Raw genomic sequence first — 922,746 nt, 5'->3', positions numbered from 1 at the left:
GCACCTTCCGGAGCGGAGGAAGCCTCGGGCAGCGGTTTTTGCCTTGTTTCAAAGGCCCGCACGACATCTTGCTAGAACTGATTCGCCGCTTTCGACAAGCGACGACCGGCCTCTTTGTGAATGCCGGTCGTGTTTTCACCCTGAAAAATAAGGGTCGGATCGCAGGTCGCCGGTCTTCCTCCCCGTAAAAATGGGGAGAAAGTGAGGGGCGACTGGCTAGACGCGCTCGATGATGATGGCCGGCGCCATGCCGCCGGCGGCGCACATGGTGACGAGACCGCGCTTGAGGTGGCGCCGTTCGAGCTCGTCCAGCACCGTGCCGATCAGGATCGAGCCGGTGGCGCCGATCGGATGGCCGAGCGCGATCGAGCCGCCGTTGACGTTGACCTTGGCCCGGTCGAGCTTGAGGTCGCGGATATATTTTTCCGCCACCACGGCGAAGGCCTCGTTGATCTCGAACAGGTCGATGTCGTCGATGGTGAGGCCGGCCCTGGCCAGCACCTTGCGCGTTGCCGGTCCCGGTGCGTTCAGCATCAGGGTCGGCGAGTCCCCCATGTTGGCCATCGCGACCACGCGGGCCCGGGCTTTGAGGCCATGGGCCTTGGCGTAAGCGGGCGAGGCCAGCAGGATCGCAGCGGCGCCGTCGACGACGCCGGAGGAATTGCCGGCGTGATGCACGAAGTCGATGTCGAGATCGGGGTACTTTTGCAGGATCAGGCCGCGATAGGTCGTGCCCTTGTCGTCGAGCGCGTAGTCCGCGATCGCCGGAAACGCCGGCTTCAGGCTGCTGAGGCCTTCCATCGTGGTCTGCGGCCGCGGGTATTCTTCGTGGTCCAGCGCCAGGCTGCCGTCCTCGCGGTGGACCGGCACGAGGCTCTTCTTGAAGTGGCCGTTCGCGATCGCATGCGCGGCGCGCTTCTGGCTCTCCAGCCCGAGCGCGTCGACGTCCCTTCGGGTGATGCCCTCCAGCGTCGCGATCGCATCGGCGCAGACGCCCTGATGCGACTGCGGATGCCGTGCCCGCAGGCGCAGATTGCCGCCGTCCATCATCATCGGGCCGCCGCCGCGGCGTCCCTCCATCGACATCATCTCGCAGCCGCCGGCGATGACGAGGTCTTCCGCACCCGCCATGATCGAGGATGCCGCCATGTTGACGCTGGTGATGCCGCTCCCGCAGAAGCGGTCGAGCGTCACCGCGCTGGCACGCACGTCGTAGCCGGCATCGAGCGCCGACATGCGGCCGAGATCGCCGCTCTGCGTTGCCACCTGCGCGCTGCAGCCCCAGACGATGTCGTCGACATCGGCAGTGTCGATGCCGGTGCGGTCGGCGAGCGCGCGCAGCACGGTTGCCCCGAGCTGCTGCGGATGAATGCCCGACAGGGCTCCCTTGCCGGCCTTGCCGATGCCCCGCGGGGTCCGGCAGGCATCGATGATCAGCGCGTCAGCCATTGGCGTCGTCCTCTTGTTTATGGGTGTTGAAGACGGTTTTGAATAAGCGGGAGAGTGGAGTCAATCCGAGACGCCTTCTTCGCCTCTCCCCGCGTGCGGGGAGAGGCCGGATTTTACGCGCAGCGGAAAATCCGGGTGAGGGGGAGCTTCAGCAAGGACGGCGACAGATGGACTCGCGGAGAGAGCCCCTCACCCCTGCCCTCTCCCCGTAAGAACGGGGAGAGGGAGAAGAGCTACGCCCCCGCCGCGTTCTTCGCGATCACGTTGCGGTAGAAGCTGGCGCTGAGTTTTGCCGTGCGGACCTGGGTGTCGAAATTGACGTGGTACAGCCCGAAACGCTTGTTGAGGCCATACACCCACTCGAAATTGTCCATCAGGCTCCAGAGGAAATAGCCGCGCACCGGCACGCCTTCGTCGGTGGCGCGCTGGAGCTGGGCGAGATAATTGCGCAAATACATGATGCGGTCGGTGTCGTAGATCTTGCCGTCGGGCGACACCACATCGTCGCCGGAGGTGCCGTTCTCGCTGATATAGATCGCATCCGTCTTCCAGATCTTCGCCGCCAGCTTCGGCACCCAGTAGATCGTCTCTGGCCCGACGCGCAGCCAGTCCGAATTCATGTGCGGAAACGATTTCGGGATCGGCAGCGGCTTGAAGCCCGCGCCCTGATCGGACGCCACCACGTAGTTCTGCGGCGCATAGATGTTCAGGCCGAGGAAGTCGACCGGCGACGAGATGATCTTGAGCTCCGCGTCGGTGTATTTCGGCGCGTTGGACCCGGCGTATTTCAGGAATGCATCGGTATAGCGGCCCGTCATGATGACGTTGAGATAACCGGCATTCATCTCGCGTAGCGCGATCTCCGCGGCGCGCACGTTTTCCGGCGTGTCGAACGCAGGCGCGCAGGCATCGATGTTCTCCGCCGGCCCCACCCTGGTGCCGCGGCGGCCATGGGCGCGCACCGCCTGCACCGCAAGCCCGTGCGCCAGCGCGCTGTTGTGCCTGATCTGGTTGACGGCGGCTTGCGGCAGCTTCAAGCCCGGCGCGTCGATGCCGATGCCGTAACCGAAATAGACGAAGCGCCCGCTCTCGTTCAGCGTGAACACGTTCCTGACCCGGTCGGTGAGGTGCGCGGCGACATAGGCCGCGTAATCGCCGAAGATCTTGCAGGTCTCGGTCGAACGCCAGCCGCCGAAACGGTCCTCGAGCGATTGCGGCAGATCCCAATGATAGAGGGTCAGCCACGGCTCGATGCCGTTCTTCAGGAGCTCGTCGACCAGACGATGGTAGAAGTCGAGCCCTTTCGGATTGGGCTTGCCGTCGCCGTCGGGAAACAGCCGCGGCCAGGCCACCGAGAAGCGATAGGCCTTGCAGCCGAGCTCCTTGATGAGGGCGATGTCCTCCTTGTAGCGGTGATAGTGCTCGTTGGCGCGGTCGCCGGTGGTGCCGTCCTCGATCTTGCCGGGGATGCGGACGAACTTGTCCCAGATCGAGGCCCCTCGCCCATCCTCCTCGACCGCGCCCTCGACCTGATAGGACGAGGTCGCCGTGCCCCAGAGAAAGCCCGCAGGAAAGCCGCCTGCATTGCGCGGCGGCCGTCTCGGCTTGGCCTCGACCGCCTCAAGGGGACTCGCAATCCCGGCTGCGGACAATCCCGCCAGCGTGGCAAACCGGCGGCGCGAGACCCCATCCATCATCGATGCTGCTCCACTTCTCTTCATTTCGGGCCGGCACAATGAACAGTTCCGGGCGATTTGAGAAGCGGGTGGATTCTAGCGTCGACTTGCTCCGATTGAACCGACCAAGACCTGCATCAGCCACTCAATGCCGGCGTCTCTCATCGCCGCCTTGGTTGCGATGGCCCGGATCGTGTCAGGTTTGCGCGCGAAAGGCAGCTCGACGAACACCAAGCCGAAACGGCGCGCGTGGTGCTCCACCAATCGGCGCGGCAAGGCTGCGATCAGGTCAGACCCGGAAAGTTGGGCAAGCGCCATCATGAAATTCGGGACCGTCAAGGCGATGCGGCGTTGGAGGCCGCGCTTGGCCAACATGTCGTCGACGAAACCGCGCGGTTCACCACTGAGAGAGACCAGCAGATGTTGCGATTGCGCGAAGGCCGCATGGGTTGGCGCTTTTGACAAGCGATGTCCCTTGCGCATGGCCAGCACAAACTCCTCCTCATAGAGGCTGCGCGCCTCGAACCGCGGTGATACCGAAGGCAGCGGCAACATTGCGACGTCCAGCTCGCGTCTTTCCAGCATGTCGAGGCATTGCTGCCAAGGCTCTCCGATCGCGCCGTCGCGCGGCGCCGGCATCAGGTGGATCAACCCGATGTCTATGTGCGGCGCGGCAGCTGCGATCGATCGCAACAGCGGACCGGTAGCCGAGACCAGCACCGCATCGGGTGCGCCAATGGTGAACCTGCGGCTGCTCTTTTCGGGGTCGAACGGCGTAGCCGAGCCGAACAGCTGTTCGACGCGCGCGATGATCTCAGCCACCGGCTCCCCTAGCTCCAAGGCCCGTGCCGTTGGAACGACGCCCTTCGGGGTCCGCAGAAACAGCGGATCGTTCAGCAGAAGCCGGAGCCGGCCGAGCGCATGGCTGACGGCCGACGGTGTCAGGCTCAGCCGAGCGGCTGCGCGCGCCACATGGCGCTCTTCCAAAACCACGCGGAAGAGCACGAGGAGATTGAGGTCGATCCTGGATAAATCAATTTGGTTCAGCATGTTGCTGAAATCATATCGCTGGATTCATCGGGATCAAGGCTCCATGGATGAGCTCGCACGTCATTCGACCAGGAGCTGTGAAATGACCAGGAGACCGCCCGGAGCGAACAAAAGCCCAGATTCTCAGCAGATCTCGCGGCGCTCGATGATGGCCGCTACGGCTGCAATTCCACTGTCCGTTCAGCTGTCGGCCGATGCGGCGGCTCAGAACGAGGCGGTAACGGCTCTCGTTGAGCGCGCTCGGCAGAAAAATGCCGCCTTCATGCGGGGCGACATGGATCGCTGGTCCAGGCTTGTTGGCATTGCGCCGGATTTCACGCTGATGCAGCCCTTCGGCGGCCCGGCAAGCCGCGGATTTGATGCCAGCCCCGAGCGCCTTGCTGCGCTATCGCGATACTTCAGGGAAGGTAAAACGGACCTCGAGGTTTTGCAGACCTATGCATCGGACGCGCTCGTCGTTCTCGTCATGGTCGAGCGCCAGCGCGCCGAGGTGGGCGGGCTGCCGGCCCAAGACTGGTCGCTGCGCGTGACCGAAGTCTACCGCAGGGACGGCACGGATTGGCAACTCGTGCACCGTCATGCGGATCCGCTGGTCCGAAGCATCACCTTGAAACAGGCGGCGATACTCGCCCGGGGCTGGCCAGAGGAAGAATGACGAAGTGCCGCAGATGAGCTGGATTCGGCGCTGACGCGAGATCTTGTCCGACATGTGATGCTGCCCCCGCGATGGTTGTTGCAGCCGTACAATGACGGGTCAGGGGAATTTGAGAAGCAGTGGGGCAGACGATGCAAATATGCCGAAGAGCGCCCCTGCTCCCAGGCGCTATTCAGGCTCGATGCCGAGCCCCTGGATGATCTTGCCGGACGAGACGAGCTGGTCGTCGAGGAAGCGCTTGGCGCCTGCCGCCGTCACGGCATCGCCGACACGGACATCGAAGCCGAGGGTCGGCGCGCGCTCGCGCACATCGGACGATTCCAGGGCGCGCGCAATCTCGGCGCTCAGTTTCGCGACGATGTCAGCGGGAGTACCGGCCGGGGCCATGAACATGAACCAGCCCTGGAGATCGACGCTTTGCAGCATCTCCGCAATCGCGGGAACGTCCGGCAGGGAGTCGATCCGTTTGGAACCTGCAACGGCAACAGGTCGCAGCGTACCCGCCTTGATGAAGGCCTCGGCGATCGATGCCGACTGGATCGTCACCTGGATACGTCCTGAAATGGCGTCCTGCACCGCATTCGTGGTCGTGTTGTAGGGGATGAGGACAAAACCGGTCCCGGCGCTCTTGTTGATGGCTTGAGCGATCAGGCCCGAGAGGTTGCGCGCACCGTCGACGGCGAGGCTTAGCGAACCCGGTGCCGATTTTTCCAGCTTGATCAATTCCGGCAGCGTATTGGCCTTCACCTCGGGATTGACGAGAAGGACGTGGTTGCTTTTGGCCACCATCGCGACCGGGATGAAGTCTTTCACGGGATCATAGGGGAGCTTCTTGAACGTGTAGGGATTGGTGACGAGCGCCGCCGATGTGGCGAACAGGAACGTGTAGCCATCCGGAGCCGCACGGGCGACCGCCTGTGTGCCGACAAGGTTTGCGGCACCCGGACGATTCTCGACGACGAACTGCTGCCCGAAGGTCCGCGAGAGTTTTTCGGTGATGAGGCGACACATCACGTCGGGGCTGTTGCCCGCCGGCTGAGGCACGACGACGGTCACGGGCCGCTGCGGCCACGACTGCGCGAAGGCCGGAAGAGAGCAGCAAAGCGCAACGCCGGCGAGCAGCAGACGACGGGATAATCCGGACATTGGGCGTTCCTCCCTGGAGATCCCGCTTTGCGGGCCATTTTTGGTCGTTCGCACGCCGCAGCCGTCGGCGGCAGCAATCGCTCGATCAGGTTTCGTCTGTGACGACATTCCTGAGCACGCCGAGGCGTTCGACCTCGATCTCGACGACATCGCCAGGCTTCATCCAGAGCGGCGGCTCGCGCCGCGCACCGACACCCCCCGGCGTTCCGCTGACGATGACGTCCCCGGGCTCGAGCCGCGTAAACGTGGAGCAGTATTCGATCTGGCGCGGGATATCGAAGATCATCTGCTTGATCAGCGCTTCCTGCATGACTTGCCCGTTGAGGCGGGTCTGGAGCTTGAGCTCTCCGAGCGGGCCGAGCTCGGCCGGCGTCATCATCCAGGGCCCGAACGCGCCGGTATCCGGAAAATTCTTGCCCGGCGTGAATTGATGGGTGTGACGCTGGAAATCGCGGATGCTGCCGTCATTGTAGCAGGAGTATCCCGCGACATGATCCATGGCATCCGCGCGGGAGATGTAACGTCCCGCCTTGCCGATGATGACCGCGAGTTCGCCTTCGAAATCGAGATCAGTCGAGACGCGCGGCCGCACGATGGGCTGCAAATGTCCGGTCTGGCTGTTGGCATAGCGCGAGAAAATGGTGGGGTGATCGACCTCAGCGCGGCCGGTCTCCTTGCGGTGGGTCTCGTAGTTCAGGCCCACGCACAGGATCTTGTCCGGGTTCGGGATGACCGGCAGCCAGGTGACCGTTGAGATCGGAACGCCGGCGACGGAGGTCTTTGCATCCGCAACGCCGGCGAAGTCGGCGCCGATAGCGGCCTTGAGATCGGCATAGCGCGCTTTGAGTGCAGCGCCGACATCGAAAAAGGTTTCGTCCTCGACAATGCCCCAGGTGGTGCGGCCGTCGATCGCCACGGTGGCAAGCTTCACGGTATTCTCTCCATGTCAGATCGGGAATCTTGTCTTGCTCGGACGTCGCGACGACGCAACTCGATCTCGCGCAGGAGATCGCCTAGCTCGGAGGCATTGCGCACGGTTCCGAAAACGTAATGGTCTGGTCGCACGATCGCAGCGACGACACCGTGGCGGTCGAACCAGTTCGCGAGCACGCCCTCGGTCTCTTCAAGCGCATTTGGCAGACCCGCGCCGGCAGGCGCGACTGCCGCCGCCGACACGTCCGGGCGCGTGGCACAGAGCGAGAGCATGGAAGCGGCATCATCGCTGCGGCCGTCGATCAACACGCGCCAGCCGGTCCCGGTCACATCGTCCAGCAAGCGAGCGGTAGGGCCCCTCGCGATGCGCGGCTGCGGAAACAGAGTGCCACGTGCGGGCATCTCGTGCTGTGACAGGCATCCCGCGCGGAGCGGCGGAATGATTTCCTGCCGCGTCAGCAGCAGCGGCTTGCCGCCGCCGTCGGCGAGGATTTGCGCATCCCGCCGCCGGGCCGCTGCCGCATCGCGTTCGCAGATCGACTGGCCGATCGCCTTGATCTTGCCGGTCAGCTCGATGACGTGCTGCTTGCGTTCGACCGTGTAGCTGTCGAGCAGACTGTCGGAGGAGACGCCCTTGAGCACATGATCCAGCTTCCAGACCAGGTTCGTGGCGTCGCGCAGGCCCTGGCACATACCCTGGCCGATGAAGGGAGGCTGCTGATGCGCAGCATCGCCGGCGATCAGGATCCTGCCGTTGCGCCACTCGGCGGCGACGAGGGCGTGGAAACGATAGGAGGCGGCCCGCCACAATTCTCCGTCATGCGGCGTGAGCCATGGCGCGAGCAGCTTCCAGACATTGTCGGGCCGCTCCATCTGCCGCGCGTCTTCGCCTGGCAGCAGCATGATCTCCCAGCGGCGGTGCTTCTTCGGGCCGATCAGGAAGCTCACAGGGCGCGCCGGATTGCAGAACTGCGCGGAACATTGCGGCAGTCGGGCAAGCGCGTCTTCGTTCACGCGGACGTCGACCACCAGCCAGGGTTCATCGAAGATGAGGTCCTCAAGCGCGAGATCTGCGATCTGACGCACGGTGCTCGATGCGCCGTCGCAGCCGACTACGTAGCGCGCCGTCACGGAGCGGTGCTGTCCATCGCTGTTCTTCAGGCATGCTTCGACGCGATCGGGCGTTTGCACGAGACCGAGCAGCTCGACCCCGAGCTCTACCCGCACGTTGGAAAAACTGGTCGCGTGGCAGCGCAGTTCGGCCTCGACCGCGGGCTGGCTGAACACCATGCTCGGCGTGTAGCCAAGCGGATAGGGCTTTGCGACCATGTCGATTCGCCGGATCAGCTGGCCGTCGACGCCAAAATGCTCCGATGCGGTGAAAGGCTCGATATAGGGCGAGATTGCATCAGTGAGCCCCATATTATCAAAGTGACGGAAAATCTCGTGATCGAGCGCGATCGCGCGCGGCTTGTCGTACACGTCGGTCAGCCGGTCAATGACCAGCGTGCGATGACCAAGGCCGCCGAGCAGGCCTGCGGCAACGGCGCCGGTCGGCCCGAAGCCGACGACGAGCACGTCGTAGTCGATGGCGCCGGCCGTATCCGTCATGTGCGCGCCGTCGCGAAGGGAACGGCGATCTGCGCCGTTTTGCAGGCGTCAGACTTGGGCGGAGCGATGCCCCATTGATCGGTTCGTCCCGGAGGCCAGACCCAATCGCTCGGCCCCTTCGCGACGTAGCTGTCGTCGATCTGCAAGACTTCGGCCGTGTATTCAATGACGCTACCAGCCGGATCGACGAAATAGGCGAACACGTTGTCGCCCGGACCGTGGCGGCCAACGCCCCAGCCGATCGGATAGCCATGATCGATCATGCGGCCGGAGGCACGCATGACGGATTCGAGATCAGGCATGAGGAAAGCCACGTGATTGAGGCCGTTGCGAGGAGCCTCCGCAAGCACGACCGCGTGGTGATCGCTGTTGCAGCACAGGAACGCCATCAGCTTGGATCGATCCGACAGCCGGAACCCCAAGGTCTCCTGGTAGAAGGCCGAAAGCTTTTCAATGCCGGCGCTGTTGATGTTGACATGTGCCAGCCGCTCGGGGCGATCCGCGATCACGCGCGCCGGCTTGGTACGGTCGCCATGAACGAACTCGATGACGCATCCCTGCGCTTCGCGAACCACGAAACTTGTCCCGCCTGACGGCGCAGGCGACGGCGCGGGTGAGCTGATCACATCACAGCCGGCCTGCCGCGCACGCCCGAACAAGTGGTGCAGATCGTCGTGCGAGCGGGTGCGGAAGCTGATCTTGCGGAGTGACGTCGTCTCGCCCGGCGTGAGCTCGAGGACGTGGAAGTCGCTGCCCGTCGCGGCAAGGTACACCGTGTCGCCCGCTTCCGCCGCGACGTCGAGGCCCCAGACCTTGCTGTAGAAGTCGACCGAGCCGGCAAGCTGCGGCGTCGTGATTTCGACGCTGCGCAGGGCCGTTACCGGAAAGGCGGACATTGGGCTTCCTTACCAAGGAACGCGAACGTCTCCCTCCTTAATATGTATAAAGTTCCAGGTAAAGCAAAAATTTATAAATAATTGGCGCGAGCCGTGCTAATGTACATAAGTGCTGGAGATTCTGATGGGATGCCCATGAGCACTGACGGCCAACCGGCCACGCTGGCCACCACGATCTACGCACGCCTCAAGGCCGACATCCTGACGACGCGGCTCGAGCCCGGTCGCAAACTCCAGTCGCGCTTCCTGATGGAGCAGTACAATGTCGGGCAGACCCCGCTGCGCGAGGCGCTCAACCGCCTGACCAGCGAAGAGTTCGTCGTCGGCATGGAGCAACGCGGCTTCTACGTGAAGGAGGTCAGCAAGGAGGAGTTGCAGGAGCTGACCAAGACGCGATGCTGGGTGGAAGGCCTGGCGCTCCGCGAGTCCATGCAGAATGCGACCCAGACCTGGGAAGAGGCTCTGCTGGTTGCGCATCACAGGCTTGATCGTACGGCGCGCTCGCTCAAGCACGACACGTTCGAGGACAATCCGGATTGGGAGAAGGTGCACCGTGCCTTCCACACGACGCTGATCGGTCTTTGCGGCTCACGGCCGCTGCTCGGCTTCTGCGAGCAACTCGCCGACCGGCTCTATCGGTATCGCATGATGTCGATTGCGAAGGCCTATCCGGCACGCAAGGTCGGTGCCGAGCACACCGATATCCTTCAGGCGGTTCTCGGCAGGGACAGTGAGCGGGCCGTGCATCTGCTTCAGCAGCACTATCAGCGTACGGCCGACGTCATCTATTCCGATCTCGACGGATTGCTGGCGTAGCTTCGCATCAGGGACATGGCTCCCTCGTTCAGCGCGAGCGCTTCGGCAACGGATCACGCGGCGTGCATCAGGATCATGAACCGGTCTTCGGTCTACAGAACAGATCGAAGGCTGAGCCGAACACGTTATGTCCGTCCGGACAATTGATTCCGGCGAAACCGCCATTGGCAAACGCCATCACGCCGAAGAAGATGAGCAGGCCGGCCATGACGGCAAGTCCGAGAGTGCCTCCCTTGATCAACCGCACCCACCTGGCCCACTTTTCCTGCCGAGCGATGAAGTCTCCCAGCATCGTGATCGACAGGTGAACGGCCGCCGTGATCGCCAAAGCAATCAGGCTGACATTGCGAGCACCCGACGCCCCGATCAACGCGGTAACGCCGAAGAACAGGAGCTCCACAACGTACAGCAGCCCGAGCCAGTAGCAGAACACGGCTCGACCAAGGCTGCCCGGCGTCGAGATCGTGAGCAGGGTCTGAACCGCGCGACCGGCCCTTGTGACCCACATCATCCAGCTTCGCTGTCCCCGACGGTGCTGTTCCGCCTGCTCGAGGATCTGTCCGGTAATGGTCAAGGCGCGTGAGCCGGTCCGCAGCGCGACCTCGGTGCTGGGCCTGCGGTTGACGTTGTAGTACTCGCGCACATAGTTGAGCATGCCCTGGTCGCCCAGCACCTCTTTCAGCGCCTGAGCGATCTGCGTGCGGCGCTGTCCGCCCGCGGTCAGCGCCAGTTTTTGCCATAAGGCATCGAAGGCGCCTTCGAGCGTTTCATTCTTCTGCTCCGCCAGCGCCTTTGTGAAGCCGTCAACCAATTGGTCGTAACTATCCGGCTTCATCTCCTCGCGTATGATCGTACATTGCGCCTCCTTGAGGAGAGCGTCTCTGATCACCTTGTCCTCGGCGGCAGGAAACAGCGTTGCCAGTATCCGCTCGCAACCGTCCAGCCGGCCCCACATGATGTCGTTGCGCCGCCACTGCTCGTCGAGAAAGGCGCCGAAGTGAAGCACGGCAACGCCGGCGAGCTTGTGTCGCAGGCCATTGCGTTCGTCGATCAGGCTGGTGGCATCCTCCGGGCTGACCCGAACGATCTCGACGGTCGAAGGCTCGCCGGTACCTGTATCGTAGTAGAGCGGGAAGCTCGCCTGATCGTACTCGTCGAACCTCATGAAATATTCGGCCAGGAATTCGCGGAGCGCCGTCCCCTCCGGGGTGTTGAGCGCATCGACGTCCTCTGGCAAGGCCACCTTGGCGACCGCGACGCGGACCTTGGGGCCGCCTTCGTCGCTCTCCTCGCAGGCATGAAGCTCCGGGTTTCCAAGCAGGGCCTGGGGAAGCGGCATCTGGCCGCGCGGCGCCATGCCGATCACCGGGGCGTAACCGTCTTTCAACGCGCGAATGTCGCCCTCGAGCGCGACCTGAAGCTGCGTCTCGACGGCCCTCGTATATTGGAGGAGCATCTTGGCGTTGGCGAAGACGTTCTCCTGAAGCGTCCGCAGCGGACTCGGAGGCGGCAGGTCGCTCGGAAGCGGCACGGGCGTACCGGACTTGGTCGTCAACGCCTTCAATTTGGGATCCGGCTTCTGGCCAAGAATCACACGAAGCGTCTGGATCAATTCTTCATGACATGCCGACCTGCACCCGTTCTCCGGGGGCTTCAACTGCCAGGTCACGCAACGGAGCTGGGCGATGGCTTCTCCGAGCCCGCCGGCGAGGCTGTTCAACGCAGCGAGGAGCGCCAGCGTGTCCATTCGCCGGTGGGACACGTGCCTGTCCCACCGTTCCATGAGATGTGTTTCAGCATCCGACCAGGCGTTCCCGGCGCCAGGCAGCTCCGGCTTGATGAAAAGACTTCGAAGCTGATGCACCTTGCGCAGGATAAACCCGGTGCGCCTGAGGCGATACTTGACGTCGTAATCGTCCAGAAAGGCGTTGACCGACTCGGTACGACCCTTGGCGTCTTTCTCGTATTCGTAGAAATTCTCCTCGCGCCAGGCTCGCGCCAATGCGCGCAACGCGTAAAATTGGTCGGAGCGGCGGTCGATGCCCCACCAGACGGCCAATCGATCGGCGATATCGTCCGTGACGGTCATCAGCCGGAGATGACGGTATGGCAGAAACGCGACGCCGTAATAATCGACCATATGGCGCATGTCGCGCGACCGCCAGGCAGGCACCTTGCCGTCCCCGTCGAGCACGATGCGCGCGAAGGGGTCATCGTTGCGCGCTTCGATGTCGACTTCGACCTGACGCACAATCCGCTCGACCCGCTCGATGCGCCTGTTGCGCGCCAACACCGCTTCGATGTCCTCGCGGATCGTCTCATCCTGCGGGATTGTCAGCATGGCCGAGAGCGCATTGGCGAGCGCATCGGGTTTTTGGCTCGCGCTTCCCTGCTCGGTTTCGGGATGAGCGGGGGTCGGCTCGACATAGATCAGCTTGCGTTCCATCGGTAGGCTGCCGAGACGCCATGACAGCGCATCGACGACGTAGCTGAACGGCTTGTTGTCGAGATAGCCTCCGTCGCCGAACGCGCGCTTGCGCCAACCGTCACCGTCCAGGTCCGCGATCGACAGCCCCGTGAAGAACGGCTTCCAGGCGTCGAAATTCACGCTCCCGACGGTCTGGCGCGCGTCGCACAAGCGCTGCGCGTCGGATACGGACATCGGTTCGAATGCGAATGGGAAGGATGACGTGCAACGCGCCGCAAACGCAAGGAACGGGGCGAAACTTTCGGTGAAATGGTTCTCGCCCCCGGCGGCATATTGGAAGTGATAGACCTGCTTGTAGCGCTGCTCATAGACGACCTTGTCGAACAGCCGCAACGGCACGACTGCGCCTCGAATGTCCGTCGTCGTGACGTACAGATCCAGTTCGTCGACCAGTTGAGACTCGCCCCTCGCCGTCGGCGCGACCCTCCCCTCTCTCTCCTTCTCCATTTTCTCGAAGGCATCGAGAAGCTTGACGTACATCCGATCGCTGTTCAGGAGCGACTGCGGCGCAGAACCGGTCTTGGCGAACTCCAGCCCCTCGTAGGAGGCGTCGTCGTTGAGCAGACGATTGATATCGCCCTCCTCGATCCACAACGTCTTCAATGGAGCGAACTTCTGTCCGCTGACGAGAGCTTTTGCGAGGAAAATGCCGTTGATGCCGCCAGCGGAGGTGCCCGCGAGCGAATCCACCACGAAGCGTGTGCGTTGCCCAGTCGGCAGAGTGGCCATGTCGGCGAACGGGTCACGCCCGCCGATGGTCAGATGCTCGAGATAGCGGGCGCGCAAGTTCTCGTCGCGCAACAGCCATGACGCCTTTCGGTAGACCTCGCGCGTCCCGCGAAGATTCAGGTCGTCATGCTCCTTCGGCGTCGCGCACGCCATCTCGTAGAGCTCATTCGTAACTCCGTTGATGTAGATCGCGAGCGAAACGCCACCATACATCACGATGCCGAAGCGGATCTCCCGCGAATAGAGATTATCCCCCACCCTGGGGTGACAAGCCGCAGCAACTTCCATCGCCCGCCTCGTTCAAAAAATCTTCACGCAATTCGTCGAAGCGAGGCCACCCATGGCGGCTCGCAACGTTCCCGCTAATCGGTCAGCAGCTCATTGTGCCCTTGCCACGACGCCACTGAAATCGCGTCGGGCTCCTGCACGCACACCATCGAGGTCATGCCCTCGAAATCACGATCGAAACATATGGACGCAAAATCGAACCGGCGTGGCTTGGTCCTCGTACGAACCTGCCACCCATCGCAACGGCTGTATTATGATCTATCGGCAACCATTGATACAAGCCTATCCAGGCCTGATTGCGACAATTTCCGCTGAACCTGCCTGAGACAATTTGCCCGACCGTTGGCACGTGGCGGTGCCGGATCGGAGTTCACGATCGTCATGCTGGGCCGAAGAAGCAGCACGTACAATGCGGACCGGCGCGGCGGCGGCCCCTCGTTCAGCGCGAGCGCTTCGGCAATTTCGGCAGCTTGTCGGGATTGAATGCCGGCATCTGCCCTGGTGGTTCAGGTGCGGGCGGCTGTTGTTCCGTGCGGATGAGCGTTCCGTGGAGGATCATGCCCGGCGCCTGAGGTGCCGTCGCCGTGTAGGTCGCGATCCTGCCAGGGCAGCTTCCTTCGATCGTCAGCGTCAGCTCGTCATCGTTGCCGAACACGGTGGCGCGACCGTCGGTATGGCGCCTCGTCGACACGATAGCGGTGAAGCGATCTCCATCGACCTGGCAGGTGCCGTGATAGGTCATCAGGCTGTCACGGCCCCAGATCTGGCCGTCTGCGACATGGACGATCCCGGTACCCTGGTCGATCGGCGTCTTGTACCAAGCCGCGTAGGTGCCGTCCTTCAACATGGGAGCAGCCTCCCCTGGTATTCCCACGCCGACAATTGGCATCATTAGCGCCAACAAACGGTTAATGACCGGGCCCGTGCCAATCCGGTCTTTCCTTGCGCAGCTCGGCCTCGAGCTCCTCGATGATGCTGTGAAGCAGATGCACGGCAAGCGGGTCGGTCACCTCGCGCTCCAGATGCCGGTATCGCGCGATCAAAAATTCCTGCTCTCTCAACTGGTGCTCTGTCATCGGACGGGCCCTCCGACACATCGACGCACAGACGATCAAGCAGTTTCGTTAAAGTTTTCAGATCATTTGCTATGGTTTCTGACCGGTTAAGAGGCCCGCGCCGCCGACCTTCGCCCGCGGGCCTGCAACGATCGCCCGCCGTCATCCAGCGTGCCTTTGAAACCGCGCGCTCGGCTGGAGCAGGATCAGGCAAAGCACAACCGTTTCGGGCAAGACCCGGTGCCTCGGCCCCGCATAGAACCCGCGCCAACCCGTACAAGTACGGACCCCTGATCTCAGGCAGCAGGCGATCGGAAGGAGCCACGCAATGACCGGGAGCACCGCATCCAGGCACAATCCCTCGCCCAATGGCCGGCCACCCGTCCCTGGCGCACACCCCGCCGATGTCGCGATTTCCGAGCGGCGCGCCGCCGGATCGGAGATGGCGCGGGTGCTCAGGACCGAACCGACCCGCATGGCCTTGGACGCCTCCGGCGCCGGCATCGCGCACTGGAATCACGACCCATTGCACGACGTCGTCGAGCCCATGAGCCACCACGTGATCATGGCGTATAACGGCGTGATACAGCGCATGGAGCGCCGGACGGGAAAATCGGTTTCGATCGGGACGTTTCGCCCCGGAGTCGTGATCATCATTCCGGAAGGATCGAGCTCCCGATGGGACATTCCGAAGCCGGTCGATGTCGTTCAACTCTACCTTCCGAATGCGACACTGAAGCGCGTTGCCGGCGAAGCCGGAATCGCAGGGCCGACCGACCTGCTGGAGCGGACGGCGCACCCTGACCCCATCACATCGAGACTGCTGTTGAGCGCAGCGGATGCACTCGAAGGCAACGGGGTCCTGGATTCGCTGTTCCGGCATCAGGTGACGGATCTTCTCGCCACCCGCGTCCTGGCTGCGCACACGGGCACGCGGGCCACGTTCCAACCGGCCATGGGCGGGCTGGCGCCGAAGGTCCTGTTCCGCGCGGTCGAACGGTTGCGCTCGGACGGCGATGCGGACGTCTCGCTCGATGCGCTGGCATCCGATGCCGGCCTCTCGCGCTTCCACTTCTGCCGCGCCTTCAAGGAGAGCACCGGGCTCTCGCCCCACGCCTGGCTGCGCCAACACCGGCTCGAGCAGGCCATGCACAAGCTGCGGGAGAGCGACGAGCCGATCGTCTCGATCGCTGCCGCGCTCGGCTATTCCTCGCAGACGGCGTTCGCGGCGGCGTTCAGGAAGCTGACCGGCGAGACGCCGAGCGATTGGCGCAGGCGCATGCGCTAGCAGCAATCGCTCGATAGCGACAGCAATCGCGCTGGGGCAGCGGCACACCCGATCGGTTAGACCATCATCATGTCCAATCCCACGACGGAGACAGATGATGATCTGGAAAGATGTCGTCCAGCGGCTGGCAACCACTTCATCACGCAAGGGTCTGGCGACCGCAATCGTGTACGGCCTTTCGCTGACTGTCCGCTTCACGTCAGCCGCCGGTGACGAGGCCGACATACAACGCGCTCATCCGGCGCTGTCTGTCGTGACCGGGGACGGGCCCCGCCTTCTCCATCAGGACTGGGGCCGCAAGCCGCCCTCCATCGTCTTTCGTCAGGGCTGGCCGCAGAGCTCGCAGTCGTCCGGCTGCCCCCTCCATTAAGCGCGCGCAAGTCCGCTTCAACCCTTGGCGCCGTTGCTGACCGCAACAGAGCCTGCCGCGAACCCGTAGCCGCGGCGGCAACGCGCCGTAGTGTCCAGGAAGATCAACCAGAGGAGACCACCAATGCGACTAGTCATCATCGGCGCCGGCTTCGCCGGCATGTATGCCGCTCTATCCGCTGCCCGCCTGCGTGACATCCAGGGAGTCTCGCCCGACGAACTCGAAATCGCGCTGGTCGCGCCCGAGCCGACGCTGGTCGTCCGCCCGCGGCTATACGAACAACATCCCGAAACCTTGACGGCACCGCTGCTCGATGTGCTCAAGGCGATCGACGTCACCTATGTTCAGGGCAGCGTCGACACGGTGGAAATCCAATCCCGCGTGGTGAGGATCGCCACGGCGAAGGGCACCAAGAAGATGCTCTCTTACGATCGCCTCGTGGTCGCCACCGGCAGCCGGCTGTTCCGCCCGAACATTCCGGGCCTCGCCGAGCACGGCTTCAGCGTCGATTCGCTCGACGATGCGATTGCGCTCGACAGGCACCTGCATGGCCTCGCCAAGCGGCCGGCCGTGAACGGACGCGACACGGTCGTCGTCGCCGGCGGCGGCTTCACCGGCATCGAGGCGGCCACCGAAATGCCGGCGCGGCTTCGTGCCGTCCTCGGACCGGATGCAAAGACCCGCGTCATCATCGTCGAGCGCAACAGCGCGATTGCACCCGACATGGGCGAAGGTCCGCGGCCGGTCATCGAGAGCGCACTCCAGAAGCTCGGCGTGGAAACCCGCCTCGGCGCCGGGGTGGCCTCGCTCGATGCGTCCGGCGTGACCTTGTCCAACGGTGAACACATCGAAACCGAGACCGTGATCTGGGCGACGGGGATTCGTGCGGCCCCTTTGACGACGCAGATTCCCGCCGAGCGCGACAATTTCGGCCGGTTGCTGGTCGACCCCTGTTTGCGGGTGCCAGGCGTCGAGGGCGTCTTCGCAACCGCGATGCGGCCCGTGCCGCCTGCGACGACGAGGGCAATTACGCGCTGATGTCGTGCCAGCACGCCACGCGGATGGGCGCCTTTGCGGGCAACAATGCCGCCGCCGAACTGCTCGGCGTTCCGACCAGGCCGTACCACCAGAGGGCCTACGTCACCTGTCTCGATCTCGGCGAAGCCGGCGCACTGTTCACGCGCGGCTGGGAGCGCAAGGTCGAGATGGTCGGCGACGTCGCCAAGAAGACCAAGCAAGAGATCAACACCGTCTGGATCTATCCGCCGAAGGCCGAACGCGCCGCCGCGCTCGCCTCCGCTGATCCGGAACGCGTGACCAGCCTCTAACGCACGACACCATGACGGCCGCGCTCCCTGGCTGCGCGGCCTGATCAACAAGATCAGCCAGCAGCATGAAACAGGAGAACAACATGAACCTCCACAACACCTCATACGCCGCGAAACCCGAAGAGCTCGTGCCGTCGCGCTACGCGCTCAAGATCGGTGAGATCGACGTGCTCGTGGTCAGCGACGGCGTTCTGCCGCTGCCGACCACCATGTTGGCGCACAATGCCGCCCCGGCCGAGCGTGCGGCCTGGCTGCGTGACATGTTCCTGCCGCCTGATGCTTTCGACTGGGCACTGAATGCGGTCATGGTGCGAAGCGGCGGCAAGACAATTCTCATTGACGCCGGCCTCGGCTCCGACCCGAACTTGCACTTGCCGCGGGCCGGGCAGTTGATCAAGCGACTGGAGGCCGCCGGCATCGATCTTTCCTCCGTGACCGATCTGGTGCTCACCCACATGCACATGGACCACATCGGCGGGTTGCTCGTCGACGGTGTGAAGCAGCGGCTGCGCCCCGACCTGCGGATCCACGTCGCGGCGGCGGAGGTCAAGTTCTGGGAAGCACCTGATTTCTCTCACACCAACATGCCTCAGGGCTTCCCCGATGCGCTGCGGGCGACCGCCAAGCAGTTCGTGAAGGCCTATGGCAGTCAGCTCAGGCCGTTCGATGAGGAGCACGAGGTTGCGCCGGGCGTCGTCGCACGGCGCACCGGCGGTCACACTCCCGGGCACAGCGTGGTTCGCATCGCGTCCGGCGGCGAGGCGCTGACGTTTGCCGGCGACGCCGTGTTCGCCGTCGGGTTCGACCAGCCCGACTGGCACAACGGTTTCGAACACGATCCCGAGGAGGCTGCGCGCGTGCGTACCCGTCTTCTGCGGGAGCTTGCCAAGACTGGCGAGATGCTGGTGGCCACGCACCTGCCGTTCCCGTCGGTCGGACGGGTCGCGGCGGATGGCGACGCCTTCCGCTGGGTACCGGTGTTCTGGGACTACTGAGCCGAGTGGACGCTGCGCTTCCTTCTCCTCCTTTGGGAGGAGGAGGCGTCAGCGCCTGCTGCAACTCAGAACGTCACCCGCGTCCCAGCGTCGAATGCCCTTGGCCGTGCCGGGCCGACCGAGCGCGGACCTACTTGATAACGCAGTCTGATTTTGCATGTGGTGAGCCATTGGCGAGCGCATTCCGCCTCATCTCGTGAGGCACGACATCACCTCAGCGCCGAGGTTGGCGTCCGGACCGTCGCTTCCAATTGCGCGCCCCGCGGGCTTCTGCTAGCTTGAGGTACGTGCCTCATTTCACCTCGCCGGCCGGGTCGGTGACCCGCCTCTGCCGCAACGATGCGGGTGGCGGCCGATTGCCGCGCCGCCGGGGGTGAGGCATGCGCCCAATCTGGGCTCAAGCAGAGTTGGCCATCAAAAAGGGCCGACCGCCTTAGGGGAGGATGATATGCAGCGTCTCTTGGTTGCAGGTGCGTCTATTGCCTTCGCGATTGCAGCGGGGTTCGGCTCGGCCGATGCGGCGGACAAGAAGGTTCTGGCCTTCGTCGTCAATGGCGCATCCGACTTCTGGAAGATCGCCGAGGCCGGGATGAAGAAGGCGCAGGGCGAGTTGCCCAACTACGAGCTCCAGTTCAAATATCCGGAACAGGCTGCGGCCGCCGTGCAGCAGCGCGTGATGGACGACCTCGTCGCCGCCGGTGCCGCCGGCATCATGGTCAGCGCGGTCGATCCGAAGAACCAGACCGAGCACCTCAACAAGGTTGCGTCCCAGACGGTGCTGTTCACCACCGACAGCGACGCGCCGCAATCCAAGCGCGTGGCCTATATCGGCTCTTCCAACACCGACCTCGGCAAGGAGGCAGGAAAGCTGATGGTCAAGGCGCTGCCGAACGGCGGCAAATGCGTCGGCTTCGTCGGCCTGCCCGGCGCCGACAATGCGCGCGAGCGCATCGAGGGCGTGAAGGAGACGATCAAGGGCTCGAAGGTCGAGCTCGTCGACGTTCGCGGCGACGAGATCGACCAGACCCGCGCCAAGCGCAACGTCGAGGACATCCTCGCGGCCATGCCCGATGTGAGCTGCCTCGTCGGCTTCTACTCCTACAATACGCCGCGGATCTACGAGGTGCTCAAGGAGGCCGGCAAGCTCGACAAGATCAAGATCATCGGCTTTGACGAGGATCCGATCACGCTCGGCGGCGTCAAGGAAGGCAGCATCGTCGGCACGGTGGTGCAGCAGCCGTTCGAGTGGGGCTATCAGGGCATGAAGCTGATGGCGAACTACATCGGCGGCAACAAGTCCGGCATTCCGGCCAACGGCATCATCATCGTGCCCGGCAAGGTCATCGAAAAGGCGAATGTCGACGAGTTCATGGCCTCGATGAAGCAGATGCTGAAGAAGTAGGAGATATCCGCGCTGCCCGCCGCGCAGCCTACCATGCCAGAACCGTTCCTCGAGCTGGTCGACATCAGCAAGAGCTATCCAGGCGTGGTCGCCCTCGACCACGTCGGTCTCCAGGTGTCGCCCGGCGAAGTCGTTGCGCTGATCGGCGAGAACGGCGCCGGCAAGTCGACGCTGATGCGCGTGCTCGGCGGGGTCGTGGAGCCGAGCGGCGGCGTCATCCTTGTCGACGGCGTCGCGCGAGGCTCGCTCACCGTGGCGGACGCGATCAAGGCGGGCATCGCCTTCGTCCATCAGGAACTGAACCTCTTCGACAATCTCGATGTCGCCGGCAACGTCTTCATCGGCCGCGAGCCTGTGCACGGCGGGCCCTTGCGGCTGATCGACCGCAAACGGATGTATGCCGATGTCGCGCCGCTGCTGGAGCGGCTCGGCTGCGATTTCGCGGCCGATGCGCCGCTCGCCGAACTGTCGCTGGCGCAGCGCCAACTCGTCGAGATCATGAAGGCGCTTTCGCTCGATGCTCGTCTCGTCATCATGGACGAGCCGACCTCGAGCCTGACACTCGCCGAGACGGACCGCCTGATGCGGACCGTGGCCAGCCTGAAAGCCCACGGAGTCAGCGTCATCTTCATCACGCATCGGCTCAACGAAGTGATGCAGTGCGCCGACCGCGCGGTCGTGCTGCGCGACGGGCGCGTGGTCGGCGCACTGACACGTGCGGAACTCTCTCCGGCGGCGATGATCCGCCTGATGATCGGCCGCGACCTGAAATCGCTCTACGTTCCGCCGGCCGCGCCGCCCGGCGACAGCGTGCTCGATATCGTCGATGCGGTCACCGACACCTATCCCGGCCGCGCCGTGAGCCTGTCGGTCCGCCGCGGCGAGATCCTCGGACTTGCCGGTCTCGTCGGGTCCGGCCGCACGGAGCTCGCGCGCGCCCTCTTCGGCATCGACCGATTGCGCGGCGGCGCGATACGACTCGATGGCGAGCCGATCCGGATCGCAAGCCCGCGGGCCGCCATCGAGCAAGGCATCTATCTTGTTCCGGAGGACCGCAAGGGCGCGGGCCTGCTGCTCGACGTCTCGATCACCGAAAACATCTCGCTGCCAGATCTGGCGTCCTATATGCGCTTCTGGCTGGTGGATAGCGCGCGCGAGAACGAGAATGCGGTGCGTCAGCGCGAGCGCCTCAAGATCCGCGCGCCCGACGTCAAGACCGCCGTCGGCTCTTTGTCGGGCGGCAACCAGCAGAAGGTCGTGCTCGCCAAATGGCTATCGATGCAGCCGAAGGTGCTGATTGTCGACGAGCCGACGCGCGGGGTCGATGTCGGAGCCAAGCAGGAGATCTACGGCATGCTGCGCCGCCTGACGGATGCCGGCGTGGCGATCCTGATGATCTCCAGCGACATGGAGGAGGTGATCGGGGTCAGCGACCGGCTCGCGGTCATGCATGAGGGAGCGATCTCGGGTTTCCTTGATCGCAGCCAATTCAGTGAGCACAATGTGCTGCAGCTTGCCGTTGGCCACACAATCGCGGCGGAGGGACCTTGAGCAAGAAAGACCTGAGCCTTCTCGTTCTGATTCTGGTGGTCGGGACCGTCGTCGCCCTGATCAATCCGAGATTCCTGTTCGTGGGCAATCTCTCCAACACCGCCAACCAGATCGGGCTGTTCGGCATCTTCTCCATCGCGGAAGCCTTCATCATCATCATCGGCGGGATCGAGCTGTCGGTCGGTTCGGTGATCGCACTGCTGGGCGTCCTGTTCATCGACCTCATCGTCAATCACGACGTCAACTGGGTGGTAGCCCTCGCGATGATCGTCGCGGCCGGGCTCGTGATCGGCCTCGTCCATGGCACGCTGGCGACCCGGATGCGGATCCAGCCTTTCGTTGTCACGCTGTGCGGCCTCCTGATCTATCGCGGCGCAGCGCGTTATTACACCGAGGACGCGACGGCTGGCTTCGGCTTCGGCGCGAGCTTTCCGACGCTGGAATGGCTGGCCGCCGGCCGCACCAACGTGCTCGGCTTTCCGCTGCCGCACAGCGTGGTGGCGCTCGCCGTGGTGGCCGTGATCGCCTGGGTGGTGCTTCACCGCTCGGTGTTCGGCCGCTATCTCTTTGCCGTCGGCAAGAACGAGGAAGCGGCACGCTATTCCGGCATTCGCACCAACCGCGTGATCGTCTCGGCCTATGTCATCTGTGGCGGGCTGACAGCGTTTTCGGCAATCCTGATCGCGATGTATACCCGTTCGATTTCCCCCGCCGTGCACGGCTCGTTCTACGAGCTCTACGCCATCGCCGCCGCCGTGCTCGGCGGCTGCTCCTTGCGCGGCGGCGAAGGCTCGATCATCGGTGTCGTGCTCGGCACCGTGCTGCTCCAGGTGCTGCAGAATCTGGTCAACCTGCTGGGCATTCCGAGCTCGCTCAATTTCGCGGTGATGGGAACGGTGATCCTGATCGGCGTGCTCGGAGATCAGTATCTCGTGCAACGACGCCAACGCGTGGGAGTGGCCAAAGGCCGGGAGCAGGCGAGCGTCGCTGCGGCGCCGCTCGAGCGAGTGAAGGTGGAGTGAAGGCGAGGGTTTCGCGGGCCTGTCGTCGACATAGACGGCCATCCAAGAGAGGACGCTCCAAAATATCTAGAACGTCACCCGCATCCCCGCGTAGAACGCGCGCGGCCGTGCCGGGCTGAGCGAGCGCGGGTCGGTGAAGGCATTGCCGCCGTTGGTGAAGTTGGGCAAGGCCCCGGTATCGAAGAATTGTCCGTAGGTCGCGTAGCGCTTGTCGAAGATGTTGTCGACACGGCCATAGAGCTGGATGTTCTTCGTCACCTGGTAGGAGGTGTTGAGATTGAACACCGTGTAGGACGGCAGCTTCGCGAACTGGTTCGACTCGTCGCCGACGAGATATTGGCTGGAGACGAACAGCGCGTTGCCGCCGACCTTCCAGACGTCGGTCACGGCGTAGTCGACACCAACCTTGACGCGGTGGCGCGGGATCGCGGGGATCTGGTTGCCGGGCCTGACCTGGATGGTGTCGGTGGCAGGGTCTCTGAACGGGCTCTCCGAGCCGAGCTCGAGCGGATCAAGGAAGCGCGCATCGACGAACGCATAGCTCGCCTGGACCTGCAGCGTGGGCGACTTGATGCTGACTTCGGCTTCGAGCCCCTGCCGCCGGGTGCGGCCGACATTGGAGAAATAGCCGAAGCCGGTCCGCCCGACGACAGGCACCGCTACGATGTCGTCATAATTGGTGGCGCGGAAGCCGCCGACCTTCCATCCGAGCGTGCCGATGTTCAGCTCCTTGGTGCCGCGAAAACCGGCTTCCACGGTCTTGGAGACGACCTGCTTCAACGGCGGATCCGCGACCAGAAACGCCGCGAGCAGGCAGGGCCTGGCGGGATCGGCGCAGCCGAGCTCGAGCGGTGTCGGCACGCGGTTGGCCTCGGAATAGCCGGCATAGGCAGTCAGCTCGGGCGTGATCTTGTAGGTGCCGCCGATGATCGGGTTGAAGCGGGTGTAGGTGTGATCGCCGTTGAGCGCGGTGCCGAGCTGGTCCTCCAGCGAGATCCGCGCCACGTTGAAGCGACCGCCGCCCGTGATGGCGAAAGCATCCGTGACGTTGAACGTGTCCATCGCATAGAGGCCGTTGTACTGGTTGACGGTCCGCAGCGAGACGGGGCCGGCGACCGGGTTTGCCGTGGGAGTGGGGCCCAGGAAAACGCCGCTGCCGCTGACGACGTAGTTCTCTCCGATCGAGCCGATCTCGGCGGTGGCGTTGTAGCGCGTGACACTGGCGTCGTAAGTGGCGCCGATCACGAAGCGGTTGTCGTGGCCGAACAGCTGATCGGTGTTGGTCGCCTGCCCCGACACGCCGAGGGTAGTCGAACGGATCGAGCCCCGGTCGATCTCGCCGAGGATGGTTCCCGGCGCGAAGGGATTGGCGAGTTGCGTGCCACCCGCGCCGTTCGCCGCGGTGGTGTCATCGCCGAAGCACAGCAGCGCCGGATCCGCACCGCACTCCTGCACGTCGGTCGGGTTTCCGTCGACCACCTTCTGCTCGTACCTGCGCACGTGAGCGGTGCCTTCGAACGTCCAGGTCGGCGTCGCCTCGACCTTGCCGGTCAGGTTGAGATAGCCGACGCGATTGGAGGTGGTCTGCGGGGTGGTGTAGGTCGCACCCCAATATTTGTCGAGCAGCTCGGCCGGGACGGTGGCGCTGGCACCGAAATCGTTCTTGGCGACGCCCATGTTGGCGTGGAATTCGCTGTCGCCGGCCTTGTAACCGACATCGCCGTAGAAGCGCCGCACCGTCGATTGGGAAAAATTGCGGAAGCCGTTGTCGCGCAGTCCTTCGAGCGCGGCATAGACGGCGTAGTTCTGATCGACCTGCTTGCCCCATTGCGCCGAGCCCTGGATGCGGCCGAACGAGCCGCCCATGAGATCGAGCTCGGCGCCCTGATAAGTGAAGCCGTCCTTCATTTGCAGGTTGATCGCGCCACCGAGCGCATTGAGGCCGAAGGCCGGGTTGTTGGTCACCAGCGTCACCGACCTGATCGCGGCGGTGGGGATCAGGTCCCAGTTGACGGCATCCGAGAATGCCTCGTTGATACGGACGCCGTTCTGATACACCGCAAGGCCCTGCGGCGTGCCGGTCACGGGCGATGCGACAAAGCCGCGGAATTCGACATCCGGCTGGAACGGATTGCCGGTGACTTCGCTGATGTTGACGCCGGCGATGTTGTCGCGCAGCGCGTCCGTGACGTTCAGCGAGCCCGTGCGCCTGATCTGGTTGGCATCGACGGCATTGATCGCCGACGGGACCTTGTCGACGTCGAGACCCCGGCCGATGCCCGGCGAGGTCGGATAGACGTAGATCCGTGTCCTCGGCGCGGCGGATGCCGGCGCCCCCACGCGCGCAACCGGTCGCGACGGCGCCGCGCGCCGCGTTGCAGGAGATGGTGCGGAGATCTCGACCGGCGGCAGGTTCTGGACGTTGGTCTCCTCGTCCGGCGCGGCCCCGGCAGGGCTCGCAAACACCAAGCCCGATGCCAGCCCGGTCGACACCGAGGCCATCAACAAACCACGCTTGAACGAATCAACCTTGCCCATCCCCGCCTTCCCATCCGCGACCACCGGCTGTTTTGATTTCCGCCGATTGGTCGAGGCGAGTTTATTCGGCCGCATTGGGGACGCCAGCCACAAAAGGTCGGGTCCAATCCGCACCCGTTTTCCCGACCAAATCGGGAATTTTTCCCGATCGTTTCGGGTGCGATCAGGTTGCCGCCGTCGGCACCAGCGCTTCCACGGTCACACCGCCGTCACCGGAGACCACATTGAGCGTGCCCCCCAGCGCCAGGATCCGCTCGCGCATGCCGACGAGGCCGAAGCCGAGCTTCTGGCCCGGCTCCATGCCGCGACCGTTGTCGCTGACCCGCACCCGGGCACAGCCGCGGCCGCCGGCCTGCTCCACCGGCTCGATGACGACGCTGACCGAGGTCGCGCCGGCGTGGCGGAACACATTGGTGAGCGCCTCCTGCACGATGCGGTAGATGGTGAGATCGGCGGTCTCGCCGGTTGCGCCCAGCGCCGGCGAGATCGAGGTCTCGATCGCGACGTCGGGCCGCGACTCCCGCCAGAGCCGCGACAGGGATTCGAGCGCCTGACGCAGGCCGAGCTCGGCAAGACCCACGGGCCGAAGCCGCTCCAGCACGCGACGATTGAACTGCTGAAGTGCATTGATCTGCTCCAGCATGGCGCTGCCATGTTTTCGCACCGCATCCGCACTCGGCTCGCGCCCGTCCGCCTGCTTCGCCAGCGCGCTCGCATGTGCGCGCAGCGAGAACAGATAGGGCCCGAACTCGTCGTGCAGCTCGCGCGCGATCTCCTTGCGCTCGATGTCCTGCAGCGACACGGCACGCTCGGCAAGGCGCCGCTTCTCCTCGACCGCTTCACCGAGTGTCGCGGCAAGATGGTTGAGCCTGGTGCAGATCGCGGCGAGCTCCGGCGCGCCGCCCGGTGCGACACGGGCCTCGTAATGTCCGCTTTCGAGCTTGCCCATGGCCTCCGCCAGCGACTGCAGCGGTGCCAGGGCACGGCCGACCACCTTCATCATCAGGAAAAACAGCGCGAGCGCGACCACCGATCCGACCTCGAGCTGGGTCACGATGCCGTCCCAGATCTCGGCGATCTCGTCGTCGGGGTGCGAGGTGATCACGAGCGAGCCGGGCTTGCCGCGGATCGCGACCGGCACGCTGACCGCGGTCTGCTCGGGATGAACCAGGCTGACGAACCAGGCCGGCGGGCCGCGCGCGTCGCCATCGGCGCCAAGCCGGGGCGCCGTCAGGGGGTTCCCGCCGGAATCGTGCAGCGCGATGCTGACATGGCGCAGGCGGCTGAGATCGCGGGCGATCTGGTTCAGCCTGGCATCCGGATCGGGCGCCTCGTTGAGATCGGCAACGATCATCTCGATGAATTCGCGCGCGAGGCGGATTACGCTCTGGTCCTCGGCCTGCACGCGCGGGCCGGCCTCGGCGACCTGGCGGCCGATATTGACCGCGAGCCCCAGTGCCAGCAGCAACGCCAGCAAGAGATTGATGCGCCCGCGCAAGGAAAGATTTTGCCACATTGGTCTCGCTCGTGCCTCGCGAAGGGTTGGCCACGCCTGTCCGATGACGTTGACAGAGCCGAACCGCCCGATATCTAATCGGAAGCGTACAGCAATCCCGGCCGGGTTGCATGAGGCGACACGAGACGCGCGTCTTGTCCGGTCAGCCTCGTGCGGCGCAGAACAGGCAAGCTCCAGGGGACGTGGCTGTCGCGAGGAACGCCCATGCGCATTCTGATCGTCGACGATCATCCCATCGTCGCCTCCGGCTGCAGTGCCGTGCTGGCCGACGAAGGCGAGATCGAGATTCTGGAGGCCGCCGACGCCGAGGACGGCGAGTGCGTCTTCATCGTCGAACGTCCAGACCTCTGCATCATCGACATCAATCTGCCGACCGTCTCCGGATTCGAGCTCGCGCGCCGCATCCTCGAGCGTGCGCCCGAGGCTCGCATCATCATGTTCAGCATGAATGACGACCCCGCCTTCGCCGCGCGCGCGATCGAGTGCGGCGCCAAGGGCTACGTCTCCAAGACCGGCGACCCCGACGACCTCGTCGAGGCGATCCGCGCCGTCGGAAGCGGCGGCACCTACCTTCCGACCGCGATCGCGCGCAGCATCGCCTTTGCGGGGCCGACGCTGGCGCAAAACCCGCTGTCGAAGCTGAACGCGCGCGAGATGGAGATCCTGCGGCTGCTCAGCGCCGGCAAGAGCCTGTCCGAGATCGCCTGGCTGGTGCAATCGTCCTACAAGACGGTCGCCAATACCTCGTCCATCATGCGCCAGAAGCTCGGGGTGAAGACCTCGGTCGAACTTGTGCGGCTGGCGATCGACAGCGGCGTCGCCTGACGACGCCACAAATTCGGTCACACAAGCGTTGCAATCTTGATGTGGTGAGATGCCACGGAGTCTTTCGGCATGACGATTCAGACTGTCTCGACCAACAAATCCCATGGCGGCGTGCAGGGCGTCTATCGCCACGCCAGCCAGGCGACCGGAACCGACATGGTGTTCTCGGTCTATATCCCGCCACATGCGGACGGCGCCAAGCTGCCCGTGGTCTGGTACCTGTCCGGGCTCACCTGCACGCATGCCAACGTCACCGAGAAGGGCGAATTCCGCAAGGCTTGCGCCGAGCTCGGCCTGATCTTCGTCGCGCCCGACACCTCACCCCGCGGGCCCGACGTGCCAGGCGATGCCAACAACGCCTATGATTTCGGCCTCGGGGCCGGCTTCTATGTGGACGCCACGCAAGAGCCGTTCGCGCGCAACTATCGCATGTGGAGCTACGTCACGGACGAGCTGCCGAAGCTCGTGGCGGAGAACTTCCCGGTCGATGCCAGGCGGCAATCGGTGATGGGGCACTCGATGGGCGGCCACGGCGCGTTGACGGTGGCGCTACGCAACCCGCACCGCTTTCGCGCAGCCAGCGCGTTTGCCCCGATCGTGGCGCCCTCGCTCGTGCCTTGGGGCATCAAGGCGCTGTCCGGCTATCTCGGGCCGAACAAGGATTCCTGGCGCAACCACGACACGGTGGCGCTGATCGAGGACGGCGCCAAGTTCTCCGGCTTCCTGGTCGACGTCGGCGAGGCCGACAATTTCCTGAAGGAGCAGCTCAAGCCAGAGCTGCTCGAGGCCGCCTGCGCCAAGGCCGGCATCCCGCTGACGCTGCGGCGCCAGGCGGGCTACGACCACAGCTATTATTTCATCTCGACCTTCATGAGCGATCACCTGCACTGGCATGCGGCAAGATTGACGGCGTGATCTTGCTCTCTCCTCCCCCTCTCCCCGTTCTTACGGGGAGAGGCGAAGACCTCATGGCTTACCGTAATTCGGCGCCAGCAGGCGGTTGCGGATGAGGTAGCTCATGGTGCGCGACCAGGATTCATCCGTGTTGCCGCGCATGTCGGCGCTGGCGGCGGTGATCATGTTGCCGGTCTTCACGTCGCGCAGATAGACGTTGAGATTGATGATCAGGTTCGAGACCTTTTGCACGAGCCCGGTGATCTCCAAATCGGCACCGAGCTGCCCGGCGAGCTTGAGGTCGCAGCCGCCGCAGGCCTGCAGGTTGGCGTGACGGGCAGCCTCCCGTACCGGCGCGATATCGAGCACCTGGAACTTGCCCGACTCTGCCAATTCCTTGCGCAGCTGCTCGCTGATGCGCACGAGTCGCGCCTCTTCCGGCTTGGAGCCGTAGAACTCGCCCGGCAGGCTGGTGTCGATCAGCTCGAAATCGAACACCGCGAGTTTCGGCGGGTCGGCGAGCGCGGCCGCGCCCGTCAACAGCAAAGCCGCGATCGCCAACAATGCTCGCATGATCGTGATTCCCGGCCGTGCGCGCGCGGGGACGAAATGCGGGGTTGCATGGCCTGACAATTTGGTCATGCTTGAAGCAGAGACAATTCTTCACCGGCGGTCAAGCCGGGGAGATCGTCTGGAGGAAACATGATCCGATGGTTGGCCGGCCTGATCGGCTTTGGTCTTGCGGCGACGAGCGCGCTTGCGGCCGATCCCGTCACGGTCGGCGTCGGCTATCTCGGAATCGCCGGCACCCGATCGACGCTGTCGCTGGTCGAGCAGCCCGCCGAGAATGACGGCGTCGCCGGCGCGCGCCTTGCCATCGAGGACAACAACACCACCGGGAAATTCACCGGCCAGCGCTTCACGCTGGAGGAGCGCCGCATCAGGGAAGGCGAGGACGTGGCGCAGGCTGCGACCGCGCTCGCCGAGAAGAACGGCTTCATCATCGCCGACCTCCCCGCCGATGCGCTTCTGAAGGTCGCGGACGCCCTGCGCGACCGCGGCACGTTGCTGTTCAACGCCGGCGCGATCGACGAGCGGCTGCGCGAGGCCGATTGCCGTGCCAACGTCATCCACACCGCGCCGACGCGCGCGATGCTGGCGGATGCACTCGGCCAATATCTGGTGTGGAAGAAGTGGTCGCGCTGGCTGCTGGTGGTCGGCTCGCACGACGAGGACAGGCTGTTCGCCGATGCGCTCCGGCGAACCGCGGCGCGGTTCGGCGCCAAGATCGTGCAGGAGCGGATCTTCGAGGACAAGGGCGGCGCGCGGCGCACCGATAGCGGCGTGACGCAGATCCAGCGCCAGATTCCTGTCTTCACGCAACAGGCGCCGGCCTATGACGTGCTGGTCGCCGCAGACGAGAGTGAAGTGTTCGGCGCCTATCTGCCCTATCGCACCTGGGATCCGCGCCCGGTCGCCGGCTCGGCCGGCCTCGTGCCGCGCAGCTGGGACGCATCGCAGGACCAATGGGGCGCGATCCAGATGCAGAACCGCTTCATCAAGCTGAATGCGCGGCGGATGACCGCGCTCGACATGCAGGCCTGGACCGCGGTGCGCATGATCGGCGAAGCCACCTCGCGCACCAATTCCGGCGAGGTCAAGAAGGTCACCGATTTCATCAAGGGCCCGGATTTCTCCGTCGCCGCCTTCAAGGGCACGCGGCTGACCTTGCGCGACTGGAATTGGCAGCTGCGCCAGCCGATCCTCCTGGTCGACGGCCGCATGGTGGTATCGGTGTCGCCGCAGGAAGGATTCCTGCACCAGGTCTCCGAGCTCGACACGCTCGGCTACGATCGCCCGGAGAGCAAATGCAAGTTGAAATGAGGACGCAGATGTTGCGCATGTGGCGTGTGGGGCTTCTGTCCGGGCTGGCGCTCGTCGCATTGCCCGCGCATGCTTTCATCGCCTATGTCTCGAACGAGAAGAGCAACACGGTCTCGGTGATCGATACCGACAGCTGGACCGTGACCAAGACCATCAAGGTCGGCCAGCGTCCGCGCGGCATCGATTTCACCCGCGACGGCAAGTTCGTGATGGTCGCGGTCGGTGACGACGACACCATCCAGGTGATCGACACCAAGACGCAAAGCGTGGTGGACAGCCTGCCCTCCGGACCCGACCCCGAGCTGTTCGCACAGGATGCGGCCGGCAAGATCCTCTATGTCGCGAACGAGAACGACAACACGGTGACGGTGATCGACCTCGAGAAGCGCACCCGGCTCGGCGATATCCAGGTCGGCGTCGAGCCCGAGGGCATGACCATCAGCCCGGACGGCAAGACGCTGATCAACACGTCCGAGACAACCAACATGGCGCATTTCATCGACACGTCGTCGCGCCAGATCGTCGCCAACGTGCTGGTCGACGCGCGGCCGCGCTTTGCCGAGTACAAGCACGATTCTTCGGAGGTCTGGGTGTCCTCGGAGATCGGCGGCACCGTCTCGATCATCGACCCCAAAAAGCACGAGGTGATCGGCAAGGTCACGTTCGAGATCCCGGGCCTGCGGAAGGAGGCGATCCAGCCGGTCGGGATCGGCATGACCAAGGACGACAAGACCGCCTTCGTCGCGCTCGGCCCCGCCAACCGCATCGCCGTGGTCGACGTCGCCTCGCGCAAGGTGACGAAATATCTCCTGGTCGGGCAGCGGGTCTGGCACATGGCGTTCACGCCGGACGAGAAATATTTGCTCACCACCAACGGCGTGTCGAACGATGTCTCCGTCATCGACGTTGCCGCGCAAAAAGTGATCAAGACCATTCAGGTGGGCGAACTGCCCTGGGGCATTGCGATCGCGCCATGACCAGCCCTGCCCCGATCGCCGAACCGCAGCAGACGCCGAGACCGGGAGCGGCCACGGTGCCGGCGTTGTCGATCGAGGGCGTCAGCCATGCCTATGGTCCGCGGCGCGCCTTGACGGACGTGTCCTTCAATGTGCAGCCCGCGAGCTTCACGGCGCTGCTGGGACTCAACGGCGCCGGCAAGAGTACGCTGTTCTCGCTGATCACGCGCCTGTTCGGCATCCAGTCCGGCCGCGTCGGCATTTTCGGGCACGACGTCAGCAAGAGCCCCGGCGAGGCGCTGCGGCTGCTCGGGGTCGTGTTCCAGCCGCGCACGCTCGATCTCGACCTGTCGCTGACGCAGAACCTGCTCTATCACGCCGCGCTGCATGGCATCGGCCGCCGCGACGCCTCGGCGCGCAGCGCCGAGCTGCTCGGGCGCATCGGCCTTGCCGATCGCGCCGCGAGCAAGGTGCGCGACCTCTCGGGCGGACAGATGCGGCGGCTGGAGATCGCGCGGGCGCTGCTGCATCGGCCGCGCCTCTTGCTGCTCGACGAGCCGACCGTCGGCCTCGACGTCAAGGCGCGCGCCGACATCATCAGCCACGTCCGCCAGCTCGTGACCGAGCAAGGCATCGGCGTGCTCTGGGCCACGCACCTGTTCGACGAGATCATGCCCAGCGACGATCTCGTGGTGCTGCACCAGGGAAAGGTGCTGGCGCAGGGGCCGATGAGCCGCGTCGTCGCGGAGGCCGGTGCGCAGGACGTCAACACCGCCTTCATGCGCCTGACCGGCGCGCAAACCATGCCTGGAGGCGGCGCATGAGCAGCATCACAACGCGCGAGGCGCCGCGGGGATTTTCGCTCTCCGAGTACATGACCTGCCTCACTGGCATCGTCTGGCGCGAGGGGCTGCGCTTCCTGCATCAGCGCGAGCGCTTCGTCTCGGCACTGGTGCGTCCCCTGGTGTGGCTGTTCATCTTTGCCGCCGGCTTCCGCCAGGTGCTCGGCATCTCCATCATCCCGCCCTACGAGACCTACATCCTCTACGAGGTCTATATCGCCCCCGGGCTGATGGCGATGATCCAGCTCTTCAACGGCATGCAGTCCTCGCTGTCGATGGTCTATGACCGCGAGATGGGCAACATGCGAACGCTCCTGGTGAGCCCATTGCCGCGGGGCTTCCTGTTGTTCTGCAAGCTGCTCGCGGGCACCGCGGTATCGCTGCTCCAGGTTTATGCGTTCCTGCTGATCGCCTGGCTCTGGGACATCACCCCATCGCCCCAGGGCTATCTCACCGTGCTGCCGGCGCTGATCCTCTCGGGGCTGATGCTGGGCTCGCTCGGCATGCTGATCTCGTCGGGCATCAAGCAGCTGGAGAACTTCGCCGGTGTCATGAACTTCGTGATCTTCCCGATGTTCTTCGCCTCCTCCGCGCTCTACCCGCTCTGGCGGGTGCAGGAGGGCAGCCCCTATCTCTATTATCTGTGCGAGGCCAATCCGTTCACCCATGCGGTTGAGCTGATCCGCTTCGCGCTGTATGGCCAGGTCAACTGGATCTCGCTGGCGGTGGTCGCGACCTGCACAATCGTCTTCATGATCGGCGCGATCCTGGCCTATGATCCCTCGCGCGGGCTGGCGCGACGCGGGCCTGCGGGAGGCGAAGGATGATTGTTCGAGTTCTGGCCAGTGCTGTTCTGGTGCTCGCTGTTGCGAGCACGGCGGCGCACGCCGCCGATCCCCGCTATCCGGACTGGCCGTGCACCCAGGCCAAGGTGCCGGAGATCTCGCTGGCCGCCGTGTGGGCCGGTCCGCCGCTCGACGACGTCCAGAACAGATGGAAGGACGACGCCAGGATCAGCGCGCTCGTCGCAAAGCTGGCGGCGCGCAAGACGCCGCTGGATGAGGGGGAAAAGCTGGTGAAGGAGTTTCTCGCAGGTTCCGCCGCCGACAAGAGTGCGAACGCCAGGCTGCTGTTCGCCGGCCTGTTCGACACGCTCAACGCCCAGCGTTCCCAGGTCATGAACGGGCTCGAACGCGTCAGCCGCAAGCAGCGCGATGCCGCCGACAAGATCCGCGAAGAGACGATTCAGCTCCAGGCCCTGCAAGGGGCCACACCGCGTGACGAGGCGAAGGTCGAGGCGCTCAGCAACGAGCTGATCTGGAAGACCCGGATCTTCGAGGACCGCCACAAGGTGGTGCGCTTCGTCTGCGAGGTTCCAACCTCGATCGACCAGCGCCTGTTCGCGCTCGGACGCGTGATCCAGCAGGAAATGGAATAGCGTCAGTTGGGCTGACGGCTCACGGAAAGTTCCCGCAATCGCCTCAGCAACGTTAACCTTTCGCCGCGCTATCTGCCGGAACCAAATCGATTTATGATGGCTTGTCGAAGTGAACTCCAGACGTCGGGAGGCCTCGATGGGAACCACAAGATTCATGTTCGCGGGCGCCGCGGTCCTCGGCATGCTCGCAACCAGCGCCTTCGCTGACGACATGACCGGGATGATCACGCGGATCGATCGGCTCAACGGCACGATCTCGATCCAGCAGACGCAGAAGGGCACGGTCGGCGCCAGCACCGGCAGCGCCGGCGCGCTGCAGGAGTACAAGGCCAAGGATGCCGCGATGCTGGACGCCGTCCATGCCGGCGACAGGGTGAGCTATTCTGCGACCGAGACCAACGGTACGGGCACGTTGACGAAGTTGCAGAAGCAGAAGCCGTAACACCGTCTTTCGTCTCCCGCTTGCAGGGACAGGCAGAGCACTTCGCCCAACCGTTACTGGTCCGGGCGCGGTTCCGGCTGCGCTTCCTCGGTCGGAAGTTTTGCTCCCTCCCAGCCGTCGGTGCCGTCGGGATACCAGGCGATGTTGGAATAGCCGTAAGCCAATGCGCGCCTGGCTGCGTTCCAGGACATCCAGCAATCGGCGAGGCAATAGATCACCAGCAGCGCGGCCTTGTCGCCGCGCGAGGCGCGCGCAAGGCCACGCTGGAGATAATCGTCCATGGCGCGCGGCAGATTGCCGTAGCCGGTGTCCGGCAGCCAGAGGCTGCCCGGAATGTTCCTGCGCGGCGCATCAAGCCACACCGTGCCCGCAGGCAGGTTCTTCGGCTTCGGCGGGCGCGGCATCACATCGACGAAAGCGCCGCTGCTCGCGCGCCAGATCGCCTCCGCCTCTCCGGTCGTGAGCACGCGCGCGCCAGCGAGCGTCGCCGGCACCGGTGCGCGATAATTGTCGGTGCGATAGCCCCCGGGCTCGAACGGCTCCTGCTGCTGCGCCAACGCCGGGACCACGAGCAGGGCAACGACGAACGCCGCGGCAAGCGGCCGGCTCATGGCGCCTTCTTGGCCGTCTCCGCGCCGAGCGGCCGATTGCTCTCGTCCAGCAGCGGCACGCCGAAATCGAGCAGGATCTTGTTGATCTCGCCCTGGTTCTCCTGGATGACCCGGTTGAGCTGCCGCTTCCAGCTCTGGTCGGCGGGACGCACGCCCATGCCGATGCGATAGACCAGCTTCGGCCCGGTGGTCTCCTTCACCAGCGGCGTGACGTGCAGCGAGGCGCCGGCCTTCTTCGCATAATAGCCGGCCATCGGTCCCCAGAGCACGCCGGCGTCGATCTTGCCGGCAGTGAGGTCCTCGATCATCGCCTGCGCCGAATTGTCGAAGCGCGTGTCGATCATCAGCGGATAGGGTTTGGCGTCGCCCATCAGGCCTGCCAACGCCATATTCGTCGCCGGCGGCGTGCCGGCGACGATGCCGATATGCTTGCCCTTCAGGCGTGCGTCCTCCAGCGTGTCGACGTCCTCGAGCCCGCTGCCGGTCTTCGCGACCAGCGCATAGGTCGTGCGGTAATAGGGATTGGTGCCCTGCACGAGGTCGTCGCCCTGCGGGAAGCCCATGATGACGTCGCAGCGATGTGCGCCCAGCGTCATCCGCACGAAACCGGTCGCTTGCGGAAAGAAGACGTAGTCGAGCTTCTTCTGCAGCTTGTCCGCCAGGAACTCGGCGAGCTTGTTCTCGAACCCCTCGCCCTTCTCGTTGGAGAAAGGCAGGTTGCGCGGGTCGGCGCAGACGCGCAGCACCTTCGGGTCAACCAGCTCGAACGAGAGATCGCCGGTCTCGTTGGTCTGCGCGAAGGCGATATCGCCGAACGCACAGGATGCGATCACGATGCAGAGTGAAAACCACCAGCGACGATGTCGTCCGGCCTGCGTCATCGCGCTTCCTCCTCGTTTTGTTTGAATGTTATCCATGCAACGCCTGACGCGCCACGTGTGCCAACTTTTGCTGGCTTTGCTTTGTTGCAGTGCAATGAGGCCGATCCTTTGAACTGAGGCGGAAAAGTGTCTCGCATCGCTCTCGTGATCGCAGCCTTGTCCCTGGTAGTAGCGACGCTAGCACGCGCCGGAGCGGCCGAATTGCCTGTGAGCGAAGTCGCGCCGGGAATCTTCCTACACTCCGGGACCATCGCGCTGATGAGCCGCGAGAATGAGGGCGACATCGCCAATGTCGGCTTCATCGTGGGAGATGACGCGGTGGCCGTGATCGACACCGGCGGCAGCCTGCGCGAAGGCGAGGCGCTGCTGGCGGCGGTGCGCGCGCGCACGCAGAAGCCGATCCGCTATGTCATCAACACCCATGGCCATCCCGACCACGTCTTCGGCAATGCTGCTTTCGTGGCGGAGGGAGCCAGCTTCGTCGGCCACAGCAAGCTGCCGCAGGCGCTGGCGAGCCGCGGACCGTTCTATCTCGACAATTTCAGACGCATCATGGGCGCCGAGTTGATCGATCCCGTGAAGATCGTGCCACCGACCCTGCTCGTGACGGACACGCTGACGCTCGATCTCGGATCGCGCCGCTTGACCCTGAGGGCATGGCCGGCCGGGCACAGCGACAACGATCTGACCGTGTTCGACGAGACCACCAAGACCCTGCTTGCCGGCGATCTCGTCTTTCTCCGCCACATTCCGGTGATGGACGGCAGCATTCGCGGCTGGCTCGCTACGCTGAAGGAGTTGGAGACGATCCCGGCGCTGCGCGTTGTTCCCGGTCACGGCCCCGTGAGCGACTGGCCTGCGGCGCTGAGCGATCAACGGCGTTACCTGTCAACGCTGCTGTCCGACGTCCGCGCCCTGAACAAGAAGGGCGCGCCGATCCGCGCCGCTGCGGACAAGGCGGCCACGGAAGAGCGGCCGCACTGGCAGCTGTTCGAGGACTACAACGCCCGCAACGCAACTGCAGCATTTTCGGAAATTGAATGGGAGTAGCGGGCGCGCTACCCTGGCAGAGATCAGCTTCGCTTGATCCAAGGAGCATGACCATGACGGGATGCACACGCCGCCTGCCCCTGATCGCCCTGCTCCTCGGCATCGCCTTCGCCGTGCCGACGCAAGCGGAAGAGGCCTACGATCCCTGGCCGGGCCTGGTGCAGGACATCTTCAGCAACCGGCCGATGAACGACGGCAGCGCCGTCATCGGCATCGAGATGCCCTATCGCGCCGAGGATGCCGCGATCGTGCCGGTGACGCTGCGCAGCAAGCTGTCGCCCGCAGATAGCCGCCGCATCCGTTCGATCACGCTGGTGATCGACCGCAACCCGCACCGATGGCAGCGAAGTTCGAGCTCGGTCCGGACGCCAACGTCACGGAAATCTCGACCCGCGTGCGCGTCAACAATTACACCGATGTGCACGCCGTGGCCGAGCTCAGCGACGGCCAGCTCTACGTCTCGAAAGTCTATGTGAAGGCCTCCGGCGGCTGCTCGGCCCCGGCAGCAAAGAACGTGGAAGAAGCCAAGAACCGGCTCGGCCAGATGCGCTACCGGCAATTCGCCCGTGAGGACGGTCCGGCCAGCCGGTTGCGTGAAGCGCAGATCATGATCGGCCATCCCAACAATTCCGGATTGCAGATGGACCAGGTCACGCAGCTCTATATCCCCGCCTTCTTCATCAACCAGCTCAAGCTGACGCAGGACGACAGCCCCGTGCTGTCGATGGAAGGCGGCATCTCGATCTCGGAAGATCCCAACCTGCGCTTCACCTATGTCTCCAACGGCGCCAAGCGTTTCCGCGCGGAGGCCAAGGACACGGACGGCCACGTATTCCGCAACGAATGGGACGTGGAAAAGCCGGGGACGTGAGACTTTCTTACCCTCCCCCCCTGTGGGAGAGGGTGGCTCGCTGCGTAAGCAGCGAGACGGGTGAGGGGTATGTCTCCACAGATGAGCGCGCGGTGACATACCCCTCATCCGGCGCTTCGCGCCACCTTCTCCCACAAGGGGAGAAGGAAGATCGCACCGTCTATGCCGCAATAGCTAGAAGCACCTCACCTCGGCTTCCGCCTGCGCCCGGCGCAGATCGTTGACCGCCGAGTTCGCCTGCTCCGAGGTGCGAAACTGCACGCCGAGATTGCCACGGACCTGGGACATGCTGAGCGCGGTCTCTGCGGTCACATAGCGCGCGTAGGGCATGATCGAGGCGACCACATCGATCGAGCAGGAACATTGCTCGATGGACTGCCGGCTCTCGCCATTGGCCTTCATGCAGCCATAGACATACTCCGCGCGCGCCGACGTCGGATAGTCATTGGCCTCCTCGGCCCGCGCCACGCACGCGGTCGCCGCCAATACCGCCAATGCGGCGACAATCGGTCGTAGCCGTCCGGCCAGATTCATGCGCGTCCTCCCGCTGGTTGCGAGCCAAGCTATGCTATGCGTATTGTGCTGAAAAGCACTCTGTCAGAGGAAACGGCTCACAAGGTGATGAGAGTTTTGGCACGAATATTGGCGCTCGCAACGGTGCTGGCGCTAGCCGCGCCGGCCGGCGCCGCGGACACGATCCGCCTTGCGGTGCAGAAGACCGGAACATTCTCGTGGGAGCTGGCCGCGATCCGCAGCGCCGGCCTCGACAAGGAGGCCGGCCTGTCGCTGGAGGTCACCGAGCTCGCGAGCACCGAGGCCGGCAAGATCGCGATGCGCGCCGGCAGCGCCGACATCATCCTGTCGGACTGGCTGTGGGTGTCACGCGAGCGCGCGCTGGGTGCCAAGCTCGCCTTCTATCCCTATTCCAGTGCGCTCGGCGCCGTGATGGTGCCGGCCAATTCGCCGATCAAGACGCTTGCCGACCTCAAGGGCCGCAAGCTCGCGGTCGCCGGCGGGGCGATCGACAAGAGCTGGCTGCTGCTGCAGGCGCGCATGAAGCAGGACGGCATCGACCTGAAGTCGGACGCAACCATCGTCTACGGCGCCCCGCCCTTGATCGCCGCCAAGTCGCTGGACGGCGAGATGGATGCGAGCCTCAACTTCTGGAATTTCTGCGCCCAGCTCGAAGCCAAGGGTTTTCGCCGCCTCGCCGGGATCGAGGAGATCTTGCCGAAGCTGGGCGCCAAAGGCGCGGTCGCCGCAGTCGGCTATGTCTTCGACGAGAGCTGGGCCGCGAGCCATAAGGAGGCGGTCGCGCGGTTCATCGCGATGACCCGCAAGGCCAAGGAGCTGCTGACGACCTCGGATGCGGCCTGGGACAAGGTCGCGCCGCTCACCGGCACGACCGATCCTGCCCTGCTCAAGACCTACCGCGACCGCTACCGCGACGGCATTCCGCGCCGGAGCATCGATGATGAGGAAACGGACGCGCGCGTGCTGTACCGCGTGCTGGCCGAGATCGGCGGACGCGAGCTCGTCGGCCCCGCAGCCGAGCTCGACCCCGGCACCTTCTATCACGCGGTCCCCGGAGACTGAGGTGCTGCGCCTGCTCTCGTTCGCCCTGTTCCTCGCGATCTGGTGGATTGCCGCGCTCCTCGTCGGCGGCGCAAAGCTGCCCTCCCCGCCGGCGGTGCTTCAGGTGATGATAGCGGAAGCATCGAGCGGCGCGTTGTTCCTGCATCTCGGCGCCACGCTGGCGCGCGTCGCGCTCGCCTTCACCCTGGCAATGTCGCTCGGCAGCGCGATCGGCTATTTGATGGGCCGGGTCAAGCTCGCCGACCGGCTCGGCGATCCCTGGCTGATCCTGCTGCTCAACCTGCCCGCATTGGTCGTGATCGTGCTGGCCTATATCTGGGCTGGCCTCACCGAGGCCGCCGCGATCGCGGCGATCGCCATCAACAAGCTGCCGACCGCCATCGTCACCTTGCGCGAGGGCACGCGCGCACTCGACCGTTCGCTCGACGAGATGGCGAGCGTGTTCGCGATGCCGCGCTGGCGCGCCTTCCGCCACGTCGTGCTGCCGCAGCTTGCGCCCTATATCGCGGCCTCTGCCCGCTCCGGCCTGTCGCTGGTGTGGAAGATCGTGCTGGTCGCCGAGCTGCTGGGACGGCCCAACGGCGTCGGCTTCGAGATCGGCGTCGCCTTCCAGCTGTTCGACACGCCGCGGCTGCTGGCCTATTCCCTGACATTCGCCGCCGTCGTACTCGTCATCGAAACCTTGCTGGTGCAGCCGTTCGAAGCCCGCGCAAACAGGTGGCGGCCCCGTGCGGCTTGAGGTCGACATCACGGGCAAGACCTTCCGGAGTGCCGCGGGCGGAACGCACGAGGTGCTGGCACCGGTCAAATTCGCGCTGCAATCCGGTGAGGTCGGCGTGCTGATCGGCCCGTCCGGCTGCGGCAAGAGCACGATGCTGCGCATCATCCTCGGACTGGACCACGACTTTGCAGGCCACGTCGCGCGACCGCCGCAGGCGCGGATCGGCATGGTGTTCCAGGAGCCGCGCCTGCTGCCGTGGCGCTCGGTCGAGCAGAATGTAAGGCTGGCTGCACCCGGTGTCGCCGATGCCAAGCTCGCCGAGCTGTTCAAAATCCTGGAGCTGGAAGCGCATCGCAACCATTATCCCGGTGAACTCTCGTTGGGTTTGGCCAGGCGCGTGGCGCTCGCCCGCGCCTTTGCCGTCGAGCCGGATATTCTCGTGCTCGACGAACCGCTGGCATCGCTCGATGACGCTCTCGCCGGACGGCTGCGCGATGAGATTGCAACGCTCGTCGCGAGCCGGCCAGTGATGACGCTTTTGGTGACACACAGCCTGGACGATGCAGTGCGCCTGGGCGACCGGCTGTTCTTCCTGTCGCCGCGACCGGCGCGGATCGTGGCCGAGGTGCCTATCGGCATCCCGCGCGGCACACGCGGCGAGGCCGAGATTGCGGCGATCAAGGCCAGCGTCGCCCAACGAACTCAAGGCGACCGCACTGAGCGAGATGCCTCATAGCCGCTCGCCTGGCGGACGTGCTAGATTAGGCCGGCGGCGGAGCTGATGATGACACGGACAGTCGCCTTCGCAACGCTTGGTCTTGCAGCGCTTAGCCTCGCATTGGTTGCGATGACGGCGGGCGCGCAGGACATGATGCGTGGCGTCGACCTCACCTCCCCCGCGATGGTCTCGGCTGAAATGACGAGGCCGGAGGTCGAGGCCATGTTGGCCAAAGCGAGCCCAAAGCAGCCTGCCGATTTCACCGGCAAACGCCTGTCGGGTCTCGATCTCTCCGGGCTGGACCTGTCCAACACGGTTCTCCGCGCCGCGCGGCTCAACAAGACGATACTTCGAGACGCCAGGCTGGACGGTGCGATCCTCGATCAGGCGTGGCTGCTGGATGCGGATCTTACCGGCGCAAGCCTGAAGGGCGCCAATCTGTTCGCCTCGCAAATGGCCCGCGCGCGTCTCGACGGCGCGAACCTGTCAGGAGCGCGCATCGCTGCCGACCTCACCGGCGCCAGCCTGGTCGGCGCCTCGATCGCGGACGCGCATCTTGGCGCCGATATGCGCAACCAGTCGATGGGGCTGATGCGCGCGGTGCTGAGATCCGCCAAGCTGGAACGGCTGAACGCGCGCAACGCCGATTTGTCGCGCGTCGACCTCGAATTCGCAGTCCTCAGGAGCGCCGATCTGAGCGGCGCATCACTGAAAAACGCCCAACTCGGCGGAGCCGATCTGACCGGTGCCATCGTCATCGACGCCGATTTCGACGGCGCCGACCTCGTCTCGGCGAAGCTGATCGCACCGAACGGCCTTGACCGCGCCAAGAATTTCGACAAGGCAAAGAACCGCGAGCGCCTGATCAGGGAATGACGGCGCCCTTTGGGAGGACTGGCTGATGCGTGGGGTTCTTGCTTTGATCGCGTTGTTGACGCTTGCCGGCGAAGCCGCCGCGCAGACCAAGAGCAAGGGCATAAGGCTCTGGAATCTCACGACGGAGACGATCTCCGGCTTCCAGCTCTCACCCGCTGGCAGGACCGACTGGGGTCCGAACCAGTGCCTGAACGACAAGGACAAGGAGGTCGACCACGACGAGCGGCTGCGCATCACCGGCATCGAGCCCGGCCGCTACGACGCCAAGGTCAGCTATCCCAATGCACGGCAGTGCATCGTCCGCGACATCGAGATCAAGGCCGACGCGGTGTTCTCGATTGCCGACAAGGATTTGAAGGACTGCAGCAAGTAGCGCTTGAATCGATTCTTGCAGCTCACGCCTTGTCGTTCGGGTGCGGATATTCGCAGCGCCACCGCACGGCCTGCCATTTCGGATGCTCGCCGATCCATTGCGCGATATAGGGCGGCGCGGCCATGACGCATTGGCGGGGCGATCCGGAATAGTTGAACACCAGATGCTGCTCTTCGCAGGTCGCAGGCGAGAGCACCGCACACACAGTCACCACCAGGTCAATCGGGTTCATGCCGGGATCCTCTCGCAACGGGCGATGCAGAGATTAGCACATGGAGCTACGCCCCAAGGAGGGGGAAGTTTCAAAGCGCCGAAGCCTCATCATGGCCGGGCTTGTCCCGGCCATCCACGCCTTGCCTCGTGGAACAAAGAACGTCGATGCCCGGGCCTTCGCCTCGCCGAAGCGGCTTCGGCGCGCAGGCGGGACGAGCCCGGGCATGACGACCTTCTGCGCTAGAAGTTCACGCCGAACACCAATCGCGCCTGATGCCGCTCGAAATTGACGAGATCGAGATTGCCGCCTGAGCCGGCTGGGCGCCCCCAGGCCTGCATGCTCCAGCTCATGGTGAGCCGGGAGCGCTCGGAGAGCTGGAAATAGGCGGTGGGGCCGACAAACAGGGCCTGGCCCGAGAACTCGCCGAGGCCGATGCCCTCATATTGCCGGAAGTAGCGCATCTCGCCGCCGAGCAGCACATTGGGCCGCACCCGCACCAGGCCGGCGAACGCGGCGCCGATCGTCGAGCTCTTCTCGGAAGCCCCTCCAATCTCGAACCGCGCCCATTCCGGCTGGTAGATCAGGTTGAGGGCGCCGATGGCGAAGTTCGGGATCAGTTCGCGGTCGAAAGCGAGCGTGAATTCGGTGCCGTACATCCGCCCTTTCGCGCCGCTGGTCTCGTCGATGCGGTCGCCGTGGAGCTCGGCCGCAATCGTGAGGCCGAATGGCGCACGCTCGCGGTTGAGCAGGCGATAGCGCAGGTCGAGCGAGACGCCCTGGAAGTTGAACTGGCGGCGATCGTCGATATCAGGGACGCCGGTGATGTCGTGCAAGCTGGCGGTGCCGCCGACTTCGATACGAAAATTCGGCAGCGGCACCACCTCGATCTCGAGCTCCTGCGCGAGGGCGCGATAGGCCACCCCGCCTTTGCCGAAGCGCCCCGTCGTCTGGCTCTGGAATTCGCGCTCGCCGACATTGCCGACATCGGTGCCGATCATGAAGCCGAAGATGTGCTCGGTATCAAAGCCTTCCTCGGCGCTGGTGCGTGCCGGCGCCAGCACGATCGCGCACGCGATCACCAACCAGAACTTGCAGGCTCTGCCGCCCATGCCGTGCCCCAAAGGCGCGCTCCGCTCTGATGCGGCAGCAGCGCTGACCGAGCACCAGCGTAACACACTGCCGCGGAGCATGGTCGAGATTTTGCGGAAGAGAATTGAAGCTCCTGCACAGGCGGCTTGGTGTCGATCCGCAAAGCACAGAGCACGGCGAGGCGGTGATCCGACACTGCCACGGCGACGACGGCGTTCGCCATCGAAGCCGCAGCAGGTCGTCGGTCTTACTTGCGCGAAGCGCAGGCGTACATGTTGATCTCCATGCCGACCGGCACTTCCACGATCTTCGGAGCTTTCCAAGCCATTCGGGTCTCCCAAGGTATTGAGCGCGACATCGCGCGGCGAAAAACCTAGGGCTGCCTCAAGGGCAGTTCAAGCCTCGATTCGTCTGCCGAGCGCGTCTGTGCCGATTCTTCGCGGCCACATTTCTCTCTCGGACAAAGCAAGTTCCCTCTTGGTCAAGCACGACCAGCGAGACACTGCCTTGTGCAACGCACCGCGCGTCGAATCGACAAGGGTGTCGTCAGCAGCCCTTGTCGGCCATTTCCGCATTCGGCTTGGCGCCTGCGGCGCGCTGAGCCGCCGTCGGCTCGCTCTGCATTTGCCGCTGTGCATCCTCCGACGATGCCGGCGATTCACCGCTGGCACGATTCATCGTGCTGGTCGGCGGATGCTGGCTGGTATCGCTCGCCGAGCCGGACGTGTGCGATTGTGCGGAGCCCACGGTGACTGGACCAGAACCCGCATCCTTGTCAGTGCTGGCGCTGCCGGTGTTGCACGGGCCGGCGACCGCAATCCCGGCGCTCAGCGTCAGGATTGCGCAGGCAGCAAGAATGGAACGCTTCGTGTTCATCTGCATCTCCTCTTCTCCCGCCGCGCAGCCCCGGCGACGGCAGGACATCCGGAGAAACAGGCCGAGCAGCCCGATGTTCCCGAGCGTCAGACCGGAATGGTCGCAAACATTGCGCCCGTCATGTCCGTTCCATCGCGGCGTTCACCGGAGCAATCGCACGAGCGCGCGACCGGCGCGCGAGTTCAGCTCCTTCGCGTCCAGCGTTCCGTCCTTGTCGGGATTCGCTGCGTTGAAGCGCTGCTCGACCACCGACAAATATTCGTCGAGGGTGAGGGTCCCGTCGCGGTCAGGATCGGCGGCGGCGAGTTCTTTCGCGCTCAACCGTCCACGCAATTCGCGTGCATCGAGCGTACCGTCATGATCGGGATCGAGCTTTGCGAACGTGGCGGCGGCGGCCTTCTTCACCTCGGGAAGATCAAGCGTGCCGTCATTGTCGGTGTCGAACATCTTGACCGCATTGGCGGAGGCCGACCAAGCCGGACCGGCGGACAGTGCAATCACAAGTGCAAGGGCAATTGAGCGAGCCGAAATCATCGAGACCTCCCTGACCTAGAGCCCCCGGATCGATGGGGGCAGAGCCGACATAAATCCACAAGCCGACCTCGGTTCAAGTCCCGACCTGCAACTTGCGCGCGCCACAACCTTCGCGTCGCGGAATTTCTCAGCGTCTGCGCACAAGTTCGAGTTGTCTTTGTCAGGTTTCCGTCAGGTGACCGCCAACGATATCGGCAGGCCACGTACGACTTTCGTATTGACGCGTTTTGGTTTCCGACGGAGTGTTGCAGTCGCAGCGTCAAAAGGCGCGCATATTGGGAGGAACGGATGAAACGCTTTGCGATGGCCGCGGGCCTCGTCATGCTTGCGTCAACCTGTGCAAATGCACAAACCACCGAGCAGCTCGTCAAGGGTGCGACCGACACATCGAACGTTCTCAATTACGGGATGGGCTACAATCTGCAGCGCTTCTCGTCGCTGAAGCAGATCAACAAGGACACCGTCAAGAACCTCGTCCCGGTCTGGAACTATTCATTCAACGACGACCGCAGCGAGGAATCGCAGCCGCTGGTGTACCAGGGCGTGATCTACGTGACCTCGCACAACGCGACGATGGCGGTCGATGCCAAGACCGGCAAGCAGATCTGGAAGACCAAGGTCGAGTACCCCGCCGAGACCCCGCGCACCGTCTGCTGCGGCATCATCAACCGCGGCGCCGCGCTCTTCGACGGCAAGGTGTTCCGCACCACGCTCGACGCCCACGTGATCGCGCTCGACGCCAAGAACGGCAAGGAGCTGTGGCGGCAGAAGGCGGCCGACATCAAGGAAGGCTATTCGATGACGGTGGCCCCGCTCGTTGCCGACGGCGTCGTCATCACCGGCATCTCCGGGGCCGAATTCGGCACAAGGGGCTTCATCGACGGCTGGGATCCGGCAACGGGCAAGCACCTCTGGCGGACCCACTCGATCCCCACGCCGGACGAGCCCGGCGGCGATACCTGGAAGGGCGACACCTGGAAGCTCGGCGGCGGCTCGACCTGGATCACGGGTTCTTATGACGTCGAACTGAACACGGTGTATTGGGGCATCGGCAATCCCGGCCCGTTCAACTCAGCGGTGCGCCCGGGCGACAATCTCTACACCTGCTCCGTGCTGGCGATGGATCCCAAGACCGGCAAGATCAAATGGCATTACCAATTCTCGCCGAACAACCCGTTCGACTACGACGCCGTGGCCGAGATGGTGCTCGCCGACGTGAATGTCGAGGGCAAGCCGACCAAGGCGCTGATGAATGCCAACCGCAACGGCTTCTTCTACGTGCTCGACCGCACCAACGGGAAGCTGCTCGCCGCCAATCCTTACGTGAAGGTGAATTGGGCGACCGGCATCGACATGAAGACCGGACGTCCGATCGAGACCGACGTTTCCAAGGACGCGCGCGAGGGCAAGAAGGTCACGGTCTATCCGTCGATCCTCGGCGGCAAGAATTGGGAGCCGATGTCGTTCAATCCGCAGACCGGCCTCGCCTATGCCAACACGCTCAATTTCGGCGGCAAGTACAAGGCGGAGCCCGTCACCTTCAAGCAGGGTGAATGGTATCTCGGCATGGACCTGTCCGATCCCTGGCAGTTCGACGATGGTCCGCGCGGCTACCTCAAGGCCATCGACCCCATGACCGGCAAGGCCAAGTGGGAGGCGCCGAGCGACATTCCGCGCTTCTCGGGCGTGCTGTCGACCGCCGGGGGCGTCGTGTTCTCGGGTCAGCTGACCGGCGAGTTCGAGGCCTTCGACGCCGACACCGGCAAGAAGCTCTGGCAGTTCCAGACCGGGTCCGGCATCGAGGGACAGCCGGTGACCTGGCAACAGGACGGCGTGCAATACGTCGCGGTGACCAGCGGTTATGGCGGCGTCTACTCGTTGTTCTCCGGCGACGAGCGGCTTGCCAACGTGCCGCCCGGCGGCTCGCTGTGGGTCTTTGCGGTCAAGCAGTAACCACGGCACGATGCTGATCGACGTATCACACAAGACGGTGGCGACGATCGCCACCGTCGCGGCGATGACGGTCGCGCTTGCGGCGACCGTCCGCGCCGCGGATGACGCAACCGGCAATCCCTTGCAGGCGCAGATCGACCACGGCAAGTCGACCTATGCCGAGAAATGCTCGCACTGCCACGGCCCCAACCTGATGAACTCCGGCACCATCACGCCGGACCTGCGCGCCATCCCAGACGACAAGACGCGCTTCGTGACCACCGTGAAGAACGGCAAGAACAACAAGATGCCGCCCTGGGGCGACATTCTCAGCGACGACGAGATCGGCAACCTCTGGGCCTTCGTCTCCAGCCGGAGAAAGCCATGAGGAGCCGGCGTGTTGCCTGGAGCGTGGCAGCTTTTCTGTCCACGATGGCGTCGGCCGCTCTGGCGGCCGACGATCCCCTGAAGGTCTGTCTCGACGAGGACCGGCCGCCGCTCTCGGTGCATCACCGCGGCAAGCCGGATGCCGGCTTCGACGTGCTGCTGGCGCAGGCGATCGCCGAGCGGCTGGGACGCCCGCTGAAGATCCAGTGGTTCGAGAGCAAGCTGGACGAGGATTCGAGCCCGCCGCTCGAGGCCAACGCGCTGCTCTCGGACGGGCGCTGCTCGCTCGTCGGCGGCTACGCGCTGACGCAGGATTCGCTCGTCGCCCCCGGCATGAAGACGGCGCGCTTGCCGGATTTCGCCGGAGCCACGCGCGACGATCGGCGACGTCGCGTCCCGCTCGGCGTGCTCGCGCCGAGCCAGCCCTACATCTATTCGCCGATGACGGTGGTGCTGGGGCCGAAGGCGCAGCGGCGCAAGGTCGGCGACATCGGCGATCTCGCCGGCCTTCGTCTCGTCATCGAAAGCGGATCGCTCGGCGACGCGATCCTGATGACCTTCGACAAGGGGCGCCTGATCGACAATATCACCCACCTCGTCCCCGGCCGCGACGATCTCCTCGGCGCCCTCGAGCGCGGCGACCATGACGCGACGCTGATCGATCTTGCCCGCTTCGACGCGCATCGCGCCGCACACCCGGACACGGCGATCACGGCGTCCGGCTACTATTACCCGATCGGCGCCAATCGCGGCTATGTCGGGCTCGCCAGCGACGGCGCGCTGATCGAGGCCGTCAACAAGGCGCTGACGGAGCTCACGGCTTCGGGCAGGATCGGAGAATTCGGCAAGCAGGCCGGCCTCACCTATCTGCCGCCGCGCGAGCCCGCCATCCTCGGCGATGTCTGGACGAAGATCATCCAGCGGTGACGGTAAGGGCTTTCGTGCCCGGCTGCATCCTCAGTTTTGGAGCATGCATAGCTACATCAACACCGTCGTTGCGAGCGCAGCGAAGCAATCCAGAGTCCCTCCACGGAAAGATTCTGGATTGCTTCGCTGCGCTCGCAATGACGGAGTGTGGAGTAGCGGCAGCGTACCTCTTGCGGGAGTCCGACGGCATCGACTCGCCTAGTGGCGGCCCGAACCGTATGATGCTCGCATTTCATTCGCCATCGGTGCCCCGTGAATTCCCCGGCCATCGCCAGCAATCTGCGCGACCTCCTCGCCCGCGAGATCAAGACCCGCGAGCTCTTGCGCGCGCTGATCGTCGTCGGCCCGATCGTCGCCGCCTATTTCATCGCGCGCGAAACGGCGTTGCTCAATCTCGGACTGGTCGCGGTTTCGTTGCTCATTCCGGCGCTGCGGCTGCGTCTGGCGCCAAAAATCGTTGCGTGGCACTACCTAGCCATTCTCGTCACCTTTGCCGCGCTGTTTCTGGCCGCTCCGATCAAGCCGCTCTTCGTAGCGCTGACGGCGCTCGCCGGCTTCCTTGCGGTGGCGGGGACGCGCCATGGCGAGCATTTCCGCACACTCGGCAATTGGGTGTTCATCCCCGCCGTCTATCTCGCCTGCGAGGTGCGGGAGGGTCTCAGTCCGTCCGAGGCGCTACGCCACGCCGGCGTCATCATCGTCTCCTCTCCGGTCGCGCTGGCGCTGGTCTGTGCCATCCAGATCTATGACCAGCGGCGGCGCGGCGGCACCGGAGCGGCTTCGTTCGGGCCAGCCGCCGCCGAGTGGTTTCTGCCCGCGCTCGCGACCGCCATGGCGGTGTTCGCATCAGCAGCGCTGGTCGAGATCCTCAACCTCGCGCAGGGGCAATGGGTGATGTGGTCGGCTGCAAGCGTCGTCGTCGGCGATCTCGCCGCTTCCACCGACAAGCTGAAGCAGCGCGCGATCGGCGCTTTTGTTGGCGTGCCGCTGGGCTTTGTCACAGGCCTTGCCCTGCCGCAAAGCCGCATCGGCTACGCAGTGGCGGTTCTCGCGGCCACCCTCACGCTGATCTCGTTCTCCCGCTATGTCGTCGGCTTCGGCCTGCGCTGCTTCTTTATCGCGCTGGCGGCGTCCTTTGCCGGCGGCGCCAGCGGGATCGCCGAGGAGCGCATTGTCAACGTGCTGATCGGCGGCACGTTCGGTCTTATCGCAGTAGCCCTGACGGAGATCGTTTGGCCGCGGCTGATACGGAAGGCACGAACCTCCGGGTGATCAGCGAATAGGCACCGCGCAAGCCAATCGAATGCGCCAATCTGTCTCGCCTGCGGCGCATGGCAGCGACGGCCTGATGCAGTAGGTTCGGCAAAAATCCGGGAGAGAATCATGTCCGCCAAGCTCGATCGCCGCCACTTCATCGCCGCCGGCACCAGCGCATTCGCAATGCCTTTCGTTTCGCGCGGCGCCTCCGCGCAAGGCAGCTGGCCGGCGCGGCAGATTCGCATGGTTTGCAGCTATCCGGCCGGCGGCCAGACCGACCTGCTCGCGCGCGCCTATGGCGAGTTCATCTCCAAGCAGGTCGGCAAGACCGTCGTCATCGAGAACAAGCCCGGCGCCGCCGGCGCGATCGGCACGGCGGAGGTCGCCCGCGCCGAACCCGACGGCCACACCATCCTGTGCTCGATTTCGACCACCTACATCATGAACCGGGTGGTGATGAAGAATCCCGGCTACGACATGGACAAGGATCTGACACTCGTCAGCGTCATTCCGGGCGCGGGCCTGTTGCTGGTCGCGAACCCCAAGACCGGGGTCAAGACGCTGGAGGATTTCGTCGCCTTCGCGCGCAAGAGCGGCAAGGTGAACTTCGGCACCTACAGCGCGGGCTCGGCCCCGCACATGACGATCAACGAGCTCAACAAGCAATACGGCCTCAACATCGAGCCGGTGCACTACCGCGGCGAGGCGCCGATGTGGACGGGAATGCTGGAAGGCACCCTCGATGCCGCGATGGGCAGCTACACGGCCGCGCAGTCGGTGCTGCAAAGCGACCGCGGCACGGTGTTCGCCGTGCATTCGAAGAAGGTCGACGCGATCCCGAACGTCAAGACGCTGCCGGAACAGGGCGCGACGTCGAAATTCTTCACCGTGAGCGGGTTCACCGGCTGGGTTGTGCCCAAGGCGACGCCGCAGCCGGTGGTCGATCGCATCGCCGAGCTCTGCGTCGCCGCCAACAACGATCCGAAGGTGAAGGAGGTTCTCGCGACCTTCGTGCTCGAACCCGCGATCGGATTCAAGGAAACAAACGCGCTGTACCAGCGCGAGCTGCCGATCTGGATCGAGAGCGCGCAGGCGCTCGGCCTCGAGCCGGCCTGAACTTGGAGACATGGCCAGCACGCCGGCTGCTCCCTCCCCGACCGGAGTCCGACCAAAGCCTAGTGTCGGAGGCGCATTTTCCCGCTATGATTGTGCGCCTCTGCGGACAAGGAAGGTCGATCGCATGACACCGGATGCAGTCGCCGTCGCCGTTATGATCATCCTGCTGTTTCCGATGGGCTATTTCACGCTGGCATCGCCCGCTTTCCTGCTGGTGAGGCTCGATATTCAACCCGTCGCTCAGCTGCTGCGCGGAATGTTCAACGCCCATTTTCTGGTGATGCGCGTCGCCGGCGCCATTGGAACGGTGGCGCTGCTGCTCGACGGCCGCCTGCTTGCCGCCTTCGGCGTCGGCATGATCACGGCCCTGGCGATCTGGGGCCGCCCCTGGTTCATGCAACGGGTCGACGACCAGCTCAGCGCGCGGGACGCCGGTGACGCCGAGGCCGCGCGTCGGTTACGCCGGCTGCATTGGAGCGGAATGCTGGGGAACGCGGTGCTGCTGGTCGCGCTCGTGGCCGGCATTCCCTATGTCGCCATGCCGGCCTGACAGGCGCGACACCATGCGAGCGTTCGCGTGGAGCATTCGCTTGAGAACGTCTAATGCTCGCCCGAGCTCGCCGCGCCCTGCTGGGCCTTGTGGATCGAGGACGGCACCACGCCGAAGTATTTTCGGAACACCCGGCTGAAATGCGATGAGCTGGAGAACCCCCAGGAGAAGGCGACGTCGGTGATGGTCTTGCCGGCGTGGGCCTCGAGCTCCTGGCGGCAGTTCTGCAGCCGCGCCTGCCAGATGTAGTCGCTCACCGTGGTGCCGCGCTCGGAGAACAGCATGTGCAGATAGCGCTTGGAGCAACCGAGCTCGGCCGAGATCTGGTCGATGCACAAATCCGGGTCGCGCAAGTGTTCGCGGATGAAGAACTGCGCGCGCACATACATCGCTTCGGGCCCGACACGATCGAACATCGTGTCGGCCTCGCGCAGCGGCAGCAGCAACAGGTCGATCAGCGAATCGGCGACGCCGACCGCGCTGTTGGCCGACAGCTTTGCCGCCTCGTCGAAGGCGGCATGGACGAAATCGTGGGCGATCCGCCCGGTCCCCGTCTTCGCGGTCAATTTGCAGGCCGGCATCCGCTGCGACGGGAATCCGCGGTCGCGCAGCAGCGCCTTCGGCACGATCACCACGTCATGACGGGTAAAGGCGGGACTGATGATCGAATGCGGACAGGAGACGTCATAGGCGATGATGTCGCCGGGGTTGATCTCGATGTGCCGGCCTTCTTGTTCGAAATAAGACACGCCGTAGGTCTGGAAGTGGATTTTTATGTACGGGTGTTCATTGGCCTTGGCGCGCGCCAGCGTGTGCGCGATGCGATGCTGACTGACCTCGATCTGGCAGAGCTTCAGGCGCGAGACCGTGGTGTAATCGATGCGACCTTCGAGCGAGGACGCCTCCAGCGGATCGACGTCGAAATGCCCGCACAGGCTCGTGAGCCCGTCGATCCAGCTCTGGATCTGCCGCTTCGGCGTCATTCCGGTCGTCGAGAGCGTGTGAATGGTGTCGGACATTAATCCAGCCACTGATTTGATCCGGAGATTCGGCGCGAATCGCAACCAGCGCTGCCGGAGCCCTCAGCCGTGATTGCGTGACGTTTACCTCGCATTTGAGCGGTCTCTTGCAACGAGCGCCATCGTTCCATTGCCACTCTTGAAACTTAATCCTCCGCCTTAGTTGCAGCGCCGTCAAGGGGAACCTGAGCGCGGAGGCGGTCTCAAGGACGCACCGAAGCCGCTGAATTCGCTACTGCAAAATCAAAATCTTCACCTCCGTGCGCTGTCGAGCAAACCGCCTTCTCTCTTGGGCAAGTTTCCCGATGGCGAAGCCGTTAGGGATTGCGGCAGGAACAACAAGAACGGGCCGCTCCTGCACGTGGACCCGTGGCTCTCATCAGGAGGAGGAAACAGCACAGCATCGTTTCTGGTCCCAACGTGACCGCCCTGCACGAGCAGACGCCGGACGAGAAGCCCGGTGATTGAGCAATGCTTCGGAAACAATAAACGAGACCAACGGAGGAATAACCTATGCGCAAGGTGCTACTGGCGACCTATCTCGGCTCCGCGGCGGCTCTCGCCGTCGGCAGCGCCTCAGCCAATGACGAGCTGATCAAGATGTCGCAGAATCCCAAGGACTGGGTGATGCCGGCGGGCGACTATGCGAACACCCGCTATTCCAAGCTGAACCAGATCAACGCTCAGAACGTCGGCAAGCTTCAGGTCGCCTGGACGTTCTCGACCGGCGTGCTGCGCGGCCATGAAGGCGGCCCGCTGATCATCGGCAACGTCATGTACGTCCACACGCCATTCCCGAACAAGGTCTACGCCATTGACCTTTCCAACGAGAACAAGATCATCTGGAAGTACGAGCCGAAGCAGGATCCCAACGTCATCCCCGTGATGTGCTGCGACACCGTCAACCGCGGCCTGTCCTACGGCGACGGCAAGATCATCCTGCATCAGGCCGACACCAACCTCGTCGCACTCGACGCCAAGACCGGCCAGGTGGCCTGGTCGGCGACCAACGGCAATCCTGCGAAGGGCGAGACCGGCACGTCGGCCGCGCTGGTCGTCAAGGACAAGGTCCTGGTCGGCATCTCCGGCGGCGAGTTCGGCGTGCAGTGCCACGTCACCGCATACGACCTCAAGAGCGGCAAGCAGGTCTGGCGCGCCTATTCCGAAGGCCCGGATGACCAGATCAAGTTCGATCCGGCCAAGACCACCGCGCTCGGCAAGCCGGTCGGAGCCGACTCCAGCCTGAAGACCTGGCAGGGCGATCAGTGGAAGATCGGCGGCGGCTGCACCTGGGGCTGGATCTCCTACGATCCCGCTTTGAACATGGTCTATTACGGCTCGGGCAATCCCTCGACCTGGAATCCGAAGCAGCGTCCGGGCGACAACAAATGGTCGATGACCATCTTCGCGCGCGATGCGGACTCCGGCATGGCCAAGTGGGTCTACCAGATGACGCCCCACGACGAGTGGGACTATGACGGCGTCAACGAGATGATCCTCACGGATCAGCAGATCAACGGCCAGCCGCGCAAGCTCCTGACCCATTTCGACCGCAACGGCCTCGCCTACACGATGGATCGCGAGAACGGCGAGCTGCTGGTCGCCGAAAAATACGATCCGAAGGTGAACTGGACCTCCGGCGTCGACATGGACAAGAACTCGCCGACCTACGGCCGGCCGAAGGTGCTCGACGCGGCCTCGACCGACAAGGCCGGCGAGGACGTCAACGTGAAGGGCATCTGCCCGGCCGCGCTCGGTACCAAGGACGAGCAGCCGGCAGCCTACTCGCCGGACACGCAGCTGTTCTACGTTCCGACCAACCACGTCTGCATGGACTACGAGCCGTTCAAGGTGAGCTACACCGCGGGCCAGCCCTATGTGGGTGCGACGCTCTCGATGTATCCGCCGCAGGGTGAAAGCCACATGGGCAACTTCATCGCCTGGGACGGCAAGACCGGCAAGATCGTCTGGTCGAACAAGGAGCAGTTCTCGGTCTGGTCGGGTGCGCTCGCAACCGCCGGCGGCGTGGTGTTCTACGGCACGCTCGAAGGCTACCTGAAGGCGGTCGATGCCAAGTCCGGCAAGGAGCTCTACAAGTTCAAGACTCCCTCCGGCATCATCGGCAACGTCACCACCTATGAGAACAACGGCAAGCAGTACGTTGCCGTGCTCTCCGGCGTGGGTGGCTGGGCCGGCATCGGTCTGGCGGCAGGCCTGACCGATCCGACCGCAGGCCTCGGTGCCGTCGGCGGCTACGCCGCCCTCAGCAATTACACGGCGCTCGGCGGTACGCTGACCGTGTTCTCGCTGCCGAACTAAATCCGTCAGCATCGCTCCGGCGCGTGGATCGCTCCACGCGCCGGCTCGTCTCCACCGAATGCCGGCCGAGGGAAAAACTCTTGCGTAAAATCTGCTTTGTCATTGCTGCGACGATCTTGGTTGCGTCCGGAGGAATTGCGGTCGCGGACGGTCCGGGCGATCCGGCTGCCGTGAAGAAGGAAGACGACGGAAAGTGGCTCGATAAGGAGGGCAATCCCACCTACAAGATTTCGGCCGACGGCACCGTGGACTGGTTCACCTATTCCGGATACCGCCGCTATCACTCGGACTGTCACGTGTGCCACGGCCCCGACGGCATGGGATCGACCTACGCGCCGGCGCTGAAGGATTCCGTCAAGTCGATGAGCTACGGCGACTTCCTCGGCGTGGTCGCCTCTGGCCGCAAGAACATCTCGACCGCGCAGGAGAACGTCATGCCGGCGTTCGGCGACAACCCGAACGTCGCCTGCTACATGGACGACCTCTATGTCTATCTCCGCGCGCGCTCCACCGAAGCCTGGGGCCGGCAGCGTCCTTCGAAAAAGGAGGAGAAGACGGAGGCCTACACCAAGGCTGAAGACGCCTGCATGGGCAAGAAATGAACGTTACGAAGGCTGCCAAGACTACTTCTTGGCGTCTGATGCGAATTTGAGGAGCTACCGATGAAGACACGTGCCGCCGTTGCTTTCGAAGCCAAGAAGCCGCTCGAGATCGTCGAGGTCGATCTGGAAGGCCCGAAGGCCGGCGAAGTCCTGGTCGAGATCAAGGCGACGGGCATCTGCCATACCGACGCCTACACGCTCGACGGCTTCGACAGCGAGGGAATCTTCCCGTCGATCCTGGGACATGAGGGGGCCGGCATCATCCGCGAGATCGGCCCGGGCGTGACCTCGGTGAAACCGGGCGATCACGTCATCCCGCTCTACACGCCGGAATGCCGGCAGTGCAAAAGCTGCCTCAGCCAGAAGACCAATCTCTGCACCGCGATCCGCGCGACGCAGGGCAAGGGCGTGATGCCCGACGGCACCAGCCGCTTCTCCTACAAGGGCAAGCCGATCTACCACTATATGGGCTGCTCGACCTTCTCGAACTTCACCGTGCTGCCCGAGATCGCCGTTGCCAAGATCCGCGAGGACGCGCCGTTCGACAAGAGCTGCTACATCGGTTGCGGCGTCACTACCGGCGTCGGCGCCGTCGTCAATACCGCCAAGGTCACGCCGGGCTCCAACGTGGTCGTGTTCGGCCTCGGCGGCATCGGCCTCAACGTCGTCCAGGGCGCCAAGATGGCCGGCGCCGACAAGATCATCGGCGTCGACATCAACGATTCCAAGGAGGAATGGGGTCGCAGGTTCGGCATGACCGACTTCGTCAACCCGAAGAAGATCACCGGTGACATCGTTCAGCACCTCGTCGGCCTCACCGATGGCGGCGCCGACTACACCTTCGACTGCACCGGCAACACCACCGTGATGCGCCAGGCACTGGAAGCCTGCCATCGCGGCTGGGGCACCTCGATCATCATCGGAGTCGCCGAGGCCGGCAAGGAGATCGCCACCCGCCCGTTCCAGCTCGTCACCGGCCGCAACTGGCGCGGCACGGCCTTCGGCGGCGCGCGCGGGCGCACCGACGTGCCGAAGATCGTCGACTGGTACATGAACGGAAAGATCCAGATCGATCCGATGATCACCCACGTGCTCAAGCTCGAGGAGATCAACAAGGGCTTTGACCTCATGCACGAGGGCAAATCCATCCGTTCAGTCGTCGTGTTCTAGCTCGAAAACGTCACACCAAGGAGGATCGACCATGACTGTTGCACTCCATCCCTCGATCGACAACGGCATCAAGCAAGGCAGCGGCAGCTTCGCCGGCGGCACGCTGGTCTGCAAATGCAGCGACCACCCGGTGAAGGTCAGCGTCAAGGGCGACGTCGCCCACAACCACGCCTGCGGCTGCACCAAATGCTGGAAGCCGCAGGGCGCGACCTTCTCCGTCGTCGCCGTGGTGCCGCGCCAGAACGTCACCGTGCTCGAGAACGGCGACAAGCTCCAGATCGTCGATCCCTCGGCGGTGATCCAGCGCTACGCCTGCAGGGCCTGCGGCACGCACATGTACGGCCGGATCGAGAACAAGAACCATCCGTTCTACGGCCTCGATTTCATCCATCCCGAACTGTTCCAGGAGCAGGGCTCGCAGGCGCCGCAATTCGCCGCCTTCGTCTCCTCCGTGATCGAATCGGGCGTGAAGCCCGAGCAGATGGCCGGCATCCGTTCGCGGCTGAAGGAGATCGGCCTCGAGCCCTATGACTGCCTGTCGCCGGCCCTGATGGACGCGATCGCAACCCATGTGGCGAAGGCCAAGGCCGCCTGAGAGGGCTGCCCGAGCTGGCCGGCCGCCAGACCTCGGCCACACCATCTGCGGCTCGCTGGCGCCCGTCGCCGCCAGCGAGCCGACCGGACCCGCGGCGCAATGCCGCCGCTTCTGCACCACGCGTGAGTAAGGGCCATCGGCTCCTCAGTCCTGGTCTCTGAATGACTGCGCAGGACCGTCCGCTTCCTGCTTGAAGTTCGCGGTGTCCTGCGTTCTCCCTCCCTCGACTGAGGCCTACTGCTTCGTCCGTTCGGTCTTGCTGGCGGACGAAGCTTTTTTCGTTGCGCCCATTCGATGAGCAGGCGGCGGGATGACGCGCCCTGCTTTTGACAAACCGTCGATGCAATCTTTTCCCGGTGAGAACACCCGGCTGTGAACGCCGGGTCGGAGCGATCTCTGCTAGGGTCGCGCCGTCACGATGCCGCGCGAAGACAATCAATCAAGAAGAAAACGGGAGGTATCGAGCACATCCAGACATCGCCATCCGCGTTCCTGCCTCCCTCCGGGATTTGCCCGCGCGGGACCACGGCGGGACGTGGCGAGACGACGCACGAACCGTCGCCGACCGGCGGCGGAATTTTGAATTTGGCATGCTTATGAAGAGCGAGGCACGATCATGATCAAGGTGAAGATCAACGGCCAGGAACAGAGCTGGGACGGCGACCCGGATCTCCCGCTACTCTGGTTCCTGCGTGACGAGGCCGGACTGACCGGCACCAAATACGGCTGCGGCCAGGCGCTGTGCGGCGCCTGCACGGTCATCGTCGACAAGCAAGCGGTGCGCGCCTGCATCACGTCCGTCAACGATGTCGCCGGTCGCGAGGTCACCACGATCGAGGGTCTGCATCCGAATGGCGATCACCCGGTGCAGAAGGCGTGGCGCCAGCTCAACGTGCCCCAATGCGGCTTCTGCCAGGCCGGCCAGATCATGCAGGCTGCGGCCCTCCTGATGGATAACCCGAAACCCTCGCACGACCAGATCCGCGAAGGGATGGCCGGCAACATCTGCCGCTGCGGCTGCTACCAGCGCATCGAGAACGCCGTCCATCTCGCATCGACGGGGGTGTGACATGAACTTCATCGACAATCCCGGCAAGCTGCGCGGCTTCGAAAAGCACATCAAGGTCGAGAAGGTCACGCGCCGAAGCATCCTGAAGGGGCTCGGCGTCACCGGCGGCTTCGTGCTCGCCGCCCCCGTGATGTCGCGCCAGGCGCTCGCCTATGAGACCGGCGCCGGCAAGATGCCGCATGGCGTCGTGGTCGATCCGCGCGTGTTCGTTTCGGTAGGCGCGGATGGCATCGTCACCATCGTCGGGCACCGTTCGGAAATGGGCACCGGCGTGCGCACCAGCCTGCCGCTGATCGTGGCCGAGGAGATGGAGGCCGACTGGTCCAGGGTCAAGGTGCAGCAGGCCCATGGCGACGAGGTCAAATTCGGCAACCAGGACACCGACGGCTCGCGCAGCACGCGGCATTATCTGATTCCGATGCGCCAGATCGGCGCCTCCGCCCGCACCATGCTGGAGCAGGCCGCAGCCAAGCGCTGGGGCGTGCCGGCGACCGAGGTCAAGGCGGTCAACCACGAGGTCGTGCACAGCGCCAGCGGGCGCAAGCTCGGCTTCGGCGAGCTTGCTGCCGACGCCGCAAAGGAATCGGTGCCGAGCATCGAGGGCCTCAAGCTGAAGGACCCCAAGAACTTCCGCTATCTCGGCAAGGGCCAGATCGGCATCGTCGATCTCCATGACATCACCACCGGCAAGGCGCGCTATGGAGCCGACGTGCGGCTGCCGGGCATGAAATATGCCGTGATCGCCCGCCCGCCGGTGACCGGCGGCAAGCTGGTCAAGTTCGAGCCGGAAGAGGCCTTGAAGATCCCCGGCGTCGAGAAGGTGATGCAGGTTCGCGGCTGGCCATGGCCGTCGAAGTTCCAGCCGCTCGGGGGCGTTGCGGTGATCGCGCGCAACACCGGCGCGGCGATCAAGGGCCGCGACGCCTTGAAGCTGGTCTGGGACGACGGCCCCAACGGCAAATACGACTCGGTCGCCTACCGCAAGGAGCTCGAGGAAGCCTCGCGCAAACCCGGCCTCGTGCTGCGCAAGGAGGGCGATGCGGACGCTGCCTTGAAGAGCGCCGACAAGGTGATCGTCGGCGAGTACTACCTCCCGCACCTCGCCCATGTCTCCATGGAGCCGCCGGTGGCGGTCGCGGACGTCAAGGGCGACAAGGCGGAGATCTGGGCGCCGGTGCAAAGCCCCGGCGGCACCCGCGAGGACGTCGCCAAGACGCTCGACATTCCCGAGGCCAACGTCACCGTCAACGTGACCCTGCTCGGCGGCGGGTTCGGACGCAAGTCGAAATGCGACTTTGCGCTCGAAGCCGCGCTGCTCTCGAAAGAGCTCGGCGCGCCGGTGAAGGTGCAATGGACGCGGGAGGACGACATCCACAACGGCTTCCTGCACACCGTCTCGGTCGAACGGATCGAGGCCGGCCTCGACAAGAGCGGCAAGGTGATCGCCTGGCGCCACCGCAGCGTGGCTCCCAGCATCGCCTCGACCTTTGCCGCCGGCACGGTGCATCAGGCGCCGTTCGAGATCGGCATGGGCCTGGTCGATATGCCGTTCGAGATCGCGAACATCTCTTGTGAGAACCCGGAAGCCGCGGCGTTCACCCGCATCGGCTGGTTCCGCTCGGTCTCGAACATCCCGCGCGCCTTCGCCGTCCAGTCGATGGTCGGCGAGATCGCGCAGGCAACAGGGCGCGACCAGAAGGACATGCTGCTCGAGCTGATCGGCTCGCCTCGCATCGTCAAGCCCAACGTGAAGGACCTCTGGAATTACGGCGAGCCCCAGGACAGCTACCCGATCGATACCGCGCGCCTGCGCAAGGTGGTCGAACTGGTCGCCGAGAAGGGTGAATGGGGCCGAAAGGTGCCGAAGGGCCACGGTCTCGGCATCGCCGTGCACCGCAGCTTCGTCAGCTACATCGCGACCATCGTCGAGGTGACCGTCGACGACAAGGGCAAGCTGACGGTGCCGCGGGTCGACACCGCGATCGATTGCGGCACCTACGTCAACCCCGAGCGCATCGCTTCGCAGATCGAGGGCGCGGCGATCATGGGGCTGAGCCTTGCCAAATACGGCGAGATCACCTTCAAGGACGGCAAGGTGCAGCAGAAGAATTTTGACGACTTCCAGGTCGTCAGGATGGACGACTCGCCTGTGGTGACCAACGTCTACGTCGTGCCGCCCGGACCCGACACGCCACCGAGCGGCGTCGGCGAGCCCGGTGTTCCCCCGTTCGCGCCGGCCCTGATCAACGCGATCTTCGCGGCGACGGGAAAACGCATCCGCTCGCTTCCGATCGGCAAGCAATTGGAGGCGTAGCCGCGGAACAGAAGCGGCCTCGCGCCGTTTGCATCGATCTGACAGGAGCAGATCGATGACCAACATCTCAAAGGCGCTCGCAGTCTCGCTGTCGGGCGCCTTTCTTTTGACTGCCGCGGGCGCATTCGCTCAGAGCAGCACGACGCCGCCGACCACGGCCACGCGGCCCACCGGGCCCGACCAGAATTCGCTGCCCAACGCCAACGCCCCGCCCGCCTCCACTACCCAGACCACCGGGCAGCACAACCTCGATCCCAAGATTCGCGAGATGAACCAGAAGGAAAAGGACAAGGTCGAGCGCGAGGGAAAGTAGTGGTTTAGCGCCTGCGCATTGATGCGCCTCTCCGCTTTTGTCCGCCGAAGCCTTGGCGAAGGCGGATGTGGGAGAGGGCAGCGACGCTGGTCGATGCGCACTCACTTGGGTGAGGGGCTGCCTCTGCGCGTCAATCTCCCGATGAAAGCGCGCGGATAGAACCCCTCATCCGGCGCTTCGCGCCACCTTCTCCCACAAGGGGAGAAGGAAGAGCCACACAAAATGCGGCGGACGTTACCGTCCGCCGCATTCGCCACCCCCCTGCTGCTCCGCTTCTGTCGATCCGCCCGCGGAGCTATTTCTTCAGCGCGAAGACCCAGATGACGCCGCCCTGCGGCACGTTGGCTTCGATGCCGATGTTGTTGGTCACGAGCGCATCCTGGATGCGCTGCGCGTCGACGCCCCATCCCGACTGGATCGCGATGTATTGCGTGCCGTCGATCTCGTAGGACACCGGCATGCCGACGATGCCGGAGTTGGTCTTCTGCTCCCACAACAGTTCGCCCGTCTTGGCGTGGAAGGCGCGGAAATAGCGGTCGTTGGTCCCTCCGACGAAGACGAGATCGCCCGCGGTCGCCGTGACCGATCCGAACAGTTGCGACTTTGGGAAGTTGTGCTGCCAGACCTTCTTGCCGGTTGCGGGATCCCAGGCCTGGAGCTCGCCAAAATGATCCGCACCCGGCTTCGTCTTCAGGCCGATATCTTCCGGCTTGGTGCCGAGCCAGAGCTCGCCCGGCTTGAGCGGCACTTTCTCGCCGGTAAAGCCGCCGCAGAAATTCTCGTTGGCGGGCACGTAGACGAGGCCGGTCTTCTGGCTGTAGGCCGCCGATGGCCAGTCCTTGCCGCCCCACAGCGACGGGCAGAACTCCACGCGCTTGCCCATGACCGGCTTGTGCGCGGGGTCGACGATCGGCTTGCCGGTCTCGGGTTCGATGCCCTTCCAGACGTCGGTGAAGACGAACGGCCAGCCGGCGACGTAATTGATCTTGGTCGGCGTGCGCTCGAGCACCCAGAAGATCGCGTCGCGTCCCGGATGGACCAGGCTCTTGATGTTGCGGCCATCGCGTTGCAGGTCGATCAGCATCGGTGCTTCGACCTCGTCCCAATCCCAGGAATCGTTCTGGTGATACTGGTGATAGGTCTTGATCTTCCCGGTGTTGGGATCGAGCGCGAGCACTGATGACGTGTAGAGATTGTCGCCGGGATGCGAGTCGCCCGGCCACGGCGCGGCGTTGCCGACACCCCAATAGATCGTCTTGGTCTCTTTGTCGTAATTGCCTGTCATCCAGGCCGACCCACCGCCGTTCTTCCAGTCGTCGCCTTGCCAGGTGTCGTGACCGGGCTCGCCTTCACCGGGGATGGTATAGGTCCGCCACAGCTCCTTGCCGTCCTTGGCATCATAAGCCACGATATAGCCACGCACGCCGAACTCGCCGCCGGAGCCGCCGACGATGACCTTACCGTCAACGATCAATGGCATCAGGGTCAGGTACTGGCCCTTCCTGTAGTCCTGCACCTTCGTGTCCCACAGCACCTTGCCGGTTTTGGCATCGAGCGCGACCACGTGGTCGTCCGTGGTGGCGAGGTAGAGCTTGTCCTCCCAGAGGCCGACGCCGCGGTTGGTCGGATGCAGCTGGAACAGATCGTCAGGAAGCTGCCGCTTGTAGCGCCAGTATTCGTCGCCGGTCTTCGCATTCAGCGCGATCACCTGCCCCATCGGGGTCGTCACGAACATCGCGCCATTGTTGACGATCGGCGGTGCCTGATGGCCTTCGACCACGCCGGTGGCGAAGGTCCAGACCGGTGTGAGGTTCTTCACGTTGGAGGTATTGATCTGGTCGAGCGGGCTAAAGCCCTGCCCGTCATAGGTGCGCCGGTAGAGCATCCAATTGCCTGGCTCCGGATTTTCGAGCCGCTGCGAAGTGACGGGCGAATAATTCTCGATCGGGCCAGCCAGCGCGGCGGTCGAAACGAGGCAGGTGAAGGCGATGAAGCCGGACAGGTAGAATTGCTTCCTGGTCATGGAGAGTTTCATGGACGTTCCCCTTTTTCATCCGCTTGAATTCTTGTTGTGAATTCTTGTCGTTCGTCCCGTCGTCCGCCGCGTCGGCGGAGGCGGCCGTTCGTGACGCGGGCCCAGCCCGCAACCGTCCATCATCCTGGTTGTGTGCCACCTACCTTTCCCATGAAATTGCCGGCGACGCTGAGCGAACCGTCAGCGAGCGCCAGCGGCAGCGCTGCAAGCCGCCGCGGTGCCGGCCCGAACACGACCTGCGCGCCCGCGCGGGGATCGAATTCGGAGTTGTGGCACATGCACTTGAACACCTCCTTGTCGCCGACATCGCTCTTCACCCAGGCAGTGACGGGACAGCCCGCATGCGAGCAGATCGCCGAATAGGCGATGATGCCGTCGACGGCCCGCGCGCGGGTCTTCTCGTCGAGGTCGGCGGGATCAAGCTTGATGATCAGGATCTCGTTGAGCCGTGAGGCGCTGCGCACCACCGCTGAGGTGGGGTCCTTCGGCCAGGCATGGACCGGCGGTCCGCCGGCCTTGAGATCGGCCGCGGTGATGAGCTTTCCCTCCTGGTCACCTTCGGAGAAGACGAGCAGGTCGCCTTTCTGCGGCCGCTCATCCGAGCCGGGCGGATCCTCACCTGCGCGGGCTTGGGTGGAACAGCCGAGGCACGCTGTCGTCGCGAGCGCACCGAGCAGCATGGATCGCCGCGTCTGCTCGGCACCCGCATCGACGTCGGGTTCCGCAGCACTCTCTGAGGATTGTGAATTAGTATCGACCGATGCGCGAGCCATGCCCGTTAGCAGGCGCTGGAACTCTGCCGAAAACAAGGCGAAGACTTGGCGCCGCAGTGCATCAATGTGGCTTTGCTCGCGTTGATTGAGCAAGACCAAATGCGTTCCAGCGCGTTTTCGCGAATTCTACATCGCATTGCGCGAACGGCATGATGATTTTGCAGATCAGATCGATGCTGCGGGAATTGGTGCGGCGCGCCATCACGCAACGCGAGCTGCACCTTTCTCAGGCAGGCATTTTGTATTCACGACCTGAGCACGTGACGCGGCGAAGCGATGCGGCCCGCAAGTGTTGCCGACGCCATTTCAAAACTGTCGGCGATACGACGCGCCTTGTCGATGAACAGCGCAGCCGCCGCCGGCGGGCAGACCTCGCGCGCGGTCTGCTCGAACAGCTCGAGCCAGCGATCGAAATGGCCTCCGGCCAGGCTCAACGGCAGGTGTGCCCGCATCGGCGAGCCATGATAGCGGCCACTCATCAACACGACTGACGACCAGAAATCCCTGAGCTTGGCGAGATGCTCGTCCCAGTTCTGCACGACGGCGAAGACGGGCCCGAGCAGCGTGTCCTCACGCACGCGTCCGTAGAAGCGGGTGACGAGTTCTGCGATCATCTCTTCGGTGATCCCGGTGCGCTCGATCGCATCCTGGGTCAACAGGTTCCGCCGCGCGGCCGCAGCTTCCCGCTCGGCCTTCAGTCGATCCGACATGTCCTTTGTTATCCGTTCCGTTGTTCCCGCAGGCTGCCCGTTCGACATTGTCGGGCCAATTGCGCGCGGCGTCTTTGTCGCAGCGCAAATTGCGGGGATCTGGCGGCGGACGCTAGGTGCCCGCCGCCAATGCCTTCATCAGGCGGTATAGGTGTAAAAGCCCTGCCCGGTCTTGCGGCCGAGATGGCCGGCATCGACCATCTCCTTCAGCAGCGGGGCTGGCCGATATTTAGGATCGTTGAAGCCCTTGTAAAAGACCTCCATCACCGAAAGCATGGTGTCGAGCCCGACGAGATCGGCAAGTGCGAGCGGCCCGATCGGATGGTTGCAGCCGAGCTTCATGCCGGCGTCGATTTCCTCCGCCGTCGCGATGCCCTCCTGCAGCGCGAAGATCGCCTCGTTGATCATCGGACACAGGATGCGGTTGACGGCGAAGCCCGGGCTGTTCTTGGCCGTGATCGCCACCTTGCCGACGCGCTTGGCGAAATCCAGCGCCTTCGCATGGGTGTCGTCCGAGGTCTGCAGCCCACGGATGAGTTCGAGCAGCGCCATCACCGGCACCGGGTTGAAGAAGTGCATGCCGATGAAGCGGTCGGGACGGTCGGTCGCCGCCGCGAGCTTCGTGATCGAGATCGAAGAGGTGTTGGTTGCGACCAGCGTGCGCGGCGATAGCGTGGCGCAGAGATCCTTCAGGATCTTGACCTTGAGCTCCTCGTTCTCGGTAGCGGCCTCGATGACGAGGTCGCAATCCGACAGCTTCGCCCGGTCGGTGGTGCCGGTGATGCGCTTGAGCGTCGCCTCGCGGTCGGCCGCCGACATCTTCTCTTTCTTGACCAGCCGCTCGAGGCTTCCGCCGACGGTCGACAGGCCGCGGTTCACCGCCGCGTCGGAAATATCGACCATCACGACCGACAGGCCCGCGGCGGCGCAGACCTGCGCGATGCCGTTCCCCATGGTCCCTGCCCCGATGATGCCAACGGTCTGGATCATTGCGTCACATCCTTCATCCTTGCGGGCGAGCCAGTTGCAGCCCGGACCCATTGTTCCTGCATCAGGGTCTAGCACCGCCACTGGGCTGGCGCGACCCGATCCTGTTCCTTAGCGCATCCGAGGCCGGAATAAAGCCGCCCGCGGGGCGGCCAGGTGCCTCGATTGTAGGTCACTGGCCGCGTTTTCCGGTCATCCCGAGCCTCGCTCCAACTGCTCCGGTGGGCTGCCCACCCTTGGGGCCTTGATTATGGCAGCGGCAGCAGCGAGAAGGGCGGCGCGGGGCTGCCGCGGAACAGGAGCTTGGCCCGACACGGATGAACGATTTCGCACGATCCATCGGTGCCGCCTTTGCGCTGATCGGCGAGGCCGACACCGAGCTATTGGGCATCGTCGCCTTGTCCGTAAGGGTCAGCCTGACCGCCAGCATCCTCGCACTTCTGATCGGCGCCCCCTTTGGAGCCCTGCTTGCGATCACCCGCTTCCGGGGACGCCAAGTCATCGTCATTCTGACCAATGCGCTGCTCGGCCTTCCACCGGTCGTGGTCGGGCTCGCCCTCTATCTCCTGCTGTCGCGGTCCGGCCCGTTCGGGGCGGCGGGCTTGCTGTTCACGCCAGCCGCCATGGTGATCGCGCAGACGCTGCTGGCGACGCCCATCGTGGTGGCCCTGGTGCACCGGCCGGCAAGCCTGCTGTGGGCGGAGTATGGCGACCTGGCGCGGATCGACGGATTGTCGGCCCTGCGCAGCATGGCCCTGCTGTTCGCGCTCGGCCGGACCTCGCTGCTGACGGCCTTTCTCGCCGCGTTCGGGCGCGCCATCGCCGAAGTCGGCGCGATCATCATCGTCGGTGGCAATATCCGCGGCTTCACCCGCACGATGACGACGGCGATCGCATTGGAAACCAGCAAAGGCGACCTGCCGCTCGCGCTCGGACTCGGGCTGATCCTGCTCGCACTCAGCGTCGCGGTGTCGACTATAGCCTTCGTCCTAGTGGGACGCGTTGGGGAAAAATAGCTGCTCGCCGCCGACCTTGTACCCGGCGATCGCTTCCTGCCCTTGCGGCGAAATCAGCCAGTCGATGAAGGCCTGTCCCTCCTTGGCCTTCACGTTCGGATGCTTTTCAGGATTCACCAGCATGACGCCGTACTGGTTGAAGAGCCGCTTGTCCCCCTCGGTCAGGATGGCGAGTTCGCCGCGGTTTTTGAACGACAGCCAGGTGCCGCGGTCCGACAGGAGGTAGGCGTTCCACGACGAGGCCATGTTCAGCGCCGGGCCCATGCCCTGGCCGATCTCCCGATACCAAGTGTCCTTGCCGGCACTGAGGTCGACGCCCGCCTCCTTCCATAGCCTCAGCTCGGCCGCATGCGTGCCGGACTTGTCGCCGCGCGAGATGAACGGCGCTTTCGCGGTCGCAATCCTGCGCAGCGCCTCGACCACGTCCTTGCTGCCCGAGATCTGCGCTGCATCGCTCTTGGTGCCGACGATGACGAAGTCGTTGTACATGACGTCGAAGCGCTTCACGCCCTGCCCTTCGGACATGAACTTGTCCTCGGCGGGCCTGTCGTGGACGAACACCACGTCGGCATCGCCGCGCCGCCCGATATCCAGAGCCTGGCCGGTGCCGACGGCGACGACCTTCACGCCGATGCCTTCGGCCTTCGCGAACAGCGGCAGCAGATGGCCGAACAGCCCCGACTGTTCCGTCGAGGTGGTCGACGCCACGGTGATGGTGCGATCCTGTGCGGATGCGATGGTGGACCAGAGCAGAACCGCTCCGATGGTGGCAAGCTTCCTCATGCGCCGTCCCCGACCAGACAATGACGGTTCTGAAATAGCGGCTCGCGACGACGACGGGAACCCCGACTTGGACCGCAACGAGAGCAAAGGCTGCCGCGCCTCGGCAGGAACGCGGTCAGCGCACGCGAGTTGACCGGATGCAAGTCACGGAGAATCCGATGAAGAAGATCATCCTGGCCCTCGCATGCGTCATGGCGCTGGCGACAGGTGGCGCTTTGGCGCAGACACAACCCGCACCCGGCGCATCCGGTCAGGGCGATGTCGGCCCCTCATCGCGAGGCCCGGCAACCAAGGGAATGACGACAGGACGTTCATCGAATATGCAGAACGAGGCCAGCGACGGCAAGGGCGCGCAGTCGCCTTCGGCCGGCGGCAGCGACACCAACAACATGAGCAGCCAGGCCGGCGGCAGTGCGGGTACCGGCGGCACCGGCTCCGGCAAGTGACCTGAGGATCCAATATCTCTAGGGATGCGAGTCAATTGAAGCATTCGCGAACGGCACTCCACTCTGCGGAGCGGCATTCGCCCCGCAGAATGGATGCGCGGATGTTCTGCAATTGGTCCTGCCTACGTTGACACGGGTGTGACGGCCGGGGCAGGTTTTCACATTGCTGACGAATCAGCGATTGCCTCACGCCGAGCACCTCTTGGACAACTCCCAGTGCTTTCGAGACTGATATCGTTGCTGCGCCGCATTCCAGCGGTGAACTGGGCGTTTTCCCGACTCCGGCCTGTGCCGCACAGCGGCAACCTCGACGTCGCGCCGACTGCAGAGGCTTCATCTGCCATCGCCGAAGGCGTTGCCGGCACGGCTCCAGCGCCCATCGCCGAGATCAGCGCTGATCCCATGCGCGACGAGGCTGATCTCGCCGCCACCGCTCCGGTCGCGGAGAACGATGCGGCTGTGTCGGTCGTCGCGGAGATTCCGTCCGACGATATCTGCATCGGCGACTCATCTTCAGAGTTGGCAACGGCAATCGAGCCGCCTGCGGCGCCGCCAGCGACCGAAGAGGCGTTGGCTGCATCGGCCGGTGCGGAGAACGAGCCAGTTGCAGCCTCCGATCTCGCCGTCGTGGACGATGATGCATCGCCTGCTGGAATCTCTGCAGAGATCGACTCTGCCACCGCAGAAGAGATTGTGGCTTCATCAGCAGACGTCGCGACCGCTTCGGCCGATCTCCCTGCCCTCATCATCGAGGCTGCCCCCTCGCCCGACGTATCCCTCGATCTCGTACCCGATGCCGCCGAAGCAATCCCGGTCGACGTCGAGAACGTGGCGGCTGTTGTCTCTGAAGCCAGCGCCGAGATCGATCCGGCGCCCGTTGTCGCAATCGCGCCGACGCCCGCAAATGATGTTCCGCTCGCCTCGGCCATTGCGGCGGTAGCCAACGAGTCATCCAGCGACGTCGCGGAAGCTGAACCAGCTCCGGCTCTCACGTCTCCTTCGCCAGAGATCCGCAGCCCACCGAAAGTTCGCGCGCGAGCCGTAGAGCCCGCCGACCGCGCCGCGCTGATCCGGCAGCGCTGGGCCGAGAGCGGAATCAGGATGTGGAATCCGCAGCTTCACGGCACCGGCGAGGCCGCGCTGAACATCCAGGGAAGCGTCGGGCTGCTGCCGCCGGCGGCCGGCGAGACAATGCCGCGCTACGACAAGCTGGAATTCAGGATGCTCGGCGGACAGATCGTCTGTGAGGGCGTCATCGTCGAGGCCCCCGTGCAGGCGGGCCATCGGAGCTTCACGCGGCTCGCCGAGCCGCGGAGCATCGAGCGGATCCGCGAACCGGCGCGCGAGCGCCAGGCCGTTCTCGCCTGATCCTTTCGTCTGCGACCACCACGAGAATGTGCTAGGCTGATGTCCCGACATGGGAGATCCCAGATGCGCGCAAGACCATTGCTCTTCGTCGTGATCGCGCTTGCTGTCTCGCAGCCGGCGCTCGCCGCGGGCAAGCGGCCGCATCACATGACTGGGCCTGCCACCGATCCGGCCGCTCCCTACAAGGCCGATCGGCTCTCCTCCTCGCGCGGCGAGTCGATCCTCGACACGCCTGGCCAGACCACCGTGCTGACGCGGCAGGTTCTCGACGACAAGAGGGCGACCAGCCTGCGGGACGCCATGCGCTCGACCGCAGGTGTGACGATCGGACGCTAGGCCGCTTGCACCGCTCTCGGTCGCCCGCACCGAGCACTCGCTGACACCCATGGCGAGCAGGGCGTAGCTGCGGCGATTTCGGACGACTTGTGCCTGAGACGCACGCCCCTTGCCGCCGGCTATCCTTAACGGGACCTCACCAATGCACGCGACCGGAAAATCCTGAGGCAGCGCGCAACCAGTGCTGGCCGAGCCCGGCTAGCATCGATCTAACGGGCCCTTTACCCGTGCCGTGCAAGATTGCCCCGTTTTTCAGGGATCTGGGGCTCGTATTTCAATGCCTGTTGCCGAATTGAAATCTCGTCTTGCTGCCGCGATGCGATTGTTTCGCGTTCCCGCCGACAATCCGGACCTGACGCGCGCGCAGTTCGACGCCTTCTCCAAGCAGATCCCACTGCTCTACTTCATCCTCATCAGCAACACGATTGCGGTCGCCTACACCTATGTGAACGTGGCGCCGGACTGGCTGACGACGATCGTGCCGGCCGTGCTGACGGTGCTCGCAGGCTCACGGACCTTCTGGTGGCTACGCCAGCGCCGGCTCGTTCGCAGCGATGCCGACATCCTGCGCAATCTGCGCGCCACCAATTGGCTGACCCTGCCGATCGGTGCCGGCTTCACCGCCTGGTCGTTCGCGCTGTACCCCTACGGCGATCCCTTCGCCAAGAGCCAGGTCGCCTTCTACATGGCGGTCACCGTGATCGGCTGCATCTTCTCGCTGATGCATCTGCGCTCGGCGGCGCTGATCGTGACGCTGATCGTCGACGTGCCCTATGTGCTGTTCTTCTTTGCCACGGGTGAGCCGACGCTGAAGGCGATCGCGGTCAACAACCTCCTGGTTTCCGGCGCGATGGTGACGGTGTTGTTCATCTACTATCGCGACTTCGCCGATCTCGTCGCCAGCCGCAAGTCGCTGCTCGCGCAACAGGCGGCGACGCAGGCGCTCTCTGACGAGAACTTCCGCCTTGCCAATCTCGATTCACTCACCGAGCTGCCGAACCGCCGCCGCTTCTTCGCCGAGCTGTCGAGCGCCTTCACCGATGCCGAACGCAGGAAAGTCCGGGTCGCAGTCGGCATCATCGATCTCGACGGCTTCAAGCCGATCAACGACAATTACGGCCACTCAGTCGGCGACCGCGTCCTGATCGAGGCTGGCCGGCGCATCCGCGAGGTCTGCGAGGGTTTTGGTCCGCACCGGGTCGAATTCGCCCGACTCGGCGGTGACGAGTTCGGCCTCGTCGTGTGCGGCGACCCCAATGATGCGGATCTGCTACGGCTGGGCCAGCACATCGGCGACCAGGTCAAGCTTCCCTATCAGCTCGATACCGCTCATACGGGGCTGTCCTGCTCGATCGGCTTTGCGTTGTTTCCGCAATCGGCCACGACCGCGGAAGCACTGTATGAATGTGCCGATTATTCGCTCTACCATGCCAAGCGCCATCTGCGCGGCCGCACCGTGATCTTCTCGAGCGAGCTCGAGGCCGAGATCCGCAGTCGCGGGGTCATCGAGAACCTGCTGCGCACCGCCGATTTCGGCACCGAGATGGACCTGGTGTTCCAGCCGATCGTCGATTCCATGAGCGAGCACACCGCCGGCTTCGAGGTGCTGGCGCGCTGGCGCAGCGCCCGCCTCGGCCTGGTCTCTCCGGCCGATTTCATTCCGGCTGCCGAGCGCATCGGTCTGATCCGGCCGCTGACGCAAGCGCTGCTGGTGCGCGCACTCGCCGTCGCCAGGACATGGCCCGATCACATCCGCCTGTCGTTCAACCTCTCCGCACACGACGTCTGCGCGGCGGAGGGCATCTTGCCGCTGATCGCCATCATCGAGAAGAGCGGGCTGCCGCCACAGCGGATCGATTTCGAGATCACCGAGACCGCCGTCACTTTCGACTTCGTCCGCGCGCAGCAATCGATCGCAACGCTGAAGGCAATGGGCTGCGGCATTTCGCTGGACGATTTCGGCACCGGCTATTCGTCGTTGAGCCACGTGCACCGGCTGCCGCTCGACAAGATCAAGGTCGACCGCAGCTTCGTTTCCGACATCAACGAGAATCCGGTCAGCCACAAGATCATCAAATCGCTCACCGGCCTCTGCGACGACATGGAGATCGCCTGCGTCGTCGAGGGCGTCGAGACCCGTGCTCAGCTCGACACCCTGCGCCGCCTGGGGTGTGACTTCATCCAGGGCTATTATTTCGCAAAGCCCATGCCGGCCGATGCGATTGGCGACCATCTGGCGAAGGAGAGCCGGCGCCTCGACGGCACCGGGGCCAAGGTCGTGGCCTGAGCCTCCGTCTACCTCGCCAGGCTCGGCAGATCGAGCCCCTTGTCGCGGGCGCAGTCGATCGCGATGTCGTAGCCGGCATCGGCATGACGCATGACGCCGCTGGCGGGATCGTTCCACAGCACGCGCTCGATCCGCTTCGCCGCCTCGGGCGTGCCGTCGGCGACGATCACCATGCCGGCATGCTGCGAATAGCCGATGCCGACGCCGCCGCCATGATGCAGCGAGACCCAGGTCGCCCCGCTAGCGCAATTGAGCAGCGCATTGAGCAGCGGCCAGTCGGACACCGCATCCGATCCGTCCTTCATCGCCTCGGTCTCGCGGTTGGGGCTCGCCACCGAGCCGCTGTCGAGATGATCGCGACCGATCACGATCGGTGCTTTCAATTCGCCACGCGCCACCATCTCGTTGAAGGCGAGGCCGAGACGATGGCGATCGCCGAGACCGACCCAGCAGATCCGCGCCGGCAGGCCCTGGAACTTGATGCGCGCCTTGGCCATGTCGAGCCAATTGTGCAGATGCTTGTCGTCAGGCATCAGCTCCTTCACTTTGGCGTCCGTCTTGAAGATGTCCTCGGGATCGCCCGACAGCGCGGCCCAGCGGAACGGCCCGACGCCGCGGCAGAACAGCGGGCGGATATAGGCGGGCACGAAGCCGGGGAAATCGAACGCGTTCTTCAGGCCCATGTCCTGCGCCATCTGGCGGATGTTGTTGCCGTAGTCGAGCGTCGGAATGCCCTGGGCATGGAAGTCCAGCATGGCCTGGACATGCTCGACCATCGAGGTCTTTGAGGCGCGCTCCACGGCCTTCGGATCGGATGCGCGCTTGGCTTCCCAATCGGCGAGCGTCCAGCCCTTCGGCAAGTAGCCGTTGATCGGATCATGCGCGCTGGTCTGGTCGGTGACGATATCAGGCTTGACGCCGCGGCGGACCAGCTCGGGGAATATCTCCGCGGCATTGCCGAGCAGGCCGACCGAGACCGCCTTCTTCGTCTTCGCGGCGCCCGCCATGATCGCGAGTGCTTCGTCAAGCGTTGCGGCTTGCCGGTCGAGATAGCCGGTGCGCAGGCGCATCTCGATGCGGCTCGGCTGACATTCGACCGCAAGCATCGAAGCGCCGGCCATGGTCGCCGCCAGCGGCTGCGCCCCGCCCATGCCACCGAGGCCGGCGGTCAGGATCCATTTGCCGGCGAGGCTGCCGCCATAATGGCGACGAGCAACCTCGACGAAGGTCTCGTAGGTGCCCTGCACGATGCCCTGGCTGCCGATATAGATCCAGGAGCCCGCGGTCATCTGGCCGTACATCATCAGGCCCTGGCGATCGAGCTCGTTGAAATGATCGAGCGTGGCCCAATGCGGCACGATGTTGGAATTCGCGATCAGCACGCGCGGCGCGTCGGCATGGGTCCGGAACACGCCGACCGGCTTGCCGGACTGCACCAGCAGCGTCTGGTCGCCCTCCAGCTTGCGCAAGGCCGCGACGATCCGGTCAAAGCTCTCCCAGTCGCGCGCGGCGCGTCCGATGCCGCCGTAGACGACGAGCTCGCTTGGGCGCTCCGCGACGTCAGGATCGAGATTGTTCATCAGCATGCGCAGCGGCGCCTCGGTGAGCCAGCTCTTGGCGCTGATGTCGCTGCCGCGGGGAGCGCGGATGGTGCGGTCGTTGTCCAGTCGGCGGTTCATGTGGACCTCTTCAGACGAGTGTCGGAAACGGATCGGTAGCAAGCTGGGCGAGCGCGGCAGCCGGAAGCGCATCGGCTTCGATCAATGCAGCAGCCTTGGCGAGATCGCCGGCCATGTAGCGATCGGCGCCGAGCGCGGGCACCTGCTCACGCAACGCGGCAATGACGGCGACCAGCGGCGCGCTGGTCGCGTGCGGCGCGCGCAGCGTGATGCCCTGGGCGGCGACCAGAAGCTCGATGCCGAGGATGGCAGCGAGATTGTCGGCCATCTCGGACAGGCGCCGCGCGGCATGCGCGGCCATCGAGACATGGTCTTCCTGGTTGGCGCTGGTCGGCGTCGAATCGATCGAGCAGGCCAGCGCGCGCTGCTTGTTCTCGGCATAGAGCGCAGCGGCCGTCACCTCGGCGATCATGAAGCCGGAATTGATGCCGGGATCGGGGGTGAGGAACGGCGGCAGGCCGAAATTGAGCGCGGGATCGACCAGCGTCGCGATGCGCCGCTCGCTGATCGCACCGATTTCCGACAGCGCCAGCGCGAGTGCATCGGCGGCGAAGGCGACTGGCTCGGCGTGGAAATTGCCGCCGGAGACGATCTCGCCGGTTTCGACCAGCACCAGCGGGTTGTCGGTGACGGCATTGGCCTCGACGATCAGCGTGCGCGCGGCCTGCGTGATCAGATCGAGGGCGGCGCCTGCGACCTGCGGTTGGCAGCGCAGACAATAGGGATCCTGCACACGCTCGTCGCCTTCGAGGTGCGAGAGGCGGATGTCGCTGCCGTCGAGCAGCGCGGTCAGCGTCGCGGCCGCCGCGATCTGGCCGGCATGGCCGCGCAGCGCCTGGACTTCGGGGCGGAACGGTGCCGTCGAGGCCATCGCCGCATCCACCGACAGTGCGCCGGTCACGAGTGCGGCGCGGGCGAGGCGATATGCGCGCAGCACGCCTGATACGGCGTAGGCGGTCGAGAATTGCGTGCCGTTGATCAGCGCGAGGCCTTCCTTCGGCCCGAGGGTCAGCGGCGTGAGGCCGGCGACCTCGAGTGCGTCGGCGCCGGATACGGTCTTCCCGTCAACGATCGCCTGCCCCTCGCCGACCATCACGGCCGTCATGTGCGCGAGCGGTGCCAGATCGCCGGAGGCGCCGACCGAGCCCTGCTGCGGCACCAGCGGACAGACGCCACGGGCCAGCATGTCCTGCAACTGCTCGATCACCGCGCGGCGCACGCCGGAGGCGCCACGCCCGAGCGAGACGATCTTCAACGCCATCATCAACCGCACGATCGGCTCCGGCGTTGCCGGGCCGACGCCGCAGCAATGCGAGACGATGAGGTTGCGCTGGAGCAGCGCGGTCTGGTCCGGCGGAATGCGCTTGGAGGCCAGCTTTCCAAAACCGGTGTTGATGCCGTAGACGGGGACGTCCGCCTGCGCAGCTCGCGTAACGATTTGCGCAGCCGCCTCGACACGCGGCCAGAACGAAGGATCGAGCACGACGGGGGCGCCTTCGAGCACGCGCGCGAGATCGTCGAGGCTCACTGTTCCCGGCTTGACGACGATCGCTGTTTCCTGCTCCGTCACTGCCCCCTCCATACCCGCTTGTGCAGCGGATTGAAGCCGATGCGGTACACCAGCTCGGCGGGCCGCTCGATCTCCCAGATCGCAAGGTCGCACCATTTGCCGGCTTCCAGCGTGCCGGTCTCATTCAGGAGACCGACTGCCCGCGCGCCTTCACGGGTGACGCCGGCAAGGCACTCGGCCACGTTCATCCGGAACAGGGTCGCACCCATGTTCATCGCGAGCAGCAGCGAGGTCAGCGGCGAACTGCCGGGATTGCAGTCGGTCGCCAGCGCCATGGGAACGCCGTGCTTGCGGAACGTCTCGACCGGGGGCTTCTGCGTCTCGCGAATGAAGTAGAACGCGCCGGGCAGCAGCACCGCCACCGTGCCGGCGCTCGCCATTGCGACGGCACCGGCCTCATCGGTGTGCTCGAGATGATCGGCCGAGAGCGCCGAGAATCTCGCGGCAAGCGCAGCGCCGCCGAGATTCGAGAGCTGGTCGGCATGGAGCTTAACCGGCAGTCCAAGTCCCCTCGCCGTTTCGAACACTCGCGCGGTCTGCTCGGCGGAGAATGCGATGCCCTCCATGAAGGCATCGACGGCATCGGCGAGGCCCGCTTTTGCGACCGCCGGCAGCATCTCCTTGCAGACCAGATTGATGTAACGATCCTTGTCGCCGTCGGCCTCGACCGGCAGCGCATGCGCGCCCAAAAACGACGTGCGGATCGCAACCGGCCGCTCGCGGCCGAGGCTGCGCGCGGCCGCCAGCTGCCGCATCTCGGTCTCGGTATCGAGACCATAGCCGGACTTGATCTCGACCGTGGTCGCGCCCTCAGCCGTCAGCGCGTCGAGCCGCGGCAGCGCGCCTGCCACGAGCTCGGCTTCGCTGGCCTTGCGCGTCGCCGCCACAGTCGAGACGATGCCGCCGCCGGCGCGCGCGATCTCCTCGTAGCTCGCCCCTTTCAGGCGCAGCTCGAATTCATGCGCGCGGTCGCCGCCATAGACCAGATGTGTGTGGCAATCGACGAGCCCGGGCGTGATCCAGCGCCCCTCGCAATCGATCCGCTCGATCGCGTCCGCATCGACGGGAAAGTCCGCTGTCGCGCCCGCATAGGCGATGTGGCCGCCGCGTGCGGCGATGACACCATGCTCGATCTCGCCGAGATCGGGACGATCGGCCCGCATCGTCGCGAGGCGGGCATTGTGCCAGATCCGGTCGAAGCGCTCTGCCATGCGGGTATCCATTCGCCCTGGGGATGCTTGACTTATATGTCTAGACATATAATCGTAAGGCGGTTCTGTCCAGCCGGCGTGTAAATCATGACCCGACTGCATTTCGCTTCCGCGCTCCTGCCTTCGGGCTGGGCTAATGACGTGCAGGTGGTCGTCACCGCCGGCGCGATCGCGGCGGTGACACCGGGCGTGGCGCCGGCCGCCGGCGACGAGCGCCACGCCATCGCGCTTCCGGGACTTGCAAGCCTGCACAGCCACGCCTTCCAGCGCGGCATGGCCGGCCTCGCGGAGCTGCGCGGCGATTCCACCGACACGTTCTGGACCTGGCGCGAGACGATGTATCGCTTCGCGCTGGCCATGACGCCCGACGACGTCGCGGCCGTTGCGACGCTGCTCTATGTCGAAATGCTCGAGCAGGGTTTTACCCGCGTCGGCGAATTCCACTATCTGCACCACGACCGCGACGGATCGCCCTACGCTGACCCCGCCGAGATCGCCGAGCGCATTGCCCAGGCGGCCGAAGCCTCCGGCATTGCGCTGACGCTGCTGCCGAGTTTCTATGCGCATGGCTCGTTTGGAGGCGCAGCGCCGCATGCCGGGCAGCGCCGCTTCATCTGCACGGTCGATCGGTTCGCTGCATTGATGACGGCATCGCGCAAGGTGATCAGCGCACTGCCGGGCGCCAATATCGGCATCGCCCCGCACAGTTTGCGCGCTGTGGCGCCGGACGAGCTTGCGGCGATCATTCCGCTCGCGAACGGCGGACCGGTGCACATTCATGCCGCCGAGCAGGTGAAGGAGGTCGAGGATTGCCTCGCCTGGTCGGGCCGGCGTCCGGTGCAATGGCTGCTGGAGCACGCCCCGCTCGATCGGCGCTGGTGTCTCATTCACGCGACCCACATGACGAGTGAGGAGGTGACGGCGTTCGCCAGGACCGGTGCGGTGGCGGGCCTCTGTCCCGTTACGGAAGCGAGCCTCGGCGACGGCGTTTTTTCGGCGCGGGAGTTTGTCGCCGCCGGCGGCCTTTTCGGCGTCGGTACCGATTCCAACGTGTTGATTGGCGCAGCCGACGAATTGCGCCAGCTCGAATACGGCCAGCGGCTCAAGCACCGCCAGCGCAACGTGCTCTCCGGCGGCGCAGGTCATTCCACAGGACGCTCGCTGTTCGACAGAGCGCTCGCCGGCGGCGCGCGGGCGCTGGCGCAGCCGACGGTCGGCCTCACACCCGGTGCACGCGCCGACATCGTCACGCTCGACGCGGCGCATCCTTCGTTGGCAGGACGCGCGCACGATGCCGTCATCGACGGCTGGATCTTCGCCGCCGGCGGCGCCGCCATCGATTGCGTCTGGGCCGGCGGCCGCAAGGTGGTCGAGCGCGGTCAGCATGGATTGCGCCAAGCCGCACGCGAACGCTTCAACGCATCGATCCGGAGGCTCGTCGCATGAGCCTCGTCACCGATGCCGACAAGCCGACGCTCTACAAGCGCATCCGCGCCGACATCGAGAAGCGCATCTTGACCGGCGAATGGCCGCCCGGCCACCGCATTCCCTTCGAGCACGAGCTGGTGGCGCGCTACGGCTGCTCGCGCATGACCGTGAACAAGGCGTTGTCGGAGCTCGCGCAAGCCGATCTGATCGAGCGGCGGCGGCGCGCCGGCTCGTTCGTGCGCCGGCCGCAGCATCAGTCGGCGGTGCTCAAGATCGCCGACATCCGCGCCGAGATCTCCGCGCTTGGACGCAGCTACGGCTACGAGCTGATCGGCCGCAAGCTGCGCGCGGCGACGGCCGCCGACCGCGATCGCCTCGGCGTGAAGAAGGCCGGCAAGGTGGTCGCGATCACCTGCCGACATAGCGCCGATAATGTGCCTTTCGCGGTCGAGGACAGGCTGATCGACCTCTCGTCCGTGCCCGACGCCGCGGCCGCCGATTTCTCGCGCGAACCGCCAGGCTCCTGGCTGCTTCACCATGTCCCATGGACCGAGGCCGAGCATACGATCAGTGCCATCGTTGCGGACGACCGCACGGCGGAAGCGCTCGACATTGCCGTCGGCGCCCCCTGCCTCGTGATCGACCGCTACACCTGGCGCAGCGCACGCACCATCACCGCGGTGCGCCTGCTCTATCCCGGTGACTCTCACCGCCTTGTCGCCCGATTCAAGGGAGGCTGAGAGGACATGTCGGCACAATTCGTGCAACGCATCGGGCAACGGTCCAGGTGGGCCGACAGTGATCAACAGGACGTCAAACCATCGATCGGCAAGAGGACGAAAATCATGCGTAGTTCGAAAGTATTTGCGACAATCATTGCCCTCGCGGTGGCCACCCCCGCGCTCGCCGACGACGTCAAGGTCGGCGTCGGCATCTCCGGCTGGACCGGATTCGCGCCGCTGACGCTGGCGAAGGAGGCGGGCATCTTCAAGAAGAATGGCCTCGACGTCACCATCAAGAAGATCCCCCAGAAGGACCGCCATCTCGCCATCGCCTCCGGCGACATCCAGTGCGCGGCGACCACGGTCGAGACCTGGATCTCCTGGAACGCCAACGGCGTCGCGACCAAGCAGATCTTCCAGCTCGACAAGAGCTACGGCGCCGACGGCATGGCCGTGCGCAACGACGTCGCCGCGATCAAGGACCTCAAGGGCAAGACCGTCGCAGCCTCCGCGCCGGGCACCTCGCCCTATTTCGCGCTGGCCTGGATGCTGAAGAAGAACGGCCTCACCACCAAGGACGTCACGATCGTCAACCTCGAGCCCGCTGCGGCCGCGCAGGCCTTCGTCTCCGGCCAGAACGATGCCGCGATGACCTATGAGCCCTATTTGTCGACGGTGCGTGCCGCGCCCGACAAGGGCAAGATCATCGCGACCACGCTCGACTATCCGATGGTGATGGACACGTTCGGCTGCACGCCGAAGTTCCTCACCGACAATCCCAAGGCCGCCAAGGCCCTCGCCGACAGCTACTTCGAGGCGATCGAGATGATCGCCAAGGACCAGACCAAGTCCTACGAGATCATGGGCGCCGACGTGAAGCAGACCGGCGAGCAGTTCGGCAACTCGGCGAAATATCTGCGCTGGCAGGACAAGGCCGCGAACCAGAAGTTCTTCGCCGGCGACTTCCTGACCTTCAACAAGGAGGCCGCCGAGCTGCTGCTCGAGATCGGCATCATCAAGGCCGCGCCGAAGGTCGAGGACCTCTACGACGCGAGCTTCATCAAGTAACGTTCTCCAAGATGCCGGTTCCGCCTCGGGCGGAGCCGGCGCACCATTCGGATACAGTTTGATGCGTCCCCTGGATCCCGTGACATCGAAGCAGCGTGCGGCGTACGGCTTGGCGTTCTTCGTGCTGTTCGTCGCCCTCTGGTCGTGGGCGACGTTCGGCGGCCATGTGTCGAAGACCTTCCTCGCCAATCCGCTCACCATGGTGCAGGAGGGCCTCGAGCTGCTCGCCAAGCACGGCTTCCTGTTCGACATCGGCATGACGATCTGGCGCGTCGTCGGCGGCTTTGCACTCGCGGCCGTCATTGCGGTGCCGCTCGGCGTGCTGATGGGCGCCTACAAGCCGGTCGAAGCCTTCCTCGAGCCGTTCGTCTCATTTGCACGTTATCTGCCCGCTTCCGCCTTCATCCCGCTGCTGATCCTATGGGCCGGCATCGGCGAATTGCAGAAGCTGCTCGTCATCTTCATCGGTTCGGTGTTCCAGGTCATCCTGATGGTCGCGGTGACGGTCGGCGCCACGCGGCGCGATCTGGTCGAGGCCGCCTACACGCTCGGCGCCAGCGACCGCGGCATCATCCGCCGCGTGCTGCTGCCCTCCTCCGCGCCGGAGATCGCAGAAATCCTGCGGCTGGTGCTGGGCTGGGCCTGGACTTACGTCATCGTCGCCGAGCTGATCGGCTCGTCCTCGGGCATCGGTCACATGATCACCGACAGCCAGGCGCTGCTCAACACCGGCCAGATCATTTTCGGCATCATCGTGATCGGGCTGATCGGCCTCCTCTCCGACTTCATGTTCAAGGCATTCAACGCCTGGCTGTTTCCGTGGAGGCTCGCATGACGATCCTCAAGGTCGAACAGGTCTCGCGCACCTTCCCCGCGCGTCACGGCAACGCGCCGACCAGAGCGCTGGAGCCGACCGACCTCACCATCGGCAACAACGACTTCGTCACCATCCTCGGCCCGTCCGGCTGCGGCAAGTCCACGCTGCTGCGCATCGTCGCGGGCCTCGATCGTCCGACCAGCGGCCGTGTCACCCTCGACGGACGCGAGGTGACCGGCCCGGGCGCCGATCGCGGCATGGTGTTCCAGTCCTACACGCTGTTCCCCTGGCTGACGGTGCGCGAGAACATCGCTTTCGGCCTGCGCGAGCGCGGCGTGTCCGAGGCGGAGCGACACAAGATCGCGAATGCCTTCATCCGCCAGGTCGGACTGTCCGGCTTCGAAAATCATTGGCCGAAGCAGCTCTCCGGCGGCATGCAGCAGCGCACGGCGATCGCGCGCGCGCTCGCCAATGACCCGAAGATCTTGTTGCTCGACGAGCCCTTCGGCGCGCTCGACAACCAGACCCGCGCCCTGATGCAGGAGATGCTGCTCGGGATCTGGGAGCGCGACCAGAAGACGGTGCTGTTCGTCACCCACGACATCGAGGAAGCCATCTTCCTCGGCAGCCGCGTCATCGTCATGAGCGCACGCCCCGGACGCATCAAGGCCGAAATCCATGTGGACCTGCCGCATCCCCGCTCCTACAAGATCAAGACCACGCCGGAATTCGTCCAGCTCAAGGAACGGCTGGTCGAGGAGATCCGCACCGAGGCACTGAAGGTTGCCGAACATGCCTGACACTCGCGCCGACGGACATCGCGTCCTCGCCGACCTCCATGCACTTCGCGCCATCGGCGCCTACAAGACCGGCGTGCACAAGCCGACCTTCTCCGAGCCGCACAAGCTGTCGCTGGAGTGGCTCGTTCAGAAGCTGCCCGAGGCCGATCTTTCCGCGACGATCGACGGCATCGGCAATGTCTTCGGGACGAGCACGAAGCCCGGGCCGAAGCTGCTGGCGGGATCGCACCTGGAAAGCCAGAATTATGCCGGCTGGCTCGATGGCCCGCTCGGCGTCGTCTATGCGCTCGAGGCCGCGCGCGTCCTGAACGCCGACGCTTCCGTGAACGGCGCGGTCGAGGTCGCCGCCTGGTGCGACGAGGAGGGACATTTCGGTCATTTCCTCGGCTCGCGCTCCTATGTCGGACAGGTGGCCGAGGCCGACATCGAAGCCGCCCGCGACCGCACCAGCGGCCGCACCATGCGCGATGCCCTTGCCGACATGGGGCTCGCGGGGCGTCCGCGCATCACCGCCGAGCCGGGACGGCACGTCGGTTATCTCGAGGCGCATATCGAGCAGGGCGACACGCTCGAAAGCGGGCGCCTCGCGATCGGCGTCGTGACGTCCATCGTCGGCATCTGGCAGTACCAGATCAATTTCACCGGCGAGCAGAACCACGCCGGCACCACGCGCATGGCGGTGCGCAAGGATGCCGGCCTCGCGCTGGCCAAGTTCTGCGTCGCGATCGACGAGCGCCTCCCCGCCGTCTGCGGCCCGCGCACGGTCTGGACCACCGGCCGCATCACGCTCGATCCGGGCGCGCCGAGCATCATCCCCGGTGGCGCAGAGATGCTGTTCCAGATTCGCGACGACGATCCGACGGTCATCGCGCGGCTGGAGCAATTGCTCCGGACCATGGCGGACGAGGCCAGTGCCAAGGGCCCCTGCACCGTCAGCGTGACGAAGCTGCGCACCGGCGCACCCGCGATGATGAATGCGGGCTTTCAGGACGCGATCGAGGCCGCGAGCAAGGCCGTCGCCGGCGGCCGATCCATCCGCATGCCCAGCGGCGCCGGCCACGATGCGCAGATGCTGGCAACCGTCATGCCCGCCGGCATGCTGTTCGTGCCGTCGATCGGCGGCATCAGCCATCACTGGACCGAGAACACGGCGGATGCCGACATCGTGACGGGCGCAGAGGTGTTCGTCGAGGCGTGCCGGCGGATCCTTGGCGGCTAGCGCTGCGTCCGGAGCGCGACCGAGAGTTTGGCATCTGCTCTCTCCGCCCGTCATTGCGAGGAGCTCGCGACAAAATTGCGTAGCAATTTTGCGCTGATGCGACGAAGCAATCCAGAATCTATCCGCGGAAAGATTCTGGATTGCTTCGCTGCGCTCGCAATGACGGAGTATGACGCAACTACATTGCTCTTTCAGTGCCGTAGGGTGGGCAAAGGCGCATAGCGCCGTGCCCACCAACCTTGGCAGTAAGCGAGAATGGTGGGCACGCTGCGCTTTGCCCACCCTACGATATTTGAGCTTGTCACACGCAGATACGCCTCGCTCCATCCGGGCAACCGGCCACCTGCAATCGCGACAAGTTGCTCGCAGCTGGCACGAGCTGCGACAATCTGAACGCGGTGCCGACACAAAGCTGCGGCATTTCTCCGCTTTCTCCACCGTCCCGCCTGTACTTCCCCGGAGTTCCCATGTCTTCTGCCGATCGGCCGGCGACCCGTCTTGCCACTCGGCTTGCCTTCCTCGTCGCGGGCTTCGGCATCGCGTGCTGGGCACCGCTGGTGCCGTTCGCGAAGGCGCGGCTCGCCGTCGACGACGGGGTTCTCGGGCTGCTCCTGCTCAGCCTCGGCATCGGCTCGGTCGTCGCGATGCTGCTCACAGGCGTTCTCAGCGCGCGCTACGGCAGCAGGCCGGTCATCGTCGCGGGCGGGCTTGGTCTCACACTGGTGCTGCCGCTGCTGGCGATCGCAAGCTCGCCGCTGTCGCTGGCGCTGGCGCTGCTTGCGTTCGGCGCCGCGCTCGGTTCGATCGACGTCGCCATGAACATCCACGCCGTGGAGGTGGAGCGCGCCGCGGGACGCCCGCTGATGTCCGGGTTCCACGCCCTGTTCAGCATCGGCGGCTTCGCCGGATCCGCGCTGATGACGGCGCTGCTCTCGCTGCAGCTCGGGGCACTCGCCTGTACCCTGATCTGCTCCGTGCTGATGCTGATCGCGATGCTCGTAACCTGGCCGCGCCTGCTTCGCTCGGTGCAGGTGCAGGAAGGCCCATTGTTCGTGCTGCCGCACGGATCGGTGCTGCTGCTGGCGCTGCTCGGCGCCATCACCTTCCTGGTCGAAGGCGCGATGCTCGATTGGGGCGCGCTGCTCGTGATCGGCGCCGGGCTCGTCAGCGAGGCGCAAGGCGGCGTCGGCTACATCGTGTTCTCGATCGCGATGACGATCGGGCGGCTCGGCGGCGACGCGGTCGTTGCGCGCATCGGAGACCGCACGACATTGCTGTGGGGTAGCCTCATTGCGATCGCCGGCTTCGTGGTGCTGCTCACCGCCCCCGTGGCAGCGGTCGCCATCGGCGGATTCCTGCTGATCGGGCTCGGCGCCTCGAACCTCGTGCCTGTGCTGTTCCGCCGGGCGGCGCAGCAAAAGGTGATGCCCACGGGACTTGCGGTCGCGGCGATCACGACGGCAGGCTACGCAGGCGTCCTGCTCGGCCCTGCCGGCGTCGGCTTCGTCGCACAGCTCGGCGGACTGCCGATGGCATTTTGGCTGCTCGCCGCCTTGATGGGTCTCGTCACGTTGACGGCGCAGATCGTCACCGCGGAGCAGCGCCCGACCGGGCCTTAGCCTCCGACCGCCGCAGCGCGACGCGGCAGCTTCCAGCCGGGCCGGATGAAGTGGCAGGTGTAGCCATCCGGATAATGTTCGAGATAATCCTGATGCTCGGGCTCGGCTTCCCAGAACTCGCGCGCGGGCGCGACCTCGGTCACCACCTTGCCGGGCCACAGGCCGGACGCCTCGACGTCGGCAATGGTGTCTTCGGCAATCCGCTTCTGCTCCTCGCTGGTGTAGAAGATCGCCGAGCGATAGCTCGTGCCGATATCGTTGCCCTGACGGTTGAGCGTGGTCGGATCATGGATCTGGAAGAAGAACTCCAGCATGGTCCGGAAGCTGGTCCTGGCTGGGTCGAACACGATCTCGATCGCTTCGGCATGGCCATCATGATTGCGGTAGGTGGCGTTCTTGACGTGCCCGCCGGTGTAACCGACGCGGGTGGAGATCACGCCCGGCTGCTTGCGGATCAGATCCTGCATGCCCCAGAAGCAGCCTCCGGCCAAAACTGCGCGTTCCGTCGTCATGTGATGTGCTCCCAATGATCGCCAAACAGCTCGTGCATCATATAGGCTTTCGGCCTCCCGGCCGAAAGCCACGCATTGACGCGGGTCCACCCGGTGCCTGGACCGGACGGACCGGAAGCAAACGCTTGCCCTAGGCCAGCTTGGCGTCGAGCGTGATGGCGGCGTTGAGCACCTTGGACACCGGGCAGTTCTTCTCGGCCTCGCCGGCGAACCGGGCGAAGCCGGCATCGTCGAGACCAGGCACTTTCGCCCGCAGGGTCAGCGCGGATTTGCTGATCTTGAAGCCCTTGCCTTCGGGCTCGAGCGTGACGGCGGCTTCGGTCGAGAGCTCGTCCGGCGTGAAACCCGCCATTTGCAGGCCGAAGGCAAGCGCCATGGTGAAACAGCCGGCATGGGCTGCGGCGATCAACTCTTCGGGATTGGTGCCCTTCTCGTTCTCGAAGCGGGTCTTGAACGAATAGGGCGTCGCGGCAAGCACGCCGGATTCGCTCGACAGTTGGCCCGTGCCATCGCGACCAGTGCCCTTCCAGACTGCTGTTGCCTTGCGGATCATCTCAGCTCTCCTTGCTTGTCTACACCGGATCGAACGCGCGGATCGGCGGCAGATTGCCGGTGAACTTCTCCACCTCGACGGTCGTCAACTGGCCGGTGCAGCCCTGCGCCAGGGACGAGGTGCCGACGTCGCGAGTCAGCACGTTCGGATTGCCGTGAACGCAGAGCGGCGCCTCGTCTTCGGGATCCATCGGATCATACCACGCGCCGGTCGGAAGCTGAACCACGCCGGGCGAGATGCCGTCGGTGACGTGGACCGCGGCGAGGCACGCGCCGCGCTCGTTGAACAGGCGGATGATGTCGCCGTCCTTGATGCCGCGCGCCTGTGCATCGACCGGGTTCATGCGCGCGACCTCGCGGCCGCGATGCTTTGCGGAGAGCGAATGCCCGCCGAAATCGAGCTGGCTGTGCAGGCGCGTCACCGGCTGGTTGGCGACGAGGAAGCACGGTGCACCTCGCTTGGGAATATCGGTCTTGTCGAGCCAGACCGGATGGCCGGGACAATCCGCATCGCCGTGCGCTGCGATCTTGGCCGAGAAGATCTCGATCCGTCCGCTCGGCGTCGGCAAAGCGTGATTGACGGGGTCCTCGCGGAAGCGGCGCAGCCGGCCGCCGTCGTCGGGCTGCTGCGGCACGACCAGGCTGCCGCGCGCCCAGAACTCGTCGAAGTCAGGCGCCTCCAGGCCGCGCTTCGCCAGCGAGGCGCGGGTCGGCTCGTAGAGACGCTCCAGCCACTGCCGCGACGTGCGTCCCTCGGTGAAGGGCTCGCGCGCACCGAGACGTTCGGCGAGATCGGCAAAGATGTCGTAGTCGTCGCGTGCCAGCCCGAACGGCTCGGCGATCCGGTGCATGGCGACCATGAGCGGGTCGTTGGTGGAATAGCCGATGTCCTCGCGCTCCAGCGTCATCGTGGAAGGCAGCACGATGTCGGCGTGGCGGGCGGTGGCGGTCCAGGCGAGCTCGTGCACGACCAGCGTGTCCACCTTCGCGAACGCCTTGCGCAGGCGGTTGATGTCCTGATGGTGATGGAACGGATTGCCGCCCGCCCAGTAGACCAGACGAATGTCCGGATAGGTGCGCGTCTCGCCGTTGTAGCGATACGTGCCGCCGGGATTGAGCAGCATGTCGGCGATGCGCGCCACCGGAATGAAATCGGCAACGCCGTTGCGGCCCTGCCCCAGCGTCGGCCCCGGCACGTCGTTGACGCGGCGGCCGTAATAGCCGATCGCCCCCAGCGAATAGGCATAGCCGCCACCGGGAAGGCCGATCTGGCCGAGGGCCGCCGCCAGCACCATGCCCATCCACACCGGCTGCTCGCCATGCTCGGCGCGCTGCAGCGAATGGGAGACGGTGACGAGCGCGCGCTTTCCGGCAAGACGCCGCGCCAGCTTGCGGATCGCATCCGCCTCGACGCCGCAGATCGCGGCGGCCCATTCGGCGTGCTTGGCTTGGCCGTCGCTCTCACCGTTGAGATAGCGCAGGAAGATTGGCCAGCCCTCGGTGTAGCGATCGAGGAAGGCCTGGTCGTGCAGGTTCTCTCCGACCAGCGTATGGACGATGCCGAGCATCAACGCGGTGTCGGTGCCGGGCACGCAAGCCATCCATTCGGCGCCGGCCTCGACCGGCAGATCGTCGCGCAGCGGGCTGACCAGGATGAACTCGCAGCCGCGCGCCCGCGCCGCCGCCATGGCGCCGCGCTCGACATGCTTGCTGATCGAGCCGCCGGCCACCATGGAGTTCTTCAGCGCCATGCCGCCAAAGGCCAGCACGATGTCCGTCTCGGTCGCAATCTGCTCCCAGGTGACGTTGCGCTTGGTGATGTCCTCGTAGCCGGCCAGGATCTGCGGCAGTAGCACCGAGGACGCACCGGACGAATAGGTGTTGACCGAGCGCACATAGCCGCCCATCGCGATATTGAGGAAGCGATGCACCTGGCTCTGGGCGTGATGGAAGCGCCCGGCACTCGACCAGCCATAGGAGCCGCCGAACACGGCGCCGGGTCCGCGCGTGTCGCGGATGCGGCCGAGTTCGTCACCGAGGAGATCGAGCGCCTTGTCCCAGCTGACGGAGACGAACTCGTCGCGGCCGCGGCGATCGTCGGGGCCCGGTCCACGCTCGAGCCAGCCGCGGCGGATTGCCGGCTGGGCGATGCGCGCCTGGTGGCGGAGCGCGCCGGGAAAATTGTCGATGATGCCGTTCGGATCGGGATCGCCCGCATAGGCCCTGACCTCCAGCCCGGCCACGCCCTGGCGCGCGGAGAACACGCCCCAATGTGAGGTGTGCGGCTTGAAGCCGTCCGACAGGTCAAGACCGGGGTCGGGGAAGCCAATCGTATCGTCCATCTCTGATCCTTGTTCCGGCGGCGTCGGCAAAGGGTGGTAATATACCGATCCGCTCCGGACGTCGTCGAGATCAGGGTTGACGGGAACGCTGACCTGCCCCGCGCAAAGCCAGCCTCAGGGCTGTTGACACTCCCGAGTGTCATCGAGCGCGTTATGGCGCCGACGCTGCATCATCCGCGTGCGCAGCAATCGACCAGCAGATTCCAGATCCGCTGCGTCTCTTCTCTCTTGTTCGCCTCCGGCACGTTCTCCGCGCTCGACCGATCAAGCGCGGCGATAGTGGGGGGTTGGCGAGGCACGATCCACCGCTCCGAAATCGGGTCGTACCATTTGCCGATATTCATCTCAGTCACGACGGTCGACTCACAAATTGACAGGCTCGGGCGATGCGCCCCGCGCGGTGCTCATTGGAGCCCGTGTGGCGCGCCACCCGATTCACCAATCAGGAGATCGCATGTTGGTTCCAGAACCCGCTGCGTCAGCCTGGTCGGGCAGGATGCAGCGTGCGCGGATGCCGCTCGTGCAGCAATCGCGCGAGCTCCTCACGCTCGGTGTCGCGGCCCTTCATCGCGGTCTCGAACAGTGCTTCCTGGATGTCGCGAGGCATGTCGCCCCACACGTCCATCGCCGCACGCCCGAGCAGGTCCGCAAAATGATCCACTCCATCGCTCATTCGGCTCTCCCGATCTGCACACGGGAATGGAACAGCGGCGGCCGCGCCGCGTTCCACTGCCATCATTGTGAAAAGGAGACGTCTTTTATGGGATTCTTCACCAAGGACATCAAATCGATGGAAGACCTGCTGCTGCACGGGCTCCAGGACATCTATTACGCAGAACAGCAGATTCTGAAAGCGCTGCCGAAGATGATCGACAAGGCGACCAACAGGGATCTCGTCGCCGGGCTGAAGGCGCATCTGGAAGAGACCAACAAGCAGGTCGAGCGCCTCGACAAGGTCTTCGCCAAGCTCGGCAAGGAGCCGAGCGGCATGCATTGTCCGGCCATCGACGGCCTGATCAAGGAAGCCGACGAGACCGCCGGCGAGATCGAGGACAAGGCCGTGCTGGACGCTGCGATCGTCGCCAACGCACAGGCGGTGGAGCACTATGAAATGTGCCGCTACGGCACGCTGATCGCCTGGGCGGAAGAGCTCGGCCACGACGACATCGTGCGCTTCCTCACCACCAATCTGAACGAAGAGAAGGCCGCCAACACCAAGCTCAACACGGTGGCCCTGCGCAAAGGCGTCAACGCCAAGGCGTCCAACGCCGCGTGATCGAGGCAGGCTGAGCAAGACGATGGCGGCGCCCGCGGCGCGGCCATCCGGATCTCCGCTGCGAACAGATACCTCCGGTCAGATGAACGGCTTGCCACCGGTGACGGCCAACGTCGCCCCCGACGTGTAGCTCGAAAGCGGATCGGCCAGCATGACATAGGCCGTCGCGAGCTCGGCCGGCTGACCGGCGCGCTGCATCGGCACCTGCTTGCCGAAGTTCTTGACCCTTTCCTCCGACATGGTCGAGGGAATCAGCGGCGTCCAGATCGGCCCCGGGGCCACCGCATTGACCCGGATGCCCTTCTCGGCCAGCATCTGCGCGAGCCCGCCGGTGAAATTCTGGATGGCTCCCTTCGTCGTGGCATAAGCCAAAAGGCTCGGGTTCGGCATGTCGGAATTCACAGAGGCCGTGTTGATGATCGCGGACCCCGGCCGCATGTGGGGGACGGCAGCCTTGGCCAGATAGAACATGGCGTGGATGTTGGTCTCGAACGTCCGCCGCCATTCGTCGTCGCTGATATCTGCGATGTCCTTGAACGTCGCCTGATGGGCGGCGTTGTTGACGAGGATGTCGATGCCGCCAAGCTCTTGGACGGTGCGACGCACGATGGCGCGACAATGCTCGGGATTGCTGATATCGCCCGGGATCAGGACGGCCTTGCGTCCCTCCCGCTCCACCAGCGCCTTGACCTCGGCCGCATCCTCGTCCTCGTTCAAATAGGAGATGACAATGTCCGCGCCTTCACGCGCATAGGCGATCGCCACCGCGCGGCCGATGCCGCTGTCGCCGCCCGTGATGATGGCCTTCTTTCCAGCAAGACGGCCGGCGCCCTTGTAACTCTCTTCGCCGTGATCCGGTCGCGGCTGCATGGCCCGCGTCGAGCCCGGCATCGGCTGCTGCTGCGCAGGATAAGGCGGCTTTGGATAATCGATCATGGACAACTCCCGGCGTTTGCTGCGCTAACGGAGCGCCGCCGAAAGTGTTCCTGCCGTGCATGAGGATAGACGTGCCCCGGCTCCGCGACGTACCAGGGTTCGCCCGCAGCTTGCGTGAGGCGGGTCGTTCAGATCCGCACTCCGTCTTGCTTCCGAGCGGCCTCGACAACAGGTGAATGCCGCTCACCGATGCTTGCAAAGTTCTCATTTGTCGGCCGGTTCCGCCTCGAAACAGACTAGCCCCAAAGTCCAAGCTTGCGAGCGCCTTGGAGAGGAAACCACCTCGCGCGTTCATCGCGGCGTGCGTCCTACGCTGGCATTCGTTCGTCAAGGAAACCGTCGACCGCAGCGAAGACCTGCCAGCGATTTTTCTCCATGAATACCGAGTGCGTGCCGTCGCCGATCTCGATCCAGCGGCGATACGGCGCTGCCGATAGCTTGCTGAACACCGTTTGCGCCATATCCATCGGGCAGTCGCGATCCTGGTCGGCATGGACGATCAGGACCGGCATCGTGAGCAAGGAAGGATCATAAAGCGGCTTGCCGGATGCCCAATATTCGCGGCTGTCCTGAACCGTTCCGTTCGGCGCCCGCAGCTTGTCCGACCCAAGTCCCGTGTTGGCAAAAGTTGCCTCCGCCCATACATCGAACCAGGCCGGCGGCAATATCGCGTTCTTCTTGTCATCGGGAACGCCGTTGAGCCAACGGCTCTTGGCCGCCGATCGCTCGACAACGCGATAGGCGCCGAGGGGTCCGCCGGAATCAGCCGCGCTCGGGGTGGTCCGGAGCCATTGCGGCGCGATCAGAACGAGCTTGTTGACGTGCGCCAGGTTCTCCGAGGCATAGCGTGACATCAGCGTCGTGCCCCACGACCACCCGATCAGGTTGATTCTGTCGACACTTCGCCGTGACCGGATGAACGCAGCAGCACTCGCAACGTCGCGCACAGCGACAGGCGTGCGCACGATCGGCTGATTGTCGGACGCCGGTTCTTCCATTTCTGACGGACGGGTCGACCTGCCGTAGCCACGGACATCGACAAGATAGACGTCATAGCCCTGCTGGGCCAGATGATCCATCCAGGACACGCCATCCAGACGAAGATCGAACGAAGTCGACGCCGGATAGGTCGATCCTGCGACGAACAACACGGTCTTCTCGGCCGAAAACCGGACCAAGTCGGACCGTCGCTTGTTGCGAACGAAGAGTTCGATCCCTGCGGTGTCGCTCGGGATCATCATCTCTTCGCTGATGATGCTGTCGGCGATCGATTTTTGCATCTCGGTGTCCTCTCAGGTTACACGAACCGCCAGTCGAACCTATCGCCGCTGCGCGTGACCCGCCCGGCCGACGTGTTGGCGAAATGAGCCGTGAATACGGTCGCTCGATCTTCCGCTGCCTGCTCGAGAAGCCAGCGGCGCGATGCGCGGGCACGCTCTCCGTGCTCACAGAACGCGCTATTCCAGTCCGGACGATAGATCTGAAGCGGCTGATGCATGATATCGCCGCTGAAGAGCGCCTTCTGTCCCTGGTCGGAGAGCTGGACAGCGACGTGACCAGGGCTGTGCCCCGGGGTTGGATGGAACGTAAGACCATCTCCGATCGCGGCCTCGCCATCGACGATTTCAGCCTGTCCGCTCTGGATGACAGGAAGAACGCTGTCCTCGAATACGCCGGCGCTGAATCCTTCCTTGCCAGCCGGGCCGGACCAATGATCGTACTCGGCCTTGGAGAAGACGTACTTGGCATTCGGGAACGTCGGCACCCAGCGGCCGTTGAGGAGTCGCGTGTTCCAGCCGCAATGATCGGCGTGCAGGTGGGTACAGCAGACATAATCGACCTGTTCGGGTGAGATGCCCGCTTCCGCCAGCCGGTCGAGGAAGGGCAGATTCAGCTGATGAAAGCGCGGCAGCATCGGACGGTCCTTGTCGTTACCCGCGCAACTGTCAATCAGAATCGTGTGGTGCCGCGTCTTCAGAACCCAGGTGTGGATGCTGGCGATGAAGCGGCCCTCCGCCTCGTCGAAGCAATCCGGTATCATCAGCGCTCGGTGCGTCTCCAGAACCGACGGATCCCAATTCGGGAAGAGGAAGTCCGGGGTGAAACCCGGACCTCGCATTTCGATAACCTGACGAATGGCAACGTTGCCGATCGCGTGCACTGCGGTCATTTGAAACAGACTTTCTTGCATTGTGCAGATTGAAACGCGACCGCTACGCCGCCGCCGTCGCGACTGACGGGACCTTGGCCGCTGCCGGCCCGGATCGAAGCCAGAACAAGCCGAGAAAGAACGAGATCGCCGAAACGACCATCACGTAGTACAGGCCAGCGTATATATCGCCGCTCGCAATCTGGAAGGCCGCGGCAATCGCCGGCAAGAGGCCACCGAAATAGCCGTTGCCCACGTGATAGCTGAACGAGACCGACGTGTAGCGCACCTGGGGCGGAAACAGATCGGTCATCGCCGATGCCAGCGGACCAAAGATCATGCCCGCGACCGTGCTGAGCGCCGCCAGCACCAGGATGATCATGCCGAAGTTCATCGCACCTGGATCGGCACGGTTCGGATATCCGGCCTCCTCGAGCGCGAGCTTCAGCTTGCCGGTGAACGCCGCGACGTCCGGAGCCTGCCCTGCCGTGGCAACCGGAATGGCCCTGGCGCCGACGAAAACCGTCGCGACCGCGCCTTTTGCTTCGGACCTGGTGGAATAAGGTGCGCCGAACCGTATCAAGGCGTTCTTGGCGATGTCGCACCCCGTGGTGAATTTCGCCGTCCCGACCGGATTGAATTGGAAGGAACACTCCGATGCATCGGCTGCAACGGTGACAGGGACGACGGCTTGCGCCGTATACAGCGCGGGGTTGGCATAGAAGGTGAGCGCCTTGTAGAGGGGAAGGTAGGTGAAGGTGCCAATGACGCAGGCAGCCAGGATGAATATCTTGGTGCCGTAGCGATCACTCAGCCAGCCGAAGAAAATCATCACCGGCAGCGTCAGCATCAGGGCCGCACCGACCAGGAGACTCGCGATCTGCGGATCGACCTTGGCCGTGCCGGTGAGAAACACCAGAGAATAGATCTGAGCACCGACCAGCAGCACGCTCTGGGGGACCACCATCGCAAACATCGCGATCAGCACGCGCTTCAGATTCGGCCACGCCCGGAGCGTGTCGGAGATCGGAGACTTGGAGAGCGTCCCCTCATTCTTCATCTTGAGGAAGAGCGGCGATTCCTGCAGCTTCAACCGAATCCAGACAGAGATCGCGAGCGGCAACACCGAGCTGATGAACAGGATGCGCCAGCCCCAGTCATTGAAGGCCTCGGGCGTCATGCTGGCGCGCATGAGATACACGGAGAGCATCGAGAGAACGAAGCCGATCGGTGCAGAGGTTTGCAGCCAGGACGTCAGCCAGCCACGGCGACCCTGCGGGGCATGCTCTGCGATGTAGGTCGCGGCACCGCCATACTCACCGCCGAGCGCCAATCCCTGGATCATTCGCAGCAAGATCAAGATCGAGGGCGCCCACAGGCCGATCGACGCATAGCTCGGCACCAGGCCGACCGCAACGGTTGCAAATCCCATCATCAGGATCGTGGTGAGAAAGGTTTGCTTGCGTCCGATCATGTCGCCGATGCGGCCGAACACCAGCGCTCCAAACGGTCGAACGAGATACCCGGTGCCGAAGGTGAGAAGCGCGAAGACGTTGGCCCAAACCGGGTTGTCGCCCGAGAAGAAGTTGACCGAGATGGCCGAAGCCACCGAGATATACATGAAGAAATCGTACCACTCGATGACCGTACCGACGGTCGCCGCGATCATGACCCTTCGCTGCAACTCGATGGTAGGCTCTGCCGCACCAGGACCGGCGTTTGGTAGATTCCTCATCAGTGCCCCCGCAGCTGTCTTGTCCGCTTTCGCGGCACATATGACCCGGCTTGCGTTGATGACCGCTGCCGTGTGATATTTGAAATCGATAGATGAGATAGGGGGTATAATCCTGATGAATATCAGGGGGCATGATATGCCGCTGCTCGTGTCGCTCACGGTGATGCTCGATGAGCGGAACATCACCCGTGCGGCAGCGCGGCTCGGCATCAGTCAACCGGCACTCTCCGCCCAGCTGGCGAGGTTGCGCGATCTATTCGAGGATCAGCTGCTGACGCCTGCCGCATCGGGGAAAGGCATGGTTCTCACCCCGCGGGCAAACGAGCTCAGAGAGCCCCTGCGACTCGCGCTTCAGAATGTGCAAGACGTTATCGGCACACCGTCTGGTTTCGACCCGAAGACATCGGATCGCACTTTCACGATCGGCGCGAACGACAACGCAACCGCCATTGTCGGATCGCGGCTGGTCTCATTCTCGCGGCGGGACGGCTTGTCGGGCATCCGGTTCGCTTTCCGGTCGATCGATTTGACGAAATTGGCCGGCCAGCTCGAGGCGGGAGATCTGGATGTCGCACTGGTTTCCAAAAATGCAGCACCAAACGGAATGCCGTCCCAGCCGCTGCTCGAAGAACGATTCATGATGGCCCAGCGCAAGGATCATCCGCGCGGGTCGCGACGGCCCACGATGAAGGAGTATTCGCGCCTGGAGCATGTCATCGTTTCGGGAGAAGGCGGCGGCTTTCGCGGCTTCATCGACGATGTCCTGGCGAAGGACGGGTTGACGCGCCGCGTCGCTGTGTCGGTTCAGCACTACAGCGTCGTGCCGCTATTGCTGCAGTCGACCGACCTCGTCTGCACTCTTCCGCAGCGCTTTCTCAGCCGCTACCAGGACGTCTTGCAATCTCTGCCCCTGCCCTTCGATACGAGGCCCTTTACGCTGCACGCCACTTGGCACGCCAGATTCGACAACGATCGCGGCCATCAATGGCTTCGGCAGCAACTCAAGGATTGCGCCACCTGACAACGAGAACTGAACACGCGAAGTCCGAGAGGATCACCGCCGTCTCTTCACCCCCTCCCATCACCGTCAGGCGGACGCGCGCCGCCTTCGGATGCTACACTTTCTTCTCATCAAGCAGCTTGGCCACACGACGCAAACCAAGCAGATAACCCTGAGTGCCGAACCCTGCGATGACCCCATCGGCTCGTTTAGAGACGAACGAGTGGTGGCGGAATTCCTCGCGCTTGTGCACGTTGGAAATGTGCACCTCGATCACTGTCCCCTCGAACGTATTCAAGGCATCCAGGATGGCGACCGACGTATGGGTGAACGCCGCCGGATTCATCACGATACCGGCAGCCGTCTCGCGCGCCTCGTGGATCCAGTCGATCAGCTCGTACTCCCTGTTGGATTGATGGAAGCGAAGCTCCAGGCCAAGCTCCCCGGCCAGCGTTCGGCAATCGCGCTCCACGTCCGCAAGCGTCTCGTGACCGTAGATGTGGGGCTGGCGCTTGCCGAGCAGGTTCAGATTTGGCCCGTTCAGGACGTAGACAAGGCGACTCATGAGATAACTCCGTTCAATGATGGGCAAGGATCTCGCCGAGGAACTGCTTGGTGCGGGCATGCTGAGGATTGCGGAAGAAGGCGTCGGGCGCGCCTTCCTCGATGATCTGACCTTCGGCCATGAAGATGACGCGATCGGCAACCTGGCGGGCGAAGCCCATCTCGTGGGTGACGCAGATCATGGTCATGCCATCATTGGCCAGGCCTATCATCGTATCGAGCACCTCCTTGACCATCTCAGGGTCGAGCGCCGAGGTCGGCTCGTCAAACAGCATCACCTTCGGCTGCATGCAGAGCGCCCGCGCGATCGCGACGCGCTGTTGCTGACCGCCGGAAAGCTGAGCCGGATATTTCTCGGCCTGGTCACCGATGCGCACGCGCTCGAGGTATTTTCGCGCGGTCGCCTCCGCCTCGGTCTTGCTGATCCGGCGCGCGCGGATGGGCGCGAGCATACAGTTCTGCAACACCGTCATATGCGGAAAAAGGTTGAAGCTCTGAAAGACCATGCCGACGTCCTGACGTACGACATCGATGGCCTTGATGCTATCGTCCAGCCGATGGCCGTTCACCACGATGCTGCCCTGCTGAATCGGCTCCAGGCGGTTGATGCAGCGGATCAGCGTCGATTTGCCCGAGCCGGACGGGCCGCAAAGCACGATCTTTTCACCTCTGCGCACGGTGAGATCGACGTCGCGGAGAGCTTGGTACCCGCCGTACCACTTCTGGACGCCCTTCATTTCAATCAGGATCTGGTCCTGCATGCTGGTCTCCGCCGTTGGGCGGCGGCCGACGCGGATCGCGTCGGCCGCCGCAGTGCCTATTGGACGGTGAAGGGAACGCCGGGGACAGAGTCCGGAAAGACCGGGACCGGGACCTTCATCCATTTGGCGTAGAAAGAGGCCAACTTGCCGTTCGACTTGATCTGGTCGATGAACTTGTTGGCCGTCTCGTTCCATTCCTTGTCGCCCAGGCGGGTGCAAGCGCCGTTGTAAAGCGCGGTGAAGTGAAGCTTGGGTTCGAAGCCGAGTTCCGGCTTTGCGGCGTTGAGGCGCTGCGGATAAAACAGGTTCGCGCCGACTGCCTGGACCTGGCCGGAGAGCAGTGCCTGGATGGTGGCGGCATCATCGTCGAACCTGCGGATCTCGGTCCCGGACGGCGCGTTGTTGGTCACCTGAGTATCCTGCGTGGACGACCTGGGTACGCCGATGACGAACTTCCTCATGTCGGCATTGCTATTGATCGGCGTTGCCTGGGCGGCGACCAGCGTGATCTCGTTGGCGACGTAGGGCTTGGAATACTGCACCGCCTTCGCGCGCTCGGGCAGCATGGCCATGGTTGCGAAGAGGATGTCGACGCGGCCCGTGGTCAGCGCCGGAATACGATTGGCCACCGCCAGCGGGACGAACTCGGCTTTCACGCCGAGATATTCAGCGAAGGCACGCCCCATGTCGGCATCGATGCCATCCTGCTTTCCCGAGCTATCCACATAGCCCCACGGTGGATTGTCGCCCTGAATGCCGATGACGACGACGCCCTTCTTCTTCACGTCTTCCAGAGTGCCCGCCTGCGATTCGCCTGCGACAGCGATGGCCCCCAGAGTCAAAAGCGCAACGCCGAGCCGGCGACGATTGAGTGAAAACAACATGAAATTCCTCCTCCTTGTAATGGCTGTATTGATTGAGCAGGTGCGCCATTCCTACCTTTGACTGGCCAGGGCGAGCCTGGCTTCCATCCGGCTGCCCCACCACGAGAGTGGCCAGCAGAGGATGAAATACATTGCGCCGACCACGCCGAAGACGAGCAACGGCTGGAAGGTCTGGTTCGATACGATTTGGCCGGCGCGAGCGAGTTCGATGAAGCCGACGATGGCAGCGAGCGAGGTGCCCTTGATGAGCTGCACGAGATAGCCGATGGTCGCCGGCAGCGAGATGCGGATCGCCTGCGGAAGCACGATGTCGCGCATGCGCGACGAATAGTGCAGACCAAGCGCCATCGCTGCCTCGGTCTGGCCACGCGGCACGGCCTGGATCGCTCCGCGCCAGATCTCGCCGAGGAAGGCGGAGGCATTTACGGTAAAACCGATCGCCACCGCGACGAACGCGTCGAGCTTCAAGCCGGTCAGCGCCAATCCGTAATACACGACGAAGAGCTGCAGCAGCAGCGGCGTGCCCTGGAATATCCCGATATAGATGCGGGTAATCCACTCCACGCCCCTGTGGCCGCAGGTGCGCAGCAAAGCGATAGCGAGCCCCGCCGTGCAGCCACCCACGAACGCGACCAGCGTCAGCAGCACGGTCCATTGCAGACCACGCAGCAGGAAGCCGAACTCGGGAAGACCAAAATGCGGTGTCATGATCGCCTCCCTCAGCGTGTCGGATATGAGAAGAAGCGGTGAGAGATGATCGCAAAGCCCAGCATCAACAGCCAGGAGATCGCGAGGTAGAGGAAGGTGACGGAGAAGTAGACCTCGAAGCTGCGGAACGTGTCGCTTTCGATGCGCTGCGCAACCGACGTCAATTCGTAGGCCGATACCGCCGAACAGATCGACGAGGTCAGCGTCAGCATGATGAATTGACCCGTAAGCGAGGGGTAGATCGCGCGAAGCGCGGGCTTGAGCACGATGAACCGGAACACCTGCCCTTTGTGCAGTCCGAGCGCGTAGCCAGCCTCGACCTGTCCCTGATGGATGGATTGCACCCCGCCGCGGATGATCTCGATGGCGTACGCGCCACCATTGACGCCGAGCGCGATGATGGCGGTGACTGTCGGATTGAGCTTCAATCCGACGAGCGGCAGGGCAAAGAACAGAAAGAAGATCTGCACCAGAAACGGCGTATTGCGCACGATCTCGACGAAGCCGATTACGAGAGCACGCAACCAGACCGCCTTCGAATCGCGTGCCGCGACGCCGGCGACACCGATCAACATCGCGAGTGTCATGCCGGCAAGCGCCAGGCCAAGCGTACCCACGCACCCCCACAGCAGCGCGGGCATGGCATGCCAAACCACCGAGAAATCGAGCGTATAGCCCATCTTGCGTTTCCTCTCGGGCGTTGTACGTGCCGCTCGCCCATCGGCCGGGTGTCACCCTCCCAGGGATGCAAAGGTCGCGAAGAAGACGTCCGGATCAGGTGAGATGCCCGTGAACAGGCGGAATGCTTCGGTGCCCTGGAAGATCGCCATGCCACCGCCGTCGACGGTGCGGCAGCCGAGGGCGCGCGCCGCGCGCAGCAATGCGGTTTCCAGCGGGAAATAGACGATCTCAGCGACCCATAGATCGGGACGCAGCAGGGAAGTCGGCAGCGGCGTGCCCGGATATTTGTCCATGCCGATCGGCGTCGCGTTGACAATTCCGTCTGCGGCAGCCACGGCCGCTGCAACATCCTGGCCGGCCCGCAAGCGCCCTTCTGCAAATCGAGGGGACAAGCTGTCGACCAGGCTCTGCGCCTTGGCCACGTCGACGTCGACAATGGTCAATTCCCGCACGCCGAGCTTCATCAGCGCGAAAGCGACCGCTGCGCCCGCACCGCCCGCGCCAAATTGGACGACGCGGCCGAGCGGCGCACCTTGCATGTTGCGGCGAAAGTTCTCCGCGAAGCCGAACCAATCGGTGTTGTGGCCGCTCATTCGACCGTCCCTGATGACCACGGTGTTCACGGCACCAAGAGCCTCGGCGTCCGGCGCAAGCTCGTCCAGGAGCGGGAGAATCGCCTGCTTGCAGGGATGGGTCACGTTCAGCCCGTCAAAGCCCATCCACTTTGCCGCCGTGAGCAATTCCGGCAGCGCTTCTGCACCGAGTTTCAGCTCCGTCAGGTCGATCTTCTTGTAGAGATAGCGGATGCCCGCGGCATCAGCGGCCGCTTCGTGCATCGGCGGGGTGCGGGACGCCGCGATGCCGCTGCCGATCAGGCCGACGAGGAAGCTGGATTTCGGATGCATGCTCGGCATCGCCGGTCAGCTCAGGGGGACGGTCAGTTCGGCGATGACCTGAGCCGTGCTCGGCCTGACGCCGCGCCACCAGGCAAAAGCTTCGGCCGCCTGCTCCACCAGCATGCCGACGCCGTCGGCCAGCCTGGCGACACCTTCGGCGCGGGCCGCTTGCAGAAACGGAGTCAGTCCTTTGCCATAGGCGAGTTCGTACGCCAGCTCCGCACCGCGGAAGACGTTGCCTGGAAGCGGCGGCATTTCACCGCGCAGGCTGGCCGATGTCGCGTTGATCACGACGTCATAGCCTTCGGCAAGGTCGGCCAGTTCGGCATAGCCGCTGACGATCAGGGGACCACAGCCGGCAAACTCTTCGGCCAATGCCACCGCTTTCGACAGCGTTCGGTTGACCAGAACCAGCTCGGACGGCTCCTGGCGCAGGAACGGCAGCAACGCGCCGCGCGCCGCTCCTCCGGCGCCGAGCATCAGGACGCGGCGGCCGGCGAGTGCGAGCCCGAGATTGACAGTGATGTCACGCACGAGGCCGATCCCGTCGAAATTCTCAGCAATGATCCGATCACCGACGAACTTCAGGCAGTTTGCGGCGCCAGCTCGCTCGGCGCTTTCCGAGAGCTCGTTGGCGTATTCGAAGGCATCGAGCTTGAACGGAGCGGTGATGTTCAGCCCCTTGGCGCCCTCTGTCCGGAATTGATCAACCCGTTCGGTGAAGCCGTCGAGCGGTGCCTCGATCGCCTCATAGACAAGGTCCTGTCTGGTCATCTTGGCGAACGTGCCATGGATGAGGGGTGATTTGCTGAAGCCGATCGGATTGCCGATCACCGCATAACGATCGCTCATGGCTCACTCCTGCACCGCGGCTTCGTTGTAGAGGACACCGTCGCGCACCATCGCCTCGACGAGCTCGGCCGACAGACCCAGCGACTCTGCAATGCGACGATTGTCCTGGCCGAGCAGTGGTGCCGGCGTGCGCACCGTGGTGTCGCAATCGGAGAACCGGAACGGCAGGTTCGGCAACGTCACCTTGCCGAGGACAGGATGCTCCTGCTCGACCAGCATGCCGCGCGCGTGGATCTGCGGATCCTTCACGACCTCTTCGATGGTCTGTACGGGAGCCGACGGCACACCAGCTTCGTCGAGGGCCGCGAGGCAGGCATCCCGGGACGGCTGTGACAGCGTCCAATTGCGCACGATGTCCATCGCTTCGGCATAATGGGCGTTCCGCGCGGCAGGCGTGGTGAAGCGTTGGTCGGATGACAAGCTGCTTCCCCCAATCAGAGTCGCCAAGCGTCGCCACGCATCGTCGACTTGCGCCGCGATGACGAGATTGCCGTCCCTGGCCGGAAAGACGCCGTAGACGGTCGAGTCCGGCTGTCCGCTGCCGGTCTGCTTCGGCAGGTCGGCACCGCCGGAGAGGAAATAGCGCTGCACCGCATAGTCGTGCATCGAGACCATGCAGTCGTACAGTGCGAGATCGATATGCTGGCCGCGTCCGGACGACACGCGGCCAACCAGCGCGGCATTGATGGCAGCCACACCGTGAATGCCGGTATACATGTCGGCCAGCGGCATCCGCAGCAGCGGCGGCGCTTCACCGAGGGAGCCCAGTTGTGCCAGGGCGCCCGACATTGCCTCCGCGATCAGGCCGAAGCCCGGACGGTCGGCATAGGGACCGGTGTGGCCATAGGCGGAAACCGAGCAATAGATCAGACCGGGATTCCGCGCCGACAGCGCCTTGTAACCGAGCCCGAGGCGCTCGAGTGCGCCGGGGCGGTAATTCTCGATGAATACATCTGCCGTGTCGATGAGCATCATCATCATGTCGAGACCGCGCTTGTCGCGCAGATCGATGCACAATCCCTGCTTCCCCATGTTCTGCTGCAGGAAATAGCCGGATTGTCCGTCCTTGAAATAGCCGTGGGCGCGGCCCGCATCGCCTGCCTTCGGACGCTCCACCTTGATGACTTCCGCGCCCATCGCGGCGAGGCAGCGGCCCATGAACGGGCCTGCCAGGAAATGGCTGTAGTCGATGACGCGGATGCCTTTGAGAGGCAGATCTTGCGCGGTCATGCCTGCTCTCCTGCGGCCTTGGCCTTAGAGCGCATCGGAATCATCAGCCGATGCTCACCGAGCTGCACCACCTCCCCGCGCTGATTGATCAACTCCGAGGGAAGCACCACAATGCCCCACCCTTCCCGCTTGGTTGTTCGCATTGAACCGACGCGAAACTTGACGTGGACGGTGTCGCCGAGCTTGATCGGCAGCTTGAAATCCCATGTCCAGCCCAGCGACATTCCCGGAAGGAAGCGGTAGTCGGCACGGGTCTTCAAACCGTCGGCCAGCGACAGACCAAACAGCCCGTGCGCGACGCGCGCACCGAATGGTGTGGTTTTGGCGTATTCCTCGTCGACGTGGACCGGCGTGAAATCACCCGTCAGCTCGGCATAGGCATTCACCATCGCCTCGGTGACCGTCACCGAGGGTGTGACGCATTCGTCACCGACCTTGGCATCGTCCCAATAGCGCTCGACGGTCATATCGTGTCTTCCTTAGGCTCGTGGATTGATCGCAAGGGCCGCTTCCACGGCGCCTGCGCTGGCTTGCAAGATCTCGATGTTCAGGCCGCCCGGCAGTTCGAGCCAGTTTGGCCCGGCGGGCAACGCCTTGGCGCCCCACGCGGCAGCACGGGCGAGCACGCCTTCGTAATCGTCGACCATGATGCCGAGGTGGGCGAGGCGCCCCTCCGGTCCGACGAAATTGGGCTCTTCGATGAGCTGCACGCTTCCGAGCACCCAGACCTGACGCGGCCGGGCACCATCGGCGGGTTGCTCGTCTCGGATAGTGAGACCAAGCACCTCACGAAAGAAGTCGACGTGACGATCAACGTCGGGCACGCGGATCGCGACATGTTCGACATAGGCCCGCGGTAGCGACATCGCCTCAGGCCTTTCCTGGATAATCGCTGCGGGCGTATTCAAGCCCCTTGACCAATGCGACGAGGGTGGAATTGACGGGGGTCGGCACGTTGAGCTTGGCGCCCCAGCGCACGACCGAGCCGTGGATGTAGTCGACCTCGGTCAGATTGCCGGACTGCAAGCTCTGCAACATCGACGTCTTGAATTCGGGCGGCAGTCCAGCGGACGCCATCGTCCAGGCACGGCGCGGATCGGCAATCGAGATCTTCACGCCGGCAGCTTGCGCGACCGCGATGCCCTCCGAGATTGCGGCCAGCGCGCAATCTTCCAGGATCGGCAGCGAATAGAGACCGCCATAGGTGAGACCGGTCACGGCGGTGATTCCTCCTCCGGCGACGTTGATGAACAACTTGTCCCACATCGTGCCCATGATGTTGTCGCTGAGCAGCGTGAGAATGCCGGCACGATTGAAGGTCTCGGAAATCCGCTGTGCGCGTTCCGTCAAGCGTCCATCAAGCTCGCCGATGATGGTTTCCTTGCCGACGACCCCGGAGCGAACATGACCGGGGCCGAGCAGCACGCCGCCAACATAGGTCTTGCCTGCGATCACGCGGTCACGACCGACTTCCTCCGAAAGGATGTCCTCGTGGCCAAGACCGTTCTGGAGCGACATCACAACCGTCTGCGGCCCGATGATCGGCGCGGCCGATCGGATCGCATCCCGCGTGTGGTAGGATTTGACGAGGACGACGACGAGGTCCGCCACGATGCCGACCTGGGTCGCCGAGGTACAGGCGGAGACCTTCACGACGGTCTCGGCGTCACCTTCGAGCATCCGCAGACCGCTGGCGTTGATCGCGTCGACATGGGCCTGAAACGGATCGATCAGCCAAACTTCGGCACCACCGCGCGCCAGCGCGCCACCGATGGTCGAGCCCAAGGCTCCCGCTCCGATAAAGCAGATCCTCATCCGAACGCTTCTCCCTCGCCCATTTTGGCGTTGGAAGCGTGCTAGCAAGCCGCTTGATATTTGGATATGCTATGATCCTTATAACCATTATTGCGAAACGCAATGAAGCACCTGGACCTCTCCGAGGCGAACCTTTTGGAGCCGCGCCTGCTCAGGCTGTTTGACGCCCTGTTCACCACCGGCAGCGTCACCAAAGCAGCCGAGAAGCTCGGCCAAAGTCAGCCGACCATTTCGATCTGGCTCGCGCGCCTGCGGAAAGAATTGGACGATCCGCTCTTCATCCGGTCTGCGGAGGGAATGCTGCCGACGCCGCGCGCCGAGGCTCTCATCGGCACGGCCAGACAGGCGCTGGAGATGCTGCGGCGTCTGGCGGAGCTTCGCACCGAGTTTGATCCGGCGACTGCAAAGCGCCGCTTCGTCATCTGCATGACGGATGCGAGCCACATCACGCTGCTTCCCGCCATACTCGCCCACGTTCGCCGTGCTGCGCCCGGCATCCGCATCGAGGCAGCGCAGATCGGCAGCGATACGCCACGAATGCTGCAGTCCGGCGAGGCCGATCTGGCGCTCGGTTACATCTCGGATCTCGACGCCGGACACTTCCAACAAGCACTGTTTCCGCAGGATTGGGTCTGCCTGGCAAACGCAGGACATGCCCGAATCCGCGACCGCATCTCGATGAAGGATTTCAGGCGTGAGGCGCACGTCCTCATTCGCTCCGGCACCGGACATCAATTGCTCGCGGACGCGCTAAAGCAGCAGCAGATGATCCTCGATGTTGCGCTGGAGCTCCCCGGCTTTCTGGGGTTACCCGCAATCGTCGGAACGACCGACCTGATCGCCACCCTGCCAAGGCACATCGGCGAAACGTTGGCCCACTATTACGGACTGCGCGTGCTCGATTGCCCGCTGGCGATCGCCGGCTTTACGGTCAAGCAATATTGGCACGCCCGCTTCCATCACGACCCGGCGAGCCAGTGGTTGCGTGATTTATGCGGGGAGCTGTTTCAACAGCAGGACGTGCGGGGCCTGCATCGTTCCGGTCGGCCACGGAAACGAAGGCCGCGCGAGGTGCAGCCGTAAGCCGCGCCTTCGTGACCGGTCCCATTTCCCCGGATTGCCCGGATCTCGTGAGAGCGATGCTGCAAGCCTCTGCTCTACGATTTCAAATCGTACTGACCCGCCATCTCCTCGCAGGTCAGAAACGAGATACCGGGTAGATCTCGTAGCCAAGACAAGAGCCTGTCCCGCAAGATCCCGTTCAGCCCGAGGCGCGCTCCGCCGTCGCCCCGGCGAAATCCAGGACGGGCGCGGCCGCGAGCAGCGCCTTGGTGTAGTCATGCCGGGGGCGATCGAACACGTCGTCGCGCGAGCCCTGCTCGACGATCTTGCCGCCCTGCATCACCACGACACGGTCGGCGACCTGCTCGACCGCGGCGAGATCATGGCTGATGAACAGGCAGGCAAAACCGTATTGCGCCTGCAGCCGGTCGAACAGCTTGAGCACCTGCGCCTGGATGGTCATGTCGAGCGCCGATACCGGCTCGTCGGCCACGACGAAGGCCGGCTCGCGCACGATGGCGCGCGCAATCGCAATGCGCTGCCGCTGACCGCCGGACAGTTCGTGCGGCCAGCGCGCAGCCAAACCGGCAAGCCCGACCTCCTCCAGCATCGTCTCGACGCGCCTGTCGCGTTCATCCGACGTCAATTTCGGCACGTGGCGCAATGGTTCGGCGACGATCTCGCCGACGCGCATGCGTGGATCGAGCGAGGAATAGGGATCCTGGAACACGAGCTGCGAAGCCAGGCGGAAGTCGCGATCGACGGTCGCGGTCACGTCCCTGCCCCGGAACCTGATCTCACCGCCGGAGGTCGGGATCAGCCGCAGCATGGCGCGGCCGAGCGTGGTCTTGCCCGAACCGCTGCCGCCGACGACGGCGACGGTCTCGCCCATGGCGATGTCGAGATCGACGCCATTGACGGCGGAGACGCCGGTATCGCGACCGAACAGCCGCTGCCGCCCGGCAAAGCCGACCTTGAGCCCGCGCACGCTGACGAGAGGCTCGCCGCCCTGTCGCGCCTTCGTCGTGGCGCCGCGACGCGGCAGGGCCTCGACAAGACGCTTGGTATAAGCTTCGCGCGGCGAGAACAGGATCTGCTGAGTCGTGCCTGTTTCGACCATCTTGCCCTGGCGCAGCACCAGCGCGCGCTGCGCGTAGCGCGACACGAGGCCGAGATTGTGGGTGATCAGCATCACCGAGGTGCCGTGGTCGCGGGCGAGCCCGACCATGAGGTCGAGCACCTCGCGCTGCGTCAGCGTATCCAGCGCCGTGGTCGGTTCGTCCGCAATCAGCAGCTTCGGTTTCAGCAGCATCACCGATGCCAGCATGATGCGCTGGCGCATGCCGCCGGAGAATTCGTGCGGATAGGCGTCGAAGGTCCGTTCGGGATCGCGAATCTGCACGCGCGCCAGCATGTCGAGGCAGCGGCGCTTGATCTCTCGCCGGCTGAGCCGCTCGTGCAGGCCGAGGCCTTCGGCCATCTGCGCGCCGACGCTGATGGCGGGATTGAGCGAGACCATCGGCTCCTGGAACACCATGCCGACAACAGGGCCGCGCAGCGTCCGCATCTGGCGCGCAGAGACATTCGCAAGGTCGATGCCGTCGAGCACGATGCGGCCGCCGGCCGTGCACAGCCCTGGCGGCAACAGGCCGAGCACGGCGCGCGCCGCCGCCGTCTTGCCGCTGCCGGATTCGCCGACGACGGCGAGGAACTCGCCACGCTCGACGGCAAAGGACAAATCCTCGACGATCGCCCCCTTGCTCGCGGAGGCCTCAATGCGCAGATTCTCGACCGACAGCAGCGTCATCCGTGCGCCATCCTGGGGTCGAGGCGATCACGCAGAGAATCGCCAAGCAGGTTGATGCCGAGCAGCGTCAGCGCAATGCAGAGGCCCGGCGCGATCGAGAGCCAGGCCGCGGTCTCCATGAACGGACGGCTCGATGCCAGCATGTTGCCCCAGGTCGGCGCCGGCGGCGGCACGCCGAGACCGAGGAAGCTCAGCGCGCTCTCGGCGAGCAGCACCCAGCCGAACATGCTGGTCGCGAGCACCGCAACCGGCGCGATCGCGTTCGGCATCACGTGGCGGAACATCGAATAGGCTTCAGAATTGCCGATGACGCGCGAGGCCTCGACATATTCTTTCTCGCGGATCGACAGCACGGTGCCGCGCACGACGCGGACCACCGAGGGGATGTAGGCTAGCCCAAGCGCCAGGATCAGGCCGGCCTTGTTGGCGCCGACCACGATCATCACCGCCAGTGCCAGCAATATGCCGGGGAACGCCAGAAGCGCGTCGTTGACCGCCATGATGATGCGATCGACCCAGCCGCGGATGTAACCGGCCGCACAGCCGATCACCATGCCGGCGGTCACCGCAAGCAGCACCGTGATCAGGGCAATCACGACACTCGCGCCGGCCCCGACCATGATGCGGCTGAGCACGTCGCGGCCGAACTCGTCCGTCCCGAACCAATGCAGTGACGACGGCGCCTGCAGGCGCGCGCGCAGATTGATGCGGAGCGGGTCGAACGGCGTCCAGAATGCAGCCGTGAGCGCCGCACCGAGCAGGAGCGCGATCAAGCTACCGCCGATCGCGGTGTTGGCGCGCATCCTCATGCCACCGTCACCCTCGGATCGAACAGCGGATAGCAGAGATCGACCACCAGATTGACCACGACATAGATCACCGCCGTGAACAGGAGGCAGCCCTGCACCACGGGATAGTCGCGGGCGAAGATGGAATCGACCAGGAGCCGGCCGAGACCGGGCAGCGTGAACACTGTCTCGATCACGGCGATGCCGCCCAGCAAATGTCCGAGCACGAGGCCGATCAGGGTCCAGGTCGGCGCAAACGCATTGGGCAGCACGTGGCGGGCAAGGACGCGCCATTCCGGCACGCCCTTTGCGCGTGCGTGGGTGACATATTCGAGCCTGAGCACCTCGATCGAGGCAGCGCGCGCCATGCGCGTGAGCACGCCGATCTCCACCATGGTCAGCGTCGCAATCGGCAGCACGATGAAGGTCATCGCCTGCCAGAAATTCTCCGCGAACGGCACATAGCCGATTACCGGCAGCCATTTCAGCTTGAGGCCGAACAGCAGCAGCAGCAGCAGGCCGAGCCAGAAGCTCGGGATCGACAGCAGCAGCGTGGCGCCGCCGACCACGGAGAGATCGAGCAGGCTGTTCTGCTTCCAGGCGGCGACGAGGCCGGCCGGAACGGCGATGCAGGCGGCCGCCGCGACCGCCACCAGCACGATGACGGCACTGACCTGGAAGCGATCGAGGATCAGCGGCAGTACCGCAAGGTTGTTGGTGATGGAGTGGCCGAAATCGCCGGACGCAAGCCTGGCGACCCAGTGCATGAACTGAACCGGGATCGGCTGGTCGAGCCCCAGCTCGGCGCGGAGCTGCGCCGCCTGCGCGGGATCGGCGGCATCGCCCAGCATCACCTGAACGGGATCGCCGGGAATGAGCCGGACCAGCGCGAAGACCGCGACGGCGACCAGCAGCAGCGTCGGGATCGTCATGGCCAGCCGTCTTGCGAGGTAACTCAACATCCCGACGCCCTATTCGACCGTGACGCCCCAGAAGCGCGGCTGCGGATAGAGCCAGCCGGCATAGTCCTTGATGCCCTTGCGCAGCGCCGTCAGCTCGGCGCCGTTGAACAGCACGATCATCGGCACATCGGCGATGAAGCGCCTGTGCATCTCGTCGAACAGCGCCTGCCGCTTCGCCGCGTCGTCGATCATCATCGACTGGCGCAGCATCTCCTGGCCCTCCGGATTGTCCCAGACCTTGCGCGGCTGCGCGGCCTTCGGCCCGGTCAGCATCTCGAAGCTCAAGGACGGATCGAGCCGCGCCGAATAGACGAAAGCCATCGACTGGTAGTCGCCGCGATTGTAGCGGTCGAGCTGCGCCGCCCAGTCCATCACCTCGAGCTCGATATTGATCCCGACCGTCTGCGCCATCGCCTGCACCAGCACAGAGGAATCGAACACGAAGCTGTAGCGCTTGTTGGTGATCATCTTGATCGGCTGGCCGCGGTAGCCCGCTTCCGCCAGCAGCTTCTTGGCTTCCGCGATATTCTGCGTGTAGCCGTGCGACTGCGCCTCGCTGTAGAACGGGCTGCCGAGCGGCAAAGCGGAATTGTTCGCCCGCGCGGTGCCCATCATCACGGCGTCGACGATCTGGGCGGTATCGATGGAAAGCGCGATGGCGCGGCGGATCCGCACGTCCTTCAGCAGCGGGTCCTTGGTCTGGAACAGGATGCCGGTGAGGCCGAGCGCGGGCGTGATGCTGAGCTGCACGTCGGAGCGCGATTTAAGCTCCTCCAGATCGGGAATCGACAGGCTCATGATGACGTCGAGCGAGCCGCTGAGCAGCCCAGCCTTCGCCGCAGAGCTGTCCGGGATCACGTTGAAGCGCACGCGGTCGACCTTGACGTCCTTGGCGCCAGTGTAGCCGGTGCGCGGCTCGCTGCGCGAGACATATCCGTCGAATTTAACGACATCGACATATTGTCCGCGCTTCCATTCGCCGAGCTTGAACGGGCCGGTGCCGACAGGGGCGATCCACTTGCCGTCCGCCCCGACGGAATCGCGGTGGATGATGGCGGTCTGGCCGCAATCGGGCCGCGCCAGCGTCGGGAGGAACAGTGCCGTCGGCTGATCCAGCGTGATGGCGACGGTGAGCGGATCGGGCGCCTCGATCTTCTCGATGCGCGCAATGCCTGTCGCGCTGAACTCGGAGAGGCAGCGCCATTGCGTCGCCGGGTCGAGCCAGCGCTTCAGCGACCAGACCACGTCGTCCGCCGTCACGGAGGCGCCGTTGTGGAACTTGACGCCCTGGCGCAGGCGGAACGTGTAGGTCCTGCCTTCGTTCGAAACGGTCCAGCTGTCGGCCAGCATCGGGCCGATCGCCGTGTCGTCACGGAAAGCGACAAGGCCCTCCACCACATGCGCGATCACGCCGTCGGTGTTGGCATCGCGATTGGTGCCGGGATCGGTGGAGCGGATGTCGGCGTTGAGCCGCGTCCGCAGCAATGTTTCGGCGCCGGCCCTTGCCGGCATGGCCAGCAAGACCAGCGCGGCCAGACCGACCGCCCATGCCGGCGATGGCTGACGCCGCCGCATCACGCAGCCCCCGCGGCGGCAGACCGCTCGAACGCGGCCCGCCCGATCTCGTCGATCTCGAGCCGATACTCGGTGAACTCGCGGTTGAGCGCCGGCAGCGGCGCCGCCTGCATCAATCCACTCGCCGGCTCCATCAGGATCATCGCCACGGTGGCGCTGAGATTGTTGCTGAGATTGCGGCGCGGCGGGCGGCAGACCGACCAGGGATAGGCGAACTCGTCGAAGAGGGCGTTCTTGACGGTGTCGAAGGTGATGCTGCCGATGTGCGGCTGGAGCAGATCGCGGACGCGAATGTCGCGGTACAGGCTGTCAGGCGTATTGAAGATGCCGGTGTCCTTGAGCTTGCTGAGCGCGACTGGGCTGAGGAAGTTGTTGGCGTGGACCAAAAGGCCATTCTGCGGATGCACCTGGAAGGTCTCGTCGGGCGCGCACTCGAAATCGATCGCCACGCCCTCGCGATGGCTGACGATCATGTTGTTGGCGGCCGACTTCTTCGTGCAATAGACCGCACGCATCGCCAGCGCGAGATGCTCGTTCTCCAGCACCTTGCGGCGGATCAGCGCCAAGGGCACGCCGGCCTGGCGATAGTCGCGGTCGCTTTCCAGATAGTTCGCGGTGATCGCGATGCCGACGGAATTGAAGCCGCAGCGGCCAAGCGCGCCGGCTTCAGTGAAGGTCATGAGGTCAGGCCCGTCGTCGCGCCGCACCTTCAGCACCACCGCCGTCTCCGCGCATTCGCGCTTCCAGTCCCAGTTCTGGGCGTGGATCAGGCGGCCGCTGGCGGCGGCCTGCGGCATCACGACGACGCCGGTGCAGCCATCGGGATCTTCCGGCGTCTTCAGGCGCGCGCGGATCGCAGGGTTTGCAAGCTTGATGATTTCGGTACGGGCGTTGAGCAGGACGACGTCTTCGAACGGAACGTCGGCGCCCTCGGCGATGCCGCGCATCTCCTCGATATAGCTCGGATCAAAACCCTGGATGACCGGCAGATATTCGCGCACCAGCTCGGCAATTCCCTTGGAGTCGAGCGAGAGCTCCTTCAGCTGCGCGAAGTAGTGCGTCGTCCCCTTCTTGATGCGGGCCGCCGCCTTCTGCCCGTACTGACGGCCACGCTCGCGCGGAGGACCGGAGATTTCGATCAGCGGAAAGGGTTCGACCATGGGACGCCAAATTCCTTCTTGAAGTTCCTTTTGCTTTCTCATGAAGGCTAATGTATTTTGTGATGACATGAAACAAAAATCTTTGACCGCGAAATCCGCCGTGGAAAAGGCGGCGCCGAGCCGGCTCCAGCGCGAACTATCGGCCGGGATCATGGACCTGATCCGGAGCGAAGGGCTCGCGCCCGGCACGCGCCTAGCCGAAGTCGCGCTTGCCGAGCGCCTGCAGGTCTCGCGCACGCCTGTGCGCGCCGCGCTGAAGCTGCTCGCGCGGCGCAAGCTCGTGCATGCAGGCGCCAGCCGCGGCTATTTCGTCGCCGAGGCCGCCCCCGCCGCGCACAAGACCCCGCCAAAGCCCAGCCCCGACGATACCGACCGGCTGTTCCTCGCCATCGCGCGCGATCGCCGCGCCGGCCGGCTGCCGGAGGACGTTTCCGAGCGCGACCTCATGCAGCGCTATGACGCGACACGGCCGATCGTGCAGCGCGTACTCAGCAAGCTTGCGGAGGTGGCCGCAGTCCAGCGCAAGCCGGGCCATGGCTGGCGCTTCCAGCCGACGCTCGCCGATACGCAGGCGCGCGACGAGAGCTATCGCTATCGCCTCCTGATCGAGCCGGCCGGCCTGCTCGAGCCGGGCTTCAAGCTCGATCCGGCCTGGGCCGCCGAGATGCGCCGCCGTCATCAGAAGATGCTGGCGATGCCATGGAGCGACACCGCCAGCATCGCGCTCTACGAGATGAACGCGGCCTTCCACGAAGGCCTCGCCGCCGCATCGGGCAACCGCTATCTGCTGGTCGCGGTTCAACAGCAGAACCGGCTACGGCGCTTCGGCAACTACGACTGGACCTTCGGCCACGAGCGCGTGATCGTGAACTGCCGCGAGCATCTCGCCATCCTCGACCAGCTCGAAGCCGGCCAGAACGAGGCCGCAGCTGCGCTCCTGCGCCGGCATCTCGAAGGCGCAGCAAAGCTCAAGCGCAGCCCGGCCAATTCCAACACGCCATCCAAAGCCTCCTGACCTTTGCAAGAGTTGCCATGAACATGAATGCCTTCTCCTCCAACAGCCCCCTCACCCGCGAGGCCATGGAGCCGTTCTGGCTGCCGATGACGCCGAACCGCCAGTTCAAGTCGAAGCCGCGCATCTTCGTCGGCGCCGAGGGCATGCACTACATCACCGACGACAACAGGCGCATTCTCGACGGCATGGCGGGGCTGTGGTGCGTGAACGCAGGACATGCGCAAAGGCGCATCGTCGAAGCGATCCAGGCGCAGGCGGCCAAGCTCGACTTCGTCTCCTCGTTCCAGATGAGCCATCCGGCCGCCTTCGAGCTCGCCCGCCGCATCGCCGAGATCGCGCCCGCCGGGCTCGACCACGTCTTCTTCACCAATTCCGGCTCGGAATCGGTCGACACCGCGCTGAAGATCGCACGCGGCTATCACCGCGCCCGCGGTGAAGCCAGCCGCATCCGCTTCATCTCGCGCGCAAAAGCCTATCACGGCATGGGTTGGGGCGGCCTGTCGGTCAGCGGCATCGTCCGCCACCGCAGGGATTTCGGCCCGCTGCTGCCCGAGGTCGATCACCTCCCGCACACGCATAGTCCCGAGCACGCGGCGTTCTCGCGCGGGCAGCCGCAATGGGGCGCGCATCTCGCTGACGAGCTGTCAAAGCTGCTGCAGGTGCACGATCCCTCGACCGTCGCCGCCGTCATCGTCGAGCCCGTGACCGGCTCCGGCGGCGTGCTGCCGCCACCGGTCGGCTATCTCGAGCGGCTGCGCCAGATCTGCGATCAGAACGGCATTCTCCTGATCTTCGACGAGGTGATCACGGGCTTCGGCCGCCTGGGCGCAGCGTTTGGCGCCAACGCCTTCGGCGTGACGCCCGACCTCATCACCTGCGCCAAGGGCATGACCAATGCCGCCGTGCCGATGGGGGGCGTCATCGTCAGCGGCAAGGTCTATGACGCGCTGATGCAGGGGCCGGACAACGCGATCGAGCTGTTCCACGGCTACACCTATTCGGCCCATCCGCTGGCCTGCGCGGCCGGTCTTGCCGCGCTCGACGTGTATCAGGATCTCGGCCTGTTCGAGCGGGCGCGCCGCCTCGCGCCGGTGTGGGAGAACCATGCGCACGGCTTGCGCGAGCTCCCCCATGTCGTCGACATCCGCAACATCGGGCTCCTGGCCGCGATCGACCTGAAGCCGCGCGAGGGTGCGCCGGGCGCGCGCGGCAGCGAATGCGCCAATCGCTGCTATGAGGATGGCATCCTGATCCGCGGCAGCGGTGATACGCTGCTGATCTCGCCGCCTCTGATCATCGCCGAGGAACAGATCGCCGATATCTTTGCTGCCATTGGCCGCGCATTGAACAGCATCAGCTGACGGCCGCCGTCCTGCATGAGGACGCGCTACCCATGGCGTAGCCGATCGGCTTCTGGTTGTCGTCGAGATAGGAGAAGGGGATCGAGGAGTCGCGGAAGCCGAGCGTGATTGCGCCGGTCTCCTTGACGTCCTTCAGCGTTCCCGTGAGTTCCTATGCCATCGCCGGCCCGGCGGACAACGCGCCAGCAAGCAGACAGAAGCTGATCCGACGGTGTTTCACGAAATTCCCCCTCTTTTGGTGATTGACTAACGATACTTCAGCGACTCGATCTCGAAGGCCTGGCAGGCGATTTGACCCGTACTTTCGCAACCTGCTCCGCTCGCCCGCCTGCGGCATGGGCCGCATTATTCCTGCACAATTCGGACCAAAAGAGATTTAGCGAGCGCTGGCTATTCGTCCGGTCCTTGAAAGCGACTAATGATAGCGGCAACGCCCATTTGTTGCCCCCGATGGCCGCCAGTCCCTTGCGGCCATGCGCCGCGGCGGTGCCTTCCGTAAGCCAGGCGACGCCGCGGCCGGCCAGCGCCATCTCGCACAGCACATCGGACATGTCGCTTTCGATCACCCGCTGGCCGGCGATCGGGGCATTCTCCAGGATGAGATCGACCAGGCGCGCGAAATAGACACCGGGCGAATACATCAGCAGCGGCACCGGATGCGACGCCTTGCCCGGCAGCGATATGCCTCCCTTGCCGGCCAGCGCCTCGCTGACATAGGGCCGCAAATATTCGGTGCCGAGGCTCACGCGCTCGTAGCGGTCCGGATCGAGATGGATCGGCTGCTGGGCGTGGTGATAGCAGATCATCAGGTCCGCGTTGCCCGACACCAACGAGGTGACGAGATCGTGGATGTTGCCGACCACGACCGAACAGCTCATGCGCCGCTCGGCGGACCAGGCCTGCCACCACTGCGGCAGCTGCGCCGTCGCCATGGCGAACGGCAGTGCGATCCTGATGTGCTCATGCGAGCGCAGCGGCTTGCCGCCAAGCTCGTCGCGGCTATCGAGCATTTGCCGCAGCAATTCGCCGGCATGCTCGCGAAAGCGCTCGCCTTGCGGCGTCAATTGCGTCGGATAGACGCTGCGATCGATCAGATCGAAGCCGAGCCAGGCCTCCAGCGACTTGATGCGGCGGCTGAACGCCGCCTGCGACGTGTTCCGCCGCTCGGCCGCTCGGGTGAAGTTGCCGGTCTCGGCCACCATCAGAAAATCCTGCAGCCAGCGCAGTTCCATCACGCGACCTGTCTTGATGCGGGACGCTGCGGCAGATCCCCCGCGATACCCTGCTCCCGACGGCGCGGGACGGCGCGCCTCGACCGGCATTGCTTGCTGCCACGGCATTGGTTGCCCCATGGCGCGCAACCTAGCGAAGCGGCATATGGCCTGACCAATGCAAGCCTTGCATCAGGGCCTTCCGACGCCGATCCCCGCCCAATTCGCTTCACATCCCGGCCTTTCATGCGCCGATCCGCATTCGCCCGATAACGCCCCGACTGCTCCCAGCGTGCTACGGCGGCGCCAATCATGCAAGTTTTGCATGATGCAGACATGGCATCGCCGGCGGCGATCAGGCCGCCCTAGATTGGCGGCCGCAACGCCACTCCTCGTCCCGATCGGCGCTCTTGCCGCATCGGGCGACAGCCCAGAATGAGTCCTGCCATGAAAATCTGTGTCCTCGGCGCCGGCGTCATCGGACTGACGACGGCATGGTGCCTCAGCGAGGCCGGGCATGACGTGATCATCGTCGACCGCCATGCCGAGACCGGCGCCGATGCCAGCGCCGCCAACGGCGGCCAGCTGTCCTATGCCTTCGTGACCCCGCTGGCATCGCCTGCGACACTGTTGAAGCTGCCCTCGCTGCTGATCGCCAGAGGCTCGCCGATGCGTATTCGCCCCGGCCTCGATCCGCAGCTGATATCCTGGGGCGTGCGCTTCCTGCTCGCCTGCCGCTCGGCCGCCGTGCGCGACACCGTTGCCGCGCAGCTCGCGCTTGCCGCCATCAGCCGGGACGAATTGACACGCCTGTCGCAGACGCTCGATCTCGCGTTTGGATTGCGAACCGCCGGCAAGCTGGTGCTGTTCCGATCGCCCAGCGAATTCGACGCCGCGCGAAGCGCCGTCACCGGCGAGGCCGGCGCTGATCATGCGCAGCAGGTGCTCACGCCGGCCGAGTGCCTCGCACTGGAGCCCGCGCTCAAGCTCGGAGCACGCGAACTCGCCGGCGGCATTTTCACCGCCTCCGAACAGGTCGGCAATTGCGCCGCGTTCTGCGCCGCGCTTGCCGACCGGCTGACGCAGCGAAACAATGTCGAGTGGCTGCTCGACACGCCTGTGACCGGACCGGTCCGGTCCGGCGGCCATCTCGTTGGCGTGGACACCGCCAAGGGGCGCGTGCAAGCCGACCGCTTCGTTCTCTGCATGGGAGCATCCTCGAGCGCCTTTGCAAGAGCTTGCGGATTCTACCTGCCGATCTACCCGGTCAAGGGCTACAGCATCACGCTGCAGCCCGCGCGCGACGCCAGCGCGCTTCGCCACAGCGTCACCGACTTCGAACGCAAGCTGGTGTTCGCGCCGCTCGCGCGCGACCAAGGCACGGCGATCCGGGTTGCCGGGATCGCCGATCTCGACGGCAAAGATGCAAGCCTCGATCCGGGCCGTCTCGACATCCTGCGCCGCGCGGCGGCGGAAATGCTGGGGATGGCGACTGGCGGCGACGTCGAGCCATGGTGCGGGCTACGCCCCATGACGCCCGATAGCCGGCCGATCATCGGGTGGTCGCCGCTCTCCGGGCTGTTCATCAATTCGGGCCACGGCATGCTCGGCTCGACCCTGGCCTGCGGCAGCGCCCGCCTCACCGCTGACCTGATCGACGGCAAGCCGGCGGCGATCGAAGCCGGCGCGTTTGCGGTGCGGCGCGCGGCGTGAAGGTTCTGTCAGATACGTTTTTCCTTTGTCGCCGAGATCCCAGAACAGGTCCGCCATGAGCGCAAGGGTCGGCTGTTGGCGAGGAAGAACTTCTTGAGTGCCCGGCAGACGCTCCTCCGATGCAAATTTTGCATTGGCTGGCCGGGAGAACGCGAACTAGCCTGCTGCGCGCATGACGGAGACTTTTCAGATGAAATGCCTGCCTGCCCTTCTTGCCGCCATTTGCTTTGGTCTCGTCCCGACTGCCGCTGCGTTCGCTGCCGACACGGCCGATCTCCTCATCAGCGGAGGGACGATCTACACCGGCGCCGACGAGGCGCCGTTCGTCGGCGACGTCGCGGTGAGCGGCGACAAGATCGTCTATGTCGGCCCGCATGCCGGCGCGCCGGCGGCAAAGGCCAGCATCGACGCACAGGGCATGATCGTCGCGCCCGGGTTCATCGACGTCCACACCCATCCCGAAAGCTATATCCGCTCGGGCGATGCGGCCAAGCGGCTAAATGCGCCATGGCTGACGCAGGGCGTTTCGACCATCTTCATCGGCGTCGACGGCAGGGGTACGCCCAACGTCGCGGCCGATCAGGCCGAGCTCGAGGCGCAAAAGGTCGGCACCAACATCGTCAGCTATGTCGGCTTCGGTGCGGTCCGCGAGGCGGTGCTGGGCCATGATGCCCGCGCGCCTTCGCCTGATGAACTGGAACGCATGAAGGCGCTGGTTGCCAAAGCGATGTGCGAGGGCGCCATCGGCCTTTCCGCCGGGCTGTTCTACGCGCCGCAGAGTTTTGCCAGGACCGAGGAAGTGGTGGCGGTGGCGAAGGAAGCCGCGCGCCGCGGCGGCATCTACGACACCCATCAGCGCGACGAGAGCTCGTATTCCATTGGTCTGATGAACTCCGCGAAGGAGGTGCTCCAGATTGGCCGTGAGGCGGAGATGCCGGTGCATTTTGCGCATCTGAAGGCGCTCGGCGTCGACCTGCAGGGCCAGGTGCCGGAGGTGATCGGCCTGATCGAGGCGGCGCGCGCGGCGGGCCAGAAGGTGACGGCGGATCAATATCCGTGGCTGGCGTCGAGCACGAGCCTCGATGCGGCGCTGGTGCCGCGCTGGGCGGTCGATGGCGGCTATGCGGCGATGATCAAACGCTTCGACGATGCGGCACAGATGGCGAAAATCCGCGGCGAGATGATCGAGAATTTGCGCCGCCGCGGCGGCGCAGACTCGATCCTGCTGACCAGCGTCGATCGGGAATGGACGGGAAAGCGGCTGTCGGAAATGTCCGAGGCGTGGAAGGTCGAGCCGGTCGACGCCGCGGTGCGCATCCTGCGCGCCAACCCGCGCGACTCGATCGCTTCCTTCAACATGATCGACAGCGATGTCGACCTCGTGATGAAGCAGCCGTGGGTCGTCACCGGCTCCGACGGCACCGACGGCCATCCCCGGCAATTCGCCACCTTTCCGCGTAAATACGCCGTCTACGTCAGGGAGCGCCAGGTCATCGATTTGAAGACGTTCATCCGTCAGTCCACCGGGCTGTCGGCCGACATCTTCAAGCTCGACCGCCGCGGCTATCTGCGGCCGGACTATTTCGCCGATGTCGTGGTGTTCGACCCGGCCCGCTACGCGCCGAAGGCGGATTATGTGCGCCCGCGCGAGCTAACCGTCGGTGTGCAGACGCTGTTGGTCAACGGCGCGCCCGCGATCCAGGACGGCCAACTGACGACGGCGGCCAGCGGCCGCGCGCTCAAGCGCAAGCCGGCGCCGGGGACTTGTCCTTAGAGACCGCCTGAGGGCCTTTCAAATGACGACCTGATTATGAACGTTGTATCAAAGGAGCGCGACCCTCAGAGGTACCGGTCGCTGCGCTGCCTTACGAATGATGCGCCGCCGCTGGCGCTGAGCGTAGACCGTCGCGTCGATCAGGATCTCGGCATGTGGCACTTCGACCATGCCGCGGCCGCCATCGGCATCTAGCCGATACGGATGATCGTCAGCGATAGCGAGCATTCGTGCAACGCGCGTCCGAGCTCAGCGGGCCTGACCACGTGACATCATAGCGCCGCCACCGTTGCAAAGCCGTGCTCTGCGGCCTCGAGCGCGGCGGCGATGTCGGCCTTGGTGTGGGCGGCGCAGAGGAACATGTTGTGCTTGGGGTGGAAGTAGACACCCCTTGCAAGCATCGCGCTGCAGAAGGCCGAACCCTTCCGGTAGTCCGGGTCCCCTTCAAACAAAAGCGTCGGCATTTGCACCGGTCCCGATTGACGGATTGAAAGACCGAACTGACGGGAACGCGTGTCGAGGCCATCGCGCAGCGTTTGCCCGAGCTGCGCGAGGCGGGTCGGAACATCGTCCCTGCGCACGATCTTCAATGTCGCGACGGCAGCAGCCATGGCGACGGCGCCGGCCCAGAATGAGCCCGTGACGAAGATCTGGGAGGCGGCACGGCGCAGCCAATCGGCTCCGGTTACAGCCGCCAGGGCATGACCGTTGGCGATCGCCTTGCTCCAGGCCGACAAGTCGGGCCGAACACCAAGACCTTCCCAGCTACCCGCGGCATTCAGGCGGAAGCCGGCGCGAACTTCGTCGATGAGCAGCGCGGCCCCCTTGCTGTCGCAGATGCGACGCGCCGCACGCGCGAACTCTGCGGTTGGAAGTTCCTGGTCGAACCCGAGATCGTGGCGGAACGCCGAAATCAGGATTCCGGCAAGATCATCGCCCGCCGCCCTGGCCGCCGCCTCGAGGCTCTCGACGTCGTTGAACGTGAAATATCCGAGATGGGCGCGATCCTCCGCGGTCACGCCGAGAAGCGACGGCGAGCACCACGGCACGGCACCATGATAGGCGCCCTTGGCGACGAGGATCTTTCGTCGACCCGTTGCAGCCCTTGCGATCGTGACGCACGTCGTCGTCGCATCGGTGCCGTTCTTCTGAAACTGCGTCCAATCGGCATGTCCCACCATATCGACGACAAGCTCGGCCAACTCGACCATGACTTCGGCCGGACCATTGAGGCAGTCGCCGTCGCGCCGCTGACGCTCGGCGGCTTCCTCCACCTCGGGATGGTGATGGCCGAGCAGGTTGGGACCCCAGCTGCACATGAAGTCCACGTAGCGATGACCATCGACATCCCAGAGCACGCCGCCCTCGCCGCGGCTGAAGAACTGCGGATACGTCTCCGGCAACTTGGCCGCGTGGAGATGTCCCCACATCCCGCCTGGCACGACCTTCTCGGCCCGCGCCCGCAGGGCAGCATCCCTTGTCCTGATCATCTCCGGCATGCTCTCTCTTCTCCAGTTCTGATATATCATATATTATGTTGTCGGATACAAGGGAATTGTTGCTTTGCCGGCCCGGACCCGTAGACCTCGTATCAAAGGCTAGGGTCCGGATCCGACCCCGTATCGGCGCGGATTGCCGAAACAGCCCAGACCTTGCGGGGACCGAGAATGGTTGACGTTGAACAGAGACATGGCGAGGGCGCTGTGGGCCCGGTGGCTCGCGACAGCCTGACAAGCTTGGTCTACAACAATCTGCGTCAGGCGCTGATGGAAGGCCGGTTCTGGCCGGGCCATCGCTTCAAGATTCGCGACCTTGCTGCGACCATGAACGTGTCGGAGACGCCCATTCGCGAAGCCCTGATGCAGCTCGTGCGCGGCCGCGCGCTCGAGATGCAGGCGGGACGCTCGATCATGGTCGCCCACATGACCGCCAAGCAGTATATCGAGCTCAGGACCGTCAGGCTGTTTCTCGAGGGACTTGCCGCCGAGCACGCAACCACGCGCATCTCGGACGCCGATATCGACAGGATGGAGGCCACTCACCGCGAGCTGATCAGCGCGGAGAAAGAGCACAGATGGTCCGACGCGGTTCGCGCCAACTGGCAATTCCACCGCGGTCTCTATGATGGATCGGGGCTTCCCGAAGTACTCGCCATCCTCGACGATATCTGGATGCGGAACGGACCCTTGTTGAATTTCCATTATCCGCACGCCCCCCCAACCTATCCAAACGAACATCAGCACCTGTCCGTTCTCAAGAATCTGCGGCAGCGCCGGCCGGACAAGGTTCGCGAGTCGATCCAGGCGGACATGATGGAGGGCGGCCAGAATCTCGTCCGGTTGCTGGAAAAGCATGGCGGCACGCGCTTCATGACACCCGAGACGGCCATCGACGAAGACGTCGAGATTGAAGCGACGAAGACGCGCGCTGCACCACCTGCCAAGGCAGCACGCGCGAAATCCAGGCGTCGCTGAAAGTTGCTCACGCGGAGCGAGGCGCAGTGAAGCGATCGAGGACGTTGCGGGTGATCCGCTGCGTGTACGGATCGCCGCGCTTCAGCCCCATCACCCATTCGCAGGTCGCGGCTGTCAGCACCTCGCCCTTGCCGCGGGTCATGTGCACCATCATGCCAGAGCCGTATTTGTAGCGGGCCAGACCCTCGGGCGTGACATCACCGTTGATGCACTCCACCAGACCTTCGTGGTCGCTATTGCGGATGTAATAGCGGAAGCCCTCACCCTGCGGCTCGTCTTCGGCCAGGACGGCCGGCGCCATCGCCAGAATCTGAATGGTCTCGGGTTGCCCCTCGGCTGGGACTGGAAACGGAAGCCCGTTGCGGAACGTGTAATCCAGCCCGTCGACCTCGTAGGCAAAGATGTGCTGCTTGTCGCCGAAGATGTCGGCATAGTGCAGTCCCGTGCCGGCAAATGCCCAATGCTCGGGGCGATAGACGGTAAAGCCTCGTTGGCCGTTCGGCGCGAATCCGCCCCAGGACGCGTAGAGGCCGTGCGCACCGTTCACGCCGACCGTCGAGGCGCCGGGCCAACGGACGTTGCGATCTTCCCAGGCAGACGTCATCAGACGCGCGCGGTCCGTGCCGACGATCGGGTCCTTGTGGACCGCTTTGAACTTGTAGCAGACTTGGCGCTTGCCATCGTCCTCGAGCCGGATCTGCCACAGGAAGTTCGCGCCAAAGCGCGCGAGCCGCCCGCCGCCCTCCACATAGCGCTCGATCGCCTCGCGCATCTCCCATGTCCAGTACTCGTCATGGCCGATGATGGTGACGCAAGGGTAGGCCTCGAGCAGCTCGGGCCGGTAGTGAAGATCGGTCTGGGTGATCATGTCGAGGGCGTAGCCTTCCTTCTGCGCCCAGAGCACGAAATGCCGATCGAACTGGGCCCAGCCCGCTGCCGCGTAATATTGGCCAAAGCCGTTGGAGAACGCCCACTCCTTCATCTGGTAGCGTGGCGCGTCGCCCATCTCAGGCGCGGGATTGGCGCAGATGCGCGGTGCGCCGGGCGGCAGCCAGACCATGCCGCGCGTCCATGGCCGCTGCAGTGACAACACCGGCGACGGCTCGTCCCTGTCAGGACCTTCGACGCCGAAATAATGATTGGCACCGCCGAAATCATTGTAGGCGGTCCAGGTGCCCGTCGGCAGGATCATCAGTATCTTCGCGCGCCGCGTTGTCTCGGTCGGGCGCACGACGAAGAAATGATGCTGGACGAAGCGGGCCCCGTTCGCTCGCTCGCACGACGAGACCACGCGATAGAAGCCCGAGCGCAGATCGGGCGGCAACGTCCAGCGATGAGCGACGGGCCAGTTGCAGCCGTTGCGATAGGCATCGGACGGCGTAGCCGCGAACACGCCGTCAAGCGCATCGACTTCATGCACCATCTCGGGCTCGAGACCGTCGCGATAGATCTGCAACCGCCAGGCCTTTGCGGTCGCGGAGGAGCGAAAGACGACTTCGTCTCCCGGGTCGTAAGACATCGCATCGGTGTAGGTGTAGACTTCCGCGACGGCGGGATCGCCGCGCGGAGCCTCATACCAGGGCTGGCTGGCCCAGTGCTCGTCCGCATGCATCGGGCGCGCCTTCCGGGGAGCGACGTTGAAGGATCCCAATTCCGGCGGGTGAAACTCAGGCTTGTCCGACATGACAGCCTCCCTGGTTCGAGAAGCCATCTCTGGCGACGAGATGGCGATTTTGCATGTTGGGCCGAAATCGAGGCCGCAGTCTAGGCTTCGGCAGGCATGACGAACGGCCTTGGATCGAGAAAGCGATTCACGACGTTCAACGTGATGGTGCTGATGTTGTTGTCGTAATTGTTGTGACCCAACGACATGCCGTAGGTGATCGATCCCGTCGCAAAGACGGCGCCGCCATGGGCGGTCTCGAAGAACACCATGTCGGCGCGCACCAGCGCATTCTGCGTGCCGTCGAGTCCGTCGACCACGGTGCGAAACTCCTCCGGCGTGGGCAGCGCGCCCGCGCCCAATCCTTCCGACGTCGCGATCCGCAGCGCATGCGGCGGCGTCCCGAGCTCAAGATCGTACCGGTGCCGGCAAGATGCACTTCGCCCGGCTCCGATTCCCAGGTGCGCGTTCCGGCCATGCCGCGGCGAACTTCCAGCGCGGCGGGCGCGGCCGGATGAAAGCCGCAGCGCCAATAGAATGCGTTGCCTCCCATCGAGATATGCCGCCCGCCCGCATTCTGATAAGCCATGATCGCGTTCATCATGTTGAAGCTGTAATATTCGGGATGGGTCGGCGTCATCATGACCCGGTAAGGGGCGAGCGCCCGCGCTCCTTCCCGGTCAAGCTCGACATCCGTGATCAGATCGTAGGCGATCCCCTTCTCCTCGAGCCAGTCGAGGATGTGGGTGTCGTTGATCAAATTGAACCAGTAGCCGCGCGGACGCATGTTGAGGACGGGCCGCAGCCAGGAGCTGTACGCCCGCCCCGAGCCGTCGACATGGCAATCATAGGTCGACTGGCCGATCTCCGGGTTCTCCTGCATGAAGACGTCATCTTGCGGCAACCACAGAACGTGCTCCATCAGCGTTTCGAAGTGAACCTGATAGAGACGCAGCGCGCTGTTGGCATAAGCCAGATATGTCGCGACCGAAGCGACCAGGACGAGATCCGCGCGTCTGGACGCCTTGCCCGGCGTCACGAAGAAGGTGACGTAGCTTTCGCAGTCCCGGTCGGGATTGTCGCCACCTGACGTCAGCCGGAGCGCATAGACGCCGGATCGCCAGTGGGCCGGCACATCGAGCCTGCAAGTTGTCTGCCACTCGCAATCGTAGATGTCGTCGCTGTGGAAATGAATCGCCGCATATTCCTGCAGCGACAGCCGCCAGTCGTGGACGGAGCCAGACCAGTGAAAGCCGGTGACGCCCCTGCGGGGCAACTGGCGGAGGCTGCCATGCAGGCCGTTCGGCGAAAGGTCCTTGATCGACAGCGACGAGATTCCGTTCGAGAAATCCCAGAAGGCGACAAGCCCGGCATCGCTCGCTCCCGTTCGCTGCCGGCCGTCGAATACCCGCAGCGCCTCTGCGTCCAACCGACACGAAAAGACACGCGGAGCTTCGATCTTGCCGTCGAAGTGCGAGGTATATTGGCAATCCCCATTCGCATGATGGGCCGCGATCAGGAACGCCAGGCCGGAATCGAGCGCGGGCGCGTGCGGCAGCGCGAACGATTTCGAATAGGCAGCGGCCGGCCGAACGCCGTCTGCCGGAACGATCAGCGACAAGGAGGCCGATCCCTGCGCAAGGTCAAGCGCGCACGATACGAATGCCCAGACGCGCTGCCGTAGCTTGACGTCGAGGGCAAAACGCGCCGGCGTACCGCTCACCTGGCCCAGCACCAGGACCAGTTGCCCCTCCTCGTCGAGCTCGAGCGCATAGCCGCGCGCCGAACGCTCGCACCAATTTCCCATCAAGGCCTTGGCATTGTCCGCGATCCGCGTCGGGTACACATAGGCTCCGAAACACCAATGCGCGCCGGTCGGGACCAGTACACCGTCGTGGTCAATCACGGCATTGGATCCCGGGCGGATCGGTTGGTCGAGGCAGGCATGCTCACCGTCAATGGGGCTCGTCATTACCTCATATTTGAAGCCCGGGCCGTTGGTGTCGACATCGCCGCAGCGCAGCCTGAGCACCTCGACCTTCACGCTCGGGCGCTTGCTGCTGAGCTGGAATCTGACGGCCTCGCCTGCCGGGACACTGATGCGATCCGGATAGCCGAGATACTCGTTGGTCTTATAGATCACCGGAAATCTCCGCAGGCAGCGTCGTTCCCGTCATCTCTTGCCAGCGCAGCTTGAAGACATGCCACTCCGCTTCAACAAGTGAGGTGAAGACGCGATCATCGACGAAAGGCATCGGATCGCCCCGACGCTTGGGGATGCGCGACAGCCGCCAAGCCTTGCCAGGCTCGAGCACGATCAGAACAAGCCGCCCTTCCGGCTTGCCCCATCGCATCCGCGCCAACAGCTTGCGAAGTTCCGGACTATGCACGCCGAGCGGACTTGCGCGGAACTCCTTGACGAGATCGAGCCTTCCGGGATCGATCACGTAGCGCAGCGCGCCGGGGTCACTGGTGTGATCCATGGTCGGTCCTCACTTACAAGCGCAAAATGGCAGCTAATGCGGTTTAACGCGTCAGCCAGGCCATCCACCGCTCCCGCAGTTCGTTACGATGTTCGCCGATCCAGGCGAAATCGGGCTTGACCAGCTTTTCGTAGTTCTCCGGCGAGGTCGCGTAGAGATTGCGCTCCTCCGGCTTCAACAGCTCGATGGCCGACTTGCTGGCCGTCGCATAGTTGACAGCGCGCATGAACGGCACGTGCGCGTCGGAGCTTGCATAGAAGAAGTCGAGATAGGCCATGGCGGCATTGAGGTCAGGCGCACCCTTGAGAACAGCCATGTAACCGGTGTCGCGAATGGCCTGGTCCCAAGACATCGCAACCGGTACGCCCTCCTTCACAACGGCGAGCGCGCGGCCTGAATAGCTCATGGCCATGACGACCTCGCGGCCGCGCATGATCTGCTGCACCTGGTCGCCTGTCTTCCACCACACCGCGACATTGGGACGGATCTCGTCCAGCTTCTTGTAGGCGCGATTGATGTCCAGCGGGAAAAGCTGGTCCGGCTTGACCCCGTCGGCGAGGAGCGCGGCGACCGGAACCCACCAATCGCTGTCGCCGGTGTCTGGCAGCCCGCGCGGCCCGGGAAACTGCTTGACGTCCCAGAAGTCGGCCCATGTCTTGGGCGCCTTGTTCTTGAACGTTTCGGTATTGTAGGTGATCAGCATGCCGCCGGTCGTGCGAGCAACGCCGTAGGGCTGACAGGCGTCGGAGACGCCGAACTTCTGGACGCTGGGCAGTTTCGCACAGTCGATCTTCTCGAGCATGTCGGTGCGTCCGACCAGGTCGGGACCCGTCGCCGTGACGATGTCGAACTCCACCTTGCCGGTTCGCTGCATCGCCTTGGCGCGCGCCCACTGGTCGGGGACCTCGATCGCGACCGGGACGATTTCGACATTCTTGGCCTTGTTGAAGGGATCGTAGAAATATTTCGCGAGGGTGTTGCCCATCAGGCCACCGGTCGTGGCAATCACCAATTGGTCTTCCAGTTTTTGAGCGGCAGCCGGCAACGCTCCACAAAGAATCAAACCAAGCACGACAGCTGCCGAATTCCACATCCAACCTGTTTTCAGCATCGACGATCTCCTCTCTCTGGTTCTCACTGGCTCGCTATCGGGTGACGCTGCGGGATCGGAGGACATGGGCCCCCAGCAGAATCAAAATGGATAGGACGATCAGCAGTGTCGCGATCGCGGGAATCACCGGCGTCAGGTTCTGCTCGATGTCCTCGAACATTCGGCGCGGCAGCGTCTTCTGGCGCACACCGGACAGAAAGAACGACACCACCGGCTCGTCGAAGGAGATGATGAAGGCAAACAGCGCACTGCTGGCGAGACTCGGCAGGACGAGTGGCAGCGTGACCAGGCGAAAGGCCTGGAAGCGTGTCGCGCCGCAGCTCATGGCGGCCGCCTCCAGATTGGCATCGACCTTTCCCAACGCGGCGGCCATCGTGAAAACGACGAACGGCAAGGTGAGCACCGTATGCGCCAGCACGAAGCCTGGAATGGTTCCGGAGAGACCGATCGTCTGAAAAAACAGATAGAGGCCGACGGCGAGCGCGATATGCGGCACAATGACCGGCCCGATCAAAAGGATCTGGAAAGCCGTGACCAGCCGGCTGCGGCCGCGGATCATTGCATAGGTCGCGGCTGTGCCGATGACCGACGCGAAAAGAGCGGTCAGCAAGGCGACCTGCACGCTGAGCCAGGTGGCGGCACGCCATTGCCTGCTGTCAAAATATTCCGCGTACCATTTCAGCGTGAAGCCGGACGGCGGAAATGCCAGATAGTCGTTCTGGCTGAACGACATTGGAATGACGATGACGAGAGGCACGATGATGAAGGCCAGCACGGCATAGACATAGGCCCCCAGCGCAAGCGATCCGCGGTCGGTCGGCGGTTTCACGAGGCATTCCCCATCAGCCGGTCGAACCGCAACGTCTTGCTGAAGACGATCGCCAGCAGCGTCACGAATACGGTCAGTACCCCGACCAGCGCCGCAGCGAAGGGCCAATCGAGCACCTCACGGATCTGCTTCGAAACGAGCGTCGAGATCATCATCTCCTGCGGCGAGCCAAGCAGGGCGGGCGTGATGAAAAAGCCGATCGCCGTGAGAAACACGAGCAGCGAACCGGAGACGACGCCCGGCAGGCTCAAGGGAAGGATGACTTCCAGAAAGGCCCGCAGGCGCGTCGCGCCGAGCACGGCGGCCGCACGCCCATAGTCGTTCGGAATGCTGCGCAATGCGCCGTAGATCGGCAGGATCATGAACGGCAAGAGCACGTGGGTCATGGCGATGACGACGGCGCTCTGGGTGTAAAGCAGCTTGAACGGCTGTGACGTCAGACCGAAAGACATCAACGCCGAATTGATCAGCCCGTTGCGCTGGAACAGGAATGACCAGGCGGCGGTGCGCACCAGGACGCTCGACCAGAGCGGCAGGATGACACAGACCGCGACAAGGGCGGCGACCGTTCCCTTCGCCCGGCTCATGTAATAGGCGACCGGGAAGCCGAGGATCACCGACAAGGCGGTCACCAGCGTTGCGGTCCAGAGCGTGCGCATCAGGACGCGCATGTGAACCGGATTTTCGACGACGCGCGCGTAATTATCCAAGGTCGGATGCGGCTCGAGGATGCTGATCACCAGGAGCTGCAGGATCGGATAGACGAAGACGAAGGCGATGATGGCGAAGAACGGCAGGAGCAGCAGCAACGTCGACAGGCCGCTCAGCCGGCGGCCGTCGGAATGCCAGAAATGCGATCGCCTCGCCTCCGTCATCGCCGCTTTCCCCGGTAGAGCAGCATCGCCTCAGTAGGGATAGTGAAGGTCGCAACGTCACCCGGGGCCAGGGAGCTGAGCTGCGAGGCGCCGGGGATTCGCGCGCGCATCTCGGTGCCGTCAGGCAGACGTCCGATCAGAAGCAGGGCTGCCCCGGCATAGACGATGTCGCTCAGCGTCACAGTGATGACTTGCCCGGCGGGATTGGCGCCGAGTTGCAGCCGCTCGGGCCTCACGGCCAGCACCGCTGCCTCGCCGGCCGCAACTGGCTCAACGGCCGCCGTGGCCGGCAGGCGCCATGTTTCACCCCCGGGCAGCGCCACAGAGATGCCGTCGCCGACGCTTTGGACGGCAACGTCGACGAAATTCATCTCGCCGATGAAGCCGGCGGTGAAGAGATTCGCGGGCCTTTCGTAAAGCTGGCGCGCCGGCCCGATCTGCTGGATCTTGCCATCCCTCAGGACGGCGATCCGGTCGGCCATGGTCAGCGCCTCGCTTTGGTCGTGGGTGACGAAGATGACGGTGATGCCAAGCTCGGCGTGCAATCGCTTGATCTCGAGCTGCATGTCTTCGCGCAGATTCTTGTCGAGCGCACTGAGCGGCTCATCCATCAGGAGGACGCGCGGCTGATAGACGATCGCACGCGCGAGCGCCACGCGCTGCTGCTGACCGCCGGAAAGCTCATTCGGACGACGGTGGCCATAGCCTGCCAGACGCACGGTTGCGAGCGCGGCTTCGGCGCGCGCGTGACGTTCGGCCGTCCGGAGACCGCGCATCTTCAAGGGAAAGGCGACATTGTCGAGAATCGACATGTGCGGGAACAGCGTATAGTTCTGGAACACCATTCCCAGATTGCGTCTGTTCGAAGGAACATAGGTCAGGTCTTCGGAATCGACGTGAATGGTGCCGCTGGTCGGGAATTCGAATCCCGCAACGCTCATCAGGATCGTCGTCTTTCCGGAGCCGCTGGGTCCGAGCAGGGCGATGAACTCACCGGCAGCAATATCGATATCGACGCCATCGACGGCGGACACGGCACCGAAGCGCTTCTCCAAGCGACTGATGCGGATCGATGCGCCCGACGCCGATTGCCTGGCCGATGCAATATTCACGAAGCCTCGCTTCCCTTTCGCCTGCCCTCGGGCGGCCCTTGCACCCAATCCAAAGCCGCCCCAGCGACTTCGATATAATATTTGATATATCAGGCTATCGCGCGATGAACCCTGCGACAAGGGCCATCTGCGCGTCGAGCATAGGCTTTCCGCCGACGACCTTTGCGCCCTGCGCAGCCGCCCTTGCAAGAAGGCGGGTTACTGCTGGATTGACGATAATGTCGCTGACGGTGGCGCCGGGACCGACACCTTCGATGTCGAGCGGAAGTGGATCATCCGGCTTCATGCCGAGCGGCGTCGTATTGACGATGAGATCGAATGCGCGCGCCTCCGCGCGGCCGGCGCTGACCTTCGTGGCGGGATAATGCGCCGCCACGGCAGCCGCAAGCGCACGAGCTTTCTCCTCATCCCGGTTCATGATCGTGAGTTCGCGCGCCCCGGCCTCCGCCAGGCCGAATGCAGTGGCGCGTCCCGCGCCACCGGCACCGACCTGGAGCACTTTCCGATCGCGCACCGCAATTTCATGCTGCGCGAGGCTGGCGATGAATCCCCTCGCATCCAGATTGTCGCCGACGAGGCGCCCTTCCGCCGTCCGCTTCACGAAATTGACCGCGCCAATCAGTCGCGCCGTCGGCGTGATCTCATCGAGATGCTCGATCACGCCGGTCTTGTGCGGGATCGTGACGCCGAAGCCGAAGACGTTGCGCATGAGCCTGATGCTTGCGGCGATCTGGCCGAGATCGCCGGGCAGGACATGGATCGGCGACACCGCCACATCCTCGCCGATCGATCCGAAATAGGCATTCATGACCGCACTCGCCCGCACATGATCGATCGGGTCGGCGAGCACAAACATGATCTTGGTCTTGCCGGTGATCTCCATGGACTAGTCCTTCTCAGGCCGGCAGAGCAGCGCGGCCGTAACTGCCATAGCGTTCGACCACCCGCGCCATTTCGTCGTCGGCAAGGATCGCGGGTGCGCCGGCCTGACAGGCGAGCAGATACTGCCGGGCAAGGGTTTCGAGCTTCACGGTGAGGTCGAAGGCCGCCTGCAGCCCTTTGCCGACGGCAATCATCCCGTGGTTCGCGAGCAGGCAGGCCTTGCGTTGTTTCAGCGCCGCGACGGCGCCGTCGGCGAGAGCCCTGGTGCCGAACGTGGCGTAGGGTGCGCAAGGCACATCGTTGCCACCAAAACTGGCGACCATGTAGTGGAATGCCGGGATTGGCTTTGCGAGGCAGGACAGCGCGACGCAGCAATCGGCATGGGTGTGCACCACCGCGTTCACTTGCGGATAGGCGTTGAGGATCGCCAGATGCATGTGCCATTCACTGGAGGGCAAGCCGTCTCCAACCACCGTTCCGTCGCGCTTCAAATGGACGAGACCGTCGATGGTGGTGTTGCCGCTATTGCCGCCGGTCGGCGTGATGAGAATGTCTTCTCCGATGCGAGTGCTGACATTTCCGCTGCTGCCGTGATTGAAGCCCTTGGCCTCGAGGCGGGCCACGATATCCAGCACGGATTGCCTGAGTTCGCGTTCGTTCAATTGGCTCCCTCCGGATTCAACATTGCTTCGAGCGTCGTCGCGAACAGATCAACGGGGCCCAGCTTGCCGGACTTGAGACAAAGGGCCAACGGATCCTCGTCTTCAGTCACCGCGGTGCCGATGCCGGGTCCGCCATAGGGACCGACCCGCAAACGTCGAATGCCGAGCTGCTCGACGATCGCACCAGAGGTCTCGCCACCGGCCACGACGAAGCGCCGTACGCCGACACTGCGAAGAGAGACAGCGAGTCGACCAAGAATGGCTTCGGCGAGCTTCGCCGCGCCTTCACGACCGTATCGCTCCTGAGCCATCTTGACGGCCTCGGGCGTGTCCGAAGTGGCGAAGCCGATAGGACCGTTCCGCAGCCGCGGCCGCGCCCAGTCGAGCGCGTCGCCAACCGTCGCCGCCGCATCTTCAGCGTTCAGAAGATTGATGCGAAGCAAGGGATGGCTCTTCTCGAATTCAGCAAGTTGCTCCAACGTCCGCTCGGCGCAACTCCCGGCGAGAACCACGCCGCCGCCACCAACCGCGCGCAAACTGGGCGGTCTCCTGGCCGCGGCGATGAGCCCCCGCGCCTTCCAGATGTCCGGGTAGTGCTGCACGATCGTCGCATTGCCTGTCATCAGCTTCCAATCACAGGTGAGCGTGGCAAGCGTATCGAGATCCCGATCGTAGATCGTGTCCGCAATGAAGTAGCGGATACCCCGAGCCGCCGCTTCCGCGATCGCGCGACCGGCCGAGTCCGCGCCGGCGTTGACCTGCGAATGCGCCAGAAGGCCGACCTTGGCCCGCGTTTGACGCTGCAGAACCCGGACCAGATCGGGATCGGTCATCGGCGTCAGCGGATCATTGCGTTTCGGCGAGTCCGAGATCAGCTCGGTGCCGAGAAAGAGATGACCGTTGTAGACACTCCTTCGAAGGGCGGGAGAAGCCGGGCAAAAGGCGGTGTATTCGGCGCCGGTCAGCTGCATCAGCAGATCGGAGACGGGGCCGATATTCCCCTGGTCGGTGGAATCGAACGTCGCACAATATTTGAAGAAGATTTGCCTCGCGCCCCGCGCAAGCAGCGCCCGTGCCGCCTTCGCCGTCATGCTGACGGCTTCGCTCGCGGGGATCACCCGCGTCTTCTGCGCGACCACGATAGCCGGCACATCGCCGCAGCCGCGAACCAGATCGGGGTCGGTGACAAATCCGCATTCGATGCCGGCAGCGACCAGCATCGCGGCCGTTTCCATGCCGCCGGTCAAATCGTCCGCCACCACCCCGAAGATAAGCTTCGTCATGCGTCCCGCAGATCTCGAGCAGATAGTCTGCGAACGTTGATACATGATATATCAAATATTGGCAAGACTTCCCGAGGTAAAGGTCCCGGAGTGCGGCTGGCAAGATGGCGGAGAGCGAGAGTCGAACCGACGTGTCGCGACCACAGACTTCGGACATGTGAGACCGCGCCGGCTCTCGTCCGCCGCCTGTGCACACACCGCCTCTAACGACGAGCATGTGATCGATCTGCTCAATCGGAAGGGGCGAAAATGATGAAACGAAGGAAGATTCGCACGGCAATCTGGCCGCGGGAAAGGTCGCACGAGAGCCGTTTCGGGCTCGGCAGTTCTTCCCGCGATTTATTGAATAAGACCGCTTTCGCGATGGTGGGCGCACCAGGGCTCGAACCTGGGACTCGCTGATTAGGAGGCAGCCTCGGGTTGAGAACAATCAATGAACTTACTGGTCGCAGCATCCGCGGGGGTGGGGTGAACCCTGGCATCTAGTTGGCGGCCTATCTCTTGAAACTACTCTTAGAGCAGCTCACGGGGCGGTTTGGAGCCTTTTCCGTTCCGATTGATCGAGTCCTCGGGTACCCTATTCGAGCTGCGTCGGCGGAACTGCTGAAGTTGATGGATGGCCGCATGGAGAGCGGAGATGGGCCGGCTCGATAAGCAGATGGATCCCTTCCACCCTGCCGCTCATCTGACAACGGCGGATCGCGTCCCTGAGAATCGAGGGCTTGAGCAAGTCGACACGGCGTCGGTCGTTGATCCAGCCCGAGAGCAAGCCGCCTCGTCGCCCGCGCATTTTGGGTCGCGCCAGGCGGCGACCGGCGTAACGGGATCTCCCAATTGGATCGACCGAGCACGTCACATCTGGCGGCGCCATCTCCAGCGCGATCAACTCCCCCGGACGACCGCAGGGTCGATGGGAAACTTCGAGCGGTGGTTGATCGCACTGCTGAGCGTCGGCTTCGTCGTGAGTTGCGTTTGCGCGATCATTGTCATCATGCAGGTCAACGCGCGCAAATTGGAGATCGCAACACTGCAACGTGATATCATCGCGCTCAAGTTACGAGTAGCCAGGCTCGATCAGATCGCAAGCGCCAATGAGATCCGCGAAAAGGCAAGCAGTGGAACACCCAGGCCGCCGTTGGAGACCCAACCTGACCAGGCTCCGCTTGTCCTGTCACGTGAAGAGATTCAGCTTATCCGAGACCATATCAAGCCTGCACCAGTTGCGGGCCCCGCGACTGAAACGATAAGGGTCGGCGATCCCGTCGTGGGAGAAACCGTTCCCTTTCCCTCTCCGATCACGGAGAAGGTGCGGAAACTGCTCGGCGCAAGATTTACCATTCGCAATGGCGTTGTTGTCATCATCCGCAGCGGCAGCCGTCACGCTGATGCTGTGATCGGGCCAAATTGACGAGAACTGGCCGCGATCGCAGTAGCCGATCGCCCTCTTAAGGCTGGTTGTTTGGTGGTCTTTCAATGAACCGCCGGCTGCCATTGAGAAGCTCGAGGTTATTGGCGATAACCGGGTTGCCTGGATCGAGCGAATAAGCCTTCTCAAACTTTCGGCGCGCCGCACTCAGATTGCCGCGCAGCATGTACGAATATCCCTGGTCATTCAGGACTTGCACCGTTTCGCCGCCGAGCCGGATCGCTCGGGCATAGGCCTGATCGGCCAGGTCGAAACGACGCAGCTTGTCGTAGCTCGCCGCAAGTCCAATCCAGGCCGTGACGTCCTTGGGTGATTTCTCGACGGCGTCCTTGAAATAGCGCTGTGAGAGTCCGTAACTGCCGCGATTGTAATGCTCCAGGCCCAGCCGCACGGGCTCGTCCGACGGGTAGTACTTGACGTCGGTCGGCTCCTGCACGGGGTCTCCGCCCGGTGGCTCGACCGGAGCCACGATGGCAGCCTCCCGCGTGGTATAGTCACAAGCAGCAAGGCCTGGCGCCAGCCAGCAACAGGTCAGCAGTAAAATGGCACGTCGCATAATTTTGTCCCCGCCCGGCCCAGCGGACTCACTGCACCGCACTCAAAATATCCCATCGCCCAACTCAATTACCTGAAGCCGCTACCTGCCCTCTGCCCGGCCGACTGGCACCGATACTCCCGCCGATGCTCCCGCACCCAATCCAGTTACGTTGACATTCTGCGTGACCGGAGGCCGCTGGCCCATGAGTTTCGTCGGATCGCCCATGTCGGGAAGCTGATCCACCGGCTGTTGCTGGTTGCCGTAACGCGTCACCGCGGAGCCGACGCGTCGAGCATCGTATGCGATCCGGCGATCGCCGACGTATCGCGGCCATGGATGGATTGTATGGGTGACGGCGTTGACCTCCTTGGCATTGCCGGCACTCATCGTGATGGTGTCGGAACGCTGAAAGTAGCGATCCACCTCGTCATGACCGGCGACGCCGTAACATCCCCCGAGGAGGAAGGGCGCAAACAGAGCCAGATACCTGATCGTCATCTCGCGCGTCCTCTAGTTTAGAGTTTTGACGACCGTCTGATCGGCACTCGCGGCCGGGACGACGACGGGGGCCCTGAGTTCAGGCGCGATGATGTGGCCATACGGTCCCTTCACCTCGCCTCCGGAGTTGACGTAGTCATGGTAACGCTTGCGGACTTCCATCTGGCCATTGAGGAAGAAATCAACGTCATTGGCCGGAAGGCGGGAGTCGAGCGGCGACGCCAGTTGCTGACCGGGTGCGGCCGGCGCGACCAGGCGTGGCGTCACGATGATGACGAGATCGGTTTCCTCCTGCTGGTACGACTTGCTGCTGAACAGGGCTCCAAGCACGGGCACCGAGCCGATCCAGGGCAATTGCGAAACGTCCTGACGGTTGCGGGTTTGCAGCAGGCCGGCGATTGCAAAGCTCTGGCCGTCGCGCAGCTCGACCGTCGTGCGCGCGTCGCGGCGGGTCAATGCTGGAACAGTCGTCCCCTGGATCGTCACCGCATTGGTGAAATCAAGCTCGCTGACCGACGGCTCGACGCGAAGATTGATCACACCGCGCGATAGCACGGTTGGCACGAAAGCCAGTTCGACGCCGAACTTCTTGTAGTCGATCGTGATGGTCGGAAAGCCGTTCGTCGTCTGGGTCGGTATGGGCACTGGAAACTCACCGCCAGCCAGGAAGCGGGCGGCATCGCCGGAAAGCGTGGTCAAGTTTGGCTCGGCCAGTCGGCGGGCCAATCCCTTGGTTTCCAGCGCGGAGATCAACAAATCCACCGAGCCGCCATTGCTGGTTCGAATGAGACTGGTCAACAGACTTCCGAACGGTGCCGGCGCGACCCCCCCTGCAGTCCCGGCAAGCGTCCCCAGAGTTCCGAGGATCGGAAGACTACCCGTCGGCGGAGCGCCGACAGCTCCTCCCCCGGCACCGAGAGGACCGTTGGCGGTATTGATTCCGCCAATCGGTGCTCGACCGGCGCGTGTCACACCGCCCAGCCCGCTGTTGCCAACGTTCGTCCCATTGGCATTCGCCGCATAGAGATTGACGCCCAAGTTGCGTCCAGCCTCCCGGCTCACCTCGAGAAAGCGCACCTCGAGCATCACCTGTTGCGGCGCCGCGACGCTCATCGCGTTAACGACGACGCCCCCTTTCGCGACCGTACTGGTGGCGATCGCCATGGCCCGCTCGGCGGTAACCGCGTCGGCTGCGGTCCCGCTGAGCACCACCTGTCCCTCGGAAGCCGACACGCGAATACCTTGGCCACCGGTGCTGGTCCGGATGTTCTGCTGTAGATTTCCGGTATCGATCACGACCTCGACGTCGAGGATCCCGATCTGCTTCATCGATGAATCAAATAGTATGACGTTTGTTGTGCCGGTCTGCTTGCCCTGCACGTAAATGAGGTGATCGCTGAGCGATTTCACGTCCACAATATCAGGCGAGCCGGCCACGATGGTTGCGAAAGCAGTATCGACCTTGAAGGTGCGTGACTTGTTGACGACGAGCTTGACCCGCTGGACGTCGTTCATTTCGCTGACGAAGACGCCGCCGGAGGACCCCCGCCGGTCTGCAGCCGTCGCGCGGTCAGGGGTCGCAAAGGAGGCGAGCGCCGCACCAAGACCCATCACGCCAAAGGCGAGAAGCCTCCCTGCAGCCCTACCCGAAACGCGATCACCACCCATTCGAGTCCCCCCACTGTAATCCGCGGCCATCCCCGCAAATCTACGTGCTCGATGCCCTCAACAATTCTCCTCCGCGTACCACGTCGCAGAGCTTACGATCTGTCCCACTACAATTCGTTACTACGTGCTTCCAAGATCATCGTCCTTCATGCAGGCAGCTTGCAAGACGAGATACTTACCGCACAGCCGCAAGCAGAAAGAAAACCCTGCAATGTTGCCAGCGCGCATCATTCTCTCTGGTTGTGGGGAACTATCCCGCGGCGCGACCGCTCTGGGCACGCGCTCCGGTCGTCGCTTTGCGATCGAAGGACGGTCGGTCGCACGCTTGGCGATTCGCTTGGCCGAGTAATTCCGCATCCGCGCGTTTGGCCCGCATGCCGCGGCCACGAGGCACTGCCGGGGGAAACATGTCAGACTTGCTGCCATATTCGCCCTAGAAGGGAATCTGGTTGGAGGCGCTCGGCGCATTGAGCGCTGTGCCCCATATGGGCATCAGCATCGTAAAGTTTGCCTGGGAAGCTGTAACACTCAAGCTGTTGCTGGTGGCCCCCACGGTCAACGTTGGCGTCAGACCTCCAAAAAACAGGAAGGGGGCCGCGGTCTGCTTGGCGGCGGTGGACAGGGGATCCCCGGTGCAGCCGGCCGGCGACTGCGGCGGGCTTTGAAGCAAGGCAGGCGTATAGCAGCTAATCATGACCGCACGGGCGCCAGCACTCGCGAGCGTCCGCAAGGATTGCATCGTGATGGCATAGCGTCCGAGATCGAAGATGACGAACATCAACGTGAAAAGCGGCACGAATACCATGATGAATTCAAAGGGCGCGATACCGCGATTGTCGAGCTTTCTCATTACTGCACCAAAGCGACAACTTGGGTGTAAATGATCGTGGCCGGAGCACAGCCTTCCGTGCTGAGGTAGCCGCCACCGCTCATGTCGATCGTTTTGGCGATCACTTGCGAACAGGTCGTATTGGTGCTGGCAGTCGTACCGGCCCAGCTAACGTCGACCTTGGGAAAGTAGATTGCCCCGCCCAGGCTAACCAGACCGCCACCGTTGATGGTGACCTTGTTGCTGATCTTGCTCGGAGCCTGATCGTCGATCAGGACGCCATTTAGATCGGAGGAGAACGTGTTAGTGACAGGCGCGGAAAGATCCGCCGTACCCCCGTTGATGGTGAGCTGCGAGTCTCCAAGCAAGACGAGGGTTACGCCTACGCCTTTCAGTTGTCCGCCGGTCATCTTTATATTTGCTTTGTAGAAGAAATATGTTCCCGGGTCCAAAACGTACTTGTCGCCGTTCTGCACCGTGAAACTGCCGTAAGCCCCCGTCCCGGCGCTATTTGGCGCGCAATGCTTCCAGCCATCCGCCTGAAGGGTGCATGGCATATTTGTATTGCCCGTCCTGCTGTTGAACGATGCGGTGTCCAGTTTGCTGAGCGGATTGCTGGCGTACGTCATGAAATAGTTGTGCGGCACGCTAACATTGCTGCAGCTGCCCGAGGGGGTGCAGCCATTCACACCATAAAGTGCCCATCCCGAGCCGGTGAAAGTTGGAGTGCTGGCAAGTTGAACACTGGTATCCGACATCAGAGCGCAGCCAGTTCCGTTGTTGCTGAGGTTACCAGCAAGCTTGAGTGCGCCTGAATCAGGTCCAAGCGCGAGGACGCACGCCTTGGTCGGCTGCTGGACCAGTGCAATGGCTTGGGCGGGGATGTTGACGGTGGTCAAACCCAGCACTGCCGCCAAGTACGCCGGTTGTTGCTGGCTGACCCTGGCGCGAACGGCGTTGCCGGTGCCTGCAGGTGGTGTTGTGAACGTGCCCGCACTGTAGTCGCCGATATCGATCTGCACGGCCCGCGAGATTCCGGTCGGTAGGGTTGTCGGACAGTTTCTGCCCGGATAGCCGGTAGCGTCGTTGGGACTCGAGTTGCAAAATCCGTTCTGTGCCGCGAATTCCTTGCCGCGATAATCCACTGATTGCGTGTCGCAGGCCGCACCCGCCATCGTACATGAAAGCCGCAATGCGCCCGAATAGGCAGCCGAGTCGGCCGCGTTCTGCGCATGCTGGCGGGTGACGTACCACGATCCGGCCTCCGCCCCGAGTGCGACCACTCCGATGAGTGGCACGAGAGCGATGACTGTTGCGAATGCGATGGAGCCACGTTGGGAATGGAGTAGACTACGCATGGAAGCCCCCTACTGGAACCGTTCTGAGTAAGGCAGCGTGTAGGTACAAGTGGTGGGACACAGCACCCCTCTCCACACAATTGGAGCCAAGGTGATGGTTGTCGAGAATGTAATGTACTTGGGAGACTCCAGATTGCCTGGCGAACAGGTGGCCCCTGCGTCTCCGCACAAAACCTGAAGGTTGCTGATCGCATGACCGGCGACTGTCGTCTGTAGCCCTGTCTTCCAGCTCACCGTGCCGTCAGGGGCGAGCGGATTAGCGTACTGCACATACTGCCCGAAGGAGCGCAATGCGCTCCATGCGGAGATAAACTGGAAGCCTGCAGCAGCCAAGTCGGCGAGCGGCATGAGCAGGAACGCCACCAAAACCGGGTAGACGATCAATGTCTCAAACGCGACGGCCCCGCGTTGATCCACGATGAACGACTTCTTGTGGCTCATGAGCCTACCTCGACCGCAGTCGTCGACCGGAACGGCACTCACCAAACATAGGGGATCACCCTCCAGCGCGAGGCTTCGTAACTCGAATATTCAGGGCAGTTGCGCCGAAGCAGGTCCTCTTCGTAATGAATTCGGCAAATCTGGACGCCGATATGCAGGACCAGCAGGATAGCGGTCAGCAGCGACGGGTTTTTCAGCACCACACCCAATACCGCGATTTCTTCCGCAAGGTAGAGCGGGTGCTTGATCCACCGATACGGACCCGTTTGCACCACGTTGCGCGCCTGTGGCACCAGGCTGAACGACCTGCCAAGATGCCTGATGGTGACCAGCATCATGATCATGCCGATCAACACGCAAGCGGTGGATGCGAGGTTTGGGAGCGCCTGGTCGGTCTTGCCGAAGAGCGCGATCGTCCATGGCATGTAAGTGCCGACGAACGCCGCTATTCTCGGGCGAAGACCTTCCGCCTGCGCCTTTGCCGGCGGCCGCGTGATGGTCAACAGCGCCAGCAGTACGTAGAAGATCGCAAGGCACACACTCGACAGGAGCGAGGGCCCGGGATCATCGGGCGACGAGCCAATCTTGAAGGCGACGCCAAGTGCCAGCAACATGAACCACATGCCGCCGAACAGCTGCATCGTCCGATCGTAAGAGGAGGCTTTCGACAGGACAACGGTGCTCATGGCTATTTACCGAAGCTGGCAAATGAACGTACGAGATGCAGAATGGGACTTCCTCCCAAAATGACGAACATGGCTGGAAGCAGGAACAGCACCATGGGAATGGTCAGCTTGGCGCCCAGCTTGTGTGCTCTTTCTTCGAGCTTGGTAATACGTTCCCGCCGCAGGTCGACGGCGATGCTCCGCAGCGCCTGGCCAATCGGCGTCCCGTATTGCAGGCTTTGGGCGAGCATAGTCCCGAATCGGCGCAGCCCATCCGACGTAGCTCCCAGCTTCTCGAATGCCTCGCTGCGGCTAGGCAGTATCCGCAGATCATCAAGAAGATTCCTCAAGACACCGGCCATAGAGGGATTGGTCTCATTCATTTCCTGCGCAACGCGTGCCAGCCCGCTCTCCAGGCCCATTCCCGCTTCGCTGCACACAACCAGCAAATCGATCACATCCGGCGTGCCCAGACGAATGGCCGCATCAAACCGCCGCTTCAGCATCGCCAGTATCAACCGCGGTCCCACGATTCCGACCGCCACGCCCATCAGTGTGAAGACAAGCACGTCCAGCAGCGGCTTCCCCAAGAGCTGAGCGACCCCTCCGGCAATGATCGGGCATAAGAACATGCTGACGGCCTTGACACCGATCCAGGTCGGCAGGGCTCGACGGTGATTGAAACCGGATGATTGAAGAATCGCTCGCAGCTGATCCAGATTTTCCTCGGCATAGAAACGCCGGTACCGCATGCCGAGCGACGAAAACCAACCGGTCATGTCTTGGAAGGGCGCTGACCGCCCAGCAACGCCCATCACGGCGTTCGAGACCCGCACGTCCAAAGCGCGAATGTGCATTTCGCGGATGATCAACACGCAGCTCGCAGCACCAGCTGCCAATGCGAGAGCCACCAGACCAAGACCGAGCGTCATAGTGCCGTTTCCCGTCTGACCATCCAACTTATCACCAAGGCCCCGACAAGCACCGAGACCACTGCGTAAGCCAGCAGCTTGTTTCCAACGGGATCAGTGAACAACAGGTCGACCGTTTGCGGATTGGCCGCGTATAGCACCCCGCCCCCAAGCAAGGGCGAGATTGTCAGCGCCCGCGAGGAAAAGATCACCTCTCCTGCCAGCGCCTTGGCCCGAGCAGCCAGTGCAACACGTTGCCTCACGGTGTCTCCCAGGTTCTGTAAGGTCTCCGCAAGGCTACCACCCGACTTCAACTGAACTGCAAGGGTCACCGCGAACATCGCATATTCCGCCACCTGCGTTCGCCGATAGACACTTTGGACGGCGTCCTCCGGAGGTCTTCCAAGGTTCACCTCGCTGCATACGATGGCAAACTGCCCAGCTGTTGGTTGCGGCATGTCGCGCGCGAGGGCGCGAAAAGCTTCGTGCACAGGCAGACCCGATCGAACGGTGCTCGTCACGAGCTGGATCGCATCAGGCAGCTGTCGAAAGAGCTGCCTGGCGAAGCGACGTTGCTGCCACCCGAAGAGGCCTCGCACGACGACGATGGCGGCAATTGCCGCCGCGACGGACACGTAAAGAATGGAGAATCCCAGCAGGCGATTGGTGTAAAGGATTGCTGCTGCTGCGATGGCACCGGCAAGCAACACATAGATTGGATGCCAGGCGTAAGGAATCTCGCGATTGTAATTGGCCACGCGATGGAGCAACAGCGACGAAGACCCCGCCTCCAACCGGCGAATGGATGGTAGGTTGACTGGATGGGAAGCTGGCAGAGCAACCGCCAGCCGGCGATTGATGCGTCGCTCCCGAGCATCGAGCCACAACGAAATGGCTGCCGCGCACATCGCGAGCGCCAGAAAGGACGCGATTACGGACTCCGGCATCATATCTGCCTCATTGCCTCGGCCCACGCTCCATCCAGCCCGTAATAGACAAGACGGCTCTTGAATTTCGGAGTTGCAAGGTTGCACCTATAGGTGCCCGATAGACGACCCTGCTCATCCTCCTCCTTGTATTCGAAGGCTGCGATGTCATTGGTGGTGATCACCTCCCCTTCGAGGCCGATGACCTCACTGATCTGAACGATACGACGTTGCCCGTCCCGCATGCGTTCGACCTGCACAATGAGATCGAGTGCAGCGACGATCTGAGCTCGAATGGCTCGCGACGGTAGATTGACTTGTCCCATCTGCACCATGTTTTCGATGCGGGTCAGGGCGTCCCGGGTACTATTGGCGTGGACCGTGGAGATCGAACCGTCATGGCCGGTGTTCATCGCCTGGAGCATGTCGAAAGCTTCCGCGCTGCGGACTTCGCCGACCACGATTCGGTCGGGACGCATGCGCAGGGCGTTCACCAGCAGATCGCGTTGCGTCACCTGCCCTGTGCCCTCCAGACTGGGAGGCCGGGTCTCCAGGCTGATCACGTGCGGCTGCTGAAGCTGCAACTCTGCCGCATCCTCGATCGTTACGATGCGTTCGCTGTGATCGATGAATTGACTCATCGCGTTCAGGAGCGTCGTCTTGCCGGATCCGGTACCGCCGGAGACCAGAACATTGAGCCGAGACCGGGCGGCGATCTCCAGCAGTTTTCCGATGGCCGCGGTCATTGAGCCATTTTCGATCAATCCAGCAATGTCCAAACGCCGGGTTGGAAACTTCCGGATGGAGATGCACGGACTATGGATCGCCAGCGGCGGGAGAATGATGTTGACGCGGCTGCCATCCAGCAGGCGGCAGTCCACCATCGGGCTGGATTCGTCGACGCGCCGGCCAACCTGCGCGGCAATCTTCTGAGCGACGGAGGCGATATGATCATTGTCGCGGAATCGCACTGCGATCCGTTCCAGCCTGCCGCTTCGTTCCACGTAGACGTTGCTCGGACCGTTCACCATGATATCGTTGATCGATTGATCGAGCAGCAGCGGACGAAGCGGCCCGTAGCCCGTCATGTCGTCGGCAATCTCGTCCGCAAGCTGAAGCTGCTCGCGCCCCGACAGCTCGAGCCGCTCCTGGTTGGCAATTTGATGGATGATTTCCTCGATCTGCCGCCGAAGAACTTCGCGCGAAACGGTTGCGGCCACCGCTGGCTCGATCTGCTCGATGACCCGTTCACGCAACGAAGCCGGTATCACCGGGTGGTGGATCGGGGGTTCGTCGCGCCTCGGCGCGGATGCGGGCACGTTTGACACGACTGGAGGCGCGCTTGGCGCAGATGCAGCAACGTTGGGCATCGACAGAGGCAAGCCTGCCGCAGGACCAGGCAGCCCGGTCCCCAACGCAGCTGCAAAAGCGGACGCCTCTTCCTCACGCCGACCGAACTTTTTCATCCCAGATGTGCTGTGAGCACCCTCCTCCACCAGCTCTTCCGCTCGGCGCCGACACCGCTGATCTCCCGTACAATCGGTGCCAGGTGACGTCGCAACTTCCTGACGTGCTTCAGAGCCGGAATTCCGAGATTGACCGCCTCGGTCATCCCCTTGCCGAGATCGGGAACGACGATGTCCGGCTCTGCGCCCATCGCCTTGACGACTGCCGCCCTGGGAAGTCCACCGGGACGACCGGCCCGGTTGAGCAAGGTAAAGACCCGATCTTTGCCGGCGATGTTGATGACGGCGGTGCGCAGCGCGTGGGCATTACGAAGTCCGGTCACCTCGGCTTCGAGCAGCACCATCACGTGACGGGAAAGCGTAATCACCGGATAGATCGATGGCGGGAACGGGACGGGCACATCGACAACGATGTAGTTGAATCGTTGACGGAGCAGACCCAGCACGTGTCGTACGCCGGCTTCCGTGATTTCGAGCTGCGCATCGAGATCCTCGTCGGCCGAGACCAGACAGACCCGCTCGTTGACTTCGATCGCCGCCCGCTCGAGGAACAGCGTGTCCGCCCGCATCGGATTTTCCAGGGCGATGCGCAGACCCGGCCCGGGACGGACACCCAACATCACGGCGGCTTCGCCGCCCTGCAGATGAAGGTCGAGCAGCGCCACTTTGGCCTTGGTGGTCTCGGCAAGCTGCAGCGCCAGATTGATCGCGATGCTCGTGGCGCCGGCGCCGCCCTGTGCTCCGCAGATCGAGACCACGTGCCCACCACGATCGATCTGGTTGGCCGCCGTATCGCCCAGCAGCTTGGGGCGCAGCTGGTCCAGCACCAAATCGCGCGTGAGCGGCCGCGGCAGATACTCGGCCAGGCCGAGCTCCAGAAGCTCACGGTAGAAGGTGATCTCCCTGTTCTCGCCAATCACAGCTACGCGGACATCGGGCGGACAGACGCCGGCCAGCCTTTCCAGTTCAGTGAAGGGATCATCGATGCCGCTGATGTCTGTTACCAGCGCGCACAGGTCTGTGTCGGATTCCAGCATCCGTATCGCATTGCGGATCGTGCCGCGCCTGATCGACAGGTTGGCGCCTTCGAGGCCCTTGCGCAAAGCCGCGGCGCTGATCTCGTCGTTTACGAAACAGACGATGCGGTTACGCGTGACGATCGATGTCGATTCTTCGGGCGGAGCGGCTATGGCAATGTTCATCAACGTTTCTCCGAAAACCTGTTGGCATAAGCTTCGGCCGTTGCGGTCTGGTGCACAACTTCCGAGGCCCCCTCGCAGCTGACGAGAGCGTCCTCGTCTTGCTTTCTGACCGTATATTGCTTGGTCTCGCCGCCCGAATGAATGACGACTGCCGTTCTCTGACGTGCGATCGCGTACTGACGAGCAAGTTCCGGGGACACATCACAGCTTGACATCGCGCCAGTGTCGGCCTTGTCCCATTGATCGACTGCTGCACGCACGGCCAGAGACAGTGTTCCGAGCTGCTTTGCGACGGTGACTTTCTTGACCTGCTCCTGCGCAAGCTCAAGGGACACGGTTTGCGTTTGCTTGCCTGCCATTCCGCCAATTGGTCGTGCACCCTGCACGATCTCCTGGTCGATCGCGATCACTCGAACGTTGCGCAGAACGGTCTCGCTGAGGGCTCGACGTGCGGTGTCGACCTTCTCGAATACCTGGGTCAATACGACATCCACATGATCACCCGGCCTGATCAGGCCGGAGACGCCCGCCTCCTCGTCAACCTTGATGCTGATGGCACGGCTGTCCGGTGCCAGGACGCTGGCCAGGAAGCCTCGGTCCCGCGGACGCAGAATGTCCTGCAACGTCACGGGACTGCCTGCTTCAACGAACCTGCGGATCAGAGAACCGGGAAGTCCGGCCTTGGACTCGGGCGTTTCAAGGATCGCGCCCTGAGGAATGCGCTCCGGTGGCACCGATCGCACCGTGAAATCTTCTTCGCGAGCCAAAGTTCCCTTCGGCAAGGAACGCGCCGCGACGAAGTATCCGGCGGTCGTCGCCGGTGCCGGTGCCGGGGCCGTCTCCGTGACTTGCACCGGGGCCGGAGCGGGCGCCTTCGGCAGGTTCATGTTATAGGCAATAAGCCCGAACGCCGTGGTTGCGAGCAGAAGCACCATGATGATCGACAGACGCAACGCGGATGACATCTCACAATCCTTTGCTCAAAATCGTCCAGATACCCCCGCACGCTATTGCAACTCCGTAGGGCAGCGGGGCGTGTCGCAAATGACGCCAACGTTCGATCGCGTAGACCCGGCGCGGGAGTGACGATCTGGCGGGTGCCAGTTTGGGATGAGGCAGGTGGCGCATCATCAGATGCACCAGGGCAAGAACGCCGCCGGCCAGCGCAGTTATGGTCAGGAGCTGAATCTGGCCGGTCACTGGAAACCCGATCGCCAGCGCAGTCAGCAATTTGACATCGCCGCCGCCAATCCCTCCGCGCGCGTAGAGGACGAACAGCAGCAGAAAGAGAATCGCGGCCGATATCAGCGACTCGGCAACTTGCATGGGATTGGGCAATTGACTGGCGATCCCGAGCGCCGCCAGCGCCAGACACATTTCGTTTCGGATCAGGCGCGTCGCGACGTCGATCGTTGCGACGTAGAGCAACAACAGGATTTCCAGTATCGAGGCGACGTATGAAACCCAGGTCATGAAAATGCATGCCTCAAAGAGGTGGAAGGCACACTAGGAATGCAGGAAAGAACATTCGAGAGGGGGACACATTCCGATGCCCCCCTCTGGTGTCAAATGGCCGTTTCAGCCAGCGATCGCGGTGGCGAAGGCGGTGGTGATAGCGGTGATCCCGGTCGTCAGGGCGGCCCCGATTTGGCCACCAGCTCCACCGCCGAACACGGCACCTACTGCGCCAACGATGCAAACCGCGACGATGATGTATTCGAATGACACCACGCCGTCCTGGTCCGTCCGCAGACGCTTCAACGCTTCCTTGGTCTCGATGAAATGATGCAACATAGGAGGAAACCCTTCTTTCAAGATGAATTTACAGACACCTCGGCAACTTCAGCGGCTGCGGATTTATTTCCGGCCCCGCCAGCGGTAAACTATCCATTAAATATTTATTATCGTCAACATTTAATGTATTAATGTCTGATTTGAATAGCCATCGCAAAACGAGCCCGTCACGACCATCCAGGAATCGACAAAAACGTCGTAATACAAAGACGATAGCTAACCTAACAATCGAATCCCGGGCAGAGCACTGGCTGGAGTCGGCAAAGAACCACCGGATTATTACGGATGAGCATCGCTATAATAACATTAATTGATGCTGCGCCCGCTCGGCACGCATGAAGCAACTTTCACGACGTGCGAAAAGTCGCAACTGGCGCGGGATTCGCTCAAGCCCAACGAGATGCCGGCTACTCAGAAACGGCGGGATGCACCAGGGCAGTCGGCAAGGCGTTAGGATATCCAGGCGAACCAGGTACCGACTTTGCAGTCGGCACCCTTAGCCATTTCCCCGCAACGCGTCAGACGAGATCCGCGTGGTAGCTGATAAGCGTTCCCATGTTCTTATCTGCCTCAGCCTGGAAGCTCGCGGGATCGTACTGGCCCAGCAAGCTGATATTGGCGGTATGAACTCCGTCAGTCACCGAAAGGATTCCGCCAGTGCCGGCCTGATTTGCGACATAACTTGTAGTCGTGCCGTCCCCGAATGCGACGTCGAGCAGATCCAGGTGGTCATCTTCGTTGAACCCGGACACGACGCCGCTGAAGTCGAGGGAGTCATGGAGCACAATTGTCCCGGTGGCTGCGGCATCAAGCGCAACATGCGCAGATGAAGCTGCTCCGAATTCGATCGTAGCGGCGCCATCCATCAGGGCGGTGCCGCTGCCGCTTACGGTGCCATTGAGAGTGATGTTGGCGCCATGGGCCCACAGCAGCCCCGAATTGTCCACGTTGCTGTCGATGACCAGACCGCCGCTGCCGCTGGCCGCAATCGTTCCGGAATTGACGATGATGTTGCTACCGGTGTCAATCTCGAGCGCGTTGGTGCCGGTGGCGTTGATTGTACCTTGGTTGACAAGGCGCAATGTCCCCTCGCCAAGCTGTCCGGCTCCCGAAATGGTGTTATCGATGTTGGTCAGCGTGACGTCGGAAACAGCTCCACTGATAGTATTCTCGCTATTGTCGGACAACAGCACCTGACCGCCACCTGCAAGCAAAATGCCGTGCCCGACAAGTTGGAGGTCGGTCTCCGCGCCGGTCGCGTTCAACGAGATCGTGCCCGTATTGTGGATGTTACCGGACAAAGGCAGCATTGCGCCGTTGCCGATCATCATTGTGGCGGCGTTGTCGACTGTGGGCTCAAAGTCGAACACGAAGTCGTCCGCTGCGAGCGAGGCGGCATCGATGCCATTCAAGGTGATCGTTTGACCATCGGCCAGCGTAATGACGGCATCACCGTCATCGTCGGTAGACAGTTGCGTCTGGACGTCGGCGAACGTCTTGAAGCCGGCGTAGCCGATCAGATCGATCTGATCATGCGCAATGTCGAAATTATAGATGACGTCGTGGCCGATCGGCCGAGAGAATACAAGTAGATCGCTGCCACCTGACGCTGTGAGATAGTCATCGCCGGAAATGGCGATGATGGGGGAGCCCGTTGCAAAAGCTTCAACATTGTCGGCGAATGTCTCGATGACAGCCGAGCCGTCCGGCTGCATCCAAGTCACGGTCACGTCGAGGTGCAAAGCTCCGACGAAACTGATTGGCGATGTCACCATTAGCGAGCTGACGTCGGTTGTCTCGATCGTCCACTTGCCATCGCCGAGCAGCGTCCCACCATTCAGCGTCCAGCCGGCGGGCATGCTGGCGACAGTGACCGTGGCGAGTTGCCCCTCGCTGGCCGGCGAGTTGGTCAGACCCAGATTGATGGGCTGCCCCGATACGCCCGCAGGAGCAAGCGCCGTTCCAAACGCAAAGTCCGCCGCGCTGAAGGTACCGGTTATGCTGGCCAGAGTGGTCAGATTGTCCAAATCTGCAACGAGTATCGCGCCGCCCGCCACGCTCGGATTGGGATCGTAGTAGACCTGCGCGTGGCCCACCGTCGAATTGTGGAATACGAACAGGGCCCCTGTCGTGATATTCGAGTAACCGTTGATCGTTGATTGAACTGTCGCTGTCGTCACGGATGCGTCTGTTTTGATGCCGACTTCGGTGTTGGCGAGATTTATCGCAGCGTTGTTGCCCGTTCTGACGTTTTCAACACTTGTATCGACATCACCAATGACGAAACGCCCGGCGGTTACCGTGAATTCGAGCTTGTCCCCTGAGGTGCTGAAGTCGGTGATGTGGTCACCGGCGTCGGTGACACGGAGATAGGCGAATGTATCGTTCCCACCACCACCAGTCAGCGCATCTGCGCCACCACCACCCACGATCCGATCCGCACCAGTACCTGCGCCACCGTTGATCGTGTCGTTACTGGAACCGCCCTTGAGGGTATCATCACCGCCGTTTCCCGAACTGCCCATGATGACAAACGATCCAGACGTGACTGCGCTGGCGTCTACGACCAGGTCGCCGTTACCAGTGATGCCAGATCCATCGATCGTGAGCGTTCCTCCGTTTTGGAATGTCGAAAGGAACGTCAAGGCGTCAGTGTGATTTCCGTTGTTGCTGTCACTCAGACTTATTGTCTCGAAATTTGTCAGCCCAATGCTTCCAGCACCATCGCCGAAGGTGAATGGCCCCAAACCGCCGCCACTGACTGCGAGAGTGTCCGTACCGCTTCCCCCAGTCAGCATGTCACCGTTGTTTAGCGCTAGGGGAGATTGCGTGCCGGTCACAGTATTGGTGCCCGATGCATAGATGACCGTATCGGTGCCGGGCGTGAGAGCGAAGGGGCTGGGGCTCGTGACCGAAATGGTCACGGTATCGACATCGGTCAATGCACCACCCGCTCCGGTGTGGCCATTGTCGCTCGTTGTCATCGTCAGAGTGCTCGTTCCGGCAAAGTTCGGTGTCGGAACGTAGCTGACCGTCGAGGCCAGGGTGGAATTGATGGCGCTGACTGTTCCGGTCAGCGTCACCGTGGACGTTCCGCTGCCGCTGATCCCTGCGGCACCTCCCGAAACGGTCAAGGTGCCGTCGGTTACGGACAACGTGATCGTTTCAGTGGCGCCGTCCGAGTCGGCATCGAAGATGCTAAGTCCAGTGATCGCCTTTGTCGTGTTGACGTTTGTCGTCTGTGCTCCCGGAACCGTATTCACCGGCGCGTCGTTGACCGGGATGACGGTGACTGTCGAGGTCACGATATTGCTGGCGTGGCTGACCGTCTGGCCGTCGTCAACCTGGTAGCTGATGGTGCGGGTCGCGCCCGACGGATTGTCACCGGAGTTCGAATATGTCACGGAGCGCAGAGCCGCCTGGTAGTTCGCCACACTCGACGAACCCGTCAGGGTCAGCACCCCAGTGCTGGCATTATAGCTACCGGTGATGCCGTTCTGATCGGTAAAACCGAGCACATCCTGGCCGGAGGCGAAGTTGCCCGTGATCGAGACCGTCGCGCCGGTCAGATTCGTGCTGTCAACATCCGACACGATCAGCGCGGTATCGATCGCGGTCGCCGCCTGCCCCTCGGTATAGGACAGTGAACCGCCATTGGCATTCAGCACCGGCGCATCGTTGCTGCCGGTGATGGTCACCGTCACCGTGCCGGTGGCGGTGCCGTCCTGGCTGGTGACCGTGAACTGGTCCTGGACCTGCTGGCCGGCGGTGAGCTCGTTGTGGGCACCGTTACCGGTGTAACTCCAGGCGCCATTGGCATCGACCGCGAAGTCACCATAGGTCCCGTGAACATTGCTCTGAGCCACGAGATGGGCTTCGCCCGTATCCGGGTCGGTGATGCTGAGCTGGCCCAAGGTGTTGAGTGCCGATGCGGTATCGGCCTCGGTGACGGACTTCGAGTCCGAGCTGACGGTGGCGGCGTCGTTGGTGCCGGTGATGGTCACCGTCACCGTGCCGCTCGCGGTGCCGTCCTGGCTGGTGACCGTGAACTGGTCCTGCACCTGCTGGCCGGCGGTGAGCTCATTGTGGGCGCCGTTGCCGGTGTAGCTCCAGGCGCCATTGGCACCGATGGAGAAGTCGCCGTAGGTCCCGTGGACGTTGCTCTGCGCCACGACATGGGCCTCGCCCGTATCGGGATCCACAATCGTCAGCTGGCCGGAGACGTTCAATGCGGCAGCAGCGTCGCCTTCCGTGACGGACTTCGAGTCCGACGAGACCGTGGCCGCATCATTGCTGCCGGTGATGGTGACCGTCACCGTGCCGCTCGCGGTGCCGTCCTGGCTGGTGACCGTGAACTGGTCCTGCACCTGCTGGCCGGCAGTGAGCTCATTGTGGGCACCATTGCCGGTGTAGCTCCAGGCGCCATTGGCACCGATGGAGAAGTCGCCGTAGGTCCCGTGGACGTTCGATTGTGCCACGACATGGGCCTCGCCGGTGTCGGGATCCACAATCGTCAGCTGACCGGAGGCGTTCAATGCGGCGGCAGTGTCACCTTCCGTGACGGACTTCGAGTCCGAAGAGACCGTGGCAGTGTCGTTGGTGCCGGTGATGGTCACCGTCACCGTGCCGCTCGCGGTGCCGTCCTGGCTGGTGACCGTGAACTGGTCCTGCACCTGCTGGCCGGCGGTGAGCTCATTGTGCGCACCGTTGCCGGTATAGCTCCAGGCGCCATTGGCATCGACCGCGAAGTCGCCGTAGGTGCCGTGGACGTTGCTCTGCGCCACGACATGGGCTTCGCCGGTGTCGGGATCCACAATCGTCAACTGACCGGAGGCGTTCAATGCGGCGGCAGTGTCACCTTCCGTGACGGACTTCGAGTCCGACGAGACGGTGGCCGGGTCGTTGGCGCCGGTGATAGTCACCGTCACGGTGCCGCTCGCGGTGCCGTCCTGGCTGGCCACCGTGAACTGGTCCTGCACCTCCTCGCCGGCGGTGAGCTCATTGTGGGCACCGTTGCCGGTGTAGCTCCAGGCCCCATTGGCATCGATACTGAAATCGCCGTAGGTGCCGTGGACGTTGCTCTGAGCCACGAGATGGGCTTCGCCCGTATCCGGGTCGGTGATGCTGAGCTGGCCCGAGGTGTTGAGTGCCGATGCGGTATCGGCCTCGGTGACGGACTTCGAGTCCGAGCTGACGGTGGCGGCGTCGTTGGTGCCGGTGATGGTCACCGTCACCGTGCCGCTCGCGGTGCCGTCCTGGCTGGTGACCGTGAACTGGTCCTGCACTTGCTGACCGGCGGTGAGCTCATTGTGGGCGCCGTTGCCGGTGTAGCTCCAGGCGCCATTGGCATCGACCGCGAAGTCGCCGTAGGTGCCGTGGACGTTGGTCTGCGCCACGACATGGGCTTCACCTGTATCCGGGTCGGTGATGCTGAGCTGGCCGCTCGTGTTGAGCGCAGCTGCGGTGTCGCCCTCGATGACCGCCTTCGAATCCGAACTCACGGTCGCGTTGTCGTTGGTGCCGGTGATCGTCACCGTGACGATGCCGGTCGCGGTGCCGTCCTGGCTGGTGACCGTGAACTGGTCCTGCACCTGCTGGCCGGCGGTGAGCTCGTTGTGGGCGCCGTTGCCGGTGTAGCTCCAGGCGCCGTTGGCATCGATCGTGAAGTCGCCGTAGCCGCCGTGGACGTTGGCTTGGGCAACGACATGGGCCTGACCCGTGTCGGGATCCACAATCGTCAGCTGGCCGCTCGTGTTGATCGCCGCCGCCGCATCGCCCTCGGTAATGGACTTCGCCTCGGATGAGACCGTGGCCGCATCGTTGGTGCCGGTGATCGTGACCGTCACCGTCTGGGTAGCTGTCGAGCCGTGACCGTCCTCGATCGTCACCACGAAGCTCTCGGTGACGGTCTGGCCCGCGGCGAGGTATTGCGCAGCCGCGTTGTTCAAATTGTAGTGCCACTGCACCGCGCCGTTGGCGGCATTGGCCGCCTCGTTGACGGGATCGAGCGAGAAAGTGCCGAGCGAAGTCGTGTTGGAAGAGGCTGCCGCGAACGAGGCCGAATGCGTGTCGCTGAGATCGGCGTCGTTGAAGCTGATAGTGCCGGCCGCGCTCTGCGAATCCGAGAGATCCGGTGTGGCATTCGCGTCTTCTACCACCGAGCCGCTCTGTGGACTTGATGTGGCGAAGACCGAATCGTTTGCGCCGTTGAACTGGAGTGTCACCGTCGCCCAGCTGAGCGTGCCATTGCCCAGTTGGATCGCGTAGGTGAATGTGTCAGTCAACATTTGCCCGACCGCCAGCGCCTGAAGCTGAGCGTTGATGTCGCCCTTGTCGTAATGAACGGTGCCGTCCGACTCGATCCAGATGCGGGCACCGAGCGCGCTGCGGTCACGGGTTCCAGCCATGCCGGCGGCGTCACTGCTGTACGCCACGTCCTTGACCAGCAGGTCAGCAGGTGCGTAGCTCTTGGTGGACGCGGAGGCGCTCGTGCCGTCGTCCAGCGAAAACAGCGTCTTGGCCGCGCCCCCGAGGTCATTTGTCAGCACGTTCAAGATGAGAATGTCGCTGGCCTCTTCCGTAAACGAGAAAATGTCCGGGTTAGCTTGCGGAGTATTGCCGAACGAAACCGTGCTGCCGCCGCCCGTTGTCTGCGTCGCCATAGCTCAAATCCTCTGGGTGATGCGCCGCCCGCATTCACGGACCGGCAGAAATTGCACAATGGCGCGGGGATGATCGCCCGTTGGCTTGCCTATGCTGTTGAAGAAAAATGCCCAGCTGCTCAGGATGCCTACCGTCCTGCTCTGCGCTTCGAAAATGTGCCAAGAGAACACGTGCCGCTCAACTCCGCTCGAGGCTAGAGTCGCTCCGAGCCCGCGAGCGGATGTCGTGCGCACGGTCGCGCACCTGACAGCCGCCATGTTTGCAAACCGCAAACTTGGCTGGATCGAAGGATTGCAAATTGACGAAGAAGAATTCGAAACTGCCCGAGCCCCGCCGGACATTGCTACAAAATGCGTGCACGTCATTCGCAACCCTCGTCTGCCAATGCCGAGCAGAGAGCGTCGCCGCAAAATCAATTCACGCAAAACCGATAGCGCTCGCTCGGAGGGTGCTACGTCCACCAGCGACCATCGATCAATTGCTGCCAAGTTGCGTGAAAAGATCTGGAGCGGTATCCCCCTTGCCCATCGTGATCGGTGCTTGGCCGGCCACGTCTTGGCAACTTACTGATTCTGCAATATTCGCGGCTTCAGAAGCGACGACCGTGACTAGGAAGCGCCACGATCATTCAATCTCGATTAAATCGAACCTATTTTGAATTAAAGCCACTGTCAATTTATTTATTTATCTATTGATTTTTTGATTAATGCATCAAATTAATGACAATAAGGCTTTTGCGCCCCTCCTTGCGAGGCCGACACCGGAGTTCTACGGCTTGTCTCCCAGATGCTTTCGGTTCGCGATCTTTGCTTCGCTGCGACGCGTCGCCAACCAGCCAGACAACGCTTGAACTAACGCGGCGGCGAGACCGGCCGCCTATTCAGGATCGCGCGTTAGCTCCGACTTTCATTCGACGTTGCACTTCGGAACACCGCAACGAGTCGATCGCCTTCCCAAAGCTCAACGTCGTGCTCGTCATGCATTTGCTCGGCTCGGCGCCTCGCCGTCTGCTCGTCAATGCAGTCGAGCTTGGCAGCGCAGATCACTTGCCGGCTGCCGTCCACCACGAACACCTTGTACCGCATGATGCAGTCCGATCCAAAAGGGTGACCATCATCGTACCCGAATGTCCGGTTAAGGCAGTGCCAAACTAAGTGCGACGCAACGGAACCATTGTACGTGTGGCAGTTCGGCTATACCCATGCTTGGAGGCACGGCCATAGCGCAGTGAAGACATCGACGAGAATCTCAAGCGCGCGATGGCCCGTCTAGTCGCGATACCCTCTGAAGTGCCGCCTGACCGCATTCCACGCCCGAAGAGCTGGAAGGACGACGACGACGAAAAGAACTCTGATTGCAACCGGCGTCATCTCGCGCTTCAGAAGTGGTGGGTCGTGATCGTCCGAGCGACCGGCCGTCCTGTTGATCATCACCGGAGATGGAATTCCTGCGCGCCGAGTAGGTGCCGGTCTGCGCGAGGGCAGGACAGCTACAACGAACAGAACGTTCACCAGCAGCCAAATTCCTACCATGAGAAGGAAAGTACGCACGAGAACGACCATCGTTGATCTAATCTGCCGAGCTTACTCTGCCTCGTACCCGGCACGCAGCCGGCAACACAGCGTTCGCGGACGGAGCCGCTTCACCGCAGCCGGCACGTTTAGCATCCGCCGATGCCGTTGGGCCCTGAGCGCTTCGCGAGCGTCCACGATCGTTCGCAGCCTAGTCCGGCGCAACACTCGCGTCTGTGCGCTTTCGGACATTCAGCGCCCTTCAGGTATGCTAGTTCTATGCATCATCGGGCGAGCGCCGGACAGAGATGGCTCATCAGCCACGACTGCCGTCCTCAGGCCGCAATCCCTGAACAGGGGCCGGATCATGGAGCATGGCTAAATATCGCAGCACGAGGAGCGGCGAATTGGCGGTCCGCATAGAACCAGTCTCGAGTTCGGCAGTTGCCTCCCGGTGGATCCGAGCAAGCAATCTGATTGCTCGGGCCGAGGATAATTTTAAAAGCTAAGCCGGCACACATGAAGGACCTCCGACGACGTTTGGAAAAGGTCCGCGCTGACGCCAGAGAGTTTACGCTGATGAGTCAGCGGGCGACGGACATAGAAAAGCGCGAGCTGTTCAGGCGCTTGGCGGATGAACTCGCCTTCGAGGCTCTCGAGCTTGAGCTAATCGTGAAGAAGAATGAGCCACCTGATCCGTGTGACAAGCACGAGGTCGTGGAGTTTAAGTCACCCTCTCAGCGAAAGCGCGGCTGACGCGGAAGAGGTTAAGCCGGCTAGATCGTGCGTACACAATGAATCTTTGCGCCTGGCTCCGCCAGCGATCGCTGCCGCCTTCGCCGCATGGAATGCGCATTGCGGATCGGAGGGCTATCCGGAAGCGGTGATGGCATTGTGCGCCGCCGGCTTACGCGATCTCAGTCGCGAAGATGTGCTCGCGGTTGGTCAGTACCACGCGCCGCCCGATGGCGACTTGTCCATCTCGCGGATGATATCGCGGGTCACGGCGAAGCCGTCGTGATCGACCTTCCTCTTGAGGCCGCTCATTTGCTGCAGCGCAAATATGATTGCGGTCGACCCATCGCGCTCCGACAAGATCAAGACAGCGCCTGAATTCGCCCGGCTGACGGAACGGCTCGTCCAAGAGGAGCCGCACTGAGATCTTGACGGTTGTCGAACGCGCCTGACTAGCGGTGCTTGGCTTGCCAGGGCAAGTTGACGGACTTGAGCCTAGTGATACTTTTTGGCTGCGGTAGGCGGTAGCCAGTCGGGCCCCGGAATCAAGGCGTGACAGATAGGCCCGTAGTTTCACGAATTGCGCGCTCTTCGGGATCTCCTCGCCAGCACGCGCAAATAGAAATCTGCTGACGACGCCCCACTCTATGAGGCGACTTCAAGGGGAACGCAACGGCTCCTTCGGCTCGAGGGTGCGCGCATGGTTTACGGAGATGATCCTTCCTTCACTTTTGGGCGCAGGTTGGGCCCATGGACTACAGGTCCTCTGTGAAGAGGATGGAATTCTGTTGTGCCGTGCAGTTCGTGAATGCACTGAGGGCGAGCGCAAGACCGTGCTGGCCGTTCTCCCGGCAGCTGAACATCCGAATCCGCAGAGCATTGATCGCCTCACGCATGAATTCGGATTGATGAACGAGCTGGACGGCACGTGGGCAGCGAAGCCGCTAGAACTCCTGCGGGATCATGCCAAGCCCATTCTTCTGCTTGAAGATTTCGGCGGCGACCCACTCACCAGGCTGATGGAGGCGCCCATGGAGATGGGTGACTTCCTTTGTATAGCCGTTCAAATCGCAGCGGCCTTGGGCAGGGTCCACCAGCGCGGCCTCGTGCACAAGGACATCAAGCCGGCCAACATTCTGGTGAATCACACCAGGACAAACGTGCGGCTCACCGGATTCGGTTTTGCGTCGCGCCGACCGCGCGAACGACAATCTCCGGCGGCTCCCGAATCCATCGCCGGTACACTCGCCTATATGGCACCCGAGCAGACCGGGCGCATGAACCGATCAATCGACTCCCGCAGCGACCTGTACTCGCTCGGCGTCACGCTCTATCAGATGCTGACCGGCTCCCTCCCCTTCACGGCGGCCGACCCCATGGAGTTGGTGCATTGCCATATCGCGAGAAAGCCAACACTGCAAAGCGACAGATCGGAACATGTCCCACCTGCAGTGTTGCGGATCGTCATGAAGCTGCTCGCCAAGATGGCGGAGGAGCGTTATCAAACTGCGGCCGGCGCCGAGCGGGACCTGCAGCGCTGTCTTGCGGAGTGGAAGTGCCAGCGCCGCGTCGACGATTTCCCGCTCGGGCAGCACGACGCTCCCGACCGGCTGCTGATCCCCGAGAAGCTGTACGGAAGGTCGAACCAGGTTGAGACATTGCTCGCCTCCTTCGGCCGCGTCGTCGAGAGCGGCGTACCGGAATTGGTGCTGGTCTCGGGATATTCCGGCGTCGGCAAATCCTCGGTCGTCAATGAACTGCACAAGGTGCAGATTCCCTCACGCGGGCTGTTCGCGTCGGGCAAATTCGACCAGCACAAACGCGACGTCCCCTATGCGACACTCGCGCAGGCGTTCCAGAGCCTCATTCGACCGCTGCTTGGTAAGAACGACGCGGAGCTGAGCGGCTGGCACCGCGCGTTTCTGGAGGCGCTCGGTCCCAATGCACAGCTGATGGTCGAGCTGATCCCGGAGCTCGAGCTCATCATCGGCAAACAGCTTCCGCCTCCGGAGCTTCCGCCGCAGCGGGCGCAAGGCCGCTTCCAAGAGGTATTGAAGCGGTTCATCGGCGTGTTCGCCCGCGCCGAACATCCGCTAGTGCTGTTTCTCGACGATCTCCAATGGCTCGATGCTGCGACGCTCGAGCTGCTTGAGGACCTTTTGACGCGGTCAGATCTGAAGCACCTGATGTTGATCGCTGCCTATCGGGACAATGAGGTTGATGCCGATCATCCCCTGACGCGCATGCTCCACGGGGTCAAGCTCGCGGGCGGAACGGTCACCCAGATCACGCTTGCGCCGCTTGGCCGCGAGCACATCGGGCAGTTGCTCGCGGACACGCTTCGCTGCGAGCCGGAGCAGGGGGCACCGCTCACCCAGATGGTGCTCGAGAAGACCGGAGGCAATCCGTTCTTTGCTATTCAATTCATCTTCTCGCTAGTCGAAGAAGCATTGCTCACCTTCGACCACGCCGCTGCACGCTGGTCTTGGGATCTCGATGGCATTCACGCCAAGCGATATACCGATAACGTCGTGGACCTCATGCTCGGAAAGCTTACTCGCCTTCCGGCTGCGACACAGGCCGCCCTGCAGCAGATGGCCTGCCTCGGCAACACCGCCGAGACGGCAATGCTTTCGATCGTGCTTGGAATTACGGAGGAGCAGGTCCATGCCGCGCTATGGCCGTCCGTTCGTCAGGAATTGGTCGAGCCGCAGCCAGGCGCCTATCGGTTCCTCCACGACCGATTTCAGGAGGCGGCCTACGCGCTGATCCCCGAGCACGACCGGCCCGCAGTCCATCTGCGGATCGGCCGACTGCTCGCGGCACGGACGCCACCGGAAGCGATTGAGGAAAACGTCTTCGAAATTGTGAGCCAGCTCAATCGCGGAGCTGACTTGATCACCGATCCGGAGGAGCGGGAAAAATCGGCCGAGTTGAACCTTTTGGCCGGCCGGCGCGCGAAGGCCGCAACCGCCTTCGCCATGGCGCTCGCGCACTTCAGCACCGGTGAGGCGATGTTGTCGGAAGACCGTTGGGGGCGGACTTACGCCCTCAGTTTTGCGCTCGCCTTGCAGCGCGCCGAGTGCGAATTCTTGACCGGCGACCACGCCGCTTCGAAAGCGCGCCTTGCCGAACTGGCGGGCCGTGCCACTACCCTCCCCGATTTGGCTGCCGTTACCCGGCTGCAGATGGAACCAAACGACCGTGACGTCGAAATCGGCCTCGCCTATCTCCGCCGCGTCGGCATCGCATGGCCCGAGCAGCCCACATTGCCGGAGGTCGCGCAAGAATATGAGCGGATGTGGCGGCAAATCGGCCCACGCAAGATCGAGGCGCTGCTGGATTTGCCCCGGATGACCGATCCGGTTGCGCGTGGCACCATGGACGTCCTCACCGTCCTGGTGTCGCCCGCCTGGTTCATCGACGAGAACCTGCGTCGCCTCATCATCGCGCGCATGGCGAATCTGAGCCTGGAATTCGGCAATTCGGATGCGGCGTGCCTGGCCTATATCCTGCTCGGTACCGTGCTTGGGCCTGACTTTCACGATTACGAGGCGGGTTACCAGTTCACGCAGCTCGGCCTTGACCTGGTCGAAAGATACGGATTGGACCGCTTCAAATCACGCGTCTACCTCGGCTTCGGCAGCTGGACACGGCATGTCCGAACCGGGCGGCCGCTGCTGCGGCGAGCCTTCGACGCGGCGCAGCAGGATGGCGACTTCAACTATGCGAGCTTTAGTCGCCACCACCTCATCACGCACCTTCTCGCCTGTGGCGATCCGCTCTCCGACGTGCAACGGGAAGCGGAGGCCGGAATTGCGTTCGCGCGGAAGATGCGGGTTGACCTTGCGGTAGACAGAATCATTGGACAGCTGCAGCTGATCCGGGCGCTCCGCGGCCTGACGACAAAATTCGGCAGCTTCGATGATGCTGATTTCAGCGAAGAGCAGTTCGAACGACGTCTGAAGGCTGACCCGCAGCTGGTGCATGCCGGCTACTGGTACTGGGTCCGCAAGCTGCAGGTGCGCGTCCTTGCCGACGATTCGACCGCGGTCACGGCGGCGGAGAACGCGGAAGAACTGTTGTGGACATCCAAGGCCCTGTTCGATCGGGCGGAGCTGCACTTTTATGCCGCGCTGGCGCAGGCAGCTCACGGCGAGTCTGCATCCGCAGAGAACCGAGCGCTGCGTCTTGAAGCGCTGGCACCCCACCGCAATCAGCTGCAGCAATGGGCGAGCATTTGCCCGGAGGATTTCGCGGACCGCGCCGCCCTCGTTGAGGCGGAGGTCGCGCGTATCGAGGGGCGCGAGTTCGATGCAATGCGCGCTTACGATCGGGCTATCGGCGCGGCGCGCGCAAGCGGCTTTGTCCATAACGAGGCTATCGCCAACGAGCTCGCCGGACGGTTCTATTTGGCGAGAGGGTTCGAGAAGATCGCTTATACCTATCTGCGCGACGCACATTATGGATATCTCCGTTGGGGCGCCGATGCCAAGGTGAGGCAGCTCGAGCGGCTTTACCCGCAATTGCACGTGATGGAAGACGATCGCACAGTCGCGAAGGCGGGCGGCTCGGTCCAGCAACTGGACGTCACCGCCGTCGTCAAGGCGTCGCAGGCTGTATCAAGTGAGATCGAGCTGCCGAGGCTCATCGAGTCGTTGATGAAGATCGCGCTGCAAAACGCCGGAGCAGATCGTGGCCTGCTGATTTTGCCGCGCCACGACGACTTCCGGATCGAGGCCGAAGCCCAGTCGAGCGCTGATCAGTTCACCGTGTCGATGCGCGAGGCCCTCGTCTCCGGTCCCGATTGTGCGGAGGCGCTGCTGCGATATGTCATTCGCACGCAAAAACCGGCCATCATCGATGACGCATCGCGGCCCGATTCACTCTGCGACGCCGAATATTTGAACAGCCGGCACCCCAGATCGATCCTCTGCCTGCCACTGATCAAGCAGGCCAAGCTAACCGGTTTGCTCTATTTCGAGAATAGCCTGACCACACACGCATTCACGCCGGATCGTGTCGCGGTGCTGGAAATGCTGGCAGCTCAGGCCGCGATTTCGCTCGAGAACACCCTTCTGTACCGCGACCTGCAGGAGCGCGAGGCCCGCATCCGACGACTCGTCGATTCCAGCATCATCGGAATTCTATTCTGGGATGCTACCGGTAAAATCAGCTACGCCAACAAGGCCTTCCTGAGCATGACCGGCTATTCCAAAGAGGAACTGATGTCAGGAGCGGTGAGCTGGAGGGATATGACGCCGCCAGAATACGAAAATGACGATTCCGAGCGAATTGAGCAACTTCGCCGGTCGGGAGAGGTCGCGCCCCGGGAGAAGGAGTACTTTAGAAAGGACGGCAGCCGGGTTCCGGTGCTGGTCGGCTCGGCCGCAGTGGCCGGATCCTCCGATCAGAGCATCTCTTTCGTACTTGATCTGACAGAACGCAGGCGGGCTGAAGCCGAAGCGCGCGAGAGCGAGCGGCGCTATCAGGAAATGCAGCTCGAGCTGGCGCACGCGAACCGAATCGCAACCATAGGACAGCTCACCTCATCGATCGCCCATGAGGTTAGCCAACCCATCAGCGCTGTTGCCATCAGCGCCGGCGCAGCCTTGAACTGGCTGCGCAGGAGCCCCCCTGCTCTCCAACAAGTGCAAGCTTCATTAGAGGCCATCGCCAATGACGCACAACGCGGCGGCGAAGTGATTAGCCAACTTCGTGCCCTCTACAGGAAGGCGCCGCCACGCAAGGAGCTCCTGAATTTCAATGAGGCGGTCGAAGAGGTGATTGTCCTGATCGGTAGCGAGACGTTCAAAGAGGGGATTTCGGTGAAGACGCAGCTCGCGGACCGTTTGCCTCTCATCAAGGGCGATCGAGTGCAGTTGCAGCAGGTTCTGCTCAACCTCTTTGTCAACGCGATCCAGGCCATGGCCACAACGGCCGATGGAGCACGAGATCTGCTCATTACAACCTGCTTGGCCGAACCTGGCTCCGTGCTCGTGAAGGTCGCTGACACCGGGCCAGGACTCGATCCACAAATGCTCGAAGCTGTTTTCGATGAATATTTCACCACCAAACCTCACGGAATGGGGATGGGTCTGGCAATCTGTCGTTCAATCATCAATGCGCACAATGGACACTTATGGGCGAGCGCCAACCAGCCGCGCGGCGTCGTCTTTCAGTTCACGTTGCCGGCGGGTCCGCAGGACGGAGTCTAACGGGGTCCGGGAAGCGAAAGCAGGCCTCCCGGAGGGGAACGGCGACTTTGCGTAGCGCCATTCGAGACTTGTCTATCGACCCGGGGACAAGTGAACGACATTCCAAGATGCCGGCTTCAGCGTTGCGCGCATCCGCGCGCCGTCGATGGTCACGCCCTGCAGCGGCTCCGGCTTCACGCGCTCGGTTGCGTCCCTGGTGTTGCTCGCCTGGAGATCATCGTGGCGCAACTCGAGCGCCTCGCTCACTGCGAGCGGACCAAAGCTCCGCGCCTCGAGGCTCACCTCCATCTCCTGCATCAGGTCGCGGTTCAGCATCAACAGCGTAAGAGTGCCGGCTTCTCCTGCAACAGCCGCGATCTTGAGATACGGCACGTTCGGCACCGGAAAACTCAGGTCGTGGGCCCCACGGGGATCGTAATAGAAAGAATCGTAGGCATCCGACTCGACCTGAGTACGCAGCACCTTGCCACGTCCAAGACGGCTCATCTGGGCGAACGGAAAGAAAATGGTCTGGCGCCACGCCCCGCCGCCGGTTTCGGTCATGATCGGCGCAATCGCGTTGACGAGCTGCGCAAGGCAGGCCGCTCTCACTCGATCGGCGTGATTGAGCAGCGAGATGCAGGCGCCCCCGAAAGCGAGCGCGTCCTGCATGGTGTAGATTTCCTCCAGGATCGGCGGCGCCACCGGCCACCCTTCCTTGACACGATCGGCCCGATTGCGGCGGCTTCGATACCAGACATTCCATTCGTCGAAGCTCAGCATCATGCGCTTGTGGGAGCGGCGCTTCGCCGCCACGGCGTCCGCGAGCGCGACAACCTCGTCGATGAAGCGATCCATCAAGTCGGGGCTGGCGAGAAACGATGCCGTATCCTGCCTGTAATTGTTCAGATAGGTGTGGAGCGAAATGTACTCGGCGTGATCGAACGTGTGCTCGATCACCGTGTCTTCCCACTGGCCGAATGTCGGCATGTTTCGTCCGGACGAACCGCATGCCGCGAGCTCGATCGTCGGATCCACCCACCGCATCATCTTGGCGGCTTCGCGCGCGATCGCGCCATAGGCCTCGGCGCTCTTGTGTTCCATCTGCCAGGGACCGTCCATTTCGTTGCCCAGGCACCAGAACCTGACATTGTGCGGCTTCTCCCAGCCATGGGCGCGGCGCAGGTCCGACCACGTCGATCCACCCGGATGATTGCAGTATTCAACCAGGTTGCGCGCGGCGTCCCCACCCCTGGTGCCGAGATTGACCGCCAACATCGGCTCGACCGCAGCAGCCTTGCACCAGTCCATGAACTCATTGGTGCCGAAGCTGTTCGGTTCGGTGCTGAACCAGGCGAGGTCGAGGCGTACCGGGCGCTTCTCCACCGGGCCGACGCCGTCCTCCCAGTTATACCCGGAAACGAAATTGCCGCCGGGGTAGCGGATGATTGTCGGACCGAGCTCCTTGACCAGCGCCAGCACATCGCCACGAAAACCGTTCTTATCCGCGGTGGGATGGCCGGGTTCATAGATGCCGCCGTAGACGCAGCGTCCCAGGTGCTCGACGAAGGCGCCGAACAAACGCGGGTCCGTGTGACCGATGGCGAAATCGCGGTCAATCAGAACGTTTGCTTTTCTCATGTTCGCCTCTCAGGTGCCCTGGAGCTTGTGAGGTAGATCATGCCGACTTAAAGGCCGGCTGCGAAGTCAGGCAATAGCGCGGCCTCGCGCAACTGACGGGAATAGGGATGCTGCGGCGCATTCAACACCGCTCTTGCGTCGCCGCTTTCGACGACGCTGCCTTGCTGCATGATGATGATGCGGTCGCTGACGTAATAGGCGGTCGCCAGATCATGAGTGACGTAGATGATGGAGATACCGAGATCATCGCGCAACGTCTTGAACAGGTTGACGATGGATATGCGCAAGGATGCATCGATCATGGAGACCGGCTCGTCGGCCACGATCAGCTTCGGATTGGCGAGCAGCGCGCGGGCGATCGCGACCCGCTGAAGCTGTCCGCCGGAGAGCTCGTGCGGGTACCTTCGGCTTACCTCTTTCAGCGACAATCCGACCTTGTGCAGCGCCTCGTCAACAGCCATCTCGGGCGCGAGCCTACCATCGGCCGCGATGAAGCGGCGGTGCGTCATGAACAAATAGCGATCGATCCGCTTCAGCGGGTTGAAGGATTCGAACGGGTTCTGGAAGATCGGCTGCACCTTGTGCATGAAGGCGAGGCGGTCGGCGGCGGTGCGGATCGTTGCAAGATCGACACCGTCGAACCGCAATTTGCCGCTGGTGGGCGTGTCAATGTTGAGGATCATCCGAGAAAGCGTGGTCTTGCCGCTGCCGGATTCGCCGATGATCGCAAAGATCTCGGGCCGCCCTGCGGCGAGCCGGAAACTGACGTCCTTGACCGCCGCAACGCGTCGCCCCGTCAGCACCCCTCCCCGGATGAAGGTCTTGCTGACCTGGCAAACCTCGAGCAACAGGTCGCTCATGCCCCACCGCTCCGATTGACGGCAAAGCAGGCGACGCGATGCGCAGGCGCGTTCTCCCGCATAGCGGGGACCTCGTGCCTGCAAATCTCCATCGCCAGCGGGCATCGCGGATGGAAGCGGCACCCGGTCGGCGGATCGGCAAGATTTGGCGGAGTGCCGTCCAGTGCCTTCCGCGGGACGTCATCGCCGATGCGCGGCAGGCTGGAAATGAGATGCCTGGCGTAAGGGTGCAGCGGATGGCGGAAGATCTCCAGCGTTGCGGCCTCTTCGATCAAGCGGCCGGCATACATGATGCCGAGACGATCGGTCACATGCGCATGAACGCCGAGATCATGGCTAACCAGCAGGACCGACGAGCCGATCTCGCGACGGATGGCACTGATCAAGGCGAGCACCTCCTTCTGCACCACGACGTCGAGCGCGGTTGTGGGTTCGTCGGCAAGAATGACATCGGGTCGGCAGATGGTGGCGAGTGCAATGGTGGCGCGTTGCCGCATGCCGCCGGACAGCTCATGCGGATAGGCCTCCAGCACCGAGGGGTCGAGCTTGAGCCGCGCCAGATGGGCGACCACCTCCTGCTCGAATTGCCTGCGGCTCTCGCCAATATGCGGATATGCGAAGTCGACGAAGGCTGACCGGAGCCGGCGCACCGGGTTCAACACGTTCATCGAACCCTGCATGATGTAGGACAAATGCCGCCAGCGGATCCGCGCCACCTCGGCCTCAGGCGCGCAGTGCAGTCCGCCATAGCCTGGCAGGAAGGCGAAATCCACGCGGCCGCCGACCACCTCCAGTGGCGGCCTGACCGCGCCTGCGATCGTCTTGACCAGCGTGGTCTTGCCGGAGGAGGATTCGCCTGCGAGCCCGTAGATCTCGCCGCGGCCGACCACGAAGCTGATGCCGTCGACCGCCTTAACGGCCCGCTTAACCCCGTGGCGCTCGGTCCGGAAGTGGGCCTGCAGGTCGTGCACCGACAGGATCGGCTCCGCCTCCTTGGACGGGTCGCCCTGCATTGTTGCGGCCGGAATCACGGCGCGCCTCCCAAGCTGCCGAGACGGCTGCGCGGATCGATGTAGTCGTTCATCGACACCGCCAGCAAAAACAGCCCAATGAAGGTCATGATGACCGCGATCGTCGGAAAGGCGATCCACCACCAGACTCCCGCAACCATCGCGGTATGCTGGTTGGCCCAATAGATCATGCCGCCGATCGTCGGCGTGTTAATGTCGGTGAAGCCGAGCACCGCCAGCGTCACCTCTAGCCCGATCGACCATACCATGTTGTTCATGGTCGTCGAGAACACGATTGGCAAGACATAGGGCAAGTGCTCTTGGACTAGGATCTCGCGCGTGCTCATGCCGGAGAACAGGCTGCTCTGGGTGAATTCACGGGCCCGCAGGCTCATCGCCGCCGAGCGGATCAGACGCGCGTCGTAGGCCCAGCCGAGGCAGGCCATGATCAGCGCCAGCAGCAGCCAGGACATGCGGTCGCGCATCACGAAATAGAACAGCACTAGGATCGGCAGCAGCGGGATGACGATGAAGGTGTCGTTCACCGACATCAGCGCCCGATCGATCCAACCGCCCTTGTAGCCGCTGAGCAGCCCGACCATGAGCGCCAACAGACGGCTGATCAATGCCACGGTGCATCCGAACAGCAGGGTATTGCGAAGGGCAAAGGTCAGCTGCCAGAACACGTCCTGGCCGCGCGATGTGGTGCCGAACCAATAGGTCAGCGCCGGCGGCACATCCGGCGGCACCACATAGACGTCCTGCGGCGAATAGGGCGAGAAGCTCGCCAGCAATGACAACAGCAGCACGATGGCGATGAGCGCGGCCCCGATCCGGAATTCGGCGTGGGAACGCAGGAGGTCACGCAGGATTGCAGTCATCAGTTGACCCTCACCCGGGGATCGAGCAGTGGATACAGCAGATCGATCACGAGCACGCCGGTCGAAACGCCGAGGATGGAGACCGTGGTGACGCCGAGCACGAGCCCGTAGTCCCCCGCATAGACGGCATCGACCAGTAGCGAGCCGACGCCTGGATAGCCGAATACCTTTTCGGTGATGACGGCACCGTTGAAGATTCCGCCAAGCGAGATGGCGAGCCCTGTGAGTTGGGGCGGCAGCGCGTTGCGCATCACGTAGGAAGACAGGATGCGCCCAGACCTGACACCCGCCAGCTCGGCATAGAGCACATAATCCTCGGTCACGACGTTGGACACCAGCGCGCGCATCCCGAGGAACCAGCTGCCCACGCCGATCAGGATCAGCGAGAGCGCGGGCAGGATGGCGTGCTGCAGCACGCTGACGACGAAATCGAATGTCAATGTCTGCGGCAGGTTCATCGCCGAACCGCCGGTGATCGGCAGCACCGGCCAGAGGAAGCCGAACCCGATCAGCAGCACGAGCGCCACGATATAATAAGGGATCGGATGCAGCCCCATCGCGACCAGCCCCATCAGCTTCAGCCCGCGGTTTTTCTGGTAGTAGCCGGCAAGTCCGCCGAGCAGGCTTCCGAGCCCCCAGGCGATGATTGTGGAGATCGCGAGCAGTCCGGCGGTCCAGGGTAGCGCACGGCCAATCAACGTTGAGACCGGCGTTGGAAACGCCGAGAGCGAAGGACCGAAATCGGCGCGCAGGATCCGCTTCCAGAACGCCAGATATTGCTGGGCAGGCGAGCCGCCAAGTCCGTAGAGCTCGCGCAGCGAAGTGCGCATCTGCTCGATTGCATCCGGAGCCGTGTTGCCAAAGGAGGTGACCGCCGAGATCGACTGCTCGACGGGATCGATCGGCGTGGCATGGGTAATCACATAAGCGAGGTTGACGCCGATGAAGACCACGAGCACGAACTGCGCCAGCCGTCGGCCAACATACGCAACATATCCGCTCATCGACACCCCCAGAAGGCCGGACCGCGGCGTTCGGACAGACGCGACCCGCCGCCTCCTCATGACTCCTAGCCGGCAGGCTTGAGCTTGACGAGCATATAGCGCGAATTACCCCAGTTCGGCACCGGATTGGTGTAGGGATTTTCCGACGTGGGATATCCCGTCCAATAGGTCTGGTCCATCGCCGTGAAGACGTTGTACGCCATCAGCGGGATGGTCGGCATCTCCTTCACCGCGAGCTTGATGTAGTCCTTGCCGAGCTCGATCGATTTCGGATCGTCAAAGCCCACCATCCGGATGCTCTCGATGATCTTGTCAAGCACGGGACTGGACCAGCGCTGCCAGTTGCGCAGCGGTTGCGATTTGCCCGGCTCCGCGACGAACTGCGAATGCCAGCTGTCGAGGAAGTAGGACAGGTCGGGGTGGCCGCCCCAGGTCTCGACACTCCAGCCGATGAATGTGTCGAAATCGCCGGCCGCGCGCCGGGTCGGCAGCGTCCCCTGCGCCACATCGATCCGGGCGTCGATGCCCGCCTGCTTCCATAGCTGCACGATCATGCTGCCGGCCCGCGTCATCACCGGGCGTAGGTCGCCTTCGACCATCACGCGAACGGTGAAGGGCTTGCCATCCGGCGTGATCCAGGCGCCGCCGCGCTTGGTGAAACCAGCCCTCTCGAGCAGTTCCTGCGCGGCCTGCGGATCGACCTTCCACCAGCCCATGCCAAAGGCACGGGCGATCTCCGCCGGATCGGATGGTATCTGCTCGCCCATCGAAGGCCGCAGCATTTCGGCGATCTGCTTGCCGATCGTGGGATCGTACGGCTTGATCTTGCGCTTGCCAGTGTCGATCTCGAAACCCTTGAGCCATTCCTCTATCGGCTGATGGTACGTTGCCGGATGGGCGCCGGTTGGCGGCACGCCGATGGCGGATATGGTGGCGGCGCCACGGTAGGCCGCCATCGACACCGCCTTGATGTCGATCAACAGCGCGAGCGCCCATCGCACGTCGGGGTTCTTGAACAGCTCGTTCTGCGTGTTGAAGATCACCGCCGGGAGTGTCGGATCGGGATGGGCATAAGGAAATCCCTTGAACCATGCCCGTGTCACCTTGCTTTGCTTGGCGAGGGCAAACATGCCCTCGGGCGCGATATCATGGACCACATCGAGCTCGTGGTTGAGCTGGGCAATGACCCGCTTGTCTGGCGGGCCGGGATCGATATACGCGAGATATTTCGGCCCGGGCTTGCCGTAGCGGGCGAGCGTGGTGCGCTGCCAGTCGTCGCGCAATTGCCAGATGTACCATTTGCCGTCGGGATCGTAGCTGTACAGCACATAGGCGCCGAGCGAAGCCGGCTTGTTGAAATCGAACTTGGCCGGATCATCCGCCTTCTCGAAAACATGCTTGGGCAATATCCATACCGCGCCCCAGCGCACAGTGAAATTGGCATGGAAGCGCGAGTTGGGCTTCTTGAGCTTGAACACCACCGTATACGGGTCTGGCGCCTCGACGGATGCCACGTTACTCGCGAGCACCGCGCTGAAGCGCATTCCCGGATGCTTGATCTGGATCGTCACCGTCGCGACGACATCATCCGCGGTGAACTCAACACCGTCGCTCCAGAAGATGCCCTTGCGGAGCTTCGCCGTCATCTCGGTAAAATCGGCATTGTATTGGGGCTTGTCGGCGGCCAGCGAGTTGTCCCAAACGCCGTCCACACCGCTTTCGGGATCGATGTACCAGAGGGTATCGAGGGCGACCTGTTGCAGCCCGTTCGACTGCGATCCGGCGTTGATGGCCCAGATGTTGAACCATCCGGCGTTCTTGACGGTCCCTTCCGGGTTTTCAAGGATCAGCAGTTGCTTCCTAGGGATGTTCTGTAAAGTGCCCTGCGCGTGGCCCGGCGCCGCCAACAGCAATGCCACCATCACGAGAGCGCACGCAAGCAACCGAATTGCACGAAGGCAGCGCATCATCTTCCTCCCGGTGCAGCTTGGTTCGATACTTGTGCGACGAATGCTAAAGGCGGCAAAAACGAGTAACAACAGAAATCTTGCTCGGGGTGAAGGATCGGTTCCCTATGTTACGCGCATACGTCTGGTCAGCACGGCGGGGTCACAGCTCTGGCCCAGCAGCCTACGGCGTAGAGTGCGCAGCGACCTCGCATCGCGGTTTCGCAAGCGCCACGAGGTGCTCTCTGCTCCCGTTGAACGCCGGAGGACACGCGACCGCTGCCCGCGGCGTCGTCCTGCGCGCCCGTCTAAACGACCGGATGTTTTTGCACACCCCTGGGCATCACCGCGGTGCACGATCGAGAACATCTCCCCGGACACTGCACGGGCGAACCGAACTTCGTTGCGTTAAAGAAAGCGTACGGCACACGATACATCTACGCCGGGCTTGGTACATCGCTGGTCATCGGCCCCGACATAATTCCAACGTCCGGCGCGGGCGATCTCGCGACCTATCGTAGGCTCGCCAGTGGCAAAGACTGATTTTCAAGTCAACAGGAGGACTCGGTCATGACGAATGTCCCTCTCGAGTATCAGTACCGGCATGACCAAAGGCTGCCTTGGCCCGCTCGCATCGTCCTGTTCAGGTCACTTGCGCGAAGCAGACCTTTCGGCGCTTTGAGCTAAGGTCGGGCACGGGCCTGAAGCGACGGTCGTCAACCAGGGGACGATGCAAAGCATTCGCCCTTATGTTATTTCTGGCCGACGCAGGGGCCTAAAGTCGGGCAGGCATGCTATCGCTCGCTCCAGCTCTCTTGCGATTGCCTTGTAACGAGTGAGCGCCCGCGCATAGACATCGCGCTTGAGCTGGCTCCTTGCTGCCTGCTGAAGGCGCTCGCACTCGGCCATTTGCACGCGGAGCAGTTCCAGATGGGCCAGCATCTCTTTCATCGACAGGTAATCTATCCCACATCGGCTTCCGTTCAATAGCGAACGACGTTCGATTCATCTGAACGGGGGAATATTGCAGATGCGAACCATTCGGGGAGCTCAGCTCCTCCTCATCCATTCGTTTGATCCTCTGGCGCATCACGCAGTAACACTCACAAGCGACGTTCTCGAGCCGCGTTCGATGGACCTCCAACGCGCCGCGCCGCTCCGATATGATGCGGCCGATTGCCCGAAGTTTACGCATGGTTAGAGTCACGGTCGTTCGCCGCACTCCGAGAAGTTGTGCGAGCGCCGCCTGCGTCAATCCAATCTCGCTGCTCGCAACACGGTCATGTATCTCGACAACAATCGAGAACGGCATTCCACCGGGTGCACCGCGTTGCAGGCAGCCACATTCTGAAGCTGCAACAATTGAGTGCGGAGATGGAGGCGCAGAACACGCTTGATGGCGCCGCTTTGCTCATAGGCTTGTTGCAACCCTGGGACGGGACTCTGGAGCGCAACTCCGGCCACATAGGCCGTTGCTGTGGCTGGCGAGTGCGAAGGACTTAGAATAGAGAGAGCCCCGACCGCTCCTTCCGAGCCCATGAGAGGGAAGCGACAATGTGTCCGTCCGACATCTCGACCAGGAACGCCAAGACCCCGCTGAGGGGAAAATAGACTTGTTTGAGCTCATCTCCGGTTCGCACGCGTACAGCATCAGATTCGAAGCGGGAAGCTCGAGGTGAACCAGAAGCGAAGACCTGAAGCCGGCCGCCGTTCGGAGAGTACGAAATCTAGAAGGCGCCGGTCCGGGGTCGTCCTTGAGAGCGCCGCGCCAGATCCGCGGCGAAGGCGCGGCTAAACGGTGGTGTAAACGGCGCTTATTTTGCCGTTTGCTTAAACCGCTAAGTGTTTGATTTATATGGTGGGCGCACCAGGGCTCGAACCTGGGACCCGCTGATTAAGAGACAGCCCCGTGTTGAGAGCAATCAATGACTTACTGGTCGCACCACTGGGCTTATCCGACTGAAAGCGGGCATTCGTCGCACGATCATAGTGATTGCACTGCCTGATATCCGAACACGCGCTACTCGGACTTTACCGGATCAATTGTGACCACAAAGTCATCGATCGATAGGTTCAAATCGGGGAGCCGACAACTCGCGGTGACGTTCGATTGCGACAAAGATCGGGTCCCGCTCGGCTGCCGCAGCGCCCCGTAAGGCGGCTGGGAGAACGGCAAGGCCGGCGAGCGCCGTTCGGCGGGATTGCCCCTCAGGGGTGCCAGAAGAGCGACGAAGAGGCCTTTTGGTCCTATAGGCCCCCAGCAATGACGATCCCCCAAACCCTGAGGGTCGGAGCGCCACCTGACGCGCCTACTCCGGCATTTTTACAGCGCAGTTCTCTGTAGCCGCGCGCGACATCGCGCCCAAGCACAAGCTCGTAGCAGAAATCCGGCGAATCCCTTCGGTCAAACGCCGCTGATCGCCTTGGTTGCAATGTTAACGTCCTCCGCCGATCAGCTGGGGAGCACCATGGGCAACGCATTTCGCAACACCGTCATTGCTATCGCTTTTATCGCAATCGCCAGCGTCGGCTTTGTGTGGGATTTTAACAGCTACATCGCCTGTGGCGTTGCGCTGGTCGGTTCATTCGCAGTCGGCCTTTGCGTAGAGCGCATCTTCATCAAACGGTCCCATCGCGAGATGATCCGTCTCCACGGCGCGGACTGGCATTCGGCAGCGAAAAGAGACGAATGACAGTTGATCCAAATAGCAGCCCGGCTCACGAGACTGGAAGCGCCCGACCCGGGGGTGCTCGATTGCCGGCTTTGTACGAGCCGACCGGCCGTGTTGCGCCAGGCCTTGAGCTGGCACGTTCACTGCGAGGGGCGCGCCCGCCGCGGAATGCTGGTCGCGACCAAGAGCTTCGCAAGCACCAAGGGAGCCGTGGCCGTCTGGAACGGCGAAGAGCTAACACAAACGAAGCAAACAACTCGGCTCCGCAGACTCGCATCACCCGAACTGCCGCACCAGGCGGTGGAGGAAGCCAGCGCCGCCGAACGTAGAGGGTTGCGCGTGTCGAGCGCCTGCCCAGGGCGCTCCGAATGGAGGCGCACCATCCGCGCCCGGCCACCGGCCGCGTGGCATCGTCCGTCGCGGCTTGCGCCTCCTCCGGCCCGGACGGCGGCACACCTACCGCGGCAGCACGCAGCTCGCGCTGAGGTTACTCGCTTTTCCTACCCACCTGCAGCAAAGGCCAAGTTGGGTACCCGCTTGCCCCCGCCACGACCCCTACCGCCAGTTCTATACTCCAGTCTCAGGTGTACTGAAGCACGCCGGGATCGCGCTCAAGATCAAGAGACCCAAGGGCTGGCGCGGCAGTAAGGCGACCGAATGGCTCGCGCCGGACCGGGCCTTTGCCATGATCCGCGAGGCTTACATCATCGAGCCCGAATTCGGGCTGTTCTGCCTGACCCTTCTCTATACCGGGATGCGGCTAGGCGATGCCGCCGAGGAGGCGATCCTGCGCGGCCTCCGGCTCGACCAGGCGCTGCTCTATCTCGGCGCCACGAAGAACAGCGAGCCCGCCCGGTGCGAAGCGTTCCGCAAGGCCCCGCCGTGCCCCACGGCCCCCGCAAAGCTGCTGGGATGGTGTTGGCGAACGGTGCGCTCGGCCGCAGCCGCAATGGCGCGGGCGTGCCCTTCCTCGACCGTCACCCCGACGAAAGGCTGTTCCGCAAGGGCGGCCGGCTCTACAAGATGCTGTAGCTGGCGCTGGACCGCGCTGGCGTCGTGCTACCCCGCCGTATGCGCGGCTTCCGCGTCTTCTGCCACACCTATGGGACGTGGATGCACCGTTATGGCGGCCTCGACACCTACGGGCTGACCCGCACCGGACGGTAGAAGGACCCGGACTCGGCGGACCGGTATAAGCACACGATGGCAAGCGCGGAGGCGCGGTGAGCAGACTTATTGCCGGTACCGGGGCCACCCGCCGTGCACTAAAGCAGCTGTAGCTCAAGTCCCGGTTTCCATCCTCACGGGCACATCATCCACCTTGCGACGAGATCCATCCCATCTAGGAATCGCCTTGCGCGCGCGCCTAGGTTGCTAAACAATATCCTCCAAACAGGGGGCATAATGGTCATTTTGCGTGCGAGGGCCTCAGCTGCGTTCATGCTGCTCTTGACCGCAGCGTTTTCGAGCCATGCCGAATCTGCTGAGGTCAAAGTTGGCGTGGGCAAATCCGGTCAAGCGACCATCTGGATCACCGGAGAAATTGTTGCCGGCGATGCCGATAAGTTTTCACAATCAATACGCCAGGCAAACGATTCCGGTAAATTCGTTGCGAACGTGAGACTAGATTCTCCAGGCGGCAACTTGCTTGAGGGAGTGAAGATCGCCGATGCAATAAGGTTCGGCAAGACATCCACGAACGTGGGCAAGACAGCGGTCTGCGCGTCGGCATGCTTTCTAATGTTTGCTGCCGGTGCGACCAAGAATGCTAGTTATGGAGCCCAAATCGGAGTTCACGGAGCTTCAGGAGAAAACGGCGAGGAAACGGCCGCATCAGGCGCTGCGACAGTGTCGATGGCCAAAATCGCGAAAGAGCTTGGCGTCCCATCTGCAATCATTGGCCGTATGGTTGTTACGTCTCCCCAAGATATGGTTTGGCTAAGCCCTCAGGAGCTTCAGTCAATGGGCGTCACCATGATGGGCCGCCCATCTCAAGCTGGCCCGCCGGTTGCCAACCTGCAGCAAACCCCGCCAAATGCGCCTTTGTCGTTGTCCCCGTCCGAAGCGGGCGCCACCGCCTCACGAACTTCCCGGCCCGATGCTCCTCCTACTTGGGGGGAAATTGTAAACAGAGCAATGGAACGATCGGCAAGTCAGAATAACGGAAAACCACTCTTTAGTCGCTCGTGTCAGCCCGAACTGAGAGTGTGCAACGTCGGTCTAAGCTACGTGGATAATCAGGGCAAAGTCGCGTTCTTGAAGATCGTCGAGGACATGAATGGTAAGATCATTGTACGCGAAGCGTGCACCTTGAACGATTTTAAGGACGTCCGAACTTGCATTAACTGGGACAACGGCACCTCTCATCGCGACATGAAGGGCAGCGATGGAAGCTGGACGAAGGTAGCGGATGAATAAGTTGAGAGCAGGCGTCGCCCTCACGCGATTGCTCATCTGGGTAGCGCTTGGATTGATCACGCCAAAGTTCGGGAGAGAACGGTGTTAGAACTGACAAGCGAAGAACTACGACTGCTGATCGCTTCTCCGCCCAAATGAGTAAGCCAGCACTTCATATCACCGCACGGGAAGCGTTTGCTCTTTTCTTGGAGACTGCCTGTACCGAATTTGAGACCCTGCAAGCATTGATATCAGGAGAGCTCCGTCTGATCGGACGGGCGGCGCCAGCTTCGCCCACGGCGGGGCCAACCATCCGCATGGCGCTGGCCAAATCATTCCTTTTCAATGCCAACAGAGCCAACCGGATCTGCATCAAGAATAAATCGCAACTCTCGTTTGGCCGAGAGGAGCGGGAGGAGTTTTTGCGCGCAACGAGGCCACTGTCGGATGTCAGAGACGTTAATGAACACGGCTTTGATGGCGACAAGCGCTCGGAGAAGAACAAGCCGTCGATGCATGAACAAGATGGCGGATTGTTAGATGAGACCGCCCTGGTCATTGCCGGACCCAAGAATATTCTTATGGGTCCTCTAAATCTTCAAGACATCTATATCGCGGTTGCACGGGCGCGCTCCATCGCGGGATTTTCATCTTTGCCGCATGAGCGCCCTTAGCCGATTTTCCAGGTCTCATGGCGACTGACGACAAACTGCTGAAGCATATAGAAGCACTTGCTCAGATCGCTACCAATCTGACTCCGGCATCAGGCCCTGCCGACAAAGGGCTCGTGAGACAGGTCATTAACGAATTAGTTGGCGCACTCGCAGAAGTGCACCGCGAGATCAAACACACGAAAGGGGGCCTGAGCACCATGATCGCGGAAGCAGTGGCAGGTGCCAGCGCTTTGAAGACGGCGATGGATATGGCCAAGGCGTTGAAGGACATCAACGACGCGACCATTCGAAATGTGGCCGTCATCGAACTTCAGGGAAAGATACTGTCCGCGCAAGAAGCACAGTTTGAGCTCGTGAAACGAGTAGAAGAGCTCGAAAAGGAATTGCGACGACAAAGGCGCAGAACACTCGTCTTTCGCGATATGAGCTCAAGGATCTCGGGGGCATCACTTTCGCCTACGCGCTAAAAGCTCGCGAAGCAGCCGGCGAGCCCGACCACCTCGCCTGCCCAACCTGCTTTCAGAAAAATCTCGATCCTGCAGCACAGCCATAAGGAAGCGGCAGGATTGGTACGATTGCTTGAGCTGTGTTGAGCGCGATCTCCCACCGCGCGATAACGATTACTTCTAAGGCCGAGAAACCATTCTCTTGCGACGCTCGCCCTCCGGTTGCTAATACCCCCGGACTACGGACCACGGCTTAGATGATGGAAGGCATCTTCGAGACGAAAACATGTCTGGCAAAGCCGCACTTGCCCGAGCCCGCAAGCGTTCGGGAACTCGAGGGCATACGACGATTAACCGACCTCGCGGGCTGTGTAGGTTCCCCTTTAATGACCAAAAAGAAGGAAACTGCGATCCGCCCTCCGGCGATTTTTGGTATGTTTCGTCCAACCCACAGCCCTACGATAGCTGCCCATCGCATCCGCATGCCTGAGTGCGGCAAGGTCGGGCGGTCTGCTCTCGTCCGCGAAAGGAGCAACGTAGAGCGCATCCTCCGGGCAGTAGAGCTCGCAGAGAAAGCAGGTCTGGCAGTCGCTTTGGCGGGCAATCACCGGAACTCCGTCTGTCTTGTCGAACACGTTGGTCGGGCACACGTTCACGCAGATGTCGCAGGACGTGCAGCGCTCGGCGTCGATGACTTCGATCATTCTGCTGCCTCCGCATAAGAAGTCTCGGCGTGTGGGCGCGTTGAGGTCCAGACCTCGTCGAGGCCGCCTGTCGTCACGTAGTGGCGCTGGCGGTGATCCTGATCGGGGAAATCGTCCCGGCGATGCATGCCGCGGCTTTCCTGACGCGCCAGTGCGCTGCGGTACATCCACCGAGCGGTCGCCAGCATCGCCGCGCTTTCGCGTGCGCGCAACAGCTCGACGGTGTCCGGTGCATCCGCTGCGGATGTCTCATGCCATCTGGCGTCAAGGCGCGCCAGCGCGCCGTCTAGCCGAGACGCTTCCCGGAAATAGTTGATCTCATGCGGGAAGACCTCGTTCTGAACGGCCGCAGTGAGTGCAGCCGGTTCGAACGCGCGCTGCAAACCGCTGCGGAAGCCAACGGTTCCGGCCGACGACAGCCTTCGCCCGCTGACCGTACCGACTTGCCTTGCATGATCGGCGGCGCCCTGCCCCGCCAGCGTTCCCGACGACATCGCCCAGGCCGCGTTGTGGCTGCCGCCGCCAGTGAAACCGCCGCAGATCAGTTCGCGCGTGGCGGCATCGCCCGCCGCATAGAGACCCGCCACGCTGGTGGCGCAGGTGTCGTCGATGATGCGAAGGCCGCCGGTGCCGCGGACGGTGCCTTCCAGCCGCAGGGTCACCGGAAAACGATCGGTGAACGGGTCGACGCCGGTGCGGTCGAACGGCAGGAAAAAGTTCGGCTGCGAGACGCGCATGTGCCGCTGCACGTCTTCGTCGGCCTTGTCGAGCCTGGCATAGACCGGACCCTGCAGCAGCGCGCGGGCGATCGCGGAGCGTCCGCCCTTGGACGCCGCGCCGGGTACCACGCTGCCATCCTCATAGGTGAAACTGGCCCAGCCGTAGAACAGCGTCTTGGTCACCGAGCCGAAGGCCGGCGAGATCGCATAGGGGTTGGAAAATTCCATGCTGCTGAACTCGGCTCCGGCTTCCGCAGCCATCAGGTAGCCGTCGCCGGTCAACACGTTCGATCCGAGTGTCTTGCTCACGAACGCGCAGCCACCCGTCGCGATTACGACCGCTTTGGCGCGCACCGTCCAGCCGTCCCCTTTCTGGCGCTGCAGACCGCTCGCGCCGGCAACCGCGCCGGCGTCATCCACCAGCAGCTCGAGCGCTGGACTGTGATCAAGAATGGTGACGCCGGCCTGCTTGGTCCGCTTACGCATCAGGCGCATATATTCGGGACCTTGCAGCGAGTTGCGCTGCGATTTGCCGTGTTCATCGACGGGATAGGGATAGCCCCAGCCCGCCAGGCGATTGCTCTGCTGATAGGTGAGATCGAGCGTGCGGGCCATCCAACGGCGGTCCTGCAGATACCCGCCGAGCTTTTCGCGGCCGGCCATCGCCACCTCGCGCTGCGCCGGGTCCGGATCGACGTACCAGACGCCGGTCCCAGCGGCCGCCGTCGCACCCGATGTGCCGCAAAATCCCTTGTCCGCGAGCACAACGCGCGCGCCGCGCTCAGCCGCGCTTACCGCTGCCCAAGTGCCCGCCGGGCCGCCTCCGAGTACCAGAACGTCGGCATCATAATCAACGGAGCCGGCCGGCGCGGACCTGCGCTCGGCGCGCTTGATTGGTTTGGTCATGATTGGGTCCCCCTGTTCGAACGATTGCAAGCGATCGCGCGCTTCACGCCGCGACCGGCGCCTTCCAGCGCATGAAACGGCGTTCCAGCGCCTCGAGTACGGCATTGAGCGCCAGGCCGATCACCGTGATGCCTAGAATGCCGAAATACATCTGCGGGATCAGGAAACTGTACTGGCTGTTGATGATGAGATAGCCGAGGCCGGCTTTGGCGCCGACCATTTCGGAGGCGACCAGCACGAGCATCGCCGATGCGCTCGCAAGGCGAATGCCGACAAAGATGGTCGGAAGCGCCGCAGGGAGGATCACCTTCCGAAACAATTGTTGTGGCGTCGCACCCATCGTCCGCGCCGACTTGATCAATAGCGGATCGACTTGCTTCACCCCGGCGATGGTGTTGAGCAGCAGCGGCCACGCGCAGCTATAGATCACCATGGTGATCTTCGACATCTCGCCGATGCCGAGCAGCAAGATGAACACCGGCAGCAGCGCCAGCGGCGCGGTGTTGCGGCAAATCTCGATGAACTGGTTCAGGAGATTGCCGAGCCGTGCATACCATCCAACGGCGAGGCCAAGCGGAACGATCAAGGCGACCGAGATCAGGAATCCGCTCAGGGCGCGCAGCAGACTCGCCGAGACATCGTCATAGAGCTCGCCGGTCTGCGCGAGCTGCCAGCCGGCGGCGATCACCTCGGATAATGGCGGCAGGAACACAGGATCGATCAGGCCAAGCCTCGGGGTCGCTTCCCACACCGACAGCAACAGGATGAGCAGCAGCGACCGGTGTCCGAACGCGGCGAGCCCGCGTATGGCGTTACGAAGCCAGCTGCCGATCCGGGACGGTCCATTCCGCCCACCGGCTAACGATGTCGGACGCCCATGCGCATGCTCCAGCAGTGTCAGCGTTTCCAGGCTAGACATGGGCAACCTCCTTCACCTCGGAATGGATACGAAGCGCACCGACGCCACCGCTCAATTGTCCCTGCTGCGCCTTCTGCACCTCCTCTCGGAGCTGACTCCAGATTTCATGCCGCACCTGGCCGAACTCCGGCAGCGAGCGCACGTCGTCTGCCTCGTTGCGCAGCGCGGCGGGAATGTCGATGACCCGCTTGATCCGGCCCGGGCGCGACGTCATCACCGCCACGCGTTGGCCGAGCACGACGGCCTCATCGATGCCGTGGGTGATGAAGACGATGGTCTTGCCCGTGGCACGCCAGATCCGCAGCAACTCACCTTGCAGCGTCTCGCGCGTCTGCGCGTCGAGCGCGGCGAACGGCTCGTCCATCAGTAACACTTCTGGATCGTAGGCGAGGCTGCGCGCGATCGCGACACGCTGCTTCATGCCGCCGGAGAGCTCGTGCGGATAACGATTGGCAAAGCCAGACAAACCAACCAGATCGAGAAAATGCTGTGCGATCTCGCGCCGCTGCCGAGCCTTGAGCCCGGCGATGTCGAGCCCGAACTCGATATTCTCCGCGGCCGTACGCCAGGGAAACAGCGCGTATTGCTGGAACACGATGCCACGGTCGCGGCCAGGCCCCGTGATCGGACGCCCGTCCAACAGGATGCGGCCGCTGGACGGGGTCGTGAGTCCGCCGAGCAAATCGAGCAGCGTCGATTTCCCGCAGCCGCTCGGGCCGACCAAGGCGAGGAACTCGCCGGCACGAACGTCCAGGGTAATGTTCTCCAGCGCAGTGAAGCGGTCCGGCGGGCGGCCTGCTTCACCTCGCGTGACGAAGTCCTTGCGGACCCGCTCGAAGCTGATCTTGACAGAACTCATTGCGCATCCGCCGTCTTGCCGGGACGGAAATAGTTGAACGCGTTAGTAAAGGTATCAGAGGCCTTGATCTGACCGGGCTTGAACAGGCCGTCCTTCTCCAGCCAATCGATCCACACTTGGATCTCCGCGTCCGAGATCACGCCGCCCTTGCTCGCAACGCCGGTGCTCTTCCAATATTTGATCGAGGAGGCATCCTCGTTGCGCTTTCGATCGGCGATGATCCTGTCGAAGCGTGCGCGCACCTCCTCCGGCGGCGTCGTCTGTGCCCATGCGATCGCCCGCGAGATGCCCTCGACTAGCCTGCGGGATGCGTCGGGATTGTCCTTGATGAATTTGTCCCGCAGCACATAGGAACCGCCGGTGAACTGACCGAACAGGTCGGTGTCATTAAATAGCGAGTGGATGCCGCCGCGATCGAGCGCCTTGTCACGCAGCACGCCGCTGAGCGCGCTGACTTCGACCTGGCCCTGGCGCAGCGCCTGCTCGCCGCTCACGGGCGGGATGGCCACCAGGGTCACCTGCTTAGCCTCGCTCGCGGAGAGGCCGTTGCGGGCGAGATATTCCCGCAGCACGAACTCCAGATGCGCGCCCAGCGTATTGACGGCGACCTTCTTGCCGATCAGGTCGCGCGCGGTCTTGATCGGGCTGTCGTCCTTCACGTAGTAACCGTAATAGGTATTGGCATCCGAGCCGTAGTAGCCGACCACGGCCTTGATCGGCGCGCGCGCCGCGATCAGCTTGAGGATCGCGCCGTAGAAGGCGCCGCCAATGTCGATATCGCCGGTCACGACTGTCTGGATGTCCTGCGGGCCGCTGATTGTGTTGCCAACCCATTTCAGCTTCAGCGGCGCGAGATAGCCGAGGTCGTCGGCGAGCTCGATAAAAGTCACCTGCCCGGCCCAGCCCTGGTAACGGATTTCGGTCTGCTCGAGCGGCGGCTCCGCGAAGGCCGGAGTTACGAGGCCGAGTGCCAAAGCGCCCGCGAGCAGTAGCCCCCGCGTGGCGCGATGCCGCGCGCCAGTAAATCGAAACAGCGTGTTCATTGTGCAAATCCTGCTGCTGAAGCGGAAAATCAGGCGGCCTTCGCCGTCTGCGGTTTCGATGTCTTGACGCGCGTCACGCTGCGGCGGCCGTCGACGCTGAGCGGAACATCGCCATCGATGGTGGCGCGGCGAACGATGCGGTGCTGATCGCCATAGTCGTTGACGGCGTAGTGTTGGGTGGCGCGATTGTCCCAGATCGCGACGTCGCCGCCCTGCCAGCTCCAGCGCACGGTGTTTTCCGGCGCGGTGATGTGAGACTGGAAGAGCTCGAACAGCTTCTGGCCGTCATATTTCGGCAAGCCGACGAAGCGCTGAACGAAGTTGCCGAGCACGAGCGTGCGCTCGCCGGTTTCGGGATGGACCCTCACCACCGGATGTTCGGTTTCGTAGATGGTTCCGGTGAACACCTCATCGAAGTGTTTCCTGTCCGCTTCCGTCGCGCGCGTCTTCGCGGCGTAGTCGTAGGCGTTGCTGTGAACCGCCCAAAGCTCGTCGGCGAGCTTGCGCAGCGGCGCTGGAAGGTCGAGATAGGCCGCCGCCGTGTTCGACCACACGGTGTCGCCGCCATAGGGCGGAATCACCACGCCGCGCAGCACCGAGATTTTGGGGTAGGCGTCGACGAAGGTGACATCCGTGTGCCACTGGTCGGCACGGCCGCCGCCGCGGCCGGAGTCCAGCTCGAGGATCGATGATGTGCCATTGATCGCACCAACCGTCGGGTGGGGCACGAGCTTGCCGAGACGGACAGCGAAGCGCTCCTGCTCGGCATCGTCGAGATGGTCCTGATCACGGAAGAAGATGACCTTGTGCTCGAGCAGCACCTGGTTGATGGCGCGAATGACATCATCGGACAGATCGCCGGACAGTTTGACGTTCCGGATTTCGGCACCGAGTCTGGCCGCGCGCTTGACGATATCGGCGCGCGGAATGGCGTTGTCGATGGTATTTCGATTGCTCATGATCGTGGTTTCCTGTGATTGTCTGGACAAGGCTCCGCCGTGCGCCGGTCGCGCCGGCGGCAGGACGTGATGGATTATCTTGGGTTTGATCGTCGGGGACCGCGTGCCCCTGCGGGTGCTAGACCTTCAGCCGTGCACGGATCCCGGCGGTACAGCTTTCCGCCATAGCGTCGGCACAACACCGCGCGCTCCGAGCCGAGCTCAGCCGGGCTGCTTCGCGAACGACGAGTAGATCGGATTGCCGCATGGTGAACGACCTCGCTTGTACCTTGCAGATCGTAAAAGCGATCGCGATCCAGTCAATGAAACGAAACCAGCTTTGTTTTCCGCAGCGCGCGACGATCGCTTCGTTGGTCGCGCGGAGACGGAAATATTTGCGGTCATGACTGACTATTCGACTATCTTGCGCGCCCGGAGGCAGGCCAAATCGAGCCAATCGGCGGACGAAGCAGACTGAAACACCTCGGTCGTTGCTGCTAACGAACGCACTCGTCTCTGTTCGACGATGCGCTCACGAGCTTCATGCTCGCATCCCCCGCAACAACGCAAATTCATTTCATCGACAGCTTCGCAATGCCCGACATAGAGTCGAGCCACGTCACGAACGCAAGCCGACACCAGAGAACGACAACACATTTTGCGAGCCACGCCATGAGCAAGCGGCAACTTTCCCTCAACTTCTTCATCTATCCGGACGGCCACCATGAGGCGGCCTGGCGTCACAAACTGTCGACAACGAACCGCATTCTCGACGTCACCTATTATCAGGAGCTCGCGCAACGCGCCGAAGCACACAAGTTTGATGCCGTGTTCTTCGCCGATGGTCCCGTGCTGGCTGACAATGTCCGCTATGCACAGCGCTTCCGGCTGGAGCCGATCACGCTGCTCGCCGCGATCGCGTCCGCCACCAGGCGGATCGGCTTGATCGCGACGGCGTCAACGACCTACACGGAGCCGTACAATCTCGCGCGGCTGTTCGCCTCGCTCGATCACGTCAGCGGCGGCCGCGCCGGCTGGAACATCGTGACGACGAGCTCGCCCCAGGCGGCGCAGAATTTCGGCCTGCCCGAGCATCCGCCGCATCACGAGCGCTATGAGCGGGCGCGGGAATATCTCGATGTCATCACGAGGCTGTGGGACAGTTGGGAAGACGACGCGCTGGTCAACGATCCCGTATCGGGCATCTTTGCGGATACGAACAAGATCCACACCATCAATCACATCGGAAAGCACTTTCGCGTGCACGGTCCGCTCAACGTGTCGCGGACGCCGCAAGGACGGCCGGTCTATGTCCAGGCCGGCTCGTCCGAGGACGGGCGCGCCTTTGCCGCACGCTTTGCCGAAGCCATCTTCACTGCGCACCAGACCCTGGCGAGCGCACAGGAGTTTTATGCCGACATCAAGCGTCAGGCGCGCGCGTTCGACCGCAGCCCCGACCAGATCAAGATTCTGCCCGGCATCTCTCCGTTCATCGCCAGCACGCAAGTTGAGGCGGATCGGCTCCAGGAGGAGTTCAACGCCCTGATCCAGCCGGAGTTCTCGCTGACCCAGCTCCGCCAGATGACCGGGCTCGACCTCACCGGCTTCGATCTTGACGGTCCCTTCCCGCGTCATCTGATCGACACCAATGGCTCCCATGGCGTTGCGAGCCGTTTTAGGCTCGTGGTCGACATCGTCGATCGCGAGAAGCCGACGATCCGTCAGCTCGTGCAGCGCCTCGCCGGCGCGCGTGGCCATTGGGTGATCGCAGGCCCGCCGGAAAAGATCGCCGACAACATCCAGACCTGGTTCGAGAACGGCGCCGCCGACGGCTTCAACGTCATGCCACCATGGCTGCCCGGCGGCTTCGACCTGTTCGCGGAGCAGGTCGTGCCCATCCTGCGCCAGCGCGGACTGTTCCGCCATGATTACGCCGGCACCACCCTGCGCGAGCACTACGGTTTGGATCGTCCGGCAAGCTTGTTCACGAACCCTATCCGAGTCACCGCGTGATCGTCCGCCGCGAGATTTCCCAACTAAGCCGGTCCGTTCTGAAGCGCAATCGCTTCGCAACAAGAAGCCTTCCAGGCTCCCACTGGGCTCTCAATTCATCATCGCGATGATCGGACGTTGGCCACGCGGGCAAATTGCGCTGGGCGGGACCTCCAGATTCGCACGCCTTTGCTTCTGAGAGACCTCAGCTGATAGGTGACTGCGGTTCACCGATGCTTGCAAAGTTCTCATTTGTCGGCCGGTTCCGCCTCGACGCAGACTAGCCCCAAAATCAACGCTCTCGAGCGTTTTGGGGAGGATGCGTGCTTCTACAACGCCATCTGGCATCCATGCAGTTTGGGGGCGACAATCCCGGACCAGCGGTGCGCCTGCGTGGCGAATCCTCGACATAGATGAATTTGCTTCTTTCGGTCAGGTCGGCGCCGGCAGGGTCCGTTCACGCCTGCGGCTGGCTAACCGGGCACGCACGTGAGAAGCGCTCCGAAGCCGGCTGTCCCGGGCTCCGGACGCCCAAGAGGAGGAGAAAGGGATGAAGTTCAGGACGTTTCTCGGCGCAGCCGCTGTATTGGCGCTCGCTGGTACAGCGGCGCCAGCCGCCGATAAGGACGCGGCAGACACCGCGGTCGAAGCCGCGAAGAAGTACGCGGGCACGACGATCAGCATCGTCTGGGAGGCCGGCCTCCAATCGCTCGACCCGCTGAACTATTCGGGCCCGCAATGGGAGAAGCTCACCGGCATCAAGGTGAAAGTGGTCGAAGTGCCGACCGACCAGATGTTTACCAAGATCATGCAGGATTTCAGATCGGGCGCCGGCGCTTACGACGCGCTGAACGTCATTCCGTCCTGGATGCCCGATCTTGCGCGCGCTGGCGCGCTCGAGCCGCTCGACAAGTATGTCGACAAGTTCGGCTATCGTGACGAGCTGCAGGACATCGTGGCCGCCTATCGCGACAACCAGATGCAGTATGACGGGAAAATCTACGGCTTCCCGGACGACGGCGACGTGATGTTGCTCTACTACCGCAAGGACATCTTCGAGGATCCGAAGATGAAGGAGGAGTTCAAGGCCAAGTTCGGCTACGAGCTGGCGCCGCCAAAGGACTGGAAGCAGTTCGACGAGATCGGCCAGTTCATCACCGACAAGATGGCGCCCAAGATTTATGGCGCCGGCTTCTTCCGCACGGCGCCATATCCGCAATACATGTTCCAGGAGCGCTTCCGCATGGAGGGAGGCAAGTTCTTCAATGCGGACACCATGAGGACGACGGTCAATGGTGATGTCGGCCTCAAGGTGTTCAAGCAGATGCTGGCGGAGAACAAATTCATGCCGCCAGGCGTGGAGCAGTGGAACTTCGTCGACAATCTTGCCGCGTTCCTCCAGGGCACGACCGCGATGACGATCTCCTGGCCGCCCTATGGTCGCTGGGCCGCGGGCTACGGCTCCGGCGAAGAAGCGTTGAAGTGGGTGCCGAAATCGCAAGTCGCAGGCAAGGTCGGCTACGCGCTCACGCCTCTCGGCCGCCCCGAGCTCGGCGTCGGCTTCGACTTGTCGGTGTCGGCTACCAGCAAGAACAAGGAAGCCGCCTATCTCTTCATCCAATGGCTGAACAGCAAGAAGACCAGCCTCGAGCGCGTCCAGCTTCCCTATACGCTGCGCGATCCCTTCCGCCTGTCGCACTACGCCAGCGAGAAATACCGTGCACTCTGGCCTGACGCCCCCGCCTATCTCGATACGATCAAGACCTCAGGCGAGAAGGGCCTGCTCGATCTGTCCCTGCTGCAACAGGACAAGTATGACGAGGCGATGACCAAGGCGATCTCGAGCCTCTGGGCCGGTGAAGACCCCAAGGCCATTCTCGACCGCATGGCGCAACAGTTCGATGCCATCACCGAGAAGGTCGGCATCGAGAACCAGAAGACCGTCTACAAGGTCTGGGCGGCCAAGCCCGGCGCCTATCCGCAATAGCTGCCCTGGACAACGCACGGGAGGCAGCGCCCTCCCGTGCGGTGCCGCTTCCTGGACGGATGATGACGCTTTCCGCAAGCCTCAACAGTGCCGAACAACGTCGCCCCAGCCGCTTCGGGCGCATGCTCGAGGACCGCCTGCCCTATCTCATCATCGCGCCGGCCATTCTGATCCTTCTACTGGTCGGCTTGTTCCCCCTGATCTACTCGCTCATCGTGAGCTTCCAGCGCATCACGATGACCGAGAACGACATGTCCTTCGTTGGCCTCTTGAACTATGCCGAGCTGTTCAGGGATGCTCGCCTCTGGGCCTCGCTTGGCCACACTGCCATCATCACCGCGGTCGCCCTCCCCCTCGAGTTGTTGATCGGTTTCCTGATGGCGCAGCTTTTCATCGATCGCATGCCGGGACGCCAGCTCTTCGTCGCGCTGCTGGTGCTTCCGACCGTGATCTCTCCGATTGTTGCGGGAGCGACCTGGCGCCTGATGTTCGACGTCCGCTTCGGTCCGATCGGTCAGATTCTGAGCTTCTTCGCCGGAGAGCCGGTACGGATTCTGTGGACGGTCAATCCCGCCTACGTCTATCCGGCAATCATCATCTGCGAAGTCTGGCAATGGTCCCCGTTCATGTTCCTGCTGCTGCTTGCGGCGCTGTCGAATGTCGATCAGTCGCAGCTCGAGGCTGCGGAGATCGACGGCGCGTCGTACTTCCGCGTCTTTCGCGCGATCGTTCTGCCGGCGATCGCCCCCGTTGTCGCCGTGGCCTGCCTGATCCGAGGCCTGGACCTCGTCCGCATCTTCGACATCATCTGGGCTCTTACCGAAGGCGGCCCGGGCTCGATGACCGAGACCGTCTCGCTCTACACCTATGTGCAGGGCTTCTCGCAATTTGAGACCAGCTATACGGCCGCGATCTCCTTCCTGGTGATTGCGCTGCTGACGGTCATCACCATGGCGATCCTCAAACGCATGGAGCTTGCGCGATGAGGATCGGCAAAGTTCCGGCGAGAAAGGCGCGAATCCTGGCGGTTCGCTATCTCGGCGCCGGCGTCATAACCCTGCTATTCCTGTTTCCGGTCTACTGGCTGTTCATGATTTCGTTCAAGACACCGGACGAGATCTACCATGTGCCTCCTTTGTGGATCCCCGGACAGATCCAGTTCTCGAACTACTACGTCCTGTTCAAAGATGGTGACGTCGTTGCCATCCTGAACAGCCTGATCGTCGCCGGCATCAGTTCCGGCGTTGCGATCGTTCTTGGGACGCTCTGCGCCTACAGCCTCGCCCGGTTCGGCACCGGCGGCGAGAACCTCGCGATGTGGATCATCTCCCAGCGCATGATCCCACCGATCGCGGTCGTCTTTCCGATCTTCCTGATCTACGTCTATTTCGGCCTGGTGGACGGCTACTTCGGGCTGATCCTGCTCTACACGGCGTTCAATCTCCCCTACGTCATCTGGATGATGCGCGGCTACATCGTCGACGTTCCGCTGGAGCTCGAGGAAAGCGCGCTCGTCGATGGCTTGAACCGATGGGATGTGATCTGGAAAGTCGTTTTCCCAATGGTGCGCCCGGGGCTCATGGCGACGTCGGTTTTCACCTTCGTCTTCGCCTGGAATGACTTTCTGTTCGCACTCGTGCTCACGCGCACGGAGGTCATCACGTTTCCAGTCATGCTGACACACTATTTCGGCGGACAATCGAATTTCTGGGCAAAGATCGCGGCAATGTCCGTGCTCGGTACATTGCCTATCTTCGTCGCAGTTTCGGTGATGCAGCGCTATCTGGTGCGCGGCATCTCGCTCGGCGCAGTCAAGGGTTAGGGAGAGCGGAGTGGCTGACGTCAAGCTGTCCGGGGTACACAAATATTACGGCAATGTGCATGCGGTTCGAGGAGTCGATCTCGCCATCGCCGATGGAGAATTCGCAGTCCTGGTAGGACCATCGGGCTGTGGCAAGAGCACGCTGTTGCGCACCATCGCCGGCCTCGAGGACCCGGATGGCGGCACGATCACGATCGGCGGCGCCGTGGTCAACGATCTGCGCCCGCGCGAGCGCAATATCGCGATGGTGTTTCAGAACTATGCGCTCTATCCCTATCTGACGGTCAACGAGAACATCGCCTTCGGCCTGCGCGCCCGCAAGACTCCCGAGATCGAGGTCAGGAAACGGGTCACTGAGGCCGCAGAGATGCTCGGCATCGGCAATCTCCTGCAGCGCTATCCCCGGCAGCTCTCCGGCGGACAGCGTCAGCGGGTCGCGATCGGCCGTGCCATCGTTCGCAAGGCGGACCTATTCCTGTTCGACGAGCCGCTGTCGAATCTCGACGCCCAGCTGCGCGACGAGATGCGGACCGAGATCAAGCGCCTGCATCACGAGATCACAACAACGATGATCTACGTGACCCACGACCAGGTGGAGGCGATGACGCTCGCCGACCGTATCGTGCTGCTGCGCGACGGAAAGATCGAGCAGCAGGGAGCTCCGCTCGAGCTGTTCGAGCAGCCCCGTACGGGATTTGTGGCTGGCTTCCTCGGCTCCCCGTCGATCAACCTCATCCCAGCGACCCTCAAGACGAACGGCCCCGGTGCGGCCGTCGTGTTTCAGTCCGGCAGTGCGTTGCCGCTGCCGAACGCAAAGGCCAAGTCACTGAGCAGCGCGGATGGCCAACAGGTTCTCGTCGGCATTCGACCGCAGCATTTCAGCCGTGCCGGCGGCGGACCTCTCCGCGACGGAGTGGTCCCTTACCCGACCGTCGCCGATCTCATTCAGCCGACGGGGACCCGCACCCTCACCACCATCAAGATCGGCGGAGTGGATGCGGTTGCCGAGCTGCAGGCTCATGACGTCAGCAGCCATGGCGAGCGGATCGACCTCGCCATCGACCTCAATCGCGTGGTGCTGATCGATCCGGCCAATGGTCTGGTCATCGCATAGCGAGCGGGCAGCAATCCGGGAAACAGGAGGAGAAAATGTCGTCGAGACTCTTTGCAGCGGGAATCGGAGCGCCCGAGGGCCCGGTGTGCCTGCCGGACGGCTCGATGTATGTCACGGAGATGTCGGCGTCGACCCTCTGTGTCACGCGGCTCGATCCTCGCGGCAACCGCCGCGTGATCCAGACGACCGGCGGCCGGCCGAACGGACTGACAACCGATGGCCACGGCAGGATCTGGATCGCGGAAGCCGGGCTCCGGGCGCTGATCTGCCTCGACGAACGCGGAAATGAGATTCGGCGCATGCAGGGCGAAGGCGCGGACCGCTTCCTGTTTCCGAACGACCTCTGCTTCGGTCCGAACGGACTGCTCTACATGACCGATTCCGGCATGGCCGCGGAGGATTTCATCAACGGCCAGGCCTTCGTGGATGCCTACATGGATCTCGATTGGGACGGCCGTGTGTATGAGATCGATCCGGCAGCCATGAAGGTGCTCCGTGTACTCGATCGCAAGATCCGCTTCACCAACGGCATCGCCTTCGGTCCCGACAATCACCTCTATGCCAATGCGTCTTTTACGGGCGAGATCTACCGATACGATACGATGTGCTCGGTGAAGCCGCGCCGAAACGAGTCCTCTTCGGCAACGTCCTTCAACCTGATTCAAATCCGGATTTCAAAGGGCCGGACGGAATGGCCTTCGGCACGGACGGTCGGCTTTATTGCACGGTCTACAACCAGAAGAACGTCACGGTGCTGGACCAGCGGGGTGAGGTCGCCGATCGCCTGATCCTAGATGGCCCCCAGCCGACCAATTGCGCCTTTGCGCTCGAAGGCAAGAAGCTGCGCGTCACCGAAGTCGGCAAGGGGCAGGTCGAGGAGATCGATATGCCCTGCGAAGGTCTGCCGCTGCATCTGCCGAAATTCGCCTGACGAGGTGCCTCGCGGTTTTGTCCCGCGAGGTCCCTCTCCTAGGCGTCAAAGGAAGCCGATGGAGAGCCAGGGCACCGCGGCGACGATGAGTGTGCCGATCAGGAGCGCGATCATGTAGCCCACGATCGGCTTCATGCCCTCGTCCGGGTTGATGCGGCTGATGGCGCAGGCGGCATAATAGCCGACCCCGAACGGCGGCGCGAACAGGCCGATGCCCATGGCGAGAACGACCACCATTGCGTAATGGACGTCGTGCACCCCGACTTGCCGCGCGATGGGGAATAGCAGCGGCCCGAACAGGACGATAGCGGGAATCCCTTCCAGCACGCTGCCCAGGATGACGAAGGTCACGATCGTCACTGCCAGGAAGACAGGAACGCCGCCGGGAAGGCTGGTCATGAACTTTGCGAGAGAGGCGGAAAATCCTGACTGGGTCAGCGCCCAGGCCATCCCTGTCGCCGCCCCGATGATGAGCAGGATCGCCCCGGACAGCGAGGCCGTCTCGACCAGCATCGGATAGATGCGGCGCCAGTCGAACTGGCGGTAGATGAAGAGACCCGCACAGGCCGAGTAGAGGATGCCGATGGTCGAGACCTCCGTTGCCGTGGCCACGCCCTCGACGACGGCCGTCCGGATGACGAAGGGCAGCGCGATGGCGGGAATCGCGATCACAAAAGCACGGCCGATCTCCCCTCGGCTCGCCCGCTTGACGTGAGACAGGTCCTCGCGGCGGTATCGCCACCACACCACGGCCGCGAGCATGACGGCAAGCACCACGCCCGGAAGCAAGCCGCCGGTGAACAGGGCCGAGATCGAAACACCGGTGACCGAACCGATCGTGATTAGAACCAGTGACGGCGGGATCGTCTCGGTCTGCGCGCCGGTTGCCGCGAGAAGCGCAACCAGATCGCCTGGCTTGGCTCCCCGCTGCCGCATCTCGGGAAACAACACCGGAGCCACCGCAGCCATATCAGCCGCCTTGGAGCCGGAGATGCCTGAGACCAGGTACATCGCTCCGACCAGCACGTAATGCAGCCCGCCGCGCACGTGGCCCAAAAGGCTTGCCAGGAAGCCGACCATCGCGCGGGCCATGCCGGTCATCTCGATCAGAAGGCCGAGAAAGACAAAGAGCGGCACGGCGAGCAGGATCAGGTGGCTTATGCCCTCGTCCATCCGTCCGATCATCACCACGTCGGGCGTGCTGGTTGTCAGGGCAAGATAGCCGACGGTCGCGAGGCCGAATGCGAACGCGATCGGCACGGCTGCAAAGACCATCGCGCCGACGACGAAGACGAAGAAGATCAAAAGATTCAGATTGCCGAGCGGCTTCAAGACCGGCGCCAGCAAAACGAAGGTCACGATGATTCCTGCGACGATCGCCAGTGACGCCAGCAGGCTGCGCAAGCTCGCGATGCGGATGAGCCTGAGGACCGCCGCGATCAGCATCAATCCGATCCCGATCGGCAGTGCGGCCGCACGCCAGCTGTTGACGATCTCGAGCGCCGGCGTCGTGACGAAAGCCTCATCGGCCGCGAATTCATACGCCGGCCAAACGACGAGCACGAGGAATGCCAGCGATGCCGCGGCTGCTACCACATCCAGGAACGCGCGAACCTCCGCACTAAGGACGCCGACGATGGCCGTCATCCGCATATGCTCGCCGCGCTGGAACGCGATCACGGATCCCAGCATGGCGAGCCAGAGAAAGAGAATGCCGGCGAGCTCGTCGGACCAGACTATCGGCGAGCGGAACACATATCGACTCACGATGCCTGCGGACAGCACAGCGATCTCCGCCAGCACGAGCAGTGCTGCCGGGACCGCGACGGCGTGACCGAGCACCATATTTGCTTTCACCACCCATCGGCGCGAATTCGCTTGAGGTGTGCCGGCCGCCATACCGGCATCGATATGCGGCGTATGGCTCATGCTGGTCATGACAGCTGACCCGCGGCTTTTTCGAGCTGCGACCATGCCTCCTCGCCAAACTTGCCCTTCCAGTCGGCGTAGAAGCTGGTCTTGGACAGGGCCTGACGGAAGGCGGCGCGATCGACGTCGATGAACTTGAGGCCCTTCGCGGAGAGGTCGGTGCGCAGCGACTGACTGAGCTTTGCGATATCAGCGCGCTGATCGACGGCAGAGCGGTCGAGCTCGCGCGTCACGATCTCCTGCACGTCCTTCGGCAGGCGCTCGAAGGCGCGCTTGTTGCCCAGGATCCAGTAGCCGTCCCAGACGTGCCCGGTCAGGCTGCAGGCGCTCTGCACTTCGTAGAGGCGCGCGGTCGCAATAATCGGCAACGGATTCTCCTGGCCGTCGACGACCTTGGTCTGCAATGCGGAGTAGACCTCGTTGAAGTTGATCGGCGTCGGACCGGCGCCGAGCGCCTTGAACAGCGAGGTGAGCAGCGGCGCGGGCGGAACGCGGATCTGGAAATTCTTCAGATCATCCGGCGTCCGGACCTCGCGGCCGGATGAAGTCACCTGGCGAAAGCCGTTGTCCCACGCCTTCGACACCGCCATGATCGGCGTCTTGGCAATCTGGGCCCGGATATAGGTGCCGAGGTCGCCGTCCATCGCCTTCCATACGCTGTCGTAGTCAGCAAACGCGAAGCCCGTGTTCACGATGCCGGCGCTGGGAACCAGGGTGGCAAGGATCGAGGACGATTGGTTGAAGAACTCGACGCCGCCGCTGCGAACCTGGGTCATGAGCTCGGTGTCGGAGCCGAGCTGGTTGGCGGGAAACAGCCTGATCTCGAGCCGGCCGCTGGTCGCTTCTCGGATGCGGTCGATCGCCTCCTGCGCCCGGATATTCACCGGATGCGTCGGATCCTGCCCCGTCGCGAACTTGTAGACGAACTCGGCGGCAGATGCGGGGCGGGTCAGAATCCCGCAGAGAGGTACGGCCGTGGCCGCCATCAATAACGAACGGCGACTGATGCTTCCGGGCTTCAAGATGGTCATGTTTCCTCCTGATCCTGCATTGACCTTGGTGTCGACTCCATCAGCCTGCGCTGGCGTGCAGCTTTCAGGGCTCTCCGTTCACCGGCTCTCGACCACCGGCATTTGGGCAAGAGCCATCGCTCGCCGCCGCAACATGCGACGGGCGTTGCTTTTCACTAGGACTCGGCTCGATTGGAGCTTAGCGCAGGCGCGCTAGAGCCACTGCTTGATCTGCCTTGCGACCTCTGCGGTTGAGATTCCGTAGCGGTCGTGCAGGGTCGGAAGTGCGCCGGCAGCAAGAAACTCGTCCGGCAATGCAATCTGGCGGAATGGCGGATGAACGCCTGAACGCATCAGAAGCGCGGCAATGGCCTCGCCAAGGCCGCCAATGGTCGTGTGGTTTTCGGCAACAACGACAAGGCGGCCCGGCTTGCGGGCTTCACGCAAGATCGTCTCAGTGTCCAGCGGCTTGATGGTCGGAACGTGCAGCACCGCAACATCGACGCTGTCGTCCTTCAAGGTTTGCACGGCCTCAAGTGCACGCATGGTCATGATGCCGGATGAGATGACCAGGACGTCTTTTCCATCGCGGATCAGCTTCGCCTTGCCGAGCTCGAACTTGTAGTCATATTCGTCTAGGACCACCGGCACCTGGCCCCGCAATAGGCGAGTGTAGACTGGCCCCTGATGAGCTGCGATGGCAGGCACCAGCTGCTCGATCTCGTGGGCATCGCAGGGATCGATCACCGTCATGTTCGGCATCGCACGAAATAGCGCCAGATCCTCTGCGGCCTGATGGCTCGGACCATAGCCCGAGGTCAGGCCCGGCAATGCGCAGACGATCTTCACGTTGCGGTCTTCCTCCGCGATCGTCTGGTGGATGAAATCGTAAGCCCGCCGCGAGGCGAACACTGCGTAAGTGGTCGCGAACGGCATGAAACCTTCAGCGGCCAGCCCCGAAGCGGCGCCGAACAGAAGCTGCTCCGCCATGCCCATCTGATAATAGCGGTCCGGAAATTCTTTCGCGAAGATATGCAGGTCGGTGTATTTGCCGAGATCGGCCGTCATGCCGACCACATCGGGACGGCTGCGTGCAAGCTTCACGAGCGCATGACCAAAGGGCGCCGGCTTTGTCTTCTGTCCTTCGGCCGCGATCGAGGCGATCATGGCTGAGGTGGTCAGGCGCGGCTTGCCGGGCTGTGGTGCTGATCTGACGGTCTTCATGCTTGCCTCCCGACTTCCAGCGCGGCAAGCGCGAGCTGCCATTCGTGCTGCTCGACGCGGATGAAATGGTTTTTCTCGCGCTGCTCCAGGAAAGGAACGCCCTTCCCCATCAGCGTGTCGGCGACGATCATCCGCGGCTTGGGCTCCGGATGAGACTTGGCGGCGTCAAACGCGGCAAGCACAGCATCGAGTTCGTTTCCGTCGATGCGCTGCACGAACCAGCCGAAGGCCTGAAGCTTCTCGACCAGCGGCTCGAACGCCATGACCTGCGTCGAAGGACCGTCCGCCTGCTGATTATTGACGTCGACGATGCCGATGAGATTGTCCAGCTTGTAGTGGCCCGCCGACTGGATCGCCTCCCAGACGGAGCCTTCGTCGAGCTCGCCATCGGAGAACAACGTGTAAACTCGCGCCTCGGACTTCTTGCGCTTGAGCCCAAGGCCCATGCCGACCGCGATGCTGAGCCCAAGCCCGAGCGAGCCGCCCGACATTTCCATGCCGGGTGTGTAGGAGGCCATGCCCGACATCGGCAGGCGGCTCTCGTCGCTGCCATAGGTTTCGAGTTCCTCCTCGGGGACGATCCCCGCCTCGATCAAAGCCGCGTAGAGCGCGATGGCGTAGTGCCCGTTTGAGAGCAGGAAGCGATCGCGTTCTTCCCAGGACGGATCTTCCGGCCTGTAACGCATGGCGTGAAAGTAGGCCACGGCCAGGACATCAGAGATGTCCAGCGCCTGTGCGATGTAGCCTTGGCCCTGGACTTCGCCCATGCGCAGCGCATTGCGGCGAATGTTGTAGGCCCGGTCCGCCAGCTTGGGCGTGTTAGTGAACGTGTTGGTCGGCGTTTCCATCGATCGGGACCTCGTCTCGCTGGCTCAGTGGATCAGCATGCCGCCGTTGACGTCGATCACGGCGCCGGTGACATAGGCCGAGAGATCCGAGGCCAGGAAGGTGTAGATCCCGGCGACGTCTTCCGCCGTGCCAAGACGATTGAGCGGAATGCCTTCCAGGATTTTCGCCCTCATCTCGTCGGTCAGCTTGCCCGCGGTGATATCGGTGCCGATCAGGCCGGGCGTGACGCAATTGACGCGGATTCCGTCTGGACCGAACTCGCGAGCCATCGCCTTGGCGAGACCAAGCACACCGGCTTTTGCCGCCGAATAATGCGGGCCGCCAAAGATTCCGCCGCCGCGCTGGGCCGAGACCGACGACATGCAGGCAATCGATCCGGACTTCCGTGCGCGCATGTGCGGGATCACCGCCTGGGAGAGGAACAGGACTCCCTTCAGATTGACGTCCTGGATGCGATCCCAATCGGCGGCCGAAATCTCCAGGAGCTTGACCGGCTGGGTAATGCCGGCATTGTTGATCAGGATGTCGATCTTGCCGAAGGCCTCGAGCGCGTGGGCGACCGCCTGCTCGCAGGATGATTTGTCGGCGACGTCGCATCGCAGACCAATGTGGGACTTTCCAAGCGATGCCGCGGCATCCGCCGCCGCGCTCGCGTCGATGTCGAGGATGGCGACTCGAGCGCCCTCGGCGGCGAACCGACGGGCGGTGGCAAGCCCGATCCCGCGCGGCGAGGCCGCGCCCGAAATGATGGCCGTCTTGCCGCTGAGCAGCATCAGTTCCTCCCGCATATTGTTCTTCCTTGGCAAGGCTAGGAATGACCCGCGGAAAGCCAATGGACAAGCGCACAGTTGTCATGGATCGATGAATCTGGTTCACTTGTGAAATGCTGTCGAATGTCCCGATATCTGCAATTCGTGCCTTTGAAGCAGCGGCCCGCACCGGATCGTTTCGCGATGCGGCGAATGAGCTTCACCTGACGCCGAGTGCAGTCAGTCATGCCATCCGCAAGCTGGAGGCCACGCTTCGCACGGTTCTGTTCGAGCGCAGCGCGCGCTCCGTGCGGCTCACGCCGGCCGGCGAAAATCTGATGCGTCACACCGGAGCCGCGTTCGATCAGCTCCGCCGCGGCCTCGAGGAAGTCGCTGCACGCGGTCCGCAATTGGTGCGCGTTCACTCCGCGCCCAGCTTTGCCGCGCAATGGCTGGCACCACGGCTCGCACAGTTTCTCGCTGCCTACCCGAAGCTCGAAGTTCGACTAGCTGCCAGCACGGACTACGCACGCTTCAGCAACGATGATTTCGATATCGACATCGTCTACGGTCCGCCGCGCGCGGAGGGCGTCGAGGTTATCCCTCTTCCGGAGGAGACGGTCACTCCGCTCTGCTCTCCAGCCTTGGCAAAATCAATCAAAAAGCCCGCCGACCTGCTCGAACAGACGCTGATCCGCTCTGACGTGAAGCAGGTTCAATGGCACCAATGGTTTACCGCGAATGGACTGGAGGCCCCTGCGCTCCACGGCATGAGGTTCGACCGCAGCTTCCTTGCGATTGCGACGGCGACCGAAGGACTCGGCGTAGCGCTGGAGTCGACGCTGCTCGCTGAACGCGAACTGGCGAGCGGGCGGTTGGTGGCGCCCCTGTCAGGACGAGCCAACGATATTCGCTACGTTGGTCACCGCTTGATCTACCCGCGCGCCAGCCGACAAAGGTCGGCGGTAAGAGCCTTTGCAGATTGGCTTTTGGCGCAGCTCGTCGATGAAAAGGCGCATTCCTCGCATTGAAGCGCGTGAGGTCGACACCCAGCAATTCGTGAATAGGTGTCCGCTCATCGTGCTTCTCTTAAACTATTGCTGTGGCGCCAGGCCACAGCCATTACTCGGCGATCCACCCCTGCCAAAACGTTCATCGATGTAGCGCCTGAGTTCTGCAGGCGCATTCAACAATGCGCGCGCATTCTGCACGCTGCGGTATCCCCGTCTCCTCCCCGATCGCCTGCATGATGGCGTCGTGCTCGTCACGGGACTTGCGAGTGCGAGCGCCCTGCCGCAACTGGGTGCGGCAGAAGGTGGTGAGCCGCGCACGGACATTCTGCGCCTGCGCGGCCATGAACGAATTGTGCTCGCGCTGTAGATGCATTCGCAGAACGTGCGGTTGAAGGCATCATAGGCATCTTGCCGGCAAATTCGCCACCTATGACACGTCGAGATGTCGGAGTTGGCACGAAAACAGAGCAAGCAGAGAGGGGACGCTCGACGAGGCCACCGCTGTGCTGAATAATTGCTGCAAAGCGCCCACTGAGCAGACTTCAGGACCGCAGCAACCTCATATTTGGTACACCGTCTTGGCAAGTCGATTATAGCTGATGACACGGGGATTGTCCGTAATTACCGGGAAGCGGCTGATCACGTAGTGCTCGATTTTGGCTAGGCGAAGTTCGCCCAATAGCAATCCTTCTCTATTCTTTTCCTTGGATAGGGCCGACCGATAGTAGCGGTCGAGCGATCGATTATAGCGCGCGAGGAGCCTCCGGTCGGTTTCGAGCTTACTGAGGTCAATCCAATTGTTCTTGCATTGAAAATTGTAGATCGTATCGCCACGAACGGTTACGACGTCGAATTCCGCGCGGTTGATCCGCTTGATACCTGTGACCGCGAATCCCAATTCGGACAAGTCAGCCGCCACCTTTTCCTCGAAAATGAAGCCTGCGTGGATCTGGAAGCGCTTGCGGCTACCCAAATGGACATTTTTAAACGCATTGAGGAAACGCGCCAGCAGGTTGACGTTGCTCTCTACGAGATCCCCGATGAACAAAAACGGTTTGAAGCTGTTGCTAGCCTGTTTGAAGTTAGCGTCGCCACCGAGCAACATGCGCTCGAGCTCCGCCGGCGGAAACACCGTCTGAGCCGCTAACATCGAACGAAACCTTCCGATTTCGATCCTGATGAAGTAATCGTCTTCACAGTAGCGAGAGAATGTAGACACGAGGAGCGAGAGGGTCGAATACTCATCATCGTTTAGACCGAAGGCATCGTAGGCGGCCTGGATGAACCGCACGTTGTTGCGGAGCTCCGGCGCCGAGAAGATCTTGGCGGGGTCCTGAGGTTCGGCGCGGGTCGACGTCAGGTCGCCGCCACGTTGCTGATGTATGTCGAGGAGGCTGACACGTTCCGGCTCCAAGAACACACCCTCCAAGGCATCATATTCGTGGCTGGCATAAGCTCCCCTTTTATCTGCAGCCAGGGTGAAGTCCTTAAATACCTCTGCAAGAACGCCTTTCCAGTTCCAGCCTGTAAACGAGATACAGCAGTGCTCAACGATTGGCAGAAGCTCATTGAACGCCATTGCCGGAGCAAGTGGCCGCGTTCCCGAACAGACCTCAGGCATCATGTACAGCAACGAGATGAAATGCCGGCGGCGCGATTGGAAATAACCCGCGGCATCGGCGACGCTATAGACTTGGGAGCCGTCGCCGAGGACACGACCATCCGATTGAAATCCAACCATCGCGCGAGTGATCCGCAGCATGGTGATCATGAATCGCTTTGCCAGCGCCTCGCCGTAGTATGGCGCCACCAGGTCTCGCGCCAGGAGGGCCACATTCGGGTTTGCGACCAGCCCGGCGCCGACCGGCAGGTGCATCAACCGAAGCGACTTCTCGTCGTCGATGTCGCCGTAGAGAACGACATTGATGAATTCCTCGATGTCACGAATGATTCCATGCCAAGTCGGCAGCGCACCGCGCACATCATACTGTGCCAGATGCTTCCAAATAGCCTCGCCGTGAAGCCCGATTTGCTCGTCGATCAGACGGATCGCCTCTTTCCGCCCGACCCGTTCGGTGCAGTCGCGCAGGACTTTCCTCCCCTGAAGCCGAATAGCTTTCTCGTTGTCGGAAAGATAATCAACGCATTTGAAGAACGAATATCGCTACAAAGCAATTCGGTGAAGCGTCATCATCCAAGCGTTCCGCAACCCCTCCTTCAATCTCTATTGCTCGTCGTTCAAGCCCTTAAACGACTGGAACAGCATCGCGGCCGTGACTTCATTTCTTACAACGTCCATTTCTGCGGATGGTCCAGCCTTGAAGTGCCCGCGTAAGGCGAGACATGCCTCAAAGGTTTCAACCCGCGAAGCGGCGGTTGTAATTTGTCTCAAGGCGGCATGATGGCGATCGTAGTCCCCGGCTCTCACCATTTGGGGCAGCATGTCGACGATCGGAAGCACGGCCCCTTCTCCTTCTGCAGCCTTATGGGCGAGGATCTGTCCTAGCACGCCACAGAGGAAGCCGAAATCAGGGGCAATGCGTATAGCGAAGCGGCGTGCACGCTGCGCCGTGGACGATCGATTTGCTTGTTGTTTAACCTCTCCCTCGTGCTTCCGAATGAAGGTGAGGAGCCAAGCCTCAATCTCAACAAGCGTGCGTCCTCCACACCACATCGAGACTAAGGTCTGAAGCGCATCCAGAATCCGCTTGGCTGTGGCTTTGGGCGCTGTTGTATTTGTGTAGGCACGGCCGAAGACCGACTCGAGGGCCGCCTCCCTGATAAAAATCGTTAAATCCAAAGGGTGTTCAGCCACGACATCGAGCAACCATCTGATCCAGTCTTCGGTTGCGGTCTTATCGACCGGCGCCTGATCAAGCGCCTCCCCCAGCCGCTCGATAAGTCTTGGAGGAATACCGTTCCGTACAGCGATTTCCCGCTGCCAATCAAGAACGGGCGGATCTTCCAGTTGCCCCTCGGCAACCTTGAGCGCGATACGGCAGCGTTGGAGCCATCTATCCGCTCCTTGAGAATCAGCTTCTTTCAGCCGGAAGTACCCCAGGGAGCGACGGACAATATCGTCAAAGCCGCTCTCGCCCGCTGCTGTGACAGCTGACAAACGCCGGATAATCGACTGCATTTTCGGATCGGAATCGGCGGATACCTCAATCTGATCGAGCAGCAACTCGATCGGATCATAAATCTCCTCACAGGCATCCTGCTCGGAAAAGACCGTCTTCAAAATTCCTTCGGCCGGTAGAGCGAGGTTCGCTCTCTCTACTCCAATCGGCTGTGCAGGTATGACGATTGCCAGCCCGGTTGCTGCGTATGCCGCGCGCCCGGCCCTTCCTAGCGCATTGAGTATCTCGTGAGGACGCAGATCCGTGCGGGGGTTGCCATTTGGGTCATCAACCGCGCTCCTGTCGGTGCCTGCGAGGATCACCACGTCGCACGGTAGATTCAACCCTTGCGCAATGGTAGATGTCGCGGCGACCACATCGAGGCCCAGATCGTCGCTTTCGATCTCCCTGCGAACCCGGAAAACGCTTTCCGTCAGCCTCCGCTCCAGGGGGAGCAGATCGCCATGGTGTACGGCCGCCCTGCACCCAGCGGGATCGAATGTGGCTTCGGGCGATCCCACATCTTTGAGAACCGACTTCCGCATCTCCTCCTGCGTCTCATCCAACACGATCGTGGCCCGCGCCAGGAGTCCATTGATCTGATCTGCAACGCTTCCGCATGCCTTGGTATCGTTGCAGAACACGATTACGCGCTTTCCGGCGGACGCGTAATCCGCTGCAATCTGCGCAGCGACTTCGTTTCTGTTCGATGTAAGTCGGCCCCTGGCGTTTCTCACAAGCGGCGGCCGTCGATCCGAGAGTGCTTGCACGACTAGTTTTTCCGGCCTCTTTGGGTGCCAGCCTGAGATCAACGAGAAGAGCCCGAGGGGCTGCGCGGGAACACGGCTCTGTGCCGTCTTACTTTTCATTCTCAATGCTTGTTTCGCGGCCTGAGCAACGTCAGACCGGTCGTAGATGACACAAGAGCGAAGTTGTCGTGTTGGCTTCCAAGGATCGTCGAACGGCTCGACCTCCCTTCCCGTCACACCGCGCAGCCAACGCGCAATTTCGGCGCCGTTGGCGACCATGGCAGACAGCAGCAGCAGGTCCGCTTGCCTGCGATGGCGGAGAAACGTCAGAAGCGCCAGCATTGCGTCGATCGCTCGCGCGCTCACCTTTGATGAAGTTTTCGGATCGTCTGCACTGATGAGATGAAATTCGTCGAATACAAGAAGTCCAACCTTATCAAATAGCTTTGGTGCGAAACCCAAAAGGGCAAGGCAGCGCTCTGGCGTCATGACGGAGAACGGTGGCAGCCTCTCACCAAGCTCCTCGAGCGCAACGTCTTCAACAACGCTGACCGCCTCCAAGCCGCCGATTTGCGCAGACATGTCCGTCTCGACCTGGTCGACCAGAGCATGCGTGGGCGCCAGGTAGACGACGCTCTCCCCCGCACATAAGGTCGCTGCAATTTTCAGGACAGATAGAGTTGTCTTTCCCGAACCGGTCGGAGACGTCATCACCATCGATCTGCCGCGGTTCAGGTATCCGGTCCTGACTGCCTTCAGATGATTGATCCAAAGAAACGGGCGCGATTGCGCTTGCAAAAGGAGCCAGTCGGCCCAGGCCTTCGGCTGCGCACCCGATGGTGTTGGAAGCCGAACTAGCATTGCAGCCTGCATGCCATCGATGAGGCGGCTCAAGAGCGTTGCCAGATGATGTGGCCCTGCAAACTGGTGATGTACCGTTCCCTCAAGCCCAAAGCTGAACTCTACTGCCGATGCCTCCGACAGACGGATGACCCGGCCCAGCCTTGAACGGACATCCGCGTCAGGAGCGGCGCTCCCGCGTGCCTCCTGACCGAACCCCTGAACAACATACGCACATTCCCTCAGAAGGAGGTCGGTGGCGACTTCGCGGCTGTCACCCTGCGCAATGGAGTCCTCGTCGAGGTCACGCTCTATCAGAGGGGTAAGATTGCCGGTTGCCAACTCCCGAAGGCTGAGGATCAAAGATCGTCGGACCGCCCGCCGTTCGCCCCTGGCCCTTAGTTGACCTGCAACTTCCGCAGCATCAGCCGCCCGGTCGGCAATCAGGAACAGGAGCGTCGCCGAAATCGACGCTCCTACAGCATCACCCGAAACAAGCGTCGGCCGGTCCAAGGCGGCTTCGCGAACACGGCTCAATATCTGATGAGCACTCGCTGCGACAAAAGCCGCGGCACGTGTCTGTTCTGGTCGAAGATTGAGTGCGACATAGGCCTCGAAGGTCGAAGCAAGGCGCCTCACCCGGTCGATCACATCGCTTGCGACCGCAGATGCCCCCAGCAGGCGGACTGTGGCCAGCTCTATGTGCGCGGCCGTAAGTAGTTCGTCCAATATTTCCGGGTCCAAACCCGGCAGGTCCGGTGCTTGGCGTAGAAGAACGCGGGAACTTGGGTCAAACACCGGCGATCTCCTCGACTTTCGCCGCCACCTCGCCTGCGAGGAGGGCTAACCCACTTCGCAGGTTGTCGAAGGGCAACACACCGGCCGTCCGCGATTCGAGCGATCCGCCGGCCACGGCTTCGAAGCCGGCAATTAGGTGCAGAAAATTGCCAGCCTTGCGCTGATCTTCGCCTGTCGCCACGGCAACCCTGAACTCGCGCGCGCCCTCCCAGAACACATCGTCGACCGCCGTCTCGGGATCGATATTTGGGACACACTTGAGCAGCGTTACGAGATCGGCGAGGATCTCATCGTCGCGATCACCGCTAAGAATAGTCCCGATCTCAGGCCATACGCTGGAACTTATGAGGCTACGGGGTGATTTCGAAGCCTTGTCCTCACAAAGCACAATTCGCTTGATCTCGCGTCCATTCCCATCGAGCTCGACGATAAAACCGTCAAAGCCCTTATCTGCCTGCCGCACATGGGGAGCAGTCATATAGCCATTCGGAAGAGCCATTCTCGCGGCAACCCACGAGACATGTTGGAACAGAAGGCCGTCGCGATGAATAATGGATGTTCTGATCCGCTTCTCCGCGGCCTCCTTCTCTGCGTCGGTGCCCGACCGACGCAGCTCGAGGTCTTCGGGATGCGGAGCCGTCAGCTTTCGTACGACATTCTGTACCACCTTGCCCTTTGAGGCCCGACGGCGCGGCTCCAAGGCATTGATCACGCGCTGAGCGTTTTCCTCCTGTCGCAAATACAGGTAGGCGATAATTTCAATCAGCTTGGCACGGCTTTTCTTGTTAATCGACCATTCAGAGAAATTGCATTCGGTAGTCGTGGACGGCTTCAGCGAAAGCGGCATTCTAAATCGTTTCCGAATCTGCGATTATTTTCCTGCTCAATCTAAGCGCGTATCGCAGCGAAGTCACCCGTTACGAACTCATTGCGGTCTGCCGGTGGCTGCTAACGCGCGGCACGCGGTTAACTGACGTGCCGAAGCATTGTTGGCCGGCACGGGCTTACCGCGAGGTTCGCGCAAGCTCGGCCGAATGCTCAAGACCGCGCAGACCAATTCCGAAGGCACAACGATGTCTCACTTTACTTTCTCGAAAAGGGCACTACGACGCCCGGTCCTTGGGATAACGCATCCCGGCCCGGCGGTGCCTTGAGCTGTACGACTTCGGCAGCTGGCGCTGAAAACCAGCCAGGCGGCAACGAGGCCAGATTTTCGACGTCACCGGCAGACATCGTGAACTCTACCGCCAACAGGTCGGCCTTGGTGCGCACGCCCGCATTGGCTATCAAGTTCAAGGCGTTCGCAAGAATTCGTGGCTCCGTGAGAGGCCACTCCCGATCCAATGGCTCTTCTCGATTCCACCCTTTGGCTGAGTAGAGCTTGTAAAGATCGACCTCATAGCCGTCGGGAATAAGTCTAAGGTCTGCCAAACGCTTGATCTGAGCCTTGATCGATACGCGCCATCGCTCTTTCAGCGTCTGGAGCACGGCGAGAGAAGGACGCCTGACCTCTCGAGGATATGTTGTCGACGGCAAGAGGAACGCGCTTGCCAGACGAAAGGCCTGCGCTTCAATCTGCTTGAGGTCCTTCTTAAGCTCGTCGCGCGTGACATTCTTGTGGAGCACCGCGTGAGCCATTTCATGCGCTGCATCCATCTGGCGGCGTGGAAACGACATCTTGTCGGTCGCAAGCAGAACGTGCGGCCGGTCCTCTGCATTTGACCAGGTACAAACGCCATCGAGTTTTGCGGTGCCCATCTCGATCGAGCCCACAATCATCCCAGCGCGTTCGAGCAAGGCGACCATATCGGTGCACGGCCCCTCGCCGATTTTCCAATGCCGGCGCAGATCCAGCGCAATGCTCTCGATGTCTTCATCGCGCAATTGTTTGTAGCTCGACTTCCCGAGTACATCGGGCACGTCGATAGAGGGAAAGTCGACGTAGTGCTGGAGGATGGAGCTTATTTCTTGCAACCAACGCAGCTGCGATTCTTGATAGTCAATGTCGCGAACAAGCGTCGAAGAGAGTGAACGATAAAATAGCGCGCGTTCGCTCTGATAGGTAGGGCGGAGGAAAAACTCCCGCCGAACCTGCAATGTTTCCGTTAGAGCAGTCATGGCATCCGCGTCGGGCGCGCTTGTGCCATCCTCCCATCGTGTGACAGTGCTTGAGCTAAAGCCAAGCCGTCGCGCTAAGGCGGACATACTTGTCAACCGCCGCGCTGCCCGGACTTCGGTCAGACGCGCCGGCACAAATCCGGGCGTACCTACTCGCATGTATTCACCAAGGTCGAACGTGTTGCCAATAGCCCAAAGGAAGATCAGCCCTGGGCATCACCCTCCTCTTTCTTCGCAGTCGGGGCCTCAGGAGGCACGAACGGCTTCATCACGCTCTTCAACGTAACTTGCGGCCGCTCGAAGTCCGGCGGCCCAATCGGCGCCGGCGGCGGAACATCCGGCTCGGCGTCTCCTTCACCCGTAAGGAACGAGTCTAGGCTCTCATAGTAAAGGAACCCCTCATAGCTCGACTCGATGACGCCGACGGCGATCTCTTCGATCTTGCCGGCGCGGTCGCGATCGCGCGCAACGAGTAGCGCTACGAAAATGTCGCCGATCTTCGGACCCTTGCCGTCGAAATCGAGGCGCAGAGATAGCTCGTAGTTGATGCTCACGCCAGCCAAGCGCGATTTGTTCTTGGCGGGCAGAGCGCCCGTCACGGACATGCTGGCGAGGGCGAGGATGATGCCCTGCCCTTCCTGCTCGAAGCGCATGAAGGGCTGATGGACACGCAAATCCGTCTTCGGCATGACTCCGCCCTCGAGCAGATGTCCGCCGTGCAAGACGCAGACGTCCTCGAAGCCTTGCTCACAGCTGCGAAAGCGAGCCTGACCTTCCAGACCGCGCGCTCGCAAAGGGGTCAGCCCCTCGAAGCTATCGCGGACGACTTCGTGCGCGCGCAGCGCTTCCGCCCTAATCCGGTCTTCGAGGTCGAGCAGCAGGTTACGTGACAGAACCGTGCGAAGCCGGGAGCGGATAGGAGCAGTCATGGATACCCTCGAATCATGCGCATAACCCGATTTATCGCTGCATATTGTGCGTAAAGCAAGAGTTGGTGCCTCCATTGCGCCGGGGCGCAATAAGGAGTCTGGCGGCCCGATGCGGAACTTTTGTAAGTTACGTTTACTTCATTTGTTGCGATTATTTCGTTGGTTGCGTTTATTTCGAATATAGCCTATATTACTCTGGTGCCAGAAAGAATCACGATGACCATGCCAGCCTATGCCCAGGAATTGGGGACTGACCGGCTGCCTTCCGCGAGCGAGAAGGCCGCCGCCAACCAGCTTCGCCAGGTGCTTGCGTCGCATGTCAATGGCGACGTCAAACTGCGCGTGCTCAAGGATGAGCAGAAGAAGCCGACAGAGATCACTCTTTCTCCGGCCCTGTCGGGCCTACTGTTGGAATTACTGCGGCATATCGCGCGCGGTGATGCGGTGACGCTCGTGCCGGTGCATGACATGCTGACGACTCAGCAGGCGGCCGACATCCTCAATGTCTCGCGTCCCTTCCTGATTTCATTGCTTGAACGAGGTGACATTCACTTTACGACGGTCGGGCGTCATCGCAGGATCAGGGCAGAAGACTTATTTGCCTATAAGCGTGGACGGGACGAGAAACGCGGCAAAGCTCTATTGGATCTCGCCGAGCTGGACGCAGAGGACATGTAGAACTTGTTCGCCAATCGATTTACTGCGCTTGTCGATGCGTGCACCCTTGCCAGCGACCTCAAATGCAATCTGCTGTTGACCTTGGGCGGAGCCGGGATTTTTGCGTGTCCGCTGGTCGGGTCGCATTCTCGACGAAACTGAAGCTGCCATCGAAGAAATCCTGCGCAAGAAGGGCCGCACCGATGCGGCCGAACGAGTGAAGCGAGCACGCGCGAGCATGCAAGCAGCTTTCGAGGATGCCATGGTGACGGACTTCAGCGACATCATTTCTGCCGCAGCTGGCCTCCCCGATCCCAGCGAGTCCATGTCGTCGCCGCGGCCGTCAAGACGCAGACCGCAATGGTCGTCACGGAAAATCTGAAGATTTTCCTGCACCAACTCTCCCGGACTCAACATGAAAGCGAAGTCAGCGGATCAGTTTATCGCGGACACCATTGCACTCGACGAAGCTCGTGCCGTTACAGCGATCCGGCGGATGCGGGAACGCCTCAAGAAACCATCGAGCACGTCGACCATGCTTTCGAGTCGCCCTAAGCCGCTCTTTTTTGTCGAACAGTCTCGCATTCACCCCTGTCGAATTCATTTGAATATTCCCGCTGGATTGTTGCCTCTAGCTTGACTAGGAGAATGCGGCGCATGCGTTCGAGTTCGATGCGTTGAGCATCTGTGATTGCCGCCTTCTGACGTTCTACGAGCGCGGCATCTCGGGAGTTGAAGTCGTCGAATGCTGTTTGCATGATTGGATGTCCGTGCGGCAGACAATCTGCGGATTACCGTACCAGGACAATGCATGCTGATCTAAAAACAACCAGCCGCGTTAGGTCGTTACGCGACGCTCTGGCCGGCCTTTGCCGTCTGCAGATACAAACTTTCGAGTGTGTTGATCAGGTTCTGCAGGCCATAGGGCCTTGTGGCCTTGAGCCTGTCAACCGTAGGCGCCGGCAGGACGGCGCGCAGGTGCTGATCGATCCCCGTATCCGATCGCCAGTCGATGAATTTGTGCTCTCCGAACGAGCGATGGAAAAGCAAGGCAGTGCGACCGTAAATGGCTTGAATGCAGAAAAAGATCGCCCAGAGCTCAGGCGTTACGAAGAGACGCTCGCTTTCCATCTTGGTGGACTCTGAGAGCGTCATCTTCTCCGAAACCACATCGAAGCTGCGATAAAAATGCAAGGGGTCGAAGGCGCGGCCGCCCTCACCGGTCTCAAAATAGTGATCCAATTCTTCGGTCGTTAGAATCGTATCGAAATAGACGATATCGCCGAAGTGCTGTTTAAGGCTAAGGATCACAAGCCACAGTTTTTCGATGGCTTCGGACGAACGCTTATCCGCGACCGCGGCGCCGTGGATGTTGATGGTGTTCGCGGTGACTGTGTGAGCAGACAGCCCTCCTTGCTGATTTTCATTACGCACCGACTGATCGAGTAGGAGCAACGTCCCATTAGCGGCTTCCGCACCTTGAACGGGTGTCACGCTAGCTTCGTGATCACGCTTCATCTTGAGCAGGCGTTCGACCGTATAGGATTCAACGTCGGCATCGATCACGGTGTGATGGGTCGGGCAAAGCAGGACGAGATTGTCCACGCCGTTCCGCGCGGCGTCATCCTGGCTCGCGTCGAAACGCGGCCCCTTCGGGCTAGCTGCGGCGATGTGACAAATCTCGCCGATGACGGTTTCACCCTCGGTGATAGGAGACGTGCACTTGGGGAATGCACAGCGGTTGCCGGATTTCGAGAACAAGATTTTGAGAAGCGGGGGGCTGTAGGCGCTCATTTCGCATATCCCCTTGCTTCCTTGATACGCCATTGCCGGTCGCGGGCGGCTTCCGCCTCGCTAGCTGTGCCACAGGGCGTACTGCACACAGTCCCTCCCCGGCCAATGCGTCCCCAATCGCGGATAACGGCCCATTCGCCGAACAACGTGGGTTGCACGTCGATCTTGTAGAACCGCGCCATGTTCTCGTCCGCACCGATGCGCGTGAGGTAGTATGCTGTCATGCCGACGGCCCCATGTAACGGCATTCCAGCTTTATCTTATGCGCATTGCCGAATTGGTCGAACACGGCGAGCTTGACCAGCAATTTCTCGCCGCGCTTACCCCACACGGGTTTGAGGATCAGCGTGAAGGAGATGTGCCCGATCGCACCTTTCGGGATCATGTTGCGGGAGCTGTGCATGCCGTTGGCGCCCTCGACCATCAGCAGCTTTGTCTCGACCTCGGTGTATGTGGGCCAGATGACCTGGATATCGCTGGGCTGTACCGCGCAGTCCGAGATATTCGTGGCTTTCAGCGAGCCGCTGATTTGCATCAGCTCGATGTCGCCGTTCTTAGCGATGCCCCAGTGCGTGGGGTGCGTGTTGAGAGGCAGCAGGATGAGCGTCTTGCGCGGGACGCGAAAGCCGCCAGCACCCCTCCGACCCGTGAAAAGGCCGTGAACGATTTGGAACACGTAGTAGACGGGCTTGAGAACCGCGCCAGTAATTTCGAGGCCGGTCATGGTGTGAGCCTCGTGATGGTCATCCGGTTGACGTTGTAGCTGCGGGCAATCTCGGCCGGGCGACGCGGGCACCGCTGGCTGTGTCTTTGAAAATCGGATCGCACCCGGCAGCCTTCAACTGGGCCAGCTGGGCTTCGAATGTCAGCCCAGTGCTGCTGACACGGGCGTAAATCCGATGAGGCGATTTTGGGCTACTTTCGATCATGTCTATTTGTGCAGCGTAAGCCCTTGGAACCGCCCTGGCAAGCAAAGAACGCTCGGATTCTGAGCTTTGTTCTGGTCTTAGGACCGTAATCTGGTATTATTAGCGACGAGGCACTCGCTTTTAGGCTTTTTATGATGAACGGTGAGGATTTCCAGGCTTGGCGGGAGAGTTTCGGTCTGACGCAGACTGTCCTAGCGGATCGCGTGAAGGTAAGCCGGACGACGATTCAGAGCTGGGAGAACATGGAGGGCGAGTTGCCGCAGGCCGCCGCTAACATCAGACATATCTGGGATCGGCGGTTGAAGCAGGAATCGGCCCTGCACGGTCCCCTAACCCTAGTCTACGCGACCGCTCCGATGTTCGTTGACGCTTACCGCCCCCACGCTCAGCGAGCGGTCATGATCCAGGAGCCTCACCCGAACAATGCAGCGGTACTAGCCCGCGTGCAGCAGTTAAGCGGCCGCGTCGACTTTCACACGCCGTTTGTGTTGGAGAACGAACGACAGGACGTGTGGAACGCCGTCGAACTCGACCGGGTCTCAAAAGGGGACGATCACCAGGCTCCCACCCTTCAGAATTTGCTGTTCACAATTTCCCAAGACGTCCGGGAAGGCGCCAAATTCTACGTGCGAGCAGGCACCAAAACGCACACACCTGCACAGAAGCTCGCGCAAGAAGGCAAAATACATGCGCTGGCGGAAGAGCTCTTTCAGCTGAGCAGTCGTGGTCTCGCCCACATCGTTGATAGCGGACTGCGGATTGAGGAAATCTTCAAGGAGCTCCTGATGCTCGGAACAAAGGCTCCCGACGATTTAGTTTCGGCCGTAGCGTTCGCGCTCACCGCGCTCGAACAAAGCCCTATTCCAAGAGAGGAGCCCAGGATGGAAAGCGCCGGCAATTACGTAATCGACTATCGCGGTTACGAGATCAGCTATCAGTCTCCACCTATTTTCCCCAACCGGTGGGTTATCAACTTGAGTTCGACGAGCCCTCACTTGGTCAATCGTCTCGGTCAGGGCAACATCATCCTTGAAGACATCACGCTTGAGGGCGCTGTCAGCAAAGCAAAGCGTTATGTCGACGGGCTTCGCTAGGGTCGAGCTAAACTCATTCGACAGCCCTGCTGGATACCGAACCACGCACGGGAAGCCTAAATGCGTCTTGACCCGAACCGGCTGATTGTCGTCCTAGCCGTGCTAATCTCGCCGCCATGGCTAGCGCGTGGAAATTACCGAATCGAAATTGGCAGAGACGGCCTTAAGTTCGAGACAAATATCGCGAAGGCTCAGCCACGCTGATCTCAACTGACGACGATACAAAACACGACGAGCATTTCGCGTCGGCTTGAGACCTTTAAGTTGATCAGGATTACCAACTGGGCTTTAAAGGCCCTGGCTTCGATTTAGATGCCAAGGGATGGAAGGCAACACTTGCCGATTGCGATTGCTGCAATGGTCCTGTGGTTCTTTCACTGATCGCTACGAATGGTACAGCGATTCGTTCTCAGAAAAAAATGGACACTTACTTCTTACGCCTCGCGAACGCCTCGATCGCCTTTGAGAATATCTCGGGCCCTTGCCGAAGGCCAACGTTAACCCATAAATTGTAGCTCCTGGGTACCCAGCACCTCCAAGTACAAGCGAGATAATTCCGGCAATGATAATCCGCGAGCCCTTAACGGTTGCAAGCTGGTCAGCTATACGCGAAAGAATCTTGAGTACCTTCTCGCCCGCATCTTTTATTGCGGATGGCATCTCTTCATCTTCGATCGCTTCAAGGTCTGTGGCGATTTTATCCAGTGAGGCGACGACGTCGGCAGCGGAGTTTATCCGCAGCGTACGGAGAGCGTCAGCGGCGTCATGTATTCGCAAAGCCAACTCGTGACGCATCTCGCGTGGGGTTATATCCGTGCCCGGCAGTAATGACCCGGGAGAAGTCGGCGGATTTTCAAGAACAGCCCGGATTGCTTCGGCCAGAGCCTCGCGCGCCCTTTGCTCAGTTTCGTCGTCCGTTGCCTCGTACGGGTACACAACAAAACGATAGTCCTTGTGGTCAAAAGGTATGTGTCCGCCATCCTGAGCTAACAGAATAGTGGGAAGCTGTGTCGCATGGCGTACTCCAAGTTCGTAAAATCCATCAGACGTCAGATCAGTCACGTCTGCGATTACCAAATCGGCCGCTAGAACATGGTCCATAAACGCTCGGTTGATCGAGCCCGGTTCCCGAAAAGATTGAAAGTGCGTTATCTCGAAGTTGGGAAAGTTTTCCATCACAGGAGCAACAAGTGTCTCAAAGACGACCTCGCTTGCATTGGTTGGCGGGGCATCCTTGGTGCCTAAAGTCGAGAGATAAACGCAATTTTTCGCGGCCATGAAATCACCTAGTCAAAAGCCCTCCGAAGAGGGCTCGTCCAGCACCGCGCCGGGCCTTCGATTATGATTTCAACTTTAAGTACTTACAAGTGGCGCATGACGTTGGAGACGATGAAGATCGGGTACGGTAATTTGCACTCGGTGCGATGGCCACGTCGCGAAAATCCGACATGGCTGCCTTAGCGGAATCAGCGCGACTCGGAAAGAGATCGCTTGCGCGCTGGATTGAAATCCTGAGAGGATCCAAGCGCGGGGCGGTAGGCTGCCTCGCACACGGCAATTCGACCCCTGACCGGTCGCCCTAATCAGGCCGGTGACCAGCACCGCGAGGAAGCCCAGCGCGGCGAGGCGATACGAAGGCGGACATCGCGGTCCGTGAAGGCATGCACCCTTGCGAAACAGATCGTAAGGAATTTCATCTGGACGTGTACTTTGGTAACGTATAACTTCAGGTCGCAACCCCATTTTTCCAGCTGTGTAGTTTTTGAAGTAGCACCACGAGCAGATTTCGACCTCGAGCGAGCAAATAGGGCAGTAGAGCTCATAGCGAACTGGACAGGAAGATCGAGGACAATCCTCTCGGGTTTGAAGAAGGTCCGCCGTTCGAACAAGGGGGCCCGCTGTTCCCAGTACTTCATCCCTCTGCCCCGAAGGTGGCACGATGACGCGTGCTGATTCTGCAACTTCCGTCTCGATGCAGCAGCCTATGCGGCCGTCTTCCGGGCACGTCCGGACGGTCATGCAATTCCCAGCGCAATCTTCGGGCAACCAAGACGGGCAACCGGGCGGTGGAAGGAAATCGACGCACTACTGCAACCCGTTCCTACTCATGCAGGCTCTGCAGCCGAATGGCCCGTCGCCGCCATCCGGGCCGCAAATGCGAAAACGTGACCTTCCGGATGTTCTATACGGAGTGCTCGATCAAGCCGAAATCTCTGACGACGGAAGCGTCGTCCTCATGTTCGGCACGGTCGGAGGAGACTGGTTGCAGGCGCAACTTGCGTCGGCGGTGCCTGTCCCGCTCGACCCAGCAGGAAGCACACAGTTCTACGCTTCAATGCCTTTGTATCTGCTCGAAGTCCGGTACGACCTCGTTGACGTGACCGCGATCGGCGGCCCTACATCTTTCGGAACTTCGATCGAGGGAGCACTGCTGGGGCTCGAGGGCACCTGGGTAAGGATAGCGCTGGCCGACGGCGGAAGGCCCGCGGCCTTGTTCGACAATCTGTTCGGCCCCGCGATCGATGTCGGGGTGGTATCGATAGAGCCGGCCGCACCCGACGCAGGGCAGTTCCTGAATTCTCTCGATCCGCTCGATCCGGTGACTGGAGTGGCGGACGCAACTGAGCAGGAGATCGAGAACGCTCTCCGCTCTTCATCCACCTTGGACGAAATCGCGGTTTACGACGTAGGCCAAGGTTCGGCCAACGGCCTCATCTCGAATCAGGAAGTCGTCTGCTACTTCGATTTCGGGGGCGGCGCCGCTCCCAACACCTTCACGTTCCCCCCAGCGCTTACCTCGTTCTGCCAGTGCAACAGCCCGCCGATTATCCTATCGCATTGGGATCACGATCACTGGTCTTCGGAGGGCCGCGATACCCGCGTCCATACGCAGACATGGATTGTGCCGCGACAGACTTCGAACAGCACAAAACGCGCGCCTCATCATTCTTCACTCATCAAGGCAATCCAAGCTGCGGGCGGCTCCATTCTGGTTTGGCCGTTCGGACTGAGCACCAAACGGATTGGTCAGCTTGAAATCAGTCTATGCACGGGCTCCTCGAAAAACACCTCCGGGCTGTCGCTTGAGGTTCATCCGCCCACCGGCGTCACTGGGCTGCCCGTGCTCATGCCGGCCGACGCCGGATATGACGATCTCCGCGTGATTCCGGCAAGCGGCCAACACGACGCCATTCTGTGTCCCCACCACGGCGGCCGTTCGAATTCCCCGAGCATTCCGCAACCGCCTTCCGGATCGTATCAGAGACTGATCTATTCGTACGGTCCGAAAAACACGTACAAGCATCCGCTCTTCAACACCTACGATCCCCATCATTTGGCGGATTGGTTCGACAACCGGACAGGGGTTACCAAACCCACTCCCCCGCCACACATTGTGCGAAACACAGAAGACAGAACATCTAAAGGGCTCGGTCACGTGGGGTTCGACTGGACGACAAGCGCCTCGACCTCGGCACTCGCCTGCGGCGCAGACTTGGACATCCAGCAGAAGTGAGCGATCCGCTCGCGGCCGGAGCGGTCTGCCGAGGTTTCCAAAACTCCCATTTGAAGTATTTTCAGACCAGCGACATAGTTGAGGGACCAGCGTACTCTACACGCTCGAATCGCATCAGCATGGCGAGCTAGAATCGGCCAAGATGCCACTGCAGTTCTCCACCCACGCACGTTTAAATGTCTGATTTTTGGAACAATATACCCGCTGGCTTTACCAGTGAAGCCGATGTCGAGCTGCGTCTCATCGTCCCGCTGTTGAAGGAACTAGGCTATGAGCCTGACGATATCGCCTCGAAGTATCCAGTAGAGTTCCGTGAAGGGCGAGTGGGACGCCGGCCTGAAGCCGACTTCGTTTGCTTCAACGGCCCTCTGCATACCCGAAATACCTCGCTACTGGTCATCGAAGCGAAGGCACCGGGCGAAACTTTGCCAAATGGCAAGTCGCAGGGAGAGTCGTACGCGGCGAACCTAAAGGTGCCGCTGCTAGTTCTGACGAACGGTGAGCAGATCGAAATCTGGCAGCTTAAGGCGACGCAGGATAGTGAACGCGTTTTCGAAGGACCGGTCTCAGCTCTTGCGGCAAACCGCGGCATGGTCGAGCAACTTTTGGCCAAGAGGGCCATCGCCGACTATTGCCGCACTTTCCACGTCAAAACGATTCTCGAGGCTTCGTCCGACTTTGCTCGTTACGAAACGGAGGAGCTAAGGCGAACTGCTCGGTATGCCGCCTCAATTGATCGAACGGTCTCTCGTGCTGGCGCAGCGAGGAACCTGCAGACGGGCATGCTTTTAACGGAATGCCCGTCCGGGTGCGTCGTCGTGGCCCCTTCAGGGTATGGAAAAACGACGCTCTCCAACCGACTGTTGCGGCAGGCCATTGAAAATCGCTGGCGCGACGCCGGCGCGCGCCTGCCGTTCGACGTTCCCGTGATCGATCTTGAGGAAACGGGAGCCTCCGTGCTCGAATTCATGCAGCGCCGGTTGTCGGCGCATCAGCCAAGCGTAACAGAGTCCGCGTTGAAGGACCGCTTGCGCACGGCTGGAGCAACAATCGTTTGCGATGAATTCGACAGGGCATCGCCCCGGTTCCGGCGGCATCTTTGCACCGAAATAAAGAATCTGCTCCGTGACTACCCGCTTCTCCAAATCATCGTGTTCTCCCGCGACGCAGCCCGACCTGACGTCGCTCTTCCTCTGTTCACGCTGAACCCGCTGACGGTGCCCGAGCAGCGCGACGTCGAAAAAATTATTCTGGATGATGGGAGCGGCGATTTCTTCTCGGTCATCGGCATGATGTCTCCTACGTTGGGGGCTCTTTGCGAGAATCCGCTTTTGCTGCAGCTGACATTGGATTTCTGGAAGCGCGAACACGCATTTCCGAGCAGCCTCCTACCGCTGTTCCAATCTTGGCTCAAAACCGTGCTGAAGGCCGAAGAGGGGGACGTGGTCTCCTCGATTCGTCGGGAGGCGGGCCTCACCCTGATTGCAGACGCAACCCTCGATGGGCCGATTGCAGGGGAACATTTGCTGACGCTCATGCAGCAAGCCGACATTCCGCCTGTTGTCCTGAATGAATTGGTCGCATGCGATGCCGCTCGGATGAACGGTTCAGCGATTGAAGTCCATCATGAAGCGCTCGCGGACTATCTGCGAGCCAAGAAGATTGCATGCGGATCCGAAGTCGAGTTGCTCGAGCGAATACCGACACTGCCCATGGCGCCAGATTCGTTTTTCCCAGTCTTGCTGATGGCGCAGCTACCGTCGCGCCGACTCCAATTGGCGTTATGGAAGCGCCTGACTGAAGCCGGGCCATCTGTGTACTTCGACGCGCTTCGATATCGTTTTGACGTTTCAGCGGAGCTGGACAAGCTCGATCCGGGAAAGCTGTCAGAAGAATACCTGAGTGAACTACTTGAAGGGATCGAGCAGCCTCTCGAAAGCTTTTTCGGCGTACTGCGTGAGACCGTTATTGAACAAATCACCGGCGAGCGAGGAAGCGAATTAGCCGTAACAGGCACCATCGATGTTCCATCCCGTCAGCTTTCCTATAAGCTGCATTTAAGGGGCTCGCCTGAGGGGCCATCCGTTGTGGCACGGCCCCCATCCTTCCCAGGCATCATTCGTGGTGTAAGCCTGGATCTGTCAGATTATCGCTTGGACAGCGCGCGCCTGGTGGCCATTGCGCTTTTGAAGGAGAGCATCCTAAGTGGGGTGAAGTCACAGGCCTTCCGGGGCGGCCTGGCGCTGGCTCGAGACAGGCTAGTAGGGCGATGTCGGTTTCTTGTGAAAGAATATGATCTCCCGCTGACGCTGGACATGGACCTCGACGCGCTCGAACGGTTCTTAAGGCCGCACCAAGACAAGAGCGTGATACCTGCACCCTCCACTGACGAACGATTCTCGATTCAGGAACTGCTCGACGACCTTGTGGTCCTACGTGCCGGTGGCGTGACAGCACTGGAACCGTGGTGGATCAGGCTCGGCTGGGATGAGAACTTAGATGCACAGTCGGACGATACGATAAGCCGGGTCCTGAACGAACAATACCGCCGGGCGCAAGCCATCTACGCTGAAATTGTGCAAGCAACCTACTCGGCGATCACCAAGGAAATGACCTTCTTTCCTGTGCTACCCGTGCGCTGGAGGCTCACGGTGGTGCGGCAGGTTCCGCCCCGCATGGGTTCGACGATCTACTTTAGTTGGTCACCAGTGGCGACTTGGCAGGAGGCTGGCGCCGACGTGACTTTTGACAGCCGAGCTCCCTTCGCGGATATAGGGCAATTAGAACAGGAGGTCGAGCAAACCCGCACGGCTCTGGCCGCGCTCGGCCGACCCAACGCCAATATTCCTCGGTACGGCGGCTTCACCCAGCTTTCGGATTTCTCCGGTCGGCAATGGACTGGTCACTTCGACGGAGCAACGCCCGCCATCCACGATGCTTGCAGTCTGCTTACCCACGATCTCGAGAGAGTCTTCTCGTCGATGCCTCATCGAGACTGATATTGGAAATCGGCCTTGCTCCAAGGCCGCGCCTTGGAGCTCCTTTGCAGGTGATCATAGCCTTGGAGCCTTGGGAGGACGCCACAATGGATGAACTAAAGAAATTCGCGCATTGGTGGAGCCTGCTTGGTGTCGCAGGCGCGGCGATCACTGCAGCCGCAGTCAATCAGCAGAACCCGATCGGAATGTATTTTGGCGCCGCTCTCTTGTTTGTTGGGGTTGGCGAATGGATCTGCCGTCCAGAGAAAACTGAAATCTTCAATGGTCCCACTCCGGGCTCCTTTATTACGAAGAGAAGCAATCCGTGGAAGCCAAAGCTTCTTGGCATTTTGTTTGATCTTGCGGGCCTTTCAGCCTTTGCCCGCGTGATCTATCTCGTGGCGCTAGCGCCATAGTACCGCATCAATCGTGACAAGACGATCTGCCACTGCCGGGTAGGTCATTGATCTGAAACGCTCACGTTTGTCTGGGACTCTCAGCGTTAGCCGATCTTTGAGTTGGCACCCTATTGCGTCCTGCCCAAGCTGCCCATCGCGCTCCGTTCAGAGATATCATTACTTTCAACTCGATGTCGACGACTGCCCGCTTACCGATTTTGTATGGCCCCCAGGAGCTTTTTAGCTCCTTCCCATCTTTGTCGTTGCCTTTGAGTTCAATTGCATATGGAGCATCTGATTCTACTGGACGACCGGCAGTCTGTGGATATCGACCTTTATCGCGCACGAAGAACCGCCAAAACTTGTTTTTTGGTGATGAACCTGGAATCGACCCAGCTACGGCGTCGTTGATCCAAACGGCTACAGTGCCGACGGCCTTATCGCGCAAAAGCGTGACCGCTATCCACGCATGCTGTTCGTCCAGTTGCGGCGGCGGCGGTTGTTCTTCCACGCTAGTCGGACGAAAGCCGAATGCCTGGAAGATCTTGTTAACACCAGCGCGTCCGCCGGCCACAATCATTGCCGTGAGCAGTGTCCCGGGTAAGCCGTCCCAGCTAGCCAGCTCGACTGTCCTGGATGTACCGGTGTAGATACCGATCAGCTGGTTCGCGATATCGAGATTGAATAACAGCACCAAAGCGAGCGAGAAAATGAACGCGACCAGTGCATTCGTGCTGCGCGAATCGAAATAGCTGAGAAATGGCCGCCATCGGAACAGAAGGGCAAGCCCGTTTTCCACCAGAACCGCAAGAATGAACAGCACGAAGATCGCCTTGAACGAGGCATCATAGATGTTGGGGCTGTCTAGCGTCGGTGCTCGCGGCCGCACGCTGATCTCGATCGGCGTCTGTGGCGCATCCCCGATCTTGTAGCTCACCTTATCCTCGAGCTCACGCGCCCCTGCAGGCGGCAGGTATATCAGCGTCGTCTGGGGTTCGGGTCTTTTGTCTCGGATAGAGCCACGGCTCCTCCCCGCTCGGACACCGCGTCCTTGACCTGTCCGTTGACGGGCGGTCCAAGCACGACGACCCCGCCCGGGGCGACCTCGAATTTTGCATACGCCGTAGTAATTGGGGTCAGCACCAGAATGGCGAGAGCTATTACTGCCCGCCCCACAATATTGAAATTCATTGCAAGGCCTTTCGCGCTCAAATTTTCTTCAACGGCAATTCGATGGCTATTCCCTTGCCCGCGATGCGTTGACGGATGATCTCGAATCCGAGCTTCTGCATCGCCGTGTAGGCTTCACGCCCTTCCCAGATCGCGTTGATTCGCTCGCGCAACTCATCCTGCTCTTCGCTACCCGTCAGAACAGCGGTGCAATATTGCTGCAGCAGCGCGCGTGCACTGCCAAGCGCGAGTTTGCGCGCCTTCACGAGCACCTCGCGGCGATTCAGACCCAAAAGGTGAAGCGTCTGCTTGCCCATCTCGGTTCTCGCAACGACCTCGCCGGTATCGAGAAACTGCAAGTGATCATTTGGCTCGTCCTTGCTCGGATTGATGAGCAGGGCGATTTCCCTCTTCTCTTCATCGGGTTCGGATGCGCGGAATCCGTCGACCGGGAAGCGATCCGCCTTGCCCGCACCCTCGTCCTTGCCCGCGCCGTGTTTACGATAGCGGTTGCAGTCAATGCAGGCCGGGAACAGGTTGTCCCAATCGTAAGCCAGCCAGTAGTAGCCAGGATGATCGATTTCGCCCCACTTGCTGACCTTGACCCTGATTGGCCTAAAATTGTCATCGGCAACGCGGCCCTTGGGGCGGAAATGCTCGACGTCGCCGGGCTGATTGCTTCCGATCACAGTCTCGCAGTAAGCGCACTTTTGGTTGAACACCTTCAGCAGAAAGCTCATGTACTTCTTGTAGAGCTGGTCACTGACTGTAGTGTCGCCCCGTTTCTTGAACTCCTTGATCAGTTCGCCGCGTTCGCGCGTAGCTTCGGTGAAGACGTCCTGCCAGGCCGAGTCCTGTTGCGGGTCTTTTGCTACCCTGATCATGAGATCGCTCCCGACTTTGCCGCGCTTGCCGCCTCGAAGTGCTTGCGTAAGGCTTCGGTCTCTTCGGCCGACCACTCCTCTGGCTCTGTGGACTTGGCAACGGCGGCCTCGGTGATCGCGCCGTAGCTCACATTGTTCAGGCGCTTGCCGAGTTCCTGCAGCTCCTTCTCCTCTGGCTCGGTCCGCTTCACCTTCTCGAACAGGTCGTAGTACCGGTGAATAAGACGCTCTGTCTCCGGGTTTCGGTCCGACTGCAGGCCGAACACCACGCTCGTCAGGATTTCCTGGCTGCTGCGACCGTAGAAATCGAGATCAAATGGCAGCGGACCGACACGTCCGCTGCGCGGGTCGCGCTCCAGGACGCACATTTCCTTGCCGCGCAGCGCTCCTGCGAGCAGCGGCGAATGGGAGGTAGCGATCACCTGGACATTCGGGAAGAACTTCTTCGATAGTTCGACCAGTCGCCTCTGCCAATCCGGATGCAGGTGCGCGTCAATTTCGTCGATCAGGGTGATCGCGTGCTGCTTCTGCGGCTCGGATGCGTGCGGATAAAAGTCGTACATCCGTTGCACCAGCACGCCGAGCCAGTTGAAGATCGATACCATACCCTGGCTCAGATCATCGAACGGGACGTCTTCGGGCGAAGCAACGTCGCTGTCATCGATCTTCACACGGATGACATAGCTGCTGTCGAGCGGCGCAAGTTTGCGGAACATGCCGGGGACCACATCACGGATGATGTTGTCGAGCAGAGTCTTCTTCGCCAAAGCGCGTGCGTCTCCGCGCCCGGCCTGCTCCAGCACGTTGATCAGCCACTGCTTGAAACTGCCTAGTCTGCGGTCGACCTCACCGCTCACCAGCGGCAGCACGTCCGCGGGCTCCGCAAGACGAGCCTCGATCGGCGCCACACCCTTCGGATTGATTGAGGGAGCTCCGCGCAGGGCTGGGAAGCCGAGCACCAGCGCCAGACCGCCCTGCACCGGCGTGGTCGCGCTCGGCACCACGGATACGTCGCGATTACGCACGAGCCGCGTGCGCACGACCTGCGAGCCGAAGGTGAGCTCGATTGCTGCTTCGCTTTTCCCCACCTGGAGCAGGCGTGTGGCGGCAGCCCCCGCTTCATTTCCGCAGAGCGCAAGACCGATGGCCTGCAAGATGCTCGACTTACCGCAACCATTGGGACCGAAGATCACCGTCCATGCCGCACCCGGGACACCGGAAATCTCCGTCTGGAATTTCAGATCAAGGTTGTCGAAGAGACCAATATTGGAGAGCTTGATCGCCTCAATCCGGCCGGTCGCGAACTCATTGGACGAGCCCTGCGGCCGAGCACGGGCCGGCGCTGTGTCGCGAGCGCGAGAGGCCAGCTTCCCAACAAAGTCCGTTACCGCGGTGTGGGTCGCATCCGCAGTGTAGGGCAGAAGCGTCACGCCGAATCGCGATAGTGTCGCACCCAGCAGGCCGATGTCATGGCGATCGGGCACGAGCGCGAAATGCCGCTCGCCTGTAATCTCCAAGTCGACACCAACCGCCTGAAGGAATTGCTCAAGCGTGGTGGCGCCGACGCCGATGAACATGAAATTCTGCGTTTGAAGCAAAAGCGCCATCTGGCGCTGAAACTCCGGCCAGCGCGCGAGGTTGCGGCGGAATTCGGTCATCGACAGCGACAGGGAATCGGGGCGGTCGAGGTCGCCCATCGGCCGCAGGAACGGATACGTACCGCTCTTGATGGCGTTCGGGAGCTCACTCGCTTGGTCGAGCGCGAACTTCGCCCAGCCGGACTTTGCCGCGAAGATTCCGTCCGCCAGCGTGTCGCGCGCGAGCGTAACGGCGCCGCGCCAGGCAAGGCCAGCCAGAGTCGTGTGCAGGGAGCGATTGGGCCGCGTCCCGGAGACAATCTGTTGCATCTCGCGCGCGATGCGCTCGTGTGGGACCGCGGCTGCGATTGCGTCCATGACTTTGTTAAAGCCGTCGCCGGACACCGCCAATTTTGCCTCGGCTTCGACGCTGTCAATCAGGCTCTTCGGCAGCCCATCGCGCAGGCCCTCCACCAGCCTGGTCACGAAAGCCGGGCCATCCGGGAATCCCGCCTGCGCGGAGGCGCCTCCGCCGAGCGCCAGCATCGCGCGTCCTTCCGCGAGCGCCGTCAGTAACGCCGATGGCAGCTCGGGTGTCGGCAATACCGGCCGCGCTAGCGCGGTCGCGTCAGCTTCAGGCTGCTTGAACGGAACCACAACGGGTGGATCGAGATCGAGCTTATGAGGCTTGGCCCGAACAGCACGAAACGCGACCAGGCCGAACAGCCCAAAGAGCACCACGCCAGCCGCTGAGAAGCCGATCAGGGCCAGCAAAGGGCTGCGAACTGTAATATTGAACGGGTTCGACTTGATACCGGTGTCGCGGTCGATAAGGTAGACGATATGGGACGAGCCCCAGTTGACGCCGAGGAACGTCGAGCGCACTTGGTTGTCCAGCGTGAATACAATCGATCCCTTCATCCGATCAACGCGTGCGTTGCTTGGGCTTGCCTGGGGTGAATCCGGAAGGCGCGTCGAGGCAATACCCCGAACGATAGTCTCGCCATCGATGGCGACTGCCAGCCGATCCTGCGCCTCGCCCATGTTCAGCCGCGCGCTGGAGTCGTCCACATACCGCACGAGGAGTTCGAAATACCCGATCGCTGCGCTGCCGAGGATCACGGGGGACGGCTCGATGGCGCCGAGATTAAGATCAAGGATCTGGAACGAGGACCCAGGCTGGACCGGTATCTCAGCCTTGCCCGGTGCCGACTTGTCGATGGCCGGGCGTTGCTGAGCGCTTGGCGATGTCTGCTGCACATTCAACGGTATCTGCTGGGCGTTCAGCGGCTGCTGAACGTCCTGCGGAGGCGCGCCACCGCCTGGCTTGTCCGTGGCAAACGATGGAGCGGCGGCAAGCATCAGCGTGACGACTGGAACGGCAATCGCCCGGCGCGCTCGCCACACCGAAATCATCATCGCACGCATCGCATTTCCCCTTCCCCTTCGACAACGTCGCTCGGGCAATTAGCTCATACCAACTCGCCCTTTCGCAGGTCCCAGTATCGATACTCGGGCCGCGGCTGCGGATATGGAAGGAGAGCTAAGCCGTCGCCCTGAATGGCGATATCGAGATCAGCGTCTGGCTCCGAACCTATGTCGATCGGCGCTATCGTCAGGTTGACCGTGTCTGGAACGCGCTCAAGGTTGTCGGCTACGGAGCGCAGAATCTCTTTGGCCGACGTTTCATGGATTGCGAATAAGAACGGCTCGGTCCCCCACCAGGGCCACCATGGGACGACCAGCGACGAACTCGTCCAGAACGGACCTCTAGAGTCGTTTACAACCCAAAACTCCTGAACGGATCGATCCGGACCTATGTCCGCAACTCCGCGGCCGTCAAGAATATTGCGCAAGAAGCCTGCAGCTATGTCGGCTCCGCAGAGGAGAAAGGCGGATTCATAGTTCGCATAAGCTATGCGCCCGCTTGCAACTCTCTGCTCCCGTTCCCGTCGAGGGCCACCATCCGTTGGACCTCCAGGACCGCCGGGGCCACGGGGCCCATGCATATTGTGTTCGAGCTGCCGGCGCAGCTCCTCCTGCTGCTGTTGTTGCGGTACCTGTTGCTCTTGAATTTTCTGGACCTGCTGCGGCCCGTAGGTTGCCGCGGCTGACAGGGAGTTTATCTTCGCTTGAACCCTCGCCGCCACTACGGCGATCGATTCAGGGCTGGCAACTGCAAGCGTTGAGACCTGTTCGCCTACTGCGCCGGCGGCGTGCTCGCCCGGAATAGCGCCGAACGCGATTCCATATCCCCCGGCCACGACGACATCGCGCGCTCGCTGACCAATGACATGCTGCACTTGCTCCGCAAAGGCCTTGCGCGAAAGCCTACGTATCGCGGCGCGTTTTGCCCGTACCCTCGAGAGGCTTCCCTTGGCTTCGGCGACCACAACGCTTTTTTGCTGGAAGCCATACTTGCAGGCAGGATCGTAGACAAAATCCGGCCTTCTCTTTTTCGAGTCAGGATCGCCAACGGACGGGCTGAGCTCGATCTCCAGCATATTTGCTCGCCAATGAAATCCGAGGCGCTCCATCACGAGATCTGCGACAGCCACTCCCACCTTCGCCGCCAAGGAGGTCAGATCTTCATCCGGAAGGATATCGACCTTTGTCGTGACCGAGAATTCGGCGTTGTTAGGACTGATGAAAAGATTTATTCGTTTAGCATGACAAGCCGCGTTCGAGTGAGCGAGCCATATTCTCTCCTCTTGAGATAGATTTGGGACCGCAGCCTGGATCGTCGTTGTGCGAGCGAGTGATAGGACGAGATCCTTCCAGCTGAAGAGAAGCGGGCTTACATACGGCAAAGCGCCTCCGTCATGTGCGAGAGGATGAGCAACACGGACGGTTTGCAGACCCGTAATCCGCTTTCTGACGGGCTTCCAATTCATCGGTACACCCAAATCTCTTGATCAGACTATGAGCTCTACGGGCCGCGTCTTGGTGCTTGGAGGCCCACGCGATTCCGATTACCGCCGCCCTGAGTAACAACACGTGACACTTGCAATATCAAATAGATACTACCACTACACCAGGGCAATTGAAAGGAGGCGCAAACCCGAGAGAGTGCTGCTACCCGCCACGATCCAGATTCCTTAGTCAACGCCCTCGGCCCCTTTCCTCAGCCTCTTGGACGTAAAAGCCAACCAAGGTCCCCAGGAACGCTCCAAGCGAAAGGGAGCCGAGGACAACCAGCCAATCGACGCTTCGGCGATATGCGACAACCAGTGCGCTCGCCAGACTGACGGAATAAACCGCAGCAATCCGTCCTCGTCCAGGGCGACGAGGGATTGATCTTCAGCTTTGGAGACCGTCATGACGGATATTGCTGACGAACCTGCTCCGTTGCGCGCCGTCAGAAAACGAGTTGCGAACCGCTCAAGTGCAAATCATCCCCCAAAACGGCGCATCATTTCTGCTTCTTGCAGAGCAAAATTGCATTTTTCCAGCGCGATCGAAATATAGACTGCAGGCAGCGCACGATTGTCCGCCTAGACAACGCGGCCTCAGAGATGCCCCGCCAAATTCATCGAGCCTGCACCAATGTGACGGTCGAGGTTTTTGGTAGCGCGTCCTTGGAGGTAGCGGCAGTGATCACCTGTGACACCAAGTCCAACACCTGCAGTGAACGAGCCTCCTCGGTGCTGCCAAAGGCAGGTGTCGGGATGAAGAAATTCTCGCCACTGTACGAGACGGCAACGACCGCTCCGACGGGGGCAGGAACGGCCCGCCTGACCTCGAAGAGCGGAACCGTTAGTCTTCGATTGTCCTTTTCGACCAGTACCTCGGGTATGAACGGATGGGTCGAATAATTCTGCGCGGCGATCAGGTCGCCGAGATAGTACAAGATGGCTTGGGTGGTACGTGGCTTGAACGGGAGCTCGATCTCAAGCAGTCGCAATTGTCTTACAAACGTCTGGAAGGTGACCATCGCACATAGATCACGGCCCACATTTAGCAGTGTCATGGTCGCATGAGTTTCCGGAAACTCTCGGCAGCCGGCGCTTTCGAATCGCTCACGGTCCCGCTCCACTGCGTCGCAGATATCAGTATCGCGTTGATTGGCTTTCGCTCGGCACCTCGCCGCGGCTTCGGCGGCGATCCGTTGCCTTTTTTGCACGGCAAGCGTGTATTCTTGTACAAAGATCAGCTTCACCAATTCCTTCGGAAACTTCAGCTGATCGAAATACTCGACAATGCCGGGCGCCAGCGGACGCTGCAGCTCCTGGGCGAAAGCTGCATAATTCAAATTGTTCATCGTGAATGACGTGAATCCGCCGTTCACATTGACCGCAGGATTCACATTATATGTCGTGAGCCCCAATACGTCGAAATTGAAGGTCCCCCCGGCCGTTCCCGAAAAAGTCGGAGTCGCAGCTACGTCTCCGAAGCCGACGAAGGACATCGGCGCACGTTGACTCGCCCGGACCGCATTCAGCAGGATTTGACGATTGTTCGATTCGGCAATGGCTTGATTGTAGGCGTCGGCCTTATGTTCAAGCTCTCCTCGCGTGCAGCCCGTGGCGCAAGCCAATAATATCACTAAAGCAACAGCACGACGTGCTGATCGTACCCGACATTTCAATTGAAATCGCACCGCCCCCTCCTATCACCCAAAATGGTTACGTTGCGTCCGTCACAACCGGGAGTCAACGGCAGTCAGTGGACAACCCTATTGGGCATGCTGGTGCGCGACGCACGCCTCTCGGGATAAGTGATGAGTCCATTACTCAATGGGTCGGCTGCTTGCCAATTCTACCGAAGCGTGTATCGTTATTCCGGTCCTTTCATAGAACCTACTTTGTACCTTAGTAAGTATATTGCGGAGCCGTATGCCCATTGATGGATGCTCCGCCAAGCCAACTTCTCAGCATGAAGAACTACTGGAGCTTTTCTGATGTCCGTGGACGAGTTCATCGACAGAGCGCCCTCCCAACCGGAAGACGGAATTGGCCTTGCGCTCTCTGGGGGCGGCTACCGTGCCATGGTATTCCATGTCGGAGCACTGATCCGACTGAACGAGCTATCGCTGCTGCGCAAAATCAAGCGGATCTCCAGCGTCTCCGGCGGCTCGATCACGGCGGGGATACTCGGTGCGAACTGGAAGAATCTGAATTTCCAAAACGATGTTGCAACCAACTTCAACATTGTCGTCAACCAAGTCAGAGCAATGGCTGATACGACGATTGACGCCGGCGCGATCATCGGAGGCATCTTGCTGCCCGGGTCTATCAGCGACCGCGTTGCAAAGGCTTATGACGATGTCGCCTTCAAGGGAGCGACACTTGCAGATCTCCCCGACGACGGCCAACCGGGCAATCCGCGCTTTGTCATAAACGCGACCAATATCCAGACGGCGGCTCTCTGGCGCTTTTCGCGTAACTACATGGGTGACTACAGGGTGGGATTGGTCGAGCGCCCGGATGTTCCACTTGCGAAAGCCGTGGCTGCGTCCTCGGCCTTTCCTCCGATCCTGTCGCCGTGCGAGCTCGATATCTCACAGGACGTCGTGAACACCCCTGGTGCCGACCTTCATCGTGAGCCCTACACCAAGACGGCGATCCTGAGCGACGGAGGGGTGTACGACAATCTCGGCCTGGAGACGATTTCGAAGAGATACACGACGTTGCTCGTCAGTGACGCAGGACAGAAAATCGCTCCCGAGCCCGACCCGCATCGGGATTGGGCACGCCACTCCTTGCGCGTGCTTGATACGGTGGACAACCAGGTCAGGAGCTTGCGCAAACGGCACCTGATCGACTCTTTCCAACGGAAAGACCACACGGGAACGTATTGGGGTATTCGGACGACCTTCGCCGACTACAAGCTCGGCCAGGATCCGCTTGGATGCGCGACCCGCAATCCGATCCCCCTCGCTGAGGTGCCGACGAGACTGGAGGCGATGCCCAGGAATTTACAGGATCGGCTCATGAACTGGGGCTATGCGATCTGTGATGCAGCACTGCGTGCACATATTGATCCGGCACTGCAGACGAAGCTTGGCGTCACCATAACCCCTCCGACGCAATTTCCTTTTGCTGGTGGATATTGATCGTGCGCGAGCCCTCATCTCCCGCGTTCCGTCGATTGCGCGTCTACGCGTTTGATCCGTCCGCTTCGACGGATCTGCGAACTGCCACCATGAACGCGGCGGTGATCAAGGTGCCCTGGGAACAACTTCAGCCTGGACCAACGGGCGAATATCTCGAGGTGATAGACGTAGACCCGGCGAGTGACGCGTTTTACGAACCGGTTGACCTGAACTCACCGCAGCTGCTCGCGCAAGACGGACATGCACCTTCGGAGGGCAATCCGCAATTCCATCAGCAGATGGTTTATGCAATCGGCATGACGACCATCCGCAATTTTGAGCGCGCGCTCGGCAGACGGATCCTTTGGGCTTGGAGGTGGGCACGAAGGGAAGATCTGACTGCATATAAAAGAAGGACTTACGTCGGCAGACTCCGCATCTATCCCCATGCGCTACGCGAGGCCAACGCATATTACAGCCCGCAAAAGCGAGCTCTCCTCTTTGGCTACTTTCGGGCCAGTGGTGAGGACGTCGGCAACAATTTGCCGGGCGGAATGATCTTCTCTTGTCTGTCGCACGACATCATCGCACACGAGATGAGTCATGCGATTTTGGACGGCATGCACAGGATGTATCTTGAGCCGAGCAATCCGGACTCCCTGGCGTTTCACGAAGCATTTGCCGACATTGTTGCACTCCTGCAGCACTTTACCATGCCGGAAGCCGTCAAGAACCAGATCGGAAGGCTACGTGGGGATCTCTCTCAGCGATCGTTGCTGAGCAATCTTGCTCTTCAATTCGGGCAGGCGATCGGCAACTATGGAGCTCTCCGCGATGGGATCGACAAGATCGATCCGGAGACCGGTCTTCCGGACGCGCGGGCGATTGCGCATGTGACCGAGCCGCACGAGCGCGGCGCCATCCTTGTCGCGGCGGTGTTCGACGCATTCGTAACCATCTATCGAACCCGTGTTGCGGATCTGATCCGGATGGTTACGGGCGAAGGCGAGCGCTTTCCCGACCGGGATCTTCATCCCGATCTGCTGAACCGTTTGACCGCCGAGGCAAACAAGACGGCAGGCCATGTCCTGCGGATGTGCATCCGTGCTCTCGATTATCTTCCTCCTGTCGACATCACGTTCGGCGACTTTTTGCGGGCGGTCGTTACCGCCGACAGTGATCTCGTCGCGGATGATGATCGTGGATACCGCATCGCTTTTGTGGAGGCGTTCAGAAGAAGGGGCATCTACCCGCGGGATTGCCGATCCTTGGCAGTCGACAGTCTGTTGTGGGGAGAGCCAGACGAGGACGTGGCTCTGGGATGGCTCGACGGAATTGACACAAGCCATAAAGAAAGCCGCGAGGATCTCTGGAAGCAAGCCATCGACAATGCAGGCGTCTTCTATGGACGGCTGAAGGACCGAAACAGGTTACCGGCAGACACGCTGCGCAAGATGGGATTGGCGCTGGATGACGATGCGCCGAAGACGATCAGGCGCTCGATCAAGGATGGCGGGGCGCCCGCTTTTGATGTCCAGTCGGTCCGAACCACGCGCCGTATCGGTCCCGACGGTGAGGAACTTCCGCAGCTCGTGGTCGAGATCGTCCAGGAGCGGAGAGGCTTCAGCGATGCCGACGAGCAAGCGAGCCACGATGCATCCAGGCACCGGTCGCGGGCTGCGGACTTCACCTTCCGTGGCGGATGCACGCTGATCATCGACCTTCATTCGGCGAAAGTCCGTTACATCGTCAGCAAGGATATTCTGAGCGTATCGCGACTCGAAGCGCAAAGACGGTTTCTGTTTGAGCGTGAGACGGAGTCGCTTGGAGCTACTTATTTCGGCCTCGATTCCCGCGAAGAGCCGTTCGCCTTTCTGCATCGGAACGGATAATGCCATGTTGAGCGCACGAAAAACGGCAGCAAAGCGAAACTCTGCGAGAAAAACAGCAGATAAGAAGCCGGCGCGCAAGAGAGGCGCCTCCTCTGCTCCATCTTCCGAAGCGGGAGCCGACAGGCCGGTGGATGCAGCGTCGGCGGCAACAGCGGCACGAGCCAAGCCCGACCGCATCTCCGTTCGCATGTACAACAATATCCTCGGCGACTGCTTTCTGATCAGGATTCCCGCCGGAGCAGAACGCGACGTGAAGATCTTGATTGATTGCGGAGCGCTGCAGGGAATGCCGTCAGCGGCGGACATTATGAACGAGATCGCCGCTGACTTGGCAAGAACGACGGGCTCTCGTCTCGATGTCTTGGTGGTCACGCATGAACATTGGGACCATCTGTCCGGATTTTATCAAGCGGAGACTATCTTCCGAAAGTTCGAGATCGACGAGCTGTGGCTCGCCTGGACAGAGAACGACAAGGATGCGGATGCGGCACGGATTCGTGCGCGACGGCAAAAGGCACTTCAGCTCCTGCTGACACTTGACAAGCACTTTGGGCCGGCCGCGGCCGCTCCGGAGGAGGATGAAGAAGAGGCAGGAGCGCTGAGATCCGGAGGGCAACGCGATGAAGTGAGGGAGTTGCTCGCGTTCACCGGTCAATCGCCAGGTGCGGCCCCAGCGAGAATGGATACTGGAGCCATTCTGACGATGCTCAAGGGGCTTGCCAAAAAGGTCAGATACTTCACGCCAGGCGCAGATCCGATACCGCTGCCCGCCGAAGTTCCGGTCCAGGCATACGTTCTTGGCCCTCCCAAAGACACCAAATTCCTCCTCCGCAGCAACCCGCGAAAGGGAGAGGTCTACCTGGCCGAGGATGGCGCCGGACTGGGCGTATACTTGGCGGCTGCGGTTCAGCTGGAGAAAGAAGCCATTGCGCTGGATGCCGACGAAGCCAGGGCGATCGAACTATCAATGCCCTTTGACAACCAGCATCTCCGCCGGCTTTCGGAAGTCGCAGGGAAACAGAACCAGGCCTATTTTTCTGAACGGGAAGAGTGGCGGCGTATCGATCGCGACTGGCTCGGGGCCGCGGAACAGCTCGCTTTGAAGCTCGATTCTGATACCAACAACACCAGCCTGGTTCTCGCTTTCGCGTTTGGAAGCAAAACTGATCCTAAGGTGTTGCTCTTCCCGGGAGATGCACAGGTCGGAAACTGGGAGTCTTGGCAGCAATACGTTTGGCCGAGCGGTGCCAAGCGAGAAGACCCGGCCGCTATTGACATACAAAAACTGCTCGCCGCGACGGTGCTCTACAAGGTGGGGCATCATGCCAGCCATAATGCGACACTGCGGGCCAATGGACTTGAGCTCATGACCCATCCAGAACTTGTCGCTATGATTCCGGTGAGAGAGGAATTCGCTCGCAAAACGAAGCACTGGAACATGCCATTCCCCTCGCTGCTGGCACGTCTGTTGGAAAGAACGAAGGGGAGAGTATTGCGTGCAGACAAGTCTCTGGATGATTTGCATGCCGACCGGGATCATCGCCAGGACAAACCAGGCGAGCTTAGTCGCGACGACTGGGAGGCCTTCTTCTCCCGCGTCACCGCAGGTCCCAAGTCGGCACATTCGGAGATAGCACCGCTGTACGTAGAATATTCGATACCGCTCGCATGAGCGCCAGCGAAAGAACGTAACGCGCTACTAGACTGTTTCGGCCATGCGGATTCAAGGGCGCAGGCTAGCGGTTTTCGGGCGCCGCGAATCTTCGCTCATCTTGTGCTTGGCAGCATGCTGACCGACGATCAGGTCATAAAAGGAGGATAATCTTCATCCGATGGGCCATAAAAATAGTCGTTGGAGATATACCACCGCCCGGACGATCGCGGACCGTAGATATAGTTGTTGTTGATGTAGTACTGACCACTGTTGCGCGGCCCGTAAATGTAATTGTCGCGGATGTAAAACTGACCGCTGTTTGTCGGCCCGTAGATGTAGCCATTCCTAATGTAGAATCTTCCGCTTCCGCCCATTCGCGAGGCTCGTCCCCTAAGTCAGTTTGCGTTGCAGCCTATCGGCCTCGTCGATCTCACCCCACGCTCAGCGACCGAGCACCTAAGAGCGCCACGACGGATCTTCTCGTGAGGCCGCAAACATTACAACATGATTGTGGATCCCCGCGTCCCTATAGCCAGCTGTGTACAGGATATAGGCGCCGGCAGCGGGGCATCTTGCATGCAACAGGAAATCGCCGGAGCTCAACGGAGCTCCAGCTTCGAATGCGCGCCGATCCACGCAATCACTATGAACTAGCGAGAGACCGTCCCAAATCTGAATAGATATGAGCAAGCGCTTTATCCGGAAGGGGCGCATCTCGCTTGGACATGGCTGGAAAATTCGAGACACAGAAATAGACGAGAAGAATAGCCGACAATCGATAGGTGACCGCCTCCTCGCGTCGCTGCAGAATGATCTCCCGCAAGAAGCTTTTCTCAGACCACCATTTCCTAAAGTCGCTTTCGAAGCTCTCACTGACCAATTTGGCGTAGTGATCGACCAATAATGACTGGAGCGGGCCCTCACTTGGCTCAACACCGAGCCATTCGGAGTAGCAGGTATCGAGAAGCGCGGATGTTTCCTTCGACTTAGCCAGCGCCGTCTGAATCTCGTCATTGACCGCGGTAAAGTAGTCACTTGTCGCTTCGATGAGTGCCATGCTCTTGGCGGCAGCGCGCTTCAATGCCGGAGAAGCCTGGACATTCGGCTTGTAGATGGTGTCGTGCGTCAGCTCACTATAGGCGTGCTGCAACAGAGTCCGTACCTGGACCTCGCAAGGCAAATCAGCCCAAATCTCGACCTCCTCAAATCGGAACGGCAAGCGCGATCTGAGTACGTAGTGCACCGACTGATAATCAAACTCATATGGCCGCGCTTTCTGCTCTTGCACGTAGTCGCGGGCCTTCTCGGCTATCCAGTCGTCGATGGACAAAATGGCCTCTTGCACTTTGTCCACGTCATTTGCCAACAAGACGACGAAGCGAAGTCCGACCTTGTCTTCGATTTCACTATATGGATCTTGATAGCCCTTGTTTCGGTAAAAGGCTTTTTGAAGCAGCGAGTCGTCCTGCTTGGTGCGCGCTTTGACTGGAATCTTGAGGAAAGCCTCAAGCGCGAGAGGCGAAACCGTAGCTTCGATTGCTCCACAAAGCCTTTGCGCGACGAATTTGCCCCAAGCCGTGTAGGCTGGAAGCTCCTTGCGCCAGCGGTCCAAAAACTCTGCTTCTGTCACTATCGCTCGTCTGTCATTGAGTGACGGATTGTCACGCGGGTCCAGGGATCAGAGCCTTCTCCCCCAAAATCTGACGCGGCTCCTGTCTCGATCACGACATCATGCGAATTGAGAGCATCGGTAGAGACGGAAAGCTCAATGTCTGATCCGAAACGAAATCGCCGCCTGCGCAATCGTTGTCCCATCTGCGTGATGTCCCTGACGATGGCGCGGGAGGGGAATCTGTTGGATTCCATGAAAGCTCGGTAAGCATCATGTGCATCGGCGGGCAGATACTGCGTTGCGTATTCATTGCTACTGAAAGTATTTGCCGTCTCTGTCTTCACGAATGTATGCAAGGCATCGACAAGATCCTGCTTCTGGTCGCGCGAGAAACCGGATCGTCGAACGAAATCCTTGGTGAGATCGAAAAATCGAGCGGTTTCGTAAGCTCCGTCTTCCATAAGGCCGCAACCGAGGAACGCATCGTAGAAGTAGAGCGCAGCCGCCTCGCGATGACTTTTCGAGATATTGGTGTCGAACACATATGCATCCCAGCCATTTGGAGGAGCAAGTCCTGCCGAGACTTCAACGAACATGCCGATTTTGTAGAGTCGCTGAGTGGGTGTAAGAAACAAATCGTCCAGGAACTCAGTGAATGTCGCGTCGCGGCTTCTATATCGCCGGAATCCCGAGTGTTTCTCAGCCTTGATGACGCCGACGTACCTCCGGTTTCCTGCGCCTACTGTGCCGTCAAAAACAAGAACAACCCCGCCGGGGATGGACTGCGAGAGCTGCACATCGGCGAGCCGATCGGGCACGCGCCTCGAAATGGAAAGAAAATCAGTGTCGGCGGCGGCGACCAACTCCTGCACGTCGTACAGGTGGGAGCCTGGTCCATGCCGAATGATCCGCATCTGTAGGCTCTTCTGTTCTGCAGCTAGCGCTGCGGTCACTCGCTGCCGGAATTCGGCGATAGCGTCGACGTGAAGCCGCTCAAGAGCCTCGGCGTAAGATGGCTGCTTGCGCTTGCGGTCCGCCTCACGTTCGAAAACCTCGTGAATCGAAATTCGTTTGACGTTCAAATTTTCAAAAATCATGACCTCATCCCCTGGCTAGGACTGCAACCAGAAGATGAAAGATCCGTCAATGTCCGGGTGAGATGAATAGAACATATCAAGAACAAATGTCAAGCACTTCCGTGCTCGCTATCATTGCTGGTGCCGCCCAGTTCACGTGGAGAGCTATATTGCTCGGACTGAACGTATTTTTCGTGCGGAATCGCCTCATTTCCGGGCTTTTTCCTCGGTTCTGCTGCGTCGACGACCGGGTCGTGAAACTTCTATCCCCTAAGAGCCATCCGAAAACATCCCGCTCGGGGCTATTTTGATTGAACGGCCTGTAGTCGCGGCAAAAACGTCCCGATCGGTGCTTTTCTGATGTAGTTCGGTCCGGAACCTGCTATGATCGTCCCGATAGGGACGATTATGCCGAAGATCAGGACCAGCAAAGCCCTCGGAACTCTGATCCGGGATGAACGCAAGGACCAAGGCCTGACACAGGAACAACTTGCGGGCCTGACCGGGGTCGGCGTGCGTTTCGTGCGCGAATTGGAAGCTGGAAAAGAGAGCTGCCAGCTCGGTCGCGCACTTCAGGTCGCCGCCGCATTGGGTCTCACCGTCTCGGTTAGCAGCCGCCGGGAGACTCCGCGATGAGCCATCTGCTGGATGTCTATTTCGGCAGGGTCAAGGCCGGCACCCTCAGCCAGGATGAAGCCGGCATGCTCACCTACAGCTATGACGCCGGCTATCTTGCGGGCGGGGCACCCCGGGCGATCTCATTTTCCATGCCGCTACAGGAGGCGCCCCACCCGGACCGCATTGTCCGCCCCTTCTTTTCAGGCCTTCTGCCCGACGAGGGCGCCCGGCAACGGCTCGCCGGCGCGCTCGGGATCTCGGCGGGAAATGCCTTCGGCCTCCTTGAGGTGATCGGTGGGGAATGCGCAGGCGCCTTGTCGCTCTATCCAGCCGGTCAGGCTCCCCCATCCTCCGACGCCGATGGGGTCGAAGCACTGACTCCTGCCCGGCTCGAAGAAATTTTGGGCAAGCTCCGCGAGCGGCCCCTCCTGGGCGGAGAGGAGGGCGTGCGGCTCTCGCTCGCCGGAGTGCAGGATAAGCTCGCCGTTTGCCTTGAGGGAGAGACGATCGGGCTCGCCAAGGGGGGCCGGCCGACCACGCACATTCTGAAGCCCTTCATTCAGGCACTGGAGGGCAGCGTCGAGAATGAACTCTTCTGTCTGCGCCTCGCTGCACGACTGAAGCTGCCTGTGCCTAACGTCCAGATGCGACGGCAGGGAGGCATTTCATTCCTTTTGGTCGAACGGTACGACCGTTCAAGACGCGACGACGGCACCATCTCACGCCTGCATCAGGAGGATTTCTGCCAGGCATTGAGCGTTCCTCCGGAGCTCAAATACGAGGAGGAGGGAGGACCAGGGACCGAGCGTTCACTCGACCTCATCGATCGCGCCACAGCACGACCGGCAGCCGACCGGCTGCAGTTCATCCGCATGCTGATCTTTCACTATTTGGTCGGCAATTCCGACGCGCATGGGAAGAACTATGCCCTGCTTTATCGAGGCGAAGTGCCGGACCTCGCCCCGCTTTATGACGTCGTCTGCACGGCGGCTTACCCGCGGCTGGCAAAAAAGCTCGCCATGGCCATTGGCGGGCGTTCGGTCCCGGATACGATTCAATTGCAACACTGGCTAACACTCGTGCCCGCAACACGCGGCGCACAACGTCTGCTCGTCAAGGATATCAAGGAATCGGCAGACAGGATCAGAACCGCGGCCGACGGCCTCCTGATGGAGCTGGAAGAGGCAGGCGTCACCCACGCGATTCTCAAGACGGTCCGGACCGCCATAGAGACCCGCGCCTCTCATCTGCTGCGAATTACAGAGAAGGCGTGAAACAGCCGACGTAACCGGGCCAGCGCTCGGGCCTCCAGACGAATGTGCCACACCTGCGAAAGCCGTCCACGAGAAAGTCATCCGAACATCAACGCTGCTCCGTGCCGGGGTCCGAGATCAGTGGCGCGCCGCCGACCGAGACCGGCCCTTCTGGCTTAGAGGGCTGGGCTGCTCGTTTGATAGGCCTCGAAACGGAATGGGCTGGCGGAGGCGAGAGAGCAGGAGGAACAAAGCCAGGGACGGCTGGATTTTGCAAAGACTCAATCTTCGCGGTTAGCGCGTCCATCTGATCCGCCATTCGTTTCAAATCGGCTTGTAGCCCACCAATGTTGCGATTGAGCTCTGCAATCTCATTACTTGTTTTCTGTTGCCCTGACCGAACCTCGGAAAGGGCCTCGCTATCTTCAGGTGATAACCCCGGCGTCGGGGCGACCTCATGCGCCGACAACGTCTCGAAACATCCTTCGATATTGGTCCCGAAATAGGCGCCCCCAGCGCACAGGCCGAGGGAGACGGCCACGAACGCGAAAAGCCATGCAAAGCGTCTTGATGACCTATGCAAGGCCGGCGGCAACTCCGAGCCATTCGCTTGGTCAGTCACATTCGTCTTCCCACAATTCTCATCCATATCGGTCGTTCTCGTTGAGGTGATCACGGGCAACGGTCAAGACCGGTGGCGCGTCGCGGCCGCAGGTAGCATCGTTTCGCGCAACTTTGTCCCATTACTCAGTCTCTTCCCATGAGGCGCGTAGATGCCGGCGCAGCGAGGCTGCTGTAGCCGACAGTTCTTTGAAGCCGAGGCATGCAGAGCTGCGGCCCAAGCTAAAGTTGGTAGCGCGACGATTGAACGGCGAGTTACCTCGGCAAGTTCTCACCCAGACAAGCACTGTTAGGATTCGGCTGCGCTCTTACCGAGTGCACCCCGAAGCGCTCGAGGTGTTCAATATCAGGACTCAAACCTCGCCGGCTTCTGCTTGTTGCCTATTCACTGGGCTCCGCCGCTGACTCGTGAGCCAAGTCTAAGTCTTGTGGAGTCAGCTGTTCGTGCTCCTGCCTAAGAATCGATGCTTTAAGCTGCGCAATTCGTCGCGCTATCTCCTCGTCGCTAACTTCGACCTGCAGCTTCTCGGATATGAAATGCAGTCTTGCCTCGCATTCGCGAATGAGCTCAGCCCACGTCTTGACCCACACTTTGTAGTTATCTTTGGCGATCAGAATGCCCTCGGGACGTCCTTGTTGCGTGATGCGCTCCCTGACGTAGTCGTCATAATCGCCAGTGACCAGATAAAAATTCCAATATGTTGACGTATGGGTGAAGTCTGGCTGCTTTCTGATCGCGTTGACATAGTCCTCCAACTGATCTGTTTCTTTTCGGCCGATGGTGAGAGAGGGGCGTTTAAGTTCGATCAGGAGAAACTCTCTATGCATTCGATTTTGATGCGGCACGATCCGCCCCAAAAACGAATCTACACGCCCTATCGATCCGTCAAGCTTAGTCACTTTTCGCCGTCGACTGTTGCGGTTAGAAAGCTCCTCGGCGACTCGCTGCATGATACGAGTAAGGCCAGCCTCGGCGAGCGTGATGTGGAAATTCTCTCCAAAAATCCAAGTATTGGCCTGAACAAGAACATCAAGCTCTCCGCGCTCCTTTACCGTCCGCTTGTGCGCGGGGTTAAAAACCATGCTCCTTAGGACTTCGAGCGCGACGATGCGATCGGCAATCAGCGTTGATGCCGAGATGATGTTCCCAAGATTGGTCTTTTGCAGCAGGCTCGAAAATTCATCCTGCCGGTTCTTTGGCAAATTGAAAACGTGATGCAGGATATTGTGGATCGCTTCCGGATTGTGCCGTACGGCCTCGCGAAGGAGTCGGAGAGTAATCTTCTTGAGCGGGTTTTCGGCGCGTTTGAATTCTCGAGAATACGATGAGACCGCATGAATCGCGATGTCGAATACTTGGCGCTCACGTTTCTCGACTTCTGTTTTCGGGTCCCCCTCGTACGGGTACACTCCGGCGCTACGCAGCTCATCGATAAGTTCGCTCGAGCGCTCAGCCTGCCGCGCACGAAAGTAGTCGCCCAACTTGTCACGGACGTGCTCAACGACTCGCAGGAAATCGACATCATTGAGCCCATCGAATTCAAGCAAATGCGCATCAGCGATCTCTTGGAAGAATGGCGCGTACGCATATGCTGAGAACTCAAATCCGGGGGCCGTGACATTCGCGGGTAGCGAACCCAGAACTACTCCGCTCTGTCCACCAAAATGAATCTTCCGTCCGCCAACGCTGTGCTTCCATTCAATAACTTTTATTGAGAGGTTCTTGACCGTTCGGTTCGGGCAAATGACGGAATGCGGAGCGAATTCCTTCGATGTGGAAATCGTCGCGATTGGATCAACGACGCGACCGTCAAAAATTATCTCGACATCTGGATATTGCAAAATATATGGAGCAAAGACGGCGGCAAAATCGGTTCGCGCTTCTTCTCCTGTGAGAAAATCGAATGTGTCTTTGAGAGGGCTGAGCTCGACTGTCGTTCCCGTCGCGGCGCCAATATCAGCATCTCCAATTTCACGCACTTCTGACTTGTGCAGCCGCGCGGCATCGATTTCGATAATTAGTCCTTGCAGCCCTTTCTGGCTTCGGTAGATGCTAGACCATCGGGCCCGTTGCGCCACTGAAAAGAACCGCAGCCGGCCTTGGCCTTCTTTTCCATGCAGTGCGCGATTGGATTTCGTTCGCTGCCGTTTACGTTTCCAAGATGCGCCGAGATTTTCGAAATCAGCAAGCGCGCGTTCTCGACTGATCCCTTCCCCGTTATCGCGAATGGTTATCGCGTCGAGTCCGCCCAAAGCGTTCCTGTTTAGCTCAACCGAAACTTGCGTGGCGTCTGCGTCAAGTGCGTTCCAGACAAACTCGGCAATGGCTCGAATTGGGTCGCGAGTGGGTGCGATCTTTTGCAAAGCGTCTTGCTGCGCTTTGAGCTCAAGAACCGTCATTCACAACTCCTAATGTCGATGCTTTGGCGTCAGGCCTGCTGTTCGGCATGACCCGTTTGGAGAAGCCAAAGTTCGCTCAGACCGTCAGTCCGAATGAGCAACTATCAATTGAAAATTGGACGGAAAGTCAACCTGATAGCGGTTTTTACACAGAGTCTCGATGCCCGGTCGACAAGTGGGAGACAACATCGACCCTTGGGAGATATCCCAGTCCGGACCGCTTCGCGCGCGACGTGCGTAAAGGTGCATAATTACTGCACGGCGAATAGAAAAACGCAGGCTCGAAACCCAGTCACGCGTCTAATTTCAGACTACGATGGAGAGGACGTAGTTGTTGGGGACATTACACAAGACTAGCGGTCGAGCCCTTCACGCACGTCCTGGATCATGCGCGAGCAGCTTAAGTTCATTTCAGCTTAGGTTTCAGCGTCAAAGAACTACGGGCATCAGGCAGCATAGTTTGGTCGGTCAAAAGATAAGGCGCTCTACAGGAACGCGAACTACCTGCAGCCGTCTACGAGCGAAGCTTTCGATCACGAATACGGCCCAGAAACTGTGGTCCACTTTGCTGGAATTTATCGGTGCATGGGTTGTCATCGCGATCGGCATCGCGGCGCGGCATGTTCTGCCTCCGCAGGGACATCACACGCATACACCGGTGCAAGGATCAATCCGATAGCGATTGATTGTGTACGCTGATCACAATCCGAAATCGCTATCATAACTCGGACTGTTGAGGGTCCCGAGCGGTGGCGATAGGGATTCAGTCAAGCCCCGAATGCAAAGGCATGCCGATAGACCAAACATCGAATTAGAGGCTGCGCTGACAGCCGCAGCGGATCGCGGCCATTCTTATCAAGGCACGCCGCGATCAGTATCCCGCAACTGTAAGGCCGTGTGCTTGTCCGGACGATCGTATGCGCCACGGCAGGGCTTGTGGCGGACGAAGTGTGTGCCCGCGGCCTCGTGGAGCTGCCCCACCTTGCTATACGGTCGACGTCCCCCCGATGATCGAAGCTTATCGTAGGACCATCGCGTCGCGATGAGACCAATGCGAACCACACACCTTACCGATGAGCCGCGCTTTGCCGTTCGTTGACAATTTCAAAAGCCAGGCGTCCCTTTTTGCCCGATGCTTCAAACGCTCGAGTAAGGTCTTGATCCCTTTGCAAACAATAGATAGATCGCGATTGTTTGAATTGGAGATACTGTAGTGGCAACAGGTATTGTAAAGTGGTTCAACGCGACAAAGGGCTACGGCTTTATCAAGCCCGATGATGGCGGAGCCGACGTATTCGTGCACATCAGGGCAGTCGAGAAGGCCGGCTACACCGCTCTTGCTGAGGGCGCTCGGATTAGCTTCGAGGTCAAGACGGGCAGCTCCGGCAAGGTGTCCGCGGAAAATCTGCGTATAGGATGATCTCGGCAGTTCAGGGACAGAAGAAGCTATCGCTGCTTCGACTGCCGAGTGCACCTCGAGAACCGTCCCCTGCGCGGCAGCAACGCAGGATCCAGAACGGTGCGAAATCGCATTCCGGACCGGGTCGTGACACTGATCCAGACGCACGCGGGGCCGAACGCCTCGCCAGCGCCGGCGGATTTTGGCCTATTCTCCGCCCTCGTAGAAGAGCTCGAGTGGCAGGCCGACCAGCGCCTTGCCGATCCAGTCCCGAGCAATCACGTTTGACGGTCCCATGGCGATCGCCGCCCGCGCGTCGCGGAAAGCGCGCTCGATGGGCCCGCGGTGATAGCCGTAACCTCCCGTGACCGTGAGCGCTGCTGCCGCGACCTTGTTCGCAACCTCGGCGGCATGGACCTTGAACTCGGTCAGAGGAATTAGGATTTCGCTCTGCGGCTTACCGGCCCGCCAGAGCTCATCCAGCCTCGCCGCGAGTTCCAGGCGCCACGGCCGCAAGGTCTCGACCAACACCTTGGCCGCACCGAGCTCCTGCCGGATCGCCTGGTAATCGGACAGACTCTTGTTTCGATCCTTGTGAACGAAACTCGTGGCGTGCTTGACCGCCGCGTTCAATGCGCCGCGGGCGACGCCTTCCCAGACCGCGCCGAGCCCGATCAGATAGACCGGGGATACGCCATCGTAGATGATCTCCTTCCCCTGTCCCTCGGTGCCTAGCCGGTCACGTTGCGGCACCCGTACGTTGCTGTAGCGGATCGGGCCCGAGTGATTGCCGCGGACACCGAGCGCATCCCAAGGCTTGGATTCGATGCCCTCAGACTTGCCGTCAACGATGAAGAAGATGATGTCGGTTTGATCCTTGGCACCTGGGGTGCGTGTCTGGACGACATAGAAATCAGCTTGGCCGGAGCTCGTCGTAAACGACTTTTCTGCGTTGAGAAGATAATTGTCGCCGTCGCGCGAAGCCTCGGAGAGATTATACCACCAGTGTCCACCGGTGGCGCGTTCACTCGTCGAGTACGTTCCGAGCAGTGCGCCGTTGTTCGCTTTGAGCCAGCGCTCTTTCTGGTCATCATTACCGAACAGATTGATCGTCTGAGCCGCACCGACATGCATGACGTAGACGAGGCCAGTCGACGCATCGGCCTGTCCGATGCGGTAAGCGGCTTCGGCGAAGTCAATATGGCCAAGGCCGAGACCACCAAACCGTGTTTCGTTCAACACGCCGGTCCAGCCGGCTTCCGCCAATGCCCTCAGATTTTCTCTTGGAAAGCGGCTTTCCAGATCATTGCGATCGGCGTTGACCTTGACGGTCGCATCAATCGCGGCATCCAGCCGAGAATAGATGTCAGAATCGATCTTGCGCGCAAGATTGTCGTTAGCCATTGGTCATTCTCCCTTGTGTTTCGTCAAACTGTGACAACGGCATGGATGAGCGGTTTCTCGGCGACGTCAGTTTGCGGCGAGCCGCCGAGGTAAAGCGCCTTGATGTCGTCGCGGCTGCGCAGTTCGGCTGACGAGCCGGACAGAACGCTGCGGCCATTCTCAAGCGCGACCGCATGATCGGCAAAGCGTAGCGCAACCGTCGAATTCTGCTCCGCGACGAGGATCGAGAGACCCTGCTCGCTGTTCAGCTGCTTCAGCGCTCGGAAAATGCCTTCGACGACGAGCGGCGCTAGCCCCATGGAGGGTTCGTCCAGCACCAAGAGCCGTGGCCGTGACATCAGCGCACGGCCGATCGCGGTCATCTGCTGCTCGCCGCCTGAGGTGAGGCCCGAAATCGACCTGCGGTGATCCTTCAGTCGCGGGAAAAGCTCGTAGATCTCGTCAAGGTCGCCACGGATCAGGCGAGACTTTGCGTCTCGGCCAATGGCGCCGGTGATAAGGTTCTCCTCGACGGTCAGCGAGGGGAAGCAATGCCGGCCTTCAAGCACCGGAACGATCCCGGCCCGGACCAGCTCCGCGGGCGATGCGGACACGATGTCGTGGCCGTCGAAAACAATGCGCCCGGCAGCCACCTGGCCGCGCCGCGCCGGCAGCAGCGCCGAAATCGCCTGAAGCGTCGTCGACTTGCCCGCGCCGTTTGCCCCGAGTACCGCGACGATTTCGCCACGCCGAACCGCAAATGATACGTCACTCACCGCTCGAATGGCGTGGTTGTAGGTTGCCGCCAACCCTTCGACCGAAAGCAGAACGTCACTCATGCCCGGATTCACCCCGTCTAAAACTGCGGGAGCCGAGGCTCCCGCAGTTTCCCAAGCGTTGCCTTGCGCTACTGGCTCACCGGTTCATCGCCGGAGGTCCGGATCTTGATGTTGTGCTCCTTCGCATAGGCGGCTGACGACTTCTCGATGATGGGCCGCAGGGATGCCCAATCCGGTGCAATCCAATCCGAGACGACCTTCCATTTGCTGCCATCCCATTGCTGGAAGGTGACGCGGCCATCCCCTTCGTGATTGTCCCAGTTGACGTTGATTGAATGGAACAGGCCTTTCGCACCCAGCGCCTCCACCCGTGCTGGGTCGAGCTGGAGGTGCTCAAAACCCCAACGAACCTCATCGCCGGTCAAGGTGCGCTTGCCGAACTTTGCCTGCGCAATCCGGACAGCTTCGACATTGAGAATGCCGTTTACTATTCCGAGGTTGTGATAGACGCTGCCGATCCGCTTCTTGTCGTCGAGATTGCCCTTGTTCGCGCCGTAGACGGTCTTGATGACCTCCTGAAGCACGGAATAATCGGCGCCGGAGGCCTGGGTCGTGATTGCGATGTAGCCCTTCGCGGCGTCGCCGGCGGGAATGACATCCTCCTCGGAGTTGGACCAGACATTGCCGATGATGTGGTCGGCGGGGAAGCCGACCTTCTGCGCGGTCTTCAGCGCCACCGGGTTCATCACGCCCCAGCCGCGCAATACCACGTAGTCCGGCTTGGCCCGACGGATGGAGAGCCATTGCGATTGCTGCTCATTGCCCGGGTGCGGGACCTCGATCTGCTCGACTTCAAAGCCGTATTTATCCGCCAGGAGCTTGTAGATCGGGATCGTCTCCTTGCCATAGGGCGAGCCATGATAGAGCACGACGATCTTCTTGCCCTTCAACTTGTTCGCACCGCCTTCTTTGGAGGCAATGTAGTTCACGATGCCGGACGTCTCGCTGTAGGGATTGAGCAGTAGCGGAAAGACATAAGGGAACACGCGGCCGTCGGTCGAATCGGTACGGCCATGGTTGATGGTAATCAGCGGCACCTTGTCCTTGGTGATGCGGTCGATCATGGCATAAGCGATGCCGACCGACAGCGGGTTCCAGGCCGCGATCCCTGGCCGGCTCTTTAGCCGCTCATAGACCTCGACGCCGCGTTCCACTTCGTACTGGGTCTCACCTTCATCCCAGGTCAGCTTGACGCCGTTAACGCCACCATCGCGAATGTTGATCAGATTGAGATAGTCGATGAAGCCGCCAAAGAACCCGGTACCGCCGGCGGCATAGGGGCCAACGCGATAGCTCTGCAGCGGAAAGAACTGTTCGTCGGCGTGCACAGCCAACGTACTGGCAAAGCCGACGGCGAGCGCCGCGCCTACTGTTACCTTCAGGCGTCTCATCATGTTCATTGCAAGCTCCTTTGGGTTAAGCAAAAGTCTCAAGTCGGAAGCACTGGGCGCCTGGCAGGCCGGATGGCTACCCAGGCGCGGTCCCACAGCGCGATCAGCCCGCGCGGCTCTGCGATCAGAAAAGCGATGATGAGGCCACCGATCACGATGCGCTGGCTCATCTCCAGAACACCCGAATCGAACACGCTGCCGAGCAGCGCGGCGCCGATCCGCGACAACAGGAGCGGGAAGACAACGATGAAGGCAGCACCGATGAAGGAGCCGCGCAGCGAGGCCAGGCCGCCAATGATGATGATGAACAGGATCTGGAAGGAGCGATCCAGATTGAACCCGGCCGGCTCGACCGTGCGCAAATAAGCGAATGCCCAGAGCACGCCGGCAACACCAATCAGGAAGGACGAGATCGCGAAGGCGAGCAGCTTGGTGCGCAAGAGCGGGACACCAATCACCTTGGCCGCGATCTCGTGATCGCGTACCGCGATGAAGTTGCGGCCGGACTGGGAACGGAGCAAACGCAGCGTCAGCAGGGTAAAAACGACCACGATCGTCAGCGAAAAGACGTAACGTTCGGCGGGGGTCGTGAAGCTGATGCTGCCGATACTTAGAATCGGCGCGTCGATCACTCCTGACGGATTGTCGTTGGAGAACCAGCTGAACTTGGTCAGCGCCCACTGCACGAAGAACTGCGCGGCGAGCGTCGATACCGCGAGATAGAACCCGCGCAGCCGCAGGCTCGGCAGTCCGAATACAATACCAACGGCCGCCGCGATGACGCCAGCCAGCACCACATCGACCAGCAACGGCAATCCTGGGATGCGAAGATGAAGATTGTATGCGGCGTAGGCCCCGACGGCGAGGAAAGCGGCTGAGCCGAGCGAGACTTGTCCGGCGTATCCGGTGAGGACGTTGAGCCCGACGGCAGCGAGCGCCAGCGCCAGGAACGGCGTGAGCACGGCGTCCAGCAGATAGTCTGACCCTGCGAACGGAACGACACCATAGGCGATTACGATCGCGATGCCGATCCACAGCGTCTCGGCAATCGGCCAGCTCGATTTGGCGGGAGTAGGAGCGGCCATTGTCTACACCCTCTCCACGAGCTTCTGTCCGAACAGGCCCGATGGCCGGATCAACAGCAGCAGTAGCGCCGCGGCATAGGCCGCCCAGATCTCGATGCCGCCTCCGAAGGACGGTCCGACATAGACCTCCGCCAGTTTTTCGATGGCCCCGACCAAGAGGCCGCCGATGATCGCCCCTGCAATCGAATCGAACCCACCGAGCACCAGGACCGGCAACGCTTTCAAGACGACCAGCGACAGCGAGAATTGCACGCCGAGCCGCGCACCCCACAACAGGCCACCGACGAGGGCGACGATCCCGGCCACCGTCCAGACCGCCGCCCAGACCCGCGGCAGCCGCAGGCCCACCGCGAGGGCGGCAAATTGATCGTCGGCCACGGCGCGAAACGACAGCCCGGTGCGGGTGTAGCGGAAGAAAAGCGCAAATAGCGCAACCAAGCTGCCCGCGACCGCCGCGGCAAACAGGTCGAACTGACTGATCAGCACGCCAGCCACATCGAACGGCGTATCGCTGATGCCGATGTCGAGGCCATGTACCTGCGTGCCCCACAGAAGCTGGGCTGCGCCTTCGATGACGTAGGAAAGCCCCAGCGTCGCCATGAACAGGGTGATCGGAGGCTGGTTGACCAGCGGTCGCAGCACCAACCGCTCTGTGGCGATGCCCAGAGCGACCATGACAACCAGTGTCGCTGCCAAGGCGGCAACGAATGGCGCGCCGCGTTCGACGAGACTGACGAAGGTCAGGGCCGCGAACAACAGCATCGCGCCTTGTGCGAAGTTAAGTACGCCGGAGGTCTTGTAGATCAGCACGAACCCGATCGCGACCAGGGAATACATCACCCCCGAAAGCAGGCCACCGATCAACACCTCAATCAGAAACTGGTAGTCGAACATCAGGTCGCAAGCTCCGTTTCGTCCTCATGTGCGACGCCAAGATAAGCGTCGATCACCGCAGGATCGACGCGGACCTGGTCGGGGGTGCCGTCCGCGATTTTTCGCCCGTAATCGAGCACGGCCACGCGATCGGACAGCCCCATCACCAGGCCGATGTCGTGCTCGATCAGGACGATTGCTGCCCCGAAGCTGTCGCGGGCGTTGCGCACATGCTGCGACAGTTCCTGCTTTTCGGTGAGAGTTACGCCCGCGAACGGCTCGTCGAGTAGCAGGAGCTTCGGCCGCGCGACCAGCGCCCGCGCCAGCTCGACGCGCTTCTGCACTCCGTAGGGGAGCGTTCCAGCGCGGCGGTCGCGAACCTCTGCGAGATGCAGGAATCCGATCACTCCTTCCGCGGCCGCGCGGCTCTCGGCCTCGATCCGCCGCGCAAGCGGCGAGCCGATGATCTGCCCCAGGAAACCCGTCCGTTGACGATAAGCCAACCCCATCAGCACGTTGTCGAAAACGGAAAGTCCCTTGAAGAGCGCCAGGTTCTGAAACGTCCGTGCCACGCCAAAGGCTGCAAGCCTCGACGTCGGCACATCACGAAAGGAGTGCTCGCCAAACCACACTTCTCCGCGATCGGGTCTGTAAACCCCACTGACGACGTTAAGGAGCGAGCTCTTTCCGGCGCCGTTCGGTCCAATGACTGCCAAGATCTCGCCCACAGCGACATCCAGATCGATCTCGCGTAAGGCCGCGATGCCGCCAAATGTCAGCGAAATGTTTGCAAGTCCGAGCACCGGTCGTACGGGTCTCTTGGCAGACTCCTCCGCACCCCGCTCCAGCGCCTCCTCGCGCCTTCCGCCCGATACATCCGCGTATCGGCGTGGAGGGATCTCCTCCAGCCGAAACGCGCCCGCCCCTGTCGCAATCGCCGTCACGTGGCTGCCCCTCGCTTTGCGCCTATTCCGCGGCTTGAACGCGCACAGGGGTCCTTGCCTCAAGTTCGCGGACCAGCGGGATCACATGCTTGCCGAAATATTCGACCTCTTCCTGGAAATGCAGGAAGCCCAGCAGGATCAGGTCGGCGCCGGCGTGCTTCAGCTCGATGATCCGTTCAGCGACTTGCTGTGGCGTGCCGATCAGGTTCGAGCGGAACCCATCATTGTATTGAACGAGGTCCTGGAAGGTGGATTTGGCCCAGTTGCCCTCGCGCTCGGGGCTGGCGTTGCCCGCATTCTGGACCTCGTGGTGGAAGCCGCGAACCGCATCGGGGATCGCGTTGTCGAGGATCTCCTGCAGCACGTCCTTGGCTTCCTTTTCGGTCTGCCGAACGATGCCAAATGCATTGATTCCGATCTTGGTCTGCCAGCTCTTGCCGAAGGTCTTCTCCTTGGACCTGATGTCCTCGACCTGCGCTTTCAGCCCCTCTGGCGTATTTCCGTTGGTGAAATACCAATCGGACACGCGAGCGGCCATATCGCGGGCAGCCCGCGAGGAGCCGCCCTGGAATATCTCGGGCAACGGATCGAGCGGCTTCGGCTTGAGCGAGTACTCGTTGAACCGATAGAAATCTCCCTTGAGCGTAAAGCTCTCCTCCGTCCAGATCCCGCGCAGAGCGTTGATGAATTCCTCCGAGCGCCGGTAGCGTTCGTCGTGGTCGAGCCAGGGCTCGCCGATCGCATGGAATTCGCCTCGGAACCAGCCCGATACGATATTGACCGCAACACGCGCGTTGGTGAGCTGGCTGATCGTCGCGATCTGCTTCGCCGCCACCGCCGGATTCCATGGCCCGGGAAGGAGGGCAGCGATCACCTTGAGCTTTTCGGTCGCTGCGAGCAGCGCGTGCGAGAAGGCGACCGGCTCATGCTGCTTGTCGGCTCCGTAACCCGCCGTGAACCGGATCTGGCTTAGTGCGTAGTCGAAGCCGGCCTTCTCCGCGATCTGGGCGAGCTTCCGATTGTAGTCGATGTCCCAGCTGGTTCGCTGCTCGATTGAAGAAATCACAAGTCCGCCTGAGACGTTAGGCACCCAGTAGGCGAACTTGATCGGATTGTTGTTCACAGACATCCAGTTTGTCCCCTTGAGAATTGCACTTGCCACAAAACGACCGACAGCCTGAGTCCGGCAGCACCATGCGACCACGCCGATCTAGACGAACGGGTGCCGACGCTGCTGTTCTAGCGACCGGTTAGGTTGTTGATTTGGAGGAACTAAGCGATCTCAGGTCAGATCGCCACCCGCGTTGAGACGCCGCTCAGGAACGACACAAACACAACTCATCGACAAGCTCGCGCGCAACTGAATGCCTCACCGTGTCGAAGATGTTGTTGCGCATCATCAGCGCTCCTGACTGGCACCATTGCCTGATAATCAATCCTCTCAGAGAATCTTCGACTGCGCGAGTCCAAGACGGACTATTTTTCGTCACGCGCAGATAATCGGCTTTCTCTTATTTCGCCGCGCACGCATCGTTTATTGCCGTACAGGAGTGGCTCATCACGCGTCGCCGCAGAGAGCAGTTTCAATGTCGCGGCCCGTTTGGGCGCCTCCGGTATTGCATCTTGGCACTTGGTTCAACGACTTCGGCGATTTGTTCGAATAGTCTTATTGCATTCCCTGGCACCTGAGACCAACTGCACTCCGCCCAAATGGCTAACGAGCTTGAATTCGCAATCTAGATGAACGGACCACTATTCTACAGTCGAACATGCAAGCACACTTTGCACCGCGCAGTTTGCGCTTCTCTCAAGTAAGACGGTGGGAGTGCTGCAATAGTACCGATCGCGATCGGAATATCCTGCTCTTTGGTGGTTGCTCAGCGATGTTCGGCGCCCGCGCGCGCAGGTATCTGAAAGACCGCGCGATAACGCATGGGGCTCGTAGCAACTCGCTGCCTAAAATGATGTGTCAGCGATGCAGCCGTGCCGAAGCCGGTCGCGGCCGCGAATTTTGACGACAACTTCCAGTCGATTGTGCTCCAGTTGGGGCGGACAAGGCATTCGGCCGCAACCCGGGCGCGACGATCCAGATCCTGTCGGGCCACCGTTTGCCGGTCCACTTCATTTGGCCTGACGTTCGGCCATCAACTCAGCGGCTCCTGCGCGCCTCGCCCGCTGTATTTTACTGCTTAGCTCTTGCCTCCGGTCAGCGCAGACCTGCGGTGCGTTAGCCCCAGCACCATGTCTGAGAACCGCTCGCCCTGCACGAGAACGTGGTCGTGCAACCTCGTCGCCGCGAGCTGCTCATCGCCGCCGCGGATTGCTTCCAGGATGCCGGCATGCTCCTGCAACGATTGCAGCAGCCGGTTGCGCGCCCGCAGCTGGATGCGGCGATAGGCGCTCAAGCGCTTGTGCAGGGCGAAGGCCTGATCGGCCAGGAAGCTGTTGCGGCTGGCGCGGTAGATCGCTTCGTGGAAGTTGCGGTTGTCGGCGTAATACTGCTCGCTGTCGCCGTTTCGCGCGGCCGTCTCGCAGGCCCGGTGCGCAGCTTCCATCGCAGCATCATTGTCCGGCGTCAGCCGCCGCGCGGCCAGCCGTCCGCAGGCGCTTTCGATCTCCGCCATGGTCTCGAACATCTCGAACAGCCGGGTCGGTGACGGGACGCTGACAATGGCGCCGCGTCGCGGGCGGACATCGATGAAGCCTTCGGCGCCGAGCTGCAGCAGCGCCTCGCGGATGGGCGTCCGCGACACGCCGAATCGCTCCGCCAGCGAGGCTTCGTCCAAGCGATCGCCGGGTTGAAATTCCCCTGCAATCACAGCGTCTTCGATGGACTGCTTCAGTCTGAAGGCCTGGCTCATTGTATACACCCGATCCTGCAATTCCATACCATACGCTTGACAAAACATACAGCATGCAGTTCATATATGAATTGTATGCAATATTAGAAATAAAAAATGCAATCTAGCACGGGAGGTATGGAATGAGGATTTCAAGACGCCAAGCCTTGGCCCAAACTCTGGCCCTGGGGATCGCGGCCCCGGCGCTGCTCCGGTTCGGAGCGGCGCGCGCGGCCACGGCCCTGAAGATCTCGCACCAGTTTCCGGGAGGCACCGCGACCGAGGGCGATTTCCGCGACCGGCTCTGCCGGCGCTTCGCGACGCTGATCCAGGAGCGCAGCAAGGGCGCGATGACCGCCGAGATCTATCCGGGCTCGTCGCTGATGAAGACCAACGCGCAGGTTTCGGCGATGCGCAAAGGCGCGCTCGACATGAGCCTCATTCCGATCTCCTACGCCGGCGGCGATCTTCCCGAGCTGAACATCGGCCTGATGCCGGGCCTCGTCACCGGTTACGACGAAGGCCTCGGCTGGAAGAACAAGCCGATCGGCCAGGAGTTCACCAAATTCCTCGCCGCCAAAGGCCTCGTCATCCTCACCTGGATCTGGCAGGCCGGCGGCGTCGCCAGCCGTTCGCGCCCGCTGGTCGCGGTCGGCGATGCCAAGGGCATGAAGGTCCGCGGCGGCTCGCGCGAGATGGATCTGGTGCTGCAGGCTGCCGGCGCCTCGGTGCTGTCGCTGCCCTCCAACGAGCTCTATGCGGCGATGCAGACCGGCGCGTGCGATGCCGCCCTCACCTCCTCCACCAGCCTGACCTCGTTCCGCCTGGAGGAGCTCGCCAAACATCTGACGACGGGCCGGGCCAAGAGCTATTGGTTCATGCTCGAGCCGCTCGTGATGTCGAAGGCGGTGTTCGACCGGCTGTCGAACGAGGAGCGTGACATCATCGTCTCGGTCGGCGCCGAGCTCGAAGCGTTCGGCCGCAATGCTGCGGTGGAGGACGACGTTCGTGTCGCCAAGGTCTATCAGGCCGCCGGCGCAACGGTGCACGATCTCGACGACAAGACGGTTCAGGCCTGGCGGGATCTATCGCGCGAGACGGCCTGGAAGGATTACGCGGGCAAGAACGAGAACTGCGCCCGCCTGATCAAGCTCGCCATGGAGGCGGGCTCATGAGCGCGCACGGCATCGATCTCGGCCATTCCACCGCCGTGACGTCGGCGCGACCCGGCTCCCCGGTCGGACGCATCGCGCGCGCGATGACTCTGCTCAACAGGGCGATCGTCGTGCTCTGCTCGATCGCGCTCATCGTCTCGAGCGCAATCCTCAGCTACAGCGTGGCCGCGCGCTACTTCTTCAACGCGGCAACCTATTGGCAGGACGAGGCTGCGGTGTTCCTGCTGGTCGGCGCCACGTTCCTGTCCACCGCGTTCGTACAGGCCGGGCGCGGCCATATCGGCATCGAGGCGCTCACCGGCTACCTCTCGAAGCGCGGCAATGCGATCCGCATGCTCGCGGTCGACGCCGCGAGCCTATCGTTCTGCGCCTTCTTCGCCTGGAAATCCTGGACGCTGTTCCACGAAGCCTGGGTCGACGGACAGGTGTCCGGATCGACCTGGGCCCCGCCGCTGTGGATTCCCTACAGCATGATGTCGCTCGGCATGACGCTGATGACGCTGCAGATCGCGCTTCAGCTGGCCGCGAGCCTCGAGACATGGAGGAGCAAATGAGCACGCTTGCCGTCGGATTAATGTATGGTGGTGCGACCCTCGCCGTCATGGCTTCGGGCATGCCGATCGCGCTGGCGCTCGGCGCGGTCGCCGTCATCTTCATGTACTACTTCATGCCCGCCGCATCGCTCGATACGGTGACGCAGAACGTCTACGAGGAGATGGCTTCGATCACGCTGCTGGCGATCCCGCTCTTCATCCTGAAAGGCGCCGCGATCGGCAAGTCGAAGGCGGGACAGGACCTCTACAGCGCGCTCCATGTCTGGATGGGCCGCATCCCCGGCGGTCTCGGCATTGCCAACGTGTTCGCCTGCGCGCTGTTCGCCGCGATGGCCGGATCGTCTCCGGCCACCTGTTCGGCGATCGGCTCCGCCGGCATTCCCGAGATGCGCAAGCGCGGCTATTCCGGCGGCTTCGCCGCGGGCGTGATCGCCGCCGGCGGCACGCTCGGCATCCTGCTGCCGCCCTCGATCACCATGATCCTGTACGCGGTCGCCGCCGAGCAGTCGCTCGGACGTCTCTTCCTCGCCGGCATCGGGCCGGGCCTTCTGCTGGTGCTGCTGTTTGCGACCTATGCCGTGCTGAGGTTCAAGGCCGAGTACAAGGCGGCGCAGCGCGCCTATGCCGCCGATCCGGCACAGCATCCGATCCTGTCGAACGAGCGCTTCACCATGGCGATGCGCTTCGGCGCGCTGCCGCGCGTGCTGCCCTTCGTCGTGCTGCTCAGCGGCGTCATGATCGCGCTCTATGGCGGCTATGCGACGCCGTCGGAAACCGCCGGCCTCGGCGGCATCCTGGCGCTGGTCCTGATCGCCTCGATCTACGGCGTGTGGCGGCCGCGGGATCTCGGCCCGATCCTGGAATCGACGCTGAAGGAATCGACCATGCTGATGCTGATCATCGGCATGTCGCTGCTCTACTCCTACGTCATGAGCTATCTCCACATCAGCCAGGGCGCGGCGCAGGCGATCGTGGCGATGCATCTGTCACCATGGGTGCTGCTGGGCGCGATCCTGGTGCTGGTGGTCGTGCTCGGCTTCTTCCTGCCGCCGGTCTCGATCATCCTGATGACCGCGCCGATCATCCTGCCGCCGCTCAAGGACGCCGGCTTCGACCTGATCTGGTTCGGCGTGGTGATGACGATCGTGATGGAGATGGGCCTCATCCACCCGCCGGTCGGGCTCAACATCTTCGTCATCAGGAATATCGCGCCCGACATTCCCCTGAGGGACGTGATCTGGGGCACGCTGCCCTTCGTCGTGCTGATGGCGTTCGCGGTGGTCCTGCTCTGCCTGGTCCCTTCGATCTCCACCTTCCTGCCCAATCTGGTGATGGGCGCCCCGACGCGTTAACCGAGGAGGCATGAACCATGCTGAGCGACATCCGATCCGGACGCATCGCGGCACCCGAATTCCTGCAAGGGCTGATCGACACGTTGACGCAACGCGGCCGCGCGGTTCTCGGCATCAAGCCGGATCGCGAGGCGAGCGAGGATCGCGACCTCGCGCTTCTGGGCGAGGCGCTGCTGTCGCGTCGGGGCGAAGCCTCCGGCGTTGCGATCGCGCAATCGCTGCTTGCCGCGTTCGAAGCCGCGGCCGAGCCGCAGCGGCTCAAATTTCTATCCTCCCTCGCCGACCGGTTCGGGCCGGACCGCCGCGCCATCGAGCTCGCGATCGCCGCCTACCAGCGCAAGGAGGGTGGCGACGGCAGCAAGCTCGAGGCGCTCCATGCCGCCGCGGAGCCACGCCGGCAGGAGCTGATCCGGCGCCTCAACCTCGCGCCGGGCGGAACGGCCTCGCTGGTGCGGATGCGCGAGGTGCTGCTCGCGCTGCTGCGCGAGCATCCCGAGCTGCAGGCCGTCGACGACGACTTCGTCCATCTGTTCTCGTCCTGGTTCAACCGGGGGTTCCTCGTGCTGCGACCGATCGACTGGACCACCTCGGCCAACATCCTCGAAAAGATCATCAGGTATGAGGCCGTCCACGCCATCCAGGACTGGGACGATTTGCGCAACCGGCTCGAGCCGCCGGACCGCCGCTGTTACGCGTTCTTCCATCCGCAGCTGGTGGACGAGCCGCTGATCTTCGTCGAGGTCGCGCTCACACGCGAGATTCCCGGCGCGATCGGACCGCTGTTGGACAAGTCGCGCCAGGCGATTGCCGCGCACGAGGCGACCACCGCCGTGTTCTACTCGATCTCGAACACGCAAAAGGGCCTCGCCGGCGTCTCGTTCGGCAACTTCCTGATCAAGCAGGTGGTGCAGGATCTCGCCCGCGAGCTGCCGAACCTGAAGACCTTCGTCACCCTGTCGCCCGTGCCCGGCTTTGCCGGCTGGGCGAGGCGCGAGCTCAAGAGCGAGGCATCGGCTGCGATCGACGACGACACGCGCCGAGCGATGGCCGCGATCGAGGACGGCGGCGATATTGCGCAGGCGAAAGAGCCCATCACTGCGCTTGCGGCCTATTACTTCCTGAAGGCAAAACTGCCGTCGGGCAAGCCGGTGGACCCGGTCGCCCGCTTCCACCTCGGCAACGGCGCACGCCTGGAACGGCTGAATTTCCTCGGCGACGCCTCCGCCAAGGGCATGAAGCAGTCCTACGGGCTGATGGTGAACTATCTCTACGCGCTCGAGCACATCGAGGCGAACCACGAGGCCTTTGCGGAAGCCGGGACCGTCGTCGCTTCCGACAACGTGAAGAAGGCGCTTCGCGCGAAACTGTCGTCGCGCGACCTCGTTCCCAGTCCTCACACCAACTCGCAACGGAAGATCTCGTCATGAGCTCGAACCTGTACGACCGCCTGCTCGCCGGCGCGGAGTCCGACCAATCCATCTGCATCGAGAAGGACGACGGCACGGCGTTGAGCTATGCCGAACTCGCCGCCCTCAGCGGCAGGTTCGCGAACTTCCTCGCCAGCATCGGCATCGGCCCGAACCACCGCGTCGCGGCCAAGGTGGAGAAATCCGTCGAGGCCGTCGCGCTCTATCTTGCAACGCTGCGCGCAGGCGCGGTCTATCTGCCGCTCAACACCGCCTATACGCCGGCCGAGACCGAGTACTTCATCCGCGACGCGCAGCCGACATTGATCGTGTGCGATCCCAGGGAAGAGGCCGATTTGCGCGTCATCGCCGCCAAGGCAGGCGGCCGGGTCGAGACGCTCGATCAGCGCGGCAAGGGTTCGCTCGTCCAGGCCGCGGCAGAGTTTCCGGCGCGATTTATCACCATCGCCAGGACGATCGACGATCTCGCCGCCATCCTCTACACGTCGGGCACGACCGGCCGCTCGAAGGGAGCCATGCTGACGCACGGCAACCTATCTTCGAACGCCCTGACGCTCGTAAAGGAGTGGCGCTATTCGCGCAAGGACGTGCTGATCCATGCCCTGCCGATCTATCACGTTCACGGGCTCTTCGTGGCCTGCAACGTCTCCTTCGCCGCACGCGCGCGTATCCTGTTCATGCAGAAGTTCGACGCCGAGCGCATCCTGACGACGATGGCGCGCAGCACGGTTCTCATGGGCGTGCCGACTTTCTATGTCCGCCTGCTCGAGAGCCCTGACCTGAACGAGCGAGCCACCGCCAACATGAGGCTGTTCGTCGCCGGCTCAGCGCCCCTTCTGGCCGAGACACACCGGGCCTGGCAGCAGCGGACCGGGCACGCGATCCTGGAACGGTACGGCATGACCGAGACCGGGATGATCGCCTCCAATCCCTATGAGGGGCTCCGCATTGCCGGCTCGGTCGGCCGGCCGCTCCCCGCCGTCGAGGTTCGCGTCACCGATCCAGAGACCGGCGCAATGCTCCCGGTCGGCGAGGTCGGCATGATCGAGGTGAAGGGACCCAACGTGTTCGCGGGCTACTGGAACATGCCGGACAAGACCGCGGCCGAATTCCGCGCCGACGGCTTCTTCATCACGGGAGATCTCGGCAAGCTCGACGCGGACGGCTACCTGCACATCGTCGGGCGCGGCAAGGACCTCATCATCACCGGCGGGTTCAACGTTTATCCGAAGGAAATCGAGACCGAGATCGACGCCATTGACGGGGTATCGGAAAGCGCCGTCGTCGGCGTGCCACACGCCGACTTCGGCGAAGGCGTCACCGCCGCCGTGGTCCGCTCGCCCAATTCCTCGGTGGATGAGCGCGCCATTCTTGACGCGCTGTCGGGACGCCTTGCGAAGTTCAAGCAGCCCAAGCGTATCATTTTCGTCGAGACCTTGCCGCGCAACACCATGGGAAAGGTGCAGAAGAACCTGCTGCGCGAGCGTTTTGCCAACGTATATTCAGCCAAGACTGGCAATGGAGCTGCTCGAAAATGATGTGCCACGTCGCCAGCTGTACGAACGACCGAACTGTATGCCTCTCTTGAAACGGCGATCAGTTTCTTGCAGATTGGATCTGGCGGAGGCCGAGGATGCGCGCTTTGACGAACTCAAGCGCGATGCATCGACGGCAGGCTGCTTCCGACTCGATCTCGATGTTGTAACCTCCGAACGTGCGGGGGGGGGCGCTCATGCTGACGGTAGACACGGCCGATGCGGTCAATTTTCGAACGATGGATAGACGACCTTGCGCAGGCGCGCGGTGTCGATCGGGTAGCTGCCAAAGAGCTCACTGTACTTTCCAGAGGCCCTTCACCGCGGCCGCAATGACCTCGTCACGCCCGCCGCGGCGATATTGGCGCCTTCCGGCCGCGGCCCCATAACACGAACGCGGAAAGCGCTAGCAGGACGAAGTTGAGCGGCGTGATGGCGGCTTCGCCACGTGAAACGTGGAAGACGATAGCAAAGACTTGCAACACCGAGCAGCCGAGCGCGGCGAGCACGGTGAGGCCGGGCATGATCCGGGTCGCAGCTGGCAATAGAATGCCGCGCCGCCGCTCGACCGATGTGATCACCTCTGCCCGCGAAATCGTCATAGCGCTTCTCCTAGGATTACCCCTAGGACCTGCAGCGCTGGCCTCCGTCAAACAAGGCGGCCGTCAACGGAGGCGTACCTTAAACGAGACGTCGGTAACGCCGCGACCGTTGTCGTAAGCATAACGAATACTCTCGAAAGAGAGCTGGCTAGCGGAGGGCTTGAAAGCTTGAGCATGAGGCGCTTGCCGCTCTTCTGGTGCGGCCCACAGTCTACCTAGAGGGATAAGGGCTGCTCGCGACCGCGCCACGTCGGAGATCGCCCTCGCAAGCGTCTTTAAAGGGCATATTGAGCTGAAGTAGAGCGTATTGAACAGTACCATATCCCCGATGGTGACCGCGTCGGCCGTAGTATTCAGGTATAAGGAGAAGCGTGACCGCAAATTGAAGCGCGACGGCGAACCCGAGCACGGCGATGTAGGGTAGTCGTCGCAACACGTAGGCTCGCCAGTTATCACGAACCTCCTGCTCTCTCACCATAAAGCGTTTGTTCATCCAGGACTGACTGCCGAAATGCCGCAACGTGTCCATCCCGTTCAGGACGTTGCCGATGAACCGAGCATTCTCCTGTCCGGCTTCGACTGCCGCATCCAGGAACGCCCGGGCCTGACGCGTGGAAATCCACGTCAATGCAATAGCGAGTGCTCCATAAATGGCGACAATTGCAGCGATCTGGATATTGAGGAGCGCGCCGAGGGTGACAAGCGTAAGCAGAGGCTGCGTTGAAGCAGGGATGAAGACGACAATCCCAAGCTAGACCAACGCCGTCAATGCGCTGCGCCCGCGAGCGGCCGCACTCTGTATTTCCGCCGAACTGAACTCAAGGAAAAAGGCTGTCGTCGGCAATGCCGACGCACATGGGAAGAACTATGCCCTGCTCTATCGAGGCGAGGTGCCGGACCTCGCCCCGCTTTATGACGTCGTCTGCACAGCCGCTTACCCGCGACTGGCAAAGAAGCTCGCCATGGCGATTGGCGGGCGCTCGGTGCCGGATACGATTCAGTTGCAGCACTGGTTGACACTCGTTCCCGCAACACGCGCCGCACAACGTCTTCTCATGAAGGGTATCAAAGAAACCGCGGACGGCATCAGAAGCGCGGCCGACAGTCTCCTCCTGGAGCTGGAAGAGGCAGGCATCACCCACGCAATTTTGAAGACGATCCGGGCCGTCATTGAGACCCGCGCCTCTCATCTGCTGCGAATTACAGAGAAGGCGTGAACAGCGGACCTACACGATCGCGCATTGAGAACAGCGCATCACCAACGATGTTGATCTGCGCATAAATGCCCTTCGAATCTACCATGGGCCAGAGCCAGAAATAGAGGCAATGGCACCTGACCCGCTCATCGCTGTTCAGCGCCACAGCATCTCGCGGCTGCCGGACGTGGAAGATGGCAAAGGCATCAAACGCAAGTTTCAAGAGCTATCCAATCGGCTACTTCCACGTCGACGTAGCTGAGGTCCGCACCGCCCAGGCCGGCTCTATCTCCTGGTCGCTATCGATCGTACCTCGAAGTTCACCTACCCAGAGAAAGCTACCAGGCGCGTCGCTACCGACCTCTTGCAGAATCTCATCAAGGCCTTGCCTTATAAGGTTCACACCGTCCTCACGGACAATGGCACTCACTTCACCGATCCGGCCGGCGACAGTTGGACCGCGGCTGACATCAAGGAGAAGATCGAGCGGAAGGAGCTCTTCTGGGCGCATGCTTTTGTCGTGGCCTGCGCCCGTAACTACATCGAACATTGCCTCAACAAGCCCAAACATCCCTGGACCAATGGTCAGGTCGAGCGCATGAACCGAACGATCAAGGACGCCACGGTCAAGCGTTCCCACGCGAGACTCACCGTTCGAGTTCATCTGCAGGGCCTGGACAGAAGAGCCAGAACGATTCACCCTCAATCCGCTCCAGAAAATGCCGGGACTAAACATTTAGGGGACTGGGATTACCAAGTTTCTGTTCGGTGGCTCACAACATCAAATCAGTTTTTTGGCGGCGCGAAGTGCGCAACTCTTGTTCAAATTCCGACAGCGGCACAAAGCCCGTCGGGTTCAAAACACTGGTCGCGATGAACTGCCGTTGAGCTATTCATGGGCAATTAGGCACTTAATGCGCGCAGACGATGCTGGCACGGACGTTGCTAATAGGGTGCAGCAGTACTGAAAGTGCTGAGCGCACCCAAACGCGAGTCGAGCGATGCTCTCCTTCCTTGAACCGATGTGGCCCGCTTGTGAGAGGACGAGCTTGTTCCTTGTGACTTTGTGTGTCGTCGCGCTTAGCGCGGCGACACCGACATTCGCTACGGATCTCGCTCGGCAGGCCGTCTACGCCAAGGCACCACCCCTCTCGGTCGGAGATCAGCTAGCACAAAACCTCGCGCAGCCTCTGACAATAACTTTGGAGCGTAACATGGCGCTGGGCTTAGAATCCCCAGCTCCCCCGATCAAGGTGGAGAACTGGCTGCGTGGTCAGCCCCTCACGAGCTTCCAGCCCGGGAAAATGTACATCGTCGAATTTTGGGCAACTTGGTGCGCACCGTGTGTGGCGGCGCTGTCCGATCTGGTACAGCTGCAAGAGAAATATAGAGAAAGCGGAGTTGAGGTCCTCGGAATAGCATCTCGTGAGCGCGCTCAAACAGCGGAAGAGGGCCGAAGCAAGTTGGACGCATGGTTGACCGAAAAGTTGCCGAATCTCAACTACCGGGTCGGGTTCGACTATACACGCGAAATGGACAAGCTTTGGATGGATTCCAGCTTTTCTATTGGGATTCCCACCTCGTTCGTCGTCGACCGTGATGGCCACATCGCCTTTATCGGCTCCCCGACGCAACTCGAAGACGTCTTGCCGAAGATTTTGACCGGCAGCTGGCGCATCAGCGATGAAGCGAAAGCCGCCGATGCAGAGCGGATCGCCAACGGCGAACGCACAATGCCGATCTTCGCCAAACTGATCCCGGCGGTGAAGGCGCAGGATTGGGCGAAGGCGCTTTCGGTGGTCGAAGAAGCTGTCGCTGTTCTGCCGAATGACGTGAACTTCCGCGTGCTCCATGCGGATCTGCTGCTTCACAAAATGCGCGACTTGCAGGCCGGCCTGCCAGTGATGCGCCAATTGGTTCGTGACGCGATCAACAAAAAATCCACGATGTGGATGGCCCGAGCGCTGCGCCAACTCTTTGATCCGGCGAATGACAACTCTCATTTGCCGCAGGCCGAGCGCTTTGCGATGGGCAATGAGTTATCCGAACACATTCTGGCAATAAATCGTCCGCAACGCGGCGAGGCCTCCAAGTTCTCGTCCTATCCGGCGGTCGCTCAGTATTATTACGAGAGCGGCAACAGGGATCGCGCGATCGAGTTGATCGAGGTGACGCTGAAGTCGCTGGACGGTCCCGAACCTATCCCGGACAGCCTGAAACAGCAGGTTATGTCGGAATTGGTCCAAACGCTGGCCAACTACAAGAGTCAGAAGGCTTGCTATGGGTCTCTTTGTGCGACTCCGCAACCCGGAGTCTCGCAAAGTACCAAAGCGCAAGCGCCGGAGGAGAGAAGATGAAAAAGGATAACGATCTGAGCTGCTCACTGGTTAATTCGTCCATTTATTCGATGGGCCATTGGCAATTAACGATCAGCGAGCACGGCGGTGGATCGTTTGTGGCACGTTGGAAGTTCGATTGCTATGACCTCCATCCGGATCGACGCGGAGGTGATCTTCCAGGTGAAGTCGCGCCGCGACCCCATAACGCAAAGTCTCTGGCGGTCATATGCTGAAACTTCCTTCATATGCACCTTTGCGTACAGCCGTGGCCGAGGCCGGAGCTACGTGGACACGCTTCTGAAGACGGGCCAAGATGAGTGACGCCGATCCCGCCTACCTGGCTCACACAAGCTCGGATCGCGCAAGGCTGGCCGATGTCTCAGATCGATGCTCTCAGCCCGAGGAGCTCGCAAAGCGTGAGGCGCTTAAGTTAAGCGTTTACGCGAAGAGTGGGTGAAATGGGTAGAAGAGTTCGGCCGCGGCCCCAGACTCCGGGCATTTGTCGCATCCTCGCACGCCGCGCCAAGCATTGGGCACATCGGGTCAGGATCGAACGGATTTCACACCGCGAGTGCCACAACCCATAGCGCCATGACCAGTCAAGATGACAAACGACCCGCCGCAATCGGCTTGGTTCTCCCGTTTGCGTTGGAGCACTGGCTGAAGCAGCCAGTGCGTGCCGCGATTATCCTCGTCGGCTTCTTAGGTGCGACGGTCGCCGACCTGTTCATGCCGGTCTATTCCGGCCGTCTGGTGGATGCATTGACGTCGGGCCCCTCCGACCAAGCGGCGCGACATGCAGCACTGATTGCGTTCGCTGGTACCCTCGCCCTTGGTCTGCTCTCAATTATATTGCGGTTTACGGGCTTGCAGGCGATCGTGCCGTTCACGCTGAAGACCATGTCGGATGTGGCCCGTGGGGCCTTCATGCGCGTGCAGCGCTTCTCGACCGACTGGCATGCTAACTCGTTCGCCGGCTCGACCGTGCGCAAGATCACCCGCGGCATGTGGGCGCTCGACCTGCTTAACAATACGATCCTGATGGCATTGTTGCCGTCGCTTGCGGTGCTCGTGGGCTCGACGATCCTGCTCGGCCTGCATTGGCCCGAGCTCGGCGTCGTGATCGGCCTCGGCGCAGTGATCTATGTCGCCATCACGACGGCATTCACGATCGGCTACATCGCGCCGGCGGCGCGCGTCTCCAACGCATGGGACAGCAAAGTCAGCGGCACGCTAGCGGACGCGCTCACTTGCAATACTGTGGTGAAATCCTTCGGTGCTGAGGCGCGTGAGGATGTGCGGCTTGACGGTGTCGTCCGACGCTGGCGGGCGCGGGTACAGCGCACCTGGCTGCGGTCCAACGGCACGAGTACGATGCAGCTCGTAATGCTCTTGTGCTTTCGTGCTTCGGTGATCGGCGGCGCCATCCTGCTGTGGATAGCGGGGCGCACCTCTCCGGGCGACGTCACCTATGTGTTGACAAGTTATTACATCATCCACGCCTATTTGCGTGACGTCGGGATGCACATCAATAATCTGCAGCGCTCGGTGAACGACATGGAGGAACTGGTTACCATCTATGGCGAGCCGATCGGCGTTGTCGATGCCCCCGACGCCAAGCCGATCGACATTCACGCCGGGAGGATCACGTTCGAGGACGTCACCTTCCTCTATGACGGCGATCGCGTGCCGCTCTACGACGGATTGTCGATCAACATTCGGGCCGGCGAGCGGATCGGTCTGGTCGGGCGCTCCGGCTCCGGCAAGACCACGTTCGTCAAGCTGCTTCAGCGGCTCTACGACGTCTCCGGCGGCCGGATCCTGATCGACGGGCAGGACATCGCGCTGGCCACGCAGCAGTCGCTGCGCGGCCAGATCGCGATCGTGCAGCAGGAGCCGATCCTGTTTCACCGCTCGCTGGCTGAAAACATCGCCTATGGCCGACCGGGCGCCAGCATGGCGGCGATCAAACAGGCGGCGAGGCTCGCCAATGCGCATGAATTCATCATACGATCGCCGAAGGGCTACGGCACACTGGTGGGTGAGCGCGGCGTAAATCTGTCGGGCGGCGAGCGGCAGCGCGTTGCGCTGGCGCGCGCGTTCCTCGCCGATGCGACAGTGTTGATCCTGGACGAGGCGACGTCGAGCCTGGATTCGGAATCGGAAGCGCTGATCCAAGAGGCGATGCAACGGCTGATGAAGGACCGCACCTCGATCGTAATCGCGCACCGCCTGTCAACGGTCCGCGGCCTCGACCGCATCCTGGTGTTCGATCGCGGCGAGATCGTCGAGCAGGGCACGCATCGGGCACTGATCGTGCAACCCGACGGCATCTATCGCAGTTTGTTCGAGCGGCAGGCCATTGAGTTCGGTCCGCTCTCGGCGGAAGGCCCGCCTAAAACATGGCTGGCCGCATCTCCATAGCCCTGGTGCTATTTGGCCGTACTGGAGGGACATGAGCATGGCCTGATAGTTCCACATCCCTTTTTCAATCTAGTGACGGAGCGCGTGAGCGTTGATGCAAAGGCGCATGAAGGGCTCGCAGTTATGGTTGAGCCGAGCCGGCCGTTCGGCTTAAGCGAGGTCCGCGGCGACGGCAGCGGGATTACGGAGGCACGGCGGACGCTGCCGCAGGATGCCCGGGTGCGCGGCCAGGCGTGGCGGCTTAGTGTGACCCTGGCGAGCCTCTGCCACCTCGTGTGGGGGAGGTGGTGGCGCGCAGCAGCGCCCGTGAGCAGATGGTGTTCGGCACGGTACGGTTCGGCCGCATACATGGCGGTGCCGGTGCAGCCGCGCGATGGCCCTGTTCATCAACACCCTGCCGCTGCGGCTCGATCTCGACGGCATCGCCGTCGAGGCGAGCCTGCACATCATACTTGCGCGCCTGCCCGAGCATGAGCATGCCTCACTGGCACTACGAGTTCTTCAGTCGAGTTCGCATCTGATTTCTGCCCAGGCGTAGGGGACCGTAACGACTTGCGCCAACGTGGTCAGAACAGGTAAGTGGGGCCGCTAAAGCGGGATGGGGTTGTGAATCGATTGGGGATTGAACGAAGCCGCTGGCGGGCATTTGAGGAGAGGTGGTAACGGCCGCCTCCTATCTGAGAGGATCGAGAGTTTTCAGAGCCCCTTCAGACAGGAGGTTTTCCGATGGCCCAGCTGAGCCCTCTCCGCCGACGCATTATCGAGGACATGACGGTCCGCAATTTGTCGCCCGCGACGCAACGATCATATCTCAACGCAGTATCGAAGTTCAGCCGGTATTTTGGCCGAGCGCCCGGCCATTTGGGCTTGGAGGACGTTCACGCGTTCCAGGTTGATCTGGTGGCGACGGGGATATCATGGCCAGCACTCAACCAGATCGTCTGTGCCTTGCGAATCTTCTACAGGATGACGATCGGCCACAGCACGATCCCGGAGCGCATCACCTACGCGGGAGCCACGCAAGCTGCCTGTCGTGTTGAGTGCCGACGAGGTGGTGAGCTTTCTAGAGGCGATCCCGAGCCTAAAGAGCCGCATAGCGTTGACGACCGCCTATGCCACAGGACTACGCGTGTCCGAGGTGGTTTTTCTCAAGATCGCGGATATCGACAGCCAGCGGATGTTGATCCGAATCGAACAAGGCAAACGCGGCAGGGACCGTTACGTCATGCTCTCGCCGCAGCTTCTGAAGATTCTAAGGGCCTATTGGCGGCTAACCCGACCGACACGCTGGCTATTTCCCGGCCGCGACAGTGAGCGGCCGCTTGATGCGACCGTGCTGCACGCGGCATGCCGCTCGGCCCACATCGCAGCCGGTCTGAACAAGCGCGTGATTGCACATGCTACGGCACAGTATTGCGACCCATCTTCTGGAGAACGGCGCCGACATTCGTGTCATCCAGGTGTTGCTAGGCCATGCCAGCCTGCAAAGCGCGGCACGCTACGCCCAGATTGCCACCAAAACGATCAGCCAGACCCCGAGTCCGCTTGACCGGCTGCGATTGGAGATCGCTCCCCGGCTGATCGGGTATCATGGGTCCGGCTTTGGAGGTGGCGGACATATTCCGCCGCCACGGCGAAGCCTTTCGACAGGCGTATGCCGGTCACCTCGGCCGTGTCGAGCGACGCGTGATGGGTGCTATCACGGCGTGTCGGACGGCCATGCTCGGTGGCCACGTCGAGCAATGCGACCACTGCGGTGCGACGCGCATCGTCTACAACTCCAGTCGCAATCGGCACTGTCCGAAGTGCCAGGGCGCGGCGCGCGCGCAATGGCTTGCCGAGCGACAGGCCGAACTCCTTCCCGTGCCGTATTTCCACGTCGTTTTCACCTTGCCAGCGCCGGCCAGAGAGATTGCTGCTGAAGCTCGCTGCCCAAGGGGAACGTCACCCCGAGAACATCAAGCGGCACTTGCGAAACGAGTCCTTCGCTATCCACAACATCGTCTATGCTGACGTCTGCCGACGCACCTTAGTGAGGAAGAGTTCGTGCAACTCTATCCCTGGCTGGAATGCCCCGATACGCCAGTCATCCCTTCTATCCTTGCGCTGTGCAGCTGATCATGCTGACCGGTCAGCGCGTCGAGGAAATCGCTCGGCTGCATGTCGATCATTGGGATGCATCGGAGAGGATCATCGACTGGTCCAGGATCAAGAACCTTCAGCCGCACGCCGTCCCAGTGCCGCCGAGCTGATTGCGTCGATCAAGCCAAAATAAGTACGGCTGGTTCTTTCCCTCAGCGAAGGACGCATCCAAGCCCGTGAGCCACGGTACGCTCTATAGCTTCGTTTGGCGCCAGCGGGACCGCGGCGTGATCCACAATGCAACGAACCGGGAACTGCGGCGAACCTTCACGACTCTGGCCGGCAAAGCCGGCGTGTCGAAGGAAATTAGAGATCGTCTGCAAAATCATGCGCTGCAAGACGTCAGCTCTAAACTACGACCGCTTACATGCCCGAGAAGCGTGCCGGTATGGCAAAGTGGGACAAGTTCGTGCGCTCCATGTTAACTAAGAAGCGCTTGAAAGCGGCGGCATGACCGAGCGCCCCTCCAGGCCCCCGGCTGCGCGAAAAGCCGCCTACCCCGAGCTTAAGCAAGACAGGCAGCAAGAGCCGTTCGAACGGATAACGGACGTTCGACGACCTTTTTACGCACGACATAGCCTCGATGCGCCGAAATCCCGCGATGCCGATCAGATAGGCTGCTGGGGACCACGGGCCTCACCAACAATCAAGGTCGCACTAAAGCGCAATGACAGAGTTGCGCCTGCCTAGAATAGCTTTTGGCATCGGCTGCGCTGTGCTGGCGTTGCTCACCGGTACTGCCGTGACAGACGCCTCTAGCCGCAATCGGCGGGATGCGCTCGGCACGGCGCGGGTGCTCGCTGTAGATGCCGCACTCTTCCCGCGGGGTGGGGGCTGAAGAACTTTCCCGAGACGCTTCCTCTGGCGGACCATGAATTCGTCCTCACCTTCGATGACGGACCGGGACGCCGAACACGGATAAGGTGCCGGCTGCGCTCGCACAGGAATGCGCGCGAGCCACGTTCTTTCTGGTCGGTCGATCCTCGGCGGAATTTCCCGAGCTCGTGCGGCGTATGGCCGCCCAGGGCCACACCGTAGCGCACCCCAGCTGGTCGCATCCGATGATGTCGAAAATCTCGTTCGAGCAGGCTAAAGAGGACATCGAGCGCGGTATCGCCGCCGTCGAAATGGCGCTCAACGGTGGGTCCACCAAATGCCCTCGACGCCGTTCTTCCGGTTCCCCTACTTCGACGCGACACCAGCGACGCTCGATCTCTTGCAGGCGCGCGGAATTGTCGTGTTCCGAGCTGACCTTTGGGCGAGCGATTGGGAGAACATAACTCCAGAGCAGGAGCTCACAATCCTGATCAAGCGGCTTGAGGCCGCTCGTAAGGGCATCATTCTGCTGCATGATGCGCAGACGCGGCCGGCGGCCATGCTGCCTGCGTTCCTGCGCTACGTGCATCAGAACGGGTATCGGATCGTGCATCCGGTGCCGGCTGCCGCCAAGAGCGCTGAAGGCCCCATTGACGTCTTGGCACCACGCCTTCCCGCAGTGAAGGCGCGCGAGAAGTGTCGGAGATGAACTCCTGGGGGCAGAGACGGCTACGGGCGACCTCGCGGCCTAATCGGGTTCGATATGCGAAGCCTCAACGTGACGAAGCTGTTCCTGCTGTACGGCGATCATGCCGCCCTGGACGCCCTTGCGCCAAAGCGAAACAAGAGCTGCCCCACTTCGGCGGCTGGCCTGGCGCCGCTGAACAAGAATCCTTGCACCTCGTTGCAACCCTCGGCACGAAGCCAATCGAGCTGCTCCGTAGTCTCCACCCCTTCCGCTGTCGTCGTGATGTTGAGGCTCCGGCCAAGGCCCGAGATCGCCCGCACGATAGCCCCGCAATCGGAGCGTTTCGCCAGATCCTTCACAAAGGAGCGATCAATCTTGATCTTGTCGAAGGGAAAGCTGCGCAAGTAGCTGAGGCTCGAATAGCCCGTTCCAAAGTCATCCAGCGATATGGAGACGTCGAGCTCGCGGAGCTGGTGTAGGATCGCAAGATTTGCCTCCGTCTCCGCCAGAAACACCGATTCGGTGATTTCAAGCTCGAGCCGCTTCGGGGCTAAGCCGGAATTCGCCAGCGCTGAAATCACCACCTGAACCAGATTGCGGCTACGGAATTGCACCGGCGACAGGTTGACCGCGACCTTGATCTCCGAAGGCCACTTTGCCGCCTCGTTACAGGCATCGCGCAGCACCCATTCTCCGAGGGGCACGATCAGCCCGATTTCCTCCGCAAGGGGAACAAACTCGGCCGGTGAGATCATGCCCTTCCCTGGGTGCGGCCAGCGCAGAAGGGCCTCAAAACCTGAGATCTTGTCGCTCGCGATGTCAATCAACGGCTGATAGTGCAGCTCGAATTCGTTGCTGGCAAAGGCGCGGCGCAAATCAAGCTCCATTTCGCGCCGCCGCTGCACCTGCTGATCCATCTCCCGCTCGAAAAAGCGATGCGTTCCGCGGCCATCCTCTTTGGCGCGATAGAGCGCCATATCGGCATTACGCATCAGCTCGGCGCTGCTGGTGCCGTCGCCTGCTGACAACGCGATGCCGACCGAGGCACCGATAATGAGTTGGTTGCCGTCAATCTCATAAGGCGCACTCAACGTCCTGATCAGGTCAGCCGCGAATTGGCTCACATGCGTCGGCGAGGTATCATCCGTGAGAATGATCGAAAATTCGTCGCCGCCGAGCCGTGCCGCCAAATTGTTGCCGGCTACCTTGGACCGCAGCCGGTCGGCCACTTGCTCGAGCAGGTGATCGCCGATGAGGTGGCCGAACGAATCGTTGACGTTCTTGAAGAGGTCGAGGTCTATACACAGCGCCGCGACGCGGTTGCCAGCTGCATTAGCCCTTTCGAGCGCCTCTCCGAGCCACCTCTGGTGGAGCGCGCGGTTTGCGAGGTTGGTCAACCCGTCGTGAAGTGCCATATGGGCGATGCGGGCCTCGGCCTTGCGCCGTTCGGTGATGTCGACCACCACAACCAGATAGCCCTCGCGTCCCTCGATCATGAGGCGCCGCCCAAAGGTCAGCACAGAAATCTCAGTGCCATCAGCCCTGACATGGCGCCAGGGATGTTCGGACTGAGAGATGTCGCCCGCTTCTCGCAGCGCCCGCGTATAGCTGACCCGCTCGTCGTCTGGCCAGATCTCCTGAACCTTCATTCGCAGGAAGGTCTCGCGAGCATAGCCATAGTGCTGCACTGCCGCGTCATTGACCCTTACGAAGTCCATTGTCACGGCATCTAACGCCCACATCGGCATCGGATTACTGTCGAACAGCAACCTGAACGAGGCATCCCGGCGCTTGAACGACGTAACGTCGGAAATGACCACGGACACGATGTCTCCGAAGGCACTGAGGCGCAAGCGCAGGCTCTGATCACCGTATTCGATCTCGAACTGGTCACCGAAATCATCCGCGACCGCGGCGCCCAACCGCTCCATCACCTCCTTCGAACAAAGTAGATGGTCTGAATTGCCAAGGCGCTGCCACAACAGGCTGCCCTCTTCAACACCGAGGAGCCTTGCTGCTGCCTGATTGTGGTGCACGACTTGAAAATCAAATGGTCTGCCTGCGGGATCGCGAACGGTTGAGAGCGAGATAACGCCATCGTCGGTCTTGCAAAAGATTGCATCGATCAAATTGTATTCTGTAGCGCGCTCGTTGACATAGACGCCGACCAGCGTACCGCCCCAACGCGATAAGGTCGGCAGCGCCAGCACGTCGTAGGTCCGCACCATGCCGGCGTGCACGCAATGAGCGGTTGCCAGATAGGGATGGTTGTTTGCAATCGCATTCGAGGCCGCCCCCGTGAGGGCTGTCGCGCAATCTGGACGCAACGCATCCAGCGGAATGTCCCAACGGGCCTCGCCCAACCAGTTCTGAGCATAGCGACCAGTGCGCGAAACGGCAAACGCGCCATTGTCACACCTGAGCAGCACAAGATGATCGGCAAGCCGCCCGAGGCTCCCCAGCAGCACATTTTCGTAGCGGGGAAGCGTTTCGCCGGGCTTGAGCGCAGCCTGCCACTTGCGTCGCAGGACCGGCATGTCATTGAACAGCCTCGTATCTGATTCCGCGAATTGCTCGTTGGCAGCACTCATCACACGCCCCACTCACCTAAGCTTCCTGCGCCCGGGCGGCATCAAATCCAGCTTGGCTTAATTCGCTCTTAAAAGACGAGACGGTCGCGTTCGGCCCCTGCTGATCGATGCCGTTGCCTGAAACATGAGGCGCGACTGACTTCAAGACTCATAACGCAGAAAATCCGCGGCGATAATGCATAATTCGACGAAAAGCGTTTGCCAGCACCCCTGTGACGAGGAGAATCTTCGAACGAATGATTTGACCGTCACGCATTCTACGAAGGAGCGCTCGTCGTTGCGCGCGAAATTTTTCGCGGATGTCCGATTTGTACGACTACCATTTGCCGACGGCGCAGGCGCCAGCAAATCCTCAATGTTAATTGTGCTTGAAGGACCGTCCCAGGGAGATGCGGGATAACTAAGCGCATGTTAAAGAAATGTGACGACTGCCAGCGCGAGGAAAGAGTGATGCGACGTGCTCGGAATGCGGCGCTGGTTTTTGCCGTCTTGAGCTTACGTACGAACGTGGCATCCGAGGAAACTACCACTGCCCTGCTTGCGGCACACCGATCGAGGAGCTCGGAGCGGCCCACCTCGTGCTTTATCGCCTGACCGCACAGCCTTCCATTAGAGCAATCCGCAATCAATAATCCGTCGCGATAGCCCGCTTGGCTAAGGAGCTTTAGTGGGTTCGCTCAATTTTGGTATCTGATAGCGAGATCAGCGCGCCCCTTCCTTGAAGCCACAAACAGCATCCTTGCCGACCTTCAATGGTTGCGCCGTGACCGACTTGGTTGCGGGCTTTCCTGCAAATTGCATCGCCTCCCTCGTTAACGGATTGCCGAGCAGGCGCAAGTAATGCGTCTGCCACGTTCCATGAAAGATCTTGAGCTTGGCTCCAGCTGCGGGAAGCTGAGTCAGCGGCCTGAATTCGGCAGGCGTTGCGCTGCTGACGTCGACTTCGGGCGAATATACCGAAGATCTATCGTCAACGCGTATTGCGGGCATCCAACCACAGGGCGCCACAAGAACGTAAGCGGAGTTCTGCTGCTGCCGAAGCTGCAATTTCGCGATGAGCGATGGCAGCTCCTTTCATCGGCAATCCATAGACCAACTATCCGCTTCCCAAGGACTCTCTACCACTGCGTATTACACGGTGGACAACGAGGGCATCCGTCGCACCGGGCAACGGTGTTGCGTCGGATCGGACTGACGGCAGCGCGCACGCCGCCGCCTCCCGCGCGTTCAGGCCGGCGCACGTTGGTCTCCTCCTGCAGCGTCGCTGCGGTAGCGGTTGGTCGAGGTCTGGTAGTACTGCGCGCGGATGGCCGCCATGGCCTCGATCAACGGTCCCCAGGGCGCGGGAAAGCGTTCTTTCACTATCACCCGATCCAGCATGCGCGTATGGCCGGCCAGCTCGTCGTTGAGGAACTCCACCACAGGCATAGCCGGATAGCGCTGCAGCAGCAGGATCGCCGCGTTGTCGGTCTCGCCGGCCGACCTGTCCCTGTCGCGTCCATGCAGATCGTTCTGCAGACGCCCTATCGCGGCGATGAGCCGCAGGACCTGGCGAAACGCCGGACGCGCCCGCAAGGTCGCCATGTCTAGTCCCCACAGCAACGACAGGCAACAGAACACATTCGCGTAGGCGATCGAATCGATGCCGTTGTGCAGGTACTCGGCGTAGGACCAGCGTCCCGCCCCTGCCGCCTGCGCGTGTCCGGCGCGCAGCGCCGCGCAGTAGCACCGAGTATCTTCGAGAAGCTGAACGTAGTCGCGACGATCGTAGGCGAGCGCGGCCAGCGAAGCGCGCAGCACAGCGCAGCCCTCGAATCCGGGGAGCGCGCACGGCTCGCCCTGCCCCAGCGCCTGTTCCACCGCGGCGAGCTGCTCCGGCGCGATCAGGCCAAGGTCGTTGCAATCATCGAGCCAGAACAGCAGCGCCAGTTCGCGATAGAACGCCACGGTCAGCGTTTCGTCCTGCGGATCGCGGCCGGTGCGGGCGCTGATGTCATGCAGGCTCGGGTGGATGCGCTGCAGGATGTACTGGCCACCCCTGACCGCTTCCACGGCGTGCTCGTCGGCGAACCCGGTCAGGGAACGCCCCCACTCCAGCACCTGCTGCAGCGCGCGTTCGGTCTGAATCATGGCGCCGCTCCTGTTCCCTCGGCCAGGACGCGCCGCTCCCAACCAAGCGCCAGCCACAACCCGGCGAGTTCGGCGACGCGCACGACCCGGGTGGGGCAATACAGTTCCTTGCCGATCCACAGCGGAGTCTGCGGCAATGCATGCGCCGCATGGCGGGCGAGCATCCACGCCAGCGCACGCGCCACCGCCTGCGCAATGCGCCGCCGCCCTGTCGGCTCTTCGCTGCCGTCCATCACGTGCAGCGCGAACAGCGCATAGGCAGTTTCCTCGAATGTGGACGCGCGACCCGCGCCCCAGCCGCCGTCGTCGCGCTGCGCCTGCAGCAGCGCCGCCAGCGCGCGCTCGTCGCGCCACCGGGGCTTGCCTTGCGCCAGCGCTGCGACCGCATGCGCGGTGGGATACAGCCACGAAGCGTGCCATTTTTCGTTGTCCCAGAGACCGTGCGGGTTGCGATTGGCCTCGACGTAGGCGCTGGTGCCGGCGGCAGGCTTTCCCAACAGTCGCAACGCATGCAGGGCATGGATGTTGGTCGACACCGAGGCATTGCGCTCGCCGGGGAAGGTGACGAACAGCTCGCCGATTTCGAAATGGCGCAACGCATCGACCGCCCGGTCGCGGCCTGCAAGGCGCAGGACGCACAACGCAACGGCGGTGTCGTCCGCATCTGCCGCGAAGTGCACGGCCGGGCCCAGACCGCGCACGCCCAGGCGGGCGTCGAGCTGCGCGACGATCACGCGAACCGCCCCCGCGAGCGCGGGATGCGCGAACAGACCGGCCAGATGCAAGGTGTACAGCGACCAGCATGGCTCGAACACATTGATCGGCCAGACGTTGGGAACGACACCTTCGATGCCGCTGCGCGTCGCTCTCGATGCCGCCTGCAGATACGCGTCGGCGCGCCCGACCTGCGGCGTGCTCGCTTCTGTCACGGCGTGCGCACGCCACGCGGCGGTGGCCGCCGGACTGATGCCGATGCTGCCGTGATCATCTGGCCATGCGGTGGTCGGCGACGTCCCCCAGGCTTCCCAGGAATGCAGCAACGGATGGCCGCCCGGCAACGTCGCCACGGTCCTCAGCTTGACCCGCGCTTGCCGCAACGGCAACAGCGCCGGGTGGCGCGGAAATGCCACGGCGTCCGGCAAGGATGCGGCCTCGTCGCAAAACCCCGGCAGGATCAGCTCCGCGCCGATCGGCGAGTCGTCCGGCACCGCATGCGCATAGGGATCGGGCTGGCGCTGGAGGAACCGCGTTGCAGCCTGGACAGCGTCGGCAGCGCCAGGAAGAGAATCGACACGCTGCAATGCCAGCAACGCCGCCCATGTCGGCGCATGACGGAACAGCGGGAAGTCCGCGCTTCCCCATCCGCCATCGGCCCGCTGCTGCGCGATGAGCCACGCGTATGCGTCCTGCCGACCGGTGACGTTGCCGTGGAACTGCAGAGCTCGCGCCGTGTCGTAGACGGATGGACCGACGCTGCCGCCATCGCGCATCTCGCTCAGCAGTTGGCGCAATTCGGAAAGGATCTGTTCAGCCAGCGCGTTCACGCGGGATGTTCCTTCTGCAGACGGTTGATGGGAACCAGGATCGGGCAGACGCCGCGCACGTCGCCGCAGGCCCGTCGCGGCCGTTCTGGGCAACTGCTGCGAGCGGCGCCGCGGAATCGGACACAGTACAGCATGCACCGCTGCCGCCGGCCGATCGCAGCGGCACAGGGCGACGCCATGCGGACGGGCGCGCTCATGCGCATGGCGCGTGCTTGAACAGATGCGCGTTGGCCCGCTGCAGGATCTGCGCCAACCGTTCCCCACGCGGCCCCAACGGGGCGACGGCCTCCCCCGCGTCGCGCAACAGATCCGGCACGAACTGCCGCGCTGCCTGCAGCCCCATGATCGACGCGCAGGTCGGCTTCCGCGCCGCCGCGTCCTTGCCGGGGGTCTTGCCCAGCGTCGCGGTATCCGCTGTCGCGTCGAGAATGTCGTCGATCACCTGCAACGCCAGGCCGAAACAGGCGCTGTAGCGATCGAGCGCACGGTACAGCGCAGCGTGCGCGGTATCCTCCGCGATGGCGCATAGCGCGCCCATGCGAACGGATGCGCGCACTAGCGCTCCGCACTTCATCCGGTGCATCACCAGGATCCTGTCCAGCCCGACGTGCTTTCCAACCAGCGACAGATCCATGGCCTGCCCGCCCGCGGCACCCTCGGCGGACACCGCCTGCGCCAGTTCGCGCACGAGCGCGATACGGTTGTCGCCCGGCGCATCCAGGCTCGCCAGGGTCAGGAAGGCGTGCGCCTGCAGCGCATCGCCGACCAGGATCGCGGTGGCTTCGCCGAACTTGACGTGCACGGTCGGAAGGCCGCGGCGAAGCACGTCGTCGTCCATCGCGGGCAGATCGTCGTGGACCAACGTACAGGCGTGCATCATCTCGATGGCGGCACCAACGTCATCGAGCATGTGCGCCGGCGTGTCGGCCAGTGCGCCGGCTGCCAAACAGAGCAAGGCGCGGGTGCGCTTGCCGCCATGCAAGGTGGCGTAGCGCATCGCCGCCATCAGCTTGGTCTCACCGTCGTCTTCGGCGCAGAGAAGACGCGTCAGCGCCTGTTCGACCCGCTTTGCGCCGTCCTGCATCCAGATCTCGGGCAGCAGGCTGCCGGATGCGCCGCGCGCCTGCGCGCCCAATCCGCCGTTCGCGGAAGCGCCAGCTCGGTCGTCGTGTGGCGTGGAACCGGTCTGCATGTTGTTCATGTCCTTGTACCTGCCTGGAGACGGCCACGGCGAGCGGCAGCGGTGTTGCCGGCCTCGCACCGAGCGCGCGCCGAGTGCAGCAATGCCGCGCGTCGCCGGCGCCGCTGCCTTCACGACGCGGGGCATGCGATGCCAGCTCATGAGAATCCGATCCGGATAGTCATGGACGGATGTGCGGTCGGGTAATAGCGCCGGCCTTTTTCGACGCCGCTCAGCAACCGCGGCCGCACCCCGGCCTCGTGCATGGTCAGCGCCAAGGCGATACAGAACTGCACCAGTTCAAGCCATGCCAGATGGTAGCCCATGCAGACATGTGGGCCGGTACCGAACTGCAGCATGTCCACCGGCCGGATCGGCTCGGTGCGTTGCAGCCACCGCGCCAGCCGAAACTGATCAGGCGCCTCGTGCAGCAGCGCCGAGGTCGAGAAATGCAGCAGCGGGATGCACAGATCGGTGCCCGCGGGAATGCGCCGTTGGCCGAGTCGCAATTCACGAAGTGCGCGACGCACTAGGATTGGCGTCGCCGGATGCACGCGCAGCGTCTCGCGGAACAGCGCCTCGGCGACCGGACACTGCGCCAGGTCCGCGTGCAGGGTCGGCACCGCGCCTACGCGTTGCGCCTCCTCAACCAGGGCGTCCCACAACCCAGGCTGCCGCGCCAGCTCGATCACCATCCAGGCCATCGTCGAGGCGGTGGTGTCGTGACCACCAAGCAGCAGCAAGCGGATATTCGCGACGAGGACGTCATCTGAAAGCGGATCATCGCTGCGATCGAAGGCACTCACCATGTCGTTGATCAACCCGGTGCGCGAGGCATGTTCGCGCGCGGCGCGGACAAACTGGCGCAACCGCGCATCGATCCAGTCGCGGGCGGCACGGCCGCGCCGCAAGGGCAGTCCGGGCAGGTCGACCGGGGGCGCGACGATCAACTGCAGCAATTGCCGGTACTTGCGATGCCATCCCGGCAGGTCCTGCGCGGGGATTCCCATGAGACTGAAGATGAGCTTGAGCATCAGATCGCCGGTTTCGCGCAGGATGGTGACGTCGCCCCGGTCGCGCCACCTCTGCACGCGCGCCCGGATGACGGGCGCGAACAGCTCGCCGATGCCGGCCTGGGTCAGCCCCTTGGGCAGAAGCGCCGCCTGGATCGCATCGCGCGCCTGCCGGTGCGCGATGCCGTCCTGGGCGACCAACGTTCCGCCAAACAATTCGGGCGCGATGTCTTTGATCAGCGCCGAGGAAACGTCCTTGTGCCGCAGCAGTGCGAGAGCATCCGGATCCATGCAGGTCATCAGGTGGCCGGCAGGGCCAAAATCCAGCCAGAACTGGCTACCGAGCGTCCGTTCCGCGCGCCGCAGCAGGCGAGGCAGGTCTCTGGCGATGGCGGGAAGATGCCCGACCAGCGGGAAAGCGCCGGGCACGACCGGGATGTCATGCCGCAGCCGATGCCGACGGTTCAGCGGATTGAGCAGCATGTCCATCAGCAGCGCGGCGCCGCGTCCGCTTCGGCGGTGTCGCCGGCAGGCCGCGCGGCGCGGCTGTTGCCACCGTCGGCGTACGTCGGCACATGCGCCAGCATGCCGCCGTCGATGCACACGACCTGGCCGGTGATGAACGCAGCATCGTCGGAGAGCAGGAACGCCACCAGCCCGGCCACGTCCTCGGGGCGGCCGACGCGCGGCAGGAGCTGGTGGCGGCGCAGATGCCGTTGCATGCACGCGTCCAGCTTGGCGAGGAGTCGCTCGGTCATGATGAGACCCGGCGCAACCGCATTGCAGCGGATCGCGCATGACCGTACTGGGTGGCGAGTGAGGCCGACAGCATGTTCATCGCCGCCTTCGATGCGGCGTAGGATGTCAGCGCGGTGTCACCGCTGAGCCCCTGGCACGACGACATGTTGACGATCGCGCCACCGCCGCGGGCGATCATCCGGGGGATGGCCTGCCGGCAGCAGAGCAGCGTGCCACGCAGATTGGTCGCCATGGTCTGATCCCAGACTGCTAGGTCCAGCTCGAGGATCGCGCGGTCGCGCGGTGTCAGATGCATCGCGCTCGCGTTGTTCACCAGCAGGTCGACCCCACCGAAGTGCCGCTCCGCTGTCTCGAACAACGCTGCCACCGCCTGCGCATCGGCGATGTCGATCGCCAGGGCGAGCGCGTGGCCCGCTTCGGCCGCGATCTGCGCGGTGCAGGCGATGGCCGCCGAGCCATCAATGTCGGCCACCACCACTCTGCCGCGCTCGCGAGCGATGGCGAGGGCGCATGCCTTGCCGATGCCGGCCCCGGCGCCGGTCACCACGGCCACTTTGCCTTCAAACCGTCCCATCGTGTCATCCTAGATTGTGCTGGTCTTTCGCGGCATGCCGCTCGGCCTCCGCTGGAGAAGGCGCAGGGTCGGCGCTGCCGCGCTCGCCATCGCCGGCGTCGCTTTCGATGACCCGAATGGCGGCGACCGGGCACTGGCTGGCCGCGAGCCGCACGGCGGCGTGCAGCGCCTGCGGGACCGTCGCCACGCACACTTCGGCGACGCCGTCCGGTTCGCGCTGGCGAAAGGTGCCCGGCAGCGTCAGCACGCACTGCCCGCTGGTTCCGCACAGATCCTGGTCGACCATGACGCGCATCTCAGCTCCCCTGCGCCTGCAGCCGCACCGGCAGCGCGCGGAACGTCCGAAGGAACGCCGAGGGCTTCCGGGTCGGCTGCTCGGCCAATGCCAGCGTGGGGAAGCGGGCCTGGATCTGCGGCAGGCTCTCGGCCAACTGCACCCGGGCCAGTTGCGCCCCGAGACAGAAGTGAATGCCGTGGCCGAAGCTCAGCATGATCTTCCCTTCGGTCGACATGCCTGGGCTGGTGCCGTAGAACCGCGCGGGATCGAAGCGATCGGGATCGGCGAAGGCGTCCGGGTCGCGATTGCCGGACGCGATCAGCACGCGCACGTCCGCGTTCTTCGGGATCACCACGCCGCCCAGTTCGATGTCGCGCTGGGCGATACGCGGGATGGAGCTGAACATGACGGGCGCGTCGCAGCGCAGGACTTCTTCGACGAATGCCTTCACCCCCGCGGCGTCTGCCTGCAGCCAGTGCCGCTGTTGCGGATACGCCAGCATCGCCAGGACGGCATGGTCGATGCTCGCAGCAGTGGTGGTGAAGCCGCCCAGCAGCATGCCCCAAAGCATGCTGATCAACTCCGCATCCGACAGCCTGTCGGCATCATCGTCATGGGCGCCGACCAGCATCGACACGATGTCGTGGCGGGGATTGGTGCGCTTGCACTGTATGAGGTCGCCGAAGTAGGCCTGCACTCTGGCGCTGGCCGCGTCCGCCGCGGCGAGCTGGGAATCGCTGGCGTGCGGGCTCAGGCCTTCCAGAATGGTGCCGATGCCGGGGGCGAGCCTGAACATGTCGTCCTGGGGCATGCCGAACAGTTCGGCGAAGACTAGCATGGGCAAGGCCAGGGCGAATTCCCGATGCAGGTCCACCGCCTCCCCGCGCTCCAGCACGGGCGCCATGCGGTCCAGGCGCGCTGCGACGATGCGCGCGATGCTCGGCCGCAGGTTGTCGATCTGGCGCATGGTGAAATCGCGCGAGATCAGCCGTCGCAGACGCGTATGCGTCGGTGGATCCTTCATCGCCAGCGTGGACGCCAGCAGATTGAGCGACAGGCTTCTCGCCGCACGGGGGAAATAGCGCGCCGGTTCGCCCGTCGCCGGTCCCCGAAACGCATCGCCCGTGGCCTTGAACGCCCAGGAGATGTCCGCGTGGCGGCTCAACAAAAAGAGGCCCGACGCCGCGCGATGCACCGGATCGTGCTCGCGCAACCACCGCAGGAACGGATATGGGTCGTGAATCCATGCCGGCGACGACAATTCGGCGAAGGCGTCCCGGCATGCTGTTTCTTGCACGTCCATCCTGGTTTCCTGTTGGCTGGCTGATCTGACCGGTGCGCGGCAGGCACGCCGGCAGTTGCGGAGACGATCACGATCCCCCAGCGGCCTCCGCACATCACCAGAGCACCGGGAACTCCTCGAACCCACCAGTGATGATCTCCTTACGCAACTTCAGTTCTTCGGGCGCTACGCCCAAGCGCAGCTCGGGAAAGCGCTGGAAGATCGAACTGAACACCGCCTTGAGTTCCAGTCTGGCCAGCTCGCCACCGATGCAGGAGTGCGGCCCGTAGGAGAACGCCAGGTGCGGCTTTTCCTGGCGTCCGATGTCGAAGATTTCCGGGTCGACGAAATGGCGCGTATCGAACGAAGTCGCCGGCAGGCCGACCAGCACCTTGCTTTCCGGCGGAACATGCACACCCGCGATGGTCACGTCGGTCCTCGGATAGCGCATGATGCCGTCCCAGCCCGCGCCCGGCGGGTACATACGCAGGATTTCCTCCACCGCCTTGTCGACCAGGGATGGATCGCGGACCAGGCGTTCGCGCTGTTGCGGATGGCGGAACATGGCCAGCAGGCCGAATTCGATTTGCGCGACGGTGCTCTCGTGGCCCGCCACCAGCATGCCGGCCGCCAGGCCGATCGCCTCTTCCTCAGTCGCCTTGCCCTGGTCAACCGCCGCGAGCAGATCCGTTAGCAGGTTGTCGCCCCGATCCTGGCGCTTGTCCCGCATCTTGCCGCGAATGTAGGCGCGCAGTTCTTCCCAAGCCAGGCGCGACGCGCTGCGCGGGCCGCTTTCATGCTGGTGTGTCATCACCTCGTCGGACAGCCCGGCGAAAAAGGCGTGATCCTCGTAGGGCACGCCCATCAGCGTCATGATGACCATGGCCGGAAGCGGAAAGGAGAGGTGGCGCCGCAGGTCGGCAGGCTGGGGCTGGGCTGCCAGCGCCTCGAACAACTGCGCGGCGATCGCCTCGACCTGCCGCGCGAGCAGCTTCACCCTGCGGTCGCTGAAGGCCGGCGCCACGATCGCGCGTAGCTGTGCATGCTTGCCCCCCTCGTGCGAGACCAGCCACCCTGGCGAACCGAGAATCACCGAATCCGGGGTGAATCCCGCCGGCGGCATTCCCGCGGGCCGGAACGCCGCGTCGGACAGCACCGCCTTGGCCTCGTCATAGCCTGTCACCCACCAGCCTTCGTGCCCGGACGGGAAGCGCACGCGTTGGATCGGACCGTTGGCGCGCAGCGCCAGCATCTCGGGCGAGGGCTCGATGTGGTCGACGCGCCACATCGGCAGTGTAGGCAAGGGTTGCTCGGACATGTAGGCACTTCACCCTTTAAGCGATAGAAGAGCGGAAGGTGACCGGCAGGGGCTGCGGGCAACCGAAGGCCAGTCATTGCCACAACAAACCGTCGGAACGGACCGGGCGGGAACAGCGCCGCGCGCCGTGACCATCCCGAAGACCATCGCACTGCGATTGATGATGATGCCGTGAACGGAGCAAGTCGCATGCCGAACTGAATTGCAGGCTCAGCAGGCACTTCGTCGCGGCGCGCATTGTCAGGTTTCTGGCATTTAGTCTCAATACCGACATCCGACGCAGCAAGTGCCCGACCAAGGCCTGCTCTGGCCGAGCTCGGAGACAAGCCGCCAAATCGCTGCCTTGTCCATCCACATCAGCGGCGTGTGTAGATGAAGTCCCTCAACATGCCATGGTTGAGCGCACCGTTCAGCGAGCGGATGGTCACGTCCCGGCAATCGGGGGCGCAGGAATGATCTTTCTCGCGCATGCCGCCAACGATATGAGAAATCCGGCGCGGATAGGCGAGCGCCGCGGCAAAGGTCAAAAAAATCAGATTGCGGCCTGGCACGAACGTATTGGGCATCCCGTCCGCGCCTATCTCGATCGCCACCTCGCGGGTCAGTGCGGTCTTTGATATCGCAGCCAGTGTGGGGATCTCAAGCGTATGGTTGTCGCCGAGCTTGCTCGCCCAGTCTACGCGCAGCTTCTTCAGTCCGTTTGCAGCAAGTCAGCTCGATCGCATGGCGTTGGCCATAGGCAAAGCCGACGGTCTCAACCCGGGCAAAGCCCGACAGCGCTCAAGCGAGGCAGGTGGCGGAACTCCTGTTCGCCAGAAAATAGAACCAGCGTGATTTCGGATGTGCAATCGGTCATTGAGAGGATTTGCTTAGAATGTGAAGAGTTGAAATCAGGCGCGCTTAGCAATGGCGAACAACGGCAAAGGAGCCTGCGATGAATGCCGTTTTCCCTTCATTGAATTCAGTCTTAGAGGACGCAATTCATGATCGTCTCTAAGGTGAAATCCGCAGAACGCTTTAACGCGCTCGGGTTGCTTACCGCACGCCGAGACACTTGTGCGTCTGAATGCTGACACGCCAGTCGCGCGCAGTCGCCTCCTGAATGCAAGCTTCGTCGCCTTCCGGCTTTGGCTCAAGGGCTGCAGCCATATCATCAGCATGAACTCACGAGGGATGTTGAGGGCCAGGAACTTCTCGATATCGGCAGGCTTGCCCACGCAATGTTCGATCTCGTTGCCACGCCGCAGCGCTTCATCCAAAACAACGAGCCCGCCGGGCATGCCAACTTTCGGGCTGATGGTCACCCACGTGCAGAGGTGCACCTGAATGGCATGGGCGCCCGATGTCTCCAACTGCACCGAGAAGCCATTGGAGGCTGGCGCGCAGTCCGCGAGTTCGCGCCGATTGTGCCCGAGAACGTGGCGATCCTCGCGTCCCGCAAAGACCGGCGAGCGAATTCAACGGAAACCGGATCTTGGCCGCGTGGCTACGACGGATCAAAACCTCCGCGACCGCACTCGAGCAACACGCCCGCCAAGTCGAGTCGGCCGTACTTGTGATCCGCCGCTATTCGGCCCAGCGCTCACGACATTCGCCACGTGCCACACTGCGGTCGAGCCCCGGCGCTTGCACTGCCCTGAATATCATCTCAAACGACGATGACGGCGTGCGCTCCGGCTGCGTGATCACGCCAACCTCACGCGACGTGACGTTATCAGCCCATCGGGCAAGCCTTGCCCGGCTGGTCCGGGCGCTGTCAGTCGCCGGGCTCTGATGGACAAATCCGTCCACAGCATGGCGTCTCAGATAATGTAGCCGCCTGGCGAGCGATCACCGTGCGAAGCAGGCAATTTTCTGTGGCCTGATACAAGCGCGCTTCATGTCTGAAAGCCGCCTCCAACTGTCTTCGAAAGCCACATTGCGCCAAAGGACGCGAGCGTGCCCCTTCTACAGTGCTGGCCCAAATCCTGCACCGCCTCTCCGCGTCAGGGCGGCGGCAGCAAGATGGGACTCGTACTTGGGCCTCGATCTGTCAATCGACAATGTGGTTGCCGCACCGGAGGTCGCCTGTCTCCACCGCGCTGGGGGAACGGAAGACGCTCCTGCTTGCCGCGGCCTCGCGCGGCTGACGGTTGCTTGCTCACCCCGAAGAGAGGCGTCAATACATGGTCGATGAATTGGATCTGCGAACCTTCAGGCCACATCCGCAGCGCGACGCCGTGCTCGGCGAAGTGCACGCACGCCCTTTCACGCGCCTTATTTCGCCATTCAGCGTGATCCACTTGGCTTTTCTTGCACAGGGTGAGGCGGCCACAAGCGATCGCTGCCGTTTTATCGATTTTTGCCTCGAGCGCAATCTTCCGCCACCTGAGCAATCGGCGAAACTTCATCAGATTGTCATCGGGTCCGCTACGCTACGCTGGGAGCAGCATTCGGAATTCACAACATTCACCTGGATCTGGAGTAACACAAATGGTTCTGCCGCAGACCGATTTGACAAAGTTGATGGTACCGTCCGATCGCTGATCCACGCGTTGCGTCAGACCGGACAGTTGCTGGTCGCGATCAGGCTAGAAGTGGAGCAGGACGCCTCGCCGACCAGGCGCGCCGAACAGGTTTTTGACAAGAACAGCCTGGCCATGGTTGCCACAAAGAGCGGCGCAGGTGTTGCCGCCTCAGACTTCCGCGTAGACGAGAAAGGCTTTACGAAAATCCTCGTCTGCGACCTCGGATTGACGTCGCACGATCTCGGAGCGCTGGTGCAACGGCTCCTGGAGATCGAGACCTACCGTCCGCTGGCGCTGCTTGGCCTGTCGGCGGCCCTTGAGCTTGCACCTTCCGTTGATCGCATCGACCGCCGTCTTGTTGAGGCGCTCGAAAAAATGCAAAGCGGTGAGGGGCTGCAGTTCAACAACCATCTGCTTGCCGAACTGACGGCGCTGGCCGCCTCCTTCGAAAAAGGCGCGACCGGCAGCCTGTTTCGCTTCGGCGCCAGCAGGGCCTACAACGAGCTGGTCCAATCGCGGCTGTCCATCATCGAAGGCAACGATGTCTCGGGTTATCCAACCTGGTCGTCGTTTTTGGCGCGCCGCATGGCGCCCGCAATGCGAACCTGCGCGACCGTAGAGGATCGTCAGGCGGCTCTGTCAGTCAAGCTCGCGCGTGCCGCCGATCTGTTGCGAACCCGTGTCGACGTCGAAATCGAGCGACAACATCGTGACCTGTTGCAGGCTATCAACGAGCGCGCGAGACAACAACTTCGGCTGCAGTGCACGGTCGAAGGATTATCCGTCGGGGCGATAGGATATTATGTGGTCAGCTTGTTTAGCTATCTTGCCAAGGGCGCGCATGACGTCGGACTGCGAGTAGAGCCCTCGTTTCTGACCGCAGCCTTCGTGCCGATCGCAGTCGGCGTGATCTGGCTGGTGAGTTACAATGTCCGAAAGCGACACCTCAAGCACGACGACGCGCCCTCGGTTGCTTGCGACTGAAGCTCCTTGAGGCAATCAGTGCGTCCATCCTGCGAAGCTCGCATGGTCGTGGTGCGACGATGCCGCAAGATCGCCCCGGCTCCTGCGCAAGGTAATGCACGCCCGGACTAACCGGGCGAGGCATTTTTGGATCGTGTCAGTCGCCGTTGCGACGGCTGGGGCGCGACCAGATCAGGCTGAAGCCCTCACCTTCCTCGTCGGCAAAGAGGTTGGCGAAGATCGGAGCAGTGAAGCTCGGATCGTCGAGCTTGAAGCCCAGATAGTCGCGGCCTCGTTTGAGTGCTTGGTCCAGGCGGCCCCGATCTCAATCCGGCCCACATAGACGCGGTGGCTGGGAGCGTTCTCGTTCTAGCGGTGGTCTCGGGGATGATGCGGACCCCTGGCTTGCAGACTCAGTGTGACGATCTCACCCTGGAAATCGTTGCCGACCTTTTTGAAGGAACCGATGCTAGCCATGTCACTTCTCCTTGAGTTGTCGAGCTCCGCGGCCACCGCGGCCTCGATGGCGATCTGAGGGCCAAAGACGATCGGCGACGCACCCGCTTTCTCGCGGGCCGGAGCGTTAAGCGGAGGACGCCGACGGGGGACTTTCTTGTCTCGCGAGGAATGGGCGTTGGCCCAGAGGAAGAAAGTCTCAACCGGCGGCGTTGCGGCTCAGACGATCGAGGCGCAGCCGGTCTTCGGCCAGATCAGGCCAACGAGGCGAGTCGCGGCGAGATCACGATTGCTTCGATCCCGGCCGCCTGCGCTCGATCGATCAAGGTCGTCATGGCGCTGTCACCGGCTGGATCGTCATCACGCGCGATGTAGAGCCGGCGGAGCGTGTCCGGAAAGAGGATTGCAGAAAGATGCGCCGCCGAGAGGGCTGCGGCCATCGGCATGGTCGGCAAAGCACAGCGGAGCGACAGCATCGTCTCGATGCCCTCGCCGGCCGCCATCACTTCGCCGGCTACGTCAAATCGAACGGCGTGACCAAGCAGGTCGCCAACCGCCCCGTTTCGGCGTGTCGATCCGCGCCTTGCCGAGCGTCGTCTCGCTGAAGCCACCGGGGTCAAGCCAGGTGCGATGCGCGCCGGTCAGGTGACCGCGAAGATCGGGACGGCGGCGATCATCGCCGGCCGGGTCTCGGTCGGGCTGTGGGTCATCGGGCCGGTGGTAGCAACGCGGGTGAAAACGAAAACATCCGGTTTCGTGCAAAGCCGTAATGCCGCGATTGCGGAGATACGCCCCTACGAGTGTGCCAGTGATCGGCGGCGACATGCCGAAGAGTCGTCGCCGCCTCTGGCGACCCGAGTGGCGCGGGCGATTTTCGTGACGGGGGCCGATTTAGCTCTACCTCCAGTTCTGGACGCGACAGACTCAGAAAGCGTCGGGCCTCATTGGCGACATCGCGAAAATTGATGAAACCGCAGCTCTCGCGGATCAAGTCGAGGAGGTCGCCATGTTCGGCCGAGGCGGCATCTCGCCCGTGCCCGGCGGCGCCAGGACCAGATTCCGGTCCGCTGAGCCGGACGAACATCGACCGGCCTGGCGTATTGCGGACGTCCTACTGTCCAATAGCGGCCCTGACGCCGCCCGTTGGACAGGTAATGGCGGCACACAGCCTCGGCGTCACGCGCGAGACGGCGGGCCAGTTCGGACGCGTTGTCGCGGGCCATCAGGCGGCTTCCCGCTCACTGACGCGCGCGACCGGATAATGGTCGAGCACCTTTGCCAGCACCGCGGCACCGGTCTCATTGGTCGGCATGAACATGCGCAGCTTCCACGAGATGAGGCTGCGCTGTCAACTCAAGTCCGGCAGCTTATGCTCCAAGCGGTCGGAGAATGTGAAGCTTCTGCAACGCGGACAATTCACCGGCACACGGTGAATTGTCGACGTAGTTCAAGCTGGCTGTGTACAAAGCTCCAGTCCAGCGCCTTTGGCTCAGCTGCCGTACAAGAGTCTCATTGTTGCCGCCGCGTAAGCCTTACGAATCCTCCTTCGGCTAACTCGGCATTGTAAGGCTTGCCATTGAGGAAAATGGACGTCGGGTGGTTTGCGCTAGGCATGAGTCCTTCGTCACGCAGCTTTTCAATTAAGGCCAACGGAGCCCATTGGTCTGGGACGACAGCACCATGGTCCCGCGCCTCAATGAAGAACGCTCCGAAATCCGGCACTCCCGCCTGCCCGGCTCCAAGCGCTTGGGCTTCCGGAGGGTTGTGAATGAGACGAACGTGCCCCGACGGGTCGAAGGCAGCTGTGTACTGGTGTCCCCGAATATCGTAGGTCATCGTCGGCTGCTCTGCATCAGGCACGAGACCCAAGTGGCTCAATCGATCAATCATGCGATCTGGCATCGGTCGTGCTTCGGAGCGGTGCCGGAATTCCCGCGGAGCAGCGTGGGAGACATCATATACCACCTCCTCTGGAGCGGCAGACGATGATGGACCGGTTTCACCAAGAATTTGCCTGAGTAGATCCTGATCCTCTTGATTCAATTCCTCGAGGCCTGGCGACCCATGCGAGCCGGCACCGTTGATCGGGTTCATATCCATATAGTTCTCCTTCCACGAGAATTCGAGAATATAGGCACGATCCGCCTGTTCCTTCGTTAGGTTCGTAACCACTTCGGTCATTGGCAGCATCGTGATCGAGAGATGACGTTCGCATGGTCGCAACCTTAGCTTTCGAGAAGCTGACCGATCTCGGGGAAATCACGACGGATGCGCGCCATGCCGTCGTTCCGCAGCATGATCTCCCAGTTCAATCCACCCCCGTCGACTGCGAGTCGGGTCGTGAGAAGGACGCCGGCATCGCGGGCTCCTAGTTCAAGGGCCGCGCTATACATCGGCTTCGCCACTCGGATCCGGCACGCCGAACTCTAGCGTGAGCCGCCCCCAGCACGGCTCCAGGCAGGACATAATCCGTGTCATACGCATCGTTACGATAACGCAACGAGGTAATGCCGTCTTGTGTGCACCCAACGACGAAGGGAGAGTCGGCCGCCTTCGTGAGGCACGTCGCCTGTTTTGCGCGGGCGTCACGCGCCCGCGAAAAGAAATCAGTCTGACTTTTCAGGAGCATCATCACTCGCCGTGGGTGAAGGAGCTGTTTGACAGGGGAAAACAGTGAATGTTGGACCACATCTTCCTCATTTTCCCGAAATGATCTAGAACATTTCGATCAACTATGTGGAGCACCTTGTGCTCCGCATGAACCAGAAGCGAGTTCGCGAGACCCGCCATCTCAAAAGCTGGATCACTACGGCGCAGCCGTGAACCTGCACGTGGGCCCATTATAATCTTTGTCGTGTCCATGAAGCCCCGCGGACAACGCCAGCGATCGCGCTCGGCGTCGCTGATCGGGTTTTGGATGATCGGTGTTTTGTTGGCGCGCAGCGCACCAGATGCCTGCGCTTGAAAGGATAGTGTTGTAGCTCAGAGAATGCCCGCAGCACATCGACCGCCCGAGCTCGTGAATCGGTGTTGTCTTTCGACCCAGATGATGTCCGCGGGCCCTGCGCGCCATATCGAGTCCGCACCAAGGGCAAGAGCCGCCTTCGCTCACGCTCCGGACCATTGCCTCTCGAGCTTTCGGCGTCAGAGGCACATTCTTGTGGGTATCCATTCGGCTCTCCCCACCGGCAGCCGCCCCCACTTGGCGGATCAATTGAGTCCGACCTTGGTCTAGTTGGCCTCAAACTGACGGCCGCTGCCCCGGTTTATAGCTGGTCCTTGTCTTAGGCAGAGCGAATTTCAACCAGAGATTACGGCCGTGATGCACGATCCGGATGCGTCGGCCCCCTCGATCTTTGTCTGGTTTTTCACAGCCGTGTACAAAAGTTGTAAGATCCAAGACATCGCGCGCCGTGGCGCATGGCAAACTGTTTCAAAGTGTAACCAGGCGGTTTAATGCGCGAGGAGCGCTGGCATAGTCATTGCTCTCGCAGCAGGCAACAACGGCGCTGGCTACTCCGCGTCTGTCGCGAGAGAAATGGTCCAATATGAGCTTGGTAAGGTCATTGGAAGGGGCAGAAGTTGACGCTTTCTATACGCTCAATGAGGGGCGTCTTGCATCCGTCACGCGCGAATTCACCGAGCATTTCTCAGGACGCGTGCTGTATGCGGTGAAGGCGAATCCGTTGCCCAAAATTCTCCACGCGGTCTCTCGCGCCGGAGTGGCCGGATTCGACGTGGCGTCGCTGGCCGAGGCCCACCTTGTCCATTCCACTATTCCCGGGGCCCGTTCATGGTTCATGAATCCCGTGAAATCTCGTCGCGATATCGAACGGACGTTCCGCGATCTGGGGGTTCGCGACTATGTCATCGATTGCGAAGCCGAGCTGCGGAAGCTCCTCGAAGTCTTGCCGTCGCATGATCCGGAACTACGAATCTACGCCCGGTTCAAGTGTAGCAGGACGTGCGCCATCTTAGACTTAAACGGCAAGTTTGGTGCCTCGCCCGCCGAAGCGAGCCGTCTACTGGATCTCGTCAACGCGCAATCGCGCTGGACCACGGGGCTGTCCTTTCACCCGGGTTCCCAAACGATTGTTGTCGATCCCTATCTGGATGGCATTCGGGCGGCCGTCGACATGATAGAAGCTGTTTCTCCTGCCCCCACAGCGCTCGATATCGGTGGCGGCTTTCCCGGCCATTATCTGAACGTTCCCTATCACTCTCCCTTGCGCATGCTCTCCGAAATCACGAAATTGGTGCGCGGAACGGATGCACTAAAGCGTGTTGAACTGTTGTGTGAGCCCGGACGAGCACTGGTTCATGATAGCATCTCTTTGTTTTGCCGCGTGATCTTAAGAAAAGGCGAGGCGCTCTACTGCGGCGCGGGCATCTACAGCGGGCTCTCACCTTCCCGACAATGTTTTCTGCTCCCCGCCCGCGCTTGGCGTGGGGGACAGCCGATTCAAACTGGGGAGTGGCAGGACTTCATCATCTTTGGCCCAACTTGCGACAGCATGGACAGGCTTGGATTCTCGTATTCACTGCCACGCGATTTGAGCGAAGGCGATTGGATTGAATTCCAGAATGTGGGCGCTTATACGGATATGGCCCGATTCAACGGGTTTTCGGTTGATAAGATCGTGGCTGTCGGACAGGATGAACTTACCATGTTGCCCGCCGCCATTCAGTAGTTTTCATGAACATACTAGGGTCTGTACCTGATTAGCATCACGTGATTCTCTGGCCTGTGTGGTTGATTTGGGGCGAGAGAATGCGTGGGGTCTGTTTTGGCTGAATGACAAGCAATAGGCGCGCATCGAACCTCATCTGCTGACGGGGCCGGAGCGGGACGACGATCGGCGCATCATCAGCGGCATCGTTATGCTGCAATCGGGTGCGCGATGCCGCGATTGTTCGCGTGAATATGGCCCTTGCACGACGGTCTACATTCGCTTCAATCGTTGGGCCATGTGTGGACGGCTCCGGGTTGGCAACGAGCAGCTGATCACCCAGAAGAACCTTCGTCCGGGTGACCAAGCTTCCCATGGAGAAGGAGCTTCAGCGACTGTTTTCGGTCAGCAAGAGCACGATCCGCGAGGCTCTTAAGTCGCTCGAGGGGCAAGGACTGATCACGATCAGCACCGGCCCGACCGGCGGGGCGACGATCATGGAGGTCCCGCTCGAGCGCACCTTTCAACTGTTGCAGAACTACCTGTTCTTCAAAGAAGTCAGCATGGAGGACATCTATGCGGCGCGGCGCTTGCTGGAGCCGGAACTGGCTGCCGGCTCGGTACCATTTCTGTCGGACGAGCAGCTCGATGCGCTCGAGCAGAACATTGAAACGTGCCAGCCGGCCTCGCAGGAGCCTTCGCTTCTGGTTCGTCAGCGCCAGGCCGATCTCGACTTTCACGACATCCTGGCTGCCGCAAACCCCAACCCCTTTCTGCGCTTCGCATGCGAGCTGATCAACGAGATGCTGCGTCGCCTGGTTGTCTTCAGCACCCAGACGCCTCCGGAAGAGCACACGCGATTCGGATGCGCCAACGTCAAGATTCACACGGAGATCGCCAAGGCCGCCCGCGCGCGCGACAGCGAGCGCGGGCGTGCTCTCATGAAGGCGAGGAAGCTTCAGAATACGTGAAGCGGTTGGATGGTCGGCTCGATGGTCGACTTATCCTCGGCTCGGAAATGGCGCCGCGGCCGCGACCACTGTCCTGATGGACCTCTGCTTGCAGACGATGGCCAATCGTGGCAGTTCGTTGCTAGTCGCTAACGCAATGCCGGTTGCAGCTTCGCCAGGTGGACCGGGTTCAGTAATGTCGGAACAGTTGCTTCGCGGCTTTTCTCCGGCGAGCACGCGGCGAACGAAGGCCAAGGCATCGGGAAAGGCGGCGTTCAAAGGCGCCGTTGTGCGTAGCACCGGGATAGATCTTCCAATTGACGTCGTTTCCCACGGCGCATAGAGCCGCGACCTGCGCATATTGACGTGTCGGCACCAAACGGCGAAACCGATGCCCGAGGAGCATGGGCACATGAAGCCTTCTTGCTCTCATGTCGGTGACAGGTGTCAGTCGCGCCAAAACCTGCACCATCGGCTGGACACGCTATCCGCAGTAATGCCCTCCCGACGTGCGACATCGCAGCTCTCACGGGCTGCCTTCAGAATTGGCTTACCCTTATCCGAGACCAGATCGTCAACCCGGGGCCCCTTCGGCCAGCTAACCGCCGAGCATCATCAAGGTCGTGTAGATCGGGGACGCTATCGCGGTCGTGTGCGGCCTGTAGGGTGCGTCCGCGAACGTCGATACAAGGCCCGTAGCCACAGTCGCAAGCAGCGGCACATTTGCAGCGTAGCTTTCCGCAATCATCGTCGCTCCAATCGCGGCACCTGAGCCTTGCGACTGCCCCGTGATAAAGACTTTCGGTGCGATCCTGTCCGGATGCGCCGACAACGCGGCTCTCACCGCATCGAGCACAGAGCGGCCTCCCGCCTGCCAGACCAGGTAAGGATCTGGGCCTGGTCCGCCGAGCCCCTGGTAGTCCGTGGCTACAACTGCGTTCTCGAGCCATCGCTGGATATAGGTGGCATCTCGCGGCTTGTGTCCGGTCCAAGATGGGGTACATGCGTCGGATACGCCGAGCGTGCCATGCGCCCAGGCGATTAGTGGCCAGCCGCCTCCCGGCGACTCCCCCTTGGGCAGGTAAAGTGTCCCACTCACCGGAATGATCCCGGCATTCCAGCGCAGATCGGTGGATGTGTAGAGGATCCGGTGGGCGAGACCTGCGCTTAGATTTCGGGCTGCGCTGGCACCGTCTCCTCCCGCAGCATCTGCCCCGGTCGTTCTGGCAGAGTGCCGGACCAACGATAAAAAGGTGAAAGGTCCAAATCTCCCACCCCCGCTCCGATCGGAAGTAGGAGGGCTCGGTTCGCCCCGTCGAGAGCAACAAAACCGAGACGAGGATTCCACGCATGAGCTTCTCCATCACTGCTGACGTCGGCTGATGATCGCGTGTTGACCCATAGTAGCTTGGATCAATAACTCCCAGCGGCACGAAGATCATTCAGCTATTGGCAACGGCACAGGGTGGCTCAACCGTATGGTCGTCGCACAAGGTGTATAGAGTCCAGTGTTTACAGCCCTATGCAAGACGTGAATGACGATTGCCCCTGAAGCATCAAGACAGGCCTTCGACTAACGGGCGTTGCAGGTGCCGCGTCATCAGTTCGGCCGCTTCCGCATAGTGGCGCCCCTCCAGCAGATCGAGCAAGCGCAGATGCTCGCGCACGTGACGGCGCATGCCTTCACGGTCGGCGAAGCTGCGGTAGGCGAACAGGCGACGGATCGAGTTCACGCGCTTGAGCGCTTCGACGAAGAACGGATTGCCCGCCCCGCGGATGATCTCTTCGTGGAATTCACAGCCGGAGTGAAAGATCTCGCCGATCGTCATCTTCTCGAGCTCGCCGTCCAGGACGCGCTGTTGGCGCTCGCGCAGGCGGGTGATCACCTCCTGGGCCAGCGCAAAGCCTGGCTGCGCGATCGCCGCCTGCTCGATCACCGCGCGAAACGCCTTGGCCTGCGCTTGCGCTTCGGGACTCGAGACCGTCTCCGCGAAACGCCAGCCATAGCCGGGCAGGCGTGCGATCCAGCCCTCGGCAGCGATACGGTCCAGCAGTCGCTGCAATTCCGCGCGGCTCAGATCATAGCGGCGCAAGAGCTCCGCCTCCGTGACGTCGGCCGGAAGCCGGCTCGCGAGCACGTCGCCAGCGATGGTCGTATAAACCTGCTCGCTGCGCCTGACGGCCGCGAGAGCCGGCTGGGCAGCGCCGCTCGTCGGATTCTTCGCCAGCACGAAGCCGCGATGCGGTTCGCCGCGCGCCAGGCCCGCCGCTTCCAGCGCCTTCAGGCCGAGCCGGATCGGCGCGCGTGAAAGGTCCAGCGCATCCGCAAGCCTTTGTTCGACCAGGCGGTCTCCTGCCTTCATGCCTTCGCGGCGGGCGAGCGCCATGATCAGGCCCGCGAGATGCTCGGCGCGCTCAGAACCGTTCTTGTCGCTGCGCTGTTGGGAACTATCGGTGGCGCTCATTTGAAGTGCACGCAAGTTTTAGGGGTTGACAGACTGTTCCATAGATTGTTCTTTTACGCAACAATATACAATCTTGGGAGACCCACATGGCGCGCGAGCCCGACGTCCACATTTGCGAGGTCGCGCCTCGCGATGGTCTTCAGAACTTGGACATCTTCGTTCCGACCGAAGCCAAATGCGCGTTGATCGACACGATCGCCGCAGCGGGCGTCCGCGAGATCGATGCCGGGTCGTTCGTCCCGCCGAAGGTCGTGCCGCAATTCGCCGACGTCGATGTGGTGATGGCGCATGCGCTCACGCACAAAGCGACCACTATCGGCGCGCTGGTGCCGAACCCGAAGGGCGGCGAGCGTGCCATCGGCGCCGGCGTCGACGCCGTCTATTTCGTCATCTCGGCGAGCGAAACGCACAATCGGGCCAACGTGCGCCGCACGGTCGATGAGCAGATCGAGGGATTTCGCGCGGTGCGCGCGGCGATCGACGCCCGGCCCGTGGGCCAGCGGCCGCAATTGATGGGCGCGATCTCGACCTCGTTCGGCTGCTCGCTGGAAGGCGAGGTGAGCGAGGCGGCGGTGTGCCGGGTCGCGGGCGCTTTTGTCGAGGCCCGTGCCGACGAGATCGGGCTTGCCGATACCGTCGGTTATGCGACGCCAAAATCGATCCGGCAGATCGTCACCGCTGTGCGGCGCGAGGTCGGAACACGAATGACGCTGCGGCTGCATCTGCACGACACCCTCGGTGCCGGCCTCGCCAATGCCGTCGCCGGCCTCGAGGCCGGCATCCGCCGTTTCGACGCCGCCGTGTCCGGCCTCGGTGGCTGTCCCTTTGCACCCGGTGCGCGCGGCAACATCGTCACCGAGGATCTCGTGTTCATGCTGGAGCGCATGGGGCTCTCCACCGGCATCGACCTCGACCGCCTGATGCAGACGCGCGAGATTCTCGCCCGTCATATCCCGCCAAGCCATCTGACCGGTCATCTGCACGAGGCCGGAATCCCCAAGGTCCTGCGGAGCGCGGCATGACCACGACTGCGCGTGAGACGGCATCGGTGCTTCGTCCGTTGGCGGGCCTTCGCGTGATCGAGTTCAGCCAGATGGTGATGGGGCCGAGCTGCGGCCTGATCCTGGCCGATCTCGGTGCCGACGTGATCAAGGTCGAACCGACCAAGGGCGATCGCACCCGCACCTTCAAGGGGTCTGCCGCAGGCTTCTTTGCGACCTACTGCCGCAACAAGCGCAGCATCGCGCTGGACACGTCGAGCGCGATGGGCCAGGACATCGCACGCAAGCTGATCGCGAGCAGCGATGTCCTGATCGAGAACTTCCGGCCGGGGCTGTTGAAGCGGATCGGCCTCGACTATGACAGCGTCGCGGCCTTTGCACCACGCCTGATCTATTGCTCGCTCAAGGGCTATCTGCCTGGCCCCTACGAGAACCGCCTCGCACTCGACGAAGTCGTGCAGATGATGGGCGGCCTCGCCTACATGACCGGCTTGCCGGACAGGCCGATGCGCGCGGGCGCTTCCGTCAACGATGTCATGGGCGGCATGTTCGGCGTGATCGCGATCCAGGCTGCGCTCGCGGAGCGGCAGCGCACCGGCCGGGGCCGCTACATCCAGAGCGCGCTCTATGAGAACAACGTGTTCCTGATGGCGCAGGCCATGATGTGTGAGGTGGTCAGCGGCCAGCCCTCGATCCCGTATTCGATCAAGGACAGCCCGTGGCCGGTCTACGACCTCTTCGATACTAGGGACGGCTCAAAACTGTTCGTCACCATCGTCGGCGAAGAACAATGGGACGCGTTCTGCCGCGCCTTCGATCGCGAAGCCTGGCTTACCGATCCCCGCTTTACGACCAGCAATGACCGCGTCGATCATCGCCCCTGGCTGATTCCCGAGATCGCGAAGATCTTCAAGCAATGGAACAAGGCCGATCTCGCCGCGCGGCTTGAGCAGCTCGATCTGCCCTACGCCCCAGTAAACAAACCCGGCGATCTCTTCGACGATCCGCATCTCAGCGGGTCGGGCGGCCTGACCGACATTCGGCTTCCTGACGGCCGCGAGGCCAAGACGCCGCTGTTGCCGATTTGCATGGACGGAATGCGCCTGCCCAATCGCTACGATCCTCCTGGGATCGGTGAGCACAGCAGCGAGATCCTGAGCGAGATCGGCATGTCTGCGAAGGAAATCGAAGCGCTCCGGCAGGCAGGGACGATCAAGGTCGCGCCGTCCTGACAGGGCAGCGCAATCAAACAAGATCAAGGGAGGAGCAGCACATGAGCATGAACAGGCGCCAGGCGCTGATCGCGGGCACTGCATTGGCCGGCGCGTCGCTGCTGCCGGGACGGTTACACGCGGAAACGAAGCAGGTCTCGCTTGCGTTCGGGCCGGTCTCGCCGGTCTACGCCATCGGCATGATCGCTGAGCTGAAGGGTTACTTCAAGGACGAAGGGTTCGACTCCAAGCTCGTCATAGGTAACGCCGGCACGTTCGGCCGCCAGACATTGGCGGCGGGGCAGGCGCTATTCGCGCATGGCGATGCCAGCCATCCGCTCCAGCTCGGCGCGCGCGGCAAGCCCTGCAAGATCCTGCTCGCGACCGAGATGGTGTGCTCCTACGCCAACATCATGGTCCGGCAGGACCTCTACGACAGCGGCATCAATTCGGTCGAGAAGCTTGCGGACTACAAGCGACCCGACGGCGCCAAGCCGATCGTCGCCGCGACCGCGATCGGATCGGGGACCTGGGTGTTCGGTACCTACGTGTTCGAAGCACGTGGGCTCGGCAACAAGGTGAACTGGGTCGCGGGCGGCGGGCCCAACACGATGTTCCCTTCGCTGCAGACCAAGCAGTTCGACGCCATCATGGCGCCGCCGAGCTGGATCGTCGAGGTCGAGAAGAAGGGCTTTGGTCGGACGATCTACGACACGTCCATGCCCGGCGTGTTCGACAAGGATTTCGGCGGGACTCTGCCCGTGCTCGTGATCTACACGCTCCAGGACACGGTCGAGCAAGACAAGGCGATGGTGCAGGCCTATGTCAACGCGATCTACCGCGCGATGGTCTTCGTCAAAGCGGCGCCGCTCGCCGAGGTGCAGGCGCTGGTCACGCCGAAATATTTCTCAGGGATAGATCCCGATGCGGTCAGCGCCGAGCTCGGCTTCGACAAGTCGACCTGGGCCTATGACGGCGTCATCGACAAGGCTTCGTTCGAGCGCGGCGCCAAGCCCTGGTACCGCAAGGGCACCGACATTCCCGAGACCAGATACGAGGATGTGGTCGAGATGAGCTTTCTCGAGACGGCCAGGGCGAAATACAAATGATCGTCGCGCCAGACCAGGGGCTCGCGCTTGCGCGCGATGAGGATCAACAAGCGGCTGCGCGCACGCGCATTGCCGTGCAGGGACTCTCCAAGCGCTTCAACGCCTCCGGCCGCGAGTTCGTGGCGGTGGATGACGTCTCCTTCGAGGTCAAGCAAGGCGAGTTCGTCGCGCTGCTCGGTCCATCCGGCTGCGGCAAGAGCACCATCCTCAACATGGTCGCGGGGCTGTTGTCGCGCTCGGGCGGACGAATCCTGATCGACAGGGATACGGTCGAGACCGGCAAGGTCAATCCCAGGGTCGGCTATGTCTTCCAGCGCGATACGCTGTTCCCCTGGCGCACCGTTGAGCAGAACATCGGCTATGGGCTGGAGATCGCGGGACTGCCGAAGACCGAGCGCGCCGGGCGCGTTGCCACGGCCGTCGACAAGGCCGGCCTCGCGGGCTTTGCGCAGAGCTTTCCGCGCATGCTGTCCGGCGGCATGCGCCAGCGCGTCGCCTTGATGCGCACGCTGATCCTGGAGCCCGAGCTCCTGCTGATGGACGAGCCGTTCGGCGCGCTCGACACCCACACCAAGCTCGAGATGCACAAGACGCTGCTCGAGATCTGGGAACGCGAACGGCAGACCGTACTGTTCGTGACGCACGATCTCGGCGAAGCCTTGACGCTGGCGAGCCGCATCATCCTGCTCTCGGCGCGGCCCGGGCGTCTCAAGGAGGACTTCGACGTCGCCATCCCGCGTCCGCGCGATCCCGTCGCCGTGCGCGAGACCGCCGAGTTCGGCCGACTCTATTCCCACATCTGGCATTCCCTCGGCGAAGAATTCCGCCGCACCAGGGCCGACTGACCATGTCCAACAGCCGTACTGTCATCCTGTTCTGGCAACTGGCCATTCTTGCAGTCGTTCTCATCGTCTGGCAGTGGGGCTTCGAATGGAGCAAGGCGCTGCTGCCGAAAGCCTACGTGCCGAAACTCCTCGATCCCTATTTCGTCGCCAAGCCATCGCTGATCTGGCAGAGTTTTTTGCGGCTCGGTTGCTTTTCCGACGCGGCCGGCTTTACCGCCTGCATCACGGGCAGCGACAACAATCTGTGGCTTGCCACACTCGTCACCCTGAAGAACACGTGGTGGGGCTTTCTGTTCGGCTCCGCGAGCGGCATCGCGGCCGGCCTGATTCTCGGCCGTTCCGACTTCCTTGCCCGCGTGTTCGGCCCCTACATCGTGGCACTCAACTCGATCCCGCGCATCGCACTGGTGCCGCTCGTCATCCTGATCTTCGGCCTCGGTGACCTCTCGAAGATCGCAACCGCCTGGCTCGTCGTGTTCTTCGTGGTGTTCTTCAACACCTTCGAGGGAACACGTGCGGTCGACCGTGATCAGATCGCCGCCGCCCGCCTGCTCGGCGCCAATGAATTCACGGTGCTGCGCACCGTCGTGATCCCGTCCGCGCTCGCCTGGGTATTTGCCTCGCTCTTGCCGGCTGTTTCTTTTGCCTTGATCGGCGTCATCGTCGGCGAGTTCATCGGCGCCGAGCGCGGCCTCGGCAAGCTCATCATCGAAGCCGAGGCGCGGGCCAACGCCAGCGAGATGATGGTGGCCATCTTCGTCATGATGTTCGTCGGCATCCTGCTGGCCATCGCAGTACGCGCGCTGCAGTCCTATTTGTTGCGCTGGCAACCGCAGTTCGAGCACTCGTCATAGTTTCTGCGGAGACGCTTCGACTATGGGCCAGTGTTATGTCTCATTGATATCAAAATGGCGGAACGTCGCTTCCGTCCGGGAGCCTTTCGCAATAACGCTACTGATAGAGTGGTGCGCGGACGCGTCGCCGCTGCTCGATCTCTGCGATAGAGACAGAGGTCAGCTATGGTTACGACTCCCTGCGTGAATCGTTCGCAAGGCGAGCCGTTACCGAGAGGTCGCGAACGGAGCCGTTATAACTGCACGAAAGACAAGCAGCGCAAATGGCAGCATTCTAGCCTTGCACATCGTTGTCGCACTTCTCGCGATGTGACTCCGAACAGGTCATCTGAAAGAACGTCCAACAAGATGAAAAGTGGGCACGGCGTAAACCTGGCGCCCTTTGCCGCGCGAGGGGATTGAATCAGGGGGATCCGGCAGATTTGCCTCCGTTAGCTTCAGAGGAGGTATCAGCAGACAGGTGACTGCGGTTCACCGATGCTTGCAAAGTTCTCATTTGTCGGCCAGTTCCACCTCGACGCAGACTAGCCCCAAAGTCAACGCGCTCGAGCGCTTTGGGGAGGATATGTGCTTCTACAACGCCAACTGGCGTCCATTCAGGTTGCGGGCGACAAGCTGGACCAGCGATGCGCCCGCGCTGCAAATCCTCGAGATAGATGAATTTGTTTCTCTCGGCGGGGGGCCGCCGACAGCGTCCGTTTACGCCGGGGCTGGCTAAGCGGGCAGAGATCACGGGAGAAGCGCTCCGAAGCCGGCTCCGCCCGGACTCCGGACGTCCAGAGAGGAGGAGGAAGGGATGAGGTTCACGACGTTTCTCGGTGCGGCCGCAGTACTAGCGCTTGCCGCAGGTTCGGCGCCGGCCGCCGACAAGGATGCCGCCGAAACAGCAGTGGAGGCCGCGAAGAAGTACGCGGGCACAACCATCAGCATCGTCTGGGAGGCCGGCTTGCAATCGCTGGATCCGCTGAACTACTCCGGTCCGCAATGGGAGAAGCTCACCGGCATCAAGGTGAAGGTGGTCGAGGTGCCGACCGACCAGATGTTCACCAAGATCATGCAGGATTTCAAATCAGGCGCCGGGGCTTATGACGCGCTGAACGTCATCCCATCCTGGATGCCCGATCTTGCACGCGCCGGCGCGCTCGAGCCTCTCGACAAGTATGTCGACAAGTTCGGCTACCGCGACGAGCTGCAGGACATCGCGGCCGCGTACCGCGACAACCAGATGCAGTATGACGGGAAGATCTACGGCTTCCCGGACGACGGCGACGTGATGCTGCTCTACTACCGGAAGGACATCTTCGAGGATCCGAAGATGAAGGACGAATTCAAGGCCAAATTCGGCTACGAACTCGCGCCGCCAAAGGACTGGAAACAGTTCGACGAGATCGGCCAGTTCATCACCGACAAGATGGCGCCGAAGGTCTACGGCGCCGGCTTCTTCCGCACCGCGCCCTATCCGCAGTACATGTTCCAGGAACGCTTCCGGATGGAGGGCGGCAAGTTCTTCAATGCCGACACCATGAAGGCGACGGTGAATGGCGACGTCGGTCTCAAGGTGTTCAAGCAGATGCTGGCGGAGAACAAGTTCATGCCTCCGGGCGTGGAGCAGTGGAATTTCGTCGACAATCTCGCCGCGTTCCTTCAGGGCACGACCGCGATGACGATCTCCTGGCCGCCCTACGGTCGGTGGGCCGCAGGCTACGGCTCGGGCGAGCAAGCCCTGAAGTGGGTGCCAAAATCGCAGGTCGCCGGCAAGGTCGGCTACGCGCTCACGCCTCTCGGCCGCCCCGAGCTCGGCGTCGGCTTCGACTTGTCGGTGTCGGCCACCAGCAAGAACAAGGAGGCCGCGTATCTCTTCATCCAGTGGCTGAACAGCAAGAAGACCAGCCTCGAGCGCGTCCAGCTCCCCTATACGCTGCGCGATCCGTTCCGCCTCTCCCACTACGCGAGCGAGAAATATCGTGGGCTCTGGCCTGACGCTGCCGCCTATCTCGACACAATCAAGACGTCGGGCGAGAAGGGCCTGCTCGATCTCTCGCTGCTGCAACAGGACAAGTACGACGAGGCGATGACCAAGGCGATTTCGAGCCTGTGGGCCGGTGAAGATCCCAAGGCCATTCTCGATCGCATGGCGCAACAATTCGACGCGATCACGGAGAAGGTCGGCATCGAGAACCAGAAAGCCGTCTACAAGGTCTGGGCCGCAAAGCCCGGCGCCTACCCGCAATAACTGACTGGATACCGCACGGGAGGCATCGCCCTCCCGTGTCTTGCCGTTTTCCGGACTGATGATGACAGTTTCTGTGAGCCTCAATGGCGCCGAGCAGCGCCGCCCCAGCCGCTTCGGGCGCATGCTCGAGGACCGCCTGCCCTATCTCATAGTCGCGCCGGCCATCCTGATTCTCCTCCTGGTCGGCCTGTTCCCTCTGATCTACTCGCTGATCGTGAGCTTCCAGCGCATCACGATGACCGAGAACGACACCTCCTTCGTTGGTCTCTTGAACTATGCGGAGCTGTTCAGGGATACCCGCCTCTGGGCTTCGCTCGGCCACACCCCCATCATCACCGCGATCGCCCTTCCCCTGGAGCTGCTGATCGGCTTCCTGATGGCGCAGCTCTTCATCGATCGAATGCCGGGTCGACAGATCTTCATCGCGCTGCTGGTGCTTCCGACGGTGATCTCTCCGATTGTCGCGGGTGCGACCTGGCGTCTGATGTTCGACGTCCGCTTCGGCCCGATTGGCCAGATTCTGGGCTTCATTGCTGGAGAACCGGTCCGGATCCTGTGGACGGTCAATCCCGCATACGTCTATCCGGCGATTATCATCTGCGAGGTCTGGCAGTGGTCGCCCTTCATGTTCCTGCTGCTGCTCGCCGCGCTGTCGAATGTCGACCAGTCGCAGCTCGAGGCTGCGGAGATCGATGGGGCGTCGTACCTGCGCGTGCTTCGCGCGATCGTTCTGCCGGCGATCGCGCCCGTGATCGCCGTCGCCTGTCTGATCCGCGGCCTCGATCTCGTTCGCATCTTCGACATCATCTGGGCCCTCACCGAGGGCGGGCCGGGCTCGATGACCGAGACCATTTCGCTCTACACCTATGTACAGGGCTTCTCGCAATTCGAGACCAGCTATACGGCCGCGATCTCGTTCCTGGTGATTGCAATGCTGACGCTGATCACGACCCTTGTCCTCAAGCGCATGGAGCTCGCGCGATGAGGATCGGCAGGCTTCCGGCCAGAAAAGCCCGCATTCTCGCCGTCCGCTATCTCGGCGCCGGCATCGTGACCCTGCTGTTCCTGTTTCCCGTCTATTGGCTGTTCATGATTTCGTTCAAGACACCGGACGAGATCTATCACGTCCCGCCCTTATGGATTCCCGGACAGATCCAGTTCTCGAACTATTACGTCCTGTTTAGGGATGGCGACGTTCTGGCAATCCTGAACAGCCTGATCGTCGCCGGCGTCAGCTCCGGCATCGCAATCGTTCTCGGGACGCTCTGCGCCTACAGCCTCGCCAGGTTCGGCACCGGCGGCGAGAACCTCGCGATGTGGATCATCTCACAGCGCATGATCCCGCCGATCGCGGTCGTCTTTCCGATCTTCCTGATCTACGTGTATTTCGGTCTCGTCGACGGCTATTTCGGGCTGATCCTCCTCTACACCGCATTCAATCTCCCCTACGTGATCTGGATGATGCGTGGCTACATCGTCGACGTTCCCCTGGAGCTCGAGGAAAGCGCGCTGGTCGATGGCCTCAATCGATGGGAGGTGATTTGGAAGGTCGTTTTCCCGATGGTTCGTCCCGGCCTCATGGCGACGTCGGTCTTCACCTTCGTGTTCGCCTGGAACGACTTTCTGTTCGCGCTCGTGCTCACGCGCACCGAGGTCATCACCTTTCCGGTCATGCTGACGCGCTATTTCGGCGGCCAATCGAATTTCTGGGCGAAGATCGCGGCGATGTCGGTCCTGGGGACGTTGCCGATCTTCGTCGCGGTCTCGGTGATGCAGCGTTATCTCGTGCGCGGCATCTCGCTGGGCGCAGTCAAGGGTTAGGGAGAGCGGTGTGGCTGACGTCAAGCTGTCCGGAGTACACAAATACTACGGCAACGTGCATGCGGTCCGGGGAGTTGATCTCACCATCGCCGATGGCGAATTCGCCGTGCTGGTGGGGCCGTCCGGCTGCGGCAAGAGCACGCTCTTGCGAACGATCGCCGGCCTCGAGGATCCGGATGGTGGGACGATCACCATCGGGGGCGCGGTGGTCAACGATCTGCGCCCGCGCGAGCGCAACATCGCGATGGTGTTTCAGAACTATGCGCTCTACCCCTATCTGACCGTCAGCGAGAACATTGCCTTCGGTCTGCGCGCGCGCAAGACTCCCGAGATCGAGATCAGGAAGCGGGTCAGTGAAGCCGCCGAGATGCTCGGCATCGGCAATTTCCTGCAGCGCTATCCGCGGCAGCTCTCCGGTGGACAGCGTCAGCGCGTCGCGATCGGCCGCGCCATCGTTCGCAAGGCCGACCTGTTCCTGTTCGACGAGCCGCTCTCGAATCTCGACGCGCAGCTGCGTGACGAGATGCGGACCGAGATCAAGCGCCTGCATCACGAGATCACGACGACGATGATCTATGTTACCCATGACCAGGTCGAGGCGATGACGCTGGCCGACCGGATCGTGCTGCTGCGTGACGGACAGATCGAGCAGCAGGGCGCTCCGCTCGAGCTGTTCGAGCAGCCGCGCACGGGGTTCGTCGCCGGCTTTCTCGGCTCTCCCTCGATCAATCTCATCCCGGCGACCCTCAGGAGAAACGGTCCCGCCTCAGCAGTTGTGTTTCAGTCCGGCGGTGAACTGACGCTTCCGAGCGCGAAGGCGGGGCCGTTGGCCAGTATGGATGGGCGAGAGATTCTCCTGGGCATTCGGCCCCAGCACTTCAGTCGGGCCGGCGGGCCGTTGCGCGAAGGCGTGGTCTCCTATTCGGCCACCGCCGATCTCATTCAGCCGACGGGGGCACGCACCTTCACCACCATCAGGATCGGCGGCGTCGATGCCGTTGCCGAACTGCAGGCCCATGACGTCAGCAGCCATGGCGAGCGAATCGATCTCGCCATCGACCTCAATCGCGTGGTGCTGATCGATCCGGCCAGCGGCCTGGTCATCGCATAACGAGAGCAACTTTCGAGAACGGGAGGGATGAATGGCATCGAGATTGTTTGCAACCGGAATTGGCGCGCCGGAGGGTCCGGTGTGCCTGCCCGACGGCTCGATGTATGTCACAGAGATGTCCGCGTCGACCCTTTGCGTCACGCGGCTCGATCCTCGCGGCAATCGCCGCGTCATCCGAACGACGGCTGGTCGTCCGAACGGACTGACGACCGATGGCCACGGCCGGATCTGGATCGCGGAAGCTGGCCTGCGGGCGCTGATCTGCATCGACGAAAGCGGAAACGAGATCCGGCGCATGCAAGGGGAAGGCGCGGAGCGCTTTCTGTTTCCGAACGATCTCTGCTTCGGTCCAAACGGGCTGCTGTACATGACCGACTCCGGGATGGCCGCCGAGGATTTCATCAACGACCAGGCCTTCGTCGACGGGTATATGGATCTCGACTGGGACGGCCGTGTATACGAGATCGATCCCGCAGCCATGAAGGTGCTCCGCGTGCTCGATAACAAGATCCGCTTCACCAACGGCATTGCCTTCGGTCCCGACAATCACCTCTACGCCAACGCATCCTTCACTGGCGAGATCTACCGTTATGACGTGCTTGGCGAGGCAGCGCCGAAACGCGTCGTCTTCGGCAACGTGCTGCAGTCGGATGCCAATCCGGACTTCAAAGGGCCGGATGGGATGGCCTTCGGAACGGACGGCCGGCTCTATTGCACGGTCTACAACCAGAAGAACGTTACGGTGCTGGACCGGCGGGGCGAAGTGGTCGATCGGCTGATCCTTGATGGGCCTCAGCCGACGAATTGTGCCTTCACGCTCGGAGGCAAGAAGCTCCGGGTGACGGAGGTCGGCAAGGGCCGGGTCGAGCAGATCGATATGCCTTGCGACGGCCTGCCTCTGCACCTGCCGAAATTCGCCTGAGCAGGAGACTCGGGTTTCCGCGAGGCTCCTGCCAAGCTCGTCAAAGGAAGCCGATCGACAACCAGGGCACGGCGGCAACGATCACCGTGCCGATGAGAAGCGCGATCATATAGCCCACGATCGGCTTCATGCCCTCGTCCGGATTGATGCGGCTGATGGCGCAGGCCGCGTAGTAACCGACGCCGAACGGCGGCGCGAACAGGCCAATGCCCATGGCGAGGACGACCACCATCGCGTAGTGGACATCGTGCACCCCGACCTGCCGCGCGATCGGGAACAGCAGCGGACCGAACAGGACGATGGCCGGGATTCCCTCCAGCACGCTGCCGAGGATCACGAAAGTCACGATCGTCACCGCTAGGAAGACCGGTACCCCGCCCGGCAGGCTGGTCATGAACTTGGCGAGAGAGGCCGAAAATCCCGACTGGGTCAGCGCCCAGGCCATGCCTGTCGCCGCGCCGATGATAAGCAGAATCGCCCCTGATAGGGAGGCTGTCTCAACCAGCATCGGGTAAATGCGACGCCAGTCGAACTGGCGGTAGATAAACAGACCCGCGCAGACCGAGTACAGGATGCCGATCGTCGAGACTTCCGTTGCCGTCGCAACGCCCTCGACGACCGCCGTGCGGATCACGAACGGCAGTGCGATAGCAGGTATCGCGATCACGAAGGCCCGCCCGATTTGCCGGCGGGTAGCCCGTTTGACGTGAGACAGGTCTTCGCGGCGGTATCGCCACCAGACCACGGCCGCGAGCATGACCGCGAGCACCACGCCCGGGAGCAACCCGCCAGTGAAGAGCGCCGAGATCGACACGCCGGTCACCGAGCCGATCGTGATCAGGACCAGCGAGGGCGGGATCGTTTCGGTCTGCGCGCCGGTTGCCGCCAGAAGCGCAACAAGGTCGCCCGGCCTGGCCCCGCGCTGCCGCATCTCGGGAAACAGGACCGGAGCCACCGCAGCCATGTCGGCCGCTTTGGACCCAGAAATTCCCGAGACCAGATACATCGCTCCGACCAGAACGTAGTGCAATCCGCCGCGCACGTGGCCCAGGAGGCTCGCCAGGAAGCTGACCATGGCGCGCGCCATGCCCGTCATCTCGATCAGGAGGCCGAGAAAGACGAAGAGAGGCACGGCAAGCAGGATCAGGTGGCTCATGCCCTCGTCCATTCGTCCGATCATCACCACGTCGGGCGTGCTGGTTGTCAGGGCGAGATAGCCGACGGTGGCGAGGCCGAACGCGAACGCGATCGGCACGGCCGCGAAGACCATCGCCCCCACAACGAAAACGAAGAAGATCAGCAGATTCACGTTGCCGAGCGGCTTCAAGACGGGGGCGAGCAGAATGAACGCCGCAATGATGCCTGCAACCATCGCGACCGAACCCAGCAGGCTGCGCAGGCTCGCGATCCGGATCAGCCGGAGGACCGCTGCGGTCAGCATCAAGCTGATGCCGATCGGCAACGCCGCCGCGCGCCAGCTGTTGACGATCTCGAGCGCCGGTGTCGTGATGAAGGCCTCGTCGGCCGCAAATTCATAGGCCGGCCAGACAACGAGCGCAAGAAATGCCAGCGATGCTGCGGCCGCGACGACATCTAGGAACGCGCGAAGCTCCGCGCTGAGAACGCCAACGATAGCCGTCATCCGCATGTGTTCGCCGCGCTGGAACGCGATCACGGAACCGAACATGGCGAGCCATAGGAAGAGAATGCCGGCAAGCTCGTCGGACCAGATAATTGGCGAGCGGAACACGTATCGACCCACGATGCCGGCAGACAGCACCGCAATCTCCGCCAGCACGAGCAGTGCTGCCGGGATCGCCACGACATGGCCAAGCACCGTGTTCGCCGTTATCACCCAACTGCGCCGGCCCGCCTGCGGAGCGCTGGCCGCCACACCGGCATCGACGTGGGGCGGATGGCTCACGCTGGTCATGATAACTGGCCTGCGGCTTTTTCGAGCTGCGACCATGCCTCCTCGCCAAACTTGGCTTTCCAGTCGGCGTAGAAGCTGGTTTTGGACAAGGCCTGGCGGAAGGCGGCGCGATCGACGTCGATGAATTTGAGGCCCTTGGCCGAAAGATCGGCGCGCAGTGACTGGCTGAGCTTCGCGATGTCGGCGCGCTGATCGACCGCGGAGCGGTCGAGCTCTCGCGTCACGATCGCCTGCACGTCCTTCGGCAGGCGCTCGAAAGCGCGCTTGTTGCCGAGGATCCAGTAGCCGTCCCAGACGTGCCCCGTCAGGCTGCACGTGCTCTGCACTTCATAGAGACGGGCAGTCGCGATGATGGGCAACGGATTTTCCTGCCCGTCAACGACCTTGGTTTGCAACGCGGAATAGACCTCGTTGAAGTTGATCGGCGTCGGCCCGGCGCCGAGCGCCTTGAAGAGCGAGGTGAGCAGCGGCGCGGGCGGAACGCGGATCTGGAAATTCTTCAGATCATCCGGGGTGCGGATCTCGCGGCCGGACGAGGTCACCTGACGGAAGCCGTTGTCCCAGGTCTTGGACACCGCCATGATCGGCGTCTTGGCGATCTGCGTCCGGATGTAGGTGCCGAGCTCGCCGTCCATGGCCTTCCACACGCTGTCGTAGTCGGTGAATGCGAAGCCGGTGTTCACGATGCCGGCGCTTGGCACCAGGGTGGCAAGGATCGAGGAGGATTGGTTGAAGAACTCGACGCCGCCGCTGCGAACTTGGGTCAGGAGCTCGGTGTCGGAGCCGAGCTGATTGGCCGGGAACAGCCTGATCTCCAGCCGGCCGCTGGTTGCTTCGCGGATACGGTCGATCGCCTCTTGCGCTCGTACATTCACCGGATGGGTTGGATCCTGCCCGGTCGCGAACTTATAAACGAACTCGGCGGCAGAAGCCGGGCGGGTCAGAATCCCGCAAAGAGGTACGGCGCTGGCCGCGAGCAACAGCGAACGTCGGCTGATGCGTCCGGTCTTCGAGCTAGTCATGTCTTCCTCCTGCTCCTTCATTGTCGTTGTGCCGGCTGCAACAGCCTACTGTGTGCAAACCTTTTGTATTTTTCGTTCACCAGCTCTCGATCGCCGGCGTCTAGACAAGAGCCGTCGTTCGCCGCCGCGACGTGCACCGCGGGTGGCTGCTCACTAGAGCCTGGCTGGGTTGGCGCTTAGCGTCGCTGCGCTAAAGCCACAGCTTCACCTGCCTCGCAACCTCTGCGGTAGAAATGCCGTAGCGATCGTGCAGGGTCGGAAGTGCGCCCGCGTCAAGAAATTCGTCCGGCAATGCAATCTGGCGGAACGGCGGATGGACACCGGAACGCATCAGGAGTGCGGCAATCGCCTCCCCGAGACCGCCAATCGTCGTGTGGTTTTCGGCAACGACGACCAGGCGGCCCGACTTGCCGGCTTCACGCAGTATCGTCTCGGCGTCGAGCGGCTTTATGGTGGGGACATGGAGCACCGCAGCATCGATGCGGTCGTTCTTCAGAGTTTGCAACGCCTCAAGCGCACGCATGGTCATGATGCCCGATGAGATGATCAGAACATCCTTCCCGTCACGGATCAGCTTGGCCTTGCCGAGCTCGAACTTGTAGTCGTATTCGTCAAGCACGACCGGCACCTGGCCTCGCAGCAGGCGCATGTAGACCGGCCCCTGATGCGCCGCGATCGCGGGCACCAGCTGGTCGATTTCATGCGCATCGCAGGGATCGATGACCGTCATGTTCGGCATCGCGCGAAAAAGCGCGAGATCCTCCGCGGCTTGATGACTCGGGCCATAGCCCGACGTCAGACCGGGCAACGCGCAGACGATCTTCACGTTGCGGTCTTCCTCCGCAATCGTCTGGTGAATGAAGTCGTAAGCACGGCGCGAAGCGAACACCGCGTAGGTGGTAGCGAACGGCATGAAGCCTTCGGCGGCAAGACCTGAGGCCGCGCCGAACAGAAGCTGTTCCGCCATGCCCATCTGGTAGTAGCGATCCGGAAATTCTTTCGCAAAGATGTGCAGGTCGGTGTATTTGCCGAGATCGGCCGTCATGCCGACCACATCGGGACGGCTGCGCGCGAGCTCGACGAGCGCGTGTCCAAACGGCGCCGGTTTCGTTTTCTGCCCTTCCGATGCGATCGAAGCGATCATGGCTGAGGTGGTCAGGCGCGGCTTGCCCGGCTGGGGTGCTGATCTGACGGTCTTCATGCCTGCCTCCCGGCTTCCAGCGCGGCCAGCGCGAGCTGCCATTCGTGCTGCTCGACCCGGATGAAATGGTTCTTTTCGCGCTGCTCCAGGAAAGGAACGCCCTTGCCCATCAGCGTGTCGGCGACGATCATGCGCGGCTTGGGCGCTGGGTGAGACTTGGCGGCATCGAACGCGGCAACCACGGCATCGAGATCGTTGCCGTCGATCCGCTGTACGAACCAGCCGAAAGCCTGAAGCTTCTCGACCAGCGGCTCGAACGCCATCACCTGCGTCGAAGGACCGTCCGCCTGCTGATTGTTGACGTCGACGATGCCGATCAGATTGTCGAGCTTGTAATGGCCCGCCGACTGGATGGCCTCCCAGACCGAGCCCTCATCGAGCTCGCCGTCGGAGAACAACGTGTACACCCGCACCTCGGAGTTCTTGCGCTTCAGCCCCAAGCCCATGCCGACGGCGATGCTGAGCCCAAGCCCGAGCGAGCCGCCCGACATTTCCATTCCGGGCGTGTAGGAGGCCATGCCCGACATCGGCAGGCGACTCTCATCGCTGCCATAGGTTTCGAGCTCGTCCTCGGGGACGATCCCCGCCTCGATCAAAGCCGCATAAAGCGCGATGGCGTAGTGCCCGTTTGATAACAGGAAGCGGTCGCGGTCTTCCCAGGAGGGATCTTCCGGCCGGTAGCGCATTGCGTGAAAATAGGCCACGGCGAGGACGTCGGAGATGTCCAGCGCCTGGGCGATATAGCCCTGGCCCTGGACCTCACCCATGCGCAGCGCATTGCGGCGAATGTTGTAGGCGCGGTCCGCCAACTTGGGCGTGTTGGTCAGCTTTTCCATCGATCTGGACCTTGTCTTGCTGGCTCAGTGGATGAGCATGCCGCCGTTGACGTCGATCACGGCACCAGTCACGTAGGCGGAGAGATCCGAGGCCAGGAAGGTGTAGATGCCGGCGACGTCGTCTGCCGTGCCAAGACGATTGAGCGGAATGCCTTCCAGGATCTTCGTCCTCATCTCGTCGGTCAGCTTGCCCGCGGTGATATCGGTGCCGATCAGGCCGGGCGTCACGCAATTGACGCGGATGCCGTCCGGTCCGAACTCACGGGCCATCGCCTTGGCGAGACCGAGCACGCCAGCCTTCGCGGCCGAATAGTGCGGACCGCCAAAAATTCCGCCGCCGCGCTGGGCCGAAACCGAGGACATGCAGGCGATCGATCCGGACTTGCGCGCGCGCATGTGCGGGATCACCGCCTGGGAGAGGAACAGAATGCCCTTCAGATTGACGTCCTGAATGCGATCCCAATCAGCCGGCGAGATATCCAGGAACTTGACCGGCTGGGTGATGCCGGCGTTGTTGATGAGAATATCGATGCTTGCGAAGGATTCGATCACGCGAGCGACGGCCTGCTCGCAGGATGATTTGTCGGCGACATCGCATTGCAGCCCAATGTGGGACTTGCCAAGCGATGCCGCGGCGTCCGCCGCCGCGCTCGCGTCAATGTCGAGAATGCCGACCCGGGCGCCCTCGGCGGCGAACCGCCGTGCCGTGGCAAGCCCGATGCCGCGCGGCGATGCCGCGCCCGAAATGATGGCCGTCTTGCCGCTGAGCAGCATCAGTCCCTCCCCTAGATTGTTTCTCGGCAAGGCTAGGAATGCACCCGGGACGCGCAACAGACAAACGCACAGTTGTCACGGATCGATGAATCTGGTTCACTTATGGAATGCTGTCGAATGTCCCGATATCGGCAATTCGCGCCTTTGAGGCCGCTGCTCGCACGGGATCATTCCGCGATGCGGCGAATGAGCTTCACCTGACGCCGAGTGCGGTCAGTCATGCCATCCGCAAGCTGGAGGACACGCTTCGCACCGTTCTGTTCGAGCGCCGCGCGCGATCGGTGCGGCTCACGCCAGCCGGCGAAAATCTGATGCGACACACGGGAGCGGCCTTCGATCAGCTTCGCCGTGGCCTTGAGGAAGTCGCCGCGCGCGGACCGCAATTGGTGCGCGTCCATTCGGCACCCAGTTTTGCCGCGCAGTGGCTTGCACCACGGCTTGCACAGTTTCTCGCCGCTTATCCGAAGCTCGAAGTCCGCCTGGCTGCGAGCACGGACTACGCTCGCTTCAGCAACGATGATTTTGATATCGACATCGTCTACGGTCCGCCGCGCGCGGAGGGCGTGGAGGTTGTTCCTCTGCCGGAGGAGACGGTCACCCCGCTGTGCTCCCCTGTTCTCGCCAAAGGGATCAGAAAGCCCGCTGATCTCCTCGATCAGACACTAATCCGCTCTGATGTGAAGCAGGTTCAGTGGCACCAATGGTTCACGGCGAACGGATTGGAAGCCCCTGCCCTCCACGGCATGAGGTTTGATCGCAGCTTTCTGGCGATCGCAACGGCAGCGGAGGGATTGGGAGTCGCGCTAGAATCAACGCTACTGGCCGAACGTGAACTGGCGAGCGGGCGATTAGTTGCACCGCTGGCTGGACGCGCCAACGATATCCGATATATCGGTCACCGTCTGATCTACCCGCGCGCTAGCCGCCAGAGATCGGCAGTGCGGGCCTTTGCAGATTGGGTCATGGCGCAACTCGATGGCGAAAATACCATTCCCCGGCGCTGAAGTTCTTCGCACCACGTTCGATAGTACACACGCCGGCGAAAGAGCAGCGACGGGCCCTAGCTCGGGATAGAGCCTGCTCCTATCGATGTGAATGGCATCAACTCAAAAATCATGGGAGCGGCGTGAACTGGCTGAGCGGCGCGAGCTTGTCGGTGCGCGTCATCTTAAACTCGGTGCTCGGACCAAGCCACTTGTCCCAAAGTTGGTTGATCTCGCCATCGCGAGTAGGATCTCGTTGATCTTCTCGAGCAGCGCCGGATCGTCCTTCTTCATGCCGACGCCGATCGGCTGCAGCACCAGTGGCTCCTCGATCATCTTTAGCGGCTGCCCGGCCTCCTTGGACTGGTTCACGACTATTTGCTACCATTCCGCCGCCTTGTTCTCTTGAACCGCCATGAAGGCCGAACCAGTATCGACGAAAGTCAGCGGGTCGGATTCGTTCATCTTGATCGCGAGTTCCGCATCGATTGCTCAAGATCACGAATTGCAGGTTGGCTCGGGAGAGGTGCGTACCGGCGCGCGAGTCGCGGCGCGATTTCCGGTAGGAGGCAGGATATGGTCCGAACCGTTACCTAAGTGGAGCAACGATCGATCTGAGGCTCTAAGCGTTGAAGATTCAGCCCGCGATATGGGAGAGTGAAACGATCTAGCGCGGAACGTCGGTCACTTTCTCCAGCTTCTGCAGGCAACGCGAAGTGCGGACCACGGCCGGCATCTCCTCGTCCGGGAAGTTCGTCTTCCAGTCGGTGACGCCGACCTCGCCAACATACATGTCGCCTCTGGAGTCTAGCGCGATCCCATGCGGCGCGAGGAACTTGCCGCTCGCAAGACCGGGGCCATCCTCGCCGCCGAGCCGCGCGATGCGCTTGCCCTTGGCGTCCACGATCGACAGCCGCGGGCCGAGATTGGGCACTTTGCGGTTGACCGGCATGGCGGGACCGAGTTCGCCGATGACGAAGGTCGGGTTCTTAGCCCCGCCGCAGCGGCACAGCGCACACGGCCGGTGGAGGTTATTCCACTGCGCCTCGTATTTGCCGTTGCCGTCGAACACCTGCACGCGATGGTTCTCGCGGTCGGCGACATAGACCCAGCCATCGGCATCAGCGACGATATTGTGCACGATGTTGAACTGGCCGGGATCGGTGCCGGGCGCGCCCCAGCTTCTGATCAGCTTGCCATCCGGCGTGAATTTGTGGATGCGGGCGTTGCCATAGCCGTCGGAGACGTAGATCTCGCCCTTCGGCGACAAAGCCGTGTGCGTGCAGCGATGGAAGGGATCACCGCTCATGAACGGTGCGGGCTTCTTGGGAATGCCGATCGTCAGCAGCACCTTGCCATCGGCGGTGCATTTGCGCACGGTGTGGTCGCCGTCGTCGGTGCAATAGAGGTTGTCGTCGGCATCGATATGCAGGCCGTGGGCGCGGGAGAAAAGCCCCTCGCCCCAGCCGCGCAGGAAATTGCCGTCGCGGTCGAACACCACCATCGGATGGGCACCGCGGTTGAAGACGTAGATGCGATCCTTGCTGTCAACCGCGACAGAGGCGACATCGGTGAGCTGCCAGCCGTCCGGCAGCTTCGCCCAATTGTCGATGACGCGATAGCGATGCTCGCCCGAGCCGAGAATGGCTGACACCTGATTTCCCATAACTGCGTGCTGCGGCGCTTGCTCGCTCAGGCGAAGGTGCAGCCCTTGGATTCCAGCACCTTTCCGATGCCGGAGAGCTCGAGGATATCGCCACCGGCCTTGAGGGCCTTCATCACGCCGGCTTCCTTGTCCTCGCGCGCCGCCGACTTGACGCAGACATCGGCGATGTTCTCCTTCGGCACGATCACGACGCCGTCGTCATCGGCGCTGACGATGTCGCCGGGGCGGACGGCGATGCCGCCGATGACGATCGGCTGATTGATGGTGCCGAGGGTCTCCTTGACGGTGCCCTTCATGCAGAGTCCGTAGGAGAAGACGTTGAAGCCGGTGTCACGTACCGCAAGGCCGTCGCGAACGCCGGCATCCGTGACCAGGCCGACGATGCCCTTGGCGACGCAGGCCGTCGCCAGCACCTCGCCGAAGCCACCCTGCTCGGGATGATCGCCCGCGCTGACCACGAGCACGTCGCCTGGCTTGGCCAGCGAGATCGCTGTGATCAGCATTATGTTGTCGCCGGGGTGGCAGCTCACCGTCAGCGCCGGTCCGCAGGCGCGCATGCCGGAATAGATCGGCTTGATGCGGGAGGTCAGCGCGCCCGATCGCCCCTGAGCCTCGTGCAGGGTGGACGGAGGAAACTTCTTGATGCGCTCGACAAGCTCGGCGGCGGGCCGATCGAATGTCCTGATCACATGCACCATGAAAACCTCCTTGCGACCGCGATCTCCGTTACACCTCCATAACCAACGGCCTTGAGGCGGCAAATTCAGAATTTGGGATTGCCGCATCGTGTTTCGTTATGGCTCGTCCTTCGGCGTGTCCAGAGGCGGCGTCGGGCCACCCGTGGCAATCGCAGCCGAGCCGGGCTGGGCATCGAACGGCCCCCAGGTCTTGACGATGATCTCGAGCAGGATCTTGTAGACGGCGAATGCGGCGTCGGACAGCGGGGCGCTGTCGGAGATGCAGAGCGACATCTGCTGCGAGGCCGACGGCGCATTGATCCGCCGGATGCAGAGTTCGTCGAGGTTCGGCAACTCCCGTGCGATCGACATGGGCAGCACTGCCGCCCCCACTCCGGCGGCAATCGCCGAAGAAAGGGTCGATTGGGAATGGATCTCGGCGACGATGCGCGGCCGGAGCCCGACCTCGGCGCAGACCCGTTCCACCGTCTGCCGCAGGAAGGATTCCCGGTATGGCAGAAGCAGGTCGAATTGCGCGACCTCCGCCGCCGAAACGTCCTCCGAAGGCATCTGCTCCGGATACATGCTGCGCGGCGCGACGAGATAGAAGTACTCGCGCATCAGCGGCTTGTAATCGAGACCGGTCACCGGGCGTTCGCCGTAGAGGACGGCCATATCCATGCTCCCCTTCAGCATCATCTCGCTCAGCATGACCCCGGAGCTGTCGTAGATGTGCGGCACGATGCCGGGATAGCGTTCGCGTATCTGCGTGAGCAGCGGGGTCGCCAGCAATGCCGCTGAGCTGAGTGGGGCCAGACCGATCGTGACGTTGCCGGTCAGCTCCGGCTTGTTGTCCAGAATGGTGCGCCTGGCTTCTTCGATTTGACGCTGGATGGACTTGGCGTAGCGGTAGAGGATTCGTCCGGCCTCGGTGGGTTTGACCCCGCGGGCGCTGCGGTCGAGCAGCTTGCACTTGAAATCCGCCTCCAGGTTCGCAATGTGCTGACTCAGGGCCGGCTGTGCGACATTCAGCACTTTCGCCGCGCTCGTCATGCTGCCGAGATCCACGACCTTGATAAAGGCCTCCAAACGTTTCGTATCCAATACGGCGTCTCCGGATATCCAGTCAGGGAGCAATGCAGCAGCAATAGGCTGAAGCTATGGGATCAGAAGGAATTGTTCTTACCACTGGGAACCTGACGGGCCTATAGCTAGTGCTGAACTCGTCCGCCGCTCGCGTTGCAGCCGACGCCACCAGCGGGTTGGACGGTAGCAGAGGAGCCCTCGCGGATGGGATTTTCGGACTATCGGACGGCCCTGGTCACGGGCGCATCCTCCGGAATAGGGGCTGCGACGGTTCGCCGCCTGAGTGCGGAAGGGCTTCAAGTCTACGCCGTTGCCCGCGACGCCACTCGCCTGAGCGCCCTGTCGGCAGAGACCGGATGCCGCCCCTGCGCCGTCGACATCAGCGACCTCGATGCGCTTATGGCCTTGGCGAAGTCGGCCGAGTTCGACGTCCTAATCAACAATGCCGGCCAGTCCCGGCGCGGCAATATCCTGGACACTACGCCCGAGGATGTCGATGCCCTGATCGACGTCAATCTGCGCGCGGTCCTGCATCTGACGCGGCTGATCGTGCCCGGCATGGCGCGCCGCGACCGAGGCCACGTCGTCAACATTTCCTCAATCGCTGGCCACTACGCGTTCGGTGGCGGCAACACCGTGTATCACGCCACGAAGGCAGGCATTCACTCGCTGTCGCAGCAACTGCGTGTCGATCTCTACGGAACCAGGGTTCGCGTCACCGAGATATCGCCCGCGCGGGTCGAGACCGAGGTCTTCGGCCGGCTGCTGGGTGACCTCGTCGAAGCCAAGCGTCGCTTCTTCGACGACTATGATTCGCTTCAGCCCGAGGACATCGCCAATTCGATCGCATTCGCGGTTGGATCGCCGGCCCGCATGAATGTCGCCTTCATGGAAGTCCTGCCGACCCAGCAGGTCGTCGGCGGCCTCAATTTTGCACAGAAGAGCCGGCCGCTGCGGAGTGACGCTTGAACTCCCGAACTCGACAGGCCGTGAATGCGGAACGTGACTGTGGACCTCGCCAAAATCGAACAACTCGTCGATCTCGTTACGCGCTCCTCTATCGCGGAGCTAGACCTCACGCAGGACGGCACCCGCATCCGCATCCTCAAGCGCGTGTCTGCAGGAGCACCTGCGGTCCCGGCGCAGCCTGCGAGCGTGATCAGCGTTGAGACTCCCGCGCTCAATCACCAGGCAAGCCCAGCTGCCGAGGCTGTCACCGACATCGTCGTACCCGCGCCGATGCATGGCATCTTCTACCGGGCTGCGGCGCCGGACGAGCCGCCGCTGGTCGAGGTCGGCGCGCGGATCGAGGCCGGGCAGAAGATCTGCATCATCGAGGCGATGAAGACTTTCATCGACATCGCGGCCGAGGTACCCGGCGTGGTGCTTGCGGTCCTCGCAGAGAACGGTGAGGAGATCGCGGCGGGGCAGGCCCTCTTCCGGATCGGTCCTGCGGGTTCATCCTGATGTTCGACAAGGTCCTGATCGCCAATCGCGGCGAGATCGCGCTTCGTATCCAGCGCGCCTGTCGGGCGATTGGGCTCAAGACGGTCGTCATTCATTCGGAGGCGGACCGCGACGCGCGCTATGTCGCGCTCGCCGATGAGGCACTCTGCATCGGGCCGGCGCCGGCGAGCAGCACCTATCTCAACGTGGCGGCGATCCTGCTCGCAGCCGAGGTCAGCGGCGCGCAGGCCATTCACCCGGGTTACGGTTTCCTCTCGGAGAGCGCGGAGTTCGCCGATCGGGTCGCGCGCGCCGGCCTCACCTTCATCGGCCCTCCGGCCGACTGTATCCGGACCATGGGCGATAAGGTCGCGGCCAAGCGCGCGATGCGGCTGGCGGGCGTGCCTTGTGTGCCGGGGCCGGACAGCGCCCTGCCGGATGATCCGGCCGAGGTGCGCGCGATCGCGCGCGACATCGGATATCCCGTCATCATCAAGGCCGCCGGCGGCGGCGGCGGACGCGGCATGCGGATCGTGCGCAGCGAGGCCGCGCTGGACGAGGCGCTGGCGCTGACCCGCGCGGAAGCCAGCAAGGCCTTCAAAAACGCTGCGGTCTATATCGAGAAATTCCTCGGAAAACCACGCCATATCGAGATCCAGGTGCTGAGTGATCAGCACGACAATCATCTCTGGCTCGGCGATCGCGACTGCTCGCTCCAGCGCAGGAACCAAAAAGTAGTCGAGGAAGCTCCCGCGCCCGGCATCGACCGCGCGCTGATCGAGCAGGTAGGCGCGAGCTGCGTCGAAGCCTGCCGGCGGATCGGCTATCGCGGTGCCGGCACCTTCGAATTCCTTTACGAGGACGGACAGTTCTTCTTCATCGAGATGAACACGCGCATCCAGGTCGAGCATCCCGTCACCGAGATGACGACGGGCATCGACATCGTCAAGGCGCAGATCCGGATCGCGCAAGGCGAACCCCTGGGCATCGCGCAGGACGACATCGCCCGTCTCGGCCATGCCATTGAATTCCGCATCAATGCCGAGGACCCCGCCAATTTCGCGCCCTCACCCGGCACGGTGACGCGCTGGGATGTCCCCGGCGGCATCGGCATCCGCGTCGATTCGCATATCACCGCGGGCGCGACCGTTCCCCGCCACTATGACTCGCTCATCGGCAAGCTGATCGCCCACGGCGGCACACGCGAGGAAGCTATGGCGCGTGCCCGCGTCGCCTTGTCCGAGCTGCGCGCCGAAGGCATCCGAACCAATGTGCCGCTGCATCAGGCGATCCTCACCGATCCGACCTTCTGCCGGGGCGGCTACGACATCCATCATCTCGAGCACTGGATGAACGCGAAGGTGGCCGCCCAATGACGGCGTCCGACCGGCCGCGGATCAGCCTGCTCGGCACATCGGCTCTGCTGTTCGAGGCCCCAGGGGCATTCGACCTGCCGCACCAGCGGCGTATCTGGGCACTGGCCGCGATGGCATCGAAATGGCCGAGAATCCGCGAGGCCATTCCCGGCATCACCAATTTGATGCTGACATTCGAGTCTCCTCCTCGCGAGCTCGCCCCCCTCATCGGCGCGCTCAACGACGGCTGGGACGCGGCGGAAGGCCTCGCGATCGGCGGCCGCGAGATCAGGCTGGCCGTCACCTATGGCGGCGAGATCGGATCGCAGCTCCAATCCGTCGCCGATTATTGCGGCCTGTCCCTCGACGACGTGGTCTCGATCCATGCCGCCCCGCTCTACACCGTGTTCGCACTCGGCAGCCATCCCGGCTATTGCTATCTCGGCGGCATGGACCCGCGCATCACCATGCCGCGGCGGCAGACGCCGCTGCAACGCTCCGCGGGCGGCTCTGTGTCGATCGGCGGATCGCAGACCGGCGTCTCCGCATCGCCCGGGCCGAGCGGCTGGCACGCCATCGGACATACGAGCTGGACCTTCTTCGATCCGTCCTGGCCGACGCCTGCTGCGCTCGCACCGGGCGATACAATCCGCTTCGCGGTCGAACGGGTGATCCGGTGATCGAGATCCTGTCAGTCACGGGGCCCGCAAGTGTCCAGGATCTCGGCCGCTTCGACCAGTATCGCTTCGGGGTCGGCACGTCGGGGGCGATGGACGATGTCGCCCTGCGCGCCGGCAACATCCTTCTCGGCAACGACGACAATGCCGCCGGCATCGAAATCCCGATGCTGCCGTTCAAGCTTCGTTTCGGCCAGGACATGGCCTTTGCTCTCACGGGCGCCGGTGTCGAGGCCGAGATCGCAGGACGCGTGATCCCGCCATGGTGGCGGTCGCATGCCCGTGCCGGAGATATTCTGACAATCAAGGCAATGCCCCGCGGCGCACGGCTCTATCTGACCATCGGCGGCGGCATCGACGTGCCCATGGTGCTGGGCTCGCGCAGCACGCAGTTTCGCGGCGAGTTCGGCGGTTGGCACGGACGGCCGCTCCAGGTGGGCGACATCCTGCCCTGTGCGGCATCCACCGCTGCCATCGACGAGCTCGGGGTCGAGCCGGCCGAGATCACGCTGGCGCGGCCGAACACCGCCGCGGACGAGACCATCGTCAGGGTCGTGATTGCCGGCGAGTATGACGGGTTCGACGCCGCCACGCAGGCGCTGTTCTGGTCCAGCAGCTGGAAGATCACGCCGCAGAGCAACCGTTACGGCTATCGCCTGCAAGGCCCCGCCGTGAAGCCGAAGGCACCGATCGAGAAGCGCTCGCACGGAATCGTCCCCGGCGTCATCCAGATTCCGCCGAACGGACAGCCGATCATCCAGATGCGCGACGCGCAGACCTCCGGCGGCTACCCCAAGATCGCAACCGTGATCGGCGCCGATCTGTGGCGCGTCGGGCAGGCCCGGCTCGGCAGCAGGCTGCGGTTCGAGCAAACTGCTTACGCCGATGCGCTGGCAGCCGAAGCCGAGATGTCGACCTATCTCGATCGGCTCAGGACCAATGTGTGCCTTGTCGAGGAGACCCGAACATGCCGATCGAGCTGACCGACATCGCGCGTCTGGCGCAGATCCTCGAAAGGTCCGGGGTCGACACGATCGAGATCGAGGAGCCCGGCCAGGCGCTGAAGCTCGTCGTCGACACGGGACCGCGAATGGCCGTATCGCCGACGCTCGCCGCCCCCGCTGCAGACCGTTCCGTCGTCGCCAAGGCCGACGTCGCAGGGCATTTCCTTGCGGCTCATCCCTGGCGCGACAAGCCGTTCGTCGCGCAGGGCCAGCGCATCGAGGCCGGCGCGATCGTCGGCCTCGTCAAGATCGGGCTCTTGTATGCGCCCATCGTGGCGCCGGCCGCCGGTATCGTCGATGCCGTGATCGCGCAGACCGGTGCAACGGTCGGCTACGGCACACCGATTGTGCGCATCCGCCCGCTCAGTTGAGTAGCACGGTTGCCGGCGTGACTTCGCCGCCGCCCTGCTCGATCACGCGGCGCACAGTCGCGGCGATGTCGACCGATCCGGGCGTGTCGCTGTGGATCAGGATCGAGCGCGCTTCGACCTTGATCGACTTGCCCTCTATGGTCCGCACGGTGCCGCTGTCGAGGAAGCGCTTGACCCGCTCGGCCACCGCCTCGGTCGAGGTGATGACCGAGTTCGGAAGCTTGCGGGACACCAGATGGCCGTGCTCGTCATAGGCGCGGTCAGCCAGGAACAGCGGCAGGATGCGCAGGCCCACCTTGCGCGCGGCGCGCACGATCTCGGCGTCAGGCTGCGAGAACACGATGAAATCGCGGTTGATGGTCGCAATCGCGCGGGCAACGACATCGGCCATGTCGGGGTCGGCATTGACCATGTTGCCCATCGCGGCGTGGAAGCTGACATGGGTCACGCGATGGCCCGCATTGGCCGCGATCGCCTGCAAGGCGCCGATCTGATAGATCATGTGCTTCTCGAGCTCGGCGGCGTCCATCTGGATCACGCGGCGGCCGAACCCGAGCAGGTCAGGCAGGCCCGGATGGGCGCCGACCTCGACCCTCTTCTGCTTCGCGAGGCGAACCATGCGATCCATGATGACGGGATCGCCGGCATGGAAACCGCACGCCACGTTGGCCGACGAGATGATGCCCATCAGCGCCTCGTCGTCGCAGATGCGATAGTTGCCGAAACCTTCGCCCATGTCCGAATTGATGCCGATTTTCATGTTCGTACCCTGCTCTTGTTATTGTTGAGGTCCACTCAAAGCGCTCGATAGAGATTCGCGGTTGCCCGCAATTGCGCGAGGTAGTCGTTGACGGGAGCCATGGCCGCGACAGCGTCCTGATAGCTCACCTCAGTAAAGGCGATGACCGATCCCGGTGCCGCCTGGCCGAGGCGCCAGAGGTCAGCCTGGATCACGGCCGCCATCTTCGGGTAGCCACCGGCCGTGTTCGCATCGCTCATCTGGATGATCGGCTCGCCGGCCGGCGGCACCTGCACGACGCCGGCCACCACGCCGTGCGAGCGCATCTCGACTGGCGCGTCCAATGTCAGCTTGGCCCCGGTGAGACGGTAGCCGCCCCGATCGCTCTGGGCGCTGATCTTCCATCGCGTCGACCAGAACGTCGCCTGCATCGCCTCCGAAAACAGGTCATACTCGCCGGCCCGCATCACGCGCATGCGCAGCACACGGTGTTCGACTGGCGCGGCGCCCGCGATCGCAACATCCGGCGGAGCGACGCCGAAGTCGAAGCGGCCGTCGCTGCTGCGCGACGAACTCCCGATCGGCACGACGTCGCCCGCCTGCAAGGTACGGCCCTCGAGCCCGCCGAAGCCGCCGCGTAAGTGCGTGCTGCGCGAGCCCAGCACGCGCGGAACATCGATACCGCCGCCGAACGTCGTGTAGACCCGCGCGCCACGCCGCGGCGCGGTGATCTCGAGAACGTCGCCCGCCTTCGCCCGCGTGCACCACCACGGCCGAACGGCCGATCCGGCCAACGTCGCGTCGTGATCGGCGCCGGTGAGCGCAAATGCGGTGTCGGCCGAAAAACGCAGGCGGAACGGAAAGGTCTGGATCTCGATGCCTGCCGCATTGTCGTCATTGCCCAGCAGCGCATTGCCGGCGGCGAGCGCGAGGGGATCCATTGCGCCTGACGTGCTCACGCCGAAACGGCGCGCGCCGTAGCGGCCAAGATCCTGGATGGTGTTGAAGGCCGGGCTGGTCAATATCTCGATCACAACTCGATCCGATCGATTCTGAATCGGACACGGTCGCCCGGAAGCATGAGCGACGGCTGCTCGGACTTCGGATCGAACATGACGACCGGCGCCCAGCCGATCGCATTCCATCCATTCGGGCTTGTCAGCGCCGCCACCCCTGTCTGCATCCCGCCGATCGTCACCGAACCTGCGCGCATGTTGAGCGACGGAACGGATTTGCGCGGCATGTGAATGCGCGGGTCGAGGCCGTGGAGATAGCCGAATCCCGGCGAGCTCGCGACCGCACAGACAGTGTATTTGCCTTCGCTGTGAATCCTGATGACGTCGCGCTCGGAAAGTCCGGCACGCCTCGCAACCGCCGGCAAATCGAAGCCGAGCTCGCCGCCATAGACTACCGGAATCTCGATGAGCTTGCCGTCGGACTTGCGGCCCGGCAAACGATGCCACAGCTCGACGATCGAAGCACTGAGCATACCGATATCCGACGGCGGCTGCTCGAAGACGAGCATCACATTGGTGACGCCAATGACGGCCTCCTGGACGTTCGGCCAGGTGGAAACCGCATCCGCAAGGGCCCAGATGCGGCCCTGCTGCATCAGGTCGAAATCACCCGGCGCCTCGACCAGCATCGCAAGCGTGCCGATCAGGCTGATCTTTGGGCTTTTCTCGATCGCGCCGACAAAAGGAGCTTTGGGCTGATTAAGCGACAAAAGGGCCTCGCTGGTCGAACGCCCGTGGCGCTGCCACCCTCAAATTTAGCCAAGCGGCGCAAGCCGATCCAAGACGATGTTCGTCTGCGGGTATAAGGGATGTCGATTGCCGGCAGGACGCCGCGCTCGCCTCCGATTCAGTGACGCGCAATGACGTGATTGCTGGGCGACTCCCACCGCGCCACGACCTCCTCGCCCACCGCGTATCGAAGTCCCGCCTGCTGCGACTGGTTCTGCTCGAATACGATGATCTGGCCGCCACTCGGTGTCTTGAGATAGTAGTGACTGACGAATCCGCGATAGATGGCCTGGTCGACGCGCGCCGTCACGCTGTTGGCGCGTTGCGCCGCCGGGCTCTCGCCAACGCGCTCGACCACGATCGCCTCGGGCCTGATCGAAACCATCACGTCGCTGGCCGACGACGGGATCTGATCAACCTGAAGGCTGAGTTCGGGCGAGACACGAACAACCGCCCCGCTCCCGTTGCGCTGCTCGACCGGCCCGTGAAACAGATTTGACGCGCCGATGAACTGCGCGACGAATTTCGAGGCAGGACGCTGGTAGATTTCCGTCGCCGAGCCGACCTGCTCGAGCTTGCCATCGCGCATCACCACGATCTTGTCGGCCATCGTCAGAGCCTCGTCCTGGTCGTGGGTCACCATGATGGTGGTCAGACCGAGCCTGCGCTGAAGGGCACGCAGCTCGACCTGCATGCTCTCGCGAAGCCCCTTGTCGAGCGCCCCCAGCGGCTCGTCGAGCAGCAGCATCGCCGGCTCGATCACCAAAGCGCGCCCCAATGCGACGCGCTGCTGCTGGCCGCCGGAGAGCTGCGCCGGATAGCGCTTGCCGAAGCTGGAGAGCTGCACGAGGCTGAGCGCGTCACTCACCTTCCTTGCGGCATCGGACTTGGAAATCCCCCGCATCTCCAGGCCGAAGGCGATGTTCTCCCCGACGGTCAGATGAGGAAACAGCGCGTAGTTCTGGAACAGCATTCCGACGTTGCGTCGATGCACGGGAACATCCGTCATCCTCTTGTCGTTCACGAAGACGTCGCCGGATGTCGGGCGGATCAGCCCCGCGATCATGCGCAGGCAGGTCGTCTTGCCGCACCCGCTCGGACCGAGCAGCGCGACCATATGGCCGGGCTCGATCATGAGCGAGACGTCGTCGACCACAACGGTGCGGTTATATTCCTTGCTGAGGCGGTCAAGCCTGACTTCGGAAGACCTCATGGCACCTGTCCTAGCTCGTAAACACCTGATTATAGCGCTCCAGCCACGGGCCGCGGCGGGGAACGATGAACTTCCAATCCGGGGTGAACAGTCCGAGATCGGTCGCCTTGGTGTCGGGATAGGCCAGGAACTTGGCCGTCTCCGGCTTGAAGTCGATGCCGCCGACCGAGGGCGCGCTGAGCGTCTGCTCGGACAGCATCTTGGCGACCGAGGGCTCCAGAATGCGGTTGATCAGGGCACAGGCGAGCTCGGGCTCGGGCGCATTCTTGACCAGAGTCATGCTGTTGATGCCGGTGAAGGCGCCTTCCTTCGGGAAGGTCATGTCGATCGGCATGCCCTTGGCCGTGTGCGGATAGATCGCCTTCGAGTATTCGATGCCGCCGATCGTCGCCTGGCCCTGGGCCACCTGGAGCACCTGTGCCTCGCTGTCGTAGATCGTCAGGACATTGGGCTTGAGAGCGGCGAGCTTGTCCCAGCCGCTATCGACCAGATATTGCGCCTCCTGCAGCGGCTTGCCGGTCGTGAGCGCCGTTGCCACGATGAGCATCAAGACGCTCTGGGTGTTCTTGGGCGTGTTCAAGAGGATCTGCTTGCGATATTTCGCGTCGAAGATCTGCTCATAGCTCTCGAGCGGCTTCGTCACCTGCGGATTGATGAACATGGCCGCGCTCGAGATCGAGAAGCCGACGCCGTAGCCATCCTCGAACAGGTAGCGCTTATAAACCTTCTCGAGGTTGGGAATTTTCCCGGCGTCGAGCTTGTCGATCAGCCCTTCCTGCTTGGCCTGGGGGATTCCAACATCGTCCATCATCATCATGCTGAAGCGCGGCGTATCACGCGTTGCGCGAAGGGCGGCGATGTTGGACAGCGTCGCGCCCTCGATCGTGAAGACGCGGCACTTGAACTCGGCCTCGAACTTCGGAATGACCTCTTTCTGGATCAGCTTGCCCAGCGCGGAGTTGTAGACGCCGACATGCAGTTGCTTGGCGTCCTGCGCCCACGACCGGCTGATGATTGTCGGGAAAGCAACCGCGGATGCACCGGCCTTAATGAGAGTCCTACGTGTCAGCTTCATGGGTCCAATCTCCATCTAACCAATGCACATCAGGCAGCCAGCGCGCGGCGAAGGCCGACCAGTTTCTCCAGCAGCAGCACGCCGACCATTGCCATCAAGATGATGATCGTCGACATCGCCGGCACGGAAGGGTCAAAGACGTTGACCAGTTGCCGCATCAGGACGAGCGGCACGGGCGAATATTCGGAGTTCGCCAGCCACATCGTGACCGGGTAATTGTCGAAGGACACCATGAAGGCGAACAGCCCGCCGGCGGCGACGCCCGAGGCGATCTGCGGCAGCGTCACGCGCCAGAAGGTCGTCAGCCGATTTGCGCCGAGGGTACGCGCGGCATCCTCCAGGTTCTCGTCCACGAGTTGAAGACTGGTGACGACGGTGCGGATGACATAGGGCGACGTCACGACGACGTGCCCGATCAGGAGGTTGAGTCGCGCATCCTGCGAGCCGAGCCTGGTGAGAACCTGAAGCAGCGCCAGGCCGGTGACCAAGGCCGGGAAGGTCAGGGGCGACAGCAAGAAGCCCTTGATCGCCGCCAGGCCGAAGAAATTTCCGCGCACCAGCGCGAAGGCCGCGGGCACGCCAAGCATGAGCGATCCGGCCGTGGTGCCGAGCGCAAGCAGGATGCTCAGCCTCATCGCCTCGAGGAAGTCGCGATCCTGGAGAACCTTGGCGTACCATTTCAGCGTGAAGCCCTGCGGCGGGAACGTGACGAAATAGGAATCGGAAACCGAGACCGCCATGACGAGGAGCAGCGGGGCCAGGATGAACAGCATCATGCCGGCGGTGATGGTGTAGAGGATAAAGGTGCCGAAGCCGGAAAACCGCTCGTCCATCACTCGGGCCTCCTCAGTCGCCGGCCTTCCAGAAGCCACATCGAGACGCCGTTCACCGCAAGGACAAGGCCGACGAGAACGACGGCGATCGCGGCCCCGAACGGCCAGTCGTAAACGACGAAGATCTGCTGCTCGATCAGATTGCCGAGCATGACCGCCGAGGCGCCGCCCAGGATCGCCGGAATGACGAAGGAGCCGGCGGTGAGTGAAAAGACCAGGGTAAAGCCTGCGACGAAACCGGGCATGCTCAGCGGCAGCGTCACGCGGAGGAACACCTTCCACCATGGCGCGCCGAGCATGCGGGCTGCATCTTCGAGGTTGGGATCGATCTTGCCGAGCGCCGAGGCCAGCGGCAGAACCATCATCGGGAAGAACACGTGCAGCGATCCGATGACGACGGCGGCCTCGGTGTAGAGGACCGATATCGGTGCGTCGACGACGTGCAGCGTCATCAGGATCCAGTTCAGCATGCCCTTCGGACCGTTCTGAAGCACCAATTGCCAGCCGTATCCGCGCACGACGACGCTGACGATCAGGGGCGCGATGACGATCAGGGTGATGATGCGGGTGACCATCGGACGGCTCTTGACCATCACGAGGGCGACGGGATAGGCGAGCACCGTCGCAAGCACCGACGTGACGATGCTGATACGCAGTGTCGTCCAGAGGACGCGCGCGTAGAGCTCGACGTTGACCAGACGGGCGTAGTGCGCGAGCGTGAACGGACGGCCGATGATACCGCGGCTGTCCTGGGTCTGGATGCTCGAGAGCAGCAGCCCTAGCGCCGGATAGAAGAAGAAGTACGTGAGGAACGCCAGCATCGGGATGGCGAGAAGCCCGACCGGCAGAGCCAGACGCCATCGCGATGCCCGCCCGCTTGCCGGTGGAGCTTGAACACCTAAGACTGCCACCGCATCGTTGCTGGTGGTCATCGCTGGCCGTCCTCGACTGCGCGATACCAAGGCATACCCCTCTGCTGCACAAAGCTTATGCGTCGGCATCCTACAGGACCAAGAACATCTTCGTTTAGGGGCATCAGGATGGATTATGACAATTGGTTCGGCATACTGCTCCGATTTTGGCCGGTGAATGCCGCCTGATGCATCTTTCGCACTGCACCAGGCGAGCCGCCATCCCGATGCGCGGTCAGCGCAGGCCTTCGCAAAAACTGGCGATGCGTCGGCAGCCTTCCTTCAGCGATTCGGTATCGGTCGCGTACGAAATCCGGAAGTACGGGCTCATGCCATAGGCGCTGCCCGGGACAGCCGCGACATGATGTTCTTCCAGCAGAGCCGCAATGAAGTCGGCATCGGTGTCCAGCCGTCGGCCGGCCTTCGTGGTCTTGCCGATGCAGCCGGCGATGTTAGGAAACACGTAGAAGGCGCCTTGCGGCTTGTGGCAGGTGATACCCGAAATCTGATTGAGCAGCTTGACCACCAGATCGCGCCGGTCGCGATAGATGTCAGCGCGCTCCCTCAGGTAGTCCTGCGGCCCGTCCAGGACCGCGACGGCCGCCGCCTGGCTCACCGTGCAGATTCCACCGGTCGCCTGACCGTGGACGTTGTTCATCGCCGCAATCAGGTCCTTGGGACCGCCACAATAGCCGACCCGCCAGCCGGTCATGGCGTAGGCCTTGGACGCGCCGTTCACTGTCACGACGCGATTCTTCAGCTTCGGCTCGACCTCCGCGATGGTGCAGAACTCGAAACCATCATAGGTGAGATGCTCATAAATATCGTCGGTGAGAATCCAGACATCGGGGTGCTTCAGCATGACGTCGGCGATCGCGCGCATCTCTTCGCGCGTGCAGGCAGCCCCGGTCGGGTTGTTGGGAAAATTCAGGATCAACCACTTCGTTTTAGGCGTGATGGCCGCCTCCAGATCCGCGGGGCGGAGCTTGAACTGGTTGTTCTCCGGGCAAGGCACCGCGACGGGTGCCGCCTCCGCAAGGAGAACGATATCGGCATAGGTGATCCAGCCCGGTGCGGGAATGACCACCTCGTCGCCGGGATTGCAGGTCGCAAACAGCGCATTGAAGATGATCTGCTTGCCGCCGTTGGCGATCAGGATCTCGTCGAGGGCGTAGTCGAGATTGTTCTCGCGTTTGAACTTGCGCTGGACCGCGGTCCGCAGCGCGACGGTTCCCGGCTGCGCCGGATACTTGGTATCGCCTGAAAGAGCAGCCCGATGTGCGGCCTCGATCGCGTGCGGCGGCGTCGGAAAATCGGGCTCGCCGGACGACAGGCCCACGATCTTGACACCGGCGTCCCGGAGCTCGCGCGCCTTGTCCGTCATCGCCGCCGAGGCCGACACCTTCACAGTCTTGAGGCGGGTTGCGAGTTCAGGCATTGTCAGCTCCACTTCTCATCTCTTTCAAACGTGCGGCCTCGGATCGGCTCGCAAATCGCAATTCGCCGACGACCTGGAACGTGGGTACGACCTCGATCGTCGCGACGTTCATCCGCGCCGGCGATCCGACCGCGAACGCAATGGCATCGGCGATGTCTTCGGATTGAAGTGTTTCGAACGCCCCGACGAAGCGGGTATCCGGATTGTCGGCATCGTTCTGGTTCTGGAAGATGCTCGTCGCCACACGCCCGGGTGAGACTTCGGTGACACGAACGCAGGTGCCGTAGAGATCGACGCGCAATTGCTGCGACAGCGAATGAACGCCGGCCTTCGTCGCGTGATAGGCCACAGATGAGTTGAATGTCGTGGCGTTCTCGCCGAAGGCATAGTGGCCGGCGATCGACGAGACATTGACCACGTGGCCGCGGTTGCGCCGCGCCATACTTGGTGCGATCAGCCGCGTCAGGTGCAGGACCGCCCGTAGATTGACGTCGACCAGCTTGTCGACATCGTCGGGCGCCGTATCCAGGACGGTGCCGCGCCGCGACTGACCGGCATTATTGACGAGAACATCGAATTCGGCCGCGCTCGCAAGGCGCGTCAAAGCGTCGAGATCGTTGACATCGACCGCGCACGCGTGACATCCGGTCTCAGCCGACAGGCTGGCCAACTGGCGACCGTCACGCGCCAGCGCGTGGACCTCGAGCCCCTCGGCGCGGAGGCAACGAACCGTCGCAGCCCCGATACCGGAGGACGCGCCCGTCACCAACGCCGTTCGGTAGTCCGAAAATCCCATTCGCAAGGCTCGCTTGCCGTCAGCCAGAGCGGCGGAAAGCTACGTGCAGGGATTGGCACCCGCATACAGCGGATTTGTTCTGCCCTCATAAGGACATCCAATATCCCCCAGCCGAAAGTCGTCCGGCGTGCGAGCCATAAGCACACCCGATGCAGGCAGAGTGAATTTCTCTTACTCGTCGGCGCGCGCATCCGCCTACATTTTGCGATGCGCTTCGCTCACCCATGGGAGACGGACTAGTGTTGGAAGTCGGCAATCGGATCGTCATGGTCTCCGGGGCTTCGCGCGGCATCGGACGCGCCGTCGTCGACCGGCTGCTAGAGTCGGGCTTTCGCGTATCGGCGGGGCTTCGCGATCCGAGCCGCCTCGTCGAGAGCGAGAGGCTCATGACGCACTACTATGACGCCGAAGACGTCAAGAGCCCGATCTCCTGGGTCAACGCAACGGTCGCGCGGTGGGGGGGCGTCGATGCTATGGTCAACGCGGCCGGCATCAATCCGAAGGTCCGTGTCTCTGATGAGGGCGAGAACGAGCTGGATGAGATGTGGCGCGTGAACGTCAAGGGTCCCCTGCGCCTTGTCAGAGCCACCCTCCCCCATCTGGCCGTGTGCGGTCATGGCCGGGTCGTCAATCTGGGATCGCTAGCAGGCAAGCGCGTCGGAAGCAACGTTGGTTACGCGATGACCAAGTTCGCCGTCGTTGCACTCACCCACGGCATTCGCCGCGAAGGACGCGCGGCGGGAATTCGGGCGACGGTCGTCTGCCCGGGTTACGTTGCCACGGACATGACGCTAAACGACGACGAGATCCCGCGCCACGAGATGAGCCAGCCGGGCGACATCGCATGCTTGGTGGAAACTGCGCTCATGATGCCGAACAATGCGTCGGTCTCCGAGATGCTCGTGCACTGCCAGTTCGAACCGATGATATAGGGCCCGGCCGGAAGGGTTATCAAACCGCAGAGGTTGACCCGAACGGCAACCCAAGAACTGCCGCGCTGCGTTGCGCCTTCGTTTAACTTTCCGCCATCTCAACGCAGCGGATGCGCGGATCTATCTTGCGCCCGCACCGCCCAGTCCCATGTGCTTGAAGCTCGCTCGTACGTTCGCAGATCGGATGCGGCCCACTTTCCGGGCCTGCCCACCAAAATTTGCCGGCATCATCATCACGGGCATGCAATGAGCAGCAGCATGCTGAGCATCATGGTGCTGCTGATGATGGGCGGAATATACCGGTACCATTGCTGCCGACGCGGCTGCTAGGCTCGCGCAGAACTATCTTTCTTGGCGAACAGAGGCGCCGCGCTGTCGAGCACCTCTTTCGGAAGCATCCTCAATTGCTCTGCGTCGAACGGGAGGTGAGTGAGATAGTTCGCCACCAGAGCGCCTACGGCTCCAGCCTGCGCTGCATCTCGTTGGCGTTTTAGCGCCTCCCTGTCCGGCCGACGGGACAGCCATAGTTTATGGGCGGCCCAAACCCGCGGGTCGGGCGCCACGATACGCACCGGTTCGCCTTTTTCGTCGATGGCCACCGCCTCGAACGCGGGGGCATTCTGCAGCCAATCGAGGCCTTCGATCTGCACAGCGGCTAGATCTTCCGGGTCTAGGCCGATCTTGTCTGGAGCCTTCTTCCAAGGTGGGCTCTGCATTGGCTTGATCAAATCGACGAGATAGCCATCCCGGTTTACGGCACGGAACGTCTGCTTGGCACGTTCGAAGCTGGTATCCACTCGCTTGAGTATCTTCATGAGCGATGATTCAGAGACGTCGTCGTCCGCGACGAACGTAAGGCCGCCGCGTGCGTCGAACAGCAGATCGTCTTCTGTCGTAGCGAAGCCTGGATCGAGTCTGACGCCGGAAGAGGCCTCATAACCGTAGATCGCGTTCGTCCCAAGAATCCGAATGCCGGAACCCAGAATTCCGAAGCCGTCGAGAGCGCGCATGATCCGAGCTCCCAGCAACGGCACGCGGCCCAAGCCGAGCGCACGATTGACCGCGGCTTGCCGTTCCAGGGTATCGCGCAAATTCTTCACCCTGTCTTCTGCAGCAGCACGTTTCGCTTCGAAGTCCGCCTTCATCTTTTCAGTTTCGGGGGAACGCGCGCCCAGCGAGGCCTGCTTCCGGACGCCTGCGTTGTTGTAGTAGCTCCGGACGAGGTACTGGCGGCCTTTCGACTCCGCCCAAGTCAGGGAACCCCGATGAGCATTGTAGGCCTCCTTTGCGTCCCGTAGGGCCTGGAACCGTTGCTGACTATTGATCACCTCTCGGCGCTGGTCATTGTTAAGCTCTTGAAAATCCATGGTTTCGACGACCTTAACTGATTTTAGACCTCACTGTTGAAACTTTATTTATCCTTAAATATCAATAGTTTCAACAGTCCAATCGAAAGTGCAAGCCAGGTGTTGAAACAACGACCCCTCGCCCCCCTCCCTCGGGGTACAGATATTTCTTTCGTTTATGCGCTTATTGCGTCTGCTTCGAATGGTGCTTTCATACCGCCCATCAGCGAGAATCACACCGTGCCAGCCTATGCCCAGGAGCTAGGGGTTGACCGGCTGCCTCCGCCAGCGAGAAGGCGGCCGCCAACCAGCTTCGTCAGATACTGGGGTCCCATGCTCATGGTGGCGTCAAGCTGCGTTTGCTCCAGGACGAGCACAAGAAGCCTACTGAGATCACCCTGCCCCCAAGCCTATCGTGCCTGCTGATGCAATTGTTGGGGCAAATCGCGCGTGGCGATGCGGTGTCGCTTGTGCCCGGGCATGAGATGCTGACGACGCAGCCGGCAGCGGATAACCTGAATGTTTCGCGTCCGTTCCTGATCTCACTTCTGGAACGAGGTGACATGAATTACAGAATGGTGGGCCGTCATCGCAGGATCAGGGCAGAAGACCTGCTTGCCTATAAACGCGTGCGGGACAAGAAACGCAACAAGGCTCTCTCCGACCTCGCCGAGCTGGACGCCGAGAACATGTAGAGCTTGTTTGCAAATCGATTTACTGCACTTGGCCGCCTGCACTTGCGAGCACAGGAAGCCGCGGAGCTGCAGGAGACGGTTGACCTGCTGAGGCCGTACGTCGAAGCTCTCCAGGGCTAGTGCGAGTATCGGCACTACCGCCAGACCCGGTAGCAGCAGCGCATCATGCTGCCGGGCATCGCATTTCCGAGCGACGACCTGAAGGCAGATATGGTGCGAGCAAGCAAGAAAGTCGAACCATGTTGCTTCTGAATCAACACACTGAACACCGCACCTCCCTGGCTGCATCGGATGCGGAAATATTGAGCGTCGAAGCCGCTCGCGAAGTGGAGCGGTTTCTCCGGCATCGCGCCGACTACAAGGAGACTCCACTCGTCTCGCTGCCGGGTCTTGCTCGTGAGATCGGCGTAGCCTCGATCCACATAAAAGACGAGGGCCATCGGCTCGGTCTTGGCAGTTTCAAAGCCTTGGGTGGATCCTATGCCGTGATCCGGCTGGTCTTGGAGGAAGCAACTCGGCGGCTCGGCCGAGCTATTGACGTCTCTGAGCTTCAGACACCTGACGTGATTACCGTGGCTCGGCAGATGACGGTATCCTGCGCCACGGATGGAAATCATGGCAGGTCAGTCGCGCTAGGCGCCCGACTCGTTGGTGCGAAATGTGCCATATTCGTTCACTCGGGGGTCAGCGACGAACGTATCAACGCAATCGCCCGTTTTGGTGCGCAGATGATCCGGGTCAACGGCAACTATGACGACTCGGTCGCAGAAGCATCCCGAGTTGGCGCAGAAAAGGGTTGGATCACGGTCTCTGATACGTCCTGGCAGGGCTATGAGCGTATCCCCGGATTTGTAATGCAGGGATATACCGCACTCTTGAGTGAAGCACTGCGACAGCTCACCAAAATCCCGACCCATGTCTTCGTCCAGGCCGGGGTTGGCGGAATCGCCGCAGCGGTAGCGGGACATCTTTCGGTTCTGTTCGGCAACAACCGCCCGTTCTTTACGGTTGTCGATCCCTCGCGTGCAGCGTGCCTCTTCGAGAGCGCTCGAGCTGGCCGTCTGGTCAAGGTGCCTACTTGGCGCATCCTGTCGCGTGCAGCGGACGCCTTCATGACTGTCGACGAGGAGGACGCAATAAATGTTATGAAGCGCCTTGCAAACCCCAGAGATGGGGACCCCGCTATTGTTGCAGGAGAAAGTGGCGGTGTTGGTCTTGCAGGGTTGCTGAGAGTTGCTTCGGACCGCACATTGCGTCGTAGGATTGGCCTTGGACAAGATGCACGGGTATTCCTAGTTAATACCGAGGGCGCGACCGATCCCAGCCTCTACGAGGAGCTGGTTGGTGCGCCCCCAGCGCAAGTGGCGGCCGATACTGACCGGACCAAATACAGGTCAACAGACCTTATGTCTTAAGCAATCTGACAAGCTCACCGCGCGCTTAGAGTTCGTCGCGAACGCCGTCTAGATATGCTTGCCTTCCGGCGCGCAGCCTCTCCCAGCTCAGGCGCGGCAATTGCGCTAAAACCCGCCTTGTCTCTCAAGTCCCGGTCTTCGCCCAAGCGTTTTCGATCATGTTGGCGGCACGTGGCCGGCAAGTCGCGCAATTGTGAAATAGCTCACGTAAGCGCCTCCGACCTGAATCACCCTGAAGACCTGAAAGGCCCATCAGTCCCGCGGAAGGACATGCGGGTGCTCAAGCTTATTTTGAGATTGCAAAACCTAACAGACCGATGCTGCATTGGGGATGATTTATGCGCAATCAGAACCTTGTCTCGGGCATTGCAACGCGCAATCAGGCGCAGTCAGTTGCCAGTCGACTCTGCGGCACACCGTGTAAAGTCTGTAAAGTGACCAGAATTCAGAAAATCTTTGCTGGCGCTGCGGCGGCGGCGTGAACTACGTGGGAAGCCGAACTCGCGGACGATCTTGGCATTTCGGCTGGCTATCTGAGCCAAATGGAAGGAGATCAAAGGCCGATCACCCGCAAGCTACTAATGCGGCTCAGCCATCTGCTCGGTATTGGATCGAATTATTTCACGGCTGACGATGGTTGAATGGAAGCGAATTATTTCGACGCGCTTGATCATGTCGCCCAAAGACTCGCTGAGAGACGAAACGACCATCCCGAGTACCACAGTGGAGACTTCATCAAGTTTCTGCGCGACGCGTATGGGATCCGCAAGGCGCAAGCTCCAGAGGATCTTGGCAAGGGCATGATCTGGCGCCTTGATAACAACGCCAAGGCTCTTTTTCTATCCGGAGATGCCCGCGTAGAACCGGCTGTTCTGGATCGCTCACGTCATCGTCCTCCTGGAACGGCGAGAGAGCATCGAGCGGCAGATCAGACAGGCACCATTAAGCAATGAGGAAGCCGCACCGCTAGCACGTTCGCTCTAGCCAACTGCTATGCCGGCGCACTGGTCATGCCGTACGAAGCCTTCCTCACCACCGCGCTAGGCGCAGTACGACTCGAACGACTTCAACGACGCTTCGGAACGAGCCTCGAACAGGTCTGCCACCGCTTGAGCACACTTCAACGTCGGAACTCTCCGGGAATTCCGTTGTATTTTTTTGAAGATCGACATCGCCGGAAATGTCCTGAAGCGTAGCAGCGCCACGCACTTTCGGTTCGCCGTTTCGGAGGCCCCTGCCCGTCTGGAACGTGCACCGATCGTTTTCGCATCATGGCCGCATCCTGGTCCAGTTGGCCGCCACGCCGGAGAGCCTGCGAACGCAAAGATTGTCATCACTGGGCGCTACCACCGATCGGACATCCGCTTGACGTCAGTACAACGAAAGAGGTCGTCCCGTATCAAATCAACACCAAAATTCCGCGAACCAGCGTCAGCAGATGACGACGCAAGAGCAACAACGGCGGCTTCGGCAATCGGTTGCGCGTGGACGTGGACGTGTGTATCTGTAGTCAAGTTGAGGGCTAGCGCACGACAGGCTAACCGCATCCAAGAGCCCGCCGGCCTTGCAGGAGCAAGGAGGCCTAGGAATTTAGACGTGGGCCTTCTTTGTCCCACCCAGGCCTGAGCCGGGGTGCTCCGGATTGCAACAAGAGACAGCCATGTTCGGATACCAGACTTTCCTCCTATTCTTGGCAGCGGCCCTGCTTGTGGCGATCACGCCAGGACCGGGTATTTTCTATATCGTCGCGCGAACACTTGCCGGCGGAAGGGGCGAAGGTTTGGCGTCGAGCGTTGGTCTGGGTCTCGGCGGGCTTGTGCACGTACTGGCTGGCGCGGTCGGCCTCTCCGCCGTCGTCATGGCGAGCGCGGAGGCTTTCACTTTGCTGAAGATCGCGGGAGGCCTGTATCTCGTCTGGCTGGGCATCAAAACATGGCGCGAAGCGCGTATCGTCGAACCGACCGACGTGCACACAACCGGAGCGCGTCGAGCCTTCCGTGAGGGCATCGTCGTTGAGGCGCTCAACCCCAAGACAGCCGCTTTCTTTCTCGCATTCATCCCGCAGTTCGTCGATCCATCCGCGAACGTTGCCACTCAATTCATCACTTTGGGCCTCCTCTCCGTCGCACTTAATACGGGCGTAGACCTAATTGTTACCCATTGGGCCGCGAAAGCGAGAGCTGGATTTGCAAAGCGACCGTCGTTCATTGTCAAAACGCGACAGGCGTCGGGTGCTGTCATGTGCGGTCTGGGAGCGACGTTGCTGTTGGCTCGCCGCACAAGTTAGCCTTCCAGGCTCGCAAATCGCCGCCGCATTTCAGCGTCGGGACGCTCCGTGCTCCGCTCACCAATAGGGAGACCGTGGGAAACGTGCCGGTGTTCGAATCATAACGGTCTTCTGGAGCAAGCTCCGGAAGCAGCCTTGTTGTGCCCGTGAGTTCGGACAAGAACCCCGCTCCAGTTAAGGCGGATCTCCTCTTCCACCAATGGCCCAGCCATGCGTAGGGCGAGGGGCAAGCCGTCAAGATCAAAACGAGTTGCCGGGCCTCGGCAGCGTGTGCGTTTAGGAACGTGGGCGCGACGTACTTCAGCAATTCGAGGCGACACTCTCAGGCCTCGAAATCCCGCAAATTAGCGGTCTGTCGTATTGAGACTTGCACCCCGTTGCTGGTCCCCGCGCCATTCTCGTCCAGTCCGTCATCCGATCGCTTCGTGCCACGAGGTCGCTTGAGAGGCGGCAAAAGCGCCCAAAGAGCAGAAGAGGAGCCGGCGCGATATCGCCGGCCGAGATCCGTCACCGAAACCATGTTGCAATGTCCGGTTTCCCGTAGACAGCCGATATCGCGACGCCTCGTTTCTTGTTCAGCTTGGGGCCAAAACTAGCCTCACGCGCTGGGGCGGCTTCCGCTTGAAGCAGAACGCAGCTTTGGTATCTGGGGGCCGCATCAATCTGCTGAGGTCGCGCGCAGGATGGCTAAATTGACCTTTGCCCGCATCGGCTGCGGTACCCCATACATGCAGGAGCGCCAGAGCCACTCGACAGGACCGAACCGATAGCGGCCCAGCCACCACGCGCTGAATACCACCTGCACGACATACACGAAAATGCCGATCGCCAGTGTCGCGGCCACTTCGAGGCGGCCAAATTGGCCTAGTCCATAGCCGTAGAAGATCCAGCCGCAGATCACAGATTGCGCCAGATAGTTGGTGAGAGCCATGCGGCCAAGCGGTGCGGCCCAGCTCAGCATCCTCGACCCGCCGGAGAGGTTCACAGCGGCGATAACCGCAGCCGCATAACCCAGGGCCAACACGACCGCCGCAAGCTCTTCAACCCGAAAATGCGCGCGCCCGAGCGACGGCCAGTCGAAGAGCTCTTGTCCGGCTGCCGCGAGACTCAATCCGCCGCCGAGAAGAATGCCAAAGGTTGCGACGACGAACAGCAGGCGCCGGTTCGCCGAAGCCCGACGCAACACCCCGCTGCGCCACGCGAAGGCGCCGACCAGGAACAGCGCGACAGTGCGCGGAAAGTACATGATCTGCAGCGGAAAAATCACCGTCACCTCGCGGATCCGAAACGCGAGCACGTCGAAAAATCCGCCCGTACCGTAGGCACGCGTCGCGTCCCCGACAAGAGCGGCGATCCCGGCCGCACCCGGCAGCGGCACGATCGGCGGTAGTAACGGCATGGTCATGTAGAGCCCCAGGAGCAGCAGGGCTGCACCCGGCATGAGCCACCGCGCGCCGCCGAGGAAGGGCAGCACCACGAAGCCCGCCAGCGCATAATCGACGAGAATGTCGCCGCTCCATATCAAATAGAGATGCACCAGGCCGATCCCCAGCAACACCACCAGCCTGCGCACGAGCAAGATCATGCGCCGTGGATTGCCGGCAAGTCGCTCGAATTGGATGGCGAGGCCGACGCCGAACAACAGCGAGAACAGCGCAAGCGCCTTGGAGTCGACGGCGACCCTCAGCACGGCCGCCACCGCGCGGTCGAGCGGACTCGCCGGCTCCGCGTCCAGCAAGAATGACGCGAAGATGGAGACCCGAAATATGGTCACGATGTTCATGGCCAGCACGCCGAGCAGGGCCAAGCCCCGCAGCACGTCAATCCCGTCGAGCCGCTCCGACGGGCTCATAGGCTTTGCAGGCGCGTCACTCGCCGGCGGGGTTTGCGAGACGATGCTTCCGCCGGTCATTGCAGGACTCTCCCATTTCCGATGGGGAGATTTAGGATGCCGCCTCGTGCCGCATCAAACTACCTGAATTGGGGGGCTGATTAGAACCGTGACAAATGATTCACCGCCATGCACCACGAAATAAACCTGGACTTGGATTGACGGGAGTTGGCTCAACTTGATCTCCCGGTATTGCCGCGGCTGTTAATTCGGTACCGTTCAATGACTGATGAGGACGCAGGCCGGCTCTCCGGCGCGATCCTGCTCCTTTTGCTCGCTAGGGTGAGGAGCAGACCCAACCGTTCCCCGGGGTAGGAGCGCGGAACACTTGGACTGGATGTACATTAATCAACATGAACGACCAATTCAGGAAAGTTGGCGTCATGGGTATCGAGCGTATGCACTCGCCTCAGTACTGGGAGATGCGAGCGGAGGAGTTTCGGACGAAGGCGGACAACTGCGAGCATCCTGAGACAAGGAAAAGCCTGCGTAACGTCGCCAAGACCTATGAGGAGCTCGCCCGCCGCGCGGAGCAGGTCCGCACCCTCCGAGACGTAGCAGAGTAGCCAGTTAGGAACTGCCGCAACAAGTGCGGCACTGCTTGTATCGGCGTGCGTTCGTGGGCAGAGGGGGCCACTCGACGAATTGGCTATCTTGAGGGTGCGACCCTGTAACTGCCGCTGTTCAAAGGTGTTTCAGGGAAGCTTGCGCATCATGGCCGGATTGAAGAACGCGATCATACCGATCGCCTGTCGCGATTAGACATACTCTCCGAGCGTCAGTGCAAGGCACGGGCAAGACTCGCCGATGCACACTACCTGTTAGACCAGTCCTGACGCTCTTCGATGGCGAGTTCCACCTTGATCGCGAGCCCCAATAGGATCGACGAGAGATCGGCAAACAACTCCTTCTTCGATTGGTCGGCTGCGTGGCGTCTGCTGATAAGCGCGCACTCTTCCGCTTCGGTGAGGAGTTTTTCTAGGTGGGTTTGCATGTCGTGCATGGCTGTACCCTTGCGGCACTAACGTGCTGGCAAGCCAGCGTGTCGCGGAGCTGACATCCCCCATCTTCAAGGGGCAGCCCGGTTGGTCGTTCCTAAAGCTAATGTTGATATTGGCCAATTCGGCTAGTTTTGAGGCAGTTTCCGGATAGTTCCGTGCGCGGAAAGAAATAAACCGTTGGCCTTGTCTTCTTCCTACCTGCACATGTGTTCCGTTAGCGGGTGGTCAAAGTCCTGTATCGGGGTGTAAACACCAGTTGCGCTCCGCCGAACTCACCAATGGAGCAGCGCCATGATAGAGGGCCGTCGGTTCAAGCAGACCCAATCTCTCGAAGAACGGCTTCATCAGGAAGCCGATCGGCTGTGCGAGGAGGCGAAGTGTCTGCCGCGCGGCCCTGAGCGCGAGCAACTTCTGCGGAAGGCCTGCTTAGCCGAAGCCGGTTCGCATATGAGCGCGTGGTTGACGTCGCCCAGCAAACTCCGTCAGATGCTAGCACTCAGCTCTACATCCTTGTGTATCAGACGACGCACAAGGCTTCCATCAGTCCGTCTCCGCCACGTTCCAGGATAGTGGGCGAGGATTCACGCTTGTGCTGGCAGAGAACAATGACGACTGGGAAAAACTCGGCAATGCTGCAAGACTTGAGACGACGATCACCGCGGGAACGAAACTGAGTGGCCGCTGGGAATAGTTGTTCGGATGCGATGCAACTCTGCACTGTCTGACAAAATATCGGCGATCTCGAACCCCGCTTTTGATCAATAAGACACCCGGCGGGTTCAATGGGGGCGCGCCTAGGGAGCGCCAGGCGCGAGAGCCCCCAGAAAATCGGTGCCTTCGGGGGCGTCGCTGCTACACACTTCGCTAAACTTTGTGGGCCACTGAGTTGCTCTCACTCCTCTTAATAGATCGGCGCGCCCTTGCAACCGCACAGACGGCATCGGCGCCCTTGTACTCTGGTGGTGATGGCAGGGAAGGTGCCCGGCGCAGATCTCTCCCTGCAAAACCGCTTCGCGAGCATGATTGCCATGCCAATGGCCGCGCTCGCCAGCTTCTCGGCCGCCGCGGTCGCGCACCAGGCTGCCGCCGCCGCACAGAACGCCGGCCGGTCGGCGACGCCGGTCTGCCTCTACCCGTAACGAAGACGTCCGAGCGCAATTCTTCCCTCGGGCGGACGAGTACCGGGTCGGGGCCACCAGATCGGCCCCGGGAAGCTATTGGCAATGCTCAAGACCCGTGCCTCATCCGTTTCAAGAGCTATTTTTTGCGCGAGCATGACATCGCCCAGGGCCAAGCCACCCACCGGAACGAAGCACCACCCTTGCCCGAGCCGCCCGTATTCGTCGATCTCGTTGACGTTGCCGGACGTTCCTCGCCGGATGCGGTACCGCTTTCCGGTATCGCACCTCACGACGTCGAAGCGCCCTCTCCTTTCGAACTCGACCCTTCGCCGGGGTGAAAGCCAGAACGCAGCAGTCGCAGCGCTCGAGCTTGGGCCGTTTTCTCTTCGTTTACTGCTTGATAAAGCCTGCCAAGAGCCAGGCTCTGAAGGGTCCACGGGCCGATGCGACCGATCCTTCTCTTCATCGGTGCTCACCCGCCCACGAGCCGCGGGAAGAACAATGTTTCTTCGGCCGTCGGATCGAACGCGGTGATCCGGCTTACCTCACCGCGCCCCTTCCGCACCGCCGCGGTATATCCTTTGCTAGTAAATTGGAGGAAAAGCCTTTCCGCCTCTACCAATGCTTCTGCATTGGAGTTGTCGAAGAAGTGCTGACTGTCGCCGCTGTGATCCATCACGATTTGTACTGCCATGCTGAGACTCCCGATTGCACCTCACAAGCAATGTGGAATCCGAGCCCTCGTTCCTAACTGACCCAATCGCCACTGCGACAACTTCTATCGCTCTGCATCATGGGCATAGGACGGTGCAGTGGCTTTGTCCGACGTCCCTGACGATCGCCTCAGCTTGTTCGTGCTCGACCGACTATCGATAACGGTGTCGGGCCATGGCGAACAGTGCGGGCTTCCCAACCGGTCGATTGCGTGCTGCCGTGCAGCCTGTCACTGCCGCACCATGTTAAGTTCACCCGCCTCTAGCCCGCTTTATGACTTGTGTACTAAAGACCCCCATCCGACGCTGACCGACTGGCCCTTTGTGTCGATCACAACAACTTCGCGGAGATTGCGATCGACAACCGCAGGTTCCTGTGATTTTTCCAGGATTACTGTCAGCTAGTGAACACACAATCGGACCCACCAAAGAGCGGCCTTATGGATCGCTTATGACCCGTCACGGGCCGCTTGGCCCGCGGCGCAAGCAAACGAGCAAACCGTCACCGATTTAGGACGAATTGAGCGCGACCCGTGGAGCCGGATGAGCAAAACAGCGAAGTCGATCGCCGAGGTCGAGTACCGGGCAGTCGGCGGGGGTGCGGCGCGTGCGTGACAGCCTTGGCCGCAGAACTATCGGCGGGAACAGGCGTTTACCGATCATGTCAGACGCATTCCACTATTTCCGCGCCCATGCCGTCCGAGCTCTTTGCAAGGCCCGATCGATGCCGAAGGGCCGGATGAAGCAGCTGCAGCTTGTGGTCGGCCGGATCTATAACCTCCTCAAGAAGGAGGCGGCCTACGGCCCAAACACGCAACATCTGGAAGACTTCCGACCAGCGCAGAAGCTAGAAAGATCTCTGGATAGTCGCCCGAACGACCCGGCCGCTCGAACTCGTTTTGCCGCCACAAATCCTTATCGCGCAGAACAGGAGGTTCGTTGAGTGGCCTCCCTCGACGCTCGAACCGTAGCAAGCCTCCTGCGAGAATATGCGCAGCGCGCCGCCCTTCGTGGCGGCAACCCGTACCGAGCAAAAGCCTACTCTCGCGCGGCGGACAGCCTGGGCGCCCTTACGGTGCCTTTGGACGTCCTCGTTGCCGAAGACCGGCTCACTGAGGTCCCCGGCGTCGGCGACACGATAGCCGACATCATTACCAAGCTTCACAAGACGGGCACTCATCCAAGTCTGGAAAAGCTGCGGAAGGAGATCCCCGAGGGCGTGCTCAAGATGCTCGCTGTGCCCGGCCTCCGTCCGGAGAAAGTGCTGCGGCTCTACAAAAATCTGGGCATCGCCTCCCTCGCCGAACTGGAGGCCGCCGCCAAGGACGACCGCATCAAGAAGGCGAAAGGACTTGGTGCCGCGCTGCAAACTAAGATTCTGCAGAACCTGGCCATCGCGAAGAGTGGAGAAGGCCGCCTCCACCTGCACCGTGCCGCCGCCCTGCTCGCCCGCGCGCAGAATTCCATCCGGAAGGCTCAGCCCGAGCTCAAGCGCGTGACGATCGCCGGCGAGGTCCGCCGTGGCTGTGAACTCGTCCGCGACCTTGCGATCGTTGCGGAGGCCGCTAAGTCAAGCAAGACGCCGAAGCCACCAGCGGATGGTCTGCAGATCTCCGTCTCCGACCGCAAACACTTCGGGGCCGCCCTTCTTTTCGCCACCGGGTCCGCCGCCCATGTCGAGCAGCTCCAGACGTTGGCCGCGGAGAAAGGAATGCGGTTGGAGCCCGATGGCTTGCATAAGGGCGCCACGCTGATCGCCGGCGAGGAGGCCGACATCTATCGCGCTCTCGGGCTGCCGTTCATCGATCCCGAGCTCCGGGAGAGGCGCGGGGAGGTCGAATTGGCTTTGAAAGGCAAGCTGCCGAAGCTCGTCACCGACGACGATCTCCGCGGTATCCTTCACTGCCACACGGATGCTTCCGACGGCGCCGAGACACTGGAGACGATGGCGAAGGCGACCCGTCAGCGCGGCTTCGAGTATTTCGGGGTCGCGGACCATTCAAAGTCCGCGCACTATGCCGGTGGTCTCACTGTGGAGGAAATCGCGCAGCAACACCGGGAAGCGGACCGGCTGAACAAGCGCTTCGGCAAGGACTTCCGAATATTGAAAGGCATCGAATCCGACATTTTGGCGGACGGGTCGCTCGACTACGACGAGGAGGTGCTTGAACGTTTCGACTTCGTTGTCGCCAGCATTCATGGTCGTTTCAAGCTGGACCGCAAGGCGCAGACGCAGCGTTTGCTTCGGGCCATTTCCGATCCTCACACAACCATCATCGGCCACATGACCGGGCGGCAGCTCCAGCGGCGGCCGGGCTACGAGATCGACGTCGAGAAGGTGCTCCGGGCATGCGCGAAGCACGACGTCGTCGTCGAGATAAACGCGCATCCATGGCGTCTCGACTTAGATTGGCGCTGGCACCAGGCGGCGCTTGAGTTCGGCTGCATGCTGAGCATCAATCCAGACGCGCACTCGATTGAAGAGCTCGACCACATGCATTGGGGCGTCGAGATGGCCCGCAAGGGCGGCGTCCCTGCCGACCGGGTCCTGAACGCGATGACGCTTCCCGATATCACGCGCTACCTCCGCCAGAAGCGGCGCTCGCTCCCGCGCGCTGCCTGATGTCGCACGCGGACGACCTCTCGCTCGAGGGAAGGGTGTGGTGGCGGTCGCCGCCGATTGCCGGCACCACTTCAGCAAGTCATCATGGGATCAGATCGCGCTGGTTGAAGGCCACGGCGTCGAAGGCGACGCCCACGCCGGCCCCTTCGTCCGGCACCGCTATCTAGCCCGGCGCCGACCCCGGCTGCCCAACCTGCGGCAGGTCCACCTGATCCTACTCGAGCTCTTCGCGTCCCTCTCGGAGGCTGGTTTCGAGGTCGGAGCCGGAGAGCTCGGCGAGAACATCACCACTGCCGCTCGGGACGTTCATCGAAACTCGGGCCCCCAGCCATCGTCGAGTTAATCCGCACGCCCTGTGTCCTGATCGACCGCTCCTGGGCGGGCCTTAAGCGGCGCGTGCTCTCGTGGGCGGAAACGGGCCCTGCATTCAGATGTGGGGTCCTAAGGCGTGGTGCTAGTCGGAGGACCCGTCGTGGCCGGCGATATCGGGCGGGTGCGCCTCCCGCCCACCTCGTTTGACGCCTACCGGGCCTGTAAAAGCTGCGGTGCACAAGTCGGCCCCCTGATGGCCAATCGGAAAGCGGTCGGTAGATCAGGCCGGCATGGCCGCAACCAAGCTAACCGCGGTACGCTTTGGGGCTGGGGAGGCAATCGGCAGTCCGGACTAACAAAGCCGCCGAGCTCCGCTGGCGGCTTTTTCTTTGACTAGGAGGCGTTCGCCCTGGCTCGTTCGCGGGCCTCGCGGCGGCGTTCACGGCGTTCGCGCCGCAGCTTCGCACGGTCGGCGGGCTGCTGCGGCAGCGGAGCGACCGCCGCTATTTCGGCTACCGGCGGGGTCGTCTCGCTGGCCGCCGCCGCTTGGATTGGCTCCGGCGTCGGTCGGGCTTCCATAAATTCAAGCACGTCCCGCCCTTTGGAAGTCAGCCTCCAGCCACCGCTTGTGCGTTCGACGAGCCCTTGTGACCAGATGTCGAGATCCGGCACCCGCGCAGCGAGGCGTCTGGTCCGGTCCGCCCAATCGCGTCCGCTGGTCGCCAGGATAGCCATGTCCCTCTTGAGGTCCTCCATCACGGCAAACCCATCCGGATATGCCACGAGGATCTTGAGGACCGTGACGTGGAAATTCACGTCCGCCCCCCGCGATCAACGCCACATCTTGGGCGCCTGCGAAAGGGCATCTCGCCCCATCGACCTAAGCCTCTCGCGAGAGACTTCGCCCCTGGTCGCAGCTTCCAGGATCTTCGAAGCAACGTGCGTCCGTGCGCCGATCTGTCGGCCTAAGATGCTTTCGCACATTTCATCAAGTACCGCGCGCAAAAGCGCGATGGTTGCCGTATCGAACATGAGGTGCCCCCAGAAGGGAAAATCCCATCTTAGCCCGGTTTTGCCGACGTGTGGATTCGGCACGTTAGCCTTTGTGGAAAATACGACCGAACTAGAAACGGGCGCAAGATTGGGTGCCGATGCCCCGCCCGTCACTTGGGTTCGAAACCGGGTTCGCGCAAAACAACGCGCCGTAACGATTCATGACAACCCACTGTCACTGAAATATTGTGTCTCGTTGCAGGGGTGCAGTCCAGTTGTGGAGACAGCGCTAGCTTTAGGCGCCGCCGGTGATGAACAGCAATTTCTGTAGGGCCCTCTTGATGAGTCGCACGCGCATCCTTGGTGGCCGATGGGACCGCACGCCCTTTAGCTAAAGGTCGCGAAGGCACTCGTCCCGCCCCTTCCATCCACAGCCCGCAGTGTTTGTCGATCGCGATCGCGAACAAATTGACTCGCAACTGGCAAACCGGTCTGTTCGAAGCAACAGATCCGCATGGAGCACGCGGACGCTAAGCTCACCCGGCCTTAGAGCGACGCCTCTTCGAGGGCGGAACGCGGCTTCGCCCCATCTCTCTATCGCGAGCCTAACATTTGCCGAAAAGCGGCTCAGTCAGGCTTCTCGCGCTCCATTTCGCGCATTATACGCTCGTTTTCGGCGATCCGCTCTGTTTCGGCGGCTCTAGCCTCATCGCTGGTCCGCCAGCTGCCTAGCCGCGAGTCCGAGGACCTCAATGCCGCTGTTTTTGTATTTCTCTTGCAACTGCACCAGTTCCGGGATCGCCGCGACACACGGTGGGCACCAAGTTGCCCAGAATTCGACGACGTAAACGATTCCGGGCTGGAAGCTCGCGAGAGGCTGGCCACGCAGCCAGTTCTCCACTTTTATCGGAGGAGCTGGGGATTCTAATCCGAGCACCATGTTACTCTCCAAAACTTAGTGCCCAACCTTGGGCGACTTTTGTGTAACTGATCTCGGATCGTAGGCGCGACCGGCTTGCCGCATGAGGGCTTCCCAGTGAGATCTGCGGCGAAGGTCGGCGCCGCGCTAAGCGCGACGATGCTCCAAGTCACAAGCAGGAAGGTTTTCACTCATGAAGGGGTACATCCGTTCAAGGAAGCAGAGCTTCGAGTGGCGCGCATCTATGTGCACTCAGTACTCGTTCGCTATTGCTGCACTCCAGTAGCAAGGTCTGTGCCACGTCGTCTGCGTGCATTAAGGCCCTGATCAAGACATGCAAAGCTCGACGGTACTCTGCGGGAACTAATTTGAACCCGACGGCTGCGTGCCGCCGCCGTCTCGCTCCAGATGAACTGCCCATAACCGACGAGCCGCCGGACGTGAGCCCCTCGTTGAGCGCTGAAATCGTAGCGCTGAATGCTGATGAAGACCGGTTAATGCAGCAAATCCCACATGGGCATTTAAATTCGGCGCTTCATCGGCTTCTTTCGTGGTTTTTGTGCGCATACCAGCCGGTTTGGAGCGGCCGAGCGGGACATTTGATTACTGCGCCTGCTGTGATCATCGGTGAAAGCCCGCCATGTAGCGGATTGCGAAGAAAGTCACGGCGATGACGGCGGCCGTTACAGCCAGTGAAAACGCTACTCGCGCCAAGAATTGGCCAGGGCTAAGTCCGTCCCATGAACTCATTTTCGTGCTTTGCGTTACGATTCGGATTTGCGCCTGCAGCATGATCATACGATACTCTAGCTTGCGAGTAATCAGCGGAAATTCGGTTTATGCGCGCCGCGAATCGTCGCGCCCGTTGAGGCAGTCACCTGCAACCCTTAAGATCCATCGGGGTACAAAATTCCACTGCCGAGCAACTGACCCTTTGAATTCGTAGAACCAAGTAGGATTGCCATCTTTCGCGACCCGATCTTTATTGTCGATGCACAGCTTATTGTGCTTGGAGCCTGGGGTGTCTGAGGATCTTGGCGAACGAGGCCGATGGAGAAAGCTTTTGTTACCATGCCGCTCCTTCCGTCGAATTTATGTGCGGGCCGGATTGGCCTGAGCCATCCCTAGCGCTCGTGCTGTTGTGGGTGTTGATTGTGCGAATTCCGCCGGAACAAACGGGTGCGGATTGCTCGAAAGCTATACGGGTGCGTGGCCTAATTCGCGGCCCGCTCTCAGGGCCGCGCGTTTTGAGCGGATCACTCTGCAAGCTTAGGTTTCAGGTACTTCGGAGGGCGGGTCCAGTGGTCGGCCTGACGGCACCGAAACGCCCATCTTGAAGGCCCTGATCTCATTGGTGCTTCCTTTGTAGAAAACAAGGCAGTCACCATTGCTCAATACGCGCGCTAAATTGCCTCTATTCAGTGAACCGCCGCGCCGCCGGCATGAATGCGCCGTGTGTTACTCCGGCCAGGAGTTCGTGGAGCTTGTTGAGATTGCCGCTACCTCGATTGAACGAGCTTGGTTTTGAAGCCGAGCAGGCGCAGACTGGTCTGGCCAGTAGCGATTTTTGGTTAGGTTCATATGGTCCAGATTAAGGTGCCGTCACACCGCGTCGGGCAGATAGGAGCGCGTCGGATCTATGAAGTGCTCAGGGATCAGATCCTGGGGCGCGTATACGGCTCCAACGGCTCGCTGCCCTCGTCCCGCGCTCTCGCCGGAGAGCTGGGAGTATCGCGCGGGACGGTGACGGCCGCATACGAACAATTGGCGGCTGAGGGATTCATCGAGACCCGCCATGGCGCCCGCCCAAGGGTCGCAAAGGCTGTCCTCGGGACCGGGCGGACAGGCACGAAAGCACGGTCATCTACACGGAAGGCAAGAGTCTCGCGGTATGGTGAACGTTTGCGACAGGTCGTCCCACGCTCAACCGACCAACGTCGCAATCTCGTTGCCGACTTTCGCTATGGTGATCTCTCACCTTTGGACTTTCCCGTACTATCATGGAAGAGAGCCGTAATCGGTGCGATCACGCAGCGATCCCGAACATTGACTTACGATGATCCACGTGGCGCGCTGCGCCTGCGGACGGCACTACAGGGCTATCTCTGGCGTTCGCGGACCGTACGATGCGAGATCGATCAGATTATCGTCGTCAACGGTTCGCAGCAAGGGCTCGATTTGTGTGCTCGGCTGCTGCTTGATGCTGGCGATCGGTTCGTCATGGAAGATCCTGGCTACCCTATGGCGCGGCACATCCTCTCGGCGACCGGAGCCATTGCGGTGCCAATTCCGGTCGACGCAAACGGGCTGGACACGGTGAGGCTTGCAAGGGCCGAAGCTCGTCTCACCTACGTAACGCCCTCACACCAATTTCCACTTGGCGGTGTCATGCCAATCGGGCGCCGGCACCAATTGCTCGCCTGGGCCAAGAAGGTTGACGCCTACGTCATCGAGGACGACTACGATAGCGAGTACCGCTACGACACGAAACCTGTCCTCCCGCTGCACGCTCTCGAAGGAAGCGAGCACGTCATCTATCTTGGGACCGTCTCCAAGACGCTCTCGCCCAGCTTGAGGATCGGCTATGTCGTCGTGCCTCCTGAACTACAGTCCGCGTTCACCGCCGGAAAGCAGATCATGGACCGGCACACACCTCTCATTGAGCAAGAGGCACTCGCGACGATGCTCGATACGGGCGCCTACGAGAGCCATGTCAGACGGATGCGGCGGCGCAACGAGAAGCGCCGGCAAAGCCTCGTTGAGGCATTACGGCGGAGATTTGGCGACCGAGTTCGAATCGAAGGTGACGCTGCCGGCTTGCATCTGGTCGTCTGGTTCGATGATCTGCCCAAGAAGTCCGAAACAGCATTGATCGAAGCAGCCCGCGCAAAAGGCGTCGGCATCTACCCTATCTCGCCGCTGTACGACCAACGTCAGCCGGTCCGCCGGCGCGGACCAAACCTTATCGGGCTTATCATGGGCTATGCCGCGCTGGAAGCTCGTCAGATTGAGCGTGGCTGCCAGCTCCTGGCGCAAGCGGGCGACCAGCTTTGTTCACGGTGATAACCGCGAAACAAACTGGACCAGCGAAATCGTGACGAACTGGCCTTTCTAAACGTACCGGGCTTCGGCTATTTCGGAGCGGAGAACGGAGAAGCGCTATGTACGTGCCCCCCGCCTTCCGGGATGATAACATCGAGAACATCCGAGCGACCATCAGCTCCGCACGCTTGGCGAACCTAATCACAGCCACGGCAGAAGGGCCGCTCGCAACATCACTTCCGCTATTCCTCGACGCGATGGAAGGCGAACGGGGCGTCCTGTACGGCCACCTGGCCAAAGCCAATCCGCACTGGCGCGCGGCTCCGATCGGCGAAGCCCTGGCCATTTTCATGGGTCCGGAAGCTTACGTGACCCCCTCATGGTACGCCACCAAGCAGGAAACCGAAAAGGTAGTGCCGACGTGGAACTACATCGCCGTCCATGCTTACGGTCCGGTTGAGTTCTTCGAAGATAACGAACGTCTGCTTGATGCAGTTACCCGATTGACGAACATCCATGAGGGCTCACGGGCAACACGTTGGTCTGTCAGCGACGCTCCGGCAGACTTCGTCGCCGCCCAGTTGCGTGGGATTGTCGGCCTCCGCATTCCCGTGACCAAATTCGAGGGCAAGCGCAAGATGAGCCAGAACCGTCCTCTTGCCGACCGTATCGGTGTCGTCACCGGCCTTGCTGCGAGCCAAGAACCACGCGATCAGGAAGTCAGCATGCTGGTTCCAACGCTGGCCTGAGCCACGACGCTTCAGACCGCAACGCCAGGCGTAGCGGTGTTCGGCTACCAGTTCTTCATTCTCGCGGCAGCGGCGATCCTCATAGTCGTCACGCTGGGACCGGGCATCTTCTATCGTCGCGCGAACGCTTGCTGGCTGCCCGGCGAAGGACGTCAAGGCGTTTGTCGCAGATCTCAAGGCCAAACCCGGAAAGCGCAATTTCGGATCGCTGGGCAGCGGCAGCTCTCCGCATGTCGCTGCGAAATTGCTCAAGAAGATGACGATACTGATGCCGTGCATGTGACCTATCGTGGCACAGCATCGGCGCCGAACGACCTGCTTGCGGGGCAAATCGATTTTCCTGCTCGACCCCGGCATCGCCATCGAGCACGTGAAGAGTGGCGGATTGCGAGCTCTTGCGATCGGAAGCCCGCCGGTGCTCGCCTCAGCTCCCCGATGTGCCGACACTGAACGAGCTCGGCCTCACCGGGGGTCGACGCCGACGCCGTTTTCGGCGTCTATGCACCTGCCGGAACCGCTGCCGAGATTATTTGCGCGCCTCATTACCGAGATCGACCGGGCGCTCGCGACGCCCGCGCTGAAGGACCTCATCATGTCCGTTGGCAATGTACCTGCGGCAATGCCCCCGAAAAGTTCGCCGCCAGAGCCCGCGAGCATACCAAGCGGTTCGGCGCAATCATCCGAGAGCGTGGGATCACGGCGGGTAACTAGTACGGAGAATTCACGCCCCGATCTACAGCATTGCGGGATTGGATTGCCCCCAAGATCGATGCCACGCAACCTGGCACCGACACCAAGGCCAGCTGCTGCTGAGTGGACAAGAGTGTGTCGAGTTGCTGCACTAACATTGCAAGCGGGAGATCTAGCTGATCAATCACGTCGTCTTGGATTGGCAGTAGCGATGGATGAATGGTGATCTGAGAAGTATCTCAGCATCGAAAGGACGATAAGAAGCTTCGCGAACGCTCAGACGTTTCGTTGTTCCGAGCCGAAGAGGGGGAGGCGCTCGAGCGGTCTCGCTCGACATGGCGCAGCACTGGCAACCGACCAAGGACAATTTTCCTGGTCACGTCACCAAGGCGGTTATCCTGGATGCGGTAAGAGAAGGGGTGTCGCCGCAGGCGGCGGACAACCTGCCACTCTCAAGAAGTCCGAGATGGCGGACGCCACCGAGCGGTTGCTGGCCGACAAGGACTGCCTGCTGAAGGTGCTGCGCCTCGCACAGCCGCAGGCACCGAGACCTTGGCGGTCTAAGCCCTTACCGCTCAACCGCCGGGCCGTCTTAGCGGCCCAGTTTGCTTCGAAAATTTGCCGCGCCTGCGACGCGCCCTGAAAAGCCCACAGGAAATTGCCCGCCATCGGTGATTGCAGCGCGCTGAATCAACTAGAGGTACCAGCATTATTCATTGAGGTGCTCCGCATGTCCGACCAGCGCGAGATCAGGCATATCGGCGTCTCACCGCCGCCGAGACCCAGCAATCCTAACCCCGGCACGCACGTTCCCGTGCGGCCACCGCCTTCGTCACCGCCGTCTCCACCAAAAAAAATGAGTGATGAGGCGCACCCGGGCGTCGCTGTCTTCGGGCCGAAGTTCGACGCCCTCCGCTGCGCGATCTACCACGTGGCGCGCCGCAATTATTTTGACCTGCTGAACAGGTTCCTGAATTTCATCGTCATTGTGCTTCGAGCGTTGCGGGAAAGGCGGCCAAGCTCATCCACCTCGAGGACGAGGCGTGGCTGGAATTTGCGGTGCTGATTTTCGCCACCGCGCAGCTGACGTTCGACTTCGGGTACCGCGCCCGCACGCACGAAATTTTGCAGAAGAAGTATAATGATATGCTTGCGGAGATCGAACTCGATGCCGCTCCTGACGAACGGAGATACAACGCCAAGCTCTTCGCGATCGCAGGTGATGAGCCGATGCCAATGCGGGCCCTCGACGCTCTAGCCTACAACGCAGCGCTCGACGCGACGACCAGCGATCCGGAAATGAAGCGCCGCAACCGCCTCTGGGTACCGCGCTCGCACCGATTCCTCCGACATAAACTTGCGTTCCACGCGCACGAGGACACTCTTGAGACAGACCGCAAGCCGCTTTGGCGAAGGCTGCTAGGAAACACGCAGACGGCAACATGAGCAAGAAATCGACGAGAAGGGGCGACGTCAGGCACCACGTCAGCGTGCGCCCGCCACCTAAGCGTCATAAAGCTGCAAAAAGGACGCGTAAGGTTAGCAAGAACAAAAAGTAGGCCCGGAAGGAAAGTAACGCCTTTGCGGGCCTCTAGTAGCTCTTCACATTGATTTTGACGGTTTGATCCCGAGCTAGGTTAGGATCGGCAAGTTTTCTGGGGGCACGAGGATTTCGATGCTTCTGGGGCACCGGCTCGACGGCAAATGAGTCCATTTCGTTCGAGGGTGACAATCATCTGGTGGACCGAAGGCGGGCTGGCGCAGAAGTGGCGCTGCATGTCGGTTTCGGCGGGTGGGCGTCAGAACATGTACGAGTAGGTATAGATGAAAGCCAGGTACCGGCCCTACTTCTCGGTAAAGCGCGCACCTGATTATTGAGTATCGATTGATTCGTCCGTGGCGCCCGACTGTGTGTGGGGGACGCGACGAATGAATGTACGGTACCCGGATCGAATTAAGCCAAGCCGAGCGGGACGAGTAGCGGCAAACATACCGCGTAAGATCGAGCGGGCGCAGATTTTGCTAGCAGCCGACACTGGCGCCCCGACGAGGAGATTGCCCGGACAGTCAGAGTAAGCGTCTCCACCGTCAACCGGACCAAGCGCCCGCCGGCCGGAGGCGCGTGACGCGCTGCCGGCCGACGCGATGATCAAGCTCTCTGATCATGACGGGTTGTCGGGCCGACCGTGCGCCGCCGGCTTGCCGAAAATGACCACAAGCCGTGGCGCAGGGATATGTGGTGCATTCTCTATGTCGATGGCGAATGCGTCGTAAGCATGAAAGATGTACTTGATCTCCATATGTTGAAGCGCCTGATTCCGAACGCCCGCTCGTCCGCTTCGACGAGACCCCGTCCAGCTCATCGGCGAGGTGTGTCAACCGATTCCGGCCGAACCGGGAAGGCGCGAGCGCTACGATTAGGAGTACCGCCGCAACGGCACAGCTCGATCTGCAATTCGATCGTAGCGAGGTGGACTTGAATCGGCAAACCCTCGTATAGCTCGCTCCCTCTTTCCTTATACTGATCACCCGCCTCCATATAATTGAACATTGGTGGCCAGCCAGCTATTGGAGCGTAGCCTCTCGATGGCAATTGCCTCCACGATGATCGGTCGGATCGATCTTGATGGAGCAAAGCTGCAGCAGCGAATGATTGAGCGAAATTTAGCCAAATCGACTGCGCCTGGTGCGTCAGAGGCGAACGATCGCGATCTAGCTTTGGATTTCGCCAAAGGAGTGCTGATCATTTTGGTGATCGTCGGTCACCTCATCCAGTATATCCTCTACCGAGATGAAGGCTTCTGGGATTCGCCATGCTTCAAATGGATCTACATGTTCCACATGCCTCTCTTTATGGCGATAAGCGGATACCTTGGCTGCCGTGCGCTGTTGCGAAAGTCGTTGGCGCAAGCCGTCGGCGATCGGGCGATGCAGCTCTTGCCGCCCATGCTGTTTTGGTACGCTCTCCTGGAGACAGCAAAGTTGGCTGTGCTTCGTCGCGCGCCTGACGCATCGGGGGACATTTTACCATTTCTATACGATGTCGCCGGCACGTACTGGTTCATCTGGGCAGCGTTCGTTTGCTTTCTTCTCGTAAAGATTGTTTCGATCTTCGATCGTGATTCGCCATGGATCTTGTTCGTATCAGTCGTAGTGATCGCGCTTGCGCCCCTGACATTCTCCATATTTCCTCTTATAAAGTATACTTACCCGTTTTTCTGCCTGGGCTTCTCATTTGCCCAGTCGAGAGACCACTGGACGAGCATAACACGCCGTTACAAGCTGCTCTTGATCGCGTCTCTCTGCATCGCGGCACTGTTGTGTTTTTTAGCCTGGCAGAAGGATACGTACGTCTATAACAATCTCGCCCTGGTTCACGATATGCTGTCGGCGAAGAACGTGCTTCTGATGCTTTTTGGCTCTGCGGTAGCCTCGGCGATCATGATTGAGCTCTTCTTGCAATGCTGGAGATATGGTCGCTCAAATCGAGTGGTCCGCTTTATCGCCATGGAAATAGGACAGAGCACGCTGGTGTTGTACTTGATTCAGGGTACGGTATTTCGCCTTATGGATTCGATAAAATACGCAGTGCCCTCGGATCTCACAACCAGGTGGGCCGTGGCGGGAATTCTAGGGGGAGCGATTGTTCTCGTCACGCTGATGGTGCGCCGAGCCGTGCGCGACATTCCCTATCTGTCTCAGCTCATTCTAGGGGCTTCACCCCGCGCCCGTCGTCCAGTGGGTCAGCCCGCGCACAAGTAGAGCTGTAGCCCAAATCCGGTCAGAACGTCCCTCGATCATCGGAGAGCCGGCTCTCGGTTCACGCTTCGTAGCTCCAGCCGCTCTGCACCGTGACTATGACGGGCTGCGTCGGGCGACGGTCAGAGTAGCTCCGGCAGGCTTGGGATCAACGAGGACCTCGATGACGGGGTGTCCTTCTCCCTTATGAGGCCGGCTCGTTCCAATGTCAGCACCAATTCGTGAACCGAAGGCGGGCTGACGTGGAAATATTCCTGCATGCCGGTTTCCGTCAGGTGTCTGCGGTGCAGCCGCGTATAAACCGGATGAACGCGAGGTACTGCCCCTGTTTAGGCGTGGATTTTTTGAAGGCCTCACGCCGGCCATCCGATTCAGTTGTTCGTTCCTGTCTCTCAGGGAGGTAAGCATGAATGTACGCTATCGGGTCGAACTCAGCCAAGTCGAGCGCAACAAACTTAGGGCCCTGCTCAGCGGCGGCAAGCATGCGTCTCGCAAGCTCAAGCGCGCTCAGATTTCGCTGGCTGCCGATGCGGGGCCGGCGACGAGGAGACGCCAGGAGCGTCGGCGTAAGCGGCTCGACCGTGTACCGGACCAAGCGCCGTTTCGTGGAGGGCAATCGGGAACGGGGGCTGAGCGAGGAGCCGCGACCCGGCTCGGACCGCAAGATCACGGGCAAGCCTTGCTGGTGGCAACCGCTTGTGCAGGCCCTCCAAAGGGCCGTGCCCGCTGGACGCTCGATATGCTAGCGGGTGCACTCGTCAAGCTCACCGAACACAGAAGCCTGTCGCGCGAGACGGTCCGGCGACGTCTGGCGGAGAATGACCTCAAGCCTTGGCTGTCAAACGCCATCCGGAACTGCCGCCTCATATTGCCTCAGATGACAATGTTACCGAAGCCCCCCAGCTGTCGCGCGAATTGGACCCCGCTGGTCCGAGCAAGCCGCTCGCGAAGCGCGCCCTCCAGAGCGCCGTAGCGAGCGAGCGGCTTGCGGTGATTCGGCGAAGCAACACGTGGGATTTAGACAGCGAGGGAAGCTTGGAACGATAGTATGGTTTCGGTGCTGCTGATGAGCTGTCGAGCGACCTTTGATCGCCAATTCTTCACCAACCGCTGCACCGTACGCCGCCGATGGCCACTGAACTGACCCGACGCATGCGCTGCCAGCCGGGAGAGGAGATCGACGGCGGACAAGTGCGGAGCCGCGGCGAGCCATTCCTCGATCATGGGAATGTATGGGTCGAGCATCGATGGCCGACACGATCAGATAGCATTCGGGATGATTGTGGGTGATCGAGTGCGCGATGTTCTGCATCAGCACGGTCTTACCGGTCCGCGGCGGCGCCACGATCAATGCGCGCTGACCCTTGCCGATGGGCGCAACCGTGGCGCAGGTTTGCGCCGCACATAGCGGCGCCGATGAATGCCGCGCTGCTCACCCTGCTTCCAACCGTCGCCGAGCTCTCGGGCAAAGGCGGTCAAGTCGCTTTGCACCGGCGCGACGGTCATGGCTGGCTTTCCGGCCCCTGATCAACACGCTTGCCCAGCTCATTTTGAGCGTCCCTCATCTGTGCCAGCAATGCCACCGGATTAAGCGTGCGGTAAATCTCACGCAGCCGACGTTTGAATGCCTCGTTGAGATGCGGGTGGACCAATGCTCTTTCGTACGGTGTAGCGGGAGGAAGATAACGCTTGATCACCTTGGCACCTTCGCGGTGCTTCTCCTTCAGCTTAAACGAGGGCTGGAAGAAATTGATGTGCAGCCGTGCCGCGGCAAACAGGCGAGCTAATGAGCGAGCGGCATCAATGCCTTCAAAGCGCCCGTAGCCCACCAGGCGTCGAACCATAGCTCCGTTCTTCTGTTCAACGAACGCTTGATCGTTCTTCTTGTAGGCCCTGGAACGAGTGACTTCGACATCGTGAGAACGGCACCACGACACGACCGTGTCGTTCATGAAGGCGCTGTCGTTGTCAAAATCGGGCCCGCAAACGGGCCAGGGAAATAGGTTCTGGGCGCGCTCGAGGGCCTCGACCACAAGCGCTGCTTCACGCACAACGAGCGGAAAGCATTCGGTCCACCCCGTTGCGACATCCACCATTGTTAGCGCCTGAATGAAGGCCCCGGATACGGACATGCCGCCGTGCGCAACCAGATCCGCTTCGCAGTACCCCGGCGGAGGTGATCCCCAGTCATTGAATGTACGCACCGGGACTTGCCGCCGTACGGCACTGGAAAAGCCCGCCCGCCGTCGGCGTCCTCCGGCTGCTGCGATCCTTACGTCGCTCAGCAGGCGATCGATCGTCGCCGCGCTCACCCTCAAAACCTTAGACCGCTCATCAGCAGAAAGCTTCAATCTGCCGTGCCGTTCAAGAGCCGGAAGCAAGAACGGGATCATCGCGACCAGCCGCTTACTGCAAAGCCGGTCAGACGAGTCCCATAGCACAATCAGTGCCAAACGAATGGAAGCTCCGTAGGTCCGGGCCCGCCGCCGCGGCACGGCCGATCCCGATGCCCCGTCCGCTGACAGCGCTCGGATCGCGTGCTTGCGATGCCATCCCGCAACGGCGCACAGCTCGTCTAGGATCCGTCCCTTCTCGAGCCGCCCGCTTGCCCGATAACGCTCGGCCAGCGCTGATGTGATCTCGCGCTTTGTGCGCATGCTGATCTTCCCTGCCATAGCCGCCACCGAACTGATTCGGCAGCTCCGCCTCAGACACGACAGGGAAGTTGTCCGGTAACATTTTTAGCGAGGCAATGCGCCCCTTTGCGTCATGAAGAACTGCCCCCACCTCGGGTTCATGATGTCGGTTGAAGGTTGGCTCCGCCGCTAGCGGGACGGAGGGAGGCGGAGCCGACCGGAGGGCCGTCAGCGGCGGGCGGCTCGATGAGGCCGCTCTTTCGCTTGGCGCCGAGCCGGTAGCTGTCGCCGCGGGATGGTCAGCACGTGGCTGTGGTGCAAGAGCCGGTCGGGATGGCAGTGGCGACGACCGGATCGGCGAACACGGTGCCCCATTCGGCAACGCTGCGGTTCGACGTGATCAGCATGGCGCCGGTTTCGTAGCGACGATGACCAGCTGGAAGAACAGATGCGCCGCGTCGGGCTCCAGCGGCAGGTAGCCGAGTTCGTCAACGATCAGCAGCTTTGGCTTCGCCAGCGCGAGCAGTTTCTCGTCCAGGCGCCGCTCGCCATGCGCCTTGGCCATGCCAGCGACCAGGGTCGTCGACGGCTGCCCGCCGAGCGGCTTCAACCGGTGTGCCTCGTCACGCGCAAAGCGAGCGATCGGCGCCTTGCCGTTCGTGCCGTGGATACGCACGTTCGCCACCTTACGCTCCCACTCGGCGAGATGCACCTCGAATGCCACCCAACTCGCGAAGGAATGCCCCGCGATCGCATTCTTGTTCACGTAACCGTGCCATTCGCCGTCTTGCTCCTTGATCATCTTCGCGAGGCCGACCTTACCGGCAATCGGGTAGACGAAGTTCTCTGTCTTCACCAGATGGTTCGTGCAGCAGCTTTCGCTGGTCTTCTGGATGAGGTCGCCAAACTTGTCCGTGATGGTGAAGGTCCACTCGTTCTGCCTTTGGCGGTCGAAATTGCCGGTCAGGTTGAGCGTGACAAGCGAGGTTAGCGGCGTAGGCCGGATCAGGTTGGCCATCGGATCGATGTTGTTGGTCTCCAGACCGGTCAGATCGTAGTAGTAGGCGATGCCAATCCCGTAAATGAGTTGAACAACGGTGCGCGCGAAGCCCGTCAGTTGCGACGGGTCGAACGTCGTTATCGCTTCAGGATGGTCCCTCAACCACAAGCCGATGGCGTGGGAACGATCGTCGACCTGTTCTTGTTTTCGTTATTTATTGGTTTTGCTGGTCAAGAAGCCAATCGTTGCATCGATAACCGCCTGCCGGGCCTCGCAGCGTACCTGCCTGGCTATATTCGAAGCGGATATGTGGGCGTAATCATCCGTGACCGGACTGAGGGCACAGCCGCCAAGGCCCACCCCCAGCGCGACGACCAGCAACCGACGACGGTCTCGAAAGCTTCTTGAACGCATGCCATCCCCCATGGTGCCGCTGCAAGCAGGTTCGCGATGGGCATCGAGCGCCTAAGGGCTCAATTCTCAAGCACAGTAGCCGTCGCGTCAATTCGCCTCGGACGAGCGCATCGATTCGAGCCTCGATGGGAGGACGAGAACCACAGCCGGACGCCCGCCGAAGCATGGATCTGGATCGCATTGCGGAAGTCGGCGAAGTGACCGAGCGACAAGAATTCGTCGAGGATGAAGAGCACCGGGATATCCGGCTTTGGTTATCCAGCATGGCCTCCAGCGCCTGCTTGAGCAGAACCTTCACGAACTGCTCAAGCAGGTTAAATGGCACGGTGATGTCGGCGGTCGCGAGCCGGTCCTTGAGGCTGGCGAAGTCCACGTCGTTGCGGTCGGTCGCCGCAAGCAGGGCTGGACCGCTCCAAAGTGAGAGTTTGCTGTGCAGCGTATCACCAAGGTTGGGCAGGCCACGTTCGCCGGATTTACCGAGCGCGTTATCTGCGGCCTCGCGGACCGCCAGAAGGTGCGACCCGGCCAACTTGCGGGCGATGTTCTTGAAGTGGTCCAACGGCGCGGCGGTTGCCTCGCGGACGGTGCCCAGGTTGCGGCGGCGCCCAGGGGCTGAATCCAGAATACAAACTCCCTCAGGAAACCGACGACCACGTCATTGAAAAATACCTGCCCGTTGGGGTCGCGAGGAAACATCAACTTGGCCAATCGGGCCTCGTGCTGGGAGCGGATGCGGGCCAGCCGGTTAAACCCATGCCTGGGAAATGTACGGGTGACAGAGTTGGTCCCGCCATCGAACGGGACGATCCGGTAGACCGGCCCCACCAGCGCGCGCCAGCCGGAGGTCTCTTCATAGAGCTCGCCCTCGGGGTCGAGCACCACCGCCCTCCCCAGATAGCGAAGCAGGTTCGCTATGACGGTTCCTACCGACTTGCCCACGCGCGTGGGCACGAGCGTCAGCAGGTGACCATGGCCGTCCCAGTGTACAAACCCGACCGGCTGCCGGGCGCTCTCTCCGAGGAACGTCCCCAGCAGGATCGAGGACGGGTTGTCGAAAGCGTCGCGTCCCTTGAGGAAACCCCCAAGGTCACTGGGATTGCGTTTGTTGGCAGGTTCGAGGATGGCGTCGTAGCTGCGGCCGGAGGTGATCGCAGCTGCAACTGCCTCGGCGGTCTTGGCATCGTACTCCTATTCGATCTGGCGCCGCACACGGTCCGCCTTGACATGGCGACCGAGCTTCCAGCCCGCCCTGCCCCTTCTGCCGGCGGAGCGGAAGACGCCCAGCTCCTTCGAGAAAATCGAAGGGTTTACTTAACGCCAACGCTCCACAACCGAGGGCCGAGCCTAGCCGCAACCCTGTGGCCTACACAACTGCTAAGTGTGCCAGTATTTTGCGGGTTGGAGGCCAAGAACAGCGCACGCGCATGCCGCTAACATGGGTTTTCGGAGGTGGCGCGTGCCGCGTTGGGGATAACGGCGAGTGCGCCAGGGGAGACCCTGAAGCGCGCTCAACCGTGCAGGGCTCTATGCCGAAGAACACGCTGGCGGTCGAGGCCACGGTCGGCTACCTGGTACCGGTCGGCACCGAACTCGGCAATACTGGGCCCGACGGCCTGCGTGTCTTCACCAACTACACGCGCATTTTCGGCGAGTTTAACGGAAGCAATGTGAACCCGGTGGGAGGGTATCGTTCGAGTTGTGCCAATGCATTCGGCGGCGTCAAAGCGGCCAGGTCTTATAATGTCAGCAATTACACTCACCTAAGGCGCCATCGGTGGCACGTTATCCTATGGCAGCGTACCAAGCTTTACCAAGCTCGCCATCGGCGCGACAGTGACGGGTGGGATTCCTCTCAATCCGTTGGGATGGCGGCATCCAGTAGATGCCAACGCCGACGCTACACTGATAGGCTATACCCGTTGAAGACCGCCGCCAACTTTGGTGCGCGTTGATGAACGGACCGGCCGACCTAGAGGAAAAGGTTCTCCAGCGACTGCGATACCGCGGACCCTTCCGATCGCCGCATCAAGCTCTTCGATCAGATCTTCCCGGTTTGCCTCTTTTCTGGCGTTTATGGTCTCAAATGAGCGCTGACCTCCTCGCCATGCCTGGACCGCGACGTGGGGGCCTGCTTCTAATGGTCTGGGAGTGTCTTAAGCTTGAGCCCGCATGCTGCGAGGTCGTGTTGCGCCAAGTAGGCGATGGGCCTGCACGTAGGTGCTCGCAGCCGATGGATTGGTAGGGCCTCCCGATCTCGCAACCGCAGTTGACTTCAACACGTCGAAGCAGCAGTTAGCCGGCGGGATTATGACAGCAAACCTGCACATGCTCTGGTCGCTGACGACGCTAAGGACGTTCAGTCGAAGAGCCGCCCAGCACCGGGGTGATGCTTCGCGGGGAGCACCCGCGCGTTCGAGGCGCTAACCCCAAGACCAGAGACATTCCGCCCCCCGGATTGACCAACAAATATTTTGAACCTGTAATAAACTCCGCGTTTTGCAAGCTCAGGTCGATATTCGCGAGTGCTCGGCCCGAAGCTCTCGGGCGAAAGCGATCAGGCGCGATGCGGAGCTTAGTTGGGGGCTGCCGGGCGGCCTGAGTGGAGTTGCTCATGAGTACTGAGCGGAATCCCGACCCTGTGATCTTGTTGTTCGCGATTGCCGTGATCGTCGCCGCCTTCGCGGCATTCGTCACGACGTTTGAGGGGGTTGGGAGCACCACAGCTAGTCGCGAGGCTCCCTCCGGGACCACGGGGCTGGGCAAGCCTCGGCCACCTCTTGAGCGGGCACCCGGCCAATAAGAGTAAGGACCCCGGAACCGACAAAAAGTGTCCATCCTTGTGCTGCGGAACCCGCAACCTGGCCCAGTCGACCAACTTTCGAATGAAGCTGACTCGAAACCAAAGCGAAAGTGACACGCAACGACAACCCCTCTGGTATCAACCGGTCCTTCCACGCTTTACTCTGACCTCTTTTTAGCTTGTACGATCCTACCTCCGGTTGCATACTCTTCCCGCTTTCGCCCGATATTGTTTCAATAGTTGTTGTTCGAGGTAGTAATGAGTAATCGACGTCAGGTTTACAACTATTCGGCTATTCTACGTCAACGGGTCGAGGGGCTGATCGCACTATTTGGGGAACTGCAGGCGCTCCGGCGACGCCTGCGAGCCGCTAACGCGAGAAGGATTGGTCGGCGTATCCAGAAGGCCGGGCGGAGAAGAAGAGTTGTTCGGCGGTGATAGCTACCGTTCAATGCAACGATCGCCCGTCCCCGCTTCGACATTGATACGAAGCCGGGGCCAGGTCGCTTCACGAGGAGCTGCCGTCTGCAGCAATTGGCCGGAACACCGAAGCATTGGAGCAACAGTTCCCGGCACTTTGACCAGTGCGCGATTCTTAATTTGCGACGCGGGGGCAACTCCTACCTGCTATCTGTACGAAGCAGACAGAATCGGGCGGGAATGATTGTACGCGCGAAGCCTAGATTTGCCCCTTGGCTGCTTAGGTGTGCGCGAAAGGTCATCCCCGGCGGGGCGTTTTTCCATGTGCGGTTATTTGCGATCGTGCTTCGTCAGCCTCGGTTCTTTTTGAGACCACTTCAACGGCTTCTGCATCCGCCAATCCTCTCGGGGATCTCTGATGCTGCGTCCGATCTTGTTCCGGTCACCGCGGTCATGTCGGCAGCCCCTATCTCTGCGCAGGCCCCATCGGCCCCATCCCCAGCCAAGTCGATGTTGAGCAACTTCTCGCGGCCGAGCCGGCAAACGATGTGACGACTTCGTCCGAGCCTCCGAGCATGCCGATCGGCTTACGCTCGCGGAGGCTGACAACGAGGCGGCGAGCCGGGTGGCAACCTGGTTTGGCGCACTGCTGGGGATGCTCTCCATCTTAAGCTCAAGCCGCTCGCTTTGCCACTCGGTGAGATTGCGATGCTGAAGCGCGCTACACTGGGCAGGATACCTGACGCGCCGGTGTGACGGAAGAGTCCAGGCGGCGTTATAGCCGAGTGGCCACACGTACAAAGGTTCCGCGCTTCTGCACTTACTTTGGCGCTGCATTACACGAACATTCGACTAGGATGACAGGCTCCTTTGGGATGGGACTGTCATCATGCGGTACAGAGTGCTGGTGGTGGACAGCAGCAGGCGAGTGATATGCGCGGCGAAGCTCGACTGCGTCGACGAGGAGGCTGCGAGATGTCGGGCCGAGCAAATGTATGGCGAGCACGACGTAGAGCTTTGGGAAGGGGATCGGCTCGTTGCCGTTTTCCCAAGCGCAACGTCGCATGAGGATCGAAGCGACCGCTTGTCGTGATTAGGGGGTCCGCCACGCCGCCAAGTTTGCGTGTGTACCCAGTGCGCGGCCGAACAATGATGCCCGATTACAAAAAAAGCGATCCAGCCAATCTCGCAATTGCAGTTAATGGACGTCTCGGTCCAACTCTCGCAACAATCGATGCAGGAAGTCGCTGGCGTGGTTGTATTGTGCGCCGCCATCCAGGATCTGATGAGCGAGTGGTGACATTATGTTGCCAACGACTTCAGGGCCAATCAGCTCGGTCCGTAACGACCATAACTCCAGCAGCCCGTCCGGGATGTGGTCGCTCGATCCAAATAGCTTCAGGAGCCGGGCTTCGGCGATACCATTATGATCATGGTGGGCCTTGGCCGCATAAAAGGCGAACAAGCCACGAAAGGCGTCACGGGAAACGGAAGGCTTAGCCATCGCAATGTCCCCCACAGAATTCTTCAATGAATTTGCTTAGCTGAACGGAAGCTATTCCCTTGAAATCCGCACACGACGGAGATTCTACAACGGACCGTGAAAAAGCGGCAAGCCCTTAATCCATGTCAGATAGGACGTATTGAAACCAGGGTTTGTTCATCTTGTACAAAGTTACCGTTGTTAGCGTACGGTTCACACTCAACGAAACGTCTGCTTTCAGGTGCATGGTGCTCTCGGCGGCTCCGGCGCGGTGTGGCGCTCAGCCGCCGCCGGAATAGCGCCCTAGACTACCATGACCATTCCAGCTAGCGCCTAAGGCATGACGAAGGGAGGCCGACTCCAGCGCAGTCAGGTCCCGCAATACAGGCGGTCTGAGGAAGCCAGAAGACCGTTCCAGATCTTTCGCAGACCACGAAGAACAAGAGTGCAGAAATCAGCAGGACTTTGCTGTCGGTTAAACCCTGCAACAAACGAGGCGGGACCATCGCTCGGTCGGCGCGACGGCTCTTCAGCAGCAGGCTCCGCCAAGATGCGCTTCGCTTCGGGTCGAGGGCTCGGAGAATGCGTTGCCGTCTCCGGTCAGGTTCATCATCTCCAGTTCGGCGGTGGTAAGTTCTCGATGACGGCCTTTCACGCGCGCGAGAACTTCCGCATTACTCAGGAGCATGGATTTTGATCGGCCGACATACGCGGTGCAGCTTAACCGCTTACTTCACGCCGTCGACGATCCAGTTCCAGCCTTCCCGCTTTATTTCTTTCCGAGGAATCGCGATAGCTTCCTCGCTCCGGTAGTACCAAGCAGTGGTGTCGGAATTGGCTCGGCCGTCGATCGTCGTTTCCGGAGCGGGCTTGCTGTCGAGCTGGAGCACCAGGGCTTGTTGGTTCGGCAGCAACGTGAGCTGGTGCGTTCCTTGATTGGGAGGCGCAGCACTTCCCATACGGAGGTGATGACGCCAGAGCGCGATGCTGCGCGGCCCCCGCTTCAATCGTGACGGTGTTGCCGAAGCAATTGGTTGATTGAAACGTCCAGCCTAGCTCTCGCTCAAAGTATAGCCGTGAGCAATTAAGGTTACACGCGCACTGATGTGAAGCCCTAGGGTACCCGTAAATTCCCAAGTGCACGCAAGCAGTCATGCTCGTTAATTGGTGCTGATTGGACGGCCACACCATGAAGAAGTCAAAACCGAAGCAATGGGCCGAGCAGGAGGTCCGAACACTGGTTACGCTAGCTCGGAAGGGAGTTGGCGCAACCAAGATAGCTGCTGAACTGGGCCGCTACGCTGGCTCAGTAAGGCGAATGGCACGGGCAATAGGGATAGTGTTGAAGAAGTAGCCGTCCGAATGCGCGGGAGAAAGGATGATTTAGCTGATACACTAGACCTTCGGTTTAGGCCGCCATAAAATTTTGCCTGCCTACCATGCTGGACTGCGAAGCTAAGCCGAGCTACGTGGTCCATAGTTCTGCGGCCGCAATCTGCCATCTTTGGTATCTACTTCAGATGCGGCATCGGCAATTTGTGGCTCGAGACCAAACTTCGAACCTGAGCCTTCGGAGAACATTCTTTGACTCTATGCAACAGCCCTGATCAAGGCCGTTGAAATGGCTTGAGCCAGAACTTGGCGGTTTTCGGGATTGCTCACCATTGTCACGTGGTTGCCTGGAACAGGTACCGTATGGATGGCCCCCGCATTCACGACCAGGTCCCAGCCAAGCTTTGGTAAGTTTGCATCGCGATCAGTTTGTTTGTCAGGCGGTGCCCAACAACCGAGAGGCTCAGTGGCATAAAACTGATGTATTTGAATGGGGAGCCACGGAATGCGATACGATCGTAGCGCTTGGTAAAATCTCGCTGCCCTTTGATACATCGAAAGGTCACTGTGGAGATCGTGACCTGCAGGTAACGCTCCTATTTGCTGCGCCTTTTCAAGCAACTCAGAGATGGAACATTGTTCCGTGTCGCGTTCCAAAACCTCGCGATGTTCATCGCGCAAGGTTCCACAACGATCCAAAACAAATTCTCGCGCCAAATTCTTCAGTAACGCGTTTGAATAAGCCGCAGGTAGACTAACATCGAGGAACGCCATGAATGACACGGCTTCATCAATACTCAGTAACCGCTCGGCAATCGCATAAGCGAGGATTGCACCTGACGAGTATCCAGCAAAGCGGTATGGGCCACGTGGCTGGATCTTTTTGATCGCAATGATCAGCTGCGCGGCCATCGCCTCAAGGGTTGGCGGACAAACGTCATCGAAAGGGGGCCAGGGGAGAACGTAGACCGAGCAGTCTGCGTCCATTTCCGCAGCCAGAGCGAGGACATACGAACAATCTCCAAAACCTGTGGGGACGAAGAAGAGCGGAGGCTGGGATCCGGTCGCACGAACGGAAATCGCCCCCGAGTTACTGGGCTGCACCTGCAAACGAACCCTCGATGCAAGCTCCTTCAGAATAGGGACTCGGAAGAGGTCGTTGGCGCTAAAACTCAACCCAAGGTTTAGCGCTTGGCTGAGCAGCTGCACGGCCAGGAGCGAGTGGCCGCCCAGTTCGAAGAAGTGGTCGTTGCGCCCGATGCGCTCGACACCAAGGAGCTCGGCCCAGATCCGCGCCAGCGCCGTCTCGACCGCACCTTGCGGCGATTCATAGGCCGCCAGCGCATAGGCCTGATCGGCCGGCGGCGGCAGCGCGTTCCGATCGAGCTTGCCGTTGACCGTCAGCGGAAGCGCCGCCAGCTGCACGAACGCGCTCGGCACCATGTAGTCCGGCAGCCGCGCACTTAAGTGCGCGCGCAACACGCCCGCAAGCCCCCCTCCATCGCCCTCGCCCGAGCCGGCCTCGGGCGCGCAGACCACATAGGCGATCAGATGCTTGTCGCCGCCGCCGTTCTGGCGCGCCACCACCACCGCCTCGCGCACCCAGGCGTGCTCGCAAAGCCGCGCGACGATCTCGCCCGGCTCAATGCGGTAGCCGCGGATCTTCGCCTGGTCGTCGTTACGGCCCAGGAACTCAAGATTGCCGTCGGGCAGATAACGTGCAAGGTCGCCGGTCCGGTACAGCCGATCGCCCTCGACAAAGGGACTGGCGATGAACCGCTCGGCGGTCAGCTCAGGGCGGTTCAAGTAGCCCCGCGCCACCCCCGCCCCGCCAATGTAAAGCTCGCCCACCGCACCGAACGGCACCGGCACGCCATAGCCATCCAGCAGGTACACCCGCGTGTTGGCAATTGGGCGCCCGATCGGGACCACCGACCCCTTGAAATCAGCCGGGCAATTCCAGAACGTCGCGCAGACTGTCGCCTCGGTCGGGCCATAAGCGTTGACAATTGATGCTGGGGTCAGACTTCGAATGAGTTCGGGCTTCGGCAGCTCTCCAGCAAGAATGAGAACTTGCGCTGCCAAACCTTCGAGATCCTTGCTTGTCTGAAGCAACGCGGGTGGTAATGTCGCGTGGGTGATGGCCTCGCTTCGGAGATAATCCGATAGCTTGTTACTCGCTTGCCGGATCGCTTCCGCAGGCAAGTGCAACGAGGCTCCGGAGCCAAACGCCATAGCAAGCTCCCAAGCGCTTGCATCAAAAGCAATGGAGGCGAACTGCAGGACTCGGCTGTTGAAAGAAGCGCCAAAGAGGCCAACCTGAGCCGACAGCAGATTGACCAACCCCCGATGCTCGACCATGACCCCCTTTGGGGTTCCGGTTGATCCTGAAGTGTAGATCACATAAGCGAGATGGCCCGATGTGAGGCCAAGCGTCCGCCGGTCAGGGTCCGAAGCCGGCCGTTCGGCCCAGGCTGTGGCCGTATCCAGATCAATGACCGTCACATTGGTCAGCACCTCGGGACGGAGTGCTGCGCGACCAGCGAGATCGCAAAGCAGCAGCCGCGGCGCGGCATCGTCAACAACCTGCTGCAGCCGCTCGCTGGGATAGGCTGGGTCGAGCGGCAAATAGGCACCGCCCGCCTTGAGGATCGCCAAGATACCAACCACCATCGCCACGCTGCGTTCGAGACAGATCGCCACCGGCTGGTCCGGCGTGACCCCGAGCTCGATCAGATGATGCGCCAGCCGGTTGGCCCGCGCGTTGAGCTCGCCATAGCTCAGCCGCTCGTTCTCGCAGACCAGCGCCACCGCCTCCGGCGCCTTGTGCACCTGCGCCTCGAACAGCTCATGGACGCACAGCTCCGATGGGTAGGCCTTCGCCGTCCGGTTCAGGCCCTCCAGCAGATAGGTGCGCTCCTCGGCCGGCAAGATGTCGAGCTCGCGTACCGGCGTGTCCGGGGCATGCTCCAGCGCCTTTGCCAGTTGCTCGAGCACCCGCTGCATGTAGCCGCAGATCCGATCCGCCGAGATGGGCTCCGCCACCTGCACAGTGAGGCCCAGCGCCTCGCCAAAATCCTCTACCGACAGGGTCAGCGGATAGTTGGTGCGTTCCTCCCCAGACAACCATTGCATACCCGACAAGACATCATCCGCCCCGGAGCCGGGCACAACCGGCGCCTTGTTGTGACGATAGTTCAACAACGTGCTGAACAGCGGCGCCGACGCCGCAACGGCGCTGCAGCGTTGAGCCAGCGCCAACGAGGCATGCTCATGTGCCAGCAGCTCGGCCAGCCGGGCGTGCGTCGTCCGCACGCTCGCCTCGACGGCGGTCTGATCAAGATCAAGTCGCAACGGCAGGGTGTTGATGAACAGCCCCATGGCGCGGTCGGCGCCCGCGCTGCCCTGCAGGCGGCCCAACAGCACCGTGCCGAACACCACCTGCTCGCGGCCGCTGCTGCGCGCCACCACCTGCCCCCACGCCAGATGGCACAGGCTCGCCAGACTCACGCCCAGCCGGCGGGCCTGTTCCACCAGCCGCGTACGGAGCGCTGGCGGCAGCATGCGATGCGCCTCACAAACCCCACCGCCGTCGCCTCGCACTTCCCTCAACTCGAAGGGCGTGGTCGGTTCGTCGATGTCGGCCAGCAGCTCCCGGAAGAAGGCTTCATCCGCCTTGGCATCACCGCGTAGATGTGCCTGCGCCACCAGATTGCGGAATGGCTGCGGCGCCGGCAGTTCATGCTCGCGCCCCTCCAGCTCGGCCCGGACCTCGGCATGCATCACATCCCGCGTGGTGTGATCCCCGATCAGATGATGCTGCAGCTCCAGCAGCAGCCAGCGCGTGCTGCCGGGCTCGGGCGCGATCACAAACCGCAGCAGTGGCGCCCGGCCAAGGTCGATGCGGTGCCGGCGCGGATCAAACCGCGCCCTGAGCTGCTCGGCGCCAGCGCCATGACCGCCATCGAGCTGGACTTCGATCACCTCCAGTCGCGCTTCCCGCCACACCACCTGGGCCGGCCGCGACAACCCCTCCCAGACGAAGGAGGTACGCAGGATGTCATGCCGATCCACCACCCGCTGGACCGCGGCAAGATAGCGCTCGAGCAGCCCACGCTCGGCAAACGCCATCTGCGACACCAAAAGGTATGGATCGCCCTTTGCCGCTAACAAATGATGGAACAGGATGCCGTCCTGCAGCGGCGACAGGCGGTAAATGTCCTGGATGTTGCAAACCCCGCCGGGTACCGTGGCGATGATCCGGTCGATCTCATCCTGCGCCAGCTCGATCAGGGGCAACATCTCCGGCGTTATCGCCGCACTCCGCTCGGTGATCAGATTGCCCGGGACTGCTACTTCGTGATGGCGACGCAGGCTTGCGGCCAGATCCGCCAGCACCGGCTTGACGAACAAGGTGCGCACCTCGATGCCCAGTGAGCGCCGCCGCAGACGCTCCATCATCTGCACCGCCAAGAGCGAGTGCCCACCCAGTTCGAAGAAGTTGTCGTGCCGTCCGACCTGCTCCAGCCCCAGCAGGTCGGCCCAGATCTGCGCCAGCACCGTCTCCATCTCGCCCTGTGGCGGCGCGTAGGTCCGGCGCGCATACGCCTCGTCGCCCGGGGCCGGCAGCGCTTTTCGATCGAGCTTGCCGTTCGGAGTCAGCGGAAGCGCCGCCAGCCGCACGAACGCGCTCGGCACCATGTAGTCCGGAAGCCCCGCACTCACATGCGCCCGCAAACCGCCGGCGAAATCAGATTCCTCAGCTTCTGCGGCAACGACATACGCAACGAGGCGCTGCTCGCCGCGACCATCCTCGCGCGCCACCACCACTGCCTCGCGCACCCAGGCGTGCTCGCAAAGCCGAGCGACGATCTCACCCGGCTCGATGCGGAAGCCGCGGATCTTCACCTGCTCGTCGTTGCGCCCTAAAAACTCCAGATTGCCGTCCGGTAGGTAGCGTGCCAGATCGCCGGTCCGGTACAGCCGGTCGCCGTCCACAAAGGGACTGGGGATGAACCGCTGGGTTGTCAGCTCAGGGCGGTTCAGGTAGCCACGTGCCACCCCCGCCCCACCAATGTAAAGCTCGCCCACCGCACCGAACGGCACTAGCGCGCCATAACCATCCAGCAAATAGATCCGCGTGTTCGCAACAGGGCGGCCAATCGGGACAATGGCCTCATTAAACTCAGCCGGGCAATTCCAGGCTGTAACGTCGATCGCAGCCTCAGTCGGACCGTATAGATTGTGCAGGCTCGTCCAAGGCAATACGCGCCGAACCCTATGCGCACTGGCGGCAGGGAGCGCCTCGCCGCTGCATAAAACTCGCCGCAGCGACGTGCAGCGATCAACACTCTTCGCATCCATAAAGCTGACCAGCATGGATGGCACGAAGTGAACCGTCGTGATGTCCAGGCTGACGATCAAGTCGACCAATGCATCGGGATCTCTATGCGCACCAGGCGGGGCCAGTACAAGGGTTGCTCCTTCAAGTAACGTCCAAAAGAACTCCCAGGCCGAGACATCGAAGCTAAATGGCGTCTTCTGCAACACGACATCAGTTGCCTTGAGACCATAGGCCTTTTGCATCCAGGTCAGGCGATTGACGATAGCCCGATGCTCATTCTGTGCCCCTTTGGGCGCGCCCGTGGATCCCGAGGTGTAGATCACATAGGCGAGATTGCGGGAGGTCAGGCTGAGCGCGCGCGGGTCAAGATCGGCTTCCGGCAGGCTGGTCCAGGCTGGCGCCGCAGCATCGAGTTCTACCGCGCTCACATCGGCCGGCACATGCGCGCCCAAGGCTGCACGGCCGGCCACATCGGTCAGCAGCAGGCGGGGCACCGCATCGTTGAGCACCTGGCGCAGCCGCGCCGATGGATAGGCAGGGTCCAGCGGCACATACGCCCCGCCAGCCTTCAGGATCGCCAAGAGCCCCACCACCATCATCGGACTGCGCTCGACGCAGATCGCAACCGGCTGGTCCGGCTTGACCCCGAGGGCGATCAGGTAATGCGCCAGGCGATTGGCCCGCGCATTGAGCTCGCCATAGCTCAGCCGCTCATCTTCGCAGACCACCGCCACCGCATCCGGCGTCTTCTGTACCTGCGCCTCGAACAGCTCGTGAATGCAGCGCTCCGCAGGATACGGGGCCGCCGTCCGGTTCAGCTCCTCCAGCAGATACGTCCGCTCGGCGATTGGCAGCAGCTCAATCCGGCGGACCTCTTGCTGCGCATCGGCAGCCATCGCCCGCAGCAGCGCCATCAGATAACCACGCTGCCGCTCCATCGTCGGCTGATCAAACAGCGCCGTCGCGTAACCAAGAGTTCCGGCGATCCCCTTTCCATGCTCGCCAAGGCTCAGCTCCAGATCGAACTTGGCCTGATCAATCTGCTCGCCGGCAGCTTCCACACTCAGTCCCGGCAGGTCCAATGACCCAACCGCGTTGTTCTCCCAGACCAGCATCACCTGCAACAACGGCGTGTGATCAAGAGCCCGGGGCGGCTGCACGATCTCCACCACCTGCTCGAACGGCAGGTCCTGATGCTCCTGCGCAGCCAGCACCGTGCGCCGCGTCCGCTCCAGAAGCTCCGACACGCTCGGTTCGCCCGATAAGTCCAGCCGAAGCGCCAGGGTGTTGACGAAGAAGCCGATCAGCTCTTCGATCTCGCGGTGCCCCCGATTGGCGCTCGGCACGCCAATCACAAGATCGTCCTGCCCCGACAGACGCGACAGCACCGCCGCCCAGGCCGCCAGCACCGTCATGAACAACGTCGTACCATGCTGCAGGCTCAGCCGCTTCAGCTCCCGCGTCAGATCCGCATCGATGAGGATCGGGACCGCCGCCGCGGCAAACGACTGCTGGGCAGGCCGCGCATGGTCCGTCGGCAAAACAAGACGGGCCGTGCCTGCAAGGGCCTTGCGCCAATACTGCGCCTGCTTCTGCAGCCGCTCCCCCGAGAGCCATTGGCGTTGCCAGGCGGCGTAATCCGGATACTGGATCGCAAGCGGCGGCAGAGGATCGTCCTGCCCAGCCTCGAATGCCCGGTAAAGTTGGCTAAGTTCACCTAACAGCAAGCCCATCGACCAGCCGTCCGAGACGATGTGATGCTGGGTCAGCAGGAAGACGTGCTCCTCGTCGGCGATGCGGATCAGCCGACCGCGGATCAGCGGACCGCGCGCAAGATCGAACGGCGTGCGCCCCTCTTCATGGCACAGATCCAAAAGTGCCGCTTCCGCATCCGATCTCTCCCGCAGATCTTGCTCAAGTATCGGCAGCCCCGCATCCGGCGGCAGAACCTCAACCCGAGGCTTGCCCTGCGTCGCGACAAAGACACTGCGCAGCGCCTCGTGACGCGCAAACAGACGGTCAAGGCTGCGCTGCCAAGCCCTGCGGTCGAGCAGCCCGCGCAGTCGCAAGGCTAGCGGAATGTGATAGTTGGTGCTGCCTTCGTGAAGCTGCGCCAAAAACCATAGCCGCTGCTGCGCAAACGACAGCACAAGCGGCTCATGCCGCGACACGGTTGCAATCGACGGCAGCTGTTGCGGACCGGAGCGGCCCAACAGCTCCACGATGCTGGCCGCCAGGTCAGCCAGCACTGGCCTTGCGAACAGCGTCGACAGCGGCAGTTCGACCCCAACCGCCTGTGACAGCCGGCTTGTCATCTGCACGGCCAGGAGCGAGTGGCCGCCCAGTTCGAAGAAGTGGTCGTTGCGCCCGATGCGCTCGACACCAAGGAGCTCGGCCCAGATCCGCGCCAGCGCCGTCTCGACCGCACCTTGCGGCGATTCATAGGCCGCCAGCGCATAGGCCTGATCGGCCGGCGGCGGCAGCGCGTTCCGATCGAGCTTGCCGTTGACCGTCAGCGGAAGCGCCGCCAGCTGCACGAACGCGCTCGGCACCATGTAGTCCGGCAGCCGCGCACTTAAGTGCGCGCGCAACACGCCCGCAAGCCCCCCTCCATCGCCCTCGCCCGAGCCGGCCTCGGGCGCGCAGACCACATAGGCGATCAGATGCTTGTCGCCGCCGCCGTTCTGGCGCGCCACCACCACCGCCTCGCGCACCCAGGCGTGCTCGCAAAGCCGCGCGACGATCTCGCCCGGCTCAATGCGGTAGCCGCGGATCTTCGCCTGGTCGTCGTTACGGCCCAGGAACTCAAGATTGCCGTCGGGCAGATAACGTGCAAGGTCGCCGGTCCGGTACAGCCGATCGCCCTCGACAAAGGGACTGGCGATGAACCGCTCGGCGGTCAGCTCAGGGCGGTTCAAGTAGCCCCGCGCCACCCCCGCCCCGCCAATGTAAAGCTCGCCCACCGCACCGAACGGCACCGGCGCGCCATGGCCATCCAGCAGGTACACCCGCGTGTTGGCAATTGGGCGCCCGATCGGGACCACCGCACCCTTGAAATCAGCCGGGCAAGTCCAGAACGTTGCGAAGGTGGTCGTCTCGGTCGGGCCGTAGCAGTGAATGAGACGTACGGGGCCCTTTTCTTTTAGCAATCTCAGAAACGAGCCAAGATCGCTGCGCTCACCCCCACAGAGGAGGTGCTTCAATTGCGCCAACGTCGGAGCGATCGATGATGTATATTGATTGAATAATGCTGTTGTTAGAAACAGTGACGTCACCTGGTGCTCTTCAAGCGCCCGGGCAAAACTAGGAGTATCCCTGACGGTGGCGGCATGCATGGCAACAATGCAACCACCATTAAGCAGCGGTGCCCATACTTCGAATGTGCTTGCGTCGAAGGCGGGATTGCCAGCCCATGCCACCCGATCTCCTGCATTGATCTTCACATACCCACTGTTGATCACGAGCCGGTTGACGGCACGATGAGGAACAACAACTCCTTTGGGAAGCCCCGTGGAGCCCGAGGTGTACATGACGTAAGCGGCAGTTTCAGCGCTCAACGCCAGCCCAGGATCGGAACTAGATCCCGCTCCAGCTATGAGCGCCTCAGTAGCCAGAACGGGTATCCTCGCCTCAACCAGACCATCCCCGCAGAGTACCAAGCGTGCAGCACAATCGGCCATCAGCAATTCTTGTCGCGCCGACGGAAGGGCGCGATCGATCGGTACATACACGCCGCCCGCCTTTAGAATAGCCAGCTGCGCCACCAGAAGAGCGACGGAGCGGTCCAGCACTGTGGCAATGCGATCCCCAGGCTTGACCCCGAGGGCGATCAGGTGATGCGCGAGGCGGTTGGCCCGCGCATTGAGCTCGCCATAGCTCAGCCGCTCATCTTCGCAGATCACCGCCACCGCATCCGGCGTCTTCTGTACCTGCGCCTCGAACAGCTCGTGAATGCACCGCTCCGCAGGATACGGGGCCGCCGTCCGGTTCAGCTCCTCCAGCAGATACGTCCGCTCGGCGATTGGCAGCAGCTCAATCCGGCGGACCTCTTGCTGCGCATCGGCAGCCATCGCCCGCAGCAGGGCCACCAGATAACCACGCTGCCGCTCGATCGTCGCCCGATCAAACAGCGCCGTGGTATAAGCCAGCGTTCCGGCGATCTCCTCGCCATGCTCGCCAAGGCTCAGCTCCAGATCGAATTCGACTTGATCAATCTGCTCCCCGGCAGCTTCCACACTCAGTCCCGGCAGGTCCAATGACCCAACCGCATTGTTCTCCCAGACCAGCATCACCTGCAACAACGGCGTGTGATCAAGAGCCCGGGGCGGCTGCACGATCTCCACCACCTGCTCGAACGGCAGGTCCTGATGCTCCTGCGCAGCCAGCACCGTGCGCCGCGTCCGCTCCAGAAGCTCCGACACGCTCGGTTCGCCCGATAAGTCCAGCCGAAGCGCCAGGGTGTTGACGAAGAAGCCGATCAGCTCTTCGATCTCGCGGTGCCCCCGATTGGCGCTCGGCACGCCAATCACAAGATCGTCCTGCCCCGACAGACGCGACAGCACCGCCGCCCAGGCCGCCAGCACCGTCATGAACAACGTCGTACCATGCTGCAGGCTCAGCCGCTTCAGCTCCCGCGTCAGATCCGCATCGATGAGGATCGGGACCGCCGCCGCGGCAAACGACTGCTGGGCAGGCCGCGCATGGTCCGTCGGCAAAACAAGACGGGCCGTGCCTGCAAGGGCCTTGCGCCAATACTGCGCCTGCTTCTGCAGCCGCTCCCCCGAGAGCCATTGGCGTTGCCAGGCGGCGTAATCCGGATACTGGATCGCAAGCGGCGGCAGAGGATCGTCCTGCCCAGCCTCGAATGCCCGGTAAAGTTGGCTAAGTTCACCTAACAGCAAGCCCATCGACCAGCCGTCCGAGACGATGTGATGCTGGGTCAGCAGGAAGACGTGCTCCTCGTCGGCGATGCGGATCAGCCGACCGCGGATCAGCGGACCGCGCGCAAGATCGAACGGCGTGCGCCCCTCTTCATGGCACAGATCCAAAAGTGCCGCTTCCGCATCCGATCTCTCCCGCAGATCTTGCTCAAGTATCGGCAGCCCCGCATCCGGCGGCAGAACCTCAACCCGAGGCTTGCCCTGCGTCGCGACAAAGACACTGCGCAGCGCCTCGTGACGCGCAAACAGACGGTCAAGGCTGCGCTGCCAAGCCCTGCGGTCGAGCAGCCCGCGCAGTCGCAAGGCTAGCGGAATGTGATAGTTGGTGCTGCCTTCGTGAAGCTGCGCCAAAAACCATAGCCGCTGCTGCGCAAACGACAGCACAAGCGGCTCATGCCGCGACACGGTTGCAATCGACGGCAGCTGTTGCGGACCGGAGCGGCCCAACAGCTCCACGATGCTGGCCGCCAGGTCAGCCAGCACTGGCCTTGCGAACAGCGTCGACAGCGGCAGTTCGACCCCAACCGCCTGTGACAGCCGGCTTGTCATCTGCACGGCCAGGAGCGAGTGGCCGCCCAGTTCGAAGAAGTGGTCGTTGCGCCCGATGCGCTCGACACCAAGGAGCTCGGCCCAGATCCGCGCCAGCGCCGTCTCGACCGCACCTTGCGGCGATTCATAGGCCGCCAGCGCATAGGCCTGATCGGCCGGCGGCGGCAGCGCGTTCCGATCGAGCTTGCCGTTGACCGTCAGCGGAAGCGCCGCCAGCTGCACGAACGCGCTCGGCACCATGTAGTCCGGCAGCCGCGCACTTAAGTGCGCGCGCAACACGCCCGCAAGCCCCCCTCCATCGCCCTCGCCCGAGCCGGCCTCGGGCGCGCAGACCACATAGGCGATCAGATGCTTGTCGCCGCCGCCGTTCTGGCGCGCCACCACCACCGCCTCGCGCACCCAGGCGTGCTCGCAAAGCCGCGCGACGATCTCGCCCGGCTCAATGCGGTAGCCGCGGATCTTCGCCTGGTCGTCGTTACGGCCCAGGAACTCAAGATTGCCGTCGGGCAGATAACGTGCAAGGTCGCCGGTCCGGTACAGCCGATCGCCCTCGACAAAGGGACTGGCGATGAACCGCTCGGCGGTCAGCTCAGGGCGGTTCAAGTAGCCCCGCGCCACCCCCGCCCCGCCAATGTAAAGCTCGCCCACCGCACCGAACGGCACCGGCACGCCATGGCCATCCAGCAGGTACACCCGCGTGTTGGCAATTGGGCGCCCGACGTGCGGCATCTCGGGCCAACATGACGGATCATCAGCAAGGCGGTGCTCGGAAATGACGCTGATTTCCGTCGACCCATATTGATTGATCAATCTCGCGTTGGGGTGTGCTTCGAAGAACGCCCTCAGCGGTGGAGTGGTCTGCAATCGCTCGCCGGCTGTGTAAAGCTCTCTCAAAGAAGGCAGCTGCACGCGCTGCACGTTCCAGACTTCCGCAAAATGGTTCAATGCGACGAATGGAAGGAAAAGCCGCTCGATCGCCTCCCGCTCCACAAATTCCAGCAGGTCGGCGAAGTGCCTCCGGGTCTCTTCCCGCAGGAGCACAAGCCCTCCGCCGTCCTTCCAACAGATGAACAATTCCTGGCAGGACACATCGAAATTCAGGGTCGCAAATTGAAGTGTGCGCAGTTTTGACGAGCTAATCCCCGCCAGCGAATTCACAAGCGCGCCGTGGGACATTTCCACGCCCTTTGGGATTCCCGTTGAGCCGGAGGTATAGATGACATAGGCAAGATGGCGCGATGTGAGGCCAAGTGTGCCGCGGTCCGGGTTCGAAGGCGGCCGCTCGGCCCAGGCCAGGGTCGCCCTCTCCAGATCGACCACGGTCACATCAGCCACGGCCTCGGCGCCCAGTGCGGTTCGACCGGCGACATCGCACAGCAGCAGTTTCGGTTTTGCGTCGTCAACGATCTGCCGCAGCCGCGCTGACGGGTAAGCCGGATCCAGCGGCAGATAGGCGCCACCGGCCTTCAGGATCGCCAAGACAGCAACCACCATCGCTAGGCTGCGTTCCACGCAGATCGCCACCGGCTGGTCAGGCTTGACTCCGAGCTCGATCAGGTGATGCGCCAGCCGGTTGGCCCGCGCATTCAGCTCGCCATAGCTCAGTCTCTCCTTATCATGGACCACCGCCACCGCTTCCGGTGCCTGTTGCACCTGCGCCTCGAATAGGTCGTGGATGCATCGTTCAAACGAACAGGGCGCCACCGTCCGATTCAAAGCCTCAAGTAGATAGGTGCGTTCGTCGGTTGGCAGAATGTCGATTCCGCCGACAGACTGCCCCACATTGGCTATCACGCCGCCTAACAAGGCTTGCAAATGCTGCGTCATGCGGTCGATCTGCTTCGGCGCCAATCGAGCGGCATCAAAATGCCAGCGGAAGCTCCCATCCAGAGCGCGAACCTCAAAAGTCAGCAAATCGCCGCATAAGGCTTGGCCGGCTTTGTGGCTCGTCGTCAGATCGTCAGCAACGGAACCGCTCTCTGTCGTGATTGCAATGCCAATCGGCCAAGGCTTGCGCGACCGTAACGCCTCCACCCATCTCAATGTTGGGCAACGCGCGATAAGATCCCGGGCAAAGCTAGCGTGCGTCCTCAGCTGAGCGACTTCGGCCGCTACGGTTTTGCGCAATTCTTCAAAATCATGAGCAAGCTCAATGCAAACATCCATCGGCACGACGGAGGCGATCAACATCTGGGCGAGCTTGGAGCCAGCTTGCAATCCATCACATACAGGCTTCCATCCCAGTTGCAGTTGTTTCTCTCCCGTGATCCGAGCGAGATAGATCAGCCAAGCCGTTACCAAATAATCCGAGCGATCATGTGCGGATAGTTTGGCCAAGGTGCTCAGGCTGGACCACGAACTCGACTGCCATCGTGAAGGCGCTGCAGCCACGAACGATGACAGGAAAGGAAATTGTAATCTTCTAAACTGCCGGAGCCGCTGCCACCAAAACGCCTCCAGAGGCACTAGGAATTCATGTGCGGCAATTATGCTCTGCACCTGTTCATCGCTCGCGATAGGAAGGCGACTACCTTGCTCCACATTGAAGCGCCTGGCCAGGGCTCGCGCGTCCAGCATCTGCCCCTCGGGTTCGCCAAAGCAAACCTCTACATCCTCTGTCCCCGTCGCTACACGCCAATGCTCGGCATCGACTTCAACCAGGGAGCCTGCCGGAAGGCCCGAGCTCCGAGACAATATCTCCAGGTGTCTGACTGCGACTGCCTGATCGCCTAAGAGAACCTTGGGCAGAGACATTGGATTCGGATCATACGGCCCAACGTCTAGGGCCCGTGTCACCGCTGACAACTCCTGCGCAGATCCATCCCATCGCAGACAGCCCGCCGAATTTGCCCATCGTTGTCTCGGATCAGAACTTCTGTCCACTAGCGGCTGCGGACAGGCCGCAAGTTTCCCGCTCTCAAGGCCGGTTAAGAGTTCGTGAAAGCCCTCGATCGCGGCATCATGACATTTGAGGTTCAGGGTCAGCGCCGAATCTGTGGGTGCAACCAGCACTTGGCGCTGAACCACGACGTCACCGAGATCAACGCCATGATCGATCCGGTGCCACTTGATGGCATATTCGGTCTTCTGCGCCAGGAGCGCGCAGGACGTCGCGTGCGTCGCCGTGCATCGTGGCAATGGGCCGTCCTGGTATTTGAAAGCACCTCGACGCACTCGCCCAAACACGTCCTGCGGCAATGTGAATGGATGCGCAATTGAGAAGATCCAATCCACCGGCTCAGCCTTTAAAAAGGATGAGAGCTCTTCAATACTTTCCATGCACCGAATGTTCGCACCAATCGCCCACTGAGCAAATATGGAGTCGCCACACAGCGCCGCACCAATGACGTGGTCCATCGCCACAGCCAACTGAGCGCAGCGGATGGCGGGCGTGCCGCTGCCAACAAATACGCTGGAGAAGGTTGATGGCGTGGCAGAATGTCTATCCCGATCGCGTGGATCGTAGGCGATCGCGCGCCCGAGAGAAGATCGAAGCACCATCTTCACACTTTCAGCAGTTCAGCCATCATGCTCGCCTGTCCTATCCAGGCGCGGCACCAAGACAAATCGCTCTCACTGGTTCGGATCTGTTCAGGGCTTAACCTGGCCTGCATTGATGCGACGAAACCTCGCCCCCAGATCCCTCAATCTCCCTGCCAAGCTCCCGCATCACAGTCGCACGCAGTGTCGCAGCTGCCACTCGAAGCGGGCCTAAGTTTCTGGTGAGCCCTCTCATTGAACGACTTCTCCTCTATGCCCTTTAGAGGATTACGCATGTATCGTGCCAAAGGTGAAGTCGACCGCAATCAATGCGATAGCAATAGCGGTGCTATGTCAGCTGTCCCACAGCGTTGCCCGACGTCGTACAATTGAGTGCGCGATCATTCAGCGTAGGCCTCGGGGCTCTCGCCACGTGTTGCGCAGTAAGACGTTTGGACCTGGAATGCCGAAGTGATTGATCAGCTCGGCCGAACGATACTTGGGCCGCGGCTCAGCCGAGACGGTGGCGATGATTTTTTCTGAGATCCGCGCTGTGCGGTGGAAGGCAGTGCTGGATCGCCATCGAATGCTTCCGGCAATTAGCGGTTCATATGAGAGTGACGTGTCTTCGCATCGCTCAATACGTGGATCCTGCCGGGTCGTCGAGCTTGTGGCGCTCGGTTCCGTTAAGGGGTGGGTTAAAGATGCTAACGAGGATCAGGTCCTTATCCCGTCCCCCGCGCAGGAAATGCTTGTCATGCTTGTCAAGCACATACATGTCACCCTTGCGAATGGGAAAGACATTGCCGTCCATATCCTCGACCTCGCCCTCTCCCGCGATGCAGTAGCAGGCCTCGAGATGATTCCGGTATTGCAGAAGCGAAACGGTGTTAGCGCGCACCACGGTGTGGCAGATGCTAAAGCCCATCCCGTCCTTATCCGTCAAAAGGCGGTGGCTAGTACCATTGCCCCAATCTACGAAGTGATTGGTCGCTTCAACGTCGTGCAGGCTACGGACAATCATAGCGTTCGATTTCCTGATGCAGGTTAAAGTGAACATCGCGAAAGCTGGAGGCGGTTGTTCTGACCTGCAAGCGCAGCTTCCGCGCGGTCCTCCAGCGGAAAGGCATGGTATGATCATCTGTGCGTTGCAGGCAGGCAAGAACCTGCCAATTTGATTCGCCACTCCCCCGTGCCGGCTAGCGAAATATCCCCTCTGATCCAACTCGGTCCATGCACTCCTGTTATTGCGTGGGACATGGCGGAACTCCGTCGGAACAACCTCTCGGCGATCGTCGAGAACAAATGCACTGGTCTATCGTCGCTTACGTCCGTACCGCCCAGAATGCTGTTGACGGTTTTGCCGACCACCCGAAGTGTTTCCGATCGCAGTTTTGGCAAGCTCTTTTCCTTCCTTTGCGGTGCCTCGCGGCACGAACAGAGCTCCGGAGCCTCTCAGCTCATAGGGCAAATCCCATGCCGCGGCCGCAGACAGATAAAGGACAACTTTTCCGGTGTTTCAGCCGCCTAGCGAGTGGAAGGATTCGGTCGGGTGGTGTAGCATCTCTGACAAACTGCCAAGAGATATGGCTGAATGCGAGCAAGCCCGCGAACCACCACCGGTCGGACAGTGCGGCTTGTTAATCCCGCGCTGTTGGTAGGCATTTAATACGATTGCCTCAGACGTTCGGCAGACGTAACGCCCTTTCCTGTCGAGCTGATGATCGTCCTTGCTCATCGCCAGGAGCGCATCATTCGTGATGCTGTGCATCGATGCCAGGTCAACCGCTCTCGAGCGTCCTTCGGAGAATTGTCTCGGCCATCCATTACTTCCCCTTCCTCCAGCGTCGCTTGGGTCTCACGCAAGTCCGCCCCCACCCACGCAGCCGTCCTGGGCGCCAAGCCGCAGCTCGCGGCGTCAACGATTGTCAGCGCGGCATAGCAGCTGTCAGATGTCCGCAGCGGGAAGAATGGGTCCTTTGCCGAAGGGGCGGCTAATGATCGACAGCGCGTCCGGCGCGGCGAAGATGGGGTTTGCGCGCGTAGCCGGCACGCTCTTTCAAGACCTTATTCTCGACTGGTGTTGCTCGCGAGGATACAGGCACCGCAATACTGAGAAGCGCGGCCAGACGCTTGACGGTCAGCACCGGCGAATGCGACAGAACATGAAGTGCGCGCGGACTGGCTGAGCCGTGGCAAAACTTCCGTCGCTTCCGCCATAATCGCCAAGTGCAGACAAAGCGTCGCGGGTTTTCAGGAGCTCATCTGTGGTGAGGGCGATCGCACTCCGCCATGAATCAGGCCGCTTCACGCCATTCGAGGCTCTGCTGAGCTGCCTTGAGCGGTTACAAAAAGCTGTCTTGCGGGCTTCAATGTACCGCGACAGGTAAACGGCACCATTTCCTTCAGCGGCGATCATCAATGGCAAAAGCAGGCGGCCAACGCGGCCGAACAATCGGTGTACGCGCTGCGCGATCCGCTCAAAGTGGCATCAACGTAGTTCGAAGTTCGCAGCAGCCGCTGAACGTGCTCTTAGCGCGCTAAAACAATCCCGAAGGACGGGAGCGACAGACAACATGTGACCACTAAGCATTGTCGAGTCAACACCGGGGAGAGAATCTAAGGCGGTTCTCGGGTTTTGGAACGGTGCATATGGCCCGCACAGAGCCGAATCAGAATGAATGCAACTCTCTTCAAGTCCGGCGCCATGTGAGGCTTCGCGAACCTTGCTGACGTTGTCCTTGCCCTCCTTCATTGTGGTCCCAATGTTTGCTACCACAATCGCTGACCGATGTCGAAAGCGGTCGCCTTTCGCGCAAGATCGTCATAGGCAATTTCTCCACTGCAGCCGGACTGCACTACAGCATGCTCGAGTCGGAGAAGCCGAACAGCCTTCCTCACACTGTAATGTCTGTCACTCGAGAAGTATCCTAGTCCATCTGGAAACAGTTCTCGACCGAGATATAGCCCATACGCATTTCTTTCAGCCCCTGCACTCGTAACTTAACCCCAAGCTTCAGAAGGAGCCGCTCGGAGTAGCTTGGTAAAAAACTCGATGACTTCGCATTCCAGAAGACGGGAGCTGATCCGATAGGATTGGGGGCCAAAGGGGCCGCCGAAATTGTTGCCTGAAACAGTCATGAAACGCCACAACGATTCGTAGCTGAATCCTTTAGCGAAGGGATAACCAAGGAAGGTTTCGTTCGCTGCCTTCATAGTCTCAAATAGATCATCAATACGTCTTTCGTGTTGTTGATCAACCATCAAGAGCCCCTGCGAACATTTCAAGCGATCACGCTTTGGGTTGGCGTAACATGGGGAAGAACGGTGGAGAACCGCCGACTTGGACTTCCGTCAAAACACTCCAACCTTGTTGAGCATAAAGTCGCATCGCGTGCGGACTGGTCGCCTCCAAGTGCACAGGTCTCTGCGCGGCATCTGAGATCTCGGTTGCGTGCCGAAGAAGATGTCGTGCGAGCCCTGATCGCTGATGTATGGGATCAATGGCTACCATGGTCACGTACCAATGCGGCTGATGCGGATTGTACTTACCGAAAGTTTCGAAAACTCTTTCGGTTTCGGAACGCCGGTGCGCAGGAACGCTTTTCAGAAGGAATTCCATCATGCTGGTGTTGTCGCGCTTTTCGCCAGCTGTGTCCCATAAGATCGCCCCCTTGTCGCCGTCGTTAAGGTATGCGCCGCTCGAATATGGACTGCCGCAGTAATGCTTAATAAATCCGTTAAAATGCTGCAGGTACTCCCGCGGTTCAGGGTACAGCCACCTCAACAAAGGACACATCGTAAATGCGGTTGTTAGGATCGCAAGGACTCTAGAGTGGTCCTGAAGATCGATAGTCTTGATCGATAGTGCATCCCCATTGGTGGATTGCATAGTGCCTCCTTGCGCTGCCAGTGCCGAAATTGTGGCCCTACCGATCTAGCGCTTTGAATGCACCGACCGCGTCGCCAAAAAACTGCGGTAGCAAAAGCCAGGCCAACGAATTGTGCGGCTCGTCTTGCTTCTTGGAGTGGAATGTCTTCTTCGCGACAGGACGAGACGCGGTTGCCGTTGGGAAGCTAGCGCTTGCGAAAGCGCTAGCCCGGGCTGGCTGATGCGCAACAGCCACCCGGGAATCGCCTGCCGTGAGATTTTCGGCACGAATATGGGCCGAGCGGTCCTGTGGGCCGCGAAGGCTCGGAGAGAGTCGTAAGGATCGCCGGCTTCGGCGGCTGTTCTGCCCGGCCAGCGATCCGCCCAGCTCAACAGGATCATCCTGCGGCGCGGCTTCCTCGCCTCACCGGGAGTTAGCGGCCTCCGGGCGGCAGGAGAGCGAAGGATCGTTTAAAGCCGTAAATATCCGTACCAGGTTGAGTGAGATGGTTCACTCTTTAGACGCTCGGCATTTACCCCGCGAGGACCCCGCAGCAAATTGCAGATGCTGTGATGTTTCTCAGCTCGAGCTTGGCTGACCACATCCATGGTCAAACCATCCTCGTCGATGGCGGATAGACATTGGGTGTCTCCACTCAACCCTAACCGCAGGCCATAAAATCGAATGCCTTCAACCTAGCTTTACCAAGCATGAGGAGGTGGCGAAGCCATACATCGTGATCGCCAGGTCGCAGCAACAGCGCGGCGGCATCGCGTATGACTGACCTTATGCCTAGGCCGAAGGTTTCCACCTTGAAGTCGTCTCGACGGGGGCACGGCGCCATTGGATGTTGCTAAAAGCAGCGGATCGTCCCTGAGAGCTATGACGGTCGACGTCTGGTGTTGGCGATCGGGCGACGTAAGCGGCTGCGTCTGAAACTCGACGAAACGATGAGCGATTCCACACGCTGGCCTAGGCTATGCGACCTTACTCTGGCCTAGGCCGACCGGATCGTTTCTGGAGGCACGTAAATTGCTGGATAACGAGCAGGAGCTCGCGCAAGGAACGCAAGCCGCAGCGACTATCTCGGAGTTCTAATGAGGCTGATCCGATTAATCCTGTTCCACCTGGCTTTGATGCTGCTTGCACCTGAATTTTCAGACCCAACGAGTGCTGCCGCTGGCGCAGGTCCTTCGAGCGTCAAAGCTGTGGCGACATTCAAGCAGAACGGTCCCGGAGAGGTGCTATCAAGCTTCAGGACTGGCGGCTCCTACGACAGCCAAACGACGCTAGCCGCCCCCAGTCAACCGGCGGACAACTTCCGGCCGGTCAAGCTGGCTGGCAATTCCGCGGGGCTGGAACCCGGCCTTATATGCATGATCCGCACGCCCCAACGCCCGACTGGCAATTTCCTCGATGACGCTGATAGGATTAACATCCCCCTCGTGACGTACGGCATGTGCAATCCTGCCGGTCCGCCTTTTAACCTCTTAGCTGCAGAGACGCCGACCTCAAGCAATACAGCTACCCTCGGCGGGATGCTGGTTGTCGCTTTTCTGACTATTCTTGTCGCTATTTTGGTAGAAATAAACGGCCCAAGTGCGGGCACGTGAGGGAAGCAGATCTGAGCTATATCGCAGCCGCCGTTCAGCTGACCTCCTGCAACTATTCACTAGTCTAGTTGCGATCCAGCGTTCATGCCGACGGACCCACGGGAATCTGTCGTCCTCCAGGGTACGGCAAGACCACCCTCATACGCTGCATTGCCGGGATCCAGCGTCTGACGTGGAGTCTGCTGGGTCGCGCACTCATCTACGTCTCATCGCGGGTATATTTCAACGGCCGCTTCTTCTCATTTGTCTGCGAAGCGTACTCTCCTGTAGAGCGCGTCATCGCGGCGCTGGAGGGATAATCCTTTACGCATCTTCGCGAAATAGACCAAGCAGCATTTCTCGCTCTCATGAATCCAGGACCAAAAGCGATTGGTCCTTCTTCGCTGGCAGTGAATTCAGAGCGCCGCGCGGAACGCGTCCTGGTCAGCACTGATCTACGCCAACCTCGTCGCGCGCGCGGAGCTCCGCGGTTCTACAGCGTCGCGCGTCACTACTCTTCGGCTTCGCTCCACTGGACAAATATTGCCCTTTTGTCTTCCTTTGAATCAGTCGAGCGCATCTTACCTGCATCGCACCGAAGCAATCGCAATTGCGGCCACAGAGCAGTTGGCAGCAGACCTCATCAGCTCCCCACGGTTCTCCCCTAACAAGAGGAGCGCCCTTCACAGGCTGCGAGAGGAATGAAGCACTGAACCGTCAAGACCAGCTAGATGATCTCGAAGTATCTCCGACGTTCAAAGTCGGTCACTCGATTTTGAACGGCGTCCCATTCCCAACGGCGCGAGCAAGAAAACGTTTCAACAAACCTTTCTCCGAAAACCTCGTTCGCTGCTTCCGACTGTGCAAAACGAGAAGTTGCCTCTGATAGGCTTTGAGGTAGTCTTGCGGTCATTTCCACGCTTGCATCACCGGCGATCGACGCGGGTAGTGCCACACATGTCTCGACCCCCAATATTCCGGAACCAATGGCACATGCGAGCGCAAGATATGGGTTTACGTCTGCGCCTGCCAGCCGATATTCCAGACGATGGACAGAAGGCTCTCCCGAGATAACGCGAACCGCGCAGGAACGGTTGTCAAATCCCCAGCTTGGACAGATTGGTGCCCAGCAGCCAGGCACCAACCTCTTGTAGCTATTGAAGTTCGGCGCAGCGAGCACACAAAACTCGTTCATGTAGTTCAATTGTCCGGCGATGAATTGCCTCATAAGCTTTGAGACGTGGCCCACCGCATTGCTGTCGTGAAACGCATTCTGACCGCCCGAGGACATCGAAATGTGAATATGGCCGGACTGGCCCGGCCAATCCTCGGAAACCTTGGCCATAAATGTAGCCATCATGCCTCGCCTTTGCGCCCATGCTTTTATCATCGACTTGAATATGGTTGCTCGATCGGCAGCTTCCAAAGCATCACAATGACGAAGTGACGCTTCGACCACGCCCGGTCCCGTTTCGAAGTGCAGCCCGCTGAGAGGTATTCTAGCTTTTTCACAAAGGGCCAAGATCTCATCGAACAGCTCATGTTGAGCAACAGAGCGCATAATCGAGTAGCCGAACGCACCCCGCGTTAAAGGAACCCATTCGCTGAACGGCTTATCCTCAATTGTATCGGCGTTCTCCTTGAACAACATGAATTCAAACTCGAATCCGACAGCGCATCTGTATCCGAGGTCAGCAGCCCTTCTCAGGACCTTACGCAGAACACCTCGCGGGCAGATGTTCTCATGTGCGCCAATGAACTCGGCGAGGTAGAGATATTGATTACCGACATCAGACACCGAGCGGCCGGTGGCAGACAGAATACGCAGATCAGCATCCCCAAATGCTGTTAATGGCTGCTGCGTGAAACTGATCGGAATGACCCGATCCGAACAATCCCACGCCAGCACTGCTTCAGAGAACTTGATGACTTTATCTCGACCCGAGAGATCTTCACCTAAGACGTGTTTGCCTCGCAACACACCGTCGAAGTCGCTTACGCCGATCATCGCCGCGTGGGCGGGAACGGCTGCGGTCAAGGTTGCTTCAGTTGCCATCACTGGCTATCCCGCGCCACCAATTCGAACACCTGGTCCATTCGCATTGCTCGCAACTCGCGATAGTCATCGTCAAGCTGACTCTCGTCGCCATTCACGAGATAGACGATGCCTGGTGTCGACGCCAAATCGATGGTCGGAACCAGCTTTTCACCAATTGGAACGAATGCAATGGCATCCGCAAAGCTCGGGAGCTTGCGGATTGCTTCGAGTCCCGGGTAGCCGGCAACGACACCGCCCCTGTCGGAGATCAGGGAGACACATAGTGCGTGCGCCGTCCGCTTGTACGGCCCGCGCATGCTCATGTACTCACCAAAGCCTTCGGGATTTGCGTAGCGCCAAGCGGTCAGCGTGATATGGTTGTGCCCCAACGCCATGGTTCGTGCTTTTGCCGACATAGTCCCTTGAAGCCTCGCCCCGAAGTCCACCAGAACGGGCCCCCGATGATCGACAATGATCTCGGCATGAGCCGGTCCCTCGAGGATCTGAAGTGCCTGCAACGCACGTTTCAGGTAGTTAGTGAGCTCCTGAACGATAGGTTCGCTGCCGTCCAACAATCTCTCGAGTGAGCAGACCGATGATGCCCCCTCGACAGGAACGGTGTCATAGGTCCAGGCCTCCGTAATGAAGGCATCTCCGTGGATCGAGACGGCGTTTACGGTGTATTGTTGACCGTTAATTTTTTCCTGCCCGAGGGCAAAACGATTCAATGCTCCGACACGGTTCGTCTTCCCGATAATCGTTCTTAGAGCACGCTGAATATCGGAATCTGTCGAGCAAAAGAATACGTCCTCGGTGCCCGTACTGTTCAGAGGTTTGATCACAATCTCGTCGAAGTTCGCCTCGCGCTTCCAGCTTGCGATCTCTACAGCATTGTCAGACACGATTTGTCTGATCGATCGCACACCGGCATAGGTCAGCGCGCAAGACAATCGTGCTTTGTCACGCCGAGCCGCCGATAGCGCGGTCCCGTTTGAAGGTAAGCCCAGCCGCTCGGACAACGAATCGGCGAGTTCGACTCCAGACTCGCAACCCGCGATAACGAATTCAACTTCTCTGCCATGTAGAGCCTGAAGATGATACTCAACGACCTCATCATACCCCATGCGTTCACCGGGGCGCATGACCTCATCGTACAGATCCGTATCGAAATGCGCTTGGAATATGGGTGGAATCTGTGCGGCCGACATCACATGCACGGTCCCAATTCCATAGCGCTTGAATTCTTCGGGTAGGTAGCGGCCGGTAGAGTATGCGTCCACAACTACACATTTCCGTTCTTTCATGCGGATCTCCGATACTGCAAGTAGATGTTGCTGACAGCGATAGCCGTAATGAGGACATTTCCAACGAACGTATGTGACGAATGCACGATGCGAGAATCGAAGTACTGGAACAGGAAGGTGACGATGGGGGCGGTGGACAGGACCATGTTGACGGTGAAGGGCTCTACGCGGCGAATGCCCTCCTGAATCAAGAGCAAAGGCAAAACGATTGTCGACAGCCCAATTGCTGCGATCGGAAGCCAATGCTGCGAGATCTCAGGCACGATAGATGAATAGTCGACCAGCCCCAGCAGCAAGAGAATGGTTCCATAAAAGCGATGCGCCAGCACTTGTCGGCCGGAAAACCCACGATCGAACAGCACCTTGACAAGTATATTTGTAAGGGCGAGCGATAGGCCGGCCAGGATGGCCAAGACGATGCCAAAGGACGATCGAGCCCCCCACTGCACGCCCGCATTGCCGCTGGCCGAGATCCAAATCATGTAAGTCCCGATCGTCGCAATCGCAGCGCTCACGACAATATCGGATGTTGGCGGGGCGCCCCTGCGCCTGATCAGGGCGTTTAACCACACTGTTGCGGCAGGCCCCAACGCCACCATGAAAGCGGCCACGATCGCAGGTTCAGCGTATTTCAGTCCTATAAATAGGCCGATCCAGCTGATCGCCGTCACGACGTTAAGTGCGACGAAGACCAGGAGCGGCCATTTACCGGCTCTTGCTTCGCCTCCCTCGTGGCGAGCGAAGAAGTTGAACGTCAGACAAACCACTGCGAAAGACAGCAGGAGCGCCACGAAGACATCGGCTTGCTGAAAATACGATGCCGCATAAACCTCGCCTGCCGCGCTCAGAACGACATAAAGCGCCACAAAGAACACTCCTAGAACGAAGCCACTCGTCAAGCGTCCACCCTTTTTGTGCCCGCGAGGCCGGGCGGAGCTCTCGGAAGCCCAGGCGCGTGCGTCGGTTTCGGAGGGCGGCCCCTTCGGCTCGCGCGAGCCGCGTTTCGTTTGCAATATCACGATCTGCCTCTAGCCGTTCTTAGTCCGGCAGTACCCAACACACGCCTCTCCAAATGCTTTGAACAGTTGCTTGCTGAGGAGGTCGGTTGAGACGTGCCATTCGGGGTGCCATTGCACGCCGATTTGCAGCGTCGGAGCGCCAATCACTGAAGCTGCCTCGACCAGACCGTCAGGCGCCCACGCCTCGCCCCTCAGCGCTGGGGCAAGCGTCTCGATGCCTTGATTGTGCAGCGAGTTGACTTGCGCTTCGATCATCCGCGCGATTGGAAAGAGTGCGCCATCGGATGATATCCTGACGGGGTGCGCGGCATCGTACTGACGGTCCCTGGGACGATCTGGCTTCTCGGCATGCATGGCGCCGCTTTCTCGCCTCCACTCCGCAAGCGATGGGCGGAGTGTGCCGCCAAAATAGACGTTGAGTTCCTGAAGCCCACGGCAGATGCCCAGAATAGGCATTCCGAGGGCGATGGCGCTCTCTATGGCTGCGGCAGAGAGCCTGTCCCGCGGACGGTCAAGGATCCCAGCCTCAACATCCTGCCGATCAAAATCCACAAAGGACGCGGGCGCTGACAGAACGGCGGGGTCCACGTTCGATTCATCCCCTGTCAAGACCAGACCGTCGAGCCGGCGCATGATGGCCGGGGCGACTTCGTCCCTAGCATCTTCCGCGTCGACGGTCGGCAATACGACGCAAGCCACTCCCGCATGACGATGGAGTGCCTGCACGTACTTGCGTCGTAACCAGTCGCGATGCACACCATCGACCAGAAGACGGTTCGAAGTGACGGCGACAACGGCTTGGGTGCGCTCGGGCTGTTGCAACCTCACGCCACCTCGCCTCGCGTGCGAACGCCGGCAACGGACTGCTCATACAGCCGTCGATTTCGCTCTTTCAACTGAGTTATGACGCTAGGCTGACCTTGAGGCCCCGCGACAAAGAGCCCGCCCCAGGTGGCGGCGACCTTCGCGTAGTTCGGATCCTGCATTCGGATTTTCTGAGCCTTGCGCAGCAGCCAAAACGGGATGCCGGGTGAAAGGTGGTGCTCAAGGTGGTACTCATCGAGATTCTGCCCTAGGATGGCTCGTTCGAGGAAGCTTCCTTTCCGATTCCTGGTGAGATAGACGTTCTGCGTCTCTGTTTCGCACATGGGTGAGTGCTCAGCGAGTTCGATAAACCAGCCGAGAACCTGAAACGTAGTTAGATAGGGCACGATCCAAAACAGGACGACGATATGGAGCAGACCAAGAGCATATGACCCGGCCAGGATGCTGAACCAGAACAAATAGAAGCCATACCTGTCGACAAGTATGCCTGAGCGGCTCTGATCTTCGGTCTCTTCGATCGAAAACCGATTAGTCCAAAGATACTTCAGATACGCTACTGTCGCGCCGCCGAAGATCGGCTTCCAGATGATGTTGAAAGCGTATCTCTCAGGAGGCTGTACATCGTAGACGCCGCTGGCCAGGAAAAACTTCAGGTCGGGATCCTTGTCCGGGTCGCCGAGATAGGGATGATGCAAGTAGACATGTGAAATCCGGTAGGCCCAGTGCCGTTGGAACAAGGGATAGGAAGCGAACAGAATGCCCAGTACATAGTTCCAGGTCGTATTCTTCGCGAGCGTGCGGTGAGCCGCATCGTGAGCGATGGTGGTCAATCCGCGTTGATAGGCACCGATCAGGAGAACGGCCAGCGGGTAGAGCCACCACGAGACAGACACGGTCGCAAGCGTGCACGCTGTGATGACAGCGTAATCTTTCGCAATGTAGGCCGCCCCCGTGATATTGTCCGGCCTTAGCTCCGAAAGCTGCTTATTGATCTCCCGACTGAATTGAACGGCCTCATAGCGTGATGACCTCAGTTTCCAAGCGTCTGCCTGATTCATGAGAACCTCTTCCTGATCGCCTTGCGGGTTGTCAGATTGCGGAAAGCGCCTTGTCCAGATCGCGCAAGATGTCGTTAACATCTTCGATGCCGACACAAAGCCGGATTGAGCCACCAAATATGCCGGCGGCTTCGCGCTTTTCCCGCGGGACAGTGGTGTGGGTCGTCGAGACAGGATGAGTCACGAGCGTGCGGGCATCTCCCACATTGGAAACGTGATACATCAAGTCAACGTTCTGGATGAACTTGCGCCCGGCCAGTTCGTCTTCCACTTCGAACATGACCATCGCCCCATGTCCGTATGTGGTGTTGAGTGTCTGATCGACGATTTCCCGATCGGCGCCCTCAAAGAGCCCCGGGTAGAAGACGCGACGCACTTTAGGATGCTCCTTTAGAACGCCGGCGACGATCCTGGCATTCGCGCAGTGCTGCTTCATGCGAAGCGGCAGCGTTTCAAGTCCTTGGATTAGTTGAAAGCTCGCAAACGGGGCGATGGCCGCACCCGTATCGCGCAACCAGGTCATGCGAGCCTTTAGGAGAAACTCGCTCTTTCCTAGATCATCGACTTCGCGCACAGCGTTGTGCCAGACAATTCCGCCATGCGCTTCGTCGGGACCGTTGAACAAGGGAAAGCGAGAGGCTCCCCGATAGCTAAACTTGCCGCTGTCAACGATTAGTCCGCCGAGGGTCGTGCCATGACCGGATATGTATTTTGTTGCAGAGTACGTCGTAACTGCAGCGCCCAGGTCTGACGGCCGACATACCAATGGCGTGGTCGTATTGTCTACGACCAGAGGCACGCCGTACCTTCGGCCGATTTCCGCCAGCTGTTTGACGGGGAGCGGAATCAGACAGGGATTCGAAATTACCTCTCCGAACAGGCAAATCGTGCGATCATCAATGGCACGTTCGAACGTCTCGGGCCTTCGAGGATCTGCTGTCCTCACGCTGATTCCCAAACGCTTTAAGGTGTTGTGGAGCAGGTTCCAGGTATTGCCATATAGATACGGAGAGGCAACGATATTGTCTCCCACTTCGCCGCTTGAAAGGTTGACGATAGCAAGGAACGTCGCCGCTTGACCTGACGCAACGGCGAGCGAGTCGCTGCCCATGTCGACGGCGGCGTAGCGCTTCTCCAGCGCGCGAGTCGTCGGATTGATAATCCTCGTGTAGGTGAACCCATCCGCCTTGACGTTGTAGACGTCAGCGATGTGACTTAGATCGCCATCGAGTTCATAAGCTGTATTCTGGTAAATCGGCACTGCGACGGCTTTCGTCACCGGGTCGCGTCGATAGCCCGCATGCAGAACAGCAGTCTCGGCGCAAAGCCGCAGCTGCCGCTCTCCAGCTGCTTGAGCCGGTATCTTTAGGCGCGCCCCATATGCCTCTAGGCCCGACGCCGGCCGTGCTGACCGAGCCTGACCGGATCGGAAATATGAACGAAAGGCGCATCCCAACTGCTCAATCCAGCTGGATTGGATTTCCCCAATGCAACCGACCCGAAAGCTCCGCGTCGCAAGATGCAGCTTCGAGTAGACGTAAAGATTATGGGCCGCCAAGTGGCGATACAGCCCATCGAATCCTGGCTGGTCCACTATTCCGGGCGGCGCACTGAAGGCAACACAGACCGGGGACTGCAACTCGGGGGACAACAACGGAGCCACTATCCCTTCGAGTTCCTTGATGAGGTCGTCTCTGACCTTCTCGTACCTCAAGCGCCTGGCATCGATGCCTTCTTCGTGCAGAATCTTCAAAGCCATTGTCGTTGCCTGAACGACGTGGGTTGGAGGGGTCGACCGCCACTCACCCGTGCGCTCGAGCGAGCGCCATTGATCTCTCACATCGAGCACAAACGATCTCGGTTCTTGAGTCGCATTCTCTAGTAGCTCGCGCGAGGCGATGACGAACGCTACTCCAGGCGGCCCTTCTATGCACTTGTTGCTCGATGTGACCAGTACGTCAGGTCCACGCTGGCTCAGATCGATATTGAGGCCGCCGAAGGAACTCATCCCATCGATGATGGTGTTTACGCCACGTCGCCTCGCCACCTCCACGATCTCGTGCAGTGGATTGATGATTCCGGTTGTTGTCTCACAATGCACGAAACACAGGTGCGTAACGCCGGGATTTCGGCTTAGATACTCGCCGATCTCTTCCGGATCCAACGGATCCGTCGCGCGCTTGACAAGCTTCAGTGCTTCGACACCCCACAGCCGCAAAATTTGAAGAATGCGCTCGCCATAGACGCCGTTTACGCAAACGAGCGGCCTGTGGGCTCGGGACACAAATGAAGAGAGGGCCGCCTCCATTGCAAAGGAGCCACCTCCTTGAATAGGGACCACCGAATATTCCTCAGCGTTTCCCAGCAAGCTGAGCATCAGCCGCCTCATGCAGGCGGTCACCTCCTTGAACTCGTCATCGCGAGACGCGAGATCAAGCTGCATCTGGCTCCTGACCGCCAGCGATAACGATAGTGGACCAGGCGTCAGCAAAGACCGCTGTCTTGTCAAACCATTCCTCCTAACATTGTATTGGTCGATGACCTGGAGTACGCACAGCAGGGAGCGCTGGGGCGCGCGTCCCATTCCTCATCAACAGCTTCGAATGAAGCGACATGTATCGCAGACCCGCTTCATGTCCGCGGCCTTAACGGCTGTCGGGTGACAACCTCCCTATCTCATCGCGGATGAGAGCGATGTTTCACAAAGCTCCTCATTGATGCCCTTCAGACCTCTGACTTAGCCTTTGGCACTAAACGCTCGGTCGCAACCGGCGCCGTACTAACGCTCTCATCCACTGTCACGTATGTGCAAGCTTGAGCGCGGTCGCCCTCTTGCAGCTATGAAGCGCCAGTCGGCTGACGATTTACGTGCGAGCCTGTCCGGTCAGGCACTCTTTACGCTAACCAGGCGATGAGACAGGAGTCCACGTGCCCGCATGATCAACGCAAGGCACACTCGATAATCATGGTTTGCAGCGGGAGTCTAATGCGTTGCTTGGGACTTGATACATTTGCACTCCGTCGCTGGTTGGAGAATCTCGGATCATGATGGCTGCCGATTTCGAAGATCGTACAACTTGACGTTACGGGCGGTTCAACCCTCTCCTGGGATTTTCTCACGTGAATTTTTCGTGACGTAATCCTATTTGGCGGCGACAAGCTGACGTAAGCAGCAGAGGACAGAGGATTCACAGCGCGGGTTGAACGTTGAGAGTTCAATTTTGACCTATCGCAAGCATTCCGCCTGCAAGCGCGGGCCGGGCCGAATTGGGGCTAGTCGTCCCGTTTACGTGCCATCCAGGCCAAAGCGCCATATGCTCGGAGCTTCTCCGCGGTGCCGGCAAGATCACTCCTGCATCGCTTTGCTGTTATCAGGTCCTTTCGCTTGAATAGGGCGAACTTTGCCGCCCGCAGTCGAGCCTCAACTTGATGGCGATCGAGCGATCCTGGATGCTGGCCGCTTAGCAAGGATCAGTGCGACACCTTTCGGCGAGCGGCCGTGCGACAGAGCATATTGTCCTGATTTGCTAGGAGGCGTCGACCCGCGTTCAAATGAGTGGCGACGCGGGTCCATCTCTCAAATCGATCGCTAGGTCGGCTGCATCCATTGTTCGCGCTACACGTCGCTCGCCGCGGGACCTCTCACCGAGCGATCATGGCGGCGGTCAAGGTACCGTGATTTACAGCGGTCCAAACGCCTGAGCTGGCGAGCCAGGCATCATCAGCGGTGAGCGCTAGTACCTCGCCCATGAGGCACTCTAGTTGACGATAGTCACTTCCGATCCGTTCTGCTCGCTTTGATTACTCCGCATGCCCGCTCGTTGATGTGCACTCGCGTTCTACGCCGTCTACATTGCGGTCAAGCGCGTCGATGGCTGACCAGATCGGCTCATCGAGAGATCATTCTTTGTCGCTGCCAGCGATGAGCTCCCTTTCCTTTTCTGCCGCGTCAATTGCCGCCCTCATGGCAAGCAACGATGGGAGGGCGGACTGGAGCATGACGCTAACACGCGACGGAGCTCCTTCGCAGGATGGCTAATGTTCGCGGCAGCGTTGCCTCGCGATGCGAAGGTACTGGGCGTACGCCGACGGTGTTCGCCTACGAGCGGCGGCCAAAAGGAAGCAAGCTTGCCGGACGTTACCATAGGCCACGACAGGATGGATCGCGACCGATCTCGCTTCAGATTGGTCAATATACCTGGAGTAAGCCCAGGCTCGCCGGATAGCCAGCCCGGAAAATCGCGCCCCGAGCTTTGGACCGTGTGGGAGATTGAAGCCAGCCGATTCGCGCCCCCGGCTCGGCTTGAAGGGCAGCTCGGCGTGTCCTTCGCCGCACGCGCAACAAGAGCGCCAAGCAAACACTCAACCTAGAGGAAGTCGGACTTCCTCTCTGGCCTTTCTCACCGCATCGTAGATTTTGATCTGCAGCATGGGACGGCGTCTCTTGAGCTCCACCGCTTCTGACCATGCTCCATCTTTGCTTGCGTACTCGGTTTTGAATTGGCCATCCACTTCGAGCACATAACCGGAAGCTGGCAGTACACGAGTGGGTGCGACCATTGTGTTCCTTTCGAACGAAACGTTTTATCGCAGGACCCGCCTGAGCCAGATCGCCTGTGCCGCGCCAGCAGGCTATTGTGCGAATTGACGTGGCGCGAGGACATCTAACCATCAAGAATTGAGCGCGCTATCAAGACGTCCACTACCGCTTTCGCTGAATGCTCTAGGTTCTGCTCCATAGTCCTGAGATGAATATCCGGTGTTTCTGGTGCTTCGTAGCACGCGTCGATTCCGGTGAAGTTCTTTATGTTGCCTGATTTCGCCTTTGAGTACAGCCCTTTCGGATCTCGCCGCTCGCATTCCTCGATCGGCGTATCGACAAAGACTTCTATGAACTCTTCCTTGCCAACCAGCATGCGCACCCTGTCCCGTTCGGCTCTCGAGGGCGAAATGAACGAGCAGATCACAATCAAGCCGCTGTCCGCCATCAACTTGGCAACTTCACCGACACGCCTAATGTTCTCCACGCGGTCCGCCTCCGAGAAGCCCAGATCGGCGCTTAGTCCGTGTCGGAGGTTGTCGCCATCCAGCAGCATTGTATGCCGCGACATTGCGAACAGCTTTTGATCAACTAGATTCGCAATCGCCGACTTTCCCGCGCCAGACAGGCCGGTAAACCAAATGACGCAAGGCTTCTGATTCTTGAGCGCGGCACGCTCCCCCCTATCCACGGATAGGGCTTGCCTAGCAATATTGGCGGTCTGCCGTAGCGGAGCGGCAATCATGCCTGCCCCGGCCGTACGATTGGTGTAACGATCAATGAAGATGAATGATCCGGTCTTCCGATTGACGTCGTAAGCATCGAATACTGCGGGCATTGTGGTCGCAACATTACAGAACGCGATCTCGTTCAACGAAACCATCCCGGCGGCCAGATGCTCACAAGTGTTGACGTCGATCCGATGCCGAATTTCGGTAATGCTGCCGGAAATCGTCTGCGATCCGATCCGCAGGACGTAATTGCGTCCGGGAGCGAGCGGCTCCTCGTCCATCCAAATCACATAAGCAGCGAACTGGTCGGCGACCTTCGGTTTATCATCCGGACGGGAAAGGATGTCGCCACGGCCGATATCAATTTCGTCTTCCAGTGTAATGGTCACCGCATCGCCGGCTTCGGCGCCGACAAGGTCGCCATCGTGGGTCACGATCCGCTTGACGCGCGTGGTCCGTCCCGACGTGGCGACAATGATCTCATCCCCCGCCGAGATCCTCCCGGAAGCCACCGTCCCGGCATAGCCTCGAAAATCCGGATTTGGTCGGTTCACCCATTGTACCGGAAAGCGGAAAGCCTGGCTTGCGGTACCGGATTGGATGTCAATGCTCTCCAAATATTCAAGCAGGCAGGGACCACGATACCAGTCGGCACGCGCGGAGCGGTCTACGACGTTGTCGCCGTATCGGGCCGAGATCGGAATTGGAACGATCGAGGTGAAGCCGAGACCGGCGGCAAAGGCCATATAGTCGCTCGCGATCCGATCGAAGCATTCGTTGTCGTATGCGACAAGATCGATCTTGTTCACTGCCAGCACGATATGACGAATACCGAGCAGCGCACAGATAAAGGAGTGGCGGCGCGTCTGAACCATCACGCCTTTGCGGGCATCGGTCAGGATAATAGCGAGCTGGGCTTGCGAGGCGCCGGTAGCCATATTGCGGGTATACTGCTCGTGGCCGGGGGTGTCGGCCACCATGAAGGAGCGCCGCGGCGTAGTGAAGAAGCGGTAGGCAACATCGATCGTAATGCCCTGCTCCCGTTCGGCCTCGAGGCCGTCCACAAGCAGCGCGAAGTCGATGTTGTCCCCGGTGCTACCGTACTTGATGCTGTCGCGTTCCAGCGCCGTGATCTGATCGTGGTAGATCATCTTGCTGTCGTGCAGTAATCGGCCGATCAGCGTCGATTTGCCGTCGTCCACCGAGCCACATGTGATGAATCGCAGCTGATCCTTCGTCCGTGCCGGAACCGGTTCCGTTGTCGGCTTTGTAAACATCAAAAGTAGCCTTCCCGCTTCTTCTTCTCCATTGAAGCGGCTTCATCGGTGTCAATTAGACGCCCCTGACGCTCAGACACGGTCACGGTCTGCATTTCTGCGACGATACCTTCGATGGTCGTCGCATCGGATTCAATAGCCCCGCTCAAAGGATAACATCCAAGGGTGCGAAAGCGGATCATCCGCATTTCCGGCGTTTCATTGCAGTTAAGCGGAAATCGCTCGTCGTCAACCATGATCATCGCACCATTTCGATGCACTATCGGTCTTCGTTTTGCGAAATAGAGCGGAACGACCGGAATTTTCTCGATCATGATGTATTCCCACACATCGAGCTCGGTCCAGTTTGACATCGCAAACACGCGCATGGTCTCGCCCCGGCGAATCCGTGTGTTGAACAGGCTCCAGAGCTCCGGTCGTTGGTTACGGGGGTCCCATACGTGCCCGGCCGAACGGAAGGAGAGTATCCGTTCTTTTGCGCGACTCCTTTCCTCATCGCGCCGGGCTCCGCCAAGGGCGGCATCGAACCCGTGGAGGTCGAGCGCCTGTTTCAGCGCGTCCGTTTTCATGACCTGGGTATGGAGGGCGGAGCCGGAATCAATCGGATTGATCCCACGCGCGCTGCCGTCCTTGTTGACATGGACAATCAGGTCGAGGCCGAGCCGCCTGGCTGTCGCGTCTCGGAAGCTGATCATCTCGCGAAACTTCCAGGTCGTATCGACGTGAAGCAGGGGGAAAGGTATTTTTGCCGGATAGAACGCCTTGATAGCAAGGTGTAGCAAAACGCTTGAATCTTTTCCGATGGAGTAAAGCATGACGGGCCTTTCGAACTCGGCGACCACATCACGCATGATTTCAATCGATTCAGCTTCGAGACGGTGCAGATGTTTCGGCAGCATGTAATCCTATTTTCAGTGCAGGATCTCTGTTCTTCGCCGCTCTATGGCTCCAGCCTAGAGCGGGGAATATTCGCGGCAGAAACGGCGGGTCATGGCGCATGGCTCATCAATGAAGCCAAGCCCCGTTCGACAGCAAACTTCGGACGCGGCAGCATATCGCATTGTGCCCGCACGTACGCCGGCGCGTGCGGCACACCTGATCGGGAGGTCAGCGTGCCGGTTAAGGATCTTGGCTAAATCAACCAGCGAGGCTTGATCACAAGCATCAGAGTCCTTAGGAGATCCTGAGGATCTGCTCAAGCCGCGCGACCTCGCCTCGCAACATTTCGATAGCCGCGTCCCGGTTCTCGGAAATATTCCAAGCATTGTGGACCGACTCTCCAGCGTGAGATAAGCTGGACGGTCCTCCCGCCTTGGCACTTCGCAAATCCCACCAGGTTCGGAATACCCGACCATAGAGCTCGGTTATTTCCCGTCCTCTGTCCAGAACTCCGGCTTTCTGGGCATGCAACAGTTCCTGCTCGTATCCGAGTTCTACCAAAAGCTCGGCACCGATCAGATCGGTCACGGTTTGCATCTCTTCGACGCTCAATTGAGATTGCCATGATTTGACAGAGCTTTCGTCGATGGTGTTTCGTTCCAGGATTTTTCGGTCTCCAAAGCTGCTGGATTGAAGATAATCTGCTCGTCCCATGCTCGCCGATTCGACGCCTCCTGGATCACAGCCGAGCGCTGTCAGTAGACGCTGGACTTCCTCGTCAGGGCGCGCCACGAGCCGTTCGTATTGCACGAAATGAGTCTGCGCGCGAGTACGTTGCGCGGCGAGCCTAGGAAGACCCAAAACCAAATCGGCCAGTGAAGATATTATACCATCGGGCAGTCGAAGCATGAGATCAGCGAGACTGGATACGCTGACCGGCTGCGCGCTTTCTGCCCGCAGTGGGATGCCCCACGTCGATTTCAGTGAAGCGGCGATCGCGTAGGGATTGCGCATCAGAAGGATTCGTGGCGCTTCCGGATAAACGGATCCGACAAAGTCAAGCGCGGTCCAATAGCGTGGTGTCTTATCTATGATGATGCGCTTGCCCGCTTTTGCCAGATATTGATCGTATGCTGCATCTGCGAAAGCGCGGCTAACGATCGTGCGATCTATCCGTCCCAAGAATTCGGAGGTCGCGGCCTCGATTAGTGAGCTGCCCGCCGGATGGCGCCGATCCACCTTGCCAAATGCTTCAAGCGCCAGCATCAACCAGGGTTCAGGCGGAGCCACAACGTCTGGATGGAGCTGCAGCAAATGTGCCAGCAGTGTGGTCCCGGATCGTGGAAGACCAAGGAGAAAGCACACTTCAGGTGAACGACCAAGACGTCCGCTCATCATTCAGACACTCGTGCTTGGCAAGCGCCATCTCTCGGCGCTAGCTCGATTGGGCGAAACGAAGGCGGCCGCCGGATCACATGGGGCACCCGCTTGCGTACAAAGAGTCGAAAGGACAAGAATTTTGTCTGCCACTCATGACTTGAGACCCGTTCAGTCCCATCGGGCGGGATCACAGAACGATAACTGCAATCGCTTCCCCGATTGTTCGACCGATAAAACGAAATCTAGCAACAGTTCAATTGCACGAAGAATAGCTGGGAATATGGGAAGGTTGAAAAGAACTATACGGACGTTTGCCAAAGACCGCGCGCGGCCCGTGGAAGGTTGCTACGTATAGAAGATGCATGCGCTGGGCCATTAAAGAGGTAACTGAGGCATGCACCTCCCTGAAGCTCGGCATATACAAATAGTTTGGGCATATGAGCGGAGTGCTGCAAAGAAGCAGACCATATCGCGGACATCACACACGGCAAGACGCAGCAATCTTCTCAGCGCGGGAGCGATCCAGCCGCCACCTCCAGTAAGCGCCGCCGTTGGTCGGTCAACACACTGGATCGGCCGTTCATGTGGGAGATCCTCGACAGGGCCATCACCAAGAACAATGTCTTCACTGCCGATTGGTTACAGCTGTTGAGACCGCGTCTAAGAAAGTCCATCAATAATGAGAGGATGCTGGAGCTCCCACCGCGACACTGAAACACCATCCAGACACCATCTCGGCGCGGCTCCGCAAAGCTAATTTCCGACAAAATTTCTATGGGTCCTGAGGGCGGCCCAGGGAGCCGCCCTACCGCGCTAGTACCAGCGCTGCTCAAAACTACCGCTGATGTCCGAGTCCGATTCCAAGATGCAAGGCCTTCTGGCGGAGCGCACCGACGCTGCGTTTGGTCATCTTTGCTATTTTTATGACCGGGGTTCGGGCCTTGGAATGGACTTTGAGCTCCTTGATATCTGCCCGCGTCCATTCGCGCCGCTTAACGCGTTTCTTGGTTGCTTTCTTCACGATGAATGCTCCTTTTGAGAGGAGCGGCTTGTAGCATAGTTTTCACGGCACGACGACCGCAAAAACAGACAATATGATAGGAGTGGCGCCAGGCATAACTTGGTCATACTTTCCAAACGCGAGTCGTCTGGGCTAGTACAGCTGTGGAACTGTAAACTTCATATACAGCCCGCGCTCTGAGAACGTTCCAATCGATTCCCTTCTATTCGCAGCTAAGCAACCGACACACTCTGGAACGAGGAAGCCAACCGCGAGATCAGTTTAGCCGACCGTCTCGACCACGCTGATGTGCATGAAGAGGCCAGGTTCCCGATCCCTCAGGTTTAAATCAAGCCAATATCCCTAGCCGCGTTAAACAATTTCGCAATACCCATTACAAAGCCACTGTTTCGAAATGTGGACTTCAAGATCTAGTTGAGTAGGTCACGATCAGCACAGGGTTGAGCGGCTGGCCGTCACCCCGGTAGCGGTTTACGTAGGCTCAATCGCTTGCCGTAGGGCACTTTCTGCCCGCGTTCGTTCCCAGCTGCGAAATCGAGGGGGCGGTTGCTCAGCTTTCGACTGTTACGCGGTCTCTCGCTCAACCTGCGCCTGCATAGTACACCGAACTAAGTGTTCGACCGTCTCAAGATATTCCCTTCCCTCCTCGGTGAGGATCCAGCATCCGGCCCCCCGCATCAGCTTTGGCCGAAAATACCGAGTTGGGGCGCGCGGCCTGCGATGCGCTTCATATGAGCCGACCACTCCGGGCCGCTGCTATATGGATACCCAATGCCGCTTAACGACTTTGATGCTCGCCCGACCGTGCGGCTAGCCGGTAAGTATCTTCAGTATAGACGTGAAAACTCACGCGCACGCCATTGACTCAAGGAGAGCCTCATAACACCTATTTTGAGGTAAGCTCCAGAGGCGCGCCCCGCTTTCAAAAGCAAAGCTTGCTCCTTAAGCCCAATACGCGACGCCCGCCTGCTCTGGTCGCTTTATGCAACGTTTTCGATGGCATCGGCCACATCCTGCCCGAGGCTTCCGAAGAACGGTTCAGCATGAGATAGCTGCGTCGACTAGGAGTGCGACGAGGTCTCAACTGCCGCCTTGGACCGGTACGAGATCAAACGACGTCGATGGTAACCACGCCGTTGTACATCTTGACGAATGACGTCGCTCACGGAACGAACCGCCCGCTTCTTTCTCTTCCAATCGCCGTCCAATCCCGCCGGGATCCCAAAAGCCTGTCGGGACGACCAAAATATCGTGTCTTCGGTTCAAATAGATGTCGAACATGTGCTATCTCTTGTCGCACGAGCGTAGATCGGCCGTTCATCGGCTTGGTGACATCGACGCAACAGTCTCCCTTAAAGTCACTGGACGATCAAATATCATTTGAAAGCTCCCATTCCTGATACATCAAGACCGTCACGGGCACGATGGTGCCGCAGATGTGAGCGTGTTCACGTCCCAACTTACGGTCCGCTGAGAGGCGCACTCGACAATCGTCGACCTGAAACGTGGCGAGAGTACATTGAATTTAACCAGCTACTTTGCGGCTCTGCGGAGCCAACGCTGCAGTTTTTTGGGTTCTGGCAACTAGTTGATGCAGCATAACCTCGACAAGTCCTAGCAAGGACACCCTCGCCGCTATCAGGCTCCAAAGCAATGGCCTTAGGAGCCGCCGCCTCCGGTACTAGTTGAAGTAGTCTCCGACCCGTCTTAACGGAATGTGTCGACAGTAAAGCAATTCCCTCGGCAAAGATCCACCTATGGCGGTGACGAGCCGGACGACCGGAAAGCGATTGCGTTCAAGGATCCGGGCCAGTTCGGGGCCGGCGTCGTTGACTAAAACGAACCTCAGGAGAGACCGAAAGGACGTTGATATTTATGTAGAGACTGGACAACAGCAGGTCGTCATCGTCGTAAGCTGAGAAATTCTTTTTGAATGGTTCGGGCGCGACTATCACTTGCGCATTGCTTCTGGCAAATAATCGGTGACCGCACGAGACCGCACCAGCAGAAGGCTCATCGGTCGATGCACGATCACATTAAGCTCCCAACAACGTGTCCACAATTCCTTCGACGTCCTCGTTCAGTTCGTCGAGATAGCGTCCTTGATCCGGTGGCGGACCGGTGCGCCAGCTTACGTACCTGCTGCCGTCGACGAGAGAACGCGGATAATACCACTCCGAGCGAAGGTTAAGATTGATATGTAGGAATAGATCGCAAGAGAGCTCGCGATCCGAGCCGCATGATTGGTGGCCGTACCCACCACGACTTCCTTCAATCTCGACCACTCGTCGTACGAATGTAAAGTCACGCTTACCCGTATTGGCCGTGCCTTCAGGTTTCGTAGACCGACTGCCGATGATTGTGTAAGTGGAGCGTCTGCCATAGTAAAGCTACTGCACGGAATGGCAGCGGCCGGAAGTGAGCTTGATCCGGAGCGCCGCCAAGGCTCGAAGGCGGAACCGGCCATTGTATCAGGCGAGGTATCGTCTGATCGAGACACGCGCGTAGGACACAGTCTCATAGGCATGCTCGCCTTTGTCGCGACGGGCAAGCAAGCCGTCCATGCTGATGGCGATGCCATGACTGGCGAGCGCGCCGGTAAACGTCGCGCCGGTGAACTACGAGCCTTGGTCGGTGCTGAAGATGTCGCGCTTCCGTGGAACACTCAGGAAGCGCGAAACCCTTGCTTACTCATGCCATCCTTGCGGGATGCTCGAAAGGCTGATGTGGACGGATTAGCTAAGGCAGGTGGGGTTCGAAGCTCCAACACATCGGCGAAGATTGTCCAATCGCGGACACTCTTTTGCTTGCAAAACTCAGTCTCGGCCTGCTGAGCAGCAGCACTCAGGGAGGTGGCATCGACCTTGAATGCTGCCTGGCACGCACGGTGCTCGCCGCCGGTATCGTCACAAACGGTCTTAATAAACCGAACATTAAATGTAGGCATGCCCCTCTCTTCCCGTGGTTCGCTTGACCACTATTCTGCCATTCGCACCGAGAGTATTTGATCTGCCTCAAGCAGGCCCCGAGAGGTCTGTCTGATCCTCCGAACATAGATCCAGATGTAACGGCGCGGTGCTCAATGCTGCCGTAGGCCATGCAGCGTTAGTTGCGCCTCAAATCAACGCGTTGGCCTGTTGCAGAGAGTGCGAGGCCCTGGCTGGCGCGCGAGTTCGAACATGTCCACTGCCAACGGGGGCGTCTGCGGCACGTGGCGGCCGCTTGAGCTCAAGTACTTCCCGGACGGACGAAACTTTTGACCCGTATCAATGCTGCGGCGGCTGTGTCCTGATAGAGGTGATCTTCTAGTAAGGTCAGACGCATGGCGGAAAGAACGACTCGAGCCCATGATGCTCTCATGTCCGAGCACCAGTAATCACTTTTTAGGACTCCATCCGGGCGCAGCCGAGCCGCGGGTTAATGACCTACACATGATTAGTTGCGCCGCTTGCGATGGCGTATACTTTATCGACCTGCGGACAGGCCCGATTATGGGCTCCGAGCGTCGCTACCTCCCTCCTATTGGTGTCAACCGAATCCGGCGTCTTCGCGCTCTCGCTGGAGCACGTGCGAGCGCGCAGCTGCGGTCGCCCGCACTCCAAGGGATGACGCCGCAGAACACGGAGATGTCTCACCAACAAGGGACGTGACATGACAGACAACCGGGCCATTTACCCCGCCACGGGCCAGATTACTGGAGCTGCAGACCAGTTCAGTTCGTGCAGAACAGTTACAAATAGCAACAGCCGAGGCCTTGAGCTGCCCCAGATCCATTCGCCGGCGAAAATCCAAATATTTCGGTTCACCGAGCGGACCGTGTTCCGGACCAACGATGCCACCGACAGCTCTCTGCCGCGGCTCACGCCATCAAGACCGCGCCGTCCGGTCGAATCGCGCAGAGCCTGCTGGGCGGACGCCAAGCGTTGTTCGTAATGTTCACAAGGTTTTCTGAATTTGTCAGCTCGCAGCGATGAACTTTGTTCAGGATCAAATGGCGATTTGATCTGGGAGCGGCTCGAAATCATGCCGCCCTTCGATCAGGATCTGGAGATTGCCGTGATCGAGGGCAATTCGATTCACCGGGTGGTCTTTCCTTGTCGCCGGGCGTTCGGCGGATGGATCAACGCGGATACCGGAGAGCACGTCGCCGTGCAGCCGACGCATTGGCGTATCTGGCTCGGATAGCGGCGGCGATCCTGCACAATAGATTGGCGTGAGTTGAAGCAGGAACTGGCTTCGGCGTCCTCTCGTCGGACACTATGTAGAGTTCATCGAATGAGAGCGCCTGACGGGGAAACATGTCCGAGCGAAGAATAGAAGGCCCGTGCGGTGACGTCGGCATCACCCCTCTCATTGTTGTCGCAACCGTTTCCACTCTTCTTATGAGCGACACCTCGGTGTAGATTTTGTCTCTCAGACCAAACGATCGCTTAGCACGGCATAAGGAGCTGCGATAAACGTATCGATATGAGTCCATATTCTCGGCGAATGTTCTCGCCTTGATGAACCGTCGGCTATTCTCTTTTGGCCAAGTAACGCGAGCCGTCAGCGTCGTTTCTCCGCGTGCACATCCGTCCAACCATTAACTGGGGCCAAGCACTTTTTGTTGGCCCCAAGGCTTGCCGCGAGATTATGGAGCGCGGTATTGACCACAAGCGAATAGCTTGGTCCAGAACAGATCCGAGCGCCGGATCAATGATTTTGCGGAGACGATGCAGCGCGCAGTTCGCGGGCGGCAGCGACCATGTTGGTTATCGCAGGCCGCACCTCCTCCCATTTGCGCGTCTTTAGGCCGCAGTCCGGATTGACCCAGAGCTGTGATTCTTGCAAACGCGTCCGAGCCAGCAGCATCAGCTCCTTCATTTCGCTTACCTCGGGAACGCGTGGAGAGTGGATGTCGTACACGCCAGGTCCGATTTGATTTGCATATTCGTACTTGCTGAATGCGCCCAGTAGTTCCATTTTCGATCGCGACGTCTCGATTGAAATGACATCCGCATCCATTGCAGCGATCGCACCGATGATGTCGTTGAACTCGGAGTAGCACATATGTGTATGGATTTGCGTCTCATCGGTAACGCCTGATGAGCAGATGCGGAAGCACTCTCCGGCCCAATCGAGATATGCCTTCCACTCCGATCGACGCAAGGGCATTCCTTCGCGAAGTGCAGCTTCGTCGATCTGGATCATGGCCGCACCGGCATTCTCGAGGTCGCGCACTTCGTCGCGGATCGCAAGCGCAAGCTGACGGCAGACCTCGCTCCTAGGAATATCATCGCGAACAAACGACCAGTTCAGCATCGTCACCGGTCCGGTCAACATCGCTTTCATTGGCTTGCTAGTTAGTGATTGCGCGTAACGCCACCAGTCCACAGTGATCGGCTTCGACCGCGCTACATCGCCAAACAGGATCGGGGGCCGGACGCAGCGCGAACCATAAGACTGTACCCATCCCTTCCTGGTAAATAGGAAGCCGGCGAGTTGCTCGCCAAAGTACTGCACCATGTCATTGCGCTCAAATTCGCCGTGCACGAGGACGTCAAGACCAATGTCCTCCTGCCAACGTACGGCGCGGGCTATCTCCTCCTTGATGAACCTATCGTATTGCTCGTCGCTCAGCGCGCCTCGCGCATGCGCCGCCCGAGCATTTCTGACTTCTGTGGTCTGAGGAAACGATCCGATCGTCGTGGTGGGAAACGCTGGTAGTCCAAAGCGTGCCCTTTGGATCTCGGAACGACGGGCAAACGGGCTTGTGCGCCGGCGTATCGTCTGGTCGATCGCCCTCATCCGGGCAGCGACATTGGCATCATGGATCTTCGGCGAAGTCCGGCGGGCAGTCGCAGCGCATTCCGAATCGGCTAGAGCGAGCCCGACATTCTGGTCGCCAGCGAGCACCCGCGCCAGGATCGCAAGCTCGCGCATCTTCTGAACCGAGAAAGAAAGCCAGCTCTTAACGTCAGACGCGAGCCCGGTCTCGAGTTCAACATCGACCGGCACGTGAAGCAGCGAGCAGGATGGAGCGAGCTGCACACGGTGCTTGCCGAGCTTCGCAATCGCGGGCTCCAGCCTCTGACGGAGCGACGACAAGTTCGACCGCCATACATTCCGGCCGTCGATGACCCCGAGCGAAATGACGAGATCACTTCGGTCGACAGCGACGATCTGATCCAACAACTCTGGCGCCCGCACCAGATCAACGTGCAGACCGGAAACTGGGAGGCTCAAGGCTGTATCCAAATTGTCGCCTAGGTCGCCGAAATAGCTGGCAAGCATGATCTTGATGCCCGGTCCCTCCTTTGCGAAGCGGCTATAGGCATGTAGCAATGATTTTCGCACAGCTTCGTCCAGATCAAGGACCAGGCAGGGCTCGTCAAACTGAACCCAACTTGCCCCTCGTTCGGCCAATTCATGCAGAACCTCGATATAGACCGGTATCAAATCATCCAGTAGGGACAGGGGCTGGAACGCACTATCGGCACTCTTGCCGAGCTTTAGGAATGTGACGGGCCCGATCAAGACAGGGCGGGTCTGGAAACCAAGCGCCTTTGCTTCCTCATACTCTTCCATGGGTTTGCGAGAGCAAAGTCCGAACGCCTGTCCCTTGTGAAACTCGGGAACCATGTAGTGGTAATTGGTATCAAACCACTTAGTCATTTCCTGCGCAGGTGGGCCAGACCCCCGTGGGCCAAGACCGCAACTCGCATCCTGGTCGTCGCATTGTGATCCGCGAGCCATGGCGAAGTACGTCTTGAGGGAAATGTCTTCTCCTTTCGAGGCGTAGATCTCCGGGATAGCACCAACCATGACACTTGTATCGAGCACCTGATCGTACAGCGAGAAGTCATTCGACGGAATGATCGTGACGCCGAGAGATTTCTGACGAGCCCAGTTCGCGGCGCGCAGGCCGGATGCGTCCTCAAGCAATTGCTGCTCGCTGATCTTTCCCGCCCAGTAGCTCTCGAGAGACAGTTTGAGCTCACGCCTTGGACCGATGCGTGGCGTTCCGAGCGTAGCAACCGGAAGAGAGAGAAGAGACATAGTTTTAACCCCTGTTGGGGACAAAGGCCATGGCGGACGCAGGCAGAGGAAGTCGCGCGTGCGACGGCTGCTTGGCGCACCACCGAGACACCCCGCCCGTGGACCAATATATATCGTCGGGGCAGGTCTCCTGGCTCGCTGGTCATCGCTGCTGTCGGCCTTCCCAAAGCCGTGCGGGCTTCAGTGACATCGTTGGACAGTAGCTCGCCGCTCACAGTTGCGGGGGCAGCGCCGGAATTTGCACCGGCTTCCCTCTTAGCTCCGGATCAAGTGGGATTCGGAGAACCTCGACGACTTCGATTATCGGCAGGAGGACTCTTCCGTCAACCTCTCAGATTATGTGCCAAGCTACTCTGTGACATCTACTCGGCGAATAACCGTGCATTTCTATGATTCTCTAAACAGAGCTGCTGCAATCGCAAGTACTCTTGCCAGATGTCGGAGTGAGCATCGGAGCTGCCTTGAGGCGAGGCGGCCCCATCAATGAACCCGACAAAACCAGCCTGCGCGGCGAGGATTACCGCCGTTTCGAGCAGAATGCATTCGATGCGGCTTCCGATTTCCAGCGGTTCGCCCAGCACGTCGGCTGGCCAGCTATTTTCTCAACTAGAGGATCCGCATTGAATACGTCAAGGCAACCGGCGCAATCTAGAAACATACGCGGCGAGCAGGTTGATTTGCGTGCCAGCCACGCTTCAAAGTTTGTCGATTAAGTCGGCTTCGTGTCCCCAGCCATCATGTAGATCGAATGCCGACGGCAACGACAGCGAACCACACGGTTCAAGGACGGCAAACGCACTGCCGATTCTCATTAGGCACTTGGCATCGAGGCGCTTACCTCTCCGCAAACTATCGAGTGCGGGACAAGGATGCACAAGCTACGGCCGATTCACTGAATGGAAACATCGAACGTGCGCAGGTCGGAAAGTCGACAAGAATGACATAACAACCGTGCAAATCTCCGCCTGCTGCCTGGAACGAAGAATGCAAGCCCCTCGAACATGCCCAGTCTCTCCCGCTGGGCATGTCCAGCTCAGCCAATTGACGCTGTCGCTGGGTAGGGAAGTTAGCGGCGCGTGACATAGAGGGGAGCGCCTGCCCGCACGGGATAGCCGCGGGTGCCCCGACGCGTTTCCGTAAACTTCTTGGGCTCGCTCGCTCCTAGCAGGTTCGAGGTTGGCCCGCTTTGAAAGATGTACGGATGAAACGCGATAGGCCGAGGGTTATGAAGAGAATGTCGGGAAGACCCGCGCTATGGCGTTGCCTGAGCGCACTTCTAATCTGCCTAGCCTGGCCGGCGACCATGAGCAACAGTATTCGCGCAAGCGACATCCCAGTTGTCGAAAGACTCAAGTCAACTTGGCGAGCGCAAGATGGTGAGACGGTAGAACAAATTATCTCCAATGTCTCGAAGGTGGCACAGTTCGTCCCTCAGATGTGGGGCGTCGTTGAACTTGGCGAAAACGACTATGTTTTCGTTTCATGGACCAGGCACCGAGACAACAAATCAGACGAACAGTACGCTATCACCTGGAAAGTTGCGCTCGACGGTACGACTGAACTGGCGTCAACCTATGCGAAGCCCATGGAATTGGGCTGGCGCGCCCTAGCGCTCTCGTTGATCGCCAGAGAAGTCGCAGATGGTGAAAGGACGCAAATCTTCGCTTTCTGCATGATCCGACTAACTTCAACTTTGTGACTACGCCGCAAGGCCGGCTCGGCGATCTTCTAGGGCAAGGCCGCTGCACTATCATTGAACCTGTTGGGGTAGACTACTTACCGAAGCGGAATGAAAAGCCGAACGAGAAAGGCGATCTGTGGCGTATTCTGCTCTTGGTGAATTGCGATCTCCAAGGACCACGTTATTTTACACACAACGGGGTCATCACTTTCGAGAAGAGCGAAGGCCAAGATTGGGAGCCACAATCCTCCTTTGCCAAGCGGATCGCTCAATTTCATCCGGGATCCTGGTTCCAACGCACCGAGCCAAAGGAAGAGGAAGACTTAGGAGACCGAAGGCCTTAGTAGACGGTCGCGCAAAGCAACATCGGACCGCAGCTGCCGTACGGTCGAACGCCTCGTACCACCTGCAAGACATACGCGGTCTGCGGTTGTGATGTTTACGGCTCCGCAACAGTGCGCCTGCCCTTCTCGCAGCATTTCGGCCCGCCGCACGAAAGGTCGAGCAGCACGATGGCGCTTTTCCGCCAGGTGTCGAGCTCAGCGGCGTACTAGTTTGCGAGATGTGGTTTGCCCGCCTGCACTCCACCCAGTGAGAGCAACCAAGTTGTGCGGGCACCAGCTCTCATGCATTCTTCGCTAGAGCGCTGGGGGATGCCTCGGGCCCGGGCCGATTCGGCGTGTGTGCTCCGCACGTCGCGTGACTGCGTGGCGTGCGCAGGAGCATGAGCGTAGCGACTTTGACCCGGCCCTAGGAACCGATGCCGAGACGAAATGGGCGAGGAAGTTACACTGGTAGCAAGCCCGGCATACCCGCTGAGCGCCTGCCCATTTCCGAGTCGCAGGCCGGGAAGCTCCGGAGCTGTACGCAGAACGTCGAGCGCCACTGACTCGGCTCTAGATTTCCTCGCACTCATTTGTCTGCACGTCATAGACCCGGATTCTAAGCTTGGGAAACCGCTTCTTTAGTTCTGCTCCACCTGCCGTGGCACCGTCTTTGGTTGCGAATTCCGCTCTGAGCTAACCATCTACTTCAAGCGCTTAAGATGAGACCGATACTTCCCGAACGACTGCGACCATGTCATTCCCATTATTAGTGAGGTGCTGAAGAATGATGTGTAGCTTGAGTCGGCTAAACCGTACCAGAGCTATTCGCCCCGCGTGCGCCATGGGCAAACGCGTATTGTGGACTGAACCCTCACACTGAATTACATCAGGATGGCACTCGCGATTGTCCGAACACGTGGGTAGCTTGCGCACGCCCGGAGCATCCACGGCAAAGCGCGGCTCCATATCGCAGCCGTTCCAATTCCTGGAGCAAACGGGCGCTGATGCTAGCGTTCCTGGGTAAGCCACTCGAGATCGCAGGAACCGTCACGACCAATAGCGGCCGCCCGTAGCGCCGCCTGAGTCATAAACAATTCAGTTCTTGTGCAAATGTATGGGCGGTAGCACCAACGACCTATGGTGCAGCGCGGAGGAGCCAAATGCCACAGTGCGATTGGTAGCAACGATCATATGGCTCGGCGTAAGAAGGTACCGGATTTCCGCGATTTGCTCGAAAGAACGCTTCATTTATGCGGCGAGCATTGAGGCTGAACTCCGTCGCGTACTTTGCCTACACAGGCCAGAGCGAGTCAGACCAGATCATTTTTGAGGATCTTTTTCGTGACACGACTTTTGGGGCGAATTCATCGCCCTCGTCGGAACTGTCCGGTTTGCTGATGGAAGTCGTCATCAACCATGGCAAGGTTGCTCCTCCAAGCCTGACTCCGCCGCAAGCACCGACGCTTCATTGTCCTCACTTTTGCAAAGAGGTAGCACAGCCTTCCAAGGCTCGGGTTTGTCCGGCATCTCGAGTTCGGCGCCACGAGGATCTCCTCCTCAGGTGCAGAGGGTACAGCGCGTTCAGGGTAAGAGAGGCGTCGATGATCGAAAGATACCGCCGCACGCACACGGAAGAAATCTCTTGATCCTTACGCAGCGTCAGGTCGTAGCTTCGAACTCACGCCAGGCTCTCATAAAGCACACATCGAAAGCCGAACGGACATCTGCGGTCGAGCAATCGAATGTATCGGCACCGGATCGTGCATGAACATGGATCAGGAGCGAAAGGTTATTGTCGGGATGAAGCACCCCGGAAGTATGTTCGTATTGATCGCTCTCATCACATCTCCGGTTTTCGCCGAGACACTCAGCGGTGCTCCGCGCATCCTCGATGGCAATACGATCGAGATCGAGAAAACAAACGTCCGGCTCTCAGGCATCGAAGCTCCTGAGACGGATCAGATTTGCCTCGACGCACAGGGCCGGAAATGGGCCTGCGGCGTAGCTGTTCGCGACCTGCTCATCAAGCATTCGAATGGGCGAACGTGGGATTGTCATACCGAAAGAGTCGATGAGTATCGGCGAGCCCTCGGCAGCTGCTTCATCGAAGGCGAGGATGTAAACGCCTGGATGGTACGCTCGGGCTTGGCGCTATCGGCTGGTGCATCTCACCATACCTACATTGTCTATGAGTTGGTGGCGAGCACAGCCAATGCGGGACTGTGGTCCGGCGCATTCATCGCGCCCTGGGACTGGCCTCGCCGCAATCGGGGCACGATTATCGTGGGCGCGACGTCGGTTCCGGTCGACGCTCAGGAAGTTCTGCTTGGATCCGTCTTGCTTTCGGAACCCCCGTCGCCCGAGTGCCTGATAAAAGGCACTGTCGAGCGCAGAGGCGAGCGCATTTACTACCTGCCAGGGCAACCCGGTTACGAACAACTCGACATGACGAAGACGCGCGGTGGACGCTGGCTCTGCAGCGAAGCGGAAGCCGACGCCACCGGGTGGCGTAAGGCCGTGCGATGAGGCGACACATGAAAGCAGCCCATTCTCAAGACATGCACCATTTAACCAGGCACGCGCGTTCGCGCCGGTCACTGTTGCTGTTCGCTGTTTCGACAGTTTTCCTGCGGTTCGGCAGTAAGATTGTCGATGCGAAGGAAGCAAAAGGCCCGCCCAAGCCAAACAACCTGCTCTCGCCAGATGCTGCCCTGAATCGGTTGCTGAAGGGGAACGATCGTTATGTCCAGGGCGCACCACGAGCCGACAATTTCAGCCGCGAGCGGCCGGTCTTGGTTGAGGGACAAAATCCATATGCAGCGGTTCTGAGCTGCGCCGACTCCCGCGTGGTCCCCGAACTTGTCTTCGACAGCGGATTAGGTGATCTGTTTGTCTGCCGCGTGGCCGGTAACTTCGCTAACGATGATACGCTCGCCAGTATGGAATACGCGGTTGCCATACTCAACACGCCGCTGATCCTCGTACTTGGCCACGATCATTGCGGTGCGATAGACGCCACGATCAAGTCGCTCCATGAAGATAAGCGGCCGCCGGGGCACATTTCATCCCTGGTAACTGCACTTTCTCCTGCAGTGAAAGCATCTCGCGACCAAGCCGGCGACGGGATCGCCCAAGCAACCCGACAAAATGTGATCGATAACGTCAACAAATTGAAATCGACAGGTCCAATTCTGAACGGCGCAGTCGAGCAGAACCGACTGAAGGTCGTCGGGGGCCTGTATCGGATCGACACCGGCAAGGTCGATATCGTGAGCTGATGCTAGCGCCTTCACGCTCCCGGCAATCGTCTGCCGCCTGATACATCGCTTCAGATCCGCGCAATATTGTTGGTCCAACGTCTACCACAAATACGCCCGGATACTATCCGCTCTACAATTGTCATCGCTTCAGGACTCCTAGATATGCGCGGCCTCTTAATTCTCCTCGTGTTTTACGCACTCATGTTGGCAACGCGCGGCCAGCAACAAGAAACACACATAGCGCGTCCGGCAGCATTCATGCCTCCTGATTGAGCCGCCAACCCAATGGAGGTGGTTCGGGTAGCAGATTGCAATGCGAAGCATTGCAGGCTCTGAACTCGAGAGCACGCGACGATCCCGAGAGCTTCTCGTCTCCGATTGGGTAATGCATCCTCGGTCATGCTTTTATAACCGAGCTCAGCCAGGGCTGAGGGATCACACAGAACAACCAGCATGACTACCCGGCCGGGCTGTAAAGCAACATGCTACCTGTATCCGTACCAGACAGCCCTCCTGCATGAGCCATTTGGTGACCGGGACCATCGGAAAACCAGCCGCGCGTCAATCATTCGCTAGATGGTCTCGTTCGCCGTCCTCCATGACGAGCTCGGCACGAGAAGAAACTCGAAGCTTACAAAGTGCGTCGCCTTTACGCGGGGGCTGGTAGGTTCTAAGTCGCGGCGAGACTTAGCAGGTTTCTTGTTCTATCTGCGCAGGTCAATTCGGTGCGACAACAGCCATGTTTCAGCGCGCGCACCGCGCCTACAGGCCGGAGAGCATCTGGTAACCGCGCTTCCACAATCAGGCCCTTCAAGCACGGATTCGCTTAGTGGGAACAGAGCACTAGCTTCAAAACGTGTCGTGCCTGGTCTGTCACAAAGCTCGTGGTGCGCGCATAGTTGTCGCACGAATTTGGCAAGCTTGGAAGGCCGCAAGCATTGGTAGATCGCCGAAGAAAGAGGCGCCACCGGCCGCAAGAGGGTCGGCCAGTCAGGAATGTGCTCGAACTTGCGTTCGGTATGTCAGAACGTGGCCAGACTCCTCTGTCGCTGGCAAGCCCGGAAAGCCACCGAAACCTGTTCGTAACGCTTCGTCTTCGCTCGCATGAGCGGACCACTCTTGCAGTCACCTCGAACGCGGAGTTGATCGTGCAATTGCGTCCGGAGCCGCCGTGCGTTTCACGAACACCTGCGTTCTTGAACTCTGCTTCTAAGCAAGCGCTCACCAGCAGTCGCAGGAGCAGCACATTTGGGCTGTTGGTAACCTCAGGAGAGGAACGTTGAACCGGGTTGGTGGCGGTCGCGGTCCGCCTCTGTGGTTTTCTTCGCGGCCTGTTAAGGACATCTTGTGCCTAAAAGCAAACCGGAGCGCAAGAGCATTGCGCTGGCACGGCACGGCGGAGTGATCTCGCGCAGTTCAGACAAAGCCGGCAGCTATGCTTGATGGCACGTCAATTGCTGGGAAGACGGGCAAGAGACTGCAGGCTTGGGCGCTCTCCCAAGCACAACTCAAGAATTCCAAACGTGGTTCGACCCGGCCTGTCACAAGTGTGACCACACGTTCATGTGGAAACGACATGCACCGCATGCCCCGATCGACCGCCGGAGATTCAGTTCGACAAACGCGGATCGATCCCGCCGCAGCCTATCGGCTGCTTTGCCGGTCAGCCCCAATGGCAGGGCGACAGCTATATCTCGGTCAGGCGTCCGGCCGCACAAGTTTGGGAAGCTACCGTGTCCGATCTCATGGACTCGATATCAAGTGCGACTGCTTTGAGAACGCCGTCCAGCGGGGCCAAATCACCTGGCCTGCCATGCGGCGCCCATATGAATGACGCGCGGCGATGACCGGCTCAAGACACGGAGGATGATCTATGAACGCTCCACCAGAAACGGTGACTTCCAGAACCCACGCCGCGGCTGCGACCTGGGCTAATCTGTCGCCGCTACTCGTCGAGATCCGTGCGCGTCGCAACGAGTTTAGCCGCACGCAGAAGATTCCAAAAGAAATCATCGACGGTTTCAGACGCGTCGGCGTCTATCGGGCTATGGCTGCCAAGCGATTCGGCGGTGAGGAGCGAACGCCGGCCGATTTTTGTCGGCTGGTGGAGCGCATTTCCGAGGCCGACGGCTCCGCCGGTTGGGTCGCCAGCTTCGGGGATGGAGCTCGCTACCTCGCTGCTCTTCCGGACGACACGCTTCGCAAAGTGTACGCCAATGGACCTGACGTGGTGTTGGCGGGTGCGCTTTTCCCACTCCAACCCGCTAAGCGATGCGCCAAGGGACTTATCGTGAACGGCGTGTGGCCATTCGCTAGCGGCTCGCCAGAGGCGGATTTGATAGGAGTTGGTATCACGTTGGAAGACGATCCGAGCGGTGATCTTCCGCGTGTAGCGGTGATGCCGGCCGAGAAGGTGACAATTCGGCCCAATTGGGACGTCATCGGACTGCAAGGCACCGGAAGCCACGACGTCGTCGTCAGCGACGTCATTGTGCCAGAGGAATGGACGTTGATCCGCGGCGGTCCGCCGACGCTTGATGGGCCGCTCTATTGTTATCCATCCGTCGCCTTCGCCGCGCAGGCGCATGCGATTGTTGGCATCGGGATTGCGCGTTCTGCAATAGACGAGGTGATCGCCATGGCCGCAACCCGTGCCTCGATCACTGGAGCGCCCGTGATGGCTGAGCGCGGCTATGTGCAGCTTGAAATCGCCAAAGCCGAAGCGATGCTACGTTCCGCTCGTTCTTTCTTTTACGACGCCACCGAGGAGCTGTGGAAGGAAGCGCTCAAGGGTGAGGTAAATCTTGGCACCACGACGCTAATGCGGCTCGCGGCGACGAACGCCGCGCGGCAGGGCGCTGAGATCTGCAGAATTGCCAGCGGTCTGGCTGGAACTGAGGCGCTCTATAACGCCAGTAATCTAGCACGGGCCATGTGCGACAGCTTCGTGGTTGCCCAGCACGCAGCTTTAAACGAGGGAACGCTCCAGAGCGCTGGCCGCGCCCTTCTGGGAAGTGCAATACAGCCGGGCTTTCCATAAAGTTGGTCACGCACGGGCAAGCCACACGCCACGCCAACGGATTACTGAACTTGCGCGATGAGTGGCCTGCCGCTGAGGGCGTGGCCCCTTGTTTCAATTTGAACAAAGACACCGCAGGGCAAAGGATCCCGCTACATATCCTGGACTACCCGTTCGTTGTCCAAACATACGAGTCCTTATAAGCCTCTTAGCCCCTCAATCATCGACGTTACCGAGCAGGATACACCTGAACTTATGCGAAACGGCTCGCGGTTCAACTCACGAACTCTCCAAATCACGCGCTAGCGGGACTCTCGCACCGGTTGCCTACTTGCCGTTTGTGGCGCACGGTGCGGAAGAAGCTCTCAATGGCGCATTATCCTAGCATTCACCCTTGCGGCTCATCGATGCGGGCACGCAAGCGCTGGCAGCGGCCGTGCGACCTTAGCCTGCGCGTACTGTATACGCCCGATCGGAAAGTCGATCAATCCACTCTTGCCCGCTGCTGGCGAATTGGCAACGACGGCGCGGAAAAGACGCTTCGGTCTTCATGAGGTCGCGCTTCGCCCGGCCAGCTATCTTGCGGCTGATGAGCTCCATGGCGGCAGCCAATACAGCGAGCCCTATGCGGTTAGGATGGAGTGATATCGGCCAGCCGGACCTAGTTTTGGCTGCGCCGGTGAAGCCGCGCGATCAGATTCGGCGTGATCGGCATTAGATCCTGGCGAGTGTCGGTCGAGCGGGTCCGACGTAGCGGCGCCAAGAGCGCGCGAGCCCGTGCTGCTACGGTTCGATCGCCACGGTAGCCGCACGGCCTGCCTTCCTCCGGGCCGCGTGGACCCCAGGACCGCCATGGCGCTGGCCGCTCCCAATGGGTCGGTCGACATGCACGCCGGCCCAATGGACAAACCGCACTGCCTGTCCAGCTCACGATAGCCGCTTGACGATCACCGTTGTGCAGCTGTGGCCAGCACGGAGTCCGCTGGTCAGGTCATGAATGAGACGCTCGATATGAGCCGCTAGGCGCGCGCATTTTTGAGCAATACATCACCTTCCACTGCGCGCGGATAGTGAGCCGCCACTTCAAAGGATGGCAATAAGTTAAGAATGGCTTGCAATGACAACTGCCCTTCGTAGAGCTCGCGGTCACTATACTCGGTGTAGATGAAACGCGTGTTGCTGAACGTCCGCATACCGCCGGCGATAACGTCGGCTTCGGCTCCCTGAACGTCCATCCAAATAAAATCGACTCCGTCCAGCTTAGCTTCGCTGCACCAGTCGTCCAGCCGCCGTGTTTCAACCGAGACAGGATGATCAAACCGGACCCAATCGTACTCGGTAAGATGGTTCTTCGGACGGCGTATTGAACCGGATAGGTCCCAATCCTTTGCATCGCCATCTGCATTGCTGGGGTAGAAGTCGATCGTCCCGTTTCGATCACTGATGGCTATTTCAAACAGCTTCACCCTATTGAGGGATGGGCCGAGCTTCTTCTTGAAGCGCGCGATCGCTCTGGGGTCCGGCTCAAAGCAGTAGAGCTGGGGTTGCGGGCAGAGTTCTAGGAATTTTTGCGTATCAGTCCCGTCATTGCAGCCGATATCCAGGATGACTGGATTCGGCTTCTTAAGAAGTGAGATAATGTGCTGATGTACTTCTACGGACGACACAGCTGCTTTTCCATGGTGCGCGGAGATTTGGTGAATTTCGACATCACACGCCAGAAGCCGCTGCACAATGTATATCAAGGTATAAGCTTCATTTGTCAGTCAGTCCTTTTGATCCACGACAGCTGTTTGGATGCCATCGACATCAAACTGAGAGGTTATCCATCGCGATGCAATTCTCGAACTTATCGTCGGAACGCGCGGCCTCAGTGAGCCAGATCGTCGTATTGGCTCTTTCAAGTTGCCGAAGACCGCCTTCCTTTGAGCGTCACCTGTTGGATATCGACAATTGCGCCGAATGTGCTCTGCCGACTGATGGCCGCCATCTCAGATTCGCTGCCAGTAGCTCCCGACGGTCTTTCCCTCGGAAGCGTAGGCGAGGAACGAGGTCGGCGAAAGCCCCGATGCACGCGTCGCTCGGCGCAATCAAGCTTTCGCGGCGCTTGCAACTTTCTTCAGTGCTGTCGGCTTACGAATGACCAGGGTCAAGTCGGTAGGCTTTAAGTGCCCTGCCACGGCAGGATACCGGCGATCCGGTACAATTCGGTGGTGACCTGCCTTGGAGCAGGCCGCCTCTTACAAGAAGCAGAACCTGATTTTTCGATATCGTTGCATACTATTCGCATGCACGACTCCGGCAGATTTGACGAGCCGCTCTTCGATAACCCTTGTGGACCGCACGCTTCGCCGGCCAGACTTGCTAGATTGTACCGTCAGGTAATCATGTGCAATCCCCACGTCGTCGAAACACTCTCGATTAGTGCAACCGCCGCCCGAGCAAGGTTGAAGTGTCCCGCGGCTCAATGCGCGTGTTTCCAGGAAGCGCAATGTCATTTTCACAACAGCCGGGGGGGCTGTGCGCCTCAGCGCGTATGCTTCCGGACAAGCACACACGCTGCCGGGCAATGCTTTTGCAGAACTGTACGGATAGATTGCTCGGCGCATTTCTGGCCTGACTCTTGCTATAGTTTACTGGCCACGTTTGCCTAATCTCAACTTGTTCAAACGCTCAGGAGACCTCTATGAAATTCCGTCCGCTTCACGACCGCGTCGTGGTCAAGCGCATCGACGCCGAAGAGAAGACCGCTGGCGGCATCATCATTCCCGACACAGCGAAGGAAAAACCATCGCAGGGCGAGGTCATTGCAGTTGGGCCGGGCAGCCGCGATGAGAGCGGCAAGCTAATTCCGATCGACATCGAAGTCGGTGAGCGGGTGCTGTTTGGCAAATGGTCCGGCACCGAGGTCAAGATCGATGGGCAAGACCTGTTGATCATGAAGGAGAGCGACATTATGGGCGTTCTCACGGATGTGTTCTCCAAGAAGAAGGTCGCCTAATCCTGGGCTCGCACAGCTCACCCTCCGAGGAGAGCCTACCGGGCGCGCTGGAGGATCATTTAATTGGAACTGAAGGAATTCTCTATGTCAGCTAAAGAAGTCAAGTTCGGAGTAGATGCGAGGGATCGTATGCTGCGCGGCGTCGACATTCTCGCCAATGCCGTGCAGGTCACTCTTGGTCCAAAGGGCCGCAACGTCGTGCTCGACAAGTCGTTCGGCGCGCCACGTATTACCAAAGACGGCGTTGCCGTTGCCAAGGACATCGAACTCGACGACAAGTTCGAGAACATGGGCGCCCAAATGGTGCGCGAAGTGGCTTCGAAAGCTGCGGATGCTGCCGGCGACGGCACCACCACCGCGACCGTCCTGGCCGCCGCAATCGTGCGTGAAGGCGCCAAGTCGGTTGCCGCCGGCATGAACCCGATGGACCTCAAGCGCGGTATCGACCTCGCGGTCGAAGCCGTCGTGGCCGACCTCGAGAAGAACTCGAAGAAGGTCACCTCGAACGACGAGATCGCCCAGGTCGGCACCATCTCGGCCAACGGCGATGCCGAGATCGGCAAGTTCCTCGCCGACGCCATGAAGAAGGTCGGCAACGAGGGTGTCATCACCGTCGAGGAAGCCAAGTCGCTGGAGACCGAGCTCGACGTCGTCGAGGGCATGCAGTTCGACCGCGGCTACATCTCGCCCTACTTCGTCACCAACGCCGACAAGATGCGCGTTGAGATGGACGACGCCTACATCCTCATCAACGAGAAGAAGCTCTCCTCGCTGAACGAGCTGCTGCCGCTGCTCGAGGCCGTGGTGCAGACCGGCAAGCCGCTGATCATCGTCGCCGAGGACGTCGAGGGCGAAGCGCTCGCGACCCTGGTCGTGAACCGTCTGCGCGGCGGCCTGAAGGTCGCGGCCGTCAAGGCTCCGGGCTTCGGCGATCGCCGCAAGGCCATGCTGCAGGACATCGCGATCCTGACCGGCGGCCAAGCGATCTCGGAAGATCTCGGCATCAAGCTCGAGAACGTCACGCTCAACATGCTCGGTCGCGCCAAGAAGGTGATGATCGACAAGGAGAACACCACGATCGTCAACGGCGCCGGCAAGAAGGCCGACATCGAGGCGCGCGTGGCCCAGATCAAGGCGCAGATCGAGGAGACCACCTCGGACTACGACCGTGAGAAGCTCCAGGAGCGTCTCGCCAAGCTCGCGGGCGGCGTCGCGGTGATCCGCGTCGGCGGCGCGACCGAGGTCGAGGTGAAGGAGCGCAAGGACCGCGTTGATGACGCGATGCATGCGACCCGCGCGGCTGTCGAGGAAGGCATCGTTCCGGGCGGCGGCGTCGCCCTGCTCCGTGCCTCCGAGCAGCTCAAGGGTCTGCGCACCAAGAACGACGACCAGAAGACCGGCGTCGAGATCGTGCGCAGAGCACTGTCGTGGCCGGCCCGCCAGATCGCGATCAATGCCGGAGAAGACGGTTCAATCGTGGTCGGCAAGGTGCTCGATAACGAGCAGTACTCTTTTGGCTTCGATGCGCAGACAGGCGAGTACAGCAACCTCCTCTCCATAGGAATCATTGATCCGGCCAAGGTCGTGCGCATCGCGGTCCAGAACGCCTCCTCGGTGGCCGGGCTGCTGATCACGACGGAAGCGATGGTTGCCGAGCTGCCGAAGAAGGCTACGACTGGTCCAGCAATGCCTGGCGGCCCCGGCATGGGCGGTGTGGACTTCTGATCCACTTCTCAAATTCTCGATGACATGCGAAACCCTGGCAATAATGTCAGGGTTTTTTGCATCGAGCGGCCGGTAGCCCGTTGCCAGCCCGCCGAAGGTCCGGCCCATCGGTCTATCCGCGGCGGCAGCACCCCAACTCAATTTTCTTGACCGTTCCTTCCGCGACGACAGGACCGCGTGCGGTACGACGATGAGCGGGTCTATGGCGATTTTGACTCACGAAGCTGTCTCTGCTCATCCAAATGTTCGAACCCTTGGCGTGCCGTAGACTCGGCGCCGCCTGTCCGCTTTCGACCTCCTTGTCCGCTTTCTTCTGTTGGAGCGTAGCTGGAGGCGACGAAATGCCTTTCGTGAAGTATCGCACTTACATCTTGTGGCCTAAGGGCTTGTTTGGACCCGGTGAACATTCTCACAAACCACAGTATTTTGTGGAAAGTGCGATGATTATTCTGCGCCTCGTTTGGTCACGCGGACGGGGCTCCCCTCAACTCCCCTGCTGCGGACGGCAGGACATGCTTAAGAGTGATCACACACTAAAATCGCAAGGCTTGCTTTGCGTCCAATATATACGGTATCCGATCGGAACGGGGATGCTTTGCAAAAGAGCTCGCCGGCGGGGCGGCTGCAAGACAGTCCGGTCCCGGCTCGTGCCTGCACTGCGCCTGCATCCACACTATACCAATGTCTGGCCAAGGTAGCCTCTCGGATGAATTGGCACGAAACGCGGTCAGGATCGCTTAGCTGAAGGGCATGCAACTGCACGATATTCCAATTTTATCGCTGAGCTCAGTCAGCTCACTTTCGCAGACGCGGATGGCCGCTAAGCCTTCCCTCCGACCCTACATATGGTTTTGGCAAGGCATGGACTGTTTCGGCCAACCGTACCAGAAGAGCACGGCGGATTAGCTCTCTCTTTGCAAGAGGCTATCGACCTCATCTCCGCGACGGCATCGTTCGGTGTCTCCGCGGCATCGCCCCTCATTATCCATAACTTCCTAGCCTTACCCCGCATTTAAGCGTTCTGCTGCCACCTTCTCGCTGGCACAGCGCATATTGGGGAAGAGCTTGTGTCTGTACTCAACCATACTTTCAAGTGACCCTTTCGCTAGGCGGGTGGCGGGGTTCAAAAACAGGAGGGCCTCCCCCGCACGGCCCGCTTTCGCTTGATGCTTCGCGTCGGTTTCGTCAGCTTTCGGAAAGCTCCCCCGTCTACATCGATGTTGAAGTTAGCAGCACGTGGTAGGGACAGCGCTTGCCCCGAGTATGCGTGGGGATTTTGGCGCCGAGTCACGTTTCTGCTAACTTCAACCAGTAGTGCGAGCGTGGCAGAGAGAACATCTGATCCATCCAGTCCGACCAACGTCGTGTCGCGCGCCGGTTGCTTCCGGCGTCAGACTGGGATCAGATCGGCACTACCGGGCGACGGTCTTCCAGACCAAGCTAAATGCCGCATGCGATTGTTCCGTAGGAGAAGGATGTCACTCGCACTATTCGGCAAGGTCACTTCTCAAATGGCTTTGTAGTCCAGCTCGGCGGCACAGTTCGACCGCGAGACGTGGAAGGACGCAGTGCGTAGTGTTGCCACTGAGCTAGATCGTGGATGAGGTCTTCACCCATAGCCGGACGTTACGAAAAGTGCAGCGACGAGAGGCGCGGATTGTTGCGGAGCTCGTGGCGAGTGAGGGCTCGGTTTGGCCGCCGGTACGACTGCATGCAATTGTCGTCGGCTGCAGCTATTCGGTTGGCGACTCAGTATCGAAAGGGCCGGCCAGGACTCCGAAGCAGTCGAACTAACAGCTTGTGCCGGCTCTGTGGGTGCCTAGTCAAACCTTAGCTCTGTGCGCGATTGGGGGTCGGGCATCGGAAGTTAGCTAACAGGCCATCGATCCTGCTCGAGTGCAAGCGCTGGCCATTTTGGCCTTGAGGCGGCGAGGGCGCGGGCTCAAATCTGAGTGATCTGACGACCTGATCGCCTAAACATTCTCCCCCTCTCTGCACTACTTCCAGAGAGCATCCGCCCAGAGCACGGGTCCAACATCCGAACACCGTGGCGAATGCACCATGGTAGGCACCGCGGCTGTCGCGCATCGACCGATGAAGTTCCGCGCGGTGGCATCCGGCGAGGTCCGTTGCAACCTATAAAGTCCTCATGTCATCCTTTGTGTGGCGACAGTCAATATATCAAGGTTGTTCGGGGGGCTCCTGTAGCGCTCCGCAAGACTCCTGAACAACCCTCCGACCCGATCCGACGGAACATCAAATTCGCCATAGTTGGGATCAAAGAGGGTCGTCGCTCCATTCGACGTCACTGTCGCAATGATGTGGGCGCCACCTGCGGCGAAACGCATCCTGACCAAATACATGGACTCATCCTTGGTGATCTCCTTCACGATCCGGTCAATGCACGAAGATGTATCAAACCTATATCGCGTCTCTTCAGCAGACGGTTGCAGGTCAGCGTGGCGTAGCGTTGTGCTTCTTGCCTGGAGGTCGCGAGACCCTTCCGCCCCATCGTTTTTCAATTGAGCCTTGAGCTTTTCGTACTGTTCCTGCCGGCTTGCTGCTGAGCGGTGCTTTTCAGTGTCCGGGAGCAGAGCCCTCATTCGGGATGACGGGCTGCTTGGGAGGTCTAGGAGCCACTCCGCTACCAATCCAACACAGATTCCGCTGACATTCGCTTCGGGCAATTCAGAAGTCCTGTAATCGAATAGAGAGCGAACAGGGCTAGCTGCCGAGGATGACTCGGAGCTCGAGGACAGAGAGGATATGCTGTGGCGCGAGGTGCTTGGACTATCAAGGATTACATCTGAGGTATGTGGCTTGCTGAAGCAGAGCCCCATTCTGTCGAACAATTCGCCGGACGGCCGGCTCTCCCGTCGCGCGAGTTGGCTGAGTGTTTGCGCAAATTCGTTACTGTCTGCGGGCCTACTCGATCCGTCAGCTTGAATAACCCATGTGTACTGGCCATCGACTTGATTATACATGCTGGTTCACCTGCTTCTTCGGCGCACGCGTCCTCAGAGGGAGCGCGCTGCCTACATCTTGCCGCGGATGATATCACAGCAAACTGACGAAGAGCTGACCGCCAAACAGCCTTGGGAAGCTACGGCCAATTGGTTGCGCGATCTTGCGTGCTCACTAGCGCGGCTGCAGGTGTGAGGTGATGGCCGAATAGCTAGTGACTCTTGCACGCTTACCGAGGGCGAGCTCGGACCTGCAGATGCATTCGGGATAATGACTACGCTGGACAGCGCGACCGTCGGTTTGGTGGTCGATCTTACCTTTATCGTGTTGCGCCGGTCGGCCGGCGCAACCTCGCCTCCACAAATTGCGCAATTCGCTCCCCGTGATCGGCCATCGGCCAGTGAGATGCTGTTGTTGCGGCTGACGCACCTTCAGCACAGATCTGAAAACCAGGTTTAAACACAAGTTACGATCTTGTTAACTCTACAACAAGTCGCGCAGACATTTTCTCTCGCCGACTCAGTGTGCCGTTAGCCGCTCCTGTTTGACGGCGGCATTTCGGGTTCAGCCGGCCTGCACTTTACAACAGTCAAGCGAGCCCGACATACACTCGCATGTGACACGTCATTGCGGGAGACCGAGCCTGTGCTTGTGCACCTGCTCGACCTCACCTTCTGCTGGACTTTTGTTAGCTCAGGCCGTCATGCTGTCGCGCTCATTCGCGCGAACAACGTTGCCGCATCTGAGGGACTTAATCCAACGACGCCTACGAAGCTTGGGGACGGCATCGGAATGTCTCGATAGGTGGGTCTCCACAAGTGGAGGCAATAGCGGCTGTTATTCACGTACGTCGAATGTGGCGGATGCAGTTGCATGACGCACTCTTCTTCATCCCAGAACAGGTCTTTCACAAAGCACATCTCGTCCCAATTCGGACAGCGCCGCGGGGTAGAAACAGCGACATGCTCCCAGCCAGGACGGACAAATGCACTTATCTTAAGTTCACACCCACAAGGCCCCTGCACAAGGAACATACCGCAAGGGCCTGACCCTGGAGCAGTAGCGAACCGGCCGTGTTGCACGCGGCCGCCCTCCAGCTTCTCTATCATCTTCGCTCGCACGCCCGCTCCTTCGCCTCTCGGATAGCCCTGAAGTCTACGTAGATGACGTTGTCTCGTAACAAGTTAACCTGCTCGGTCCTCCGCCCAGCGTTCCTAACCCAATCCACAGCGCGCCATCCGATAAAGCCGTAGATGTCTGTCATCACTCACTCTCCTTCGATTATTGCTTTAAGGCGTATTGCGGCCTCAGTCCGCCGGTTGCCTTAGCATGAGCGGTACCAATATCTGCGCGTTGGGCGAATTGAAGCGCCGGTTGGACCTCCCGCTACTCGTGTAAGTCTGTCATTAAGTCTCTCCGAGGCGAAGCCAGTTTGTCATTGATACCAGGCAGTATTCACCGCTCATTGCCAGCATAGCGCCCATCCTGGCTGAGCAGGCGAAATCGGCGACTCTTGACGCGTCACCTCGTCTTCAATGAATTCGTCTTCATCATGGCATGCTCCCTTATTGGCGATGACATCTAGATCTCATGATGCTCGCAAAACCAGTAGTGGCACCAGATAGATCGGGGCGACATTGCTGCTTCGTGAGAGAGTACTTGATCACTCGACGACCTCCTCGCCAAGGCTGAACAGTCCTAATTCGCCATTTATGTGAAAATGGTTCAGTTTTATGGCGTCCAAATCGGCACACACACAGCCGCGGACGCAGGCATGCCCGTTCTTTGAACTGAACCATTCGGCGGATCACCTGCTGTCTTGGTCGTAAGCTAACGGTCAGGAACAATGATTAGTCGATCTCATCGACTGCAACTGCGAATGTCGCCCGATTTTTCCCGCATCACTGAGATGCAGCTCCTAACGCGTTGTCAATGGCATGGCGCTCGCGAACCGCTCACCTTTTTGTCGCTAATGCGGGTGTTGTTTTTGACATGAATGTCGCGACTCAGACGTCGCGCAACGGATTCGTGTCACCAATCGACCGCATCAAAAGCGCTGCAGCAGGTTCTACCTCGTGGCATGTCGCTTGCTGTGCTGACAGAACGCGACCTCGCTGTAGCGAAAGTGCACGAGCAATAAATCGGCCGGACGGCCGCCGCAACGAACATCGGTTCTGATGCCCAATGAAAAGAGGACTGCTAACTTATGAGTGATAGGAGGCATGCAAAGCTTGGCATTTTTCTATTGACCGGCGCTCAGCCTAATCAAACGACTAATTGGCGCGCAACAAAGCACCCAACGATCATGCATTTCGGCGCCGATCGTCCCTCCCGGCGACCCCAGAAAAGGTGGAACTTGTGGCTTCTGGCCGCACTCCTCATAAATACGCTGCTTTGGGCCGGGATCTACTTAGTCATCGCGGCGTTCTTGTGAAACACTCTCGCGCATGGCAAACGCCCGATGGACTTCTGGCGCCTCTCGCGATCGCGGGCTGCCACCGCTGCGAACAAACTGGTGCCAGGGCGCTTCGCGCTGCTACCTGGACATTGAGTGCGCTGCGCCGGCGGACGCAAAGGACATTTCGGCTTACCCAGATGTCTCGAATTTGCACCACTGATGTGCCGCCGCAGCGTGAGGACGCGCCAAATTGACCTTTAGCAGCTCAACGCGTTTGCGGCGAGTGGCATCCGGGCTTCAAAGCGAGGCGCAACGGATCGACTGCAAGTGAGGACTAGGGCCCGTATTCCCTTATGTGACAGTTAGCTTTCGAGAAGCTGACAAAACAAGGTGAAAGGAACGTAGGCCAAGCGGCCGGCTGGGCGCTCACGGGCGTGTGGCATAGGACGTCAGGTGCCTTTCCTTCTGGCTCTCTCAATGCTCCGTACAGGCGGCAGTTTACTTGCTTGCTGACCGATATCTACCTAGCCATTAGGTCGGCTGGAGATCGACAGGCTGAGCTAAGGACGGTACCGACGTTACAGCTCTTGCTCAGGCCACGTATCGTCGTCATTCTTCCGCATCTGCCACACGTGGGCACGCCGCGCTAACTTGTCGTACTCCAATGCAATTTTAAGGAGCTTGTCTTTGGCTTTTCCGTCGATGAGCGCTGCCGCTTTCTTTCGCGTTGCTTCCGCGCGGCCTCGCCAGTGATCGGGCTGGTACAGTTTACTTTTCGGATTCATGCCGAGAGCATGCAATCCTTAGATCAACGAATTGCGACAGCGACACTCCGTATCATCACGTAGGAGCGACGCTCGTGGCGCCGGCTACCGGAGCAGCATCAGCCCCAGTCCAAAGTAATCATTCAGAAACGGACGAATGCGTATTGCAGTCGATGCTCATACGAAGAATGCACAGCCACCTACAGCTTCAGACCATTTCTCCCACCAAAAGACTTGAATCGCACGTGGCGTTAGATTGTAGGGTTCTGGACAAGTGGGGATCACCTCTGACAATCAGTCGAGTGACAGTGTTCACGTGCATTTGGAATGCCTCAAGTATCCACAATAGACCGGGACGACCGAACAGAGAGCCTCACGTCATCCAGGCGCGAGCCTGCGCCCGATTCCTCGAATGCTACTCCTGCTTCTGCTGAACTAATCGCGGGTTGCGACGTCTGCGCGGCCAGGGTCCGAGCACTCGACAAGACGCAACCTAACTCACAGACAACCCCGCCCAACCTCTTCAAATATAGTGGAAAAGAAGCGCGATGACACCAAACATTTTCTCAACCCGTCATCATGGTCGCTCTTGCAAGGCCGAGCGCATCATCAACAGCGACATAAGCACATCCGCGCCTTCTGATCTCTATGCTTCGCCAGAGCTGGCCAGGGCCGGTTCGAGCGGCATCGTGGCGAGTCCGCCGTCGCTCATCGGCCGGCGACTAGGCTGACCATAGTACCTCAGGTCATGCCAGGCAGACTCAAGCACTCCTCGAGACATGGAGGCATGCACTGGCCGCACAATCATCAGCAACTCCAAGACGTTCATCTGGTGCGTCGGCGCGGATGTTAGTACCTCGCCCTTCGTAAGGCTTTGCCGACGTGCATGGTGTCGTTTCCTGTCGTCCTGGACAAATGACGAGCCCGCTACAGTGAGAACGGCAAAAGTAGAGCAACGAGCTTGCAGACAGCTAAGCAGATCCGCCTGTTTCCCGTTTTGCACGTGGTGCGTTCCGGGCAACAAGAACCATAATTAGCTCCACCAAATTGATGGAATTTCATGATGCAAAAGCAACGAATTCAGTTGGCTCCGCACCTCAGACTCTACTACCGCGATATCGCCCTAGGCCTGGCAATGGCAACTGTAATGCTTGCGCCGGTCAAGGCGAGTGATCGAACGCCGACCGCAGACGAGAAAGAGGCCTGCATGGGAGACGTATTCCGACTTTGTAGCAGTCACATACCAGATCGTACCGCTATCACTGCCTGCCTCAGATCCAAACAAGATCGTCTCAGTCAGCAATGTCGCTACGTGATCTCCGGGCGGGACATCGGCAATAAGAGCAGCGGATCGAGGTGAAGATGCTGCGACCTGTCCCTCCTACTCCTCTCCAGAAGTCGTCCCAGCTTGACCTACAACACGTCACATAAGGGTTCACCGAACGGCTCACCACTTCATGCGGGGCCGGTCAACGGACGCATCCATCGCTCCCTGGAGGCTGTCATGCGCAGGTTCATCACAGTGGCATGGGATCATTTCGTAGAGCGAGCTAAGCTCAGCCTGAAATTGGCATCGACATATTCACAGCACGTGCGGAAGCCACTCTGCGGCTCCGCCACGGCGGCACCGGAAATCCGCGCCCTGTGATCGGTCGGAACTTCGACAGGAAGCGGGCGCGAGACAGAGCTATAATCCTCGCATCACCAAGAGCCCCACCGAATGGAGAGAGCTTGACCCTCACGTAGCGTCAGGTTGTAGCGTCGCCAGACGCCACGTTCATCCGACGCCCGCCTCCGGGAATCGAGCGGCTTAGCGAGTGCGGATAGAGCGGCAGCTGCAGCAGCGCACCCGGTTGTGAAGGGGCCTGGCTGAACGGACGGACCCTAGTTTGGAAGGAACGTATAAAGTTCGATGGAACCGCTTAAATCGATCATCGGTAAGGTTGCCACCGGCGCCACTCTGACCCGCGATGAGGCCGCGTCAGCCTTCGACAGCATGATGTCCGGCGACGCAACTCCCTCGCAAATCGGGGGCTTGTTGATTGGGATGAGGGTCCGCGGGGAGACGGTCGAAGAAGTCACCGGCGCCGCATCCGCAATGCGAAATATACTGCCAAGGGTCGAGACGCGATGTGATCCCATCGATATCGCTGGTACGAGCGATACCGTTATGTCTTCGCTCAACGTATCGACGTGCGCTTCGTTCATCGTCGCCGGCGTCGGCGTTCCCGTCGCCAAGAATGTCAACCGCGCTGCGTCTTTGCGCTCTAGCACGGCAGCCGTGTTGGCGCACCTCGGCGTAAAGGTCGATCTCAAGCCAGAGTCAATTGCACGTTGTGTGCACGAAGCCGACATTGGCTTCGTGTTTGCGTCACCCGACTTTCCGGCGATGCAGCGCATCAGGCAGATCCGGGGCGTACTTGGAACCCACACGATGTTCAATCTAATCGAGGCTCTGTCGAATCCAGCCGGGGTCAAGCGGCATATCCTTGGAGTGCCGACTTCCGAATGGGTGCAGCCTCTGGCGCAAGTCTTGAAGAACCTTGGTGCCGATTCGGCATGGGTGGTTCATGGCTCGGGCGGGCTCGATGATTTATCCCTCACCGACACAAGCTTTGTTGCTGCGGTTGAGGCGGGTACAGTCCGCACGTTCGAAGTCACGCCGGAAGAAGCCGGGCTCCCCCGCTACCGCGCCGATGCGCTGGAGTGCAGTGATGTCGAGGCTCATGCGTTTGCGTTACAAAACGTGCTCGATGGCCTGCCAGGTCGTTTTCGTGATGCCGCCCTTCTGAATGCGGCGGCCGCACTGGTGGTGGCCGGGCGGGCCTCGAACCTAGAGGAAGGCGTGGCGCTCGGACAAGAATCACTTGATCGGGGCGCTGCAGCCGCTCGACTGAACCGGTTGATCGCGGTTTCGAACGCCTGACAGCCGAGCTCGTTGATGCCGCAACCTTGCGATCAATAGTGGCTTACTCGCGAGAACACTGTTGCAGCCGCGAATGCGCGTTACTTGTGCCGGTTTCTCAGGGAGCGCCGCTTGCGCAAGTCCAGGTCAAAACAGCTCGCGCTGAACACTTAGCCCGACAGCCAACGTTTGATGCACCAGAGGCTGTTCGAGCCCCGGTCGTTGAGGTGAGGACCGGCGACGAAGCGTGGGCAACGCGCCAAAGGAGACAATCGAATATGCCCTGGCAGAGGATTGAAACACTTGGAACCATCGCAACGATAGAACACATCATTCGAAAGTTTCGAGAATTGATCGATACAGATAGCTCGATCCCGCCGGAGCTGCGGCGTACGCTGCACGAGACGCTGGATGGGCATCTTCTGGAAGCAAAGCGGCGTGTTCTCCTGAGAGAAAATTAGGTCCGTATGCCGTCTACACACGGAGGGACACTAGCAGGCCGCGCTCTACGCCCACGCTCAAAATCCTTGCGGCCACGACCGGGTTCGAGCTGCTCGCTCGTTCAGCGGTGGCTCCGATGACGATTGCTTCGCGCCGTTCATCTCGCCTTGTCGGACTGGTCATCGATGGTGATGGCCCGCATACGCACCCTGGCCAACTCTAGATTTCGTCGAAACTCGGCGACTGGGGTCATTCGTTGGACACGCCTCCGGCGCATTCGCGGGATCGATCCTCAAAGGCCTCGCCCACAGGCTTCCCCGTCAGGGCACCGCTGATGCTTGCGACACCAGCTCTTCGGGCGCCCTCTTCGGGCATGAGCTTGGCCACGTTCTCATTGGGTCCGCAAAAAGGGGCTTGAACCTGACGTAACGTTAAATCGTAGGCTCTTGAGGTGTTAGATATATGGGTGTGAAGGACTTCGGATGCCTCAGCCGGTCAGATCCGCGGACCGATCGCTGGTCATGCTCCTTATCCCCGATGGCCATCGCCGCAATCGCAACTCGCTGCAAAACCCTTCGACCGTGGTTGCCATAACCAACCCATCCTGATCAAGTCCAGATGCCCGGAGGTTCGCGAATGCCGCGGATCCTAATTATGAATGCCGGTACGCCTCAGATGTCAGGCGTCCATCTGACAAAGGCTCAACTTTCGCTGGCCGCCAACTCGGCATTCCGTTCAGCGTGGTTTGCTCAGGAGCGCGACCTAATCGTCTCCCCGGTAGTGATCCCGGCGGATCTGCTATCCTTCATTGGCGCGACGCTCGATTTCGATGCATCGAGTCTTCGCCTGCTTGTACCAACGAGCCGCCAACCGACCATCCTCAATGATTACGCGTTGCTGTCCGAGACTGTTGTCGCGCGAATTAAAAGACATATTCGTCAACAATCCACCTGGCGATTGTACCCCTGCTACTTTACTGAAGGCGTCGCACACCTGGCGGCCAAACTAAGCATACCAAAGATTGGCGACGACTTCGCCCTGCAGCGCGGTCCTGATTTACTGAATCGCAAGAGTCACTTCCGTCAGTTGGCAACAAGCGTCGCACTTCCGATCCCTCATGGATGTGTCGCGACAGATCCAAATGGACTGTTAAAAGCAGTCACTCACCTCAAATCCGAGACCGGCAGGGTCATCGTGAAGTTGGATAATGGAGCTGGAGGGGTCGGAAATGTCATTTTGACGAGCAGTAAAAGCGATCCCCTACCTGGAGCCAGAGATACTCGGTGGACTTCCTGGCGTTCGCTTGATCCTGACGCGCTTTACTCCGAGATCACAACAGCATCGTGTAAGACGCTGGTCGTTGAATCGTACCACTTGGCCCGATCCTTGTTTTATCTCGAGTATGCAATCCAGGATGATGCATCAATTGCTTTCATCAATAGTGGAAACATACGCCTGCATAAAAGCCCAGATCGGTCCGAAAGGGCTCTCATCTGGACAGGGCTTGAGCTTCCCAGCGATCTAGAGAACGAGCAATGGTTGACTGCCCAGGAGCATGCCTACCGATTTGTGGCGCTAGCGAGAGACCTCGGCTATCGCGGAATGATCAATATCGACGCTATTTTCGCCAAAGACGGACGGTTGCTGTTCAATGAAGCGAACGGCCGCTGGGGTGGCGGCTCGGTGTTACACAACATTGCAGTTCGGCTGCTAGGCCCCGACTATTCCAGTCGCAACGTCATTCTATCTGTAAGAAATGTGCGATCACCATCCTTTCAAGCGGCGCATGATCGCTTCTTCAAAGAGGGATTGCTATTCGACCGCAAACGTAAGGCAGGCGTGATCCCGCTTGCCGCCGACAAACAGGCCGGTACCGTGGAGTGCGTTGTGATTGCGCCCGACAGGGCCGCGGCCCACGATCAGCAACACCGACTGTTAAGGTCCTAGCGAACACATCCGTTTTCCCACCCCCCAAAATACAAGGGCACGGCCTGAGCAAATAGGTTCGGCGCGGCGGCTGCCTTCACTCACTGCAGCGCCGGCCAGGGCGAGAGGCTAGGTTTATCCTTAATGCTAAACGTCGGATAATGATCGTGACCTTGCGCGGGAAATATTCTCACCCAGCTGATCGATCGCTGCAACAGGCTGTCCTGCGCAACGGCATCCGCTAAGCGCGTTGCGTCCGTCAACCCGACATTCTGTCGGTGGTGATTAGAGTCATGATCAAGCGGCTCCGTTTGGAGCGACGGACTTGCGCAACTGCACGAGTACGTCACCAATCTTCGGGTGAGGATGAGGGCTGACCTTATAGTGAATAGATCTTCGTCGAGCGACTGATTCGGAAAGCTGAGCAGCGATCCCTGGCTGAAGTTGTTACGCAGATGCTCATCCAAGCTACCAACAGCAAGAGCATACTGTAGGCAGCTGAGACCTCCCACTTGTTCTCGTTGATGATAGTCGACCTGTATACTCTCAAGACCTCCGCTTCATGGGAACGGATTGGCCTGGCTTTGCGAACGATGCTGGCTCCGCCGGTAGCGCGCGAGGCGCGCATACGACCGAGTCCGGCAAGGACGCTACGCTCGCCGGCCTTCTTAACGCTGCTGCATCGTTGCCCGTGTCGTAAAAACGCTCGGCTATGCCCAGCTTCTCTTTGTAGTCGAGCCATCATCCGCCTGATGCGTGCCCGACCTTACCACCTTGACAAGAGGCGCATCTTGGGAATCGAGAGGCTCGCCACTACCATCTGCGAACCCCCGCGCTACCCGGAATACAGCATCGCGCAGCGCCGAAGCGCCCTCCCTGGTTTCACCCAGCGATAAGATGGCCATGACCAGCCAGCAACTTTTGCTCGGAGGGGCGTGGTGGCCTGTACATGGACCAATGTTAACCATGGCTGCCGACCAGAACTGTCGTAGACGTTACGAGAAACACTGACCACAAGATGTGAAAGCGTTTGAATTTCCCGGAGAGCTCGCCCGCCACTCGGTACTCAGAGACTCATATCAGGCGCGCTACCTCATAGCCGGTCGGTAGAACTTTCGATGATCCGGCGGTTTGCGCCGCCCCTTTTTGAACAGAAGTAGACGAGAGATCGGCGTTCCCCGCTCGACACCGGCTTTACTTCATGCCGTACCTTACATGTCGTGACAAGCACGGAGCCATATGGTGGTCGGAATACATGCTGTTCGTACCCGGTAGGATATACTACGAACTCACCCCCCTCGAAGTCTCTCGCTAGCTGCACAATCACCGCGTACTCAAAGTCCGGATCACTCTTCGCATCCAAATGGATTCCCACGAAAGAACCGGGCGGCATACGATGCATTTGGCATCGGCGAACCACGTAATCTGAGGATGCTCCGAAGATCTGTCTAAGGGCGAAGCTGCGGTCTTTACTTTCTAGTAGCTCCATGATCAGCCCTGAAGCTGTACCACTCACGTTGCTAGGCGCACGGCCGGGTGGATCTACCCTTACGCGCTTGACAAAGACGCTGTGCAAGTCGCCGGCATCTCCCTCCCGCACTTCTTCTTCGGCAATCTCAGCCTGCAGCTGATCGATCTTGGTCAAGTCGGCTTGAGTGAATAATATCTGGGGGGCAATAACGGCCGTCCCCTTTACTAACAGCTCTATGCGGTACTTTGTCAGCATTTCTTCTGAAAGCTGGCGGGATTTATCACTCATTGCGCGCGCCATTCGAGCTCACTCCTTTGGTCTTCGAAGCAGGACTCCGGGTCCTTGTGCATTGAGACGAATGCTCGCTCCCAATGCTCGCCATCGAACTCGGTTATTCTTACGCGTGCGATCGTCCTTCTATCCAGGCATCGAATATTTACGCTGAACCCGGAGGGGTTCGACCTCGGCCTATAGAATGGCTTTACCCCACAAAGCCGGCAAAACGTGTGCCGAGCAATGTTCTTGTTGAACTGATATGTCGTGAGGAGGTCTTCACCGCGCTCGATGCGTAGCTTATCGCCAGTGACGAGCAAGTGGAGAAACCCAGACATTTGGCAAATCGAGCAATTGCAACGAACTCCAGAGAGCTCTCGCGGCGCTCTGACGTAGAACTTGACAGAGCCACAATGGCAACGGCCATGATGTTCGATCTCCGAATGATCATCTCCCGTGCGCGCCGCATTTGCGATGAGATCGCGGCACCACTGGACGCTGAGCCGATAGGCTCGGAGGAATTCATCCAAGAAGCGATCACTACGGTCAGCCTGCACAATTTCACCAATCAGCCGGCCTGTCATTTCTCCGTGGTACTTCTCCGCGGGATCTTCTCCGCCCACGTGGCTGCGAAAGTACTCCAGATCGTCCGGCTGCACTTTAAACATTTCGGCCAGAGTAGTCCACAGCGACTGGATCATGTCCGCAGCATGTAGCTCAAAAGCTACCATGTAAGCGCAACGAACGAGGGAGTCTTTCGATGACAATCCGGCGTAGAGAGAATGCAGATACTGCTTCGTCTTAGAGCTATAGTTGGGCAGTATCCCTCGGCCGAGTAGTTGGGAGGCATCTTTCTTCAACAGGTTGGAGTGAAAGTTTTCTGTCAACAGAATATCGGGTAGCGCGGCCTTGCCTCCCTGGAGAATTCGGCCGTGGCCGCCGGTCTCATCCCAACAGATAAAGTTCGCGACCACGCTGGTCAGTTCAATGTCTCTCGCAATATCTCGATTGTGATGCATTGCATCGAATATGAGGTCCCTTTGGGAGCCCGCCTGCAGGTACGGGAACGCCTGTGACATCGCCAGGTATTCGGGCAGCAGGCTGGCGACCTGATCTTCGGACAACTGAGAGGCGAACGGATGCGGGCCGAACAAGGCTCGCGCTTGCTCGGTCAAGTACTCGTAGCAAATCTTCGGAGGCTGATCCGCGGCAAATCGAGACGCTTGAGATGTCATTTAACCCCTGCAGATGAGAAGAACGGTCCTTTGACGAAGCAACTTCGTGTCCGGGCCATCTATTAACCGCCCTGGGCTCATTGGCTTCGATGGACCATGACTGCGTTCACCTTCCGGACGAACTTTTGGTAGTTTCCTTCGCGATGACAGACAGCGGTATGCTCGGTCCAGCTCATGAGCATCGAAGGGAATGCGTTCATTATTGGAGCGCGGGGAATCCGGTCGGATTCCTTTCCACCAGCAGTCCGACGCCGCAATGCCCGCCACGATCAGCATTCGCGCGGAGACTCAAAACGGATACTGCGCCGCCCACGCCATTTTGACGCTAATGTCGCGTGCGCGAGTGGCGTGCCTGGCCGCTTGGCACGCGTGCAGCTTTCGCGATCTTGGGCGAACGGATCCAGCCATCGCGGTTGCCGCTCGCCCCATTTCGCCGAACTGCCGTGAGCCTGGGACAGCATTGTAGACTCCAATTTGTACGTATGATGCTCTCAAGGCCTTTGGTCCCTGGTGTCATACCGCTCCTGGGCGGCACAAAGCATCTCAAAGCGACCCTCGCCCGTTCTTCCCGTTCGCGATTTACAACTCTAACTTCTTAGTGACAAACAGCAATCATCATGCCAACTCTTGAAATCGCTTCGTAAGATTCAAACAAGTTTGATACAACGGCATTGACGCTTCCTCATTGCGAGTGTCAGAGGCTACGCGCCGCTGTCAGAAAGCAAACAGCGAAGCGCCAGCGGCCGCTCACATGCGTACAGGTCTGCTCAATCGCGGAGATTGGCTTGGCGACGCATAGGTTGACTTTGCGCCCGAAGCCAGCGACAGCGCTTTTGGGTGCAGACGGCAGCGCCAGTACGGTAACCCGGATCGCTGACTATTCCGTGTTCGCTCGTGACCGTTACGGGAAGACGCAATGGCCTTCCACGTCGTCGAACACGGCCGAACGGTGCCCCTGGAACAGGCGCAGGCCTCTTTGCCTGTGCCCCGACAATCCCGCGCGACTCCGGGCATCGATCGTGTGATCGACGGAGCATGCGGCCCCGGCTGCTTGCGAGTTCGACGGTACCGGCAGACCCTATTGGTAGCTGGCCGAGATGCGTGGCTACATCTTGCGCGGTCTTCGACACGGGTGCGGCGATGATACATTCCTGGGGCGTCTCTACTATGATGGCCTGGACTCTCCAGATCGGGCGTCACGAGCAAGTGCCGCAAGATCGGTTTCGAGCTTCGGTTGAAGCGAGAAAATTGCGTCTATCAACGCCTGCGCCGGTTGCTCGGCGGCCTCAACCAGCGCCGCCCTCTCGGCCCGTGCAGAGGGAGCGAACACACGCTTAACGACCGTCGGCGAGCCCTTGAGCCCGCAGTTGGAGGTGTCTTCGACACCGGCTTCCTGCGCGCTCCATTTCACGATTTTGGCACGCGCGGCACGCAGGGCATCCGCCATCGCGCCGCGCCGGATCTGATTTGTCGCCTCAAGCATCGTGATGAGGCACGGCAATTTGGTTTGCAACACCTGCACACCACCTTCGCAGCGTCGTTCCACTTCAATCGTTTGAGCGGCGACGTCCAAGGATCTGATCTTCGCAACGTAAGTTAGCTGCACTACGCCCATTCGCTTTGCGATGCCAGGCCCAACCTGCGCAGTATCGCCATCGATAGTCTGCTTTCCCGTGAAAATGAGATTTGTCGGGCCATAGTCCTTACCGATTTTCCGGATGGCAGTTGCGAGTGCATACGTTGTGGCCAGTGTATCGGAGCCCGCAAAGCAGCGATCGGTGAGTAGGACGGCGCGATCGGCACCATAAGCCAACCCCTTTCGCAAGGACTCTTCTGCCGAGGGCGGTCCCATGGTAAGCACAGTAATTTCGCCGCCGAACCGATCGCGCAGTTCAAGCGCGGCCTCGAGCGCGAAGAGGTCATATGGGTTGATGATGGTCGGCACTCCCTGACGCATGATTGTATTGGTCACGGGATGAACACGAATTTGCGCCGAGTCCGGAACTTGTTTGATGCAGACGACATTGTGCACGATGTTGCTCCAAAAGTTGCGATAGCTGCGAAGAGAACAGCAAGTGTTGTACCACCGCCGCCGTTCTGGACTCGGTTCGCTGTCGCGAAGGCTTAAATGGGACGATAACGCGCTCCAGCCCGCTTTTTCTTAACGAACGAATGCCGACACAGGTCAGGGCACCGACAACACCGTTCCGCTCGGCACGCCAGCCGAGAGACCAAGGAATCCTCGCAGGATAACTGCCGCACAACCTCTGCTGACATTTGGTTGATCGAAGGTTAAGCACCGTCGCTCACTCGTCCGTAGAATAGGGACGATAGCTTGTTCCCTGTTCGAGCTACGGACGTTTCGCGATTGTATGGCCAGCAGGTGAGGCTCTGTAACTCATGGCGTTCAAATCCATGTTGCGCGCCACGTCGTTGCCGCAGGCCGGCCGCCTCTCTTGCGATTGCGTAGATTGCCTCTTCGGGATCATTCTTCACGTATCTGTTTGGCAGTAGCGGCTCCGGCGGATGTGGTCGTTCAGAACCGCTTTATCTCAACTCCGTATTTCCGCAGCGCATAGCCAATTTGGCGCGGGGTTAGTCCGAGTAGGCGCGCTGCCTTGGCCTGCACCCAGCCAGATTTCTCCATGGCCGCAATGACCCGCTCGCGATCGGTCATGCTCGCACCACCAACGAGAACTGTGCCGGCAGGTGCCAGTGGGGCCGGTTCGCAGACAGACAGCGGTGGCGACGTGGCTTGAGCTAGCGGAGTGATCGACTTTGCATGCAAGGGTCGCATGGGTACCGCCAGGTCGGTCTTGTCGTCCGATGTGCTTTTCCAGAGCATCATGGAAAGGCACTGGCCTTGGCAGCATGCAAAGTCACTTCTCACAATCGACGGCCCGGTACACAGCGTCGCTGTTCGCTCGATGCAGTTTTCGAGTTCGCGAATATTTCCCGGGAACCCGCAGTTCATCAGTACATCAATCGCACTGGCCTCCAGGGTGAGCGTACGGCCGTTCTCGCTGTTGAACTTTCTGAGGAACTCTCGGGCTAGCAGCGGAATATCACTGCGTCTTTCGCGCAGCGGCGGCAGTAACAATGGAACTACGCTAATACGATAGTAGAGGTCCGCGCGGAACTCGCTCCTTGCCACGGCCTCTTCAAGGTTCTTGTTGGTCGCAGCTATGACCCGAACATCGACCTTAATCGTGTGATTGCTGCCGACGCGCTCGAACTCCTGCTCTTGCAGAACTCGCAGCAACTTCGCTTGGAACGGAGCTGAAATCTCTCCGATCTCATCTAAAAATAGCGTCCCTTTGTCAGCAAGCTCGAACCGGCCCTTGCGCGAGCTTACCGCACCGGTAAAGGCACCTTTCTCATGGCCAAACAATTCCGATTCCAGAACCGTCTCAGGCAGCGCCGCGCAATTCAGTTTAACGAACGGTCGTTTAGCACGGGACGAGGACTCGTGAATGGCCTTGGCTACGAGCTCCTTGCCGGTGCCGGATTCGCCACGTAGCAGAACCGTGCTGTTCGATTTGGCTACAACCGCAATCTTCTCGAGCAGCCCGCTCAGCGCGGCGCTGTCGCCAATGATCCCGTGGGCGTGAAGCTTCTTGCGCTCGCGAGCGGCCATCCCAAGCTCAACGATCTTCTGTGGCTGGTCTTTGTCCACTAACAATCGTTCGCGATCGCAGGCCAACAAGCGATGTAGCTTCACTGTTTGCCCCACCAAATTGGCGACCATAACGAGCAGCCGCGCATCGTGCTCGAGCTGAAGACTGGAACTATCGTCCTTGATACGGTCTACCGTCAGCGTACCAACCACCCTCGGATCAATACGAATAGGAACCCCAATGAACGATACGGGCATGCTGTCGGAGGCGCCGAGAAGCTCCCGGTCCGCAGCGCTGAAGGCCGGCTCGTCGGCTACGCTCTCGACAACAAGAGGCCTGTCTGTCGCCACGATCTGGGCGATTGCTTCCTGCGGCAGGCACGTGCGGTAACGTTCGTCGCTGCCTTCGCTCCAGCCGGAGCCAACTGTAATTTCTGGGATGCCGTCATGGTCTAATAGTGAGACGATGCCGTGTCGCATCTGCACGAACGATTGCAGGAGGCCAAGGACCTTGGCCAACGTGACTTCGAGCCGACCAGGAGCGCTGACTATTTTCGATATTTCGAAGATGCCGGCCAGCGCGCTCTCATACGACGGCTGCCCCGAGGGATTACGCTCCGGCTCCGGTTGCGAGGCAGGTCGTTCCGAGGATGGGATATGCAGCATGAGCCTCTCTCCGTTGTCTTGATTATCCTCCCTGTTGCCATGTTGGGATTGGCGAGCTTCGTTTTGCATGTCACTCTCGATCTAGCCTCAAGTGTTGACGAGATGACATAGAACCGTGACACCTGATTATGGCACGACACCACACTTGCAATGTGCCCTCGTTTCACTTTTTTCGGATCGTGTCCGCGTCGTCAGCGGAGAACATACGTGCCGCTGCAGGACAAGTCAGCTGGGCCGCCTGAGCGGCGGCTTTACAAATGCTGCCCGCCATTGATCGGCACCTCGGCTCCCGTGACATAACTCGCCGCATCCGAGCACAGGAAGAAGATAACCTTGGCCACTTCATCCGGGGTCCCCACTCTGCGCAGCGGGATGCTTGGCACGAGACGAGCTTCCGTGTCTGGCGACAGCATGTCGGTCTTGATTTCGCCGGGCGCGATCGCATTCACGCGAATGCCATGCGGCGCATAATCAAAGGCCAGTTCGCGTGTGAGGCTCGCAAGCGCCGCTTTCGACGTCGCATAGGCGCTACCGGCGAATGGGTGCACCCGTGAGCCTGCGATTGAAGTCACATTTACGATTGATCCAGACGCGGCTCTTAGCTCGTCAAACAGACCCTGCGCCAGCAGGATCGGAGCCACTAGATTAAGATGAAACACCCCCATCCAGGTCTCGGCGGACGTGGTCAACGACGTCATCCGATCGCCAGTGGGCGTTTTCGGCGAGACACCGGCATTATTCACCAGCGCGTGCAAGGGCGCACCGGCCAAGCGCTTCTTGACCTCGGTGATTGCGCGCGGCAGCATTCGATGATTGCTGAGATCGATCTGGAAATGATCGTCATTCCCTACCTCCCAGGGGCATCGCTCGCTGTCGAAAGGTTGGCGCGCGCAAGAAATCACGCGCCAGCCCGCCTCCGAGAACAGCTTGGCAGTGGCATGACCAATTCCGCGTGATGCCCCGGTGAGCAACATCGCCTTCTGCTCTCTACGATCATCGCGCGCTTTATCGGCGTGAACGAGGCAACCAAAATGTGTTTCGGCCAGCGGCTCTCTAATCAGATTGTCATTCGGCAGATCGAGACCCAAGCCCGCCTCCTCTACTGTTACGCCGGCGCACGCGTAGCAGGATTTGCGCCACTGCGGTGCAGGTAAATCCCTTCCGTTTTGCGTCCTAACGTCGCGCACGCCGTACACTTGGCGGATTTCAGACAGTCGTGGGTGTGCTTTGTGACAACCACGATGGCAAATCAGCTACGTAAGCTCTCTAGCACACTTGCCTGCTTCATCACAGGGGTACGGACCGCGCTCGCTTTCTTGATCGCGCAACCGAATGAACCTGCGGCTGGTCGACGCCTCGCCGAAGTCAAAGATCGCTCGGGAGCGACCATAGTCATTTTGCCGCACTAACTCCAAAACTGACGTACCAGCCTCGCACGTCAGATTCGTCAATCGTCGATCTTGATTTGTCGCTCTGAGCAGAACTGGGATATCGCTGGCGTACGGATACGTTTATCCACGCTCGAGCACTGATTAGCTTCGATTTCTGGCTGGCCCGAAGGATGAGGACGACCTGTTCCGTCTGCTTACGCTGCGCAGCACTCTAGGGCCGTTGTTATCGCCGTCACGGCTAAATCGAAGGCACTGGGCCTTGGCTTCGTTCTGTTCTTGCTGTGATTCGCGCCAACAGCATCACACTGGGCAGACGATTGCCGCGCATACAAGAACTGGCAGCACTCTTGGATGCAAGGAGCGGCAATCACGTTGATCAAGCGGCTTACAACTTTCATGAAACCACCAGCTCTTGCGAGCTGTCTTCGACCAAGATCAACCTGCTCGGATCGTTCAAATCGAATTCTATAACGCGTGGAGAAAAGAGACGCGCATAGCGCGTGAAGGCGCTCGTTGGGGGGAAACGGATCACCGTGTCGCAGCGCGCAAGAAGATACATCTCAGTGAGGGCAGAAAAGCCACCCTCGGCTCCAAGACCGGCGTTGTGCAACGGGCCGGCGTGAGGCGCCTGGAACTGCTTTGGAATCGCAAAAACATCAGGAAATTTTGCCGAAACCTTCTCTAGGATGAGCGCGCTGTCTGTGCACAGGAACGCCCTCACAGGCTTCGCATGTGGTAACGCCCTCGCCTTGTCAACGGCATTACAGACCTGTCGAAAGGCGCGCTCCGCGTCCGCCCAGTAGGGCGCATGCCCCATAATGTCCTCACCGTTACCATGCCGGACATGAATGCCGATCACGCTGTACGGCTCAAAGTGCTCGCGGTAGATAGCATCAATCCGCGCCTGAATTGCAGCTCGCGGCTTGATACTCCGAAAGATCTCTCGCTCCGCCTCTTGATCGCAGCGCCACATCAGGCAGGCATCACACACCACCGTGTTAGCGTCGCTATCCCTCTGACTTTGGAACAGTTGATCGAGTTGGTCGCGTTCCCGGAAGATCTGCTCGTCCGGGCGATAGACGCAATCGAGAGATGGCTTATTCCACCATGCCGGAAAGAATGGTCCCGGAAACGAGCGCTTATTGATGTCGTCGTCGCAAATCACCCGCACGCCGGCAATGTCGTCAACCGGTTCGAAGAAGACCGGAAAGGCATTGGTGAATGGTTCATCAAGATAGCAAGACCCCCGCCAATCGATGGCTAGCGTCCGCCCCGTCTGCTTTGCAAAGCGCCAAGCTGCTGCCAGTGACCACAGACAGTCGCCCAACCCCGTACGTCGTCGGGATACTACAAACCGATCATTCATCGAATCGCTACCCATCTCGATTGCCTTTTCGCGCGCTCCTGGTTGGACAAGAGACATCGATAAAGACATCTCCGGCATCTTTTTGCCCGGCGTCACGGTCTGAAATCGCGGTGCCGGCGAGCTGCGTCGGTAGAACTTCATAGCAGGGCTATCCGTGATGGCCGCGTTCTCTCAACACTTTCTGTCCTTTCTTCAGCGGTGTTGCATCGACCGGCCGGAAGTCCGGTGCCCAATGCCCTCTGGGCGTCGGATGGACTGGCCCGCTCAAATGCAGGCATAGGCGTGGCCATGCTCATGACTTACGGCTATGCTCCGCTTCGCACTTTATTGTGGCCCGAAGCCCCGCGCAGCGGATGAAGGCGAACGCCCCGCAGCTCCCATACGAGCCGCAATTCCTTCACAAGGTCTTCACGCTTGGCCTGGTCCAGCATGGCTGCGTCGAAAAGCCACCCGAGTGACGCCTCGCCTTCGATCCGCATCAAGATCTCGAAAAGCTCAGTTGAGATACGCATACTAGAATGTCCCGTGCGTATCTCGCAAACCGTTTCCTGTCGATCTGGCGCTGTGTAGGAGCGAACACGATGAAGGGATGCATACGGCGGCAATGACACGCCCAGCGCACTCCAATCCTGCAGTGATGCTAGCCGCTTCCTGACGAGGAACGGGCCAACAACAAGTCCATCCAGGTCAGTCGTTAAGAACGCGGTGATCGCATCTGACACGGACTGCACAATCGGCTCGGCGTTGTTGTTAAATGAGGTATTCAGAAGAATCGGAATGCCGGTTCGCTTCTTGAACGCTTTAATTACATCCCAATAGGTGGGGTTTGTCTCACGCGATACGGTCTGCAGCCGAGCGGTCCCATCGACGTGCGTGATCGCACCGAGGACGCTGCATTTGGCTTCACGCACACGAACCACGAAGTTCATGAACGGGAGCTGCCGCGTGCCGTTCGGGAGCTCAAAGAACTCGCTCGCATCCTCCTCTAGTACAGATGGCGCAAAGGGGCGATAGCCCTCGCGCTTCTTGACCATCGCGTTAATGCGGTCCTTGTTTTCCGCAGGCCGCGGGTCCGCGAGAATGCTGCGGTTACCAAGCGCACGTGGGCCAAACTCAGAGCGGCCCTGAACCCAGCCGATTACAGCGCCATTTGCCATCCAGTCTGCCGCACTGGATGCAATGTCATCACTTCGTTGAATGTCGAGGTGGCCTGACCATGCGTTGAGCTCATGCTCTATGGCTTGCTCGTTCCCGAGATCGGGCCCCCAATAAACGTCCGGCAGTCGCTCGCGCGGCGCTGGCCTGCCTAACTTGTTTGATACCATCAATGCAGCGCCGAGTGCGCAACCAGCGTCGTGCGCCGCGGGTTGAACAAAGATGTCGTCAAACAGACCCGAATAGAGCAGCTTTCCGTTCAGCGTGCAATTATGGGCTACCCCGCCAGCTAGGCACAAGCGTGTCATGCCCGTCGCTTCGCGATGGTGCCGCAGAGTGTGAAACACGATCCGCTCCAGCGCTTCCTGCAGCGACGCGCTGACATCTCGATGTTGTTGGGTGAATGGCTGTCCCTTTCGCCGAACCTGAATGTTGCGGACCAGGGCCGGTCCGATTCGATCCAGGTGAACGCGATAGTCACCGCCATCCAACAACTCGTAGAACTGCGCGAAGAGCTCGCGATAGCGATTGGGATCACCATACGGTGCAAGCCCCATCACTTTGTACTCGTCGAACATCCCGTAACCGAGATATCGAATCGTCTCGAGATAGAACAGCCCCAGGGAATTATGCTCCGGGAAACTTACAAGTTGCGTAATTTCGGTGCCAGACCCTACCGCCAATAAGCCTGAGAGAAAATCGCCGCCGCCGTCGATCGCAAAGACGAGACTTTGCTCGAATCCGGACATGGCAAACGCGCTCACGGCATGCGCTTCGTGGTGATTCACGAAGGAAAGCCGGGACAGATCGAGCTCGGCCCCGAACTCCCGTGCCAGCAGCTGCCGCAGCAACAATTTTGCGTCCAAAGTAACGGGTTGAGAAACAGAGAGACGCTCGAGCATGGTCTTGCAATAGGCTTCAGTCGCGTAGAACGCGATACGGTCGATCTCGCCCAGTTCGACTCCTGCGGTAGAAAGGCAGTATCGGATCGAATTGCTGGGGAACTTGTTGGAGTGCTTGACGCGGTTGAGGCGCTCCTCTTCGACAGCAGCAATTACACGCCCATCCTGCACAAGGACTGCAGCGCCATCGTGAAGAAATGTATTCGGCAGCTCCGGAGAGCTTTCATAGATTCTATCAAGGCCACCACTCAGTCCCAGGCACAACATTCCGTTCTCCGCTCGTTATGATGGGAACGCCAACGTCCGTCCCACCGAACTAACCTGTATACTCATGCTCCCCCGCTGCGCAGGCCAGACAGCACAACACGACTTTGCAAGCTCCGTCTCGGCGGGCTAGCGACAGACCGCGCAGAAATGGGGGTGTTGGCATCCGACACCGATCGACCGAACAGGCGGCCGTAGAGCTGGTTCGATCGCGGCCTCTTAAGGTCATTTCAGAAGCTGCTGTAAAACACCAGGTATCACTCCCGAGTTATCGCAGCGCATCATGGCACTGCATCGATCTGATCTTCTCCGTTTCTCTCAACTCACGTCAACGCAGCAGGCGGCGCCGAAATAGTGCTGTCGATGCGAAAAAGGGCAAGACCGCGTAAACACAGAGCGCACCTACGTGCAGGGCGGCACTGTCCGCTCCGCGCTCAAGCATCGTTGGACGAATAAGGTCGACCGAATGTGCGAGCGGCAACAAGCCCGCAAAGTGCTGAAATGAGTCAGGCAGTTGGCTCGTCGGAAAGATCGCGCCACAGAGAAACACCATGGGCGTAAGGACGAGCGACTGGTAAAACACGAAGTAATCGTAAGTTGGCGCAAGAGATATGACGACCATTGCCAGGCTGGCGAAGACAAGACCCGTAAGGGCGACTGTTGGTAACGCACAAAGAATGGACGTCCAGGATGCATAACCCAGCGCCGCAGCGACAATCCCGATTGCTGTCCCCGCTAGAACGGACTTACTAGCCGCCCACACCAACTCACCTAGAACGATATCGCCGAGCGTGAGCTGTGTGAACAGAATTCCCTCCCAGGTACGCTTGACACCCATCCTAGCAAAGGCCGCATATAGGGTTTCAAAGGTCGCGGATGTCATCGCAGTGACTGCGATCATACCGGCCGCCAAAAAGGCAATGTACGAAGTCCCCTCAACCCGTCCCACGATGAGTCCGAGGCCAAAGCCAAGGCCCAACAGATTGGTTATGGGGTCTGCGAGATTGCCGAGAAGCGATGCAAGCGCGACTTTCCTCCATGCCAGGAAATTTCGTCGCCATACCGCGATCCAGTTGTACGCGTTAGCCGGCATCACCGACGCATAACTATTATCCATCGCTCATTTCTCCATCTCGCGCCCGGTCAACCGCAAGAACACGTCTTCGAGATTCGGAGGGCGCTGCAGTACGCGAAGGTTTGCTTGCCCGCGCAGCTGCACGCGGACTTGCTCCGGATATCGCGCGTAACAAAAAAGCGTCTCTCCACTCACTTCGATATGCCGCGCATAAGGCCCGATCAGCTCTCTGACTTGATTGGGATCACCGCCATAGATCTCAATCACGTTGCAGCCGATATGCTCGTCGATCAAGGCGTCTGGTTTGCCTTCTGCGATTTTGCATCCACTCTCAAGCACGCATAAGCGATCGCACAGGCGCTCGGCCTCTTCCATGAAGTGAGTGGTCAAGAGGATCGTCTTGCCACGCGCAAGAAGGGCCCGCAGGCGCTCCCAAATCAGGTGGCGTGCATGCGGATCCAACCCAGTGGTCGGCTCATCCATCACGAGCAGATGTGGATCATTAATCAGGGCACGCGCCAGCGTCAGCCGCCGCCTCATGCCACCGGACAACTCGGAGACACGCACGTCCGCTTTGCTTTCCAGACGCGCAAACTCAAGCAGCGAGGGCGCAACCGCCTCGATCCTGCGGGCGCTCATGCCAAAATAGCGGCCAAACACAAGCAGATTCTCTCGTACTGTGAACTCGAGCTCGAGGTTGTCGAACTGCGGCACCACCCCGACGCGCGTACGAGCCGCACGAGCGCGGGAAGGCACAGACTCATCGAGGACTGTAATCTTGCCTTCGTCGGGCGAAATCATGCCGAGGAGCATGCGCGCAATCGTACTCTTGCCAGCTCCATTCGGCCCTAGCAGTCCGAAACACTCTCCGCGCGCGACCGAGAACGACAGGTCGTTGACGATAAGCTTGTCGCCAAATGACTTTTTTACACCGGCAAGGTCGATCGCCACAGTGGACATGTTCATCTTAGGCTGACAGAAGTCGTTCCGTGGACGATGGCCTCTTGACGACCGTTTTGCTCCAGAGCATGCCCTCGCACCAAACATGCTCGACACGCCCCCATTGGCAAGCTGCCGCAGCGTCCGGAAAAAATCCCCGTCCGTGGAGGTTGGCGCTCGTGTTGCAGAGCAGCGGAATGCCCGTGAGTTGTTCAAATTCGACGAGAAGCGCGGCAATTTTGTGAGGAGAGTTGCGGGAAATTGTCTGCAGCCGCGCCGAGCCGTCAAGATGGACCACCGCGGGGACCTTGTCGCGCCAATTCGCCCGGGTCTGGTGATCGAACAGCATGTAAGGATCTGGCGTGCCCGGGCTGAAGATCTCCGGTGCGCGGTCCTCCAGACAAATGGGCGCCACCGGTCGGAAGTGCTCGCGACGTTTGATGTCGTTGAGATGATCCTTCATTGCCGGGCTCGTTGGGGCTGCAAGAATGCTTCTACCGCCCAACGCCCGCGGCCCAAGCTCGGCACAGCCGGAAAGAAAGATGACGGGCTTGTTGTCGGCAAGAATCGACGCAAGTTCACTCAAACTGCAAGGAGCGGCCTCCCAGTCCGGCGGAACCTCGCTCTCCTGGAGGGCGGGACCACTGTAAACTGACCATTCCAAAGGACCGAAGCCATTCTGCGCTGCCATAGCACCGCACGCCGCGCCGATTGCCGAGCCGCTGTCATTCGGAAACGGCGGCACCCAGACATCATCGAACAATCCCGTTGCGCGCAGCGCGCTGTTCCATTTGATATTGAGACCGCAACCTCCGGCGACACATAGATTTCGCGCCCCCGGAAGCGACGAATATCTTAGCAGAAGCAGCGCGATTTCCTTAACAAGAAGACGCTCCAGAAACACATGGAACGAGGCGAGGACGTCCTCCGCTCGCTTGGTGGCCAGGCGCAATGCGCTTGCCTCGAAGAACTCGTTCATAGCTGCAAGAGACGATTCCGCATTGTTGATGTCTTCGCGATAGCGGCGAGCCTGCTCCGTGTCGGCCGCCAAGCGTGTTTCGTAAAGCTCCTGAAACACTTCCACAATGCTTTCATCGACGGAGCCAAGCGCAATGTAGGCCATCAGCTTACCGGCGATACCCAGATCCCAACTGGAGCGGTTTGGCTGCCGGTATGGCCCGAAGTGAAGGCCCGCGGCAGCATAGGCGTGGCCAATCATCGGAAACAGCGACCCAATGAACCGAGCGCCGCGCGGCTCAACATAGTAAAGACGCGGAAAGATACAGCCATCCCATACCAGACAGAACGAGGGTTTTCCCGCGGCTGCAAAGGGGCTGGTGCTATATGCTGACGCGACATGGCCCGTGACATGCGGGTAGCTCTTATATGGAAACTGCTTGCCGCCGAGCAGGAGGCCAAGGCCGTCGACGGGATCAAGGAGGCCCTCAGCATGACGCTCGACATAGGGCGCGCCTTTTAGCGCGACCGGCACCGCTCCGCTTGGCAGCTGGAATTGCGATTCATTCTCCCCGTCCCAGCCGTCAATGACGAACTGATCGATATCCCGTGGATCCAGGCCATGCTCCGCCAGGGCGAGCACGACCGCATCGAGATTGTCGACGGATTGATACCGTGGACCGTTGCCGCGCTTCTCTTGCTCGACACAAAAAAGAAGCCGACCGTCTTCGACGACAGCGATTGCTCCGTCATGTGTCAGCTTTATTCCGCAGATGCGCATACGTCCTCCTGGCCTAATGACCGACGTTAGATTGTTCGGACGAGGCGCCTGGCCTCCGAAACCGGACGATCAAGCAGTCTTCGTTCGCCACCCCGGTGCAGCAGTGTCGACGCTCGACCTCCGATAGGCTCTCGTTAAAGAGAGCGATCACAGTTTCAGCACCAGCAGCATGCCCCCAGAGTCGACATAGTTCATCACGCGCGGACCCGAAAATCAGAGTGCCACTTGGCGCAAGCATACTCACCAGGTTGCGGATAGCCGCATGCATCTCGCCCACGTCTTTGAGGTAGTAAAGGACCTCGGCCACGACAATTAAATCGAATTGCTCAGTGGTCGAGAACCGCTGAATGTCGCAGGTAACCCAAGTAATATGTGACCACTTACTCGTCCGCAATCGCGCTCGCTCGATTGCCTGCGGCATGACATCCACCACGGTAAGTCGCTCGCATAGCGGCGCTAGCAGCTTCGTGAATGCACCGGCTGCGCATCCTACTTCGAGGGCAGACGCAGTAACTCCGCTGCCGCATGACATCCGGAGCATTTGCGCGTATCGCTCCTGCTCGAACACACTACCGTCAAGGCGCCATGGGTCGTCGGCAGCCAACTCTCGTTCTAATAGCTGATGGTTTGCGTCCGGAGTCATGAGCCGACCACTTATTTGTAGGCAGTCGAGCGATCGCGACCGGAAACACTCTCCGTGGCGGCCAGGCTCGATGGGCGGTGTGCTAACCCCGCCTTATGAACGGGATTAGGCCCCCCCCCTACACCAGCCGCACTTCGTCCAGCGTTCCGGCGCAAGATGACACGCTGTTTCTCCTCTCCGCCCGACACATTGGTCACTTTTCGCGATAGCCAATCGCTATTGCTCAATGTACAAAGCGCATAGGCCTTCAATGGTAGCAAAAGAAAGATATTGATCGGTGTGTGGAGCGAGAAGCCGATAAACCGCAAATCGCGAGCGCGAAGCGCTGCCACACTGCACCGGACCATAGTCATTGCAGCGATCGTCAATCCCGTCCACCAGGGTATAGAGCCACCGATCAGGAGCTGTGCAAGCGCAGCAAGTGTTGAAATGGCCAGGAGAAATGGGCCGAGATTTTGCCCGATAACATCTAGCGTCAAATAACCATCGAGCTCTGGGAGCAGGCGCAATGCAAGAAACGTATCTCGAAAGGTACTGCGCGCCCAACGAAGCTGCTGACGCAGATATGGCCCAAGACTGTGCGGGACGACTGTGGCTGCTATCGCGTCTGGGACGTATTCGGTTCGAAACCCCGCCTTGAGCATAAGTATCGTTAGATGGCGGTCCTCGCCGAAATCACTCGGCTTCCCACGGAAGAACTGCGCTTCGTATTGATCGAGAAGCAACGTCAGCGCGGAACGCCGATACATGGCACAAGGGCCGCAACAACACATGACGGCACCGAAGCGCGCCTGTGCCGCGCGCTCTTCGTTGCACGCGAGCCAATATTCCATATCGATCAGCCTGGTCAACCAGGTCTGGTTACGATTACTTGCTATCAGTTGACCCATCGCCGCACCGATTTCCGGGTCACTCATCTTCAATACAAGCTTCGTGACGACGTCGGCAGCAAGTATCGTGTCGGAGTCGACGTTGAGAACCAGATCACCGGATGAGCGGCGTATCGCAGCGATCTGCGCCTTGCGCTTTCCGACGTTGTTTGCCAGCAAGATGATACTGAATCTCGGATCGTTGGCATATATCTGGTGTACGGGCGCGACCATGTCGCGGTTTGCAGATCCGTCATCGACCACATAGACTTGTATCTTTCCGGCGTAGTCTTGACTGCAAATCGACTCCAGGCACTCGGCGAGCGTGTTTGGATCCTCGTTGAAGCATGGCACGATGACGTCCACGGTGGGAAGGACCACCTCCGCTTTTGCCAAGCTGTCCTGTAATGAGGAGTTGATCGCCGGCCGGGCATAAAGCGCTTGCACGCTCTTATAGATAGTCGAGAGTACCGCATAACTTGAAACAGCGGCAGCACTGGTTGTCGCGAGCAGGTCCATTGGGTGTCAGTTCTTGTTCAGTGAAGTTGAGGAAGTGGACGGATTGCAAACCCGCGCCGTTGTAGTGCCGGGATCAGATATGTGAGGGCCGTGGCGGTCTGATCGCGCAGCGTTTCATCGGTGCACAGTCTCTCCTCATCGGGAGGATACCCGTCGTGCAGGAGCACAATTGCACCCGGTCGAACGTTCGCCAGCACCGAATTCACAATTGTATCAACTCCAGGGCGGGACCAATCTCTCGGGTCGACCGACCAGTGCAGAGCCGTGAGACCAGCGCTCGCCGTCATTGCGAGCACCTGTTGCGTCCATATGCCGTAAGGCGCTCGCATATGCCTGGGCGAGGCCTTCGGGCACGCCAGACGGATCGCCTCGCTCGCGGTCAGCACTTCATCCTGTAGCTCCGCAGGTCCGCATCTGGATAGATCAGGATGGGTCATCGTATGGTTCGCAACCTCATGACCTTCCGCAATCACTCGTCGGATGAGGTCCGGATGCTCGATCGCGTACGTGCCGATGACGAAGAATGTCGCGGGAACCCGATGTTGCGCCAGCACATCGAGCACCTCTGGCGTACAAAATGGGTTCGGCCCGTCATCAAAGGTCAGATAGACAGCTCGACTTCCGCTCACATCAGCGTAGTCGCAGCGGACAGTGGATGGGGTGAAGCGCTCTGTCACAACTCAGGCCCGTTCCGATCGATGACAGTCCCGGCCGGCCAGTCGCTTATCGAGCGTCCCAGCGGAAACACTACAACTATCGCGTCCTCGAGGCGGGTTGGCGATAAATTGGGATAGACATCTGGCTGTGTGGAACGGACGCGAATGCCATGCATCAGGGTGGCGAGTCCCTGCCTTTCGACCAGTCGCTTCATATGTTTCTCAAGCGCCGACCGAACCGTGCCAAAGCCGAATGGAACACCAAGCTCCTGCAGTACGGGATACATCACGCGCATTGCGTGGCTTATTCCGAGCCCTTCGAGATCCGGGCGCACCGCATACAACCCCAGCTCCGCCACAAGGAGATCGACTTCACTAACTTTGATGAAGCGACGTAGCAGCCCGATGTGAGCCGCTACCCCGCGCGCGTCGTAACCAATTGCACGAAGCTCCGGTCTTGCGCCGGCCCAGCTTCGGCTTCCCTCAAAGGGCTGCGCATTGAACGCACCTGTGGGCCCATAACTCTTGCGAAAGAACTCCGCGAGCTCGGCATGATCGGCGAGCCGCAGCTCGCTCTCCCAACGAAGGCTCCACTGCACTTGAGCGCGCGCAGACGCACGTTCCGCAGTCGGGGATACGGCAATGTTCATGGCGAGCGTCCTTGCGCCTGATGAATTGAACGGGAGGCCGTCACGTGATCTCTACCTGCAGGGCTGCCGATCAATACTGAAATGCGCCGCTGTACTTTGTCGGAGCTCCGCACCGCAGGCCTGCACCCGCGCCCTTCGCCTCCGCTCGCGAAATAGCTATCGCTTGGTTCGCGCTCGTCATCCTGCTGATGTGCCATGCCCGTGCGGAAGACCCCGTTGAGGCAATTGGACTAGCCAGAACCGGTCTGCACCAGGGAGCGCTTGCGCCCTGCGTTGCATCGCCGTCCGGCGAATTGACGGTTGCGGGCAAGCCACCGACGCGCGATTCGTCATCGATGACGCATCCGAGCGGCATCAGATCACACTGGCTCCTATACATCTTAAACAGACCCCAAATACGCTGGACAGGCGAGCCGTTTGGAATGGCGCCTGAAATGCTTGGCATCCGCAATCTGCGCCTGCCGTTATTCCCTGACACTAGATTGATGCTGAAAGCGCTCTCAAGTGTACGCGGGTAAACCTCGAATATGGAAACGGATGACAGCTCCATACGAAGGTTTATCGGGTCCCGCTCTGCGCTCAAACGAGCGCACATCGCACGGAGACGCAACACGACTCGCACGCCGCGCCTGTAGACGCCCATGAAACGGACGCGGCGGTGCGCTCGCATGTCCAGGAGCTTTTCTCTGAGCTCACCTGAACGACCATAAACCATTGTGGTGTGCCTGGTTCGTTTTTCAAACTTCAGTTTGCTATCCAACATCCAGCAATTTGGTAAAATCGATTGTTTCGATAGAACACATCCACACTATGGATAGACTCACAACATGCGGTTCAAGGGACTTGATCTAAATCTTCTCGTTGCGCTCGATGCCGTGATGACGGAACGCAACCTCACAGCGGCGGCTCGCAAAATTAACCTGAGCCAGCCCGCTATGAGCGCTGCGATCGCGCGGCTCCGCGCCTATTTCCGCGATGAACTATTTACTATGAGAGGTCGCGAGCTCGTCCCGACACCTGGCGCAGAGGCGCTTGCAGGTCCAGTTCGCGAGGCCCTGCTGCACATCCAACTCTCAATCATATCGCGCGACGCGTTCGACCCGACTCAGTCGAGTCGACGCTTCAGGGTCATTCTTTCAGATTTCATGACGATCGTTTACTTCCGCAGAATTGTGGACCGCATGGCACAAGAAGCTCCCGCCGTGCGGTTCGAATTGCTGCCATTTTCCGATGAACCCGATGAGCTGCTTCGTCGGGGCGAGGTCGACTTTCTCATTCTGCCGGAACTGTTCATGTCGAGTTCGCACCCTAAGGCGACGCTGTTCGACGAGACCCTCGTGTGTGTGGGATGCCGCACGAACAAGCAGCTATCCCGACAGCTTACGTTCGAGAAATACATTTCTATGGGGCACGTTACTGCCAAGTTCGGACGGGCACTGAGACCGAACCTCGAAGAATGGTTTTTGCTTGAGCACGGTCTGAGGAGACGAATCGAGGTCGTCGTGCAAGGCTTTAGCCTGATTCCGCCCATATTGTTGGACACGAGCCGTATTGGCACGATGCCCTTACGGCTGGCCAGACACTTCGAAAAGCGGATGCCACTGCGGATCATCGAACCGCCTCTCCCCCTACCCATATTCACAGAGGCCGTGCAGTGGCCCTCGTTCCACAATACCGACCCCGCAAGCATCTGGATGCGGAGGATATTGCTCGAGGAGGCATCCAACATGGCATCTGGTGAGCAAAAGCCTCCAACCCGCAGGCGCTGTTAGGCTTAGCGCAAGCTGCCGCTCCGAATATCCCAATCACGTTACAGGCCCTTTCGACGTGTTCGGTCCCTTCGCTCGCTCCCGCGTCTCCTGGGGAGACACTGCCACGACCTCACTATGCAGCGATCCATTGCGAAGACTTTTCAGTTGTAAGCGTGATGACTTCCTAGGTGTGGTTTGATGGCCTGCATTCAGAGCTACCGCTCGCACTAGCGCGGATAGAACACGCCTCCATTACAACTCCTTCGCTTGGCCAATAAAATGGCTTGAATCGCACATTGCGTCAGGTTGTACGTTGGCCGTCGCGACTAGCGCTGCACGACGCAGCCGTCGACGGAGCGCTTTGGGGACCTCACGGCGCTCGCGGACCCTGGGATGACTGCTATCGGCGGGCTGAACGGGCCCAGCTCCGTGATCGACTGGAATGGGCGAGACCAATTAGCTTGGAGGCTCTTGACGCTTTCCTGCCCCTGCCGCTCGGCTTACCGCAGGCTGTCCATTCTTGTGATCATTTCGCGAGCTTCTCTTCGCGATGGCAGGGTTGAGCCGATCTCCGTTTGGGCGAGCCAAGACGATCGCCCCAGGCGGCCGCAACCGCACGTTTTGCGCAGCAAGGACGTCTGTGCCGGATAGGAAGAGATGCGTTTCAAAGGTCTGGATCTAAATCTTCTCGTCGCGCTGGATGCTCTGATAAGTGAGCGCAGTCTCACCTCCGCGGCACGCAAGATTAATCTCAGTCAGCCGGCCATGAGCGCAGCCGTTGCCCGGTTGCGCTCATACTTCGGTGATGAACTGTTTGGAATGAGGGGGCGCGAACTCGTTTTGACCTCGCGCGCGGAAGCGCTCGCGGCTCCTGTACGCCAGGCTCTGGTTCACATTGAACTCTCAATTGTGGCGCGCGACGTGTTCGATCCAGCCCGATCGAGCCGACGATTCAGGATCGCCCTTTCTGATTTCATAACAGTTGAATTCTTAAAAAACGTCGTTGAGCGCGTCACGCGAGAAGCCCCCACCGTCAGCTTCGAACTAGCGGCGCCGACCGACGAGAACGAGGAGCTCCTTCGCCGCGGCGAACTCGATTTTGTTATCCTGCCAGATTTTCTTATGTCCAGCGCGCACCCCAGAGCTGCCCTATTCGAGGAGAGACTCGTCTGCGTAGGCTGCTGCATGAACAGGGAATTGCAACGCCGGCTTACATTCGATCGATATATGTCGATGAGTCACGTTGCAGTTAAGCACGGAGTCTCTCAGACGCCATTTGAGCAATCATTTTTGATCGATCTCGGCCCCGCTCGGCGCATCGACATTCTCGTCCAGAGCTTCAGCATGATTCCGCCCCTCCTTGTTGGGACGAACCGCATAGGCACGATGCCATTAGGGCTCGTGAGGCATTTCCAAAAGATGATGCCTCTTCAGATTGTCGAGCTTCCGGATCCATTCCCCGTCTTCACTGAAGCGGTCCAATGGCCCGCACTTCACAACAATGACCCGGAAAGCCTCTGGATACGGGAGATATTGCTCGAGGAGGCCACGCGCATGGCGACTGCACAAGAGCACACCGTCACCAGCACTCCGGGAGGATCGGGCAGTGCCGGAAACTTCGTACAATCCGTTTCGCCGTTGCCGTAAGGACGTTCGTGAGGTCTACGAACCTCACGTCCAACACTTGTCTCAACACCCACCATCTGCCTGGCTCCTTTGTCGCGGGATAAGGACGCTTCGGGCGCGCGATTTATGAGAGCTTCTTTATATCTTTCGCGCATTGGCGTTAGGCGCGATGCCCGAACCGGAGAGTGTTGGCCTTGCTTTAGAGATAGGGACGGAGGAGCACGTTCACGCTTAGGCCAGGCGCTACGTTGCAACCGCGCGCGCCAAGCGCTCTCTCCAGAAGGCGGGACCGGCACAGGGCTCCTGTCGTCAACTCTCTGAGTTAGTAGTTGCTCCCGATAAATGGAGGCGATCAACTTCCGTGGAGCCGCAACAAAATGCATCGTGAGCATAGAGGTCGTCGATTACGCAGACGAAGCCAAACGTCCGCGCTCGCGTGTGGCCCTATGGCATCACTCTACAGTACACCGCATCTCCATCGCTCTGCGCCGCAGGTATGACTTCTTTTGGCCCTACCGCGGCCAAACGTCTTGACGACGTGCGCTGCCCTGGACCAGGACCCAATTCAAACAAGGAGCTGAAGGTTGAAGCTATCCAGCGGCGTATTCGATCCAGAAGAGCTTTCTGCCCTCGGACGAGTTTATGACGGCGCCGTCGACGCGCTACCCCCATCGATGCGGAGCCCAGAAAACCGCACGGCAATCGCTAAGCTCATCCTGGAGCGTACAGTGGCGGGCGAGACTCAACTGGCATGCCTAGCGAACTTGTTGATCACCCTTTCCCCTCAGGGTTGATCCGCCGGCATTCTAAGGATAGTCACCACTCTCGCGCTGGAGAATGGAAGGCGATTCAGGCTGACGCTTAGAAAGCAGCTTGAATCATACGTGACGTCAGGTTGTAGGCTTCAAAATTGAACAACATGAACAGACCTACACCAAGAAGGCGTCGATGGCGCATTGGCGAACTTGCAGAGGCGACCGGTGTAACGGTTCGCACGCTGCACCATTATGAGCACACAGGACTCCTAGCAGCCACAGAGCGTACTGACGGCGGCCACCGGATGTATGATCGTGAGAGCGTGCAGCGGGTTCAGCAGATTCGCGCGCTGCGTGAGCTTGGCTTCTCACTTGTCGAGATCCGGAAAGCCATGGAGGGCACGACCTCCCTCACGGACCTACTGCGCAAACATTTAGAGCGCATAGAACTTCAAGTCGCTCGAGCAACTCTGTTGCGCGATCGTTTGCGAACCATGACAATCGAGGGCGAGGTGCAAGTAAGTGTGGATGAGCTGCCTGCCACTCTGAATGCCATGTCGCGAGTCGAAACGCGTGGTCAAACGTCCCGATGCATCTGCAATTTAGCTACGGAGCGTGAGGACCGGTGGCGCAGGATCCGCGACGATCTTCGCGATTGCATGGATCGCGGCGAGCACCCTTGCGGTGAACGCGCAAAGGCTGTCGCGGTTGCAGCGCGCTTGCTGATTAGCGAAATCGCCGGGGCCGATTCACGCGTTTCGATGATCCTGAAGGTACTTGCACGATTAAGCGCCCCCCGCGCTCTGGCTGGCTGGGATCCGTGCCTGATGCAATATCTCGATCTGGCTCTTGGCGGGTTGGAAGATCAGCCGTACTGACGCGTTCATGGCCGGTACCACCACGTAGGCTGAGGGTGGACCCGATAAACGCTAGATTGATCGGCCGCTCTCAGATGCGGCCAGAGCTTTATGAGCTCAAGCGGACAAATGGTCATGGCCCGCCCCGATCCACGCCTCTGACTCAACCATCGTTCTCCCCAAAAGGGCTTGATCCGCACGTAACGTCAAATTGTAGGCTCGAGCACAATTGGAGGCTCGACAACGCACGTTTGGCGCAGAGCGATCTCAACCTGCAGGAATGTCTGATCATATGTGCTTACTGTTCACTTATCGGAAGCTTCACAATGGCAAATAGGAGGCGCGCTTCTGTTGCAAGTGCAGCGGTTCTGTTCTGCGCTCTTGCCGCCCCGGCCGCGCGCGGCTCTGAAGTAAGGATCGCCGTGGCTGGCCCGATGACCGGAAGCAGCGCCGCGTTCGGCGCGCAAATGCGCGATGGTGCAGCTGCGGCGGTCAAGGTCTTGAACGCTTCGAGCCTACTTCCCGATAACACGAAGGTTGTATTGAGTGTCGCCGACGACGCCTGCGACCCAAGGCAAGCTGTCGCGGTTGCGAATAAGCTCGCGACAGAGCGAGTCCTGTTGGTGGTTGGTCACTTTTGTTCCTCTTCGTCGATCCCGGCCTCCGACATCTACGCCGAAGCAGGCATCGTTCAGGTGTCACCAGGCTCCTCGACTCCTCAGCTAACAGAGCGCGGCCTTGAGACTGTCTTTCGGATCTGCGGCCGCGACGACCAACAGGGAGCCGTTGCCGCCGAGTACATTCACGCGAACCATCCCAACGAGAACATCGCGGTGCTCGACGACAAGAGCACTGCTGGTAAGGGCATCGCCGACGTGGTTGAAGCCCAGCTTCATCGATTCGGACGAAAAGTCAGTCGGCAAAGCTACGTTGCGGGTGAACGGGACTTCAGAGCGTTGGTCTTAAGAATGAAAAGGGATCGAGTGCGCGTCGCCTATATTGGCGGCTATCATACCGAAATCGGATTGTTTGTACGCCAAGCAGCAGAAGCAAAAGCAGACTTTGTAGTCATGGCGAACGATCCGCTGATGACCTCCGAATTCTGGGCCATAACCGGCAGCGCCGGGAATGAAACATTGTTTACCTTCATGCCCAATCCCGCCGGGAATGCCAACGCGGCCGGCGCGGTCGCTGGACTCAAAGCTTCCAGCCTGTCCGCTGAAGGCTACACGCTATATGCCTATGCAGCTGTGCAAGTCTGGGCAGAGGCGGTCAACCGGAGCGGCTCCTTCCACGCTAAGCGCGTCGCCATCGCACTCCGTTCACGGCCGATCGATACCGTGATTGGCCCGGTCCGGTTCGACAAAAAGGGAGACAACTCGGCTTCTGGATTTTTGGTTTACCGCTGGCGCGACGGCCGTGTTGAACGTCTCAAGAAATACTGATTCGTACGTACCGCCGGCGCGCGCAAACGCAAAGTATCACGAATTGATGAGACCTCCCCAGAACGTTGTCGCAGCGATACTCGCCAGCTCTTTTATACTCGCTGCTTTCGGAGCGTTTTTCGCGTTCGCTGCGGCGCTCGCAGAGCTAGCCAACGTCGAGCTGACGGATGTGCTACGTCCGATGATTGACAAATAGCAGCCCAGTTGTCCTGATCCGTTCGGCAGCACACGACCTCTGAAGCGATCGATTGCAGTTCTGGCGAGTTTGAAGGCATGGCAAAACCCTTCTGCCGTCAAGTGATTGAAGGTTCAGGACGAGGACGCAAAGCTAACGAGTTTACAGTCACGCAATGGCTCAGCTCGAGGCGCGTTCGCTACTTCGATCAAATTGATGGCCGGACCGCCATTGAACGCATTCTCCTGTACTGATCATATCGCGCAAGCTCGAATTCCAACCAGGGAGGAGAGAGCGGGACGGCATGGATCAATCAGGACCCACCACATAGGCCATTGCCGGGTACTGCGGGTAACCACAGCTGGCGGATGTCGGTGCCGACATTGCCTGCCTCTCTGTTCGGCTTGGGACTAATGCAGAACTTCTTGGGCGCATATTCGCAAACGCGCACTCATGCGACTTTTTGCTTTGTCAATCATCGTCACGGATCAACGGAGCAGCAGCCCTGCCCGACATCCCGTATGCTCTGAGCCTAGACCGTGGGAAAAACCGGTCAACCGGCTCCGAGAAGGCGGCGAGACTGCTCGCGGGCGCTATCAACGAACTGGATGCTTCCCATCAACACTTTCGATTTTACTAATTCGACCCAAACATCCCATAAGTCGACGCCGGATTACGGAAAGAACAGTCCACGAATGTTTCGTGACAATGACTCCTTGCAGCTTGGCCGCAGCCCAATTCGCATCTGTCGTGACTGCATCACGCAATGTCCGACAGCGAAATACGCGGAGCAATGCAGTGCGATGAATAATCGCAGGTGGGCGCGCAATCTATCAGGTTGTCGTCTCTCGCCTTTGCAATGACACTTTGCGGCTCCAAGAAGACAGCTCACGCACACTGTTCGGCGAAGGTAAATGGGTCCGCAGCATAGAACTCGGGCAGGTGACCTGTCCTTTGCACCGGAGCGGGCCGGATTTTTCGCTCTGACCAGACCGATAGCGTCAACAATCCAGCACGTGTCGCCGCAGCTCCAAGCAAGGAAGTACAACCACCTGTGTCGGTCCGACTCGAGTCACTGCAATTGTCCGACGCGCTGGACGGCTCGCTCCAATAGACTTCCGGCCCATCCAGAACGCTTGTCGGCTTTTCCATATTCGCTCATTTCCCCTTTGCAATCCTTTCGCGGCACATGTGTGCCGCCTTCCGGCGACGCATCCGCCGTCTGGCGAACGGGAAACGACACCTTTATTCCGCCTCTGTTGCATTTCACCACTTTGGAGAAATACCGTGGAACTTGACCCTTCCAATTCTCGCATACAGGATCTCGAGGATCGCATCGACCTGCAACTCGACATCGTGGCGGCGCTCATGCGCGAACAAGGTAACGAGCTCGAAGCGATCCGAATGCTCAATGCACTCATAAGCCAAATGATTACGGCGGAGCTGGAGCTCGGCCAGCGCGGCGATCCGAGCTCCGGCGATGGACGAATGCGACTGTCACGAGACCGTGGCGTTTACCACCCCGAGGACCTTCAGTTTTTGGGGCGCCTCTTCGATCAGACTGTGGCGGCATTACCAACAGCGCTACGAACTTCCGTCAATCGAATGACGATCGCCAAGCTGATTTTTTCACATGCGGCGGCAGACTGAAGTTTCATTTGGCTTTTTTCTGGACGTTGATGGCGCTGACCGCACGTTTATCGTTGGACTGACAACCGTGCCAAGGTCGTCCGCACCAGGGATCGAGGGTATGCGGCTTATGGGCTCCCCGTCCATAAGCGGGTCGCTTCCGCTGGCTTTCTATGTCGCAACTGCTCGCGACAATGTTCGAGAGCAGGCTCGCTTTATCTCGCGCGTGGACGACGCAGTTACGTACGATCTAGCAAGACCTTGCCGTTCTTCGACGCCTGTGCCAGCAAGAGCTGATAGCGGGCAAGCGCAACCCAAGACATACGTTCGAGACACCGAATGGCTATCGGCGCTTCCGATCCCTCGCTGGGCCGACCTTCCTACGCCACTCTCTCTTGGAAACCCGCAATGCACGGGACCGACCCTCCTTTGCCAGATGAGAAGAAATCCGTTGTGGGCCGCCTTGCAACTCGCTTCCTCTCCTAGGGTGACTAACCTGGAACAAACACCACACTGAGAGCAGAAAACCATCTGCAGAGTGAAGAGCGCGACAACGGGCTGCGGACATCTCAGAAAGCAAACAAGTAGCGTCCGGAAATCGCACATCCAAATACGATCCCCACAGCAGGCCTAGCGGATGTGATTTCTTGCTTGTGATCGAGCGCCAACAGGCGACATGTTGGTGGTATGTTGTCCCTTCCGAAAGATTAATTCTCGGAACTGGCGACCAGCCACTCCGCACGTTGAGCAGTCTTTCCGGGAGGCACCACGACATGGTCCGGCCGCGCACTGGTGGCGCTAAGACGGGGCGCGCACCACCTGTCCGTACTTAGAACCTCAACTAAGCTTTCCCGAGGCCGGCTAGTATTGCAGCCTTGGTCGCTTCTTGACTTCAGATTGAGTAACGCAGCGGAGCGATCCATTTTCATCACGTCCGGTTAGTCGTGACCGGCCTGGCGCGGATCTTGCGATTGCAAGAAGAAGATCCACAATTTATTGTCGTGCCAATCGACAGCTCACTACGGTAAAGAAGCGCGCTAGAATTCCTGCTCGTTTCACTCCCTTGAGAATTGTTCGACTGCACTTGTGAATACGACATTCGGTCATCTGATCTTCAACAAATTTCTATAAACTCTCTAAAAGCACCGAGCGCAGCTCGATCAAGCGTCTGCTCGCTGATGTCTTGCTTGCTCAGATACGTCAAGAAATCTCGGTTAGCTTTTGGGAAGGTACTCCCTTGTATCAGGATGTCGAGGAGTGTTTGACATGGATCAGTTTTCTTCCGACCAAGTGCCGGTGCCAGATGCTGTCGTGACCGTCGCATTTGACAAGGCTTGGGGCTTTGTCGAGAAGGATCCGTTGCTTGCACATAATGTCAAGGCCGTCCTTCATAGTCGATTGCGCACTTACCTTGAGTGCTCAATAAGAAACGGCGAACGGAATACCCTGAATCTGGCAAACGAGGCGATACGCAACTTGCGCGCTGAACTCGCGCCGTCGGCCGAGCAGTGAGCGCTTGCACCCGCGGCGCTGGGAGCGTCTGGCCTGGTAAACGCATTTAAACGGGCCCTAAGCGATAGATAAATCGGGCCAAAGTGTGGTCACGCAGACTTTTTGCCGGCGCGCTAGTATCGCTCGCCGGGAAACCGCCTACCGTTTCTCTCCTGACCTTGAGCTCGGCATGACCTTGCGCAACTTCAGATAAACGTGTTCTCAAGCATACCCGCATCGGCTTAGCCCCCCTTCGATCGACGTAGACGTTGACGGACATCGAGCTACACTCGTGACAGGGCCCGAGCCAAAGCGCTCGAGCCTGCGATTGATCATCACGGCGTCGCTCACGATTGCAAGCGATAGCACAACCGCGCCGCGCAAAAAATTGACCTTGGGCGCCCGAGGCGAGTCTGCAATCAAGGTCATCATTGCCGAGCGGTCTGAGCCGGCAGCATGTACGGAGCGTGTAGGCACGTTCTCGCTTTGCCATTCGTTAGCGACCGAAGGAGCCAAGCACCGGCCAACGTTTCTTCCCATCGCAGGTCATCATGAACGGCTCGTCTTCACAGAAGGATCCGCGCGAGCCGCCACTGCCGGACCCGCAATGGATGCGGACAAGCGGCATTTTGCGCGCTCCACAATCTGACGCCGCGTACGATTGGAGACATTTCTTTCCAAGACATGTTGTGCGGCAGTTACAGCAATTCGCGTTCATATTGTTAAACGCACGGCGCCGGGGGGCACCGAAAGGAAACGACACTCGAATGAAAAACATTCTGATTATGACTGCAAGCATCGGCGCACTCGTTGCGGCCGCTCCCTCCTTCGGCACGGACCTGGCCGGGCAGCCTGTCAAGGTCAAAGCGGCACCGCTGCCGGCCGGGGCCCCCATTACCGATTGGTCCGGCTACTATATCGGTGCAAATGGCGGCTGGGGAACGAGCCACAATTGCTGGGATTTCAATGGCGCCACTCCCGAGGGCTGCCACAATTCCACTGGCGGGACCATTGGCGGCCAGATTGGCTATCGTTGGCACATCTTCAACATGGTCTACGGCATCGAAGGTCAGGGCAACTGGGCCGACTTCAACGGCTCCAATATCAGCACCGCCTTTCCGGCAAACACCGTTGGCACCAAAACAGATGCATTCGGTCTACTCACGGGCCATATCGGCTACGCGTTCAATGCCGTGCTCCTGTATGGCAAGGGTGGTGCTGCGGTGACCAGCAACACCTATCAGATCAACTCGGTGGCTACTGGCACCGAGATTGGCAAAACCAGCGATGTGCGTTGGGGTGGCGTGCTGGGCGCCGGTGCCGAAGTCAGCCTCACGCCGAACTGGTCAGCTGGCGTCGAGTATAACCACTTCTTCATGCAGCGCAGCAACATCAGCTTCCCAGCGGCTCTTGGTGCAGATCGCGTCCACCAGGACGTCGATCTCATCACGGCACGCCTCAATTACAAGTTTGGCTCGCCCTTTGCTAGATACTGACCTCCACGCGGTTGCGTGAATGGGAACCCCGGCCGCGGTCGGGGTTCTCCTCAACTGCTCCTCTCCCTGCCGGCCCCTACCCCAGTTCCGAAGCATCAGGTGCAAGCTCGTCTAAGCAATGGATGCACAGGCTAAGGCGTGTGTGACCGAGATGCCCCAACGCACTGGGCAAGAGGTCAGTCGATTCGACAATTTCATCGATCTTATGAAGTCGCACAACCTCACGCAGCGTGAGATAGCGGACTTGCCCCAAGGACCGTCGCATCTGCGAGCTCGCCTAAGGTGCCATGTTCAACATGCCAGAAACTGGGTCAACGGATCTGCAGTGGGCGCCACGTTCCTCAAAAATTCACAGAACATTGAGGCGAATAGCGATAGCGACCGCTTGAATTCGGCTGGTTGCACCCAGCTTCCGCATCGAATTCTTGACATGAAAGTTGACTGTATTCTCGCTGATTCCCAGGATCCTTCCGATTTCCCACGACGATTTGCCCTCTGCCACCCACCGCATGCAACTAATCTCTCGCTTCGACAATGCCACTTTTCTCTCGCATCCATCGTTGCAAGGACGAGCGATCTCGCTATAGGCGGTGTGAAAGAGACAGGCCAGCGCGTTGAGATGACCGATGCGCTGCTGAGGGTCAGCATCGTCTAACGCGGATGCAAACGACACCACAGACACCCGACCCAACGGGCCAAACAACGGCACGCTCATGCCATGCTTCAGGCCCGCCTCTCTCGCCTCGTCCAGTACGCGTCTCTCGTCCGGTTGAAGTTGATAGTAGTCGGCGAGTTGATCCCACAAGTACGGCCGCGAAAGCATCGGCGTCCGCCGGACCACCGGATCGATAGTATGGTACTTTCGCTTGAAATATCGGTCGCACCAGTCTGGTGGCCACTTCACAGCGACAGTCGGAGGTGGATACTCCGCCAGCCGAAGCGGATCAACGAAGTTGAGAGCGCCGTAAGCGACTTCACTAAAGCCTTCCTTGGCGGCACAGCCTACAAGAAGCTCGAACAGCGCTCTGAGTGAATGAGTCTGGTTCGCACATTCAGTAAAACTAAAGAGGTCCATAATGGGCGCCTCAGTACCACGATCGAGCTCCCGGTTATCGTGTTCGGTTGCGCCTATTTCAGGCGGAGCCACATTCCAGTCCATGAGCTGAACTCGACGTTTTGTTATTCGCGGAGTCTGAGCGCTCGCCCACTATTGGATGCCATCTGGACACTTTGCATGCGCTTCACCAGTAGGCCCAGGTCAGAGTAGCAAGTGTCGTACCAACTGTTGATTTCGCCAAAATCAAACGTGACGAAAGCGCTTTAAAGGCGGTCGATTGGTTGCGAGCTCAGCGCCTTGAAGCATTCAAGACATTGGTAGGGAAGGCGACAGCACCATTTGCGAGCCGTCCCACAATAATTATCCTTTTCCCGGTCCCCGAGTGAGTTCGATGCCTTCGGCGTTGTGCAACAGAGATCGGATGGGGTGCCAACTTTCAACTGATCAAGCTAAGCGGCAATCTCCTCGATGCCTGGGTAAGCTCAGCTCTCATTCGCGCAAGAGGATCTCCAGGCTCGATTGGTCTACCGAACCACAGACTTCCTCGATCCATTGTGAATGGAGCGGAATACCAGAATAGGAACGCATTTTCATGCGTTGAAAAGGCGCAAGATATCCCAGCAGGGTCCTGCATAGACGGCTGCAGCTCACAGCATTGAGAACGTAGTGACTGATGGTCGACGCCCCGACCGGGCGGCCTATGTGAAATTGAGAGCTGCAGGTGCATTGCATCGATGCGATGCCAATGAAAGCTAACGGAATAGATATGCGCGGACTGACACCAATCGATAGCCGCAAAGGCGCTCCTAAAAACGAAACAACTCAGCTGATGATATCAGAATAGAAATTGTCGCAGATAATAAGTGTCACGTCCGATGCATCTGGCCAAGATTCCCTTTGCCATCGACAAAACGTCCACAGTCGGTGTGAGTCGGTGAGCTGCATTTGGCAGGAACGAGATGCCGCCGAACCAAGGCGCCCCGACGCACTTCGCCGGGGGGACTGAAAGTGCGCCGGGTTCGCCCCAACATCATCAGTACATCCGTGATGATGCTTGTGGCAATGAGACAAGCAGCGTGGCGGAATTGAGGCTTATGCGTTCGATACTAGAGATCAAAACGAGTTTCCGTCGGCTGCGCCAAGGGACTTGAATCGCACGTCGCGTCACGTTGTAGCATTGCCCTCTCGCTCACATGCAGCAAGAAACTTTTCTTCCGTGGCACGTCGGCTTTGGACGGGAGGCATCCATTGAACTCTGTAAGCAACCAAATCAGCCTGTGCTTCGAAAGCACGCTTTGAAAATCCACCGCGAAGCTCAGCTGCTCCTGAAGAGACCTATAAGTCCGACTTTTCCTTGCAAGAGACTGGCCATCGGAGAGTGCGGAAACGACGTGCCCTCGGATGAGCAATTGATGGTTGCAGGCTCGTCGGAACGTCGGCCGCTTCAACCGTGCTCGCACGAGAAATTCACATCTCGAACGTGCAGATAGCCCCCAACGAGCGACTCTCACTCCCTCGCTCTACCTCCAAGCCGCGTTAGCAGGAACATCGAAAACGGCGCCAGATCTCAGAGCCCACACTAGGCGGGTTTGACATATCGCAAAGACATTTAGAGAGGATATCCGTCAGCTTTATGCTGGCCTGATCATTGGAAAGCTAGGATTTGCAGACCTCCCTTCTGAACAAGTACTGCGATGCTCGCCTGCCTTGGTACACCATCTATCCCACCGTACAGGATTTCTCCGCGACGGTCGGTGCCAAGACTTGTGAGACATGGCTGAGGCGGCTGCCGCCCGACGAGCCCGTATCGCTCTACATCCACGTTCCATTCTGTCGTTCCATCTGCTGGTATTGCGGCTTCCCTACAAGCCTCACTCGCAGCGAGCAACCGGTCCGCAATTACTTGGCAGCAGTACGAGACGAGATAGGCTTGGTCGCAGAGCAAGTGCCGCGCGCCCTGCCGGTGAGCGACGTGCATTTCGGCGGTGGGACGCCGACCAGCATTGCACCGAGCGATTTTCTCCCCTTGATGGAACTCCTGCGCCACTGCTTTGCGTTCAGCAAATCAGCTAGCATCGCAATAGAAATCGATCCTCGTGGGGTCACGGCTGAGATGGTAGAAACTTTGCAAGCGGCCGGGGTCAGTCGTGCGAGCATCGGCGTGCAAAGCTTTGATCCGGTGGTTCAAAAGTCGGTCAACCGCGTGCAGAGCGAGGTGCTGACGGCTTCTGTCGTCGAAAGTCTACGCCAGCATGGGATCAGCCGCATCAATTTCGACCTGCTCTTCGGACTACCGCATCAAACCGTGCGGTCCTGCGTGGACTCCGCGCGGACAGCTCTGGCCATGCGGCCAGACCGGCTTGCGGTTTTCGGCTATGCTCACGTCCCCTCCTATATGAAACGCCAGCGCCAGCTCGATGAGACAGCGCTGCCGGACAATATTGCCCGCGCTGAGCAAGCCGCAGCCATTGCAAATACCCTGGTCTCGGCCGGCTACCACCAGATCGGGCTCGACCATTTCGCCCTGCCTCACGACGAGCTCGCGCTGGCGCAGAAAGCTGGTCGACTGCGCCGCAACTCCCTCGGTTATTCGGCTGATACCTGCAAAACCGTAATCGGCTTAGGTCCGTCCGCCATCGGCCGTTTGCGTGAGGGTTATGTGCAGAACGAGATCGCAACCACTTCCTATCACGGACACGTTCGAGCCGGCCGCCTGGCAATCTCAAAAGGCCATTGTCTTTCGGCCGAAGATCGCCTCCGCGCCACAATCATCGAGCGTCTAATGTGCGATTTGCACGCCGACATACCAGCGATCTGTGCTGCTCACGGATTTGATCCGATTCCTCTTCTCAAGTCTGCAGGCCGGCTGGGAATGCTTGTCGAAGAGGGGATAGTGGACATTGAAGAGGGTCTAGTTCGGGTCAAGCAGGAGCATTGGTTTGTCGTTCGTGCAGTTGCTGCCGCATTCGACACTTATCTCGACCGTACCCCTATTGGCTAAGCCACGCATGTGAGCAGTTTCCAACACATCTAAGCTCTTCGCGAGGGAATGATCGTAAGAGGCGCCCCCGACAGACAGGCCCGATTTCGAGGATGGAGCGGCGGTGTTAAATATAGCCTCAAATCGGCGAGCGCTGATCAGAAGTGGGCCGATTGAAAGAGAGGCTCAGCGGATTCCGCCGCTCCGGCCCCCTCTATTGTGCGGGAACGCTCGGCCGTTAGCTGCGCCGAGTGGTCTCGATTGCAGTGAGCGCCTCAGCGAAACCCCACTCGATGCGTCGGCCTCAGCACAAGCTTCGGGCATTTTGCGGCCGGAGCAGCTTTGCGAAGCAATGGTCCTCCTCGAACGGAGTTGGAGCCTCGAGTACACCTGCAGCAGTCTCAACCTCAAGGCTCGGCTTTCTTCGATCCTTGCGATCACTGGCGCGCCTCCGACAGAAACGAGCCCTTCTGGTTTGGACGGCCGAAGGTTTCCTGGCGTCGCTTGAAACACCCGGGCTGGCGACAACGGAGCACGGGAGCGGCAGATGGGAGAGGTGTTAAAACTCTGCAGCGATTCGATTCGCGAGGTCAGCATGGTGATCTGATCCAGGATCCCTTTCGGGTCACCACGCTGGCCAGCGACCGGGCGGTTGAGTTCCTCGATCCCATCGTCAGCTTTCTGTTGCGCCTCCTTTACGGTCCCCGGGTGATGGGCGCATCGTTGAGGGTACATCTTGAACTTCTGTCGTCTCGACAAATTGTTCAAGCTTAGCCCAAAGCTACGCGCCAAAAGCATACGGGCCTAGAGGACAAGTGGCAGCACTAAAACCGCGAGAATCTGTCTTGATGGCCTTTGCAATAGCGGCCGCAAGTCTGGAGCGGCCGATGGATCAACCAACTCCATAGTTCTTCGCTCAACATCCCTTCCAGCAGATTTCTTTGTCGAAGCGAGAGCCTGTGATGCTGACGTGCTCCAAGGGCTTCCAGCGTGCATATTCAGTAATCTTGGCGACGTTTCCGATCGACTGCTCCTGCTTGGATGCCATCCCGTTGAGCAACTCGACGATTTGCGCTCGTTCTCCATGATAAAGGCCCGCAGCGAGCAATGGTTGTCGTCGTCGTTGCCGATGGCGCCGCATTTTCTCCTCATTCAGACGACTGTTGCAGATTTTCTCGAACGTCGCACGAATGCAGATGTCCGCGCCCTCCTGCATTGCGTTGGATGGAGCAGCCTCGCCTCAGGCCTTGACGACGTCACAAACTTCATCCGGGACAGGCCACATAGGCACACCGGTTGAACGGCCGAGCCGCAATGGCCGATTGGACCAGTTATCATTGCAACCGTTCAACTCTCAGTTCTGGCAGGTTGTTTGAGATCACGGATACATGGCAAGCGGACCAACGAACGCTGCACACGTCAGGACTCGGATGCAACACAGATTTGGCCGTGAAAACCGCGGTAACAGAGCCAGCAACCTGCTCGCGGGTAGCCAGCAAACCTGCTGTATGGCTGATTCCTCCGGCCTCCTAGGCCATCAGGTTAGCCGTGTGATTGCCGGACGCGCCAATCAAAGGCGCCTCGGCAAGCGCGGCGATTGTCTCGTATTTCCGTGACACCGAAACCAATGAAGCGCTTCGTGAAGCCTGGCCTCACCGCAAAATCGGCTGACTCACGGTGAGCAAGGTGGACATTCGCAACGCTTTTGTATCCATGACAGCAGGGCGCTGCGCGCTCGTCCTTAGCAGCTTGATGAACCGACGCTCGGGGCTAACTCTCGGCGCACCGGCGTCGTTCATAGGCATTGTTGCAAAGCAGATCATCGCGTCGCGAGCTAACAGCTCTACAAAGCGTCGGCGGTTCTCGTCGGAAACCTCGAGATCTAGCTCGTCTCCCTCGCCCTCGGACGTGAAAACCCTGAGAGCTTACTCTTGGCCAATCAGGCCGCACCGCATTCTATTCATGGCCGGCAGAGATGGAAGCAAGGTGCGCCGTGCGTGATTGCTTTCTTAAGACGAGTTTTCCGTGGGGATACCCGGCCGACAAAGCACTTTCCTTCCATTTAAAGCCGAGGGGAAAGCAACGTTGGCTTGTTATCGCAGTTTCGCTCGCAGCTTATCTGATCGACAATTCCGTACTGGCACAAAGCGCCAGCGGGCTTGATCCTAGTAGCCACCCTGTGGATCAGGCCAGCAAAAGACGAAAGGCTTCTGATCCGGCCGAAAAGCTCCGGATCGACCTGGCAATCAGCTCTCCTGCCCCGACGCCAATACCAAGTCCCGGTGTGCCTTTCGAAAAGAGCGCAAGTGCGGACAGTGCTGCTCAGACAAGAACGCGAAAGACGGTCGATCCCTTCGCACGGTACGATAATCTGCGTGAAAAAGGGGTGTGGTTTAACATACCTGGCGCTGCGGACACGATCGATCAGGACAAGGGCGGCGTTAGATCGGCGCTTGCAGATGTCGGCATCGGCTACATCGGCTGGACACACAACAGCTTTGCAAACAACCTGCTGCCGAATGCCGCCAGAAACACTATCGCAAACCAGCTCTATATGGGCCAGAATCCGACCTTCGCGTCGGCAAACTTCATGATCGTCACCTACGATCTCAGCCGGCTTGGCATTTCCGACGGACAAATTGTACTGGGGGCCGAGCAGCAACACTGGACGTGGGATCGCGCGGGACCAAATCGAGTGGGGCTCAATACGCTCGCCTACTACCAGACTTTCTTCGACAGGACGCTAGAACTCAAACTTGGCTATCTTAGAAACCAAAATGAATTCACCGGCACATTGTTCGGAGGGATTACAGGATCGAACATGTCTGCCTTGTTCCAGGGGGGCATGAGCACCAATGCCGCACCGACGCCTGCGGTCAACCTGAAGTACAATTTTGACCGTGGCTTGTACAACAAGGTCTCCGTCCAGCGCTCAATTAGTCCAGATGGTCCCTATGTCCAGATAACGGAGAATCCAACGGGCTTGAACTGGCGCACGCCCCATGCAGGCATTCTTCTCATTGATGAAGCCGGCTACAAGAGCAAGGCAGCTCCCGGCGTACCCGATACGTGGCTGCGGGCGGGCGTTGGTTTCAACAGCAGCAGGTACACGAGTTTGACGGATCCCAAGCGAGGGAGGGAAAGCGGGAATAACTTTCACTACATCGCTGCGGACAGGCAGTTCTGGCAGAACGACCCCGATGGGACCCCATCTCGCGGCATCTATGGCGGCTTCTCCATTATGGAAGCTCCACCGGACCTGAACAGGATCAGCCGGTATTGTGAGCTTCGTCTTTACGCGAGGGGAGCATTTGACAGCCGGCCCAGTGATCTGATTGCACTCGTTGCTAGCAACACGAGCTGGAGCAAATTTGTGGTGGATGCTGCCCTCGCCAAAGGGCAGCTTGCGCATCGCGAAACAACAGCAATCACCGCAACATATACCGCCCATCTTGCTCCGGGAATATATGCAGGGGTGGGACTGTCATACATTCATAACCCGACAAGCATTACGCACACTCCCCATACTAAAGACGCGATCAATCTGTTGCTATCTACGTTGATATTCTTCTGATCATCGCAACCGCCATTCTGCTACGGCCTCCTCGTGACCCGGGGGAGACTTGAGCTTGGCGATTTCTTTGAAAGGATCCGCCGCATCTGCGCTAGCCAAGCATTGTTGCTCGGCTTGACCGGAAGTCGCTGACCCGGCGGTGACGGGCGCGAGTTCAGCGGGGACGCTAATAGCAACTGACTCGTTAAAGCATTAGAGTATCTACGGACCTTTCGCTCGACGGGGGGGTCGTCGTCCCCATCGTGCGTCCAAGGCACACTCGCGCTAATCTCAATCCTTCCCCCGCACAACCGGACTCTTATCAATCCCGAAGACGCCATACCTACGGAGCCGACAAGCATCGATGGCGACCCCTGTGCAAGACCGCGCGCCGCACGAAGCTAATTGCCAAGATGGCATCAGGCCGGGCAGAATAATACGCCCGTACCGTCGGCTCTCCGCGAAGGACAGGTCCCTGTCGGTCCAGAGCAGCTTCTTAAGGAGCAGCTTCGGCTGCCTACTGGATCATCTTGAGGACCAATCCATACCCTTGCCATTTTTCCCTCCCTTCACAGGAGCTTCAGCAGCTCGAAAGGACTTACGTGGCGAGCTTCAGCGGCAATCGGAGGATCCCCTGGCCTCTCGTTTTTCGTTGTCCAGAGAAGTTTACTGGATGAGGAGCAGTTCTCGAGGGGGGTTCGACGCAGAGCAGAGCTCTCGGGAGGAACCCTCGGGTAAGTGTTGCAGGGGGTCTCTATCGAGAGGGGTGCACACGGCGTTGGCGAGAGACAGTCGTCTTCGAAACCAATCTCGTGTCTGAGTACGAGCACTGGAATTGTAGCACGATAAACCGACCGCCAGCACCATCGAGAACGTCACGCCTCACCTCTGCAATCTACATCGACGGGATGCATGGCCCCTCAAGCGCGACGTGAGCGAAGGCCGCGCGCGAACTGCCCGCCGAGCATTTGGAAACAGCCAAGTTTGGTTCTTCAGCCACGTTCGGGATAGACGCGAACGCGCCGGCGTCCCTCGCTTTCCACCAGCTCGCCCCTATAAGGCACTCCACGGATCTCGAAATAGGTCGGACGCCCGACTTCGGGCATGATGCGCTGGCCTTCAAGGACGCGGACAAGGTAATCGGGCAGGAATCGCTCCCGGTGCTCCCATCCGCCCCGAATCAAGTACCCAAGATCGACTGTACCTTCGTCGGGTCGCGCGGCCCTGACGATCTGCGGGGGACGATAGAGGGGCTGCGATGGGCCAGCTTCGTTTATCCCGCCAGCGCGCGGGTGATGGATCAGGCGAACATCCATGGGGCCTTCGGGGCCGACAGTCGCGGAATAGTGCTCCCCATTGATCGCAAACAAACTTGGCCCAAACTGGTTTGGCAGCAGATTGATATTGCTCAATACATCGATCAACACGTCTGAAGCCGCCTGGGAGCCGTGGCGCCAGTCGCCGCCAACGATCGCTCCGATATCCCGCAGCTCCGGAGCCGGCCCCGGCGGTCCTGCGAACCACGAGGGGGCTGCAAATTCAGGTGCTGGCGCAGAGCGCGCATCGTCACGCAAGTCGTGCGGTGTGGGTGGATCCAGATCAACGAAGGAGTCGAGACCGCCGTAGATGTTTGACGATCGGGGCCTCACCGATGACGGTGATGCGGGTTCTTGCATTTGTTGCCCAAGCCAGGCCCAGGCTCCCTGGCTCGGGGTGGCCGGAGTAGCAGGAAGCTCGAGCGGCGGATGAGCTTGCGCGGCCCAGTGCGGCGCTGGGACTGGTGAGGCGGGTTCGTGGATTTGCTCGCCAAGCCAATCCCGGGCTGCCGCGCTCGGCCTTGCCGGGGTTTCGGGAAGCTGTTGCGACGAACCGGCCTGCCAATCGCTGGGCGTTCGCATCGATGTTGTGGGCCCGTGGATCTGCTCGCCAAGCCAATCCCAGGCTCCGGCGCTCGGGGTAGCTGGCGTTGCAGGAGGCGCCTGCAGTGAGTGCCTCTGTCGAGCGGCTTCCCAAGAACGCTGGCCCGGATCCTCAGGAGGCAGCAATGCAAGCGCCCTGTTCGCCTCCCGGATTTGCTGGTATTGGCCAAGCTTGACGAGATCAGCCTTGATCTTGCCGTCCTTGGTTTCCCGCCTGTACTTCTCGACATCCCGGTCGAGGGCTGGAGTGGAAAGTCTACCAGCCATTGGCGGCCGATCATGCGTCTGCAGCCACTCACTCAGCCTATACATGCGGCGAGCTTGCCTGTCGATCGTCTCCGGCTCGATCCTGTGCACCGCCTTTTCCGCCGCCGACCACATGTCGATGAGGATTGCGTCCGCGCGGTGGGGCGCCAGTCGGCGGAGATCAGGCGCCAGGGCGTTTCCGGCACCGACCTCACGGAGTTTCTTCAAGGCCGCCTTAATGCGTCTGCTTCTGTCCTTTGCGTAGGTATCGACATCATCATCCAGCTCAGCTTCCAGTTGACGGTTTTCCACCTCCGGGTTGTCCAGCTGCGCGTTTTCTGATTCCCGTTGGATTCGGTCCGCAATTGAGGGCCTGCCAGCCGTGCTCAGGCGCGCGCTCAAATGGCGCAAATCGGCTGCGGCATTCTTGATCGTGCCGTCTGTGAGGTTACCCGCCGCCTTGTTTCTGAAATCTCTTATCAGCACCTCGTCGTCTTCTGGGACAGCGCGCGTCCGGCCCGGCTGCCGAGCATAGTCAATGCGAAGATTCGTGGAAAAGGCATCCCCCTGTCCCGCATTGCGCGAGTACTTTTCGCTGCTGCTCCCGCCAAAAGCCTTGCCGATTCCCGACTTGAAGCGTGACCATAATCCGCCGCTTTTTCCGCTCTTGGCCGACGCGGCAGACTCTGCCTCCGGAAAGCTGTAGCGCGCGCTGCTGAACAGATCATCTCGCAAGCCGGACTGCGGCACTTGCGCCGAAGCGGGAAGCTGGAAGCTGGGAATGTCTACGCTCCGCCGCGTGCCGCCCAGCGCACTCTCCCTAAAAGTGGAGTCCGGCGGCACCCGCATCGAACCGCCGAAATCCTGCCGCCGAACTGCTCGCCCCCCTCCTGCGGGAGCCCGATCAGGCGAACTTGAGTTGCTTTCATCTGACGGATCGAGACTCAAATCCTCCAGCCGCCGTTCAAAACCACCGTGCTCGCTTGGGTTGTCTCCTCGCTGCGCGGTCCGCTCTTGCAAGGCGGCGTACTCCCGCATCCAAGCTCCTGAATCGAGAAATGGGTCAACCGGATCCACCCTGCTCTCCTCATGTTTGTATAGGCCCTACAGCAATCGCTATGGCCTCGTAGCAGATCGTCTAGCAAGAAACAGGCTGTCGATTGTTGTAGCCGCAACCTTTCGAAAAGCTGACGAGATCAGGACATTGCCGCGCGATTGACGGACTCGCATCGCCAGCCGCCTGGTGACAGAGCGTGGGCGCGCCGATTTTTTCGCACCTCTTCGCCGGCCTGTTTAAGTCGACGAATTTCGTAAACCGATGATGGCAATGGATCGTCCCGTCGATCGTGCGAGGGATTCAAATATCAGGCAGGAACTCACTCAGCCGCTAACAGTGTCTAAGGTCGTGGTGACGAGCATCTTGTCCGCCTTCGCATCAACTTTGGCGCTGGGCTTGTTCTAGTCGCCTTGATGAGTGGAACAGCGCGTTCAGACATCAAATCGCCCAGACAGCTTTTTTCAAGGAGACGTGCAGATTGTCCAGAGTTCTCAGCAGTCATCCCGCGCGCCTCTCGGCGCCCGGGATCGGACAGGCAGCGCGCAGTTCAAAGGGATGAGCTTGGCAAGTCAACTCGGCAAATGAAGATCCGGCAGACTTCATTGGTTCGCTTCAATCCGCAGAGTGCGGAACCGCACGGCTTGTCGTGCAGTCTCGGAAGCGCCTCGATCAGGCGCGCGCACGACTTCGCCGCATGATGGATTGGCCATCGTAAGCTACGAATCCGATACTCCAACACTTGCTTTCCCAGATGGATCTCGCCTGGATTGACTCAAATTCAAGTAGATTTGGCGAACAGTTAACTCCCACGTCGAACGAGCTGGTTGGCCGCCGCAGCGCTGTCTGGCCCGCTCACAACTTTCGACTGACGGACATCTCGTGCCGAGGAACTGTTTAGCTGATACGCCTCGCCTTGCGCGCGTTTTTATCGCTCCGTAAGAGCGAAAAGCGCGCGCATTTTCCAAAGTGCAAAGCACCTTCGCGGCAATTGGCGAGGCTTGACAATCGATTTTTTGGCTCCGCTACAAGCAATAACAGATATATCTCCGGCGTGACGAGACCTCAGAGTTCGAGGCCGCCAAGCTCGGTCAGCACACGGTACATGACATCGCGTTTGATCGCGCTGGCGAGCTCGTTTCGGACTTGGGCTCCGAGCACCCGTTCGGCATCCGGATCGCCTAAAAGACCGTGCTCGCCCAACCGCTGATCCAAGCGGGTTTGAAACTCCTCGCCCATGGCTTCGACGAGCCGATCTTGCATCGCTTCATATTCATCAGGAGCGATTCGCCTCAGCACCGTCTCCCAGGGTTGCCAGGGGTTGCCATGTAGTCAGCAAACTGGCTCGCTTCTTGCTCGCGAATCGAGTCCAGTGCGCGCGCCGCATCATCGGATGTCACGTGAGAAACCGTCAGAAAGCGCATGTCAGGGGCGACGTGAATCAGCTCCAGCGGCTCGCGAAGAAGATTTTGATAGGCCAAGTAAACTTCGACATCGTCTACGTTAGGGTGGAGAGTGAGGAGCGATTTGACCCTGTCGCGCGCTATCCCTTCCAGCGCGTCCAGGCGGAACGCAACGCGGCCGCGCTGGATCAGTTGGGCGAGTCTATCATCATACACCCCCTCCTCGACGTCAGAATTAAGGCGCGCGGTCCGCATGCCGTTCCAGTGCAGAGTAACACGATCCTCGCAACTCGCGTTGGCTTCAGAAGCCTGTGTGAAAAACTGTTCGCGCAATCTCGGATTGGTCGCCGCCTGCCGCAGATCATCCGCCACGGCCTGCCGAAACTCGTGATTGCCATAGTTGACGGTCCCACGTAGCCTTTCCAGGAAGCGGGCGTAGTCTTGGGCGCCAGGCTCATCCGCAAAGTGCTGCCACTCGGCCAACGCCGTCGGATCGTCCCCGAGCCAGTGCGCGGCAGCCTCGTACAGAGGCAGCTGCCCAAGATGGGGTGCTGCGAGGTGAGCGCGGACCTCGTCCGGGAATGGGTTATCACCGAACTCGACGTTCTGCAGCGGACGGCTCAAACTCCCCGGTAGCAGATCCTCAGGCAGGCTAGTCAACCGGTTACTGCTGACATCGATTGATTCCAGCCAGCTCGGAAGGGTTTCAGGGAGATTGGCCAATTGATTTCTGCTGACATCGAGTTCAACTAGCCCGCCCGGGAGGGACTCGGGGAGTTCGGTCAGTTGATTGCCACTAACCGCGAGTGAGGTGAGGCTGCTCGGGAGAGCGTCGGGCAGGCTACTCAGTCGGTTGTTATTTGCGTTCAGGATCCCCGCTCCGCCGGGAGGCTATCTGGGAGACTAGTCAACCTGTTATCGCTGACCTCCAAGCGATAGAGGCTCGCCGGGAGAGCGTCTGGCAAACTGGTCAACCGATTGTGGCTAATAAATAGTTCGCGGAGATCGGACGGGATGCTAGTGGGCAGACTGCCTAACTCGTTGTGTATGGCGCGGACGTCCTGCAGTCGCGGCGGCAGGGCGTTGGGCAAAGCGGTTAAGGACAGGGATGACAAATCGACCAAGTGCGAGCGCATGCGGTCCGCAGCCCTGATTCGTGACCGCCCCTGTCCGCGGTTCTCCGCTGAGCCCTGCCCCTGTTCGCCAACCCACTCGTCCAGGATCCGCGCGCACGGAGCTGGGGGTCCGATACCCTGTCAAGCTTTCGACAAAATTTGCCAAGCCACGGTTGAAGCCGCGGAGGTAGCTTTCCTGCTCCCCTTCTTCAAACGTATCCGGGCAGAACCTGCGCTTCGCTGTGCCTGTCCTGTGTCCATCATCTTATCTCCGTCGTCAGAAAACTAAGAAATCCGTGTGCCGTTGCGCAAGGCCGCGGAGCAGGAGTTTGCGCGGCTGGCGCAATAATCATTCGAGCTGGCGCACGTGCGCCCGCGGCGGCCCGCACCTGTCGACGGCGGTTCAGCTTCACATGAGTTGGAGGCGGCGAATGGCTCGATGCTGCTGCAAGGCTCGCTGCCATTCCGTTGGCCGACAGGTCCGGAGGACCGCTAACGTGAAAGCGTTCTGCCGCTAGTACGGCCACCTGTCGATCAGCTGACGAGTCTCGCTGCAAAACGCCCAGGCGGCTCGGTTTGCGACCCGTGGCAAAGACCAGCTTTGCACCGATTGCCTTGGCAAGTGAAAGGACGGCCGCGGACGTGAGCGTTCGAGCGCCTTCCGCTCGTCGGTTTTCACGCACTCGGCCGAAAGGGACCCCCGCCTGCCATTTGAGGTAACGCACCGTTGCCGCGCCCCGGGCTCCATGTTGAAGCCGGTGCTGCGTCGGTGCGGAAAGGTGTAGGCAGAGATAACGGACCGCAATGGATTCACTGTTCCAAATCGTTGCACCGAAATTACGCCTGTTCGATGCCATCGCTGCGGTTTGCGAATAGAACCGTCAGCTTGTCGAAAGAGAAGTGTCCTAGGTCCTAGATGGTATCGTCACGGGCTGAGTTGGCCCGGTGTGGCAAGAGAGGTGAAATGGACCCTTTTGAGACAGGACAGGTTCGGCCCGACGGAGGCATTCCTTCTGCATCTTCTCAGCAAGAGGGGGCGGACGGCGGGCCGGGGGCGGCACAGTGGGCTGCATACGTGACCCATTTCGCAGCAAACTCCGGGCATTCAATCCATGCGGCGGCCGAAGAAGACGAGACGCTTGAGAATTGGGCTGCCGAACAGCACGTGGGACCCCTTGAGGACCGAGAAGAAGCGGCGAGGCGGGTCAATGCTCTGGGTGAAGATGCCATGCTCGATCTCCAATCGCTGTCCCTTACCAGCCTGCCCAGACTTCCAGGCGAAATCGTCGTGCTCGATGTGCCCTTCAACCGGCTTACCAATCTGCCTGACGAACTTCCGGCTTCGCTCCAACGTCTTAATGTAAGTGGCAATCAGCTGAGCAGCCTGCCCGCGCTTCCATCCGGGCTCAGACGCCTCGACGTGAACTCGAACCGGCTGGAGAGCCTACCTGCGGTTCTACCTGCCGCGCTCCGATTTCTTAGCGCCAACCTCAATCGGTTGGTGAACCTACCCGAAGCCTTCCCTGCTTCGCTCCAATCTCTCCACATCAACCACAATCAGCTGACGAGTCTAGCGGCGGAGCTCCCTGCTATGCTTGAGTCTCTCGACTTAAGCCAAAATCAACTGACGGATCTGCCGCCGGCTCTTCCAGCTTCGCTCCGGTTTATCGACGTGAGCCAAAACCATTTGACGAGTGTGCCCCAGGACCTGCTGAGGGCGTCACGCGCCGGTGGCACCATAGTTCTGACGGATAATCCGCTATCTGAGCAGGTCCGGGCGAACCTGAGTACAATCCTGAGCGCGGAGGGTTATGTCGGCCCGACTGTTCACCTGTCGCACGACGACGAAAGTGAATCGTCCGGGACAGACGATGAGCAGGCGGACGCTCTCGCTGGAACAGTCGCAGAATGGTTGAAGAGCAATCCACAGGAAGGCGATCGGGAGGTGCTTGCCGCATGGCAGCACTTTGCAGAAGAGCCGGGCGCTCTGGAATACGGACTTTTCCTTGGCAAGCTGTTCGAGTCCGTCAACTCTGACAATGAAGGATTTCGGCAGTCGGTGGCCAATGATCTGCGTCAGGCGGCAAACACCCCCCATTTGCGTGCCCAGTACTTTCAACTGGCATGGGACGCCAACCAGAGCTGCGATGATCGCAGAACATTAACCTGGAACGGCATGCAGACCGCGCGCCTCATCGCGGAAGTCGAGAACGGCCTCTATGACAACAAGGCACGGTTTCCCGATCTCGTCGAATTGGGGCGCGTCATGTTCCGCATGGACGCGCTCGAGGCTATCGCGCGCGATAAGGCTCACTCGCTCGCCTCGGTCGACAATGTAGACGGCATCGACGCCGTTGAAGTCTTTCTTGCCTATCAGAACAAACTGCGCGACCGGCTCGGACTACAACACGTCGCGCCGGACATGCGCTTCTTTGAGGTCTCCGGGGTTACCGACTCTGACGTTGACAGGGCAGAGACATCCGTGCGTGAGAGGGAGGCGGCCGAATTTGCCGACTATTTGGCAATGGATTGGCAGCCTTGGGACGATGTGATTCGCCGCATCGCACCTGAAGAGCATGCCAAGGCGCAGGACGAACTCATTGGTGCAATGGGAAAGGAGTTCGACAGCCGAATGGAGCAACAGCTCGCCGATCAAGGCCTGACCGGGGCTGAAGCTGGCCTCGTCGAAGATGCCAAGCGAGTGTTGGGTGCCGCAGTTAGCAAAGAGATCGCCCGTGAAATCAAGGGCGCCCTAAGAGATAAGGTGCTCAATGAGCACGGCCTCGCGCTCTGAAGCCCCCTTTGCCGTAGGATGTTGTTAATTTTGCTGCCGTTCCTCTGATGCGCCGGTTGGTGGCCGAGAGGAACGTGTAATGAGCAGCGAGTGCAGCAGAGCGCCGATCGAGAAAACCGGCGTTGCTCCTGTCTATCATGCTGCCGCTTGATGTAGGTCAGGTCGACGCTTGGAGTAGACTGGCGGATGATCGCATCCCGCCGGGAGCGATGGAGCGTCTTAACGAGCTCCTCTGAGCGTGGAGTAACAGCCGAAGCGCTGCCCCTCTCACGGCCTCCGGCAGTTTGGTTGCTGGACACGACTCTCCATCATGTCCGCTCTCTCCGTCATTCGTCCGAGGATCGCCGTCGTTCCCTCACCATCAGCGTTTTCTTCCGTCGATATGGTTCCGCAGGCAGCCAATCTGTGGCACCCCCGAAGAACGCTGTCAGCGACCATCTCGCGGCTTCCCCGTCTGTCAGTTGATGGGAGTAAGGTTCGCGGCCTGAGGGGTTAGCCCCGACCCCGAAGGATCTATATTCGGCATAATAGCTCGTGCTCAAGTTGTTGGTCTTGCCCCTATCCCATTCGCGCCAGCCCTCCGGAATGACCTGCGCATCTATCTTTGCCGACAGAAAGACCACTGTGGCGTACGGCCGCCAGGGGCGGCCAAGCGCGATATCGCGCGCGGCAGGGTCGGCACTTAGAGTGCAATGATCAAAAACATAGCCGCTGTCCTCGTCCGGTGCTGACTTGCTCTGAGCGGTAAAGACGACCGCTTGATTGGCAATGCCGTGCAACTCACATTTCCGGAACCAGGCCTTGGCGTTGCCAAATACGAAATCGACATGCCCTTCGATGTAGCAGTTCGAGAAGTATTGACGTGACATTCTGCCGTTTGGACCCTTTCCGGCAAGCAGCGTATCCTGGGCGCCGAGCAGGCGGACGCGCGTAACGACGTTCCTGTCTCCGGTAACGGATAGTGCAACCGCCTGCGAGGGTAGATTGGCCGGGTTGAGAGAGTAATCGTTCTGGATGGTCAAATTCTCGAGCCGGACGTCATCGCCAGTGGCATCCAGCGTCGCCGACCGGGCGGTTCCTCCTACATTGATAGCGCCGTCGCCATACACAATGACGGTATTCTCCGGCTTGTTGCCAGTCCCTGAGAGATGAACACTGGATTTGGAAATTTTGACCTTTTCACGATAGATACCCGGCGCGATCCGAACATCTCCGCCTTCATCCGGCAACGCGTCAATGGCTTGCTGCACGGAGTGATAATCGGCATTGGCGGCATGCGACACCAACAGTGGCTGAGCGTATGCTGACGAGATGCAGAAACATCCCGTCAGAAGTGCAGCAGGGTGAACGAAGATAGGCATGATCTTACACTTCGTTGAGTCAGCGGCACCTCGACGCAGTCGACGCCTATCTCTGCGGGGATAGCCGCCGCGCATGGGCAACACATTTTTCACGGCAAACCAGAGCCTCCACGTCACCTTCGCATTCCCGGCCCTGCAAACCGTCAGACAATTGCAAACCAGTCCGGACATGAGGCCGACCTTCTTCACCGGTAATCTTGGCGCAGACGCTGAACTCACCACCCGAGTTCGGCGCCGGATGTAGTGCTTACCGATTGCTGTTGCGGAACGCCCTGGAACATACCTCCGAGCCGCGCAGCAGTGGTTTTGCAGCTCGTCCGGGCAGCGGCGGTGATACGTCAGAGTGATTTGCGGTGACGTTCGCATGCTCAACTTGCCAGGTGGCGGAATCGGCAAATCGGACATCTTCGAGTGTCACGTCAAGTGCATGCTCCTCGTCTACGCCGCGCATCAGCAACACACCGGTGTCGCCATGCACATGACGGAGAACGATTCGCCGATAGACCGGAATTCTCGTGCCTTGTGCGCGCGGATCATATTTTGTATCTAAAGCTAGCGGCCACCGGTTTCCCCTGAGGCACACGTACTCATAAGTTACGCCCTCGACCAGACCGCCTCGGCTAACATCGCTCTTGATGCGCAGACCGGACGTCGTACCATCCAGCGTCAGATTACGCACCAATATGTCTCTGGCCCCGGAATTCACCTCACTGCCGATCGACATGCCATGCCCCCAGCCGAAAAAATTATGAATGATCGAGATATGGCTGCTTGAGCCATTGTCGCCGGCCTTGATTGCGACGTTGTCGTCACCCGTACGGATCAAGCTGCGGGTAATGGTCACATCCTGACTCGCGCCAAGATCGATGCCATCGGTGTTGCGCGCATCCGCCGGTGAATCGATTATGAGGCCCCAAAACGTGGCACCCTCGACCCGGTTCATCGCGACATGAAAGTTGGGAGCGTTGCGCAGGGTGACACCAGAAAAAGTGATGTCCCGCGCATGATCGATTTGGATCAAGCGCGGGGCGTTCTGGTTGCCGCCCTGGGCCTGAGCGCGGCGCGCTAGCTGCCACCAGGTTTCCGCGCCGCCGCCAATTATTGCGCCGCCCTGACCATCGATGATGCCTTCTCCGTAGATGCCACCGCCGCTCGTTTTGGAAAAGCTGATGAATGGCCGGCAACCGCCGCCCTTTTCCGCAATACGACCACATTGTCCGAGGCCCTTGTCGTAAGCAGCAGGTTCGGGAATGGCGATCAGCGTCGCCCCGCGTCCGATCCATAATGTCACGCCCGATTTCATCTCGAGTGGGCCCGATCGGAACTCGCCACGCCCTAAATACACGGCGGCCCCGCAAGGACACTCGTCGATGGCATGCTGCAATGTGGTCGTATCTTGCTTGCCAGACGGCACGAGGCGCTCGCACACCGTATGAGGTGCAACAGGCTCGGTGATAGTCCGGCGGTCCTGCGCTTTCGCGGCGGGGAAGACAGCGATGGAGGTGAGTATGAACAATAGGGCCAAGTTGCGAAAACGCTTTGTCATCGACCTCCTCGTGCTTTGTCACGCATCCACGCTCGGTATGGAGCCGCTGGCCCGATCTAACCGCCGCGCGCGTCACTGGCGCGCGCAAGATGACATTTATAAGACGCAGAAGAGGCCCGGACCGTGCACCTGCGCAGCAGCACTTTGCAGATGCGCAAAAAACACGAAGCATCATGCGATGGTTCAAAATCCGACAGCTTCGTCAACGGTCGGCCTTCTCATGCCAATCAAGCGGGTCGCCGGATTCGGCTTTTTTGCATCTAGAAAGTCGTCGGCGCCCAGTGCTTGCTCTTGATAACGATTTCGATAATCGGCGCATCAGCCTCACTGGGAGCAATTGGTGTACGCCCAGTACCCGCCGAAGCCGCGGCACTCACGCGCGCCTGATCCCGACTGCTGCTGCTGAACCTCGGCGCTGTTCTTGAAGCGTCCGGAAAGCCATACCTGCGTGCTTGTTCTCCTTGAACACTGTGTTGGCGAGTTGGTTTAGTGTACTGTCATCACTGGCCTGGAGCGACTGGCCGCCCTCGCCGGCAAACTCCGCCACCTTAAAGCATCTGAAGATACTTCTCAGCCGTAGATGGTGACAGTTTCCGACGAGTACTGGGACCGCTCACCATCTCGTGAATGTAATCATAATCCGCGCGCGAGACATTCGACGGCGGATTGCGACCGCGGCATCGTGGCAAGGCCTGCCACGCGCGCTGTATTCAGTTGCGGCTCAAAGGCATCTTCCTTCCGCCAGTTTCGGCTGCTGATCGTTTAGTCCGACGTGCTGTACGGATGGCGGAGGGGCAGCACTGGATAGTCCAAATTGTGCGAGTGCACGTCCGCCTCCCGTCCAGGATCAACGCGTTTATCCGTATGCGGAGAAGCTTTCGAAAAGCTGACGAGGCTACGGCCGGGAAGATGGATAAAACGACCGAACTGGCCCTGAGTAAGGGGGACAGCTCTTGACGTTCAATCCAGACATCTGCGTGAGCAGCCCTCCAGACAGGCGGCTCTAGTTGTGGAGCCTCAAGAGGTTGTCCTCGGTTAGACCGAGCCTGCTGATCGGCGTTTGAGATCTTATCCCGCCGTGGGGGCGATGCCAGTTGTATCGATGGAGCCAACGGGGCAACTCCTCGGCGCGGCGGTCGGAGGTGGGATAGGCTTGCGCATAGGCCCACTCCCTGAGCGCGGTCTGGATGAAGCGTTCGGCCTTGCCATTGGTTTTGGGCGTATAAGGCCTGGTTCGCTTGTGCTTGAGGCCGAGCTCCTGGCAGGCGTCGCGGAAGTCGAAGGCTTTGTAACAACTGCCGTTATCGGTCATGACCCGGGTGACGGTGACGCCGAGGCCTTTGTAATAATCAATGGCCGCTTTGAGGAAGGCTACGGCGCTCTCGGCTTTTTCATCGGGCAAGATCTGGGAGAAGGCGACGCGGGAGTGATCGTCAATGCAGACGTGGACGAATTCCCAGCCGACCACTCGGTTGTTGCTCTGACCGGTTATCGCCGGTGATGCGGTGGCCGATCTTGTCGAAGCGGCCGAGCTTTTTGATGTCGATGTGGATCATCTCGCCCGGTGTTTCGCGCTCATAGCGGCGCACCGGCTCGGCCGGCTCCAGGTCGCGTATCCGGTTCAGTCCCAAACGACGCAGAATGCGGCTCACAGTGGCCGTCGATATCTTGAGTTCGACCGCGATCTGCTTGCCGGTGTGGCGCTGGCGCCGCAAGACCTCAGCAGCGGTGCATGTGGCAGGCTCTGTTTGGCTCGGCAGTGAATGAGGTCGTGACGAGCGGTCGCGCAAGCCATCAACGCCTTCCATACGGAAACGGCCGACCCATTTGGCAACCGTTTTCGGCGTCGTATTGAACTGGGCGCCGCGGCTGCTTTGGACAGGCCGAAATCCACGACGGCACGAACCATCGCCTCTCGACCTTTCGGTGTCAGGGGAGCATTCTTGTGGGTGTCCATTCGGTTCTCCGCGAATCGCTGTGGTTTGGCGACTTCAGAGTTCCCGGTCAGGGCCGAATGGACAACCTCCTGAAAGACCACATCTAGTCAACACCGCAGGGAGACGTCCCGCAGGTGGTGTTACTCCGCGCCCCATCCGCCGGCCCAACGCACCGCGATCACCAAAACGCCCAGCATAACGGCAGGCCGCCAGTTCGCCCGCCCGGGTCCGTAAAAATGATGACTCGCAAGCCGGTCGGTATTCTCGCCGTTAACGTGGGTTACGGCAGCTTTCAATGGTTTCATGATCGCCTGGAAAACGAAACGGCAGCTTCCTAGTCAACAGGATCATCGATGCTTCGCGCTTCGTGCGGTAGCGCGTCACGTATTGAATTGTTTGCCGCAGAGTTGCGGTGGCGTTCATCGATCGGCAATGAGATTGCTCGACCCTCAAGCCTCCGCTCCAAATCCGCCAATCCTGCCTTACATTCGGCGACGACCGATTGGGCACGAAGCAGCTTGACCTTGAGCTCGTCCTTCTGCCTGACTATTTTCTCAGGATCCCAATCGTCCTGCAACAGCTCATTGACCATGTGTGGCCACCGATGCAAGGCCGGCGCTTAGCTCCAAGAACCCAGGCTTGGCATCTGGCCGATACGGGCACTTGAGCCACGGGTTAAAGGTGGCGCAAACGATCGTCCAGAAGCGTAACGTCTTAACCACGGTGTACGCCATCTTGTTGAGGACCGCCGTCGGTCGCGAGCCCGTTGCAGGACAGTCGGATTCTGGCCGGCAAAGCAAACGGCAATCCGAAGGTAGCAGAGTTCGCGATGCTGGCACGCGTTTTGGAAAGTGCATCAAGAGACGTCTGCCAGATGAAGTGGGCACGTTTCATTTGAATACCTGGATCGGGTGCTGAAGGAATATCGTGACCAAATTGGTGCCGTCACACATTCAAGCAACCGACATGCCAATGCCCTCGAGCATTCTCATAGACAGAATCATGTAGGTTTTTCGCACCATCTGGCTGCCGGCGACCCTACTTGTCGCGACTGAAACAACCGATGTCTTGAGCAAGAGAGCGAAAGCCGCAACCACCAGCCTTTAGCAGCGCTCGCTCCGGCGGCGGCATTCGCACACAATCAACACCCACAACAGCACGACCGCTTGGGGTCCGCCAGGCCAATCCGAACCGCACAGAAATTCAACGAGAAGGAGCGGCATGGTAACAACGCTTTCTCCATCGGGCTCATTCATCAAGATACCCAGCCACGCCAGGCTCCAAGCGCCCACAGGCAAGCGACCGTGATTGCGGTGAAAAACGAGTACAGCGTCAATTGCTAGCGCAGTTTCCTTCGTCGGCTTCCTTCTATCGCACGGACCACCCACCAGATGTTATATGTGAAGGAATTCCTCCGCCAATCGACTATCTAGACACCATTGTCCGTCACTCTCACGGAGAAGGGGGTTGAGGTGCAATAATCGAGGCCGTTGTAGAGTCGTGGGCACTTGGGCCTCAGTAGCCAATGCGACTCAGCACCGAAGTGATATATACTCGGCAGCGCACCGGCGATGTGGCACTCACTTTCAAAGTCGTAACCGTTTGTTATGCTCCCGGTTACGCGGACGCTTATTCTGTTGTACCTGCGGCCTTCATGTTCGTACACGCTGAGGACTTCGCGACCGAGCGCATGAGCGAACGCGATAGCCGCTGAAGCCGCTCGAATACGCTGCTCCATTGTTGCCTCGGGAGGAGTAACGAGGCGGACCCGAAATGGTCTTGAAACATGTCAGGCCCGCCCCAGCATCACCAGCCCCTGCAAGACCGGTGACGCTCACTGCACCCAAGCAAGCAGCGTGCCCTTCTTCCAAAAGGCTGCTGCACCTCCCTGGCTGTGTATACTTGTCGAGTTTGTCCTATTTTGTTCTGTCCCAATGTCCATCAGGACGCAAAATGTTTGCAACCCGACATTCGCGCATCAACGTTGACAGGAAGGCGATCGCATCGCTCCGGAAGTAGCGCTGACGCTTGCAGTCTACAACCCTGCCGATCCCAAGCAGCGATGGGAATTGCTATTCTGAGTATCGCCGACACTAAGCTGTGCATCGGCAACAAAAGCCACGTCACGAAAGATGGCAATCCTACTTGGCTCGACCGATTCAAGGGGTCAGTTGCTCAGAAGTGGAATTTTGTACCCCTAATGAACCTTAGGGTTGCAGAGTGACTGCCTCAAGAGGGGCGACGATTCGCGGCGCGCATAAATCGGATTCCGCTGATTACTCGCAAGGTAGCGTATGGTACGATCATGCTGCAGGCGCAAATCCGTGTCGTAACGCAAAGCACGAAAATGAGTTCATGGGCGCCTTAGCCCCCTATCATTCTCGATGTCTCTCCGCCCTCCTTGGCGCTTGCGTTATCGATCGGCTTCTTCAAATCAAGCAGCATGTTCTTGACCCAGGTCATTGACGTTTCATTTTCCCCAACGGGAGTACCAAGAGCGGCAAAGCCGCGGCGGCGTGCTTCAGCAAGTTTCAAGTCAGGATAGTGACCCAGCCGCTTTTGGTGCGGTTATTTGACAACGATCCAGGTCTTTCGACTCTTGCGGACGCGCAAGGCAAAGGCCGGCGTCTTCCGGTCCATATACAGACCGGGCTTCAGTGACTGAACGGTGAGATCTGTAAGTCCAAGGATTGGCACGATCTGGCACACCTCTCACGTGGATTGAGGCGGACAACCATGCCGAAGTATATGTGGATCGAATTCGCGTAAACCACAGCATGAAACAGGGTTTACGGGCACTCTGTGGAATGGGGGAGTGGCTTCACAAAAAATACGTAGGCTGGCGGCAGCGGTCTGAACAATTGCGTTTAGAATTATGGCAGCCCCTGATCGGCAAGATCGAGTGCGGCAACTGGCGCGTCAACCTTCTCGCAGCCAGCGGCAAAGCCCGTCAGCTTCTCGCAAGCTCTCCGGTGTAGCGGTGCTGTCCTTGACAGAAGGAGCAGAGCGTGGACAATCCTCCGCGTCGAGCCCGACGGCTTTGATGGAGGTCCAGGACGAGTTCGTGCCTCAGGCGGCGCATGCCAGGCAATAGATTCCGGACCATCTTCAGCAGGCAGTTCAGGCAGAGCAGACACGCCAGACTCTGCGCCAGGGCACGGTGCGGCGCTATGCTGACGCGCCTTTCTAGCTCGGCCCTCGTGATGAAACAATCACCGCACTCGAACCACAATCACTACCAGCCCGCACCGAGAACTATTTGTCGCGGGACTGACGGCTCTGCGCCAACAGCGCTTCACCGGTGTCGCAATCAAAAATGCCTGGACAGCGCACGCCTCGGCTATGTTGCTTCAGCTGAGAAGGGGAGCTGATCACGTCAACAAGACCTCACCATTACCTGACAACTATCCTGATCGACCCGAGACAGAGACCCCCGCTCTCGTCCAAGACGTCATCCGGCGTTCGGATCAGCCAACCCGGAGATCTTCAGCTGAGATCTTGCCCGTACGCCCGGCCTTGGGCTGATAACTTACGCGGGCCCCCTCTTCGAGAGTGGTGTAACCGGCCTTTTCCACGGCACTGACGTGCACGAAGACATCGGGGCCTCCATCCTCGGGCCTAATGAATCCATAACCCTTTGTCGGATTGAACCACTTCACAATACCCATTGCCACGTCGGCACCTCCTTAGTGAACCGTTGTGATCTAGCGAAGAGTCTTCCGGCCATCAAGAGCAGCGGCAAAACACATCGGGCCACGGATGCGAAGGTCTGGTCTCATTTTTCTGTCAGATCGCCTAGCTGTCGCCCAATATGCAAACGATAGAAAGCCCTGACGCGACCGCACTCCGCTTCCATTCCTGTGCATCCGGATGACGATTTGACCTTCGCTTCAGTTTCCTGCGGCGAACGGTTAACAAGAGAGTTGCACGCATGGAACACGCCCCAATAATCCAAGAACACGACGTCTGCATTGATGGTTCGCGAAGTGTCGGTCACTAAGCCAGCAACGTTTCGTGCGAATCACCCGAACTTGGTTAAGCGCGCTAGTTTGTGGGTCTACCAGCAGCGTGTTTTGGAAATGCGTCTGCCGACCATCATTGCGGACTTAAGGTCCGGCCCGCGCCGTCCGAGCCGCGCTGGGGTGATCACAAATTTCAGCACGTCAGCCGCTATGATCACCAGATTTCAGCTTCCGACACATATCGAACCACCACGCCGGCAAGGGGAGGACGGACATTGGGATTCGACAGACCGACAAGCTTTCGAGAGTGTGATGCGCGTGCGCCGGTCGCTTGATTACCTTGTCCGCGCTGCGCCTCACCGTAGCAATCAGCGATGACATGGAAGCACGCACTGTTCATAGTATCAGCACCTCTATCATCGCTGTACACTTGCCACGTGACGTCTGCTTGTATTTCGCCACAGCGCCACCAAAACCGCGGCTCAAAGAAGACCCAAACGCCGCGCCTTGACGACGCACTGCGTCCGGCTGGTCGTTTCCAACTTTCGCATCGCATTCTTGACATGAAAGTTGACGGTGTTCAGGCTCACTTTCAGGATCACTCCGATAGCCCAGGATGACTTCCCTTCCTCAACCCATCGCAAACACTGTCTTTCCCGTTCCGACAGAACAACCTCTCGCCTATCCGCCATGAATTTCTCCTGTAGTCCAGAGAACAGGAAAGCATCAGCAAATGCCATACCACTCAGTGGCGCCAACAAACTTCGGCGAGGCAGGACAAGTTCTTCGGCGATTGCCGCTCCATTCGCACGAGGCTGCCATCCTGCTGTAGCCCTATCGACGGGCTTTTGACATTGTCGTCAATCCGACGGCAGCATTACGACAATCGTGGCTGTCGATATTTTCGTCTAAATCTATGTGAGCCGGATATCACCCTTTCCCTAAGCACTCCTCCTCCGAAGGAGTGTGGGACTCCTCTCTCGAGGCGTAGCACGGGCTCGCGAACCCAGGTCATTCATTTTGCATCCAAAGTCCTTCTTTCCGGCCTTAGGCGCGAGGCCAATCAACCCATAGCGAAAGCTTGGCGTTCGTCGCGCCTCCTACGGCGATCATGCAAGCCTTTGCGGTCCCAATAAACTACCAATGCTGTTCATTGAACGGCATCGCGCCGAAAAACTATGAGCAGCGACGTTGTTGGCAATCGAGGTCGACTTACAGGATCTAGGCATGCAGCATCAAGCACGAGCCGTTCGGTCCACCGCAGGTCAACAACGTGCGCGGCCCTCGCCTGTAGAAATGCTTCGTGCCCAGGTCTGCTCGAATGATAAGCTCTCGTTTTGATGGAAGCCCATGATGGCCTTTCCGCCACAATCGCCCAGCGCTCACGATTCAATGGGGCTCTGGGCGTCTGGTCTGTCGATTGCCAACTCGCTGGGCTATCGTGATGCCAATGAAGCTTCGTGGAGCCAGCTCGTCCAGAGTGTCGAACGCATGGTGGACTCGACAGAGCGAGCTGTGCTCGTTGACGGGGATGGCGGCTTCGGCAATTTCAACAATGCTCGCCTGCTCGCACGCAAACTTCTTCAGGCTCGCGCGGCGGGCGTCTCGCTTGAGGACAGCTGCTTTCCGAAGCTGAACTCGCTGATTGGTGAGCGGCATCCGCTCGCCGATATTGATGAATTCTGCGGTCGTCTGCGGACTGTAAACATGCAGTCGCCGAAAATCTTGTTCTCGTGGCCAGGATCGAGGCGCTGATTGCCGGTCACGGATTGAACGAAGCTATGCTCCATTCGATTGTCGCCTTGTGGTGCCTGCCGTCCCGCAGTAGGGCATCCAGGCGTCGCACCAGGTCGCCGGCCCGGCCGACGAGTCCCTGCCCGACCCGCTCGGCGTACTCAATGGTGTTGCGGACCCGGGCTTCGAGCTGCCTGCGGAAGGCCTCGATCCTTTCGAACATCTCCCCGATCTGATCGAAGATGCTTTCGATGGCCAGCAGGTCGTCGGCAGCGGCCATCCGACCGTCCTCGATGTCGGCTGCCATGCTGGGAGCTGTGTACTCCGGGGATCCTCCGCACGAAACTGACGATGGCGTCGCGGAAGCGGTACGGATGATTAACGGTGAGATTGGACTCGAAGTCCTTCAGCAGGAGTTGTTCGACGAACTCCTCGAAGAAGGCTTCCAGCCGGGTAGCGACTGTTTTCGACTCCATGACGGTCCGTCGGACGCGCTTCAGGTCGGCCAGAAGGGCCCGCAGGCTCTTAGACTAGTGAACTGGTCGGCCTGATGTGCGCCTCGCGGACGGCGAGCGCGGCTTCGCGCTGCTTGCGGTCGGTGATCTCGGGCCTCAGTTTTTCGAAGGCCTCCGTTGAGGCGGATTTGCACGATCAAGCCGCCGAATCGCTGTCGAGAGATCTTTATTGAGGCTCGGTGGCGAGGGACCGACGAAGACGACCCTCAATATGTCGGTCCGACCGATGATCCCGAGATTGCCAACGCGCGGAAGCTTTCCAGCGCACCAAGATTGGCTATAGCGCGCGACGCGAGCTGGCAGCGAAGTTGAGGCGGGCCGGCTACCCTGCTCCTCCCCACATGGAAGGTCTCGTCGTCAACGAACTCGCGCGCGCCGGACTTTTCCGGCTTCGCGCCACGCTCGTTGGTTCGATGACCTATCGGACATACAGCGGCGTAGTCGGCCTCAAGCTGCCCGACGAGCTCGTGACGACCGAGGATATGGACATCGCGATTTTAGGGCATCTCGACCTGGATCGATGAAAGCATGCCCGACATCGAAGAGATCCTGAAAAGGTGGATCCGACATCTGCGCCCTCATTCTCCCCCGATGAAACCAAGCTGTTTAGCGGTTTGCCAATGCCACCGGCTTCAAGGTCGAATTCCTTACATCAAACCGTGGCGACGACGACTACTCCTCCAGACTGACGCAGATGCCTCCATTGGGGCCGTCCGTAGGAGCGCAGGTGTTGCGGCTCCTAGACTAACTGATCCATGAGCCCATCCGCTCTGTTGTCTTGCACGACGCCGGCGTGCCGGTCCTTGTACCGGCCCCGGAGCGCTATGGCGTCCACAAACTGATCATCGCGACCAAACGGAATGTGTTCTTTGCGGATAAGTCAAAAAAAGACATCAACCAAGCTGGCGCGCTCATTCAAGCATTCAATGCCGTCAAACGTAGTAGCGACTTAGGCTTTGCGTGGATGGAAGGGTGGGAACGCGGAGCCAGATGGCGACGACGGCTTCGTGTTGGCGCCCTGCGTCTTTCGGATGACACTTTCGACACGCTCACGAAGGGCGTCGCCGAAGCGGCCAAACTCGACGGCAAGCCTGCAGAGGAGTACGGGCTTACGGGAGGCAAGGAAGGTCTACTGGCGCGCGTTTCAATTGCGAATCCGACAGCGTCGCCGACGCCGTGATGCCAATTCGACATGTCGACGAGGCTCTCTCGCCCATCATGGGCGACGGCCCCCGGAAGCCTTGAGCGCAGATGTGCAGCCACGTTTTCCGGCGGTGAGGCGGCTCGGGTTTGTCGCCACATGCGTCTGTTCCTAGCATTCGGTGAGCGCGCCGTGCGCCCGCGGTCTGGTTAGCTCGCCGCCAGAGCGACCATGCGAGAACACGGTCGATTGAGATGCGCTGTTGAGCGAGCTTGATAGCGATGCGACGGGTTTCCGGGGTCGACCAGCGCCGCCGCGCACGATCGAAGATGCCCGGATCGAGGCAGTAATCGTCCGCCCCCTTGAGACGAAACCGCCCAACACCACTCACTGGAGCTCGCGCAGCATGGCGAGGGCCAGTGGGCTGTTGGTCTCGACGGTACAGCGGATATGGCGCACCTTCGGCCTGCAGCCACATCGGTTGGAGACCTACAAGCTTTCAAACCGTCCTGACTTCGTCGCCAAGGTTCGCGACGTTGTCGGCCTCTACGTAGTCCCGCCCGAGCGAGTCATCGTGCTGTGTGTCGACGAAAAGCCGCAGATGTTGGCGCCGGATCGGAGCCAACCCTCGTTCCGCATGCGGCCTGGTCAGGTGGAACACCACAGTCACGCCTACAAGCGCCATGGCACGACATCGCTATTTGCCGCTCTCGACATCGCAACCGGCCGGGTCATCGGCAAGTGTTACGGGCATCACGGGCCACAGAATTCCGCAAGTTTCCGATGAGATCGAGAGTCGCCGTGCCGGATGATCTGGACGTTCATCTCGTCAAGGACAATTAGGCAACCCATAAGACGCCGCTGATCCGTAACTGGCTGGCCAAAAGACCGGTCTGGCACGTCCATCTGACGCCAACCAGCTCATCCTGGCTCAATCAGGTCGAACGTTTCGTTGCCCTCATCACCGAGCGCAAAATCAGGCGCGGCATCTACCGCAGCGTGGCGGAGCTACGTACTGAGATCGCGTCCTTCATCGAACAGCACAACGCCGATCCCAGCCCATTCCGATGGACCAAATCAGCTGACGACATTCTCAGCTCCATGGAACGCTTCTGCCTACACTGTGTCGGCCAAGGCCTAAAAGGCCACGAACTTCTGGTTAGGACACTAGATTATGCGCGATGTCCCGCGTACGGATTTTCGCCCGAAACGTCCGCGCGCCTATTGCTGCGCCGATCGCGGGCAATTTCCAGAGGAAAATGAACTCCCAATGCAAGGCTGTCGAGTGGCGGTGTGCTGCCCCCGGCGCGCTCGCGGAAATTTCGCGCTTCAGGCTGCGGTCATGTACTGCAGGTGATGATCCCGCAGCTGAGGCGGTTATCCCGGCATCGCTGACTTCAGCAGCACAGCAGCTGCGATGGAAGTGGACCCGAGGCGACATGGGCTTGTGCATCGGGAAAAACGCTCTTGGTCAGCTACTCGTCAGCGAAGCGGTTTAGCCAGGAAGGCTGCGCATTCTCGGCTCTTCTATCGGAGATAAAATATGACGGGCATCGGCCGAGCTGGCAAATCGTACGTTGGATCTGGAGGAGCCGACAGCAAGGGGTATCGAGCAGTTCGAGCCTGGAGTTCGGCCTCGCTCCTGGGGAACGCAGTCAATCTTTCGAGGCCGTCGTGGAGCGGATGCGCTCCGAGCCTCAAGATAGAACCGCGCCGCTCGTGAACCGGCAACCAATTTCGGATGTGGCGGCGCCAACACGAGATGAGGTTAAGGCAGCAAAGCGAACGTTGGACAGCCTGCTTGAGGACCTTAATACTTGTCGTAGGGCAGCCAAGGGCGGCCGGACCTTGTCCGAGAGGCAAGAGCTGATCGATCAAGTCGTCAAAGCAGGCTTAGCAGTTCTGGACTACTACGCTGCTCTACCCCAAGGTTTGGCGCGGCGCATTCTGCCCGACGATCGGGCTCGCCAGCTCCGCGATGAGACGCTGGGCGCGGCCGACGAATGTAACGCCGTGGCTGCTGCGATTTTCGATGACCTGGAGAAGAGCAGACATAAAGCAGCAGCCCTGCTCGGCAGGATCATCCGCACCGCTTCGCCTGACCAGCTGAACCGCGTGCTTTCAGGCGTGGAGCCCTACTATGAGCACTGCATGGAGTGGTGGAGAAAGAGGGCATTGCGCTCGGAGCGGATGCAGTCCGTCTGCGCGGCTACTGCCGACCTACCAAGCAGCACGCCCGAGTTGCGGAAGTCCGAAGAGGCCGCGCTACGACTGCATACCGGCTGTGCACTCAATACGAAGTACAAGTATCTCGAATCGCAGATCACTCTCGCGCAGCTCTCCCTAGCGAGCAGGTTGGGACCAGCCGTCAGAGACGCCCTTATCGATGGAGACGGGCGAGTGCGTCTGCTCGGGACCTTCATCGAGGATGTTGTTCCGGCATTCGCCTCGACGGCCGAGGCCGTGATGAACCGCAACGGATCGCCGCTTGACGCTGAGCACCGCGACGTTCTGGAAGGAGTCATGGAGCGGCTTTCGGAATTTGCATCAGGAGTGAGCGGCATGGTTGCCAGCCTGACGGACGCCGGAGCGGGAGCCGATCTTCCGTTAGAATTGCTGGATCAGATAGTGGAAGGTGCGTGGCTTTCAGCGGACGAAGTCATGCGGCTGCTGGCACTTCAGCCAAAGACACCAGCCACGATTGAACCGCCGTCTTGGGCTGTGCTGCCGGAACATACTGCCGGGGTGGCCGAAGGCACTGCAGCGCGCAGGAAGGGCAAAGGCAGGCGCGCAGCGGCCGCAGGCGAGGGGAGTTCGACAGCTGGGGGCGCTGAGCCGCAGCTCGCCGGGTCCGACGCTGGCACGGGCTCAACACGCAAGGTTATCGTACTCTCGGATTTGGGTACAAAGAAACTCACGAGCGCGGAGGAGGCCCGCGCGCGGGCGTCATCGTCGGCGAGCGGCAACCTGACGATGTGGCAGGCTCCGCCCTCCAGAGAAGCGCTGACGGGACTGCTCAAGCGATTGGACGAACTTTTGGAGTTCGATCTGCCCGCTCAGCAAAGCGCCGTCTCGCAAGCGCGTCAGATGAAACCGGAGGACGCCGACCACGTCCTAAATATCGTCGTCGAGCGCCTCCACCGACAGGCCGCCGAGATCGAAGCCTGTGTAGCCGCGTTGGAGGAGCCTCGTCGAAGTGGCTTGCTCACGCCCGCGCAAGTGCCCGAAGTGCACGACAAGATAGTCCGGCTCAAGACGATGTATTCCGAGGTGCAGGGACAGGCAAACTCATTGAAGAGGCAAAGAGCCGCGATCATGATCGATTGCATGAAGAGCTACGGCTTTCCCTCGCAGAAATACCTTGAAGGGTTACGAGCGGCCGGGGAGTTGGAGCGTCCGGATCCTCCGCGCGCGTTGAGCGGCGATCCGGGGACGCTGTTCGAGATTAAGCTGCGGCCCAAGGCACTGCGCAACGGTGCGGCGGCGAATCCGATGTGGGTGCACATCCATACGAAGCGGCCGGTACATGCGTGGCAGTTGGCGACGGCGGCTGACGCCGAATTCGCCGCTTGCCATGTGAAATCCAATGAACAGCGCGGCTACAATCGGCACTGGCAGAGCGCGCGAGCCGCGATGGGGCACGAAAACGTCGTGATCCACCGCGGCAAGCTCACGCCTGCATTCTGTAGGTCCTTGTTGAACAACGCAGTTGGCAACCTGTCCGACGTCAGATAATTTGAGACTGATTAGACTTTTCGCGAAGAGAGGCTCTGGGCTCATCTAAGTTAGCATTACAGTTGCATTTTCGTCTGAGGTGAGCGCGGCGAGCGTCGGCCTGGTGAGCTCGCCGCCAGAGCGACCATGCGAGAACACGGTCGATCGAGATGCGCCGTTGAGCGAGCTTGATAGCGATGCGACGGATTTCCTGGATCGACCAGGGGATCAGGAACGATGTTCGGTGCGCCGGCGTCGCGTTTTTTTTGAGCGCTGGCTCAGCATTGACCCGATGACGGATGACGGCCATCATGGCGAAGGCCAGCATGACGAGTGAGACATGGCGATGCCAGCCATGCCAGGAGCGGCTTTCGTTGTGATCAAGGCCGAGCTCGTTCTTGGCGGTTTCGAAGCTGTCCTCGATGGGCGAGGGATGGCCTTCTACCGACACCAGCCTTTGCATGGAGGTGCCCTTTGGGCACCAACTGGAGAAGAAGGAGAAGCTGCCGTCGGCGATGTTGCGGCGGATCAGAAGACCCCGCGTCCATTCCCCGGCAAGGTCGTCGTTGTATTCACTGACGTCGAGATCGGCCCAACTCGAGATAGGCCCAGTCGTGCCAGCGCGGACCTTTGGTGCCTCCGCCGGACGGCGGCGCTAGGCGTTCTTGGGAAGGTTCTGCGCGATCGCGGAGGTGGTGCCGGCGACAGGCTGCGGCTTGCCCCAGGAACGGAACATGTGATTGGAAGCAACACTCAGAAGATAGCCTTCGCCCGCCTCGCGCAGCAGGGTTTCGATCTCGCCCGTGCCATACACGCTGTCCGCCGCCACGAACGAGAACGGCGCCTTTGCGGCGATCGCACGAGCGATCATTCGACGCGATCTTGGGCTTGGTCGCAAAGCCCACATCGCTCGGTACATGCGGTGCCTTCATGCGAGCGGGGGCGTCCGTCCATGCCTTCGGCCGGTAGAGCGTGCGATCGATGAAGGCATGGCCATGCCGCGACACATAGGAGGCGAACACTCCGATCTGGCAATTGGTGATCTTGCCCGCCGAGCCAGTGTACTGGCGTGCGACGCCGCACGACGCTTGGCGCTGTTTTAAAAACCCGGTCTCATCGATAACCAGAACCGCGTCCTCATCGGCAAACGTTTCCAGCGCGTACTAACGCAACAATGTCGCGCAGCGCGTCGGCATCCCACTGCTCCCGACCCAGGATCGCCTGCTGGCGCCACGGGCCTGGATCGCCGGCCGCTTCAGCCCGCATCCAACCCGTGTTGCGCGGCTCGTTACCCAACAGTCCGTCGAGAAACCGTCACGCCGAGGGCGCCACCCGTTCCTGCGTAAACAGCGGACGGATGCGTTGCTTGGCATCTCGCAACGAGGAAGCCCGCAGCGTCAGCGTATCTTCAACCGACGCACCACCAATCATCAGATCCCGTATCATGGTCACCCATGGATTCAGAACTCACCGAAAATAGCAACTGTAATACTAGGACGATAGGGCTGCTGCGCCTTTCGGCGCTGGCTCCGTTTGCTTCAGGCGATCTAGGTAGCCGCGTGCGCGCGAAATCACCGCCTCGACGACCGTGTCCAGGACGGGATCGCCGCGGGCAGGCATGGCTTCGACTTCGGCCTTGGCCACCATTGCGTGGTGCGTCACGGCCTGAGCAATCTCGGAGACGCGACGGATCGTCTGTGTTGGAGAGAGCTTGCAGTCCATGGCGAAGCGCTCCCAGTGGTTTCGTCCAAGCTGATCAGCCTGCTTCTGCCCGCCGATCTTCTGCGCCATGTTGCGTGTGATCTTCGGATATGGCGCCGCACAGACGATGTCGTAGCCTGGCGCCATGGCGGCGCCGCGCGCCGATAGCATCAGCGAGTAATTTTTGGCATGGGAATCCGTGTTCCACACCATTGGATTGAAGATGGCAAGGTCGACGAAACGGGCGGTCTCCTGTGCTGTCATGTGGCGCTGGGTCACGCCGACCATGTCGGCCAATGATGGTCCTTTTAGGCCTCTATCGTTGTTCTGGTACTTGGCAGCTGGCGGTCGGCCCAGGGCTTGGCAGAAGTCCTCCTGATGCAGCCGCCGCCACCTCTTGCCGTCATGACGGCGGTCATAGCGCTCAACCAACAGGTAGCTACGTTCGCCTGCCGTCCCGGTCGTCACCTTCGGCGTCGGGATTCCGATCATGCGCGCGAGCGTCAGGCAGAATGCCTCGTTCTGGACGGCGCCAGGCAAGCGCTCGCCATCGGGCTTGATGATGTGGGTCGATGGCGCGCCGTCGATCGGTATGTACAGGGTGTCGCCATCCAGAGCGACGGCGAGCTTCGTCTGCACACCGGCAAGCGACATCGACACGCCATCTTCGCCGACGAGGAAGGGCTTGTGGGGTAGCTCATTGAGGATGCGCTCGAGCGCGGCCTTGTCGGGGATCTCTCGCCATTTTCCGGCGATCAGCCCGGTGCCCGGCTGTCCGACGGAGAGCGCGCCGGCGGTGTCGCGGCCCATCTCGGCAAGAAGGCCGATGACATCGGCCGGCGACTTGCCGAGCATATGACCTACGATCCCGAGAGTTGCGTTCTCCGGCAGCAGATTTGCCGCCCATGACAGAATTGCCGAGGCATCGTGCGACGCCCGCGAGAGCGGCATGGTGAGCGACACAGGGAAGGCGCCGGTCAGCCCGCGCCAGGATTCGGCATAGGTGAAGCCTGACGCTTCGTCGGCGGTCGTGATCCAGCCGACCTCTCGCGTCTCAAAGTAGACGGGAAGACGGTCCATGAGGCTCCTCCTCGTCGCTGTCGGGAATGTCCGGTGTCTCGGAAGTGTTCGCGCGGCGGGCTTGGGCATCCTTGAGAACATCCTCGATGCGCAGCCCGAGCACGTTTGCCACGTGCAGGCTGCGCCCGAGCTGACAGGTGCTTTTTCCGGCCTCGAGGTCGACGATGAAGCGCTTTCCTGTCCCACTCACCATGGCCAGCTCGTCCTGCCGGAGGCCCTGGCGTTTGCGTTCTTCCTGGATGAGGCGACCGAATGCTGCAGCGAACTCGGCGGCTTGGCGCGCGACACCGGTCTCGCCAGGAGCGTCCTTTCCCCAAGAGGGGGGAGTACCCTTTGGAGGCGTGTTCATAGCTCCTCTCGTCATAAAGTTACCGATCGGGAACTTTATGAGCTGAAACGGGGAATGTCCAGCGAAAAGTTACCGAGCGGGATTTTTTACGCTGTTCCGATATGAAGAGGCAAAAAGGTTACCGAACGGGAACTTTTAAGCCAAAGCCCGGTTGGGCGACCCAGAGAGTTACCGATCGGGAATTCTGCTACCAATACCAACTCGGTTCTTTGGAAATCGATGACGACCGGAGGGAATCCCCGCTCATCCGTCGAGCGAAACATGGTCCTTGGCGTCCACTCGATGTGGCGACCTCCTCACGTTCGGCGAATGAGTAGCGTCCTAATAGAAGTTTTGACGATCGCGAAATGTGTCGGGGTCATACCGCCCGCTCGTGCAGTTGGCAGACAATATTGTGCAACCCTGCGCGAACGCTTTCTCACCGCGGAAAGACAATCATTCCAGGCCATCAACAATCGCTGTCGATTTGGATCTATGCTGCGTGAGAACGATAGCACTTTACCTGAGTTAAGTGCCGCGCGCGCTTCGCAGCCGGGGTGGCAGCCGAGGCGACTGCTGCGTCACGCTGTGCGTCGATTGGATCTGCCGTTCCTGCGTCGCCGCGGCCTCTGACGGCGACTGCGCGGAGGAATAAGCAATGGTCGCATTCGTGACCGCTTGCGTAGCGACTTCACCGTACGAGAAATAGATGGTTGATCAGGGCATGTCACGTAGCTCAACGCAGGCATGGCGCGGATTGACAATCCTCAATCCAGGAAGCCCATCTGGCAACTTACTTCCAGCTCGTCATGTTGTGCTTGGGACGCCAGGAAATCCGCTCGCCAGCGGCGGAAGCTGTTCAGACCGGTAATTTGCGCATCTGACGAGCTTCATCGAGTCCGACCACCCTCATCAGCTCTCTCGCCTTGCGTTCCATGAATTCAGATGAGCAATGTGAGGAGTTGAGATAATCAATGGTCTCTAGATATCGACTTCGATCAGCCCGTCCGCCGAACTTACTCAGAACAAAGCCGCCTCGATGCATAGGTGTATTCAAGGGCGAGTTGACGCGCATCTTCCACGAGATTGGCCGCGGCGCTATGTCCACCGTCGATGTTCTCGTAATAGAAGTAAGGCTGGCCCAGCGCGGCGAGCTTCGCGGCAGCTTTGCGGCCGTGCGCTGGATGCGTGCGGTCGTCCTTGGTGGAGGTAAGAATTAAGGGAGCGGGATAGGTCTTGCCCGCCACCAGCTTCTGGTATGGCGAGTAGCCTTCGATCCACGCACGCTGCTCGGCAATGGCGGGGTCACCGTACTCGCCGATCCAGGAGGCGCCCGCGCCCAGCTTGGTGTATCGAAGCATGTCGAATAGCGGCACCTCGATGATCGCCGCGTTGAGAGCTCGGGACGCTGGGTGATCGCGGCGCCAACGAGCAAGCCGCCCTGGCTGCCGCCAATCGCGCCCAGCTGGCGCGGGCTAGTGATCTTCCGACGGATCAGGTCATCGGCAACGGCAATGAAATCATCCCATGTCGTCTGCTTCGTTGCCGCCTGGGCCGCTTGGTGCCATTGTGGACCAAACTCACCGCCCCCGCGCAGGTTCGCAACGACATAGGCATTGCCCTGTTCGAGCCATAGCCGCCCCATCGGTCCCAGATCAGACGGCAGTTGCGACTCCTGGAAACCGCCATAGCCATGGAGAAGTGTCGGGATCGTGCCGTCAAACCTTGCGTTTTTGGGCCGCACCAGAAAATAGGGAATTGACGTGCCATCACGCGAAATGGCCTCGAGCTGCTCCACGACATGGTTCGACGCATCGAAGGCAGAGGGTGCCTTCTTCAATTCCTCCAAGCTTTTGCGTTCGGCATCAAAAGACCAAACTGAGGTTGGTCTGAGATAGCTCGAGACGGTGAATATGACCCGGTCGGCTTCATCGTAGGTGGCTGACAGGCTGACATTTGTATCTTCCGGCAGCGGGATCGGTGTCGCGGACCAAGCTCCCTGATCGTACTTGTAGAGGAACGCTTTACTCTGAACGTTCTCAAGGATCGTCAAAATCAAAAAGTTCCTTGTGTAAGTGAACTCGCTCAGTGCCTGCCGGGGCCCCGGCTGAAAGAGGAGCGATGGTCTGGCGCGCAACGGATCCTGTTTCCATTCATCGAGGTCATACGAGATCATCGAGCCGGCCGTGAAGCAGATGCCCGCGGACGGTGACCAGTCCTCATCAAGTTCCACAAGCAGGCGGCCGCACGCGAGCGTGGCGATCTCGGCCTTCTTCGGCAGATTGAGCTTGACCGGCCCATCGAGGCGGAAGACCACATACTCGGACTCGACAGAGCTGATTGCGCGGGCGGCGCCGGTCGCATGAATATTACCCTCGCTGTCACGAAGCACGAAGGGGGACGCCCCAACGCCGGTGGGCTCGCCCCGAAAGATCTCACGAGCCTCACTGAGTGGCTGAGCACGTTTGAGCTCCTTCACCACAAAAGCGTAGCCGGCTTGCGTCAAAGTCCCCTCGCCCCAGTCCCGTGCAACAAGGAGGGTGTCACCATCGACCCAGCTGACGTCCTGCTTGCCCTCGGGGAGATGAAAGCCGTCCGCGACGAAGGTCTTGGCGGCGCGATCGAACTCTCGTATGGACACGGCATCCTTTCCGCCATCGGAAAGACTAATCAGGCAACGGCGCTCTTCAGGCGGAAGGCAGCTGTGACCTTGAAAGACCCAATTTCTGTTTTCGGCGGCGGCCAAGGCGTCCACGTCGAGGATGGTTTCCCACTTTGGGTGTTGGCTACGATCGCTCTCACGCGTGGTGCGCCGCCAGACGCCGCGCACCTGATTCTCGTCTCGCCAGAACTGCTCCAAACCGCCCCCTTCGAATGGAACATCTGCGATCCGATCTTTGGCCTGCAGGATGGTGAGCGCCTGTTCGTAGAAGCCCCGATAGCGAGGATCTGACTGAAGCACCCCGAGCGTCTTCTCGTTCTCGCCGCGAGCCCAAGCCAATGCGCCTCGCCCTTCCATCTCCTCGAGCCAAAGGAATGGGTCGTCAGTTACGGCGGCATCCGTTCGCTCCTGTGAAAGCGCCGTGGACGTGGAGCAAGCAATCGAAGGCAACACCGCGGAGAAGAGTGGTGGCGTGTTCATGGACTTTTCTCGATAAGATCGGCGGGCCACGCTGGCCGGCCCTGGCGCGTCAAGCAGACGCGGCGGAAACCATGGAAGCGCATGACATAGCGCGGCCTGCGCAATGTCATGCGCCGCTTACTGCAAGCTGCGTGCCGGCTAAGGAGTCGCAAGTTTCAGCCGTTCGGGGGCTGCACGACCGTGTTCCGTTGCCGCCATTGGTTGCCAAGCGGACATCACAGCGTGTCGGCGGACAATCTGTGAGACAGCGCCAGCATTTCCGATCTTCAGTGGCAAGACTGGGACGCAGCGATGCTGCTTACCTCCGCATCCGAGGTTCTCCTGTTGGCGTCACCGGGCAGACTTGTCGACGGGCATCATCAGCACAACGATCAGCGCATTGATCAGCAGCCAGATCGACATCATGCTAAGGGTGGTATGCATGGCGATCTCCGACCCGTCGGCTGCAAGCATTGCCGAGTTGGAGGAGCTTTTTCCCTGCGCAACACACGAAGTCACGCCGACAACTCGATTCGTTAACAGACTGCCGGGAGAATTGCGCTTGCGACGTGAGAGTAAAAATGCCCAAGAAACGACCTACGCTGCAACACGTCTTGGGATTGAGCCAACAAACAACATACAAGCACCAGATCAGGTTCTTCTGCGCAACAAAATGGCGAAATCATCAGCAGCAATTCTGCGCACCTGTCGTATCCACCTCGCGGAGAATGCATATGAGCTCTACATTGCGCAACGATTGTAGTCGCGTTGCACACCTCGCCTCCCCGTGGATACTGCAACTTTGCACATCATTGATGGCGCCCTCTGGTCGTGGTCCAACTCAGTCAGCTTGACTTCGGAGTCGCCTGCCTTTCCAGAGATAACCGGATCGCGGCTTCCGCCGCAAACATGTTTAGTTTATCTCGAATCCGCTACATCATCGGAAGAACCGAACATTCGCATTGGAGGTCAGCGAAGAGGTCGCTCATAGAGCCAGCTACGCTTCGTGAGGATTGCCCGCACTTGGTAGCGCGCAGAGCGCTAGAGTATGGGCCAACGTCTAACAGCACGCTTTCGAAAATCGGTTCACGGACTATCATTGCCGTCTTCGTGCCCGGCCTAGGCTGTCTACACAGCCTTTCCGATGACAACGACTTTAGTACCTAAACCGCTACGACCGCCTCCCAATTGGGACACGCATCCGACCGCCGCGTCCGCAGCACGGGGACGGATCGATCAGAACGTTAACACAGGGATCCGACAGACCCTCGAGCTTTCAAGAGCGTTTTGCGCCGCGATCTCACCTCCCCTGGTGGCCCACGGCGCCCCGTGACGATCGGCGACGAAATAGAAGCACACCCTTATAAACAGCTGCGGGCGCGTAATTTGCTTCAAATTCCGCCGGAGCAACCCAAAGTCGCGCCTAACACTTCGCCATATTTGCATTAGGGGCAACGGAACCGATGCCGTCATCTTAGATAATACCCTGACGTCGCGCTCTGACGACGCATTAAGTGCGGCTGGAGGTTTCCAGCTTTCGCATCGCATTCTTGACATGAAAATTGACGGTGTTCTCGCTCACGTTCAGGATGTCTGCGATCTCCCAGGATGACTTCCCCTGCTCGATCCATCGCAAGCACTGTTTTTCTCGTTCCGACAGCACACCCTTTTTCACATCCGCCATGATTTTCTCCTGGAGTCGACAGAACAGGAATGGCATCAGCAAATGCTATACCACTCAGTGGCGTCTGCAAGGTATCGGCGAATCCGGACAAGTTCGTCGGCGATTGCCGTTGCATTCGCATGAGGCCGCTATCCTGCTGTAGCCCTATCGACGGGCTTTCGACATTGTCGTCAATCCGACGGCGGCATTACGACAACTGTGGCTGTCGATATTTGCGTCTAAATCTATGTGAGCCGGATATCACCCTTTCCCTAAGCACTCCTCCACCGAAGGAGTGTGGGAATTCTCCTCGGGGAGTAGCACGGGCTCGCGAACCCAGGTCGTTCATTTTGCATCCAAGCCCTTCTTTCCAGCCTTAGGCGCGAGGCCAATCAACCCAAAGCGAAAGCTTTGCGTTCGGCGCGCCTCCTATGGCGATCATGCAAGCCTTTGCCGAACCAATAAACTACCAATGCTGGTCATTGAGCGGCATCACGCCGAAACGATATGAGCAGTGACGTTGGTGGCAAACTAGGTCGGCTTACAGGATTTAGGCATGCAGTATCAACCACAAGCCGTTCGGCCCACCGCAGGTCATCAATGCGCGCGGCCGTCGCCTGCCGAAATGCTTCATGTCCAGGTCTGCTCGAATGACGAGCTCTCGTTTCTGATGGAAGCGCATGATGGCCTATCCGCCACAATCGCACAGCGGTCAGGTTTCAAGGGGCTCTGGGCGTCTGGTCTGTCGATTGCCAGCTCGCTGGGCTATCGTGATGCCAATGAAGCTTCATGGAGCCAGCTCGTCCAGAGCGTCGAGCGCATAGTGGACTCGACAGAGCTACCTGTGCTCGTTGATGGGGATGGCGGCTTCGGCAATTTCAACAATGCTCGCCTGCTCGCACGGAAACTTCGTCAGGCTGGCGCGGCAGGCGTCTCGCTTGAGGACAGCTGCTTCCCGAAGCTGAACTCGCTCATTGGTGAGCGGCATCCGCTCGCCGATATCGATGAATTCTCCGGTCGTCTGCAGGCTGTAAAGGATGCAGTCGCCGAAAATCTTGTTCTCGTGGCCAGGATCGAGGCGCTGATTGCCGGGCACGGATTGAACGAAGCTATGTTGCGGGCTCACGCTTATGCCGACGCGGGAGCGGATGCAATCTTGATTCATTCACGAAAGAGTACCGCGGACGAGATGCTTTCGTTCGTCACCGAGTGGCGGAACCGGCTACCGGTCGTGATCGTTCCGACCACGTACTATCGAACGCCAGTCTCAGCCTATCGGGATGCGCGCATCTCCACGGTCGTCTGGGCCAATCACTCCATGAGAGCTGCGGCAGCTGCGATGCGGCGCGTCTGCGATAGTATCGCAGCTCAAGAGAGCGTTGCGACCATTGAGCCTCAGATCGCACCGCTCAGCGAGATATTCGAGCTCCTGAGGTATGACGAACTCGCCGTGGCCGAGACGCAATATCTGCAGCCCCGCTAGTCCATGGCAGCAGGGATTGTCACCTGAAGCTTCCTTTGGTCAAAATCTGCGATGAGTCCCTCACCTCTTCGTCGGCCCCGCACCAGTGTCACGCAATTGGCAGTGACATAAACTCCTGGAGAGGCTCTCGATATGGCGAAACAGCTTTCGCTACAGCTCGAGGAAGCACACACAGCGGCTGATGCAAGTGTATGCGCCGGCGACAATTCATGCTTGCCTCCTTCAATCGCGGGGTGGTCTGACAAGTCTGCGGCACCTGAGATTTAACAGAGGCCTTCCACGATGCTCGCAGAGCGATAGGCGGGATGAAGAAAGCGAATTGAAATGCCTGTGAATGTTCCCAAGCATGCTCTCATTCTTGCCGCTGGAGTGGGCTCTCGTCTACGGCCGCTAACGGATCTAAGCCCAAAACCTCTAGTCCAAATCCATGGCACCCCCATCCTGTACAACGCGCTACATAACCTTGGCTGTCTTGGCGTGGAACACGTAACGATCGTTGTGGGGTATCGCAAAGAGGCGATCAAAGAGGCCTGCGGCAGCCGCTTTGGCAGCGTTACGATTGACTACGTCGAATCCTCCGCTTACGACCGTACTGGGAGCGCCTATTCGCTCTGGCTGGCGCGTGACGCACTGCTTTCCGGAGATTACTTCGTTCTTGAGGGCGACGTCTTCTTCGAGGAAAATGTATTGCGGCAGCTGATTATCACTAAAGCGCCCAACGCTGCTGCTGTCGCTCCCTTCCATGCGCTGATGCAGGGATCGGCGGTCCTGTTGTCCGATCTTGGCTTCATTTCAGAATTTCGCTTGAAGCAAACAGCGCGAGATCTAATCGCGGGTGGCCCCCCTCTCTACAAGACGATGAATCTGTTACGGCTGTCCGCGTCTACTCTGCGGACAGAGGTCATTCCGGCCCTAGACGATACGATCAGGGCCGGAGCTACCCAGGCCTACACCGAGGAGCTTCTTTCCTATCTCGTGGAAACACGAGGCCTGCTGCTTGCTGCGGTGAGATGCGATGGCCTCAGGTGGTACGAAATCGATGACGCGGAAGATCTGCGTACCGCCGAGCGCATCTTCGCAGAAGCCGACTACGTTTGATCCTATCGCCCAGGGTGACGTTCGAGACGGTCACGGAAGGTTTGTCGCTGCGCGTCTTCGACATTCGCGGCTGCCTTCGACGCCGGGCGGGTAAGAACGGCCAAGAAACCGTAAGCTTGACGGAGGCCGCAATCAAAGCGGCCGCCCATTGTCTTAGCAGAACACGAGCGCTTGTCCCGGCATAGAATGTGAAAACACATCCCAAGCGATGTTGTAGCGAAACAGTCATTTTGGGCCAGCCGCTTTGACCGCAGGAATGGGACGAGACCTAGACCTTGGAGGAGATAGATGACTTCGATTTGCTCGCTTGCGCTTTCCCGGATCGAGACTTTCCTGCAAGCGACTGCTCCGCGGAACTAATCTCTTTGAAGTCGAATCTGAAGCTGATTCTTGGTGCGCAAAGTACATTCTCGCCAAATTTGATCGGAATACGGCCGGAGCAATCAAGGCTCTCTTTGACGAAGACCGGCGCCAAAGTGGACATTTCAAGCAGGCGCGCCTCCTGGGCGGAGGGCAGACGCGCACTTATCGTAACCCATTGCTGCGAGTAGTCGTCAATTCCGATGCGCCTGAGAGCTGTCGAGATCGAGTTGGTGCCAGAGAATTTGTCCAGCAGTCCGGGAGTGCGTTTCGCCGGAAAGTAGCTATGCGCGATGACGATCGGGATCTCGTCCTGGTAACTGAGCGTGTCGATGCGCAGCACATCGTCACCGGCCTGCAAGTCGAGGTAGCCGGCCAGTCGCTCGTCTGCCGGTACCGTTGCAGCAGACAGGATCTTACGACGTGCCAAGCGGCCTTGCGAGATGAGATTGTCGGTCAGCCGGGTTTGAGGGGAGAGAAGATAGGTTGTTGGATGTTCGACAACGAAGGTGCCTCTCCCCTGCTCGACACGAAGCAGTCCTTCCTGCTCAAGTCTCCGAATAGCGTATCTTACGGTGTGCCGGTTGACACCATATTTGAGAGCAAGCTCGACGTCGTTCGGAAGTTTTTCGCCTGGCCGAAATCGGCTCGACGCAATAGCTTCTTCGATGTTCGATCGAACAAATTCCCAACGTTTTCCTTGATACATAGGCCAAATAGTCCGTGGTTCAGGTGCTCAACTGCGTCGGATTAGCGTCACGTCTATCGTTCTTCGGTTGCGCCAGCCGCGTTACGGCCGCTCCCCTCAGATAAAAACGCCGCCCGTAATGCTCCCGGAAGACAGTTGCGCGGCGCGCTGAAGAGGCAATTGAGACGCTCGCATCTTCGACATCATACTGACCTCCGTCCCCGCGATCTTGCAAAGCTTCATGGATGATACGGCCCTGCACAGTCGACGGTAGCGGCAGTCTCAAGCTGGACAGGATCGTCGGTACCAGATCAACGATGCTGGTCGGGGCAGCAACAACTCCGCTTTTAAAGCCATTGCCAGCAAGGATGCATAATGAAGACAGCTCGTGCGGCGAAAGCCCGCCGTGCATGCCAACGCCGATCGGATAGGCTCCATCGTAGTACACGGCGTCGGGCGGAGCGTTCCAATTGGCCGCGCTGCAATCGGCGAGAACAAACGACAGATCCGCGCTTCGTTGGTGTTCGGCCATGACAGCCGAAAGCGGGAGGGTGTTGGCGATAAGTGGAGAGCCATCGGCGGCCTTACGTGAGAAAGCCACGCCAAACCATGGCTGCTCGGAAAGGCTGTGATACATCTCTGTCAGAAGATGGCCTTCTCTGTCCCGGACCCAAATGTTGACAACCCTTTGAGCGGTTATTGCGGCGTCTACGTCGGGCGTGAGCTCGTATCCGACCTTGAATCCCGACCGCTGCAGGTGGTTCAATACGGAGACCTTTTCTCCAATGATGGCGTGCCCGTGATCGGATGCAGCAATAAGCTGTACCCCCTCTCGCTCTCCTTTCTCGCTCCACCAAGCGAAAATGCGCCCAAATTGCCGATCGACCTCGTGGAGCACCTCACGGGCCGTAGGATGCTGAAGTCCGAACATGTGATATGCAATGTCCGGCTCCGAAAGCCACAGCAGGCTGACCTCCGGAAGCGCTGCTTTCGTGAGAAATGAAAAGAATAGATCGACGACACGCTCAATGGTAGCACGCGCCGGCCGCTCGTCGGCAGGGAGCACCGGAAAGCATGACGCAATCCGGCGAACGGCCGCGTTGTTACTGAACTTCGATGGGTCATGAACCCAGAACGCCGGCGCACCAGCCTGCCAACTGCCCCAGCTCGAAAGTCCAAAAGAGCCCTGCGACTGAGATCCGATCGTCAGCATCGCACGACCATGAGCCGCCAAGACTTCGCCGATCGTAGTGGCGGTGAGGACGCCACCGCGTTCGCTGCCGAGCGTCAGGAGCGCCGAGAGCGAAGATCCGTCGATGGACCGACCGCTTGCCAAAAAACGGTTGCCGATGATTCCATGAGCCGAGCTATGTCCGCCCGTGGCCAGCGCGGCCGATGAAACCCGCGTCTCACTGGGAAAAGATGAGGTATGGCGGTCAAGTCGAAGGCCGATTTTGGACAGCTCGGCGAGATTCGGCGTAACTGCGTCGTCTAGCTGGTCAGGACGAAGGCCATCGAGCATCACAATTACAAATTTCATTTGGCCACCTTCCCGCTCCGATTCCGCAGCCCCAACCTACGGGAGTGGCAGCCTTCTTGTCCAGAGCTACCTAGGCACCTAGGTTTGTCATGATGGTGTCACATGGCGTGAATTATATCTCGCAGTACTCGAACGGCCCCGCAGAAAAACATTGTGCGAGTCCCGCCCTGACCAAACGTGAGCACGTGGTCCAGAAGCTCTGCAATCATAGCTGATGCTACTAAAGGATGTTCAATGACTGTTCGCAACCGACGCGAGGTTCTCAGATTTGTCGGCGGGCTGAGCTTGCTCCCATCGACCTCTGTCTTTGCCCAAGACGCTGGCCGAACGGCACTGCGGATTGCAATGCAGGATCTGCGCGTCGAGCTCGATCCGCTCCATCCCCGTGCTACGGCGCTCGTGAGCTTCCGGGTACTCGAGAGTATTTACGACAAGCTCTTTGCAATCGACTATCAGCGCAACGGGCAGATTCGGCCGATGTTGGCTGAAAGCATCGAAGCCCTCGACAGCACCACATATCGCGTGTCTCTGCGGAAAGACGTTCGCTTCCACGATGGCGAAGAGCTAACGGCAGAGGACGTCGCATTTACTTTTGGTGCAGAGCGTATGCTCGCAAAGGACAGTCCGGGTTTTGGCGTTGGCCAAATCAGCTTTCCATCGATGAGCGCGGTGCGGGCAACCGGTCGACATACTGTCGAGTTTAGCACCAAGGCGCCCGATCCTGTTTTTGTCAAACGCCTGACCTCCTATGGAGCCGGCATCGTCTCGAAATCGGGCTATCTGAAGGCCGCGACATTCGATCAATGGGCCAGGGCTCCCATAGCGGCGGGGCCTTACCGGGTCGTTGAGGCCGTCGAAAACCGCTACATACGCCTTGAGGCGCACGACGGGTACTGGGGTGGAAGGCCGCCGCTGAAGGGAATCGAGTTTCGGATGGTGCGCGAGCCGGCGGCACGCGTCGCCGGCCTTCGCGCCGGCGACTTCGATATTGTCACGACCGTAGCGCCGGATCAGTTCGATCTCCTCGCGGCTGACAACCGTTTGGACGTGGTTGGAGGCGACACGATGTCCTTCCGCACGTTGGTCTATGATTCGACCACGAACGAGGTGCTGCGGGATCCGCGCATAAGGCGCGCCATGAACCTTGCAATCGATAGGCAGACCATTGTCGATAGCATTTGGCGCAAGCGCATAAGTGTGCCGCCCTCCCATCAACATCCTGCTTACGGCGTTCTCTACAATCCTGACCGGTCAATCCCCCGGTACAATCCGGCAGAGGCGAAGCGACTTCTTGCCGAAGCCCGTTATAACGGGGCAGCAATTCCTTTCAAAACAGTCGGCAATTATTACACGGCTGAGCTTATCGAAACTCAAGCCATCGCAGCGATGTGGAGGTCTGCCGGCCTGAACGTCGACATCCAAATGAAAGAGAATTGGGCCCAGGTGGAAGACCGTCTGGGTCGCGCTGTGAACAACTCGTCCGATGGAACATACTACCCCGACCCCACCGCCTCGTTCGTCTCGCGCTGGGGGTCTCAAAGCAATTTTCAGAGGGGTGGGTATTGGCGCAACGACAGATTCAGCGTGTTGGAGACGATCTTGCTGACGGCGCAGGATGCGGTAGAAAGACGAGCCGCCTATCAAGAGATGCTCGACATATTCGACGAGATTGATCCACCAGGAACGGTGCTCCATTCGCTTGGCGAGTTCTTCGGAAAGCGCGCCAACATCAAGTGGACACCGACGCCGACGGGTTTGATGGATTTTCGGCCAGGCGCAATCAACGTCTAGCCGAGAACGCCTTGGGCCAGACGCAGAAGAATATTGTCTGCTCGGAAGGTGGAATCATGGACCAAACCACTTCGCATGCACTTGAAGCGCCCTCTGTCCAAACCTTTGAGCACGGGAATGCCGGGCGCCCAGCCATTGCGGCTTGCAGCCCGCCGCTCCTGAGCATTGATGGATTGACTGTCGTTCTTGCAGACCGGCCCGAGACGCGCCTCCTGGATGCCGTTCGGTTCGAGTTGCGGAAAGGTGAGTTTTTCGCGCTTGTCGGCGAAAGCGGCAGCGGAAAAAGCGTCCTGTGTTCGACCATCATGGGAGTAGCAAGTTCCGAGCTGAGATGTCTCGGCGACATTCACATCGAAGGCAGGCCTCTTACCGATGTCGATAGGCGCCTGCGCGCAATGATCTACCAACAGCCAAGTCTATATCTTAACCCGGTCCGGAGCATTGGATTCCAGCTTCGCGAGACTGTCCAGATGATTGGCGGCTTGAGCAAGCGAGAGGCGAACGAAGGAGCTGCAGATCTGCTCTGCGAAGTGGGGATCGATGACCCCAGAGAGACGATGAGAAAATATCCGCACGAGATGTCTGGCGGAATGAATCAGCGCGTCATGATTGCAATGGCGCTCGCGATGAAGCCCAAGCTTCTCATCGCAGACGAGCCGACCTCGGCTCTCGACGTAACCACGCAAAAGCAGATCCTTGACTTGCTTGAACGGCTCCGCTCAGACATGGCAATCCTCTTTGTGACCCATGACCTCGGCCTTGCCCTGCAGCGGTCGGATCGCATTGGCGTTCTCTACGCCGGCCAGTTGGTCGAAATCGGGTGCGCCGATCTTGTCGGGCGCACTCCCCTGCACCCCTATACGCGCGCGCTATTCTCCGCCGTCCCCCCGCTCTCGGGGCAGCCCCGGCGTCTGAACAGCCCTGCAGGTAGCCTCCCTGACCCTACTCAGCGACAGGCCGGCTGCAATTTCGCATCTCGGTGCTCCGGAACGATGGACATTTGCCGGCACACAAGGCCCGCCTTGCAGGGCATTCCACAACAAGTGGTGGCATGCCACAACTTGGAGGCATGAATGACGTTGCCAATCGGGCCTCCTCGCGTTCGCACATCGCGCGCGTCCTCCGAGCCCATTCTCGAGCTGCGCAATATCGACTTTTGCTACCCGGCTGCTCGGCGCTCCGCTGCGGAGGTCCTAGGCGGCTCAAGGCTGAACAAGATCAACATGAGCATCCGTCGCGGGAAAGCCCATGGGCTGATCGGGGAGTCCGGCAGCGGCAAAAGCACAATTGCGAAGCTTCTGCTTGGCCTGACAGCGCCACAAGCGGGCCAGATCTTTTTCGATGGCGAGCTGCTGACGCGGGCTCGATTGGCTGCGTTCCGCCTGCGTGTCCAACCTGTCTTTCAGAACCCTATCGACGCACTGAACCCAGCCACCCCGATCGGGAAACAAATTATCGCGCCCCTGCTTGTGAACTTCAAAATGAAGTCTTCATGTTGTCAGGCTCGGCTCGCTGCAGCAATTTCCGCCGTTGGCCTATCGGGCGAGATCCTTGGCAAATTGCCACATCAGATAAGCGGCGGACAGGCGCAGCGGGTCAATATAGCGCGGGCGCTTATTCTCGATCCCGAGGTTCTGATCTGTGACGAGCCCGTCTCCGCACTCGACATGACCGTTCAAGCTCAGACCCTGAACCTTCTGTCGGATCTGCGTGAGAGCCGGGGCCTTTCCCTCTTATTCATCAGCCATGATATCAGATCGGTCGCCTATCTCTGCTCAGAGATCGCCGTCCTAAAGCGCGGAACCATCGTTGAGAGCGGCTCGCGCGATCAGGTACTGCTCGACCCGAAGACGGATTACATGAAGTCCCTGCTGAGGGCGGTGCCCAATTCTGAACTCGGCGTTGAAATGGCATTACCTTCAAAGCCATGTTCGCAGCCAATAGGGCGTCGGCACTTGCCGGCGGAGAGGTGAGAGCCGCATGAGGCGAAAAGCCCAGAAGGTATTTGCGAGCAAAATTGGCCGCGCATTGGTCACGCTTGTTTTGATGGTAACAAGCGTGTTCATTCTTATGCGCTGCGCGGGCGATCCCGTAACCGTCTTACTCGGGCCGGATGCGACCGCGGACATGCGCGCCGCATACTCGGGCGAATTGGGGCTCGACCGCCCGATCCTGGTACAATACCTGGCCTATCTCCATAACGTCGTCCGAGGCAGCTTAGGCGTTTCTTACGTCTACCGACAGGATGCACTCGGTGTCGTTCTCAGCCACCTTCCGTTGACGCTAATGCTCACCTGCTCTGCTCTGACCTTGGCGGCGGTCACGGGCATTGCGGGAGGAATAGCTGCCGCGGTGTTTCCATCGAGCTTCATAGGCCGTGCGTGCACGATCGCGAGCCTCGTGGGATTGTGCGTTCCCAGCTTCTTTCTGGCAATCGTCCTGATGTTGGCGTTCTCAATTCAGCTCAATTGGTTGCCGACCGGCGGCGCTGACAGCTGGCGCAGCTTGGTTTTGCCGGCAGTCACCATGGGGGCCGCAAGCTCGGCCGTGCTTGCCCGCTACACGCGCGTGGCCGTTCGTCAATCGCTGGATAGCCGGTATGTGTTGGCTGCGTTTGTGCGCGGCATTCCGTTCTCGCGGATATTGATCCACCACGTACTGCCCAATGCGGCGGTGCCAATCCTGACCATACTTGGCCTACTCATCGGCGGAGCAGTAACTGGTTCGACGGTCGTCGAGACGGTCTTCTCATGGCCTGGTATCGGAAATCTCTTCGTCACATCCGTCGGAAACAGAGATATTCCAGTGGTACAGGCAATTATCGTGCTTGCTGGCACTGCGATGATCATGACCAACCTAGCCGTCGATCTCGGTTACACCTGGCTCGATCCGCGGTCGAACTTCTCGGAGACATAGATGAGTACCGTCTGGGCGCGTGATTGGAATTCGAACATCGTTCGTTCGCCGAAAACCGGACGCGATCCGCGTAGGCCACTCAAGCTGGGACTCTATGGTGCCTCCATATGGATTATCGGATGTCTGTTGATTGCCGCACTGGCCCAGGTGATCTCCCCCTATCATCCAGCACAGATCTCGTTGGATGCACGGCTTTCGCCACCACTGCTCTTCGGCGGCACGCTGGAACATTTGTTGGGCACCGACGAGCTCGGCCGGGACGTGCTGGCTCGCTTGATATATTCGGTCCAGATCAGCATGCTCGTTGCGGCTGGCGGGACCTTCATCAGTACGCTGCTCGGCGTTTCATTGGGCTTTCTCGCTGCCGAGCTTGGCGGACTGATCGACGAAGGGGTCATGGTGCTTGTCGATATGCAGGCTGCTGTGCCGTTCATGATGACCGCACTCCTTGTCATAACAATATTTGGCAATTCCCTCGCGCTTTTTGTGTGTCTTGTGGGCTTGCACGGTTGGGAGCGCCACGCCCGCATCGCGAGAGGACTGGCTTTGACGGCCCGCAATCGGCTCCATGTAACGGCGGCGCGGACCTACAATGCTTCGCGGGTCCATATCTACGCAAGGCATATTCTGCCTGCCTGTGCACCTACCATCGTGGTCGGCATGACCCTTGGGCTCACCGAGACGGTTCTCCTGGAAAGCACCCTGAGCTTTCTGGGACTGGGGATACAACCGCCGATGTCCAGCTTGGGTAATATGGTGGGATTCGGCAGAGACTATTTGATGACCGCATGGTGGATCGCGCTCGCGCCGGGCCTCCTCATCGCAGCGACAGCGATTGCACTGATGACAATCAGCGAGTCGTTGCGCCAGATGAGACCTCGCTAAGCTTCTTTCATACCCATCTGAGGTGCCCTCATGTCGCGTCCTGACTTCGAAAGCTCAACAAATCAAATGGTCAGGAACGTTCCTCTGTATCGGCAAAAGAGAAAGTTCACTTGTGGACCATCTTCCCTGATGATGGTCATGTCCGCGCTAGACCAGCGATATCAGCCGAATGAAACAGCTGAGCTCGAGATCTGGCGAGAGGCAACCACCATTCACGGTGGTTGCGGACCGGTTGGTCTGGCACTAGCTCTCAAACGTCGCGGCTTCGCAACCCTCGTAGTCGTGAGCCATGATGGGCTTTTTCTTCAGTCTCGCGCTTCACAAGGCGGCGAGGTGGAGGTGATGCAGATCCTCCAGAAGCGAGATCTCGCCGAAGCATGCCAGCGCGGCATCCCTGTCCATATTGGCACTTACAGCCTCGACGACCTCTCGAAATGGATGGCGGTGGGGTGGTATCCCATCGTGATGATCAGCATCGAGTTCGAAGGTAAAACCATCACTCATTGGGTGGTGGTGACCAGGGCCGACGTCGATTACGTGTTCTTCAATGATCCTCTCAAAGATCCCGCCGAGGCGGATGCTGCCACGCGCGTCAACCACGAGAGCTTTGCCAGCATGACGGAGTTCGGTCCCGACCGGGAAAGGGCGGTCATTCTTGCTGGACTTCCAAAAATGGCGAATGTTGCGCTTCCGCTGCCCAGGATTCATACTAGCCCTCAACTTCGGCCTGACACGCCGAGCGTTTCTGGTCCCGAACGCTGATGTATTTTGGTAGCCGGTAAAAGCCCAACATAGGCACCATCAGCTGATTCAATCGGTGCCATCGGTCGGGCAGCGCCGGTATACGCCGCGTCCGACAGTAGCATAGCCAGCCATCAGGATGGCCGGCCCTGCATTCCTGCAGCGCCTTAGTCTGACGTGCGTTTTCCGGGGGCACGAACAGTTAGGCGGCAAGCATGGTCGACTACCTTCGCGCGTGTCTAAATGCATTAGGTCTAGTTCACCGCAGTTCCAGCCGCCCTCAGAACGCATCATGCGCACTGGATCGCACGATCGCGCGTCCAACCATTCTCCTTTTCGCGTCTGGCCTCCCGCTCCGTACCGATAGGCTCGAGGCTTTGCCACCGATGGGTTGGAATTCAGGATTGCCTTCGCCCCACCGCATCCAATCCTACAAAGATCTATGAAGATAGTTCACGAAGGAAGACTTCTAGATTGCAGATCAACCAAAGTTGTTTTCCGAATCTATCGTTGGCCGCTTGAGAGTGGCGTTCATACCATCGTCGGAGCGCGCCAACATCGAGATAATCGGCGACCGCGGGACAGTCTTTAAAGAGCAAATCTCGAAACGGCGCCGAGCTCTGGTCTGTCGCCCACTTACCTAACGGCAACGGAAACCCGAGCTTCTTTCTCGTGATCACGCTTGCGGGTATTCGATCTCTGTAAAGAGTGCGCAGAGCGGCCTTGGAAACGTCCAGCGTCTCGCTAAATTTCTCAATCGAAGCGAAGGCCGCCTGAAACGGGGCGACGGCATGCCTCCAACGCAGATGTTCGGAAAACGGCATGCGCAGAGCCAACGCAACGATACGATGGTCTGTGAAGGGCATTCGAGACTCCACCCCGGCTGCCATTGTGGTGTTGTCGACCATTTCCAGCAGTGCCGGCAGATGATGCCGTACAAAGAATTGCCTCATACGGTCGACCGGAGTGGCGCCGCCTGAATGGTAGGCGTTATTCATCCAATCGATCAGGTCCGCATCGTGAACAATCTCCTTTCTCCATGCCGGTGTCCCCAGCTGCAGCTTTTCGGCTTGGGGAAAGTAAGTGTACCGCGCAAGAAAGAGGTCGAATTCGCTCGCCTTGAACTTGGGAAGGCCGATATGACGTCGCGCCGGGCGGCCAATTACGTCAGGCAAAGCGGCTAGCACTGCCTGTCGGCGAAGGTCGAAGGACAATCTGAAGATCCGGCTATATCCAAGGAATATCTCGTCGGCACCCTCGCCGGTCAGGAGAACCTTGTGAGAGTGGCCGACCGCCAGCGCGAGCAAATACATCGCCGCTTCGTTATGCATGCCGACTGGATGACCACGTAATGCGGTAAGGCGCTTAACGACATCCAGGCTCGTTGCCCCGGGCAGCCGAACCAAGACGTGGGCGAGCTTGAGGGCTTTAGCGACCTCGACAGCATAGGGGCTTTCATCGTACTCATCATCGCATACGACGCCAGTGAAGCATGTCGGCTTTTGCGAAGATTGCCTTGAAAGCTCGAAGGCCAAGACACTGGAATCGAGCCCTCCGGAAAGCAGCGCGGCGACTGGGGTGTTGGCCGCCAGATGTTCCTTCACGGCGCTGCCGATCAACGTTTCGAGAGAACTGCAATCACCACTATCATCGAGGCGCGCAGGATCCCACCAACGCGTGTGCTCGTGCGATTGCGCTGTGATCTTCAGCCAAGTGCCAGGTTGCAGCTTTTGAACATCTGCAAACAGCGACCTCTCGCCGAAGACGGCACGGTACGAGAGGAAGCTTGATAATCCAACCGGATCGAGCTTTGAGCGGACTCTTGGCCAATGCAGAATGGCTGACGGCTGTGAGGCAAAGACAATTCCATTATCTGCGCACGCGTAGTACAACGGCTTAATTCCGAGCCGATCTCTGACGAGGAACGCTGTGCCGGTCTTTCGGTCGTGGATTGCGAAAGCAAACATTCCCCGCAGACGTTTGACGCTATCAATCCCCCAACAAGCAAATGCCTTGCAAAGTACCTCGGTATCCGACTCTGTGCGAAAGCGGTATCCGAGCCTGAGCAAGTCCCGCCTTAGGTCTCGGTAATTGTAGATCTCCCCATTGTAAGTGACTGTCAGGCCGAGCTCATCATCGAGGAACGGTTGATTCGACCGAGGGTCCGGATCGATGATAGAGAGCCTCCGATGCGCGAAGGCAAACGAGGACGTCACGCAACTGCCACTCGCGTCGGGCCCGCGGTGGGCGAGCCTCTGAACGCAACGCGCGAGGTTCCGTTCAGTCACTGACTTATCGGCAATCCGTCCAATGAATCCGCAAATTCCACACACAGCTAGCCCTCCTCATGCGTCCTAAGGCGACGCCCAGGCGGTCGGGTCGCCGGCTCGCCGGCACCTCTCGATAGGCTGGATGCTCCAAAAACACGCCCTCCAGAGCTAAGATCACGGTCAGGTTTCGGAGCCGCGGTGTGCTGGCAACAAACTGGCCTTCATTGACCTCCTCGAAAAGCGCGATCTCAAGTATTCCGAATTACCTGCCGCGCTGCGCGCCAAGTCAAACCTTACCCTTTGAGGCTAAACACGACGGATGAGCGTCCGAACCTCATTGGTCAGGACTCGTTCCACGAGCCACTTCGGAGGCTCAATACGTGGTGGAAGATATAGCGCGCGGTAGAGCCGATCGAGTTCTTCGGCGCTGCGTGGAACGTCCGACGAATCCAAAAGTGCGGTCATCATGCGCATGGGATAGAAGCAAGGCTTGCGCTTATCTTGAGTGATCAACTGGTCTTGGGACCGCCGAGTGAAGGACCCGTCCAACAAACGCAGCCACACCTGGCAGAACAGCGCGTAGCCATAACGTTGGGCTCTGGTATCCAAAGAAAGAGCTGTCTCTGAAGGCAGTACGGGGAACTGCAACTCGCCAATGATATCGCCCCTATCCACTCGCTCCGAGAGTTCGTGGACAGTCACCGCGAAGCTCTTCTCGCCATTGAGTATGGCATGCGTCCGCGCAAAACTGCCGCGATATTCAGGGAGCGGGCCTGGATGAAGATTAATGCCTCCTCGCTCAAAGCCTGCGAGGATTCGGGCAGGGAAGATCTTGTTCCACATGACACTGACGAGAAATTTTCCGAGAGGAGGAACATCGTCTATCGACTCGAAGAACGGTATCCCGAAGCGATCTGCGACTTGCCAAAGCTCCTCACTGGTTTCATGCCGCCACCATGTTTTCTCGTACCGGGAAGCGCCGAGAATGCCCGCGATGTGGTCTTTGCCGCAGGTCTCGATGACAAACAGAAGACAGCGGGTCGCAAGTCCCCTGGTTCCGGCAAATACCACGCCATCAATTAAGCTCGACATTTCTCAGCCTTATCGCGTTCTAGGCCACACCGATTATGCGCCCGTTCTACTCGCAATCAGCAGTCCGGCGGACCCGGTGGCCGCTACGCAGATGGTAATGACATGCACCAGAGTGCCTGAGGCTTTGATCTTGAACGGGGCGATGTGGAGCAGCGATAGCGGTACAAAGACAGCAGGAAGAACGATGCCCAACTCAAGCGGCGCGATCGTGTGGTCAATTAGCAAGATCGCCGCGAGCACTGGCAGAGCGTAAGAGAGAGGTAGACCGGTCGAATAACCGCGATCGTCCAATCCGAAATAGCCGAAATACGCCAGGCGAAGAGCCCCGATCAATATCATGAAGGCTGTGAATACCGCAGATGCTGGCAAATCGATGAAAGATGCGATGACAATTGCCGGGATGACCGATCCAAAGATGAGGTCCGAGAACGCATCGAGAGCTTTACCAATGGCTTTGGTGGCCGCTGTACGGTTCTTGGTGCGCCGGGCAATTTCGCCGTCCACATCATCTGCGATAATGGCCCAGAGTCCGAGCGCTATTCCTGCCTCCTGGTGCCCTCTCACTACTAACCCCATCGCTGCTCCAGAACAAAGGATCCCCACGGCAGTAACGGCGTTTGCGCGGTCAGATAGGAAGGCGATCATCGGACCTCAATATTGTTGTTTCTGCCGAAGGCGATCGCAGTCACGCCCCCTGCGGCCGCTTGCGTACCGCAACTACGCTTAATTGGGCGAGGTCCGCCAGGTTCGCAAACTGCCAGTCCTAGTAGGCGCGCTTAATGGTTCCTCGAGCTAAGACGGCCGCCGCGCGAAGTTGAGACGAGACGACTCCGAGCATCGGCTAGCTTGGCCCTTCTCCTATACAGGCGGAAATTCAAAGGCTCCAAAGCACCGTCACCGCGCGGAGCACTCCCTGCCTCGTCCTAGGCAAAGCCGCAACACGCTGCGAAACGCCCCGCCGATGGCGGCGTCAATCGCGATGGCCAAATCAACGTGCCCCTGCTCAGCCTGCGCTTGGGTCATTCGAGTGCGGCTTGCGGCGCCTGGGTCTGCCCACGTTGGTCGCTCCAGTCGGCTCGCGCAGTTGATTGCGACTCCCGGATCTTGCACAGCACAGCTCTGCCGGATCGCGCCGACCTTGGCCTGGCGACTTAAACTTGTTAGGCATGTGATTTCTCCATCGAAGATGCCCCGACAATTGTTTACTATCCGGTCAAGTCTAGGTCGCGCTGACTCTGAGGTGGAAACACACTTCTTCAACGGCTCGGCTCTCGTTTTGATCGAGCGCTCACAAATGCGAATGAAAGCGTGCTTCCTATTGCGCAGAGAGCTAGAGATGCCAATGCGAGCACGATACCATAGTTGCTTTGGATTAAACTGAAGAAGAACGGCGCAAACGACGCCGTAGACAATCGGAACGTCGTGATCAATCCGACACGTGTTCCGTACCCGTCCGGCCCGAAGAGTGAGAGAGGCAAGCTTCCACGACAGATGCTGTTTAGACCAGAGCTAAACCCAAAGAAGGCAATGAAGATTAGAATTCCGACGAGCGTGTGAGACGCCAACATAATGACGAATGTAGCAGCCGAGAGCATAACACATGAGAGCATGGTGAGCTGAATTGGGGATATTCTCTCGGTAAACGAAGCTGCAAATAGCCGTATCGCCACCTGGGACGGGCCGAAGAGCGTCGAAACCAACGCTGTCCGCTCGATATCTAAACCGGTCGACGAAAGGATTGGGATCATCTGGCCGAGAAGTGCTGAGAAAACAAAGGTCGTTAGCGAAAAGCCGACCGATACCAAGACAAGATCGATCAGCTTGGAAAAGGAGCGGGCTTGCGGCCCATGGACTTTGTGCTGATGTCCAAGTGTCACGGGGGGCCCGACGAGAACGAAGTGGATTAAAGGGAGGGCGAGAAGAACATTGCAGCCTCCATAGATCCAACAGACCTGCCTCCAGGATATCGAAGCGAGCAACAGCGAGGTCAGCGGCCAAAACAGCGTTGACGAAAAAGCCACGATCAATGTCAATTGAGCAATTTGCCCTTTGGCATGAACCGCATCTCGCTGAATCAAAAACACGAATGCGGCCTCGTAAAAGAGAAAGGCCGACGCAAGTTGCATGCCGAATAGGGCGATCGCGAAAACGACCGCATTCCAAGATATTGCTGCGATTCCCAGACTAGCACCTCCAGCGAATGAGACGAATCTCATGGTTTTGCCTGCGCCGTATCGGTCCATGAGCCGGCCGGCAATCAGCGACATCAGCGCACTGGCAAACAACGCCAAGGAGAAGCAAGCGAGTATCCACACCTCTGTGACGGCGAGGTCACGGGAAGCCTCTTTTGCGATGGCCCCAGCAATAATAAAGTGTGCCGTAGCTGATAATTCCTGCAGCACCCAGTGCCACAACGATCAGCCTATCATCCTCCCAGAGGCGTCGTGATCTTCTCGGTTCCTGTCGCATATGCCGAGTGTCTCACCTAATGCGGCTCACCTGAGCAAAGAAGACTCTGTTTGCAGCCACTTTCGTCCGAGTCCAGCCATGGTCATGATACGAAGTATGTGGCAAGCCGATTTTCAAAGCGTTTGATCGGGTTAACCGTGACGCCTCAGCCGGTCTTGATGTAACCGTCCACACTAAGCACCTATCAAGCGGCCGGCATGCACTTGGATTTGCAGGGGGCCAAATACGCCTCAATCAGCTTGGCCAGGCCGTCAAGACTAAGCGAGCATGGACATGGCTGATTTACTGTCCACCATGATTCTCTGCAGTTTGCTCGGACCTACCTAAAAAGGCCGCTGCCTAGCCACACCTTGTACATCTTACACGATCGGCGTGATTTGTTCGGGTACGCTCAGCGCGCCAAGTCGCTTGTCCGAACTGCCGCCTAAAGGTAATGCCGCTGTACTTGGGTGCGGATGCACCCAAGTGAACAATGCCCGTCAGGCTGCCATCGCGAAGCGTTCCTTCGAACTCATAGTCTAACTCCCGGCAATTGTGATAACAGCTTCAACTTCGAGCCAATTATGTTGCCTCGGCAGCTAGCTGAGACCTCGGCGCCAATGTGCGTGCCCGCAATATTCTGGCGATCCTGTAGTAGCCTGAACGCATGGACCGCGCTGCCGTGAAGAAAGTCGATAAAGACCTGCCATGCTCCCGCTAGGTCCTCGAAAGCGCCCTCTGGTGGTGCCGCTGGCGCTAACGGCGGCTCTGCAATGACATGAACGATTGAACGACCAACGATCTCGGCTTCGACTTTGGTCAGATTGGTCGGATCGACTACGATCCGTTGGGGGCCTTGCCAACAGTCGTGCAACACAATGCGTGGCCGGGCGCTGGCCAGCTTTTTGACGATGAGGTCGGCGTTCACTGAGAATGTTCTAATCTCCCAAGAAACTGCTATTCGTGGATTGCAGAATGAAGCGTCTGGCTCTATCTCTTCGACAAAGAGCCCAGGCACGCTCAAAAACTCGCGCTTTATTATCGAAATACACTCGCGCCATCTTTCCATCGCACGACCAGCCCCTCCCTTTACCCATTGCTCCAACGCGACATAAGCGCCAATGATCTCGTCTTTACCAACCTTCATTGACCGACCAAACGACTGGCCAGGAGGCCCATTTAGATACGCCGCTCTGCACAATCTTTCCGAGCCGAGTAGGAAGCCAGTAGATTGCGGTCCGCTGATATACTTCCCGCCTGAATGAATTAGCAGATCGGCACCGGTTTGAAGCCAAACGTTCGGAAACTTGGGCCCCTGTCCGGCCGCGTCTACGATCAGCGGAATTCCCAGTTGTTTGGAGCGCAGAGCAATTTGTTCGAACGACAACGCCGACTTCGGAATATCTGAGGCAACAACGCATATTGCTGCGATCTTCTCAATTTGAAGCTGATCCAGGTCTGAGGCACGGCTGATCGGAAGCACCATACAACCGACCGCTCGAATTGCGTGTTCGTAAGCCATTCGCTGATCAGCAGCGACGACCACCATCTTCTCGCCTCGTAACGGGAGCTTCAGCATCTTTTCTGGATTGTTACCAGCTACGCAAGCAGCGACCGCCTGGCTTACTGCTGCGGCACTACCAGCGGTCACGAGCCCCCATTCGGCACCGGCGAGCGCCGCCAATTTCCGTCCGATCGCTTCCGCTAGTTCATCCAGAACGACAAAGCCCTGACCCGACGCTTCCATCGCGGCGACTACAGGTCGGGTTGGATTGCATCCACCGTAGGATGTACGCACGCCGGTGCAGTTAATGATCGGCTCAATGCCAAGGTCGCGGAACACTTGACCTGTGACGGGGCTGACATGCGCAACATCGCATTCAATATCCAAGCTCATGCGGGCACCTCCTGTAAGGCTTTAGGGAAGAGCCGATGCGGATTGCATTTCTGACGTCAGGGCACCGCCCGAGCGCGCACAAACTCTCGAGCCTGCTAGACCAGTACTCGCCGCACATAAAAAGCGGCTGGAGCCAGCCTTCAAAATATTCTTCCCGAAGTCGGCTCGCCCATAGGTTCGAGGTCGCGAGCTCTGCCATCCCCGGCATCCAATAGCATGCAATTTGAAGCATGCGATTTTGACGGAGGCCCGTCATTCCGCTTTCCCTCCTCCGTGCTCCCCATGAGGGTAACCGAAACATAATTTCAGCCGGCAACGCCTGCCGCACCGCAAGGAAAGCATCAAAACTCGTGCCACTTCGCTGATTGCGCCAGGCCCTCGTTTATTGCGTTTCCGTCGGTTCGGCTCTGCGAACCCGTTCCAACACCAGGGTCACGAACCCAACAAACCCGACAAAGGATGGTATCGTTCTCTTTACCGTTACCCGCTTTTGCCATTCTGATGATTTAAGCGTGAGTGCGTCATGTTGAGGCGTATCCGGCGTTGACGAGGTAGTTGGCGCATCCCGGGGGGCGTGAAACAGTCCAGCAAGACACCCGTGCGCGTCTACGCCGCGTTTACGGTTCGACGGCCTTTCGGAGCCGGGTCTTGAGCTTGGTGGAGATTTGCTCGATTGGAATGAGCTCGGGCTGTGGGGCGACAGGAAGAACAGCTTTGCGCCTTCCGGTCGGATGTCGCGCCGCGCTATCTTTCCTTTGTGGCTGCCGAGATTCTTGATGACGGCAGTGTCGCCGAGCAGGAGGGATGGCATCCACACCTATTCGACATAGGCCAGGACGCTTCGCCCTTGATCGGCCCTTCGATCACACCGGGAGCCCTGATGCGACCCCACTTTCGCGCGCTCTCTCTGGAGTGCTCATAGGCAACGGTTTCGTATCAATTAGGGAGAACGACAGCCACAGGTCGCGCCAGCGTGCCCCCGGAAATCGCGATCATCTTTCCGCCAGAGGTATCCACTCGGCGGCCGGAAAGCTTGCCGGCAGAATTCTCGCGATCGCGGATCATTTCCTGGTCAGAGCGGGGCTCCCTGACAGAAGTCCATATTGATGCAGGTCGCTCTCGGTCGATATGAGCCGCAAGGAATGCTCCAACGAGGCCGTGGAGACACGCCGTCGCTTAGATGCGTCCAACACGCGTACTGAGCTCGGTTGAGCAGGGTCACAGAGTCCGCTGTCGGTGCTTCAGACGCGTTGAAGAAAACATGATCCAGCCGGTACCGACGGCAACGCCATTCGTCGGACTGGTTGAGGCAGCCCTCGACCTTTTGATCTCTCGAACTCAAGAGACGCAGAAAAATCGACTGAGGCTCGGCCGACGGGCCGGGAGGCTGAAGCGGCCGCGACAAAACCATCGAGTGTATCAACGCTGATCGGAGCCGGGATCAGCAATTAGCGGCGCACCCCCGATCGAGATTGGGCCTTCTGGCTTAGAGGGCTGGACCATTCTCTTCACCGGCCTCGATACAGGACGGGCTGCTGGTGGAGACGGAGCCTCGGGCACAGTTGTAGGGACGGGTGAATTCTGCAAAGACTCGATCTTGGCCGTCAATGCCTCGATCTGGTCCGCCATCCGCTTCAAATCGGCTTGCTGCGCACCCATATTACGATTGAGCTCTGCAATTCCATCACTTACCTTCTCAATTTCATCACTTGCCTTCTGTTGTCCCAATCGGATCTCCCAGAGAGCTTCCTTTTCTTCGTGTGACAAGCCTGTCATCTGAGCAGCTTCACGCGCCGATGACGTCCCGGAAAGCGTCTCGGCGCTAGTCCAATAATAGGCACCCCCAGCGCACAGGCCAATGGAGACGGCCAAAAGCACGAGGATCCAAGAAAAGCGCCTTGAAGGCCTATGCAAGTCGGGCGGCAAATCCGAGGCGTTCGCTTGATCAATCACATCCATGTCCAGTTCCTATTGGCTTTTCTCGTTGACGCCATACCGGCCAACCGTCAAGTGGTACTGTCGGCGACAGCACCTCGTTGCCCAATATTGCCAGTGCTCAAGCTCAGTTCACGACGTGCTCCGCGAGCCAGCTCTACCTTGCTGCTGTTAAGGCCACTTCCTTGCCGTTGAAACTCCAAGAATTGGCGGGGTTAAGTGAGCACTGTCACGCCAAGATGACGGATGACTTTCCTCGGGACTCCCACGATCTCTCCCCGAGGAGTGCTCCATTGTAAACGCAGACCTTCTTATGGCTTTGCCGATCCAGCGGCGTAAACGGATGGATACGGGGCTTAACGCACCCAGCGAGGACTGATGCGAGGTTGTCGAGGTCAGCCGGTTGCTTGCGAGACGCCGGGAGGCCTTCAAACTTGCTTTCCAGCAAATCGATGCGCAATTGGCGAAGATCGCCAGAACCGATGTCGCTCTCGTCCTCTGGTTCTCGCACCGCGCCGACCATTTCGGCGACCGGGAGCGCTCGCCTCACATCAAAGTAGCCGAGCATCGGCTTACCGCGCGGACGCCGCGACCACTCTTCGGGAGATTCAGGCCGTAGGGCGCCGGGATCCGGCGCGACTTCGGGTATATGCGCCGCATTCCACGGCCGAATGCAAGATAAGGCAGCGAACGTCACCTGAAGTTGTACCAAATTACACGATCTATGTTGCGCCCTTACGCGACTTACTTCTTTCGAGTTTTGAATATGAAGAGACTTCTAGGACTTTTGCTGCTTGCCCAATGCTTCGGGGTATCGAGCGAGGCCACCGCGCAAGGTCTTCCTGCTCCTTCATCCTGGAAGAATGAACGGGGTTCAGAACTGTTCGTTTTCTCCGCCACCAACGGGGCAATACAAGGAACTTTCACAAACCACGCTCCCGGTTTTGCGTGCCAAGGCATCCCCTATCCCGCATCCGGAGCCGTTAGTCCCAGGGGGTTGTATTTTGTTGTCACTTTTGCCCAGTGTAATTCCTTTACCCGCTGGGTTGGCAAACTTAATGGCTCCAAAATGCCAACGTCATGGACGCTGTTTTACGTTGACCAGAACGGCAAGCCCAGCAAGTTGTAGGGCGCGGATACATTCACGCGCGTATGGTAGTCTCACTGTTCTTGCAACGTCGCGACCTTCGATTGGCGCTCCCGCGAATTTGGCTGGTGGCTGGGAGACGTTAGGCTTGCCTTTCGTAAAGCTCTGGGCTGTCCAGCGTCACTCAGCTTGGATGCTTGGCAGCCCAATATTCCGGCGTAGCCGATGAATACGATCAAAAGGCCCCTTCCCGCATTCGGAACGGCAGTTTAAGCTTGCGCCCACACTGTGCGACGTTCCGCGCGTTAGCATTACTGTTCATGTTCTTGTTTTGGAAACGGAGCGCGGGGCTCAGCAGGGGGGCCGCTAATATATACGGCGTTCGTGTTGCGGCGTTTGGTTGACGGATGTGAGTTTTCAGCTCTCGATACTCAAAATTCTCGCCGGTCAACCGGAGGGCCGCGCCAGTCTCGCCGTCCTGAAGAATTACCTGACAGTGTTCTACACCAGCGGCCCGGAGTGGACGGCTCGCATGAAGCGGTTGGCCGGGCGGGCACCAGGTCTCAATATTTTCGGGCAGAAATTGGTTGAGCGAGATTCCGGGCACTGGATCATAACAGACGGGGGACGCGCCTTTCTTGCTTCGCTCGAACGAACGGCCGTGACGATCACTGAGGAGCGAGCGCTCAACGACACGATTGAGAAGCCGCTCGCAAGTAAACTTCCCGCGCCTCCTCTGACGTCGCGACGCCACAATGCCAGTCGAAGACATCGCCGCCGCAATCGCCCGTCCGGGCGCGAATGCCAGTCGCCATAGCCTGCAAAGCGGATTGCGATTGTCACGTGCACCCACCAGGTAAGGGACGGATGGTTGCGCGAACAACGGCCACATCGCGGTCATCTAACTTCAGATACTGACGTGGCAGCTGGCATGGTAGCGGGGTTTAACGCGGCGAATGGCTACGGTATCATCAAGCCTGATCATGGTGGAGTCGACTTATTCGTGCAAATCAGGGCGGTTGAGAAGGCCGGCTACGCCGCTCTTGCGGAGGGGACCCGGATCGCCTTCGAGCTCAGAACAACAGCTCAGGCAAAGTGCCCGTAGAAGAGTCTCCGCATTGGATGATTTTAGCCCTTCAGCTGCGGCGGGAAAATCGTGTTGGATCCGCTGCGCTCGGCCCGCGTGAAGTCCATCTCAGGCATCTGCCACGTTCCGCCCGCTTTTCAGACCATTCCTTGGGCGAAAACACCAGATCGCATATTTCCGCTGAGTTTTCAAGTTTCGCCGATTGCATCTTGTTCGAAGAGACGATGAGAGACGCCGCTCCCGTGCGAGGCTGGCTAGTACTCGGGCTCGAAGCGCGCAATTCTGCGCGGTCCATCCCAGAGTTCTACAGGATCGTCCTCGAGCAGGTCCTCAGCACGTGCCTTAGCCTCGTCCTCGGTGGCACAAACTAAACCAATCGTCAGAATGATTTCGCCCTCGACTGTGAGGACTACCGCCCGAAATGTTTTCATCGACCGGAGTTACACCTGTTCCCCGTCTCTTCCTATCCTTTCGTGTTCAGAGCCTGTGATTTTGCAAACAAGCGCGATGGGGCTGCGAACAGCGCCCTCGATTCGGCGCGGCTACCGCAGGCGTATGTTAGCGAGGTATCGCACGCAAATCATCAGACTGCCGCCATCGCTGATTACCTTTGGCCTGACTATTGAAGCAGTTTCACGCGCAGTATCGCAGTTGCGTAGTGCCGGCGTGCTCGATTTCATCGGCAATACTCAACGCGAGATCATGATTGTAGATCGGCAGCAGCTCGCGAGTTTTGGCCTGCAAAACTAGATCGTGGCGCGGGCGTACAAGCCTAGCGAGCGGCGATCAAGGCCGGCACAGCGACCACGGTGTTTTGGTCAGGTTCGATACCGGACGGATGGGATATCGGATTGGCATGGCATGGTGAGGCGGTGTCGGCGCTTGTGCCCGAGGACGACGAGAAGCTCACCTGGTCAGCCAGCCTGTTCGCGTGCCTCGATCAGCCCTTTCTTTGGCGTTGCCAGAATGCCTACCACCCTATAAAGGAGCCCGCACGCCGTTCGGGCCGTCTTTCAGCGGCCGCCCGCGGCGGGCCCGTAGCTCAATGGTAAGAGCCGGCCGCTCATAACGGTCTGGTTGCAGGTTCGAGTCCTGCCGGGCCCACCAAGAATATCAATATCTTGGTTAGTCTTCGCTGCCCTCAGCGCGACTACCGCACCAGAAACCGCACCAGATACGTCCACTTTTCGTTCGAGCGACGGTTCGCGCCTGGCAATCATCGTTTGGTCGCTCTGTCGAGCGACGATTGAGATGAGGTGATCCGCGATCGGTCTGAGCCAAATCCTCAATCACCTGCGCATTGCTGGCCTCGCGCCAGCCAAAACAACGCCCGGCTGTTCCCGTCGAACTACCTGCACGACAGTTGGCTGGACCATCTCTACCGGTATACGGAGCTGGATCTCCGGCGCGAGCGGCTTCTTTTTTTGAATGCACCTACCCTCTCCGATCGAGCAGATCATCGTCTTGGTTGCCGCCGCCCGTTCTTTTGGGGCCGATCTTAGTAAATCGTTGGTCATGAGAGCGCAGGGTCGTGTATGGCCGACGCCTGAAGCAATAGCTTTCCTATTCGGCTCGTCGTAGGGCGCCAGCTAGCACTATTGGTCAGGTACCGATACCTGCGGATTCTCGGCCTTGACCGACGTCTGCAGCTGGGCCGGATCGACGCCCTTGCGCTTGGCCCATTCCACCAGATTGGCGGGGCGATAAGCGGCATCGGCGCGCCATCGTTTGAATATGCTCACGTCGATCGTTTCATTGACAGTGGGATGAGTGCCGTCGTCCCGCTCCTCGGGGTCGGCGCCGATCGGGCGATAGAGCGAGACGTGATCCATCGCTAGATACCGTAACCGAACTTGCCGTAGGAACCGGCGATCGGTGCCGTCACGGAGTCGCCTTCTAGTTCCACGTCCGTGCGGAAGGCGAGGCCGTGCGATTCCGCCTTCTTCATCAACCAGCGAAGCGGCGCCTGGTTGAGCAGATCGGTTTCGTAGCCTCCTCCGACGTTTGCATGAGCGCCGACGAACCACCGCTGCTCGACTCCCGACGTCGGCCGCGGCGGCGCGATCACCGCTTTCGGATCCTTGGGATGGCGGACGGTCCCAAGCGTGGGAGCGAAGTCGTTGCGGTGCTCGTGGACGGCGAGCGCGTGATATCCGTTGAGGATGTGGATGCACAGGCCGGGCTGCAGGTACTCGAACTGAGAACGGCTGATGCCGGCGATGTTGCCGGCCGCCAGTCCGACCAAGCCCACGGTGTCCCAGATGCCGATCATCTTCACGTCGGCCGGCTGGGAATATTTGAGGAGCCAACGTTGCTGCTCGGTCAGCTTGTCGGCGTCGCCGGACGACTGCATGTCCCTCAGCTTCCAGATGGTCTCCTCGTCGCCCTTCCTGTAGCGCTCGAACAACTCGGCGACGCCGATCGGCGAGCCGGCCTTCAGGATACCGTCGATGGCGATCAGTCCGGCGAGAGCCCTCGCCGTGTAGGCGCCGCGGCTGAAGCCGAAGATGAATATCTCGTCTCCGTCGTTGTAGTTCTCGATCAGCCATTCGTAGGCTAGGCGGATGTTGTCGTCCAATCCCTGACCGAACATACCGCCGAGGGCGCCGTTGACGCCGACCGAGTAGTAGACGAACTGCGGTTTGTCGTTCCCGCTCTTCGCGGCGGTGAGCGCCCGCATCCGCCAGACGTTCGTGTTGCTGTCGACGGAATTCCACGTGCCATCTAGATAGATCGCCAGGCGCTTCTGCTTCTGGTCCGCGCCGGCGAAGGTTGGCTGGCTCCCGCTCTTCTCCGCAGGGCGGCCTACGAGGGCACGATCCAGGCGATCGCCACGATGGCGAGGACAAGAGCCACCCAATGAGCGAGGCGCTCGATGAATCGGAGAACTTTCTTCATGGCAATACCTTCAGCAAGAGTATCCGCCGAGCCGTCGGCGGCGGGTCACCAACGCCTTGCGCGGGAAACGAGCGCCGATCGGTGGCAAGTGGATCGTGTTCAGTCCATGATCATGGAGGGTTGGTAGCTCTTGTTGCCGCGCCGCTGGCGCGGAGCCCTCGGCATAGCGCAGCGCCAGATCCCGGCGCGGGTAGCAGGTGAAGGCGAACTCGGACGGGGCCTTCCATCCGAGCCGCGAGTGTGGGCGTGCATCGTTGTAATCGGCGCGCCAGCATCCGAGCGCGACGCGGGCCTGGGCGAGCGAGGTAAACAGCGTCTCGTTCAACAGTTCATCCCGCAGCCGGCCGTTGATGGGGAAGACGGCCCCGCTCCCTCGGCGCCGGCGATATACTGGCGATGTACGGACCCGCTAACAGGAGCTATTCCCTATGAAAGTCGCGACAATTGGATTGGACATTTCGAAGCACGTGTTTCACATCCATGCAGTTGACAGCCAAGGCCAAGTGACCAGTCGCCAGCGCCTCCGGCGAGGCGAGATCATGTCGTTCTTCTCCTCGCTCGCACCTTGCTTGGTCGGCATCGAGGCTTGCGCGACCGCTCATCACTGGGCGCGGGAGATTCGGCGGTTTGGACACGATGTAAGATTGATTCCGCCGGCCTATGTCAAACCCTACGTACGAAGAGGAGCCAAAAATGACGCCGCTGACGCGGCCGCGATCTACGAAGCCGTCACCCGTCCAAATATGCGGTTCGTTCCAATCAAGAGCGTCGAGAGCCAAGGGTTCTTGATGCTTCATCGTACAAGAGGCTTGCTGGTCCGCCAGCGAACCATGACAGCCTGCGCCATTCGGGCTCACTTTGCTGAGTTCGGAATTATTGTCGGCAAGGCCGGCAACGGGTGGATGGTCTGGTGGACTTGTTGGATGACGAGGGGTTGACGCTGCCGGCCCATGCCCGCATCGCACTGGCCGTTCTTATGAACCAACTGAAGGAATTGGACCGGCAGGTCGAGGCCATCGAGCGCGAGCTAGCTCAGATCCAGCGAGTAAATCCGATGGCGAAGTTGCTGTCCTCGATTCCCGGGATCGGTCCCATAACGGCCACGGCTCTCGCCGCGACCGTACCGGACGCGACCATGTTCCGCTCCGGGCGGGAGTTCGCGGCCTGGCTTGGCCTGACGCCTAAGCAGAATTCCACTGGCGGGAAGGATCGGCTCGGCCGGATTACGAAACAGGGCGATTCCTATCTCAGGCACTTGCTTGTCATCGGAGCACGTAACGTCGTTCGGTACCCAAAGGCACGCTCCCGGGTTGGAGGCGGCTGGATCGAAGCCCTGCTTGAACGGCGTCGGCCCATGGTCGTCGCCGTCGCCGTTGCCAACAAGTTGGCCCGGATCGTCTGGGCGATGATGACGACCGGAGAATTCTATCGGTCAAAGCTCGCGGCCTGACTTTCCGCGTATGTTGGCCACCTTATGGTGTGAGGGCAAATGACAGCATGATGGACACCAGCGGAGCTGGGGATCGAGCAAGCCCGAAGAGCTTTAAGCGCAACAAGCGCGACCCGTTGATGAGGCCTCGATCCGCGATCTCCATCAGGGCCAGCGGCCATGGCATCGGTCGCACTAACAGGCCGTATACATGAACGCACCCGACCGATATCCAAAATGCTGTAAAAACCTCTTGCACCCGCGGGGCCGTCTATACATGAAGCTCTCGATGAAGGCGTTCTGCATGGGCTTGCCTGGCGCGATGTAGTGCCAAGCGACGCGGCTCTGATCGGCCCACGTCAGAATGGCGTTGCTGGTGAGTTCGGTGCCGTTGTCGCTAACCACCGTCTTGGGCTTGCCGCGCTCGGTGATCAGGCGGTCCAGTTCCCGCGCCACCCGGGCGCCCGAGAGCGAGGTATCGGCCACCAGCGCCAGACACTCGCGGGTGCAATCGTCAACCACGGTCAGAATGCGGAAGCGACGGCCGTCGGTGAGCTGATCCGACACGAAGTCGAGCGACCAACGATCGTTGGAGGCCATCGGCGCCATCATTGGTGCCCTGGTCCCAATTGCCCGCTTGCGGCCACCACGGCGGCGTACCGCGAGCCTCTCTTCCCGGTAGAGCCGGAAGAGCTTCTTGTGGTTGACCAGATAACCCTCCCGCTTGAGCAGCACGTGCAGGCGTCGGTAACCGAAACGGCGACGTTCCTGGGCGATCGCCCTCATGCGCTGGCGAAGGCCGAGATCATCTGCGCGGGCCGCCTTGTATCTCATCGTCATGCGGCAGCAGCCGATGGCTTTACACGCCCGCCGTTCGCTCATTCCGTAAACGTCCACGAGATGGGCGACAGCTTTCCGCTTGGCAGCGGGCATCACCATTTCTTTCCCACGAGGTCCTTCAAGGCGGCGTTGTCCAGCATGGCGTCGGCCAAAAGGCGCTTCAGCCGTGTGTTCTCGTCCTCCAGGGTCTTCAGCCGCTTGGCCTCGGACACCTCCATTCCACCGAACTTCGCCTTCCATTTGTAGATGCTGGCGTCGCTGACGCCATGCTTGCGGCACAGGTCGGCAACCGACACGCCGGCCTCATGCTCCTTCAAAATCCCGATGATCTGCTCTTCCGAAAAGCGGCTGCGCTTCATGCTCTGGTCCTTGTTGTGGGCCAGAACGAACTTCAAACTGGATTAAGCCCGTGGGGCAAGGTCAAAGGTCAGCAACACCCTCGGCATACAATAAGCATCTGACTTACAGGGCTTTGCGGTATGCTGGCGAGGGTGTGACGGTTTCGGCCTAATATATATAGAACTAATCTTCTTTCCGACGTGGTCGGCCAACTTGAGTTCTCTCTACGTTACGAGAAAAACTATCGCAATTGTCTCAAGGGTTGGATTTCTTTTGGCAGAGGCTGAGTTTCCAAGAGGTTGCGCCCTGCGAGGGTTTGCCGGAAAGTATCGATAAGGCCTCGCAGACTAGCGGAGAGGCAATGGAGCGATAACCACACAAGTGGTGAAGGTCCGTCTGCTCGCCTGTAGCATTCTTCCATTGAGAGGTGTTTTGTGAAGTCGTGTTCAATCCTCGTCCTCCTCCGGCGTCCGCAGCGGATCAGGACTCGGAAACAGTTCCCGCTCCCGAAGGGCCGCCCCGATCCCCTCAGCCGTTAGTTCGCCCTCCAACCGCAATAAGCGCGCCTCGGCCCACTCCAACATTCGGGCCAGTTCGCCGGAGGCATGCTGACCTGCCACTGCATTTTCATCCAGCGGCAGTTAGAGTCTTGAGGTTTTGTACGCCAAGTGGCGCGGATGGAGCAACGGACGATCGGCGGAGCTGGTCGGGGTTGCGCAGCCGATCGTCCGTTGCGGTGAGGTGGGCGGCGTAGGCCGCGGGGGTCAGGTATTTCAGCGACGAGTGGGGACGCTGGAGATTGTAGTCGGCGACCCAGTTGGCGATCTTGGCGCGGGCGTCATCGAGATCGAAGAACAGGGTCTCGTTGAGTAGCTCATCGCGCATCCGGCCATTGAAACTCTCGACGAAGCCGTTCTGCATCGGCTTTTCCGGCGCAATGAAGTGCCAATCGATGGCAGCGTCCTTGCACCAAGCGAGCATGGCGTTGCAGGTGAACTCGGTGCCATGGTCGGACACGATCATTCCTGGCTTGCCGCGTCGCTGGACGATTGCCGTCAGTTCGCGGGCCACGCGCCGCCCCGAGATCGACGTCTCCGGAATGGCGCCCAGGCATTCCTTGGTGACGTCGTCGACGATGTTGAGGATGCGGAAGCGTCGGCCATTGGCGAACTGGTCGTGGACGAAGTCCAGCGACCAGCGCGCGTTCGGCCTCGCCTCGACCAGGATCGGGGCACGGGTCCCCACGGCCTTGCGGCGAGCCCGCCGTTTGCGGACGGTGAGCCCTTCCTCGCGGTAAAGCCGGTAGATCCGGTTGATCCCCGATGGCTCGCCCTCCCGCCGCAGCAAGACGAACAACCGGCGATAGCCGAAACGCCGCCGCTCGTTGGCGAGATCGCGCAATCGGCCACGCAGAACTGCGTCCGGCGGGCGGCTGGAGCGATAGCGGATCATCTTCCGATCCGCCCCCACAATCGAGCAGGCCCGCCGTTCCGACAGGCTCATGACGGCCTGCAGATGCGCGATCGCAGCGCGCTTGGCGGCGGGCCCTACCATTTTTTTGAAAGGAGCTCGCGAAGTGCGGCCGCATCGAGCATCTGCTCGGCCAGAAGCTTCTTCAGCTTCGCGTTCTCCTCTTCCAAGGCCCTCAGCCGCTTCGCTTCGGAAACGTCCATGCCGCCGAATTTGGGCTTCCAATGGTAGATCGTCGCCTCGGAAACACCGTGCTTGCGAGCCAGGTCGGCTGTCTTCGCCCCAGCCTCATGCTCCTTCAATACCGCGATAATCTGCTCTTCCGTGAACCTTGCTCGCTTCATCTGTCCGTCCTTCTTCGGGCCGGACTCTAACTCCTTCTGGAGGAAATACGCAGTGGCAGGTCAAGACTTCCCAATGCTGACCACTGATAAGGTTTCGTATGAAATCTAATCAGTCGATCGATGGAAAAGAGGGTTAGTGTAGCCGCTCCAAACTCCGCTGCAATCCTCCGCGACGAAGTGTATGTTACCTAATTGCGGTTGGAGGCCTGGGTCAAGGACCACATGAAATCGAGTTGCATGAATAGGCGTTCGCCATTTTGGTTGAGAAACCAGTCCGTCGGGGGCGGTCCAACGACGAAAGCAAAATTCAGACCCCCGCCGTTCTTATCGACAGTCGCGAATGCGTGGCACGTGATGCAAGATGATCTTGCCTGGATAGCTTCCAGCTTGCTGTTGGCAAGCTTCGTCTGAGCGCCCTTCGTGTCAACGAAGTCTGTCTGCGTCCCCCTTAGTCGATAGTTCTCCCATTTGGTGCCTTGAAGTCCGATACCAGTCGGCGCCTGTTCGCAATCATGGGGCGCCGTTGGGCATGCGAAACGATCGACCGACTTGAGCTCCCACGCGCCGCCCTGCTTGTTGTCAATATGCTCGAACGTCATCCACAACCAGTTCGGGAGGTCCTTGGTGCTTATGTGCAGCGCCGTCAATCCCCAAACTTCCTTGCTACCGCCCGCTCTGGAAACCTCAGTCCAGTGATATCTGCTCTTCTCGGCCTCGTTTGTTAGCTTGCGCCAAGTCGCCTTGATCTCCTTCGCATTTGGAGGAAATTTCAGAATTTCGATTCCTTCATTGACGCTTTTGATCTGTCCTTCGATATTGAAGAGTTCCTTTTCCTTTATGAACGCATAAGCGGTCTCGTTCAGCCTGACTTCGTTGCCTCCATCGGCGACAGGTTCGTCGAACTGTGGAGAGATCCCGGCCGACAACGGTCCTCTCGGACGAAGTGCAAACCCTGTCATCTTCTTCACCGGCGCTCGGACGAATTCTCGTTCCTCCCGGGCCACCGCGGGTCCTGCACCGCCGCCGCCCAACCAAGGGCCGGGATTCGCACCATCTCGCCGGAACACTGTGTCCGGCGCGTCGGGGCGAACGTTTCTCCAAGTTTCCCAGACGACAGGCCCTGGCGCTCCGAATAGTTTGCTGGAATCCGCTTGCTTGCCAGCGACATTGGCGGGCCAATTGAGGGCGACAAAAACCTTCCAGGCGTAACGATCGCTGTCAAACAAAGCCGCACTCGTGTCCTGCGGCTCCTTCCATGGTTCTGCGGTCGGCTGCGAATGGACGGATGAGGTTGCACCCACGAATACAGCAATTACAGTTCCGAGCATTACACAATTGACTCGCATAAATCCCTCCTCGCGAAAATGGCTCTTGATGAATCATACTCGGGGAAATTTGACTTTAGCCTGCACCTTTGACGGTCCAGTTCCAGGTTTGAAATAGGTTAGTTCGGCGTCGGCTTCGGCTGGAGCTGCAGGAGCCTCAAACCAGAAATTATAGGAGGTCCCCCACCGGATGGCGTTCGCCCCCTCGTTTTCCGAAAACGCCTGGGTTGACCAACCGATCCGACCATCGCTTGTCAATGATACCCAAGGATCGTTCGACAGTGTCGCATCGCCGTGTGAACGCACCGCGCTGAATCCGATGTTTGAAACGGCAACATTTCCTATCGGAATGCTGAACGACCGGATGCCTCGCTCGCTGTTCATGTTGTAGATGGCATACTCATATCGATACGTCGTGCGCGATAGTCTGATGACATTGCTGGCAACAATGACCGTGCCGTCATCCGATGCACCGCTCACTCTGCTGAATTCCGCATAAGGCCAGGCGCGAATAGCGGGTAACTCGCGGCGGGTCGGATGATTCCCTGGATCGACATTCTCGATCGAGAATTTTCCGTCGACATTCCGCGTCACGCGCACTTCAAGATGTGAAACGTTGTTGTCGCCGTTGCCGGCTGCGGAGTCGTCGGCCGCGACGTACTGTCCTTCGACAAAATAGCGTGCGCCCGTCACCGCGAGATCCGACTCGCTTACTTGAAGCCCGTGGTCGATCCCCGAAGGCGATGGCTGAAACGCGCTGAGCTCCTGCGCAGCCTTCTGGCCGTCATAGAAACCCGTGGTTGGATTGATCAGGCGGCGCGAACCAAGATCGGGGCCCTGGTTGGTATTGGCGCCGTAGGGGTCAGAGCATCCTACGCCCAAACCGCTCCCGCTCGGATTGGCTTGGCAACCAAATCCGCAGACGTTCTGCTGAAGCGCCACGAATCCGTGCTTCACCCAAGACTGACCGATCTGGGTCATGCGTCCGTCGAGCAGACGGTACATGTTCATGGAGATAACAGGGTGCTTGTTGTCTGGGAGCTTCAGCCAATTGAGCACCGAATCGCCAGCATTGCAGGAAGTCGTGCCGACCGTCAACGCGGCGATGCCATTGGACTGTGCATACACGCGGGCGCCAACTAGCTCACCCAAAATAACATCCGGTCCTCCGGCGTTCGCCCGATGAGTAGGAGGGCAGGTCGCCAGTGCAAGTGTCATTAACGTCAAGCAGACTAAGCTTCTCATGGAATTCCTCCCCCGCCTGATGAAACATTGAACCGGCCGATCTCAGCCCACCATCTACTCTTCCGTTGAGACGACGAGCGAATAGCTCTGTCCTCCTGTAGGGGATCCGATCTTCGTCGCGCGCACCGCAGCGCTCCAGTTGCCGGCGACGGGATTGTCGACAGTCACCTGTTCGACCACATTGCGATGGTCGACGCCGCGCCCGGCAACTTCGTTTTCCTTTCCGGGTACCGTATTGAGAATGAACGGCAGATGCTGCTCCGCGCTCGGAGAAACCAGGAGCAGATCCAGATCGTTGGTAAGCGCTTCGGAAGTGAAGGGGCCGGTTGCCCTGTCATCCCACGCGAGTGTTACTTTCAGACGCTTGCGGTTCGGCGGCACGACCACAACGCGTGTCTGAATCTCATTCTCACGAGCCACCGTCGCTTGAAAAAATGCTTTCTGATCCATCAAGGTCAGAGTCGGTATCAATCGAACGCGACCGAAGCCATAGACGAAATCGGGCCCTGGTCTTCCGAGGTCTTCCGCGCCGTGAATCAGCAAAGCCTTGTATGTTGAAGGGTAGACGTCCGACTTCTGGAAGCCGAGTTTACCCATCTTTTCGATCAAAAGCGCTACTGTGCCGGCTACTGCCGGCGCGGCCATCGATGTACCGCACATCCGTCCGATGCCGGTGGCCGGAACCGCCGACACAATACCCTGCTCCCCTGCTCCCAATTGCCGGCAGCCAGGCGCGACGACATCCGGCTTGATCCGTCCGTCCGCTGTCGGTCCCCATGATGAGAACTCCGTCATATCGTTGTTGTCGGCATCGATCGCACCGACCGTAATGACATTCTTGCCGGTCCCAGGGGGAGTAATCGATCGGAAGTTCGGAAATCCGAGCGCAAGGCTCATGCCGCAAATGCCGTCATTGCGAGCGTTCCCGGCCGAGAAGATGATTGGGATGCGGCGAACGGTCTGGTTGCCTCTTTCTCCGCTAGCTATCGCGTCGAATTCGGCGGTCCCCAGCGGCGAATAGGTCGCAAGTTGGCTACAATTCTGCGAAGTCAGATTCAGGCCCCACGAATTGTTCACCAGATCTATTGCCAGTGGCTTTTCGATCAGCAGCCCGAGAAGCTCATGATCTGCTTCGATAAAGTCGAATGAAAGAATTTCCGCCTTGGGCGCGATGCCCGGATAATGATCCTCCGTATCGCCTGTGGCAGCGGGTCCGGCAGGCGCTGACGCAGCGTCAGCCAGTATCGTTCTCTTGACCTCGTCTCCAAACGCCGGCAGTGCGCCTTCTTTATTTGATGCGGCGTCGCCGGCGATTATCGGAGCCGAAAATTCCCCATTGCCTGCGATAGTGCCCGCAACGTGGGTCGAATGCTGATGATCGTGACGCAATACGCCACGCTCACGATCCAGATCTACCGACAGCCGCCCGGTGAAGGAAGGATGGTCTTCGGCGACATGTCCACCGTCCCACACGCCGACACGGACGCCGGCTCCAGTCAAGAAGTGGGGGGCTTTCGCCGCGAGGTCAGCGCCGATATTCCGGTCGACGTGGGTGTTTTGCAGTGTGGGCGTGAACACCGGCTCGATGAACTTGACGCTCTTGAGCTTCGCAAGCTCTTGAATGGCGCTGACGCTCTTGACAGTCAGTTCGAATTTTTGAGTAAACGGGCTTACCCGTGTGATTTCTCCGAACGCTGCGATCTGGGTTTTCGCGGCTTCGAGGTTGACGTCTGGCCAAACCTGCACGCTGACTTTGATCGGAGAAGCGGCCGGCAGCGCGGCCCCTTCCTCTTGCGGCGAAGGACTGCCGAGAAGGGATGGATCCACCTTGATATGAGCGTTCTTCTCATCGAGCGCCACGACATGCTGGATAGAATTGATGCCTGCGGACGCCGTCGCGAGCTGGCTTGTGAGCGTCTGCTGAACCCTCGCCGTATAGACTGTGCCTCCGACAAATTCCTCGACGACGATGCCCTTGGCGGCAAGTTGTCGGGACTCTGCATCGGATAGCCGGCGTTCAAAGCCGAGGAGCACCCTGTCGCTCTCGATCGGCTTTGGCGCGGGAGCAGGAAGGGCGGCTGCCCCGCCGGATTCGTCCGTGATCGCCGGAGTTTGCTCGGGGCGGCCGACCTTTGCCGCCCCCTTTGCCTTCTTCAAACCCGGCAGGTCCTTTTGCGAGGGCGCAGCCTGCGCAGGTTTTGGGGCTTGCACGGGCTCAAGCGTGACCGGCCCGGTGCGCAGCTGAATGGTCTTACTGAAACCAGCATCCTGGGCTGCTACCGGAGCGACAGCACTAAGGGAAACAAGACAGATCATCAAACACCGGTGGCGCATGCAGCTACCCCTCGAGGTTGAGGCGTCTCCATTCGTCTCGTCGCGGCGGAACCATTGCTCCGGGCGCGAAGAACCTATTGCCACAAGCATCGGTTGGGCGGCGCCGCCATTTCGCGGCGAGCCCTGAACGGGATAGAATACACAAAGTCAGTCTGCATGAAGAACGGTTTGCCGTCCTTCAAATACCAGCTGGGGAACGGGGGTCCCCTTTCGTCGTCCCCCGTCTTGTCTCTCAATAATGCCAATGCCATGGGCTGTGTTGGCCCTACCGTACCATCTGGCGATCCGTGCGCCGTGGCGTGACAGGTGATGCAGGAAGATTTCTGGAAACCGAATTCAATGTAATGGTCAGACAGTATCGACGCTTTTCCGGTCGAAGTGACAAAGTCGGTCTGGGTGCCACCGAGAACGTAGTTTTCCCACACTGTCCCCTTCAGCTGAGCGGGTTGGCCGTGGGTATCAAAGAGTTCGAACGGGTTAGCCGGCGCATCCTTGTGGTGGAAGGTCGCCCAAAACCAATTCGGAACATCCTTGGTCAGAACGTGTAGCGTGGTCAGCCCGTACAACTTGTCGCCCTCTCGCGCCGTGTAGTAGCGGCGGGGCTTTCCCTCCCCAATCGCCTGTGGCGTGAACTCAAGCCAAACGGCCTTTACTTCAATGGAGTCGGCCGGAAACACAAGCAATGGCTTTTTCCCATCGACGAATGCCATTGCGTAACGCTTAAGGCCATCGGAACTCCACAAGCAGTTCTGCTTGATAAACTCATAAGTCACCTTGTTCATATGGGTTTCGCCGATTCCCCCGCTGTCGGTGAATACTCCTTGGTTGGGTCCCGTATCGATCTGGATACTGGGCCGGGCACTGTCTCCCGCTACCCTCGGTTCGTTTCGCGCAACGTGAAAGGTTTCCTCTGGCGTCTGACCAACACCTCCGGTACCAGTCGGGAGACTGAGGTCGGCCCATTGTGGGGGTTCGGAGCCATCACGTAAGAAAACTTCGGTACGCGCCAAGCGCCACGTCTCCCAGACCGAAGTTGTGCCAGGGGCCCCGAACGGTTTCGCGCAGTCAGGCGCCCCCCGTGCGATCGTCTTGTCGGCAGAGGGATGATTGAGAACCATGAACAGATTCCACGCATGGCGGCTCGGAAAATCTAGCGCATCCACACGCTGCGGCATCGTCCTGCAATGATTAATCGATTCCGCCGTTGCCGCGCCGGAATCGACAAGGATGGCAACTCCCAACAATGGCCAAAGGAAATGTGATCTGCTCAAAAGCTCTAAATAAGGCACCTGAAAATACCTTGCTGATTAAGGAGCGGTACATCTAAACTCAACTTGAGAAAACAATAAAGAGGTTTTTATCGTGACACGTGTAATTTCATTTACAGATGTGAAAACAATCCTAGATAGAGCGATTGATGCTTGGCGTGAGCGAAACGGTAGACCGCCACTTCTTTCGACCCATGGTCCGGAATTCGGATGGAATTCACTTGACGAACTTCTGCACAGCGAAGCATTCGGCAATCCGTTGATACAGCCGGATGTAATCGGAACGGACGCGGCTGCAAACGCAAATATCATTGCTGCGTTGACGCACGGCTTAACCGGCTTTCCTCGCATGCCCGTCGGAGGCCCCTTCCTTTCGAAAGAGGATGTCCAGACAATTGAAACTTGGATCAAGGCTGGCTGTCCACAGTGAGCTCGTCCGCGGACCATGACAAATGGCATCATCTCCCCTCACGCTCTCACCTTGACTGACAACAAACTTCGCGACCTAAGGCGACCGTTACGAAATGACGAAGCAGCCGGATGGGCGCGATAAGTACTGCGACGGGATGACGACCAGCGTGCCGGCGTCTAATACTCGTCGTACCGACTGCCGACACGGCGGCTACGTCATTTCGAACAAAATCGAGGACAGCACTACTAAGCAGACGGCTTGCCTGCGCAAACTCGTTCTCGGACCTCCCATAAAGCAGGAGCTGGCATACTCATAGGCGACGCTGATAGCGACGAAGACCTTTCAAAGGCTATAAAGCCTCATCGACCTTGGGCGTTTTAAACACGACCTGCGCGGCGAGCGCGGTTTTAATTTAGAAGCGTGGCGTGAAGTCACGCATCGGCGTCCGCTGGTTCAAATATCTTTCCGAGTCCCCGTCCGCCGATAGATCAGCTCGTCCTAAGCTATACTTTCGACTGCTAGCCTAGCGGGGAAGTCCTAGCCACAAATCACTACGCACAAATTTTCATGACCCGCGCGACAACAGATCGCAGCGTCAACATCAGCATCGCTCTTTTTGGGTGGACACATGAAGAGCAACGGTCCGCGAGTGCGGGAAACGTTATTGGTTCATTTCAGTATGAAGAAACACGTTGTCACCATGATTGAGCTTCGCAATCGTTTCATCCACAAGCGGACCCGGTTTGCCGGCATCCCGGTCGTCACGGCCCAGGACAACATCGTTGCCGATGAAATGCAGGTCGGCGTCAAGGGCCTGTTCGCTTCCATGTTCCTCAGGGATCTCGCGCGTCCCCGAAGCGATGAAACCGCGGCAGATACCGATCCAAGCCGGCAACGACAACCAGCGGCTCGAGCACCAGAAAACCGCCTGACTTCACTCGGCTGTTTTTCATCGCGCGCGGCGGGAGTCGCGCGCGTCGCTCGTGGAACGCAATTTCGCCCCGGAGGCCGAGCCGGCGGATATCAGCCGACGTCTCCTCAGTCGGAGACCGGCGTGCACCGAATTGCGGGCGGACGCCTAGTGCAGATCCAACCCACAGGCTCGGATTCAGAGAGAAAAATGCATGAAAAACGTAATCTTAAACAATCCGCAGCACCTCGAGCGCAGGCTGCTCAAGATCTTCGAACGTCACGGTAGCGACGGTCGCGCGATCATCCTTGAGAGCCTCGCTGCCAATGTTGGCGTGCAGCAGCAAGCGAAGGATCTTCTCCTCGCCTTGGGAAACCTCGTCACACGGCGACTTGTTAAGCGTGCCGGGGACAATCCCATACCTGGCTCTCCTGTTGCATTCCGTCTGGTACGTGCGGCATCGCCGCACGAACTATCAGCTGCCACGAGCGCGGCAGCCGCGATAGTGGACCGTCCGTTAAGGGCCTCGACCAAGGGAGTTCGTCAAAGCCGTTCACGAGAGAGCACGCAGCTGCCCAAAGGCATTGATTCGGCAAGGTTGGTGGATCAGCGATGGACGATTATCACGACCTCATGACGGTTGCTCTAGTGCTGTTCTTCGCGGGTCTCATGTTGGTGGTCGGCCAACTCTATCTCGAAGACAGCACCAGACAGGATCTCGGCACGGAGATCGAGCTACCGCATGTGCCGACCTCATAACCACGTCCCTCCAGATGCGATAGATGTCGCCTGCGAAGGCCTCGCGCTGGACTAACGTCATCCGCTGATCGCCCGATTGGCGCAGTTGCGCCCATCTGGTTTCGACGGCCCTGTGGTGCTCCGCCCAAGCGACCTGGGCTTTGATGATATCCTTGCCCAGGCTTTTCTTTTCTTCGTGCTTGTCTTGTTGTGGACTACCGGGAGCCGCCAAGGCATCCAACTGACGGAGTGCCCTGCGCACGACGGCCGTCAGACTCATGTCGCTGAGCGGCTGGCCGCGCATGAGCCCGGGAAACACGAAGTCCGACGTTCGAATCTGCTGCATCTCTTCCAAAATAGCCATGGCGCGATCGGACAGCGGGACGCGGTGTTCACGGGCATTGCCATCGAGGTGTCCCCGCCAGCGGAACGGGTTTTCGCCACCTTCGCCGTGTCGCCGACTAAAACCGCAAAAATGTTGCCATGGTGCCGATCCGCCTCGACCGCATCGAGAACAAGACCGAGGCCGCTTACCGCTGTCAGTCTTGCCAATACCACTGGCGTTCTCGTGCCTCGGGTCTCGGAAGACGGCATGCGCTTTCGCGTCGAAGGACGAACCAATGACTCGCGCCGAACTCCAATCGATCTATCAAGACTTCGCAGAGCGCCACGGCCACGACATGGCCCGCAGGGTCGTCCGCTGGCGAGCGATGACGGGCAGCGCGAGTCTCAACAGCGTTCATCCGCAAAGCTATGCAGCGCTGGCGCGTGCGTTCGGGGATGTGGACGCTGGTCGCGAATCGCCTGCCCGCATACACACCGGCCGACGATCGCCTGCAACGACGGACCTACGCTTTCGATCGCGGCGCCGTTACCCCCCCAAGCTCTAAAGGAGTCTCCCCATGGCAAAAACCAACTACCCGGAGTTCGAGCCCATGGAAACGCTGCCCTATACGCCCGCATCCCATCCCGATCGCGTCGGCCCCGGCGCAACGATGACGAAGCAAGCGTTCTGCCGGACCTTCGGCATCGCTCGGTATGACCTTGATCGCGCAATCGAGAACGGCGGCCCCGTCCTGAAGCGAGGAACCAGTCGAACCGTGGCAGATTCCCGCCGGCGACATGTTGCGCTGGATGATTCAAGACAAGACGAAGAAGGCCGCCGACCCTGACCTTTCGCCGCTGCGGCAGAATCAAATCAAGCTTCACATGCTCCAAACTGAGAAGCTTGAACTGAAAAACGCCGCGACTCGCCAGCAGCTTGTAACGATTGACGAAGCAGTGACTGTTTATCGCGAAGAAGCAGAAATCATCCGGAAGCATCTTCACACCGTGCCGGACATGGTCGTGAGGACCCTCGAATCATTAACGCCCGTAGAGCAGACGCAGGCGTCGATTATGCAGGCTATCATCGCGGACTGCATCAATAGCGCGCTGCGCGCCACTAATGCCGAGGGAACTGACCGCGCTTGAGAAGCCGGACTTGGCCTCACCCATCAGCTTCTGCAGCTCCGTTTAGATATCTTTCCAGATGAGCACGGTCGACTGGTGTCAATTGGAATTCACGATTTGGTTTTGCGAGCACGACGCCGTCCGGCAAGATAAGATGGCCTTTGTCACTGAATGGCCGGGGCATGTCTATGATATTGGTCCCCGAGATCATAAAGGTCCGTGTGTCATCGCTGAAAATCGATTCAAAGGTTTGCCAATAGATCGGCATGGTATCTGCTTCAAGCAGGCGGATGAACTGCAAAAACTCGGATGGGCGGCTATCCCTCAAGGCCTTGAGCATTCTAAAGCCGCGAGGCATCTCAGCAAATAGAAAGCGCGCGGCCAGTACCTCGCTCGTGAGACACTCCAAGAACCGATCCTCCCTAGTGCGGCCGTGCGGCAACGTGTCAGGATGCCTATTTAATTTCTGAACGAGTGGATGGGTGTTGTTCCAGAAGTGCATTTCGGTCGTACTAACGAAAAGCAGCTGATTCCATTCTGGCGGGAATTGGCTGGTCCAAAGTAAATTCCTGCCAGCTGGTGGCTCTAAAAAGACTCCTGCCGGACGCACGCCGTAGTTGACTTGAACTGCACACAACCGAGCGCCGCCAAATGCTGCAGCTGGCTCGACATCGTCGCCAGTCCGAAGCGAAAAGCGCTTTATTATAGGCATAGTAGCGTCGAGGAGCGTCGCTTCGGTCCATGTCGGCTGGTCATGCTCGAACGACGCAGCTGATACCACTGCAAACGGATATGATATTTGCTTCCATTCACGATCAACCTTCCAATGGAAGCTTCCCGGCGTGACCGGCGTTGCATACTTTGACGTTTTTCCGGCAATCCTCTTGTTCAGTATGTGGAATGTCGACGCTCGATGAGCGGCAAGAAATTTGTTAATTGTATCTCTCTCTACTTTTCTAAGTTCATTCACCAGCCTTTCTCTATTTAGTTTAGAGATGGCATTCCTATTGATCGAGATGTCTGCATCGGAGAATATGTCCACCTCCATAATGCCTATCTCGGCAGATTGGAAAGCATGCCCCTGCGCTTGGAAGCCTTTCCAAGAAAAGTATGTTTGAGCCCTTGGGCTTAGGCCGTCACGGTTATCCGGCGTACGGTTGATGCAGTTGTCGACAAAATCGATGTACACGAGCGACGCGCCACCATTCAGCTCGAAGTACGGCACCCAATGACGGGCTCGAAAATAGGTCCCAGTATGCTCAACAGGACCAAACCAACGTAATCGCTCGAACGCGCTGGCCTTGAGTTCGGACCATCGGGACTCGACACGATCAAGCCGCTCCTGCTCGTCGAGCGGCAAGAGCTCGGCCCTTTTCGACTCTTCTTTCAAATCCGCAATTAGGTCTGGCGCAAAGGTCGCAGCCTCGGTGGTCCAGCGGGGGCCGGTCGACCATTGGATAGGCGCGCTTTTTAAGTTGTTACGTAATTCGAATCGACATGGCAAATGCCGAATGGTCATTCGAAGGTACCGCTCCAGTCCCGTGAACCACTTGTCATCTTCACCTGGACCCGGCGGAATAAGGTCATCGCGCAACCGGAGACGAACCTCTGTACCGTGCCTATCACGGCTACTTCGCTTTAGCTCTCCAAAGCTTGCAATTCCTTCAGTAACAAAGGTCCAAGCGTTTCCGCCACCATCTCCGGCCTCTTCGCTCCGCTTCGTGTCGAATTCTACTCTGTCGGCTATCATGAAATAGCTCAGGAGACCGATACCGAACTGCCCAGTTCGAAATACGCTAAACCCCTTTGCGCGAGCTTCCCGCTCTAGCGCCTTGAATTCGGGTCTTTCGTTTGCGCCACTTCGCAACAAACGTCTTTCAATCTGGCTCTTGTTCAGCCCCACCCCATCGTCCGCACATCTTAGCCAAAGTCGCTCCCCCTCACGCTCAAACGTCAGCCGAATCTTATGGAGCGATGCAAACGTCTTCTCATGCTCTGGATTGTCAGCGTCATCCTGCCTGAGACGCTCATGACCAATCAGCTCCGAAATTGCATCGGCCGCATTTTGAATAAGCTCGCGCACAGCCGCACGCGGATCGTTGTAAAGTTGGGTGCCTGAAAGGAGTTCGAGCAATCTCGGCACGTCGGGTCTAAACGTACCCTCGATGTAGGTAAAGCTATCGTCCTTTTCTTTGACATCTAAGGTCAAATTTGCTGGCAACTGCCAAATATATGCGCGTCTTTCAGTGTCTGAGATCACGCCTTGCGCGAAGGCGCCTTGCTGATTCAGGTTGTGGCAACATGTCAACTCTGCGTCGACATAGTCCGCGACGGAAAGAACAGCTTTGTGAATTCTCGCGTCAGGCGTTCGAGCCGAGAATATCAATTTCGACCGATCGTCACTGAACTTGAATGCGATACCTTGATCTTGATGCCAAAATACCCTGCTCTTCGGAACAATCCCGCGGTGTTGCAAAATGACAGGTGGAGTTCGCTCCGGGTCAAATTCAAGGACATCCGCGAGCCTGAGAATTGCTGCTAGAAATCGAATGTTCACAGACGCAGCGGGAGATCCGACGAGGCGAGCGTCAAACCGTGACTCACAAAGTTCGCTATACCCTTCGTGATGGCTTTTGCAGAGCATCGACAGGTCGTCAATCCAGCCTGGATAAAGCCCGGGAGTAATAGATTTTAGGTTGTCCTGTATCCAGTCTTCACTCCAATCATTGTGCCTTGAACGGCAATAGTATGCACAAACCTCGTCAGCGAGCTTGATACCTGACACTGTGTTCAACCCACTTAGTGGGAGATTTAACTTGGGCCAGTTTTCATCGAGCCAATTCTGCACTTCTTTTCGTTCGATTGGATTGAGCAATTTGTCGTCAGCAGTGCAAAGGTAGTTGTAGTGAGCTTGCACGTTCTCTCTGCGCGGTGACATCCCAATATCGTGCAAATACGCGCTGAGAAGAAGCTGCGCCAATTCGAAATCAGTTAGAAATGAGAAGTCGGCAAGCGATGCCATACGCTCTGCAACACGGAAACTATGCTGATCGTCGTGCAACGTAAAATCAATAGGAGCCGTGCCCGCAGAGCGGAGGGTAGTTTCGACCGTTGGCAAGCAGTTTCGGAGCGTGAGTTCTACGACTTGGTTATTCCGACCTAGAACCTCACTCCATAATTTTGTGACAGTCCAGTTCATAAGCACCTCAAAACGGAAAGTGTTTCAGTTCGCACCATCGGCTAGCCGTTTGCGGCATGAATACGCCCGACTAGATCGGCGACTTGCTTTTTCAGATCAAGCTGGCTCAATTCCATGGGTTCGGATGTGAGTAGTTTTGCGATTCTCACCTTATCTGCTCCTGTCTCCAGCTTTCTAGATTTCCGTGCGTTGGTCGCTTTCGGCCAATAATGCAGCGCATGAGCATACGGCGACGCACTGAAGGGAGAGTGATACTTCGCTGCATAGAGAGTCTTCAAAGCCTCGTGCAGGCGCTCAAACGGAATGTAATTTTCGATCTCGCGACCTCTAGTTAGCCAAGCCTTACCGCCGCCCTTTTCGAATTCCGCGATTATGCGCGACTTCGTCGCGTTGATCTTAGTGTGTGCGGTCGCCTTGTCGCTATCCATGACTACACACAGATTCCGATTGAGTGCTCGCAGTTTGATGAATTCGGAAACCTCCTCGTCATCGGCCGACAAATGATTGAGAAGGCGCCCTCCATAAAACATTATAGAGTAATGGATGCCCTCTCTCAGCTTTGGATCGACTAGGCCAATCCAGTGCTGCACGTACACACGATCGGACGGTCCCTCCACCCAAACTACATAGTTCGACTGAACGATATCCGATGCACGAATCCCCAGATCAGCACAGATTGTGAAACGCTCATGCCGAAGAACGCTTTCTCTGATTCTCGTCTGCGTACCGTCATTGGTTACGTGAAAAATCGCTGCCCCTTCGGTATCGATGAAGCTCGGCGAGTGCGTGGCGATGAAATACTGGTTAGAGGTGCTCGCTTGCAAATAGGCAATTAACTTGCGCTGTAGCAGCGGGTGCAGGTGGCTCTCAGGCTCCTCTATGCAAACTATTTCTTCCTGACTGATTGTGCAGAATGCAGCAATCATGATGACTTCATGGATTCCCGTTCCAAGACTTGAGAGCGGCAGCACTTTGTTGTCCATGTGGACAAGCACGTGCTGCCGATTATGAGGGATTTCGATCCTTGCATCAGGACGGCCCGTTACAATTTGCAGAAACCGATTGATCTTCTCGAAGAGGAACCAATCCTCCCGCTTGTCGTGATCGGGACTTTGAAGTTCGGCCAAACGATCGATCAAACCGCGACCGCTGAAATCCTGGAATTGCTCCGCCGCTTTTCCGATTTGTCGATTCGTCGGAATGAAACGAACCTTCGGATTCGATACTTTAAGGTGATCGAAGAATGCGGTGAGGGTTTGAGGTATCCAGTGTTGCTCGATATCTCCGTGTCCTGAGCCTGTCACCAGCCCCCATAGTGATTGCCATTCGTGATGGGACAGGGTGTTCTTGAGAGACGAAATGAGCGGCTTGTTTACAATTAGGTCGCTTGCGATCCTTCCGTTTCTGAATTGCACCCACACGATGCCCTTCGGAGCGAGCGCCTTGCAAATCTTGGCTACGTTGACCTCAAATGCATTGGGCAAATGATCAAAACGCCCCTTCGCGGACTGGCGGCAACGGTCGATCGCCGCAGCTCGGAAGGTTGGCTCTGCCACTCCAATCAACAATTGGAAGGGCCCGCTCGTCGAGCCGGTGTGAGTATCCAGTTTGTTCGGTTTCGGCTCTTGCGGAGCAGTCGAAACGTATCGATGGATCAAATCTAGGACGGTGGACTTACCGGCGTTGTTTGCTCCGACAAAGAAATTGAAATCCTTGAAGGGTCCCAACTCAGCCGCGTCGGCTCCGATTCCGCGGAAAAATTGGACTCGTAGAGCTTGCAAGAACACCGACATTTTTGGCCTTTCCCGGTGCGGACACGCAATGATTGCATGTAGGCCATCACTGCCTGATTCGTCGCTGTCCGCGCCGGCGGCGACCCCCTGTACCCCCCACCATTCACAGGATTGCGGAAGTCGGCTGTTGAGCTGGGCGGGCTGCGGCCGTGCCGCCACTTACCCGGCGCTTACCCCGAGCAATATCTAAGGCTGAAAATCTGAGCTAAGTGCTGGTGCCGCAAGAGGGATTCGAACCCCCGACCCCGTCATCACGAAGGGAGCGAGCTATGAAACTGAAACTCACACCCGTCGGCGTCGCCAAAGCTGCCGCGCCAGAGAAAGGCCGCACGTTCTATTGGGACGAGGGGCTACCCGGCTTCGGACTGATGGTGACGGCGAATTGCCACAAGAGTTACGTGGTGCAGTACCGCGCGGGCGCGCGGTCGAGGCGCATGCACCTCAAGAACGGGCTCACGCTGACTGCGGCGCGCAAGGAAGCGAAGGCGATTTTGGGGGCCGTCGCCAAGAATCGCGACCCGCTGAGCGAGCGGCGCAAGGCGGAGCGCGCCGAGAGCGATACGCTCAAGGCCGTAGTCGAGGAATATCTCACCCGTGAGGGAAAGCGGCTGCGCAGCATCAACGAGCGCCGCGCGACGCTACAGCGCCACGTGCTGCCGAGGCTTGGCACCCGGCAGATCGGGGACATTACCCGCACCGATATCGTCCGCATACTCGACCGCATTGCGGACGAATCCGGCGCGCCCATGGCCGATCACGTGCTGGCGCATCTGCGCCGGGTCATGACATGGCATGCCTCGCGTAGTGATGATTTTCGCAGTCCAATTGTGCGGGGGATGGCCCGCACCAGCCCGAGCCAGCGACGGCGGCAACGCATCCTGACCGACGCCGAATTGCGCGCCGTATGGGAGGCCGCGGGAGCCTCGCAGCATGTCTTTGGCTATCTGGTGCGGTTTCTGCTGCTCACGGCGGTCAGGCGCAGCGAGGCGGCCGGCATGCAGCGCAGGGAGGTCATCGAGGCCGAATGGACCATCCCGCAGGAGCGTTACAAGACCGGGCTCGAACTGGTCATCCCGCTGTCCGACGCGGCCCAGGCAGTGCTTTCGGACGTGCCGAAGATCGGCAAGGCCGGCTTCGTGTTCACAACGGACGGCAAACATCCGATCAGCGGCTTTAGCAAGTTCAAGGCCAGTTTCGATCAGAAGGTGCTTGCGCTCTTGCGTGAGCATGACCCTGAGGCGAAGCTGCCGCGCTGGACGCTGCACGATCTGCGGCGTACGGCGCGATCGCTGATGTCGCGCGCCGGGGTGCCGACCGACCATGCCGAACGCGCGCTCGGCCACGTGATTGGCGGCGTGCGCGGTGTCTACGACAGACATGAATACTTGTCCGAAAAGCGCCGTGCATTTGAGGCACTCGCGGCGCTGGTCGAACGCATCGTCCCCCCCGGCTGATAACGTCGTGCCGCTGAAGGCCGGCGCAAATGCTGGCGCAACGTGATAGCTTGCCATGCGGCGGCTAGGCTGATCACCGAACGTGCGGTTCTGCACCGCGCTGCCGCCGCTGCTCATGCAGGCGCAAGCAGAAGCGCGATGGCGGAGGAAACAGCGACGGAGCAGGACGCGAGTGTCTGCGTCCGAAAGTCAGCCAACCACCACCATTCCGTGGTTTCAACCTTTGTCCGAGCCTGCGCGTCCTCTCACAAGCGAGGACGTGGGCAAGATACGGCGTGACGAACGGCACAAGGCGTCATCCGATCAAGCCGAACGTGCGCGGGCCGCGAAGGATCGAGACAAAAGGCAGATGATCGCTGTGATCCAGTCGGTGGCGAGAGCCGATGAACCGGCGAAACGATTGCTGCCGCGCGTGAATATGCGTCTGCGCGAACTCGGGCGTAAGCCTATATCGCTTTCGACGCTCTATCGCTGGCTTAACAAGCGAAAGTAGGCCAAGGCAGCAATTCTTCTCATTCTTAAAGAGTGAGAATCAAACCGCGAGACACCCGTCAGTGTCAGGCGATATTCCGGCATCATCGGAAATCGGACGGAGCCGCTCGATGAATGATGCTGCTGCTCATGCTGCTGCGACTAGCTGTCAGCCCGCACCGACTGCCGCGCAGGGCGAGTATCTGACGCGCCACCAAGCCGCCAGGTTCATCACGCTCGAACTTGGCATGCCCTGGCGTTCTCAACGCTGGCCAAACTGTGCGCCTTGCGCGAGGGCCCTCCTCCCGCGCTGTGGTGGGGGAGACGACCACTGTATCGGCGCTGCGATCTTAGATCGTGGGTCGAAAAACGGGCGCGCAGGCCTCTGACACCGGGCGGGCGGCCCAATGACCGCAATTGCCGATTATCACGTTCCAGCAGAGAAGATCATCGAGGCACGCGCGGTGCTGATCGCAGATGAACTCGACCGACGTGGCATCAAGCTGCGCCGCGTTGGTCGCCGCACGTTAGAAGGCCCCTGCCCGGTATGTGGCGGCACCAACCGCTTTGGCGTCGACACCGTCGACAATGTCTGGACATGCCGCAGGTGCCCGCCGAGCACCGTGTGCCCGACTATTTATTAAACGGCGGGCATGTGGCCGATGCACACAGTGTCGCGCCGGATTTTCCGCCGGGAGTGGCGACGGTGGAAACCATTGCGCCACGATCACCAACGTCAGATCAAAGCGGAGCCGCACCGGCGCGACGTCTGCGGCCGCTGTTCCTCGCGCTTGAGATCAAGCGGCGCGAGATGGTGCTCGATCCTATCCTTCCCGAAAAAGGCCTTGGAATGGTGCGCGTCACGCGGCACCGGCAAGACACACGTCGCACTCGGCATCGCCTACGCTGTCGCAACGGGCACAGAATTTCTCCGATGGAACGCGCCTAAGCCACGGCGTGTCCTCCTCATTGACGGTGAGATGCCTGCGTCGGCATTGCAGGAGCGATTGGCCAGTATCGTGGCGGGCACGACAGTTGAGCCGGAGGACGATATGTTACGGATACTGGCAGGCGACCTGATTGAAGAAGGCGGCGTGGGCAATCTCGCTGCGCCGGAAATACAAGCAAAACTCGATCATTTGCTGAGGGACATCGATTTTCTGATCCTTGACAATCTTTCCTGCCTGACCTCGGTCGTCCGCGACAACGACGCGGAAAGCTGGGGGCCGATGCAAGGCTGGCTATTGCAGCTCCGGCGGCGGGGCATTTCCGTTTTGATCGTGCATCACTCAGGCAAGGGCGGCCAGCAGCGTGGGACCAGCCGACGTGAGGATGTCCTGGATACATCCATCAGCCTGCGGCGACCTTCGGATTACACGCCCGTAGAAGGAGCAAGATTTGAGGTTCACCTAGAAAAGGCACGCGGCGTTCACGGCGACTCGGCCAAGCCGTTCGAGGCTCGTCTTGAAACTCGTGACGGTGAATCAGTCTGGACCACCCGCGATATCGAGGACGTGAATCTCGCGAGGGTGGAGGCCCTGCTGGACGATGGATTGAGCGTGCGCGAGATCGCTGACGAGACTGGCATCTCAAAATCCACCGTTCATCGGCTCAAAAAGAAGCTCGAGGCGGAAGGGGACCAGCGTGCAGACGATGGCCATTAAACCCGGCGGCATAAGGGCACTCGCGCTGGCGGTCCTCGCCAGAACGCGGGACAGTGCACGGGACAACACTGGGACAATTGAGGAATCGTTGTCCCAAGGCCATACAAGCGCTGAGACAGTGAAAGCGCAGCTGGCGCAAGCCCTTGAGCCTTCTGTCCCAGTGTCCCACCCCTTAGGGATAGGGACAGAGGGACCGCGCTCTAAACATGGGACAGCGCATGGGACTGTAGCGGGACAGCCTCCGCAAACGCACACGATTCCTAGCCGTTACGTCTACGCCTTTTCGGCCATGTGCGCGCGGTGTCCGGATTGCGTCGGCACCAACCGCTGGCGGCAAGCCGCCGAGGATGGTCGCAGGTTTCTCGGCCGGTGGGGTGAGCAGGCCGACGCGCTTGGCTGGACCGCGCCGGAACTGTTCGGTCTGCACACACCGCCAGAGCAACCGCATCCATCTTACGACCGGCTAAGCCGTTTTGACGAAGCTGGCCTAGTGTGGCTGCTCGGCGGCCGGTTGGTCGTGGCACTCACCCAGACGAGCGCGGCCATCCAAACGAGCGACGGCAAAGCGCCACAGCCGGCTGCCGTTCTTGCAGACCAGCAGATAAAGCCCGTCGAAATCGGTGAGCTTGTAGTCGCGCTCGGTCGGCTTGGCGTTGCGGACTTTGGTGTCGTTGAGCATGGCGTCCTCGTGCTGGCATGGCCCAACAAGAGCGGATTCGGTGCCAGCAAAACTACCAGCCGTGCCAGCGGCTGCCAACGGACGGAGCCGCACGCACCCGCGCGCCTGGGGATGTAAGTCTTTGAAATCCTTTTTGGAAAAGACGTCAGCGGACACCAGCGAACAGACGCGAACACCGGTATGGTGCCCAGGGGCGGATTACGCTGTCCGACGCTTTTCCCATTGAAATACAAGGCGAATTTTTAGCAGGCGACGCGAATGTTTACCAGTGCTGTTACGCGCCCGCACGAGGCGCCCCTATTGCAGAAGCCGTGGCTCGCGATGGATGATTGAATACCTGACAGACCACGAGGGGCCGGGCGAGACGCTTGGACGATACTCCGAGGGGCCGTCTTTAGCGCAGACGGTGAAATATATTCAATCGGTCAAGTTGCCGGTGGGGAGGCATCGCAAATGAGTAGCGAAGAACCGTGGGAGCTAGATACTTCACGCCCTAAGCGCGGCCAGGGCTCGTGGGTCAAGCGCGGGGCAGGGCATATTGCTTATGCAAAGCACGATCGCATACCACAAGAGTGGCTTGGCTCTAAGCTTGGCGAGCTGGTCAATGCGCCTGTTGCGCTGGTTGAGTTCGGGCTTGCCCTAGGTCAAAGGGCAGCGATCTCGCGGCTGCGAAGCTCCGAGAGCCGCTCTTTAAGCTCTGACGACCTCTCCGACGCTAAGGTGCTCGCGGCCCTTCGCGCGGCCAGCGGCCTGATCCCCTATCTCGTTTGGATTGGATCAGGGGACCATGGGGGCGAAGAGAATTATTCGGTCACTCCTGGAGATGGGGGAAGACTAGAAATTGAGGCGATTGATCTCGGAAATTGCTTTGAGTTTCGCGAAGGTGGAATGTACGGCGTAGCGATACTGCGTGAATTGAAGACCAACGTTGACAAAAATCTTGTGGCAAACTCTCTCCGCGAGATTTTGAGTGCAAATGACGACCTCATACGAAAATACTGCAAGCAATCAGGAATTGGTAACCCTGATACGGTCGCGGACATGCTGATTAAGCGGAAGTCGCAGCTCCAAGGCTGGTTGGAAAGCGAGAATCTCATCTAGCTAGACCAGCCGCTTCTCCGCATCCGCAAGGAACAGCACCGTGGCTGCCGTCATATGCAACACGTACGTCTCCCGCGAAGTCTATGCCATGGGAGCTGTGCAGTGACTTTCCCGGATTCCCCGCACAAGGCTTCGGAGTTGGCGGATGCCCGAGCGGCCCTCGTTTTGAGTCAGCCTCAAGTATCCGCAACAGGTTGGCCGCAGGCAACACATCAGCGTCCACCTCGCGGCATCATCAGCTCTCGGTCATTCAGCTCGTCGGCTATAGCCTCCAGCATCAGTCCCACTTGCCCGGCTTGCCGGCAGACATACCCTTACTGGAATAGTGTCGTGCCCGTCGGAGCGCCAGGACCAATTAGGGCGGCTAGTGCTTTTCAAGTTCGTCCGTTCGGAGGTCGCCGCTCCGCTTGCAGAATGCCTCAATGCCTAAGGTATAGAGGATCAGTATTAGCCCTGCGATAACGGGAGCTCCTGCCATCCCAAAGATTGGGAGGGCCTCGACGAGGTAAGCACCCAGAGTGAGGCCGCCCGCCCCGACAATCGCCTCTGGCGTCAGTGCCTTTGATACTCCACCTAGTTTTGCCGCCTTCAATGCGGCCGCAACTCTTGCGCGGATTTTCTTATCTCCACAAATGTATCTTCCGCAAGCTTGGGCATATAATCCGAAGAAGCCGGATTCGTTCTGGGCTTCTTGCGCAAACTGATATGTGTTGAACCCCGGCTTTACCTCATCTCGAATTGTATTGAGAAAGTCGTGTTGAGCCTTGTTCATCTTCGCGGCCGCGTCGAAATCGCTTTTGTCTTTCAGGTGCCAAGATCGATACGCATGAGTGCGAGACGACGGGGCAGTCATGTATTCAACATTGGCAAATGGCTTCTTGATCACGACGCCAACTAGACGGCCGATCCGCGCGGCCACTTGTTCCTTATCGCCCCCGGCAACAACTTCCTCGATTGACTGGTGATACTCGGCTTCAGCCAGAAGGCCGAGTTCGCGAAATCCAAATTCGATCGCCTGTAACTTCTCCGGCGGAAATTCCGGCACCGGGACGGGGGGACTAGTTTCAACCATTGTCCTAAGCTCCTTGGCCCTTAATGACAGATACTCAGGCATGCGGGTGCTAAGATGTGCTTTGATCAAGCGCTCTAGTTCATCGAAACCAATCTCATCCGCTAGGTCGCTGAATGCTTTAGTGTGAGCGCTGATTTCGTAATCGTCAAACTCTCGGATTTCGTTAGACGCGAGCCGCCTTGCGAAACCGACAAAGTATTTTTCGACGTCCTCTCTCTGAAAGAACGTTGTTAACGGCTTTCCCCCGATTCGAATCAGGGGGATTCGATACGCGATGCACAGATCAACAAGTCTCTGTACTATTACATCGGGTGCAACCATTGCGTGACTCGCACATGAATGGCTTGCGGCACCGTATTCCAGTTCAACCTGTCGATCAACGCTCGCATTAACGACTAGTCGCACGTTGGTATTTGTATTCCATTGATTTGCGCTCGCCCGTGTGCGGCCTCGGCATGCACTGTAAAGGACGCGTGGCACGCTAGCCGGCGCGGCGACAGATGGCGTTGCACCGTCGTTATCACCGATCATGCAGCCACTACTTTTTCGGATTGCAGACGCCAAGGGTACGCCCTGAGACCCGCCGCGCAGTTCCCCCGGTGTGTCCCCTAGCGAACCCGGCCCTGTGGAGGTGGAGAAGGGCAAATTCTCAGCTCATTAGCAAGGTGAGCCCCTGGAGGACGGCCGCAACGGCCGCCGCGATGGCCGCATATGCGCTCCAGCGCGATCGCGCCTTTGCTGTGCCCGTAACGTCGTACAATCGACCCTCTTTAAGAATGACTATCTTGTCAGTCCTCGGACTTGTCTGGCCGTCGGCCCAGAGTTCAACACGGGCTGAATAGAGCCAGAGCGCCGCAGCGGTGAATGCACATCCAGCGGAGAGCCCATTCGCTAGAGTAGTCCAGCTCATTTGTTACCTCGCCCATGACGAAGAACCTCTGACGGCTACGGGAGGGTAGGTAGGGGGCGTCCGCAGCCTCTCTTTGCTAAACCTTCCCCGAGTAATAGCCCCACCTACGACGAGGTCGGCCACAAAACCTCAAATGTACCTCGGACGGGATACGCTACGCCAAAACCGTTCTGAGTTGCGAGAGACCGATCCTCATCGGAAGGCAGTGTTTCAAGGACAATCAATAGAGACACATCTGCGCTTGCCCGCTGCCTGTAATCAAGCAGCTGCCCAATTGCAGTTCGAATCGCGTAACGAGCACTGGCTTTATCGCAAGGCTTGATTTCCACGAAGGTCAATCCTCTCGTCGCATCGCTATAGCGCAGATCGACACTCGCCACGTTTGGTGCGACATGGGTAGCACCTGCTCTCGCGAGATAGCGCTCGAAGCTCCCTTGTAGCTTGTCGTGCCTTGGCGAGATCTCAATCTCATACGCCTCGATGTACCTTAGGTATGGGTCGCTAGTCGCGCCGGGGCTGTTTCTCACTGGCTTGCTTTGGCTGGCTTCCCCCCGGCTAAGGCTCGAATGTCTACCCAACAGCAAGCGCGTTCTTCTTACAAACTCTCGAACCTCCGGCGAGCTTTCAGAAGTCGGTGCCCACCACGGCGTTTGGCCCATCCATCCGCGGCCGCGGCCCATGGCCAGCGTTCTATCTTCGAGATTCAGACGAAACGCATTTTCAGCTAACGTTGAAATTCGATAATTATCTATCTCGTCTTTTGCATGCTGTCGCGAAGGAACAGTCGAAAATTTCTGACGGCTACGAAAGACTCTTGCCGCTCGATACCAACCGACGACTCTCCGACCGCCCTCCTCCGGATCGGTAGCTGTCCATACGACGTCTACGTCATCGGCATATTCGCCAGCCCCGCCGAAAGCTTCGATTTGAATTTGTCGGTCCTTCTCCCCTTGGATGGTCTCAACGTGTCCGTAGACGTAACCGTCGCGACAGCTGAGAAAATTGCAGACTTCGAGACCGGTCTCGTTCTCGGCCACAAATTTTCCACCCCCCACTATCTTATCTGGCTTGCCAGCGAGCCCCTCGTAACGGCTCATCCAACCGATATTGCAAAATAGAATTGCCTTCATGTGGCGCGCCAATCTGGCTGTAAGGAAAAACCGATTCGAGCGAACACTTATATCAAGGACACAGCTTGAGAGCGAGTCGATGCCTCGATTGCAATCACCATCGATCTGCACAGTGGGCCCCCAAGTTGAAGATGCCGTGCAGCTGTGCGCTGGGCTGCGAGCCCGGGCGATCTTCTTTAATCGGTCTCGAATTTGAGACGTGACATTGTGACGAGGCTACTCATATTCCCCACGCCTTGGTCGACTCCTGAAGTCTCATTGATTCGGCCCGCCAATCGCTGCCGATCGCATGCCAACCAACCCGGCGTTCGCCACACAAAAACGCCAAGGCCGCTCAAAAAGAGTGGAGTGATCCGCTCGCCTTGGGCCTCATCTGGTGACGCAGCGAGGATACAAGGGCAGCCATTCGTAGGAAGCATCGCGCTTCCTACGGGATCCGCAAAGAAAGCCCAAATAGCATTGAAATAATTACACTTTTAGCCTCCCGCCATCCGTTGTGTAGCAGATGTTTGCGGAAGGGTCGCGCAGCAAGCTCGCTGGGCAGGCCGCCGCCCCGACGGGCTAAAGTCGCGTTTGACTGAATCGCCCAGGCCAATTTACAACCTGCCCTTGCAGGAGGCGACGCTGGCTGACTTATTCTTGGTTTCCAACGGAAAAAACGTGGACAGGCACGTTGTGTTCATTCACGGCCTTCGCCGCGGCGGGCATCCGATTTGGATGTCCGGAGAGCCACCAGAGCCTTGGCCCCTCTGGCTAGCCGAAGACGTCCAGAATCTAGCCATTTGGGTGGTCGGATACGATGCTTCTCCGACGCTGTGGCGCGGCCATTCAATGGCTCGAGTTGACCGAGCAAACAACGTTCTCGCACGTCTCCTTGCCGAGGAGCGGCTTAGAAGCGGCGATGTTGCGGTCGTGGCGCATAGCTTCGGCGGTTTGGTCTTTGAACAGATGCTGCGTACGGCCAATGAGCGTGCGCCGTCCGAACCGGCGGTCGCGGACCTACTGAGGCGCATCAGCAGGGTAACTTTCTTGGGGACACCGCATCGGGGCGCGGACCTCGCGACGTGGGCGGGACGCCTTCGGCTATTGGCGCGACCATCTAACGCCGCACGCGGACTTGAACGAAACGATCCAGATTTGCGCGATCTAAATCAGTTCTATCGGGGTTACGCCTCGCGAACTGGCATCGATACTCAAAGTCTCGTCGAGACGCGGCCCGTTCGCTGGTTCGGTATGATTGTCAAACCGGATAGTGCTGACGTGGGGCTTCCGTCCGCGCCAATACCAGTTGATGCAGACCATTTCGATATTGCCGCTCCTCCATCGAGGGCGTCGGATGTGTATGTCCATGTCCGGGACCAGCTGAGGAAACCGGTCCGTAGCCACAAAACTGTGATCGCGGACGTTAACGTTCTTCAGGGGATCGCAGAAGACGCCGCCAACAGTTCGACCGCCCTCGCTCGCATCGAGGAGCGATTGTCAAACCACGGGATGGGTCCTCTCACAGCCGCCGTCCCCAGCTTCCTCGTAGATGCTGAAACTAATAAGCGGGCTGCGCGAGTGCGTCGAATTCGATTCTTCGAACGTTCGTCTCACCTAGAGCAAGCTACCGATCTGGCTCAAAGCCTAATGGACGGCCCGCTTGCAGCAACTTCGGCTGAAATAAAGGCTGACGCGCTTGCTTGGTGTGCTCGCGTGCTGCTCGCCAAACCTGACAAACAGGAGGCGAACCGAGCTCTGGATGCGGCCCGCCACATCAAGCGCACCGAAGCCGTTTTGATTGCCGAAGCTCTGCTCGATTCCTATAACGACCGCGCGTCGGAAGCGCTTCGCAAGCTGTCTCTTATCAATTCGAACGATGCTCGCGCTGCGTCATTCGTTGTTGTTATCAACGCGAAGGACAAACCCGATGCGCTAGACTGGTTTTACAGAGCGGGCCTATCAACGAGCAACATCTCTTCGGACGGAAAATTCTTTCTGCTTAAGAAGCAGCTCGACAGCGAGATGTGGCCGGAAGCCCTATCGACAGCGAATGAGTTGCAGGATGCCGACCTTGAACAGACGCCGGCACTCGCCTTTGAGGCGGCCGACGCTCATCTAGTCCAAGCCGCACCCGTCGAACTTAGATCCTTCATTCGATCGCACCTACCATTCGATGCAGACCCAATCCCTCTAGCCGATGATGCATCCGCTTTGGAAGAGCGTCGCAAGGCGTGTGTCCTCTATGAACGCGGGGCCGCACTTGCCTCGGCTCTTGGATGTACTTGGGCGAGCAATGATGCAAGCGACCGTGCACTATGGCTGAAGTTGCGCGACCCATCTTCTCGAACGGCTGCGCTCGCAGAACTGCAGATGAGTATGCGCAATCCGCAACATTCTCTTCGCCGCTTGCCGATGGCGCTACAATTTGGCCTTAAACTCGATCTTCAGGCCGTTGAAAGTGAACTCGGTCGGCAAGATACGCTTTCCGATGGAGGCTCACCTGAAGTCGCCCTAGCGAGATTCAGCTTAGCGTTAACGAAAAGCTCTGCCCGGGAAGTTGCGGCTTATATAGCTGAGCACAAAGCGAAGCTAATAAAGCATCTGAATCCTATCTACATATCGTCTGTCGAGATACAGATGCTCATCCAATCCGGGCAGACAGACCTTGCGGAAGAACGGATATATGAGCTTCCAAGCAGCAATGATGTGGAGACGCTGAGAGGCCGACTGAAACGTATTCTCGCTGAAGCTAAGGGCGCAAATCCAATCGAGGCCAGAGAAGCCGAGTTCAAAGCGTCTAACTCCCTGGCTGATCTCGCTAATCTGGTTCATCGGCTCGAAGAGCAGAGTGATTGGTCGCGAATGGTCATCTACGGCCGCGAGTTCTTCAACCGAACGCATGAGTTGTCGGCTTGTAAGTCGCTGGCCCATGCGCTGTTCGAAACAAAGAACTACGATGGCGTACTCCAGCTACTGAATCAACACCCTGACTTGTTGGCCCAATCTGATTACCTTGAAGCGATCAGAGCGTGGTCCCTCTACCAGACAGGCGACGTTCGGACTTGTCGTGACGCTGTGATGACACTTCGCGCAAAACGCGATGAGCATGATGATCGCGTCCTCTTAGTGAATCTCGCGATCGCTTCTGGAGATTGGACGTCGCTAGGCGCGTTCGTTGAGCAAGAGTGGGAGCGGCGGAGTGAGCGCACCGCGGACGAATTGTTGCGTGCAGGCCAACTGGCGCATCATTTGGGCTCTGGCCGAGCACGTCAGTTGATTGACGAAGCCGCAGATCGATCAAATGGCGACCCGCGAATCCTGATTGGGTGTTACGGCGCAGCAATTGGCGCAGGGAGAGAGGACGAGCAAACAACGCGCTGGCTTGAGAATGCCGCAGCTCTATCGGGCGACGACGGACCCGTTCAGCGGATGTCGTTGAAGGACATAGTAGAACGACATCCCGAGTGGCAGCAGTGGGAGACGCGAACTTGGGAACAACTCCGCGCAGGTGACCTTCCGATGTTTGGCGCCGGGCATCTTTTGAATCGAACTTTGTTCGAAATGATGTTGATGCCCGCAATTGCCAATTCGGATACACAAGACGCCCGCAGACGTTCGCCTGTCTATGCATATAGCGGCGCTCGCCGTTTCTTTCATTCAACCGCGAAAACGGCAGCATTCGACCCGACCGCTCTATTGACACTTGAATTGCTCGGCTCCCTTAAAGGTGCCTTTGAGTTTTTTGATACAATCATAATTCCACACGGCACGCTTGGATGGCTATTCGAAGAGAAGCAGCGCGTACAGTTCCATCAACCTAGCAGGATCGTGGATGCAAGGACGGTAAAAGATTTAGTTGACGCCAAGAAGCTGACCGTTTTCGATCGAACCGTTCCTATCGACCTAGAGTTTGCTTCTGAAGTTGGTGACGATCTGGCTGCAATGTTCGCTGAAGCCGAGAACAGCGTCGGCAGCGGCGGCAGGCAAAAACTGGTCGTACGGTCCTCGCCAATTCATCGAGTTGGTTCGCTGATGGAGGAGGAAGCCGACCTCGGTGCGCACGCGGCTTTCGTTTGTAGTCGGGCTTGAAGGCGATCTGCGGGACCTTGCGGTTGTCGGCCCACTTGGCGGCGATCAACTCGGCGCCCTTGGGTGATCCGCCGTGCAGCAGCACCATGTCGGCATGCTTGGCGTGCACCTGGTCAAGCTTGGCCCAGATCAAACGATGATCGTTGAAGTCGAAACCACCAGTCAGCGCGACTTTCGGGCCGGGCGGCATGAGCACCTGATTGTCGGCGCGCTTCTTCGCGGCCAAGAAATCGCGGCTATCGATCATCGCGGCGGTCAGATTGCGGTGGTTGACCTTCGATCCGTTGCGCGGCCGCCAGGCGGAGTGGGTATGGCGCTCGAACTCATCGGCGGCCTGGTCTCGCATCAGCTCGAAGGCGTTGCGTCGCTCGATCTGGGTCTGCCCCTCTGCCGTCAGTCGCTCCAGCTCGACGGATTTGATCTCGCTGCCGTCCTGCTCCCGCTGCGACCGCTGCTGCGCCAGCTCGTTGTCGTCGAGCTCGCGCTCGATCCTGTCGATGGCACGATGGAAGAGGTTCACCGTCGACCAGAGCAGGTCCTCGAGGTCAGGTTCGAGGCGGGTGTCAGACAGCGCCACCACGAGAGCGTCGAAGATAGCGGAGATGCTGCCGGAAAGGATCTGTGCTTCGGGAAGCGGCCGCGGATCGGGCTCATCGTGGAAGGGACGGTAGCCGTAGAGCTGGAGTTCCTGGAGGACGTGATCGGTTGGGGATGAGTTGTGGTGTGGCTCGAAGTCGTTGTCGTGGTCGGTGGTCATTGCGGCTTTCCTCGCCGGATCGACCGCGCCCATCGCGGCCTTCATGGCGACGAAGGCGGCAGGCGGAACGGACTTGCACCCGCAGCGAAGCGAAGGGCCGAAGCGGAGCGGAGGACCGAAGGGAGCCGACCATTTTGCCTCGCGATGTAAAGGCGGCCCTGCCGCCGACGGAAAATAGTCGGCCCACGAGGTTGCCAGCCCGGGGCGCTTGCCGCCCGATCGCCCTCTCAGAAGGCCGTGGGGCGGTCCTCTCCGGCGCTGAGGGGAAGCACGATCACCGGCCTCGCGATAACGAAGCGGCCGCGTCACCCCTCGCCCCCTTCCGGCTATGCCGCCAGCTCCATAAAGCGCGCGACGTCCTGCGCCGCGATCTGCACGCGGCTCGCGGCCCGAAGGGCGTCAAATCCGAGCAGGCGAAGATCCTCGTTGAAGTCGCCAAGCCGTGGCGAGATCACGATCGCCTCGATCCCGGCCTCCTGCGCCCGATCGATCAAGGTCGCCATGGCGCCGCTACCTGCAGGATCGTCGTCGCGGGCGATGTAGAGCCGGCGCAGCGTGTCCGGGAGAAGGATGGCGGAGAGATGCGCCGCCGAGAGGGCTGCGACCATCGGCATGGTCGGTAGGACGCTGCGGAGCGACAGCATCGTCTCGATGCCCTCGCCGGCCGCCATGACTTCGCCAGCGACGCCAAATCGAACGGCGTGACCAAGCAGGTCGCCCATCGCCCGTTTCGGCGTGTCGATCCGCGCCTTGCCGAGCGTCGTCTCGCTGAAGCCGTCGGGGTCAAGCCAGGTGCGATGCGCGCCGGTCAGGTGGCCGTTCAGATCGGTGACGGCTGCGATCATCGCCGGCCAAGTCTCGGTCGCGCTGTGGTCATCGGGCCGGTAGTAGCAACGTGGGTGAAAACGCAGGCTTCCTGTTTCGTGCAAAGCAGTAATGCCGCGATTGCGGAGATACGCCTCTACGAGTGTGCCAGCGATCGGCTGCGACATGCCGAAGAGTCGCCGCGCCGCCTCTGTTGATCCGAGGGGCACGGGCGATTTTCTCGATCTGTGGTGATTTGTCTCTGGCTCCGGTTCTGGACGCGGCAGGCTCAGAAAGCGTCGCGCCTCATTGGCGACATCACGAAAATTGGTAAAGCCGCAGCTCTCGCGGATAACGTCGAGGAGATCGCCATGTTCGGCCGAGGCGGCATCTCGCCAATGCCCGGCGGCGCCAGCACCTGATTCCGGTCCGCTGAGCCGGACGAACATCGACCGGCCGGGCGTATTGCGAACGTCGCCGACTATCCAGTAGCGGCCCTGGCGCCGCCCGTTGGACAGGTAATGGCGGCACACCGCCTCGGCGTCACGCGCGAGACGGCGGGCCAGTTCGGAGGCGTTGTGGCGGGCCATCAGGCGGCCTCCCGCTCACTGACGCGCGCGACCGGATAGTGGTCGAGCACCTTTGCCAACACCGCGGCACCCGTCGCATCTGATGGCACGAACATGCGCAGCTTCCACGAGATGATCTCGCTGAAGAGGACGTAGGCGCGCAGCCGGTCACGCATCGCATCGGTGAAGCCGGACAGCTCGATGCGATGGCCGCCCATCACGCGGACGCGACGAAGCTGCAGGTCCTCGGCGAGGTCGAGGACGGTGCGCCCCTCCATCAGCGCCGAGAAAGCTTCGTCCGGGGTCAGGCTGCTGGTGCCCGTCGCGCAAGCGTTCGCCGCCCAGGCTGGCGAGACTCTGCGACCGATGATGCGCTCGCCTTCGTCGGTCTGGAGACGATAGACGCGGGTCGACTCGTTCGGAAGTCGCTTCCAAATCGGCAACAGCAAGCCGGCAACGATGTGGAGAGTACTCTCGGCGAACTCGGGGACGTCGACGACTTCGCCGTTCCATGCCACGGCGAATGGCTCGCGATCCGCCGGCTGCCAGTGGCTTTCGTCCATCATCTTCATCGAAGCGTGATGGTGCTCCATGGGACGGATCAGCCGCACGCGACGTTCGATCTCGCCGTCATCGAGCATGAGGCTCGGCGCCGGGATCTGCACCGCGGCGCGCCCCGAGCGCTCATTGAGCAGCAGCACCGCCCGAGTATCGGCGAGATAATCGAGGGCTTGATCAAGTGTCATAGGGCGATTGCGCCGGCGTTCTGTGATCGTGAGCAGCCGGGTTTCCGCGCCGGTGGTAGGGTGCGTGTAGATCGGGCGCCGATCGGTGACGATGAAGCTCTCGGCCTGCAGAGTCTCCAGGCCGACGTCGTAGACGCCGCTGGCAATAGCGCCCTCGACCTTGGCGTTCAGCAATTGCTCGAAGGCCGCGAACAGCACACCTTGCAGATCGATGGTGAGCGCGAGCAGCCGGTTCAGGAACGTCGTGATCGGCGGCAGCTCGTCTTTGATGCCGTTCGCGTCCATGAGCTTCAGGCCCGTGGCGTCTTCGAAGATCTGGAGCGAGCAGCCTTCGACCTTGCCGCGCGCGAGCAGCAAATAGAGCTGGCGCAGCGCATCGCGAGCGTAGTGGCTCTCAAGATTGTCCTCCGGCCGGAACAGGCCCTGGCCGCCGGTCTGGCGCTGGCCGCGCGTGATGGCACCCAGCGTGTCGAGCCGGCGCGCGATGGTCGAGAGGAAGCGCTTCTCCGCCTTCACGTCGGTCGCAATGGGGCGGAACAGCGGCGGCTGCGCCTGGTTGGTACGGTTCGTTCGACCCAGACCCTGAATCGCGGCATCGGCCTTCCAGCCGGGCTCGAGCAAATAATGGACCCGAAGCCGGCGATTCCGCGCCGAGAGTTCGGCATGGTAACTGCGGCCGGTGCCACCAGCCTCCGAGAAGACAAGCACGCGCTTCAGATCATCCATAAAGGCGGCGGTCTCGGCGAGATTGGCGGAGGCGGCACGGTTCTCGACGGCAAGGCGGTCACCCCTGCGCACCACGCGCCGCGAACGTCCGGTTACTTCCGCCACGAGGTCCGTGCCAAAACGCTGCACGATCTGGTCGAGCGCGCCGGGAACGGGCGGGAGCGAAGCGAGTCGCTCGATCAACTCATTGCGGCGGGCGACGGCCTCGCGGCTCTCGACCGGCTGGCCGTCGCGGAAGACGGGCCGGGACGAGAGATTGCCCTCGGCGTCGGTGAAGGGCTCATAGAGCTGCACCGGGAAGGAATGGGCGAGGTAATCCAGGACGTACTCGCGCGGCGTGATGTCCACGCGCACGTCATTCCATTCCTCAGGTGGAATTTCGGCGAGCCGCCGTTCCATCAGCGCCTCGCCCGTTGACACGATCTGGATCACGGCGGCATGGCCGTCGGCGAGGTCTCGCTCGATGGAGCGGACCAGGGTCAGCGTCTTCATGCTGGTGAGCAGATGGCCGAAGAAGCGCTGCTTGGCGGACTCGAAGGCCGAGCGCGCGGCCGACTTCGCCTGGCGATTGAGCGTGCCGGTCTCGCCGGTGATGTTGGCGGCCTGCATTGCCGCATCAAGGTGATTATGGATGACCCTGAAGGCGCCGGCATAGGCGTCGTAGATGCGCCGCTGCTCGTCGGTGAGCTGGTGTTCGACGAGCTCGTATTCAACGCCGTCGTAGGAAAGCGAGCGGGCGGTGTAGAGGCCGAGCGAGCGCAGATCGCGGGAGAGCACCTCCATCGCCGCGACGCCGCCCTCCTCGATCGCCTCCACGAATTCTGCGCGGGTGGCGAACGGAAAATCCTCGCCGCCCCACAAGCCAAGCCGCTGGGCGTAGGCGAGATTGTGGACGGTGGTGGCGCCGGTCGCCGAAACATAGACGACGCGGGCATTTGGCAGCGCATGCTGCAGGCGCAAGCCCGTACGACCCTGCTGCGAGGGTGCGACATCGCCCCGCTCGCCCTTGCCCCCACCGGCATTCTGCATGGCATGGCTCTCGTCAAAGATGATGACGCCGTCGAAGTCGGAGCCCAACCATTGAACAATCTGCCGGACGCGCGAAAGCTTCTCGCCGCGGTCGTCGGACCGCAGCGTAGCGTAGGTTAAAAATAGGATACCTTCGGCCAAGGGGATGTCGCGCCCTTGAGGGAAGCGCGAGAGCGGCGTGACCAGCAGACGCTCCATGCCGAGCGCGGACCAGTCGCGCTGCGCGTCCTCGAGCAGCTTGTCGGACTTCGAGATCCAGACCGCCTTGCGCCGACCCTGCAGCCAGTTGTCCAGGATAATGCCGGCGGACTGGCGACCCTTGCCGGCACCGGTCCCGTCGCCGAGCATGAAACCTCGACGGAAGCGAACGGCGTTCGGCGCATCATCGCGGGCGGCCGTGACAAGGTCGAAGGTCTCGTCAACCGTCCAGGCGCCGGCGAGATAGTCACCATGCGCCTCGCCGGCATAGATGACCGTCTCAAGCTGGGCGTCGGAGAGAATGCTGTCGCTGACGAGGTTGGCCGGCAGCCGGGGCCTGTAGCTCGGCCTCGGCGGTGCGACCGAGGCCATCGCGGCCGACTGCACCAGCTTGGTCGGGTGCGCCTGCGCGCCGGGGATCCGGATGGATTGGAGACGGTATTCCTCGTAGATGGCGTCGCTGAGGCGCGCGCCCTCGGGCGGCGTCCAATCGAATGACTGGTAGGCAAGGTCGACGGCCTCGGGATCGGCGACCGACGCGTTGACCGACTTTAGGGCGGTCCTCGCGAGATAGCCGCGGACGGTGCGAGGCGCCGGCGATGCTGACATGGGAAGTGCGGCGGTTGACGCGACGCTCAGGCGGGGTGGAACGTGTTCGCCAATCCAACGGAGCAGCGTCGCGACATCGGACGCCACACCCGGCGACTCCGGAAATGCGTTCGGGTCATCGGCCGGCGTCTTGTCGATGACGGTGAGGCGCGTTTCGATCGTGGTGCCGTGCTTGGCATAAACTGCGCCGGCGATGGCGGCGGTGAACACCACGCGGCCTCGTTCCTGCAAACGGGCGAAAGCATCGCGCCAGGCTGAGGCCTCGGGTGAGAAGCTTGCGCCTGATATCGTGACCAGCCGGCCGCCATCGGCGAGACGCGCCAGGGCCGAGGCGATGTGACGGTACGCCGTGTCGGCCATGCGGCCGGAGACGTTCGCCATCGCCGAGAACGGCGGGTTCATCAGCACGACGCTCGGGACGACGGCGGGTCCGAGGTGATCGTCGATCTGGGCTGCGACGAAGCGCGTGACGGAGCTGGCCGGAAAGAGGGAAGAGAGCAACGTGGCCCGGCTCTCGGCCAGTTCGTTCAGCACGAGCACGCCGCCGGCGATCTCGGCGAGGATGGCGAGCAGCCCTGTGCCTGCGGACGGCTCCAGCACGCGATCCGCCGGCGTAATGGCGGCCGCGGTCAGCGCAGCCAGGCCGAGCGGAATCGGAGTCGAGAATTGCTGGAAAGTCTCATTCTCGGCAGAGCGGCGCGTGTGGGTAGGCAGAAGCCCCTCGATCTTGTCTAAGGCGGAAAGTCGTGAAGCCGGAGAAGCGGCTTTGCGGAAGAGCGCCTTTCCGTATTTGCGCAGGAACAGGACGGTAGTGACCTCACAAGCGTCATAGGCCGTCTTCCAATCCCATGCGCCCGTCGCATCGGATGCGCCGAAGGCCACCTCCATCGCAGCGCGCAGGATTGCGGCATCGATACGTCGACCATGCTCAAGATGAGAGAGAAGCTGCTCAGCCGCAGCGATGATAACGCTGGCGCCCTGGGAAGTGCGCACAGGCGAGATCGGGGCGGCCTCGTCGGCCGCGGTCGGGAATAGATGGTTCATGAGGGGGAGCCTTAAGGAGAGCGAGAAGGAGCGAGCCGGCGGCGCTCTCTCTCAGACCGGACCGGCTCAAACCCGTTCCGGCCGCACTCTCACTCTGTGCCCCCGACGTCTTGAAACGTTGCGGGCAGGAACTTATCTCTGCTGCGTCAGGGTCGCTGTGCGTTCGCGCAGCAAGAACCGCTTGTGGTGCGAGCCTCAAGAGCTGAACGGCCTGGTCAACAGGCTGCCGCTGACCTGCCCTCGCTTTTACGCGGGGCGGGTCTCGGCATGCGGTTCACGAGCCCCGACAAGACCATCGAACCGCTTCACACGATCAAGGAGGATTTGATGGCTCTAATCTTGAGGTTTCCCACCAAGAAGATCGAACCGGTCACCGTTCGCAGCAGGAGCAAGCACCGTATCAGCGTCGAAGTGCTCGATGATGTTCGGCCGCGGCGCACGCGGTGGAGGGTTCAGTTCGAGATCCAGGAAGCGGCAGGGTTTGCTGCTTTGAAAGGCTTCACCGATCGCGCCGTAGCCCACGGCTATCGACATCGCTTCGAAGTCAGCAGCACTGGGGCGGTACGGCGCTTCGTGGCGGAAACCTCCGGCCTCGTGGCCGCCGGCCGGATCGCGATCTGGATCGACGGCTTGCGGGTGCAGCCACGAGTGGCTCGCAGCGCATAAAAATAGGCTGGGGCGAACCTCGTCGCCCCAGCCAGTGCTTCTACTCGGCAGCAATCATGTGCGACTCCTCCGCTTGATCGGCCGGTGTTTCCCCGTCGTCGCCGGCGAGGAATTCCGGCAGCGCTTCATCACCGAGCTCGGGCTCCGCGGCGTCGACGGCCGCCGCCTGGTCGGCATCGGCCATTCGCAGGGGCTCGGGCAGCCAGCCGCTCTCGGCCAGGAGCCGTTCGGCCTCCTTGGCCATGTCGCCCTTTTTCAGATGGTCGATAAGTTGAGTGGCTCGCTCGCCGGCACCCTCGCGCACCGCCTCCAGGATGCGGCGCTTCGGGACCCGGCCGAGATAGTTCTCGACCGTCGGGCGCCAACCGGACGCCACCATGTCGAGGTCGACGGCGAGGGCGATGCGATCGGCATCCGCGATCCGTTGCTCGACGGCGTGCGGGGTGGCGCCGCCGCCGTAGCGGTCGCCCTTCTCGTAGAGCGCGTTAACGCCGAATGAGGCGCAGTGCGCAAAGAGCGCGGCCTGCTCGTCGCCCGTCAGCCCGGTGAGCCAGTCCCAGAGATCGGCCTTGTCTTTCGGCAGGCGCTGCTCCCAGGTCTTGTGGCGCGCGTCGACGGCCTTGGCAGCCGGCGTATCCTTCAGCCCTTGCGCCTGCACCGGGAAGCTGGCGCTGCGCAAGGAGATCTCCATTTTCGTTCCATAGGAGGAATAGCGGGAGAACACGTCGAGGCAGAATTTGTGCAGCACCGATTGGAAAGCGACCGAAGGCGTGATCGCCAGCTTGTCGCGCAGCGCCAGCGTCCGCTCCGCCGTGAGCTCGGTCAGAAGACGGTCGGGCAGCGGCTTCACCGCATCGTCATCCTCCTCGTCGGGCTCCGCGACCTGCCCGCCGATGGTGATGACGGCGCGCTGGACAACGGGCGCTGATGGTTCGGCGCCGTCCAGGGCCGCGGCACCGGGTTCGCCGCCCCTGCCCTGCTCCGGTTCGGTCACGGGCGGCACTTCGTCCACGGGCCGGACGTAGCCGCGATGAACCAAGAGCTTGCCCTCGGCGTCAATGCCGACGAACACGCCCGCGCGGGCGATGTCGGCCGGCTGATAGATGACGGGTCGATCGTTGAAGGCGCCGAGAGCCGTCTCAATTTCGCCAAGTCGCTGGTCAACGTCATCTGGAAGCTCATCCGCGCCGTCATGCTCGGCTTCGAGCCTGGCATATTCGGCCTCGAGCGCCTCGATGGTTGCTTGCTCTTCGGCGGTGAGATCGGCGGATACGCCATCCAGCTCGCGCAAGCCGCGCGTATGGCCGTAAGGAAAGTCGATCGCGACCTCGATCCACTTCCAACCTTCGGCGGCGATCGTTTTCGCCTCTGCTGTCAGCTTCTCGGTGACCAGACGGTCGAGCAGAGGGACGTCCTCGAGCCAACCGCCGTCGTCGGACTGGAACAAGTCGCGCAATACCGCGCCGCCGGCCGCCTCGTAGGCGTCGAGGCCGACAAACACGGCCCGCCGGTCGGAGGCGCGCACCGTCTTCTCCGTCAGCATGCGGCGTATCTGATAGGGCTCCTTCTGCCAAGAGCCGGAGATGGCCTGCCAGACCTGCTCCTGGCGGCCCTGATCCGCGGTGACGGTGAAAGCCATTAACTGCTCGAGCGACATGCCGTCGTCGGCATAGACCTCGAGCAGCGCGGGCGAGACCGAGGCGAGCCGCAGGCGCTGCTTCACGATGTTGACCGAGGTGAAGAAGGCAGCGGCGATGTCCTCCTCGCTCTTACCCCTCTCGCGCAGAGTTTGAAAGGCGCGGAATTGGTCGAGCGGGTGCAGCGGCGCGCGCTGGATATTCTCGGCGAGCGAATCGTCCTCGGCGAGAATGGTGGTCGCGGGATCGCGCACTACGCAAGGCACCGGCGCGGTCTTGGCCAGACGCTTCTGCTTCACCAACAGCTCCAGCGCCCGATAGCGGCGGCCGCCGGCCGGAATCTCGAACATGCCGGTCTCGGCGCCTTCGGTGTCGAGGACCGGCCGGACGTTGAGGCTTTGGAGCAAGGTACGACGAGCGATGTCCTCAGCCAGCTCCTCTATGGACACCCCGGCCTTCACACGCCGGACGTTCGACTGGCTGAGCACCAGCTTGTTAAAGGGAATGTCGCGCGAGGACGACAGGGTGATCTTCTGAACGGCAGATACCATGGGTGATACTCCGCGACGGGCGGCCCAAAGACTCTCTCTGGACCTCCAACCCGTCACGAAGCGCAGCGCGGCCCTCTTCCTCTCCAGGGCAGCGCTGCAAACCGACGATCAGGAAAGACGGAAAGGCACGAAGCCGGAGAAACGCCGTTCCGTATGTCCGGCAGTCCGGGTATCAGGCTACGCAGTCGAGCAGTTTCTTCGCGCGCGTTTCCATATCGAGTCGCGCGTCCTGATGGGTCTTGCCCCGCGCAACCGCCGTGATGCCTTGTACGAAATCGAACACGCTCTCGGGCTTGCGCCCCTCCTCCGACAGAACCCTTTCGATGATCTTCGCTGTCTCGCCCCTCGAGAAGCCGCGCTTGCGCAGGAACTCGTTGCGGTCATCGTCGGTGCGTGCAACGATCTTTTCTCGCGCCGCCCTGATGCCGTTGATGAAGGGCATCGCTGATGAATTGGCAAAGCTGACCAGGGCTGGCGCCGCCTCGTGGGCAAAGCGTGAGGCGGCGTGTTTGGAGTGGCGGATGATGATCTCTTCGAACTCCTCGACGCCCCAGAGATTCCGGTTCTGGCAGACGGCGCGGAGATAGAAGCTCGCCATGCCGAGCGTCTTCGCTCCTACCTCGGAATTCCAGCAGTAAAAGCCTCGGAAATAGAGGTCCGGCGAGCCGTCCGGCAGCCGGCCGGCCTCGATGGGGTTGAGGTCGTCGACCAGGAACAGGAAGACATCGCGATCTGAGGCGTAGAGTGTCGTCGTATCCTGGGTGATATTGACGTTAGGATTGTAGACACTAGTCGACCAGTCGAGCACGCCCGGTACCTTCCATCGCGTATCGCCTGTACCATTGCCGGCAATGCGTTGCACGGCCTCAACCAGCTCATGGTCAAAGATCCGGCCATAGTCTGGACTGGTGACGGCGCGAAGCTCAACGCGGCCGTCGTCGGTCTCCAGCGTTTTGATTTGCTCGGCGCGACTGGCGGTCAGGCCATATTGTAGATTGATGCCAGCGAGTGCCGCAGGAAGCTGACGCAGATAAGTGGCCGGAGCGCCAACCTGGCTTGCAAGCTGACCGAAGCTCCAGTGAGTGGGCGTGGCCGGCTTGTCCGAGCCGGGCAGCATCAGGGTCAAACGTTCGGGATCAGCGCGGTTCGCCTCCACATGGATGAGTGCGCTTTCGACCACGCGCGTCCGGCTTCTGTCTGCTCGATCGCGCACCGACCGGGCTAGTTCATTAAGTGACAGATAGCGCTCATCTGCCGGACGGGAGAACCACTCGGAGGATACGCGACCCACGCGTTCGCCGCGACCTACATCCACTCTGTAACCGCCACGGGCGTCGCGGCGGGCATCAAGAATCTGCATATTCATAGGCGCAATCTCCATGACGGTCGCCGGAAGACTCTCCTCCGGCCCTTAACCCGTCATGAAAAAACCGCCCCACTCTACCTCTCCTCCACCGGGGATCGCTGGCGCTGGCGAGTCTCCGCTCTCCGCGACTTCCGTCAGGGATGGACGCCCGAAGGGTGAAAACCCGGCGAAGCTGGGGTTTCAGCGTCAGCCGACAGCCCGATCCCGCAGGGAGACGGCAACCCACCCGGCCGTCGATTAACGCATTGCGCGTTGGTGAAGTCATACGCTCCTGCGTGCTGACGGGCCTCGACCAGCGAATCCCGCAACGCCCCCCATCATGGTGATTTCCCTTCCACATCTGAGGCAGCGACGGATTGGAACGCTTCGTGGATGTCGCGAGACCGCCTTGGAAAAAAAGCTCTCATTTCTCCGTCGTCGAGTGGGAATTTTTTCAAATTGAAGGTGCCGTGTATTTCGTGCATTTCATAGAAGCGGACAGGTCGTCTCCTGTCATCCAGGGCGGTGATGACCGCGTATTTCACAGCTTCCTTGCAGCGCATTCCGAAGATCACCTCTTCGAGCTCCAGCGGGGAGTCTCGTAGCCCGCGCTGCCCGATCAAACGCCATTCCCGCTCGTATCGCCAACTTGCCGCTTTTCGCAACAGAACAGCCTCGTCTACCTGACGACGAGCGTCCTTGTCGCCATCGAGCATCGCCAGGACCTTGCTGGCGTCAACCAGCCGCTTGCCCCCATATTTCACTCTATGGAGATCGTCGTGCACGTCGGAAGGCACCGAGTAGGCAAGCGTCTCGATCGCAGCCGCCTGTAGCCTTCCTTTTCTGGCCAGCAGGCCCCGATATCGAACGTCGAGCAGTTGGCATCACAAGATCGCAAACTTTACACAGCGCGTAGAGCTTTCGCCGTCGGCCTGGCGTAGGATCGCGCAAGAGGTACTTTCCGGGGCCGACATTCTGCTCTCGACTTGCGTTCCCTAGGCGGTGCACTACGGCACCCCTCGGGGGACTCGGTTGTCACGTACAATGCGCGTGCAACTGCGGCGCCCTCCTACGCTCGGGCGGAGCGGACCAACGGGCCGCTGTAGTGTTGCGAGTTCGCGCGAAACGTAAAGCGCGATTGTGGGCGGTGGTCCAGACCGGGTCAGGCGTACCAGCGCGCGGAGCGACGTGCCGTCCCGTCACTTAGCTCGCGATAAGCCGGCCCGAGGTTCAGTTTCCATGTCGAACGCCTGCTTTCCTTTTGCGGCCCAGATCGCTCGGGTCTGTTCGCGCTGATCGCCCCTTAGTTTCTCGGCGATCCAGATTAGCGCGCCGAGGATCGTGGTGCGGTCGTCGCCGGTCAGGTCCACGATGCCGGCCTTGACGACGAGGCCGCCGAGTTCAATGAGATGCCGCGTGCGCTTGCGGCGCTCGACCTGCCAGGTGCGCATGTCATGCCGCGCCCTTGCGGCCTGATGCCGGTTGCGCGCCACTCGGTTGCGCAGGAGCGCCGTCCGTGTTGCGCTCAGTTGTTGGTGCATTTCGCCGCGACCGGCTTTGAAAGAACGTGGCTCCGCGACTGGCCCAAGCCTCCCTCTTTCCGGCCTCTTTTGTCTCGACAAGTACGATCAGCGCACCCGCCAGTTCATCCGCGCTGAGGCTGTCTGCCCCGGTGGCAACGACCAGTTCACCGAGCTGCTGCACCTTACGGCTCTTGAGGTTGCGAGCCTTGTCACCAAGTGCCTTCAGCTCAGCATCAAAGTCCCGCGGTTTGCGCATCATCGTCTCCATAAGCGTTGATGGAGAAATGATAGCCGAGCACTCCGCACAATGCTGTAAGCTCGTCAGGACGGCATGGGACGCGGTAGTCCCTCCCGAGACTTTTTCGAGGGAGGGCGCGCTTATACGTCGTTCCGACGTGCGCTCTGCCGTGCGACTGATCTGATCGCAATGGCGATCTATCATCTTCACGTCAAGGTCATTAGCCGCAAGTCTGGTTCAAGCGCGGTGGCCTCTGCCGCCTACCGCGCGGGCTCGCGGCTGCGTGACGAGCGCCTTGAGCGTAGTCACGATTTTTCCGGAAAGCGCGGCGTCGTCCATTCCGAGGTGATGCTGCCTGACAACGCGCCGGAAGCGTGGAGCGATCGTGAACGGCTTTGGAACGATGCGGCGGCGTTCGAAATCCGCAAGGACGCCCAGCTTGCCCGTGAGGTCGAATTCGCCATTCCGCGCGAGATGAGTGAGGCACAGGGCATCGAACTGGCCCGCGACTTCGTTCGCGGTGAATTCGTCGATCGGGGCATGATCGCCGATCTCAATGTGCATTGGGACATGACCGAGCACGGCATGCCCAAGCCCCACGCCCATGTCATGCTGACCATGCGAGCGGTGGACGAGAACGGCTTTGGCCAAAAAGTGCGGGAGTGGAACCGCACTGAGATGGTGGAGCGCTGGCGCGAACGATTGGCGGAGATAACCAATGAGCGCCTGGCCGAACTCGACATCGACGCGCGCATCGATCACCGCAGCCTTGAAGCACAGGGCATTACGCTGGAGCCGCAAAGCCAGATCGGCGCGCCGGCGCAACGTATCGAAGGCGAAGGGATCGAGGCCGACCGCGGCGAGATGCACCGCGAGATCGCGCGGAACAATGGCGAAAGGCTCATTGCCGATCCTTCCGCCGCACTGGACTCGATCACTCAGCAACAATCGACCTTCACGCAGCGCGACATGGCGAAGTTTGCGCACCGGCACAGCGATGGCATCGAGCAGTTCAACGAGGTCATGGGCGCGATGCGCGGCGCGTCAAATCTGGTCGAACTCGGCAAGGACGCTCGCGGCGAGGATCGCTTCACTACCCGCGAAATGATCGAGACCGAACAGCGTCTGCGTCGTGCGGCCGAACTGATGGCAGAACGGGAGCGCCACGAGGTGCGTGACGAGGATCGCGAAGCGGTGCTGGCGCTTGCTGAACGGCGCGGTCTTGTCCTGTCGGGCGAGCAGGCCGATGCGCTGGCGCATGTCACGGATGGGCGCGATTTGGGCATTGTGGTCGGCCATGCCGGCACGGGAAAAAGCACGATGCTGGCGGTGGCGCGAGAAGCCTGGGAAGCGGCGGGCTACGAGGTCCGGGGCGTGGCGCTATCCGGCATCGCGGCGGAAAACCTCGAAAGTGGATCGGGCATTGCGTCGCGCACCATCGCGAGCATGGAGCATGGCTGGGGACAGGGCCGCGACCTGCTCACGTCGCGCGATGTGCTAGTGATCGACGAGGCGGGCGTGGTCGGTACCCGACAGCTGGAACGCGTGCTGTCCCATGCACTGAGGCCGGCGCAAAGGTGGTGCTGGTCGGCGATCCACAGCAGTTGCAAGCCATCGAGGCGGGCGCGGCCTTCCGGTCGATCTACGAGCGTCACGGCGGGGCGGAAATCGGCGACGTGCGCCGCCAGCGGGAAGACTGGCAGCGCGACGCCACGCGCGATCTCGCCAACAGCAAAACCGACAATGCGCTTGGAGCTTACCGCTCCCACGGCATGGTGCATGAGACCCAGACCCGCGAGCAGGCGCGGGGCGATCTGATTGAGGGCTGGGACCGGGACCGTCAGGCGTCGCCCGACAAGAGCCGGATCATCCTCACCCACACCAACGATGAAGTCCGCGCACTCAACGAGGCAGCGCGCGAGCGGATGCGGGCCGGCGGTCATCTGGGCGATGAGGTGCGTGTAGTGGTCGAGCGCGGTGGGCGCAGCTTCGCCAGCGGAGACCGCGTCATATTCCTGCAAAACGAACGAGGGCTTGGCGTGAAGAACGGTACGCTCGGGACCGTCGAGCAGCTTAGCGCGCAAAGCATGGCCGTGCGCACCGACGACGGTCGATCCGTGCGCTTCGACCTCAAAGACTTTAACCGGATCGACCATGGCTATGCCGCGACCATCCACAAGGCTCAGGGCATGACGGTAGACCGTGCCCATGTGCTGGCGACGCCCGGGATGGACGCCCACAGCAGCTATGTTGCCCTGTCGCGGCACCGCGACGGCGTGGACCTGCATTATGGCCGCGACGATTTTGCCAATCAGGACCGGCTTATCCGCACCCTGTCGCGCGACCGCGCAAAGGATATGGCCTCTGACTACGACCGTGCCGATCCGGTACAGAGCTACGCCGAGCGGCGTGGGATCACCTTCCGCGAGCGCGTGGCCGAAATCGTGCGCAAGGTCGTGCCGGAAAAGCTGCGCGACATGTTCGATGGCCTTCGTTCTCCTTCAGATGTGCCCGGCGCGGATGGCGGACGGAGGCCGGAGGGGGAAACGCCGGAAAGGGAAACGAGCGGTACGGGAGCCGAGCGGCGCGAAACTGAAGTGCCGGAAAGGAAGGTGGCTGAAGAGGCGGAAAAGGAATTGCGTCGCGTGCGCACCCGAGCGCTCGTGCGCCATGTCCGTACCGTGGATGCGATCTTCGAGGCGCACGAGATGGGCGGCGAGGCAAGTCCCGAGCAGGTCAAAGAACTACAAGAGGCCCGCCAGGTCTTCGAGGAGGTGCGGCCTTATGGCTCGCACGACGCCGAAGCCGCCTACAAGAAGGACCCGGAATTGGTCCGCGAGGCGGCTGGCGGCCAGGTCACCCGTGCTATCCGGGCGCTCCAGCTCGAAACTGAACTCCGCACCGATCCGAGCCGGCGCGCCGAGCGCTTCGTGGAGCGCTGGCAGAAGCTCGATCAGGCCAGTTTGCGCCAGTATCAGGCGGGTGACATATCCGGTTACAAGGCCACGCGCTCGGCGATGGGCGATATGACCAAAAGCCTCGAACGTGATCCGCAACTGGAATCCATCCTCGCCAACCGCAAGAAAGATCTCGGCATCGCGTTCGAATCAGGCCGCCGGCTCGGCCAGGAATTGGCCTTCGCCCACGGCATCGATCTTGGACGAGGCCGGAGCATCGGAATTTGATCCATCCTATTTTCCGCCGGCTCTACGCCGCAGTGCGGCGACGCCAAAAACTCTCTTGCGCGCCCGCAACGGCTTTTCCTGTCTGGATCGGCCAGTCAGAAACAGCCAGCAGGAAGCAGCGCGGCCATGCGCGAACCAGACCGTATCATCCGTTTGAAAACTGTCCTCGCCAGGACCGGGCGTAAGCATCCGGTGAGGGCCGCGTAGCGGTCACTCAGGCTGCTTGGTTGACGTGCTTATTTCGGTCGCGCCAATTCCAGGGCAGAAGTTCGTCGAGCCGTTGGACCGGATGTGCAGCGATGCGTGCCAGGACGTCGGCGAGCCAGGCTTGTGGATCCACGTCGTTCATTTTGGCTGTGACGATCAGGCTGTACATCATCGCGGCACGGTCGCCGCCGCGGTCGGAGCCACAGAACAGCCAAGACTTCCGCCCGAGGGCGATACCGCGCAGGGCTCGTTCGGCGGCGTTACCATCGTCGAGGAAGCGGGTAAACGCATCCCAGCGCTTGAGCATGTAGTCCATCGCCTTGGCAACATCGTTGCGCCGGGAGAGCTTGGCGCGTTGTACACGCATCCAGACCTTCAGATCAGCGACCAGCGGGACGCTGCGCTCCTGGCGGACGGCCCGGCGCCGCTCGGGCGTCTCGCCGTTGATGCCGCGCTCGATCTCGAACAAGGCATCGATCCGGCGGACTGCTTCCAGCGCCAGCGGCGAGATCACCGCTGGCTTTTTGCCTTGCACCTTGCGGCGCGCATTCTCCGCCAGATCAGCCATCACGAAGAACGGCCGGCGGGCATGGACCCAACACGCCGCTTCCAGGATCGGACCTGCGTTGCGGCCCACCTCGTAAAGTTTGCCATAGCCGCCATAGGCATCGGCCTGGAAGATGCCGCTATAGCCGGCCAAATGGGCCTGGGGATGCTCGCCGGCGCGATCGCGCGAGTAATAAAGCACTGCTGCCGGCGGGGCCTGCCCGCCAAAAGTCTTGTCGTCGCGGACATAGACCCAGATGCGGCCGGTGTCGGTCTTGCCTTTGGCCAGGACCGGCACCGTCGTGTCGTCCCCGTGCAATCGCTCGGCACTCAGCACATGGGCCTCGAGGCGCCGGAACAAGGGCGTCAGCGCAACTGTGCAGCCACCAACCTGGTCGGCGAGGGTCGACAGGCTGATTGGCACGCCTTCCTTGGCATAGCGTTCGGCCTGCCGGTTCAGCGGCTGGTGCTGGCCGAACTTCTCGAACAGCACCATCGCCAGCAAGCTGGGGCCGGCCCAACCACGGGGGATGACGTGGAAGGGCGCCGGGGCTTGGCTGATCTTCTCGCAATCACGGCAGCTGAACTTCTCCCGGACGTGCTGGATCACCTTCCAGGATTTCGGGATCACCTCCAGCGTCTCGGTGATGTCCTCGCCGAGCTTGGACAATCGCGAGCCGCCGCAGCAGGCGCACGTCACAGGTCCCGGCACGAGCACCCGCTCGCGAGGCAGATGGTCCGGGAACGGTTGGCGCGACGGCCTCTTGCGCGTGAACGAGGCCACTTTCGTCGTCCTGGCCGCGGCCATTTCGGCAGCGAGTTCGTCCTCAGTCGCTGAGGCCTCGAGCTCCTCCAGCGTCAGTTCGAGTTGATCCAGCAGCCTCGCGGTACGCTCCGAGCGAGGGCCATAACGATCCCGATTCAGCTTTTCGATCTGCAGCTTCAGGTGAGCGATCAGCGCATGGTCGTCAGACTGCTGGGCGCGAACGCTGGCGAGTTCGGCGCGGGTCGCCAGCAACGCCACCTGCAGCGCCTCAATATGTTCCGGCAGCTTCTCGGGACCGTCACCCATGCACCGATGGAATCACAAAAGCCGCGACTTGGCGCGCGCTTTTTGCAATCTCACGGGACTATTGCGCAACCTATCCTGCGCTCTGCGGCCGCCAGCTGTGTTGCGGGTTGCGCCAGTCGATCGCCTCCAGCAAGTAGCCCATCTGAGCTGCCGTCAGCGACACCACCCCATCCACCGTCGCTGGCCAGATGAAGCGGCCACGGTCCAATCGCTTGGCATAAAGCGACAGCCCCACCCCGTCGTGCCAAAGGGCTTTGATCAGGGTGCCAGCACGACCACGGAACACAAAGATGTCGCCGGCAAAAGGATCTCGCCCCAAGCCCTCCTGCACCAGCAATGCCAGACCCTGCATGCCTTTGCGCATGTCGGTGTGACCGGTTGCGATCCAGATCCTCGCCCCTGCCGCGATCGGGATCATCGCCGCTCCAGCAGATCCAGCACGCGGGACAATGCGGTCATATCAACGCCGGCGTCCACGATCACGCGACAGGTCTTGCCGACGACAATTTCCATGCGTCCACTCGCTAACCCCACTGAAGCTACTGGCGGCGCCGGCGGTTCCTCCGGCATCAACATCGCTGGCACAAAGGCTGGCTGAGGGCGTTCAATATCGCTCGTGCGAGTCCCAAACAGTCGGCGCCAAGTCAACAGCAGCGAGCGCGAGATGCCGTATCGTCATGCTATCGACGAGACCGCACGCGGTGTCTGCAAACTCTCCAGAACGATCCTGAGTTTCTCATCATCGGTCCAGCGACGGCGACGGCCAGTCTCGACAACCTCAAACCGTTCAATTTGAGCACTGAACTTATTGCTGTCCATAAGCGCTGTTACACAGCACTCGTCTTAACCCGACAAGGCGGCCCCCACCGGAGGGAGACGACCGGGCTGTCCCGGTCTACCATCTACCGCAAGATCGCCGAGGGCACGTTCCCGGCTCAGCTCAAAATCAGCACCAACGGGACCGGCTGGCATGAATCCGACATCAACCGCTGGATCGCAGATCCAGTCGGATGGCGCCCGAAAGGCGAGGTTCGATGAAGGCCGATGAGCCTTCAGACTGTAGCATTTTACGTTGGGTACAATTTTGGGTAGCACACTGTGCGAAACTGACTATTCCGACTTGTGGAGCAATTTGCGAATCTGGTCTCCCGCGCAAGCATCACGTAAGCAGTTGCAGGGAAATCGGGTCGGGCAGCAGGATAGAGACTGCGGTCGCCAATTGCAGTTTTCGATAATGATGTGAGTAGAGTAGCGATGCACTGAGTGCAGTCGGCAATTGCATTCGCTGACTGCGCGCCGTGAAACCGTCACTATCGCCGCAACGTCTTTGCCATCCCTTCCAGGGCACGCTCGGAGAACTCAACCGCCATACTATCGACAGATCGAGCTGCCTCCTGGGTGATCCCCACAATGGATTGACGATGCTCATCTCTCGGATCAGTCGGCGAACTTCCAACAGAACAGTCGGGCGGCCGCAGCTATGCCGGGATTTCCAGCGCCAATACGATCTGAAACCGGCGCGATGCCAACGGATGACGGTATCGGGTCGGACGATTGCAAGAGCATCATACATCTTGGGGAACAGCCGGCAGATACCTCCCAATATCAGCCGGTCAATCGACGCAAATCGAAGTCTCTTGGGATAAGCACGCCGCAGCACATTGATTTGTTGCCTCAACAGCAAATCTCCGCCTTGAGCTTTGCGCGACCGCAGCAGATCGGTTACCGTCCCAACGATCAGTTTGCACAAATCAAACATCGAGCAGCAGCATCGACGATTCTCGATCAACTGCCAGCGGATTGGATTTACGCTAGGGACGATCATTCCGCGCGGCGCGCATAATTGGCCGTGACGGAGTCCCGGCCGCAAGTGACCGGCGAGCCCGACCTCAGGCGCTGACCTCGGAAAACTCGGCCTCGGCACGTTCAGCCACAAATCGAAAGACGGGGGCATCGGTCGGCGCCTGATACTCGTCACCGAGCGTTTCCAAACCTTTCAGACCAGACCTACAGAATTTCGCTACCGACGCGGCCTCCTCGCGACGACGGCCCGGCGGGGCCGCCAGCCAATGGGCCAGTTGCTCCCAGAATCCGACGATGTGATCCTGATCCTCCGGATCGTCCCTCATATTCTCGAGGACGCCCAGACTGGTGTCGACATCCTTGACCGGGGTCGGCCGCCCGTCGAAAAAGCCGCTTCGGACGATCTGCACCCCAATCGTGTTGGTGTGAATCTGGATGTCGAGCGCGCGAACCAGATCGTTGCGCTCCCGACCCAACATCGACGAGGCGCGGCGCGCCTCGTCCAGATAGTGCTGCGCTCTGGAGACCAAGTCGTGAATATCCGCTCGATCATTTAGTTCGACGCCGAATCTCAAGTTGAAATAGCGCATGAGAAAGAGCGAGCCCTGCTCGCTCAAGGCCCTGGCTCTTTCGAAAGACTCCTCGGATGCGCCTTTGACGAGCCCCTCCAACCGACGCCGCACCTCCTTGAAGATGGACTCGTCGCGCATGCGCATCCGGTCGACCACACACTGAAGATACGAAATCTCGTGGACGTCGAACCGACGCTTGGCCGATCCGCTCGCCGGGGCGACGGGGGCCAATTGTTGTGCATGTTCAAGCTGCCTCGATGCACGCTCGAAATTGTTTGCAACGGCCGCGACCATGCCAGCAAAAAAAAGAGTCTTGGCAGGCGGCCAATCCATCATCGCCGCCTGGAGCTGATACAGACTTGCTTCACCGCCCTTGTTTCCCAACCCCATCACAAATTCGTCGATCGGCTGAGTGCGCGTAACGTCCTCGAATCGCTCTCTCAGGAGGAGCGGAATCCGCGCTCTCCCAACGCCCGTCGCCTTCTGACGGCGGAGCGCGCCGCTCGCCTCGGTCAGCAATTCCTGGGCAATCAGCGGAAGCTGCGTGCCCTCGATTTCGTCAAGTATCTCCTTGTGCAATTTGATCAAAGGGTCCCGGGCGTCCTTGTCGCCCGCCAATTGATCGAGCCTTTGGGATAGATAGTCGATACCAAAATCGTAGACCGCAAGTCCCGCGCAAATGGCGTTCGACGCGATGGTCGCTTCGAGCCACAAATCCGCAAGCCGACGGAGCGACAGCATCTCGAGCTGATCGAGCCATCGCGGCAGCGTGTGGGGCCGCCGCCGAAAATCGTAGCCCAACGCAAAGGCGTCGCACCTACGCTGCGTCACGAAGTCAGTGACGGTATCGAGCACCTTCAATAACTGGTCAAACAACGCTTTCGCCCGATAGCCATTCGGGATGTCGCGGGCATTCATGATCGGGATGTATTGCAGCGGATGCCGCAACACATAATGCGCTGGATCGGCATCGGGATCACTCCAGAACAGATCGGCGTAGACCGCATGAAGGGTCTCGTCACCCGTGATCAGGATGAAGCGCCTCTCCTCGTCATCTTCCGTCCTCTGTCTCGCCAATTCGTTGAGAATGCCAGCCTGCACGACAACGGTCGCATCCTGCCAGGCCAGCTGGGATACACGGGTCGACGATTCACCGCGCGTCAAAGCCGCCTTCTTTTTCTGACTCACGAGCTTTCTTGCCAGCCGCTCGATCTTATCGATCGGAGGATGCAGCACCTGGTCATCGCACATCGGATGGCTGAGCAGAGGGCGCAGCTTCGAGTCTCGCATCAACCGCAACCACCGCAAGCCCTCTTCGAGAGCCGTCATTTCACTATTCTTGTAATCCTTGTCCTGATCATTCTTGTCCTGACGCTCTTTCGGACCGAACAACTTCTCGAAAGAGCCCGACATTTCACGAACGAGCCCCGGAACCCGCTCGCTTTCCCGATTTTCCTGCAACGCTTCGACAGTCTTGGCGGCTTCCTTACCGTCGGCCTGGAGAATCTCTGCTTCCGTCATCAGCGCAACGCGCCTGTAGAGATTGGTGATCTTTCGCTCGATCTGGCGCAACATGCTCGCAGTTTCCTCGGCGTGGGCGGGCGCAATCAGCGGCGCCTCCCGCCAGAGCTGCCGCGCCTCGTTGCCGATCGAAATCTCCGAGCTCAGGAACATGAACTCCGCAGTGACGCGGGCAAACGTCATGAGGTGCTGCGGAACCGTCTCCTCGCCTTCGCGCACCTTTCGGCTTTGTTGCGACCCGAGCGAGGCATGCAGGCTCGCGAACGAGTCGACCAACCGCGCCTCGTGATCGGGATCCATGAAGAACTTGACGATGTTCGCATCGACCAGAGGAATCAGGCGGCCGCGCTTCCGGCCGCTACTGGATGCTGGCTCCTGAAACTCCCCATCGAAACGGTTCCACTCTGCGACTTCGCGGAGCTTCACCGCGGCTGCCCTGTAGGTCGAGAGAGCGCTGGCGCCACTCATGGGGTCGCCCCGCAAAGTTGGGCGATGCTGTCGTTGAAAGCCTTGTATGCTTCTGCTGCGCCGACATTGCCGGTGAGAGATGCGAACGCGCGGCTGAACGCCGCAGAAAGATGGCCGCTGGACTCATCGCGCCCGGCGTGCGGCGAGACTGATCGCGACGCCGAGGCCCAGGGAAAAAGGCTCAGAGGATCCGACCTGGCCCGCCCCGCTTCCGTCAACCAGTTCATGCTCGTTGACGAGCTGGTGGGCTTATTCGGATGTGCCGCACGGAATGTCGTGAACGTGGCACGCCAATCGGCAACGCCGGCGAATTTTCGAAGCCACTTGTCGGCGCCATCAACCTCGTTATTGCGAAGCGCCTCGTCGGTCATGACCATCCGCAAGCCGTCGACCATCAGGCGCAATCCGCGCGTATAGACAGGCACTCCGCATTTGGACGCATCGAGAAGGTGCTGGCGCGCCTGCACTGCATCAGGCTGTTCCCGGCGAAGACATCCCCAGGCCGCGATCACGGCAAAATCCGGCAGGCAATTGGCCCACTTCGACATGCTCGCGGTGAGAAGACGCTCGAGCCGATCCATGTCACCGCAGGCAAGCAGGTAGTAGCTACCAATCACTGCAGTCGTCAGATCGAGCATCTCGGGATCTCCGGGAAGCAGAGTATCCCCGACGATCCGCGCGCGCTCCAGATCGCCATTCGAGAGATAGCGCAACAATGTACGCGCTCCGGGGCTCCCGGCATCGACATCGATGTTGACAGCAACCTCGACGGCGTCATCGCTGCGGCGCGGATCGGGCCGCAACACGAAAGTCGCACCATCCATCGGGATCGCTGTCATTCGCGGCTGCGACAAGCCGGTTCCGATCTGCAGGAAGTGCTGCCCCGTATGAAGCTCGCCCGAGCGAAATTCACCTGACACGCTGCCGTCCGCGTTGGGGTGAAACGTAGGTTTCCAGCGCTGCACCCTCCACCTGCCGACTTTACCCTGTGACCACAGCCTGACCCAGACATCTTCGAGCGATCGGCCTGATGGCAATCGCCGACCGTCGGCGAGCGCCGCCGCTTCCGGCATTCGTGGCAGCTCGACTCTGATCGCTCCCTGTTCGATCGACCCTTCCTTGATCCCCCCCTTAGCCTCACCGGATATGGGTATCAGCGGGACCGGAACGGTGTGCCCGGACGGAAATGCCACGACGATGGTCCCAATTCCTGCCGCGAGATGGATGGGAAACGGGGCCGGCTCGTTTACAATTACCGCGCCTTGCCATCTGCGGTTCAAGTCACCATCGAGCAGCTCGATGACAAGAGGGGTTCCAGTTTGAAACTGGCTGGAGAGAAGGGTGATGGTCCCGCTCATCATCCACGATCTCCTCGCACAACTGGTACGCGCACCGACCGGAACGGCGGCATGATGGTCTCGCAGGGCAAGAAAAAATCTCCCTCTTTTGCATGGGTGATCGTCACGCCACATTTGTAGTAACCGGCAAGCAGCTCGACCGACCAATGGCCCTTGCGATCAGCTCGACACTCATCGGATTTTGGGTCCAGACCCTCGTGGTAAAACTGTCCATCCTCCGTTTCCTCGATCGGGTCACACACGAACTCGACCTGCGCGCGAGGATGAATTCCCTTGGGCAACACCACCAGTGTGCGCTTGCTGGCTGAAGCCTCGCCGGTCGTCGGATCGACGATCTGGTGATCGTCCGTGTTGTCGAGCAGGTCATTGCCGGCTTCGACGATGAGCTTCGCGATAGGGCCGAGACGCTCGTCGCTGACCAACCATTTGTCGTTCTCTTTCACCGCCGCCTTCCCTTCTAGGCAGTCAATAACCGCTCTCGACAGGCGGCTGGCGTTGCCGGCGGTGTCGCCAAAGGCCGGCAGGCCGGTCGCCGCACCGTACAACACTGGAGCATACCGGCGCTTCTGCTTCCAGATATCGGCCCGCCCCAGCGCAACACCGCTGACATTGAGATCCTGAACGACGCTCTGCGGCCACTGGCGGCACGCATCGATGATGAAATACTGTGTCCGCGCCGCGCAGTTCGACATACCGGCAAAAGTCGCGTCGAAATCGATCGCGTGCATCCAGGGATTGTTCCTAAAGATTCCGAAATTCTCCGGCAGCAGCAGAAGTGCGTCCTTCTGTAAACCGTGCCCGCAAAAATAGAACACGGCGACGTTCTCGCTGCTTTGATTACAGCGATCGTACCAGGTATCGAATGCTGCTGCGATCGCCTCCAGATGCCCAGATGGCGCTTGCGCGACCGCTCCCTGAGCGGGCACGGGCGCAACGAGCAGATCCACCGAACCGAGCTTCACGCCGTCCAGCCAGGTCTCGTGATCGACTAGCCATTGCGCGAGCATGCGCGCGGAAACGGAGGGCGAATGTAGATTGTCCAGAGCCGGCAGTTTTCGGGCGACGGCCTTTGCTTTGCCGAGATATGGATAGTGGTCGACCCCGATGATCAGGGCATGGAGTTGGGGACCCGTTACAGGCTCTTTAGGCGTAAAGAACAATTCGGCCACCGGAACACCTCATTTTGTCCCGAATAACGATTCAATTCATCCCCAGCGCCGCGTGATCATCTTCGGCACATCGGCTGCCACCTGGAGCGAGGGCGGCGGCATACTCATGGCCCGCTTCGGCGCCGCCTTCGGATACACTTGCGCAATGAATTTTTTGTCGAGCGCAGACAGTACAAAGTTCTCTCCGACGGCTTTGCCGTCGGTGGTGAACTGAGGGTCGACCGGATAATGCATGATTGAATGAACGTCGTAGCCGCCCAATTGCGTTTCAGCCCGCGTCTGAGCCGCGAACACATTGAGGTCCACGTCCTTCTTCGTCCAATTCAATTCCTCGCAGTAATATCTGTAGACCGCATCCTTGTCCCACTTGATCGGGTTGTCCGGATGCTGGTGCTCATGGACCATGCCGAGCGCATGCCCAAACTCGTGAACCGTGACGCGTGCGATCTCCTTGTCTTCAGTCTCGGGTGTAAACCAGCCGAAGTGCATCGTGTCCTCGTCCTGAGGAATGGACAGCGCATCCGTGCCGACATACGACCAGGACTGCCCGTCCTGATCATACGAGATCCTGATCTCCGCCTCGGGATGATCGCCAAAATCGAACTTGATGTTTGCAAATTTCTCCCACGTCTTAGCGCAGCTTGCGATCTTGGCGTGAATGGCGGGGTCACCGTCGAGATGACGAACGCGCAGCCGCCGCCCGGTCTTCCAGAGCTTGCCGGTGAACGCTGCGCCGAACCGCTCGGCGAGCGATACGTCCAATCCCGGACGTCGCGCGACGGAGAGCTCCCCTGTCGAGGCATTCCGTGGATCTTCGCCCAAGGCTCGTTCTGCCGCGTCTAGCAGAAACCGGAGCGGCAAACGCATATCGACACAGACATGAGGTCCGTTGGATGATGGCATCGAATGTCGACCTAAATGATCGAAGGTAGTATCAATTTCGACCCGGTGTGATCCGCTGGTCACCTGGCACCACTTCACAACTTCGGCGGGCATTGTCTTCCAAGTGACATATGATTGCAAGTCCGGCACGGCCCGACCGTTAAGGGCCCCTGGTTGATGGCACACACCACAGTCCCGTGATACGACCGGGCAATGAGTTCCGCCCGACGCCGACCGCGGTCAGGGCGAGGCGACCTGCTTGCAGGGCCAGAATCTCAGATCGTAGCCGCAGCCACGGAACCCGGACGACGGCCGAGCAGGCAGCACCGTCACGCGGGAAAAGGCGGAGGTGAGCCCGAGCGCGCCGCGGCTGCGGAATGATGTGAGCAGGACCTCGTTCATTGTCGAGAACGTTAGAGAAAGCAATAACATGCGTGTCTCTTTACCATGCTAGGAAGCCGGCCCTCCTGAATAAGCATTCTTTCGCTGCTGCAAAAAGCTCCCCCCGCCGGCCACGCTTATTTCCTGCCCGAGTGGGCCGGCCGTAAGGTTTCTGGCCGCTGTGACTCTCAAGCGTCAGGCCCGATCAGGGATCGTCAAGCCACGCTTCGAAGTCTACAAGGCGATCAGCCGACAGATTCGCGAGATCTTCGCCGAGCACACGCCGATTATCGAGCCACTTTCGCTCGATGAGGCCTACCTAGACAAACACCCTAATCATTGCCTTCGGGCGCCCTGACCTCAGCAAGAATAACTCTTCCGGTTCGGCAATCAGCAATCAGATTCTGACTAGCACACTCAAGGATGATCTCGGCTGGGACCTTAATTGGGAGTAGTTTGGGATTCCCGCAAGCGTAAATCACTCGAGCGTCGTACGGCGGACAGCCCACGCTCAAGCTTTCTTCCTCATTGTTTTGGTCGCACGCCTCGGAGCAGGAGCTGGCGACCTGCCACGTCTCCTCGGAGGGGCCTCGGTAGGTGGTTGGGGCTCCTCTATGCCACCGAGCGAAGCAAGATTGGTATCGTGCCACAAAAGCAAAGCTTCAGCGATTCCGAAGGCAGTCTCCGGATAGTTTTCGCTTTCATCGTTCGCGTCGGAGGAAAACTCGTCAGAAAATTTGTCGATCGTTGCGGCAAGCCGAAGTAGCTGGCCGCCGGCGTTCGCCCATTGGCAGATGGAGAGACCATCAAGCGTGAGCGGTCGGTTACTTAGATTAGCGAGAAACTTCTGTCCGACAAGTGCGTCACGTAGCGCGTCACCACGCTCTCCTCCGAACGATCGAGACAATGCGTTCCCGAGGGGACGGACCCAATCGTAGTGATCGAACATCACGATCTGCTTCAACCAGAGTTGCAGGTTGGGCCGCAATCGGAGGGAGTTTATGATGAGATCTCGTCCTTCAAGCCACAATTGCTCCAGATCGGCTGGGCGCATGGCTGGCGCCTCGCCTTTCACAGTTTCGAGTCGACGGAACAATCCCTGGTCAGATCCGCGAAACGCCTCAGTGAGCATCCTGATTACGATGGGCTGCGCCTCCTCCTCGTGAGAAATGGTGCTAACGAGATCGAGATAGATTTCGAGCAAGTCGGCGATATCTCCGTCAGACGCGAGAATGGCAAACCGCAATGCGCGGCCATATCTACGCCAAAGGCTCGGACGAACAAGACGGGCAGTCGCGACAACATTACGCGCGACTTCCTCATGCTCATCCTGGTCCCAGTCCGACCGATCCTTCAGTAATCGATGCCCGAGCACCGCAAAAGACAACAGCTCCGTTCGAACAACCGGTTCGAGCCCTCGTCGATCCGCCAACCAGAGCGCCGCATTCAGGGGCACCCTATCTGCACCCGACTTTGCCGACATGGTTGCCCAGGTTCGAAGCATCGACACACGATCCGGGTCTTGGAAGGAAGAGGCGGAATTAGCGGGGCGACGACTGTCAATCAAGTCGATCAAGTGACGTTTTATCAAGCGCTCGCTATCCGCCCATTGGCCGGTCCGATACAATAAACGCGAGACTATCGCGGCCGCGGGAATGTGACTGTCGAGACCGGAATATTCATCACCGGCGGCAGCGAGCGCTATTCGTGCAACTTCGTTGGGATAATCGTCTTCTAGGAACGTATCCTGTCTTGAGATCAACCATTCGATGGCGACTGACCGCGGCAGAGCTTTGATCTCGTCAACCGACATCGCTTGCCGCGTCTTGGCGCTTATATATTGGTGCGCTATCGACATGTGTTCGAATTCGTCAGGGTCCAACCGCGGATCGAATCCCGAACTGGAAGGCCAAATACTATCAATCTCGTCAATCGAGACTTCATGCCAGAGGCCGTGATAGATCGCTTCCGCGCGGGAGGAAAGATCATCAGGATGAAGAGCAGCCTGCTGCCGGAAATAGCTGTAGGCCAGCGAGTGAAGTAGATTAAAGCGGTTTGGACGCCGCGCCTTGATTAGAGGCAACATTTCTTGCCGTAGATCCTGTCGGTGACGCAACCCGTACTCGTCGCTCTCGACCAACGACACCTCTCGCATGAACGCATTAAAGATGTCGTCAGCCTCGTCTTGATCTGAACCGCGCGCGCCCTGGGTTGCCAATATCCACGGCTCGAATTTAAGACTGTCGCCCTCCATGATGTCCTTAGGGGAACCTGGCTTTGGGGTTCCTTTCGCCATTACTTCGCGAATTACGCTGGGTGTAATACGACGCACCACTAAGCCGGGATCGGCGAGCGCCCTCACTCGATTGTCCATAACGTGCTCGAGAATGCGCCGGACCAGTATGCCGTCGATCAATGCCTTACGAAGTGGGGTGTCTTCTTTGGGCTGCTCCTTCAAATCTTGAACGAGTTGACTTACTACAGAATTGCCAGCCGAATCCTTAGCACTCGCAAGTACGCTTCCAAGAAGCTTAAGTGACAGAGGATGTAGGCCTCCCGCCTTCGTGGAGTGGAGTCCGGCAATCATTGCGTCGACGAGCTGCTCGGCATCGTCCTGACCAATCTGCGTCCCCGCATCGCTCGAAAGTGCCTGAAGCATCTCGACACAACCGTGTCGATCCAGGACACCCAAGCTGATCACCTCGTTATCTGGTGGACTCTTGTCGAGCAGCTTATCGGGCCTTTTTCGACCGGACACAATAAGACGAAGTCTAGGCCATCCTAGGCCGTTCCGCGACTTTGTTAGAACGCGAATGAAGTCCTCGATCCGACGCACGTCGGCGTCCGAGTACTGTACTAGCTCGAAGGTATCTAGAACGAGCAGAAAAGGTCTCTTCCACTCCAACACAGATTCCAAGCTGGAGATGTGATCATCGATCGCTTTGCGGAAGGTCGACAGCAGCGGCATTAGTAGCGCGAAAGCCGCGACGTCTCGTGAGCCCTCCGAAAGATACCTCTGAAGTTCGTCCAATGCGGAAGCGTCAGGCGCAACCTTTTCCGCCGTCACGTCGAAAGCCGTCGAGAGCGACGTCGCTTTCTCGTACAAGGTTCGCATTACAGGGGTTAGTTCTGCAAATTGGGCCCCTACCTGCCAGCACATCTCCGCAAGTAGAAGCTCCGGGCGACGAGCGCTCAACGTGGCTCGGTCAAAGTCGAGGTAGGTGAATGGGTACCGAAATCGCGCAGCCTCTGCATGCTCCAGTACAAATTTCGCGATAAGAGTTGTTTTTCCAACACCGCCTATCCCGCAGATAATCAGCGGTCTTGCACCGGATAGAGCCTGTCCGGCTCGAATAGCAAAGCGCGATACTGAACCGAGAATGCTCGGAGCGGGCACTACACCCACGTATTCCCGCAATCTAGCAATCTCGGCCTCACGGCCGAAGAACCGAACCTTGGTCTGGTCTATCTGCGTTCCATCGCTACCCTCCGCCCCAACCATCCGCTTGAAGGGCCGAAGGAGGCGGCGAAGTGTGATTTCTCGACTGAGATCATCGAGATCTACCTTGCTTTGAGTTACACCGGTCAGCCAGGTTGCAGCAACCCTTTGGGCCTCAAGCGTAGAAAGCGGCCTCGATTCAACGTCGATGGATGTCTCCGTGCTGGCGGGCGCAAATGAGAGCTGTTCCCGCAGCGCAACGCTAAGGGGATCACCGAACTGCGGAGCCGTCCGGACTAGTGCGGCCGCAATGTCCTGCTGGCTGGCAACGCGCAGCACCGACCTGCGCGCTTCCTGCGTCAAAGCCCATTTCGTACCATCTGGCCCATGCACCTCCTCGGCAAAGCTCATAACGTTTCGCTCTGCGGCCCTACGGTGCTGCTCATCGAGATTCGCGCCCGCCACGATGTCGCCTGGGAGAAAAGACGAAACCGTTGCAGCGTTAACTAACGCTGGCCAAGAGATGTCGCCAGCAAGACTGGCGGCAGCGTCGGCAAGCGAAGTCGATGGCTTCTCTCCCTGGACAATTCTGCGCGCCCATTCTGGGAGATCTTCGATGTTGAAGCTGGAATTAGTAGGATTTTCTGCGGGCGTGTTCATCACAGCTCTCACTGGCCTCGGATGAAGCGACGGACGTATTCCGCGAGATAGGCACGAACGATCTTGTTGTCACGGATCGCGTCATTCACGAACGTGCTACCCATATTCTTCAGAAGAGATGGTGGGATACTAGCCGCACGCTCGATTGACCGCCAGCCGAGTGATAGGCAATCGGCAAAATCTTGAGCAAAATTGGTGTTGGTCGCATGTGACAGGTCATCCACGATGGGAGAGTGTCGACTGGGTGGAAATACGTTGTTGGGCGAACCAAGCAAGAGCCATCTAAGTTGTGGAATTTCTGGGGTCACTTGCGCGACATCTGGAGGACCCATTAGGGCCGAAACGAGGTCATTAAGATTCTCTGCCCAAGAGACACGCTCACCTTCTAGAACCGCCGCGTCGACAACAATCCAGGCGGGATAACGCGAAGGGATACGAGCTTGATCCGTTGCCAATTGCTGCGACAGCCACGCCGGAAGATCGTTACTCAGCCAGCGTGACACGGGTTCGGTTGGCTTCGGGTCAGGGATGCTGGTGATGTTAGGAAGTTGAAGTTCACCGGCGAGTACTTTGACAAAGGCCTTTGGATCCAACGTGCGCAAATCTGTCGGGCTAATCCGGATCACGGGGACGCCCGTTCCGACGATGCGGCGTAGAAGATCAATCGAAAAATGCCGACCACTGTCCTTCACGCCAACGACTTGAATCAATCGGTCCCCAGTGGGAGTCATCATCTTCTGAACCGTCTCCCGAAAGGCTTGGCGCCCGATGATCGGCCGAGGGTCCTCAAGATTCTCCGAGAGGGACCAATAACCCGGATCGTCATCAGTTGGCGGAGATAAAGAGACCACAGGGGCCGTCTTGAGATCCTCGAAGATCAGATCTATCCGAACGCCTTGGTTCATAGTCGATGAACCATCCTCATTTGTGACCCTCGCGTTATGAAGCGCGTATAGTCGCCCTCTTCGGTCGACGGCCGGGCCACCGGAAGCTCCCCTTTCGGTATTCACCGTATACCATATGCGAGTTTGGCTTGGGTCTACCTTGTCGTAGACACCAACGTCCCACAATTGCTCGGCTCCTTCGGGATGCTGGAGCACAACAATCCTGCTTCCGACATCATCCAAAAAGCTTACACCACTATCAAGATTGAGCCACCCACGCATCGAGCCACCACTCCGCCTCGACGGAGCTTTTCCGATCTCTCGCTCAAGCTTAATGATGGCATAGTCAAATCGCTTGTGTGCCTGCGTCGCGTAGGGAAAGATACCTTCGTTATCGAGCCTGTTGCGAGCGCGGATCAACCACCCATTGCGTAGTGCTTTGACCATGGTGCTTGAATGCGGGCGCGCGTCGTCAGGCGGCACTCGTGGGCGCGGCGCTGACAGATAGTCGAAAAAGCAGAAGATTTCGTTGCAGCCGTCCTTAGCTCTTATGCTTTGTTCTTCCCCCTCCCCAGTAATTTCCAAAAATTCACGTATAACGTGGAAATTAGTCAGAACGAGATCGGGGCCAATGAGAAAGCCCGTTCCTCGAAGGCCGTTGACCGGATCTCCCAGCGCAATCGCACATACTGTCCGCTGCACACGGGGATAGTAGAGCTCGATAAAATCATTCGAAAAGAAGGGATCGTCCGCTGCGTGTAACGTAGCTTGTAGTCCAGCAAGATCCTCGGGACGCCGCCCGGCCAAGATCTCATTCACGCCTTGCAGAAGGTTCCCGTTGCGGGTTTCGGTCCGGAGAATAGACACAGCATCGGCAAGCCGCCCTTCATGTTGCATGCGCTCGACCAGCTGTATCGCCAACATCGGCGGCGCCGGCCTGTTACCGATGATATCTGCCACCGCTTGTGCTCCAAGCACCCGCTCGCCCAAGAGCTGGACGTTGCGCGGCACGAGTTGCTCGGCCAACAGCCTGGCAAGATCAGCGCGCTGCTCAGGGCTGAGTGTATCGACCGGAGCTGGGACGTGTTCATTCATGGTGATCGCTTCAAAATTGGAACGGCAGGATGGCTACCAAGGCGAGCGAACGCGATGGCGTAATTAGTTGAACCGAGGGCATTCGCAATCCCCGTCGTTAATTCCTTTCCGCCGAAGTGGAGCCCTACGGCCACATGACCTCCTGAACCAACGACGGCTATGCAAGAACCCGAATTACCGGACAACGTAGAACTATCATGCAATAGAATGGGTCGCGTCGGATCGATGCCGGTCACGAGACCTGGCGAACAGCGTTTTCGGCCATCGACATCCCCGAAAAGCTTGCGTGCTTGCTCATTTGCATTTGGCCAGTATGGGTGCCCGACCGCGTAGATTTCCTCGCCTTGGAACTTAGTTGGCGATTGCGGGGTTGCTGGAAGAACCTGACCTAGCGCGGCCTCACTCCAATCGATCTGTATGGCGGCAGGCAGTGAAGTGCATCCGGGCATCACCTTGAAGATTGCCATATCAACATCATCGGGATTGGCGCAAAATAGAAGGTCGCCAAGGCCACAAAGCGATGGGCCTCCAACTCCATCCGTGTACGCGAAATCAACAACGGGCTTCTTATCCTTGTTCACCTTCCAGCTATCTGGAGACGCTGTCCGGTCGACTACCAGACTTTGCGCAACGTGCCGGTTAGTCACGATCAAATCTGGCCCCACCCGCCAACCGGTCCCCAAGACCGGTACGGAGGAACCTTGCGAGCAATAGATCCGTCCGATGCTGCTCGATAGCTGATTGATCTTCTCTCGTTCTTGGGTGATGAGGACCACCCATCGAGAGTTATCGCCTAGCCGATTGGGCGGCAGTTCGACACGACTATCCCGATAGCGCAATGCGGGACGGCCAACGGTCTGCACGATGAGCTCAAGCGCTGAAAGGTCCTCTTCCGACGGCTTGTGCGTTGGTCCTTTGCCAAGTGCCGCTCGTGCGGTATCGATGGCCTTTTTGGCTGTTGCTATTTCAGCCGGCCCCGGTCCTGCGGGGACCTGCGGACTGCCAGGCGCGAGCTTCGCTAGCTGGCTCGCGACGGCCTTAGTCAACTCCGCATCCGGAATCGGCCCAGATCCGAAGCTCGACTCGAGGGTGCCACCTCGGGTCAGCAAAGTCCGCGCCCTCTCGACCAGACCATCAGGGGCCGTACCAGAGGCAAGGTCTCCGAAGCTTTCCATCTAAAGCCTCGAGGCTATCCGTACCAAGCATTCCATGGCACCCGGACCATACCGACAGGTGTCGGATCTCCGGGCTGTGCCACTATCGGAGCAGTCTCCTGTGCACCAATGGGCTTGGTAAGGTTAGCCCAATCGAATTGGAAGACTGCGTCATAGTAGGCGGCAATCTCCGCGTCGTCGAAGATCAAACTGGCGTCGCGATTGATCTGCGTCCCATCGCTCGACCAATTCTGACTTCCGACTACCGTCAAATGGCCGTCGACCAATATACCCTTGTTGTGCACTGGACTAACCTGGCGGCGCCATCGCGAGCTATCCCACCCTAGTGCCAGCACGAGATCTACATCGGCGTCGGCTTCGTTTCGCGTATCGACGATCACGCGAACATCGACGCCCTTCTTCATGCGTCCGGCTACTGCTTTGAGGAGATCGCGGTATAGATCGTTATTCTTCGGCCCGCGTATGTAGCTATACTGCATGTAGAGGGTGTCTTCAGCAGAATTGATGAGCTCGAGAATCGCTGGCCCGTAATTGTCAGGCGTCATCAGCGGCTGCACTTTGATCGCATCTTCAGCGCTCCGAACGATGTGCTTGGTGGCAAACGGAGCTGGCTGCACCACTCTGGCCTCGGCTTGAATCAACGCGCTCTCTGGCACGAAGAGCTCCGGCATGAGCGGAGCAACCTCTTCTTCCGCTACCTTCGCTGCCGTATCGAGATCGTAGAGAATGAAGCCTTCGAATATTTCCGACAGCTCGGGGTTCTTGATCACAACATGCCATTCGCGATTTCCGAGCCGATAGATGGTCGGGCTTGGACCTGCGGGGACCTGCGGCTGTGAATGAGGACTCCAGTTCCCGCTAGATAGCCACATCGCTTCGCTGTCCTGCACCGCGACTTTCGAGTGAAACGAGTTCGCAAAAATCCTGTGTGGACCACTCACTACGGCCTTTGCGTAGTTGAAGCGCTCGTGATTCCAAGCTCGCTTTAGCTTTGCTACCGAAGAAGTCTCGTTCGTATTCTCCTGAAGCACGAGTGACAGCTTGGCATCCGGCGTGTCACGACCGAGACCCACAAGCTCCTTGATGATGTAATCCGCCGTCATTTCGTACATTGTCACCGAGAGGCTCGTCTTAGTTCCGAGCAGAAAGGCTTTTAGAGTCGACCAACCAGCATCGGGACCAATATGACAAAGAACATCCCGGATTTTGCACGCTTTGAGCTTGATGCCCTTCGGCGGCTTGTAACCAATCTTCGGCGTGGCTCTCGCGGCCTCCGACACGGGGGCCTCCGAAAGTATTTCGCGCCACAGCGAATTAACCGCCGTAGCCGGAGTGGCGGTAGCGGCCTCTGCTCGGCCTTCGCCGTCGCCCACAATCTCTCGGGGGTCGGCGACAACCACATCCACTGGAATACTTTCGATTGCTCTCGGGATGACTGCGGCAGGAGCAAGCTCATCCATGTCGAGCTTCCGACAAACTGAAACAACTATGGCTGGCTCGCTCGTCAGATGGCCGGCGGCTCTACGGAAGCCCGGCCTTACTGAAACAACGTTGGGGATGGCCGTCAGGGCGGCACTATTCTGGTCGATCGCAGCGAATACCGGCGCAAAGCGGGCTTGCTGCGACACTGTGGAAGTCTCCGCAGCGCCGACTTCCTGCAATAATTTCGCTTGTTCAATCCGGGCTACAGTCTGCTGGCCCGTGAAGGATATAGTTTGACCGATCACAGCGGCCAGGTTTTCCCTTGTTTCGTCTGATGCAAGAACGAGCTCAGCGACCAAACCGCCAGACCTTAGAAGAAAACGATCCTCGGCACGTTCAAGTACGCCTGAAAAGACAGTCAGCGAAGGCGTTGTCATCAGCTTCCCCCTAACTTTATTCGTACTGAAATTGTCGTCTGTCCTGTCACTTCGACATCTTGCTCCATGCTAGGAAAACCAGATGTCTTCACAAGTAGACGGTAAATCCCGCTTCCTCGGACACCCAACGTGAACTTTCCATTCGCATCGGTAAGAAGCGCAACGTCCTCATGTTGAGGACCCTTCACAATCATCACCCTCGCACCGGCAATTGGCTCGCCGTTGGGACCGATCACCTCTCCTGCGATCACACCCGCGCTCACGGCTCTACAGCGCTCTACGTTTTGCAGCGAGCGTGGGTGTACAGGCGCCGTGCTTCAAATAATCGGGAGTCCCGATGTGCGACGACGCACTGACTTAAATCCAATACCGCCCCGCTCGCGGCGTGCAGTTACAAAAATCGTCGCTGGCGCCTAAAGTCGCAAGCTACTCAAATTTGCGCGCAAACCTTGTTTTCCTACCCTCATCAGACTATTCATACTTCTTTACCACAAGTTGTGACCCAGCGGAAGCGTCACGTTCGTTAGGATGACAATTAGCCGCCGCCGACAATGGCCGCGGCCTCAATTTGTTTTTGCAGGAGGGATATATGCCGACGAAGGCAACCGCAAAAAAGGCGACGAAAAAGGCGCCGGCGAGGAAAGCCGAAAAGACGGTCACGCCAACCGGACCGCATACTCCCATCAGCAACGTCGCCATCGAAGCTGCGCCGGCGCAAAAGCGATTGATCTCGCCTCCTGAGGTTGGAACGGCTGAAGGTGAAGTAAAGCCGCGCGAAGCGGTCGAAGCGCTTCGGCCGGAGGTGGTAGCTGAGGCGGCGACTGCCTCCGAGGCACCCGCAGCAACCTTGGTCGACATTGGCGCAGCGTCGTTTAGGGAAGGCATCACCCTCGAAACTGTTCATGGCCAAGACAATCGGATCCAGGTCACGGAAACAGATAAGTACCCGTATCGGATCAATGCTTCGCTGCTGATCACTGCACGTGATGGCTCGCAATGGATAGGGACTGGCTGGTTCATCAGTGATCGGACGCTCATTACCGCGGGCCATTGCGTCTACATAACAAACAGCGGGGTGCCAGGCCGGGACGGCTGGGTGAAAACAATCCAAGTGATGCCAGGGCGAAATGGCACGGAACTGCCGTTCGGTTCTGTTACGAGCAGCCACTTCTGGACGGTCAAGGGTTGGGCGGATTCTGGCGACGAGAATTATGATTATGGGGCCATCATCATTCCCACCGAGCTAGGGAAGACCGTGGGGACAATCGGCTACGGGAGCTTCGAGGACTCAGGTCTGGTCAATGCGGTGGCTAACGTCACCGGTTATCCGGGCGACAAGGATGCCGGCACTCTGTGGTACGATTCCAAAGCAATTGCCAGCGTCAATCCGACCAAGGTGGTCTATGACATCGACACGGCCGGCGGGCAAAGTGGCGCTTGTGTGTACATTATCCAAGACGGACAGCGCATTGCCGTAGCCGTCCACGCCTATGGCGGACCAGTAACGAATTCTGGGACTCGCATTTCGCCACCCGTCTATCAGAACTTGACCAATTGGAAGCAGTAGGCCGCTGTTGCGATCCCGCAGTCTGAATTTACGCTTCTAGAGCGGGTCTCGAGCGATTGAATCGTTTGGGATTCCCAAATCAGGCTGGTTCTGATTCAAGCTGTCTGCCGGCGAAGGAGGCCGGCGGGCATGGCAATAACCTCTTCGTGTGTTCACGGTGCCGATTGTCTTCAACCCTGATCGGCCAGTCCTCCTGGCTGTCGAGACTCCCGGCCTTATGGAATTTATTCTATAGGCCCATGTCTCGGGACGCCATCTCTTTATGGAAAATTTTCCATAGCCAATTTTGGAATCCGGTGGCCTACCGTGCAAATGGCACGGAGGGACGTTCACGCAGCGTGACGCATTCTGGCGCAGAACGTGCGTCGGTTACGGCTTGCGCACGATCTGAGCCAAGAGGGTCTGGCGCACGCCGCGGAGCTGTCCCAAGACCAAATCAGCGACATTGAGAATGCAAAGCATAGCGTCACGTTGGACAATATTCCGCGGTTGACCCGGCGCTTGCGGATTATCAGCTTCCTCGCTGCGATCGGCTGCTTTGCGGCCGCCGCTGGCATCTCGTATCTCGGCTTCGAGGTCTGGCCGCCAAGCGCCACGCTGGCAGACGGCAGGAGCGCCCTATTCCCGCCGGCAGACATCCAAGTCTGCATCAAAGCGCGTGGTCTGGCCCGGTTGGCGAGAGGTACTCTCACAGACTCGCTGCATCGAGGATTCGCTCGGATCCAGTGGCCGCCAGATCCGACCGTGCGGGATGGCTCTCGCTCCATACTTGAATTCGAACTCATCGCTCGGGTGGTCGGGGTGACATCACCGTAAGCGCGCTCAGGCGTACGGCCAGCGAAGAGGATCGGGCGCTGGGAGGGATTTTCCGCGGAGGATCGCGACTATCGAACCTTCCTCCGCGCTCGCCAGCACTACCGTTGGTCGAGGAATTGTTTGAGGATTCCAAAGCGCCGGCTTCATCGCGAATGCATCGATACGCTGCCAATCTAGCTAAAATCTATCCTGAGCAAACTACTTGCCCGCCAAACCAGCGATCCGTCCGCAAAGCCGGTTGTTAAGCGCTCAGACTGTTGCGTTGTAAGGCGACGTATAGTGCCCATCGGCATGGCTTTTGCCGATCTTTCAATCTTTTACGTTAGGTCGGCGTTGCTCGTCTCAAGGATCGCTCGAGCCAGCATCCCCGAGCCCTGCTCCGACAGTTGGGATATTGCGGACTTAATCGAGCTCATCAACCAATCGACCCCTTTCCCTCATCACCTTCTCGCTCAGGTCGACGTCAGCGCGGCTTGATCGGCGGGGAAAGCCTTTTGCGCTTCGGAAGGTACGTCATCGAACAGCCGATCGATCGACAAATTCGAGAAGATGCGCCGGAAGGTTCCCTCGACAATATCTGGGCCAAACGCCCAGCTACAGAATCGGGGGGCTTTCGGCCGTCCCTAGGATTGGCGAGGGATAGAAGACGTTCGGCCATGCCGTCTACATGATGCTGCAGGACGACATTCATCGCGCCTCGCTCTGAAAGGGTTTTCAGACCTGGTCGCTGGCATGGATCACGCTGATCCTGGCGGTGTCGTTCACGCTGCTTGCGATCGCCGGCCTGCGTTGGGCTTGGATCCGTGCGCGCGCGATATTGTGGCCGGCGCCCGACGCCGCGCGATCACCTCTTATCCGCGCTCCACACGTCCCATAACGCACTGGTTGGGATCGCCGTCGTCGGCTGCAGCGGCGGTGGCGGAAGCAGTTCTGAACATCGTATCTTCCAGCGTTTTCTTGCGGGCATTGACGATCTGCTTGCCGACCGCGTTCGTGTGAAGCCCTTTCGTGGCGACGAAATCCTTGACCAAGTTGACCGTCTGCGCGGGAATGCGTACTTCGGCCCCCTTATTTTTGATTGTTCTGATAAACGCCGTGAGTTTGTCGTGGTTCTCGATCATCTTAACGACCTTGATCACGTCGTGAAGTGCCATCACGACCGAAGCATTTTCCGGAACATACTGAGGGGTGACTGGTTCGATTGGTTTGGCATTTCGCTTCGGGGATGAAGCCTTCGTCTTTCTCTTCGCTTTGCTCTTGGTCCTTTTCGGCATGCTGATACTCCTCTATCTTGCGACAACGATGTTGGTTCGGAACAGGTTGAGCGTGAGGGCCTGATTGACGGCGTCGGCGGCGATCGCCTCTGCGGACGTCCTCGGGCGAGCGCTGATGAGCAGCAGGCTCGGAAACGCTGGGTATGCTCGAAGTTGTCCAAGGGAGCGCAATCCGGGCTTGGTCACGGCGACGCCCATGGTGATCTTGTGCAGATCCGTTCGGATAGCCTCCCCGGTGAACGACGCGTCCACAACTTGCAGGCCCGGGGTGACCTGCGTGAACAGGATCGATGGGGTGACACCGCCGCTGACCATGGTCTGGAATTCGAGCGCATCGACCAGAGTTGGTGGGCCCTTCGGCTCGTCCTTTGGTCCTCCAAGATTATCAAAGATCGACATATTGATGAAATCGCCCAGGAAGCCTTTCACGCCGATATTGCCGGTGATCGGGTAGATGTAGTCCGGCGGAACGAGATGGGTGTAGTTGCGTCCGATCGACTCGCCGCTGCAGTAGTGTTCGGGCAGCTTTAGAAGTCCGCCGAAATTATCAGTGAGCGTGAAGAGGCGTTGGTTCTTGCGGGAGCGGTCGGCCTGGCCCTTTAGGCCAAATTTCAGATTCGAGTCCGTGAACGGCTTGAGAAGATTTAATTCCGCACGGAGATTGTTTGCCTCGGTCATCTCGAGGTCGAACGTGTAGGCAACGCCCGCCGTGTAGAACGTATCCACGACATCCCTGACATGGCCGTGGAAGAGCTTCGGCTCAAATTGAGCGATCGGGCGGCGTCTATTCTTGAATTCCCACCCGATGGCGTGGGCTTGAGGATCGACGCGGCGATTCTTCAGGTTTTCGTCCGCCGTCAGCCAGCCGAGCGTGAGGTCGATGATGGCTTGCCGCGTTTCGCAGCGGATCTGCTTCACGATAGTTGGCGTTGTGACCCCGGATACGTGTTCGGGTAGCGGTCGAATTGCACATCCGGCGACAAAAATGGCCGCTGTAAGCGGCAATATCCGCAAAAGCACGGCGCACTCCCGAAGAATGGCTTTGTTATTAAAAACTGAATTATTTGAAGGAGAGACTGCATCAATATCGATTGCGAGTCTGTTGCTGGCACGCAACAGTTGTCGCGTAATGCGTTGCGGCGGCGACTGGCATCCTTCCTCCGTTGCCAACCTATTATCTCGATCTCGAACGAGCGGGAGATTTCAATCGTCAGATGGACTGAGTCGGCATCGTCGGCCTTGCCCGCCGGAGCGCCTATCTCCGAACGTGATTTGTTGCGCATCGCGCGTGATTCCACAGCCGGCGACGTCGCCGCAATTATCAATCGGTGGAGCTAACTGAACTACTGATCGAGGGTGTTGATGAGCGCGACAACAAATAATCGCCAGCTTTAGTAAAGGACTAGACGCTAATGCTGTGATATGCCCGCTCTGCTTGCAGAAGCGGACATCACGCTCACCGCAAGTTCGAAGTCCACAGCGTCTCCCGTGTACCACGGGTGGAATAAATGACGCGCGGGAGACTATACATCGCTCAAGCGCCTGCGAAGGCTACCGTTTTGCTTGGCTGAGACCTAGGGAGGGATTCTCACCCCCGTTTTGCAGCCGGCCACCAACCCAGAAGGCTGAACCGGCGAAGAACGCCGAACAATCAATCACAACGCCAAATTGCTTCTTGCGTAACTGGGGCAATGGTCCGTCACTGATTGCGCGAGATCTCGCTACAGCCAGCCACAAAATCCACCGTTTGAAAAACCGTTTTAATCTTTCTTTCTCAACGGTGAGCTTTTGTAAGTGCTTGATTTGAATGGCGCGCCCGAAAGGATTCGAACCTCTGACCCCCAGATTCGTAGTCAGTCGGCGGCTCGCGCAGGCGGAGTTGAGCTCAACGACATTCAGAGCAACCCACCTATCTGCACGACTTAGCCGCCGATTCAACGACCTCAGCATTAACTTGTTCACCTCGGGTCAGCCCTCTGCGACCGTGATGGGTCGCGCGAACTTATTCCTAGATTAGCCGTGAGAGAGATTTTCGCCTCCAACAGGAACGGCGTTGGTTGTGGCCGATGGACCCACATCGACGGGTTCAGCGAGAATTTCATCCGCTACATCCGGGAGATCGAAGCCCGCGACTGATGATAGCTGGAGCGCCGATGAAGAGGAGACGGGCCATGACGGGAATGCACAAGGCGCAACGAGAGGTGCCAGCGCCAACGCAGCGGCTGTTCCTGACACGCCGGGAGGCTGCCATCGAATTGCGGATGTCGTTGGCAAAACTGGACCGCGTGATCGCGCGCGGCGAACTGAAGGCAAAGAAGCACGGACACTCGGTGGTAGTGATGGCGAGCGAGATCACGCGCTATATCGAGCAATGGCCCGACGTACAACCGCGCGCCGTTGGTAGCGCGCGGTGAAGACTAATTTTCAGCTAGGAGCCTTCCGTCGCGTCTCCAACGCCGCATATTCAGGCGACCGCCTTGAGCTGCGGCCTCGGCCGCGCAAGGTGGCGCTCCCATGCATTCATGATGCCCATGCGGGGCTTCCAGAGCCGATTGCGCCGGTAGGCGCGCTTGACCTTGTCGCCCGGATTGTGTGCCATGCAGTAGCCGATGGCATCGGGATTGAACTTCATGGTTTCGCCGTCGTCCTGCAGCTCATTTTCCGCCCACGTCTGGAAGGTGGCGCGCATGCCGTGCGGCGTCGCGTTCTTCTTCAGCGTATCCACCAGCAGATCGCGCATGGTGTTTTCCGAGATCGGCTGCTCGAACGGATTTTTGAGCTGACTGGCATCGCCGGGCCACAACAGCCCGACCGGCTGGCCGGGGAAGATTTCTTGCAGGTACGCAATCTGCTCCTTGAGCACGGCGACGAGACGCGGCAACATCGGCAGGATGAACGGATGGCCGTCGTCATCGACCTTCATCAGGTCGTTCGGCACCGTCCATTTCGGTCCCGGCCGCAACGGATCGTCAGCACCGCCTTCCAGATCGAGATGGTCGATGTGCAGATAGCGCACCGCATTGGTGCGCAGGTTGGAGAGGATCAGCGCTTCAAGCGCGCGTGCCGACTGGCTCTTGATGGCGCGCAGCTCGACCATGAACTCAGGCATCTTCTCTCCGTTGAGCGCTTTCATGGGTCCGCGAATCCGCCCGCGCTTTTTGACGGGCTTGCCGAGCACCGCGACGATAGCCTCAACGCTTGCCGGATCGCCCATGGGACGCAGTTCTTCCCTCGCCGCCGCCTTCAAGACGCGGGCAACCAGCGCACGCACTTCCTCGGCCATCGCCGGCTTGGCGTCCCAGATCGGACGCATGACGTCGAGCACCTCGGGCGTGCCGATTTTCTCAATCGGCAGGTCGTTGATCGCCGTGCAATAGATCGGAATGATCCGCTTCATGCCGGCGGCATCCTTGGCGTTCTTGCGCTTGTCAGCCCACCCTGCGACGACTTTCGTGCCATAGGTTTCGAAGGTCGGGCCGGTCTTGCGGCGGCCCACGCCTTTGGTGGCCTCAGGATAGATGCCCTGCTTGATGTCGTCCTGCAGTTTGAGATGCGCGGCGAGCGCGGCACTGTAAGAGAAATCCTCGACGCTGCCGAGTGGCGTGAGCTTGGGCTGGCGCTTCTGGCTCTCCTTCAGCATGTGCTTGGGCTTCTCCCACTGCGAATAGAACAGACGCGAGTTGCCGGTCACGAGCAGTTTGAAGCTCCGATGGTGTTCATCGGTATAGAGCTTCTGCTTGCGCTTGCCTTTCTCGTCCAGCCCGCCGTCCGGCAGGGAGTGAAGATTCTTGGCGTTGAAAAACTTGGTCATAATTTCAGAACTTCCCAAGTTCGATTGGGCTCAATGCCCAGTCACTCTTCGAGGGATTATCTAGTTTGATTCCGTTTTTAATTCAAGGCGGCCCGAGGCGGGTGACGAGAGATGCGGACGCAAGACATGGTTTGAGGAGAACAGCCTCGTATTAACAAGGTCTTGTCGTCAAGCGCACGATGCGAGGGAAGGAGATGGGAGAAGGATTGAGGAGGCTTGATAATACCGGTGGCTGGGGCGGGAGGGATCGAACCTCCGAATGGCGGAATCAAAATCCGCTGATTTCTCTTTAGTTTTCAATGCCACAGCGGAACTTTCTCCATTCATTCACCCATTGATGATACTTGTGAAATTCGCGCATTCGGAAAGCCCGATATCTCATCAAATGAGTACTGTAGCAGGTCGGTGGCCGATCGCTGTGGCCACGTAACCGCTCGATGCGGCGGGTCGAAGAATTGGTGATGCGAAATGACGCCCAGATCGGGTCAGCACCTCACGTACTTGCGGATGCTCCAACTGATGGCGCGCCAATCGCGTGACGAACTCGCGACGTTGATGCCTCATATGGGCGAACGCGGCCGGATTGCCGAGGAAATTATCAAAGGCATCCTGACGCGCGTCCTCCCGAAGCGCTTCTCGATAGGGACGGGGGTGATCATCGCCGCCAACGGCGAGGCCAGCCCGCAGGTCGACATTGTGATCTATGACAATTTCCACAACGCTCCCTTGCTATCTGAGTTCGGCGCGTGTCTTTTTCCAGTTGAGATCGTTTATGCGACGATCGAAGTGAAGTCGCGCCTCGACAAAACTGAATTTGAAAATTCGCTAACAGCAATTCGGAAAATTCGCGCGCTAGGAAAACAACGGCACTACATCGTTCCCAATCTTGTGGGCGGGGGTGGCCGGATCGTGGCTACGGAGCCAATCAAGCAAATACGTAATGTCCCACCGCGCAACTACGTCCTAGCCTTCGCACAAGAGGGCTTCGGGGACACGTTTGCCGAGTTTAAGGAGCGGCTCCAAGAGAGGCTCGAGAATCCCGACACCTTCATCCATGGGGTCTGCATTCTAAAGGATGACTGGTTTGCCGGACGCATAGCCTACAAGCCAGCGTCCGAGCTCTACGGCTGGAGTTCGGATGGCTTGCTCCGCTTTTACGCGTCCCTTCTCAAGGGGCAGCAAAACTACACGGTTCACCCCATCGACCTGGACGCTTACCTACCCGACGACACAGTGGAAAGTTCCTAGTCCAACGCGCCCTCCCCTTTAGGCCCGGTGGTAGCTGACTAAACAAAAAGGAAGGCCGCCTCATCGGGCGGCCTTTTTCATTTACTCCCTGCACCAGGATTTCGCCGGAAAAAGTTTGATGACAACAACCTTGTTCCGTGCTGACGCTCGGGTTTCAGTAAACTGCTGGTAGCACTGATTCCCATGGTTGCTTTGAAGGACGCCATGATGGCCCGTGAAGTCCTAGAAGCTGTCGAAAAGCTGCTGCAGTTCGGCGGCCACACAAACCCAGACGCGCCGATATCCAGAAAAGATTTGCAATTAGTCCTCGCTGCCGTCGCCACGGCTCGCCGCGGGCGGGTCGGTTTCGGGCCCGTCTGGTTCACCTGATTTCGCCGAGCATCCGGCGGACCCTCTCAGTTAGTCTCTGCACGGCTCCTTCGTCCCCGACCCCACATGCCGCGTTCCAGTGCCATTCCTGTCTGCCCTCGTTGCAAGAGCCGATGACCTTGTCCGCAAGTCGTGATGGTAAGGGAGCCCGATGTGGCGCTGCTTCAAGTGCGAATCTGCCGATTAATCCCGCTCTGATCTAGCGCCGCGAGAGGCGATGGATTTGTGGCTCTGCCTCGCAAGAGCTAACACGTTACGCCGATGTCCGGTGTTCCAGTCCGAGGACGAGAAGCGGAACTACGGAAAGAAGCTCGACGGGTGGCGCGTCCAGCGCTTCAAGCCGACGCAGATGCTGTCATCCGTCCATTCTCAGGTCGCGGTCTTGCTGCGGCGCGCGTGGGGCGCCGGTCTTCGCATCGTCACGGCCTCCTCCGCCAAGAAAGACGAATTGAAAAAAATATATCGACGCAGCGGCTATCGCCGACCTGGTGGATGTGGCGACGTGGTCAGAGGACGTCGATGAGTCCAAGCCGGCACCAGATATCTTCGATGTCGTGCTGAAGAAGCTCGATTTCGAGGCTGCGACGCGATGGCGATCGTTAACGAGTAGCCGATCGCGCGGCGGGAGTGCCAATTTCTTCTGCTAGAAGCCCTTGCTCCCGCAAAATTCCCGTCCTATTTTTGCCTCGCCTGTGCTAGCACTCGCGGGCAACGACTGCTAATCATCTAAAAATCCTCAACTCGTGCAATTACTTAGGAGGACTGCATGAAATTCCGTCCGCTTCACGACCGCGTCGTGGTCAAGCGCATCGACGCAGAAGAGAAGACCGCTGGCGGCATCATCATTCCCGACACTGCCAAGGAAAAGCCCTCCCAGGGCGAAGTCGTCGCCGTCGGCCCCGGTGGCCGCGACGAAGCTGGCAAGCTGATCCCGATCGACCTGAAGGTCGGTGACCGCGTGCTGTTCGGCAAGTGGTCCGGCACCGAGGTCAAGATCGACGGCCAGGACCTGCTGATCATGAAGGAGAGCGACGTGATGGGCGTTCTCGAAGTCAGCGAGTCCAAGAAGAAGGCGGCTTAAGAGCCCCTCTCCTCCCTCCAGTCAAACCCTCAAGGAAAAAATCCAGATGGCAGCCAAAGAAGTCAAATTCTCGGTTGAAGCGCGCGACAAGATGCTGCGCGGCGTCGACATTCTCGCCAACGCGGTGAAGGTCACGCTCGGTCCGAAGGGCCGCAACGTCGTGCTCGACAAGTCGTTCGGCGCTCCCCGCATCACCAAGGACGGCGTCACCGTCGCCAAGGAGATCGAGCTCGACGACAAGTTCGAGAACATGGGTGCGCAGATGGTGCGCGAAGTCGCCTCCAAGTCCGCTGACGCGGCCGGCGACGGCACCACCACCGCCACCGTGCTCGCCCAGGCCATCGTGCGCGAAGGCGCCAAGTCGGTCGCTGCCGGCATGAACCCGATGGACCTCAAGCGCGGTATCGACCTCGCTGTCGAAGCCGTCGTGGCGGACCTCCAGAAGAACTCGAAGAAGGTGACCTCGAACGACGAGATCGCCCAGGTCGGCACCATCTCGGCCAACGGCGATGCCGAGATCGGCAAGTTCCTCGCCGACGCCATGAAGAAGGTCGGCAACGAGGGCGTCATCACCGTCGAGGAAGCCAAGTCGCTCGAGACCGAGCTCGACGTCGTCGAGGGCATGCAGTTCGACCGCGGCTACATCTCGCCCTACTTCGTCACCAACGCCGACAAGATGCGCGTTGAGATGGACGACGCCTACATCCTCATCAACGAGAAGAAGCTCTCCTCGCTGAACGAGCTGCTGCCGCTGCTCGAGGCCGTGGTGCAGACCGGCAAGCCGCTGGTCATCGTCGCCGAGGACGTCGAGGGCGAGGCTTTGGCCACGCTTGTTGTGAACCGTCTCCGTGGCGGCCTGAAGGTCGCGGCCGTCAAGGCTCCGGGCTTCGGCGATCGCCGCAAGGCCATGCTGCAGGACATCGCGATCCTGACCGGCGGCCAGGCGATCTCGGAAGACCTCGGCATCAAGCTCGAGAACGTCACGCTCAACATGCTCGGTCGCGCCAAGAAGGTGATGATCGACAAGGAGAACACCACGATCGTCAACGGCGCCGGCAAGAAGGCCGACATCGAGGCTCGCGTGGCCCAGATCAAGGCGCAGATCGAGGAGACCACCTCGGACTACGACCGTGAGAAGCTCCAGGAGCGTCTGGCCAAGCTCGCCGGCGGCGTCGCGGTGATCCGCGTCGGCGGCGCGACCGAGGTCGAGGTGAAGGAGCGCAAGGATCGCGTTGATGACGCGATGCATGCGACCCGCGCGGCTGTCGAGGAAGGCATTCTGCCGGGCGGCGGGGTCGCCCTGCTCCGTGCCTCCGAGGCGCTCAAGGGCCTGCGCACTAAGAACGACGACCAGAAGACCGGCGTCGAGATCGTGCGCAAGGCGCTGTCCTGGCCGGCTCGCCAGATCGCGATCAACGCCGGTGAAGACGGCTCGGTCGTGGTCGGCAAGATCCTCGAGAAGGATCAGTACTCCTACGGCTTCGACTCCCAGACCGGCGAGTACGGCAACCTCGTCACCAAGGGCATCATCGACCCGACGAAGGTCGTGCGCACCGCAGTCCAGAACGCCTCCTCCGTGGCGGCGCTGCTGATCACCACCGAGGCCATGGTCGCCGAGTTGCCGAAGAAGGCCGCTCCCGCGCCCGCCATGCCTCCCGGCGGCGGCATGGGCGGCATGGACTTCTGATCCAGCCGTTCCGGCGAACGACCAAGTGCGAACTCCCGGCGGCGATGCCGGGTTTTTTTTGTGCGCTCTCGCAACTTCCCTTCGTCATCGGGCTCGCGCTACGCGCGCCTCGGAAACGACGATCACCTTATCCGTGGAAATCTACGGACGCGCAGCGTCGTCAAGCAGGAGGAAGAAATGGGTGGGAGCCGATTGATGACGTCTTGGAATGGTCAAGAAGCTCTTGCCCTGGAAACAGGATGCCCTAAGGCTTCTCGCGATCAGCAATGAGCTTACCGAGGTCGATGTCAATGAATTGCTAGCACCGGTCAACTCCACAAGGTCTATTGGATAGGTGGCAGCATGCGAACGCATTCATCAATGACATACTCGGGGATGCTCTCGAACTTATGCGGATTGAGCTGCATCACGTACTCATTCTCGATGTGGTACGACTCGTTGATAAATTTCCGGATCACATCATCGTCGTGTTCGATGTTGAAAATCCGGAACAGCTGGATTTTCTCGTAGCCGACATCCGTGGCCGCGAATTTGGCGCGGATGGCGTTCACGTCGTTCACCTCGGCGACCAGCGCATCATAGTTGAACGCTGGTAGGTGCTCTTTTCGGATACTTTCCTCTGCTGCCTGTTTCTCTTCCGGGGTCATGTTCCGGTTTTCAGTTGCCGTCTGCAGCGTGGGAACGACGCGGCCTTTGAATAGGCTTGCCAACAGATTGTACTCCACGCCGACTTCATCACGCAGTTCATAATCGCGCCGGAGATAAATGGCCTGCAGGATCGGGTCCTGCAGCGTGGCGATGTTAGCCCTGCAGACCCTGGCAAAGGTCTGGATGTCTTCCCTTGCGATCGGCACTTCTTTCACAATGCCGCCGCGCGAAGAAAGAAAAGATGCCGATGGTTTTGCCCCCTGGAACACCTCCTTAGTACTTTTGATAACATCGATGGCGGGCTCGATGTCGTGGGTCAGCAAAAGCGTCGTCCGCCCTCTCAGGCTAGCCTTGCCCTGGAACAGCTCGTGCAGGATGGCGAACTTCTTGCTCTTGTCGAACGACGAAATGGGGTCGTCCAGTACCACCAAATCCGGACTTTCGCTCAGCACTTGGTGCATGAAAAGAACCAGGGCGAAGGCGTTCTTTTCGCCGTAGCTCAGATGCTTGGACGCAGTTTCCAGATGACCGGCCAGATCCTGATGCACCAGCTTCATTTTGTAGGATTGCTCCTCCGGAACGATCTCAACGACGTATTTGTACCCGGCGGACTTCAGGAACGTGTTGATGCTGACTTGGTTGGCCTCTATCGCCTTCTTGATCTTCGCCTTGTGCTTGTTGACCTTTCCGGTCAGGTCGCCAACCTTCGTAAGCAGGTCTTCAAGCTGCGCATTGACAGGATCTATGATGCTCCGGGTCCCGGGGGAATCGAGCTTGTCCATGAGCGCTAGGTCGATCTTCAGCGGGGTGATCTTCTCACGGTTTTGGTCCACGTCTCGCAGAGAGAAAAAGGAGATGGCCCGGAGACCTTCCAGCTGGGTGATCATGCCGTCGATCTCGGCCTTGAGGCTCGTAAGGAAACTTACCTCGGCGGCGGTCAGGTCAACTGGTTTTCGTTACCTTCTGCAGATTCTCGCAGCACTTCTCGCTGAAATATTTGCCGAGCCTTTCGATGACCGCCTTGAGCGCATTGAGGTGGCTGATCGCTGTGGCGTCGAATTCCTTCTCGACTGCGAGGGCTGCGTCTTTCTGCCCCTCACCAACAAGCGGGGTGGCGCAATAGGGACAATTGTCGCCCAGCTTTAGGTACTCGTTGCCTTTGATCTGCCAGCTGATCCACTTGGACGGCTCCTGGCTTTTGATAAAAGTCTCGAAGGGCTTCAGTGCCTCAGGAATATTTTCGGTCTTATTACCGGTGCCGAACGCTTTATGAATCTTGCTGTTCTTCGGAATGTTGCCGGGCTTCGATTTGCCGAACGCATCCCGCAATTCCTTGAAATCGGAAATGGTCTGCTCGATTTCTGTATTGTTGGTGAGCGTCTGCTTCACGCCAGCCAGCAGAACGTCAATGGCATCCATAGCAGCGACATAGTCGGGCGTTTTAATGAAGATGTCGAAGCTGTTCTTGAGGACTTCGTCTTTCTGGAAAACGAACTGCTGGACGTAATCCTCATCGAAGACAAGGGCGGAAGCTAGACCGTCAATACCCTGCACAGACGGCGGCGGTGCATCCGCCTTGCCTCGGCTTTTGAAGGGCATGAGGTCACCGAGGGTACCATCTCCGCGAATTTGGCTGACAACGGCCTTTGCCAAGGTACTTTTGCCAAGGCCGTTTGGCCCGTATTTGATGTTGAGCGTACCTTTCAGCACGTTGATTTCGGCACGATCCACGCTGTTACAGTTAGTGATGACAATAGTTAGCTGGGTCATGCCAACGTGCTCCGGTTCCAGAGAGGAAGGACTATGAACCAAAAGCTCCGACTTGCGCGCAGCAGGTAAACTCAATCCCCAAGAAAACTCAAAGTTATCGGCGGAGTTGGCGGGGTCTGGGACGACTTCGGCAGTTTAGCCGGCGCCGCCGCTGTAACCGAAGACATAGCAGATCGTACCTCGAACTTACGGGCTTCATAGCTCGCAGCGGCTATGACGCCGAGCTCGGCCGAACCGCCTGTTGCGAGCGGTTTTCCGCGCAGGTCCGGAATATCCCGTTGCTCGACAGAGCACGTAGAAAGGCATCCATGTCGATGTGGATGACTTTGCGCTGGCAGGCCCGAAAACGACGCGCCGATCAGGCTGGGTGCGTGCCGCGCTCAGTCCGGGAATTACCCTTGATAGTGCGCAGTCTTGTCGAAGGCGCTGGGAGTCCATCGAACGAGTGTCTTTAGGTGCTCCGCTGCTCGATGACGTCAGCGTCTAATCGGGCATTCTTCCTTATCGGGCCGTCAGCAGACGACAGGCGAGCTCGCGCCCGACCCAGCGCATCGAGAAGGTGTCGGAGACCTCGAACCAGCTGCCGTCGTTGCCGATGCCATGATTGGCGCCCATACAGGAGCACTGGCATTCGTGCCCGTGTGCTTCCTGGCACGCCCGCGCGCAGATCTCCTGTTCGCGGTAAGGCTGGATGATATAGACTTTGCCGTAGCGCTGCAGTGCCCGATCGACGAAGTCGTTGAACCAGGATTTCGGCAGCCCCCAATAGGCCTCTGTACCGCCGATCCACTCAGGCGGCGTTCGTCGCCCGTTCTGTAGCCATTGCCGGTTGTCGGCAGCAAATGGCAACCGCGCCCGAAGCCATTCGCCACGCCCAGTTCGGCGCAGCACAACAGGAATCGGCTTCTGCTTCCAGACATAGTTGAGGTCGAGCCACGCCATAGGAACCTACCTCGAATCATGGGCGATCGCCCGAATTGCCGGCATCATACTCGATCCCACTCTTCGATCGTCCGCGTAAAGAGCGGCGTGGCGGGCTTCTTATCCACGCGAGGACCGGAATTTTCGCAATCTCAGCGTCGACAAAGCAGCACGCGACCGGTAGGAACCAGCTGAAGAAGGTAGTCGAAACCGCAACATTGGCGGTGAGAGCCGTGAACCCGGCCTTTTGGGCTTGCAAGAATAGAGCGCAGTCCTGAAGCGCTCGGAGCTTGTCGTCTAGCCTTGCAGCCGGCAGAGCATGCCCGAGAGGAGCGCGGCGCGGCCAGCGATGTCCGCATCTGAAAATCCGGTGAAGCGGCATGCTGGCGATCAAGGCGCCCATCTGCTTGATGGCCAGGTCCCGGGATGCCTGCGATCCAGCACGCCGACCCTATGCATCAATTCCTGGATGGCGACAGTTGAATGGTTGGGGTGCCGGAGCTCCAATAGGTCAGCGGCGACACGCGGCGCGCGTCCCTGCAGGCCATTGATGTAGACGCAGGTATCAAGCAGAAGCTCCTGTCCGGCCTCAGGTCGATCGCCAAGGAACGGGAGTTCGCGGTCAGAGCGCCTCGCCAAGGTCGTGCCGAGATCGAACCGCGCCCAGCGAAGCGCAGCCGCGAAGTCAAATTCCGCCACCTCAGAAGCCGAGCTTGAGGTCGGGGTCGACCGACCCCATCGTCTTCAGGAACGTCTCGCTGAACTTGTCTGCTTCGCCCGCTGGATCAGCTCCGGGCTCGTGCGCCCTGCGATCCGCGCCCGTTTCTCTCCGAGGAGTCCGCGGTCGCTGTCTCGCGTCAGCCTTCGCCGGATCTGGAGAAGAGCAGCGTTGGCGGCGTTGCGCGTGGCCCCGGCGGTCGTCCGTGACTTGCTCCAGGCCTGCTCCTGAGATCGTACCTCTGGGCCAGATCAAGCAAGCGCAGCCGGGTGAACGGGTCCGCCTTCTCGGCCAGATCGCGCGCCCACTGCGCGAAGCCTTTGTAGAACTCTTCCACGACGCCACCCCGCAACATCATTGAAAGCTGAAGTTCAATGCGGCACGCGCTTCGCGTCAAGTGATCTGACGCAGCCGGAAAACTTTCGCCGATCCGTTTGTGTTCGCAAGGCGCATGGAACTAAGCTGCCTCTGCAGGGGAAATCCGATGACGGCGCTCTACTCGAGCCGGAAGCTGTGCCCGACGTGCGCCAAGCCCATGACGGCCATGCCCGACGATGTTGGCGAACGGCGGCAGCGCTACGTCTGTCTCGCCTGTCAGGACGATCCGCTGCGCGATCCCGCAGCCCGCAAGTGGGCGGACAGCCCCTGCGGCCTCCGGCCAAGTAGCCTCGAACGAAATCTGCATCGGTATCCAGGCGAGCTCCAAGGCCGATTGTCGGAGTCGTTGCTCGTAAGGACTCCTCCTTTTTGCCGAATTTATACTGCAACCCATGCGCGACGCAAAACCTCGTTGCACTCGCCACTTGGATTGCCTACAGAAGGGGCAGGGAGCTGGAAAATGAATGACAACGCGCCTTCAGCGCGAAGCGATTTGCAGGGACTTAGGTTGATCCGCGCTTTTTTCCGGATACGCGATCAACGGGCCAGAGACCAACTTGTCGAACAAGTCGAAAGGCTCGCCGCGGGCGGGTCGGTTTCGGGCCCGTCTGGTTCACCTGATTTCGCGGAGCACCGGCGGCCCCTCTCAGTTAGTCTCTGCGCGGCTCCTTCGTCCCCGACCCCAAATGCCGCGTTCCAGTGCCATTCCCGTCTGCCCTCGTTTGCAAGAAGCCGATGACCTTGTCCGCAAGTCGTGATGGTAAGGGAGCCCCGATGTGGCGCTGCTTCAAATGCGAATCTGTCGGCTAATCCTGCTCTGATCCAGCGCCGCGAGAGGGCTGGATTTGGGGCTCGGCCTCGCGAGAGCTAACACATCGCGCCGACGTCCGGTGTTCCGGTTCGAGGACGAGCAGCGGGACTACGGATTACGTCGGATTGCAACTAGCGGATCCGACAGTGACGATTGTGCATCCCGCGGCACGATTTCGAGTGCCGCCTCTCTACTCGATAGGGTTCGGCCCATTTTGCCCCTCGCATATGCTATTCAGTTTGTGGCCGCATTACATCGATCCGCGGATCGGATTAATGACCCGGATTCCAGCAAAATTTTTCTCGTTGTCCGTTACCACGACACACTCGTTTGCGCCGGCGACGGCGGCGATGACCATATCGAGCCGACTGCGTGGTCGGCCGGCGGCGCTGCCTTCCGCCATCAACCCCGCCCAGATGAGGCCCGCTTTCTCGTCGAACGGCAGGATGCGGCCCGCGAACAAAGCTTGAGGCCCCTCTGGACCTGAGAACCAGGCGTCAAGCGCTGCTCGTCTCTTGCCGTTCGGCTTCTCCAGGATGCCGCGACGGATTTCGGCGAGGGTCAGCGAGGTGATGAACAAATGGTCGTCGCGCTGGGCCGCCATCCAAGCCAGGAGGGCTTCCGACGGCTGCGGCTTGCCGACATTGCTGATGATGTTGGTGTCGAGAAGATAGCGCGTCACAGATCGACCTTGCGCCCTTCTTCACGTGGACGAGTTACGTCGAGATCGGCGCCAACGAGCGGCGAGCGACGTAACGCGGTGAGGATGCCACCAGGCTTCGATGGCTCGCCAGAAACGGCTTGTTGCACAGTGCGTCGGAGATGCCCAGCTTCTGGCCCTTCCTCGGTCAACTTACGTGCAAGCGTTCTGATTAGGTCGCGGTCGGCCTTGAGGGCTTGGAGCTCAAACCGCACGATGCCCCGCTTAGTCAGCCGAGATCGGTAATTTTCGATCGCCCGTTTTTGCGCGTTATTGCTCACCGACTGGCTCCATGATATATCTGGTTATATAGCCGAATCCAGGATTTGCCGCAACAGATTGTCCCGGTATGACGTCGGCAGCGGTGATATAAGGGCGGTGCGTTGTCCGACGTGGGGATCAACAAGATTGCATCTCGCAGAGCTGATCACGAAAATATTTTTCGTGCGCTGGACTTCGCCAACTCCCGATCCGCTACGCTTCCGATCTCGATTCAGCGCCGCAGCACGCCACAATACATTGATATCAAACGTTATTTTTTCTTGCGTTGCCTTCCCAACTTGCCATCTTTGTCAAGACGCGGAGCGATCCGCGCAACGACAAGGACACCGCGGTGGTGCGACCGAGAGGAACAACAGACGAAGTGCTTCGTGTGGTCGCCGATGCGGAGCCCGGCCCCTCGGCTGCGACCGCCGGATCGAAGCCCGATCCGCGCATCGTCAATTTGGTGCGCCTGCTGGCTCGGCACGCCGCGCGGGACTTCATCCAAGCCGAAAAAGACAACCGGCAGCGTGAGCGTCTCCCGGAATAAGGAGGCGTCATGAAAGTCGCGCTCTATGCCCGTTACTCATCAGACAACCAGCGCGACGCTTCGATCGAGGATCAATTGCGGCTCTGGCGGCTGCACGCCGAGAAACAATGTTGGACTGTCGTCGACTGCTATACGGACCGGGCCATCTCTGGCGCATCGCTGCTTCGCCCCGGCATCCAGGAACTGATCAGCGACGCGACCCGGGGGAAGTTCGCAATCGTACTTGCAGAGGCGATGGACCGCCTCAGCCGCGATCAAGAGGACATTGCAGGGCTCTTCAAGCGCATGGCCTTTGCCGACGTGCGGATCGTCACGCTCTCGGAGGGCGACGTCACACATCTCCACGTCGGACTGAAGGGCACGATGAATGCCCTGTTCCTGAAAGACCTGGCGGACAAAACGCGGCGAGGCTTGCGCGGCCGCATCGAGGACGGCAAGTCTGGCGGGGGGCTGTGCTTCGGTTATGACGTCGTTAAGCAGTTCGCTGCCAATGGTGAGCCAATCCGCGGCGATCGCACGATCAACAAGGCCGAAGCGGATGTCGTCCGCCGCATCTTCGCAGATTATCTCTGCGGCAAATCCTCGCGCACGATCGCCTTCGAACTGAACCGCGAGGGTGTGCCCGGACCTGGCGCCGAATGGGGGCCTTCGACCATTCACGGCAATCCAAAGCGCGGCGTTGGCATCCTCAACAACGAACTCTATGTCGGTCGCCTCGTGTGGAACCGGCTTCGCTATCTGAAGGACCCTGATACCGGCAAACGAGTTTCTCGGCTCAACCCCGAATCCGACTGGGTGACCCTGGACGTCCCCGAATTGCGCATCGTCGACCAGAATATCTGGGCCGCTGTGAAGGCGCGTCAACAGACGCTCGCCTACGACCCTCGGCCTCCGGCGAGAACAAGCTCAATGACCGTAGGCGGCCCAGGTATCTCTTCGCCGGCCTAGTGAAATGTGGTCGTTGCGGCGGCGGGTACACGATGATCTCGAAGGACCTGCTCGGCTGCGCGACGACGCGCAACAAGGGGACGTGCAATAATCGCCTGAACATCCGGCGCGATGCGCTGGAGGCATCCATATTGCGCGGTCTCCGGACGCACTTGATGGAGCCCGAGTTATTCAAGGAGTTCTGCGAGGAATTCACCCGTGAAGTCAACCGGCTGCGGATCGAGCGTCGGAAGGATCAGGATGCTTGGCAGAGTGAGCTGGGAAGAGTGGAAAAGCAGATTCGAGGCATCATCACCGCGATCAAAGATGGCATGTATCAACCGTCGATGAAGGTTGAGATGGATGCACTCGAAGCTCGCAAGGCGGAGTTGACCGATCTGCTCGCGAACGCCGAAGAGCCTCCGCCGCTCTTGCACCCGAACATGGCGGAGATCTATCGGCAGCGCATCTCGGCGCTTTATGAAAGCCTGCAGAGCGAAGAGGAGAAAGCCGAGGCGGCGGAGGTGTTCCGTACGTTGGTCGATCAGGTGACGCTCGTGCCCCACGCGGAACAGCTCGCCATCGTGCTGCGCGGTGATCTGGCTGCGATCCTGCGATTTGCGGCAGGCAAGAAGAACCCCGACTTCCTCTCGGAGGCCGGGGCTTTGGATGGCTTGCTATCGCAAGCATCGGTGGTTGCGGGGATAGGATTTGAACCTATGACCTTCAGGTTATGAGCCTGACGAGCTCCCGGGCTGCTCTATCCCGCGAAAAAGAAACTGCCTTGTATAGAGATACTTAATTTGCTTGAAGGAATTTATTCCTTAGAAGTAATGGCGCCGTGCCTCGGCGACCGCAATAAGTGAACAATTCGACCGTCGAATCAGCCAAAGTTCGCTGGTCCATTCGGCTTTCCGCTGGGTATCCCGACGATGGCCCTGACCGACCGCAACGTCACTATCGACGCGCGCGCCTACGCGACGCCGGTGCACACTCCCGAGATTGTCGAGGTCATCGACCTCGTCTCGGGTGAGGTGCAACAGACAAAAGCCTTTATAGAGGCGCATCGCTATGGCGAGCTGGTCGAAGCCCGCGTCGGCATGCGTGAGGCGCTCAAAAACGAACGGCCGCGCCATATCTGCGCGATCTGTGCCACGCCAGTTTACCTCGTTGCGAACATGCATAAGCGCTTCTTCTTTCGCCATAAGACAGAAGATGGTTCATGCCCGGCAAAGACTCGTGGCGAATTAACTGAAGAAGAAATTCGGGCGCGAAAATACCATGGTTTGCGCGAGAGTGAGGCCCACAAGCGGATCAAGCAATTGATCGAACGCAGTTTGCGTGCTGATCCTGCTTTCGAGACTGAAGCGATCGTTCAAGAAAGGCGCTGGGCTTCCACACGCGATCCCAAGGCGTGGCGCAAGCCCGATGTACAAGCGATTTCGGCAGAAGGGCGATTTGCCTTCGAAGCGCAGCTTTCGACCACTTTTCTGGACGTGGTGGTCAGCAGGCGGATGTTCTATCGCGACGAGAGCGCGCATTTGATTTGGGTGTTGGCCCATTTCTCGGAACGCTACCGGCGCATGACAACCGACGATCTGTTGTTTTCAAACAACTCGAACGTCTTCGTCGTCGACGATGAAACCGTGCGCATTTCGGAAGAAACCCGCCACTTCCACCTGCGCTGCCATTATCGCGTACCCTTGTGCGATGCGGGCATCATAACCGACGAATGGCGCGAAGAGATCGTCCCTCTCAGGGCGGTAAAGAAAGAGCTCGACCGCCAACGCGCTTACTACTTCGATTTTGAGACGGAAGAGGGCAAATCTTTCGAGATCCTGAAGCAGAATTTGCGCGATGAGGTGGCGGCCTATTGGGCGCAGAATATGACCAGGAATGCGGAAGGTGATCCAAAGCACCTGGATCGCTGGCTCGCAATCAAGGAGCGACTAGCGGTGCACGACGTCGCTGTTCCCGATTATCCCGCACGGGATGGCAGCTTCAGGAACATGATGCATGCTGTCTTGAGCGGACTGAAGGGTCACGCGGTCGGATGGCAATTCGATACGTTGGTTCAATGTGCGCATCAAATTGCCGAGAGGCACCCCGAGAATCTGCTGGCGTTCGGCTTTGCGATCCAGGTCGGCGGACACGAGGCATTGCTGGAGAGCCAAGATCTCACGGGAAAATGGAAGCGGCGACGCGAGGTGATGCGCGCCCAATTACGGCAGCGTGCCCGAAAATACGTGCCGTCAACGGCATGCATGCCTGCACTCTTATTCCTCTTTCCTGAAGTCGGCGCGCGTGTGAGCGCGTTCGTGCAACGCAATGGCTTGTCCGTCGAGCCTGCAAATGACATAGCGGATATCTGATGCTAGAGCATGACCTCAGCGCCCTGCCTGTCACCAAGCCCGTCCGGCTTCATAACGTCATAGAGGGAAAGATCTGAACATCAAGCCGCTGTATCCCGCTTTCTTCGGCGGGCAGCTTGGCGCCTCCAGGACCAAGCCATTACGGTCGCCGCGCACGGACCGGATGGGCGCCGGGCGAATTTCTCGAATTTCTCTCCGGAGTACGTCGATATTGCCGCGCCCGGCTGTGCCATCGATCAGACTTCCCGACAAGGCGCGAGCGTCAAGAACTTCGGCACCTCGGTAGCGGCCGCTTTCGTGTCGTTCACCGCGGCTCTGATACGGTCGCTCGGGGAGGAAAACCCGAACGCGATAAAGAATCGGCTCATCGCATCGTCACGGTATGTACCGAAACTAGACGGGCTCGTCGCCGCAGCCGGCATTCTCGACCCTGTGAAGGCGGTCAGCGTCTACGAGGACGTCGTCGAAAAGTCCGACAAGGGAGCGGCGTGGCTGACTGGACGGTGGAAGAGACCGAATTTCGTCAACCTCTGCTCCGACAGAGACGAGCTCGAAGCGAATCGAATTCGCAAGATCACGGTCCTGCCGCAGGACCCATCGCGTCTTCGGGTGCTCTACGAGAACGACGATCACCGGGTGAGACCGTTCTTCTGTTCGCCCGCGGGAACTGGGATCGTGATCGACCAAATCACTGGCGGCACTGCGACCGTTCCGTGGAGCGAATTGTTCGATTTCGTTCCCGGCATGAGGTTGACGTAGGCCCCTTGCTGAATGGAAGCCCCCGCCACCGCTAAGTTTGCCCGCCGGTCTCTAGTTCCGGCAGGAGCCGGCCCCGACGTGGACGTCGAATGATGCGGCCGCCGCCGTCAGGCTGATGTTGCAGATGGCGATCTTACCGGTGCTCGCGGGCTTGCTGCCATTGTCGAAAGCGGTGTTGTTCGAAGTACCCGGATATGGGTCGCCGGCATCACCTCGGTTGAACTGTTTTATGTCTTCGAGCTGGAGCAATCCATCAGCCTGGATGACCGCGACGCCTTCGTTGCTGGGATCGTTGTTGACGGTGTTGTTGAGCAAGCCGACTTGGGTCACCGCGTTGTTGATCCGCCATATGACGACGCCGGGGCCCGTCAAGGAATCGTCGAAGCCCTTCTTCGTCCGGTACTCGAGGAGATAGTAGACGTCGTTGGAAACGTTAATCCGCAACGCGTCCGGGAAGTCCTCGACCGGCCGAAGCGTCGCATGCGTCATGTCCTCAGTCAGCACGAGCGGCGATACCCACCCGAGAAACGCCTTCGACCACACCGACATATGCGACGGCCGCTCCGGCGTCTTGTTGTCGCCTCCCCAGGAGCCCGCTCCCATGAGGTCCCAGGTGCCCACGCCTTGCGATTTGGCCGACCTGCCGGTGTTGTAGAGATCGGGAAGACCGAACGCATGCCCGAACTCGTGAGCGAACACGCCGATCTCGATCATGCGTTTTCCGTCGCAATCCAGCGCGGGCATGATGACGTAATCGTCTATCCTGATACGGCGACCATCCTTCGCCTTCGCTTTCGTCTCGTAATCCTTGCCGTTCAGATCCGTGAGCCTGAAACGGTGTGACCAGATGTTGTTATTGACCTGGCCGTCAGGGGCACCACACTCGCCTCCCCGCCCCGGATGGACGAACGCGACGAAGTCGACGTAACCGTCGTCATCGTCGGAGTTCGGCACGCCATCGGGTCCATCGTTGTCGTACTTCGAGAAATCGAGATTCTTTTCGGCTGCGGTAAGTGCTGCGACGAGCAGTTCGCCGAGCTTTGCGGTCGAGCACATGCCATTGCAAGGGATCCTCTTCGTGATACCACCCTGCTGCTGCTCCTGCACGACGCCCTCATAGTAGGAACCCGGCTTGCTGGCTTTCCACCAAGGAAGCACCTGTCCTTCCACCGAAAACTGCCCGTACGAGATCTGCTTGTAGTAATCCGACATAGTGCCGGTGGGCCAAGGCCCTTTGAAAAGCTCTTGCTCGAGATTGGAGACTGAATAGGGGTCTTGTGCCGTGTCCTTGTATTTGAGCGCGATCACGGGGATCGACCTGCGGCCTTTGATCAGGGTTCCTCCGCGTTCGTCCGCCGCGTCCACGGTCAATATGCCTGTCTCAACGGCGACACGATTGGCAACGATCGATTTTGTAAGGTTCAGAAAGCCGCGTTTGGTGGTAAACCGACGGAAGCGATCAGCGAATTCCGTGTTGGGATACTCGCCTCCACCGGCGGGCGGCTCTGTAGCCCATGCGGTCGGGACCGAAACGGCCACAACGCAAAGCGTAAAGCTGACGAGGAGAAAATTGCGCATGACAAGCCCATCCGCGCACTATTAAAATGTTGTAGTATAGCTCCAATGCAACCTTAAAAAGATGGCGATGTCAATCGGTTCATCGAGGAGATTTGGCTTGCCCGATCGTCTTCCAAGCTTCGCAGCCATCGCCTTGCTGCTTGCAGCCTCGGTTCCGGCGCACGGTCAGACGTCAGGTCCTATCCGCTCGTCCCAGGTGCTTACCCCTTCGCAAGTAATCCAGAACAAAGACAAACTCTTGAATAGCAATCTCGTAGTCGAGGGCGTCCTCGAGAACGAAGGCACGAACTACTTCACTAATTCGCGGTTGGTCATCAAGCAACCCGGCTCGGACAAATCGGTCGTCGTGCGTTTGAGAACACCGCTCGAAATACAACGGCCACCGAGCGGCCCACAAAGCATCCCGCCTACCCAAGCTGATTATCTAGGCAAGAAGGTGAAAATTCAGGGCGTCTTGAAGGAACAGTTCGTCAGAGGGCTGGGCCGAGCGGTCGTGCTGGAGAGCGCCCAGCCCCCATCGATCGAATAGACCTTCATCGTAAGACGGTCCCCGGGGCAAGCCTGACCGGAGCCTGTTGCTGGAGCATCCTGTTCAAGTTCGGATCTTCGAGAGCGGGATTGCGATAGGGTAGTTGTGGCACGCGTCGCACCCGTGGTTTGCTCGCGACATGGGGGGGCTCCGGCGTTACCTCGCCTTGCTGACCTGACGATGCGTCGGGCTGTAGCTGGGGCTGTCTAACCGGCCTGCTGTCGACGACGCGTACCGGTCCAACGACCCGCACGGCCAACGGGCCTGACGGCGGTGTCGGCTCCGACATCGATACGACGAGATGATGCACACCTTCCCGCTGATAACCGGCGCCGGAATCGACTGTATTGACGATGCTGAAGACGAATCCAAAACGGGACCCGACGCTGGCGATTACGTCTACGTCGACGGTGTAGCTCAGCCCACCGTGGTTCTCGGGCTGGATTTGGTCAAGAGTGGCAGCTATCCAGGCTGCAAGACCGAGATGGGTCTGGGAGGGATCGGGTCCTTGGCATTTGTCGCCATAGATGGCGATGGCTTCCGGAATCGAGACGGCGAAATCGACGTGGCCGGTGTGGGTGAACTTTCCGCTGAGCGACCCACCCGGAAAGATGTTGGGCAGCGTAGGATTCGGAATGGGAACGGTAGCCTTCGCATCTCCAGACAACGTGTCTATCAACGTCATATCTAACGACGTCTTCACCAGCCATTTCGAGAGTTGAAAGTGTGCAAATCGTGGGTCAGTGGCGACGGCCGCGATCTCGCATTGGATGCTCTGCTTGAATGTCTCGATCGTCGCGGCGCCGTGCCGCTCGTCCAATGGCAACAACGCGCAACCGCATAAACCCAGTGCGGCGCACAACGCCAGAACGCTCTTCATCCTGCCCCCCTTGCTTAGCACAAGGATGTCGCAACAACTTATAAATGTAAAGGCCCCGACAACCGCGCTGTTTGGAGATAGCCGTCTTGTTGAGGCTTGAAAGACATGAAGGGCATGCGAGACGAACGACAACGAGCTGTCTCGACGGGCTCTACCCCTCGACGTTGAGGCCAGGGAAACTCCTCGGTCACAACTCATGCGCCAATCTCTTCCATTGAAGAGAGATACGTTTCGCCGGCGACATCATCGATATCGAACTATAGCTAAGCCTTCCGCTTGGCCAACATTATGAGGCCCCTTAAAATACAATTGCAAATTGCCGTAAAAAGACGTAACAATCAGCCAGTCGATACCCTCGCTTTACTGCCAGGCTTTGAATTTCGTTTGCCGGCCCAAGATGCCGTTTGACCACATTAACGTTTGGCCGGGATCGACAATTATTTTCTGACGCGCCAGTTTCAGACGCCTTCGAGGTTCGGACAGAAGCGGCCGCGACGATCGCCTTCGCCCTTCTCTTTCCCACACTCGGCTGCGCGGACTGCCCTGCGGAGTCGCAATGGTTACCAAATACGCCGGCTCCCGCCTTTGATCGCCCGCCGCCACATCCGGAGCCGGATTGCGTCTTCTACAAACCGGCTTGGCACAACTTCCTTTTTGCCGCTCGCCCCGTGAACGGAAATCCAGCGTTCTTATCCTATCCGACGATCGGCGATGTATCCGGGCCTCAGATCGCCCCTCAGTTCGCGGCGAAGAGGCTGAATTTGCTGGCGGTGGCGCCTCGTGGCCTGAAAGGCTCCAACAATTTCGACGTCGCGACGGTGCGAATTCCCGGTCCGAACGATCCGAGCTCGATAAACGCAGGCGTGCGCCAAGCCGGTTTCGCCGGCCTTCTGATTGATCAAGATGGCCAACCGATCTTCTACGCCATTCACATCAATCAGACGTTCGCCGAATTCGTGTCGGCAAAGAAGCTGACGACGAAGGCTGCGGTCCAGAGTGCTGACCCTGAACTCGAACTGTCGAAAGGAGCTGTGGAGCTCAAATCGGCTTGGCGAGTCGTTCCGAAAAACAATCCGCCTGCTGATTACATAACAGTCGCCGAGGCAAGCGTGCCCACGTTGAAACGCGACGGCTCGAAATTGGTTGTCGATGAGACCGCACCACCTCGAACCGAGACTGTCGCTCTGCTCGCACTCCACGTCGTATTCATTCTCGAGGGGCACCCTGAATTCGTCTTGGCCACATTCGAGCACGTCGACGGTAATGGCTTTCGCGATCTCGCTCCGGCGGCCGGCGCTCAGCCATCGGTTGAGAACGGTTGACCTGGCGGGCTCGATGGTCCGATCAGCACGCAGGACTTTGTCTTGTACAAAAGCGGGACTATTGCATCTGCGGCCAATCAATTTCTCACCGAAGCTGCGATGGCAGTCGCATTCGATGAGAAATCCCAGACCTTTACGACGGGCGGGAAGCCAATTCAAACTTCCATCTACCGGATGTTCGCGGGTTCGAAATCTGTTGGGACCGGGACGGACGAGGACGGCGATATCGTAGACCTCAACAAATCCATGACCGCGCTGTTTGCGAAAAGCGCTCCAAACGATGCACGCCGCAATTAGCGGCTCGTCGATGCGATTTGGATGGACAAGCCCGATCAATTCAAGACAAACATGTCGATCGCAAACCCCGCGGGAATGGACACGGACAACCCGGCAGCGATCGGCGCTGGCGAAGACGGACTCTCCAGTTTGGCCATGGAGTCTTTTACGCAGAACAGCTTCGTCAACTGCTTCAGCTGTCACGATACTCAGGCGGTGACGGACAGCAACGGAAACGTGATCTTGCAGGCTAAGAAGCTGAACGTCAGCCACATCTTCTCTAAGTTCGTAGTCGACTCTAAGTGACGCCGGGAGGGGCACATGGGTTTCGACCAAGTGAAAGGAATTCTCGAAGCCGGCATGGCCGCTTGGGTGCAAGCCAAGGGTAGGCCGGCGCAACTGGAAAACCACGGCGCGACTTTCAAATGGGATGCCAAAGAAAACCTTTCTCGCTGCGTCAGGACATGTAAAACGTCTCATTCAACCCGAACTTATCGGGCAAAGCGGAGCAGCCACGAACCTAATAATCGATCTAAGGACAGGTATTGCCGGCCCGGCTTTACGTATGCCCAAGGACGTTGCTCTCCTACGCCGCGGTTATCGGTCTTCCTCAAGTCGTCGTCGGGGCCGGCTAGAGCGGAGACCGGCGCCGTGAGAACGCGACAAAACATCAAATCGTTCTCCCAGGATCCTCAGAAGGTCGCCGCCTTACGAGCCGGGGTCGGCAAGATGAAGGCCCGTTCACAAGCAAATCGGGACGATCCCCTCGGGTGGTACTATTGGTCGGCGGTCCACGGCACGATGGACGCCCCGGGCAATCTAGGAAATCTGTACAACCAGTGCGAACACACTCGAAGACCAATCCACTGCGTCCGAGTACCGTGGCGGAGCATTTCATCTCCTGGCATCGACCGTTTCTCTTTTTCTTCGAGGCGACGCTCAAGCGCGCCGCTCAAGAGAGGCCGGCGCCACGACGGCGTTCGAGCTGCCCTACTGGGGATGACGGCGTGCCGCAGATCTTCACTGAAGGCACGGACGCATCGAATCCACTTAGACATCCTAGGGGCGCGTTGTCCCGGTCTCCGTTCGAATAGAAAGGCCGTGTTGCCGGCGTCGCCGGCGGATTGGCGGAAGTGCTTCTCAGTACCGCTCGAACTTGATCCGCACGGAGCCGTGCACAACCTGGTCGGCGGAGACGTGGGCAATTTCCGGGCGTCGGCCAAAGATCCCGTTTTTTGGGTGCATCATGCCAATATCGACAGGCTCTGGACGGTCTGGACAAAAATGGCGGGGCACACCAATCCGAATGATACCGCTTGGAAAAAAACCTTCACGTACGATCAGGAAGGGCGCTGTCCGGGACGCAGTTGCACCAGCACGAACCTTATCACGTACGGACCATATTCTTCGCTTTCCCATGCGATGTGCTTCGCATCGTTGATTCGTTTGGATCCCATCACGAACAACAGCCGCTCGATATGCGGAAACAGCTCCGCTAAGGCACGCGGATTGGGATGCTTCAAGATCATGAGAACGCCGGACTCTGTCGGTTCACCCTGGAAGTAGTAGCGGGGATCGTTGCTGCCAACGTCCACTGAGAGCGAATTGGGTCGCGAACATATTGCCGAGATTGGCAGGAAAAGGGCGACGGCCTGCAACAGCAATTTTGCCCGGCCCGATCCGCTCGAGCACGTGGATCAGCGGCCGCGTCGGTAAACGGAAGTGTGGCTTCTCCTCCGCTGGCTTCGTAGTTGCAGGTTCTGTCGGCTTTGCGGCCTTGAATAGTTCGGCCAAACCGGCCGCAACGACTCCGATTACAGTTCCGAGCGTCATTCCACCGGCGAAGAGCGCGAGCCGGTCCGCCTCATTGTCGCTGATCTCGAACCTGGTCTGCTTATTTGCCTCATGGAGGCGCTTCAATCCTGCAAGCGATCGACGGTATAGGTCTTTATCGTCCTGATCGATGACGGTGTGATGTGTCCTGCAAAGGCCCAGGCGTGCGCTCGGTCGTGCGTACGACCTCACGGAGGCCGGATTGAACGAGCGGGCAAGATTTAAGGCTGATGCCCTTCGATCAACGTCAGCCGCCCGCACCTTGTTCGAGCTAGAAGGACATATTTCCGGAGCGCGGTCAGCCGATCTGAACTCGATCATCAGATATCATCCGCACCTGAAGCCGACGACAATGTGCTTCTCGTCCAGAAGAACATTGAGCCGATCGCCGCGCACGTCGGCGCTGGTCGGGATGCCCGGTCCGCTCGGTCTCACGGATTTCGCACCAGCGATAAGCCGCGCTTCCTCGGCCAATTCTACTGAAAACGGCTTGCCTATCATGCCGCGGCACGGGTCCGGGTCGCAGGCGGTGCCCGCCTGCGCAGGCACGGCCAACAGCAGCGCAACCAGCAGCGACCCGATCCTTTGACTCAAGGCACACGCTCCCGCCTTCGATTCGCCGTGCGCAATCCTGTTGATACAGCCGAGCAGTGCGGCTAAAGGTTGTGCATTGTCACTTTGGAATTTTTCCATGCAATTGAAAATCGGAAAGCGGTTTTTTGTTGCGGTCGCGCTCGGAACCATTTCATTCGTTCCGGGCAGTATTGCTGTCGTAGCACAGACCGGACTGCGGCCGGTCGATCCGATCACCGATCCCGGCGAATGCGTCGGGCCGGGCTGCCTCAGGGCGCACGACGCCGGGGCAGTAGCGGCGGGCGCGGCGGCACCGGCCCGCTCAGGTAGCGGCCTTGCTCCCGACATCGTGGATAGCGGCACCTGCGTTGGGCCCGGTTGCACGCGGCGCTTGAGCAGCCGGGCCGCTACGAGTGCAGCGTCGCCCGCCGGTGCTGCAGCTTCTCCGCCCCCGGTTGCGGGATCTGCCGACGGAGGCGTGAATGTGATCGTGGTCCCGGCGACCCGGCAGCCTCCCGGTACGATAGGTCCCAACATCATCGTCGTGCCGGGTACGCCGGTCGGCCCTCCACCCGCCCCACCGTCTCCACGATCGAGCGTTGATCCGGATCGGCAATCTGCGTCCGCGACGACGCATGTCGTACCGCAGGGCGCAACGGCCGTGATCATCGCTGACTCGAATGTCGCAGTCTCCCAGCTTGCGCAGCCAGCGCCAGCTCCGGCGGCGATGCCGCAGCACGGAGCCGGTCCGCAGACCTTCGACAGCGGCCTGACCGACTGCGACATTCCATTCGAAGAACTGGCGACGCGCGCAAAGTCCTGCATAGCCGGCCCGACTGCCGCCGGCCGCCGCTGCGAGCAATACTCCCTGTCGCAGTTCACTGAAGTCGTGCAGATGAGCCAGTACAATAGCGCCGCCGGCCGCTGGGATGCGCTGTGCACCGGCACGCTGATTTCGCCGCAATGGGTGCTGACGGCGGCCCATTGCCTGATCGGGGACGATCCCCCGAGCACGCGAGGCGCCGATCAGGGCGCCGACCTGATGATGGGCGTGGACGAACTCGTCCAATTCCGGATCACCGCGGACAACGCCGTCACGCTGACTGCGGCTGAACGCGAGCGCAAGCTGTCGCGCGCGATCGTCTATGGCCGCTATGGCGGCTCCGCCAAGACCAACAATGTCTACTACGCCGATGACCTGGCGCTGCTGCAACTGGCCTCCCCGTACCCTGCGGACCCGGTCGAAACGGCTCGCCTGGCGAGCGCAGGAGGCTTTCTTCCTGACGCGACGATCGCAGGCTACGGTTTCTCGAACGCCGACCAGGGCACTCTCGGTCGCTTCAATCTGACCTGGCCGGTGCCACTGCAGAAAGATGCTGGCGGCCAGTACAAGTTCAAGCCTGGCGCGGGCGACCATCATCAGAGCGCCTTTTGCCAGGGTGATTCCGGCGGGCCGGTGCTGGCAGGGCGCAATCGAGGATGTCGACGGACCGACAAGAGCAGGGAATTTCGTCCACGGTACATCCAGGGCGTCATTTCCTACAACACGCTGGTTCGTCCTGAGTTCGGCAGCCCGGAGATGCAATGGGCGCACGCCTGCATGACTGCGGAATCGATGGCTATGCAGGATGTGACGATCAAGGAGAGGCGAAACTGGATTTGCGAGCGAACCGATCTTGAAGCCGGCGGATGCTGATGCGCGAAAACGACGTCTTGCGGTTGTGCTAGCACAGGGGTATATTGACGATGTTTCAACTCTAAATTTCATGAGCGTGATATGCGTCGACATCTGTTCGCGTCCATTGCGGCGCTCTCTTTGGTGTTGTTGCCGGCCTTGTCGCATTCAGAAGAAAATTCGGCGAGCAGCCTGGCGGGGAAATGGACTTATCGAAGCTTTCACAACAACCCGACGCCGGTCGCGGATGATCCGAACACGGCGGCAGAGAAGGCGCTGGCGCTGATTTTCGCCGAAGCCGTCTTCACCTTCGAGATCCCGACGAGCACCACGTTGAAGGGAGCGATCGAGTGGCCGGGTGGCGGGCTCGATCTGCAAGGCACGGTCAAGCAGGATCCCGCCACGGGAGTGCCCACGGTGGAGATCGTGGGTCTCGGGCGTCCCGGCACTGGCACCGCAAATTGGGAATATGACTATCGCGGCCAGCTCAACTATCGCTGGCCGGCCGGCGTCAACCAGGTGCCTGCGCTCGTCGGCAGCGTCATTCGTGCGAAGCCGCATGATGGGGCCCCAGCAGGCTATGTAGCCTCGTTCATCGCGGTGAAGCGGCCCTAGACGCGACGATCACCGGCTTCAAGGATTGCTCGCACCAGACCGATCATTCGAGGTATCGCGCCATGCCGGCCTGCCTATCATCGCACGCTCTCTTCTCGAAAACGGATTTTGGAAGGACATCTTGCTCCGCCGTCTTGAGCAGGATTTGCAAGGGCGCGTTTCTGCTCGCATTTGCTCAACTCGCCGGCACCGGGATCGCATCGGGGCAGGTCACGGAGCGCATTGCCGTCGACCCCCCGGTTGCCAATATCGAGCGTCTATCGCCGCGTGTCGGTGCGCCGGCGCCGACGGCGGCGGGAGCGCCGTCGCGAGCCGCGCCGGTCGCCGGCGGAGAAGCGGTGATCAACCTGAACATCCAATACACGGACGCCAGGATCTATAATCCGGGGCGCAATCAATACGACTCGGTGAAATTGCGCTCGTATCGCGACGTCCGGGAAGTCGAGGCTCCGAAAGTCCCGTTCGTCGCACCGACGATAGAGATCGACCCCGGCGAGACCGTACGGATCACGCTGAACAACGACAAGCTGCCCGCAGACCCGCGATGCCCGCCGACCGATCCGGACATCAACAATCCGAACTGTTTTAACCGGACCAACCTGCATGCGCACGGTCTGTGGGTCAGCCCCGCCGGCAACAGCGACAACGTGCTGCTGAGTATCAATCAGGGCGTCAGCTTTCAGTACGAGTACAACTTGCCGCCGGATCATCCGGCGGGAACATACTGGTATCATCCGCACAGGCATGGATCGACCGCGCTTCAGGTGTCGAGCGGCATGGCCGGCGCGTTGATCGTCCGGGGCAACCGCCCGCCAGGTCCGGATGGTCATGGCGACATCGATACCTTGCTGCGCAATAGCGATGGAGCAAAGTACCGCGAACGAGTCATCCTGCTGCAGCAGATCCAGTACGCGTGCCGGGATGCCAATGGGCAGATCAAGCAGGATGCCAGCGGTCTCTACATCTGTGCCTCGACGGATGTCGGTGGGATCGAGGGCTATGATCAGTTCGGCCCGACGACGTGGCGGAAGTCCGGCCGTTACACCAGCATCAATGGTGAGGTGATCCCGACCTTTGCCGGCGCCCGTGCCGGTGCGATCGAGCGCTGGCGCGTCGTCCATGCCGGCGTGAGGGATACGGTCAATCTGCAATTCAAGAAGATGCGGGCGAACGCCGATCCCTATGCGTTGATTGCAGCACAACAGCAGGAGGACTGGGTGACGCGCAACTGTCCCGGCAACGATCTGCTGCCGCAATTCGCCTTCGCCGCCGATGGGTTGACGCGTTCGCAGGTCGTCGAGCGCTCCACCAGCACACTTCAGCCGGGCTATCGCGAGGACGTGCTCGTGGTGTTCCCGGAGGCCGGCGAGTATTGTGTGCTCGACGGAGCGGCGCCCGCCACCAGCACCGTGAACAGCCAGGTGAAGAGCCGTCAGTTTCTCGGCAAAGTATCCGTTGCCGCGGGCGTCGCCGTCGCCGATCCCAAGGCGTACGTCCAGGCGCAGCTCGTCGCAGCTGCGGACAGCTTCATGCCCCTGTCCGCGCGCCAGAAGGTGCGCAACGACCTGACGAACGGCCTTCGCCTCGATTCATTCGTCCCGCACGCCGCGATCGCCGATACCGATATCAAGCCACCGCAACGGGAAGCCAAATTCGAGATCGGGGGGGCGGGTTTCCAGATCAACGGCAAGCCTTACAAGCCGGACCGCATTGACCAGTTGCTGCCGCTCGGCGGCATCGAGGAGTGGAAATTATCCACCGTCAATGCGTTCGGACATCCGTTCCACATCCACGTCAATCCGTTTCAGGTCGCCAAGATCATCAAAGACTCCACCGGCCAGGATGTGAGCGTGAGCGGCGATGCCGACGAGCCCCAATATGCCAACCTGAAGGGCGTGTGGAAAGACACGCTGTTCATCCGCCAAGGCTACACCGCCTACGTGTACACCCGCTATCGCCGCTACATCGGAGACTTCGTCTTGCATTGCCATATCCTGGATCACGAGGACCAGGGCATGATGCAGAACGTCCGTATCGGTATTCCCGACGGGACGGGTGGGATCGCGGCGGCACATCACAATCACTAAGCGCGACGAAATGCCAAATGGATTGGAGAAAACTATGATCCGTGCCGCTCGTCCTTCTCCGACTCGCCGCGATCTGCTGGCAGCAGGGGCCGCGCTCGCGGTATCGCAGGCTTTTCCGTCCGTCGCATCGGCCCAGACGCCAAAATTCCGCCGCTGGGAGATCACCGACCCGGCGATGCCTCCGCGTGTTCTTGCCAGCTACAAGGCAGGGATCAAGAAAATGCTGGCCTTGCCTCCGACCGATCCGCGGAACTGGTATCGTAACGCGATCGTTCATCTCCTCGACTGCCCGCACGGCAATTGGTGGTTCCTGGGCTGGCATCGCGCCTATCTCGGCTGGCTGGAGGTGACGCTGCGCGATCTCTCCGGCGATCCGGAATTCGCCTTGCCCTACTGGGACTGGACCAAGACGCCGCGCGTGCCGCCGGCGATGTTCGACGACGTGCTCGATCCCAACAATGGCGCGTTCATCCCGACGTTCCAGAAATTCAAGACGGCCTTCGAACCGGCCATCACGGCGCTCTACGCATCATTTTCGTCGGCACAGAAGGCCGCGCTGGCCCTCCGGCCGTTTCCGCTCACCACGCCGGCTGATTTCTGGCAGATCTTGGAGCAGATGTTCTTCGACCAGCCAAGCGCACGAGGTCTGACGGCCACCAATCCGGATCTCGATTCCAGCACGAGATTGGCGGTCAGGATGAGCACCATAAGTACTGCCGTGCGGACGTCGCTGTTTGCCGGCAGCGGCGCTGTCGGCGCTCCGGCCGGCTTCCAGAGTGCGAAGGCTGCCAATCATAGCAGTGGCAGCATCAAGGGCATTCTCGAGAGCGGCCCTCACGACAACGTGCATGGCGCGATGGGCGGCGGCGGCGTTGCCTTCATGATCTCCATGTACTCCCCGGTGGACCCCATCTTCTTCCTGCACCATGGCAATCTGGATCGGCTCTGGACGCTCTGGACGCGCCGGCAGACCGCGTTGGGACGTCCAATCCTTCCGCAGGGCGCCGATCTCACCGCCTGGTCCGACGAGAAGTTCCTGTTCTTCAGCAATGCAAAGGGCGAGCCGGTCTCGCAAACCAAGGCCGGCGACTACGCCGCGACTGTGCTGTTCGACTACGACTATTCGCCGGGTTCGGGCGACGATCAGGTGCCTGCGCCGGGCCCCGTGGCCGAGGCTTCTCCGCAGGTATTTTCCGCCCGGGTGACTTCCGCAGCTGTCGGGGCGGGGACCGCAGCCGGCGGTATCGCCGACGTGCCGGCGGCTGCGCTGGCATCGAATGCTTCCGCGGACAGCAACCCCGTCGTGGAGGTCACCCTGAACCTCGGTCATGACGACGCCGGCCGCCGCTTTCGCGTGCTGGTGTCCGCCGGTCCGGGCAGCGCACCGGTTGCGGCCGGCGCGATCACCGTTTTCGGCCATCCTCATCACGGCCCGGCCACGTTCACGGTGCCGCTGCCGGATTCGCTGGCTTCGGCCGCGACGGGGGCAACCGTTCCGCTCGATGTGCGTGTCGTGCCGATCGGGACTCCCCCTCGTCCCGCGGCGGCTCCGACTGCAGCCGCAGCGCCCGCACCACTTGTCAGCGCCATCCGAATTAGGACAGACTGACGACCGGATGCGAACTGGCTTGCCGACCGGTGTGCTTTTGATCTGCGCCAGCGTGCTGCTTGCGAGCCCGCTGATTGGGCAGGAGAGCGGCGTGATCGAATTGCAGGCGCTGCACCCGCTAGCGGCCGATGAAGCAGTCGAAATTCAGATCGTGACCGGGCCGTTGCCGCGCGGCGCCCGCCTGGAGGTTATGACCGAGCAAGGTGAACTCCTCGGCACAGTCAGATCACTTGGCATTCCGAATGCGCCCCGCGGCGAGACCGCCACGATTCCCGTACCACGGGCCGCTCTTGTAGAGGGGCGGTTGCGATTGCGCCTGCAGATCGTACCAAGCGGTGGCGCGGCGCGTCCACCGCAGCCGAGCGAAATCCGGCACGTCAATCTCGTGACCGTGCCGGCAAGCCGCTAAGGCATGATGGATTAGGCTTAATTATTGCCGTGAAAGAGGTGTGCTCCTTCTCCGCTCAGCGTAGCGCTACGACCATGCCGGCGAAGCGACGTTGATCTGCTTGAGGTGATCGAGGTCGAACGCAATCAGAGGAAGGCTGTTACCGCCGCGCAGAACCGCCTGAATTGCGCCGTAAGGCTGCGAAAAGCCCCACGCAGGGCGAAGCAAGCCGCGAGGGCTGCGGCAAATGCGCGCTTAAGATGAAGTGATTTGATTGCATCCTGGAATTGTATTAGAGTTGCCTGATTGCATAGAATGCTGATGTTTCCGGTTGGCTCGCGCAGTTTTGTTTTTGCCGGGGGAAGACCCATGGCTTTCAATTGGCATCCCACGACGGCTCCAGTCCAGACACGCTACGACGATATCTGGTTCATCAGCCCGCAGGTCGGGTGGGGTGTGAACAGTGCTGGCCAGATCGTGCATACCGAAGACGCTGGCACGACTTGGACGGTCCAGCACACGGTCGATGCCGATACTTGGCTCCGCTGCATGAGTTTTACGAGCCCGACCGACGGTTGGGTCGGCTCGATCACGCGGCGGCAGCGCCTGTGGAAGACGGAGGACGGCAAGACCTGGGTCGACGTAACCGCTAGCCTGCCGCCACTGCCCAGCGCGATCTGCGGGATCTCCTCGCCCTCGAAGGGAGTCGTCTTTGCTTCTGGGACGCAATATCCGAATCGGGAAGCCGCGATTATGCACACGACAGACGGCGGCCAAACCTGGAATTCGATCTCTATGGCGGCCCACGCCAATCTTCTGATCGATACTTATTTTGTGGACGATCTGCATGGCTGGGTGGTCGGCGGCAACGGCGGGACCACCTACGACAAGTTGAAGCCCGTGATCATGTTCACCGCTGACGGTGGCAAGACCTGGGAAAACAAGCTGCAGAATTCCGGGATCGACTTCCCGACCGGCGAATGGGGCTGGAAGATCCAGTTCCTGACTCCGCAAGTCGGATTTGTGTCTTTGGAGAACGACACTGCAGCCGCAATTCTGAAGACGACTGACGGCGGTCAGAGTTGGAAGCGAATCCCGATCACCGATCCGCAGCGGAACGTGGAGTTGGAGGGGATCGGCTTCATTAATGAGAAGGTCGGATGGGTCGGCGGGTGGGGCCACGGCTTCACGTCAGGCAATCCAGATGGTACGACCAGTGGGACGATTGATGGCGGCGCGACATGGTTCGACGCCAACGGCGTCGGCCGTTTCCTCAATCGCTTTCGTTTCACCAAAACGGAACCGATCGTCGCTTACGCTTCCGGCGGAACGATTTATCAATGCATCGCGGCGGAAGGCGCCGCGCTGGCCGCATTGGCGGCCGCGCCGCGGATCGCGGAGCCGCCGATTCTAAAGGCGTGGGATACGCTCGACATCACCGCCCAGGTCCCTCAAGACGCAAGGCATCTGGCGATCACGATCTTCGATCCCAGGCAGACGCTGGTGAAGGTCGTGACGGACGAACGCACGCCACAATCGGGCGCGCGCACCTTCTCCTGGAATTTTAAGACCGATGACGGCGTGGATGCCGGCACGGGCCATTTCATGTACCGCATTCTTGTCGACGGCCAGCCGACAACTGGCATGATCGTCCGCCCGGCGCGCGCAACTCCAGACGCCCTCGGCGCGCAGGTCGCGGAGTTGATCAAGCGTGTCGCCCCCCGCGCCAGACGCGCGCATGACGACCTCGTACTTCCCGACGTCAACGGCAGGCCAGTATCACTGAAATCGCTGTTCGACATACCGCTGGATTTGATGGCCGCGCTTATCCGCGGCGGCTGGATCATTCCGGGCGAGCCCGATCGCAGCATGTTTCTGGTTGCGATCATCGGGACAGGGCCCATGCAGGGGGTGATGGCGCACGCCGATATCCAGCTGCTGTCAGATTGGATTACGGCAGGAGCCCCGATCCCGCAAGCAATGAGCTAGTGGACTTCCCGAAGGATACCGGAAGGGGGTGAGCAATGTTTTACATGCTGCTGGTGGTAAATGCGGTCATGCGCCATCGTCGCTCCATCCATATCTTTTTGGTTTTCGCCGTTACATGGCTTGCATCGTCTTCTTCCGCTGTAGGCCAGTCAGCTACGAAACCAGAATACGGCCCCGACGGCAGGCTGAAAGCGCCGATCGATTTCGAGGGTTGGGTTTTTGTCGGCTCCAACTTGGGTCTTGCCTATAAGGAGGAGCTTCCGACTATGACCTCCGTCGAAGCCGCGCGCGCCGCCCCTCAACTCTTCCATAACGTCTACATCAATCCGGAGGCTTATGAGCATTTCCGGAGAACCAGGACTTTCCCGGAGCCGACGATACTCGTGATGGAGGTTTTTAGCGCCGCAAGCAAGGAGTCGGACGGCGTACTGTCGAGCGGGGTTTTCAACGGTGAACGGCGCGGGTTGGAGGTTGCTGTCAAGAATTCGGCGCGTCCCGACGGCCAGACGACGCCATGGGCTTACTACGATTTCAGCGACCAACGGTCGCCCAACATTCGCGAGTTCGCACCGGCATTTCCCGATCAGGTCTGCGAGAGCTGTCACCGGCAGCATGCCAGCATGGATAACGTCTGGGTGCAGTTCTATCCGACGTTGCGCAAACTCCTGAAGTGACAAATGTTGCATAGCGATTAACTGCGGAGGCTGAGATGCGGGACGACAATGGCAGATTGACGCGGCGCAACCTTCTCAGAACGACCTGCCAGGCGGGCGTTGCAGCCCTGCTTCCTGTCGGCCTCGGAAGTACGCCGGCCTTCGCCGCGATGCCGCAGCGCAAGAACATCGATGACCTCACGCCGACGGAGCTCGACAACTACAAGCACGCATTCAAAATTATTGTCCAACGTGGGCTCGCGTCAGCCACAGCCAAGGATGGCTACGTGTGGCAGGCAGCTCTGCACAATGATTTTGAGCGCGTCCGTCCAGACGGATCTATCGGCGCTTGTGAGCACCGCAGCGAGCTTTTCTTTCCCTGGCATCGGGCGCATCTCGCTGGCTTCGAGGCGCTGTTGCGCGCTGCGGATCCTCCGCGTACCGCCGACGTAAGCCTGCCGTTTTGGGACTGGACGAAGCCAGCGTCGGGGATGCGTTTTCCGACGGCCTTCGAGGACAGGACCTCGCCGCTATTCCATGACGGCCGCGCGCACGCGGTTACGCCTTTGACTCGTCGTATCCAGTGGGATGCGGACGAAATTAGAATCAAGATGGTGCAGGAAACGGATTGGCTCCTGTTCGCAGGTGAGCCGCTTGCTCCGGATGGATCGGGCGGCAGCTATGGATGGGTGGAGAAGGGGCCACACAACACCATCCACGGCGACATCGGCCCCACGATGGGAAATCCGGAGAGCGCATCTCGCGATCCGATCTACTGGTCGTTCCATGCATATATTGACCTCATCTGGGCGCGCTGGCAGCGTGTGCACACCAGTGCAACGTCTCCGCAACCATTCACGACACCGAACACCAAAATCTGGGTCGAACCGTTCACTCCGGTGATGGCGGACACCGCTCAGACCGCGACAATGCCGGCCGGCTTCGCCTACGGTTACCAGTATGACTTCTCGATCGATGCGCCTGCCGTACCCGTCGCGAGCGCCGCCCGCACACAGCGGGATCTCGAGTCGTTGCAAGCTGGCCCGCGCATGACGACGACGGGCGCAGTGCGCGTTGCAGGCGAGAAGCGGCGAATCTTGCGTGTCCGCGACGTTGCGGTTCTGCCGGACACGACCTATGCGATTCGCGCCTATGTGCATCCGCCCGCCGTAAACATCTCGACGCTCGGCGAGCAGGAGCGCCAGCGCTATCTCGCTGACTCCGCGACAGTCTGGAAAGGGCACGGTCACGCGCATCATCCCACGAATGTGAACTTTGACATTACCAACGCCGTCACAGCGCTCGGGAACGAGTTCACCGTCACGCTGATCAGCGACGCTAAGCCGGCTTCTGATAGTCAGTTCGAAAGTGCCCGCGCAAGCGCCAACGAGCGGATCGCACAGCGGCCACTCTGGGGCACTCTGTCACTGGAAGAGCGATGATGGCTGACCGACGCCCGCTATTCGAGCTGCACATCCTGCCGATGTTTCGCGCGCTTGACGCGATACACATGTTGCGGCTGCCACCCGCAAAGCGCGTGGACTTGACGAGTTACGACGACTTGAAAAACAAGCATCAGGACGTCCTTGACTTCCTGAACGCGGCAAGTCCGATGCCGCCGAAGTCACATGGGGGGCCCTGGCCGAAGGAATGGATCGACTTGTTCACGCGTTGGAAGACGACCGGCTTCGGGCGGTTGATCAAGCCGGCCGGCTCGAATTTCGATCTCGCCCTGACAGGACCGGACCGCTTCACCCTTACTTGCGATGTTTTGCTACCTGATGGCAGCGCATCGGCCTGGTTCAGCATCATTCAGGCCACCGCAGACGCCCAGGTCTATGAGATCGTCCTTGAGCAGCCGGATGGGACTCCGCCTGCTCCGACGACCATCACGATCGAGGAGCGGCTTCGCGGCCCGCTCACGACGAATGAAGTCGTAGTGCTGGATAGCGCCGGGCGCCATGCGCTTGGCATTCCAACCAGCTAAGCCACACTCGAATGCGATTTCCGCGAGAGCGCAAAATTCAGTTCCGTTGAGCCTGTGGCAGTGAGGAAGTTCAAACCCCTACGCCCGCATCGACAATGCCGACGTCGTCAAATGCGGACTGGACGGCTTTCATCTTTTGATCGCGGTGCCGATCGGACAGGAACAGCGACCTTGTCGCCAATATCGCCCCTCTCCTGCTGTCGATGAACTCGGAGGTGCGAGTTGGATGATTCACGAGCGTCGTGTAGAAAAGCCGTGCCACCTCGACAGGGGTGAATAGCTGCTTGCCGCCGGTCCTTGCGGTCAGAATGTTGAACGCCGCCTTGTTACGAATGCCGCTGTTGGTGTGCACTCCACCGTGATCCTCGTCGATCGAAACACCGAGATAGTCGTCCCTATGAGCGGGCTGGTTGAACCGAGTCAGCTCACGAAAATCGCGAATTGGCAGCCCGGTTTCGGTGAGATCCTCACCCATCTCCCATTTCCAATTGTCGATGTTTGGGATGTGGCGGTTGGAAACAATGATCCCAAAGATGTCTGAGTAGGTTTCGTTCAACGCGCCCGACTGAAATCGAAATTCAAACGCGCGGTTGAACCGATCAAGCCATGCAGCAATTCGTGCGCAATGATGGCCAGGGCCGCCGCGTAAGAGCGGAACTGCCCATTGACCTGCCGCTGACCGTAGATCATCTGACCGGGGATCCAGGCGGCATTGCGCCACTCGCGCCCGCTGCGGGCCGCCAGCGGATCGCCTGGCTCCGAACATGCATTACGCAACGACCGCACAAAGTCCAGCTGCAGGAATTTCGTCAATTCGGCCACGCCGGCGGCAGCCGGTAGGAGGTCCTTGGCAGCCACGATTCCTATAAACGTCGCGGGTCGGCCGGCCGGATCAGCCGGTCCATTTGGTTTGAGACGATAAGGAACGGCATCGCCGCGCTCTTATGGAGAATCAGAGCTTCTGCGCGGTGGCGCGATAGCAGCGGGTTCGCATCATGACGACGTAAGCCGATACCAACGCTCTCATTGCCTGCGACAATTACTGCGGTGGCCGGTAGCCTGGTGGCATGCGACACAATGGCGCTCACTACCTCCACGGGCTTTACCACAAGGGCTTTGATGCCGCTGGATCAATGACTTGCCGCCGGAAATCCGCGTGTCTGCCTAGTGCATCATTACCACACGTTAAGGATGCGGACAGCTTGCGTTCAGAATCGATCCTTTAACCTTGGCGCGTGGTCCTCATACGCGTCGAGGGCAGCGGTATGAGGTTCAACACCGCCCTAATAGGATTGGCCATGGCCAAGCTTGGGAATAAGTCTTCTACCGCACGCATCTCGCATGACGCGCCGGCGTCACTCTCCCCCAACACTACCCCGCCAGTCGCGCGGATTTCGCACGATGCTGCGGCGCGCGCGCCGGGTGATACCAGCGCGCGCATCTCGCATGACGCCGCGGCAATGGATGCCGTGGTCGTGCCGCTGTCCCGTGATGCCGCGGCGCCGCAGTCCGACGATGCTGTCGCGCGTATCTCCCGCGACACAGCGGCGACCGCAACGGACGATACAGCCGCGCGCATCTCGCACGATGCCGCTGTGATAGCGCCGGTCGAAGTTACGTCGCGCATCTCGCATGCCGCCGTCGTGACCGCTTCTGGCGATGCGGCAGTCGCCACTCCCGAGATCGCCGAAGCTTCGGCCGCCGCCCAAGCGGCGGCGACGGTTTCGCCGCTCAAGCAGTTGCTTGCCTGGGCGAAGTCGGGTGCAAGCCAGCTCATCCGCAATCCGTCGGTCCGCAGGGGGCTGGTGTTGGCGAAGACGCTTGGCATCGCGGGTGTCTTGGCCGGTGGCATTCAGCAGGTCGCGGCCACCCACGCGCCGCAGTGGGTCGATCCGGCCGCCGAATACCTGTATCTGCGTCAGGATATGGCGGCGTTTACGAACGAGCCGGGCGAACAGCCCCCCGGCCAAGGCAAAATCAACACGACCACCAAGTTTAAGTATGAATTCCGCATCTCGAACCTCGATAGTGCCGGCGTGGTTCGTGGCCGCTTCCATGGCTATTCGGAAGACGGCAAACCCGATCCGCGCTGGTGGTACCTCACGGGCCGTTCGGACGGAAAGCGCGCCATGCTGACCTATCGCAACGAAAAGGGCGTCGTGATGGGCGAGTTGAGCCTCCTGCGTTCGAAGGATGGTTCGGTGTGGGCCGGCCATCTTGTCGGCATCGACCGGAGCATCTCAGACACGGACCTCGTGCAGAGCCCGATTATCGTTGCCCAGTCCGACTATGACTTGAACCGCCTGAAGTCGGATGATTTTCTGAATGAGAGCCCGGTGCTTGTGAAGGGCTACACGCACTAACACTTCGGCCTTCCACGTCGCGTGCACGTGAACGAAAATCAAAACCGGCGAGCGGTGACGCTCGCCGGTTTTTTTATCGCGGATTGGCATCCACAATCAGGCGGCTTCGGTCTCCCCTCGCCGCTCGTCGGTATTCGGCTGCAAGCCGTTCAGGTAATCGGCCGCGCGCTGCGCGTGCGATGAAGCGGTGAATATGGCGCGCTTGTCGTTCTTCAGCACGTTAATCCACAATCCGACTAGGCGGCGTCCCTCACCTCCGGTGTCAGTTCGAGATCAGCCGAAAGGAACGCGGCCCCGAGTTCGGCGACAAGTTCTTCCACCGCATACTCGCCGAAGCGCCTGCGGCCAGATTCGCGATTGAGACTTTCTCATCGCGCGTCCAATGCGTTGTCTTTGCGCGAGGGTCGCGCCAGCAATCCACCGCTCCAGCTCGGAATCTAACTCTCCGGAGATCAGCGAATGATTTCCTGAGGCAACCCTGCAACCATTGCCTCGAACTCTTGTCGCCACCGTCGCGATGATCCTCGAGGGAGGCGATTGTCCCCTCAGTTCAAGTGAGCAGACGCGCGCATGCTCTAACGATCTCCGCGCTGGGCCCCGCCAAAGGATGGGCTCAAGGCGCTATCAGATTACCGCAAGCGCTCGATCGCCCCGCAGATATCCGAAAAGCGAAGCGGCTTTCCTGAGAGGCATGCCTTGTGGCTGCGTTGGTTACAATCTAGGTCAAGAGGACGGGCCGGGTGTTAGCCTTCAATACAGGGCAGATCTACGCCATCACCTCGCGCGAACCGCATCCCGCCTTTCGAGCATTCCGGACAATCAACATCTTGACGCGGTTCGACCAGCTGCATCTTTCCGGTCAGGGCATTGATATGCTGGTAGCGCAACGGCCGATCAACTCGTAAACCCAGGTAATCCATGAGAAAGTCATTCACCGCATGTCCTGCGGAGACCGCATTAAGACTGATCACGCTCGGATTAGGCTCCTCAACGCCATAGGCTTGGGCCTTTCGTTCCGCATCAGTCTTGGCCTCTTTCGCGAGGAGATTGGGATCGATCAGCTGATTGCACCAAAGACAACCCACACCAGGACGAAGAGGTCGAATAGCACTGAATGCATCGATGACTTGCCCCTGCTCATCGGCCCGGACTTTTGAGCCCAGCTGGACGGCTGGAATGAGATATTGGTGGACCAACGCGTTCACGACCAGTCGTGCCCGCATCGAGTCCGCCGCAAGGAAGACGTAGTCGCAGCCTTTGAGGCGGTCCGCGACTGAAGCTTTCGCCACATCAGCATTGAAGTGCACAATATGCGCGGATGGGTTGGCCTGCTGGATCAGGCGTCGCGCCAGCTGAACCTTGGGTGTTCGATTTTCAGCATCGGCTTGCGATGCTCCGATCAACCGCGCCAGATTGGACGCTTCAACCGCATCGTCGTCAACTAGCGTGAAATGGCCGACGCCTAGGCGCGCCAGATATTCCACAAGAAGGCTACCGATCCCGCCGAGGCCGACCACCGCAATGTGGGCGCGCGACAAGGTCTGCTGGCCTACGCGGCCAAACATCCGAATTTGGCGATCATATTGATCGTCCATCGAACCCAAATTTCTCGATAGGTGGGGAGCGAGGCGATCGATCTTCATACCAAGGACGCTCGCTTGGTCGAGTTCGCGACGGCTGCCATCTGGCATCCAGAGATCTGCCTGTATGGCCCGCTGTCCCAACACGAGAGCACCGACCGGCATGCCCTTGGCGATTTGCAGCAGAGCGGGATAGCCGCGCTCGTGAGATTGCAGATCGATATCGCTGAATCCGACATGCCGATCGCTACCGTGATTGTGAACGGCCAAATAGACAAGCCGCTCGTCTCGCGCGCGCGTAATCAACCGATGAATGAACTGGGGCGTTAGAGCACGGTGACCGATTTTGCCGGCAACATAGTCGATTTCGTCCTTGGCCAGATGCACTTCACGGACAGTGAGGAGCGGGATCGTGTCGAGGTCGGACAAACCGGCAAGCAAGATGGCTCCGTGCTCATCTCTGTCTTCCTGATAGAGATGATGCCAGAGTAACTCGTAGTCCGAACGGGCAATGTGGAGCCTGCACTTGGACATCACGCTGATCTTTCCAAAAAATCTAAAACCTTGAGCACCTTGGCGCAAACTTTTTGCTTGCCGTTCTGGGCCATGCTGTTGCGGCGAGAGATCTGCAAAGCCGGTCTTCCTTCGAAGGCGTGCCCCACAGTGACCGGCGGCGCAAAGCCCTGACCGTCCGCACGCCGGACTTCCCCACCGATGAACATGGGATAGATGTCGGCATAAGGATACTGCGCGGGGATATGAAACCCCACCCATGTCTTGTTTGGGACGAACCGGTCGCTCAACGCGACCGGTTCGACCGTCAGGTAGACCCCGCCTTGCCCATCGTCCCGCGTGTTAAGGGTGGCAGCGGGAAACTGCTTCCTCAAATCTTCGATGGCGGCAGAAACTTCCGCTTTCATGGCAATTCTTGCCTAGGAGTTGTCGTCCGGCGCAATCGCCGTGAACCGAAGATGTTCGCGCAGATGGACGACATCGTTGTCGCCGACAATACGGCTGGTGCCATTGGGCAGCTCTTCCTGAAGCACAAAGTTGGGCTGGATCGCCACGCCTTGAGCGATTGCAGCGGCCTTGATCTCTGAGCCGGTGGCGGAGCGGCCCTTGAGGCTTACCGGTTGTTCATTGACGGTGACGGCGACGATGTGTTCGGGCTTGCGCGCTACAAAGACGATGTGATCGTGAAGCTCCACCCGCTCGCCGTCTTCGATGCGGCGGTGGGTGCCGTCGTCGAGAACGAGATCCAGCAAATAGTGCTTGTCGATTTCAACGCCCTGGTCGATCGCTGCGATCTTGATCTGCTCGCCAGTTTGATGCGGGGGCAGCAGCTTTACCGGGTGCTCGTTCACTTTCACCTTGACGAGGTGACTATGCCCGGAACCTTCCGCGTCAAGGATACCAATTGCCATAGCTTTCTCCTTGCGATTTCGAATTCGAATTGCTATTAAGCAACAGATAGCCAAACCGAATTAGAAAGTCAATTGCTAAATGGCAATTTCTGACGGCGCAAGAAACGCTAATGATGTCAAAGGCTTCGATGGGGATGCCTTCTATCGGGCGCTGGAAACGACCGTTCAAGCCCGAGATGTGAGCTGGAAAGAGGTGTCAGAAGCGACTGGCGTGAGCGCTTCAACTCTGACGCGGATGGCGCAGGGACGGCGTCCCGATGCCGCCAGCTTGGCGGCGCTGTCCGCCTGGGCTGGACTTAACCCCTCAGATTTTGTCAACGCGCCCTACCGCGCGAGTCAGCCGGAACCGATGGTGCAAATTTCCAGCCTCTTGCGGGCTGATCCGGCCCTGGACGCTGAGGCCGCGGAGGCAGTTGAAGCAATCCTCCGTGCAGCCTACGAGCGGCTGAAAAAACCGCTCAAGTAAGTCGCTACGTCAGCATTTGAGCTGCCACTGGCGGCTTTCAGCAGCCTGCAGACGCCTCTCCTCGACGACTTTGACGATGTCGGGAATAACGTTCTCGTCCATCTCTTTGAGGAACTCCTGCAGCAGCTTGGCGTCGACAGGCGCAAGCCCCTGAAGCACTTCAGGTCTTTCATTCATCTTGTCGTCTGCATCGCCAGCCATCGTGATCTCCCTGAAGTCTGAAGCGGGTTTTCCATCCGTCCGCTATTTCGTCTGTGTCGGTCGCAGGTTGCGGTCCATCCGCGAGAACCCTGCATGACCGGTATTGGCAAGTTTCAGGCCACCCATTCCGGCAGCGGTCTGACCAATCTTCTTCCGGTCGAAGATCAGAGCACCGTCGCGGCTATGGAACAACCAGATGGGCGTTGCCTCGCGCAAGCTGGCCGTGGCGTCGATGACCGCACGCGCCTCAACCCTTCCATTAGCCCACTGTTCCTCCGTCGAAAACTCCACCACCCATATGAATTGGGCGTACGGCAGCGTCATGATGCACTGAAGGAGCTTCGGGTCAAATTCCGAGGCATGCTCTCGCGCGAAATGGCGGTAAGAAGAGCCAGTGGTGATGAAGTAGCGGATGATGACGTCGTTGCCGGGCGGAAGACCAATGGCGGGGCCAAGCTTTAGCAAGGCGGGAGCCAGCCGATCGACGGCATCGGCCGGGTAGTAGACCTTCTCGGGAAGCGCCACGATAAAGGCATCAATCGCTTCCGCGGCGTACGGAGTTCCAGCAGACTTCGGAATACACAGATACGGCAGATGGTTGTCATCGACAACCGCAAGGGTTTCGACTTCGTCCCAGGCATACCGAAGCCCGGACTGACCTCTCACAGGTTGACGCCATTCATAGCCCACGAGCGCAACGGCATGGCGCCGCGAATGCATCGCGGCAAAGAGAGGAAAGCCTGACTCAACATAGGCGATCAGTTGCCGATAGAACTGAGGGTCATGGCTTCCAGCATTGCGCGCAATATGAATTGGGAATGTGCCCGCTTCCTGGAACACTCGTTCCGCATGAGCGATCTGTAAGCCTTTTGACGGCACCAATCCGCCCGGATTGTAATCGTGCGCCATCATCGTGATCTCATGGACCAGATATTCTCGATGAACGTTGTAGCGCTCGCTGTAGTGGCGCAAGATCGACCAGCAGGCAGCATGCGCACACACCGAAATATCGACATGCTGATCCATCGATGGAAACCCGCGGATCTCAAGCTTATAGCCGAGCAAGTGCACCTTATGGTCGGCAGTGATGATGAACCGACCTGCGCCCTTGCGAATGTCCGGAGAAAGCACGGTCCGACCGATTGTGGCGATGCCCGTCGGCCGCAACACCATGTAACCGAAGTAATGCTCTTCGATCTGGCGATCGGGACAAACGAGCGCACAGGCGACGTCATCGAATGTCACCGTCTGGTCAAAGAAATGCAGCCGCACGCAGTCGCTGCGATAGTACTGCCCCTTCTTCGAATAGAAATTATAGTAGGTGCTGCGATAGTCCTTATCGATGTAATTATATTCGATGAGGACGCCCTTCACCGCATCCGAGATCCCCAGACTCAAAGTCTTGGCGACCTTGCCCGGGTTGTACTCGGAGGTGATGTGATTGGGCAACTGCGCGAGGTCAGCGCTCGTCGCCAGCGAAATCCACTTATACATTAGAAGCCCGCGCGGTCAAAAGCGATGCATATGCATCGTGGGAATTGCCATCGAAAATCCCTTGATTAAAAAACACGACGATTCCCTCCTATCGTCGGCAAGGCGCAGGTGTAAGCTACGAGTTCACCTTGGTCAAATCCCAGCGCTCGAAATTTGCCTGCCCCAAGAACACCAGCAGTAACCGCAGACCGAATACGCTGCGTCGCACGCCGCACGTAAGCCACAGATGTAATCGCCCAGCTTCCACGCGCCGCTCGTCTCCTGTACAACATCCCGAACGGAGCGTGCAATAGTCCGCTCGCTTAACTAGTGATTGCGAACGGGTTTCAGACCCGCGCCTGGTATAGCGAGACAAATAGGACGGCGGCGCGATACCAACTGGAGCGTTATGTCGCCCGCGGGCGCACTTCGCCGCCCAGATGATGCAGGCGCAACAGGACGTCTGATCCATGTTCTCCTGGATGCGCTTCCAAGCGTCCACTTGGACTTGCAACTCTGCCCCATCGGACCGCGGCCCTTTCGACCAATTCCGGCGACGCAACGGCAGCATCGAGATCCTTGAGAGTTTGGCTTCGAGCGCCGAGACCTGTCGGCGTCCTGTTGCTTGCTACGCCCGCTGTCGCCCTCGCGTACGTATGGAATGCCCGGACCAGTGCCATCACCTTTGAGCACCGTTGACCGCTTGGCCAAGCTTTGCACCGTCAGCTAAGCTTGCATTCGTCTCCACTGTGTAGATCGACGTCTGGCTGCTCCGGACTGAAGAGGCTGTAGCTCCGAGCTGAGCAGGATTCCGGATCGGGGAAGCGCGCGAATATCTTACGTCAGGCCGCCCGTGATTTGGACTGTAAGAGTGTGCAAAGGCACGGAAGCCGCTGACGTTCGGTGCTTGCCCGCTTGCCAAACGGTCGAAAATCCGCTTTCCGAAGTCAACGAATGATTTCCCTTTAGCCCGAAACGGAGAAGCAGTGGCTATGGCGCCGGCACCCGTACCGGTATAGAGGTCGATCAGCGTGAACCGTGCGACGTGTCTCAACGGTCGCTCATCCGACCAGCTGGGATGCCGATCATGCACCGTCGCGTCGGTCCTGTGCCGAATGCCAGTCGGCGCCGTAGAGGTGGATCATCTCGCGATGGGACCGATTGATGAAGGCGCGCTCGACGCAATAGCCGGCCGCGAATGAGATTACTAGCGCAAGGCCACAGGCGATGTAGCCGTTAAGATCCCAAAAAATGCTGACGGTCGCGCTTGCGATAAAAGTGACAGCCATGACCGTGTTGCGAAATGCATTGACCATGCTACTCCCCCAGGCAGTCGCCGCGGAACAACCTAGCATTGCGTCCATAGCGATTAACGGCGAAAATGGCCGATCACTCGCCGTCTTTCTGCTCATCGGGTCGGCTCTTTCTTGCCGCTAGCTTTGCCCCCAGCCACTCCTCAATTTCAGTCTCAATCCCATCCAATTCCGTTTCCCCTAGCGCAATACGATGGGGATTTTTTCTGATCTTCCGGCTGCTGCAGCAGCAGCAAACGCGTTGGTGCTGCCAGTTCCGGCAGTTCACGAGACAACACGTAACGTCTTGTCGTGTGCGTGACTTGCTTTATCCTTTAGATAGGGGCGGCCGAGTGTTGAAACAGCATCAACGCTCCGGATGGGAACGTGTAGTTCATCACGTTCCCCTTGGACGCTGGAAACGCCAGCTCAGACAGGGCTACTCTCGAACTTCAAGTGCATGGGGCGACGCGGCCTGCTCCTAGCCCATTCGCGGGCTATCTCGTAGAGCGCAGTGTGGTCGCCTCTTCGCGCGCAGCCTTGATACGGGTAGCTCCACACCTTCATCGTCGCGGACCAATTGGCCACCGTCGCGAATATATGGTGACTCAAACAGCTCTTGCGGCTCCGGAAGATCTGCTGCCATCGAGGTGCCACTCCCTAGCTCAAATTGAAATAGCGGAGGCCTCTCGTCGTGTCCGAAGCGGTCCAGGCATGTCTTGGAGACAGTACTGTGTCCACCACGAGTATTCCAGGATCCGCTTGTTGCCTCGGTGCGCAGGCAGAACTCTACCGCTTCCCTGAGTACAGCTACCGCGCTCTAGATGTGGAGCCTCAACAGGTTGTTCCTGGTCAGGGCGAGTCTGCTTATCGGTGGCATCGAGCCGATACTGCCATGCGGGCGGTGCCAATTGTAGCTGTGAAGCCATCTTGGCAGTTCGTCGGCTCGCTTTTTTGAGGTGTTTGTAGGCACGGGCATAAGCCCACTCGCGCAGGCTGGTCTGGATGAAGCGCTCAGCCTTGCCATTGGTCTTCGGCGTGTATGGTTTGGTGCGGATGTGTTTGACGCCGAGGCGCTTGCAGGCTCTTCGGAAGGCGAAGGATTTGTAGCAAGGCCCGTTGTCGGTCATCACCCGCTGGACCGTGACGCCCAAGCTTGCGTAGTAAGCGATCGCGGTTTTGAGGAAGGCGACGGCGCAGCCCTGGCGTTCGCTCTTCATGACCTTGCTGAAGGCGATCCGGGAAGCATCGTCGACGCAGATGTGGACGTATTCCCAGCCAGGCCCTTCCCCGCGGGCACACAAGCCACTCTGCCCCATTCGATCGCCGGTGATGCGATGACCTATACGATTGAACTTGCCGAGCTTTTTGATGTTGATGTGGATCAACTCGCCTGGATGTTCGCGCTCATAGCGCCGCACCGGCTCGGCCGGTTCCAGATCGCGCAATCGGTTCAATCGCAGCCGCCGCAGGATACAGCTGACGGTCGCTGGCGAGATGCCGACTTCGGACGCGATCTGCTTGCCCGTGTGGCGCTGCCGGCGCAACACCTCGACTTCGGCGCATGTGGCAGCTGGGGTTTGGCTCGGCAATGAAAGGGGCCGTGAGGAGCGATCACGCAACCCATCGACACCCCCCGCGCGGAAACGTCTGACCCACTTGGCGACAGTAGTTGGCTGAAACGTTGAATTGGAGCGCCGCTGCCGCCTTTGTTAAGCCACCTTCGATCACGCTCCGCACCATGGCCTCTCGACCGTCGGCGTCAGAGGCGCATTCTTATGGGTGTCCATTCGGTCCTCCGGGGATTGGCTAAAGCTTCGACAACTTCAGCTTCCTCGTTCCGGACCGGATGGACAACCTCCTGAAAGCTCACATCTGTCTAGATCAGGGCAAATGCGAGCAAGCTAGAGCAGAGAAGCGCGATTCGGCAGCGGTCAGGGCCAACAGGCTACCCGAAATAAGGTTGTGATCGCGCATGGAGCCGTCCTCCATTGCGCCAAAGAGGCGAATGCAGCCGCCGCTGCTGTCCCGCCCCATCAGCATTTTTGTTCAAATCCGATGCAAAACTCCTTCTCTTCTCCGTTGAGAATGCATGTTTTCGTCGTTCTCAGGAGCGAGTTTGCTGTTTGTCCGCAGGACTACGAGCATAATGCATACTTGCTTTTGCGAACCGAAGGTGTTCGCGCCTCACGAGCCGCGGGTTCGTAGTTCTCGCTTCGTGGCCCTTGTGAAATCATTGGAGCGAGACGTCTCATAATTGCTACATGGCTTTCGGATTGATTTCGTCAAATGCGCGGCTTTTTCATTCTTCTTGTGACCTTTGCGATCATGGTGTCCGCACGCGGTCAGCTCCATACTGACTTCGTGCCGCGACCGACTGCGCCCATACCACCGGTCAATGCACCATAGCTCAACGGCGTTTGGAGCCGCAGCGACTTAAGTGGCCTTCCAAACCCGAGGAAACATAGCCAGCCTCACACAATACTTTCGATCTGCACCGCAGCTTTCGTCGCGAGCACTCCGCCCGCCCTCGCCTGGATCAGCCCAGGTCATTTTACGATGCAGAACTGGCCAGCAGCACCTAAGCCCTACGTCGAAGCATTTGGCCTCTAAGCTCCCGTTAAGCTCAACTTTCCGAAATGGCCACCGTCTATGGCCGTTGCTACTCGTTCGAAACCGGCCTGCTTGCGGGAGCCCCGGCCTCATCGCGGCGGTGATCGCCGGAACGGGAGCAAGATGACAACACGTGGAAGCTGAGACTCTGGTAACTCTCACAAGTTCAATTTTCTGACGCCATATCGCATCATCGACGAGAGTACCAGGTGCACCGACTGCGCGAAGCCTGGCCGGTTGGGTGGACGGCTGCTTCTAAATCTGCCTACAATGTTGAATTTTCAGGGAATAGGCTCTTGGGGTATGACCTAAGCTTGTAGCGTGTTCTTCTCGGAGGCGGTCAACTCCAAGATTCGGAATCTTCAGCTGACGTACGGCATCATTTTAGTCGCTTACCGCCACATGCTCGGCGCGTGGCGAAGCGCATCGAGGCCAATCTGCTCGAGACCCTCGCGCGTCCTCTCACCTTTGCTGGCGGCTTCCAGAAGCTTCGAGGCGACATATGCCCGCACGCCACCATCACTCCCAGGCACCTTTACACAGACCGTTTCGAGTATCTGCCGCAGAAGTGCTGTGGTAGTGGCGTCCAACATCGGAGAATCCCCCCAACTTGAAGGCGATGATAGCACAGCGCGCTTCCTAGTGAATTGATCGAGTAAGCGAAAATCCAATACCGCTTTGCTTCGATCGATCGTCTGCCTCAGCTCCCTGTGCTTCCGCCTGCCCTTTCCCGGTCTGTGCCTACCGCCTGCTGGGCCAAATTCCGATGCTTCACTCTCGACTTTTAGCCTTGCAGCCCAGCGAGACGGCCATCGCGCACGCGGCGCCCCTAAACGTCAAAATTCCTCGCTCGAATAGAGATTTTCGGCGAATTCCACCTTGGCGATCGCGCGAAATTGCGGCGCATGTGCATCGAAGCGGCGACTACCGAGAGCGGAGCGATAAGATAGGGGCCTACGCCCGGTACTCCGCAGCTCGCACTCGGCCGGCCCCAACAGCCTGGTCTCTGTCGAATTTTGAACCAAACAAAGTTGAGGATCGAGCACCTTGCACTCGATAGTGCCGAACTCGTCTGCCCTAACAACACACCCCGGAAATAGACGTGCGGAGCATGACGAGGAGGTCCGTCACTTCACGCGCGAGATCCGGCTGATCCGCGTGCCTGGATGATCTTCTTCATTGCCGCGCGCGGCTGCGCTTGGCATTAACGGGGGGGCAAATCTGCTCTTGATGGGTGGGGGACCTGGACCCTGGGAACCCCCAGCAAAAATTCAACGACTTCAACAATGTCATGATTTAAAAAACCTTTTCACGCTGCGCGGTTACGAGTAGTGGTTACGAGTCACGGTTACGAGGACTCGAATGTCGATCGCCACGAACATCCAAAAACGTCCTGGTGGCACGCCTTACTATGTCCGCGTTGGAGTCCCGCTGAAGCTCCAGCCAGTGCTTAAGCGGAAAGGATTTGGCGGTCTCTGAAGACGAGCGACCCCAGGCAAGCACGTGACAGAGCGGCGCCCGTGATCGCCTCATTCCGTGCTCAGTTCGCAGAGCTGGAGCAGCGTCGCGCCCCTACCCCCGCCGATCTCCAGGCGGCGGTGTGGTCGCACTATGAGACCGAGCTGGGCCAGGACGGCCGAGCACGCGCGGCGCTACCAACAGACGCAACGCTGCGTGAGGCAACGGACAAGCTGGCAACCGATATCGGGGCGGGCCACGTGCCCTGGTCCGACGACCTGTTGGTGCAGCTCAATGCAACCATTGATCTGATCGTCATGAGGGATGCCGCGAAGCTCGACCGCGAGCGGCGGGCTATCCAGCTTTCTGAGTTACGGAAGCACCTCGCCCGCGGCGAGACAGCCTTGATCGAATGGAAGGCTGACGAGGTGATCCAGACCGAGAGGCTTGTGATCGCCAAGGGCTCGCCGGCATATCGCGATCTTTGCCAGCGGCTGCAGCGCGCACAGATCGAGGTTTTGGAGCGTGCTTCCGAACGCGATGCCGGTAACTGGGCCGGCGTCCCCTCTGATCCGATCAGTCATGCCGGCTGATCTCACCCAGGGCAAGCGGGCTGCCGCGCCAGGCGAAACGCTCATGGAGCTTTACGACAAGTTCAAAGCCGAGCGGATTGGAGACGCGCGGCCGGACACCTGGGATCAGAACCGCAAGATTGTGAAGCTATTTGCGGAGTTCGTCGGCGAGGCCTCGCACGTCTCTGTGATCACGCGCAAGGCTGTTCGCAACTGGAAGCAAGAGCTGGCCCGGTGGCCGGTGAAGGCGGCGGACAGCAAGGCATTCGAGGGCATGTCGTTCCGCAAGGTGATTGAGGCAAACGAGACGGTCAAAAAGCCAACGATCAGCCAGAAGTCGATCAACAAATATCTGGCAGCGCTCGGCAGCTTCGCGCGATGGCTGCTGCAAAACGAGTATATTGACGACGACGTTATGAGCGGCATGCATCTGTCGATCGACAAGCGCCGCAAGAACCGTTTTCCGTTCACCGGCGATCAGCTCAAGACGGTTTTCAATTCGCCGCTGCTCGGCACATGCCTTGGCGACGGTGCCGAGAACAAGGCAGGCAACGCCGCAGTCAGGGATTGGCGTTATTGGATTCCGTTGATCGCAATCTATTCGGGCGCACGCCTGGGCGAGCTGTGCCAGTTGCTAACCGCCGATGTGAAGCAGCCTCATGGCATCTGGATCTTCCATATCACCGAGGTCGGGGACGAGGATGAGGACGGCTCCGCCAAGTCCACCAAGACAGACGGCTCAATGCGCGTGGTGCCGGTGCATTCCAGGCTGATTGAGCTGGGCTTCATCGAGTATCATGCCGCCGTGGTAGCCCGTGGTGAGCAGCGATTGTTTCCGGAAGCGGAGCGCGACAAGCGCGGCTATTTCGGGGAAGCCTCAAAATTCTTCAATCGCTACTTCAAGGCTGTCGGTGTGAAGGTCGACAAGCGCGTTAACTTCCACAGCCTTCGACACAACGTCACTGATGCCTTCCGCGCCGCCGGCTACCTCGATGAGCAACATGGCGTGTTGCCGGGGCACACAAAGGCCAGCACGACCGGGCGCTATGGTGTGCTGCCAGAAGGCCCGCTGCGAGATCGCGTGACAATGATTGAGGCGATTCAGTATAGTTTCGCTGCGTGAATAGTTATCGACGCTGAGCCAACAAAGCACGAACAGGCTCCGATAGCTCAACTTCGCTGCCGCCAAGCACCAAAATGGGGCCATTGGCCTTTTCCTGGTATCGGAAGAAAAAGCCGTAGCGTTCGCCGAACTTACCTATCAAGTTAAGGCGCCGCTTCAGGAACGCCTTGACCAACAATCCTGAGGCCTTCCTTGTGTGCCTGCCTTCAAATGAGCGAAACTCCTCGGGATTCCAAGCCATGACGTCGCTTGTCGATAGCACCTGATGATAATCGTAAAAGCACTTGTCTCGCCAATTGTAGACCGCAGAATTCACTAAGGACGAGATCAATCGCGACGTCACGCCCACGAATGCACGACGCTGAGCGCTGTCTGCGTGCTCTCGAACGTAGGACATGATTTGGTTTAGGCCTTCTTTGATCCTACCCGATCTCAATGCTCCAAGAAACGCAGTTCGGCGCACCTCCCGACTAGGATGATTGAGACACTTGATAAGCCAGTTGAAAGCGTCTCGCTCGTCCCCATAGAACACATTAAGCGCTCGGATCGCCGCCAACGTGACCGTGGGATCGTTTTTATAGCCGGAGAGAATGTCGAAAATGAACAGCTTATGATCGCGAGAGTGCTCGGTGGTCACCTTCATAAACAGGAGGATGTTCATGCGGACGGTGGGGTCCGTGCTCTTGTCAAACAGCGCTCGTGCGATCATTGCGCCGCGGTCAGACGCCTTATCCTGTAAAAGCTCCTCCACGCGTATGATGACATTCGCCCAATAGTCTACGGAAAGCCTATTGACGACATCAAGCTCCTCCGGGTGATCCTGGAAATAACCTTCCTGACCCAGTCGATGTGAAAAAAGAGAATCGTCCGTATCCGCCCCGTCAAAGATGGGATCATCAACCTCCCATCTGACATTGACGCCATAGCACCCGCGAAGATCTGAACCTGAAAAATTAAATCCGCGCAGATCACAATCTGAAAAATCGACCTCGCAAAGATCCAAATTTTGAAAATCTGTGGCCGGGTCGAGTCCACAAAATTTGGCTTGGTTGACGAAGTTGGTATCTTCAAGATCGAGAAGCCGCGGGATCCTCTCCAGATATTCCCGACTTATCGGATCATCGGTGTAGTCCGTCGTCTTCAACAACTATCTCCGAAACAGAAAAAGTGATAATGCCACCATTGCTCTCGCTATGGCTTAACGCTTTTCCCACCAAGGCATTGAGCATTTTCTCATGGTTCTTACTTTTGAAAGCCAACTTGCTCACCTTGCTGACGGGCGTCACGCGAATATCCCGCTTTCGGGCAAACGCAGCTAGCTTCACCGCAAGCATGTTTGCTCCCGGTAGCGCCTTGATCTTGCAAAGGACGTCATCGTTCAAATAGGTGTCGCCTAAGGGCTTGTCTCCGTCTCCCGGCTCGGAAACCTCCCACCGCAAGTTTCCGCGCGCTTTCACCCTTAGTAGACTGTAGGTCTGTTGTGCGCTCATAGATTCAATGGTCTTGGAAGCGACATTGCCGGAGCCCTTGGCATTTAAAGCTGCGCTGGGTTGACTACTGAGATTGAGTTCAGCGGTGGCGCCTGCCTCGGCTTGCTTCGTGCTTTCCTTGGTAAGCTTATGCTCTACCGAAACGTCATTTGGCTTGGTCGGTTCGCCATGCCGACTCTTCGGGACGACCTCGAAACCGTCTAGGTCGAGAGACAGGTTTGCCCGGTTGAGCTCAACAACGAACTCCAGACATGCATCAGCAGCCAGAGTGACGCTGTCGATTCGAAGCTCTACTCGGACCTCTCTATTTTCAGGTTCGTTACCGTTCTGAACGCGCGTAATGACCTCGATAAGGTCCGGTAGCGCGTTTTGATCGTTCGCCATATCAGCCTCTCCCGCCGCACACTCAACCCAGACGCGAGAACCGAAGCAATAGAAAAGGCGCAAGTTTTGCTCCTTTTCCCTGGGGAAATACGGATCGACTTTAGTTTAGGTGCGCGGCCTTTCGGCACTTTCGAGCGCGTCAATAACGAGATCGCCGTAAATCTCAGCCGGCCAGACGTCGCCTACTAGGCCAAGCCTCAGCTTGATCTCATTCTCAAGCCAGCGTCCCTCTGGACTTGAGATCGGTCCAGACTCGTCGTGGAGATCGAGCAGCGCGCGGACGAGATCAAAATAGTCGGCGGTCGGGATAAACGTTCCGTAGTCGGTGGTCATCTGTCAGTCCCGTGTTGGTGATGCACGGGAGTCGAGATGCGCGATTTGCGAGTCGGCGGCAAGTTGACCAGATCGCCATGTAAGCCACTGCTGACAAGACACTTTGCGCAACGGCTAGCGTGTCAAGACGCTCATTTGTATTTTGATGTCAGCCGCCGCTGACCTTCGAAAGAGGTCGCCCTAGGAAGCTAGGCGAGCCTCAAAGGCTTTCCAATCCGTTCGGCCAGCAAGATCAGCCAGGATTTCAAACTCCTTAAGGAAAGCTGTGACCGTCTTCACTGCCCAGCTGGTGCAGCCGTGGCCAGCCCAAGCGCGTGGGAAGATGTCTTCGGTTTTGAAATGGCGATCGTCATACTGGAATTGACCTCTCAATACATCGGAGATCTTCTTGTGTTTATCCGCTTCATCTGACCACTCCGGCTTGAAATGGGTTAGCTCATTGCGGAGTCGCACAACGGCCAGCAACGCTTTGTAGAGGTCAGCCTTTCTGTCGAGAGCTAGCCTTTGCTTGAGCTCCAAAACGATATCCAATTTTTCGAGTGGAGGTTTGCGCTCCGAGAGTTCCCAAACTTTGTCGGTCACATGAGCCGGAAGCCCTGGAAAGACTGTTTCGCGATCGGCAAACAACTCGTTCGCATAAGACTCGAGGGAAGCTGTGGCTAGAAATAAGCACGCGACTGAATTGTGCAGCATCTCTTCCCACCAGTCGCCAAAATCGTCATTCTGATGTGCCGACTGGACACTCCCGGTCTGACGAGAGAACCGAGCAGCCGCGAGCAAATGCCCAATTGCAAAATTGGTGCGCAATCTCGCGGTAAAGCTCATGGAGATTGAGATGTTTTCAGTGAGGTTTTCGTTTATCGTAGTCATGGCTGATATAGGTCACTTTCGAACCCTCGCATGATACGCCGCACTTCACCGTAGGTCCATTCGGCTTCCTGCTGTAGCGGCCGGGTCATGGTAAAAGTCTGGCCGATACGTTTGGCGACCCGGCGCTGGTTGCGCATGCAGTAAGTTGCCCATCCGTCATCGCAGCGCCTCCAGGCCATCTTGATTTGGCGCTGAGGATTGACCTTCCATTTGCCCCACGCCGCCCGCATGATCTCTTTAAGGGCGTCCGTCTCGATGACTGCACCATAGGCGCCTTGGATATGCATCCGCCCCTCGGGCGTTACGTCGATCGCGAACCAATAGGGCAACCGAACCCGCCTCCATTCCGCGATCGGATATGTCGCCCCCGATCGAAATGGAGCTAAAAGCCGCCTAACCCGTCCACTTTTTCGGGGGAAGATCACTTGGATTTCTTCTCCTCCGTAGGTAGGCTTGCCTGAGCAAGTTCGGTTTCGAACTCCATCTCCCTGGCGGAAGCTGATCGCCGTATCTTTCTTCGCCCCGTAAGATAAAATCCTTCTCATGGCGGCGCATCATCAGCATCAAGATCGTCAGGCGCGGCTGCTTCACCTGGCTCAATCGCTCCTCGAAGGCGTGCACGGCTATGCGCAACTTGCCCTGAAATCCGTCATTCTCATTGAAGCCTAGGTTGCGTTGTGCTGAAACGACGTTTCCAAAGCGGGTCGCATAGAGATTAACTACCGGCCGCAGTGAGGCTGCCTGCCGCAGCGGATCATCCTCGGGCAGCTCCCCGATCAGTTTTTCCACCCAACCTAAATCTTCGAACTGGCGATCAAGAATATCCGCATGCGTCTCGACCGACATTTCACCGGCTTGCGGAGGAACTCGGTCGCGATTTGGCCAGGCTGCAGAAAGCTTTGTGACAATGAAACGACACGGGCTTTCAATTCATTGCTCGCGCTCGCCTCTCGTTGAACGATACTCGCGTAGTGCAGAGCTGCGGCGCAGATTACGCCGGTGACCAGCACACCGGAAATCCCGAGCACTGCCATCTGCTCGCGCAATCCGACTCGAAAGCCCCATCTGAGGGACGGACGTTCGCCAGTGTCCGAGGAATTCTTGCTCACTTTTTGTCCCTCGGTGTAACCTGATTTGTTTGAGTACTGCTGACAATCGCAGGTCAGCAAGTAACACGCGCACGTTGATCGGACTGGCTCAACCTGCTTCGTTCAATCAACAACGAGCGCTGCCTAATTTAGATTGATTTCCAAATGCTGAACTCGTGCGCAAAACGCGCGCGCCCCGTGCCGGTGCACGACCTAACTGCTGTTGGGTTAAGACGAAAACAGAGCGTGGAGACGTGATCATTTTGAACTGAGCGTCTCGCGGAATAGCTGCATCTAAACGGTTCAATTCGCATAAAACATGCGACGCATGCGCTAAATTCGGGCTCAATCAGCACAAGAAACGGATATTTCAACATCCGGCTTGCGCGACTTGACCGTAGGCGCAAGCTTGGAGCTCCAGTGAGTGCGGGCACTCACTTTATGCTCTCTTCAGCCGCCCTTTGGGGCGTTTCCTCCCTGACTTGGCCGTGCGGAATTTTCGCACGGCCTTTTTTTCGGAATCCGACGAAAGCAGATCGCTCACGTCAATCGCACAGTTTTTCGACCTATGTTGTGGCCCTCCCTTGGAGCCCACGATCGTGCTGCAACCTCTGCGCAGCTGCGAATGCGTCACCGCATCGTAAGCTGTCTTCATTGCGATCGGGCGTCCCTCCGTTTTCCATTACTGCAGGACTGGAATGGTGACGGCCTGCAAGGGCGACTCTGAAGTGTGGCTCATGCGTGGACAACTTTACGACTTTGATGGTAGAAACGGACACGGAAAGGGTTTTGTTCAGAAGAGGAGAGCGGCTTCACGTCCCGACGCGGCATCGATCAAGGCACGTTCCAAGCGCGACGATACAGTTTTACTTGCTCGAACCACACGGAAGCCGCCGTCGATACGGCGCACTTTGCAACAACAGGAAGAGAGCTTTGTTGGCTTCATAGCGCGCCGCGGCTCGGCTGCTTTGCGTTCCCGCCATGACCAACGAGCCATTCGTCGCGGAGATGGACCACGACCACCTTCGACGGAAACGTTTAAGCGAGACTTTGTAAATTGAAAATGGATCGGACATGGCATCCCCGCTCAAGCCATAGCTCTACCCACGATCTATCTCATTCGCATGGAGCCCACCGGAGGCCGCCATGTCTTTCTCGAGTGTCCCATGCAAGCGAGCAAGGCGGTCGATGATCGCCATCCGACAGACTACGCAATGCGGCTAGACCAATTCGAAGAACCGAGTCTGCCGCTGCCGCAGTAGTTCCTGGGGCCTCCTTGCCCTCCCACCTCGGCGAGGCTGATCGATGCGAGTCTCGGAGAGCGTTGGCGGGCTAGAGTTCGCAAGCCGTTCGTGGCCGATACCATAATAATAGCCGCTCAATCTCGCAGCCGGTCTGCGGCAAGTGCCGACGAATGAGTTGGAAGCTGCTTCCCTCAAAATCACACCCATCGCTGAGATCGACCAGGAAGGATTTCCGTTCTGCAGACAGACCCATCAGGGCGAACGGCATCATACGAGAGAAAGCCAGAAGAAATAGTACGCTTTGAGCGCATCATTGGAGGCGGTCGCGAGGTCGGCCCGATGACAGCTTAGCCGTAACGCCCCTGATGAGCCTGTAAGCATTGGAACCGATGATTGTTGCCGTGCTCCGTCTCACTTAGTTTCCACACCACCCTTGAAAGCGCCTCGCTCGACTTGCTGGCCTGTCGGGTGATGGTGCGCTAGGCATCACCCGGCTAATGCACTATCCAAGGGAGCTCACTCAGTGGCAGCTGTCAAGCTGCTCGCAACCAGCGCAACCATTTTTGGTCGGCCTCCCGCCGCGACTTGAAGCGGTCGACGCACCTTTTGGAGCAAAGCGCCGTTCGCCAGCAGTAGTAGCGGATCAGCCCGAACTTCCCGCCACAAATAGCGCAGCACCTTCCACCGTGGAAAACGTGAGAGTTATTGCGCATGCTTGCCTCCTTTTGGCGCCACCTAGATCAGTTCCATGCATTCTCCGCTTCCACGTCACAGCGCCCGCACACGACGTGCGGCGTCGCCAATTCCGATTCTCGGGTATGCAAGAACCCGCAGGCGCCGCAGAATGACCCTGCTGCGCGCCTTCTTGGCGCGGCCTCTGAGAGCAGTTGCGCCAAACTTTCCCACCTATAACTGCTATTTTTATCCTGGATAATGCAACGAACGGCATTTGGCCGCGCAAATCCTGCAATATTTCAGCTCTGCTTGAGGGTCTTCACCGCAAGAGATCATTCCAAATCTTCGCGGTTCTTGCTCGCCGTGCATCAAGCGAACAGATCGGCAGCTTCCCTGATCGCCGCATAAATCTGATCAATCTCTGCGGCTGTAACGCAATAAGGCGGCATCACGTAGATCGTATTCCCGAGCGGACGCAGCAGAAGATTTCGGTCCTTGAAGAAGGCTTGCAGTTTCGGACCGATGCCGGCGAGATAGCCGGCGTCATTTGTTTTCAGATCAAGCGCAGTGATGGTGCCGGTCCGACGAACGTTTGCAAAGCGCGGATCAGCCTGAAACGGCTGAATTGCGTGCTCTTGCATAGATGCGAGGGTTGACACGCGCGTGCGCGCATCGGAGTTCTGCCAAAGATCCAGATTGGCCTTTGCGGCGGCGCAGGCAAGCGGGTTCGCCGTATATGAACTCGAATGGAAGAACGTCAAATTGCGATCTTTCGAATAGTGCGCCTCGAAAATATCAGCGCGACAGAGCGTCACTGCGAGCGGAAGCGATCCACCAGTGAGCCCTTTCGAATAACACGCGATATCTGGAGTGACGTCGGCCTGCTCGCACGCAAACAGCGATCCGGTTCGACCCCAGCCCGTCATGACCTCATCTGCAATGAAGAGAACGCCCCAGTCTTCGCAGATCCGCTTCATCTCCCGCAGCACCCAGGCTGGGTACATCAGCATTCCGCCCGCCCCCAAAATCAGAGGCTCCACGATGAAGGCCGCCGGCATCTCCTCCCGACACACTGAATGTAACGCACTGAGCGTGTCCCGCTCGCGACCCGATGCCGGGAACGGGATTGGTGTGACGTCAAATAGCAGAGGCTCATAGGCTGCATTGAACACACCACGGGCTCCGACCGACATCGCTCCGACCGTGTCGCCATGGTAGGAGTGTTGCATCACCACAATGCGAGTCCGCGGTTTGCCGATGTTGTTCCAATACCCGAGCGCCATCTTCAGCGCGACTTCGACGCTCGTCGAACCGCTATCTGAGAAGAAAACGTACTCAAGAGCAGGCGGCGTGAGCTGCAGGAGTTGAGCCGCAAGCTCCTCGGCTGGCTCATGGGTGTAACCCGCAAAGATAATCTGGTTGAGCTTGCCCGCCTGGTCCTGGATGGCGCTGACAATATGTGGGTGGCAATGGCCGTGGGTCACGACCCACCAGGACGAGATCGCGTCCATGATATGTCGGCCGTCGGCGGTGTGAAGGTAAGCCCCCTCACCGCGCGCGATCCTTGTCACCTCGCCTTGAAGCGCGTGTTGCGTAAACGGATGCCAAATTGGCGAGCTCGGGGTTGGCATGTCAACTGAAATCGTCAGCTCGGAATGAAGACTTGAATGCCGTCTGAAGCGCCTCTGGCGTGAGAGGCGAAAGCAGAGGCAGTCGTCCCAACCAGCGCACGCGGCCAATCTCACGAATAGCAGTCTGAGTTTCCGGGTTGCGTTCGCCGATGAACGCAATACCCAGAATCGTGATCTGCCGCCTTCGAAGAGCCTCGATCGACAGCAGCGAGTGATTGATTGTACCGAGTTTTGTACTGGCGCAAACCACGACCGGAAGCTGCCACCGCTCAAACACGTCGATGTAGAGTGTATCCCCACTTAGCGGGACCATAAGCCCGCCGGCGCCCTCGATGATAAGAGGCCGTCCTTCCGTGTCTGGCGGACTTATGGAAGCTGCGTCAATGCGAACCCCGTCCACTTCGGCAGACTGGAGGGGCGATGCGGGCGTTCGAAGCCGGTAGAGCTCCGGCACGACTCGATCGGCTGACAGACGAGCCAACCTTGTGACGGTTTCGGTATCGGTTTCTCCGTTGAGGCCGGCTTGTATCGGCTTCCAATAACTCGCGCCGATAAGATCGGCCAAGCCTGCGGCGAACACAGTCTTACCAATCCCGGTATCTGTTCCGGTCACCACGATGCGCATACTCATCGAGCCTTCTCCTTCGTCTCCTCAGCGAGGGCATCGACCATGGAGACCACATCATCCTCGTTGACGTTCAGCGTCAGTGAAATTCGCAAGCGCGCTGTCCCCGCTGGTACTGTGGGCGGCCGAATTCCGCGAATATCGAAGCCGCGATCCTGCATCGCAGAGGCGAGCCGCATCGTATGAGCATTGTCGTCGACCATGTATGGGAGGATCTGCGAGCTGGACGGACATCGCACACCACGCGCTTCCATCTTCCGATGCGTGAATGCAACCAGCCTTGCGAGGCGCCGCTGACGCTCGGGCTCCCGCTGCAAGATGGATAGTGCCTCGCTGACGGCAACGGCAATTAAGGGTGATGGCGCGGTCGCGAAGATGAACGGACGACAACGATTGATCATAAAGTCGCGTAGCACACCGGAAGCAGTGACAAGCGCTCCCGCCACTCCCAACGCCTTGCCGCAGGTATGTACAACCAGGAGATTTTCACGGCGACCGTAATGGCTGGTCAGCCCTCGGCCCAGCTCACCGTAAACGCCAGTAGCATGGGCCTCGTCAACGACCAGGAAAGCGTCGTAGCGATCGGCGAGCGCGACCAGATCATCCAGGGGGGCGAAATCGCCGTCCATACTGTAAAGGCTTTCCGCGACGATCCAGACCCGTCCCATTCCTCCATCCGCGCGCCAGTCGCGAATCGCACTTTCGATGGCTCCGATTTCGTTATGGCCAGCTATCCGAAACTCGGCCCTGCCGGCTCGCGCGCCCTCATGAATACTGGCGTGAACCAGAGAGTCGAGGACGAGCAGATCGCCGCGCTGTGGCAGCGTCGTCAGGACCGCAAAATTTGCGACGTAACCACTCGCAAAAAACAGCGCGGTCTCTGCGCCAAAGAACTGAGCGGCTTCCGCCTCGAGGCATTCATGCTCTTCACAATTGCCGCGCAGAAGTCGCGAACCGCCCGAACCAAGCGGGGTGCCGCGTTCGATGGCCGCCAAGACGGCCTTTTTCATACGTGATGCACTCGCAAGCGCCAGATAATCGTTAGATGAAAAATCAATTCCGGCACGCGAATTGAGACCGCGCAAGCGGTTGTCATCTTGCAGGGAGCGCAAGGCCTTGACGTAGGGTCCGAATTTATCCATTCGCGACGAGCTCATTGCGCACTCCACCCGATGCTGCCGGCCTTTTGGCGATAGCCGCCGACGACGAGCTTGAACATGCCACTCAAGTCTTAACGGGCGAGAATGCCATTGTTGCGGTCAACGAGCACGACGCGCGGTTGGAACGCCTCTGCTTCGGCTTCGTCGAAGGATGCATAAGCAATTACAGTAATTTTGTCTCCTGGCATCGCCAATCGTGCGGCAGCACCATTCAAACCAATGATACCAGACCCACGCGGTGCCTCGATGACATAGGTTGCAAAGCGCGCCCCCGTATCCATGTTGTAGATCTCGACGCGCTCATAGAGCAGGACCCCCGCCGCGTCCAGCAACGCACGATCAATCGAGATTGATCCTTCATAGTGAAGATCGGCTTCGGTCACGGAAGCGCAATGGATTTTGCCCTTCATGAGGGTGATGTTCACTTCACACTCGCCCGTCAGCGCCTCGATCGCCTGCGCTGTTTCGTTTGGCAAGCTCGGACGTGATGCCGAGCCGCGCGAACAAGTGCGCGTCGCGATCCAACTTGGGGTTTTCTGTCGTCAGCAGCGTATCACCGATGAAGATTGAGTTCGCGCCAGCTAAAAAGCACAGAGCTTGCAGTTCGTCCGTCATATACTGCCGTCCGGCCGACAACCGGACCACGCTCTTCGGCATCATGATCCGAGCAGTCGCGACCAGGCGCGCCACGGCGATGGGATCAGGCCGCTGGGCGGTTTCGTTGACCGGCACGCCCTTGACCTCGTTCCATAGGTTGATCGGAACGCTTTCCGGATGGCTTGGGAGGTTTGCAAGCAGCACGAGCATGCCCAGGCGATCCTCGATGCGCTCGCCCATTCCAATGATGCCTCCACAGCAGATCTTGACCCCGGCGCTGCGAACGTGCACCAGCGTTTCGAGGCGATCTGCTAGCGTACGGGTCTTGATGATGCTGCCGTAAAATTCAGGCGAGGTATCGACGTTATGGTTGTAGAAGTCGAGCCCAGCTTCAGAAAGCTTTACTGCCTGGCTCGCGGTCAGCATACCGAGGGTGACGCAGCTCTCCATGCCAAGACCTTTCACGGCCCTGACCATGTCGCAGACCCGATCAAGATCGCGCTCTTTTGGACCACGCCAAGCCGCAGCAAGGCAGAAGCGAGTTGCACCTGCATTCTTGGCGCGTTTTGCTGCGGCCAGTACATCGCCAGCGTCCATCAGCCGGGTAGCCTTCAGATCTGTAGCGAAGTGCGCGCTCTGGGAGCAATAGCCGCAATCCTCCGGGCAGCCCCCTGTCTTGATGCTAAGTAGGCTAGCGGCCTCGACGTGGTTTGGATCGAAGCTCTCGCGATGAACGTTCTGCGCTCGGAATATCAGGTCTGAAAACGGAAGCCCATACAAAGCTTCGGCCTCGATGACCGTCCAATCAAAGCGGACAAGCCCTTTGTTATCACGATTGTCGTGCCTGGCTTCTGCGGCAGGATTCATGCATTCATCATTGTCAGCTTGGTAGGATACCTTCTGAAACTCGATTGAAGCTCGCGCCTTTTCGAGGGCAAAGGTATAAAGCCTACTCTCGCTCAAAGACGGCGGAAATGCAGCCAGATTGCACGATTTCTGCGAAAAGGGCCTTACGCAATATCGATTTCGACTCTGAGCGAGATCGTGTTGCGGCCGTTCGTCAGCAAAGGCTCGAGTACCAACCGCGGGCTGCGCCGCCATTGCAGCGAGCTCACGTTCGAGATAGTAACCCCAGCTCCACTCACCGGGATCGCCGATCATCCATGATTCGTCACATCGTGTTGTTCACCGCCAAGGACCAGGCCCAGATTGAGGGCGTTATCGAAGGTCTATCGATCCTCACGAAAATCCCACATCCACGTCGGCTGGAGATTGCCCGCAATCGCAAGAGCGACCCCCTCGGGAACGATATCGATGTCATCGTTTACGGTGAATTCGACAGCGACGCCGAGCTCGCAGCTTACAAGGGGCATCCTTTATACCAGGAATCAATCAGGCGTGTGCGCCCTCTTCGGGAGCTACGGCTCGCGGCCGACTATAGTGTCTAATGGATGCGGCCTCCTGAAAGATGGCTGGGCCAATGCACGATGCGGGCGTCACAAAATGGCGCTCAAATAGTCGCTTCTCGGTCGTCGGGCGAAGCGGCAAGTTCGAAACTAGCCAGTTCGTTGCTCTGGCGAGGGGCCTCCTGAGGAAGTTCTGCGACAAAACAAGAAAAACCTCCAAATATGTGCATGGCGAGGTCGTCTCGACTGATTTTCCTCCTCTAAGCTCTTTAGGCTCACAAGCAGCTGGCCTGTGACAGCGCCAAGAGCAAGACCGAGCCCGTGAGTCGCAGGGCACAGACAATTCGTGATCGACGCCGGTTGCACCGAGAAGGTGAAGGCAGCTTCATCGGGAAAATTCGGCCCGGACTACGCTTTCCAAGGACGCTCAGTGAACGCAATCGAGCTCGAAAAAAACAGATTGCTCGCGCTTCCCTTCAGATGCGGGCGGCTCCTTAGAGGACCGCCTGCCCATACAGCAACCGGCAAAAAGCGCCTAACCAGATGGAACGGAACACCTGTCACAGAGCAGAGCAACTGGTTGTCAAATGCATGTCCGCGAACTCCGATGGATCGAACCTGCCGTTGCTATGCGGCGTCTAGGAAGTCAACCGAACCTGACTTTTCTCGACAGCGCCGTCAGGCACGAATTGGGGCGCTACTCATATGTGACGTGTGATCCATTCAGTAGCTACCTAGTCAACAATGGACAAGCGAGTTGGAACGGCGTCGCTCTTGCGGGCAATCCGTGGGAGGCTCTCCGGAGTCTGCTCGCTAGATACCCGCAACAGAACCGAACAGATCTCCCACCCTTTCAGGGCGGTGCAGCCGGCTATTTGGGCTACGACCTAAACAGGACGCTTGAGCGATTGCCGGCACCTGCGATTGCCGGTCGCGCTTTGCCCGAATGTGTCCTGCATTTCTATGACGTGGTCATCAGCTTCGACCATCGGGATCACAACTGCTGGATCGTTTCTACCGGCTGGCCGGCTCAGGAGCCTGCGCCTCGACTTGAACGAGCACGCCGTCGCTCCGATCAGTTCGCCGCCTTGCTTGACATGCCGACGCCAGCTCTAAAGGAACTCCCTAGCACATTAGGCGTATGGCAGTCCAACTTCAGCCTTGACGAATACATCGCTGCCATACAGCGCGTCATCGGCCTCATTTTGGCAGGAGACGTCTTTCAAGCGAACATCGCGCAGCGTTTCACTGCGAGGATGCCGACCTCATTCGACCCGATTAGCTTTTACTGCAGCCTTCGGTCCCTCAATCCGGCGCCGTTTGCGGCCCTGTTGCGCTATGGCGAGCTCACCATCGCCTCAAGCTCACCGGAACGTTTTCTCAAGCTCGACGCACGAGACGTCGAAACACGCCCCATCAAGGGCACGATAGCGCGAAGCAATGATTCAGCGGAGGATCTGCACCGCGCGCAGGTTCTAGTCGCATCCGAAAAGGACCGCGCTGAAAACTGCATGATTGTCGATCTTCTGCGCAACGATCTGTCGCGGGTTTGCACGCCGCACTCGGTCGAAGTTGCCGGGCTGTGCAACCTCGAATCCCACGCGTCGGTGCACCACCTCGTCTCGATTGTCACAGGTGAACTTTCAGGGAGCCAAGACGCCGTCACGCTGCTGCGAGCGTGCTTTCCAGGGGGCTCGATCACCGGGGCGCCAAAGGTGCGATCGATGGAGATTATCACGGAAATTGAGCGAGTGGCTCGACAGATCTATTGCGGGGCAATCGGCTTCATTGGCTTTAATGGGCATATGGATACCAACATCACGATTCGCACCGTAACTATTGATGGCGATCAAGCCATGTTTCAAACGGGAGGCGGAATAACAGCGATGTCGGATCCGCACGCCGAGTATGCTGAGACGCTTGCGAAGGCACAGCGAATCTTTGAAGCTTTTGGTAGTGAAGTACCTGGTCCGCTGTGATCCTCATTATCGATAACTACGACTCTTTTGTCTTCAACATCGGCCGGTATTTTCAGAGGCTAGGCGAATCAACCGATGTTGTCAGGAACGATGCGATCAGCGTCGCCGACGTGATCAACCTTAATCCCCGCGCGATCATTATCTCTCCCGGCCCCTGCACGCCAAGTGAGGCCGGAATATCTATGGACGTCATCCGCGAACTTTCCGGGCGCATCCCCATTCTCGGGATTTGCCTCGGCCATCAATGCATTGGAAGCGTTTTCGGCGGACGAGTGACGCGAGCTCTACGCCCCATGCATGGGCGATCCTCTCGCATAATGCATGAATGGGGGCCGTTATTCGAGGGGCTGCCTTCCCCACTTTCCGTCGGTCGTTATCATTCGCTCGTGATCAAGCTCGACTCGGCCTCCGCACCGCACCTCATGGCCACAGCGCGGTCCGAGGAAGGCGAGATCATGGCTCTCGCACATCGCAATCAAACAACTTACGGCGTGCAATTTCATCCGGAATCGATACTCACCGAATACGGGTCTCTGCTGTTCAACAATTTCTTGCGGCTCGTAGCCACTCGTTGAGCCGAGGACGTCGACCAAACGGAAATGAGCAGCCAGCTGAACATCCCCAAAAATGCCGAAGCAGCCAAGCTTCAGCACTTAGTCGGGAGAGCAGCCTGAAAATGAGGCTCATCGGCTCTGCGGCCGCGTTGTCCTTCTCTGTCGCATAGAACTCGGGATATGCTTGAGCGCCTCGCCCCGCAATGAGCGCGGGGTCAGGTGTGGCAAGTTCGCAGAACTTACGTTGGATGTGGGCTCAACAGAATGCAAGCTGAGTGTCCCCGCTCGGCGAGCTTGCCATCACGTAGCAGTCGACCTGGAGCATCCCATGAGCCCTGCCGGATGGCTATGGTCGGTCGCTTTGCCGTCGGGCAAAGACATGGGGCACCCGCCGGCGGACCGCGCCCCTCCATAGCCCCGGTCGCTCGCAGCAGAGGCCGGAAGCGACTTGAGCTCGGCGGATCTATGGGCTGGTGTGACTTCTAACAATTGTGTCTGCTGCCTCACTAGCGATCAATCGCAAACAAAAGCGTGAAAGCCGCGCCCCGGTGCGGCGCCAGGCAGGAGCCGATGCGTTTTGCAAGACAGCGGGGGCGGTGTGCTGTAAGCGCTCTTCCGAACGCACAGCTTCGAGACGGTAGCTAATCTTTTTCGTTGGTGAAGTTCTGCCAGCCGGCGAGTGGCCGACTTTTTGATATCGATTACAGCCTTCTTCAGCGGCGCCTAGGCCTTAAGGAGCGATCGGATCGATGCCTTAAAGCAGCGGCAGAGCCAAAGCCATTAGTGATTTCCGAACTCCGCGTTGCCCCCAGAACTCGTAGGGGAGCTCCGTCCAGGTTTGACGTATCCTGCAGCCGAACTCTGTGGCGGGCGGCCAGAGCCACAGATTGGACCGCTGGCAGTCGATCCGATGTTCGACACCACCTATCCGTTGAGAGGCGTCATGCAAGCTAGGGTCACAAATACGATCAAGACTTGGAAACCGGTGATCACTATTAGCAACTCGACTGACGAACCTGAACCGGCAGGTCAAGGATGAGACATGATGACTCAGCTCTTGGGGCCTCCTTGGTCTGGCTCTGCACCGCGGATTGTTTTTGTTGGCAGGAACCAGCGCGGCAACTGGGTTGCCCGCGAACAAGGGGGCTCCTTTGGCGGCCTTTTTGTCAGCCGCGCCCAAGCTTTGAAATATGCTCTTGTCGAGAACGGCCACCATCCAGAGTGCATCATCGAGGTGACGCGTGAGATCGAACTCGATATTCGGACCAACTCGCGAATTACATGAAGGGCATAGGTCGGCGAGCCCCCATGTTGGATTCCCATCGTTCATGTCATCATAATTGCCCGACCTCGGAGCGATCTTGCGCTTCCTGCCAGATTCGATAGGAAGAATCCCTTCTCTTTTGCTGTACTCTTCAGGGTGCCACCAGCTCTCTCGAGTAAAGCTGTAAGTAGCGGCGACCTGACGTGTCGAGAAACCGTATCTTAGAGGAGATAAGCAGCCATGGAAAATGCGAGACCAGCCTCGTCAATGGTAAACCGCGATCACTTGGAGTTTGTGCAAAGCCAAATTAACTTTGCTCGACGCACGTCCGACGAAAAAGCTCCCGAAGTTGTTTTCCCGGGATGCGACATGGCCTCTAGTTCAGGCGCTCGGCCAATACACGTCGTCCTGCCGCCAATGGTTGGCTACAACGTTACTATTCGCAACGCGCGTCCCATCTTGGACGAACTATCTCTCGACCGCGAAGGTTTCACCCTCATTCAGCACAAGATATCCTGTGCAAACGAGGGGGATCCAAGAACTTTCTGCCACAGATACCTGGAAGACATGGTTCCGTTCATCAAGCACTACTTCAATGCGTCGTGGGTCGTGCCCCGCCGACAAGCTGTTATTGTTCGTTCTACCAGCGGGAGATCCTTTCCCGAAGGATGTGAGCCGGGTCTATTGGCTCATATTGATTACGCACCGATCTCCGGCCCCATAACTGCCGCGATCGAGGACCAATTGCAAGGTATTCCGTCCAGAGTGTATTCTCGATTGATCATCGTTCAAACTTGGCATGCCCTCTCGCCGCCTCCGCAGGATTTCCCCTTAGCGTTCTGCGATGACGCCACCGTTGACGATAACGACAGTGTCGTGGTGGACTACACGTTTCGTGGCACCAAGCTTAAGTTTTGCGTCATGCGCTTCAATCCAGCTCAGCGTTGGTATTATTTTCCCGAGATGACAGCGGACGAGCTCATTTTGTTTAAGGGCTATGATTCGGAAGCGCATTGCAATGCCATGGCGCCTCACTCGGCGTTCGATATTCGTCGCGCATATCCTAGTGCAAAGCCCCGTGAGAGTATCGAGGCGCGCTTCTGCGTGTACTACGACTGAGCGGCCGAGATCACTTCTGCCATTTCAACCGCCGCTCAAGCTCAGAGGAATGTGCAGGCGTCAGCAGCCGCGGTCGATGCGCTTACTTCTTGCGCTTTCCTCAGCTCGTCGCTCGTAAGCGCAGCTTCGACGACGTCGGTACTGGGCACGCACGTCGATTTTCCTGGATGTGAGTTAAGTCGCGGCTGTGGTGGCCTTCTTGCTGCCATCGATGGCGATGGCCGCTGCCTGCATGAACAGCTTCTCCCGGAAGACAACCCCGACGTGCGCCTAAATCTTTCAAATCACCGCAGTATTCGTTCACCGAAATTGGCAATGGCGTGAAAAGTGCCTGTAGATGTCGATCTTCAGCAGCGCGCCAGAGATCGTGAGAGCTCACCTCACGGAGCCGGTCATTGCGCACAAAATGAGATGGACGGCCCCGCCCTGATAAGCTGCGAAAGAGCACCCCAACGAGGATAAGCTATGGCTATGACAACAATCGGGCTTGATATCTCGAAGACCTGGTTTCAAATTCACTGGATTACGGCGGATAGAGACACTATCCGCGAGAAACTCGCCCGCGGGAAGGCCCTCGAGTTTTTTCAAGGCTTCCAAGTTGTCTCGTTGGTCTTGAGGCTTGCGGCAGCGCTCATCATTGGGCTCGTGAACTAACAAGGCTTGGGCACAAAGCACGTCTTATGCCGGCCCGCTACGTACGAGCTTACGTGCAGACAAACAAATATGATGCTGCTGATGCGGAGGCGTACCGGGAAGCTGTCCAACGGCCTGGCACGCGCTTTGTCCGTGTAAAATCCGTCGAGCAGCAAGGACTTTCAATGCTGCATCGAACGCGGGATTTGCTCATCCGACAGCGCACAGGCCCGATAAATGCTCTGCGTGGTCATTTGAGCGATTGGGGATCGTGACCGGGAAGGGAAAAGCAAACGCGAGAGAGCTCATGGCACTCGTGCACGTTGACAAGCGTATTCCGCAGAGTGCGCGTAGAGCCCTTCAATCCTAATCGATCAGATCGAAGACCTTAAGCTGCACATTGAAAGCTACCAGAAGATGATCCTTTCGACTGCCAAAGACAATGAAGTTTGTCGGCGTCTTATGAAGGTGGCGGGCATCGGCCCATTTGCCGCTACCGCCCTGGCGGCACCTGTCGATCATCCACATCAGTTCGCTTCAGCAAGGCATTTCGCTGCCTGGCTTGGATTAGTACCGCAGCAGCATTCGACCGGGGGCAAGGAGCGTTTGGGTGGTATCAGCAAGCGCGGCGACGGCTACATTCGCAAACAATTGCTCATACATGGCGCCCGAGCCGCCGCTCATCGTGTCCGTATCCCGGCTTGGCGAACGGCGTCGATGAACAGCAGGCCTTTGTCTTCGAGGAGATCGAGACCGGTATTGCCGCGATCAAGGCCCAGGTCAGCAAGGGTCGTGCGCAAGCGGACGGCAGGCGTGCACCGCGTCGGCGCAAGGGCTTTGCGCCCCATCTGGAACGGATCGAAACTGTCATTGAGCCGGAAGAGCTGGCTGAGCATGCTGGTAAGCAGAAGGTGTTGATCGGCGAGGACGTGTCGGAGCGTCTGGATGTGGTGCCGGCGATGTTCCGGGTGATCGTCACGCGCCGTCCCAAGTATGCCTTTAAGAACGCGGACGGCGTGATCCAGGCGCCGGCCCGGGTCCATATCATCGAAGGAGGCGTTCCGACGGAAGCGCTTCTGGCCCAGATCGCCGTCGCCAAATATGCGGACGGCGTGCCGCTCTACCGGCAGGAGGCTAACTACGCCACGGATCGTGTCGAACTCCACCGGCAGCTGCTGGCGAAATGGATGGGCAAGCTCGGCTTCGAGCTCGAGATCATGGCCGACTGCATCTTCAGCGAGGTCAAGAAGGCCGAACGGGTCTTTGCCGACGAAACCACTTTACCGACGCTCGCTCCCGGCTCCGGATCGACAAGGACGGCCTCCTTATGGGCCTATGCCAGGGCTGACCGAACGTCTGGCCGCAGCAATGCCCCGACGGTGACGTATCGTTTCGAAGACAGCGGCGCCGGCGAATGTGCGGTCCGCCATCTCAATGGTTATCGCGGCATCCTGCAAGTGGATGGCTACGCCGCCTATAACACGGCAATGATAGCATCACATTGCCTGGCTGCTGATCCCACAGCAGGCGCAAGTTCTACGAGCTGCATGTTGCAGGGAGCACGATCGTGGCAACGCCGACGGTCGAGCGGATGGTAAGACTCTGGCAGATCGAGAAGACCGTGCACGGTTAGAGCCCCGACGCCATGTTGCCGCGCGCCAGCAGGCCTCGGCTGCGGTCGTCGGAGATCGCTCCGATCTCTGGCAGCAGACCTATCCTCCCCAGTGAGGACCACCCCAGAGATCCCACCTGCTCTCTTATCATGGGATAGTTTGCGGAGGTATGCGCGGTCGTCGAGCTGGCTCGCGCGCCCCTTAAAGGCCGTCTATCGATTCGAGGGAAGTGATCCTTAGAGCTCTGCGCCGGTTTGATACAATGACCGCCCTTTGCCGTGTACGGTTACTCTCAGCATAGGAGCCGATTAAACACTGTCGGCGTCAGCGCCATCGCTTCTGCTCAGCATCGTACGCACCAGAAAGCTGGTCGCTCACGTTCATCAGCTCACGCTTGAGAACTTTGTTGCTGGAAGTCGTTCTCGGGAGTGCTGCAAGAAAGGCGATGTACCGCGGCACCTTGAATATGGCCAACTTGGAGCGAGCATGTTGAAGTATGCGCTCGACGGACAAGGCGCCAGGAGGGAGTCCCTGTTTTAGCTCAACGCAGATCTTAACCTCCTCGCCACGTTTAGCATCATGAACGGGCACCGCGGCTACATCCGAAATTTCCGGAATCTCGCGGATAACCGCTTCGATCTCGCGGGCCGCTATGTTCTCACCCGAACGGCGGATCATATCCTTCTTGCGTCCAACCAGCCAATAAAAGCCAATTTCGTCGCGGCGCATCAGATCTCCAGTCTTGAACCAATTGCCTTCAAACTGAGCGGCATTTGCATCCGGTTTATTCCAGTACCCCTCAAATATCCCCCGTCCGCTCACCCACAGCTCACCAACCTCACCAACGGCCGTGGCAGTACCATCCTCATTCATCAACCGCAGCGAACGAAATGGAACAGGTATTCCCACAGAACCCGATTCAGCAAATTCGTCGAGTTCAACTGCCATTCGAGTGCCAAAGCCAATTTCCGTCATTCCATATGCATCTTGAGTGGGCACCCGAAATCGTTCCCGAAACTGGCGCACAGTATTGGGATTCCAACCCCAATTTATAGTTCGCTTCAAACATGTGGTGCCGTTCTCATCTGCGGCTTCTGCCTCGCGTGCTACCAGCTCGGGAAATTGGCACCACTCGATGCGGTGCTGCCTGACCCAACCGAGGAATCGAGTCGAACTCACCTGCGGCGCCAAATAGAATGTCCCGCCCTGCCGATACGCACTCAGAAGATGCCATTGAGGGTCTATATAGAAGAATGGTTGGGCAGACAAATGCCTGCGGTACAACTGCCCATCCCAACAGGCCCATTGGTATGAGCTCACGCCCCAATAGTCGTGTGTCAACATGCATCCTTTCGGAAAGCCGGTTGTTCCTGATGTAAACTGAATATTCAGCAGATCGTTGGGGCAGACGTCCTCCTTCAGGTCTGATTCCTCGATTCCCTGGAGCAATTGCTCAAGCGAAGCGGTGGCTCCGTCGGACGCTTTTTCGACAAGGAGTATCCGTTGCGTTTCCAGCTGCCGTGGCCACGGCTGCATAGCGGCGAACACTGGCCACGCGCGATTCTCCACCACCGCATACGTCGCCTGTGTCTCGCTGAGAACGTACTCGATCTCCCTCGGAGTATAACGCATGTTGATAGGGACTATGACCGCGCCAATCTTTGCTATCGCGAACCAGATGATTGGAAACTCGATACGGTTGCTTAACATAACGCCGATGCGATCCCCCTTGCGCACGCCAAATGTCCGCAGTGCGTGTCCGTACTTATTGGACAACTGGTGAATCTCCAAATAAGTGGCACGCTCGTTGCGGTCAAATACGTCGACTGCAATCGTGGACGCGTGCGTCCTTGCGCGCTTCGAAATCAGTTCTCCGACCGTTGTCGTTTCATATTTTTCTTCTAGTTCTTTGATCTTGCTTGCCATCTTTGCGACGTGATCGCCCAGGTGGGTTTCTACCGAGAGTCCTGACATTGATGGTTACCTTGCACATGAAAACGAAGAATGCGACGAAACGCTCGTGACACAGCATTGATGGCTCGATGACGCCACGGCTCAGCGAACAGATGGTCCGGGCTTACGTCATTTTCTGCACTTAGTCCCATCGTGGGGCGGTCCATTACACCTGCATTTGGCTCGCATTTGGCTCTCGTACAGCAAGAATGATGATTGCGACACTACCGCTTCTGGTGAAGGAAATTCCGGCTTGTTAACTGCTATTGAGCTCCCGTCTTCTCCAAGCCCCTGGTTGCTCGAAGTCGTTCCTGTGACTCCTGATCGGGTTACCCTTGCTCGAGCACACTCGCGGGCTCTCAGATAATAGAAGCGAGCGCTGGGTCCACGTCTGCACGTCTTGGCTTTTTACCCACGAAAGATCTGCTAGCACGTTTCGTGCGCGGAGGATCGAACTTGAGCTGGCGCGGTTCGGCGGCAATCTGGGCGTTTGCGGCCGAGAACCCGCGAGTCGCCGATGACCCGGCGAACTACGCCACCAGGATCGCAGGCCGCCACGGCCGAGACCACCGCACCGTCAAGCGTCGTTAGTTTCCGAGCGACCAACGCTTTTGTAACAACCCTCTTGTTTTCCAAGAGGCGGGGGCGCCGAAGGACCGTTGTACCAAAACAATTCGATCGACATCGGCGGCAGCTGCTGTCCTCCTCAGCCGGCTGGCCTGACCACCGGCATCGTCGAGGAGCCCTCGCTGAAGGAGGGCTGCGTCGGCAGATCCACGCGGAATCGAAATGACGGCGCGATTGCAAACTCTATTCGTCCACACCCGAAGGAAGGCTCAGCGTGCGAAGGTCGCCCTGGTCTCTGAATTCAGTGCGATGGTTTCGATCACCTCACTGGACTAGCTGCGCCCAACGGCTCGTGAGCCGAAGGCATGCCGATCGATGCTAAAGAAGGCATAACTCTCGGGTCGCAATTTCCTGTATGCAATCAGCCTAATCTGCTTGCCGAGCCAGGGAAGGCCCTGCCGGCGAATGCGGTTCGCTCGACTTTCTATGGCCTCTTGATCCAGCCAGGCGAGCAGCTTACCAGCCACTTGGTGGTCTGCGTCACGCATACTTCATAGCTTTGCCGAACATCTCCACCTCCCAGCGCCAGCCGTACTATCGGTGTTTTTCAACGTTGGTCCGCCAAGTGGTCGTAAGGACATCGGCCTTAAGCGTCGCCTCTTCCAGAGCATTAATGCAGCCGAGCATTTGCAGCTAGTAAGAACTCGCCGCAATAAGGCTATGCGCACGAGACGGGAGCGGCGAATGCCTGCTGCTGGGCACTGCGTCCATGAGGCGTGATTCAAGACATTCAGCGACTGCGTCACCTCGTTGATGGCCGTATTGGTTGGAAGTCGTGGGCCTTGTGAATTGGCGATCTCATGTCTGGAACGTTGGCATGGAAGCGCCTCCCTGCGCATGGCTAACACCATGGAGTTTAGCGGCTTTACGTGATCAGACCTGTGCGTTGCGTCACTTCGCTGTAGGGCGCTTCCCATTCTGCTTCGGCGGCTGGACTGTTAGAATTTGGATCAGCACAGTCCCCCATAACCCACGTTCAACGGCGCGGGACTCATCTTCTCCCCACACGCGGGGCTCGCCGGTTCGCCTTCTGAACGCGCACAGACGCAAGTACCATCAACCGAGCAGATTCGCGGTAGGAGCGCGGCAACGAAATGGCTCTGCTTGTCATCCCTCGCTGTTCTTATCTCCTCTCCTGTACGCATCCAAAGCAACACCGCCGGCTCGAGTAGTTTCCCAACCTAAGCGCTGGGCCACCCTTTTATATGCGGTTTGAGCCACTATTCGATGCGCCCCGTTCATTTGGCTACTCTGTTGTCTTGGTCCGGACAAACCTCGGTGTCACTCCAAAGGTAAGCAGCCAGCTAGACCCCCGTTCACTCTTGAGGGGAGCCTCCGCAGGAGCCTGTTAGCGGCACGCCGATTGCTTCCTGTGCACCGCCGCGTCCGTAGCTCCGAGGCGGAACTATCGACGGGCGTTCTGAAGGAGCCGGCCTTAATGAAGGCTTTGCCACGCTTTGATGGCAGATATTCAGAATCGATAGCGTGACAAGCCTATGATCAATCTGCCAGGTTTTGCGGGTTGATCGTCAAAAAGAGGAGAAAGGCGGAATGATTTCGGAGGCGTTCATCACCTGTGCAGTGACGGGAAGTGGATCAAATGTGGAGCGTAGCCCGCATGTCCCGGTCACTCCACAGCAAATTGCGGAGTCGGCAATCGAGGCAGCACGAAGCGGGGCAGCGGTGGTGCACATTCACGTACGTGATCCCAAAACGAGGAAAGGGTCACGCGAACCTGCGCTCTATCGAGAAGTCGTGCGGCGCATTCGGAATTCCGACGTGAATCCCGTAATCAACTTGACGACAGGAATTGGAGGGGACCTTGTGATGGGGGAGCCTGTCTCCCCGTTTCCGCCTGACCCTTCGACGGACATGGCGGGTGCACTTGAGCGACTGGTTCATGTGGAGGAGCTGCTCCCGGAGATTTGCACGTTAGATTGCGGTTCCATGAACTTTGGCGCCCACAACTATGTTATGATCAACACCTATCCAACGCTGCGCATGATGGCCGCGCGCGTAAGGGAACTTGGTGTATGTCCTGAGCTTGAGGTGTTCGATACTGGCCATCTGTGGACAGTGCGCGACCTGATCGCCGAAGGGTTGATCAAGCAGCCGTTAATCCAACTATGCATGGGTATCCGCTACGGCGCTTCACACGATCCTGCCGCACTAATGGCAATGGTAAAAGCGCTTCCGCCCAGCGCTATCTACTCGGCGTTCTCGATCGGTCGGATGCAGCTTCCCTATGTCGCAATGGCAGCCTTGGCCGGTGCGAACGTACGAGTGGGATTGGAGGACAATTTGTACCTATCGCCGGGGTTGCTTGCGACGAATGCCGATCTTGTGCGCCGAGCGGTGCATATTCTCGGGCACATTGGAGTAAGGGTGATGTGCGCCGATGAAGTTCGTAAAAAGCTCGCGCTAAACGTTCACACTTGAAACTGCAGCATCCAAGTAAGAGATTGCAAAATGTCGTGTATTAATTTGAGTGCTGTCGCGACGCTATTTGAGGTGATCGTGCGGCGGCCTGAACATGTCCAATAAGGTGGGAACTTATACTTCGGTGGGCGTCAGCGCTCGCAGAAGATTCTGCTCACTGAGAGAGACAGCGCCAGCTGCTCGAAGCCGCCAGGCGGCTGTAGGATGCAGCTGGCGGTTGGGTGCGCAGACAGATTGCGTAGCGCTGAGTGGCACGACCATCTAAGGTCCGTTCGTCAATAAACGCGCCTCGTACGACCGCTGTTACCTCGAGTTCAGCCTAGTTGTTCGGATCTAAGCTGCGATAGGCGCGCCAGTGACGGCACCTAGATTTCGTGCCTGCATCGGCACAATGCCTCGGGGCTTGGGGCGGATCGCCGAAACGAAACAAACCAAGCGGCTTCCGTAACCTACCAGCATTGGTGATTGAGTTTGAAAGATGCATGATTACCCTCATGCGGAACACCTAATCAACCCACCAAGCCTTACCTGAGTGATCGAAGGACTCGTCGTTCTAAACTAATCGCGAATGACTGCTGACCCAAACACGGCCGGGACTCTCCGGGATCAAAGGGGGAGCTATTCGGATGTACCGGGACAGGTCTTCGACGGCCCTTGTCGGTCTTTCAGGCAGCGGGAGCCGCATTGCTAGCCAGCCGCATTATATCGGAGTAGAGCATGACCCAAGTAGCAATCGTGACCGGATCAGCGACAGGGCTGGGAGCAGCCTGCGCGGTCGATCTAGCTAGTCGCGGCTGGAATGTCGCAATTAACTATACAAAAAGCAGGAGAGAAGCTGACGAGACGTATTCTAAGGTTAAGGCCCATGGTGTCGATGCCATACTGGTGCAGGCTGATATGGGACAGGACAGTGACTGTCGGAAGTTAACCGAAGAGACCCTGAAGAAGTGGGGCCGAATTGACGGGCTGATCAACAATGCCGGAACCACGAAATTTCAGAAACCAGGCGACCTCGACGGATTCACGGCTGAGGATTTCGATCGCATCCTGTGGGTCAACGTCGCTGGCCCGTACATGATGAGTCGTGCGGTTTGGCCAAATATGAAAAAGCAGTGGGAGAAAAGTAGGCAACGCGGCTCCATTGTCAATATTTCTTCGACAGCCGGCGCTACCGGCCTAGGCAGTTCAATTCCTTACGTTGCGTCCAAGGGGGCACTCAATACGCTCACGCTGACGCTAGCGCTTTGGTTCAGTCCCGCGGTCAGAGTCAATGCGATATGTCCCGGCTTCATCCAGTCGCGTTGGCTCCGGGACGGACTGGGTTTAGCCGAATACGAGAAAACGAAGCAGGCGATGGAGCAGACAACGCCCCTGCGCCAGGCCGGTACGCCTGAGCAGATGGCCGAAGCTGCACTCTTCTTTCTCACGAGCGCATCCAACGTGACCGGGGAGATCTTGCTGGTAGATGCCGGTAAGCATCTCGGAACTGTACCGATGAAGGGACGCTAAAGCGTGATGACATTAGGTTCGATAGCCTGAATTTTTGAGGTAGTTGGCGCATTCCTCTGAGGTAAAGGCATCGAGTGCGTGGCCGATTGCTGCGCAGACAGCGTCGACGGTTCGCGCGGCAGCTTTGCGGACCAAGTGCTTAAGCTTGGCAAAGACTTGTTCGATCTGACCTGCCACTGCGTATTTCCTCCAGAAGGAGTTAGGGTCCGGCCCGAAGAAGGACGGACAGATGAAGCGAGCAAGGTTCACGGAAGAGCAGATTATCGCGGTATTGAAGGAGCATGAGGCTGGGGCGAAGACAGCCGACCTGGCTCGCAAGCACGGTGTTTCCGAGGCGACGATCTACAATTGGAAGGCCAAATTCGGCGGCATGGACGTTTCCGAAGCGAAGCGGCTGAGGGCCTTGGAAGAGGAGAACGGGAAGCTGAAGAAGCTTCTGGCCGAGCAGATGCTCGATGCGGCCACACTTCGCGAGCTCCTTTCAAAAAAAAATGGTAGGGCCCGCCGCCAAGCGCGCTGCGATCGCGCATCTGCAGGCCGTCATGAGCCTGTCGGAACGGCGGGCCTGCTCGATTGTGGGAGCGGATCGGAAGATGATCCGCTATCGCTCCAGCCGCCCGCCGGACGCAGTTCTGCGTGGCCGATTGCGCGATCTCGCCAACGAGCGGCGGCGTTTCGGCTATCGCCGGTTGTTCGTCTTGCTGCGGCGGGAGGGCGAGCCATCGGGGATCAACCGGATCTACCGGCTTTACCGCGAGGAAGGGCTCACCGTCCGCAAACGGCGGGCTCGCCGCAAGGCCGTGGGGACCCGTGCCCCGATCCTGGTCGAGGCGAGGCCGAACGCGCGCTGGTCGCTGGACTTCGTCCACGACCAGTTCGCCAATGGCCGACGCTTCCGCATCCTCAACATCGTCGACGACGTCACCAAGGAATGCCTGGGCGCCATTCCGGAGACGTCGATCTCGGGGCGGCGCGTAGCCCGCGAACTGACGGCAATCGTCCAGCGACGCGGCAAGCCAGGAATGATGGTGTCCGACCATGGCACCGAATTCACCTGCAACGCCATGCTCGCTTGGTGCAAGGACGCAGCCATCGATTGGCACTTCATTGCGCCGGGAAAGCCGATGCAGAACGGCTTCGTCGAGAGTTTCAATGGCCGGATGCGCGATGAGCTACTCAACGAGACCCTGTTCTTCGATCTCGATGACGCCCGCGCCAAGATCGCCAACTGGGTCGCCGACTACAATCTCCAGCGTCCCCACTCGTCGCTGAAATACCTGACCCCCGCGGCCTACGCCGCCCACCTCACCGCAACGGACAATCGGCTGCGCAACCCCGACCAGCTCCGCCGATCGTCCGTTGCTCCATCAGCGCCACTTGGCGTACAAAACCCCGAGACTCTAACTGCCGCTGGATGAAAATGCAGTGGCAGGTCAGATCGGGTTCAGGTCTGGCGAGTATTTTGGCAGGAAGAAGAGTTTGGCGCCGACCGAACGGATGAGCTGGCGAACCACTTTGCTCCTGTGGCTACCGAGATTATCCAAGACGACGATGTCACCGGGCTGAAGGGTCGGCAGGAGAACCTTCTCGACATAGGTGCGGAAGCTCACGCCATCGATCGGCCCCTCGATGAACCATGGCGCATCGATCCGGTCATGGCGCAGGGCCGCCAGGAAGGTCATGGTCTTCCAGCGGCCGTGGGGGACTTTTGCGTGAAGTCTGCTCCCGCGCGGCGCCCATCCCCGCAAGGGGGCCATGTCGGTCCTGGTCCAGGTCTCGTCGATGAAGACCAGCCGTTCAGCTTCGACGCGATCTTGATACTTTGCCCACTGGGCTCGCCGCCGCGCGACCTCGGGACGATCGCGTTCGCCAGCCGCCACGCTTTTTTTTGAAGCTGAGCTTCTCGGCATGCACGAAGTCCCATACCGAGTGATAATCGACTTTCAGGCCGCGCCCGGCGAGCTCAGCAACGAGACCGCGTATGGTGAAATCGCCGTCCTTGATCCGCTGCGACAGCCAGACCGCGTGCTCACCCGAGATTGCCTTCGGCTTGTAGCCGCCGATCTGGCTAGGCTCGACACTGCCAGTCTCATCAACCCGCTTCATCCAGCCGATGGCCGTGCTGATTGCCACCCCAAATTGCTTGGCGGCCTGATTGCGGGACATCCCGCCCTCGATCCCGGCCACAACACGCTTGCGAAGATCAAGAGAGTACGGCTTGCCCATCCATGCTGGCCTCCGTCCAGCCAGCATGGTGAATCAGAAACCGGCTGATTTGGGAATCCCAAATCGATTCAGCCTAAACCCATCCCGCTTTAGTGTCCTGAACCTGACGTTCGCAACATTGTGTCGTGTTGTACCAGGGCATTGTAACGGCAGAAGCGTTCGATGGAAGCAAGGATATCATCGGCTGACTTGGTCCACCGGAACGGCTTGGGATCAGGGTTATGTGGTTCGATGAACGAGGCTATGTCCGCCCTGAGGGCGGCTACGCTGCGATAGACGCCGCGCGATCGTTGGGACGCGCACGAGCAATACTGAAGGCTGCTGGATCAGCTCGAACGGACGCTGGAGGAGCTCGAGGCCTCAGCGACTGAAGACGAACTCGCTACCGAAATGGCCGGAGCCAGGACGACGAATGTGGCTCGCAAGAGGCCGTCGCGCCAGCCGTTCCCGGAGGCCAGTACAGTCGAGGCGACGATCGAACTCACGTCAGGAATTGTCATCAGTTTGTGAGAGCCCGCGGATCGTCCAGAGCGTGTTGCGCCACAGCTTTGTCAATCTCCGACACTTGCTTGGTCACGCGTTCGAGTTGCGTGATCAGACGCTGGAGCTTCTTATATTCCTCCGGACGAAGAGGCAGACTGTTCAGCCAATGCTACCCCGACTTGCCGAAGAGATGGCCCTTGTAGGGCGGTATGAGATTGGCATGTAGGATTGCCTTCATGCGCCCCTTCATTCGGACGATCTGCGCCAAAACGGCAGCGCGCTCCGTCATCTGACGCCGGCGGCCGTAGGTGTCCTCGTCGGCAATCCAGACCCCAGGCAAAGAGCCGGCAGCATGCAACTTTGCCAGGGTACAAGCATCGACCTTGTCCGTTTTGACCAGGTATAGGCGGTTGCTCGAACAATTCTCGGGTTGGCGACCGCCACGCGCTTAACATGCGGGCGCAGAAGGACGTTCGACCGCCGCGCTGCTGCCCGTCACCTCGATGACCACCTCATCATCCAGGCTGACCGTCTTGGCGAAGGCGACACGCCGATCGTGGACGAGATCGACGCGAAGCTGTCGGATTGTCGCGCCATCCTCCAATATCGCCACCTGGGCGAAGGATCGATGGATGTCCATGCCGCAGGAGCCAGGGGCTTGCACGACATCTACGGACCGCGCTCACAGCGCAGCCGGGCAAGTCGTCGGGGGCGGCCAAGTAAGAACGGGAGCTCGCAACTCATCGTCAAGACGGCCTGCCACCGTTCCGTGCTCCAGACGGCCCTATCCCGGCTTCGACAGACTAATCCCGAAAGATCAGTCTCACCACCGAACTTGAAGACAGAACTTGAGGCGCCGGCAACATCATGCCCTTTAACAATGCTGCCGAAAAAGCTCTGTGCGGTATCGCCCTGGAGCGGAAGTGTTGGCTGTCCTGTGGCTTCGACCGCGGCGGCGACCGTGCCCCGATGATGTACAGCCTCATCGTCACGGCCGAAATGAACGACGTGGATCCACAAGCCTGGCTCGCCGACGTCCTGGCACGCAACGCCGCACATCCAGTCCAAAGGCTCCACGAACTTCTGCCCTGGAATTGGCGACCAGAGCAACCAAGCAAATCAGGTTGCCTGAGTGACAACTACGCGGTCCTCACCGGCTTTCAGTTACCCACAAATTCTCCTCCGACCATGGCGCGCAGCGCGATGTCGGTGAGGCGTGAAAACCCGCGCCCTATGACCATATTGCCGGGCGGCGGATCGCTGGCGCGGGCGAGGTAACCGCCGAGCCGGCCGATATTGATCAGTAGTCCGAAAGCGTTTTCCGTCTTGCTTTTGGTTTGTCGTTGACGAGCCGATCGAACACACCGATTTCAGTCGCAGTCAACGCGAGGGGTGGGGGCGCGTCTGGGGCGGAACGGTTGAGCATCGTCATTCAGAAGACCCGCCAACTCAGGATGCAAAAGAGCGAGATCAGGTTGGTCAGACGCTGGGCGGTCCTGAGCTTCGACTCCTCAGCTTTGCAGCCCGATTTGAGGATCTTGTGGAATACCTCGATCTTCCATCTCAGACCATACCATTCCAGCTTCTCAATCGCGCAGTGCGGGAACCAACAGGTAGGTCGGTGATCCAATTCCAATCGATCGTGTGATCCCCGTCTCCAGCCAAGCGATCGGCGCAGGTCCTGATCAGGAAATGAGTGCCGATCTCCTGTGCAGCGCAGAAAAGCTCGTAGATGTCACTCTCGCGATCACCAATATGGTTGCTTGTGCTGCTGAGCCTTGAACGAGAGCGTTCAGACATCATCGATCATAAGCTTGCAAGCCTGCTTCACGTGCGAATGCAGCCAATAAGTGTCGCGGCGGCGATAACCCCCGTGGAATGTTGCCGCGGGAATAGCTCAGCTTAGAATGGGCCAATGGTCTGGAGCCGACCACGGATAACGATCGCGAGCTCCTTCTCGTACTCAAGCATTAATGAGGATCGCCTGGACGCTATTTAACATTGGAGTGCAGTTGGCAGCGCCGCGCTGGGTCGTCGGTCGATCGGTCGCAGCCTACCAAGCGGCCGGATCGGGCGGAATTGCCATTGGCAGCTGGGTCTGGGGTTATCTGACCGATGTCACGGGCGCACAAACAACCCTTCTGATTTCGGCTGGTTAATGCTTGTAACACCGGTCTTAGGCCTTTGGCTGCCGATGCCACGGATCAGCGATCTTGCGCAAGAAGCCCGAGATGTTGAAGGATCCCGAAGTTCGGCTCGAACTTTCAGCAGGCAGCGGCCCGCTTGTGGTCGAGATTGAATACCGCGTGTCGAGGGAAGATGCCCGGACGTTTCATAATTTGATGCAGAAAGTGGGGCCTATGGCTGGTCTATCGCGCGCAACATCGCCGACCCGGAACTTTGAATTGAGCGTTATCACTGTCCGACATGGCCAGACTATCTGCGACAACGCAACCGCTTGAGGCGGGTCGGAGCTCGTCCTAGATGGACGCGCAGTGGCTTGCCACGTTGGCCCTGATTCCCACGTGTTCGCCGCAGGCTGGAGCGGCCGTTCGGGCTAGTGCGTCAAAGCGAAGATGGAGCATTCTCGCGCAGCGAGGTGCGCGGCTAGGCGCCAATTGAGGTTGAAGAGTTGGCCGAAGCGCGGCGGCCGACGCCGCAAATTCGAGCAACGGCAAAGATCATCTTAGTCGGCGTAGCAGCCGTACCCACCTGTTTAAGCTATCTTGATTTCGACTTCGGAGCCAGCAAACACCTAACGTTAAATTGACCTGACGAGCACGTCAGCAAATCCTTGACAGCGCTCGCGACAGCAGCTGACGAAGACACTCTTCCGGAGAGAACCCCTGTGACTGCCCCGGCCTGATCTCGCCCACGTTATGATCAATGGAGCGGCTCGATTTGACCGAATTCAGGACCAGGTCCCGCTGGCCGCTCAACTTGGATGCCCTTCGTGAGCGGCAGGGACACCGCAGCTTCATCGAGTTCGTTGCTCGAGAACGTGCGGTAGATCTCATTCTTCGGGCAGATCATCAAGCCAGCAGGCCGTCGCAACGTGCGGCCGGGAAAAGATCTTGCCGATCTTCTCGGGAACTTTATTCTGGTGGTATCGCATATACAGGCGGCCGTCCTGTCCTAGGTCCAATATTTCTATTTTCCCTGTGTAATGGGACATGATGTATTTGAATGTCTTCTCGATCCCGCTTAGACGTTGGTTGATGCCGCGTACTATTTCTAGTCCGCGGCGCAATGCGACTTGGAAGTGCGATGCACCCTTCACCGGCCTGGCTTGAAATAAGTAGTAAGGTCGCACTCCGATTTCGTGGCATTTGGCGAAGGTCGCCGCTAATATTTCGGGATCATCGTTGACTTTGGCTAGAAGCACGGATTGGTTAAGGAATTGCACGCCCTGTGGTCGCAAAGCACGAACCTTGTGCTCCGCGCCAGATGAGATCTCACCTACGTGATCGAAATGCGTGACGATGATTGGAGTTTTACCTGCCTTGTGGATACGCTGGAATAGCGCCGGTAGAGCGGAATCTTCAAACCGCCTTGGGTTATAGGCCAGCATTTTTGTGCCAAATCTGATCGACTTCAAATGATGTATTGGGAGCAGGTGGTCAACGATCTTGTTCAGATTGACGGTGCTGAGCACGAACGGGTCGCCTCCGGAAAGGAGTACGTTGGTCATCTCAGGATGCCGCGCAATATATCGCGCGGCCTGAGCGAAGTCCGGTGCGATTTCATCCGAAACCTTGCCCACAATGCGCTTGCGAAAACAGTAACGGCAATACGAGCCGCAGCGTTCTGTCACCAGCAATAAACCGGTTTGAGCGTACTTGTGCTGAAGTCCCGGCACGACCGTGTTATCGTGCTCGCCGCTAGTATCCAAGCTGCCTGGGCTTTCGTACTCCTTGACTGATGGCTCAACAATATACTTCAGCTGATCGTAGTAGCCGCTTTTGATGATCTGTTCGCGATAAGACTTTGTGACACGATAAGGTGTAATGTTGTTGACTTGCAGTTCACTCTCGCTAACGACGCGAGTTCCTTCAATGAACTTCAACGCGTGTGCTCTGCGATCCAGCGGATTAGCTGTACTTTCCATTGCGCGCCTCGTATCAGCACGTTTTCATCCAATGCGATCTTGCTGGTGTACAGTGGTCAACAGAGACTCGATACCTACCTAATGTGGTGAGGACTATCGGATCCGATAATGGAGAAGGTTGCACCGGTACTCGTCAAATGGGAGCGCGCGAAGGATTGCGGCGCAATAGCGATCCTAGTCGTCGCCATTTGAGCGTGCTGAGTAGGCTGAATTGGCGCCGCGCCTCGTCTCAGGGACGTTTATGCACAAGTGGACAGCCTTACGCTGCCAGATGAAGCGCCATACAAGGCATTTTCATCAACCATCCCCAAGCGGCGAAATCGGTCGGGCGAAGCTCCAGCTCCAAAGAGCCGCTTCACAGCAGGGTTTAGCGCTGCGGTTATGCACAAGACAGACAAACGCTCTCCATGAAGACGTCCTGTCACCGGCAAATCGGACTAAAAACCTCAGCGGCTCAATCAAGGAGTGGTCTGAACCTTGCTCTGAACCGTGCCAGCCGGTACGAGATGCACGACGAAACGCGTTCTCGCGCAGATACCGCAAAAATGCCGGTATAATGGTGACCGTTCGGGCCTGGGCATCGTGCAGCAGAATGATGCCTTTTCGACAGGCATCAAGCTGGTCGGTCAACGGCGCTCTGGTGCCGAGCGCCGGTTTGCGTCCACCACGCCGGCGGACTTGAAGCCGTTCCTCGCGATAGAGACGCCGGAGCTTCTTATGGTTCATGATCAGAGCAGACGACGGTAGCCGAACCGGCAGCGGATCGCCGCCAGTTCGCGCAGACGGGCACGTATGAGTGCATCGTCGGCTCGCCGGCCGCGATAGCGCACCGATGCGCGATCTGCGCCAAGGACTTTTGCAAGCCCGCCGCTCCCTCACCTCGAACGTAGTCCACAGATGAGCGACGGCCTCTCGTCTCGCGACGGGCGTCACCATTCTATTGGCGCAACGTCCTTGAGCAAGGCGTTGTCGAGCATCGCCTCGGCCAACAGCTTCTTCAGCTTGGCGTTCTCGTCCTCTAATGCCTTGAGCCGCTTGGCATTGGACACTTCCAAGCCGCCATACCTCGCCTTCCACTTATAGAACGCCGCGCTGGAGACCCCGTGGGTACGGCAAACATCGGCCGTTGCTGCTCCGGCTTCCTGCTCGCGCAGAACCCCAATGGTCTGCTCATCTGTGAACCGACTTGGCTTCATGGTCCATCCCTTCCCAGGTGACGGACTCAACTCATTTTTGGAGGAGTTTGCGCGGCTCAGACCAGGACTCACACCGCTTTGACGTGCTGGTTATGTCTGAGACACGCAACTCAGCGGCGATGCCCTCCGTGAAGTCGGACTACCTGACCTGTAGTACAGTAGCTTTCCCAGGGGGTACCTCTATGCGGAGCCAACAGGTCTTTCTATTGCACACCGAAAATGGCTCGTCCTAGTGAGCTAGCGTGACTACTTACCGACCGGTCAGACCATTAACGTTCCTCAGGTGAGCGGCTCGCCTTGCGGAGCCCTCGGCGTCGGGCGCCAGCCCGTCACGTGCAGGAGAATCAGCCAAAGTAATGGCAAAAGTATCAGCAGCGACGCCACAGCAGCGATTGTCGGGTCGATCTGGTTTCGGATGTTCTCCCACATCTTAAGCGGCAAGGTGCGAACTGAGAATCCGCTAACGAGCGATGTTTTGATGACCTCATCAAAGGAGTGGATAAACGCAAATAGAGCTCCGCCCATGACACCCGGTCGGATAAGCGGCAATGTCACCTTCCTGAAGGTCTGGAAAGGTCCAGCCCGCATGCTTTTCGCCGCCTGCTCGAGCCGACGGTCGAAATTGGCCAGAGTAGCTGAAACGATCACCACTACATAAGCAATGGCGCCAATGCTATGGGTCAGGATAATCCCCGTATTGGTACCGATCAGTCCGAGATTGAGCAGCCCAAAATAAGCAGCAATGCCGACAACAATACTGGGAAAAGTGATCGGCGCGAGTATGATCAAAGTGAGAAAGCTGCGAACCCGCGGAAGGGTGCGGCTAAGGCCGTATGCCGCGAGCGTCCCGACGATGGTCGATAGGACTGCGGCCGTGACTCCGATCTGGATGCTTGTCCAGGCTGCACCGGTCCATGAAGGATCGCCGAAGAAGGACCTGTACCATTTCAGCGAGAGGGTAGAGGGCGGGAATTCCAGGAACTCCCCGCCGCTGAACGACATGATAATGACGACAACGCTCGGAAACAACAAGTAGAACATAACGAGCAGGACGAACAACGTGCCAATGATCGCCCACCAGCCGCTGCTACCGCCAGCCTGGTAGAGCTTGGCCGCCCAGCGCTTCGCCCGATACGGACTAGCAAGTTCATTAAAATACCGCGTCAGAGTTCTGAATGAAGGTAGACCGCGGCTCCAAGATTTTCGCGCTGCCGTCGCCTCAGAGGTCTGAGTATCAGAGAGGTCGAGTCCAAGGATAGAGAGCACCACGGCGGCGATGCCGAGGAGGATGAACGCCGAAGTCGCGGTTTGCGCGATATTGAAGGAGCTGGCAACTTGCGCAGCGATGAGAGTCGATAGCATGGCGTCGCGTAGCCCGCCGAGGGCGGCAGGCGTGATGTAGAAGCCGAGGCAGAATACGAAGACGAGCAACAAGCCGCTGCGTATTCCCGGCAGGCTGAGAGGGAGGAACACGCGACAGAAAGCGGAAAAGGGACGCGCGCCCATGCTTCGAGCAGCCGCCACTAACGACTGTCGATTCCCATCATGACACTGACCAAAGGTAAAATCATCACCGGCAGCATAATATGGACCATGCCGATATAGACGGCCAGTCGGCTGTAGATGAGCGACAGCGGGCTAGAGATCAACCCTATGCTGAGCAGCAGGCTGTTAACCAATCCGTTGTCTCCAAGTATCACAATCCACGCATAGGTGCGCACCAAAAGGCTGGTCAGATAGGGGATGATCACAAGCACGAGCAGCACCATACGCAGGCGCTTCGAAGCGACCGTGATCAGATAGGCCATGGGATAGCCGATGATCACGCAAATAGCCGTAGCTACTGCGCTGACCTGAACGGTTTGCAATAGTACACGAACGTTTGCCGGCTGGTGCAAAAACGCTTGATAGTTGAGGAGCGAGAATGCAGGCGCATTAAGGCTGGTCAGGAAGAGCAAAACGATCGGTAAGCCGAAAACGACTAGCAGGATTGTAAGCGCCGGTGCAGTGAGCCCGATAGGCATTCGGACGAGTTTCTGAACCGTCTGCATGTGCCTTGAACCTCCCAGCCCCTCACGCGGCAACAAACCGGATATCGGAGCGCAACCATTCGAGACGCACTTCGTCGCCGGGTCGGAATATTTGCTGTCCCGAAGCAACATGCTCACGCACCATGAGCAAATTATTTCCAACGCGCACACGGTATTTGCGCAAGGGGCCGGCATAGATCATGTCGTCCACGGTGCCGGTGACAGACTGGCGCTGGCCTGCATCGGCACGTTTGGTTTTGTCGCCAGGCAGGAGGCAGATACGCTCCGGTCGGATCATGGAGAACGTGCCAGGCGGCTGAGTTGAAACGAGTTCGAGGTCACAACCGAGATTTTCGAGAATGTTGGCTTCGCCAAGAAAACTGGCCACAAACCGGCTTGCTGGTCGATCATAGAGCGCTTCCGGCGTGTCCGTCTGCTCGATCCGGCCTTCTCTCATGACGACGATCCGGTCCGACAGCGTTAGTGCCTCCTCCTGATCGTGCGTTACGCACACGGTGGTGATGCCAAAATCTTTATGCAGGCTCTTGATCTCAACCTGCATCTGTTCGCGAAGATTGCGATCAAGCGCCCCAAGCGGCTCGTCGAGCAGGAGGACCGGTGGATCGGCGATCAGTGCGCGAGCAAGCGCAACGCGCTGCTGCTGGCCACCGCTTAGCTGCGATGGCATGCGGTCACAGAAATCACTGAGGTGCACACGCTCGAGAATGCGATTGACTCGCGCTGTCCTCTCGGCCGCCTTGATGCCGCGCATTTCTAGCGGAAATTCGAGATTTCTTCGCACCGTCAGGTGTGGAAAGAGCGCATAGCTCTGGAAGACGATGCCTTGGTCGCGCCGATAAGATGGCACTGCGGCGACTGATTTCCCAGCGATCAGAATGTCGCCCTTGGTCGGCGCCTCGAAGCCGGCCAGCAGCATCAATGTCGTCGTCTTGCCTGAGCCGCTTGGACCGAGAATGGTCAAGAACTCCCCGCGATGAACAGTCAGCGAAAGGTCCCTGACGGCTGCAACGGGGCCGTACATTTTCGTAACACTTCGAAATTCGATTTGCGTCGGAACCAAGCTCTTCAATGCTTCATCCTCGGCAATTCTGGGGGAATCTTTGACGTGCGTAGCCAGCAAACTCTGCTCCTAAGCAATTCGACCGTAACTCCAGCCGGACTAGCGCGCCCGGCGTGTGGGCGCAGCGCCGTCCGGTTTACTCACCTGGATAGTAATTTATCAGAGCAGAACCCACTCGTTCCAGCGCCGGCGGAGCTGCTCGGCGTTGGTTAGACCACCCACGCCAACCTCAGAGTACCACTGCGGTTTCGAGGGAAGGCTGATCGCTACATAGTCAGGATGGCTGGCGAGATTGCGGGCTATTTTATCGGGGATTAGCTTGAACGCGTGCCGGTTGGTTGGGCCGTAATTCAGCAGTTGGGCGAAGGCCGCCTGGCGGTCGGCACGGGTAGCGAATTCAATGAACTTTTGCGCGTTGGCCGCATTCGGGCTGCCCTTCGGGATCGCCCAATAGTCCCATCGCAGCTTCGCCTGATTTCGATTGATCTCGAGTGGCGCACCCTGATTGATCAGCTGGGTAGCCCGGCCATCAAAGGCATTCACAAGGTCGGCCGTCTTGTCATGCATGATTTGCTGGATCTCGGACCCAACAGTCCACCATTTGCGGATATGCGGTTTTATCTTGTCCAAGCTCTTGAAAATACGCTCGATGTCCATGGGATAGACCGCGTTCATAGGAACGCCGTCCGCCATCAAAGCCTCCTCCCAAGGGCCCTCAACGCCACGCTGACCGCTCGGCAGCACGCGGACGCCGGGAAATTTGTTCACATCCCAGAACTCGGCCCAAGACGTTGGCCGCGCCTGACCAGGCGGAAACTTCTGCGTGTTGTAGACCATAACGTTCGCGTACATGAGCGCACCGACCGCGAACGGTTCTTTGGCGAAGTCAGCGATGCCATCGAGCTCCTCTTTTTTATAGATGGAGTAATCGATCTCTTCGAGCTGCCCTTTGGGACCTGCGATGGATACCGAGGGCGCGCCTAGATTGATCACATCGAGGCTCACGTTTTTCGTAGTCACCATGAGCTCGAGCTGCGCCAGGGTCGAATCGTCGGTGATTGAAGTCACCTTGATTCCGGTTTCAGTTTGAAATGGTTTCACATACGCTTCGATGTTCGCCTTTCCCCATTCACCTCCGCCCACGGATACCCGTAGCTCATTGGAGGCTGCCCAAGAGCGGCCCGCGATAGAATTTAGTGTTCCCAGCATGAGGACGGACGAACTCGCCTGCACGAGCTGCCTACGATTAATTGAAGAACTCATCATTCCCTCTCCAGCGCTCACTTGTCTCTCCTTCAGGTGACTATTCTTCTTATTCCGAATGAAACTATTTGGTCCTGGAGGTGGAATTCTGCAAAGAATCGCGGTAATCTGCAACAATCCTGCATAATGGCGCGAGCAAAGGGACTTTTTTTGCGCCCGCGTCCCCTTTGCGTCTGGAAGTGCAATGGATCGAGCGGCGCGATCAGCAGAAGGAGGAGCTTGGACTGATCACTTCGAAGGGCGATCATGGCAAGGCCTACATCGTCACATTTTAATGACTATGATTGCTTACACCCTCCTGCAATGCCGTCCGCCTCGCACACACGGCGCGGAAAAAAGAATCAAACCGACCATGCCCGCAGTACGTCACGCCATGGTCGATCTCATCCTTCGGCCGCTTTCTCAACATTGCCTATACCGCCGAAACAAAGTCTTGAAAAACACTGGCGCAGTAGATTCTGCCAAAGGAGCTTCAGGTTCGATAGCCTGAATTTTGATGTAGTTGGCACATTCCGCGGAAGGCGTCGAGCGCGTGGCCGATAACGGCGCAGACTGCGTCGACGGTTCGCGCGGCAGCGTTGCGAAGCAGGTGTTTGAGCTTGACAACGACCTGTTCAATCGGGTTCAGATCGGGTGAGTATTTTGGCAGGAAGAAGAGCTTGGCGCCAATTGAGCGGATGAGGTGGCGAACTGCCTTGCTCCTGTGGCTGCCGAGGTTGTCCAGGATGACGATATCGCCGGGTCGAAGGACGGGCGGGAGAACCTTCTCGACATAGGCAAGAAAGCTCACGCCATCGATCGGCCCTTCGATGACCCATGGCGCTTCGATCCGGTCTTGGCGCAAGGCCGCCGGGAAATCATGATCTTCCCGCGGCCGTGAGGAACCTTGGCGTGAAGTCTATGTCCGCGCGGCGCCCCATCCCCGCAAGGGCGGCCTACCGGTCCTGGTCCAGGTCTCGATGAAGACCCCGCCGCTCAGCTTCGACGCGATCTCGATACTTGTCCACTGGGCTCGTCGCCTCGCGACCTTGGGTCGATCGCGTTCGCCAGCCGCCACGCTTTTTTTGAAGCTGAGCTTCTCGGCATGCACGAAGTCCCAAACCACTGGTAGTCGATCTTCAGGCCGCGACGGGCGAGCTCACCAACGAAACCACGTAAATCGCCGTCCCTGATCCGCTGAGACAGCCGGACTGCGTGGTCTCCCTAAAGCGCATTCGGCTTGTGACGCCTCATCTGCCCAGGCTCAACGCTGCCGCCTCTTCGACCTGCTGAATCCAGCCGATGGCCGTGGTGATCGCCACCCCAAACTGCTTGCCGGCCCGTTTGCGGAACATCCCGCCCTGGATCGCGGCTATGACACTGACTCCATCCCGCTTTAGCCTATGCCGCTGAAAGGCCTACGTATCAAGCCACGGATAAAGAACTCCACCATGGAGGTAAAGTCGAAGACCGGAATGCCGGTAGCCTGTTGGACCGCCGCTGAGTAGGGCGGCAGCTCTGAGCATTCGAGGAGCAACGTCCCAATATCCGGGCGCGTCTCAAGCAGTGTCACCGCAGCCTCAACTGTTTCGCTCTCGACCGCGGCCATATCCAAATCGCCGTTGCACGACAACCAGGCTGCAGTAAAAGCGGGAGCATCCTCGAGTCCCGAAACCACAATTCGTTCAGAATTCGTGCGCAGCCCTGCCAACTCCAGCAGGTCCGGAGAGAGAGAGGATGCTTTTGCGGTGATGATGCCTAGTGCCTTGCCCTGGGGCAGTAGCCTTTCGAGGAAAGGACCGAGGAGCAGGCTGGACAGAAGTACCGGCACATCGACCGCACGTCGAACCGCCTCTTGGTAGCGAATCATGAACCCGCAGTTGGACGTGATCAATTGAGCACCTTCGTCTGCAAGTTCGGCCGCGGCGCGTGCAACGATCTCCGCTACATCGCCAACGTCAGTCCCAAGAATTCTGCTAAAGTTGAGACCGGGCATCGTTTTGTATCGCACAGGGACACTCCAAGTGCTGGCGTTCCCGACGCTTCCCGGAATGAATGGGCGGTCAAAGGAGTCGCGGGGACGCTCGAACATTAGAATGCCCACAGGCGCCCCATAGTACGTTGGTTTTGGCTTCGGGGAGGCGAAGTGCCGGTTAGCTCGAGTAGGATCGGTCATCTGTGGCAGGTCCCTTGCGCAGTAGGACGTCGGGGCAGCGGCAATGATCGCTCAAAGCAATTCACTCGAAGCGCGCCATTAGCTCTTGAAATGTCCTACAGGCACTTCCCGCCTAATAAGCGCAGAGACGAGCGGCAACTAAAGAAATACTGCTAACCGCAAGTCTTTTGCAACCGGCATCGGCACTTTTTTGCTCCGCGATAGAAACGTCGGGCGAACCTAAACTTTTCCAGCGCTTGGAATGTCGAATGTGTTGCATGCAAAACAAATCCAGGCGCCAGAGAATGAATAGGCGATTTCTGGGAAGGTGGCTGAGCTGCTGGTCTCTGGTGTCCTTGAAAGCAGCACATCCTTCAGAGGCTAAATCTTGGCTTACACCGGCCGGTTCAATTATCCCAAGGCAAAAGCACCAAGCATTGCGGCGGCCGCCGGATGGCAGTACACCTCGCCAGTACGGGCTCGGACCACTCATTCTGCAGGATGGTCGTCACTCGGCGATTGCATAGCAAGATCGTCGGGGATCCGCGCCACCCATAAGGAGGCATCCCTCCTTTCGGATCGCATTCACTCCTCCCATGAGACGGGACCAGGCGTCTACCCTCTTCACGGCCCAGCCGGCTTTCGTCAGGGCAGCGTCCCAGCTCAAGGGACATCTGCTCTCGAGCATCACTTCTCGTCCCGTATCGTGGCGTAGACGAGGCCACTCGATGGCGCATTGAATGTCTACTTCAAGCTCGAAGTGGCGTCTCATGACCTGAAAGAGTGACTGCGGCTGCCCATGGTCTCCCGGCGTAGCTATCGCAAGCTCCACGCCTGACCCGCCGGTCAGCAACGCCGGGCAAAGTGTGTGGAAAGGACGAAATCCGCCACGCAGACCGCGGACCGGATCATCATCCAGGCGTTCGAGCATGGCGCGATTGTGCAGTACGATGCCGTGACGAGGACACACAATGCCCGATCCGAACGATTCGAATAGCGATTGAACCCAGGAGACTGCGTCGCGGCAGCGTCCATGACGACCAATGTGGATGTATCACCACCACCCGCCGTGCTCATGGCGGGCTGGGAGTCGAGTGATAACGTACTTAGACGACCGGAGGAGAGGAGATCAGGCGGGAGGCAAACTCTGCGTTGATCGGCACAATAAGTGTCGCGTATCGCAAATGCGACGGATTTGCGTGACAAATAAGCCACGGGATCGATCAGGGGATCGGAGTTGTCAGAGGGCGGCGCAGCCGGTTGAGCTTCGGTCAGAGCCAGCATGGCGAGCAGTGCAAGACCTTGCGAATTGGGTGGCGGCACATGGACTCGTTTTTGTCGCCAGATCGTTGACAATGGCCGGTCGAACGAGGTTCGGTGGGCAGCGAGATCTTCGAGATCAATCAGAACACCCTGGTCTCGCGCTTCCGCAAGCCATTGCCGGGCAAGATCGCCCGAATAAAACGATCTCCAGCCTCGTTTTGCGATGATGCGCAGGGTCTCAGCGGCCTCGGGCTGTTTCAAGCGCTCTCCGAGGCGGCGCCCGCCGGCCGGACCGAATTTGTCTCTCAAGGCAGGAAATTCATGTGCAAGCGTCGCGTATTCGATTCCGTTGAAGAACTCCACCGCCGAGACGTCCAGCGCAACTCCCTGCTCAGCAAGCGCGATTGCCGGCTCCAGAACTTCCGCAAGAGAGCGACTACCGAAGCGATCCAGTGCCTCGCCCCAGGCTGCGACCACGCCCGGTACGGTGACTGGCACAGGGCCGCGCCGCGGCATTCCGTTCAGACCGCGGTTGCGCAGCGCGCCTACTGAGGCCGCGCGTGGCGTCGCGCCGGAGCCGTTGATCGCGGTGACATCACCGTTCGGCTTACCGTAAAGAGCAATCGCGTCCCCACCGAGACCGTTCATGAATGGGATAGCGATAGCCAAGGTTGCGGCGGCGGAAATCGCAGCGTCCATCGCGTTCCCGGCGCTGCGCAGAATCGCTGCTCCCGCTTCGGAGGCTTTGGGATGACCGGCCACGACCATGCCGCGGTCGCCCATGACGATGGGGCGATGCGATCTGACTGTTTCGGCTTGAATGGTTTTGTTCACGGCCGATTACTCCACAAATCCAGATGCATTCATCAACATGCGTATGCGCTCACAGGCGCTATGGAATTCTGGGTCGCGCAGCGAAGAAAAATCGCGCGGCCGCGGCAGCCCGATTTCTATAATTTCCTGGATGCGTCCTGGACGGGGCGACATTACCACGACCCGATCAGCCAGCATGACAGACTCTGTGATGCTGTGCGTGATCAGAAGCACGGTTTTTCCTGTCTCCATCCATACCCGCTGGAGCTCGAGGTTCATCTGCTCGCGGGTCAGTGCGTCTAGGGCGCCGAACGGCTCGTCCATGAGGAGCAACGACGGATTGGTGACGAGTGCTCGACAGAGCGCCACCCTCTGTTGCATACCACCGGACAGCTCGTAAGGCCTGCTATGTTCGAAGCCACGGAGGCCGACCAGCGCCAGCAACTCCGCGATTCGTGTCAACTCCTTGCCGGAACGTTGAATGTCCAACGGTAGCTGGACGTTCTGCTGTACCGTGCGCCATGGAAGAAGTACCGGGGTCTGAAACACGATACCGATGCCTGGACTAGGCTCCCTGACCACTTTGCCGCCGATCCTAACCTGTCCGTTAGTCGGTGCCATCAGGCCGCCGACGAGACGCAGCAATGTGGATTTTCCGCAACCCGATGCGCCGACGATGGCGACGAACTCGCCGGCGCTCACTTCAAGGTCGATGTCCCGCAAAGCCTCAATGCTGCCCTTGCCGACTCCGAAGGCTTTCGAGACACGGTGTACTGTAATCGGCTGAGCCATAGGGCGCTCAGATCTCAAGCAATTCATTCGTATAGAGCTTGTTCAGTTGAACTGCTTTGGGAAGCCCTCCGTATTTCAAAAGCAAGTCCTGCGTCTCGCGCCAGTCCTGCTCGGCCATGAAGCCAGGCGGCTTCCCCTTCGTATTGCGTGTATCCAAAGTGGGAAACGTCAACTCGAGTTGCCGGCGTAGAACCCTTCTGTTGCGCGCCTGTTGTGGCACTCGTTTGACGAGAAGGTCGACGGCCTTGTCGGGGTTCTCCTTAGATGCCCTGATGGCATCCAGCGAGGTACGAACGAACGCCTTGGCCGCATCGCGATTCTGCTGAACCCAATTTATGTTGGCCACGAGTCCATTATTCATCATTTCAATGCCGAAATCGTTGAATAGGAAATAGTGGAGCTTGGCTCCCTGTTCTTCGAGTTGTGCGACTTGCACGTTCACGTTGGCCGGGATGGCATCGGCCCGCCCCTGCAGAAAGACCGCATTCTTTGCGCCCGTTGCCGGGTTGAGCACGTTGATCTTGCCTGCATCGACGTTGGATCGCTGCAACAGCGCGGGAAGCATCTGTCCAGTGCTCTCGGCGGGTGCATAGGCAACGACCTTGCCCTCCAGCTCCTTGGGCGCGCGAATGGGCGCGTCCGCATGACTAATGACGCACATGGCGTTCGAAATCACCCGTCCAATCGCAACCAGCGGAATGCCCTGTTCGATGGCTCTGATTGCGCTCGTGAAATCGATGAAGCCGATCGGGTCGTTGCCCTGCCCTACGATCTTCGCGACTGTGGCCGAGCCTTGGCCCTCGCCAATGCTGACATCCAGTCCAGCCTTTTCGTACATCTTCTCTTCCAGCGCCAAATAGAATGGCGCATGCGACCCGTAAACTGCCCAATCGAGTCTAAAGCTGATCTGTGTCGATGCTTTCGCCTGCCGAATAATGGGAGCCGAGAGGACGAATGCCCCCGCTCCAAGTACGATCGTCCGCTTTGAGATCTTCATAGCCTCCACTCCTGGGTCGGTTGCGTGACGAAGATCACGCCGTCACGTTCTGCAGACGTATTGTGCTGTGCCAGGGTATGACCAGCCGCTCGACAAATTCGACCGCGTAGTAGAACACCACCCCGATGATCAGCAGCACTATGAGCACCGCGAACAACAGCGTCGTATCCAGATTTGCATTCGCCTGCAGCAAGAGGTAACCAAGACCGACATTGGCTCCTACCCACTCGGCGATCACGGCGCCGACCACAGAAAGCGCTATCGAAACCTTCGCGCCGGCGAAGATATTCGGCAGGGCTATGGGGAGGCGAAAGTGAAAGAACATCTGGAGAGTATTGGCGCGGACAGAACTCGCGAGCTCAAGCATCTCACGCTCGATGCTCCGCAGGCCAACAATGGTTGAGATCAGAATCGGAAAGAAAGCGACCAGGAACGTAATCGCGAACTTTGGGCCGAGCCCCAGGCCGAACCAGACCACGATGAGCGGCGCCAAGGCGACCTTCGGAAACGTCTGGCTCAGAATCAGCCATGGCATCACCGCACGTTCAAGCACCCGAGATGCGACCAGGACGATCGCGAGGGGAACACCAATAGCGATCGACAGCACAAATCCGCCCAGCGTGATGTAGATGGTGATCCAGCTATGATGAAGCAGGAACCAGAAGTCTTCCCGCATGCGTTGGATCACGTCACCAGGCAATGGCAGGAGATACGGTGGGACCCGAAAGATCTTCACAGCGGCGTACCAAACCAGCAGTAAGGCGGCGAGCGTACTGACAGGATAGAGGCACGATATGACACGGTTGAGCATTAGAGCAGGCCCGAAAACGTTGTCCTCGCACACGCATGATGAACGAGAGACACCAGGTGGGTGAAATCGAATACCGGAAGGGAGATTTCCGCCTGGATCGCTGCAGCATAGGGCGGAAGCAACGAGCATTCCAGGAGGAGAGCTCCTGTGTCGGGAGCTTGGTCGACCAGTCGCTTGGCAACCGTAACCACCTCGCTCTTGATCCGAGCAAAGTCCAACGTTGTCCTGTCGTCCCACGCCGTTGCAGCGAACTCCGGGCAACCGTCCATCCCCACGATGTGAATCCTCGCAGGGTGGATAGCTGCCTCTTGAAGATGGCGTGAGGACAGGCTGGCTGCATCGGCGGTAATTACACCGACCCGACGCCCTCTTCTCAGGGTAGCGGCAATGAAGGGGACTAGCATGAGCGATGACGCGAATACCGGGACGCTAACTGCCTCGAGCAAATGATTCTGAAATAAAACTGCGAAGCCGCACGACGTCGTAATGGCTTGGCAGCCCTGATCTTCGAGCCAACGAGCACCGTCGATCCAGGGCTGTATCGCCTCTCGGAATTCCCTGCTTTCCGGATCAAGACTGGGGAGATCGCGTACCGTCCGGCTGCCTGAAAACCCCTTTACGACGTGGTGCATCACCGGGAACGGGAATGAAGATGCATTACCGATCGCACCGGGCGGCCGCGGAAAGCGGCCTTCGATCATCAGGATCCCGATCCGATGACCGTAGACGTTATGCCCTCCTCGCAGCAGATCGCTTTCCATTGCGAGCCTCAGGCTTTGCACAGCAGTTCGCGCGGAAAATCGGCAAAGACGTCGGCGCCTCGCTCAGTCACCGCGAACGTTTCTGAGATCACCACTCCGTAGTCTTCGGTCCAGATCGCCGGAATGCAATGGAAGGTCATGTTTGGCTCAAGTTCAGTCCGATCTCCCGCGCGGATACTGGCCGTAAGTTCGCCCCAGGTCGGGGGGTATCCAATGCCCACGGGGTAGCCAATTCGGCTTTCCTTCTCGACGCCGTATCGTGAAATTACTGCTTTCCACGTGGCAGCCAGCTCTTCACACAAAACGCCCGGCCTCACCCTTTCCAACACTGCGTTTAGGCCCTCCGCGATCACCTTGGCCGTGAAAGCCATGCGCTCCGTCGGCTTGCCAAGATAGATGCACCGCGAAAGAGGCGAGTGATAACGATGCCTGACGCCGCCGAGTTCGATATAGAAAAGATCGTTCTCAACGAGCGGCGCGTCGGTCCACGACAAGTGCGGAGCGGAACAATATTCACCCACCATGGCATTCGGCGGCTTGCACGGGAACGTTCCACCGAACTCAGGCAGTCCCGCCGTCGTCACTCGGTACACTTCGGCCATGACGTCGCACTGGCGAACTCCGGGACGCGCTGCATCGAGTGCGGCCTGCTGCGCTGCGGCAGCAATGCGGCCCGCCTGGCGCATGTACTCGAGCTCTCGTTTTGACTTTACCATCCGGCATCGATTGACCAGCAGGAACGCGTCGACGAATTCGCCATTCGGAAGATTCATTTTAAGGATCGCGTCCCACTTGGATGTGTAATAGTAGTCGTCGGTCTCGACACCGATCTTGCCGCGATCCCATCTACGACGCTGAAGTTCCTCGCTGACGAACTGCATCGGGTGAAGCTCTGATGAGCCGACATACTTGTCCGGATAAGGAACGACGTTCTTCGGAGCGAGAAAGGCGGTAAACTTCGCCCCGACAGCATCCATGCCACGGCCGATCCAGATCGGCTCTTCTTGCTGCTGGCTGACCACCACCATCTGAGGCGTATAGAAAGACCACCCGTCGTAACCCGTGAGCCAGAACTGATTTGCCGGCGAAGCCACGAGCAGAAGATCGATGCCGCGCTGCGCCATCTCCTTCTTCACTCGAGCAACACGCGCCAAGTACTCCGATCTCTCGAACAGCAGCATTTTAGGTCCTTCCGCCTCTTTGAAGTTCGTCCCAAGGGTTGCGCGCGCGAAACAGTCTGTCTAATGAATAGTTCTGCGGACTAGATAACCGGTCGGTAATGAGGCGGCACAACCTAAGACTGCTCGAGGTGTTCAGGGTTGTGTTCGAGACGGGCAATGTAACAATTGCCGCAGACAGGCTCGGAGTGACCCAGCCTGCAGTTAGCAAATCACTGATTGAGTTGGAGCAGGACGTCGGTTTGGTACTGTTCGGGCGAGAGCGGCGCCGGCTGATTCCGACAGAAGACGCCGTGCGCCTCTATGAGGAAACCTCGCGCCTTTTCACGCACGTGGAGGTCTTCGAAGATCGCATTGATGACTTCCGAACTGGGTGCGACGGACAGTTAGCGATCGCTGCGATCCCGACGTTGGCAAGTTCTATCGTCGTTCAGGCGGCGGCGGCTCTGCAGAACAAAGCCCCGCTCGTCAAAGTGAGGATCGTAACAGTATCTCGTGCCGAGGTCATCAAGGCAGCAACCCATCATCAGGTGGATCTCGGGCTGTTACATGCGCCTGTGGCGGACCGCGACCTAGACGTCGAGATAATCGGCGAAAGCGAGATTGTTGCAGCAGCCCATCGAGGTCACGTTTTCGAGACTTACGACCATGTCACGCCGCGCGATCTGGAGGGTCATCCTCTTATAGGTACATATATCGGCTCGCCAGCCAGCTACCTCGTTCGCGAATGCTTCGAGGCGGCGGGCGTAAAGATGCAAGTGGCACTGGAGGTTAATAGCTCTTCAGTGGCCTTCGCAGCAGCAGCTTGCGGGCGGTACATAGCGTTGATCGATCCCTGGCCGAGCCGGGTCGTCCGTGATGATAGATGCGTGCTCGTCAAGTTTCGACCCGTTGTACCTCAGCGTATTGCGTTAGTGACTTCAACTTTTCGGCCTCCATCGCGAGTTGCCCAACTATTTGCCGAAGAGCTGAGGCACGAGATCATCAAGGCCGCGGCTTCCACGCCCTTCGTGAGAGGAATGATCAAAAGTAGCTGAGTTCTTTCGCGGGCATTCGGCATCGGCATGTAGATGTATGTGGCGTTTTTCGGGTGCTTATCCGCCAGCGCAACGATCTCGTTGTCGTGATTAAAAAGGGAGGATCGCTGCTACAGGATCGAATCCTTAGCGATGACCATGTTCTCTGTGACAGGCGCAAGCGCTTTAGATGTCCGTCTTCCACCTTATTCCTCTACAATGAGGCGTGCGGCAGAGACAGAGCTTGTGGCACGGGGCTCACGGCATTTTTTTAACGACGTGCGACGGGCCGATAGCCCTCAATATTGGGTTGCCGTGACTGTAACCCGCTCATCCGCCTCTCCATGGGAGAACAGCTTGCCTCGCAGATCGATGATGTTTGCTCGTTCTGGTTCGAGCTGCAGGGATCGCCACGAGTCTGGGATACGATGGACATGCCCTTCGCCGTTTTTTGAGACAAGCTTGGACGGCATTGGCGAAAAGACCTATTGCGCTCAGCTGTCTCATGTCAGAAGGATTTTGTCTTGATTACGCGTCAAAGCGCAGCATTCAATCCTCCCCGGACATCCTGCAGGCCGGGCATTGCCATGCCTGCAGGCACTTCCGATTTAAGTTTCGCTACGAAGAAATCTCGAAGAGTTCGCGCGACAGCTTCGTGAACGATTCGCCGCCGGCATCAGTCACGCGAAACGTTTCGCTGATGACGTAACCAACATCTTCACCGATCCAGTTTCCTAGCATAAGGTGAAACGTCATATTTGGCTTCAGAACGGTCATGTCGCCTTCCTTCAGGCTTGCGGTTGGTTCTGTCCAATCAATCCCGACAGCGTACCCGCAACGCGACTCCTTCTCGAAGCCATGTTTTTTGAGTGTGGCGTTGAAAGCGGCCGCGACATCGCTGCAGGTCCTGCCGGTCTTGGCGGCATCAAGTGCGGCTTCCAAGCCAGCCACCTCTCCTTCGTGCAACCGACGTATTTGATCTGACGGCTTGCCGATGGACATGGTACGCATCAATGGAGACGTATAGCCGTGGCGCACCCCGCTAAATTCAAGATTAATTTGTGAGCCCTCTTGGAAGACGTCCTCGGTCCAGCGAATGTGACACGTGGACGTTCGGGGCGTAGCGCATAGAAAGAAGCCGGCGAGGTCCGTTCCAGGCCTGCCGTTAGCGCCACGCACAAGCGTAGCAATGATTTCCGCAGACGCATCTGCTTCGCGCACGCGCGGGCGGATTACCTCCTTTGCTTTGAGCATCCCGGCATCGGAAATAGCGGCAGCTTCTCGCATCATCGCAATTTCCAGATCAGATTTCACGCCCCGGATCCAGGTGACCGCGTTGGTGCAATCAACGACGTTCGCATCTAATCGCGACCTGAACTTCTCCACTGTCACAGCCGGCAGAAACTTCGCTTCAAGGCCGATACTTTTGCGGCCGATTCCCTTGTCCAAGAGGAAATCGATTATTGCATCATATCCATCGCGGTCAGGATTAGCGATGAGCGCTTCTGGGTAGCCGATCACACGGCCTCGATCGATAAACATCTGATGGAGTGCCGCCGGTGCGTCCATGCGGCGCGTGAGGAAGGTCGGCTCTTCATCGTCAATCGAGACTACCAGACCTTGGGGCACATATCCCGACTTCGAAGTGTATCCCGAAAGGTACGTGATGTTGGCCGGGACTGTAAGCACGAGCGCTTCAATCTCGCGCCGCTCCATCTCCGACTTGACGGAGGACAATCGTCGAAGATATTCAGAGCGAGGGAACACCTGCGCGGCCTTTGGGATCGTCATGATTTCTACTCCTTGGCTGAGATGATGAGTTCTTCTATTGTGCTTGCCTTTTGCGCTGGCGCGCCCGGTACAGCTTGAAGCCAGGCCAGGGAGCAATCCGATGCCGCAGGCCACCCAATTGAACGACATTCACGATCGTTTCGGGCATCGAATTGTCCACCCTGTCGTCCGTACAAGCAGGACGTCCGATGCTTCTAAGGTCGACGTTTAGACTCCAGACCGGATCTGTCCAGAACTCCAGGATCCGCTGCCGAGTCCACCCATTACTCGGTAACTCCGGCTCGCGATGCATGGCATGCCCCATCGCAATAATTGGCTCGTTTTCGAGGACAGAAAGCAAGTTGTTCTCAATAGTTTCCATTGACGCCCTCGCCAGACGTCGAGTTGCCGTGAGGTCTTGAATAGCAAGTCGGGCTCGCCGGGACACAGCGACTACTCGTGTTCTAACGCAGCAATGCGGCAACTTTTTCACCTGTTACGCGCATTAGCGGAGATCGGCTAACGCAGCCAATTGACTGCAATAGACCTGCCCTCTCCCGCATTGCCCGTCGACATCCGCGATTTGAATATCCCCCAACTGAACCGAAAATTCAGAGAAAATTGCTTCAAAGCAAACTTGAACGCCGATTTACAGCCCGCAGCCCGAACGCCTGGAAAAGCGCCTTCGGCTACAAGGTCGAAACAGGCGCGGATTCTCGCCATAAAGTCATACGCCTGGTTTACATGCCCGACGCCTCGATCACCAACACTGGCTTGGCCGACCTTCCTGTGGCGATGAGCAAGCCGCCAATGGCGATCAGGCCTGCTACACCCATGGCCGCCACTAGTGTGACCGAAGGAGGCATCAAGAATCGCCGTTGGATCGTCTTCACCAATCGTCGCCCCATAGCATCTAACGGAGTTTTCGGTGCGCCCAGGCGGGTAGATGATGTTGGACGCAATTGCGACCGCCGTGACATCGATCTCACGTCGCCACATTCCCACATGGTCCGCGGTTATCTGATTGCAGAAGCGCTTACCGCCCTTTCGGCACCGCAATAATTTCAGCCTCTTATCTCAAGCGTGGGTTCTTGGCTCTGCTGCGGCCGATGATGACACCCGTGTTGGACCAGATCTTCATTTTCTGTCCGACGATCTTCAACGCGTCGAGGCCAACAGGCTACCGAATCCATCGATGGAATGACGATAACCCACAAGCCGAAGCGCATCCCAAGCCATTGCCTGAGAGCTGCTAACAACTGGTATGCCGACCTCCTTTTCCAGATCAGCGATATGCGGCACGATAGGGGTGGCTGTACACGAAATGAACAGCGCATCCGGCAATGCCGAACGAACGAGCGCTCTTGCAGCTCCAAAAAGTGACTCGCGGCACAACTCTCCAATTTCGGCGTCCGTGGATTTCTCAAATGTGCCGTCGGCGGTGATGTCGAATCCATTCTCCTTGAAAAACGGAAGAAACGATCGGTGCACGTCACGTCGATATGGCGTAAGGAGCGCTACCCGTCTTGCTTTGAGATTGCGCAGCGCGGCGAGTCCGGCCGCCGCAGGTGATGTGTATTTTAGGCCGGGTCTTGCATTCGCTAGCTCCGAGAGCAGGCTTTTTGCGCCCATTGCGACCGTACCACTGGTGCAGCTAAAGGCGAGAACATCGAGGCGACCCGCGGGCGGGAGGGTGCCCGCGACCTGAGCGAACGAGGTTGCTAACGAGAACCCTCCACCTCTATGGTCGTAGGCCGTCCTCGTTGTGAAGACCGCGATTTCATTCTTGGGAATGATAGAGGTGAACGCGTCACCACCGACCTCGTCTGTCGACAGCAGAATAAGACCAATTCGCCCCATCAACTTAGACGCTCGAGTGGATCCGTCGAATACTCTCGTGGAATTCTGACTGTCCATGTTACCTCTCGTGCAACTCAACCTTGGCCATCCAGCTGGGACGCCGCAGGCCCTCAGATGACTGAGAATACCATCGCACCCAGTGATGTTTCCGCTGCATTAGACCCATCTGTCGATTTTTTCCTGCAAGTCGCGACCGCTCCTTTCGGGTATTTGCGCCACTTTCGAGAAATCTGTTTAGCAGCCCTGCCCCATCGCGCGCGGTCTCGAATGCGAGCCCGGTGTTCGCCGGCACCATCTTTCGGGCGCTGCTTTGCGAGGCCTGGATCAACGGAGATGTACCGCGCCAGAGAGCCATCATTCCTGCCAGCGCCGATTCGGATCCAGGCTTTCGGTGAGCAGCGACCGCTCTGATTAGATGAGGCGCATCAGGGTCTCAGTGCGAACCACGTCGTTGACGGCGCGACGATCAGGGTGGCGGCCCGAATGACGGCGTATGCACGAAGGAGTCGCTGGCCGAAGCGCGGCTGCCGAACCAAAGGCAGATTGGCGGTACGCACGTCACGTATGCCGAAATCCTCGCAACACGGGCGTCCTGTCCTGAACGAAGGGTCTCTGCCAGCCGCTCCCGAACGAGCTTCCGGAACAGCCTCGCCATTTTTTCGATCGTTGATGACGAAGGCCGCTGCACGAATGATGCATTCAGTCTGAGGGTTAGCGGGGGGGCGACCTCCTCGGCGACCTAGCGGACGCGCTTGGACCGCAGCGCCCTCTGCTCTGAGCTGGCATCTCGAGTGTTCCTTCCCAACATCGGCAATTGATGTTGGTGGCCTCGCATCATGAATGGTGCTGACGACCTCGCCGTCATTAACCGTAATTTCGCGAGAGACTACCTTCGTTTACCAAGCGGCGGATAGTGATTGGCTGATACCGTTGTGGAGCGAGGCGCAGTACGCCATGCAGTGGTGTTCAGGGTGAGTTGGTCGGCAGATTTGGTTACTGTGCCCTCTCTATCAGATTCTCGTCTTGAACCGTGCGCGCACAAATGAGCTCCGTTTTTTTGGCCGGTTGGAAGCACACGCGGATGCTTCTCGCGAAGTTCTCCCGGCGCGGTCAAAGCGAGTGTAATGCAAAGTGCGATGGAACGGTGCATGTTGTGGCCGCAGGCATGCATCAAGGCGTCCACTGCGAACGATCCTCACGCCTCTCTTGGATTTCCCATCTATGTGGCGGCGCACGGCAAGCGCTCGCCACCGCAGCCTTTATCTTGCAGCTGGCAACGCAAAGCGTTGCGTAGCTCGAATCGCGGCGCTCTCGGCATCTGAAATAAGGCTGCTGTTGCGAAAGCGTTCATTAATGCCGGCAAGCGCAAACCTCCGCGACCACGTTGCAGTCGATGCTATGCGCCAGGGCGACTATCAGTTCGAAGTTGAATAGGTGAGGCGCCAATGGATGGTGAACAGCAGCGCGGAGATCTAAATTGGCGCACTCGGAGATCGCGGCGGTTTAGCGAACTTACGCGATCTGTCCGAGTAGGCCGCGCAAAAGTGTCTCTCTCCTCTTCGAGAGCGATTCGATCCGAGGCGAAAGACGCTGGTTCAGCGACTCGGATGAATGCGGCTGATACCCTCCTAGAGCATGTTGTTTTTGACTGGAATCGGGATTCCCAGCGAGTGGGATTTCTGATTCAACCTCCATGCTGGAGGGCGGAGGCCAGCATGGATGACGCGACCCTATTCGGAAGACATCCGTGAACGAGCTTTGGCGCGAGCTGACGCCGGCGAGACGGTTCGTTCGAATGCCGAGGCGCTCCAGATCAGCCCCTCCTGTGTGACGAAGTGGAAGAATCCGAGACGGGATACCGGAGGTCTGTCACCCGGTCAGATCGGCGGCCACAAGAAGCGGGTTCTGTCGGATGCCAACGCCGACTGGCTGCGCAAGCGCATTCGCTCGGGGCCTTTCACCTTGCGCAAGCTGACGCAGGAACTGGCTGCACGCGGGATTAAGACGGACGTGCGGGCGGTGTGGACTTTTGTTCACACTGAGGGGCTTAGCTTCAAAAAAGCGCTTCTACCAGCCGAGCAGATCGCCCCGACATGCCCGTAAGCGGATCCGCTGGAAAGCCCATCAAGGCAGGATCGACGTCGCGCGGTTGGTTTTTATCGACGAGACGTGGATCAAAACCAATATGGCACCGCTGCGCGGCTGGGGACCCTGTGGGCAGCGCCTCCAGGCCTCTGCGCCCTTCGGCCATTGGAAGACCATGACCTTCATTGCGGCGCTGCGTCACGATCGGATCAGCGCACCTTGGGTGATTGATGGTCCCATCCACGGCGAGCTCTTCACGCTATATGTCGAAAAGGTGCTGGCACCCACCCTCGCACCGGGCGAGATCGTCATTCTCAACAATCTTGGCAGCCACAAGGGCAATGCGGCCCGCTAAGCCATTCGCGCCAGAGGCGCCCACCGTATCTTCCTGCCGTCCTATAGCCCCGACCTCAATCCGATCGAGTAGGTCTTCGCCGAACTCAAACACCTCCTGCGAGCTGCAGAACCTCGTGACGTGGAGGCAACCTGGCGAAAGGTCGGTGAACTCCTCGATCTCTTCTCCGAGGAGGAGTGCACCAACTACTTCAAAAACTCAGGCTATGTTTCCGTGTAAAACAGCATGCTCTAGTGCGCGGTTAAATACCGTCCTCGTGCCAGTGAATCTGGAGGTCCGACGAGCCCGCAATCTAACGGGGGGCAACGGCTTTGAAGATTTGGTCATCGGCAAGAGCGAGGTGTTGGGCCAGTCAAGTACAGATGGATGAAGTCTACGACAAATCAGAAAGGCCTCCGGCGGGCATGCCGGAGGCCTTCTTGGAGGCTAGAATAGTCTAAAGAGCCGTTCAGATTTCTCCTTCTAGTTGGACAAGAAAACTCACCAGTTGCGCTGAGCCCGGAGCAGCAGCGCTAGGCTGTTCTGATCCTTCAGCTCATACGCAGCCCCGGGCTTGGCGATGCCGGCCTGAACCGGCAGAGTCACGGTGCTTCCGCTCGCATACTTCTGGTCAAGCATGAAGTAACCAATTTCGGCCGTGAACGTCAGGTTCTTGACGGGATTCCAACGTGTGGTGGCACCCACAACTGAGTAATTGAAGTCAGGGTTACAGCCGCCGAGACCGCTCGACAGCGCGAGCGTCGTCACAAAGGCGCCGCAGATGTAGCCCTTGGCAGTGCTGTTGTACCGGACAGCACCGAATCCGCCCCAGAGCGAACTGTTCCAGTTTGCGTTCCAGTTGTGGGTATAGCCGCCATTGAAGCCGTAAGTCGTGGTCAACTGTTGGCCAGCGCCAGCAACGAAAACGGAGTCCGAGACCCCGGCGAGACCGACGCTCTGGTAAGCTCCCGGCACACCCGCACCGCCGTACAGCGCGAAAGCGGTGGGGCCGTACGATTGGAAGTTGTACACCGACGCTCCGTTGGTATACACGCCTTGGAGGTTGATCGTATCACCCGCTCCGGTTGGGACATTCTTGATTGACAAGGCAAGCTGTCCGGCCCACCCCCACTTATCGCTGGGGTGACCGGTCGTTTCGTCAACGCCATAGTAGCCAGCGTGATTATCATGCGCAGCAACTGACGCCTGGAAAAGCCCCCAAGCCTGGTCTACTCGAAGCGCTGCCACGAGGTCTGGAGCCCGCACTCCGCCAATGTCGCCAGCACCGTACGAGCCTGTGGCAAGACCTGCTGCGGTTGCACCACTCACGTTCCAAATATTGGTCGTGTGGCCGACGACCTGATCCTCAGCCGAGAAGCTGGCGGTGATGCCCTGCCCGAAATCCGCAGTGTAGGCAACCTGATTGACTGCCTCCCACCCGGCGCCGCCCGGCAAACCATCGTAGCTGTTCGCCGGATAGTTGGTCCACGGAGAGGCAAACTGCGACTGCGTCCTACCGAAGGTGAAGCCGGCAAACTGAATGAACGCGTAATAGACGGAAAGGTTACCACCGGAAATCATACCGCTGCCGCTCCCGGCGGGATTACTTCCATTATACGCAGTAGCGCCGTTTACGGCAGTGCTCCCGGCGCCGCCATATCCCCCTGCTGTCCACGTAAATGTCAACTCGGCGTACGTTCGAACAACGCCATATTCAGTTGCAGTGCGCGTGTCGACGCCGAGATCAAAACGCGACTGGGCGGTATAGTAGTTGCTGAGACGATTGTGCGCCCCCCCCAGGCCACCGGCGGGAGCGGCCCAGAGGCCCTGCGCACCCAGCGCGGCACTGGCGCGCACGTAGCCACCCAGCTTGATGCAGGTCTCCGTTCCGGGAATGTAATAGAAGCCGGCCCCATACAGGGAGCAGACTTTGACGTACTCGATGGCCTTGGCCTTCACGGGGAGATCGGCTGCCTGAACTCCCGCGCCCGCAAACATTGCGGCAGACCCAAGAATTAGGCTCTTCATCAGTTTCATTGTTGAACCTCCAAGTTGGAAACGTCGCTTCCGTCCTTCAAAGATCCGCCGCTGCTAGCCTCACCTATTGGGCGGGTGCTTGACGGACGACGTCGAGGCGCCCCCTCTCCGTCGGGCCAAGATCTAATCCCCCCGATCAATTGCATCAATTAATTAATATCATCAATTATTGTTTTTTGCCCTACTGTGGCTTTTGGACGACAATTCTTCTTTTCGGGGCCGCTGCGCAAAAAAAGAACCCCCAGGGGGCATCCCGAGGGTTCTGTTTGGAGATTTCGCATGATCGCTGAAGAGATCCTCAGACAATCTAAGCATAGAGTTATCAGAACTAATTGCAAATATCAATTGATTTTTTACATGGCACCCATGTCCTCCGCGCCTTTCAGGGGCGCCTAAAGCCAGATATCTGTAGGGAGGTAAAGTCACGCCGCGGTTTTTCGGGCGTCGCTGAGGTTTGGCGGAACAACCAACATGGCTGAAAAACCAACAGTGGACAGGGCCGTCAGAGACCTCATCTGGAACGTTGTCGAGATCCATTCCCAACTTGAGCAAATACATAAGAACTGGGCGGAGCTACTAGGCTTGACTGAGCCGCAGTGGTTGATCCTCATGGCCATCGACGAGCTCGATCAAGGTCGCGGCGTCTCGGGAATAGCGGTTGCAAACAAACTCAGAATTCATCCTGCGTTCGTTACCAACCAAACGAAAAAACTGGAAACGATGGAGTTTCTGGCACGAGAGCCATCACCAGATGATGCAAGGTTCGTTCAAATGTCCCTTACTGAGAAGGCTCGTGCTCAGATCTCAAAGCTCTCGACAAGGAGGGAAGCTCTGAACTCGGCGCTATTGGAGGGGCTGGACGAAGCGTCTCTAGACTACCTCAACAAGCGGCTGACCTCGATCGCGAAGAATAGCCGACTGGCATCCCAAAAGCTGAGTATTGGCGTGTTATAGGCCTGAACGGGCAAGGGCCGCTTCGCTTGGCGGTTCCATCATTTACCTCCGCCGAAGATGACAGATTCACTGCAGCTGACCCCGAAGGCGGGCGTCGAGCAGGCACCTAGGCCACATTGTCGCGCGCCATGGAAAACTGCCCCCTCGGCGTCATGAGGAATTGCCCCCTCCTCGGATAGCTGAGGAGAGAGTGAATGAAGCAGGAACGAATCACTGAAGGCTCGACGTGGAGTGATCCACGGGGGCAGGTGATGAAGACGCCGGATGACGTGGCGGAGATGTTGCGCCTGAGGGCGTGCGGGTGGGGTGTGAAGCGGATTGCGCGGCAGCTGGGCTGCAGCCATCACACGGTAAAGGACTACGTGGCGGCGGGCGGGGTGAAGCCGTTCAAGTCGCCTGAGCGGCCCAAGCGTCTCGATGGCCTTGAGGGTTGGCTGCGCGAGAGGCTCATTCGGCATCGCGGCAATGCCGACGTGGTGCGCCAGGACCTGTTGGCCGAGAAGGCGTGACGATCAGCCGGCGGACGCTGCAACGCGCCGTGCAGCCCTATCGCCAGGTGCTGAAGGCGGAGGCGCTGGCGACGACGCGGTTTGAGACGCCGCCGGGCCGGCAGCTGCAGATCGACTTCGGGGAGCGCCTGGTCGAGATCGGAGGGGCAAAAGTCAAGGCATTCGTGTTCGTGGCAACGCTCGGGCATTCGCGACGGCTCCATGTGCGTGCGTTCCGGGCCGAGAGGCAGGAGCATTGGTTTGCCGGGCTCGAGAGCACATTCACGACCCTCGGCGGTGTGCCGGAGGAAGTGCTGATGGACAATCCACGGGCGCTCGTGGTGCGCCACGACGCGGTGAGCCGATCGGTTCAGTTCAATGACAAGCTGATCGCCTTCGCAAAACATTGGGGCTTCCGTCCTCGCGCCTGCGCACCATATCGGGCGCGCACGAAAGGCAAGACCGAGAACGGCGTCGGCTACGTGAAGAAGAACGCAATCGCCGGCCATTCCTTCCCAAGCTGGGAAGCATTCGAGGCGCATCTCGACAGGTGGGAGCATGAGGTTGCGAACGTTCGTATCCACGGCACGACCGGCGAGGCGCCGATCGTTCGCTTTGCGCGTGACGAGGCACACCGGTTGAAGCCGCTCGGCGGGCAGCCGTCGTTCGGATCCTTGCGTGAACTGACCCGCGTCGTCGGCAATGATTGCGCCGTCGAGATCGACACGAACAGCTACTCGGTGCCGTGGCGCCTTATTGGCGAGCGCGTGGCGGTGACGATCGCGGCCGGCGAAGTGCGGATCCGCCATGGATTGCACCAGGTTGCGCTCCACAAGCAATCGGAGGGACGCCGGCTGCGGATCGTCGACTCCGCTCATCTTGACGGTGTTGCTGGTTGCGATGGCGCGGTCCGCCGGGCGGAGATCGCGGCGGTGCTGGCGCCGTCTCCACCGCCGTCGTTGTTACGCCCTCTTGCCGAATACGAAGCCGTGGTCGGAGGAAGCTTCTGATGGCGCGGGCAAAGAAGATAATGGAAGCAACAGCCGATCCGCTCGATGCCATGCTGGCGCGACTGCAGCTCTCCGGGATCCGCGATCAGCTCGACAGCCTGCTCGACGAGGCGGCGCGCGCGAACCTGTCGGCGCGTGAGACACTGATCCTGCTGTGCGAGCGCGAGATTGCGCGCAAGGATCATCGCCGCATCGAGATGGCACTAAAACTTGCACACTTCCCGGCCGTGAAGGAGCTCGCGGGCTTCGACTTCGAGGCGCAGCCGTCGATCGATCCGAAGCAGATCCGCGACCTGGCCGCGTCACGTTGGATCGCCAACGGCGAGAACGTGCTGCTGCTCGGTCCGCCGGGCGTCGGTAAGACGCACCTGTCGATCGCGCTCGGGCGAGAGGCGATCCTGGCCGGTTACACGGTGCAGTTCACAACCGCGACGACGCTGGTCGCGGGTCTTGCCAAGTCGCACGGCGAGAGACGCCTGGACGAGAAGCTACTCGCCCTGTCGAAGCCAAAGCTGCTGATCGTCGACGAGCTCGGCTATCTGCCGCTCGAACCTGATGCGGCGCACCTGTTCTTCCAGCTGGTCAGCCGGCGCTACGAAACCGGTGCCATGCTGATTACCTCGAACCGCAGCGTTGCCGAATGGGGCACCGTGTTCGCCGATCCCGTGGTCGCCACCGCGATCCTCGACCGGCTCCTCCACCACAGCCACGTGCTGACGATCCGCGGCGACAGCTATCGGCTCCGCGCCAAGCGCAAGAGCGGCCTCATCAAGCCGCCGACCGCCGGTGACGGCCCTCCGGTCGGCTCCGCCTCCCTCCGGCCCGTCACCGGCGGAAACAACCTTCAACCGAGATCATAATGCCGATGGTGGGGGCAGTTCTTCATGACGCAAAGGGGGCAGTTCCGGATGGCGTTTGACACCACATCGCTCCCTCCGCTGCACTGAGCATCCGTCCAAACCCCCGCGAACGATTTGTTGGTCGGCGGGCGACTCACGACTTTATGAGAGCTGATCCACAAGGTTGGAGGAGAACCGGTTCGCGTGCGAGCTTCTGTTCCAGCCATCTGAAGGTGCGGTCGTCTGAGCTAACGAAGTTGTCGACCTCCTCGCACAAGCCTCCTCGAATGAGCTGCGGCAGGACCAAGTCCACCTCGATGCGCTCAGCCATGCAAGCACTCTGCAGTTTGATAGCCTCGGACACGCTGACGATGCCGCGCCCCCCGGCTACCACGAGTATTGGGCAATTCGGCAGTCGAGCTAGCCGTGAACGACGCCCCGACTCCATGTTCCTTTCTGCGCAGTCGTCGGTCGACGTCATCCAATCGATGGATCTTCGGGAGCGCGTCCAATTCCAAATGCCCCCATCACAAACCGCCGCAGCAATGCGGCGATCGTATACGGCAAAATCGGTGGCTAGGGAGGCCGATAATCCGTCTCCGTAAATTCCGATACGACTACTATCAACGTCAGGTCGAACCGACAAATGATCCAAACAATGTGACAATACCATCTGGGATCCGCCGCGTGCGTGATTTGCGATGTGCTCGTGAGAGACAACCAGGACGGACATCCCCCGGCCAATCACGACAGGCAAGAGCCTGCCGAGCAACGTCACTCCCTTCTCTTCTTCGTTGCTGACGCAAATGACCGCCGGCGTCCGTGAGTTGGGAGTTCCAGCAGGCAGATAGTAGGCGAGAAACGCCCCCAGATCGTCACACGCGATCTGTACGCTTTGGACCTCATGGCCGAAGCATAGTCCGATCCTCTGAAGGCCATCTTCGACTTTGGCTGAAACGTCCGCTCTTCGCGGATCATCGTCCGCAACTAGCCTCCTGGCGATCTCGAAGGCAGTGAGGGCGCAAAGCCAAGCCTCAGTGGCTTCATCGTACTCTTTTCTGTTTATGTTCAGGTCAGCAACACGGCGATAGGCATCACCGGTGCCGGCCCAGGTTGCGCCCCAGTTCTGCCGAGCCAATCGGGCGTGACCATCGTCCGGAAGTAGACCGTCCAGGAACGCCGAAGCGTTCTGTCGTGCGGACGCGAGATTCCCCCTAACATGAGGCCAAGCACCAAACTCCATCGATTTGCCCCTCGGTGAAGATCCTTACCCGGCATGCGCCTATCATTCAGCTGCTCCTATGGAGATCGACTTTTTCTAGAGAATTTTCTCCTCAGAGTGTGCTGTCTTCATCTCCTTGCAACAAATTTACCAAGAACTGAGCGCCGAAATATCCCATTGGAGCGGGGTTCAACTTGGAAATTCGGTGTCCGAAACCGGGTATACGAACTTTTTATGCGGGGTAAGCCTCCGACGACAGATGCCTTGCGGCGGAATGGCCTGATGGTTGACGACTGTTCGTTCGTATGGACAGCCATACGATCAGGTACGTTGAATCGACTTGAGTGGTTGAACGGGCCCGCGGCCGCGCTGGTCAGAAGAGGAGAAGGCTCGGATTGTTTTGGAAAGCATGTCCGAGCCCACGCCTGGTTACGGCCACAGCGCGGCGATATGGCTTGTCCCGTTCTCTGCTGGTAACTTGGCGAAGAGCCCTCGCGGCGGAGCCGGAGCAAATCCGATTTATCAGGTCGGTTGTGGCCAAGCGTGGCGTCGCCGCGTCGGTGGCGGCCTCACCGGCGAACGCGAAGGCACATTCGACGGAGCGTCGGATTGAGATAAGCTGGCTGGCGGACGGCGTGTCATTGTCGATGCGGGGGTCGAATTTTGGCGCTTCGTCGGATTATCGAGGCTCTGGGAGCGGCGATGATTCCGATCCCTACGAGAGGTCGGGTGTGGCTGGCGACGGCCACACCGGTATGGGCAAAGGCTTCGTCTCACTGTCCTTGCAAGTGCAAGAGGTGCTGCCCCGCGAGCTCCTGAGCGATCATTTGTTCTGCTTCCGGGCGCGCCGGGCGATCTATTGAAGATGATCTGGCATGATGGCCAGGGAGCGTGCCTGTTTACAAAGAAGTTGGAGAGAGGTGCGGACGGCGGTGTCGATCTCGCAGGCACAGATGAGCTATCACTTATCCTGCATCGATTGGCGCAACTTGAGGGGCCCTGGCGTCAAAGCAACGTGGGCTGAGAGTTTTTGTTTGAATCTGGGCTGACCGACGTTGAGGCTTGGCTCCGGGCGGAATCGCCCGGCTCCCGCGTCGTCCCAAAGTGCTCAAGCCAATCAGCTGTCTGTTCAAGCGATGGAACGGCTTTGCCCGCTTTTTCCATGACGGAAGGATCTGCCTCACCAACAATGCAGCCGAGCGAGCGCTGCGCGGGTTTGCGCTCGAAGAAAGGTATGCTTGTTCGCCGGTTCTGACCGCGTCGCCGAGCGTGTTGCGGTGTTGGCCACGCTCGTCATGACAGCGCGTCTCACGACATCGACCCCCGAAAGCTTGGCTTGGCGGCGTGTTCGCGCGCATCGCCGATATGCCACACAATCGGCTGCACGCGTGCTACGCGAGATGCTAGATCTGTTTGATCGGGAACCGCTTCCCTAGGAGAGCCCGTTATGGGAATGTCGAATGTAATAGCAACACCGCACATCTCGGGAACTCCGACAGGCTACGCGATGCGTAGCGTTCCCGATCATTGTGGAAAACATTCAGAGATTCCTGAACGGCCAGGCGTTAGCTAATATTGTGGATCTGAGGCGTCGAGCTTGCGCTGCCCGGGGCGTCTGGAAGAAGGCGACCATAAGTTTAGGATAGAGGATCAGAGGCGCCATTCTCGGTCCTGGGAGGGGAGACCACGAACCCAGAAACTACCGAACCAAGTGATGAGTTCGAACCGTCTTATTGGGGCAGTATTCGTCATCACGCAGCGCATCTGCACGACGCGAGTGTGTGGCTCGTCTCACAGTGTTTTCGAAGAGCGAACGAGACATTCATCGAGACCACGCCGCGCCCCCGAACGTGGCAGCCTTGTACTCGGCGCGACGGGGACCACTCAGCATCTATTATTTTCCTCTTACTCGATCGAAGGGCAGCTAGCTACGTCAGGATCCGGACGCGATCACCTGAATTTCGGAAATAGGCTTCGCGTGGATCATCCCATGAGACCACGGACGATGTGTATACGCGATCAGACTTTCGCAGGAAGCTCGGCTAAAGGGACAACGAGCACGAAGGAAAAATGAAAATCGCGACAATCCGAGACCGCAAATTGTAAGGACTCTCGCACCAAACGCACAATTTCTGCACGGCGTCTTCCAAATTCGGAGACTTCCAACGCGGTGCGGCTGTTAGAACGGACGGAGCGCGCCTTAATCACTCTCCACGATCTATCGTTCTAACTCTAATCGCACGGGTCCCAGCAAACATGATTTCATTCGACCTGAAAGGCAAGACAGCTCTTGTGACAGGCGCGGCAAGTGGCCTCGGGCTGGGCACGGCAAGGATGCTCGCGGCGTCTGGGGCGACTGTCGCTCTTAATTTCCTGCCCGATGATCCACGGGGACCGCAAGCCGTCGAAGAACTGAGCTCAGTCGGGAACGTGATTGCAGCGCCAGGCAACGTGGGAGACGCGGCTTCGGCCGAAGCCATGGTCTCTAATGCAGTGGCCGCGCTTGGCCGGCTGGATCTCCTGGTGAACAATGCTGGCACGCCCGGTGTGAAGCAGCCAATCCCAGTTAACCGGCTTGATCTCATAACCGAAGAACTCTGGGCCACATTGCTTGACGTCAACCTGCTCGGGGTCTTCCGATGTAGCAAGGCCGCAGCGCCAGCTTTGAAGGCGTCGAACGGGGCGATTGTCAACGTCGCCTCGACGGCTTCATTCAACGCGCGTGGCAGCACGATCCCTTACGCCGCCGCAAAGGCAGGCGTGGTCGTGCTCACGAAGAACTTTGCGCGTGCGCTCGCTCCGGAGGTGCGAGTCAATGCCATTGCTCCGGGATTTATCGATAGCAACTGGATTGAATGGCCGGAAGAAATCCGCCGCACGTCTGCTGAGTCGACGCTACTCAAACGTGTTGCTAAGCCGTCCGAACTAGCAGAAGTGATTCTCTATCTTGGCTTCGGCGCAAACATCATCACAGGCTTTACTGTGTTGGCGGATAGTGGCCTGCTTCTTAACTGACGTAGTCCTAAGGGCCGCCAGGGTTCTAAGCACGTGGCCACGCCAGCCAGTTAAAAGTCAGGCATGTGCGGCGGCAACGGGCGCACCTCTGGAAATTGGCGCGCAGCGGTAATCCGGCCTCGACAGATCTGAGTCGTGAGCTAGCGGTGCTTGTCCCGCCTGGGAAGGCGCCGGCAGGTATGACGTCATCCTGGATGTGTAGCCGGACGCAGCGTACGGTAATGCAACTTCGTTCAAGATTATCCTTTAGGTGGCCCTGCCTCGATAATGCGCTCGTCCGCCTGCCGAGCCTCACCAAGCGAGACGCATTGCCTTCGAAGCGATTTCTGCGAGTGCTGTTCAGGCAGGTTTGAGCGCGTCAGCAGCACGCCTGAGGCGAGTGGAAGCAGCGGCACTTCCGTGCTGATGCTGGCTGGCTGGTGAACGACCCTTTATGTGGCTCGTTGCGGACCGCCACGCTTGGCGATCTGCACGACTAATCGGCGAGTACTCGTATTCAGCGAAGCCGGATGCTTCCGCCGGCACGTTCCGGCCGCGGAAATTCGGCATGAAGCCGCGCAAGTTCCATCACACGCTCGCGCACATCGCGCCGCAACGGTCCGTTACGTCCGGTTCCGGAGCCTCTCACTGGGCACCAGAGTGGAGTTGAGTCCAATAGCGCGGTGATGACTCTTTGTGAACGCTGCTTTGGCGCATGGAATGCCAGCGGATCTCGTCGGCCCCGAGGGCATTCGTAGCTTCTGCTCGCTCGAGCGCGCCAGGACCGGCGAACAGCACCACCTCCCCTGTCATAAAACCTTCGGTCAGGTCGAGCAGGGCCTTGAGTGTCGAGGTCTTTTGTTTTTCCTGCCGCGTACCCAAAACCTGCACGCGGTCCGGCCTGTCGGAAGGTGACCTTCGTTAGGTCAGCTATAACGTCGGCGCAGAATAGTTGGCCGGGTCCTGCACCTCTATAAAAAATTGTTCATTGCAGGTGGCGGAGACACAATACCGCCTATGCCTGGTGTTTCTGATAAATGCTGCCTCGTTGCCGCGCTTGGGACTGGTATTTCCCTGGCGGATGTTACCGGGGCTTGCGCCGAGGAGACAATTGCTGCCGTCGAATGGGGTGGCAACTACGCCAGTGAGATGAAGAAGCTTGCAGCCATGCAGTCTGGCGTCAAGCCAACGGGCAATTGCATGCTGGGGCGCCACGGCCATCCTGCCGAAGATCAAAGCGAAATGGCCCAATCCCGGCATGACCTTCTGACCGAATGGGGTTCATCGTGCCAAGCCTGCCCGCGAGGGCTGGGCAGAGCCCGTAACACCGGAAAAGTTCCCAACTTAGCAGACATTCCAAAGTAGGAAGCTCAACTGGTTCAATGGAGCGAGACCTGTTGTTCAAATGAAGGCCTCAGCTCCTTTGTCACCAACGGGGGACCGTGTCGACTTTTGAGGGAAGATAGCTTGCTGGACGCGGGGTTGGGCCAGCAGGAAGGCTTCCGGCTCACGAGACGTCCTACTTGTTTGCCAGTTCGTCCATTACCTCTTTGGTTGCTTGATAGGCAAGCTCAACGATTTCGTCGATCTCTGCCTCGGAAACAACGAGAGGCGGAGCAAAGCCGAGAATGTCTCCATGCGGCATCGCTCGTGCAATAAGCCCCCGGTCGCGAGCCGCCTTCGAGATGCGGGCACCAACCTTCAGCGCCGGATCAAACCGCCGCTTTGTCTGCCGATCCGCGACATACTCGATCGCCCCGAGCAAACCCACCCCTCGAACTTCTCCGACGATTTCCAGCTGTGCAAACCGCTCCCCGAGCCGCTTTTGAAAGTGCGCGCCGACAGTTCGGGCGCGATCGCTTAGTTGCTCCTTCTCGACGATGTCGAGCACCGCATTGGCTGCTGCTGCTGCGATTGGGTGACCGGAATAAGTATAACCATGGGAGAATGCTCCGACGCGATCGGCAGCTTCCTCCATGACCCTGTAGACTCTCTCGCCGACGATGGCTCCAGAAAGAGGCATGTACCCGGATGTCAGCCCCTTGGCGACTGTCACAAGATCTGGTTCGATCCCGTACAGCGTGCTGCCGAAGTCCGCGCCGGTTCGACCGAATCCACAGATGACCTCGTCGGCAATCAAAAGAACGTCGTAGTGTCTTAGCACTGCCTGGATTTCACGCCAGTAACCCGAAGGCGGCGGCGTAATACCGCCCGTGCCGAGCACCGGCTCAGCAATGAAAGCACCGACCGTTTCTGGACCCTCTCGCACGATTAGTTGCTCAAGCTCGGCCGCTCGCCGGCGAGAAAAGTCCTCTTCGGTCTCGCCCGTTTCAGCGCCCCAATAATGATGCGGTGTGCCTGTATGGAGAACCCCTGGGAAAGGCAGGTCCATATGATCGTGATAGAATGACATGCCAGTCATCGAACCGGAGATCACCGAGCAACCATGATACCCGCGCTCACGCGAGATGATCTTCTTCTTCTTAGGCTGGCCGCGTAGATTATTGTAGTACCAGACGAGCTTTGCTTGAGTCTCGTTGGCATCGGATCCCGAGAGCCCAAAGAATACTTTGCTTGCCTTGCCAGGCGCCATGCGCACGAGGCGGTCCGCAAGCGTAGCCAGTTCTTCGGTCGTGTGCGCCGCATATGTATGGTAGTACGCCAAGCTGTAGGCTTGGCGCGCGATGGCTTCGGCTACCTCGGTGCGACCGTAGCCAATGTTTACACAATAAAGGCCAGCAAAGCCGTCAATATAGCTGCGGCCCTCTGCGTCCTTGATATGGATCCCCTTTCCGCCAGTCACGACTGTCGGGTCACCAATCTTACCACTGGCGAAGTCCTTGAGCTGGGTAAAGGGGTGCAGAACACTTGAGCGATCCCGTTCAGCAATGGTCTTGATGTCGGTCATGTCACTCTCCTAAGCCGCCAGGTCGCCGAAGCAGACGTATTTCAGTTCCATAAATTCCGATAATCCGTGTCGCGACCCTTCGCGACCAAGCCCGGATTGTTTCCATCCCCCGAACGGGATGGGTGGGCCGGTAAACGAGGCAGTATTGATACCGATCATGCCGCATTCGATACGCTCTGACAGTCGCATCGCTCGACGTAGATTCTCCGTGTAGACGTACCCGGCAAGCCCCATTTCGCTAGCGTTTGCTCGGGCGATAACCTCTTCTTCAGAGTCGAATGGAAGCACGGCCGCTACTGGGCCGAATGTTTCCTCCCGAGCGATGAGCATGTCCTCGGCGACATCGCTGAGTAACGTCGGAGGGACAAAATTGGGACCAAAGCTCGCGCCCTGCTGGGGCGAGACAAGGCGCGCCCCCTTCTTCACAGCATCATCGATGTGAGACCTGCATTTGTCGGCGACCGACAACTTGGTCATTGGCCCGATATCTGTGGTCGGCTCCAGACCATGGCCAATTCGCAGTCGGCCGATCCTGGCGGCAAACTGTTCAACGAAGGCGCCATAAATGCTTCTTTGTACGTAGATTCTGTTGGCAGCCAAACAGTCCTGACCAGACGTAGCAAATTTTGCCACCATCGCACCCTTGACGGCCTTCTCAAGATCGACGTCGTCAAACACCAGAAAAGGAGCATGGCCACCCAACTCGAGTGATACTTTCTTGACACTCTCGGCTGCGCCCTCAAGAAGCACGCGGCCAACTTCCGTAGAACCCGTAAACGAAAGAGCGCGTATTCTCGTATCACTCAACAGGGGCTTCGAAAGTTCGATGGGATTACCGACCAGCACTTGAAACACGCCCTGCGGGAGCCCAGCCTGGTGGGCTAGCCTGGCCAGCGCCAGCGCAGAAAGCGGCGTCTCGGGAGCAGGCTTCACAATGATTGGACAACCGGCAGCGAGGGCCGCCCCTGCCTTCCGGGTGATCATCGCTATGGGAAAATTCCACGGGGTTATCGCCGCCGCGATACCTATCGGCTGCATTCGCACATGAAGCAGGCTTCCAAGCTTATGGCTCGGGATCGTCTCCCCGTATGCCCGCTCCCCCTCTGCTGCAAACCACTCAAGAAAGCCAGCACCATACGCTATTTCCTGACGCGCTTCGGGGAGCGGCTTACCCTGCTCGCTCGTCACCAGGATCGCGAGCTCCTCCTCATGCTCGAGCATCAATGCGGCCCAACTCCGGAGGATCGCACCTCTCCTTGCCGGCAGCAATTCCCGCCAGAGCGGAAAAGACCGCTCAGCCGCAGCTATCGCCACTTCCATCTCTGAGGCCCCGCAACGCGCAACATCCGCGATCGCCTCGCCCGTCGCGGGATCGACCACATGGTCTCGATGGTCGCCGGACACCCACTGACCGTCGACGAGCGCCGCTCCTGACAGAAAATCATGGCGACGCAGATTTTCCAGATACTTGCTTGCCAGACCGGCCGAGTGCGGAGGTTTGTGCCGGGTACCTTGAAACGCCATTTGGGGGTCCCACGCGGTCATTTTGTTGAAATTGCCCATGCAATCAGGATACTGATAGTGCATAGAAATTTGCGCCGCATATTCAAGTAAATCGGACGATTTCCTGCAACGCATATGTACTTCGCGACGGAATGCACCTGAAGGCTGGAGCTCAATCATGCAATACGACCGGATAGACGCCCGCATCCTGGAGATCGTCCAGAAGAATAACCGACTGACTTCCGAGGTCATCGGTGAAATGGCTGGGCTTTCCGCTACGGCATGTCAGCGCCGGTTGAAGCGACTGCGCTCGGACGGAATAATTGAAGCCGACGTCTCGATCGTTTCCGCAAGAGCGGTGGGAAGGCCCATCCAGATGCTTGTGCTGGTGAGCCTTGAACGAGAGCGTTCAGATATCATCGACAAGTTCAAAAAGGCCATCAAATCCTCGGCTGAGGTCGTCAACGGCTTTTACGTCACCGGCGATGCCGATTTTGTTCTCTACATCACCGCCCGTACCATGGAGGATTATGAGCAGTTCACGCGTCGCTTCTTCTATGAGAACTCGGATATCAAAGGCTTCAAGACGATGGTCATTATGGATCGTGTGAAGACAGGTTTTGCCATTCCGATCGAGTCGCCGTCGGAGGAGTGAACCGTGCACTTCCTCTGCTTGGTCCTGACGCCGTTTTTCATCGCTCGTTCGCGTACAACGCAAAAAAACAATCGTCTCGATGCTCTACTCTACTTACTAGCACGCTTTTCCTGAGCGGTTTCCTTTCGACTTGATTTCTATAGAGCCAGCTCGACCAAGTGGCTCGTCAATCGATCGCATAGCCATCCACTCCGACGAGACGATGCAAAATATAAGAACTTGGCGGAAGTTCCTCTGCGGTTCGCGTGACGAAGTAGCTCAACCTACTCCGGCGTACCGCGGCAGGGCCGATGCGCCCTACTCACGACGAACTGTATCACGGACAAGGGTGGGATCGCGGCGACCGAAATATGCCGCGAGAGCGGTAAGCCGGCTTATCGAGATAACGCCACATCCGGACCACCTCCTGACGCTCGAATTGACAAACCTACGGCGTCGCTCCTTGGCGCTTGCCCTTACAATAACACAGACACTTTCTCACGTCCGAGGCGGGCAGCATCCTCGCGACCTTGCTCCGCGGCAGTTTCAGGGCGTTGACCATTGCTGTAAGGGCTTCGTACTCGAGCTGCGCAAATCGGATGAAGTGTCTGACCGTTTGCTAGCGGCCAGGCTTTTTGGACCGTCAACGGCCGGGGCAATCCAATCATCGGATGCGGGGCAGGGGTCGAGATGACCACTTCGTACAAGCCGAAGACCTTTAGCGCTGATGGCATCATCGCACCACTTCGCTTTCTCACCTTCCGGCGTATCTGGATCGCGAGCGTGCTTGCCAATCTGGGCGCTCTCATTCGCAGCGTCGGCGTCGCTTGGGCCATGACTCAGATGACATCGTCGGCCGACAAGGTCGCGCTAGTGCAGACCGCCCTGATGTTGCCTGTCATGTTCATCTCAATGCCGGCCGGTGCGATCGCGGACATGCACGACCGGCGTATCGTTGCACTGGTTTCAGTCGCTATCGCGTTCGCCGGCGCGTCGGCGCTGACGGGGCTGGCTTGGTTCGACTTGATCACTCCGAATTTGTTGCTCGCATTGTGCTTCGTCGTCGGCAGCGGCATGGCCTTGATGGATCCGGCCTGGCAATCCTCGGTTAGTGAGCAAGTGCCGTTGGAAACCCTTCCGGCGGCAGTGGCGCTGAACAGTATCAGCTATAATATTGCGCGAAGCGTGGGTCCGGCCATCGGCGGGATCGTGGTTGCAACTGCGGGTGCCCTAGCTTCATTCGCACTTAATGCCTTGCTTTATCTTCCGCTGATCGCCGCGCTGTTCCTATGGAAGCGCGTCTCCGTACCGAGTCGTCTGCCGCCCGAGAAGCTCAGTCGCGCCATTGTTTCAGGAATGCGCTATATCATCAACTCCCCGTCGATCACGATCGTGCTGGTGCGCTCCATGGTGATGGGCGTGATCGGCGGCGGGATCATCGCGCTCATGCCCCTTGTAGCCCGCGACCTGTTGCATGGTGGTGCAGCGACCTATGGCACCATGCTCAGCGCGTTTGGTCTCGGCGCAGTTGTCGGAGCACTCAATATCACCGAGCTGCGCAAGCGCTTGGCTGGCGAGCCGGCAATCCGAACCTGCGCTCTTTCGATGGGCGGCGCGGTTACCGCAGTAGCGCTGAGCGGAGCGCCGATATTGACGGCAGCTGCGCTGTTCCTCGCCGGCGCCGCGTGGATGATCACCTGGGCGCTGTTTAACATTGGGGTGCAGTTGGCAGCGCCGCGCTGGGTCGGCGGTCGATCGCTCGCGGCATACCAGGCGGCCAGTTCTGGCGGAATTGCCATTGGCAGCTGGGCCTGGGGGTCTCTGGCCGATGTCACGGGCGTACAAACAACGCTTCTCATTTCGGCTGCTTTAATGTTTGTAACACCGGTCCTGGGACTCTGGCTGCCGATGCCACGCATCAGCGCTCGTGAGCAAGAAGCCGAGATGCTGGCGGATCCCGAAGTTCGGCTCGAACTTTCCGGCCGCAGCGGACCGCTTGTGGTAGAGATTGACTACCGCGTACCGGGAGAGAATGCGCGAGCGTTTCACAATGTGATGCAGGACGTGCAGCTGTTTCGTCAGCGCACCGGCGCTTATGGCTGGTCGATTGCGCGCGACATAGCCTACCCGGAACTCTGGACTGAGCGTTATCACTGTCCGACATGGCTGGACTATCTGCGACAGCGCAACCGCTCGACGCAGTCGGACCGCGCCCTGGAGGTACAGGCAGCGGCTTTCCACGTTGGTCCTGGGCCCATACGTGTCCGCCGCATGCTGGAGCGCCCATTCGGATCGGTACGCCGGAACGACGATGGGCCCGATCGCGCTGCGAAGGAACTGGTGCGCGGCCAAGGGTTGCTCGGAGTTGACGAGTTGGCCGAAGTGGGGCGCCCGACAGGCAAGCTTGCGCAAAAGCAAAGATCGCCCTAATCGGCGTGGTGGCCCTATCAGGCTTCACTAATGAGCGGATTGTCACTGAATGCTTCGAAACGGTATCTCACCCGTCGAGCCAGCGACGACATTCCAGCGATGGATTATTGACCCCGACGAGCACGACAGGAGCCATGGTCGTTCCTGGCGTTCGAACCGTCAGCATTAGAGAATCACTTGCATGCGGAACAAGCGGCGTGTGGCTCGCGGGCTTTCCGGAATCAAAAACTTCCGCAGCTATACAACACCTCAAAACAGCGAGCCGACGAACTGCCAAGATGGCTTCACAGCTACAATTGGCACCGCCCGCTTGGCAGTATCGGCCCATGCCCCGATCAGCAGACTCGCCCTAACCAGGAACAACCTGTTGAGGCTCCACATCTAGTGACGCGAGCAACCGATCAACGACCGGGCCCAGCCGAATGCCAGTTCGGGAGGCCGGGCTTGGCGCCAGCTGCGATCGCCTGCACCTCGCCTGCGCTGCACGCAGTGGAGGGCAGCGACGTCCGTTTGTCACGGTTCGCAGGCGATGGCTGCCAAGCGCGGCAGATGCGCAGCGCCCTTCCGGCGCAATGCAGAAACAGGATGTCGCCTTTTCCGGCAGCCCATCGCGGCGGCGTTGAGGATTGCTCACGAAGGCTCCTGTTCCGACGCGGGCCAATCCAGGGTGCCAAACGGGATCAAGGCCAGCAAGGACCAGAAGAAGCAGATGGCTGCGGCCACCTCATAAGGTGCGATCGAGCTGATTGCGTCGGGTGACGGCCTGGCCGCAGCGCCCTTCTTCATCCTGTAAGCATTGAAGTCAATGATTGTTGCCGAGTTTTCTGCCGCCTGGTTCGCCCATACTCTTTGCAGAGTCACGCCTGATTCGATGATTGCTTCAGAACTATTTCGGGACGCTCTTCTGCCGTGACTAATCGGATGTCGCGTATCAAGCCGTTCGCAACCAGCGAAGCCATTTGTGGTCGGCCTCGCGGCGTGTCCTGAAGCGATCGACACACTTTTTGGAACAAAGCGCCGTTTGCCAGTAGTAGTAACGGATAAGCCCAAACCTTCCGCCGCATACCGCGCAGCACTTCGCTGAACTGTGGTGGGAAGCATGATGGTCGTTGCACATTCTCGCCTCCTGTTGGCAGTTGCATGGACCTGACCTGCATTTTCCTATTGCGCAGCACCACGCTCGCACGTCAAAGTGCGGCGTTGCCTATTCCAATTCTAATTCTCACGGCATTTACGGACTGCGGCGCCAGAGTGTGACTTGATGTGCGCCTCCTTCGCGAAGCGGCGTACTCTGTTCAAGCGCCTTCGCCGGGATTTCAATGCAAGAGAGAATTTGATCTCGATTGATGCAATCAGCATCACGTTGGCAATTAAACCTGCGTCTTTCGTCTTTCTTCGACCAACTTCAACTGATCAGACGATGGCGATCTTTAGCATATCCCTCTCGTGCAGCCCACATTTCCGTTATGCTACGTGTGGAAGATCCAGCGGCGTTGTAACCGCCAGGGAGGAACGCTCAGCCGATCCTGAGGAGCACCTTCAGGTGGTGCTGGTGTAACGGAAGCGTGATCGGCAGATTCCGCGTACGCGCGCACCCTGGGGTGCGCGGTACCCGGATGACAGGGGTATTGTCTCAGATCGAAGTGCCTTCCACTCCATGCTGTACATGCTTTCGACCACGATCCAGACGCGGCCCACTCCGCCGCTGGTTCGCCAGTAACGGATCGTGCTTTCGACCGAGTGGGGGTTGTTATGCTCGCTTATCCGAACGTCAGCCCGGCGGCCCGCGCACCTTCATGAATGCTTGCGTGCACGAGGGAATCGACAACAAGCAGGTGGCAGCGTGGTCAGGATGGCAAAATTTGCGACATGACCGCTGCTGAAGAATCGCGCGGCTTGAGGCCGCGCAGCCGAGGGCATCCTTCAGGGCATGCAGGGCTGCGACATAATTTGCGAAATCTGGCCGCGTCATTCTCGGCGGCTCAAAGGCCTGGGGCTTCAGGAACAGTCTTTTGGCTGTCAGCTTCGCAAGACGCGATTTTCCCGGCCGACCCGGAAAATACGTGCTCTGAAGAGCTTGGCTTCCGCCTCTCGAAGGAGGCATAAGCGATGATTGTAATCTTGTCTCCGGGGGTTGCGAGCCGCGCAGCGCTCCGCTTCCAGTTTCCATATTGCAGATCTCGACGCGCTCATTGATCGGAAACCCTGCCTCATCGAGCAGCGCACGATCAATCGAAATCGCGCCTTCACCGAGGAGATCAGTCTCCGTCACCGACGCGCGATGAATTTTGCCCTTGATCAGCGTAAATTGCATTCCCCACCTACCCGGGTTCTGCGCCAGAGCGCGTTCGCTGCTCAGCCACACTCAGGCAAGCGCGGAGGTGATACCGAGCCGCTCCAGCAAATTCGTGTCGCGCTCTAGCACGGATTTTTGGTCGTCAACAGCACATCGCCAACGAAGATCGCATTTGCGCCGGCCAGAAAGCAAAGTGCTTGCAGTTCGCCCGTCATATACCCGTCCGGCCCGACAATCGCGCCACGCTCTTCGGCATCATGATGCGTGCCGTCGCGACCAGGCGCACTAGCGCTATCGGGTCCGGGCGTTCGGCGGCCTCATTGACCGGCACGCCTTTGACTTCATTCCAGAGATTGATCGGCACGCTTTCCGGTTGGCAGGGGAAATTGGCGAGAAGCACGAGCATGCCGAGGCGATCCTCGACGCGTTCGCCCATAGCGATAATTCCACCGCAACAGACCTTGATGCCGGCCTCGCGCACATGCGTGTCGATGCGATCCTGCAAGGTCAGCGTCGTAATGATTTTTCCGTAGAATTCGGGCGAGCAGTCGATGTTGTGATTGTAGAAATCGAGCCCGGCATCGGCGAGACTTGCTTCGGCGTGAGCATGCCGAGCGTGACGCACGTTTCTATGCCAATCCGCTTAACCGCCGTGATCATGTGGCATTGATCGAGATCCCGGTCTTTTGGGCTGCGCCAGGCCGCAGCCTTGCGGAAGCGAGCCGCGCCGGCATGCTTGGCGCGCTGCGCGGTGGCGACCACAGCGGCAGGATCCATCAGAGGGGTGACCTTTGACACCAGTGTCGTATGGCGCTTTGCGAGCAGTAGCCGCAGTCTTCCGGACAGCCTCCGGTTGTGATGCTGAGCAGGCTTGCGGTTTCCATGCGGTTTGGATCGAAGTTGTCGCGATGAACGCTCTGCGCCTGAAACGCCAGGTCGACAAATGGGCAAGCCGTAAAGCGCCTCGGCATCGGCACGATTCCAGTCACTGCGAACTGGCGCCCTGCTCCCGCCCACTCCCACACCAGCAGCCATAAGACTTGCTTCGACGCTCGTCGTATTTGCCACCACTCAGGGGGGGCTCCCAAAAAAGTTGTACGGCGCTTCGACACCCAGAAACCGCGAAAAGCAACCATGACTAAGAAATCCAGCAACGCTGGGGCATTTCTTGGGATTTCGGCGCCGAGCACACGCGATCGTCGAAGGCCTGTCACTTCTCACCACAATCCCGCATGCAAGTCCCAGAGGGGACCGGATGGTGGGACTATATGCACGACGGTAGCCCCAAGGTCGGCGAGGATCATCGCCACGGCCGGGCCCGCAATGTACTGGCCGAAATCGATGACCTTGACGCCGAAGAGAGGCAGGGTTGAACGTCGCGTCGCTATGCAACTCCGCTTTCAAACGTGATGACTGTTGCTCGCGCCGGGAACGGACCGCGGTGGTCCGTGCTCAGCGCAACCGGATACTTGCACCAACGCGCTCCGGACGAGGCAGCATCGCGTGCAGCCGCGCCAGCTCCAGCACGCGCTCCCGTACTTTTCCCTGCACGGGTCCGCTGCGTCGGGTCGCTGCATTGACGTAGATCAGCATCTGCTCGCCCGTGGCCACCGGCCTCTCGTCACCCTCGCGTCTGAGAACGTGGAAGAGATGAAGGCGCTTATCGTCGACACCGAGAATTTGCGTTAGTACCTCGACGCGGTCGCCGACATACAATTCACCAAGATGAGACAGGTGCGTCTCGACGGTGTAGTAACCGCCGCAGTTTGATCGGTGCTCGCCGTCGATGCCGATGTAACTTTCCAGAGTCCCAGTGGCGCCGCTGAAGAGCTGAAGATAGCGACTCTCATTGACGTGCCCATTGCCGTCAATCCAGTCGGACGGCATCTCTGCCGTCGGCATCCTCAGAGGGCCGGAGCCCGCAGTTGGCTGAGGCTGAGCAACGCGTTCGCGCAGTCCCCTCTCCCAACGCGCAAGCGTCTCGCCCGGGCCGTAGCCCTGTGAGCGCAACCCCTGCAACACAGCCACAAGCAGGTCGTCGCGTTTTTGTTCGGCAGGGACGTCGAAGGGGTCTGCCTTCACCTGCTCCTCTGCCTGCTCGGCCGCCCTGTCCAGGAAGGCGCAGTTCAGGTCGGGCACGTCGGTGAGCCTCGACCACGGCCACTTGAATGCCCATTGCTCGATGTTCTGACGCATGCCCACCGCGCCGCCTGCCATGCGATAGACGCCCACGGCTGCCGCACGCAACCCCCATGAGTGGCGGACCGCGTCATCGAGCTCCTGCACTGTGGCCAGATCGTCGTGCAGCAGCCACAGTGCTTCGCGCGAGACCGCTTCCTGCAACCGGTTCGCGATGAACCCGTCGACCTCCTTGCGCACCACCAGCGGGTGCATCCCCATTGCGCGGAAGATCGCCGCTGCGCTTTCCAGCATCTGAGGCGCCGTGCGCTGGCCGCCGCACAATTCGACCAGCGGCAGCATGTACACCGGATGGAAAGGGTGGGCAACGAGGAAGAGCTCGGGGCGATCCATGGCGGCCTGCAGCAGCGACGGCCGAAGCCCCGAGGTCGATGAGCAGATCAGCGTGCCTGGCCCAGCCGCCCGACTGGCCGTGGCGAGCAGCTGCTGCTTAAGGTCAAGCCGTTCCGGCGCACTCTCCTGCACCAGTTCCACGCCGTGCACTGCGTCCGCGACCGAGTTCACCACCGCCAGCGCACCCTCAGCCGGCAGCGAGACCTGCGTCAGCCGCCGATACGCGCGCCGGGCGTTGACCAGCACCCTTTGCACATACTCGACTGCATTGGGCGCGGGGTCATACAGTCGCACATCCACGCCGTTGAGAAGGAACCGCGCGGCCCAGCCGCCACCGATGACCCCACCTCCCAGCAGCCCGACTGCTCGCGGCAACCTCGCGGCGATGTTCGACTTGTCAGCCATTAGTTTGGATGTCTCAGGAATGGACGTTGAGCTTGAGCTTTTGACGCACCTCATCCGGACTCATCACCCTTACCCCCATCCTCTCGAGAATCTCGACTGCCCGCTGCACGAGTTCGGCGTTGGTCGCGAGCCGCCCTCGCGAGAGGTAAAGGTTGTCCTCCAATCCCACCCGCACGTTCGCGCCAATCAACGGAGCTAACGCCGCATACGGAAGCTGCATCGGACCGATCGAGAAGGTCGAGCAGACAGCGCGCGGCGGCAACCGGTTGACCATCGCCGTCAGCGTCGTCAGGTCATTAGGCGCACCATAGGGAATCCCCATACATAGTTGAATCAACGGCGGATCGTCGATCAGTCCCTCTTTGATCAAGTCGTGCGCTAGCATCAGATGACCCGTATCAAACACTTCGAGTTCAGGACGCACCCCGAGCTCTTTTACGCGTGCGGCCATTTTACGCAGCGTTGGATAGGTGTTGATCATGACGTACTCACGGGCGCCGAAGTTCATCGACCCGCAATCCAGCGTACAGATTTCCGGGCGCAACTCCTCCACATGCACCAGTCGCTCAAGCGCCCCCACCACGTCCGTCGAGGGGTCCGGCGGCAGTGGAGTGTCGGGCCCACCGAGCACGAGGTCCCCCCCCATTCCCACGGTCAGATTGATCACTGGATTCACATCCGACCTCCTAATGCGTTCCACGACGTCCCGATACAGCGCCGGATCCCGCGACCCACGCTGGGTTTTGGGATCACGCACATGGATGTGCACCGCCGCCGCTCCCGCCCGCGTGGCCTCGATCGCCGACTCCGCAATCTGCTCCGGGGTTACCGGTACATTCGGCTGCCTTACCGGCCCGCCTCCAGTAACCGCACAGGTAATGAACACCTCCGAAATCATCCTCATCTACTCCGTTGTTGAAAGCTTAACTTTTGCCGAGCTAAGGCCAGCCGACAAGTGGTGCATCTCTCGAATAGTACGTGGTCCGGCGATCTGAATTTACCAATGGAGACGCTCGCGGAGCAGTAATTCTGCGCCTGAGCGTCGAACTCTGAAGCTTTATCTCGTCAACATTGGCTCCCCCCGAGCAAGCCGCTAAAGGTCATCTGAGCTCTAGAAAAGATCGGTCCTGAGGACGCTTGGCCCTTGACTGCGGATCCGCCAGCTGTTTCCGCGCGCTCGCAAACGCACTCGGGCAGCGCCTTCTGAATCGGCGAAGCGTTCAACCACTGGCCACAGAGCACTTGGGTCCTCGCGCGCTGCCAGTCACTGCGGATTGGCGCGCTGTTCGCGATTGTCGTCCTCGCTACTCATGGCAGAGCGCCGCTTGCGCGACTGCATGACCAATAAGTATCGGGCCGAAAGCTGGAGCTGGTCATGGAAGATCGCCGGGTCAAGCTTGGCTGCGCCGTTCCAGATAACGCAGTCAGCTTCGACGCACATCGCGGCAGAAGCCGTTGAGCACTCGACCACGCCTAGCGAGCTGCGCGGAAAACAGCCGCGAGCCACTCGTACTGCGTGGCTAACGGCGCGTGCATGAGCGGCAGGCCTCCCGGCGCAACGTCGTTAGCTGCGCGGTAGGCGTTTCCCTTCCGTTTTTACGATGATTCAGTAATCGGCGAGCCCCCCGCCTCACCGTCGCGAGATCGCCGCGGATACACCCTGGCGTGAACATCGGTGGTCTTAAAGCGATGGCAAGAGCTCTGTGCTTGATGCCAGGCAGGGACGGTGACTCCCATGGTCGCATCGAGGTGATCACCGGGGAACGCCGGCGGCGACCTGGACAACGAGGAGAACGATTTGTTCGATCCTTAGCTCGTTCTGAACCGGGTGCCAAGCACACGCCGCTCCTTGCACAGTCATGCTCGGGGGCGTGTTGCCACTTTTAACCGGCAGGTTTATCCGCTCAAGCGTATTTCAGAGACGCTTCCACCAATCGCGTAAACGCCAGTCGTCTGGACGTACGGCATGGTACGACCACGCTGTTTGCAGCACTCGATGTCGCGTCAGGGTTCGTCATCGGCAAATGCTACAGGCGCCAGCAAAGGGATCGATGCTCAGGTCCCCGAAGGGCTCCATGTCCGGATCGTCATGGACAACTAAGCGACTCACAAGACACCAAAGATCAAGGCGTGGCTCGCCCGACGGCCGCACGATCATATTCACTTTACGCCGAATTCGAGTCATGGATCGATGAGGTCGAGCGCTGGTTTTCTGAACTCACCAGAAAGCAAATTTCGCGAGGCGTTCACAATTCCGCCCGGCAGCTCGAGGCCGATATCCACACCTTCATCGACCTGCACAACAAAGTCCCCTGGCAGTTCAAATGGACCAAGTCTGCAGACCAGATCTTGGGTTACGTCAAACGCTTCTGCCACAAAGCCGAGCGGACTTTATGTGGCGAACTTTAGATTCACTTGCCTAGCCTGCCATGGCGGACTCGCGCTCGGCTCGATGATCGAACCCGCTGCTCCGACGTGACGCTATGCAGCGACGCGCCGAGTTCAATACTGGCACCCGGACGGAGCGCCCAGCTCAATTAGTTCCTTTTCTGTGCGCTGGCACCGGATGCGGGCACCCTTCGAGAGCTGACGCAAGGGCGTCGGCTCAACATCGCAGCGGCCGGGAATGCGTACCGAACAACGCTCGAAGAAGCTGCAGGCTTCGCCACGGGCTGGCCGGGCGACGCCGGCGGACGCCTCCTTCAACACCGTCTCGTTGATGCCGTCGAGCCAGCCTTGACGCAACTCAGGCACCGAGGAGATGAGGAGATTGGAATAAGGATGCAGCGGGCGCTGGCGCAGCGCGCTGCGGCTACCGTGCTCCATCATCTGACCAGCATATAGGATCATCACCTCGTCGCAAACGGCTTTGATCGTCGATAAATCGTGACTGATGAAAAGGTAGGCGACGCCCAACTCGCGCTGCAACTCGGCGAGAAGGTCGAGTATGGCGGCGACGACCACGGTGTCGAGCGCCGAGGTCACTTCGTCGCATAGCATCAGGGCCGGCTCGGCTGCGAGCGCCCTTGCGAGATTAACGCGCTGCTTCTGGCCGCCCGATAGCTCGTTCGGATAGCGATCAGCCATTTTCGCCGGTAGGCGCACCATGTCGAGGAGCTCGGCGACGCGACGTCGTTGTTTGTCGCCAGAAAGGCCGTGATAGAACTCGAGCGGCCGGCCGAGAATGCGTCTGATGGGGCGCGCCGGATTGAGGGCGGTGTCGGCCGTCTGGAACACGATCTGGACCCGGCGCAGCTGGTCGCGCGTGCGCTCGGCGGCGCTGAGCGGCAGCTTCACACCATTAAGCATAATCTCGCCCCGGGCGGCTGGCAGGAGACCGGCGATGACGCGGGCGAGCGTGCTCTTGCCGCAGCCGGACTCGCCGATGACGCCGAGTGTCGTGCCCGATTTGATCGTGAGGCTGACATCGCGCAGCACCGGCATCGCTGGTATGCCCTCGCGATTTACTACGCCGTAGCCGGCAAGGACGCTCTTCACCTCGATTACGGGCGGCGCGGAGGTCGCCTGCAAGGCATCGATGGTTGCCGTCCGCACCAGCGGTTCGGCCGCGGCAAGCAGGCTCTTGGTGTACTCGTTCTTTGGTTCGGTCAGGATGCGCGCGGTCGTATCGACCTCACGAATGGCACCGTCGCGAAGCACGATGATGCGGTTGGCCAGCTGCGCGACAACGGCAAGATCGTGCGAAACGTAGACCGCGGTCGTGCCGCGCTCCCTGATCGCCTTCTTGAAGACCCGCAGCACCTCGATCTGTGTTGTCACATCCAGCGCGGTAGTCGGCTCGTCGAAGATCACGAGCTTCGGATCGGTGACAAGCGCCATCGCCGCGAGCAGCCGCTGCAACTGGCCACCCGAGACCTGGTGCGGGAAGCGTTCTCCGACCCGCTGGGGATCGGGCAAAACGAGTTCGTGGAACAACGAGACCGCCTTTGCCTCGGCATCGGCCTGCGACATGACGCGGTGGAGCTGCGCGCTCTCGATCACCTGCTTCAAAAGCGGACGCGCAGGATTGAAGGAGGCCGCCGCACTCTGCGGCACATAGGCGATCTTGCTGCCGCGCAGTGACGAGAGCTCGCGCTGCGTCATGCCAAGCACGTTGCGCCCATCGAAGAGAATGCTGCCGCCGGCGATCCTGGCGCCGGACCTGGCGTAGCCCATCAGTGACAGCGCAATCGTGGTTTTGCCGGAGCCGGATTCGCCGATCAGCGCGACGACCTCGCCCGGCTGCACCTCGAAGCTCACATCCTGTACGATGACGTTGTCGCGCCAGCGCTCGTCGCGTGCCGTCACGCGCAGGCCTTCCACCTTCACCAAAGGAGCCATCCTCAGTGCTCCCCGGTCGAGGACCCGCGGGCCGGCAAATTGTCAATGAGGAGGTTGACCCCGATCGTCAGTATCGCGATCGCGAGCGCCGGGACCATCACTGCGGCTGCGGCTTCGGCAAGGCCATTCATGTTCTCGCGCACGAGCGAGCCCCAATCGGCGTTCGGCGGCTGCACGCCCAGCCCGAGAAAGGAGAGGCTCGACAGTAGCAGCACGGCGAATACGAAGCGCAGGCCGAAATCCGTGAGGACTGGCCCGGCGATGTTCGGCAGGATCTCCTCGCGAATGAGATAGCCGGTACCCTCCCCGCGCGCGCGTGCGACCTCGACGAAGTCGAGCGCGTTGACATTCACGGCGAGCGCCCGCCAGATACGGAAGGCCCCAGGAGTATAGATCACGGCAATCGTGACGATCAGCACCGGGATCGAGGAGCCGAGGGCGGCGACAACGATAAGCGCCGACATCTTGCTCGGAATCGAGATCAGCCCGTCGAAGAAGCGGCTCAGCATCATGTCGACGGACCCGCGCGAGACGGCAGCGAGCATGCCCAGCGTGCCACCCATCAGGATGGCGAGGAAGGTCGCCGCCGCTGCAACGCCGATCGAGTAACGCGCACCGACGAGGATGCGGCTCAACACGTCGCGCCCAAGATAGTCGCTGCCGAGCGGCAGCCCCCAGCGCATAGGCCCGAACCCGTCATCGACCAGCGTGCCGGCGTCGTGCGGGGCGATGTAGGGGCCGATGATCGCCACCACGATCCAGAACGCGACGATGGCGGCACCGATCATGCCAGCTAGCGGCAGGCGGACGCGGTGGCGCAGCGTAGCCTGCGCTTCGACCGCCGCGATCGTTGGGTCAGCGCTCATCAATGGCGAAGCCTCGGGTTCGAGAGAACGCCGGCGATGTCGGCGAGCATTACCAGGAAAAGATAGGCCGCGCAGAAGATCATCACGCAGGCCTGGACGAGCGGCATGTCGCGGACCGACACGGCATCAACCAAGACGCGAGCGAGGCCTGGATAGTTGAAGATGATCTCGACGATGACCACGCCGCCGAGAAGGAAAGACAAGCTCAGTGCGACCGCGTTCGCGATCGGACCGATGGCGTTTGGCAAGGCGTGGATCAGCGCGACCCGCATTGGCCGCGCCCCCTTCAGCACCGCCATCTCGACATAGGACGAGCGCAGCGTGTCGATGACGGCGGATCGTGTCATGCGCATCATCTGCGCGATCAGCACGCAGCTAAGCGTGAAGACTGGCAGGGCGAACACGCGGAAGAATTGGTCGAGCGAGACAATTCCGTTCGCGTAGGACAGCGCCGGGAACCAGTGCAGGTGCACCGCGAAGACGATTACACACAGCGTGGCGATCAGGAACTCCGGCACCGCAACGACCGACATCGTGAGGAAGCTGGCCACACGATCAAAGAGACTACCGCGCCAGATAGCGGAGAGGATCCCGAGCGTGAGCGCGACCGGCACGGACACGACCGCGGTGACCCCGGCGAGCATGAGCGAGTTCGGCAGCCGGCTTGCAATCAGCCCGGCAACGGGCAAGTTATTGACGAGCGAGCGACCGGGATCCCCCGAAAGAAGGGCGCCCAACCAAAGAAAGTAGCGGACGTAGGCCGGCGCGTCGAGGTGGAGAGCTTGGCGCAGGCCTTCGATAGCCTCGGGCGTCGCGTTCTGCCCGAGAACCGCCTCGGCGACGTCGCCAGGCAGAATCTCGGTGCCGGCGAAGACCGCTGCCGACACGAAGGCGAGCGTCAGGATCGCAGTCGCCATCCTGATGAGGACAAGACGGAGCACCGTCAGGCTCATGACCGCTCTCCGTCTACCGACGCAGACTTGTCGCACCGCTCAGGGTTTTGCGTGATCGAACTCACTGATCGAGCCAGACGTTTTCCGCGTAGTTATAGCCCATCATGGCGCCGATCGGGATTGGCCGCAGACCTTTCAGCTTGCCGACGTGCGCCTCAAGGATGCTGGCAAACACAGGGATGCAGGCGCCCGAATCCTCATGCACGAGGCGCTGCATCTCACCGTACATCTCGCGACGTTTGGTGGTATCCGCTTCAGCGCGCGCCTCGAGCAGCAACTTGTCGAAGCGCTCGTTGCGGAACCCAGTCTCATTCCAAACTGCCTGGGACTGGAAGTTCTGGGTGAACACGATATCGGGGCTCGGCTTCGGGAGAACGTTGCCGAAGAAGATCGGATGCTTCATCCAATGGTTCGACCAATAACCGTCAGCCGGCACACGCTGCAGGTTGAACTTGAGCCCGATCTGCCCGCCAGTCTGCTGCACAAGTTGCGCAATCTCCTCGGAGTTCGTCGCCGCCGGCGAGACGACGATCGGGAAAGTCTGGTTGGCGAACCCGGAGCGCTGCAGATGGAAACGCGCCCTCTCTAGATCGAACGGACGCTGCGGCAAGCTCGGATCGTAGAAGGGACTGGTCGGGTCGATCGGCTGGTCGTTCGCTATCACTCCGAAATTCCGGTAGACCGCCCGGCGGATCTCCTCGCGGTTGAGCAGGTGCTTGACGGCCAGCACGAAGTCCCGATTCGATCCGGGCTCCCGGCCAAGCCTGAGAGCGAGCGGTTGGTAGCCGCCGCCCTTGGTTTCGAACAGCGCGAGGTTCGGGACCGACGCTATCTGTTGCGCCGAGCGCGGAGAGAGCGAGCTGATAAACTGGACATCGCCGGAGAGCAGCGCGTTGACGCGCGCCAGCTCGTCCGTGATGCCGAACAGCTCGATCTCATCGAGATATGGCCTGCCGGGATTAAAGTACTCGGGATTGCGTACGCCGATCGTGCGCACACCGGGCTTGAACTCCGCGAGCTTATAGGGGCCAGTTCCATTCGCCGTGCGGAAGTCGGTAGTGCCATCCTTGACGATCAGGAGGCCTATCAAACCGCCCGCACCAAGGATGATCGGCAGGTCAACATTCGGTCCGGAGAGCCGGATGCGCAACTCGTGCGGTCCGGTCGCAGCGACCTCCTCCATCTGCATGGCGAAGATGCGGGAGCCCGCTCCGAGCGCCGGATCCTTCAGGCGCCGCAGAGAGTAGACAACGTCGGCGGAGGTCAGCAATGAGGCGTCGTGGAAGCGAACGTCTCGACGCAGTTTGATATTCCACACGGTCGCGCGGTCGCTCGGTGCGATCTCCTCTGCGAGAGCGGGCCGTGCGGTCAGGGTCTCATCAATCACCGTAAGCGCGCTGTAGAACATTTTGGCACGGGCCCACTCGACCAGATTCGAGCCCTTTGCGGGGTCGAGCGGCTCGTTGGCCGTGCTCGCGCCGCCTGCAACTCTAATCCTGCCGCCGCGGCGCGGGGTTTGCGCATGCGCGGTCTCAGAAACGCTCGCGACCGTGCCGGCCGCCGCTGCCGACATGCCGGCCGCCATCAGCATCCTGATCACGTCGCGACGCGTTGCGCCACGCCGGAACGCGCTCGCAAGACGCAGGGCCTCGGCAGAGCTAATCAGAGGCGCTCGAAGATCAAAGGTCATTGTTGCCCACTCCTCCCCACTTTTGCGCAAATCCTTCAGCGTCATGCGAACTCCAAGGACTCACCAGACCAGATAGTGCCTGCGCGGTTAAAAGCTGACACTCCGGCGCGGAGGTTTTGCAGCGAAATGCAGTAAGGGTGCGCAGCGATTTAACGGCCGAACCGTTTCAGATGCAGTTTTTCCCCGTTACCAGCGAAAAGGTTGAGCATCGAGCGAAACTCCTCTTGTGCGGGCGCATCTAATCGCAAGCACTGCCGGTTGTAGCCGGGCGACTGAATGAGGTGCCGCGTTGATAGCAACCTTTCACTCCGGATTGACTGTACACTGTCGGTCGCAAGCTGCTCATCTCGCTACGCGGCAGGTTCGAAATGCTCAAGCAAGGTTGTACGGGAGGGTTGGACCTAATTCTGACGCGGACGATTGTGCTCGCTCGATAGCAGAACTTGATCCACGCGCCTCTTTTCCAAGAGCCGGCCCATGGCGATATGCGCGGCACGCACTGAGTCCGATGACTGAAGCGAGATCATTGCCGATTTTCCGAGGTGAAGCGCGACCGCGGCGCTGTAGTGACACTCGCGAGACGTCGACAACATTTCATAGGACATTTCAGCTTCCGCTTCGGTGAGGGGACGCCGACTATGGGACCAGCCGATTCTCGAAATGGTCGGGCAGCCGACCTCGTCAAGCAGCGGAGGTTGTGGCAACTGACGGAGCTTCAAAAGTGCAACAAAGCTGTTCGAAGTTTTCGCTCTGAGGCACCGAACTTTCAAGGTATTGAAGCGAGCTCTCAACATTGATCAGGAGGAAATCATGGATTTGAGCGGCGTTCCGGCGATCGTGACAGGCGGCGGCTCGGGCCTTGGCGCGGCAACGGCCCGCGCCATGTCGCGCAAAGGCGCGAAAGTGACCGTCATCGACATTAGTCGAGACAGTGTCGAGCGTGTCGCGGCGGAGATTCAGGGTATAAGTGCTGTCGCAGACGTCTCCAGCGATGAACAAGTGAGATCCGCTCTGGACAAGGGCGAGGCGGCAAACGGCGTGGCGCGCGTATTGGTCAACTGCGCCGGGATTGGCGGCGGCGGCAAGCGTACGCTCGGCAAAGACGGTCCCCACCCTCTCGACCTGTTCACGCGCGTTATCAACGTTAACCTGATCGGTACGTTCAATGTGATTCGCCTTGCCGCTCAGAGGCTCGCAGCCGAACCGACGCAAGCTGAGGAACGTGGGGTCTTCATCAATACGGCCAGTATTGCCGCCTACGATGGACAGATCGGCCAAGCCGCTTATGCTGCCTCAAAGGCGGGCATCGCCGGAATGACGCTGCCGATTGCGCGCGATCTCTCTTCGATCAAGATCCGGGTGAATACCATCGCGCCTGGCCTGTTTCTTACTCCGATGCTGATGGGATTGAGCGAGGAAGTCCGGGCCAGTCTCGCCAAGCAGGTACCACACCCTGCACGGCTTGGCAGCCCCGATGAATATGCTGCCCTCGCGGTTCACATCGCGGAAAATGCGATGCTCAATGGCGAAACCATCCGGCTCGATGGCGCGATCCGGATGGCGCCAAGATGAAGCCCGGCGAGCAATCTGGAGAAAGACGCCCCTCGGCGTCATCGCCGATCGGATGGCTCCTGATCGCAAGCACACTTGCGTGCCGCGCCGCTACTGCGCCCTAAGCAGGGTCGAAGTAGTGAATCTCCAGCAATAGGCAGCCACCCTCAGATTTAAATGGGCCGTGAAATGCGCCCGGCGGACGGCAAGCATAGGTAAACGGAGCGAATCCCTGCCCACCCTTTCCTTGCTCGTCGTTTCCGACGGTGAGATCGCCGGACACCAAAAACACTTCCTCCCAGTACTCGTGAACGAATGGAGCGGTCGTGAACGTTCCCGGATCGAACTTGAGAAGTCTGGTGCGGCTGCCGCGACGGTGCGGCTCATCAAGCGCGCCTGACAATATCTTCTGCTTGATTCCTGACGGATAGTTAGGCGGGGTTTCCCACCCGGACTCCATGTCCAGCATGTAAAACTCGTCATGCGATTTCTGTACGGGCACGATGAGGGCTCCTCTACTTAGTTCCAACATTAAAAGGCGCAGCGTCAGCCAAGTACCGGCAACTGCTCGACCTGGTAGGTCTTCCGGACTGATCGACGAAGCCGTGGGTCGCTGAGCTCAAGTTCAAGTCCTTGCGCGGGTCGGATTTCGCCATGCACAGCGAGCGTACCGCAAAACATCAACGTGCCATCGGAGAGCATTCCGCCGGCGGCATAGAGGGCAATCAGCTCCTCGGGTGGCCGAATCGCGGAAAGGGCTCCTTCCTGGTACAGGATGCGGTTTCCGTCGTTCACGGCGTATGAGCGGAGGATCAAGTCGTCCCAGTGCTCCTTGACATCGTCGTAAGCCCAGAACTCGCTCGCTATCGGCTTGTCGCACATCTGCTTTGAGAGCGTGACGCCGGTGGCTTCGGCTTCGCGGTCGGTGTGGTCGGAGCCGACCCCTACCCAGAGCCTTCCGCCGCTCTGGAGCAACAGGAATTCCACCTCTCCGCTGGATGAATTGCCGATTACCTCGATCGTCTCGGCAGTCGAGAGGCGCGAGGCCGATACACGGTAGAAGATCGGGACAGATCCCGGTCGACTGACTCCGATCTTCTCGAGCTCCGCGATGTGCGCTTCGAGCGCGACACGATCTCTTCCCGTCCATCCGGCGATCACACACCGATTGATCGTGACGATTCGTGCTTCCCAGCGTGCATTCCGAAGGAACCGGAGTGAGAGATCATGTGTCGCCATCTTTTCCCCCGTTACCGCTCATCCGAGCTCGGCCGCGCGTTTCAGGCTCGCGAGCATTGAAATTTTAATCAGATAGTTGCGAGCAAGTTCGGGATTTGCCGCCGTCCGGGCCATTTCCTCACGGAACGATTGTTGCTCGCGGGGATCCCGCGACTCGAGGTTCCGCTTGTTCGCAATCGTGTGCTTCTGAACGTATTCCAGAGTCACAAGGCGGCGCTGGCGATCGTAGCGATCGAGCTCGGAAAGATCTGCTTCGCGGCGCCAGACTTTCGTGAGCCGCCCGCAGAGGTTGACGGCATCATGGATGCCCCCGTTCATGCCCATCCCGCCGAGAGGGTTGTTGATGTGAGCCGCGTCGCCAGCAAGAAATACGCGGCCTGACCTGAATGTCGCCGCCACGCGCTGATGCACGCGGTATAGCGTGACGTGATCTATCGCCGCAGTCGCAGCCACGGCGAAGTGCCGTGCGAGGGTGTATGCTGCGTATTGTAGGGTTCCCGCTTCTTCATCCGGCACCTCCGGGCCAATCGGAAACATCGCTCGCCACATGCCGGGCACCTTGAGCAGGAAGTACCATTGGATGGGGTCCGCCACATAGCTCACCGAGGCCAGATCGGGAAAGATCGCGAGAAAATCGAACTGAGTCGAGATGACCAGGAAACGCTCCGGCCAAGTGAACCCATCGAACGTGATGCCAATCGATTTGCGAACGGCGCTACTGGCACCATCAGCGCCAATCAGCCAGAGGCCTTCGTGCTGCTCTATCGAACCATCCGGCCTGCGGACCTTTACCGATACCCCGTCCTCCCCCTGGTGTGCTTCCAGTATTTCGGAGCCGAACTCGATGCTGAGGTTCGGATCCGCCCCGTATGCCTTGGCGATGATGCGTGTCAGCTTGTACTGCTCGCACTGCAGCCGGTACGGATAACCTGTGAGATCGGAAACATCACCGAAGTCGAAGTTCGCGATGGGCCCCTCGCTGTTGCGATACTGGACTGTCGGAGCGATCAAACCTTGCGCAACAAGGTCTTTCGCCACTCCGATATCTTCGAGCATGTCGAGGGTCGGCGGATGAAAAGTTGACGCCCGGGATTCCGTGCTGAGATCAGATGCCGCTTCCAGCACGGTAACGGGAATTCCCTGCTTCACCAGTGTGGCAGCAGCCACCATTCCTACCGGACCGGCGCCGGCAATCAGAACCCGCTTAGCATCAGCCACGCTGTTACCTCACCTCTTCGAACCGAACAAAGTTTCGAGAGCACCGCACCCAGCCTGGGAGCTATTCTCGCAGATTCCGCCCAAATACAAACTTTCAAAGCCGATCCTTGCCAATCTCCACATCTGCACCGCTTGTCTGCCCACTGCTCCCCACTTTTGCGCAAATCCTTCAGCGTCATGCGAACTCCAAAGACTCTCCGGAGCTTGCGCGTTTGAAACGTGACACTCCGGCGGGGAGGTTTTGCACCGAAATGTGCCAAGGGCGCGCAGTCATTTAACGGCCGAACCGTTGCAGATGCAGTTTTTCTCCGTCGCCATGGTGAGGCAATACGAAATACAAACTTTCAAAGCCGATCCTTGCCAATCCCCAAATCTGCACCCCTTGTTTTCAAATTTGCCTGCTTTCATGGTGGAAGCCTCTCGCTGTAGGATTTTCAGCAGTTCATGACCTGCAAGGCCTTCTTAATGACAGACGCGGCCCTCCGTCGGCGCGATTTCACCAGAGCGTTCGCGCTTTCGCACTCGACGCTGACTGACAATCTTCTGGTCACGTCTTCGCGTTTCCCCGATGTTGCAGCTATCCATTTCCTGGGCACCTCGATCTCCTACGGCGACTTTCATAGAAAAGTGGAGGGCTTGGCCGGCTGGCTGCAGAAGCACGCGGGCCTGAAACGCGGCGACCGGGTCGCATTATTGATGCAGAATTCGCCACAGTGGCTGATTGCGTGCTATGCGATATTCCGCGCCGACCTTGTCCTGGTACCGATCAGCCCGATGAACCGTGAGGTCGAGGTTGCGCACTACCTTCGAGACAGCGGCGCACGCGCAATGATTGTCGCGCAAGATCTGGCGGAAATCGCCATTGCAGCCACCAAGAATTCGGAAATCGGCACGCTCATCGTGGCGACATATTCGGATTACCTTCCGAAGGAGACCAGGTACAAGCTCCCCGACTGGCTATCTGCCGGACGCACTAAGGTGAGCGGCGGCAGTATCTGGATGGACCTGCTCGATGCGGGATTCTCGCCGGAGGCGCCGCGCGCGGGAGCGCTCAGCCTGTGCGCGATGCCATACACTTCTGGTTCCACTGGCAAGCCGAAGGCCTGCATGCACACTCATCGCAGCCTTGGGCATAATGCCACCGGACTGACCTTGTGGCATGGATTGCGGCCCGGGGACGTCTCTCTTGGAGCGGCGCCGATGTATCACGTATCGGGCTTCAACCACGCGGTGACCGGTCCTGTCTGTGCCGGCGCCTCCATCGCAATTGTACCGCGATGGGAGCGCGACCTCGCCACGAATGTGATGGTTGATTACGGCGTCACCCACGCATCATTGGCTCCTACCGCCGTCATCGACTTGCTGACCAACACCAGGGTCCACGAATTCGACTTGTCGAGACTGCGCCGCATCACCTCGGGCGGTGCCGCAATGCCCGAAGAAGTGTGGAAACGGCTGAACGAGACGCTTGGGTTGCCCTTCATAGAGGCGTACGGCATGACCGAGACGGCGGCCACCACGCACCTCAATCCGATCGAAGATCCAAGACCACAATGCCTCGGCATACCGTTCTTCAACACTAGTGCGTGCATCATTAATGCTGAAAACAGCCAGGAACTTGCTATCGGCGAAATCGGCGAGATCGCCGTGCACGGGCCGCAGCTCTTCAGCGGCTACTGGAACCAGCCGGAAGCAACGCGCGAAGCCTTCGTTGAGATTGACGGCCGGTCCTTCTATCGCACCGGCGACATCGGATATCGCGACGCGGACGGTTTCTTCTACATGACTGATCGCGCCAAGCGGATGATCAATGCGTCGGGCCTGAAGGTCTGGCCGGCGGAAGTCGAAAACGTGCTCTACCAGCACGAAAACGTACTCGAGGTCTGCGTGATCGCCGTCAAAGACGCCTATCGCGGTGAGACAGTAAAGGCGCTGATCAGGTTGCGGGATAATGTGCGGGGTAGGACAACTGAAAATGACATCATCGAATGGTCGCGCCAGCGCATGGCGGCCTACAAGTATCCCCGAACAGTGGAATTCGTCGACTCGCTGCCGAAATCGCCAGCGGGGAAGATTCTCTGGCGCGAGTTGCAGGATCGGGAGAATGCAAAGGAGGTCGGTCTGCCATGAATGAAGCGCAACAGGTATCCGGCCCGGAGGAGGCCTATCAGCGCGCGCTCGACGCAGGCAGGCTGATTATCCAGCGCTGCGGCGAGTGCGACCGGTCGGTGTTTTATCCTCGAACCATCTGCCCTCATTGCGGTGCCAACAACCTGTCCTGGTTCTCTCCCGTGGGAGACGGCCACGTCTACTCTACGACGACCGTCCGCCGGAGCCAGGAAGACGGTGGTGACTACAATGTGTGCATTGTCGAGTTGGCGGAGGGCGTGCGCTTGATGAGCAGCGTCCGGGGGATTTCGCCGGATCGTGTTATCATTGGTACAAAGGTCCGGACCAAGGTCGTCAAGATCGATGGCAAAGGCCTGCTGGTTTGCGAAGTGAAATAGGCATTCATGGCTCGAGACAATCTACGCGGTGCGACCGCAATCGTCGGTGTTGGCATGGCTGGCTGCGGCGAAGCCCGCGGCTATAGCGAGATCGAAATCCTGGCGCAGGCAGCCCACGCAGCAATAAGGGACGCAGGCTTGCGCTTGCAGGATATCGACGGGCTGTGCACCGCCAATCTCAATGCCGCGATGTGGCCACTCAATGTCGCTGAATATCTCGGCCTTCGGCCTTCTTTCATTGAAGGCACGAACATCGGCGGATCCGCCTTCGTTGCGCACCTTCAACCGGCCATGCTCGCGCTTTCGGCCGGTCTGTGCAATGCGGTGCTGGTGTGTTACGGCAGCACACAAAGGACCGCTACATTCGGGCGTAAGGCACGAACGGCAGCGCGCAACATGCTCGATCCGGCACCCTTCGATGCGCCGTATCAGCCATTCAATCCACCCTCGAGCTATGCCCTCATCGCGGCCCGTCACATGCACGAATTCGGCACGACTCGCCAGCACCTCGCGGAAGTCGCCGTCTCAGCCAGATCCTGGGCGCAGCTCAATCCCGCCGCATTCAGCCGCAAGCCCCTGACGATTGACGACGTCCTCAGCGCCAGAATGGTCTCCGATCCCTTTACCGTGCACGATTGCTGCATCGTGACGGACGGCGCCGGCGCCTTCGTCCTGATGCGCGCCGACGCCGCCAAGGACCGGCCGCAAAGGCCCGCCTATTTGCTTGGTGTTGGCAATGCGGTCTGGCATCGTACTGTCTCCAACATGGCCGATCTCACTGTAACGCCCGCGCAGGACTCTGGCCGGCGCGCTTACGCCATGGCGGGAATGCAGCCAAATGATATCGACATGCTGCAGCTCTATGACGCCTTCACGATCAACCCAATCCTGTTCGTCGAAGATCTCGGGTTCTGCCGCAAAGGCGAAGGCGGGCCCTTCATTGCCAGCGGTCTGACGCGGCCGGGCGGAAAGTTACCTGTCAACACCAATGGGGGCGGCCTGTCATGCGTGCAGCCGAACATGTATGGCGTATTCGCAGTCATCGAGGCCGTACAGCAGCTCCGAGGCGCATGCGGCGACCGCCAGGTCGCGAACACGAATGCAGTCCTGGTCAATGGCAATGGTGGGAATGCCGCTTCCAGCCAGTCGACCGCTATTCTTGGAAGCTCGGCCACGCTTTAACAAGGCGTGGTCACAACGGATCTCTTCTACGGGACGGTTCAGGCGGCAGTGAATAGCGCCCCATGGTCGCTCATCCTTGCAGAAGACTACCGAGCGTGCTCGATCGGAATGTATTCCTGACGAGCCGTTCACTTGTTTGAGGAAGGGAAGCTAGAGTGAAGGCGGGTACCCACGGCACGGCCACCGTCCACCGACTGGCACCGGATCGCGCTGATGCTCGGCGCGACGTCCGCAAACACCTTTTGACTTTTACCAGTCTATTGAATCAGGCAATCGCCTGGTCAGACGATTCATCATCTGGCGGCAGCCGATTTCGCCCGCAACATTGACCTCCTCGATGACAACGTGGCGCCGGAACGTTGCCTAGAACCAGATTTATGGGAGCGCGAGACTACACGGACTAACCCATCTTGATAGACGTCGGAGACACGTCCCTAATCTCTGCCGAAGACCACCCCGCGGGCGCGGTCGAAAAAGCGACACGGCTAATGTTCTCACAACCCTCCAAAGCCAAAGGCTTCGAGCTGTCGGCTATTATCGATCAGCTCAGTCCGGTAGGTTTCGTTCTCCTTTCCAGAAATTCTCTCAAGCGCTCGACGGTCTCCAGCGGCCTCACCATCGCCGTATTCAGGTATTCCATGAACAATCCGTCGTCATGCGAGAGATCATTCATCCGCGGAAGTACGTTGGTGATCTGCCAGTTCGTTTGGGGCGTATTCTGCGCAATTTTGGATGCCAAGCTCTTCGCTTTTTCCAGCGCTCCGCCCGCATCAACAATGTACTGCACCAGTCGGACCTCTCGCGCTTCTTCGGCTGTGAGCATTCGCCCAGTTAGCATCAGGTCAGCCATGGTAGAGTAGCCAATAATCCGCTGGATACGTACCGAACCGCCACCCCCAACGAAAATGCCGCGCTGCCCTTCCGGTAGCCCGAAGATGGTCGTCTCGTCCGCGACACGAATATGCGCCGCTGCCGCCAGTTCGAGCCCGCCACCTATCGTGGCCCCATGCAGCGCGGCGACGAACGGTATCGTTCCTCTTGCAATTAGGTCAAAGGTCGTGTGCCAGATGTAGCGCTTGCGCTTTCTGACAGTGGGTGCATCCGGACGCAACCTTTCCGCTAGTTGCGCAAGATCGAGCCCGGCGGAAAAGTTTGGCCCATGGCCGAAGATCACGCCAGCATCCGCGTCGTCGCCGGCACGTACCACCGCATCGCCGAGCGCTCGCAGGACATCGTCATTCAGCGCGTTCCGCTTGTTGGCTCGATTCAAGCCGATGATCGCGATATTACCCTCGAGCTCGTAGGTCACGAGTTCAGACGACATGACAAACCCCACACTACGTGCTTACTGCAAAGCAACCGACGACCGTTTTCAGCGAGTGCAAGGCTAGTTAGCAGCTCCAAGTTCGGCTATACTTAAATTTGAAAAGATGCGGTTCAGATTCTGACCGACGAGGAAAATGGCTTGCCGGTTCGAAGTTGATGCGTTGCTGTTGTTTTCGGAGGTCGTTCGGTCCGGAAACCTGACGCGCGCCAGCGACTCAACTGGTCTTTCTAAGGCGACGATCAGTCGCAGACTAGCTTCTCTCGAAGAGCAGGTCGGTGCGCTGCTTCTGAAGCGCAACTCCCGCGGCCTCGCACCGACCTCAATAGGTGCGCGCCTTCTCGACTATGCGCAGCGGATTGATACTGAGGTCAAGGAAGCGCGAGTAGAAATCGACGAACTGCAGTCCGGCACCCGCGGCACGCTGCGGGTCAGCATTCCGATGGAATTCGGCAATGCCTGGCTCGGCAAGGCAGTTGCAGAATTCGCACTTGAGTACCCCGATATTTCCCTGATCGTGGCGACTAACAATGGCATGGTTGACTTGGTTCGAGAACAAATCGACATCGCCATCATTCTGGGAAAGCTACCCGATTCCAGGCTCATTCACCGAAAGCTGACGTCGCTCAGACGTGCCGCCTATGCCTCCCCGAACTATATCGAGAGGCACGGCATGCCGAGGACACTTGAAGAGCTGTCCCAGCATCGCTGCGTCGTCACCGAACTCCAACAGCGAGATGGCGTCTGGACATTCCTGAAGCGTGCGCAACGTCGGCACGTCGAAGTGGCCGCCAACACTACCGTCGCCAACATCAGCCTAGTGCGCGAGCTTCTACTTAGCGGGGTCGGGATCGGCATCCTGAATGACGTTATGTGCGTGAATGACCTCAAGCATACGCGACTGGTCCGCGTGTTGCCCGATTGGGAGAGTCCTCCGCTCCACACTTCGGCCGTTACGCTGAAGCGCACCTTGGTACCCAAGCGGAATCGTCTTTTCCTCGACTTCATGGTGCGACGGTTGCGTTGACATCCTCTCCGCGCTCTGGGTGCCCGAAAACATTGCGCTAAAGTCGGATTCAACGAATTGCGCGGCCATTGCTGTTTAGGCGCGCTCTGGCCTGCGATAGGGGTGGCGCCCGACAGCTCTCCTGCGAACGAGAGGCGAGAGCTCGCTCTGATGCCTTACACGTTGCGTCTTGCTATTGTCCCGGCTGCTCAGATGCCGATCGCTTCGTATGCTTCAGCGACCTGTCGGATGGATGCGACGTAGGCGGCTGTCCTGTAGTCGCCGAGCTCCGGCTGCTCCTGGAGCAAATCTGCGATGCGCGTCCAAGTGCTGCGCATGACATCCTCAAGACCGGATCGAACAAGGTCGATTTCTGCGCCTCCTCCAAGGAATTCATCGCGCATGTCAGCAGGAATCTCCTTCCCGGTCATCTGTTCGAGGGCTGCGGCGATGGTCCGATTTCGCCTTTCTCTACGCCGACGCTCCATCAATCCGAAGGGAATGCGCGTCAGGTTCTTCTCCCACTCGAAGTAGCTGACAACGACGCCGCCGGCGTTGACATAGAGATCTGGAAGGATTGTCACTCCGCGAGAACGCAGCATCCTATCAGCCTCGAAAGTGACGGGCCGTTGGCGGCTTCTACCACAAGGCGAGCTTTTATACGACTTGCGTTTTCCGAATGAATTGCACTCTCCATCGCCGCAGGGATGAGAACATCACAGGCTAATTCAATGCCGGTCATGTCGCCGGAGACGGACGTTGCACCGGGAAAGCCCAGAATGCTGCCCGTTAGAAGCTGGTGCTGCTTCAGCAGTTCAATTGGGAGGCCCTTCGGGTTGGCGACATAGCCATCCCGTTCCGCAATGACGGTCACTCGGGCGCCGCCCTCCTCCGAGAGGAACTTAGCGGCGTGATAGCCGACGTTCCCAAAGCCTTGGACCACAACAGAAGAATTTTTTAGATTGCGCCGGCCATTCAAGCCTGGGCTGCGCTGATCCCGAAGATAGCTCTGGGTCGCAAACTGCAGGCCCCCTCCCCGTCGCCTCAGTGCGACCGGAAATCCCCCCCTTGGACAAAGGCTTTCCCGTTACGCAAGCTCGCGCATTGACAACGTCGGTCGGATTTGCGCGGCGGAATTCATCCATCATCCAAGCCATTTCCCGCTCGCCCGTCCCTACGTCAGGGGCCAGAACGTTGACACCGGGACCGATTAGACCGCGCTTGTTGAGTTCCTGCGTGAAACGGCGGGTAATGCGATCGAGTTCCTGCGGCGTCCATTCGCGCGGATCAATCTTCAGAGCCCCTTTGGAGCCGCCAAAACGCACGTCGACCAGTGAGCATTTAAGTGTCATTAGCGCCGCAAGCGCCTCCACCTCTTCGGCATCCGCATTCGGTACGTAGCGAATGCCACCCTTTACGGGTTCAGAGTGCTCGCTATGGACTGATCGCCAACCGATAAAGCTGTGAATCCGACCGCGCAGTCTCACGCCAAAGCGGACCGTGTACGTCGAATTGCATTGAATGATCCGCTCCGCCAAACCCTCAGGGAGATCGAGAAAAGTCATGGCGCGGCGGAAGTTTTTGTCAACGCTCCCGAAAAACGCGGTAGAGTTAGCCGACATCACACCTCCCTCGGTGCGGTCGTCACGATTTCGCATGTACTTCTCTCTTTACAGATATGATTGTTTAAGCCGGATCGCCGATCCCGCAGTGACCAGCCACCGGCCGCGGTGACTACGTTAAAGCAATCGTCTCCCATTCGGCCGAGCACTCCGTGACGGAGGGAAAACGCCGCGCCGAGCGCGCGCTGCGGCGAATACGCTGTCCGATTAATCTTGTTCATAGTGACCACACCACTCAAAGCCGATGACGCTAGAGTCTGTCCACACCTTGCATTCTGGTGCATCAAGTCTCTTGCTCCTCCGCAGGTGAGTCATCCGGCGCAACATCAACTCAACAATTCCGAAGAGCTCGCCACTGAGATGTTCTCTGCGGCTAGGGCGACCTCTGTTACGCCACCGGGCGTCGAGCGTTCACTTTCGGCTCGTTGGGACGACTTGTTGCTGCCGAGCGATCGCCTCACCAGTTGTTTGAACAGGATGTCTTGGAGCTCATCCTTGAATTGAATCGGAAGCCGCCCCGCCTCCAGACTTTTCTCGACCGTTCGCGACAGGGCCGATCTCAGAAGCGTCAGAAGCGGGCCAGCAAGAAGCGTCCTAAGATCATAAAGGGCTTCTTCGTCGATCCATGTCACCGGTCCAAGCAACTCTGAAGCTGCTCTTGCCAAATCCAAGCGGTGATCCGCCAAAGCGGATGCACAAGTCCAATGCATGCGATTTCGCCGACGCCCGGCGGGATGGCCGGACTCAGTCGAACGACCAACGCCTGTGGTAAAACTTCTCGGACCTTCGCGTCGATTCCTGATGCAAAGATGACTCCATTGAAGCTGCGCCACCACTCGTGTGAAGGAAGGCGGAAAAGAGCTTGATTCAGTATAGCCGAAAACAGAACATCAACTTTAGCGAGGTGACCAAAGCGCACTGGCAAGTAGGTTCCTGCAGCAATGGCGCGCAGCTGAGCACGAGTCTCGTGTCTTCGGCTCCAAAGCGGCACATCCAGCCCTAGGGATTTCAGTCGACTTGCCAAGGCTAAGCCAAGCCTTCCCGCGCCTAAAATGCCCAAGCGGTGAGAAAATTCGTCGCATAGGGCGTTGACCATAGTCATTGAATAGACCTCAAGGAGGTAAAAGGCGGAATCGAGCTCTGGGCAAGTCGGCGATCATGTCGGGCGTGCACCAAGCCGGCCTCGCCGGTCATCTCATAGTCAGCTCGGCGCACGGCATCGCTGCTACAATTCGCCCGCTTCCGCCCACACCCAGGACGGACCGCATCATCAGCGGTTATGCGACAGAAACAACGTTCACCGGGTGGCGCCTCAGGATATCGTAAAGAGTCTGAAGGGCATTAGAGAGCTCTTTGGTGTCTTTCGGCGCACCAAGGCAGATGCGAACTGCCCCGGGTTCAGTTTCTCCCACCGCGGAGGCAATGCGGGGGGTTACAAGAATGCCACGAGTACGCGCAGCGGCGGCAAATTGATCTGCGGACCACTCCTGTGGCAACGGCAGCCAGCCGTAGAAGGCTGGAAACTGAAGCCTTTCGGCCTTCGGAAACACGTCCAGAAACACCCGATACCGCTCGAGCGCCTGCACGCGCCGCTCACGCAGAAGTTCTTCAAGCTTGCCACTCTCAATCAACCGCAACACTGTCTCGCTCAGCATCGGAGCGACGAACCACGCGGATGCGTGGAGGAGGAGCTCGGCTTGCGCGATGTAGGCCTTCGGAACGGTCAATGTGCCGAGCCGGAATGCTGGTGCAAGGCATTTGGAATAAGACGTGACGTAGAAGGTGCGGCTTGGTGCCAAAGAGGCGATCGGTACAGGACGCTCGGCGAAGAAAAAGCCGTAGACATCATCCTCGATGACGGTGAGTTCAAGCTCGCCCACAACTTCCGCGATACTTTGCCGACGAGCAACACTCATGGTGCGAGCCGTCGGGCTCTGCAAGGTCGGCATGCAAAAGAGCACCCGCGCTCTGGACGTGCGGCAGGCCTGTTTCAGCTCCTCCGGATCCATCCCCTCCCCGTCCATCTGCACAGCGACCAGGTTGAGGTGACTAGCAGCGGCGATGGCTTTGAACCCAGAATAGGTGTACGCATCCACCAATATACTGTCGCCGGGCTTTGCCACCAGGCGCAGAGCGACGTCTATGGCATGCTGAGCACCATTGCACAGGAACAGGCGTTCAGTTTCAACCGCGAACGCTGTATCAGACAACGAGGCTGCGATGATTTCGCGGTGTCTTCTGATGCCGCCGTGTGGATGGTAGCCCAGCAAAGGTGCAAGATCACGCTCGCGCACCACCTCGCCAAATAGCGCGGACAATATCTGCGTTTCGCTTCCTTGGGCAGGCACATTCAACGCTAAATTGAGCGCTTCATGCCTTGCTGATGCCACCTCGGCACCGGCAGCGGAACGCCGTCGGACAAAAGTGCCCTGCCCGACATGGCCGCTGACGATCCCGCGCTGTTCAGCTTCCTGATAGGCTTTGCTGACCGTGCCGACCGAAAGATTGAGCTCTCGTGCCAAGTCACGGTGGGGCGGCAGACGGTCGCCGTCAGACAGCCGTCCGTCAGCGATGTCCTGCTCCAGAGCACCGACCAGGGCAAGGTAACGCGGTCCCTCGGAGGCGAGCTTCCGCGGCCGCCACCCCGAAAATGTCCCATCCAAGCTCACGTGCCGCGCTCCTTTCCCATTCCTTTCATCACCAGCTAGGCATGAAGATGACCGACATACTTTCTTACAGTGTAGGATTCCAACCCCTCGCTGCCGCCTTCGCGGCCCCAGCCGCTGTCGCCGATTCCGCCAAAAGGCGTTTCTGGGATCGTCACTACCATCTGGTTGATCCCGATGACGCCCACCTCCAGCTCGCCTGCTATCCGATTGGCAACCGCGGCGGAGCGGGTGAAGGCATATCCGGCCAGACCGTATGGCAAGGCGTTCGCTCGTGCGATGGCCTGTTCTACGTCATCAACAGGTTGTACCAGTGCAAGCGGGCCGAATGGCTCCTCCCTCATGGCCCTCGCCTGGTCGGGCATATCAGCCAGGATGGTAGGCCTGTACATCAGGCCCGTCGCCTTCAGCCGCTCGCCTCCGACTACAAGGCGGGCCGAATGTGATAAGGCGTCGGAGATCAGGTCATCCATGGCAGCGACGCGGCGAGTGTTTGCGACAGGCCCCACCGTGGTGCCCTTTTGCAGGCCATCGCCTACAACCTGCTTCTCCACGAATACGCGAGCGTGTTCGAGGTACTCTTCGTACACGGAGTGCTCCACGAAGAAACGTGTCGGCGAGGTGCAAACCTGGCCAGTGTTGCGCAGTTTGATTGCCATGGAGAGCTCCGCCGCGCGCTGAACGTCAGCGTCTTTCGCGACAATCACGGGCGCATGGCCGCCCAGCTCCATGGTGGCAAGCGTCAACGTCTCTCCTGCCAACCGAGCGAGATGACGTCCAACCGGGGTCGATCCGGTGAAGGAAATCTTGCGGATCACTGGCGAGCGAATGAGGTACTCAGAGACGTCTGCCGGTACGCCGAAGACCACGTTCAGCACGCCTTTGGGTATTCCTGCATCGGTGAGCGCCCGTGCGATTTCTAGCGTGGTGCCGGGCGTTTCCTCAGCCGGCTTGATGATACAGGTGCAACCAGCGGCAAGAGCGGGCGCGATTTTGCGAGCGGGCGTTACCGCCGGGAAGTTCCACGGCGTGAAGCAAGCGAGGGGGCCGACCGGCTCCTGTGTGACTGTCTGGCGCATATCCGGCAGACGCGCCGGAATAACACGCCCATAGGTGCGCCGGCCCTCTTCGGCGAACCAGTCAAAAAACTCTGCCGCGGCCGTGATCTCGCCTTTCGCCTCCGCCAGGGTCTTACCTTCCTCTAGGGTTAGCACGGTTGCGATGTGCTCCACCCGCTCGCGCATCAGATCAGCGGCGCGGCGCAAGATCTGGCCACGTTCGTAAGGCGAAGTACGCTTCCACCCCTCAAAGGCCCGGCTTGCCGCCGCGAGTGCGCGGTCAAGCTCCGCCTTTCCGGCGTGCGGCAGCGTGCCAAGAGGCTGTTCGGTCGCAGGATTGAAAACGATCTCGCTCCCAGCATTGGTCTCCTCGATCCATTCGCCGTCGATGAGGAGTGCAAGTTTGGTATACATCTTTTATTCCTTGAACGAGATGAATTGGGCTCAGATGCTGGTAGCCAAGCCCGACTGCATGGACCTTGCGTCGATGCAGGTATGAAACGCGTCGTTACGTCGGCCGCGCCATGCAATTTTTGATTTGCAGCCGCTAGTTATCTGCACATCCGAAAATCCACCTCTTCGGTCGTCGGCGCCGCCATAAACCCTCGACCTCTCCTGCGATCAGACAGGACCGCATGCTCTCCTTAAACGTTGGCCCAGCGAGCAAGTCCGGACTCGGCGATGATCTTCGCGATGGCCGCTTTCTGCTCGGCTGCCAACGACAGCAAGGGCAGACGCGGGCCACCGGCGTCGCGGCCAAGCTGGCTCATGGTCTCTTTGATGGCGGCGTAATAGGCGCCGGACTGGAAGCAACGGTAGAAGGCGAAAACATCCCGGCCGAGGGCATCCAACGCTTTATCATCAGTGAGCGCCTTGTCCCAGTAATCCCGGATCAACGGACCCGCAATTTGGTGGGCCATGGCGACGACGCCATGGGCGCCAACGGCGCGGGCCGGAACGATCATGGTTTCGTACCCGACAAAAACGCGAATTCTATTGCCCACGCGCTGCACAAGCTCAGTTACCTGAGTAATAAGGCCGGAGCTGTCCTTGATGGCGACCACAGTTGGCAACGCAGAGAGCTGCTCTACAAGAGCCGGCGTGATGTCAACGCCCGCGCGGCGGGGGCTGTTGTAGAGCATCAGCGGCAGCGACGTGTTCCGGGAGATGTACTCGAAGAAAGCAACGATCTCACGCGGGCTCGGCATAGCGTAGATGGGTGGAAGGATCATGCCGCCTGCGCAGCCCGCAGCAACCGCTGACTGACAAGCTTCCAGTACGTCTTCTACGCGCAAGTCGGCGACGCCTGCCAGCACTGGCACGCGCTTGGCCACATGATCAACCGTCAACGTGTAGAGCCGCGCGCGCTCGGCCGTCGTAAGTGCATAAAATTCGCCAGTGCTGCCGGCCGCCACGATGCCCTGTGCGCCATTGGTGATGGCTTCGTCGATGAGCGCCTTGTATCGGGACTCATTGATGGAGCCATCGGCTCCGAACGGAGTGACGAGAACAGGGAAAATACCACCCCAGTTTGTACCAGTCATGATCTGTTTTCCTTAGTTGGGAGATGTGAATGAAAGTGCGGCCGGCTGCCCGGCGAGTGGGCCGAGCAGACGAGCTTGTTCTGTGAAACGTCCGACAAAAGCGGCGAGCCGCGGATTGGCGGCTGACAGCAGGAGCTCACGGGGCGCACCGCTGGCAGCAACGACTCCTTGGTCCATGAAGACAACGCGATCGGCCAACTCATAGGCGAAGCCGATCTCGTGGGTGACGATGACCATGGTCATTCCCTCGGCGGCGAGCTGGCGGATAGCGGCGAGTACTTCGCCCACTAATTCCGGATCCAGCGCCGAGGTCGGTTCGTCGAAAAGCATGATGGTGGGCTGCATAGCGAGCGCCCTGGCGATGGCGACGCGCTGCTGCTGGCCGCCCGACAATTGCGAAGGATATTTATTGCCGGCGTCGGGAAGACCCATTCGGGTGAGGAGTTCGAGTGCTCGAGCCTCAGCTTCGGCACGCGGCACCTTCTTCACCACCAGCGGGGCTTCGATAATGTTCTCGAGCGCGGTGCGGTGGGGGAATAGGTTGAAGCTCTGGAACACCATGCCGGTCTTGATGCGCACAGCGCTGACCTGCCTGCCGGAGAGCTTCAGCCGCTCATCACCCGCGCTGCGGAATAGAGGCGCCCCCTCGATGACGATCTCCCCCTGGTCGGGCTCCATCAACAGATTCATGCAGCGCAACAGCGAAGTTTTGCCCGAACCGCTCGCACCAATCAGGCAGACCACCTCCCCGCGATGGACATCGAGATCGACGCCGCGCAGTACATGGTTCTTCCCGTAAGACTTCTCGATGCCACGCACACTCAGCACTACTTCGGTAGATATCGCGATCATCACGCGGCCTCCTTGCGTTCGAACCGGCGCGAAAGTGCGCTAAGGGGAAACAGCATGAGGATGAACACGGCGCCGATAACGGTGTAGACCTCCATCGGCCGGTAGGTGAAACTGGCGATGTAGCCGGCCTGATAGAGCAGATCAGGAATAGTCAGAACCGAGAGAAGGGTCGTGTTTTTGAGCTGCATGATGGTCTGTCCCATCAGTGGCGGCACCATGCGGCGCAGTGCCTGCGGCAAGATGATCCGCTTCATGCGCTGGAAGTACCCCATGCCCAACGCGACGGCTGCGTCGGTCTGCCCACGATCGATCGACTGGACGCCGGCGCGCAGGATCTCGGCATAGAAGCCACTGGCGTAGAAGCCGAGACCCAGAACGCCCGCCGTTTCCTTGCCGATCTGGATCTGAAGAAAAATTGGCAGGGCGTAGTAGGTCCACATCAGCAACACCAACAATGGGATGTTGCGGAAGAACTCGACCCAGACTCGCCCGGTCCATCGCACGAGTGGCCATGGGGTGAGCTGAAGCAGCGCCACAAGAAGGCCGATCGCGACTCCGATGACGCAGGTGTAGATCGTGTATTTCAGAGTGACCAGCAATCCGTAAGCAAGGATGTCCCAATTCGCAAAGACAATGGACGGATCGAATTTCATGGCGCTCTCCGTCAGGTGGGAAGGAAACCTGCGGGCAGCGGGTCGTCCGCTTCCAGCACAAGGGTGGAGAACGCGCTGATGTGAGCCATACCTCGCACCTCCGGAATCACGGCGGGTTTACCGTCTCTCGCCTTAGCCAAGCCCGCCACTTTGGCTTCGAAGGGCACACCGAGGATGTTCTCTGCGCGATACGAGGCGCCCATTTCCAGTTGGCCTCGGGCGTGGAGTTGGGCCAGCCGGGCGGAGGTACCAGTGCCACAGGGCGAACGATCGAACTTATTGCCGGCCAAAATGACAAGATGGCGCGCACCACCCTCGATCGAACGATGAAATAACACGCTATCGACCCGCGGCACTCCGCTGCGACTATGAAGCGCTTGCTTGATGGAGATGCCCGCGCGGCACCATCCGGTAGTATGGTTGATATCAAAGGGAAGATCGACCTGGTCAGCGTCGACAAGCGCGTATGTGATACCGCTATAAGCGATGTCGCACGCTACTCTGCCGATGCCTTCGATCTCCGAAATAACGTCGGAGGCAAGAACGTAAGAGGGTACATTCCGCAACAGGACGGAAGTAAGCCGGCCGGAATCGAAGATACCGGTCACGTGGACGATACCCGCCGGCGTCTCTATGGACATGCCATTTTGTTTGAAGCCTTGCGGGAGAGCTCCCATAGCCGCCAGACTGGTGATGTAGCCGATCGTGGCATGACCGCACATGTCGGCGTAAACGTAAGAGAAGATGAAGAACAGCCCCTGGTCCGCTTCGCGGGAGGGCACGGGCACCGCCGCCGCAATGGCGGCATGCCCGCGCGGTTCATGCAGCAAAAGCGTCCTCAAACCGTCATGGTTGTTGCGGAAATCATCCCGCTGCTCGCGCACACTCTGCCCGCGCAGCGGAGGGATGCCCGCCATGACCGTTCGGGTCGGATGCCCTGCGGTGTGGCTGTCGATGACAGTGAACAGACGGCTCGCACGCATGGCGTCAGCAATACTTGCCGGACTGCGGAACCACCTTCATGTCGATGCCGCGATCGAGCATGTAACGAGTGATGCGCGAGCAGGCGAGACCGAGCGAATTCTGCTGCGACATCCAGTTGGCAAGGAAGTTCGAGAAGCCTTCATTTCCAGCTTCGCGACGAATGCCTATCGTCGCCGGGTTGCGCAGGACCGGTGTGGGCACCACGGCTTTGCCGACGCCCTTCGAGTCGAGGAGTGCGGCGTCCTGGTCCGCCACGATAATCGCATCGACCTTGCCTGACTGCAATTCCAGCACCGCCTGGTCGCGCGTCGGCACCACAACGATAGTGCAGCCGGGAATCACCGCTTCAGCGATCACCTGCATGGTGCCGCCCTTCTGCACAGCGACGCGAACTTCCTTCTTGTCCATTTCACGCCAGGTCTTTGGCGCGAAGCCGGGGCGCGCGACGAGCGCCCAGATGCCTTCGACGATGGATCCCGCCACGTAGTCGATAACGAGCCCGCGACGCGGATTGGGGTTCAGAGCTACCGCTAGATCCACCTTGCCGGCCTGGAAATCGGCAGCAAGATTGCCCCAGGTCGTCTCATAATATTCGATCTGGACGCCAAGCAGACTAGCAATATCCTTGCCCCAGTCGGCGAAGAATCCAGACCATTCGCCGGTACGAGGATCCTTGATGTAGCCGGGCTCCTCCGCAACCATTACTGGAAATTTGAGCTTGCCACTCGCCTTGATCCGGTCGAGCACCAGGGAGGGGTTTTCGGCGCGAGCCGGTACAGGGGCCGGCCCGAACAGCATGGCCGCACCAAAAACAGCAGCGGCGATCGCACTTACCCGACGGCGCATTGAAACCTCCTCCTATTGAACTATGTCAATTTACGATTGTCACATAATCAATATTCACCCATGCGCGCAAGAAGAAACTGGCTGCCGGACAGCCTAGCCTTATCGGAGCCGATAAGGTGCCTGTGAGATCCGGGAAGCGCGGCCTGCGACCAGATCCGAAATGATGGACGCCGTCATAGGAGCTCCGCTGATGCCCATGTGGCCGTGGCCAGTGGCGAACAAGATGGCGGCGTGCCTTGGATGGGGGGCGATGATCGGGAGGCTATCTGGCGTCGATGGTCGTACGCCCATCCACTCAGTCACCTCGTTGATGGATATGTCCGGCAGCATCGCGCGAGCGTATGCCTGCAGCTTTTTGTTCTGCCTCGCGTCGCGCGGCGCATCGGGCGCATCAAATTCGGCGATGCCCACGATACGCAGCCCTTCGTCGAGCGGCGTGGCAACGAAGGCCGAAACCGCGTCGGTTACTGGGCGGCTGATGGCGCCGCAAGTACCGCGCATGGTGATGTGATAGCCACGCTCGCTGGCCACCGACAGGGAAATCCCCAGGGAGCGCGCCAGATCGCGGCTAGCGATACCCGCTGCGATAACCACTTTGTCGCAGCGGTGAGGCCCGGTACTCGTCTGCAGCATTACGCCTTCGGTGCCTGGCTCTATGGCCTGAACCCGCGCGGTCCGAATCGAAACACCAACCGCAGCAGCTCGCTCCATCAGGGCCTCCACCAACGCCGGAGGTGAGGTCACATGACCGCTGCCTGGAAAGTAGATCCCGCGCCTGTACTCATGGGATAAAGCCGGCTCCACCTCGCGCAACTGCTCGGCGCCCAGTCTCTCGAAAGCCACGCCGTGCCTCGTCCGCAGACCGTCCACCCGCTCATCGAGCGCACCGGATGATACGTCCCGCCATACATGGAGGGCACCGTTCGGTCGGAACAATCGTTTCCAAGCGGTATCGCCAAGCATTTCGCGATAGAGGCCGGCACACGGCTGGTTGAGAGCGTGCAACGCCGCATACGCCGCCTCCCAAGCCTGCAGGCGCCCCGTGCGCAGGAAGCGGACCAGCCATGGGAGCGTCCGGGGTAACTCACGCGGGGAAAGGCGCACCGGACCGTTCGCGTCAGACAACCAGCGCACCGCACGCCACATGACACCGGGATGGGCCATTGGAAGAGCCGATCCCGCATTGTATTGGGCACCGTTACCCCAAGAGCACCCATGGCCGACGAGCCCCTCCTCGACCACGGTGACGCTATGACCTTCTCGCGCCAGCATCAGGGCGCAACTCACGCCGACTACGCCCCCGCCAACGACCGCAACATCACGCGATTCAGCCATGCTGGCACTCCTGATCGCATCAAACCGCAACCGTCGCCGTGGCGGCTCGATCGCCTCTAAAATTGAAATAGTACATTTACCCAGGATTGTCATACAACAATCTGAGATTCAATGATCATTTGGAAGAGTTTCTAGGGCGCGTTACGAACTCTACCGGCTTTCGATAGGCCGGCTTTTTTGGTTTTATGCGTGGCTTCACAATGATGCGACGAGGGCGACTCCGCCTTCCGTGTGACCATCGCTAAAGGTGAATTCCACGCGTTATCGCCCCCGCAACTCCTAGGCGGCTACATTCGGACATGAAGCAGGCTCCAAGCCTATGGTTGCCGTCGTCTCCCCATACGCCCCGCTCCCACTGCTTCAACCATGCAAGAAAGCGAGCACAGCACGCTATTCCCCGACTTGCCTCGGCAAGCGGTCTACCTTGACTCGATCGTCACCAGGATCGCGAGCTCCTCGTCGTGCTTCAGCATTACATCAATGAGGCCAAGACCAGAATCGCACCCTTCTTGGCCGTAGCAATTCTCGCCCATGAGGAAACGATCTCTTAGCCGCAGCTATCGCCATCTCCATCTCTGCTGCCGCGAGCAACATCCGCAATCTGCTCGCCCGTCACTCAATTCCAGCCGGCGTTCGCCAACATTGACCGGCGTGCCGTCGGGCTGGTCTCGTCTGTATTGCTCTCGTCGGCGCTGACGGCCCTTGTTTGGCTTCGCTTGGCTTGATCACTTCGATCTACTGGTGCACTATGCATCGTAGTCGGCACCGGCATGGCGCTGATGGATCCGGCTCAGCAGTCCTCCATTAGGAGCAAGTGCCATTGCAAACCCTCCTGGCCGCAGTGGCGTTGAATGGTATCAGCTACAGCATTGCGCGAACCGTGGGTCTGTCCATCGGCGGTGTCGTGGCGCGACAGCTGGTGGGCAGCAGCATTCGCTTTCAATGCCTTGCTTATCTCCCGCTAATCGCGCGTTGTTGTTATGGAAGCGCTTCTGTACCGATTCGCCTGCTGTCTGAGAAGCTTAGTCGCGCTATCGTTCAGGAGTGCGCTATACCATCAATTCGCGGTCGATCACGATCGTGCTGGTGCGCTGAATGGTAATGGGCGTGATCGGCGGCGGAACTATCGCGCTCATGCCTCTTGTAGCTCGCGAGCTGCTGCATGAGGGGCACCAACGTAACGATATCACCGACCCGGAGCTTTGGACTGAGCGGTACTGTCCAACATGGCTAGATCATCTGCGATAGCGCAACGCTCAACGCAGTCGGACCGCGATCTAGATGGACAGGCCGCGGCTTTCCACGTTGGCCCTGAGGCCATACGGGCCCGCCGCACATTGGAGCGCTTGTTCGGATCGGTGCGCCGGAACGAAGATGAGTCTGATCAGGAGGCCACCTTGTAAGTGAGCCGGCCGCTGTTAAATATCCAAGCCCACATGAAGATGCCGATTTTCGTGGAAGGCCGCAAATCCTTTGTTGGCGAGAGCCAAGCAAAAAAGGCAGCGCGGCGCTGTTCAGAGTTTGGCTCGAGAAGAGCGGGACAGCTCCAGGCATGTTAGCGGCTAGGTAATCGATGACACCGTCTACCTAGTACGTGGGAGCGGCGTGCGTTGTCGCCCCGCGAGGTCTCAAAGTATCCGCCCTGGTCGAGCGCGACGTCCATGATCACTGCGCCGCAGGCGTTAGGAAAAGCGATATTCATTCGTCTTGACGTCCTTGGGAACGCCGACCTTCATCTGCAATCTCTTTGGCGAGAAGCTCTTTGTAAGAGCAACAGCGGCGCAAAGCTGCAACCCCGAGGCAAGAACTGCCCATAATCCGACGATCTTCCACGCCGACGCGCCTCGATTTCGAACAGAGAACGCGGACCGCCTAGGCAGCGAAATGTCCATTCTCGGCGGTCACTCGTAACATGAGCGCGCGACGGAGCAGTACTTGATCCTGCCGAGGCCTCTAACGGCTCGCTCCCTCTTTCAGCTCCGCCGCGCTCTTCAGCGCAGCGCGGCTGGGCGATCGCGCAAGGGGTGTGAAATGGCAGCCCGACGACGGTGTTGGCTCGTCACCTCGCCGTTGAGACGGATGCGGTTGCGCTCGAGCTTGGGATTGGCCACCCGCACGGCGGAGAGAAGCGCCTGGGTGCAGGGATGCTGCGAATTACGATACAGGTCACTCGCCTTCGGCATCTCCACGATGCGGCCGAGATACATCACCCGATCACGATCGGAGATGTGCTCGACAACCGAGAGATCGTGCGCCACGAAGAAATAGGCCAGGTTCAGCTCGGCCTGGAGGTCCTCCAACTGACGACCTGCGCCTGGATGGAAACGACCAGCGCCGAGACCGGCTCGTCGCAGACGATCAGTTTCGGCTCGACCGTGATTGGGCACACGATTAAGATACGGTGGCGCTGGCCGCCGGCGAATTCGTGCTGACAGCGGCGCATGTGCTCGACCTTGAGGCCTCTTTTAAAAGAAGTTCCGTGATGCCCTCCTCGCGCTTTCTGACGTTAGGTGCGAGATTGTGGATGCTAAAGGCCACGCCGAGGATGGACCCGACCGTTGTGCGCGGATTGAGCGAGGCGGACAGATCCTGCACACCACCTGCGTGTTCAAACACGTCGCGTGCAGATCAGTGCGGCCGGGGCTGCGGACGTGCTGGACACCGAAGGTGACTTCGCCGGCGCCGGCTGGATCACGCGTAGCACGCATCGCCCATCGTCGACTTGCCGCAACCGGATTCGCAGACGACGCCGACCGTCTCGCGCCGATTGATCGAGAACGAGATGCCATGACCGCATAGGTGGTCGGACCTAACGCGACAACAGGACGCCAACTCCCCCGGAAAGATTTGTTAGGGCCGGTGAGGCGGAGCAAAGGACTTACTCATGCCACGCCTACTTACGTAATCATCGAGATGACAGCCATACGATGGTCGTGCGCTGCTTCGCACAGCAGCGGCTCCCTCTGGATACAGAGACTTCTCGCGAACTTGCAACGCGGTGCGAAGCGGCGGTCGACCGGTGGTCGATCAGGTCGGCATCGAAGCACTGCTGAGAGCTCTTCGAGCACCAGCAGAGAGTGCAAAACGCGGCAAATCGGCGCATTCAGACCAGTGATGGATTTCGGCACGTCAACCAGCCTCGACGCCGCATTCCATCTCAGGCGGTGGCGCATTTGCTGACGATTGTCGCGGTAGATCGCTCAATCTCGTGGCGAGACAGCGTTTTCGCGGTAGGTGCGCGTCTGAAGACCTCCTGGTTCACCGATGTAGGTTCCATGCGAGTTAAGTGCCCGTATCGGCGGAACATGCGAAGCGCGAATAAGTGATCCGATCTCAAGCAAGGGATTCCAATGCTGAGGAGCACAAAGCCAGTTTGGGAGTTCGTTGAATGTCACAAAACCAAGTGTTTCGCTTTGAGCGACCGGATTTGGGGTCGACCCGAAGAGAACTACCAGGAGTTCTTTGCATTCAGCGAACATCGCCAGACGCTCGCCTCGGAAGGCTTTACAGTCTCTGAGTTTGCGGGAATACCGACAGCGGTCATGGGTGAAGCGGGTGAAGGCGGCCCGGTCATCGCCATTCTCGGTGAATACGACGCACTGCCTGGTTTGAGCCAGGAAGCCGGTGTAGCGGAACAGCGGCCTCTCGTTCCGGGCGGTTCAGGACACGGCTGCGGTCACAATATGCTAGGCTCCGCCTCGCTCTTGGCTGCAGTCGCGGTAAAAAATTGGCTGACGCGAGCCGGGCTGCCTGGGCGTGTGCGTTATTACGGCTGCCCTGCAGAAGAGGGCGGATCTGGCAAGAGCTTTTTGGTTCGCGATGGCGCGTTCGACGATGTCGACGTTGCGATTTGTTGGCACCCGTCAGCCTTTACCTGCGTGTGGCCTGCGGCTTCACTTGCGTGCGCCGAACTTGAATTCACCTTTCATGGTCGCGCCGCCCACGCCGCGGCAGCGCCGCATCTTGGGCGAAGCGCGCTTGACGCTGTCGAACTCATGAGCGTAGGGGTGAATTACATGCGCGAGCACATGCCCTCCTCGGCTCGCGTCCACTACGCTCTCGTGGATGGCGGAGGTATCGCGCCGAACGTAGTTCAGCCGCGTGCCGTTGTGCGTCATCTTGTACGGGCACTTAAGCTCGATGAAATGTGGGGTCTAGTCGAGCGGGTCAAGAAGATTGCGGAGGGCGCGGCGCTGATGACAGAGACCCGAGTGGAGATAAAACAACTTTCGGGCGAAGCGAACTTGGTTCCCAACGCTCCTTTGGAAGAAGTCATGCATGCTAACCTGATTCAGCTAGGCGGCGTCGGGTTCGACAGTTATGATATGGAGTTCGCCCGACGCATCCAAAGCACTCTCTCGTCCGACGATATTCGCTCCGCATACGGCCGGTATGGTTTGCCGGTGAGCTCAGACCCTCTCAGCAGCCAAATCTGCCCGCCGGATGGCTTCCGCACCGATTCACTGGGCTCTACGGACGTCGGAACCGTAAGCTGGGTCGTTCCTACAGTTCAGTGCTTAGTCTCAAGCTATGCGATCGGTACGCCAGGTCATTCCTGGCAGCTGGTTGCGCAAGGCAAATCCCCCGCTGCTCACAAAGGAATCGCCTTCGCGGCAAAAGCTATGGCTGGTGTAGCCGCAGACGTTCTTTCGGATCCCGCTCTCCTGGCGGCAGCAAAAGAAGCGCTTGCGGATTTCCGCAAAGACAACAACTTCAAAAATCCCGTGGGACCGGAAGCCGCTCCCCCGCTTTCCATGGCGGCAAAGTGATCTCCCCCGAAAAAGTGGACGGATTTAGACCGCTTTTAACTCCATTTCGCTCGGTTCGATATACCCTATGGCGGAATGGACTCTTGCTCGGTTGTAGAAGCCGCCGATGGAGCGAAGACATCGCGCTCGGCCTCGGCGCGGGTGTTGTAGTGGCGATGATGGATGAGCTCGGTCTTCAGGGTGTGGAAGAAGCTCTCCATTGGGCGCCTTGCGGCTCATCGATGGGGTGACGCCGGCGCCGTGAGAGCATTGCAGACGCGTGACGCATATTGCACACCGCGGTCGGAGTGGTGGATTCAATCCGGAGTGCGGCCGTTGCTGCTGGATGGCGATCGCCAGTGCCGCGGATGCGAGTTCGACCCGCATATGATCGCGCATGGCCCAGCCGACGATCTTCCGGCTGAAGAGATCCATCCCGGCAGCCAGATACAGCGTACGCATTCGGCGTAGGCCGCAGAGCTGGTTGGTTCATTCCCGTTGCCAGCGCGTGAGCAGCTTGAGGTTTTCTTTGTAGAACCTGACGAGCTCGATCAGGTTTTCGATGCCAAAGTCGGTGAACGCCTGAACGCCGTCTTCGCCAACGCCAAAGACCCAGATGGTTACCTCCTCGATCTCCATTCCGTTAGCGACGTCTCGCAGCCAGTCTTCGTCTTCGCCGAGATTCTTTGCGACCCGGGGTGATGGTGATGACGTGATGAACCTTGTTGAGGTGCGTGGTCATGCGGCTTGAGCGGAGAGCACTGATGTCGGTGTCCAATTCCAGGGCAGAAGCTCGTCCAGCCGATGAGCTGGGTGGGCGGCGATGCGGGCAAGGATATCCGTTAGCCAAGCCTGTGCAGATACGATACAGCCACACCACCGCAGTGGGGATGTAGGTGATATCGGCGAGCCAGACCCGATTCGGGCCTGCGCTGTGAGGTCACGCGCGATCAGGTTCGGGGCGATCGGCAGGTCATGACGGCTGTCGACGGTGCGCACACGGCACGGCGGTGCCATGATAGCGCGGATACCGTCCGGCGCATCATCCGCGCTCGATCCAGCCGCGGCTGACAGCTCGGCCCTGCCGGCGCAGGACGGCATGAACGCGAGGACTGCCGTAACGCCCGCTGCTCTCTTGATGGACTTGCCGGATCGCGGCCACGAGGCTGGCATTGAATTTGGTCTGCTCGCTCACCGGGCGATCGCGCCAGGCGTCATAGCCGTCGGCGAGACCTCGAGCACCGCACACGTCAGCCGCACCGGATAGGCGTCGCGATGGTCTTCGATGAAGCGGAAGCTCATGTCCGGGTTCCGGCGAAGATCGCGATCGACTTTCTTAAAATGTCGCGCTCCGTGCGCAGCCGTTCGTTCTCCTGGCGTAGACGGGCGATCTCCGAAGCCTGGTCCGCCGACATCGGCGTAGCCTGCGTGGTGGGGCGCCACGCCGCCGATGTCGGCTCCTGCCGGAGCTTGTCAACCCAGCGCCGCAGTACCGAGTGACGCAGACCGAGTTCCTTGGCAACAGACCCGATCGAGCGCCCACTCAAAGCCAACTCAGCGGCTTGGCGCATGTACTCTCCGGTCAATGACCGACGTTGACGTTCCATTCAACACCTCCGGGCTCAATGAGCCTACTACAGGTGTCCACTCATTTGGAGGAGGTTCAGTTTGACCAACTGAGCGGCTATCCGGCATGCTCTTGAACTTGCTGCAGCACAGGACAGTCTACCTGTCGCAACTGAGTGCAAGGTGCTCCTTAAGACCGCAACCCCGAGCCGTAGAACGCGGCGCCGCACATGAAGGACGCACGGATTAGAGCGTACCCGCTCGCGCGGGAGGTCACACATGACCAATGCGCTGTTGCTTGATGGAGCGCAATTGCCTGCTCCCACTCCAGCGCCAGAAAGTTATAGCAGGATCTCGGGCGATTGCGACTCTTAGCTACCGGTGGTGTTGCTGTGCCACGGCGCGATCATTCGTCTTGCCCTTTTGTTCCGATCACAACCCCTATCGGCCTCCTACACGACGCGTGTCCAACGAGGCCCTAAGAGGCTATACTCCATTCAGCGTGGCAGAGTTGTGCCAACTCCGAGAGCACGCGCCTGCCGAAGCGCTAAATCGGCAATCGCCAAATCGGCAATCGCAAAGCCCCGGAATGCGAATAGTGTCTTGCTGCGCAAACTGGATTCCGAGGAGCCACTTGTGAGATGGCGCAGGTCTTCACTAAAAACGATGTGCTTAACCGGACGACTAGCTGCGTCAACCGGGGACCCCGATTGCTCTAAACTGTCTGTGATAAGCCTGTCGAAACTAGTTAAGCTGTCCGACCGCCAGCTCCTGCCTCCATCCACTGCTGAAACGAAGGACGAAGACTGAAGCAACCGCGCGTCCAGAAAAGACTCTAGATCTGGTGCACTTGGAATTGTAGATATCACAATATCGCATTTACTCACCAGCATATCCGAATCCTTCGTAATAATTGGCTCGCGGCGTTTTTCGGCTGCAGCGACGGCAACTGACTCGGCAGACCCCCTGCTCCGACTATAGAGATAGACCTTGCGAAGTGATGGATATAGGTCTACGAAAGCGTCGAGGTGACTGAGGGCTTGTAAACCGCAGCCAACCAGACCAATACTTTCGGGCATCTTCGGCGCGAGATAATTCGCCGCAGCTGTGGATGTCGCCGCTGTCCTGATCAAAGTGATAGAGTTTCCATCGAGGACAGCAACAGGGCTCCCGGACGTGTAGTCACTCACGCAGATCAAACCGTTCACTCTAGCTCTTCCGATGCCCTCCTTCTCCGACGCAACTGCTATCCATTTTGTTGCGGCAATGCCGTAGGCTTGGGATGATGAGCTGAGCGAGCTGAATAAAGAAGAAGGAGTATCAATGCTCAACTTTGGCAATCCAACGACCTTTCCTACAGCATAGTCACGGAACGTCGCCAAGATGGCGTCCCGCGCCTGCCGAGATGATATTCTCAAATTCTTCACATCCTCGCCGGATAAGTAGATCAGCTTTTCATTCATGACTCACCTTTCTCCGTAAACGGCAGGACCGCGTGGAGCACTAGCGTACTTTCCTCTCATACACTTGGCGCCCCACTTTCTTCAGCAAGTGCTGTGCCAGCATCACATTGCTCTCCGCATTGTCGACGAGCTACCAAGATCAAGCTCCTTCAATGATAGGCATTGTACGCTCCTCGCTCCGCCTGTTTGTCCGAAAACATACAACCGCCTAAAAGGTATTGAGGAGAACCACCAACAGAAAGCTGGTCATGGGCCGATTGAGTCCCCTCTGAGAACCGACAGCTGTACTAGGCTGGAGGAGACAAGAGGTGTCGAATAGAACGTCAAAGTCGGTCGTTTACCAAGGAGTACAGACGCAAAGCCATTTAGTTGGTGGTCTCGCCGTCGCTCAGTCAGGTCGCTGGCTAAGGCGCTCCATCTGCGTGTCTCTGCGCTGAGGCACTTGGCGATAGATCACGGCAGGGGTCCGTATCGGCGGCGTGGCGCCACATACGCAGGGGCACAGGTGTCGGGCGGACCGGCTTTCGAGATACCGGCTGCGACAGGAAAAAGAGCTGCTGCGCATCGAGCACAATATTCTAAAGTCGATGGCGATCTGCGCAGTATGCAGGTCGAACTCGAGGCCGCGGTACTGGCGATGGCAGTCCAGCAGCAGCGACCGTAGGCCGGATTGATCCACCACTCGGATCGCCACTGCGCCATATGCCTCATTCGGCCATCACAATGCTGCCGCTTGTCGATCGCCCATCGATGCCGCCGAACGCTACAACTTACCTGACGCCAAGCGTCTTCCAAACCTTTGAAGACAGAGCTCGGTATCTCTCCGGCGGCCCGCCCCCTTGCGTAGTTTGAGATGCGGCCCGAGGATTTGACCTTAAGTCTAGCTTTGAGGTTATGTGCGAATGCAGGTCGATGTGTTGGACGCCGAGCGTCAGCGGCGATGGAGTTACGACCAGACGGTCCGAGCGCGCCCTAAGGACAATGATCAGGGGTGCTCGTCCCAGTCGGGCAGGGAAGCGCGCAGGTAAGTATTGAGCTTGTTTGACCGAGGGCACGCAGGGTGTTCATATCCGCCTACGATTCTCGATTGCGTCGCTGCCGTGGCGACGTTGACCATGAGGACAACTCTCAACGCCACAACTCAAGCGAGATTCCAGACGTCCTGGAGATGTCTAGCACTGCCTCGATGTCGGCATCAACGCTTTGCTTCGTTAGGGCTGACATAAATCACCGCATTCAGTTCGTGATTACTACGGCACTGCGCGATGCGGTCATGCTTGGAGTGCAAGACAGCTCCTGCGCCAAGCAGACGTTGAGGTCTCACGACGACATTCACTCGTCCCCGTAGCTGATCTGAAGCTGGTTAATGGATGCCCGATGCCTCACGTAATTTGAGCAGTTCTGGAAGTGTCAACTCTCTTGTGGACGAATCATTCGCCGAGTCATTTGTAGCCATACGGACCGCACTGCTACCCTTCTCGCTGCGTGTACTGCCCCGGCTCTGTCGTCGTTGCAGCAATATGGATCTGCACCGCTCGCAACGTTGCCTCTATGTCAGAAAACAAGAGCGGCAATTTTGGAGCCAGCTGTCTATTGTTGTGTTCGATGAACTGGAGAAATTCTTCGCTGTACATGTTCAGATAGCTAAGACTCTTGATTGCTGCACTTGACAACGCTGGGACCGACGAGAAGTCTACGATAGTCCGTGGCTCCAATCGCAGGAGCCCGTTCTGCAGGATGGCCTCGTATTTATCATCGACTTCCGTGGTTGCAATGACCACGATCGAACGTGGTTCGCGCTCTTGTCCAATCTCTTCCGGGCGCAAGAGCGCAACTTCTATATCGGTGTAACGTCGAAGACGTTTGCGAAGAGCCTTAGGATTGCGGGTTACGACTATAGTAGCGCGGAATCGTTCTCCCACGCCGCTCCTGATCAGCCCGCGACCGAGCATACCTGCCCCAATGACGTAAAGTCGATCGGGTCGCTCTCCATCCGTAAATCGGCTCGCTATGATGTCTCGGACTATCTGATCGTAGTTGAAGGACGCGATAAATCCCTGTCGCTCACGCGCGGCACGCCCGATATCGAGTGCGAACCGTGCGACCTGGGAAATCGGACACTTCAGATCTACAAGTTCGATTGACTTCGCGAGCTGATGGCTGACGTAACTCTCGCCGAGGATTTGGGAGTGAGCGCTGGATGCAATTTCCGCGAGGCGCCGGGCAATCTCGATTGGACCTTCAATGCGTTTGTATGAGAGACCAGAGAATATCGTGCTCTCAATATCTGTAACAGCGGCCGCGTCGCCATAGGCTTCAACTCGCACGCAAGTTGCGAGCAGAATAATTCCACTCCTCGCCAGGTCTGTAGCCAACGACTTTATCTTCGCCGATAGCTGCGCCATCGCGAATGGGGTGGTCATCTTGTGATCAATGTAAATGCCATGGAGCTGGGTCATGTTCGCTTTCTGAAGTTCATTGAATCTCAAGCGGGAGTTGACGGCAACGCCTTGCGGCTGAGGTCTTCCAGCGGCCTTGCCGCTAACTGCAGGCCCATATCCATGAGCCCGACTTCGGCCTCACAGCGGATATGACAATCGTGCTCACCGGATGCACCGTCTTTGTGAGGGCACGTATCTGCCGATATTTCACTTGCTTAGGATTCGACCTCACACGTTAATCGCCTTCGTGCAAGGAGCGTACCATTTTGGTTCGTTGCGGCGACCTGAGGAACGAGAGAACCAATCGTGCCAGCTGCGCACAAAGAGCTCCCAGATACAGTTCTGGCCTTTGGTATATTGCCCGCCCAAAAGGAAATAGACGGACCAAGTACCGCTGTCTCCTGAGTTCGACGAACCCGGCCCCTTCTTTTTGCTGCGTGTCCGGGATAATGGATCTTCCGTAGGAAAGCCGTCATCCTCATCGAACGGCCCCGGTGAATTTGTGCGCTGTCGGACATGTGACATAGCCGTCGGATCGTAGATCTATCACTTTAAGTGGCTGTTCCGTTCGGCCCGGTAAATGCAAGATTGTCCGCGACCTCGTCTGGGGCTGGGATGACGCTAACCAATGATGACTCTCTGCGCCAAGCCGCACTACCCCACCGCCCGGTCGCCATCGCCTCCGCGCTGGCCATGCAGCCCAACCGTCATATTGTTCGGCGAGCCGACCTCGGCGCTGGGCTCGGAGTTGGTGTGCGAACGCAGCTATTCGCCAACTCGACGCAGAGGGAATGACAATGGTTATCGTCATCCAGGAGATCGGTTTCCCTTATGCGTTGGCCGATTGGGTGGTCTTCATGAATCAACGGTGTCGTCGCTGCGAGCGGCGCTCCGCGTGATCTTCTGCTGTCGAACTCCAAGCCGAGGTTCGCCGCTTTCGTCGGACGGTTTACGGAACACGCCCGTCCTTCGGCCCTCTCGCTGCGCCGGCGGCCGCACCTTCAACTGCATCTTCCGACAAAGGATAGTAGAACATGACGCAAGTAAACTGGGGCGGCATCTTTCCCTTGCTCGTCACTGCCTACGGAGCCGAAGGTGTCATCAATGATACCCGTTACAAGGCCCTCATCGACGAGGCAATCGCGAATGGCGCGCAGGTGCATCGTCGCCGCTGGCAGCACCGGAGAATTCTATGCACTCACAAAAGCGGAGCGTGCGAACCTTTACAAGTTGACGGTTAATCACGTTGGCCGTCGCGTACCCTTCTGGCGGGCGTTGCCGACCTGCGCGTCGAAGATGTCCTGGAAGCGTGTCAGTCAGCCGGCGCGGCGGGGTGTGCCGGCGGCATGGTTCTTCCGCCGATCTATGCCATGCCGAGCCCGCGCGAGATCGTGGCATTCTTCGACAACATTTCGCGGAACACGTCGCTGCCGCTCATGCTCTACAACAGTCCCCGCCGGGCGGGCGTCGACATCACCCCCGCTCTCGTGGAGCAGCTGTCCACGATTCCAACGGTCGTCGCCATCAAGGACAGCTCCGGACTTATCGCTCAGGTAAGCGAGCTTATGCAGCGCGTGGGTACTAAAATTCGTGTTTTCGTCGGCTATGAAACAATGATCGTTCCGGCGCGCGCCGTTGGTGCGCATGGAGTAGTCGCAATGGCACACCAAATCGCCGGTCCCTTGATTCGCGATTACTGGGGCAAGGCGCTCACTCGCGATAAGACGTTGGATGCGCTCGGCCGAGACGTGTTCGCTTTCTATCGTTGCTTCCAGTCCGGGGGCTACTACGCCGCAATCAAGGAGACCATGAGACAGCTTGGTCGTGACGCCGGTGGCCCGCGCCTTCCGTTGCTGCCGTTGGCGCACGAACAAAAAGAGGCCATCCCCAAGGCTGGTCTAACCCGTTGGGCCAAGACTTGAGGTCAGCCGCAAAGTGCCTATGCCGCACGTTCCTGCCTTCTTGAGTCCCAGGATACGTAGGTGCATTGCCTCGAAACTCATGAGGGCCTAAGTCATCGCACGTGCGAATGTCTCGTTCAACGCGTCGGCCAGATACGCATGCAGTCGCTGCTCCGCGACTGCTAACCCAATAACGGAGCAGTTATAGGCCGCTTTAGCGGCATCAACCATGAACGCGACATTTCTAGAATCCTTGTGCGAATTCAGGGGAGCAGAAAGGGCCACGCTGCCTCACGGCCCTAGGACCAGACCTTCGGGCTATGGAGAGATGGCTCCTTGTCTGTGTACCGCGGGTGCTACGTTCAGCGCAAATTTGGGTCGGCTGTGCAACTCTGACCAGCTCTGCCGCGCCCATGGCTCCACCTAAGCAATCGGGGTGCAATTTGGGCCTCAGATCCCGGGAAAGTCAGTGGTAGGCCACCAGCAGATGCGGCGCTCGAGAGGCAAAGAGCGAGGCGCTATGCGACACGCCCATCTGTTGCCCCGTCCTTTCTGAACGATAGCTCTATCGATCCAGGAGCGTCATCGAACGAGCAATCGGCCGGGAGATAATCACAGAAACAGGCGTTTCTGGCGGACATTGATGGCGGTCGTCGGTCAAGGCTGCCTTGCCCGAAGAGTGGTATTGTTGAGAAGTATCGCTATGGCTATGGATGGGCTAGCCGCAGTCCCTCGAGATTTGGCGCATAAATCCGTGAGGAGCGCAGCGAGCGGCTACAAATGGCCTGGTACAGTTCCCAATTGTTAGCCGCTTCCCGACTACGCACGTCTGTCGCACTCACGACAACCGCGTGGGGTAGGCGTCGCCTCAGTCCGACTGACCGGACGCGGCTGAGGGCCGCGCCCATGAATGCACACGACGGTTTCCGCTTAGTGCCCTCAGTCCATAGGTTTCGGCCTCTGAAAGGGAGATCATAAGCTTTGCTACCTGATCGGATCGATCTACGCCCGAGGCCAGTTTCGCGTCGTATAACCCTCCCGGGCTCGTAAGATTAACATCAATGATGTAAGGGTAAGCCATATCAAGCCCAACGAAATTCACGCCATAGTCCATCAGCTTTCGACCGACCAACTCGGCCAGTTCAACCTCTTTGGAATGCAAGTCGACAGGAATTGGCTTACCTCCTTGCGTAATATTAGATCTGTGATCATCAAGCGGCGCTTTCCGGCCGTGCCAAGCAACTGCCCGCCCACAGGCAACGATGACGCGCTTTTCGCCCTGCCGCACTTCAGAGATGAAGTGCTCAAGAAGAGCGTATTGAGCCACAAAACCTTCACGGCCGTACTGGAATTGGTACCGCTCCACGAGTGGTGCGCGTTCGGTGAGTCCCCCGAATTTGCTCTGCGCGTCAACGTTTCCAGTTAGGCATTGTAGGATGGCTCGAACATTCGGTCCGTTGGGAGGAAGCAAGAAGACATTTTCTCCGCCATACGCGTTTGCCGGCTTCGCAACCCAGGAGAGATCGGGACTCTGGCGGTAGCGTTCCCAAAGTACGGAGAACTCGTTCGATGCATATGCAACTGCTCGATGCTCTTTCGGCACGATGAGACCCAATGCATGCTTTGTTTCTAGAAATAACGTACCCGCAATGCTATTGACGAACCTAGTATGTTGCGAGGCTAGCCAGAGCATTTGCCATACATCACGGGAGATGCTCGACGGCGGCCCCCCGTTGACCAAGACGAGCTGGCATTCGTCGATGAAATATACGCCCTTGGCGCCCTGTGCAGCCGAGCCAAGCTGGTGCGGGTCTCCGCTTGGAGACACCAAGACTCCGCGTGTAAAATAGCGAAAGTCTTCTGATCCGATACCAGTGATCTCGCCGAAAATCACTTCCCAGCCGAAACGACGGAACGCGTTTCCGATGGGAACATCGTTTTCACCTAAGCAATCCGGACGGCCTGTGAGTATGAGAAGTCTCATAGCGGTTCTCCTGGCTCGAGTTGACCTTGCGGCACAATCAGAGCGTTGAACGTATTTGATATGGGACGACCATTGTCTGTCGATCTAGAGTAGCAAACATCACTCGCCAAATACCATCAGTGCTAACGCGGAGATGTTGCTGTCGGCGATTGGCCTTTGCCTATTGCTTCCCCGAAGAGCAATCCTCGTGCCAGCATTTGAATTTGTCTACCTTAGCTCACCCCTGCTTGCATGAAGGGGCATGCTGAAGCACGTCGTTAGTTTGAAGCTGCCAAGTTGTGCGCCATTGCCATAACCACGGGGAGCCGAATCCTGTGTTCGTGAACGGGCTGGGAACTTCGCTTTGGTGACCCGAAGTGAGTCGAAAACAGGACTTGCGCGCTCGTACACCCGCCTAGCGTGGGTGATGTGATGAACTGCGCGCTTGAGCGGCAACCCTGACAGGACCGTGAGTGTTCTGGTGGCTCAACCGGACGTAGTCAGCGTTCGAAGACTTCGAATGCCTCGGCCATGCCGTTGCCATGGGGCTTTCGACCGGCGAAGCGGGCTCGCGGTTTAAGCCGCGGCACTCTCGAGGGTGCGGTAGACCGCAAAGATCGATCCAGCGTTGGTCAGCAATGTCATTTCGCGCTGAACTCGCACGGCCATCACAGACTCGCACGTGCTATTATGGGAGCAGTGTACCTAACCTGGGTTCTGGGCCACCAGCGTTGGTAGGTGCCTAAATGACGGCGCCAGAGTAGATGATGCCGCTCTCTTCTTACAGAAGGGCTGCATCTTTTCGATGCACTCACATGGTAGGATAGCCATAATGAACACCGCTCCGAGGACCTCTCAACACCTCAAAACAATGGAAGCTCTAGAATCCAACGTTCGATCATATTCTCGCGCGTTTCCCGCAATTTTCAGCAACGCCCGTGGATCGGTTATTTTAACGAACGACGGCCGCAAAATCATTGACTTCTTCTCTGGCGCTGGAGCGCTGAACTATGGACACAATAATCATGCTATAAGAGCCGCTATCACTGACTATCTCCAGTCGGATGCGCTCGTACACGCTCTCGATATGGCGACTCCCGCGAAGATCAACTTCATGGAGACCTTCGACTCAATTATCCTGCAAAAGCGCAATTTGAGATATCGCCTTCAGTTCACCGGCCCAACGGGAGCGAATGCTGTCGAAGCTTCGTTAAAGCTCGCGCGCAAAGTTACAGGACGTCACAACGTTATCTCTTTCACTCGCGGTTATCATGGGGTGAGTCTAGGAGCCGTTGCTGCAACCGGTAACCGTTTCTATCGCAAACCCGCAGGCGCTGCTCTCTCGGGCGTGACGTTCATGCCATATGACGGCTACTTCGGGCCCGCCGTGAATACCGCTGAACACCTCAGGACCGCATTGATGGATCAGAGCAGCGGAGTGGACCTCCCAGCTGCCATTCTACTAGAAACAGTGCAGGGAGAAGGTGGGATTAATGTCGCCTCTGAGCAATGGCTGAGATCGGTGCAGACGATCGCCAAAGATGTCGGCGCTTTCTTCATAATAGACGACATTCAGATGGGCTGTGGTCGCACGGGTGACTTCTTTAGCTTTGAGATTGCGACGCTATCGCCCGACGTAGTCGTGCTGTCGAAATCATTGAGCGGATACGGCCTTCCTCTCTCAATGCTGTTGATCAAGCACGAACTCGATGGATGGGCAGCGGGAGAGCACTCGGGAACGTTTCGGGGGAATAATCTCGCGCTAGTGGCTGGAACCGCCGCAATCGACATCTACTGGCGCGAGGGAATCTTCGCAGATCAGGTCAAGTGCACAGGCACTTTTCTACATCGCCAACTTTCAGCGATTGCAGCGAAATATGGAAATAGTTTTGCGGTTCGGGGGCGCGGCATGGTGTTCGGCTTTGATTGCCTTGCGGCGCAAATTTCGGATACGATCACACGTAAGGCATTCGAAAATGGATTAATGATCGAACGGTGCGGACCAGATGATCGGGTTATAAAATTTTTACCCGCACTTACGATCGACCGCGAAACCTTGAACGAAGGTCTAGCAATTTTTGAGGAGTCTGTGGCTGAAGCGCTACGCCGCAGTCCGTCTTGAACTACAACACCGCTTGTTCGGAAGTGATACAGGCTTCGGCATACCGTATCCGATGCCCGCGTCCCCAATCGACCGATACCTCGCCTTTTGCAAACGCTGGCGTCCCCGTTGCGACCACGGCCATCCGGATCAGCCTGCTTTACTTCAACTCGCTGCCGTTCCACGCGGGAACCCAACTCTGGTAGAAGCTACACTTGGCATATATGGGCGCGCCGTATGGCGTGTGCTATAGGACACGAACGTCCGCCTAGCTGAAGACCGCGGCATCAGCCTCGAAGCTGCTGGCAGACGCTCTCTTTGCGCCTATTCCCCCGTGTATCGATCCGTCTTCAACAACCCCGGCGTCGACTTCATGCGTAATATGCTGGGCCATGCCGGTCGGCACGGACGGCACATCGTCTCCGCCTTCAACACCACCGCGTTCGCCGGGAACAATGTGAGGCAGCGCGAACGCAATGGGGGTGCGTCGCCGACCAGCTCCGCCCCAGCTGCCTAGCGTTGCGGTCTTAGTGGATTAGGTCGAAGCCGAAGTGCTCGCCTATGAACCTTCCGGCCACCGCAAGCTGCACTCGACGGATGAGATGGACAAGCGATTTTTTATGACCGCGCCGCGATGACGATTGCGGGAATCGCCTCCATTCTTACGTTCGGCTGCGCTGCGGGCCATTCTTCCGTCCCGGCGACCGATCTCGCAGCCGCCGCGCGCAGGGGCGGTCAAGGCTGACCGCGCTTGCGGCCACCGCAAGGCTTGGCCTTGACCGGCCCGAGTACGGCGGCAGCACCTAGCGTGGAATGGGACTGCATTCCTGGCTAGAAGTTGCCGTTAGCCGCGATTATGGTTGTTGAGAGTGGGCGACCTCGTGCCGAAGCGTGATGTGTCGGCTGCAAGCATCACCAGACTGCCTATTTTGTCTTGGCGAGCTGAGGCGCCCACGCGCCGGTTTTTGGCCGCCGCGGTTTCCATTGCGACACGAATCGTTCGTCGCTTTGCTCCGCTTGGCTGGCGATCAACATCTCGCGGTCGCGTAGCGCCTTGATGTTGTAGGCATAGGCTGGTCCACGGCGGCGACCTTTCTGTTGCGGATGTCCGGCTTGAAGTTGCACCGCGCGGATCTTGTTGGCGACCCGCGCCGGGCGCGCCCACAGGTAATCCTCGCCCTTCGTCAGCAAATGCCACTGACCTTGCCCCTCAGACTTAATCCAGGTTGAAGTTCGCTCTGGCCCAAGACAAGGACCAGAGCATGAAGCGCAGCCGCTTTTCGGAAGAGCAGATCATCGGGATTTTGAAGGAGCACGAGGCTGGCGTTTCGGTTGCCGATCTGTGCCGGAAGCACTGCGTCAGTGACGCCAGGATCTACAAATGGAAAGCCAGGTTTGGCGGGATGGAGGTCTCGGAGGCCAAGCGGCTGAAGACGCTGGAGGACGAGAACACCCGGCTGAAGCGGTTGCTGGCTGATGCCATGCTGGACAATGCAGCGCTGAAGGACTTGTTGGGAAAGAAGTGGTGACGCCCGCGGGCAAGCGGAGAGCTGTCGCGCATGTCGTGGATGCCCACGGGATGAGCGAACGGCGGGCGTGTAAAGCCATCGGCTGTTGCCGCATGACGATCAGATACCAGACGTCTCGGGCGGATGATGCTGCCCTGCGCCAACGCATGAGGGCGATCGCCCAGGAGCGCCGTCGCTTCGGCTATCGACGCCTGCATGTTCTGCTCTAGCGGGAGGGCTATCGGATCAACCACAAGAAACTCTTCCGGCTCTACCGGGAAGAGAGGCTCGCGGTTCGTCGCCGTGGCGGCCGCAAGCGGGCGATCGGGACCCGAGCGCCCATGACAGTGCCGATGGTGCCGAACGACCGCTGGTCGATCGACTTCGTCTCGGATCAACTCACCGACGGCCGCCGCTTCCGCATCCTGACCGTGGTCGATGATTGCACCCGCGAGTGCCTGGCGCTTGTGGCCGACACCTCGCTCTCGGGGGGCCGGGTCGCGCGGGAACTGGACCGGATGGTGATGGAGCGGAGCAAACCCAAAATGGTGATTAGCGACAACGGTAGCGAGTTCACCAGCAATGCCATCCTGACCTGGGCCGACCAGAGCCGCGTCGCATGGCACTACATCGCGCCGGGCAAGCCCATGCAGAACGCCTTCATCGAGAGCTTCAACGGCCGGCTGCGGGATGAATTGTTGAACGAGACGCTGTTCACGTCGCTGGCCCAGGCCCGCGTCACGCTTGGATGCTGGCGGGCCGATTACAACAACGCACGACCACACTCGCAGCTCGGATGGAAAACCCCATCGGAGTTCGCCTTCACCTGTCATCCGCGTCGGGATCTGGCGCTGCGCTATGCCGAAGGCTCCGCGCCAGCTCCCGTCGCTTCCACCGCCCAACTGGGCAAATCCAACGACCGGGGCGAACTCAGAACTCGATAAAACTTGGGGGCAAGGTCACCACCAGAGCACAGTCAGCTTGCGAGCCACCGCCACGGCGGCGATCTGATGGCCGCGCCGGGCGCGGATTCGTACGAAAAACGCATGCAGTGGACCCGGCGCCTTGGCCGCTGCCCAGGCCGCCTCGACCAGCATGGCGCGCGCATGACTGCGGCCGATCTTGCTGATGCGACCGTGGTGGGCGACTCACAGCCCGGACTGGCGCACCCGCGGGCTCAGCCCGAAATAGCTCACCAGCTTCTGCGTGCTGTTGAACCGGCTGATGTTCGCCGATCGCCGCCGCGATGCCGGCGGCGACCGGCAGATTCACGGCCGGTGATTGTCATCAGTCTGTTGACCGCGGAATCCACGATTGCGTCCTGCGCGATCTCGCGATCGAGCAGGGCCAGGTCTTGCGCCAGCCGGTCCAGCTACGGACGTGCCGATCGACGGCCGCTCGCCCATCATCCGGCAACTGAGCGGCCAACCAGGCCCGGCCGCTGGCGTTGACGAGGTCGGCATGTGGCACTTCGGGATCAGGTGTGCAGGCAGGATAGAATGTACCTCGCTCCTGAGCCGCGTGCGATGCCGGACGACCTGGTAGCGCCGCGCCACCAGTCTGCGCTTGCGTTCGATCTCCGCGTCAGGCGTCTAAAGCGGGATGGGTTTATGCTGAATCGATTTGGGATTCCCAAATCAGCCGGTTTCTGATTCACCATGCTGGCTGGACGGAGGCCAGCATGGATGGGCAAGCCGTACTCTCTTGATCTTCGCAAGCGTGTTGTGGCCGCGATCGAGGGCGGGATGTCCCGCAATCAGGCCGCCAAGCAATTTGGGGTGGCAATCAGCACAGCCATCGGCTGGATGAAGCGGGTTGATGAGACTGGCAGTGTCGAGCCTAGCCAGATCGGCGGCTACAAGCCGAAGGCACTCTCGGGTGAGCACGCGGTCTGGCTGTCGCAGCGGATCAAGGACGGCGATTTCACCATACGCGGTCTCGTTGCTGAGCTCGCCGGGCGCGGCCTGAAAGTCGATTATCACTCGGTATGGGACTTCGTGCATGCCGAGAAGCTCAGCTTCAAAAAAAAGCGTGGCGGCTGGCGAACGCGATCGTCCCGAGGTCGCGCGGCGGCGAGCCCAGTGGGCAAAGTATCAAGATCGCGTCGAAGCTGAACGGCTGGTCTTCATCGACGAGACCTGGACCAGGACCGACATGGCCCCTTGCGGGGATGGGCGCCGCGCGGGAGCAGACTTCACGCAAAAGTCCCCCACGGCCGCTGGAAGATCATGACCTTCCTGGCGGCCCTGCGCCATGACCGGATCGATGCGCCATGGTTCATCGAGGGGCCGATCGATGGCGTGAGCTTCCGCACCTATGTCGAGAAGGTTCTCCTGCCGACCCTTCAGCCCGGTGACATCGTCGTCTTGGATAATCTCGGTAGCCACAGGAGCAAAGTGGTTCGCCAGCTCATCCTTTCGGTCGGCGCCAAACTCTTCTTCCTGCCAAAATACTCGCCAGACCTGAACCCGATCGAACAAGTCTTTGCCAAACTTAAGCACTTGGTCCGCAAAGCTGCCGCGAACCGTCGACGCTGTCTGCGCAGCAATCGGCCACGCACTCGATGCCTTTACCTCAGAGGAATGCGCCAACTACCTCAAAAATTCAGGCTATCGAACCTAATGTCATCACGCTTTAGATCTGCGGCAGGTAGCTCGCTGCCTGCAGGCTGGCGAGCGTACCAGCATCAATCTTGTCGGTCTTGACGTGAGCTTGGGCGATCGCCTTCGCCTGCAAGGGATTCGCGACAATCACTCGCGCCACGAATGGCGTCAGCACTCGCGAGTGCCGCCATGCTGTTGCCTGTTGCTTCAAGCACCACCTCATCACTGGCCAGCAGGGTCTTGCCAAATCTCGCCAGCGCAGTCCGTTTCATATCGATCCGGCCTGCATGTCGAAGCCTGCCGTCTTCCCAAAATACGATCTTCCCGAAGGTTCGGTGGACATCAACGCCAATGACCCGTCGCATTCGCACCTCCTGCCAGACACATGATGACGATAGCTGCGCGCGACACGACAACTACGGATTCGCGCTCCCGGCGCAACCGGGCGAGTCGCGGAAGCGGCCAGCTACTAACTCGAGCTCTCGGCTCATCGAATGCATCGGCCTGCCCGCACATCGTGCTCCCGGTGGCTCTGTCTCGATGGTCGCACCATACGCCATGATGTAGAACACCGTAGCGGAACGTTGGCACCGAAACATCTCATACCGGTTACCAATCCGCTCGGAAGGGTCAACGGCGAGATCACGCCTCGAACCAAACTGGTCGGCATCTTTCTCAATGAAGAAGCCATCACCCGCCTGATTGGGGCATCCTGCTCGAACAAAACGACCAGCGGGCGGTTCAGCGCGGCCGCTACATGACACTTGAAACGATCACGCCGTTGGCGATGATCCCACCCTCAGTTTCCCGGCAATCGCCAGCTGTCCGGCCCATGCCGGCCAACGTGATCCGCACTCAGCTACACCACGCCAGCTGACACGATCGCGCAGCTTCACAAGCCCGCACAATGGCACGACCGCATCGACGGGATAGCACGTGCGGCCGCAAACAAGGCGCACTCGGCATGAACGCTATGCTTAGTCATCCCATCGAACTAGCCAACTACGCTCTCGCCTACGAGGCAACGACTTCGGCAACCACCGGCCCGGAACGGATGACGGCTGGCTGTTTCGCCCGCGAGGAACGTATCACTTGGTCGGGATGGTATCTGACGAAGTCAAGGAGCCCTCTCGATTCCTGGCGGAATGTGCCGGTATTCCTCGCCTGAGTTCAGCGAACTGGCGCAACATGACAAACAGCGCGATCATTCCAGCGCCCAGCTCGGCGAAAGCTTTACTGGCCGACACTCCACTGAAGCCCGATATGACAGGAAATGAAAGTACGGCCGGCATGAAGAGATATCCCTCCCTCGCGAAAGAGACAACGGCGCTGAGACGTGCTCTTCCCAGCGACTGAAGCATTGTCGTCACGAAACTCTGAATACCGTAAAGCCCAAAAAACAGATGAAAGACAATGCAGCTCGAGACGGCAATTTCGGTGACTTTATCGCTATCACTGAACAACCTGACCAAAGGCCGGACAAAAAGCATAACGGCTGCGGAATACGCAAAGGAAAGCGCAAGCGTGATAGATAGCATGAACTTCGCGACCCTCAGTACACGGGCAGGGTCGCGGGCGCCCCAACCGAACCCCAGGACAGCTTGAGAGCCGATACAAAAACCCGTGACAGGCAGCGCTCCGATTGTCAGAATTCTTACAGCTATTCCCACCGCCGCGACGAACTCGTCACCGAACCGGGCAGCCGCTCCGTACAAGAGCATACCGGCAAGAGCCGATAAGATACTCGTCGCGGTCGCCGGCGCCCCAATGGACGCGAGCTCTCCGATGCGATCCACCCGCAACGAAACCTGAGAGATTCTGACGAAGACAGTGCCCCACCCCTTGGCAAAATATCCGATGTAGAGGCTCATTGCAGCGATCTGAGATACGATCGTTGCTAGGGCCGCACCTCGCACACCCAACTCTAGTAAGAATATAAAGATAGGATCAAGCAAGGCGTTCAATATGAAAGCGCTCAGCATCGCCCACATACTGAATCGTGTGTTGCCTTCAGCTCTTGCGATGAAGCCGCTGACAATATTTAGGAGCATCAAAGTGGACCCCGGTAAAAGGATCGTGGCGTAGTCGAGAGCGATGGGAAGGATGGTTGGAGTTGTCCCGAGTGCGACGAAGATGGCTCGTAGGCTCAGAAGCAGTCCGACGGTCATGATCACTCCGATCGGAGCGGCGAGCGCGAGTGCCGTACTCGCACCTCGACTCGCCTCCAACTCATTACCAGCACCAAGATGACGAGATATGAAGGATGCAGTACCCACACCGATCCCCTCTCCCGCAGCCGCGAGCAGGATAATGACCGGCATAGTCATGCTGACCGCTGCGATCGCCTGCGCACCAAGTGAGCCAACAAAGATAGCATTGAGGAGCTGCTGCAACGCGTTGATCGACAACCCGATAACAGATGGAATGGCAAGCCGCAGAAGAAGGCTGGGGAGCTTTTGGTCCGATAGATCCATGTGCCGGCTTTTCTTCGGAATCGCATCGCGATCGCTTTTGACGACAAGCTCCGTATTGCGCTCATCCATCATTCACAGCGTCCTCAGCGCTACGAATTCATTGATCGTCTGCAATAGCTCCTGTTGCAAGACCCGGCAAAGATGGCGGGTCACCTCATAAGCGACCATGCTCGGATCATACGTTGCATCAATCTGTAGAAGGCCCGATTGATATCCGACGTCGAACCAAAAGACGTGGATCGCAGCTGCCTGATGCATGTGTTCGCCGGTCCAAACTGGATAAGGGTCCGTGCCTAGAAAACGGCGTGGGAAATGGCGCTGCAAACCGGCGCGATAATTCACCCCAATCCTGGGCAGTGGCAGGCGATCGAGCCGATACCGCACGGCTTGATCTCGGTTCTGGAATTTCAGGGCCCGAAAGGCTATTCCCCCACGCGGCAGCGCATAGCGCTGCCGGTGTATTAAACGAGCACGGTCGGAACGCGACTCTCGTCCGGTGACATTCAAAGGAAGCGGAACGAGCTCGCTGATAAAGCCAATGATCTGAGATGAATCGACACCGCTAAACAGCCGGCCTCGTGCCGAGGTCAGGTTATCGACCCAGAGCGAACAGTTGCCGGACAGGGCTCCGCACACGCCGGACAGGGCAGCAAGAAACACATCAAAGTCCTGACAATACGCCGTTCTGACGCCAATACCGAGGGAACCCGCTGTCGGTTCCTCGTCGATCTCAAGAGGGTACTTGGCCTGATGTACCCGAAGCGAACGGCCGTTCGCGTCCTCACGACGACCTCCGAGACCTGCATCGCGAAGCTCTCGCGCGCTTCCCTCGGCAACACTCGTGCCGCGCGAGGACGCCTCCCTGACACGCAAGTTGAATTGATCGTAGTCAATGTCCTCCCAGTGCTTGAGTTTGTCTGGTGCTTCGCTGTTCGCGTAGCGCTCGAGCCGTTTCAACCAAGGAGAGAGCCTTTGTACGGTCTTGGGGCCATTCACATCATGGCCTGCAGCACGAGCGTTGTATGCGCCCTCCAATACCTCCAGGAATAGCCGATAGCCCATTCCATCCGCTACGAAATGATGCATCAGCACCAACAGATAGTAATCGCCGCTTTCTGAAGTAGGGAAGGCTGCGACGTGAACAAGAGGCGTGTGGCCATCAAATCGAAGCAGGTGTTGGCGTCTTGCCGAGACGCCCTCGATTGTCCTGCGCTGGTCTGGGCCGTTCATCCGGACGAGATCGATCTTCTCCACGAAGCGCTCAGCCGGACAACGCCGAATCCCCAGCCGTAGTCCATCTTGTGTTCGGGCAACGCGCAGCCTGAGGCCTTCGTGCCTCTCGATGACATGGGCGAGAGCGCGGTCCAGGACCTTGATGTTCAGGAGGCCGCCGCCCAAGAAGAACAGATCGCCGATTTTGAAATACTCGTCGAGGCCGATAAGAGAATTCCAAAACGATATTGCGGGTGTCACAGGGAGTAAGCTGTCCGAGGAAGCGACGTTGTGGGGCGCCGCCTCCGCTTGCCCGGCCGCCAAGTCCCTGATGGTCGGCGTTCGATAAGGTTGGTTGACGGTGAGATTCAGCCCGGCTTTGCGCGCCAGCGTGACGCAACGTACGCTCAGAAGAGACTCGCCGCCGATATCAAAGAAATTGCTGTCGATTCCGACCCCCTTGGCGCCTAATAGATTCCCCCAGATCCGAGAAAGAATCCGCTCGTTCCTGGTGCGGGGCTCGAAAGATGGATTGGTTTTTATCTGGCGATAAGGAAGGGAAAATAGGCGAGCACGGTCAATCTTTCCGCTCGTCGTCGGGGAAACACTGTCAACCAACCTGAAGGTTGCGGGAACCAAGGGAGATGGCAGCCTGCTGCGCAGGTGGGCGAGAATCTCTCCAGAGCTGAGGTTCTCGCCAGCGGGCAACACGCTCGCCGTCATGCGGCGATCGTCATCGATGCCTTCTGCGAAGACTGCGGCGTTTGCGATTGCCGGATGAGACTCAAGGGCGACCTCGATCTCCTCCGGCTCGATGCGAAAGCCCCTTAACTGGTTGTCCGATCGGCCGCAAATCTCAAGAAGGCCGCTGGTGGAGATGCGTGCGATGTCCCCACTTCGATAAAGCACGTTGTATTGTCCACCATTATAGGGATTCGGCACGAAAGAACGGTCAGTCCGGTCTTGATCCTGCCAGTGTCCGGCGCTCAGACAGCGGCCTGCGATGCAGAGTCCGCCGGGGGCTCCAACAGGCACTCTCTTCAATCGTGAAACGAGCACGTAGAGTTTGAAGTTATCGATTGGCCGCCCCACTGGAACAAACGCCGAGCTGTCATCCGCATCCGATGTTTCGTGCACGGCTGCATTGGACGCACATACCGTCGCACCATAGAAGTTCCACAACGGCACGCCCGGGAAAAGCCAACGCCATCGACCGGGCAGCGAGGAAGGCATAGGTTCGGCGCTGCTTGTGACCAATCTCCAGGCGGTACTTTGCGGTTGCCGTTCCTGGGACCCGATGAGACCGGACGGGACTGGCGGAGACGCAAAACAGCGTGTCACGCAATGTTTTGCCAAACTGCACAACAACAGATCCGGATCTAGCACCTGCCCTTGGGTGAGGATCAGCGTGGGCACACCTCTCAGAAGCCCACCAAAATATTCCCAACCGGACGCAACAAGGCAGGCGGACTTCTGGACCACCATGACGTCGGTGCCATCGGAGGGAAAGCACCGCCCCATCCAGTTCAGGCGGTTGAGAATGGCCGCTTCCGGTATGAGACCCCCCTTCGCCCGGCCTGTTGAGGAGGACGTGTATATGAGGTTCGCAATTCGGTGATCTGACGGTGTGTCGTTCCGCGCGACATCATCCCTCGGCACACCGCACGTTTCTAAGGCCAACAGACACATCGAAGGTATGTCAAAGCCAGGCTCCCTGATATTCGGGTGAACCAGGAGTTTTGGCTGGCTATCTCGCAGGATATGTTGGATTCGATCACGCGGATAATCCGGCGCGATCGGCACAACGACAGCATCCAAGCCTCGCGCCGCAAGCACGACACCGGCAACGTCCGGCGACCGGTCAACAAGCATGGCGACCTGATCGCCGGCGCCCACCTTCATATCCCGCGGTAACGAGCGGATAGCTGCTACGCGCTCACGCAGCTGGCCAAACGTGGCCTTCCCGAACTTGCCAAAATATGCTACTTTGCCGTGATTGGAGACGCTGATCTGCTCGAAGGCTTGAACAAGCGGATATTCAGATTCATATCGCTGGATCGACCCATCCAGCGACTCCACTAAAGTGAGGTCTGAGGCGCTGAGGCAGCTTAGTTGCTCAAAGGGCACAAGCGGTTTATCAACGCAAGCGGCAATGGGACAGCGCAAATTGTTGACCATGCGAACAGCCAGATCACTCGAGAATATGTCTTCCGCATACGCCAGCCGGAGCGCAATTTCATCGCCGTGATCTTGCGCGTACAGTGTCAAATCGAATTTGACATAGCCGGTGTCATACTCGCGGAATGTCAGAGCCAACTCGTCCCGACCAACTGGTTCGGCGGCATCTGAGTACATGTTGAACATGACCTGGAAGATCGGTGATCGACCCGGTTGGAGACATAACCTAGTATCTCTGACCATCCGTCCGAATGGATAGGCCCCTTTTGCGATGGCTTCGCTGACCAGGCCCTGGAGGCGCGTGGCATGAGCAGCAAAGGATTGACCGACATCGATCGCGGCATGGATCGTCAACATAAACAGGAAAATGCCGATGTCAGCGCTGCCAGGTTGATCCCGTACAGCGTGTGGCATGCCGATGACAATATCGTCCTGACCGCTATACATTCGTAGCGGCAGCTGGAAGCGCGCCAGCAATGTTGTCGACGTGGTGCAGCCATTTTGGCACGCGAATTCTCTGACCTGGCTGGATAGACCCCTGCCAAGCAACACTGGATGCGAGGCGCCGCGGTATGAATCTGTTTGCGGGCGCGCCCTTCCAAGCGAAAGCACCGGCGGATCATCACCAATCTGGCGATTCTCGAGCGCCTCTGGAGAAACGTGTTGTTTTTCCCAAGTTGCGTAGCCCGAGAGTGACGCAAGGTTCTCTGGCCAAGGCGCCACGGCATCTAAGTATTGCTGCTGAAGTTCTCTGAGCAGAACAGAAATCGACCAGGCATCCAGGATGATTTCGTGAGCAGTGATCAATATGAGATGATTGTCAGGACCAAATCGGACCATGCGCGCGCGAAACAAGTGGCCCCGTCCGGGATCGGAATTGTCTTCCAGCTCTTTCCGCCGAAGCTGCGCGATGAGCTCCTCCGCCCCGGAGGCGGTGAGATGAGGTGCATCGCTCAATTCAAGATTTGTGCATGGCGGAGCATCAAAGCATTGAACCGGACCGTCCTCGTCGATAAAGCGCGCCGAAAGTGCCTGGTGAGAATGAATGACCTCGGTCCAGGCGAGATTGAACCGAGCTAAATCGATTTTTCCCTTATTCGGCAGCCCGCCTTGAATGATGTAGTTCCGGGCAGATGGATCGAGCTGCGCCAAAAACCAAAGGTGCTCCTGGAGGTGTGTCAGAGGTAATCCGTTTAGCTTTCGGCATGTCAAAGCCGTGCATGGATTGAGCTCAGTGCGAGCCTCGATCGAAGCGACAAGAGATCGAATCGTCCCGTTCAGGACCAGCCTGAAATCCGCTCTCACTCCGAGCACGGTCTGCAACTGCCCCAATATAAGCATTGCGCGGAGCGTGTCTCCGTCGAGGCTTATGAATTGGTCACTCACACCGATGTTCTCGATACGCAAAATGCGGGACCAGATTTGACGAAGCCGGACTTCGAGGTCTGATTGCGGCTCCTCGAAGGGCGTTGACAATACCGAACACTGGCCGGGTCAGGCAGTGCTGCAAAGTCGACCTTTCCGTTCCTAGTTAGTGGAATACCGCTGACGAGGATGATTATTTCCGGAAGCATGTAGGTGGGGAGTGCCTCAGCAAGGAACTTCTGAAGGTCGCTTTCCGCAAGTTCAGCCGAAGCCGAGACATACGCAACCAGCCGCCTCGATTCGGCTTGCGCCTCCGCTCCAGCTATATCTCGCGCCGTAAGCTTTACACCTGCGCAGGCAGATGCGACTGCGACGGCGCCATGCACCACGGGATGAGCGGACAAACGAGCTTCGATTTCTCCCAACTCGATTCTGTGCCCCGAATTTTGACCTGACGATCCCGTCGACCGAGACATTCCAAAAGGCCGTCGGACCGGAGGTGTCCAAGATCACTTGCCCGATATAGGCGCCGGAAGGATAGGTCGTTTGAGAACGGGTCTGGCCCAAACGCATCCTTGGTGCGGACATGGTCATTGACGTAACCGGCAGCGACACCGACACCGGTAACACAGGTTTCTTCTCCTACATTGCAGAGCCGTGGCCCATCCGCGACATAAACCTCAACGTTTTGAATTGGCCTGCCGATCGGCACATAAGGCTCAGCCAGTGCAGGCGGCACGGAAACCAGATGATGCGTTACGCCGTCGGCGCACTCGGTCGGCTCGTAATGATTGAGAATGGAAACGCGGGGATACAAGGGAAGCCACGCACGCGCCAATCCGGGCGTTAGAGGTTCTCCGACCGTAGAAATAATCCGCAAGCCGTCCATCGCTCGCTCTGCCGCGGCAAGCGATTGCAGATATTCAACAAACACTGCCAGCATCGACGGAACGAGTTGGACGACGGTAGTGCCGTATCGTTGAATTGCTTGGAGGAACGATGACGGCGACCTCAGTGTCGCATCATCGGTGATTGATGTTGAGGCTCCAACGCAAAGCGCAGAAAGAAGATGCCAAATCGAGATGTCAAAGCAGTGCGATGCCGTTTGCACGACGCAATCCGTCCGAGTGAGACTTAGAGCATCGATCTTTGCCGCCAAATGGTTGTTTAGGCCGGCGCGCTCGATCATTGCGCCTCTAGGCCGGCCCGTCGAACCAGACGTAAACAGAATGTAGGCAAGTCCATCCACGTTCGACGATGGCACAACCGGCGAGGTCTGCACCCGGGACAGTGCCGCCTCTATAGCTGCGACTTGAGGAGCTGCTTTGCTGCTATCCTGGAACAGCTTGAGCGAACCCGGCCGCTCTCGGCCAATTAGCAAAATACAGCGGCTCTGCTCGATCGTGAAGGATGTACGGGAAGCCGGCAGCGATGGATTGAGCGGTAGGTACGTTGATCCAGCTTTCAAAATTGCGATGACCGCCGTCGCCCAGTCGAAGTCCCGCCCTCCCGAATAGCCAACAACCACACCGCGAGCACCCTGCTCTTGTAAGGTTGTTGCAAGGGCATCCGATCTTGATCGTAGCGCCTCATTTGTCAGTTCGTCTGCGCCGTGCCTCAGCGCAACTCTCTCCGGCTCCGAACCGGCAAGCCGATTGATCGCCGTGACCACGTCAATCGTTTGACGTTCCATAGACCTGCTCCTTGCCTGATTGATTTTCCGTAGGCACGCACTCCCAATTCGTCGCCTTCTCCGGCGCCCAAATCGAAACGCCAGAGCTCGTCATCGAGGTGTGCATGCGCAGCCCACTCTGATTCCGCACGTCGCAAGATTTTGTCCGTATGACCTTTTGATGTCCGCTTCTGGCTCGATGATCGGCAGAGGAACAGGAGGACGGTAGGACCCCGCGTCCGCTTTGGCATCTACCTACTCTTGTAGTGGATCTTCCATTTCTGCAATGGCACCCGCAATCAGGCCGCCAGACGTTCGTTACTGCTTGTGATGAGCGTAATTGTCCGATTTACCGGCACCTGAGCGGCAACACCAATCTATCTCGAGCGTGTTGGCCACCCCAGCGGTACAGCTTTTACGGACGAAAGGGCTCTAACCGTAACCACCGCCAAACCGATGGTGTTCAAGCCGGTCATCGCCGCACCAAGGACCCGGGGCGCCTCAACATTACAACGAGTTATCGAAGCTCGCAGCAGCAGTCCTAAGCACGGCCTTTAGGTCATCCAAGTGCTGGCACCGGCAAACAAAGTGCCCGATCACCTCGTCACTAGATCCGAACTAGCTCCGCATATTTGGCCGTTGTTCAACGGAGATTTATTTATGACTAAGGATAACGCGAGCTGGAAACTGAGACGTCGTGTCATCGCGTAGCGTATGGAGGTGAGCACAAGCCGCTGCAAACCGGCGTGAGGGCATATTTCCCGGGCGGCGCACGGTTGAATGGCTGGCAGTCCGCAGGGATATGGCTCACGAGACTTCGATCGAGAGAGACGTAGCCTGCCCGGGGGCCCCTTCGTGAGGATTAATCCATCGCAATGCGCTTGCCAGACTTGCCTGATGAGCTACTCGACCACTTTCCGCAGCCTTTGCGGTCCCGGGCGCGGCATATTCCTTTCCGCTTAAGGTCAATGGTGAAATGCGAGCGTCGCGTCCTTGCTCCCGATCGGCAGACTTCACAAATCAAGCGGTCCGATTGGCCGATCTCCGCTCAGGGGCCCGTCAGGTCAAAGATGCTGGACTGCATGAGCGGCATCATCCACGCCACAACTCTCAGCCTGCTGATGCTGCCAACAGGCTTGTGCGGTCTGCTCACGTATTTCCAGGCGCCATTTGTGCCCCGCGCAGTCCGCCGGTACTAGATGTGATTACGACTTTAGTGGGCTGGGAAGGACTTGAGATGTGTGGCGTTAGGTTGCGATTTTTGGCCCGCCAGCCAACGCGCAACCTGGTGGCAAGTTTGGTGGGACAGTGCCAGCGCTCGCATGAAAGGTGGCCGATGTCACGAGTCCTAAATGCCGCAGCGGGATCTCTCCTGGGCGGTCGTGACCGCGGCAAGCCCAACATCACGTCGCAGTTGATGCCGAAATGGAGGCCATAGAGCCACCAAATTGCGCAGCACCGGTCGAGATCAGAGAGTGCCCGAGCGCGCTTTATTGCTGCTGCGACCCGCGCTATTCGCTTCATGACACGCCTCTTCGAAAGGAAAACCTTCTGGTCGTAACTCGATTTACCGCGACGCTCAGCGCCCGATTCAAGCGCATGACCTCATTCAAGGTGTATGAAGGCGAACAAAGGCACAGCGGCAGGCATCCCTGCCGAAACGGACGCCCATCATAGAGCTTCCAGCTGGTTTAGCCGCACGTGTGAACAAGCGTCGCCTACCTGCCTCCGCCATCCGTGTCGCTCCGTTGACCGCCCATTCTGTCGCGGCCTCAATCATCTCAATTCGACTAACACGACCTTCATTTGCCATGTCCAATCGAACATCCGCTTCGCCATCTGTTCGCATCCGAAATTCGGGGCTTTCAGTTCGCGCAGGATGAGGTCGTCGCGTTCGCTGTTGACCAATAGGCTAACGCGCTTAGTTTGCGATGCACATCACTGATGATCGTTCGCGATCAGGCGGAGCCGGATTCTTTCAGTTCATTTGCACAGTGCGGCCCGTCGGTTGAAACGCAGCCAACGGATATCGCCATCCGAATTGCGCAGGACCGTTCCAACCCTCTGCGCACGCTCGCCCGGCGCGATGAGCATCGCGTCCGGACCAATAGGCTTAACCTCCGTACCGTGCTGCGGTAGCGCCGCCGGATCCAGACCATCAAGCCACTGTTTCAGCGGTACCTGATCGAGCACGAGCTGCTCTCCCTGACGGCGCAGCACGCGCCGTTCAATGCGTGTCTCGTAGGTCCCCAGCCAAGCGTCAACAGCGGCGAGCTGCTGCGCTCGCGGCTCGGGCGTGACAAGGCCGAAGTAAGTTCGCATCGCCCATGCCAATAGCCGCTGCGCTGTGATCCACCCGTTAGCCCCATTGGTGAGCACAGCGAGCGCAAAGCGTCGCGACGGAATCATTGCGAAGAAGCAGGGTTGGCCATTGGCGGCGCCAGTGTGGCTGACAACCCGTTCTCCGGAAATGTCGTCGATCCACCAGCCCAACCCAATCGTCTGGGTATCTGTCGACGGACCGGCCGGCTCGAAGGCGGCTAACCGCAGGGCGTCGCCGAGCACCGGAGCGCCTTCCAGCAGGAACTGCGCATAGCGCATCAGGTGCGCAGCGCTAGCTATAACGCCGCCCGACGGATTGACGCAGCGGGGCATCGCCCACGGCCGCGCGATCACAGTGTGCCCGCCGCGCTCGGCATGCCCGACGGCGAAGTTCCGGTGGAGCAAATCTTGGGCGAAGAAGCAGGCGCCGTCCATGCCGAGAGGCGCGAGTAGCACCTTATTGAGCACGTCTTCATAGGGACGGCCGTGTAGCACCTCCAGGATGCGACCCAGGGGATAGAAAGCAGCGTTGTTGTACGACCATATCCGACCGAGTGGCGCGACCTGGACCAGCTTGTCCATCCGGCCGACCATGACGGCCAGAGCGTCATCGCCCCAACCGGTGTCCTCGAAGAAGTCTCCTTCCCAGCCGCAGCTGTGGGTCAAGCAATCGCGGATAGTAACAGAGGTCGAGACCTCCGGGTCCGCGACGGTGAACTCGGGTAGGTGGGCGCTGATCGGGTCATCCAGGTTGACGCGCCTTTGCTCGGCGAGCTGTAAAAGGGCGGTGGCGGTGAAAGTCTTGGTGATTGACGCGATCTGGAACAAGGTGTCGCCGTCGACGGGTCGCGGATGAAGCACGTTCGTTACGCCCAGGCCAGCGGTCCCGACGCAGCCCCTATGGTAAACACCGAGGGCAACTCCGGGAACTCCGTCGCGTTGCATCTCCATACTTGCTTGGCCGAGCAGTGCTGGGTCGACGCGATGAGACAGCAACAAAGGAGCAGTCAGATCTGTCATTCGATGATCGGCTTCCTGGATCGTCACACTAAGGTTTGGGGCCTTCGTTCAGCTGAAGAATGCCCGTCTCTAAGAGGAGCAGCGAACACCCAAATCACACCTTGCAGACGAAGAGTGAATAAGTTGCCATACTAGATCCTGATCGCTTACAATCCAATCCGTCAACGATTCCCATCCATGGCTCGTCCACCGTGATACTCTGCCTGCTCCTCCTCCTTGGTGATCGTTCCGGGTTAGCGTGATCGGCGGCATCAGACCCTCCGCGGTAAAGCCTTTGACCGAGCGTAGTCCTTCGTTGAGGCTCTCAGCCGTAAGCGGTTTCGCGTGCGGACCTGACGCTAGCCGCGCACCCTCAGCAATAATCGCTATTGACGCTACACCGATATTATAGAATGTCGAACCGACATCTGCATCCGGCCCGTTTCCTAACCCTCCTCTACGGACCTCGCGTTCGATCGCTTGGATCAGCGGAACATCTCTTCCTGTTGCAACGCCTTCGTATTTCAGCATACCGAGAGCGGCAGACCCAAGTTGATTGAGATCGGCCTCTGACAACCAAATTATCGAAGCGATGCGATCGGCCGGAATGCCCTGGCTCAGAGCATATTGCAGGATCTTGACTTTCAGCGCGCCACCATCCCACATTAGCGTCCAATCGGGCTTGGACTTAATATATTCGTCAAGGGCTAATGTTAGATCGCCGCTCGATGAGTAAAGGATGGGCTTCAGCTCGAAACCATATCTCCGAGCCAACATCTCGAGAAGTGGTAGCGTGGATTGACCCAGCCCTGTCGGGGAAGCGCCTGACAAGTACCCGATCTTCCTTCCATTTAGGGAACCTCCTTCCACCGTCGTAATGTATCTGAGCATTGTCGCAGCTTGGGACCAATAAGTAGGAGACGCCGGAATAACGTATGGGAACGCTCGTCCGTCCGCTGCGTCACTCCGCCCGCTGAACGGCGTGATAAGGTTGATTTTGTCATTGATGGCGCGCCTAGTAATCGCCTGCGCCACGATTGTAGAGTTGACATCGAATATAATCGCACCTTGTTTGCGCATCTGATCATAAAGGGCGATGCCTTTTGCATCGTCATTTGCATGATCGCCACCAAGCAATTCCAACTTTAAGCCGCTTAGCCCTCGCGCGTTGAATAATGCTACGAAGTCGCGCTGCCCATTATGATACGGCCTCGTTATCGGAAGTCCTGTCGTATAATCTAGGGGTGTCCCAATCTTGGTAAGTTGGTCTGCGCGTGCGCCCATTGCGATACCTTTTTTTAGCATTCCAGAGTGCGAGCAACTTTGGTCTGACCTTCTCCGCTGATCATCTCCCCATCGAAGACAGACTTCGTCCTGCTATTCACATAAGCCAGGGGGCTGTGGCCGACACATTCTCTAGTGACGTCTGTTCGCCCATGATTCTCTGCGCTAGAAGTTCACCGCAGCCAAAAGACATCGTCCAGCCGAGCTGCCCGTGCCCCGCGTTGATCCAAAGATTTTTGAACATGCGGACTCGGCCCAGATAAGGAGGACCTGCCGGAGTGGTAGGGCGCAGGCCAGCCCAGTATTCAGGTGTTTCCAAATCAACCGCATTCCCGAAGGATTGCCGCACATATTCAGCTATGTGCGAGATGCTTTCTTGCGAAAGAGATCGCTCGCGCGCTGCAAATTCCGCGATTGCCGTCACGCGGAGGCTTCCGTTGTAAGTTGCTACCGCTAATAGTTTCGTCTCGTCGATATAGGGCAGTGTAGGCACTCCAGCAGGATCGATGATCTTCCATGTCCCGGAATAGCCCTTTACTGGGTATATGTTGGGACGAAAGCCGAGAGAATGCGTCAAGTCAGGTGTTTCGACACCTGTCGCCAAGATGACCGCTGCGCATGGTATGTCCCCATAAGTCGTTTGTACGGCCTCGATGATGTCGTTAGCGCGACGGAATCCAGTGACACGGGTGTCAAAATGCAGGCTTACATTATGTGTTTTGGTCAAATAGGCAGCGGTGCGCTGGGTAAACAGGCGGCAATCACCCACGCAGTCTGTTGCGCTGAACAGTCCGCCAACTAGGTCAGACATACCGGACAACCCGGATTCTCGCGCGATCAATGCGTCACGACCTAAGACTTCGACGGAGCCACGGCCATGATCCTCGATCGAGTTTACATACCTGCTGAACTGCGCATGTTCCTGAAACACATAGAGCGCTCCTTGATGCCGGATCTCCGGCATTAGGTTCATCTCGGCTCCGGCTGCTGCAGCGAGATCACGGCTATAGCGGCTCAGACGTTGCAGTTTGTTGGTATTCTTTCGATGAGCCGACGGTGAACAGTTGAGCAGGAACTCAAGTCCCCAGCGCCAGAGCGTTGGATCCCTTGGGAGGGTTACTTTGACCGATGGGTCTCGCCCGACGAAAGCGCAGATCATGGAACCAAGTGCGCTCGGTCCGGCCCAAGCCTTTGCATGACCGACAGCGATGATACCTGCATTAGCGCGGCTGCACATTTCGGCCGGACCGGATAGTGCATCGAAGACAGCCACATTTAGGCCTCGCTTCGCCAAGGCATATGCCGTCATAATCCCGGCTACGCCAGCGCCGACCACGGCGATCAGATCGGAGCCAGTTCGAATTGCGCCACTCATATAACAACCTTCATGCTTTCAATGCCACAATCACTCGCGCTTGCGCGGCCCGGACCGTCATCTGACTTGCCTTAGATAAATGCCGGATCACTCGAGCCTTGAAGTTCGCCTCTAAAGGGCGTGAACTGTCTGGTTGAAAGCTGGGCGGTGAGCATTTCATATTCGTAGAGGCGTCTTCTGCATAATTCCTTCGACTTCGCCGGTCACGATGAAGCGTCCCGCCGCGTCAGCCTTGTTGGGGTGCTGCCAAGTAGCTCGGATACGTCGACAGCAAGCCCTGTAGCAAGACTACGATTGCGTCGTAGGTCTGCGAAACTTGGCTGGTCTCTGTTTTCGACAGGGCGAAAATGGACAAGTCCGATTGTTGCGCCAGATCATTCAGAGTCAGCCCGAACTGCTTGCGTAGCTTTTGAACAGTAACACCGATCAGCGGGTACTTCTTATGATTCACATGTTCCAGTGCGCCATCATCATTTCACTTCCATCGCATATTCAGTCAAGTTGTCGAACATGGCTGAGGAGATCGTCACGGATCCTTTGTGCTCGATACGCCACCGACGCAATCCTGGGTAGCTTTCCATTCCGGCATCTCGGAGCATGGTGATAAATTGATTGCTGCGATCGGAAAAGCCATCGGAAAAGGCAGGATCGATTCCAATGATGATCTGTCCTGTATGTGGTGTCTGAGCGCCGGCATGAGCGGACCAATCTACTTCTGAAGAGAACTTGCCCCCTGTTAACCCGGCAACCATCAGTTCGATCATCAGAGAAATCGCCGACCCTTTGTGCCCGCCGAAAGGTACGAGCGCTCCACCATTGAGAATCTTATTCGGATCAGTCGTCGACTCACCGCTGCTGTCAACGCCAATTCCTGGCGGCAACGTAAGGCCTTTACGAGCAGCAAGCTGCAAGTCACCATTGGACATTGACGTCGTAGCGAAGTCAAAAACCAGCGGAGCCTGTCCACTGATGGGCGCGGCGAAAGCAAAAGGGTTGGTTCCGAGAAGTGGCTTCTTTGCGCCCACCGGAATTGAACAACCAAAGCTATTGACCATAGAGATCGCGATTAGCCCTTGCTCTGCGAAGGGTGTTATATCTGGCCAAAGTGCGGCGAGATGATGCGACCCACGTATCGATAGAATTGCGACGCCGTTTTCGCGAATGCGCTGAACGAAAAGATCGCGCGCCGCGTGCAAAGCAACCTGCGCGAAGCCGTTCCCTGCATCAACGAACACATAGCCAGATCCTTTCAAATATACTTCAGGCACTGCCGCGCCATCAACCCAGCCTGAACGCAGAGAGGCAACATAACCGTCTACGCGGAATATTCCATGGCTGAGCGAGCCACTCGCTTCGGCTTCCACACAATTGGCCGCGAGAATGCTGGCGGTTGTGGCGGAGCAGCCGTTGCTCACAAACACGCGCGCCAGAAGACCCTTCAACGCCGCCACAGAAACGTCGACGCTGCCAGACTGAACAGTCAACAGATCGTTCCTTGCTTTAAATGATGGCGCTCACTCAGCGATATAGGACGTATTATCCCGGTCAAACCAGGGATGCAGCCCATCATTGCGCACCATGCTGTCTTGGCTCACCACAGCGTCACTTCTGAGTGTCGGCTCCATTGTATTCATACTTCGCAATCTCACTCCATCATCTACAGAATAGTTTCGCGGCTCGGTCTTGCCGCGCATAGAGACGAAACCTTGATCAAGCGTGGTTGCTAGCGTCGCTTTTGGAATCGTCCATGACACCAGAATGCGGCCTCCCACCTCGGGTACGTCGCCCGGAGAAGAACCCCGGCAGATCGAGACAATCGCCCTCTGGCGAAATACCAGGTTGCCTTTCGGATACTTGCCAGAAGGACCATGGCTATGCCAGAGGACTGAGAGAAGAATCGGTGGCCATCGCCCTCTGAGCCTGCATGTCCGAGACCGGAGCGCGTACATGACAAGCCACGACTCGCCCGTCTACCAATGACGCGAACGGCGGCACTTCCACGCGACAACGCTCGATAGCGAGCGGGCAGCGCGGATGGAATGTGCAACCGCTCGGCGGATTAATGGGGCTTGGCACTTCGCCTTCTACGGGGGCCTCAGACCGCCTCCGCGTCGGGTCCGGCACCGGCGCCGCCATGATCAGAGCCTCGGTGTAGGGATGGACCGGCTTCGCGAACAGCGCCTCGCACGTGGCAAGTTCCACGACCCGGCCCAAATACATGACCGCGACCCGATGGCCGATATGCTGCACGACGTTCAAATCGTGCGAGATGAAGACAAAGGCGATGCCCATCTGCTGCTGCAGATCCAGCAGCAAATTCAGAATCTGCGCCTGCACGGAGACGTCGAGCGCCGAGACCGCCTCGTCGGCGATGATGAGCGAGGGTTCAAGCGCCAGCGCCCTCGCGATGCCGAGCCGCTGTCGCTGCCCGCCCGACAATTCGGACGGAAACCTATGCATCATTTCGGGCCGCATCCCGACCTTTTGAAGGAGGTCCGCTGCAAGCGCCTGGCGCTGCTTGCGGCTGAGGCGCTCGAAATTCTCGACCGGTTCAGTGATGATCTGCCCCGCGGTCAGACGCGGATTGAGCGACGAGTACGGATCCTGGAAGACCATCTGCATCCGGCGGCGCCACGCCCGCAGCGCACGTGCATCGAGGCTCGCAATGTCGGTACCCTCGATCAGCACGCGCCCCCCCGTCGGTTCGACAATCCGCATCAGGAGCCGCGCGACTGTCGACTTGCCGCACCCGGACTCGCCGACGATGCAGAGCGTCTCGCCGGCTGCGACGGAGAAGGAGACGTCCTCGACCGCCCGCACGACGGGGCCGGTCGTCTTCAGGAAGCCCGTCGCGACCGGATAATGCTTGGTTAGATTCTCGACTTTCAGCAGCGGATTGCTCATGGGCTCACGACCTACTCGAAACGCCAGCAAGCCGCAGCATGGCCCGGACCCAGATTGCGCATTAACGGCATCTGTTCGTGGCACCTGCCGATTGCAAAAGGGCATCGGGGCGCAAAGCTGCACCCGGCTATCGGCGCGCGCAGAGTCGGCACAATCCCGGGAATTTCCGGAAGGTGCTGTCTACGGCCGCGCCGCGGATCGGGCACCGAGCGCATCAGTCCTTGGGTATATGGGTGTGCAGGATGTGCGAACAGGTCCGTTACATTCGCCTGCTCCACGATCCGGCCGGCATACATGACGATCACGCGCTGGCATGTCTCGGCGACAACGCCCAGATCGTGCGTGATGAACATCACGGCCGTTCCCATGCGCTCTTTCAGATCGACGATCAGCCGCAGGATCTGCGCCTGGATGGTGACGTCGAGGGCGGTGGTCGGCTCGTCGGCAATCAGGAGTTCCGGTGAGCAGGCCAGCGCCATGGCAATCATCGCGCGCTGGCGCATGCCGCCTGACATTTCATGAGGATAATTCTTCAGGCGGCGATCGGGGTCCGCGATGCGGACGAGGCCAAGCATCTCTTCCGCCTTTGCCATCGCTTCTACACGGGAGGTTTTCGTATGAATTTGCACGGCTTCGGCAATCTGACGACCGACAGTATGAACGGGATTCAGGCTCGTCATCGGCTCCTGAAAGATCATGGCGATGCGGTCGCCACGGATCTTTCGAATCTCGCTTTCGGACAGTTTCAGCAGGTCACGTCCCTGAAAGCGGATCTCGCCGCCAACCGTCTTGGCGGTCAGCTTGGGTAGCAGGCGAAGAATGGAAAGCGCAGTGACACTCTTTCCGCAGCCGGATTCGCCGACGACGCCGAGCGTCTCGCCCCGGTTGACCTGAAAGCTGATGCCGCTCAAGGCGCGGGTGACGCTGTCTTCGCTATAAAAGTGCGTCTCCAGCTCGTGCACATCCAGAAGCAGGTCATGCCCTACGTCGCTGTGCATGCGCATGTCAGCGCCTCCTCCTTGTGCGAGGATCGAACAGGTCGCGCAAGCCATCCCCAAACAGATTGACGGCAAGCACGGTGATGGCAAGGCAGATGCCGGGGGCGAAAACCGTCAACGGGGCAATAGAGAGGTATAAGCGCGAGCTTGCGATCATGTTGCCCCAACTGGGGGTATCCGGCGGCACGCCTACGCCCAGGAAACTGAGTGCTGCCTCCGTCAGAATCGCGCCCGCGCAGACGTTGGCGCTGTGGACCATTAGGGGCGGGATAGTGCTCGGTAGGATATGGCGCCAGAGTACTTTCGGCAGGCGGGCACCGCCACAGAACGCGGCCTCAACATAGGGGCGCTCCCTAACGCTCAGAACCACTGAACGAACGAGGCGCGCGACGGTCGGGATATAGGGGATTGCGATTACGACAATGAGGATGCCGATCCCTGCTCCCGTCAGAGCCACCAGGGCAATGGCCAGCAAAATCGTAGGGATCGACATCAATCCGTCCATGACTCGCATCATGACATTATCGAAGCTACGGCTGTAACCGGCGATAGCACCGATGAGAAGGCCCGCCAAAGCCGCAATCGCCGTCGACACCAACCCTACCAACAGAGAAATCCGGGCGCCAAACGCTGTTCGCGCGAAGACGTCGCGCCCCAGGTTATCGGTTCCGAACCACATTGCGCCCGAAGGTGACTGGAGGAGTTTGAAGGGATCCATGTTCCCGGGATCGCTGGCGTAAAGTGGCGCGGCCAACGCGATAACGATCCCGAGCACCAAAAGGCTGCCGCCCGCAAAAGCTAAAGGATGACGACTTGCCAGCCGGCGAAGATCGGAGAGCCCTACCCGGCTCATCGGAACGGCTTCAACTGACGCGGAGAGAGTGGTCATATCAATACCTGATACGAGGATCGACCAGGGTGTAGGCAAGATCGACGGTAAGATTGACAAGAACATACAGGCCCGAGGCGAGGATCAGCACGCCTTGGATGACGGGATAGTCGCGGTTGTTGACCGCATCGACGACCAAGCGGCCGACACCGGGTATGTTGAATACAGTCTCGGTGATGACGACACCACCAATCAGATAGGCGAAGCTTACGCCGATCACCGTGAGGATCGGCGCGCCCGCATTTTTAAGAGCATGGTGAAAAAGCATGGAGTAGAGTGAGGCGCCCTTGGCGGCTGCCGTTCGCATGTAATCTTCCGACAGAACTTCGAGCATACTCGCCCGCGTGATCCGGGCAATGAAAGCAATATAGGATTGACTCAGAGCCAAGGTGGGCAGGATCAAATGCACGAACCAGAGACCGAGTCCCTGGTCGATAGATACATATCCCTGGACCGGCAGCCAGCGCATTTCGATTGCGAACAAATATATAAAGAAATAGCCGATCACAAACACCGGGACGGAATAGCCAAGAGCCGAGAAGGCTATGAGCATGCGATCGACAACGCCGCCGGCGCGCCACGCAGCAAAGACACCAAATGATACTCCGGCCGCAACCGAAAGTACTATCGTCATGATCGAAAGTGAAAGGGTCGGCTCAAGCCGCTGCGAGATCAACTTGAGAACCGGCAGTCCGCCGAAAATCGAGGTTCCGAAATTGCCGCTCAGGATCCCCAGCGCCCAACCCACAAACTGAACCGGTAGCGGCTGGTTCAGCCCCAATTGTTCGCGGATGCCGTCAACCATCTGTTGCGCGGCCATGTCGCCGGCGATGATGGCCGCTGGGTCGCCCGGCGCCAGCCTGAGCAGCAGAAAGACGAAAATTCCAACCACCCCCATGACGACGGTGGCCGAAATCAATCGGCGAACGATGTAAGCGCCCATTGCGTTCAGCCTTTCTGCATGTTCCACATCGGGTTGTACGCTGGCACGCCGATGAGGCCGGTCAGAGTTTTGCGGCGCGCGATAGGCTGATTAGTTTGCCCTAAGAAAACGAACCCGACGGTGTCCCACCAAATTTGCTGCATCTTGCGGGCCAGCGCCTTGCGTTCTTCGACCGTTCCGGTGTCCGCCCACTTAGCCCGAAGAGTCTCGTATTCATCGTTCTTCGGCCAGCCGTACCACCCCTTTTCGCCATTTAAGAACATCCACGAGGATGAGAGCGGGTCGCTGAGACTAAAATCAGTGGGAGTGGTAACGAAAATACTCCAACCGCCATTCTCAACGGAATCCTTTTTAGCTCGGCGCGGGCCCAGCGCGGCCCAGGTGCTCGGCACAAGCTCGGTATTGACTCCAATCTTCCTCAATGCGGCCGCCAGGAGCTGCGAAACGTTGTTAGCAGCGAGCCAGTCAGTTGGTTGAAGAATAAGAATCTTTTCGCCGGCATAGCCGGCCTCTTTGAAAAGCTCCTTAGCCTTTCCCGGATCGCCCCCCTTTTTGTGCCATGAGGTATTTACATCATTGACATAGGCTGTATCGGTTCCGAACAACGACGTGATTGTACGATTGTATTTTGGATTTGGGTTGATAAGCCGCAGGAACGCCTCCTGGTCAACCAGATGAAGCAACGCCTGGCGGGCCTTCACATTGTCGAACGGCTTCTGCAAGCAGTTGATGCGCGCTATATAATTAAGGCCTGATTTGTGGAGATCTTCGAGCACCAGATTAGGATCGCTCTCGATCAGGGGGAAAAGACTGGGCTCCGGCAAGGTGTGGAGATCGATCTCACCCGATTGCAGGGCCGCCACAGCGGTCTGCTGATCGGGGATTAGGTGCCAGACGACGCGATCGACATTGACGACCTTGCCGCCCGCCAATCCATTGGGGGGCTCCTTGCGCGGGACATAGTTTTCATTGCGATCGTAGACGAAGCTTGCACCCGGCTTGAAAAACGCTTCGTTGAACTTGAACGGCCCCGATCCGACGCGCGCGGTTACCGGCTCCGTCGGCGGGCGTTCTGCATCCTTCTCTCGCATAACAAACAACTGGTAATTTAAGGGCTCGGCCAGCTGATCGATCAGTAGCGGCAGCGGCTCCTTAAGCGCGACTATGAAAGTTCTTTCGTCCGTTTTCGAGACGTCCTTTGCCCGATCCTTGACTAATTGTCCGCCGGGCGTCTGGAACCAGCGGCGCATTGAGGCGACACAATCTGCAGCCCTGACAGGGGTGCCGTCATGAAAACCCAAGCCGTCCCGGAGCTCGAACGCGTAAGTCCTCTTGTCATCTGAAAGGCTCCACCTCCCCACCATTTGCGGCTGCGGCACAAACTTGGAATCGAGGGCAAACAACATGTCGTAAATTGCCAAGGCGTGGTCAACAGTATCGTAAGAGGTCGTAACGTATGGATCGAAGTTGGTAACATTACTACCGCGCATACGCACAGTCCGCGCAGGGGACGGCATCGTTTGCGCTCGCAGAATCGGCGCAGTGAATACAGAGGCTCCAGCGGCCACACCTGCTTTAACAAGATTCCGCCGTGAAATCGTCATCGTCCATTTCCTGCTGTTCTATTTGCAACGCAGCTCAATGTTGTCCGCACAGTTTGTGCTGCTCCGGCACCTAGGCGCGAAGTCTTAAGCCGCCGAATGGGCGGCGCCGCACTGTATAAGTTGTTCAAACGCCAAAGCTGGCCTCATTCCCCCAGACAGTTTCATAGATCCGAAGGAGGTTCTCGCCGTAAATTTTGCGAATATCTCCTGCCGTGAAACCGCGCAGCAGCAGAGCTTCTGTCAGCATCAGCATGGTTTTGGGTGTTTCAATCCCTGCAGGGTAATAGTACGGGGGCGGAGGATAAGCCTTGGGGCTCCAGCTGTTGTTAGCCAGCGCCTTCTCATACATTATCTTCGCTGTCTTCTCGTCAACGTACGGGAACTGGTCACTAAAGTAATCAATGCCAAGCGTGATGTACTGCGTGCCGACCAGATCGCACATATGAGAAATATGATCGATAAATTGGTCGATCGTCGGGCGCTTGTCGCCTGAAACGAAGCCAGGAAAGCCCACGACGCCGACCGTCCCGCCGGTCCCGGCAATCGCCTTGATTAACTCGTCGGAAATGTTGCGTGGTGAGGGATAAACGGATTTGGCATTTGCATGCGAAATGATTACTGGCGCCGAAGAATTTTCGATCGCATCCATAGTCGTCTGGAGGCCGGTATGCGAACAATCGATGATCATGCGAGCTTGATTCATTCGCTTGACTACTTGCAGTCCAAAACGGCTCAGGCCAGCATCAGTCCGCTCTTCGCAGCCGTCGCCGAGCTGGTTTTTTACATTGTACGCCAGCTGCATGACGCCGACACCCAACGCCTTGAAAGCGTCGACTAGGTCGAGACTATCCTCGATCGGCCCAGGTCCCTGGAAGTGCATGATAATGCCCGTCTTACCCTGCGACTTTGCCCTGCGAATATCGGCAGCGGTACGAACCAGTATCAAATCGTCGCGCTTACGCAGCAACTTATGCCACGCTCCAATTGTCCGCAGCGCAACCTCTGCGCCACTACGTGCCCCCACGGTCGGCGCAATCGCCGTTACCCCGCCAGCTCGATAGTCTGCTATCTGGCGCCCTTGCTCGTCCAGAAGTGGACATACGGCATCAATTATTATCGCACTCTCGTGCAATTCCTTTGCGCCTAGAGTCACCAGATGCCCCTCTTTCGGTGATAGCTTCCAGCTGGAGCGGACCTAGTAGAACCGCCCAAGCCGAAGAACAAAATACTCTTTTGTTCGCGCTGGTTGTCGGCCATTTTAGCGCGGCTGGCGCTCGATTTATGCGCAAAGTTGTCCCGATCGCACGGGTTGCGTCTTTGTATCCGTCCGCCGAGGACCGACCGCGGGGGTACCTGAGCTTTACACAGTTCCGATGTTCAAGGTGTATGAAGCAAACCCCTTGGATCTTAGCGTGTCGATCGCTTCAGCAAGGGTGAGGCCGCAATGCGAGCAGAACCATTCTCCGGTGTGACGGTGCGACTGGATGTTTAAGTGATTGCGGCTGATCGCAGTCAAGGCCGGCGAACGGAGCGTCGAACTCTTCGCCAGGGTTCTTGGGGAAGCCGGACGGGTAGCGTTGGATGAAGCAATATTTGGTGCCGGGTCACTTTCCCAGGGTATCGCCGGGATAGTTGAACTGCGTCGGCCGGATCGTGGGCATGAAGCGGGGGCATCAGGAAGTCGTCGATGAGCTGTTGGCAGGCGGCCGTCACCGCCGAGTTGTCTGCTGCGGGCAGACCGGTCGCTCTCATGTGTCCTCTTGGCTCACGCCGCTTCGACATAGCTCGGCATTGGCTTTCGCCAGTTCCAATGCAGACGCTCAGCCAGTCCTCTGGGTAGCATGATCGTTGATGCGCTCCGGCACATCGGCGAGCCACGCCTGTGGCCGATGTCGATGAACTTGGCACTGGCAATAAGAGTATAGATCGCAGGCGGACGCCGGGCGCCCTCATCGGAGCCGGCGAAGGTCGAGTTTCTTCACGGCGACCGCCCTTAGCTCGCGCTCGGCGACATTGTTCGACATGCAGAAGTGCCCGTCATCGACGAAGTGGGTGAATGCGTTCCAGCGACTGAGGCAGCAATTGATCGCCTTGGTCGTGTCGTTGCTTTTGGAGAGCTTGGCGCCCTGCTCGCGCCGCAAGGCTTCTAGCTGAACGATCAGACGCTCATGGCGCACGCGCAGGCGGTCTTGCGGAGCAAGATCGTTGATCTCGTGCTCGATGGCGAACAGGGCACCGATGCGCCTGACCGCCTCGGTGGCGATCGGCGCCTTCGTGAGCCGCGAAATCGAAGAACTTGCGCCTGCCGTGCGCCCAGCACACGGCCTGGATGATCGGATCCGGCTCGCGATGGGCCTGCTACAGCCTGCCGACGCCGTCACTATGTGTTGCTCAACATAACGACGGCTATGTTGCGTCATGCATTGTCTTGCGCAGCCTCGGTGAGCGAGGGCTCCGCCGCGTTTTCGGTGGTCTGCAGCACATAATCATTGTGCGATGGCCGCTGCAGGGCCTTCAGGAAGGTCATCAACGAGGGCGACGCACTGGCAGGGCGTGGGTGCGCCGACCGTCCGGAGATGTCGACGCTGGCCAGCGCCTTCCTTCATCTCCATGTCGACCTCTGCGTAGACATGCGTCGTGTCCAAGGAGACGTGTCCCAGCCAGGTGCGAATGGTGTTGATATCAACGCCGACACTCAGCAAGTGGACCGCAGTCGTGTGCCGGATGCTATGTGGGCTCACACGCTTGCCGACCAAGGACGGGACCGATTGGCTAGCCAAGGCGGCCTAGTGTACTACGACGCGGTGTATGCCAAACCGCGTACATCGGCAGGCTCCGCCGGCTGATCAAATCAGCGTCGTTTGCGTCGCGGCCGGCCACAACGTGCATCAGCGATGACCTTGCCCCCAAGTTTTATCGAGTTCTGAGTTCGCCCCGGTCGTTGGATTTGCCCAGTTGGGCGGTGGAAGCGACGGGAGCTGGCGCGGAGCCTTCGGCATAGCGCAGCGCCAGATCCCGACGCGGATGACAGGTGAAGGCGAACTCCGATGGGGTTTTCCATCCGAGCTGCGAGTGTGGTCGTGCGTTGTTGTAATCGGCCCGCCAGCATCCAAGCGTGACGCGGGCCTGGGCCAGCGACGTGAACAGCGTCTCGTTCAACAATTCATCCCGCAGCCGGCCGTTGAAGCTCTCGATGAAGGCGTTCTGCATGGGCTTGCCCGGCGCCATGTAGTGCCATGCGACGCGGCTCTGGTCGGCCCAGGTCAGGATGGCATTGCTGGTGAACTCGCTACCGTTGTCGCTAATCACCATTTTGGGTTTGCTCCGCTCCATCACCATCCGGTCCAGTTCCCGCGCGACCCGGCCCCCCGAGAGCGAGGTGTCGGCCACAAGCGCCAGGCACTCGCGGGTGCAATCATCGACCACGGTCAGGATGCGGAAGCGGCGGCCGTCGGTGAGTTGATCCGAGACGAAGTCGATCGACCAGCGGTCGTTCGGCACCATCGGCACTGTCATGGGCGCTCGGGTCCCGATCGCCCGCTTGCGGCCGCCACGGCGACGAACCGCGAGCCTCTCTTCCCGGTAGAGCCGGAAGAGTTTCTTGTGGTTGATCCGATAGCCCTCCCGCTAGAGCAGAACATGCAGGCGTCGATAGCCGAAGCGACGGCGCTCCTGGGCGATCGCCCTCATGCGTTGGCGCAGGGCAGCATCATCCGCCCGAGACGTCTGGTATCTGATCGTCATGCGGCAACAGCCGATGGCTTTACACGCCCGCCGTTCGCTCATCCCGTGGGCATCCACGACATGCGCGACAGCTCTCCGCTTGCCCGCGGGCGTCACCACTTCTTTCCCAACAAGTCCTTCAGCGCTGCATTGTCCAGCATGGCATCAGCCAGCAACCGCTTCAGCCGGGTGTTCTCGTCCTCCAGCGTCTTCAGCCGCTTGGCCTCCGAGACCTCCATCCCGCCAAACCTGGCTTTCCATTTGTAGATCCTGGCGTCACTGACGCAGTGCTTCCGGCACAGATCGGCAACCGAAACGCCAGCCTCGTGCTCCTTCAAAATCCCGATGATCTGCTCTTCCGAAAAGCGGCTGCGCTTCATGCTCTGGTCCTTGTCTTGGGCCAGAGCGAACTTCAACCTGGATTAAGTCTGAGGGGCAAGGTCAGCGATGCTGCAGTGACAGGCCACAGGTGACGCTTCCGCAACTTCATTCTTATCAAAGACCTCAAAATGCTTCACTTCAAGTGTGGCCGCTCACCCCAGAGATCGGCCATCTTCGCCCCTATCACTCTCGATTGACAGGGCCCTTCTCGAACGCCAGCTGCTAGGTGAGCCACTGGCGACGCGGGTGCGGACCATTTCGCCTCTCGCACAGTTACGTTGACAGATTGCGTTCGTTATCGGCCCGGAAACTATGTACGAAACGCACGAAGGCGTAGCCACTTTGGACCAGCTCGTCCTAATCGAGTCATAACCGTGCGATTAGTACTGTAGACGCAGATCAGTGTACGTGGCGCACGCAGAAGGATTCATTCGGCGCAGTTGACGCGTCGAGAATGTTCGCGGGCGCCTGGTACTCAATTCGAGAGCTAGATTTCGGTCTCTTCCCAGGCGTTACACCGCACGAAACTCTCGGCCGCTGATGCGGACGGGCGCGCGCACTCAGATCTGGAGAGCAAATGGAGAGAACCAGCGGAGCGTCGAGCTATCGACTGACGATCGGAAATACAGAGTCGAACACCACGTTCGATTCGGCACAGCGTGAGCAGCCCATGTGCTGATAACAAGCCGCCGCCCGCCGTTCCTCCAACTGTCGCACAACTTGCGGACGCGGAGCAATAGATTAAAGGCACTGGCAGCACTATTTGCGCACGAGCTTCGTTCGTCTTCCGGCCTCTCTTGCGCAAAGCGTCCCTGCCAGCGCCAGGTGCAGGTCTTGGACTTGACGGTCCGACGCCTGATATAGGTGGCCGCGACCCCACCCACGCTCAACAAGACGATCTCGGCACGCGAGACCTGCTTCAGTGGGACATTGCGATCCCGCACGAGCGCGTGCAGCCGAAGGCAATCAGACAGGCTAACAATGACGAAATACCGTCCGCATGCGCCGGATTCGCATGCAATCGCTTCGAAGGAATCCCTTTCCGGATTCAACTCTCACGTTTAATCCACCATTGCGTGCTCGCCTCGAGGCTCCGCTAAACCGGACGGGGAGCGAGACTATTCTCCAAGCTCCCGAGCAACAAGCAACTGCGGTGTTCACCAAGAACCAAAGGAAGAAGATCGGGAAATGAAAAGGGAGAACATTTCTGGAATCCGCAGCACGGCTGCGGTGGGCACTCTGGCCGCCCCCCACGCGCACGCTCAATCGAAAAACATTGTTGCATTAAATGACATGTAAACCGATTCGACGGCGCCTGGGACGAGGCCCATTTTTAAGCGTCGCCGCTACAATGATAATTTGTCTCCAGGCGTTGCCAGTCGACCGGCTTCGCTCACTGAGACCCGATGGGTTTTGCCTTTCATCAGATCTTCATTGTTCACCTAAGCCGCTGGTTTGCACTAGCGCACTCGCAGAGCCGCTTTTAAGCAGGATTGGGCTTGGCGCCGAGCCGGGCCAGCAAATTCGAGTTAAGGCCGCGCTGCGGGTCATGGTGGTCAGCAGCACATCACCAATGAAGATCGAATTTTCTTCGGCCAAGAAGCACAGCGTCTGCAGTTCATCGCTCATGTATGAGCGTCCGGCGGACCCCTCGCGCGATGATGAGCCACACAATTGGCTAGCCTTTGTGCAGGACGTTCGGTCGGCGGTGGGATGCACCTTGCAGGATTTGATGTGGTTCTCGGCTGGTCCGCGCCGCGCAGGGGATATTCTCGTAAGCGCTTGGCCTTGCCACTTGCAAGCTTGGTGACGATGAAGCGGGTGTCATCGCCTTGGCACCGACCATGATGCGCTCGCGTCCAACCGCCGACGCTCTCCAGCAATTTCTTGGACGGGCGGATCTTGCCCGTCTTCGATGACACTTCGAAGCGCGCCGTCGTACTGGCTCCAGGTTCGTGACATCCCTGCGCAACGCCCGAGAATGAAGTCGATGGCACAGTCCGGGACCTGTGGATTGCAATAGTGGTTGTCGGCCGAAATTAGATTAGGATCCGGCGTTCGGCCAATCGGCGCGGACCGCGCACCCACCGGGCAGGTAAGCGTCAATATCGACTCAACTGGATCGCTTCACTGGTCGCCGGATCGCGTCGACAAAACGTCCCGGCATCGAACGCCACGATCGGGTGCAAACCTTGTTGTTGCAAACGGCATTGAACAGCGCAATTGCTGGCCGCCAAGCATATCGTCTGTTGCGACGCGGATCTCGGCCTGAAGGCAGCGCGTCCTGGCCCATCTTCTAGACCGGATCGAAGGGCAGTGTGGCGTCGGTGTCATTACAACCGGCGGAGATTATCTTGATGCCGAAGGTGATCGAGTCAGGCCGTCCACGCGTGCCGCCGCATTCACGATCTTTGGCAGGGCGACGGTCGTTTTCTCGTCCATTTTGTCAGTCGCACTGTGTCCGGTTGCAGACGTCTATGCTCGGAATCCGACCCCGCTGAGGCCAAGTATCCCGCCGGCGCCGTTCGAAGCGCATGGTTTTGCCCTCGCTCCTCCAACTCTTTCAGTGGCACGCCGATTGTATAGGACACGATGAGGTATCCGTTACGACCATAGAGACCTCGCAGACTTTGCCTGGAGGGCTACATGAACTTGTTCGGAAGACCCAGCCTCACCACCAATCTGAGTTCAGGCACGGCTAAACGCCTGATGCCGATCACGCTCAGACCGCCGCACAGTACCCACCAGAAGGTCAACAGCCATGAAAAGACGAGCGCTCATCCTGGTTGAAGGCAACACACACGGTACTGGTCTGCAATACGTCCAAGCCGCCCAGCGTCTCGGCCTTCATCCAATCACGCTGTCGGCTAATCCTACTCAGTATGACTATCTTGCTGCGGAAGGAACGGAGGCAGTCCATATCGATACAAACAATCTCGATGAACTGATCCGCGAATGTTCCCGGCTACATGCGACCTATGACATTGCTGGCATCACGAGTGCCAGGGAGGCGGTCTATGCGACAGTTGGCAAGCTGTGTCGGCATTTCGATTTACCGGGACCGAACCCCTCATCCGTTGAACGATGCTGCGACAAGTTCACTCAACGTCAGCTGCTCGCGGAGGCCGGCGTTCCCATACCAGCCTATCGTTTGGCATTGGATGCGACGGAGGTGGAAAGCTCTGCCGCGGCGATCGGGTTGCCGGTGATTGTCAAGCCAGCGGTAGGCAACGGCAGCTACGGTGTTCGATTGTGCCGCAGCGTCGATGAATTAGCTGAACATACGACATATCTACTGGGCGGAACGCACAGATGGCGATCTTCGGTAAGAATCCTTGTCGAAGAATTCGCTCACGGTCCCTACTATTGCGCCGACATAATGGGAAACGAAATCATTGGGATCGCCGCCGCCGACTTCGACCCCCTACCGCATTTCCTCTTTCATAAAAGCACCTTACCGGCCCCGCTGAGCGATCAGGATCACAACCGCATCGCCGATGTTTCGCTGAGCTGTTTGCAAGCTCTTGGCCTTGGCTGGGGGCCAGCCTGCATCGAATTCCGGTGGACGACGCGCGGCCCAGTGGTCATCGAGGTTAATCCGCGTCTTGCTGGGGGAGGCCATCGTCAACTTGTTCAGCTGGCCTACGGTGTCGATCTCATCACCGAGCACATCAAACTTGTCATCGGCGAGGAATGGGATTTGCGCAGAAGGCATTCGCAAACTGCGGCCGTGCGGATCTTCAATGCCGATCGCGATGGCATCCTCGATCGGATCGACGGCGCTGGTCGAGCGGCTGCCGTACCAGGCGTAGCCGAGGTCAAATTCTATGTTGAACCCAAGACGCCGATTATCAGGAAGGGCGATTACCGAGACACCATCGGCCATATCATCGCCGCTTCACCCAGCCTTGCTCAGACCGAGGCGATACTTCAGCGCGCCGTCGACCTCATCGATTGGTCGATCACACCATTCCCAGCCTAGCGTGAACAGGACCACTCTCCGGCCCCTCACCTCCACCAACCGGCCCAGGTTGCGTCGAGCAAGAAGTGATCGTCGCGAAAGGTCGGCACATTCGAGAGCATGAGAGACGCAGGTCGACGATGATGCTTCTGGATATTTCTACCGTTGAAGACAGTGCGTTCATTGCTTATTTGCGAAGGGGCTACTTATGCATTCAATTCGCTATTGGATGTGAGACCGGACGTGGATAGCAAGAACGCCTATAAAACGCACTACCTAGACTCCGATGTGCTCAGCACTTCTTGAGAAGAGCGTGGCCTCGAGAAAAGTGGAATTTGGAACTCGTCGTCAGTCTGCGCAGACGCAACGAACTGACTCTTAAATCGCAAGAAGAGGTTGAGAGGCATGCAGCAAGACTCGATCGCAGCAATAGCGAACTCAGTCCAACTGCTTTCGGCTGCCCGGCTGATCGTGAAAATTGGCTCCGGACTAGTTTTCGATGCAGACACTGGCGAAATACGCGGATCTTGGCTCGAAACGCTAATTGAGGATGTCGCCCGATTTGTCGGACGCGGGCAGCAGGTGATCATCGTTACCTCCGGCGCTGTCGCGGCTGGGTCACGTCGATTTTGTCGATCGGATAGAAGACTGCAAGCTGAGGAGAAGCAGGCGGCTGCCGCGATCGGTCAGGTTCAACTCATGATTGCCTATGAACAGAGTCTGAAACACCATGGCTTCGCCGTGGGGCAACTGCTATTGACAGCCCAAGATATCGACAACCGGCATCGGTATCTCAATGTACGGTCAACCCTCCAACAACTTCTGAAAGTTGGCGCTGTACCCGTTGTTAACGAGAACGACGCGACCGCAACGACAGACATCTGTTTTGGCGACAATGACCGGCTAGCGGCACGGGTTGCCGAGATGGTCAATGCCGACGTTCTCATTCTGCTTTCCAGCGTGGATGGTCTCTTTACGGAAGATCCGCAAGAGAACCAGTTTGCGCGTATGATCACAGAGGTGCGATGCATTACCCCCGAGATACAGGCCATGGCCGGTCATTCCACCGCTCGCCATGGTTCGGGCGGCATGGTGACAAAATTGATGGCGGCAAGCATGGTTATGGACGTAGGCTGCGAAATGGTCATCTCGAATGGGAGCAAACCTTACCCGCTCGCCGCCATCGAGAACGGTGGGCCATCAACATGGTTCTTTCCGCTCGCCAAAGACAAGGGTGGTCACGACGCCTGTGCCAACTGTTTGCCGCAAGCCTAAAGGTCGCCCATCGTGGCTGGCTATCGAGGCATTGAGCTTCTGCAGGAGGATCGCTTTCTCCCAAAGCGCGATTGATGTCCAAGCATGCCCGAGAACCGCAGGATGATCGAGCTCAATTTGACGAGAAGCACGCCCACGTCCGCCGACTCATCTGCACATGATGATTACTCCCAAGAATACGGAGCTACATGACGCGATCATGGCAAAAACGTACTCGGTTGTTCGTTCTTATGATGGGAAAAAGGGAGGCCGCTCATGGCGACCAAGACCATCCGTATTGCCACAGATGTCGGCGGCACTTTCACCGATCTCGTCTGCTTCCAGGTCGATCATTCGACGGGCGAATCCAGCGTTATCAGGGCGAAGACGGATACAACCCCGCGCAATTTCGAAGAGGGCGTGCTGAATGTCCTCAAGAAGGGAGGCGTTGATCCAGCGTCGGTCGACTTCTTCGCCCACAGCGCCACCGTCATCATCAATGCGCTGACCGAGCGAAAAGGGGCTAACGTTGGGCTCATCACTACTGCGGGTTTTCGCGACACGCTCGAGATTGCGCGCGGCAACCGACCCGACTTTTTCAACTTGCTTTATCAGAAGCCGAAGCCTTTCGTTCCGCGCTACCTGCGGCGCGAGCTTCCCGGCCGCATGTCGTACAAAGGTGAGGAACTGAAGCCGCTGGACCTCTCCGACCTTCCGGCAATCGTCGAGGATTTCAAGACGGAAGAAGTCGAGGCGGTCGCCATCTGCTTCCTTCACTCCTACGCCAATCCGAGCCATGAGCAGGCTACGGTCGCCGAAGTGCAGAGGCTCTGGCCTCAAGTTTCGGTCGTATCCTCACACCAGATCACGCGCGAATGGCGTGAATACGAGCGCACCAGCACTGCGGTCCTGTCAGCCTATGTGCAGCCGATCGCCGAACGCTACCTATCGCGGCTGCTTGCCGGATTGAGGGAAAGAGGGTTCAGCCGGAAGCCCTATATCATGCAGTCGAACTGCGGCGTAGACTCGCTCGATTCGGTCTCGAAAATTCCGATCAAGATGGTGGAGTCGGGACCTGCCTCCGGCTTCTTGGGTGCGGCCGAACTCGGCAAGCTGATCGGCGAGCCGAACGTGCTCGCGCTCGATATCGGCGGCACGACAGCCAAGTGCTCGCTCATCGAGAACGGCGACGTGAAGATTAAGACGGATTACTGGATCGAGCGCAACCCTACCTCAGCGGGCTACCCCATCATGGTGCCGGTGGTCGATCTTGTCGAGATCGGAAACGGCGGCGGTTCCATCGCCTGGGTTGATGACTTTGGCAAGCTCCATGTTGGCCCGCAATCGGCCGGCGCCGTGCCGGGGCCCGCCGCTTACGGCCGGGGAGGAGACCATGCGACTACCACAGACGCAAACCTTTGGCTCGGCCGCATAAATAAAGACTATTTCTGCGGCGGCGAGGTCGACGCCGACATGGCTGCTGCAAAGGTGGCAATCGAAGCTGTCGGCCAAAAGCTCGGTGTGGACGCCGACGTGGCGGCGCGCGGCATCATCCGGATTGCCAACAACAGCATGGCTAATGCGCTCAAGCTCGTATCGCTCAACCGTGGGCATGACCCGCGCGAGTTTACTCTCATAGCCTTCGGGGGTGGTGGCGCTATGCATGCTGTGGCGCTGGCGGCCGAGCTCGGCATCCGTAAAATCGTCGTGCCGGTCGACGCTTCCGTCTTCTCGGCTTGGGGCATGATGATCTCGGATCCACGTCGTGACTATTTTGTGACGCGGCTCACCGAGCTGAAGCAAGGCGCCGCGGAGGGCATCGAGCAGGTCTTCGCGGAAACAGAAGAGCAGGCTCGCGCCCAATTTACGGCCGAAGACATCGAGGCTTGCCGGATCCGTTTCCTGCGATATGGTAATTTCCGCTACCAAAATCAGGAACATACTACGGAGCTGTTGATCGCGGCAGGCCAGCTCACCGACGAGCGCCTCTCAGAGATTGGAACATCCTTCCATGAGACCTACGAGCGAGAATACACGTACAGGCTCGACGCCCCCGTTGAAATGGTCGGCATCCATTTGGTCGCTTTCGCTGAAGCTGACAAACTTACCATGAGAAAGCGACAGGCGACTGGAGCCCCGACTGAGGCCGCGCTCAAGGGTCATCGCAACGTCGACTATGCACTCGAAGGCGTTCACCGGGCAGCGATCTACGATGGCGGCAAGCTCGAGCCGGGGATGACCTTCAACGGCCCAGCGATCGTTGAGGATCCTAGCTCCACAGTTGTTATCCATCCTGGCAACCGGGTCGAGATGGACGGCTACGGCAATATCCATATTCAATTGGGGGCCGAGAGGTGACAGCGATGCCGACGGAGATCCACGACCCGATCACGCTAGAAATCATTCAGAATTCGCTTCAGGCCACCGCCGACGAGATGTTTGCAGTCATGAAGAAGACCGCGATGAGCTCGATCATTTACGAGGTGCTCGACATGGGCACTGGCGTCACTGATGCCAAAGGCGCGCTCGCGTCGTCGGGCGCAGGTATCCCAGCTTTCGTCGGGGTGTTGGATAAAGCTGTGAAGGTGATCGCGAAAAAGTTCGTCGGGCCGGACGATATCCTGCAGGGTGACATCTTCGCAACAAACGATCCTTACTACGGCGGTGTCACGCATTTGAATGACATCGTCGTTGCCATGCCCGTCTTCGCGGGTGGGCGCATTATCGCCTGGACGGCCAATATCGCCCATAACTCAGATCTCGGTGGCATGGCGCCTGGTTCGCTCACCGGCGAGGCGACGGAGATCTTCCAGGAAGGGCTACGGCTCCCCGCTATCAAAATCATCTCGGAGGGCGAGCCGATCCGCCCAGTAATGGAAATTCTTAAGGTGAATTCGCGCATGCCGAACGTTCTGGAAGCCGATGTCTGGGCAGCGATCGCTTCCGTGCGCACTGGGGCAAAACGCCTGCAGGAGCTCGCCGAAAAATATGGCGTTGAGACTTTCGAGAATGCCGTGTCCTCCTTCATGGACTTTGGTGAGAAGGTTTCGCTCGCCGCGCTCGCGAAACTGCCGAAGGGCGCATTCGAGCTCTCGGAGGAGCAGGATGATGGGCGCATCTTCAATGTGAAGATCACGATCTCCGACACCGAATTCGTGGTCGACCTGCGCAAGAACCCGGTGCAATCGACCAACCCGGTGAACTCCAGCCGTGACGGAGCAATGGTCTGCGCGCAGATGTTGTTCAAGTCGTTGACTGATCCCAATTCGCCGGCCAACGAAGGCTCCTTCCGTCCGATCCGGCTGCTGACCCGCGAAGGCTCGGTCTTTCATGCTCAAGAACCGGCGCCGCTTGGTTTTTACTACGAGACCGAGCTACGAGGAATGGACCTCATGTGGCGCTGCCTAGCGCCATATATGCCTGAACGGCTGCCGGCCGGACATTTTGGCTCCCTCTGCGGCACTTTCACTGGGGGCATCCATCCCGAGAGCGGCCGCCAATACACGATCGTCGAGCCGCAGCTCGGCGGCTGGGGGGCGAGCCTGGGCCGCGATGGCAACACTGCAATCTTCTCGAGCTTCCACGGCGAGACCTACAACTGCCCGGCAGAGATCAATGAGGCCCGTAACGGACTCTTCGTGGATCGCATGGAGCTCAATTTGGAGTCGGGCGGCGAGGGCAAGTACACCGGCGGACGCGGCATCGTCGTGGATTACCGAATCCGCGGCGAAAACGGCTTCCTCACCGTCGGCTATACCCGCTCGAAGTTCCCATCCTGGGCGCTCGCCGGCGGTCGAGCGGGCTCGCCCAACTACGTCCAGTTCATCCGCAAAGACGGTTCCAGCAAACGATTTGCTTTCGTCTCCGGCTTCACCACGCACGCCGGCGAAATGATCCGCATCGTGACAGGCAGCGGTGGCGGATATGGGGATCCGAAGGAGCGCGACCGTGCAGCAGTCGAGGAGGATATTAAGAACGGCTTCATCACGCGCGAGCGCGCGGAGGCGGTATATGAAATAGGACGACGACAACGGTCAACATGTCCGGACAGCCAACAAGCCTCCTACAAACCTTTGTCAAAGATGAGTTAGTGTGCGGTCCGACCGATGATCCAATGACAGGTCTGAAGTCCCGTTATCGTTGTCCCATCGCGTCGATCCGGCATTACTCACCAAGCACGTGCTGAGATGGCGTGCGCTGGAGTTCCACGAAACGCTCTCGGCGTCTACCACAATAGATGCGCGGCGACTGCGGGCTTAGGTGTACGAATGTGCTGTATTCCCAGTAGGTCAACGACGGCACTTTATTCCAGATCGCGTCAATCACCAAAACGTTCACCGGCACCGCCTTCTTGCAAGTCGCAGAGCAACGGCGACTCGACCTATACGACCACGTTCGCGCCGCCTGCCGTACTTTACCGTTGCGGCCCGGAAGTCTCAGCCTCGATCAACATCCGCCATTGTCTGACCCAAAGCTGCGGCTGGGAAGGAGACGTCTTAGAGCACACCGGCTGGGGCGATGACGCGCTGGCCGCCATGGTCACCCGGATGAGCAAATTGAACCAGGTGACCCCGCTCGCTAGGATGTGGTCGTACAACAATGCCGCCTTCTACGTCCTCGGGCAAATCCTGGAATTGCTTGCATGGTCGTCCTTTCGAAGACGTGCTCGATGAGGCCCTGCTCGCACCTCTCGGCATGGACGTCGCTTCCTTCTTCGCCCACGACCTGCTCCACCGCAATGTCGCGGTCGGGCACGCCGAGCGCGGTGGGTAGACCGTGATCGCGCAGCCCTGGCGATGATGCCTTGCCGCTCAATCCGTCCGGCGACCTGGTCGCCAGCGGCGCGCACCTGATGCGCTACGCGCAGTTCCAGTTGGACGGTGCGCCGATACTCGGCGACGCCATGCGGTTGGGGGCCTTCGAGCCAGCCGGTCCGTCGAGCGACGCCCCCGAACATGGGGTCGGGCTGGTGGCTTCCGCGAGCTGTATGCCTCGTGGCGAGGGCCAACAGCCTTCAGTTGTACTGCCAACAGAAAATCACAGAAAAGGGGTGACCTTGCCCCTCAGACTTAATCCAGGTTGAAGTTCGCTCTGGCCCAAGACAAGGACCAGAGCATGAAGCGCAGCCGCTTTTCGGAAGAGCAGATCATCGGGATTTTGAAGGAGCACGAGGCTGGCGTTTCGGTTGCCGATCTGTGCCGGAAGCACTGCGTCAGTGACGCCAGGATCTACAAATGGAAAGCCAGGTTTGGCGGGATGGAGGTCTCGGAGGCCAAGCGGCTGAAGACGCTGGAGGACGAGAACACCCGGCTGAAGCGGTTGCTGGCTGATGCCATGCTGGACAATGCAGCGCTGAAGGACTTGTTGGGAAAGAAGTGGTGACGCCCGCGGGCAAGCGGAGAGCTGTCGCGCATGTCGTGGATGCCCACGGGATGAGCGAACGGCGGGCGTGTAAAGCCATCGGCTGTTGCCGCATGACGATCAGATACCAGACGTCTCGGGCGGATGATGCTGCCCTGCGCCAACGCATGAGGGCGATCGCCCAGGAGCGCCGTCGCTTCGGCTATCGACGCCTGCATGTTCTGCTCTAGCGGGAGGGCTATCGGATCAACCACAAGAAACTCTTCCGGCTCTACCGGGAAGAGAGGCTCGCGGTTCGTCGCCGTGGCGGCCGCAAGCGGGCGATCGGGACCCGAGCGCCCATGACAGTGCCGATGGTGCCGAACGACCGCTGGTCGATCGACTTCGTCTCGGATCAACTCACCGACGGCCGCCGCTTCCGCATCCTGACCGTGGTCGATGATTGCACCCGCGAGTGCCTGGCGCTTGTGGCCGACACCTCGCTCTCGGGGGGCCGGGTCGCGCGGAACTGGACCGGATGGTGATGGAGCGGAGCAAACCCAAAATGGTGATTAGCGACAACGGTAGCGAGTTCACCAGCAATGCCATCCTGACCTGGGCCGACCAGAGCCGCGTCGCATGGCACTACATCGCGCCGGGCAAGCCCATGCAGAACGCCTTCATCGAGAGCTTCAACGGCCGGCTGCGGGATGAATTGTTGAACGAGACGCTGTTCACGTCGCTGGCCCAGGCCCGCGTCACGCTTGGATGCTGGCGGGCCGATTACAACAACGCACGACCACACTCGCAGCTCGGATGGAAAACCCCATCGGAGTTCGCCTTCACCTGTCATCCGCGTCGGGATCTGGCGCTGCGCTATGCCGAAGGCTCCGCGCCAGCTCCCGTCGCTTCCACCGCCCAACTGGGCAAATCCAACGACCGGGGCGAACTCAGAACTCGATAAACTTGGGGGCAAGGTCAGGGGGAGACGATCGAGATTCAGCGCTGTGGATGCTCAGGTCTGTGCCTTTCGGGAAATATTGACGTAGCATTCCATTGCGTTCTCGTTACTGCCATGTGCCCAGCACTCCGTGAGCGAAATGGCTTCGTGGCTGATGCGCATAGCCTTGTCGACCGGGGGAGTCGGTCGACAAGCAATGTGTTGAGGGCTCCAGGCCTTGGCCCCTCGTCGATCCTTTCGCCGGCCAAGCCGGCCCTTCCGCGGAACGGCGGGACCAGGAACGGGAACGCAACTTGGGGCTACGCCCACGCCGGCAAGTCTCTCCTCCAAAGAATGCGCAAGGTTGCGTTGAGCGCAAGCTTGGTCCGTTTGGACCGACGGCGGATCGATCCGCATGCCACTGGGCAGTTGTCACCCGCTACTCCAACGCGCCGCTGCGGGTACTGCGTTGCGCCCCAGTCCTCGCGAGATCTTCGAGGCGGCACCGAGACCACCCAACTATCGGACGGAACGCCTTTGCACCTTGATAAGTGCAGTCAATTCACTCTCCACCAATGACAAGTATGCCACCCGCCAGATCGTCCGCTGCTATTGCCTCCTCTGAAGCAGGCTGCTGCCCTCTTAAGAAACAGCCAATTGGCCGTTCGGATCCGCTTGTAAAACGAAGCCGAGCGACTTGGCTTCGCCGCGTCAGATTGGCGCCACCACGGCTACGATATTGTTCCTCTAGCAGTCGGCTCCCGATCAGTGTAGGTGGCCATGCCGAAGCGCATTGTAGACGAGGACCGCCATTTTGCGGGCGGGCTGCTACCCCCTCCGGTCGCAATTCAGCATGTTGGGCCTGTTCCAGCGACTGGTTCAGTGCGAAGACATGTTCGTCTCAATCATTGCTTACGAGTGCGGCTCGGATCATCTCGATGGCGGAATGGCAGCGGACATCGTGGTAGGTCGCCACCAGGTCGAAAAGCGCTGACCCGCGACAATGGCGCGGGTGATCCGCATCCCGGTCGCGCCGATAATGTCTGAGACGAGTGGCGACCTGGGGAGCCTCCATTCGATGGTAAAGCGCTTACCCGTGCGACGGTGCTCCGATATTCAGATGTCTAGCCAGAGGCTATTAGCGCAGCTTATTAGAAACATGCAAAGTGGTGCGCCAAATCGCAGTGTTTGCGGCAGATACAGGTGGATCGTCTCACAACTTGTAATCCTGCGTTCCTCCAAGATTTTGCTCTCACGCAAAGGCAATCTGAAGCGACAAAGAGCCCAATCGCGCGTCTCATGCAATTCGCTTGCCGCCATCAAGTGACAGCAACCCGCCAGTCGGCCTGTGTTGGCGCACCGCTCGCTAGCGAGCTCAACCGCGTGCCGCCGCATTCACGATCTTTGGCAGGGCGACGGTCGTTTTCTCGTCCATTTTGTCAGTCGCACTGTGTCCGGTTGCAGACGTCTATGCTCGGAATCCGACCCCGCTGAGGCCAAGTATCCCGCCGGCGCCGTTCGAAGCGCATGGTTTTGCCCTCGCTCCTCCAACTCTTTCAGTGGCACGCCGATTGTATAGGACACGATGAGGTATCCGTTACGACCATAGAGACCTCGCAGACTTTGCCTGGAGGGCTACATGAACTTGTTCGGAAGACCCAGCCTCACCACCAATCTGAGTTCAGGCACGGCTAAACGCCTGATGCCGATCACGCTCAGACCGCCGCACAGTACCCACCAGAAGGTCAACAGCCATGAAAAGACGAGCGCTCATCCTGGTTGAAGGCAACACACACGGTACTGGTCTGCAATACGTCCAAGCCGCCCAGCGTCTCGGCCTTCATCCAATCACGCTGTCGGCTAATCCTACTCAGTATGACTATCTTGCTGCGGAAGGAACGGAGGCAGTCCATATCGATACAAACAATCTCGATGAACTGATCCGCGAATGTTCCCGGCTACATGCGACCTATGACATTGCTGGCATCACGAGTGCCAGGGAGGCGGTCTATGCGACAGTTGGCAAGCTGTGTCGGCATTTCGATTTACCGGGACCGAACCCCTCATCCGTTGAACGATGCTGCGACAAGTTCACTCAACGTCAGCTGCTCGCGGAGGCCGGCGTTCCCATACCAGCCTATCGTTTGGCATTGGATGCGACGGAGGTGGAAAGCTCTGCCGCGGCGATCGGGTTGCCGGTGATTGTCAAGCCAGCGGTAGGCAACGGCAGCTACGGTGTTCGATTGTGCCGCAGCGTCGATGAATTAGCTGAACATACGACATATCTACTGGGCGGAACGCACAGATGGCGATCTTCGGTAAGAATCCTTGTCGAAGAATTCGCTCACGGTCCCTACTATTACACCGAAATAATGGGAAATGAGATCATTGGGATTGGCGCCGCCGACTTCGACCCACCGCCGCATTTCCTCTATCATAAAAGCACCTTACCGGCCCCGCTGAGCGATCAGGATCACAACCGCATCGCCGATGTTTCGCTGAGCTGTTTGCAAGCTCTTGGCCTTGGCTGGGGGCCAGCCTGCATCGAATTCCGGTGGACGACGCGCGGCCCAGTGGTCATCGAGGTCAATCCGCGTCTTGCTGGGGGGAACGCCCCTAGAATGGTTCAGCTGGCCTACGGTGTCGATCTCATCACCGAGCACATCAAACTTGTCATCGGCGAGGTATGGGACTTGCGCAGAAGGCATTCACAGACTGCGGCCGTGCGGATCTTCAATGCCGATCGCGATGGCATCCTCGATCGGATCGACGGCGCTGGTCGAGCGGCTGCCGTACCAGGCGTAGCCGAGGTCAAATTCCATGTTGAACCCAAGACGCCGATTATCAGGAAGGGCGATTACCGAGACCGCATCGGCCATATCATCGCCGCTTCACCCAGCCTTGCCCAGACCGAGGCGATACTTCAGCGCGCCGTCGACCTCATCGATTGGTCGATCACACCATTCCCAGCCTAGCGTGAACAGGACCACTCTCCGGCCCCTCACCTCCACCAACCGGCCCAGGTTGCGTCGAGCAAGAAGTGATCGTCGAAGGTGGTGAAATCGAGAGCACGAGAGAACCATGATCGGACACGAATGAGCTGCCTACTTAGCGGAGGAAGGACCGATGACAATTTCAATGACGCAAGCTTTGATACCGACACTTGCCGGTGGCCGCCGACCCTTGCGTTTTGACCACAACAACATAGCCGATGTTATCACGGAGACCTTGGAAAGATTTCCATCGAATACCGCTGTGCGTACGAGTGAGAATGGCGACTTAAGCTATCGCACGGTCGGAACGTCTGCGTTCAGCCTCGTGGATCAGCTGGAAGCCATTGGCGTTCGCCGTGGTGACGCAGTCATCCTCAGACTTCCGCGATCTGTGGAATTGGTTACGGCTGTTCTCGCCACCCAACTGCTGGGTGTTACCTTTGTGCCTGTTGATGAAACGGAGTCTGGCCAACGCTTGGACCACATACGTCGCAACACGGGCGCCCGCGCCATCGTTAGCTTGGACGCAGTCGGTTCAATGCGCGTCCACCGCATTTCCGCACACGACGGCGGCTATGCGGCTTTCCCAAACATCGCGTACGTCATGCACACATCCGGAAGCACGGGAGTCCCGAAAGGCGTACCCGTCTCCCAGACGGCAGTTCTGAATCTACTTGACTGGTATATCGACATGATCGATTTCTCAGACAGCGCCAGCATTTCGCAACTTACTCGGCCTGCGTTCGATGTCTCGATTCCCGAGTTCTTAGTGCCATTTGCGACCGGCGGGACAATTGTCTTGCCTACCACGCAATTGCAAACACAAATCATTCAAACAATCGATTTTCTAGCTCAAAGCGGCACGAATGTCATTCAGATGGTTCCAACGCTGCTGCGACGCTTCCTTGGAAGCCTCGAACGTCTCCCCCACATGGCTGCACGGTTTACGGGACTCAAATACGTAGTCTGCAACGGCGAATCCCTAACAAACTCAATTAGGCGACGATTTTATTCGGTTCTCCCCAACACGGCGCTAATAAATAGCTACGGGCCCACCGAATGCTGTGTTGCCGTTAGTTACCACTCTTGCCCTCGTGGTGAGGCAGACCTCCCGATGTTCATTGGAAAACCAGCGTACAATGTCGATTTCTATGTTCTTGACGAAACCCAGTCCAGCGTTGGATTTGGAATCGAAGGTGAGCTCTGGGTGGGAGGCGTGCAGACGTCCCAACGCTACGTGGCTGATGAAGTCCAATCGAAACTGCGCTTCGTGGCATTCAGGACTTGTGACGGCGAACAAGTACTGTACCGCACTGGGGATTATGTCGTGGCATCGGAACAGCATGGCTTGCGGTTTATCGGAAGGAAGGATGATCAGATCAAGTATCGAGGAACCCGATTGGAGAAGGGGGAAATTACCAGCGCGATCGATAAGACGGGCCTATGTGCGGACTCGGCGGTAGTAGTGGTGGACGAAGACGAGACCCAGGAGCTTGTCTGCATGGTGACTCCGGCGAGTGCCGACGTGGATAATGTTCACCGGCAGCTATCGGATGCACTGCCGAAAGATCGTGTTCCGAGGCTCGTTGTGCCTCTTATGGACCTTCCTGTTACCGCCAATGGAAAGCTCGACCAACGCGCGCTTGAGAGCTCAGCTAAGCAAGCGCTCAGAGCGAATGTGAAGCGCGGCACCCCCCAAGCCAGTGCACCGGCACGAGAGTTAGACGCTCTGCTGGAAGCTGTACAGGCGGTCAAGGGAAGATCGGCGCTACCCAGTAGGGCAGCTTGTGAGTATGACATTGATTCCATGAACTTCCTGGAAATACAGCTGAAGTTGGCGGAAGGCGGCTTGACGTTCGGGGAGGACGTTTATCGAGCGCAAAATTTGTCGCTTGAGGAGTGGGCAATGCGAATTCAATCGATTGATCGTGGCGGATTTAAAGCGGGTGCGACGCACAACCGCGGACAAGCCGCCGGATTTAGGGACGAACTCGCACAAATTATTGAACACATTGATACACGGGCCCCCAGCACAATTGTCCTGCATTCGTCGCTTGCAGCATTGAAGAACGTAACGGCGAGCGAGGTGGCGTCCATCCTTCTAGAAGCATTGGAGCGTGTCTCTGCTTCGTTTACAGTTATTCTCCCTGCCTTCACGTTGAGCTATTGCGCCACGCGATGCTTTCATTGGACGAAGACGAAGTCTGAGACAGGTGTGTTGGCCGATCTCGTGATGCGAGAGCTTCCCTCTAAGCGCACCAAACATCCAGCTTATTCAATGGTCGTGACCGGCCCAAGGACTGAGGAATTGTGCGAGACGGACTGGTGGAAATGCAGTCCGTTTGGCGACGACTCAATATTTGGCGAGATAAGCCGCTCAGATGGTTTGATAGTTGGCCTAGGAACATCGAGTTTTACTCATGTGCATAGGTGCGAACTCTTAGCGGATGTGCCTTACAGCAAGACAATGAGCCTGAGCGGACTTGCCGACTTCGGAGGAGGGCCGACGGATGTCTCGACGCTCGTTTATAATCGCGACATTAAGGGCCAACCCGAATATTCGTTTCTCGCACACGACACTGAGCGTGACATTCGCGAAATGAGAGCTGTGCTGCGAGAGTTCGCGATAGCGGGAACTTATGCGAGAGTGGTGAACGCAAGACAGATGGAGAGCAAGCTCGTTCCCGTTATGCGCACGGAACCATATGGATTTTTACATGAGCGAGCCAGAGCCGAGGCTCAACGCGCATATCCAAGGTAACACCCACCGAGAGCTTGGAGACACGCCATATGTGTTGCACCTAAGGCATTGGAGTAGAGACATGGCAGCCGAAAATAGAGGTTTCATTCTGCCGACTAGCAGCACAAGTGAGGAAATGTTTGATGCGACACCATTGGATGGCGAGTCACCAACAATAGTGTATGCGTTTGCTGATAGCCGCTTCGCCGGCAATCCGGCGGCAGTCGTGCTCTATGATACATATCCGACGACGGCCGAGTGCCAGCGGCTGGCGCGACTGTTTCGCCAGCCAGTGACTGTGTTTCTTCGCCCCTTAGAAGAATCTGGCCATTTTCAAATTCGCTGGTTTACGCAAAACGTCGAACTTGACCTCTGTGGTCATGGCACGTTTGCGGCGACGTACTGGCTTCTTCGTGACGGGTCCAGTCGGTGGGATCGAATCTCCTATCATTCTCGGAGTGGGTTTCTCACAGGTTGGCTGCAAGGCGACACCATACAAGTCGCGCTTCCGGCCATCCATACGGCTCCGGCAGACCCGATGGAATTTGACGCTATCCAACAACGCATGGGTGTCCCAGCCAGAGAGATTCGGAAGGCATACGACGATTTCGTTGTTGTCGTCGAGAACGAACGTGTCGTTCTCGATTATGAGCCGAATATTCAAAGCATAGCTCAGATCGATTGCCGCGGTATCGTTCTCACAACCCAAGTCAATTCGGACGGACCGCTCGCTGAATTTGACATCGTGTCGAGGGTCTTTATGCCCAGAATCGCAATCGATGAGGATCAGGTCTGCGTGTCGGCGCATTGTAAGCTCTATCCGTATTGGGCCAAGGTTCTGGGTAGGACCGACTTACGAGCGCTGCAGGCATCGGAGTGCGGGGGAGTCCTCGAGCTCTCATCATGGGATGGTCGGGTCATCGTTAAGGGGAGAGCCAAACTAGCTGGGGCCATGTGCGCGCGCAGGGTAAGCGAGTTGGCCGTTGAAAAACGCTCCGATTAAGTGGGATTCGATTTTCCGTCCGCACTTCAGTTTAGATTGCTGGCTTTTTTTGGTTTGGGAGGTCGACCCTGCAATTTAATCTCCAGGAACCTCGAGTCGAGAGGCGAGATTCTGTCTTGCTCGCCAAGGGAACGGCGCGACAGCGGATCAGGCCGATGTTTTGCGATCGCTGCTGGACCGACGAACGCGGTGGCAGATATGCTCGAGAACGGCGAGATCTGGACGGATGAAGAGAGACATTAGCGTCAGATCCTCCTGCAGGTCCATGAGCATGTTGAGCAACTGGGCTTGTGCCCCGGACGTCAAGCGCTAGACTAATTTGGCGCGATAATGAGGCTGGTGACGGTGAAGCCCCGACCTCGATCGGATACCGCCGAACCAGAAGACGTGGATGGCCGCCGCTTGATGCATGTGTTCGCCGATCCAAAGTGGATAAGGGTCTGAATGGCGTTGCAAACCGGCGTGAGGGCATATTTCCCGGGCGGCGCACGGTTGAATGGCTGGCAGTCCGCAGGGATATGGCTCACGAGACTTCGATCGAGAGAGACGTAGCCTGCCCGGGGGCCCCTTCGTGAGGATTAATCCATCGCAATGCGCTTGCCAGACTTGCCTGATGAGCTACTCGACCACTTTCCGCAGCCTTTGCGGTCCCGGGCGCGGCATATTCCTTTCCGCTTAAGGTCAATGGTGAAATGCGAGCGTCGCGTCCTTGCTCCCGATCGGCAGACTTCACAAATCAAGCGGTCCGATTGGCCGATCTCCGCTCAGGGGCCCGTCAGGTCAAAGATGCTGGACTGCATGAGCGGCATCATCCACGCCACAACTCTCAGCCTGCTGATGCTGCCAACAGGCTTGTGCGGTCTGCTCACGTATTTCCAGGCGCCATTTGTGCCCCGCGCAGTCCGCCGGTACTAGATGTGATTACGACTTTAGTGGGCTGGGAAGGACTTGAGATGTGTGGCGTTAGGTTGCGATTTTTGGCCCGCCAGCCAACGCGCAACCTGGTGGCAAGTTTGGTGGGACAGTGCCAGCGCTCGCATGAAAGGTGGCCGATGTCACGAGTCCTAAATGCCGCAGCGGGATCTCTCCTGGGCGGTCGTGACCGCGGCAAGCCCAACATCACGTCGCAGTTGATGCCGAAATGGAGGCCATAGAGCCACCAAATTGCGCAGCACCGGTCGAGATCAGAGAGTGCCCGAGCGCGCTTTATTGCTGCTGCGACCCGCGCTATTCGCTTCATGACACGTCTCATCTGGAAACCTGAACGTCTCGGGACCAGTGCTCTAATTTTGGTAAGTTTTTGGTCGGTGACGGTCCGCTGTCGCGCGCATGCGTCGGCAAAGGATTGGGAGCTGAGGTTCATGTTTGCCATGGCATTGCGCGTCTCGATGCTTGATGGGAACACGCATATGTGCACCCGACCTTTCCGAACCTTCTGATGCAAGTACTGCTTCCCCAAACACCCAGATCTGGTAGTAACAATTGACAGCACTCTTAAGCGATAGCTACGCGGTGGCGCGCGTTCGCAGACCCGATGCCGGAGCATCGAACCGATCGAAGTCGATGGCGTTGACTGCACCTCGGAAAACGGCGTAGGCTCTGACGGCGCGAGCCCGGAGCCATGTGATTTCGCCTCGACTCATCGATGGCCGGTTGACGATCCTGAGCTTTGTTCGAGATGAACCCGCTCCTCGCGACTGGACCGTTATTTGAAGACGGTGATCCACTGTGACTTCCTGCCCCTGTGGGGGATGCGGTCAACGAATGTGTATTCGTCATTTGAACAACTCGCCGGCCGACCAGCTAACCGATTGGACACGCGATATAGCCAGGTATACGGCAAAGCTGCCCGCCCACAACACTGGTCCGGTACGGTCGACAGCACGTTGCGCAGCCTGATGCGGCATTCACGAAGATTCAGGCTAAGCGAATACGAATTTGGCGCGCACCACTCACTCTCTGAGGCCGATCCTTCAACTGAACAGGCTAGCATGCATTATCATGCTGTGCGAATACGCATGCACTAAGACCAATTTTCTGGTCGCGATGACGGGATTCGTTGAAGTCTGTACTTGCCCCGCCTATACCGAACAGAAAATACTCTGTGCCAGGCTTGGGAGCGATCGGTTTCGTTTTTGGCTGCGCGAGGTAATCTCTATGACGCTATTCACTAAGCATGTCGGCAAGCGGCTGCAAGAGCTGCTTTTCGTTTATGAATTGCTGCACGGCTTTCGTCAGCTTTTGGAAAGCTAGCCTGAGTACAGAGCCGTTAGGTTAGCGAGGCGTGGTAGGGACAGCGCTTTATCAGAATGGGACAGCGCCGAGTCACGTCCTGCTAACCTCAATCTGCAAAGCAGACGCGGCCGGAATAGCGCCCGATCTGCTCCAATCGATCGGCGCCGAGTCGCGCCAGCGCTGCTTCCGGCGGCTGAGCCACCACCCGTTGGCAGGAGCGTCATGGGTTTCCCGACCCCGTCGTCAGTTTTTGCCGATGGAGGCTGATAGTATGGAAGTTAGCGGGTACTCTTTCAAGTGATCGCTTCCATCTCCTCCCGTGTGACCCCGCCAATTTTCTTAGCTCTCTCATGAGCGGCAGGGTGGAACCCTTTTTCGCGCAACTTTGGCATGCCTCCAATTTGTTCGCAACGCAGCGGACCACCTTACAATTTCCGATCTGACCAGTTCAGGTCGGTGATTGGCAGTCGTTCTGAGCCTACAACTTGGCAGCGCCCTATAGGGGGGCAAAGTGTCAGGGTGGATACCGAACCGGGCAAGGCTGCCACCAAAGTTAGCGGCGCGTGGCAGGGACAGCGCTTTTCAGGATTGCGAGCGCCGAGTCACGTCGCCGTTACCTTTTTCTCGCCCCTGGCACGCTAGGGACAACGTCGTCATTGATGGCTTGCCCACCAGTCCAGCTAGGCCCTGCGGTACTTCTCAAAAACACCACTTGGTAGCGCCGTGAGGGGCTTGACCCTCACGGGAGGAAGGGGGCCAGCTTTGGCTGTCTTGCGGCATCTGCCAGGATCAGCACTTTCAGGGTTCACTACCCGATCGCCGAGCCACCCGCTAGCTTCGCTAGCATAGCGGCTGGCAGATGCAGCATCGGACATGGCGCCAGTCGCGTCCGCGCTGCTCTCCGTGTTCTGCAACAACGCTTTCCTCACAGCCTCGTCGCTCTTGGCACCGCTGGGCAACATCGAACTCTTCAGCTGAGTGACCTCTGACGTGCCGGCCCGCGGCGTCCGAATGGTCCGGACAACGCCCAAGCCGAAACTTCTCAGCTAGTCTCAACCGCACGCCAAATCCCAATTCGTTCCGGCTCATACATATGTGTAGCGATACGCGTGGCATCTGGTCGGCTTCATATTGGCGGGTCCAATTCGCGACGTCTCACCGCTTGCCCTCCGGTATCGCCTGCGCGTTCCAAGTCGACACTCCGAGACTTTGCTCGCTGGACGCCACTCTTGTGCAGTCAATGGCTGCTGCCAAAGTAGTTTACGAGTTGCCGTACGGCTTTGATTTTGAACTGGCCGTTATACCTGATAACCCGACCGGCGGCGCTCCTTGAGCCTCGGCCAAGAGAGTTCGCCGGCGTGCCTCTTGAGCGCGCTGACACAACACGTGCGTCATCGGACGGGAGATCCTAAAATTCCGTCTCAGCTGATGGCGGCGTGCGGGACGTACAAAGATGTTGTATCAGTACTCTAAATTCTCTGAGTCCAGAGAAGGACGATATTAGGGTCCCTGAAACCCGCCGTCTGCGCTGATCCGGGGATAAAGACCACTGTAAAGATGGCTGAACAGCTGTCGCTGCGATCGCCAACGCCGGCTCATTTCATCGGAGCTGCAACTCCATTTCGATGAATGGAGGAACATCGCCTGTGTCAGTCAGTATCTTTGTTTGCCTCGAGGCCCTTCGTGCGAATTGGGTAGCGGAATCGAACCGCTGCCAAGGGAGAAGCAGTTCGGGTGAGCTTCGGCCAGCGCCCGGAAATCCTGCGCTGCCGCGAATTGAAAGACGGTCGACATACCGGCGCATGTGCGGGCCGCTACGTAGCGTCCGGGAAGGGCGATACGGTGGCACGCCTACCCTCAATCCGGTGACGTTTTTAGGAGGGTTATAGCCAGTGGTTTGATGATCGTCGAAATGGCTGCTTTTGCGCATGAGAGCTCGTGCGCTTGTGGCTTACAATGTGCGCCGGATCCGCGTCCAGCGCGGTATTCCGCAGGAGCAATTGGCTTACGATGCAGGAGTTGATCGCTCCTACATGAGCGGACTTGAGCGCCAAGAAGCGAACCCGACAGTCGATCTTCTTGATCGCCTTGCCGAGACGCTCGGCGTAGCTGTCTCCGCACTGTTTGTTCGGCCATCCAAGGGCGCCCCGCCACCTGCAACCTTACCTAAAGGCCGCAAGCCGAAGCCGGCGCGCGGCAAAAGGACTTAAGTCTGACAAACACTATCTGAGACACTGATGTCGTGCGCTACCGGCGCAGGTATCGCGCTCACAAGGATTTTATGCGTTTCGGACGCTGATACGCAGCGATCGGGCTATGGGCATCGAATATTGTGATGGGCTTTGATTCTGGCGCCGGAGCAGACAATGGCGGCTCGAGACGATGAAGTTCCTCTAAATGCCATCCGGGCTTTTGTGACGGTCGCCCGCGAAGGCAGCGTCACGCGCGCGGCCACCACTTTGGGGACAACGCAAAGTTCGGTCAGCCGGTATTTGGCTGTACTGCGGGATTATCTGGGTGCTGATCTCATCGAGCGGCGTGGACGGCGCAGCGATTTAACCGAGTTCGGAAGGCTATTCGCAAATGCAGTGTCTGAACCGCTCGAAACCGTCAGCTTCACCGCGAAGAGAATGCGACGCCGTGCAGGCGCGGGAACGAATCGGATCGTGGTCCGCACGTCACTGTCGACCTTTTCTTTCTCTATCCTTATTCCGAATCTGCAGGCTTTCTCTTCTGAAGCGGGTGGCGTTATCGTGGACATCATCAGCTCGCTGGCGCACCCGACATCTTCGGATGACTTCGATATTTTGATTACACGGGATCTTTCCGTCATCGAACCCGCCGACAGTTGGGAGATTTACAAAGAGGAGCTCGTGTGCGTCGGCCCGCCAAATCTGGTCGGAGGCAGAGAGCTCTCGATCGTTCGCACAACCCCAATACTGAACGTCACATCCCGTCCCGACATCCTGCCGACATGGCTGAGGGCCATGAATTTGTCTTCGAGCGACATACGAGTGGGCGCCAGGTATGATCACAACTATCTTGCTCTGCCGGCCGTCATGACGGGAAAATGCCTTCTTGTCGCGCCGGAAATCATCGTCGGAGATCTGGTCAGAGGGGGCGCTTTGCAGATCATCCCTGGCACCCGCACTCCAAGTGGCATGCGATATCGGGCCTATGCCGTAGATCGCAGCGCGCACCCGGAGATCGCACATTCTTTTTGCCGATGGCTGGCTCGTCTTTGCAAGAAGGTAGCACCTGCGCAGGCGGCCTGAGGTCTAGCAGACCCTCAATCCGATGCAGAAGAGATCAATGCTCTCAGGTCGAGAGCGCTCAGTTTAGGAAAACTATTCAAGGATTAATCCGCAAAACCCAAGGAAGTAGCGCCGCTCTGTTGCAGCAATGAAGATAGCAACAATGAGATATCGGAGCGCAAGGACTTTATCCTATCCACCATCGTGACAGTCAGCAGAAGAATTGGCTGGCAGCACGGAATGTAAGGCCATTTATGGCGCCGCAACCCACTACTTGTCGTCCATGCCCCTGCGTTTGTCGAGCAATGCGCGCCAGCGTAGGCGCATGAGCCGCTGCCCCAGCTTAACAAGTCGAATGGTTCGGCTGCGCAAATCGTCTGTTTTCCAGGCGCGCTCGGCAATACGATTCCTTCCAAACAGGCCTTGCGCGATTTGGCGATAGCTATTTCCTTGCTGCCATCCGTCCACTGCGCGCAACGCCAGGATCAGCCGACGCCGCTTCAACGCGGGCAAAGCAAGTGGGGCATCTCCGAGCGCCCGACGCTGAAGGGCAAGCCAAAATCGACGTGCGGCCCGAAGGCGAAGCTCGAAATCGGCATCGAGTGGCAGATCAACGGCGACAGCATATCCGCTCCGCGGAAGCTCTCTTAGCCAAAGGCGATGCTTCGTGCCCCCGAGCGGCACGATCGCATGCCATCCATCCGGCGCACGGCGAAGCTCGCCGCCCGGCAGATTGTTCAAATCGAGCTGATAAGTTTTGGGGCCAATGCGGCCAGCCGCCCGCACACCCAGTACGGTCGGCAGCACCTCAGGCGCCCAAAAGACGGCTTGCTTATCGAAGGTCTTTTGCGGATCAGCAGGAAAACGAGAGCCCCCACTTGCGTCGGAACTCGCCCGCCGCCGCGCTTGAACGTTCGCGGCGAGATAACCGCTCATAGTCCTCTTGGTAGTCGCCATCCCGGCGCAGCCACTCCCAGGCCAGGTCGGCAGCATCTGCCGTCTTCAGCCCGCTGTACGCTTCCTCAGATCTCCAGTCGGTATCTGCCACAGCACCTTTCCCGCATAATCTTCAGACGCGGGCAAATGCAGCCGATGATTGTGGCGCTTTCCGGCTGCTTGCGTATCCTGTGCGCGTCTCCCACACAACTAATTGATGGAACAATCAACTTTTGCGATTGCGAGGATTGCGATGACCTCGACATCCGCGCTGATCATTTTCTTGGCCAACCGCTGCGTAGCAGATCACGATAGCCCTTGCCCGCTAGCCACTTGGCGCGCGTCAGATGACTTTCGAACGTACGTCGGGCTCGGTCCGGTTCAACGGTCGGGTCAAGCCCAAGCACGATGCGCGCGATTTCACGCCAATCTGCCTTGTCAGCGTCGGCATCAAGAAGACGCATGTAGGTAACGGCGTGCTCCTTGTCGTAGGACGTGAGCTCGTCGACGCTGGGCGCCAATTCTGCGATCTTCGGCTCGGCCGGCACTGCTTAAAACTCCTACCCAGCTGAAAAATCTACCGAAATCAAAGCGAGGATAACTAATTTCAGGTCGCTTTGGTACCTACCCAATGGTCGCACGCCAATCTCCTTTTCGCGCCAAGACGCAATCGCATATCGGCTCACATTGGCCTGTTGGCTTCATGCTGCGCTTTCTCCTTTCATCGCAGTCCACACCGCCGCAACTAGGTTGTCCTTGCTGTTTCTAGTGGAAGGTCATGGTGCTTCGTGGTGACGATCCGGTCAGACGTGTGAAAGGCAATAACCAGAACCTGCCAGCTGGAGAATATTCGTTTCCCTTTCGAGCTCTAATTGAACATTCATCCTATCCAGTCGCGGCGCACCGAAAACAGCGCAGGTACTTCCGAGCGCGGTGGCCCTCTCTGCTGCTAGTCGCAAGCTATTGCCCGCGCCACAGCGCTTGCGATGATTGACGAGAAGACGGAGCGCGCTACCCGCGTCAGCACCTCACCATTGCCTGATTTCTCGGGCAATTGGGGAGGACAGCCACTGCTGGGTCCCAGCTTATTGTAATAGTCTGGCTATAACCAGTGGTTTCATAATCATCGGAATGGCTGCCTCTGCGCATGAACGCTCGTGCGCTTGTGGCCTGGAATGTGCGCCGGATCCGCGTCGAGCGCGGCATTCCGCAAGACCGATTGGCCTATGATGCCGGGATCGACCGCTCATACATGGGGCGCATCGAGCAGAAGAAAGAGAACCCGACTATCGATCTCTTGGAACGCATCGCCACGACTTTGGGTATTCACTTGTCGGAATTATTCACACAGCCAGCTAAAGGCGCAATGCCGCCCAAGCCGATGTCCAGAGGGCGCAAGCCGGCACGGCTTGGCCGAAACAAGACGTGATTATTGAGCCACGTCGCTAAGGGTCGGGCGGAATCGAGCCGGAGCGGCCCACGTGCTTCATCAATCTATATCCGATGATTCCGATCTCCTCCTCCAGCCGATGTACTGCCAGCAGGGTTCCGTTTGGCCTCCCTGGGAGCGGCCTGCTATAAAGCCAAGCATCTTCGAACTGAGGGTCTGCGCTGCTCGCGTAATCCTGCCGACGGTGGCTTGAAACGGAAGTCTTCGAAAAGTCCGGTTAGAGCTTTGGTCGGTTTGTCAGCAAGGCCTCAGGTGATCGCAATGGTCCCATTGAAAGACTTCTGCAAGGGCATAGAAGGCCTTGCTACCTTGGTGCGTAAGAGCATGGGGGCAGAGTCGTCCTCAGAGCTGTCGGGCGAAGGATTAAGCTGATGTACGGCTCGACCATGAGCCCTTTCCGCTGGCCCAAGATCGGTGAGTTGCGATGCGCTTGCAGGGGCGCAATTTAGTGCCTCCTGGAAGGCTCGATTGAGGGCTTGTTCTTCGACACTTAAGACGCCGGCGCGATCGCCACGGGATCGTTTCTGCCGGGGCGGCACGATGTGAATCACTTCCATCGGGCGCCTCGCCAGTTGGCGAATTTGTCTGAATTGGGTGTGAGCGACCTCGGGCCTGACTATCCCGAGACGATGAAAGGGAGCTGCTCGCGGAGCTAGAGCCAACGGATGCATCAGATCATCAAAAATGCAGCGCCATCGGTTTGACCGGCGGAGCAGAGACGATGCCTGAGATTAATGCCGTTAGGGCTGGAAGAAGCTTAGCAGCTGCGCCCGTTAGCCGTCCTCGCGCACAAGACGGGCGGCTCCGTGACATTGCAGGGCCGCAACTTGGACTTGGGTCTCCGGGCGTCTCACATGATCCGGGAGATGTGGACAATGTCAGGCCGCCTTTGCCGCCCTCGGTTTTGAGCTCTTCTCGTGCGGTACGCGGGCGTCAATCGCAAGCTGGTCCATCATCCAGTAAGGGTTGCTGGATTTGCTGACGGGGTACGGCTCGGTCGCGCGATTGTCCCAGATTACGACGTCGCCTGATTTCCATTTCCAGCACAGCGTATTCCGGGGCGCGATGAGATAGGACTGCAGCCGTTCAAACAGTTTTTGGCTGGGATAGCGCTGCAGGCCGACGAAGTTTTGTATGGAACGACCGAGCGAGAGCATACGATCGCCAGTCTCGGGATGAACACGAACAATCGGATATGCCGTTTCGTATATCGTTCCTGTGGATACGCCGCACCAAGGCCGCTTGCTGGCTTCGGTGGTTCCCTCTGTCGCAGTGAGATCAGATACCCCGAAGCTCACAGCCCAGAGATTATCTGCGAGCATCCGCAAAGGATAGGGAAGATCGAGATAAGCAGCCGCCCTGCTCGACCAAGCAATGTCGCCGCCAGAAGGCGGGACCGCTGCGAGCCGCAGCACCGAGATGGCTGTGCGGACGCGCTCATCGTCCATGTGATTGAGACGACTCCAGGCGCGATCAGGCAGCTCCTGCGGGATCGCTAAACCGCCCATCGTGTCCGCCATTGTCAAATTCCGTGCCAGCGAGCCGAGTCGCAGAACAAAACGCTGTTGTTGGGCATCGTCGAGATGCCGCTGATCACGGAAAAAGATGACCTTATGCTCTAGCAGCAGCTGGCGGAACGCTACGATGACATCGTCAGGCAAATCGTCAGACAGCGTGATGTTCTTGATTTCGGCACCAAGCCGATCCCCGTGCTTGACGATGTTTGCCCGCGGAATAACGCTATCAACAGCCATAGTTCCACTCATGACGGTGCCTCTCCCTGCTGTCTAAACACGCTCCGCGGCGGTGGTTGGCGACTAATCGGCAAGACAATCTTGATAATACGCATCCGAATTGTCTGAGCGTGCTCACTAGTGTTCAATCAAGCGGCCGCCCCCTGACACACACCACCAGTATTTTAGAATCCAACGTTCCTCTGCGTGCCGACACAGCCATTGCCGTTCTCAAAGAATACTCGCATATAAGGCCACCACGTCGATTTGCAGCCTAACCAACAGTGCAGATCATAAACGCAATCCATGTCCAGTCCATGAAACGAAACCAGCTTTCTTTTCGAGCTTGCGCAAGGTTCGCCTTGTCTCAGAACTGATGCTTGGAAAATCCTCGAACAACAACTGCGTCTTCCCCATTCAACCCGTGCGACCTCATGCGAAGAGATCGGAACTGTTTCGCTGCATGCGCTCGCGAAGCGGACAAGACCCACCGCCTCGAGAACAATATCTACCTCAAATAGTATATAACGATAGCAGCTACTTCAACGGGTACCTTGATCATTTTTTTGCGATTTGGAGTTGTTCAATGCACGACTTGTTTGATGAGCTTGATCACTTGCTGCCAGGGCTTGGATTATCGGCAGGAGCGTAAAAGGAGAACGATGCAACTTCCGAGGCATCTTAACCACGGACTGAATCCCTCAATTTTCGAAACTTGTAGTCGGCAGCAATTTCAGGCTGTTGCGGCGATGACCTCCGTTTGGTCCGCCTGAAGACTTCAATGGTTCTTACGGACTGCATGTTGTTTGGCTTCGTGGCAGTTGAGCCCACACAACGGAAACAGAACGCCGAAGAGACAGTAACGCGTCTCTGCGCCTTTAGACCTCGCAAGTTTCGGACGGCTATTTTGCCTTGCCATAAGCGCGACACTGAATGCCACGCCGGACTACAGATCGTAAGCCGGGATCTATTCCTTATCGGTCTAACTGTCGCAACAAATCAAAGCCGCCGATTTCAGCATACTCGCCCGAGATCCTCTTTGGCCTGGGCCACCGATCTCGCCGGGCTCAACGCTGCCGGTCTCATCGCGCGCGTCTAAACAAGCAGCCAATCGCCGTGCTGTCGGCCACCCCAAACTGCTTGGCGGCCCGATTGTGGGACAACAGTCCTCAATCGCGGCTATTACGCCCTTTCGAAAACCCAGAGAATATGGCTTGCTCATTCATGCCCGCTTCCTATCCGGCCAGCACGGTGAATCGGAACGCGCTGATTCGATTTCCAAAATCGATTCAGACTAGCCCCATCCCGCTTCAGGTGATCACCGTCTCCAGACTGAAGCCGTCGCACGAACAGAAGCTGTTCCACGAGCCCCCCGCCCAATTTCATATGGACGTATGATCTCAGTGCGCGCTACATCACATCTATAGTCGTCGCGGCAACGCTGTTGGTCGTCCGGGTGTTCTCCGCGCTGCGCTATATGTAAGCCGTCGCCGCTCACTCCTGCTGCATCATGGTCGGCGTCAAAGCGGCTTGAGCAAACTTCTTCAGCGGCATCGGCTTGCCGAACAGATAGCCCTGGACGAGGTCAAAACCGAGCTCGCTCACGGTCGCCAGATCAGCCCCGCTCTCGATGCCTTCAGCGACGGCGCGCGCGCCGTAGCCCTGTGCGAGCTCGACGATGTGACGGCACACCGTGCGTTTTAGCTGGTCATTGCCGCAGCCGGCCACGAATTGCCGGCCGGCTTTCAGCTTAATGAAGGGGATCCTGTCCAGTCCCATCAGCTCCGGCCAATTGGCGCCGAGATTGTCGATCGATAGACCGATATTGTGAAAGCTCATCTCGCGAGCGATCTCGGCTAGAAACTCGAGATCATTGATCGCCTCATTGCTGGCGATCTCAATCGTCAGCCCTCCAAAGGCCGGATGCATCGGCATCCGGCGGCAGAGGTCGCGGACGGCCTGCGGCTTTCTCAGATACGGTGCCGGCAGGTTGATCGATAGATCGACCGCGGTCTGCCGTTCCAAGAGATAATGCCAGTCCTGCAGGGCGCGCTCGATCACGAACTCGGACAATTCGCAGAAAAATGGGTCATGCCCCTCCGGAATGAAATACGCTGGCGGGACCACGCCCCAGGTCGGGTGTCGCATGCGCACCTTCGCCTCGGCACCACGGCGAACCAGCGAGCGGGCGTCAACTTTCGACTGATACCACAGCTCGAGCCACCCCCCATGTAGCGCCTCGCCGACGTGCACCGCCGGGCTCGGGGCCGGCTCCTCGGGCAGCAGCATCGTCACGCGCTCGCGGAGTGTGTCGGCCGCAAAGGGCGTCGTGAGCGGCGGCAGCATTCCAAGTCCATATTCTCCGCCGACCTGCTGCACCGCCTTCACGACAATCGAATCTCGCGCGCCGACAGCGAGAACCTTGCCCTGGAATCCCGTGCGTACGAGAACTTCCAGGAATTGGCCAGGCTCGACGCGATCGGCGCCAATGCCAAGCAGAACCAGGTCCGGCAGATCGGCGGCCAGTATAGCTCGCAGCTCGCTCGCACTACTGCATTCGCTGGTGACGAAGCCGAGATCCTCTAGCACCTCGCTCATGAAAGCGCGCAGATGGCGCTTGCTGTCCACCACGCATACGCGCGGCGTCATCTTGCGCTGCCCGAACGTCTTCAGCCTCGGTCCCGCAATCTCACCAATCACATTGTCCATCGCAAACCACTCCCCGTTTCGCGGCGGTGTGTTAACGGCGGGGCCGGCTAAAATATGGAGAGGTTCAGCACGATTGTTGAATAGTCCAGGTAAGCTTAAAGCAGCCTTCATTCGTAAAATCGTCGAGTCCCGCTTTGCAAAATGTTTACGTTGTCCCCTCCGGCGCCATCGCACTCACTCAACGCTCTTGAATTTTCAAGCAAGCCGTTGGTCAATCTCTGCTAACCGCAGGTTGATTAACTCGTTGCGCTACAGCCCGAGCCCGCTGTCCTCGATTGTGAGGTTGCCCCTCGCACGGCAGCCAGGGCGGCAGCGGCAGCGCGGCCGCCTGCCCGATAGCGCCTTTACAACCGATGGCGGAAAGGGGCCGCACTCCGCTTTGTCTTTCTGTCCGATCAAAATGGAACGGGCGTAAGCATCGCGCTCTTGCTTGGCGAACACTTGCCGGAACAGATCCACCACGAACTTAGGCGGCGTCTTACCGGCATCTTAAAAATGCTGAAGCAGGCGCATGCACAGGGCAAACCTGATGATCCATCCGAAACTCCGAGTGTGCGTGAAACGGTTTGTCGTTGGCCTTACTTCCCTCGATCCGCTCTATTGGGTCGTACGGCTGCTTCGATGAGCTTGGCGCTTTGTGGTCCAGGTGTGCCATTCAGACCGCCTGCCGGATGGCTTGTTGGCGGCTCACGGGGCGCCCCATCGAGGCCCGGATCGATTGGCCCGAATGGCGCAATTTGCTCTGAAAGTCGATTAAGAAATCGCAGGACCCGGCGGACCAAACGCGCGATCGCGTCGTGGACCCCGGCGGCGGCATGTTTAGCGTTTGTCAGCATCCTCACAATTGCGCCGTCTCTTACAATCTTCACGATGCGTGCCGTGTTGGCGACATTGGCGAATGATGTCACTGCTTGTCACAAAGCCTCGCTCGCCTTCGGATCTTTCAGCAAGTTGCATGCCGGTCACAAAAATGACCTCCAGAATAACCTTTGGAGATCTGCTACCTGCCTGGAGCAGGCTTGTTGAAGCCCGCGAGCCAGATTGGCGAGCGGATATTCACGCGTCCGCTCTGCCGAGGGCACTAGCCACACTCAGGCCGGGCTATTCGCAGCCGACATTCTCACTTTTGGCCAAGCGCTCTGATAGGCTCCGCCGCGCCGGATACGACCCAAACTGGCGCTGACAACCGCGCCGCCTCACCACGATGTCCGCTGCTTGGGCTACGCCTCATCACTGCCGATGTGGTGGATAATAGTTGGGATGCCCCCGTGGCAGCCAAGCGGCGACGGGGCGCTGCACACTGCACCGGCCGCTGCGGCATTTTGGTACTTGTGTCCAGAACACCGCCAACATTTGGGCGTGCGCTGAAGAGGCATGACCAGTCTCGCGGCGACCGCGCGAAGATGCGACGCAACGGTCGGTAGCGGGCTGTGCGACACTGATCCGTGAGCCCTTCTGGGGACTTGGTCTTGCGCGTCAGGGTATCCTGTTCAGCTCGTCTCACACCTTGTCTCGCATTAACGCGTCCTTTCAATCAACATTTGCCTCTCGCTATATTGAGCGTGTCAGGATCGACCGCCTTGAACTTCGTTGGCGTATTCCAAACCACTGCCCTTGATCCCCGGCGTTCGGGGCCAAGCGCGGGTAGGCGCACATAGACCTCGTTTTGCCGCCGGAGCTCGGGTGTTCGCCTACTCAATGTCGGCTTTGCTAGGAAAGCGCAGGACGTCGAGAGCTGTGCGGCCGGGCTGATGAAGTTTGGTGTGTCGCTGCTTGGCAACAGCAATCGCGGACAGTCATTCGGGGCAAGGAAAACCAATGATGCTGCCGCCGGCGGCCTGCCGTCATGCGATCAGAATTGATCGAATGGTGCCGAGCGCTTATCGAGTGTCCAAAGGCTTTATGAGGGATGCGTTGCCGTCGACCTACGGTGTCGGCGCCTCTACCGCCGACCTTCCGCCGAGCCGGGCCGCCTCCTCAAACCTGCGTGCGCTTCTGCAGGTTCGTCCCTGCGCTGCCAAGGGCAATGGGTCTCTCGCGTCAGGGCGTGGTCGATCATCGTGAGCCCGTCGTAAGCACGTTAAGCAAGGCCAGAGCTGCTTTCCTGCAACCTTGGACTGACCTGGCCCGAGCTGGGCCTCGAAGCGTTGGTGCACGACCTGCAGCTTTGACATTAAAAACCTGTTCATTCCCCATATCTGCACCCAAGGTAATCAGTTTTTACAACATTTAGTGGCAGAATAGGGAGGTCAAGGCAGCGATTCGCCTTTTTACCCTTCATTTGTACTGCGTCCAACAGTTGCGGGACAATTGAGCCCAGGGGGACGGATGGACAGGGATACCAAGGCAATCCTGCGGGCTGCGGAGAGAGTGGGGGCCAAGGAAGTTACGCCGCAAGTCGCAGCCGAGTTCGCACGTGTGCTGCGCGAATCTCTTGGCCTGAAGGAAGATGGTCACCTACGCCTTAGACACGACCTTCCAGATCGTGATCGCGTAGTTGGCAGCAGAGAGAGCAATGGAAAGGTATATAAGCCCATAGCAGAATATTTGGGCCTGCCGAAACTGCGTTAGTCGGCCCGTCGCACTCGACTGTTTCAATATCGATCCATACTCCCTTGCGACGATCTCAATCACGCGAGCGCCTATGTAAGTATCCTTCACATGGCGCAGAATTGCCTCTCTATCTCCTTGGACGAGATCTAAGGAGCCAATCTTCCTAAGCAAACTGCCGTACTCTGCTGCATCTATTTCGGTTTCCGCACGGATACGCGATTCCAAAGCTGCCTTGATCCGGGACGTAAAGTCAGTCTCTTGCAGATAAAGCTGAGCATAATCCGGGCTGCCCACGCCTGGCCCCCAGGTCTGGTAGATTCGGGCGGCTGCGAAATAGCAAAGGCCGCAGAGGAACATCAGCATCCACTGATGTGGAAACCTCAAATCGAAGCCCCAACTCTGAACGACACCAATGAACCAAGTGATGAACGTGGCACCGTAGACGTACACGAAGAGCGTTCGCGAGCCGATCGTGTCGAGCATACGTCGAATGAAAAACCAATCGTTCGGAAATGCGTTCATTTACGGCTGATGACCGTGACAACCTTTTTCACGGTTCCCTGTTCACCGTTAAGATCCAGCGCACGGATCATCGGCCCGAGCTTTTTGGGGAGATATTTCTTGATGTACTCCTTCGCGCGGGCCTTGCGCGCGTTGTAAGTTATTTTGCTGAAGAACTTGTCGAGAATACCGTCCAGCTCCCGCTCGATATGCTCCATGATTGCCCGAGAACTAGCCATACTGCGAGCATCACTTGCCGTGTAAACCAAGGTCGTGCCGGACGACAACGAGATAGATACCTCGAATTCAATCGATGAAGGATCTCTGCCGAGCGCGAGCATCATTTTTCGCAGGCCCTCGTCAAATGTGCCTTTGATCAGAATCGTTGATTCGTCTCGCGACATGACCTGCATGGCAGGAACATGACTTCGGCAGCGCTCAACCAGCCTCGAATCCGACTCGAGTTCGTCCTTAATACTTTCCAGGACTTCGAGAATGTTGTCTTCTGACGTGCCAACGGGCACGACGTCAGTAAACGGCATGATTTGCCTCAATAATTCTGATTGTTAGATGTTGAGAGGTTCACAAGACCGGAGTGCGCAATAGCCGAACTCTAGTCTGCGGCCTGCGGATTTTCCGGTTTGTGGTGGCCATAATGACGCGTGTAGCAAAGCATCGCCCCTGAGCTTATCAGCCCGCCCGAAAGAAAAGGATAGCCCATACCAACCTGGCAAATGTGGACTTACAACATGACAACAACTACGTCTGCGGTGCGGCGTTAAGGTTCAGATTGCACCACACCTAGGGATATCGCGCTGCCGTACCAGGCCGACCTCTGTGACCTCATAAATTGTATCGGAGTAATTGAGTTTGACTGGCACACTAGCGCAGTTGATCGGCATATTTTCGTCGACTTATCGCGATGCTTTGACGAATTCCGGCGCCTCTCTGACCGCAGGCGAAGTAATACGGCGGGCAAAGACAATCGCTCATTCGAGATGAGCATCTCGTCACTGATTTGCGCCAACACGAAACTCAACAACGCTGCGAGTTGCACGCACTTCCATGGCCCCCCGCTCCAACTTCAGCGAACTACCTCGGGAGGTACGCACGAATAATTGGCGCAGCCGGCACTTTAAAAAAGGCCGCTGCCGGATTTCTCCAACAGCGGGCTAAGTCTAGGGAGGAAGCAGACGACCGGCCTGCCAGCGGAGCGGAAGAACTAAACAGAATCTCGTCATCGCCCCTTTTGATACTGCCGACTCATTTCCGATCGCGTCTGGAGAATGAATCGCGTTCGCGGACTAGAACGTGGTTAGAGCCATGGGATGCAGTCTTTGCTTCTAGTCGCCATTATTCCAGATGATCTCGCCTGGTCACGGGGCTTGAGGCGAGCATCGGGGTAAGCTTGGGTAAATCGGACGAGCGACCTCAGCAATCAGAGCCAATTTCGTAAGATCCGCCGCCTATGCGGCAGAGGTTTCAGCCTCGAGGTGGGACTTTCGGCTTTGCCTACCGGCGGATACACATTTTGGATTCAGCACCCAGAACTGAGAGCACTTTGCGGTCATCCTTTCCCGCCCTCGATGGCCACAACAATGGGATCAGAAGGCTCACCAGAAGAAATGGCCGTCGTGATCCGCCAAACCAGCCATGGAGAAGAGAGAAAGAGAGAAAGAAGAGAGAGAGAGAGAGAGAGAGAGAGAGAGAGAGAGAGAGAGAGAGAGAGAGAGAGAGAGAGAGAGAGAGAACTCTGACGAGGACACGCACCAACTATGACGGACGACAATTGCTTGCCCACTCTGTAAGCGCTTTTCCGAGGCTACATGCCAGAACCCTCGAACGAGCCGCGATCAGGAGTAAGATCGCCGCGAGATACGCCACGGTCACGGAAGAATGCTGACCTTCGCATCAGAGTAACAATTGTGGTGCGAAGAAGGTTCACGCCCGCATTTCAAGCGATCCGAGATAGTGGGAAGGCTTGGACCTGATGTTCCATGCCCCTTCGGTTCGGTCAAAGTCGCCAGAGCGAACCATCAGGGTCTGCGGGACGAATGATGATGCAAGATCTGGCACGAGCTGTCTTTGTGGCAGAGTACGAGGGTAAAGCGCGCCGGTGTCGTCCCAACGTCGTCTGTCGAAGATTGCGAAAAGACGTAATTGCCCACAACCAGAACGAGGCCATCCCCTAATCTGACTGAACGCCACGTCTCAAAACTCACCGAATCCGTGTTACGGAAATAGATGCGAATCTCTTCTGCCCCCGAATGAAGCTCCGGGCTCGTTGTACCGTAGAGCACGGCGTCAGGTGCGTATAGGGCTGCCAGCTTCTCGATGTCGTGAGCGTTGAAGGCTTGCGCCCAGAGCACCAAGAATGCGCGCACGTCAGGCGTCACATCGTTCATATTCAAACAGAGCCCCCCAAATGGAAGACATTCAGGTTGCGCAGCGCGCTGGTTGTTCGCCCGACGTAGTCCACAGGCGATTAAATTCCTTTTCCGAATCGCCAGCTTTTTGCCGGTCTTCCACACGATGAGCCGGCAATGTCGCCGCGATCATAGCTGTACGCGTCCCTTCCAGATAGTAGCCGCGCCGCGTCGCGAACTGCGCGTGGCGAGCTGCGTGTTTCGGAGCGGATCCTGACCATGCAGAAATGTATCGTCCGATTGTGTGTGCAGGCCCGCCGAGGTCAGGCATCATCGGTAGTTGGAAGAGGAGGCGGATCGTCGTGGCTCTTTATCATCACTCGTCGAACCAAGACCAAGTCGCGCCGAGAACATAACGCTCGAGAGATTACCATGCGCGCGGCGGCCTCTCGTTGTTTGGCGCCCTGGCATCAAGCCAGAGAGGCTAACAATGGCGCTCCTTGCCCACATCAGCCATCCAGCTTGAACGAGACACCGAGCATATACAACCTCGAGAGAAGCTAGGACAGCAATCGCATTCCTTCATTTAGGATGCTACGCGATTCTTCGTGCTTGAGGCGGCGAGTATATCCGCCACGGCGCGGTAGCTGAAGACGATCGCAGGACCGATTGTAATCCCTGCTCCGGGGTAGATTCCGCGCATTGGCGATGTCATATCGTTGCCGCAGGCGTAGAGACCCTGGATCGGCTTGCGTTGACCATCGAGAACTTTGCCGCAGCTATCAGTCGCGAGGCCCAATGCAGTGCCCAGCGTTGCCGGAACAATCGGCAGCGCCACGAAGGGGCCGTTCCGGATCGGTCCTAGATTTGGGTTCTTGGTTCCGACCCTTGGATCTCCAAGCGTGCGGTTGAAGGTCGACTCGCCGCGTTTGAAGAGTGGATCGATCCCTATGACGGCATGGGTGTTGTGCTCCTCGATCGTCCTCTCGAGCACGTCGGGGGGGAGCCCGATTTCTCGGGCGAGCTCTGGGATTGTTCGGCCCACCTTGATATATCCAAGCCGAGCGTATTTGCCGATGCTTACCGTCCATGGCCACGGCAACAGATGCCCCATGCCTCTGAGGCGAACGAAATCGGAATCACAGACGAAATAGAACCGCTTGTCTGTGGGGTATCCGTTAGCGAACATCGCCAGGCAGATGTCATGGTAAGAGTTGGACTCGTTTACGAACCGGCGCCCGTTCGGCGCGACTGCAATGACGCCGGGACGTCCGCGATCGAGCCAACCATACGGGACCACCCGTGAGGTGCTGCCCGTCTTGAGAATCGATACCGGTGTCCAGAAGCCTGCGGACGCGACATCCTTGTCGACTGCCGCTCCGACCTTCTTTGCAAGCTCAATGCCATCGCCCATGACATCGGGATGAGCCAGCGTATCGTCATGCAGATGTGGTCCGCTCAGCTCCGCTCTCAGCTGTGCGTTGCGGGCGAAACCACCCGTTGCGAGGATGACGCCATGGGAAGCAAGCACGCGTACCTCGGAACCGGCATGTTTCACGATTCCACCTGTGACTCGCCCATCCTCCTTGATGAGTTCAAGAAGAGGAGACGCCGGCCATAGTTCGACATCGAGCTTGCGCAAGCTCACCAGCAAGCGTGCGATCAACGCGTTGCCTCCACTGAATTCCGTACCGCGCCTGTAGCTCAAGCGATCGCGTGCGTAGCGGCTCACGCGACGCAAGACGTGCTTGAGGGACGAGATGGATTGAAACGGATTGAGAAAGCTTCGGACTTCACCGGACGAGATCATCATCCCTCCGAGTACAACCCGAATGGGATCTCCGATGAGATCGAAGTCTTTGCCGAGAAGGCGCGCATCATAGGGCGCAGGGCTGAGCGCCCTACCCTTGTCTGCGCCACCGATTTGGCTGGAGTGATAGTCGGGCGCTGGGGCCAGCGTGAACTTGACCTCACTCCCGTGCTCAAGCGAAGCAAGCGCGGTTGGACCGTCCTCTAAATAGGCTTCGATAAAGTCCGGCCGGTAGTGATTGCCAAGCTCATGCTGAAGATAGGTCCGAGCCTTGGCGAGCGAGTCGTCGATTTTCGCGAACCGCGCTTGAACCGAGCAGGGCACCCAGATCATGCCGTTAGAGAGAGCTGTCGTTCCGCCGAGGCGCGGCGATTTTTCGCAGACGATCACCCGTAGTCCAGCTTTCGCCGCATAGAGAGCGGCGGACAGACCGGCCGCACCGCTACCGATCACGAGGAGATCAGTTTCGCGATACTCCGGGGATCTGCCCGCTGGGGGAAGCGCTGTCCTGGTTTCCATGCCTGATTGGCTGATTGGCTTTTTCATTCCGGTTTCTTTTTTATTTGCGATGAACATCAGTTTGCCGGGGCAGAGGAACGGCCTTAAATTCCTCTGCCGCGGTCTTCACTGCACGTTCGATTGGGATCCGTTCGATGGAGGAGGCGCCAACGAAGCCGACACAATCGGTCGACCGATAAACTTCATACGTGTCCTGCGGCTCTGCGATTGCGCCGCCGTGGCAGAGAAGAATGATGTCTGATCGAACCGCCTTGGCTGCCGCGTTGATCTCGTTGATGCTCCTGATCGCCTCCTGGATCGGTTGTCCATCCTCGTGGCCCACCAGACCGCCGCGAGTAGCGCCGACATGAGGGACAATGCAGTCCGCTCCTCTGCTCGCCATGAGCTTGGCGTCTTCTGGGCTTGCGACGTAGGCGAGCGAGAAGATGTTCTTCTTGCGAGCAGTCGCAATCAACTCAAGCTCGCGCTCGAAGCCGAGCCCGACACGGCCGCGGCGGTCACGCCATTTTTCCCCCATGGTGGAGATGGTCGGGTAGTTGATCACGCCGGAGAAGCCGGCAGCGGAGAACTTGTCTAGAAGGGCATCAAGATCAAGCCGGAGAGGATCCCAGGCTTCAACGCCCCCAATCACAGGCACAGAAGATACGACGTTGCGAATTTCCGCAGCGAGCTCAAGCGTACGGGCATTGGAATCGCCGATGCGACTGGTGGGAAGGCCCATGAGCCGCGACAGACCTGTGCTGTAGACGACCAGCATATCGGCTCCCCCGAGCGCGGCGCATTTGGCGACCAACCCACAGCTGCTGGCCGCGGCGAGGATCGCCTTTCGGTCCGCAACTTGGGCTGCGATCCTCGAAAGAATTTCCGCGCGATCAAATATTTGCACGAGAAAAGCCTCCCAGCCCGAGCTGCTCGACGATCCACGTCACGGCGGTCTCGGCAAATTCACGGTCGTTGATGTGGCAGCTGAGCTCGCGGACTGTGATCTCTGGCCGGACATTGGTCTTGATTGCCTCAAGCCAAGCGTGGTCGGCTTCCGCGTCTCGAAATACGCCACCCTCCCGGTCGTAGTCCGACACACCTTTAGCCGGCCAAAGCACAATGGCAGGCCCCTTAGCCTGCGACAGCCGCTCGGCCGTAAGCGCGCCGATATCAGTGTTCTCGGCCGGCGTCGTACGCATCAGAGTTGTGTAGGGCGTATGGGAGTAGAAGCGCCGGTTTCGGAATCGATCGGGTACGCTGGAGGGCGGACCGAAGTTAACCATGTCAACGGCGCCGGGCGCGATCACTTGCGGGATCTGTTGGTGCGCAGCCGCCTTGAGCCGATCGGGGCCCGCACTGGCCGTGCCTCCCACGAGTTCATCGGCCAACTCCGTCGTAGTCAGGTCGATCACTGCATCAAATTCGCCGGCAGCGATCAGCTGCTCCATCTTCCGGCCACCGGCTCCGTTGGCTGGAAACACGATCGCGTGCAGACCGGCATCGGCAAGCAGGGACACGCACTGATCTGCCGCAGGCGTCGTCACGCCAAAGGCTGTGATCGCAACGATCTTCCGCTCGCGTTTGCTGTTGTTGGATTGATAGTGCATGGCGGAGATCGCCCGCCCTGCATTCTCCAGCACTTTTGCCGTGAAGGCATTGACACCAAAGAGATCGACCAGCGTCGGGTACAATATGATGTCGTGATGGCTTGCCAGTTCAGCGAGAAGCGCAGGCCGCGCACTTGTCACCAGCAGCTTTGGAAAGCCGTACGGCAAATCGGAGACGATCTCGCCGAAGGCGGCGCTCCCCTTCCCTCCCGCAACGGCCACAATGGCGTCGATTATGCCATTGCCTCCAAGCTCAGCCACCTTCGCGCGGGTCGACGCGGCGATCTGTGTCAGGAGCTCAGCAGGTGAAAGCGAGCGCCTCGCAGAATCGATAGCCTTGCCTCCCGACGATGTGCCGATATCGATCAGGACGGTCTTTCGACCGAATTTTTGGATTATGTCGGATAGAAAAGAGGCCTCGCGACCCTTGGTGTCCAGCGTGGCGACAATCGCCACTGCCGGCGATGCAGAAGCAGGACTTTTGGATAGGTTACCATCCCGGACTGCCTCTTGGTCGTCCGCGCGATGGTGAGACACGATCTTTCTCCCGGACCATTCTAATCTCTCGTGGTCTAGGATGACTGAAAACGGAGCATAAGAACGGAGGCGGGCGGAGTTGGGTAAAGTTGGGTAGATGCATCAGTTGGAGATCACCGAAGGTCTAAGTGCCTTGCCGAGACCACGGCGCGGCGTCTATGCGAGCCGTTCAGGCTCCCCCATGCACCTCACTACTTCTGCGTCGTCATTCTCGAACAATGCGAAGTCGGTGCTATGAGCGCGAAAATTTGCTCGGTTGGCAGACATCATTGCTTGTCCTTTCCAGACAAGCGAAAAGTCAGCGCGGCCGGAGCAGAGCTTGCGATCGAGCCGATCCGCCGATCGGCAACTCTTGAGCCAACTAACCAATTGAGACTCTTTGCTGAGCACCAGGTTCGTCAGAACAGTGCTCACTATGGCCGTGATCAGCGAATCAATCAGGCATCCGACCTATGGATTGGATACAAGCAGGTTGAGGGGTACCTCGGCTGCTGCCGTAAGATGCCGCAATGGTTCCGCGGGCACTCTCGCCTCGCTCGGACAGCGCTTGGGCCGGTCCCGAACTGCGAGGCCTTGCGCAGTCAGGTCGCGGAGCGAAAGGCTGGAAGTGGCTCTATCCAGGACTGAGGTTAGACACTTACGGCGCGAGGTACCGCAGAAGTTCGGGATTACCGCGGACGTCCCCTGCTGCGCCCTGCAGCGCGATGCGGCCACGATCGAGTACGTATGCGTGGTCCGCGACCCGCAATGCGAGATCGAGGTGCTGCTCGACAATGATGACCGCGATCTCCTTCGCGAGTTCCGTCAGGCGTTCGGTGATCTCCTCGATCACCCCAATCCAAACTCCCTCGGTCGGCTCATCCAGCAGCAATAGTTTTGGATCTCCCAGTAGGGCGCGCCCGATCGCTAGCATCTTACGCTCGCCACCCGAAAGTGTGCCCGCTGCCTGATCAAGGCGGTGGCCGAGCTTAGGAAACATCGTCAGGACGCGGTCAATCGCTGAAGCGTTGGTGTTAAAGAGTAATCCCACTGCGAGATTATCCCGCACCGAGAGGCGTGCGAACACCGAGTGCTCTTGCGGCACATAGCCAATGCCGGCGCGCACACGCTGCTCAGTTCGAAGACGATTGAATGCCTGGCCATCAAAGACCACCTCGCCTCTCCAGCTTGGTAGCTCGCCGACAATGGCTTTCATCAACGTGGTCTTTCCTGCACCGTTACGGCCAAGTACGGCGACACCGCCTCGCCAGGGAATGCCGAGGGTCAGATCAAACAGCACTTGGCTGCGCCCGTACCCAGCGTCAAGATGCCTTATGTCGAGGAACTGTTTCTTAAGCACGGCGTAAGTAGATCTCCTGGACACTTTTGTTGGCCTGGATCTCGGCCACGCTTCCTGTCGCCAGCACCCTACCTTGGTCAAGGACCGTGAGGCGGTCGCAGATGTCGCGGATGAAATCGAGATCGTGCTCCACGATGACGATGGAGCAATGCTGTTTGATGGGCCGCAAGAGTTCGCCGGTGACGCGGCGCTCCTCAAGGCTCATGCCTCCGGTAGGCTCGTCCAACAGCAGGAGCTGTGGCTTGCCGGCGAGCGCCATCGCGATCTCTAGCCATTGCTGCTGGCCGTGGGAAAGCGTTGCGGCGGCATCAAACGCACGATCGGCGAGACGGAACTGGGTCAGCATCATCATGACCTGATCGTGCAGCTGTCTGCGGCTGCGCGACAAGACAAGATCAAGCAGCGAGCAATGCCCTTGCAGCGCGAGGAGGATATTGTCGTAGAGCGTGAGGGTTGGCAGTACCGATGTGATTTGAAACTTCAGGCTCATGCCAGCTCGGGAGCGCTCGCTGGGCGTGAATGCAGTAATATCTGTATTGATGAAGCTGACCTTGCCCTGCGTTGGCACCTCCGCCCCCGCTATGCACTTCATCAACGTGCTCTTGCCCGAGCCATTGGGCCCGATCAATCCGTGGAACTCGTTCTCGCCAACGGTGAGCGCCGCCTCCTCGAGAGCTGTAAGTTTTCCGAAGATCTTGCGAATGCCTGCGGCTTCAAGAAGCGGCATGATGCTCTGCCTTCTTCTTTTGCGCTTTCGCGGCGAAGCTGCCCACGCGCTCGCGCTCCGTGAGCACCATGCTGATAAGTCCGAGGGGCCGGAAAAGGATCACGCCGAGCAGAAGCAGGCCCAAAATGATCGGCCAAATGTCCCGGTAATTGTCCGACAGCCAAAAGGATAGGCCTTCGACGATAGCCGTACCGATCACCGCGCCGATCAACGTACCCGAGCCGCCGAACAGCACGTAAAGCACGACCTGGGTGGAGACAACAACGCCGACCATATTGGGCCAGACAAAACCCTCCTGGGAAGCGTAGAGGCTGCCGGCCAAGCCTGCGATGGCGCCGCCGATCGCGAACACTATGGCTTTCAAATGTTGTGTCTTGTATCCGAAAAAAGCGATGCGCTGCTCGTTCTCGCGCAGGCCGGCGAGCGCGAGCCCGAACTGCGAGCGCACCAGAAAGCGGCATGCCAGGTAGACAGTGACGAGAAGCCCCAGTGCAAGATAGTAAAACACCGGCCCTTCCGAGAATTCGTAAGTGCCGAGCGTCATCGGCGGAATCGAGGGAATGCCGTTCTGGCCACCGAGGTAGTACCAGCCGCGAGCGAGACGATCGGCGGCATAGGCACCGGTAAGAGTCCCGAGCGAAACGAAGATCACGCTGGCCGGATGCCTGCCGAGGAGGAGAAAACCACCGAGCAGCAACGCGAAGACGAGACCGATCAGTGTGCCTGCGGGCAGCACCAGAAGGATCGAGGTGATGTCGAGGTCGCGTGCAAGCAACGCAACGGCGTAGCCTGCCGAGCCGAAGAAGAGGGCCTGCCCGAAACTCATGATCCCGGCATACCCCCACACGAGATCGAATGAGAGAGCGAAGAGCGCCAAGATCACGACGCGGGTCGCAAACACCGTAAGATAGTCGTGGAGCATCATCGGGAGCACTATTGCTCCAATAAGCACTAGCCCTTCGATGATGAACAGGACTGGTCTAACCCCTCCTGCAAAGGCTGTTTCACCGATTTCGGCAGCTGCGAGATTGACTTCTAGTGTGGGCACCGAGGGCCTTTCTACCGCGTTCATGGCTTTATTTTTTTTGGGGGGGGTCGTCAGCATTCCCTGGGCTCGACAAGCCCGTTGCTGCGCTGCACGATTTCAAACTTCCCGCTCTTGCAGACCGCCGTGTACATGTTCATCCTACAGTGACGTTTGCCAGGAACCATCTCGGCCGGTCCGCCCGGACCTTCCGCGATCTTGGCGTGATCGAGCGTTGCAGCGACTGACTCGCGATCGACCTTTCCAGCTTCCTTGACGGCGGCCTCCCAAAGCTTCAGCCCGCGGTAGGTACTGGGCGCGGCACTGCTCGCTGCAAACAGGGACTCTCCAGGATATTCCTTCTCATAGGCTCCGTGAATTCTGGCGGAGATCGGATCATCCTTTGCGACTGCTTTGTAATAGTCGAGACAACTTGCAAGCCCCTCCATCTCATTGGCAGCATGGAGGCTGAGATAATTTTCATCCTCATTCACGGCAGCAAGCCGTCCGCCGTTCTTGAGATATCCCGCTTCGGAAAGCTGCTTGAATAAGGGACCGACGCCTGGAGGAATGACGGTATTGAAGACGGTATCAGCTTTGTTCGAGATAATTGCGTGGACGGTAGCGGAGAAATCGATCTGGTCGAGAGGATAATACTCCTCGAACACGACCTCCCCGCCATTGGCTTCGATCAATTTACGAGCATATGCGTTCAGGTTGCGCGGCCAGATATAGTTTGAGCCTGGAAGGGCAAACTTCTTGCCGCCGTTTTTGATTAGCCAAGGTATAAATGTGTCGCATTGCTGCGCCGGGGTGGCGCCGGTACAGAACAGGTATGGTGTGCATTCCTGACCTTCATAGAATTGCGGATAAATATAGAGCGTCTTGCCCCGTGAAACGATGACATCCTTGATGGCGTTGCGCATTGAGCTGGCGAGGCCGCCGAGGACCATGTCCACCTTGTCGCGCTGGATCAGCTTGCGCACGTTACCCACCGCGACCGATTCATTGGAGGCGGTGTCTTCGATATAGAGCTCGATCGGTCGGCCCAGCAGTCCGCCGGAATTGTTGATCTCCTTGATCACCATCTTGGCAACATTGGCATCCGCCTTTCCGGCGAAGCCGATCGGGCCGGTGAGATCGATCGCGATGCCGACCTTGATCGGACCTTCGGCGGCATTGGCCCAGTCGGGCCGGATCACCCAGCTGCCGGCTCCTGTAGCGATCGCACCAGCCGTGAAAGCGAAGTTCGAAAGGAAACGACGGCGTGTAAGTTGGACGCGATCAACAATCATATGATTACACTCCCCTTTGATCGATGAGGCCTTGCGGCCGACACTTGACGAAAACGATAGCAAGTACGAAGACGAGCACATCGGCGACGACCGGTGCCACAGCCCATGGCAGCGCCGCGCTGACAGCGCCGATGATCCCAGCGCCTGCTACTGGTCCGATGAAGGAGCCGACCCCACCAACCATGACCGCAACAAATCCCTGGATCAGAAAACGAATTCCGAGATCGGCAAATAGATCGAAAACGGGCACAATAAGCGCACCGGCGAGCCCCGCTAGCGCTGCACCGAAGGCAAAAGTAGCGCCATAGATGAACGTCGTCGAAACGCCAGATGCGCGCGCCAGAGCCGGGTTTTCAAGTGTCGCCCGAACGCGGAGGCCGAAGCTCGTGCGCGACAGCAGCAGATAGCAGGCTCCCAACACCAAGCCCGTGATCACGAGGATCGTAAAGCGCCAGGCCGAGATGTGCATGGTGGCGATACCGATAGATCCGCCAATTGGCTCCGGAACCGTCAGATACAAGCCGCCAATGAGGCCACGCACCGTCTCTCGGATGACGAGGCCGAGCGCATAAGTGCCGAGCATCGCCACGATGGGTGCCGCATAGAACCGGCGGATCATGAGCGCTTCGAGCACAAAGCCCAGCAATCCGACGAGAATAGGTGCGGCAGCCATACCGACCCACACCGGCAGACCATGATGATAGGCGAGATAAGTAATGTAGGCACCGAGCAACACGAACTCGCCTTGGGCAAAATTGAAGATGCCCATCATGCTCGCGATGACTCCGAGGCCCAGCACGATCAAGACCATGATCGCGCTGAAGCTCAGAATGTCGAATGCCGCCATGAATGTGTTAGTCATATAGATCCATCCGCGCGCCAGCGCAGCTCGCCTTACATCTTCTTCCAGTCACCTATTTGTTCGAAGGCATGGGCGGCACGGTAGATCGTGGATTCCTCGAAGTAACGACCGACGAGCATCAGGCCGACTGGCAATCCGTCGACCATTCCGCAGGGCAGTGACATGGCTGGATGATGCGTAATGTCGAACGGCGCGGTATTGGTGAACATTTCGATCGCGCGAGTGAAGTAATCCTCGCGGCTGGCATTGGAAGGCGGCAGCGGCGTTGCCTTCATCGGTGTCGTCGGCATGAGCAGGAGATCGTAACTCTCGAGGGCCTTGTCGTATGCTGCAGCGAGCCGGCGTGAGATGTTGAGCGCCTTGCCGTAAAAGCGGGATCCAAAGGTGTTGTTGATATAGGTGCCGAGCAGCAGGAACAGCTTGGTCGTCTCGGACAACGAATCCGCCTGCCGCCGCCAACCGCGATGGAAATCCATGAGCGACGTTGGATATAGATCGCCTCGGCTGACACCATAGCCGTCGCCGTACATCATGGTCTGGACCGCGCCCTCAGTTCCGATCGGCGTCCAGATCGCCGCTCCCAACAGATGCATCGGAATCGAGACGGTCTCAACGGTCGCACCGAGATCCTTAAAGCGCTTGGCCGCCTCCCGCACGCACTCATTGACAGAAGCCTCCGCCGAAGGCTGCTCGAATCCTTCCTTAAGGATGCCGATCCTCATTCCTTTGATGCCGGCACCCAACGCTTTGGTGTATTCATCCACCTTTGGTGCCTTGATGCGCGAATCGTAGCCGTCGTCGCCTGCAATCACCTCCAGCAGCAGCGCGTTATCGGCTACTGTCGCCGTGATCGGTCCGGTGTGATCGATAAAGACCTCAATCGGCATGATTCCCGTGTAGGGAACGAGACCCCAGGTCGGCTTCATACCGTATGTGCCGCAAAACGAAGACGGCATGCGGATCGAGCCGCCTTGGTCGCCGCCGATCGCCATGTCGACCTCGCCGAGCGCGACCACAACCCCACTTCCGGAGGAGGAACCGCCGGCCGAATAGCCCTTCTTGTGTGGGTTGTGTACCGGGCCGGTTGCATTGGTGTGGCTACCGCCGGAGAGACAAAACGCCTCGCAGTGAACCTTGCCCACTATTTCCGCGCCAGCATCGAGCATGCGCGTCACGATCGTGGCATCGAAATCGGGTACGTAGCCTTCAAGGGTGGCACAGCCATTCATCATAGGCACCCCGGCCAACATGATGTTGTCCTTCAAGGCAACCGTCTTGCCTTTCAACTTTCCGCTGGCGGCCCCCTGGATGGTGGTCTTGCGGTACCAAGCGTTGCGCGGATTTTCGTCCGAAGATGGCCTATAGCCAGGGGTCCGTGGATATTTGACCGCCGGCAATTCGTCGGGCATCGCAGCGACGAGATTGTACGATTCGAGCGTGCCCTGCATCAGCCCCCGGAAGGAGGCAACGTCTTCATCGGTCAGCGAGAGACCACACTGTTGGGCGATGCTGCGAAGCTGGATGGGGGTTGGAAGGGCGACTGACATGGGCTTTCCTAAAAATTTATCCTGGTATTTAGACGTGCCGCCTATCGATTATTCTACGATGGCCGCGTCCCCGCCATTCTGAGGAGCAAGTGCATCCGCCACAAAGAGGGCGCGCAAAGGGATGTGAGTAATATTGGGTAAAGCAGCTCGCACTCATCCATTGCTCGTGCAGAGCATTGCGGAGCTGCCGGGCCGTCAAGCCTTGCCGCTTCCTGTCTCGGTTAGCGCGAGCGTCTTGTTTTTCGATCGAGCGGCCGGACGAGCAAGCCAGCGCGATCAGCTTAGAGTTGCAGTGTGGCAGCCATCTGACAGAGCCCAATGCACTCCCAAGCTCCCCACCCCGGCTCGTTGACCTTGACTAACAAGCTCCACCGCAGGAAGAACCTGATGTGCTCCAAAGGGTGAGTAAATGTGGCAAGCAGAAAGATATTTATTCAAGTCCCTTCGGCCCGCCTCCAAGTGCGGGGGGCGGTGCCGGTGCTACGCTTGAACTCGCGACTGAAGTGATAGACGTCGCAGAAGCCGCAGCGTTCAGCGATAGTCCCGAGGCGTGCATCAGTTTCCAAGAGTAGCCTTTGTGCCATCATAATACGCTCTCGGATCAGCCAGCGCCTCGGGTTGATCTGCAAATACTTTTGGAATAGGCGCCGCGTTTGTCCGGGGCTGAGACCGGTGACGGAGGCCAGCTCATCGGCATGCCAAGGTCGCTCTGGCGCGTGCTGCATCTCTGAGACGATGGCGCGCAATGGGGCGGGAAGACGAGATTCACCGTGCCTGGGTGAAGGCGCTGCTATCAAGTGCAACAGCTCCGACACTATGTGATTGAGAGCCATATCGACGTTATCATCTCTCGCGCGCAAGACATCAAACAACTCATCGAACCATCGTTCAATCTCGCTCGGCTTCAAGATCGTCGTGAGGGTTGGGCCGTCGCCGAACACCTTGCGCCGAATGGCCGCACAATTGGGTCCATCGATCCGCACCCATAGAACTGTCCAGGGATCGCTCTCATCTGGCCAGTGCGCATGCGGGGTCTCGTTGGCGATCCACATCAACTGATTGCGGACAACACTTAATGTCCTCCCCTCGCTGGATACGAAACCACGACCCGCTTTGCAGAACAGAATGTCTTGGCCCGGATAGCTATCTCGCGCGATACGATGGTCCGGGGCAGTGATAGCTTTACCAGCTCGTAGTACCGTAAAAGCGCAGCGAATCCACGCGACGTCAGGAACGACGTACTGATGGCTCTCAGGAAAAAGCGTGCGCTGCAACAACTTTGACATGCGCGTTTTATATAAATTCAAGCGTGCTTTGTCCATTTCCGCCGGCGAATTTCACATTTAGCCTGGCCAATAACGAAGAACAAGAACTTGCAGCCGCATTCCTGGACGCACGTTTTGTATCCTTTTAAGTTCGCTGCGAGGATTCACGGAGGAGACGGTGCTGACACTCACCGGCCCCACACTGCGCCGGCACGATGAGCTTCTGATATTCCCGAGCTCATACGGCGCCGACGTTTGAGCGCTGACTTCAAGCATCATTTTAGGGGAGGACTTGATGACAAAGCCAAGAATCACCGTCGTCGGCAGCTTCGCAGTGGGGCTTACCATTCGCGCTCCAAACATTCCGGTCTTCGGCGTCACGATGCTGGGCAGCAGTTTCGATATGGGTCCTGGCGGCAAAGGATCGAATCAAGCAGTTGCGACTGCGCGATTAGGCGCAGAGTCATCATTGGTCGCCATCATTGGCAAAGACAAGTTCGCCGATATCGCGACAGACCTCTACAAGTCCGAGGGCGTGGACGCCGCCTATGTCAAGCAAATCGACGAAAGTCCCACGGCTGTTGGCTTCATCATCCTCAACGACCGGGGCGAGAACTTTATCATCATGGACTATGGTGCCACGAACGCTATGAATCCGGATTTTGTGGATCGTGCCGAGAGCCGCATTCGGGAAAGCGACGTCGTGATGGCGGTCCTCGAGCCTCCGGTCGACGTCGCAATGCGCGCCATGGAGCTGGGCCGAAAGCACGGCAAGAAAACTATTCTTAATCCAGCTCCTGCGGCGCCGCTTCCGGATGAGATTTTCAAGTTCATCGACTATCTTACGCCAAATGAGAGCGAACTTCGTATTTTGTTGGGCCTCAGGCCGGACGATCCGCGGCCCTCGCGGGAGCTCGTCGAGTTGCTGCGCAAGCGGGGCGCCTCCAATGTAGTTGTAACACTTGGCGACCGCGGCGTGCTCATTGTCACTGACACGATCGACACAGCAATCCCGGCCGCCGAAGTCGAGGTCGTGGATACGACCGGCGCTGGCGATGCGTTTAACTCAGGCTTCGCTGTGGCTCTGGCTGAAGGCAAGGACGTGATCGAGGCCGCACGTTTTGGGATTTGCTGCGGCGCTCTCGTCTGCACCAAACTCGGGGTTATTCCCGGTATGGCGACGCGCAGGGCTGCCGAGGACATGTACCGCAAAATTTTCGCCCCGCGTTGATGAGGAGCCGGATGGCTGATCAGACAGCTTCCGACTGCCCTGTTGGCTTCGACCACGTAAGCGTCGGCAATCGCGAAGTTCGAAGCGGTAGCAAAGCAGATGCGGAACGCCGGGCACCGTCCCTTTTGCAAGAACCTAGCGAGTTGATTAGCAAGATGCCGCGAATTTACGATTGGACGGCGCGCGAGGCTGAGCGCACAGTGACGGTGGCCGACCTCCGCACGGCCCGAAAAGCGGGCAAACGCTACACGCAAGTAACCGCTGATACGGCGGACGAGGCGGCGGCGGCGGAAGAAGCCGGTATCGAGATGCTGGTGACCCGCGCCCCCAACGTGGCGGCCGTGCGCGCCGGCTCGAAGCGACTTTTCATCACCGCAGCGCTCGGCTTTACCGATGCCGCAACACAGGACGATATCTTACGCACCGCATTGAAGGCGCTGACCGACGGTGCAGATGCGGTGATCACCGCACGCGGCATGGCGACTGTCGCCATGCTGGCGGCGGAGGACATTCCGGTGATGGGTCACCTGGGGCTTGTTCCAAGGAAATCGACCTGGGTGGGAAAGCTTCGCGCTTTCGGCAAGAACGCGGACGAAGCGTTGGAGCTTTTCAGTCGCTTCCGCCGTCTTGAGGACGCCGGTGCGTTCGCGGTGGAATGCGAGCTCGTTCCTGCGCGTGTCATGGCCGCAATCCAGCCACGGACGGGCCTAGTCACGGTTTCGCTGGGTTCTGGACCGAGTGCGGACGTCATCTTTCTGTTCACCGCCGACATCTGCGGCGAAGAAGAGCGGCGCCCTCGGCATGCGAGGGCCTACGGAGATCTTCGCGCGCTACGGCAGCGCATCAAGCAGGATCGCGTCAACGCCCTTCGCGCCTTTCGGACGGACGTTGAAGCGAACTCGTTCCCCGGATCTTCCGAGGTCGCCGCGATTGGAGACGACGAGTACGGGGCATTCATGACGGCACTCGAGGAGACGCCCCGGTAGGGCCTCCCTTCGCTAGCCCAACTGTTCGTTCTAAGCTCTGAAATATCTCTTCTAAGGAGGCATCTGTGGATGACGCCCTGTTCGGTAAGAGGGACAAGCGCGGACACTGGACACCCAACAAGAAGCTGAAGCGAGCGCCGCTCTTTGTATGGCCTACGCAACCGCTGAAGCTTCTACGATTCTTATTTGGCTATCCGGGATACCTTTGGCCTTGGAACGCACTTTATTGCGCGGTCGCCGCTATCTCGTGGCTCTATCTCACACCCGCGCTCGAGACAATGCGGGATTTCCGTTGGCAGTGGATCGCTCTCATCTTCCTCCGGAACGCAGGACTGACGGTCCTGCTCTACGGCGGATTCCACACTGTCCTCTACATCCAGCGTCGGCAACAGAAGCAGTTCAAATACAATGCCAAATGGCCCGACATCGAAAATCCGACGTTCTTGTTCGGTAACCAGACCGCCGAGAACGTTTTCTACACGCTGGGCGCCGGGGTGCCGATCTGGTCTGCCGTTGAAGCGGTGACGTGGTGGGGATACGCGAATGGCTACATGCCATGGGTCGCGTTTGCCACCCATCCCGTCTACTTCATCGTGCTTCTCATGCTTGTTCCAGCTTGGCGAGAACTGCATTTCTACCTCATCCATCGCCTGCTCCACATGGGGCCTCTTTACCACTGGATCCATAAGATTCACCACAACAACGTCAATCCGGGACCCTGGTCTGGCCTCTCCATGCACCCGGTCGAATCTCTATTTTACTTCACGGGAGTATTGATCCATCTGGTCGTGCCATCACACCCGCTGCATTCAATGTTCCAGCTCATACACGCCGGATTATCACCCGCGAAATCCCATGTTGGCTTTGACCGCATGTATCTCGACGACGAACATGCCGTCGATACCGACAACTACTATCACTACTTGCATCACAAGTACTTCGAGGTGAACTACGGCGAGAAGCGCATCCCTCTGGACGAGTGGTTTGGTACTTTCCATGACGGCTCGCCAGAGGCCGACGAGGCTCTCACCAAGCGTATCAAGGCCAAGAAGTGGGCCCGTGGATAAGGGTAGCGAATGGGAGAACCGCGATTTGCCCTCCACTCTAAGTTCAGGAATAGGGGAAAAGACATGGTGACGACCACAGGTGAATGGGTGGCGGCTTGTCCGGCCGAGGCGGTGCGGCCGGAAGAGGCGCTCCGTTGGGACCATGCAGGAGCGAGTTTTGCGATCGTTCGGTCGCCTGACGGCGCCTACTTTGCGATCGATGGTCACTGCACCCATGAGAAGATCCACCTGGCGGATGGCATCGTCGATGGAAATATTATCGAATGCCCCAAGCACTTCGGGACCTTTGACTACCGGACCGGTGCGGCCCGGACGCTTCCAGCTTGCATCGACCTGCGCAGCTACGAGGTGAAGGTCGAGAACGGCACCGTTTTCGTCAAAATCTAAGCGGACCAAATACGCGGAAATGCGGCACGATGTCAAAGCGGAGTTTGCTTATACTCCAGTCACTCTGGGCAATGGAACGGCGCCAGCCCGACGGAATCGAGCGTTCGATCGACCATAACATCGCGATGATCCAGGAGGCCGGGTTCGATGGCATCAGCACCTCCTGTACCGATCCTGCGCAGGTTGCCCTGGTTGCGCGCGCCTTGGCCGGCTCGGGGCTTGCCGTCGAGGGCGTGTGCTTTCCGCAGACGATCGACCACTTGAAAAACGCCATTGATCTGGCTCGGGATCTCGACGTCCTGCATCTCAACGTCCAACCGGACATCCGCCCGCGCCGTCTCGCCGACTGTATCCCGCTGCTGGAGGGCTGGATCAGGGTGGCGCAGGATGCGGGGATGCCGATCTACTTCGAAACGCATCGCAACAGGATGACGACGGATCTTCTCTTTACGCTCGACCTGCTGGATCTGGTCCCAGAGATGCGATTGCTTGCTGATCTCTCGCACTTCTTGGTGGGCCGCGAATTCTGGTATCCGATCTCAGACGAAGACGAAGCCCTGGTGCGCCAAGTACTCGACCGCACCTGGGCATTTCATGGCCGCGTTGCGTCCCGCGAGCAGATACAGGTCGAGATTACATTTCCCCAACACAAGATGTGGCTCGATCTGTTCCTTCGGTGGTGGAAATACGGATTTAAGAGCTGGCAACGGCGCACTCATGCGGACGCCTGTCTGTCTTTCACATGCGAACTCGGCCCGCAGCCTTATGCAATCACCGATCGCGATGGTAAAGACACCACGGACCGTTGGCAGGAAGCTCTCCTACTCAAATCACTGGTGCGCAATCTTTTTGAGGAAGCGATAAACGATGAGCGGCCGCCGGCCGGAAATGGATTAGTCGCGTGAGTGATCAATCGGCAATCGTGATCGTTGGGGCGGGTGAGGCCGGAACGGCCGCTGCTGTCGCTCTGCGGCAGGCAGGCTGGCGAGGCATGGTGGTCCTTGTCGGCAATGAAACAATGCTTCCGTATGAGCGCCCACCTTTATCGAAGGGGGTCCTGATCGACGAGATCAACCCTGGGCCAAAGTTGATTGTGACATCGGAACGGTTTGCCGAGCTAGAGATCGACTATCGCCAGGGGAGTGAAGCGGTTTCAATTGATCGCGCGGCGAACATGGTCGGGCTCTCAGACGGATCAGGGATAGCGTACCACCGGCTCCTGCTGGCGACGGGAGCCCGACCTCGAAAACTGCTGGTCCCTGTCGCCGAAGGAGTGAAGGTGGCGACATTGCGGACGTATGAAGACGCCGCGCGCATCCGCCGGGCGATCGGTCAGGGATGCAAGGTTGTCGTGATCGGCGGCGGATTCATCGGGCTTGAGGTTGCCGTGAGCGCGGTCTTAAGAGGTGCGTTGGTCACGATACTTGAAGCAGGACCGCGGCTGCTGACACGGGCGGTGCCGGCTCCGATGGCCGAAATGATCAGAGCCAAGCATGAGCGAGCTGGCGTACGCATCGAGACAAGTGCCACTGTCGAGCGCATCGATTTCAGCGAAGGAAGGTCCAACGTGGTGATGGCCGGTGGTCGCTCGTATGAGGCTGACCTGGTGATCGTAGGGATCGGAGCAACGCCGAATGTCGACCTTGCGCAAGCTGCCGGACTGGCGGTCGACGATGGGATCTTGGTGGACGAGACGCTCGCAAGTTCGGATCCGAACGTTTTCGCGGCGGGGGATTGCTGTTCGTTTCCACATCGCCTCTACCGAAAGCGGGTCAGGCTGGAGGCATGGCGCAATGCCCAGCGGCAAGGTGCGGCGGCCGCGGCAAACATGATGGGCGAGAACCGCCCTTACGAAGACGTCCCCTGGTTTTGGTCAGATCAATACGACGAGACACTGCAAATCGTCGGCCTCTCTCCTGAGGGACAAGCGCCAGTCATCAGAGATCTCCGCCCAAAGGGCCAGATCGCGTTTTACCTAGCCGCCGACAGACGCCTCGTGGCCGCATGCGGATTTGGCAGCCTGAGCTCCGTAGCGAGAGAGATACGCTTCGCCGAGATGATGATCAGCAGGCGGCTTAGCCCCGCGGTAGAGGCTCTCGCGGACCCCGCCATAAGCCTGAAGACTCTGGTGGTCTAGGAATTCAGCGTTCGGCACGGCATAAGAGTTAATTCTGAGGATCCCAGAAGGAAGTCGACGCCCGGAAGCGCTTGCCTTGCGAGGAAGCGGCGCCGCTTCGGAGCCCACCACGCTGAAGATAGTCGCATCGGACGAAAACCAATCCTGCTTTGGCCTCTCATGTTGCGCAAATGCGGAAGAAAGGACAACGATAGCGGGCGCAAATTCAGGCTCCCTGCCGCGCAGATGCGCAACAGGCATCCCAGCCTTGGCTCTTCTGAGGAATTCAGGGCAGGTTGGTCCTGTTCGCACTTCAGATCTCATAGACAAATGTGCATTTGGGGCGATCGGCCAAAGGCGAACCGCCCAAGCGCGCCGCGATGGTGCGGCGCGCCCCGCTTCATTCGAAGCGCCTAGTCCCCGACGTAGACGCCGCCCCGCTTCTTAGCTATCACATACACCGCGATGCTGAGCAGTGCGACGGCCGTGCCGTAGACCGGAAACATCCAAGAGAGATTGGAGCGCTGAAGCCATAGCAGCAGGAATGGCGTTGTACCGCCGAAAATCGTCGCTCCGGCAGCGTAACCTAAGGCAACGCCGGTTGTCCGAACGGTTCTCGGCATCAAGGTTGTGGCAATGAAATTGTATAGCGCCATGTTGCAGCCGACCAGCGTGCCACCCACAAGCATGATAGCGGAATAGACCACAATGTTCTTCTCGACGTAGAGCAGCGGCAAGAAGAACGAGGGGATGAGCAGTAGCCGCATCATGACAAAAGCGCGGGAGGGCCGGATCTTGTCCGCGAAGGCACCGATCGCTGGCGAGAAAATCATCCAGATAGCCCCCATGAGAGTCACGATGCCGTACACGTAGGTGCTGTTCTCCTTGAAAACGCCGTTAGCGATGTTGGGCAGGCCGAAGTTGTAGGTATAGTTGGCGAGTTGCACGCTTCCGACAACCAGAATTGCCGCGAGCAGCGAAAGGCGCGCCTTCCAGAGCGCCCTCCAAACTCCTCCGGTCGTATCCTGAATACGCGAGCCTTCGTCCTCATGATGCATGGCACGGGCAATCAGAGTTTCCGGAAGGGTCCGGCGAAGATAGATGATCAGCAAACCGAGAACGCCACCAACGCCGAACGGAACGCGCCAAGCCCAATCCTTCATGACTTCAGGACTGACGGCAGCGCTGACGAGGAAGGCGACTAAGCTCGCTCCAATTGAGCCTACCATGATAAAAGTACCGTTGATTAAACCGAGGTATCGCCCCTCCTGGCCGGGCGGAGCCAATTCGATCGCGATCGCATTTGCGACGCCAGCCTCTGCGCCGACGGCCAAGCCTTGGACCAATCGGAGAGTGACCAGTATGATCGTGGCGGTGATACCAAGGTCTTTGTAGCTGGGCAGCAGTGCGATCAGGAGCGAAGAAAGCGCCATCGCCGACACGGCGACCATCATCACCGTCTTATGACTGATGCGATCCGCGATGGGACCGAGAATTGCTGCACCGATAGGACGAGCTGCGAAGCCTGCTCCGAAAACTGCGAGCCCTGCGAGCAGAGATACGACTGGATCGGTAGCCGGGAAGAAGTGCGGAGACAGGAACGCCGCCATGAAGCCGTATAGTTGCCAATCATAGAACTCGAGAGCGACGCCGCCGCCAAGGCCAATCGTCATCGACCTTGTTGCAACGGGCTTTTCCAGTTCAATGGCGTTATCGTTGGCGCTATAATCGAAAGCTTGTATAGAGGCTTGCATCGATGCTGCTTCCAGTTGTCAGAATGAATTGAAAAGGCTCATTGAAGAGCCGGATGCGAGCCGAGCGGTCATCGAGCGTCGGCGACGTTTGCTATGGCCGTGGAGGCGCATTCCGCGCGCCGTACCATCGCTCCTGACAATTTTTAGAAGTTTCCAGCGCGATCAAGGCGCATTCGGAAATCCAAAAAGCATGGGCTGCTGCAGGCCCCTCGCCCAAAGTCATTATTCCTCTCCCTCTACTCACGCGCTTTGCGCGTCGCGTCGCCTTATTTTTTGTTGGCGGCCCCTTGCAGCGTCTGCTGCACGTCCGCTGTAGGAAATCCGGGAACGGAGTTCGCTCTCACGGTCTTCGAGGGCCGTGCGATCCATTGCCGACCAATCGACGTCCGAGCACACCACGCATATAGCCCAATGTCAAGATTGAAATATACCAATACGGAATTGATACATCCCATCTCCATCTTTCTTATCGGCGGATAGCGGGGCCAAATGCTCGACGCAACGTACAAGGCTCTGATTTTATTGGGCTAAGTCGCGAATTGCTTGAGCGCCGAGCGGGTTTCTGGCTGTCTCGAGGTATCACCGGCGCTGCGCACGCCTATTTCCGGAAAAATGCTCCCCTTCCAGGCAACGACATGATCGCGTTCGCTCACATCCGCTGGACTAGCACCCGCTCCATCTCAAACGATCGTATGTCTTGCCACGGACTGGCAGTCGCGTTCTCGCGGGCCGCGGTGCTGGTCGGTCGATGGCGTGAGTCGGAGTTGCGAAGTCGGCGAGACCGTCTCGGCAAGTACACGTTCGCGAAGCCGATGAACGAGAAGTCAAACTGCGAGCCGGAGGGTACAGATCAGGATGGTGTGCGAGAGTTACTGGCGCCAGCGGGCATATCGCCCATTTCGCGGACAAGACGGGGAGCTCGGCGCTCGAACCAGGGCAGCCCACTGAAGCGCTTATTGTCCCCGATAGTTCGGCGAACGCTTCTCGAAGAATGCGTCCATCCCTTCCTGCTGATCGGCGGTCGTGAAGGCGACCCGGATGGCTTGGCGCTCGAACTCCAGGCCAGCCTCCAGAGGTGTCTGGTAGGCAGCCAGCACCGCCGCTTTCGCGAGCTCGACCGAACGTGGCGGCTTTTCCGCGATCATACCGGCAATCTCGACCGCCCTCGCCGTCGCCAAACCGGTTGGTACGATGTCCGCAACGAGCCCGGCCAGCAGCGCGGTTTGGGCCGAGATGGGTTGGCCGCTGAGGACCATCAACATCGCCAAAGATTTTCCCGCCACGCGTGTCAGGCGCTGCGTTCCCCCGTCACCCGGAATGACGCCAATGTTAACCTCCGGTTGTCCGAACCGAGCGCCATCGCCCGCCACAATGATGTCGGCGAGCATTGCGAGTTCGTTCCCGCCCCCGAAGCAAATGCCCTCGACAGCCGCTATGATCGGCTTGACGCAATTCGTGATGTCCCTCCAGTCGTTTCGCCTGGCCGGATTGTTGATGGCCTCGAATCCGCGCTGCTGCATCTCCTTGATGTCAGCACCGGCGCAGAAGAACGCCTCGCCGCCCGTAAGAACGATACAACGGATGTCCTCATCGGCGACTGCGGCTCGGCAAGCGCCCGCGATCGCGGCGATGAGCTCGTTGCTCAGTGCGTTGCGCTTCGCGGGTCGATTCATTTTCAACTGTCGCACATGCGGAGACGGCGTTGTCGCGATGACGAGGTCGGAGATAGTCATTTTGCGTACTCGGACTCGAATTGAACTTTTATTTGGGGCCCTACTGAAAGGACCTGCCAGGATCAACCAAAGGCCTTTTTTCTGCGCGCCTCTGCGATGGCCTCAACACTGAACCCGAACGAGGAGAGAATCTCGTCAGTGGCGGCGCCAATCGGCGCCGGATGAATGCGCACCCCGGGCGGAGTTCGCGACAGACGCACTGGAAGGCCGACGAGAGGCACGGTCCCGCGGCCCGGCACTTCTACGTCCCACATGATACCGTTGTGCGCGGTCTGCTCCTGAGCGATCGCGTCGGCAATTTCATTGACGGGCATGCAGAGCAGATCGACTTCCGACAGCTTTCGTACCACTTCTTCCGTCGTGAGCGCCGCAATCGCCTCTTCACAATGTGTCTTGACGACCGAAAGATGCTCAACCTGTCCACTCAGCGTCGAAAGCTCCGGCCGCATGCTGATGTCCGGCAGTCCGAGAGCCTTGCACATGAGGCCCAGCGGGTTATCCCGAAACAACATGACCACGGACACCCAACCGTCGAATGTCCTGAAGAAGATCGATTGCTTGATCCAATTGGTCTTCGTGCCGTAGATGCTCTCGCTCGCTATCTCGCAAAGCTGCATCGCGAGCGCCACGTCGTACAGGCAGGTCGAGACGACCTGGCCGCGGCCGGAAGTCTGCCGCTCGATGAGAGCAGCGAGCACTCCCTGTACAAGAGACATGGCCGCGCCGTAGTCGACGATGGGCGAATTGGTCAGGTGAGGCGGGTCGTTCTCTTCCAGCCCGCCGCGCGCCATTCCGCTGAAAGCCTGAGCCAACATATCCTGTCCTGGTCTATCGGCCAGAGGTCCAGTCTCGCCGAAGCCGAAGCCCGCGGCGTACACCAATCCCGGATTGCGGGCGCTCAGTTCGGCGTAGCCTAGACCCAGGCGCTCCATGACACCCGGCCGGAAGTTATGCAGGAGCACATCGGCCTTATCGACCAACTGAAGCAGAATCTCCTTCGCGGCCGGGTTCTTAAGATCCAACGACAGCAACCGCTTATTGCGCCCCATCGCAGCATAGTAAGAACTCATGCCGCCCACCCGCGTAGCCTCGAAGTCGAGACCGCGGGTGATGTCGCCCTGCGGCCGCTCCACTTTGATGACGTCTGCTCCGAGATCACCCAGAACCTGGCAGGCAAGCGGAACCTGCATCACCATCCCCACTTCCAGCACGACGATGCCATTCAGGGCACCCACCTTGGCGGTGACCGGTCTGCCATTGGGTTGAGCATTCACTGTGGGATCCTCTCTTAGGACGGGTTCTTGGGCATCTTGCTGGCTGTCCGCAACGCTACTGCACATCTTTGAACCGGTCAATCATTAGATCATCTCAATTACGCATTGATATATCTCAATTTATATGAAATCAGAATTGCAAGCGAATGTGACTACCGCCCGAGGCCCCTCTCGCAATGCCCCTCCTCCGACATGGATCCCAATCAGATGACTTTGAATTACATCGCCGGTGAATGGACCGCCGCAGCGGATGCTGTACCCAACGTGAATCCCTCAGACACGAACGACATTCTTGGGGACTATGCACATGCCTCGCTCCTCGACACTGAACGAGCCATCGACGCCGCATCCAGAGCGTTCCGAAACTGGTCACGCTCGAGCATCCAAACCAGGCACGACTGCTTGAACGCCATCGCGACTGAGATCCTCTCCCGCAAGGAAGAGCTTGGGCGTCTGCTCTCTCGTGAGGAAGGCAAGACGCTGCTGGAGGGAGTAGGAGAAGTCACGCGTGCCGGACAGATATTCCAGTTCTTCGCCGGTGAATGTCTGCGCCTGGCAGGTGAGAAAGTACCCTCGATCCGCGCCGGCGTGGACGTCGAAATTACGCGGGAGCCGTTGGGCGTGATCGGGCTCATCACGCCTTGGAATTTCCCGATCGCAATTCCTGCCTGGAAAATCGCTCCTGCTCTGGCTTACGGAAACACGGTCATATTCAAGCCCGCGGAACTAGTGCCGGGATCGGCGCATAAGTTGGCCGAAATCATCGCACACTCGGGAATCCCCTCAGGAGTATTCAACCTCGTGATGGGGCGTGGCTCGATTATCGGCGAGGCGATGCTGAAAAGTTCTGAGATCGCGGCCATCTCATTCACGGGTTCGGTCGCGACAGGAAAGCACGTCGCCCAAGCATGCACGGCCTCCGATCCAATGAAGAAAGTTCAACTCGAGATGGGCGGCAAGAATCCCATGATCGTGCTGGACGACGCCGAAATCGACGTTGCCGTCGAATGTGCGGTGAACAGCTCCTTCTTCGCGACCGGCCAGCGTTGCACCGCCTCCTCTCGCCTGATCGTAACCGACGGCATCCGCGACGCTTTTGTTGCTGCCATGACGAAACGCATGACATCTCTGGTCGTGGATGACGCATGTAAGGTCGGGACGCATATCGGTCCGGTCGTCGATCAACGCCAACTTGACCAAGATCTACGCTACATCCGCCTTGGTCAGGATGAAGGGGCCAGGCTGGTCACCGGAGGCGAGTTACTGAAACGGGAGACGCCCGGCTTCTACTTGTCTCCCGCGCTCTTCACGGAAGTTGACAACCGAATGCGTATCGCTCGCGAGGAGATCTTCGGGCCGGTGGCGACGGTGATCCGTGCTAAAAACTATGAAGAAGCTCTCGAAATCGCAAACGATACACCGTTCGGGCTGTCGTCCGGCATCTGTACGACAAGCTTGAAATATGCGAGCCATTTCAAGCGCAATGCTCAGGCTGGGATGATCATGGTGAACCTGCCGACAGCGGGCGTTGATTATCACGTACCGTTCGGCGGTAGAAAGGGCTCATCCTATGGACCGCGCGAGCAAGGGCGCTACGCCGCTGAATTCTATACGACCGTGAAGACGTCCTATTCCTTCGAGGAGACCGCCTGAACCATCGCGATCGCGACAAAGCGATCGGACCGGGATGCGCCCTCGCATTCCGGCTTCAGATGATGGACATGTCCGCTTCGTGGCTGACCTCAAGCGCACCGGCCAACTGCCGCAAGGCCCATTCGAGCTCTTCGAGCCGGTCCGGAACGCCAATAGAGATCCGCAAACCGGAGATCAGCGTCGGATCGACCAGGAGAGCGGACGTGGGTGTGGTGATCACGCCACGCTGCAGCGCCCGTGCGGAGACCTGTTCGACGGATCCGCTGGGAAGATCGAGCCAGACATGGAAGCTTGTCGGGTGACCGGCACGGACGTACGGGCGCAGAATCTGCGAGGCAAGCTTGACCCTCTTTTTCGCTTCCTGGATCAGGGACTGACGAACCTTCGCTGCCGTGCCGTTTTCGATCCACTCCGAAGCGATCATGGATGAGATCGGGGAAGCCATCCAGCAAGTCGCCCGCATGGCTTGATGAATGCGGGGAATGTATTGCTCCGGGACGATCAGCATGCCGAGCCTGAGGCCGGGCGCGAGGCATTTGGAAAGCGTGTTGACGTAGAATGTCCGCTCCGGCGCTAGAGACGCAAGCGGAACGCTAGCCTGGTCGAGAAAGCCATAGGCATCGTCTTCGATGATAAGGATATCGTGCTTGCGCGCGATCCGAACGATTTCCTGCCGACGCGCTGGCCCCATGATCGCGGCGGTCGAGCTCTGCACGGTCGGCATCGTAAACAGCACGCGCGCGGCGCGGGATGCTGCTGCCTTCTCGAATGCGTCCGGAACGAGACCCTCCTCATCCATAGGAAGCCCGACGAGATCGAGCCTCGCGAAATGAGCGTAGGACTTCATGCCGTGATAGGTGGTTGCCTCGACGAATACCTTGTCTCCGGGCTGGCAGATAGCGCTCAGAGTAAGAGAGATACCGTGCAGCGCGCCGTTGGTGATAACAAGATTATCAGGCGACGTGTCGAAGCCGGTCTCGCGCAACAACCGGGCAAATTGAATGCGGTGGTCTAGAACGCCTGATTGCGAAAGGTAGCCGACGTAATCCGAAATTTCGTTCGGAAAGGTCCAAGTGCTGCCGGCAAGGACCTTCGGCAGGATAGAAGGACCCGGTATGTTCAGACTGAGGTCGGCGACCCGCCCGCGCGACTGAGAGTTTTGTCGTTGTTCCGCGACGAACGTCCCTCGGCCTACGTGACCAATCAGCAAACTCCTTCGTTGCCCCTCCGCATATGCCTTGATCACGGTACCCACGCTGAGACCGAGACGCTCGGCCAAGTCGCGTTGCGTCGGAAGCTTCGTCCCGCTCGCAAGGCTCCCCGACGAAATGTCCTTTTCGATCGCCTCAAGCAGACGGAGAAAGGCTGGGGCCTTGCCGGGTTGTATTTCGGGGTACCATTTTTGCATTATAGTCTGTCATCCTAGGGCACTTCGACGTCGCAAGACCAGCCCGCAATCCGGATTTGGACGAGAAACCATTGATTTTCAACAGGTTTGCGACAACCGGCCGACCGGCGCATCCCGATTGAAGTGGCAGGCACGTCCGATCGCCCCACCATACCCCCTACAAGACCTTAACCGAAACGAGTTCGGTCTTTTCGTCGGCGATCATCCGATTGCGAAGCGGGCGACCGAACGCCTCAGCTTCCACCTCGAAGATGTCGCCGCTCTGCGGTATCATTCCCGAAGCGAAACTCAAGACGCTCGCGCCGAAGAAGTGCACATGGACATCGCCGGGGCGACGGAACTGATGATATTTGAAGTGATGATGCTCAAGGTTGCCTATCGAGTGGGACATGTTCTCCTCCCCAGAGACGAATCGTCCGGACCAAACTGTCGAGCCAGACCGCTTCACGCGGACGCTACCATTCACTTCATTCGGCAGCGGACCGAGTAGGACCTCAGGGCCGTACGAGCACTGCCGCAACTTCGAATGGGCAAGATAGAGGTAGTTGCGCTGCTCCATAACGTGATCGGAATACTCGTTGCCGAGACTGAAGCCGACGCGCAACACCTCTCCTTGATCTCCGATGATGTAGAGGCCCACGATCTCCGCTTCGTCTCCACCATCTTCAGCCCACGACGGCAGTCCTAACGCATGTTCAGGAGGCACCGCCCATGATCCGTCGCCCTTGTACGCCCACTCGGGCTGTACCCCGATGGTGCCGGGGCTCGGCTTGCCGCCATCAAGGCCGAGCTTGAACATCCGCATCGTATCGGAGAGATCGGCCGCAGCCAATTTCGCGTGCATGGCATCCCGCGACTCGGCGCTTCCGAGATGGGTAAGGCCCGTCACCGAAATGAGGCAGCGGGAAGGCTCCACATGATCGAGCGGCAGCAACAATCTTTGATCGGCGATCAGTGCATCGTAGTCGACTTCTCCATCAAACCCGCGTGCCAAAACAAGATGCTCCAAAGACGCACTCCCGCGCGCGGCTTCGAGAGCGAGTTCGCGGACGCTCGCTGCATTCCTGACCACGAGCGGCGGGGCGCCATTCTCAAGGATGGCGCCCACCTGCCGACGTCCCTCAGCAGTCTTAAATTGAATCAACCTCATGACCGGACTCCTAGACATCGGACGGCTGCAGGCGGCCGCTAAGGATGAGCAGCGCCTCGAACAGGTAGTAGCTGCCGAAGATAAGTTCGGCGTTGTTGATGAAATCCTCGCGGCGCGAATCTTCTCTTTTGTTGAAGCAGCCCTCCACCAACATGCCGACGGGCCTTCTGTCTTCAGGGCGCACCGGCGTCAGAAAGCCGCCCACGAGCGCAGTCGCTGCCTTCTCCGCAGCGTCTCGGTATTTCCGACGCTGACCCTCGGACGGCACGATTGAGCTCAATTTCAGCAAAGTCGATGTCATGAACGCGGTAGCAGCAGTGTCACGCTCGGTGTTGGGAGCCGCCGGATCGTCAAAATCCCAGTACGAAACGCCGTCGGCGGGGGCGTGGTCGATCCACCAATCCGCTCCCTTCACCGCCGCGGCAAGGAAGCTTTCGTCAATGCCGCCCGAAAGGCAACTAATCGTGGCTCCCAAGACGCCCCATGCCTGTGCCCTCGCCCAGACGCTGTTCGCGCTGTAACCCTTATGAGTGTAGCGCTCCAGAAGTTCTCCGGTTTTCGGGTCCAGTTTTGAGGATTGGATGAAGGCGCCGTCCTCGCGTTGATGAAGCGAAAGCACCCTTGCTGTGTGACGCTTAGCAATATCCTTGGTCTCAAGATCACCGGATTGCCGCGCCGCCCAGAACAGCAGCAGGGAAACTACGAGGCTGTCGATGCTGCTCGCGGTCTGGCCGACCTGCGAGCCCTCTTCTGCCTTGGCTCCCAAGGGAACCAAACCGAGCGACGGATTGAAACGTCGCTTGAGGTCGGACGCCGCGGCGAGCCCCAATGCGCGAGCCGACTCGCTTCCCGCAAGCAGGGAACCCAGTCCTGCGCCGTAATAGAAAGTCGCCCCTTTGAAGGCCGTATCGTCGGTAATTCGCGGAGCCAGGCGCGCGCAAACCGTCTCAGCTAGACGGCGATATCGCGCACCGCCCTCCTCCCGGGAAACCAGCCATAGCATCCCGAGCCAATAACCACCCGTCCAGTCACCATTTTCGGTCGTCCGCCATATCCCGGTATGGGGATCGGCCCAGTGCGGGAAACCCTCGTTTACTTGCCTGATCGTCCCCTCGATGCGTTCTCTCATCAGGTTGACGGCCTCATCCCAGCTTCTTTGCATTCGCGTCCTCTTGATTTGTCTGCGCAGGCCTTAAGGAGCCACACGGCAATCCCACCTTGCACGATGTTTTGAGCTAGTTCAATCACAATTGAGATATCTCATATCGTTGGCGACGTGAATTTCACTAGCAACAATTTTGAGAGACCCGTCAGAGGCTTGTCCGGCGCACGAACGCCCGCCTCACCAAGCGGCAAGAGGGGATGTTTAGGCGTTGAGGTTGATCGGCAGTCCGCCCCTCGACAGTGTTCGTCCATCTTGCGGCTGATGGCACCGACCTCAATTCTTAGAAATCGGCATAGACTCGGCAGGACATGCCTGGCCTCCGCAGTGTTGAGACGGGATCAAGTTGGATGAAGAGGCGGCCGACTGCGGTAATTTTCCTAAAGGCAGCTCAAGAGTAGTCTTGGCGCAGCTGCGGATCGGTATTGCCCCGGTTGTGCGAACGCACTCCGTACCGCTCCTGCCTCTTTGTATCGATCGAGTAGTTCGGGAGTTCGCAGCACGTAGCAAGCCCGAGGATCGTGCCCCGTGGCGTGGTGTAGCTGAGTGCGGGTCACCACGTTCGCCGGCATGGGCCGGATCGGTCAGCTGGCGATTGCCGGGAAGCTGACGGCGGGATCATCGCCCAATGGGGCGATGGTTTCCAGTGTCATGTAGCGGCCGCGCTGCACCGCCCACTCGTCGTTCTGCTCGAGCAGGATCGCACCGACGAGGCGGATGATGGCGTCTTCATTGGGGAAGATGCCGACCACTTCGGTTCGGCGCTTGATCTCGCCATTGACCCTTTTGAGCGGATTGGTCGAGTGCAGCTTGGCGCGGTGCACAGCCGGGAAGCTCATATAGGCAAGCACGTCGGTCTCGGCCTCATCGAGGAAGGCGGCAAGCTTCGGCAATTTAGGGCGGAGCTGGTCGGCAATGCGCCGCCATTGCGCCCGCGCCGCCTCGGCGTCGTCCTGGGCGAAGGCAGTGGCGATGAAGGCGGAGACGACGCGCCGTCCGCTCTTGACGGCATGGGCCAAGGCGTTGCGCATGAAGTGCACGCGGCAGCGTTGCCAGGTGGCGTTGAGAACCTTGCCGACCGTGGCTTTGATCCCCTCATGAGCGTCGGAGACCACCAGCTTGACGCCGCGCAAGCCGCGCCGCGCCAGCTTGCGCAAGAACGCGGTCCAGAACGTCTCGGCTTCGGAGGGACCGATATCCATGCCGAGCACCTCGCGCCGGCCGTCGCTGTTGACGCCGACCGCGATGATCACCGCGACCGAGACGATGCGCCCGTTCTGGCGCACCTTCACGTAGGTGGCATCGATCCACAGATAGGGCCAGTCGCCCTCGATCGGGCGATTGAGGAAGGCCTTCACCTTGTCGTCGATCTCACTGCACAGCCGCGACACCTGGCTCTTGGAGATGCCGCTCATGCCCATCGCCTGCACCAGGTCGTCGACCGAGCGGGTCGAGACGCCCTGCACGTAGGCTTCCTGGACCACAGCGGTGAGCGCCTTCTCGGCCATCCGCCGCGGCTCGAGAAAGCCCGGGAAGCAGGAGCCTTTGCGCAGTTTGGGGATGCGCAGCTCGACCGTGCCGGCCCGGGTCTCCCAGCTCCGGTCGCGGTAGCCGTTGCGCTGAGCCAGCCGCTCGGGGCTCTTCTCGCCGTAGGCCGCTCCGGTCTGGCCTTCGACCTCCAGCTCCATCAGCCGGTGGGCCGCAAAGCCGATCATCTCGCGCAACAGGTCGGCATCAGGGGTCTTCTCTACGAGCGCGCGCAGGTTCATCATGTCGTCGGTCATCGGTGGTTCCTCGAATCAGGTTGGTGTCGCAACCCAAACCTTACCGACGAATCATCGATGACCACCCGCAAAGCCGCTCGCTCGCTACGGCGCTCTGTGGGGGCGCGCGTCGCGAGCGGCTTTGCTAATCAGCTACACCACTCTCCGGGACACGACCAGCCCGAGCTGCCCTTGGCGATGCACTAGACCCATCTCGATCAGATCCAGTATGGCGCAAATACGCATGCCAGCACGCTTTTTGAGTCAAAACGAGAAGGCGGAAGGCCGAGAGATTGCAAATTCTAATTCGACTTCGCATGTCTCTGGCGCATTCGTTCATCGCGCAGAGATGGATGACGGCGCAGCTTCATCATGACTACAACAGGTTGTCGGATTTGCGCCCGTTTGTCCCGCTTGCGACAGCCTCCAAATGGAAATTGGCCATCGAAATCAGTACTGCTCGTTTTGGCACTCTATTTGAAACGAACAAGCTATCCGGCCGAAATGATCCAGGTGAGTGTTGCAATGAGCTTTCCAAATTTGACCAAACGAGCAAATACCCTAGGAACCGATAAGGGGGATGAAGTTGGCGACGCCCATGGCTACACCAGCTTCTACTCTTTTTTGTTCGAGGAATTCCGGCACGAACCCTTCACGATGGTCGAGATTGGATTGCAGCACGGTAACGGTTCTCTCGATCCTAATATAATGGTCGGTCGCAAGGTTGACGATATTCCATCTATCAAGATGTGGTTGGAGTTCTTTCCCAACGCCAAGATCGTCGGCTGCGACATCGCAGATTTCAGCGCCTTCAAAATGGATCGCTTCCGCTTCGAACGCCTTGACATGGGCGATGCTGCAGCCCTGGAACACCTTGCGAATTCGCTCCCTCCAGTAAAAATCATTATCGATGATGCTTCACACGCTGCTTATCATCAGCAGCTTGCTCTAGCGAAGCTGTTTCCGATCGTCGAGCCGGGAGGGTTCTACTTTATCGAGGATCTCCACACCACGCACGGGATTGCCTCACAGCTGCCGCCCTGCGATTCAACCGAGACGGTCGTGGAGAAATTCACTCAGACCCGTCAGCTTGACATCCCGTTCCTATCCGGAATCGAACGCAGAACTCTCGAGACAACGATCAGGAAGATGTTCGTTCATCGCAACGATAAGGGAGGCGTCAACCGCTGGACTATGAAAATGGTCGGATTTGAGAAGCATTGAAAGCTCAACTGAGCTTTTCCGACGACCAAGCAGCGATGTGGTGTTAGCATGGGTTCGGGTAACAAGAACTCTGAACTGAACGAAGCCCGACCTGGCATTTCGACCAATCGCTACCGTCTCCCCACCGATCGCGTCTGGCCTGTAGAGGGCACCAGGGAGGCTGTCACATATCTGGGGTGACGGGCTTCGCTCCTTTCGGCGAAGAGCCGGGGCAAAGGCCCGCAGAGGAATGAACCCGAAATCCGGGACATGCTGCGGCTGTCTGCTGCTGGCTTGCTCCCACTTATATTGGCTTTAGTCGTGCACTGCGCGCCCGGCATCTACGATCGGACTTCCGTTGTAGAGGCTGGGCGCCAATCCGAAGAGGCTTATCGAGACGAGATACGGCATGAACAGTAACCGAAGTCGAACACAAGCAAAGCGTGCCAGGAGATGGAATCGACTGTGAAAAGCGCCTGCCTCCAGGCTCTCGGCGTCCAGCTCGATTCTCAGCTCACATTGAATGTCGCGCAAAAAGGGAGGCACTATGCGTATTTGCGGTATCAAGCTGTCGCATGACGGAGCAGTTGCTCTGATTCAGGACGACCGGCTTATTTTTTGCGTCGAGCAGGAGAAGCGCAACAATAATCCGCGATATCAAACGATCGACAACCTTGATGCGATTGTCGATGCCTTGGCGGAGCATGGTCTGGATCCAAAGGAAGTTGACAAGTTTGTAGTCGATGGTTGGGCGGGAAGAGTGAAGTCGCAGTTCCGGGTCTTCAGCGGCACTGCACCTGTTACTCTAAAAGGAGGGCCGTATGTCGAGTGTCGTCCAGAAGGACTTCTCACCTCGCGGGACGCGGTTGGCCTGAGGCTCAAGGGCAGAGATTTTCCTTATAGAAGCTTTCCGCATGTCGCTAGCCATGTGGCGTCGGCATACTGTACCAGCCCCTTCGCCAAAGTTGGAGAGCCTGCATTTTGCCTCGTCTGGGACGGCGGCACCTTTCCACGTCTCTATTATGTAGATCGCAGAAGCGCCCGATTCATCGAATGCCTATTCCCGATGGTTGGGCACGTCTATGCCGTCGCGGGGCTTCACTTTGGACCGTATAGACAGATCAAGCGCTCAAACTGGGACCTGGGTGACCCTGGCGAAGTGGACCCGGGTGGTGCCGGCAAGCTCAACCTGGGTGTTGCCGGCAAATTAATGGCCTATATCGCGCTCGGGTCTGTCGACGAAGAAATCATCAAGATCTTTCAAGACGTCTACCAGGAGCGCTTTGCGGCCGATACGACGCTTGCCAGCTTTCGGACCGACATCGAGAGTATGGAATCGGCGCTGTCTAATTTGCATGATTTTTTTGACGCGAGCGCGCAACACTTGGCGACCGCACGTCCCCAAGATGTGCTCGCATCTTTTCATTGCTTCCTCGAACGTCTGCTCGTCCGCGAATTAGCCATTGCTTTGCAGCGGCATTCGCACTTGACGGCGCGCAATTTGTGCATAGCCGGGGGCTGCGGCCTCAATATCAAGTGGAACAGCGCAATACGTGCGACAGGCCTGTTCGATACCGTCTGGGTGCCCCCGTTCCCGAATGACAGCGGCTCGGCAATCGGAGCAGCGTGCTGCGCAATGGCGGCCGACAACGGCTTTGGGCCGCTGGAATGGTCGGTATATAGCGGTCCAATGCTACAAAAGAGCGACGTGCCACCCGACTGGGAAGCCTCGCCGTGTAGTATGCATGAACTTGCGACCATGCTCACCCGCAACAAGCCCGTCGTTTTCCTTGCCGGCCGCGCCGAACTGGGACCTCGGGCATTGGGTAGCAGAAGCATTCTCGCGGCCGCGACCTCATCCCAAATGAAGGATCATCTGAACGATATCAAGCTTCGCGAGCACTTCCGGCCGGTGGCGCCGATATGTCTTGAGGATCGCGCGCCTGATATTTTCAAGCCGGGAACGCCGGACCCCTACATGTTGTTCGATCACGAGACGCGCGCAGAATGGCGAGACAAAATCCCTGCTGTTGTACATCTCGATGGGTCAGCTCGACTGCAGACAGTTTGCAGAAACTCTCAGCACCGGGTCGCCGAACTTCTCGTCGAATACGAAAAGCTCACGGGCATTCCGCTGCTTTGCAATACGAGTGCCAACCGCAACGGACGTGGATTCTTCCCGCATGTGGCGGCCTCCTGCGAGTGGGGATGTGTAGAGCACGTGTGGTCTGATGGCGTCTTGTGGACGAAAACTCCGTAAGCGAGATGCCGGTCCGGCTCGCTACGGCATCTTTCGACGACGTAAGCGGGAGGAGATTAGTTGAACTCCTTTGCATTTTTGGCTCACTATGTTGGCAGGATAGGACGTCGACTTGGACGGACAACCCGTATTCTCTCCACCTCCGCAAGTGTCTCGTGGCCGCAATTGAGGCGGGACGTCCCGTAATCAGGCAGCCGAGCAGTCTGGGGCGATCAGTACAGCCAAAGGCTGGATGCGGTGGGTCGATGAGATCGGCAACGTTAGCCGGCTCAAATGGGCGGTCATACAACAAAGCCGGCTTCGGACAACCACGCAGTCTGAATGTCGCTGTGACTCAAGATCGAGATTTCGGTATACGCCGTCTCGTTGCCTGGCTCTGCCGGTCGCAGCCAAAATGATGACGCCAACGGCGCGGGACGTCGTCCTCGCAGGGACGCAGGAGATTGGGCTGAGCAACAAATGACTCGTCTTAGAGTTTCACGGCCGTTCGGAAGGACGTCTCTTCATCCCGGGCACGTGGAGTGAGTCTTGCCAATGCTCAGCTTTCCGAAGCTGCTTTCGCAATTGATAACAATCGATAACTCTGCCCCAAGCGAGCGCTGCCTCCGCAGGTCTATTGACGACGCAAGAGTCAACGCTCTGTACGCTCGACTATTCCCAGATAGGCTTGACCGCACCGATCGCCCGCCGATCATTGCCAGCAACACGCTCTTGATCAATCAATGATGTCGGTAGCTGATTCCGGCCAAGTACTGAGGCAGGCCTTGCACGAGCACGGCCGCGCTGGATTTGGTCACGTCCTCGCAAGTAAGCCGCACGCAAGCTAGCCGTAGACTGCGCTAACGGCGACACCATCTGGTTGGCTTTGTGCTGTTCGCACTAACTCGTCGCAGTCAGGACACGAGTGTCGGGATACAGACAACAAACCTCATCCCGCCAGGGACAACACTCCACGACCTTTCAGTCCCATTGCTCCGGTGGCGTGTCCGCCGAGCTCGCAACCGTTGGTACGATGATTGCTTAAGGCGAGCCAGCCCCGTTTAGACCAGATGCGTCGGCCCGTTTGCGGGCAACGAGGCAGTTCTACCAAGAGGAAACGTGAATGTCCGGTGTCGCGGGTGCGTTTTTATGTCCGCCAAGAATTCCCAGTACGACCGTCTACGAACGTCTCGAACACATTGTTTCGAAACTGACGCTTCGTGGACAGGCAGGCGTCGGAATTGCTGCGTTCATGTACAAGCGTGGCATTCGATATGCGACAGCGCTTCCTTCATCGCGCGCCTCAGTGCGTATAGAGCCCATTGAACAGGACTCGAGTTTTCGCCCACATGTCGCAATTGCCCAGATCCATGCCCGACCCGGCAACCTTCGCCTAATTAAAAGCAATGTCAACGTCAGCCACCATTTAGCAATCTCTCTGGATGGAGCTTTAGTCAATGCCGCAGAACTCCGAGGAGAATTGTTTGGTCAAGGGCAACCGTTAGTTCCTGATAGCGACGCTGAGATCCTGCTCCAATGGATTGAACGTTCCTGTGAACAAACGTATTGGCGCCACGGCCTCGCCACCAATTACGAAGCCGTCTTTCGCGAGCTTAATGGGCGTATTGATGGCGCCATTAGCGCGCTCGTTCTGGACCACGAAGGAAACCTTGTCGCATACCGCAGTCAAAGCGGTCTGCGCCCTTTGGAAACCATGCGAACAAGTGACGGGTATTTGCTATTTGCCTCCGAAGATTCCGCATTTACTGCTTTTGAAGGTACGACGCAGCAACTCTCGCCCGGCCACATACAGTATGTAGACGGTCAAACCGGACGCAGCAAGGATCATTCCGTAAGCACTGGGCGATACACGGCCAAACTCTGCGTATACGAAACCCTCTATTTGGGACGTTCAGACACGACGATCCAAGGCCAGTCACATTTCAAAACCCGCTACAACATCGGCGTCGCCTTGGGCGGACCTGTTTCGCAGCGACTGCAAACAAAATCATACTCAACGCCTATAATCGTGTCCTCCATGCCGCGTACGGGGGGCCCGTACGCGGACGGGCTGTTTGCATCGCTCGCTGGACACAACGTTTTCGCCGAACGTCGCGAAGTCATTGCAACGCGATTTGTTGAACGAACCCTTATCGGCACGCTGGAGGAACGACAGTCTCGCATTGCTCAAAAGTACCGAGTGTCGGAGCCTAACCTCTCTAGAAAAACAATAATAATGGTCGACGAGGCTCTCATTCGCGGCGATACGAGCCGAGCCGTTACGCGAATGCTCCTTGCCGCTGGAGCCACGGCCGTACATTGGGCAATCGGTTCGCCACCAATCGTAGCTCCGAACTACTACGGCATCGGTATCGACACACTAGAAGAGCTCGTATTTTGGCAGACATGGAAGCGCCTGCCGCCCGAAAAGCGCGCGCAAAGCCTCCGCTTTCACCGGATGAAGCCCGAAGTTCTGAGAAGCATCGAGGATTGTATGGCGGCATCCATCAACGCAGCCACGCTGTCCTATCTGCCCTTCCACCTCCTGGTATCGTTACTAGCCCACAGATTGGAGGGCTTCGATTTGTCTCCCTTTACATTCAAGATGCCTACTCCTGCGGGACAGCAACGAGCAGACAGGAATTTGCGAGCATTGGTCGGCAGCTGTCTGAACTCAATCGAGCGAGAGGTTGAATAGTGAAACCAGTCCTCGCTTTCGATTGGAATGGAACATTGCTAGATGATGCCTCCGCGCTGCTCCAAACCACCAACGCTATTCTCGCCCACTTTGGCCATGCAACGATCGACATGGCCACGCTTCGGGAACACTGCGACGTTCCCTTGTCTATTCTTTATCGTAGTCTCGGGATGTCGCAGCAAGAGATTGCGGCTGTGGGCCGCAATGGGAGTGCTGTCTTTCATGACACCTACGAACCTCTTGCGGAAAAGGCCACTCTGCGCGAAGGCGCGCGCAGAATGTTGGAGCTAGCGCACCGCGAAGCCGCTCTACCCATAATCGTGAGCAATCATATAGTTGCCCCCCTTCGGGCCCAATTGATAAGACTCGGGATCAGCGACTACATCAAGGATGTGCTGGCTTTTGAAAGTCGCGCCACTCAGTACAAATCCATGAGCAAGGGAGAACGACTTCGTTTGTACCTGCAGAAGAACAGACTAGACCCTGGCTGTACCTTCATCATCGGCGACATGCCCGTCGAAATCGACATTGCACGCGATCTCGGGCTGAAGAGCATATCCATTACAGGAGGATTTGTTTCGGACGCGCGCTTGCGCGCGGCGCGTCCAGACTACACGATTACCAATCATCATGAATTGTTACCCATCTTACAAAGTCGCGGGTTTTTTCAGGGTGAATCATGATTGGCGAAGAACCACCACCGAACACCGGCGCTAGAACGGCGAAGCAAAAAGTCGGGCTTGTCGGAGTCGGGCGTATGGGCACCGGAATTGGGCTGAGCCTATTGCGTCGGCACGTCGAGTTGCATATCAAAGCCAACAAGAATCGTGCCGGTGCGGATCGCTTGGCCAGCGCGGGTGCCCGTGAACATTCCTCCATCGCTGAGTTGGCGCGGCAGGTAAGTGCTGTGGTGTTGTCTTTGCCGTCGAGCCGCGAAGTTGAGAAAGTGTGCCTTGCGCAAGATGGGCTTTTTGTTCATATGTCTCGAGGCGATTTGATAATTGACTGCACCACCTCCTATCCTGCTTCAACAATCGCTCTAGCCCAGCAGGCTCAAAAAGGTGGCCTGCACTTCATAGACGCCCCAGTAACTCGCAGCCCCGAGCAAGCGGAGTTTGGCCTTCTCAACGCGATCGTTGGATCGACTGACGCTGTTTTTCCGGTTGCTGAAGGCATTCTCAGTGCATTTTGTGAGAGCGTATTCCATGTCGGAGATGTTGGACAAGGTCACAAGCTCAAGCTTGTTTATAACAGCATGACGATGGGAATAGCGGCGGTAGCAGGAGAGGTCTGCCAATTCGCAAATGGTCTCGACATCGATCTTGTGACGCTTCGCTCTTTGGTTAGTCGTGGCTCCACCAATAGCGGAATATTCCAAGCCTTCGCTGCCTTTTTGTTGGGCGAGAAACCGGATGTACTGGCGATCTCCATCGCGAATGCTGCAAAGGATATTGCGTGTGCAGTACGCCTAGCAAACGAAAGTTCAGTTTCGGTGCCAGTCCTGTCTGCTGCTGCCGCCAGCTTAAATGCTGCGGTCTCGGACGGAAAAGCCGAACTGACGTTACCTCATTTGTCTCACAGATAAACTCTTAGACCTCTGGGGCCCGAGGCAAGGTCGCTGTCCATCTGCTTCTGGTTGGTGGCTGGCGAGAGTACATTCAAGACGCCGTCTCGTAGCGATTGGCGCGCCGGCGCGACCGCGTCTTTGTAAAGCAAGCCTCTCCTTTTTGCGAAGGATTGCGCGGCATCGCCCGCCCTGTAGAGCAATCCTGGGCGACTATTTCATCTTCGGATCTGGCCGTCATTGTATCACCACCCGGCGGCCGCGTCTCTGTGGCCTTTCTTAAGAATGACTCACCGGCGGGCGTAGGGCCTGAGTTGCCCGCCGCGCTTAGTATCGAGAACGATCCGTTCCCGCTCGGATCAACGCTAGTCTACACTAGATCGAAAATCGTCTATAGAAGGGGTACGATTCCGAATTGAGCAGATCGGATAACACCGTGAAGGCTAAACTTGTCTCCAGGCTCGCCACCGCTGTTTCGACAGCAGTCAATGGCTCGCCGCCGCGGATCTACGCTCCTTCCTTGCGAAGCCTGCCAGAAGGATCGTTGCTTGTGATGGCAACGTTGCCTGTCATTGACTGGAACGACTGCCTTTTGCGAGACTTGCGAGCCCTGTCCGACAAAGGATGCGTTCACGTTTATGCGGCGATGGTCATGATAGACCCTTTCGCCTGCTGGGAAGATTTTCGGGACTTATTGAAAGGTGCGGGAATTTCCGGAGTGGTTAATTTCCCACCTGCATCGATCATTGAGTGGCCGCCGGTTGGCATGCCATTAAGTCCAGGCCGGGAGATCGAACTTCGGCGTATGGAATGGTTCGCAAGCCTAAACTTCAAAACGATGTTCGCTGCTACTACGAACTCCGAAATTACGGTGGCCGAGAGGCGACTTAGTTCCAGTCTGCAAGGTATATTGCATGTGCGGGAAGAGGATCTTGCGATGAGGATTGAGGACGAGATGGAGTTGGTCAGCGGTGGCCAACAGGAATTATCGATACCACAATTCTGGCTGTCGGGTGCGACGAGTTCGAAGGAAACTGGAGGCAAAAAGCGAGAATAGGCTACTCTAAGATCCGCAATTTCTTCATCTTGTTGTAAAGTGTCTTTCTCGAAAGTCCCAGAAAATCCGCAGTCTTTCCGCGATGCAGCCTGTTTCTTTTTAGGCCCTCGATGATCCACTCGCGCTCCGAGAACGCCGATGTGGGCTTGGGGTGTACTCCACTACTCAATAACGGCTTAAGTACCTCCGCGACTATGTGAGCATCTTTCTGTGCGACAAGTTGATTGACGATCTGGCGCAATTCTCTCAAATTTCCGGGCCAATGATGGCCTGCCAGCGCTAAGAACGCGGATTTTTCTATCGCCAAAATCTGAGCGTTCGAATCCCCCTTGGCCTCTACGGTAAAATGCTGAATGAGCTGCGGAAGGTCCTCCAGCCGGTTCGGCAAAGCGGGAAGCTCTATGTCTAACCCAACAAAGAGTGAAAGAAGGCGTCGAGATAGAACACTCTCCAAGCCGGCTCCGCGAGCTACAGTCGCGGTTGCAACAATGCGGGCATTCGATCTTAGAACGGATACGCCGTCCAGGGGCGTGAAACTACCCGTCTCGAGATAGTCGGCCAGACGCTCTTGCCCATCCGAGGTCAACTGATCGACATGCATCAGCAAAACCGTAGAATTGCTCGCGGCTTCCAGAAGCGATAGTTGTCGTTTCCTGTTCGCATGGCCCTCGGAACCCAACAGCGCACCAATCGTATCGATCGCCGGACCGCGGCGACACTGAAACAGCGCCGGCTTCGTGCGCTTTCGGTCGCTGAAGGCATGAATGAGGCTGGCTATGCGTCGCTTGCCTGATCCCGCTTCGCCCCACACCAGCACAGGATTGGTGTTACCAGCCAAGCGCCTTGCAGTCTCTAGCACACGCTTCATGCTCGAGGACTGTGCAACGATGCCGTGGGTGAAGCCGCTCAACTGAAGCTGGCGCTCGAGCAGATCAACTTTCTCGCGCAGCAAGTGGATGGTCTTGAACCCGGAGGTAACCTCAAGGACCGACATCTCCAGTGGGACGCGATCGAGCGATGAGCCGCCGATGAATCCCTTAACACCTGTTTCGCGACATATGTCCAGCAATTCATCCGGCTTCGTAATCGGTCCGCCGCCAAGCAAACAGATCACGCCCTTGTCGATAGATTGAGCCGCGCGCACGACCGCGCTTGTCCGCGCAGCCAGCTCCGATAGGCTAATGGATGGGTCGGTCCCGCCTTCGTACTCCCGATTGAGATTGAAGTTGATGCAGATCGCCTCAGCTCCCGCTTCAACCATACGTCGTGCTTCGGACTGAGTGCGGGTATAGCCGACCGTCATGAGGCCACGTCTTTCCGCCTTCACCAGAAGTTCGATTTCCCGCTCATAGCCGAGCCCACACTTCTCGAGAAGCGCTCTTCTGACGTCATCGATATGGATAATGGAAGGGAAGTTGGTTACGCCGGAAAAGCCCCACCCGATGATGCGATCGAGAAAGCGGTCGATATCGAGCTGCGGATCGAAGGTACAGGCGCCGAAAAACACCGGCAATTTCGTGCTCGGGAGGATCTCGGTTCGACCAAAACGAGCTACGAACTCGTTGGTGTTTCGTATCGGAAGAATTGAGGCGGGCGAAGACCCGCCCATCGCGCGAAAACGGCCAGCATTGAGCGCGAGCACGAAGTCTGCGCCTGCGCGTTCGGCGGCCCTGGCGGTCATGCCCGACCCGATTCCTGCTCCAAGCACAAACGAGCGGGAATTCCGGAAGAACTGCCTGATGCCGGCTCCCTTCACCTCAGCCGTCCGAGTATCGATCCTGAGCCGGCATCATTGCACGGCTGACGTCAAGACTAGCTCCAAGTCGCAGGCACTTGCAACCGCCGTACCGCCTTTCCATTACTCATGAACAGGTGGCAATCGGCTGGAGCAGCTGAGAGAGTGAGCTTTCCGGCGCTATTGCGCGCGCCGGATTGTGGCGCCCTGGCAACGACCGTTTCATCTCCAGCAACACCGTAGATGTACGTGACACTGCCGAGATGCTCAACGAAATCCACGTCGAGCCCAATAGAGATCTCCTGCTGCCCGGGTGCCGGCGAGGAGAAGTCATCCGGGCGAATTCCAACGGTGACCGGCTTGCCAACCAAGTCTTGGTCTGGCTGGACCGGAACGAAGATTGTAGAACCGGCCTCCAGTCGGACGTCTAGGCCATTTTCGTGAGCTGCCTCGACCTTGCCGTCCAGGAAGTTCATCTTCGGCGAGCCGATGAATCCTGCTACAAAGCGCGAGGCCGGATTGTGATAAAGATCGTGGGGGCTTCCGACCTGTTCGATGTTGCCTTCCTTGAGGACGACTATCTTGTCGGCCATGGTCATCGCCTCGACCTGGTCATGCGTCACATAGATCATGGTATTTCCGAGCTGGTTGTGGAGCTTGGCGATCTGAACACGCATTTGCACGCGCAACTCGGTGTCCAAGTTGGACAGGGGCTCATCAAACAGGAACACTTTTGGTTCTCGCATGATGGCGCGCCCGATTGCGACGCGCTGGCGTTGCCCTCCTGAAAGTTGTCGAGGCTTGCGCTCCAATAGATGGTCGATCTGCAATAGCGATGCTGTTTTGGCTATCTTGGCGGCGATCTCAGCTTTCGCGGCTTTGGCCATGCGCAGGGGAAAGGCCAGGTTCTCTTTCACCGTCATATGCGGATAGAGAGCGTAGCTTTGAAAGACCATGCCGAGGTTGCGATCGGCCGCATCGATGTCGTTGACGAGCTCATTGTCGATGAGGAGCCGCCCACCGCTGATGGGCTCGAGCCCGCCAATCATGCGCAGAAGTGTCGATTTGCCCGACCCGGACGGACCAACGAAGACGACAAATTCGCCGTGATCGATAGTCAGGTCGATGTTACGCAGGATCTCGATTGTCCCAAAAGTCTTCTTGAGGCCTTCCAGGCGAACGTCGGCCATCATGCCCTCCTCTGTCGCGGTTGAGCCGCGCGAGCAGCACTTACCTCAATCTCGCGCAAGCTCGATACGATGAAGTCGGGAGCCATCAACGACGGATCCTGACGCGTTGGCACGCCGGTTGTAACAAGCACCGTGGCAAGACCCGCCCTCTTTCCGGCTTGAATATCAGTAGGAACTTGATCTCCGATCATGATGGTCGACTCGCGCTTCGTACCGAGGCGCGAGAGCGCTGTCTCGATCATCGGCACTTGCGGCTTTCCAACGATCGAAGGCTGCACTTGCGTAGCAGCGGCCACAGCTGCAATGGTCGCACCAGCGCCCGGTTCGAACCCGCTTGCCGTCGGCAGCAGAAGATCGGGATTGGTTCCTATGAACACAGCTCCATCGAGGATCGATTCAACCGCAATTCGCAGCTTCTCATGCGTGATATCCCGGTCAAGCCCCATCACAACGGCTTCAGGCGCTCGGTCAGTGACCTCCAGCCCAACATCCCGCATGGCCGTCACAAGCGAGGGAGCTCCGATGACATAGATTCGCGTTAGGTGCGGATAATTGGTTCGAACGAGTCCTGCGGCGGTGATAGCGCTTGTAACGACCTGAGACGGTCCGATCGAAAGACCAGATTCTCTCAGCCTGCCGACGACGTCCTCCGGGGTATGCGTTGAATTGTTCGTCGCAAAGCAGAATGGCACGCCTGCTTTCTGCCATCTCGTAAACGCTTCTATGGCATCCGCTATTGCGGTGCCGCCACGATAAACGACGCCATCCAGATCGGAGATAATCCCTTCTATCGGCGGCCAGTTGATATTAGAGCTGACGCTAACCATTCATCAGCATCCCACCATTCACATGGACAATCTGCCCGGTCATGTAGGAAGCTGCGGGGCTGGCCAGGAACACTGCAAACCCTGCGATATCTTCTGGCAGTCCGACCCGGCCCAGCGGAATTCGGCCACTATGGCGCGCTTCGGTTTCCTCCCGCGGACGCCCGTGCATGGGTGTATCGATAATCCCGGGAGCAATCGCGTTGACGTTGATCTTGAACGGAGCACATTCATAAGCGAGCAGCTTTGTCACATCGTGCACAATGGCTTTTGACAAGCAATAGTCGGCGCCGCCAGCCTGGTAGTTGAAAACAGCACCTTGAGATGACAACGAGGACCCGACATTGACGATGCGGCCGCCTTTGCTCTTCATGAAGCGCTCGATCGCCAGCTTCGCGCAACGAAGCACTGCGACGGAATTGATCTGGATGGTTTTTTCGATTCGATCGGCATTTCCGGTCAAAAGCGCCTGTGCCGATTTTATTCCGGCGTTGTTGATCAGGACATCGAGCCTGCCGAAGCGCTTGGCGATCTCATCAAGCACCCTGCCGACATCATCTTCTCGTGACACATCCATGCTCATCGGCAGGATGCCATTGCCGTGCGGCAAACGAGTTAGAATATCTCGCAGGTTTTCCAAATTCGCGTCGGTTGCCAGGACGTTCGCACCGCCTTGACGGAAAGCATTAGCTATGGCTGAGCCAATGCCTCCACCTGCACCGGTCACAAGCACGGTCCTGTCTGCAACTGAGAACTGTTCGGTCATTCCAACTCCAAGATCGATTGAGAATTCAGAAATTCGTCGACGGCCCAACTGCTAGGCATTGATCTTTGGGCGCCGCGTCGCGTCACACATAAGGCGGCAACCGCGAGCGCCTTTTTTATCGCTTCTCGTATCGGCAACCGATGAGCAAGAGAGGCAGCGAAAGCTCCATTAAAGGCATCGCCCGCGGCGGTCGTATCAACGACCTTCACAGGAAATGCCCGGAGCGCGAAAGTCGCGCTGGCATCGGCGTAGTAGGCTCCCTGCGCACCTAGCGTGATCAGCGCTGCTTTCGGCCCGAGATCGAGAAGCTTTCCAGCTGCGTGAGCGGCGCCGTGGAAGTCATGCACCTCGACACCGGTGAGCTCGAAAGCTTCCGTCTGGTTTGGTGTGACGAAATCGACACTCCTCCACGCCGCGGGCGACAGGCCCGCTCTCACGGGGGCCGGATTGAAAATGAGATCGAATTTCTTGACGCTCTTCAATGCAAAAAGGTGATTCAGCGCGGGGACCGGCATGCCCATTTCGGCGACGACGATTGCGTCCTGCTCAATGAATTCGACCGCCTTCTCGACCATGCTCGGAGTGACTTTTGCATTGGCTCCCGGGTCTATGACAATCATGTTGGAGCCGTCGTCGCCGACGAGGACAAGAGCAGAACCGGATATCTCCCCCGGGCATACCTCAATGGCATCAAGGCGGACACCTGCCTCGCGCAGCGCTTGCAGCAACGATCGGCCAGCGTCATCATCGCCAAGCCGGGTGTAGAAGCTCGGCCGAAGCCCCAATCGAGCGGCGGCGACCGCCTGATTTGCGCCCTTGCCTCCCGCATTCTGCTCTAAGCTTCCCATCAGGCTTTCACCCGGCGTTGGAAGCCGCTCGACGTTGAAGCAGAGGTCAAGATTGGTCGTTCCGAAGAACATCAATGGTCTGGGGCTCATTTCACGGCCCCGAAGGTAAGGCCACGTTCGAGATGACGCTGGCCAAGGATAATCAGGACGACCGGCACGATCATGGTCACCACCAAACCCGCAGCCATGACCGGATAGAACTGAACGCCTGGATTAAGCAGCTTGAGCAGGGCGACGGTGACCGGTGCTTTCGTCGAACTGAGGATCAGGCCAAGAGCGAAATTGTGCCAGGCAAGCAAGAAAATGAGCAATGAAGCGCCGATTAAGCCGGGCTTTAGAAGCGGAAGAACGATGTGCCAGACTACACGGAGCGGCTTTGCACCATCCATGGCCGCCGCCTCCTCAATGTCCTTTGGGATGTCCTCGATATATGATCGGCTTAGCCAGATGATCATTGGTAGCGTGACGACCTGATAAACCCAGATCATGCCGACATAAGTGTCATAAAGGCCAACTGTTTGGAACACGTTGAACAGCGGTATGACGACAAGGAGTGCCGGCGCGAAGCGGAAGCCCAGAATGAAGAACGCGATGTCCTCCTTCCTAGGGATATCACGCCTTGCCAAGACGTAACCTGCGGGCACGCCGGCGATCAGCGATACGAGCACCGCGCCAAGCGATATCACGACGCTATTGGCGACCGGCGTCAGGAAATCAACCTTGATGGTGCCGTAGCTTGTCGCCCCGGCCTGGGCCGCATCGAACAAAACCCGGAAGTTTTCAAATGTTGGAGTGAAGACAAAGCGCGGCGGCCAGGTCATGACCTCGGCCTGCTGCTTCAGCGACATCATAACGATCCAAACCAGCGGAAATGTCAGGATGAGCGTACAGACAACAACCAATCCATTAAGGAACAAGCTTGCGGGCGTTGAGCGGTTGAAGCGCATTGCCAGCTTCCTCTAGCTTACGCGCTGCCGAACCAACCGCCACAATTTTACCATGGCCAAGGTCCCGAGAAGCACGATCAACCAGTTGACAACCATGAGCGCGGCACCACGCCCGAAGGCGAGGTTTTGAAACGCCGTGATGTAGGCGCGAACCGAGAGCACGGAGGTACTGTCACCTGGACCGCCCTGGGTTGTTCCGAAGATGATATCGAACTGATTGAGCGACTCGATTAGCCGAAAGACTGCGGCGATCAGGACATACGGTGCAATGAGTGGAAGCTCAATATGGAGGAACGTCGCCCAACCCTTAGCGCCATTGATCCGCGCGGCTTCTCTGATCTCCTCGTTGATGCCCTGCAAACCGGCGAAGATGATGAGCGCAAAAAATGGTGTGTAAGTCCATATGTCGATGAGAACTAGCGAGAACATCGCCGTACCGGCTTCCGAAATCCAGGCGAAGCGGCCGATCCCGACGAGCGAAAGCAAATAGTTCAGAATCCCGTTTTGTGGATCCATCATTGTGGTCCACATCAAGGCGACGCTCATTGGCGGCAGTACCAACGGAATGAGAATGACAGGCCGCATCAGTTGAGCAAGAAACACGCGGCTTGCAAACAATTTAGCGAGCGCAAGCCCAGAGAACGCCTCCGCGAGGACCGCGGAGCAGGCATACACCGTGGTCGCCCGCACGCTGTTCCAGAAATCTTGGGTCTTGATTGCCACTTCATAGTTGGTGACCCCAATGAAGCGAACCAGGGGACGGCCAAGCTTGAGATCGGTCAGCGATTGGAAGACGCCATAGAAAAACAGAAAGAGAAATCCGAGCAGTATGATTATCGCGGGAGCAATCGCAGCAAGGCTCCACCAGTCAAGAGCATGCTGCCCGGCGTTTTGCACCTGCTCCTTTTTGGACGGTGCCAGTTGGCCTACCGATGATTGTAGTGTCACGGTTGCGTCGATGCCTCGAAGGTTCATCGCTCACGTCCCGAAAGATTCGCGGGGGTAGTGGAGGCGGCAATCTGGTGATGCCGCTCTCCGGTTGCCTTACATGGAGGAGCGAATCTCGGAGGCGAGGTCGGCCAATGTCGCCTTCACGTCCGCACCATTGACCATTTTTTGCATGGCAACTGCCCAGGCGTTCATGGCTTCGGCAAACCCTACGCGCGGGGTAAAGGCGAGCGCAGCCCTGTCCTGAACAGTCTTGAAGGTATCCACGAAATTTGTGAATTCCGGTTTAGCCGCATAGTCGAGCCAAACCTTGTCGCTCCAGGTCGAAGCACGCGGCGAGTTGACGAGCTTGCCGGCGATGGCACCGTTCAGCTCGACCTGCTTTGACGTCGCCCACTGAATGAAGAGCCAGGCCGCTCCCTTTTTCTGGGAAGCAGCATTCATAGCCAGGGACCAGATCCAGATGTTCGATTCGAAAGTCTTGCCGTTCGGAGCTCGCAGTGGCGGAGCGAAGGCAATCTTGCCCGAAGCGGGCTTGCCGGCAACATCGTTCCAGAACCCGAACATGTTGGAATCGATCGCCATCGCTGTCCGACCCGAATTGATGCCATCGACCACTTGGTACCAGTTGTCGTTGGCAAAGGATGGGGCAGCACACTTCTTGATCATCCCCACGTAGTCTTTGTGGAAGGCGATCGACTCGGGAGAATCCAGACCGGTTTCCAACTTGCCGTCCTTGACGACGAAGTCGTGTACACCATAGGACTTGGCGATTGAAATCGCGGCCGTGTGGATGCTGCTCCAAAAGCGCACTCCTCGCACACCCAGGGGCGTGATCGCGGGATCGGCAGATTTTAGCTTTTCGCATGCCGCCGACATTTCCGGCGGGGTTGTCGGAACCTTGATACCGTGTTTGTCAAGAATGTCCTTACGGTAGAACAATTGGATGTTTTCGAACCCGTGCGGGATGGCCCACACCTGACCCCGGCCGGGTTCGATCTGCCCGCCATTGACTTGCCAAGTCAGCGCGTCACGCAATGAGGGGAAGAAGTCCTTGTAGTCATAGCTTGCCGATGTGAGCTTAGGGTCGTTCAGATAGCGGTCGAGCGGCTCAAGCAGTTGACCGGGCGCAAGATCCCAAGCCGGTTGAATTCCTGTGCCGACGACGTCCCACGAGGGCGATTTTGTGCTCAGCTGGATGGTCAGCTTATTCCAATAGGCATCGTCCGGATAAAGCTCGGGCGTCACCTTGATGCCCGTCAACTTCTCGAACTCAGGAAGCTGTGCTGCAACCGCGTCAGCATATGGATGGATGTCGTAAGCCCAAACGATCGAAGCGCCCTCGAACTGGCGCCAGTTGATATCCTCCGCTTTGGCCTGGCCGAAAGATGCAGCCGCACCGGACAAGAGAGTTGAGCAAATCAAAGCGGCTTTGACGAAATGGTAAGAATGGCCGCGCGGTGCGGCTAGCGTCCTTGGCATTGGTCCCTCCTCTGGGCTCTTCGGCCCTCAAATTCACGTGCCTGTCGTCTTCCAGGGCCGCGAGTGTTGGTAACGCTAGCCGTGATTTCCCGCCCTTACGCACCCATTCAGATCGAAGTTGGGTATTTTTGGGTAAGTCAATAAAACAGCGTTACAGCAGCCATTGCCAAAAGCCATGGTGGAGATGGTCAATGCGGGCCCAGGTTCAGGCCCGCGCAGCCAGCCTACAAACGAGGGCCGAGCCGGGCCAACCGCCCGAGCTGGAGCATAGTAGCTCGTTCAAACCCTCTGCTGATCTTACCTTGCGGCACGGACCCCTCGATCTTGTTCTTGATTGTGCTCAGAGGGATGAGTGCCTGATGCATTGCCGCAACCTTTCTCGATCCGCAAACAATCTGGCCTCTCAGCCTCCATATTGCAGGACGATGCTCGAGCGCGACCGCGGGCATCAGCAACAAGGCGTTGCGGATTGGGCGCAACGAAAGGCTGAGGGTTGAGGCGGAGATTGTGGTCGACGGCGGTGGAGACGATGTTGGCGGCGTCCCCCCTCCCGGCCCTTTGAGATGGCAGCGACCGAGATGCCCGTCTCTTCATGTGGCCGATCACGGCTCAATGACTGAGCGGCGCCTGAGCCGATGCGCAGATAGGATTGCCGCAGCTTAAGGCCGCACTCGCGGGCCAGCCGATTGGTTGATCGCCGCATGCTCCAGCTTGCATCGGTCGGGAGGTGATGGTCTTGGGCTGAACGGTGCTCTCCACCGTCGCACGCTTGAGATCGCGCGTCCGCAACGCGCCGGTCTCATGCGCCCCCTCACCCTCTCGGCCAGCAAGGGCTCCAGCTTGTCACCGAGCCGCTTACGTCAATGGCCAAGCGTGTCCGCTACGTAAGCTGGCGCCCTCGTCAGTCCGAACGCCTACGGGGCGTAGGAAGAATCGGATCAAGCTCCTCCTGCTCGAGGATCTTGGATCCATCTTCGGCCAAGTATGCCGCCAGTGAAGCGATGCCGGAGTTTGGTGGGCAACGAGCGGGTGCGGACTTTTTGGTCGGCGCCTGCCCCGAGCGCTCCGCAATCTCAACGCTCATGAGATGCGGCAGGATCGGTCGCCCGACGGCGCGCTCGATCGTGTGGAATATCCAGGTGCCATCCGGATCGATGTCCGACCAGTGAAAGATCGGGGTTTGTTCGCACACCATTGCCGAGATAGTGCGCAAGGCCTGTTGGGTGGCAAGCGAGGGATACCCGCCAACATACAGCGTAGCACCCAGTCGAGAGGGGTCGGCCTCAGCGACGTGCCTGTTGAAGCTTGCAAAGTTTTCGATTGTCAAAACATACGCCGGCGGCTCCCGGAAGCGGACACGATCTGCCTCCTTAGGCGCGATACCGAGATAGAGCGGAGTGGCTCCGGCGAGATCGGCCCCAAGAAGATCGACCTTACCCGCGATCAGCAGCGGCGGGGCAAAGCGTTCCAGCCCGATCGCTCGCAGTGCCTCGCGGGGCCGCGCGCCCGGAGGAAACTCGAGGACCCCACTCAGGAGCCGAACCACGACGCCTTCAACGCGTTCCAACGTCTTGCTGTGCTTCACCGTCCGTCGCGAGAAGGTCTTATAGTCCACATCGAGATGCTTGTTGTCCAGGATGGCCTGGGCGAGATCGAAGGCGTGGCGCAGCGTATCGACATCGGACGAAGCGAAGCCGTGCCACGTTTTCCCCCGTCCCCACACCGCGGCAATCTGAGCAGCGCCTGTCTTCAGAAAATCGTGCAGCGCCGATCCGCCGACAAGCCGCGCGACGGCGTCCTGCGCGATCTGCGGCGCCGGCGTGCGGCCGAGGTATTGGTACAGGGCTTCCGGCGAAGCCAGCCGCACGTGGGCGAGTTGGTCCCGCTTGCCGCGGCGGCCCCAACCAAGGGAGACTGCGCCGGCAGCCTCCGCTTCTCGAATACGTTTTAGAAAGGCGTCGGCATCGATGACGGACGGGAAAGCCGCATAGTCCGGATGCGCGATCGGACTTGCAGCACCGGCTTCGAAACGATCGAGAAGATCGTCGAGCAGGTCCTTCGCGTCGGTGAAGCGGCGAGGCATGATTATTCGGCAGCGAGCCGGGCGGCGAGATCCTGGTCGGACATGAGGTCAGGATCGATCGCCATGAGTTCGCGTTTGGCCTTTTCCTTCAGCGAAACAACGCTCGCCCTCGACTGCTCGCCGATTCTGTCAACTTCCACAATCGTATCCATGTGCTCCAGGACCGCCACGCGCTTCTCGAACGGCGCTGCGATTACGAATTGCAAGCCGAGCTTCTTGTAGAACGCCATCATCTGGCGCTGATTTCGGCCGTCCATCTTGGAGAACGCCTCGTCGAACATCGCAAGTGCAAAGCCCGAAGGCTTGCCTGCGCGCCGTTCTGCACTGCCGTAGACGGCGGCGAGCGAAGCCCCGATGGCGACGTAGATCGGCACCTGCTGCTCCGCGCCGGAGCCGGTGCCACGGCGTTGTTCCCATCGCGTCGAGCGACCGGTCGCCACGTCCTCCATGTGAATCTCGAAGGTATAGAAATTGCGGTAATCCTCGAACTGGGTGAAGTCCTTCTCGGGATCCTCGAGCAATGCCTCCAGCGCCATGATCGTGTCCCTGTGCGGAAAATCGTCGGGAACGTCGCCCCGGAAGAGCATGTCCAGCGCCTCCGGAGAGGTCTTGCCGATCTCGATGATCTTGAGGATCGGCTGGAATTCCACGACCTGGGTGCGATGGAACGAATAGCGCTCGTTGTGGAAGGGATGGGTCTGGAGGCTGCGGTTGAGCGACTGCAGGTCCCGTTCCATCTTCCCGATCCGGGACGTCAGCGCATTGATGAATTCTCCGCGGAGCAGCGTGGAGGCCTTCTCGGCGGCCTCGCGCGCCTGACGTTCGTACCTGCGCAGCTCGTTGGACTCGATGTCATCGATCAACTGCTCCATCCAGGGCTTTACCTCTTGGAGCGGTTCGCTTTCGATGCCGACTTGGGAGCTTGTGCCGAACTCTTCGAAGTATCCGTCCAGGAATTCCCGCACCTGGCGCTCGATGCGTTTGCGCTCCACATCCGATGCCTCCACATCCTTCAGCGCCTTCTCGGCGATGGAACGATGCTTCTCCGCTTCAATCTTCTGCGCGCGCCCACCGAGGCGGGACCGGTACGCCGCGCCCCTTGCTCGCGGCGTAGAGCGGCTGGTTCTTAAGGAAGATCGAGCGGGCGACCCTCAAGTTGAGCTCGGAGCCGGGCACATTATCGCCGTCGCCGAGCTTGCCCTCGATGAACCGCACCTCGCCGTTGTGCTTGTTGAAGGCCTTCTGCTGCGTTTCCCGCTCGCCGCGGCGGCGCTCCTTCAAGTCGAGCTGAGCCTTCTTCTTGGCGCGAAGTCCGTCATCGCCGGCTCCGTCCAGCGCCGACAATCTTGCCCGCGCCTCGGTCGGCCTGCGCGGTGCAGAATGCTACCGCGCAGGCCTTCAGGCTCGCGCTCCCATCGGCGCAAAGGGACTTCAGGGCCAAGAATGCGCCATCGGCCGCCTCAGCCTCCCTCGCCTTCTGCGCAAGCACGTCCTCAAGCGCGTCCGCCTGGTCCTGCAGCGCTCTGAGCGCGTTCGCCTGGGCCGCCTTGCCGATCTTGTGCTGCGAGGGATCGACCGATCGGTGGGTCCGCACCAGGCCGTCGTCGTACAGGCCGTCCTTCATGACGGCCCTGCCCGGCTTGTTGAATTGCTCGAGCGTATCGGCCAGGCGCACGGAGCCGTAGCGCCGCATGATGAACGACAACGCATCCGGGTCATCCGTACGGAAGATCGAAGGAAACGTTCCGCGGTCCGGCTTGGCCCGGAATTGCTCCAGCTTGTTTAGGCTGACCAGCGAGGTGTGCCGAAACTCGCGGCGACCGTCCTTGAAGATCGAGGTCGCCGCACCGATGTCCGGCCTGTCGACGAACACCGCATCCCTGTCGCGGCCGAGAAGTGCCTCGGCGGCTCCCGCCCATTCCGGATCCGCGACCTCGATCAGTTCGCAGAGCACCCGCGGCGCCATGCCCTTTTGGCGGAGCCTGTGGCACAGCCGTTCGGTGTCCGGCTCAAGGTGTGCGCGCGCAACTCCGGAGTCGTGCTGTCGGATGCGTTCGAGCAGTTCGCCGCGCTGCGCGCGCAGCCGAGACGCTTCGGCGATGATCGCCTGCCTCGCCTCATCGACCTTGGCCAACCATGCCGGAGCCGCCGACACGAACGCCTCCTCGGCCGCCGAGAGCCCGTCGGACACAGCGCCGATTTCCGCAGCTTTGGCGTCGCCCACGAGTCTCTCGACGGCGGGAATGAACGCGTCGAACCCGCAGCCGTACATCGCAAGCAGTGGAGGAAGCCGCCGGATGCTTTCGACCCGGCTCCTGAACTCGGAGAGGGCGCGCTGCGCGGCCTGTTCGGCCACCGCAACGGTCTGCGACAGCTCCTTCCGGCCCGTCTTGGCGTCGTGTTCGGCAATGGCCGTCGTGAGACGTTCGATCTCCTTGTCGATGGCCTTGACGTCCTCATCGATGTCGGCGAGCTCGGCCGTCGCCGCATCGAGCTGCGCCACCTCGTTGCGCAGCCGCGCCCGCAGGTCGCGATTGGTTGCCCGAGCCGCAAGCCAACTGGCCCGCTTGGCAATCCACTCCTCGCGGAATCTGGTCTCCAGAGTCTCCTCAAGGCTCGTGAGGATCGCCCGCAATGCCTTCAGCGCGTCGAGCTTCTCCCGCATCTTGCGGATCGTCTCGCTGATGTTCCGGTAGGTCTGGATGGACTCGCGCAGCTCCTTGATGCCAATGCGGCTATCCTCGAGGATGTAGTCCCGCACGAACTGGGTGGCGGTCTGATTGTGGTCGAGCGTCATCGCATTCACGATCGACTTCTGCAAAGCGCTCGCGTTCTGCTCGCCGAACAAGGGCGCGTGCGGCACCAGATGGCGCATGTATTCGCGCACGTAGTCTCCGGCCCGGTCCCGGTGATTGACGAAATTCGCTTCGCCGACCGCCGACACGATACGCGCACGCACGTCCTCCCACTGCGCCGGGAACTGCTGCGCGCCCTTGCACTCGATGAAGTCCTTCGCGGTCAGGATCGATCCGACTGCAACGAAGAGCGCGAGCACCGTCTCCTTGCTGTCGGATTTACGTGCCTCGAGAGCCATGCCGACGTGACTGGAGGCCGGTCCCCGTCGGTATCCTCGAATCCGAGCGCGACGTAGGTTCGAGCCTCGTCCCGGCGGCGTTGGTCCTCGCCGAGCGTACCGAGGCAGTAGTCCACGACACTGCGCTTGGATCCGCTACGGGACTTTCCGCTGTCGCCCGCGACCGCGTTCAGGCGCAGAAAGCGCCGGTTGCCGCCGGTGAGAACGACCTGGGCCATGTCCAGGATCGTCGACTTGCCCGACCGGTTCTCGCCGAGCACGCCGATATGGCCGGCGACGGCGATGTCGGCGACGTCGAACAGGTGCCAGTTCACCATGGCGAGATGCCGCAACTCCATCATGCCTGATCTCCCGCGTCCCGGGGAAAGCGGACCTCCTCGCTGCGGACGTATCGCTCGAGCCGCTGCAGGGCGTCGCCACCGCTGATCAGCTTGATCATGGGGCGGATTCTGATTTCGCAGTCCTGCTGCTCGTTGTCGAAGTCACCGATCTCGACCAGGCTGCGCTGCGCTGCCTCCTTGAGAATGTCGCGGAAGCGCTGAGTCGAGATGGCGCTGCCGCCGTTGGGCTGCACCATCTCCCGATACCGGTCGAACAGATCGTTCAGAGTGGCGACCACGACCGCACGGTCTTCCATCGCGCCTGCGTTGATCTCCTGCTGCCAATAGGCGGCGAGGACGAGCATCACGATGGTTTCGTCCAATTTCATCCGCGGCAGCGGCACGTCCTCGTCCATGGCGACGATGCCCGCCCACTGCGCCTCCGGATCGCGGTGGACGCGGTAACCGCAGGTATCGAAAAAGCCGTCGACCGCGTCGCGGAAGCGGCCGTCCATGATCGAGTTGTAGACGGTGCCGGTCCGGGGGTCGCCCGCAAACACGAACTGCCGGCGCAGCAGGAAGTGCAGCGCCTTGCGCAGATCGGCGGCCTTGTCGGCGCCGGCGGAGCGCTCGATGTTCTCGAATTCGCTAAGCATGCGCCGCTCCCTTGCCAAAGCCGCTGCTAAGACCGCGGCGACGGATCACGAAATTCGCGCAGCGCAGCCATTCGCTATCGTGCGGCGGCGTGTCGGGCGACGGTTCGAGTTCGAAGTTTCCGGCGATCTGCGGTGGCACTTCGCCGGTGAGGGCGTACCGGCGAGCGCAGTCGAACGCGAGGAAGTCGTCGACCGTCCCGATTTCGAAGAAGCGCGCCTCCTTCGTTCCGAACGGCGGGACCTGACCCTCGAGAAACGTTCGGACGTCCTCCGGCCGCGGCGCGATGCGCGCAATGTATTCGAGCCGGAGTTGCTTCCTCAGCTCAAAGAGCGGATCCGAAGGCGGCGCCGAAAGCTCCCTCGCCTCGACTGGCCGGCGCGGCTGGCGGCTCGGTGCCTGGTGGTGCTCCGACCAGGGAGAGCGAAGCGGTTCGACGTTCCACTCCACGGTAGCGCGCTCATGGTGTCCGTCTCGCAACAGCGCGTCGAGACGACGGACGAGGTCGCCGGCGCGGCCCACCAGGCCTTGTGCGCCGCGCTCCGCGTACTTGATGGTGTTTCGGACGCGCGCCTCCAGTTGCCGCCGGAAGGTCTCGATCCGATCGAACATCTCGCCGATCTGTTCGAAGATGTTCTCGATAGCCAGCAGGTCGTCGGCCGCCGCCGTGTGGCCGTCTTCGACGCCGGTCGCCATGCTGGCGGCGGCATACTCCTCGGCCAGCACTTGCATGGTGGCCGGCGTGTAGGAAATTCTGCGCGCGAGGTCGACGATGGCGTCGCGGAACCGGTAAGGATGGTTGACGGTGAGGATGGATTCGAAATCCTTGAGCAAGAGCTGGTCGACGAACTCCTCGAAAAAGGCCTCGAGCCGGCCGCCGACGGTCTTTGATTCCATCACCGTTCGCCTGATGCGCTTGAGGTCGGCGAGAATGGCGCGCAAGCTCTTGGTGAATTGGTCCGCTTGGTTGCGAGCCTCTCGGACTGCGAGCGCGGCTTCGCGCTGCTTGCGATCGGTCACCTCCGGCGTAAGCTTCTCAACCGCTTCGAGATTAAGGCGTATCTGGACGATCAGCCCCCCGAAGCGCTGCGACAGATCCTTGTTGAGGCTCGCCAACCGCTGGATAACGAGGAGAGGTCCCATCGCCATGTCCACTGTGACGCGCAGGCCATATTCCTCCTCCTCGAGCCACCCCCAGGCGAGGAGCCGAGCATAGAGCTGCCGTGCCAGGCCAAGCGCCTTTTCACCCTTCTCGGAGGCGAGCGCGACATCGGCCCTGCGAATGCGGCGGCGACCGGCCGAAATCATTTCCGGCAGGCTGCCGAAATCATCGGCTTCGCTCCACAACGTGGGATTGGCGCGCATTACATCGTAGATGGCGTGCATGACCTGCAGAGGGGTCGGGAATGCCGGCGCCCCCGAAAAAAAACGCTCATGGAGATCGAGCAGACAAGCGGCATAGAGGTGCTTGTGATCGCGCGAGAAGGCCAAGAACGCGTCGTCATGCAAATGGCGGAACAGGGACAATGAGTGCACGCTCCTTGCGCCAACTTCCTCCCAAGAGCTGATCAAGCCGGCCTTAAACCCATGAAAAGGCGAAAGATATTAAAGCCGAGAGCAGGTTCAAGATTTGCAACTGGAAGAATGGTTCACAGTATGTTCCGGTATACTCTCGCTCGACGCGTTTTGTCGAGGCCCTGAGAGTCTCATTTTGTATGCCCATGGAGTTCCCCCGTGCTCGCGAAGGCCGGGAAAATTGAGGCGTGCACCCAGCGGCGGTTATCCGCTTTCAGGCCGAGGATTGAAACGTCTCCGCGGGATACTCACCCGGCCGGAGCACGGTCATCGTGTGTGCGGTAAGACCCGCAACCAACGTGGCGAAGTCGTTCAGATCGCTGCGTCAGGCTGTTCCTGGACGAGACGAGCGCCGATCGCACCGGCATGAGTTTTAACTCATAGCTCTGCATAGTTGCTAAGGCTTACATCGCCGCGATATCGCGTAAAAATCATATCCGTCCCATATGTGTTAAATCTCATACGGAATGGCTTGCCTGATTTTTGAAGACAATCAGCGATCTAGGACTGGCCGTCCGGGATGCCCGCCATCGGCGGAAGCTGACCCAGAAGCAACTCGCGGAGAAGCTGGGGACCACCCAGGAGTGGATCTCGCAGTTCGAGACTGGCCGGCTGAAGAATCCGAGCCTCGGAACGGCGCTAAAGGCGTTCGCCACCCTCGGGATCGACCTGAATGTCGATAAGTTTGCCGGGGCCTGTACGATAACGACTTGATACTGGGATCTCGCGCTCGACGAGCCGAGCTTCCTCAAGGGACTGCGGCGATGAGCAAATTCATGAACGTCAATCCCGATCGGACGTCGCCAGATGCGGACTCTCGACGCGCGGCAAAGCGATCGTGCAGCAATACTCGGCGTGAACGCGCCGCGCTCGGGCCCCGCGACGAGATAGGCGTGAGGCCGACGGACGCCGTCGAGGCCCGTTCCGGACGCTGAATCAGATGACCAAACAACTGATATGAACCCGCGGGCTACCGCCCCCGGTCGATCAACGGATCGAATGGTGAGCGCATCCGCACCTGAAGCGGTGGTTCGATCTGGTCAAGGCAGGCCGGGGCGTGATCCGGGCGCAGCAGCGTTCATCGAACCATGATCGCCGCCCGGCGCGACCCTTGGTGATCCATGGCCATGATCGAGTCCGCCGCCCCAAATCCGCGCCGCAAGTCCGGCGACTTGGCTCGATGTTTGACTGTAGGTGGCGCTTCATCCAGAATAAGAGCTTAGGACTTTGGTTCTTTGAATGCCTTCTTCTTCAAGGCGGATAAATAATTTCCTCGAACTCTTGGCCGAGATTCACCGGCCAAGCGCATTTCTAGCGTCACAACAAGTTCCTCAAATTTTTTGCGTGTTGCGCCCGCCAGAGGTCGTTGCCGATAATAGCTGTACAGGCGCTCGGTTATGACAGCTGTCACCCACCGTGGCGTGTCTTCCGATCCGTAAAACTCACTTATCCGGGTTATAGCTAGCGACGAGTCGATCTCGAGCAACATGAAAGAGCAGAGCAGCGTGCGAATTGCAGATGTCTTCTCGCTGCGTATCTGCTCATCGATAAAATCAACCAGCTTTTCGCTTCCAAGGTTTTGATAGGCGATCTCAGCAACGATGGTCGGCATGACATGCTTGATCGTACCCTCGATGAACCTAAATAGCTGGGACAGCTTTTCAGGGGAGAGCGTGCCTCCTTTCTTGTTCACTTTGGCGGCGACTTCGCCTCCATTATGTATATCGTGAATTAAATCATCGATTGCCTCTTTGAGGCCGGAAAGAAAGCCACGAAGAATTGTTTCCCAGCACGTCAAGCAATGTTCCAGATGCGCTGTCTTTACTTCCTTATCGACAAACTCAAGATTTCGGATGAACTCACTGTACATCTCCACTGCCATAGAAAACTTGATTACGCGATTGCTTCGGATTTCGATCCCAGTCTTCGCTTTGTCACGCGCCTCTTTCTCGCGCTTTTCGGCGATGCGCTGGTCGGCCTTATCCATCAGTTCGTCGATTTTCTCGGCCGTCATGCGTTCTTTGCGCATTTTGCTGAGCTGCGCCTGCGTAAAGTCGAGATTCTGGCCTTCGGAAAGGTAGTCTTCGAGCTGCTCAACGGAGAGAGGCGGCTCGGGGCGGTTGATGCCTTCGATTATCTGTCGCCCAAACGCGAGAAACTGCTTCTCGTGACGAAATCGCGCCGTGTAGATATCAAGCTCCTTTGTGTACTCTAGCCAGCGTTCCCCTTTGCAGATATCTTGGATATCAGCAGGGTTATCTCGGAGATACCCAGCAAAGAAAAAATCCTGAAAGCGTCGGTAGCGGAATGAGAGGGTTTCAGAGACCTCGTACAAAACGCCGCACTTGATAAACGCGCGAACAATTTCGGCTGCGTCATATCTAAGTCCTTTACGTTTGAGCAGGCCGATCACAAACTCGACCACGTCGTTTTTGGATTGGACTTCATTAGTCGTCTTAAAGTGGAAAGCTAGGTTCTGAAGGACTAGCGACTTCATGGTGAAGTCAAACTCACGACGAAGCGCTCCCGTGTAATCCATGCGACCTAAAATGTGATCGATCAAGTTCTGTAACAAAACGGCTTCGTTTAGCAGTTCGCCCTGGGACCTATTCTTCAACGCCCAAAGGATAAGCGAAACGACATAGCCGCTTCTGGGAAGGCCGATACGCTGCAACTGCTCCATCAGGCTCTGATAGCGCCGATCTTGTTCGTCTTTACTTACGAAGTAGGTATCAGACAGGGCTCTGATCGCTCCCCGACGTAACTCTCCGATGACGTACTGCTCGGTGTTTGGAAAGGCATTGCCGGAAGCCGTCGAAAGAGACTCCGTGCCGGCTGCTGCCCGGACAAATATGCACCAACGGACATTCTTGTGTTTCGTGATCAGCAAGCCGAGAGCCTTGACGCGGGGCTCGTCAAACAAATCTACGTCGTCAACAATTGCGAATACCGGATTGGTTTCAACAAAGGCTCTCGTCGCGGCACCATCTGACACTTCATTTGCATAACTGCGGAAAAGTCTCCACAGACTCCCATCCTTCGAGTCGAACTCAGCAAACTTTCCAATCAAAGGAAAGCGCGCTTGATCGCCAAAGCCTTCTGAAACCTTAACGGCGATATAGTGAGCAACGGTCGTTTTCCCAAGCTCTGACCGACCCACGATGGTGACGTTTTCTTTGCTTTTCAGAATGCCCAACAAGTTCTCGCGGTCATTCTCTGGAGAATCATTGACCTGTGAGGTGGGGATTGCCTGTGAAAGCCTGTTTAACGGCGGGCAAACAAAGTGTTCGTCAATATCTCTACTTTGTTCTGCAATGCCCGCGAGTGCTATCTGGTCATTTGCTAACCTTCGGATATTTGGGCGGGCTTTGCGCAGTATTGTTGAAAGTGTGTTTGTAGAGGTGCCTCCAGAGGAGGAAAATGGGTATCTGACAATGCCCTCGTCTACAACTCGCGTGGCTGGCAGGAATTTTCGACGTTGATCTGAAAATTCGTATAAGCGAACAATTGCAGTGTCGCTGCTGTCGGTCTCCACAATGCTGTAGCCGTTGAACCACTCACGGCTTCCATACAGGCAGCCGGCCTGTGAAAGTATCGCATCGCCCATCGTCGTTTTACGCAACTCGGGTCCTGGACGATGAATGTGACCGCAGGCGAGTAAGTCAAACGCAGCTTGGAGCCGCCCTTCGACAGCTACTTGGTCAGCTTCATTTAACCAATAAAGGGGATGGTGGAAGACGCCGATCTTTATGCGAGCCGAACGCAAGAGTTCGATAGCATGATCGACGACTCTTTCGCCGAGAATCAGGTTTCCCTTGTCAACGTCGTCCGCTTCGCCCGTGCAGCGCCATGCCGTGTTGAAGCAGGCGATACCTATGTCACCATCGCTTTGTTTAATGATGTAGGCTTTCAGGAAAAGATTGGTCGATATGCAGCTATCTGAAGCGGCTGCCCAAACATCACGGTAGAATCCTGACAACCGTGCAAATGGAGGGGGAGCGGAGGAAATCGGGTGAGACCAATGATCGTCGACAAACTTGTTGATTTCACTCCGATTAGTAAGTGTCTTGAGAAGGCCGGCTTCGATGTAGCCGACTCTTCGGACGACATCACGATCGATGTCATGATTGCCGGGACATATAACAAATTGGCTTTCAGAAGCGCCGGCAGCGTTCAGAAAGCGCTTGATGAACGTGGATGTGGCCGTTTGAAAAACGTTTTCATCCCCGCCGCGATTCACGAGATCGCCCGAAAAGATTACAACATCGAAAGCGCCAGCCTCGTCCCGGCGAGCTTCGATTGCTTCTATTGCAGCCTTTAGGACAATCTCCTCGTCGTGCTGGTGTTTCGCCGAAAGATGAAGGTCAGAAAGGTGCAACACTTTCATAGCAGTGCGGGTTCCGTCAATCACGAGTGGGTGGAGCGAGCTATGCGCGGAACGCCGGAGGAAAGTTACAGCCTTTCGATAGCGTCAGCCATTTCTCTGCGGCCTACGGGTCGCAGCAGGCACTCCTCAATCCTAGGTCGGCATCGCTCCTGGTAGCGTCGGCAGGGCGCGCAGCAGCACCCACACTCCGGGACTTCGTAGCCTCACAGACTACAGCAGCGGCGTTGCCGTTTTTTTGCGTTTCCGCCCGGAGCCATGCTGAACAAGAGCGTGAGGCCTTTCTTTCAAGCAGCAAGACGTCGCCATCGCGGGCGATTCCACCGCAGCGTCCACGCGGGCCATCTGGCACCCTGTGCCTGGCAAGCGCGTAACTTCCTACAGCCAACGGTGCGGTTTGTGCTCAGCGTGTGTGATAAGGCTGCGCCACCCCTCTCAAGAGGAGTCATAGGAAAGCGATTTGCCCGACGATGAACCGCCAGCCGGAGGAAAACTCTGCGATCGCCACGCAGAACATATCGACAAACCTGGCACACTCCTGTAGGGACGAGCACAATAATTGACGCGCTACCTAAGAGCGCGTCCTAAAAGTCAATCTCTTTCAAGCCGCCCGTACGCTACGGGCTGAACAATTTCGACGAGAGTTGGCGCGAATGCCTAGTACCAGAGCCTCTTTCAGTGGCTTGCCAGCAAGCTCCATAAGTATGTGAGGGAGATGACGCGATGAGTGTGCGCGAGCAGCTGTTTACCCTATTGCGCAACCTTCGATGGATAATTGTTCTGTCCGCAGCTATCTCAGTGTTGCTCTACCTGCCAGATCAGATTCAGGAGCTCTATCGGATAGCCGCGGACGACCTTGGTTGGGTGACGTTCAAGGAGTTCGCTGCCTTAGGTGTGATTGCCATCGCCATTTGGGCAAGTGCGTTTCAGCTCACAACTGCATCCCTGCCGCAAATCCCTAAGCCCTCAGGGCGCCTGGCCTTCTATATAAGACTTGCTCCCGTCTTGCTTGGAGCACTGCCGATCATCGCCGCCACAGCAGGCCAATTCGCCTCGCGACCGGCGCAAAAGATTGGAGAGGTCGAGGAAGTCGGCAGTATCTTCCGCATTCAGGACCAGGCGCTCGCGTTTGAGCGGAACATGCTGCTCATCCTCGCGATTGCCATGCTGATCATGCTCGCCTGTTTCGTGGCATTTACTTGGCGAATAGGGTCAAGAGATCGCTCGATTGATATCGCGAGCCGCGCCAACAACGCTTACTTCATCCGCTACAGGTTTCTCGCGCTCTCGATCGGCGGCATCGTGCTATTGACAGCAGCATTCGTCCTGCTGCCGGATAGGCTTGCACAATTTCTCGGATCGTTCGGCGTGATCGCTCTCTTTGCGGTTTGCGTCTTTGGTCTGGCGGTCCATTTTTCTCTCTTGACCATCAGATTTGCGTTTCCGTTTATTCCGGTTGTCTTTGGCGGCTTATTTCTGCTTGCCTCCTTATTCGGCAGTGACAACCACGAACTGCGTACCGTCTCAGAAGCAAACAGCCCACCGGAGAAAGCGCGCATGTCCGCTGCCGGCGCATTCCGCGAGTGGCTTTTACAGAAGCCGCGGGTGGAGGAAGCGAAGAGGCTCGGCGAATATCCAGTATTCATTGTGGCGGCTCAAGGCGGAGGGATCTATGCCGCCAATAACGCGGCGCGGTTCCTTGCGCGGCTGCAGGATCTCTGTCCGGCATTTCGCCAACATCTGTTTGCGATAAGCGGTGTGTCCGGGGGCAGCGTCGGTTCGGCAATCTTCGCCACTGCGCTCCACGCCGAAAATGGGTCCCTTGATTCGAATGCCGTCGATGGAAAGACATGCCCCAAAATCGCAGATTTCCTCGCCGGGGTTGGGCGGGTCCAAGATATTGATGCTCCCGGCCCGGTCGAGCAGCGCGTTGCAAGCGTCTTGGCAACGGATTTTCTGTCGCCTTTGGTCGCCGGCTTTCTGTTTACCGATTTCACCCAAATGTTTTCACCGTTTGCGATCCCGGCCTTCGATCGCGCGCGCTTTCTCGAATACACCTTGGAGAACGCCGGGGACCGAATGCTCGGCGGCCACAAGGGCACCGGCGATCAATCCAACCTGCTAAAGGCGGACTATCAGTCCCATTGGGCGCCCGGCAACAACATGCCGGCTCTATTGTTCAACACGACAGATGCCGGCAGCGGCAAACGGGCTGTCATCTCTCCGTTCGATTTTGATCCGCTGCACCCGAAGGACACGGACCTGTGTGTTCTTGCAGCGCTTGAACGCGCGGGCACCGGGGCCGACCAAACGGTCAAGAGCCACTCGCTTCATATTCCGCTCAGCACAGCTGCTTTCACGAGCGCGCGATTTCCGTGGGTGACGCCGGCAGCGACCGTCTCGGTCAAGAATGACTGCATAACCTCTCATCCGCAGGCGCGCCTGGTGGACGGCGGATACGTGGAGAACTCTGGAATTGAGACCGCGCTCGACCTAATTGAGAAGCTTAACACCATCAAGGGCACATCCGATGCGCCGAAGTTCAGGATTTACCTGCTGTCGCTCGTCAGCGGGCAATTCGGTGATCATGGGTCATTCATGTTCGGTGAGCTCATGGAGCCGGTACGAGCGCTTCTGAGCACGCGAACCTCCCGAACCTATGTCGCGCTCAATCATGCAACCAGCATTGATCGTCGGCCGGAGGTCGAAGTGACTCCCAGTGTGCAGCACTTTCCGACGTTCGGCCGGACCGACATCACAGGTTTGTTTTACAGCCTTCCACTCGGCTGGACGCTGTCTCAGAAGACCGAGGATATCATCTCATTGAGCAGCGGCCGCTTTTGGGACTGCGTTCCGAAGGACGACTTTGATCAGTCCCGCGAAAGGCAGAGCAACGCTGATTGCCTGCAGGTGAAGTTATTCCATCTTCTGAATGGATCGGTCGCGTCCGCATTTGAAACGCTTAAGGACGCCAAGCTCGCACGCGCTGCCTACGCCGGCGAGTTAGCGAAGGAATATCAACCATCTGCAAAGATCAAGCCGCAGCCGTTGCTCGCCTGCTATGAGAGCAATTGGCTGCAGAAGCGCGGTTATGAGAAGTATCAAGAAAAACTCGCCGCCTACGAGCGCCAGTTGAACGGATCGAGCAAGGACCATTCACCGGCTCCTCCACCTGTTCCGCCATATCGCAAGAGCTACATGGCCTATTATCAGGCCGAGCAGGTTAAGGCCTTGTTGCAGGAATGGGATCGCCTCGAGGAGGCGGATCCTCGTATCCTGGCCTATATTCTTGGGTCAGTCTCCTACGACAGCGCCGACTTTACGCGCAGCAGCGAGAATTTCTCGTACAGCGCGGCTTCACAACTCCCACAGAAATGGCGCGATCGCATCGACCAGAATAACGCAAAGCTTGCGGCCGCAAACAAGCCCGCGCTCGACATTGGTTCATTACTCAACCATCCCAAGGAATTGGCCAACTTCGTCCTTGGCTACGACGGCAATCTGTTCGGCAACCGACCCGGAACGGATGATGGTTGGCTGTTTCGCCCGCGAGGAATGTATCAACTGATCGGCCGCGAGCAATATCAGGAAGCGCAGGATCAAATGCAGCAGCTGGGCGAGCTCGAAGGGTTCGATCTGCTGACGCTTCCCGACGCGCTCAGGGATGCCAAGATCTCGGCCAAGGTCACTGTCGCCCACTTCCGATTGCACCGGTATAGGGACGACCGATTATCTCCGCCCAACAATCGCCGAACACTGTTCGAGTTACTCAAGGATCGTGCAAACGACTGGGCGGCCGTACGCGCGTTGCAAACGGACATGGCACATGCGCCGGTCGACAGGACGCGGGTCACTGCAAGAAGTGAGATGTTCCTCGGCTGTATTGAGGAGGCGTTGCATCCGACGAAACTCAAGACCTTGCAAAGCCAATTCTACGGTGAGGAATGAGGAGTTTAATCCCGTCGCTCGCATTGCCGTAGCGAGAGAGCGTAGCGGCGGACCGCCGCTTTTGACAGCTGATGCTTGAAGTTTTTGGTCTTACAGGGGGATTTCCAATGGTGACAAGGGGTGAAATGCACAGATTGAGGTTTCGTCGGCGGCTTGCACGACTGTTTGCGGCGGGAGTGATGTTCGCATCAGCTTTGGACGTCACAACGGCTCCGGCGCAAGCTGCATCAAAGCCGCTTGCGCCTAATGATGTGTCCATTCTCTTTCCTCCGCCGAAGTCGGCGGGCGACCTCGCCAATCTGATCGCAGTGTCCGATCTCGCCGGTCCCTCTGGATCTCCCCAGCGGCTGTTTTCCGACGCGGACTTCGCGCGCTTTATAGCCAACGCTGAAAATCCGGAGCGTCCTGGCGTGCCTGATTCGGGTGTACGTCAAATTCAGTTGCCCGATGCCGTGAAAAAGATCGACGCCTGGGTTGTGGCTGGCATCCGTATCGATCCCGGCGCGCCGGGATTGGCGCCGGATGTCATCGCCCAATTTGGCCGACAACCGCAAATCCGCCTCATCATTCAGCCGGTGACCAATGGGCCGGACGGCTTTAAGGTTCACGACACCGCGGGTCACCTTATCTTCAGTTTCACTCTCGAGGCGGATCCGCCTCTGGACGGTTGCGTGCCGTTCCCGCGGTTCAAACCGGACGACGAAGCCTTCAAGGCGATCGTTCGTGACGTCGCGACCTTGCGCGATCAGCTTGCAGCCGGACATTTTGGTAAAGTCAAAGTCTCGACTGCCGGTGATCTGAACGTGCATCCGGGCCTTGTAGGAGCATCGGCCAAGGCTTTTCGCGATGCGCTCAAGACCTTGCTTGAGAAGCATCTCTCGCCTCAGCGCCTCAACACCATGGCAGTGATGGGCATCGCGCCGCCCGAGCCGTGGATTTTCGTGTCCATGTTAAGGGTCCCGCAAGCAGGCCTAATACCCGTGCCCGGCCCGACGCTTGATGGCCTGCACGCAGCACAGATGTTCAGCATCATCGGCGGAAAACATGTCGTCCCGCAACCGCGTACGAACAATCAAAATCCGATCACCTGTCGACACGCGGCGTTGCAAAATCCGCCCTTGCCCGCCGCTGATCGCAAGGGTGTTTCGACCTCCGAGTTTATCGATGGCAACGTACCCAACAGCCGCATCATCGAGATCGTCAATACCATTGCCGATCCGAACAAGAGCCACTTCTTCAATACCGATTGCGTCAGCTGTCACACCGAGACAGCGCAGCCACTCGCCAGGAAAATTGCAAACTTCGCAGCGCTTGGCGTGAACCGCGCGGTCTGGCCGAAAGAAGATTGGAATGTTCGCAATTTCGGTTGGTTCCCGTCGTTCTTGCAGGGGGGCCCGGCGGCGGCGACAATAACCCGGCGCACGGCAGCCGAGACGGCTGACGTGGTCGCCTTCATCAATAGCCGACTGCTGAACAAGTAACAGACGCCGTGGCCGTTTGCGGCAGTCTGCCGGCTCGGCTCGACTCAACGAAAAGATTGATGGAGTGCTTGTTATGGGGAGACCTTCTTTTGGCTCTCGTTTTTATTCCTGGGTGATGCGCTGGCCTCATATCACCAGCTGTTGTTGGCAACTTTTGTTGTCGTGATCGTGGCGGCCGGCCTGGTGTATTTCGCGCCGGAGAAGGTTCGCGATGCAGCCCTTAAAATCAAGAACGACGCAAATCTGGTCGCTCAATTATTGCCTGCGACCCTGCCGGAGCCATCAAAAATCGGAAGCGCTTATTGGTTGCCGCAAAACTGGAGCTCTCGCCAACGTTACTGGTTTCACCACACGTCCCAAGGGACGGCGACCATTCCTGTCCCCTATCAGTGGTTCTTGGCCCTGGAACGCCCGGAGCCGTCCTTCTCTTATACGAGCTTGAGCGACGAGGACTATCTGCGCCGCCTGGGCTTCATCCCGAGTCCTGGCTCAATGGACTTTACCGGTAATGCGCCCTCATATGGTTATCACGACGATACACCGAATGGGGGTACCGCGACCTCCGGTTGGGCTCCAAGCGCGCCCGAGAATCCGAACGCTTTGCCGGTCGGTTTTGCCATCCTCAAGGGCGGTGTCGATCCGACGACGGGCGCCCCATATGAAGATCAGATCGGACTAACCTGCGCCGCCTGTCATACGGGGCATCTCGAATACAAGAATGTCAGCATACGGTTCGACGGTGGGCCGGCGATGGTCAATCTCGGCGAAGTTGAAAGAGTCATCGGGCTATCGATCGGCTACACACTGATGTTGCCATGGCGATTTGAGCGTTTCGCCAGCAAGCTGGAGCGGATCAAAGGGCAAAGCGTCGATCGAAAGCAGATTCGAGGCGATCTGGAGCTTGCACTTCAGAAGATCAAGAACCAAAAGGCAGCGACCGACAGACTTTTGACGGACCAGGGAGTGGCGGATCTCGACGAAGGGTTCGGTCGACTTGATGCGCTAAACCGGATCGGGAACCAGGTTTTCTATACGAACCTCCTCGATCCCGTGACTGGCGAACTCCGGGACCCACTCCTCAAGGGCAATTTCGCGCGGCACGATGCGCCCGTGAGCTTTCCGCCAATCTGGGGCACGCCGTATTTCCTTTGGGCACAGTATGACGCCTCTGTTCTCAACGAACTCGTTCGCAATTCCGGCGAGGCACTCGGTGTCAGCGCAAAAATCAACATGACAGAGGCGGCGCCCGGACGGCCGCTTTTTGCCTCGTCGATACATCTATCCGAAATCGCGCGGTTCGAAGAGCTTCTTCGCGGCGCCGATCCCTTTTCGGCGGGCGATGCAGGCCGCAGAAAATTTACCGGCCTCGTGGCCCCCCAATGGAAGGACGCGCAGGAGAAATTCCGCGGTGACCCGGCCTGGGCGACTGATGAAAAGCTCGCCGAACAAGGTCGCGATCTTTATCGCGCTCACTGCTTTGAATGCCACCGGGGCCCGGTCAACGATACTGCCTTCGACAAAAAGTGGCCGGAAGATTCGTTCTGGAGCCCAGAGAACCCCGATCGCTCAGCCAAGAATGAGAAGAATTGGGTGGAGATCGGCGGACGGCATTATTTCAACGTGGTCCAGATGCCGGTCACAGCGATCGGCACCGACCCCCAACAATCCAGCGTCCTCACGACGCGGCGCGTTCACCTACCCGAGTCACTCGGATTAAATCCTGCAGATGATCTCAACAAAGCCGGAGGTTGTGGCCTTCCGGCAGATAAAGGGGCAGATCCTCTGTTTGTACTCGCGCTCATGGACGTGGTGGGCAAGACGATTGACCAATGGATGATTGCGAACGGCACTTCTGAAGAAACTAAGCGTCAAATGTGGGGACCGAGAAAGAACTGCCAAAACCAGCGGGTCTATGTCGGGGCGCGTGCAAGCCGCAACGGGAAGGACGAAGCTGTTCTCGCCCTTGAACCTCAGTACCGGGCGCGCCCGTTGGACGGTGTCTGGGCGACAGCTCCTTATCTGCACAACGGGTCCGTTCCGACCCTGAGAGACATGTTGGTACCGCAGGGCCAGCGGCCGACGTCGTTTTGCGTCGGCAGCCGTGCGTTCGACCCGATCAATGTCGGACTTGTTACCAAAGCACAGTCGGCCGACAGTTGTGCGGCCGGCTTGACGAACTTCGATGTGTCGCTGCTTGGGAATAGCAATCGCGGACATTCCTTCGAGGGCAAGGAAACCGACTTAAGGAAACTGCCGCCGGGCGTGATCGGACCAGAATTGACCGACGCCGAACGGCGAGCGCTTGTCGAGTATCTCAAGACTCTATGAGTAAGGCGTTGCCCACCGACCTGCACGTCGGCGCGGCTACGTTGGATCTTCCCGCGGAGCCGATTCATCCCTCTGTCGGCGGCGTGCACCATCGCGGCGAGAGCGAGGACGTCGACGCCGACTTCGCTTGGATCGAGCCCGTGCTTTCGAGGTTTCCGATGACGCCGCCCCTCACCTACCCCAGAGCCCGAATGCCGCTCAGGACGTCGACGCGGAATTCGGCTTCCCAACGACCTGGGCAATCCGGTGCCGAGTCGGCTGGCCCATGCGACCGTCAAAGCATAGAAGGCGCCAAGTGCCTGGCCTGTTGCGGCGCAGACCGCATCAACAATGGATCACACGAATGTCGGCGCCACTCTAAAAGATGGGTCGCAAAACTATGTCGCACTGTGTGCACCGTCACGCGTTTGTTCAGATCCGTGCGATATGGGCCGAGCGGCACGCAGCATACAGAACGGTCGCATTAAGCGGCCGCTAACGTTCCCGGCCGGCAAATAGCCTGCGTGTCGGTCGGGTTAGCCGTCAATAGGCCCCTTAGAACGTTAAGAAGTCGTGGCGAGAGCATGACGTCCATGCCGCCTGTGCCCCTCGGCGCGGATTACCATCCGCTGTCTGTCGATATCCGGGATCACGAGGAAAGCCACTTCCGACACGCTTAATCCTGCGGCATAGACCTTGCCAGCGTTATGCGGCTCCTTAGGCTCAGGATTGCCTTCAGCAAGCTCACCACCTTCTCGGCAATCAGCACGATCGGCAGCTTGCGAGGCTCTCGCGCGTAGGCGATGCGCTCGGGAATCTCACTGTGGCCGAGCGTCACGCCGTCGAAAAAGTGCAACGCACAGACCATCTGGTTGAGATGTCGCCAAGAGATCCCTGTCACCAAAAGGTGAACCTGGAACGTATGAACATCTCCAAGCGGGAGATCGGCTAAAAAAAACTCGGCTAGGCTTCGATACCGGTTCAGATATGATCGGCTGCGTTGCCGGCGACAAACTGCCCACCGTCGTGTCCTCGAGCATGCGGCGGCTCACCTGAGGCAACAGAAAACCTCCTGTCTGAAGGGGTCGGCTCTGAGAACACTCGGATCCTGTCAGACGGCAGTCGGCGCGAGCGGCTTCGTTCAATCACCAATCAACAAATGTCGCGCCATAGACGCACGTTCAGGCAAATCCAAAGCGTAGCTTGTGGAGTCCAAATCGACGGCTGGAAGTTTCTTCCTGGAGGCCAGTTCCTGCCGATGCTTGAGTGTTGACCGTTGACCACTGCTTGTCGCGGCGGCGTTGCACCGAGGAGGGTATGCGCATGGCTTCGCGGTACTTCGCGACCGTGCGGCGGGCAATATCAATGCCCGAGGCGCGCAAGCGTTCCACGATGGTGTCGTCCGACAAGATCGCGGAGGGCTCCTCCGAATCGATCAGCTGCTTGATGTGGTGACGCACGGCTTCCGCCGAATGCGCTTCGCCGCCGTCGGCCGAGGCGATCGAGGCCGTGAAGAAATATTTCAACTCGAACGTGCCGCGATTTGTCGCCATGTATTTGTTGGCGGTGACGCGCGACACCGTGGATTCATGCATCTGGATGGCGTCGGCGACCGCCTTCAGATTGAGGGGGCGCAAATGCGCGACGCCATGGGTGAAGAACCCGTCCTGCTGGCGCACGATCTCGGTTGCCACTTTCAGGATAGTGCGGGCGCGCTGGTCGAGCGCGCGCACCAGCCAGGTCGCGTTCTGCAGCGCATCGGTGAAATAGGACTTGTCGCCGTCCTTGCCGATCTTCTTCGACAGCTCGGAATAATAGGTCTGGTTCACCAGCACGCGCGGCAGGGTGTCGCTGTTGAGCTCGACATGCCAGCCGCCGTCGGGACCCGGACGGACATAGACATCGGGCACCATGGTTTGCAGGCGCGCCGAGCCGAACTTCATGCCGGGCTTGGGATTGAGGCGGCGGATCTCGCCGATCATGTCGGCGATGTCCTCGTCGTCGACGCCGCAGATCTTGCGCAGCGCCGCGACGTCTCGCTTGGCGAGCAGATCGAGATGCTCGACCAGCGCCTGCATCGCGGGGTCGTAGCGGTCGAGCTCGCGCAGCTGGATCGCCAGGCATTCGCTGAGAGAGCGCGCGCAGACGCCGGGCGGATCGAACTTTTGCAGCACGGCGAGGACGTTTTCGACCTCGGCCTGCGACGCGCCCAGACGCTCGGCGGCCTGGCCGAGATCGGGCGGCAGATAGCCGGCTTCGTCGACGAGGTCGATCAGGTACTGGCCGATCATGCGCTGCGCGGGCGCGGTGAAGGCCACCGAGAGCTGCTCGCCGAGATGGTCCGACAACGTTGTCTCGGCCGCGACAAAAGCTTCGAGATTGTAGTCTTCGTCACCGGAGGCGCCGCCGCCCCATTCGGTATAAGTGGTCGGCGCCGCATCCTGGGCGTTGCGCGCCGCAGCCTCGGCCAGCTGTTCGCCGCTGACCTGATCGACCTCAGTCGGGGCTTCGGCGCCAGCTACATCGTCATTGGCTCGTTCGAGCAGCGGATTGCACTCGAGCTCCTCCTCCACGAAGGTCATGACGTCGAGATTGGACAATTGCAGCAGCTTGATCGCCTGCATCAGCTGCGGCGTCATGACCAGCGACTGCGATTGCCGGAACTCTAATCTCTGCGTAAGTGCCATGAAGCAAGAACCGTTACTGAAGTTGGCCCGCGTCTTGCTCATCTAGTCAAGAGCTGATCCCCCCGCTTTGATGTCGCGCAAACGCAGATGCGAGGTGAGATTTTTGATGAAGGCAGCCCACAGCTGGACACCGAAACACTTGCGGAACTCCTTCGTTAAGTTCCGTTCTCCGTGAGACTACAGAACTAGAGACTAGGACCTGGCACGTTGACCGAGCACATGCACCAACAGGACAGTTTCATTGTGGCGGCACTCCTGCGAAAGACTTTGCAGTCCGCGGCAGTTTCGGTGACTTCTGAGAGTAGCCGCGATCCTACACCATCTCGTAGGACCTCCGGCCATAGGTGCACTGGGCTTCATCGGTGCTTGCCCGCCACTCCGACAGCCATTAACTAGAGCCTTGCTGCACGCTCGGAATTGGCACGAACTTTGAAGCCAATCATGGAAGAACGTGGCTCAAGCGGATTGGTACTAAGGCTGGCGGTCAAAACTGTTGAGGTGGCGGGTTGAACTGGCGCCAGATCGGCCTTGCGCCAAAAGAGATCGCGAGGTGGTCGTCGCGTTCGGCTGTCTAAAGCCCGCCGCTTGTTAGCGCAGCGCCTGCCCCATGTGCGTCGAAAAGAAGTCCCTTGCCCAAATTGCTGAGGCAAATCGGCGGAAGATCGAACAGCGGGCACTATTGTGCCTGGCGAAGGTCCCAACGTATTCGCGTTGTCGCTTCTGGGCCTCTCACGCATCCGAATCTGGGAAGAATACCTTCCTCCTCCAAATTGGCCGGCGTGACCAGGACGATCTTGTCGGTTGTCGAGAGCCTGCGCGAGTTGCTTCGCCAGCAGCGGACTGCCGACAATCACACGGGGCGAAAGGCGTCCGCATGCGCGTAGAGCGCCATGCTGTTGCCCATGACCTCGAGCACCACCTCATCGCGGGCCAGCAGAATCTTCCCAGCCTTTGACGCACTCCGCGTCACATCAGTGCTGCCGGCGGAGCCTGCCGCCACGCCAAACGTCCCTCCGAAGCTTGGCTGGATGCCGAGTCCAATCACTCGTCTCATCGGCATCTGAGCTGCGGCGAGATGCCACCTGCGAGTCAGCGCTCTTGCTACAACGCAGTGAGTCGCAGAGGTGGCCAGCTCCCAACTCGAACTCCCGGCTCATTGCCTGTATCGCCGGACCCGCAATTCGTGCGCCCGCTGCCTCTGTGCCGATGGTAGGACCATAAACCACGCTGTAGAACACCGCAGCGGAACGTTTGGCACCGGCAGATCTCATACCGGTTACTAACACCATTGAGCGGCCGCACGAGGAGTTCAAGCGACGGATCAAGATCAAGACCGTTTGCCATCAGCGGCCGCCACGGCAATATTGTCCTGGCCTGCTCACCTCCTGCCAGATCAACATGTGGCAAGGTCGATGGCTGGAGAACCCTTACCACAATGCCTAGATAGGCAATTGACCTCGCTGAACGAGCTGGTGGCTTCACGTTGATCGAAATCGCGCCACAATTGTAAGGCGGCGCTGCCCCCGGGGTGAAGTGCACGGCTTCGGCGACCATGGCTTCGTCCACCGGCAAGCCGCTGCCATAGGGCGAACCACCTTGCCTCGGCGGATCGCATCAGGCAGCGGCACTTCGATTGCCTTGATCGATAAAGACGGGACGGCCGGCGCAGCCTCGATCGCCTCCGGACGGTTGCCGAAAAGATTGAAGATGATGTCAGCGTCTTCCGCCATCACGTTGAGCAGCCTGTTTAGCAACGCTAGATCGCTTGAGAGGCCAATTGAGTCTGGCGCAACGAGATTTGCATGCAACGACGACGCCCCAAGTCCACACCGGCCGCTGTCGAGGGACACCGCATAGGCGCGCCTGATGTGCTTGCCTGCCCAGCTATCTGGTTTGAGCCGCTCGTTAAAGCCAATTGGGATCGGTTCTCCCGATCCGCGGCAATAACAGAAGAGCCTGCCCGAGAACGGGGCCTTTGATCGTGCCTTTAAACGGGCGAGGAGTTAAATGAGGCGGCGTCGGGTTGCTTTGTGTACAGCATTTGTCCGGTTCGCCGCCCCTAGCTTTCTGACGACGTTCTTCATGTGAAAGTTGACGGTATTCTCGCTGACCTCCACAAGTCGCCCGATGACCCAGGCTGACTTTCCTTCTGCGACCCAGTATAGGCACTCTGTTTCTCGCTCGGTTAGCGGAATGTCTGTCTCGCAATCTTCATCAAGTGGCGGTGTAATCTGCGCGACAGCGTTGTGAAACGCCGACGCCAATGTCGTGAGATGAGCCATGCAATCCTGTGGATTGGCATCATCGAAGGGAGATGCAAACGATACGAACGCCAATCGGCCTTGCGATCCAAACAATGGCACGCTTATGCCATGCTTAAGACCAGCTTCTCTGGCCTCGCGTAAGACGCGCAGCTCACGGGGCTGCAGTTCATATCGACGGGTTAGTTCATCCCAAAGAAAGGGTCTTGGCAACATTGCTGTCCGCCGGACTACCGGGTCGATCGCTCGATACTCTTGCTCAGCATAGCGTTGGCACCAATCAGACGGGAAGTTTATGGTTGGCGGTGGCGGCAGATAATCCAGCAGACGACGCTCATTCGAGCAGGTGAGTGCTCCGTACGCGACCTTATTAAATCCTTCATTGCTCGCGCAATTCACAAGAAGCTCGAACAGCGCTTTGATTGATCTTGTCTGTGTAGCGCATTCGACGAAGCTGAATAGGTCTGGCCCGCGGCTTTCCCGTATGCTTGAAGGGAGTGGCATTTCGCCGTGCGATTGGTCATCCATTTCTATTTCCATTTTACTTACACAAATGTTGGCTCTGCTTGTTGCAGCTGGACGCCCGCGCGAAGGAAAGCGCCGGGCCCGAGGTGTTTGACCCGGTCCAGGTGCGCACCGATCAGTAGGTGGAGCAAACCGGCGCGGACCGCCCGTAGGTTTGAGCCAACGCGGAGCTGACTTCGTTCGTTGCCGAGCGGTCGGATTACTATCCGAGCCGCCGAATCGTCGCGTGCGTATCCAGACTCTCGAAAGAATGACTGGCAAATGATGCAGCGGTTGCGGCGGACAAGGTCAGCACTTCTCGTAAGAACATACCAACATCTAGAGCGCCGGCATAAAGAAGTGCGCTCGGCACGGAACTCTTCGCGCAGCTCGACACACCTCAGGTCACCGACCGGTGCAGCCCCCCTTAGGCGCTTGCGCATGTTGGGCCGCCACTCGCGGACATTGACAACCAGCTGCTTGATAAGGACGACAGCGTGCATGCGATCATCAGGACTTCCAAGAACCAGCATGGTGGGCACAGCAATTCTCGTACCACTTTCCGATTTGGCAAAATGGCCCTTAAGAGAGAGGCACTCAGACAAAGACGGCCTGGTCTGAGATGTTTGGAGCGGATGCGACATACGCCAAACATGCGACAACGTCTCAGGCGCGACCTCGAATTGATATGGATCAAGAGCGTGATTAAAGGCCGGTTGCCTCACCTGCATTGATGCGGAACGCGGATGGGTGTGGTCCTAAGGCGCAAGCCAGAGAGCAAGCGGCTTTCCGTTCTTGAAGTCGAGCAGCGGAGCGGCAGTTTAGTCTTGCGGAGTCTTTGAGCAGACGAGGAGCTGAGCTTTCGGCGTTTGCTGTGGCGCCCTTTGCGAACTGCCCCTTCAGGCCTCGTGAGGACTTGCCCCCTCCTTGCAAAGCCGAGAAGAAAGCAAATGAAGGAGGAAAGAATCAAAGGCTCGTCGTTGATTGATCCGGGGCGCGCTCTCGATAAAGACTCAGGCTAACGTGACGGAGATGCTTCGCCTCTCGGGCATAGGCGTGGGGGTCTGAAGCCGATTACACGCCAGCTCGGATGCAGCCTTCACACGATAGGGCTACGTCGCGGCGTGTGGGGTGAAGCCGTTCAAGTCATGTCCGGGCTAGCTCTCGCGCACCACGGTCTTCAGATAATGGTAGGCCTTGATGATCTCGACCAGGCGATCCTCCGTAGAGCGGTCGCCGCCATTAGCATCGGGATGGTGCTGCTTGACCATCGCCTTGTACTTCGCCTTGATGTCGCCGAGCGTCGCATTGGCATTCAGGCCCATCACCTGCAACGCTTTCCGCTCGGCATTCAAAATCTTGCGCGCCTCAGGCTTGGCCTCCAAGCGGGGGCGGACACCGGCGCGTCCATTCAGCTCGAGGAGCGTGCAGAGGGCATGCCAGTCGTCCTCGAAACCGGCCGCGCTGCCGGCCATTTTGCGGGCGCTGATGTTCTCGCCCATCTTCCAGGTCGGACGATGGCCGGTCAGCGCGTCGTTCTGGTAGCGCGCGACCGCTTCCGCGTCCATCCCCGAGAAGAAATCGTAGGACTGATTGTATTCGCGAACGTGATCGATGCAGAAGTGCCAATATTCACGGGCATTGCCGCGGCCCTTGGGCGCCGGATGGGTCGCTTTGTTCTGGCAACCAGGCCATTCGCACAGCGCCGCGGTCTGGCGCTCCTGCGCTTCCTTCTTGTTGATGCGAATGGAGTCGAATATTTTGGATGTGTCGATCAGCATGACCGGGCTCCGTTGGCGGAGCGGCAATTAACAGCGCCGCTTGTCTGCTAGAGAATTGGTTTCGACGGCAGGTTGGATCTGTCTCGGCCTCGCGTCTAGTTGGTGGCATGATGTAGCGGGCACTTCTTAGCAATCGACATGCCAGGACTCGCGAGCTTGGTTCAGACAATCATCTCTTTCCGATTCAGATCGACTCAATCGCAATTGCTGTCGGGTTCTGCCCATAGGGTCTTGAAGGGACCGCGGTGAATACAAGGAAAACGGGAGCTACACGGGATGGCTGGTGACGCGCTCAGAGAGGCAGCGTACCCAGGTGGATGGCGAACCTGCGAGAACTTCTCCAGGGAGCCGATGCGGGCCGAAGGAGACGATCAACATCCTGCCCTTCGGTCAGCCGTCTGCGGTTGATCATCACTGCTACAAACTCCTGCAACATAACGCGTGATCTGTTCGTCCGGGCCGTCGAGACGGAACTGCTGCAGTCCGGAGACCCCGGGCGAACCGAAGCCGCCGCGGATGTCGCGCCGGGCCGTGCAGGCACGGCTATCGGCGCGCACGCGCAAAGCATATCGGCGCGATCGAGGTTTCTAGGCCCAATGTGAGGACCGGCGTGCGAGCAGCTCGCCCCTTGGATCCGCTCCACCTCGGTGATTTTGCTAGTCCGAGTGGGTGTGGAGCAGGAGCCTCGATCCCCTGCTGCCCGCCCCTAGCTGGCGCTACGTCGACACTCGATCCAGGAGGCGCTCTCGGCCCTGCTGGAAAGCAGGCAACGAACCTGTCGCCTTCGGTGATTTCTGGCTTGAATGATCAATCAAAGGGCGAATACGAGAGCTGGCAGCAAAAGGCCGCCAACGTGCTCAAAGATATCCCGAGCTGGTTCGGAGCGGCAAGAAGAAGGCCATGCAGGATCCCAATAGCGCCGAGCCGGGCGGTCGCGGAGCATGCACTTGATACCTTCGCCGAGAGCCGCGCCAAACATGCGCGTGACGTTGATTACCTGACAAGGATCGCCAATCTATGGCCTATCGGTCTTCTATGACTTTCCTGCCGAGCACCAGCGCCAGCTGAGAACTACAATCCGATCGAGAGCATCCGGCGCGGTGCGGCAACGGAGCGTGCGAGCCAAGGAACCGTTGTCGCCACAAACCGTAAGATTTATGGTGAAAGCTGATCGAGCTGGCGTCGAAGTTGAGTTGGCGAAGAGCCGCAATCAATTGCCGAGGTCGTGGCGTGTCGGAGTGCCGACGCCGTTGAGCTCGTCCCGAACACGCAAAGTATACCGCCCGCTCGGCTTCCTCATCAGTCGCGGTCAGGAGCGGCGAAATGACTTATCTGAGATCACAGTCCGGTAAGTCTCTAAGCGCGTCAGCTTGTCGACAGCTGGTTCTAATAGAGCGAGAGCGAGCGTCGCTATCGGCGGGGCATCGCCAACCGACTCAAACCCGGGGAGTTGACATGGACCCATTTAACCGCATCAACCCATTCGACCGTGACCAGGCCGCAGTGTCACAACCGCAACAGCAGCAAGCGGAGTTTGAGCCGTACTTGGATGAAGTGCCGCAGCTTGATTCCCCTGCCGTTCCAGAGCTTCCTTCTTCTTCAGATCGCTACTATCTTCCTCTGTCTGAGGAAGAGCGTAGACTCATCGAGGCTTTGGAACTTGGGCACCAGGGGGCCCATGGTCCTCATCCCGAAGACGCTGTCACCAGGCACCTCGGGGACACCGCTGCCCAGCACAGCGCGCCGCGGGAAGCTTGGACTTGGCCGATAGAGCTGCCTGCGGAGGGTCACGATCAGGACCCGCTGCGAGGGATGATGGACGAACCCATCCTAACATTGTCTCTCCCAACCGCGCGCGATCACCAGGGACCGGACTGCGGAAAAGCTGTTCTCCAGTTCAACTGGAGCGACGGCTACCAACCGGCTCGGAACGAGCTGACCGGGAGCGCTTCCTCTTCAAGTCACGCGGTCCTCATGGGTGAGGATTACACCGGGGAGTTGAACCCTGCGAAGAGGCAAAGAACACTAAGCCATACGGAAGGGGATGCCATCAGACGCCAGCTGAGCGCGCCCGGCAGTTCAGTCGTTCGCGAGCTAATGGAAGACGCTGACGCACCGTTTCAGGCCAGCGGTCGGCTCGTCGTTCCTGCGGAAGGCTACGATCAGGATCTGCTCTCGGCGATGGTGGGAAACGCCGGGCCATCGTCGTCGCTTGAGCCAACCGAGGGTCATCGCCAAGCCCTGGATTCAGAATCGACCGTTCTTCCCTTCAGTTTCCGGCAAGGCGGCCAGCACGCGTCCGCTGCGTTTGGTCATAGCGTCCTGCCGAGCCAGGACAGCCGACCCAACAGTTTTATCGTTCACAATGACCGCTACACGGCGCTGTTCGTGCCCGCGTCGACGATGAGGGGTAGCACCCCACTCAATCCGCCAGGCGCTGCCATTCCTCTGGGATCTCGACCGGAAAACGTTCCGCAGCCCAGCGAGCAGCCAGAGAATCGAGCCTCATCATCGCGGCTTGGACGGTCGATGGAGCAAGCCGCTCCGGCGTCCTCCTCTAGGGGTGTGAGGACGACGCCCGCGGCCCGCGAGATTTATGCTGCATCATTCGCCGTTCCCGAAGATTTTTCCCACGGCACCCAACAAGCTTCGGACGCGACGCGCTCGAGGCTCGGCCACTGGGGCCTCTTGCCAAACGAGGCGCAGCCGGTAAAGCACTACGACATTCGCGGCGAGCATTACACCGCCCTCTTGGGGCCGGAAGGCCCCAATGACGTTTGGCTCATCCATCAGCCGAGAATGTAGATGCCGAGGGACAATCCCCACGCTCAGAACCCGTCCACATAGCTCCGGTATTGGACGTCTTATTGGATCATAGCTTGCTAAAGTGAGTCTTGCGAGCTTGGCGTGGTTCCCGGGGGCACGGGTGAGCGCTACCCCCCGTTTAACCTGCGCGATCATCGCTGTGCGCTCCTCGTTGAGCCGCACAGCCATCGCCCTTTGATCCTTCCGAACGCCAAAGCTGCGAAGAACACCTACGGTGTTCTTGCCGTTGCGTCTTACATGATTGGCATTGATCAGGGGCCTCGGCTCTGAGACAGGGGAAAGCATCATCCGAGTAAAGAGGCTGCTTCCCGCTCCCATCGAAAAGGCCTCGGCTGAGCTTAGTTGGCTGCAGATGGATGTGGTCGTCCATTAGCCTCAGATGCACATCCTGGTCGTGGCGTACCGCCAGAAAGCTCCTCTCGCCAACGAGGCGCTGCCCAGCATCTCGTCGACCGCCTCGAACCTATCAGCACCGTACTTGGGGATCAGCAATGGTCGGGTAACGTGTGCGAACCTCATTGCTTACCCAACCGACGAGTTCCGCACGGCAGCAGTTATATCTCGAGATTTTCAGGAGACCGAACTTTAGACCACCCAACAGTAGAGCTTTGTCCCGTGATCACGATGGCGCGCTGGTTGCGCGGACCTGGTCGTGCGGCATAATCAGCGTTCGACTGCCGACCGCCCACGTGCTGGCCCTCGCCAACGATGTGCCCATGTCTCTTCTGTCCTGGGGCATCCGCAAGGGGCGGGAACCAGTGGCCATGAGGCATTCGGCGCGAAAGCTGCTTTTGAAGGTCTCGATGAAGCCGTTGTCGGCGGCTTGCCGGACCGCCGAGAAAGTAAGCGTATCGCGACGCTGCTAGGCTTACAGTCTCGATCGCACGACATGAACTCGCCGCCGTGAGACGCGGATCTTTGCTCGGACTCCCACTGATTTGCAGCCCCTTCCAGCACCGCCAAGATGGCGGTACCGCGGGACGCAATCCGCAGCAGCCGCTGCCGCAACGAACGCGAAAAACTCCAATTTGGGACGTGAGACGCGATTAGACGACCCTACCGATTTGTGCAGGAGATTTCGCGACTCAGGTCAGTTAGCTTTGCTGGGTGTTAGGAGATTTCTTCAATGTTGATTATTGAAACTGTTTTGAAGCCAGACCAGTTTGGGGGTATCGGACTTTTCTCCGCCGCCCTTTTGCCCAAAGATTCGCTGATTTGGATTCACAACCCGATCGTTGACATCGCGGTGACGCCTGAGCAGTACGATACTCTAGCTCCGACATTTCAAGCTCTGCTAGATAAGCATGCCTATCCAAGAAACTACAAGGCTAATGATAGTGTTATAGAGTACAATGCTGACAACGCCCGCTTCATGAATCACAGCAGTCAGCCAAACACATATCAAGACGATTATTGCCGAATTTTAACGGCGCGTGACGTACAACCTGGTGAGGAACTTACTTGCGATTATTTGTCTTTCGATCCAACGTGTGACTTATCGTGGAATAGAGAACCATCGGTGAATGTTGATGCCCCGACGGGCTAGGCGGCTTTGGCTTGAGTTCGCAGTCTGACATTTATAGAGTTTCGGCAACCAATTGTAGCCAGTGACCACCCAGCTTTTTGCAACTGCCTCCTCGAGCTTGAACGTTATTGCGCGCGCAGCCTTGTTCGACATCCCTGGCGCACAGAGTGCGGCGGCCCGCGGGCGGAACGTACCTTCGATGGCGTATAAGGCGACGCGGCGTTCCCAACGTGTGTAGAGCTTACCCTAGGCAAGATCTCCGCAGATGCCCCTCATCTTGCACTTACTTCAGAATCTGACGGCGCTCGATCAATTCCCAATCGCTGCTGAGATGGCGCATGACCTTGCCCCCGGGGCTTAATCCAGTTTGAAGTTCGTTCTGGCCCACGACGAGGACCAGAGCATGAAGCGTAGCCGCTTTACGGAAGAGCAGATTATCGGGATCTTGAAGGAGCACGAGCCGGGGTGTCGGTCGCCGATCTATGCCGCAAGCACGGCGTGAGCGACGCCAGCATCTACAAATGGAAGGCCAAGTACGGCGGGATGGACGTCTCCGAGGCCAAGCGGCTGAGGACGCTGGAGGACGAGAACACGAAGCTGAAGCGGCTCCTGGCTGACGCCATGCTGGACAATGCGGCGTTGAAGGACCTTTTGGGAAAGAAGTGGTGACGCCCGCGGCCAAGCGGAAGGCTGTCGCGCATCTCGTGGATGCCCACGGGATGAGCGAACGGCGGGCGTGTAAAGCCATCGGCTGCTGCCGCATGACCATGAGATATCGGACGACCCGAGCGGATGATGCCGGCGTTCGCCAGCGCATGAAGGCGATCGCCCAGGAGCGCCGCCGCTTCGGCTATCGGCGCCTGCATGTTCTGCTCAAGCGGGAGGGCTTTGCGATCAACCACAAGAAGCTATTCCGGCTGTACCGGGAAGAGAAGTTGGTGGTGCGCCGCCGTGGCGGCCGCAAGCGGGCGATGGGGACCCGGGCGCCGATGACGGTGCCGATGGCACCGAACGACCGCTGGTCACTGGACTTCGTCTCCGATCAGCTCACGGATGGCCGCCGCTTCCGCATCTTGACCGTGGTCGATGACTGTACCCGCGAGTGCTAGGCGCTGGTGGCCGATACCTCGCTCTCCGGGGCCCGGGTGGCGCGGGAGTTGGATCGGCTGGTCATGGAGCGCGGCAAGCCAAAGATGGCGGTCAGCGACAACGGCACCGAACTTACCAGCAACGCCATCCTGACCTGGGCCGATCGGAGCCGCGTCGCCTGGCATTATATCGCTCCGGGCAAGCCCATGCAGAATGGCTTCATCGAAAGCTTCAACGGTCGGCTCCGGGATGAATTGCTGAACGAGACGCTGTTCACGTCGCTGGCTCAGACCCGCGTCGCGCTCGGATGCTGGCGCGCCGATTATAACTACACACGACCGCACTCACAGCTCGGATGGAAGACACCCTCCGAGTTCGCCTTCACCAGCCACCCGCGCCGGGATCTGGCGCTGCGCTATGCCGATGGCTCCGCGCCAGCTCCCGTCGCTACCACCGCCCAACTGGGCAAATCCAATGGCTTGAGCGAACTCAGAACTGGATAAAAGCTGGGGGCCACGTCACGCAGGAGCTGCGCCTGATAAGTATCTTAGCATGCGCTAACGTTAGAGTCGCAGATGTCCTGTTCACAAACGCACGTGATGAGATCGCTTGCGGCTCGATCTTTGCTCCTCGATCTACTTCCGCGCGCAGCGCAGAGCAAAAAAGCAAGCCGCTTCTCGAGGACATGCACGCCTGGTTGTTGCGCAAGCGCGAAAACCCCTCTCGCGTTCCTCCGACGTCCTGACGCCTATGAAACGACATGCTCAGGCGCTGGGGCGACTTCGCCGGCTTCCTCGACGATGGCAAGATCTGCTTGACCGATGCGCTGAGCTCATTGGAAGGCAGGGAAGGCGCAACTAGACCTTCGCTGGTAGCGAGCGTGGCGCCGACCGTGCCGCAATCACGCTGACGATGATCACGACCTGTCGCCTCAACGACGTTGATCCCAAGGCCTGGCTCGCCGAGGTCCTGGCTCCGGTTGCCGATCTTCTCGCGTCGCGCCTGCACGAACTTCTGCCCTGGGAATGGAAGCTCCTGCGCCAGGCAGATAAGCCCGCTAAGCCCACTCTCTTCAAAAGTGTCGGCGCTTGGAGCTGGACCTGCGCCCCCGCGTCAGATGGGAACACTCTGCTGAAACATACAACACGCATCTAGAGTTTAGCATGCAAATTACCCAAGCGCTCCAGCCCCTGCTCAATGAGAGATATTGGAAGATAGCTGAAACACAGGCGCACGTGACGGCCACTTCGTGGGCCATAGTTCCGACCGCTTATAAGGTGCACGTCTTTCTCGCGGCTTGCAGCTTCAATAAGCCGCTCCGGATCCGTATCCGCGGTAAGCCGTACCCAAAACGAGAAGCCCCCGCTCGGCACACTATAGTCCGGCTCGCAAATCCGGCTGCGCTGCAATAACCTATGTACGCCGTCTCGCTTAGCTCGGTAGTGCTCGCGCAAGCGTGTTATGTGAGAGTCAAGAGCGCTCGATTGCAACAATCCCAAAACGATATTGCTTAGAACCGGACTTACGCCGCCGTCTCGTTTGAGAAGCGCAAGCCTGTTGATAATGTCCGACTCGGCAAGCACCCAGCCTACCCGTAGTCCCGGTCCGGCGACTTTTGAGATGCTATGGACATTGATCACGTTGTCGCCCGGCGCCAACCAATGCACTGGACCGTTATAGGGCAGCTCAGCATAGACAAGATCCTGCACCAAGAGAGCGCCACTGCGGGCCAACAGTGCTGCCAATTTGGCCGCATGGTCGCACGACATCTGGCGCCCGGTTGGATTATGAAATGCTGGCATCGTGTAGAAAAGCTTCACCCGGGCAATGGTCTGCAGCACTGCCTCCACTTCGTTCAGATCCACTCCCTCTGCAGCCAGACCTAGTTGGACCACGGTTGCACCCGCGATCGAAAACGTACGCAGTGCACCCAAGTAGGAGGGGTCCTCCATCAGGACCACGTCACCGGGGTCAATCCAGCCATCGGCCAGCAATTGTAAGGCCTGTGAAGCTCCACCCGTAAGCATAATTTGGTCATGCCGCACACCGTACCTCAGTGCGAGCTTTGTGCGGAGTTCGGGTAAACCCGCCGCATCCGTATACTGGGGCAGATCGGCGAGGGTCACACCTGTACCTCCGTCAAACGCGCTTGGCCACGGCAGTTCTGCAAACATCACCGGGTCGGCCAGCCCGTAGCTGAAATTGACACCATGCTTCGCACTTGAGGAGTTGAACGGCGCAAAACCCTGAGCGATAGCGCTGCGTTGTGAGATGCGGGAATTCATGGCTTCGTCATTCTGATCGTCATGATTGCGAAATCTGTTCTTTGCCAAAGCGCTTATGGTACTCTGCGGCAAAGCTTTCGGGTATTGGCGCGCTGAAACGGGGAAAGTCCACCGACGGCTTTGGCTGAGCTGCTACGGCCGAAGTCTCGAGGGACGGCCGCCACGCACCGCCAAAGTAGTGCTGGCCGTAGCCCATCGCTAGCTCAGGTACTACGGGATAGAGTAGGCTCAGGAACAGCGAGATCTGCGCAGCATTCCATGTCCAATCGTCTGCATGTGCGAAGCCAGCTAGCTCGAAGTAGCTGTCGATGATATCAAGCGCATCCCAGAAACGCAGTGCGGTGACCGCATCGGCATAATCTTCAGCGAAGCGGCGTAAATTCGGGGAGAGTTCGGTGCTCTCTACTATACGCGCGTTTTCTGCACACCGCCGTAACGCATCTTCCCAGACCCGAATGCGTGACGCTGCCGAGATGAGGCCCTCGAGATCAAAATCGTTTGCGTCGGTTCCAAAGGGCTTGGCCACTCGCGCCAGTGCATAACGGAGTACGTTTGGCCCCACCTCACGCGCCACTTCATCGGTCCAAAGAGCATGATCACGACTGGTGGAGAACTTCTCGCCTTCCAGCTTGTAGAAATCCTGGACGGAGTGATTTTTTGGAATTGGGTAGCCGCGCGCGAGCAGAGCGCCGGCCACACCTAGCGTGTAATAGAAGCGATTATCTTGCCCCATGAAGAAGATAAGCTCGCTGTTCTGGTCGTGCAACGTCGCGTTTGTGTCCAGACCTAAGCGGGCGCATTGCTCGCGAATTCCGGTGTCGAAGCACCAGAGGCCCTCAAACCATGTAAGCAGCGTTTGGCCGGTCAGAGAGTCAGGCTGTTTTACCTCAACTCCGTGCCTAAAATGGCGGGTCATCGGCAAGCCGCGCACCTCCCGCTGTAGCCAAGCGCGCGCCCTGGCGCGTATCGGCTCGGGCCACGCGCTTTCTCCAATGGCTTCGTCCAGCTGGCGAGCGAGCCTTGGCATGTCGAACACGGCCTGCTTGATGGCTCTTAGCACAAGATTGCGGCCGCAGGTGACGTGCCGTGCGTCACGGATTGTGCCGTGCTGAACAGCCAGCCCGCAGTTCTCACACAGATTGCTATCGCAAGGCGATGAGCAGGCCGGGCAACGGCCAGTTGCGAGCGAGTCCGCAACGAGCTCATCGCAACGTTCGCAATACAGTTGGACGCCCTGCCGTACGTCGACGTAGCCGGCCTCTTGCAGCTCGCGGAATATCGCTAGCGCATTTTCCTTGTGACTCTCGCTAGATGTGCGCACGAACACATCAGGCGTAATTTGTACGGCACGCAAACACTCTAGGATCTGGTGAACGTATTGTTCTGCGACCTCATTAAAGGATCGGCCGAGCTTTCGTGCCGTTTCGAGCGTATGTGTGCCGTGCTCGTCTGAGCCGGTGATGTAGTAAGCCCGATGGCCGGTCATGCGTTGGAAGCGGACGAAGATATCAGCGAGTAAATACACGCCGCCGATGTGGCCCAGATGTAGTTTGCCGTTAGGGCAAGGCGGCGCAGGACAGACAAAATAAGTGCGCACGTCAATCCCACCAGATCGAGATAAACTTGAGAGTGCTGTCTTGGCTTATATTGCGGATAGTGTGCGTCTGATGTGGCGACATGTAACACAAGGTCGCTTCGCTAACATTACGGACCTGGCCGTCGACTTCGAACTCTCCGCGACCAGAGATCAGCAGCCACAGCTCGTGCTCCTGATGATCGTGTGGGTCGACCGCATCGCCTGGAGCGAGCTCCACGACTGAAGCGCCAAATGCTGGGCTGAGACCCTCCGGGAGATGCTCCAAAAGGCGCCAGACCAGAACTCCGTATTCCGATCTCATCAGAGAATGATCGAGCTGCCTCGTGTACACGCTGGTCTTCCTCAGACGGGGCTATCAGTCGCGATAGAATATGCCATTGGGACGCTTTAGGTTCTCAAGATCGGCCACCGCTTCCTCTGGTGGGTTGTAGGCGCGTTTCATGCTGTTGTATTCGGTGCGTGTCGCCCCCCCAGTGGACGCGCGCTGGAATACCAAGTGAATCGCACGACGCGACCGATCGCTCTTGTTTGGCAAGGAGTAATGGGGCGCATAATCGTCGAAAATGAAAACGTCACCAGCTTTCAATTTCACCGGCTCCCATGTGAAGGTTTCGGCGATCTCCGGGTAAATCACGCCGCCGGCATCCATCGGAAACATTCCTTCCTTATGGCGAGCTGGCGTGAAGAAGAGCCCACCGTTACCCGGGTCGGAGTCGTCCACAGCGATGGATGCAATTGCGTGAACCATGCGGTCGGGTATCTTGTGCGGCACGTGGTAGATGTCCTGATGAGGGCGGTATCCGCCACTGTCCGGATACTTGAAGATCAGAAGTTCCTTCAGCATCCGCGTCTTCTCATTCAAGAGTGTCTCGACCGCTATGCGAATGCGGCCATCGGCCAGGAGCGCCTCCCGTAGAGGGCCATGGTAGTCTAAGAAGTTCTCGGCCTTGGAGATAATCTTCCGGCTGTCACTCGTCTTCTCGAACCACAACATCCACTTATCGGAGCTTACATCCCAACGTGCAACTTCCTCAACGTAACGAGAAATCTTGTCGCGCGTGGCTGGATCGAAGAACCCTTCCAATCGAAGATATCCATCCTTATGCCATCTCGATTGTTGTGCCTCAGTCAGCATGTGTGAGCTCCTTCCTAAGATGAGGCGGATCGATTGCGCTTTCCCCGAGGCGAGTTGCCAGCACCGCATTAAGAGCGGTCGCGCTCAATAGGCTCAGCAACATCACGTCAAGGCCGAATCCACGGACCAACTGCCCTCCGACCAGGGGAAAGCCGAAGAGCCCGAGGAAGTATGCGAGGGTAAAGATCTGCGAGGTAGTGGGTACTGAGACGCCGTGATCGCCGGCGAGATTCACGGCGATCGTGTTCAAGGTTGAATAACTTAACCCATAGCCGACGGCAAACAGCACTGTGGCCACAATATAGAGTGAGGTGCTGCCAGCGTTGAGAAGGAACAGCACCAGAGACGCAGCGGTCAATAGGATGAGCGTGAGCGCCAGTCGGCATAACGGCAGGCTGCCCATGAGGTGAGCGACTGAGAAGCGTAGTACCACGCTTGCAGCAGTAAAAACCAGAAAGAACAGATCGGAATTCAAGTGACGTGATGCGGAATACGCGCTCTGATATGTGGACAGCCCCGCGAAGATACAGGCTGAAATCCCAATCATGGCGATCGGGAGCGCTGTGCATTGCTGAAGCAGTGCCGTAGTCGCGGCAAGTGTAATCGCGATATCCGGCATAGCCAGTGCCGATAGCTTCGACATCGCGCGTCTTGTCAGGTCTACGCAGGCGGCGGCAATCACGCACGCAATCGCAAGCACCACATAAATCGTGGCCAGCGAACCAGTGTATTTCGCAAGCAAGTGACCAAGTGGAGTCGCTAGGCCGAGCCCAGCCATTTGTGATCCGGATAGGACCGTCAAATACTGAATACGCGCTGATGGCCGTAGATGGCGAATGACCTGCAGCGGCGCCAGAATGAAGAACACTGACCAAGCAGCGCCCACCAGTAGTCCTCCAACGTACGCCGCTCGCGTATCGAAGGCAGCGCCGGCAAAGGCCAGCATGGCTACCGCCATAATGAGCGATGCGATAGTCAACGTGGGTAATAGGCCTATCTGCTTTGCCAGCCACCCAGCCAAGCAACAGGAAACGAGAGTAGTAGCCATGCCGCTGGAAATAATAAGACCCGCGGCTCCACCATCCGCTTCGAGCGCATCCATGTAGTCCGGTAATAGAAAGCTGGTGCCGTAAGCTGCTGCAACGACAATGGAGGCAATCAAAAATGGTACAAAGGCGCGGTAGTCGAGCGTGCCTGGAAGCTGGTCGGCGGGGTTGGCCGTTCCATCCGCAAACCGGCCCTGCAGCGGTGAGGTCGAGCCGCCGTTCATGTGCTACCCAATACCTGTCGGGTTGATCGCATCGCAACCACATCGGTGTCTCGTTCAGACGGGTCTGAAGGTGCGCAAACCTCGATCATCTGCCTGTCGGATGGATTCAAATAGAACGGTCGGCCGAGCAGGCTATTAATAATTTGGCTGTTGCGGTAAGCTACCAAAGATAGATTGGCACTCTGCAATCCGTGCTGCACCCGGCTTTGATTTTGTAGATAAATTGGTCCTGGCATGTGCCGACCGAAGCGGACTGCGTAGTCCGGGCCGAGTACGGGCAGGCCATCTTCCGTACACGCGCCCTCGAGAAGGCCTTCCAAGAAGGGCGGCGTACGTGGCTGGAAACCTGTAGCAAGCACTATACGATCGACAACGATGCAGCTATTTCGCTGCGTTGCGATCTCATCTAGATCTACTCGCCAGCGCTTTTTGTGGGACTTGATGTCTTTCACGACTACGCTGGACAGCACACGAAAACGGTCGGCCAGCGTGCCATCCACGCTGCGTTCGTACAGCATTTCATACAGGCGATTGCACAAATCGACCGAAATACCATCGCTCGTAAGCATCTCGCCCTCGACCAGGTCCCGGCGCTGCTGAAGTGGTAGGGCGTGAAAGCGACGGCTATAGGAGGGCGTATAAGCCTCGTTCACAAAGCTGTTGTCGTCGATGGAGAACAAGTTTGAACGCGACGTTGCCCACGTGATTTGGGTGGATAAAGAACGAGTAAGCATGTCCTCAATAATCTCAGCCCCGCTCTGACCACCTCCCACGACGAGCACATGCTCGTTTGCACGCGGAAGCTGCCGCTCGAGATAGTCGGCTGCATGGTAGACAGTGTCACATAGAAGAGATCTCGCGCAGGGAGGGATCTTTGGCTCTACGCCAACGCCCACAACAACAGCGCGCGCCAAGTATGTGGTTGTATTTGTGCTGATGCGGTAGCCGTTCTTAAACGGAACAACATCCGTGACGTCCTCCGAGAAGCGGAGCGTATTGAGTCGCCCTGCGACCCACCGGTAATACTCAATGAACTCCTGCCGGGACGTTGAAGCATTGCGCTTGTTGACAAAGCTGTAGAGCCGACCATGCAGTGCCAAATAGTTGAGGAATGAGTATGGGCTAGTAGGATCGACTAGGGTCACGCAATCCTTGAGCGGCGACACCTGCAGGCGGCTGTTCGGCAGTGCAAGGCCTGGATGCCAGAAAACTGCTTCTCGCTTCTCCAGGAAAAGTGCGCGGAGCGGAGTAGGTTCAATAAGCGCTGCAAGACTGAGGTTAAATGGGCCGATCCCAATTCCGATGACATCCAGCATTTCCACAGAAGTCTCTTTGAGCTCGTGTAAGTTCTTGCCCTTCGCGCTCGTGTAAACCCTCTCCGGGTCCTTCGCTTCATTACCGAAGCACGTCTGTGTGACTTGGGATGGGGCAGCGGCTTGGCCTGTAGCCGCGGGAGGCGTGGTGAATGACGCATCCGCAATAACCGCGTCTGGCAAGACGTCTGTTGAAACCGGCAACAGTCTCATACGTGTGAACACTAAAGTCCGCCTGCTACCTTCTTCACCCACCTCATCCGGTGATCTCTGTGCTCATTAGCAACCGCCGTGCCACCCACAAAATCTCGAGCTGCGCCTTGTTGGACGAGAAGAACATGCCCACGTACAGCGTTTCGTGCGGAGTTGCTCCGACAGCTCCTGTCGGATTTACGACATTGAGGCGGCAATCGGACACAACATACAGAATACGAAGCGCGGAGGTCCGTGGGAGGAAATCAACACACCGGGAATGCCCATCTATGCCGACAATGCGCAAATCACCACGACCCTCCACGCATCGTCAGCGTTACAACAAGTGTCGGTGACGATCTACATCGAGAGTGGACTCGGCGAATAGGTCTATCATGTCAGTAAAGGAGCGGTACGGGCCGACAAGCTGCCCTCCGATGGGCGACGCCAGATTGGCCCGTTTCATTTACCCGGTGATATTTTCGGATTCGAGAATGGTGGGGTACACCGATTTTGCCGCGAAGACCGTTACGCAGGGCGCTGTTCGGCTGGTTAATAGGCACACTCTTGACCTGCGAAGTTGAGCGACGGCCGAGTGCTTGCAAGCCGTAACTCGGGACGAGCAAAGGGAACGCGGCAACGGGCTTGTCAGGCAGCCGTTCGGCGAGCGGCGAATCAGCATGAACAAGCTCGTGGTTGCGTTAGACTCCCTTCAATTGATGGATGATCCGTATCCTAGATCCCCTTTAGAGCGTGTTCGCAATCCTTGGCTCGCGTGCCCAATGCCGTTGCCAATCGCTGGATGACAGCGTTTTCCAACCCCTCTTTTTGCGCGTCGGCGCGAATGTCCGTCACCAGGTCAGGAATCTGCCCGGCCATGGAGATCAGCCTGGTGATGAGCACGTCCGCATCGACGCGCGTCTCGCGTGCAAATTTTTGCCAGTGACGCAAGCCAATGTGATCGAGCTTGTATTCACCCCCGACTTTCATCGCGAGCTTGATTTTGCGCTGATCGACGTGGTCGTAAGGAAGAATGCTGGCGATATCGTAAAGGGGAGCGAGACGCACGAGAGGACCGCTGCCCAGAAGCAATGAAAAGTTCTTGGCGTGAGCATCAGAGCCTCCAATGAGCCAGTTGAAGATCAAAGCGCTGACGAACGTCTCAACGTCAGCCTCGCGGTCTGTCGAGTAGGTCCGCAAGAGCTCGACCACATCGGCAGGCGCAGGTCCGCCCTCGTTCTGGTATTTCTTGGTCGGCGGGATACCCAGGGCCTGACAGATATCTTCCTGATGAACGCGGATAATGTCGTTCCCGCTGACCTGCCGATCGTAGCGTTCAACCACGATCGCTATTTCCTGTTCGAAGCGCATCACCTTGGTTTCGGCGGCTGGCAGCCCGAGTTCGCGTGCGAGCTGCAGGCAGATATGCTCATTCTCGGCGTGACCATCGAAATGGCCCGTCGGTGGTTTCAAAATGTGGGTGGTTGGTATGCGCCCGGACGGAATGCCCCATTTGTTGTCTTTGAGGACAAGCGCGGTTTTCGGCTGGGCGCCTGCAAGACTGAATTGACCCGTGTCGCTGGGCAGACGCCAGGCAGCGTGATCCTCGCGCAAGACTCGAAGCCGATTTGCTATTTCCGGCTTATCCAGCCATTCGATCTTATCATCTTTGCCTGTTTTCAGAGCCTCCAATCGATCAGGCGTGGCGAACTGGATGGCCCCGGCGCAATCCTCTCCGACGTTAGAGATGAGGGCAAACACGTTGCGCGCCGATACCTGAAATTTCTTGGCCCAGCGCTCGAGCACCTGCTCGTTGTCAGGAAGCAGCCCCCACAAGAAGGACTGAACAGTGGCTGGACCGTGCTCCTCGGCGGCAAGCGGCATCGAAATCGAGAGGGGATAGGCCCCCTCCGAGTTGCGCCATGCATTGTCATAGACGAAGGTCAGCCGGCCGCGCGCGTCACTGCGGACGCGACCGACTTCGGTGCCATCCAAGAGTGCAATGAGCTCGGCCATTATGTCTTGCCTTTCTTGGCTTTGGTGACGATGGCGTTGATATCAACGGCGGAGGTTGACCCGCGGCTGGTGAACCCTCCACTATTGGCGTCCACCGGGATGCCGAGAACGTCGAGAGCACGGAGGACAAGGGCCAGCTCCGCGCGGGGATGACCATGCTCGACGTTAATCACCCATTGACGGCTGACGCCGATCCGCTTGGCGAGTGTCGCCTGGTCTAGCTTGAGGCGTTTGCGTCTGTCTCGAATGACGGCGCCGAGGTCGGCAGGCGTACGGATAAGCATGGCAATCCCAAATGTCAGCGTTCACTTACATTAGCATATGTCGTCGTTCGTCGACAATTCAATATGTCACCATTCGCCGACATTCCTGAATGTCATCGATCGTTGACATCTCAAAAATCATAATGTTTTCAGAAACATAAAGTAGACCACCTGCACTGCCCAGCAATCCTGCTCCGCTGCGGCAAGTTCCTCGGCTGTTCGGTTCTCCTGCTCGGATGTGACACCGAGTGGCGGCTCCTCGCGGGCACGCGCACGCGGATCAATCGGCATGAGCATTTCCTTGTCGCTGCTCGATACCTTGCGCAACTTCTTCACCGCTCTTGCGGGTCTGAGAAGACGTTGCGAGCCATGCTGCCCCCTCGCCGTTCGATGCGTGGCTGCACCCATGCCAAGGCGCCTGGGATCCCAACCAGCGCATTTTGCAGAGGAGTGGTACCTTGAGCTGCACGGGAAGCACGTTCGCAGTGATCAAGAAGTTCGTCCTCGCGAACGCAAGACCTTTAAGGACACGGCGGGGCAGTTTCTGCGGGTCCGCCATGCAAAGGTCGGCCGTACTTTCCTCTGCACCTTTTGGGGAGAATAGGCTTGCCGGTGATGAGAATACGCATCATAATCTCTGCAAGGAATGATGAGATTATGCCGTATATCCATGAATTACCGCAATGGCCGACTTTCCGCTGGAATATGCAAGGAATTGCCGACCGCTTGGTTGCCGTGCGTCATAAGCAGGGTCGTCTGCTCGGCCGCATGGAGCGCCTCGGCTTCCAGCTTAAAGCTGAAGCTACTCTTCAGACCCTCACCGAAGAAGTGATGAAGTCGAGCGAGATCGAAGGTGAGGTTCTCGACCGTGACCAAGTCCGGTCGTCCATTGCCCGTCGCTTAGGCATGGACATTGGTGCCCTCACCCCGGCCGACCGCTACGTCGAAGGGGTGGTGGAGATGATCCTCGACGCCACCGAACATTACGCGGACGAGCTCACAGCTGAACGCCTCTTTGGCTGGCATGCGGCGCTCTTTCCCACCGGTCGAAGCGGTATGACTAAGATCGTGGTTGGCGCGTGGCGCACGGCCGAGACCGGGCCAATGCAGGTTGTCTCGGGTCCGATGGGTCGTGAGCGCGTGCACTATGAAGCGCCAACGGCCGATCGTCTCGATGAGGAAATGCGAGGTTTCCTGAAGTGGTTCAACGGCGAGGCCGCCGGCATCGATCCCGTCTTGAAGGCCGCTCTCGCGCATCTTTGGTTCGTGACCATCCATCCGTTCGAAGATGGAAACGGCCGTATTGCCCGTGCAATCGCTGACCTTGCGCTCGCCCGGTCAGAACAGAGCGCGCAAAGGTTCTACAGCATGTCCGCGCAGATCCGGCGCCAGAGGAGTGACTATTACACCATCCTCGAACGAACCCAGAAAGGAGACCTCGACATCACCGATTGGATGTCGTGGTTCCTCGATTGCCTGGATCGCGCCTTTGATGGCGCGGATGCCATTCTCGGGGGAATCCTCCGCAAAGCGGACTTCTGGGATCGTCACGCGGCTCGCCAGCTCAATGCACGTCAACGGATTGTCCTCAACCGCGTGTTCGATGGATTTGAGGGGAAGCTGACGTCCTCGAAGTGGGCAAAGCTCACGAAGGTGTCCCAGGCGACGGCGGCAAGGGACATTGAGGAACTGATTGCACACGGCATCCTCAAGAAAGATGCGGCCGGCGGCAGAAGCACCAGCTACTCGCTCGTCGACACACAAACCTGATGGCGAACGATGAAGGACGACCAGGAAGAAGCGTTTGAGAAACTCCTCTCAACCCAACTTAGCCGCAACATCGACTTCGTTAGATTCGCGGAGACAAAGAACGCTGCGTTGCTGACGTTTTCCTCAGCATGGATCATCGGCTCCATAAACCTGCTGACTGGGCAGGCCACCCTGCCCGCTGGCTACGCTGTAGCCTTCTGTGTTGCCCTGCCCCTATTCGCCGCGGCCGGTCTTGTGTGCATTCTGTCGTTCGTTCCACAGATCTTAGACCGCTTTCATCAGCAAGATGACGACGACAAAAGCCTTCTCTATTGGAGGCACGTCGCCGAGATACCGGTCGGGCGCTATCATGCGCGGGTAACGGAGCGCTATAAGCCGCAAGAAAACCACAGCGTTACCGAGCGTTACCTCGATGATCTATGTGTGCAGATATCTGTCAATGCCCGCATTGCCACGCGTAAGTTCACGATGTTCAACATCGCGGCTGGGTTCGTGTTCGCAGCAGTCTTGGTCCTTTCGCTGCCGCCAATCTGGTGAGTATCCGACACTTGCTGTGCTAACCTCGCGTGGAGCGCCTTTAAAGCACGAAGCCTCAGCATTACTCAGCGACAGGTGAGCGAACGCCATTGAGAGGAAGATCGCGGAAGAAACGCTCCAGATCAGGATCGTAGAGCACGCCGTTCCCGAGGATCATGGAGACATGTCCATCAAGCCCGTCTGCTGATCGACGCTCCTGAATGGTGATGTTCGAAGCGGGCCTTACCTTGTCCACAAGTTCAATCTTCACCCGGCCCCCCATACGGCGAGCCAGCATCAACGAAGGCGTTCAACTTGCCCGGCGCTATCCAGGCCGCCCGCCGCCAGTTATGTGGGAGCGCTGCAGCCGAGGGTGACCACCCCCAAAGCCGTCCGCCCGCTACGGCGCGATTGGATGGCGCGCGTGCGGACGGCTTTGCTCGGACCGAGCTACACCACAAGTGGGAACACGACCTACCGCCTCCGTCAGTCCTGTTGCATCGACGTCAGCAAGACACTGAGAGTAAGTGCAGACCGTCAAGATAACGCGACCAGCTCCACCATGGCATAGCCTTCATCGCCGAAGCGCTAGCGGCCGAACTCGCGATTCAGGCGACTCTCGTGGCGGCATGTAGTGTCCAACACCACTCATTGCGCGCGCTGCGGCAGAGAAGGAAGTCCGTGGCCCTCACCTCTTCAGGTGGTGTACCGACCTTCGCCAGAGTACCTGCGAAGCTTGTCGAGATAGCGACCCCGATCGGTTGGAGCTAGATGTAAAGCAGTGCGGGTGCGGCTCGGTACTAACCGACCCGGGCGTGAAACCAGGCCAACTAGTCCCTACCACATCCGCACTGCCGTTGAGACTAGCGGAAAGTGACTCGGCGCGGATCGCGTCTGGAGCAAAAGCGCTGTCCCTGCCACATCCCGTTAACCCCAAGGGCTCTGTATCGGTGATAGCTTACCGCAAGCTGACAGGCCTTTGCGCAATCGATCAATGGTACGTGTGGGCTATCAATACCGGCTCAAACTGCCACGGTAATTTCTGCAACCACTCAGAACATGCTCTCAGTGCTGTTCTGGCGCGACTTCATGAGTAAGGCGCTATCCCTATCTGCATCCGCACTGCCAATGAAGTTGGCCATGGGATCGAGAGGCTAACGCAGCGGCTTTGCCCTGAGGGCTGTTCACACGAAATGCCTCGTGGGCATTACGAGAACTCGGCCTTGAGTAACCTACAGAGACTATAGGCGAGACGGCGGACGTAGCCGATCGCTCGCATTCATCGCCAGCGAGATACCATCGCCCGCCGAGAATGAGCAAAGACGGGCTTGCTGACGCCGCTGCCGATAACGTCGTCCGTCAAGCGTCATCATTGAAGTAGATCTTAGTCCTCGCCATCACTCATCGACAAGCCGCCGGGATGCGTACGTATATTCCAAAGCGATCCGCCGTGCCTGTTCAATGAGGTTGGCGGCGGCGCTATGCCCCCCGTCGGTATTCTCATAGTAGAGGTACGGTTGGCCCAACGCAGCGAGCCTTGCCGCTGCCTTGCGGCCATGCGCTGGATGCACGCGATCGTCCTTGGTGGACGTGAGAATGAAGGGGGCCGGGTAGGTCTTGCCTGGCACCAACCTCTGATAGGGCGAGTAAGCCTCGAGCCACTTGCGCTGATCGGGAATGCTGGGATCGCCATACTCGCTGATCCAGGAGGCCCCGGCGCCCAGCTTGGTGAACCGAACCATATCGAACAGCGGAACCTGTAAGATGGCCGCATTGATGAGCTCGGGTCGTTGGGTGATTGCGGTCCCTACCAGGAGGCCTCCTTGGCTACCGCCGACCACGCCTAGCCGGCGGGGAGAAGTGATTTTGCGCCGAATCAAGTCCTCCGCGACGGCGATAAAATCATCCCATGTCCGCTGCTTCGTTGCTCCTTGGGCAGTCTGGTGCCATTGGGGCCCGAACTCACCGCCGCCGCGCAGGTTCGCGACAACATACGCGTTGCCCTGCTCGAGCCAGAGTCGTCCGGTGAGGCCCGCGTAAGAGGGGACGAGCGGAATCTGAAACCCACCATAGCCGTAGAGAAGCGTTGGAGTTGATCCGTCAAACCTTGCGCTCTTGGGTCGTAGCAGAAAGTAAGGAATGCGGGCGCCATCGCGCGAGATTGCCTCGAATTGTTCGACGACATGTCTCGAGGGGTCGAACCGAGGAGGTGTCGTCTTCAGGGTCTCAAGGCGACCGGTTGCGGCGTCGAAGTACCAGAGCATCGT

696 protein-coding genes, 2 tRNA genes, 81 pseudogenes and 1 riboswitch (1 of these 780 only partly in view) are annotated in these 922,746 nt (G+C 59.7%); of the genes and pseudogenes, 310 read left to right on the top strand and 469 right to left on the bottom strand.

Features of this window, described 5'->3' with window-relative positions; genetic code table 11:
* Positions 1-216: 216 nt before the first annotated feature.
* The 3 genes from ACNJYA_RS12030 to ACNJYA_RS12020 form a co-directional block, all read right to left on the bottom strand.
* Entirely contained in the window at positions 217-1,449 is a 1,233-nt protein-coding gene (locus tag ACNJYA_RS12030) for an acetyl-CoA C-acetyltransferase (RefSeq protein WP_439366480.1), read from the bottom strand.
* A gap of 233 nt (positions 1,450-1,682) precedes the next feature.
* Positions 1,683-3,146, bottom strand: coding sequence for a GH1 family beta-glucosidase (locus ACNJYA_RS12025; protein WP_439366479.1), 1,464 nt, complete (start codon positions 3,144-3,146; stop codon positions 1,683-1,685).
* Positions 3,147-3,221: 75 nt separating this feature from the next.
* The gene (locus ACNJYA_RS12020) at positions 3,222-4,175 is read right to left on the bottom strand and encodes a LysR family transcriptional regulator (protein WP_260380143.1); all 954 of its coding nucleotides are present in this window, start codon (positions 4,173-4,175) and stop codon (positions 3,222-3,224) included.
* 82 nt (positions 4,176-4,257) lie between these two features.
* Between ACNJYA_RS12020 and ACNJYA_RS12015 the strand changes: the two genes are divergently transcribed.
* Positions 4,258-4,830 carry a YybH family protein gene (locus tag ACNJYA_RS12015; protein ID WP_260380144.1) on the top strand — a complete coding sequence of 191 codons (573 nt, stop codon included), beginning with the start codon at positions 4,258-4,260 and terminating at the stop codon, positions 4,828-4,830.
* A gap of 168 nt (positions 4,831-4,998) precedes the next feature.
* Here the strand turns inward: ACNJYA_RS12015 and ACNJYA_RS12010 are convergent, their stop codons facing one another.
* The 4 genes from ACNJYA_RS12010 to ACNJYA_RS11995 form a co-directional block, all read right to left on the bottom strand.
* Complete coding sequence (locus ACNJYA_RS12010) at positions 4,999-5,976, bottom strand: Bug family tripartite tricarboxylate transporter substrate binding protein (protein ID WP_260380145.1); 978 nt, start codon at positions 5,974-5,976, stop codon at positions 4,999-5,001.
* A gap of 85 nt (positions 5,977-6,061) precedes the next feature.
* On the bottom strand, positions 6,062-6,907 hold the full coding sequence (locus ACNJYA_RS12005) for a fumarylacetoacetate hydrolase family protein (RefSeq protein ID WP_439366476.1): 846 nt from the start codon (positions 6,905-6,907) through the stop codon (positions 6,062-6,064).
* Positions 6,904-8,520 carry a bifunctional 3-(3-hydroxy-phenyl)propionate/3-hydroxycinnamic acid hydroxylase gene (locus tag ACNJYA_RS12000; protein WP_439402963.1) on the bottom strand — a complete coding sequence of 539 codons (1,617 nt, stop codon included), beginning with the start codon at positions 8,518-8,520 and terminating at the stop codon, positions 6,904-6,906. Before ACNJYA_RS12000 ends, ACNJYA_RS12005 begins: the two co-directional genes overlap by 4 nt.
* Positions 8,517-9,416: a VOC family protein gene (locus ACNJYA_RS11995; RefSeq protein ID WP_439366475.1), complete on the bottom strand. Its 900-nt coding sequence runs from the start codon at positions 9,414-9,416 to the stop codon at positions 8,517-8,519. The genes ACNJYA_RS12000 and ACNJYA_RS11995 overlap by 4 nt, the downstream gene beginning before the upstream one ends.
* A 135-nt stretch (positions 9,417-9,551) precedes the next feature.
* On the opposite strand from ACNJYA_RS11995, the gene ACNJYA_RS11990 reads away from it, so the two are divergent.
* Positions 9,552-10,232: a GntR family transcriptional regulator gene (locus ACNJYA_RS11990; protein ID WP_246570757.1), complete on the top strand. Its 681-nt coding sequence runs from the start codon at positions 9,552-9,554 to the stop codon at positions 10,230-10,232.
* Positions 10,233-10,305: 73 nt separating this feature from the next.
* On the opposite strand, the gene ACNJYA_RS11985 is transcribed toward ACNJYA_RS11990, so the two are convergent.
* The 3 genes from ACNJYA_RS11985 to ACNJYA_RS11975 form a co-directional block, all read right to left on the bottom strand.
* The gene (locus tag ACNJYA_RS11985) at positions 10,306-13,737 is read right to left on the bottom strand and encodes a patatin-like protein (protein ID WP_439366474.1); all 3,432 of its coding nucleotides are present in this window, start codon (positions 13,735-13,737) and stop codon (positions 10,306-10,308) included.
* Between the two features lie 439 nt (positions 13,738-14,176).
* Positions 14,177-14,584, bottom strand: a complete 408-nt coding sequence (locus ACNJYA_RS11980; protein WP_172785546.1) for a hypothetical protein — start codon at positions 14,582-14,584, stop codon at positions 14,177-14,179.
* 61 nt (positions 14,585-14,645) lie between these two features.
* Positions 14,646-14,813, bottom strand: coding sequence for a hypothetical protein (locus ACNJYA_RS11975; protein WP_172785547.1), 168 nt, complete (start codon positions 14,811-14,813; stop codon positions 14,646-14,648).
* 307 nt (positions 14,814-15,120) lie between these two features.
* Between ACNJYA_RS11975 and ACNJYA_RS11970 the strand changes: the two genes are divergently transcribed.
* From ACNJYA_RS11970 to ACNJYA_RS11940, 7 genes and pseudogenes are all read left to right on the top strand, one after another.
* Positions 15,121-16,080 (top strand): helix-turn-helix domain-containing protein, encoded by a 960-nt coding sequence (locus ACNJYA_RS11970; RefSeq protein ID WP_439402962.1) that lies wholly within the window; start codon positions 15,121-15,123, stop codon positions 16,078-16,080.
* A 97-nt stretch (positions 16,081-16,177) separates the two neighbouring features.
* Positions 16,178-16,450 (top strand): hypothetical protein, encoded by a 273-nt coding sequence (locus tag ACNJYA_RS11965; RefSeq protein WP_172785549.1) that lies wholly within the window; start codon positions 16,178-16,180, stop codon positions 16,448-16,450.
* Positions 16,451-16,573: 123 nt separating this feature from the next.
* Positions 16,574-17,778, top strand: a pseudogene (locus tag ACNJYA_RS11960) (NAD(P)/FAD-dependent oxidoreductase).
* Between the two features lie 83 nt (positions 17,779-17,861).
* Positions 17,862-18,773, top strand: a complete 912-nt coding sequence (locus tag ACNJYA_RS11955; protein ID WP_439402961.1) for an MBL fold metallo-hydrolase — start codon at positions 17,862-17,864, stop codon at positions 18,771-18,773.
* A gap of 448 nt (positions 18,774-19,221) precedes the next feature.
* The gene (locus tag ACNJYA_RS11950; RefSeq protein WP_172785552.1) at positions 19,222-20,175 is read left to right on the top strand and encodes a sugar-binding protein; all 954 of its coding nucleotides are present in this window, start codon (positions 19,222-19,224) and stop codon (positions 20,173-20,175) included.
* Positions 20,176-20,208: 33 nt separating this feature from the next.
* Positions 20,209-21,726, top strand: coding sequence for a sugar ABC transporter ATP-binding protein (locus tag ACNJYA_RS11945; protein WP_439402960.1), 1,518 nt, complete (start codon positions 20,209-20,211; stop codon positions 21,724-21,726).
* Positions 21,723-22,748: an ABC transporter permease gene (locus ACNJYA_RS11940; protein WP_439402959.1), complete on the top strand. Its 1,026-nt coding sequence runs from the start codon at positions 21,723-21,725 to the stop codon at positions 22,746-22,748. The genes ACNJYA_RS11945 and ACNJYA_RS11940 overlap by 4 nt, the downstream gene beginning before the upstream one ends.
* Positions 22,749-22,814: 66 nt before the next feature.
* Here ACNJYA_RS11940 and ACNJYA_RS11935 read toward each other — a convergent pair whose 3' ends face one another.
* Both ACNJYA_RS11935 and ACNJYA_RS11930 read right to left on the bottom strand, forming a co-directional pair.
* On the bottom strand, positions 22,815-25,286 hold the full coding sequence (locus ACNJYA_RS11935) for a TonB-dependent receptor (RefSeq protein ID WP_439402958.1): 2,472 nt from the start codon (positions 25,284-25,286) through the stop codon (positions 22,815-22,817).
* A 163-nt stretch (positions 25,287-25,449) separates the two neighbouring features.
* Positions 25,450-26,802 (bottom strand): histidine kinase, encoded by a 1,353-nt coding sequence (locus ACNJYA_RS11930; protein WP_172785556.1) that lies wholly within the window; start codon positions 26,800-26,802, stop codon positions 25,450-25,452.
* 204 nt (positions 26,803-27,006) lie between these two features.
* On the opposite strand from ACNJYA_RS11930, the gene ACNJYA_RS11925 reads away from it, so the two are divergent.
* On the top strand, positions 27,007-27,627 hold the full coding sequence (locus ACNJYA_RS11925) for a response regulator (protein ID WP_439402957.1): 621 nt from the start codon (positions 27,007-27,009) through the stop codon (positions 27,625-27,627).
* Positions 27,628-27,696: 69 nt separating this feature from the next.
* Positions 27,697-28,542 carry an S-formylglutathione hydrolase gene (gene fghA / locus ACNJYA_RS11920; RefSeq protein WP_172785557.1) on the top strand — a complete coding sequence of 282 codons (846 nt, stop codon included), beginning with the start codon at positions 27,697-27,699 and terminating at the stop codon, positions 28,540-28,542.
* 51 nt (positions 28,543-28,593) lie between these two features.
* Here the strand turns inward: fghA and ACNJYA_RS11915 are convergent, their stop codons facing one another.
* Positions 28,594-29,163, bottom strand: coding sequence for a DUF3280 domain-containing protein (locus ACNJYA_RS11915; protein ID WP_172785558.1), 570 nt, complete (start codon positions 29,161-29,163; stop codon positions 28,594-28,596).
* Between the two features lie 60 nt (positions 29,164-29,223).
* Here ACNJYA_RS11915 and ACNJYA_RS11910 point away from each other — a divergent pair, with 60 nt between their 5' ends.
* From ACNJYA_RS11910 to ACNJYA_RS11885, 6 genes are all read left to right on the top strand, one after another.
* Entirely contained in the window at positions 29,224-30,405 is a 1,182-nt protein-coding gene (locus ACNJYA_RS11910) for an ABC transporter substrate-binding protein (protein ID WP_439366467.1), read from the top strand.
* Between the two features lie 8 nt (positions 30,406-30,413).
* Positions 30,414-31,382, top strand: coding sequence for a YVTN family beta-propeller repeat protein (locus ACNJYA_RS11905; RefSeq protein ID WP_439367468.1), 969 nt, complete (start codon positions 30,414-30,416; stop codon positions 31,380-31,382).
* The gene (locus ACNJYA_RS11900; protein WP_439402956.1) at positions 31,379-32,185 is read left to right on the top strand and encodes an ABC transporter ATP-binding protein; all 807 of its coding nucleotides are present in this window, start codon (positions 31,379-31,381) and stop codon (positions 32,183-32,185) included. Before ACNJYA_RS11905 ends, ACNJYA_RS11900 begins: the two co-directional genes overlap by 4 nt.
* The gene (locus tag ACNJYA_RS11895; RefSeq protein ID WP_439402955.1) at positions 32,182-33,030 is read left to right on the top strand and encodes an ABC transporter permease; all 849 of its coding nucleotides are present in this window, start codon (positions 32,182-32,184) and stop codon (positions 33,028-33,030) included. The genes ACNJYA_RS11900 and ACNJYA_RS11895 overlap by 4 nt, the downstream gene beginning before the upstream one ends.
* On the top strand, positions 33,027-33,641 hold the full coding sequence (locus ACNJYA_RS11890) for a hypothetical protein (protein WP_439402954.1): 615 nt from the start codon (positions 33,027-33,029) through the stop codon (positions 33,639-33,641). Before ACNJYA_RS11895 ends, ACNJYA_RS11890 begins: the two co-directional genes overlap by 4 nt.
* A 136-nt stretch (positions 33,642-33,777) precedes the next feature.
* On the top strand, positions 33,778-34,083 hold the full coding sequence (locus tag ACNJYA_RS11885; protein ID WP_172785563.1) for a copper-binding protein: 306 nt from the start codon (positions 33,778-33,780) through the stop codon (positions 34,081-34,083).
* A 53-nt stretch (positions 34,084-34,136) separates the two neighbouring features.
* Here ACNJYA_RS11885 and ACNJYA_RS11880 read toward each other — a convergent pair whose 3' ends face one another.
* Together ACNJYA_RS11880 and ACNJYA_RS11875 are read right to left on the bottom strand one after the other, a co-directional pair.
* On the bottom strand, positions 34,137-34,694 hold the full coding sequence (locus ACNJYA_RS11880) for a PQQ-dependent catabolism-associated CXXCW motif protein (RefSeq protein ID WP_439402953.1): 558 nt from the start codon (positions 34,692-34,694) through the stop codon (positions 34,137-34,139).
* Positions 34,691-35,575, bottom strand: a complete 885-nt coding sequence (locus tag ACNJYA_RS11875; protein WP_439402952.1) for a substrate-binding domain-containing protein — start codon at positions 35,573-35,575, stop codon at positions 34,691-34,693. The genes ACNJYA_RS11880 and ACNJYA_RS11875 overlap by 4 nt, the downstream gene beginning before the upstream one ends.
* 126 nt (positions 35,576-35,701) lie before the next feature.
* Between ACNJYA_RS11875 and ACNJYA_RS11870 the strand changes: the two genes are divergently transcribed.
* The gene (locus ACNJYA_RS11870; RefSeq protein ID WP_212255277.1) at positions 35,702-36,625 is read left to right on the top strand and encodes a quinoprotein relay system zinc metallohydrolase 2; all 924 of its coding nucleotides are present in this window, start codon (positions 35,702-35,704) and stop codon (positions 36,623-36,625) included.
* Between the two features lie 53 nt (positions 36,626-36,678).
* Positions 36,679-37,496: pseudogene (locus tag ACNJYA_RS11865) on the top strand (quinoprotein dehydrogenase-associated SoxYZ-like carrier).
* 174 nt (positions 37,497-37,670) lie between these two features.
* Here the strand turns inward: ACNJYA_RS11865 and ACNJYA_RS11860 are convergent.
* Complete coding sequence (locus ACNJYA_RS11860; RefSeq protein WP_260380162.1) at positions 37,671-38,030, bottom strand: hypothetical protein; 360 nt, start codon at positions 38,028-38,030, stop codon at positions 37,671-37,673.
* A gap of 87 nt (positions 38,031-38,117) precedes the next feature.
* Here ACNJYA_RS11860 and ACNJYA_RS11855 point away from each other — a divergent pair, with 87 nt between their 5' ends.
* Genes ACNJYA_RS11855 through ACNJYA_RS11835 form a run of 5 tightly spaced genes read left to right on the top strand, consistent with a single transcriptional unit; the run spans position 38,118 to position 41,780 of the window.
* Positions 38,118-39,092, top strand: a complete 975-nt coding sequence (locus tag ACNJYA_RS11855; RefSeq protein WP_439403434.1) for an ABC transporter substrate-binding protein — start codon at positions 38,118-38,120, stop codon at positions 39,090-39,092.
* Position 39,093: 1 nt separating this feature from the next.
* Positions 39,094-39,831 carry an ABC transporter permease gene (locus ACNJYA_RS11850; protein ID WP_172785569.1) on the top strand — a complete coding sequence of 246 codons (738 nt, stop codon included), beginning with the start codon at positions 39,094-39,096 and terminating at the stop codon, positions 39,829-39,831.
* Positions 39,821-40,549, top strand: coding sequence for an ABC transporter ATP-binding protein (locus ACNJYA_RS11845; protein WP_439402951.1), 729 nt, complete (start codon positions 39,821-39,823; stop codon positions 40,547-40,549). The genes ACNJYA_RS11850 and ACNJYA_RS11845 overlap by 11 nt, the downstream gene beginning before the upstream one ends.
* A 48-nt stretch (positions 40,550-40,597) precedes the next feature.
* Positions 40,598-41,407: a pentapeptide repeat-containing protein gene (locus ACNJYA_RS11840; protein ID WP_439402950.1), complete on the top strand. Its 810-nt coding sequence runs from the start codon at positions 40,598-40,600 to the stop codon at positions 41,405-41,407.
* Between the two features lie 25 nt (positions 41,408-41,432).
* Positions 41,433-41,780: a hypothetical protein gene (locus ACNJYA_RS11835; RefSeq protein ID WP_172785572.1), complete on the top strand. Its 348-nt coding sequence runs from the start codon at positions 41,433-41,435 to the stop codon at positions 41,778-41,780.
* Positions 41,781-41,802: 22 nt separating this feature from the next.
* Here ACNJYA_RS11835 and ACNJYA_RS11830 read toward each other — a convergent pair whose 3' ends face one another.
* The 5 genes from ACNJYA_RS11830 to ACNJYA_RS11810 form a co-directional block, all read right to left on the bottom strand.
* Complete coding sequence (locus ACNJYA_RS11830) at positions 41,803-42,012, bottom strand: hypothetical protein (protein WP_172785573.1); 210 nt, start codon at positions 42,010-42,012, stop codon at positions 41,803-41,805.
* Between the two features lie 221 nt (positions 42,013-42,233).
* Positions 42,234-43,103, bottom strand: coding sequence for a hypothetical protein (locus tag ACNJYA_RS11825; RefSeq protein ID WP_439402949.1), 870 nt, complete (start codon positions 43,101-43,103; stop codon positions 42,234-42,236).
* Between the two features lie 227 nt (positions 43,104-43,330).
* Positions 43,331-43,411, bottom strand: coding sequence for a pyrroloquinoline quinone precursor peptide PqqA (gene pqqA / locus ACNJYA_RS11820; RefSeq protein WP_008562446.1), 81 nt, complete (start codon positions 43,409-43,411; stop codon positions 43,331-43,333).
* Between the two features lie 218 nt (positions 43,412-43,629).
* On the bottom strand, positions 43,630-43,959 hold the full coding sequence (locus ACNJYA_RS11815; RefSeq protein ID WP_246570752.1) for a hypothetical protein: 330 nt from the start codon (positions 43,957-43,959) through the stop codon (positions 43,630-43,632).
* Between the two features lie 141 nt (positions 43,960-44,100).
* A complete protein-coding gene (locus ACNJYA_RS11810; protein ID WP_172785576.1) occupies positions 44,101-44,493 on the bottom strand; it encodes a calcium-binding protein in 393 nt (130 codons plus the stop codon).
* Positions 44,494-44,781: 288 nt separating this feature from the next.
* On the opposite strand from ACNJYA_RS11810, the gene ACNJYA_RS11805 reads away from it, so the two are divergent.
* The 6 genes from ACNJYA_RS11805 to ACNJYA_RS11780 all read left to right on the top strand — a co-directional run bounded on the left by ACNJYA_RS11805 (position 44,782) and on the right by ACNJYA_RS11780 (position 50,662).
* Positions 44,782-46,446: a methanol/ethanol family PQQ-dependent dehydrogenase gene (locus tag ACNJYA_RS11805; protein ID WP_439402948.1), complete on the top strand. Its 1,665-nt coding sequence runs from the start codon at positions 44,782-44,784 to the stop codon at positions 46,444-46,446.
* Between the two features lie 10 nt (positions 46,447-46,456).
* Positions 46,457-46,813 carry a c-type cytochrome gene (locus ACNJYA_RS11800; protein ID WP_172785578.1) on the top strand — a complete coding sequence of 119 codons (357 nt, stop codon included), beginning with the start codon at positions 46,457-46,459 and terminating at the stop codon, positions 46,811-46,813.
* Entirely contained in the window at positions 46,810-47,739 is a 930-nt protein-coding gene (locus ACNJYA_RS11795) for a substrate-binding periplasmic protein (protein WP_439402947.1), read from the top strand. The genes ACNJYA_RS11800 and ACNJYA_RS11795 overlap by 4 nt, the downstream gene beginning before the upstream one ends.
* 252 nt (positions 47,740-47,991) lie before the next feature.
* Positions 47,992-49,011 carry an FUSC family protein gene (locus tag ACNJYA_RS11790; protein WP_439366458.1) on the top strand — a complete coding sequence of 340 codons (1,020 nt, stop codon included), beginning with the start codon at positions 47,992-47,994 and terminating at the stop codon, positions 49,009-49,011.
* A gap of 111 nt (positions 49,012-49,122) precedes the next feature.
* On the top strand, positions 49,123-50,112 hold the full coding sequence (locus ACNJYA_RS11785; RefSeq protein ID WP_212255264.1) for a Bug family tripartite tricarboxylate transporter substrate binding protein: 990 nt from the start codon (positions 49,123-49,125) through the stop codon (positions 50,110-50,112).
* Positions 50,113-50,236: 124 nt separating this feature from the next.
* Positions 50,237-50,662 (top strand): hypothetical protein, encoded by a 426-nt coding sequence (locus ACNJYA_RS11780; RefSeq protein ID WP_439402946.1) that lies wholly within the window; start codon positions 50,237-50,239, stop codon positions 50,660-50,662.
* Positions 50,663-50,712: 50 nt separating this feature from the next.
* Here the strand turns inward: ACNJYA_RS11780 and ACNJYA_RS11775 are convergent, their stop codons facing one another.
* Entirely contained in the window at positions 50,713-51,681 is a 969-nt protein-coding gene (locus tag ACNJYA_RS11775; protein ID WP_172785583.1) for a helix-turn-helix domain-containing protein, read from the bottom strand.
* Positions 51,682-52,194: 513 nt separating this feature from the next.
* Between ACNJYA_RS11775 and xoxF5 the strand changes: the two genes are divergently transcribed.
* The 7 genes from xoxF5 (at position 52,195) to ACNJYA_RS11740 (ending at position 60,063) form a co-directional block, all read left to right on the top strand.
* Complete coding sequence (gene xoxF5 / locus ACNJYA_RS11770; protein WP_212255260.1) at positions 52,195-54,000, top strand: lanthanide-dependent methanol dehydrogenase XoxF5; 1,806 nt, start codon at positions 52,195-52,197, stop codon at positions 53,998-54,000.
* Between the two features lie 80 nt (positions 54,001-54,080).
* On the top strand, positions 54,081-54,602 hold the full coding sequence (locus ACNJYA_RS11765) for a c-type cytochrome, methanol metabolism-related (RefSeq protein ID WP_172785585.1): 522 nt from the start codon (positions 54,081-54,083) through the stop codon (positions 54,600-54,602).
* Positions 54,603-54,662: 60 nt separating this feature from the next.
* Positions 54,663-55,772, top strand: coding sequence for an S-(hydroxymethyl)glutathione dehydrogenase/class III alcohol dehydrogenase (locus tag ACNJYA_RS11760; RefSeq protein WP_439402945.1), 1,110 nt, complete (start codon positions 54,663-54,665; stop codon positions 55,770-55,772).
* A gap of 31 nt (positions 55,773-55,803) precedes the next feature.
* Positions 55,804-56,367 carry an S-(hydroxymethyl)glutathione synthase gene (gfa, locus tag ACNJYA_RS11755; RefSeq protein ID WP_212255259.1) on the top strand — a complete coding sequence of 188 codons (564 nt, stop codon included), beginning with the start codon at positions 55,804-55,806 and terminating at the stop codon, positions 56,365-56,367.
* A gap of 616 nt (positions 56,368-56,983) precedes the next feature.
* Complete coding sequence (locus ACNJYA_RS11750; protein ID WP_025037743.1) at positions 56,984-57,436, top strand: (2Fe-2S)-binding protein; 453 nt, start codon at positions 56,984-56,986, stop codon at positions 57,434-57,436.
* 1 nt (position 57,437) lies between these two features.
* On the top strand, positions 57,438-59,750 hold the full coding sequence (locus ACNJYA_RS11745; protein ID WP_212255258.1) for a xanthine dehydrogenase family protein molybdopterin-binding subunit: 2,313 nt from the start codon (positions 57,438-57,440) through the stop codon (positions 59,748-59,750).
* Positions 59,751-59,805: 55 nt separating this feature from the next.
* Positions 59,806-60,063, top strand: a complete 258-nt coding sequence (locus tag ACNJYA_RS11740) for a hypothetical protein (protein ID WP_212255257.1) — start codon at positions 59,806-59,808, stop codon at positions 60,061-60,063.
* Between the two features lie 295 nt (positions 60,064-60,358).
* Here ACNJYA_RS11740 and ACNJYA_RS11735 read toward each other — a convergent pair whose 3' ends face one another.
* The 4 genes from ACNJYA_RS11735 to ACNJYA_RS11720 all read right to left on the bottom strand — a co-directional run bounded on the left by ACNJYA_RS11735 (position 60,359) and on the right by ACNJYA_RS11720 (position 64,571).
* On the bottom strand, positions 60,359-62,086 hold the full coding sequence (locus ACNJYA_RS11735) for a methanol/ethanol family PQQ-dependent dehydrogenase (RefSeq protein ID WP_439403433.1): 1,728 nt from the start codon (positions 62,084-62,086) through the stop codon (positions 60,359-60,361).
* A gap of 131 nt (positions 62,087-62,217) precedes the next feature.
* Positions 62,218-62,871, bottom strand: coding sequence for a ubiquinol-cytochrome c reductase iron-sulfur subunit (locus ACNJYA_RS11730; protein ID WP_172785589.1), 654 nt, complete (start codon positions 62,869-62,871; stop codon positions 62,218-62,220).
* Positions 62,872-63,116: 245 nt separating this feature from the next.
* Positions 63,117-63,581, bottom strand: coding sequence for a group III truncated hemoglobin (locus ACNJYA_RS11725; RefSeq protein WP_172785590.1), 465 nt, complete (start codon positions 63,579-63,581; stop codon positions 63,117-63,119).
* Between the two features lie 138 nt (positions 63,582-63,719).
* On the bottom strand, positions 63,720-64,571 hold the full coding sequence (locus ACNJYA_RS11720) for a 3-hydroxybutyryl-CoA dehydrogenase (protein ID WP_157283960.1): 852 nt from the start codon (positions 64,569-64,571) through the stop codon (positions 63,720-63,722).
* Positions 64,572-64,885: 314 nt separating this feature from the next.
* Between ACNJYA_RS11720 and ACNJYA_RS11715 the strand changes: the two genes are divergently transcribed.
* A complete protein-coding gene (locus tag ACNJYA_RS11715; protein WP_439366453.1) occupies positions 64,886-65,584 on the top strand; it encodes an ABC transporter permease in 699 nt (232 codons plus the stop codon).
* Here the strand turns inward: ACNJYA_RS11715 and ACNJYA_RS11710 are convergent.
* Positions 65,558-66,367: a substrate-binding domain-containing protein gene (locus tag ACNJYA_RS11710; protein WP_439402944.1), complete on the bottom strand. Its 810-nt coding sequence runs from the start codon at positions 66,365-66,367 to the stop codon at positions 65,558-65,560. The genes ACNJYA_RS11715 and ACNJYA_RS11710 overlap by 27 nt on opposite strands.
* A 158-nt stretch (positions 66,368-66,525) precedes the next feature.
* On the opposite strand from ACNJYA_RS11710, the gene ACNJYA_RS11705 reads away from it, so the two are divergent.
* The 4 genes from ACNJYA_RS11705 (at position 66,526) to ACNJYA_RS11690 (ending at position 70,804) form a co-directional block, all read left to right on the top strand.
* Complete coding sequence (locus tag ACNJYA_RS11705) at positions 66,526-66,813, top strand: hypothetical protein (protein ID WP_439402943.1); 288 nt, start codon at positions 66,526-66,528, stop codon at positions 66,811-66,813.
* 138 nt (positions 66,814-66,951) lie between these two features.
* A complete protein-coding gene (locus ACNJYA_RS11700; RefSeq protein WP_439402942.1) occupies positions 66,952-68,181 on the top strand; it encodes a hypothetical protein in 1,230 nt (409 codons plus the stop codon).
* Positions 68,182-68,244: 63 nt separating this feature from the next.
* Positions 68,245-68,517 (top strand): TonB-dependent receptor plug domain-containing protein, encoded by a 273-nt coding sequence (locus tag ACNJYA_RS11695; protein WP_439402941.1) that lies wholly within the window; start codon positions 68,245-68,247, stop codon positions 68,515-68,517.
* A 277-nt stretch (positions 68,518-68,794) separates the two neighbouring features.
* The gene (locus tag ACNJYA_RS11690; RefSeq protein WP_439402940.1) at positions 68,795-70,804 is read left to right on the top strand and encodes a putative bifunctional diguanylate cyclase/phosphodiesterase; all 2,010 of its coding nucleotides are present in this window, start codon (positions 68,795-68,797) and stop codon (positions 70,802-70,804) included.
* Between the two features lie 8 nt (positions 70,805-70,812).
* Here the strand turns inward: ACNJYA_RS11690 and hutU are convergent, their stop codons facing one another.
* Genes hutU through hutI form a run of 3 tightly spaced genes read right to left on the bottom strand, consistent with a single transcriptional unit; the run spans position 70,813 to position 75,264 of the window.
* Positions 70,813-72,483, bottom strand: a complete 1,671-nt coding sequence (gene hutU / locus ACNJYA_RS11685; RefSeq protein ID WP_439402939.1) for a urocanate hydratase — start codon at positions 72,481-72,483, stop codon at positions 70,813-70,815.
* Positions 72,484-72,493: 10 nt separating this feature from the next.
* A complete protein-coding gene (hutH, locus tag ACNJYA_RS11680) occupies positions 72,494-74,053 on the bottom strand; it encodes a histidine ammonia-lyase (RefSeq protein WP_439402938.1) in 1,560 nt (519 codons plus the stop codon).
* Positions 74,050-75,264 carry an imidazolonepropionase gene (gene hutI / locus ACNJYA_RS11675; protein WP_439402937.1) on the bottom strand — a complete coding sequence of 405 codons (1,215 nt, stop codon included), beginning with the start codon at positions 75,262-75,264 and terminating at the stop codon, positions 74,050-74,052. Before hutI ends, hutH begins: the two co-directional genes overlap by 4 nt.
* 87 nt (positions 75,265-75,351) lie before the next feature.
* Here hutI and ACNJYA_RS11670 point away from each other — a divergent pair, with 87 nt between their 5' ends.
* The 7 genes from ACNJYA_RS11670 to ACNJYA_RS11640 all read left to right on the top strand — a co-directional run bounded on the left by ACNJYA_RS11670 (position 75,352) and on the right by ACNJYA_RS11640 (position 82,937).
* Entirely contained in the window at positions 75,352-76,710 is a 1,359-nt protein-coding gene (locus ACNJYA_RS11670; protein ID WP_439366444.1) for a formimidoylglutamate deiminase, read from the top strand.
* Positions 76,707-77,432: a histidine utilization repressor gene (gene hutC / locus ACNJYA_RS11665; RefSeq protein ID WP_212255242.1), complete on the top strand. Its 726-nt coding sequence runs from the start codon at positions 76,707-76,709 to the stop codon at positions 77,430-77,432. Before ACNJYA_RS11670 ends, hutC begins: the two co-directional genes overlap by 4 nt.
* Positions 77,433-77,537: 105 nt before the next feature.
* Positions 77,538-78,482, top strand: a complete 945-nt coding sequence (locus ACNJYA_RS11660) for an ABC transporter substrate-binding protein (protein WP_439366443.1) — start codon at positions 77,538-77,540, stop codon at positions 78,480-78,482.
* 61 nt (positions 78,483-78,543) lie between these two features.
* A complete protein-coding gene (locus ACNJYA_RS11655; protein ID WP_439366442.1) occupies positions 78,544-79,317 on the top strand; it encodes an ABC transporter permease in 774 nt (257 codons plus the stop codon).
* Entirely contained in the window at positions 79,314-80,099 is a 786-nt protein-coding gene (locus tag ACNJYA_RS11650) for an ABC transporter ATP-binding protein (RefSeq protein ID WP_439366441.1), read from the top strand. The genes ACNJYA_RS11655 and ACNJYA_RS11650 overlap by 4 nt, the downstream gene beginning before the upstream one ends.
* A complete protein-coding gene (locus ACNJYA_RS11645; RefSeq protein ID WP_439366440.1) occupies positions 80,092-81,318 on the top strand; it encodes a Zn-dependent hydrolase in 1,227 nt (408 codons plus the stop codon). Before ACNJYA_RS11650 ends, ACNJYA_RS11645 begins: the two co-directional genes overlap by 8 nt.
* 467 nt (positions 81,319-81,785) lie before the next feature.
* Entirely contained in the window at positions 81,786-82,937 is a 1,152-nt protein-coding gene (locus ACNJYA_RS11640) for an MFS transporter (RefSeq protein WP_439402936.1), read from the top strand.
* On the opposite strand, the gene msrA is transcribed toward ACNJYA_RS11640, so the two are convergent.
* From msrA to ACNJYA_RS11615, 5 genes are all read right to left on the bottom strand, one after another.
* Positions 82,934-83,449 carry a peptide-methionine (S)-S-oxide reductase MsrA gene (gene msrA, locus ACNJYA_RS11635; protein ID WP_271506137.1) on the bottom strand — a complete coding sequence of 172 codons (516 nt, stop codon included), beginning with the start codon at positions 83,447-83,449 and terminating at the stop codon, positions 82,934-82,936. The two genes, ACNJYA_RS11640 and msrA, sit on opposite strands and share 4 nt — an antisense overlap.
* 130 nt (positions 83,450-83,579) lie before the next feature.
* Positions 83,580-84,002, bottom strand: a complete 423-nt coding sequence (locus ACNJYA_RS11630; RefSeq protein WP_439402935.1) for an OsmC family protein — start codon at positions 84,000-84,002, stop codon at positions 83,580-83,582.
* Between the two features lie 19 nt (positions 84,003-84,021).
* Positions 84,022-86,343: a molybdopterin guanine dinucleotide-containing S/N-oxide reductase gene (locus tag ACNJYA_RS11625; protein WP_439402934.1), complete on the bottom strand. Its 2,322-nt coding sequence runs from the start codon at positions 86,341-86,343 to the stop codon at positions 84,022-84,024.
* Between the two features lie 170 nt (positions 86,344-86,513).
* A complete protein-coding gene (locus ACNJYA_RS11620; RefSeq protein WP_212255547.1) occupies positions 86,514-86,696 on the bottom strand; it encodes a hypothetical protein in 183 nt (60 codons plus the stop codon).
* Between the two features lie 125 nt (positions 86,697-86,821).
* Positions 86,822-87,016 (bottom strand): hypothetical protein, encoded by a 195-nt coding sequence (locus tag ACNJYA_RS11615; RefSeq protein ID WP_172785609.1) that lies wholly within the window; start codon positions 87,014-87,016, stop codon positions 86,822-86,824.
* Positions 87,017-87,103: 87 nt separating this feature from the next.
* Here ACNJYA_RS11615 and ACNJYA_RS11610 point away from each other — a divergent pair, with 87 nt between their 5' ends.
* Complete coding sequence (locus ACNJYA_RS11610; protein ID WP_212255231.1) at positions 87,104-87,619, top strand: YciE/YciF ferroxidase family protein; 516 nt, start codon at positions 87,104-87,106, stop codon at positions 87,617-87,619.
* 78 nt (positions 87,620-87,697) lie between these two features.
* On the opposite strand, the gene ACNJYA_RS11605 is transcribed toward ACNJYA_RS11610, so the two are convergent.
* The 4 genes from ACNJYA_RS11605 to ACNJYA_RS11590 all read right to left on the bottom strand — a co-directional run bounded on the left by ACNJYA_RS11605 (position 87,698) and on the right by ACNJYA_RS11590 (position 92,373).
* The gene (locus tag ACNJYA_RS11605; protein ID WP_172785611.1) at positions 87,698-88,555 is read right to left on the bottom strand and encodes an SDR family oxidoreductase; all 858 of its coding nucleotides are present in this window, start codon (positions 88,553-88,555) and stop codon (positions 87,698-87,700) included.
* A gap of 308 nt (positions 88,556-88,863) precedes the next feature.
* Positions 88,864-89,835: an alpha/beta hydrolase gene (locus ACNJYA_RS11600; protein WP_439402933.1), complete on the bottom strand. Its 972-nt coding sequence runs from the start codon at positions 89,833-89,835 to the stop codon at positions 88,864-88,866.
* A 17-nt stretch (positions 89,836-89,852) separates the two neighbouring features.
* Positions 89,853-90,725, bottom strand: coding sequence for an MBL fold metallo-hydrolase (locus ACNJYA_RS11595; RefSeq protein ID WP_172785613.1), 873 nt, complete (start codon positions 90,723-90,725; stop codon positions 89,853-89,855).
* A gap of 43 nt (positions 90,726-90,768) precedes the next feature.
* A complete protein-coding gene (locus ACNJYA_RS11590) occupies positions 90,769-92,373 on the bottom strand; it encodes an MFS transporter (RefSeq protein WP_439402932.1) in 1,605 nt (534 codons plus the stop codon).
* Positions 92,374-92,575: 202 nt separating this feature from the next.
* On the opposite strand from ACNJYA_RS11590, the gene ACNJYA_RS11585 reads away from it, so the two are divergent.
* Entirely contained in the window at positions 92,576-93,460 is an 885-nt protein-coding gene (locus tag ACNJYA_RS11585) for a LysR family transcriptional regulator (protein ID WP_246570750.1), read from the top strand.
* A 94-nt stretch (positions 93,461-93,554) separates the two neighbouring features.
* On the opposite strand, the gene aroQ is transcribed toward ACNJYA_RS11585, so the two are convergent.
* Genes aroQ through ACNJYA_RS11530 form a run of 11 tightly spaced genes read right to left on the bottom strand, consistent with a single transcriptional unit; the run spans position 93,555 to position 101,830 of the window.
* A complete protein-coding gene (gene aroQ, locus ACNJYA_RS11580) occupies positions 93,555-94,004 on the bottom strand; it encodes a type II 3-dehydroquinate dehydratase (protein WP_212255226.1) in 450 nt (149 codons plus the stop codon).
* Between the two features lie 13 nt (positions 94,005-94,017).
* Positions 94,018-94,764, bottom strand: a complete 747-nt coding sequence (locus ACNJYA_RS11575; RefSeq protein ID WP_246570748.1) for an amino acid ABC transporter ATP-binding protein — start codon at positions 94,762-94,764, stop codon at positions 94,018-94,020.
* Between the two features lie 56 nt (positions 94,765-94,820).
* A complete protein-coding gene (locus ACNJYA_RS11570) occupies positions 94,821-95,648 on the bottom strand; it encodes a transporter substrate-binding domain-containing protein (protein ID WP_439402931.1) in 828 nt (275 codons plus the stop codon).
* 51 nt (positions 95,649-95,699) lie between these two features.
* Positions 95,700-96,356: an amino acid ABC transporter permease gene (locus tag ACNJYA_RS11565; RefSeq protein ID WP_271506113.1), complete on the bottom strand. Its 657-nt coding sequence runs from the start codon at positions 96,354-96,356 to the stop codon at positions 95,700-95,702.
* A gap of 11 nt (positions 96,357-96,367) precedes the next feature.
* Positions 96,368-97,036, bottom strand: coding sequence for an amino acid ABC transporter permease (locus ACNJYA_RS11560; protein ID WP_212255224.1), 669 nt, complete (start codon positions 97,034-97,036; stop codon positions 96,368-96,370).
* A 51-nt stretch (positions 97,037-97,087) separates the two neighbouring features.
* The gene (locus ACNJYA_RS11555) at positions 97,088-97,942 is read right to left on the bottom strand and encodes a shikimate dehydrogenase (protein ID WP_212255223.1); all 855 of its coding nucleotides are present in this window, start codon (positions 97,940-97,942) and stop codon (positions 97,088-97,090) included.
* Between the two features lie 15 nt (positions 97,943-97,957).
* The gene (gene aroE / locus ACNJYA_RS11550) at positions 97,958-98,785 is read right to left on the bottom strand and encodes a shikimate dehydrogenase (RefSeq protein ID WP_439366427.1); all 828 of its coding nucleotides are present in this window, start codon (positions 98,783-98,785) and stop codon (positions 97,958-97,960) included.
* Positions 98,786-98,788: 3 nt separating this feature from the next.
* Positions 98,789-100,015 carry a CaiB/BaiF CoA transferase family protein gene (locus ACNJYA_RS11545; protein WP_439366426.1) on the bottom strand — a complete coding sequence of 409 codons (1,227 nt, stop codon included), beginning with the start codon at positions 100,013-100,015 and terminating at the stop codon, positions 98,789-98,791.
* Entirely contained in the window at positions 100,012-100,482 is a 471-nt protein-coding gene (locus ACNJYA_RS11540) for a MaoC family dehydratase (protein WP_439366425.1), read from the bottom strand. The genes ACNJYA_RS11545 and ACNJYA_RS11540 overlap by 4 nt, the downstream gene beginning before the upstream one ends.
* Before the next feature lie 12 nt (positions 100,483-100,494).
* Complete coding sequence (locus tag ACNJYA_RS11535) at positions 100,495-100,881, bottom strand: VOC family protein (protein ID WP_439367466.1); 387 nt, start codon at positions 100,879-100,881, stop codon at positions 100,495-100,497.
* 4 nt (positions 100,882-100,885) lie between these two features.
* Positions 100,886-101,830 (bottom strand): ketopantoate reductase family protein, encoded by a 945-nt coding sequence (locus tag ACNJYA_RS11530; protein ID WP_439366424.1) that lies wholly within the window; start codon positions 101,828-101,830, stop codon positions 100,886-100,888.
* Positions 101,831-101,932: 102 nt separating this feature from the next.
* Between ACNJYA_RS11530 and ACNJYA_RS11525 the strand changes: the two genes are divergently transcribed.
* A complete protein-coding gene (locus tag ACNJYA_RS11525; protein WP_439366423.1) occupies positions 101,933-102,913 on the top strand; it encodes a LysR family transcriptional regulator in 981 nt (326 codons plus the stop codon).
* A gap of 178 nt (positions 102,914-103,091) precedes the next feature.
* Here the strand turns inward: ACNJYA_RS11525 and ACNJYA_RS11520 are convergent, their stop codons facing one another.
* The 5 genes from ACNJYA_RS11520 to ACNJYA_RS11500 are packed head-to-tail and all read right to left on the bottom strand — an operon-like array spanning position 103,092 to position 109,184.
* Positions 103,092-104,699 carry an ABC transporter ATP-binding protein gene (locus ACNJYA_RS11520; protein ID WP_439366422.1) on the bottom strand — a complete coding sequence of 536 codons (1,608 nt, stop codon included), beginning with the start codon at positions 104,697-104,699 and terminating at the stop codon, positions 103,092-103,094.
* Positions 104,696-105,508: an ABC transporter permease gene (locus ACNJYA_RS11515; RefSeq protein ID WP_439366421.1), complete on the bottom strand. Its 813-nt coding sequence runs from the start codon at positions 105,506-105,508 to the stop codon at positions 104,696-104,698. Before ACNJYA_RS11515 ends, ACNJYA_RS11520 begins: the two co-directional genes overlap by 4 nt.
* Positions 105,505-106,449: an ABC transporter permease gene (locus ACNJYA_RS11510; RefSeq protein WP_439402930.1), complete on the bottom strand. Its 945-nt coding sequence runs from the start codon at positions 106,447-106,449 to the stop codon at positions 105,505-105,507. The genes ACNJYA_RS11515 and ACNJYA_RS11510 overlap by 4 nt, the downstream gene beginning before the upstream one ends.
* Positions 106,450-106,458: 9 nt before the next feature.
* Positions 106,459-108,024 carry an ABC transporter substrate-binding protein gene (locus ACNJYA_RS11505; RefSeq protein WP_246570744.1) on the bottom strand — a complete coding sequence of 522 codons (1,566 nt, stop codon included), beginning with the start codon at positions 108,022-108,024 and terminating at the stop codon, positions 106,459-106,461.
* Positions 108,024-109,184, bottom strand: coding sequence for a C45 family autoproteolytic acyltransferase/hydolase (locus ACNJYA_RS11500; protein ID WP_212255212.1), 1,161 nt, complete (start codon positions 109,182-109,184; stop codon positions 108,024-108,026). The genes ACNJYA_RS11505 and ACNJYA_RS11500 overlap by 1 nt, the downstream gene beginning before the upstream one ends.
* Before the next feature lie 67 nt (positions 109,185-109,251).
* Between ACNJYA_RS11500 and ACNJYA_RS11495 the strand changes: the two genes are divergently transcribed.
* Both ACNJYA_RS11495 and ACNJYA_RS11490 read left to right on the top strand, forming a co-directional pair.
* Positions 109,252-110,199, top strand: coding sequence for a GntR family transcriptional regulator (locus tag ACNJYA_RS11495; protein WP_439402929.1), 948 nt, complete (start codon positions 109,252-109,254; stop codon positions 110,197-110,199).
* A 17-nt stretch (positions 110,200-110,216) separates the two neighbouring features.
* Positions 110,217-111,560: an aspartate aminotransferase family protein gene (locus tag ACNJYA_RS11490; RefSeq protein ID WP_439402927.1), complete on the top strand. Its 1,344-nt coding sequence runs from the start codon at positions 110,217-110,219 to the stop codon at positions 111,558-111,560.
* A 31-nt stretch (positions 111,561-111,591) separates the two neighbouring features.
* Here ACNJYA_RS11490 and ACNJYA_RS11485 read toward each other — a convergent pair.
* Positions 111,592-111,720 (bottom strand): annotated as a pseudogene (locus tag ACNJYA_RS11485) (amino acid ABC transporter substrate-binding protein); the annotation flags it as partial.
* A gap of 97 nt (positions 111,721-111,817) precedes the next feature.
* Positions 111,818-112,900 carry a LysR family transcriptional regulator gene (locus ACNJYA_RS11480; RefSeq protein ID WP_439402926.1) on the bottom strand — a complete coding sequence of 361 codons (1,083 nt, stop codon included), beginning with the start codon at positions 112,898-112,900 and terminating at the stop codon, positions 111,818-111,820.
* Positions 112,901-113,218: 318 nt separating this feature from the next.
* Between ACNJYA_RS11480 and ACNJYA_RS11475 the strand changes: the two genes are divergently transcribed.
* From ACNJYA_RS11475 to ACNJYA_RS11465, 3 genes are all read left to right on the top strand, one after another.
* Positions 113,219-114,484: a D-amino acid dehydrogenase gene (locus tag ACNJYA_RS11475; RefSeq protein ID WP_439402925.1), complete on the top strand. Its 1,266-nt coding sequence runs from the start codon at positions 113,219-113,221 to the stop codon at positions 114,482-114,484.
* 190 nt (positions 114,485-114,674) lie between these two features.
* The gene (locus ACNJYA_RS11470; protein ID WP_439402924.1) at positions 114,675-116,258 is read left to right on the top strand and encodes an N-acyl-D-amino-acid deacylase family protein; all 1,584 of its coding nucleotides are present in this window, start codon (positions 114,675-114,677) and stop codon (positions 116,256-116,258) included.
* A gap of 36 nt (positions 116,259-116,294) precedes the next feature.
* On the top strand, positions 116,295-116,453 hold the full coding sequence (locus tag ACNJYA_RS11465; protein ID WP_172785636.1) for a hypothetical protein: 159 nt from the start codon (positions 116,295-116,297) through the stop codon (positions 116,451-116,453).
* A 77-nt stretch (positions 116,454-116,530) separates the two neighbouring features.
* On the opposite strand, the gene ACNJYA_RS11460 is transcribed toward ACNJYA_RS11465, so the two are convergent.
* Complete coding sequence (locus ACNJYA_RS11460; RefSeq protein WP_439402923.1) at positions 116,531-117,757, bottom strand: aminotransferase class III-fold pyridoxal phosphate-dependent enzyme; 1,227 nt, start codon at positions 117,755-117,757, stop codon at positions 116,531-116,533.
* Positions 117,758-117,925: 168 nt separating this feature from the next.
* Between ACNJYA_RS11460 and ACNJYA_RS11455 the strand changes: the two are divergent.
* Positions 117,926-118,630: pseudogene (locus ACNJYA_RS11455) on the top strand (GntR family transcriptional regulator); the annotation flags it as partial.
* Positions 118,631-118,739: 109 nt separating this feature from the next.
* Here ACNJYA_RS11455 and ACNJYA_RS11450 read toward each other — a convergent pair.
* The 11 genes and pseudogenes from ACNJYA_RS11450 to otnK all read right to left on the bottom strand — a co-directional run bounded on the left by ACNJYA_RS11450 (position 118,740) and on the right by otnK (position 129,632).
* The gene (locus ACNJYA_RS11450) at positions 118,740-120,416 is read right to left on the bottom strand and encodes a N,N-dimethylformamidase beta subunit family domain-containing protein (RefSeq protein ID WP_439402922.1); all 1,677 of its coding nucleotides are present in this window, start codon (positions 120,414-120,416) and stop codon (positions 118,740-118,742) included.
* A gap of 80 nt (positions 120,417-120,496) precedes the next feature.
* Complete coding sequence (locus tag ACNJYA_RS11445; RefSeq protein ID WP_439402921.1) at positions 120,497-120,757, bottom strand: hypothetical protein; 261 nt, start codon at positions 120,755-120,757, stop codon at positions 120,497-120,499.
* Between the two features lie 113 nt (positions 120,758-120,870).
* Positions 120,871-122,202 (bottom strand): annotated as a pseudogene (locus ACNJYA_RS11440) (N,N-dimethylformamidase beta subunit family domain-containing protein); the annotation flags it as partial.
* Positions 122,203-122,527: 325 nt separating this feature from the next.
* Positions 122,528-122,878: a hypothetical protein gene (locus ACNJYA_RS11435; RefSeq protein WP_172785639.1), complete on the bottom strand. Its 351-nt coding sequence runs from the start codon at positions 122,876-122,878 to the stop codon at positions 122,528-122,530.
* Positions 122,879-122,921: 43 nt separating this feature from the next.
* Positions 122,922-123,971: an extracellular solute-binding protein gene (locus ACNJYA_RS11430; RefSeq protein ID WP_439367464.1), complete on the bottom strand. Its 1,050-nt coding sequence runs from the start codon at positions 123,969-123,971 to the stop codon at positions 122,922-122,924.
* A 52-nt stretch (positions 123,972-124,023) separates the two neighbouring features.
* On the bottom strand, positions 124,024-124,818 hold the full coding sequence (locus ACNJYA_RS11425) for an ABC transporter permease (protein WP_212255203.1): 795 nt from the start codon (positions 124,816-124,818) through the stop codon (positions 124,024-124,026).
* Positions 124,815-125,693, bottom strand: a complete 879-nt coding sequence (locus tag ACNJYA_RS11420) for an ABC transporter permease (RefSeq protein WP_439402920.1) — start codon at positions 125,691-125,693, stop codon at positions 124,815-124,817. The genes ACNJYA_RS11425 and ACNJYA_RS11420 overlap by 4 nt, the downstream gene beginning before the upstream one ends.
* Entirely contained in the window at positions 125,690-126,799 is a 1,110-nt protein-coding gene (locus ACNJYA_RS11415) for an ABC transporter ATP-binding protein (protein ID WP_439367462.1), read from the bottom strand. The genes ACNJYA_RS11420 and ACNJYA_RS11415 overlap by 4 nt, the downstream gene beginning before the upstream one ends.
* 100 nt (positions 126,800-126,899) lie before the next feature.
* Positions 126,900-127,688: a shikimate dehydrogenase family protein gene (locus tag ACNJYA_RS11410; RefSeq protein WP_439402919.1), complete on the bottom strand. Its 789-nt coding sequence runs from the start codon at positions 127,686-127,688 to the stop codon at positions 126,900-126,902.
* 13 nt (positions 127,689-127,701) lie between these two features.
* Positions 127,702-128,349, bottom strand: coding sequence for a class II aldolase/adducin family protein (locus ACNJYA_RS11405; RefSeq protein ID WP_439366408.1), 648 nt, complete (start codon positions 128,347-128,349; stop codon positions 127,702-127,704).
* Complete coding sequence (gene otnK / locus ACNJYA_RS11400) at positions 128,346-129,632, bottom strand: 3-oxo-tetronate kinase (RefSeq protein WP_439402918.1); 1,287 nt, start codon at positions 129,630-129,632, stop codon at positions 128,346-128,348. Before otnK ends, ACNJYA_RS11405 begins: the two co-directional genes overlap by 4 nt.
* A gap of 637 nt (positions 129,633-130,269) precedes the next feature.
* Here otnK and ACNJYA_RS11395 point away from each other — a divergent pair.
* Positions 130,270-131,040 carry a hypothetical protein gene (locus tag ACNJYA_RS11395; protein WP_439402917.1) on the top strand — a complete coding sequence of 257 codons (771 nt, stop codon included), beginning with the start codon at positions 130,270-130,272 and terminating at the stop codon, positions 131,038-131,040.
* A 37-nt stretch (positions 131,041-131,077) separates the two neighbouring features.
* On the opposite strand, the gene ACNJYA_RS11390 is transcribed toward ACNJYA_RS11395, so the two are convergent.
* From ACNJYA_RS11390 to ACNJYA_RS11320, 15 genes are all read right to left on the bottom strand, one after another.
* A complete protein-coding gene (locus ACNJYA_RS11390; RefSeq protein ID WP_135166076.1) occupies positions 131,078-131,614 on the bottom strand; it encodes a tetratricopeptide repeat protein in 537 nt (178 codons plus the stop codon).
* 81 nt (positions 131,615-131,695) lie between these two features.
* A complete protein-coding gene (locus ACNJYA_RS11385; RefSeq protein ID WP_172785647.1) occupies positions 131,696-132,094 on the bottom strand; it encodes a hypothetical protein in 399 nt (132 codons plus the stop codon).
* 12 nt (positions 132,095-132,106) lie between these two features.
* Positions 132,107-133,762: a type II and III secretion system protein family protein gene (locus tag ACNJYA_RS11380; protein ID WP_212255198.1), complete on the bottom strand. Its 1,656-nt coding sequence runs from the start codon at positions 133,760-133,762 to the stop codon at positions 132,107-132,109.
* A 433-nt stretch (positions 133,763-134,195) separates the two neighbouring features.
* On the bottom strand, positions 134,196-134,612 hold the full coding sequence (locus tag ACNJYA_RS11375) for a TadE family protein (RefSeq protein WP_439366404.1): 417 nt from the start codon (positions 134,610-134,612) through the stop codon (positions 134,196-134,198).
* Positions 134,612-135,949, bottom strand: coding sequence for a TadG family pilus assembly protein (locus ACNJYA_RS11370; RefSeq protein ID WP_439402916.1), 1,338 nt, complete (start codon positions 135,947-135,949; stop codon positions 134,612-134,614). Before ACNJYA_RS11370 ends, ACNJYA_RS11375 begins: the two co-directional genes overlap by 1 nt.
* A 9-nt stretch (positions 135,950-135,958) precedes the next feature.
* On the bottom strand, positions 135,959-136,390 hold the full coding sequence (locus ACNJYA_RS11365; protein WP_104464028.1) for a hypothetical protein: 432 nt from the start codon (positions 136,388-136,390) through the stop codon (positions 135,959-135,961).
* 38 nt (positions 136,391-136,428) lie between these two features.
* The gene (locus ACNJYA_RS11360) at positions 136,429-137,076 is read right to left on the bottom strand and encodes a methyltransferase family protein (protein WP_439402915.1); all 648 of its coding nucleotides are present in this window, start codon (positions 137,074-137,076) and stop codon (positions 136,429-136,431) included.
* Positions 137,077-137,078: 2 nt separating this feature from the next.
* On the bottom strand, positions 137,079-137,987 hold the full coding sequence (locus ACNJYA_RS11355) for a type II secretion system F family protein (RefSeq protein WP_439402914.1): 909 nt from the start codon (positions 137,985-137,987) through the stop codon (positions 137,079-137,081).
* The gene (locus tag ACNJYA_RS11350; protein WP_172785653.1) at positions 137,984-138,916 is read right to left on the bottom strand and encodes a type II secretion system F family protein; all 933 of its coding nucleotides are present in this window, start codon (positions 138,914-138,916) and stop codon (positions 137,984-137,986) included. Before ACNJYA_RS11350 ends, ACNJYA_RS11355 begins: the two co-directional genes overlap by 4 nt.
* A complete protein-coding gene (locus tag ACNJYA_RS11345) occupies positions 138,913-140,358 on the bottom strand; it encodes a CpaF family protein (protein ID WP_439402913.1) in 1,446 nt (481 codons plus the stop codon). The genes ACNJYA_RS11350 and ACNJYA_RS11345 overlap by 4 nt, the downstream gene beginning before the upstream one ends.
* The gene (locus tag ACNJYA_RS11340) at positions 140,355-141,560 is read right to left on the bottom strand and encodes an AAA family ATPase (RefSeq protein ID WP_439402912.1); all 1,206 of its coding nucleotides are present in this window, start codon (positions 141,558-141,560) and stop codon (positions 140,355-140,357) included. Before ACNJYA_RS11340 ends, ACNJYA_RS11345 begins: the two co-directional genes overlap by 4 nt.
* A complete protein-coding gene (gene cpaB, locus ACNJYA_RS11335; RefSeq protein ID WP_172785656.1) occupies positions 141,560-142,525 on the bottom strand; it encodes a Flp pilus assembly protein CpaB in 966 nt (321 codons plus the stop codon). The genes ACNJYA_RS11340 and cpaB overlap by 1 nt, the downstream gene beginning before the upstream one ends.
* A gap of 1 nt (position 142,526) precedes the next feature.
* On the bottom strand, positions 142,527-143,033 hold the full coding sequence (locus ACNJYA_RS11330) for an A24 family peptidase (RefSeq protein ID WP_172785657.1): 507 nt from the start codon (positions 143,031-143,033) through the stop codon (positions 142,527-142,529).
* 105 nt (positions 143,034-143,138) lie between these two features.
* A complete protein-coding gene (locus tag ACNJYA_RS11325) occupies positions 143,139-143,354 on the bottom strand; it encodes a hypothetical protein (protein WP_018318137.1) in 216 nt (71 codons plus the stop codon).
* Between the two features lie 518 nt (positions 143,355-143,872).
* A complete protein-coding gene (locus ACNJYA_RS11320; RefSeq protein WP_439402911.1) occupies positions 143,873-150,016 on the bottom strand; it encodes a VCBS domain-containing protein in 6,144 nt (2,047 codons plus the stop codon).
* Positions 150,017-150,242: 226 nt separating this feature from the next.
* On the opposite strand from ACNJYA_RS11320, the gene ACNJYA_RS11315 reads away from it, so the two are divergent.
* The 3 genes from ACNJYA_RS11315 (at position 150,243) to ACNJYA_RS11305 (ending at position 158,481) form a co-directional block, all read left to right on the top strand.
* A complete protein-coding gene (locus ACNJYA_RS11315) occupies positions 150,243-150,587 on the top strand; it encodes a hypothetical protein (protein ID WP_212255191.1) in 345 nt (114 codons plus the stop codon).
* 1,460 nt (positions 150,588-152,047) lie between these two features.
* A complete protein-coding gene (locus ACNJYA_RS11310; RefSeq protein ID WP_212255190.1) occupies positions 152,048-152,284 on the top strand; it encodes a hypothetical protein in 237 nt (78 codons plus the stop codon).
* A 692-nt stretch (positions 152,285-152,976) separates the two neighbouring features.
* Positions 152,977-158,481 (top strand): AAA family ATPase, encoded by a 5,505-nt coding sequence (locus ACNJYA_RS11305; RefSeq protein ID WP_439402910.1) that lies wholly within the window; start codon positions 152,977-152,979, stop codon positions 158,479-158,481.
* A 72-nt stretch (positions 158,482-158,553) separates the two neighbouring features.
* On the opposite strand, the gene arfA is transcribed toward ACNJYA_RS11305, so the two are convergent.
* From arfA to ACNJYA_RS11270, 7 genes are all read right to left on the bottom strand, one after another.
* Positions 158,554-160,101 (bottom strand): arabinosylfuranosidase ArfA, encoded by a 1,548-nt coding sequence (gene arfA / locus ACNJYA_RS11300; protein WP_439402909.1) that lies wholly within the window; start codon positions 160,099-160,101, stop codon positions 158,554-158,556.
* Positions 160,102-160,148: 47 nt separating this feature from the next.
* Positions 160,149-160,961, bottom strand: a complete 813-nt coding sequence (locus tag ACNJYA_RS11295) for an ABC transporter ATP-binding protein (RefSeq protein WP_260380218.1) — start codon at positions 160,959-160,961, stop codon at positions 160,149-160,151.
* Positions 160,958-161,974 (bottom strand): ABC transporter ATP-binding protein, encoded by a 1,017-nt coding sequence (locus ACNJYA_RS11290; RefSeq protein ID WP_439403432.1) that lies wholly within the window; start codon positions 161,972-161,974, stop codon positions 160,958-160,960. The genes ACNJYA_RS11295 and ACNJYA_RS11290 overlap by 4 nt, the downstream gene beginning before the upstream one ends.
* 14 nt (positions 161,975-161,988) lie before the next feature.
* Positions 161,989-162,852 carry an ABC transporter permease gene (locus tag ACNJYA_RS11285; protein WP_439402908.1) on the bottom strand — a complete coding sequence of 288 codons (864 nt, stop codon included), beginning with the start codon at positions 162,850-162,852 and terminating at the stop codon, positions 161,989-161,991.
* Positions 162,852-163,856: an ABC transporter permease gene (locus ACNJYA_RS11280; RefSeq protein ID WP_439402907.1), complete on the bottom strand. Its 1,005-nt coding sequence runs from the start codon at positions 163,854-163,856 to the stop codon at positions 162,852-162,854. The genes ACNJYA_RS11285 and ACNJYA_RS11280 overlap by 1 nt, the downstream gene beginning before the upstream one ends.
* Positions 163,857-163,921: 65 nt before the next feature.
* The gene (locus tag ACNJYA_RS11275; protein ID WP_439402906.1) at positions 163,922-165,823 is read right to left on the bottom strand and encodes an ABC transporter substrate-binding protein; all 1,902 of its coding nucleotides are present in this window, start codon (positions 165,821-165,823) and stop codon (positions 163,922-163,924) included.
* 754 nt (positions 165,824-166,577) lie between these two features.
* On the bottom strand, positions 166,578-167,114 hold the full coding sequence (locus ACNJYA_RS11270) for a helix-turn-helix domain-containing protein (RefSeq protein WP_439402905.1): 537 nt from the start codon (positions 167,112-167,114) through the stop codon (positions 166,578-166,580).
* Positions 167,115-168,270: 1,156 nt separating this feature from the next.
* On the opposite strand from ACNJYA_RS11270, the gene ACNJYA_RS11265 reads away from it, so the two are divergent.
* The 4 genes from ACNJYA_RS11265 to ACNJYA_RS11250 all read left to right on the top strand — a co-directional run bounded on the left by ACNJYA_RS11265 (position 168,271) and on the right by ACNJYA_RS11250 (position 172,012).
* Positions 168,271-168,495 carry a hypothetical protein gene (locus tag ACNJYA_RS11265; protein WP_439402904.1) on the top strand — a complete coding sequence of 75 codons (225 nt, stop codon included), beginning with the start codon at positions 168,271-168,273 and terminating at the stop codon, positions 168,493-168,495.
* A gap of 1,419 nt (positions 168,496-169,914) precedes the next feature.
* Positions 169,915-170,892, top strand: coding sequence for an ATP-dependent Clp protease proteolytic subunit (locus tag ACNJYA_RS11260; RefSeq protein WP_439402903.1), 978 nt, complete (start codon positions 169,915-169,917; stop codon positions 170,890-170,892).
* A 134-nt stretch (positions 170,893-171,026) separates the two neighbouring features.
* Positions 171,027-171,545, top strand: coding sequence for a hypothetical protein (locus ACNJYA_RS11255; protein ID WP_439402902.1), 519 nt, complete (start codon positions 171,027-171,029; stop codon positions 171,543-171,545).
* A gap of 17 nt (positions 171,546-171,562) precedes the next feature.
* Positions 171,563-172,012, top strand: a complete 450-nt coding sequence (locus ACNJYA_RS11250) for a hypothetical protein (RefSeq protein WP_439402901.1) — start codon at positions 171,563-171,565, stop codon at positions 172,010-172,012.
* A gap of 362 nt (positions 172,013-172,374) precedes the next feature.
* On the opposite strand, the gene ACNJYA_RS11245 is transcribed toward ACNJYA_RS11250, so the two are convergent.
* The 6 genes from ACNJYA_RS11245 to ACNJYA_RS11220 are packed head-to-tail and all read right to left on the bottom strand — an operon-like array spanning position 172,375 to position 178,100.
* A complete protein-coding gene (locus ACNJYA_RS11245) occupies positions 172,375-172,695 on the bottom strand; it encodes a 4Fe-4S binding protein (protein WP_439402900.1) in 321 nt (106 codons plus the stop codon).
* The gene (locus tag ACNJYA_RS11240; protein ID WP_439403431.1) at positions 172,692-174,320 is read right to left on the bottom strand and encodes an FAD-dependent oxidoreductase; all 1,629 of its coding nucleotides are present in this window, start codon (positions 174,318-174,320) and stop codon (positions 172,692-172,694) included. The genes ACNJYA_RS11245 and ACNJYA_RS11240 overlap by 4 nt, the downstream gene beginning before the upstream one ends.
* A 43-nt stretch (positions 174,321-174,363) precedes the next feature.
* Positions 174,364-175,239 carry an ABC transporter permease gene (locus ACNJYA_RS11235; protein ID WP_439402899.1) on the bottom strand — a complete coding sequence of 292 codons (876 nt, stop codon included), beginning with the start codon at positions 175,237-175,239 and terminating at the stop codon, positions 174,364-174,366.
* Positions 175,232-176,098, bottom strand: a complete 867-nt coding sequence (locus ACNJYA_RS11230) for an ABC transporter ATP-binding protein (RefSeq protein ID WP_439402898.1) — start codon at positions 176,096-176,098, stop codon at positions 175,232-175,234. The genes ACNJYA_RS11235 and ACNJYA_RS11230 overlap by 8 nt, the downstream gene beginning before the upstream one ends.
* Positions 176,095-177,141, bottom strand: a complete 1,047-nt coding sequence (locus ACNJYA_RS11225; protein ID WP_439402897.1) for an ABC transporter substrate-binding protein — start codon at positions 177,139-177,141, stop codon at positions 176,095-176,097. The genes ACNJYA_RS11230 and ACNJYA_RS11225 overlap by 4 nt, the downstream gene beginning before the upstream one ends.
* Before the next feature lie 29 nt (positions 177,142-177,170).
* Positions 177,171-178,100, bottom strand: coding sequence for a TauD/TfdA dioxygenase family protein (locus ACNJYA_RS11220; RefSeq protein ID WP_439402896.1), 930 nt, complete (start codon positions 178,098-178,100; stop codon positions 177,171-177,173).
* 651 nt (positions 178,101-178,751) lie between these two features.
* Between ACNJYA_RS11220 and ACNJYA_RS11215 the strand changes: the two genes are divergently transcribed.
* The 7 genes from ACNJYA_RS11215 to ACNJYA_RS11185 all read left to right on the top strand — a co-directional run bounded on the left by ACNJYA_RS11215 (position 178,752) and on the right by ACNJYA_RS11185 (position 185,925).
* Positions 178,752-180,092 carry an LLM class flavin-dependent oxidoreductase gene (locus ACNJYA_RS11215; RefSeq protein WP_439402895.1) on the top strand — a complete coding sequence of 447 codons (1,341 nt, stop codon included), beginning with the start codon at positions 178,752-178,754 and terminating at the stop codon, positions 180,090-180,092.
* Between the two features lie 529 nt (positions 180,093-180,621).
* A complete protein-coding gene (locus ACNJYA_RS11210; RefSeq protein WP_439402894.1) occupies positions 180,622-182,058 on the top strand; it encodes an ABC transporter substrate-binding protein in 1,437 nt (478 codons plus the stop codon).
* A gap of 62 nt (positions 182,059-182,120) precedes the next feature.
* Entirely contained in the window at positions 182,121-183,044 is a 924-nt protein-coding gene (locus tag ACNJYA_RS11205) for a carbohydrate ABC transporter permease (protein ID WP_439402893.1), read from the top strand.
* Complete coding sequence (locus ACNJYA_RS11200; protein WP_439402892.1) at positions 183,041-183,880, top strand: carbohydrate ABC transporter permease; 840 nt, start codon at positions 183,041-183,043, stop codon at positions 183,878-183,880. The genes ACNJYA_RS11205 and ACNJYA_RS11200 overlap by 4 nt, the downstream gene beginning before the upstream one ends.
* A gap of 10 nt (positions 183,881-183,890) precedes the next feature.
* Positions 183,891-184,994, top strand: a complete 1,104-nt coding sequence (locus ACNJYA_RS11195) for an ABC transporter ATP-binding protein (protein ID WP_439402891.1) — start codon at positions 183,891-183,893, stop codon at positions 184,992-184,994.
* A gap of 35 nt (positions 184,995-185,029) precedes the next feature.
* Entirely contained in the window at positions 185,030-185,782 is a 753-nt protein-coding gene (locus ACNJYA_RS11190; RefSeq protein ID WP_439402890.1) for an SMP-30/gluconolactonase/LRE family protein, read from the top strand.
* A complete protein-coding gene (locus ACNJYA_RS11185; RefSeq protein ID WP_439402889.1) occupies positions 185,686-185,925 on the top strand; it encodes a hypothetical protein in 240 nt (79 codons plus the stop codon). The genes ACNJYA_RS11190 and ACNJYA_RS11185 overlap by 97 nt, the downstream gene beginning before the upstream one ends.
* A 45-nt stretch (positions 185,926-185,970) precedes the next feature.
* Here the strand turns inward: ACNJYA_RS11185 and ACNJYA_RS11180 are convergent, their stop codons facing one another.
* From ACNJYA_RS11180 to ACNJYA_RS11160, 5 genes are all read right to left on the bottom strand, one after another.
* Positions 185,971-187,863, bottom strand: coding sequence for a TRAP transporter large permease (locus ACNJYA_RS11180; protein ID WP_439402888.1), 1,893 nt, complete (start codon positions 187,861-187,863; stop codon positions 185,971-185,973).
* A complete protein-coding gene (locus ACNJYA_RS11175) occupies positions 187,860-188,885 on the bottom strand; it encodes a TRAP transporter substrate-binding protein (protein ID WP_439402887.1) in 1,026 nt (341 codons plus the stop codon). Before ACNJYA_RS11175 ends, ACNJYA_RS11180 begins: the two co-directional genes overlap by 4 nt.
* A 192-nt stretch (positions 188,886-189,077) precedes the next feature.
* Positions 189,078-190,088 (bottom strand): transketolase family protein, encoded by a 1,011-nt coding sequence (locus ACNJYA_RS11170; protein ID WP_439402886.1) that lies wholly within the window; start codon positions 190,086-190,088, stop codon positions 189,078-189,080.
* Entirely contained in the window at positions 190,085-190,936 is an 852-nt protein-coding gene (locus tag ACNJYA_RS11165) for a transketolase (protein ID WP_439402885.1), read from the bottom strand. Before ACNJYA_RS11165 ends, ACNJYA_RS11170 begins: the two co-directional genes overlap by 4 nt.
* Before the next feature lie 24 nt (positions 190,937-190,960).
* The gene (locus ACNJYA_RS11160) at positions 190,961-191,710 is read right to left on the bottom strand and encodes an SDR family NAD(P)-dependent oxidoreductase (protein WP_439403430.1); all 750 of its coding nucleotides are present in this window, start codon (positions 191,708-191,710) and stop codon (positions 190,961-190,963) included.
* A gap of 110 nt (positions 191,711-191,820) precedes the next feature.
* Here ACNJYA_RS11160 and ACNJYA_RS11155 point away from each other — a divergent pair, with 110 nt between their 5' ends.
* Positions 191,821-192,717, top strand: coding sequence for a LysR substrate-binding domain-containing protein (locus ACNJYA_RS11155; protein WP_439402884.1), 897 nt, complete (start codon positions 191,821-191,823; stop codon positions 192,715-192,717).
* A gap of 63 nt (positions 192,718-192,780) precedes the next feature.
* On the opposite strand, the pseudogene ACNJYA_RS11150 reads toward ACNJYA_RS11155, so the two are convergent.
* From ACNJYA_RS11150 to ACNJYA_RS11120, 7 genes and pseudogenes are all read right to left on the bottom strand, one after another.
* Positions 192,781-193,107 (bottom strand): annotated as a pseudogene (locus ACNJYA_RS11150) (FCD domain-containing protein); the annotation flags it as partial.
* A gap of 151 nt (positions 193,108-193,258) precedes the next feature.
* Positions 193,259-194,680, bottom strand: coding sequence for a hypothetical protein (locus ACNJYA_RS11145; RefSeq protein WP_439402883.1), 1,422 nt, complete (start codon positions 194,678-194,680; stop codon positions 193,259-193,261).
* A 243-nt stretch (positions 194,681-194,923) separates the two neighbouring features.
* Positions 194,924-198,205: a DEAD/DEAH box helicase gene (locus tag ACNJYA_RS11140; protein WP_439402882.1), complete on the bottom strand. Its 3,282-nt coding sequence runs from the start codon at positions 198,203-198,205 to the stop codon at positions 194,924-194,926.
* The gene (locus ACNJYA_RS11135; protein WP_439402881.1) at positions 198,198-199,052 is read right to left on the bottom strand and encodes a hypothetical protein; all 855 of its coding nucleotides are present in this window, start codon (positions 199,050-199,052) and stop codon (positions 198,198-198,200) included. The genes ACNJYA_RS11140 and ACNJYA_RS11135 overlap by 8 nt, the downstream gene beginning before the upstream one ends.
* A gap of 236 nt (positions 199,053-199,288) precedes the next feature.
* Positions 199,289-200,323, bottom strand: coding sequence for an ImmA/IrrE family metallo-endopeptidase (locus ACNJYA_RS11130; protein ID WP_439403429.1), 1,035 nt, complete (start codon positions 200,321-200,323; stop codon positions 199,289-199,291).
* Positions 200,324-200,341: 18 nt separating this feature from the next.
* Positions 200,342-200,410, bottom strand: a pseudogene (locus ACNJYA_RS11125) (hypothetical protein); the annotation flags it as partial.
* Between the two features lie 116 nt (positions 200,411-200,526).
* On the bottom strand, positions 200,527-201,327 hold the full coding sequence (locus tag ACNJYA_RS11120; protein ID WP_439402880.1) for a hypothetical protein: 801 nt from the start codon (positions 201,325-201,327) through the stop codon (positions 200,527-200,529).
* Positions 201,328-201,468: 141 nt separating this feature from the next.
* Between ACNJYA_RS11120 and ACNJYA_RS11115 the strand changes: the two genes are divergently transcribed.
* Entirely contained in the window at positions 201,469-201,930 is a 462-nt protein-coding gene (locus ACNJYA_RS11115) for a helix-turn-helix domain-containing protein (protein ID WP_439402879.1), read from the top strand.
* On the opposite strand, the gene ACNJYA_RS11110 is transcribed toward ACNJYA_RS11115, so the two are convergent.
* The 6 genes from ACNJYA_RS11110 to ACNJYA_RS11085 all read right to left on the bottom strand — a co-directional run bounded on the left by ACNJYA_RS11110 (position 201,892) and on the right by ACNJYA_RS11085 (position 204,632).
* Positions 201,892-202,305, bottom strand: coding sequence for a hypothetical protein (locus ACNJYA_RS11110; protein ID WP_439402878.1), 414 nt, complete (start codon positions 202,303-202,305; stop codon positions 201,892-201,894). The two genes, ACNJYA_RS11115 and ACNJYA_RS11110, sit on opposite strands and share 39 nt — an antisense overlap.
* Before the next feature lie 155 nt (positions 202,306-202,460).
* Positions 202,461-202,667 carry a hypothetical protein gene (locus tag ACNJYA_RS11105; RefSeq protein ID WP_439402877.1) on the bottom strand — a complete coding sequence of 69 codons (207 nt, stop codon included), beginning with the start codon at positions 202,665-202,667 and terminating at the stop codon, positions 202,461-202,463.
* An 88-nt stretch (positions 202,668-202,755) separates the two neighbouring features.
* A complete protein-coding gene (locus tag ACNJYA_RS11100) occupies positions 202,756-203,703 on the bottom strand; it encodes a hypothetical protein (protein WP_439402876.1) in 948 nt (315 codons plus the stop codon).
* A complete protein-coding gene (locus ACNJYA_RS11095) occupies positions 203,700-203,927 on the bottom strand; it encodes a WGR domain-containing protein (protein WP_439402875.1) in 228 nt (75 codons plus the stop codon). Before ACNJYA_RS11095 ends, ACNJYA_RS11100 begins: the two co-directional genes overlap by 4 nt.
* Positions 203,924-204,427, bottom strand: coding sequence for a hypothetical protein (locus ACNJYA_RS11090; protein WP_439402874.1), 504 nt, complete (start codon positions 204,425-204,427; stop codon positions 203,924-203,926). Before ACNJYA_RS11090 ends, ACNJYA_RS11095 begins: the two co-directional genes overlap by 4 nt.
* Positions 204,428-204,446: 19 nt before the next feature.
* A complete protein-coding gene (locus ACNJYA_RS11085; RefSeq protein WP_439402873.1) occupies positions 204,447-204,632 on the bottom strand; it encodes a recombinase family protein in 186 nt (61 codons plus the stop codon).
* Between the two features lie 134 nt (positions 204,633-204,766).
* Here ACNJYA_RS11085 and ACNJYA_RS11080 point away from each other — a divergent pair, with 134 nt between their 5' ends.
* Entirely contained in the window at positions 204,767-205,726 is a 960-nt protein-coding gene (locus ACNJYA_RS11080; protein WP_439402872.1) for a helix-turn-helix domain-containing protein, read from the top strand.
* Positions 205,727-206,110: 384 nt separating this feature from the next.
* On the opposite strand, the gene ACNJYA_RS11075 is transcribed toward ACNJYA_RS11080, so the two are convergent.
* Positions 206,111-207,004, bottom strand: a complete 894-nt coding sequence (locus ACNJYA_RS11075) for a hypothetical protein (RefSeq protein ID WP_439402871.1) — start codon at positions 207,002-207,004, stop codon at positions 206,111-206,113.
* Positions 207,005-207,917: 913 nt separating this feature from the next.
* On the opposite strand from ACNJYA_RS11075, the gene ACNJYA_RS11070 reads away from it, so the two are divergent.
* The 3 genes from ACNJYA_RS11070 (at position 207,918) to ACNJYA_RS11060 (ending at position 212,634) form a co-directional block, all read left to right on the top strand.
* Entirely contained in the window at positions 207,918-209,240 is a 1,323-nt protein-coding gene (locus ACNJYA_RS11070; protein ID WP_439402870.1) for a hypothetical protein, read from the top strand.
* Between the two features lie 176 nt (positions 209,241-209,416).
* Positions 209,417-212,239 (top strand): type I restriction enzyme HsdR N-terminal domain-containing protein, encoded by a 2,823-nt coding sequence (locus tag ACNJYA_RS11065; protein WP_439402869.1) that lies wholly within the window; start codon positions 209,417-209,419, stop codon positions 212,237-212,239.
* A gap of 86 nt (positions 212,240-212,325) precedes the next feature.
* Complete coding sequence (locus ACNJYA_RS11060; protein ID WP_439402868.1) at positions 212,326-212,634, top strand: hypothetical protein; 309 nt, start codon at positions 212,326-212,328, stop codon at positions 212,632-212,634.
* Positions 212,635-212,695: 61 nt separating this feature from the next.
* Here ACNJYA_RS11060 and ACNJYA_RS11055 read toward each other — a convergent pair whose 3' ends face one another.
* The 4 genes from ACNJYA_RS11055 to ACNJYA_RS11040 form a co-directional block, all read right to left on the bottom strand.
* Positions 212,696-213,553: a hypothetical protein gene (locus tag ACNJYA_RS11055; protein ID WP_439402867.1), complete on the bottom strand. Its 858-nt coding sequence runs from the start codon at positions 213,551-213,553 to the stop codon at positions 212,696-212,698.
* 271 nt (positions 213,554-213,824) lie between these two features.
* A complete protein-coding gene (locus ACNJYA_RS11050; protein ID WP_439402866.1) occupies positions 213,825-214,670 on the bottom strand; it encodes a hypothetical protein in 846 nt (281 codons plus the stop codon).
* On the bottom strand, positions 214,667-217,675 hold the full coding sequence (locus tag ACNJYA_RS11045; protein ID WP_439402865.1) for an AAA family ATPase: 3,009 nt from the start codon (positions 217,673-217,675) through the stop codon (positions 214,667-214,669). Before ACNJYA_RS11045 ends, ACNJYA_RS11050 begins: the two co-directional genes overlap by 4 nt.
* Before the next feature lie 44 nt (positions 217,676-217,719).
* Positions 217,720-219,141, bottom strand: coding sequence for a hypothetical protein (locus ACNJYA_RS11040; RefSeq protein WP_439402864.1), 1,422 nt, complete (start codon positions 219,139-219,141; stop codon positions 217,720-217,722).
* Between the two features lie 424 nt (positions 219,142-219,565).
* Between ACNJYA_RS11040 and ACNJYA_RS11035 the strand changes: the two genes are divergently transcribed.
* A complete protein-coding gene (locus tag ACNJYA_RS11035; RefSeq protein WP_439402863.1) occupies positions 219,566-219,715 on the top strand; it encodes a hypothetical protein in 150 nt (49 codons plus the stop codon).
* 61 nt (positions 219,716-219,776) lie between these two features.
* Here ACNJYA_RS11035 and ACNJYA_RS11030 read toward each other — a convergent pair whose 3' ends face one another.
* On the bottom strand, positions 219,777-220,847 hold the full coding sequence (locus ACNJYA_RS11030) for a hypothetical protein (RefSeq protein WP_439402862.1): 1,071 nt from the start codon (positions 220,845-220,847) through the stop codon (positions 219,777-219,779).
* A gap of 300 nt (positions 220,848-221,147) precedes the next feature.
* On the opposite strand from ACNJYA_RS11030, the gene ACNJYA_RS11025 reads away from it, so the two are divergent.
* The 3 genes from ACNJYA_RS11025 to ACNJYA_RS11015 are packed head-to-tail and all read left to right on the top strand — an operon-like array spanning position 221,148 to position 225,845.
* Positions 221,148-222,302 (top strand): patatin-like phospholipase family protein, encoded by a 1,155-nt coding sequence (locus tag ACNJYA_RS11025; RefSeq protein WP_439402861.1) that lies wholly within the window; start codon positions 221,148-221,150, stop codon positions 222,300-222,302.
* Between the two features lie 2 nt (positions 222,303-222,304).
* A complete protein-coding gene (locus ACNJYA_RS11020; RefSeq protein ID WP_439402860.1) occupies positions 222,305-224,173 on the top strand; it encodes a hypothetical protein in 1,869 nt (622 codons plus the stop codon).
* A gap of 4 nt (positions 224,174-224,177) precedes the next feature.
* Complete coding sequence (locus tag ACNJYA_RS11015) at positions 224,178-225,845, top strand: MBL fold metallo-hydrolase (RefSeq protein WP_439402859.1); 1,668 nt, start codon at positions 224,178-224,180, stop codon at positions 225,843-225,845.
* A gap of 625 nt (positions 225,846-226,470) precedes the next feature.
* On the opposite strand, the gene ACNJYA_RS11010 is transcribed toward ACNJYA_RS11015, so the two are convergent.
* Together ACNJYA_RS11010 and ACNJYA_RS11005 are read right to left on the bottom strand one after the other, a co-directional pair.
* Complete coding sequence (locus ACNJYA_RS11010; protein ID WP_439402858.1) at positions 226,471-227,457, bottom strand: GTP pyrophosphokinase; 987 nt, start codon at positions 227,455-227,457, stop codon at positions 226,471-226,473.
* Positions 227,457-228,536, bottom strand: coding sequence for a nucleoid-associated protein (locus ACNJYA_RS11005; protein WP_439402857.1), 1,080 nt, complete (start codon positions 228,534-228,536; stop codon positions 227,457-227,459). Before ACNJYA_RS11005 ends, ACNJYA_RS11010 begins: the two co-directional genes overlap by 1 nt.
* A gap of 387 nt (positions 228,537-228,923) precedes the next feature.
* Between ACNJYA_RS11005 and ACNJYA_RS11000 the strand changes: the two genes are divergently transcribed.
* Both ACNJYA_RS11000 and ACNJYA_RS10995 read left to right on the top strand, forming a co-directional pair.
* Positions 228,924-229,151 carry a type II toxin-antitoxin system Y4mF family antitoxin gene (locus ACNJYA_RS11000; protein WP_439403428.1) on the top strand — a complete coding sequence of 76 codons (228 nt, stop codon included), beginning with the start codon at positions 228,924-228,926 and terminating at the stop codon, positions 229,149-229,151.
* Entirely contained in the window at positions 229,148-230,407 is a 1,260-nt protein-coding gene (locus ACNJYA_RS10995) for a HipA domain-containing protein (RefSeq protein ID WP_439402856.1), read from the top strand. Before ACNJYA_RS11000 ends, ACNJYA_RS10995 begins: the two co-directional genes overlap by 4 nt.
* Before the next feature lie 981 nt (positions 230,408-231,388).
* Here ACNJYA_RS10995 and ACNJYA_RS10990 read toward each other — a convergent pair.
* Positions 231,389-233,407, bottom strand: a complete 2,019-nt coding sequence (locus tag ACNJYA_RS10990) for an ATP-binding protein (RefSeq protein WP_439402855.1) — start codon at positions 233,405-233,407, stop codon at positions 231,389-231,391.
* A gap of 1,213 nt (positions 233,408-234,620) precedes the next feature.
* Here ACNJYA_RS10990 and ACNJYA_RS10985 point away from each other — a divergent pair.
* Entirely contained in the window at positions 234,621-234,827 is a 207-nt protein-coding gene (locus tag ACNJYA_RS10985) for a cold-shock protein (protein WP_439402854.1), read from the top strand.
* Positions 234,828-235,013: 186 nt separating this feature from the next.
* Here the strand turns inward: ACNJYA_RS10985 and ACNJYA_RS10980 are convergent, their stop codons facing one another.
* The 8 genes from ACNJYA_RS10980 to ACNJYA_RS10945 form a co-directional block, all read right to left on the bottom strand.
* The gene (locus tag ACNJYA_RS10980) at positions 235,014-236,210 is read right to left on the bottom strand and encodes an acyl-CoA dehydrogenase family protein (RefSeq protein ID WP_439402853.1); all 1,197 of its coding nucleotides are present in this window, start codon (positions 236,208-236,210) and stop codon (positions 235,014-235,016) included.
* Positions 236,211-236,233: 23 nt separating this feature from the next.
* Positions 236,234-237,028, bottom strand: a complete 795-nt coding sequence (locus ACNJYA_RS10975) for an ABC transporter ATP-binding protein (RefSeq protein ID WP_439402852.1) — start codon at positions 237,026-237,028, stop codon at positions 236,234-236,236.
* A 68-nt stretch (positions 237,029-237,096) separates the two neighbouring features.
* Positions 237,097-238,419 carry an ABC transporter substrate-binding protein gene (locus tag ACNJYA_RS10970; protein WP_439403427.1) on the bottom strand — a complete coding sequence of 441 codons (1,323 nt, stop codon included), beginning with the start codon at positions 238,417-238,419 and terminating at the stop codon, positions 237,097-237,099.
* 38 nt (positions 238,420-238,457) lie between these two features.
* Positions 238,458-239,504: a branched-chain amino acid ABC transporter permease gene (locus ACNJYA_RS10965; protein ID WP_439402851.1), complete on the bottom strand. Its 1,047-nt coding sequence runs from the start codon at positions 239,502-239,504 to the stop codon at positions 238,458-238,460.
* Between the two features lie 3 nt (positions 239,505-239,507).
* Positions 239,508-240,398 (bottom strand): branched-chain amino acid ABC transporter permease, encoded by an 891-nt coding sequence (locus ACNJYA_RS10960; protein ID WP_439402850.1) that lies wholly within the window; start codon positions 240,396-240,398, stop codon positions 239,508-239,510.
* Positions 240,398-241,225: an ABC transporter ATP-binding protein gene (locus tag ACNJYA_RS10955; protein ID WP_439403426.1), complete on the bottom strand. Its 828-nt coding sequence runs from the start codon at positions 241,223-241,225 to the stop codon at positions 240,398-240,400. The genes ACNJYA_RS10960 and ACNJYA_RS10955 overlap by 1 nt, the downstream gene beginning before the upstream one ends.
* Before the next feature lie 118 nt (positions 241,226-241,343).
* Positions 241,344-242,450, bottom strand: a complete 1,107-nt coding sequence (gene sfnG, locus ACNJYA_RS10950) for a dimethylsulfone monooxygenase SfnG (RefSeq protein ID WP_439402849.1) — start codon at positions 242,448-242,450, stop codon at positions 241,344-241,346.
* A gap of 1,060 nt (positions 242,451-243,510) precedes the next feature.
* Positions 243,511-244,182, bottom strand: coding sequence for a GntR family transcriptional regulator (locus ACNJYA_RS10945; RefSeq protein ID WP_439402848.1), 672 nt, complete (start codon positions 244,180-244,182; stop codon positions 243,511-243,513).
* Positions 244,183-244,304: 122 nt separating this feature from the next.
* Between ACNJYA_RS10945 and dctP the strand changes: the two genes are divergently transcribed.
* The 5 genes from dctP to ACNJYA_RS10920 are packed head-to-tail and all read left to right on the top strand — an operon-like array spanning position 244,305 to position 250,207.
* Complete coding sequence (gene dctP / locus ACNJYA_RS10940) at positions 244,305-245,336, top strand: TRAP transporter substrate-binding protein DctP (RefSeq protein WP_439402847.1); 1,032 nt, start codon at positions 244,305-244,307, stop codon at positions 245,334-245,336.
* The gene (locus tag ACNJYA_RS10935) at positions 245,333-245,890 is read left to right on the top strand and encodes a TRAP transporter small permease (RefSeq protein WP_212254699.1); all 558 of its coding nucleotides are present in this window, start codon (positions 245,333-245,335) and stop codon (positions 245,888-245,890) included. Before dctP ends, ACNJYA_RS10935 begins: the two co-directional genes overlap by 4 nt.
* A complete protein-coding gene (locus ACNJYA_RS10930; protein WP_212254698.1) occupies positions 245,887-247,242 on the top strand; it encodes a TRAP transporter large permease in 1,356 nt (451 codons plus the stop codon). The genes ACNJYA_RS10935 and ACNJYA_RS10930 overlap by 4 nt, the downstream gene beginning before the upstream one ends.
* 17 nt (positions 247,243-247,259) lie before the next feature.
* Complete coding sequence (locus tag ACNJYA_RS10925) at positions 247,260-248,669, top strand: malonyl-CoA decarboxylase (protein ID WP_439402846.1); 1,410 nt, start codon at positions 247,260-247,262, stop codon at positions 248,667-248,669.
* Entirely contained in the window at positions 248,666-250,207 is a 1,542-nt protein-coding gene (locus tag ACNJYA_RS10920) for a malonate--CoA ligase (RefSeq protein WP_439402845.1), read from the top strand. Before ACNJYA_RS10925 ends, ACNJYA_RS10920 begins: the two co-directional genes overlap by 4 nt.
* 338 nt (positions 250,208-250,545) lie before the next feature.
* Here ACNJYA_RS10920 and ACNJYA_RS10915 read toward each other — a convergent pair.
* Both ACNJYA_RS10915 and ACNJYA_RS10910 read right to left on the bottom strand, forming a co-directional pair.
* A pseudogene (locus ACNJYA_RS10915) lies at positions 250,546-250,758 on the bottom strand (DoxX family protein); the annotation flags it as partial.
* Between the two features lie 259 nt (positions 250,759-251,017).
* The gene (locus tag ACNJYA_RS10910; RefSeq protein WP_439403425.1) at positions 251,018-251,467 is read right to left on the bottom strand and encodes a hypothetical protein; all 450 of its coding nucleotides are present in this window, start codon (positions 251,465-251,467) and stop codon (positions 251,018-251,020) included.
* A gap of 229 nt (positions 251,468-251,696) precedes the next feature.
* On the opposite strand from ACNJYA_RS10910, the gene ACNJYA_RS10905 reads away from it, so the two are divergent.
* The 9 genes and pseudogenes from ACNJYA_RS10905 (at position 251,697) to ACNJYA_RS10865 (ending at position 260,432) form a co-directional block, all read left to right on the top strand.
* Positions 251,697-252,023, top strand: coding sequence for a hypothetical protein (locus ACNJYA_RS10905; RefSeq protein WP_439402844.1), 327 nt, complete (start codon positions 251,697-251,699; stop codon positions 252,021-252,023).
* Between the two features lie 133 nt (positions 252,024-252,156).
* Positions 252,157-252,742 (top strand): annotated as a pseudogene (locus tag ACNJYA_RS10900) (DDE-type integrase/transposase/recombinase); the annotation flags it as partial.
* Positions 252,743-253,216: 474 nt separating this feature from the next.
* Positions 253,217-254,359, top strand: coding sequence for a redoxin domain-containing protein (locus ACNJYA_RS10895; protein ID WP_439402843.1), 1,143 nt, complete (start codon positions 253,217-253,219; stop codon positions 254,357-254,359).
* Between the two features lie 573 nt (positions 254,360-254,932).
* A complete protein-coding gene (locus tag ACNJYA_RS10890; protein WP_439402842.1) occupies positions 254,933-256,765 on the top strand; it encodes an ABC transporter ATP-binding protein in 1,833 nt (610 codons plus the stop codon).
* A gap of 373 nt (positions 256,766-257,138) precedes the next feature.
* Positions 257,139-257,303, top strand: a complete 165-nt coding sequence (locus ACNJYA_RS10885) for a hypothetical protein (RefSeq protein ID WP_370141679.1) — start codon at positions 257,139-257,141, stop codon at positions 257,301-257,303.
* Positions 257,304-257,491: 188 nt separating this feature from the next.
* Positions 257,492-258,339, top strand: a pseudogene (locus ACNJYA_RS10880) (tyrosine-type recombinase/integrase); the annotation flags it as partial.
* Positions 258,340-258,355: 16 nt separating this feature from the next.
* Positions 258,356-258,661 (top strand): annotated as a pseudogene (locus ACNJYA_RS10875) (IS91 family transposase); the annotation flags it as partial.
* A gap of 132 nt (positions 258,662-258,793) precedes the next feature.
* A pseudogene (locus ACNJYA_RS10870) lies at positions 258,794-259,361 on the top strand (tyrosine-type recombinase/integrase); the annotation flags it as partial.
* Positions 259,362-259,574: 213 nt separating this feature from the next.
* Positions 259,575-260,432: pseudogene (locus ACNJYA_RS10865) on the top strand (polysaccharide deacetylase family protein).
* A 98-nt stretch (positions 260,433-260,530) separates the two neighbouring features.
* On the opposite strand, the gene ACNJYA_RS10860 reads toward ACNJYA_RS10865, so the two are convergent.
* From ACNJYA_RS10860 to ACNJYA_RS10805, 12 genes and pseudogenes are all read right to left on the bottom strand, one after another.
* Complete coding sequence (locus ACNJYA_RS10860; RefSeq protein WP_439402841.1) at positions 260,531-263,002, bottom strand: putative bifunctional diguanylate cyclase/phosphodiesterase; 2,472 nt, start codon at positions 263,000-263,002, stop codon at positions 260,531-260,533.
* 702 nt (positions 263,003-263,704) lie between these two features.
* Positions 263,705-263,992 carry a hypothetical protein gene (locus ACNJYA_RS10855; RefSeq protein WP_439402840.1) on the bottom strand — a complete coding sequence of 96 codons (288 nt, stop codon included), beginning with the start codon at positions 263,990-263,992 and terminating at the stop codon, positions 263,705-263,707.
* Positions 263,993-264,229: 237 nt separating this feature from the next.
* Positions 264,230-265,132 carry a terpene synthase family protein gene (locus ACNJYA_RS10850; RefSeq protein ID WP_439402839.1) on the bottom strand — a complete coding sequence of 301 codons (903 nt, stop codon included), beginning with the start codon at positions 265,130-265,132 and terminating at the stop codon, positions 264,230-264,232.
* Complete coding sequence (locus ACNJYA_RS10845) at positions 265,129-266,676, bottom strand: hypothetical protein (RefSeq protein ID WP_439402838.1); 1,548 nt, start codon at positions 266,674-266,676, stop codon at positions 265,129-265,131. The genes ACNJYA_RS10850 and ACNJYA_RS10845 overlap by 4 nt, the downstream gene beginning before the upstream one ends.
* Before the next feature lie 193 nt (positions 266,677-266,869).
* Positions 266,870-267,868, bottom strand: coding sequence for a polyprenyl synthetase family protein (locus ACNJYA_RS10840; protein WP_439403424.1), 999 nt, complete (start codon positions 267,866-267,868; stop codon positions 266,870-266,872).
* Positions 267,869-268,014: 146 nt separating this feature from the next.
* Positions 268,015-269,358, bottom strand: a complete 1,344-nt coding sequence (locus ACNJYA_RS10835; protein WP_439402837.1) for a cytochrome P450 — start codon at positions 269,356-269,358, stop codon at positions 268,015-268,017.
* Positions 269,358-270,202, bottom strand: a pseudogene (locus tag ACNJYA_RS10830) (SDR family oxidoreductase). The gene ACNJYA_RS10835 and the pseudogene ACNJYA_RS10830 overlap by 1 nt, the downstream one beginning before the upstream one ends.
* 4 nt (positions 270,203-270,206) lie before the next feature.
* Positions 270,207-270,497 carry a ferredoxin gene (locus ACNJYA_RS10825; RefSeq protein WP_439366378.1) on the bottom strand — a complete coding sequence of 97 codons (291 nt, stop codon included), beginning with the start codon at positions 270,495-270,497 and terminating at the stop codon, positions 270,207-270,209.
* A 1-nt stretch (position 270,498) separates the two neighbouring features.
* A complete protein-coding gene (locus ACNJYA_RS10820; RefSeq protein WP_439402836.1) occupies positions 270,499-271,782 on the bottom strand; it encodes a cytochrome P450 in 1,284 nt (427 codons plus the stop codon).
* 94 nt (positions 271,783-271,876) lie between these two features.
* Positions 271,877-273,079 carry a cytochrome P450 gene (locus tag ACNJYA_RS10815; protein ID WP_439402835.1) on the bottom strand — a complete coding sequence of 401 codons (1,203 nt, stop codon included), beginning with the start codon at positions 273,077-273,079 and terminating at the stop codon, positions 271,877-271,879.
* A gap of 267 nt (positions 273,080-273,346) precedes the next feature.
* A pseudogene (locus ACNJYA_RS10810) lies at positions 273,347-273,935 on the bottom strand (7-cyano-7-deazaguanine synthase); the annotation flags it as partial.
* Positions 273,936-273,969: 34 nt separating this feature from the next.
* On the bottom strand, positions 273,970-274,437 hold the full coding sequence (locus tag ACNJYA_RS10805) for a hypothetical protein (RefSeq protein WP_439402834.1): 468 nt from the start codon (positions 274,435-274,437) through the stop codon (positions 273,970-273,972).
* Between the two features lie 807 nt (positions 274,438-275,244).
* Between ACNJYA_RS10805 and ACNJYA_RS10800 the strand changes: the two genes are divergently transcribed.
* Positions 275,245-276,570, top strand: coding sequence for a DUF3422 family protein (locus ACNJYA_RS10800; protein WP_439402833.1), 1,326 nt, complete (start codon positions 275,245-275,247; stop codon positions 276,568-276,570).
* A gap of 136 nt (positions 276,571-276,706) precedes the next feature.
* Here ACNJYA_RS10800 and ACNJYA_RS10795 read toward each other — a convergent pair.
* From ACNJYA_RS10795 to ACNJYA_RS10775, 5 genes and pseudogenes are all read right to left on the bottom strand, one after another.
* A pseudogene (locus ACNJYA_RS10795) lies at positions 276,707-277,026 on the bottom strand (DUF736 domain-containing protein).
* A gap of 233 nt (positions 277,027-277,259) precedes the next feature.
* Positions 277,260-277,508: a toprim domain-containing protein gene (locus tag ACNJYA_RS10790; RefSeq protein ID WP_439402832.1), complete on the bottom strand. Its 249-nt coding sequence runs from the start codon at positions 277,506-277,508 to the stop codon at positions 277,260-277,262.
* A 16-nt stretch (positions 277,509-277,524) separates the two neighbouring features.
* Positions 277,525-277,830, bottom strand: coding sequence for a DUF7146 domain-containing protein (locus tag ACNJYA_RS10785; RefSeq protein WP_439402831.1), 306 nt, complete (start codon positions 277,828-277,830; stop codon positions 277,525-277,527).
* A 684-nt stretch (positions 277,831-278,514) separates the two neighbouring features.
* Positions 278,515-279,186, bottom strand: coding sequence for a hypothetical protein (locus ACNJYA_RS10780; protein WP_439402830.1), 672 nt, complete (start codon positions 279,184-279,186; stop codon positions 278,515-278,517).
* Between the two features lie 44 nt (positions 279,187-279,230).
* On the bottom strand, positions 279,231-279,398 hold the full coding sequence (locus tag ACNJYA_RS10775; protein ID WP_439402829.1) for a hypothetical protein: 168 nt from the start codon (positions 279,396-279,398) through the stop codon (positions 279,231-279,233).
* Positions 279,399-280,487: 1,089 nt separating this feature from the next.
* On the opposite strand from ACNJYA_RS10775, the gene ACNJYA_RS10770 reads away from it, so the two are divergent.
* The 3 genes and pseudogenes from ACNJYA_RS10770 to ACNJYA_RS10760 all read left to right on the top strand — a co-directional run bounded on the left by ACNJYA_RS10770 (position 280,488) and on the right by ACNJYA_RS10760 (position 282,646).
* Positions 280,488-281,696, top strand: a complete 1,209-nt coding sequence (locus ACNJYA_RS10770) for a hypothetical protein (RefSeq protein WP_439402828.1) — start codon at positions 280,488-280,490, stop codon at positions 281,694-281,696.
* Positions 281,697-281,820: 124 nt separating this feature from the next.
* A pseudogene (locus ACNJYA_RS10765) lies at positions 281,821-281,982 on the top strand (transposase); the annotation flags it as partial.
* 67 nt (positions 281,983-282,049) lie between these two features.
* The gene (locus ACNJYA_RS10760; protein ID WP_439402827.1) at positions 282,050-282,646 is read left to right on the top strand and encodes a FadR/GntR family transcriptional regulator; all 597 of its coding nucleotides are present in this window, start codon (positions 282,050-282,052) and stop codon (positions 282,644-282,646) included.
* Between the two features lie 577 nt (positions 282,647-283,223).
* Here the strand turns inward: ACNJYA_RS10760 and ACNJYA_RS10755 are convergent.
* Together ACNJYA_RS10755 and ACNJYA_RS10750 are read right to left on the bottom strand one after the other, a co-directional pair.
* The gene (locus tag ACNJYA_RS10755) at positions 283,224-283,724 is read right to left on the bottom strand and encodes a lipase family protein (protein ID WP_439402826.1); all 501 of its coding nucleotides are present in this window, start codon (positions 283,722-283,724) and stop codon (positions 283,224-283,226) included.
* A 457-nt stretch (positions 283,725-284,181) separates the two neighbouring features.
* Positions 284,182-285,012 carry a GntR family transcriptional regulator gene (locus tag ACNJYA_RS10750; RefSeq protein ID WP_439402825.1) on the bottom strand — a complete coding sequence of 277 codons (831 nt, stop codon included), beginning with the start codon at positions 285,010-285,012 and terminating at the stop codon, positions 284,182-284,184.
* A 164-nt stretch (positions 285,013-285,176) separates the two neighbouring features.
* Here ACNJYA_RS10750 and ACNJYA_RS10745 point away from each other — a divergent pair, with 164 nt between their 5' ends.
* The 10 genes from ACNJYA_RS10745 (at position 285,177) to ACNJYA_RS10700 (ending at position 296,197) form a co-directional block, all read left to right on the top strand.
* Positions 285,177-286,112 carry a hydroxymethylglutaryl-CoA lyase gene (locus ACNJYA_RS10745; RefSeq protein WP_439402824.1) on the top strand — a complete coding sequence of 312 codons (936 nt, stop codon included), beginning with the start codon at positions 285,177-285,179 and terminating at the stop codon, positions 286,110-286,112.
* Positions 286,109-287,323 (top strand): CaiB/BaiF CoA transferase family protein, encoded by a 1,215-nt coding sequence (locus ACNJYA_RS10740; protein ID WP_439402823.1) that lies wholly within the window; start codon positions 286,109-286,111, stop codon positions 287,321-287,323. Before ACNJYA_RS10745 ends, ACNJYA_RS10740 begins: the two co-directional genes overlap by 4 nt.
* Positions 287,324-287,364: 41 nt before the next feature.
* Positions 287,365-288,411, top strand: coding sequence for an ABC transporter substrate-binding protein (locus tag ACNJYA_RS10735; protein WP_439402822.1), 1,047 nt, complete (start codon positions 287,365-287,367; stop codon positions 288,409-288,411).
* Positions 288,408-289,256, top strand: coding sequence for an ABC transporter ATP-binding protein (locus ACNJYA_RS10730; RefSeq protein ID WP_439366357.1), 849 nt, complete (start codon positions 288,408-288,410; stop codon positions 289,254-289,256). The genes ACNJYA_RS10735 and ACNJYA_RS10730 overlap by 4 nt, the downstream gene beginning before the upstream one ends.
* A gap of 2 nt (positions 289,257-289,258) precedes the next feature.
* Complete coding sequence (locus ACNJYA_RS10725; protein ID WP_439402821.1) at positions 289,259-290,110, top strand: ABC transporter permease; 852 nt, start codon at positions 289,259-289,261, stop codon at positions 290,108-290,110.
* A gap of 796 nt (positions 290,111-290,906) precedes the next feature.
* A complete protein-coding gene (locus tag ACNJYA_RS10720) occupies positions 290,907-292,343 on the top strand; it encodes an ABC transporter substrate-binding protein (protein WP_439366354.1) in 1,437 nt (478 codons plus the stop codon).
* Positions 292,344-292,404: 61 nt separating this feature from the next.
* Positions 292,405-293,328 carry a carbohydrate ABC transporter permease gene (locus tag ACNJYA_RS10715; protein ID WP_439402820.1) on the top strand — a complete coding sequence of 308 codons (924 nt, stop codon included), beginning with the start codon at positions 292,405-292,407 and terminating at the stop codon, positions 293,326-293,328.
* Positions 293,325-294,164: a carbohydrate ABC transporter permease gene (locus tag ACNJYA_RS10710; protein WP_439402819.1), complete on the top strand. Its 840-nt coding sequence runs from the start codon at positions 293,325-293,327 to the stop codon at positions 294,162-294,164. The genes ACNJYA_RS10715 and ACNJYA_RS10710 overlap by 4 nt, the downstream gene beginning before the upstream one ends.
* Before the next feature lie 10 nt (positions 294,165-294,174).
* Entirely contained in the window at positions 294,175-295,275 is a 1,101-nt protein-coding gene (locus tag ACNJYA_RS10705; protein ID WP_439366348.1) for an ABC transporter ATP-binding protein, read from the top strand.
* 31 nt (positions 295,276-295,306) lie between these two features.
* On the top strand, positions 295,307-296,197 hold the full coding sequence (locus tag ACNJYA_RS10700; RefSeq protein WP_439402818.1) for an SMP-30/gluconolactonase/LRE family protein: 891 nt from the start codon (positions 295,307-295,309) through the stop codon (positions 296,195-296,197).
* A gap of 40 nt (positions 296,198-296,237) precedes the next feature.
* On the opposite strand, the gene ACNJYA_RS10695 is transcribed toward ACNJYA_RS10700, so the two are convergent.
* The 5 genes from ACNJYA_RS10695 to ACNJYA_RS10675 form a co-directional block, all read right to left on the bottom strand.
* A complete protein-coding gene (locus ACNJYA_RS10695) occupies positions 296,238-298,130 on the bottom strand; it encodes a TRAP transporter large permease (protein ID WP_439402817.1) in 1,893 nt (630 codons plus the stop codon).
* Positions 298,127-299,152 (bottom strand): TRAP transporter substrate-binding protein, encoded by a 1,026-nt coding sequence (locus tag ACNJYA_RS10690; protein WP_439366342.1) that lies wholly within the window; start codon positions 299,150-299,152, stop codon positions 298,127-298,129. The genes ACNJYA_RS10695 and ACNJYA_RS10690 overlap by 4 nt, the downstream gene beginning before the upstream one ends.
* A gap of 190 nt (positions 299,153-299,342) precedes the next feature.
* A complete protein-coding gene (locus ACNJYA_RS10685; RefSeq protein ID WP_439402816.1) occupies positions 299,343-300,353 on the bottom strand; it encodes a transketolase family protein in 1,011 nt (336 codons plus the stop codon).
* Positions 300,350-301,189: a transketolase gene (locus ACNJYA_RS10680; protein WP_439366339.1), complete on the bottom strand. Its 840-nt coding sequence runs from the start codon at positions 301,187-301,189 to the stop codon at positions 300,350-300,352. The genes ACNJYA_RS10685 and ACNJYA_RS10680 overlap by 4 nt, the downstream gene beginning before the upstream one ends.
* A 24-nt stretch (positions 301,190-301,213) precedes the next feature.
* On the bottom strand, positions 301,214-301,963 hold the full coding sequence (locus ACNJYA_RS10675; RefSeq protein ID WP_439366337.1) for an SDR family NAD(P)-dependent oxidoreductase: 750 nt from the start codon (positions 301,961-301,963) through the stop codon (positions 301,214-301,216).
* A gap of 107 nt (positions 301,964-302,070) precedes the next feature.
* On the opposite strand from ACNJYA_RS10675, the gene ACNJYA_RS10670 reads away from it, so the two are divergent.
* Positions 302,071-302,967 carry a LysR substrate-binding domain-containing protein gene (locus ACNJYA_RS10670; protein ID WP_439402815.1) on the top strand — a complete coding sequence of 299 codons (897 nt, stop codon included), beginning with the start codon at positions 302,071-302,073 and terminating at the stop codon, positions 302,965-302,967.
* Between the two features lie 109 nt (positions 302,968-303,076).
* Here ACNJYA_RS10670 and ACNJYA_RS10665 read toward each other — a convergent pair.
* The 4 genes and pseudogenes from ACNJYA_RS10665 to ACNJYA_RS10650 all read right to left on the bottom strand — a co-directional run.
* Positions 303,077-303,429 (bottom strand): annotated as a pseudogene (locus tag ACNJYA_RS10665) (ABC transporter); the annotation flags it as partial.
* 184 nt (positions 303,430-303,613) lie between these two features.
* Positions 303,614-304,600 carry a peptidyl-alpha-hydroxyglycine alpha-amidating lyase family protein gene (locus ACNJYA_RS10660; RefSeq protein WP_439402814.1) on the bottom strand — a complete coding sequence of 329 codons (987 nt, stop codon included), beginning with the start codon at positions 304,598-304,600 and terminating at the stop codon, positions 303,614-303,616.
* A 38-nt stretch (positions 304,601-304,638) separates the two neighbouring features.
* Positions 304,639-305,310 (bottom strand): 4-carboxy-4-hydroxy-2-oxoadipate aldolase/oxaloacetate decarboxylase, encoded by a 672-nt coding sequence (locus ACNJYA_RS10655; protein ID WP_439402813.1) that lies wholly within the window; start codon positions 305,308-305,310, stop codon positions 304,639-304,641.
* 96 nt (positions 305,311-305,406) lie between these two features.
* A complete protein-coding gene (locus ACNJYA_RS10650; protein ID WP_439402812.1) occupies positions 305,407-306,393 on the bottom strand; it encodes a LysR substrate-binding domain-containing protein in 987 nt (328 codons plus the stop codon).
* Positions 306,394-306,579: 186 nt separating this feature from the next.
* On the opposite strand from ACNJYA_RS10650, the gene ACNJYA_RS10645 reads away from it, so the two are divergent.
* The 6 genes from ACNJYA_RS10645 to ACNJYA_RS10620 are packed head-to-tail and all read left to right on the top strand — an operon-like array spanning position 306,580 to position 311,228.
* The gene (locus tag ACNJYA_RS10645) at positions 306,580-307,344 is read left to right on the top strand and encodes an SDR family oxidoreductase (protein WP_439402811.1); all 765 of its coding nucleotides are present in this window, start codon (positions 306,580-306,582) and stop codon (positions 307,342-307,344) included.
* A 24-nt stretch (positions 307,345-307,368) separates the two neighbouring features.
* Positions 307,369-307,842 (top strand): acetyl-CoA carboxylase biotin carboxyl carrier protein, encoded by a 474-nt coding sequence (locus tag ACNJYA_RS10640; protein ID WP_439402810.1) that lies wholly within the window; start codon positions 307,369-307,371, stop codon positions 307,840-307,842.
* Positions 307,842-309,197, top strand: a complete 1,356-nt coding sequence (gene accC, locus ACNJYA_RS10635) for an acetyl-CoA carboxylase biotin carboxylase subunit (protein ID WP_439402809.1) — start codon at positions 307,842-307,844, stop codon at positions 309,195-309,197. The genes ACNJYA_RS10640 and accC overlap by 1 nt, the downstream gene beginning before the upstream one ends.
* Positions 309,194-309,856 carry a 5-oxoprolinase subunit PxpB gene (pxpB, locus tag ACNJYA_RS10630; protein ID WP_439402808.1) on the top strand — a complete coding sequence of 221 codons (663 nt, stop codon included), beginning with the start codon at positions 309,194-309,196 and terminating at the stop codon, positions 309,854-309,856. The genes accC and pxpB (ACNJYA_RS10630) overlap by 4 nt, the downstream gene beginning before the upstream one ends.
* Positions 309,853-310,836, top strand: a complete 984-nt coding sequence (locus ACNJYA_RS10625; protein WP_439402807.1) for a biotin-dependent carboxyltransferase family protein — start codon at positions 309,853-309,855, stop codon at positions 310,834-310,836. The genes pxpB (ACNJYA_RS10630) and ACNJYA_RS10625 overlap by 4 nt, the downstream gene beginning before the upstream one ends.
* Positions 310,821-311,228: an acetyl-CoA carboxylase biotin carboxyl carrier protein gene (locus ACNJYA_RS10620; protein WP_439402806.1), complete on the top strand. Its 408-nt coding sequence runs from the start codon at positions 310,821-310,823 to the stop codon at positions 311,226-311,228. The genes ACNJYA_RS10625 and ACNJYA_RS10620 overlap by 16 nt, the downstream gene beginning before the upstream one ends.
* Here the strand turns inward: ACNJYA_RS10620 and ACNJYA_RS10615 are convergent.
* The 9 genes from ACNJYA_RS10615 to ACNJYA_RS10575 form a co-directional block, all read right to left on the bottom strand.
* Positions 311,221-311,988: a LamB/YcsF family protein gene (locus tag ACNJYA_RS10615; RefSeq protein ID WP_439402805.1), complete on the bottom strand. Its 768-nt coding sequence runs from the start codon at positions 311,986-311,988 to the stop codon at positions 311,221-311,223. The genes ACNJYA_RS10620 and ACNJYA_RS10615 overlap by 8 nt on opposite strands.
* Positions 311,989-312,023: 35 nt before the next feature.
* Entirely contained in the window at positions 312,024-313,001 is a 978-nt protein-coding gene (locus ACNJYA_RS10610; protein WP_439402804.1) for a biotin-dependent carboxyltransferase family protein, read from the bottom strand.
* Entirely contained in the window at positions 312,998-313,693 is a 696-nt protein-coding gene (gene pxpB, locus ACNJYA_RS10605; protein WP_439402803.1) for a 5-oxoprolinase subunit PxpB, read from the bottom strand. Before pxpB (ACNJYA_RS10605) ends, ACNJYA_RS10610 begins: the two co-directional genes overlap by 4 nt.
* A 137-nt stretch (positions 313,694-313,830) precedes the next feature.
* On the bottom strand, positions 313,831-314,925 hold the full coding sequence (locus ACNJYA_RS10600; RefSeq protein ID WP_439402802.1) for an ABC transporter ATP-binding protein: 1,095 nt from the start codon (positions 314,923-314,925) through the stop codon (positions 313,831-313,833).
* Between the two features lie 10 nt (positions 314,926-314,935).
* Positions 314,936-316,000, bottom strand: a complete 1,065-nt coding sequence (locus tag ACNJYA_RS10595; RefSeq protein ID WP_245003409.1) for an extracellular solute-binding protein — start codon at positions 315,998-316,000, stop codon at positions 314,936-314,938.
* Between the two features lie 29 nt (positions 316,001-316,029).
* Positions 316,030-316,833 (bottom strand): ABC transporter permease, encoded by an 804-nt coding sequence (locus ACNJYA_RS10590; protein WP_439402801.1) that lies wholly within the window; start codon positions 316,831-316,833, stop codon positions 316,030-316,032.
* A complete protein-coding gene (locus tag ACNJYA_RS10585) occupies positions 316,833-317,765 on the bottom strand; it encodes an ABC transporter permease (RefSeq protein ID WP_439402800.1) in 933 nt (310 codons plus the stop codon). The genes ACNJYA_RS10590 and ACNJYA_RS10585 overlap by 1 nt, the downstream gene beginning before the upstream one ends.
* A 214-nt stretch (positions 317,766-317,979) precedes the next feature.
* The gene (locus tag ACNJYA_RS10580; RefSeq protein WP_439402799.1) at positions 317,980-319,182 is read right to left on the bottom strand and encodes a pyridoxal phosphate-dependent aminotransferase; all 1,203 of its coding nucleotides are present in this window, start codon (positions 319,180-319,182) and stop codon (positions 317,980-317,982) included.
* Positions 319,175-319,978 (bottom strand): SDR family oxidoreductase, encoded by an 804-nt coding sequence (locus ACNJYA_RS10575; RefSeq protein WP_439402798.1) that lies wholly within the window; start codon positions 319,976-319,978, stop codon positions 319,175-319,177. Before ACNJYA_RS10575 ends, ACNJYA_RS10580 begins: the two co-directional genes overlap by 8 nt.
* Before the next feature lie 239 nt (positions 319,979-320,217).
* Here ACNJYA_RS10575 and ACNJYA_RS10570 point away from each other — a divergent pair, with 239 nt between their 5' ends.
* Entirely contained in the window at positions 320,218-320,910 is a 693-nt protein-coding gene (locus tag ACNJYA_RS10570; RefSeq protein ID WP_439402797.1) for an SDR family NAD(P)-dependent oxidoreductase, read from the top strand.
* Positions 320,911-321,236: 326 nt separating this feature from the next.
* Here ACNJYA_RS10570 and ACNJYA_RS10565 read toward each other — a convergent pair whose 3' ends face one another.
* Positions 321,237-322,277, bottom strand: a complete 1,041-nt coding sequence (locus ACNJYA_RS10565; protein WP_439402796.1) for a GSU2403 family nucleotidyltransferase fold protein — start codon at positions 322,275-322,277, stop codon at positions 321,237-321,239.
* A 338-nt stretch (positions 322,278-322,615) separates the two neighbouring features.
* Between ACNJYA_RS10565 and ACNJYA_RS10560 the strand changes: the two genes are divergently transcribed.
* From ACNJYA_RS10560 to ACNJYA_RS10535, 6 genes are all read left to right on the top strand, one after another.
* Positions 322,616-322,951 (top strand): excisionase family DNA-binding protein, encoded by a 336-nt coding sequence (locus ACNJYA_RS10560; RefSeq protein WP_439402795.1) that lies wholly within the window; start codon positions 322,616-322,618, stop codon positions 322,949-322,951.
* A 239-nt stretch (positions 322,952-323,190) separates the two neighbouring features.
* Complete coding sequence (locus tag ACNJYA_RS10555; RefSeq protein ID WP_439402794.1) at positions 323,191-324,366, top strand: diaminopropionate ammonia-lyase; 1,176 nt, start codon at positions 323,191-323,193, stop codon at positions 324,364-324,366.
* Between the two features lie 542 nt (positions 324,367-324,908).
* The gene (locus ACNJYA_RS10550) at positions 324,909-325,007 is read left to right on the top strand and encodes a hypothetical protein (RefSeq protein ID WP_439402793.1); all 99 of its coding nucleotides are present in this window, start codon (positions 324,909-324,911) and stop codon (positions 325,005-325,007) included.
* Complete coding sequence (locus ACNJYA_RS10545; RefSeq protein ID WP_439402792.1) at positions 325,008-325,319, top strand: hypothetical protein; 312 nt, start codon at positions 325,008-325,010, stop codon at positions 325,317-325,319.
* 57 nt (positions 325,320-325,376) lie between these two features.
* Positions 325,377-325,562, top strand: coding sequence for an ImmA/IrrE family metallo-endopeptidase (locus ACNJYA_RS10540; protein WP_439366301.1), 186 nt, complete (start codon positions 325,377-325,379; stop codon positions 325,560-325,562).
* A 464-nt stretch (positions 325,563-326,026) separates the two neighbouring features.
* Positions 326,027-326,653, top strand: a complete 627-nt coding sequence (locus ACNJYA_RS10535) for a LysE family translocator (protein WP_439402791.1) — start codon at positions 326,027-326,029, stop codon at positions 326,651-326,653.
* A 658-nt stretch (positions 326,654-327,311) separates the two neighbouring features.
* Here the strand turns inward: ACNJYA_RS10535 and ACNJYA_RS10530 are convergent.
* The gene (locus ACNJYA_RS10530; RefSeq protein WP_439402790.1) at positions 327,312-328,565 is read right to left on the bottom strand and encodes a DUF418 domain-containing protein; all 1,254 of its coding nucleotides are present in this window, start codon (positions 328,563-328,565) and stop codon (positions 327,312-327,314) included.
* A gap of 332 nt (positions 328,566-328,897) precedes the next feature.
* Between ACNJYA_RS10530 and ACNJYA_RS10525 the strand changes: the two genes are divergently transcribed.
* Positions 328,898-329,110, top strand: a complete 213-nt coding sequence (locus ACNJYA_RS10525; RefSeq protein WP_439402789.1) for a hypothetical protein — start codon at positions 328,898-328,900, stop codon at positions 329,108-329,110.
* A 248-nt stretch (positions 329,111-329,358) separates the two neighbouring features.
* Here the strand turns inward: ACNJYA_RS10525 and ACNJYA_RS10520 are convergent, their stop codons facing one another.
* Complete coding sequence (locus ACNJYA_RS10520; protein ID WP_439366296.1) at positions 329,359-329,547, bottom strand: hypothetical protein; 189 nt, start codon at positions 329,545-329,547, stop codon at positions 329,359-329,361.
* A gap of 963 nt (positions 329,548-330,510) precedes the next feature.
* Between ACNJYA_RS10520 and ACNJYA_RS10515 the strand changes: the two genes are divergently transcribed.
* Positions 330,511-330,684, top strand: coding sequence for a hypothetical protein (locus tag ACNJYA_RS10515; protein ID WP_439402788.1), 174 nt, complete (start codon positions 330,511-330,513; stop codon positions 330,682-330,684).
* On the opposite strand, the pseudogene ACNJYA_RS10510 reads toward ACNJYA_RS10515, so the two are convergent.
* Positions 330,675-331,132 (bottom strand): annotated as a pseudogene (locus ACNJYA_RS10510) (hypothetical protein). The gene ACNJYA_RS10515 and the pseudogene ACNJYA_RS10510 overlap by 10 nt on opposite strands.
* Positions 331,133-331,138: 6 nt before the next feature.
* Positions 331,139-331,360, bottom strand: coding sequence for a hypothetical protein (locus tag ACNJYA_RS10505; protein WP_109142812.1), 222 nt, complete (start codon positions 331,358-331,360; stop codon positions 331,139-331,141).
* 758 nt (positions 331,361-332,118) lie between these two features.
* On the opposite strand from ACNJYA_RS10505, the gene ACNJYA_RS10500 reads away from it, so the two are divergent.
* From ACNJYA_RS10500 to ACNJYA_RS10490, 3 genes are read left to right on the top strand one after another with little or no spacing between them, the layout of a single operon-like run.
* A complete protein-coding gene (locus tag ACNJYA_RS10500; RefSeq protein ID WP_439402787.1) occupies positions 332,119-332,322 on the top strand; it encodes a hypothetical protein in 204 nt (67 codons plus the stop codon).
* On the top strand, positions 332,323-334,002 hold the full coding sequence (locus ACNJYA_RS10495; RefSeq protein WP_439402786.1) for a PHP domain-containing protein: 1,680 nt from the start codon (positions 332,323-332,325) through the stop codon (positions 334,000-334,002). It abuts the gene before it with no gap.
* Positions 334,003-334,042: 40 nt separating this feature from the next.
* Positions 334,043-334,345 carry a hypothetical protein gene (locus tag ACNJYA_RS10490; protein WP_439402785.1) on the top strand — a complete coding sequence of 101 codons (303 nt, stop codon included), beginning with the start codon at positions 334,043-334,045 and terminating at the stop codon, positions 334,343-334,345.
* 362 nt (positions 334,346-334,707) lie between these two features.
* Here the strand turns inward: ACNJYA_RS10490 and ACNJYA_RS10485 are convergent, their stop codons facing one another.
* The 3 genes and pseudogenes from ACNJYA_RS10485 to ACNJYA_RS10475 form a co-directional block, all read right to left on the bottom strand.
* Complete coding sequence (locus ACNJYA_RS10485) at positions 334,708-335,130, bottom strand: hypothetical protein (protein ID WP_439402784.1); 423 nt, start codon at positions 335,128-335,130, stop codon at positions 334,708-334,710.
* Between the two features lie 15 nt (positions 335,131-335,145).
* Positions 335,146-335,346, bottom strand: a complete 201-nt coding sequence (locus tag ACNJYA_RS10480; RefSeq protein ID WP_439402783.1) for a hypothetical protein — start codon at positions 335,344-335,346, stop codon at positions 335,146-335,148.
* Positions 335,347-336,006: 660 nt separating this feature from the next.
* Positions 336,007-336,247 (bottom strand): annotated as a pseudogene (locus ACNJYA_RS10475) (TlpA disulfide reductase family protein); the annotation flags it as partial.
* A 1,560-nt stretch (positions 336,248-337,807) separates the two neighbouring features.
* Between ACNJYA_RS10475 and ACNJYA_RS10470 the strand changes: the two are divergent.
* The 8 genes and pseudogenes from ACNJYA_RS10470 to ACNJYA_RS10435 form a co-directional block, all read left to right on the top strand.
* Positions 337,808-339,289 carry a PLP-dependent aminotransferase family protein gene (locus tag ACNJYA_RS10470; protein WP_439402782.1) on the top strand — a complete coding sequence of 494 codons (1,482 nt, stop codon included), beginning with the start codon at positions 337,808-337,810 and terminating at the stop codon, positions 339,287-339,289.
* A 98-nt stretch (positions 339,290-339,387) separates the two neighbouring features.
* Entirely contained in the window at positions 339,388-340,017 is a 630-nt protein-coding gene (locus tag ACNJYA_RS10465) for an FMN-binding negative transcriptional regulator (RefSeq protein ID WP_439402781.1), read from the top strand.
* 112 nt (positions 340,018-340,129) lie between these two features.
* A complete protein-coding gene (locus ACNJYA_RS10460; protein WP_439403423.1) occupies positions 340,130-340,300 on the top strand; it encodes a tripartite tricarboxylate transporter substrate-binding protein in 171 nt (56 codons plus the stop codon).
* Between the two features lie 873 nt (positions 340,301-341,173).
* Positions 341,174-341,350 (top strand): hypothetical protein, encoded by a 177-nt coding sequence (locus tag ACNJYA_RS10455; protein ID WP_439402780.1) that lies wholly within the window; start codon positions 341,174-341,176, stop codon positions 341,348-341,350.
* A gap of 416 nt (positions 341,351-341,766) precedes the next feature.
* On the top strand, positions 341,767-342,153 hold the full coding sequence (locus ACNJYA_RS10450) for a hypothetical protein (protein WP_439402779.1): 387 nt from the start codon (positions 341,767-341,769) through the stop codon (positions 342,151-342,153).
* Positions 342,154-342,636: 483 nt separating this feature from the next.
* Positions 342,637-343,125: pseudogene (locus tag ACNJYA_RS10445) on the top strand (helix-turn-helix domain-containing protein); the annotation flags it as partial.
* A gap of 231 nt (positions 343,126-343,356) precedes the next feature.
* On the top strand, positions 343,357-344,469 hold the full coding sequence (gene nolL / locus ACNJYA_RS10440; RefSeq protein ID WP_439403422.1) for a nodulation factor fucose acetyltransferase NolL: 1,113 nt from the start codon (positions 343,357-343,359) through the stop codon (positions 344,467-344,469).
* Positions 344,470-344,872: 403 nt separating this feature from the next.
* Positions 344,873-345,301 (top strand): annotated as a pseudogene (locus ACNJYA_RS10435) (helix-turn-helix domain-containing protein); the annotation flags it as partial.
* Positions 345,302-345,655: 354 nt separating this feature from the next.
* On the opposite strand, the pseudogene ACNJYA_RS10430 reads toward ACNJYA_RS10435, so the two are convergent.
* The 4 genes and pseudogenes from ACNJYA_RS10430 to ACNJYA_RS10415 form a co-directional block, all read right to left on the bottom strand.
* Positions 345,656-345,847 (bottom strand): annotated as a pseudogene (locus tag ACNJYA_RS10430) (transcription termination factor Rho); the annotation flags it as partial.
* Positions 345,814-345,972 carry a hypothetical protein gene (locus tag ACNJYA_RS10425; RefSeq protein WP_439402778.1) on the bottom strand — a complete coding sequence of 53 codons (159 nt, stop codon included), beginning with the start codon at positions 345,970-345,972 and terminating at the stop codon, positions 345,814-345,816. The pseudogene ACNJYA_RS10430 and the gene ACNJYA_RS10425, both read right to left, overlap by 34 nt.
* Positions 345,969-347,141 (bottom strand): integrase catalytic domain-containing protein, encoded by a 1,173-nt coding sequence (locus ACNJYA_RS10420; protein ID WP_439402777.1) that lies wholly within the window; start codon positions 347,139-347,141, stop codon positions 345,969-345,971. Before ACNJYA_RS10420 ends, ACNJYA_RS10425 begins: the two co-directional genes overlap by 4 nt.
* A 119-nt stretch (positions 347,142-347,260) precedes the next feature.
* A pseudogene (locus tag ACNJYA_RS10415) lies at positions 347,261-347,688 on the bottom strand (ATP-binding protein); the annotation flags it as partial.
* Positions 347,689-348,279: 591 nt separating this feature from the next.
* Between ACNJYA_RS10415 and ACNJYA_RS10410 the strand changes: the two are divergent.
* Entirely contained in the window at positions 348,280-348,510 is a 231-nt protein-coding gene (locus ACNJYA_RS10410; RefSeq protein ID WP_439402776.1) for a hypothetical protein, read from the top strand.
* Between the two features lie 65 nt (positions 348,511-348,575).
* Here ACNJYA_RS10410 and ACNJYA_RS10405 read toward each other — a convergent pair whose 3' ends face one another.
* Positions 348,576-348,752, bottom strand: coding sequence for a TraM recognition domain-containing protein (locus tag ACNJYA_RS10405; protein ID WP_439402775.1), 177 nt, complete (start codon positions 348,750-348,752; stop codon positions 348,576-348,578).
* Positions 348,753-348,766: 14 nt separating this feature from the next.
* On the opposite strand from ACNJYA_RS10405, the gene ACNJYA_RS10400 reads away from it, so the two are divergent.
* Complete coding sequence (locus ACNJYA_RS10400; RefSeq protein ID WP_439403535.1) at positions 348,767-348,937, top strand: hypothetical protein; 171 nt, start codon at positions 348,767-348,769, stop codon at positions 348,935-348,937.
* A gap of 425 nt (positions 348,938-349,362) precedes the next feature.
* On the opposite strand, the pseudogene ACNJYA_RS10395 reads toward ACNJYA_RS10400, so the two are convergent.
* Positions 349,363-349,455 (bottom strand): annotated as a pseudogene (locus tag ACNJYA_RS10395) (type IV secretory system conjugative DNA transfer family protein); the annotation flags it as partial.
* A 587-nt stretch (positions 349,456-350,042) separates the two neighbouring features.
* Between ACNJYA_RS10395 and ACNJYA_RS10390 the strand changes: the two are divergent.
* Positions 350,043-350,468 (top strand): hypothetical protein, encoded by a 426-nt coding sequence (locus ACNJYA_RS10390; protein WP_439402774.1) that lies wholly within the window; start codon positions 350,043-350,045, stop codon positions 350,466-350,468.
* 2,466 nt (positions 350,469-352,934) lie between these two features.
* On the opposite strand, the gene ACNJYA_RS10385 is transcribed toward ACNJYA_RS10390, so the two are convergent.
* From ACNJYA_RS10385 to ACNJYA_RS10375, 3 genes are all read right to left on the bottom strand, one after another.
* Positions 352,935-353,240 (bottom strand): hypothetical protein, encoded by a 306-nt coding sequence (locus tag ACNJYA_RS10385; RefSeq protein ID WP_439402773.1) that lies wholly within the window; start codon positions 353,238-353,240, stop codon positions 352,935-352,937.
* 707 nt (positions 353,241-353,947) lie between these two features.
* Positions 353,948-354,133 carry a hypothetical protein gene (locus ACNJYA_RS10380; RefSeq protein WP_439402772.1) on the bottom strand — a complete coding sequence of 62 codons (186 nt, stop codon included), beginning with the start codon at positions 354,131-354,133 and terminating at the stop codon, positions 353,948-353,950.
* 676 nt (positions 354,134-354,809) lie between these two features.
* Positions 354,810-367,961, bottom strand: a complete 13,152-nt coding sequence (locus tag ACNJYA_RS10375; protein ID WP_439402771.1) for an amino acid adenylation domain-containing protein — start codon at positions 367,959-367,961, stop codon at positions 354,810-354,812.
* 360 nt (positions 367,962-368,321) lie between these two features.
* Between ACNJYA_RS10375 and ACNJYA_RS10370 the strand changes: the two genes are divergently transcribed.
* Entirely contained in the window at positions 368,322-368,603 is a 282-nt protein-coding gene (locus tag ACNJYA_RS10370; protein ID WP_439402770.1) for a hypothetical protein, read from the top strand.
* 898 nt (positions 368,604-369,501) lie between these two features.
* Here the strand turns inward: ACNJYA_RS10370 and ACNJYA_RS10365 are convergent.
* The 3 genes from ACNJYA_RS10365 to ACNJYA_RS10355 form a co-directional block, all read right to left on the bottom strand.
* Positions 369,502-369,888, bottom strand: a complete 387-nt coding sequence (locus ACNJYA_RS10365; protein WP_109145678.1) for an ectoine synthase — start codon at positions 369,886-369,888, stop codon at positions 369,502-369,504.
* Positions 369,889-371,867: 1,979 nt separating this feature from the next.
* Positions 371,868-372,128 (bottom strand): hypothetical protein, encoded by a 261-nt coding sequence (locus ACNJYA_RS10360; RefSeq protein ID WP_439402769.1) that lies wholly within the window; start codon positions 372,126-372,128, stop codon positions 371,868-371,870.
* A 28-nt stretch (positions 372,129-372,156) separates the two neighbouring features.
* A complete protein-coding gene (locus ACNJYA_RS10355; protein ID WP_109142800.1) occupies positions 372,157-372,756 on the bottom strand; it encodes a GNAT family N-acetyltransferase in 600 nt (199 codons plus the stop codon).
* Positions 372,757-373,308: 552 nt separating this feature from the next.
* On the opposite strand from ACNJYA_RS10355, the gene ACNJYA_RS10350 reads away from it, so the two are divergent.
* Complete coding sequence (locus ACNJYA_RS10350; protein WP_109145677.1) at positions 373,309-373,374, top strand: hypothetical protein; 66 nt, start codon at positions 373,309-373,311, stop codon at positions 373,372-373,374.
* A gap of 459 nt (positions 373,375-373,833) precedes the next feature.
* A complete protein-coding gene (locus tag ACNJYA_RS10345) occupies positions 373,834-374,349 on the top strand; it encodes a hypothetical protein (RefSeq protein ID WP_439402768.1) in 516 nt (171 codons plus the stop codon).
* Positions 374,350-375,055: 706 nt separating this feature from the next.
* Here the strand turns inward: ACNJYA_RS10345 and ACNJYA_RS10340 are convergent.
* The 15 genes and pseudogenes from ACNJYA_RS10340 to ACNJYA_RS10270 all read right to left on the bottom strand — a co-directional run bounded on the left by ACNJYA_RS10340 (position 375,056) and on the right by ACNJYA_RS10270 (position 398,019).
* Positions 375,056-376,384, bottom strand: coding sequence for a glutamine synthetase family protein (locus ACNJYA_RS10340; RefSeq protein ID WP_439402767.1), 1,329 nt, complete (start codon positions 376,382-376,384; stop codon positions 375,056-375,058).
* Complete coding sequence (locus tag ACNJYA_RS10335; protein ID WP_439402766.1) at positions 376,384-377,670, bottom strand: ATP-grasp domain-containing protein; 1,287 nt, start codon at positions 377,668-377,670, stop codon at positions 376,384-376,386. Before ACNJYA_RS10335 ends, ACNJYA_RS10340 begins: the two co-directional genes overlap by 1 nt.
* A complete protein-coding gene (locus tag ACNJYA_RS10330) occupies positions 377,667-378,536 on the bottom strand; it encodes an EamA family transporter (protein ID WP_439402765.1) in 870 nt (289 codons plus the stop codon). The genes ACNJYA_RS10335 and ACNJYA_RS10330 overlap by 4 nt, the downstream gene beginning before the upstream one ends.
* A 162-nt stretch (positions 378,537-378,698) precedes the next feature.
* Positions 378,699-379,517 carry a gamma-glutamyl-gamma-aminobutyrate hydrolase family protein gene (locus tag ACNJYA_RS10325; protein ID WP_439366277.1) on the bottom strand — a complete coding sequence of 273 codons (819 nt, stop codon included), beginning with the start codon at positions 379,515-379,517 and terminating at the stop codon, positions 378,699-378,701.
* A complete protein-coding gene (gene rtxC, locus ACNJYA_RS10320; protein WP_439402764.1) occupies positions 379,514-380,572 on the bottom strand; it encodes a dhydrorhizobitoxine desaturase in 1,059 nt (352 codons plus the stop codon). The genes ACNJYA_RS10325 and rtxC overlap by 4 nt, the downstream gene beginning before the upstream one ends.
* A gap of 31 nt (positions 380,573-380,603) precedes the next feature.
* A complete protein-coding gene (locus ACNJYA_RS10315) occupies positions 380,604-383,015 on the bottom strand; it encodes a 2-aminoethylphosphonate--pyruvate transaminase (RefSeq protein ID WP_439402763.1) in 2,412 nt (803 codons plus the stop codon).
* 2,221 nt (positions 383,016-385,236) lie between these two features.
* Positions 385,237-387,120 carry a sulfate adenylyltransferase subunit CysN gene (gene cysN / locus ACNJYA_RS10310; protein WP_439402762.1) on the bottom strand — a complete coding sequence of 628 codons (1,884 nt, stop codon included), beginning with the start codon at positions 387,118-387,120 and terminating at the stop codon, positions 385,237-385,239.
* The gene (gene cysD, locus ACNJYA_RS10305; protein ID WP_439402761.1) at positions 387,120-388,019 is read right to left on the bottom strand and encodes a sulfate adenylyltransferase subunit CysD; all 900 of its coding nucleotides are present in this window, start codon (positions 388,017-388,019) and stop codon (positions 387,120-387,122) included. The genes cysN and cysD overlap by 1 nt, the downstream gene beginning before the upstream one ends.
* A 274-nt stretch (positions 388,020-388,293) precedes the next feature.
* Positions 388,294-389,397: a sulfotransferase family protein gene (locus ACNJYA_RS10300; RefSeq protein ID WP_439402760.1), complete on the bottom strand. Its 1,104-nt coding sequence runs from the start codon at positions 389,395-389,397 to the stop codon at positions 388,294-388,296.
* Positions 389,398-390,214: 817 nt separating this feature from the next.
* Positions 390,215-390,400: a hypothetical protein gene (locus tag ACNJYA_RS10295; protein WP_074448398.1), complete on the bottom strand. Its 186-nt coding sequence runs from the start codon at positions 390,398-390,400 to the stop codon at positions 390,215-390,217.
* 2,331 nt (positions 390,401-392,731) lie between these two features.
* Positions 392,732-393,054: pseudogene (locus ACNJYA_RS10290) on the bottom strand (hypothetical protein); the annotation flags it as partial.
* An 11-nt stretch (positions 393,055-393,065) separates the two neighbouring features.
* Complete coding sequence (locus ACNJYA_RS10285) at positions 393,066-393,347, bottom strand: hypothetical protein (RefSeq protein ID WP_439402759.1); 282 nt, start codon at positions 393,345-393,347, stop codon at positions 393,066-393,068.
* 1,040 nt (positions 393,348-394,387) lie between these two features.
* Positions 394,388-394,564: a hypothetical protein gene (locus ACNJYA_RS10280; RefSeq protein WP_439402758.1), complete on the bottom strand. Its 177-nt coding sequence runs from the start codon at positions 394,562-394,564 to the stop codon at positions 394,388-394,390.
* A 528-nt stretch (positions 394,565-395,092) separates the two neighbouring features.
* Entirely contained in the window at positions 395,093-397,438 is a 2,346-nt protein-coding gene (gene metE / locus ACNJYA_RS10275; RefSeq protein WP_439402757.1) for a 5-methyltetrahydropteroyltriglutamate--homocysteine S-methyltransferase, read from the bottom strand.
* Between the two features lie 103 nt (positions 397,439-397,541).
* A riboswitch (cobalamin riboswitch) is annotated at positions 397,542-397,743 on the bottom strand.
* Positions 397,744-397,800: 57 nt separating this feature from the next.
* Positions 397,801-398,019 carry a hypothetical protein gene (locus ACNJYA_RS10270; RefSeq protein WP_439402756.1) on the bottom strand — a complete coding sequence of 73 codons (219 nt, stop codon included), beginning with the start codon at positions 398,017-398,019 and terminating at the stop codon, positions 397,801-397,803.
* A gap of 722 nt (positions 398,020-398,741) precedes the next feature.
* On the opposite strand from ACNJYA_RS10270, the gene ACNJYA_RS10265 reads away from it, so the two are divergent.
* From ACNJYA_RS10265 to ACNJYA_RS10250, 4 genes are all read left to right on the top strand, one after another.
* The gene (locus ACNJYA_RS10265) at positions 398,742-399,137 is read left to right on the top strand and encodes a hypothetical protein (protein WP_439402755.1); all 396 of its coding nucleotides are present in this window, start codon (positions 398,742-398,744) and stop codon (positions 399,135-399,137) included.
* 2,072 nt (positions 399,138-401,209) lie between these two features.
* The gene (locus tag ACNJYA_RS10260; RefSeq protein WP_439402754.1) at positions 401,210-401,971 is read left to right on the top strand and encodes a thermonuclease family protein; all 762 of its coding nucleotides are present in this window, start codon (positions 401,210-401,212) and stop codon (positions 401,969-401,971) included.
* Between the two features lie 8 nt (positions 401,972-401,979).
* A complete protein-coding gene (locus ACNJYA_RS10255; protein WP_439402753.1) occupies positions 401,980-402,723 on the top strand; it encodes a carbonic anhydrase in 744 nt (247 codons plus the stop codon).
* 1,855 nt (positions 402,724-404,578) lie between these two features.
* Positions 404,579-405,745 (top strand): acyl-CoA dehydrogenase family protein, encoded by a 1,167-nt coding sequence (locus tag ACNJYA_RS10250; protein WP_439402752.1) that lies wholly within the window; start codon positions 404,579-404,581, stop codon positions 405,743-405,745.
* 998 nt (positions 405,746-406,743) lie between these two features.
* Here the strand turns inward: ACNJYA_RS10250 and ACNJYA_RS10245 are convergent.
* Positions 406,744-407,391 (bottom strand): FkbM family methyltransferase, encoded by a 648-nt coding sequence (locus ACNJYA_RS10245; RefSeq protein WP_109142785.1) that lies wholly within the window; start codon positions 407,389-407,391, stop codon positions 406,744-406,746.
* Between the two features lie 1,019 nt (positions 407,392-408,410).
* Between ACNJYA_RS10245 and ACNJYA_RS10240 the strand changes: the two genes are divergently transcribed.
* The 3 genes from ACNJYA_RS10240 (at position 408,411) to ACNJYA_RS10230 (ending at position 411,466) form a co-directional block, all read left to right on the top strand.
* A complete protein-coding gene (locus tag ACNJYA_RS10240) occupies positions 408,411-408,725 on the top strand; it encodes a co-chaperone GroES (RefSeq protein WP_439402751.1) in 315 nt (104 codons plus the stop codon).
* Positions 408,726-408,809: 84 nt separating this feature from the next.
* Positions 408,810-410,450, top strand: coding sequence for a chaperonin GroEL (groL, locus tag ACNJYA_RS10235; protein WP_439402750.1), 1,641 nt, complete (start codon positions 408,810-408,812; stop codon positions 410,448-410,450).
* Between the two features lie 845 nt (positions 410,451-411,295).
* Complete coding sequence (locus ACNJYA_RS10230; protein WP_109142783.1) at positions 411,296-411,466, top strand: acyl-CoA dehydrogenase family protein; 171 nt, start codon at positions 411,296-411,298, stop codon at positions 411,464-411,466.
* A gap of 1,131 nt (positions 411,467-412,597) precedes the next feature.
* Here the strand turns inward: ACNJYA_RS10230 and ACNJYA_RS10225 are convergent.
* From ACNJYA_RS10225 to ACNJYA_RS10215, 3 genes are all read right to left on the bottom strand, one after another.
* Positions 412,598-413,290 (bottom strand): YopT-type cysteine protease domain-containing protein, encoded by a 693-nt coding sequence (locus ACNJYA_RS10225; protein WP_439403421.1) that lies wholly within the window; start codon positions 413,288-413,290, stop codon positions 412,598-412,600.
* Positions 413,291-414,115: 825 nt separating this feature from the next.
* Positions 414,116-414,334, bottom strand: coding sequence for a DUF7694 domain-containing protein (locus ACNJYA_RS10220; protein ID WP_439403420.1), 219 nt, complete (start codon positions 414,332-414,334; stop codon positions 414,116-414,118).
* 185 nt (positions 414,335-414,519) lie between these two features.
* The gene (locus ACNJYA_RS10215; RefSeq protein ID WP_439402749.1) at positions 414,520-414,678 is read right to left on the bottom strand and encodes a hypothetical protein; all 159 of its coding nucleotides are present in this window, start codon (positions 414,676-414,678) and stop codon (positions 414,520-414,522) included.
* Between the two features lie 3,810 nt (positions 414,679-418,488).
* Between ACNJYA_RS10215 and trpD the strand changes: the two genes are divergently transcribed.
* Both trpD and ACNJYA_RS10205 read left to right on the top strand, forming a co-directional pair.
* Positions 418,489-419,502 (top strand): anthranilate phosphoribosyltransferase, encoded by a 1,014-nt coding sequence (gene trpD, locus ACNJYA_RS10210; protein ID WP_439402748.1) that lies wholly within the window; start codon positions 418,489-418,491, stop codon positions 419,500-419,502.
* Positions 419,503-420,576: 1,074 nt separating this feature from the next.
* Positions 420,577-421,869, top strand: coding sequence for a peptide ligase PGM1-related protein (locus ACNJYA_RS10205; protein WP_439402746.1), 1,293 nt, complete (start codon positions 420,577-420,579; stop codon positions 421,867-421,869).
* Between the two features lie 1,072 nt (positions 421,870-422,941).
* Here the strand turns inward: ACNJYA_RS10205 and ACNJYA_RS10200 are convergent.
* The 14 genes from ACNJYA_RS10200 to ACNJYA_RS10135 form a co-directional block, all read right to left on the bottom strand.
* Positions 422,942-423,607, bottom strand: a complete 666-nt coding sequence (locus ACNJYA_RS10200; RefSeq protein WP_439402745.1) for a 2OG-Fe(II) oxygenase — start codon at positions 423,605-423,607, stop codon at positions 422,942-422,944.
* Positions 423,604-424,767, bottom strand: a complete 1,164-nt coding sequence (locus tag ACNJYA_RS10195) for a GFA family protein (protein WP_439402744.1) — start codon at positions 424,765-424,767, stop codon at positions 423,604-423,606. The genes ACNJYA_RS10200 and ACNJYA_RS10195 overlap by 4 nt, the downstream gene beginning before the upstream one ends.
* A 1,225-nt stretch (positions 424,768-425,992) precedes the next feature.
* Positions 425,993-426,859 (bottom strand): electron transfer flavoprotein subunit beta/FixA family protein, encoded by an 867-nt coding sequence (locus ACNJYA_RS10190; protein WP_439402743.1) that lies wholly within the window; start codon positions 426,857-426,859, stop codon positions 425,993-425,995.
* Between the two features lie 504 nt (positions 426,860-427,363).
* The gene (gene nifA, locus ACNJYA_RS10185; protein ID WP_439402742.1) at positions 427,364-429,178 is read right to left on the bottom strand and encodes a nif-specific transcriptional activator NifA; all 1,815 of its coding nucleotides are present in this window, start codon (positions 429,176-429,178) and stop codon (positions 427,364-427,366) included.
* A 182-nt stretch (positions 429,179-429,360) separates the two neighbouring features.
* Positions 429,361-430,197, bottom strand: a complete 837-nt coding sequence (locus tag ACNJYA_RS10180; RefSeq protein ID WP_439402741.1) for an SDR family NAD(P)-dependent oxidoreductase — start codon at positions 430,195-430,197, stop codon at positions 429,361-429,363.
* A gap of 697 nt (positions 430,198-430,894) precedes the next feature.
* Positions 430,895-432,007 (bottom strand): nodulation protein NodZ, encoded by a 1,113-nt coding sequence (locus tag ACNJYA_RS10175; protein ID WP_439402740.1) that lies wholly within the window; start codon positions 432,005-432,007, stop codon positions 430,895-430,897.
* A 164-nt stretch (positions 432,008-432,171) separates the two neighbouring features.
* Positions 432,172-434,190 (bottom strand): carbamoyltransferase family protein, encoded by a 2,019-nt coding sequence (locus ACNJYA_RS10170; RefSeq protein WP_439402739.1) that lies wholly within the window; start codon positions 434,188-434,190, stop codon positions 432,172-432,174.
* A 325-nt stretch (positions 434,191-434,515) separates the two neighbouring features.
* Positions 434,516-435,304: an ABC transporter permease gene (locus tag ACNJYA_RS10165; protein ID WP_439402738.1), complete on the bottom strand. Its 789-nt coding sequence runs from the start codon at positions 435,302-435,304 to the stop codon at positions 434,516-434,518.
* Between the two features lie 3 nt (positions 435,305-435,307).
* Positions 435,308-436,228, bottom strand: a complete 921-nt coding sequence (gene nodI / locus ACNJYA_RS10160) for a nodulation factor ABC transporter ATP-binding protein NodI (protein ID WP_439402737.1) — start codon at positions 436,226-436,228, stop codon at positions 435,308-435,310.
* Between the two features lies 1 nt (position 436,229).
* On the bottom strand, positions 436,230-437,939 hold the full coding sequence (nodU, locus tag ACNJYA_RS10155) for a nodulation protein NodU (RefSeq protein ID WP_439402736.1): 1,710 nt from the start codon (positions 437,937-437,939) through the stop codon (positions 436,230-436,232).
* 13 nt (positions 437,940-437,952) lie between these two features.
* Positions 437,953-438,582 (bottom strand): nodulation methyltransferase NodS, encoded by a 630-nt coding sequence (nodS, locus tag ACNJYA_RS10150; protein WP_439402735.1) that lies wholly within the window; start codon positions 438,580-438,582, stop codon positions 437,953-437,955.
* 11 nt (positions 438,583-438,593) lie between these two features.
* Positions 438,594-439,970 (bottom strand): chitooligosaccharide synthase NodC, encoded by a 1,377-nt coding sequence (gene nodC / locus ACNJYA_RS10145; protein WP_439402734.1) that lies wholly within the window; start codon positions 439,968-439,970, stop codon positions 438,594-438,596.
* Between the two features lie 17 nt (positions 439,971-439,987).
* The gene (gene nodB, locus ACNJYA_RS10140; RefSeq protein WP_439402733.1) at positions 439,988-440,647 is read right to left on the bottom strand and encodes a chitooligosaccharide deacetylase NodB; all 660 of its coding nucleotides are present in this window, start codon (positions 440,645-440,647) and stop codon (positions 439,988-439,990) included.
* Positions 440,644-441,276, bottom strand: coding sequence for a NodA family N-acyltransferase (locus ACNJYA_RS10135; RefSeq protein ID WP_439402732.1), 633 nt, complete (start codon positions 441,274-441,276; stop codon positions 440,644-440,646). Before ACNJYA_RS10135 ends, nodB begins: the two co-directional genes overlap by 4 nt.
* An 827-nt stretch (positions 441,277-442,103) precedes the next feature.
* Between ACNJYA_RS10135 and nodD1 the strand changes: the two genes are divergently transcribed.
* From nodD1 to ACNJYA_RS10100, 7 genes are all read left to right on the top strand, one after another.
* Positions 442,104-443,048, top strand: coding sequence for a transcriptional regulator NodD1 (gene nodD1 / locus ACNJYA_RS10130; protein ID WP_439366245.1), 945 nt, complete (start codon positions 442,104-442,106; stop codon positions 443,046-443,048).
* 636 nt (positions 443,049-443,684) lie between these two features.
* Entirely contained in the window at positions 443,685-444,674 is a 990-nt protein-coding gene (gene nodD2 / locus ACNJYA_RS10125) for a transcriptional regulator NodD2 (protein WP_439402731.1), read from the top strand.
* Positions 444,675-445,572: 898 nt separating this feature from the next.
* The gene (locus ACNJYA_RS10120; RefSeq protein ID WP_439403419.1) at positions 445,573-446,286 is read left to right on the top strand and encodes a MerR family transcriptional regulator; all 714 of its coding nucleotides are present in this window, start codon (positions 445,573-445,575) and stop codon (positions 446,284-446,286) included.
* Positions 446,287-446,699: 413 nt separating this feature from the next.
* Positions 446,700-447,710: a branched-chain amino acid ABC transporter substrate-binding protein gene (locus ACNJYA_RS10115; RefSeq protein ID WP_439402730.1), complete on the top strand. Its 1,011-nt coding sequence runs from the start codon at positions 446,700-446,702 to the stop codon at positions 447,708-447,710.
* Positions 447,711-449,172: 1,462 nt separating this feature from the next.
* Entirely contained in the window at positions 449,173-449,535 is a 363-nt protein-coding gene (locus ACNJYA_RS10110; protein WP_439402729.1) for a NolY, read from the top strand.
* 1,245 nt (positions 449,536-450,780) lie between these two features.
* Entirely contained in the window at positions 450,781-451,026 is a 246-nt protein-coding gene (locus ACNJYA_RS10105) for a hypothetical protein (protein ID WP_439402728.1), read from the top strand.
* A 746-nt stretch (positions 451,027-451,772) separates the two neighbouring features.
* On the top strand, positions 451,773-452,501 hold the full coding sequence (locus tag ACNJYA_RS10100) for an outer membrane protein (protein WP_439402727.1): 729 nt from the start codon (positions 451,773-451,775) through the stop codon (positions 452,499-452,501).
* Positions 452,502-452,850: 349 nt separating this feature from the next.
* On the opposite strand, the gene ACNJYA_RS10095 is transcribed toward ACNJYA_RS10100, so the two are convergent.
* Entirely contained in the window at positions 452,851-453,576 is a 726-nt protein-coding gene (locus ACNJYA_RS10095) for a helix-turn-helix transcriptional regulator (RefSeq protein WP_439403418.1), read from the bottom strand.
* Between the two features lie 1,645 nt (positions 453,577-455,221).
* On the opposite strand from ACNJYA_RS10095, the gene hemN reads away from it, so the two are divergent.
* Complete coding sequence (gene hemN / locus ACNJYA_RS10090) at positions 455,222-456,559, top strand: oxygen-independent coproporphyrinogen III oxidase (protein ID WP_439402726.1); 1,338 nt, start codon at positions 455,222-455,224, stop codon at positions 456,557-456,559.
* 895 nt (positions 456,560-457,454) lie between these two features.
* Here hemN and ACNJYA_RS10085 read toward each other — a convergent pair.
* Positions 457,455-457,754: a hypothetical protein gene (locus ACNJYA_RS10085; RefSeq protein WP_439402725.1), complete on the bottom strand. Its 300-nt coding sequence runs from the start codon at positions 457,752-457,754 to the stop codon at positions 457,455-457,457.
* A 777-nt stretch (positions 457,755-458,531) separates the two neighbouring features.
* On the opposite strand from ACNJYA_RS10085, the gene ACNJYA_RS10080 reads away from it, so the two are divergent.
* Positions 458,532-460,112 (top strand): carbohydrate porin, encoded by a 1,581-nt coding sequence (locus ACNJYA_RS10080; protein ID WP_439402724.1) that lies wholly within the window; start codon positions 458,532-458,534, stop codon positions 460,110-460,112.
* 971 nt (positions 460,113-461,083) lie between these two features.
* Here ACNJYA_RS10080 and ACNJYA_RS10075 read toward each other — a convergent pair.
* From ACNJYA_RS10075 to ACNJYA_RS10065, 3 genes are all read right to left on the bottom strand, one after another.
* A complete protein-coding gene (locus ACNJYA_RS10075) occupies positions 461,084-463,333 on the bottom strand; it encodes a hypothetical protein (RefSeq protein WP_439402723.1) in 2,250 nt (749 codons plus the stop codon).
* Positions 463,334-464,375: 1,042 nt separating this feature from the next.
* The gene (locus tag ACNJYA_RS10070) at positions 464,376-464,609 is read right to left on the bottom strand and encodes a hypothetical protein (protein ID WP_439402722.1); all 234 of its coding nucleotides are present in this window, start codon (positions 464,607-464,609) and stop codon (positions 464,376-464,378) included.
* The gene (locus ACNJYA_RS10065; RefSeq protein ID WP_439402721.1) at positions 464,603-465,436 is read right to left on the bottom strand and encodes an NEL-type E3 ubiquitin ligase domain-containing protein; all 834 of its coding nucleotides are present in this window, start codon (positions 465,434-465,436) and stop codon (positions 464,603-464,605) included. Before ACNJYA_RS10065 ends, ACNJYA_RS10070 begins: the two co-directional genes overlap by 7 nt.
* 1,467 nt (positions 465,437-466,903) lie before the next feature.
* Here ACNJYA_RS10065 and ACNJYA_RS10060 point away from each other — a divergent pair.
* The gene (locus ACNJYA_RS10060) at positions 466,904-468,622 is read left to right on the top strand and encodes an NEL-type E3 ubiquitin ligase domain-containing protein (protein WP_439402720.1); all 1,719 of its coding nucleotides are present in this window, start codon (positions 466,904-466,906) and stop codon (positions 468,620-468,622) included.
* Positions 468,623-468,948: 326 nt separating this feature from the next.
* On the opposite strand, the gene ACNJYA_RS10055 is transcribed toward ACNJYA_RS10060, so the two are convergent.
* The 6 genes and pseudogenes from ACNJYA_RS10055 to ACNJYA_RS10030 form a co-directional block, all read right to left on the bottom strand.
* The gene (locus ACNJYA_RS10055) at positions 468,949-469,983 is read right to left on the bottom strand and encodes a pectinesterase family protein (protein ID WP_439402719.1); all 1,035 of its coding nucleotides are present in this window, start codon (positions 469,981-469,983) and stop codon (positions 468,949-468,951) included.
* A gap of 247 nt (positions 469,984-470,230) precedes the next feature.
* On the bottom strand, positions 470,231-471,529 hold the full coding sequence (locus ACNJYA_RS10050; RefSeq protein ID WP_439402718.1) for a glycoside hydrolase family 28 protein: 1,299 nt from the start codon (positions 471,527-471,529) through the stop codon (positions 470,231-470,233).
* A gap of 1,003 nt (positions 471,530-472,532) precedes the next feature.
* Positions 472,533-473,486, bottom strand: a pseudogene (locus ACNJYA_RS10045) (IS481 family transposase).
* A 314-nt stretch (positions 473,487-473,800) separates the two neighbouring features.
* Entirely contained in the window at positions 473,801-474,058 is a 258-nt protein-coding gene (locus ACNJYA_RS10040; protein WP_439402717.1) for a hypothetical protein, read from the bottom strand.
* A gap of 2,875 nt (positions 474,059-476,933) precedes the next feature.
* Positions 476,934-477,140 carry a cold-shock protein gene (locus ACNJYA_RS10035; protein WP_036030656.1) on the bottom strand — a complete coding sequence of 69 codons (207 nt, stop codon included), beginning with the start codon at positions 477,138-477,140 and terminating at the stop codon, positions 476,934-476,936.
* Between the two features lie 770 nt (positions 477,141-477,910).
* Positions 477,911-478,105, bottom strand: a pseudogene (locus ACNJYA_RS10030) (response regulator transcription factor); the annotation flags it as partial.
* Between the two features lie 673 nt (positions 478,106-478,778).
* Here ACNJYA_RS10030 and ACNJYA_RS10025 point away from each other — a divergent pair.
* Positions 478,779-479,183, top strand: coding sequence for an isocitrate lyase/phosphoenolpyruvate mutase family protein (locus ACNJYA_RS10025; RefSeq protein WP_439402716.1), 405 nt, complete (start codon positions 478,779-478,781; stop codon positions 479,181-479,183).
* A 7-nt stretch (positions 479,184-479,190) separates the two neighbouring features.
* Here ACNJYA_RS10025 and ACNJYA_RS10020 read toward each other — a convergent pair whose 3' ends face one another.
* Together ACNJYA_RS10020 and ACNJYA_RS10015 are read right to left on the bottom strand one after the other, a co-directional pair.
* Positions 479,191-479,469 (bottom strand): Wadjet anti-phage system protein JetA family protein, encoded by a 279-nt coding sequence (locus ACNJYA_RS10020; RefSeq protein ID WP_439402715.1) that lies wholly within the window; start codon positions 479,467-479,469, stop codon positions 479,191-479,193.
* Positions 479,470-479,545: 76 nt separating this feature from the next.
* Positions 479,546-479,638 (bottom strand): annotated as a pseudogene (locus ACNJYA_RS10015) (hypothetical protein); the annotation flags it as partial.
* Positions 479,639-480,018: 380 nt separating this feature from the next.
* Here ACNJYA_RS10015 and ACNJYA_RS10010 point away from each other — a divergent pair.
* The 4 genes and pseudogenes from ACNJYA_RS10010 (at position 480,019) to ACNJYA_RS09995 (ending at position 484,553) form a co-directional block, all read left to right on the top strand.
* On the top strand, positions 480,019-480,201 hold the full coding sequence (locus ACNJYA_RS10010) for a GSU2403 family nucleotidyltransferase fold protein (RefSeq protein ID WP_439402714.1): 183 nt from the start codon (positions 480,019-480,021) through the stop codon (positions 480,199-480,201).
* Between the two features lie 269 nt (positions 480,202-480,470).
* Positions 480,471-480,857: a GSU2403 family nucleotidyltransferase fold protein gene (locus tag ACNJYA_RS10005; protein ID WP_439402713.1), complete on the top strand. Its 387-nt coding sequence runs from the start codon at positions 480,471-480,473 to the stop codon at positions 480,855-480,857.
* A gap of 223 nt (positions 480,858-481,080) precedes the next feature.
* The gene (locus ACNJYA_RS10000; RefSeq protein WP_439402712.1) at positions 481,081-481,605 is read left to right on the top strand and encodes a hypothetical protein; all 525 of its coding nucleotides are present in this window, start codon (positions 481,081-481,083) and stop codon (positions 481,603-481,605) included.
* 756 nt (positions 481,606-482,361) lie between these two features.
* A pseudogene (locus tag ACNJYA_RS09995) lies at positions 482,362-484,553 on the top strand (hypothetical protein).
* A 220-nt stretch (positions 484,554-484,773) separates the two neighbouring features.
* Here ACNJYA_RS09995 and ACNJYA_RS09990 read toward each other — a convergent pair.
* The 5 genes and pseudogenes from ACNJYA_RS09990 to ACNJYA_RS09970 form a co-directional block, all read right to left on the bottom strand.
* Positions 484,774-485,978 (bottom strand): annotated as a pseudogene (locus tag ACNJYA_RS09990) (IS701 family transposase); the annotation flags it as partial.
* Between the two features lie 45 nt (positions 485,979-486,023).
* Positions 486,024-487,313: a type II toxin-antitoxin system HipA family toxin gene (locus ACNJYA_RS09985; RefSeq protein ID WP_439402711.1), complete on the bottom strand. Its 1,290-nt coding sequence runs from the start codon at positions 487,311-487,313 to the stop codon at positions 486,024-486,026.
* Positions 487,288-487,662 carry a helix-turn-helix domain-containing protein gene (locus ACNJYA_RS09980; RefSeq protein WP_439402710.1) on the bottom strand — a complete coding sequence of 125 codons (375 nt, stop codon included), beginning with the start codon at positions 487,660-487,662 and terminating at the stop codon, positions 487,288-487,290. Before ACNJYA_RS09980 ends, ACNJYA_RS09985 begins: the two co-directional genes overlap by 26 nt.
* 995 nt (positions 487,663-488,657) lie before the next feature.
* Positions 488,658-489,002 carry a prolyl oligopeptidase family serine peptidase gene (locus tag ACNJYA_RS09975; protein ID WP_439402709.1) on the bottom strand — a complete coding sequence of 115 codons (345 nt, stop codon included), beginning with the start codon at positions 489,000-489,002 and terminating at the stop codon, positions 488,658-488,660.
* A 95-nt stretch (positions 489,003-489,097) separates the two neighbouring features.
* Positions 489,098-490,660, bottom strand: a pseudogene (locus ACNJYA_RS09970) (prolyl oligopeptidase family serine peptidase); the annotation flags it as partial.
* A 544-nt stretch (positions 490,661-491,204) separates the two neighbouring features.
* Between ACNJYA_RS09970 and ACNJYA_RS09965 the strand changes: the two are divergent.
* Positions 491,205-491,525, top strand: a complete 321-nt coding sequence (locus tag ACNJYA_RS09965; RefSeq protein WP_439402708.1) for a hypothetical protein — start codon at positions 491,205-491,207, stop codon at positions 491,523-491,525.
* Positions 491,526-492,272: 747 nt separating this feature from the next.
* Here the strand turns inward: ACNJYA_RS09965 and ACNJYA_RS09960 are convergent.
* Positions 492,273-492,446, bottom strand: a complete 174-nt coding sequence (locus ACNJYA_RS09960) for a helix-turn-helix domain-containing protein (protein WP_439402707.1) — start codon at positions 492,444-492,446, stop codon at positions 492,273-492,275.
* 604 nt (positions 492,447-493,050) lie between these two features.
* On the opposite strand from ACNJYA_RS09960, the gene aepX reads away from it, so the two are divergent.
* Together aepX and ACNJYA_RS09950 are read left to right on the top strand one after the other, a co-directional pair.
* On the top strand, positions 493,051-493,908 hold the full coding sequence (gene aepX, locus ACNJYA_RS09955) for a phosphoenolpyruvate mutase (protein WP_439403417.1): 858 nt from the start codon (positions 493,051-493,053) through the stop codon (positions 493,906-493,908).
* 324 nt (positions 493,909-494,232) lie between these two features.
* Complete coding sequence (locus ACNJYA_RS09950; RefSeq protein ID WP_439402706.1) at positions 494,233-495,006, top strand: phosphocholine cytidylyltransferase family protein; 774 nt, start codon at positions 494,233-494,235, stop codon at positions 495,004-495,006.
* Positions 495,007-495,274: 268 nt separating this feature from the next.
* Here the strand turns inward: ACNJYA_RS09950 and phnF are convergent, their stop codons facing one another.
* Complete coding sequence (phnF, locus tag ACNJYA_RS09945; RefSeq protein ID WP_439402705.1) at positions 495,275-496,075, bottom strand: phosphonate metabolism transcriptional regulator PhnF; 801 nt, start codon at positions 496,073-496,075, stop codon at positions 495,275-495,277.
* A 19-nt stretch (positions 496,076-496,094) separates the two neighbouring features.
* Entirely contained in the window at positions 496,095-497,594 is a 1,500-nt protein-coding gene (locus tag ACNJYA_RS09940; protein WP_439402704.1) for an alkaline phosphatase family protein, read from the bottom strand.
* A 234-nt stretch (positions 497,595-497,828) separates the two neighbouring features.
* On the opposite strand from ACNJYA_RS09940, the gene ACNJYA_RS09935 reads away from it, so the two are divergent.
* From ACNJYA_RS09935 to ACNJYA_RS09910, 6 genes are read left to right on the top strand one after another with little or no spacing between them, the layout of a single operon-like run.
* The gene (locus tag ACNJYA_RS09935; protein ID WP_439402703.1) at positions 497,829-499,385 is read left to right on the top strand and encodes an ABC transporter substrate-binding protein; all 1,557 of its coding nucleotides are present in this window, start codon (positions 497,829-497,831) and stop codon (positions 499,383-499,385) included.
* The gene (locus ACNJYA_RS09930) at positions 499,328-500,458 is read left to right on the top strand and encodes an ABC transporter ATP-binding protein (protein ID WP_439402702.1); all 1,131 of its coding nucleotides are present in this window, start codon (positions 499,328-499,330) and stop codon (positions 500,456-500,458) included. Before ACNJYA_RS09935 ends, ACNJYA_RS09930 begins: the two co-directional genes overlap by 58 nt.
* The gene (locus tag ACNJYA_RS09925; protein ID WP_439402701.1) at positions 500,459-501,358 is read left to right on the top strand and encodes an ABC transporter ATP-binding protein; all 900 of its coding nucleotides are present in this window, start codon (positions 500,459-500,461) and stop codon (positions 501,356-501,358) included.
* Positions 501,359-501,365: 7 nt separating this feature from the next.
* Entirely contained in the window at positions 501,366-502,301 is a 936-nt protein-coding gene (locus ACNJYA_RS09920) for an ABC transporter permease (RefSeq protein ID WP_439402700.1), read from the top strand.
* Positions 502,302-503,186 (top strand): ABC transporter permease, encoded by an 885-nt coding sequence (locus tag ACNJYA_RS09915; protein ID WP_439402699.1) that lies wholly within the window; start codon positions 502,302-502,304, stop codon positions 503,184-503,186.
* A gap of 30 nt (positions 503,187-503,216) precedes the next feature.
* Positions 503,217-503,948 carry a peptidase C39 family protein gene (locus ACNJYA_RS09910; protein WP_439402698.1) on the top strand — a complete coding sequence of 244 codons (732 nt, stop codon included), beginning with the start codon at positions 503,217-503,219 and terminating at the stop codon, positions 503,946-503,948.
* A 419-nt stretch (positions 503,949-504,367) separates the two neighbouring features.
* Here ACNJYA_RS09910 and asnB read toward each other — a convergent pair whose 3' ends face one another.
* The 6 genes from asnB to ACNJYA_RS09880 form a co-directional block, all read right to left on the bottom strand.
* Positions 504,368-506,215: an asparagine synthase (glutamine-hydrolyzing) gene (gene asnB, locus ACNJYA_RS09905; RefSeq protein ID WP_439402697.1), complete on the bottom strand. Its 1,848-nt coding sequence runs from the start codon at positions 506,213-506,215 to the stop codon at positions 504,368-504,370.
* A 288-nt stretch (positions 506,216-506,503) separates the two neighbouring features.
* Entirely contained in the window at positions 506,504-507,289 is a 786-nt protein-coding gene (locus tag ACNJYA_RS09900) for a formyltransferase family protein (RefSeq protein WP_439402696.1), read from the bottom strand.
* A gap of 33 nt (positions 507,290-507,322) precedes the next feature.
* Positions 507,323-507,934 (bottom strand): CDP-alcohol phosphatidyltransferase family protein, encoded by a 612-nt coding sequence (locus tag ACNJYA_RS09895; RefSeq protein WP_439402695.1) that lies wholly within the window; start codon positions 507,932-507,934, stop codon positions 507,323-507,325.
* Positions 507,935-508,545: 611 nt separating this feature from the next.
* Positions 508,546-509,703 (bottom strand): MFS transporter, encoded by a 1,158-nt coding sequence (locus tag ACNJYA_RS09890; protein ID WP_439402694.1) that lies wholly within the window; start codon positions 509,701-509,703, stop codon positions 508,546-508,548.
* A gap of 566 nt (positions 509,704-510,269) precedes the next feature.
* Positions 510,270-511,634, bottom strand: a complete 1,365-nt coding sequence (locus ACNJYA_RS09885; RefSeq protein ID WP_439402693.1) for a hypothetical protein — start codon at positions 511,632-511,634, stop codon at positions 510,270-510,272.
* Between the two features lie 1,419 nt (positions 511,635-513,053).
* Entirely contained in the window at positions 513,054-513,593 is a 540-nt protein-coding gene (locus tag ACNJYA_RS09880) for a hypothetical protein (RefSeq protein ID WP_439402692.1), read from the bottom strand.
* Positions 513,594-514,293: 700 nt separating this feature from the next.
* Here ACNJYA_RS09880 and ACNJYA_RS09875 point away from each other — a divergent pair.
* From ACNJYA_RS09875 to ACNJYA_RS09860, 4 genes are all read left to right on the top strand, one after another.
* Entirely contained in the window at positions 514,294-514,698 is a 405-nt protein-coding gene (locus tag ACNJYA_RS09875; RefSeq protein ID WP_439402691.1) for an avidin/streptavidin family protein, read from the top strand.
* A gap of 367 nt (positions 514,699-515,065) precedes the next feature.
* Complete coding sequence (locus ACNJYA_RS09870) at positions 515,066-515,473, top strand: hypothetical protein (RefSeq protein ID WP_439402690.1); 408 nt, start codon at positions 515,066-515,068, stop codon at positions 515,471-515,473.
* A gap of 114 nt (positions 515,474-515,587) precedes the next feature.
* Positions 515,588-515,761: a cold-shock protein gene (locus ACNJYA_RS09865; protein ID WP_333913145.1), complete on the top strand. Its 174-nt coding sequence runs from the start codon at positions 515,588-515,590 to the stop codon at positions 515,759-515,761.
* Positions 515,762-516,774: 1,013 nt separating this feature from the next.
* Positions 516,775-516,850, top strand: a tRNA-Ile gene (locus tag ACNJYA_RS09860).
* Between the two features lie 488 nt (positions 516,851-517,338).
* On the opposite strand, the gene ACNJYA_RS09855 is transcribed toward ACNJYA_RS09860, so the two are convergent.
* From ACNJYA_RS09855 to ACNJYA_RS09845, 3 genes and pseudogenes are all read right to left on the bottom strand, one after another.
* The gene (locus ACNJYA_RS09855; RefSeq protein WP_439402689.1) at positions 517,339-517,575 is read right to left on the bottom strand and encodes a hypothetical protein; all 237 of its coding nucleotides are present in this window, start codon (positions 517,573-517,575) and stop codon (positions 517,339-517,341) included.
* 2 nt (positions 517,576-517,577) lie between these two features.
* Positions 517,578-518,477, bottom strand: a complete 900-nt coding sequence (locus ACNJYA_RS09850; RefSeq protein ID WP_439403416.1) for a phospholipase effector Tle1 domain-containing protein — start codon at positions 518,475-518,477, stop codon at positions 517,578-517,580.
* A 282-nt stretch (positions 518,478-518,759) separates the two neighbouring features.
* A pseudogene (locus ACNJYA_RS09845) lies at positions 518,760-518,990 on the bottom strand (integrase core domain-containing protein); the annotation flags it as partial.
* Between the two features lie 79 nt (positions 518,991-519,069).
* Here ACNJYA_RS09845 and ACNJYA_RS09840 point away from each other — a divergent pair.
* Positions 519,070-520,091, top strand: a pseudogene (locus tag ACNJYA_RS09840) (IS110 family transposase).
* 258 nt (positions 520,092-520,349) lie between these two features.
* Here ACNJYA_RS09840 and ACNJYA_RS09835 read toward each other — a convergent pair.
* From ACNJYA_RS09835 to ACNJYA_RS09810, 6 genes and pseudogenes are all read right to left on the bottom strand, one after another.
* A pseudogene (locus ACNJYA_RS09835) lies at positions 520,350-521,269 on the bottom strand (IS3 family transposase); the annotation flags it as partial.
* A 607-nt stretch (positions 521,270-521,876) separates the two neighbouring features.
* Positions 521,877-523,063 (bottom strand): IS3 family transposase gene (locus ACNJYA_RS09830; RefSeq protein WP_439402688.1). Its coding sequence is split into 2 segments (ribosomal slippage): positions 521,877-522,811 and positions 522,811-523,063, totalling 1,188 coding nucleotides; the frame shifts between segments, so codons are not numbered across the junction.
* A gap of 188 nt (positions 523,064-523,251) precedes the next feature.
* A complete protein-coding gene (locus tag ACNJYA_RS09825) occupies positions 523,252-524,289 on the bottom strand; it encodes a hypothetical protein (protein ID WP_439402687.1) in 1,038 nt (345 codons plus the stop codon).
* A 153-nt stretch (positions 524,290-524,442) separates the two neighbouring features.
* Positions 524,443-525,633 carry a hypothetical protein gene (locus tag ACNJYA_RS09820; RefSeq protein ID WP_439402686.1) on the bottom strand — a complete coding sequence of 397 codons (1,191 nt, stop codon included), beginning with the start codon at positions 525,631-525,633 and terminating at the stop codon, positions 524,443-524,445.
* Between the two features lie 54 nt (positions 525,634-525,687).
* Positions 525,688-527,949: a S8 family serine peptidase gene (locus ACNJYA_RS09815; protein ID WP_439402685.1), complete on the bottom strand. Its 2,262-nt coding sequence runs from the start codon at positions 527,947-527,949 to the stop codon at positions 525,688-525,690.
* Positions 527,950-528,041: 92 nt separating this feature from the next.
* Positions 528,042-528,749 (bottom strand): hypothetical protein, encoded by a 708-nt coding sequence (locus tag ACNJYA_RS09810; RefSeq protein WP_439402684.1) that lies wholly within the window; start codon positions 528,747-528,749, stop codon positions 528,042-528,044.
* Positions 528,750-529,329: 580 nt separating this feature from the next.
* Here ACNJYA_RS09810 and ACNJYA_RS09805 point away from each other — a divergent pair.
* The gene (locus tag ACNJYA_RS09805; protein WP_439402683.1) at positions 529,330-529,665 is read left to right on the top strand and encodes a hypothetical protein; all 336 of its coding nucleotides are present in this window, start codon (positions 529,330-529,332) and stop codon (positions 529,663-529,665) included.
* A 643-nt stretch (positions 529,666-530,308) separates the two neighbouring features.
* Here ACNJYA_RS09805 and ACNJYA_RS09800 read toward each other — a convergent pair.
* Positions 530,309-530,548, bottom strand: a complete 240-nt coding sequence (locus ACNJYA_RS09800) for a hypothetical protein (RefSeq protein WP_439402682.1) — start codon at positions 530,546-530,548, stop codon at positions 530,309-530,311.
* 223 nt (positions 530,549-530,771) lie between these two features.
* On the opposite strand from ACNJYA_RS09800, the gene ACNJYA_RS09795 reads away from it, so the two are divergent.
* The 4 genes from ACNJYA_RS09795 to ACNJYA_RS09780 all read left to right on the top strand — a co-directional run bounded on the left by ACNJYA_RS09795 (position 530,772) and on the right by ACNJYA_RS09780 (position 532,768).
* Positions 530,772-531,194, top strand: a complete 423-nt coding sequence (locus ACNJYA_RS09795) for a hypothetical protein (RefSeq protein WP_439402681.1) — start codon at positions 530,772-530,774, stop codon at positions 531,192-531,194.
* Positions 531,191-531,316: a hypothetical protein gene (locus tag ACNJYA_RS09790; protein ID WP_439402680.1), complete on the top strand. Its 126-nt coding sequence runs from the start codon at positions 531,191-531,193 to the stop codon at positions 531,314-531,316. The genes ACNJYA_RS09795 and ACNJYA_RS09790 overlap by 4 nt, the downstream gene beginning before the upstream one ends.
* A gap of 881 nt (positions 531,317-532,197) precedes the next feature.
* Complete coding sequence (locus tag ACNJYA_RS09785; protein ID WP_439402679.1) at positions 532,198-532,467, top strand: hypothetical protein; 270 nt, start codon at positions 532,198-532,200, stop codon at positions 532,465-532,467.
* Positions 532,430-532,768, top strand: a complete 339-nt coding sequence (locus ACNJYA_RS09780; protein WP_439402678.1) for a hypothetical protein — start codon at positions 532,430-532,432, stop codon at positions 532,766-532,768. The genes ACNJYA_RS09785 and ACNJYA_RS09780 overlap by 38 nt, the downstream gene beginning before the upstream one ends.
* 16 nt (positions 532,769-532,784) lie before the next feature.
* Here the strand turns inward: ACNJYA_RS09780 and ACNJYA_RS09775 are convergent, their stop codons facing one another.
* A complete protein-coding gene (locus tag ACNJYA_RS09775; RefSeq protein WP_439402677.1) occupies positions 532,785-535,808 on the bottom strand; it encodes an HD domain-containing protein in 3,024 nt (1,007 codons plus the stop codon).
* Between the two features lie 179 nt (positions 535,809-535,987).
* Positions 535,988-537,739 (bottom strand): ATP-dependent nuclease, encoded by a 1,752-nt coding sequence (locus ACNJYA_RS09770; RefSeq protein WP_439402676.1) that lies wholly within the window; start codon positions 537,737-537,739, stop codon positions 535,988-535,990.
* A gap of 269 nt (positions 537,740-538,008) precedes the next feature.
* Here ACNJYA_RS09770 and ACNJYA_RS09765 point away from each other — a divergent pair, with 269 nt between their 5' ends.
* The 4 genes from ACNJYA_RS09765 (at position 538,009) to ACNJYA_RS09750 (ending at position 541,328) form a co-directional block, all read left to right on the top strand.
* Entirely contained in the window at positions 538,009-539,193 is a 1,185-nt protein-coding gene (locus tag ACNJYA_RS09765; protein ID WP_439402675.1) for a tyrosine-type recombinase/integrase, read from the top strand.
* Positions 539,194-539,365: 172 nt separating this feature from the next.
* Positions 539,366-539,686, top strand: a complete 321-nt coding sequence (locus ACNJYA_RS09760) for a hypothetical protein (RefSeq protein ID WP_439402674.1) — start codon at positions 539,366-539,368, stop codon at positions 539,684-539,686.
* A 385-nt stretch (positions 539,687-540,071) separates the two neighbouring features.
* Positions 540,072-540,308, top strand: a complete 237-nt coding sequence (locus ACNJYA_RS09755) for a hypothetical protein (RefSeq protein WP_439402673.1) — start codon at positions 540,072-540,074, stop codon at positions 540,306-540,308.
* A gap of 9 nt (positions 540,309-540,317) precedes the next feature.
* Entirely contained in the window at positions 540,318-541,328 is a 1,011-nt protein-coding gene (locus ACNJYA_RS09750; RefSeq protein ID WP_439402672.1) for an AAA family ATPase, read from the top strand.
* A gap of 487 nt (positions 541,329-541,815) precedes the next feature.
* Here the strand turns inward: ACNJYA_RS09750 and ACNJYA_RS09745 are convergent, their stop codons facing one another.
* Positions 541,816-542,007, bottom strand: coding sequence for an Arm DNA-binding domain-containing protein (locus ACNJYA_RS09745; protein ID WP_439402671.1), 192 nt, complete (start codon positions 542,005-542,007; stop codon positions 541,816-541,818).
* Between the two features lie 453 nt (positions 542,008-542,460).
* Here ACNJYA_RS09745 and ACNJYA_RS09740 point away from each other — a divergent pair, with 453 nt between their 5' ends.
* Positions 542,461-543,108 carry a hypothetical protein gene (locus tag ACNJYA_RS09740; RefSeq protein ID WP_439402670.1) on the top strand — a complete coding sequence of 216 codons (648 nt, stop codon included), beginning with the start codon at positions 542,461-542,463 and terminating at the stop codon, positions 543,106-543,108.
* Positions 543,109-543,472: 364 nt separating this feature from the next.
* Here the strand turns inward: ACNJYA_RS09740 and ACNJYA_RS09735 are convergent, their stop codons facing one another.
* Both ACNJYA_RS09735 and ACNJYA_RS09730 read right to left on the bottom strand, forming a co-directional pair.
* Positions 543,473-544,501, bottom strand: coding sequence for a hypothetical protein (locus tag ACNJYA_RS09735; RefSeq protein WP_439402669.1), 1,029 nt, complete (start codon positions 544,499-544,501; stop codon positions 543,473-543,475).
* A 693-nt stretch (positions 544,502-545,194) separates the two neighbouring features.
* Positions 545,195-546,220, bottom strand: coding sequence for a hypothetical protein (locus ACNJYA_RS09730; protein ID WP_439402668.1), 1,026 nt, complete (start codon positions 546,218-546,220; stop codon positions 545,195-545,197).
* Between the two features lie 717 nt (positions 546,221-546,937).
* Here ACNJYA_RS09730 and ACNJYA_RS09725 point away from each other — a divergent pair.
* Positions 546,938-549,787, top strand: a pseudogene (locus ACNJYA_RS09725) (HTH domain-containing protein); the annotation flags it as partial.
* A gap of 310 nt (positions 549,788-550,097) precedes the next feature.
* Here the strand turns inward: ACNJYA_RS09725 and ACNJYA_RS09720 are convergent.
* The 3 genes from ACNJYA_RS09720 to ACNJYA_RS09710 all read right to left on the bottom strand — a co-directional run bounded on the left by ACNJYA_RS09720 (position 550,098) and on the right by ACNJYA_RS09710 (position 556,773).
* Positions 550,098-551,048: a DUF2493 domain-containing protein gene (locus ACNJYA_RS09720; protein WP_439402667.1), complete on the bottom strand. Its 951-nt coding sequence runs from the start codon at positions 551,046-551,048 to the stop codon at positions 550,098-550,100.
* A 326-nt stretch (positions 551,049-551,374) separates the two neighbouring features.
* Positions 551,375-552,442, bottom strand: coding sequence for a DUF7146 domain-containing protein (locus ACNJYA_RS09715; protein ID WP_439402666.1), 1,068 nt, complete (start codon positions 552,440-552,442; stop codon positions 551,375-551,377).
* The gene (locus ACNJYA_RS09710; protein WP_439402665.1) at positions 552,442-556,773 is read right to left on the bottom strand and encodes a strawberry notch-like NTP hydrolase domain-containing protein; all 4,332 of its coding nucleotides are present in this window, start codon (positions 556,771-556,773) and stop codon (positions 552,442-552,444) included. The genes ACNJYA_RS09715 and ACNJYA_RS09710 overlap by 1 nt, the downstream gene beginning before the upstream one ends.
* A gap of 267 nt (positions 556,774-557,040) precedes the next feature.
* On the opposite strand from ACNJYA_RS09710, the gene ACNJYA_RS09705 reads away from it, so the two are divergent.
* Complete coding sequence (locus ACNJYA_RS09705) at positions 557,041-557,439, top strand: hypothetical protein (RefSeq protein ID WP_439402664.1); 399 nt, start codon at positions 557,041-557,043, stop codon at positions 557,437-557,439.
* 40 nt (positions 557,440-557,479) lie between these two features.
* On the opposite strand, the gene ACNJYA_RS09700 is transcribed toward ACNJYA_RS09705, so the two are convergent.
* The 5 genes from ACNJYA_RS09700 to ACNJYA_RS09680 all read right to left on the bottom strand — a co-directional run bounded on the left by ACNJYA_RS09700 (position 557,480) and on the right by ACNJYA_RS09680 (position 562,751).
* Positions 557,480-559,627: a ParB N-terminal domain-containing protein gene (locus tag ACNJYA_RS09700; protein ID WP_439402663.1), complete on the bottom strand. Its 2,148-nt coding sequence runs from the start codon at positions 559,625-559,627 to the stop codon at positions 557,480-557,482.
* Positions 559,628-559,799: 172 nt separating this feature from the next.
* A complete protein-coding gene (locus ACNJYA_RS09695; protein WP_439402662.1) occupies positions 559,800-560,993 on the bottom strand; it encodes a DUF932 domain-containing protein in 1,194 nt (397 codons plus the stop codon).
* A gap of 317 nt (positions 560,994-561,310) precedes the next feature.
* The gene (locus tag ACNJYA_RS09690) at positions 561,311-561,757 is read right to left on the bottom strand and encodes a hypothetical protein (protein WP_439402661.1); all 447 of its coding nucleotides are present in this window, start codon (positions 561,755-561,757) and stop codon (positions 561,311-561,313) included.
* Between the two features lie 414 nt (positions 561,758-562,171).
* Positions 562,172-562,423 (bottom strand): conjugal transfer protein TraD, encoded by a 252-nt coding sequence (locus ACNJYA_RS09685; protein WP_439402660.1) that lies wholly within the window; start codon positions 562,421-562,423, stop codon positions 562,172-562,174.
* A 1-nt stretch (position 562,424) separates the two neighbouring features.
* Positions 562,425-562,751 carry a conjugal transfer protein TraD gene (locus ACNJYA_RS09680; protein ID WP_439403415.1) on the bottom strand — a complete coding sequence of 109 codons (327 nt, stop codon included), beginning with the start codon at positions 562,749-562,751 and terminating at the stop codon, positions 562,425-562,427.
* Between the two features lie 171 nt (positions 562,752-562,922).
* Between ACNJYA_RS09680 and traA the strand changes: the two are divergent.
* Positions 562,923-565,918 (top strand): annotated as a pseudogene (gene traA, locus ACNJYA_RS09675) (Ti-type conjugative transfer relaxase TraA).
* A gap of 214 nt (positions 565,919-566,132) precedes the next feature.
* Here the strand turns inward: traA and tnpC (ACNJYA_RS09670) are convergent.
* Both tnpC (ACNJYA_RS09670) and tnpB read right to left on the bottom strand, forming a co-directional pair.
* A complete protein-coding gene (tnpC, locus tag ACNJYA_RS09670) occupies positions 566,133-567,743 on the bottom strand; it encodes an IS66 family transposase (protein ID WP_439402659.1) in 1,611 nt (536 codons plus the stop codon).
* 70 nt (positions 567,744-567,813) lie between these two features.
* On the bottom strand, positions 567,814-568,161 hold the full coding sequence (tnpB, locus tag ACNJYA_RS09665) for an IS66 family insertion sequence element accessory protein TnpB (protein WP_065726658.1): 348 nt from the start codon (positions 568,159-568,161) through the stop codon (positions 567,814-567,816).
* 467 nt (positions 568,162-568,628) lie between these two features.
* On the opposite strand from tnpB, the gene ACNJYA_RS09660 reads away from it, so the two are divergent.
* Positions 568,629-568,781: a helix-turn-helix transcriptional regulator gene (locus ACNJYA_RS09660; protein ID WP_439403414.1), complete on the top strand. Its 153-nt coding sequence runs from the start codon at positions 568,629-568,631 to the stop codon at positions 568,779-568,781.
* 121 nt (positions 568,782-568,902) lie between these two features.
* Here ACNJYA_RS09660 and ACNJYA_RS09655 read toward each other — a convergent pair whose 3' ends face one another.
* From ACNJYA_RS09655 to ACNJYA_RS09630, 6 genes are all read right to left on the bottom strand, one after another.
* The gene (locus tag ACNJYA_RS09655; RefSeq protein WP_439402658.1) at positions 568,903-569,502 is read right to left on the bottom strand and encodes a hypothetical protein; all 600 of its coding nucleotides are present in this window, start codon (positions 569,500-569,502) and stop codon (positions 568,903-568,905) included.
* A gap of 130 nt (positions 569,503-569,632) precedes the next feature.
* Positions 569,633-572,107: a hypothetical protein gene (locus tag ACNJYA_RS09650; RefSeq protein ID WP_439402657.1), complete on the bottom strand. Its 2,475-nt coding sequence runs from the start codon at positions 572,105-572,107 to the stop codon at positions 569,633-569,635.
* Entirely contained in the window at positions 572,104-573,468 is a 1,365-nt protein-coding gene (locus tag ACNJYA_RS09645; protein WP_439402656.1) for a hypothetical protein, read from the bottom strand. Before ACNJYA_RS09645 ends, ACNJYA_RS09650 begins: the two co-directional genes overlap by 4 nt.
* Positions 573,465-574,634, bottom strand: coding sequence for a caspase family protein (locus ACNJYA_RS09640; protein WP_439402655.1), 1,170 nt, complete (start codon positions 574,632-574,634; stop codon positions 573,465-573,467). The genes ACNJYA_RS09645 and ACNJYA_RS09640 overlap by 4 nt, the downstream gene beginning before the upstream one ends.
* Before the next feature lie 36 nt (positions 574,635-574,670).
* Positions 574,671-575,630, bottom strand: a complete 960-nt coding sequence (locus tag ACNJYA_RS09635) for a M12 family metallopeptidase (protein WP_439402654.1) — start codon at positions 575,628-575,630, stop codon at positions 574,671-574,673.
* Between the two features lie 126 nt (positions 575,631-575,756).
* Entirely contained in the window at positions 575,757-575,948 is a 192-nt protein-coding gene (locus ACNJYA_RS09630) for a hypothetical protein (RefSeq protein WP_439402653.1), read from the bottom strand.
* A 121-nt stretch (positions 575,949-576,069) separates the two neighbouring features.
* Here ACNJYA_RS09630 and ACNJYA_RS09625 point away from each other — a divergent pair.
* Positions 576,070-576,234: pseudogene (locus tag ACNJYA_RS09625) on the top strand (DNA polymerase IV); the annotation flags it as partial.
* 174 nt (positions 576,235-576,408) lie between these two features.
* Here ACNJYA_RS09625 and ACNJYA_RS09620 read toward each other — a convergent pair.
* The 5 genes from ACNJYA_RS09620 to ACNJYA_RS09600 are packed head-to-tail and all read right to left on the bottom strand — an operon-like array spanning position 576,409 to position 585,245.
* On the bottom strand, positions 576,409-579,996 hold the full coding sequence (locus ACNJYA_RS09620; RefSeq protein WP_439402652.1) for a hypothetical protein: 3,588 nt from the start codon (positions 579,994-579,996) through the stop codon (positions 576,409-576,411).
* Positions 579,997-580,004: 8 nt separating this feature from the next.
* Complete coding sequence (locus tag ACNJYA_RS09615) at positions 580,005-581,975, bottom strand: trypsin-like serine peptidase (RefSeq protein WP_439402651.1); 1,971 nt, start codon at positions 581,973-581,975, stop codon at positions 580,005-580,007.
* On the bottom strand, positions 581,972-583,150 hold the full coding sequence (locus tag ACNJYA_RS09610; protein WP_439402650.1) for a trypsin-like serine peptidase: 1,179 nt from the start codon (positions 583,148-583,150) through the stop codon (positions 581,972-581,974). The genes ACNJYA_RS09615 and ACNJYA_RS09610 overlap by 4 nt, the downstream gene beginning before the upstream one ends.
* 14 nt (positions 583,151-583,164) lie before the next feature.
* Positions 583,165-585,009 carry a phospholipase D-like domain-containing protein gene (locus ACNJYA_RS09605; RefSeq protein WP_439402649.1) on the bottom strand — a complete coding sequence of 615 codons (1,845 nt, stop codon included), beginning with the start codon at positions 585,007-585,009 and terminating at the stop codon, positions 583,165-583,167.
* On the bottom strand, positions 585,009-585,245 hold the full coding sequence (locus ACNJYA_RS09600; protein WP_439403413.1) for a carboxypeptidase regulatory-like domain-containing protein: 237 nt from the start codon (positions 585,243-585,245) through the stop codon (positions 585,009-585,011). The genes ACNJYA_RS09605 and ACNJYA_RS09600 overlap by 1 nt, the downstream gene beginning before the upstream one ends.
* Before the next feature lie 353 nt (positions 585,246-585,598).
* Between ACNJYA_RS09600 and ACNJYA_RS09595 the strand changes: the two genes are divergently transcribed.
* Together ACNJYA_RS09595 and ACNJYA_RS09590 are read left to right on the top strand one after the other, a co-directional pair.
* Positions 585,599-586,576, top strand: a complete 978-nt coding sequence (locus tag ACNJYA_RS09595; protein WP_439402648.1) for a trypsin-like serine peptidase — start codon at positions 585,599-585,601, stop codon at positions 586,574-586,576.
* A 360-nt stretch (positions 586,577-586,936) separates the two neighbouring features.
* Positions 586,937-587,392, top strand: a complete 456-nt coding sequence (locus ACNJYA_RS09590; RefSeq protein ID WP_439402647.1) for a helix-turn-helix domain-containing protein — start codon at positions 586,937-586,939, stop codon at positions 587,390-587,392.
* An 851-nt stretch (positions 587,393-588,243) separates the two neighbouring features.
* Here the strand turns inward: ACNJYA_RS09590 and ACNJYA_RS09585 are convergent.
* Positions 588,244-588,666: a hypothetical protein gene (locus tag ACNJYA_RS09585; protein WP_439402646.1), complete on the bottom strand. Its 423-nt coding sequence runs from the start codon at positions 588,664-588,666 to the stop codon at positions 588,244-588,246.
* Positions 588,667-588,678: 12 nt separating this feature from the next.
* A complete protein-coding gene (locus ACNJYA_RS09580) occupies positions 588,679-589,836 on the bottom strand; it encodes a hypothetical protein (protein ID WP_439402645.1) in 1,158 nt (385 codons plus the stop codon).
* Positions 589,837-590,837: 1,001 nt separating this feature from the next.
* On the opposite strand from ACNJYA_RS09580, the gene ACNJYA_RS09575 reads away from it, so the two are divergent.
* Complete coding sequence (locus ACNJYA_RS09575; protein WP_439402644.1) at positions 590,838-591,080, top strand: hypothetical protein; 243 nt, start codon at positions 590,838-590,840, stop codon at positions 591,078-591,080.
* A 50-nt stretch (positions 591,081-591,130) separates the two neighbouring features.
* Here ACNJYA_RS09575 and ACNJYA_RS09570 read toward each other — a convergent pair whose 3' ends face one another.
* Positions 591,131-592,477 (bottom strand): tyrosine-type recombinase/integrase, encoded by a 1,347-nt coding sequence (locus ACNJYA_RS09570; RefSeq protein ID WP_439402643.1) that lies wholly within the window; start codon positions 592,475-592,477, stop codon positions 591,131-591,133.
* Between the two features lie 519 nt (positions 592,478-592,996).
* On the opposite strand from ACNJYA_RS09570, the gene ACNJYA_RS09565 reads away from it, so the two are divergent.
* From ACNJYA_RS09565 to groL (ACNJYA_RS09545), 5 genes are all read left to right on the top strand, one after another.
* A complete protein-coding gene (locus tag ACNJYA_RS09565; RefSeq protein ID WP_439402642.1) occupies positions 592,997-593,725 on the top strand; it encodes a DUF6602 domain-containing protein in 729 nt (242 codons plus the stop codon).
* Between the two features lie 204 nt (positions 593,726-593,929).
* On the top strand, positions 593,930-594,094 hold the full coding sequence (locus ACNJYA_RS09560) for a hypothetical protein (RefSeq protein WP_439402641.1): 165 nt from the start codon (positions 593,930-593,932) through the stop codon (positions 594,092-594,094).
* 217 nt (positions 594,095-594,311) lie between these two features.
* Positions 594,312-594,617 carry a hypothetical protein gene (locus ACNJYA_RS09555; protein WP_439402640.1) on the top strand — a complete coding sequence of 102 codons (306 nt, stop codon included), beginning with the start codon at positions 594,312-594,314 and terminating at the stop codon, positions 594,615-594,617.
* A 243-nt stretch (positions 594,618-594,860) separates the two neighbouring features.
* Positions 594,861-595,175, top strand: coding sequence for a co-chaperone GroES (locus ACNJYA_RS09550; protein ID WP_025037205.1), 315 nt, complete (start codon positions 594,861-594,863; stop codon positions 595,173-595,175).
* Positions 595,176-595,221: 46 nt separating this feature from the next.
* Complete coding sequence (gene groL / locus ACNJYA_RS09545; RefSeq protein WP_439402639.1) at positions 595,222-596,862, top strand: chaperonin GroEL; 1,641 nt, start codon at positions 595,222-595,224, stop codon at positions 596,860-596,862.
* A gap of 323 nt (positions 596,863-597,185) precedes the next feature.
* Here the strand turns inward: groL (ACNJYA_RS09545) and ACNJYA_RS09540 are convergent, their stop codons facing one another.
* The 7 genes and pseudogenes from ACNJYA_RS09540 to ACNJYA_RS09510 all read right to left on the bottom strand — a co-directional run bounded on the left by ACNJYA_RS09540 (position 597,186) and on the right by ACNJYA_RS09510 (position 603,089).
* The gene (locus ACNJYA_RS09540; protein WP_439402638.1) at positions 597,186-598,397 is read right to left on the bottom strand and encodes an AAA family ATPase; all 1,212 of its coding nucleotides are present in this window, start codon (positions 598,395-598,397) and stop codon (positions 597,186-597,188) included.
* A 55-nt stretch (positions 598,398-598,452) separates the two neighbouring features.
* A complete protein-coding gene (locus ACNJYA_RS09535; RefSeq protein ID WP_439402637.1) occupies positions 598,453-599,280 on the bottom strand; it encodes a hypothetical protein in 828 nt (275 codons plus the stop codon).
* 149 nt (positions 599,281-599,429) lie between these two features.
* Positions 599,430-599,590, bottom strand: a pseudogene (locus ACNJYA_RS09530) (DNA polymerase IV); the annotation flags it as partial.
* Between the two features lie 191 nt (positions 599,591-599,781).
* The gene (locus tag ACNJYA_RS09525; protein ID WP_439402636.1) at positions 599,782-600,222 is read right to left on the bottom strand and encodes a hypothetical protein; all 441 of its coding nucleotides are present in this window, start codon (positions 600,220-600,222) and stop codon (positions 599,782-599,784) included.
* An 836-nt stretch (positions 600,223-601,058) separates the two neighbouring features.
* Positions 601,059-601,256, bottom strand: coding sequence for a hypothetical protein (locus ACNJYA_RS09520; RefSeq protein WP_439402635.1), 198 nt, complete (start codon positions 601,254-601,256; stop codon positions 601,059-601,061).
* A gap of 1,102 nt (positions 601,257-602,358) precedes the next feature.
* Positions 602,359-602,790 carry a PIN domain-containing protein gene (locus ACNJYA_RS09515; protein WP_439402634.1) on the bottom strand — a complete coding sequence of 144 codons (432 nt, stop codon included), beginning with the start codon at positions 602,788-602,790 and terminating at the stop codon, positions 602,359-602,361.
* Positions 602,787-603,089, bottom strand: a complete 303-nt coding sequence (locus ACNJYA_RS09510) for a hypothetical protein (protein ID WP_439402633.1) — start codon at positions 603,087-603,089, stop codon at positions 602,787-602,789. Before ACNJYA_RS09510 ends, ACNJYA_RS09515 begins: the two co-directional genes overlap by 4 nt.
* Positions 603,090-603,451: 362 nt before the next feature.
* Here ACNJYA_RS09510 and ACNJYA_RS09505 point away from each other — a divergent pair, with 362 nt between their 5' ends.
* The 3 genes and pseudogenes from ACNJYA_RS09505 to ACNJYA_RS09495 form a co-directional block, all read left to right on the top strand.
* Positions 603,452-603,619: a hypothetical protein gene (locus tag ACNJYA_RS09505; RefSeq protein ID WP_439402632.1), complete on the top strand. Its 168-nt coding sequence runs from the start codon at positions 603,452-603,454 to the stop codon at positions 603,617-603,619.
* A 9-nt stretch (positions 603,620-603,628) separates the two neighbouring features.
* Complete coding sequence (locus tag ACNJYA_RS09500) at positions 603,629-604,567, top strand: recombinase family protein (RefSeq protein ID WP_439402631.1); 939 nt, start codon at positions 603,629-603,631, stop codon at positions 604,565-604,567.
* 32 nt (positions 604,568-604,599) lie between these two features.
* Positions 604,600-604,653 (top strand): annotated as a pseudogene (locus tag ACNJYA_RS09495) (hypothetical protein); the annotation flags it as partial.
* Positions 604,654-604,734: 81 nt separating this feature from the next.
* Here ACNJYA_RS09495 and ACNJYA_RS09490 read toward each other — a convergent pair.
* Together ACNJYA_RS09490 and ACNJYA_RS09485 are read right to left on the bottom strand one after the other, a co-directional pair.
* Entirely contained in the window at positions 604,735-605,112 is a 378-nt protein-coding gene (locus tag ACNJYA_RS09490; RefSeq protein ID WP_439402630.1) for a hypothetical protein, read from the bottom strand.
* Positions 605,113-605,239: 127 nt separating this feature from the next.
* A tRNA-Met gene (locus ACNJYA_RS09485) sits at positions 605,240-605,316 on the bottom strand.
* Between the two features lie 162 nt (positions 605,317-605,478).
* Between ACNJYA_RS09485 and ACNJYA_RS09480 the strand changes: the two genes are divergently transcribed.
* Together ACNJYA_RS09480 and ACNJYA_RS09475 are read left to right on the top strand one after the other, a co-directional pair.
* Positions 605,479-606,918: a DUF6035 family protein gene (locus ACNJYA_RS09480; RefSeq protein ID WP_439402629.1), complete on the top strand. Its 1,440-nt coding sequence runs from the start codon at positions 605,479-605,481 to the stop codon at positions 606,916-606,918.
* A 138-nt stretch (positions 606,919-607,056) separates the two neighbouring features.
* A complete protein-coding gene (locus ACNJYA_RS09475) occupies positions 607,057-607,677 on the top strand; it encodes a S8 family serine peptidase (protein WP_439403412.1) in 621 nt (206 codons plus the stop codon).
* A gap of 51 nt (positions 607,678-607,728) precedes the next feature.
* On the opposite strand, the gene ACNJYA_RS09470 is transcribed toward ACNJYA_RS09475, so the two are convergent.
* Positions 607,729-609,255 (bottom strand): M6 family metalloprotease domain-containing protein, encoded by a 1,527-nt coding sequence (locus tag ACNJYA_RS09470; RefSeq protein WP_439402628.1) that lies wholly within the window; start codon positions 609,253-609,255, stop codon positions 607,729-607,731.
* Between the two features lie 97 nt (positions 609,256-609,352).
* Between ACNJYA_RS09470 and ACNJYA_RS09465 the strand changes: the two genes are divergently transcribed.
* Positions 609,353-609,784: a hypothetical protein gene (locus ACNJYA_RS09465; RefSeq protein ID WP_439402627.1), complete on the top strand. Its 432-nt coding sequence runs from the start codon at positions 609,353-609,355 to the stop codon at positions 609,782-609,784.
* Between the two features lie 4 nt (positions 609,785-609,788).
* On the opposite strand, the gene ACNJYA_RS09460 is transcribed toward ACNJYA_RS09465, so the two are convergent.
* Positions 609,789-610,664, bottom strand: coding sequence for a hypothetical protein (locus tag ACNJYA_RS09460; RefSeq protein ID WP_439402626.1), 876 nt, complete (start codon positions 610,662-610,664; stop codon positions 609,789-609,791).
* Positions 610,665-611,068: 404 nt separating this feature from the next.
* Between ACNJYA_RS09460 and ACNJYA_RS09455 the strand changes: the two genes are divergently transcribed.
* The 4 genes and pseudogenes from ACNJYA_RS09455 to ACNJYA_RS09440 all read left to right on the top strand — a co-directional run.
* Entirely contained in the window at positions 611,069-611,986 is a 918-nt protein-coding gene (locus ACNJYA_RS09455) for a hypothetical protein (protein WP_439402625.1), read from the top strand.
* 42 nt (positions 611,987-612,028) lie between these two features.
* The gene (locus tag ACNJYA_RS09450) at positions 612,029-612,283 is read left to right on the top strand and encodes a hypothetical protein (RefSeq protein WP_439402624.1); all 255 of its coding nucleotides are present in this window, start codon (positions 612,029-612,031) and stop codon (positions 612,281-612,283) included.
* A 21-nt stretch (positions 612,284-612,304) separates the two neighbouring features.
* A complete protein-coding gene (locus ACNJYA_RS09445) occupies positions 612,305-612,568 on the top strand; it encodes a hypothetical protein (protein ID WP_439402623.1) in 264 nt (87 codons plus the stop codon).
* 15 nt (positions 612,569-612,583) lie between these two features.
* Positions 612,584-613,486, top strand: a pseudogene (locus tag ACNJYA_RS09440) (hypothetical protein); the annotation flags it as partial.
* 116 nt (positions 613,487-613,602) lie between these two features.
* On the opposite strand, the gene ACNJYA_RS09435 reads toward ACNJYA_RS09440, so the two are convergent.
* The 3 genes from ACNJYA_RS09435 to ACNJYA_RS09425 are packed head-to-tail and all read right to left on the bottom strand — an operon-like array spanning position 613,603 to position 614,839.
* Positions 613,603-613,791, bottom strand: a complete 189-nt coding sequence (locus ACNJYA_RS09435; RefSeq protein WP_439403534.1) for a hypothetical protein — start codon at positions 613,789-613,791, stop codon at positions 613,603-613,605.
* A 22-nt stretch (positions 613,792-613,813) separates the two neighbouring features.
* Positions 613,814-614,416, bottom strand: a complete 603-nt coding sequence (locus ACNJYA_RS09430) for a hypothetical protein (RefSeq protein WP_439402622.1) — start codon at positions 614,414-614,416, stop codon at positions 613,814-613,816.
* A 6-nt stretch (positions 614,417-614,422) separates the two neighbouring features.
* Complete coding sequence (locus ACNJYA_RS09425; protein WP_439402621.1) at positions 614,423-614,839, bottom strand: I78 family peptidase inhibitor; 417 nt, start codon at positions 614,837-614,839, stop codon at positions 614,423-614,425.
* A 490-nt stretch (positions 614,840-615,329) separates the two neighbouring features.
* On the opposite strand from ACNJYA_RS09425, the gene ACNJYA_RS09420 reads away from it, so the two are divergent.
* The 9 genes from ACNJYA_RS09420 (at position 615,330) to ACNJYA_RS09380 (ending at position 625,671) form a co-directional block, all read left to right on the top strand.
* Entirely contained in the window at positions 615,330-616,364 is a 1,035-nt protein-coding gene (locus ACNJYA_RS09420; RefSeq protein WP_439402620.1) for a trypsin-like serine protease, read from the top strand.
* An 81-nt stretch (positions 616,365-616,445) separates the two neighbouring features.
* On the top strand, positions 616,446-616,958 hold the full coding sequence (locus tag ACNJYA_RS09415; RefSeq protein ID WP_439402619.1) for a hypothetical protein: 513 nt from the start codon (positions 616,446-616,448) through the stop codon (positions 616,956-616,958).
* A 62-nt stretch (positions 616,959-617,020) separates the two neighbouring features.
* Entirely contained in the window at positions 617,021-619,045 is a 2,025-nt protein-coding gene (locus tag ACNJYA_RS09410) for a multicopper oxidase family protein (RefSeq protein ID WP_439402618.1), read from the top strand.
* 34 nt (positions 619,046-619,079) lie between these two features.
* A complete protein-coding gene (locus ACNJYA_RS09405) occupies positions 619,080-620,654 on the top strand; it encodes a tyrosinase family protein (protein ID WP_439402617.1) in 1,575 nt (524 codons plus the stop codon).
* Between the two features lie 19 nt (positions 620,655-620,673).
* The gene (locus ACNJYA_RS09400) at positions 620,674-621,063 is read left to right on the top strand and encodes a hypothetical protein (RefSeq protein ID WP_439402616.1); all 390 of its coding nucleotides are present in this window, start codon (positions 620,674-620,676) and stop codon (positions 621,061-621,063) included.
* A 294-nt stretch (positions 621,064-621,357) separates the two neighbouring features.
* Positions 621,358-623,031, top strand: a complete 1,674-nt coding sequence (locus tag ACNJYA_RS09395; protein ID WP_439402615.1) for a WD40/YVTN/BNR-like repeat-containing protein — start codon at positions 621,358-621,360, stop codon at positions 623,029-623,031.
* Between the two features lie 35 nt (positions 623,032-623,066).
* Positions 623,067-623,705 carry a cytochrome P460 family protein gene (locus tag ACNJYA_RS09390; RefSeq protein WP_439402614.1) on the top strand — a complete coding sequence of 213 codons (639 nt, stop codon included), beginning with the start codon at positions 623,067-623,069 and terminating at the stop codon, positions 623,703-623,705.
* A gap of 35 nt (positions 623,706-623,740) precedes the next feature.
* Positions 623,741-625,126, top strand: a complete 1,386-nt coding sequence (locus ACNJYA_RS09385; RefSeq protein ID WP_439402613.1) for a tyrosinase family protein — start codon at positions 623,741-623,743, stop codon at positions 625,124-625,126.
* Complete coding sequence (locus tag ACNJYA_RS09380) at positions 625,126-625,671, top strand: hypothetical protein (protein WP_439402612.1); 546 nt, start codon at positions 625,126-625,128, stop codon at positions 625,669-625,671. The genes ACNJYA_RS09385 and ACNJYA_RS09380 overlap by 1 nt, the downstream gene beginning before the upstream one ends.
* Positions 625,672-625,741: 70 nt before the next feature.
* Here ACNJYA_RS09380 and ACNJYA_RS09375 read toward each other — a convergent pair whose 3' ends face one another.
* Positions 625,742-626,227 carry a M4 family metallopeptidase gene (locus ACNJYA_RS09375; protein WP_439402611.1) on the bottom strand — a complete coding sequence of 162 codons (486 nt, stop codon included), beginning with the start codon at positions 626,225-626,227 and terminating at the stop codon, positions 625,742-625,744.
* The gene (locus ACNJYA_RS09370; RefSeq protein WP_439402610.1) at positions 626,224-626,529 is read right to left on the bottom strand and encodes a hypothetical protein; all 306 of its coding nucleotides are present in this window, start codon (positions 626,527-626,529) and stop codon (positions 626,224-626,226) included. The genes ACNJYA_RS09375 and ACNJYA_RS09370 overlap by 4 nt, the downstream gene beginning before the upstream one ends.
* A 440-nt stretch (positions 626,530-626,969) precedes the next feature.
* On the opposite strand from ACNJYA_RS09370, the gene ACNJYA_RS09365 reads away from it, so the two are divergent.
* Positions 626,970-628,034, top strand: coding sequence for a hypothetical protein (locus ACNJYA_RS09365; protein ID WP_439402609.1), 1,065 nt, complete (start codon positions 626,970-626,972; stop codon positions 628,032-628,034).
* 96 nt (positions 628,035-628,130) lie between these two features.
* On the opposite strand, the gene ACNJYA_RS09360 is transcribed toward ACNJYA_RS09365, so the two are convergent.
* From ACNJYA_RS09360 to ACNJYA_RS09340, 5 genes are all read right to left on the bottom strand, one after another.
* The gene (locus ACNJYA_RS09360) at positions 628,131-628,253 is read right to left on the bottom strand and encodes a hypothetical protein (protein WP_439402608.1); all 123 of its coding nucleotides are present in this window, start codon (positions 628,251-628,253) and stop codon (positions 628,131-628,133) included.
* Between the two features lie 17 nt (positions 628,254-628,270).
* A complete protein-coding gene (locus ACNJYA_RS09355; RefSeq protein WP_439403411.1) occupies positions 628,271-628,354 on the bottom strand; it encodes a hypothetical protein in 84 nt (27 codons plus the stop codon).
* 423 nt (positions 628,355-628,777) lie between these two features.
* Positions 628,778-630,148, bottom strand: coding sequence for a HesA/MoeB/ThiF family protein (locus ACNJYA_RS09350; protein ID WP_439402607.1), 1,371 nt, complete (start codon positions 630,146-630,148; stop codon positions 628,778-628,780).
* Positions 630,148-630,534 (bottom strand): hypothetical protein, encoded by a 387-nt coding sequence (locus ACNJYA_RS09345; protein ID WP_439402606.1) that lies wholly within the window; start codon positions 630,532-630,534, stop codon positions 630,148-630,150. The genes ACNJYA_RS09350 and ACNJYA_RS09345 overlap by 1 nt, the downstream gene beginning before the upstream one ends.
* 12 nt (positions 630,535-630,546) lie before the next feature.
* Positions 630,547-631,038 carry a multiubiquitin domain-containing protein gene (locus ACNJYA_RS09340; protein WP_439402605.1) on the bottom strand — a complete coding sequence of 164 codons (492 nt, stop codon included), beginning with the start codon at positions 631,036-631,038 and terminating at the stop codon, positions 630,547-630,549.
* A 79-nt stretch (positions 631,039-631,117) separates the two neighbouring features.
* On the opposite strand from ACNJYA_RS09340, the gene ACNJYA_RS09335 reads away from it, so the two are divergent.
* The gene (locus ACNJYA_RS09335; protein WP_439402604.1) at positions 631,118-631,504 is read left to right on the top strand and encodes a helix-turn-helix domain-containing protein; all 387 of its coding nucleotides are present in this window, start codon (positions 631,118-631,120) and stop codon (positions 631,502-631,504) included.
* Positions 631,505-631,513: 9 nt separating this feature from the next.
* Here the strand turns inward: ACNJYA_RS09335 and ACNJYA_RS09330 are convergent, their stop codons facing one another.
* The 4 genes and pseudogenes from ACNJYA_RS09330 to ACNJYA_RS09315 all read right to left on the bottom strand — a co-directional run bounded on the left by ACNJYA_RS09330 (position 631,514) and on the right by ACNJYA_RS09315 (position 636,260).
* The gene (locus tag ACNJYA_RS09330; RefSeq protein WP_439402603.1) at positions 631,514-631,705 is read right to left on the bottom strand and encodes a hypothetical protein; all 192 of its coding nucleotides are present in this window, start codon (positions 631,703-631,705) and stop codon (positions 631,514-631,516) included.
* A 42-nt stretch (positions 631,706-631,747) separates the two neighbouring features.
* Entirely contained in the window at positions 631,748-633,199 is a 1,452-nt protein-coding gene (locus ACNJYA_RS09325; RefSeq protein ID WP_439402602.1) for a hypothetical protein, read from the bottom strand.
* 1,064 nt (positions 633,200-634,263) lie between these two features.
* Positions 634,264-634,494: a hypothetical protein gene (locus tag ACNJYA_RS09320; RefSeq protein ID WP_439402601.1), complete on the bottom strand. Its 231-nt coding sequence runs from the start codon at positions 634,492-634,494 to the stop codon at positions 634,264-634,266.
* A 796-nt stretch (positions 634,495-635,290) separates the two neighbouring features.
* Positions 635,291-636,260: pseudogene (locus ACNJYA_RS09315) on the bottom strand (IS481 family transposase).
* A gap of 2,286 nt (positions 636,261-638,546) precedes the next feature.
* On the opposite strand from ACNJYA_RS09315, the pseudogene ACNJYA_RS09310 reads away from it, so the two are divergent.
* The 3 genes and pseudogenes from ACNJYA_RS09310 to ACNJYA_RS09300 all read left to right on the top strand — a co-directional run.
* Positions 638,547-638,594 (top strand): annotated as a pseudogene (locus ACNJYA_RS09310) (hypothetical protein); the annotation flags it as partial.
* A gap of 9 nt (positions 638,595-638,603) precedes the next feature.
* On the top strand, positions 638,604-639,134 hold the full coding sequence (locus ACNJYA_RS09305; RefSeq protein ID WP_439402600.1) for a hypothetical protein: 531 nt from the start codon (positions 638,604-638,606) through the stop codon (positions 639,132-639,134).
* Entirely contained in the window at positions 639,124-640,236 is a 1,113-nt protein-coding gene (locus tag ACNJYA_RS09300; protein WP_439402599.1) for a site-specific integrase, read from the top strand. Before ACNJYA_RS09305 ends, ACNJYA_RS09300 begins: the two co-directional genes overlap by 11 nt.
* Positions 640,237-640,240: 4 nt before the next feature.
* Here the strand turns inward: ACNJYA_RS09300 and ACNJYA_RS09295 are convergent, their stop codons facing one another.
* The 11 genes from ACNJYA_RS09295 to bioB (ACNJYA_RS09245) form a co-directional block, all read right to left on the bottom strand.
* Positions 640,241-641,380, bottom strand: a complete 1,140-nt coding sequence (locus tag ACNJYA_RS09295) for a pentapeptide repeat-containing protein (protein WP_439402598.1) — start codon at positions 641,378-641,380, stop codon at positions 640,241-640,243.
* Positions 641,355-642,110 carry a hypothetical protein gene (locus tag ACNJYA_RS09290; RefSeq protein ID WP_439402597.1) on the bottom strand — a complete coding sequence of 252 codons (756 nt, stop codon included), beginning with the start codon at positions 642,108-642,110 and terminating at the stop codon, positions 641,355-641,357. The genes ACNJYA_RS09295 and ACNJYA_RS09290 overlap by 26 nt, the downstream gene beginning before the upstream one ends.
* A 105-nt stretch (positions 642,111-642,215) precedes the next feature.
* Entirely contained in the window at positions 642,216-642,443 is a 228-nt protein-coding gene (locus ACNJYA_RS09285) for a hypothetical protein (protein ID WP_439402596.1), read from the bottom strand.
* A 180-nt stretch (positions 642,444-642,623) separates the two neighbouring features.
* Positions 642,624-643,313, bottom strand: a complete 690-nt coding sequence (locus ACNJYA_RS09280) for a hypothetical protein (RefSeq protein ID WP_439402595.1) — start codon at positions 643,311-643,313, stop codon at positions 642,624-642,626.
* Entirely contained in the window at positions 643,310-643,642 is a 333-nt protein-coding gene (locus ACNJYA_RS09275; protein ID WP_439402594.1) for a hypothetical protein, read from the bottom strand. The genes ACNJYA_RS09280 and ACNJYA_RS09275 overlap by 4 nt, the downstream gene beginning before the upstream one ends.
* A 64-nt stretch (positions 643,643-643,706) precedes the next feature.
* The gene (locus tag ACNJYA_RS09270) at positions 643,707-644,159 is read right to left on the bottom strand and encodes a hypothetical protein (RefSeq protein ID WP_439402593.1); all 453 of its coding nucleotides are present in this window, start codon (positions 644,157-644,159) and stop codon (positions 643,707-643,709) included.
* Between the two features lie 2,529 nt (positions 644,160-646,688).
* Positions 646,689-647,951: an adenosylmethionine--8-amino-7-oxononanoate transaminase gene (locus tag ACNJYA_RS09265; RefSeq protein WP_439402592.1), complete on the bottom strand. Its 1,263-nt coding sequence runs from the start codon at positions 647,949-647,951 to the stop codon at positions 646,689-646,691.
* 1 nt (position 647,952) lies between these two features.
* On the bottom strand, positions 647,953-648,582 hold the full coding sequence (gene bioD / locus ACNJYA_RS09260; RefSeq protein WP_439402591.1) for a dethiobiotin synthase: 630 nt from the start codon (positions 648,580-648,582) through the stop codon (positions 647,953-647,955).
* Positions 648,579-649,718 carry an 8-amino-7-oxononanoate synthase gene (locus tag ACNJYA_RS09255; RefSeq protein WP_439402589.1) on the bottom strand — a complete coding sequence of 380 codons (1,140 nt, stop codon included), beginning with the start codon at positions 649,716-649,718 and terminating at the stop codon, positions 648,579-648,581. The genes bioD and ACNJYA_RS09255 overlap by 4 nt, the downstream gene beginning before the upstream one ends.
* An 89-nt stretch (positions 649,719-649,807) precedes the next feature.
* Entirely contained in the window at positions 649,808-650,161 is a 354-nt protein-coding gene (gene panD / locus ACNJYA_RS09250) for an aspartate 1-decarboxylase (RefSeq protein WP_439402588.1), read from the bottom strand.
* A gap of 1 nt (position 650,162) precedes the next feature.
* A complete protein-coding gene (gene bioB, locus ACNJYA_RS09245) occupies positions 650,163-651,200 on the bottom strand; it encodes a biotin synthase BioB (protein ID WP_439403410.1) in 1,038 nt (345 codons plus the stop codon).
* Positions 651,201-651,496: 296 nt separating this feature from the next.
* Between bioB (ACNJYA_RS09245) and ACNJYA_RS09240 the strand changes: the two genes are divergently transcribed.
* The 6 genes and pseudogenes from ACNJYA_RS09240 to ACNJYA_RS09215 all read left to right on the top strand — a co-directional run.
* Positions 651,497-651,781 carry a Dabb family protein gene (locus ACNJYA_RS09240; protein ID WP_439402587.1) on the top strand — a complete coding sequence of 95 codons (285 nt, stop codon included), beginning with the start codon at positions 651,497-651,499 and terminating at the stop codon, positions 651,779-651,781.
* 545 nt (positions 651,782-652,326) lie between these two features.
* Positions 652,327-653,718 carry an aminodeoxychorismate synthase component I gene (pabB, locus tag ACNJYA_RS09235; protein WP_439402586.1) on the top strand — a complete coding sequence of 464 codons (1,392 nt, stop codon included), beginning with the start codon at positions 652,327-652,329 and terminating at the stop codon, positions 653,716-653,718.
* Positions 653,715-654,293 carry an anthranilate synthase component II gene (locus ACNJYA_RS09230; protein ID WP_439402584.1) on the top strand — a complete coding sequence of 193 codons (579 nt, stop codon included), beginning with the start codon at positions 653,715-653,717 and terminating at the stop codon, positions 654,291-654,293. The genes pabB and ACNJYA_RS09230 overlap by 4 nt, the downstream gene beginning before the upstream one ends.
* A 1,024-nt stretch (positions 654,294-655,317) precedes the next feature.
* Positions 655,318-655,557 carry a hypothetical protein gene (locus tag ACNJYA_RS09225; protein WP_439403409.1) on the top strand — a complete coding sequence of 80 codons (240 nt, stop codon included), beginning with the start codon at positions 655,318-655,320 and terminating at the stop codon, positions 655,555-655,557.
* Positions 655,558-655,776: 219 nt separating this feature from the next.
* On the top strand, positions 655,777-656,655 hold the full coding sequence (locus ACNJYA_RS09220) for a CmcJ/NvfI family oxidoreductase (protein WP_439402583.1): 879 nt from the start codon (positions 655,777-655,779) through the stop codon (positions 656,653-656,655).
* Between the two features lie 662 nt (positions 656,656-657,317).
* Positions 657,318-657,563 (top strand): annotated as a pseudogene (locus tag ACNJYA_RS09215) (IS110 family transposase); the annotation flags it as partial.
* Between the two features lie 91 nt (positions 657,564-657,654).
* Here ACNJYA_RS09215 and ACNJYA_RS09210 read toward each other — a convergent pair.
* Positions 657,655-657,816, bottom strand: a complete 162-nt coding sequence (locus ACNJYA_RS09210) for a hypothetical protein (protein ID WP_439403533.1) — start codon at positions 657,814-657,816, stop codon at positions 657,655-657,657.
* Here ACNJYA_RS09210 and ACNJYA_RS09205 point away from each other — a divergent pair.
* Together ACNJYA_RS09205 and tnpC (ACNJYA_RS09200) are read left to right on the top strand one after the other, a co-directional pair.
* Positions 657,751-657,939 (top strand): annotated as a pseudogene (locus ACNJYA_RS09205) (transposase); the annotation flags it as partial. The gene ACNJYA_RS09210 and the pseudogene ACNJYA_RS09205 sit on opposite strands and share 66 nt — an antisense overlap.
* Positions 657,940-658,004: 65 nt before the next feature.
* Positions 658,005-659,007 (top strand): annotated as a pseudogene (tnpC, locus tag ACNJYA_RS09200) (IS66 family transposase); the annotation flags it as partial.
* A gap of 218 nt (positions 659,008-659,225) precedes the next feature.
* Here the strand turns inward: tnpC (ACNJYA_RS09200) and ACNJYA_RS09195 are convergent.
* Positions 659,226-660,875 (bottom strand): class I adenylate-forming enzyme family protein, encoded by a 1,650-nt coding sequence (locus ACNJYA_RS09195; RefSeq protein WP_439402582.1) that lies wholly within the window; start codon positions 660,873-660,875, stop codon positions 659,226-659,228.
* A gap of 2,157 nt (positions 660,876-663,032) precedes the next feature.
* Here ACNJYA_RS09195 and ACNJYA_RS09190 point away from each other — a divergent pair.
* A complete protein-coding gene (locus ACNJYA_RS09190) occupies positions 663,033-663,920 on the top strand; it encodes a 3-keto-5-aminohexanoate cleavage protein (protein ID WP_439402581.1) in 888 nt (295 codons plus the stop codon).
* Positions 663,921-664,637: 717 nt separating this feature from the next.
* On the top strand, positions 664,638-665,429 hold the full coding sequence (locus ACNJYA_RS09185) for an SDR family NAD(P)-dependent oxidoreductase (RefSeq protein ID WP_439402579.1): 792 nt from the start codon (positions 664,638-664,640) through the stop codon (positions 665,427-665,429).
* A 12-nt stretch (positions 665,430-665,441) separates the two neighbouring features.
* Here the strand turns inward: ACNJYA_RS09185 and ACNJYA_RS09180 are convergent.
* Positions 665,442-665,669, bottom strand: a pseudogene (locus ACNJYA_RS09180) (hypothetical protein); the annotation flags it as partial.
* Between ACNJYA_RS09180 and ACNJYA_RS09175 the strand changes: the two are divergent.
* Positions 665,659-666,847, top strand: a protein-coding gene (locus ACNJYA_RS09175) for an IS3 family transposase (protein WP_439402577.1) whose coding sequence is annotated in 2 segments (ribosomal slippage) — positions 665,659-665,913 and positions 665,915-666,847 — 1,188 coding nt in all. Because the reading frame shifts where the segments join, the coding sequence is not laid out codon by codon here. The pseudogene ACNJYA_RS09180 and the gene ACNJYA_RS09175 sit on opposite strands and share 11 nt — an antisense overlap.
* Before the next feature lie 18 nt (positions 666,848-666,865).
* Here the strand turns inward: ACNJYA_RS09175 and ACNJYA_RS09170 are convergent.
* Positions 666,866-667,655: pseudogene (locus ACNJYA_RS09170) on the bottom strand (IS630 family transposase); the annotation flags it as partial.
* 89 nt (positions 667,656-667,744) lie between these two features.
* Positions 667,745-667,939: pseudogene (locus ACNJYA_RS09165) on the bottom strand (IS630 family transposase); the annotation flags it as partial.
* Here ACNJYA_RS09165 and ACNJYA_RS09160 point away from each other — a divergent pair.
* Positions 667,933-668,108: pseudogene (locus ACNJYA_RS09160) on the top strand (IS66 family transposase); the annotation flags it as partial. The pseudogenes ACNJYA_RS09165 and ACNJYA_RS09160 sit on opposite strands and share 7 nt — an antisense overlap.
* Positions 668,109-668,586: 478 nt before the next feature.
* On the opposite strand, the gene ACNJYA_RS09155 reads toward ACNJYA_RS09160, so the two are convergent.
* A complete protein-coding gene (locus ACNJYA_RS09155) occupies positions 668,587-668,778 on the bottom strand; it encodes a hypothetical protein (protein ID WP_439402576.1) in 192 nt (63 codons plus the stop codon).
* Positions 668,779-669,011: 233 nt separating this feature from the next.
* Between ACNJYA_RS09155 and ACNJYA_RS09150 the strand changes: the two are divergent.
* Positions 669,012-669,239 (top strand): annotated as a pseudogene (locus ACNJYA_RS09150) (transposase domain-containing protein); the annotation flags it as partial.
* 866 nt (positions 669,240-670,105) lie between these two features.
* Positions 670,106-670,749 (top strand): annotated as a pseudogene (locus ACNJYA_RS09145) (MFS transporter); the annotation flags it as partial.
* A gap of 402 nt (positions 670,750-671,151) precedes the next feature.
* Here the strand turns inward: ACNJYA_RS09145 and ACNJYA_RS09140 are convergent.
* From ACNJYA_RS09140 to ACNJYA_RS09115, 6 genes and pseudogenes are all read right to left on the bottom strand, one after another.
* Positions 671,152-672,246 (bottom strand): KamA family radical SAM protein, encoded by a 1,095-nt coding sequence (locus ACNJYA_RS09140; RefSeq protein WP_439402575.1) that lies wholly within the window; start codon positions 672,244-672,246, stop codon positions 671,152-671,154.
* 627 nt (positions 672,247-672,873) lie between these two features.
* Positions 672,874-673,442: pseudogene (locus tag ACNJYA_RS09135) on the bottom strand (transposase); the annotation flags it as partial.
* Between the two features lie 279 nt (positions 673,443-673,721).
* The gene (locus ACNJYA_RS09130; RefSeq protein ID WP_439402574.1) at positions 673,722-674,948 is read right to left on the bottom strand and encodes an ABC transporter permease subunit; all 1,227 of its coding nucleotides are present in this window, start codon (positions 674,946-674,948) and stop codon (positions 673,722-673,724) included.
* Positions 674,949-674,965: 17 nt separating this feature from the next.
* Positions 674,966-675,493 carry an ABC transporter permease gene (locus ACNJYA_RS09125; protein WP_439402573.1) on the bottom strand — a complete coding sequence of 176 codons (528 nt, stop codon included), beginning with the start codon at positions 675,491-675,493 and terminating at the stop codon, positions 674,966-674,968.
* Between the two features lie 22 nt (positions 675,494-675,515).
* Complete coding sequence (locus ACNJYA_RS09120) at positions 675,516-676,514, bottom strand: ABC transporter ATP-binding protein (protein ID WP_439403408.1); 999 nt, start codon at positions 676,512-676,514, stop codon at positions 675,516-675,518.
* A gap of 198 nt (positions 676,515-676,712) precedes the next feature.
* Positions 676,713-677,816, bottom strand: coding sequence for an ABC transporter substrate-binding protein (locus ACNJYA_RS09115; protein ID WP_439403407.1), 1,104 nt, complete (start codon positions 677,814-677,816; stop codon positions 676,713-676,715).
* Positions 677,817-677,989: 173 nt separating this feature from the next.
* Here ACNJYA_RS09115 and ACNJYA_RS09110 point away from each other — a divergent pair.
* Positions 677,990-678,242, top strand: a pseudogene (locus ACNJYA_RS09110) (IS701 family transposase); the annotation flags it as partial.
* A gap of 46 nt (positions 678,243-678,288) precedes the next feature.
* Here ACNJYA_RS09110 and ACNJYA_RS09105 read toward each other — a convergent pair.
* From ACNJYA_RS09105 to ACNJYA_RS09065, 9 genes and pseudogenes are all read right to left on the bottom strand, one after another.
* Positions 678,289-679,150 (bottom strand): annotated as a pseudogene (locus ACNJYA_RS09105) (IS630 family transposase).
* A 41-nt stretch (positions 679,151-679,191) separates the two neighbouring features.
* Complete coding sequence (locus tag ACNJYA_RS09100; RefSeq protein ID WP_439402572.1) at positions 679,192-679,887, bottom strand: hypothetical protein; 696 nt, start codon at positions 679,885-679,887, stop codon at positions 679,192-679,194.
* 571 nt (positions 679,888-680,458) lie between these two features.
* Positions 680,459-680,920 (bottom strand): gamma-glutamyltransferase, encoded by a 462-nt coding sequence (locus tag ACNJYA_RS09095; protein WP_439402570.1) that lies wholly within the window; start codon positions 680,918-680,920, stop codon positions 680,459-680,461.
* 230 nt (positions 680,921-681,150) lie between these two features.
* Positions 681,151-681,912, bottom strand: a pseudogene (locus ACNJYA_RS09090) (gamma-glutamyltransferase); the annotation flags it as partial.
* Between the two features lie 141 nt (positions 681,913-682,053).
* Entirely contained in the window at positions 682,054-682,818 is a 765-nt protein-coding gene (locus tag ACNJYA_RS09085) for an ABC transporter ATP-binding protein (protein WP_439402569.1), read from the bottom strand.
* 7 nt (positions 682,819-682,825) lie between these two features.
* On the bottom strand, positions 682,826-683,815 hold the full coding sequence (locus ACNJYA_RS09080) for an ABC transporter substrate-binding protein (protein ID WP_439402568.1): 990 nt from the start codon (positions 683,813-683,815) through the stop codon (positions 682,826-682,828).
* A 34-nt stretch (positions 683,816-683,849) separates the two neighbouring features.
* Entirely contained in the window at positions 683,850-684,626 is a 777-nt protein-coding gene (locus tag ACNJYA_RS09075) for an ABC transporter permease (RefSeq protein ID WP_439402567.1), read from the bottom strand.
* Entirely contained in the window at positions 684,626-685,387 is a 762-nt protein-coding gene (locus ACNJYA_RS09070) for an aspartate/glutamate racemase family protein (protein WP_439402566.1), read from the bottom strand. The genes ACNJYA_RS09075 and ACNJYA_RS09070 overlap by 1 nt, the downstream gene beginning before the upstream one ends.
* An 8-nt stretch (positions 685,388-685,395) precedes the next feature.
* Complete coding sequence (locus ACNJYA_RS09065) at positions 685,396-686,568, bottom strand: M24 family metallopeptidase (RefSeq protein ID WP_439402564.1); 1,173 nt, start codon at positions 686,566-686,568, stop codon at positions 685,396-685,398.
* A 140-nt stretch (positions 686,569-686,708) separates the two neighbouring features.
* Here ACNJYA_RS09065 and ACNJYA_RS09060 point away from each other — a divergent pair, with 140 nt between their 5' ends.
* Positions 686,709-687,602 carry a LysR family transcriptional regulator gene (locus ACNJYA_RS09060; protein ID WP_439402563.1) on the top strand — a complete coding sequence of 298 codons (894 nt, stop codon included), beginning with the start codon at positions 686,709-686,711 and terminating at the stop codon, positions 687,600-687,602.
* Between the two features lie 597 nt (positions 687,603-688,199).
* Here ACNJYA_RS09060 and ACNJYA_RS09055 read toward each other — a convergent pair.
* Together ACNJYA_RS09055 and ACNJYA_RS09050 are read right to left on the bottom strand one after the other, a co-directional pair.
* Positions 688,200-689,372, bottom strand: coding sequence for a M24 family metallopeptidase (locus tag ACNJYA_RS09055; protein ID WP_439402562.1), 1,173 nt, complete (start codon positions 689,370-689,372; stop codon positions 688,200-688,202).
* A 34-nt stretch (positions 689,373-689,406) separates the two neighbouring features.
* Positions 689,407-689,733: a hypothetical protein gene (locus tag ACNJYA_RS09050; protein ID WP_439402561.1), complete on the bottom strand. Its 327-nt coding sequence runs from the start codon at positions 689,731-689,733 to the stop codon at positions 689,407-689,409.
* Positions 689,734-689,972: 239 nt separating this feature from the next.
* On the opposite strand from ACNJYA_RS09050, the gene ACNJYA_RS09045 reads away from it, so the two are divergent.
* Positions 689,973-690,413, top strand: coding sequence for a hypothetical protein (locus ACNJYA_RS09045; RefSeq protein ID WP_439402559.1), 441 nt, complete (start codon positions 689,973-689,975; stop codon positions 690,411-690,413).
* 96 nt (positions 690,414-690,509) lie between these two features.
* On the opposite strand, the gene ACNJYA_RS09040 is transcribed toward ACNJYA_RS09045, so the two are convergent.
* Positions 690,510-691,268 carry a maleate cis-trans isomerase family protein gene (locus tag ACNJYA_RS09040; RefSeq protein WP_439402557.1) on the bottom strand — a complete coding sequence of 253 codons (759 nt, stop codon included), beginning with the start codon at positions 691,266-691,268 and terminating at the stop codon, positions 690,510-690,512.
* A 1,662-nt stretch (positions 691,269-692,930) separates the two neighbouring features.
* Between ACNJYA_RS09040 and ACNJYA_RS09035 the strand changes: the two are divergent.
* Positions 692,931-693,870, top strand: a pseudogene (locus tag ACNJYA_RS09035) (IS630 family transposase).
* A gap of 261 nt (positions 693,871-694,131) precedes the next feature.
* Here ACNJYA_RS09035 and ACNJYA_RS09030 read toward each other — a convergent pair.
* Positions 694,132-695,667: a porin gene (locus tag ACNJYA_RS09030; protein ID WP_439402556.1), complete on the bottom strand. Its 1,536-nt coding sequence runs from the start codon at positions 695,665-695,667 to the stop codon at positions 694,132-694,134.
* 471 nt (positions 695,668-696,138) lie between these two features.
* On the opposite strand from ACNJYA_RS09030, the gene ACNJYA_RS09025 reads away from it, so the two are divergent.
* The 6 genes and pseudogenes from ACNJYA_RS09025 (at position 696,139) to ACNJYA_RS09000 (ending at position 703,195) form a co-directional block, all read left to right on the top strand.
* Entirely contained in the window at positions 696,139-696,621 is a 483-nt protein-coding gene (locus ACNJYA_RS09025) for a MarR family winged helix-turn-helix transcriptional regulator (protein ID WP_439402555.1), read from the top strand.
* A 194-nt stretch (positions 696,622-696,815) separates the two neighbouring features.
* Positions 696,816-698,119, top strand: a pseudogene (gene istA / locus ACNJYA_RS09020) (IS21 family transposase).
* A gap of 20 nt (positions 698,120-698,139) precedes the next feature.
* Positions 698,140-698,979 (top strand): IS21-like element helper ATPase IstB, encoded by an 840-nt coding sequence (istB, locus tag ACNJYA_RS09015; RefSeq protein WP_439402554.1) that lies wholly within the window; start codon positions 698,140-698,142, stop codon positions 698,977-698,979.
* A gap of 1,734 nt (positions 698,980-700,713) precedes the next feature.
* A complete protein-coding gene (locus ACNJYA_RS09010; RefSeq protein ID WP_439402553.1) occupies positions 700,714-701,043 on the top strand; it encodes a hypothetical protein in 330 nt (109 codons plus the stop codon).
* Between the two features lie 182 nt (positions 701,044-701,225).
* Positions 701,226-701,587: pseudogene (locus ACNJYA_RS09005) on the top strand (IS66 family transposase); the annotation flags it as partial.
* 849 nt (positions 701,588-702,436) lie between these two features.
* Positions 702,437-703,195: an SDR family NAD(P)-dependent oxidoreductase gene (locus ACNJYA_RS09000; RefSeq protein WP_439402552.1), complete on the top strand. Its 759-nt coding sequence runs from the start codon at positions 702,437-702,439 to the stop codon at positions 703,193-703,195.
* A 624-nt stretch (positions 703,196-703,819) separates the two neighbouring features.
* Here the strand turns inward: ACNJYA_RS09000 and ACNJYA_RS08995 are convergent.
* The 3 genes from ACNJYA_RS08995 to ACNJYA_RS08985 all read right to left on the bottom strand — a co-directional run bounded on the left by ACNJYA_RS08995 (position 703,820) and on the right by ACNJYA_RS08985 (position 707,606).
* The gene (locus tag ACNJYA_RS08995) at positions 703,820-704,065 is read right to left on the bottom strand and encodes a hypothetical protein (protein ID WP_439402551.1); all 246 of its coding nucleotides are present in this window, start codon (positions 704,063-704,065) and stop codon (positions 703,820-703,822) included.
* A gap of 628 nt (positions 704,066-704,693) precedes the next feature.
* Entirely contained in the window at positions 704,694-706,082 is a 1,389-nt protein-coding gene (locus tag ACNJYA_RS08990) for an aminotransferase (RefSeq protein WP_439402550.1), read from the bottom strand.
* Between the two features lie 9 nt (positions 706,083-706,091).
* Positions 706,092-707,606 (bottom strand): NAD-dependent succinate-semialdehyde dehydrogenase, encoded by a 1,515-nt coding sequence (locus ACNJYA_RS08985; RefSeq protein WP_439403406.1) that lies wholly within the window; start codon positions 707,604-707,606, stop codon positions 706,092-706,094.
* A gap of 157 nt (positions 707,607-707,763) precedes the next feature.
* Here ACNJYA_RS08985 and ACNJYA_RS08980 point away from each other — a divergent pair, with 157 nt between their 5' ends.
* The 3 genes and pseudogenes from ACNJYA_RS08980 to ACNJYA_RS08970 form a co-directional block, all read left to right on the top strand.
* Positions 707,764-708,240 carry an Lrp/AsnC family transcriptional regulator gene (locus ACNJYA_RS08980; protein WP_057750689.1) on the top strand — a complete coding sequence of 159 codons (477 nt, stop codon included), beginning with the start codon at positions 707,764-707,766 and terminating at the stop codon, positions 708,238-708,240.
* Positions 708,241-708,909: 669 nt separating this feature from the next.
* Positions 708,910-710,649, top strand: a complete 1,740-nt coding sequence (locus tag ACNJYA_RS08975; protein WP_439402549.1) for an MFS transporter — start codon at positions 708,910-708,912, stop codon at positions 710,647-710,649.
* A 249-nt stretch (positions 710,650-710,898) separates the two neighbouring features.
* Positions 710,899-711,034 (top strand): annotated as a pseudogene (locus ACNJYA_RS08970) (IS481 family transposase); the annotation flags it as partial.
* A gap of 245 nt (positions 711,035-711,279) precedes the next feature.
* Here ACNJYA_RS08970 and ACNJYA_RS08965 read toward each other — a convergent pair.
* From ACNJYA_RS08965 to ACNJYA_RS08935, 7 genes and pseudogenes are all read right to left on the bottom strand, one after another.
* The gene (locus ACNJYA_RS08965; RefSeq protein ID WP_439402548.1) at positions 711,280-711,750 is read right to left on the bottom strand and encodes a hypothetical protein; all 471 of its coding nucleotides are present in this window, start codon (positions 711,748-711,750) and stop codon (positions 711,280-711,282) included.
* Positions 711,751-712,302: 552 nt separating this feature from the next.
* A pseudogene (locus tag ACNJYA_RS08960) lies at positions 712,303-712,548 on the bottom strand (8-amino-7-oxononanoate synthase); the annotation flags it as partial.
* A gap of 316 nt (positions 712,549-712,864) precedes the next feature.
* Positions 712,865-712,963 (bottom strand): annotated as a pseudogene (locus ACNJYA_RS08955) (aspartate 1-decarboxylase); the annotation flags it as partial.
* 51 nt (positions 712,964-713,014) lie between these two features.
* A pseudogene (bioB, locus tag ACNJYA_RS08950) lies at positions 713,015-713,980 on the bottom strand (biotin synthase BioB).
* A 203-nt stretch (positions 713,981-714,183) separates the two neighbouring features.
* Positions 714,184-714,333, bottom strand: a pseudogene (locus ACNJYA_RS08945) (CoA transferase); the annotation flags it as partial.
* A gap of 64 nt (positions 714,334-714,397) precedes the next feature.
* Complete coding sequence (locus tag ACNJYA_RS08940; protein ID WP_439402547.1) at positions 714,398-715,882, bottom strand: 3-hydroxyacyl-CoA dehydrogenase NAD-binding domain-containing protein; 1,485 nt, start codon at positions 715,880-715,882, stop codon at positions 714,398-714,400.
* 13 nt (positions 715,883-715,895) lie between these two features.
* The gene (locus ACNJYA_RS08935) at positions 715,896-716,780 is read right to left on the bottom strand and encodes a 3-keto-5-aminohexanoate cleavage protein (RefSeq protein ID WP_439402546.1); all 885 of its coding nucleotides are present in this window, start codon (positions 716,778-716,780) and stop codon (positions 715,896-715,898) included.
* A 1,061-nt stretch (positions 716,781-717,841) separates the two neighbouring features.
* Here ACNJYA_RS08935 and ACNJYA_RS08930 point away from each other — a divergent pair.
* A pseudogene (locus ACNJYA_RS08930) lies at positions 717,842-718,291 on the top strand (transposase); the annotation flags it as partial.
* Positions 718,292-718,384: 93 nt separating this feature from the next.
* On the opposite strand, the gene ACNJYA_RS08925 reads toward ACNJYA_RS08930, so the two are convergent.
* From ACNJYA_RS08925 to ACNJYA_RS08910, 4 genes are all read right to left on the bottom strand, one after another.
* The gene (locus tag ACNJYA_RS08925) at positions 718,385-720,223 is read right to left on the bottom strand and encodes an ABC transporter ATP-binding protein (RefSeq protein ID WP_439402545.1); all 1,839 of its coding nucleotides are present in this window, start codon (positions 720,221-720,223) and stop codon (positions 718,385-718,387) included.
* A gap of 2 nt (positions 720,224-720,225) precedes the next feature.
* Positions 720,226-721,089 (bottom strand): ABC transporter permease, encoded by an 864-nt coding sequence (locus tag ACNJYA_RS08920; RefSeq protein ID WP_439402544.1) that lies wholly within the window; start codon positions 721,087-721,089, stop codon positions 720,226-720,228.
* Entirely contained in the window at positions 721,089-722,042 is a 954-nt protein-coding gene (locus tag ACNJYA_RS08915) for an ABC transporter permease (protein ID WP_439402543.1), read from the bottom strand. The genes ACNJYA_RS08920 and ACNJYA_RS08915 overlap by 1 nt, the downstream gene beginning before the upstream one ends.
* A 61-nt stretch (positions 722,043-722,103) precedes the next feature.
* On the bottom strand, positions 722,104-723,777 hold the full coding sequence (locus ACNJYA_RS08910) for an ABC transporter substrate-binding protein (RefSeq protein WP_439402542.1): 1,674 nt from the start codon (positions 723,775-723,777) through the stop codon (positions 722,104-722,106).
* Between the two features lie 765 nt (positions 723,778-724,542).
* On the opposite strand from ACNJYA_RS08910, the gene ACNJYA_RS08905 reads away from it, so the two are divergent.
* Entirely contained in the window at positions 724,543-725,304 is a 762-nt protein-coding gene (locus tag ACNJYA_RS08905) for an SDR family NAD(P)-dependent oxidoreductase (RefSeq protein ID WP_439402541.1), read from the top strand.
* A 100-nt stretch (positions 725,305-725,404) separates the two neighbouring features.
* On the opposite strand, the gene ACNJYA_RS08900 is transcribed toward ACNJYA_RS08905, so the two are convergent.
* From ACNJYA_RS08900 to ACNJYA_RS08890, 3 genes are all read right to left on the bottom strand, one after another.
* On the bottom strand, positions 725,405-725,752 hold the full coding sequence (locus ACNJYA_RS08900) for a cupin domain-containing protein (protein ID WP_439402540.1): 348 nt from the start codon (positions 725,750-725,752) through the stop codon (positions 725,405-725,407).
* Between the two features lie 77 nt (positions 725,753-725,829).
* Entirely contained in the window at positions 725,830-726,522 is a 693-nt protein-coding gene (locus tag ACNJYA_RS08895; RefSeq protein WP_439402539.1) for a DUF2848 domain-containing protein, read from the bottom strand.
* An 18-nt stretch (positions 726,523-726,540) separates the two neighbouring features.
* Positions 726,541-727,740: an FAD-dependent oxidoreductase gene (locus ACNJYA_RS08890; protein WP_439402538.1), complete on the bottom strand. Its 1,200-nt coding sequence runs from the start codon at positions 727,738-727,740 to the stop codon at positions 726,541-726,543.
* A gap of 444 nt (positions 727,741-728,184) precedes the next feature.
* On the opposite strand from ACNJYA_RS08890, the gene ACNJYA_RS08885 reads away from it, so the two are divergent.
* From ACNJYA_RS08885 to ACNJYA_RS08875, 3 genes are read left to right on the top strand one after another with little or no spacing between them, the layout of a single operon-like run.
* A complete protein-coding gene (locus ACNJYA_RS08885) occupies positions 728,185-729,870 on the top strand; it encodes a long-chain-fatty-acid--CoA ligase (protein ID WP_439402537.1) in 1,686 nt (561 codons plus the stop codon).
* Positions 729,867-730,247, top strand: coding sequence for a Zn-ribbon domain-containing OB-fold protein (locus ACNJYA_RS08880; protein ID WP_439402536.1), 381 nt, complete (start codon positions 729,867-729,869; stop codon positions 730,245-730,247). Before ACNJYA_RS08885 ends, ACNJYA_RS08880 begins: the two co-directional genes overlap by 4 nt.
* A 6-nt stretch (positions 730,248-730,253) precedes the next feature.
* Positions 730,254-731,429, top strand: coding sequence for an acetyl-CoA acetyltransferase (locus ACNJYA_RS08875; RefSeq protein ID WP_439402535.1), 1,176 nt, complete (start codon positions 730,254-730,256; stop codon positions 731,427-731,429).
* Between the two features lie 541 nt (positions 731,430-731,970).
* Here the strand turns inward: ACNJYA_RS08875 and ACNJYA_RS08870 are convergent.
* Positions 731,971-732,753, bottom strand: a complete 783-nt coding sequence (locus ACNJYA_RS08870) for a crotonase/enoyl-CoA hydratase family protein (RefSeq protein ID WP_439402534.1) — start codon at positions 732,751-732,753, stop codon at positions 731,971-731,973.
* A 136-nt stretch (positions 732,754-732,889) separates the two neighbouring features.
* Between ACNJYA_RS08870 and ACNJYA_RS08865 the strand changes: the two genes are divergently transcribed.
* Positions 732,890-733,780 (top strand): LysR substrate-binding domain-containing protein, encoded by an 891-nt coding sequence (locus ACNJYA_RS08865; protein ID WP_439402533.1) that lies wholly within the window; start codon positions 732,890-732,892, stop codon positions 733,778-733,780.
* 188 nt (positions 733,781-733,968) lie between these two features.
* On the opposite strand, the pseudogene ACNJYA_RS08860 reads toward ACNJYA_RS08865, so the two are convergent.
* The 11 genes and pseudogenes from ACNJYA_RS08860 to ACNJYA_RS08810 all read right to left on the bottom strand — a co-directional run bounded on the left by ACNJYA_RS08860 (position 733,969) and on the right by ACNJYA_RS08810 (position 745,271).
* Positions 733,969-735,324: pseudogene (locus ACNJYA_RS08860) on the bottom strand (Glu/Leu/Phe/Val family dehydrogenase).
* A 383-nt stretch (positions 735,325-735,707) separates the two neighbouring features.
* Entirely contained in the window at positions 735,708-736,013 is a 306-nt protein-coding gene (locus ACNJYA_RS08855; protein ID WP_439402532.1) for a hypothetical protein, read from the bottom strand.
* The gene (locus ACNJYA_RS08850) at positions 736,010-736,483 is read right to left on the bottom strand and encodes a hypothetical protein (protein WP_439402531.1); all 474 of its coding nucleotides are present in this window, start codon (positions 736,481-736,483) and stop codon (positions 736,010-736,012) included. The genes ACNJYA_RS08855 and ACNJYA_RS08850 overlap by 4 nt, the downstream gene beginning before the upstream one ends.
* A 175-nt stretch (positions 736,484-736,658) precedes the next feature.
* A complete protein-coding gene (locus tag ACNJYA_RS08845) occupies positions 736,659-738,050 on the bottom strand; it encodes a PLP-dependent aminotransferase family protein (protein ID WP_439402530.1) in 1,392 nt (463 codons plus the stop codon).
* Positions 738,051-738,085: 35 nt separating this feature from the next.
* On the bottom strand, positions 738,086-739,519 hold the full coding sequence (locus tag ACNJYA_RS08840; RefSeq protein WP_439402529.1) for an NAD-dependent succinate-semialdehyde dehydrogenase: 1,434 nt from the start codon (positions 739,517-739,519) through the stop codon (positions 738,086-738,088).
* Between the two features lie 230 nt (positions 739,520-739,749).
* The gene (locus ACNJYA_RS08835; RefSeq protein ID WP_439402528.1) at positions 739,750-740,649 is read right to left on the bottom strand and encodes a dihydrodipicolinate synthase family protein; all 900 of its coding nucleotides are present in this window, start codon (positions 740,647-740,649) and stop codon (positions 739,750-739,752) included.
* Positions 740,650-740,661: 12 nt separating this feature from the next.
* Entirely contained in the window at positions 740,662-741,501 is an 840-nt protein-coding gene (locus ACNJYA_RS08830; protein WP_439402527.1) for an amino acid ABC transporter ATP-binding protein, read from the bottom strand.
* Entirely contained in the window at positions 741,501-742,154 is a 654-nt protein-coding gene (locus ACNJYA_RS08825; RefSeq protein WP_439402526.1) for an amino acid ABC transporter permease, read from the bottom strand. The genes ACNJYA_RS08830 and ACNJYA_RS08825 overlap by 1 nt, the downstream gene beginning before the upstream one ends.
* Positions 742,155-742,165: 11 nt before the next feature.
* A complete protein-coding gene (locus tag ACNJYA_RS08820; protein WP_439402525.1) occupies positions 742,166-743,137 on the bottom strand; it encodes a proline racemase family protein in 972 nt (323 codons plus the stop codon).
* 4 nt (positions 743,138-743,141) lie between these two features.
* Complete coding sequence (locus tag ACNJYA_RS08815; protein WP_439402524.1) at positions 743,142-743,984, bottom strand: transporter substrate-binding domain-containing protein; 843 nt, start codon at positions 743,982-743,984, stop codon at positions 743,142-743,144.
* 99 nt (positions 743,985-744,083) lie between these two features.
* Positions 744,084-745,271 (bottom strand): NAD(P)/FAD-dependent oxidoreductase, encoded by a 1,188-nt coding sequence (locus ACNJYA_RS08810; RefSeq protein WP_439403405.1) that lies wholly within the window; start codon positions 745,269-745,271, stop codon positions 744,084-744,086.
* Here ACNJYA_RS08810 and ACNJYA_RS08805 point away from each other — a divergent pair.
* Positions 745,200-745,379, top strand: a complete 180-nt coding sequence (locus tag ACNJYA_RS08805) for a hypothetical protein (protein WP_439403532.1) — start codon at positions 745,200-745,202, stop codon at positions 745,377-745,379. The genes ACNJYA_RS08810 and ACNJYA_RS08805 overlap by 72 nt on opposite strands.
* Positions 745,380-746,133: 754 nt before the next feature.
* Positions 746,134-746,421 carry a hypothetical protein gene (locus ACNJYA_RS08800; RefSeq protein WP_439402523.1) on the top strand — a complete coding sequence of 96 codons (288 nt, stop codon included), beginning with the start codon at positions 746,134-746,136 and terminating at the stop codon, positions 746,419-746,421.
* Positions 746,422-747,310: 889 nt separating this feature from the next.
* On the opposite strand, the gene ACNJYA_RS08795 is transcribed toward ACNJYA_RS08800, so the two are convergent.
* Positions 747,311-747,619 (bottom strand): hypothetical protein, encoded by a 309-nt coding sequence (locus ACNJYA_RS08795; RefSeq protein ID WP_439402522.1) that lies wholly within the window; start codon positions 747,617-747,619, stop codon positions 747,311-747,313.
* 1,050 nt (positions 747,620-748,669) lie between these two features.
* Here ACNJYA_RS08795 and ACNJYA_RS08790 point away from each other — a divergent pair.
* Positions 748,670-750,088: an amidohydrolase gene (locus tag ACNJYA_RS08790; RefSeq protein ID WP_439402521.1), complete on the top strand. Its 1,419-nt coding sequence runs from the start codon at positions 748,670-748,672 to the stop codon at positions 750,086-750,088.
* A 24-nt stretch (positions 750,089-750,112) separates the two neighbouring features.
* On the opposite strand, the pseudogene ACNJYA_RS08785 reads toward ACNJYA_RS08790, so the two are convergent.
* The 8 genes and pseudogenes from ACNJYA_RS08785 to ACNJYA_RS08750 form a co-directional block, all read right to left on the bottom strand.
* Positions 750,113-750,520, bottom strand: a pseudogene (locus tag ACNJYA_RS08785) (DDE-type integrase/transposase/recombinase); the annotation flags it as partial.
* A 36-nt stretch (positions 750,521-750,556) separates the two neighbouring features.
* Positions 750,557-750,706 (bottom strand): hypothetical protein, encoded by a 150-nt coding sequence (locus ACNJYA_RS08780; RefSeq protein ID WP_439402520.1) that lies wholly within the window; start codon positions 750,704-750,706, stop codon positions 750,557-750,559.
* 99 nt (positions 750,707-750,805) lie between these two features.
* Positions 750,806-750,931: pseudogene (locus ACNJYA_RS08775) on the bottom strand (transposase domain-containing protein); the annotation flags it as partial.
* 1 nt (position 750,932) lies between these two features.
* Positions 750,933-751,066: pseudogene (locus ACNJYA_RS08770) on the bottom strand (IS3 family transposase); the annotation flags it as partial.
* 43 nt (positions 751,067-751,109) lie between these two features.
* Complete coding sequence (locus ACNJYA_RS08765) at positions 751,110-751,229, bottom strand: IS3 family transposase (protein WP_439403404.1); 120 nt, start codon at positions 751,227-751,229, stop codon at positions 751,110-751,112.
* Positions 751,230-751,365: 136 nt separating this feature from the next.
* The gene (locus ACNJYA_RS08760) at positions 751,366-751,674 is read right to left on the bottom strand and encodes a transposase (RefSeq protein ID WP_439402519.1); all 309 of its coding nucleotides are present in this window, start codon (positions 751,672-751,674) and stop codon (positions 751,366-751,368) included.
* 456 nt (positions 751,675-752,130) lie between these two features.
* On the bottom strand, positions 752,131-753,096 hold the full coding sequence (locus ACNJYA_RS08755; protein WP_439402518.1) for an ornithine cyclodeaminase family protein: 966 nt from the start codon (positions 753,094-753,096) through the stop codon (positions 752,131-752,133).
* Between the two features lie 1,469 nt (positions 753,097-754,565).
* Positions 754,566-755,555, bottom strand: coding sequence for a hypothetical protein (locus ACNJYA_RS08750; RefSeq protein ID WP_439402517.1), 990 nt, complete (start codon positions 755,553-755,555; stop codon positions 754,566-754,568).
* A 1,016-nt stretch (positions 755,556-756,571) separates the two neighbouring features.
* Here ACNJYA_RS08750 and ACNJYA_RS08745 point away from each other — a divergent pair.
* Positions 756,572-757,459, top strand: a pseudogene (locus ACNJYA_RS08745) (dihydrodipicolinate synthase family protein).
* Between the two features lie 847 nt (positions 757,460-758,306).
* Here the strand turns inward: ACNJYA_RS08745 and ACNJYA_RS08740 are convergent.
* Positions 758,307-759,422 (bottom strand): RimK family alpha-L-glutamate ligase, encoded by a 1,116-nt coding sequence (locus ACNJYA_RS08740; protein WP_439402516.1) that lies wholly within the window; start codon positions 759,420-759,422, stop codon positions 758,307-758,309.
* Between the two features lie 811 nt (positions 759,423-760,233).
* Here ACNJYA_RS08740 and ectB point away from each other — a divergent pair.
* Complete coding sequence (gene ectB, locus ACNJYA_RS08735) at positions 760,234-761,523, top strand: diaminobutyrate--2-oxoglutarate transaminase (protein ID WP_439402515.1); 1,290 nt, start codon at positions 760,234-760,236, stop codon at positions 761,521-761,523.
* A 903-nt stretch (positions 761,524-762,426) separates the two neighbouring features.
* Here the strand turns inward: ectB and ACNJYA_RS08730 are convergent.
* Positions 762,427-762,693 carry a hypothetical protein gene (locus ACNJYA_RS08730; RefSeq protein ID WP_439402514.1) on the bottom strand — a complete coding sequence of 89 codons (267 nt, stop codon included), beginning with the start codon at positions 762,691-762,693 and terminating at the stop codon, positions 762,427-762,429.
* Positions 762,694-762,764: 71 nt separating this feature from the next.
* On the opposite strand from ACNJYA_RS08730, the pseudogene ACNJYA_RS08725 reads away from it, so the two are divergent.
* A pseudogene (locus ACNJYA_RS08725) lies at positions 762,765-763,954 on the top strand (IS3 family transposase).
* Positions 763,955-763,972: 18 nt separating this feature from the next.
* On the opposite strand, the pseudogene ACNJYA_RS08720 reads toward ACNJYA_RS08725, so the two are convergent.
* Positions 763,973-764,602 (bottom strand): annotated as a pseudogene (locus tag ACNJYA_RS08720) (IS110 family transposase); the annotation flags it as partial.
* A gap of 93 nt (positions 764,603-764,695) precedes the next feature.
* On the opposite strand from ACNJYA_RS08720, the pseudogene ACNJYA_RS08715 reads away from it, so the two are divergent.
* Positions 764,696-765,632 (top strand): annotated as a pseudogene (locus ACNJYA_RS08715) (IS630 family transposase).
* 15 nt (positions 765,633-765,647) lie between these two features.
* Here the strand turns inward: ACNJYA_RS08715 and ACNJYA_RS08710 are convergent.
* Positions 765,648-765,978, bottom strand: a pseudogene (locus ACNJYA_RS08710) (IS110 family transposase); the annotation flags it as partial.
* Positions 765,979-766,224: 246 nt separating this feature from the next.
* Here ACNJYA_RS08710 and ACNJYA_RS08705 point away from each other — a divergent pair.
* Positions 766,225-766,435: pseudogene (locus ACNJYA_RS08705) on the top strand (transposase); the annotation flags it as partial.
* Between the two features lie 266 nt (positions 766,436-766,701).
* Here the strand turns inward: ACNJYA_RS08705 and ACNJYA_RS08700 are convergent.
* The 19 genes and pseudogenes from ACNJYA_RS08700 to ACNJYA_RS08610 form a co-directional block, all read right to left on the bottom strand.
* Positions 766,702-768,159, bottom strand: a complete 1,458-nt coding sequence (locus ACNJYA_RS08700; RefSeq protein ID WP_439402513.1) for an MATE family efflux transporter — start codon at positions 768,157-768,159, stop codon at positions 766,702-766,704.
* Complete coding sequence (locus ACNJYA_RS08695) at positions 768,160-772,629, bottom strand: condensation domain-containing protein (RefSeq protein WP_439403403.1); 4,470 nt, start codon at positions 772,627-772,629, stop codon at positions 768,160-768,162. It abuts the gene before it with no gap.
* Positions 772,630-772,788: 159 nt separating this feature from the next.
* Positions 772,789-772,863 (bottom strand): annotated as a pseudogene (locus ACNJYA_RS08690) (hypothetical protein); the annotation flags it as partial.
* Positions 772,860-773,228: an AMP-binding enzyme gene (locus ACNJYA_RS08685; RefSeq protein WP_439403402.1), complete on the bottom strand. Its 369-nt coding sequence runs from the start codon at positions 773,226-773,228 to the stop codon at positions 772,860-772,862. The gene ACNJYA_RS08685 and the pseudogene ACNJYA_RS08690, both read right to left, overlap by 4 nt.
* Positions 773,186-774,535, bottom strand: coding sequence for an AMP-binding protein (locus tag ACNJYA_RS08680; protein WP_439402512.1), 1,350 nt, complete (start codon positions 774,533-774,535; stop codon positions 773,186-773,188). The genes ACNJYA_RS08685 and ACNJYA_RS08680 overlap by 43 nt, the downstream gene beginning before the upstream one ends.
* A gap of 1,962 nt (positions 774,536-776,497) precedes the next feature.
* The gene (locus ACNJYA_RS08675; RefSeq protein ID WP_439402511.1) at positions 776,498-777,856 is read right to left on the bottom strand and encodes a serine hydrolase domain-containing protein; all 1,359 of its coding nucleotides are present in this window, start codon (positions 777,854-777,856) and stop codon (positions 776,498-776,500) included.
* Between the two features lie 69 nt (positions 777,857-777,925).
* Entirely contained in the window at positions 777,926-779,119 is a 1,194-nt protein-coding gene (locus ACNJYA_RS08670; RefSeq protein WP_439402510.1) for an ABC transporter substrate-binding protein, read from the bottom strand.
* Positions 779,120-779,216: 97 nt separating this feature from the next.
* The gene (locus ACNJYA_RS08665; protein WP_439402509.1) at positions 779,217-780,494 is read right to left on the bottom strand and encodes an FAD-dependent oxidoreductase; all 1,278 of its coding nucleotides are present in this window, start codon (positions 780,492-780,494) and stop codon (positions 779,217-779,219) included.
* Positions 780,495-780,964: 470 nt separating this feature from the next.
* Positions 780,965-781,978, bottom strand: coding sequence for an Ldh family oxidoreductase (locus tag ACNJYA_RS08660; protein ID WP_439402508.1), 1,014 nt, complete (start codon positions 781,976-781,978; stop codon positions 780,965-780,967).
* 388 nt (positions 781,979-782,366) lie between these two features.
* Positions 782,367-783,398, bottom strand: coding sequence for an ABC transporter ATP-binding protein (locus ACNJYA_RS08655; protein WP_439402507.1), 1,032 nt, complete (start codon positions 783,396-783,398; stop codon positions 782,367-782,369).
* An 11-nt stretch (positions 783,399-783,409) separates the two neighbouring features.
* Positions 783,410-784,402, bottom strand: coding sequence for an ABC transporter ATP-binding protein (locus ACNJYA_RS08650; protein WP_439402506.1), 993 nt, complete (start codon positions 784,400-784,402; stop codon positions 783,410-783,412).
* A gap of 1 nt (position 784,403) precedes the next feature.
* A complete protein-coding gene (locus ACNJYA_RS08645; RefSeq protein ID WP_439402505.1) occupies positions 784,404-785,285 on the bottom strand; it encodes an ABC transporter permease in 882 nt (293 codons plus the stop codon).
* Position 785,286: 1 nt separating this feature from the next.
* Positions 785,287-786,228 (bottom strand): ABC transporter permease, encoded by a 942-nt coding sequence (locus ACNJYA_RS08640; protein WP_439402504.1) that lies wholly within the window; start codon positions 786,226-786,228, stop codon positions 785,287-785,289.
* A 5-nt stretch (positions 786,229-786,233) separates the two neighbouring features.
* Positions 786,234-787,832 (bottom strand): ABC transporter substrate-binding protein, encoded by a 1,599-nt coding sequence (locus ACNJYA_RS08635; RefSeq protein WP_439402503.1) that lies wholly within the window; start codon positions 787,830-787,832, stop codon positions 786,234-786,236.
* A gap of 124 nt (positions 787,833-787,956) precedes the next feature.
* On the bottom strand, positions 787,957-788,985 hold the full coding sequence (locus ACNJYA_RS08630) for a membrane dipeptidase (protein WP_439402502.1): 1,029 nt from the start codon (positions 788,983-788,985) through the stop codon (positions 787,957-787,959).
* Between the two features lie 796 nt (positions 788,986-789,781).
* Positions 789,782-790,252, bottom strand: coding sequence for an IS66 family transposase (locus ACNJYA_RS08625; protein ID WP_439402501.1), 471 nt, complete (start codon positions 790,250-790,252; stop codon positions 789,782-789,784).
* Between the two features lie 66 nt (positions 790,253-790,318).
* Positions 790,319-790,573, bottom strand: a complete 255-nt coding sequence (locus ACNJYA_RS08620) for a tyrosine-type recombinase/integrase (protein WP_439403401.1) — start codon at positions 790,571-790,573, stop codon at positions 790,319-790,321.
* Between the two features lie 172 nt (positions 790,574-790,745).
* Positions 790,746-791,935, bottom strand: a pseudogene (locus ACNJYA_RS08615) (IS3 family transposase).
* A 1,432-nt stretch (positions 791,936-793,367) separates the two neighbouring features.
* Positions 793,368-793,565, bottom strand: coding sequence for a hypothetical protein (locus tag ACNJYA_RS08610; RefSeq protein WP_439402500.1), 198 nt, complete (start codon positions 793,563-793,565; stop codon positions 793,368-793,370).
* A 1,132-nt stretch (positions 793,566-794,697) separates the two neighbouring features.
* Between ACNJYA_RS08610 and ACNJYA_RS08605 the strand changes: the two genes are divergently transcribed.
* The 13 genes and pseudogenes from ACNJYA_RS08605 to ACNJYA_RS08545 all read left to right on the top strand — a co-directional run bounded on the left by ACNJYA_RS08605 (position 794,698) and on the right by ACNJYA_RS08545 (position 815,677).
* A complete protein-coding gene (locus ACNJYA_RS08605) occupies positions 794,698-795,918 on the top strand; it encodes an ATP-grasp domain-containing protein (protein ID WP_439402499.1) in 1,221 nt (406 codons plus the stop codon).
* 384 nt (positions 795,919-796,302) lie between these two features.
* Positions 796,303-797,172, top strand: coding sequence for a glutamate 5-kinase (proB, locus tag ACNJYA_RS08600; RefSeq protein WP_439402498.1), 870 nt, complete (start codon positions 796,303-796,305; stop codon positions 797,170-797,172).
* Between the two features lie 255 nt (positions 797,173-797,427).
* The gene (locus ACNJYA_RS08595; RefSeq protein ID WP_439402497.1) at positions 797,428-799,509 is read left to right on the top strand and encodes a hydantoinase/oxoprolinase family protein; all 2,082 of its coding nucleotides are present in this window, start codon (positions 797,428-797,430) and stop codon (positions 799,507-799,509) included.
* A gap of 5 nt (positions 799,510-799,514) precedes the next feature.
* The gene (locus tag ACNJYA_RS08590; RefSeq protein ID WP_439402496.1) at positions 799,515-801,242 is read left to right on the top strand and encodes a hydantoinase B/oxoprolinase family protein; all 1,728 of its coding nucleotides are present in this window, start codon (positions 799,515-799,517) and stop codon (positions 801,240-801,242) included.
* 221 nt (positions 801,243-801,463) lie between these two features.
* Complete coding sequence (locus tag ACNJYA_RS08585) at positions 801,464-801,673, top strand: serine hydrolase (RefSeq protein WP_439403400.1); 210 nt, start codon at positions 801,464-801,466, stop codon at positions 801,671-801,673.
* 116 nt (positions 801,674-801,789) lie between these two features.
* Complete coding sequence (locus tag ACNJYA_RS08580) at positions 801,790-801,924, top strand: hypothetical protein (protein ID WP_439402495.1); 135 nt, start codon at positions 801,790-801,792, stop codon at positions 801,922-801,924.
* A gap of 342 nt (positions 801,925-802,266) precedes the next feature.
* Positions 802,267-803,455: pseudogene (locus tag ACNJYA_RS08575) on the top strand (IS3 family transposase).
* Between the two features lie 1,730 nt (positions 803,456-805,185).
* Positions 805,186-806,406 carry an ATP-grasp domain-containing protein gene (locus tag ACNJYA_RS08570; RefSeq protein WP_439402494.1) on the top strand — a complete coding sequence of 407 codons (1,221 nt, stop codon included), beginning with the start codon at positions 805,186-805,188 and terminating at the stop codon, positions 806,404-806,406.
* A 151-nt stretch (positions 806,407-806,557) separates the two neighbouring features.
* The gene (locus ACNJYA_RS08565; protein WP_439402493.1) at positions 806,558-809,185 is read left to right on the top strand and encodes an AMP-binding protein; all 2,628 of its coding nucleotides are present in this window, start codon (positions 806,558-806,560) and stop codon (positions 809,183-809,185) included.
* Between the two features lie 61 nt (positions 809,186-809,246).
* Positions 809,247-810,167 carry a PhzF family phenazine biosynthesis protein gene (locus ACNJYA_RS08560; protein WP_439402492.1) on the top strand — a complete coding sequence of 307 codons (921 nt, stop codon included), beginning with the start codon at positions 809,247-809,249 and terminating at the stop codon, positions 810,165-810,167.
* A gap of 2,001 nt (positions 810,168-812,168) precedes the next feature.
* Entirely contained in the window at positions 812,169-812,420 is a 252-nt protein-coding gene (locus ACNJYA_RS08555) for a hypothetical protein (protein WP_439402491.1), read from the top strand.
* Between the two features lie 1,910 nt (positions 812,421-814,330).
* Positions 814,331-814,612 carry a helix-turn-helix domain-containing protein gene (locus tag ACNJYA_RS08550; RefSeq protein ID WP_439402490.1) on the top strand — a complete coding sequence of 94 codons (282 nt, stop codon included), beginning with the start codon at positions 814,331-814,333 and terminating at the stop codon, positions 814,610-814,612.
* A 156-nt stretch (positions 814,613-814,768) separates the two neighbouring features.
* A complete protein-coding gene (locus ACNJYA_RS08545) occupies positions 814,769-815,677 on the top strand; it encodes a LysR family transcriptional regulator (protein ID WP_439402489.1) in 909 nt (302 codons plus the stop codon).
* 249 nt (positions 815,678-815,926) lie between these two features.
* Here the strand turns inward: ACNJYA_RS08545 and ACNJYA_RS08540 are convergent, their stop codons facing one another.
* The 3 genes from ACNJYA_RS08540 to ACNJYA_RS08530 form a co-directional block, all read right to left on the bottom strand.
* On the bottom strand, positions 815,927-816,592 hold the full coding sequence (locus ACNJYA_RS08540) for a DUF2285 domain-containing protein (protein WP_439402488.1): 666 nt from the start codon (positions 816,590-816,592) through the stop codon (positions 815,927-815,929).
* Positions 816,510-816,704 (bottom strand): transcriptional regulator domain-containing protein, encoded by a 195-nt coding sequence (locus ACNJYA_RS08535; protein WP_439402487.1) that lies wholly within the window; start codon positions 816,702-816,704, stop codon positions 816,510-816,512. Before ACNJYA_RS08535 ends, ACNJYA_RS08540 begins: the two co-directional genes overlap by 83 nt.
* Positions 816,705-816,867: 163 nt before the next feature.
* Entirely contained in the window at positions 816,868-817,140 is a 273-nt protein-coding gene (locus ACNJYA_RS08530; RefSeq protein ID WP_439402486.1) for a DNA -binding domain-containing protein, read from the bottom strand.
* A 599-nt stretch (positions 817,141-817,739) separates the two neighbouring features.
* Here ACNJYA_RS08530 and ACNJYA_RS08525 point away from each other — a divergent pair.
* Positions 817,740-818,021 (top strand): helix-turn-helix domain-containing protein, encoded by a 282-nt coding sequence (locus ACNJYA_RS08525; RefSeq protein ID WP_271519284.1) that lies wholly within the window; start codon positions 817,740-817,742, stop codon positions 818,019-818,021.
* Positions 818,022-818,920: 899 nt separating this feature from the next.
* On the opposite strand, the gene ACNJYA_RS08520 is transcribed toward ACNJYA_RS08525, so the two are convergent.
* The 15 genes from ACNJYA_RS08520 to ACNJYA_RS08450 form a co-directional block, all read right to left on the bottom strand.
* Positions 818,921-819,796: a TauD/TfdA dioxygenase family protein gene (locus ACNJYA_RS08520; protein ID WP_439402485.1), complete on the bottom strand. Its 876-nt coding sequence runs from the start codon at positions 819,794-819,796 to the stop codon at positions 818,921-818,923.
* Positions 819,797-821,269: 1,473 nt separating this feature from the next.
* Complete coding sequence (locus tag ACNJYA_RS08515) at positions 821,270-822,484, bottom strand: EAL domain-containing protein (protein WP_439403399.1); 1,215 nt, start codon at positions 822,482-822,484, stop codon at positions 821,270-821,272.
* A 2,457-nt stretch (positions 822,485-824,941) separates the two neighbouring features.
* Positions 824,942-825,559 carry a hypothetical protein gene (locus ACNJYA_RS08510; RefSeq protein ID WP_271623656.1) on the bottom strand — a complete coding sequence of 206 codons (618 nt, stop codon included), beginning with the start codon at positions 825,557-825,559 and terminating at the stop codon, positions 824,942-824,944.
* On the bottom strand, positions 825,556-826,080 hold the full coding sequence (locus ACNJYA_RS08505) for a hypothetical protein (protein ID WP_271623657.1): 525 nt from the start codon (positions 826,078-826,080) through the stop codon (positions 825,556-825,558). Before ACNJYA_RS08505 ends, ACNJYA_RS08510 begins: the two co-directional genes overlap by 4 nt.
* A gap of 1,494 nt (positions 826,081-827,574) precedes the next feature.
* Positions 827,575-827,943 carry a nuclear transport factor 2 family protein gene (locus ACNJYA_RS08500; protein WP_439402484.1) on the bottom strand — a complete coding sequence of 123 codons (369 nt, stop codon included), beginning with the start codon at positions 827,941-827,943 and terminating at the stop codon, positions 827,575-827,577.
* Between the two features lie 547 nt (positions 827,944-828,490).
* Positions 828,491-830,290 carry an FAD-dependent oxidoreductase gene (locus tag ACNJYA_RS08495; protein ID WP_439402483.1) on the bottom strand — a complete coding sequence of 600 codons (1,800 nt, stop codon included), beginning with the start codon at positions 830,288-830,290 and terminating at the stop codon, positions 828,491-828,493.
* Positions 830,274-831,119: a phosphoenolpyruvate hydrolase family protein gene (locus tag ACNJYA_RS08490; RefSeq protein ID WP_439402482.1), complete on the bottom strand. Its 846-nt coding sequence runs from the start codon at positions 831,117-831,119 to the stop codon at positions 830,274-830,276. The genes ACNJYA_RS08495 and ACNJYA_RS08490 overlap by 17 nt, the downstream gene beginning before the upstream one ends.
* Complete coding sequence (locus ACNJYA_RS08485; protein WP_439402481.1) at positions 831,106-832,359, bottom strand: Tm-1-like ATP-binding domain-containing protein; 1,254 nt, start codon at positions 832,357-832,359, stop codon at positions 831,106-831,108. The genes ACNJYA_RS08490 and ACNJYA_RS08485 overlap by 14 nt, the downstream gene beginning before the upstream one ends.
* Positions 832,360-832,996: 637 nt before the next feature.
* Positions 832,997-833,698, bottom strand: coding sequence for a branched-chain amino acid ABC transporter ATP-binding protein (locus ACNJYA_RS08480; RefSeq protein ID WP_439402480.1), 702 nt, complete (start codon positions 833,696-833,698; stop codon positions 832,997-832,999).
* Entirely contained in the window at positions 833,691-834,425 is a 735-nt protein-coding gene (locus ACNJYA_RS08475; protein WP_271623663.1) for an ABC transporter ATP-binding protein, read from the bottom strand. The genes ACNJYA_RS08480 and ACNJYA_RS08475 overlap by 8 nt, the downstream gene beginning before the upstream one ends.
* Entirely contained in the window at positions 834,412-835,530 is a 1,119-nt protein-coding gene (locus tag ACNJYA_RS08470; RefSeq protein WP_439402479.1) for a branched-chain amino acid ABC transporter permease, read from the bottom strand. Before ACNJYA_RS08470 ends, ACNJYA_RS08475 begins: the two co-directional genes overlap by 14 nt.
* Entirely contained in the window at positions 835,524-836,741 is a 1,218-nt protein-coding gene (locus tag ACNJYA_RS08465) for a substrate-binding protein (RefSeq protein WP_439403398.1), read from the bottom strand. The genes ACNJYA_RS08470 and ACNJYA_RS08465 overlap by 7 nt, the downstream gene beginning before the upstream one ends.
* A 7-nt stretch (positions 836,742-836,748) precedes the next feature.
* Positions 836,749-837,606, bottom strand: coding sequence for a branched-chain amino acid ABC transporter permease (locus ACNJYA_RS08460; protein WP_439402478.1), 858 nt, complete (start codon positions 837,604-837,606; stop codon positions 836,749-836,751).
* Between the two features lie 32 nt (positions 837,607-837,638).
* On the bottom strand, positions 837,639-839,153 hold the full coding sequence (locus ACNJYA_RS08455) for an amidase (protein WP_439402477.1): 1,515 nt from the start codon (positions 839,151-839,153) through the stop codon (positions 837,639-837,641).
* Between the two features lie 434 nt (positions 839,154-839,587).
* Positions 839,588-840,439: a helix-turn-helix domain-containing protein gene (locus tag ACNJYA_RS08450; protein WP_439402476.1), complete on the bottom strand. Its 852-nt coding sequence runs from the start codon at positions 840,437-840,439 to the stop codon at positions 839,588-839,590.
* Between the two features lie 274 nt (positions 840,440-840,713).
* Here ACNJYA_RS08450 and ACNJYA_RS08445 point away from each other — a divergent pair, with 274 nt between their 5' ends.
* The 6 genes from ACNJYA_RS08445 to ACNJYA_RS08420 all read left to right on the top strand — a co-directional run bounded on the left by ACNJYA_RS08445 (position 840,714) and on the right by ACNJYA_RS08420 (position 846,226).
* Positions 840,714-841,649 carry a ribokinase gene (locus tag ACNJYA_RS08445; RefSeq protein ID WP_439402475.1) on the top strand — a complete coding sequence of 312 codons (936 nt, stop codon included), beginning with the start codon at positions 840,714-840,716 and terminating at the stop codon, positions 841,647-841,649.
* An 11-nt stretch (positions 841,650-841,660) separates the two neighbouring features.
* On the top strand, positions 841,661-842,635 hold the full coding sequence (locus ACNJYA_RS08440) for a 3-methyl-2-oxobutanoate hydroxymethyltransferase (protein WP_439402474.1): 975 nt from the start codon (positions 841,661-841,663) through the stop codon (positions 842,633-842,635).
* Positions 842,636-842,700: 65 nt separating this feature from the next.
* Entirely contained in the window at positions 842,701-843,702 is a 1,002-nt protein-coding gene (locus ACNJYA_RS08435; RefSeq protein ID WP_271596548.1) for a sterol desaturase family protein, read from the top strand.
* Positions 843,703-843,765: 63 nt separating this feature from the next.
* On the top strand, positions 843,766-844,089 hold the full coding sequence (locus ACNJYA_RS08430; RefSeq protein WP_271596549.1) for a MocE family 2Fe-2S type ferredoxin: 324 nt from the start codon (positions 843,766-843,768) through the stop codon (positions 844,087-844,089).
* A gap of 71 nt (positions 844,090-844,160) precedes the next feature.
* Positions 844,161-844,994, top strand: coding sequence for a sugar phosphate isomerase/epimerase family protein (locus ACNJYA_RS08425; protein WP_439402473.1), 834 nt, complete (start codon positions 844,161-844,163; stop codon positions 844,992-844,994).
* Complete coding sequence (locus tag ACNJYA_RS08420) at positions 844,991-846,226, top strand: NAD(P)/FAD-dependent oxidoreductase (RefSeq protein ID WP_439402472.1); 1,236 nt, start codon at positions 844,991-844,993, stop codon at positions 846,224-846,226. Before ACNJYA_RS08425 ends, ACNJYA_RS08420 begins: the two co-directional genes overlap by 4 nt.
* Positions 846,227-846,618: 392 nt before the next feature.
* Here ACNJYA_RS08420 and ACNJYA_RS08415 read toward each other — a convergent pair whose 3' ends face one another.
* The 3 genes from ACNJYA_RS08415 to ACNJYA_RS08405 form a co-directional block, all read right to left on the bottom strand.
* Positions 846,619-847,959, bottom strand: coding sequence for an MFS transporter (locus ACNJYA_RS08415; RefSeq protein ID WP_439402471.1), 1,341 nt, complete (start codon positions 847,957-847,959; stop codon positions 846,619-846,621).
* Between the two features lie 953 nt (positions 847,960-848,912).
* Complete coding sequence (locus tag ACNJYA_RS08410; protein ID WP_439402470.1) at positions 848,913-849,692, bottom strand: enoyl-CoA hydratase-related protein; 780 nt, start codon at positions 849,690-849,692, stop codon at positions 848,913-848,915.
* A gap of 62 nt (positions 849,693-849,754) precedes the next feature.
* A complete protein-coding gene (locus ACNJYA_RS08405; protein ID WP_439402469.1) occupies positions 849,755-850,966 on the bottom strand; it encodes a CaiB/BaiF CoA transferase family protein in 1,212 nt (403 codons plus the stop codon).
* Between the two features lie 207 nt (positions 850,967-851,173).
* Between ACNJYA_RS08405 and ACNJYA_RS08400 the strand changes: the two genes are divergently transcribed.
* Entirely contained in the window at positions 851,174-852,619 is a 1,446-nt protein-coding gene (locus ACNJYA_RS08400; protein WP_439402468.1) for an aldehyde dehydrogenase family protein, read from the top strand.
* 55 nt (positions 852,620-852,674) lie between these two features.
* On the opposite strand, the gene ACNJYA_RS08395 is transcribed toward ACNJYA_RS08400, so the two are convergent.
* From ACNJYA_RS08395 to ACNJYA_RS08380, 4 genes are all read right to left on the bottom strand, one after another.
* Positions 852,675-854,027, bottom strand: a complete 1,353-nt coding sequence (locus tag ACNJYA_RS08395) for a PLP-dependent aminotransferase family protein (protein WP_439402467.1) — start codon at positions 854,025-854,027, stop codon at positions 852,675-852,677.
* A gap of 157 nt (positions 854,028-854,184) precedes the next feature.
* The gene (araD1, locus tag ACNJYA_RS08390; RefSeq protein ID WP_439402466.1) at positions 854,185-855,177 is read right to left on the bottom strand and encodes an AraD1 family protein; all 993 of its coding nucleotides are present in this window, start codon (positions 855,175-855,177) and stop codon (positions 854,185-854,187) included.
* 10 nt (positions 855,178-855,187) lie between these two features.
* Entirely contained in the window at positions 855,188-856,339 is a 1,152-nt protein-coding gene (locus ACNJYA_RS08385) for a hypothetical protein (RefSeq protein WP_439402465.1), read from the bottom strand.
* Positions 856,340-856,923: 584 nt separating this feature from the next.
* Positions 856,924-858,123, bottom strand: a complete 1,200-nt coding sequence (locus ACNJYA_RS08380) for an IS256 family transposase (protein WP_439402464.1) — start codon at positions 858,121-858,123, stop codon at positions 856,924-856,926.
* 351 nt (positions 858,124-858,474) lie between these two features.
* Between ACNJYA_RS08380 and ACNJYA_RS08375 the strand changes: the two genes are divergently transcribed.
* From ACNJYA_RS08375 to ACNJYA_RS08350, 6 genes are all read left to right on the top strand, one after another.
* Positions 858,475-859,326, top strand: a complete 852-nt coding sequence (locus ACNJYA_RS08375; RefSeq protein WP_439402463.1) for a hypothetical protein — start codon at positions 858,475-858,477, stop codon at positions 859,324-859,326.
* Positions 859,327-859,852: 526 nt separating this feature from the next.
* Positions 859,853-861,565: a nodulation protein NodU gene (gene nodU / locus ACNJYA_RS08370; RefSeq protein WP_439402462.1), complete on the top strand. Its 1,713-nt coding sequence runs from the start codon at positions 859,853-859,855 to the stop codon at positions 861,563-861,565.
* A gap of 1,102 nt (positions 861,566-862,667) precedes the next feature.
* Entirely contained in the window at positions 862,668-864,242 is a 1,575-nt protein-coding gene (locus ACNJYA_RS08365; protein ID WP_439402461.1) for a hypothetical protein, read from the top strand.
* The gene (locus tag ACNJYA_RS08360) at positions 864,242-864,925 is read left to right on the top strand and encodes an HAD family hydrolase (protein WP_439402460.1); all 684 of its coding nucleotides are present in this window, start codon (positions 864,242-864,244) and stop codon (positions 864,923-864,925) included. The genes ACNJYA_RS08365 and ACNJYA_RS08360 overlap by 1 nt, the downstream gene beginning before the upstream one ends.
* Entirely contained in the window at positions 864,922-865,827 is a 906-nt protein-coding gene (locus ACNJYA_RS08355) for an NAD(P)-dependent oxidoreductase (protein WP_439402459.1), read from the top strand. Before ACNJYA_RS08360 ends, ACNJYA_RS08355 begins: the two co-directional genes overlap by 4 nt.
* 415 nt (positions 865,828-866,242) lie before the next feature.
* The gene (locus tag ACNJYA_RS08350; RefSeq protein ID WP_439402458.1) at positions 866,243-866,863 is read left to right on the top strand and encodes a hypothetical protein; all 621 of its coding nucleotides are present in this window, start codon (positions 866,243-866,245) and stop codon (positions 866,861-866,863) included.
* A gap of 1 nt (position 866,864) precedes the next feature.
* Here ACNJYA_RS08350 and ACNJYA_RS08345 read toward each other — a convergent pair whose 3' ends face one another.
* From ACNJYA_RS08345 to ACNJYA_RS08270, 16 genes and pseudogenes are all read right to left on the bottom strand, one after another.
* Complete coding sequence (locus ACNJYA_RS08345; RefSeq protein ID WP_439402457.1) at positions 866,865-868,544, bottom strand: phosphoenolpyruvate hydrolase family protein; 1,680 nt, start codon at positions 868,542-868,544, stop codon at positions 866,865-866,867.
* A gap of 131 nt (positions 868,545-868,675) precedes the next feature.
* Positions 868,676-869,791 carry an ABC transporter ATP-binding protein gene (locus ACNJYA_RS08340; protein WP_439402456.1) on the bottom strand — a complete coding sequence of 372 codons (1,116 nt, stop codon included), beginning with the start codon at positions 869,789-869,791 and terminating at the stop codon, positions 868,676-868,678.
* Positions 869,788-870,615: an HAD-IIA family hydrolase gene (locus tag ACNJYA_RS08335; protein ID WP_439402455.1), complete on the bottom strand. Its 828-nt coding sequence runs from the start codon at positions 870,613-870,615 to the stop codon at positions 869,788-869,790. The genes ACNJYA_RS08340 and ACNJYA_RS08335 overlap by 4 nt, the downstream gene beginning before the upstream one ends.
* Positions 870,608-871,378, bottom strand: coding sequence for an SDR family NAD(P)-dependent oxidoreductase (locus ACNJYA_RS08330; RefSeq protein WP_439402454.1), 771 nt, complete (start codon positions 871,376-871,378; stop codon positions 870,608-870,610). The genes ACNJYA_RS08335 and ACNJYA_RS08330 overlap by 8 nt, the downstream gene beginning before the upstream one ends.
* Positions 871,375-872,316 carry a ribokinase gene (locus ACNJYA_RS08325; protein WP_439402453.1) on the bottom strand — a complete coding sequence of 314 codons (942 nt, stop codon included), beginning with the start codon at positions 872,314-872,316 and terminating at the stop codon, positions 871,375-871,377. The genes ACNJYA_RS08330 and ACNJYA_RS08325 overlap by 4 nt, the downstream gene beginning before the upstream one ends.
* Positions 872,313-873,173: a carbohydrate ABC transporter permease gene (locus ACNJYA_RS08320; protein ID WP_439402452.1), complete on the bottom strand. Its 861-nt coding sequence runs from the start codon at positions 873,171-873,173 to the stop codon at positions 872,313-872,315. The genes ACNJYA_RS08325 and ACNJYA_RS08320 overlap by 4 nt, the downstream gene beginning before the upstream one ends.
* 12 nt (positions 873,174-873,185) lie before the next feature.
* Positions 873,186-874,148 (bottom strand): carbohydrate ABC transporter permease, encoded by a 963-nt coding sequence (locus ACNJYA_RS08315; protein ID WP_439402451.1) that lies wholly within the window; start codon positions 874,146-874,148, stop codon positions 873,186-873,188.
* A 69-nt stretch (positions 874,149-874,217) separates the two neighbouring features.
* Positions 874,218-875,603 (bottom strand): ABC transporter substrate-binding protein, encoded by a 1,386-nt coding sequence (locus ACNJYA_RS08310; protein ID WP_439402450.1) that lies wholly within the window; start codon positions 875,601-875,603, stop codon positions 874,218-874,220.
* A gap of 604 nt (positions 875,604-876,207) precedes the next feature.
* Positions 876,208-876,463 (bottom strand): annotated as a pseudogene (locus tag ACNJYA_RS08305) (IS5/IS1182 family transposase); the annotation flags it as partial.
* A 41-nt stretch (positions 876,464-876,504) separates the two neighbouring features.
* Complete coding sequence (locus tag ACNJYA_RS08300; protein ID WP_439402449.1) at positions 876,505-877,686, bottom strand: Wadjet anti-phage system protein JetD domain-containing protein; 1,182 nt, start codon at positions 877,684-877,686, stop codon at positions 876,505-876,507.
* A gap of 2 nt (positions 877,687-877,688) precedes the next feature.
* Positions 877,689-878,678, bottom strand: coding sequence for an SbcC/MukB-like Walker B domain-containing protein (locus ACNJYA_RS08295; protein ID WP_439402448.1), 990 nt, complete (start codon positions 878,676-878,678; stop codon positions 877,689-877,691).
* A gap of 58 nt (positions 878,679-878,736) precedes the next feature.
* Positions 878,737-879,030 carry a hypothetical protein gene (locus ACNJYA_RS08290; RefSeq protein ID WP_439402447.1) on the bottom strand — a complete coding sequence of 98 codons (294 nt, stop codon included), beginning with the start codon at positions 879,028-879,030 and terminating at the stop codon, positions 878,737-878,739.
* Positions 879,002-880,780: a hypothetical protein gene (locus ACNJYA_RS08285; RefSeq protein ID WP_439402446.1), complete on the bottom strand. Its 1,779-nt coding sequence runs from the start codon at positions 880,778-880,780 to the stop codon at positions 879,002-879,004. Before ACNJYA_RS08285 ends, ACNJYA_RS08290 begins: the two co-directional genes overlap by 29 nt.
* Positions 880,705-881,121: an ATP-binding protein gene (locus ACNJYA_RS08280; protein ID WP_439402445.1), complete on the bottom strand. Its 417-nt coding sequence runs from the start codon at positions 881,119-881,121 to the stop codon at positions 880,705-880,707. The genes ACNJYA_RS08285 and ACNJYA_RS08280 overlap by 76 nt, the downstream gene beginning before the upstream one ends.
* Complete coding sequence (locus tag ACNJYA_RS08275) at positions 881,118-881,756, bottom strand: DUF4194 domain-containing protein (protein WP_439402444.1); 639 nt, start codon at positions 881,754-881,756, stop codon at positions 881,118-881,120. Before ACNJYA_RS08275 ends, ACNJYA_RS08280 begins: the two co-directional genes overlap by 4 nt.
* The gene (locus ACNJYA_RS08270) at positions 881,749-883,290 is read right to left on the bottom strand and encodes a Wadjet anti-phage system protein JetA family protein (protein WP_439402443.1); all 1,542 of its coding nucleotides are present in this window, start codon (positions 883,288-883,290) and stop codon (positions 881,749-881,751) included. The genes ACNJYA_RS08275 and ACNJYA_RS08270 overlap by 8 nt, the downstream gene beginning before the upstream one ends.
* A 522-nt stretch (positions 883,291-883,812) precedes the next feature.
* On the opposite strand from ACNJYA_RS08270, the gene ACNJYA_RS08265 reads away from it, so the two are divergent.
* Complete coding sequence (locus ACNJYA_RS08265; protein ID WP_439402442.1) at positions 883,813-884,043, top strand: helix-turn-helix domain-containing protein; 231 nt, start codon at positions 883,813-883,815, stop codon at positions 884,041-884,043.
* 505 nt (positions 884,044-884,548) lie between these two features.
* On the opposite strand, the gene ACNJYA_RS08260 is transcribed toward ACNJYA_RS08265, so the two are convergent.
* Positions 884,549-887,716, bottom strand: a complete 3,168-nt coding sequence (locus ACNJYA_RS08260) for a metallophosphoesterase (protein WP_439402441.1) — start codon at positions 887,714-887,716, stop codon at positions 884,549-884,551.
* A 720-nt stretch (positions 887,717-888,436) separates the two neighbouring features.
* Between ACNJYA_RS08260 and ACNJYA_RS08255 the strand changes: the two genes are divergently transcribed.
* The 3 genes from ACNJYA_RS08255 (at position 888,437) to ACNJYA_RS08245 (ending at position 895,470) form a co-directional block, all read left to right on the top strand.
* Entirely contained in the window at positions 888,437-891,661 is a 3,225-nt protein-coding gene (locus ACNJYA_RS08255) for a hypothetical protein (protein WP_439402440.1), read from the top strand.
* A gap of 179 nt (positions 891,662-891,840) precedes the next feature.
* On the top strand, positions 891,841-893,142 hold the full coding sequence (locus ACNJYA_RS08250; protein ID WP_439402439.1) for a c-type cytochrome: 1,302 nt from the start codon (positions 891,841-891,843) through the stop codon (positions 893,140-893,142).
* 144 nt (positions 893,143-893,286) lie between these two features.
* Positions 893,287-895,470 carry a di-heme-cytochrome C peroxidase gene (locus tag ACNJYA_RS08245; RefSeq protein WP_439402438.1) on the top strand — a complete coding sequence of 728 codons (2,184 nt, stop codon included), beginning with the start codon at positions 893,287-893,289 and terminating at the stop codon, positions 895,468-895,470.
* Between the two features lie 655 nt (positions 895,471-896,125).
* Here the strand turns inward: ACNJYA_RS08245 and ACNJYA_RS08240 are convergent.
* The 4 genes from ACNJYA_RS08240 to ACNJYA_RS08225 all read right to left on the bottom strand — a co-directional run bounded on the left by ACNJYA_RS08240 (position 896,126) and on the right by ACNJYA_RS08225 (position 902,682).
* On the bottom strand, positions 896,126-896,350 hold the full coding sequence (locus ACNJYA_RS08240) for a hypothetical protein (RefSeq protein ID WP_439402437.1): 225 nt from the start codon (positions 896,348-896,350) through the stop codon (positions 896,126-896,128).
* 280 nt (positions 896,351-896,630) lie between these two features.
* The gene (gene rpoN / locus ACNJYA_RS08235) at positions 896,631-898,136 is read right to left on the bottom strand and encodes an RNA polymerase factor sigma-54 (RefSeq protein WP_439402436.1); all 1,506 of its coding nucleotides are present in this window, start codon (positions 898,134-898,136) and stop codon (positions 896,631-896,633) included.
* A 2,003-nt stretch (positions 898,137-900,139) separates the two neighbouring features.
* On the bottom strand, positions 900,140-900,925 hold the full coding sequence (locus tag ACNJYA_RS08230) for a helix-turn-helix transcriptional regulator (RefSeq protein ID WP_439402435.1): 786 nt from the start codon (positions 900,923-900,925) through the stop codon (positions 900,140-900,142).
* 1,133 nt (positions 900,926-902,058) lie between these two features.
* Complete coding sequence (locus ACNJYA_RS08225) at positions 902,059-902,682, bottom strand: J domain-containing protein (RefSeq protein ID WP_439402434.1); 624 nt, start codon at positions 902,680-902,682, stop codon at positions 902,059-902,061.
* A 1,455-nt stretch (positions 902,683-904,137) separates the two neighbouring features.
* On the opposite strand from ACNJYA_RS08225, the gene ACNJYA_RS08220 reads away from it, so the two are divergent.
* From ACNJYA_RS08220 to ACNJYA_RS08205, 4 genes and pseudogenes are all read left to right on the top strand, one after another.
* A complete protein-coding gene (locus ACNJYA_RS08220) occupies positions 904,138-905,487 on the top strand; it encodes a hypothetical protein (protein WP_439402433.1) in 1,350 nt (449 codons plus the stop codon).
* A 1,147-nt stretch (positions 905,488-906,634) separates the two neighbouring features.
* A complete protein-coding gene (locus tag ACNJYA_RS08215; RefSeq protein WP_439402432.1) occupies positions 906,635-907,054 on the top strand; it encodes an SET domain-containing protein in 420 nt (139 codons plus the stop codon).
* A 382-nt stretch (positions 907,055-907,436) separates the two neighbouring features.
* Positions 907,437-908,625, top strand: a pseudogene (locus ACNJYA_RS08210) (IS3 family transposase).
* A 35-nt stretch (positions 908,626-908,660) separates the two neighbouring features.
* Positions 908,661-909,181: pseudogene (locus ACNJYA_RS08205) on the top strand (transposase domain-containing protein); the annotation flags it as partial.
* Positions 909,182-909,273: 92 nt separating this feature from the next.
* Here ACNJYA_RS08205 and ACNJYA_RS08200 read toward each other — a convergent pair.
* The 9 genes from ACNJYA_RS08200 to ACNJYA_RS08160 all read right to left on the bottom strand — a co-directional run bounded on the left by ACNJYA_RS08200 (position 909,274) and on the right by ACNJYA_RS08160 (position 918,601).
* Positions 909,274-910,407, bottom strand: a complete 1,134-nt coding sequence (locus ACNJYA_RS08200; RefSeq protein WP_439402431.1) for a PLP-dependent aminotransferase family protein — start codon at positions 910,405-910,407, stop codon at positions 909,274-909,276.
* Positions 910,408-910,426: 19 nt separating this feature from the next.
* Positions 910,427-912,004 carry a class I tRNA ligase family protein gene (locus ACNJYA_RS08195; RefSeq protein WP_439402430.1) on the bottom strand — a complete coding sequence of 526 codons (1,578 nt, stop codon included), beginning with the start codon at positions 912,002-912,004 and terminating at the stop codon, positions 910,427-910,429.
* Between the two features lies 1 nt (position 912,005).
* A complete protein-coding gene (locus tag ACNJYA_RS08190) occupies positions 912,006-912,305 on the bottom strand; it encodes a cupin domain-containing protein (protein WP_439403397.1) in 300 nt (99 codons plus the stop codon).
* 54 nt (positions 912,306-912,359) lie between these two features.
* Complete coding sequence (locus ACNJYA_RS08185) at positions 912,360-913,139, bottom strand: phytanoyl-CoA dioxygenase family protein (RefSeq protein WP_439402429.1); 780 nt, start codon at positions 913,137-913,139, stop codon at positions 912,360-912,362.
* Positions 913,129-914,409 carry an MFS transporter gene (locus tag ACNJYA_RS08180; RefSeq protein ID WP_439402428.1) on the bottom strand — a complete coding sequence of 427 codons (1,281 nt, stop codon included), beginning with the start codon at positions 914,407-914,409 and terminating at the stop codon, positions 913,129-913,131. Before ACNJYA_RS08180 ends, ACNJYA_RS08185 begins: the two co-directional genes overlap by 11 nt.
* Positions 914,406-915,725 carry a lysine N(6)-hydroxylase/L-ornithine N(5)-oxygenase family protein gene (locus ACNJYA_RS08175; RefSeq protein ID WP_439402427.1) on the bottom strand — a complete coding sequence of 440 codons (1,320 nt, stop codon included), beginning with the start codon at positions 915,723-915,725 and terminating at the stop codon, positions 914,406-914,408. The genes ACNJYA_RS08180 and ACNJYA_RS08175 overlap by 4 nt, the downstream gene beginning before the upstream one ends.
* A 924-nt stretch (positions 915,726-916,649) precedes the next feature.
* Positions 916,650-917,930, bottom strand: a complete 1,281-nt coding sequence (locus ACNJYA_RS08170; protein WP_439402426.1) for a type II toxin-antitoxin system HipA family toxin — start codon at positions 917,928-917,930, stop codon at positions 916,650-916,652.
* Entirely contained in the window at positions 917,930-918,214 is a 285-nt protein-coding gene (locus ACNJYA_RS08165; RefSeq protein WP_439402425.1) for a helix-turn-helix domain-containing protein, read from the bottom strand. Before ACNJYA_RS08165 ends, ACNJYA_RS08170 begins: the two co-directional genes overlap by 1 nt.
* A 117-nt stretch (positions 918,215-918,331) precedes the next feature.
* Entirely contained in the window at positions 918,332-918,601 is a 270-nt protein-coding gene (locus ACNJYA_RS08160; protein WP_439402424.1) for a hypothetical protein, read from the bottom strand.
* 249 nt (positions 918,602-918,850) lie between these two features.
* Here ACNJYA_RS08160 and ACNJYA_RS08155 point away from each other — a divergent pair, with 249 nt between their 5' ends.
* Together ACNJYA_RS08155 and ACNJYA_RS08150 are read left to right on the top strand one after the other, a co-directional pair.
* Positions 918,851-919,963: a Fic family protein gene (locus ACNJYA_RS08155; RefSeq protein ID WP_439403396.1), complete on the top strand. Its 1,113-nt coding sequence runs from the start codon at positions 918,851-918,853 to the stop codon at positions 919,961-919,963.
* A gap of 9 nt (positions 919,964-919,972) precedes the next feature.
* Positions 919,973-920,500 carry a Pycsar system effector family protein gene (locus ACNJYA_RS08150; RefSeq protein WP_439402422.1) on the top strand — a complete coding sequence of 176 codons (528 nt, stop codon included), beginning with the start codon at positions 919,973-919,975 and terminating at the stop codon, positions 920,498-920,500.
* Positions 920,501-920,561: 61 nt separating this feature from the next.
* Here ACNJYA_RS08150 and ACNJYA_RS08145 read toward each other — a convergent pair whose 3' ends face one another.
* Together ACNJYA_RS08145 and ACNJYA_RS08140 are read right to left on the bottom strand one after the other, a co-directional pair.
* Positions 920,562-920,750, bottom strand: a complete 189-nt coding sequence (locus ACNJYA_RS08145; RefSeq protein WP_439402421.1) for a hypothetical protein — start codon at positions 920,748-920,750, stop codon at positions 920,562-920,564.
* 1,126 nt (positions 920,751-921,876) lie between these two features.
* Positions 921,877-922,746, bottom strand: the 3' portion of a protein-coding gene (locus ACNJYA_RS08140; protein WP_439402420.1) for a prolyl oligopeptidase family serine peptidase. The gene runs 1,254 nt beyond the window's last position; 870 of the gene's 2,124 nt are visible here — the last part of the coding sequence; its start codon lies beyond the right edge, outside the window; its stop codon occupies positions 921,877-921,879.

It is taken from the genome of Bradyrhizobium sp. BLXBL-01, assembly GCF_051853025.1.
GTDB lineage: Bacteria > Pseudomonadota > Alphaproteobacteria > Rhizobiales > Xanthobacteraceae > Bradyrhizobium.
The sequence above is the reverse complement of the archived record's forward strand: the minus strand, read 5'-3'. Positions and strand labels throughout refer to the sequence as shown.

Coding starts and splice junctions, on each gene's coding strand:
- ACNJYA_RS11000 (WP_439403428.1), top strand. CDS start 228,924: ATGCCGAAGATCAGGACCAGCAAAGCCCTCGGAACTCTGATCCGGGAT.
- ACNJYA_RS09620 (WP_439402652.1), bottom strand. CDS start 579,996: ATGAACACGCCCGCAGAAAATCCTACTAATTCCAGCTTCAACATCGAA.
- ACNJYA_RS11660 (WP_439366443.1), top strand. CDS start 77,538: ATGCGTAGTTCGAAAGTATTTGCGACAATCATTGCCCTCGCGGTGGCC.
- nodD1 (WP_439366245.1), top strand. CDS start 442,104: ATGCGGTTCAAGGGACTTGATCTAAATCTTCTCGTTGCGCTCGATGCC.
- ACNJYA_RS08315 (WP_439402451.1), bottom strand. CDS start 874,148: ATGAACCTTCGAGGCATCGACGCAACCGTGACACTACAATCATCGGTA.
- ACNJYA_RS10215 (WP_439402749.1), bottom strand. CDS start 414,678: ATGACAGACATCTACGGCTTTATCGGATGGCGCGCTGTGGATTGGGTT.
- ACNJYA_RS10885 (WP_370141679.1), top strand. CDS start 257,139: ATGGCCCTGTTCATCAACACCCTGCCGCTGCGGCTCGATCTCGACGGC.
- ACNJYA_RS11610 (WP_212255231.1), top strand. CDS start 87,104: ATGGGATTCTTCACCAAGGACATCAAATCGATGGAAGACCTGCTGCTG.
- ACNJYA_RS10685 (WP_439402816.1), bottom strand. CDS start 300,353: ATGAAGACCGTCAGATCAGCACCCCAGCCGGGCAAGCCGCGCCTGACC.
- ACNJYA_RS08625 (WP_439402501.1), bottom strand. CDS start 790,252: ATGACGCAACATAGCCGTCGTTATGTTGAGCAACACATAGTGACGGCG.
- ACNJYA_RS10315 (WP_439402763.1), bottom strand. CDS start 383,015: ATGCAGCTTGATCTCGCGTCTCGCGATGACGAGTTCAAGGAGGTGACC.
- ACNJYA_RS09540 (WP_439402638.1), bottom strand. CDS start 598,397: ATGATCACCCAGCTGGAAGGTCTCCGGGCCATCTCCTTTTTCTCTCTG.
- ACNJYA_RS08655 (WP_439402507.1), bottom strand. CDS start 783,398: ATGAGCAATCCGCTGCTGAAAGTCGAGAATCTAACCAAGCATTATCCG.
- ACNJYA_RS10990 (WP_439402855.1), bottom strand. CDS start 233,407: ATGACGGTTCTTGAGCTCAAAGCGCAGCAAGACGCTTTGCAAAAGATC.
- ACNJYA_RS09435 (WP_439403534.1), bottom strand. CDS start 613,791: ATGATCTTGAAGCATCCCAATCCGCGTGCCTTAGCGGAGCTGTTTCCG.
- ACNJYA_RS09065 (WP_439402564.1), bottom strand. CDS start 686,568: ATGCTGCTGTTCGAGAGATCGGAGTACTTGGCGCGTGTTGCTCGAGTG.
- ACNJYA_RS08275 (WP_439402444.1), bottom strand. CDS start 881,756: ATGCTTAGCGAATTCGAGAACATCGAGCGCTCCGCCGGCGCCGACAAG.
- ACNJYA_RS09705 (WP_439402664.1), top strand. CDS start 557,041: ATGCGGTTCACGAGCCCCGACAAGACCATCGAACCGCTTCACACGATC.
- ACNJYA_RS10790 (WP_439402832.1), bottom strand. CDS start 277,508: ATGGCGGCCGGCGAGGGCATCGAGACGATGCTGTCGCTCCGCTGTGCT.
- ACNJYA_RS11650 (WP_439366441.1), top strand. CDS start 79,314: ATGACGATCCTCAAGGTCGAACAGGTCTCGCGCACCTTCCCCGCGCGT.
- ACNJYA_RS11575 (WP_246570748.1), bottom strand. CDS start 94,764: ATGCAGGACCAGATCCTGATTGAAATGAAGGGCGTCCAGAAGTGGTAC.
- ACNJYA_RS09610 (WP_439402650.1), bottom strand. CDS start 583,150: ATGGAAAGCTTCGGAGACCTTGCCTCTGGTACGGCCCCTGATGGTCTG.
- ACNJYA_RS11880 (WP_439402953.1), bottom strand. CDS start 34,694: ATGAGCCGGCCGCTTGCCGCGGCGTTCGTCGTTGCCCTGCTCGTGGTC.
- ACNJYA_RS08320 (WP_439402452.1), bottom strand. CDS start 873,173: ATGCGCTTCAACCGCTCAACGCCCGCAAGCTTGTTCCTTAATGGATTG.
- ACNJYA_RS08740 (WP_439402516.1), bottom strand. CDS start 759,422: ATGAGACTTCTCATACTCACAGGCCGTCCGGATTGCTTAGGTGAAAAC.
- accC (WP_439402809.1), top strand. CDS start 307,842: ATGTTCGACAAGGTCCTGATCGCCAATCGCGGCGAGATCGCGCTTCGT.
- ACNJYA_RS11545 (WP_439366426.1), bottom strand. CDS start 100,015: ATGACCGCGCAAGATCTGCCTCTCAAAGGCATCCGCGTCATCGACTAC.
- ACNJYA_RS11640 (WP_439402936.1), top strand. CDS start 81,786: ATGTCTTCTGCCGATCGGCCGGCGACCCGTCTTGCCACTCGGCTTGCC.
- ACNJYA_RS10355 (WP_109142800.1), bottom strand. CDS start 372,756: ATGCAATCCACCAATGGGGATGCACTATCGATCAAGACTATCGATCTT.
- ACNJYA_RS11370 (WP_439402916.1), bottom strand. CDS start 135,949: ATGCGTAGTCTACTCCATTCCCAACGTGGCTCCATCGCATTCGCAACA.
- ACNJYA_RS09025 (WP_439402555.1), top strand. CDS start 696,139: ATGGCTGAAAAACCAACAGTGGACAGGGCCGTCAGAGACCTCATCTGG.
- ACNJYA_RS11270 (WP_439402905.1), bottom strand. CDS start 167,114: ATGCCGTTCTCGATTGTTGTCGAGATACATGACCGTGTTGCGAGCAGC.
- ACNJYA_RS08645 (WP_439402505.1), bottom strand. CDS start 785,285: ATGACCACTCTCTCCGCGTCAGTTGAAGCCGTTCCGATGAGCCGGGTA.
- ACNJYA_RS11230 (WP_439402898.1), bottom strand. CDS start 176,098: ATGAGTTCTGTCAAGATCAGCTTCGAGCGGGTCCGCAAGGACTTCGTC.
- ACNJYA_RS09185 (WP_439402579.1), top strand. CDS start 664,638: ATGACCCAAGTAGCAATCGTGACCGGATCAGCGACAGGGCTGGGAGCA.
- ACNJYA_RS10585 (WP_439402800.1), bottom strand. CDS start 317,765: ATGACCACCAGCAACGATGCGGTGGCAGTCTTAGGTGTTCAAGCTCCA.
- ACNJYA_RS09695 (WP_439402662.1), bottom strand. CDS start 560,993: ATGAATATGCAGATTCTTGATGCCCGCCGCGACGCCCGTGGCGGTTAC.
- nifA (WP_439402742.1), bottom strand. CDS start 429,178: ATGCAAAACGAAGCTCGCCAATCCCAACATGGCAACAGGGAGGATAAT.
- tnpB (WP_065726658.1), bottom strand. CDS start 568,161: ATGATCCCGATCGCGGCAGGGGCGAGGATCTGGATCGCAACCGGTCAC.
- ACNJYA_RS09630 (WP_439402653.1), bottom strand. CDS start 575,948: ATGTTATTGCTTTCTCTAACGTTCTCGACAATGAACGAGGTCCTGCTC.
- ACNJYA_RS10170 (WP_439402739.1), bottom strand. CDS start 434,190: ATGTTGTGCCTGGGACTGAGTGGTGGCCTTGATAGAATCTATGAAAGC.
- msrA (WP_271506137.1), bottom strand. CDS start 83,449: ATGACGACGGAACGCGCAGTTTTGGCCGGAGGCTGCTTCTGGGGCATG.
- ACNJYA_RS08500 (WP_439402484.1), bottom strand. CDS start 827,943: ATGAACGATGTGACGCCTGACGTGCGCGCATTCTTGGTGCTCTGGGCG.
- ACNJYA_RS08165 (WP_439402425.1), bottom strand. CDS start 918,214: ATGCTTATCCGTACGCCTGCCGACCTCGGCGCCGTCATTCGAGACAGA.
- ACNJYA_RS11760 (WP_439402945.1), top strand. CDS start 54,663: ATGAAGACACGTGCCGCCGTTGCTTTCGAAGCCAAGAAGCCGCTCGAG.
- ACNJYA_RS10935 (WP_212254699.1), top strand. CDS start 245,333: ATGAGCGCGCACGGCATCGATCTCGGCCATTCCACCGCCGTGACGTCG.
- sfnG (WP_439402849.1), bottom strand. CDS start 242,450: ATGTCTGTGAACAACAATCCGATCAAGTTCGCCTACTGGGTGCCTAAC.
- ACNJYA_RS09130 (WP_439402574.1), bottom strand. CDS start 674,948: ATGGGCGCGCGTCCCTTTTCCGCTTTCTGTCGCGTGTTCCTCCCTCTC.
- ACNJYA_RS11260 (WP_439402903.1), top strand. CDS start 169,915: ATGCTGCTCTTGACCGCAGCGTTTTCGAGCCATGCCGAATCTGCTGAG.
- ACNJYA_RS09810 (WP_439402684.1), bottom strand. CDS start 528,749: ATGAACAAGGTGACTTATGAGTTTATCAAGCAGAACTGCTTGTGGAGT.
- ACNJYA_RS09325 (WP_439402602.1), bottom strand. CDS start 633,199: ATGTATAAGTGGATTTCGCTGGCGACGAGCGCTGACCTCGCGCAGTTG.
- ACNJYA_RS10225 (WP_439403421.1), bottom strand. CDS start 413,290: ATGGGGCTCTGCTTCAGCAAGCCACATACCTCAGATGTAATCCTTGAT.
- ACNJYA_RS09055 (WP_439402562.1), bottom strand. CDS start 689,372: ATGACGATCCCAAAGGCCGCGCAGGTGTTCCCTCGCTCTGAATATCTT.
- ACNJYA_RS09605 (WP_439402649.1), bottom strand. CDS start 585,009: ATGACAACGCCTTCGCTGACTGTCTTTTCAGGCGTACTTGAACGTGCC.
- nodC (WP_439402734.1), bottom strand. CDS start 439,970: ATGGACCTGCTCGCGACAACCAGTGCTGCCGCTGTTTCAAGTTATGCG.
- ACNJYA_RS08610 (WP_439402500.1), bottom strand. CDS start 793,565: ATGAGCGATGAACTGCAGACGCTGTGCTTCTTGGCCGAAGAAAATTCG.
- ACNJYA_RS10420 (WP_439402777.1), bottom strand. CDS start 347,141: ATGGCAGGGAAGATCAGCATGCGCACAAAGCGCGAGATCACATCAGCG.
- ACNJYA_RS09820 (WP_439402686.1), bottom strand. CDS start 525,633: ATGAGAAGCTTAGTCTGCTTGACGTTAATGACACTTGCACTGGCGACC.
- ACNJYA_RS09125 (WP_439402573.1), bottom strand. CDS start 675,493: ATGCAGACGGTTCAGAAACTCGTCCGAATGCCTATCGGGCTCACTGCA.
- ACNJYA_RS11345 (WP_439402913.1), bottom strand. CDS start 140,358: ATGAAAAAGTTCGGTCGGCGTGAGGAAGAGGCGTCCGCTTTTGCAGCT.
- ACNJYA_RS09280 (WP_439402595.1), bottom strand. CDS start 643,313: ATGACTACGATAAACGAAAACCTCACTGAAAACATCTCAATCTCCATG.
- ACNJYA_RS09750 (WP_439402672.1), top strand. CDS start 540,318: ATGTGGCCGATGCACACAGTGTCGCGCCGGATTTTCCGCCGGGAGTGG.
- ACNJYA_RS11690 (WP_439402940.1), top strand. CDS start 68,795: ATGCCTGTTGCCGAATTGAAATCTCGTCTTGCTGCCGCGATGCGATTG.
- ACNJYA_RS10300 (WP_439402760.1), bottom strand. CDS start 389,397: ATGATGAGCGGACGTCTTGGTCGTTCACCTGAAGTGTGCTTTCTCCTT.
- ACNJYA_RS09965 (WP_439402708.1), top strand. CDS start 491,205: ATGGCGATCTCCGACCCGTCGGCTGCAAGCATTGCCGAGTTGGAGGAG.
- ACNJYA_RS09525 (WP_439402636.1), bottom strand. CDS start 600,222: ATGGCGTGGCTCGACCTCAACTATGTCTGGAAGCAGAAGCCGATTCCT.
- ACNJYA_RS09075 (WP_439402567.1), bottom strand. CDS start 684,626: ATGCTCAACCGTGTCATATCGTGCCTCTATCCTGTCAGTACGCTCGCC.
- ACNJYA_RS10345 (WP_439402768.1), top strand. CDS start 373,834: ATGAGGCTGATCCGATTAATCCTGTTCCACCTGGCTTTGATGCTGCTT.
- ACNJYA_RS11500 (WP_212255212.1), bottom strand. CDS start 109,184: ATGGTCGAACCCTTTCCGCTGATCGAAATCTCCGGTCCTCCGCGCGAG.
- ACNJYA_RS09270 (WP_439402593.1), bottom strand. CDS start 644,159: ATGTCGGTCGAGACGCATGCGGATATTCTTGATCGCCAGTTCGAAGAT.
- ACNJYA_RS11460 (WP_439402923.1), bottom strand. CDS start 117,757: ATGCCGGAGATGATCAGGACAAGGGATGCTGCCCTGCGGGCGCGGGCC.
- ACNJYA_RS11890 (WP_439402954.1), top strand. CDS start 33,027: ATGATTGTTCGAGTTCTGGCCAGTGCTGTTCTGGTGCTCGCTGTTGCG.
- ACNJYA_RS10465 (WP_439402781.1), top strand. CDS start 339,388: ATGTACGTGCCCCCCGCCTTCCGGGATGATAACATCGAGAACATCCGA.
- ectB (WP_439402515.1), top strand. CDS start 760,234: ATGAACACCGCTCCGAGGACCTCTCAACACCTCAAAACAATGGAAGCT.
- ACNJYA_RS08835 (WP_439402528.1), bottom strand. CDS start 740,649: ATGACTGGTACAAACTGGGGTGGTATTTTCCCTGTTCTCGTCACTCCG.
- ACNJYA_RS11135 (WP_439402881.1), bottom strand. CDS start 199,052: ATGCCGCTTTCGCTGAAGCCGTCCACGACTACCGAATGCAATTTCTCT.
- ACNJYA_RS09650 (WP_439402657.1), bottom strand. CDS start 572,107: ATGAGTGGCGCCAGCGCTCTCTCGACCTACAGGGCAGCCGCGGTGAAG.
- ACNJYA_RS08595 (WP_439402497.1), top strand. CDS start 797,428: ATGGCGACCAAGACCATCCGTATTGCCACAGATGTCGGCGGCACTTTC.
- cysN (WP_439402762.1), bottom strand. CDS start 387,120: ATGTTTACAAAGCCGACAACGGAACCGGTTCCGGCACGGACGAAGGAT.
- ACNJYA_RS12015 (WP_260380144.1), top strand. CDS start 4,258: ATGACCAGGAGACCGCCCGGAGCGAACAAAAGCCCAGATTCTCAGCAG.
- ACNJYA_RS08280 (WP_439402445.1), bottom strand. CDS start 881,121: ATGATGGAGTTGCGGCATCTCGCCATGGTGAACTGGCACCTGTTCGAC.
- ACNJYA_RS10025 (WP_439402716.1), top strand. CDS start 478,779: ATGATGGCCTTTCCGCCACAATCGCCCAGCGCTCACGATTCAATGGGG.
- ACNJYA_RS11585 (WP_246570750.1), top strand. CDS start 92,576: ATGCCGCTGCTCGTGTCGCTCACGGTGATGCTCGATGAGCGGAACATC.
- ACNJYA_RS10390 (WP_439402774.1), top strand. CDS start 350,043: ATGCCGAAGAACACGCTGGCGGTCGAGGCCACGGTCGGCTACCTGGTA.
- ACNJYA_RS11480 (WP_439402926.1), bottom strand. CDS start 112,900: ATGCCGTGGCAGCAAGCAATGCCGGTCGAGGCGCGCCGTCCCGCGCCG.
- ACNJYA_RS09140 (WP_439402575.1), bottom strand. CDS start 672,246: ATGGAAAGTACAGCTAATCCGCTGGATCGCAGAGCACACGCGTTGAAG.
- ACNJYA_RS10600 (WP_439402802.1), bottom strand. CDS start 314,925: ATGAGGTCTTCCGAAGTCAGGCTTGACCGCCTCAGCAAGGAATATAAC.
- ACNJYA_RS10050 (WP_439402718.1), bottom strand. CDS start 471,529: ATGACAAAGCGTTTTCGCAACTTGGCCCTATTGTTCATACTCACCTCC.
- ACNJYA_RS08965 (WP_439402548.1), bottom strand. CDS start 711,750: ATGCTTCCCACCACAGTTCAGCGAAGTGCTGCGCGGTATGCGGCGGAA.
- ACNJYA_RS09570 (WP_439402643.1), bottom strand. CDS start 592,477: ATGACCAAGTTTTTCAACGCCAAGAATCTTCACTCCCTGCCGGACGGC.
- ACNJYA_RS10105 (WP_439402728.1), top strand. CDS start 450,781: ATGGATCAGTTTTCTTCCGACCAAGTGCCGGTGCCAGATGCTGTCGTG.
- ACNJYA_RS10360 (WP_439402769.1), bottom strand. CDS start 372,128: ATGGTTGATCAACAACACGAAAGACGTATTGATGATCTATTTGAGACT.
- ACNJYA_RS10925 (WP_439402846.1), top strand. CDS start 247,260: ATGCTGAGCGACATCCGATCCGGACGCATCGCGGCACCCGAATTCCTG.
- ACNJYA_RS08225 (WP_439402434.1), bottom strand. CDS start 902,682: ATGCTGATCGACACATCCAAAATATTCGACTCCATTCGCATCAACAAG.
- ACNJYA_RS09885 (WP_439402693.1), bottom strand. CDS start 511,634: ATGAGCTTGGATATTGAATGCGATGTTGCGCATGTCAGCCCCGTCACA.
- ACNJYA_RS08590 (WP_439402496.1), top strand. CDS start 799,515: ATGCCGACGGAGATCCACGACCCGATCACGCTAGAAATCATTCAGAAT.
- ACNJYA_RS10740 (WP_439402823.1), top strand. CDS start 286,109: ATGACCACGACTGCGCGTGAGACGGCATCGGTGCTTCGTCCGTTGGCG.
- ACNJYA_RS11900 (WP_439402956.1), top strand. CDS start 31,379: ATGACCAGCCCTGCCCCGATCGCCGAACCGCAGCAGACGCCGAGACCG.
- ACNJYA_RS08935 (WP_439402546.1), bottom strand. CDS start 716,780: ATGATTTCGGAGGTGTTCATTACCTGTGCGGTTACTGGAGGCGGGCCG.
- hutI (WP_439402937.1), bottom strand. CDS start 75,264: ATGGCAGAGCGCTTCGACCGGATCTGGCACAATGCCCGCCTCGCGACG.
- ACNJYA_RS11780 (WP_439402946.1), top strand. CDS start 50,237: ATGACACCGGATGCAGTCGCCGTCGCCGTTATGATCATCCTGCTGTTT.
- ACNJYA_RS11905 (WP_439367468.1), top strand. CDS start 30,414: ATGTTGCGCATGTGGCGTGTGGGGCTTCTGTCCGGGCTGGCGCTCGTC.
- ACNJYA_RS11730 (WP_172785589.1), bottom strand. CDS start 62,871: ATGGCTCGCGCATCGGTCGATACTAATTCACAATCCTCAGAGAGTGCT.
- ACNJYA_RS11645 (WP_439366440.1), top strand. CDS start 80,092: ATGCCTGACACTCGCGCCGACGGACATCGCGTCCTCGCCGACCTCCAT.
- ACNJYA_RS11925 (WP_439402957.1), top strand. CDS start 27,007: ATGCGCATTCTGATCGTCGACGATCATCCCATCGTCGCCTCCGGCTGC.
- ACNJYA_RS09425 (WP_439402621.1), bottom strand. CDS start 614,839: ATGGTTCCGAGCGCGACCGCAACAAAAAACCGCTTTCCGATTTTCAAT.
- ACNJYA_RS09285 (WP_439402596.1), bottom strand. CDS start 642,443: ATGACCACCGACTACGGAACGTTTATCCCGACCGCCGACTATTTTGAT.
- ACNJYA_RS08495 (WP_439402483.1), bottom strand. CDS start 830,290: ATGTTCATCGCAAATAAAAAAGAAACCGGAATGAAAAAGCCAATCAGC.
- ACNJYA_RS08455 (WP_439402477.1), bottom strand. CDS start 839,153: ATGTCAGTCGCCCTTCCAACCCCCATCCAGCTTCGCAGCATCGCCCAA.
- ACNJYA_RS09880 (WP_439402692.1), bottom strand. CDS start 513,593: ATGGATGTGATTGATCAAGCGAACGCCTCGGATTTGCCGCCCGACTTG.
- ACNJYA_RS11305 (WP_439402910.1), top strand. CDS start 152,977: ATGATCCTTCCTTCACTTTTGGGCGCAGGTTGGGCCCATGGACTACAG.
- ACNJYA_RS10425 (WP_439402778.1), bottom strand. CDS start 345,972: ATGACCGTCGCGCCGGTGCAAAGCGACTTGACCGCCTTTGCCCGAGAG.
- ACNJYA_RS11245 (WP_439402900.1), bottom strand. CDS start 172,695: ATGATCGAAGTCATCGACGCCGAGCGCTGCACGTCCTGCGACATCTGC.
- ACNJYA_RS11275 (WP_439402906.1), bottom strand. CDS start 165,823: ATGCGCTGCCTTCGTGCAATTCGGTTGCTTGCGTGCGCTCTCGTGATG.
- ACNJYA_RS10530 (WP_439402790.1), bottom strand. CDS start 328,565: ATGACCGGCGGAAGCATCGTCTCGCAAACCCCGCCGGCGAGTGACGCG.
- ACNJYA_RS11155 (WP_439402884.1), top strand. CDS start 191,821: ATGCTGTCGAATGTCCCGATATCTGCAATTCGTGCCTTTGAAGCAGCG.
- ACNJYA_RS11785 (WP_212255264.1), top strand. CDS start 49,123: ATGTCCGCCAAGCTCGATCGCCGCCACTTCATCGCCGCCGGCACCAGC.
- ACNJYA_RS08750 (WP_439402517.1), bottom strand. CDS start 755,555: ATGACCCAGCTCCATGGCATTTACATTGATCACAAGATGACCACCCCA.
- ACNJYA_RS11965 (WP_172785549.1), top strand. CDS start 16,178: ATGATCTGGAAAGATGTCGTCCAGCGGCTGGCAACCACTTCATCACGC.
- ACNJYA_RS08260 (WP_439402441.1), bottom strand. CDS start 887,716: ATGAAAGTGTTGCACCTTTCTGACCTTCATCTTTCGGCGAAACACCAG.
- ACNJYA_RS10115 (WP_439402730.1), top strand. CDS start 446,700: ATGACCGGAAGCAGCGCCGCGTTCGGCGCGCAAATGCGCGATGGTGCA.
- ACNJYA_RS10575 (WP_439402798.1), bottom strand. CDS start 319,978: ATGGGATTTTCGGACTACCGAACGGCGTTGGTGACGGGCGCGTCCTCC.
- ACNJYA_RS11930 (WP_172785556.1), bottom strand. CDS start 26,802: ATGTGGCAAAATCTTTCCTTGCGCGGGCGCATCAATCTCTTGCTGGCG.
- ACNJYA_RS10590 (WP_439402801.1), bottom strand. CDS start 316,833: ATGGACGAGCGGTTTTCCGGCTTCGGCACCTTTATCCTCTACACCATC.
- ACNJYA_RS10565 (WP_439402796.1), bottom strand. CDS start 322,277: ATGGATTTTCAAGAGCTTAACAATGACCAGCGCCGAGAGGTGATCAAT.
- ACNJYA_RS10335 (WP_439402766.1), bottom strand. CDS start 377,670: ATGAAAGAACGGAAATGTGTAGTTGTGGACGCATACTCTACCGGCCGC.
- trpD (WP_439402748.1), top strand. CDS start 418,489: ATGGAACCGCTTAAATCGATCATCGGTAAGGTTGCCACCGGCGCCACT.
- ACNJYA_RS08755 (WP_439402518.1), bottom strand. CDS start 753,096: ATGAATGAAAAGCTGATCTACTTATCCGGCGAGGATGTGAAGAATTTG.
- ACNJYA_RS09115 (WP_439403407.1), bottom strand. CDS start 677,816: ATGAGTTCTTCAATTAATCGTAGGCAGCTCGTGCAGGCGAGTTCGTCC.
- ACNJYA_RS10220 (WP_439403420.1), bottom strand. CDS start 414,334: ATGTGCTTTGTGAAAGACCTGTTCTGGGATGAAGAAGAGTGCGTCATG.
- ACNJYA_RS11800 (WP_172785578.1), top strand. CDS start 46,457: ATGCTGATCGACGTATCACACAAGACGGTGGCGACGATCGCCACCGTC.
- ACNJYA_RS11860 (WP_260380162.1), bottom strand. CDS start 38,030: ATGAATCTGGCCGGACGGCTACGACCGATTGTCGCCGCATTGGCGGTA.
- ACNJYA_RS08460 (WP_439402478.1), bottom strand. CDS start 837,606: ATGACTAACACATTCATGGCGGCATTCGACATTCTGAGCTTCAGCGCG.
- ACNJYA_RS11100 (WP_439402876.1), bottom strand. CDS start 203,703: ATGAGCGCCTACAGCCCCCCGCTTCTCAAAATCTTGTTCTCGAAATCC.
- ACNJYA_RS09390 (WP_439402614.1), top strand. CDS start 623,067: ATGTTTTACATGCTGCTGGTGGTAAATGCGGTCATGCGCCATCGTCGC.
- xoxF5 (WP_212255260.1), top strand. CDS start 52,195: ATGCGCAAGGTGCTACTGGCGACCTATCTCGGCTCCGCGGCGGCTCTC.
- ACNJYA_RS08220 (WP_439402433.1), top strand. CDS start 904,138: ATGGACCCATTTAACCGCATCAACCCATTCGACCGTGACCAGGCCGCA.
- ACNJYA_RS11535 (WP_439367466.1), bottom strand. CDS start 100,881: ATGTCGCTACCGCGGGCCTATGTCGAACATGTCGCGATCCGCGTGCCC.
- ACNJYA_RS09555 (WP_439402640.1), top strand. CDS start 594,312: ATGGATTTGTGGCTCTGCCTCGCAAGAGCTAACACGTTACGCCGATGT.
- ACNJYA_RS09715 (WP_439402666.1), bottom strand. CDS start 552,442: ATGGCCCGCCACAACGCCTCCGAACTGGCCCGCCGTCTCGCGCGTGAC.
- ACNJYA_RS12030 (WP_439366480.1), bottom strand. CDS start 1,449: ATGGCTGACGCGCTGATCATCGATGCCTGCCGGACCCCGCGGGGCATC.
- ACNJYA_RS09785 (WP_439402679.1), top strand. CDS start 532,198: ATGGCAAAAACCAACTACCCGGAGTTCGAGCCCATGGAAACGCTGCCC.
- ACNJYA_RS09265 (WP_439402592.1), bottom strand. CDS start 647,951: ATGCCAACCCCGAGCTCGCCAATTTGGCATCCGTTTACGCAACACGCG.
- ACNJYA_RS10175 (WP_439402740.1), bottom strand. CDS start 432,007: ATGAAGTTCTACCGACGCAGCTCGCCGGCACCGCGATTTCAGACCGTG.
- ACNJYA_RS09410 (WP_439402618.1), top strand. CDS start 617,021: ATGCCGGCCTGCCTATCATCGCACGCTCTCTTCTCGAAAACGGATTTT.
- ACNJYA_RS09950 (WP_439402706.1), top strand. CDS start 494,233: ATGCCTGTGAATGTTCCCAAGCATGCTCTCATTCTTGCCGCTGGAGTG.
- ACNJYA_RS09560 (WP_439402641.1), top strand. CDS start 593,930: ATGATGGCCCGTGAAGTCCTAGAAGCTGTCGAAAAGCTGCTGCAGTTC.
- ACNJYA_RS09940 (WP_439402704.1), bottom strand. CDS start 497,594: ATGAAATTTGTAATTGTGATGCTCGATGGCCTTCGTCCTGACCAGCTA.
- ACNJYA_RS08170 (WP_439402426.1), bottom strand. CDS start 917,930: ATGGCCGAGCTCATTGCACTCTTGGATGGCACCGAAGTCGGTCGCGTC.
- ACNJYA_RS08380 (WP_439402464.1), bottom strand. CDS start 858,123: ATGACCGACGACATGATGAACCTGCGCGCGCTCGTAGAGAAGACCCCT.
- ACNJYA_RS09085 (WP_439402569.1), bottom strand. CDS start 682,818: ATGGCTCAGCCGATTACAGTACACCGTGTCTCGAAAGCCTTCGGAGTC.
- ACNJYA_RS11240 (WP_439403431.1), bottom strand. CDS start 174,320: ATGACCAAACCAATCAAGCGCGCCGAGCGCAGGTCCGCGCCGGCCGGC.
- ACNJYA_RS11630 (WP_439402935.1), bottom strand. CDS start 84,002: ATGATCCGCAAGGCAACAGCAGTCTGGAAGGGCACTGGTCGCGATGGC.
- ACNJYA_RS10515 (WP_439402788.1), top strand. CDS start 330,511: ATGGCAGGGAAGGTGCCCGGCGCAGATCTCTCCCTGCAAAACCGCTTC.
- ACNJYA_RS11165 (WP_439402885.1), bottom strand. CDS start 190,936: ATGGAAACGCCGACCAACACGTTCACTAACACGCCCAAGCTGGCGGAC.
- metE (WP_439402757.1), bottom strand. CDS start 397,438: ATGTCTCTTCTCTCTCTTCCGGTTGCTACGCTCGGAACGCCACGCATC.
- ACNJYA_RS10535 (WP_439402791.1), top strand. CDS start 326,027: ATGTTCGGATACCAGACTTTCCTCCTATTCTTGGCAGCGGCCCTGCTT.
- ACNJYA_RS12010 (WP_260380145.1), bottom strand. CDS start 5,976: ATGTCCGGATTATCCCGTCGTCTGCTGCTCGCCGGCGTTGCGCTTTGC.
- ACNJYA_RS10375 (WP_439402771.1), bottom strand. CDS start 367,961: ATGCTGGACGCGCGAGCCCTGGCCAGGCGCTTCAATGTGGAGCAAGGT.
- ACNJYA_RS09740 (WP_439402670.1), top strand. CDS start 542,461: ATGAGTAGCGAAGAACCGTGGGAGCTAGATACTTCACGCCCTAAGCGC.
- ACNJYA_RS10520 (WP_439366296.1), bottom strand. CDS start 329,547: ATGCACGACATGCAAACCCACCTAGAAAAACTCCTCACCGAAGCGGAA.
- ACNJYA_RS10135 (WP_439402732.1), bottom strand. CDS start 441,276: ATGAACATTGCCGTATCCCCGACTGCGGAACGTGCGTCTGCGCGCGCT.
- ACNJYA_RS11840 (WP_439402950.1), top strand. CDS start 40,598: ATGACACGGACAGTCGCCTTCGCAACGCTTGGTCTTGCAGCGCTTAGC.
- ACNJYA_RS08670 (WP_439402510.1), bottom strand. CDS start 779,119: ATGGGCGCACGCGCAGACCAACTTACCAAGATTGGGACACCCCTAGAT.
- ACNJYA_RS08215 (WP_439402432.1), top strand. CDS start 906,635: ATGTTGATTATTGAAACTGTTTTGAAGCCAGACCAGTTTGGGGGTATC.
- ACNJYA_RS10995 (WP_439402856.1), top strand. CDS start 229,148: ATGAGCCATCTGCTGGATGTCTATTTCGGCAGGGTCAAGGCCGGCACC.
- ACNJYA_RS10555 (WP_439402794.1), top strand. CDS start 323,191: ATGTTGCTTCTGAATCAACACACTGAACACCGCACCTCCCTGGCTGCA.
- ACNJYA_RS09415 (WP_439402619.1), top strand. CDS start 616,446: ATGCGTCGACATCTGTTCGCGTCCATTGCGGCGCTCTCTTTGGTGTTG.
- ACNJYA_RS11810 (WP_172785576.1), bottom strand. CDS start 44,493: ATGATTTCGGCTCGCTCAATTGCCCTTGCACTTGTGATTGCACTGTCC.
- ACNJYA_RS08780 (WP_439402520.1), bottom strand. CDS start 750,706: ATGGAGATCGAGGAGGTAACCATCTGGGTCTTTGGCGTTGGCGAAGAC.
- ACNJYA_RS11625 (WP_439402934.1), bottom strand. CDS start 86,343: ATGGACGATACGATTGGCTTCCCCGACCCCGGTCTTGACCTGTCGGAC.
- ACNJYA_RS10640 (WP_439402810.1), top strand. CDS start 307,369: ATGCGGAACGTGACTGTGGACCTCGCCAAAATCGAACAACTCGTCGAT.
- pqqA (WP_008562446.1), bottom strand. CDS start 43,411: ATGGCTTGGAAAGCTCCGAAGATCGTGGAAGTGCCGGTCGGCATGGAG.
- ACNJYA_RS10745 (WP_439402824.1), top strand. CDS start 285,177: ATGGCGCGCGAGCCCGACGTCCACATTTGCGAGGTCGCGCCTCGCGAT.
- ACNJYA_RS10895 (WP_439402843.1), top strand. CDS start 253,217: ATGGCGCTGGGCTTAGAATCCCCAGCTCCCCCGATCAAGGTGGAGAAC.
- ACNJYA_RS11290 (WP_439403432.1), bottom strand. CDS start 161,974: ATGCAGGGCGACCCGTCCAAGGAGGCGGAGCCGATCCTGTCGGTGCAC.
- ACNJYA_RS08905 (WP_439402541.1), top strand. CDS start 724,543: ATGGATTTGAGCGGCGTTCCGGCGATCGTGACAGGCGGCGGCTCGGGC.
- ACNJYA_RS10920 (WP_439402845.1), top strand. CDS start 248,666: ATGAGCTCGAACCTGTACGACCGCCTGCTCGCCGGCGCGGAGTCCGAC.
- ACNJYA_RS10540 (WP_439366301.1), top strand. CDS start 325,377: ATGCCGTACGAAGCCTTCCTCACCACCGCGCTAGGCGCAGTACGACTC.
- ACNJYA_RS08325 (WP_439402453.1), bottom strand. CDS start 872,316: ATGAGCCCCAGACCATTGATGTTCTTCGGAACGACCAATCTTGACCTC.
- ACNJYA_RS09255 (WP_439402589.1), bottom strand. CDS start 649,718: ATGGATAAATTCGGACCCTACGTCAAGGCCTTGCGCTCCCTGCAAGAT.
- ACNJYA_RS09680 (WP_439403415.1), bottom strand. CDS start 562,751: ATGCGCAAACCGCGGGACTTTGATGCTGAGCTGAAGGCACTTGGTGAC.
- ACNJYA_RS08190 (WP_439403397.1), bottom strand. CDS start 912,305: ATGAGATCGGAATACGGAGTTCTGGTCTGGCGCCTTTTGGAGCATCTC.
- ACNJYA_RS08340 (WP_439402456.1), bottom strand. CDS start 869,791: ATGATGGCCGACGTTCGCCTGGAAGGCCTCAAGAAGACTTTTGGGACA.
- ACNJYA_RS11435 (WP_172785639.1), bottom strand. CDS start 122,878: ATGGATCACACCAGTGACCCCGGCGCGCTGCGCTACGTGATCGATCCC.
- ACNJYA_RS10285 (WP_439402759.1), bottom strand. CDS start 393,347: ATGCCTACATTTAATGTTCGGTTTATTAAGACCGTTTGTGACGATACC.
- ACNJYA_RS09655 (WP_439402658.1), bottom strand. CDS start 569,502: ATGTTTGATTTGTGCAAACTGATCGTTGGGACGGTAACCGATCTGCTG.
- ACNJYA_RS10670 (WP_439402815.1), top strand. CDS start 302,071: ATGCTGTCGAATGTCCCGATATCGGCAATTCGCGCCTTTGAGGCCGCT.
- aroE (WP_439366427.1), bottom strand. CDS start 98,785: ATGAGCGATCGTTATGCGGTGATCGGCAATCCGATCGGCTTCAGCAAA.
- ACNJYA_RS08680 (WP_439402512.1), bottom strand. CDS start 774,535: ATGGAACGTCAAACGATTGACGTGGTCACGGCGATCAATCGGCTTGCC.
- ACNJYA_RS09100 (WP_439402572.1), bottom strand. CDS start 679,887: ATGTTCGAGCGTCCCCGCGACTCCTTTGACCGCCCATTCATTCCGGGA.
- ACNJYA_RS08150 (WP_439402422.1), top strand. CDS start 919,973: ATGAAGGACGACCAGGAAGAAGCGTTTGAGAAACTCCTCTCAACCCAA.
- ACNJYA_RS11130 (WP_439403429.1), bottom strand. CDS start 200,323: ATGACTGCTCTAACGGAAACATTGCAGGTTCGGCGGGAGTTTTTCCTC.
- ACNJYA_RS09900 (WP_439402696.1), bottom strand. CDS start 507,289: ATGTCGAGCTTAATTGATGGCGTGGTATTTGCCGGAACCAGGGGACTT.
- ACNJYA_RS10800 (WP_439402833.1), top strand. CDS start 275,245: ATGGTCGATGAATTGGATCTGCGAACCTTCAGGCCACATCCGCAGCGC.
- ACNJYA_RS11995 (WP_439366475.1), bottom strand. CDS start 9,416: ATGTCCGCCTTTCCGGTAACGGCCCTGCGCAGCGTCGAAATCACGACG.
- arfA (WP_439402909.1), bottom strand. CDS start 160,101: ATGAGAAAAGCAAACGTTCTGATTGACCGCGATTTCGCCATCGGTCAC.
- ACNJYA_RS08450 (WP_439402476.1), bottom strand. CDS start 840,439: ATGTCAAAGTTGTTGCAGCGCACGCTTTTTCCTGAGAGCCATCAGTAC.
- ACNJYA_RS11980 (WP_172785546.1), bottom strand. CDS start 14,584: ATGTTGAAGGACGGCACCTACGCGGCTTGGTACAAGACGCCGATCGAC.
- ACNJYA_RS10750 (WP_439402825.1), bottom strand. CDS start 285,012: ATGGCGCTCGCCCGCCGCGAAGGCATGAAGGCAGGAGACCGCCTGGTC.
- ACNJYA_RS10085 (WP_439402725.1), bottom strand. CDS start 457,754: ATGCAGGAGGGCGCGGACATCTGCATTCGTGCGACGTTCGAGAAAATC.
- ACNJYA_RS11590 (WP_439402932.1), bottom strand. CDS start 92,373: ATGATCGCGGCGACCGTCGGTACGGTCATCGAGTGGTACGATTTCTTC.
- ACNJYA_RS10760 (WP_439402827.1), top strand. CDS start 282,050: ATGGAGAAGGAGCTTCAGCGACTGTTTTCGGTCAGCAAGAGCACGATC.
- phnF (WP_439402705.1), bottom strand. CDS start 496,075: ATGTATCAAGGAAAACGTTGGGAATTTGTTCGATCGAACATCGAAGAA.
- ACNJYA_RS09795 (WP_439402681.1), top strand. CDS start 530,772: ATGAAAAACGTAATCTTAAACAATCCGCAGCACCTCGAGCGCAGGCTG.
- ACNJYA_RS10860 (WP_439402841.1), bottom strand. CDS start 263,002: ATGAGTGCTGCCAACGAGCAATTCGCGGAATCAGATACGAGGCTGTTC.
- ACNJYA_RS10890 (WP_439402842.1), top strand. CDS start 254,933: ATGACCAGTCAAGATGACAAACGACCCGCCGCAATCGGCTTGGTTCTC.
- ACNJYA_RS11910 (WP_439366467.1), top strand. CDS start 29,224: ATGATCCGATGGTTGGCCGGCCTGATCGGCTTTGGTCTTGCGGCGACG.
- ACNJYA_RS09470 (WP_439402628.1), bottom strand. CDS start 609,255: ATGCGCAATTTTCTCCTCGTCAGCTTTACGCTTTGCGTTGTGGCCGTT.
- ACNJYA_RS08160 (WP_439402424.1), bottom strand. CDS start 918,601: ATGGGTGCAGCCACGCATCGAACGGCGAGGGGGCAGCATGGCTCGCAA.
- ACNJYA_RS08510 (WP_271623656.1), bottom strand. CDS start 825,559: ATGAACGCATTTCCGAACGATTGGTTTTTCATTCGACGTATGCTCGAC.
- ACNJYA_RS08555 (WP_439402491.1), top strand. CDS start 812,169: ATGCTGTGCGAATACGCATGCACTAAGACCAATTTTCTGGTCGCGATG.
- ACNJYA_RS11355 (WP_439402914.1), bottom strand. CDS start 137,987: ATGACGCTCGGTCTTGGTCTGGTGGCTCTCGCATTGGCAGCTGGTGCT.
- ACNJYA_RS10695 (WP_439402817.1), bottom strand. CDS start 298,130: ATGACCAGCGTGAGCCATCCGCCCCACGTCGATGCCGGTGTGGCGGCC.
- ACNJYA_RS09030 (WP_439402556.1), bottom strand. CDS start 695,667: ATGAAACTGATGAAGAGCCTAATTCTTGGGTCTGCCGCAATGTTTGCG.
- ACNJYA_RS08640 (WP_439402504.1), bottom strand. CDS start 786,228: ATGGGCGCTTACATCGTTCGCCGATTGATTTCGGCCACCGTCGTCATG.
- ACNJYA_RS08475 (WP_271623663.1), bottom strand. CDS start 834,425: ATGCCGCTTCTTGAAGCCGCAGGCATTCGCAAGATCTTCGGAAAACTT.
- ACNJYA_RS10240 (WP_439402751.1), top strand. CDS start 408,411: ATGAAATTCCGTCCGCTTCACGACCGCGTCGTGGTCAAGCGCATCGAC.
- hutC (WP_212255242.1), top strand. CDS start 76,707: ATGAGCCTCGTCACCGATGCCGACAAGCCGACGCTCTACAAGCGCATC.
- groL (WP_439402750.1), top strand. CDS start 408,810: ATGTCAGCTAAAGAAGTCAAGTTCGGAGTAGATGCGAGGGATCGTATG.
- ACNJYA_RS11555 (WP_212255223.1), bottom strand. CDS start 97,942: ATGCATCCGAAATCCAGCTTCCTCGTCGGCCTGATCGGCAGCGGCATC.
- ACNJYA_RS08920 (WP_439402544.1), bottom strand. CDS start 721,089: ATGAGCGCTGACCCAACGATCGCGGCGGTCGAAGCGCAGGCTACGCTG.
- ACNJYA_RS10365 (WP_109145678.1), bottom strand. CDS start 369,888: ATGATTGTCCGTAGCCTGCACGACGTTGAAGCGACCAATCACTTCGTA.
- ACNJYA_RS08875 (WP_439402535.1), top strand. CDS start 730,254: ATGGCTCGAGACAATCTACGCGGTGCGACCGCAATCGTCGGTGTTGGC.
- ACNJYA_RS09290 (WP_439402597.1), bottom strand. CDS start 642,110: ATGGCGAACGATCAAAACGCGCTACCGGACCTTATCGAGGTCATTACG.
- ACNJYA_RS08840 (WP_439402529.1), bottom strand. CDS start 739,519: ATGTATACCAAACTTGCACTCCTCATCGACGGCGAATGGATCGAGGAG.
- ACNJYA_RS10010 (WP_439402714.1), top strand. CDS start 480,019: ATGGAAGGTCTCGTCGTCAACGAACTCGCGCGCGCCGGACTTTTCCGG.
- ACNJYA_RS11380 (WP_212255198.1), bottom strand. CDS start 133,762: ATGGGTGGTGATCGCGTTTCGGGTAGGGCTGCAGGGAGGCTTCTCGCC.
- ACNJYA_RS09645 (WP_439402656.1), bottom strand. CDS start 573,468: ATGATGAGCGGGACCATCACCCTTCTCTCCAGCCAGTTTCAAACTGGA.
- ACNJYA_RS11320 (WP_439402911.1), bottom strand. CDS start 150,016: ATGGCGACGCAGACAACGGGCGGCGGCAGCACGGTTTCGTTCGGCAAT.
- ACNJYA_RS11325 (WP_018318137.1), bottom strand. CDS start 143,354: ATGTTGCATCATTTCATCGAGACCAAGGAAGCGTTGAAGCGTCTGCGG.
- ACNJYA_RS11360 (WP_439402915.1), bottom strand. CDS start 137,076: ATGAGCACCGTTGTCCTGTCGAAAGCCTCCTCTTACGATCGGACGATG.
- ACNJYA_RS10945 (WP_439402848.1), bottom strand. CDS start 244,182: ATGAGCCAGGCCTTCAGACTGAAGCAGTCCATCGAAGACGCTGTGATT.
- ACNJYA_RS08520 (WP_439402485.1), bottom strand. CDS start 819,796: ATGGCTGTTGATAGCGTTATTCCGCGGGCAAACATCGTCAAGCACGGG.
- ACNJYA_RS08425 (WP_439402473.1), top strand. CDS start 844,161: ATGGAACGGCGCCAGCCCGACGGAATCGAGCGTTCGATCGACCATAAC.
- ACNJYA_RS11750 (WP_025037743.1), top strand. CDS start 56,984: ATGATCAAGGTGAAGATCAACGGCCAGGAACAGAGCTGGGACGGCGAC.
- ACNJYA_RS11420 (WP_439402920.1), bottom strand. CDS start 125,693: ATGACGGAGGCGAGGCGATCGCATTTCTGGCATTCCGACGGCCGCCGG.
- ACNJYA_RS08470 (WP_439402479.1), bottom strand. CDS start 835,530: ATGCTGACGACCCCCCCCAAAAAAAATAAAGCCATGAACGCGGTAGAA.
- aepX (WP_439403417.1), top strand. CDS start 493,051: ATGCTTCATGTCCAGGTCTGCTCGAATGACGAGCTCTCGTTTCTGATG.
- ACNJYA_RS12020 (WP_260380143.1), bottom strand. CDS start 4,175: ATGCTGAACCAAATTGATTTATCCAGGATCGACCTCAATCTCCTCGTG.
- groL (WP_439402639.1), top strand. CDS start 595,222: ATGGCAGCCAAAGAAGTCAAATTCTCGGTTGAAGCGCGCGACAAGATG.
- ACNJYA_RS09430 (WP_439402622.1), bottom strand. CDS start 614,416: ATGATCGAGTTCAGATCGGCTGACCGCGCTCCGGAAATATGTCCTTCT.
- ACNJYA_RS11280 (WP_439402907.1), bottom strand. CDS start 163,856: ATGAGCGGATATGTTGCGTATGTTGGCCGACGGCTGGCGCAGTTCGTG.
- ACNJYA_RS08665 (WP_439402509.1), bottom strand. CDS start 780,494: ATGAGTGGCGCAATTCGAACTGGCTCCGATCTGATCGCCGTGGTCGGC.
- ACNJYA_RS08560 (WP_439402492.1), top strand. CDS start 809,247: ATGGCAGCCGAAAATAGAGGTTTCATTCTGCCGACTAGCAGCACAAGT.
- ACNJYA_RS10120 (WP_439403419.1), top strand. CDS start 445,573: ATGAACAGACCTACACCAAGAAGGCGTCGATGGCGCATTGGCGAACTT.
- ACNJYA_RS10710 (WP_439402819.1), top strand. CDS start 293,325: ATGAGGATCGGCAGGCTTCCGGCCAGAAAAGCCCGCATTCTCGCCGTC.
- pabB (WP_439402586.1), top strand. CDS start 652,327: ATGCATGTCCGCGAACTCCGATGGATCGAACCTGCCGTTGCTATGCGG.
- ACNJYA_RS11830 (WP_172785573.1), bottom strand. CDS start 42,012: ATGAACCCGATTGACCTGGTGGTGACTGTGTGTGCGGTGCTCTCGCCT.
- ACNJYA_RS08395 (WP_439402467.1), bottom strand. CDS start 854,027: ATGCAAAAATGGTACCCCGAAATACAACCCGGCAAGGCCCCAGCCTTT.
- ACNJYA_RS10500 (WP_439402787.1), top strand. CDS start 332,119: ATGAAGCAGCTGCAGCTTGTGGTCGGCCGGATCTATAACCTCCTCAAG.
- ACNJYA_RS10980 (WP_439402853.1), bottom strand. CDS start 236,210: ATGGCTAACGACAATCTTGCGCGCAAGATCGATTCTGACATCTATTCT.
- ACNJYA_RS09120 (WP_439403408.1), bottom strand. CDS start 676,514: ATGTACGGCCCCGTTGCAGCCGTCAGGGACCTTTCGCTGACTGTTCAT.
- ACNJYA_RS11990 (WP_246570757.1), top strand. CDS start 9,552: ATGAGCACTGACGGCCAACCGGCCACGCTGGCCACCACGATCTACGCA.
- ACNJYA_RS08180 (WP_439402428.1), bottom strand. CDS start 914,409: ATGAACGGCGGCTCGACCTCACCGCTGCAGGGCCGGTTTGCGGATGGA.
- ACNJYA_RS09040 (WP_439402557.1), bottom strand. CDS start 691,268: ATGGACAGTCAGAATTCCACGAGAGTATTCGACGGATCCACTCGAGCG.
- ACNJYA_RS11015 (WP_439402859.1), top strand. CDS start 224,178: ATGTTGAGCGCACGAAAAACGGCAGCAAAGCGAAACTCTGCGAGAAAA.
- ACNJYA_RS11045 (WP_439402865.1), bottom strand. CDS start 217,675: ATGCGTGCGATGATGATTTCGGTGTGGCGAGCGCGCCGGGCGATTGCC.
- ACNJYA_RS11220 (WP_439402896.1), bottom strand. CDS start 178,100: ATGAGCAATCGAAATACCATCGACAACGCCATTCCGCGCGCCGATATC.
- ACNJYA_RS11330 (WP_172785657.1), bottom strand. CDS start 143,033: ATGACCTGGGTTTCATACGTCGCCTCGATACTGGAAATCCTGTTGTTG.
- ACNJYA_RS11255 (WP_439402902.1), top strand. CDS start 171,027: ATGAGTAAGCCAGCACTTCATATCACCGCACGGGAAGCGTTTGCTCTT.
- ACNJYA_RS09855 (WP_439402689.1), bottom strand. CDS start 517,575: ATGGATCACGTCTCGCTCTATCGCCCGATCGGCGCCGACCCCGAGGAG.
- ACNJYA_RS09755 (WP_439402673.1), top strand. CDS start 540,072: ATGACCGCAATTGCCGATTATCACGTTCCAGCAGAGAAGATCATCGAG.
- ACNJYA_RS09615 (WP_439402651.1), bottom strand. CDS start 581,975: ATGAATGAACACGTCCCAGCTCCGGTCGATACACTCAGCCCTGAGCAG.
- ACNJYA_RS11430 (WP_439367464.1), bottom strand. CDS start 123,971: ATGTGGAATTCGGCAGCTGTCGTGCTTGGTTTGATTCTTTGTGGAGCG.
- ACNJYA_RS11565 (WP_271506113.1), bottom strand. CDS start 96,356: ATGACACCGCATTTTGGTCTTCCCGAGTTCGGCTTCCTGCTGCGTGGT.
- ACNJYA_RS11450 (WP_439402922.1), bottom strand. CDS start 120,416: ATGTCGGACAAGCCTGAGTTTCACCCGCCGGAATTGGGATCCTTCAAC.
- ACNJYA_RS08820 (WP_439402525.1), bottom strand. CDS start 743,137: ATGCGTGCGAGCCGTCTGTTCACTGTCATCGACAGCCACACCGCAGGG.
- ACNJYA_RS09685 (WP_439402660.1), bottom strand. CDS start 562,423: ATGCGCACCTGGCAGGTCGAGCGCCGCAAGCGCACGCGGCATCTCATT.
- ACNJYA_RS11805 (WP_439402948.1), top strand. CDS start 44,782: ATGAAACGCTTTGCGATGGCCGCGGGCCTCGTCATGCTTGCGTCAACC.
- ACNJYA_RS09405 (WP_439402617.1), top strand. CDS start 619,080: ATGATCCGTGCCGCTCGTCCTTCTCCGACTCGCCGCGATCTGCTGGCA.
- ACNJYA_RS10720 (WP_439366354.1), top strand. CDS start 290,907: ATGAGGTTCACGACGTTTCTCGGTGCGGCCGCAGTACTAGCGCTTGCC.
- ACNJYA_RS08985 (WP_439403406.1), bottom strand. CDS start 707,606: ATGGCGTTTCAAGGTACCCGGCACAAACCTCCGCACTCGGCCGGTCTG.
- ACNJYA_RS08545 (WP_439402489.1), top strand. CDS start 814,769: ATGGCGGCTCGAGACGATGAAGTTCCTCTAAATGCCATCCGGGCTTTT.
- ACNJYA_RS10840 (WP_439403424.1), bottom strand. CDS start 267,868: ATGCAGACCGGTTCCACGCCACACGACGACCGAGCTGGCGCTTCCGCG.
- ACNJYA_RS08830 (WP_439402527.1), bottom strand. CDS start 741,501: ATGATCGCGATATCTACCGAAGTAGTGCTGAGTGTGCGTGGCATCGAG.
- ACNJYA_RS09480 (WP_439402629.1), top strand. CDS start 605,479: ATGGCCCTGACCGACCGCAACGTCACTATCGACGCGCGCGCCTACGCG.
- ACNJYA_RS10040 (WP_439402717.1), bottom strand. CDS start 474,058: ATGGTCAATGAGCTGTTGCAGGACGATTGGGATCCTGAGAAAATAGTC.
- ACNJYA_RS10975 (WP_439402852.1), bottom strand. CDS start 237,028: ATGAGTGACGTTCTGCTTTCGGTCGAAGGGTTGGCGGCAACCTACAAC.
- nodU (WP_439402736.1), bottom strand. CDS start 437,939: ATGCGCATCTGCGGAATAAAGCTGACACATGACGGAGCAATCGCTGTC.
- rpoN (WP_439402436.1), bottom strand. CDS start 898,136: ATGGCACTTACGCAGAGATTAGAGTTCCGGCAATCGCAGTCGCTGGTC.
- ACNJYA_RS11955 (WP_439402961.1), top strand. CDS start 17,862: ATGAACCTCCACAACACCTCATACGCCGCGAAACCCGAAGAGCTCGTG.
- ACNJYA_RS08975 (WP_439402549.1), top strand. CDS start 708,910: ATGACCACTTCGTACAAGCCGAAGACCTTTAGCGCTGATGGCATCATC.
- ACNJYA_RS09460 (WP_439402626.1), bottom strand. CDS start 610,664: ATGAAGAGCGTTCTGGCGTTGTGCGCCGCACTGGGTTTATGCGGTTGC.
- ACNJYA_RS09960 (WP_439402707.1), bottom strand. CDS start 492,446: ATGGCGGATGTGAAAAAGGGTGTGCTGTCGGAACGAGAAAAACAGTGC.
- otnK (WP_439402918.1), bottom strand. CDS start 129,632: ATGACGAAGCTTATCTTCGGGGTGGTGGCGGACGATTTGACCGGCGGC.
- ACNJYA_RS10385 (WP_439402773.1), bottom strand. CDS start 353,240: ATGGCTAAGCCTTCCGTTTCCCGTGACGCCTTTCGTGGCTTGTTCGCC.
- ACNJYA_RS10730 (WP_439366357.1), top strand. CDS start 288,408: ATGATCGTCGCGCCAGACCAGGGGCTCGCGCTTGCGCGCGATGAGGAT.
- ACNJYA_RS11895 (WP_439402955.1), top strand. CDS start 32,182: ATGAGCAGCATCACAACGCGCGAGGCGCCGCGGGGATTTTCGCTCTCC.
- rtxC (WP_439402764.1), bottom strand. CDS start 380,572: ATGAATCAGGCAGACGCTTGGAAACTGAGGTCATCACGCTATGAGGCC.
- ACNJYA_RS08410 (WP_439402470.1), bottom strand. CDS start 849,692: ATGACTATCTCCGACCTCGTCATCGCGACAACGCCGTCTCCGCATGTG.
- ACNJYA_RS09210 (WP_439403533.1), bottom strand. CDS start 657,816: ATGTGGATGATCGACAGGTGCCGCCAGGGCGGTAGCGGCAAATGGGCC.
- ACNJYA_RS11395 (WP_439402917.1), top strand. CDS start 130,270: ATGGGCCGGCTCGATAAGCAGATGGATCCCTTCCACCCTGCCGCTCAT.
- ACNJYA_RS11670 (WP_439366444.1), top strand. CDS start 75,352: ATGACCCGACTGCATTTCGCTTCCGCGCTCCTGCCTTCGGGCTGGGCT.
- ACNJYA_RS09745 (WP_439402671.1), bottom strand. CDS start 542,007: ATGCTCAACGACACCAAAGTCCGCAACGCCAAGCCGACCGAGCGCGAC.
- ACNJYA_RS10470 (WP_439402782.1), top strand. CDS start 337,808: ATGGTCCAGATTAAGGTGCCGTCACACCGCGTCGGGCAGATAGGAGCG.
- ACNJYA_RS11410 (WP_439402919.1), bottom strand. CDS start 127,688: ATGGAGATCACCGGCAAGACCAAGATCATGTTTGTGCTCGCCGACCCG.
- ACNJYA_RS08385 (WP_439402465.1), bottom strand. CDS start 856,339: ATGCAAAGAAGCTGGGATGAGGCCGTCAACCTGATGAGAGAACGCATC.
- ACNJYA_RS08175 (WP_439402427.1), bottom strand. CDS start 915,725: ATGCTGGATGTCATCGGAATTGGGATCGGCCCATTTAACCTCAGTCTT.
- ACNJYA_RS11200 (WP_439402892.1), top strand. CDS start 183,041: ATGAGGATCGGCAAAGTTCCGGCGAGAAAGGCGCGAATCCTGGCGGTT.
- ACNJYA_RS08700 (WP_439402513.1), bottom strand. CDS start 768,159: ATGATGGATGAGCGCAATACGGAGCTTGTCGTCAAAAGCGATCGCGAT.
- ACNJYA_RS10780 (WP_439402830.1), bottom strand. CDS start 279,186: ATGACCGAAGTGGTTACGAACCTAACGAAGGAACAGGCGGATCGTGCC.
- ACNJYA_RS10165 (WP_439402738.1), bottom strand. CDS start 435,304: ATGGATAATAGTTATGCGTCGGTGATGCCGGCTAACGCGTACAACTGG.
- ACNJYA_RS09865 (WP_333913145.1), top strand. CDS start 515,588: ATGGTAGCGGGGTTTAACGCGGCGAATGGCTACGGTATCATCAAGCCT.
- ACNJYA_RS10595 (WP_245003409.1), bottom strand. CDS start 316,000: ATGAAGCTGACACGTAGGACTCTCATTAAGGCCGGTGCATCCGCGGTT.
- ACNJYA_RS11160 (WP_439403430.1), bottom strand. CDS start 191,710: ATGCTGCTCAGCGGCAAGACGGCCATCATTTCGGGCGCGGCCTCGCCG.
- ACNJYA_RS09500 (WP_439402631.1), top strand. CDS start 603,629: ATGAAAGTCGCGCTCTATGCCCGTTACTCATCAGACAACCAGCGCGAC.
- ACNJYA_RS11105 (WP_439402877.1), bottom strand. CDS start 202,667: ATGCAAACAGCATTCGACGACTTCAACTCCCGAGATGCCGCGCTCGTA.
- ACNJYA_RS11250 (WP_439402901.1), top strand. CDS start 171,563: ATGGCGACTGACGACAAACTGCTGAAGCATATAGAAGCACTTGCTCAG.
- ACNJYA_RS10735 (WP_439402822.1), top strand. CDS start 287,365: ATGAGCATGAACAGGCGCCAGGCGCTGATCGCGGGCACTGCATTGGCC.
- ACNJYA_RS09770 (WP_439402676.1), bottom strand. CDS start 537,739: ATGTCGGTGTTCTTGCAAGCTCTACGAGTCCAATTTTTCCGCGGAATC.
- ACNJYA_RS09790 (WP_439402680.1), top strand. CDS start 531,191: ATGACGGTTGCTCTAGTGCTGTTCTTCGCGGGTCTCATGTTGGTGGTC.
- ACNJYA_RS11945 (WP_439402960.1), top strand. CDS start 20,209: ATGCCAGAACCGTTCCTCGAGCTGGTCGACATCAGCAAGAGCTATCCA.
- ACNJYA_RS11655 (WP_439366442.1), top strand. CDS start 78,544: ATGCGTCCCCTGGATCCCGTGACATCGAAGCAGCGTGCGGCGTACGGC.
- ACNJYA_RS10480 (WP_439402783.1), bottom strand. CDS start 335,346: ATGTTCGATACGGCAACCATCGCGCTTTTGCGCGCGGTACTTGATGAA.
- ACNJYA_RS09635 (WP_439402654.1), bottom strand. CDS start 575,630: ATGCCCGCCGAAGTTGTGAAGTGGTGCCAGGTGACCAGCGGATCACAC.
- pxpB (WP_439402808.1), top strand. CDS start 309,194: ATGACGGCGTCCGACCGGCCGCGGATCAGCCTGCTCGGCACATCGGCT.
- ACNJYA_RS10825 (WP_439366378.1), bottom strand. CDS start 270,497: ATGCGCGTCATGGTCGACCAGGATCTGTGCGGAACCAGCGGGCAGTGC.
- ACNJYA_RS11035 (WP_439402863.1), top strand. CDS start 219,566: ATGACGGATATTGCTGACGAACCTGCTCCGTTGCGCGCCGTCAGAAAA.
- ACNJYA_RS08850 (WP_439402531.1), bottom strand. CDS start 736,483: ATGACTATGGTCAACGCCCTATGCGACGAATTTTCTCACCGCTTGGGC.
- ACNJYA_RS10965 (WP_439402851.1), bottom strand. CDS start 239,504: ATGGCCGCTCCTACTCCCGCCAAATCGAGCTGGCCGATTGCCGAGACG.
- ACNJYA_RS10775 (WP_439402829.1), bottom strand. CDS start 279,398: ATGTATAGCGCGGCCCTTGAACTAGGAGCCCGCGATGCCGGCGTCCTT.
- ACNJYA_RS10340 (WP_439402767.1), bottom strand. CDS start 376,384: ATGGCAACTGAAGCAACCTTGACCGCAGCCGTTCCCGCCCACGCGGCG.
- ACNJYA_RS08310 (WP_439402450.1), bottom strand. CDS start 875,603: ATGCCAAGGACGCTAGCCGCACCGCGCGGCCATTCTTACCATTTCGTC.
- nodU (WP_439402462.1), top strand. CDS start 859,853: ATGCGTATTTGCGGTATCAAGCTGTCGCATGACGGAGCAGTTGCTCTG.
- ACNJYA_RS11365 (WP_104464028.1), bottom strand. CDS start 136,390: ATGAGCCACAAGAAGTCGTTCATCGTGGATCAACGCGGGGCCGTCGCG.
- cysD (WP_439402761.1), bottom strand. CDS start 388,019: ATGCTGCCGAAACATCTGCACCGTCTCGAAGCTGAATCGATTGAAATC.
- ACNJYA_RS11510 (WP_439402930.1), bottom strand. CDS start 106,449: ATGTTGAGTTACCTCGCAAGACGGCTGGCCATGACGATCCCGACGCTG.
- ACNJYA_RS11060 (WP_439402868.1), top strand. CDS start 212,326: ATGGATGAACTAAAGAAATTCGCGCATTGGTGGAGCCTGCTTGGTGTC.
- ACNJYA_RS08885 (WP_439402537.1), top strand. CDS start 728,185: ATGACCTGCAAGGCCTTCTTAATGACAGACGCGGCCCTCCGTCGGCGC.
- ACNJYA_RS11615 (WP_172785609.1), bottom strand. CDS start 87,016: ATGAGCGATGGAGTGGATCATTTTGCGGACCTGCTCGGGCGTGCGGCG.
- ACNJYA_RS10970 (WP_439403427.1), bottom strand. CDS start 238,419: ATGAGACGCCTGAAGGTAACAGTAGGCGCGGCGCTCGCCGTCGGCTTT.
- ACNJYA_RS11025 (WP_439402861.1), top strand. CDS start 221,148: ATGTCCGTGGACGAGTTCATCGACAGAGCGCCCTCCCAACCGGAAGAC.
- ACNJYA_RS09365 (WP_439402609.1), top strand. CDS start 626,970: ATGGCCAAGCTTGGGAATAAGTCTTCTACCGCACGCATCTCGCATGAC.
- ACNJYA_RS11340 (WP_439402912.1), bottom strand. CDS start 141,560: ATGAACATTGCCATAGCCGCTCCGCCCGAAGAATCGACATCGATCGTC.
- ACNJYA_RS08515 (WP_439403399.1), bottom strand. CDS start 822,484: ATGGACAATGTGATTGGTGAGATTGCGGGACCGAGGCTGAAGACGTTC.
- ACNJYA_RS09920 (WP_439402700.1), top strand. CDS start 501,366: ATGAGGCGAAAAGCCCAGAAGGTATTTGCGAGCAAAATTGGCCGCGCA.
- ACNJYA_RS10260 (WP_439402754.1), top strand. CDS start 401,210: ATGAACATGGATCAGGAGCGAAAGGTTATTGTCGGGATGAAGCACCCC.
- ACNJYA_RS08790 (WP_439402521.1), top strand. CDS start 748,670: ATGCTGAGGAGCACAAAGCCAGTTTGGGAGTTCGTTGAATGTCACAAA.
- ACNJYA_RS11855 (WP_439403434.1), top strand. CDS start 38,118: ATGAGAGTTTTGGCACGAATATTGGCGCTCGCAACGGTGCTGGCGCTA.
- ACNJYA_RS08870 (WP_439402534.1), bottom strand. CDS start 732,753: ATGTCGTCTGAACTCGTGACCTACGAGCTCGAGGGTAATATCGCGATC.
- fghA (WP_172785557.1), top strand. CDS start 27,697: ATGACGATTCAGACTGTCTCGACCAACAAATCCCATGGCGGCGTGCAG.
- ACNJYA_RS08980 (WP_057750689.1), top strand. CDS start 707,764: ATGCAATACGACCGGATAGACGCCCGCATCCTGGAGATCGTCCAGAAG.
- ACNJYA_RS10645 (WP_439402811.1), top strand. CDS start 306,580: ATGGGATTTTCGGACTATCGGACGGCCCTGGTCACGGGCGCATCCTCC.
- cpaB (WP_172785656.1), bottom strand. CDS start 142,525: ATGTCATCCGCGTTGCGTCTGTCGATCATCATGGTGCTTCTGCTCGCA.
- ACNJYA_RS11095 (WP_439402875.1), bottom strand. CDS start 203,927: ATGACAGCATACTACCTCACGCGCATCGGTGCGGACGAGAACATGGCG.
- ACNJYA_RS09080 (WP_439402568.1), bottom strand. CDS start 683,815: ATGAAGATCTCAAAGCGGACGATCGTACTTGGAGCGGGGGCATTCGTC.
- ACNJYA_RS11705 (WP_439402943.1), top strand. CDS start 66,526: ATGAAGAAGATCATCCTGGCCCTCGCATGCGTCATGGCGCTGGCGACA.
- ACNJYA_RS09875 (WP_439402691.1), top strand. CDS start 514,294: ATGTTGCGCCCTTACGCGACTTACTTCTTTCGAGTTTTGAATATGAAG.
- ACNJYA_RS11470 (WP_439402924.1), top strand. CDS start 114,675: ATGAAATGCCTGCCTGCCCTTCTTGCCGCCATTTGCTTTGGTCTCGTC.
- bioB (WP_439403410.1), bottom strand. CDS start 651,200: ATGAATCCTGCCGCAGAAGCCAGGCACGACAATCGTGATAACAAAGGG.
- ACNJYA_RS11775 (WP_172785583.1), bottom strand. CDS start 51,681: ATGTCCGACACCATTCACACGCTCTCGACGACCGGAATGACGCCGAAG.
- ACNJYA_RS12025 (WP_439366479.1), bottom strand. CDS start 3,146: ATGATGGATGGGGTCTCGCGCCGCCGGTTTGCCACGCTGGCGGGATTG.
- ACNJYA_RS11975 (WP_172785547.1), bottom strand. CDS start 14,813: ATGACAGAGCACCAGTTGAGAGAGCAGGAATTTTTGATCGCGCGATAC.
- ACNJYA_RS11175 (WP_439402887.1), bottom strand. CDS start 188,885: ATGACCATCTTGAAGCCCGGAAGCATCAGTCGCCGTTCGTTATTGATG.
- ACNJYA_RS11050 (WP_439402866.1), bottom strand. CDS start 214,670: ATGATCAGGGTAGCAAAAGACCCGCAACAGGACTCGGCCTGGCAGGAC.
- ACNJYA_RS08255 (WP_439402440.1), top strand. CDS start 888,437: ATGAGTGTGCGCGAGCAGCTGTTTACCCTATTGCGCAACCTTCGATGG.
- ACNJYA_RS09815 (WP_439402685.1), bottom strand. CDS start 527,949: ATGATCTGTCTTGTTTCCCTTAGTGCTGTCGCTCCGGTAGCAGCCCAG.
- ACNJYA_RS08815 (WP_439402524.1), bottom strand. CDS start 743,984: ATGCGCCGTCGGGTAAGTGCGATCGCCGCTGCTGTTTTTGGTGCGGCC.
- ACNJYA_RS09300 (WP_439402599.1), top strand. CDS start 639,124: ATGCCGGCTGATCTCACCCAGGGCAAGCGGGCTGCCGCGCCAGGCGAA.
- ACNJYA_RS10620 (WP_439402806.1), top strand. CDS start 310,821: ATGCCGATCGAGCTGACCGACATCGCGCGTCTGGCGCAGATCCTCGAA.
- ACNJYA_RS09895 (WP_439402695.1), bottom strand. CDS start 507,934: ATGATCGCCTTCCTATCTGACCGCGCAAACGCCGTTACTGCCGTGGGG.
- ACNJYA_RS11520 (WP_439366422.1), bottom strand. CDS start 104,699: ATGACGCTGCTGTCGGTCGAGAATCTGCGCATTGAGGCCTCCGCGAGC.
- ACNJYA_RS10020 (WP_439402715.1), bottom strand. CDS start 479,469: ATGGCAGCCGACATCGAGGACGGTCGGATGGCCGCTGCCGACGACCTG.
- ACNJYA_RS09700 (WP_439402663.1), bottom strand. CDS start 559,627: ATGGTATCTGCCGTTCAGAAGATCACCCTGTCGTCCTCGCGCGACATT.
- araD1 (WP_439402466.1), bottom strand. CDS start 855,177: ATGAGGTTGATTCAATTTAAGACTGCTGAGGGACGTCGGCAGGTGGGC.
- ACNJYA_RS08900 (WP_439402540.1), bottom strand. CDS start 725,752: ATGCTGGACATGGAGTCCGGGTGGGAAACCCCGCCTAACTATCCGTCA.
- ACNJYA_RS08445 (WP_439402475.1), top strand. CDS start 840,714: ATGACAAAGCCAAGAATCACCGTCGTCGGCAGCTTCGCAGTGGGGCTT.
- nodS (WP_439402735.1), bottom strand. CDS start 438,582: ATGACTCCGGACGCAAACCATCAGCTATTAGAACGAGAGTTGGCTGCC.
- ACNJYA_RS09000 (WP_439402552.1), top strand. CDS start 702,437: ATGATTTCATTCGACCTGAAAGGCAAGACAGCTCTTGTGACAGGCGCG.
- ACNJYA_RS08910 (WP_439402542.1), bottom strand. CDS start 723,777: ATGACGCTGAAGGATTTGCGCAAAAGTGGGGAGGAGTGGGCAACAATG.
- ACNJYA_RS10960 (WP_439402850.1), bottom strand. CDS start 240,398: ATGTTCGACTACCAGTTTCTGATTGAGGTGTTGATCGGTGGCCTGCTT.
- ACNJYA_RS08635 (WP_439402503.1), bottom strand. CDS start 787,832: ATGACGATTTCACGGCGGAATCTTGTTAAAGCAGGTGTGGCCGCTGGA.
- nodI (WP_439402737.1), bottom strand. CDS start 436,228: ATGAACATGTCCACTGTGGCGATCGACCTTGCCGGTGTAAAAAAGTCA.
- ACNJYA_RS11495 (WP_439402929.1), top strand. CDS start 109,252: ATGAAACAAAAATCTTTGACCGCGAAATCCGCCGTGGAAAAGGCGGCG.
- ACNJYA_RS10100 (WP_439402727.1), top strand. CDS start 451,773: ATGAAAAACATTCTGATTATGACTGCAAGCATCGGCGCACTCGTTGCG.
- ACNJYA_RS08355 (WP_439402459.1), top strand. CDS start 864,922: ATGATTGGCGAAGAACCACCACCGAACACCGGCGCTAGAACGGCGAAG.
- ACNJYA_RS08415 (WP_439402471.1), bottom strand. CDS start 847,959: ATGCAAGCCTCTATACAAGCTTTCGATTATAGCGCCAACGATAACGCC.
- ACNJYA_RS11180 (WP_439402888.1), bottom strand. CDS start 187,863: ATGACCAGCATGAGCCATACGCCGCATATCGATGCCGGTATGGCGGCC.
- ACNJYA_RS09380 (WP_439402612.1), top strand. CDS start 625,126: ATGGCTGACCGACGCCCGCTATTCGAGCTGCACATCCTGCCGATGTTT.
- ACNJYA_RS11935 (WP_439402958.1), bottom strand. CDS start 25,286: ATGGGCAAGGTTGATTCGTTCAAGCGTGGTTTGTTGATGGCCTCGGTG.
- ACNJYA_RS09335 (WP_439402604.1), top strand. CDS start 631,118: ATGGCAATTTCTGACGGCGCAAGAAACGCTAATGATGTCAAAGGCTTC.
- ACNJYA_RS08990 (WP_439402550.1), bottom strand. CDS start 706,082: ATGACCGACATCAAGACCATTGCTGAACGGGATCGCTCAAGTGTTCTG.
- ACNJYA_RS09550 (WP_025037205.1), top strand. CDS start 594,861: ATGAAATTCCGTCCGCTTCACGACCGCGTCGTGGTCAAGCGCATCGAC.
- ACNJYA_RS11040 (WP_439402864.1), bottom strand. CDS start 219,141: ATGAATTGGAAGCCCGTCAGAAAGCGGATTACGGGTCTGCAAACCGTC.
- ACNJYA_RS11080 (WP_439402872.1), top strand. CDS start 204,767: ATGAACGGTGAGGATTTCCAGGCTTGGCGGGAGAGTTTCGGTCTGACG.
- ACNJYA_RS09730 (WP_439402668.1), bottom strand. CDS start 546,220: ATGAAGGCAATTCTATTTTGCAATATCGGTTGGATGAGCCGTTACGAG.
- ACNJYA_RS11350 (WP_172785653.1), bottom strand. CDS start 138,916: ATGATGCCGGAGTCCGTAATCGCGTCCTTTCTGGCGCTCGCGATGTGC.
- ACNJYA_RS11605 (WP_172785611.1), bottom strand. CDS start 88,555: ATGATCGATTATCCAAAGCCGCCTTATCCTGCGCAGCAGCAGCCGATG.
- ACNJYA_RS09535 (WP_439402637.1), bottom strand. CDS start 599,280: ATGACCCAGCTAACTATTGTCATCACTAACTGTAACAGCGTGGATCGT.
- ACNJYA_RS10200 (WP_439402745.1), bottom strand. CDS start 423,607: ATGAGTGATAAATCCCGCCAGCTTTCAGAAGAAATGCTGACAAAGTAC.
- ACNJYA_RS08805 (WP_439403532.1), top strand. CDS start 745,200: ATGGCCGACGAGCCCCTCCTCGACCACGGTGACGCTATGACCTTCTCG.
- gfa (WP_212255259.1), top strand. CDS start 55,804: ATGACTGTTGCACTCCATCCCTCGATCGACAACGGCATCAAGCAAGGC.
- ACNJYA_RS09735 (WP_439402669.1), bottom strand. CDS start 544,501: ATGGTTGCACCCGATGTAATAGTACAGAGACTTGTTGATCTGTGCATC.
- ACNJYA_RS09350 (WP_439402607.1), bottom strand. CDS start 630,148: ATGTCCAAGTGCAGGCTCCACATTGCCCGTTCGGACTACGAGTTACTC.
- ACNJYA_RS10095 (WP_439403418.1), bottom strand. CDS start 453,576: ATGGACCTCTTTAGTTTTACTGAATGTGCGAACCAGACTCATTCACTC.
- ACNJYA_RS11735 (WP_439403433.1), bottom strand. CDS start 62,086: ATGACCAGGAAGCAATTCTACCTGTCCGGCTTCATCGCCTTCACCTGC.
- ACNJYA_RS09595 (WP_439402648.1), top strand. CDS start 585,599: ATGCCGACGAAGGCAACCGCAAAAAAGGCGACGAAAAAGGCGCCGGCG.
- ACNJYA_RS11530 (WP_439366424.1), bottom strand. CDS start 101,830: ATGAGGATCTGCTTTATCGGAGCGGGAGCCTTGGGCTCGACCATCGGT.
- ACNJYA_RS08400 (WP_439402468.1), top strand. CDS start 851,174: ATGACTTTGAATTACATCGCCGGTGAATGGACCGCCGCAGCGGATGCT.
- dctP (WP_439402847.1), top strand. CDS start 244,305: ATGAGGATTTCAAGACGCCAAGCCTTGGCCCAAACTCTGGCCCTGGGG.
- ACNJYA_RS11835 (WP_172785572.1), top strand. CDS start 41,433: ATGCGTGGGGTTCTTGCTTTGATCGCGTTGTTGACGCTTGCCGGCGAA.
- ACNJYA_RS09985 (WP_439402711.1), bottom strand. CDS start 487,313: ATGGACCGTCTTCCCGTCTACTTTGAGACGCGAGAGGTCGGCTGGATC.
- ACNJYA_RS11595 (WP_172785613.1), bottom strand. CDS start 90,725: ATGACCGCAGTGCACGCGATCGGCAACGTTGCCATTCGTCAGGTTATC.
- ACNJYA_RS11740 (WP_212255257.1), top strand. CDS start 59,806: ATGACCAACATCTCAAAGGCGCTCGCAGTCTCGCTGTCGGGCGCCTTT.
- ACNJYA_RS09155 (WP_439402576.1), bottom strand. CDS start 668,778: ATGGACATCCATCGATCCTTCGCCCAGGTGGCGATATTGGAGGATGGC.
- ACNJYA_RS08155 (WP_439403396.1), top strand. CDS start 918,851: ATGCCGTATATCCATGAATTACCGCAATGGCCGACTTTCCGCTGGAAT.
- ACNJYA_RS10835 (WP_439402837.1), bottom strand. CDS start 269,358: ATGGACATGCTGCTCAATCCGCTGAACCGTCGGCATCGGCTGCGGCAT.
- ACNJYA_RS09220 (WP_439402583.1), top strand. CDS start 655,777: ATGGAAAATGCGAGACCAGCCTCGTCAATGGTAAACCGCGATCACTTG.
- ACNJYA_RS10700 (WP_439402818.1), top strand. CDS start 295,307: ATGGCATCGAGATTGTTTGCAACCGGAATTGGCGCGCCGGAGGGTCCG.
- ACNJYA_RS09395 (WP_439402615.1), top strand. CDS start 621,358: ATGCTGATGTTTCCGGTTGGCTCGCGCAGTTTTGTTTTTGCCGGGGGA.
- ACNJYA_RS11490 (WP_439402927.1), top strand. CDS start 110,217: ATGAACATGAATGCCTTCTCCTCCAACAGCCCCCTCACCCGCGAGGCC.
- ACNJYA_RS10855 (WP_439402840.1), bottom strand. CDS start 263,992: ATGCCCGCAATACGCGTTGACGATAGATCTTCGGTATATTCGCCCGAA.
- tnpC (WP_439402659.1), bottom strand. CDS start 567,743: ATGGGTGACGGTCCCGAGAAGCTGCCGGAACATATTGAGGCGCTGCAG.
- ACNJYA_RS08330 (WP_439402454.1), bottom strand. CDS start 871,378: ATGACCGAACAGTTCTCAGTTGCAGACAGGACCGTGCTTGTGACCGGT.
- ACNJYA_RS11075 (WP_439402871.1), bottom strand. CDS start 207,004: ATGGCCGCGAAAAATTGCGTTTATCTCTCGACTTTAGGCACCAAGGAT.
- ACNJYA_RS11465 (WP_172785636.1), top strand. CDS start 116,295: ATGAACGTTGTATCAAAGGAGCGCGACCCTCAGAGGTACCGGTCGCTG.
- ACNJYA_RS08440 (WP_439402474.1), top strand. CDS start 841,661: ATGGCTGATCAGACAGCTTCCGACTGCCCTGTTGGCTTCGACCACGTA.
- hutU (WP_439402939.1), bottom strand. CDS start 72,483: ATGAACCGCCGACTGGACAACGACCGCACCATCCGCGCTCCCCGCGGC.
- ACNJYA_RS10820 (WP_439402836.1), bottom strand. CDS start 271,782: ATGGACGTGCAAGAAACAGCATGCCGGGACGCCTTCGCCGAATTGTCG.
- ACNJYA_RS09915 (WP_439402699.1), top strand. CDS start 502,302: ATGAGTACCGTCTGGGCGCGTGATTGGAATTCGAACATCGTTCGTTCG.
- ACNJYA_RS09935 (WP_439402703.1), top strand. CDS start 497,829: ATGACTGTTCGCAACCGACGCGAGGTTCTCAGATTTGTCGGCGGGCTG.
- ACNJYA_RS08565 (WP_439402493.1), top strand. CDS start 806,558: ATGACAATTTCAATGACGCAAGCTTTGATACCGACACTTGCCGGTGGC.
- ACNJYA_RS10580 (WP_439402799.1), bottom strand. CDS start 319,182: ATGCCTGAACTCGCAACCCGCCTCAAGACTGTGAAGGTGTCGGCCTCG.
- ACNJYA_RS10525 (WP_439402789.1), top strand. CDS start 328,898: ATGAACGACCAATTCAGGAAAGTTGGCGTCATGGGTATCGAGCGTATG.
- ACNJYA_RS10850 (WP_439402839.1), bottom strand. CDS start 265,132: ATGATTCAGACCGAACGCGCGCTGCAGCAGGTGCTGGAGTGGGGGCGT.
- ACNJYA_RS11570 (WP_439402931.1), bottom strand. CDS start 95,648: ATGTTGTTTTCACTCAATCGTCGCCGGCTCGGCGTTGCGCTTTTGACT.
- ACNJYA_RS08650 (WP_439402506.1), bottom strand. CDS start 784,402: ATGCGCATGCACAGCGACGTAGGGCATGACCTGCTTCTGGATGTGCAC.
- ACNJYA_RS11710 (WP_439402944.1), bottom strand. CDS start 66,367: ATGAGGAAGCTTGCCACCATCGGAGCGGTTCTGCTCTGGTCCACCATC.
- ACNJYA_RS08430 (WP_271596549.1), top strand. CDS start 843,766: ATGGTGACGACCACAGGTGAATGGGTGGCGGCTTGTCCGGCCGAGGCG.
- ACNJYA_RS10250 (WP_439402752.1), top strand. CDS start 404,579: ATGAACGCTCCACCAGAAACGGTGACTTCCAGAACCCACGCCGCGGCT.
- ACNJYA_RS11295 (WP_260380218.1), bottom strand. CDS start 160,961: ATGAGCGACCTGTTGCTCGAGGTTTGCCAGGTCAGCAAGACCTTCATC.
- ACNJYA_RS10230 (WP_109142783.1), top strand. CDS start 411,296: ATGGTTTTGGCAAGGCATGGACTGTTTCGGCCAACCGTACCAGAAGAG.
- ACNJYA_RS09565 (WP_439402642.1), top strand. CDS start 592,997: ATGGCGCGCCAATCGCGTGACGAACTCGCGACGTTGATGCCTCATATG.
- ACNJYA_RS10265 (WP_439402755.1), top strand. CDS start 398,742: ATGAGCAACAGTATTCGCGCAAGCGACATCCCAGTTGTCGAAAGACTC.
- ACNJYA_RS09765 (WP_439402675.1), top strand. CDS start 538,009: ATGAAACTGAAACTCACACCCGTCGGCGTCGCCAAAGCTGCCGCGCCA.
- ACNJYA_RS11265 (WP_439402904.1), top strand. CDS start 168,271: ATGGGCAACGCATTTCGCAACACCGTCATTGCTATCGCTTTTATCGCA.
- ACNJYA_RS08365 (WP_439402461.1), top strand. CDS start 862,668: ATGTCCGGTGTCGCGGGTGCGTTTTTATGTCCGCCAAGAATTCCCAGT.
- ACNJYA_RS08285 (WP_439402446.1), bottom strand. CDS start 880,780: ATGGCTCTCGAGGCACGTAAATCCGACAGCAAGGAGACGGTGCTCGCG.
- ACNJYA_RS11115 (WP_439402879.1), top strand. CDS start 201,469: ATGACCATGCCAGCCTATGCCCAGGAATTGGGGACTGACCGGCTGCCT.
- ACNJYA_RS08185 (WP_439402429.1), bottom strand. CDS start 913,139: ATGCTGACTGAGGCACAACAATCGAGATGGCATAAGGATGGATATCTT.
- ACNJYA_RS08760 (WP_439402519.1), bottom strand. CDS start 751,674: ATGGAACGTCAACGTCGGTCATTGACCGGAGAGTACATGCGCCAAGCC.
- ACNJYA_RS08940 (WP_439402547.1), bottom strand. CDS start 715,882: ATGGCTGACAAGTCGAACATCGCCGCGAGGTTGCCGCGAGCAGTCGGG.
- ACNJYA_RS11875 (WP_439402952.1), bottom strand. CDS start 35,575: ATGACGCAGGCCGGACGACATCGTCGCTGGTGGTTTTCACTCTGCATC.
- ACNJYA_RS08375 (WP_439402463.1), top strand. CDS start 858,475: ATGACTACAACAGGTTGTCGGATTTGCGCCCGTTTGTCCCGCTTGCGA.
- ACNJYA_RS11505 (WP_246570744.1), bottom strand. CDS start 108,024: ATGCGGCGGCGTCAGCCATCGCCGGCATGGGCGGTCGGTCTGGCCGCG.
- ACNJYA_RS11715 (WP_439366453.1), top strand. CDS start 64,886: ATGAACGATTTCGCACGATCCATCGGTGCCGCCTTTGCGCTGATCGGC.
- ACNJYA_RS11310 (WP_212255190.1), top strand. CDS start 152,048: ATGAAGGACCTCCGACGACGTTTGGAAAAGGTCCGCGCTGACGCCAGA.
- ACNJYA_RS11390 (WP_135166076.1), bottom strand. CDS start 131,614: ATGCGACGTGCCATTTTACTGCTGACCTGTTGCTGGCTGGCGCCAGGC.
- ACNJYA_RS09225 (WP_439403409.1), top strand. CDS start 655,318: ATGACTCAGCTCTTGGGGCCTCCTTGGTCTGGCTCTGCACCGCGGATT.
- ACNJYA_RS11970 (WP_439402962.1), top strand. CDS start 15,121: ATGACCGGGAGCACCGCATCCAGGCACAATCCCTCGCCCAATGGCCGG.
- ACNJYA_RS08550 (WP_439402490.1), top strand. CDS start 814,331: ATGAGAGCTCGTGCGCTTGTGGCTTACAATGTGCGCCGGATCCGCGTC.
- ACNJYA_RS08605 (WP_439402499.1), top strand. CDS start 794,698: ATGAAAAGACGAGCGCTCATCCTGGTTGAAGGCAACACACACGGTACT.
- ACNJYA_RS08345 (WP_439402457.1), bottom strand. CDS start 868,544: ATGACCGCCAGGGCCGCCGAACGCGCAGGCGCAGACTTCGTGCTCGCG.
- ACNJYA_RS11515 (WP_439366421.1), bottom strand. CDS start 105,508: ATGAGGATGCGCGCCAACACCGCGATCGGCGGTAGCTTGATCGCGCTC.
- ACNJYA_RS10615 (WP_439402805.1), bottom strand. CDS start 311,988: ATGAAAATCGGCATCAATTCGGACATGGGCGAAGGTTTCGGCAACTAT.
- ACNJYA_RS11170 (WP_439402886.1), bottom strand. CDS start 190,088: ATGAAGACCGTCAGATCAGCACCACAGCCCGGCAAGCCGCGCCTGACC.
- ACNJYA_RS09385 (WP_439402613.1), top strand. CDS start 623,741: ATGCGGGACGACAATGGCAGATTGACGCGGCGCAACCTTCTCAGAACG.
- ACNJYA_RS09780 (WP_439402678.1), top strand. CDS start 532,430: ATGATTCAAGACAAGACGAAGAAGGCCGCCGACCCTGACCTTTCGCCG.
- ACNJYA_RS08925 (WP_439402545.1), bottom strand. CDS start 720,223: ATGGCTCCTTTGGTGAAGGTGGAAGGCCTGCGCGTGACGGCACGCGAC.
- ACNJYA_RS11285 (WP_439402908.1), bottom strand. CDS start 162,852: ATGACTGCAATCCTGCGTGACCTCCTGCGTTCCCACGCCGAATTCCGG.
- ACNJYA_RS09070 (WP_439402566.1), bottom strand. CDS start 685,387: ATGGAAAGCGATCTGCTGCGAGGAGGGCATAACGTCTACGGTCATCGG.
- ACNJYA_RS11815 (WP_246570752.1), bottom strand. CDS start 43,959: ATGAACACGAAGCGTTCCATTCTTGCTGCCTGCGCAATCCTGACGCTG.
- bioD (WP_439402591.1), bottom strand. CDS start 648,582: ATGAGTATGCGCATCGTGGTGACCGGAACAGATACCGGGATTGGTAAG.
- ACNJYA_RS08915 (WP_439402543.1), bottom strand. CDS start 722,042: ATGAGCCTGACGGTGCTCCGTCTTGTCCTCATCAGGATGGCGACTGCG.
- ACNJYA_RS11950 (WP_172785552.1), top strand. CDS start 19,222: ATGCAGCGTCTCTTGGTTGCAGGTGCGTCTATTGCCTTCGCGATTGCA.
- ACNJYA_RS11795 (WP_439402947.1), top strand. CDS start 46,810: ATGAGGAGCCGGCGTGTTGCCTGGAGCGTGGCAGCTTTTCTGTCCACG.
- ACNJYA_RS11885 (WP_172785563.1), top strand. CDS start 33,778: ATGGGAACCACAAGATTCATGTTCGCGGGCGCCGCGGTCCTCGGCATG.
- ACNJYA_RS09050 (WP_439402561.1), bottom strand. CDS start 689,733: ATGGAAACTATTGAGAACAACTTGCTTTCTGTCCTCGAAAACGAGCCA.
- ACNJYA_RS08230 (WP_439402435.1), bottom strand. CDS start 900,925: ATGGATGACCAATCGCACGGCGAAATGCCACTCCCTTCAAGCATACGG.
- ACNJYA_RS09925 (WP_439402701.1), top strand. CDS start 500,459: ATGACGTTGCCAATCGGGCCTCCTCGCGTTCGCACATCGCGCGCGTCC.
- ACNJYA_RS10725 (WP_439402821.1), top strand. CDS start 289,259: ATGTCCAACAGCCGTACTGTCATCCTGTTCTGGCAACTGGCCATTCTT.
- ACNJYA_RS12000 (WP_439402963.1), bottom strand. CDS start 8,520: ATGACGGATACGGCCGGCGCCATCGACTACGACGTGCTCGTCGTCGGC.
- ACNJYA_RS10550 (WP_439402793.1), top strand. CDS start 324,909: ATGGAAGGAGATCAAAGGCCGATCACCCGCAAGCTACTAATGCGGCTC.
- ACNJYA_RS11005 (WP_439402857.1), bottom strand. CDS start 228,536: ATGATTTTTGAAAATTTGAACGTCAAACGAATTTCGATTCACGAGGTT.
- ACNJYA_RS11205 (WP_439402893.1), top strand. CDS start 182,121: ATGACGCTTTCCGCAAGCCTCAACAGTGCCGAACAACGTCGCCCCAGC.
- ACNJYA_RS08250 (WP_439402439.1), top strand. CDS start 891,841: ATGTTCGCATCAGCTTTGGACGTCACAACGGCTCCGGCGCAAGCTGCA.
- ACNJYA_RS09720 (WP_439402667.1), bottom strand. CDS start 551,048: ATGACCACCGACCACGACAACGACTTCGAGCCACACCACAACTCATCC.
- ACNJYA_RS11745 (WP_212255258.1), top strand. CDS start 57,438: ATGAACTTCATCGACAATCCCGGCAAGCTGCGCGGCTTCGAAAAGCAC.
- aroQ (WP_212255226.1), bottom strand. CDS start 94,004: ATGAGTCGCCTTGTCTACGTCCTGAACGGGCCAAATCTGAACCTGCTC.
- ACNJYA_RS08865 (WP_439402533.1), top strand. CDS start 732,890: ATGGCTTGCCGGTTCGAAGTTGATGCGTTGCTGTTGTTTTCGGAGGTC.
- ACNJYA_RS09330 (WP_439402603.1), bottom strand. CDS start 631,705: ATGGCTGGCGATGCAGACGACAAGATGAATGAAAGACCTGAAGTGCTT.
- ACNJYA_RS11695 (WP_439402941.1), top strand. CDS start 68,245: ATGCGCGCAAGACCATTGCTCTTCGTCGTGATCGCGCTTGCTGTCTCG.
- ACNJYA_RS11720 (WP_157283960.1), bottom strand. CDS start 64,571: ATGATCCAGACCGTTGGCATCATCGGGGCAGGGACCATGGGGAACGGC.
- ACNJYA_RS11725 (WP_172785590.1), bottom strand. CDS start 63,581: ATGTCGGATCGACTGAAGGCCGAGCGGGAAGCTGCGGCCGCGCGGCGG.
- ACNJYA_RS10675 (WP_439366337.1), bottom strand. CDS start 301,963: ATGCTGCTCAGCGGCAAGACGGCCATCATTTCGGGCGCGGCATCGCCG.
- ACNJYA_RS10455 (WP_439402780.1), top strand. CDS start 341,174: ATGGCGGACGCCACCGAGCGGTTGCTGGCCGACAAGGACTGCCTGCTG.
- ACNJYA_RS08300 (WP_439402449.1), bottom strand. CDS start 877,686: ATGCCTCGCCGCTTCACCGACGCGAAGGACCTGCTCGACGATCTTCTC.
- ACNJYA_RS09910 (WP_439402698.1), top strand. CDS start 503,217: ATGTCGCGTCCTGACTTCGAAAGCTCAACAAATCAAATGGTCAGGAAC.
- ACNJYA_RS10690 (WP_439366342.1), bottom strand. CDS start 299,152: ATGACTAGCTCGAAGACCGGACGCATCAGCCGACGTTCGCTGTTGCTC.
- ACNJYA_RS09975 (WP_439402709.1), bottom strand. CDS start 489,002: ATGCTTCGATACACCAAGCTGGGCGCGGGCGCCTCCTGGATCGGCGAG.
- ACNJYA_RS11600 (WP_439402933.1), bottom strand. CDS start 89,835: ATGCAAAAATCGATCGCCGACAGCATCATCAGCGAAGAGATGATGATC.
- ACNJYA_RS09340 (WP_439402605.1), bottom strand. CDS start 631,038: ATGGCAATTGGTATCCTTGACGCGGAAGGTTCCGGGCATAGTCACCTC.
- ACNJYA_RS09980 (WP_439402710.1), bottom strand. CDS start 487,662: ATGAACACGCCTCCAAAGGGTACTCCCCCCTCTTGGGGAAAGGACGCT.
- ACNJYA_RS10280 (WP_439402758.1), bottom strand. CDS start 394,564: ATGCGTCGGCTGCACGGCGACGTGCTCTCCGGTATCCGCGTTGATCCA.
- ACNJYA_RS11090 (WP_439402874.1), bottom strand. CDS start 204,427: ATGACCGGCCTCGAAATTACTGGCGCGGTTCTCAAGCCCGTCTACTAC.
- ACNJYA_RS09710 (WP_439402665.1), bottom strand. CDS start 556,773: ATGAACCATCTATTCCCGACCGCGGCCGACGAGGCCGCCCCGATCTCG.
- ACNJYA_RS11825 (WP_439402949.1), bottom strand. CDS start 43,103: ATGGGCGGCAGAGCCTGCAAGTTCTGGTTGGTGATCGCGTGCGCGATC.
- nolL (WP_439403422.1), top strand. CDS start 343,357: ATGATTGAGCGAAATTTAGCCAAATCGACTGCGCCTGGTGCGTCAGAG.
- ACNJYA_RS10930 (WP_212254698.1), top strand. CDS start 245,887: ATGAGCACGCTTGCCGTCGGATTAATGTATGGTGGTGCGACCCTCGCC.
- ACNJYA_RS11525 (WP_439366423.1), top strand. CDS start 101,933: ATGAAGCACCTGGACCTCTCCGAGGCGAACCTTTTGGAGCCGCGCCTG.
- ACNJYA_RS11475 (WP_439402925.1), top strand. CDS start 113,219: ATGAAAATCTGTGTCCTCGGCGCCGGCGTCATCGGACTGACGACGGCA.
- ACNJYA_RS09195 (WP_439402582.1), bottom strand. CDS start 660,875: ATGTCAGGACTCTCGGTAGAAACCCACCTGGGCGATCACGTCGCAAAG.
- ACNJYA_RS11065 (WP_439402869.1), top strand. CDS start 209,417: ATGTCTGATTTTTGGAACAATATACCCGCTGGCTTTACCAGTGAAGCC.
- ACNJYA_RS08895 (WP_439402539.1), bottom strand. CDS start 726,522: ATGGCGACACATGATCTCTCACTCCGGTTCCTTCGGAATGCACGCTGG.
- ACNJYA_RS09345 (WP_439402606.1), bottom strand. CDS start 630,534: ATGAAAGCGGAAGTTTCTGCCGCCATCGAAGATTTGAGGAAGCAGTTT.
- ACNJYA_RS10785 (WP_439402831.1), bottom strand. CDS start 277,830: ATGTCGCCGCCGATCACTGGCACACTCGTAGGGGCGTATCTCCGCAAT.
- ACNJYA_RS09240 (WP_439402587.1), top strand. CDS start 651,497: ATGATTCGTCACATCGTGTTGTTCACCGCCAAGGACCAGGCCCAGATT.
- ACNJYA_RS11235 (WP_439402899.1), bottom strand. CDS start 175,239: ATGTCTAGCCTGGAAACGCTGACACTGCTGGAGCATGCGCATGGGCGT.
- ACNJYA_RS11540 (WP_439366425.1), bottom strand. CDS start 100,482: ATGACCGTCGAGCGCTATTGGGACGATGCCAAGGTCGGTGACGAATGC.
- ACNJYA_RS11185 (WP_439402889.1), top strand. CDS start 185,686: ATGGCCTTCGGCACGGACGGTCGGCTTTATTGCACGGTCTACAACCAG.
- ACNJYA_RS10255 (WP_439402753.1), top strand. CDS start 401,980: ATGAAAGCAGCCCATTCTCAAGACATGCACCATTTAACCAGGCACGCG.
- ACNJYA_RS11225 (WP_439402897.1), bottom strand. CDS start 177,141: ATGAACACGCTGTTTCGATTTACTGGCGCGCGGCATCGCGCCACGCGG.
- nodD2 (WP_439402731.1), top strand. CDS start 443,685: ATGCGTTTCAAAGGTCTGGATCTAAATCTTCTCGTCGCGCTGGATGCT.
- ACNJYA_RS11190 (WP_439402890.1), top strand. CDS start 185,030: ATGTCGTCGAGACTCTTTGCAGCGGGAATCGGAGCGCCCGAGGGCCCG.
- ACNJYA_RS11375 (WP_439366404.1), bottom strand. CDS start 134,612: ATGAGAAAGCTCGACAATCGCGGTATCGCGCCCTTTGAATTCATCATG.
- ACNJYA_RS11385 (WP_172785647.1), bottom strand. CDS start 132,094: ATGACGATCAGGTATCTGGCTCTGTTTGCGCCCTTCCTCCTCGGGGGA.
- ACNJYA_RS10655 (WP_439402813.1), bottom strand. CDS start 305,310: ATGGTGCATGTGATCAGGACATTCGATCGGCCCGCCGCCGAGCTTGTC.
- ACNJYA_RS08525 (WP_271519284.1), top strand. CDS start 817,740: ATGAACGCTCGTGCGCTTGTGGCCTGGAATGTGCGCCGGATCCGCGTC.
- ACNJYA_RS11210 (WP_439402894.1), top strand. CDS start 180,622: ATGAAGTTCAGGACGTTTCTCGGCGCAGCCGCTGTATTGGCGCTCGCT.
- ACNJYA_RS10815 (WP_439402835.1), bottom strand. CDS start 273,079: ATGTCCGAGCAACCCTTGCCTACACTGCCGATGTGGCGCGTCGACCAC.
- ACNJYA_RS10205 (WP_439402746.1), top strand. CDS start 420,577: ATGAATGCCGGTACGCCTCAGATGTCAGGCGTCCATCTGACAAAGGCT.
- ACNJYA_RS10545 (WP_439402792.1), top strand. CDS start 325,008: ATGGAAGCGAATTATTTCGACGCGCTTGATCATGTCGCCCAAAGACTC.
- ACNJYA_RS11120 (WP_439402880.1), bottom strand. CDS start 201,327: ATGGAGGCACCAACTCTTGCTTTACGCACAATATGCAGCGATAAATCG.
- ACNJYA_RS09575 (WP_439402644.1), top strand. CDS start 590,838: ATGACGGGAATGCACAAGGCGCAACGAGAGGTGCCAGCGCCAACGCAG.
- ACNJYA_RS08505 (WP_271623657.1), bottom strand. CDS start 826,080: ATGCCGTTTACTGACGTCGTGCCCGTTGGCACGTCAGAAGACAACATT.
- ACNJYA_RS09190 (WP_439402581.1), top strand. CDS start 663,033: ATGATTTCGGAGGCGTTCATCACCTGTGCAGTGACGGGAAGTGGATCA.
- ACNJYA_RS11915 (WP_172785558.1), bottom strand. CDS start 29,163: ATGACCAAATTGTCAGGCCATGCAACCCCGCATTTCGTCCCCGCGCGC.
- ACNJYA_RS08880 (WP_439402536.1), top strand. CDS start 729,867: ATGAATGAAGCGCAACAGGTATCCGGCCCGGAGGAGGCCTATCAGCGC.
- ACNJYA_RS09320 (WP_439402601.1), bottom strand. CDS start 634,494: ATGGTCAATGCATTTCGCAACACGGTCATGGCTGTCACTTTTATCGCA.
- ACNJYA_RS08200 (WP_439402431.1), bottom strand. CDS start 910,407: ATGAATTCCCGCATCTCACAACGCAGCGCTATCGCTCAGGGTTTTGCG.
- ACNJYA_RS10055 (WP_439402719.1), bottom strand. CDS start 469,983: ATGCCTATCTTCGTTCACCCTGCTGCACTTCTGACGGGATGTTTCTGC.
- ACNJYA_RS09445 (WP_439402623.1), top strand. CDS start 612,305: ATGGACAAGCCCGATCAATTCAAGACAAACATGTCGATCGCAAACCCC.
- ACNJYA_RS08335 (WP_439402455.1), bottom strand. CDS start 870,615: ATGGTTAGCGTCAGCTCTAATATCAACTGGCCGCCGATAGAAGGGATT.
- proB (WP_439402498.1), top strand. CDS start 796,303: ATGCAGCAAGACTCGATCGCAGCAATAGCGAACTCAGTCCAACTGCTT.
- ACNJYA_RS08540 (WP_439402488.1), bottom strand. CDS start 816,592: ATGAGCGGTTATCTCGCCGCGAACGTTCAAGCGCGGCGGCGGGCGAGT.
- istB (WP_439402554.1), top strand. CDS start 698,140: ATGGAAGCAACAGCCGATCCGCTCGATGCCATGCTGGCGCGACTGCAG.
- ACNJYA_RS10680 (WP_439366339.1), bottom strand. CDS start 301,189: ATGGAAAAGCTGACCAACACGCCCAAGTTGGCGGACCGCGCCTACAAC.
- ACNJYA_RS11215 (WP_439402895.1), top strand. CDS start 178,752: ATGAGCAAGCGGCAACTTTCCCTCAACTTCTTCATCTATCCGGACGGC.
- ACNJYA_RS10715 (WP_439402820.1), top strand. CDS start 292,405: ATGACAGTTTCTGTGAGCCTCAATGGCGCCGAGCAGCGCCGCCCCAGC.
- ACNJYA_RS09585 (WP_439402646.1), bottom strand. CDS start 588,666: ATGCCGAAAAGGACCAAGAGCAAAGCGAAGAGAAAGACGAAGGCTTCA.
- ACNJYA_RS11985 (WP_439366474.1), bottom strand. CDS start 13,737: ATGGAAGTTGCTGCGGCTTGTCACCCCAGGGTGGGGGATAATCTCTAT.
- ACNJYA_RS08825 (WP_439402526.1), bottom strand. CDS start 742,154: ATGAAATTCGATCCGTCCATTGTCTTTGCGAATTGGGACATCCTTGCT.
- ACNJYA_RS11085 (WP_439402873.1), bottom strand. CDS start 204,632: ATGATCGAAAGTAGCCCAAAATCGCCTCATCGGATTTACGCCCGTGTC.
- ACNJYA_RS11560 (WP_212255224.1), bottom strand. CDS start 97,036: ATGGGCTATACGCTCGATTTCTCGGTGGTTTGGCATGCCATGCCCGCG.
- ACNJYA_RS08675 (WP_439402511.1), bottom strand. CDS start 777,856: ATGACAGATCTGACTGCTCCTTTGTTGCTGTCTCATCGCGTCGACCCA.
- ACNJYA_RS08570 (WP_439402494.1), top strand. CDS start 805,186: ATGAAAAGACGAGCGCTCATCCTGGTTGAAGGCAACACACACGGTACT.
- ACNJYA_RS10505 (WP_109142812.1), bottom strand. CDS start 331,360: ATGGCAGTACAAATCGTGATGGATCACAGCGGCGACAGTCAGCACTTC.